This is a genomic window from Nocardia sp. NPDC049526 (genome assembly GCF_044465765.1).
Lineage (GTDB): Bacteria > Actinomycetota > Actinomycetes > Mycobacteriales > Mycobacteriaceae > Nocardia.
In genome coordinates this window covers 288,357-1,033,757 of the sequence record NZ_JBITMA010000002.1, presented here as the reverse complement: position 1 = coordinate 1,033,757, position 745,401 = coordinate 288,357, and the positions used below count along the sequence as shown (strand labels likewise).

At 65.9% G+C, this 745,401-nt stretch carries 681 protein-coding genes, 5 tRNA genes, 11 pseudogenes and 1 riboswitch; of the genes and pseudogenes, 388 read left to right on the top strand and 309 right to left on the bottom strand.

The window, feature by feature from the left end:
- The 3 genes from ACIBW7_RS09475 to ACIBW7_RS09465 all read right to left on the bottom strand — a co-directional run.
- The coding region (locus ACIBW7_RS09475) for a hypothetical protein (protein WP_397045712.1) at positions 1-239 on the bottom strand (239 nt) is incomplete at its 3' end.
- Between the two features lie 109 nt (positions 240-348).
- Positions 349-433: transfer RNA gene (locus ACIBW7_RS09470), tRNA-Leu, on the bottom strand.
- Between the two features lie 54 nt (positions 434-487).
- Positions 488-1,027 (bottom strand): HD domain-containing protein, encoded by a 540-nt coding sequence (locus tag ACIBW7_RS09465; RefSeq protein WP_397045710.1) that lies wholly within the window; start codon positions 1,025-1,027, stop codon positions 488-490.
- Positions 1,028-1,202: 175 nt separating this feature from the next.
- On the opposite strand from ACIBW7_RS09465, the gene ACIBW7_RS09460 reads away from it, so the two are divergent.
- From ACIBW7_RS09460 to ACIBW7_RS09450, 3 genes are all read left to right on the top strand, one after another.
- Positions 1,203-2,363 (top strand): glycosyltransferase, encoded by a 1,161-nt coding sequence (locus ACIBW7_RS09460; RefSeq protein ID WP_397045708.1) that lies wholly within the window; start codon positions 1,203-1,205, stop codon positions 2,361-2,363.
- A gap of 114 nt (positions 2,364-2,477) precedes the next feature.
- Positions 2,478-2,672 carry a DUF3046 domain-containing protein gene (locus ACIBW7_RS09455; protein ID WP_397045706.1) on the top strand — a complete coding sequence of 65 codons (195 nt, stop codon included), beginning with the start codon at positions 2,478-2,480 and terminating at the stop codon, positions 2,670-2,672.
- Positions 2,669-3,865 carry a phosphotransferase gene (locus tag ACIBW7_RS09450; RefSeq protein WP_397045704.1) on the top strand — a complete coding sequence of 399 codons (1,197 nt, stop codon included), beginning with the start codon at positions 2,669-2,671 and terminating at the stop codon, positions 3,863-3,865. Before ACIBW7_RS09455 ends, ACIBW7_RS09450 begins: the two co-directional genes overlap by 4 nt.
- A 2-nt stretch (positions 3,866-3,867) precedes the next feature.
- Here ACIBW7_RS09450 and ACIBW7_RS09445 read toward each other — a convergent pair whose 3' ends face one another.
- Positions 3,868-4,383: a CGNR zinc finger domain-containing protein gene (locus tag ACIBW7_RS09445; RefSeq protein ID WP_397045702.1), complete on the bottom strand. Its 516-nt coding sequence runs from the start codon at positions 4,381-4,383 to the stop codon at positions 3,868-3,870.
- A gap of 154 nt (positions 4,384-4,537) precedes the next feature.
- Here ACIBW7_RS09445 and ACIBW7_RS09440 point away from each other — a divergent pair, with 154 nt between their 5' ends.
- The 3 genes from ACIBW7_RS09440 to ACIBW7_RS09430 are packed head-to-tail and all read left to right on the top strand — an operon-like array spanning position 4,538 to position 6,393.
- Positions 4,538-4,999 carry a VOC family protein gene (locus ACIBW7_RS09440; RefSeq protein ID WP_397045700.1) on the top strand — a complete coding sequence of 154 codons (462 nt, stop codon included), beginning with the start codon at positions 4,538-4,540 and terminating at the stop codon, positions 4,997-4,999.
- A 24-nt stretch (positions 5,000-5,023) separates the two neighbouring features.
- A complete protein-coding gene (locus ACIBW7_RS09435; RefSeq protein WP_397045698.1) occupies positions 5,024-5,917 on the top strand; it encodes a pyridoxamine 5'-phosphate oxidase family protein in 894 nt (297 codons plus the stop codon).
- A 26-nt stretch (positions 5,918-5,943) separates the two neighbouring features.
- Complete coding sequence (locus ACIBW7_RS09430; RefSeq protein WP_397045697.1) at positions 5,944-6,393, top strand: nuclear transport factor 2 family protein; 450 nt, start codon at positions 5,944-5,946, stop codon at positions 6,391-6,393.
- Positions 6,394-6,498: 105 nt separating this feature from the next.
- Here ACIBW7_RS09430 and ACIBW7_RS09425 read toward each other — a convergent pair whose 3' ends face one another.
- Positions 6,499-7,905, bottom strand: coding sequence for an MFS transporter (locus tag ACIBW7_RS09425; protein ID WP_397045695.1), 1,407 nt, complete (start codon positions 7,903-7,905; stop codon positions 6,499-6,501).
- A 97-nt stretch (positions 7,906-8,002) separates the two neighbouring features.
- Here ACIBW7_RS09425 and ACIBW7_RS09420 point away from each other — a divergent pair, with 97 nt between their 5' ends.
- The 3 genes from ACIBW7_RS09420 to recX all read left to right on the top strand — a co-directional run bounded on the left by ACIBW7_RS09420 (position 8,003) and on the right by recX (position 11,270).
- On the top strand, positions 8,003-9,025 hold the full coding sequence (locus ACIBW7_RS09420; RefSeq protein WP_397045693.1) for an Lrp/AsnC family transcriptional regulator: 1,023 nt from the start codon (positions 8,003-8,005) through the stop codon (positions 9,023-9,025).
- Positions 9,026-9,235: 210 nt separating this feature from the next.
- Positions 9,236-10,282, top strand: a complete 1,047-nt coding sequence (recA, locus tag ACIBW7_RS09415) for a recombinase RecA (RefSeq protein WP_063038472.1) — start codon at positions 9,236-9,238, stop codon at positions 10,280-10,282.
- 418 nt (positions 10,283-10,700) lie between these two features.
- Positions 10,701-11,270, top strand: a complete 570-nt coding sequence (gene recX, locus ACIBW7_RS09410; RefSeq protein WP_397045690.1) for a recombination regulator RecX — start codon at positions 10,701-10,703, stop codon at positions 11,268-11,270.
- A 35-nt stretch (positions 11,271-11,305) separates the two neighbouring features.
- Here recX and ACIBW7_RS09405 read toward each other — a convergent pair whose 3' ends face one another.
- On the bottom strand, positions 11,306-12,190 hold the full coding sequence (locus ACIBW7_RS09405; protein ID WP_397045688.1) for an NAD(P)H-binding protein: 885 nt from the start codon (positions 12,188-12,190) through the stop codon (positions 11,306-11,308).
- Between the two features lie 96 nt (positions 12,191-12,286).
- Here ACIBW7_RS09405 and ACIBW7_RS09400 point away from each other — a divergent pair, with 96 nt between their 5' ends.
- The gene (locus ACIBW7_RS09400) at positions 12,287-13,237 is read left to right on the top strand and encodes a LysR family transcriptional regulator (RefSeq protein ID WP_397045686.1); all 951 of its coding nucleotides are present in this window, start codon (positions 12,287-12,289) and stop codon (positions 13,235-13,237) included.
- A gap of 144 nt (positions 13,238-13,381) precedes the next feature.
- Here the strand turns inward: ACIBW7_RS09400 and ACIBW7_RS09395 are convergent, their stop codons facing one another.
- From ACIBW7_RS09395 to gluA, 4 genes are all read right to left on the bottom strand, one after another.
- Positions 13,382-14,281, bottom strand: a complete 900-nt coding sequence (locus ACIBW7_RS09395; protein ID WP_397045684.1) for an amino acid ABC transporter permease — start codon at positions 14,279-14,281, stop codon at positions 13,382-13,384.
- Complete coding sequence (locus ACIBW7_RS09390) at positions 14,278-14,952, bottom strand: amino acid ABC transporter permease (RefSeq protein ID WP_397045682.1); 675 nt, start codon at positions 14,950-14,952, stop codon at positions 14,278-14,280. Before ACIBW7_RS09390 ends, ACIBW7_RS09395 begins: the two co-directional genes overlap by 4 nt.
- Before the next feature lie 121 nt (positions 14,953-15,073).
- Complete coding sequence (locus tag ACIBW7_RS09385; RefSeq protein WP_397045680.1) at positions 15,074-15,907, bottom strand: glutamate ABC transporter substrate-binding protein; 834 nt, start codon at positions 15,905-15,907, stop codon at positions 15,074-15,076.
- A 65-nt stretch (positions 15,908-15,972) separates the two neighbouring features.
- Positions 15,973-16,701, bottom strand: coding sequence for a glutamate ABC transporter ATP-binding protein GluA (gene gluA / locus ACIBW7_RS09380; protein WP_397045798.1), 729 nt, complete (start codon positions 16,699-16,701; stop codon positions 15,973-15,975).
- A 267-nt stretch (positions 16,702-16,968) separates the two neighbouring features.
- Between gluA and miaB the strand changes: the two genes are divergently transcribed.
- Together miaB and ACIBW7_RS09370 are read left to right on the top strand one after the other, a co-directional pair.
- The gene (gene miaB, locus ACIBW7_RS09375; protein ID WP_397045678.1) at positions 16,969-18,525 is read left to right on the top strand and encodes a tRNA (N6-isopentenyl adenosine(37)-C2)-methylthiotransferase MiaB; all 1,557 of its coding nucleotides are present in this window, start codon (positions 16,969-16,971) and stop codon (positions 18,523-18,525) included.
- A gap of 560 nt (positions 18,526-19,085) precedes the next feature.
- A complete protein-coding gene (locus tag ACIBW7_RS09370; RefSeq protein WP_040692860.1) occupies positions 19,086-19,667 on the top strand; it encodes a hypothetical protein in 582 nt (193 codons plus the stop codon).
- 510 nt (positions 19,668-20,177) lie between these two features.
- On the opposite strand, the gene ACIBW7_RS09365 is transcribed toward ACIBW7_RS09370, so the two are convergent.
- The gene (locus tag ACIBW7_RS09365; RefSeq protein ID WP_397045676.1) at positions 20,178-21,608 is read right to left on the bottom strand and encodes a DUF349 domain-containing protein; all 1,431 of its coding nucleotides are present in this window, start codon (positions 21,606-21,608) and stop codon (positions 20,178-20,180) included.
- Positions 21,609-21,785: 177 nt separating this feature from the next.
- Here ACIBW7_RS09365 and ACIBW7_RS09360 point away from each other — a divergent pair, with 177 nt between their 5' ends.
- The 8 genes from ACIBW7_RS09360 to ACIBW7_RS09325 all read left to right on the top strand — a co-directional run bounded on the left by ACIBW7_RS09360 (position 21,786) and on the right by ACIBW7_RS09325 (position 30,481).
- The gene (locus ACIBW7_RS09360) at positions 21,786-22,655 is read left to right on the top strand and encodes a hypothetical protein (RefSeq protein WP_397045674.1); all 870 of its coding nucleotides are present in this window, start codon (positions 21,786-21,788) and stop codon (positions 22,653-22,655) included.
- Complete coding sequence (gene miaA / locus ACIBW7_RS09355; protein ID WP_397045672.1) at positions 22,652-23,569, top strand: tRNA (adenosine(37)-N6)-dimethylallyltransferase MiaA; 918 nt, start codon at positions 22,652-22,654, stop codon at positions 23,567-23,569. Before ACIBW7_RS09360 ends, miaA begins: the two co-directional genes overlap by 4 nt.
- Positions 23,566-24,411, top strand: a complete 846-nt coding sequence (locus tag ACIBW7_RS09350) for a TrmH family RNA methyltransferase (protein WP_397045670.1) — start codon at positions 23,566-23,568, stop codon at positions 24,409-24,411. Before miaA ends, ACIBW7_RS09350 begins: the two co-directional genes overlap by 4 nt.
- 27 nt (positions 24,412-24,438) lie before the next feature.
- The gene (gene dapF, locus ACIBW7_RS09345; RefSeq protein WP_397045796.1) at positions 24,439-25,326 is read left to right on the top strand and encodes a diaminopimelate epimerase; all 888 of its coding nucleotides are present in this window, start codon (positions 24,439-24,441) and stop codon (positions 25,324-25,326) included.
- A gap of 218 nt (positions 25,327-25,544) precedes the next feature.
- A complete protein-coding gene (gene hflX / locus ACIBW7_RS09340) occupies positions 25,545-27,011 on the top strand; it encodes a GTPase HflX (RefSeq protein WP_397045794.1) in 1,467 nt (488 codons plus the stop codon).
- Between the two features lie 152 nt (positions 27,012-27,163).
- Positions 27,164-28,063 carry a lysophospholipid acyltransferase family protein gene (locus ACIBW7_RS09335; protein WP_397045668.1) on the top strand — a complete coding sequence of 300 codons (900 nt, stop codon included), beginning with the start codon at positions 27,164-27,166 and terminating at the stop codon, positions 28,061-28,063.
- A gap of 45 nt (positions 28,064-28,108) precedes the next feature.
- Positions 28,109-29,176, top strand: coding sequence for an alpha/beta hydrolase (locus tag ACIBW7_RS09330; protein WP_397045666.1), 1,068 nt, complete (start codon positions 28,109-28,111; stop codon positions 29,174-29,176).
- A 159-nt stretch (positions 29,177-29,335) separates the two neighbouring features.
- On the top strand, positions 29,336-30,481 hold the full coding sequence (locus tag ACIBW7_RS09325) for an acyl-CoA dehydrogenase family protein (RefSeq protein WP_397045665.1): 1,146 nt from the start codon (positions 29,336-29,338) through the stop codon (positions 30,479-30,481).
- Between the two features lie 257 nt (positions 30,482-30,738).
- Here the strand turns inward: ACIBW7_RS09325 and speB are convergent, their stop codons facing one another.
- From speB to ACIBW7_RS09285, 8 genes are read right to left on the bottom strand one after another with little or no spacing between them, the layout of a single operon-like run.
- Complete coding sequence (gene speB, locus ACIBW7_RS09320) at positions 30,739-31,686, bottom strand: agmatinase (protein ID WP_397045663.1); 948 nt, start codon at positions 31,684-31,686, stop codon at positions 30,739-30,741.
- A 33-nt stretch (positions 31,687-31,719) separates the two neighbouring features.
- Positions 31,720-32,484, bottom strand: coding sequence for a class II aldolase/adducin family protein (locus ACIBW7_RS09315; RefSeq protein ID WP_397045661.1), 765 nt, complete (start codon positions 32,482-32,484; stop codon positions 31,720-31,722).
- Positions 32,481-33,683: an SRPBCC family protein gene (locus tag ACIBW7_RS09310; RefSeq protein ID WP_397045659.1), complete on the bottom strand. Its 1,203-nt coding sequence runs from the start codon at positions 33,681-33,683 to the stop codon at positions 32,481-32,483. Before ACIBW7_RS09310 ends, ACIBW7_RS09315 begins: the two co-directional genes overlap by 4 nt.
- On the bottom strand, positions 33,680-34,618 hold the full coding sequence (locus ACIBW7_RS09305; protein ID WP_397045657.1) for a sugar phosphate isomerase/epimerase family protein: 939 nt from the start codon (positions 34,616-34,618) through the stop codon (positions 33,680-33,682). Before ACIBW7_RS09305 ends, ACIBW7_RS09310 begins: the two co-directional genes overlap by 4 nt.
- Positions 34,615-35,580, bottom strand: coding sequence for a C-terminal binding protein (locus ACIBW7_RS09300; RefSeq protein WP_397045655.1), 966 nt, complete (start codon positions 35,578-35,580; stop codon positions 34,615-34,617). The genes ACIBW7_RS09305 and ACIBW7_RS09300 overlap by 4 nt, the downstream gene beginning before the upstream one ends.
- 19 nt (positions 35,581-35,599) lie before the next feature.
- The gene (locus tag ACIBW7_RS09295; RefSeq protein ID WP_397045653.1) at positions 35,600-36,370 is read right to left on the bottom strand and encodes an amino acid ABC transporter ATP-binding protein; all 771 of its coding nucleotides are present in this window, start codon (positions 36,368-36,370) and stop codon (positions 35,600-35,602) included.
- The gene (locus ACIBW7_RS09290; protein WP_397045651.1) at positions 36,367-37,083 is read right to left on the bottom strand and encodes an amino acid ABC transporter permease; all 717 of its coding nucleotides are present in this window, start codon (positions 37,081-37,083) and stop codon (positions 36,367-36,369) included. The genes ACIBW7_RS09295 and ACIBW7_RS09290 overlap by 4 nt, the downstream gene beginning before the upstream one ends.
- On the bottom strand, positions 37,080-37,922 hold the full coding sequence (locus tag ACIBW7_RS09285) for a transporter substrate-binding domain-containing protein (RefSeq protein ID WP_397045649.1): 843 nt from the start codon (positions 37,920-37,922) through the stop codon (positions 37,080-37,082). The genes ACIBW7_RS09290 and ACIBW7_RS09285 overlap by 4 nt, the downstream gene beginning before the upstream one ends.
- 248 nt (positions 37,923-38,170) lie before the next feature.
- Between ACIBW7_RS09285 and ACIBW7_RS09280 the strand changes: the two genes are divergently transcribed.
- On the top strand, positions 38,171-39,100 hold the full coding sequence (locus tag ACIBW7_RS09280) for an AsnC family transcriptional regulator (protein WP_397045647.1): 930 nt from the start codon (positions 38,171-38,173) through the stop codon (positions 39,098-39,100).
- Positions 39,097-39,801, top strand: a complete 705-nt coding sequence (locus ACIBW7_RS09275) for a hypothetical protein (protein WP_397045645.1) — start codon at positions 39,097-39,099, stop codon at positions 39,799-39,801. Before ACIBW7_RS09280 ends, ACIBW7_RS09275 begins: the two co-directional genes overlap by 4 nt.
- On the opposite strand, the gene ACIBW7_RS09270 is transcribed toward ACIBW7_RS09275, so the two are convergent.
- The gene (locus tag ACIBW7_RS09270) at positions 39,780-40,139 is read right to left on the bottom strand and encodes a hypothetical protein (RefSeq protein WP_397045643.1); all 360 of its coding nucleotides are present in this window, start codon (positions 40,137-40,139) and stop codon (positions 39,780-39,782) included. The two genes, ACIBW7_RS09275 and ACIBW7_RS09270, sit on opposite strands and share 22 nt — an antisense overlap.
- Before the next feature lie 147 nt (positions 40,140-40,286).
- Between ACIBW7_RS09270 and ACIBW7_RS09265 the strand changes: the two genes are divergently transcribed.
- Positions 40,287-40,730: a hypothetical protein gene (locus ACIBW7_RS09265; protein WP_397045641.1), complete on the top strand. Its 444-nt coding sequence runs from the start codon at positions 40,287-40,289 to the stop codon at positions 40,728-40,730.
- Here the strand turns inward: ACIBW7_RS09265 and ACIBW7_RS09260 are convergent.
- On the bottom strand, positions 40,670-41,473 hold the full coding sequence (locus ACIBW7_RS09260) for a response regulator (RefSeq protein WP_397045639.1): 804 nt from the start codon (positions 41,471-41,473) through the stop codon (positions 40,670-40,672). The two genes, ACIBW7_RS09265 and ACIBW7_RS09260, sit on opposite strands and share 61 nt — an antisense overlap.
- Positions 41,474-41,652: 179 nt before the next feature.
- Here ACIBW7_RS09260 and ACIBW7_RS09255 point away from each other — a divergent pair, with 179 nt between their 5' ends.
- The 3 genes from ACIBW7_RS09255 to ACIBW7_RS09245 all read left to right on the top strand — a co-directional run bounded on the left by ACIBW7_RS09255 (position 41,653) and on the right by ACIBW7_RS09245 (position 44,255).
- Positions 41,653-43,155: a hypothetical protein gene (locus ACIBW7_RS09255; RefSeq protein WP_397045637.1), complete on the top strand. Its 1,503-nt coding sequence runs from the start codon at positions 41,653-41,655 to the stop codon at positions 43,153-43,155.
- A gap of 26 nt (positions 43,156-43,181) precedes the next feature.
- A complete protein-coding gene (locus ACIBW7_RS09250; RefSeq protein WP_397045635.1) occupies positions 43,182-43,556 on the top strand; it encodes a hypothetical protein in 375 nt (124 codons plus the stop codon).
- 216 nt (positions 43,557-43,772) lie between these two features.
- Entirely contained in the window at positions 43,773-44,255 is a 483-nt protein-coding gene (locus tag ACIBW7_RS09245) for a hypothetical protein (protein WP_397045633.1), read from the top strand.
- Here ACIBW7_RS09245 and ACIBW7_RS09240 read toward each other — a convergent pair.
- Positions 44,204-44,866 (bottom strand): histone deacetylase, encoded by a 663-nt coding sequence (locus tag ACIBW7_RS09240; RefSeq protein WP_397045631.1) that lies wholly within the window; start codon positions 44,864-44,866, stop codon positions 44,204-44,206. The genes ACIBW7_RS09245 and ACIBW7_RS09240 overlap by 52 nt on opposite strands.
- Before the next feature lie 75 nt (positions 44,867-44,941).
- Complete coding sequence (locus ACIBW7_RS09235; protein ID WP_397045792.1) at positions 44,942-45,577, bottom strand: class I SAM-dependent methyltransferase; 636 nt, start codon at positions 45,575-45,577, stop codon at positions 44,942-44,944.
- Positions 45,578-46,042: 465 nt separating this feature from the next.
- On the opposite strand from ACIBW7_RS09235, the gene ACIBW7_RS09230 reads away from it, so the two are divergent.
- The 4 genes from ACIBW7_RS09230 (at position 46,043) to ACIBW7_RS09215 (ending at position 48,705) form a co-directional block, all read left to right on the top strand.
- A complete protein-coding gene (locus ACIBW7_RS09230) occupies positions 46,043-46,648 on the top strand; it encodes a TetR/AcrR family transcriptional regulator (RefSeq protein ID WP_397045629.1) in 606 nt (201 codons plus the stop codon).
- Positions 46,649-46,650: 2 nt separating this feature from the next.
- Positions 46,651-47,307: a TetR/AcrR family transcriptional regulator gene (locus ACIBW7_RS09225; protein ID WP_397045627.1), complete on the top strand. Its 657-nt coding sequence runs from the start codon at positions 46,651-46,653 to the stop codon at positions 47,305-47,307.
- 88 nt (positions 47,308-47,395) lie between these two features.
- Complete coding sequence (locus ACIBW7_RS09220; protein WP_397045625.1) at positions 47,396-47,902, top strand: VOC family protein; 507 nt, start codon at positions 47,396-47,398, stop codon at positions 47,900-47,902.
- Between the two features lie 23 nt (positions 47,903-47,925).
- Entirely contained in the window at positions 47,926-48,705 is a 780-nt protein-coding gene (locus ACIBW7_RS09215) for a MerR family transcriptional regulator (protein WP_397045623.1), read from the top strand.
- Positions 48,706-48,738: 33 nt separating this feature from the next.
- On the opposite strand, the gene ACIBW7_RS09210 is transcribed toward ACIBW7_RS09215, so the two are convergent.
- A complete protein-coding gene (locus ACIBW7_RS09210) occupies positions 48,739-49,767 on the bottom strand; it encodes an AraC family transcriptional regulator (protein ID WP_397045621.1) in 1,029 nt (342 codons plus the stop codon).
- 150 nt (positions 49,768-49,917) lie between these two features.
- Between ACIBW7_RS09210 and ACIBW7_RS09205 the strand changes: the two genes are divergently transcribed.
- Positions 49,918-51,453 carry an aldehyde dehydrogenase family protein gene (locus ACIBW7_RS09205; RefSeq protein WP_397045619.1) on the top strand — a complete coding sequence of 512 codons (1,536 nt, stop codon included), beginning with the start codon at positions 49,918-49,920 and terminating at the stop codon, positions 51,451-51,453.
- Positions 51,454-51,462: 9 nt separating this feature from the next.
- Here the strand turns inward: ACIBW7_RS09205 and ACIBW7_RS09200 are convergent, their stop codons facing one another.
- Positions 51,463-52,107, bottom strand: coding sequence for a formylglycine-generating enzyme family protein (locus ACIBW7_RS09200; protein WP_397045790.1), 645 nt, complete (start codon positions 52,105-52,107; stop codon positions 51,463-51,465).
- Positions 52,108-52,651: 544 nt separating this feature from the next.
- On the opposite strand from ACIBW7_RS09200, the gene ACIBW7_RS09195 reads away from it, so the two are divergent.
- Positions 52,652-53,317, top strand: a complete 666-nt coding sequence (locus tag ACIBW7_RS09195; RefSeq protein WP_397045617.1) for a class I SAM-dependent methyltransferase — start codon at positions 52,652-52,654, stop codon at positions 53,315-53,317.
- On the opposite strand, the gene ACIBW7_RS09190 is transcribed toward ACIBW7_RS09195, so the two are convergent.
- Genes ACIBW7_RS09190 through ACIBW7_RS09170 form a run of 5 tightly spaced genes read right to left on the bottom strand, consistent with a single transcriptional unit; the run spans position 53,314 to position 58,594 of the window.
- Positions 53,314-53,946, bottom strand: a complete 633-nt coding sequence (locus ACIBW7_RS09190) for a TetR/AcrR family transcriptional regulator (RefSeq protein WP_397045615.1) — start codon at positions 53,944-53,946, stop codon at positions 53,314-53,316. The genes ACIBW7_RS09195 and ACIBW7_RS09190 overlap by 4 nt on opposite strands.
- Positions 53,947-53,981: 35 nt before the next feature.
- On the bottom strand, positions 53,982-55,517 hold the full coding sequence (locus ACIBW7_RS09185) for a flavin-containing monooxygenase (RefSeq protein WP_397045613.1): 1,536 nt from the start codon (positions 55,515-55,517) through the stop codon (positions 53,982-53,984).
- Entirely contained in the window at positions 55,514-56,371 is an 858-nt protein-coding gene (locus tag ACIBW7_RS09180; protein ID WP_397045611.1) for an SDR family NAD(P)-dependent oxidoreductase, read from the bottom strand. Before ACIBW7_RS09180 ends, ACIBW7_RS09185 begins: the two co-directional genes overlap by 4 nt.
- Positions 56,355-57,254 (bottom strand): alpha/beta fold hydrolase, encoded by a 900-nt coding sequence (locus tag ACIBW7_RS09175; RefSeq protein WP_397045609.1) that lies wholly within the window; start codon positions 57,252-57,254, stop codon positions 56,355-56,357. The genes ACIBW7_RS09180 and ACIBW7_RS09175 overlap by 17 nt, the downstream gene beginning before the upstream one ends.
- Positions 57,251-58,594 (bottom strand): cytochrome P450, encoded by a 1,344-nt coding sequence (locus ACIBW7_RS09170; protein ID WP_397045607.1) that lies wholly within the window; start codon positions 58,592-58,594, stop codon positions 57,251-57,253. Before ACIBW7_RS09170 ends, ACIBW7_RS09175 begins: the two co-directional genes overlap by 4 nt.
- A gap of 124 nt (positions 58,595-58,718) precedes the next feature.
- On the opposite strand from ACIBW7_RS09170, the gene ACIBW7_RS09165 reads away from it, so the two are divergent.
- Positions 58,719-60,338 carry a carboxylesterase/lipase family protein gene (locus ACIBW7_RS09165; RefSeq protein ID WP_397045605.1) on the top strand — a complete coding sequence of 540 codons (1,620 nt, stop codon included), beginning with the start codon at positions 58,719-58,721 and terminating at the stop codon, positions 60,336-60,338.
- Between the two features lie 7 nt (positions 60,339-60,345).
- Here ACIBW7_RS09165 and lexA read toward each other — a convergent pair whose 3' ends face one another.
- Positions 60,346-61,056: a transcriptional repressor LexA gene (gene lexA / locus ACIBW7_RS09160; RefSeq protein WP_397045603.1), complete on the bottom strand. Its 711-nt coding sequence runs from the start codon at positions 61,054-61,056 to the stop codon at positions 60,346-60,348.
- A 302-nt stretch (positions 61,057-61,358) separates the two neighbouring features.
- Here lexA and ACIBW7_RS09155 point away from each other — a divergent pair, with 302 nt between their 5' ends.
- From ACIBW7_RS09155 to nrdR, 3 genes are all read left to right on the top strand, one after another.
- Positions 61,359-61,799, top strand: coding sequence for a hypothetical protein (locus ACIBW7_RS09155; RefSeq protein WP_397045601.1), 441 nt, complete (start codon positions 61,359-61,361; stop codon positions 61,797-61,799).
- Positions 61,800-61,951: 152 nt separating this feature from the next.
- On the top strand, positions 61,952-63,205 hold the full coding sequence (locus ACIBW7_RS09150) for a hypothetical protein (protein WP_397045599.1): 1,254 nt from the start codon (positions 61,952-61,954) through the stop codon (positions 63,203-63,205).
- 175 nt (positions 63,206-63,380) lie between these two features.
- Positions 63,381-63,866 carry a transcriptional regulator NrdR gene (gene nrdR / locus ACIBW7_RS09145; RefSeq protein WP_397045597.1) on the top strand — a complete coding sequence of 162 codons (486 nt, stop codon included), beginning with the start codon at positions 63,381-63,383 and terminating at the stop codon, positions 63,864-63,866.
- Between the two features lie 8 nt (positions 63,867-63,874).
- On the opposite strand, the gene ACIBW7_RS09140 is transcribed toward nrdR, so the two are convergent.
- Both ACIBW7_RS09140 and hrpA read right to left on the bottom strand, forming a co-directional pair.
- Complete coding sequence (locus tag ACIBW7_RS09140; protein ID WP_397045596.1) at positions 63,875-64,042, bottom strand: hypothetical protein; 168 nt, start codon at positions 64,040-64,042, stop codon at positions 63,875-63,877.
- A gap of 254 nt (positions 64,043-64,296) precedes the next feature.
- The gene (hrpA, locus tag ACIBW7_RS09135) at positions 64,297-68,469 is read right to left on the bottom strand and encodes an ATP-dependent RNA helicase HrpA (protein ID WP_397045594.1); all 4,173 of its coding nucleotides are present in this window, start codon (positions 68,467-68,469) and stop codon (positions 64,297-64,299) included.
- 496 nt (positions 68,470-68,965) lie between these two features.
- Between hrpA and ACIBW7_RS09130 the strand changes: the two genes are divergently transcribed.
- A complete protein-coding gene (locus tag ACIBW7_RS09130) occupies positions 68,966-69,271 on the top strand; it encodes a Pr6Pr family membrane protein (RefSeq protein WP_397045788.1) in 306 nt (101 codons plus the stop codon).
- Position 69,272: 1 nt separating this feature from the next.
- The gene (locus ACIBW7_RS09125; RefSeq protein ID WP_397045593.1) at positions 69,273-70,496 is read left to right on the top strand and encodes an aspartate aminotransferase family protein; all 1,224 of its coding nucleotides are present in this window, start codon (positions 69,273-69,275) and stop codon (positions 70,494-70,496) included.
- 12 nt (positions 70,497-70,508) lie between these two features.
- Here the strand turns inward: ACIBW7_RS09125 and ACIBW7_RS09120 are convergent, their stop codons facing one another.
- From ACIBW7_RS09120 to ACIBW7_RS09110, 3 genes are all read right to left on the bottom strand, one after another.
- A complete protein-coding gene (locus tag ACIBW7_RS09120) occupies positions 70,509-71,942 on the bottom strand; it encodes an aminobutyraldehyde dehydrogenase (RefSeq protein ID WP_397045591.1) in 1,434 nt (477 codons plus the stop codon).
- 497 nt (positions 71,943-72,439) lie between these two features.
- Positions 72,440-73,051, bottom strand: a complete 612-nt coding sequence (locus tag ACIBW7_RS09115; RefSeq protein WP_397045589.1) for a malonic semialdehyde reductase — start codon at positions 73,049-73,051, stop codon at positions 72,440-72,442.
- A gap of 36 nt (positions 73,052-73,087) precedes the next feature.
- Positions 73,088-73,507, bottom strand: coding sequence for a nuclear transport factor 2 family protein (locus ACIBW7_RS09110; protein WP_397045587.1), 420 nt, complete (start codon positions 73,505-73,507; stop codon positions 73,088-73,090).
- 160 nt (positions 73,508-73,667) lie between these two features.
- Between ACIBW7_RS09110 and ACIBW7_RS09105 the strand changes: the two genes are divergently transcribed.
- Both ACIBW7_RS09105 and ACIBW7_RS09100 read left to right on the top strand, forming a co-directional pair.
- The gene (locus ACIBW7_RS09105; RefSeq protein WP_397045585.1) at positions 73,668-74,450 is read left to right on the top strand and encodes an SDR family NAD(P)-dependent oxidoreductase; all 783 of its coding nucleotides are present in this window, start codon (positions 73,668-73,670) and stop codon (positions 74,448-74,450) included.
- Between the two features lie 12 nt (positions 74,451-74,462).
- Positions 74,463-74,966: an acetyl-CoA carboxylase biotin carboxyl carrier protein gene (locus ACIBW7_RS09100; RefSeq protein ID WP_397045583.1), complete on the top strand. Its 504-nt coding sequence runs from the start codon at positions 74,463-74,465 to the stop codon at positions 74,964-74,966.
- A gap of 9 nt (positions 74,967-74,975) precedes the next feature.
- Here the strand turns inward: ACIBW7_RS09100 and ACIBW7_RS09095 are convergent, their stop codons facing one another.
- Positions 74,976-75,365, bottom strand: coding sequence for a lipocalin-like domain-containing protein (locus tag ACIBW7_RS09095; RefSeq protein ID WP_397045581.1), 390 nt, complete (start codon positions 75,363-75,365; stop codon positions 74,976-74,978).
- Positions 75,366-75,394: 29 nt separating this feature from the next.
- The gene (locus ACIBW7_RS09090; RefSeq protein ID WP_397045579.1) at positions 75,395-75,889 is read right to left on the bottom strand and encodes a luciferase family protein; all 495 of its coding nucleotides are present in this window, start codon (positions 75,887-75,889) and stop codon (positions 75,395-75,397) included.
- 132 nt (positions 75,890-76,021) lie between these two features.
- Between ACIBW7_RS09090 and ACIBW7_RS09085 the strand changes: the two genes are divergently transcribed.
- Together ACIBW7_RS09085 and ACIBW7_RS09080 are read left to right on the top strand one after the other, a co-directional pair.
- The gene (locus ACIBW7_RS09085; protein ID WP_397045577.1) at positions 76,022-76,402 is read left to right on the top strand and encodes a winged helix-turn-helix transcriptional regulator; all 381 of its coding nucleotides are present in this window, start codon (positions 76,022-76,024) and stop codon (positions 76,400-76,402) included.
- A 111-nt stretch (positions 76,403-76,513) separates the two neighbouring features.
- Positions 76,514-76,990, top strand: a complete 477-nt coding sequence (locus ACIBW7_RS09080) for a hypothetical protein (protein WP_397045576.1) — start codon at positions 76,514-76,516, stop codon at positions 76,988-76,990.
- Here the strand turns inward: ACIBW7_RS09080 and ACIBW7_RS09075 are convergent.
- From ACIBW7_RS09075 to ACIBW7_RS09045, 7 genes are read right to left on the bottom strand one after another with little or no spacing between them, the layout of a single operon-like run.
- The gene (locus ACIBW7_RS09075) at positions 76,987-77,745 is read right to left on the bottom strand and encodes an alpha/beta fold hydrolase (protein ID WP_397045574.1); all 759 of its coding nucleotides are present in this window, start codon (positions 77,743-77,745) and stop codon (positions 76,987-76,989) included. The genes ACIBW7_RS09080 and ACIBW7_RS09075 overlap by 4 nt on opposite strands.
- Before the next feature lie 2 nt (positions 77,746-77,747).
- Positions 77,748-79,007 (bottom strand): FAD-dependent oxidoreductase, encoded by a 1,260-nt coding sequence (locus ACIBW7_RS09070; protein WP_397045572.1) that lies wholly within the window; start codon positions 79,005-79,007, stop codon positions 77,748-77,750.
- Positions 78,995-79,930 carry an MBL fold metallo-hydrolase gene (locus tag ACIBW7_RS09065; protein WP_397045570.1) on the bottom strand — a complete coding sequence of 312 codons (936 nt, stop codon included), beginning with the start codon at positions 79,928-79,930 and terminating at the stop codon, positions 78,995-78,997. The genes ACIBW7_RS09070 and ACIBW7_RS09065 overlap by 13 nt, the downstream gene beginning before the upstream one ends.
- Positions 79,927-80,865: an aromatase/cyclase gene (locus tag ACIBW7_RS09060; protein ID WP_397045568.1), complete on the bottom strand. Its 939-nt coding sequence runs from the start codon at positions 80,863-80,865 to the stop codon at positions 79,927-79,929. The genes ACIBW7_RS09065 and ACIBW7_RS09060 overlap by 4 nt, the downstream gene beginning before the upstream one ends.
- Entirely contained in the window at positions 80,862-81,107 is a 246-nt protein-coding gene (locus tag ACIBW7_RS09055) for an acyl carrier protein (RefSeq protein ID WP_397045566.1), read from the bottom strand. The genes ACIBW7_RS09060 and ACIBW7_RS09055 overlap by 4 nt, the downstream gene beginning before the upstream one ends.
- 10 nt (positions 81,108-81,117) lie before the next feature.
- Positions 81,118-82,335: a ketosynthase chain-length factor gene (locus ACIBW7_RS09050; RefSeq protein ID WP_397045564.1), complete on the bottom strand. Its 1,218-nt coding sequence runs from the start codon at positions 82,333-82,335 to the stop codon at positions 81,118-81,120.
- Positions 82,332-83,600 (bottom strand): beta-ketoacyl-[acyl-carrier-protein] synthase family protein, encoded by a 1,269-nt coding sequence (locus ACIBW7_RS09045; protein ID WP_397045562.1) that lies wholly within the window; start codon positions 83,598-83,600, stop codon positions 82,332-82,334. The genes ACIBW7_RS09050 and ACIBW7_RS09045 overlap by 4 nt, the downstream gene beginning before the upstream one ends.
- A gap of 167 nt (positions 83,601-83,767) precedes the next feature.
- On the opposite strand from ACIBW7_RS09045, the gene accA reads away from it, so the two are divergent.
- Positions 83,768-85,459: an acetyl-CoA carboxylase carboxyl transferase subunit alpha gene (gene accA, locus ACIBW7_RS09040; RefSeq protein WP_397045560.1), complete on the top strand. Its 1,692-nt coding sequence runs from the start codon at positions 83,768-83,770 to the stop codon at positions 85,457-85,459.
- Positions 85,460-85,463: 4 nt separating this feature from the next.
- Entirely contained in the window at positions 85,464-86,825 is a 1,362-nt protein-coding gene (gene accC, locus ACIBW7_RS09035) for an acetyl-CoA carboxylase biotin carboxylase subunit (protein WP_397045558.1), read from the top strand.
- On the opposite strand, the gene ACIBW7_RS09030 is transcribed toward accC, so the two are convergent.
- On the bottom strand, positions 86,822-87,667 hold the full coding sequence (locus ACIBW7_RS09030; RefSeq protein WP_397045556.1) for a BTAD domain-containing putative transcriptional regulator: 846 nt from the start codon (positions 87,665-87,667) through the stop codon (positions 86,822-86,824). The genes accC and ACIBW7_RS09030 overlap by 4 nt on opposite strands.
- Positions 87,668-88,052: 385 nt before the next feature.
- On the opposite strand from ACIBW7_RS09030, the gene ACIBW7_RS09025 reads away from it, so the two are divergent.
- Both ACIBW7_RS09025 and ACIBW7_RS09020 read left to right on the top strand, forming a co-directional pair.
- Complete coding sequence (locus ACIBW7_RS09025; protein WP_397045554.1) at positions 88,053-88,685, top strand: TetR/AcrR family transcriptional regulator; 633 nt, start codon at positions 88,053-88,055, stop codon at positions 88,683-88,685.
- Entirely contained in the window at positions 88,682-90,277 is a 1,596-nt protein-coding gene (locus tag ACIBW7_RS09020) for an MDR family MFS transporter (protein WP_397045552.1), read from the top strand. The genes ACIBW7_RS09025 and ACIBW7_RS09020 overlap by 4 nt, the downstream gene beginning before the upstream one ends.
- A gap of 70 nt (positions 90,278-90,347) precedes the next feature.
- On the opposite strand, the gene ACIBW7_RS09015 is transcribed toward ACIBW7_RS09020, so the two are convergent.
- Positions 90,348-90,779 carry a L,D-transpeptidase gene (locus ACIBW7_RS09015; protein WP_245720824.1) on the bottom strand — a complete coding sequence of 144 codons (432 nt, stop codon included), beginning with the start codon at positions 90,777-90,779 and terminating at the stop codon, positions 90,348-90,350.
- A gap of 366 nt (positions 90,780-91,145) precedes the next feature.
- On the opposite strand from ACIBW7_RS09015, the gene ACIBW7_RS09010 reads away from it, so the two are divergent.
- From ACIBW7_RS09010 to ACIBW7_RS09000, 3 genes are read left to right on the top strand one after another with little or no spacing between them, the layout of a single operon-like run.
- Positions 91,146-91,469 carry a hypothetical protein gene (locus ACIBW7_RS09010; protein WP_063038365.1) on the top strand — a complete coding sequence of 108 codons (324 nt, stop codon included), beginning with the start codon at positions 91,146-91,148 and terminating at the stop codon, positions 91,467-91,469.
- Positions 91,466-92,755, top strand: coding sequence for a hypothetical protein (locus ACIBW7_RS09005; RefSeq protein ID WP_397045550.1), 1,290 nt, complete (start codon positions 91,466-91,468; stop codon positions 92,753-92,755). The genes ACIBW7_RS09010 and ACIBW7_RS09005 overlap by 4 nt, the downstream gene beginning before the upstream one ends.
- Positions 92,742-93,728 (top strand): hypothetical protein, encoded by a 987-nt coding sequence (locus tag ACIBW7_RS09000; RefSeq protein WP_397045548.1) that lies wholly within the window; start codon positions 92,742-92,744, stop codon positions 93,726-93,728. The genes ACIBW7_RS09005 and ACIBW7_RS09000 overlap by 14 nt, the downstream gene beginning before the upstream one ends.
- A gap of 57 nt (positions 93,729-93,785) precedes the next feature.
- Here the strand turns inward: ACIBW7_RS09000 and ACIBW7_RS08995 are convergent, their stop codons facing one another.
- Positions 93,786-94,295 (bottom strand): GNAT family N-acetyltransferase, encoded by a 510-nt coding sequence (locus ACIBW7_RS08995; protein WP_397045546.1) that lies wholly within the window; start codon positions 94,293-94,295, stop codon positions 93,786-93,788.
- A 321-nt stretch (positions 94,296-94,616) separates the two neighbouring features.
- Between ACIBW7_RS08995 and ACIBW7_RS08990 the strand changes: the two genes are divergently transcribed.
- On the top strand, positions 94,617-96,260 hold the full coding sequence (locus tag ACIBW7_RS08990) for an acyl-CoA synthetase (RefSeq protein ID WP_397045544.1): 1,644 nt from the start codon (positions 94,617-94,619) through the stop codon (positions 96,258-96,260).
- Between the two features lie 4 nt (positions 96,261-96,264).
- Here ACIBW7_RS08990 and ACIBW7_RS08985 read toward each other — a convergent pair whose 3' ends face one another.
- Positions 96,265-96,993, bottom strand: coding sequence for an SDR family NAD(P)-dependent oxidoreductase (locus ACIBW7_RS08985; protein ID WP_397045542.1), 729 nt, complete (start codon positions 96,991-96,993; stop codon positions 96,265-96,267).
- A gap of 188 nt (positions 96,994-97,181) precedes the next feature.
- On the opposite strand from ACIBW7_RS08985, the gene ACIBW7_RS08980 reads away from it, so the two are divergent.
- Both ACIBW7_RS08980 and ACIBW7_RS08975 read left to right on the top strand, forming a co-directional pair.
- Positions 97,182-98,219 carry an AraC family transcriptional regulator ligand-binding domain-containing protein gene (locus tag ACIBW7_RS08980; RefSeq protein WP_397045540.1) on the top strand — a complete coding sequence of 346 codons (1,038 nt, stop codon included), beginning with the start codon at positions 97,182-97,184 and terminating at the stop codon, positions 98,217-98,219.
- Between the two features lie 220 nt (positions 98,220-98,439).
- Positions 98,440-99,135 (top strand): DUF5134 domain-containing protein, encoded by a 696-nt coding sequence (locus ACIBW7_RS08975; RefSeq protein WP_397045538.1) that lies wholly within the window; start codon positions 98,440-98,442, stop codon positions 99,133-99,135.
- 21 nt (positions 99,136-99,156) lie between these two features.
- Here the strand turns inward: ACIBW7_RS08975 and ACIBW7_RS08970 are convergent, their stop codons facing one another.
- On the bottom strand, positions 99,157-100,098 hold the full coding sequence (locus ACIBW7_RS08970; protein ID WP_397045536.1) for an amidohydrolase family protein: 942 nt from the start codon (positions 100,096-100,098) through the stop codon (positions 99,157-99,159).
- 58 nt (positions 100,099-100,156) lie between these two features.
- Between ACIBW7_RS08970 and ACIBW7_RS08965 the strand changes: the two genes are divergently transcribed.
- On the top strand, positions 100,157-100,651 hold the full coding sequence (locus tag ACIBW7_RS08965; RefSeq protein ID WP_397045534.1) for a MarR family winged helix-turn-helix transcriptional regulator: 495 nt from the start codon (positions 100,157-100,159) through the stop codon (positions 100,649-100,651).
- 97 nt (positions 100,652-100,748) lie between these two features.
- Here ACIBW7_RS08965 and ACIBW7_RS08960 read toward each other — a convergent pair whose 3' ends face one another.
- The 4 genes from ACIBW7_RS08960 to ACIBW7_RS08945 all read right to left on the bottom strand — a co-directional run bounded on the left by ACIBW7_RS08960 (position 100,749) and on the right by ACIBW7_RS08945 (position 106,160).
- Positions 100,749-101,450, bottom strand: coding sequence for a PhzF family phenazine biosynthesis protein (locus tag ACIBW7_RS08960; RefSeq protein WP_397045532.1), 702 nt, complete (start codon positions 101,448-101,450; stop codon positions 100,749-100,751).
- A 117-nt stretch (positions 101,451-101,567) separates the two neighbouring features.
- Positions 101,568-104,849: a DUF4132 domain-containing protein gene (locus ACIBW7_RS08955; RefSeq protein WP_397045530.1), complete on the bottom strand. Its 3,282-nt coding sequence runs from the start codon at positions 104,847-104,849 to the stop codon at positions 101,568-101,570.
- Positions 104,850-104,982: 133 nt separating this feature from the next.
- Positions 104,983-105,522 carry a carboxymuconolactone decarboxylase family protein gene (locus ACIBW7_RS08950; RefSeq protein ID WP_397045528.1) on the bottom strand — a complete coding sequence of 180 codons (540 nt, stop codon included), beginning with the start codon at positions 105,520-105,522 and terminating at the stop codon, positions 104,983-104,985.
- A 50-nt stretch (positions 105,523-105,572) separates the two neighbouring features.
- The gene (locus tag ACIBW7_RS08945) at positions 105,573-106,160 is read right to left on the bottom strand and encodes a peroxiredoxin (protein ID WP_040692624.1); all 588 of its coding nucleotides are present in this window, start codon (positions 106,158-106,160) and stop codon (positions 105,573-105,575) included.
- Between the two features lie 114 nt (positions 106,161-106,274).
- On the opposite strand from ACIBW7_RS08945, the gene ACIBW7_RS08940 reads away from it, so the two are divergent.
- A complete protein-coding gene (locus ACIBW7_RS08940; protein WP_397045525.1) occupies positions 106,275-107,189 on the top strand; it encodes a hydrogen peroxide-inducible genes activator in 915 nt (304 codons plus the stop codon).
- An 11-nt stretch (positions 107,190-107,200) separates the two neighbouring features.
- Here the strand turns inward: ACIBW7_RS08940 and ACIBW7_RS08935 are convergent, their stop codons facing one another.
- On the bottom strand, positions 107,201-107,635 hold the full coding sequence (locus ACIBW7_RS08935) for a MarR family winged helix-turn-helix transcriptional regulator (RefSeq protein WP_397045523.1): 435 nt from the start codon (positions 107,633-107,635) through the stop codon (positions 107,201-107,203).
- An 86-nt stretch (positions 107,636-107,721) separates the two neighbouring features.
- Here ACIBW7_RS08935 and ACIBW7_RS08930 point away from each other — a divergent pair, with 86 nt between their 5' ends.
- From ACIBW7_RS08930 to ACIBW7_RS08910, 5 genes are all read left to right on the top strand, one after another.
- Positions 107,722-108,567 (top strand): NAD(P)H-binding protein, encoded by an 846-nt coding sequence (locus ACIBW7_RS08930; RefSeq protein WP_397045521.1) that lies wholly within the window; start codon positions 107,722-107,724, stop codon positions 108,565-108,567.
- Between the two features lie 329 nt (positions 108,568-108,896).
- A complete protein-coding gene (locus ACIBW7_RS08925; protein WP_397045519.1) occupies positions 108,897-109,370 on the top strand; it encodes a gamma-glutamylcyclotransferase family protein in 474 nt (157 codons plus the stop codon).
- A 48-nt stretch (positions 109,371-109,418) separates the two neighbouring features.
- A complete protein-coding gene (locus ACIBW7_RS08920; RefSeq protein WP_397045517.1) occupies positions 109,419-110,009 on the top strand; it encodes a TetR family transcriptional regulator C-terminal domain-containing protein in 591 nt (196 codons plus the stop codon).
- Positions 110,010-110,091: 82 nt separating this feature from the next.
- On the top strand, positions 110,092-110,832 hold the full coding sequence (locus tag ACIBW7_RS08915) for an SDR family NAD(P)-dependent oxidoreductase (protein WP_397045515.1): 741 nt from the start codon (positions 110,092-110,094) through the stop codon (positions 110,830-110,832).
- The gene (locus ACIBW7_RS08910) at positions 110,833-111,060 is read left to right on the top strand and encodes a 4-oxalocrotonate tautomerase family protein (protein ID WP_397045513.1); all 228 of its coding nucleotides are present in this window, start codon (positions 110,833-110,835) and stop codon (positions 111,058-111,060) included. It abuts the gene before it with no gap.
- A 64-nt stretch (positions 111,061-111,124) separates the two neighbouring features.
- Here ACIBW7_RS08910 and speD read toward each other — a convergent pair whose 3' ends face one another.
- The 4 genes from speD to ACIBW7_RS08890 all read right to left on the bottom strand — a co-directional run bounded on the left by speD (position 111,125) and on the right by ACIBW7_RS08890 (position 117,056).
- Entirely contained in the window at positions 111,125-112,327 is a 1,203-nt protein-coding gene (speD, locus tag ACIBW7_RS08905) for an adenosylmethionine decarboxylase (RefSeq protein WP_397045511.1), read from the bottom strand.
- Between the two features lie 8 nt (positions 112,328-112,335).
- Positions 112,336-113,436, bottom strand: a complete 1,101-nt coding sequence (locus tag ACIBW7_RS08900; RefSeq protein ID WP_397045787.1) for a type III PLP-dependent enzyme — start codon at positions 113,434-113,436, stop codon at positions 112,336-112,338.
- A 126-nt stretch (positions 113,437-113,562) separates the two neighbouring features.
- Positions 113,563-116,061, bottom strand: a complete 2,499-nt coding sequence (locus ACIBW7_RS08895) for a DEAD/DEAH box helicase (protein WP_397045509.1) — start codon at positions 116,059-116,061, stop codon at positions 113,563-113,565.
- A 50-nt stretch (positions 116,062-116,111) separates the two neighbouring features.
- A complete protein-coding gene (locus ACIBW7_RS08890) occupies positions 116,112-117,056 on the bottom strand; it encodes a PAC2 family protein (protein WP_397045507.1) in 945 nt (314 codons plus the stop codon).
- 234 nt (positions 117,057-117,290) lie between these two features.
- Between ACIBW7_RS08890 and ACIBW7_RS08885 the strand changes: the two genes are divergently transcribed.
- Together ACIBW7_RS08885 and ACIBW7_RS08880 are read left to right on the top strand one after the other, a co-directional pair.
- Positions 117,291-118,013, top strand: a complete 723-nt coding sequence (locus ACIBW7_RS08885) for a sensor domain-containing protein (RefSeq protein WP_397045505.1) — start codon at positions 117,291-117,293, stop codon at positions 118,011-118,013.
- Positions 118,014-118,681: 668 nt separating this feature from the next.
- The gene (locus tag ACIBW7_RS08880; protein ID WP_397045503.1) at positions 118,682-119,905 is read left to right on the top strand and encodes a DUF4192 domain-containing protein; all 1,224 of its coding nucleotides are present in this window, start codon (positions 118,682-118,684) and stop codon (positions 119,903-119,905) included.
- Positions 119,906-120,007: 102 nt separating this feature from the next.
- Here the strand turns inward: ACIBW7_RS08880 and galE are convergent, their stop codons facing one another.
- Both galE and ACIBW7_RS08870 read right to left on the bottom strand, forming a co-directional pair.
- Positions 120,008-120,988 carry a UDP-glucose 4-epimerase GalE gene (gene galE, locus ACIBW7_RS08875; protein ID WP_397045501.1) on the bottom strand — a complete coding sequence of 327 codons (981 nt, stop codon included), beginning with the start codon at positions 120,986-120,988 and terminating at the stop codon, positions 120,008-120,010.
- Positions 120,989-120,991: 3 nt separating this feature from the next.
- Positions 120,992-121,678 (bottom strand): iron dependent repressor, metal binding and dimerization domain protein, encoded by a 687-nt coding sequence (locus tag ACIBW7_RS08870; protein WP_397045500.1) that lies wholly within the window; start codon positions 121,676-121,678, stop codon positions 120,992-120,994.
- Positions 121,679-121,877: 199 nt separating this feature from the next.
- Here ACIBW7_RS08870 and ACIBW7_RS08865 point away from each other — a divergent pair, with 199 nt between their 5' ends.
- Both ACIBW7_RS08865 and ACIBW7_RS08860 read left to right on the top strand, forming a co-directional pair.
- Positions 121,878-123,155 (top strand): acetoin utilization protein AcuC, encoded by a 1,278-nt coding sequence (locus tag ACIBW7_RS08865; RefSeq protein WP_397045498.1) that lies wholly within the window; start codon positions 121,878-121,880, stop codon positions 123,153-123,155.
- A complete protein-coding gene (locus ACIBW7_RS08860; protein WP_397045496.1) occupies positions 123,148-125,916 on the top strand; it encodes a GNAT family N-acetyltransferase in 2,769 nt (922 codons plus the stop codon). Before ACIBW7_RS08865 ends, ACIBW7_RS08860 begins: the two co-directional genes overlap by 8 nt.
- A gap of 204 nt (positions 125,917-126,120) precedes the next feature.
- Here ACIBW7_RS08860 and ACIBW7_RS08855 read toward each other — a convergent pair whose 3' ends face one another.
- The gene (locus ACIBW7_RS08855) at positions 126,121-127,137 is read right to left on the bottom strand and encodes a LacI family DNA-binding transcriptional regulator (protein ID WP_397045494.1); all 1,017 of its coding nucleotides are present in this window, start codon (positions 127,135-127,137) and stop codon (positions 126,121-126,123) included.
- A 475-nt stretch (positions 127,138-127,612) separates the two neighbouring features.
- Here ACIBW7_RS08855 and ACIBW7_RS08850 point away from each other — a divergent pair, with 475 nt between their 5' ends.
- Positions 127,613-128,560: an NAD(P)-dependent oxidoreductase gene (locus ACIBW7_RS08850; RefSeq protein WP_397045492.1), complete on the top strand. Its 948-nt coding sequence runs from the start codon at positions 127,613-127,615 to the stop codon at positions 128,558-128,560.
- A 171-nt stretch (positions 128,561-128,731) separates the two neighbouring features.
- On the opposite strand, the gene ACIBW7_RS08845 is transcribed toward ACIBW7_RS08850, so the two are convergent.
- The 3 genes from ACIBW7_RS08845 to ACIBW7_RS08835 form a co-directional block, all read right to left on the bottom strand.
- The gene (locus ACIBW7_RS08845) at positions 128,732-129,700 is read right to left on the bottom strand and encodes a sigma-70 family RNA polymerase sigma factor (protein WP_397045490.1); all 969 of its coding nucleotides are present in this window, start codon (positions 129,698-129,700) and stop codon (positions 128,732-128,734) included.
- Positions 129,701-129,894: 194 nt separating this feature from the next.
- A complete protein-coding gene (locus ACIBW7_RS08840) occupies positions 129,895-131,412 on the bottom strand; it encodes a methyltransferase (RefSeq protein WP_397045489.1) in 1,518 nt (505 codons plus the stop codon).
- Between the two features lie 72 nt (positions 131,413-131,484).
- Entirely contained in the window at positions 131,485-132,225 is a 741-nt protein-coding gene (locus ACIBW7_RS08835) for a VOC family protein (protein ID WP_397045487.1), read from the bottom strand.
- 275 nt (positions 132,226-132,500) lie between these two features.
- Between ACIBW7_RS08835 and ACIBW7_RS08830 the strand changes: the two genes are divergently transcribed.
- On the top strand, positions 132,501-133,778 hold the full coding sequence (locus ACIBW7_RS08830) for an MFS transporter (RefSeq protein WP_397045485.1): 1,278 nt from the start codon (positions 132,501-132,503) through the stop codon (positions 133,776-133,778).
- A gap of 202 nt (positions 133,779-133,980) precedes the next feature.
- On the opposite strand, the gene ACIBW7_RS08825 is transcribed toward ACIBW7_RS08830, so the two are convergent.
- Positions 133,981-134,400 carry a DUF3099 domain-containing protein gene (locus ACIBW7_RS08825; RefSeq protein WP_397045483.1) on the bottom strand — a complete coding sequence of 140 codons (420 nt, stop codon included), beginning with the start codon at positions 134,398-134,400 and terminating at the stop codon, positions 133,981-133,983.
- Between the two features lie 106 nt (positions 134,401-134,506).
- Between ACIBW7_RS08825 and ACIBW7_RS08820 the strand changes: the two genes are divergently transcribed.
- Positions 134,507-134,743 (top strand): DUF3039 domain-containing protein, encoded by a 237-nt coding sequence (locus ACIBW7_RS08820; RefSeq protein ID WP_397045481.1) that lies wholly within the window; start codon positions 134,507-134,509, stop codon positions 134,741-134,743.
- Here ACIBW7_RS08820 and ACIBW7_RS08815 read toward each other — a convergent pair.
- On the bottom strand, positions 134,716-135,924 hold the full coding sequence (locus ACIBW7_RS08815) for a YihY/virulence factor BrkB family protein (protein WP_397045479.1): 1,209 nt from the start codon (positions 135,922-135,924) through the stop codon (positions 134,716-134,718). The genes ACIBW7_RS08820 and ACIBW7_RS08815 overlap by 28 nt on opposite strands.
- A gap of 288 nt (positions 135,925-136,212) precedes the next feature.
- Between ACIBW7_RS08815 and ACIBW7_RS08810 the strand changes: the two genes are divergently transcribed.
- A complete protein-coding gene (locus ACIBW7_RS08810; protein WP_397045785.1) occupies positions 136,213-137,871 on the top strand; it encodes a DEAD/DEAH box helicase in 1,659 nt (552 codons plus the stop codon).
- 9 nt (positions 137,872-137,880) lie between these two features.
- Here the strand turns inward: ACIBW7_RS08810 and ACIBW7_RS08805 are convergent, their stop codons facing one another.
- Positions 137,881-138,489, bottom strand: a complete 609-nt coding sequence (locus ACIBW7_RS08805) for a TetR/AcrR family transcriptional regulator (protein ID WP_397045477.1) — start codon at positions 138,487-138,489, stop codon at positions 137,881-137,883.
- A 107-nt stretch (positions 138,490-138,596) separates the two neighbouring features.
- On the opposite strand from ACIBW7_RS08805, the gene ACIBW7_RS08800 reads away from it, so the two are divergent.
- Positions 138,597-139,337 (top strand): SDR family NAD(P)-dependent oxidoreductase, encoded by a 741-nt coding sequence (locus ACIBW7_RS08800; protein ID WP_397045475.1) that lies wholly within the window; start codon positions 138,597-138,599, stop codon positions 139,335-139,337.
- 15 nt (positions 139,338-139,352) lie between these two features.
- Here the strand turns inward: ACIBW7_RS08800 and ACIBW7_RS08795 are convergent, their stop codons facing one another.
- Positions 139,353-140,216 carry an AraC family transcriptional regulator gene (locus ACIBW7_RS08795; protein WP_397045473.1) on the bottom strand — a complete coding sequence of 288 codons (864 nt, stop codon included), beginning with the start codon at positions 140,214-140,216 and terminating at the stop codon, positions 139,353-139,355.
- A gap of 118 nt (positions 140,217-140,334) precedes the next feature.
- Between ACIBW7_RS08795 and ACIBW7_RS08790 the strand changes: the two genes are divergently transcribed.
- Positions 140,335-140,904, top strand: a complete 570-nt coding sequence (locus tag ACIBW7_RS08790; protein ID WP_397045471.1) for a class I SAM-dependent methyltransferase — start codon at positions 140,335-140,337, stop codon at positions 140,902-140,904.
- A 6-nt stretch (positions 140,905-140,910) separates the two neighbouring features.
- Here ACIBW7_RS08790 and ACIBW7_RS08785 read toward each other — a convergent pair whose 3' ends face one another.
- Together ACIBW7_RS08785 and ACIBW7_RS08780 are read right to left on the bottom strand one after the other, a co-directional pair.
- On the bottom strand, positions 140,911-141,471 hold the full coding sequence (locus ACIBW7_RS08785; RefSeq protein ID WP_397045469.1) for a hypothetical protein: 561 nt from the start codon (positions 141,469-141,471) through the stop codon (positions 140,911-140,913).
- The gene (locus ACIBW7_RS08780; RefSeq protein WP_397045468.1) at positions 141,471-143,216 is read right to left on the bottom strand and encodes a DEAD/DEAH box helicase; all 1,746 of its coding nucleotides are present in this window, start codon (positions 143,214-143,216) and stop codon (positions 141,471-141,473) included. The genes ACIBW7_RS08785 and ACIBW7_RS08780 overlap by 1 nt, the downstream gene beginning before the upstream one ends.
- 143 nt (positions 143,217-143,359) lie before the next feature.
- Here ACIBW7_RS08780 and ACIBW7_RS08775 point away from each other — a divergent pair, with 143 nt between their 5' ends.
- On the top strand, positions 143,360-144,100 hold the full coding sequence (locus tag ACIBW7_RS08775) for a TetR/AcrR family transcriptional regulator (protein ID WP_397045783.1): 741 nt from the start codon (positions 143,360-143,362) through the stop codon (positions 144,098-144,100).
- A 68-nt stretch (positions 144,101-144,168) separates the two neighbouring features.
- On the opposite strand, the gene ACIBW7_RS08770 is transcribed toward ACIBW7_RS08775, so the two are convergent.
- Complete coding sequence (locus ACIBW7_RS08770; RefSeq protein ID WP_029903635.1) at positions 144,169-144,363, bottom strand: hypothetical protein; 195 nt, start codon at positions 144,361-144,363, stop codon at positions 144,169-144,171.
- A gap of 273 nt (positions 144,364-144,636) precedes the next feature.
- Between ACIBW7_RS08770 and ACIBW7_RS08765 the strand changes: the two genes are divergently transcribed.
- Positions 144,637-145,011: a DUF952 domain-containing protein gene (locus tag ACIBW7_RS08765; protein ID WP_397045466.1), complete on the top strand. Its 375-nt coding sequence runs from the start codon at positions 144,637-144,639 to the stop codon at positions 145,009-145,011.
- A 1-nt stretch (position 145,012) separates the two neighbouring features.
- On the opposite strand, the gene ACIBW7_RS08760 is transcribed toward ACIBW7_RS08765, so the two are convergent.
- Together ACIBW7_RS08760 and ACIBW7_RS08755 are read right to left on the bottom strand one after the other, a co-directional pair.
- On the bottom strand, positions 145,013-145,657 hold the full coding sequence (locus tag ACIBW7_RS08760; RefSeq protein ID WP_397045464.1) for a response regulator: 645 nt from the start codon (positions 145,655-145,657) through the stop codon (positions 145,013-145,015).
- The gene (locus tag ACIBW7_RS08755) at positions 145,654-146,850 is read right to left on the bottom strand and encodes a sensor histidine kinase (RefSeq protein ID WP_397045462.1); all 1,197 of its coding nucleotides are present in this window, start codon (positions 146,848-146,850) and stop codon (positions 145,654-145,656) included. The genes ACIBW7_RS08760 and ACIBW7_RS08755 overlap by 4 nt, the downstream gene beginning before the upstream one ends.
- A gap of 268 nt (positions 146,851-147,118) precedes the next feature.
- Here ACIBW7_RS08755 and ACIBW7_RS08750 point away from each other — a divergent pair, with 268 nt between their 5' ends.
- Together ACIBW7_RS08750 and ACIBW7_RS08745 are read left to right on the top strand one after the other, a co-directional pair.
- Positions 147,119-147,601 carry a cation:proton antiporter regulatory subunit gene (locus ACIBW7_RS08750; RefSeq protein WP_397045460.1) on the top strand — a complete coding sequence of 161 codons (483 nt, stop codon included), beginning with the start codon at positions 147,119-147,121 and terminating at the stop codon, positions 147,599-147,601.
- A gap of 4 nt (positions 147,602-147,605) precedes the next feature.
- Positions 147,606-148,790 carry a cation:proton antiporter gene (locus ACIBW7_RS08745; RefSeq protein ID WP_397045458.1) on the top strand — a complete coding sequence of 395 codons (1,185 nt, stop codon included), beginning with the start codon at positions 147,606-147,608 and terminating at the stop codon, positions 148,788-148,790.
- Here ACIBW7_RS08745 and ACIBW7_RS08740 read toward each other — a convergent pair.
- Positions 148,692-149,636, bottom strand: coding sequence for a rhomboid-like protein (locus tag ACIBW7_RS08740; protein ID WP_397045456.1), 945 nt, complete (start codon positions 149,634-149,636; stop codon positions 148,692-148,694). The genes ACIBW7_RS08745 and ACIBW7_RS08740 overlap by 99 nt on opposite strands.
- 716 nt (positions 149,637-150,352) lie before the next feature.
- Between ACIBW7_RS08740 and ACIBW7_RS08735 the strand changes: the two genes are divergently transcribed.
- A complete protein-coding gene (locus tag ACIBW7_RS08735) occupies positions 150,353-151,129 on the top strand; it encodes an MHYT domain-containing protein (protein ID WP_397045455.1) in 777 nt (258 codons plus the stop codon).
- 59 nt (positions 151,130-151,188) lie between these two features.
- On the opposite strand, the gene ACIBW7_RS08730 is transcribed toward ACIBW7_RS08735, so the two are convergent.
- The 3 genes from ACIBW7_RS08730 to ppgK form a co-directional block, all read right to left on the bottom strand.
- On the bottom strand, positions 151,189-152,034 hold the full coding sequence (locus tag ACIBW7_RS08730; RefSeq protein ID WP_397045453.1) for an MHYT domain-containing protein: 846 nt from the start codon (positions 152,032-152,034) through the stop codon (positions 151,189-151,191).
- Positions 152,035-152,449: 415 nt separating this feature from the next.
- A complete protein-coding gene (locus ACIBW7_RS08725; protein ID WP_357469448.1) occupies positions 152,450-153,823 on the bottom strand; it encodes an RNA polymerase sigma factor in 1,374 nt (457 codons plus the stop codon).
- 196 nt (positions 153,824-154,019) lie between these two features.
- Complete coding sequence (ppgK, locus tag ACIBW7_RS08720) at positions 154,020-154,778, bottom strand: polyphosphate--glucose phosphotransferase (RefSeq protein ID WP_397045451.1); 759 nt, start codon at positions 154,776-154,778, stop codon at positions 154,020-154,022.
- Positions 154,779-154,958: 180 nt separating this feature from the next.
- On the opposite strand from ppgK, the gene ACIBW7_RS08715 reads away from it, so the two are divergent.
- The gene (locus ACIBW7_RS08715) at positions 154,959-155,864 is read left to right on the top strand and encodes an inositol monophosphatase family protein (protein ID WP_397045449.1); all 906 of its coding nucleotides are present in this window, start codon (positions 154,959-154,961) and stop codon (positions 155,862-155,864) included.
- A 64-nt stretch (positions 155,865-155,928) separates the two neighbouring features.
- Here the strand turns inward: ACIBW7_RS08715 and cei are convergent, their stop codons facing one another.
- On the bottom strand, positions 155,929-156,609 hold the full coding sequence (gene cei, locus ACIBW7_RS08710) for an envelope integrity protein Cei (RefSeq protein ID WP_040692557.1): 681 nt from the start codon (positions 156,607-156,609) through the stop codon (positions 155,929-155,931).
- Positions 156,610-156,983: 374 nt separating this feature from the next.
- Here cei and ACIBW7_RS08705 point away from each other — a divergent pair, with 374 nt between their 5' ends.
- The gene (locus ACIBW7_RS08705) at positions 156,984-157,286 is read left to right on the top strand and encodes a DUF4193 domain-containing protein (protein ID WP_040692543.1); all 303 of its coding nucleotides are present in this window, start codon (positions 156,984-156,986) and stop codon (positions 157,284-157,286) included.
- 65 nt (positions 157,287-157,351) lie between these two features.
- Here ACIBW7_RS08705 and ACIBW7_RS08700 read toward each other — a convergent pair whose 3' ends face one another.
- On the bottom strand, positions 157,352-157,831 hold the full coding sequence (locus ACIBW7_RS08700) for a DUF3093 domain-containing protein (RefSeq protein WP_397045781.1): 480 nt from the start codon (positions 157,829-157,831) through the stop codon (positions 157,352-157,354).
- A gap of 159 nt (positions 157,832-157,990) precedes the next feature.
- Between ACIBW7_RS08700 and dut the strand changes: the two genes are divergently transcribed.
- Together dut and ACIBW7_RS08690 are read left to right on the top strand one after the other, a co-directional pair.
- Positions 157,991-158,488 carry a dUTP diphosphatase gene (dut, locus tag ACIBW7_RS08695; RefSeq protein WP_397045447.1) on the top strand — a complete coding sequence of 166 codons (498 nt, stop codon included), beginning with the start codon at positions 157,991-157,993 and terminating at the stop codon, positions 158,486-158,488.
- A gap of 5 nt (positions 158,489-158,493) precedes the next feature.
- Positions 158,494-159,471: a DUF3710 domain-containing protein gene (locus ACIBW7_RS08690; protein WP_397045779.1), complete on the top strand. Its 978-nt coding sequence runs from the start codon at positions 158,494-158,496 to the stop codon at positions 159,469-159,471.
- Here the strand turns inward: ACIBW7_RS08690 and ACIBW7_RS08685 are convergent.
- Positions 159,468-160,184 (bottom strand): alpha/beta fold hydrolase, encoded by a 717-nt coding sequence (locus ACIBW7_RS08685; RefSeq protein WP_397045445.1) that lies wholly within the window; start codon positions 160,182-160,184, stop codon positions 159,468-159,470. The genes ACIBW7_RS08690 and ACIBW7_RS08685 overlap by 4 nt on opposite strands.
- Positions 160,185-160,314: 130 nt before the next feature.
- On the opposite strand from ACIBW7_RS08685, the gene ACIBW7_RS08680 reads away from it, so the two are divergent.
- The 3 genes from ACIBW7_RS08680 to ACIBW7_RS08670 all read left to right on the top strand — a co-directional run bounded on the left by ACIBW7_RS08680 (position 160,315) and on the right by ACIBW7_RS08670 (position 162,210).
- A complete protein-coding gene (locus ACIBW7_RS08680; protein WP_063043609.1) occupies positions 160,315-160,692 on the top strand; it encodes an OB-fold nucleic acid binding domain-containing protein in 378 nt (125 codons plus the stop codon).
- A 3-nt stretch (positions 160,693-160,695) separates the two neighbouring features.
- Positions 160,696-161,424 carry a DUF3159 domain-containing protein gene (locus tag ACIBW7_RS08675; RefSeq protein ID WP_397045443.1) on the top strand — a complete coding sequence of 243 codons (729 nt, stop codon included), beginning with the start codon at positions 160,696-160,698 and terminating at the stop codon, positions 161,422-161,424.
- A gap of 150 nt (positions 161,425-161,574) precedes the next feature.
- Positions 161,575-162,210, top strand: a complete 636-nt coding sequence (locus tag ACIBW7_RS08670; RefSeq protein ID WP_397045441.1) for a sigma-70 family RNA polymerase sigma factor — start codon at positions 161,575-161,577, stop codon at positions 162,208-162,210.
- Between the two features lie 40 nt (positions 162,211-162,250).
- On the opposite strand, the gene ACIBW7_RS08665 is transcribed toward ACIBW7_RS08670, so the two are convergent.
- Both ACIBW7_RS08665 and ACIBW7_RS08660 read right to left on the bottom strand, forming a co-directional pair.
- A complete protein-coding gene (locus ACIBW7_RS08665) occupies positions 162,251-162,922 on the bottom strand; it encodes a TrkA family potassium uptake protein (RefSeq protein ID WP_040692534.1) in 672 nt (223 codons plus the stop codon).
- Positions 162,923-162,924: 2 nt separating this feature from the next.
- Positions 162,925-163,590, bottom strand: coding sequence for a potassium channel family protein (locus ACIBW7_RS08660; protein ID WP_397045439.1), 666 nt, complete (start codon positions 163,588-163,590; stop codon positions 162,925-162,927).
- A gap of 243 nt (positions 163,591-163,833) precedes the next feature.
- Between ACIBW7_RS08660 and ACIBW7_RS08655 the strand changes: the two genes are divergently transcribed.
- From ACIBW7_RS08655 to ACIBW7_RS08645, 3 genes are read left to right on the top strand one after another with little or no spacing between them, the layout of a single operon-like run.
- Positions 163,834-165,822, top strand: coding sequence for an APC family permease (locus ACIBW7_RS08655; protein WP_063043644.1), 1,989 nt, complete (start codon positions 163,834-163,836; stop codon positions 165,820-165,822).
- The gene (locus tag ACIBW7_RS08650; protein ID WP_397045437.1) at positions 165,819-167,441 is read left to right on the top strand and encodes a class I SAM-dependent RNA methyltransferase; all 1,623 of its coding nucleotides are present in this window, start codon (positions 165,819-165,821) and stop codon (positions 167,439-167,441) included. Before ACIBW7_RS08655 ends, ACIBW7_RS08650 begins: the two co-directional genes overlap by 4 nt.
- Positions 167,442-167,486: 45 nt before the next feature.
- A complete protein-coding gene (locus ACIBW7_RS08645) occupies positions 167,487-167,663 on the top strand; it encodes a DUF1330 domain-containing protein (RefSeq protein ID WP_397045435.1) in 177 nt (58 codons plus the stop codon).
- A 3-nt stretch (positions 167,664-167,666) separates the two neighbouring features.
- Here ACIBW7_RS08645 and ACIBW7_RS08640 read toward each other — a convergent pair whose 3' ends face one another.
- The 3 genes and pseudogenes from ACIBW7_RS08640 to ACIBW7_RS08630 all read right to left on the bottom strand — a co-directional run.
- Positions 167,667-168,470, bottom strand: a complete 804-nt coding sequence (locus ACIBW7_RS08640) for an enoyl-CoA hydratase (RefSeq protein WP_397045434.1) — start codon at positions 168,468-168,470, stop codon at positions 167,667-167,669.
- Between the two features lie 63 nt (positions 168,471-168,533).
- Positions 168,534-169,217 carry an SIMPL domain-containing protein gene (locus ACIBW7_RS08635; RefSeq protein ID WP_397045432.1) on the bottom strand — a complete coding sequence of 228 codons (684 nt, stop codon included), beginning with the start codon at positions 169,215-169,217 and terminating at the stop codon, positions 168,534-168,536.
- A 175-nt stretch (positions 169,218-169,392) separates the two neighbouring features.
- Positions 169,393-169,909, bottom strand: a pseudogene (locus ACIBW7_RS08630) (glutaminase); the annotation flags it as partial.
- Positions 169,910-170,159: 250 nt separating this feature from the next.
- Here ACIBW7_RS08630 and dxs point away from each other — a divergent pair.
- Positions 170,160-172,103: a 1-deoxy-D-xylulose-5-phosphate synthase gene (gene dxs, locus ACIBW7_RS08625; RefSeq protein ID WP_397045430.1), complete on the top strand. Its 1,944-nt coding sequence runs from the start codon at positions 170,160-170,162 to the stop codon at positions 172,101-172,103.
- Positions 172,104-172,211: 108 nt separating this feature from the next.
- Here dxs and ACIBW7_RS08620 read toward each other — a convergent pair whose 3' ends face one another.
- Positions 172,212-172,781, bottom strand: a complete 570-nt coding sequence (locus tag ACIBW7_RS08620) for a CGNR zinc finger domain-containing protein (RefSeq protein ID WP_397045428.1) — start codon at positions 172,779-172,781, stop codon at positions 172,212-172,214.
- Between the two features lie 107 nt (positions 172,782-172,888).
- On the opposite strand from ACIBW7_RS08620, the gene ACIBW7_RS08615 reads away from it, so the two are divergent.
- On the top strand, positions 172,889-173,305 hold the full coding sequence (locus ACIBW7_RS08615; RefSeq protein WP_397045426.1) for an SRPBCC family protein: 417 nt from the start codon (positions 172,889-172,891) through the stop codon (positions 173,303-173,305).
- A gap of 14 nt (positions 173,306-173,319) precedes the next feature.
- Here ACIBW7_RS08615 and ACIBW7_RS08610 read toward each other — a convergent pair whose 3' ends face one another.
- Positions 173,320-174,597, bottom strand: a complete 1,278-nt coding sequence (locus tag ACIBW7_RS08610; protein WP_397045424.1) for an HRDC domain-containing protein — start codon at positions 174,595-174,597, stop codon at positions 173,320-173,322.
- A gap of 22 nt (positions 174,598-174,619) precedes the next feature.
- A complete protein-coding gene (locus ACIBW7_RS08605) occupies positions 174,620-175,171 on the bottom strand; it encodes a DUF3000 domain-containing protein (RefSeq protein WP_397045777.1) in 552 nt (183 codons plus the stop codon).
- A gap of 171 nt (positions 175,172-175,342) precedes the next feature.
- Here ACIBW7_RS08605 and hemE point away from each other — a divergent pair, with 171 nt between their 5' ends.
- Both hemE and ACIBW7_RS08595 read left to right on the top strand, forming a co-directional pair.
- Positions 175,343-176,398 carry a uroporphyrinogen decarboxylase gene (gene hemE, locus ACIBW7_RS08600; protein WP_397045422.1) on the top strand — a complete coding sequence of 352 codons (1,056 nt, stop codon included), beginning with the start codon at positions 175,343-175,345 and terminating at the stop codon, positions 176,396-176,398.
- A 36-nt stretch (positions 176,399-176,434) separates the two neighbouring features.
- A complete protein-coding gene (locus ACIBW7_RS08595; RefSeq protein ID WP_397045420.1) occupies positions 176,435-176,968 on the top strand; it encodes a uridine kinase in 534 nt (177 codons plus the stop codon).
- Between the two features lie 97 nt (positions 176,969-177,065).
- Here the strand turns inward: ACIBW7_RS08595 and ACIBW7_RS08590 are convergent, their stop codons facing one another.
- Complete coding sequence (locus ACIBW7_RS08590) at positions 177,066-177,707, bottom strand: TetR/AcrR family transcriptional regulator (RefSeq protein ID WP_397045418.1); 642 nt, start codon at positions 177,705-177,707, stop codon at positions 177,066-177,068.
- A gap of 217 nt (positions 177,708-177,924) precedes the next feature.
- Here ACIBW7_RS08590 and ACIBW7_RS08585 point away from each other — a divergent pair, with 217 nt between their 5' ends.
- The 4 genes from ACIBW7_RS08585 (at position 177,925) to ACIBW7_RS08570 (ending at position 182,968) form a co-directional block, all read left to right on the top strand.
- Positions 177,925-178,728, top strand: coding sequence for an SDR family NAD(P)-dependent oxidoreductase (locus tag ACIBW7_RS08585; protein ID WP_397045416.1), 804 nt, complete (start codon positions 177,925-177,927; stop codon positions 178,726-178,728).
- A gap of 29 nt (positions 178,729-178,757) precedes the next feature.
- Positions 178,758-179,885, top strand: a complete 1,128-nt coding sequence (locus ACIBW7_RS08580; RefSeq protein WP_397045414.1) for a DUF5938 domain-containing protein — start codon at positions 178,758-178,760, stop codon at positions 179,883-179,885.
- A gap of 82 nt (positions 179,886-179,967) precedes the next feature.
- Positions 179,968-181,503, top strand: a complete 1,536-nt coding sequence (locus tag ACIBW7_RS08575; protein WP_397045412.1) for a long-chain fatty acid--CoA ligase — start codon at positions 179,968-179,970, stop codon at positions 181,501-181,503.
- Between the two features lie 103 nt (positions 181,504-181,606).
- Complete coding sequence (locus ACIBW7_RS08570; protein WP_397045775.1) at positions 181,607-182,968, top strand: protoporphyrinogen oxidase; 1,362 nt, start codon at positions 181,607-181,609, stop codon at positions 182,966-182,968.
- A gap of 143 nt (positions 182,969-183,111) precedes the next feature.
- On the opposite strand, the gene ACIBW7_RS08565 is transcribed toward ACIBW7_RS08570, so the two are convergent.
- Complete coding sequence (locus tag ACIBW7_RS08565; protein ID WP_397045410.1) at positions 183,112-183,360, bottom strand: hypothetical protein; 249 nt, start codon at positions 183,358-183,360, stop codon at positions 183,112-183,114.
- 37 nt (positions 183,361-183,397) lie between these two features.
- Between ACIBW7_RS08565 and hemQ the strand changes: the two genes are divergently transcribed.
- Positions 183,398-184,093 carry a hydrogen peroxide-dependent heme synthase gene (gene hemQ, locus ACIBW7_RS08560; protein ID WP_040692486.1) on the top strand — a complete coding sequence of 232 codons (696 nt, stop codon included), beginning with the start codon at positions 183,398-183,400 and terminating at the stop codon, positions 184,091-184,093.
- A gap of 89 nt (positions 184,094-184,182) precedes the next feature.
- On the opposite strand, the gene msrB is transcribed toward hemQ, so the two are convergent.
- From msrB to ACIBW7_RS08540, 4 genes are all read right to left on the bottom strand, one after another.
- Positions 184,183-184,626, bottom strand: coding sequence for a peptide-methionine (R)-S-oxide reductase MsrB (msrB, locus tag ACIBW7_RS08555; RefSeq protein ID WP_397045408.1), 444 nt, complete (start codon positions 184,624-184,626; stop codon positions 184,183-184,185).
- A gap of 47 nt (positions 184,627-184,673) precedes the next feature.
- A complete protein-coding gene (locus tag ACIBW7_RS08550) occupies positions 184,674-186,020 on the bottom strand; it encodes a glycosyltransferase family 87 protein (RefSeq protein ID WP_397045406.1) in 1,347 nt (448 codons plus the stop codon).
- A gap of 227 nt (positions 186,021-186,247) precedes the next feature.
- Entirely contained in the window at positions 186,248-187,804 is a 1,557-nt protein-coding gene (locus ACIBW7_RS08545; protein ID WP_397045404.1) for an alpha/beta hydrolase, read from the bottom strand.
- 32 nt (positions 187,805-187,836) lie between these two features.
- Complete coding sequence (locus tag ACIBW7_RS08540) at positions 187,837-188,598, bottom strand: pyrimidine reductase family protein (RefSeq protein WP_397045773.1); 762 nt, start codon at positions 188,596-188,598, stop codon at positions 187,837-187,839.
- A 35-nt stretch (positions 188,599-188,633) separates the two neighbouring features.
- Between ACIBW7_RS08540 and zapE the strand changes: the two genes are divergently transcribed.
- Together zapE and ACIBW7_RS08530 are read left to right on the top strand one after the other, a co-directional pair.
- A complete protein-coding gene (zapE, locus tag ACIBW7_RS08535) occupies positions 188,634-189,650 on the top strand; it encodes a cell division protein ZapE (protein ID WP_397045402.1) in 1,017 nt (338 codons plus the stop codon).
- Positions 189,651-189,754: 104 nt separating this feature from the next.
- Entirely contained in the window at positions 189,755-190,549 is a 795-nt protein-coding gene (locus ACIBW7_RS08530; RefSeq protein ID WP_397045401.1) for a tyrosine-protein phosphatase, read from the top strand.
- Position 190,550: 1 nt separating this feature from the next.
- On the opposite strand, the gene ACIBW7_RS08525 is transcribed toward ACIBW7_RS08530, so the two are convergent.
- The 3 genes from ACIBW7_RS08525 to ACIBW7_RS08515 form a co-directional block, all read right to left on the bottom strand.
- A complete protein-coding gene (locus ACIBW7_RS08525) occupies positions 190,551-191,042 on the bottom strand; it encodes a GbsR/MarR family transcriptional regulator (protein WP_397045399.1) in 492 nt (163 codons plus the stop codon).
- Positions 191,043-191,118: 76 nt separating this feature from the next.
- Positions 191,119-191,883 (bottom strand): ABC transporter permease subunit, encoded by a 765-nt coding sequence (locus ACIBW7_RS08520; protein WP_397045397.1) that lies wholly within the window; start codon positions 191,881-191,883, stop codon positions 191,119-191,121.
- Positions 191,884-191,925: 42 nt separating this feature from the next.
- A complete protein-coding gene (locus ACIBW7_RS08515) occupies positions 191,926-192,813 on the bottom strand; it encodes an ABC transporter ATP-binding protein (protein WP_397045395.1) in 888 nt (295 codons plus the stop codon).
- A 101-nt stretch (positions 192,814-192,914) separates the two neighbouring features.
- Between ACIBW7_RS08515 and ACIBW7_RS08510 the strand changes: the two genes are divergently transcribed.
- Positions 192,915-193,664 carry an alpha/beta fold hydrolase gene (locus ACIBW7_RS08510; protein ID WP_397045393.1) on the top strand — a complete coding sequence of 250 codons (750 nt, stop codon included), beginning with the start codon at positions 192,915-192,917 and terminating at the stop codon, positions 193,662-193,664.
- A 5-nt stretch (positions 193,665-193,669) separates the two neighbouring features.
- Here ACIBW7_RS08510 and ACIBW7_RS08505 read toward each other — a convergent pair whose 3' ends face one another.
- Complete coding sequence (locus ACIBW7_RS08505; protein WP_397045391.1) at positions 193,670-194,209, bottom strand: GNAT family N-acetyltransferase; 540 nt, start codon at positions 194,207-194,209, stop codon at positions 193,670-193,672.
- Complete coding sequence (locus ACIBW7_RS08500) at positions 194,206-195,432, bottom strand: MFS transporter (RefSeq protein ID WP_397045389.1); 1,227 nt, start codon at positions 195,430-195,432, stop codon at positions 194,206-194,208. The genes ACIBW7_RS08505 and ACIBW7_RS08500 overlap by 4 nt, the downstream gene beginning before the upstream one ends.
- Before the next feature lie 197 nt (positions 195,433-195,629).
- On the opposite strand from ACIBW7_RS08500, the gene ACIBW7_RS08495 reads away from it, so the two are divergent.
- From ACIBW7_RS08495 to ACIBW7_RS08480, 4 genes are all read left to right on the top strand, one after another.
- The gene (locus tag ACIBW7_RS08495; protein WP_397045387.1) at positions 195,630-196,859 is read left to right on the top strand and encodes a cytochrome P450; all 1,230 of its coding nucleotides are present in this window, start codon (positions 195,630-195,632) and stop codon (positions 196,857-196,859) included.
- Between the two features lie 149 nt (positions 196,860-197,008).
- The gene (locus tag ACIBW7_RS08490; RefSeq protein ID WP_397045385.1) at positions 197,009-198,325 is read left to right on the top strand and encodes a cytochrome P450; all 1,317 of its coding nucleotides are present in this window, start codon (positions 197,009-197,011) and stop codon (positions 198,323-198,325) included.
- A gap of 51 nt (positions 198,326-198,376) precedes the next feature.
- On the top strand, positions 198,377-199,900 hold the full coding sequence (locus ACIBW7_RS08485; RefSeq protein WP_397045383.1) for a flavin-containing monooxygenase: 1,524 nt from the start codon (positions 198,377-198,379) through the stop codon (positions 199,898-199,900).
- Positions 199,901-200,321: 421 nt separating this feature from the next.
- Entirely contained in the window at positions 200,322-201,218 is an 897-nt protein-coding gene (locus ACIBW7_RS08480; protein ID WP_397045381.1) for a LysR family transcriptional regulator, read from the top strand.
- A 5-nt stretch (positions 201,219-201,223) separates the two neighbouring features.
- On the opposite strand, the gene ACIBW7_RS08475 is transcribed toward ACIBW7_RS08480, so the two are convergent.
- Complete coding sequence (locus ACIBW7_RS08475; protein WP_397045379.1) at positions 201,224-202,414, bottom strand: hypothetical protein; 1,191 nt, start codon at positions 202,412-202,414, stop codon at positions 201,224-201,226.
- A gap of 400 nt (positions 202,415-202,814) precedes the next feature.
- Between ACIBW7_RS08475 and ACIBW7_RS08470 the strand changes: the two genes are divergently transcribed.
- Entirely contained in the window at positions 202,815-203,798 is a 984-nt protein-coding gene (locus ACIBW7_RS08470) for a hypothetical protein (protein WP_397045377.1), read from the top strand.
- On the opposite strand, the gene ACIBW7_RS08465 is transcribed toward ACIBW7_RS08470, so the two are convergent.
- Complete coding sequence (locus ACIBW7_RS08465) at positions 203,770-205,020, bottom strand: sigma factor-like helix-turn-helix DNA-binding protein (RefSeq protein ID WP_397045375.1); 1,251 nt, start codon at positions 205,018-205,020, stop codon at positions 203,770-203,772. The two genes, ACIBW7_RS08470 and ACIBW7_RS08465, sit on opposite strands and share 29 nt — an antisense overlap.
- Before the next feature lie 192 nt (positions 205,021-205,212).
- Between ACIBW7_RS08465 and ACIBW7_RS08460 the strand changes: the two genes are divergently transcribed.
- Positions 205,213-206,220 carry an MASE1 domain-containing protein gene (locus tag ACIBW7_RS08460; protein WP_397045373.1) on the top strand — a complete coding sequence of 336 codons (1,008 nt, stop codon included), beginning with the start codon at positions 205,213-205,215 and terminating at the stop codon, positions 206,218-206,220.
- Between the two features lie 17 nt (positions 206,221-206,237).
- Here ACIBW7_RS08460 and ACIBW7_RS08455 read toward each other — a convergent pair whose 3' ends face one another.
- From ACIBW7_RS08455 to ACIBW7_RS08440, 4 genes are all read right to left on the bottom strand, one after another.
- Positions 206,238-206,798, bottom strand: a complete 561-nt coding sequence (locus ACIBW7_RS08455; protein WP_397045372.1) for an SUKH-4 family immunity protein — start codon at positions 206,796-206,798, stop codon at positions 206,238-206,240.
- Between the two features lie 78 nt (positions 206,799-206,876).
- A tRNA-Val gene (locus ACIBW7_RS08450) sits at positions 206,877-206,951 on the bottom strand.
- Position 206,952: 1 nt separating this feature from the next.
- Positions 206,953-207,023 (bottom strand) — tRNA-Cys (locus ACIBW7_RS08445).
- A gap of 44 nt (positions 207,024-207,067) precedes the next feature.
- Positions 207,068-207,140, bottom strand: a tRNA-Gly gene (locus tag ACIBW7_RS08440).
- A gap of 409 nt (positions 207,141-207,549) precedes the next feature.
- Between ACIBW7_RS08440 and ACIBW7_RS08435 the strand changes: the two genes are divergently transcribed.
- The 14 genes from ACIBW7_RS08435 (at position 207,550) to ACIBW7_RS08370 (ending at position 223,167) form a co-directional block, all read left to right on the top strand.
- Positions 207,550-207,621: transfer RNA gene (locus ACIBW7_RS08435), tRNA-Val, on the top strand.
- Between the two features lie 357 nt (positions 207,622-207,978).
- On the top strand, positions 207,979-210,243 hold the full coding sequence (locus tag ACIBW7_RS08430) for a SulP family inorganic anion transporter (RefSeq protein WP_397045370.1): 2,265 nt from the start codon (positions 207,979-207,981) through the stop codon (positions 210,241-210,243).
- Between the two features lie 280 nt (positions 210,244-210,523).
- Positions 210,524-212,779, top strand: coding sequence for a SulP family inorganic anion transporter (locus tag ACIBW7_RS08425; protein ID WP_397045368.1), 2,256 nt, complete (start codon positions 210,524-210,526; stop codon positions 212,777-212,779).
- A 70-nt stretch (positions 212,780-212,849) separates the two neighbouring features.
- Positions 212,850-213,275, top strand: a complete 426-nt coding sequence (locus ACIBW7_RS08420; protein ID WP_397045367.1) for a TIGR02611 family protein — start codon at positions 212,850-212,852, stop codon at positions 213,273-213,275.
- Positions 213,269-213,946: a (2Fe-2S)-binding protein gene (locus ACIBW7_RS08415; RefSeq protein WP_397045365.1), complete on the top strand. Its 678-nt coding sequence runs from the start codon at positions 213,269-213,271 to the stop codon at positions 213,944-213,946. The genes ACIBW7_RS08420 and ACIBW7_RS08415 overlap by 7 nt, the downstream gene beginning before the upstream one ends.
- A gap of 412 nt (positions 213,947-214,358) precedes the next feature.
- Positions 214,359-216,410 (top strand): threonine--tRNA ligase, encoded by a 2,052-nt coding sequence (gene thrS / locus ACIBW7_RS08410; protein ID WP_397045363.1) that lies wholly within the window; start codon positions 214,359-214,361, stop codon positions 216,408-216,410.
- Between the two features lie 71 nt (positions 216,411-216,481).
- Positions 216,482-217,081, top strand: a complete 600-nt coding sequence (locus ACIBW7_RS08405; protein WP_397045361.1) for an HIT family protein — start codon at positions 216,482-216,484, stop codon at positions 217,079-217,081.
- A gap of 1 nt (position 217,082) precedes the next feature.
- Positions 217,083-217,766, top strand: coding sequence for a phosphatidylinositol phosphate synthase (gene pgsA / locus ACIBW7_RS08400; protein ID WP_397045359.1), 684 nt, complete (start codon positions 217,083-217,085; stop codon positions 217,764-217,766).
- A gap of 73 nt (positions 217,767-217,839) precedes the next feature.
- On the top strand, positions 217,840-218,838 hold the full coding sequence (locus ACIBW7_RS08395; RefSeq protein WP_397045357.1) for a phosphatidylinositol mannoside acyltransferase: 999 nt from the start codon (positions 217,840-217,842) through the stop codon (positions 218,836-218,838).
- Entirely contained in the window at positions 218,835-219,959 is a 1,125-nt protein-coding gene (locus ACIBW7_RS08390) for a glycosyltransferase family 4 protein (RefSeq protein ID WP_397045356.1), read from the top strand. Before ACIBW7_RS08395 ends, ACIBW7_RS08390 begins: the two co-directional genes overlap by 4 nt.
- 28 nt (positions 219,960-219,987) lie before the next feature.
- Positions 219,988-221,031, top strand: a complete 1,044-nt coding sequence (locus ACIBW7_RS08385) for an NUDIX domain-containing protein (protein WP_397045771.1) — start codon at positions 219,988-219,990, stop codon at positions 221,029-221,031.
- 110 nt (positions 221,032-221,141) lie between these two features.
- Positions 221,142-221,315 (top strand): hypothetical protein, encoded by a 174-nt coding sequence (locus ACIBW7_RS08380; protein ID WP_157124470.1) that lies wholly within the window; start codon positions 221,142-221,144, stop codon positions 221,313-221,315.
- A gap of 216 nt (positions 221,316-221,531) precedes the next feature.
- Positions 221,532-222,434: a pyridoxal 5'-phosphate synthase lyase subunit PdxS gene (gene pdxS / locus ACIBW7_RS08375; protein ID WP_040692437.1), complete on the top strand. Its 903-nt coding sequence runs from the start codon at positions 221,532-221,534 to the stop codon at positions 222,432-222,434.
- Between the two features lie 238 nt (positions 222,435-222,672).
- Positions 222,673-223,167 (top strand): hypothetical protein, encoded by a 495-nt coding sequence (locus ACIBW7_RS08370; protein WP_397045353.1) that lies wholly within the window; start codon positions 222,673-222,675, stop codon positions 223,165-223,167.
- A 309-nt stretch (positions 223,168-223,476) separates the two neighbouring features.
- Here ACIBW7_RS08370 and ACIBW7_RS08365 read toward each other — a convergent pair whose 3' ends face one another.
- Entirely contained in the window at positions 223,477-224,103 is a 627-nt protein-coding gene (locus tag ACIBW7_RS08365; RefSeq protein ID WP_397045351.1) for a hypothetical protein, read from the bottom strand.
- 110 nt (positions 224,104-224,213) lie between these two features.
- Between ACIBW7_RS08365 and ACIBW7_RS08360 the strand changes: the two genes are divergently transcribed.
- On the top strand, positions 224,214-225,035 hold the full coding sequence (locus ACIBW7_RS08360; protein ID WP_397045349.1) for an acyl-CoA thioesterase: 822 nt from the start codon (positions 224,214-224,216) through the stop codon (positions 225,033-225,035).
- 139 nt (positions 225,036-225,174) lie between these two features.
- Positions 225,175-225,411 carry a hypothetical protein gene (locus ACIBW7_RS08355; protein WP_397045347.1) on the top strand — a complete coding sequence of 79 codons (237 nt, stop codon included), beginning with the start codon at positions 225,175-225,177 and terminating at the stop codon, positions 225,409-225,411.
- A gap of 24 nt (positions 225,412-225,435) precedes the next feature.
- Here the strand turns inward: ACIBW7_RS08355 and ACIBW7_RS08350 are convergent, their stop codons facing one another.
- On the bottom strand, positions 225,436-227,127 hold the full coding sequence (locus ACIBW7_RS08350) for an APC family permease (protein ID WP_397045769.1): 1,692 nt from the start codon (positions 227,125-227,127) through the stop codon (positions 225,436-225,438).
- 209 nt (positions 227,128-227,336) lie between these two features.
- On the opposite strand from ACIBW7_RS08350, the gene pdxT reads away from it, so the two are divergent.
- On the top strand, positions 227,337-227,987 hold the full coding sequence (gene pdxT, locus ACIBW7_RS08345) for a pyridoxal 5'-phosphate synthase glutaminase subunit PdxT (RefSeq protein ID WP_397045345.1): 651 nt from the start codon (positions 227,337-227,339) through the stop codon (positions 227,985-227,987).
- A gap of 113 nt (positions 227,988-228,100) precedes the next feature.
- Positions 228,101-228,856, top strand: a complete 756-nt coding sequence (locus ACIBW7_RS08340; protein ID WP_397045343.1) for a YebC/PmpR family DNA-binding transcriptional regulator — start codon at positions 228,101-228,103, stop codon at positions 228,854-228,856.
- 85 nt (positions 228,857-228,941) lie between these two features.
- Here the strand turns inward: ACIBW7_RS08340 and ACIBW7_RS08335 are convergent, their stop codons facing one another.
- The gene (locus tag ACIBW7_RS08335; protein WP_397045341.1) at positions 228,942-229,148 is read right to left on the bottom strand and encodes a DUF5988 family protein; all 207 of its coding nucleotides are present in this window, start codon (positions 229,146-229,148) and stop codon (positions 228,942-228,944) included.
- Between the two features lie 295 nt (positions 229,149-229,443).
- Here ACIBW7_RS08335 and ACIBW7_RS08330 point away from each other — a divergent pair, with 295 nt between their 5' ends.
- Complete coding sequence (locus ACIBW7_RS08330; RefSeq protein ID WP_397045339.1) at positions 229,444-229,695, top strand: hypothetical protein; 252 nt, start codon at positions 229,444-229,446, stop codon at positions 229,693-229,695.
- A gap of 7 nt (positions 229,696-229,702) precedes the next feature.
- On the opposite strand, the gene ACIBW7_RS08325 is transcribed toward ACIBW7_RS08330, so the two are convergent.
- A complete protein-coding gene (locus ACIBW7_RS08325) occupies positions 229,703-230,695 on the bottom strand; it encodes an NADP-dependent oxidoreductase (RefSeq protein WP_397045337.1) in 993 nt (330 codons plus the stop codon).
- Between the two features lie 28 nt (positions 230,696-230,723).
- Here ACIBW7_RS08325 and ACIBW7_RS08320 point away from each other — a divergent pair, with 28 nt between their 5' ends.
- Complete coding sequence (locus tag ACIBW7_RS08320; RefSeq protein WP_397045335.1) at positions 230,724-231,719, top strand: GlxA family transcriptional regulator; 996 nt, start codon at positions 230,724-230,726, stop codon at positions 231,717-231,719.
- A 33-nt stretch (positions 231,720-231,752) separates the two neighbouring features.
- Here ACIBW7_RS08320 and ACIBW7_RS08315 read toward each other — a convergent pair whose 3' ends face one another.
- Positions 231,753-233,222, bottom strand: coding sequence for an alpha/beta hydrolase (locus ACIBW7_RS08315; RefSeq protein ID WP_397045333.1), 1,470 nt, complete (start codon positions 233,220-233,222; stop codon positions 231,753-231,755).
- Positions 233,223-233,400: 178 nt separating this feature from the next.
- Between ACIBW7_RS08315 and ACIBW7_RS08310 the strand changes: the two genes are divergently transcribed.
- The 4 genes from ACIBW7_RS08310 to ruvB all read left to right on the top strand — a co-directional run bounded on the left by ACIBW7_RS08310 (position 233,401) and on the right by ruvB (position 236,245).
- Positions 233,401-233,886 (top strand): MmpS family transport accessory protein, encoded by a 486-nt coding sequence (locus ACIBW7_RS08310; RefSeq protein WP_387284711.1) that lies wholly within the window; start codon positions 233,401-233,403, stop codon positions 233,884-233,886.
- A gap of 95 nt (positions 233,887-233,981) precedes the next feature.
- On the top strand, positions 233,982-234,551 hold the full coding sequence (gene ruvC / locus ACIBW7_RS08305) for a crossover junction endodeoxyribonuclease RuvC (RefSeq protein WP_040692394.1): 570 nt from the start codon (positions 233,982-233,984) through the stop codon (positions 234,549-234,551).
- Positions 234,548-235,153, top strand: a complete 606-nt coding sequence (ruvA, locus tag ACIBW7_RS08300; RefSeq protein ID WP_040692392.1) for a Holliday junction branch migration protein RuvA — start codon at positions 234,548-234,550, stop codon at positions 235,151-235,153. Before ruvC ends, ruvA begins: the two co-directional genes overlap by 4 nt.
- Before the next feature lie 6 nt (positions 235,154-235,159).
- Entirely contained in the window at positions 235,160-236,245 is a 1,086-nt protein-coding gene (gene ruvB / locus ACIBW7_RS08295) for a Holliday junction branch migration DNA helicase RuvB (RefSeq protein WP_397045330.1), read from the top strand.
- 7 nt (positions 236,246-236,252) lie between these two features.
- Here ruvB and ACIBW7_RS08290 read toward each other — a convergent pair whose 3' ends face one another.
- Positions 236,253-236,816: a DivIVA domain-containing protein gene (locus ACIBW7_RS08290; RefSeq protein WP_397045328.1), complete on the bottom strand. Its 564-nt coding sequence runs from the start codon at positions 236,814-236,816 to the stop codon at positions 236,253-236,255.
- A 158-nt stretch (positions 236,817-236,974) separates the two neighbouring features.
- Positions 236,975-237,625 carry a TetR/AcrR family transcriptional regulator gene (locus tag ACIBW7_RS08285; RefSeq protein WP_397045326.1) on the bottom strand — a complete coding sequence of 217 codons (651 nt, stop codon included), beginning with the start codon at positions 237,623-237,625 and terminating at the stop codon, positions 236,975-236,977.
- 97 nt (positions 237,626-237,722) lie between these two features.
- Between ACIBW7_RS08285 and ACIBW7_RS08280 the strand changes: the two genes are divergently transcribed.
- The 6 genes from ACIBW7_RS08280 to ACIBW7_RS08255 all read left to right on the top strand — a co-directional run bounded on the left by ACIBW7_RS08280 (position 237,723) and on the right by ACIBW7_RS08255 (position 245,144).
- On the top strand, positions 237,723-239,213 hold the full coding sequence (locus tag ACIBW7_RS08280) for a flavin-containing monooxygenase (protein ID WP_397045325.1): 1,491 nt from the start codon (positions 237,723-237,725) through the stop codon (positions 239,211-239,213).
- Positions 239,214-239,395: 182 nt separating this feature from the next.
- Positions 239,396-239,743: a preprotein translocase subunit YajC gene (gene yajC / locus ACIBW7_RS08275; RefSeq protein ID WP_397045323.1), complete on the top strand. Its 348-nt coding sequence runs from the start codon at positions 239,396-239,398 to the stop codon at positions 239,741-239,743.
- A gap of 114 nt (positions 239,744-239,857) precedes the next feature.
- Positions 239,858-241,609: a protein translocase subunit SecD gene (gene secD / locus ACIBW7_RS08270; RefSeq protein ID WP_397045321.1), complete on the top strand. Its 1,752-nt coding sequence runs from the start codon at positions 239,858-239,860 to the stop codon at positions 241,607-241,609.
- Positions 241,606-242,802 (top strand): protein translocase subunit SecF, encoded by a 1,197-nt coding sequence (gene secF, locus ACIBW7_RS08265; RefSeq protein ID WP_397045319.1) that lies wholly within the window; start codon positions 241,606-241,608, stop codon positions 242,800-242,802. Before secD ends, secF begins: the two co-directional genes overlap by 4 nt.
- A 25-nt stretch (positions 242,803-242,827) precedes the next feature.
- Positions 242,828-244,534, top strand: coding sequence for an ABC transporter substrate-binding protein (locus tag ACIBW7_RS08260; RefSeq protein WP_397045317.1), 1,707 nt, complete (start codon positions 242,828-242,830; stop codon positions 244,532-244,534).
- Between the two features lie 37 nt (positions 244,535-244,571).
- Entirely contained in the window at positions 244,572-245,144 is a 573-nt protein-coding gene (locus ACIBW7_RS08255; RefSeq protein WP_397045315.1) for an adenine phosphoribosyltransferase, read from the top strand.
- Between the two features lie 40 nt (positions 245,145-245,184).
- Here ACIBW7_RS08255 and ACIBW7_RS08250 read toward each other — a convergent pair whose 3' ends face one another.
- Positions 245,185-245,400 (bottom strand): hypothetical protein, encoded by a 216-nt coding sequence (locus tag ACIBW7_RS08250; RefSeq protein ID WP_397045313.1) that lies wholly within the window; start codon positions 245,398-245,400, stop codon positions 245,185-245,187.
- Between the two features lie 230 nt (positions 245,401-245,630).
- Here ACIBW7_RS08250 and ACIBW7_RS08245 point away from each other — a divergent pair, with 230 nt between their 5' ends.
- A complete protein-coding gene (locus ACIBW7_RS08245; protein WP_397045311.1) occupies positions 245,631-247,211 on the top strand; it encodes an ABC-F family ATP-binding cassette domain-containing protein in 1,581 nt (526 codons plus the stop codon).
- Here the strand turns inward: ACIBW7_RS08245 and ACIBW7_RS08240 are convergent.
- A complete protein-coding gene (locus ACIBW7_RS08240; protein ID WP_397045309.1) occupies positions 247,182-247,613 on the bottom strand; it encodes a nuclear transport factor 2 family protein in 432 nt (143 codons plus the stop codon). The two genes, ACIBW7_RS08245 and ACIBW7_RS08240, sit on opposite strands and share 30 nt — an antisense overlap.
- Before the next feature lie 78 nt (positions 247,614-247,691).
- Between ACIBW7_RS08240 and ACIBW7_RS08235 the strand changes: the two genes are divergently transcribed.
- From ACIBW7_RS08235 to ACIBW7_RS08220, 4 genes are all read left to right on the top strand, one after another.
- The gene (locus ACIBW7_RS08235; protein WP_397045307.1) at positions 247,692-248,192 is read left to right on the top strand and encodes a winged helix-turn-helix transcriptional regulator; all 501 of its coding nucleotides are present in this window, start codon (positions 247,692-247,694) and stop codon (positions 248,190-248,192) included.
- 68 nt (positions 248,193-248,260) lie between these two features.
- A complete protein-coding gene (locus ACIBW7_RS08230) occupies positions 248,261-249,526 on the top strand; it encodes a hypothetical protein (protein ID WP_397045305.1) in 1,266 nt (421 codons plus the stop codon).
- A gap of 79 nt (positions 249,527-249,605) precedes the next feature.
- A complete protein-coding gene (locus ACIBW7_RS08225; RefSeq protein WP_397045303.1) occupies positions 249,606-250,877 on the top strand; it encodes a hypothetical protein in 1,272 nt (423 codons plus the stop codon).
- A gap of 72 nt (positions 250,878-250,949) precedes the next feature.
- Entirely contained in the window at positions 250,950-251,315 is a 366-nt protein-coding gene (locus ACIBW7_RS08220; RefSeq protein WP_397045301.1) for a DUF4345 domain-containing protein, read from the top strand.
- Positions 251,316-251,358: 43 nt separating this feature from the next.
- Here the strand turns inward: ACIBW7_RS08220 and ACIBW7_RS08215 are convergent, their stop codons facing one another.
- On the bottom strand, positions 251,359-251,904 hold the full coding sequence (locus ACIBW7_RS08215) for a helix-turn-helix domain-containing protein (protein ID WP_397045299.1): 546 nt from the start codon (positions 251,902-251,904) through the stop codon (positions 251,359-251,361).
- An 80-nt stretch (positions 251,905-251,984) separates the two neighbouring features.
- On the opposite strand from ACIBW7_RS08215, the gene ACIBW7_RS08210 reads away from it, so the two are divergent.
- The 5 genes from ACIBW7_RS08210 (at position 251,985) to ACIBW7_RS08190 (ending at position 257,584) form a co-directional block, all read left to right on the top strand.
- Positions 251,985-253,253, top strand: a complete 1,269-nt coding sequence (locus tag ACIBW7_RS08210) for a serine aminopeptidase domain-containing protein (RefSeq protein ID WP_397045297.1) — start codon at positions 251,985-251,987, stop codon at positions 253,251-253,253.
- Between the two features lie 162 nt (positions 253,254-253,415).
- A complete protein-coding gene (locus ACIBW7_RS08205; protein WP_397045295.1) occupies positions 253,416-254,375 on the top strand; it encodes an acyl-ACP desaturase in 960 nt (319 codons plus the stop codon).
- A gap of 105 nt (positions 254,376-254,480) precedes the next feature.
- Positions 254,481-255,431 (top strand): hypothetical protein, encoded by a 951-nt coding sequence (locus tag ACIBW7_RS08200; RefSeq protein WP_397045293.1) that lies wholly within the window; start codon positions 254,481-254,483, stop codon positions 255,429-255,431.
- A 214-nt stretch (positions 255,432-255,645) separates the two neighbouring features.
- Positions 255,646-256,899 (top strand): adenylosuccinate synthetase, encoded by a 1,254-nt coding sequence (locus tag ACIBW7_RS08195; protein ID WP_397045291.1) that lies wholly within the window; start codon positions 255,646-255,648, stop codon positions 256,897-256,899.
- A 58-nt stretch (positions 256,900-256,957) separates the two neighbouring features.
- Positions 256,958-257,584: an NUDIX hydrolase gene (locus tag ACIBW7_RS08190; protein ID WP_397045289.1), complete on the top strand. Its 627-nt coding sequence runs from the start codon at positions 256,958-256,960 to the stop codon at positions 257,582-257,584.
- 33 nt (positions 257,585-257,617) lie between these two features.
- On the opposite strand, the gene ACIBW7_RS08185 is transcribed toward ACIBW7_RS08190, so the two are convergent.
- Positions 257,618-257,950 (bottom strand): YnfA family protein, encoded by a 333-nt coding sequence (locus ACIBW7_RS08185; RefSeq protein ID WP_397045287.1) that lies wholly within the window; start codon positions 257,948-257,950, stop codon positions 257,618-257,620.
- A 36-nt stretch (positions 257,951-257,986) separates the two neighbouring features.
- The gene (locus tag ACIBW7_RS08180) at positions 257,987-258,706 is read right to left on the bottom strand and encodes a metallophosphoesterase (protein WP_397045285.1); all 720 of its coding nucleotides are present in this window, start codon (positions 258,704-258,706) and stop codon (positions 257,987-257,989) included.
- A gap of 215 nt (positions 258,707-258,921) precedes the next feature.
- Here ACIBW7_RS08180 and ACIBW7_RS08175 point away from each other — a divergent pair, with 215 nt between their 5' ends.
- From ACIBW7_RS08175 to ACIBW7_RS08085, 19 genes are all read left to right on the top strand, one after another.
- Positions 258,922-259,893: an alkaline phosphatase family protein gene (locus ACIBW7_RS08175; RefSeq protein ID WP_397045284.1), complete on the top strand. Its 972-nt coding sequence runs from the start codon at positions 258,922-258,924 to the stop codon at positions 259,891-259,893.
- Between the two features lie 194 nt (positions 259,894-260,087).
- Positions 260,088-262,493 (top strand): RelA/SpoT family protein, encoded by a 2,406-nt coding sequence (locus ACIBW7_RS08170; RefSeq protein ID WP_040692327.1) that lies wholly within the window; start codon positions 260,088-260,090, stop codon positions 262,491-262,493.
- Positions 262,494-262,826: 333 nt separating this feature from the next.
- The gene (locus tag ACIBW7_RS08165) at positions 262,827-264,452 is read left to right on the top strand and encodes a cutinase family protein (RefSeq protein ID WP_397045282.1); all 1,626 of its coding nucleotides are present in this window, start codon (positions 262,827-262,829) and stop codon (positions 264,450-264,452) included.
- Between the two features lie 51 nt (positions 264,453-264,503).
- Positions 264,504-265,439: a hypothetical protein gene (locus ACIBW7_RS08160; RefSeq protein WP_397045280.1), complete on the top strand. Its 936-nt coding sequence runs from the start codon at positions 264,504-264,506 to the stop codon at positions 265,437-265,439.
- A 19-nt stretch (positions 265,440-265,458) separates the two neighbouring features.
- Entirely contained in the window at positions 265,459-266,334 is an 876-nt protein-coding gene (locus ACIBW7_RS08155; protein ID WP_397045278.1) for a MinD/ParA family protein, read from the top strand.
- Positions 266,331-266,972 carry a DUF6668 family protein gene (locus ACIBW7_RS08150; protein ID WP_397045276.1) on the top strand — a complete coding sequence of 214 codons (642 nt, stop codon included), beginning with the start codon at positions 266,331-266,333 and terminating at the stop codon, positions 266,970-266,972. The genes ACIBW7_RS08155 and ACIBW7_RS08150 overlap by 4 nt, the downstream gene beginning before the upstream one ends.
- Before the next feature lie 25 nt (positions 266,973-266,997).
- The gene (locus tag ACIBW7_RS08145) at positions 266,998-267,294 is read left to right on the top strand and encodes a hypothetical protein (RefSeq protein ID WP_040692318.1); all 297 of its coding nucleotides are present in this window, start codon (positions 266,998-267,000) and stop codon (positions 267,292-267,294) included.
- Positions 267,295-267,302: 8 nt separating this feature from the next.
- Positions 267,303-267,578, top strand: a complete 276-nt coding sequence (locus tag ACIBW7_RS08140; protein ID WP_245567243.1) for a hypothetical protein — start codon at positions 267,303-267,305, stop codon at positions 267,576-267,578.
- A 23-nt stretch (positions 267,579-267,601) separates the two neighbouring features.
- On the top strand, positions 267,602-268,255 hold the full coding sequence (locus tag ACIBW7_RS08135; protein ID WP_397045275.1) for a hypothetical protein: 654 nt from the start codon (positions 267,602-267,604) through the stop codon (positions 268,253-268,255).
- Positions 268,256-268,328: 73 nt separating this feature from the next.
- A complete protein-coding gene (locus ACIBW7_RS08130; protein ID WP_397045274.1) occupies positions 268,329-269,144 on the top strand; it encodes a hypothetical protein in 816 nt (271 codons plus the stop codon).
- Positions 269,138-269,986: a hypothetical protein gene (locus ACIBW7_RS08125; RefSeq protein ID WP_397045272.1), complete on the top strand. Its 849-nt coding sequence runs from the start codon at positions 269,138-269,140 to the stop codon at positions 269,984-269,986. Before ACIBW7_RS08130 ends, ACIBW7_RS08125 begins: the two co-directional genes overlap by 7 nt.
- Positions 269,980-271,464 (top strand): hypothetical protein, encoded by a 1,485-nt coding sequence (locus tag ACIBW7_RS08120; RefSeq protein ID WP_397045270.1) that lies wholly within the window; start codon positions 269,980-269,982, stop codon positions 271,462-271,464. The genes ACIBW7_RS08125 and ACIBW7_RS08120 overlap by 7 nt, the downstream gene beginning before the upstream one ends.
- Positions 271,465-271,466: 2 nt before the next feature.
- On the top strand, positions 271,467-272,957 hold the full coding sequence (locus ACIBW7_RS08115) for an SCO6880 family protein (protein WP_397045767.1): 1,491 nt from the start codon (positions 271,467-271,469) through the stop codon (positions 272,955-272,957).
- A gap of 7 nt (positions 272,958-272,964) precedes the next feature.
- Positions 272,965-275,268 (top strand): hypothetical protein, encoded by a 2,304-nt coding sequence (locus tag ACIBW7_RS08110; RefSeq protein WP_397045269.1) that lies wholly within the window; start codon positions 272,965-272,967, stop codon positions 275,266-275,268.
- Between the two features lie 157 nt (positions 275,269-275,425).
- Positions 275,426-275,734, top strand: coding sequence for a transposase (locus ACIBW7_RS08105; RefSeq protein WP_397045267.1), 309 nt, complete (start codon positions 275,426-275,428; stop codon positions 275,732-275,734).
- A gap of 40 nt (positions 275,735-275,774) precedes the next feature.
- A complete protein-coding gene (locus ACIBW7_RS08100) occupies positions 275,775-277,457 on the top strand; it encodes a peptidoglycan DD-metalloendopeptidase family protein (RefSeq protein ID WP_397045265.1) in 1,683 nt (560 codons plus the stop codon).
- Positions 277,454-278,098, top strand: a complete 645-nt coding sequence (locus ACIBW7_RS08095) for a hypothetical protein (protein ID WP_397045263.1) — start codon at positions 277,454-277,456, stop codon at positions 278,096-278,098. The genes ACIBW7_RS08100 and ACIBW7_RS08095 overlap by 4 nt, the downstream gene beginning before the upstream one ends.
- A 48-nt stretch (positions 278,099-278,146) precedes the next feature.
- Positions 278,147-279,970: a type IV secretory system conjugative DNA transfer family protein gene (locus tag ACIBW7_RS08090; RefSeq protein ID WP_397045261.1), complete on the top strand. Its 1,824-nt coding sequence runs from the start codon at positions 278,147-278,149 to the stop codon at positions 279,968-279,970.
- Positions 279,967-280,353 carry a DUF4913 domain-containing protein gene (locus ACIBW7_RS08085; protein WP_245567240.1) on the top strand — a complete coding sequence of 129 codons (387 nt, stop codon included), beginning with the start codon at positions 279,967-279,969 and terminating at the stop codon, positions 280,351-280,353. Before ACIBW7_RS08090 ends, ACIBW7_RS08085 begins: the two co-directional genes overlap by 4 nt.
- A gap of 68 nt (positions 280,354-280,421) precedes the next feature.
- Here the strand turns inward: ACIBW7_RS08085 and ACIBW7_RS08080 are convergent, their stop codons facing one another.
- Both ACIBW7_RS08080 and ACIBW7_RS08075 read right to left on the bottom strand, forming a co-directional pair.
- Positions 280,422-280,976, bottom strand: a complete 555-nt coding sequence (locus ACIBW7_RS08080; RefSeq protein WP_327099979.1) for a hypothetical protein — start codon at positions 280,974-280,976, stop codon at positions 280,422-280,424.
- Between the two features lie 455 nt (positions 280,977-281,431).
- Positions 281,432-282,247, bottom strand: coding sequence for a peptidylprolyl isomerase (locus tag ACIBW7_RS08075; RefSeq protein ID WP_357469150.1), 816 nt, complete (start codon positions 282,245-282,247; stop codon positions 281,432-281,434).
- A 194-nt stretch (positions 282,248-282,441) separates the two neighbouring features.
- On the opposite strand from ACIBW7_RS08075, the gene hisS reads away from it, so the two are divergent.
- The 3 genes from hisS (at position 282,442) to ACIBW7_RS08060 (ending at position 285,675) form a co-directional block, all read left to right on the top strand.
- Positions 282,442-283,719, top strand: a complete 1,278-nt coding sequence (gene hisS / locus ACIBW7_RS08070) for a histidine--tRNA ligase (RefSeq protein ID WP_040692304.1) — start codon at positions 282,442-282,444, stop codon at positions 283,717-283,719.
- A gap of 129 nt (positions 283,720-283,848) precedes the next feature.
- The gene (locus ACIBW7_RS08065; protein ID WP_397045765.1) at positions 283,849-284,418 is read left to right on the top strand and encodes a hypothetical protein; all 570 of its coding nucleotides are present in this window, start codon (positions 283,849-283,851) and stop codon (positions 284,416-284,418) included.
- Between the two features lie 249 nt (positions 284,419-284,667).
- Positions 284,668-285,675 carry a malate dehydrogenase gene (locus ACIBW7_RS08060; RefSeq protein WP_397045257.1) on the top strand — a complete coding sequence of 336 codons (1,008 nt, stop codon included), beginning with the start codon at positions 284,668-284,670 and terminating at the stop codon, positions 285,673-285,675.
- 20 nt (positions 285,676-285,695) lie between these two features.
- Here the strand turns inward: ACIBW7_RS08060 and ACIBW7_RS08055 are convergent, their stop codons facing one another.
- Positions 285,696-286,091, bottom strand: a complete 396-nt coding sequence (locus tag ACIBW7_RS08055) for a hypothetical protein (RefSeq protein ID WP_397045255.1) — start codon at positions 286,089-286,091, stop codon at positions 285,696-285,698.
- A 58-nt stretch (positions 286,092-286,149) separates the two neighbouring features.
- Here ACIBW7_RS08055 and ACIBW7_RS08050 point away from each other — a divergent pair, with 58 nt between their 5' ends.
- Complete coding sequence (locus ACIBW7_RS08050) at positions 286,150-286,596, top strand: MarR family winged helix-turn-helix transcriptional regulator (protein WP_397045254.1); 447 nt, start codon at positions 286,150-286,152, stop codon at positions 286,594-286,596.
- Here the strand turns inward: ACIBW7_RS08050 and ACIBW7_RS08045 are convergent.
- The 4 genes from ACIBW7_RS08045 to ACIBW7_RS08030 form a co-directional block, all read right to left on the bottom strand.
- A complete protein-coding gene (locus ACIBW7_RS08045; protein ID WP_397045253.1) occupies positions 286,589-287,668 on the bottom strand; it encodes a 2-oxoacid:ferredoxin oxidoreductase subunit beta in 1,080 nt (359 codons plus the stop codon). The two genes, ACIBW7_RS08050 and ACIBW7_RS08045, sit on opposite strands and share 8 nt — an antisense overlap.
- Positions 287,668-289,593, bottom strand: coding sequence for a 2-oxoacid:acceptor oxidoreductase subunit alpha (locus ACIBW7_RS08040; protein ID WP_397045251.1), 1,926 nt, complete (start codon positions 289,591-289,593; stop codon positions 287,668-287,670). Before ACIBW7_RS08040 ends, ACIBW7_RS08045 begins: the two co-directional genes overlap by 1 nt.
- Positions 289,594-289,676: 83 nt before the next feature.
- Positions 289,677-290,693 (bottom strand): Rv2578c family radical SAM protein, encoded by a 1,017-nt coding sequence (locus ACIBW7_RS08035; RefSeq protein WP_397045249.1) that lies wholly within the window; start codon positions 290,691-290,693, stop codon positions 289,677-289,679.
- 31 nt (positions 290,694-290,724) lie between these two features.
- A complete protein-coding gene (locus ACIBW7_RS08030) occupies positions 290,725-291,729 on the bottom strand; it encodes an NAD-dependent epimerase/dehydratase family protein (RefSeq protein WP_397045247.1) in 1,005 nt (334 codons plus the stop codon).
- Between the two features lie 247 nt (positions 291,730-291,976).
- On the opposite strand from ACIBW7_RS08030, the gene ACIBW7_RS08025 reads away from it, so the two are divergent.
- Both ACIBW7_RS08025 and ACIBW7_RS08020 read left to right on the top strand, forming a co-directional pair.
- The gene (locus ACIBW7_RS08025; protein WP_364474949.1) at positions 291,977-292,306 is read left to right on the top strand and encodes a type VII secretion target; all 330 of its coding nucleotides are present in this window, start codon (positions 291,977-291,979) and stop codon (positions 292,304-292,306) included.
- A complete protein-coding gene (locus tag ACIBW7_RS08020; protein WP_397045245.1) occupies positions 292,303-293,919 on the top strand; it encodes a hypothetical protein in 1,617 nt (538 codons plus the stop codon). The genes ACIBW7_RS08025 and ACIBW7_RS08020 overlap by 4 nt, the downstream gene beginning before the upstream one ends.
- A 159-nt stretch (positions 293,920-294,078) precedes the next feature.
- Here ACIBW7_RS08020 and ACIBW7_RS08015 read toward each other — a convergent pair whose 3' ends face one another.
- Complete coding sequence (locus ACIBW7_RS08015) at positions 294,079-294,600, bottom strand: hypothetical protein (RefSeq protein ID WP_397045243.1); 522 nt, start codon at positions 294,598-294,600, stop codon at positions 294,079-294,081.
- Positions 294,601-294,663: 63 nt separating this feature from the next.
- A complete protein-coding gene (locus ACIBW7_RS08010; RefSeq protein WP_397045241.1) occupies positions 294,664-295,587 on the bottom strand; it encodes a neutral zinc metallopeptidase in 924 nt (307 codons plus the stop codon).
- A gap of 340 nt (positions 295,588-295,927) precedes the next feature.
- Between ACIBW7_RS08010 and aspS the strand changes: the two genes are divergently transcribed.
- Both aspS and ACIBW7_RS08000 read left to right on the top strand, forming a co-directional pair.
- Positions 295,928-297,730, top strand: a complete 1,803-nt coding sequence (gene aspS / locus ACIBW7_RS08005) for an aspartate--tRNA ligase (RefSeq protein ID WP_397045240.1) — start codon at positions 295,928-295,930, stop codon at positions 297,728-297,730.
- A gap of 65 nt (positions 297,731-297,795) precedes the next feature.
- Complete coding sequence (locus ACIBW7_RS08000; protein ID WP_397045238.1) at positions 297,796-298,764, top strand: DUF389 domain-containing protein; 969 nt, start codon at positions 297,796-297,798, stop codon at positions 298,762-298,764.
- A 67-nt stretch (positions 298,765-298,831) separates the two neighbouring features.
- Here ACIBW7_RS08000 and ACIBW7_RS07995 read toward each other — a convergent pair whose 3' ends face one another.
- On the bottom strand, positions 298,832-300,043 hold the full coding sequence (locus ACIBW7_RS07995; protein WP_397045237.1) for a hypothetical protein: 1,212 nt from the start codon (positions 300,041-300,043) through the stop codon (positions 298,832-298,834).
- A 193-nt stretch (positions 300,044-300,236) separates the two neighbouring features.
- On the opposite strand from ACIBW7_RS07995, the gene ACIBW7_RS07990 reads away from it, so the two are divergent.
- On the top strand, positions 300,237-301,406 hold the full coding sequence (locus tag ACIBW7_RS07990) for a phosphotransferase family protein (RefSeq protein WP_397045235.1): 1,170 nt from the start codon (positions 300,237-300,239) through the stop codon (positions 301,404-301,406).
- 150 nt (positions 301,407-301,556) lie between these two features.
- Here the strand turns inward: ACIBW7_RS07990 and ACIBW7_RS07985 are convergent, their stop codons facing one another.
- The 3 genes from ACIBW7_RS07985 to ACIBW7_RS07975 form a co-directional block, all read right to left on the bottom strand.
- A complete protein-coding gene (locus tag ACIBW7_RS07985) occupies positions 301,557-302,810 on the bottom strand; it encodes an RNA polymerase sigma factor (RefSeq protein ID WP_397045233.1) in 1,254 nt (417 codons plus the stop codon).
- 4 nt (positions 302,811-302,814) lie between these two features.
- Complete coding sequence (locus tag ACIBW7_RS07980; protein WP_397045231.1) at positions 302,815-303,162, bottom strand: YciI family protein; 348 nt, start codon at positions 303,160-303,162, stop codon at positions 302,815-302,817.
- Positions 303,163-303,320: 158 nt separating this feature from the next.
- Positions 303,321-304,976, bottom strand: a complete 1,656-nt coding sequence (locus ACIBW7_RS07975; RefSeq protein WP_397045230.1) for an alkaline phosphatase D family protein — start codon at positions 304,974-304,976, stop codon at positions 303,321-303,323.
- A gap of 86 nt (positions 304,977-305,062) precedes the next feature.
- Here ACIBW7_RS07975 and ACIBW7_RS07970 point away from each other — a divergent pair, with 86 nt between their 5' ends.
- The 6 genes from ACIBW7_RS07970 to ACIBW7_RS07945 all read left to right on the top strand — a co-directional run bounded on the left by ACIBW7_RS07970 (position 305,063) and on the right by ACIBW7_RS07945 (position 312,634).
- Positions 305,063-306,409, top strand: a complete 1,347-nt coding sequence (locus ACIBW7_RS07970) for a replication-associated recombination protein A (RefSeq protein WP_397045228.1) — start codon at positions 305,063-305,065, stop codon at positions 306,407-306,409.
- Positions 306,410-306,514: 105 nt separating this feature from the next.
- On the top strand, positions 306,515-309,181 hold the full coding sequence (gene alaS, locus ACIBW7_RS07965; protein WP_397045226.1) for an alanine--tRNA ligase: 2,667 nt from the start codon (positions 306,515-306,517) through the stop codon (positions 309,179-309,181).
- Positions 309,181-309,714 (top strand): Holliday junction resolvase RuvX, encoded by a 534-nt coding sequence (ruvX, locus tag ACIBW7_RS07960; RefSeq protein ID WP_397045224.1) that lies wholly within the window; start codon positions 309,181-309,183, stop codon positions 309,712-309,714. Before alaS ends, ruvX begins: the two co-directional genes overlap by 1 nt.
- Positions 309,711-311,288, top strand: a complete 1,578-nt coding sequence (gene mltG / locus ACIBW7_RS07955; RefSeq protein WP_397045222.1) for an endolytic transglycosylase MltG — start codon at positions 309,711-309,713, stop codon at positions 311,286-311,288. Before ruvX ends, mltG begins: the two co-directional genes overlap by 4 nt.
- 4 nt (positions 311,289-311,292) lie before the next feature.
- Positions 311,293-312,105 carry a shikimate dehydrogenase gene (locus tag ACIBW7_RS07950; RefSeq protein ID WP_397045221.1) on the top strand — a complete coding sequence of 271 codons (813 nt, stop codon included), beginning with the start codon at positions 311,293-311,295 and terminating at the stop codon, positions 312,103-312,105.
- 46 nt (positions 312,106-312,151) lie between these two features.
- Positions 312,152-312,634: a B-4DMT family transporter gene (locus tag ACIBW7_RS07945; protein WP_397045219.1), complete on the top strand. Its 483-nt coding sequence runs from the start codon at positions 312,152-312,154 to the stop codon at positions 312,632-312,634.
- Positions 312,635-312,846: 212 nt separating this feature from the next.
- Here the strand turns inward: ACIBW7_RS07945 and aroB are convergent, their stop codons facing one another.
- From aroB to ACIBW7_RS07925, 4 genes and pseudogenes are all read right to left on the bottom strand, one after another.
- Positions 312,847-314,022 carry a 3-dehydroquinate synthase gene (aroB, locus tag ACIBW7_RS07940; protein ID WP_397045217.1) on the bottom strand — a complete coding sequence of 392 codons (1,176 nt, stop codon included), beginning with the start codon at positions 314,020-314,022 and terminating at the stop codon, positions 312,847-312,849.
- A 409-nt stretch (positions 314,023-314,431) separates the two neighbouring features.
- A pseudogene (locus ACIBW7_RS07935) lies at positions 314,432-314,950 on the bottom strand (shikimate kinase); the annotation flags it as partial.
- Positions 314,947-316,140, bottom strand: a complete 1,194-nt coding sequence (aroC, locus tag ACIBW7_RS07930) for a chorismate synthase (protein WP_397045763.1) — start codon at positions 316,138-316,140, stop codon at positions 314,947-314,949. The pseudogene ACIBW7_RS07935 and the gene aroC, both read right to left, overlap by 4 nt.
- 82 nt (positions 316,141-316,222) lie before the next feature.
- Positions 316,223-316,678 (bottom strand): prepilin peptidase, encoded by a 456-nt coding sequence (locus ACIBW7_RS07925; RefSeq protein ID WP_397045215.1) that lies wholly within the window; start codon positions 316,676-316,678, stop codon positions 316,223-316,225.
- A gap of 154 nt (positions 316,679-316,832) precedes the next feature.
- Between ACIBW7_RS07925 and ACIBW7_RS07920 the strand changes: the two genes are divergently transcribed.
- The 4 genes from ACIBW7_RS07920 to ACIBW7_RS07905 all read left to right on the top strand — a co-directional run bounded on the left by ACIBW7_RS07920 (position 316,833) and on the right by ACIBW7_RS07905 (position 319,454).
- Entirely contained in the window at positions 316,833-317,960 is a 1,128-nt protein-coding gene (locus ACIBW7_RS07920) for a M24 family metallopeptidase (RefSeq protein ID WP_397045213.1), read from the top strand.
- A gap of 47 nt (positions 317,961-318,007) precedes the next feature.
- Positions 318,008-318,571, top strand: a complete 564-nt coding sequence (efp, locus tag ACIBW7_RS07915) for an elongation factor P (RefSeq protein WP_387284600.1) — start codon at positions 318,008-318,010, stop codon at positions 318,569-318,571.
- Positions 318,572-318,681: 110 nt separating this feature from the next.
- Complete coding sequence (gene nusB / locus ACIBW7_RS07910; protein WP_397045212.1) at positions 318,682-319,191, top strand: transcription antitermination factor NusB; 510 nt, start codon at positions 318,682-318,684, stop codon at positions 319,189-319,191.
- Positions 319,188-319,454, top strand: a complete 267-nt coding sequence (locus ACIBW7_RS07905) for a YciI family protein (RefSeq protein ID WP_397045210.1) — start codon at positions 319,188-319,190, stop codon at positions 319,452-319,454. Before nusB ends, ACIBW7_RS07905 begins: the two co-directional genes overlap by 4 nt.
- Positions 319,455-319,711: 257 nt before the next feature.
- On the opposite strand, the gene ACIBW7_RS07900 is transcribed toward ACIBW7_RS07905, so the two are convergent.
- Entirely contained in the window at positions 319,712-320,674 is a 963-nt protein-coding gene (locus ACIBW7_RS07900) for an NADP-dependent oxidoreductase (RefSeq protein ID WP_397045208.1), read from the bottom strand.
- A 22-nt stretch (positions 320,675-320,696) separates the two neighbouring features.
- Between ACIBW7_RS07900 and ACIBW7_RS07895 the strand changes: the two genes are divergently transcribed.
- From ACIBW7_RS07895 to ACIBW7_RS07875, 5 genes are all read left to right on the top strand, one after another.
- The gene (locus ACIBW7_RS07895; protein WP_397045206.1) at positions 320,697-320,924 is read left to right on the top strand and encodes a hypothetical protein; all 228 of its coding nucleotides are present in this window, start codon (positions 320,697-320,699) and stop codon (positions 320,922-320,924) included.
- Between the two features lie 57 nt (positions 320,925-320,981).
- Positions 320,982-321,620 carry a TetR/AcrR family transcriptional regulator gene (locus ACIBW7_RS07890; RefSeq protein ID WP_397045204.1) on the top strand — a complete coding sequence of 213 codons (639 nt, stop codon included), beginning with the start codon at positions 320,982-320,984 and terminating at the stop codon, positions 321,618-321,620.
- Positions 321,621-321,689: 69 nt separating this feature from the next.
- Positions 321,690-322,586 (top strand): hypothetical protein, encoded by an 897-nt coding sequence (locus ACIBW7_RS07885; protein ID WP_040692199.1) that lies wholly within the window; start codon positions 321,690-321,692, stop codon positions 322,584-322,586.
- Complete coding sequence (locus ACIBW7_RS07880; RefSeq protein ID WP_397045202.1) at positions 322,587-323,315, top strand: hypothetical protein; 729 nt, start codon at positions 322,587-322,589, stop codon at positions 323,313-323,315. It begins immediately after the preceding gene.
- Positions 323,297-324,223, top strand: a complete 927-nt coding sequence (locus ACIBW7_RS07875; RefSeq protein WP_397045200.1) for an inositol monophosphatase family protein — start codon at positions 323,297-323,299, stop codon at positions 324,221-324,223. Before ACIBW7_RS07880 ends, ACIBW7_RS07875 begins: the two co-directional genes overlap by 19 nt.
- A gap of 12 nt (positions 324,224-324,235) precedes the next feature.
- Here the strand turns inward: ACIBW7_RS07875 and ACIBW7_RS07870 are convergent, their stop codons facing one another.
- Positions 324,236-325,504: an SLC13 family permease gene (locus ACIBW7_RS07870; protein WP_397045760.1), complete on the bottom strand. Its 1,269-nt coding sequence runs from the start codon at positions 325,502-325,504 to the stop codon at positions 324,236-324,238.
- A gap of 96 nt (positions 325,505-325,600) precedes the next feature.
- On the opposite strand from ACIBW7_RS07870, the gene ACIBW7_RS07865 reads away from it, so the two are divergent.
- The 3 genes from ACIBW7_RS07865 to ACIBW7_RS07855 all read left to right on the top strand — a co-directional run bounded on the left by ACIBW7_RS07865 (position 325,601) and on the right by ACIBW7_RS07855 (position 333,280).
- Positions 325,601-331,303 (top strand): TIR domain-containing protein, encoded by a 5,703-nt coding sequence (locus ACIBW7_RS07865; RefSeq protein ID WP_397045198.1) that lies wholly within the window; start codon positions 325,601-325,603, stop codon positions 331,301-331,303.
- A 64-nt stretch (positions 331,304-331,367) separates the two neighbouring features.
- Positions 331,368-331,916, top strand: a complete 549-nt coding sequence (locus ACIBW7_RS07860) for a DUF4334 domain-containing protein (protein WP_397045197.1) — start codon at positions 331,368-331,370, stop codon at positions 331,914-331,916.
- A gap of 134 nt (positions 331,917-332,050) precedes the next feature.
- Complete coding sequence (locus tag ACIBW7_RS07855) at positions 332,051-333,280, top strand: FAD-dependent oxidoreductase (RefSeq protein WP_397045195.1); 1,230 nt, start codon at positions 332,051-332,053, stop codon at positions 333,278-333,280.
- A gap of 143 nt (positions 333,281-333,423) precedes the next feature.
- On the opposite strand, the gene ACIBW7_RS07850 is transcribed toward ACIBW7_RS07855, so the two are convergent.
- Positions 333,424-334,392 carry a zinc-binding alcohol dehydrogenase family protein gene (locus ACIBW7_RS07850; RefSeq protein ID WP_397045193.1) on the bottom strand — a complete coding sequence of 323 codons (969 nt, stop codon included), beginning with the start codon at positions 334,390-334,392 and terminating at the stop codon, positions 333,424-333,426.
- Between the two features lie 82 nt (positions 334,393-334,474).
- Here ACIBW7_RS07850 and ACIBW7_RS07845 point away from each other — a divergent pair, with 82 nt between their 5' ends.
- Entirely contained in the window at positions 334,475-335,050 is a 576-nt protein-coding gene (locus ACIBW7_RS07845; protein ID WP_397045191.1) for a TetR/AcrR family transcriptional regulator, read from the top strand.
- Here the strand turns inward: ACIBW7_RS07845 and ACIBW7_RS07840 are convergent.
- A complete protein-coding gene (locus ACIBW7_RS07840) occupies positions 335,047-335,760 on the bottom strand; it encodes an HD domain-containing protein (RefSeq protein WP_397045190.1) in 714 nt (237 codons plus the stop codon). The genes ACIBW7_RS07845 and ACIBW7_RS07840 overlap by 4 nt on opposite strands.
- Positions 335,761-335,852: 92 nt before the next feature.
- Between ACIBW7_RS07840 and ACIBW7_RS07835 the strand changes: the two genes are divergently transcribed.
- Positions 335,853-336,737, top strand: a complete 885-nt coding sequence (locus ACIBW7_RS07835; RefSeq protein ID WP_397045188.1) for a hypothetical protein — start codon at positions 335,853-335,855, stop codon at positions 336,735-336,737.
- Positions 336,738-336,746: 9 nt separating this feature from the next.
- On the opposite strand, the gene ACIBW7_RS07830 is transcribed toward ACIBW7_RS07835, so the two are convergent.
- The 3 genes from ACIBW7_RS07830 to ACIBW7_RS07820 form a co-directional block, all read right to left on the bottom strand.
- Positions 336,747-337,193 (bottom strand): SgcJ/EcaC family oxidoreductase, encoded by a 447-nt coding sequence (locus ACIBW7_RS07830; protein ID WP_397045186.1) that lies wholly within the window; start codon positions 337,191-337,193, stop codon positions 336,747-336,749.
- Positions 337,194-337,254: 61 nt separating this feature from the next.
- Positions 337,255-337,881, bottom strand: a complete 627-nt coding sequence (locus ACIBW7_RS07825) for an alpha-ketoglutarate-dependent dioxygenase AlkB (protein WP_397045185.1) — start codon at positions 337,879-337,881, stop codon at positions 337,255-337,257.
- Positions 337,882-337,932: 51 nt separating this feature from the next.
- Positions 337,933-338,487 carry a TetR/AcrR family transcriptional regulator gene (locus ACIBW7_RS07820; RefSeq protein ID WP_397045184.1) on the bottom strand — a complete coding sequence of 185 codons (555 nt, stop codon included), beginning with the start codon at positions 338,485-338,487 and terminating at the stop codon, positions 337,933-337,935.
- Between the two features lie 104 nt (positions 338,488-338,591).
- Here ACIBW7_RS07820 and ACIBW7_RS07815 point away from each other — a divergent pair, with 104 nt between their 5' ends.
- The 15 genes from ACIBW7_RS07815 (at position 338,592) to ACIBW7_RS07745 (ending at position 356,149) form a co-directional block, all read left to right on the top strand.
- A complete protein-coding gene (locus ACIBW7_RS07815) occupies positions 338,592-339,452 on the top strand; it encodes an SAM-dependent methyltransferase (RefSeq protein WP_397045182.1) in 861 nt (286 codons plus the stop codon).
- Between the two features lie 152 nt (positions 339,453-339,604).
- Positions 339,605-340,240 (top strand): bifunctional pyr operon transcriptional regulator/uracil phosphoribosyltransferase PyrR, encoded by a 636-nt coding sequence (gene pyrR, locus ACIBW7_RS07810; RefSeq protein WP_327099935.1) that lies wholly within the window; start codon positions 339,605-339,607, stop codon positions 340,238-340,240.
- 117 nt (positions 340,241-340,357) lie between these two features.
- Entirely contained in the window at positions 340,358-341,314 is a 957-nt protein-coding gene (locus ACIBW7_RS07805) for an aspartate carbamoyltransferase catalytic subunit (protein ID WP_364475022.1), read from the top strand.
- Between the two features lie 71 nt (positions 341,315-341,385).
- A complete protein-coding gene (locus ACIBW7_RS07800; RefSeq protein WP_397045758.1) occupies positions 341,386-342,681 on the top strand; it encodes a dihydroorotase in 1,296 nt (431 codons plus the stop codon).
- Positions 342,682-343,176, top strand: a complete 495-nt coding sequence (locus ACIBW7_RS07795; RefSeq protein WP_397045180.1) for a transporter — start codon at positions 342,682-342,684, stop codon at positions 343,174-343,176. It begins immediately after the preceding gene.
- Positions 343,173-344,288 (top strand): glutamine-hydrolyzing carbamoyl-phosphate synthase small subunit, encoded by a 1,116-nt coding sequence (gene carA, locus ACIBW7_RS07790; protein WP_397045178.1) that lies wholly within the window; start codon positions 343,173-343,175, stop codon positions 344,286-344,288. Before ACIBW7_RS07795 ends, carA begins: the two co-directional genes overlap by 4 nt.
- Complete coding sequence (gene carB, locus ACIBW7_RS07785; RefSeq protein ID WP_397045176.1) at positions 344,288-347,596, top strand: carbamoyl-phosphate synthase large subunit; 3,309 nt, start codon at positions 344,288-344,290, stop codon at positions 347,594-347,596. The genes carA and carB overlap by 1 nt, the downstream gene beginning before the upstream one ends.
- A gap of 16 nt (positions 347,597-347,612) precedes the next feature.
- Complete coding sequence (pyrF, locus tag ACIBW7_RS07780) at positions 347,613-348,437, top strand: orotidine-5'-phosphate decarboxylase (protein ID WP_397045175.1); 825 nt, start codon at positions 347,613-347,615, stop codon at positions 348,435-348,437.
- A gap of 658 nt (positions 348,438-349,095) precedes the next feature.
- A complete protein-coding gene (gene mihF / locus ACIBW7_RS07775; RefSeq protein ID WP_062993489.1) occupies positions 349,096-349,413 on the top strand; it encodes an integration host factor, actinobacterial type in 318 nt (105 codons plus the stop codon).
- An 8-nt stretch (positions 349,414-349,421) separates the two neighbouring features.
- Positions 349,422-350,006, top strand: a complete 585-nt coding sequence (gene gmk / locus ACIBW7_RS07770; protein ID WP_397045173.1) for a guanylate kinase — start codon at positions 349,422-349,424, stop codon at positions 350,004-350,006.
- A 58-nt stretch (positions 350,007-350,064) separates the two neighbouring features.
- Positions 350,065-350,346: a DNA-directed RNA polymerase subunit omega gene (gene rpoZ / locus ACIBW7_RS07765; protein WP_040692158.1), complete on the top strand. Its 282-nt coding sequence runs from the start codon at positions 350,065-350,067 to the stop codon at positions 350,344-350,346.
- A 25-nt stretch (positions 350,347-350,371) separates the two neighbouring features.
- The gene (gene coaBC / locus ACIBW7_RS07760) at positions 350,372-351,595 is read left to right on the top strand and encodes a bifunctional phosphopantothenoylcysteine decarboxylase/phosphopantothenate--cysteine ligase CoaBC (protein WP_397045171.1); all 1,224 of its coding nucleotides are present in this window, start codon (positions 350,372-350,374) and stop codon (positions 351,593-351,595) included.
- 287 nt (positions 351,596-351,882) lie between these two features.
- Positions 351,883-353,097, top strand: a complete 1,215-nt coding sequence (metK, locus tag ACIBW7_RS07755; protein ID WP_397045169.1) for a methionine adenosyltransferase — start codon at positions 351,883-351,885, stop codon at positions 353,095-353,097.
- A 373-nt stretch (positions 353,098-353,470) separates the two neighbouring features.
- The gene (locus ACIBW7_RS07750) at positions 353,471-355,804 is read left to right on the top strand and encodes a primosomal protein N' (RefSeq protein WP_397045756.1); all 2,334 of its coding nucleotides are present in this window, start codon (positions 353,471-353,473) and stop codon (positions 355,802-355,804) included.
- Between the two features lie 111 nt (positions 355,805-355,915).
- Complete coding sequence (locus ACIBW7_RS07745; RefSeq protein ID WP_397045754.1) at positions 355,916-356,149, top strand: DUF899 family protein; 234 nt, start codon at positions 355,916-355,918, stop codon at positions 356,147-356,149.
- Positions 356,150-356,627: 478 nt separating this feature from the next.
- Here ACIBW7_RS07745 and ACIBW7_RS07740 read toward each other — a convergent pair whose 3' ends face one another.
- Positions 356,628-357,473, bottom strand: a complete 846-nt coding sequence (locus tag ACIBW7_RS07740) for an NAD(P)H-binding protein (protein ID WP_397045168.1) — start codon at positions 357,471-357,473, stop codon at positions 356,628-356,630.
- A 74-nt stretch (positions 357,474-357,547) separates the two neighbouring features.
- On the opposite strand from ACIBW7_RS07740, the gene ACIBW7_RS07735 reads away from it, so the two are divergent.
- The 5 genes from ACIBW7_RS07735 (at position 357,548) to ACIBW7_RS07715 (ending at position 362,161) form a co-directional block, all read left to right on the top strand.
- Complete coding sequence (locus tag ACIBW7_RS07735; RefSeq protein ID WP_397045167.1) at positions 357,548-358,141, top strand: TetR/AcrR family transcriptional regulator; 594 nt, start codon at positions 357,548-357,550, stop codon at positions 358,139-358,141.
- A gap of 379 nt (positions 358,142-358,520) precedes the next feature.
- Entirely contained in the window at positions 358,521-359,177 is a 657-nt protein-coding gene (locus ACIBW7_RS07730; RefSeq protein WP_397045165.1) for a PadR family transcriptional regulator, read from the top strand.
- 203 nt (positions 359,178-359,380) lie between these two features.
- Positions 359,381-360,289: an esterase/lipase family protein gene (locus ACIBW7_RS07725; protein WP_397045163.1), complete on the top strand. Its 909-nt coding sequence runs from the start codon at positions 359,381-359,383 to the stop codon at positions 360,287-360,289.
- Between the two features lie 65 nt (positions 360,290-360,354).
- On the top strand, positions 360,355-361,044 hold the full coding sequence (locus tag ACIBW7_RS07720; RefSeq protein ID WP_397045161.1) for a TetR/AcrR family transcriptional regulator C-terminal domain-containing protein: 690 nt from the start codon (positions 360,355-360,357) through the stop codon (positions 361,042-361,044).
- Between the two features lie 127 nt (positions 361,045-361,171).
- Positions 361,172-362,161 (top strand): NAD(P)-dependent alcohol dehydrogenase, encoded by a 990-nt coding sequence (locus ACIBW7_RS07715; protein WP_397045159.1) that lies wholly within the window; start codon positions 361,172-361,174, stop codon positions 362,159-362,161.
- A gap of 4 nt (positions 362,162-362,165) precedes the next feature.
- On the opposite strand, the gene ACIBW7_RS07710 is transcribed toward ACIBW7_RS07715, so the two are convergent.
- Both ACIBW7_RS07710 and ACIBW7_RS07705 read right to left on the bottom strand, forming a co-directional pair.
- The gene (locus ACIBW7_RS07710) at positions 362,166-364,118 is read right to left on the bottom strand and encodes a VWA domain-containing protein (protein ID WP_397045158.1); all 1,953 of its coding nucleotides are present in this window, start codon (positions 364,116-364,118) and stop codon (positions 362,166-362,168) included.
- Entirely contained in the window at positions 364,115-365,509 is a 1,395-nt protein-coding gene (locus ACIBW7_RS07705) for an ATP-binding protein (RefSeq protein WP_397045156.1), read from the bottom strand. Before ACIBW7_RS07705 ends, ACIBW7_RS07710 begins: the two co-directional genes overlap by 4 nt.
- A gap of 228 nt (positions 365,510-365,737) precedes the next feature.
- Here ACIBW7_RS07705 and def (ACIBW7_RS07700) point away from each other — a divergent pair, with 228 nt between their 5' ends.
- From def (ACIBW7_RS07700) to ACIBW7_RS07685, 4 genes and pseudogenes are all read left to right on the top strand, one after another.
- Positions 365,738-366,301: a peptide deformylase gene (gene def, locus ACIBW7_RS07700; protein WP_397045155.1), complete on the top strand. Its 564-nt coding sequence runs from the start codon at positions 365,738-365,740 to the stop codon at positions 366,299-366,301.
- The gene (gene fmt, locus ACIBW7_RS07695; RefSeq protein ID WP_397045153.1) at positions 366,301-367,224 is read left to right on the top strand and encodes a methionyl-tRNA formyltransferase; all 924 of its coding nucleotides are present in this window, start codon (positions 366,301-366,303) and stop codon (positions 367,222-367,224) included. Before def (ACIBW7_RS07700) ends, fmt begins: the two co-directional genes overlap by 1 nt.
- Before the next feature lie 656 nt (positions 367,225-367,880).
- Positions 367,881-369,212, top strand: a pseudogene (locus ACIBW7_RS07690) (RsmB/NOP family class I SAM-dependent RNA methyltransferase); the annotation flags it as partial.
- A 77-nt stretch (positions 369,213-369,289) separates the two neighbouring features.
- Positions 369,290-369,631 (top strand): MmcQ/YjbR family DNA-binding protein, encoded by a 342-nt coding sequence (locus ACIBW7_RS07685; protein ID WP_397045151.1) that lies wholly within the window; start codon positions 369,290-369,292, stop codon positions 369,629-369,631.
- Between the two features lie 6 nt (positions 369,632-369,637).
- Here ACIBW7_RS07685 and ACIBW7_RS07680 read toward each other — a convergent pair whose 3' ends face one another.
- Positions 369,638-370,495, bottom strand: coding sequence for an RNA polymerase sigma factor SigF (locus ACIBW7_RS07680; RefSeq protein ID WP_397045149.1), 858 nt, complete (start codon positions 370,493-370,495; stop codon positions 369,638-369,640).
- Positions 370,495-370,917: an ATP-binding protein gene (locus tag ACIBW7_RS07675; RefSeq protein ID WP_397045147.1), complete on the bottom strand. Its 423-nt coding sequence runs from the start codon at positions 370,915-370,917 to the stop codon at positions 370,495-370,497. Before ACIBW7_RS07675 ends, ACIBW7_RS07680 begins: the two co-directional genes overlap by 1 nt.
- A 96-nt stretch (positions 370,918-371,013) precedes the next feature.
- Between ACIBW7_RS07675 and rpe the strand changes: the two genes are divergently transcribed.
- A complete protein-coding gene (gene rpe / locus ACIBW7_RS07670; protein WP_397045752.1) occupies positions 371,014-371,670 on the top strand; it encodes a ribulose-phosphate 3-epimerase in 657 nt (218 codons plus the stop codon).
- Between the two features lie 12 nt (positions 371,671-371,682).
- Here the strand turns inward: rpe and ACIBW7_RS07665 are convergent, their stop codons facing one another.
- Positions 371,683-372,153, bottom strand: coding sequence for a hypothetical protein (locus ACIBW7_RS07665; protein WP_397045145.1), 471 nt, complete (start codon positions 372,151-372,153; stop codon positions 371,683-371,685).
- Positions 372,154-372,731: 578 nt separating this feature from the next.
- On the opposite strand from ACIBW7_RS07665, the gene ACIBW7_RS07660 reads away from it, so the two are divergent.
- From ACIBW7_RS07660 to ACIBW7_RS07645, 4 genes are all read left to right on the top strand, one after another.
- On the top strand, positions 372,732-373,361 hold the full coding sequence (locus ACIBW7_RS07660) for a riboflavin synthase (RefSeq protein ID WP_397045143.1): 630 nt from the start codon (positions 372,732-372,734) through the stop codon (positions 373,359-373,361).
- Positions 373,362-373,589: 228 nt separating this feature from the next.
- Complete coding sequence (locus ACIBW7_RS07655) at positions 373,590-374,834, top strand: bifunctional 3,4-dihydroxy-2-butanone-4-phosphate synthase/GTP cyclohydrolase II (protein WP_397045141.1); 1,245 nt, start codon at positions 373,590-373,592, stop codon at positions 374,832-374,834.
- A 111-nt stretch (positions 374,835-374,945) separates the two neighbouring features.
- Complete coding sequence (ribH, locus tag ACIBW7_RS07650; protein WP_063043207.1) at positions 374,946-375,419, top strand: 6,7-dimethyl-8-ribityllumazine synthase; 474 nt, start codon at positions 374,946-374,948, stop codon at positions 375,417-375,419.
- Positions 375,420-375,422: 3 nt separating this feature from the next.
- Positions 375,423-375,923, top strand: coding sequence for a PH domain-containing protein (locus tag ACIBW7_RS07645; protein ID WP_397045139.1), 501 nt, complete (start codon positions 375,423-375,425; stop codon positions 375,921-375,923).
- A gap of 187 nt (positions 375,924-376,110) precedes the next feature.
- Here the strand turns inward: ACIBW7_RS07645 and ACIBW7_RS07640 are convergent, their stop codons facing one another.
- Complete coding sequence (locus ACIBW7_RS07640) at positions 376,111-378,063, bottom strand: gamma-glutamyltransferase family protein (RefSeq protein ID WP_397045137.1); 1,953 nt, start codon at positions 378,061-378,063, stop codon at positions 376,111-376,113.
- 198 nt (positions 378,064-378,261) lie between these two features.
- On the opposite strand from ACIBW7_RS07640, the gene ACIBW7_RS07635 reads away from it, so the two are divergent.
- Together ACIBW7_RS07635 and ACIBW7_RS07630 are read left to right on the top strand one after the other, a co-directional pair.
- The gene (locus ACIBW7_RS07635) at positions 378,262-378,945 is read left to right on the top strand and encodes an HAD family hydrolase (protein WP_397045135.1); all 684 of its coding nucleotides are present in this window, start codon (positions 378,262-378,264) and stop codon (positions 378,943-378,945) included.
- 118 nt (positions 378,946-379,063) lie between these two features.
- Positions 379,064-379,501, top strand: coding sequence for a hypothetical protein (locus ACIBW7_RS07630; protein WP_397045133.1), 438 nt, complete (start codon positions 379,064-379,066; stop codon positions 379,499-379,501).
- Between the two features lie 9 nt (positions 379,502-379,510).
- Here the strand turns inward: ACIBW7_RS07630 and ACIBW7_RS07625 are convergent, their stop codons facing one another.
- A complete protein-coding gene (locus ACIBW7_RS07625; RefSeq protein WP_397045131.1) occupies positions 379,511-380,515 on the bottom strand; it encodes a bile acid:sodium symporter family protein in 1,005 nt (334 codons plus the stop codon).
- Positions 380,516-380,592: 77 nt separating this feature from the next.
- Between ACIBW7_RS07625 and ACIBW7_RS07620 the strand changes: the two genes are divergently transcribed.
- The 9 genes from ACIBW7_RS07620 (at position 380,593) to ACIBW7_RS07580 (ending at position 390,751) form a co-directional block, all read left to right on the top strand.
- A complete protein-coding gene (locus tag ACIBW7_RS07620; protein ID WP_397045129.1) occupies positions 380,593-381,444 on the top strand; it encodes a LysR substrate-binding domain-containing protein in 852 nt (283 codons plus the stop codon).
- A gap of 47 nt (positions 381,445-381,491) precedes the next feature.
- The gene (uvrC, locus tag ACIBW7_RS07615) at positions 381,492-383,525 is read left to right on the top strand and encodes an excinuclease ABC subunit UvrC (protein ID WP_397045127.1); all 2,034 of its coding nucleotides are present in this window, start codon (positions 381,492-381,494) and stop codon (positions 383,523-383,525) included.
- A gap of 83 nt (positions 383,526-383,608) precedes the next feature.
- A complete protein-coding gene (gene rapZ / locus ACIBW7_RS07610; RefSeq protein ID WP_040692081.1) occupies positions 383,609-384,613 on the top strand; it encodes an RNase adapter RapZ in 1,005 nt (334 codons plus the stop codon).
- The gene (gene yvcK, locus ACIBW7_RS07605) at positions 384,610-385,656 is read left to right on the top strand and encodes a uridine diphosphate-N-acetylglucosamine-binding protein YvcK (protein WP_063043214.1); all 1,047 of its coding nucleotides are present in this window, start codon (positions 384,610-384,612) and stop codon (positions 385,654-385,656) included. Before rapZ ends, yvcK begins: the two co-directional genes overlap by 4 nt.
- On the top strand, positions 385,647-386,630 hold the full coding sequence (whiA, locus tag ACIBW7_RS07600; protein ID WP_040692075.1) for a DNA-binding protein WhiA: 984 nt from the start codon (positions 385,647-385,649) through the stop codon (positions 386,628-386,630). Before yvcK ends, whiA begins: the two co-directional genes overlap by 10 nt.
- A gap of 310 nt (positions 386,631-386,940) precedes the next feature.
- A complete protein-coding gene (gene gap, locus ACIBW7_RS07595) occupies positions 386,941-387,960 on the top strand; it encodes a type I glyceraldehyde-3-phosphate dehydrogenase (RefSeq protein ID WP_330256512.1) in 1,020 nt (339 codons plus the stop codon).
- A 5-nt stretch (positions 387,961-387,965) separates the two neighbouring features.
- Positions 387,966-389,180, top strand: a complete 1,215-nt coding sequence (locus tag ACIBW7_RS07590) for a phosphoglycerate kinase (RefSeq protein ID WP_397045123.1) — start codon at positions 387,966-387,968, stop codon at positions 389,178-389,180.
- 3 nt (positions 389,181-389,183) lie between these two features.
- Complete coding sequence (gene tpiA / locus ACIBW7_RS07585; RefSeq protein WP_397045121.1) at positions 389,184-389,969, top strand: triose-phosphate isomerase; 786 nt, start codon at positions 389,184-389,186, stop codon at positions 389,967-389,969.
- Positions 389,970-390,121: 152 nt separating this feature from the next.
- Entirely contained in the window at positions 390,122-390,751 is a 630-nt protein-coding gene (locus ACIBW7_RS07580; protein WP_397045119.1) for a DUF1579 family protein, read from the top strand.
- A 6-nt stretch (positions 390,752-390,757) separates the two neighbouring features.
- Here the strand turns inward: ACIBW7_RS07580 and ACIBW7_RS07575 are convergent, their stop codons facing one another.
- A complete protein-coding gene (locus ACIBW7_RS07575; protein ID WP_397045118.1) occupies positions 390,758-391,276 on the bottom strand; it encodes a hypothetical protein in 519 nt (172 codons plus the stop codon).
- On the bottom strand, positions 391,273-392,073 hold the full coding sequence (locus ACIBW7_RS07570; RefSeq protein WP_397045116.1) for an META domain-containing protein: 801 nt from the start codon (positions 392,071-392,073) through the stop codon (positions 391,273-391,275). Before ACIBW7_RS07570 ends, ACIBW7_RS07575 begins: the two co-directional genes overlap by 4 nt.
- Before the next feature lie 638 nt (positions 392,074-392,711).
- Here ACIBW7_RS07570 and ACIBW7_RS07565 point away from each other — a divergent pair.
- From ACIBW7_RS07565 to secG, 4 genes are read left to right on the top strand one after another with little or no spacing between them, the layout of a single operon-like run.
- The gene (locus tag ACIBW7_RS07565; RefSeq protein WP_397045115.1) at positions 392,712-393,089 is read left to right on the top strand and encodes a hypothetical protein; all 378 of its coding nucleotides are present in this window, start codon (positions 392,712-392,714) and stop codon (positions 393,087-393,089) included.
- Positions 393,086-393,718: a hypothetical protein gene (locus ACIBW7_RS07560; protein ID WP_397045113.1), complete on the top strand. Its 633-nt coding sequence runs from the start codon at positions 393,086-393,088 to the stop codon at positions 393,716-393,718. The genes ACIBW7_RS07565 and ACIBW7_RS07560 overlap by 4 nt, the downstream gene beginning before the upstream one ends.
- A gap of 49 nt (positions 393,719-393,767) precedes the next feature.
- Positions 393,768-395,378: an MFS transporter gene (locus ACIBW7_RS07555; RefSeq protein WP_397045111.1), complete on the top strand. Its 1,611-nt coding sequence runs from the start codon at positions 393,768-393,770 to the stop codon at positions 395,376-395,378.
- A gap of 58 nt (positions 395,379-395,436) precedes the next feature.
- A complete protein-coding gene (gene secG / locus ACIBW7_RS07550; RefSeq protein WP_040692092.1) occupies positions 395,437-395,670 on the top strand; it encodes a preprotein translocase subunit SecG in 234 nt (77 codons plus the stop codon).
- Here secG and ACIBW7_RS07545 read toward each other — a convergent pair.
- Positions 395,657-396,790 carry a YbfB/YjiJ family MFS transporter gene (locus tag ACIBW7_RS07545; RefSeq protein WP_397045108.1) on the bottom strand — a complete coding sequence of 378 codons (1,134 nt, stop codon included), beginning with the start codon at positions 396,788-396,790 and terminating at the stop codon, positions 395,657-395,659. The genes secG and ACIBW7_RS07545 overlap by 14 nt on opposite strands.
- Positions 396,791-396,860: 70 nt before the next feature.
- On the opposite strand from ACIBW7_RS07545, the gene ACIBW7_RS07540 reads away from it, so the two are divergent.
- The gene (locus ACIBW7_RS07540) at positions 396,861-397,694 is read left to right on the top strand and encodes a LysR family transcriptional regulator (RefSeq protein WP_397045106.1); all 834 of its coding nucleotides are present in this window, start codon (positions 396,861-396,863) and stop codon (positions 397,692-397,694) included.
- A gap of 3 nt (positions 397,695-397,697) precedes the next feature.
- On the opposite strand, the gene ACIBW7_RS07535 is transcribed toward ACIBW7_RS07540, so the two are convergent.
- Positions 397,698-398,546, bottom strand: a complete 849-nt coding sequence (locus ACIBW7_RS07535; RefSeq protein ID WP_397045104.1) for an SDR family NAD(P)-dependent oxidoreductase — start codon at positions 398,544-398,546, stop codon at positions 397,698-397,700.
- 54 nt (positions 398,547-398,600) lie between these two features.
- Between ACIBW7_RS07535 and ACIBW7_RS07530 the strand changes: the two genes are divergently transcribed.
- Entirely contained in the window at positions 398,601-399,587 is a 987-nt protein-coding gene (locus tag ACIBW7_RS07530) for an alpha/beta fold hydrolase (protein ID WP_397045102.1), read from the top strand.
- Between the two features lie 5 nt (positions 399,588-399,592).
- Here ACIBW7_RS07530 and ACIBW7_RS07525 read toward each other — a convergent pair whose 3' ends face one another.
- The 4 genes from ACIBW7_RS07525 to ACIBW7_RS07510 all read right to left on the bottom strand — a co-directional run bounded on the left by ACIBW7_RS07525 (position 399,593) and on the right by ACIBW7_RS07510 (position 402,393).
- Entirely contained in the window at positions 399,593-400,072 is a 480-nt protein-coding gene (locus ACIBW7_RS07525; protein ID WP_397045100.1) for a hypothetical protein, read from the bottom strand.
- Between the two features lie 123 nt (positions 400,073-400,195).
- Complete coding sequence (locus ACIBW7_RS07520) at positions 400,196-400,594, bottom strand: DUF397 domain-containing protein (protein WP_397045099.1); 399 nt, start codon at positions 400,592-400,594, stop codon at positions 400,196-400,198.
- Between the two features lie 62 nt (positions 400,595-400,656).
- A complete protein-coding gene (locus ACIBW7_RS07515) occupies positions 400,657-401,478 on the bottom strand; it encodes an SAM-dependent methyltransferase (protein WP_397045097.1) in 822 nt (273 codons plus the stop codon).
- 18 nt (positions 401,479-401,496) lie between these two features.
- Positions 401,497-402,393, bottom strand: a complete 897-nt coding sequence (locus tag ACIBW7_RS07510) for a Scr1 family TA system antitoxin-like transcriptional regulator (protein ID WP_397045096.1) — start codon at positions 402,391-402,393, stop codon at positions 401,497-401,499.
- Between the two features lie 193 nt (positions 402,394-402,586).
- Here ACIBW7_RS07510 and ACIBW7_RS07505 point away from each other — a divergent pair, with 193 nt between their 5' ends.
- Positions 402,587-403,015: a hypothetical protein gene (locus ACIBW7_RS07505; RefSeq protein ID WP_397045094.1), complete on the top strand. Its 429-nt coding sequence runs from the start codon at positions 402,587-402,589 to the stop codon at positions 403,013-403,015.
- Positions 403,016-403,081: 66 nt separating this feature from the next.
- On the opposite strand, the gene ACIBW7_RS07500 is transcribed toward ACIBW7_RS07505, so the two are convergent.
- The gene (locus ACIBW7_RS07500; protein WP_397045092.1) at positions 403,082-405,256 is read right to left on the bottom strand and encodes a thiamine pyrophosphate-dependent enzyme; all 2,175 of its coding nucleotides are present in this window, start codon (positions 405,254-405,256) and stop codon (positions 403,082-403,084) included.
- A gap of 154 nt (positions 405,257-405,410) precedes the next feature.
- A complete protein-coding gene (locus tag ACIBW7_RS07495; protein WP_397045090.1) occupies positions 405,411-405,764 on the bottom strand; it encodes a MerR family transcriptional regulator in 354 nt (117 codons plus the stop codon).
- Between the two features lie 68 nt (positions 405,765-405,832).
- Between ACIBW7_RS07495 and ACIBW7_RS07490 the strand changes: the two genes are divergently transcribed.
- The gene (locus ACIBW7_RS07490; protein ID WP_397045088.1) at positions 405,833-406,600 is read left to right on the top strand and encodes an amidohydrolase family protein; all 768 of its coding nucleotides are present in this window, start codon (positions 405,833-405,835) and stop codon (positions 406,598-406,600) included.
- Here the strand turns inward: ACIBW7_RS07490 and pgl are convergent.
- Genes pgl through tkt form a run of 5 tightly spaced genes read right to left on the bottom strand, consistent with a single transcriptional unit; the run spans position 406,597 to position 413,098 of the window.
- The gene (gene pgl / locus ACIBW7_RS07485) at positions 406,597-407,358 is read right to left on the bottom strand and encodes a 6-phosphogluconolactonase (protein ID WP_397045086.1); all 762 of its coding nucleotides are present in this window, start codon (positions 407,356-407,358) and stop codon (positions 406,597-406,599) included. The two genes, ACIBW7_RS07490 and pgl, sit on opposite strands and share 4 nt — an antisense overlap.
- A complete protein-coding gene (gene opcA, locus ACIBW7_RS07480) occupies positions 407,351-408,259 on the bottom strand; it encodes a glucose-6-phosphate dehydrogenase assembly protein OpcA (RefSeq protein ID WP_397045084.1) in 909 nt (302 codons plus the stop codon). The genes pgl and opcA overlap by 8 nt, the downstream gene beginning before the upstream one ends.
- On the bottom strand, positions 408,256-409,815 hold the full coding sequence (gene zwf / locus ACIBW7_RS07475) for a glucose-6-phosphate dehydrogenase (protein ID WP_397045082.1): 1,560 nt from the start codon (positions 409,813-409,815) through the stop codon (positions 408,256-408,258). Before zwf ends, opcA begins: the two co-directional genes overlap by 4 nt.
- A 4-nt stretch (positions 409,816-409,819) precedes the next feature.
- Entirely contained in the window at positions 409,820-410,950 is a 1,131-nt protein-coding gene (tal, locus tag ACIBW7_RS07470) for a transaldolase (protein WP_397045080.1), read from the bottom strand.
- Positions 410,951-410,956: 6 nt separating this feature from the next.
- On the bottom strand, positions 410,957-413,098 hold the full coding sequence (gene tkt / locus ACIBW7_RS07465) for a transketolase (RefSeq protein WP_397045078.1): 2,142 nt from the start codon (positions 413,096-413,098) through the stop codon (positions 410,957-410,959).
- 306 nt (positions 413,099-413,404) lie between these two features.
- On the opposite strand from tkt, the gene ACIBW7_RS07460 reads away from it, so the two are divergent.
- The gene (locus tag ACIBW7_RS07460) at positions 413,405-414,394 is read left to right on the top strand and encodes a heme o synthase (RefSeq protein ID WP_327099879.1); all 990 of its coding nucleotides are present in this window, start codon (positions 413,405-413,407) and stop codon (positions 414,392-414,394) included.
- Position 414,395: 1 nt separating this feature from the next.
- Here the strand turns inward: ACIBW7_RS07460 and ACIBW7_RS07455 are convergent, their stop codons facing one another.
- Together ACIBW7_RS07455 and ACIBW7_RS07450 are read right to left on the bottom strand one after the other, a co-directional pair.
- A complete protein-coding gene (locus tag ACIBW7_RS07455) occupies positions 414,396-415,817 on the bottom strand; it encodes an FAD-dependent monooxygenase (protein WP_397045076.1) in 1,422 nt (473 codons plus the stop codon).
- A 43-nt stretch (positions 415,818-415,860) separates the two neighbouring features.
- Complete coding sequence (locus tag ACIBW7_RS07450) at positions 415,861-416,835, bottom strand: zinc-binding dehydrogenase (protein WP_397045074.1); 975 nt, start codon at positions 416,833-416,835, stop codon at positions 415,861-415,863.
- Positions 416,836-416,920: 85 nt separating this feature from the next.
- On the opposite strand from ACIBW7_RS07450, the gene ACIBW7_RS07445 reads away from it, so the two are divergent.
- Positions 416,921-417,523 carry a TetR/AcrR family transcriptional regulator gene (locus tag ACIBW7_RS07445; protein ID WP_397045072.1) on the top strand — a complete coding sequence of 201 codons (603 nt, stop codon included), beginning with the start codon at positions 416,921-416,923 and terminating at the stop codon, positions 417,521-417,523.
- A 270-nt stretch (positions 417,524-417,793) separates the two neighbouring features.
- Here the strand turns inward: ACIBW7_RS07445 and ACIBW7_RS07440 are convergent, their stop codons facing one another.
- Positions 417,794-418,759, bottom strand: coding sequence for a quinone oxidoreductase family protein (locus tag ACIBW7_RS07440; RefSeq protein ID WP_397045070.1), 966 nt, complete (start codon positions 418,757-418,759; stop codon positions 417,794-417,796).
- Positions 418,760-418,819: 60 nt separating this feature from the next.
- On the opposite strand from ACIBW7_RS07440, the gene ACIBW7_RS07435 reads away from it, so the two are divergent.
- The gene (locus tag ACIBW7_RS07435; RefSeq protein WP_397045068.1) at positions 418,820-419,167 is read left to right on the top strand and encodes a hypothetical protein; all 348 of its coding nucleotides are present in this window, start codon (positions 418,820-418,822) and stop codon (positions 419,165-419,167) included.
- 5 nt (positions 419,168-419,172) lie between these two features.
- Here ACIBW7_RS07435 and ACIBW7_RS07430 read toward each other — a convergent pair whose 3' ends face one another.
- The 4 genes from ACIBW7_RS07430 to ACIBW7_RS07415 form a co-directional block, all read right to left on the bottom strand.
- Positions 419,173-419,850 (bottom strand): respiratory nitrate reductase subunit gamma, encoded by a 678-nt coding sequence (locus ACIBW7_RS07430; RefSeq protein ID WP_397045066.1) that lies wholly within the window; start codon positions 419,848-419,850, stop codon positions 419,173-419,175.
- 144 nt (positions 419,851-419,994) lie between these two features.
- Positions 419,995-421,446, bottom strand: a complete 1,452-nt coding sequence (locus tag ACIBW7_RS07425) for a flotillin family protein (protein WP_397045064.1) — start codon at positions 421,444-421,446, stop codon at positions 419,995-419,997.
- Between the two features lie 9 nt (positions 421,447-421,455).
- Positions 421,456-421,665 (bottom strand): hypothetical protein, encoded by a 210-nt coding sequence (locus tag ACIBW7_RS07420; RefSeq protein ID WP_218007608.1) that lies wholly within the window; start codon positions 421,663-421,665, stop codon positions 421,456-421,458.
- A 119-nt stretch (positions 421,666-421,784) separates the two neighbouring features.
- Complete coding sequence (locus tag ACIBW7_RS07415; RefSeq protein ID WP_397045061.1) at positions 421,785-422,477, bottom strand: type 1 glutamine amidotransferase domain-containing protein; 693 nt, start codon at positions 422,475-422,477, stop codon at positions 421,785-421,787.
- Positions 422,478-422,663: 186 nt separating this feature from the next.
- Between ACIBW7_RS07415 and ACIBW7_RS07410 the strand changes: the two genes are divergently transcribed.
- Positions 422,664-423,500: a hypothetical protein gene (locus ACIBW7_RS07410; RefSeq protein WP_397045059.1), complete on the top strand. Its 837-nt coding sequence runs from the start codon at positions 422,664-422,666 to the stop codon at positions 423,498-423,500.
- 22 nt (positions 423,501-423,522) lie between these two features.
- On the opposite strand, the gene ACIBW7_RS07405 is transcribed toward ACIBW7_RS07410, so the two are convergent.
- From ACIBW7_RS07405 to mptB, 6 genes are all read right to left on the bottom strand, one after another.
- The gene (locus tag ACIBW7_RS07405; RefSeq protein ID WP_397045058.1) at positions 423,523-424,434 is read right to left on the bottom strand and encodes an NAD(P)-dependent oxidoreductase; all 912 of its coding nucleotides are present in this window, start codon (positions 424,432-424,434) and stop codon (positions 423,523-423,525) included.
- A 53-nt stretch (positions 424,435-424,487) separates the two neighbouring features.
- Entirely contained in the window at positions 424,488-424,649 is a 162-nt protein-coding gene (locus ACIBW7_RS07400; protein WP_397045800.1) for a hypothetical protein, read from the bottom strand.
- Positions 424,650-424,663: 14 nt separating this feature from the next.
- Positions 424,664-425,638 carry a heme A synthase gene (locus tag ACIBW7_RS07395; RefSeq protein WP_397045056.1) on the bottom strand — a complete coding sequence of 325 codons (975 nt, stop codon included), beginning with the start codon at positions 425,636-425,638 and terminating at the stop codon, positions 424,664-424,666.
- A gap of 132 nt (positions 425,639-425,770) precedes the next feature.
- Entirely contained in the window at positions 425,771-426,562 is a 792-nt protein-coding gene (locus ACIBW7_RS07390; RefSeq protein ID WP_397045054.1) for an ABC transporter permease, read from the bottom strand.
- A complete protein-coding gene (locus ACIBW7_RS07385) occupies positions 426,559-427,494 on the bottom strand; it encodes an ABC transporter ATP-binding protein (protein WP_397045052.1) in 936 nt (311 codons plus the stop codon). Before ACIBW7_RS07385 ends, ACIBW7_RS07390 begins: the two co-directional genes overlap by 4 nt.
- Positions 427,495-427,619: 125 nt before the next feature.
- A complete protein-coding gene (mptB, locus tag ACIBW7_RS07380; RefSeq protein WP_397045750.1) occupies positions 427,620-429,359 on the bottom strand; it encodes a polyprenol phosphomannose-dependent alpha 1,6 mannosyltransferase MptB in 1,740 nt (579 codons plus the stop codon).
- A gap of 362 nt (positions 429,360-429,721) precedes the next feature.
- On the opposite strand from mptB, the gene ACIBW7_RS07375 reads away from it, so the two are divergent.
- The 9 genes from ACIBW7_RS07375 to ACIBW7_RS07335 all read left to right on the top strand — a co-directional run bounded on the left by ACIBW7_RS07375 (position 429,722) and on the right by ACIBW7_RS07335 (position 437,328).
- Positions 429,722-430,537 (top strand): helix-turn-helix transcriptional regulator, encoded by an 816-nt coding sequence (locus ACIBW7_RS07375; RefSeq protein WP_397045050.1) that lies wholly within the window; start codon positions 429,722-429,724, stop codon positions 430,535-430,537.
- Entirely contained in the window at positions 430,534-431,970 is a 1,437-nt protein-coding gene (sufB, locus tag ACIBW7_RS07370; protein WP_397045048.1) for a Fe-S cluster assembly protein SufB, read from the top strand. Before ACIBW7_RS07375 ends, sufB begins: the two co-directional genes overlap by 4 nt.
- Positions 431,970-433,181: a Fe-S cluster assembly protein SufD gene (gene sufD, locus ACIBW7_RS07365; protein WP_397045046.1), complete on the top strand. Its 1,212-nt coding sequence runs from the start codon at positions 431,970-431,972 to the stop codon at positions 433,179-433,181. The genes sufB and sufD overlap by 1 nt, the downstream gene beginning before the upstream one ends.
- A 39-nt stretch (positions 433,182-433,220) precedes the next feature.
- Positions 433,221-434,039 carry a Fe-S cluster assembly ATPase SufC gene (sufC, locus tag ACIBW7_RS07360; RefSeq protein WP_357472093.1) on the top strand — a complete coding sequence of 273 codons (819 nt, stop codon included), beginning with the start codon at positions 433,221-433,223 and terminating at the stop codon, positions 434,037-434,039.
- Position 434,040: 1 nt separating this feature from the next.
- The gene (locus tag ACIBW7_RS07355) at positions 434,041-435,294 is read left to right on the top strand and encodes a cysteine desulfurase (RefSeq protein ID WP_397045044.1); all 1,254 of its coding nucleotides are present in this window, start codon (positions 434,041-434,043) and stop codon (positions 435,292-435,294) included.
- Positions 435,295-435,297: 3 nt separating this feature from the next.
- Positions 435,298-435,795 carry a Fe-S cluster assembly sulfur transfer protein SufU gene (gene sufU, locus ACIBW7_RS07350; RefSeq protein ID WP_397045042.1) on the top strand — a complete coding sequence of 166 codons (498 nt, stop codon included), beginning with the start codon at positions 435,298-435,300 and terminating at the stop codon, positions 435,793-435,795.
- A complete protein-coding gene (locus tag ACIBW7_RS07345) occupies positions 435,792-436,163 on the top strand; it encodes a metal-sulfur cluster assembly factor (protein WP_387284429.1) in 372 nt (123 codons plus the stop codon). The genes sufU and ACIBW7_RS07345 overlap by 4 nt, the downstream gene beginning before the upstream one ends.
- Positions 436,164-436,333: 170 nt before the next feature.
- Positions 436,334-436,786 (top strand): DoxX family protein, encoded by a 453-nt coding sequence (locus ACIBW7_RS07340; RefSeq protein WP_397045039.1) that lies wholly within the window; start codon positions 436,334-436,336, stop codon positions 436,784-436,786.
- Between the two features lie 104 nt (positions 436,787-436,890).
- Positions 436,891-437,328 carry a DUF4189 domain-containing protein gene (locus ACIBW7_RS07335; protein ID WP_397045037.1) on the top strand — a complete coding sequence of 146 codons (438 nt, stop codon included), beginning with the start codon at positions 436,891-436,893 and terminating at the stop codon, positions 437,326-437,328.
- A gap of 70 nt (positions 437,329-437,398) precedes the next feature.
- Here ACIBW7_RS07335 and ACIBW7_RS07330 read toward each other — a convergent pair whose 3' ends face one another.
- From ACIBW7_RS07330 to ACIBW7_RS07320, 3 genes are read right to left on the bottom strand one after another with little or no spacing between them, the layout of a single operon-like run.
- Positions 437,399-438,061 carry a methionine ABC transporter permease gene (locus ACIBW7_RS07330; RefSeq protein ID WP_357472111.1) on the bottom strand — a complete coding sequence of 221 codons (663 nt, stop codon included), beginning with the start codon at positions 438,059-438,061 and terminating at the stop codon, positions 437,399-437,401.
- A gap of 2 nt (positions 438,062-438,063) precedes the next feature.
- The gene (locus ACIBW7_RS07325) at positions 438,064-439,089 is read right to left on the bottom strand and encodes a methionine ABC transporter ATP-binding protein (protein WP_397045035.1); all 1,026 of its coding nucleotides are present in this window, start codon (positions 439,087-439,089) and stop codon (positions 438,064-438,066) included.
- On the bottom strand, positions 439,086-439,958 hold the full coding sequence (locus ACIBW7_RS07320) for a MetQ/NlpA family ABC transporter substrate-binding protein (RefSeq protein WP_397045033.1): 873 nt from the start codon (positions 439,956-439,958) through the stop codon (positions 439,086-439,088). The genes ACIBW7_RS07325 and ACIBW7_RS07320 overlap by 4 nt, the downstream gene beginning before the upstream one ends.
- Before the next feature lie 131 nt (positions 439,959-440,089).
- Here ACIBW7_RS07320 and ACIBW7_RS07315 point away from each other — a divergent pair, with 131 nt between their 5' ends.
- Positions 440,090-440,956, top strand: a complete 867-nt coding sequence (locus ACIBW7_RS07315; RefSeq protein ID WP_397045031.1) for a MetQ/NlpA family ABC transporter substrate-binding protein — start codon at positions 440,090-440,092, stop codon at positions 440,954-440,956.
- A gap of 9 nt (positions 440,957-440,965) precedes the next feature.
- Here the strand turns inward: ACIBW7_RS07315 and ACIBW7_RS07310 are convergent, their stop codons facing one another.
- Entirely contained in the window at positions 440,966-442,018 is a 1,053-nt protein-coding gene (locus tag ACIBW7_RS07310; protein ID WP_397045029.1) for an isopenicillin N synthase family dioxygenase, read from the bottom strand.
- Between the two features lie 391 nt (positions 442,019-442,409).
- On the opposite strand from ACIBW7_RS07310, the gene ACIBW7_RS07305 reads away from it, so the two are divergent.
- Positions 442,410-443,030, top strand: a complete 621-nt coding sequence (locus ACIBW7_RS07305; RefSeq protein ID WP_397045027.1) for a hypothetical protein — start codon at positions 442,410-442,412, stop codon at positions 443,028-443,030.
- Positions 443,031-443,033: 3 nt separating this feature from the next.
- Here the strand turns inward: ACIBW7_RS07305 and ACIBW7_RS07300 are convergent, their stop codons facing one another.
- The gene (locus ACIBW7_RS07300) at positions 443,034-443,813 is read right to left on the bottom strand and encodes a helix-turn-helix domain-containing protein (protein ID WP_397045025.1); all 780 of its coding nucleotides are present in this window, start codon (positions 443,811-443,813) and stop codon (positions 443,034-443,036) included.
- Positions 443,814-443,901: 88 nt separating this feature from the next.
- Between ACIBW7_RS07300 and ACIBW7_RS07295 the strand changes: the two genes are divergently transcribed.
- The gene (locus ACIBW7_RS07295; RefSeq protein WP_397045023.1) at positions 443,902-444,279 is read left to right on the top strand and encodes a nuclear transport factor 2 family protein; all 378 of its coding nucleotides are present in this window, start codon (positions 443,902-443,904) and stop codon (positions 444,277-444,279) included.
- Positions 444,280-444,285: 6 nt separating this feature from the next.
- Here ACIBW7_RS07295 and ACIBW7_RS07290 read toward each other — a convergent pair whose 3' ends face one another.
- From ACIBW7_RS07290 to ACIBW7_RS07280, 3 genes are read right to left on the bottom strand one after another with little or no spacing between them, the layout of a single operon-like run.
- The gene (locus tag ACIBW7_RS07290; RefSeq protein WP_397045021.1) at positions 444,286-444,843 is read right to left on the bottom strand and encodes a GNAT family N-acetyltransferase; all 558 of its coding nucleotides are present in this window, start codon (positions 444,841-444,843) and stop codon (positions 444,286-444,288) included.
- A 34-nt stretch (positions 444,844-444,877) separates the two neighbouring features.
- Entirely contained in the window at positions 444,878-445,813 is a 936-nt protein-coding gene (locus ACIBW7_RS07285; RefSeq protein WP_397045019.1) for a Ku protein, read from the bottom strand.
- On the bottom strand, positions 445,813-446,916 hold the full coding sequence (locus ACIBW7_RS07280) for a lycopene cyclase family protein (protein ID WP_397045017.1): 1,104 nt from the start codon (positions 446,914-446,916) through the stop codon (positions 445,813-445,815). The genes ACIBW7_RS07285 and ACIBW7_RS07280 overlap by 1 nt, the downstream gene beginning before the upstream one ends.
- A gap of 458 nt (positions 446,917-447,374) precedes the next feature.
- Between ACIBW7_RS07280 and ACIBW7_RS07275 the strand changes: the two genes are divergently transcribed.
- The 6 genes from ACIBW7_RS07275 to ACIBW7_RS07250 are packed head-to-tail and all read left to right on the top strand — an operon-like array spanning position 447,375 to position 455,767.
- Positions 447,375-448,412, top strand: a complete 1,038-nt coding sequence (locus tag ACIBW7_RS07275) for a 3-oxoacyl-ACP synthase III family protein (RefSeq protein ID WP_397045015.1) — start codon at positions 447,375-447,377, stop codon at positions 448,410-448,412.
- A gap of 1 nt (position 448,413) precedes the next feature.
- Entirely contained in the window at positions 448,414-449,322 is a 909-nt protein-coding gene (locus ACIBW7_RS07270) for a hypothetical protein (RefSeq protein WP_397045014.1), read from the top strand.
- Positions 449,319-451,010 carry a fatty acid CoA ligase family protein gene (locus ACIBW7_RS07265; RefSeq protein ID WP_397045012.1) on the top strand — a complete coding sequence of 564 codons (1,692 nt, stop codon included), beginning with the start codon at positions 449,319-449,321 and terminating at the stop codon, positions 451,008-451,010. The genes ACIBW7_RS07270 and ACIBW7_RS07265 overlap by 4 nt, the downstream gene beginning before the upstream one ends.
- Positions 451,007-452,035, top strand: a complete 1,029-nt coding sequence (locus ACIBW7_RS07260; protein ID WP_397045010.1) for an NAD-dependent epimerase/dehydratase family protein — start codon at positions 451,007-451,009, stop codon at positions 452,033-452,035. Before ACIBW7_RS07265 ends, ACIBW7_RS07260 begins: the two co-directional genes overlap by 4 nt.
- A 55-nt stretch (positions 452,036-452,090) precedes the next feature.
- Positions 452,091-453,509, top strand: coding sequence for a cytochrome P450 (locus tag ACIBW7_RS07255; RefSeq protein WP_397045008.1), 1,419 nt, complete (start codon positions 452,091-452,093; stop codon positions 453,507-453,509).
- Positions 453,510-453,529: 20 nt separating this feature from the next.
- Positions 453,530-455,767, top strand: a complete 2,238-nt coding sequence (locus ACIBW7_RS07250; RefSeq protein WP_397045006.1) for an MMPL family transporter — start codon at positions 453,530-453,532, stop codon at positions 455,765-455,767.
- A 57-nt stretch (positions 455,768-455,824) separates the two neighbouring features.
- Here the strand turns inward: ACIBW7_RS07250 and ACIBW7_RS07245 are convergent, their stop codons facing one another.
- Positions 455,825-456,589, bottom strand: a complete 765-nt coding sequence (locus ACIBW7_RS07245; protein WP_397045005.1) for an SDR family oxidoreductase — start codon at positions 456,587-456,589, stop codon at positions 455,825-455,827.
- Positions 456,590-456,751: 162 nt separating this feature from the next.
- Here ACIBW7_RS07245 and ACIBW7_RS07240 point away from each other — a divergent pair, with 162 nt between their 5' ends.
- The 3 genes from ACIBW7_RS07240 (at position 456,752) to ACIBW7_RS07230 (ending at position 459,996) form a co-directional block, all read left to right on the top strand.
- Positions 456,752-457,828, top strand: coding sequence for a phage tail tip lysozyme (locus ACIBW7_RS07240; RefSeq protein WP_397045003.1), 1,077 nt, complete (start codon positions 456,752-456,754; stop codon positions 457,826-457,828).
- Positions 457,829-457,978: 150 nt separating this feature from the next.
- Positions 457,979-459,610, top strand: coding sequence for an ABC-F family ATP-binding cassette domain-containing protein (locus ACIBW7_RS07235; RefSeq protein ID WP_397045001.1), 1,632 nt, complete (start codon positions 457,979-457,981; stop codon positions 459,608-459,610).
- Between the two features lie 152 nt (positions 459,611-459,762).
- On the top strand, positions 459,763-459,996 hold the full coding sequence (locus ACIBW7_RS07230; protein WP_062991895.1) for a helix-turn-helix domain-containing protein: 234 nt from the start codon (positions 459,763-459,765) through the stop codon (positions 459,994-459,996).
- A gap of 66 nt (positions 459,997-460,062) precedes the next feature.
- Here the strand turns inward: ACIBW7_RS07230 and ACIBW7_RS07225 are convergent, their stop codons facing one another.
- From ACIBW7_RS07225 to ACIBW7_RS07210, 4 genes are all read right to left on the bottom strand, one after another.
- Positions 460,063-461,025 (bottom strand): hypothetical protein, encoded by a 963-nt coding sequence (locus ACIBW7_RS07225; RefSeq protein WP_397044999.1) that lies wholly within the window; start codon positions 461,023-461,025, stop codon positions 460,063-460,065.
- 12 nt (positions 461,026-461,037) lie between these two features.
- The gene (locus ACIBW7_RS07220) at positions 461,038-461,496 is read right to left on the bottom strand and encodes a hypothetical protein (RefSeq protein WP_397044997.1); all 459 of its coding nucleotides are present in this window, start codon (positions 461,494-461,496) and stop codon (positions 461,038-461,040) included.
- 273 nt (positions 461,497-461,769) lie between these two features.
- Positions 461,770-462,186, bottom strand: coding sequence for an acyl-CoA thioesterase (locus ACIBW7_RS07215; protein WP_397044995.1), 417 nt, complete (start codon positions 462,184-462,186; stop codon positions 461,770-461,772).
- Between the two features lie 124 nt (positions 462,187-462,310).
- Positions 462,311-462,733 carry a cupin domain-containing protein gene (locus ACIBW7_RS07210; protein WP_397045748.1) on the bottom strand — a complete coding sequence of 141 codons (423 nt, stop codon included), beginning with the start codon at positions 462,731-462,733 and terminating at the stop codon, positions 462,311-462,313.
- A 149-nt stretch (positions 462,734-462,882) separates the two neighbouring features.
- Here ACIBW7_RS07210 and ACIBW7_RS07205 point away from each other — a divergent pair, with 149 nt between their 5' ends.
- Together ACIBW7_RS07205 and ACIBW7_RS07200 are read left to right on the top strand one after the other, a co-directional pair.
- Complete coding sequence (locus tag ACIBW7_RS07205; RefSeq protein WP_397044993.1) at positions 462,883-463,392, top strand: MarR family winged helix-turn-helix transcriptional regulator; 510 nt, start codon at positions 462,883-462,885, stop codon at positions 463,390-463,392.
- Between the two features lie 50 nt (positions 463,393-463,442).
- Positions 463,443-464,234 (top strand): hypothetical protein, encoded by a 792-nt coding sequence (locus ACIBW7_RS07200; protein ID WP_397044991.1) that lies wholly within the window; start codon positions 463,443-463,445, stop codon positions 464,232-464,234.
- A 364-nt stretch (positions 464,235-464,598) separates the two neighbouring features.
- On the opposite strand, the gene ACIBW7_RS07195 is transcribed toward ACIBW7_RS07200, so the two are convergent.
- Both ACIBW7_RS07195 and ACIBW7_RS07190 read right to left on the bottom strand, forming a co-directional pair.
- Positions 464,599-465,417, bottom strand: coding sequence for an SDR family oxidoreductase (locus ACIBW7_RS07195; RefSeq protein WP_397044990.1), 819 nt, complete (start codon positions 465,415-465,417; stop codon positions 464,599-464,601).
- Between the two features lie 42 nt (positions 465,418-465,459).
- Positions 465,460-468,024 (bottom strand): cytochrome P450, encoded by a 2,565-nt coding sequence (locus ACIBW7_RS07190; protein ID WP_397044988.1) that lies wholly within the window; start codon positions 468,022-468,024, stop codon positions 465,460-465,462.
- Between the two features lie 98 nt (positions 468,025-468,122).
- Here ACIBW7_RS07190 and ACIBW7_RS07185 point away from each other — a divergent pair, with 98 nt between their 5' ends.
- Both ACIBW7_RS07185 and ACIBW7_RS07180 read left to right on the top strand, forming a co-directional pair.
- Positions 468,123-469,400: a glycosyltransferase gene (locus tag ACIBW7_RS07185; protein ID WP_397044986.1), complete on the top strand. Its 1,278-nt coding sequence runs from the start codon at positions 468,123-468,125 to the stop codon at positions 469,398-469,400.
- A 26-nt stretch (positions 469,401-469,426) separates the two neighbouring features.
- A complete protein-coding gene (locus ACIBW7_RS07180) occupies positions 469,427-470,155 on the top strand; it encodes an ABC transporter permease (protein WP_397045746.1) in 729 nt (242 codons plus the stop codon).
- A gap of 75 nt (positions 470,156-470,230) precedes the next feature.
- Here the strand turns inward: ACIBW7_RS07180 and ACIBW7_RS07175 are convergent, their stop codons facing one another.
- The 3 genes from ACIBW7_RS07175 to ACIBW7_RS07165 all read right to left on the bottom strand — a co-directional run bounded on the left by ACIBW7_RS07175 (position 470,231) and on the right by ACIBW7_RS07165 (position 474,656).
- On the bottom strand, positions 470,231-471,022 hold the full coding sequence (locus tag ACIBW7_RS07175; RefSeq protein WP_397044984.1) for an SDR family NAD(P)-dependent oxidoreductase: 792 nt from the start codon (positions 471,020-471,022) through the stop codon (positions 470,231-470,233).
- A gap of 154 nt (positions 471,023-471,176) precedes the next feature.
- Positions 471,177-471,743: a TetR/AcrR family transcriptional regulator gene (locus ACIBW7_RS07170; RefSeq protein WP_040691943.1), complete on the bottom strand. Its 567-nt coding sequence runs from the start codon at positions 471,741-471,743 to the stop codon at positions 471,177-471,179.
- Positions 471,744-471,839: 96 nt separating this feature from the next.
- Positions 471,840-474,656: an aconitate hydratase gene (locus ACIBW7_RS07165; protein WP_397044982.1), complete on the bottom strand. Its 2,817-nt coding sequence runs from the start codon at positions 474,654-474,656 to the stop codon at positions 471,840-471,842.
- A gap of 334 nt (positions 474,657-474,990) precedes the next feature.
- Between ACIBW7_RS07165 and ACIBW7_RS07160 the strand changes: the two genes are divergently transcribed.
- The 8 genes from ACIBW7_RS07160 to ACIBW7_RS07125 all read left to right on the top strand — a co-directional run bounded on the left by ACIBW7_RS07160 (position 474,991) and on the right by ACIBW7_RS07125 (position 483,453).
- Entirely contained in the window at positions 474,991-475,566 is a 576-nt protein-coding gene (locus ACIBW7_RS07160; protein WP_397044981.1) for a DUF6676 family protein, read from the top strand.
- 264 nt (positions 475,567-475,830) lie between these two features.
- Positions 475,831-477,258, top strand: a complete 1,428-nt coding sequence (locus tag ACIBW7_RS07155; protein ID WP_397044979.1) for an NlpC/P60 family protein — start codon at positions 475,831-475,833, stop codon at positions 477,256-477,258.
- Positions 477,259-477,415: 157 nt separating this feature from the next.
- Positions 477,416-478,639, top strand: coding sequence for an AAA family ATPase (locus ACIBW7_RS07150; RefSeq protein ID WP_397044977.1), 1,224 nt, complete (start codon positions 477,416-477,418; stop codon positions 478,637-478,639).
- 32 nt (positions 478,640-478,671) lie between these two features.
- Entirely contained in the window at positions 478,672-479,622 is a 951-nt protein-coding gene (locus ACIBW7_RS07145; RefSeq protein ID WP_063040353.1) for a DUF58 domain-containing protein, read from the top strand.
- Entirely contained in the window at positions 479,619-480,623 is a 1,005-nt protein-coding gene (locus tag ACIBW7_RS07140; RefSeq protein WP_357472199.1) for a VWA domain-containing protein, read from the top strand. Before ACIBW7_RS07145 ends, ACIBW7_RS07140 begins: the two co-directional genes overlap by 4 nt.
- Positions 480,624-480,744: 121 nt before the next feature.
- The gene (gene fabG1 / locus ACIBW7_RS07135) at positions 480,745-481,461 is read left to right on the top strand and encodes a 3-oxoacyl-ACP reductase FabG1 (RefSeq protein WP_040691902.1); all 717 of its coding nucleotides are present in this window, start codon (positions 480,745-480,747) and stop codon (positions 481,459-481,461) included.
- 72 nt (positions 481,462-481,533) lie between these two features.
- Complete coding sequence (gene inhA / locus ACIBW7_RS07130) at positions 481,534-482,370, top strand: NADH-dependent enoyl-ACP reductase InhA (protein WP_397044974.1); 837 nt, start codon at positions 481,534-481,536, stop codon at positions 482,368-482,370.
- Between the two features lie 21 nt (positions 482,371-482,391).
- Complete coding sequence (locus ACIBW7_RS07125; RefSeq protein ID WP_397044972.1) at positions 482,392-483,453, top strand: ferrochelatase; 1,062 nt, start codon at positions 482,392-482,394, stop codon at positions 483,451-483,453.
- A 192-nt stretch (positions 483,454-483,645) separates the two neighbouring features.
- Here the strand turns inward: ACIBW7_RS07125 and ACIBW7_RS07120 are convergent, their stop codons facing one another.
- The 5 genes from ACIBW7_RS07120 to ACIBW7_RS07100 all read right to left on the bottom strand — a co-directional run bounded on the left by ACIBW7_RS07120 (position 483,646) and on the right by ACIBW7_RS07100 (position 490,283).
- Positions 483,646-486,108, bottom strand: a complete 2,463-nt coding sequence (locus tag ACIBW7_RS07120; protein ID WP_397044971.1) for an FHA domain-containing protein — start codon at positions 486,106-486,108, stop codon at positions 483,646-483,648.
- A 184-nt stretch (positions 486,109-486,292) separates the two neighbouring features.
- Positions 486,293-487,063: a S1 family peptidase gene (locus ACIBW7_RS07115; protein WP_397044970.1), complete on the bottom strand. Its 771-nt coding sequence runs from the start codon at positions 487,061-487,063 to the stop codon at positions 486,293-486,295.
- Between the two features lie 110 nt (positions 487,064-487,173).
- Positions 487,174-487,992 carry a hypothetical protein gene (locus ACIBW7_RS07110; protein WP_397044968.1) on the bottom strand — a complete coding sequence of 273 codons (819 nt, stop codon included), beginning with the start codon at positions 487,990-487,992 and terminating at the stop codon, positions 487,174-487,176.
- A gap of 188 nt (positions 487,993-488,180) precedes the next feature.
- Positions 488,181-489,008: a DUF3097 domain-containing protein gene (locus ACIBW7_RS07105; protein ID WP_397044966.1), complete on the bottom strand. Its 828-nt coding sequence runs from the start codon at positions 489,006-489,008 to the stop codon at positions 488,181-488,183.
- Positions 489,009-489,065: 57 nt separating this feature from the next.
- A complete protein-coding gene (locus ACIBW7_RS07100; protein WP_397044964.1) occupies positions 489,066-490,283 on the bottom strand; it encodes a hypothetical protein in 1,218 nt (405 codons plus the stop codon).
- Positions 490,284-490,506: 223 nt separating this feature from the next.
- On the opposite strand from ACIBW7_RS07100, the gene ACIBW7_RS07095 reads away from it, so the two are divergent.
- Together ACIBW7_RS07095 and ACIBW7_RS07090 are read left to right on the top strand one after the other, a co-directional pair.
- The gene (locus ACIBW7_RS07095) at positions 490,507-490,938 is read left to right on the top strand and encodes an NfeD family protein (protein WP_397044962.1); all 432 of its coding nucleotides are present in this window, start codon (positions 490,507-490,509) and stop codon (positions 490,936-490,938) included.
- The gene (locus ACIBW7_RS07090) at positions 490,939-492,186 is read left to right on the top strand and encodes an SPFH domain-containing protein (protein WP_397044960.1); all 1,248 of its coding nucleotides are present in this window, start codon (positions 490,939-490,941) and stop codon (positions 492,184-492,186) included.
- A 57-nt stretch (positions 492,187-492,243) separates the two neighbouring features.
- Here the strand turns inward: ACIBW7_RS07090 and ACIBW7_RS07085 are convergent, their stop codons facing one another.
- Positions 492,244-492,780: a DUF3558 family protein gene (locus ACIBW7_RS07085; protein ID WP_397044958.1), complete on the bottom strand. Its 537-nt coding sequence runs from the start codon at positions 492,778-492,780 to the stop codon at positions 492,244-492,246.
- A gap of 227 nt (positions 492,781-493,007) precedes the next feature.
- On the opposite strand from ACIBW7_RS07085, the gene argS reads away from it, so the two are divergent.
- From argS to ACIBW7_RS07070, 3 genes are all read left to right on the top strand, one after another.
- On the top strand, positions 493,008-494,723 hold the full coding sequence (gene argS, locus ACIBW7_RS07080) for an arginine--tRNA ligase (protein WP_397045743.1): 1,716 nt from the start codon (positions 493,008-493,010) through the stop codon (positions 494,721-494,723).
- Between the two features lie 251 nt (positions 494,724-494,974).
- Positions 494,975-496,282: a YhgE/Pip domain-containing protein gene (locus ACIBW7_RS07075; RefSeq protein ID WP_397044956.1), complete on the top strand. Its 1,308-nt coding sequence runs from the start codon at positions 494,975-494,977 to the stop codon at positions 496,280-496,282.
- A gap of 69 nt (positions 496,283-496,351) precedes the next feature.
- A complete protein-coding gene (locus tag ACIBW7_RS07070; RefSeq protein WP_397044954.1) occupies positions 496,352-497,155 on the top strand; it encodes an LLM class flavin-dependent oxidoreductase in 804 nt (267 codons plus the stop codon).
- Here ACIBW7_RS07070 and ACIBW7_RS07065 read toward each other — a convergent pair whose 3' ends face one another.
- Genes ACIBW7_RS07065 through ACIBW7_RS07055 form a run of 3 tightly spaced genes read right to left on the bottom strand, consistent with a single transcriptional unit; the run spans position 497,156 to position 498,859 of the window.
- Positions 497,156-497,995, bottom strand: a complete 840-nt coding sequence (locus ACIBW7_RS07065; RefSeq protein ID WP_397044952.1) for a helix-turn-helix domain-containing protein — start codon at positions 497,993-497,995, stop codon at positions 497,156-497,158.
- On the bottom strand, positions 497,992-498,537 hold the full coding sequence (locus tag ACIBW7_RS07060) for a DUF6879 family protein (RefSeq protein ID WP_397044951.1): 546 nt from the start codon (positions 498,535-498,537) through the stop codon (positions 497,992-497,994). Before ACIBW7_RS07060 ends, ACIBW7_RS07065 begins: the two co-directional genes overlap by 4 nt.
- A gap of 4 nt (positions 498,538-498,541) precedes the next feature.
- A complete protein-coding gene (locus tag ACIBW7_RS07055; protein ID WP_397044949.1) occupies positions 498,542-498,859 on the bottom strand; it encodes a hypothetical protein in 318 nt (105 codons plus the stop codon).
- A gap of 164 nt (positions 498,860-499,023) precedes the next feature.
- On the opposite strand from ACIBW7_RS07055, the gene ACIBW7_RS07050 reads away from it, so the two are divergent.
- The 3 genes from ACIBW7_RS07050 to ACIBW7_RS07040 all read left to right on the top strand — a co-directional run bounded on the left by ACIBW7_RS07050 (position 499,024) and on the right by ACIBW7_RS07040 (position 501,173).
- The gene (locus ACIBW7_RS07050) at positions 499,024-499,416 is read left to right on the top strand and encodes a hypothetical protein (RefSeq protein ID WP_397044947.1); all 393 of its coding nucleotides are present in this window, start codon (positions 499,024-499,026) and stop codon (positions 499,414-499,416) included.
- 110 nt (positions 499,417-499,526) lie between these two features.
- A complete protein-coding gene (locus ACIBW7_RS07045) occupies positions 499,527-499,892 on the top strand; it encodes a nuclear transport factor 2 family protein (protein WP_063040324.1) in 366 nt (121 codons plus the stop codon).
- 378 nt (positions 499,893-500,270) lie between these two features.
- Positions 500,271-501,173 (top strand): S1C family serine protease, encoded by a 903-nt coding sequence (locus ACIBW7_RS07040; RefSeq protein WP_397045742.1) that lies wholly within the window; start codon positions 500,271-500,273, stop codon positions 501,171-501,173.
- A 226-nt stretch (positions 501,174-501,399) separates the two neighbouring features.
- Here ACIBW7_RS07040 and ACIBW7_RS07035 read toward each other — a convergent pair whose 3' ends face one another.
- Entirely contained in the window at positions 501,400-502,083 is a 684-nt protein-coding gene (locus ACIBW7_RS07035; RefSeq protein WP_397044945.1) for a TVP38/TMEM64 family protein, read from the bottom strand.
- Positions 502,084-502,257: 174 nt separating this feature from the next.
- Here ACIBW7_RS07035 and ACIBW7_RS07030 point away from each other — a divergent pair, with 174 nt between their 5' ends.
- Genes ACIBW7_RS07030 through meaB form a run of 3 tightly spaced genes read left to right on the top strand, consistent with a single transcriptional unit; the run spans position 502,258 to position 507,394 of the window.
- Complete coding sequence (locus tag ACIBW7_RS07030; RefSeq protein WP_397044943.1) at positions 502,258-504,105, top strand: methylmalonyl-CoA mutase family protein; 1,848 nt, start codon at positions 502,258-502,260, stop codon at positions 504,103-504,105.
- The gene (gene scpA, locus ACIBW7_RS07025) at positions 504,105-506,405 is read left to right on the top strand and encodes a methylmalonyl-CoA mutase (RefSeq protein ID WP_397044941.1); all 2,301 of its coding nucleotides are present in this window, start codon (positions 504,105-504,107) and stop codon (positions 506,403-506,405) included. Before ACIBW7_RS07030 ends, scpA begins: the two co-directional genes overlap by 1 nt.
- The gene (meaB, locus tag ACIBW7_RS07020; RefSeq protein ID WP_397044939.1) at positions 506,402-507,394 is read left to right on the top strand and encodes a methylmalonyl Co-A mutase-associated GTPase MeaB; all 993 of its coding nucleotides are present in this window, start codon (positions 506,402-506,404) and stop codon (positions 507,392-507,394) included. The genes scpA and meaB overlap by 4 nt, the downstream gene beginning before the upstream one ends.
- 50 nt (positions 507,395-507,444) lie before the next feature.
- Here meaB and ACIBW7_RS07015 read toward each other — a convergent pair whose 3' ends face one another.
- The gene (locus ACIBW7_RS07015) at positions 507,445-507,939 is read right to left on the bottom strand and encodes a MarR family winged helix-turn-helix transcriptional regulator (RefSeq protein WP_397044937.1); all 495 of its coding nucleotides are present in this window, start codon (positions 507,937-507,939) and stop codon (positions 507,445-507,447) included.
- Between the two features lie 120 nt (positions 507,940-508,059).
- Between ACIBW7_RS07015 and ACIBW7_RS07010 the strand changes: the two genes are divergently transcribed.
- On the top strand, positions 508,060-508,701 hold the full coding sequence (locus ACIBW7_RS07010) for an NAD(P)-dependent oxidoreductase (RefSeq protein ID WP_397044935.1): 642 nt from the start codon (positions 508,060-508,062) through the stop codon (positions 508,699-508,701).
- Positions 508,702-508,704: 3 nt separating this feature from the next.
- Here the strand turns inward: ACIBW7_RS07010 and ACIBW7_RS07005 are convergent, their stop codons facing one another.
- Genes ACIBW7_RS07005 through ACIBW7_RS06995 form a run of 3 tightly spaced genes read right to left on the bottom strand, consistent with a single transcriptional unit; the run spans position 508,705 to position 511,872 of the window.
- The gene (locus ACIBW7_RS07005) at positions 508,705-509,592 is read right to left on the bottom strand and encodes an amidohydrolase family protein (RefSeq protein WP_397044933.1); all 888 of its coding nucleotides are present in this window, start codon (positions 509,590-509,592) and stop codon (positions 508,705-508,707) included.
- On the bottom strand, positions 509,589-510,617 hold the full coding sequence (locus tag ACIBW7_RS07000; protein ID WP_397045740.1) for a nucleoside hydrolase: 1,029 nt from the start codon (positions 510,615-510,617) through the stop codon (positions 509,589-509,591). Before ACIBW7_RS07000 ends, ACIBW7_RS07005 begins: the two co-directional genes overlap by 4 nt.
- Before the next feature lie 49 nt (positions 510,618-510,666).
- The gene (locus tag ACIBW7_RS06995; RefSeq protein ID WP_397044932.1) at positions 510,667-511,872 is read right to left on the bottom strand and encodes an FAD-dependent monooxygenase; all 1,206 of its coding nucleotides are present in this window, start codon (positions 511,870-511,872) and stop codon (positions 510,667-510,669) included.
- Positions 511,873-511,973: 101 nt separating this feature from the next.
- On the opposite strand from ACIBW7_RS06995, the gene ACIBW7_RS06990 reads away from it, so the two are divergent.
- Complete coding sequence (locus tag ACIBW7_RS06990; RefSeq protein WP_397044930.1) at positions 511,974-512,546, top strand: TetR/AcrR family transcriptional regulator; 573 nt, start codon at positions 511,974-511,976, stop codon at positions 512,544-512,546.
- A gap of 21 nt (positions 512,547-512,567) precedes the next feature.
- Here ACIBW7_RS06990 and ACIBW7_RS06985 read toward each other — a convergent pair whose 3' ends face one another.
- Positions 512,568-513,914, bottom strand: a complete 1,347-nt coding sequence (locus tag ACIBW7_RS06985) for a CoA transferase (RefSeq protein WP_397044928.1) — start codon at positions 513,912-513,914, stop codon at positions 512,568-512,570.
- A 44-nt stretch (positions 513,915-513,958) separates the two neighbouring features.
- On the opposite strand from ACIBW7_RS06985, the gene ACIBW7_RS06980 reads away from it, so the two are divergent.
- Both ACIBW7_RS06980 and ACIBW7_RS06975 read left to right on the top strand, forming a co-directional pair.
- The gene (locus ACIBW7_RS06980) at positions 513,959-514,864 is read left to right on the top strand and encodes a dienelactone hydrolase family protein (RefSeq protein WP_397044926.1); all 906 of its coding nucleotides are present in this window, start codon (positions 513,959-513,961) and stop codon (positions 514,862-514,864) included.
- Between the two features lie 11 nt (positions 514,865-514,875).
- Positions 514,876-515,634 (top strand): thioesterase II family protein, encoded by a 759-nt coding sequence (locus ACIBW7_RS06975; protein ID WP_397044924.1) that lies wholly within the window; start codon positions 514,876-514,878, stop codon positions 515,632-515,634.
- Here the strand turns inward: ACIBW7_RS06975 and ACIBW7_RS06970 are convergent.
- The 4 genes from ACIBW7_RS06970 to ACIBW7_RS06955 all read right to left on the bottom strand — a co-directional run bounded on the left by ACIBW7_RS06970 (position 515,574) and on the right by ACIBW7_RS06955 (position 519,911).
- Positions 515,574-515,963, bottom strand: a complete 390-nt coding sequence (locus tag ACIBW7_RS06970) for a DUF2784 domain-containing protein (protein WP_397044923.1) — start codon at positions 515,961-515,963, stop codon at positions 515,574-515,576. The genes ACIBW7_RS06975 and ACIBW7_RS06970 overlap by 61 nt on opposite strands.
- A gap of 45 nt (positions 515,964-516,008) precedes the next feature.
- On the bottom strand, positions 516,009-517,478 hold the full coding sequence (locus ACIBW7_RS06965) for an SDR family NAD(P)-dependent oxidoreductase (RefSeq protein ID WP_397044921.1): 1,470 nt from the start codon (positions 517,476-517,478) through the stop codon (positions 516,009-516,011).
- Positions 517,479-517,583: 105 nt separating this feature from the next.
- Positions 517,584-518,915, bottom strand: coding sequence for a hypothetical protein (locus tag ACIBW7_RS06960; protein ID WP_397044919.1), 1,332 nt, complete (start codon positions 518,913-518,915; stop codon positions 517,584-517,586).
- A gap of 60 nt (positions 518,916-518,975) precedes the next feature.
- A complete protein-coding gene (locus ACIBW7_RS06955; RefSeq protein WP_397044918.1) occupies positions 518,976-519,911 on the bottom strand; it encodes an alpha/beta fold hydrolase in 936 nt (311 codons plus the stop codon).
- A gap of 186 nt (positions 519,912-520,097) precedes the next feature.
- Here ACIBW7_RS06955 and ACIBW7_RS06950 point away from each other — a divergent pair, with 186 nt between their 5' ends.
- Together ACIBW7_RS06950 and ACIBW7_RS06945 are read left to right on the top strand one after the other, a co-directional pair.
- Positions 520,098-520,802, top strand: a complete 705-nt coding sequence (locus tag ACIBW7_RS06950; RefSeq protein ID WP_397044916.1) for a TetR/AcrR family transcriptional regulator — start codon at positions 520,098-520,100, stop codon at positions 520,800-520,802.
- A 32-nt stretch (positions 520,803-520,834) separates the two neighbouring features.
- The gene (locus ACIBW7_RS06945) at positions 520,835-521,140 is read left to right on the top strand and encodes a hypothetical protein (RefSeq protein WP_397044914.1); all 306 of its coding nucleotides are present in this window, start codon (positions 520,835-520,837) and stop codon (positions 521,138-521,140) included.
- 25 nt (positions 521,141-521,165) lie between these two features.
- On the opposite strand, the pseudogene ACIBW7_RS06940 reads toward ACIBW7_RS06945, so the two are convergent.
- The 4 genes and pseudogenes from ACIBW7_RS06940 to ACIBW7_RS06925 all read right to left on the bottom strand — a co-directional run bounded on the left by ACIBW7_RS06940 (position 521,166) and on the right by ACIBW7_RS06925 (position 525,919).
- Positions 521,166-521,868 (bottom strand): annotated as a pseudogene (locus ACIBW7_RS06940) (pyruvate kinase).
- 193 nt (positions 521,869-522,061) lie between these two features.
- On the bottom strand, positions 522,062-523,192 hold the full coding sequence (locus tag ACIBW7_RS06935) for a glycerate kinase (RefSeq protein ID WP_397044912.1): 1,131 nt from the start codon (positions 523,190-523,192) through the stop codon (positions 522,062-522,064).
- 33 nt (positions 523,193-523,225) lie between these two features.
- A complete protein-coding gene (gene dctA, locus ACIBW7_RS06930) occupies positions 523,226-524,707 on the bottom strand; it encodes a C4-dicarboxylate transporter DctA (RefSeq protein WP_397044910.1) in 1,482 nt (493 codons plus the stop codon).
- A gap of 117 nt (positions 524,708-524,824) precedes the next feature.
- Positions 524,825-525,919 (bottom strand): tartrate dehydrogenase, encoded by a 1,095-nt coding sequence (locus ACIBW7_RS06925; protein ID WP_397044908.1) that lies wholly within the window; start codon positions 525,917-525,919, stop codon positions 524,825-524,827.
- A gap of 208 nt (positions 525,920-526,127) precedes the next feature.
- Between ACIBW7_RS06925 and ACIBW7_RS06920 the strand changes: the two are divergent.
- From ACIBW7_RS06920 to ACIBW7_RS06910, 3 genes and pseudogenes are all read left to right on the top strand, one after another.
- A pseudogene (locus ACIBW7_RS06920) lies at positions 526,128-526,547 on the top strand (LysR family transcriptional regulator); the annotation flags it as partial.
- A gap of 118 nt (positions 526,548-526,665) precedes the next feature.
- The gene (locus ACIBW7_RS06915) at positions 526,666-527,811 is read left to right on the top strand and encodes an acyl-CoA dehydrogenase family protein (RefSeq protein WP_397044906.1); all 1,146 of its coding nucleotides are present in this window, start codon (positions 526,666-526,668) and stop codon (positions 527,809-527,811) included.
- Positions 527,812-527,830: 19 nt separating this feature from the next.
- Positions 527,831-528,466 (top strand): TetR/AcrR family transcriptional regulator, encoded by a 636-nt coding sequence (locus tag ACIBW7_RS06910; RefSeq protein WP_397044904.1) that lies wholly within the window; start codon positions 527,831-527,833, stop codon positions 528,464-528,466.
- Between the two features lie 14 nt (positions 528,467-528,480).
- Here ACIBW7_RS06910 and ACIBW7_RS06905 read toward each other — a convergent pair whose 3' ends face one another.
- Positions 528,481-528,849, bottom strand: coding sequence for a hypothetical protein (locus ACIBW7_RS06905; protein ID WP_397044902.1), 369 nt, complete (start codon positions 528,847-528,849; stop codon positions 528,481-528,483).
- Positions 528,850-529,162: 313 nt separating this feature from the next.
- Between ACIBW7_RS06905 and ACIBW7_RS06900 the strand changes: the two genes are divergently transcribed.
- Positions 529,163-529,924, top strand: coding sequence for a DUF4190 domain-containing protein (locus ACIBW7_RS06900; protein WP_397044900.1), 762 nt, complete (start codon positions 529,163-529,165; stop codon positions 529,922-529,924).
- Positions 529,925-529,935: 11 nt separating this feature from the next.
- Here the strand turns inward: ACIBW7_RS06900 and ligD are convergent, their stop codons facing one another.
- The 6 genes from ligD to ACIBW7_RS06870 form a co-directional block, all read right to left on the bottom strand.
- Positions 529,936-530,946, bottom strand: a complete 1,011-nt coding sequence (gene ligD, locus ACIBW7_RS06895; RefSeq protein WP_397044898.1) for a non-homologous end-joining DNA ligase — start codon at positions 530,944-530,946, stop codon at positions 529,936-529,938.
- Positions 530,943-532,031 (bottom strand): ATP-dependent DNA ligase, encoded by a 1,089-nt coding sequence (locus ACIBW7_RS06890; protein ID WP_397044896.1) that lies wholly within the window; start codon positions 532,029-532,031, stop codon positions 530,943-530,945. The genes ligD and ACIBW7_RS06890 overlap by 4 nt, the downstream gene beginning before the upstream one ends.
- Positions 532,032-532,333: 302 nt before the next feature.
- Positions 532,334-532,732 (bottom strand): cold-shock protein, encoded by a 399-nt coding sequence (locus tag ACIBW7_RS06885; protein ID WP_062989623.1) that lies wholly within the window; start codon positions 532,730-532,732, stop codon positions 532,334-532,336.
- Between the two features lie 31 nt (positions 532,733-532,763).
- Positions 532,764-533,864, bottom strand: a complete 1,101-nt coding sequence (locus ACIBW7_RS06880; protein ID WP_397044894.1) for an SPFH domain-containing protein — start codon at positions 533,862-533,864, stop codon at positions 532,764-532,766.
- 37 nt (positions 533,865-533,901) lie between these two features.
- Positions 533,902-534,135 carry a hypothetical protein gene (locus ACIBW7_RS06875; protein ID WP_397044893.1) on the bottom strand — a complete coding sequence of 78 codons (234 nt, stop codon included), beginning with the start codon at positions 534,133-534,135 and terminating at the stop codon, positions 533,902-533,904.
- 65 nt (positions 534,136-534,200) lie between these two features.
- The gene (locus ACIBW7_RS06870; protein WP_397044891.1) at positions 534,201-535,121 is read right to left on the bottom strand and encodes a hypothetical protein; all 921 of its coding nucleotides are present in this window, start codon (positions 535,119-535,121) and stop codon (positions 534,201-534,203) included.
- A gap of 156 nt (positions 535,122-535,277) precedes the next feature.
- Here ACIBW7_RS06870 and ACIBW7_RS06865 point away from each other — a divergent pair, with 156 nt between their 5' ends.
- Together ACIBW7_RS06865 and ACIBW7_RS06860 are read left to right on the top strand one after the other, a co-directional pair.
- The gene (locus ACIBW7_RS06865; RefSeq protein ID WP_397044889.1) at positions 535,278-538,214 is read left to right on the top strand and encodes a tetratricopeptide repeat protein; all 2,937 of its coding nucleotides are present in this window, start codon (positions 535,278-535,280) and stop codon (positions 538,212-538,214) included.
- A 66-nt stretch (positions 538,215-538,280) separates the two neighbouring features.
- The gene (locus ACIBW7_RS06860) at positions 538,281-539,396 is read left to right on the top strand and encodes a BTAD domain-containing putative transcriptional regulator (protein ID WP_397044887.1); all 1,116 of its coding nucleotides are present in this window, start codon (positions 538,281-538,283) and stop codon (positions 539,394-539,396) included.
- Here ACIBW7_RS06860 and ACIBW7_RS06855 read toward each other — a convergent pair.
- From ACIBW7_RS06855 to ACIBW7_RS06800, 12 genes are all read right to left on the bottom strand, one after another.
- Positions 539,383-539,568 (bottom strand): hypothetical protein, encoded by a 186-nt coding sequence (locus tag ACIBW7_RS06855; protein WP_397044885.1) that lies wholly within the window; start codon positions 539,566-539,568, stop codon positions 539,383-539,385. The two genes, ACIBW7_RS06860 and ACIBW7_RS06855, sit on opposite strands and share 14 nt — an antisense overlap.
- Entirely contained in the window at positions 539,565-540,284 is a 720-nt protein-coding gene (locus ACIBW7_RS06850; protein WP_397044883.1) for an MgtC/SapB family protein, read from the bottom strand. Before ACIBW7_RS06850 ends, ACIBW7_RS06855 begins: the two co-directional genes overlap by 4 nt.
- A 235-nt stretch (positions 540,285-540,519) precedes the next feature.
- Positions 540,520-540,691, bottom strand: a riboswitch (M-box (ykoK) riboswitch).
- 99 nt (positions 540,692-540,790) lie between these two features.
- Complete coding sequence (locus tag ACIBW7_RS06845) at positions 540,791-541,417, bottom strand: TetR/AcrR family transcriptional regulator (RefSeq protein WP_063040269.1); 627 nt, start codon at positions 541,415-541,417, stop codon at positions 540,791-540,793.
- A 61-nt stretch (positions 541,418-541,478) separates the two neighbouring features.
- A complete protein-coding gene (locus ACIBW7_RS06840; protein WP_397044881.1) occupies positions 541,479-542,798 on the bottom strand; it encodes a pyridoxal-phosphate dependent enzyme in 1,320 nt (439 codons plus the stop codon).
- Entirely contained in the window at positions 542,798-544,393 is a 1,596-nt protein-coding gene (locus tag ACIBW7_RS06835) for a decarboxylase (protein WP_397044879.1), read from the bottom strand. The genes ACIBW7_RS06840 and ACIBW7_RS06835 overlap by 1 nt, the downstream gene beginning before the upstream one ends.
- Positions 544,390-545,682 carry a heavy-metal-associated domain-containing protein gene (locus ACIBW7_RS06830; RefSeq protein WP_397044877.1) on the bottom strand — a complete coding sequence of 431 codons (1,293 nt, stop codon included), beginning with the start codon at positions 545,680-545,682 and terminating at the stop codon, positions 544,390-544,392. The genes ACIBW7_RS06835 and ACIBW7_RS06830 overlap by 4 nt, the downstream gene beginning before the upstream one ends.
- Entirely contained in the window at positions 545,679-546,908 is a 1,230-nt protein-coding gene (locus ACIBW7_RS06825) for an aminotransferase class V-fold PLP-dependent enzyme (protein ID WP_397044875.1), read from the bottom strand. The genes ACIBW7_RS06830 and ACIBW7_RS06825 overlap by 4 nt, the downstream gene beginning before the upstream one ends.
- A gap of 208 nt (positions 546,909-547,116) precedes the next feature.
- Complete coding sequence (locus ACIBW7_RS06820; RefSeq protein ID WP_397044873.1) at positions 547,117-547,551, bottom strand: CBS domain-containing protein; 435 nt, start codon at positions 547,549-547,551, stop codon at positions 547,117-547,119.
- A gap of 84 nt (positions 547,552-547,635) precedes the next feature.
- A complete protein-coding gene (locus ACIBW7_RS06815) occupies positions 547,636-548,895 on the bottom strand; it encodes a PucR family transcriptional regulator (RefSeq protein WP_397044871.1) in 1,260 nt (419 codons plus the stop codon).
- 447 nt (positions 548,896-549,342) lie between these two features.
- A complete protein-coding gene (locus ACIBW7_RS06810; protein ID WP_397044869.1) occupies positions 549,343-549,540 on the bottom strand; it encodes a hypothetical protein in 198 nt (65 codons plus the stop codon).
- A gap of 191 nt (positions 549,541-549,731) precedes the next feature.
- Positions 549,732-549,968: a hypothetical protein gene (locus ACIBW7_RS06805; protein WP_397044867.1), complete on the bottom strand. Its 237-nt coding sequence runs from the start codon at positions 549,966-549,968 to the stop codon at positions 549,732-549,734.
- Between the two features lie 203 nt (positions 549,969-550,171).
- A complete protein-coding gene (locus ACIBW7_RS06800) occupies positions 550,172-550,969 on the bottom strand; it encodes an SAM-dependent methyltransferase (protein ID WP_397044865.1) in 798 nt (265 codons plus the stop codon).
- 363 nt (positions 550,970-551,332) lie between these two features.
- Between ACIBW7_RS06800 and ACIBW7_RS06795 the strand changes: the two genes are divergently transcribed.
- Together ACIBW7_RS06795 and ACIBW7_RS06790 are read left to right on the top strand one after the other, a co-directional pair.
- A complete protein-coding gene (locus ACIBW7_RS06795) occupies positions 551,333-551,557 on the top strand; it encodes a DUF397 domain-containing protein (protein ID WP_085998535.1) in 225 nt (74 codons plus the stop codon).
- Positions 551,558-551,645: 88 nt separating this feature from the next.
- Positions 551,646-552,533 (top strand): helix-turn-helix domain-containing protein, encoded by an 888-nt coding sequence (locus ACIBW7_RS06790; protein ID WP_397044863.1) that lies wholly within the window; start codon positions 551,646-551,648, stop codon positions 552,531-552,533.
- 7 nt (positions 552,534-552,540) lie between these two features.
- Here ACIBW7_RS06790 and ACIBW7_RS06785 read toward each other — a convergent pair whose 3' ends face one another.
- Entirely contained in the window at positions 552,541-553,488 is a 948-nt protein-coding gene (locus ACIBW7_RS06785; protein WP_397044861.1) for a carbohydrate kinase family protein, read from the bottom strand.
- Positions 553,485-554,153 carry a class II aldolase/adducin family protein gene (locus ACIBW7_RS06780; protein ID WP_397044859.1) on the bottom strand — a complete coding sequence of 223 codons (669 nt, stop codon included), beginning with the start codon at positions 554,151-554,153 and terminating at the stop codon, positions 553,485-553,487. The genes ACIBW7_RS06785 and ACIBW7_RS06780 overlap by 4 nt, the downstream gene beginning before the upstream one ends.
- Before the next feature lie 54 nt (positions 554,154-554,207).
- Between ACIBW7_RS06780 and ACIBW7_RS06775 the strand changes: the two genes are divergently transcribed.
- Positions 554,208-554,846: a TetR family transcriptional regulator gene (locus tag ACIBW7_RS06775; RefSeq protein ID WP_397044857.1), complete on the top strand. Its 639-nt coding sequence runs from the start codon at positions 554,208-554,210 to the stop codon at positions 554,844-554,846.
- Between the two features lie 52 nt (positions 554,847-554,898).
- On the opposite strand, the gene ACIBW7_RS06770 is transcribed toward ACIBW7_RS06775, so the two are convergent.
- The 5 genes from ACIBW7_RS06770 to ACIBW7_RS06750 form a co-directional block, all read right to left on the bottom strand.
- Positions 554,899-555,126 carry a hypothetical protein gene (locus ACIBW7_RS06770; protein WP_364379944.1) on the bottom strand — a complete coding sequence of 76 codons (228 nt, stop codon included), beginning with the start codon at positions 555,124-555,126 and terminating at the stop codon, positions 554,899-554,901.
- Between the two features lie 311 nt (positions 555,127-555,437).
- Complete coding sequence (locus ACIBW7_RS06765) at positions 555,438-555,740, bottom strand: putative quinol monooxygenase (RefSeq protein ID WP_040700936.1); 303 nt, start codon at positions 555,738-555,740, stop codon at positions 555,438-555,440.
- 32 nt (positions 555,741-555,772) lie between these two features.
- Positions 555,773-556,468 (bottom strand): SDR family oxidoreductase, encoded by a 696-nt coding sequence (locus tag ACIBW7_RS06760; protein WP_397044855.1) that lies wholly within the window; start codon positions 556,466-556,468, stop codon positions 555,773-555,775.
- 49 nt (positions 556,469-556,517) lie between these two features.
- Complete coding sequence (locus ACIBW7_RS06755) at positions 556,518-557,018, bottom strand: DUF2599 domain-containing protein (RefSeq protein ID WP_397044854.1); 501 nt, start codon at positions 557,016-557,018, stop codon at positions 556,518-556,520.
- A 130-nt stretch (positions 557,019-557,148) separates the two neighbouring features.
- Positions 557,149-557,415: a hypothetical protein gene (locus ACIBW7_RS06750; RefSeq protein ID WP_397044852.1), complete on the bottom strand. Its 267-nt coding sequence runs from the start codon at positions 557,413-557,415 to the stop codon at positions 557,149-557,151.
- A 355-nt stretch (positions 557,416-557,770) separates the two neighbouring features.
- Here ACIBW7_RS06750 and ACIBW7_RS06745 point away from each other — a divergent pair, with 355 nt between their 5' ends.
- The 7 genes from ACIBW7_RS06745 (at position 557,771) to ACIBW7_RS06715 (ending at position 565,082) form a co-directional block, all read left to right on the top strand.
- Positions 557,771-558,949 carry a lipase family protein gene (locus ACIBW7_RS06745; protein ID WP_397045738.1) on the top strand — a complete coding sequence of 393 codons (1,179 nt, stop codon included), beginning with the start codon at positions 557,771-557,773 and terminating at the stop codon, positions 558,947-558,949.
- A 264-nt stretch (positions 558,950-559,213) separates the two neighbouring features.
- Positions 559,214-560,617: a lipase family protein gene (locus tag ACIBW7_RS06740; protein ID WP_397045736.1), complete on the top strand. Its 1,404-nt coding sequence runs from the start codon at positions 559,214-559,216 to the stop codon at positions 560,615-560,617.
- A 97-nt stretch (positions 560,618-560,714) separates the two neighbouring features.
- Positions 560,715-561,740, top strand: a complete 1,026-nt coding sequence (locus ACIBW7_RS06735; RefSeq protein ID WP_397044850.1) for a fused (3R)-hydroxyacyl-ACP dehydratase subunits HadA/HadB — start codon at positions 560,715-560,717, stop codon at positions 561,738-561,740.
- A gap of 113 nt (positions 561,741-561,853) precedes the next feature.
- Entirely contained in the window at positions 561,854-562,795 is a 942-nt protein-coding gene (locus ACIBW7_RS06730) for a helix-turn-helix domain-containing protein (protein WP_397044848.1), read from the top strand.
- A gap of 136 nt (positions 562,796-562,931) precedes the next feature.
- Positions 562,932-563,774: an SAM-dependent methyltransferase gene (locus ACIBW7_RS06725; protein ID WP_397044846.1), complete on the top strand. Its 843-nt coding sequence runs from the start codon at positions 562,932-562,934 to the stop codon at positions 563,772-563,774.
- Between the two features lie 55 nt (positions 563,775-563,829).
- Entirely contained in the window at positions 563,830-564,477 is a 648-nt protein-coding gene (locus ACIBW7_RS06720) for a TetR/AcrR family transcriptional regulator (RefSeq protein ID WP_397044844.1), read from the top strand.
- A complete protein-coding gene (locus ACIBW7_RS06715; protein ID WP_397044842.1) occupies positions 564,474-565,082 on the top strand; it encodes a hypothetical protein in 609 nt (202 codons plus the stop codon). The genes ACIBW7_RS06720 and ACIBW7_RS06715 overlap by 4 nt, the downstream gene beginning before the upstream one ends.
- A gap of 206 nt (positions 565,083-565,288) precedes the next feature.
- Here ACIBW7_RS06715 and ACIBW7_RS06710 read toward each other — a convergent pair whose 3' ends face one another.
- On the bottom strand, positions 565,289-566,839 hold the full coding sequence (locus tag ACIBW7_RS06710) for an acyl-CoA carboxylase subunit beta (RefSeq protein WP_397044841.1): 1,551 nt from the start codon (positions 566,837-566,839) through the stop codon (positions 565,289-565,291).
- A gap of 400 nt (positions 566,840-567,239) precedes the next feature.
- Here ACIBW7_RS06710 and ACIBW7_RS06705 point away from each other — a divergent pair, with 400 nt between their 5' ends.
- From ACIBW7_RS06705 to ACIBW7_RS06685, 5 genes are all read left to right on the top strand, one after another.
- Entirely contained in the window at positions 567,240-568,211 is a 972-nt protein-coding gene (locus tag ACIBW7_RS06705; protein WP_397044839.1) for a transcriptional regulator, read from the top strand.
- A 45-nt stretch (positions 568,212-568,256) separates the two neighbouring features.
- On the top strand, positions 568,257-569,207 hold the full coding sequence (locus ACIBW7_RS06700) for an acyl-ACP desaturase (protein WP_397044837.1): 951 nt from the start codon (positions 568,257-568,259) through the stop codon (positions 569,205-569,207).
- Complete coding sequence (locus ACIBW7_RS06695) at positions 569,204-570,214, top strand: alpha/beta hydrolase (protein WP_397044835.1); 1,011 nt, start codon at positions 569,204-569,206, stop codon at positions 570,212-570,214. Before ACIBW7_RS06700 ends, ACIBW7_RS06695 begins: the two co-directional genes overlap by 4 nt.
- A gap of 84 nt (positions 570,215-570,298) precedes the next feature.
- Positions 570,299-571,177 (top strand): ABC transporter ATP-binding protein, encoded by an 879-nt coding sequence (locus tag ACIBW7_RS06690; protein WP_397044833.1) that lies wholly within the window; start codon positions 570,299-570,301, stop codon positions 571,175-571,177.
- Complete coding sequence (locus ACIBW7_RS06685; RefSeq protein WP_397044831.1) at positions 571,174-572,382, top strand: ABC transporter permease; 1,209 nt, start codon at positions 571,174-571,176, stop codon at positions 572,380-572,382. The genes ACIBW7_RS06690 and ACIBW7_RS06685 overlap by 4 nt, the downstream gene beginning before the upstream one ends.
- Here ACIBW7_RS06685 and ACIBW7_RS06680 read toward each other — a convergent pair.
- Positions 572,379-572,846, bottom strand: a complete 468-nt coding sequence (locus tag ACIBW7_RS06680) for a hypothetical protein (protein WP_397044829.1) — start codon at positions 572,844-572,846, stop codon at positions 572,379-572,381. The two genes, ACIBW7_RS06685 and ACIBW7_RS06680, sit on opposite strands and share 4 nt — an antisense overlap.
- A gap of 78 nt (positions 572,847-572,924) precedes the next feature.
- Positions 572,925-575,654 (bottom strand): discoidin domain-containing protein, encoded by a 2,730-nt coding sequence (locus ACIBW7_RS06675; protein ID WP_397044827.1) that lies wholly within the window; start codon positions 575,652-575,654, stop codon positions 572,925-572,927.
- Between the two features lie 156 nt (positions 575,655-575,810).
- Here ACIBW7_RS06675 and ACIBW7_RS06670 point away from each other — a divergent pair, with 156 nt between their 5' ends.
- Positions 575,811-576,842, top strand: coding sequence for an LLM class flavin-dependent oxidoreductase (locus tag ACIBW7_RS06670; RefSeq protein WP_397044825.1), 1,032 nt, complete (start codon positions 575,811-575,813; stop codon positions 576,840-576,842).
- Here the strand turns inward: ACIBW7_RS06670 and ACIBW7_RS06665 are convergent.
- Entirely contained in the window at positions 576,803-577,855 is a 1,053-nt protein-coding gene (locus tag ACIBW7_RS06665; protein ID WP_397044823.1) for a fused (3R)-hydroxyacyl-ACP dehydratase subunits HadA/HadB, read from the bottom strand. The two genes, ACIBW7_RS06670 and ACIBW7_RS06665, sit on opposite strands and share 40 nt — an antisense overlap.
- A 32-nt stretch (positions 577,856-577,887) precedes the next feature.
- Positions 577,888-578,538, bottom strand: a complete 651-nt coding sequence (locus tag ACIBW7_RS06660; protein WP_397044821.1) for a YdcF family protein — start codon at positions 578,536-578,538, stop codon at positions 577,888-577,890.
- A 338-nt stretch (positions 578,539-578,876) separates the two neighbouring features.
- Here ACIBW7_RS06660 and ACIBW7_RS06655 point away from each other — a divergent pair, with 338 nt between their 5' ends.
- Together ACIBW7_RS06655 and ACIBW7_RS06650 are read left to right on the top strand one after the other, a co-directional pair.
- The gene (locus tag ACIBW7_RS06655) at positions 578,877-580,085 is read left to right on the top strand and encodes an esterase/lipase family protein (RefSeq protein ID WP_397044819.1); all 1,209 of its coding nucleotides are present in this window, start codon (positions 578,877-578,879) and stop codon (positions 580,083-580,085) included.
- A 345-nt stretch (positions 580,086-580,430) separates the two neighbouring features.
- On the top strand, positions 580,431-581,231 hold the full coding sequence (locus ACIBW7_RS06650; RefSeq protein WP_397044817.1) for a VOC family protein: 801 nt from the start codon (positions 580,431-580,433) through the stop codon (positions 581,229-581,231).
- An 18-nt stretch (positions 581,232-581,249) separates the two neighbouring features.
- On the opposite strand, the gene ACIBW7_RS06645 is transcribed toward ACIBW7_RS06650, so the two are convergent.
- Positions 581,250-582,203 (bottom strand): Lrp/AsnC family transcriptional regulator, encoded by a 954-nt coding sequence (locus tag ACIBW7_RS06645; RefSeq protein ID WP_397044815.1) that lies wholly within the window; start codon positions 582,201-582,203, stop codon positions 581,250-581,252.
- Positions 582,204-582,288: 85 nt separating this feature from the next.
- Between ACIBW7_RS06645 and ACIBW7_RS06640 the strand changes: the two genes are divergently transcribed.
- The 6 genes from ACIBW7_RS06640 (at position 582,289) to ACIBW7_RS06615 (ending at position 587,657) form a co-directional block, all read left to right on the top strand.
- On the top strand, positions 582,289-583,170 hold the full coding sequence (locus ACIBW7_RS06640; RefSeq protein ID WP_397044813.1) for a VOC family protein: 882 nt from the start codon (positions 582,289-582,291) through the stop codon (positions 583,168-583,170).
- The gene (locus tag ACIBW7_RS06635) at positions 583,167-584,381 is read left to right on the top strand and encodes a carboxylesterase/lipase family protein (protein ID WP_397044811.1); all 1,215 of its coding nucleotides are present in this window, start codon (positions 583,167-583,169) and stop codon (positions 584,379-584,381) included. The genes ACIBW7_RS06640 and ACIBW7_RS06635 overlap by 4 nt, the downstream gene beginning before the upstream one ends.
- Positions 584,382-584,405: 24 nt before the next feature.
- On the top strand, positions 584,406-585,362 hold the full coding sequence (locus ACIBW7_RS06630) for a hypothetical protein (protein WP_397044809.1): 957 nt from the start codon (positions 584,406-584,408) through the stop codon (positions 585,360-585,362).
- A complete protein-coding gene (locus ACIBW7_RS06625) occupies positions 585,359-585,811 on the top strand; it encodes an ABA4-like family protein (RefSeq protein ID WP_397044808.1) in 453 nt (150 codons plus the stop codon). The genes ACIBW7_RS06630 and ACIBW7_RS06625 overlap by 4 nt, the downstream gene beginning before the upstream one ends.
- Positions 585,812-586,324, top strand: coding sequence for a hypothetical protein (locus ACIBW7_RS06620; protein ID WP_397044806.1), 513 nt, complete (start codon positions 585,812-585,814; stop codon positions 586,322-586,324).
- A 316-nt stretch (positions 586,325-586,640) separates the two neighbouring features.
- Positions 586,641-587,657: an alpha/beta hydrolase gene (locus ACIBW7_RS06615; protein ID WP_397044804.1), complete on the top strand. Its 1,017-nt coding sequence runs from the start codon at positions 586,641-586,643 to the stop codon at positions 587,655-587,657.
- 61 nt (positions 587,658-587,718) lie between these two features.
- Here the strand turns inward: ACIBW7_RS06615 and ACIBW7_RS06610 are convergent, their stop codons facing one another.
- Positions 587,719-588,936, bottom strand: a complete 1,218-nt coding sequence (locus ACIBW7_RS06610) for a PucR family transcriptional regulator (RefSeq protein ID WP_397044802.1) — start codon at positions 588,934-588,936, stop codon at positions 587,719-587,721.
- An 829-nt stretch (positions 588,937-589,765) separates the two neighbouring features.
- On the opposite strand from ACIBW7_RS06610, the gene ACIBW7_RS06605 reads away from it, so the two are divergent.
- From ACIBW7_RS06605 to ACIBW7_RS06545, 13 genes are all read left to right on the top strand, one after another.
- Positions 589,766-590,029 carry an acyl carrier protein gene (locus tag ACIBW7_RS06605; RefSeq protein ID WP_397044800.1) on the top strand — a complete coding sequence of 88 codons (264 nt, stop codon included), beginning with the start codon at positions 589,766-589,768 and terminating at the stop codon, positions 590,027-590,029.
- A 3-nt stretch (positions 590,030-590,032) separates the two neighbouring features.
- On the top strand, positions 590,033-596,026 hold the full coding sequence (locus ACIBW7_RS06600; protein ID WP_397044798.1) for an aminotransferase class III-fold pyridoxal phosphate-dependent enzyme: 5,994 nt from the start codon (positions 590,033-590,035) through the stop codon (positions 596,024-596,026).
- A complete protein-coding gene (locus ACIBW7_RS06595; RefSeq protein ID WP_397044796.1) occupies positions 596,023-596,862 on the top strand; it encodes a hypothetical protein in 840 nt (279 codons plus the stop codon). Before ACIBW7_RS06600 ends, ACIBW7_RS06595 begins: the two co-directional genes overlap by 4 nt.
- Positions 596,859-597,116: an acyl carrier protein gene (locus ACIBW7_RS06590; protein ID WP_397044794.1), complete on the top strand. Its 258-nt coding sequence runs from the start codon at positions 596,859-596,861 to the stop codon at positions 597,114-597,116. Before ACIBW7_RS06595 ends, ACIBW7_RS06590 begins: the two co-directional genes overlap by 4 nt.
- A complete protein-coding gene (locus tag ACIBW7_RS06585) occupies positions 597,113-598,828 on the top strand; it encodes a fatty acyl-AMP ligase (protein ID WP_397044792.1) in 1,716 nt (571 codons plus the stop codon). Before ACIBW7_RS06590 ends, ACIBW7_RS06585 begins: the two co-directional genes overlap by 4 nt.
- On the top strand, positions 598,825-600,228 hold the full coding sequence (locus ACIBW7_RS06580; RefSeq protein ID WP_397044791.1) for a cytochrome P450: 1,404 nt from the start codon (positions 598,825-598,827) through the stop codon (positions 600,226-600,228). Before ACIBW7_RS06585 ends, ACIBW7_RS06580 begins: the two co-directional genes overlap by 4 nt.
- Positions 600,225-602,948, top strand: a complete 2,724-nt coding sequence (locus ACIBW7_RS06575; RefSeq protein WP_397044789.1) for a PEP/pyruvate-binding domain-containing protein — start codon at positions 600,225-600,227, stop codon at positions 602,946-602,948. Before ACIBW7_RS06580 ends, ACIBW7_RS06575 begins: the two co-directional genes overlap by 4 nt.
- Positions 602,945-604,267 carry an aminotransferase class I/II-fold pyridoxal phosphate-dependent enzyme gene (locus ACIBW7_RS06570; RefSeq protein ID WP_397044787.1) on the top strand — a complete coding sequence of 441 codons (1,323 nt, stop codon included), beginning with the start codon at positions 602,945-602,947 and terminating at the stop codon, positions 604,265-604,267. The genes ACIBW7_RS06575 and ACIBW7_RS06570 overlap by 4 nt, the downstream gene beginning before the upstream one ends.
- A 1-nt stretch (position 604,268) precedes the next feature.
- Entirely contained in the window at positions 604,269-605,672 is a 1,404-nt protein-coding gene (locus ACIBW7_RS06565; RefSeq protein ID WP_397044785.1) for a nucleotidyltransferase family protein, read from the top strand.
- A complete protein-coding gene (locus ACIBW7_RS06560; RefSeq protein WP_397044783.1) occupies positions 605,669-606,391 on the top strand; it encodes an HAD family hydrolase in 723 nt (240 codons plus the stop codon). The genes ACIBW7_RS06565 and ACIBW7_RS06560 overlap by 4 nt, the downstream gene beginning before the upstream one ends.
- Positions 606,376-607,308, top strand: a complete 933-nt coding sequence (locus ACIBW7_RS06555) for a diacylglycerol/lipid kinase family protein (protein ID WP_397044781.1) — start codon at positions 606,376-606,378, stop codon at positions 607,306-607,308. The genes ACIBW7_RS06560 and ACIBW7_RS06555 overlap by 16 nt, the downstream gene beginning before the upstream one ends.
- On the top strand, positions 607,305-608,081 hold the full coding sequence (locus ACIBW7_RS06550; RefSeq protein WP_397044779.1) for an SDR family NAD(P)-dependent oxidoreductase: 777 nt from the start codon (positions 607,305-607,307) through the stop codon (positions 608,079-608,081). The genes ACIBW7_RS06555 and ACIBW7_RS06550 overlap by 4 nt, the downstream gene beginning before the upstream one ends.
- Before the next feature lie 166 nt (positions 608,082-608,247).
- A complete protein-coding gene (locus tag ACIBW7_RS06545; RefSeq protein WP_397044778.1) occupies positions 608,248-608,721 on the top strand; it encodes an HAD-IIIC family phosphatase in 474 nt (157 codons plus the stop codon).
- Here ACIBW7_RS06545 and ACIBW7_RS06540 read toward each other — a convergent pair.
- Positions 608,711-609,514: an alpha/beta fold hydrolase gene (locus ACIBW7_RS06540; protein ID WP_397044776.1), complete on the bottom strand. Its 804-nt coding sequence runs from the start codon at positions 609,512-609,514 to the stop codon at positions 608,711-608,713. The two genes, ACIBW7_RS06545 and ACIBW7_RS06540, sit on opposite strands and share 11 nt — an antisense overlap.
- A 67-nt stretch (positions 609,515-609,581) precedes the next feature.
- On the opposite strand from ACIBW7_RS06540, the gene ACIBW7_RS06535 reads away from it, so the two are divergent.
- Together ACIBW7_RS06535 and ilvD are read left to right on the top strand one after the other, a co-directional pair.
- A complete protein-coding gene (locus ACIBW7_RS06535) occupies positions 609,582-610,001 on the top strand; it encodes a MarR family winged helix-turn-helix transcriptional regulator (protein WP_397044774.1) in 420 nt (139 codons plus the stop codon).
- Positions 610,002-610,058: 57 nt separating this feature from the next.
- On the top strand, positions 610,059-611,765 hold the full coding sequence (gene ilvD, locus ACIBW7_RS06530; RefSeq protein WP_397044772.1) for a dihydroxy-acid dehydratase: 1,707 nt from the start codon (positions 610,059-610,061) through the stop codon (positions 611,763-611,765).
- Between the two features lie 255 nt (positions 611,766-612,020).
- On the opposite strand, the gene ACIBW7_RS06525 is transcribed toward ilvD, so the two are convergent.
- The gene (locus tag ACIBW7_RS06525; RefSeq protein ID WP_397044770.1) at positions 612,021-612,905 is read right to left on the bottom strand and encodes a sigma-70 family RNA polymerase sigma factor; all 885 of its coding nucleotides are present in this window, start codon (positions 612,903-612,905) and stop codon (positions 612,021-612,023) included.
- Between the two features lie 103 nt (positions 612,906-613,008).
- Here ACIBW7_RS06525 and ACIBW7_RS06520 point away from each other — a divergent pair, with 103 nt between their 5' ends.
- Positions 613,009-613,356 carry a DoxX family protein gene (locus ACIBW7_RS06520; protein WP_397044768.1) on the top strand — a complete coding sequence of 116 codons (348 nt, stop codon included), beginning with the start codon at positions 613,009-613,011 and terminating at the stop codon, positions 613,354-613,356.
- A gap of 360 nt (positions 613,357-613,716) precedes the next feature.
- Here ACIBW7_RS06520 and ACIBW7_RS06515 read toward each other — a convergent pair whose 3' ends face one another.
- The 4 genes from ACIBW7_RS06515 to ACIBW7_RS06500 all read right to left on the bottom strand — a co-directional run bounded on the left by ACIBW7_RS06515 (position 613,717) and on the right by ACIBW7_RS06500 (position 619,488).
- Positions 613,717-615,315, bottom strand: a complete 1,599-nt coding sequence (locus tag ACIBW7_RS06515) for a GMC family oxidoreductase (protein WP_397044767.1) — start codon at positions 615,313-615,315, stop codon at positions 613,717-613,719.
- 102 nt (positions 615,316-615,417) lie between these two features.
- Complete coding sequence (locus tag ACIBW7_RS06510) at positions 615,418-616,836, bottom strand: NtaA/DmoA family FMN-dependent monooxygenase (RefSeq protein WP_397044765.1); 1,419 nt, start codon at positions 616,834-616,836, stop codon at positions 615,418-615,420.
- Positions 616,833-617,903: an LLM class flavin-dependent oxidoreductase gene (locus ACIBW7_RS06505; RefSeq protein ID WP_397044762.1), complete on the bottom strand. Its 1,071-nt coding sequence runs from the start codon at positions 617,901-617,903 to the stop codon at positions 616,833-616,835. Before ACIBW7_RS06505 ends, ACIBW7_RS06510 begins: the two co-directional genes overlap by 4 nt.
- Positions 617,904-618,036: 133 nt before the next feature.
- Entirely contained in the window at positions 618,037-619,488 is a 1,452-nt protein-coding gene (locus tag ACIBW7_RS06500; protein WP_397044760.1) for an MFS transporter, read from the bottom strand.
- A gap of 194 nt (positions 619,489-619,682) precedes the next feature.
- Here ACIBW7_RS06500 and ACIBW7_RS06495 point away from each other — a divergent pair, with 194 nt between their 5' ends.
- The gene (locus tag ACIBW7_RS06495) at positions 619,683-623,846 is read left to right on the top strand and encodes a trypsin-like peptidase domain-containing protein (RefSeq protein ID WP_397044758.1); all 4,164 of its coding nucleotides are present in this window, start codon (positions 619,683-619,685) and stop codon (positions 623,844-623,846) included.
- Between the two features lie 27 nt (positions 623,847-623,873).
- On the opposite strand, the gene ACIBW7_RS06490 is transcribed toward ACIBW7_RS06495, so the two are convergent.
- Positions 623,874-624,539 (bottom strand): RNA polymerase sigma factor, encoded by a 666-nt coding sequence (locus ACIBW7_RS06490; RefSeq protein ID WP_397044756.1) that lies wholly within the window; start codon positions 624,537-624,539, stop codon positions 623,874-623,876.
- A gap of 106 nt (positions 624,540-624,645) precedes the next feature.
- Between ACIBW7_RS06490 and ACIBW7_RS06485 the strand changes: the two genes are divergently transcribed.
- The 3 genes from ACIBW7_RS06485 to ACIBW7_RS06475 all read left to right on the top strand — a co-directional run bounded on the left by ACIBW7_RS06485 (position 624,646) and on the right by ACIBW7_RS06475 (position 627,550).
- Positions 624,646-625,161, top strand: a complete 516-nt coding sequence (locus tag ACIBW7_RS06485; RefSeq protein WP_397044754.1) for a hypothetical protein — start codon at positions 624,646-624,648, stop codon at positions 625,159-625,161.
- An 8-nt stretch (positions 625,162-625,169) separates the two neighbouring features.
- The gene (locus ACIBW7_RS06480; protein WP_397044753.1) at positions 625,170-626,825 is read left to right on the top strand and encodes a hypothetical protein; all 1,656 of its coding nucleotides are present in this window, start codon (positions 625,170-625,172) and stop codon (positions 626,823-626,825) included.
- 269 nt (positions 626,826-627,094) lie between these two features.
- On the top strand, positions 627,095-627,550 hold the full coding sequence (locus ACIBW7_RS06475; protein WP_397044751.1) for a hypothetical protein: 456 nt from the start codon (positions 627,095-627,097) through the stop codon (positions 627,548-627,550).
- A gap of 100 nt (positions 627,551-627,650) precedes the next feature.
- On the opposite strand, the gene def (ACIBW7_RS06470) is transcribed toward ACIBW7_RS06475, so the two are convergent.
- A complete protein-coding gene (def, locus tag ACIBW7_RS06470) occupies positions 627,651-628,274 on the bottom strand; it encodes a peptide deformylase (protein WP_397044749.1) in 624 nt (207 codons plus the stop codon).
- A gap of 166 nt (positions 628,275-628,440) precedes the next feature.
- Between def (ACIBW7_RS06470) and car the strand changes: the two genes are divergently transcribed.
- Positions 628,441-631,920, top strand: a complete 3,480-nt coding sequence (gene car, locus ACIBW7_RS06465; protein WP_397044747.1) for a carboxylic acid reductase — start codon at positions 628,441-628,443, stop codon at positions 631,918-631,920.
- On the opposite strand, the gene ACIBW7_RS06460 is transcribed toward car, so the two are convergent.
- The 3 genes from ACIBW7_RS06460 to ACIBW7_RS06450 are packed head-to-tail and all read right to left on the bottom strand — an operon-like array spanning position 631,921 to position 634,916.
- Positions 631,921-632,544: a TetR/AcrR family transcriptional regulator gene (locus ACIBW7_RS06460; protein ID WP_397044746.1), complete on the bottom strand. Its 624-nt coding sequence runs from the start codon at positions 632,542-632,544 to the stop codon at positions 631,921-631,923.
- A gap of 12 nt (positions 632,545-632,556) precedes the next feature.
- On the bottom strand, positions 632,557-633,441 hold the full coding sequence (locus tag ACIBW7_RS06455) for an SDR family oxidoreductase (protein WP_397044744.1): 885 nt from the start codon (positions 633,439-633,441) through the stop codon (positions 632,557-632,559).
- Positions 633,438-634,916 carry a flavin-containing monooxygenase gene (locus ACIBW7_RS06450; protein ID WP_397044742.1) on the bottom strand — a complete coding sequence of 493 codons (1,479 nt, stop codon included), beginning with the start codon at positions 634,914-634,916 and terminating at the stop codon, positions 633,438-633,440. The genes ACIBW7_RS06455 and ACIBW7_RS06450 overlap by 4 nt, the downstream gene beginning before the upstream one ends.
- 181 nt (positions 634,917-635,097) lie before the next feature.
- Between ACIBW7_RS06450 and ACIBW7_RS06445 the strand changes: the two genes are divergently transcribed.
- A complete protein-coding gene (locus tag ACIBW7_RS06445) occupies positions 635,098-636,567 on the top strand; it encodes a bifunctional phosphatase PAP2/diacylglycerol kinase family protein (protein ID WP_397044740.1) in 1,470 nt (489 codons plus the stop codon).
- 9 nt (positions 636,568-636,576) lie between these two features.
- Here ACIBW7_RS06445 and ACIBW7_RS06440 read toward each other — a convergent pair whose 3' ends face one another.
- Complete coding sequence (locus tag ACIBW7_RS06440) at positions 636,577-638,037, bottom strand: aminotransferase class I/II-fold pyridoxal phosphate-dependent enzyme (RefSeq protein ID WP_397044738.1); 1,461 nt, start codon at positions 638,035-638,037, stop codon at positions 636,577-636,579.
- Between the two features lie 119 nt (positions 638,038-638,156).
- On the opposite strand from ACIBW7_RS06440, the gene ACIBW7_RS06435 reads away from it, so the two are divergent.
- Complete coding sequence (locus ACIBW7_RS06435; RefSeq protein WP_397044737.1) at positions 638,157-638,711, top strand: hemerythrin domain-containing protein; 555 nt, start codon at positions 638,157-638,159, stop codon at positions 638,709-638,711.
- A gap of 54 nt (positions 638,712-638,765) precedes the next feature.
- Positions 638,766-639,704 (top strand): helix-turn-helix transcriptional regulator, encoded by a 939-nt coding sequence (locus ACIBW7_RS06430; RefSeq protein ID WP_397044735.1) that lies wholly within the window; start codon positions 638,766-638,768, stop codon positions 639,702-639,704.
- 216 nt (positions 639,705-639,920) lie between these two features.
- Here the strand turns inward: ACIBW7_RS06430 and ACIBW7_RS06425 are convergent, their stop codons facing one another.
- Positions 639,921-640,184 carry a hypothetical protein gene (locus tag ACIBW7_RS06425; protein WP_397044733.1) on the bottom strand — a complete coding sequence of 88 codons (264 nt, stop codon included), beginning with the start codon at positions 640,182-640,184 and terminating at the stop codon, positions 639,921-639,923.
- 311 nt (positions 640,185-640,495) lie between these two features.
- Here ACIBW7_RS06425 and ACIBW7_RS06420 point away from each other — a divergent pair, with 311 nt between their 5' ends.
- The gene (locus ACIBW7_RS06420) at positions 640,496-641,227 is read left to right on the top strand and encodes a prephenate dehydrogenase/arogenate dehydrogenase family protein (protein WP_397044731.1); all 732 of its coding nucleotides are present in this window, start codon (positions 640,496-640,498) and stop codon (positions 641,225-641,227) included.
- Between the two features lie 309 nt (positions 641,228-641,536).
- Here ACIBW7_RS06420 and ACIBW7_RS06415 read toward each other — a convergent pair whose 3' ends face one another.
- The gene (locus ACIBW7_RS06415; protein ID WP_397044729.1) at positions 641,537-641,668 is read right to left on the bottom strand and encodes a hypothetical protein; all 132 of its coding nucleotides are present in this window, start codon (positions 641,666-641,668) and stop codon (positions 641,537-641,539) included.
- Between the two features lie 134 nt (positions 641,669-641,802).
- Between ACIBW7_RS06415 and ACIBW7_RS06410 the strand changes: the two genes are divergently transcribed.
- Together ACIBW7_RS06410 and ACIBW7_RS06405 are read left to right on the top strand one after the other, a co-directional pair.
- Positions 641,803-642,666 carry an SDR family oxidoreductase gene (locus tag ACIBW7_RS06410; RefSeq protein ID WP_397044728.1) on the top strand — a complete coding sequence of 288 codons (864 nt, stop codon included), beginning with the start codon at positions 641,803-641,805 and terminating at the stop codon, positions 642,664-642,666.
- Positions 642,667-642,676: 10 nt separating this feature from the next.
- Positions 642,677-643,153 carry a MerR family transcriptional regulator gene (locus tag ACIBW7_RS06405; protein ID WP_397044726.1) on the top strand — a complete coding sequence of 159 codons (477 nt, stop codon included), beginning with the start codon at positions 642,677-642,679 and terminating at the stop codon, positions 643,151-643,153.
- 402 nt (positions 643,154-643,555) lie between these two features.
- Here the strand turns inward: ACIBW7_RS06405 and ACIBW7_RS06400 are convergent, their stop codons facing one another.
- From ACIBW7_RS06400 to ACIBW7_RS06370, 7 genes are all read right to left on the bottom strand, one after another.
- Positions 643,556-644,200, bottom strand: coding sequence for a hypothetical protein (locus ACIBW7_RS06400; protein ID WP_397044725.1), 645 nt, complete (start codon positions 644,198-644,200; stop codon positions 643,556-643,558).
- The gene (locus ACIBW7_RS06395; protein WP_397044723.1) at positions 644,197-645,375 is read right to left on the bottom strand and encodes a cytochrome P450; all 1,179 of its coding nucleotides are present in this window, start codon (positions 645,373-645,375) and stop codon (positions 644,197-644,199) included. Before ACIBW7_RS06395 ends, ACIBW7_RS06400 begins: the two co-directional genes overlap by 4 nt.
- Positions 645,376-645,401: 26 nt before the next feature.
- Positions 645,402-646,067 (bottom strand): glutathione S-transferase family protein, encoded by a 666-nt coding sequence (locus tag ACIBW7_RS06390; RefSeq protein WP_397044721.1) that lies wholly within the window; start codon positions 646,065-646,067, stop codon positions 645,402-645,404.
- A complete protein-coding gene (locus ACIBW7_RS06385) occupies positions 646,064-649,051 on the bottom strand; it encodes a type I polyketide synthase (RefSeq protein WP_397044719.1) in 2,988 nt (995 codons plus the stop codon). Before ACIBW7_RS06385 ends, ACIBW7_RS06390 begins: the two co-directional genes overlap by 4 nt.
- Position 649,052: 1 nt before the next feature.
- Entirely contained in the window at positions 649,053-654,353 is a 5,301-nt protein-coding gene (locus ACIBW7_RS06380) for a type I polyketide synthase (protein WP_397044717.1), read from the bottom strand.
- Positions 654,346-660,927 (bottom strand): acyltransferase domain-containing protein, encoded by a 6,582-nt coding sequence (locus ACIBW7_RS06375; protein ID WP_397044716.1) that lies wholly within the window; start codon positions 660,925-660,927, stop codon positions 654,346-654,348. The genes ACIBW7_RS06380 and ACIBW7_RS06375 overlap by 8 nt, the downstream gene beginning before the upstream one ends.
- A 645-nt stretch (positions 660,928-661,572) precedes the next feature.
- Positions 661,573-662,040, bottom strand: coding sequence for a hypothetical protein (locus tag ACIBW7_RS06370; RefSeq protein WP_397044714.1), 468 nt, complete (start codon positions 662,038-662,040; stop codon positions 661,573-661,575).
- 487 nt (positions 662,041-662,527) lie between these two features.
- Here ACIBW7_RS06370 and ACIBW7_RS06365 point away from each other — a divergent pair, with 487 nt between their 5' ends.
- The 4 genes and pseudogenes from ACIBW7_RS06365 to ACIBW7_RS06350 all read left to right on the top strand — a co-directional run.
- Positions 662,528-662,884, top strand: coding sequence for a group II intron maturase-specific domain-containing protein (locus ACIBW7_RS06365; protein WP_397044712.1), 357 nt, complete (start codon positions 662,528-662,530; stop codon positions 662,882-662,884).
- A 501-nt stretch (positions 662,885-663,385) separates the two neighbouring features.
- Positions 663,386-664,063 carry a transcriptional regulator gene (locus ACIBW7_RS06360; protein ID WP_397044711.1) on the top strand — a complete coding sequence of 226 codons (678 nt, stop codon included), beginning with the start codon at positions 663,386-663,388 and terminating at the stop codon, positions 664,061-664,063.
- Between the two features lie 34 nt (positions 664,064-664,097).
- Positions 664,098-664,646 (top strand): annotated as a pseudogene (locus ACIBW7_RS06355) (IS3 family transposase); the annotation flags it as partial.
- Between the two features lie 132 nt (positions 664,647-664,778).
- Positions 664,779-665,567, top strand: a pseudogene (locus tag ACIBW7_RS06350) (transposase domain-containing protein); the annotation flags it as partial.
- A gap of 224 nt (positions 665,568-665,791) precedes the next feature.
- On the opposite strand, the gene ACIBW7_RS06345 reads toward ACIBW7_RS06350, so the two are convergent.
- Genes ACIBW7_RS06345 through ACIBW7_RS06330 form a run of 4 tightly spaced genes read right to left on the bottom strand, consistent with a single transcriptional unit; the run spans position 665,792 to position 669,647 of the window.
- On the bottom strand, positions 665,792-666,754 hold the full coding sequence (locus tag ACIBW7_RS06345; RefSeq protein WP_397044709.1) for an ABC transporter substrate-binding protein: 963 nt from the start codon (positions 666,752-666,754) through the stop codon (positions 665,792-665,794).
- A gap of 28 nt (positions 666,755-666,782) precedes the next feature.
- Positions 666,783-667,556 carry an ABC transporter ATP-binding protein gene (locus ACIBW7_RS06340; RefSeq protein WP_397044708.1) on the bottom strand — a complete coding sequence of 258 codons (774 nt, stop codon included), beginning with the start codon at positions 667,554-667,556 and terminating at the stop codon, positions 666,783-666,785.
- A gap of 1 nt (position 667,557) precedes the next feature.
- Positions 667,558-668,331, bottom strand: coding sequence for an ABC transporter permease (locus ACIBW7_RS06335; RefSeq protein ID WP_397044707.1), 774 nt, complete (start codon positions 668,329-668,331; stop codon positions 667,558-667,560).
- On the bottom strand, positions 668,328-669,647 hold the full coding sequence (locus ACIBW7_RS06330; protein WP_397044705.1) for an aryl-sulfate sulfotransferase: 1,320 nt from the start codon (positions 669,645-669,647) through the stop codon (positions 668,328-668,330). The genes ACIBW7_RS06335 and ACIBW7_RS06330 overlap by 4 nt, the downstream gene beginning before the upstream one ends.
- 155 nt (positions 669,648-669,802) lie before the next feature.
- Between ACIBW7_RS06330 and ACIBW7_RS06325 the strand changes: the two genes are divergently transcribed.
- Both ACIBW7_RS06325 and ACIBW7_RS06320 read left to right on the top strand, forming a co-directional pair.
- On the top strand, positions 669,803-670,849 hold the full coding sequence (locus ACIBW7_RS06325) for a LacI family DNA-binding transcriptional regulator (protein ID WP_397044703.1): 1,047 nt from the start codon (positions 669,803-669,805) through the stop codon (positions 670,847-670,849).
- Between the two features lie 263 nt (positions 670,850-671,112).
- Positions 671,113-672,252, top strand: coding sequence for an LLM class flavin-dependent oxidoreductase (locus ACIBW7_RS06320; RefSeq protein ID WP_397044701.1), 1,140 nt, complete (start codon positions 671,113-671,115; stop codon positions 672,250-672,252).
- Positions 672,253-672,282: 30 nt separating this feature from the next.
- Here the strand turns inward: ACIBW7_RS06320 and ACIBW7_RS06315 are convergent, their stop codons facing one another.
- The 6 genes and pseudogenes from ACIBW7_RS06315 to ACIBW7_RS06290 form a co-directional block, all read right to left on the bottom strand.
- Positions 672,283-673,314 carry an aldo/keto reductase gene (locus ACIBW7_RS06315; protein WP_397044699.1) on the bottom strand — a complete coding sequence of 344 codons (1,032 nt, stop codon included), beginning with the start codon at positions 673,312-673,314 and terminating at the stop codon, positions 672,283-672,285.
- Between the two features lie 45 nt (positions 673,315-673,359).
- Positions 673,360-674,253, bottom strand: a complete 894-nt coding sequence (locus ACIBW7_RS06310) for an acyl-CoA dehydrogenase (protein ID WP_397044698.1) — start codon at positions 674,251-674,253, stop codon at positions 673,360-673,362.
- Between the two features lie 11 nt (positions 674,254-674,264).
- Positions 674,265-674,582, bottom strand: coding sequence for a hypothetical protein (locus tag ACIBW7_RS06305; RefSeq protein WP_397044697.1), 318 nt, complete (start codon positions 674,580-674,582; stop codon positions 674,265-674,267).
- Between the two features lie 75 nt (positions 674,583-674,657).
- Positions 674,658-674,984: pseudogene (locus ACIBW7_RS06300) on the bottom strand (TauD/TfdA dioxygenase family protein); the annotation flags it as partial.
- Between the two features lie 248 nt (positions 674,985-675,232).
- Complete coding sequence (locus ACIBW7_RS06295; protein ID WP_397044695.1) at positions 675,233-677,848, bottom strand: ATP-binding protein; 2,616 nt, start codon at positions 677,846-677,848, stop codon at positions 675,233-675,235.
- Positions 677,849-677,861: 13 nt separating this feature from the next.
- Positions 677,862-678,254, bottom strand: a complete 393-nt coding sequence (locus tag ACIBW7_RS06290; RefSeq protein WP_397044693.1) for a hypothetical protein — start codon at positions 678,252-678,254, stop codon at positions 677,862-677,864.
- A 2,077-nt stretch (positions 678,255-680,331) separates the two neighbouring features.
- Here ACIBW7_RS06290 and ACIBW7_RS06285 point away from each other — a divergent pair.
- Positions 680,332-681,681: a serine hydrolase domain-containing protein gene (locus ACIBW7_RS06285; protein ID WP_397044691.1), complete on the top strand. Its 1,350-nt coding sequence runs from the start codon at positions 680,332-680,334 to the stop codon at positions 681,679-681,681.
- 1 nt (position 681,682) lies between these two features.
- Here ACIBW7_RS06285 and ACIBW7_RS06280 read toward each other — a convergent pair whose 3' ends face one another.
- Positions 681,683-682,018, bottom strand: coding sequence for a PaaI family thioesterase (locus ACIBW7_RS06280; protein WP_397044689.1), 336 nt, complete (start codon positions 682,016-682,018; stop codon positions 681,683-681,685).
- A 55-nt stretch (positions 682,019-682,073) separates the two neighbouring features.
- Between ACIBW7_RS06280 and ACIBW7_RS06275 the strand changes: the two genes are divergently transcribed.
- The 5 genes from ACIBW7_RS06275 (at position 682,074) to ACIBW7_RS06255 (ending at position 685,518) form a co-directional block, all read left to right on the top strand.
- Positions 682,074-682,229 (top strand): DUF305 domain-containing protein, encoded by a 156-nt coding sequence (locus tag ACIBW7_RS06275; RefSeq protein ID WP_397045734.1) that lies wholly within the window; start codon positions 682,074-682,076, stop codon positions 682,227-682,229.
- Positions 682,192-682,311: a DUF305 domain-containing protein gene (locus ACIBW7_RS06270; protein ID WP_397044687.1), complete on the top strand. Its 120-nt coding sequence runs from the start codon at positions 682,192-682,194 to the stop codon at positions 682,309-682,311. Before ACIBW7_RS06275 ends, ACIBW7_RS06270 begins: the two co-directional genes overlap by 38 nt.
- Positions 682,312-682,377: 66 nt before the next feature.
- Positions 682,378-682,875: a hypothetical protein gene (locus ACIBW7_RS06265; RefSeq protein ID WP_397044686.1), complete on the top strand. Its 498-nt coding sequence runs from the start codon at positions 682,378-682,380 to the stop codon at positions 682,873-682,875.
- Positions 682,876-682,981: 106 nt separating this feature from the next.
- Positions 682,982-684,109, top strand: coding sequence for a PLP-dependent cysteine synthase family protein (locus ACIBW7_RS06260; protein ID WP_397044685.1), 1,128 nt, complete (start codon positions 682,982-682,984; stop codon positions 684,107-684,109).
- Positions 684,106-685,518, top strand: a complete 1,413-nt coding sequence (locus ACIBW7_RS06255) for an MFS transporter (protein WP_397044683.1) — start codon at positions 684,106-684,108, stop codon at positions 685,516-685,518. Before ACIBW7_RS06260 ends, ACIBW7_RS06255 begins: the two co-directional genes overlap by 4 nt.
- Positions 685,519-685,667: 149 nt before the next feature.
- On the opposite strand, the gene ACIBW7_RS06250 is transcribed toward ACIBW7_RS06255, so the two are convergent.
- The 4 genes and pseudogenes from ACIBW7_RS06250 to ACIBW7_RS06235 form a co-directional block, all read right to left on the bottom strand.
- Positions 685,668-686,489 (bottom strand): YceI family protein, encoded by an 822-nt coding sequence (locus tag ACIBW7_RS06250; protein WP_397044681.1) that lies wholly within the window; start codon positions 686,487-686,489, stop codon positions 685,668-685,670.
- The gene (locus tag ACIBW7_RS06245) at positions 686,486-687,277 is read right to left on the bottom strand and encodes a collagen binding domain-containing protein (protein ID WP_397045732.1); all 792 of its coding nucleotides are present in this window, start codon (positions 687,275-687,277) and stop codon (positions 686,486-686,488) included. The genes ACIBW7_RS06250 and ACIBW7_RS06245 overlap by 4 nt, the downstream gene beginning before the upstream one ends.
- Before the next feature lie 102 nt (positions 687,278-687,379).
- Positions 687,380-688,738, bottom strand: a pseudogene (locus tag ACIBW7_RS06240) (MFS transporter); the annotation flags it as partial.
- Positions 688,739-689,971: 1,233 nt separating this feature from the next.
- A complete protein-coding gene (locus tag ACIBW7_RS06235; RefSeq protein WP_397045730.1) occupies positions 689,972-690,691 on the bottom strand; it encodes a FadR/GntR family transcriptional regulator in 720 nt (239 codons plus the stop codon).
- A gap of 62 nt (positions 690,692-690,753) precedes the next feature.
- On the opposite strand from ACIBW7_RS06235, the gene ACIBW7_RS06230 reads away from it, so the two are divergent.
- Positions 690,754-691,260, top strand: coding sequence for an FCD domain-containing protein (locus ACIBW7_RS06230; protein ID WP_397044679.1), 507 nt, complete (start codon positions 690,754-690,756; stop codon positions 691,258-691,260).
- Here ACIBW7_RS06230 and ACIBW7_RS06225 read toward each other — a convergent pair.
- Entirely contained in the window at positions 691,217-691,774 is a 558-nt protein-coding gene (locus ACIBW7_RS06225; protein WP_397044677.1) for a helix-turn-helix domain-containing protein, read from the bottom strand. The two genes, ACIBW7_RS06230 and ACIBW7_RS06225, sit on opposite strands and share 44 nt — an antisense overlap.
- 109 nt (positions 691,775-691,883) lie before the next feature.
- Here ACIBW7_RS06225 and ACIBW7_RS06220 point away from each other — a divergent pair, with 109 nt between their 5' ends.
- Complete coding sequence (locus ACIBW7_RS06220) at positions 691,884-693,356, top strand: amino acid permease (RefSeq protein WP_397044676.1); 1,473 nt, start codon at positions 691,884-691,886, stop codon at positions 693,354-693,356.
- Positions 693,357-693,634: 278 nt separating this feature from the next.
- On the opposite strand, the gene ACIBW7_RS06215 is transcribed toward ACIBW7_RS06220, so the two are convergent.
- The 3 genes and pseudogenes from ACIBW7_RS06215 to ACIBW7_RS06205 all read right to left on the bottom strand — a co-directional run.
- Entirely contained in the window at positions 693,635-693,757 is a 123-nt protein-coding gene (locus tag ACIBW7_RS06215; protein WP_397044674.1) for a hypothetical protein, read from the bottom strand.
- Between the two features lie 53 nt (positions 693,758-693,810).
- On the bottom strand, positions 693,811-694,062 hold the full coding sequence (locus ACIBW7_RS06210; protein WP_397044672.1) for a hypothetical protein: 252 nt from the start codon (positions 694,060-694,062) through the stop codon (positions 693,811-693,813).
- Between the two features lie 496 nt (positions 694,063-694,558).
- Positions 694,559-694,685 (bottom strand): annotated as a pseudogene (locus ACIBW7_RS06205) (IS30 family transposase); the annotation flags it as partial.
- Between the two features lie 242 nt (positions 694,686-694,927).
- Between ACIBW7_RS06205 and ACIBW7_RS06200 the strand changes: the two are divergent.
- The 3 genes and pseudogenes from ACIBW7_RS06200 (at position 694,928) to ACIBW7_RS06190 (ending at position 701,713) form a co-directional block, all read left to right on the top strand.
- Positions 694,928-695,161 carry a hypothetical protein gene (locus ACIBW7_RS06200; protein ID WP_397044670.1) on the top strand — a complete coding sequence of 78 codons (234 nt, stop codon included), beginning with the start codon at positions 694,928-694,930 and terminating at the stop codon, positions 695,159-695,161.
- A gap of 72 nt (positions 695,162-695,233) precedes the next feature.
- Positions 695,234-695,422: pseudogene (locus ACIBW7_RS06195) on the top strand (IPT/TIG domain-containing protein); the annotation flags it as partial.
- Positions 695,423-701,713, top strand: coding sequence for an IPT/TIG domain-containing protein (locus ACIBW7_RS06190; protein ID WP_397045728.1), 6,291 nt, complete (start codon positions 695,423-695,425; stop codon positions 701,711-701,713).
- A gap of 1,039 nt (positions 701,714-702,752) precedes the next feature.
- Here ACIBW7_RS06190 and ACIBW7_RS06185 read toward each other — a convergent pair.
- The 3 genes from ACIBW7_RS06185 to ACIBW7_RS06175 form a co-directional block, all read right to left on the bottom strand.
- A complete protein-coding gene (locus tag ACIBW7_RS06185) occupies positions 702,753-703,841 on the bottom strand; it encodes a TIGR03857 family LLM class F420-dependent oxidoreductase (protein WP_397044669.1) in 1,089 nt (362 codons plus the stop codon).
- Between the two features lie 53 nt (positions 703,842-703,894).
- Positions 703,895-705,028, bottom strand: coding sequence for a phosphotransferase family protein (locus ACIBW7_RS06180; protein ID WP_397044668.1), 1,134 nt, complete (start codon positions 705,026-705,028; stop codon positions 703,895-703,897).
- An 88-nt stretch (positions 705,029-705,116) separates the two neighbouring features.
- The gene (locus tag ACIBW7_RS06175; protein WP_397044666.1) at positions 705,117-705,752 is read right to left on the bottom strand and encodes a TetR/AcrR family transcriptional regulator; all 636 of its coding nucleotides are present in this window, start codon (positions 705,750-705,752) and stop codon (positions 705,117-705,119) included.
- 407 nt (positions 705,753-706,159) lie between these two features.
- Between ACIBW7_RS06175 and ACIBW7_RS06170 the strand changes: the two genes are divergently transcribed.
- Positions 706,160-706,339 carry a carbohydrate-binding module family 14 protein gene (locus ACIBW7_RS06170; RefSeq protein ID WP_397044664.1) on the top strand — a complete coding sequence of 60 codons (180 nt, stop codon included), beginning with the start codon at positions 706,160-706,162 and terminating at the stop codon, positions 706,337-706,339.
- Positions 706,340-706,932: 593 nt separating this feature from the next.
- Here ACIBW7_RS06170 and ACIBW7_RS06165 read toward each other — a convergent pair.
- A complete protein-coding gene (locus tag ACIBW7_RS06165; RefSeq protein WP_397044662.1) occupies positions 706,933-707,532 on the bottom strand; it encodes a TetR/AcrR family transcriptional regulator in 600 nt (199 codons plus the stop codon).
- Positions 707,533-707,600: 68 nt separating this feature from the next.
- On the opposite strand from ACIBW7_RS06165, the gene ACIBW7_RS06160 reads away from it, so the two are divergent.
- Together ACIBW7_RS06160 and ACIBW7_RS06155 are read left to right on the top strand one after the other, a co-directional pair.
- A complete protein-coding gene (locus tag ACIBW7_RS06160; protein WP_397044660.1) occupies positions 707,601-708,536 on the top strand; it encodes a haloalkane dehalogenase in 936 nt (311 codons plus the stop codon).
- 60 nt (positions 708,537-708,596) lie between these two features.
- Positions 708,597-710,183 carry a sulfatase-like hydrolase/transferase gene (locus ACIBW7_RS06155; RefSeq protein ID WP_397045726.1) on the top strand — a complete coding sequence of 529 codons (1,587 nt, stop codon included), beginning with the start codon at positions 708,597-708,599 and terminating at the stop codon, positions 710,181-710,183.
- Positions 710,184-710,756: 573 nt separating this feature from the next.
- Here the strand turns inward: ACIBW7_RS06155 and ACIBW7_RS06150 are convergent.
- On the bottom strand, positions 710,757-712,040 hold the full coding sequence (locus ACIBW7_RS06150; RefSeq protein ID WP_397044659.1) for an amidohydrolase family protein: 1,284 nt from the start codon (positions 712,038-712,040) through the stop codon (positions 710,757-710,759).
- Between the two features lie 83 nt (positions 712,041-712,123).
- Positions 712,124-712,774 carry a GntR family transcriptional regulator gene (locus ACIBW7_RS06145; RefSeq protein WP_397044658.1) on the bottom strand — a complete coding sequence of 217 codons (651 nt, stop codon included), beginning with the start codon at positions 712,772-712,774 and terminating at the stop codon, positions 712,124-712,126.
- 179 nt (positions 712,775-712,953) lie between these two features.
- On the opposite strand from ACIBW7_RS06145, the gene ACIBW7_RS06140 reads away from it, so the two are divergent.
- From ACIBW7_RS06140 to ACIBW7_RS06110, 7 genes are all read left to right on the top strand, one after another.
- Positions 712,954-714,033, top strand: coding sequence for an acetamidase/formamidase family protein (locus tag ACIBW7_RS06140; protein ID WP_397044657.1), 1,080 nt, complete (start codon positions 712,954-712,956; stop codon positions 714,031-714,033).
- A 46-nt stretch (positions 714,034-714,079) separates the two neighbouring features.
- Positions 714,080-715,333, top strand: coding sequence for an amidase family protein (locus ACIBW7_RS06135; protein ID WP_397044656.1), 1,254 nt, complete (start codon positions 714,080-714,082; stop codon positions 715,331-715,333).
- Between the two features lie 74 nt (positions 715,334-715,407).
- Positions 715,408-716,151, top strand: coding sequence for a sulfite exporter TauE/SafE family protein (locus tag ACIBW7_RS06130; protein WP_397044655.1), 744 nt, complete (start codon positions 715,408-715,410; stop codon positions 716,149-716,151).
- A 31-nt stretch (positions 716,152-716,182) separates the two neighbouring features.
- Positions 716,183-717,385 (top strand): amidohydrolase, encoded by a 1,203-nt coding sequence (locus ACIBW7_RS06125; RefSeq protein WP_397044654.1) that lies wholly within the window; start codon positions 716,183-716,185, stop codon positions 717,383-717,385.
- A gap of 69 nt (positions 717,386-717,454) precedes the next feature.
- Positions 717,455-718,282: an ABC transporter ATP-binding protein gene (locus ACIBW7_RS06120; protein WP_397044653.1), complete on the top strand. Its 828-nt coding sequence runs from the start codon at positions 717,455-717,457 to the stop codon at positions 718,280-718,282.
- Positions 718,279-719,145, top strand: coding sequence for an ABC transporter permease (locus ACIBW7_RS06115; RefSeq protein WP_397044651.1), 867 nt, complete (start codon positions 718,279-718,281; stop codon positions 719,143-719,145). The genes ACIBW7_RS06120 and ACIBW7_RS06115 overlap by 4 nt, the downstream gene beginning before the upstream one ends.
- Before the next feature lie 51 nt (positions 719,146-719,196).
- Positions 719,197-720,324, top strand: coding sequence for an ABC transporter substrate-binding protein (locus tag ACIBW7_RS06110; protein WP_397044649.1), 1,128 nt, complete (start codon positions 719,197-719,199; stop codon positions 720,322-720,324).
- A 573-nt stretch (positions 720,325-720,897) separates the two neighbouring features.
- Here ACIBW7_RS06110 and ACIBW7_RS06105 read toward each other — a convergent pair.
- The gene (locus ACIBW7_RS06105) at positions 720,898-722,415 is read right to left on the bottom strand and encodes an FAD-binding oxidoreductase (protein WP_397044647.1); all 1,518 of its coding nucleotides are present in this window, start codon (positions 722,413-722,415) and stop codon (positions 720,898-720,900) included.
- Between the two features lie 384 nt (positions 722,416-722,799).
- Positions 722,800-723,879 (bottom strand): Gfo/Idh/MocA family protein, encoded by a 1,080-nt coding sequence (locus ACIBW7_RS06100; RefSeq protein ID WP_397044645.1) that lies wholly within the window; start codon positions 723,877-723,879, stop codon positions 722,800-722,802.
- A gap of 114 nt (positions 723,880-723,993) precedes the next feature.
- Between ACIBW7_RS06100 and ACIBW7_RS06095 the strand changes: the two genes are divergently transcribed.
- Both ACIBW7_RS06095 and ACIBW7_RS06090 read left to right on the top strand, forming a co-directional pair.
- Positions 723,994-724,581, top strand: a complete 588-nt coding sequence (locus ACIBW7_RS06095; protein WP_397044643.1) for a TetR/AcrR family transcriptional regulator — start codon at positions 723,994-723,996, stop codon at positions 724,579-724,581.
- Between the two features lie 139 nt (positions 724,582-724,720).
- A complete protein-coding gene (locus ACIBW7_RS06090; RefSeq protein ID WP_397044642.1) occupies positions 724,721-724,996 on the top strand; it encodes a hypothetical protein in 276 nt (91 codons plus the stop codon).
- Positions 724,997-725,362: 366 nt separating this feature from the next.
- Here the strand turns inward: ACIBW7_RS06090 and ACIBW7_RS06085 are convergent, their stop codons facing one another.
- Genes ACIBW7_RS06085 through ACIBW7_RS06075 form a run of 3 tightly spaced genes read right to left on the bottom strand, consistent with a single transcriptional unit; the run spans position 725,363 to position 726,834 of the window.
- The gene (locus ACIBW7_RS06085; RefSeq protein WP_397044641.1) at positions 725,363-725,983 is read right to left on the bottom strand and encodes a dihydrofolate reductase family protein; all 621 of its coding nucleotides are present in this window, start codon (positions 725,981-725,983) and stop codon (positions 725,363-725,365) included.
- Entirely contained in the window at positions 725,983-726,489 is a 507-nt protein-coding gene (locus ACIBW7_RS06080) for an SRPBCC family protein (protein ID WP_397044639.1), read from the bottom strand. The genes ACIBW7_RS06085 and ACIBW7_RS06080 overlap by 1 nt, the downstream gene beginning before the upstream one ends.
- 3 nt (positions 726,490-726,492) lie before the next feature.
- The gene (locus ACIBW7_RS06075; protein ID WP_397044637.1) at positions 726,493-726,834 is read right to left on the bottom strand and encodes an ArsR/SmtB family transcription factor; all 342 of its coding nucleotides are present in this window, start codon (positions 726,832-726,834) and stop codon (positions 726,493-726,495) included.
- A 74-nt stretch (positions 726,835-726,908) separates the two neighbouring features.
- On the opposite strand from ACIBW7_RS06075, the gene ACIBW7_RS06070 reads away from it, so the two are divergent.
- Complete coding sequence (locus ACIBW7_RS06070) at positions 726,909-727,064, top strand: GNAT family N-acetyltransferase (protein WP_397044635.1); 156 nt, start codon at positions 726,909-726,911, stop codon at positions 727,062-727,064.
- 375 nt (positions 727,065-727,439) lie between these two features.
- Positions 727,440-727,634 carry a hypothetical protein gene (locus ACIBW7_RS06065; protein ID WP_397044633.1) on the top strand — a complete coding sequence of 65 codons (195 nt, stop codon included), beginning with the start codon at positions 727,440-727,442 and terminating at the stop codon, positions 727,632-727,634.
- Between the two features lie 41 nt (positions 727,635-727,675).
- Here the strand turns inward: ACIBW7_RS06065 and ACIBW7_RS06060 are convergent, their stop codons facing one another.
- On the bottom strand, positions 727,676-728,086 hold the full coding sequence (locus ACIBW7_RS06060) for a hypothetical protein (RefSeq protein ID WP_397044631.1): 411 nt from the start codon (positions 728,084-728,086) through the stop codon (positions 727,676-727,678).
- A gap of 288 nt (positions 728,087-728,374) precedes the next feature.
- Here ACIBW7_RS06060 and ACIBW7_RS06055 point away from each other — a divergent pair, with 288 nt between their 5' ends.
- Complete coding sequence (locus ACIBW7_RS06055; protein ID WP_397044629.1) at positions 728,375-729,460, top strand: sulfite oxidase; 1,086 nt, start codon at positions 728,375-728,377, stop codon at positions 729,458-729,460.
- A 43-nt stretch (positions 729,461-729,503) separates the two neighbouring features.
- On the opposite strand, the gene ACIBW7_RS06050 is transcribed toward ACIBW7_RS06055, so the two are convergent.
- Complete coding sequence (locus tag ACIBW7_RS06050) at positions 729,504-731,267, bottom strand: sigma-54-dependent Fis family transcriptional regulator (protein WP_397044627.1); 1,764 nt, start codon at positions 731,265-731,267, stop codon at positions 729,504-729,506.
- Between the two features lie 150 nt (positions 731,268-731,417).
- Between ACIBW7_RS06050 and ACIBW7_RS06045 the strand changes: the two genes are divergently transcribed.
- The 5 genes from ACIBW7_RS06045 (at position 731,418) to ACIBW7_RS06025 (ending at position 737,804) form a co-directional block, all read left to right on the top strand.
- Entirely contained in the window at positions 731,418-732,356 is a 939-nt protein-coding gene (locus tag ACIBW7_RS06045) for a class I SAM-dependent methyltransferase (protein ID WP_397044625.1), read from the top strand.
- A 775-nt stretch (positions 732,357-733,131) separates the two neighbouring features.
- Positions 733,132-733,293 carry a hypothetical protein gene (locus ACIBW7_RS06040; RefSeq protein ID WP_397044624.1) on the top strand — a complete coding sequence of 54 codons (162 nt, stop codon included), beginning with the start codon at positions 733,132-733,134 and terminating at the stop codon, positions 733,291-733,293.
- A 540-nt stretch (positions 733,294-733,833) separates the two neighbouring features.
- Positions 733,834-735,093, top strand: a complete 1,260-nt coding sequence (locus tag ACIBW7_RS06035) for a cytochrome P450 (RefSeq protein ID WP_397044622.1) — start codon at positions 733,834-733,836, stop codon at positions 735,091-735,093.
- Positions 735,094-735,841: 748 nt separating this feature from the next.
- Positions 735,842-737,347, top strand: coding sequence for a catalase (locus tag ACIBW7_RS06030; RefSeq protein ID WP_397044620.1), 1,506 nt, complete (start codon positions 735,842-735,844; stop codon positions 737,345-737,347).
- Between the two features lie 88 nt (positions 737,348-737,435).
- Complete coding sequence (locus tag ACIBW7_RS06025) at positions 737,436-737,804, top strand: nuclear transport factor 2 family protein (RefSeq protein ID WP_397044618.1); 369 nt, start codon at positions 737,436-737,438, stop codon at positions 737,802-737,804.
- A 229-nt stretch (positions 737,805-738,033) separates the two neighbouring features.
- Here ACIBW7_RS06025 and ACIBW7_RS06020 read toward each other — a convergent pair whose 3' ends face one another.
- Positions 738,034-738,606 carry an NADPH-dependent FMN reductase gene (locus tag ACIBW7_RS06020; protein WP_397044616.1) on the bottom strand — a complete coding sequence of 191 codons (573 nt, stop codon included), beginning with the start codon at positions 738,604-738,606 and terminating at the stop codon, positions 738,034-738,036.
- 413 nt (positions 738,607-739,019) lie between these two features.
- Positions 739,020-741,752 (bottom strand): ATP-binding protein, encoded by a 2,733-nt coding sequence (locus ACIBW7_RS06015; RefSeq protein WP_397044614.1) that lies wholly within the window; start codon positions 741,750-741,752, stop codon positions 739,020-739,022.
- Between the two features lie 303 nt (positions 741,753-742,055).
- Here ACIBW7_RS06015 and ACIBW7_RS06010 point away from each other — a divergent pair, with 303 nt between their 5' ends.
- Complete coding sequence (locus ACIBW7_RS06010) at positions 742,056-742,487, top strand: cupin domain-containing protein (RefSeq protein WP_397044612.1); 432 nt, start codon at positions 742,056-742,058, stop codon at positions 742,485-742,487.
- Positions 742,488-742,725: 238 nt separating this feature from the next.
- On the opposite strand, the gene ACIBW7_RS06005 is transcribed toward ACIBW7_RS06010, so the two are convergent.
- The gene (locus ACIBW7_RS06005) at positions 742,726-743,814 is read right to left on the bottom strand and encodes an SDR family oxidoreductase (RefSeq protein ID WP_397044610.1); all 1,089 of its coding nucleotides are present in this window, start codon (positions 743,812-743,814) and stop codon (positions 742,726-742,728) included.
- A 98-nt stretch (positions 743,815-743,912) separates the two neighbouring features.
- Complete coding sequence (locus ACIBW7_RS06000) at positions 743,913-744,662, bottom strand: enoyl-CoA hydratase/isomerase family protein (protein WP_397044608.1); 750 nt, start codon at positions 744,660-744,662, stop codon at positions 743,913-743,915.
- Positions 744,663-744,781: 119 nt separating this feature from the next.
- Here ACIBW7_RS06000 and ACIBW7_RS05995 point away from each other — a divergent pair, with 119 nt between their 5' ends.
- The gene (locus ACIBW7_RS05995) at positions 744,782-745,126 is read left to right on the top strand and encodes a hypothetical protein (protein WP_397044607.1); all 345 of its coding nucleotides are present in this window, start codon (positions 744,782-744,784) and stop codon (positions 745,124-745,126) included.
- Positions 745,127-745,401: the final 275 nt, after the last annotated feature.

The window sequence follows — 745,401 nt, the reverse complement described above, 5'->3', positions numbered from 1 at the left end:
CCCGCGGTGATCCGCCAGGACAGCAGGTCACCAGGGTGCCAATCCAGCACTCGCAGAACGGCTTTGTCGACCACGCGCCCGTTGGTGTCGACCGGGCGCACGCTGTACACCGCGGTGTGTGCTGGTGGTTGCTCCACGGTCGCCATCGGCAGACCGGCACCGATTCCGGAGCCATCGCCACCGGTGAGCCCGATGGAGGAGAAGGAAGGGATCAGCGGAGACAATGTGTCATCGGTCACATCGACCACCACCGGACAAAGCAAAACCGCAGGTGGCGGTGTACGACCAGGACAGGGTGTCCAGGCGATGCCCGGACCCGATTTTGGGGGCATAAATGCCACAGTTAGGTGTCCGGAGGGGGACTTGAACCCCCACGCCCGATAAAGGGCACTAGCACCTCAAGCTAGCGCGTCTGCCATTCCGCCACCCGGACCGGTGTTGCTGAGCAAGGGTAACGGATGGGTGCGGAAGTGTTGAAATCGGTTGGTCAGCGGCTGCCGGCGACGCGTTCGAGCACTGGACGCCAGGACTCGACGGAGGCGACTCCAAGGCCGACCGCTTTGCCCGCGTCGTCGGCGCGGCGGAGGGCGAGGGCGGCGGTGAAGTCGGGATCGGTTCGGAATTCGGCGATTTCGGTCTCGGTCATCGGACCGCCTTGGGCGACCAGAGTGCGTCGGCTGGCGGGGGACAGGGCGTGGGCGGTGTCGGTGGCGGCCAAGTAGCGCTTGGCGACGACGTGTAGTTCGACCAGCCGGGCGACCCGGTCGCCGAGTAGCGCACGGATCGCGTCCGCGCCGTGTTTGCCGTGGCCTGCATCGTCGCCTGGGACGAGTTTGTGGCCGATATCGTGCAGGAGTCCGGCGAGTTGCAGTTCCTCGTCGTCCGGATGGGATCGGCGCAGCAGCTCTGCGCATTGGAGGTCATGGTCCAGGATGTCGACGGGGTCGCCGCTGCGGTCGGGCATATCCCAGACGTCGGCGCATCCGGCGAGCAGGTTCAGCAATTCGTCGATGGTGGTGACGGGCACCTCGACCCCAATCTGTCGATCGCCAGGCGGAATGGTCTAGACCAGCATGCCCTCGATCGGCGCTGGACGGGTTTCTTCCGAATGGCATTTCGATGAACGCGGGTCCCATCGGGTGCTCGACCGAACCCGGTCCGCGCCGCGCCGAGTTCCGAGATCGATGTGGCAGGCTGGCCGCATGCGTGTTGCCATTGTTGCCGGGCCGGATCCCGGCCATGCGTTTCCGGCGCTGGCGCTGTGCGAACGCTTCCTGGTCGCCGGTGACGATCCGGTGCTGTTCACCGGACCGCGTTGGTTCGACGCCGCCAAGCAGGCGGGCATCGCGGTGCGCCGACTAAAGGGGCTCGCGCCGCGCACCGTCGACGACGACGATGATGCCGGTCAGCGCATTCATGAGCGTGCGGCGCATATTTCGACCGAAATCCTGCCCGACCTGAGCGCGATGCTGCCGGAGCTCGTGGTGTCGGATGTGCTGACCGCGGGCGGCGGGATGGCCGCCGAGCGACTCGGGGTGCCATGGGTCGAGCTGTCGCCGCATCCGTTGTATCTGCCGTCGAAAGCATTGCCGCCCATCGGAAGTGGCCTCGCGCCGGGGGAGGGGGTACGCGGCCGCCTACGTGACGGCGTGTTGCGCACCATGACCGCCCGTGCCGTTCGCAACGGTCTGCGTCAGCGCGAGCAGGCCCGCGAAAGCGTCGGATTGCCCGGCGCCGATCCGGGCCCGGCGGCCCGCCTGATCGCCACTCTGCCTGCCCTCGAGGTGCCGCGTCCCGACTGGCCCGAGCACACCCACGTCGTCGGCCCGCTGCTGTGGGAGCCGACTCCGAAAATCCTCGAGCCACCGCTCGGCGCTGAGCCGCTGGTCATGGTCGCACCGTCGACCGCGCACACAGGTGTCGCGGGCATGGTCGAAACCGTGCTCGCCGCATTGGACGGAGCTGGCGTCCGGGTGGCCATTTCCATGCTCGACACCCCGCCCACCGGCCTGCCGTCATGGGCAACGGCCGGGCTCGGCCGTCAGGACGAACTGCTCACCCACGCGTCGGTCGTGGTGGGCGGCGGCGGCCACGGTCTGCTCGCGAAATCCCTGCTCGCGGGTGTGCCGATCGTGACGGTCCCCGGCGGCGGCGACCAATGGGAACTCGCCAATCGCGCTGCCCGCCAAGGCAGTTCGATCCTGGTCCGCCCGTTGACCGCCGATGCGGTGCGTACCGCTGTGCTCGATCTGCTCAACACGCCCGACTACACGGCCGCGGCGCAACGAGCGGCCGCCGGGATCGCGGAAGTTGCGGACCCGATCCGTATCTGTCACGACGTCCTCAGCGTGCGGACCCGCTAGTGGCCTGTTCGCCCATTCCCGAGCTGATTCCGCGGAATTCGCGCAGGAATGGGCGCTGACGCCAATCGAACGGCCCGAGTGAAGGCCCCCAGCGGCGCGAGTATCTTGAATACGGTGCGGTTGACCGAGTTCCAGGAGCTGTTGCACACCGAGTTCGGTGTGTCCCGCGGCGATGCGCTGCTCAGGGACCACACCGTCCCGGCATTGGGCGGGCGGACGGGCGCCGCCGCCATCGAGGCGGGCATCGACCCGCGTGACGTGTGGCGCGCGCTCTGTGCCGACTTCGACGTACCGAGATCACGCTGGTGAGCGATCACGGATACCGCTTCGACGAGCGGCTGCGCATGATCCCCATCGATCATGCGCAGCTGTCCGCTCGCATTGCGACCGCGCGGCCGGTCGACTTCGCCGAATTCCGCAAGATCGGCATCGAGCTGATGCTGCTCGGCCGCTACGCCGAGGCCCTCGATCACCTCGATCGCGCCCTCGAACTCGCCGATAGTGACTATCGACGGATGTCGGTCTGGATCAACCTCGGTGATGTCTACCGCTATTGGGGTGACACCGTCACCGCCGAAACGCTGTATCGCCGAGCCGTCGACCGATCCGGCGACTCCGAGGTGCTCTCCTTCGCGCTGCAGCACCTGGGCAAGGCCCTTGCCGAACAGGGCAGACTCCCCGAGGCCAGGGCGCGGCTCACCGAGGCGTTGAAACTGCGCGTCGTCGAGGGAGATGCCGAGCTGATCGAAGCCACCCGCACCACCCTCGACCTGCTCGATGATCTGCCGGCGACCTTGCCGCCGAAGGTCGCCGAGGTGCTGGGTGCGGACCCCGCGTGGTCGGAGGAACACGAGGGAATGAGCGGCGGTGTCGCGCACGTCGACGGTGCGTACTGGGTGAAGCGGGGACCGAAGGCCGCCGCCGAGTATGCGCGGCTGAACTGGTTGCGGGGCAAAGGGATTCAGCTACCCGACGTTGCAGTGTTCGAAGAGGATGTGCTGGTTCTCGTCGACGCGGGTCTGCCGAGTCTGGCGGCCGAACCGACAGAATCGGTGGGCGCGGTCATGGGCGCGCTGCTGCGGCGTCTGCACGACATTCCCGTTGCCGAGTGTCCGTTCGACGGCAGGTTGGATGTGCTGCTGGTCCAGGTGCGGCGCCGGGTGCTCGAGGGTTTGGTCGATGTCGACGACTTCGACGACGGCAATCGAGGCCTGACGCCGGAACAGATCTACCAACGACTGCTCGCCCAACGTCCGCCGGACGAGGATCTCGTTGTTGCGCACGGTGATTTCACCCCGTCCAATGTGCTGGGCGGCGGTCTGCTGATCGACGTCGGCGGTTTGGGTGTTGCGGATCGGTACCGTGATCTGGCCCTGGTCGAGCGCGACCTGCGCGAGGGCTTCGGTACCGACGAATTGAGCGCGTTCTACGCCGCCTATGGGCTCGCCGAGCCGGACCGGCGGCGACTGGACTACTACCGACTGCTCGACGAACTCTGCTGAGCTCAGGCCTTTTTCGCGTAGTGGCGTGCGGCCTTGGTGCGGTTGCCGCAGGTCGCCATCGAATGCCAACGGCGGGTGCCGTTTTTCGAGGTGTCGTAGAAGAACAGGACGCAGTCCGGATGGGCGCACTGGCGGATCCGGTCCGGCGCCTCGGCCAGCAGCCGCAGCAGGTTGTCGGCGGCGAGCCAGCCGGGGAGCCAGGTGGTTTCGGGTACGTCGACGATTTCGGCGGGGCCGGTGTCGGTCAGCATGCGTCGGATCCGGCCACGGTCGAGGACCTCGTTGAGTGCGGTGTGTGAGGTGTGTTTCACGGTGTCGTAGATGGCGGTGCGGGCGGCGAGTACCGCCTGCAGGGTCCGCTCGTCGGCATTCGCGCGATCGTCGAGTCCGGCCGAGGCGAGCCATATGCCCAGGCCCGCGACATCGGTGAGCAGATCCTGCGGTCCGTCCTGGATCCACCGGGTGTTCAACAGGTCGAGTGCCAGCGGTTCACCGAGGTGGGGGCGTGGATCGGGCATACCTGAGGGTAACGATCTTCCTTTCGTTGCCAGGGCAACCACCGCCGTTCTAACCAGTTAAACTGATTTTAGAGGTTGACGTCCTTCTCGCTTCTAGTTATGTTCTAACTAGTAAAGCTTCTTAGGTCAGTTATAAATTCCGAGGAGGATCACGATGACCACAGCCATCGCGCCGCAACTGGCCACCGGACACATCGGACTGAACGTCTCCGACCTGGACCGATCGGTGAACTTCTATCGCCGCGCATTCGGTTTCGAGCAGCTCGCGGCCAGCGCCGACAACGAAAAGCGTTGGGCCTTCCTCGGTGCGAACGGCAAGCTGGTGCTGACCCTCTGGCAGCAGTCCGACGGCGCGTTCTCTACCGAAACCCCTGGTCTGCACCATCTTTCGTTCCAGGTCGACACCATCGAACAGGTGCGCTCGATCGAGGCGCTACTGCGTGAACTCTCGGTGAGCTTTGCCCACGACGGGCTGGTCGCGCACGGCGAGGGTGTCGCCTCGGGCGGTATCTTCTTCGTCGATCCCGACGGTATCCGCCTCGAGGTCTACGCACCCACGGGCGCTGAATCCGCTCCCGCGCCCAGCGGTGCCGCCCCGACGTGTGGATTCTTCTGAGCCCGGACGCTGTTGAAGACTGTGATGTCTCACTTTCATTCGGGCGAGGTCGCCGTGCAGCAGCGTATGGGCCAGGCGCATATCGCCGACCGGGTGGGACGGATGATTCGTGCCGACATCCCGGATATCGCGGCGGGTTTCCTGGCGGAGCAGTCGATGGTCGTGATCGCGGCTGCGGACCTCGACGGGGACGGGCGGATGTGGGCAGGCGCGGTGGTCGGGTCGCCGGGATTCGTACACGTCGTCGATGCCGAGACGATCGCAATCGATGCATTTCCGGCAGCGGGAGATCCGCTGCACAATGCACTGACCCGCCCTGCCCGGATCGGCATGATCGCACTGCAGCCCGAGCGGCGCAGGCGAATGCGCGTCAACGGATTCGCGACTCCGACGCAGGCGGGGCTACGGATTACCGTCGAGCAGGTGTATTCGAACTGTCCGAAGTACATCTCGCGCAGGCAGATCGAATCGTATCGCCCTGATATCGACCTACCAGCGCCCCGGCATGGCACGGAACTCGATGCGCGGCAGGGTGCACTGATCGCCGCGGCGGACACCTTCTTCGTTGCCACCGCGGATACCGACGGCAATGCCGACGCCTCACACCGTGGCGGGAATCCCGGCTTCCTGCAGGTGCTTTCGCGGACCCGGCTGAGATGGCCGGACTACCAGGGCAATTCGATGTTCATGACACTCGGGAACATCGCGGTGAACCCACGCTGCGGCATCCTGATCCCGGAGTGGACCACCGGCGGAACCCTCCAACTCACCGGAACCGCCGAATTGTCCTGGGCACCGGAAACCCGCACCGCCGGAGCTCAGTGCTCGATCGACTTCACCATTACGGAAGTGATCGAAATCCACGGCGCGGGCCGGCTCCGCTGGGGTCCCGCCGAACTTTCCCCGGTCAACCCCTGACCTCGATCCCCGAGAAGGGAATTGCAATGCGACCTCCGCTGCCACCATTCGACCTGCAATCCGCCAAGGCCAAGGTGCGCGCCGCCGAGAATGCCTGGAACACCAGGGATCCCGAGCGCGTCGCCGCCGCATACACCGAGGATTCGGTGTGGCGCAATCGTGACGAGTTCTTCACCGGCCGCGCCGCCATCGTCGAATTTCTCACCCGAAAGTGGTCCATCGAAAACGGTTACGCACTGCGCAAGGACCTCTGGGCATTCGAAGGCAACCGCATCGCGGTCCGCTTCCAGTACGAATGGCATGACGAATCCGGCCAGTGGTGGCGCAGTTACGGCAATGAGCAGTGGGAGTTCACCCCGGAAGGCCTGATGTCGCGGCGCGAGGCCAGCATCAACGATGTCCGCATCGACGAATCCGACCGTCGCATTCCCGGCCCGCGCCCGGAAGGTGACGAATCCGTTCTGCCGCAGCAGTAATCGGCAGGTACCGGGCACCTGTTGCCGGATCGGGCACCGCGTGTGCGGGGTGCCCGGTTGGTGTATGAGGTGCCCGGCCCTGCCTGATGATCGCGCCGGTGGGGCTCAGGCGGCGACGGTCTCCGGCTGGACCGGGGCATCGGCGACCCGACGCTGCCGGTGGAACAGCCCGAATGCGATCACCCCGAATACGATTCCGACTCCGGCCGCGACACCGAATGCCGCATCCAACCCATCCACGAAACGCGACAATGTCATCGGGCGACTGTCATCGGCGACTTCGCGGAATACGGTGCCCAGCACCGCGACTCCGAGAGCGAGGCCGAGCTGTCGTGCGGTATTCACCGCGCCTGCGGCGATCCCGCCCTGCTGTGGCGGCACCGCCGCCATCCCCACCGCGACCAGCGCGGGTGCGTTGATACCGATCCCCGCGCCGATCACCACGAATCCGGGAACCAGTGCGGCCCAGGATGATTCGGGATCGATGATGGTGAGCAGTCCGGTGCCGATGCCGACCAGCACCAGACCCGCTCCGATCGTCCACTTCGGCGAAACATCGTGCAGCGGTTTGCCGAATGCGCCGGCGACCACGAACGCCGTCGCCGCCATCGGCAGCATGGCCAGTCCGGCGTGCATGGGTGACATATGCAACTGCTGCTGCAGCCAGAGCGAAATCAGGGGTGTGGCGGCGAAGGCCGCGAACGTCTGGCCGGATGCGGAGACAAGGGTGGCCGCGAAGTTGCGATTGCCGAGCAGTGCCAGCGGGAACATCGCTGCCGCACTGTGGGATTCGACGAATACGAAGGCCGGCAGCGCGACCGCGCCGAGCGCCAGGGCGAGCAGCGTAGGACCATCGGACCAGCCGTGTTCGCCGCCGCGGATCACGCCGTAGGTGACCGCCGTCGCGGCGGTCGCGAACGCGAGCATGCCCGGCACATCGATGGCCCGATCCGCCTGCCGCGGCGACGGCTGGAACACGATGGCGGTCAACACGATCGCCAGTACCGCGATCGGCAGATTGACGAAGAAGATCCACCGCCACGACAGTGCCTCGGTCAGCACACCGCCGAGCACCACACCGATTCCCGCCGCCGCACCCGACACCGCACCCCAGACGCCGAACGCGACACCCCGATCACGGCCGGTGTAGGTGGAGTGCAGCAGCGACAGAGTGGTCGCGAACATCGCGGCCCCGCCGATGCCCTGAAGTGCGCGCGCTGCAATGAGACTCGCCGAGGTATCGGCGATCCCGCAGATCAGCGATGCGATCGCGAAAACGACGAGTCCGGCGAGATAGGCGCGCTTCGCGCCGACCCGATCGGCCAGCGAACCGAGCACCAGCAGCAGCGCGGCCAGCGCGAGCGCGTATCCGTCCATCACCCACTGCAGTCCGGACAGGCCGGTGCCGAGATCGGCGGCGATGTCGGGAAGCGCGACATTGACGATGGTGACGTCGATGAGCAGCATCAGCGTGCCCAGGCACGCGGCGAATAAGGGCAGCCATTTCCTCACGGGAGCCTCCGAGGTGATTCGAATGATATCGACACTCAGAGTGCGGTAGGCGTTGATATCCACATAGTTACGCGGTCACATGCGTTAGATTCCTCCTATGCAATCCGAAGACAGCGTGGATTCCTCCGTACTCGATGTCCTCGAGAAGCAGATCCTGCACGCGCTGGTGACCGATGCGCGCATCCCGTTCGCCAAGCTCGGCGCCATCCTCGGGGTTTCGGAGCAGACAGTGGCGCGGCGCTACCGATCGCTGCGGCAGCGCGGCATCCTGCATGTGGCGGGGCAGGTGAACGTGGTGCCGCTCGGGCATGCGCGCTGGGTGATCCGGCTCCGGTCGACTCCGGACAAGGCCGCGCGGCTGGCCGAATCACTGGCGCGGTTTCCGGATCTGAGCTGGGTCACATTGTCGGCCACCGGATCCGAGGTGACCTGCGTGAGCAGGCCGCGCTCGATCGAGCGGCGCGACAAGCTGTTGATGCAGACGTTGCCCCAGGCCAGTCAGGTGATCGGACTGACGGCCCATGAGGTGATCCACCGCTTTCCGCTCGACGAGGAGTGGCCGGATTTCAGGCACCTGTTCACGGCTGCGCAATTGCGCGACCTCGGCCCACGGCCGTCGTGGCGGGCCGATGCGGGGCCGGAAGCGCCGGTGGAACTTTCGGCGCAGGATGAGGCGATGCTGGCGCTGCTCGGTCGCGACGGTCGCGCGTCCTATGCTCGGATTGCCGCCGAAATTGGTTGGACCGCAACGAAAGTGGCGCGGCGCATGGCCGAACTCGTCGAATCCCGGGTGCTGTACTTCGATCTCGATTTCGCGGTCGAACGGATGGGATACGCCGTGCGGGCAGCGCTGTGGCTGCGCACGCGACCGGCGGATCTCGAGGCGGTGGGCACCGCGATGGCAACCCATCCGGAGATCGTCTTCATCGCCGCGACCACGGGGCCGACCAACCTGATGGCGTCGTTGATATGCCGCGATACCGCGCACCTCTATAGGTATGTCACGCAGCGGCTGGGCGCACTCGACGGGATCGCGGATGTGGAAGTGACGCCCGCGTTGCGGGTGTACAAGCAGGCGCAGACGTTGCTGGACAGTGATCGGATCTCGCTGGTTCGGTGAGGCGGGGTGTTCGGCGCCCGGAAAAGGGGTTGCGAGCGGCCGTAGCGCGGTGGTTGCCGCGTCCGGGAAGTTCGGGGCGCGTGTTGTCGGGCGCGTCGCTTGACTCGAACATCTGTTCGTCTAGGCTGGTCGCCAGAACTTGTCGGTGCCGCCCTCTAATGTGGGCGCCAACCAAGAACGAGACTTACCCGTCGAGAAGGGGATCAGGATATGGCACCACAGGCGTACGACCGTGATAAGGCGCTCGAGCTGGCGCTGGCTCAGGTCGAGAAGAGCTTCGGCAAGGGCGCGGTCATGCGTCTCGGCGAGGAGGCCCGCCAGCCCATCTCGGTGATCCCGACCGGATCCATCGCTCTGGACGTGGCGCTCGGCATCGGCGGTCTGCCGCGTGGCCGCATCATCGAGGTCTACGGTCCGGAGTCCTCGGGTAAGACGACCGTCGCGCTGCACGCAGTGGCCAATGCCCAGGCCGCGGGCGGTGTCGCCGCCTTCATCGATGCCGAGCACGCGCTCGATCCCGACTACGCCCGCAAACTGGGCGTCGACACCGACGCACTGCTCGTCTCCCAGCCCGACACCGGTGAGCAGGCGCTGGAAATCGCCGACATGCTGGTGCGTTCGGGCGCGATCGACATCATCGTCATCGACTCGGTGGCCGCGCTGGTACCGCGCGCCGAAATCGAGGGCGAGATGGGTGACAGCCACGTCGGTCTGCAGGCGCGCCTGATGAGCCAGGCGCTGCGCAAGATGACCGGTGCGCTGAACAACTCCGGCACCACCGCCATCTTCATCAACCAGCTGCGCGAGAAGATCGGTGTGATGTTCGGTTCGCCCGAGACCACGACCGGTGGTAAGGCGCTGAAGTTCTACGCCTCGGTGCGCCTGGATGTGCGCCGCATCGAGACGCTCAAGGACGGCAGCGACGCGGTCGGTAACCGCACTCGCGTGAAGGTCGTGAAGAACAAGGTCTCACCGCCGTTCAAGCAGGCCGAATTCGACATCCTCTACGGCCAGGGCATTTCCAAGGAGGGCTCGCTCATCGATATGGGTGTCGAGCAGGGCTTCATCCGCAAGTCCGGCTCCTGGTACACCTACGAGGGCGACCAGCTCGGCCAGGGCAAGGAGAACGCCCGCAAGTTCCTGCTGGAGAACACCGACGTCCGCGACGAGATCGAGAAGAAGATCAAGGAAAAGCTCGGCATCGGCGCCGATGTGACCGCTGAGGGCGCGGCCGCCGAGGTCCCCGCCGACTTCTGATCCGATGACCCCTCGGCGCCCAGCCCCGCAGCCCACCCGGCCCGCACCCGATACAACGCGGCCCGACCCGGTAACCGAGGCTCGCCACCGCCTGAACGAACTACTGTCCGCCTCGAGCCGCCCACCCATCCCAACCTCAACCGGGTCCGGTTCGGGCGAGTCCGAACCGGGGCGGTGGGATGAGGAGGATTCGGAGGGATCGGGGTTCCGGGGGAGAAGGCAGGGGGATAGGCGAGTCCGATTGGCCGAAGGTGGTTCGGCCGATTCGGACATCATGGGAACTCGGTCGAGCGCGCCCGATCCGCAGCGGGCGCGTTCGGCTGGGTCCCGGCGCGGTCGCGTGCGCCGGAACGAGTTCCGGCGCAACGACTCCCACTCGGCTGACTTACAGAGTTCCGAAGGCCGATGGGCGGATCCGGTGGCGGCTGGATCCGAGGAGGGTGCGTCCTCGACGGGCACCGGTGCGAACCGGTCCCGTGCGGAGCGCACTCCCCAAGGCGGGACGGTCGAGCAGGCGAAGGAGGCGTGTCTTCGCCTGCTCGCCGTCCGCGCCCGCAGCCGTGCCGAACTGGCGCAGCGTCTCGCGGCCAAGGGCTTTACGCCCGAAATCACCGAACGCGCCCTCGACCGCTTCACCGAGGTCGGCCTGATCGACGACGCTGCCTTCGCCGAACAATGGGTCCACTCCCGCCACACCTTCTCCGGGAAGGGCAAACAAGCTCTCGCCCAAGAACTTCGCCGCAAAGGCGTCTCCCAATTCGACGCCGTCTCCGCCCTCGACGCCATCACCGCCGACGACGAGGAACAACGCGCCACCGAACTGGTTCGCCGCAAACTACGCACCATGCCCGCAAACCTGGACCGCGACAAAACAATCCGGCGCCTCGTAGCCATGCTCGCCCGCCGCGGCTACAACCAATCCACCGCGTTCACGGTAGTGAAAGCCGAACTCGCACAAGCCCGGTTCGACGCGGCGGACCCCGACTGAGCCCCGGCAGTGCCGCACTTGGCCTTCGGGCTGGGTTACGGGTAGAGGGCGGGGGCCAAGACTTCTTCGCACCACTGGCGGAAGGTGGTGGGGGTTGTGGATTGGGGGGTGCGGGGTTCGGCGTTGTCGAGGCCGTTCTCCTTTGCCTCCAGCATGTCGTACATGCCCTGGGCCATGGCCTCGGACATGCCGGATTCGAGCATTGTGGCTTTGTAGGCCTCGCCGGAGACTTGTTGAAAGCGGATCGGGCGGCCGAGCACTTCGGACAGGATTTGCGCCATGTCGTTGTTGGACAAGTCCTCTGGGCCGAGTACGGGGACGCTGTCGTATCCACTCCACGAGTCGTCGAGCAGCAGTTCGGCGGCGACGGCGGCGATATCGCGAGTCGCGCAGGTGGGGCGTTTCAGATCGGGGGACAGCGGTGCGAAGAATATGCCCTGAGTCTTGATTACTTCGACTTGGCGAAGCAGATTATCCATGAACGAGGGCATCGCCAGCGCTCGGTAGCTCACGCCGGTACTCGCAATCAGATCGTCCATGGCCAGCGACGCCGTGACCAGTCCGGCGTTCCCGACCACCGCTGACCCGCGACCGATGGATGAGACTCCAACCACTCGCTCGACACCCTGACTCTTGAATGCCTCGCACGCGGGCCGTGTGAAGTCCAGAACCGCGGCTTCGAGGCTCGCGCCGCGATGGACCGGGGGCAGCAACCAGAACACGGCGTCGGCGTCGGCGAACGCCTGGGTGACGACATCGATATCGCTATGCGATCCCGTTACGACTTCGACGTGCTCGCGGATGTGCGCGGGCAGGCGTGCTGGATCACGCGCGATAACGCGGACCGGCGCGCCGCGGTCGAGGAGATGGGGGAGGACCTGACGGCCGATGGCGCCGGTAGGGGTAGTAACAACGATCATGACAACCTCTGCTCGATTGATTTGGCACTGGCAAGTCAAGTCGGCGCGGCACCGAACCTGAAGGACCGATCCGATAAGCGTTGATACCGTGGGGATATGAGTGATCTGGAGGTTCGGCAACTCCGATACTTCGTGGCCGTCGCCGAGGAACTGCATTTCGGCCGCGCAGCCGACCGACTGGGGATGGCGCAACCACCCCTGTCGCGGGCGATCCGGGAACTGGAACGTCAACTGGGCGTTCAACTTTTCGAGCGCACCACCCGACACGTCGTGCTCACCCCGCCTGGCGAGACCTTGCTCCGCGACGCGCGGACCGCACTCGATGCCGTCGCGGCGGCTGCTGAGCGTGCCCGGCACGTCGGCAGGCCCGCACCGGGGCTACGGCTCGCGCTCAAAGCCGACTACGATGCCGGACTCCTGCCACAGATCTTCGAGACATATCACCTCGAGGACGCGGCAGTTCCGGTGGAGTTGATGTTGGGCGGTCGGGGCGAGCAGGTCCCTGCCCTTCGTCAGGGCCGCGCAGATGTCGCCCTCCTGGCCACCCCGTTCGACGACCGTGGTCTGGACGTCGAACCGCTGCTGACCGAACCCCGTTTGGTCGCGCTGGCCGCATCCGATCCGCTCGCCGCCCGGACAACCCTGTGCGTTGCCGACCTGACCGGTCGAACGCTCCCCGACGGAACTCCCGCCGACCGCGACGGCCTCGCCCCGCCTCCAGAACCCCCACGTCCGGTCCTGGATCTGGCGCAGCTGTTCAACCTGGTCGAACTCGGCAACATCATCTGGTTCCCGCCCTCCTCGGTCGCTCGCCGTCACCCCCGCCCCGGGATCGCCTACCGCCCTGTCACCGACCTCAAACCAACGGCCCTCGCGATAGCCTGGCCGCAAAACTGCCACTCACCGGCGGTAGCGGCCTTCGTCCGTGCAGCCATCGCCGTCGCAGCGGCCACCTATCCACCCGAATCCGCAATACCCGCCGAAACTTTCACCGCTGCCTCGCACTCCGAAACCGAAGAACTCCGCAGCATCGTGCCCTCATCCTGATCACCGACCACCTGATCGACGCGCCTCACAACAACGCTGGGCCCCGCCACGGGTGCGCGCGAAATTGCCTCTTGTCCTGATCGCCGCTCCGAGATCAGGCGAGGACGGGGATGGTGAACGCCGACAAACCGAGATCCGCAGGACTCACGGCTTCTGCGTGATATCCATCCCCGGAGTCGCATCGGCCAGAATCGCGTCGGCCGCCACGACGGCGGCACCCTTCTTCCGCTTGCGCGAGCGCAACCGCTGCTCGAGCTTATTGGCCACGATTGTCAACGTGCTGTTCAGCAGAATCATCACGACGGCGACGACCATCAGCGCGGGCACGGTATTGCGTTCGGCCGCACCGAGTTGCGAGCCCTGACGCACGATCTCGAGGTAGGTGATCTGGTAACCGAGCGCCGAATCCTTCAGCGCCACAACCATTTGCGAGATCAAGGCGGGCAGCATGGCGGTGATCGCCTGCGGCAGCAGGATCAACCGCATCAGCTGCCCCTTGCGCAGACCCAGCGCCACCGCGGCCTCGGTCTGCCCCTTCGGCAGCGATTTGATGCCGGCGCGCACGATCTCGGCGATGACCGAACCGTTGTAGACCGTCAGCGCGATCACGACGGCCCACAGCGCGAGCTGATCGACCTTGAACACCTTGTAATCGGAGAAGACGTAGAACAGGAAGATCATCAGGATCAGCACCGGAATGGCCCGGGCCACCTCGACGATCGCTCCCGCCACCCAGCGCACCACTCGGTGCTCCGACAGGCGAAGGATGCCGAAGACCATGCCGATCACCAGCGCGAACACAATCGACAGCAGCGCCGCGACCAGGGTGCCGCGCAGACCGGGCAGCAGATAGGTCTTCCAGACGTCCGCCTCGATGAACGGCTTCCACTTCTCGGCGGTGAACTGGCCCTTATCGGCGAAGCCGCGGTAGAACACCCAGCCGAGTGCCAGCACCGCGACAATCGCTATGACGGAATAGATTTGGTTCCGAATGCGCGCGCGGGGCCCCGGCGCATCGAAAAGGACCGAAGCTCCGGTACTCATCGAGCCACCTCGAATCGCTTGGCCAGCCAGCCGAACAACAGGCCGGTCGGCAGGGTCAGGATTACGAAGCCGAGTGCGAAGATGAAGCCGATGGTGATCAGTGCGGCCTCGTTTTCGTTCATCTTGGCCATCAGGGTCGCGGCCTCGGCGACGCCGATCGCCGAGGCGATCGTGGAGTTCTTGGTGAGTGCGATCAGCACGCTGCCCAACGGGGCGATGACCGAGCGGAATGCCTGCGGCAGCACCACGATTCGCAGATTCTGCGTGAAGGTGAAGCCCAGCGAGCGGCCCGCCTCGGACTGGCCCATCGGCACGGTGTTGATGCCCGAGCGCAACGACTCGCACACGAATGCCGCTGTGTAGATGCTCAGTCCGAGTACGGCGTAACGGAAGTTGTTCTGCGCCAGCGAGTTCGGGCCCTCCGGTGCGAGCTTCCAGCCCATGGTGGAGTAGAGGCCCAGCGAGCAGAACACGATGATCAGCGTCAGCGGGGTATTGCGGAAGATGGTGACGTAGGCGGCGCCGAGAAAGCGGGCGACCGGCACGGGGGATACGCGCATCGCGGCGACGATTGTGCCCAGGATCAGGGCGAGGACCGCCGACGCAGCGGTCAATTTGATGGTCACCCAGAAGGCGCCGAGGACGTCATACCTCGAGATCAGGTCGAACACGGGGGTCGCGTCCCTCCGATCGGATTGTGCGGCGGCCGGAGATCGTCCTTCCGCGCGCGATGTACAGGTTGCTCATAGCGAAGAGATCGGGTGACCCGTGCGGGCCACCCGATCTCGAATCTCAGTACCGGTTCACCGTCGGCGGCGTGGGCGCCTGGTAGCCGGAGGCGCCGACCGTGGTATCGAACGCCTTCTTCCAGGACCCGTCGGCGATCATGGCCTCGATCGCGTCGTTGACCTTGTCGCGCAGCTCTTTATCGCCCTTCTTCAGGCCGATGCCGTAATTCTCTGTGGTGAACGGCTTGCCGACGACCTTGAACGTGCCCGCGCTCTGCGCGGCGTAACCGGCCAGGATGATGTCATCGGTGGTCACCGCGTCGTACGAACCGGCCTGCAGGCCCTCGAGGCACAGCGAGTAGGTGTCGTTGGTCTGCAGCTGCGTGGCGGGGTAGTTCTTCTCGATGTTCTGGGCCGGGGTGGAGCCCTTCACCGAGCAGACCTTCTTACCCTTCAGATCATCGGGACCGTTGATGCCGGTGTTGTCGGCCTTGACCAAAAGCGACTGGCCCGCAACGTAATACGGCCCGGCGAAGTCGACCTTCTGCTTACGCGCGTCGTTGATCGAGTAGGTGGCGACGATGTAGTCGACCTGACCGTTCTCGATCAGCGTCTCGCGCTGTCCGGACGGGGACTCCTTGAACGTGATGTTCTCCGGCTTCACACCGAGCTTGCCCGCGACATACTTGGCGACCTCGACGTCGAAGCCGCTGTAGGAGCCGTCTTTGTTGCGCAGGCCGAGGCCCGGCTGGTCGAATTTGATGCCGACGGTGAGCTTTCCGTCCTTGGCGTTGTCGAGTGCGGACTTGTCGCTTCCACCGCCACAGGCGGCGGTTGTTGCGGCCAGCGTCAGGGCTATCGCCCCGATGCCGAGTCGAAGCGAACGGTTGATCCTCATCGTGTTCCTTCTCCCTCTGGTGATTTCGGTGGCCGAGGTCTTTACGTTTGCGGTGATTGCTCGGTTCAGTGGCTCAGAATCTTGCCGAGGAAATCCTTGGCACGGTCGGACTTCGGCGCGGTGAAGAACACTTCGGGTGTGTCGTCCTCGACGATCAACCCGTCCGCCATGAACAGCACGCGGTTGCCCGCCTTGCGCGCGAAGCCCATCTCGTGGGTGACGACCAGCATCGTCATCCCCTCCTTGGCCAGCGACACCATGACGTCGAGCACCTCGTTGACCATCTCCGGGTCCAGTGCCGAAGTCGGCTCGTCGAACAGCATCACCTTCGGGCTCATCGCCAGCGCGCGGGCGATCGCCACGCGCTGCTGCTGGCCGCCGGAGAGCTGCGCCGGATACTTATCGGCTTGATTGGCGATCCCGACCCGCTCGAGCAGTTCCATCGCGCGCTTGCGGGCTTCCTCCTTTTTCACCTTGCGAACCTTCAGCGGCGCGAGCATCACATTCTCGACGATCGTCTTGTGCGCGAAGAGGTTGAACGATTGGAACACCATTCCGACGTCGGCGCGCAGTGCGGCGAGCGCGCGGCCCTCGGCGGGCAGCGGCACGCCGTCGATGGCGATATCGCCGGAGTCGATCGGCTCCAGTCGGTTGATGGTGCGGCACAGCGTCGACTTCCCGGACCCCGAGGGCCCCAGAACAATGACGACCTGCCCCTTGGGGACTTCGAGGTTGATATCGCGCAGCACATGGAGGTCACCGAAGTGTTTTTCCACATTGCGCATCGAAATCATCGGCGCGCTTGTGGCGGTGATGCTGCCAGTCTCGGTACTTGCTGCCCCGGTTTTGGCCAACCCGATTGTGTCGGGTGCGGTGGCGTCGTCGGTCATGGTCCAAGACCTTAAGCGGAAAACGGCGATTTGCCCGGGTTTCGGCGACACACCGTTACGCCGCGCCGATACGACACAGCGCTGTAACCCTTCCGATGCGACCCGGCCGGGCCCCGGAGCCTGCGCCGATGCGCTGAAAACCCGCGTTGCACACCCCCGTACCCTGGACGGGTGGATTCGATCGGACAGGCAGTGTTGTCTCCCGCCCCTGCGGCCGCGGACGGCGCACGCAGTTACGAGGTCCGCACCTTCGGTTGCCAGATGAACGTGCACGATTCCGAACGCTTGTCGGGCCTGCTCGAGGATGCGGGTTATGTCAAGGCCGCGCCGGGTGCGACGGCCGATCTCGTCGTCTTCAATACCTGCGCGGTGCGCGAGAACGCCGACAACAAGCTCTACGGCACCCTCGGTCACCTCGCCCCGATCAAGGCCGACCGGCCGGGCATGCAGATCGCCGTCGGTGGCTGCCTGGCGCAGAAGGACCGCGACACAGTCGTGCGCAAGGCGCCGTGGGTGGATGTGGTGTTCGGCACACACAACATCGGATCACTGCCGGTGCTGCTGGAACGCGCGCGGCACAATGCCGAGGCGCAGGTGGAGATTCTGGAATCGCTGGAGGCGTTCCCGTCGAGCCTGCCCGCCAAGCGTGAATCCGCCTATGCCGGTTGGGTTTCGATCTCGGTCGGCTGCAATAACACCTGCACGTTCTGCATCGTACCGTCGCTGCGCGGTAAGGAGGTCGACCGCCGTCCGGGCGATGTGCTCGCCGAGGTGCAGGCGCTGGTCGATCAGGGCGTCCTGGAAGTCACGCTGCTCGGCCAGAACGTGAACTCCTACGGTGCGTCCTTCGCCGATCCCGACGAGGCACGCGATCGCGGTGCCTTCGCCAAACTGCTGCGCGCGGCCGGGCGGATCGATGGGCTGGAGCGGGTGCGCTTCACCTCGCCGCATCCGGCCGAATTCACCGATGACGTGATCGAGGCGATGGCCGAGACGCCGAATGTCTGCCCGCAGTTGCATATGCCGCTGCAATCCGGATCGGATCGGGTGCTGAAGGCGATGCGCCGGTCCTACCGCAAGGCACGCTACCTCGGCATCATCGAGAAGGTGCGGGCCGCGATGCCGCATGCCGCGATCACCACCGACATCATCGTCGGCTTCCCGGGCGAGACCGAGGAGGATTTCCAGGAGACCCTGGATGTGGTCCGGCAGGCACGGTTCACCAGCGCCTACACCTTCCAGTACTCCAAGCGTCCGGGCACACCCGCCGCGGATATGCCCGACCAGCTGCCCAAGGCGGTGGTGCAGGAGCGCTACGAGCGGCTGATCGCGCTGCAGGAGGAGATCTCCCTCGACGCGAACAAGGCGCTCGTCGGCACCACGGTCGAACTGCTCGTCGCCGAGGGCGCGGGCAAGAAGAACGCCGCGACCGCCCGCATGAGCGGCCGTGCCCGCGACGGCCGACTCGTGCACTTCCGCCCTGAAGGCGCTGCGGAAAAGATCCGCCCTGGCGACATCATCACCGTCGACATCACCGAAGCGGCCCCGCACCACCTGATCGCCGACGCCCCCATCAAAACCCATCGCCGCACCCGCGCAGGCGACGCCCACGAACGCGGAATCACCCCCAAAACCGACCCCATCGGCGTCGGCCTCGGCCTCCCTCGCATCGGCGCCCCCACCCCCGAACCCGCCGCCTCAGGCTGCTCAACCGGCTGCGGCGCATGAGTCCCCGGTCGGGTGACGACGATCCGACGCGTGCTGAGGGAGCGGATCCCGCACCGGGTGCGTCCGAGTCGGATTCGCCTGGTGCGCAGGCTGATCGCGGGGATCGCGCAGGTGAGAGTGCCGCGCCGAGCGGTGAACGGAGCGAGGTCGCGTCGAACTCACCCGAGGTGAATCCGCTCGGAGCCGGTCGGGCGCGTGCGGGCGATCCCAGCGGCGTCTCGAACGCGGGCGAAGGCAACCCGGATTCGCGTGCTGGGGAGGGCTCAGGACCGGGCGAGGGCGCTTCGGACTCCCGTGGACGCAAGGGTGGCGCGGATTCAGGATCCGGCGAGATCGGCGCCGATTCGGGATCGGGCGTCAGCGCTGTGGGTTTGCGGGGAGGCGAGGGTGGCGCGGCGGATTCGGGACCCGGCCAGGGTGGCGGGGACTCGCGATCGGGTGCGGGGGATGCGAGTACTACCGGACGTAGTGGGGTGGCTGCGGGGGATGGGGGCGGTGCTGGCACAGTGGATGCGGGTAAGGCAGCGGAGCAGGGATCAGCCGAAGGAGACGAGGGCGCAGTGAACTCGGTCGAGAGCAGTAATGGCTTCGAGCAGTTCAAGGATGATCTCGATGCCGTCGAGCGGCGCATCGCGGGGGAGATCGACCCTGGGGTGCGCGCGATGGTGGTCGCGGGTGCGGTCTTTCTGCTGCTGTTTTCGCTGGTGTTGTCGCATGCGGGCGGTGCGCGCGGGTTCGATGTTCTGCTCGGTACCGATGCCGCGCGCGCTGAGCACATCGGTCTGCCGTCGCGGATCTTCGTCTGGTTCGCAGTCCTCTTCGGCATCGGCTTCTCACTGCTCGCGCTGATGACCCGCCGCTGGGTGCTCGCCTGGATCGCGGTCGCCGGTTCCGCGATCGGCAGCGTCTTCGGCGTCTTCTCGATCTGGCACCGCCAGACCCCCGGCCTCGGCAACTACCACGGCGCAGGCCCAGGCGTCGGCCTCATCCTCGGCACCATCGCCATCATCGTGCTGACCTTCCACTGGATCCGCGTCGTCTGGAGCCGCACCGCCCTGCAACTCGCCGCAGAGGAACAGCGCCGCAACGCCGCGGCCGCCGCCGAGGAACGCGATCGCCGCCGCCTCACCGGCGACTCCTGACCCACCCAGTGCACCCTGATGCCGGACCTACCCGGAGCCGCGCATCTTTTGTGCGAACGTGGCGGAGAATGCCGAGCTCGTGTGAGAGTGCATGCTCAGATCCGTCCAGCGACCCGGCGTTGCCGGTCGGTATCTCTATCCCGGCCGCACGGCCGGTGCGGCTGTCGCCGAGCACCAGATCCGTGCCCGCTGGATGATTTCGTGGTGTTCAGCCCCAAGGCTGACGGAGTCCCGCTTGCGGTGCTCGAGCCCGCGCGGCATGGACGACGCCGCTACGCCAGTGCTGCAGTGTTGCCGGTCAGCATGCTATCCCGGCCGCGCAGTCGGCGCGGCCGCACGGCCGGTGCGGTTGTCGCCGAGCACCGGATCCGTTGCCCGCTAGACGATTTCGCGGTGTTCAGCCCCCAAGGCTGACGGAGTCCGCGCTTGCGGTGCTCGAGCCGACGCGGTGTGGATGATGCCGCTATGGCAGTGCTGCAGCGTTGCCGGTCAGCGCATGGCGGTACATGATCAGCGGTTGCTGACTGCGCCCTCTGCGGCCTCGGCCCACTCGCGCCACTGTTTGGCCTGCTCCAGTGCCTTCTCCGCGTCGCGCTTGTTGCCTGCGGCGGTTGCCTTGGCGGCCTGTTCCTCGAATTGGGCGACGCGTTCGCGGAATTGAGCGGCTCGGGCCATGGCTTCCGGATCGGTGCGGCGCCATTGGGCGTCGGCCGCGTCGCGGACGCGCTTTTCGATGGTGCGGAGTTTGCCTTCCAGTTCCTGGATGCGCTCGCGCGGGACCTTGCCGATCCCGTCCCATTTGTCCTGGAGTTCGCGCAGGGCGGCGCGTGCGGCGTCCAGACCGGTGGCGGGATCGATGTGTCCGTAGGCGTGCAGCAGTTCTTCCTTCGCGGCGGCGTTCTGCTCGAATTCGGCGTCGCGCTCGGAGACGGCGGCATTGCGCGCGGCGAAGAAGACGTCCTGGGCGCTCTTGAAACGCCGCCACAGCGCCTCGTCGGCCTCCCGTGGCGCCCGGCCCGCCGCCTTCCATTCGGCGAGTAGATCGCGGAACACACCGGCAGTGCCGACCCAGTCGGTGGAGCCGGAAAGTTCCTCGGCGCGCACGCAGAGTTCTTCCTTGCGCGACTTCGCGGCCGCGCGTTCGCGGTCGAGTTCGGCGAAGTGTGCGCCACGACGGCGGTTGAACGCCTCACGGGCCTTGGAATAGCGCTTCCACAGTGCATCGTCGACCTTGCGGTCCACGCCGCGGATGGACTTCCACTCGTCCAGGATTTCGCGCAGCCGATCGCCAGCGGCCTTCCACTGCGTGGATTCGGTGGCGATCTTCTCGGCCTCGGCGCACAGCGCTTCCTTGCGCTCGGTGTGCTCGTGCCTGGCCTTTTCCTTCTCCTCCTTGGCGTGCGCCGCTGCCTCTTCGGAGTGTTCGGCAATGGCCTGCAGTCGCTGGGCGAGCCCTTCGACATCGCCGATGACCGCCGCGGTGGGTAGCGATTCGGCGATGGCGACCGCGGCCGCCTTGGTCTTGCGGGCATCCGCTCCGGCGGCCAATCGCGCCTCGAGCAGCGCCACCTCGGTGGCCAGATCGTCGAACCGACGGCCGAAGTGCGCCAGGCCCTCGGCGGCGTCGCCGGCCTGCCAGGATCCGACGACGCGCTCGCCCTCGGCGGTCTTCACCCATGCGGTGCCGTCGTCGTCGACGCGACCCCACGCACTGGGATCGCTGACGGTCGGGACGACGACCGGATGCGGATGCTGCTGCGCGGCCTGCCCCGGGGCCGGTTTGACCGCATGCGGCTTGGGATGGGCCGTCGACCCGCCCGGTTTGGGGGCCGCGGCTGGTTTCGGGGCGGCGGAAGGTTTAGGCACGGCGGCCTTCGGGGAATCCGAGGGGCGCGGCGTGCTGCCGGGGGTCGCTTTCGCCGTTCCGTTGCTCTCGCTCATTGCTCCTCGTCCCTGCCGCGCGTCACGGCTGCCTGGTTACGCCCTAGCTCACTCCATTGAACCCGGTCCGAGCCCTGTAAACCATCGATCAATGCCCTCCGACTGATGATTCCCAGGGAAATCAACCCGTGATGACCTGGGTTGTAGCACCTCGAACACTATCAATCTCGGCCGAGTTTGCGGCAGAGACACTCGAACCCGGAGGTTGCGGACGCCGCAGCGGTGCTGTGGATCGCGCATTCGGCGAACGACTACGGTTACGGCGTGTTCTCCATTGCGGCCCTGGTCCCGTCGCCGCCGATCCTGGTGCCCGAGCTCTGCGGCGGTCTCGTGCCCGCGGCCGGGTCGGATTCCGATGACGCGCCCGCGGTGTTGCGCGCGGCCGCACTGGCCGCGGTCGGCGCGCTGGCCGCGACGACTCGGAACTGGACCGTCGTGGGTGTGGGCGCGGCCGCGCAGGTCCTCGGACCGGATGCGGTCGGCACCTTCCGCGGTTTCGGTGCGGACGTGCAGGTCGGGCTTTCGGCGGCCGCACTGTCGCGATCGCGGCAAACGCCCGGCGCAGCGGATTCACAGCAGCCGCTGCCCGCCCTGATCGCCGGGTGGTTGCGTGGTCAGGTCGCACCGGAGGCGGAGGCGGTGACGACTCTGGTCGCCGTCGACACACCCGCCGACGAATGCGGCCGGATCGGTGCGCAGTTGCGTTCCGCCCTGGACGATTCGCCCGAGGAGGCGGGCGTTCTCGTCGTCGCGGACGGCGCGGCGACCCTGACCCTCCAGGCACCGGGCTACCTCGACGAGCGCGCCGCCGACGTGCAGCGCGAACTGGACCGTGCCCTGGCCGAGGGCGATAGCGCCGGACTGCTCGCCCTGGATCCGGCCTTGTGCGCCGAACTCGTGCTGTCCGGACGCGCGGCCTATCAGGTGCTCGCTGGACTTTTCGCCGCCGATTCGGTCGCCCCATCCGTCGAAACCCTGTACAGCGATGCCCCGTTCGGCGTCGGCTATCAGGTGAGTATCTGGCGCACATCGGGAGGTGATCGGTGACCACGCCGATCGCCGTCGTCGGGCCGACCGCCACCGGCAAATCCGATCTCGGCCTCGACCTCGCCGAACGACTCGGCGGCGAAATCGTGAATATCGACGCGATGCAGCTCTATCGCGGCATGGATGTCGGCACGGCGAAACTCCTGCCCACCGAACGCCGGGACATCCCGCACCACCAACTCGATGTCCTCGAGGTGACCGAAACCGCAACCGTCGCCGCCTATCAGGCTGCGGCCAGCGTGGACGTGCGCGAGATCATGGCGCGCGGCCGCACGCCGATCATCGTCGGCGGCTCGATGATGTATGTCCAAGCGCTGCTCGATGATTGGGAATTTCCGGCCACCGATCCGACGGTCCGGGCGCGCTGGGAGGCACTGCTGGCCGAGCGCGGCGTCAGCGCGGTGCACGAAGCATTGAAAGCGGCCGATCCGGCGGCCGCGGCGACCATTCTGCCCACCGACGGCCGCCGTATGGTGCGTGCGCTCGAGGTCGTCGAACTCACCGGGCGCCCCTTCGCGGCCTCGGCGCCGGTCATCGGAAAACCGCGCTGGGACACCGTGATCATCGGAGTGGACCGCGACACCGCCGAACTCGACGCACGCATCGAACGGCGCACCGCGCTGATGTTCGAGGCCGGTCTCGTCGACGAGGTCCGCGGACTGATCGATAGAGGTCTGCGGGAGGGCGTCACGGCGCGCCGGGCGATCGGCTACGCACAAGTCCTGTCGTACCTGGACAACGAATACGACCTGAACCACGCGCAGGAACGCACCCTGATCGGCACCCGGCGCTACGTCCGGCGGCAGCGCTCGTGGTTCCGCCGCGATCCCAGGGTGCGGTGGGTGGACGGCGCCGATCCCGGTCTGGTCGCGACCGCGTTGTCCTTGCTAGAGAAGGAACGGATCCCGCAGTGACACGTCGTGTGAGTACCCGAAATGCCTCGGTCCAGGTGTGGCAGGCGTATCTGAACAACCGGACCAAGCGCCACCGCGACGGCCGCTTCCTGGTGCAGGGCGTGCGCCCGATCACCCAGGCGATCGCCAACGACTGGCCGCTGGAGACGATGCTCTACCGCCTCGGCGCGCCGGATCTGTCGAGTTGGGCGCGCGAACTACTGGAGACCAGCGGCGTGCAGCAGGTCGGCCTGGTGCCGGAGTTGATGGCCGAACTCGGCGAAAAGTCCACCGGCATACCGGAATTGGTGGCCGTCGCGATATCCAGGCAACCCGAGCTCGACACCTTCGAGCCCGGCGAACCCGGTGACGCCGCGCCACCTGTCGTGGTGGTTTTCGATCGCCCCAACTCGCCCGGCAATCTCGGCACGCTCATCCGCTCCGCCGACGCCTTCGGTGCCGGCGGCATCATCGTCACGGGTCACGGTGCCGACCAATACGATCCGCAGGCGGTGCGCGCATCTACCGGTTCGCTGTTCGCCATGCCGATCTTCCGTGCGGCCGGGCCCGCGCAGGTGCTCGAATTCCGTGACCGGCAGATCCGGCGCGGCATCCCGACCCGCATTGTCGGCACCGATGAGAACGGCGCGGACGCGGTCTTCGACTACGACTTCGCCGAGGCGACGATACTGGTCGTCGGCAATGAGACCAGCGGCATGAGCGCGGCCTGGCAGGAGGCCTGTGACGATATGGTCTATATCCCGATGGGTGGCACCGCCAGCTCGCTCGGTGCGCCCTCGGCCGCCGCGGTCGCGCTATACGAAATTTCGCGGCAGCGTCGTACGTTGGTTCGAGGACGATAAGCAGGGAGAATGCGCGACGTGTCGGATATCGAGTTCACCAAGGGCCACGGCACCGAGAACGATTTCGTGGTGCTGCCCGATCCGGAAGTCCGGCTGGACCTGACGCCGGACCGGGTCGCCGCGCTGTGCGATCGTCGCCGCGGACTCGGCGCGGACGGTGTGCTGCGGGTGGCGCGCGCAGGCGCGCTGCGGGACGCGGGCGTGCTCGCCGAGATTCCGGAGAGCATCGCCGATACCGACTGGTTCATGGACTACCGCAATGCCGACGGCTCGATCGCCGAGATGTGTGGCAACGGGGTGCGGGTTTTCGCGCACTACCTGGCGGCGAAGGGACTCGAATCGCGGACGGAGTATGTCGTCGGTAGTCGCGCGGGGGCGCGTCCGGTCACGGTGCATTCCGGTGGGCCGGCCGATGGCGAGGTCACCGTGGGTATGGGCATCGTTCGCGAGCTCGGTTCCTCGAACGCGACCATCGGTGGCTGGGCGCTGCCCGGCATCGGCATCGACGTCGGCAATCCGCACCTGGCCTGCGTCGATGCAAGCCTGTCCGTGGACGCGCTCGCCAAACTCGATCTCACCGTCGCACCCGGCTTCGACCCGGACTTGTTCCCGCAGGGCGTGAATGTCGAGATTCTGACCGGATTGGTCGACGGCGCGGTCGATATGCGCGTCTACGAACGCGGTGTCGGCGAAACCCGTTCCTGTGGAACCGGAACCGTCGCTGCCGCGGCGGCCGCTCTGGCCGCCGACGGTTTCCGCATCGCCACCGACACCGGCGAGGTGCGCGTCCGGGTGCTCGGCGGCGAGGTCACCGTCCGCCTCGCCGAGGGTGCCGCCTGGTTACGCGGACCGTCGGTGCTGGTCGCGACGGGTCTTATTGCCGAAGACTGGTGGTCGTCGCATTCGCCGAGCTGAGCGCTGATACCCCGCGCCTGGGCAAGGCGGGACCGGCCTCGGGCGTGTCCAGGGATAACCGAATGCGCAGCGGTGCGCACTCGTGGCAGCATGGATGATGTATGACGAAATCGAAGACTTTTGAATTCACTCCGGCCGCCGACGACAATGACCATGTCGAGGCCGTAGAGGACACGACGGAAGACACCGGCGATGTAGTTGCCGAGCACGCCGCGCGGATGCGGCGGTCCGGGTGGACCGCCGACCCGACCGTCGGCGAGATGCAGCTCGACGAGCGCTCCTCGCTACGGCGTGTCGCGGGTCTGTCGACCGAGCTCACCGATATCACCGAGGTCGAGTACCGGCAGCTGCGACTGGAGCGGGTCGTGCTGGTCGGGGTCTGGACCACGGGCACCGCGACACAGGCCGAGGCGAGCATGTCCGAACTGGCCGCACTCGCCGAAACCGCGGGTTCGGAGGTGCTGGAAGGACTGATCCAGCGTCGCGACAAGCCGGACCCGGCCACCTATATCGGTTCCGGTAAGGCCGACGAACTGCGCGCCGTGGTACTCGAAACCGGCGCCGATACCGTGATCTGCGACGGTGAACTGACCCCGGCGCAGCTGACTGCGCTGGAGAAGGTCGTCAAGGTCAAGGTGATCGACCGGACCGCACTCATCCTGGATATCTTCGCCCAGCACGCCACCTCCAGCGAGGGTAAGGCGCAGGTATCGCTCGCCCAGATGGAATACATGCTGCCGCGACTGCGCGGTTGGGGTGAGTCCATGTCCCGGCAGGCCGGTGGTCGCGCGGGCGGCAACGGCGGTGGTGTGGGTCTGCGTGGTCCCGGTGAGACCAAGATCGAAACCGATCGTCGCCGCATTCGCGAGCGAATGGCCAAGTTGCGCCGCGAGATTCGCGAAATGAAAACCGCACGCGATACCAAACGGGCCCGGCGCACCTCCAGCGGCATCCCGTCGGTCGCCATCGTCGGTTACACCAATGCGGGCAAGTCCAGTCTGATGAACGCGCTGACCGGCGCGGGTCTGCTGGTCCAGGACGCACTGTTCGCGACCCTGGATCCGACCACCCGCCGTGCCGAACTGGACGACGGCCGCGAGGTCGTCTTCACCGATACCGTCGGATTCGTGCGGCATCTGCCGACCCAGTTGGTCGAGGCGTTCCGGTCCACCCTGGAGGAGGTCACCGGCGCGGATCTGCTGCTGCACGTGGTCGACGGTTCCGACTCGCTGCCCGCCGAACAGATCAAGGCGGTCCGCGAGGTGATCACCGATGTGATCAAGCAGTCGGGGTTACCCGCGCCGCCGGAACTGTTGGTGGTCAACAAGATCGATGCGGTCGACCCGGTCGAGCTCACTCGGCTGCGCGCGATGCTGCCCGACGCGTCCTACGTCTCGGCGCACAAGGGGACCGGCATCACCGAACTGCGTGAGCGCCTCGCCGAGGTGCTCGGCGGCCTCGATGTCGAAATCAGTGTGCTGCTGCCCTACACCCGTGGCGATCTGCTCGCCCGCATCCACGCGGACGGTCGCATCACCACCTCCGAGCACGAGGAGGGCGGCACCCGGGTGCGCGCCCGCGTCCCGCACGCCCTGGCCGCGGCGCTGTCACAGTACGCGCATGCGGGTGGATCGTCCGAGCCGAACGGCACGGGTTCGACCGAAGCCGATGGTTCCGTGCACTGAGTCGCTATCGACCGTCGCTTCGCGAGAACGAGGGCAGAGTCGGCCGGGTTCGCTCGCGAACCGGCCGGTCGGTAGCGCATGCCGCGCGCATCCGGTGCAGCACAGGCGAATTCGTTGCGCTATCGTCATCGAATCGACATCAGGAGGGTTAAATGTCGCATGACCACTCCGGTTCGGCCGATTCGGGTGATCGGCGCTCCGGTGATTCGTCGCTCGCCGCCCCGGTGCTGAGTGACGGTGCGCCACTGTCGGTTTCGCTCACCGATACCGATATGCGGGTGCTCGACACGCTGCTCGCGCCGCTGCGCGCGTGGACGAGTCCGCGGTTCTACGGCCTGGAGAACATTCCGGCTGAGGGGCCGGTGCTGCTGGTCGGCAACCACAATCTGATGGGCGGCATCGATGCGCCGCTATTGCTGCCCGAGGTGCTGCGCAGGCGCGGTCGGCTGATCCGCGGGCTGGCCGAGAATGTGCTCATCAATGTGCCCGGCATCCGTCAGCTGCTGCACCACTTCGGCACGGTGCGCGGCAACCGTCGCAACTGCCTGGCGTTGCTGGCCCGCGGCGAAGCCGTCATCGTATTCCCGGGCGGCGGTCGCGAAGCGGTGCGCCGCAAGAACGAAAAGTACGTCCTCAAGTGGGAGGGCCGTTCCGGCTTCGCGCATATGGCGCTCGAGGCGGGTGCGCCGATCGTGCCGGTGGCGATGATCGGAGTCGACGACGCCTACGACATCGTCTTCGACGGCGACCATCCGGTCATGCGACCGCTGCGCTGGGCCGTCGAGGCACTCGGCCTGAGCCGCGACCTGACTCCACCGCTGATCCGTGGCGTCGGCCCGACCGGCATCCCGCGCCCCGAGCGCTTCTACTTCTCCGCCGGCGCGCCGATCGATCCGACGCCGTGGCGTGATGCGCCGGATAAGCATGCCGCCGCGGTGGAACTGCGGGACGTGGTGCGCAAGGAGTTGGAGGAGGAGCTGAAGTTCCTGTTCAGCGAGCGCGATCGTGATCCGGGTCGCACGCTCTTCGGTCGACTGCGCGGTCTTTTCTGAGTCTGCTCTCAGTTATTTGTCAGTAACTCTCCATACCTTGGCCGAATGGCTGGAACGAGAGTGCGAATGGCGGCGGTAGCGGGTGTAGCGGCAGTTCTGGTGGGATTTCCAGCCGCATCGGGTGGCTTTCTCGCATCCGCGGCCGGCGGCGCCGATCCGGTCATCACGTCCGGCAAACTGCTCGTCTCGTCGCACTCCGCCGATGGCTCGTATATCGCCGATGTCGCGGTGCAGGACGACCGCAATCTGACTCTGCAGGTGTACTCGGCCGCTATGGGCAAGAACATCGAGATCCAGGTGCAGCGCCCGGCCGACACCTCCGCTCCGCGCCCGACCCTGTATTTGCTCAATGGCGCGGGCGGCGGCGAGGATTCGGCGACCTGGCAGGCGCAGACCGATGCCGCGCAGTTCTTCAACGACAAGGATGTGAATGTGGTCACACCGGTCGGCGGCAAATGGAGCTACTACACCGACTGGCGCGCCTCCGATCCGGAGCTGGGGGTGAACATGTGGAAGACCTTCCTCACCGAGGAATTGCCCCCGCTCATCGATAGCGGACTCGGCGCGAACGGCACCAATGCGATTGCGGGCCTATCGATGTCGGGTACCTCGGTACTGCAACTGCCCATCGCCGCACCCGGCCTCTACAAATCGGTGGCGGCCTACAGTGGTTGCGCGCAGATATCCGACCCGGTCGGCTACGAATTCGCGAACGTCGTCGTCGCCGCGGGCGGTGGTGATTCGGCGAATATGTATGGGCCGCAAGGTGATCCGATGTGGGCCGCGAACGACCCGTATGTGCACGCGGACCAACTGCGCGGCCTGAACCTGTTCGTCTCCGATGGCAGCGGCATTCCCGGCCGATGGGACACTCTCAACGGCCCGCACACCCTGCCCGGCGCCGGTGGCTTCGCCAACCAGGTCGCCCTCGGCGGCGCACTCGAAGCCGCGGCGAACTACTGCTCACGCAACCTGCAGACTCGCCTGAACCAGCTGGGCATTCCCGCCACCTTCGACTTCCAGCCGACCGGCACCCACTCGTGGGGCTATTGGCAGGACGCGCTGAAGGCATCGTGGCCCGTGCTCGCGCAGGGCCTCGGGCTGCCTGCCTAGCAGGACAGAGTTTGCCGATCAGCTTGCCGAATCACCTCCGCCGGTCCAGGTGAGACCATGATTTCTGGCCCAGAAGTAAACGATGATTCTCTTTCCGGGTACCGTAGGTGGCAACGACGGGTCGGTGTGGACCGGCCGTGTGGTCACTAGGAGGTTGGCGTGGAGCGCACACTGTTCGAGCCCGAACACGAGCTGTTCCGGGAGTCGTTCCGCAAGTTTCTCGATCAGCACGTCGCGCCGAATCACGCGAAGTGGGAAGAGCAGGGCATTGTCGACCGTGCGGTCTGGCTGGAGGCCGGTAAACAGGGATTCCTCGGCATGGCCATGCCAGAGGAGTACGGCGGCGGCGGGGTCAAGGATTTCCGCTACAACGCGATCGTCGCCGAGGAGTCGGTGCGCGGCCAGTACTCCGGCCTCGGCTTCGCCCTGCACAACGATGTGATCGCGCCCTATCTGCTCGAACTCGCCAACGATGAGCAGAAGCAGCGCTGGCTGCCCGGCTTTTGTTCCGGCGAGATCATCACCGCCATCGCGATGACCGAACCGGGCACCGGCTCCGACCTCCAGGGCATCAAGGCCCGCGCGGTCCGCGACGGCGACGACTGGATCCTCAACGGCGCCAAGACCTTTATCACCAACGGCATCAACTCCGATATCGTCATCGTGGTCGCCCAGACCGATCCGGAGAAGGGCGCGATGGGCTTCAGCCTGCTCGTCGTGGAACGCGGTATGCCCGGCTTCGAACGCGGCCGCAACCTCGACAAGCTCGGTCTCAAGGCGCAGGACACCGCCGAGTTGAGCTTCACCGATGTCCGTGTTCCGGGTAAGAACCTGCTCGGCACCGAGGGCATGGGCTTCATCCACCTGATGAACAATCTGCCGCAGGAACGCATGTCGATCGCCGTCATGGCGGCCGCGGCCATGGAAGCCTGTCTGGAGATGACCATCCAGTACGTGCGCGACCGCAAGGCCTTCGGCAAGCCGATCGGTGCCCTGCAGAACACCCGCTTCGTGCTGGCCGAGCTGGCCACCAAGACCACCGCCGTCCGCGTCCTGGTCGACCGCTTCATCGAGGACCTCAATGCGGGCAAGCTGTCCGTCGAGGACGCCGCCATGGCCAAGTGGTGGAGCACCGAGGAGCAGCTCCACCTCATCGACCGCTGCCTGCAGCTGCACGGCGGGTACGGCTACATGAAGGAATACCCGATCGCCAAGGCCTACATGGACGCCCGCGTCCAGACCATCTACGGCGGCACCACCGAAATCATGAAGGAAATCATCGGTCGTTCGCTGAAACTGAGCTGATTCCAATCGGTTTCGCGCCCCAGTCGCAGGCTCCGGTCCGCGGCTGGGGCGCTTTCGTCGAAATCGAACCTGTTGCGCCGCCGGCCGAAGTTGTCCAGTCCTGCTATCGGGCCACCGCGGCTCGAAGGGTGAGGAGATGGTAGTGCGCTCGGGACACCTCGTGATGTTCAGCGAGCCCGAGGTGATCGTCGAGGAGATTCGCCGCATCGCCGTGGACGCGTAACCTCGATGCACGGATCTCCCTGACCGTCACTGGTTTACGTCGTCGCGTGGTCCATCGTCATGGCGGACAGCAATTCGTATCCGACATGCGCGGCGGCGATGCCGGTGATTTCCGCGTGATCGTAGGCGGGCGATACCTCGACGATATCTGCGCCGACCAGGTTCGCATTGCCGAATGCGCGCAGCAGGTAGAGCAATTCGCGGCTGGTCAATCCACCCGCCTCGGGAGTGCCGGTGCCCGGTGCGTGTGCCGGGTCGAGGACATCGATATCGACCGAAACATAAACCGGACGGTCGCCGATCCTGGCCCGCATTCGTTCGACCGCTGCCGAAACACCGTCGATTTCGATCTCGGGCGCGGTGATCGTCGCGAAGCCGAGCATCCGGTCGTCGGCGAGGTCGCCGCTGCCGTAGAGCGGTCCGCGCGTGCCGATGTGCATGCTCGCCTCGCGGTCGATCAGCCCTTCTTCCGATGCCCGCCGGAACGGGGTGCCGTGGGTATAGGACGCGCCGAAATATGTGTCCCAGGTATCCAAGTGCGCGTCGAAGTGCACCACCGCGACCGGACCGTGTCGCCGCACCACCGAGCGCAACAGTGGCAGGGCAATGGTGTGGTCACCGCCGATGGTCAGCAGCCTGGCACCGGTGCCGGTGATCGCGTCCGCGCCGTATTCGATTTCGGCGATCGCCGCATCGATATCGAACGGATTGCAGGCCAGGTCCCCGGCGTCGGTGATCTGCAATGCATCGAACGGAGAGACGTCGAGTGCCGGGTTATAGGGGCGCAACAGTTTCGACGACATGCGTACATGGCCGGGGCCGAGTCTGGCACCGGGCCGGTAGCTCACGCCGGTATCGAATGGCACGCCGACGATGGCGATATCGGTCGCGGCGACCTCATCGATGCGCGGCAGCCGGGCGAAGGTCGCCGGGCCGCCGTAGCGGGGAATGACGGTGGCATCGACCGGTCCGACAGTGGTCATGATCGAATGCTCCTCTCTGGGGTGGGTGATAGGTCAGTCGACGTAATGCGGATCGATGCGGTCGAGCAGCCGCAGCAGCGCCGCCCAGGCCAGGTCGTACGCCGAGGTGTCGACGAAGTCGTCGCCGGTTTCGGTACCGCTCAGCTGCCGTGCGCTGCGTTCGCACACCTGGGGTGGTGGCAGCGTCAGCGTTCCGGCCGCGGCGGCCGAGAGCTGGATCTCGCAGGCTCGGTTCAGGTAATACATGCGAAGAAACGCTTGTGCCGCGCTGGCTCCGACGGTGAGCAGGCCGTGGTTGCGCAGGATCATGACCGGATGGTCGCCGAGATCGGCAACGAGCCGGGCTTGTTCGTCGAGATCGAGGGAGACACCCTCGTAGTCGTGGTAGCCGATCCGGCCGTAGAACTCCATCGACATCTGATTGACCGGCAGCAGCCCCTCGGCGGTGGCCGCCACCGCACATCCGGCCCGGGTGTGGGTGTGCAGCACGCAGTGTGCGTCGGGTCGGGCAGCGTGTACGGCGCCGTGGATGACGAAACCGGCCGGATTCACCAGGGGTTCCGCATCGCCGACAGGGTGTCCCGCTGCATCGACGACCACCAGATTCGACGCGGTGATCTCCTCGAACAGCAGCCCGTACGGGTTGATCAGGAATCGCGGCGTCGGTCCCGGCAGGCGCAGCGAGACATGGGTGAAGATCAGGTCGGCCATCCCGAAATGGGCGACCAGCCGATACACGGCGGCGAGTTCGCGCCGCAACCGCAGTTCGATCGATGGAGCGTCTGTCGCCGTGGTCATCGGTAGCCCGCCTTTCTCGCGACCCGATGCTGGAAGAGCGCGGTGATCTGGTCCCAGTGCGAGACCAGATTCGTCGCGTCCGCGGCGGGTGAGCTGCGACCGATCTGCAGGCGGTGCAGCATCGGCATGTCCTGATCGTTGACTTCCCACAGCACCTCGGTCAGCTGCTGATGGGCCGGTGCGTATTCGGCACCGGCCGCGGTCGAATCGACGAAGACCGCCATATGCTCGATTGTGCGATCGGGGGCGAACGGATGGAAGCCGATGACCTGGAACCAGTCGGCCTCGAGGAATAGCAGCGCATTGGGAAAGACACAGAAAATGTCCTGATGCTCGAGCCGGTCGGCGGGGACGTCGCCGAGCCAGGGCAGGGCGCGATCGGTTTTGTCCGCCTTGCCGACCGCCCCGTGTGGATAGGTGCCGCCCATGATGTCGGGATGTAGTGCCACATCGTCGACGTCCAGCGACGCGGTCACCGGGCCGACCTGAGGATGCACGAATGGCAGATGGTAGAAGTCGAGGAAGTTCTCCACCACGAGTTTCCAGTTGGCGTCGACGTCGTAGCGTCGCTCCCCGGCGAGGTGGATCCGATCGAAGTCGATATGTGCCCAACGGGTCAGGATCGGCTCGAGGTGGTGTGCGAAATCGTCCGCGCACGCCTGCGGATCGGTATCGGTGGCCGACAGGTCGACGAACACCATGCCTGCCCACACATGGCTGGCGACAGTGAGCAGACCGAGCCGTTCGGCGATCGCCGGATCCACCTTCGCGCGCCGCTCCCGTCCGTAATACGGTGCGGTGGAAAGCTTTCCGTCCAGATCGAAGGACCAGCAGTGGTAGGCGCACTGGATCCGGCGCGTGACGACCAGTGGTTCCTCGGTCAGTGCCATCCCGCGGTGGCGGCACGAGTTGTGGAACACCCGGACCTGGTCGTCATCGCCGCGCACGATCAGCAGCGGCTTGCCGCCGATCGTGATCGGATGCACCGCGCCGGGCTCGGCGACCCAGTGCGCGTAACCGGCCCACACCCAACCCGCGGAAAAGATGCGGTCCTGCTCCAGCGCGAACTCCGCGCCACCGGTGTAGGCGCGCGCGGGTACCAGTGCGCGGCCGATGGGTAGGTCGGGGAGCGGTCCGGCGACGACTACATTTCCGCTCGGGGTCATCCGCTCGGAAAGGGGAAAGTGTATGTCGCTCAATGTATTCCTCCTCGGGATGCGGTGATCGGAACGCGGCGTACGGCCGCGACGAACGCGGCCTCGGCCCGGTCGCGCAGGATCAGGGTTTCGGCCCACCGATCGGAGAGTTCGTGGCCGTCCCGATCGGTGATCGCGTACGGCGTGGTGCCCAGTTCGGTGCAGAACAGCACGGGCTCGCGGCTGTCACCGCGACCTGCCAGGATGGCCGTGAAGGCGCGAATCCACCAGTCCTGGAACAGGTCCTCCCAGGCCCGGTGCTGCGGGAAGCCGAGCGGGATCTGCGCCTGGCAGCGGGTCGCGACGCGACCCTGCACGGATTCGGCGCGCGCGAACAACGCTTCGAGGTGACCTTCGAGTTCGGCGGTCGGTGGTAGCGGGAACTCACTGCCGCACACGTAATGGGACAGGTCGATCGCCAGTCGCACATCCGGATCGAGCTCACGAAGCAGGCGGGTGGTCGTGCGGATATCGTCGGTGAGCGTGTTGCGATGCGTTTCCAATTGCATCGCGACGCCCGCCGCCGCGCACCTGCGGTGCCAGCGCTGCACTGTTTTCGCGACAATTGTCAGGTCATCGTCGAACAAGCGGCCGCAGACCACCATGCGATCGGCGTCGATGATGTCGGCGTAGCGCAGAGCGGCATCGAGATCCTCGTCATCGCCGACGAATGCAAACACCGCCGTGCGCAATCGGTGTTCGAGTGCGGTCGCGAGTTCGGCGGCGTCGGGCCGTCCACGAGCGCCCAGATCGACCGCGACACCATCGAATCCGGATGCCACCAGCCGGTCGAGCTGTTCGGCGAGGGTCCACGCGCGGGTCGCTTTCCAAGGCAGATCTTCCATGGCCCACAGGGAATTGAACATCTCGAGACGTACGGGCTCGCCCGTCACCCAACGGCCACCCAGCGCCGAATCGCTGTGCGATGCCGCATTCATCGAGCCACCGTGGACGATTCGGCGACGGGGTGTAGCGGGCGGCCGGTGTGATACCACCGCACCACGTTGCGGGCTTGGGTCAGGACATAGTCGCGTGCGGTCGCATCCGACAGATAGGCCACGTGCGGGGTCAGCAGGACATTCGGATGTTCGGCGAGCCGGTCACCGGCAGCCGGCGGCTCGGCGTCGAGCACATCGAGCGCCGCACCGGCGAGATGGCCGCTGTCGAGTGCGTCGGCCAACGCAGTGGAATCGACGATGCCGCCACGGGATACGTTGATCAGCCACGAGCCAGGGCGCATTCGCTCGATCAGGTCGGCGTCGAACAATCGCGCGGTGCTCGGACCGAGCGGCAGATGGATGGAGACGAGGTCGGCATTGGCGACGACCTCGGTAAGCGACGCCGCGGTGACACCGGCGGGCATCGGGCGCCCCGAATGGTCATGGCCCAGAATCGACGCCACCGAACCGGCTGCGAGCTCGGCGACCTTGGTCCCGATCCGGCCGAGTCCGACCAGTCCCACGGTGATCTCGGACAACCGACGCGGACCGGATGCGGGCCGGTCCAGCCACCCCCGGCGACCGCGCAGCGTGAAGAAGTCGAGGCGGCGAACCGCGGCCAAAGCGAGGGCCCAGGTGTGGGTGGCGACCTCGGCGGTGGCGATGCCCCCGACGGTCGCGACCCAGATACCGCCGGCCGTCGCCGCGTCGATGTCGATGGCGTCGTAACCGTGCGAGAGCATCGACACGATTCGCACCCGGGGCAGGCGGGCCAGCAGGTTCGCATCGATCGGCGCGTAGCCGACCAGCAGTGCGGTTGCGTCGGCTGCCGCTGTGGCGATGGTGTCGGGGTCGCGCGTCTCGAGTACCCGCACCTCGAAACCGGCCGTCTCCAAAACGGCAATGCCCGGTGCCGGGTCGAGGTCGTCGAGATCGGTGTAGACCGCGATCGGAGCCGACATCGGCCGATCTCCTTCCGAGTCAGTGGACATGGGACAGGAAAGCGCGGGTTCGTTCGTGTTCGGGCTGGGTGAAGAATTGCTCGGGCGGTGCCTGTTCGACGATGACGCCGGAATCGAACAGCGCTACCGCATCGGCGACCCGCCGGGCGAATCGGATCTCGTGGGTCACCACGATCATCGTCATCCCTTGTGCGGCCAGATCTTCCATAACCGACAGCACCTCGTTGACCAGTTCCGGATCGAGGGCGGAGGTCGGTTCGTCGAACAACATCACCGACGGTTCCAGCACCAGTGCCCGCGCGATGGCGACCCGTTGCTGTTGTCCGCCGGACAGTTCCGAGGGATAGTGCCGCAGATGTCCGGCCATGCCGACGCGTTCGAGCATGGTCTCGGCGCGGTGCACCGCCTCGGCCCTGGATAGACCATTCACCGCAGTCAGGCCGAGCGTGACGTTGTGCAGCGCATCGAGATGGGCGAACAGGTTGAAGCGCTGGAATACCATGCCGATATCGGTGCGCTGCCGAGCCAGTCGTCGCTCGGGCATGGGCACCGGATGACCGGTTCGGCTGGTCTCGATCCCGATCTCCTTGCCGTGCAGCAGGATCGAGCCGCTGTCGGCGGGTTCGAGCAGGGCCATCAGCCGCAGGATGGTGGATTTGCCGGAGCCCGATGGTCCGAGCACAGCCTTGACTTCGCCCGGTGCGATGGCGAAATCCACGCCGTCGAGGACAACATGGTGGCCGTAGCTCTTGTGCAGCGCGATCGTCTGCAGCAGTGGCGTGCCGGTCATGCGGTCACCGTGTCCTTCCTCCGGCCGGGCGTCCCCGACGAGACCCAGCGGTAGCGGCGTTCGATCAGGCTCTGTACGCCCATGAGCGCGCTGACGATCACCAGGTAGTAGACGAGCGCCGCGGTGTAGTACTCCGCGTATCGAAAGGTCACCGAGACGCCGACCTGCGCGGTGGTGAGCAATTCGCGCAGCGAGATCACCGATGCCAGTGAGGTGTACTTGAGCATCGCGATGAACTCGTTGCCGGTCGGCGGCAGCGCGACTTTCACCGCCTGCGGCAGTAGGACTTTCAGCAGCACCTGATGCGGGCGCAGTCCGATCGCTCGGGCAGCGAGATGCTGTCCCTCGTCCACGCTCAGTAGCGCCGAGCGCAGGATCTCCGCCATATAGGCGGCCTCCACCACGGCGAATCCGATGAATGCCGCGATGAACGGCGTGAACCAGTTTTCCCGCAGCCCCGGAAACAGTTGCGGCCCGGCGTTCCAGATGATCAGCAGCACCAGCAGGGAGGGGATGGCGCGGAAGAACCACACGTACGCGCCGCCGAGTGCGCGCAACGTGGGCACCTTACTGATGCGGGTGAGCGCCACGCCGAAGCCGAGCACGGTGGCGAAGATCATCGATACGGCCGCGAGGGCGACCGAAAGCCAAGCGCCGCGCCGGAATTCAGCCGAGGTCAGGGCCTGCAGGAAAATATCCCGATCGAAGGTCATTGTGCTGTTCCGGGACGAATCCGGGCCGGATCGAGCCCGTACTTGGTGGCGATCTTCGCGAGCGTGCCGTTGTCGGTCAGCGTGCGCACGGCTGCGGCCACCGGGCCGCTCAGCGGTGAACCCTTCTTGGTGAAGACACCGAAAACCGTTTCCGCGGTGAAGACGCCGGGCACAGCGCGCAACGCGCCGCCGGATTTGGCAACCATATCGACCACCGCGACATCGGTCTCGATCAGTGCGTCGGCCTTGCCATTGGTCACCGCCGCAACGGTTTCGGCGGTCTTTGGGTAGGCCTGAATGGTGATGGCCGGCTTGCCTGCGGCCGCCAATCGTTGCGAAAGCTGTTGCAGGGTCTTCTCGTTGGCGCCGCCGCCTTGGACAGCGACGGTCTTACCGGACAGGTCCTCGGCGGCGGCGATCCGGGTTTCGCCGCTGCGGACGATCAGTCCCGGTCCGGTCGCGAGGAACGGTGCCGCGTCGGCGACGGCGGTGCGTTCCGGGCTGACGTAGAGCGCGGACCAGAGCACATCGCATCGCTGCGCCTGTAGGGCCGGCATGAGTCCGTCGAACGAGGTGATCTGCCAGCTCGTCTCGACCTGCCACAGTTCGGCGAGTGCGCGCGCGGCGTCGGAGTCGAAACCCACCGGGGCGGTGGTGTTTCCGTTCTCGAAGTACTCCATCGGCGCATACTCGGGATCGGTGCACACCCGGAGCTCACCGCCGCGGATCAGACCCGCCGGTGCGGCACCGCTGGCGGCACTGCCTTCTGATCCACTTCCGCAACCGGCGATCAGCAATGCCATACCGGTTCCCATGGCTACCAGTCCCAGCTTTTTCATCTGCTCAATCTCCTCCAGTGCAGTGGCGTTATGGTCAACGTTGCTGCTCTGATTGCTGCTCGTTCGATTGAGATGCACGATAGAAACTGCGATAGGTTCAGTCCACAGAAGAGACTGAGCGATGAGTGCCACAGTTTGATGTTCTGGAAAGCCGCACCCCGGATTTCGGGTGATGATGTATCCAGAAGAAGGGAATTGCTGATGATCAGTAAAGCTGAACTGATCTGCACGTCGATTGTTAAGTTCCGATGACCGCGGCCGCGACATCCGGCACGCACACTCTTGATGCCCGCATCCTCGAGGAGTTGCGCATCGATGGGCGGATCGGGCGCAACGAACTCTCCGCCAAACTCGGCGCATCCCGCCCGACGATCTCCAAACGGCTCAATACGCTGTTCGATTCGGGTCGGGCACAGGTGGTCGGCATCGTGCATCCGTCGACGATCGGGCTGGCCGCGCTCGCACACGTGTCGATCAGCGTCGACCAACCGGTGCGGCAGGTCGCCGGGCGCGTGGCCGGACTGGACGACATTCCCTACGTGTCCCTGACCAGTGGCCGGTATCCACTGGTAGCCGAGATCCGCACCCAGGGGCCGCAGCAGCTCGCCGCCGCACTCGACCAGATCCGCAGTATCGACGGTGTGCGCGACACCAATACGCTGTTCTATTCGGAGCTGATCGTCGATGTCGGCCGCCCGGAGCGGGCGTCGGCGGCCTCGATCGATGCGCTCGACACGCGTCTGCTCGAGGTGTTGCAGGCGGACGGGCGCGCGTCCTACGCCACACTCGCCGCGGCGGCCGGTACCTCACCCGGTACCGCGCGGTTGCGGGTGAAGCGCTTGATCGATGAGCGCATCGTCCGAATCGCCGCACTGTCCGGACCGGGACATGGCGATACCGAGTACGCGGTCGGATTCGGTGTGCGGGCCAGTGGTCGCACGGCGGGACTCGCGGCTCTGCTCGCCGAACTTCCCGGCCTACGCTTCCTCGCCGCGACGATCGGGCGGTTCGATCTGGTCGGCACGGTACACGCGTCCGCGCTGGAGGACATCGTTGCCGCCCTGGACACCCTGCGCGCCCTGCGCCCGGTGCTCGAAGTCGACAGCTGGGTGCATCTCTTCACGGTCAAGGAGCGCTACAGCAATGTGCCGGCGCGGGCACTGGCGGCGAAGTCGTGACCGAGCGTGGGCGTGGCGCAGTCGTGACCGCGCCGTTCGCGTCGATCCCGGTGCGCTGGCGCGTCACGGTGCCGCCTCCGGTCCACGGCGTATCCGATGAACTCACCGAAGCCGCGTTGACCGCAGTGTTGCTGGCCGGGGTCGTCACAGGTGGCACGGTATTGGCTCGTGCGCGGCTGCCGGAGCACGTGCTGCGAACGGTGCGGTGCTCGGTCGCCGAAACGGGTGCGTATGTGGTGTCGTCGGCTGCTGGTCTGACGGCGACATCGCGCGCTACCGGAGGCGAGGTGGCATCGTTTCGGTGTACGGTGCCCGACCATCTGGTCGTGCTGTACGCAGTCGCGGCCGCTCGGGCATCGGCCACCTGTGTGCTCACACCGCGCGGGGGCAGCGCGATCGAAACGGCGGCGACATTGGTCCGGCTCGGTTTGTGTGCCCGGGGCGCCGGTGGCTCTGTCGTGATCGAACCCGGCTTCGTCGCCGGGGATGGGGTTATCGATCACGCCGGTGATATCTACCTGGTCCTGGCGACACTGCTCGTCGGTCTGCTGCGGTTCGGTACCCGGATCATCGACACCGTCCCGTTGGACATGCGGATGCCGGACTTCATCGATACCTGGTCCGCGCTACTGGTCGCCGATGAATTCCTGCTTCCCGGTAGCGCTCTCGTGCCCTCGGACTACATTATGCGTCGGCCGTGACGCAGAGGCATCGCGGTCGAAGCCGTCGGCGCCACGTCCGACAAGGCACTGCCGTGCAATGTGCGTCGCTGGGCCAACATCAGCATCGCCTGCTCGACGATGAGACCGAGCTTTCCGGCGCAGCGAATTGCGCGCGCCATTCGGGTGGGATCGTAGCGGACGCTGGGATCGGCGAGCAGTTCGGCGAGTTCCATTGCGGCCCACGCCTGGTCGTCGGTCAGTGGGCGATCGGGTAGCCAACTGACGCGCCATTGCGTCGGGTATCCGGGGTTCGCGACGTGCGCGAACTCTACGGTGCGATCGCTGGTCAGTGCCTTTTCGGTGCGGTCGATGGTCAAGGGTCCGCTCCTGTCGACTCGTAGTGGATCAGGACCGCTATTCATGGTCTGAGCTGCGAAAGCAGGGTCGGTAGTAGTCAATACAAGGTCCGTACGACTCTTTCGGCCGCGCACGCGAAATCCCTATCGTCGGAGCGTGGTAGGAGGGTGGGCCGGGGGGCTCGATTCGATATCCGACGGCGCGCGAAGGCGGCCGGAATCCCGGTCGTCATGGTCACCGACAACGGCGACAATGTGCTGCTCGATATCGAACGCTACGACCTCGACCCGGCCTATCCGATCCTGCACGGCCGTGTCGAGTTCGCGGCGCACTGGTCGCTCGCCGAACTCGGCGATCCGGTCCGGCGGTCACGGCTGGTCGGTGCCATAGTCGGCGGCGGACTCACCTCGCGACTGCGCTATTCGCTCACCCAGGTAGGCCATACGCTGCCGACCTGGCCGCAGCTCGGCACCGCGGCGACCATGGCCGGTGCCGTCGGCGCACTGGCCGCGCGTTTGATCGCGTGCGGCGGCGGGCTGCGCTCCAGGCGCTATCGGGTGGATCTCGACGAACCGCTGCTCGGTGTGTCAGCCGTGAGTACGTCGTCGTGACCGTTGCGGCGGCACCAGCTGAGCAGGTAGTGCGCGTGTACGCCGCACCACCGATAGATCGCATTGGCGGTAAGCGGTAATTCGGGATCGTGCTCGCCACGTTCGAGCACGATCGGCCCGATATAGACACTGGCCACCTTATTGGCGGTATTGAGACCGACCCGGGCGGCCTTGGCCAGTGAAACGGCATCGGTGCCGCGGCCCGCGGCGATGGCTCCGGCCAGCCGCGCGGCCGTCTCACCGCGCTGCCCCTGGAACAGCCGATACAGCGGGGGCGGTGTGGCCGGCGGCGGCTCGAGATGCGGCCGCCGTCCGGTGGCCGCCGGAGGAATCGCCTCCAACAATGCCGGGACGCCAGAGGATTTCGAATAGAAACCGGCCAATTCCGAAGACCTGAGCAGTGCTTCGTCCAAATGGTCGCGCTCCATGCTGTGTCCCTGCGCCGCCATCAGCACCGCGGCCTGCCGTTGCGCCGAACCCAGCATATCCAGCACATCCAGGCCGTCGAAGCCGTATTCCAGCGCCGGATCGTTCCAGATCAGGTCGGTGATCACCACATCGAAGCGGACCTGGTGCACGACCTCGCGGCGCACGGCCTGCCGGTCCAGCGCCACCGCGATGGTCGAGCCAGCGAATGCTTGTTTCAGTACCGGCTCGATGACCCGGCCCAGCGGCGAGGCCACCAGTATTCGCAGGTGCCCCATATCCCGTTCGAGCAACATATTGCCCGCACCCAGGCTCATCGGGTGATTCTTACACCCGCCGTGGTCCTGTGCAGGCGAATTGCGGTACAGCACAGTGAATTTCCGCCGAACCGATCCCGGTGAAATGTTTGGCTACCGGTGTGCAATGCCCAGAGTGTGACCATACGAACCCCGAAGACTACGCGTTCTGCGGGAACTGTCGGGCGCCCTCGCGCCGAGTGGATCCTACGGAGGGGAGGACGCAGCCGACCGCACCCGGTTCGCTGCGTCGTGACGAGGCCACCCGGTATCTTTGCGCGGCTGTCCATTTGGACAGTGTGCTCGCCACCGAGGTGGTCGAGAAGGTGTTGGAAGAACCGCTGCGATCGGTCGCTCGTTCACCCGGTGTCGATCTGGTCGCGGTGGCCAAACACGCGGTGGCCGCACGGACTCGGCATCTGATCCGTGATCTCGCGCTGTTCACCGTGCTGGTCCTGCTGATCGGAAACCAATTCCTCGGCATCGAGCCCGGTGGCGCGCTCAGCTACCTGAATGTCCTCAATCCGTTCGCGCTGTTGTCGAAGCTGGCGATTTTCGCCATCCTGCTCGCCTGGGCGGTGGTCTTCGCCGAGGCGTATGCGGCACGCTGGGGCCGCACGGCACATACATTGCGGCGCGGGGTCTTTCGGGCTTCGAGCGCACCGGTGCCGCATCTGGCGGCGGTCCGCGGCGAAATCGAACATGTGGCGGCGTACGCGGGCGGCAATGTCACGGTGTACCACGGCTATCAGCCGTTCCTCGGACACGGATTTCCGCTCGGCGCGTGGTCGATGGCGCTGGACATCACCAAGGCGCGCAAAGACGATGCGCCGATCCAGGAATTCACCGTCATCGAACTGAATGAACGGCTGCGCAAGCAGATCGCCCAGCTCGACGTGCCGAATCTCGACGTCTACAACCGATTGTTCGTCAACGGCAACGATATTCATCACGATCGGCGCTTCCTGCCGGATGAGCTGGGGCGCCCGCTCGACCGGGTTCCGGAATCCACGGTCGAAGCGCTGATGCTCGCGCCGGAGGATCGCGCCCGGCCCTATCTGACCACCGAAATCATCGGCTGGGACGGCGAATTGGCGTGGTCCGGATTCCTGCGGCTGGCCGCCAGCTCCACCTCGCTGTTCGTGGAGTCCACGTACTGCATGGTGCCGCCGCTGCGCAGGGCCTATCACGAAGTCGACGAACTGCTGTTGCGCCCGCGTCCGCGCCAACTGGTGAAACTGCTGTGGCGCAGTCTGCTCCGGCTGCCGCGCATGTGGCTGCGCGCCGTGCCGAATGTCGTGTACCAGGCTTTCGCGGACGTGCGCAGGCGCCGGAAGCTGGCGCGTCAGCAGAACGAGATCAGCCAGGTCTTCACCTTCGATCACGGTGCGCTGCTGAGCATTCGGGAGGCGGCCAGTGATCTGCGCGTCGACAAGCGCGGCAGGTCGATCGGCTACCACCGCTACTTCCAGCTGCTCGACCAGGAGATGTACACCAAGATCCTGGAGAAGCGGGTCTTCGAGACGCTGGCCGCCTTCCTCGTGGAGAAGAACATCGATCCCGACGAACTGCTGCGGCGCGGCGAACAGATCACCAATAACAGCGTGACCATCAGTGGCGATGCGACGCTGCTCAATTCGTCGATCGGCGGTTCGACCGCGACGACGGTGAACGCGACGGCCGGCGACGCGGCCGAGCGATGAGACCCACCACCCACAGGAAGGCACCCATGGACAAGAACACCGGAGTGACCATCGGCGGCGATGCGCGGCTGTCCCGATCGGCGATCGGCGGACACGATGCGACGGTCACCAATACCAATGGTCCGCGCCATGCGGCGGCGCCGACGAATCTGCCCGAACTCCGTGACGCGCTGACCGATCTGCTGAGTGTCATCGGCACGGCCACCGAGGGGATGGGTGATCGCGACGATATCGTCGCCGCCGTCGAACAGGCCCGCGCCGAGGCCGACAGGGACCGCCCGAACCGGCATCTGCTCGTCGGACTTTTGCATGCCGTCGCCAGGGCGGTGGTCGGCATCGGTTCGCTGGCCGGGGTGGTGACGGCCCTGGAGGTCGCCGCCACCTCGATCCTCGGCGGCTGAGCAGCGCGACGGTGCCCGGCGGTTCTCATGGCGACATGCGGGAAATGCCGGGGCCCGCTCCCCGGGACCTGGCAGCGGCACTGCACCTCGTGCGGTGCGCAGGTGTGCTGGAACTGTGGACGCGAACCGACCGTTACCGCACGCCGGTTCTGCACCGGCTGTGGCACCGACCTCGCGTCTGGGCAACCTGAACGGCCCACTCCGAGAACATCTTTCGTGAGCGCGCCGGTGCTATTGCCGGCGGCGCTCGCCACCGCAGTCTCGGTGGTACTCGTACTCACCCTGTCCGACGGCGGCTCGGGGCCGTCCGCGACGCCGAACGCTTCCACGGTCCCGATGGTGGAGGCGCTCGGCGCTCGCACCCCGGCGGCGACAACGACCAGCGCGCCGCCGACCACCGTCGCGGCAGTGGTATCCGCCTCCGCCGCAGTCGTTTACGCCTATTTCGACGCGATCGACCGGCGCGACTATCCGCAGGCGTGGGCGCTCGGCGGCCGCAATCTCGACTCCAGCTACGACGATTTCGTCGATGGCCTGGCCACCACGGACCACGATGCGGTGACGATCACCTCGGAAGAGGGCGACACCATCCACATCCGGCTGTCCGCCCGGCAATCCGACGGCACCTACCGCACATTCGCGGGCTACTACGTCGTTCGGGACGGCGCGATCGTCTCCGCATCCATTCGCGTGGCCTGACCCAGCAGCGTGGCGATGGTCGCGGCGGTCCAGCCGAGTTCCGCGCCGGGGCGGGTGGCGATGTAGTCGGCGATCTCTTCGACCGTCCAGGCGTGGGATTCGGTCAGGCCCGCGGCGAGGTGGCGTATGTAGGCGGCCGACGGCGGGTTGCCGGGCAGGTCGGTGTAGCGCCACGGAGCGGTGATGGTGAGGACCGGATGTCCCTCGAAAGTGTCGGTGCAGACCAGGGTTTCGTAGCGACCGGGACCGAGCGTCAAGCGGCCGTGGGTGATTGCCTCGCACAGGTCCAGGTCGGTTCCGGGGGTTCGGTACATCTCCTGGGCGGCGATATCGCAGAACTGGTCGATGGTGACCAGATGGGCGCGGGCGGCGGTTTCACCGGAGGCATCGGGATCGTAGAAGGCACGGCCGCCGGTCCAGGTCAGGGATTCGGTGGCGAAATATTGCAGGCCGGGCAGCGTCAGCGGTACCGAGCGCAGCGGTTCGGCCCCGTCGCGGCAGCCGGGGAGCGTGATCGCGCCGCCGTCGGGTGTGCCGCCGGCGAGGTAGCAGCGCAGGCGGCTCAGATGCATATTCGAGCCGTACGACGCGTACCACACGGTCTCGGTCATGGCGCTGGTTCGGGCATCGCACCCGCCTTCCGGTCGGAAATCACCTATGACACGAGCATGCCACGGGTGGCGGTATCAGCGCCTTGCGACCGTGAGCACGTCCGGTACCAGCGAGTTCGGCAGCGGGCGATGCACCGGCCGCTGTTCGACGACGGTGAATCCGGCCGCCTCCACCAGCGAACGCATCTCCTCCGGCGGCGGAAAGTAGGCGAGCCCCCGCACGGCAGGCGGCTGTAGGGCCATTGCCCACCGGCTGCGCGGATTATTGATCACGATCGCGAGCAACCCGCCTGGCGCCAGCACCCGATGGAACTCCGCGAGCGCCGCCGCATGATCGAAGAAATGGAAGGCGTGCGTGGACACCACCGCCTCCACCGCACCATCGGGCAGGCCGAGATCCTCGGCCTGCCGATTGCGCCAGTTCACCCGAACCGACCGCGACCGCGCCCGCTTCAACATTCCCACCGAAGCATCGCAGCCGTACACCACATCCGGGTGCAGCTCGCGTTCGATGCGGGCGGCGAGAATGCCGGTGCCGCAGCCGATATCGGCGATCCGCCGCGCCCCGCCGATCCGCAATTGCGCGATGATCTCGTCCTGCGGTGGGCGATAGGCCACCCGCTGTAGCATCGGTAAGTTGTAGAGCTGCGCGGCCCGGTTCCAGCCGCGGGTCACCAATCCGTTGAGTGCGCGCGTCGGCGATTCCGATATGGCAGACATCGCTGTCCCTTCGAAGATGTCACCACAGCCTAAGTTGTCTGGGACGGAATCGGTACTCTGGTCTGCACGGTGATGGCGGTGTATGCCTGACCAGTGAGTGACCCGAAGTTCCGCAAGGAGTGATATCACTCTGTCGGGCGCTATTGTCTCAGGAGGCTATGCCGCAAGATGGAGCGCCGGTGAGGTGATCCTCTCGGCCATCCTGTTCGCCACGCGCCGGGTGGGGACCGTCTGCGTCGGGAACGCGTCAAAGCCGGTCGCACCGCATTCTTCCGCGCCGCCGAATCTTAAGGGACGCACCGAATACAACGGAATCAAATTCCACGCACCCTTTGCGCCGGTGCGTTATTCGCGCGCCAGGAAGTCGAATCCGCGGCGGGCGCGAGCGAAATGCGTACACTGGCCCAGCCGGAGCAAATCTGAAACAGGTGTTCGTCAGCCGACGTTGGAGGGTAATTGTCAACACGACGCGACGACATTCTCGACGCGGCACGGGATCTGATCGTGCGCGAGGGCTACGCCGGCGCCAGTATGCATGCGATCGCGCGAGCGTCGGGTGTTACCCGCCCCGCGCTGTACGCCGAATTCGGTGATAGGGACGAACTATTCGAGGCACTGCTCGATCGCGAGGAAGAACGGGTGCTGGCCATGGCGGCCGAGGCGACTCCGGTATTCCAGGAGGGCGCGGATCCGGCCGCGATCGCGGCGGACGTCTCGGCCGATGCCGTCGATATCTTTCTCGACCTCGTCGCGGCCGCGCCGCAGAGTTGGCGATTCGTGCTCATGCCCGGCGACGGCCTACCCGAAACCGCGCACGAACGGGTGGATCGCGGCCGCGAGGCGCTGCGGGAGCGCAGTCGAGCGGTGCTCGCGCTGATCGCCGCGCTCACCGAGCGAGATATGGACGAAGAGTTGTTGAGCTACGCGGTGATCAGTGCGAGCGAGACCGGTGCGAGGCTGGTGCTCGCCGAGGACGGCGCGCAACGGCGCGAGGCGGTATCCAGGACATTGCGCTGGGTGGCGCGCCGGGCGGTCGCGACCGCCGGAGTCGGGGAGAACTAGCGATGGCCGACGCGAAACAAGCAGCGCCCCATAATCAATCGCCTAAACGCAAGTACGCCAAGCGACTTCAGCCGGCGGACCGGCGTGCGCAGCTACTCGACGCGGCGTTGCGCATTGTGGCGGAGGCGGGGTTCACCAGCGTGAGCATTGCGGCCGTCGCCGAGCGTGGCGGGGTGACCAGGCCCGTCGTCTACGACTCCTTCGGCAGCCGTGACGAACTGCTCGAGGCGCTCATCGAACGCGAGACCGCCCGCATGGCGGCGGCAGTGGCCCGCTCGGTCGCCGAGACCGCCACGACACCCGAATTCGGCACCGCCGCACCGGAACAGCTGCGCGCGATGCTCGGCCGCTTCCTGACCGAGGTCTGCTCGATGCCCGACACCTGGCGGCTGGTGTACTTCCCGATCGACGGTGTGCCGCCGGTACTGCGGGAACGGGTCGCCGCGGCTCGCGACGAATTGCGCGCACCACTGCGGCATGCACTCGGACTGTGGCTGGCGGACCAGCCCGATGCCGATGGCGTGGATCCGGATGTATTGGCCCAGGTCGTACAGGGCACCATCCAAACCGCGGCGCGCCTGGTACTCGACCATCCCGATGAATTCGGCATCGACCGAATTCTGGCCCTGTTCGACTACCTGTTCTTCCGTGCGGCATAGCGACTTTCGCCGTTCGATCAGTTCGCCCATGTCGGTCCGGCGGGCCGTGATTTGACCCTGACGTTACGTCAGGCTCGACGATGTGGCGGTGAGCGAAACCTACCCAGCATTCGATATCAGTCCGGTTCCCGTACCAGCCCTCGACGCCGTGGCGCCGGAACTTTTCCGCGGCCTCTACGGGATGCCGATGTTCGTCACGGTGCCGACGGCTGATCTGGTCGCGTCGGTGGACTTCTGGACGCGCGGACTCGGCTTCTTCGACCTGTTCTCCATTCCCGGCCGACTCACCCACCTGCGGCGCTGGGCATTCCAGGATGTCCTGCTCGTATCCGCCGACCAGGCCGCGGCGGCAACCGAACTGAGCGTGAGTTTCGCCTGCGTGCTGAGCCAGCTCGACGAGATCGCGGCCGCATGCGAGCAGCTGCTGCCCGGTTGCACGTCCGGTCCGCGGCCGAGGCCGTGGAATACGGTGGATCTCGAGATCCGAACGCCGGACAACACGCGGGTGATCATGACCGCGGCGCGACCGTACGATGCGAACAGTGCCGAAGCCGCGCTGTTGCGGTCCATCGGGATCGGGGAGCCGCCGGCGTGAGCGCGCCTGTCAGACTGGACGGTGTGACTGATCAGGCCGATGCCGGTCTCACCGTCGGTGCGGCCGCCGCGCGCACGGGCATCACGATCCGGACGCTGCACCATTGGGATGCGATCGGGCTCGTGTGCCCGACCGAGCGCACCGACGCCGGGTACCGGCTCTACACGAGCGCGGACCTCGCCCGCATCCATCGCGTGCTGATCTACCGTGAGCGGGGAATACCCCTCGACGAGATCAAGACGATCCTGGATGCGCCCGCCGCCGATGCGACGTCATCGCTGCGTCGGCAGCGCGACGAACTCCGCGAGCGCGCCGCTCGCCTGCAGCAGATGGCGGATGGCATGGACCGCTTGATCGAGGCCAGAGAATCCGGAATCCTGCTCCCCGCCGAGGAGCAGGTCGAGATCTTCGGCGAGCACTGGCAACCCACGTGGACCGCCCAGGCCCACGACCGCTGGGGTGACACCGCCCAGTGGGCTCAGTACGCCGAACGCGCCGCGGACCGAACCGCCGCGGATTGGCAACAGATCGCCGATACCGTCGACGCACTCAACTCCGACCTCGCCGCCGCCTACCGCGCCGGAGTGCTCCCCGGCAGCGACGAAGCCAACGCCCTGGCCGAGCGCCACCGCGCCTCCATCGACACCTACTTCGACTGCACCCCCGCCATGCACATCTGCATCGCCCGCAGCTATCTCAACGACCCGAACTACAGCACCTTCTTCGACACCCTCGCCCCCGGCCTGACCCCTTGGCTATCCGCCATCATCCACGCCAACGCGGATCAGCCGAGAATGGGCTGATGTAAGCGTCCTCTCGACGTTTGCGTCGAGGGTTCACCTGGTTGCGACGAGCGTCCCGCGGGCTCGGAATTCCTGTGGCGGACAGCCTTGCCAGCGGCGGAAGGCGCGGATGAAGGATGCGGCTTCGGCGTAGCCCAGGCGGGCGGCCACCTGTTCGGTGGTCATATCGGTGTGGCTGAGCAGTTCCTCCGACATCATCTGGCGTACCTCGTCGAGGAGGTTGCGGAAGGAGGTGTCTTCGTCGCGCAGGCGGCGAGACAGCGTGCGCGGGCTCATGAAAAGCGCTGCGGCGACGGCGATTTGGTCCGGAATCTCACTCGGATTGCGGACCAGCAGGTCACGCACCGAACCGGCGACACCGGTGCGGGCGCGACGGGCGGTGAGCAGATCGCGGCACAGTTGTTCGCATGTCCCGCGCGCCCATTCGTTGGCCTGCGGCAGCGCGACATCGAGATACGAACTGTCGAAGGCCAATTCGTTGACCGCCGCGTCGAATTGCGGTTCGGCACCGAAGACGGTTCGGTAGCGCGTCGTATCCGCCGGAGCGGGATGGCGGAAGCTGATCCGGGTGGCGGGCACACCCGCGGAGAACCGCTCCCGGCCGATGGACTGGAAACCGGTGATGACGCGCTCGGTGAGGAATGCGCGCACATCCTCCGGAATCTCCGAATCGTCGAAGATGAGCCGTGACTCGGCCGGTCCCTCCTCGAAGGTCAACCGGCCGAACACGAAGGCCGAATCGGCATAGCGCAGCGAAACCTCGATCACCTCGCGCACCGTGTGACTGCTGAGCAGCGCCAGCCCCCATGGCCCGTACAACGATAAGTGGTAGCGGTTCCCGGCCTCGACGCCCAATCCGGGTTCAGCGCCGCATCGCGCGAGCAGATTCCGCACGACGCGCACCTCTTGCCGCGCCGTCACCTCGGCATCGGGACCGCTTACCACCTCGGGCAGCAGCTTGGTGCCCGCGAGACAGACTTCCGGCGACATGCCGCGTTCCTGCGCCAATTGCATCAGTACATGCACGCTGGATGTACTACGCAGGAGATCCCAATCGAACACTGAACTGCATCCTCGTCGAAGCCGGTCGCGTCTTGCTCTTGGCGGAAGGTATCAATCCTGTCTTCTCCATCGCAGGAAAATCGGAACACCCGGTGCCACGCCGCCGGAAATGCCACGCTGGAGGTGGGCACAGCACAGGAGGTGAGCCGGATGAGTACGGCGGAACAGCAGGTCGAGATCGAGGTACGCAATCCGGCCGACGGCAGCGTCACCGGCCGGGTGCCCGACGAATCGAGTGCGGCGGTGGCCGCGACGGTGCGCGAATTGCGCCTGTTCCAGCCGGAATGGGAGGCGATCGGTCCGCATGAGCGCGCCGAATGGCTGTTTCGGCTGCAGGATTGGCTGATCGATAATTCCGACGAGCTCACCGATGTGGTCCAGTCCGAAACCGGTAAGACCCGCTATGACGCGGAGATCGAGGTGCCCGCTGCGGTCGACCTGATCAAATACTGGGCGCGCAATGCCGCGAAATTCCTGCTCGACGAGCATCCGGCTCCGCACAGTCCGCTCGGCCGGACCAAGCGGCTGGTCAAGACCTACCGGCCGCATCCGGTGGTCGGCATCATTACGCCGTGGAACTTTCCGCTGCTCAATGTGTGCTTCGATGCGCTGCCCGCGCTGATGGCCGGTGCCGCGGCGCTGGTCAAGCCGTCGGAGATCACGCCGTTGAGTGCGGTCGCGCTGGCGCGCGGGTGGGCCGAGATCGGTGCGCCGCCGGTCTTCGCGGTGTCGACCGGGCGTGGAGATACCGGACGCGCGGTCGTCGAGGCGGTCGATTATGTCCAGTTCACCGGGTCCACCAAGACCGGTAAGGCGATCGCGGCCGCCTGCGGCGCGACCCTGACCCCGTATAGCTTGGAACTCGGCGGCAAGGATCCGGCGATCGTGCTCGCGGACGCCGATATCGAGCGGGCGGCGGCGGGCATCGCATTTGGCGGACTGTTCAATTCCGGGCAGGTGTGTATCTCGATCGAGCGGGTGTATGTCGAGGCGCCGGTCTACGACGAGTTCGTGACCAGCCTGACCGAACAGGTGCGCAAGCTGCGGCAGGGACACGACGGGCGCGGGTTCGCTTTCGATATCGGCGCGATGGCGACCGAGACCCAGCGCGATATCGTGGCACGCCATGTCGAGCAGGCGGTGGCCGCGGGCGCGCGGGTCACCATCGGTGGCAAGGCGACCGGGGTCGGCACCTTCTTCGAACCGACCGTGCTGGTGGATGTGGACCATTCGATGGCGTGCATCAGCGAGGAGACATTCGGCCCGACCATTCCGGTGCTGAAGGTCGCCGACGAAGACGAGGCGGTGCGCCTGGCCAATGATTCGGTCTACGGGCTCTCGGCCACGGTCTGGACAAGAGACCGCAAGCGCGGCGAGCGGGTTGCGCGGCGGCTGGAAGCCGGTGCGGTCAATGTCAACGACGCTTTCGCGAATCTGTTCAGCTTCGCGCTGCCGATGGGCGGGTGGAAGGATTCCGGGATCGGCGCGCGCTGGGGCGGGGCCGCCGGAATCCGGAAATACTGTCGCCAGCAAGCGATTACGGTGCCGCGCGTACCGGCGATGAAGCGTGAACTGATGTGGTATCCGGCCTCGCGTGGGCGCTTGCGCGTGGTGGCAGGATTGATGCGCGCGCTCGACGGGCGCGGCAGGCGCAAGCTACCGAAGTTCTTGGGCGGCAAGCGATAAGGCGCCGAATCAGGCGAATATCGAACGCGCGACCCGGAATCCGACATCGTCGATCCGGTAGGTCGGATGGCTGCGCCGTCGCACCGAGGCCCGGCAACTCCATTTCTCGTCCGACCAGCCGCCGCCGCGCAGCACCCGATACGAGTCGTACACCTCGGCGTCGTAAATGTCCCAGCACCAATCCCAGACATTGCCGAGCATGTCGTACAGGCCCCAGGCGTTGGGCAGCTTGCCGCCTACCTCGTGCACGTGCTCGCCGGAATTTCCGCGATACCAGGCGATTTGGTCGAGTTCGCCATATCGCGGCCCCGAAGTGCCCGCCCGGCACGCATACTCCCACTCGGCCTCGGTCGGCAGCCGGTACCCGTCGCTATCGGCATCCCACTCGACCTCGTCGTCGTGTACGCGATACGCGGGCGGCAAACCCGCCTCCAATGACAGGCCATTGCAGAACCGGATCGCATCGAACCACGAAACCCCCTCGACCGGCAGCCGATCACCCCGAGCCGCACTCGGCAGCTCACCGGTGACCTGCTCATACTGCGACTGGGTAATCGAAAACGTCGCCAGCCGAAAAGCCGCCACCTCGACCGCCCAACTCCGCTGGGTTCGCCGATCCGACAGCGTCACTCGCCCCGCGGGCAGCGCGACCATCTCGATTTCCGCACGCACAGCTAGCCGATGGTAATGCATGCGCATCGCCGTGCGGCGCCACGACGACCAGGGCGGGGCGTGGATTTCTGATACGGTGACGCGGGCAGAGGTCTTGAAGATCGACGGTAAGCAGGTATACCGCACCGACCGGTATACGGGCCTGTCCTCACAACAGCGCGCCGAACTGGGGAGAACGGCTGCGACTATTTATCGGCTTCGAATACCGTGAGCGCGCAACGATTCCCGCGCAGGCGCGGCAGCAGGATTACGACAGGTACACCGGTTCCGAGTACGAACGTCACGGCGATACGGTCGTCGATCTCGTTGTCGGAGAAGAATTCTCGGGTGTGCAGGACCCCCGCAGTGCACGCCTGGTGCCGATTGTCACAGTGCAGAGCCCGAAGCCTGTCGTGAGCCGCGCCGTCGCGGCCGCTGTGCTTGCGCACCTGCCGCGCTGACGAAGCAGAGCGTATCGGCGAAAGTCTTGGCACGCCGATGACCTCCGGCCTAGCCTTGACTCCCACCGCGCGAAGAGGAGACGACAGTGCCCGACGTCCGTGAAGTGTGGCAGAGCCGAGTCTGGGGAAATCTGGGGGCTCCGGTATACGACTTCGTGCTCGACCATCCGCGGCTGGCCCGGCCCGCCGGACAGGTGATGTGGGGCTGCGACACCCGTCGGATGTATGCGGCGATGGATGTCGTCAATCAACTGCCGGAGGGTTCCGCGCTGCTTGATCTGCCGGTCGGCGGCGGCGTGACCCTGCGTCGACTCGCACCCGATCGCAAGCTCCGCTATGTGGCCGCGGACATTTCGGATGACCAGCTCGCGGCGGCGCGTCGCGCGGCCGAGCGCGCCGGGCTGTCCGATATCGACTATGTGCGCGCGGATGTGGTCGACCTGCCCTTCGCCACCGGCGAATTCGATCTGGTGGTGAGTTTCGCGGGCCTGCACTGTATGCCGGATCCGGCTGCCGCGGTCGCCTCGCTCGCCCGGGTGCTCGCGCCGGATGGGCGGCTGGTCGGCAGTTGTGTGGTGCGCGGGGTCCAACCGCGCTTCGACTTGCACATGCGGGTGATGCGGACGATGGGCGTATTCGGTCCGTCCGGTACCGCGGCCGAGCTGTCGGGCTGGATCGCCGCGGCGGGTCTGCGCGAGGTCGAGTTGGTGTGCAATGGCGCGCTGGCGCAGTTCACGGCCGTGAAGGACTAGCCCCGCGGCTCGTAGCGCGGGCCGACCAGGGCGATGGCCGTATCGACCGCGACGTCGATGATGTCGCGGATGTCCTTGCCCGCTTCGACCGTGGAGGCGATGAGTTCGCGGTAACCACCGTAGAGGATGGTCGCCATCTGACGCGTCGGTGGATGCAGTCCGGGAGCCTCGAATCCCGGTGTGGCGGTGAGGCTTTGGATCAGATTGATGAAGGCCTCGCCGGTATCGTGGTGGAGCTGGCGAGCGGCGGCCTCGCCGAGCGCGGGGATGTCCCGAATCCAGGCGAGGGTGATCGACGTGTCCTGATCGGATGCGTAGATCCAGGCCTCGATGGCCTGCCGGACCTGGGTGCGCCAGGGCGCGGCCGGATCCACGGCATCGTAGATCTGCTGGATGGTCTCATTGTTGCGCTCGGCGAGCAGCGCGATGAAACAGTCCTGCTTGCTGTCGAAATGTTCGTAGAAGGTGCGACGGGACGTGCGCGCGTTGCGGACCACATCGGCCACGGTTGTTTCGCGATAACCGCGATCGCGCACGGCCTCGGCCATCGCATCGAGGAGGCGACGCCGGAATGCGGATTCCGGCGTGCTCTCGCTGGCGAGGTTGGCGGTGGGCTCGGCACGGGTCACAAGAATCAGGTTAGTTCGCCCCGCCGCCGCTGCGATCATGACCTCACACGCACCGGAGTCTGGTCGGATACGGCGGCCCGGCTCGCGAACCGGATGGTGCCGTCCTCGATCCGCCCATGGCGCAGTGCGAGCACATCGTGGGCGTAGTTCATACCCAATCGCCACGGCCGTCGCGATCCGGCCCTGGGGAAGTGGTCGATGGCGCGCTGGACGTAGCCGGATTGGAAGTTCAGCAGGGGCTCCGGGGCGATACTCGGATCCGGCCACGGCGTGCACTGGTCATAGCCGTTGTCGTCCATATGCCGCAGCAACCGGCACACGAATTCGCCCACCAGATCCGCCTTCAACGTCCAGGACGCATTGGTGTAGCCGATGGTGAAGGCGAAGTTCGGGACGCCGCTCAGCATCATCCCCTTGTAGGCCATGGTGTCGGGCAGTGGGACGGCCCGGCCGTCGACGCTGAATTCGATCCCGCCGAAGGCGAGCAATTGCAAACCGGTGGCCGTCACCACGATATCGGCGGGCAGGTCGGCGCCCGAGGCCAGCCGCAGGCCGTCGGCGGTGAACTTCTCGATGCGGTCGGTGACCACGGCGGCGCGCCCGGCCCGGATCGCCTGGAACAGATCCCCGTCCGGCACCAGGCAGAGCCGTTGATCCCACGGGTTGTAGGTCGGCTTGAAGTGGACGTCCACCTCGTATCCGGTCGGCAGTAGCGCGGCCGTCTGCTTGCGGATGAAGTTGCGCATCATGCGAGGACGCCGCTGGCTGAGTTGGTAGATGAGCGTGCTGATCAGCACGTTCTTCCAGCGGGTGATCGTGTAGGCCCGGCGGGGCCCGAGCCGTTCGCGCAGGCGGATCGCCACCGCGTCCTCGGTGGGCACGGACAAGATGTAGGTGGGGGAGCGCTGCAGCATGGTCACCTGCGCCGCCGCCTCGGCCATGGCCGGAACCAGGGTCACCGCGGTGGCCCCGCTCCCGATCACGACGACTCGCTTACCCGCATAGTCCAGGTCGGCGGGCCACTGCTGCGGATGTACGAGCTGCCCGCGGAAATCCTCGATTCCGGCGAACTCGGGGGTGTAGCCGTGGTCGTAGCGGTAGTAGCCGCTGCACACGTACAGGAAGCCGCAGGTGTATGTCGAGGTGGTGCCGTCGTGTTCGGCCGTCACCGTCCACTGCGCCGCTTCGGTCGACCAGGATGCGCCGATGACCTTGTGCCCGAACCGGATTCGGCGATCGATACCGGCTTCGGACGCGGTATCACGAATGTAGTCGAGGATTGATGGCCCGTCGGCGATGGCCGCGGCCCGTGTCCACGGCCGGAAACGGTAACCGAGGGTGTGCATATCGGAATCCGAACGTACGCCCGGATAACGGAACAGATCCCAGGTGCCGCCGATTGCCGTGCGCGCCTCCAGAATTGCGTAGCTGCGTTTCGGGAGGGCCGTCTGCAGATGGTGTGCCGCGCCGATGCCGGAGAGACCGGCACCGACGATCAGCACATCGAAATGCTCTGGCCCACCCGTCTCCCGGCCGCCACCGCTCATCGAATCGCTTCGCGATGCTCTCATACCGTCACTCCCGCCTTGGCGCGAGCCCGCAGCTGCCGCTCCAGCACCGCGAATATGTCGTAGTAGTGAGTCGGCGCTATGCGCGCGAGTGCGTCGAACACGTAGGCATCCGGCCCGACCAGAATGCGCGACTTCCCGCGTTCGACCCCGCGACAGATGATTTCGGCCGCCTTGTCCGGCGAGGTCAACGTGATGGCCTCGAACTCCGCCGCCATCTGCTCATGCGAACGGCCGCGCCCCTCGGGATCCTTGCGCACCCGGGCATTGCGCGCGATGTTGGTGGTGATACCGCCCGGGTGCACATTCACCGCGGATACTCCGGTGCCTCGAAGTTCCTGGCGCAGTGAGTCGGTGAAGCCGCGCACCGCGAATTTCGCCGCGCAGTAGGCGCTTTGATTCGGCATGCCGAGTAGTCCGAATACGCTGGAGGTATTCACGATGACGCCCTGGTCCTGTTCGACCAGAATGGGCAGAAACGCGCGGGTGCCATTGACCACGCCGTCGAAGTTGATCTGCCGCAGCCACTCATCGTCTTCCGGAACCGCGTCCAGCACCGACGAGCTCACCGCCACACCGGCATTGTTGAATACCGCCGCCAACGGTTCGGTCAGCCAGTCCTCGACTTCGGCGGCGAAGGCGAGTTGGTCGGCGGCATCGCGGACGTCGAGCACGCGGATGAGCACCGGTCCGGTCAGGGTGGCGGCCGTCTGCTTCAAGCCGACCTCGTCGATATCGGCGATAGCCACGGGCGACCCACGACGCGAAAGCAATTGGGCGAGACTGCGACCGATGCCGGAGGCAGCGCCGGTGATCATGGCGGGACGGCCGGACAGCGGCCTAGCGGTACGGGGCATCGGTGCTCCTGGCGGTGCGGATATGGGTGTCGATGAGGTCGGTGAGCGTCGGCCGGATGCCGACGGGCAGGTCGTGGCCCATGCCGGGCAGGGTGTGCAGGCGCGCACCCGTGATGGCGTTCGCCGTGACGGTGCCGCCGGTCGGATTCACCATCAGGTCGCGGTCACCGTGCAGGACCAGCGTCGGGGCGACGACGGCGGCGAGTTCCGCGGTGCGGTCACCGGATTTGAGGATGCCGGCGAGTTGACGGCCGACGCCCGCTGCCGGATGGGGATCGCGGTCCCAGGTCGTCGCCGCGGCGGCGCGCACTGCCTGCTCGTCGAACGGATAGCCGTGTGAGCAGATGTGGCGGTACATGCGAACCGAGCGATCGATGTGTTCGGTTCGGGTGCGGGCCGGTCGGCCGAACATCAGCCGCCAGGTCGACAGGGCCGGACGCCCGACCCGCGCCGCGCCCGTGGTCGACATGATCGAGGTCAGCGAGGCGACTCGGGCCGGATAGCGGGCGGCGACCGTCTGCGCGATCATCCCGCCGAGCGACATCCCGACCACATGCGCGGAGCTCAGCTCCAACGCGTCGAGCAACCCGACGGTATCGGCGGCCATCTCCGATAGGTCGTATTGCGCTGTGTGCCAACGTTTTCGCAGGAAATCGAGCGGGCCAGGCGGCGGGAAGCCGAAGTGCGTCGACTTGCCGACGTCGCGATTGTCGAAGCGGATGACGTCGTAGCCGCGCGCGACGAGCAGTTCACAGAGACCGTCGGGCCAGTCGTGCAGTTGCTGACCGAGTCCGGCGACGAGCAGCAGCGGAGTGCCGCCGTCACCGAGGCGCTCGTAGGCGAGGGCGACGCCGTGGCCCGCATCGGCGAATTGCTCTCTCATGCCGTTACCTGTTCGGCCCTGGCCTCGGCCGTGATGGTCCGCGGCGCGCGCCGATACACCACGGCGCGGCCCTTCTTGGCGGGTACCAGCGCGACACCGCGGAAGTGTGTGCGCTCATCCGGTGCGGCGGTCGGCTCGAGCGTGAAATCCCGTAGCAGCGTGCGCAATACGACATTCATCTCCATGGTGGCGAAGGCCGCGCCGATGCAACGCCTGGCGCCGCCGCCGAATGGAATCCAGCTGAAGGTGCCCGGTCGGACACCGACGAAACGATCCGGATCGAAGGCGCGGGCCTTCGGGAACAGTTCCTCGTTGTCGTGCATGAGCCGAATGCTGATCAGCACATTCTGCCCCTCGGGCAGGGTCCACCGACCCAACTGCATCGACTCCGCGCGGATCTTGCGGACCGTCGAGTCGATGACCGGACGCACCCGCTGCACCTCCAGCAGGGTGGCCTCGCGCAGCGCCGAACCGCCTTCGTCGACCTCGGCGACCAAGCGCCGCAACACTTCCGGATGTCTGCGCAGTCGCTCGATGGTCCACGACAGGGTGGTCGCCGTGGTCTCGTGGCCGGCAGTGAGCAGGGTGAGCAGTTCGTCGGCGATCTCGCTGCGGGTCATCGCGGTGCCGTCGTCGTAGCGGGCCTGCAGCATCATCGCCAGCACATCGTCGCGGTCGGCGAGGTGCTCATCGGTGGCGGCGCGGTCGATGAGCCTGCCGACGATCTCGTCGTAGTTGCGGCGGTGCGCGGCGAAGCGGGCCCATGGACCGTACCGCCCCAAGAACTTTTGCGGCACCGGCAGTGCCGCGAGCGCCGACCCGACCAGCACCAGTTTGGGCAGCAGCTCGCGCAGTTCGTCGAATTCCTTGCCCTCGGCGCCGAATACGGCGCGCAGGATCACATTCAGGGTGATCCGCATCATCGAGTCCATCGTCGCGAACTCCCGGCCTTGCGGCCAGGTGGCCAGCTCGCGCACCGTCTCCTCCTCGATCAGCGTCTCGTACACCGCGAGGCGACGACCGTGGAACGGCGGAGTGAGCAATTTTCGCTGCTTACGATGTTCGGCGCCGCGCAGCGAGAACAGTGAGCCCGGACCGAGGAACTGCCCGAGATTGACATCGACGTTATCGGCCACATCGGAACTCGCGGTGAACAGTGCCTTCACCTCGGCCGGCTCGGACAGCACCACCATCCGTCCGAAGCGCGGTAGGTAGACCGTGAATGCCGAGCCGTACCGCTGGTGCAATCGGCGCCATGCGCGGGTGCGGCTCGCCATCACCTCGATGGCCTGTAAGAAGGCCGGACTCGTCGGCCCGTCGGGCAATTTCACCGTGGTCATGCGGCACCTCCCAGCGTGGTACATCTATGTACCAAAAGCACGGTACGCTCACGTACCGCGTGTGGCAAGGGTCACTTTCGGAATTGCCGCCCACTGCGGCGGTGCAGGTAGTTAGCGTGGGCGCGTGCGCAAGCATCGTTGGGTGACAACGGGAGGCTGGTTCCGCGGCACGGCTCAGAGTTGGTTCGCCATCCTCGCGGCCGTCATCGTGCTGATCGGTGTGGCCGGACCGGCGCCCGCCGAGCCGGCCGCCGCCGATCTCGTCACCGTCGAGACCGGTCAGTTGCGCGGCATCGTGGCCGCGGAGCATCGACTGTTCGCGGGCATTCCCTTTGCGGCCCCGCCGGTCGGCGAGTTGCGGTGGCGGCCACCGGCTCCGGCCGCGCCGTGGCCCGGGGTTCGGGATGCCACCGTGGCCGGGCCGAGCTGCCCGCAGGAAAACGACTTCTACGGGGTGATCGGTGCGAACCCGACGAAATCGGAAGACTGTCTGTATCTGAACGTTTCGACGCCGCGCAACCCGTCCGCCGACGGTGGTGGGCTACCGGTGCTGGTCTGGATCCACGGTGGCAGTTTCGTCACCGGCTCCGGCGACGTCTACGGCGCCGAGCCGTTGATCGCACACGGTGACGGCGACCTGATCGTGGTCACGATCAACTACCGACTCGGCACGCTCGGTTACCTCGCCGCCTCGGCGCTCGATGAGGGTTCCGGGGCCGGGAATTACGGCTATCTGGATCAGCAGGCCGCATTGCGCTGGGTGCGGCGCAATATCGCGGCATTCGGTGGTGATCCGGAGCGCGTGACGCTGGCGGGCGAGTCGGCCGGTGCGACGTCGGTATGCACTCAGATGGTCGCGCCGAGCTCGCGTGGGCTGTTCCGGGCCGCGATCATGGAGAGCGGACCGTGCAGTCCGGGTGTGCCCGCCGCGACGGCGATGGCCGATGGTGACGCGTACGCCGCACGTCTCGGGTGCGCCGGACCCGATACCGCAGCGTGCCTGCGCGCGCTGCCGGTCGATACGCTGGTGAACGATTCCCTCACCGCAACGGTATTCGGGGGCCGGTTCCTGCCGTCCGGGCCACAGGAGGCCGTGCGCAACGGCGCCTTCGCCGATGTGCCCACGCTCGTCGGTGCGAACAACGACGAGATGTCGCTGTGGGTGTACATGAAATACGGTGTGCCCCTTGGCAGGCCGCTGACCGCCGCCGGATACCGCGACGCACTGTCCGACGCGATGCCCGATCTGACGCCTGAGCAACTCGACCGCGTCGAACAGACCTATCCGGCCGCCGCATATCCGGAGCCCGCACTCGCACTGTCACGCGCCTGGACCGATCGCATCCTCACCATGCTGGTTGTCGAATACGACGGGCTCGGCCCGCGCACGCCCACCTACGCCTATTCCTTCGACGACCCGGCGCCGCTCGGCCCACCGAATACCTTCCCGCTGGGCGCATACCACGCCAGCGAATTGGCGTCGCTGTGGAGCCTGCGCGAACTCGGCTGGCTCTACGGCGTTGTCCAGACCCCGGACCAACAGCGCCTCGCCACCGAAATGCGAAGGTACTGGACCCGATTCACCATCGATGCGCGTCCGGATCCGGCCGGTCTCGAGCCGATCCCGGCCTACGGCCCGGCCGCACCGCTGGTCATGTCCTTCCGGCCCAGCGGAAATCGGCTCATCGACACCTACGCTGCCGACCACCGAGCCGACTTCTGGACACCCATGCTGCCGCGCTGAACGCCGCTCAGATCTTCCGGATGACCGTGACAACCTTGCCGAGGATCTGCGCGTCATTACCCGGAATCGGTTCGAACAGCGGATTGTGCGGCATGAGCCAGACCTCCTTGCCGGTGCGCTTGAACGTCTTCACCGTCGCCTCGCCCTCGATCATCGCGGCCACGATATCGCCGTTATCGGCGACATTCTGCTGGCGCACGACCACCCAGTCGCCATCGCAGATCGCGGCGTCGACCATCGATTCACCGACGACCTTGAGCAGGAACAGCGAGCCGTCGCCGACCAGTTCACGCGGCAGCGGGAAGACATCCTCCACCGCCTGCTCGGCCAGGATCGGGCCACCGGCGGCGATCCGGCCCAGGACGGGCACGAAGGTCGGGACCGGCCTGCCGGTCTCGACATCCTCGGTGCCGGGCAGGCTGGTGACCGCGCGCACCGCCTCGTCGAGACCGCGAACATCAACGGCGCGTGGGCGATTCGGGTCGCGGCGCAGATAGCCCTTGCGCTCGAGGGTGCGCAGCTGATGGGCGACCGACGAGGTGGAGGTCAGTCCGACCGCATCGCCGATCTCGCGGATGCTCGGCGGGTAGCCGCGCTCGCTCACCGAGGTGCGGATGACCTCCAGGACTTTGCGCTGTCGCACGGTGAGATCCACCCCGGTACCGGACGGGTCGGTGCCAACTCCGCTCTCGTCGCCCGTGTCGTCTGTGTGGCTCACCGCAACCGCCCTTCTGTGTTTGATTCGCGCCGTTCGCGGGGTCCGCCGTGGTTACGCAAGCTGCCGCCTTCGTGCCCGTCGCTCTCGTCGCCTGTCCTTTGATTTCGTCTTACGAATCTAGTCGGGTAACGCCGATGTATCAAACATCTGTTCGAGGCATGTCGGCGTTTTCTGCTGACTTTGTCGGTGGAGCGTGGTAGAAATCGAACACAAGTTCTTCGAACACTTGATCGAACAGCTACCTCCATCGTCTCGTGACATACCTGAGCAGCCACCAACACCCCTTCACGGAGGTTTGTCCGATGAGCACAGCGATCAGCGCCCTGAGCACCGACCTCGAGGACGAGGCCGACCTCGATCTCGGCTTCGAAACCGTTCCGCGCGTGCAGCGCCCGCATCGCGGTGGCGTGCGCGCCCTGGAGTCCGCGCGCGTCGTGACGGACCGGCGTCCGCGCGACAGTCGGCCCGGCGGTGCGGTGGTGCTGTACGACCGCGGTTCCGGTCGAACGCCCGCACTGCGTCGGGCGCGGGGGCCGCATCCGATGGAGCGGGTCGAACAGGCGCAGGTCGGTTTCGCGGTGCTCGCGGTGTCCGCGCTGCTGAGCGCGCTGGCGGTGACGGCTTTGATCGGGTTGGCGCATTGGCGCGCAGGAACTTTCGGCGGCGAGACCCCGACTACGGTGCCCGCCGTGGTCGAGCAGCGGTTGGTTCCGGACGGTGTGGGAGTCGGTGTGCCGCGGTAGCTCGTCGAAACCCGGTGTGGCGGATGGCGACCGGTCGATCCGCCACGAAGCGTGGCCGAAATTGTCGATTGCAAACTAGAACATGTTGCTACTGTGCCTGAAAACGTGACCTAGGCAACTCTTGCCGACGAACGATTTCGGGACACCACGCAATGACGCATCGCTCCACCGCTGCACTCGCCGTCCGTCTGCTCGCCCGGATCGCCGGGCTGCTGGCCTGTCTTATTCTCGGGCTCACCATGATTCCGGCCGCACAGGCGGCCCCCGCCTACGAGGCGTACCTGGATTTACCCGCGCTCAACGGCGATGGGGCAGGCGGCGGTGGCCTGAATCCCGCACTACCACTGGACGAGTCGACGTTGCGTGCGGCGCTCGACCAGGCCAGGGCCGGCGGGGTGGCGCCGCAGCGCTATGCCACGCTGCTGCACCAATATTGGCTGGTGGTCTCGACCCGAAATGCCGATATCGACCTCGCGGCCTGGGATCCGGCGCTCGGCGTGCGTGCCAACCAGCGCACCTTCAGCCAGGTGTACGTCAACTACTTCCGGCTGGCGAATCAGCATCAGGAGTACTGGTGGGCGGGCCTTGCCGGAATCGCGGGCGGCTCCTTCGCCTCGGGGTTCTTCGACCTCAGCGATGTCGGGCTGGTGCTCGACGTACCGGGCATCCATCAACTCGGCGACGCGGTCGCGGACCTGTTGCGCGGCACCCCACCGGAATTGGTGGCCGAGGTGCCCGCCGATATCCGGCTGCTCGCCACCGAGGGTTCGCGGCTGAGCGCCGAGGATGTCGCCTGGTACCAGACCCGGCTGATGATCATGCAGAAACACATCTTCAGCGATCTGGTCCCGATGCACGAGGCGTACGCCGCACTGGGGATGGCCGGAATCGACGAAATGTATGCGGCCGGGGTGATCGATGCCGATATCCGCACCGCCTGGCAGTCGATCGATTCGCATACCCGTGACGGATATGTGGATGCGCTCATCCGGATGACCGATCGCGAGCAGAACCGTGTCATCGCCGACCAGTGGGATGCCACCTCGGCGGGCCGCGGCGCGATGGGCCGGGTCATGACCTATGTGAGCACGGTGGCCGGCAAGCCCGCCGTCCCCGGCGTGCGCGCACCCGGTGTTTTCGCGCCCGCAACCGTCAGCGCGGATATCGCGGGACGCACCGTCTCGCTTCGCACCCCGCTGCCGGACTTCAACTGGGCCGACCGCGATACCCGCTGGGCCTACATCACCGGCGATCTGGTGTTGCGCCACATCGATCTGGAGAGCAACCGGCCATTCGCCGAGGTGGTGCTCGGTGAATCGTTCTGGAGCAAGCTCGCGCACGGCCGGATGATCGCGCGAATTCCGGATCTGATCGCCGATCTGACGACGCAATGGCAACTCGGCTGAGCGTCGGTCGACGGGGTAGTTGGGACGTGTGAGACGGTTGGTGACCCCTCCCGGGTATCCTGGACATGATATGGACGTATCGGTCTAGACCCCTGTACACGTGCTCGCCGGATCGGGACTGGCGAACCGGAGCCGATTCGGACGCGGGCGCGCGCATCGACGAAGGATCTCTCGGATGCATTGCCCCTACTGCCGACACCCCGACTCGCGGGTCGTCGACTCGCGTGAGGCCGAGGAAGGCGCGGCCATCCGCCGCCGGCGTTCCTGCCCGCAGTGTGGGAGACGATTCACCACCGTCGAGACCGCGATCCTATCCGTGGTCAAGCGCAGCGGCGTCACCGAACCGTTCTCCCGGGAGAAGGTGATCCGCGGTGTGCGCCGCGCCTGCCAGGGCCGCGAGGTCGCCGAAGACGCCCTGAATTTGCTGGCCCAGCAGGTGGAGGACGCTGTGCGCGCCAAGGGGTCGCCCGAGGTGCCCAGCCATGAGGTCGGCCTGTCCATCCTCGGCCCGCTGCGCGATCTGGACGAGGTGGCCTACCTGCGGTTCGCCTCGGTCTACCGCTCCTTCACCTCCGCCGACGATTTCGAACGCGAAATCGCCGACCTGCGCAAGCATCGCGAGGAAGCGACGGTCGCCGCCTCCGCCGCCTCCGCAGACTGATCCGGCGGTCAGAGGCAGATCCCCGGCGGGCACGAGCAGCCGAAGCTGCCCATCGCCTGCCCGGGGCAGATGGTGACCGATCCAGTGTCGAGCAGCCGAACCAGCTGCCGCAGCACATCGGTATCGGTGCGCGCCGGCGCGGGCTGTGGTGGCACGGCTGCTGAAGCGGTTGCCATCGAGGCAAGTGCGACGGCGCAGGCGGCGAGAATCGGCGTGAGGCATTTCCGGATGGCGAGCACCTCTTTCGAGAATTCGCGCCGAACTGCTGAACGACGCGCGGTGCGAATAGTGTGAGCGGCCGCAATACTCTTGCGCGCCACCATGCTCCGGCGACTGTATCGCCAGACCGCGGCTCCGGTCGCGCCCCCAGAACTACCGTTGTGAGCTCGGCCGGGTCGGACGCGCTGGCGGCAGCCGCACGGCTCATGGGTCAGCGGCGGATGGCGGCGACAGCCTTTTCGACGCGCTTGGTGGAGACCGGGTACGGCGTCCCGAGTTTCTGGGCAAAGAGGCTGACGCGGAATTCCTCGATCATCCACCAGATTTCGGTGACATCTGGGGCGTGCCTGCGGGTTTCGGGCAGGGCATTGACGAGGCGGTCGTAGGCGGCCAGTGCGCGGTCGATTTCGACCATTCCCTGTCGATCGCGGACCGCGGAGCCGGGTAGCGCCTCCAGGCGGGTCCGGGCAGCCGCCAGGTAGCGGGGGAGTTCGCGCAGCCGAGCGCTGCCCCACTCCGAGATGAAACCGGGGAAGATCAGGTCGTCGAGTTGGTGGCGGACATCGTCGGCGATATCGCGTTCGGTGGTATCGGCGAGGGCGGACGAAACCTGGTGCGCCCCAGCCAGCACCGGCACCACCAGGCGCACGATGCGGGCGACGGCGGACACGAAGTCGGGACGGATCTTCGCGACCAAAGTGTCGAACTGGTTCGGACTGCGCACCGGTCCACCGGCGGCGGCGATCAGTTCGTCCGCGGCGGCGGCGCGGCAGTCCTCGATGAGGGCGTCGAGCGAGCCGTACGGATTCTGGCTCAGCGCAAGCCGATCCCGCGGTGGCAGACTGGCCGTGACGGTGCGGACCGAGGTGGGAACGGCGCTCAACACCAGTGCGCGCGTGCCCGCCCGCATGGCGGCGGCCTGCTCGGCGGGGGAGCTCAGGACGCGCACCGCGACGCCCTCGCCCTCGGGGACCAGCGCCGGGTAACCGGTGACCGTCTGTCCGGCCACCTCGCTGCGCACCGTCGGCTCGACCGTCCCCAGCGATTCCGACGTCCACACGGTAGCGGGGGCACGTTCCGCGCCCGCGGTCGCACGAGCGACCGACGCCGAAACCTGCTCGGACAGCTGGGTTTTCAACTGGGCGAGATTCTTCCCGCGCGCCAGCACCTGACCGCTGGCAGCGATCGCGGCGAAGGTCATGCGCAGATGGTCCGGAAGCGCGGCGGGGTCGAGATCGCTGGGTGCGATGGTGACCGAACCGAGCCGCGACAGCTCCCTGGCCAGGCCGATGCGCAGGGGTTCGGCGCGCGGCGTGAGCGCGGCGAGTGCCGCCGCGGCGAAGTCCGGTGCGGGAACGACGGTGCGGCGCAGCGCCTTGGGCAGCGTCTTGATCAGCGCGGTGGCCAACTCGTCACGCATACCGGGCACCAGCCAGTCGAAGCCGACGGCTCGCACATGCGCGAGTTGCTCGACCGGGATCCGCACGGTGACACCGTCATCGTCATTGCCGGGCTCGAATTGATAGGTGAGCGGGAAGCTCAACTCGCCCTGGCGCCAGGCGTCCGGGAAGTCGGTCGGGTCGAGCGTCGCAGCGGCGTCGTTGACCACGGTATCGGTCGAGAAGTCCAGCAGCGCGGGATCTTTGCGCTTCGCGGTGCGCCACCAGCTGTCGAAATGGCGCACCGAAACGATATCGGCCGGGACGCGCTTGTCGTAGAACTCGAACAGCACCTCATCGTCGACGAGGATGTCGCGGCGGCGGGCGCGGTGTTCCAAATCGGCTACATCGTCGAGGAGTTCGCGATTGCGGTGGAAGAATTCGTGGCGGGTCTGCCACTCACCCTGTACGAGGGCATGCCGGATGAACAGCTCACGCGACAGTTCCGGATCGATCCGGCCGTAATCGACGGCACGGCTGACCACCAGCGGTACGCCGTACAGCGTGACGCGCTCGTAGGCGCGCGCCGCACCGCGCTTGGATGACCAATGCGGTTCGGAGTAGGTGCGTTTCACCAGATCTCCGGCCAGGCGCTCGGCCCACTCCGGCTCCACCCGGGCCGCCATCCGGCCCCAGAGCCGGGAGGTCTCGACGAGTTCGGCCGCCATCACCCAGCGGGGCGGCTTCTTCGCCAGCGAAGATCCGGGGAAGATCATGAATTTGGCATTGCGCGCACCGAGGAATTCGCGGGTCTCGGCCTCACGGACGCCGATGTGGGAAAGCATGCCCGCCAGCAGGGCCTGGTGGATGGCGGTCGAATCCCATGGGGTGCCATCGTCTTCGGCGGCCTGTGGTTTCGAAGAGGCGGTGTTGTCGCGGCCGCGGTTCGCCTTCGCGCGAGATGAATCGGACTTGCGCTGTCCACGTTCCGAATCACGACCATCCGCAGCGGATTGCCCACGGCGCGAACCGCTTTCGGTGCCGTTCGAATCGTCGCTGTTCGCCGACCACCCGAGCCCCCGGGTGATCGTCCGCAGCTGCCCGTGCAGATCCTGCCACTCCCGGATCCGCAGATAGTGCAGGAACTCGTCACGGCACATACGCCGGAACTGATTGGACGACAGCGACTTCCGCTGTTCGGTCAGGTACTCCCACAACCGCAGGTAGGCCAGGAAATCCGAGCCCTCGACCACGAAGCGGGCATGTTTGGTGTCCGCGGCCTGCTGATGGTCCGCGGGACGTTCGCGCACATCTTGAATGGACAGTGCGGCAACGATGATCAGCACATCGGCGAGCACGCCATTGCGGTGGGCCTCCACCAGCATGCGTGCCATTCGTGGATCCACCGGTATCTGTGCCATTTCGCGACCGGTAGGGGTAAGCGTCAGTGTCGTGTCCGACACCTGGTCCGCTCGCTCGGCGCTATCGGTGGCGGTAACTTCTTGCGCCGTCGAATCGGTCTGCTGCCGAGCGGGTTTCGCGGTGGCGCGTGGTGCAAGCGCGCCCAATTCCTCCAGGAGCGCGATACCGTCGCGAATAGCCCTGCGGTCGGGCGCCTCCACGAAGGGGAACTTCTCGATATCGCCGAGTCCGAGCGCGGTCATCTGCAGGATGACGGCGGCCAGATTGGTCCGCAGGATCTCCGGTTCGGTGAAGGCGGGCCGGGATTCGAAATCTTCCTCGGAGTACAGGCGGATGCAGATGCCGTCGGCGACGCGGCCGCAGCGTCCCGCGCGCTGGCGTGCCGAGGCCTGCGAGACCTCTTCGATGGGCAGGCGCTGCACCTTGGTGCGCATCGAATAGCGCGATATGCGCGCGGTGCCGGGATCGACGACATAGCGGATGCCGGGGACGGTGAGCGAGGTCTCGGCGACATTGGTGGCCAGCACAACTCTTCGCCCCGGATGCGGGGCGAAGACGCGATGCTGTTCGGCCGTGGACAGACGCGCGTAGAGCGGCAGTATCTCGGTGCGCGGAATCTGTAAGTCGCGCAACGCATCCGCGGCGTCGCGGATCTCGCGTTCGCCGGATAGGAAGACCAATACGTCACCGTCGCCATCGGCGAAGAGTTCGCGCACCGCGTCACCGATGGCGTCGACCGGGTCGCGGTCCACGATCCGGGTGTCCTCGTCGTCGTCATCGGTGGCGACGGGTAGCTCCAGCGATAGCGGCCGGTACCGGATTTCGACCGGATAGGAACGGCCGGATACCTCGACAATCGGTGCGGGAGTACCTGATTCGTCCGCGAAGTGCCTGGCGAACAATTCCGGATCGATGGTCGCCGAGGTGATGATCACCTTGAGATCCGGTCGGCGCGGCAGCAATTGCTTCAGGTAGCCGAGCAGGAAGTCGATATTGAGGCTGCGTTCGTGTGCCTCGTCGATGATGATCGTGTCGTAGCGGCGCAGCAGCCGGTCGCGCTGGATTTCGGCGAGCAGGATGCCGTCGGTCATCAGCTTGACGAGTGTGCGATCCGAGGCCTGGTCGGTGAAGCGCACGGTGTAGCCGACGACATCGCCCAGTTCGGTGCCCAACTCCTCGGCGATGCGCTCGGCGACCGTGCGCGCGGCCAGCCGGCGCGGCTGGGTGTGGCCGATGGTGCCGCGGATGCCACGGCCGAGTTCCAGGCAGATCTTCGGAATCTGGGTGGTCTTACCCGATCCGGTCTCACCGGCGACGATGACGACCTGGTTGTCCAGGATCGTCTTGGCGATATCGTCGCGGCGTGCGGAGACCGGTAGCTGCTCCGGATAGCGGATTTCGGGTACCGCGGCGCGGCGGGCCTCGACGCGCTGCTCGGCCGCCGCGATCTCGGCCGTGATGCCGGTGAGATCGCCGCCGCGGGCCCGGTCCAGGTTGCGGCGCAACCGGTGTTCATCGCGGAGGGTTACGGCGGCCAGGCGGGTCCGAAGCTCGCGGAGATTCGCGTCGGCTGTCCTGGTCATTGCGTTCACCAGGGTAGCGAAACCGGCGCGTCGAATCCGAGCCGGGCGTGGGCATCCGGTGAGCACACCGGCGATACTGTGCTGTCGCGCGGCCTGGTGTGCCGCTCGGAGCAGCCCTGATAAGGGAAGATCCGGCGATGACAGCCGGTGCCGCGCCACTGTGGATCCGTATACCGCGCTTCGCCTTTGCGGTGCTCGGCATCCTGGCGCTGGTCTGGATACCGATCCGCAACATCGGCGAGTCCGGCTTTTGGGTGGACAACTTCAGCTACTTCACCATCGAATCCAATGTGCTCGGCGTCATAGTGCTGCTGATCGGGGCGATCCGCGATCCGCGATCCGCGATCTTCGCGACCCCCGCGACCGCTGCTCCGCTGTATCTGATCGTCACCGCCATCGTGTACGCGGTGCTGCAGTCGCACATCTGCTTGGGAAACGAACAAGGGTGGGTCGATGACGTGCTGCAGCGCATCATGCCTATGGTGATGATCGTGGACTGGGTGCCGGCACCGGTCGCGCTCGGTATTTCCGGGCGGCTGATCGCGGGCGGCTGGTCTACCCGCTCGGCCACGGCGCGTACACCCTCATTCGTGGGTCGATCGTCGACTGGTATCCGTACCTGTTCCTCGATCCACGGCATCAGGGCTGTGTGTCGATGGCGATGGGCCTGGTGGTCCTGGTCATCGGACTCGCGCTACTCGCCGTCGCGGTGGCCGCGCTCGGTGCGCTGTGCGGCCGCCGGCGCGGCGCGGACGAGCCGGGGAGCGACGAAGTGACGTGGTTGTCGAGTAGAGGTGGTTGACATGGGCGCGCTATGGCATGGGTTCGCCGATATGGGTGCTGTCGAACGCGATGGCGCGTTCGTCGTGGCACGCGGTGTGGGTGCCTACATCTACGACCAGGCGGGCACCAGGTATCTGGACGCGACGGCCGGGCTGTGGTTCACCAATGTCGGGCATGGACGCGCCGAGATCGCGGACGCGGTCGCCGCACAGCTGCGCACGGTCGCACACTATTCGAACTTCGGTGATTTCACCGAACCCGCCACCCAGGAGTTGGCGGAGAAGTTGGCGAGCATCGCACCGGTGCCGGGCAGCAAGATCTTCTTCACCTCCGGCGGCTCGGATTCGGTGGACACCGCGGCCAAGCTCGCCCGCCGCTACTGGCACGAGCTGGGACGGCCGGACAAGACCATTGTGGTCGGCAGACAGCGCGCGTATCACGGAATGCATGTCGCGGGAACGGCTTTGGCGGGGATCCCGGTCAACCGCGAGGGCTACGGCGAGCTGATGGCCGATGCCCGCACCGTCGAATGGGACGATGCGAAGGCGCTGCTCGCGCTCATCGAGGAGATCGGCGCGGAGCGCATCGCGGCCTTCTTCTGCGAACCCATCATCGGCGCGGGCGGGATCTACCTGCCGCCGGACGGCTACCTCACCGAGGTCCGCCGCATCTGCCGCGATCACGACATCCTCTTCGTCGTCGACGAGGTCGTCACCGGCTTCGGCCGCATCGGCGGATCCTGGTTCGCCGCAACCCGTTTCGAGCTCGAGCCCGACCTCATGACCACCGCCAAGGGCCTCACCTCCGGCTACGTCCCCATGGGCGCGGTCTTCATCGCCCCCCACATCGCCGCCCCCTTCTTCCGCGGCGGCGTCTGGTGGCGGCACGGCTACACCTACGGCGGCCACGCCGGAGCCGCCGCCGCAGCCCTCGCCAACCTCGCCATCGTCGAACGCGAGGGTCTGCTCGACGAGGCGAAGCGCCTGGAATCCACCCTGCACGCCAAACTCGCACCGCTCGCGGAGCACCCGCGAGTAGCCGAGGTCCGTAGCGGCCTCGGTGCGGTCGCCGCGATCCAGCTCGCCGATCCTTCCGAGGGGCTCCCCTTCGTGAAAACGCTGCGGGAGCACGGCATCTCAGGACGCGCGGCGGGCCAGGGCGCAATGCAGATCTCGCCGTCGTTCGTGATGACCGACGACCAGGTCGACGAACTCGTCGAGGGATTCACCCGCGCGCTGGGCTGAGCCCTCGCGGCTCTAGCCGATCCTCGCCATCACATGCTTGACGCGGGTGTAGTCCTCCAGCCCGTACATCGACAGGTCCTTACCGTGTCCGGACGACTTGAACCCGCCGTGCGGCATCTCGGCGATCAGTGCGGTGTGGGTGTTGATCCACACACAGCCGAAGTCGAGCGCGGCTGATACGCGCAGCGCCCTCGACAAATCCTTGGTCCACAACGAGGACGCCAGGCCGTATTCGACGCCGTTGGCCCACCGGATCGCGTCTTCTTCGTCGGTGAACGACTGCACGGTGATCACCGGGCCGAAGATCTCGTGCCGGCTCAGCCGATCATGCTGGAGCAGCCCGCCGATGACCGTCGGCTCGACGTAATACCCGCGGTCGCCCTGTCGGTGCCCGCCGACCACGACCGAAGCATGATCGGGCACATCATCGAGGAAGCCGAGCACCCGCTGTAGTTGGCCGGCGTTATTGACCGGTGGTACCCAGGCGGCTTCGTCATCGGCGGCCTTGCCGAATGTCGTTGTGGCACTGCCTGCCTGCTCGGCCAGCGCCGCAGTCAAATCATCGGCCACCGACGCGTGACCGAGCACCCGGGTGGCCGCTGTGCAATCCTGTCCGGCGTTGAAGTAACCCGACGCCGCGATGCCCTGGGCGGCAGCGGCGATATCGGCGTCGGGAAACACGATTACCGGCGCTTTGCCGCCCAACTCCAGATGTGTGCGCTTCAGACGGGCTCCGGCCGACTCCGCGACAGCACGGCCCGCTGCCACCGAACCGGTGATAGACACCATCTGCGGGGTCGGATGCGCCACCACCGCCGCACCGGTCACCCGGTCACCGGTGACCACGTTCAGCACGCCTGGCGGCAGGTGCTCGGAGGCCAGTTCGGCCAGCATCACCGTCGTTACCGGGGTGGTGTCGCTCGGCTTGATCACCACGGTGTTGCCTGCCGCGATCGCGGGAACAAATTTCCAGACTGCCATCATCATCGGGTAATTCCACGGCGTCACCTGCCCGATGACACCGACCGGCTCCCGGCGGATCCACGATGTATGGTCCGCCAGATACTCGCAGGCCGACTTGCCCTCGAGTACCCGTGCCGCGCCCGCGAAGAATCGGGTCTGATCCAGCATCTGCGGGATCTCCACGGCCGAGGTGATGTGATTCGGTTTGCCGGTGTTGCGACCCTCGGCCGCAACAAGCGCGGCGGCCGCGGTCTCCAACTCGTCGGCGAAATCCAAAAGCGCCTTTTGGCGGTGCGACGGCGTCGTGCGCTTCCAGTCCTCGAACGCCCTCGCCGCAGCTGCGTACGCGTTGTCGATGTCCTGTTCGTTGGACGCCGGGGCGGTGCCGTACCGATCACCGGTGGCAGGGTCGACGAGCTCCATCGTCGCACCACCGACCGAGTCGACGAGCTTGCCGTCGATGAAGTTCTGGACCACTGTCATGCTGCCTCCTCGGTTGCTCTGCTGAGTCGACAATTCTCTGGCGTGGAACGTTCGGTCGACTTGGCATCTTGTCGCCGTCGCCTACTACTACTTGTTCATCATAAAAATTTCGATGCTATCGACACCGAATGGATTGATCTTACGCCTTTTGTTGCTGCCGAGGACGAGAAATTCGGAGCCATATCCATTTGCGGTGCAGAGCATTGTTTCACCCTGTATTGCAACGACTTTCGGCTTCGCTGCAATATTGTCATTCGAGTTCCCGGAAAATCGGTGCTTCATTGCACCCTGTGTCCGGGTCTCCGGCAATTCAGGTACGGGCTCATGTTCCGCCGTCACATCGGTGTCAGTGGAAAGTGTCTCGAAACAGGGTTATTCGGCGCAGAGCGCTCGATTGCGGGTTCCACTCGCACCGCATCGACGAGTGGCACACTTTGGTCGCGCCTACTCGGACCCTTGCCGCATCCGTGTGCCACTCGTCGGCCGATGCCCGCTGCTCAAACCGTCGTTACGACCTCGTCGTAGGTCAGGCGGGGTGAGCGGGGGAACCAGGCGTCTGTTCCCGGGGTGCCGATATTGACGACGACCAGTGCGCTGTGGGTGCCGTCCGGGAAGAAGTCCTTGTCCAGGCCCTCGGCGTCGAATCCGTTCATCGGGCCTGCGGCCAGGCCGGCGGCGCGGATGCCGAGGATGAAGTAGCCGGTTTGGATGAGGGCGTTGAAGCGGGCCGATTCGGCGCGGTAGTCGGGGTCGGCGAAGTAACCCTTGGCCTCGGGGGCGTGCGGGAAGACCTTCGGCAGATTTTCGTGGAAGTTCAAGTCGGCGGCCAGGATTGCGGTCAGCGGTGCCGTCGCGGTCTTGGGCTTGTTGTTGTCGATCATGTGGGTGACCAGGCGGGCCCGCGCTTCCGGGCTGCGGACAAGGACAATGCGCAGCGGCTGCTGATTCATCGACGTCGGGCCGTATTTGATCAGTTCGTAGATATCGCGAATCTGGTCATCGGTGACCGGTGCGTCGGTGAAGGTGTTCGCGGTGCGCGCCTCCCGGAACAACAGGTCCTGGGCTTCGGCGGCAAGGGGCAACAGGGTTTCTGGCTGCACGGTGTTCACGTGGTGCTCCTCGAAATATGGTCGGGGACAGCGGGTTCAGTCATGGGCGACGCGCCGTGACCGGGTCAGCAGATTGCCGTCGACGCGGACGAGCACGTCGTGTACGACGCAGCTCGGCGCGATTTCGGGCTTGCTGTTCGGCCGGATCTTGACCACCAGGCAGTATGCGGTGGAGACGATGGTTCCGTCGTCCTGCGGCTGCAGGTTGATCATGTTGAACCAGTGCCTGCGCTGCATCGGATCGGCCTCGAAGCGCTTGTGGAATTCGACCAGGTCCGAGACGATGCCCGCCCTGGTCCGGGCCGGTGGCCGGCCCGGTGTGTGTTCGAATTCCGCATCTTCGGTGAAGGTTTCGGCGTAACCCGGGATGTCGCGGTTGTCCAGCCGCTGCATCTGATCGGCGTAGAACTGCTGGACCTCGGCGTACAACTCGGTGCGGCTGGCGACGGTGGTCATGGTGGCTCCTTGGTTGCGGCGGGGCGCGGCTGCACGCAACGGTCGCCGACGCCGCTAGAGGCTGGCTCGAGCCGCGCGCGGGTTGACCGGGGCTATAGGACCCGCGACGAGTCTGGAGGTCGATAAGCCCGGCGAGTACGGAAAGACCGATGGAGGAGTCATGGCGGAAAGTCAGCGCGTCGCGCTGGTCACCGGAGCGACCAGCGGTATGGGCCTGGAGATCACTAAAAGCCTTGCAGCCCAGGGGATCGCGGTTTTCATCTGCGCTCGCGATCAGCAGAAGGTGACCGATACGGTCAAGAGCCTGCAGGACGATGGTCACGAGGTCGACGGCACGGTCTGCGATGTCGTGGATGCCGCGCAGATCCGTGAATACGTCGACGCGGGCGTGCGGCGATACGGCCCGATCGACATTCTGGTCAACAATGCGGGCCGCAGCGGCGGCGGCGTCACCGCGCAGGTCACCGACGACCTGTGGTTCGACGTCATCAACACCAACCTCAACAGCGTCTTCCTGATGACCAAGGCGGTGCTGACCGCGGGTGGCATGCTCGAGCGCGGCAGCGGCCGCATCGTGAATATCGCCTCCACCGGCGGCAAACAGGGTGTCGTACACGGTGCGCCGTATTCGGCCTCCAAACACGGCGTGGTCGGCTTCACCAAGGCGCTCGGACTGGAACTGGCCAAGACCGGGATCACGGTGAATGCGGTGTGCCCGGGTTTCGTGGAAACCCCGATGGCCGAACGGGTTCGGGAGGTCTACTCCGGTCTGTGGGGTGTGGATACCGACGAGGTGCACGCCCGGGTGAGCGCACGTGTGCCGATCGGACGCTACGTGCAGCCGTTCGAGGTCGCGGCGATGGTCGACTACCTGATCGGTCCCGGTGCGGGCGCGGTCACCGCACAGGCGCTGAATGTCTGTGGCGGACTTGGCAATTACTGAGAGGCCTGGACAATGACCGCAGTGGAGGAGAACAGATCGGGCGCGCTCGACGGCGCCACCGGGCACGACGAGTACCTGCGGATCCTCGAGGCGATCCAGACGGGTGCGCTGCAACTGCTCGCGGGTTTCCCGCAGCAGCCGAGCGCGCTGCGTGTCCAGGTGGGTGAGGTGACGATCGAGGCTGAATGGCAGGTCTCGGCGGCACCGCTCGTCGTGGCCCCCGAAGTGGCCGGGGGAGCGGTGGAAACCCCGGCTGCACCCGATAAGCCGCCACTCGGTGCGGTCTTCCGCGCACCGAGCGTCGGGGTGTTCTATCGCAGCCAGGAACCGGGCACGGACCCTTTCGTAGAGGTGGGCGACCGGGTGACTGCCGGACAGCAGATCGCCATCGTGGAGGCGATGAAGTTGATGATCCCGGTGACCGCGCAGGCCGGCGGCGTGATCACCGAGATACTCAAGGAAAGCAACGAACCGGTTCAATTCGATGAGCCCTTATTCTCGTATTCTCCGGAATGACAGGAGATTTCAGGACGGCGGGCAGGAGCGGCGCCAGGTCAGCACCCGGCGCTGCATCCGCCCGTCGACCTGTGCGGCCCCGATGAGCGTCAGGACGTCGCCGTTCAGCGACATCTGGCGCACCTGTTCGGTATCGGCCCAGGCCGGGTTGGAGCACACGGTGATGGCGTGCACCAGCTCCGTGCCGCGCCTGCGCCAGGTCCCCGCATAACCCATGAAAGGCGGTGTGCCCGTCGCCGCGTCGGTGCGCATCATGCTGACCGACATATAGCCGTGCGCGCCGTAGATCAGCAGGCCGCGCGGTGCGGCCCCCAGTGGCCCGGTGCTGGTCGCATCGTGTTCGTCGATATCGAAGTAGGACAGCAATTCCCAGGTTCCGACGAGATCGGTCGCGTTCATGACACCCACGATGGCGGCCGCCGCTCTAATCACGCTGTAGCCGCCCCGCGCGCGAAGCCGTGGCTGATCCGCACCAGCCGCCAGACCACCTCGAGCTCGTCGAGATCGCGTGGCCCGTAGACCATTACCAGCGTCTGCGGCAGAAAACGCTGACGCGCCATCGGATGCAATTCCGCCCACCCCTGCGCGATCGCCTCGGCCGCAGTATCTTTCGGCAGGCACAGGTGCAGGCTGCCGTCGTCGTATCCGTGCAGATGAGCGAATTCGGTGCCGACCAGATACGCCTCGCCCGGTCCCTTGGCGATGGTCGGGCGTAGATGCAGCGCCCGGGTATCGGGCAGCGAAACGCCGCTGCGGCCGAGCAGCACGCCGTTCAGTGTGGTCATTCGCGACCACAGGGTTTCCTGCAGATCCGGTGGCGCCAGCTGGCTGAGCTGCTGATGTGGATTGTGCGCCCGAGTGCGCGGCCGGTCGCCGCAGCGGTGCGGCAGATCGATGCGTCCGTCCACGGATGTCGTTGTCATGACTGTGTTCCCTTCGGTTTTCGTTCGCGGTGGTGCTCGCTCACGACCTCTGTTTTCACAGTACTTTCCAAAGTATAGTACTTACCAAGTGGAAAGTGAGGGCCAATGAGGCAGGCATCGAGTAGCGATTCGATGAGGGGTGATCGGGCGGCCGGTGGGCCGGCCGACGTCGACCCGTGTCCGATCACCCCGGTGATCGACCTGGTTTTCGGCCGCTGGTCCACCCAGGTGCTCTGGGTGCTGACCCATGACGGCCGCCTGCGCTTCACCGAACTCGAGCAGCGCATCCCCGGCCTCACCCCCAAGGTGCTGACCCAGCGCCTGCGCCAGCTGGAACGCGACGGACTGGTGTCCCGTACCTACCACGCCGAGGTGCCACCCCGCGTCGAGTACGAAGCAACCCCGCTCGCGGTCACCCTGACCCCGGTCTTCGCGAGCATCGTCGACTGGTCGAGCGCACATCTCAGCGAAGTACTCGCCGCCCGCGCCGCGTACGACGCGGCCGAATCCTGACCCGACCCGGCTGGGCGGCACACGGATTCGTCATCGAGACGCAATGGCTATCGCGTGGATGCGCCGCTAACGTCATGTGGTTCCGTCGGATGACGACCAAGGAGGCGCATTGTGCTCGATCGCTCGCAGCTGTTCGCTCTGTCGACCCTCGTACCACTCGCCATTGCCGCTGTGGCGACCGCCGCGGGCCCGGCGGCCGCCGACCCCAATGGGCTCGATCAGCTGACACCGGTGGACGAGACCGGATATCTGGTCGACGACCCGCACTACCGGGGCGCCGTCTTCTTCCAGTCGCCCGACGGCCGCAACTGCGGATTCTTCCTGAACGGCCCGGCCGGGTGCGATGCGGTGCCGATCGATGCACCGCCGGGCACGAACCAGGTGCGTTCGTCGACTGTGGAAGCGGCCCACTTCCTGACCGCCGACCAACCCACCTTCACCTACCCGGGTGGCGCGCAGGTGCTGCCGGAGGGGCAGAAGGTCGCCGTTGGTGGCACCACCTGCGGCATCGGCTACCAGGGCACGGTGACCTGCGAGACCGGAGCGCACGGGTTCACCATTGCGGCGACCTACGGTGTCCTGCATTAGGCAAGCGTTGTCCGCGGTGCCAATGCCAGGAGGTGCCCGGCCAATTCGCGCGGCATGGTGATCATGCAGTCGTGCCCGGTCGGCAGCACGTGCAGGCGGCCCGGCGGCAGGTCGGCGGGCGGCAGGGTGCGCGGCATGGCGGCGCGCATGGCCTTGTAGGCTTCGCCGCCCTCGCTGCAATACACGTGTGTTACCGGAATATCGGCCAGCGCACCGGGATTCGTGAGCAGCATGCGCTGTTGGAAAGTCGCGAGCGACTGGGCGGTCATCATCGAGGCGGCCCAGCTCAAATCGGGTTCCTCGGTGATGCCGTACAGACCGCCGTCGCCCATCGGCTCGGTCTGCGGCGGTACGCGCCAGCCATCGCCGTATTCGGTGGCCGCGGCGGCGAAGGCATCGACCATACCGGGCATGATGTCGGCGACCGCCTCACCGTCGCGCGGGACGAAGGTGTCGATATAGACGAGTTCGGCGATGCGGTCGGGGACGGCGTCGGCGACCGCGGTCACCACGATGCTCGCGTAGCTGTGCCCGACCAGGACGACGTCGGTGAGATCCGCGGAGGTGAGCAGGCCGACCAGATCCTCGACGTGGGTATCCAGGCCGACATCCGGGGTCAAGAGATCGGCGCGGTCGCCGAGGCCGACAAGCGACGGGGCCAGCACACGATGTCCGGCGTCCTCGAGCAGCGGCAGCACCCGCTGCCAGGCCCAGCCGCCGTGGAATGCGCCATGGACGAGCAGATATGTCGACACGATCAGTTCTCCCTGAATTTCGTTAGGGCAGTGACGGTTCCGGCGACATCGGCCACCGGTGGCACGTGTTCGGGCCGGATGCCGAGCCCGATCACCCGGGCCACCAAACGGGGTAGGCGGGGAAAGCGCCGCAGCAGACGCACCAGCATTGGGTTATCGGTGCCCGGCCGCCCGGCATTCGGATACAGATCCGACAGCAGCCGCAGCTGCGCGAATTGGACTACACGCATGGGGAATTCACGCCTGGTCTGTACGGCGCGCAATTGTGCGACGCTCGGTCGAGCACCCGTGCCGAGGATGGGCGCGAGCAGCCGGGCGGCCGCGATCGCATCCTGCACAGCGAGATTGATGCCGACTCCGCCCGCGGGTGACATGGCGTGAGCCGCATCGCCGATCGCGAGCAGACCGGGTCGGTACCAGCGGCGCAGCCGATCCACGCGTACATCGAGGGGTTTCACGTCATCCCAGGTGCGGATCTCTGCGGCCAGATGCCCGGTGAGGCTGGGATAGATCGCGGCGAGGTCGGCGCGGAAGCCGGCGAGTCCGGCGGCCTTGACGGTCGCGAATCCGCCCTTCGGGATCATGTAGGCGACCTGCAGGTAGTCGCCGCGGTCGATGCAGACGATGAAGAAGCCATTGCCGCTGCGCACGGTAGGCAGCCGTTCGCCGTCGGGTTTGCCGACCCGGAACCACAGCACGTCCATCGGCGCCTCGCCGGCCGCCACCTCGAGCAGCCCGCCGCGCACAATCGAATTGCGACCGTCCGCGGCGATCACCAGCTGGGACCGGACCTCGAGTTGTCCCTCGGGGGTGCGTACCCGTGCGCCGACCACGGTGTCGTGCTCCTGGATGAGCGCGGTGACCTCGGCCCGCTGGATCAGCCGGAAGCCCGGATACCGCCCACCTGCCTCGGCCAGGAAGTTCAGCACATCCCACTGCGGCATGAATGCCACGAAGGGAAAACCGCCTGGGAGAGTGCGGAAGTCGGCGAAGATCACCGGCCCGCTTGCGGTGGCCATCGGCAGCTGCGGCAGTTCGACGTGCGGCAGCGCGAGGAATTCGGTGGCGAGTCCGAGCTCGTCCATCGCCCGCAGTGTGGATGGGTGCACGGTGTCACCGCGGAAGTCCCGCAGGAAATCCGGATGCTTCTCCAGTACAAGCACTTCCACGCCGGATCGGGCCAGCAACAGACCGGTCATCAGCCCCGCGGGACCGCCACCGACGACGCAGACCTGCACCGATACGGTTGTCACGCCAGACATGTCGGCACCTGCCCGTGGTTGTACACGATCATCTCGTCGAAAATCGACAGCACATCCAGCGGCTCGCCGATCGGACCGCCCGCCAACTCCGCGTCGGCGCGGTACAGATTGCCGACGATGCGCTCGTCGTCGACCAGATCGGCGAACTCGCCGTGATCGGCCTCGAGTGCGATGGCCAGCGGGGTGAGTCCGAGCGAGCGGCCCTCGGCGGCCAACTCCTGCACCCACCGCAGATATCGCAGCGTCTGATCGAAGATCTCGGGCCCGGCCACCGGACCGTGTCCGGACACCACGGTTTCCGCGCCCAGCTCGGCGAGCCTTTTGATCGCGCCTGTCGACCCACTCACCGATCCCATCAGGCAGAACGGCGCGGCCCCCGACATCACCAGATCTCCGGCGAAGAGCACCTTCTCCTCGGGCAGCCACGCCACTACATCATTGGTGGTGTGCGCGGCCGGTCCGAGGTGGATGAGTTCGACGCGCCGTTCGTCGATATACAGGGTCGCGCGGCTGCTGAAGGTGATGTTGGGCAGGGTGACTCGCACATCGCCCCAGTGCACCTGGGGCCACAGTTCAGTCAGTGCGAGTCCGGTCTCGATCATCTCCGGCCGGATCCGATCGTGGCCGATGACGACCGCCGTTGGCCCGAAGAGGTGATTGCCGAAATTATGGTCGCCGTGGTGATGGGTATTGACAATCGTTCTGGCCGGACCGATACCGAGCCCGTCGACGAATTCGACCAGAGCGCGGGTGCGTCCCTCGGTCGCCAGGGTGTCGATCACGACCGCGCCGTTCGGACCCGCCAGCACGCCCGCATTGCTGACACACCAGCCGCCCCGACTGTGCGTGTACGCGTAGACCCGGTCTGCGATCTCGCGCACGACCGGGCCTCCGGCCACCTGCGGGAGTTCGGTGGCGGTCATGTCGGTGACTTCACGGATTCGGCATACCGCACCGCGCACAGCAGGGTATTGCGACTGTTGGTCGACAGCGCCTCGGTGAGATATGCGCGTGCATCGGCGAGATCGGTATCGGCCCCCAGGATTTCGCGGGCGGCGACCGGATTGATCGCAACGGTGTGCCGCGCCGTCACCACGGCGCCGTCCGGAGCGTCCGCGAATTCCCAAGCGCCGCTGTGCCCGAAGAGCATGGCAGGCGGCAGCAGCTGCTTGTAATCGATGCGTTCGTCGGTGACGCACACCCGCACAGATTTGGTGGTGTGCGGAATACCGCCCGCGGTAACGGTATCCATCTCCATCAGCTGCACGCCATCGGCATCCTCGTCGAGTTCGATCCGGCCGACGTGCGGAACGTGTTCGGGCCAGCGCTCACTGTGGTAGATGAAGTCGTACGCCTCGGCCGACGAAATATGGAGCGGGACAGCGTCTTCGAAGGTGTGCACCACATCGTCGACCGGATGTCCCAGCTCTGCGATGCGCGCCAGCGCCGCCAACTCGGTCTCGCTATTGCGATCCACCGCGCCCGCGACCAGATCCGGATTCGCGCCGTCCACCACGGTGAAACGATGGTCGAGGGTGACTTTCGTTGTGCCGGGACAGATTTCGCGAAATGACCAGGCTCCGCCCATGGACGCGATCGGCGCCTGACTGCGCTCCTGTTCGAAGACGATGCGCCGCTGCGCCGCATCCAGCACCCGCCGCGAGGTCCAGTTCTTGACCTCGCTGTTGACGGTGGCCCACAACCGGAACCGCTCCTCATCGGGTCCGCGGTGCAGATGGCGCACCAGTACGCTCGGTGCGAAGATCACGGGCCATTTGGTCACATCGGCCACCAGGTCGTAGACGACCGCCGGCGGCGCCTGCACCACCTTGGTGTGGCTCATCACCTGGATGTTCATGCCGCACCGCGCAATTGGCTATTGACGATATCGATCAACTCCTGCGGCGTCTTGACATCGATGAGCTGTTCCTCCGGGATCAGCACGCCGAAATCGCGCTGGATCCGCGAGGCCGTTTCGATGAGCGCCAGAGAGTCGTAGCCGAGCTGTTCGAAGTCGAGTCCGGCGATATCTTCGGCGATATCGTCGCCGCCCGCGCATTCCACGAGGATCCGGCGTAATTCGGTAATGGTCATGGTCATGATCGGCTCCCTAGGTTTGGTCGACAGCCCGCACGACGACCGCGGAGTTGAAACCCCAACGGCCACGGGCCAGAACGAGGGCGCCGCCGACGGTGGCGGGCCGGGGCGCGCCGAGCACCAGATCGATCCGGTAGTCCTCGGCGAGGGTGGTGGTGCAGGCGGTCGGCGGGATCACCGAATCGCGAATGGACAGCAGTGCGGTCACGATGTCGAGCGGGCCCGCGCCCGAGAACAGCCGTCCGGTCAGCGGTTTTGACGTCGTGACCGGGACGCCGCGGTCGCCGAAGATGGCCTCGATGGCCGCCGCCTCGTCCCGATCGCGGTCGGGTACGCCCGCCGCGTCGGCGAAGACGATATCGATGTCGCCCGGTCCCATACCGGCGTCGGCGAGTGCGAGTTCCGCGGCGCGGCGCAGACCCGAGGGTCTTCCCGAATCCGGTGCCGGATCGAATGTCGAAGCGTACCCGGCGATTTCGCCGTGCACCTTCGGAACGCCGCGGGCACGGGCCGCCGTGGCGTCCTCGACCACCAGCATCGCACCGCCCTCACCCGGCACATATCCGGCGGCCGCGGTGTCGAATGGCAGATAGGCACGCTCCGGCGCGTCCGACGTGCTGACCTCGCCACTGGCCAGATGTGAGACCCAGCCCCAGGGATCGAGCGCGGAATCCACGCCGCCGGTGACCACCAGCGGGGTGCCGCGGCCGACCGTCCGCCGGGCGTGCCCGACCGCGTCCAAACCGCCCGCCTGTTCGGCGACCAGCGCACTGCTCGGCCCGCGCATACCGTGCCGGATCGAGATCTGCCCGGTGTTCACCGCGTAGAACCAGGCGAACGACTCGTAGACGCTCACATGCTCGGAACCGCGCGACCACAGCTTGTTGAACTCGCGATGGGTGAATTCGAAACCGCCGGAAGCATTTCCGGTGACCACACCCATGTCGTAATCGGTCAGCGCCGCCGTATCGACCTTGGCGTCGTCCAAGGCCCACTGCGCGGCCACCAATGCCATCCGCGTCGAAATATCGGTCTGCGGCAGCAACCGGCTCGGCAGATGTTCGGCGGCGTCGAAGTCGGCGACCTGCCCGGCCAATCGCGCGGTGCTGCGGCTGGTGTCGAACCGGGTAAGCGGTGCGATTCCGCCTCGGCCGTCCAATACCGCTTCCCAGAAGCGTTCGACGCCGAGGCCGTTCGGCGCGAGCACGCCCATACCGGTTACCAGGATCATGCCGCCACCGCCTCGGGTTTACGCAACACCATCGCGCTCTGGAAGCCGCCGAATCCGCTGCCGACGGTGAGCACGGTGTCCATCCGGTGCCCGCGTGCGGTGAGCGGCACATAGTCCAGATCGCATTCGGGATCGGCCTCGTGCAGATTCGCCGTCGGCGGTACCACCTGGTATTCCAGCGCAAGCAGGGAGGCGGCGATCTCCACCGAACCGATGGCACCCAGCGAGTGGCCGACCATCGATTTGATGGAGCTCATCGGTGTCGCGTAGGCGTGCCGGCCGAGACTGCGCTTCACGGCGGCGGTTTCGTGCCGGTCGTTCTGCCGGGTGCCCGAGCCGTGCGCGTTGATGTAGTCCACGCCGGTGGGGTCGATGCGCGATTCGTCCAGTGCGACCCGGATCGCCTCGGCCATCTCCCGGCCGTCGGCCTTGAGGCCGGTCATGTGGTAGGCGTTGCATCGCGTGGCATAGCCGGTGATCTCGGCATAGATTCGCGCACCCCGCTTGCGCGCGCTCTCGTACTCCTCGAGCACGAACATCGCCGCCCCCTCCGCGAGCACGAAGCCGTTGCGCGAGTTGTCGAACGGCCGGGAGGCGTGTTCGGCATCGTCATTGCGGGAGGTGGTGGCCTTGATCGCATCGAAGCAGGCCACCACGATGGGCGTGATCGGGGTATCCGCAGCACCGGCCAGCATCACATCGGCCGAACCCTCACGGATCAACTGCACGGCGTGGCCGACCGAATCCAACCCGGAGGTGCAGCCGTTGGAGACCATGGCGACCGGCCCCTCCGCGCCCACACTCCAGGCCACCTCGGCGGGCATCACGCTGGGCACCATGTAGTCGAACATGTGCGGGGACAGGTAGGTTTCGTCGACCAGCCAGTTCCTACCGGAATCCGACAGCACCAGATATTCCTGCTCCAGGCTGGTCGCCGCGGCGACCGCGCTGCCGAGACTGACGCCGAGCCGGTGCGGATCCAGCGATCCGATATCGATGCCGCTATCGGCCACCGCCTCCCGTCCGCACACCACGGCGAACTGCACAGCCCGATCCATGCGGCGAATTTCCCTGGGTGACAACCCTTCCTGAAGCGGGTCGAAGTCGGCTTCGCCCGCCACCTGGGACCGGTAGGGCGTGGGGTCGAAGAATGAAATCCGGCGCGTCGCGGTGCGGCCTTCGGACAGCAGTTTCCAGAACTCGTCCTTACCCGAACCGCCGGGCGCCCGGACACCGAGTCCGGTGACGACAACGCGGCGGCTCATTCCGCACCACCGGATACGTTGGGGTTCATGGCGTTATCTCCCTTCGATCGTGGTGTCAAGCATCGAAGGCGGACCTCGAACCTGACTCGAGCGCCGGAGTCGAGCTGTTCTCTAGCGGGTGCGCGCAGGCTGGGTCGCACCTTCCCCGAGCACAGGAGACATGCGTGATGAAGTCAGCACATGGCCTGGACGGTGCCGCGGACTGGGTGCTCTGCCCGGCCTGTCTGATCCCGCTGTACGGCAAGCGATTCGCCCGCGACCTCGGTGTCTGCGGCGAATGCGGCAGACATACCCCGATCACCGCCGAGCAGCGCATCACCCAGCTCGCCGACGAGGGCCGGTTCGAGCCGCTCGCCGTCATACCCACCGACGACGATCCGCTGACATTCACCGACACCAAGCCCTATCCGGACCGGCTCGCCGCCGCACGGGCACGCACCGGCATGCACGACGCCGTGCTGTGCGCCCTCGCGGCGATCGAGGGCAATCCGGTGATAGTCGCGGCCATGGATTTCCGTTTCCTCGGTGGCAGTTTGGGCACCGCCGTCGGTGAGATGATCACTGCGGCCGCGGAAACCGCTCTCGCCGAACGGATTCCGTTGCTCATCATCACGGCTTCGGGTGGTGCGCGGATGCAGGAGGGACCGTTGTCGCTGATGCAGATGGCGAAAACCAGTGCGGCGCTGGAACAGCTGGACCGCGCGGGCATCCTCACCATCACGCTGATCACCGACCCGACCTACGGCGGGGTGGCCGCATCGTTCGCCACGCTGTCGGATGTGCTGATCGCCGAACCGAAGGCGCGACTGGGTTTCGCTGGTCGCCGGGTGATCGAACAGACGATCCGGCAGGAGCTGCCGCCGAAGTTCCAGACCGCCGAATTCCTGTTGGAGCGCGGGCTGATCGATATGATCGTGCCGCGCGCCGGATTGCGGCAGGCACTCGGTTCGCTGCTGCGAGTGGCCGGTCCGGTCGATCCGACCGGCGATGTGGTGACCGAGCTGGACGCGGGAACGATCACCGACCCGGCTCGGGTTCCCGACAGCGATCCCTGGGCGCAGGTTCGACGGGCGCGCACACCGAGCAGACCCACCGCGCTCGATTACTTCGCCCTGGCCTTCGACGGCTTCCGGGAGTTGCGCGGGGACCGCATCTCGGGGGACTGCCCGGCCATCGTCGGTGGTACCGCCTGGCTCGGTGGCCAGCCGGTCGTGGTGATCGGACATCAGAAGGGACATGAGCCGAAGGAGTTGATGGCTCGCAACTTCGGCATGCCGACGCCGGCGGGATATCGAAAGTCCGCACGGCTCATGCGTTTCGCAGAAAAGCTCGGGCTGCCCGTCATCACGTTGATCGACACCCCCGGCGCTTATCCCGGCGCGACCGCCGAGGAGCAGGGGCAGGCGGTGGTGATCGCGGAGAATATCCGGCTGATGTCCGCCCTGCGGGTGCCGGTGGTCAGCGTGGTGATCGGGGAGGGCGGCAGCGGTGGCGCGTTGGCGCTCGGAGTTGCCAACCGGGTGCTGATGTTCGCCAACGGGACATACTCGGTGATCAGCCCGGAAGGGTGTGCGGCCATCGTATGGAACGATCCGGCTGCGGCACCGAAAGCGGCTGCCGCGCTGTCACTTACGGCCGGTGACCTGCTGCGGCTCGGTGTCGTCGATGCGGTGCTGCCCGAACCGGGTGACGACGTCGGTACCGCACCGGTGGCGGCGGCTGACCAACTGCACCGTGCGCTGACCGCGAGCCTGCGCGAGTTGACCGGTCGCAGCGGCGAAGACCTCGCCGCCGAGCGGCGGGCCCGGTTCCGCCGGTTCGGTGCGCGGCAGCAGGTTCCGGTTCGGTCGGTGGCATAAGAGAATGCGGGACAACATGTTCGAGAAGATTCTTATCGCCAATCGTGGCGAGATCGCGCTCCGGGTCGCGCGCACCTGCCGGGAACTGGGGGTGCGCACCGTCGCGGTGCATTCGGTCGCCGACGCGGAGTCGGCCGTCGTGCAGTTCGCCGACGAATCGGTGCAGATCGGGCCTGCCGCGGCCAAACGCAGCTATCTCAATGCTGCCGCCGTCCTTGCCGCAGCCGAGACGACCGGTGCCGATGCGATCCATCCCGGCTACGGATTCCTTTCGGAGTCACCGGATTTCGCGGATGCATGCCGCGCGGCGGGTATCACCCTGATCGGTCCGCCCGCCGATGTGATGGCCCAACTCGGTGATAAGCAGTCGGCGCGCACTCTGATGGCCAAGGCGGGGCTACCGCTATTGCCGGGGAGTCTGGATCCGCTCGAGTCCGAGCAGGCGCACACGCTGGCCGACTCGATCGGTTATCCGGTGATCATCAAGGCCGCCGCGGGTGGCGGCGGGCGCGGCATGCAGGTGGTGCGCGATAGCGCAGCGTTTCCACGCGCCTTCCAGGAGACGCGGGCGACGGCGCGAATGTTGTTCGGGGACAGTCGAGTCTATCTGGAGAAGTACCTCGAGGGCGCTCGGCATGTCGAGATCCAGGTGCTGTGCGATGGCTACGGCAACGGTGTGCACCTCGGTGAGCGCGACTGCTCGGTGCAGCGCAGGCATCAGAAGCTCATCGAGGAGTCGCCCGCGCCGCGGCTGCCAGAGGGGCTTGCGGCGCGGATGGGCAAATCCGCGGTGGACGGGGTGCTGGAAGCCGGGTACGTCGGCGCCGGAACCGTGGAATTTCTGGTGGATCGGCAGGGGAATTACTATTTTATGGAGGTGAACTGCCGAATCCAAGTCGAACATCCGGTGACCGAAATGGTTACCGGTATCGATTTGATCGCCGAGCAGATACATATCGCCGCCGGGCAATCTCTCGGCATCGCGCAGCGCGATATTTCCCTGCGCGGCGCGGCAATTGAATGTCGCATCAATGCCGAGGACCCTGCCGCCGAATTCGCACCGGCGCCCGGAATCGTGGCCGAATTCACACCGCCCGGTGGTCCGTTCGTGCGTGTCGATACCCACGTGCACGCCGGATATTCGATCCCACCGCACTACGATTCGCTTCTTGCCAAACTGATCGTATGGGCGCCGGACCGGGACCAGGCGCTCGCCCGCATGCGACGAGCCCTGGCCGAATTCCGGATTTCGGGTGCGCACGTTGCGACGACCCGGGATTTTCTGCGGGAAGTACTCGACCACCCGGCGATGCGGTCGGCGACGCATTCGACCGCGCTGGTGGACGAGTTGTTGCGGGCGGATTAGGCGGGTTTTGCTCGAGCCGAGCGGAATTCGGGGGAGTACCAGCCGATGAGGTATCCCGCGTGGCGGCTGTTGAGCATGGCACTGACCGATACGTCGGAGGCGGCGAGAATATCCTGATGCAATTTCTGCAGCTTCTGGCAGGGGTCCAGGCCGAGCTCGCGCTGCATCGACCTGCTGAACTGCTGGTAGGACTCCAATGCGCGGGCGCGCTGGCCCGCACGGCTGAGGGCGAACATGTAATACGCCTGCAGCCGCTCGTGCAGCGGGTGCTGCATGGTGAGTCTGGCCAGGTCAGGGCAGGCTTCGCGATATCGACCGAGCCGCAACTCGGCCTCGACGCGCAGCTCGATATTGGTCAGCCGCAGGTGATCCAGATGCGAGATCTCCGCGGCCAGCGGGATACCGCCCTCCACATCGACCAGCGCCGGACCGCTCCACAGCGCCTCCGCTGCGCTGAACAGATCGACCGCGCGATAGTCGTCGCGGGCCTTGGCGGCACAGCGCGCGGCCTCGGACATGCTCTGATAGTCGCGCAAATCGAAGACGCAGTCCTTGACGTCGAACGAATACCCTTTACTGCGGGTGCGGAGAAATCGTTCGGCCACCTCGGCCTGTCCGATGCCGAGCTGCTCGGCCATCTTCTTTCGAATTCCCAGCACATAGGTCTGCACGACGGTGACGGCGCTGCGCGGCGGATCGTCGTTCCACAACTCTTCGACGAGTGTGGTTACCGGAACGACAGTGTCGTGTCTGACGAGTAGTAAGGCGAGTAGTTGGCGTTGTTTCTGTGCTGTCGGCGTTGCGTTGTGGTTATTGAGAGCAAGCGTCAATGGACCTAACACGCGAGCGCACACTGGATACTTCACTGGGAGTTCTCCTACGGGCGTTATTCCCCCCGACCGACGTGAGTTCTCGAAATCCCACCTCGCTGTAGGCAATGTCAACACTATCGAAAATCTGGTATCAAGTCGATGAATCTTGAGTTATATCGGAGTTAACTGCGCTCGGAGGGGTGCGCTAATTCTCCTTTCCGGCAAGGAGATTCGCGCATCGGGCTGGTTCGTGGGACGGCGGTCGCTCGGGTTGCGCGTAGCTGGTTATTCGCTTTCGGATGGCAGTGGGTCATTCGCGGCTGGTCGGGCCGGAGTCGTTCGGCCGCGCGGCCCTACAGCGTGCCCCTGAACGTGCAGTTTCTGAAAAATTGCAGTTTGTGCTACTTTGGCGGACATGTCCAAGGTCGAGCGCCCGATCGGGTTGCGGGAGCAGAAGAAACGCCAGACCGAGCTCGATCTCTGCCTCGCCGCGCGTCGGCTCGCGGTCGAGCGCGGGCTGGACGCGACGACCGTCGAGGACATTGCGAGAGCGGTCGGGGTCTCGCCCCGCACGTTCTTCAACTACTACGAGACGAAAATGGATGCGGTAGTAGGGCCGGTCGGCGAGATCGGCACACCGGAGTTGCGCGAGCAGTTCATCGCGGGCGGCCCGAGTGGCGTGTTGATGGACGATCTCACCTGGTTGTTCGCGCACGGCTTCGAATCCGAAACCGAGGTGCGCGAGGGCATCGCGCTGGTTACCGAGCTCATCAAGACCGAACCACGGGTGCTCGCGGCCTTCGTCGCCTCCGGTGCCCGCCTGCAGAGCGTGATATCCGACCTGCTCTCGGCTCGGCTGGGCGGTGCCGTATCGCCCGAATTCGCCGGTCTGGCAGCGGGATTCATGACAACCATCACCACGCGGGCAGCGATGACCACGGTCGGAGATCCGACGGTGTCGCTGGCGGTGGCAGTACGCGAACACTGCGCAATGGCCGCGCGGCTGTTCGAACAGCATGACGGCAAGAAGGAGAGACGCAAGAGATGACCATCACGGCTGAATCGCCGCCTGAGCCGATTGTCCTGACTCAGAAGCGGATCTGGCTCATCTTCGGCGCACTGATCGCGGGGATGTTCCTGGCCAGCCTGGACCAGACCATTGTCGGCACCGCGATGCCGACCATCGTCGGCGATCTGGGCGGCATCTCCCATATGGCCTGGACCGCAACGTCGTATCTGCTCGCGACCACCATCATGATGCCGATCTACGGCAAATTCGGCGATCTGTTCGGGCGGCGCTGGCCGTTCCTGTTCGCCATCACGATTTTCACCGTGGCCTCGATCGGCGCCGCCGCGTCGACGAGCTTCTGGGAGTTCATCACCTTCCGCGGCCTGCAGGGCGTCGGCGGTGGTGGTCTGATGATTCTGGCGCAGGCCATCATCGCCGATGTGGTGCCCGCCAAGGATCGCGGCAAATATATGGCCCCGATGGGCGCGGTCTTCGGCATCACCTCGGTCGCGGGGCCGCTGCTCGGCGGCTTCTTCGCCGACCATCTCGGCTGGCGCTGGTGCTTCTGGATCAATGTGCCGATCGGAATTGCCGCACTGTTCATCGCCTTCCGCTACCTGAGCATCCCCAGCCACCGGCCCAAGACCCGTCCCGACTATCTCGGTGTGGTGTTGATGTCGGCCGCGACCACGCTGCTGATCCTGATCACCGACTGGGGCGGCAAGCAATACGCTTGGGGTTCAGCGGTTATGGTCACCATGATCGCGGCGTTCGTCGTGGTGGTCGCTGCTTTCGTGCTCGTGGAGGCGCGCGCGGAGGAGCCGATGCTGCCGCTGTGGTTGTTCCGCAATCGCACCTTCGTGCTGACCTCCGCGATCGGCTTCGTGGTCGGCCTGGTGATGTTCGCCGCCCTCGCCTTCATCCCGACCTATCTCCAAATGGCAACGGGCGCTTCGGCTTCGGTATCGGGTCTGCTGCTGATTCCGATGATGGTCGGTCTGATGATCGCATTGATCGCCTCGATGACGATGATCACCAAAACCGGCCGCTACAAGCTCTATCCGCCCCTCGGCGCGGTTTTGATGTTCGCGGACATGCTCTGGTTGACCCGCCTGGACGCGGACACCCCGATGTGGGTCGTCTCCGCCATGCTGTTCGTCATGGGTGCGGGCCTCGGCCTGATCATGCAGATCATCGTCCTGGTCGTCCAGAACGCCGTGGCCCCCGACCAAATCGGCACCGCCACCAGCGCCAACAACTATTTCCGCGAAATGGGCGGCGCACTGGGCGTGGCGATTTTCGGCTCGATCTTCACCAACCGTCTGACCGAGGGCCTCACCGATGTCTTCGTCTCCCACGGGCCCGAAGCCGCAGCGGCGAAGCTGGATCCGGGCGCGTTGGTGCCCTCGGTGGTCAAGCATCTACCCGACGGCCTACACGACGCCATCGTCGGCGCCTACGTGGACGCCTTGGTCCCCGGCTTCTGGTACCTGATCCCCGGCGCGGTAATCGCCTTCGTGCTCGCGCTGTTCATTCCCCATATGAAACTCTCCGATGAAGCGGGCATGGTCGCCCGTGGTGAGGCGGTCATGGAAGAAGACGCGGATCCGCAGCTCGTCGGCGAACACTGAGGCAGGCGAGGAGGATATGAGAAAGGCCCGGGCGGAATCCGCCCGGGCCCTTCCATGCCGAAATCCGGTGTCAAGGTACGACTTCGACCACGTCACCGGGGTTGAGATAGCGGTACGTCGCTTCGGCGCCCTCGGGAGTCATCCGGATGCAGCCGTGCGACTGCTCCTCGATGGGTCCGATATGGGTGGCGATATCGCCGTTGAAGAAGACCGCCCACTTCATCGGAGCATTGTGCATGGTGCTCCAGAAGTCTTCCCGCTTGAACGCGACCTTGAAGACGCCGGGCGGTGTCTCGTATCCGGGCCGCCCGTGCGAAATCGGGGTCGGACCGTAGGTGACCTTGCCGTTGTCCATCAGCCAGGCCTCGTTCGTCGACAGCCGCATGCACATGCGTGCGGTGGTGCCACACGGTGCGACGATCGGAACCGGCGGGATGATCGCCGGTGTGCCGATATCCGGTCCGCCGGGCCACAACGGTTCGGCCTGTGCCGTCCCCGCCATCAGGAGACCTGCGGAAACGGCACCGACGAGTAAAGCGGATCTGACCGACCAGTTTCGAAAACGTTTGCTGTTCTTCACGCTTCTGACCCCTCTAACCCTTGCCGGCACCCTGCGCGGGGATCGCCAGGGTGATGATGGGACCAACTCCGTCGCGACAAGCATAGAACCGGCGTGAGGTGAAAGTGATCATTTCCGCATTCGACCTCGGTCTCTGCGGAAGCGGACCGTTGCGGCATAAGCGACGGATCCGGCGGCATAGACTCCAGCGGAACGATAAGGATCCGCGCGCACATAGCTCGGGTCCCAAGTACGCTCGAAGTGTCGAAATATGACGCGACAGATTGGTTTCCGTATTAAGGGGGAACAGTGGACGCGCTGAAGCTCGACCCGGCGGCGATGGCCGCTTACACCACGATCGCGAATACGGTGTCGCAACAGCTGGCCTCGGCGTCGGCGGTCGCGGGTGGCGCGGTGAATCCCGAGCGGCTGGTCGCCGACCTCGGTCAGGTCGGCGCCGGATTCGTGGCCAGGTTCACCGAGAAGGTGAACGAACACGTGCAGGCGCTCTCGACCGCAGGGCAACTGGTTGCCGCCTACGGGCAGGTGCTGCGCGACTACAGCGCGGACATGCAGGGTATCGATGTCGATTCCGCGGGCGCCCTTGCCCGGCAAGGAGAGGCGCTGCCATGAGACGACTGCTTCGACGGCGGCCTGCGAACAACGCCTCCGATACCCCCGCCGGCACGCCCGTTGATCCGAATGTGGATCCGCCGATCGTGGCGGCGCTGGTCGAGCCGATGCTGCAATTGCGCGCTTCGCTCGGCAGCGGCGTCGCGACTCCGGACCAGTCCGTCGTCAACGCGCTGTCGACCGCGTCCACCCAGGCCGCTGATGCCGAGGGCCCGCACCGCGAGGGCCTGCACGCCCTCGAATCGACGTGGACCTCGCGCGCCGCCGACGATGCCGTTCCGGCATTGCGCACCACGCAAACTCAGATCGGTGATATCACCGATCGCGGACCCGAGTACCTGTCGGTGCTCGGCGACGCCCATACCACCAGCGCCCGCGCCGCCCAGAAGGTGGATCAGATCATCGCGGACTTCCGGCGCGACGCCAAGCAGATCATGAGCACCGCGAGCGCATCCTCGGATTCCGACGCGGTGATCGCGCGAGCGACCCAGGCGCTGCGCGACGCGGTCACCGCGGTCAGCACGGCGCAGTCGGAAATGGATGACCACACTGCGCGGTTGGATGCGATGGGACCGCTCACGGTGACCACACCGCAGGGTGTCGGCACCACCCAGCAGACGGTCGTTCCGGGGACGACGAACGGCGTGACCACGGCGGGCGTGACCACAACGACGCCACTGGATCCGGTGCAGGCGGCCCAACTCCAGTTGCAGCAGTACCTGATCAACGCGGGGGTTTCGGTCGGCACCGCGGCCATCGATGCCGGGGTCAATATCGGCACGCACCTGATCGATAAGATCGCCGAAGTCGGCACGCACGCGATGGATACCGTGGCCGCATCCGCGGATAAGGTCATCGATAAGGCGATTCCCGAACTCATCCATCCGGGCAGCACCACGAATTCGCCCACCGGTGGTGACAGCGCGAGCAAGCCCGCGAATGTCATCGACTTCGGTGGTGGATCGGGGCAGTCGTCCAAGCCCGCACCGAATATCGGAACCAACTCGGTGATCCCGCCGAGCCTGGACGGCCCGACCGCGACGAAACCCGCGCCCGCACCCGCGCCGCAGGCACCGGCCGCGAGCGCGGACACGCCGCCGTCGCGCCCGTCCGGGCCGGAACCGACGAATCAACCCGGCACCAGCGGTGGTCTGGCGATGCCGCCGTCGTCGCAGTCGGATGAGGACCGCCGACCGCGCGACGGTCAACTCGGCGTCACCGTGCCGACCGTATTGGCAACCGTCCCGCCCGCCGTGATCGGCGAATTCGACGATGACGAGCTCTGATTCCGGCTCCTCGAGCCAGAACCAGGGCAATCCGTTCGACACCGGGCTGCCCATGGTCCGGCCCGCCGCTCCGGCCCCGAAGCGGCGCCGCCGTCCGAACGCACGCCGCGGTTCGGGCCAGCGCCGGACACCGCTGGCCGATGCGCTCGATCCACCCGAGCGGCCGCGCCGTCCTCGGTCGGCCGGGGATTGGCAGGAGTGGCTCGAACCGCAGCGCCCAGCGGCGGCGCCACCGGAGGCGAATCGCAGTCGGCCGCCGGCGCGCGCGGTCGAAGCCGAGTCCGAGCTACCGGCGGAGACGAGTTCCGTCGTACCGACGATCATCGATCGGTCCGGTGGCAACCCTGGTCCGGCACTGCGGCATCCGCCGCGCCGTCGCGATCCGCAACCGACTGGTGGCGGCAACCGAGTCGTCGCGGTGCTGATCGTGCTCGGTGTCGTGTTGGCAGTGGTTTCGGTGGTGATGTTCGTCTTCGGTGGTTCGGGCAATCACAAGCGACCGGCCGCCGCGACGACACCGGCGGTTGCCCAGGGGACTGCCGGGCGCGCCCCAGCGACTACGGCACCGGGTGACCAACCTTCCGCGGTCGCCACCCCGGGCTGCGAACAGCGGCGCACCGGTGATGTCATCTCCGGTACCGATCCCGGCGGCACCAGCGATGGGCCGTCGGCGATCCTCGCGTTCGAACGTGCCTACTATGTGCAGCGTTCCGGATTCGCCGCGCGCGGCGTAGTCGCCAATGATGCGAATGTGCCCGCCGCCGACCAGATCCAGCGCGGGATCAACCAGGTGCCGATCGGCACCCTCTACTGCGTGCAGATCACCCGTGCGGGCAGCGATGCGGGGGAGGCGCAGTGGGAGGTCCGGCTGACCCAGCAGCGTCCGGGTGAGCAGCCGCAGACCTTCACACAGATCATCACGACGCGAACGGCGGGCAATCGCACGCTGATCACCGCGATCAACGCGGGCTGACAGTCCGTTCCACCGGGCTTCGATGGGCGCTGAAGGTCTGCTTTCCGACGCGTGGCGTCAGAGGGTGCGCGTCATGAAGACGCTGTGCGGATCCTCGACGTAGTCGGCGAATGGTGCGCAGATCTCGAATCCGTGGCGGGTGTAGAGCCGCTGCGCGGGGGCAAAGTAGTCGGAGGCTCCGGTCTCCAAGCTGAGGCGCTGGTAGTTGCGCGCGCGGGCCTCGGCGATGAGATGGTTCAGCAGGGCCGAGGCGATCCCGCGGCCGGTGCGATCGGAGGCGGTGCGCATCGACTTGATCTCGCCGTGGGCGGGGTCGAGTTGTTTGAGTGCGCCGCAACCAGCCAGTTCGTCGTCCTCCCAGGCGCTCCAGAAGGTGATGCTCGGGCCGCGGAGCGCATCCAGGTCCAGGGCGTGCACGCTGTCTTCGGGCGAGTTGTCGTACATCTCGGCCAGATGCTGGGTGAGCAGGGCAGCGACTTCAGGACCGGAGAGATCATCGCCGACGATCCGCAGCACGGCAGCCGGTGCGGTTGGGGTCGGTAGGCGGTCGCCGATATCGCTGGACATCCGTCCATGATGAATTGTGCCCGCGTCGGCCCTGCTGTCTGGGTCGGTGCTCGACGAATCCGCCGGGGACCCTTTACTGTGAGGGCACTCGCCCTCACCTAGGTGGACAACGATGTCGATACTCGATAAGTACGCGCCGCGCACGGATCGTGCGCTGACTGGGCCGCGCCGACGGCCGGTCCCTTTGGGCGCCGTCAGCCGAGCGGGGCGCGATGCCGCGTTCAGACGAATCGGCCGCACGGCCGCAGTGTCAGAATCGGCTGCGGCCGAAGGGTTTCGGGTCGGCGAGCGGTTCGGCGAGATTCGCGTCAGGATCGAATCATGAAGTTTGCGAACAAGGTCGGGGCGCTGGCCGCGGCTGCGGCGCGTCGGGCCGCCGATGAGACGTATTACGCCGCGTTGACAGTGCGTGCCGGACTCGCGACCCCGGAACGCCCGGATCGACTCGCCCTCATGGGTGCCGCGGTGCTGCGATCCGGACTCCTCGGCGGGCTGACAACGGTTGCCGCTCTGCGCTATCGCGATCGCGCCGCCATAATCGATGAACTCGGCCGCGTCAGTTTTCGTGAACTCGACGAGCGCAGCACCGCGCTCGCGAATGCCTGGCGGGCGCGCGGACTGCGTGACGGCGAGGGTGTCGCCATCCTGGCGCGCAACCACCGCGGTTTCCACTACGCGGTCTTCGCCGCCGCGAAATGCGGTGCGCGAATCATCCTGCTCAATACCGATTTCGCGGCGCCGCAACTGCGCGAGGTGGTGACCCGCGAGGGTGCCGATCTGCTGATCTTCGACGACGAATACGCGAGTATGCTCGGCGATTTCACACCGCGCCGGGGCCGCTACCGCGCCTGGGCCGATAAACCGGGCGTCGACACCATCGACAATCTGATCGCGGGTGCGGCGCGCACACCACCGCGCAAGCCGCGCACCGTCGCCCGCATCATCCTGCTGACCAGCGGGACGACCGGCACCCCGAAAGGTGCGCCGCGCAGCAGCGAGCCGGCCTCACTGTCACCGCTGGGCGCCATCCTCGGCAAGGTGCCGTTCCGTGCCCGCGAAATCACCGAATGCCCTGCGCCGCTATTTCATACGCTCGGATTCGCGCACGCCGTCCTCGCGGTCGGCTTCGGTTCCACGCTGGTGATCCGGCGGCACTTCGATCCCCAGGAGGTGCTGGACAGTCTGGACCGCCACGGTGCCACGGCCATGGTCGCGGTGCCGGTGATGCTGCAGCGACTCGTCGACGCCGGACCGAAAGCCTTTGCCGGGCACGATCTTTCGCGGTTGCGGATCATCTTCGTCGCGGGCTCGCAGCTGGGTGCGGAACTGTGCATCCGGGTGACCGAGGCATTCGGGCCGGTGGTGTACAACGTTTACGGGTCTACCGAGGTGGCCTACGCGACTATTGCGACACCTGCGGATCTGGCGGTCGAGCCCGGCTGTGTCGGCTCTCCGGTGCCGAGTACCACCGTGAAGATCTTCGACGACAACGACCGAGAGGTAAGCCCCGGCACTATCGGACGCATCTTCGTCGGCAACAACTACCAATTCGAGGGCTACACCGGCGGTGGTGACAAGGCACGCATCGGACGGCTGATGGCCACCGGCGATGTCGGCCATTTCGACAGTGCCGGAAGACTTTTCATCGATGGACGTGATGACGACATGATCGTCTCCGGCGGCGAGAACGTCTTTCCGGGCGAGGTGGAGGAACTGCTTGCCGCGCATCCGGCCGTGGCTGAGGTCAGCGCATTCGGCGTGCCGGACGATCGATACGGTCAGCGCCTGCGCGCGGTAGTCGTTGTCCGCGAAGGGCATTCGCTCACCGAGGACGAGGTGCGCGAGCACGTCAAGACGCATCTGGCCCGCTTCAAGGTCCCGCGTGACGTGCTGTTCGTCGACGAGCTCCCGCGCAATCCCACCGGAAAGGTACTCAAACGGGTCCTGCGGGAGCTCCCGGCCTGACGACTCACATACTGCCGAGCATCCGCCGCATCGTATGACGCAACTGCGCCGGATCCGGCATCGCGGTACGGAACCACCCCGTCGGCGGCACCACCACCAGTCCGCCGCGCCGGTGTTCGACACAGTCGACGATCGCGTCCGCCACCGCATGCGGATCGGGTGCGTAACCGGGCGCGATGGTGCTGACCAATACGCCCTGCTCGGCGAGTCCACGATGCAGTGCGGTGCCGAGTCCGACCACCGCATGCTTGGTCGCGCAGTACACCGCGGCGCCGAGTGCGGCCGTGACGCCGATGGCGGAGCCGATATTGACGATATGTCCGTGGCCCTGTTCGACGAATCGCATTCCGGCGAGCCGGGATCCAGTGATCACCGCACGGAGATTGATATCGATCTGCCGATCCGATTCGTGATCGGACTCCGCTAGAAACGAACCGGTTGGTTCGATATCGGCGGCATTCACCACGACATCGAGGCCGCCCAGCCTGCGCTCGGCGGTCGCCAGAAATTCGGCGAAACGCACGTCGTCGGTGAGCTCGACAGGGAGGCCGACGGCGTCGGCCCCATGAATCCGGTTGAGCTGGGCGGTGATTGCACGCACTTTGCCGGTGTCCGCGTCACCGATCGCCACATCGGCACCGACCGCGAGGAAGGCCAATGCGGCCGCCTTGCCGATACCGTAGGTGCCGCCCGTAATCGCGACGCGCGTGCCGACAAGGGTCTTTCTCGGCATGTTGTTCTCGCCTACCTTGGTCTTCGCTCGACGATAGCTATGACGGTAGGTATGCGATAGTGCGGTTGCCATGCGATATCGGGTCATGAGATTGCGCATACCGGTCAGCTCGAGCCGAACTCGCTTGGTGTATAAGATGTTCGGCCAAAACCTTGCGAGTATCGGCCGGCAGCGCTCACGCTATATCCGTGGCCTCATGGGAGTGGCGGCGGTCGGTGGCGAATGCGGCGATCCTTGCCCAGCTCGCCGATGATCACGATGTGACGCGCGCGGACCTCCTGTGCGGCACCGGTATCGATCCGGTGGTGTTGAAAACGCCCGGCGCGGAGATCGCTGCTGCACAGGAACTTCTACTCGTCCGCAATCTCGTCACTTTGCTCGACGACCAACCGGGACTGGGCTTCGAGGCGGGTATGCGCACGCGCATCACCACCCACGGCGTACTCGGTATGGCGGTGCTGAGCAGTCCGACCATGCGTTCGGCCATCGATGTCGCTATGCGCTATTTCAGCATGATGACCTCGTTCGCGCGGGCCTGGCACGTCTATCACGGCGACGAGGTCTGGCTGTACTGCGACGACCGGGATCTGCCCGCGGATGTGCGCGCCTTTCTCGCCGAACGAGATGTGGCGGCCCTGCTCTATAACTGGTACCTGGTGTTCGGGGTGCCGCCGCCGGTGGTGCGGGCCGAGGTCGCCGGTGGGCTGCTGTCCCGAATGCGGCCGATACTGGAGCAATTCGAGATTCCCAGCATCGAATCCGCGGAGCTCCAGCTCGCGGTTTTCGACGCCACCGATATCGATCGACCGATGCCCAATGCCAGCCCGCTCACCGCGCTGATGTTCGAGGAACAGTGCGCCGACCTGCTGAAACGCCGAGGTTTGCAGCAGGGCATTGCCGGATCGGTGCGCGAGGTGCTGCTGCATCAGATGCACGGGCGCATCACCCAAGAGGATATGGCCGAACGCCTGCACATGAGCCTGCGCACAATGCGTCGCCGACTGGCCGACGAGGGCACCTCCTACCGCCGACTGTGCGTCGAAACCTACGGCACTCTCGCCGAGGAACTGCTCGCCACCGGTCTCACCGTCGAGGACGTCGCCTACCGCATGGGGTATTCCGGCGCCCCGAGCTTCTCCAACGCCTTCAAACAGTGGCGCGGCATCTCACCAGGCCGCTTCGCCCGCGCCGCCACCGAGCGCCTCCGCCCCAGCGTCGCGCGCTAGCCCGCGCATTCCTTGGCCGCCACGCCATTTCAGCGCGGGCGACCAAGATCAGGTGGAACTGGTAGCGGGGCTTCTCGCGCTTTGCCGCCATGGTCCACGTGATCATCCGTCCAACGGGTGCCTGGGGTTCGGCGTCGTAGGAGTGTGTAGGTCGAGAAGCGGTGTGGCTGTGGGGAAAGTGCGGCGGGTGGGTTGTCGGGGTGCGAACATGGAGGGGAGGATGGGTCGGGAGGTGGGTGTGGTGGAGTTCGCGCAGGAGTATGCCGCCTTGCGGTGGTCGGTGGTGGTGGCGTTTCTGCTCGCGGCGGCGGTGGTGCTCGGGCGATTGGCGGCACCGGACGGCGTCGGTAGGGCCGAACCCGTTCGCCTGCAAGCAGATTCGCCGGGCATGAATGCGCCCGCATGTCACGAGTCCGATGCCGCCCATCTGATCATGTGCATGGTCATGCTGGCGATGCTGATCTTTCCGATGGGAGCGGATCCGGTGGTGCTGCGCGGTGTGCTGATCGCGCTCATTATCGTCTTCGCGGCCTTGCTGGTAGATCGAATTGTGCAGTGGCGCAATACGACTCGTGCGCTACCCGATGATCGAATCATCGCCGTCGGATATCACATCGCCGTCGCGGCTGCCATGCTGTACTCGATCGCGGGACACAGTGCGGGCATGCACGCCGCCGGGCCGGCCCCCGGACCGGCGCTGACATTGACCGCGCTCTTCACCGCCGATGCGCTGGCCTTGATCGTCGCGGCGAGTACCGGCCGTTGCCGGCGTTGGCTCGGCCACCCGATCGGCATCCGAACCGGCCCGCAGCAGTCGGCTTCCTTCGTCACCCGCGCACTGACATCCGCGATCGTGCCGCATATCGTCATGGACCTCGGCACGGCCTACATGCTGATCGCCGCCGTCTCGGGATAGGCCGCCCGCGTCGCTGGTTGATCAGGCGGCTGCGAGACGGGGGAACAGGGCCTCGGCGCTACTGCGATTGATCGCGTCGAGCTGGCCGGGTCCGAAGCCCTCGTAGCTCTCCAGGAAAGAGTCGAGGAGATCACCGCTTCCTTCCGGGGCGAAGGGAAAGTCGCTGCCGTAGCAGATGTGTCCGGGCGCGGCGAAGGCCAGCAGGGAGGGTAAGGCGGACGGAGTGGTGGACAGTGCGGTGTCGAAGTGGAAACGCTGCAGGTCCGTCAGAATGCCCATGGGCTTTGTGCCGGGGTTGAACTGGGCGCCGCCGGTGAACCGCCAGGCTGAGTAAGGCAGGAAGCCGCCCGCGTGCGAGAGGATCACCTTCATTCGGGTGTGCCGGCTCAGCACGCCGTTGAGCGTCATATGTACGGCGGTGCGGGTCGTGTCGAAAGGGAAGTCCAGCAGGGGACTCGGCATGCCCGCCAGCATTGGCATCGGCGGGGCAGTGGGGTGGATGAAAACCACCGCGGCGCGAGCATCGAGCTCGGCCCAGAGCGGATCGAACTCCTTGTGGCCGAGGTAGCGGCCGTAATAGTTGGATAGCAGAACCACACCGTCGGCGTGCAGTTCGTCCAGCGCGTAGGAGGTTTCGGCGATCGCGCCCTCGACGTCCGGTAGCGGGAGACTCGCGAAGAACCCGAAGCGGTCGGGCCGGTCCTTGGTCAGCTCCGCGCTGTACTCGTTGACGTCGCGGGTGATCGCGCGGGCTTCGGCGTCGTCGCCGAAGTGGGTGCCCGGCGAGCTGATCGAGAGGATGCCGGTCGCGATCGACCGGCGGTCCATCATCGCGATCGCACTCTCGGCATCCCAGGCGGGTGTAGGCCAACCCCCGGCCGTCTCCCCATGACGGTCCATTGCTTCCCGGTAGGCAGGCGGGATGAGGTGCTGGTGGACATCGATCCGGGATGGATAGGCCAATTTTCGCTCGCTTACTAATATTTAGCCTGCTAATTATTGTGATGCTAGGCTAGCAGCCGTGGCAAACACGGGCAATGTCCAGCAGATCGCGACGGATGCCGACGTAACCGGGGAGGAGATCGCGCAGGCGGCCGACGCGTTGTTCGTCGCCATGCGGCGGGCCCGTTCGGCGGGTGCCGAGCAGATCGGTGGACTCTCCCTGGCCCAGGTCGCCCTCCTGGAACCACTGGCCGGGGAGATGGACATCCCGGTGGGACGACTGGCGAGCAACGCGGATGTCAGCGTGCCCACCGCCACCCGCATGCTGCAGCAACTGGAGGCGAAGGGCGTCGTCGTGCGCCGCCGATCCCCCGAGGACGAGCGGCGAGTCCTGGTCAGCCTCACCGACGATGGTGCCGAGCGGCTCGCTTTGCTGCGGACCCGGCTGCGCGAGCGCCAGCTGCGCTCCTACGAGGCGTTTATGCCCAGCGAGCGGGTTCAGCTCGTCACGCTGCTGCGCCGCCTCGCCGAACTCGTCTCCGAATCCGACCGCCGTCCGCGGCCGCCGGGATAGGTCGTCCCGCAGCCTGAAGAGGTAGCGCGACCTCCCGCCGCGTCCCTCGATGCCCTGGTCAGCAGCCGGAGCGGACCTATCGTCGGATACTCGCGGTCTACAAGTTGACGACCGAGTCGGCGACGACGCGGCCGCCGAGCCGGACCCAACCGTCGGAGTCCCATTCGGTGAAGATCTGCGAGCCCTTGCCCTGGGTGATGATCAGGCTGCGGCGTAGCAGGGCGGTCAGGGCGACGGCGGCAGCTCCGGTGGCTTCATCCTCGGCGACGCCCATGGCGGGGGCGAACATGCGGGAGCGCAGGGCGGCGCGGTGCTCGTCGGTCCAGGTCCAGAGGTAATGCGAGCCGGTGGTGAAATCGTCTGGGCGCAGATTCGCCAGCGCGTCGAGATCATCGAGCTGGTGGAAGGTGAATTCCGGGGCCCATTCGCCGCGCGCCTTGATCCAGACGAGGCCATCGGTGAGTTCGACGGCAACCGGACCCGCCGACTCCTGCAGAATCCGCACCGGCTTGCCCTGCTCGGCGAACCACCACGCGGTACCCACCGAGGGATGCCCGGCGAATGGCAGCTCCACCGCGGGGGTGTAGATCCGCACCTTGGCGATCTCGTCGACGGGGTCCTCGACTACAACGGTCTCGCTGTACCCCGCCTTCGCCGCCAGCGCTTGGTGGTCGACCTCGGCGACATCGGCGGCGCGAGCAATGCCGAGCTCGTTGCCGCCCCGTCCGGTCGGGTCCGTGAAAACGCGCACGACCTCGACCCGCGTACCGATGGCCTCTGGTTCACCCTGTGTGCCCATGTTCGCGAGCCTACCGGTCCCCGAAAAGTGATTCATGCGCTGCCGCAGAGTTTCCGTCCGGGACGAACCCGCATCTGACGTGCCCATTCGCCTGTTGTGTCGGTCCAGAAAGTGCTGTCAACGCGGGCCGCAGAGCCAGGCCAGATCACGCAAGATTTCCGATACGGCCACGGGGCTGAGGTCGGCGAAGGTGGGGCCATTGCGGCCCGCGAGCGCGGCGTAGCTGAGCTCGTGCACGGGAGCGACCGGTTCGAACGGCTCCATGCCCGGATCGATCCCGATACTGAAAACCCGGTCGTCCGGGAGCCGCTTGTCGAAGGTATCGATGCGACCGCCGTCGCGGCGTTCGGGTGGATTCCAGCCGCGGTTGGTCAGGCCGTGGATACGGCCGAGGGGAGCAGTGGCATTCGCCGGAATCGCCACGGAGGAACTGGCGAGCAGTTCCGGGTCCGGATGGTGCACCTCCCGGCCGATCTGTGGAAATGGTTGCAGGAGTTCGTAATCGGCGAGCCTATCGGCCCAGGCGGCGGTCATCTCGGCGCCTAGGCGCAGGGGATGGGCGATACCGATGACGGCATCCTCGGCGACTTCGAGTGTGGCGTCGTCGGCGGCGGCGAAGGTGTTGTCCTCGGCGATGCGGAACGAGTCGAGCACCTGGTCGTCTCGATAGGTTGCCCAGATCAGTCGGCGAGTCACGTTGATGCGCAACGGATGTGCGATGAACAGGGTGCGCAGTTCGTCCAGGGTGAAGCGGCGTTCGGTGACCATGGCGCGTTCGAGCCGCCGGATCTGATCGGCGCCGAACTTCTTGACCGACTTGCGGATCGAGCGATAGGTCGCCGTCGCGTCGGCGGCCGAGTACTCGTCGTCGCGAACTCCAGCCTTGGGCAGTGCCTTGTAGCGGGTGCCGTCGGTACCGGTGATGGTGGGGCGCAGCTGTTCATCGAAACCGAGCACGAATTGGCGCGGCCCGAAGTCCAGCAGCGCCGTACCGTCGGGGCGCAGGCCGAGATCGGGAACCAGGCGGTCGGCGAGTTGGTCCTCACTCAAACCCAATTCGTCCGCGACATCGGTGACGCGGGTCTGCGCCGCATCCCGGACCGCCGAGTTTCGGCCCTTCTCCATCAATGTGATCAGCGCCGACAAGGCGTGGTCGGTTCCGAGGGCGGCGAGGGTATCGAGCGCATTGTCCTTGGCCCCGCTCCAGAGGATATTCGGCAGCAGCTCATCGACCGTCTCGTCATTTCCGAAGGCAGCCAACACTTCCCAGACCCAGGTGTCCTTCGACGGCGCACCCGCCCTGGTCCACTGGCTGTGGATCGCTCCGGCCGCGGTCGCCAGACTCGCCGCGTCGCAGTCGTCGCGAACCCGTGCCAGTGCGGCATGCGGCGCACCGGGTTCCGACAGCATCATCAACGTAACGAGATCGGCGACCGCCTCGGGCGGCAGCGTGTGGCCGCCGGTCAGCCCGATCGCGGGCAGCTCCGAGATCGACAACCATTGCGGGAGAACCGGAATCCGCGCGGGCACGATCTCGGCGGGATCGGTTTCGAGCAATTCGCGCACCGCCGCGGTGGCGTCATATGCAGACGCGGCGGCAATGATGGCATCGGTGTGACCGAGTGTGACGAGGGTACGCAGAGCCACCGCATGCGTGCGTCTTGCCTTGCGCGCCTTGCCGATCGCTCCCGGAATGAACGCGCTCGCGGCGTAGGCGGGATGGCGGCGCAACCAGTCCAGCGCGATGCGGCGGCGCGAGCGCATACGCAGCCAGTCCACGACCAGTTCGGCGACGGCCGGACTTTCGAAAGGGGCGATCGCCGCAGCGTGCTCGCGCGGTCGCTTCGTGACGGTGTCGATGACCAGATCGTGCGTAGCGGCACCGTGTTTTGCCGTGAGTGCGAGCAGGGGAGTGGCGGACCAGAGTCCCCAGCCCACGGTGCTGGTGCGCAGATACGGTTCCGCGATCGCGAAGTCGACCTGGGCGAGTGCGTGCAGTGTCCAGTCGTTGACAAAGTCATTGCCCGGCGGAATGCGCTCCAGCCGCTCGCGTATCTCCTCCTCGGACAGCGTGCCGACGCTGTCGAGCCATTTCTCCCGCTCGCCATCGCGCCACGAAATAGCGACGCCCGCAGGAACTTCGAGCGCTACGGCGGCAGCAGGTCTGCGACGCGGTCGTTGCCATGGCGGTGTGCTCAGGATCGCGGGAACAAATTGGGCGGGAGTCGTATCGACCGTCTGCTCTTCGGGCAGACTCTCGGTGATCAGCTGCTGCACGGGTTCGGGCAGTTCGTCGCGCATCGCGACGGCGAGTTCGGGATGGCGGCGGACGTGCCGGCAGAAGTCGGCGGCGTTCTCCTGCCGGGTGGTCCGTGCACCGAGCACACGCATGGCACGAGACGGAAACCGTTCGGTCGAGGCGAGCAACGCCGCGGCGGTCACATTGCGCCACGAATGCCTGGCCAGGAAGTCCATCGCTTCGTCAGCGGGGAGGCGGGCGAGCATGCGCGACAGGATTTCCGGTCCCGGAGCGGAGCTGTTGCCCTGACCCGCCTCCCACAGTCGAGTGAGAACCGAAGTGGCGTCGGGGCCGAGATGTGCTGCGACACTGTAGATCAGCGATTTGTTGTCGCGCAGCAGATGCCAGTGCCAGCCGAGCAGATCGAGGATGCGGTGCGCGTGCGCCGAATCGGTTACCGAGGCGAGCAGGAATATCGATCCGAAGCTGTCGGTGAGTTTCGGGTCGGCGAGATCGGTTGTGACCCAGTCTTGTTCGGTGGGGAACAGGTATGAGGTGAGCAACCGGATCGAGAGCGGCCCGCGGCGCAGTCGGTCTGCCTGGTCGAGGGCGTCGGCGTAGTCCATCTCCCCGGCCGCGGCCAGCAGGGTGCGCAGTCGCCGGACCAGGGTGGCGGGCGGATCGCAGGGACTCGACACCAGAACGCGATTCGATTGCCCGCCCCAGGTATCCGATGCTTCCGCGTGAACGCCGCTGAGTGCGGCCACGGTCGCTACCGCACAGCCGAGACCGTGGGTGGCGACCAGATAATCGGCCAGATCCGCGTGGTCGTCGTAGTAGCGGCCAAGGGCATCGGCATCCCAAAGCTTCGCGTCCATGCCGATCGCGGCGCACACCGCGGCCCCGAGCGGGTCGGCACGCCGATCTTCGAGGTATTGCGCACCCCGCTCGGCGAGCACCTTGTGCGAGCCGGAATGGCTCAGGATGGCGCGGATCCGATCCGCGGACTGCGCCAACCTGTCGGAGATGGTCTGTGCCGCAGCCGTATTCACGGCAACCTTGCGTGCGGGCCATCGGCCGCGGAACGGATCGGTTTTCGACCACCAGGCGGCGGGTACCACCCAGATGTCCTCATCGGTCGGCGGCGTGCGGACAGCCATCGGCCTGCTCCCTTGTTCACGAGGTGCGTATCGCGGACAGGCTAGCGAGCCGCTCCGACACGTGCCGGTCGGCGCGGAAACGGCAACGGCCCCGTCCACTCGGACGGGGCCGTTGCGTGTTTCCGGCGAGATATCAGACCGCGGCGGTGGCCAGCGCCTCCGTGGATTGCACAGCCTGGCCGACACCGGCGACGATCGCGGCCGCGCGCAGCGATTCGAAGATCACCTCACGCGAGACGCCCGCCTCGCGCAGGGTCTTCTCGTGCGCCTCCAGGCAGTGCGCACAGCCGTTGATCGAGGAGACCGCGAACGACCACAACTCGAAATCAGCCTTGTCGACACCCGGGTTGCCGATGATGTTCATCCGCAGACCGGCACGCAGATCGTCGTAGCGGCCCTCCAGAAACGCTTTGCCCCGGTAGAACACATTGTTCATGCCCATGATCGAGGCGGCGCCGAGTGCGGCGTTGTAGGCCTCCGCCGACAGATTGTCCGCGGCTTCCTCGGCGATTTCGCGCAGCGTCGTCGCCGACCGGGTCGCGGCCGCCGACGCGAGCAGCGTGCCCCACAGCTGCTGTTCGTTCAGCACGGTGGTGCGTGCGATGGACGACAGATTGAGCTTGAGGTCCTTTGCGTACTCGGGCAGGGAGTTCTTCAGGGTCTCAATGCTCATTCGGCGAATCCTCTTCTCGTTCAGGTGTTTTCAGGTGGTCCGGATAATGCTCAGACGCTCGCGGCGAGCAGTTCGCCCGCGTTGATGGTCGGGTCGCCCTTCTTCCAGTTGCAGGCGCACAGCTCATCGGACTGCAGTGCGTCCAGCACGCGCAGCACCTCGTCGACATTGCGGCCGACCGAACCCGCGGTCACCGAGACGAACTGGATCTCGTTGTTCGGGTCGATGATGAAGGTGGCGCGGTCGGCGACGCCGTCGGCGTTGAGAACGCCGGTGGCGGATGCCAATTCACGCTTGAGGTCGCTCAGCATCGGGAACGGGAGGGTCTTGAGATCCTCGTGCTGGGCGCGCCACTGGAAGTGCACGAACTCGTTGTCGACCGAGGCGCCGAGCACCTGTGCGTCGCGGTCCTCGAACTCCTCGTTGAGCTTGCCGAAGGCGGCGATCTCGGTCGGGCACACGAAGGTGAAGTCCTTGGGCCAGAAGAAGACGATGCGCCACTTGCCGGCGTGGTCATCGGAGGTGATGCGGGTGAAGTAGTCGTCAGGCTGCTGAGCGTCGACCTTCGACAGGTCACCGCCGATCACCGCGGTGAGGTTGTATGCCGGGAACTGGTCGCCGATGGTCAGCAAAGCCATGCTTGTCTCCTCGTCAGTCGGTTTGCTAGAGCGAGTGGATCGAAAAGCTCACTGGTGATCTTGCCCAAAGGCCGGTGAAAGGTAAACGTGATCAGTCGCACTACACTGATAGGCGTGACTGATCAGACTTATCAGCCGACCCTGTCGCAGCTGCGTGCGTTCGTAGCGGTCGCGGAGTACCGCCACTTCGGCACCGCGGCCGCGCGGCTCAGTGTGAGCCAGCCCACGTTATCGCAGGCACTGGCCGCATTGGAACACGGGCTCGGGCTGCAGCTGATTGAACGCAGCACCCGGCGGGTGCTCGTCACCGCCGCGGGTATGCGGCTGCTGCCGCAGGCGACGGCGACCCTCGAGGCGGCCGATCGATTCGTCGCCTCGGCGACCGGTGACAGCCTGGGCGGCGCCCTGCGGATCGGTATCATTCCGACGGTTGCCCCGTATGTGCTGCCGGATCTGCTGCCCGAATTGCGCAAGGTATTGCCCGCTTTGAATCCTCAGGTGGTCGAGGATCAAACCGCCCGGCTGCTGGAGGGATTGCGCACCGGCGTCCTGGATGTCGCGCTGCTCGCGCTGCCGACCGAAGCACCCGGCCTCGTCGAGATCCCGTTGTACACCGAGGAATTCGTCCTGGTGACGCCGCGCGGTCACGAGCTGGCCGGTCGCACCGATATCGGACCCGCCACCTTGGACGCGCTGCCGCTGCTGCTGCTCGACGAGGGGCACTGCCTGCGTGATCAGACCCTGGAATTCTGCCGCTCCGCCGACGCCCATCCGGGTGCGGTCGGCGATACCCGTGCGGCTTCGCTGGCGACCGTGGTCCAGTGTGTCGCAGGCGGTCTCGGGGTGACGTTGATTCCGGAGATGGCGGTGGCGGCCGAAACCGCGCGCGGCACATTGGAAACCGCGCATTTCGCCGCCCCCGCTCCGGGGCGCACGCTCGGTCTGGCGTTTCGTGCGTCGACGGCACGCGCGGATGATTACGAACGGCTGGCGGAGATCATTCGGTCGCGGCGGCCCGGAGTGAACTGAGTCCGCGGGAATCAGGGTGCGGCGTCGCCGAGGAGTTCGGTTGCGGTGTGGTGGATTTTGCGCAGGGCGCTCATGAGGTGACGTCGTTCGGTGGGGGTGAGGTCGGCGGTCACCCTGTCCTCCAAGGCCTGTCGCTGTGCCTCGATCGGCTGCTGCAGGGCGCGGCCCTTATCGGTGAGCCAGAGGCGGACCAGGCGGTTGTCGTGGTCGTCGCGACGGCGTTCGAGCAGGTCCGCGGCGGTCATGCGGGTGGCCATTTTGACCACGGTCGGGGTGGTGACGTTCAGTGCGGCGGCGACCTCGCCCGGTGTGCGCCCGTCCTGCTCCCATAGCAGGGCCAAGACGTAATTCTGGCCCAGATGCAATCCATGCGTACGCATTTCGCGGTCGGCGAGTGCGCGTAGCACCTTCGAACTGCGGCCGTGTAGGTCGAGGAATTCGGGCACCGGTCGGATCTCCTTGGCTATTGACGAATAGATCGTTAGCCGTCTAGCGTTCTAGTTCATTAGACGGCTAGTGATATGGAGATCTGATGATAGTGGTCACCGGTGGCACCGGAAATATCGGTCGTGAACTCGTCGGCGAACTCGTTGCCGGCGGCACGAAATTCCGTGTTCTCGTGCGCGATCCGGCCCGTGTCGCGGATCCGGGTCAGGGCGAGTTGATCGTCGGCGATCTGGACGATCCGACGACCCTGGCGCCCGCATTCGACGGTGCCGACGCGCTGTTCCTGCTGGTGCCCGGCATCGGCCTGGAGCACACCATTGATGCGGTGCACGCGGCGCGCGCGGCCGGAGTGCGGCATATCGTGCAGTTGTCGTCGTTCAATGCGATGGGCGATCCGGTACCGGCCATGGGGCGGTGGCATCTCGAGCGCGAGCGGATTGTCGCCGAATCCGGCATACCGGTGACCGTGCTGCGGCCCGGTGGATTCATGACGAATGCGCTGGCGTGGGCGCAGACGATCCGCTCCGGCGGCGCGGTCCTCGATCCAACCGGCCCCGGCCGCTACGCCCCGATCGATCCTGCCGATATCGCCGCGGTGGCGGTGGAGGTGCTCACCGGCGATGGTCACCACGGCATGACGTACACCCTCACGGGTTCGCAAACCTTTACTGTCGCAGAACAAGTCGCGACCATCGCCCACGCGATCGGCCGCACCATCGAGGTGCACGAGGCGGCCACGCCGCAGGAGGCGTTGGAATCTCGCTACCCCGGCGGTGCGCCTCCGGCGTTGGCTGCGGCGATCGTCGAGGGGTTCGAGTTGATGCGCGCCGATACCGTCGGTTTCCGCACCGACACCGTGTATGAGCTGCTCGGCAGAAGTCCGCGTACGTTCGCCGACTGGTGCGCGCGCAACGTCGACGCATTCTTGTAGGCACACCGGGCCAGGGCGTGAACGTGGGCGTGCGCGGTGTTCGAGGAGTTGCGTCCTGAAGCGCGCGTGAGTGCTGGTGCCTACGATTGCCGGGCGATGGTGGCGGCGAGGCTCGAGGCGTCACATGAAGACGTCAATTGCAGGCTTCGAATTCGGCGCTGCACGGCTATGGCGCCGGGGGTGAGGCGCCAGCCTTGCTACAGCGGTTTGCGGGCAGTCGCGGTCCGGCGGGCGTATCGGCCCCTGTGGCACGGTGCGCGTTCGTACGCCGATTTTCGGTAGCAGCTGTCGGGCGGATTGTGGGTGCTCGTTGGGCGTAATCTCCGCTGGTGGGCAGTTCGAATAAGTTCGCGGTGGATAAGTCGGGTGGCACCGAGCCGGGACAGCGGCTCGCTCGCTCGATCGCGAACGGCGACCGGCTGTTCGTCTACGGGACATTGCAGTTTCCGGAAGTATTGGTCGAGTTGATCGGGCGGTGTCCGGAATTGGTGGCGGCTGAGCTGACCGGGTGGCGGGTGGCGGCACTGCCGGGGCGGGTGTATCCCGGCTTGGTGCCCGCCGCGGGTGGAGTTGCGCGAGGTGTCGTGCTGTCGGGGCTCGATGCGCGGGAGTGGGCGGTGCTGGATGCGTTCGAGGATGACGAGTACGAGTTGCGACGGGTTCGGCCGGGTCCGGCGCCGCCGGCATGGACGTATGTGTGGACTTCCGTTGTCGCGCAGGATGATTGGTATGCCGAGCGGTTCGCTACCGAACATCTGGGTGCGTTCGTGGCCCGATGCGGCGAGTGGCGAAGGCTGCTCTGAAGCGGGCCGGATTTGCCATTCCAAGACGACCGGTCATATATTAACTCCATGGCGCGACCGCGACGCAGCGATGACACTCGACAGCTTCTGGTGGAGCAGGGTGCTGCCGGGTTCCTGACGAACGGCTATCACGGGACCGGTATCAAGCAGATCCTGGATGCGGTCGGAGTGCCGAAGGGGTCGTTCTACAACTACTTCGATAGCAAGGAGAGTTTCGGGCAGGCCATCATCGACCATCATTCGCTGTGTGTGCAGCGGAATCTGGCCGAGGCGCTCGGGAGTTCACCGGATCCCGTCGTCGGGTTACATGCGTTCTTCGGGCGGCTCATGGATGATTTCGTGCGGGCGGAGTTCACCGGTGGATGCCTGATCGCGAACCTCGGCGGGGAACTCGAGGGCAGTGAGGTGCTGCGGGAATCCTTGGCGGGGGCCTGGGATTCGTGGCGCGACGGCGTCGCGGCGGCGCTGCGGCGGGCGCAGGAACTCGGGACGATACGCGACGACATCGACGGCTCCGAATTGGCTGATCTGCTGTTGGAGTCGTGGGAGGGCGCGGTGATCCGGATGAAGATCGAGCGCTCGCTCGAGCCGCTGCACAAGTGTTTGCGCCGACTGCTGGATGACTACTTTCGACCCTGACCTGTAGGTTTCGTCGCCCAGCGTGGCTGTGCGCCTATTTCAAGACGACCGGTCGTATTGGAATGTATCACGAGGAAGAGAGATGAATATGGTCAAAACGGTCATCGTTACCGGATCCTCCAGTGGGATCGGGCGCGATATCGCTCGGGCCTTCGTGGAGCGAGGCGACAATGTCGTGCTCAACGGGCGGGATGCGGACAAGCTCGCGACGGTGGCGGACTCATTGGGCGCGCCATCTCGGTTGGCGGTATTCGCCGGTGATATCGGTACGCCCACAACGGGTTCCGAGCTCGTGCGGCTTGCGGTGGAGCGGTTCGGTCGAGTCGATGTGCTGGTGAACAATGCCGGGATCTTCGGGGCCAAGGCGTTCGTCGATGTCACCGAGGCGGATCTGGACGGTTACCTGAGCGGGAACCTGAAGGGGACCTACTTCACCACGCAGGCCGTCGTGCGTCAGCTGCAAGCGCAGAAAGGCGGTGGTAGCATTGTGAATATCGGGACGGTGCTGATCAACCATGCGCTCGCGGGGCTGCCCGCATCGGCGGCACTGGTCAGTAAAGGTGGCGTCCACGCGCTGACAACGAGCCTGGCCGCGGAACTCGCGGCAGAAGGCATCCGGGTCAATGCCGTCGCACCCGGCATCATTCGCACACCGCTGTTCGGTGACGGCGACGAAAGCGCCTCGGGCCGACTCGCTTTGCTCAACCGAATCGGTGAAGTGAGCGAAACCACCGCGGCGGTGCTGTATCTCGCGGACGCCGCCTTCACCACCGGTCACATCTTCCCCGTCGACGGCGGATTCATCTCGGGAAGGGCCGCGTAAGTGCCTTACGTCAATATCAAAGTCACGAAGGAGGGCGTCACGCGCGAGCAGAAGACCCAACTGATCAAGGGCGTAACCGATCTGCTGCGCGATGTCCTCGGGAAGGACCCGGCGACAACGTTCGTCGTGATCGACGAGGTCGAGCTGACCGATTGGGGTGTCGGCGGGACGAATGTCGAGGACTGGCGCAAGCAGCAGGCGCAGGCTCGAGCGCACACGAGCACGTAACCGAACGCCGAATCGCACCGGCTCGAAGGGAAACCCCTGGGAGCCGGTGCGATTCGAGAGCGTGCTAAACGCGCAGCGCGTGCGGTTCGATCGCGCCGCGCACCAACGCCCGCGCATCGATCGTCTCGGCGCGGTAGGGCAGCGTGCCCAGCCGATCGGTCATCGCCTGCACCGGGTCATCGATTCGCTCGTTCAACCCGAACAGAAATGTCCACTCGTGCTCATCGCTGCCGTACTGCACCACGGTGTCGAACTGCTCGTGGAAGCGCTTCCAGGACCGCTTCAGCGTCTCGTTGCGCCACATCGTCGCGCATCCGGCCTGTGCGCTGAGCACGCCGCCGGGTGCGAGCAGTGCCCGACATCGCGACAGGAACTCCGACTCGTAGAGCCGGTTGTGCTGCGCGTCCTCGACCCGCTCGTCGGGCAGATCGATGACTATGACGTCGTAGCGGGTGCCCGCCTCGTTCGCGTTGGCAAGGAAGTCCCAGCCGTCGGCATAGTGCACTTTGACCGGGCCCTCACCCTTGACCGCGGCGGCCAGGTCGTTGCTGGTGTAGCCGTAGGGCAGGTGCTCGGCACACAACTCGACCTCGCGCTGGTCGATATCGACGTGATCCACCAGCGTCGCACCCGCGGCGACCGACATCTGGCTGGCCACACCCTCACCCGACCCGATGATCAGCACCTTGTCCAGCTTCGCGGCCAGCACGAAGGCCGGGACCATCATCGCCTCGTGATAGGTCAGCTGGGAGAACTCCGTGGACTGGCGATCGTCGTCGGAGAACAGGCTGATGCCCTGTTCGGTGCGCGCGATCACCATGTGCTGGAACGGAGTGTGGGTGTCGACGATGACCTCGTGCAGATCCCAGATGCGGGTCAGGCCATTGCCCACCGGCTCCTCGATCCGCGTCGACCCGTGCCCGCGCTGGATGACCTGCATGCGAACAGACTTGGGAGACAACTTATCTCGCAGTAGTTCGACGGCTTTCGACGCGCCGGCGCCGATACTTCCGCAGGTGAATACGTCGACAAAGATGTCGCCGGACTCCGGATAAGTGTGAATCGAGGCGTGGGACTCCGACAACAGCGCGAGGACGGTCACCCCCTGCGGATCGAACTTCTTGTGTACGACATCGCAGATGGTGACGCCCGCCGCGATCAGAGACTCGCGCAACGCCGATTCGAGTCGTTCGAGATCGTCGCAGAGATCTGCGTCGACACCACCGAACTCGGCCAGCACATGCCAGCCGGTGAATTCCGCCGTCATAGGCAAACTCACTCTCGCTCAGCGCCCGAGACATGAACGGTCAAGGGCGGAAAACCATTGAAGGACACCGACGAATAGCTCGCGGTATAGGCGCCGGTATCGAGGATCTGGATGCGATCACCGGCTCGCAACGAGGTCGGAAGAAGGACCTTCGTGCGTTGATACAGTACATCGTCGCCATCGCAGGTCGGTCCGGCCACCACCGCCTCGTCCACGGGATCTCCGTCACGTTCGGTGACGAAGCGGTATGCGATGTACTCGTTCTCGGTCTCGGCCATGCCGTTGTAGCGGCCGATGTCGAGATACACCCAGCGCCGTCCGTCCGGCGCGATGCGCACGCCGATGACCTCGGCGTGAATGGTGCCCGCCGAACCTACGAGCGCGCGGCCGGGCTCGATGACGAGTCCGGCGGTCTCGGGCAGGAATTCGGCGGTGGCGGCCGCGATGACGGCGCCGATATCGTCGAGTGCGGGCGCCGCCTCGACGTACGAAATGGGCAGGCCGCCACCGATATTCACCGAGCGCACCGGAATATCTTTATCCGCAAGCGCTGCCACGATGCGGCCCGCCTGTTCGATACCGACGCGCCAGGCCCGGGGGTCGGTCTGCTGGGAGCCGACATGGAAGTACGGACCCCCGACGATCAGTCCGAGATCGCGGGCGCGCACCAGCAGGCGCAGCGCCTCCGCGGGGGAGCAGCCGAATTTGGTGCCGAAGGGAGTCGTCGACTGCGGCGCCGAGGACAGGAACCGGCATTCGACCTCCGAACCCGGCGCGTGCTCGACGATGCGCAGCAGATCGTCTTCGGTGTCGAAGGCATAGCGGCGCACACCCGCGGCGTAGGCGGCCGCGATGTGGGCGGCTTTCTTGATCGGGTTCCCATAGCACATGCGGGCCGGGGCGACGCCCTCGTGCATGCACAGTTCGATCTCACCGACACTGGCGACATCGAACTCCGCGCCGTGACGGTCGAGCAGACGGATGAGCTCCGGGACCGGACTCGCCTTGACCGCGAAGCGTATTCGGGCTCCGGGTACCGCGGCCTGGAGTGCGCGGTAGTTCTCGCGCACCCGCTCTGGGTGGATGGCCAGATAGGGCGATTCGGGCAGGTTTGAACCGGTCAATCTAAGGGAACTCTCCGTCGTTTGGGGGTCGGCCGTCGTTCAGGCACCGCGCGAGAGAGTATCAGCGCGATGCCCCTGGTAACCAACTCGTTGACGACACCTTGATCATGATCACCCCGCGACTACCGTGACCTCGTCGAATACGACCTCGCCCGCGGCATCGGACTCGGCGAGATCGACCACCGCTGCCAGCGCCCAGCCGCGGTCCCCGGCGGGATCGTCGAGCACCTGGCGCACCCGCCAGAAACCGGGGCGTTGTTCTACCTGGAACAGTTGCGGGCCGCGAGCATCCGGGCCGGTGCCGATGCTTTCGTACTCGTCGAAGTAGGGGGTCAGCTCGGCCGCCCAGTCCGGTCCGGTGCCCAGCTCGGCGAGGGTATCCCAGCGGCGCAGCGCGACGAGTTCGACGCGACGGAACATGGCATTGCGGATCATCACCTTGAACGCGCGCTCGTTGGCCGAGATCGGCCGCACCGTTTCCGCGCCGAAGGCGAGTTGATCGGCATCGGTCTCCGCGCCCGGATTGGTGAGCTGCTCCCATTCGTCGAGCAGACTCGAATCCACTTGGCGTACAAGCTCGCCAAGCCATTCGGTCATATCGTCGAGATCCTCGGTGCGTGCGGATTCCGGGACGGTGCGTCGTAGCGCGCGGTAGGCGTCGGCGAGATAGCGCAGCACCACCCCCTCGGAGCGGGCCAGCTCGTAATGCGAGATCAGCTCGGCGAAGGTCATCGATCGTTCGATCATGTCGCGGACGACAGATTTGGGGGACGGGGCGAATTCCGACATCCAGGGGTGCCCGGCTCGGTAGGTTTCGAAGGCGGGTTCGATCAGCTCGGCCAGCGGTTTGGGCCAGGTGACCTCTTCCAGCAGCTCCATGCGTTCGTCGTATTCGATGCCGTCGGCCTTCATCTCGTTGATCGCCTGGCCGCGGGCCTTGTGCTGCTGGGCCATCAGCAGCTGGCGCGGATCCTCGAGCGTCGATTCGATGAGGGAGATGACGTCGAGGGTGTAGCCGGGGGTGTCCTTGTCGAGCAGGTCGAGCGCGGCGAGGGCGAAGGGGGACAGGGGCTGGTCGAGCGCGAAATCGCGCTGCAGGTCGACGGTGAGTCTGGCGCGGCGGCCCTGTGCGTCGGGTTCGGGAAGCTGTTGCACCACACCGGCATCGCGCAGGGCGCGATACAGGCGGATGGCGCGCAGGATGTGGCGGCGTTGCGCGGGGCGGGGCTCGTGATTGTCCTCCAGCAGATGGCGCATGGCGTCGAAGCAATTGCCCGGGCGGGCGATCACATTGAGCAGCATGGAGTTCGTCACATTGAAGCGCGACACCATCGGTTCGGGGCTGGCGGCGACGAGCCGGTCGAAAGTCTCCTCGCTCCAGGAGACGAAGCCCTCCGGCGGTTTGCGGCGCACCACCTTCCGCTGCTTCTTCGGATCGTCGCCCGCCTTGGCCAGCAGCCGGGTGTTCTCCACCTCGTGGTCGGGAGCCTGCACGACCACGGTGCCCATGGTGTCGTAGCCCGCCCGTCCCGCGCGCCCCGCGATCTGATGGAATTCGCGGGCCTTGAGCCTGCGGGTGCGCACACCGTCGAATTTGGTGAGGCCGGTGAGCAGTACGGTGCGGATCGGCACGTTGATGCCGACGCCCAGGGTGTCGGTGCCGCACACCACCTTCAGCAGACCGTCCTGGGCCAGGCGCTCCACCAGCCGGCGGTACTTGGGCAGCATGCCCGCGTGATGTACGCCGATACCGTGGCGGATCAGCCGGGACAGGGTCTTGCCGAACCCGGAGGAGAACCGGAAATCGCCCAGTGCCGTTGCGATGGCGTCCTTTTCGGCGCGCGTGGCGAAGTTGACGCTGGTCAGCGCCTGCGCACGTTCCAATGCGGCGGCCTGGGTGAAGTGCACGACGTACACCGGTGACTGGTTGGTCGTGACGAGATCTTCCAGAGTTTCGGTGATCGGGGTGCGCGCGTAGGAAAAGCTCAGCGGGACAGGACGTTCGGTGCCCGCGACGATGGCGGTCGGATTACCGGTGCGACGCTCGAGATCGGCGGCGAAGAAGTCGACCTCGCCGAGAGTTGCCGACATCAGCAGGAATTGGGCGCGCGGGAGTTCCAGCAGCGGAACCTGCCAGGCCCAGCCGCGGTCCGGATCGGCGTAGAAGTGGAATTCGTCCATCACGACCTGGCCGACATCGGCGGCCGCGCCCTCGCGCAGCGCCATATTCGCCAGGATCTCGGCGGTGGCGCAGATGATCGGCGCCTCCGGATTCACCGCCGCGTCACCGGTCACCATGCCGACCCGGTCCGCGCCGAAAACCTCGCACAGGGCGAAGAACTTCTCGCTGACCAGTGCTTTGATGGGTGCGGTGTAGTAGGTGCGCAGTCCGCGCGTCAGCGCGAACAGATGCGCGCCGACCGCGACAAGGGATTTACCGGATCCGGTGGGGGTGGCCAGGATGACATTGGATCCGGACGCCAATTCCAGTAGCGCCTCGTCCTGCGCCGGATACAGCGGGGTGCCCTGCTCGGCCGCCCATGTCCCGAAGGATTCGTAGAGCGCGTCGGCGTCGGTTCCCGGTATCTCCAGCAGTTCGGTCAGATCCACTCCGACCACCCTACGGGCAGCCGTCTATGGTCCCGTCAGGGGTGATCGGGTCAGTTGGACTGTTCGTCCTGGTCGCCGTCGTAGCCGCCCTGCTCGGCCAGGAAACGCTCGAACTCGGCGCCCAATTCGTCGCCGCTGGGCAGTTCACCATCGCCGACCAGCAGGCTCGACTGGCGTTCCTGCGCGGAGACGAAGCTGTCGTACTGGCGCTCGAGCGCGTGCACCACGGTCTCGACTTCGGAATTCCCCGCGATGTGCTCGTTGACCTGCTCGCGCACCCGCGCGGCGGCCTCACCGAGCGCGGCCAGCGAGAATTCCAGGCCCGCATTGTCGGCAACGTGCTCGAGCAGGGTCTGCGCCGCCTCCGGGTAGGCGGTCTGCGCGAGGTAATGCGGTACGTGCACCGAGAATCCGACGGATTCGTGGCCGTGCTGGGCCATCCGGTACTCCAGCAGCGAGGACGCGCTGCCCGGCACCTGTAGTTCGCCCGGCCAGCGCTGATGATCAGCGATGAGGTCGCGGTCGGAGGAGTGCGCGGTAATGCCGAGCGGGCGGGTATGCGGGATCGCCATCGGAATGGCGCTCAGTCCGATGCTGCGACGCACACCGAGCTGTTCGGCGAGCAGACGCACCGCCGTGGTGAATTTCTCCCAGCGCAGATCCGGTTCCAGGCCGGACAGCAGCAGGAACGGGGTGCCCGCGGCATCACGCAGCGCCCAGAGATTCAGCTCGGGTTCGGCGTAATCCGAGAAATGGTCGGTCTTGAAGGTCATCAGCGGACGACGCGAGCGGTAGTCCAGCAACTCGTCGACATCGAACGAGGCGACCAGCTCGCTCTCGAGACTCTCGCGCAGGTGCGTCGTGGCCAGCCGCACCGCATGCCCGGCATCGGTGAAGCCCTCCAGTCCGTGTACCAGGACCGGACCCAAGCCATCGTCGTTCGACAGCTGCGGAGCTGGGAACTCCAACTCGTACATTCGCGACTCGTGGTCCATCGCGTCTCCTTCCTGCGCGGTTCACCGACGCGAGCTTCCAGGTTCACAGGCCTGTTGGGCAATTCGCGGCGGTCAACCACTGTCCATTGTCCCCCATGGGCCCGACACACGTTGCCACGGGCGACACCGACCCATAAGACAGGGCAACATCAGTAGTACCCCGCACATTCCCGGTCACTCGAAGAACCGGCGTGGCATCGTGGGCGGGCACGGGGAGTTTGGCACAGTGAACCGGTGACTGTGCCGAATTCGACGCGCTGGGGGCCACGCGGATTCGGGGTATCGGGTTGGGTGCCCCTCGCCGCGAGTGCGGTGCTGCTCGTCGGCTGCGCGTCGACGGTGACCGGACATCCGGTCGCCTCCGGTCCGAGTGCGGGGACGCGGTATGTGACGGCACAGCTTTCGACGCTGCTGCCCGATCCCGCGCAGTTCCCGGGCAGATACGAGGCGGTCGTGCTGCCACCGGAGGCGGCCGCGCAGGCGGCGGGGGATCTGACCGGGGTCGGGCGCGGCTCGACGGTGCAGCCCGACGGATGTGTCCCGCCCGCCCAGCAATTCGGTCCGAATCAGACGGCCGTCGCGGTGGGCACCGACAACGACACGCGTGCCACGATGACCGTGGAGTTGACCAGGACCGGACAGCCGTTGTCGACGATGCGTGACCAGTTGAAGCGGTGTCAGCAGGTGCGCGTGAGCCGAGCGGGTGCGACGACGATTGTGACCACCGAACTGCAAGCGTCGCCGACGATCGATGCCGACGACACGCTCGCGCTGCGCCGCACGGTGGCGCCGCAGGTGAGTGCGGCCGGGCTGATGCAGTCGATGCAGACTCTGACCGGGCAGGTCGCCGATGTGCGAATCACGGTGACGTACATGACATTCGGCGATGCGAAGCCGGATCCGGCGGCATTGGACGAGTTGTTCACGACGGCGGTGCGGAAAGTGAAGCAGGGGTGAACGCGGCGGCCTCCGCCGCTCGGTGGCTGGAGCTTGCGGCCGGACAGTAGCAGGTGGCACCGACATAGTCGTCGCCGTATTCGTGTCCGATCCCCGGTTCGTCCACAGTCCGTGTGTTTTCCACAGGGCAATTCGGTCCCGCGATATCCCCAGGTCAGTGTCCCGGGCTTCGAGGTGGGTGAGCGCACCCTCGATGCATGACGACTTCCACGAATGCCGCTCCCGCCCTCGGAGATCCAGGCGACGGCGCATCGCCGCGCACCGGTTTTTGCACAAGCCCCGCCGTTCACCTCCGCAAATCCGCTCACTCGTCGCGTGTCAGCGACTCGGGCCACCCCGATGTCGAGGATTCGCATGACGGCGCGGATACGGGTGGCGGTGTGCTAATCGACCAGCCAATGGAAAGTCCTGATGCCGTATCGCCACGTGATGGTGCCGGAACAGGTACCGACAAGCCAGCGGATTATCCAGCTGCCGGGCGTCTGGGTGCTGCTACTGGCGTAGCGGATCGCGCGGTGTATGTCGACGAAACTGCGGGCTCGCACACCATTGCGTACTCGAGTGGCACTGTTCCTGCGCCGCGTTTCGATGAACCAGCGCGCGACAGCGTTGGGGCGCATACATATCGCACGTGGCCCGTGGACAAGGTCTCGGCTCGAATCGATTCGGTGTCCTTCTTCGACCCTGATGTCGACGACGAATTATCCGAATGCACACGAGGTTTCGGGAAAGAGTCGCGCCCGGGAATCTGCGCGGAACCGCCGCCGGAATTCGGGGATCGGATGCCAGGGGATTCACTGCATGTCGACGATCCCGGTGAATTGATTGTGGCGGTGCCCGCCATGGTCGGATTCGTCCCGGAGCGGTCGCTGGTGGTGGCGGTGCTGCGGGGCGCGACCGATGCGGAGCAGAGTCCGGTCATCGATGCGGTGGTGCGGTTCGATTTGGATCAGGAAGGCGGGAGTCGGCGGGGGCTCGCGGCGGCATATGCGGAGTGTGTTTCGCACATCTGTGCCGCTGAGGGGGCGACGGAAGTACTCGCGGTGATCGTCGATGACCGGGTGCGCGAACCGCGGCACACGCGCCGAAACGGTGCGGGGAGTACGGGACCGTTGGGCACTCTCATCGCGGCGTTCGCGCGCCGACTGGCGCGGGCCGAGGTGTACCTCGAGGGCGCCTGGGCAGTGCGCGCCATCGACGCGGATCAGCGGTGGTGGAGTCTGCTCGATGCCAATCACCATGGGACGCTGCCGGATCCGGCCACATCGATGGTCACGGTGGCGCATGTGCTCGAAGGGCGGCCGATCCGCGGAACCCGTTCGGAGCTGACCGCTCTGGTCGCACCGGATGAGGAACTGACGCACCAGGTCGCGGTACATCTGGACAGCGCTCGCGCGCTCGCGCACGAGCGGTACGCGGCGGCCGTCCGGCGCGGTGATCCGGACGGATACCACCGGCGGGCACTCGAACATGTGCTGTGGCAGATCGCCAACATCGCCTCCGGTGTGGCCCTCAACGTCCAGGAATACGCGGAACTGGCCGCGGCACTGCGTGATCGGACGGTGCGCGACTCGCTGTTCGGGCTGGCAGTCGGAGACCACGCCGCCCCTGCGGAAACGCTCTGGGTGGCGCTGACGCATGCACTGTCGGGCAGCGACCGTGCCGATGCGGCAACACTTCTCGGCTACAGCGCCTACATCCGCGGTGACGGGCCGCTCGCCGGCATCGCACTGCAGGCGGCCTTGGAAGCCGATCCCGCCCATTCCATGGCGAGTTTGCTCGAGATCTCACTGCGCACCGGGATGCGCCCGGATACGCTCCGCCGCCTTGCCTACTGCGGGCTCGGCATTGCCGCGGACCTCGGCATCGACTTGGGGCCGGTTGTCCGGTGAGCCCGTTCGCGTTCTCGGGTGGTCAGAGGTGAGCTGGCGAGTCACATGGTGGTCGTGGCAAATGCGGCACCACCATGTGACCGCGCTCGATGGTGCGCCGGCCTACTTCGCGCTGTGTGCAAGCGGACCGAGGTCACGCAGGAATTCCCAAGCATCGGCGACGATTTCGTCCAGATTGTTGTGCTTGGGCTGCCAGCCGAGGTCGGTGACAGCGCGGTCGCTGGACGCGATCAGCGTGGCCGGGTCGCCGGCGCGGCGTGGTGCGTCCTGGGCGGCGATGGGCAGCCCGGTGACGCGCTCGCAGGCCGAAATCACCTCGCGGACCGAGAAACCGGTGCCGCTGCCGAGATTGCAGATACGATGTGTGCCGGATTCGGCGGAGCCGAGGGCCAGCAGGTGGGCATCGGCGAGATCGCGAATGTGGATGTAATCGCGGACCGCGGTGCCGTCGGGTGTGGGCCAGTCGGTGCCGAAGACCGAGATCGCCTTGCGATGCCCGAGGGCGACCTGGAGCACGAGGGGGATGAGATGGGTTTCCACCACCCGGTTTTCGCCGAGGCCGCCGTAGGCGCCCGCGACGTTGAAGTAGCGCAGGCTGGTCGCGGCGAGACCGTGCGCGATCGAATAGGAGGTGATGGCGTGGTCGATGGCCAGTTTGGAGGCGCCGTAGGGGTTCGTTGGCCGGGTCGGCGCATCCTCGGTGATCGGCACCCGCTCGGGTTCGCCGTATACGGCCGCGGTCGAGGAGAAGACCAGCCGCGGCGTCTCGGTGCGGCGCATCGCCTCCAGCAGCTCGAGCGTCTTCACCACATTGCCGTGCCAGTACTTCTCCGGCTGCTGCACCGACTCACCGACCAGCGACTGCGCCGCGAAATGCAGGACACCGTCGAAGGATTCGGCCTCGAGCAGGGCGGGCGCGGCGACCGCGACATCACCCTCGACGAATCGCGCCTCGGTAGGCACGCCCTCGGCATTGCCGGTCGACAGATCGTCGACTACCACGACCTCGTGCCCCGATTCGAGCAGAACCTGCGCGCAGACGCCACCGACATAGCCCGCGCCACCCGTGACCAGAAGTTTCACGTCTCAGACCAACTTCACCTGGACGGCGTGGGCCATCTCGTCCGAGAGCTCGAAACCCACGTGGCCGGGCACGGTGATGACCACCGAGCCGGGCTTGGTCTCGACCGTCACGCGCGCGTCGGGCACTACGCCCGCCTCCCGCAGCCGGCCGATGACCTCGGGATCGGTCTGGATGTGCTCGGCGAGACGGCGCACCACGACCGCGTGCACCTGGCCGTGCGACAGATCCGACAGCCGCACCAGGGTCTCGTCGGCTCCGCTCTGCGGGGCGAGGCCCAACTCGTCCAGGCCCGGAATCGGGTTGCCGTAAGGGGAGGTGGTCGGGTGGTTGAGCACCTCGACCAGCCGCCGCTCGACATCCTCACTCATGACGTGTTCCCAGCGGCACGCCTCGGCGTGCACGTTCTGCCAGTCGAGCCCGATAATGTCGACGAGCAGCCGTTCCGCGAGGCGATGCTTGCGCATGACCGCGACCGCCATGCTGCGGCCCTTGTCGGTCAGTTCGAGATGGCGGTCACCGGCGACCAGCAGCAGACCATCGCGTTCCATCCGCGCGACGGTCTGGCTGACCGTCGGCCCACTCTGCTCGAGGCGCTCGGCGATGCGCGCACGCAGGGGCACCACGCCCTCTTCCTCGAGGTCGTAGATGGTACGGAGGTACATCTCCGTGGTGTCGACCAGATCCTTCACCTGTTACCCCTTCGTCGGCACGAATTCTACCCACGCACGTCGGCACCCCCGTGTGCCCGCGTGGTTTCGCGCTACACCCGTGACTGCGCTGTGGGAATTCTGTCGGCGCACGGCCTGTCACCGTATTCGCTCTCGCTTGTATTTCTACTGCATACCAACGTCCAACGGGGCCGTTACCTTCCCGCGTAGCGTTGCGAGCATGGCCACTGCACCGCACGGCGAACAGTCCGCGCCGCTCGACGAAGGTGATCTCGAGGCGCGATCCGGCACGGTTGTCTGGACCGACCGCTTCCTCGACTACGCATGGACGCCGGAGCACCCCATGAAACCGGCGCGCCTGCAGTTCACCATGGCCCTGGCGGAAAGTCTCGGATTGCTCGACGGTGTCGAGCGATTGGTGCCCGAGCGGGCCGAAGTGTCCGATTTGCTGCGCATCCATACCGCGGACTACATAGAGGCCGTCGAACATGCCACACCGCCCGCGGGTGCGCCGCTCGCACCGCCGTACGGTCTCGGCTCACCGGACAATCCGGTGTTCCCGCGGATGCACCAGGCAGCCTCGGTGATCGTCGGCGGCACATTGACTGCGGCACGCGAGATCGCCCAGGGGCGCACCCGGCGCGCAGTGAGCATCGGCGGCGGCATGCACCACGCGATGCCGGATTCGGCGGCCGGATTCTGCATCTACAACGATGCGGCCGTGGCCATCTCCTGGCTGCTGGACAACGGATTCGATCGGATCGCCTACATCGATGTCGACGTGCATCACGGTGATGGTGTGCAGCGCGCCTTTTACGGCGACCCCCGAGTGCTGACGATCTCGATTCATCAGCATCCGGCCACGCTGTGGCCCAATACCGGCTGGCCGGAGGAGACCGGCCACGGCGCCGCCGAGGGCACCGCGATCAATCTGGCGGTCCTGCCGGGCACCCGGGACCCGCAGTGGCTGCGCGGCTTTCACGCGATCGTGCCCGGTGCGCTGGCGGCGTTCCGACCGCAGATCGTGGTCAGCCAATGCGGTGTCGACACCCATCGGGAGGACCCACTCGCCGATATGGAGCTGACCGTCGACGGTCAACGCGCCGCCTTCATCGCCATGCGCGATCTGGCCGACGAGTACGCCGAAGGCCGTTGGCTCGCAGTCGGCGGCGGTGGCTACGGCCTGGTGCGGGTGGTGCCGCGCGCCTGGACGCATCTGCTGGCGACCGCGCTGGATCGCACCATCGCTCCGGAAACCGCGGTGCCGCAGGACTGGATCGATATGATCCAGTCCGCGGCGCCGACCGTCGATCCGCCGCGCACCATGGGTGACGGTGGTGATACCGCCTACCGCACATGGGATGGTCCCGGCGGCACGGGGGAAACTGGGGACGCGCGCACCGACCGCGCGCAACGCGCTATCGATACGGCCGTCTTGGCCACGCGCCGAGCCACCTTCGGGTTGCTCGGCCTTGATCCGGAGGACCCCCGTGACTGAGAACCCGCCCGTCCCGGATTCCCCGAGTACGCCCGTGGTACCGCCTCCGCCGCCACAGCACTGGTTCGCCGATGTGCTCGCCTCGGACGGTGGCGTGGTGCGGCTGCGCCCGATCACGCCCGATGACGTCGAGCGACTGCAGCAGTTCCACACGGCACTGTCGGATCGCTCCCGATATCTGCGCTACTTCGGTCCGTACCCGCGTATTTCGCCCAAGGATCTGTATCGCTCCACCCACGTCGACCACCACGACCGGGTCGGACTGCTACTGGTACTGGGTGAGGCGATCATCGCGGTCGGCCGCTACGAACTGCTGACCGACCGCACTGGCCCGCGCGCCGCCGAAGTCGCATTCGTGGTGGCCGACGAGCATCAGGGACGCGGGCTCGGTTCCATCCTGCTCGAACATCTGGCGGGTGCGGCCGCGGAGAACAAGATCGAGACGTTCGTCGCGGAGGTGCTCGCCGAGAACACTGTGATGGTCACCGTATTCCGTGACGCGGGCTATCAGGTCGAGCGCGCCAGGGACGGTTCGGTGCTGCATCTGGAATTCGCCATCGATCCCACCGAAGCCCTGCTCTCGGTGCGGGATTCGCGCGAACGCGCCTCCGAGGCGCGCAGTGTCGGCAATCTGCTCGCGCCGCGTTCGGTCGCGGTGATCGGCGCCACCGTGGGCCCGGCCCGGGTCGGCGGAGTGATCTTGGCCAATCTGCTTTCTGGGGTTTTCCAAGGTCCGGTGTTCCCGGTCAATCCGAACCGGCGAGCGGTACGCGGGGTGCGGGCTTACCCGACGGTGCGCGACATTCCCGATGAGGTGGATCTCGCGGTGGTTGCCGTGCCTGCGGAGGCGATCAGCTCTGTCCTGGACGACTGTATGGCCAAGGGCGTCAAGGGATTGGTCGTGCTCACCGCGGGCTTCGGGGAGACCGGTGATGGCGGTGTGGTCGCCGAACACGAGTTGGTTGCCGCCGCACGTGGACACGGGATGCGGGTGGTCGGGCCCAGCGCGCTCGGCATCGCCAATACCGATGCCTCGGTTTCGTTGAACGCAACCCTGGCTTCGGTACTGCCTGGGCCGGGGCGCATCGGATTCTTCTGTCAGTCCGGGCCGTTGGGCGCGGCCATCCTCGGTGAGGCCGCCGCGCGCAACCTCGGGTTGTCGACCTTCGTCTCGGCGGGTAATCGCGCGGATGTGTCCGGCAACGACCTGCTGCAATACTGGGACACCGACTCCGCCACCGATGTGATCCTGCTGTATCTGGAGAGCTTCGGTAATCCGCGCAAATTTTCCCGAATCGCGCGTCGGGTCGCGCGGAGTAAACCGATCGTCGCGGTGAGCAGTGGGCGATTGGCCGCGCGGGCCCAGCCGACCGGCGATATGGACCGATCGATCGTGCGGGACCTGTTCGCGCAGTCGGGAATCGTTCAGGTCGACTCGATTTCGGAGCTGTTCGATTGCGCGGCACTGGTGGGCTATCAGCCGCTGCCTGCCGGTCCTCGGGTCGCCGTGATCGGCAATAGCGCGGCGCTGAACTGGCTCGCCGTCGATGCCGCACGCGGTGAGGGGCTCGAGGTCCGACGTCCAGCCGCGGTGCCGTTCGACAATGTTCGGCGACCGCGCCCGACCGAGCGTGTGGTGGACGAGGAGTCGATCGGCGATCCGGTGAACTTGGGGCCCGACGCGACGCCCGGTGCCTATCTGGATGCGGTGGTCGCCGCGCTGCGCTCGGACGAGATCGACGCGGTTATTGTGGTTTTCGCGCCGCCGGTGCCGCTGCCTATGGCCGGATTCGCCGATGCCATTCGCGAGGCCGCAGCGGCCGTGCCCGATTCGGCGAAACCCATTCTCACCACTTTCGTTGCCGAGCAAGGGATTCCGAACCTACTGGCCATGCGCGGTCCGGGCGGTACGGCGGTGCGCGGCTCGATACCGTCCTATCCGGATCCCGAGCGGGCCGCACGGGCGCTGGCCAGGGCGCACCGGTACGCGCAATGGCGCACGAAACCGGTGTCGACCGTAGTGCGTCCGGCGGGCATCGATGCGGAACGGGCCGCGCGGCTGGTCGCGGGCTGGATGCGCGAATCCGACGGACGTTGGCTCACCGACCTGGAGGCCGTGGACCTGTTGGACTGCTACGGAATTCGCGTCGTCGAATTCCGTGAGGTTCGCAGCGCCGACGAGGCAGTGGCGGCGGCCGAAGAACTCGGCTATCCGGTCGCGGCCAAGGCGACCGGCGAAATGTGGCGGCGCCGACCGGATCTCAGCGGGGTTCGGCTGGACCTGTGGCGGCCTGAAGCCGTGCGCCAGGCCTACTCACACCTGGTGGAACTATGCGGTGATCCCGCTGTGCACGTCCAGAAGATGGCCAGCCCCGGCGTCGGCTGCGTGCTGCGGGTGCAGGATGACCCGTCCTTCGGCTCGGTGATCGAATTCGGCCTCTCCGGCATGATCATCGAACTCCTCGGCGACCGCGCCTACCGCGCCCTCCCACTCACCGCCGACGAAGCGACCGCCCTCATCGACGCCCCCCGCGCCGCCCCACTCCTCTCCGGCACCCCCGCCAGCCCCCGCGTCGATAAACCCGCACTTGTCGAACTCGCCCAACGCGTCTCGGCCCTATTCGACGACCTCCCCGAAATCCGGGAACTATCCTTCGACCCCGTCCTCGCCTCCGCCAACGCCGCCGCAATCCTCTACGCCCGAGCCCGCTTCGGTCCCCAACCCAGCCGCTTCGACACCGGCCCCCGCCGCCTCGGCTGAGCTCGCGCAACTCACCGCTGCCCCAGGGCCGTACGCCCCCGCTCAACGCAGCAATCTGCTGCAGTCGCGCGTGCCGCAGTCCCGCGTCAGTGGTGCGAATCGCCGTCCGGGTAGCGCACGGACCGGTTCGATCGGCGGTCAGCAATGCGGAGACCGTCGCCGCACGAGGGAGCATCAGCGGCGTCGCGATCGCGGGCAGATGGGTTAGTGGCGGGGTGGGGCGGTGGAGGCGCGGGGGACGAGGGCTGGGGGGAGAAGGACCGAGCGGGGGGTGCGGTCGGGTTCGGCGATGGATTCGAGGAGCATGCGAGCGGCTTCGCGGCCGATGTCGTGGTGGGGGATGGCGATGGTGGTCAGTGCGGGACTGAGCTTGTCGAGGTAGGGCATGCCGTTGAAGCCGGTCACGCTGATGTCGGTGGGGCAGTTGATGTTTCGTTCGGCGAAGACGTCGTAGCAGCCGAGGGCGATCAGGTCGTTTCCGGCGACAATGGCGGTGAAATCGTCGTCGGAATCCAGTGCGGTGCGCAGGGCTCGGGCTCCGGCGTCTTCGGTCCACCTGTCACACACCATGATTCGATCGGAGTCGTCCAGGTCGTTCTCGCGAGCGGCGGTGCGGAAGGCGCGCAGGCGCTCGACACCGGTGGAGGTGGTCTGCGGTCCTGCGAGGTGCAGGATCCGGCGGTGGCCCAGCTCGACGAGATGTTTGACGGCGAGCCCGATGCCAGCGGCGTCATCGGCGGCGACGGATCCGACGGCGAGTCCCTTGGTGCGGCGGTTGACCAGCACCATCGGCACGCGCTGCTCGTGCAGCTGTTGCAGCAGCGGATGTTCCAGCAGCGCGGTGGCGATGATCAGACCTTCGGCCTGGCGCGAGCGTAGCGAGGTGATCTGCGCCTGCTCGCGTTCGGGCCGGTCGTCGGTATTGACGATGAGGGTGCTGTACCCGGCCGGGGCCAGTACATCCTCGATGCCGCGCACGATCGGCGGAAACAAGGGGTTGGTGAGATCAGGGATGACCAGCCCGACCGTCCCGGACTTCGCGGTCTTCAGACTCCTGGCAATCGGATTCGGCCGATAACCGAGCGTTTCCGCCGCCCGCAGCACCCGCCGCGCCGTCTCCGGATTCACCAAGGCGCGGGCATTCGGGTTCAGAGCGCGCGACGCCGTGGCCGTATGCACACCGGCCGCATTGGCCACATCCCGGAGCGTGGGTCCCTGCATTGCAGAAATACTAAGCGGCCCGCGTCATCCTCACTCCAAGCATCGGATTCAGCGCCGGGGCACCCTGAACGCAATGGCGTGCAGATAGCAGCGGCGCAGGCAGATACTTGGCCGCTTTCGCGGGCAATGACTTCAGCCGCAATCCGACGTGGTTTCTGGTGTTCAGCTGAGTCGAATGGCTTGCGCCGAACGGCGCGTGGTGGGCGGCGCACGATGGACAGGCGGCGGTGCGGTGGGCCAGGGGCGCGGGATGGGCGACGACCTTTGTGCGATTGGTGACGGCGCGTGATGTGCGGGTGCGATGTGCGTGGTCTGCGGCGCGTGATGGGCTGCGGCGCGATACGGTCGCGATGAGCGCGCTTCGGCCGAGGTCGGCCTCGTCTGCATTCGTTTGCACGACCATAGGCAATAGTTGCCTTGACTGCTTGCATGGCCTCTGCTTACCGTGATTGCAAACGATTGCATAGGAGTTGGCGTGAACTCAGAGAAATCGCCTCAACGACGAACAGTGGGCTGGATCGGCGCGGGAAGAATGGGCGCCGCGATGGCCACCCGCCTGGCCGCTGCGGGCACCCAGGTCACGGTGTGGAACCGAACAAGAGCCAAGGCCGAACCACTGACCGAGCACGGCTGCACAATCGCCGACCACATCGCGGATCTGCGCACCCTCGACGTGGTGTTCACCATGGTCTCCACCCAAGCCGACCTGGAACAGGTCCTACTCGGCGCCGACGGCCTGCTCGCCGACAAAAGATCCGCACCCGCGATAGTCGTGGACTGCTCGACCGTCTCGACGGAATCCTCCGCGGCCATTCGAGCGGCCTGCGAACTGCGTGGTGTCGGCTTCCTGGCCGCACCGGTCAGCGGCAATGCGAAAGTGGTCGCCGCGGGCGGACTTTCGATCGCGGCCTCAGGTCCGCTGGAGGTCTATGAACGCGTCGCACCACTACTGCGCACCATCGGTAAATCCGTCACCTACGTAGGCGCGGGCGACGCGGCGCGGCTGGTCAAGATCTGCCACAACCTGTTCCTCGGTGTGGTCACCCAGTCGATGGCCGAGGTCACCGTCCTCGCGGAGAAGGGCGGAGTATCCCGGGCGGCCTTCCTGGACTTCCTCAACAACAGCGTCATGGGTTCGGTCTTCACCCGCTACAAGACCCCGGCCTTCGTAAACCTCGACTACACACCGACTTTCACCCCGATCCTACTGCGCAAGGACTTCGACCTGGGCCTCGGCGCGGCCCGCCGCCTCGATGTGCCGATGCCGCTCGCGGCCGCCACCGCACAACTCGTTCAGGCCAGCGTCGGCAGTGGCCGAGTGCAGGAGGATTTCGCGATCCTGCTCGATCTGCAGGCCGAGAACTCCGCACTCGAACTCGAACCAGAGAATGTCGCGGTCGACGACGGACTCGGCGGGGATTGAATGGGGTTCGCCGACCGGCTCGCGCGAACCCGGAGGGGGCGGGACGCGCGGTCACCGGTCGGCGTTTCGAGGTGACCGTCCGGGGTCACCGAGCCGGACGCCGAACCGGCCTCGGGGTGGTCCGGCGTCATGGGCACATGCCGGGATCACCGGCACGAGTTATCGCGGGAATCAGCTGGCGTAGGCGCGCAGGCGGTCGGCCCGCTCTCCCTTGCGCAGCTTCGACATGACCTCACGCTCGATCTGACGAACACGCTCGCGGGAGAGTCCGAAGAGCTTGCCGATCTGATCGAGGGTGCGCGGCTGGCCGTCGTCCAAGCCGAAGCGCAACCGGATGACCTGCTGTTCGCGCTCGTCCAGGGTGGCGAGCACGCTGCGCACATCGTGGTGCAGGAGCCCGGCGATCACGGCGGATTCCGCCGAGGTGGCCTCGGAGTCCTCGATGAAATCGCCCAGCGGGGCCTCTTCGTCGTTGCCGACCGGCATATCCAGGCTTACCGGGTCGCGGCTGTGGTCGAGCAGATCGGAGATCTTGTCGACCGGAATGCCCGACTCGTTGGCGAGTTCGGCATCGGTGGCCTCGCGACCGAGCTGCTGATGCAGTTCTCGCTTGATCCTGGCGAGCTTGTTGACCTGCTCGACCAGATGCACGGGGAGGCGGATGGTACGGCTCTGATCGGCCATGCCGCGGGTGATGGCCTGCCGAATCCACCAGGTGGCATAGGTGGAGAACTTGAATCCCTTGGCGTAGTCGAACTTCTCCATTGCCCTGATCAGGCCGAGGTTGCCCTCCTGGATCAGGTCCAGCAGCGGCATACCGCGGCCGGTGTAGCGCTTGGCGAGGGAGACCACGAGCCGGAGGTTGGCTTCGAGCAGATGCGAGCGCGCGGCTTGGCCTTCGCGAACGATGGCGGCCAGATCGCGTTTGCGGGTGGCCGACAGTCGCTTGCCGGTCTCCAGCAGATGCTGCGCATAGAGGCCCGCCTCGATGCGCTTGGCCAGCTCGACCTCGTCGGCTGCCGTGAGCAGTGCGGTACGGCCGATCCCGTTCAGGTACACACGTACCAGGTCGGCGGCAGGGCTCTGGGCGTCGAGGTCCGAATCGCTGGTGCGCACACGAGTGGTGGCGGGGCTTGTCATGACTTGCCTCCTGTCGGTGGTGTCTCACTCCGAACAACGGACCCGACAGGTAGAAAGTTCCCCGCTACTGCTCCGATAAACCGCTCTGAACTGCGGTTTCCGTCACTCGCGTCTGAGAAGTTCCTGAGAACCCCACCCTGTCGGAACAGCCCGTGCGCGAAGCGTCCGGTGGGATGCGAGCGGTTGCCGCTTCGTTACACGGGCCGTACCAAACCGTGGCGAACCAATCCGGCCACCACGGATAATGCGTCGGCCGCGAACTCCTCGGTCACTTCGCTCGATCCGTCGGCGAGCGCGAGCAGTTCTATCAGCTCGTGTAACGGCAAACCCTCGGCGCGCATTCCCGCGACGAGTGCGATGGTGGACTCGTCCACCTCGTGCTGCCAGCGCGGACCGTCGCCGCGGTGCAGCCGCGCGACCTGCTGCTCCCAACCGAATTCGCTGTGCAGATAGACCCGTTCCAGCGCGGTTGCCGGATCGACCACGAAACGTGTTGACCAGGCGAGATTTTCCTCGGCGGCGGCGCGGCGCAACCAGGCCGAGCGCGCGAAATACGCGGTGGCCTCGGCGCCGAGCGGATCCTCGAAGCCGTGCGTCAGGTCCTCGGCGAGCAGCTCGGTGGGACCGTCGATGGCGTGCAGGTAGACGAAGCCGAAGCCGATGCCCTCGACACCCGCGGCGGTGAAGGCGTCGAGCCACTGTTCGGCGCGCTCCTGTGCGGCCGGGTCGCGCGGATCCAAACCCGCGTCACGCAGCCATGTTCCGACATAGAGGGCCGGATCGGCGACATCGCGTTGGACCACCCAGGCATCGACGCCGTGCGCGGGCAGCCAGGACGAGACGCGCTGGCGCCAGTCCTCGCCGTCCACATGCACCCACGCCGCCAGCATCGCGGCGGTGCCGCCGGGGGCAAGCAGGGCGGGGGCTTGCGAGATCACCAATTCGCTTGCGCCGTCGAGGGCGAGCCCGGAGTCGCGGTAGGTGTGTTCGATGCGAGCGGGGCCGACGACGAACGGCGGATTGGCCACCACCTGGTCGAAGCGGCGACCGGCCACCGGCTCGAACCAGGAACCGGCCAGAAGTTCGATATCGAGTCCGTTGAGTGCGGCCGTCGCCTCGGCCAGCCACAGGGCGCGCGGGTTCACGTCGGTCGCGGTCACCCGGTCCGCGTACGCGGCGGCGTGGACGGCCTGGACGCCGCAGCCGGTGCCCAGGTCGAGGACCGAACCAACGCGGCGGGTAGGGGTGGCGCGCAACAGCGACAGGGAGGCGTGGCCGACGCCGAGCACGTGATCCTCGGTCAGGGTGCGCCGGAACATCGAATCGTCGAGGTCGGACAGGATCCAGCGGGTGCCTTCGCCCGCGTCGAGCGGGCGCAGGTCCAGGGCCGCGCGCACATCGTCGCCGTCACGGGCGAGCAGGCCGGCGGCTACCGCGCGGTCGATCTCCACCGGTGCCAGTGCGGCCGCGACCTCGCGTTCGGGCAGTGCGTCACCGAGCAGCAACAGGCGGATCAGGGTTCCGAGTGCGCCCGCTCGGCGAGCGGCGCGACGCACCGGGACCGGTTCGGACCGACCCAGTGCGGCGTGCGCGTCGGCACCGAGCACTTCGAGCAGCGTGTCGGCGTCGTAGCCGACGCGGGTCAGCGCGGCCCGCAGATCGGGGCACAGCGCGGTGAGCAGCGATCCGGTGGTCGTCTGGTTGGTAGGCACACCGGTACTCTGCCACCGCGACACGCCAGCAACCGAAACGTGCTCGTCGTGTCACCTGAACAGCGTGCGATCTCAGACGCCGTTCGGGTCGCGGCCGGTAATGCAGTAGGGCGCGTCTGCCGGATCGGACATGACGATCCAGTGCTCATGGCGCTCGACCAGTGTCGCGCCGAGGGACTCGTGCCAGGCGGCGGTGGCGTCGATATCCGCGGAGGCGAGGTCGATGTGCGCGCCGCCGGGTCGGTCCTCGCCGAGACGCTGCAGCAGAAGCTGTACGGGCATCGGCTCTTTCGCGCGCAGCCGGGCGAATTCGGGCAGGCGGCCCTGGGCGAGGTCCCAGTTGGTGAGGGTGGTCCAGAAGCGGGATTCGGCGGCGTGGTCGGTCGGGCCGATATCGAGGCAGACCTGGTCGAGGCGGGTGAGGGTGCCGTCCGGGGCGCGCACGGCCGGGGCGGGAGTGCCCTTCGCGCGGACGCTTGGGGTGAAGCAGAAGATCTGACCGCCCGGTGAGCGCAACACGGCGTAGCTCTTGTGGTTGGCGACCAGTTCGGCGTCGAGGTCGAGCGCGATGCGGACCGCGGCGGTGACATCGTCGACGTCGAAATCGAGGTGTACCCGGCCGAGTCCGGTCACCGCCTGCATTTTGACGCCCGCATCGGCGAAGAGTGCGGGCTCCGGTAGGAGCGTGAGGAATTCGTCGTTCTCGCCGCGTCGCGGCGAGAGTTGGGTGTCGGTGATCGTCGACCAGAATGTCGCGCATTCGTCGAAACGTTGCGTCGGGCGGTCGAGGAAGGCCCAGACCCACCGAATCATGCTTTCTCCTGTTTCCTGGCGGAAGTTCCCGCGCCGCAGCCGGCGTGCAGTTGTCGCATCTTCCGGTGATTCGGCGGCGGCCGCGCCCGGTTGACGCGGATGTGTCGCACATCACTGGCGCTGAGAGAGTTCCCGTCGTTTACCCCCGCCACACAGTAGGTGCCGACCGCGATGCTGTCGAGCCGGTTTCGGCTCGGCCGTAACTGGCATGATCTTGGCGGTTTGTGGCATTCCGGCCACTCGTTCGATGCGCGAAATTCCGGCACGCTCAGCGGGTGACTGAACTGCAGACGCCTCGGGTACCTGTCGATTCCGTGCCGCGGCGGCTGCACCCCGCCTGGATCGTCGCCGGTGTGGGATTCATCGCACTCCTGGGCGCGGCGGCGTTCCGGTCGGTGCCCAGTGTGCTGCTGGATCCGCTGCACGAGGAGTTCGGCTGGTCCCACGGCACCATCGGTGCCGCGGTCTCGCTGAATCTGCTACTGTACGGGCTGATTTCGCCGTTCGCGGCGGCGCTGATGGACCGATTCGGTATCCGCCGGGTGGTGGCATGCGCACTGGTGCTGGTCGCGGCGGGTAGCGGGCTCACGGTATTCATGACCCAGCCTTGGCATTTGGTGGCGACCTGGGGGCTCTTGGTCGGAGTCGGCGTCGGATCGATGTCCATGCCGTTCGTGGCGACGATCACCGGTCGCTGGTTTGTGCGTCAGCGCGGACTGGTGACGGGCGTGCTCACCGCGGCGGGCGCGACCGGGCAGCTGATCTTCCTGCCGGTGGTGTCCGCCGTCGCGCATGAGCACGGCTGGCGAGTGCCCTCGCTGATCGTCGCGGGTGTCGCGCTGGCGGTGGTTCCGCTGGTCCTGTTGTTCATCCGCGACTTCCCCAGTGACGCAGGCGTTTCCGCGTACGGTGCCGAACCCGGCAGCACAGTTGGACTGCGGGTGCAGGCGACCGGCGGTGCGACCCGCGCACTGACGGTCTTGACCACGATCGCGCGCAGCCCCGGATTCTGGCTGCTCGCAGGCGGATTCGCGATCTGCGGCGCATCGACCAACGGCCTGGTCGGCACCCACTTCGTCAGTGCCGCACACGATCACGGCATGCCGCCGACCACCGCCGCCGGTCTGCTGGCGCTGGTCGGCATCTTCGATGTTGCGGGCACCATCTTCTCCGGCTGGCTCACCGACCGCGCCGACCCCCGCTACCTGCTGGTCGGCTACTACACGCTGCGCGGACTGTCGCTGCTGATCCTGCCGTCGCTGTTCGCGCCGGACACGCAGCCGAGCATGTGGGTGTTCATCATCTTCTACGGCCTGGACTGGATCGCGACAGTCCCGCCCACGGTCATGCTCTGCCGCGAACTCTTCGGCGCCGACGGCCCAGTCGCCTTCGGCTGGGTCTTCGCCTCCCACCAGATCGGCTCCGCCATAGCCGCCACCGGTGCCGGCATCATCCGCGACGTCCAAGGCTCCTACAACCTCGCCTGGTACATCGCCGGCGCCCTCTGCGCCGCCGCCGCCCTCATGTCCGCCACCATCCGCCGCCACGCCTGACGCCGAGAATGCGCTGGTGGCGCTACTTTCTCGACATTCGCCGCCACCGATACATGGTGATCGGGTGTCCAGTTTGGTTTCGGCGTTTCGGCACCCGCGTGGCAAGTTGTGGGCACCATTGCGCTGCCGGCGAGGATTGCCTGCTGACCTGGCCTTGCGCTACCGACCCTGGACCTACTCTGCCCAGGGCCCGACCGCAGCCTCAGGAATCGATGGCGCGGTGTGGCCGGGATTCGATGGCGGTGTGGGGGCGGTCCCAGCGGCTGGGTTCGTCCTTGCGGCGGGGTGGGCGGTCGTTGGCGATCAGGACGGCGATCCAGGGGAGGGGGATCGAGGCGGTGATGATCAGGATCGAGAGCAGGGCGTTGCTGAAGACGCTGTAGGCGATCGCAGCCAGGATCAGGCAGGGGATGCGGAACGCCATGATGATGGTGTAGCGGCGAACCCTGGCGCGGTGCTGATCCTCCAGTGACGGCGCGGCCTCGGTGATCAGCACCGGGTGCTTCTCGTCATTGCCGGGGAAGTAGCCGGTGGACTTGCGGGGTGGCGTCGGCTTTGCGACGTCCGGGCGATCACCGCTGCCGATGTCGTCGGCGTCGGGGGTGTCGCCGTACTGCTGCATACCCTGAGTCTTCCACTGTCGACGGCGCACCGCACATGGCCTGGTCAGCTCGACGAACACCGACCGTCATCAGCCGAGCTGGCGAGTATGCGGCATCATGGAATGCGTGAGTACCGACACTCTGGTTCGCCCGGATACGACCACCGATGAGACGACGGGCGACGACACCCCGAAGTTCTTCCACTACGTGAAGAAGGACAAGATCGCCGAGAGCGCCGTCATGGGCACCCACGTGGTCGCCCTCTGCGGTGAGGTCTTCCCGGTGACCCGCTCGCCGAAGCCCGGCTCGCCGGTCTGCCCGGAGTGCAAGAAGGTCTACGACGGCTTGCGCAAGGGCGAGTGAGCCGACGCCGGTGACGGATCGCCGGGCGCGCTGAGTCGTCCCCGGTCGGCATCGGCGCCGTTGTCGTGTGTCCGCGCGATCGGCCCCTGAGCCTCCTGTGGGTTCGGGGGCTTCGCTGTGCCCGGATCATCCTGTTCGGTGTCGGAGTCGTCCCCGCCCAACTGATTGGACAACCATTCCTTCACCTGATCGATGCGAGTGCTGCGAGCGGGCCAGAATTCCTGCACCGCAGCATTGAATTCGGCGCCGAGGATGACCGCGAAGCCGAGGAAGAACGTGAACAGCAGGAACGCGATCGGCGTGGCGAGCGCACCGTAGCTGATACCGGTCCTGGTGACCCAGGCCAGGTAGCGGCGCAGTCCCTCACTGGCGGTCATGAAGAACACGCCCGCGACCAGCGCCCCGCCGAACAGCCGGTGCCACGGCAGCGATTTGTGCAGCGCCAGCTTGTACAGCGTGGTGAGCCCGATTATCAGCACTAGGCCGACACCCGGGTAATAGAACGAATCGATCAGCCGCAACCCGGGTTCCCGCCACGAATCCGGCAGCACCCGTCCGATCAATGTCGGCCCCAGCGCGATCAGCGGCAGCAGAAACACCGCGACCACCAGGAACAGCACATAAAGCAGCAAGGCGAAGATGCGCTGCCACACCGGATGCCGGGCGTCCTGCTGCCCGTGCGCCTCGACGATCGAATCCACGAAGGTCGACATTGCCGAGGATCCCGCCCACAGCGACATTACGAAACCCACCGAGACGAAGGCGGCGCGTCCGCGACTGAGCACATCGGTGACTGTCGGTTCGATCAGGTCGCTCACCACACTGGTGCTGAACAGGTCCCGGCTGAACGCGATGATCTTCTGCTGGACGATCTCCACGGTATCGGGTCCGAACCATTCCCCGACGTAACCGAGGCTGCCGAGCACCCCGAGCAGCAGCGGCGCCAGCGACATCGTCTGCCAGAACGCCGCGGCCGCGGATTTGGCGAAAATCGAATCGTTCCATGACTTCACCGCCACCCGCAGGACGAGTTTGCCACCCTGTCGCGCGGCATGCGCAGCCCGCGTTGCGGCGTTGCGGGCATAGGTCGCCGCCGTGGGTTCCGCGCCGCGTCCGCCGCTGTGGATCGGCTGGTCGCCGGCCCCCGGGGTGTGGCGGGGTAGAGCACTTTCGTCGGTCATGATGCTTAACAGCATCGCGCATCCGAGCATATTGTTCTGGTTTGCCGTGGCATCGAGTCGATGGGGAGCAGATGAACACGGCGTGGCGCAGGGTTCGGCGTGTGACGCCCGTCGCCCACGCCGCGTCGGTTTGGCGACACGCCATGGGGGACAGCTAGGGTCGTCTTCGTGACTGTGTCGGGTGGCGCCGCTGTGGCGGGAGAAGCGGAAACACCGGGCGATTCGCAAAAATCGAGCGCCGCGGGTTCCACAGGTGGTTCGCTACGTGCCTGGCAGCGCCGGGCCCTGATGAAGTACTTGTCCACCAAGCCGAGGGACTTCCTCGCGGTGGCGACGCCGGGCGCGGGTAAGACCACCTTCGCACTGCGAGTCGCGGCCGAACTGCTGGCCGACCGCACCGTCGACCAGGTCACCGTGGTCGCTCCGACCGAACACCTCAAACATCAGTGGGCCCAATCCGCGGCCCGCGTGGGCATTCAGCTGGATTCGCGCTTCTCCAACGCGACGGGTGCGACCTCCGGCGACTATCACGGCGTGGTGGTCACCTACGCGCAGATCGCCTCGCATCCCGCACGGCACCGTGTTCGCACCGAGAGACGCAGAACGCTGGTGATTCTCGACGAGATCCACCATGCGGGCGATGCGAAGTCCTGGGGTGATGCGACCGCCGAGGCATTCGGTGACGCCACCCGCCGGCTCGCGCTGACCGGCACCCCGTTCCGCAGCGATGACAGCCAGATCCCGTTCATCAGCTACGAACCCGATGAGGCCGGTTTCCCGCGCTCGCGCGCGGACCACAGCTACGGCTATGCGGAGGCATTGGCCGACGGCGTGGTCCGGCCCGTCGTCTTCCTGGCGTATTCCGGTGAGGCGCACTGGCGCGACAGCGCGGGCGAGGAGTATTCGGCCCGCCTCGGGGAGCCGCTGAGCGCCGAACACACCGCCCGTGCCTGGCGCACCGCACTGGATCCGGCCGGCGACTGGATGTCCAAGGTGCTGGTCGCTGCGGACACCCGGCTGCGCCAGCTGCGTGCGACCGGTATGCCCGATGCCGGTGGTCTGGTGATCGCCACCGATCAGGAGCGGGCCCGCGATTACGCCGAACTGCTGGAACACATCTCGGGCGAGCGGCCCGCGGTGGTCCTCTCGGATGATCCGTCCTCCTCGGACCGGATCGCCGAATTCAGCAAGAACACCCAGCCGTGGATGGTCGCGGTCCGCATGGTGTCCGAGGGCGTCGACGTGCCGCGCCTCGCGGTCGGCGTCTATGCGACCAGTGCCTCGACACCGCTGTACTTCGCTCAGGCCATCGGCCGGTTCGTGCGTGCGCGCAAGCCAGGCGAGACCGCCAGCGTGTTCCTGCCGTCGGTGCCGGTGCTGCTCGATCTGGCCGCGCAGCTGGAACTGCAGCGCGATCACGTCATCGGCAAGCCGCACCGCGAGCAGAACGGCCTCGAAGACGAACTCCTGATCGACGCGAACAAGCAGAAGGACGAGCCGGGCGAGGACGAGAAGCCATTCGTCGCACTCGCCGCTGACGCCGAACTCGACCAGGTGATCTACGACGGATCCTCCTTCGGCACGGCCACTTTCGCGGGCAGTGCGGAAGAGGCGGACTACCTCGGGATTCCCGGGCTGTTGGACGCGGAGCAGATGCGGGCCCTGCTGCGTGAACGTCAGTCGAAGCAACTCGCCGAACGCGGTGAGGCCGCGACGCCCGATCCTGGTCCGCAGGTCGCCTCGGCCGCCGAGCGGGTCGCGACCGCGGACAAGCTCGGTGAGCTGCGTCGTGAGCTCAACAGCCTGGTCGCCATGCACCACCATCGCACCGGCAAGCCGCACGGGGTGATCCACGGTGAGTTGCGCCGCGAATGCGGTGGTCCGCCAACGGCATTGGCCACCGCGGACCAACTGGGTGAGCGCATCGCCGCCCTGCGCCGTAAGTAACCGCGGCGATCAGCGTGCGATGGCCGATGCGGGCCAGGCTGCCATGGCACAGTCGATGGATCGGGTGAGTTCGGTGTGCGAAGCGCCGTCGCGGGCGCGGATCGACAGGCCGTACAGGACCGTGGTGTAGAAGCCGGCGAGGGCGGCAGTATCGGTGTCCGGAGGTAGATCACCTTCCGTGACACCGCGATCCAGGCGTTCGCGAATGTCTTCGGTTGTCTCGCGGCGCTTTTCGACCAGGAAGTCGCGGATGGTTTCGCTGCGGGTGGTGTAGGTGGAGCCTGCCAGCACGACCATGCAGCCGTGCGGTTTGTCCTTGTGGGTATAGGCAGTGGCGTTGTCGCGCAACATGGCTTCGATGCCGGCGCGGGCGGTGGGTTCCTCGCGCAGGGCGCGTGCGGTGTAACCGCCTTCGCTCTCGCCGTACAGACCGACAGCCGCGCGGAACAGCTCTTCCTTGCCGCCGAAGGCGGCGTACAGGCTCGGTGAGTTGATGCCCATCGCCGCGGTGAGATCGCTCATCGACGAGCCCTCGTAGCCGTGCTCCCAGAACACCTCCATGGCGCGACGCAGCGCGACCTCACGGTCGAATGCGCGCGGGCGTCCACGTTCGGCCATGGCCCGTTCCTTTCTGTGTCGATCGCTAAATATACCCCTTGACACCGTCGCGGCGCCTGCGCTTAGCTATTTATGTACTGATCGACACAGAATTAGGAGGAGTTGCGATGTCGGATCTGACGGCCAAAGTGGCGCTGGTGACCGGGGGCAGCCGGGGCATCGGAGCGGCGATCGTGCGGCACCTGGCCGCGGCGGGCGCGGATGTGGCACTGACCTACCAGCACAACGAACTGCTGGCGAAATCGGTGGTCGCCGAGGCGGAAGCGTTGGGGCGGCGCGCGATCGCCATCCAAGCCGACAGCGCCGACGCGGGCGCGGTCGTCGCGGCGGTGCATCGGGCCGCGGCCGAACTCGGCAGGCTCGATGTGCTGGTCAATAACGCGGGCATCTTCCCGGCCAAGCCGTTCGAGGAGTTCACCGTCGAGGAGATCGACCGCGCGCTCAACATCCACGCGCGGGCGGCGTTCGTCGGTGCGCAGGCGGCGGTCGAGCATATGGTCGAGGGCGGGCGGATCATCAGCATCGGCAGCAACCTGTCCGAGCGCGCCGCATTCGGTGGACTCGCGTTGTACAACCTGAGCAAATCCGCACTCAACGGATTCACGAAAGCCCTTGCGCGCGAACTCGGTCCGCGCAACATCACGGTCAACCTGGTGCAGCCCGGCTCCACCGACACCGATATGAATCCGGCCGACGGCGACCATGCCTCCCACCAGATCGGCCTGACCGCGCTCGGTCGCTTCGGCACCACCGACGACATCGCCGCCACCGTAACCTTCCTTGCCGGCCCCTCCGGCCGCAGCATCACCGGAGCGACCTTCACCGTCGACGGCGGCACCAACGCCTGACTCCGCAGCGCGCGATTACCCGGTGAAGTAGCGGCCGGGGGAGACGCCGACGGCGCGGCGGAAGGCGGCCACGTAGGCGCTGGGGGTGGCGTAGCCGACGCGACCCGCGATGCGGGCGATCGGCAGGCCCTCGGCGAGCAGGGGGAGGGAGGCGGCCAGGCGGATCTGGGTTCGCCACTGGCCGAAGGAGATTCCGGTTTCGACGAGGAACAGACGGGCCAGGGTGCGGGGGCTGGTTGCGGCGTCGGCGGCGAATTCGGCGAGGGTGCGGGGGTCGGCGGGATTGCGGGTCAGGGCGTCGGCGACCTGACCGGCTCGGGCATCCACCGGTCGGCGGGCGCCGACGGGAATCACGGCGACCGGCTCGAGCAGGTCGAAAATGACCGCCTCGGCGCGCTCGCGCCGTGCGGCGGCGTTATCGTCGGCGGGATTTCGAGTCGCCGCTGTGGTGCTCCCGTCAGCTCGAGCGTCCGTGAGCGGGGGCTCGTCGACGTGCTCGCGTCGCTCCGCGTCCGCTCCGGGCGCGAGCGCGGTGCCGGGCCCGGTGAGATGGTCGAACAGTTCGCGCAGCAATGGCGACACTCGGAGCATTGTCGGGGTGGTAAGCGAGACCGGGCATCGATCGGGTGCCACGAAGATGCCGCGCATGGTCGCGCCCTGGGTGGTTTCGGTTCGGTGTCGGGTGCCGCCGGGGATCCAGAGGGCGCGGGTCGGTGGCAGCACCCAGTAGCCGTTGCCGATTTCGACGGCGATGACACCCCTTGCCGCCCAGGCGATTTGATGCTGCGGATGTTCATGGGTGTCGAACCGGTAGCCCGCGGGCATGACGCCCGCGCCGAAGACCATGGCGGTATCGCCGATCGCGGCCGGGAATACCACGGATCCGTCGTTCGGCTGAGATGTCCCGGGTTGGGGCACCAAGAATTGGCCGTTTCGCGACACAACTTGTCACCGTAGCCTGTCGTGGTCACAGCCGGCCGCTTCTAGCGTGAATCCCATGGCGATGAACTACGTACACAAATTGATGTGCCGATCGGCGGCGTGGGAGCGTACGAGTACGACGCGGATCGTCCCGTGGGCGCTGTCCGGTCTCGACCTCGGTGCGTCCGCACTCGAGATCGGCCCCGGCTACGGTGCCAATATCCGCGCTTTGCGAGAGCGCACCAGCAAGCTGACCGGTGTCGAGATCGATCCGGTGCTCGTCGATCGGCTGCGCACCCGGCACGGCGCCGCGATGACGGTGATCGAGGGCGACGGCGCGGATATGCCCTTGCCCTCAAGGCAATTCGACTCGGTCGTGTGCTTCACGATGCTGCACCACGTACCCACTGCCGGAGCGCAGGACGCGCTTTTCGGCGAAGCCCTGCGTGTCCTGCGCCCCGGCGGTGTATTCGCAGGCAGCGACGGCCTCGACGGCCGCGTATTCCGCCTGCTGCACCTCGGCGACACCTGCGTGCCGGTACCGCCGGAGCATGCCGCCGACCGGCTCACCCGAGCCGGTTTCACCGATGTCGAGATCGAAACCGGCGCAGGAAGTTTCCGCTTCCGTGCCCGCCGCCCCGAGTGAATTCTTTCAGCGCACCGCTATTGCGGCCTCGAAGTAGTCCGCAGGATCGAGTGCATTGATCGGGGTCCAGCGAGGTGACTCGCCCGGGGCTGTCGAATCCTCCGGTGCCGCTTGGAAATAGCCCTGGATCTCCAGCGCCAGGCGAGGGTTCTCGTCCACGCGGCGCGCCATGTCGTAGAACACCGCGAGGACGTGCACGCAGCGGGCGGTGCGAGCCGAACAGGAGCAGTCCGTCCCGGCCGGGCCGGGTGCTGGGCTGATGCCGGCGTTGACCAGCGCCCGGTGCATTTCGTCGGTGAGAACTGCTGTATCCGGGATGATTTCGGCGATCGCGGTGATGGCTGAACGGGAAAGTGGCGCGACTTCGAGGTGGGTTACCGAGGCCTGCCCACCGCGATGGATTGCGGCGCGCACGATGCGCCCTTCGACGCTCGCCTGGACACCGTTGTTGCGGGCAATGCTGCGGGCACGGGGGAGCAGCGGGTCGGGGCGGGTCTGGCGCAGGGGTTCGGCGAGCCGGACCCAGTCCATGCCCCATGCCGTGTATCCGAATTCGTTGTCCGCCATCAGTTCTGCCTCTTGCGGCGCAGGATTTCGATGAGCTGGTCGTCGTCGAGGCGGGCCAATGCGGCGATTCCGGCCGAATCGTTGAGGTCCGCGAGGGCGGATTTGCGGTCGTGCATGCCCGCGATGTGCTCCTCGACGGTGGTGCCCGAGGTCAGGGTGGTAATGGTGACGGTGCGGGTCTGGCCGATGCGGTGCACCCGGTCGGAGGCCTGGGCTTCGACGGCTGGATTCCACCAGCGGTCGAAGTGGATGACATCGGCGGCACGCGTCAGGGTGAGACCGGTGCCTGCGGCGCGCAGACTCAGGATCAACACGGGCGGACCGTCTTCGGCCTGGAAACCCGAAACGATCTCGGCCCGCTCGGCCTGATTCAGTCCGCCGTGGAAGAACGGCGCCCGCACCCCGAACTGCTCGTCCAGGTGGCGGACCAGCAGGTCACCGGTGGCGCGATACTGGGTGAATATCAGTGTCGGGTCGCCGGTTTCGAGATTGTTTGCCACGATATCGGCGCACAGGTCCAGCTTTCCGGACCGACCCGCCAATTCGCCCAGCTGACCGGTGATCAGTCCCGGATGGTTGCAGACCTGCTTGAGAGCGGTCAGCGCCGCGAGCACCCGGGTCTGCCGTTGCGCGCCGTGGCCGAAGCCGTCATCGATCGCCTTGTCGAGCAGTTGGTCGTAGAGCCGTTCCTGTTCGGCGGTCAGATCGCAGAGCAGATCGCTGTGGATCTTCGCGGGCAGTGATGCGGCGACCTGAGCCTTCTGGCGCGCCAACAGCACCGGTTCGAGCGCATCCCGCAGCCGGCCCGCCGCGGCCGCCGACCCCTCGTGGATCGGCCGGACGAATCGACGGCGGAACTGGGTGCGATGCCCGAACAGCCGCGGCGCCACCAGATTCAGCAGTGCCCACAGATCCTCGAGATGGTTCTCCACCGGCGTGCCCGTCAGCGCGACCTTCGCCTCCGCCGTCAATGCCCGTGCCGCCTCGGACACCTGGGTGCGCGGATTCTTCAACGCCTGCGCCTCATCGAAAACGACTGTCGCCCAGGACCGATCGGTCAACACACCACCGTGCAACCGCAATATCGGATACCCGGTCACCATAATGGTCCCGGCCTCATCCGCGATCTCACCCCCACGCCACACCACCGCCCGCAGCCCCGGCGCGAACCGCGTGATTTCATGCGCCCAGTTCCCTACCAACGACGTCGGACAAACCACGAGCTGCGCTCCGCGTTCGGCCCGCCCGAGCAGAAACCCGATGGTCTGCACCGTTTTCCCGAGCCCCATCTCATCGGCCAAGACCGCCCCACCGTGCGCCGAGACGGTCTCGTGTAACCACCCCGTCCCGCGCACTTGATACGGCCGCAACTCCGCCTTCAGCCCCGCCCGCAATTCCGCCCCGATACACCGTGTTTCACGCAACACCCGCATCGCGCGCTCGGCTGACACGATCGATGTGCCGGCAGCGTCGGGGACAGCGTGCGCCGCAATGGGCAGCGGCACCGGCTGAGCATCGCACGGTTCGGCTCCGTCCTGCAGCACCGCGCGCCAAGCATGTACGGACGGGCCCGCGTCACCGAGGTCCAGATTCAACAGCTCGTCCGGATCAACGAGTGCGCAGTCGACATCGGTGACCTCGATCGCGTCGTGCGGACCCGTCGGCACTGCTAGAGAGAGTGCTTCTCGATCGCCGTCCGGCGCGCGGCCGGGCGCGGATCCGTTCCAGGTCCACAGCGCGAACATGTGGCGGTCGGGTAGGTAGGTGGCCTGTGTGCTTGGCAGGGCGGTCCCCTAGATCGTCGTATGGTGTACGGAGTATTGTAACAACGTACAGCGTACCGAATTAATTCCGAGAGGACCACGTGACCAACCAGGCGAAACAGTTGATGAGCCTGCTCTGGCGACATGCTGTGCCGCCGCGATCCGGTGGGCGCGGCCCGAAGCAGACGGTGAGTGTCGATGAGGTCGTCGTCGCCGCGATCGCCCTCGCCGATCGGGAGGGATACGAGAAGGTGTCGATCCGTGCGGTCGCTGCCGAACTCGGCCTGCGCCCGATGAGCCTCTATACCTATGTGCCGAGCAAGGAGGCTTTGACCGTGTTGATGGTCGACACCGTCGCGCTGGAGGACGTACCTATCTCGACCGATCTCCCGGTCCGTGACCGAATGTCCGCGATCGCCGAACAGGTCCGTGCGGAACTGATCGCGCACCCGTGGCTGCTCGAGGTGCCACCGTGGCGGCTGGTCCTCGGTCCGGGCCGGATGCGCAGATATGAACGGCAGCTGGCCGCGATCGAGGGGATCGGATTATCCGATCTGGCTATGGATCGGGTGATCGCGGTGCTGTCGGAATTCGCGACCGGCAATGCGCGGATGGAGATCGCCGGAATCCGCAGTACCGCGGAGCTGAGCGACGCGCAGTGGTGGGAGCAGCACGGTCCGCTGCTGACCGAGGTCATGTCGGTCGAGGAGTTCCCGATCGCCTCGCGGGTCGGTGCCGCGGTAGGCGAACGCTATCAAGCGCCGTCGGACCCGCCGGGCGACTTCGCCTTCGGTCTCGGGAAACTGCTCGACGGCATCCTGTCCGGAGCAGCGGGACCGGAAACGCCGACAGCGGGCGACCTGTAGGTCGCCCGCTGTCGTCTATCAGCGATGTTCTGTTGTTCGATGCTGTTGTGTCGGGACGCGAGGACTGGTCAGAGCGCGGGAGCTGATTCCGTATCGATCACGGCTTCGAGCTCACGCAAGCGATCCATGTGTTCGTTCGCGTGGTGCTGGCAGAAGAGCAACTCGCCACCTGCGGGCAATACGGCACGAACTCGTGCGGCAGCACCGCAGCGGTCGCAACGATCGACCGCGGTCAGTGGGGTGCTTGTCAGGGTTCCTGGCATGACTCCTCCGTCCTGGCTCCCGGCACTACAGTCCGTTCACCTGGTGTGGGGCCCGTGGTCACTCCGCGGGCTCGCTACCGCTACTTCCCAGCAGGGGTATGACTACTCTGTCAGACGTTCGGGACGGGGGCTTTGTTCCCGGAAGTGATTCTGTGTGTTTTCGATAACACCACCTGGGATTTCGCTACTGGCGAACATCACTGGTTACGTATCGAACTCCACTCGACCACGATCACGAACAGGCCTATCCAGTTGTCTACCGGGAGATTACCCGTGATCCATGACACTCACACGCTCGTTCACATTTGCACACTCGCCGATTGGCTGACCGCCCGGCAAACCGGCGAGTACCGCCCGGAGTCGTTCGGGGAGATCGGGTTCATCCATCTCTCCACGCCGGCGCAGGCGCATCTGCCCGCCAACCGACTGTTCACCGGACGGCGGGACATGGTGCTGCTGCGCATAGATCCGGCTCGCGTCGGCGCGCCGGTGAAATGGGAACCGGGTGTGCCCACCGATCCGGAATCAATGCTGTTCCCCCATTTGTACGGTCCGCTGCCGGTCGGCGCGGTCACCGCCGTGGTCGAGTACCAGCCCGGCCCGGACGGCACCTTCGCCGCACTCGATCCGAACTTTCCGGCGTCCTGACCTACCACTCCCTGGCCTCGCGCGCCACGATGGCGGCCTGAACCCGGGACCGCACACCGAGTTTGGTGAGCACACGTGAGACATGTGTTTTGACTGTTGTCTCGCCGATGAACAGCCGCGTCGCGATCTGCGCATTGGACAGACCCTCGCCGAGACAGTCGAGCACCTCGCGTTCGCGTTCGGTCAGCTCGTCCAAGCCATCCGGCGCGGGCCGGTTCGGTTCGCCATCGGTCGAGGCGAACGCATTGATCACCGCCGCGGTCACCTCGGGCGCGAGCACACCGTCACCCGCCGCCACCGCGCGCACCGCATCGACAAGTGCCTGTCCCGACGCGGATTTCAGCACGAAGCCGGACGCGCCTGCGCGCAGCGTCCGGAAGACGTACTCGTCCAGGTCGAAGGTCGTCAGGATGAGCACCCTGGCCAGGCCGTCGTCGGTGATGCGGCCGGTGGCGGTGATGCCGTCGACGCCCGGCATGCGCACATCCATCAGCACCACATCCGGGCGCAGTGCCTTGGCCTGTGCCACCGCGATATCGCCGTCGGCGGCCTCACCGACCACTTCGATGCCCTCGGCGGTCTCCAGGATCATCCGCAGTCCGGCCCGGATCGCGCCGTGGTCATCGGCGATCAGTACCCGGATCATGACACCTCCGTCGTCGAGATCGGCAGTCGGGCAAGGACTTCCCAGCCATCGGCGCCGGGTCCGGCGGTGAAGGTGCCGCCGAGCGCCGCGGCCCGTTCCCGCATATTCATCAGACCACTGTGGCGCGCGTCGTCGGGCGGTCGATTGCGCACCGGCGCCGTGGGATTGCGCACCGAGAGGGCCAGATCCGTTGCCTCCGTACGCACATCGATATCGACCTCCTGCCCCGGTGCGTGCTTCATGGCATTCGTCAGTGCTTCCTGGACGATTCGGTAGGCGGCTTGGTCGACCGCGCTCGGCAGCGCCGTCCCGTTCAGCGAATCCCGCACGCGCACGGTGATTCCGGCGGCGCGGGCCGCATCGACGAGGATCGGCAGCTGAGCCAGTTTGCGCGGCGCGGCCGCGTCGTCCTCGCCGCCGTCGTCGCGGCGCAGCAGGCCGATCATGGTGCGCATCTCCTGTAGCGCGCTGACACTATTGGAACGGATCGACGAAATGATCCCGGCGACAGTGGGATCGGTGTCCTGCCGAGCCAGCACACCCAGCGCCGCTTCGGACTGAATGGCGATGGCCGACAGGTGTCCCGCGATAACATCGTGCAGATCGCGCGCCATCGTCTTGCGTTCGTCGGCGATGGCGGCGCGCCGATCCAATTCGGCAACCAATGTCATCGCCTGTGCGCGTTTGCGTTCGGCCTCGGCGATCTCCTTGTGCCCGCGCACCGACAGCGCCCACCACAGCGGCGTCGCGACGAAGGCGAACAGCGCGGCGATGGTGATCACCGCGACCCGCCAGTCGCCGAGCACGAGCGCCAGCACGGTCAGTACAGCCGAGACCACCCCGCAAACGGTGACCAGCCAGCGCGAGCGCGCGGGCGCGGCATACAGCACACCCGCATAGATCAGATCCGAATAGATGAGCCAGACCGGCACCGTCGGACCGAGTGCGAAATCGATGGCGAACGGGATGAGCCCGATACCGAGCGCCGAGATCGGCATGCGACGCCGCAGGAAAGTCGCCACGCAGATCAGCGCGAGTACCCCGAACCGCACCGGCAGCGACGGGTGCCGGCTCAGGTCACTGGCCATCTCGAACAGGCCGGTCAGATAGAGCGCGGCGCCGAGTGCGAGCGCGAAGGCGGCGACCAGCGCGTCCTGCGCGGTCGCCGACAAAGCATCCCACTGCCGTCGCATCGCCCCATCACAGCACATGCCCCAGCGTCCCCGGGTCCGCCGAAGGAATGAGTCCGGGTCGATTCGATGACTCACGCAGCGGACCCACCCGCGGCGACGCTGACGGGTGATCCGATACCGAGCATGCCGACGGCGTCACGGGTTGGGCATCGGTGATCGCAGGCATTGTGCTTGTGCGCGTAGCGATCGCTTGCAGGTCACTCGAAATGGTCAGCGCGGTCGATGGGCTGTTGGGCGGTCAGCCGCTTTTGCCGGTTAGGGTGGAGGGGTGAACGTCGATGTCACCGCCCTACCCGGGATCGGGGTACGCAAAGACTTCCAGGTGCGGTCGGGCCGCCGGATCGGTGTGGTCGATCACCGCGACGGCGGCATCGATCTGATCGTCTCCAAACCCGATGACCCGGACTCCTGCGCCGCGCAAGTACCGCTGACTCCCGACGAGGCCGCGGTGCTCGCCAACCTCCTCGGCTCGCCGCAGTTGGTGGCGAAGCTACGAGAGGATCACCGCGACCTACCCGGGATCACCACCCGCCAGCTACCCATCAGCGAGGATTCGCCGTACGAGGGCCGCACCCTCGGCGAGACCGGAATGCGCACGCGCACCAAGGCTTCCATCGTCGCGGTGATGCGTGCGGGGCAGCTGCACCCATCGCCGGGACCGGATTTCACTTTCACCGCCGATGACATACTCGTGGTCGTCGGTACCCCCGACGGTCTGGACGCGGCCGCGAAGATCCTGACGCACGGGTGAGAGCGTGAACGAAACCGCGCTCGCCCTCATCGAGCTCGGGGCGGTGTTATTCACCCTCGGCATGCTCGGGAGAGTGGCGGCACGCTTCGGCATGTCCCCGATTCCGCTATATCTGCTCGGCGGGCTGGCGTTCGGCCAGGGTGGCTTGGTAGAACTGGGCGCCGCGAACGAATTCGGCCATATCGCAGGCGAAATCGGCGTCGTGCTGCTGTTGTTACTGCTCGGCCTCGAATACACCGCGGCAGAACTGGTGACCGGATTGCGCCGCTCCTGGGCCGCAGGTCTGGTCGATCTCGTCGCGAACGCGACGCCCGGCGTGGTGGTCGCCCTGTTACTCGGTTGGGGGATGACCGGAGCCATCACCCTGGCCGGTGTCACCTACATCTCGTCATCGGGCATTGTCGCCAAGGTGCTGAATGACCTCGGCCGCCTCGGTAACCGGGAAACCCCGGTGATCCTGTCGATTCTGGTCTTCGAGGATCTCGCGATGGCGATGTATCTGCCGATCCTCACCGCGATCCTGGCCGGTACGAGCTTGCTGAGCGGGCTGACCGTGCTCGGTCTGGCCCTGGCCACTGTCACCGTCGTCCTGGTCGTCGCGCTGCGCTACGGCCGGTACGTCTCGGCGATCGTCGACAGCGCCGACCGCGAGGTATTCCTGTTGAAGCTGCTCGGCGCGGCGCTGCTGGTCGCCGGGCTGGCATCGGCGCTGAATGTTTCGGCGGCGGTCGGCGCATTCCTGCTCGGCATCGCGATCTCCGGTTCCACCGCGCGCGAGGCGACCAAACTGCTGGAACCGATCCGGGATCTGTTCGCGGCCATCTTTTTCGTGGCCTTCGGATTCAGTACCGATCCGCGGGCCATTCCGCCGGTGCTCGGCTGGGCGATCCTGCTCGCGGTGGTCACCGTGCTCACCAAGGTCGCCACCGGCTGGTGGGCGGCGAGTCGGCAAGGTATCCGCCGGATGGGCCGGGCGCGCGCGGGCGCGGCACTGGTCGCGCACGGTGAATTCTCGATTGTTATCGCGGGTTTGGCGGTGGGCATGGGCGCGGTCGACGGCCAACTCGCCGCACTCGCCTCGGCCTATGTGCTACTGATGGCGGTGCTCGGCCCGATCGCGGCCCGCGTCGTCGAACCGGTCATCGGCATGGTGCAGCGCCGCTTCAGCCCCGCTGTCAGCACCGGATAGCGGCTGCGCCGCAATGGAACTTGTCCCGGTATCGGCGCCGGTCACGGGATTCCGGGACACCGCAAGCGGATTCGTCGACGCCGGTGTCGGCGCGGCGGAAATCGCGTCGCGTTCAGCACGTAGGCGTTCGATACGCCGCCAGAAAGTCGACGCGACGAATCCGACCGCCAAACCGATCAGGGCCGCGCACATATGCCCGTAGTCGGTGAAGGTCGGTCCGATCAGCAGCGCCGAGCCGAGGAATACAACGATGACACCCGCCCACAACGCGCGGACCACACCGCGGAAGTGGAACGCCATGGCCGCTAGAACCGCGGTGAATCCGTAGCTGGTGCCGACATCCGCCGCGTACTGCACACGCACCGGGATGACGTGGTGGTCGATGGCATGGTCGATGGCGGTGACGGTGAGCAGCGTCGCGCCGATATGGCCGGTCGCGAACAGCAGAATCCAGCGACTGGTGCCGAGCCAGCGTTCGGCGAAGCCCATGACCACGAGAATCTCCGCGATGGTGACCCACGGAAATTGCCCCTGGGTCCAGAACGCCGATGCCACCAGCACCTGGATCGGGTTGTGCTGCATGTTGTAGAGGTTGGTGGAGGCCGAGAAGATCAGCCTGCGCTCCACCGAATCGCCGACCCCGCGCAGCGTCCACCAGGTGACGAACAAGGTGAACGCGTAGGCCGTGCTCGCCGGTGCGCCGGACAGGTGCTGGCGCAGTTCGGGCAGCAGTCGGCGCACCAATCGGGGCCGACGCGCCCACGACCAGACCGCGCGCAACTCGTCACCGAGGTCGACGGTCTGCGTCCAGGGGGAGTGGATTCGGCGCAAAGTGGGGGCAACCACATGCACAAGTCTGCCGGTTCCGAAGCACTTCTGCCCGCAGACCCGCCCGGTCTGTGTCCTGGCTCACCTGAGCTGGTCTTTCCGTACTGACGTCGATTCACACCCTGGGCAGCATCCGCTCGGAATTGGTCCACCGACCAAGAGGTTGGCCGAGTACTTCCGGTTGAACCGCTGTCCTCGCCACTGCGTCACCGGTGGTCGCAGTGGCGACCCGCTGCCACCCGATCTGGCAACTGGCGATGCGCTGCCGCGTGCTCCGGCAACTTCGGCAAGTCTCACGCGAATACTGCTGACCCACTGCGAGCACACGACGCCGGTCAAGTCCGGTTGGCGACTGAGCCCGATCCGACTCGGCGGTACTGGGCCGCAAAGAGACTCGGCATGCGTACCGAAATTGCCGTGGCGTTCTCGCAAATGTGCGAACGCCTGTTGCCGACTGGCGAGTTCACGAGATCCATTGTGTCCCAGCGATATCGGTGCTGATCGATTGCCAGTAGTGACGATCGGCAGGATTCAGCGGTGGGTGACCCGTTCGGTATGTATGGGGCACAAGTGGTCGCCGCCGGATAGCGGGCACTGTCTCACTGGTTGGATTCATCCCATGCCAAATTTAGCGGACAGTAGTACTGTAAATCGCCTACCTGCTGGTTCTGTACAAGCTGGCGGGCTCGCGCTGTCGCGATGACGGTCGACGTCCGCCCAACGAGGGAGTTCGCGTGCTGGAAATCGATCACTTCAGCCACGGGTTGCTCACGCCGGTTGTCGCTTATCTGATGTCATTCACCGGATCATTGCTGGGACTGCGGTGTGTGGTTCGGGCGCGGTCCGGTAGCGGCCACGCTGGATGGCTCGTCGCCGCGGCGGTCGCGATCGGCGGCACCGGTATCTGGGTCATGCATTTCATTGCCATGCTGGGCTTTTCGATCCACGGCGCATCGATCCGCTATGACGTGCCGATCACCCTGCTCAGCGCGGTAATCGCGATGGCGGTGGTGTGGATCGGATTACGGGTCGCGCAGCTGCCGGGATTGGCGCCGGTGGCGCTGTACATCGGCGGTGCGATCACCGGCGTCGGCGTCGGCGCCATGCACTATTCCGGCATGTATGCGATGAAATCCGATGCGGTCATCGAATACGACGGACGAATAGTGTTGCTGTCCATGGTGATCGCGGTGATCGCCGCGACGGCGGCGCTCTGGTTCGCACTGCATATCCGCGGCACCCTGGCCACCATCGGCGCGGCACTGGTGATGGGCGTCGCGGTCTGCGGCATGCACTACACCGGTATGTTCGCGATGCATGTGCAGAACGGCCATCACATGCACCCACCCGCGGGCGCGGGCGCGACCCAACTGCTGACTCCGCTGACGGTCGGCGTCGGCATGGTCACCATGATGCTGCTACTGCATATCGGCATCACCGATGTCGAGGATCCGGCCTACGACGGTGTGCGCGGACCGCGCCCGGCGCGCTACTGGCCGACCAGGGACTGAGTCCGCATTGCCCTGCGGGATCGTCCTGTGAGCTTGTCGCACAGGCGATTTCGATGGGTTCAGTGGCGCGGTACCTCGGTCCGCGTCGGCCAGTACGCGGTCGGCAGTATCTGCGGTTCCACCGGTGGCAGCGGCGGTAGCGGATCGGTTTTGGCGCGCGGTGCGATGCGCAGCGGCGGCAGTTCTACACTGCGATCGATCTCGGTCAGGCTGACGCTGATGAGCAGCAGCATCGTCACCACGCTGATCACGACGATGATCGGCGCGATCAGCTCCATAGCACCGGTCCCTTCGGGGGGATGGATATCTCCGGTGTGTGCATGCATCGCCGACATCCCGGTGTAATGCATGCCGCAAACGGCCACACCCATGATCAGTCCGGCACCGACGGTTGCGAAAAATCCCCTGACCCGCAACGTGAACCAGAGCGCGACCGTCGCCGCCACCACCGCGATGACCATCGACAGCCCGACCCGCCGCGCGTCATAGCTGATCATCGCATTCGACTTCATGGCATACATGCCCATGTAATGCATGGCCCCGACGCCGAGGCCGGTGATCGCACCGCCGGCCAGCAGGCCGCGCAGCGACGGTTCGGGTTTGACCACGATGAACAGTCCGATGCCGACCACGGCTATCGCGGTGATCGCGCTGAGCAGGGTGAGCGGAATGTCGTACCGGATCTCGGTGCCGCGGATCGAAAAGCCCAGCATCGCAATGAAATGCATGACCCAGATGCCGGTGCCGCCGATGGCGACGGCCGCGCCGAGCAGCCAGCCGATCCGATCCTTGCCGCTGCGGGCGCGGGCGGCGCACTGCAAGCCGAGCAGGCATCCGGTGACCGAGATGGTGTAGGCCAGCAGCGGGGTCAGGAGACCGTAACTGAAATGGTAGATGTCGAGCATGCACGCCCCCACTGCCGAAAAAAGAGCATCGGCGATTGAAATAACAGCGGGTCAGACGATACGACAGCCGTCGACCCGATGGGAGCTGAAATCTGGCTTCTCAGAAGTGGTTTCAGTCACTTTCAGGTTTGATTGAAACCCGAATTGGTTAGCGAGCCGGACGCTGTCTCGGTTGCCACCCCGTGGCTGACCGGTTGCGCGTCAGAACGCCGAAAGTAACTGTTGCAGAAGCGATTCGGCTCAATACGGTTGAAAACCCCAATGGGCGCAGCCGGATTCGACGATAGCGGGGCAGTAGGCGGAGCGAATGCGGGCAGAGTTGCCGGTCGACCGAAAGACAAGAAGGCCGGTTGCGAAAAAACGAAACGCCCGCGCTGTTGGGCGCGGGCGCTTCGGAAAAATCGAGCAGAACGAACTAGTCGAGATAGTCGCGCAGGACCTGCGAGCGGCTCGGGTGGCGCAGCTTGCTCATGGTCTTCGACTCGATCTGCCGGATGCGCTCACGGGTGACCCCGTAGACCTGGCCGATCTCGTCGAGGGTGCGCGGCTGGCCGTCGGTCAGGCCGAAGCGCAGCCGGACCACGCCCGCCTCACGCTCGGACAGCGTCTCCAGCACCGACTGCAGCTGATCCTGCAGCAGCGTGAAGCTCACCGCGTCCACCGCGACGACAGCCTCGGAGTCCTCGATGAAGTCGCCGAGTTGGCTGTCGCCCTCATCGCCGATGGTCTGGTCCAGCGAGATGGGCTCACGCGCGTACTGCTGGATCTCGAGGACCTTCTCCGGCGTGATATCCATTTCCTTGGCCAGCTCCTCCGGGGTGGGCTCGCGGCCCAGATCCTGGAGCAGCTCGCGCTGGATGCGGCCGAGCTTGTTGATGACCTCGACCATATGCACCGGGATGCGGATGGTGCGGGCCTGATCGGCCATGGCGCGGGTGATGGCCTGCCGGATCCACCAGGTGGCGTACGTGGAGAACTTGTAGCCCTTGGTGTAGTCGAACTTCTCCACTGCGCGGATCAGGCCGAGGTTGCCCTCCTGAATCAGGTCCAGGAATGCCATGCCGCGGCCGGTGTAGCGCTTGGCCAGCGAGACCACCAGACGCAGGTTGGCTTCCAGCAGATGGTTCTTGGCGCGGTTGCCGTCGCGCACGATCCAGGTGTAGTCGCGGCGCATCGCGACCGGCAGCTTCTCACCCTGCTCGGCGAACTCGCGCACCTTCTCCGCCGCGTAGAGACCGGCCTCGATCCGCTTGGCGAGTTCGACCTCCTCCTCGGCGTTGAGCAGTGCGACCTTGCCGATCTGCTTGAGGTAGGCGCGCACCGAGTCGGCCGATGCGGTGAGTTCGGCATCCTTGCGGGCCTGGCGCAGCGCCTCGGATTCCTCCTCGTCCCAGACGAAGTCGCCGGAGGCCTTGTCCGCGGCGGACGGTTCGTCGGTCTCGCTCTCCTCGACTTCCTCGGCGACTTCCTCGACCAATTCCTCGGCCTCGTCGGCGAGATCGTCTTCGGAGACCTCGAGATCGCCGAGATCCTCGATGTCGAGATCCTCGGCCTCGAGGTTCTCGTCGCCGCCGGGTTCGCCATCGGGTCCGGCCTTCTTCGGTCCGGCCTTCTTGGCCGGCCCCTTCGTCGCCTTGGCGGCGGCGGCCTTCTTGGCCGGAGCCTTCTTGGCAGCGGCCTTCTTGGCCGGGGCCTTCTTCGCGGCAGCCTTGCGGACCGGCCGTGCTTCGGTTACATCTGCGGAGTCGGCATCGGCCGATTCGGCGGTCTGACGGGTCGTGGCTACCACGTACGCCCTTTCGTGACGGTCTCGTGCGGCGTCACGCCAGAGTGGTGTTCCGGCGGAGCGGTCTGTCGGGTTTCACCGGCTGAGCGCCGGGTCTGGGGTTTCCGGCTCGCGGCCGGAGTACGTTCCATTGTAACGATCGAACCAGGGTACCTACGGCACGATCCCGGCAACGGCTTATGCCGCACCCTCCGCGCGTCTACGGTGCGATGCCCGCATCGATGGCCATGGCCGCCCCCACGATGCCCGCGGTGTTCTCCAGCCGGGCGGGAATCACCTGGGTTCGGTTGGTCAGCAATGGAATCCATTGTTCGGCATCGCGGCTGATGCCACCACCTGCGACGAAGACCTTCGGCCAGAACAAATTCTCCAGGCCGCTGAGCACAATGCTGACCTGGGCGGCCCACTGCTCGTAGGTCAGGCCGTCGCGATCCTTGATCGAAGCGGCGGCGCGGTGTTCGGTCTCCATGCCGCCGATCTCGAGATGGCCGAGTTCGGTATTGGGCACCAGCGTGCCGTGGAACAGCAGCGCTGAGCCGATGCCGGTGCCGAAGGTCAGCAGCACCACCAGACCGTCGAATTCCTTTGCCGCGCCGTAGCGGTCTTCGGCCAGACCGGCCGCGTCGGCGTCGTTGAGCACGGTGACGGCGCGGCCGTCGAGTGCCGCGGCGAACAGCGCCCGCGCGTCGGTGCCGATCCACGCGTTGTCGATATTGGCGGCCGTCTGCGCGACACCTTCCAGCACGACCGAGGGCAGCGTGATGCCGACCGGGCCGTCCCAATCGGCCTGGGCGACCAGTTTGGCGACCGCGTCGGCGACCGCCTGCGGTGTCGAGGGATGCGGTGTGAGGATCTTTATCCGCTCATGGACCATTGCTCCGGTGGCCAGATCCACCGCGGCGCCCTTGACGCCGCTGCCACCGATATCGATACCGAATGCGTGCCCCCGAGCGGACATGACGTTCCCTCGTTCCCTGTGCTGGCCGATGTGATGAACGCGCCGCCGCGCAGGAACTCACCACCGGCTGGTCGCGGAGCATGCGGCGATGTGCCCGACGACGGCGCTGTGTCGTGCACGACAAGAGTAATGGGCGGGCATCGGTTCCCGTTCGCCGAGGATGTGTGATGGCATGGGGGCATGCCGGAGACCAGAGTGTCAGTTACCGACCGACCGACCGCGACACCATCCGAGGATGTTGCCGAATTGCGCCGGATCGCGGTCCAACTCGCCGAAACTGCGGCCGCGCATGTGCGCTCGCGCCGGCCCGAGCTATTCGGTCCGGAGGGTGCGCGTGACGGGGTCGTGCAGGCCAAGGGCCACCCCACCGATCCGGTGACGATCGTCGATACCGAGACCGAGGATCTGATCCGGCGCCTGCTCGACGAAGCGCGTCCCGGCGATCCGATCCTCGGTGAGGAGGGCGGCGGTAGCCTGGCCGGCGGTGACGAGGACACCGTGCACTGGGTGGTGGACCCGATCGACGGCACCGTGAACTTCCTGTACGGCATTCCGGGCTACGCGATTTCGGTGGCCGCGCTGCGCGACGGACAACCCGTCGCCGGCGCGGTGGTCGATGTCGCGCGGGCGGCCACCTACAGCGCCGGACTGCGGATGGGAGCCACGAAGGTGACCGGTGACGGCGTCGTGGAACACCTGCGCTGCACACCGGTGCGATCGGCGGCGATGGCCTTGGTGGCCACCGGATTCGCGTACGGCAAACACCGCAGGGCCAGGCAGGCGGAGCTGATCGCGCAGATCCTGCCGGAGATCCGCGATATCCGCCGCCTGGGCGCGGCGGCACTGGATTTGTGCTTCGTCGCCGAGGGCCGCGTCGACGCCTACTACGAACACGGACTCAACGCGTGGGACTGGGCGGCGGGCGCTTTGATCGCCGCGGAGGCGGGTGCGGCGCTGCGCTTGCCCGCGGCGACCAGCCCGGGTGCGGCAGGTGAGTTGGTCGTTGCCGCAGCACCGGGCATCGCGAACGAATTGACCGAACTGCTCGAACGTGTCGGCGCGACCACCGCGATCCCGGACGCCTGAAAACGGATCGCCCCGGTCTGCCGAAGCGGCAGACCGGGGCGATGAAGGTCGGTTCAGGGGAGGGTCAGCAGCGTGCTGTGCGCGCCGCGGACAACAGTTTGGGATCGATGGACGTCGATCCGCCCGGTGCCGGATTCTTCAGCGATTTCAGCACTTCTTCGGCGTCGGGGCTCGGCCGCAGCGATTCGCCGAATACCGAACCGAGCACCAGGTCCACGGTGTCGTCGTTGCGCTGATCCTCGATCAGCTCGGCGCACGGCGCGACCAACTGGACCGAGGCGGCGGCCGGTCGCCCGTTCACGCCGAAGCGGATCTGGCCGGTGCAGTTCAGGTCGCCGTTGACATAAACCGGATCGTTACCGAATTGCTGTCCCGGCGCGCTCGCGAAGCCCAGATCGCCGAGCGCCGAGGCGATGTGCGAGGCCTGACCGCTCTTGTTGTTCGCGTTCAGCACGCGGACCTTCGACGAGGCCAGCGCCGCCGGTTCGACGTCGGTCAGCCGCGATTGGCCCACCCGCTGACCCATCGGGGCCGGTTGGGGCGACTTCGCGTCGGTGGCCGGGCTCGGCGAATTGCACGCCATCGCGGTTCCGCTGCTGTCCTCGGTGGTCAGGGCCTTGATCCACACCACGGTGCAGATCAGGAGTAGGACGCCGACCAGGATCAACCATGGCTGGTTGCGTCGCCGGAGGAAGGGTTGACCCGTTCGATCCGTTGCGCTGCCTTCGGTGATGAGTGAAACCACGTGCATACTCTACGAAAATGTGTCCGCGCCAGTGCGTAAGGTCTCGGCGAGTTCACGGTTGGTGTCGATTACCCCTCAGTTTCGAATCGTCTGTGTTTTGATTGCGACTTTTGCCGTGGCGTCCGCTATTGTCTGGCGGCCCAGATCGAAACATCGCAGCCCAAAACGGTGGTCGGTCGCGGGAACAAGAAGGGCATGTCCTGCGTTTACCGAGCGCTATCAAAGGTGGGTCCGCATGATCCGCCCTGGATAGGGGACCGGTGTACGTGTGACGTGCACCACCGGCGGGGCGGTGCTGGTCATTCCGATTCCGAGGGAATCGGTGTGAGTGGCCCGGTCCGGGATATACGGAGTAAGGACGAGGGGAAGACGACATGGCAACCGACTATGACGCACCGAGGCGCACTGAATCCGACGAAGTGTCGGAAGATTCGCTGGAGGAGCTGAAGGCTCGTCGCAACGAGGCACAGTCCGCCGTCGTGGATATCGACGAATCCGATACCGCGGAGTCGTTCGAGCTTCCCGGCGCGGACTTGTCCGAGGAAGTCCTGACAGTTCGGGTGATCCCGAAGCAGGCCGACGAGTTCACCTGTTCCAGCTGTTTCCTGGTCCATCACCGGAGCAGGCTGGCCAGTGAGAGTGGCGGTCAGCTGATCTGCATGGACTGTGCAGCCTGATCTCCGGCGCGAGATCTGATCTCCAGCCGAGATCAACGGTCAGCCCGCGCTCGGCACGCCCGGCCTCAGCCAGGTATGCCAAGCGCGGCCAAGACCCGGTCCGGCCGTCGCGTACTGATCAACCAGTACGGCGTCGGATCGTCCGGGTCGTCGAGTACAAGTAGCACCATCGGCCCCACCCATGGCCGATGTTGGACATAGGCGGCGGGGTCGAGCTGGCGGCCCAGCGCCGCACTCTTGGCGGTTGGGGCCACCGTGGCCGATCTGGCCACGAAGTTCACCGGCAGATGCGCGCGATCGGCGCGGAGTTCGCGGATGCCGGAGCCGTCCTGAGCGACCTCCACCTGATGACGGCTCAGCCACAACAGCACCCACACCGGCACCGGAAACAGCAACGCGTAGGGCAACCAGGCGCGCAGACCTGGTGCGCCCATGTGGATTTCGGCGGCCAGCAACCCGGCGACGGCGAACGCGATCGGCCACCACCACAACGGCACCCACAGGCGCTCGCGGTAGGGCTCGAAGCTTCGGTGTTGTTCGTCCATAGTCACTGGGTTGGGCTGGTCCGACACGACTCAACACTAATTCACTGAGGTCGAGGCCGTACGCGTAGGCTCGGTGAACGTGAGCGAGCGCAGCGAGCGAATATTGAACACAGCCGCCCGGGCGGTCATGACGGAGCCGAGCGTCAGCGAGGCGCAGTCATGAGCGCCCTTTCAGCCATACCTTTGCTGCGGCTTGATCCCGGCATCCCGGTGCCAACGCGTGCCCACCACGGAGACGCGGGCGTCGACCTGTGCACTACAGAGGACGTCATCATCGAACCGGGAGAGCGCGTGCTGGTCGGCACCGGCGTCGCGGTCGCACTGCCGGTCGGCACGGTCGGCCTGATCCATCCCAGGTCCGGACTCGCCGCGAAAACCGGTCTGTCCGTGGTGAATACGCCGGGCACCGTCGATGCGGGCTATCGGGGCGAAATCAAGGTGTGCCTGATCAATCACGATCCGCGCACCCCGATCGAATTGCGTCGCGGGGATCGGATCGCGCAGTTGCTGGTGCAGCGGGTGGAACTGGTCGATTTCGTGGAGGTCGACGTGCTCGACGACACGACGCGGGGTGCGGGCGGTTACGGGTCGAGCGGTGGCCACGCCAGTCTGGCCGCGTCGGCCGACGAGGCGGCCACTCTCGGCAAGGAGGCATGACCGGCATGTTCGGGAAGAGACGCAAGTCCGGAGGGCGTGACGAATACGCCGAGGACCGGTACGGCGACGATTACGCCGACGAATACCGCGAGTATGCCGCCTATGGCGACGCGGATTACGACGATGAGCCGATCACCGACGAGAACCCCATCGTCGATCCGATCACCGACGAGAATCCGATCGTCCCAGCCGAGTACGTCGCCGCACACTACGACGACGAACCCGAGTACGACGAATCCGAGTACGACGAGCACGACTACGACGATGACGATGTCGTGGATATGCCCAAATCCGGTCCGTACGACTATGACGAGGTGGCCGAGCTGCTGGACAATGTGTCCGATCAGCGCCTCGATCTGGGTTCGGTGATCCTGCCGGTGCCGCCGGGCGGCCAATTACAGGTCGAGATGACCCCGGACGGCACACCGCAGGCGGTGCACCTGGCGACCGAACACGGTCGGATCACCGTCGCGGCCTATGCCGCACCCAAGTCGGCGGGTCAATGGCGCTCGGTGGCAGCGGATCTGGCCGAATCGCTACGCAAGGACGGCGCCAGGGTCGCGGTGGAGACCGGACCGTGGGGCCGGGAACTACTCGCCATCACCGAGGGCGCGGACCTGCGCTTCATCGGGGTGGACGGTCCGCGATGGATGGTGCGCCTCGTGGCCGCGGGGCCGCAGGGCGCCGCCGATGACGGTGGGCCGCTGGTGCGGGCCGCGCGAGCGATCTTGACCGAGACCGTGATTCGGCGCGGCGACGATCCGATGCCGGTGCGCGAGCCGCTGGCCGTCGTGCTGCCGCCGGAGCTGGCCGAGCAGCTGGCCGCCGCGCATCAGGCGCAGGTGGACGCACAGCAGCAGGCAATGACCGCACAGCAGGCCGCGGTCCAGCCCACACCCCAGCCGCTGGTCCCGCCGCGTATGCCGAATGAACCGCGCCGCGGCGCGGACGGCTCCGCCATGCAGCAGCTCGGGCTGAACTAGAACGCCGCGAGTCCCGTGTTTCCGAGAATCGCGGGATCCGCGCCGAGTTCATCGAGGGTGATCCGGATCAGCTCGGCGCGCGGGATCAGCTCGGCCCATTCCTCGGCGACCGACAGCGGGTGCACCGGATCGTCGACGGCGGTGACGATGGTGACGGGCACCTCGACGGTGCCGAGTCGTTCCGCATCGGGCCACTTGTAGTCGGCGGCCTCCTGCAGCGCCTCGGGCAGCCGCGGCCACTGCGAATGCCAGGACTGGGTGAGCGCGTCGGCGAGCCAGCGCGGGCTGCTCGCTCGCATGCGCTCGACCACCGCGTCGAGCCCGTCCGCGCGCAACTGGGCCGCGGTGGCGGCGGCGCTGAGCGCGGCTGGGCAGGCGGCGGTATCGGGACCGGTCCAGGCCGGTAGCGCCGCCACTACGCCGGTTGCCGCCCCGGGATGTTCAGCCGCCCATTCGAGCGCGACCGCCGCGCCGAGGGAGATTCCGGTAGCCAGGACCGGGCCGCGCCCGGCGGCCTCGTCGAGCGCCGCCCGGTACCCGGCAACCACTCCGCACGGGTCGGGTTCGACGGCGATGAATTCGATTCCACGTGCCGCACAAGCCGGTCCGAAGGCACGGCGCGCGAAGTCGGCATCCGAGCCGGTTCCCGGCAACGCCACGGCGATCGGGGTCCGGCCGCTGTGGTCCGGCGCGAAATGTGGGGAGTCGAACACCGGTCCGAGCGTAGCGGGGGGAGGGTTGCCCATCTACAGTGGCGGGTATACGGCCTTAAGCCGGTCGTTACCGGAACAACCATGATGGCGTGGGACCCACGTCGTCTTGCTCCACGCAGGAGAGCGTCAAATGTCATCCGCCGCCTCAGGTTATTTTCGCCGACTGAGCCGCAGGCTGACCGAGGATCTCGATCAGTTGGACGCCGAGGAACTCGCCGAATCGGCCGATGCGTCGGGTGCCTGTCGGGCCTCGGACTGTCAGCGCGGTGACGAGGCCACCATGCTCGGTCGACTACGCAGTGTCGAGGCGTGTCCGAAGTCCGTCGGCGCCAGTGTTCAAGCAGAATTCTTCGACGGCACCGATGCCATCAGTCTGGTGTGGATCGGCCGCCGCCGTATTCCCGGTATCGAACCGGGACGCAAGATTCTCGTCCGCGGTCGTGTGGGTGACCGGGATGGTCGTAAGGTGATCTACAACCCCTACTACGAATTGCGTGAGAACAGCTGACGTATGCCATCGAGCAACGAGAACGCCGCCGAGATCCACACCCGAGGTCGTGAGCCGATCGACGCGGGCCCGTCCGACGTCGTAGATCGCTCTGTCGACGCCGAAACCGAAGAGGCCGAACAAACCCTCCTCGAGCAGTTGGGTGGCTTCAGCGGCCTGATCTACTCGACGCTGCCGGTGCTGGTTTTCGTGCCCGTGAACACCTTCGCCGGGCTGACCGCGGCGATCTGGTCGGCACTCGGCGTGGCGGCCGCGATTCTGGTGTGGCGGCTGGTGCGGCGCAGTCCGATCCAGCCCGCGATCTCCGGCTTCCTCGGGGTGGGCATCTGCGCGTTCATCGCCTACCGCATGGGTGAGGCGAAGGGTTTCTTCCTGTTCGGCATCTACACCAGCCTGGTATACGCCGGGGTGTTCCTGGTGTCGATGCTGGTGCGCTGGCCGCTGGTCGGCGTGATCTGGGGTGTACTCAACGGCCACGGCACCGAATGGCGGTCCGACCGCCGCGTCGTGCGTCTCTACGACCTGGCGACCACCACTTGGGTGATCGTGTTCGGCGCGCGCTATCTGGTGCAGTCACAGCTCTATGACACCGATCGCACCGGCTGGCTGGCCTTCGCGCGCATCGCGATGGGCTGGCCGCTGACCGCCGTCGCGCTTGCCGTCACCGTGTGGGCGGTGCGCCGGGCCGGACATCTGCCGGTGCGCCGGAATACGGCCGCCGAAACGGCCTAGGAATCCCGCCCCGAATTCCGCTGGGGTGTTAACGAATCGCCGCCGGAGGTGTGGGAGTCCGCACCCTGGGGTGCCTGGTTGGGCGACCGAGTTCATCAGACGATCAGTGCAAGCAAAAAAATGCACGATCGGCGAGGAAGGACTCGGAAGTTGGCTACCGAGCACAGCATTGCGACACTGTCGAAGAACCAGGCCCACCACAACCCGGCCCTGTCGGAGAGCCGCCGGGTATCGGCCGAACTGGATAAATTGATCGGTCCGGCGGCCGCGGGCGACCGTGCGGCGGTCACCGAGATCATCCGGCTGGTCCACCCGCTCGTGCGCCGGTATTGCGGTGCGCGCCTTGGCAATACCGCACATCTGCACGTCACGGCCGACGATGTGGTGCAGGAGATCCTGCTGGCCACCGTCAACGCCATTCCGCGTTACCGCGATCAGGGCAAGTCGTTCCTGGCCTTCGTCTACGGTATCGCGGCCAATAAGGTGGCCGACGCGTTCCGGCGTTCGCAGCTGCACCCGATGTACCCGGTCGACGAGGTGCCCGATGTGGCATCGACCGCCGCCGGCCCGGAGGAGTGGGCGATCGCGTCCGAACGGCGCGAGGCCACCCGGGAATTGATGAAGATCCTGGCGCCCGCGCACCGCGAGGTGCTGGTGATGCGGATCGTGCTCGGCTGGACCGCGGCGCAGACCGCCGAGGCCATCGGCACCAGTCCCGGCGTGGTTCGGGTGATGCAGCATCGCGCGCTGAACAAGCTGCGCGCGCGACTCGCGGCCGCATCCTGAGGTCGGACAGGCGCTGATCCGTATCAGCCTTGTCGGGGAGTCAGGGTTTGATACCGTGCGTGGCCAGCGCCACCCGCAGGTCTTCCTCGGCCTCCACGGAGGTCACGAACAACAGCTCGTCATCGCCCTCGAAGGGATCATCGGGCTGCGGCACGATCACCCGGCCGCCGCGCAGAATCGTCACCAGGGCGGCGTCGCGCGGCAGGGTGAGCGTCCGGACCGGCTTGCCCGCCAAGGCGGTATCGCTGGGCAGGGTGATCTCGACCAGATTGGCCTGACCCTGCCGCAGCGTCATCAGCCGGACCAGATCGCCGACCGAGACCGCCTCTTCCACCAGTGAGGCCAGCAGCCGCGGCGTCGACACCGCGACATCGACGCCCCAGGACGCATCGAAGAGCCACTCATTGCGTGGGTCGTTGACCCGCGCCACCACTCGGCGCACGCCGAATTCGGTCTTGGCGAGCAGACTGTGCACCAGATTCGTCTTATCGTCACCGGTGGCGGCGATGACGACCTCGTAGGTCTGCAGGCCCGCGTCCTCCAGCAGTGCGAGTTCGCACGCGTCGGCATGGACCCAGACGGCATCCGGGATGGCGGCGGGGTCGATGTGGTCGAGCTGGCGCTCGAGCAGCATTACCCGATGGCCGCCCCGCAATAGCTCCCTGGCTATCGATCTGCCGACGGCGCCGGCTCCGGCGATCGCCACTTTCATGTTCAGTCCTCGCTTGCTGGGGGCTTACCGGCCAAGGCGACGGCCTCGCCGACGGAGCCGGAGGTGGCTGCGACATAGACGACGTCGTCGGCTTGGACCACGGTCTTGCTCTCGGGGAGCAGGCCCTGACCGAACCGGATGATGAAGGCGACCCTGACGCCCACGTTGCGCTCCAGATCGCGCACGGTGCGCCCGTACCACTCCTCGTGCAGCGTCAACTGGGCTACCGCGACGGTGCCCGTCGGATCCCGCCAGGTGGTGGTGCCGCCGTCCCCGATCAGCGTGGTGAGGAAGCGGTCGGTTGTCCACGGCACGGTGGCGATGGTCGGAATGCCGAGGCGCTCGTAGACGGCGGCGCGTTTGGCGTCGTAGATGCGCGCGACCACGCGCTGCACACCGAACATTTCCCGGGCCACCCGCGCGGAGATGATGTTGGAGTTGTCGCCGGAGGAGACGGCGGCGAAAGCGTCGGCCCGCTCGATTCCCGCACGGGTCAGCACATCCCGGTCGAAGCCGACGCCGACTACCCGCTCGCCCGGAAAGTCCTCGCCGAGGCGCAGGAAGGCGCTGTGGTCCCGGTCGATCACGGTGACCTCATGGCCGACCCGGACCAGGGCGCGTGCCAGCGATGAGCCGACCCGTCCGCAACCCATGATCACTACGTACACCGCAACCTCGTTCCTGGAAACTGTGTTCAATTGGCGGCACTCGCAGGCCTACGTGGTTACGCAAGCTACCGCCTCCGGGCCGTGAGCTCGCACCGCGCAGGGCGTTCGGTTTGCTTACCTCGGCATCGAACCGTACCCGCCAGATGTTTCCATGGCCCAATTTCCCCTCCGCCTGTCAACCAAACATACGGCGCGAACCAGCCGAGGGAGCGGTCCATCCTGCGGGGATCTATGCTCGCTCCAGTGTCCAAGTTGACGACGGCAGCCAAACGTTTGCTGCTGGGCAGGCCTTTCCGTAGCGATGCGCTGGGCCATACCCTGCTGCCGAAGCGAATCGCGCTCCCGGTGTTCGCCTCCGATGCTATGTCCTCGGTGGCCTACGCTCCGGAGGAAATCTTCCTCGTTCTTTCGGTGGCAGGCATTTCTGCCTACGTCTATGCGCCCTGGGTTGGTCTGGCCGTCTCATTCGTGATGGCCGTGGTGGTCGCCAGCTATCGGCAGAATGTGCACGCCTACCCCTCCGGCGGCGGTGACTACGAGGTCGCGACCACGAATCTCGGGCCCAATGCCGGGCTCACCGTCGGCAGTGCGCTGCTTGTCGACTATGTGCTCACGGTTGCGGTATCCATCTCCTCGGCGGCGTCGAATATCGGGTCCGCGATTCCGTTCGTCGCCACGCACAAGGTGTTGTTCGCGGTCGTCGCCATCGTCGTGCTGACATCGATCAATCTGCGCGGCATCCGGGAATCGGGTGTCGCCTTCGCGATTCCGACCTACGCCTTCATCTTCGGCATGTTCGCGATGCTGGGGTGGGGGTTGTTCCGCATCTTCGTACTCGGCGACGACCTGCGCGCCGAATCGGCGGGCTTCCAGCTCAATGCCGAGGAGGAGCACCTATACGGACTCGCGTTCACCTTCCTGATCGCGCGGGCGTTCTCCTCCGGCTGTGCCGCGCTGACCGGTGTCGAGGCGATCAGCAATGGTGTGCCCGCATTCCGGAAACCCAAGTCGCGCAACGCCGCGACCACGCTGCTGATGCTCGGCAGTATCGCGATCGCACTGCTGATGGGCATCATCATCCTGGCCCAGAAGATCGGGATCGTGTACGCGCACAACGAATCCGAGTTGATCGGCGCGCCCGCGGACTACCACCAGAAGACGCTCATCGCCCAGCTGGCCGAGACCGTCTTCCACGGCTTCCCGATCGGCTTCTTCTTCATCACCACGGTGACCGCGCTGATCCTGGTGCTCGCCGCGAATACCGCGTTCAACGGCTTCCCGGTGCTGGGTTCGATTCTGGCGCAGGACCGTTACCTGCCACGGCAGTTGCACACCCGTGGCGACCGATTGGCGTTCAGCAACGGCATTCTGTTCCTCTCGGGTGCGGCCGTCGCATTCGTCGTGGTGTTCGGCGCCGAGGTGACCAAGCTCATCCAGCTGTACATCGTCGGGGTGTTCGTCTCGTTCGTGCTCAGCCAGACCGGCATGCTGCGGCACTGGACCCGGTTGTTACGCACCGAAACCGATCCGTCGCAGCGGGCGCGGATGAAGCGTTCGCGGGTGATCAACGCGATCGGGCTGAGTGCCACCGGAACGGTGCTGGTCATCGTGTTGATCACCAAGTTCTTCGCCGGTGCCTGGATCGCGATCTGCACCATGGTGGCGATCTTCGTTGTGATGAAACTCATTCGGCGGCACTACGATTCGGTTTCCCGCGAACTCGATGAGCACGAATGGGACGGCGTGCTGCCGAGTCGGTCGCATTCGATCGTGCTGGTGTCCAAACTGCATCTGCCGACGCGCCGGGCGCTGGCCTACGCGCGTGCGACCCGCCCCGACACTTTGGAGGCGGTGACGGTGAATGTCGACGAGGCCGACACCAGGGCGCTGGTGCGGGAGTGGGAGCGCAGCGATATCACGGTGCCGCTCAAGGTGATCGAATCGCCCTATCGCGAAATAACCAAGCCGGTATTGGATTACGTCAAGCGGGTGCGTCGGGATTCGCCGCGCGATGTGGTGACTGTATTCATTCCGGAATACGTTGTCGGACACTGGTGGGAGCAGATTCTGCACAACCAGAGCGCCTTGCGGCTCAAGGGCAGGTTGCTGTTCGAGCCGGGTGTCATGGTGACGAGTGTGCCGTGGCAGTTGACGTCGTCCGCGAAGGCCAGGCAAGCCGGTGTGGTGAATGCGCCCGGTGCGGTGCGGCGCGGGTACGAGGACCGAGGGTGACCGACTGGCGCTCGAACACTTTCCAGGTACGGCTCGGGCCGCCCGGGCACGGCGGATTCTGTGTCGCGCGGCACGAGGGCCGGGTGGTCTTCGTGCGACACGGACTGCCCGATGAACTGGTTCGAGTGCGGGTCACCGAGGATCGCGGGGGTTCGTTCTGCCGTGCCGATGCGATCGAAATCCTGGAGGCATCCCCGGATCGCGTTCCCGCCACCTGTCCAGTCTCCGGTCCCGGTGGCGCGGGCTGCTGCGATTTCTCCTTCGCCACCCCCGCCGCGCAGCGGGCGCTGAAGGCGGCGGTGGTCGCGGAGCAGCTGCATCGCATCGCCGGAATCGAACGAGATATCACCGTGGAGCCGATCGCCGGATATCCGGCCGACGCCACCGTCGGCTGGCGCACCCGCGTCCGCTTGGCCGTCGACGCCGAGGGGCGAGCCGGAGTACACGGGTACCGCAGCACCGGGGTGCTCACCGATCTGCGCTGCCCCCAACCGGTTCCGGGTGCGATGGACGGCATCGCGGACCGACTGTGGACCCCCGGCGCGGATCTGGTGGTCGCGGTCGACGGCGATGGGATGCGGCACATCGTCGAATTGGCTCCGTCGGCGGTTGCGGGACGTGCTCAGTCCGAACGGCCTTCGAGACGAGGTGGGGATCGGCGTGGCAGGCGGGAGACAGACCGGCGTTCCGGAAAGCGTCGCGCCGCTGAGCGGGGGCCCGGCAGCGAGTCGCCGCGGACCGGTGCACGTGGACATGGCGACGAAGGCCGTCGGGGCGGATCGGAATGGCGGCGTATCGATGACGGCGACGGCCCTCAGGCCCTGCCCGGTGATACGGATGGTCGGAGTCGTCGTGGTGCAGAACCGGGGCGCGATGGCGAGTGGGATCGGGGCAGGCGTCGGGATCGGTCTCGCCGGGATGATATCGGCGGCGAAGCCTCGCGAGGCAGTGATCAGTCCGGATCGGTTGGGGGAGAGGGGGTTCGGCGGCGGGCGGCGGCGCGGCGGGCGGCGACGCATGCGGCTCGGGACGAGTGGGTGATGGGCGGTAGCGGTCGGACGGTCGAGTATGTGGCCGGGCGGCGGTGGGAGCTCGCGGCGACCGGGTTCTGGCAGGCGCATCATGGTGCGGCACAATGTTATTCGGATGTGGTCGCCGGGTGGGCGGGGCTCGGTCACGGGGAGCGGGCGTGGGACCTGTACAGCGGCGTAGGGGTTTTCGCGGCCCGACTGGCCGGACAGGTCGGTCAGACCGGTTCGGTGCTCGCGGTGGAATCGACGCGGTCCGCAGTCGCCGATGGTAGTGCCGCGCTACGTGATCTGCCCTGGCTGGACCTGCGTGCCCAGCGTGTCGAACACTGGCTGGCCGAACACGCCAGCAGCGCCGCCCCGGATGTGGTCGTCCTGGATCCGCCCCGCGCGGGCGCCGGCAAGGAGGTCGTCACCGCCGTGACCACCAGCGGCCCGTCCCGCATCATCCATATCGGTTGCGATCCGGCCTCATTCGCCCGCGATCTCGGCCTCTACCGATCGGCGGGCTACCACCTCGCTGATCTACGCGCCTTCGACGCCTTCCCCGGCACCCACCACGTCGAATGCCTCGCACTGCTGGAGCGTTGAGACCTGTAACGCGTTGGCGCAGAGCACAGGCCGCCTCGAGATCAGGTGGAGCCCATCGCGGTCGAGCGGGAAGCAGGTCAACAGGACGGTCGCGTGTTCCCGGACGAGCCTTCATTCCGCGAGTGGGCGGATTCCCCTGAGTACCAGGAGATCTCGAAGGACCGCCACGCGGGCGCGGATACGGTGACGCTGCTGATCAATGGCATGGACCGCCGCTCGTGAAGGTCAGTCTTCGTATACCGGTGGCCGCCCGTCTCGCCGCGCTCGGATGGCTTCGTCGAAATTCTCGGTGGTGAGGCGGACGTAGAGCTGGGACATGCCCTCGTGTTGCATATGGGATTCGAAACCGCCGGCTTCCATACCGCTCCACAGCATGCGCTTGGTGAGCTCGGTGCCGACGCGGCTGAAGCTGATGATCCGTTCGGCCAGGTCGTAGGATGTATCCAGCAGTTCGGCGGTGGGCACGACGCGCGAGACGAGGCCGATCCGTTCGGCCTCGACCGCGTCGATATCCCGGCCTGACAACATGATTTCGAAGGCGCGCGAGGCACCGATGGCGCGCGGCAGCAGATAGCTGATGCCCAATTCCGCTGAGGTGAGGCCGTTATTGATGCCCGCCGCGCGAAAGTAGGCGTCCTCACCTGCGATTCGGATATCAGTGGCGACGCTGAGACAGAAGCCACCGCCGATCGCCGCACCGTTGATCGCGCCGATGACCGGTTGGTTCATCCGCCGCAGCGTGATCATCACATCGTTGAGCAGATCCATCGAGCGCCGCGCAACGCTGGTCTTGCTCAGACCTTCGGTATTGGGAATCCGACCGGCGTTCTGCAGATCCGCGCCCGAGCAGAAGCCCTCGCCCGCGCCGGTGAGCACCACGACCCGCACTTGGTTATCGGCACTGACCGCTTCGAGGGCCTCGCGCAGCGGGATCATCACATCGAAGGCCATCGCGTTCATCCGTTCCGGCCGATTGAGCGTGACCAGCGCGACCTGCGGTCGCGGTTTCTCGATGAGCACGAACGACATGCGGACCCCTTCAGACGCGATGAGGCCCTCACTATACCCAAGCAAGCGTTAGGTCAGATGGAATCAGTCGAGCCGCCAGGTCGCGCGGATGGTCGCCGAGATTTCGGATTCGCCTAGTTCGACCGGAACCGGAGCGCCGCCGTACGACTCGTTCATCGGGGCCGACATGGCCATGAGCCGGGGCGTGGCGGGCGGGGCGGAGGTGGCGTTCTCGGTGATTTCGAGAACCGGGCCGAGGGTGCGCCGCGCACGGCCCGCATACTGTTCGGCCTTGGCGAGCGCGTTGTCCCAAGCGGCATCGCGGGCGCGGATGAGCAGGCTCTCCTGATCGGCGAAACCGAGATCGAGGCCGCCCAGGCGGACATCGTCACCACCGGCGTCGACACAGTTGGCGATGATCGTGGCGGGGCCCGGATCGGCCGTTTCGCCGATATCGCGCAGCACGACGGTGAGGTCGGTGGTCGCGACGTAACCGGTGATCTTGGAGCCACCGCCTTCGAGCCAGACGGTTTCGGTGCGCACCGACAGTCCGCTGGTCGCGATATCGGTGTCGGGAACGCCATCGGAGCGCAGCGATTCGGTGACGGCGGCGACGCGCTCACCGGCCTGGCCGTACGCGAGCGCGACCTTGCCGGCCCGGGTTTCGATGGAGATGGTGACGCGCATCAGATCCGGGGTGGCACGGGCGCTGCCGGACCCGAAGGTGGTGACCGTGCCCCCGGTGTCGTGGGACTTGTTCTTGCTCACGGCGCTCTCCTGACTTCATCGGTTTCAGACGCAACGGTCGATGCTTCGGAAATGTCCCCCTCGGCCCGGACAAAACCGGTCGATAATCGCCGCCGCGCACGGCGATCGCGCGCACCGCCGGATCCATCTGCGTATGCGCTCCGCGGCGAGTCGCTCGAACAGCGCGAGCTCGAGGTCCGGCGGAGCGCCGCAGGTAGCCGATGGCGCGATTGCGGAATCCGGTGCGCGCCTCCGATGCGCACACCGCCTCGTTCATAGTGAGCCGGCGCCCGGCGAAGCGGGAGCAGCAGCGCCGGATGCGCCCGAAGCGGTGGGGCGGGTCGCGGCCGGTGATGAATGCGGCCACTGTGATGGCGCCCGCATCGATCATCGGATTGCGCGGGTGTTCGGTCACCGGATCCGGGCTGATCTCGTCGAACGCGTCGCCGGAGAGTTCGCCAGCGATTTGCTCGGCGACGGTCGCCGATGCCCCGATCGGCCAGTGCGAGTGCGTAGGTGAAGGGTTTGGAGATCGACTGGATGGTGAACTCGGTGGTGACGTCGCCGGTACCGTAGACCCGTCCGTCCACGGTGGCCAGGCACAGTCCGAACGAATCGGGTTGTACGGCAGCCAGTTCGGGGATGTAATCGGCGAGTTCCCCGGAATCGTCGGCGCGGCACAATTCGTAGACATCGGTGACGATGCGTGCCAAGACGCCGGGGTCGACCGTTTGCGGAACCGTCTGCTCGGGCAGGGCCACGGGTCCACTCTAAGCTGGGTAACGTTAGGTGGACCGGCGACCTCGTCCGCTCGAGCGTGTCTTCGGATGGGCTGGCGATTCGTGTGGAGGCTCACACTTCCACGCGAAGTCGGCTGGTGGCGAGGCATTGTCGTGCGGAGCCGCTGGCGCGGCTCCGTAGACTGATCGGATCAGATGCGCTATCCGGAGGGAGCGAGTTCAGGTGGGAGTGCTTTCCCGGGTCGATACGCCCGAAGACCTGCGACGGCTGACCGTTGCCGAATTGGGTGAACTGGCGGAGGAGATTCGCGAGTTCCTGGTGCAGAAGGTCGCCGTCACCGGCGGGCACCTCGGCCCCAATCTCGGCGTGGTCGAGCTGACCATCGCACTACACCGGATCTTCGACTCGCCGGCCGATCCGTTGATCTTCGACACCGGGCATCAGGCCTACGTGCACAAGATCCTCACCGGTCGCAAGGATCAGTTCGACACGCTGCGCAAGCAGGGTGGATTGTCCGGCTACCCGAGCCGGTCCGAGAGTGCCCACGACTGGGTCGAGTCCTCGCACGCCTCGGCCTCGCTCTCCTATGCCGACGGTCTGGCGAAGGCCTTCGCGCTGACCGGGCAGAACCGGCATGTGGTCGCGGTCGTCGGCGACGGCGCGCTCACCGGGGGCATGTGCTGGGAGGCGTTGAACAATATCGCCGCGGCGCCGGACCGGCCCGTCGTCGTGGTAGTCAACGACAACGGGCGCTCCTATGCGCCGACCATCGGCGGCCTCGCCGACCGGTTGACCGCGCTGCGCACTCAGCCCGCCTACGAGCATGCGCTGGATGCGGGGAAGCGGATCCTCAAGAGCATTCCGCGCGTCGGTGAATCCGCGTACTCGATGGTGCACGCGGTGAAGGCCGGGATCAAGGATGCAGTGAGTCCGCAGGAGCTGTTCAGCGATCTCGGGCTGAAGTACGTCGGGCCGGTGGACGGCCACGACACCGTCGCGTTGGAAGCGGCGCTGCGTCGCGCGAAGGATTTCGGCGGTCCGGTGGTCGTGCATGTGGTGACGCAGAAGGGCCGTGGCTACTCGCACGCCGAGAACCACGTCGCCGACCAGATGCACGCCTGTGATCCGATCGATCCGCTCACCGGCCGCCCGCTCGGCGGCCCCAAGGCGCTCGGCTGGACCTCGGTGTTCTCCCAGGAGCTGATTGCGCATGCGGAGAAGCGCGACGATATCGTCGCGATCACCGCGGCCATGCCCGGCCCGACCGGTCTGGCGGCATTCGGGGAGCGGTTCCCGGAGCGGATGTTCGACGTCGGCATCGCCGAACAGCACGCGATGGCCTCCGCGGCCGGACTCGCCCTCGGCGGCATGCATCCGGTGGTGGCGATCTACTCCACGTTCCTCAACCGCGCCTTCGACCAGTTGCTTATGGATGTCGCACTGCTGAAGCAGCCGGTGACGGTGGTGCTGGATCGCGCTGGAATCACCGGTCCGGACGGCGCCTCGCACAACGGCATGTGGGATCTGTCGGTGCTCGGCATCATTCCTGGCATGCGCGTTGCGGCCCCGCGCGATGCGGCGACGTTGCGTGAGGAGTTGGCCGAGGCGCTCGCGGTGAGCGACGGACCGACCGCCATCCGCTTCCCGAAGGGCAGTGTGGCCGAGGATATTTCTGCCGTCGAGCGGCTCGATGGCGTCGATGTGCTGCGGCTGCCCGAGCGTGAGGGCGGCTCTGCGCGAGCCCAGCGCGGTGATGTACTGCTGGTCGCGGTCGGCCCCTTCGCATCGACCGCGGTCGCGGTCGCGGATCTGCTGGAGCCGGAAGGGATTTCGGTCACGGTCATCGATCCGCGGTGGGTGCTGCCGGTTTCCGATACCGTGGTCAAACTCGCCGAAAACTACCGTCTCGTAGTGACTCTGGAAGACGGCGGTCTGCACGGTGGCATCGGATCCACCGTATCCGCGCGCTTGCGCGGTGCGGGCTTGGATGTGCCGACCCGCGATCTCGGTGTGCCGCAACACTTCCTGGACCACGCGTCGCGCAACGAGGTGCACGAGGAGCTCGGACTGACGGCTACCGATATCGCCCGACGCATCTCGGGCTGGCTCGACGCACGCCGAGTCGGGGGTCCGGTGCCGACTGGCGCTGGGCGGCACCGTCATTAGTGCTTGCGACCGGTGATCGCAGGGATCGATCGACAGGTTCCTCGGTGCCGGTCCGCTCGGCACGCTCTGGTCGCCGACCCATAGGCGACAGCCTGTCGGTGTCTGGGTCTATCGTGCTGCGTTACGGCGGTGGGAGGCACGGACTTTCACGCGATTGCCGCAGACGTCCATCGAGCACCAGGTGCGGCCGCGGTTGCGGGAATGATCGTAGAAGGCCCAGCGGCAGCTCGGTTCCCGGCAGGTCTTGAGGCGTGACCAGGTGCCCGCCGCGACGGCGGCGGCGACATCGGCGAGCAGGGTGGCCAGGGCGTGGTCGACGCGGTCGTTGGTGTGCGGGACCAAGCGGGGCGGGGTGCTGGTCACGTCCAGAATCAGTGGCAGCGCCGCGGTGAGCGCGGCGAGTTCGGTGCGGGCGGCCGGGTTCAGACCGTCCGGACGGGGACTGGTGACGGGTTCGGCGTTGTTCGTGGCGAGTAGGGCGCGCAGACCCTCGCGGACTCGGACGGTTCGCTCTCGTGCGGCCGTATCGGCTGAGCCCTCTGGCAGCAATTCGTGTGTGCGGAGCCAAGTCGTCAACTGCTCGGGCGTGCCGATGGCGTCGCCGTCCGCGCGGCGGGTGTTGACGAACTCTACGAGACGAGCGAGCGCCGCGGGTGCGGCATCGACTGTGTCGGACATGAAATCAATAGTAACCGCCCATTGACGATGGCTGGTTACCTAACTACCGTTTTGGAAACATAAGTTATCCCGAGCGGAGACTCCGCTCCGGCACAGGAGGATCAGTCATGGGATCGGTCACGAGGGAGATCATCATCGAGGCGCCCGCCGAGGAACTGTGGGCGATCATCGGCGACTTCGCGCAGGGCCCGGAGCGCATGGCGCCCGGCTTCGTCACCGGCAGCACCCTCGACGGTCCGGACCTGCGCATCGTCACCTTCGCGAACGGCACGGTGCTACACGAGCGGTTCATCGCGCTCGACGAAGCCGAACGCCGGATCGTGTTCTCGATCGTCGGCGGGAGCGTCACCCCGGGGCACGACAACTCGTCCATGCAGGTTTTCCCGCACGCCGACGGCAGCCGCTTCGTCTGGATTCACGACACCCTGCCGCACGAACTCGCGGACGCATTCGGCGCATCCATGGAGCACGGCCTGCAGGTCTTCAAGCAGTCCGTCGAGACCGCCGTCGTGACCTCGTCCTGAATGCGGAGTTCGGCCTACTCGTCGGGGGTCGGGGTCAGGGCGGCGGCGAGTCGGGGGACCGCGAGTTCTCGCTGCCAGGGTCGGGCGCCACCCGACTTGAGGAATCCGTCGATCGCGGCGGATAGGTCGTCGAGCTCGCCTACACGGTCGTAATCGGGGAGCCCGTCCCAGCACAAGCGGCGCACCAGGTCCGGGGAGAGCAAATTCTCCACCGGGATCGCGTACTCGGTGGACAGTTCCCCCATAGCCGCGCGCGCTCGCACCAGTCGAGCCGCGGCGGCAGGATCGCGGCGCTCCCAGCGGTTCACCGGGGGCGGTCCCTCGAACGGTTGGGTCAGGGGTGGTAGGTCGGTGTCGGGGAGGGTGCGGCCGCGGTCGACGGCGGCGAGCCAGTCGCGGGAGTAGCGGCGTTGGCGTGGCCCGCCGAAGACCGCCAGGGTGCGCAGTTGGGCGATGGTGCGCGGTTCGGCATTCGCGGCGGCGATGATCGCGGCGTCCGGGAGGATGCGGGCGGGGGCGACATCGCGGGTGCGGGCGAGGGTATCCCTGGTGGTCCACAGTTCGCGCACGATGGCCAGTTGGCGGGTTCGGCGCAGGGTGTGGATGCCGGAGGTGCGCCGCCAGCGGTCGGCCTTCGGCGTACCGGGTTCGGTGATCCGGACGTGCTCGAATTCCTGTGCGGCCCAGTCGGTCTTGTGCTGGGCATCGAGCGAGGCGGCCACCTCGTCGCGCAGCTCGAGCAGCAATTCGACATCGAGTGCCGCGTAGTTCAGCCAATCGTCGGGCAGCGGCCGGGTCGACCAGTCGGCCGCGCCATGTCCCTTGCGCAGCGCTCGGCCGAGCAGTCGCTCCACCATGGCCGCCAGTCCGACGCGCTCGAAACCGGCCAGCCTGCCACCCAACTCGGTGTCGAACAGTCGCGCGGGGCGCAGGCCGAGTTCGGCGAGTCCGGGTAGATCCTGGTCCGCCGAATGCAGCACCCACTCCAGGTCGTTGATCGCGGCGGCCAGCGGTTCGAGCGCATCGGCGACTGGAATCGGATCGATCAGGAAACTGCCCGAACCCGCGCGCCGCAACTGGATCAGGTAGGCACGCGCCGAATATCGGAAACCGGATGCGCGCTCGGCATCGACGGCCAGTGGGCCGGTGCCCGCCGCGAGCCGAGCAGCGGCGTCGGCGACCTCTGCTGCGGTGACGAGCACGGGGGGCACACCGTCGGCAGGCACGAGCAGCGGCTCCGCCGTGCTTTCTGGTGGCGTGTTGCTTTGCTCGGACTCGTCTGCTACCGACATAAACCTGAACTTTACGTGGCGATCAGGTGTGGTCGTTGCTGGTATACGACTCCGGTCGCAGATGGGTGATTCCGGCGGGCGGCAAACCGGCCGCGTAGGCCAGCACTTCGCAGAAGCCTTCCACGTGCGGGCGCATATCGGTGGTCGTCGCGGTCCAGGAGGCGCGCAGCTCCAATTGGTGTGCGCGCGGCGGTCCGGCGATATCGCCGTAGCGCACCGAGCTGGTGGAGGTGACGGTGCCGCCGAGCGCGGTAAACGGCTCGCCGCGGGTTTCGAGCGCGTCGACCAGCCAGCTCCAGGCGACCTCGGGCAGCAGCGGGTCGGTGGCCAGTGCCGCATCGATATCGGCCTGGATGTAGGCCACCAAGCGGAAGATGCCGTGCCAGGCCTCGGCGCCCTCGGGATCGTGCAGCAGGATAAGCCTGCCGAAGGCGTCGCCCTCGGAATCGACCGGCACCACATTTGTTTCGGGGTGTTTGACTTCCGCGCCTAGTGCGTAGGAAAAGGGTGCCAGGCGTTGTGGGGGTCGGATCGGTGCCAGCTCGATTCGAGGGTGCACGGTTGCGGTGCCCATCGCATCGACCGCGGCGCGAAATTGAGCTGGCTCGCCGTTGGGTCCTTCGGTCGGTGCGGCTCCGTCGCGGAAGTCGAGCGGTGTCACGGAACCGACGGTAGACCTTGCGTGCCCGGCGCAGTCGGAGGCGCGCCGCTAGAGGGCCTTGCGGGCCGCATACGATAGGCGGTGATGAGCACTCAAACCCGTCGCCGGTTGACCGATGCCCCGTTCCTGGCCGCCGCCACCGGCGCCGCACCGAGCCGTCGTCCGGTGTGGTTCATGCGGCAGGCCGGACGGTCGCTGCCCGAGTACCGCGAACTGCGCAAGGGCATCGGCATGCTGGAGTCGTGCTTCGACCCGGAGTTGGTGTGTGAGATCACCATGCAGCCGATCCGGCGCCACGGTGTCGATGCGGCGATCTTGTTCTCCGACATCGTCGTTCCGCTGAAGGCCGCCGGTATCGATCTCGATATCGTGGCCGGCGTCGGGCCGGTGATCGCTTCGCCGGTGCGCACCATCGGAGATGTGCGCGCGCTGCCGAGGCTGCGACCCGAAGAGGTGGGCGCGGTGACCGACGGGGTGAAGCTGCTGACCGACGCACTCGGCGATACGCCGCTGATCGGATTCGCCGGTGCGCCGTTCACGCTCGCGTCGTATCTGGTCGAGGGTGGGCCGAGTAAGAACCACGAGCGCACCAAGGCGATGATGCACGCCGACCCGACGACCTGGCACGAGCTGCTCGGCGTCCTGACCGATATCACCATCGCCTTCCTGCAGGCGCAGCTGGCTGCCGGTGTGGACGCCGTGCAGTTGTTCGATTCGTGGGCCGGTGCGCTCTCGCTGGCCGACTATCGCGAATTCGTGCTGCCGCATTCGGAGCGGGTATTCGCGGAGGTCGCCGCGGCCGGGGTGCCGCGGATCCACTTCGGGGTCGGGACCGGTGAGTTGCTCGGTGCGATGGGCGAGGCGGGCGCCGATGTCGTCGGCGTCGATTGGCGGGTGCCGCTGACCGAGGCGGTGCGTCGGGTCGGACCCGGAAAAGCATTGCAGGGCAACCTGGATCCCGCCGTGCTGTTCGCCGGATCCGCTGCCGTCGAGGCCGAGGCGCGGCGCATCGCACATGAGGCCGATGAGGCGATCACCATGGGTGCGGCCGGTCATATCTTCAACCTCGGGCACGGTGTGCTGCCCGATACCGATCCGGGCGTGCTGACCGCCCTGGTGCAACTCGTTCACGAACTGTGACCGACCGGTCGGCCTGTGCCGCTGGGTAGGAGTCCGGTGGTCGAGGAGATCGCGGGTCGGGTCGCCGCCCGCGCGCCGCGACTCGGTTCGACCCGCCTGGTAGCGGTGGACGGACCGGCTGGAGCCGGAAAGTCAACGTTCGCAGCGTCTTTGGCGACACTGTGCGATGCCCAGGTGGTACACACCGACGACTTCGCGGCTGGAAACAACGAACTCCCCTGGTGGCCGCGGCTCGAACAGCAGGTGCTGGCGCCGATCGCCCAGGGCCGTGTCGGTCGATATCAGCGATACGACTGGGACAAGCAGGACTTGGCCGAATGGCACGATGTCAGGCCCGGGGGAGTGCTCATTCTCGAAGGCGTCTCCTCGGCCCGCTCCGTCGTCCGCGCTCGGCTATCGCTCGCGGTATGGATAGACACCCCACGCGCGGTGCGTTTGGCGCGCGGTCTCGAACGCGACGGCGCGCACACCCTGCCGCTGTGGGAGCAGTGGATGGCCGCCGAAGAGGCCCATTTCGCCACCGAACACACGCGCGACCATGTGGACCTGATCATCCCCGGTGCGCCTTGACCCCTCCGTAAACGAATGACGTAACGGACGCGTCGCGCGGATCGCGCCCTATGTGCGGCCGTAAACGGCTGTGCAACAGTGCAATTCCGGAGGTCGGCTAGAGCTTGCGCTGTCCGATCACCACGTCGAGCAGGGCGGCGGCTTCGATGGCGAGCGTGTCGACGGCATCGCTGTGTCCGGCGAGTTTGCGCAGTAGCGCCTGTTGGAAGAGGCCGTCGAAGATGGCGTAGGCCGTGGCGGAGGGTACCAGGAGCGGTCGACCCGACAGCTCGGCGAAGCGGTCGACGACGTTGCGGATCATCTCCTCGCGATGGCTGTCGATTTCGAGCACGTCATCGCGGAAGGACTCCTCGAACAGACTCTGGTTGCGCAAGTCGTACCAGAGCCGGTGCAGTGCGGCGTCGGCATCCAGGGTGGCGGCCATTGCGGCGCCGAAGTCGTGCCGGAGCTGGTCGGCCGTTGCCGCGGCGGCGACGATGTCGTCGTAACGGGTGACGCACACCTGCTCGTATTGCCGCACCGCGTGGGTGATCAGCTCGACCTTGTCGTTGAAGTAGTAGTGCAGCACTCCGTGGGTGAACTCGGATTTCTGCGCGATCTCCCGCAGGCTGGTCCGGGCGTAGCCGAGTTCGGCGAGGGTGTGCAGCGCGGCGGCTGCCAGCTGTGCGCGCCGCTCGCCGAACTTGTCGACCTGTCGGCGTGCGATGCGATCCCGCCTGGTCTCGACGATTTCGGTCATCGTGGCTTCTCTCCGTCACCGCTCGTGTGAATTCGCCCAGTGTATCGCGATATCGGGAGGGGGCGACCAGCTGATTTGACGATCGTGCAAGAAAATCTTGACGACTGTCTAAGAAAATCTTGACGGTCGTCAAGGATGCGCGCACACTGTGATCCACGTCGCATTCGATCAGTCGAATGCGAAAGCCGAATGGACGATCTCGAGGAGGAGATGCCGGATGAGTGGGTACGACCTGACCGGGCGCACGGCCCTGGTAACCGGTGGTGCGCGAGGACTCGGCGCGGGTATGGCCGAGGCGCTGGCCCGCGCCGGAGCGGCGGTCGCGATCGGCGATGTGCGCGAGGATCTCGGTAAGGAGACCGTTGAAGCGTTGCGGGCCGGCGGTGCCACGGCCGAATTCGTGCCGCTCGATATCACCGATGACGCGCAATGGGCGCAGGCGGTCACCGATACCGTCGCAACGCTCGGTGGCCTGGACGTCGTGGTGAACAATGCCGGCGTCGAAATCACCAGCCTCATAGTCGATCTCGATCCGGAAGAAGTGCGCCGGATGCTCGAGGTGAATGTGCTCGGCACCGCACTCGGCATCAAACACGCGTTACGCGCGATGCGGCCCGGCGGCGCGGCGGGGCGCGGTGGCGCCATCGTGAATATCGCATCGGTCGCCGCGACCATCGCCTTTCCCGGTATTTCGGTGTATTCGGCGACCAAGTCCGCGGTGGATCGGCTCACCAGGGTCGCGGCGATGGAGTCCGGGAAACTCGGCTACGGCGTGCGGGTGAATTGCGTATACCCCGGACTCGTCCCGACCGAGATGGGTGCCCAGTTGGCCGACGATGTCGCTCGGATCGGCTTGTTCCCCAGTGCGGAAGCCGCCGTCGGCGCCGTCATCGAACAGACACCACAGGGACGGCTCGGCGAGGTTGCCGATATGGCCGACGCAGTGGTGTTCCTCGCCTCCGATGCCGCGCGCTTCATCACCGGTGCTGGTTTGCCGGTCGATGGCGGCATGGGCATGTGAGAACTGCGACAACGAAAGGTTCGAGATTCATGAGCATCGATAAGCCCGTCGTCGTCTACGGCGCATCCGGATACACCGGCCGTCTGGTCTGTGAATACCTTCGCGAATTCAATATTCCGTTCGTCGCCGCGGGCCGGGACAAGACCCGGCTGCAGGAGGCGATCGACAAAATTCCCGGTATCGACACCGTGGAGCACGAGGTCGTCGAGGTTGCGCACGAGGTCGCAACGCTGACCGAGCTGTTTCGTGGCGCCGGGGTTGTCTGCAACACTGTCGGACCGTTCGCACAATACGGCCACGAGGTGGTCCAGGCCTGCGTGGCAGCGGGGACCCACTACCTCGACACCACCGGCGAACAGGATTGGCTGATCGACTGCGATGAGCAGTACGGCGCCGAGATGGCCGCGCGCGGTCTGCTGCTCGCGCCAGGCGTGGCGCAGATGTACACCACCGGTGAGATCGCGGCGAATATCTGCCTGGAAACCCCCGGTCTCGACACACTCGATATCCAGGTCTTCTGGAAGGGCTTCCCGACGGTCGCGTCCACGAAGACGATCCTGGTCAATGCCGCGCTGTCCAAGGCCTACTACCTCGAACAGAACCAGTATGTGGAGTGGCCGGCGGACGGCGGACTCTACGACGTCGCGGTGCCCGGTCAACACGAGATCGGGCTCGCACTGCCCTGGGGTGGAACCTCACATCCGGTGTGGTTCAAGCGCGATCCGCGGGTCGCGAATGTGAAGGTGCTCGGCGGAGTTTTCAACCGGCCGTTGATGCTGGGCGTGCCGCAGATCGTGCAGGCGGTAATCGAGCAGGTCAAAGACCTTCCGGTGCAGGAGAAATACCGCGTCTTGGCCGAACAGGCCGCACTGGTGCGCGACGAGATGCCGCCGCGGGAGAATCCGCGGATCAACACCTCGCTCGATTCCGTCCACGCCTCCGGACCGCTGGCGCGTGCCCACTGTGTGATCTACGGGAACTGCAACTACAAGCAGACCGGCCTGCTGCAGGCGTTTGCCGCGAATGCGCTGCTACAGACACCGCCGAAACGAACCGGGTTCGCCTCGGCGTGCCAGGCCTTCGGTCATCGGGAACTGCTCGGAGCGCTGCGCGGTTTCGGATTGGTCAGTGAACCGGTCCTCGACGTGCACCGTTGATCGCGGCGTCGGGCCATGGGTGGACAGCGCTGCCCGTGGCCCGAACCGGCCACTTCCACAACAGCTTCCGTAGAGGATCACCGTGCGTTTGACCGACTATCTCGACAAGGGCGCTTCACTCGGCGCCGCCGCCCCCTGCCTCACCATGGACGGGCGGACGCTGACCTATGCGCAGGTGCAACAGTTGTCGTGGCGCATCGCCGGGGCACTGGCGCGATCCGGCATCCGGCCCGGCGAGCGGGTCGCCATCTTGTCGGCGAACGACACACTGGCCTTCGCCTGCGTTTTCGGCATCGCCCGCGCCGGCGCGGTGTGGTGTCCGATCAATCCACGCAACGAGGCGGCGGAGAATCGGGAACTGCTCGACCTTTTCGACTGCACCTGCCTGATATTCCAATCCGCCTTCGCATCACTCGTTTCGGCCATCGCACCGCAACTAGCCGGGCTGCGGACTCTGGTCTGTTTGGACGGAAATGCCGCCGAGGCAACATGTTTCGAGGACTGGGTGCGCGAATGTCCGGCCGAGCCGACGCAGGTCGAGCCGATCGACGAACTCGCCATGCTGGTCGGCACCGGTGGCACGACCGGACGGCCGAAGGGGGTCCGGCTCACCGGCCACAATATCGAGGCGATGACCGCACTGACCCTGATGAGTTATCCATTCGAACTTCGACCCCGCTACCTGGCGCTGGCACCCCTGACCCACGCGGCGGGCGTGCTGTGTTTTCCGATCCTGACCCTCGGCGGTGAGATCGTGGTGATGCCCGCCCCGGATCTCGGTGAATTTCTCACGTTGATCGAGCGGCACCGGATCACCCACACCTTCCTGCCGCCGACACTCATCTACATGCTGCTGGATCATCCGGCGCTGTCGGAAGCGAATCTCGCTTCGCTGCAGTGCCTTTGGTACGGCGCTGCCCCGATGTCGCCGGCCCGGCTGGCTGCGGCGCTGGACCGGATCGGCCCGGTCATGGGCCAGCTGTTCGGACAGTCCGAAGCGCCCATGATGGTTGCGACGCTGGCGCCGAAAGATCACTTCCGTCCCGACGGCTCGATCGCCACCGAACGACTGTCATCGGCCGGACGGCCGACCCCGCTCACCCAGGTGGCCATCATGGGTGCCGAGGGCCAGCTGCTTGCCTCGGGTGAGCGCGGCGAAATCGTGGTCAGGGGTCCGCTGGTCATGGCCGGATACCACAAGAATCCGGATGCGACCGCCGAGGTGTCGCGGTACGGCTGGCATCACACCGGGGACATCGGTTACCTGGATGCCGACAACTACCTCTACGTCGTCGACCGCGCCAAAGACATGATCATCACCGGCGGATTCAACGTGTACTCCGCCGAGGTCGAACAGGCGTTGCTGACGCATCCGGCAGTCCAGGACTGCGCGGTCATCGGACTTCCCGACGATAAGTGGGGTGAACGGGTCACCGCCGTCGTGCAATTGAATCTCGGCCATACCGTGACCGTCGATGAACTGCGCGAGCACACCAAGGCGCGCCTCGGCGGGGTGAAAACTCCCAAACAGGTAGAGATCTGGCCCGATCTGCCGCGCTCGAAAATCGGCAAAGTGCTCAAGCCGGAGATCCGGGCGCAGCTGCGCGGCGATCGCTGAGAACACCCGCCCGGTGCTCGGACTCGGGGCAGCGACCGTGTGCTCGGTCATGAAGGTGAGGGGTGTGGTCGGTGTGGATCCGCTGGCGGGCTACGGTCGCGATATGAGAATCGCGGTGGTCGGTGGCGGGATCAGCGGGCTTGTCGCGGCGTACCGGTTACGGGGGCTGCTGGGGACGCAGGCGGAGATCGTGGTCATCGATCGGGGCGCGCGGCTGGGCGGGATTCTCTATACCGGCGAATTGGCCGGGGAGCCTTTGGATCTCGGGGCGGAGGCGTTCGTCGGGCGGCGGCCGGAGGTACCCGCGCTGCTGCGCGAGCTCGGGCTGGAATCGCAGTTGGTGGTGCCCGCCGGGTTGCGGCCGCTGGTCTGGGCGCAGGGCAGCGCGCATCCGCTGCCGGAACGCACGTTGATGGGCATTCCGTCGGATGCCGAGTCGATGCGCGGGTTGGTCGATGCCGAGACGCTCGAGCGGATCGATGCGGAGGCGCGACGGCCGCTTGCCTGGTACCCGGACACTGATATCGACGTCAACAGTCTGGTCGCCGACCGTTTCGGTGCGCAGGTCGCCGAGCGCAGCGTCGATCCGCTGCTCGGAGGCGTCTATGCGGGCAGCTCGCGCTCCATCGGGGTGCGCGCCGCACTGCCGACGTTGGCCGCCGCACTCGACAACGGCGCGTCGAGCCTCACCCAGGCGGTCGCCGCCGCGCTGCCGCCGCCCTCGAACGCGCCGGTTTTCGGCGGCCTTCGCGACGGTTACCGGGTGCTCCTCGACGCATTGGCCGCCAAGTCCGAGGCGGAATTCATCACCGCGACCTCGGCCACCCATCTGACCCGCGCGACCCACGGCTGGGTACTCGAACCGATCGGCGCGGTGGACGCGGTGGTGCTCGCCACCCCCGCCCCCGTGACCGCGAATCTGTTGCGCTCCTTCGCGCCCGCCGCCGCATCGGCCGCCGCCGGCATCGAACTGTCCTCGTCTGTCGTTGTGGCCCTTGCCCTTCCGCGCGGCACCGCGCTGCCGCAGAACTCCGGGATCCTGGTTGCCACCGGAGAACCCTTGCGCGCCAAGGCCTTCACCCTGTCCAGCCGCAAGTGGACCCACCTCGCCGAACGTGAAACCGCCGCCGTCCGAGCCTCGTTCGGCAAATTCGGCGACGACTCCACCCAGACTTGGTCCGACGCCGAACTCATCACCGCCGCCGCCGAAGACCTCGCCACCGTCACCGGCGCCACCATCGAACCGATCTCGGCGGTGGTTCAACGCTGGCCCGGTGGTCTCGCCCAATACGCTCCCGGCCACCTCGACCGCATCGTCGAAATCGAATCCACCACAGCAGATTTCGAGGGCCTCGCGATAGCAGGCGCCTACCTCCGCGGCGTCGGCGTCCCCGCCTGCGTAGCCTCCGGCACCGCCGCCGCCCACCGCATAGCCACCACCCTGACCCACACCACCACCCCCTGATCCGCGCAGCGCCACACAGTTCGGCTGCCGGGTAGGCGGCGCGTCGAGCTGTGGTGTCTTGATAACCGGTGTGCGGCACATCGCGACTACCGGGTGGGCAGCGCCATTTGCCTGAGCCGCGGCAGCTGTGCCACGGACTGCGACTACCGGGTGGCTAGCGCCTTTGATCTGAGTTCCGGCATGGTGATCGGCGCGCGCCCGTAGTGCGACTTCCGCGTGGCCTGTGCCTTGACCTGCGGTGTCCAGATTGTGTTGGGCGTACGCGGCGCGGCGACCGGGTTGCCGGGCCTGACCTGAGCCGCGCCGACCTGATCGGCACTGCGTCGCATGCTGCCCACCACGGTGTAATCGCGGAGTACGGCACGCGCATCCGCGTCGGGAACGGCCCGCACGGATGCATCGTTTCGCCGCAGTGGCACGATATGAATCATGGCGCGACTCGACTATCAAGCACTCAATTCCACCATCCGCTACCTGATGTTCTCGGTGTTCCAGGTGCAGCCAGGTGTGCTGGGGGACGACCGTGAGGCCGCCATCAAGGAGGCGCGGGCGTTCTTCGATGGGCTCGCCGAGCGCGATGTCGTGGTTCGCGGTATCTATGACGTCGCGGGGATGCGCGCCGATGCCGACTTCATGATCTGGTCGCATGCCGAGCGGGTCGAGGATCTGCAGTCGGCGTACGCGGATTTCCGGCGCACCACCGAACTGGGCCGGGCCAGCGCTCCGGTCTGGAGCAATGTGGCGCTGCATCGGCCCGCCGAATTCAACAAGAGCCACATTCCGGCGTTCCTGGCCGGTGAGGATCCGGGCAACTACATCTGCGTCTACCCGTTCGTGCGCTCCTACGAGTGGTATCTGCTGCCCGACGACGAGCGCCGCAAGATGCTCGCCGACCACGGCAAGGCCGCACGTGGCTACCCGGATGTGCGCGCCAATACCGTCAGCTCCTTCGCTCTCGGCGACTACGAGTGGATCCTCGCCTTCGAGGCCCCGGAACTGCATCGCATCGTCGACCTCATGCGTGACCTGCGCGCCACCGAGGCCCGCCTGCACGTGCGCGAAGAGGTCCCCTTTTTCACCGGCCCCCGCGTCGAAATCGAAAAACTCATCGCCGCGCTGCCCTGATCTACTGACCGATCGCGCATGCCCCAGTTTTTCGGGGCATGCGCAACAAGCCGGTCGGTCTGTATCTTTCGCTCAGCGCCGCAGTCGTTCTACTCCGCTGCACTGCCCGAGGGGTGCAGTTGCAGGGCGATGGAGTTGATGCAATAGCGCTTATCGGTGGGCGTGTTGTATCCCTCGCCCTCGAAGACGTGGCCGAGGTGGCTGTGGCAGTTCGCGCACAGCACTTCGACCCGGTGCATGCCGAGTGTGTCGTCGGAGCGCAGAATGACCGCCTCCGACTTCGCCGGGTCGAAGAACGACGGCCAGCCGCAATGCGAATCGAATTTCTCGGTGCTGCGGAACAATTCGGCCCCGCACGCCCGGCACACATAGACACCCTCGGCCTTTGTGTCGGTGTACTCGCCGGTGAACGGACGTTCGGTCGCGGCCTGTCGCAGCACCGCGTATTCCTCCGGATTCAGCTTGGCCTTCCACTCCTGTGGGGTCAGCTGGATCCGGGGTGCGGGTAGGGACGTGTCGGCGTCAGAACTCATTGCTCCACGCTAATAGCTTTTCGACGCCTGCGCCGACTGTCCCGTCGCTACTTGAGTGCACTCGCCCGCGGGTCATCGAGCAATTCGCTGCCGTTCGTCGCCTCGACGGGAGTGCTTTCGTATGCCGTCTCCGGCTCGATCACCAGCGGCGCGTCCTCGGCGGCAGCCCGCGAATCCGGCGCCGAGCGCATCCACTCCGGATCTATTCCGAACTGCAGCCGACCTTCCCGTCGCGCCGCCAGATACCGATCGCCGAGCACACACGCGATGACGATCAGCAGCAGACCCCAGCCGAAGGTGATGCGCAGATACTCCAGGTTGCGCCCGAGGCCCTGCCAGCGGTCCGAGAGCCACTTGTCGTAGGACATGAATCCGAAGATCGCCAGCCACGCCGGCCAGTTCCGCAGCACCGAATTGCGCAGCACCACCGACATCAGCAGCGGGAACAGCATCATCGAGTAGTACATCTGCCCCAGTGAGGACAGCAGGAAAAACGCGGTCATCAGCACACCGGAGGAGGTCGTCACGAAGAACAGTTCGTCCTCGCGGTAGTAGCGGTACAGCAGCCACAGCGTGATGGCGACGACGACGCCCATGATGATCCGGATACCCCAGGTCAGCCACAGCGGCAGACCGTAATATGCCGCATTGCCGACGATCGCGCTGTTGAAGTAGTCCCGGGATTCGAAGAGGTAGCGCATGGTACGGGTGAAGAATTTGTCCGCGTCCTTCGACAGCGGCCATGCGACAGCGGTGAGCGCGACCGGAACACCGATGGCGGTGTAGAAGACCTTCCACTGCCCGCGCGCCGCCGCGATCAGAACCAGGGGTGCGAGCGTCGGTTTCACCGCGATACTCAAACCCAATATCGCACCGGCCCACAGATCCCGCCGGGCGAGCAGCATCATGATGAAGGCCACCTCGGCCAGCAGCACGCATCCGTTCACATTGGTGAAAACCAATGTGTTGATGACGGTTTCGGAGCTGAACATGGCCAGCAGCAGGGCTGGTGCCGCCACCGACGACACCGTGAACTTGAACAGCTTGAGCAGCAGGTACCAGGCCAGGATGATGGCGGCGGCATTCAGCAGGATGAAGCACCAGCGCGACTTCTCCGGGTCGATCAGCGCCAGGGGCGCGATCAGCAGCGTGCCGCTCGGGGGATACAAGTAGTGCGGATCCACCAGATCGTAATTCGCGGTGTACACCGGTCGGTGGTTGAGGAATGCCAGCGACGCGTTGTAGACCGGTTTGAAGTCATCGGTGATGAACCCGTTGACTGCCTTGATGAAGACCCGGTTGAGCACAGTCATGACCGCGAGGGGCCAGAGTGCGAACTTGATCACCTCGGCGGTGGTGCGAGCGGTGCGAGGCTCGAGCTGTCGAAGTAACACTGGGGCACGGTACACCGGATCCGCATGCGACGGTTGCCGGGACCTACCTGGCGCGCCGAGGTTAGGGGAAATGACCGCGCCTCGCTGGCGCTCGGCTCCGTCATGTCCCCTGAAGGGGCTGTGCCTTTTGATGCGCTCGCTTCGCTCGCACACGTGACCGCGCCTCGCTGGCGCTCCGCTCCATCATTCCCACTGAAGGGGCTGTGCCTTCGATGTGCTCGCTTCGCTCATGCGGGGCATGCCGTCCCGTCAGCAGGCAACTTGGCGTCCTTCAGGTAGTCGGTGAGAGCCCGCTGCGCACAACCGGAATGGGCGAAAACCGGATGCCCCCACCCCTGCCAGGTGATCGCGGCCTTGCGCGCGCCGGCGGCGCCGAGTGCACCGGTCACCGAGGCTTGACCGCCGTCGCCGACCAACGGATCCGCGACCCCGCCGAGCACGAGAACCGGCAGGTCCAGCTTCTCCGGCAGCGGCGGTGCGGCGCTGACCGGCCAGGCGACACATTCCATCATCCCGATCGCGGCAGACCTGCCGAAGACCGGATATTTGGTGCCCCAGGTGTCCGCGAGCTCCTTGGCCTTGGTGGGGCTCGGCGGCAGCTGGTTGTCGGTGCAGCGGTTGACGAACTGACCGTCGGCCGCGGTGGCGGCGGTTTCGCGCTGGATCAGCATCCCGAGCGGGCCGCGATCGCCGCGCCCGGCGGCCGAGAGTGCGTCGGCGAGTTCGGTGACGTGCGCGGATTGGTCGCGCGGACCGGCGAGGAAGCCCGACAACCCGGTCAGCAGCGCATTCGCGGAGATATCACCGAGTCCGCCGCTGCTCGCCTTGCGCACCAGATCGATGATCGCGGCACGTGGGTCCGCACCGAGTGAGCAGCTGACTCCCGTGCAACGCTGGGCGAACGCGGTTACGGCCGCCTCCGCGCCCTGGACGCGCTGTTCGGTGCGGGTGACGGCATCGGCGCCGACAGCCTCCGGTGAGTCCAGCACAAGACGCGCCAAGTGGTCGCCGAATTTGCGCGCGTAGCTGAGTGCGACCTTCGCGCCATTTCCCGAACCGAGCAGGTCGATCCGGTCGACCTGCCACTGCCTGCGCAGCTGCTCGATGTCATCGGCGGCGTGCGGTGCGTCGAAGGTGCCCTCATACGGCTGCAGGAAGTCGCGGCAGGCGATGGTGGCGTCCTGGCTGAATCCGGTCACCGCTTCGACGGGATCGCTTGCGCCCGGTCCGAATTGCCCGTTATCGGCCAGGCCGCGGCGGGACTCGGCGGTCATGCAGTCGATCGGCTGCGAGGTGCCGAGGCCGCGCCGGTCCACGGCGACGATCGGGCGGCCGGCCAGCAGCCCGTTGCCCGCGCCGACGGCGAGCCCGGCCAGCGTCGCGGTGGAGGAGCGGTCCGCGCCGGAGGTGATGACCAGCGGCGCGACATCGGTCGGGGTCTGCGGCAGCCGGGCCCGCATGGCGCCGGTGCGGAAGTTGCCGAGTACACCGCCGGTCGAATCGATCGGGGTGGTGTATTCGGCGCAGTCCAGGACCAGGCCGGAGGGCGCGGGGCCCAGGCCGAGCAGATCGAGCGTGGGTGTGGTGCAATCGCGCCAGGTCAGATCGGTTTTGGGGACACCGGCATCCGGCGGCGGCGCGATGACCATGGTCGGGTGCGGACCCGCCCCGCCCTGCGGCGCGCGCTCGACGGCGACGCCGGGGCGATCGGAAGGTCCCGCACCGCATCCGGCGATCATGATCGAGAGTGTCGATGCCAGCACGACGGCCCGAGTCCAGCGCATGCGCTACAGCCTGCCAGGTTCGTGCGGTTTGTTCATGAACGGGTCCAGCGGGTCAGCATGGTGCCGTCGTCGTCGAGCAGGATATGCCTGCGCACCATCGGTACCCGGAACTCGTGTGCGGACAGCGAGATTCGGCGCGCGGTACCGCCCACCAGGATCGGCGCGGTCGTGACACACAGTTCGTCGACCGCATCCGCCTCCAGCAGCTCACCGAAAAGGTGCGGACCGCCCTCGCACAGCACGCGCCGTAGCCCGAGGTCGGCGAGGGTGTTGAGCAGGCCCTGCGGGGTGATCGCGACACCGCCCGCCTCGATGACGTGCGCGCCCGCATCGGCGAGTTGCTGTTTGCGATCCTCCGGCGCGGTGCTGGTGGTAATGATCAGCGTCGGAACTTTGGTATCGGTGAACAGCCGCGCGCCCGGCTCCAGCGAAGCGCTCGCGGTGACCACGGCGATCGGTGGCGGTGCGCCGTCGCGATGTCCGCCGATGCCGCGGTCGTACAGCTCGTGCCGGAAGACCGGGTCCGTCGCGGCGCCGCCGTAGTTCTCCGCCCGCGCGGTGCCCGCGCCGATCACGATCACATCGGCCAATTGGCGCAACAGCATGAAGACGGTTTTGTCGGCCGGGGTGCCGAGTCCTTCGGAGACATTGCCGCTGGTGGCGGAGCCGTCGATACTGGAGACGAAATTGGCGCGGACCCAAGGGGCCCGGAGTTCGGTGGGGTAGGCATACAGGTCGGCGAGTTCGTCCCGGCTCAGTCCTGTGAGCTGGATCGCATTGTGGATACGCTGCATGAACAAAGATCACACCACGTCATTAGGCTTCCAGCATGCAAGAGCGCCTTGTCGATCGCCATCCGGAGGTTCCGGCGGACCAGTTGGTCGCCCAGATGGTGCCGCCGCCCATGTTCGACGAGGTCAGTTTCGCCTCCTACATTCCCGATCCCAAGGAGCCGACCCAGGCGGCCGCGGTCCGCAAGGCCGAGGATTTCGCCGGTCAGGTCGCCAAGATCCATCAGGCGGCGAACAAGAAGAGCCTGTTCGGGAGGAGGAAACCGATCAGCGGCGCCGGTCTCTACCTCGACGGCGGCTTCGGTGTCGGCAAGACCCACCTGCTGGCCTCCATCTTCCACAGCGCGCCCGCACCGAAATCCTTCGGCACCTTCGGTGAACTCACCAATCTCGTTGGCGCACTCGGCTTCAACAATGCCGTCGAGCGGCTCGCGGCGAACAGCGTGCTGTGCATCGACGAATTCGAACTCGACGATCCCGGCGACACAATGCTGGTCTCGCGGCTGCTGACCGAGCTGTCGGCGCGCGGCGTCTCCATCGCCGCCACCTCCAACACCCTGCCCGGCCAGCTGGGGGAGGGCCGCTTCGCCGCCCAGGACTTCCTGCGCGAGATCAAGAAGCTCGGTTCGATCTTCGAGCCCGTGCGCGTCGACGGCCCGGACTACCGGCACCGCGATCTGCCGCCCGCTCCCGAACCGACCTCGCCGGAGCTGCTCACCGAACGTGCTTCTGCCACAACGGGTTCCACGCTCGACGAATTCGACGCGCTGCTGAAGCATCTGAGCACGCTGCACCCGTCGAAGTACGGTGCGCTGATCTCCGGTGTGTCGTCGGTATTCATTTCGAATGTGCACCCGGTGACCGATCAGGCGGTCGCACTGCGGATCGTCGTACTGGCCGACCGGCTGTACGACGCGAGCGTTCCGGTGACGGTTTCGGGTGCGAAGCTGGACGAGATCTTCTCCAAGGAGATGCTCGACGGTGGTTACCGCAAGAAGTACCTGCGTGCGATTTCGCGTCTGCTGGCGCTTTCGCGCTTCGAGGTTGCCGCGTAACCGTCGAGGACGGCCCTACCAGCCCTATCGAGCAGGAAGTTGACCAACTCATACTTCACTTGATTGTGTGCGGGGGGTCGTTCACGTTGATGATTGGAGCAGGCATGGTCCGTCGTTCCGTTCGAGTTCCGCTCGCACTCGCTGCCGGTCTCACCGTCGCATTCGGGCCGGTGGTAGGCGTCGCACTGGCCGACCCGGTCAGCGTTGCCGATCCGGTCACCTTCGACCGCGCGCTGAATCTGCAGGGCGTGCAGAACGGCCGCGACGCGGGCGGCTACCGCACCGCCGACGGTCACTGGGTGCGCACCGGGTTGGTCTACCGCACCGGTCAGCTCAACAATGCGACTCCGGCCGATCTGGCCGTGCTGGCCGACCGTCAGGTGCGCGTGGTCGACGATCTGCGCACCGTCTACGAGCGGACCATCGCGGCCGACCGCCTCCCCGCTGGTGCGGCCGCGAACTGGAACGACGTCATCGGTCAGGCTCCGCCGCAAACCCTGGTCACCACCCTCACCGGTGGCAATGACCTGTACCGCGAGTTCATCACCGCGCCCGGCGCGAACGAGGCCTTCGCCTCGGTGCTACGCGACATCATCGACACCGACGGCGCCGTAGTCTTCCACTGCACCGCGGGCAAGGACCGCACCGGCTGGACCTCGGCGGTCCTGCTGACCATCCTCGGCGTGGACCGCGACACCGTCACGCAGGACTACCTGCTATCCAACCAGTACCGCAATGCCGGCCCGAACGATCCGCTCAACGGCGTCTCGGCCGCATGGCTGGATGCCGCCTTCGACCAGGCGAACCAGAGCTACGGCGGTTTCGACAATTATGTCCGTGCGGGATTGAAGCTGTCGGCGACCGATGTCGCGGCACTGAAGGCGAAGCTGCTGGCCTGATTCAGCAGGGATGCTCGGCATACCACCGATCGATCAGCGCGGGCAGTTCCTTGCCCATCCACACGAAGAACTCGTGCATATCCCGAACCCGTTCGGCGTCAGCACCATTCGGGTCGTCGAACAGCGCGAGCCCGCGCGCGGTCATATTGGTGAGGTCGGTGTACATGCCGCTCTGCTGGCGGGTCAGCTCCGGCAGAATTCCGGGCCGGATCGAGTAGTAGTCCTTGCGATCGCCCGGCTTGGAGATCTTGTCCACCCAGCGCATGGTGACCAGCGTCTTCAATGCCGACGAGATGGAACCCTTGGAAGCCTGCAGCGCATCGGCGATCTGGCCGAAGGTCTGCTCCGGCGGATCGCTGACCAGCAACCACCCCGCGGCCCGACCCGTCATCCGGACCAGGCCCATCCGCTCCAGTACGAGCGCGAAATCCTCGACGAATGCCAACTTTTCCGGAGTCGGTCCGGTTGTCTGGTCGTTGTCGGTGGTGCCCATCGGAGAAGTATCCCTTCCGGAATGCGGAGAGCGGTAAACGGGGCGGACCGTGTCGGCCCGCCCCGGTATCGGTCGATCAGACCGCCAGATCGCGGCGATCGAAGGCGCCCAGCGCCAGCACCAGGGCGACCGCGGCCACGACGACCAGCACCATCAGGTGGATACCGTTCCAGCCGTGCACCAGCGGCGCACCCCCATTGGCCCAGTAGAAGGGCGACAGTTTGCGCACGAAATCACCGCCGAGGTTGTTGGCCAGATAGCCCCCCACCGCGATCAGCGACGTCGAACCCAGTGTCACCGAACGCTTTCCGGTGGCCGCGCCGATCAGCAGCGTGATCGCGCCGACGGCCAGTGCCAGCAATCCGAGCCCCGCACTCGCGGCCACGATATTGCCGGTGGGTACCTCCAGCCCACCCTGCTCGGCCCCGGCGATAACGCTGAGGGTGAGCACGGTGGTGGCGATCGCGGTCTGTGCGGACAGTGCGGCGAATCGCTGCAGCAGCAGATTCATCCGGTTGATCGGTTGTGCGAGAAGCAGATCCAGGACCCCGCTCTCCTCCTGCGCCACCGAACGGCTCGCGAAGGTGACCGCGAAGATCAGCATCAGCAACAGACCCATCAGCGAGTACACTGTCGCGTTCAAATATCCACTGGCGCTGGCGAAATCGCTGACGCCCATGGCCTCGTACATCGTGTTCTGCTTGATATCGAGCGAGCCCTGCTCCTCGAGCGACTGGTAGGACGGCAGATACATCATCGGGATGACGGCGAAGCCGATCGACCAGCCGATCAGGCCGCGCCGCTGTTCGGTCAGGGTCTGCGTGAAGACCGAGCGAGTCATGGCGAATTCTCCTGTGCGATAAACGATTCGGATGATGTTTGATCAGCGGCCGTAGCGGCTGAAGAAGATCTGTTCGAGATCCGGCTCGGTGGACAGCACGCTCACCAGTTGGTATTTCGCGGCCATCTTGAACAGTCCGTCGACCTCGCCTTCGGTGGTGCAGCGCAAGGTTTTTCCGTCGATGATCAGATCGCGCACGCCGGGCAGTCTGGCGAAGTCGTCGCCGAAAATGTCCTCGCCGAAGACCAATTCGACCGAGCGCGGCGAACGCCTCCGCAGATCCTCGACATTTTCGGTGCCGAGCAGTTGGCCGGTGCGCATGATGACCGCCCGATCGGCAGTCTGCTGCACCTCGCTGAGAATGTGCGAGGACATGAACACCGTCTGCCCGTTGCGCTTGGCTGCCCCGACCAGATCCAGAAAGCGTTGCTGCAGTAGCGGATCCAGCCCGGAGGTTGGTTCGTCGAGAATCAGCAGATCCGGGTTGTGCATGAAAGCGGCGATAATGCCGACCTTCTGCTTATTGCCCTTCGACATCGCGCCGACCTTCTTGGACAGATCCAGATCGAGCAGATCGGCCAGGTCGGTGATCCGATTCGGTGCGACATCGCCGTGCAGGTCGGCGAGGAAGGCGAGCAGGTCACGAGCGGTATTGCGACCCTCGATCTCGAGTTCGCCCGGCAGGTAACCGATGCGCCTGCGCAATTGCGCACCGCCGATGCGTGGCTCGATGCCGAATACCTCGACACGGCCCGAAGTCGGTCGGATCAGATCCAGCAGGATGCGGATGGTGGTGGACTTTCCCGCACCGTTGGGCCCGAGAAACCCGAAAACCTCGCCCTGGCCGACCTCGAGGTTCAGATCGGTGAGTGCGACATGCTTGCCGTAGTGCTTGGTCAGGCCCTCGGTGCGGATCGCGGCGGTGGTCATGATGCTCCTTCAGTTCCTGCATGTTCCGCAATGTCTTATGTGTTCAGTAAAGACTGAACATACAGAACTTGTCAATCTTTGGGTCGGGCTACGATCCGGTCATGACGACGTTCAGGACCTGGGACGGACTGGAGCTCAACTACCGCGTATGGGAGGGCGAAGGCATCCCGGTCGTACTGCAGCACGGGGTAGTGGCCGATACGAATGCCAACTGGATGGCCACCGGGGTGGTCGGCGCTCTGCGGGCCGCCGGGCACACCGTGGTGTCGCTGGATGCGCGCGGACACGGTCGTTCCGCGAAACCCCATGATCCGGCGCGGTATTCATGGGCGGGGATGGCGCGCGACGTCAGCGCGCTCTACGACGAGCTGGGCTTCGATGACGTTGTTCAGGTGGGCTATTCGATGGGCGCGATCATCTCGCTGCTGGTGGCGGGAGCGGATGAGCGGGTGCGCAAGCTGGCTGTGGGCGGCATCGGCTCCGGTGTGCTCGATTGCGGCGTCGACCGGCGCGTCATCGATATCGACGATCTGCGCGCCGCCATGCGCGGTGACGGCGCGGGCACACCACCGATCGCGATGATGTTCCGGATCCTCGCCGACGCGGTGCGCGCCGACCGCGATGCCATCGAGGCGGTCGCGACCGGCCTGGATGACGAGCCGATAAAGACCCTGGCCGCAATCACGATGCCGAGCCTGGTCCTGGCGGGCGATAAGGACCCGTTCGCCGCCGAGCCCGATCGACTCGCGGCCGCACTACCCGACGCAACGTTGCGGATCGTGCCGGGCGATCACCTGATGGCAGTGGTGGATCCGAGCTTTCATGCTGCGTTGGTCGAGTTCGTGGCCTGATCCGGTCAGAAAACCCGTCGCATCACCAAATCGTGATGCAACTGGCTACCCACGGTGAAGGTCTTGGTGCCGACTCGCTCGAATCCGTGCTTGAGATAGAACCGTAGGGCGCGCACATTCTCCTGGTTTACGCCGAGCCACACCCCGGCAACCGCCTCCGCGCGGGCCTGCTCCAGCGACGCGTTCATCAGTGCCTTCGACACACCGGCACCATGGTGGCCGGGCAGTACGTACATCTTGCTGATCTCGACGGCCGGGCGCAGGTCGACGGCCTTGGCGACCTCGGGGTCAGCCGGGTCGCCGTAGTGCAACATCGCGTAGCCGACGATATCGCCGCCCGCGACCGCCTTGAGCACGATCCGGGCGGGGTCGGTCAGATATTCGCCGAAGCGTTCACCGGAAAGCACCTCGGAGATGAAGATCTCGATATCGTCCGCAGTGGCGTGCGGTGGACAGGCGAGCGGAAAGGTCGCGGCCGCAACGTCACTGAGGGCCTCGGCGTCCCATAATCCGGCCCGGTCGACGGTGACTGGGATGTTGCTCATGTGTCCAGTACAGCACGACCTCCGTTCGAAGCGGAAAGCTCATCAGGTTCGGAACGGGAATGGAATACGCGCGCGAGTCCGATAACGATTGCCATGAACAGGACGGGGATCACGAAGCCGATCCGATGTCCGAACCCGGCGGCAATCGCGCCGACCAGCCCGCCGCCGACGAGTGTGCCCACGTAGTTGAACAGGTTCAGGCGCGCGATCAGTGCGTCGAGTTGCCGTCCGCTGGTCAGTTGTCCGGCCTCGCTGAAGCACAGTGGTGCGACGACGCCGGTTCCGAAACCGCCGATGAGGAAGCCGACGATCGCCACAACCGGACCGGGCGCGACCACTGCGACGGCGAGTCCGAGCACGCCGATCGCCCCCGCGATGCGCACCACCCGGCGTCCGCCGAGCCGCCGCACCCACAGATCCCCGCTCAGCCTGGCGGCCAGCGACGCACATTGATAGACCGCCAACGCCAACGCCGCGGTGGACGAACTGGCGAGCAGATCCTCCTTCAGATACAACGCCGACCAGTTGCTGACGGCGAGATCGATTGCGAAAACGAGCGATGCCGCGATGCCGAAGGCGAGGTACATGCGCAGCGGAACCATCCCAGATGCTGAGGATTCGCTGTCGGACACCTCCGCGGGTCCGGACTCGGCCTCCTCGGCGCCGAGCAGGCGTGAGCCGGTCACCAACCCGACCACGAGAACTATGCCCGCCGCCGCCAACAGCGATTCGCGCAGCGTGACATCCAATGCCTCGCAGGCGGATACGAACAGCGCACCGAGGATCGATCCGGCACTCCACACCCCGTAGAACGAGGAGAGGATGAATTTCCCGTACCCGTGCTGAATGAATACACCCTGCATATTCGTGCTCGCATCGACGATGCCGACCGCGATTCCGTAGCACCCGAGGGCGATCGCCAGCACAGGGATATTCGGGGCCAGCGCGATGGCGCATCCGGCGACCGTGATGCCCAGCAGTCCGATCCGCACCGTGACCCGGCTCGACCACCGCGTGGCCACCTGCTCGGCCGCCACGCTGCCGACGCCGGCGAGGATCGAAACCAGCACCACCGAACCGGCGATCAGGCCATCGGACAGGTCGAAGCGATCCTTCTGCTGGGGCAGTTCGGTGAGTACCACCGCGAAGAAAAAGCCCTGCAACCCGAAGGCGAACGAATTCGCGATCCGGGCTCCGCGCAGGACGGGAGAAATCGATCCCATCTGCGGAGAGTATCGGCCCGGCCGTGGCCGTGCCGGGCAGACGGTCGCGGTCATCCTTTTGGAGGATGCGGTGCGCGCGACGGTCATCCTTTGGTCAGATTCGGTCGCTGTGGTCGACGCGCGGGTGGTCGAGATCGTTATCGCGTGCCACTATCGAAGGGGCGCAAGACAACTCACGAACGGGGAAGGGCCGTCGAATGAGACACCTGCCGCAGGACTTCTTTCGTACGCCGTATGCCTTCTATGAGGAGCTGCGCGCCGAAGGCCCCGTGCACCCCATCGAGTTGAACAGCGGCGTTCGCGCCTGGCTGGTGGTGGATCTGGACGTCGCACGCGAGGTGCTGCGTCATCCGGCCATCCGCAAAGACCCGCACACCGACGTCAGCCGCAAGGCCCGTGGCCTGCCCACCGACGACACCGGCGTCGGCGCGGTGAATACCCGGATCAGCTACCACCTGCTGAATACCGATCCGCCGGCGCACGCCCGGCTGCGCCGACTGGTCACGCCCGCATTCGCGCCTGCCCGGATCGAGGCGCTGGCCCCACGGGTGCTGGCGATCGCCGATGAACTCCTCGACCGGATGGCCGAGGACGGTGCGGGCCCGGTGGATCTGTTGTCGGAGTACGCATTTCCGCTGCCCATCACCGTCATCTGCGAGCTGCTCGGTGTGCCGGTGGCCGATCGCGCGGATTTCCGGGAGTGGTCGCGCATCATCGTCGAGGTGTCGACCGCGACCCCCGAGGAGGTCCGGCACGCGACCGATGCCATCGCCGACTATTTCGAGCGGCTGATCACGCGGCGGCGGGCCGAGGGACTGGGGGAGGATCTCGTCTCGGACCTGATTGCCGCCAGTGCCGACGGTGACCGCCTCACCGATGACGAGCTGATCTCCATGGTGTTTCTCATCCTGGTCGCGGGTCACGAGACCACGGTCAATCTGATCGGCAATACCGTGCTCACCCTGCTGTCGGATCCGGCGCGCTATCGTGCGCTGCACGGGAATACCGAGGCGGTGCCCGCCCTGATCGAGGAGATGCTGCGCTATGACGGTCCGGTGAACGTCGCGACCTTGCGCTACACGACCGAACCGATCACGCTGGGCGGCATCGAGATTCCCGCAGGCGAGGTGGTGCTCGTCGCACTGGGTTCGGCCAACCACGACGAACGGCACTTCGGCGACGCCGCAGAGTTCGACCCGCAGCGCTCCGCATCGGGCCACTTGGCGTTCGGCCACGGCATCCACTTCTGCCTCGGTGCCGGCCTGGCTCGGCTGGAGGCGCGCATCGCGATCACGAGGTTGGTCGAGCAGTATCCGGATCTGCGCTTGGCGGCCGCCGGTGGGGAATTGCGTTGGCGGGAGAGCATGCTCATCCGGGGGTTGCAGGATCTGCCGGTCGAATTGGCAGGAGCACCCGCCCTACGTTGATTCCGGCGTTCGGGGTGGTGCGCAGACCGGCGGACTGCCCTGCTGATCAGGCGTTGTGCCCCAGGGGCTTCCGTCACGCCGGACAACTGTGGAACAGTGCAGAGAAGCGGGCGTAACGATGCGTCCGGCGCCGGATGCGGAGGGAAGCGATGACTGCGGCGTATCCACCCGGTCCGCCGATCCCCGCATTTCTGCAGGGCTTGCTGTACATCCGTAACCGGGCCCAGATGCTGCCGCCGCTGCGGCGGCGCTACGGCGATGTCTTCTCGCTGCATGTGCCGCCGTTCGCACAGAACCTCGTCGTATTCACCCGCCCCGAACATATCAAGGAGATCTTCGCGGGCGATCCACGCGACCTGCACGCGGGCGAAGGCAATCAGATCCTCGGCCCGGTGATGGGCGAGCATTCAGTGCTGATGACCGACGAGGCCGAACACGCCAGGGCCCGCCGATTGCTCATGCCCGCATTCAACGGCGCGGCCCTGCGCGGCTATCGGGATCTGGTCGCCGAGATCGCGGCCGCGGAGGTCGACCGCTGGCCGCCCGGTTCGACGGTCATCACCCTCGACCGGATGAACGCACTCACCCTCGAGGTGATCATGCGGGTGGTCTTCGGCGTCACCGATGAGCGCACTCGGGCCGCGCTCGCGCCGCGCCTGGGTCGCATCGTCGATATAGGGCCGCTGCAGTACATCGGCCTGATGAAACCGGCGCTGCAGAAGTATCCACCGTGGAGGTCCTTCCACGGCAATATGGCCGCCATCGATGATCTGCTGTACACCGAGATCACGGCCCGGCGCACCGCCCCCGACCTCGCAGAACGCACCGACGTCCTGTCCCGGCTGCTGCAGGCGGGCGGCGATACCGAAGCCGATCCGCCGCTCACCGACGCCGAACTGCGCGATCAACTCATCACCCTGCTGCTCGCCGGTCACGAAACCACCGCGGCCGCGCTGTCCTGGGCGCTGCACGAACTCTCGGTCGACCCGCAGGTACAACGCGACGCCCACGAAGCGGTCCGCATCGATGACGACAAGGCGCTCGAGGCCGTCATGAAGGAGGCGATGCGGATGCGCACCGTCATTCCCGGTGCGGTGCGCAAACTCACCAGGGATATGACGATCGGCGGCTGGGAACTGCCCGCAGGCACCGTGGTCAGCTGTTCGATCCTGCTGGCGCACCGCAGCCCGGCCAACTATCCCGACACCTGGACCTTCCGTCCGTCGCGCTTCCTCGACGGCGAGGTCGAACCGAATACCTGGCTGCCCTTCGGCGGCGGCGTCCGCCGCTGCATCGGCGCCGGATTCTCGCTGATGGAGGGCACCACTGTGCTGCGCGAGATCCTGTCCCGTTACACCCTGGCCCCGCCCGAGGGGGCGAAACGCGAGCGCGGACGGGTGCGCAATATCACCACCGTGCCGCGCGACAAGGCCAGGATTGTAGTCACTCCCCGTTCAACTTCGTGAAATCGCACCGAGGCTTTGCCGCATCCGCGCGAGCGACGTAATCTCCGTGCCATGACGAGCGGGAACCGCATCGCAATCGTAGGTGCGGGCATTGCAGGCCTCGCCTGCGCGAAGGTGTTGCGCCAGGAGGGTTTTCCGGTCGAGGTATTCGATCGGACCCCGGACGTCGGCGGAGTGTGGAGTGCGACGCGCCGGTATCCCGGCCTGCGCGCACAGAACAGCAAACACACATATCACTTCTCCGACTTCCCGATGCCCGATGACTATCCGCGTGTGCCGGACGGGCAGCAGATGCAGCAGTACCTCGACGGGTACGTGCGGCACTTCGGCTTCGGCGAGAGCCTGCGCCTCGGCACCGAGGTGGTCGCGGCCGATCCGGTCGACAGTGGTTGGTTGCTGGAGATCCGCGACCACATCGGTATCCACCGCACCTCCTGCGACCATCTGGTCATCGCCAACGGAATATTCAGTGAGCCCGCGGTGCCCGACTTTCCGGGCGTCGAGCGGTTCCGGCAGGCTGGCGGGCAGGTCGGGCACGCCTCGGAGTTCCTGGATGTCGAGTGGGCGCGCGGCAAATCTGTCGTGGTGGTCGGCTATGGCAAGTCGGCCTGCGATATCGCCGAGGCGGTCAGTCATGTCGCGGCCTCGACGAATGTGGTCGCCCGCCGACTGCTGTGGAAGATGCCGCGCAAGTTGGCGCGCGGACTGGTCGACTACGAACGCCTGATGCTGACCAGGCTGGGGGAAGCGCACTTCCGCTATCAGGAGCTCGGGCGGATCGAACGGTTCCTGCACGGTTCCGGGCACAGCTTCCGCGACAGCGACCTCGATGTGATCCAGGAGCTCGCCACCAAGAAGTCGCATCTGCGCGAGCTGGGTCTGGTGCCGGAGGGGCGCTTCGAGGACATCGCGGAGAGCACGGTCAGCCTGGTCACCGAGGATTTCTTCGAACGGGTGGGGATGGGACTGATCGCGGTGCACCGCGACAGCACCATCACCGAGATGGCCGCGAACCAGGTGCGACTGTCCAACGGCACGACCCTGCAGGCCGACATCGTCATCTGTGCCACCGGATTCCACCAGCGGGTGCCGTTCCTGACCCCGTATGTGCAGCGTCAGCTCACCGATGACGAGGGCAATTTCCGCTTGTACCGGCAGATCCTGCCGATCGGCGTGCCGAATCTGAGCTTCGTCGGGTACAACTCCTCGGTCATCAGCACGCTCAGCGCCGAGGTCGGCGCGCACTGGACTGCCGCACTGTTGCGCGGCCGCCTCGCCCTACCGACGCAGGAGGAGATGACCGCGCACGTCGATGAGCGGCTGCGCTGGATGGCCGAACGCACGGGCGGCCATCATGCGCGCGGCGGCGCCATTACCCCGTTCTCGATCCACAATATCGACGAGATGCTCACCGACCTGAAATTCCGGCTGCCGCGCAGAACCCGTGCGGCACAATGGTTCCGGACGGTCAAGCCGTCTTCGTACCGTGGGCTCGCGGAGCGGTCGAAAGGGCCGGTGGTGACAGCGGCGCCGGAAATGGCGCCTCAGGTCTCCGCCGAACAGCGCACGCCGTAGGTCGATTGCCCGGAGTGCGCCTGGGGGTTGCCGGGGTTCTCCTCGGCGCTGACGTGTTGTAGGTCGGACATGGCGGTGCGTGTGGCACATGGGACAGGTTCGATCGACGTCGACGATCACCGGGGAGGGATCTGTCGGCGCGCCCCGGCCAATGGCCCGGCGATGGTGCCACCAGCGGATGCGGGATCGGAACAGCGTCCGTTCCCGCTGCGAGGCCCATCGATTTACCCAGTGCGACTGTGGGTTTCGAGTCGAATAGGTTCAAAGTGTGACCGGCGTCGCATGAGCGTGCCGGCATTCCGGCCGGAGTCGACAATCGGGCCGGGCAGCGCCGTCGAGGTCGACACGACGGATTATCGCCAATGCAATGTTGGTTACCAGTCTTTCCATTCTGGATAATCCAGGAGTGGACGCCCTCGACATGAATCTTCTGGTTGCTCTGGATGCGCTGCTGGAGACCAACAGCGTCACCCAGGCCGCCGAGCGGCTACACACCTCGGCGCCCGCGATGAGCCGAACGCTGGCCCGGCTGCGTCGCGTGCTCGGCGATCCGCTGCTGGTGCGCTCGGGCCGCAATCTGGTGCCGACGCCGCGTGCACTCGAATTGCGTTACGAGGTCAGCATTCTGGTGGAGCGGGGACGGACGCTGCTCACCCAGCGGGGCGCGCTCGACCCGACCACGTTGAAGCGCGACTTCGCGGTGCAGGCGGGCGATATGGTCCTCGCGGAATTGGCGACGCCGCTGCTGGCCGCCGTCCGCGCACAGGCGCCCGGCGTGACACTGCACCTTTTCCCGGATCGCGACGAGGGCACCGCCGCGCTGCGTGACGGTCGAGTCGATATCGAGGTCGGCGTTATCGAGCACACCGATCCCGAGACCACCGTGCAACGCGTCCTGCGCGACCGCGTGATCGGCGTTGCCGCACCGGAACATCCGCTGATCACCGACCGTGTGACGGTGGCGCGGTTCGCCGCGGCCGCCCACCTCGGCATCTCCCGCCGGGGTCGCGCCCGCGGCCCCATCGATGACCGCCTGGCCCTGCACGGCCGTACCCGCCGCGTGGTGGCCACCGTCCCCGACCTCACCAGTGCCCTGTTAGCGGTCCGCTCCGGCGATCTGATCTGCCCCGTCCCCGCCGCCCTCACCGCGACAACGCGCACCGCACTCGGCTTGTGCGCCTTCGAAATCCCCCTGCCCCTCCCCGAAATCGCCATCGCCATGGCGTGGCACCCCCGTAATACCGCCGACAACGCCCACCGATGGCTACGCGAATTGATCCGCGGCACCCTCACCGGGCTGGACTCGTCCGGCCGGTGAGTCGCTCAGCCCTCGGTGCGGATCGCGAAGTTCGGATCCACGCCGGGTAGTTCGTTCGGCGCGGAGGACGGTTCCGGGCGACCGAAGGGGCCGTGGGGGTTGCGCTTGAGTTCGTCGAGCATTGCCTGCAGCTTGTCGACGTGCGAGGTGTCCTCGCCGGCGCCCGCGCGGTGCGCGCCAGGGGTCGATGCGCCGTTGTCCTCGGTGCGTGGTGCGGTCATACCGGCGTCGGGGCGGGTTGTGGGCATTGGAGATTCGTAGCCGTTGCGGGGCGGGGAGGTGAGCGGCTCCAGGCGGCCGTTACTCGAGCCGATAGAGCCGTAGTCGAGCCGGTCGCCGGTGGTCGCGGATGGGGAGTTGGTGTAGGTCGGCGCGGAAGGTTCGGTGCCGGCCGGTGTGGCCGAGTCGAGCCATTCGGGGCGCGAGGTGGGTGCGGAGAGCGGCTCGCTGCGATAGGTCGGGGGGACCGCGGGCGGCACGGGCTGCGGTGTCCGCGAGGGGAGGGAGTCGTTGGGCGTTGCGGGGCCGAAGGGTTCGAGGTGTTCGGTGCGGGTGATCGGCGCGGTGAACTCGGCCCGTGCGGGGCGGGGCGCGATGTCTTCGGGCGCTTTCAGTCGCTCGTTGCGTCCGGTCGCTGCGTCCAGGCGTCCCGGCGGGGTCGCTAGGCGCCCGTTGGCTCCGGTCGTCGGCGTGACGAGCTCATTGCGACCGGTGTTGGGTTCGAGGCGCTCGCTGGTTCCGGTGGTGTCGGGGCGGTTGTTGCGTCCGGTCGGCGTTTCGCTGAGCACGGTGGTGATGTCGGGGAGGTCGTTGCGCTTGGTCTCGGTGTGCGCGCCCGTGGTGTCGGCTCGCCCGTTGACGGCATCGAGGCGGTCGCGACGCGACGGAATCGGTTCGCGCCGTTCCCTGGTCGCGGGCGCGGGCGCGGGCTCCGGGCGGATCCGCGGCGCGGGTTCGGCCGGTTCGTCACCGGGCTCGACGGTGACGACCTGTTCCAACCGTGACCCGATCTTCGAAACATCCTCCCCGGTACGGAAAGCCCACGCCTCCAACTTGGCCAGGCGACCGGCCAGGTTGCGGTCGTCATCCACGTGGGCGGCGACCGCGTCGAGTTTATTGCTCACCTCGCGCAGGGTCGTCGCGAGACTCGACAAGAGTGCGCCGATCGATTCGCCACTCCGCTCGTCGTGGTCCATCCCATACCTTCTTCCCCGTATCGCCCGAAACTCCACTCGTGGCCGGCCGATTCTATCTGTCGATCGGTACCGCCGCGGTTCGAGGACCGGCCGTGGCCGCGCTGTGCACCTTTCGTCCGGTTACGTGGCGGCTTTCGTTCGCTCGTTCGGCGGCATCGGCCGTGTCCAGGGAATGGCCGCAACTATCAATCACCGGAATAACTGTGGCAATGCTCTCGCGTGTCGCAATGAAATAGCTTGTGAGACAGCGCACATCGGCTGGTCGGAGCGTATTCGCGGGTTGTGGCGCACCCGAGCGCGGGGTATAGGGGGCTGGCGGGCGGGCCAAAGCTGACGCACTCTTGATCTATGGCGTAGGTCGTACCTGACCTGCGGTGGTTTTGGGCAGGGGTGAGGTCGCGTGAGAACGAAGCAGCGCGTCGAGCGGGCGTGCGGGCGTCGGGCGATGCTCGCCGAATTGGGGTTGTCGGACGGTCGCGTCGCGGACACCCGGGCGCCGGATGGTCGCGTACCCGTCGGCGGAGCGGTGGGGGCAGGAGGATACGGCTGCACATGTCCGGAATGTGCCGCCGCGCAATGGGATATCCAGCGGCTGAAGTATTGGCTGTGCGGTCGGCTCGCGTCCTACGGTGCGGAGGTGGCCGAGGTGGACCGGCGGGTGGGTGACGTCCCGGTGGACGTGCTCTGGCGCAGCGGTGATCGGCAGTACGCCATCGAGGTCCGTACCGGCCCGCTGGATCGGGAATCAGCGCAGCACCACACGACGCGGCTGCGTACCTCCGGATGTGACGGGGTGCTGTGGCTGTGCCCGCCGGGCTATTGGGTCGGGCATCTGCCCGCGCTCGGCATCGCCGATTTCGCGCCGCCCGCCTGCGATTACCGGGCCGAAGAGGGCATGTTGGACGCTTCGAACAGTGCGGTCGTCCTGCCGCGCCGGGAACCCTACGAACTGCGTGATTTCCTGTATGGCTGGGTGCGGGGCGAAATCGCGTGGGGCTACCGCGATGTGATGACAGGAGGGTGGGCCACCGTGACCGACTGGGAACACCACACGAGGACGCAGGCCAGCGTCATCGCTCGGCAGCGACAGGAGTTGGTCAACCAACGCACCACCCTGGCCATGTCCCGAAAAACCGTGCGGGACAAGCAGAAACAGATCATGAAACTCGCCAGCCGGCTGGAACGTGCCGAGGAGTCCGCACAGGAGCGCGCGGACTCGCTGGCCGAGGTCAAGCGCAAGCTCGACAACCACCACCGCATCGATGCCAGCCTGCGTGCCACCATCGTGAGTCTGCAGAAGGCGATCGGTCACTGGCAGCTGATCACCTACTGCGCGATGATGCTGATCGTGACATTCATCGCGGGAGCGATGTTCGTGCGCTGAGGCGGTCGGCTGGGTGGTTGCCGGTCAACCGGAACGGCGCACGGTCCCAACGCCATTCGTTGCGTAGCACCAACGCGATCAGGTCGAGCAGATCCAGCTCGACCTCCGCACGCAACTGCCGCAGCGCGGACCAGTACACCGGTCCGCGCTCGACCAACTCCCACAGTCGACTCTCCGTCTCCGCAGCTACCTTGCGCCGCAATAGATCTGGGATCCCGATCTTGCTGCCGGTCCACACCAGCCAGCCCCAGCCGTTGGCATGCGCATGTGCGCGCCCTGCCGCCGATTTGATTCGATTGATGTGGAAGCCGACATGTCCCAGCGGTTCGACATCGATCAGGACGACGCGACCATCGGCCAGCCGTGCGGCGATGGTGGGGTAGTAGCTACGTTCCGTGCCGTCTATTTCGAAGGTGACCGCACTCGGTTCCTCCTGGAATGTCTCGACCAGATCGCTCGCGTTCACTGCCCGAAGCAGCCGAGCCCCGAGGCCGGAATCGAACCCGATATCGCGTCCGACCTTATCGAGATAGAACCGTCCGCGCCCTTCGTCGTCGCCGTCGACCGTGCGCGCGGAGGCGTTCGGCAGGGGAGCGGGGTCTGGCGCGGAGTCGGGCCAATCGACCTGTCCCAGCCATGAATTCAGCTCACTCGTCGCCAGCGGCTCGTGCAGCTTCGCCAACCGCCGATTCGTCTTCTTCTGCCACGCCATGATCCGCTGCATGACATATCCGGCGACCCGCTTGGCATCCTCGCCCGCATGCCCCGCCAGCCGCAGCTTCAGATAAGCCAGCTCATTGGCGGCCAGATCGGTATCCGTCGCATAGGTCTCCACCAACAGCGCCCGTACCAACTGCTGATCTCGTGCCCCCACCGGGTACCGCGTCCCGAACACCTCGGCCGCCCGATGTCCACTCAGCTGCGCTTCCCGCAGAATCTGCGCCACCGCCCGGGTATGCAACTGGCGAACCCGATCCCGCGACAGATCGAATCGAGCACCGATCCGCGCCAACGTCTCCGGCGCCTCCCCGTTCACCCCGAGCCGAAACCCCACGATGTCGGCATCGCGCCGCTTGCGATCCCCCCGCATCTGGATCAATTCTCCCAATAGCTCGTTGATCTCCTCGAGATCGAACGACACATCCCCGGCGATATCGTCCAGCACCTCGGGTTCGGCATAGTCGGCAGCCCGATCCCGCCCATCGGCCTCGCTTGCCGTCACCTGCAACCCCTGACCACGACTCGGCTCCACTCGACATGTGCGCCGTAGCCTAACGCCGACCACCGACAACCCGGCCCATCCCACCGATCGGCCGCCGAATCGGGCCCATCCTTGCCTGCCGGCTCGGCGTCGCTGTCCGGCCTGTCGTCGATACTTCCTGATCGTCGGGGGAAACGGTTCTATGCTCACGTCGTGGGTCGTTTCCGCAGCAACGCCGAGTTGGCGCTGTGGATCATTGTCGCGGCGGTCGCGTATTTTGCGGCTGCCCAGGTCGGGTTGCGTTTTGCCTTGGTCGGCGATCAAGTCACGCCGCTGTGGCCGCCGACCGGGGTCGCCCTCGCATGTCTGTTCTTATTCGGGCTGCGTGCCTGGCCGGGGGTTACGCTGGGCGCGTTGGCGGTGAATGCCTTGCTCGGGCCGACGCTTCCTGCCGTCTTCATGATCGCCCTCGGCAACACGGTCGCTCCGGTGGTCGCGTACCTGCTGCTCAAAAGGGTCGGGTTCCGCAGCAATTTCGACGGCGTCCGTGACGTACTCGAACTCGTCTTCCTCGGTGCCCTCGCCGCAATGCTGATCAGCGCAACGCTCGGTACCGTCACTCTGCTCGTAGCCGGTGTGGTTTCGGCACACGGTTTCTGGGGCGCATGGTTGGTGTGGTGGACCGGCGACGCCATGGGCGTGCTCCTGATCGCACCGCTCATCCTCGTCGGCAAAGGTATTCGCATACCCAAGGCCCTCAGCCCATTACGGGTAATCGAGGCCGCGATGCTAGCGGCGGGCACATCCGTCGTCGCGGTATCGGCCACCATGGTATCGGCAAACCTGCTCTTCCTGGTCTTCCCCTTCCTGATCTGGGCCGCAATGCGCTTCCACCTGGCCGGCGCACTGCCCTGCGCCCTCATCGCCTCGACCGTCGCCATCGTCGCCGTGACCCGCGACTTCCCGGCCTTCAGCGGCCTCGACCTGACCGCCAAAATGATCACCCTGCAAGCATTCAACGGCTCGGTCGCACTGACCTCCCTCATCCACGCCACCATCACCGCCCAACGCGACCGCGCCCGCCAAGCCGTAGACGACACCTGCACCCAACTGGCCCAAACCGTCCTCACCATCAGCCAGGGCCGCCCTTTGGAAGGCGTCATCGACTCCGCACCCCGCCTGCAAACTCAACCCCCCACCCCCGGCACGGCCCCGAGCTGAGGCCATTCCCATCCGTACTATGGAGTGCCAGACGCGAAATCGTCGGCAAGGTTGTCCCACATCCCAACCCAGTAGTTGCGGTCGTCCTTCATCGCTATAGGGTCGCGGATCCTCGACTGGTGCCATCGGTCGGCCAGGAGGCGTTCGCCGATATCACGGCCCGCCCCGACCAGCTCCCGCACGGTGGTTTGAAAAAGCCCCAGGAATAACACAAACAGGGCAATGTCGGAATTGACCAGCCGACGGTCGGACGGATCCCCCTCACAGACAAAGAACACCTGATCGGTGGCGACTTCCACAGCTACGCCGCAGCCAGGATCGATATCCTCGGCCACGACGATATATTCGCAGTCTTCCTGCAGGGACGAAAGCCGCAGGTTCCGGATGGGAATGAGGCCCGCCGAGTCGACTGTCTCGACTGCGGGCAGGCCCACGGTCGAGAGGAATTCACGGGTGGGCACCGACAGCCGTGGGCTGACCAGTTCGGGTGGCACCGGTTGAAGATGATCACCCCAGACCCGACGGATCTCCTCCGCGGTGACGTTGCCGAACCGGCTCTGGTCGTTGTCCCCTGTCATCCTCGCCAATTCTCCCCACGTCAACTCCCCGAAAACAAGAAAGCCCCGGTAAGAACCGGGGCTGACCTGGAGAAACGGTGGTGCGCGATACTGGGATTGAACCAGTGACCTCTTCCGTGTCAGGGAAGCGCTCTCCCGCTGAGCTAATCGCGCGAGGTGGAGACGGGAATCGAACCCGTGTGCACGGCTTTGCAGGCCGTTGCCTCACCACTCGGCCACTCCACCGTGCGAAGGGGGAAGGCTTTACTATTGCCTGGCCCTACTCCTCGAGCGGATGACGGGATTCGAACCCGCGACCCTCACCTTGGCAAGGTGATGCGCTACCAGCTGCGCTACATCCGCATTTGCATTCCCGGGGGCTTGTGGCCCTCCGTGGTGCGAGACAGAACATTAGCCGACGTTCGGCGCAACCTACAAATCCGCTGGTAGAAGGGCCTGAAGTTGAATTACATAGGTGTTGTTCGCGGCGCTGACCAACCATGGCGCCGGGCGAGATCGAAGCCGAACCTCGAGCGCTCGGATGGCATAGCCCGGTGAAGCCCGATGGGTGATCCCGCGGCTGTACATGTGCGCGGCCCCTCCGGGACCTGCTGCACCACTTCGCAATTCACGACCCCACGGCAACGCTGGTCGCAAAGGCCGACGGCCGATCACCCGTGTCGGGGTGGCGATTTGGTGGGACGCCGGTAGTGCGTGCTAAGGTTCCATCTCGTTCGAACGGCTGCTCCGCCGCCGCTCGAACGACGAGTTCGGTCCCATAGCTCAGCGGGAGAGCGTCCGCCTCACACGCGGAAGGTCGCTGGTTCGAAACCAGCTGGGACCACCCACTGGGACATGGTCGGTGCACTGCGAGTGCCCGGCCTTCTTTCTTATCGGCGCTGTGTCCGCCGCATTTCCAACCGACCCGACTCGGGATCTTCTTTGCGATGCTGTGACTTGGGTCACGTTTTGGTAGCAGTTGGCCTCATTTGCAACATAAGCCTTTCCATGTGCTTTGCGAAGTCTTTACTATTGCGCCTGACCTTCGCGTCATAGGTCACCGCTTCACGAAGCTGCTCCATGTAGAGCAGATGTAGCACCCAGCGTTCTCAGAAAGCTCCGCCCGCCGCTCGCTTTCGATGCCAGTACATGTTCGACCGATGAACCGATCGGCTCCACGCCGTTTCGGCGAAGGAGAATAATGTCCACCGACACCGATCCCGTACCACGGACGTCGCCGCTTCGCGCAAGTCTTCCAGTGAGTCTTGCCGCCGTCGGCCGCCATGACCTACCCGCCTCGGTCGTGGTTTTCCTTGTCGCACTACCACTTTCGCTCGGTATAGCGGTCGCCTCGGGTGCTCCGGTCGCCGCGGGCCTCATCGCCGCCGTCGTCGGCGGTGTCGTCGCCGGGCTACTAGGTGGCTCGGCCGTCCAGGTCAGCGGGCCGACGGCCAGTCTTACCGTTGTCGTCGCCGAGAGCGTGCACCAATTCGGTTGGGCCGCTACCTGTTTCATCACCATCGGCGCGGGCCTATTGCAGATTCTGTTCGGGCTCAGTCGCGTTGCGCGCGGCGCGCTCGCCATCGCGCCCGTGGTGGTCCATGCGATGCTGGCCGGGATCGGCGTCATCATCGCGCTGCAACAGGTCCATATTCTGCTCGGCGGCAACTCGCTGAGTTCGTCGTTCGCCAGCCTCACCCAGCTGCCCCATCAGTTGATGTCGGTGCATCGCGGCGATCTGTTCGTCGGTCTGGTGGTGATCGTCATCCTGATCGGCTGGAAGTTCCTCCCGCATTCGATCCGCGTCGTGCCGGGGCCGCTCGTTGCCGTGGTGGTCGCCACGATCCTGTCGCTGATACTGCCGACCCATGTCGAGCGTGTCGTGCTGAACGGGTCGCTGCTCGATTCCATCGGTTTGCCCGCGATCCCGTCCGGCAGTTGGTTCGCCGTCGCGATGGCCATGGTGACTGTCGCGCTGATCGCCAGTGTGGAGAGCCTGCTCTCGGCGGTCGCGGTGGACAAGTCGCGTCCCGACCACCGAACCAATTTCGATCGCGAGCTGATCGGGCAGGGCTCGGCCAATGTGGTGTCGGGTCTGCTCGGGGGTCTGCCGATCGCGGCCGTGATCGTCCGCAGCATTACCAATGCCCATGCTGGGGCGCGGACCAGGGCCGCGACGGTGCTGCACGGTGTGTGGATCCTGCTGTTCGCGGTCGCGCTGGCCGGGTTGGTGCAGCAGATTCCCAAGGCGGCACTCGCGGGGCTGCTCATCCTCATCGGCGTACAACTGGTGAAGCTGGCCCATATCCGGTTGGCTCGGCGCAACGGTGATCTGTTCGTCTACGTGGCCACGGTACTGGGCGTGGTGTTCCTGAACCTGTTGCAGGGCATGGTGATCGGGCTCGTACTCGCCTTCGGCCTGCTGCTGTGGCGGGTGGTACGGGTGAGCATCCATGCCGAACCGGTGGCCGATACCCGCCGCTGGCTGATCACCATCGATGGCACCTGCACCTTCCTCGCGCTGCCCAAGCTGACCGCGGAGCTGGCGAAGGTCCCCGCCGACGTGGACGTGACCATCGAGATGACGGTCGACTTCCTCGATCACGCCTCCTATGAGCTGATCGCCGACTGGGCCGGTCTGCGTGAGGCCGCCGGTGGCACAGTCGATTTCGTCGAAATCGGCAGCGCGCGGATGGCGACCGCGGTGGTGGGCCCGCCGGAGCGTGGGCGCTCGCGCCAGGTCATCGATGAGGTCATCGGGCCGTGGCGGCGGACGGGTAACCGGGCGGATCCGATCGCGGCCGGTATCGCCGCCTATCACCGCGGCCACGCTCATTTGATGCGTCCCCATCTACATGGATTGCGCAACCGGCCCGACGCCGACACCTTCTTTCTGACCTGCGCCGATGCCCGCATCGTGCCGAATGTCATCACCAATAGCGGGCCGGGGGATCTGTTCACCGTCCGCAACGTGGGCAATCTGGTCCCATCCGGTGGCAGCGACGTCTCGGTGGAGGCCGCGCTGGTCTACGCGCTGGAGAAGCTGGATGTACGGGCGGTCGTGGTCTGCGGGCACTCCGGTTGCGGGGCGATGGACGCACTGCACCGAGAGGTTCGCACGGGGCCGGGGCTGGGCGATTGGCTCGCGTACGCGCGGCCCAGCCTGGACCGGTTCCGGCTCGGACATCCGGTCGCCGATGCCGCGGCATTCGCCGGATTCGGCCCGGTCGACCAGCTCGGCATGGTGAATGTGGCACTGCAACTGGAGCGGTTGCACGCCTATCCCATGGTCCGGCGCGGGGTGGAGGAGCGGGGAGTGGCGGTGTCCGGACTGTTCTTCGATCTCGCGACCGCCCGGGTCATCGAGGTGACCATGGACGGCATTGCCGAGTTCGACGACGAGCTGACGGTCGAAGTATTCGATGAGTTGGCCGATGTGCGCGGCGTGGCTGCCGAGCCCGCCTAGTCGTGTGCTGCCGGGCCGAATGATGCGGCCCGACAGGCGAACTCGGCACCGATGTGTTGCGTTTCACACCGATTCGGAGGTATGGATTCGAGCACTTTCAGGCAACTTCTCAGGCTTTGCTAAGTCTTTACCAATAGCCTTGATGCGATTTACATCTCGACCCATCGCTGTGTCGGGAACTGCTTCACCGCGAGATGCCGGTTCGCGGTCTGTGCCCTGCTGGACATTTTGATCGTCAACCGACCTCGGCGTTCGCGCCGAGTCGGCGAAGGAGAAGTCAATGGCTATTGATAGCGCTGTAGCCGCACCACCGTTACCTTCCACTGAACAGGGCGAGGGCCATCGCAGTTCCGAACCTCTGTCCGATCGATTGACATCGATCCTGCGCCACGATCTGCCGTCCTCTATCGTGGTGTTCCTGGTCGCGTTGCCGCTGTCCCTCGGCATCGCCGTCGCCTCCGGCGCGCCTGTGGCCGCCGGACTCATCGCCGCCGTCATCGGTGGCATCGTCGCGGGCACGCTCGGCGGTTCGATCCTGCAGGTCAGCGGGCCCGCCGCGGGTCTGACCGTGGTCGTAGCCGAGTCGATCAACCAATTCGGCTGGCGGACAACCACGTTCATTGCCGTCGCGGCGGGTGTACTGCAAATCCTATTCGGGCTCAGCCGGATTGCGCGGGCCGCGTTGGCCGTCGCGCCGGTGGTGGTGCACGCGATGCTCGCGGGCATCGGCATAACCATTGCGCTGCAACAGGTTCACGTGCTGCTCGGTGGGTCCTCACACAGTTCCGCCTGGAACAACATCACCCAGTTGCCGTCGCAACTGTTGTCGCTGCACGGCGATGACGCGATCATCGGCGCGGTCGTCATCGCGATCATGCTCGGCTGGCGCTGGGTGCCCACCAAGGTCCGGGTGGTGCCGGGACCGCTGGTGGCGGTCTTGGTCGGCACAGTGTTGTCACTGGTGCTGCCCTTCGAGGCCGAGCGAATCGTGTTGAACGGCTCGCTGTTCGACGCCATCGGACTACCGCAGATCCCCAGCGGCAACTGGTCCGCGGTGGCGCTGATGATTCTGACCGTCGCGCTCATCGCCAGCGTCGAGAGTCTGCTATCGGCGGTGGCCGTCGACAAGATGCATACCGGTAAGCGCACCAATTTCGACCGCGAGCTGATCGGTCAGGGCTCGGCCAATGTGCTCTCGGGTCTATTGGGCGGCCTGCCGGTCACCGGTGTGATCGTGCGCAGTGCCACCAACGTGCAGGCGGGTGCCCGCAGCCGCGCATCTGCTGTGCTGCACGGCTTCTGGATTCTGCTGTTCTCGGTTGTCCTGGCCGGGGTGGTGCAGCAGATTCCGAAGTCCGCGCTCGCTGGTCTGCTGATCGTGATCGGTATCCAGTTGGTGAAGCTGGCCCACATCAAGATGGCCAGGCGCACCGGCGATCTACTCATCTACGCTGTCACCATCGTCGGCGTGGTCTTCCTGAACCTGCTGGAAGGCGTAATCATCGGTCTGGCACTCGCTTTCGGGTTGCTGCTGTGGCGCGTCGTTCGAGTTGCCGTGGCGGCCAAACAGATTCCCGGCTCGCAGCGCTGGCTGCTCACCATCGACGGTTCCTGCACCTTCCTCGCGTTGCCGAAGCTGTCCGCGGAATTCGCGAAAGTGCCCGCAGGCGTGGACGTTACCGTCGAGATGACGGTCGACTTCCTCGACCATGCCGCCTTCGAAGCCATCGAGGACTGGGTGCGTCAGCAGGAAAGTGGCGGCGGCACAGTGGATTTCGTGGAAATCGGCAGTGCTCGGATGGCGCACGCGACCGCCGGCCCGCCCGCCCGCGGGTTCGGACGCGCAGTGCTCGATGAGATTCTCGGCCCGTGGCGCGGCGATGACGAGAGTGCCGACCGGGTGACCTCGGGTGTCGCCGCTTACCACCGCAGCCACGCCCATGTCGTGCGGCCGCATCTGGACGAACTGCGTGACCGGCAGGATCCCGATACGTTCTTCCTGACCTGCGCGGACTCTCGAGTGGTTCCGAACGTCATCACCAACAGCGGTCCCGGTGACATGTTCACCGTCCGCAATGTGGGCAATCTGGTGCCGGACAGCGGTGACGCGTCGGTGGAGGCCGCACTGGTCTTCGCGCTCAACGAGTTGAATGTGCGGTCCATCGTGGTGTGCGGGCATTCGTCCTGCGGAGCGATGAAGGCGCTGCATTCCGGCGCCGACACTGGACCGGGTATCGAACCTTGGCTTGCCCATGCTCATCCGAGCCTGGAGCAGTTCAGGCTCGGGCACCCGGTGGCGCAGGCGGCCGCGGCCGCCGGATTCGGTGAGGTCGACCAGCTGAGCATGGTCAATGTGGCCGTGCAGTTGGAGACGCTGCACCGACATCCGGCGGTGCGCGCGGCGATGGCCGAGCGTGATGTGACGGTATCGGGGCTGTTCTTCGATATCGCCAGCGCACGCGTTATCGAGGTGACCGTGAACGGCCTCGCCCATATCGACGACGACGGCGCGCGTGTCACGCCGGAACTCGTCTGAGCCGATGACAGCTGGACCCGCCCGACCTCGTTCGGGCGGGTCCACGCATGTCGCTCGTAGGCTGGTGGAGATGAGTGTCGAGTTGGAATCCGGACCCACGCGCACCGGATGGCGCGCCTTCCGCGCCCGGCTGGCCGCGCGGCCTACGCTGAACCTCGCCTACCGGATCGGGGTCGCGGTGGTCGGCATCGCGGTGCTGGTCGTCGGAATCCTGGCGATTCCCTATCCCGGACCCGGCTGGGCGATCGTATTCGCCGGACTTGGCATTCTCGCCACCGAATTCGCCTGGGCGCGCCGGGCGCTCGGCTGGCTGCGTGACAAGTACCGGCAGGGTATGGCGTGGTACTCCGCACGGGGCCCGGCCATGCGGGTGTTCGCGGCGGTGGCGACCTTTGCGCTGGTTCTCGCGACACTATGGGTATTGGGAACATTCGGGTTGGTCGGCGGCTGGATCGGAGTCGAATGGCAGTGGTTGCGCAGTCCTCTGAAATGGTGAACACGGTCCCCGGCCGCACCCTGACCGAACCGGACTGGCTGTCGGCGCGCATCGCGGAAATGGGCCATTCCTGGGGCACCGCCGAACCGCGCGTCTCCGGCACGCTCTGGTGGTGCATGGTCGCATCGGCACTGGTCGAACAACTCGCATGCGCCTACGCGAACGAGGAACCCGCGCCGGAGCCGTTCCTGGACCGCCTCGACTGCGAGGTCCGCCCGGACGGCGGCATAGAACGAGTCCACATCCACCCCGTCGCAGGTGTGGGCGTAGGGCATGGTCTCGACGGTGACAGCGGTGCACCGCACGAGTCCGAGGCCACGCTCGGCCACGCGTGCGCGAAGGCGTTGCGGGAGACCTTGGCGGCCGTGATCGGTCCGGTAGCGGCGGTCTCCGGTGCGGGAGTGCCGTCACTCTGGGCGATTGCCGCCGATGCCATCGGGAACCGGGCAGTCGACGCTGGGAATGCCGAGGCCGGGGCGCGGCTCGCAGGCGAGGTCGGTGGGAAGCTGCCGGTTCCGCGGTTCGTGCAAGTCGACGGGCGGACCTTTGTCCGCCGGATCTCGTGCTGCCTGGTCTTCGAGGTACCCGGCTGCGAAATGTGCACCAGCTGCCCGAAACGGCCCGCCGCCGAACGCAAGATGCTCCTGGCTCGGCTCGCCGCCGAAAGCTGATCGCCCGCAAGATATTCGGCCTCCCATACGGCGTACCTGACCGTCCGCGATGGGCTGTGCGCGCACTTTTCGAGTGCATGTGGCACGAACCGGCCGATTCGGCTCGGATGTGCACGAGCAGATCTGTCGCCGGGAACGCAGGGTCTGAATCCGAACCACGACGTCGGCGGGCGCACCATATCGAACCGGCGGTGGTCGCATGATCGAACCGTTGCCGGATGTCACGTTCTGGTCTCGCGCAATGGCACCGGTCGACCCGCGACGCGGCGATCCGAGTCCATCGACGCGGGGCCGCCAGGGTGCCGATAGCATGGTCGCGCCGGAGCAATTCGCCTCCGACGATGACCTGTGGGCAGCCGCCCGCACCAGCGCGGGAACACGCCCGCCAGCGAACGCCAAGGAGTCTCTCGCCGTGACCACCTCAGCACCTATCAGCCCTGTCGCCCTCGTTCGGGTGCCGGCCGGGACGACGGCGGGTGCCGCGGTGCGCGAGGCGGGGCTGCCGACGAAGGGGCCGGACACCGTCGTCGTGGTGCGCGATGCGGAGGGACTCAAGGATCTGTCCTGGACCCCGGATGCCGACGTCGAGGTCGAGCCGGTCGCCGCCAATACCGAGGACGGTCGCAGCGTGATCCGGCATTCGGCCGCGCATGTGCTGGCCCAGGCCGTGCAGCAGGAGTTCCCGGAGGCCAAGCTCGGCATCGGCCCGCCCATCAAGGACGGCTTCTACTACGACTTCCACGTCGACCGACCGTTCACCCCCGAGGATCTGGCCAAGCTGGAATCCCGGATGAAGAAGATCGTCAAAGGCGCGCAGCGGTTTTCGCGCCGAGTGGTCGAGGTCGATGACGCGCGTGTCGAACTGGCGAAGGAGCCGTTCAAGCTCGAGCTGATCAGCGATAAGTCCGGTATCGACGATCCGGAGGTCATGGAGGTCGGCGGTAAAGAGCTGACCATCTACGACAACCTGGACCCGCGCACCGGCGAAAAGGTCTGGGCTGATCTGTGCCGCGGTCCGCACATCCCGACCACCAAATTCATCCCCGCCTTCAAGCTGACCCGCAGTTCCGCCGCCTACTGGCGCGGCGACCAGGACCGCGAGGATCTGCAGCGCATCTACGGCACCGCCTGGGAATCGCAGGAGGCCCTGGACGAGCATCTGCACCTGCTCGAGGAGGCCGAGCGCCGCGACCACCGCAAACTCGGTCTGGAGCTGGATCTGTTCAGCTTCCCGGACGAACTCGGCTCCGGTCTGCCGGTGTTCCATCCCAAGGGCGGCATCATCCGCAAGGAACTCGAGGAGTATTCACGCCGCCGCCACGTCGCCGCGGGCTATGAGTTCGTCAATACACCGCACATCACCAAGGGGCATCTGTTCGAGGTCTCCGGTCACCTGGACTGGTACAAGGACGGCATGTTCCCGGCCATGCATCTGGACGCCGAACTCAACGAGGACGGCACCGTCCGCAAGCCCGGCCAGGACTACTACGTCAAGCCGATGAACTGCCCGATGCACAACCTGATCTTCCGCTCGCGCGGCCGGTCCTATCGGGAACTGCCGCTGCGGATGTTCGAATTCGGCTCGGTCTACCGCTACGAGAAGTCCGGTGTCGTGCACGGCCTGACCAGGGTGCGCGGTATGACCCAGGACGACGCGCACATCTACTGCACCAAGGAGCAGATGCACGCCGAGTTGACCAGCACGCTGCAATTCGTGCTCGGCCTGCTCGCCGACTACGGCCTCGACGACTTCTATCTCGAGCTTTCCACCAAGGATCCGAAGAAGTTCGTCGGCTCGGAGGAGATGTGGGAGGAGGCCACCGAGACGCTGCGCAAGGTGGCCACCGACTCCGGACTGGAGCTGGTCCCGGATCCGGGCGGCGCCGCCTTCTACGGACCCAAGATCTCCGTGCAGGCCAAGGATGCGCTGGGGCGCACCTGGCAGATGTCGACCATCCAGCTCGACTTCAACCTGCCCGAGCGCTTCAACTTGGAATACACCGCCTCCGACGGCACCAAGCAGCGGCCGGTAATGATCCACCGCGCACTGTTCGGTTCCATCGAACGCTTCTTCGGCGTGCTCACCGAACATTACGCCGGCGCCTTCCCCGCTTGGCTCTCGCCGGTCCAGGTCGTCGGCATCCCGGTCGCGGAAACCTTTGCGCCGCATCTGGATTCGGTCATCGAACAGCTGCAGGACGCGGGTATCCGCGCGCAGGTCGATCGCAGCGACGACCGGATGCAGAAGAAGATCTTCAACAACACCGCGCAGAAGATCCCGTTCATGCTGCTCGCCGGTGAGCGCGATGTGAACGCGGGCGCGGTCAGCTTCCGCTTCCGCGACGGCACCCAGGTGAACGGCGTGCCGGTCGCCGCCGTGGTGGCCACGATCGTGGAATGGATCGCGAACCGGGAGAACGCCTCGCCGACCGCCGAGGGTTTTGTGGTAAAGGGCCCGGTATGAGCAGTCAGGGCCCGGAGGAGGCAGCGGGCGTAACCACGGAGGGCCCCCGCACATACCAGATCGGACAGAGCATGACTGAGCGCACGGTGCCGGACGGGCTCGTGGATTTGAACGCGGACTCGGACGAACAGGGGAGCATCGTGGATACCGGTGCCGGTGAACCGGATCGGTTGCAGCGGCTGTGGACTCCGTACCGGATGTCCTATATCGCCGAGGCCGCCACTTCCGATCCGAAAGACACTACGGGCCATCCGTTTACGGATATTCCGAAGATGTCGGATGAGGACGGTCTGGTCATCGCCCGTGGCGAGCACGTCTACGCGGTACTGAATCTGTATCCGTACAACCCGGGGCACATGATGGTGGTGCCCTACCGCAAGGTGGCCAACCTCGAGGATCTGACGCTCGAGGAGAGCGCCGAACTGATGTCGTTCACCCAGCAGGCGATTCGGGTGATGAAGCGGGTCTCGCGACCGCACGGTTTCAATGTCGGCCTGAATCTCGGTGGAGTGGCAGGTGGTTCACTTGCCGACCACCTGCACCAGCACATCGTGCCGCGCTGGGGCGGGGACGCCAACTTCATCACCATCGTCGGTGGTGTGAAGGTCATGCCGCAGTTGCTGCGGGAAACTCGGGCGCTGCTTTCGGCGGCGTGGAAGGAAGTCGAGTAGGGTGCTCAGCTTCTTCGGCCGCGAGACGTTCTCCAAAGCGACTGCGCCGCTGGGCAGAGCGCTTGTCAGTACCGGACTCACCCCCGACGCGATGACGGTGATCGGCACCGTCGCCTCGATCACGGCCGCGGTCACCCTGTTCCCGACCGGACATCTGTTCTGGGGAACAATGGTGATCTGGCTATTCGTCATGTTCGACATGCTCGACGGCGCCATGGCGAGAGCCCGCGGCGGCGGCACGAAGTACGGTGCGGTGCTCGACGCCACCTGCGACCGGGTCGCCGACGGCGCCATTTTCGCCGGGTTGGCCTGGTGGGCGGTGTATCACGAGAACAGTAGGCCGCTGTTCCTCGCGACCCTGGTGGTTCTGGTTACCTCCCAGGTGATTTCGTACGCGAAGGCGCGCGCCGAGGCGAGTGGCCTATCCGCGGACGGTGGGCTCATCGAGCGGCCGGATCGGCTGATCATTGTGTTGGTCGGCGCCGGATTCACCGGTATCGGCGGATATTGGGGGATCGAATGGCTGACCTGGGCCGTGCACGTGGCGATGTGGATTCTGGCGGTGTTGAGCATTATCACGGTGTTCCAGCGGGTGCTGGCGGTCCGGAATTCGCCGGGCGCGCGGGACGTGATTCCGCCCGCGCCGCCGCAGAATCCCGCGGACGCGACGGAGTTGCCCTCGTGACCGAGCGAAGCGAGGGAACCATGTGCCAGTGTGCAGAGCACACGACGGAGCCGAGCGCCAGCGAGGCGCAGTCGTGAGTTCCCAGTCCGAAGGCGTCGGCTCGCGGATCAAGTCCGGACTGACGGATTGGGCCTATGCGGCGGGTTGGCGGGTTGTGCGGGCGCTGCCAGAATCGACGGCGCGGCGGGCCTTCGATTGGGGCGGTAATCGGGTTGCGGACAAGGCGAATCGCGCCTTCCGCGCCGGTGGCGAACCGAATCAGTTGCGGCGCAATCTCGCTCGTGTGCTCGGTGTGACTCCCGCCGAGGTACCCGACGAGCTGATCCGCACGAGCATGCGTTCCTATGCCCGCTACTGGCGCGAGGCCTTCCGACTGCCGACGATGGATCACTCGGCACTGACCGGTTCGCTCGTGGAGGGCGTGGAGAATCTGGACGCCGCCCTGGCGCGCGGACGCGGTGTGGTGCTTGCGCTGCCGCACTCCGGAAACTGGGATGCGGCCGGGGTCTGGTTGGTCAGCCACAGCGGCACCTTGGCGACCGTCGCGGAACGGTTGAAGCCGGAATCTCTGTTCGAGCGGTTCGTCGCCTACCGGGAGAGCCTGGGTTTCGAGGTATTCCCGCTGACCGGTGGTGAGCAGCCGCCGTTCACCGCGCTGGCTGCCCGCCTGCGCGCGAACAATGTCGTATGCCTGATGGGCGAGCGGGATCTGACCGGTAAGGGTGTCCCGGTGACCATGTACGGCGAGCGCACCTGGCTGCCCGCGGGTGCGGCGAAGCTGGCCATCGAGACCGGTGCGTCGCTGATTCCGGTGCACGTCTGGTTCACCGTCGATGCCGATGGCCGCGAGGGCTGGGGGATGAAGACCGAAGCGCCGCTGGATGTTTCGGACGGTGTCGCGGCGGTCACCCAGGCGCTGGCCGACCGGTTCGCGGCCAATATCGCCGAGCATCCCGCCGATTGGCATATGTTGCAGCCACAATGGGAGCAGGACCTTTCGGCGGAGCGGCGAGCCAGGATCGCCGCGGCGCAGGCCGGGTTGGACAGCGCCAAAGGGGAGAAGACACCATGAAAATCGGCATGGTCTGCCCCTATTCGTTCGATGTCCCCGGTGGCGTGCAGGCCCATGTCGTGGAATTGGCGCGGGTTTTCATCGAACGCGGCCACAAGGTGAGTGTGCTCGCGCCCGCATCGGAGGACACGCCGCTGCCGGATTTCGTGGTGTCGGCCGGTCGCGCGGTGGCGATTCCGTACAACGGTTCGGTCGCCCGGTTGTCCTTCGGACCCATGGCCTACACCAGGATTCGGCGCTGGATCGACGGCAACGACTTCGATGTGCTGCACATCCACGAACCGAACGCGCCGAGCCTGTCCATGCTCGCACTGAAGATCGCCGAGGGGCCGATCGTGGCCACCTTCCACACCTCGACCACGAAATCGTTGGTGCTGAGCACCTTTCAGGGTGTGCTTCGGCCCTATCACGAGAAGATCAGCGGCCGAATCGCGGTCTCCGAGCTGGCGCGGCGCTGGCAGGTGGAGGCGCTCGGTTCGGATGCGGTCGAGATCCCCAACGGCGTTGCCGTGCCCGCCTTCGCGCGGGCCCCGATGCTGCCCGGATATCCGCGCGCGGGCGGAACGGTGCTGTTCCTCGGTCGCTACGACGAACCACGCAAGGGGATGGAAGTCCTGCTCGGTGCGCTGCCCGAATTGGTGCGCAGACATCCGGATGTCGAGATCCTCATCGTCGGGCGCGGTGACGAGGAGCGGCTACGCCGCGAAGCCGGGCCGCTCGCCCGGCATCTGCGTTTCCTCGGTCAGGTGTCGGACGAGGAGAAGGCCTCGGCGATGCGCAGCGCGGATGTGTACGTCGCGCCGAATCTCGGTGGGGAGAGCTTCGGCATCATCCTGATCGAGGCGATGGCGGCCGGAACCGCCGTGGTGGCAAGCGAATTGGACGCTTTCCGTCGGGTGTTGCGCGATGGCACGGCGGGCATGCTGGTCCCGGTGGGGGATTCGGTTCGACTCGCCGCCGCGCTGGACGCGCTGCTCACCGACGATGTGCGCCGCGAAGCCCTGATCCACACCGCCAATCAGGTGGTCGGCGAATACGACTGGCCGGTGGTCGCCGAACAGATCCTGCGAGTCTACGAAACCGTCACGGTGGGAGATACGCGCGTGCGGGCCGCCGGATGATCGATAGCACGATGAGGGCTGCTGGATGATTACGTTCTCCGCCACAACGGTTCTAGTACTCGCGCTCATCGCCGCGGTGGTCGTCGCGATCGGTCTGTGGGCGGCTTCGACGGCGAACCGGCTCGACCGGTTGCACGTGCGGTCGGATCAGTCCTGGCAGGCCCTCGACGGTGCGTTGGCACGACGGGCGGTGGTGGCCAGGTCGGTCGCCGTGGCCATCGCGGGCCCGACTGCCGATTCCGCACTGGTCGAGCAGGCCAAACGGCTCACCACCCTCGCCGATCGGGCCGAGCGGGCGGGACGCGCCGATCGTGAAACCATCGAAAATCAGCTCTCCGCAGTGCTTTCCACGATCGATATCACCCAGTTGCGCCCACAGCAGGTCGCCGAACTCGCCGATGCCGAGGCCCGGGTACTGATCGCCCGTCGCTTCCACAACGACGCGGTGCGCGATACCCTCGCCCTGCGCACCCGCCGCCCGGTCCGCATTCTGCACCTGGGCGGCACCGCGCCGCTGCCGACATATTTCGAGATCAGCGAACGCGCGAACCCGGCCGCCTCGACCGGCCTGGCTGTCGATACGGTCCGCACCGCGGCGCGCGTGGTGCTGCTCGACGAACAGGACCGCGTGCTGCTCATGCGCGGCAACGACCCCAAAACCCCCGACGTCTCCTTCTGGTTCACCATCGGCGGCGGCGTGGAACCGGGGGAGACCCTGCGCAGTGCGGCGGTGCGGGAACTCTGGGAGGAAACGGGGCACACCGCGGATCCGGCCGCCCTGCGCGGTCCCATCTGGCGGCGGGTCGCGGTATTCCCGTTCGACGGTGAACTCATCCGGGCCGAGGAGCTGTTCTTCGCCCTGCGTGTCCCGGCCTTCGACCCCACGCCGGGCAATCTCACCGCGGTCGAGCGACGCAGCATCACCGACAACAAGTGGTGCACCGGGTCGGATATCGTCACCCTGGACCACACCGGTGAGACTGTTTACCCCTACCACCTGGACCAACTGCTTCCCGAAGCTGCCAAAGCCGCGTCGGGTGACTCCCATCCCGAGGTGCGGTCTATCCGGTGATGGGGGATCGCCTCGAGTGCGAACAGCGTGCGCGCCTGGATCTTTCGCTGTGATGTGTTTCACGATCGTGATAGCGTCGCGACTGGATTGCTGCCGCCTGGGTAGTGCTGGTGGGGGAGCGCTACCGGGAGTTCTGGTGGTACTTCCACTGCAGTGAGATGGTCCGTTGGCGTGTGGAAGGTAAGCAGTACATGTCCTACCTGTTGTTCGATTTTCTATTGCCGTTGTTGGGTTCCGATGCCGCGGGGTATTGGGCCCAGTTGCTGGTAGTCGGCCCGCTGTAGTACCTGTCGGGTGTTCGTCGGGGCGGTGCAAGACTTGCGTCGGCCCGACGGATCCGTCTCGCGACCGGTCCAGTGGTTGAGACCGGCCGCGGACCAGCTGGTCGGGGCAAGGCCAGTGGTGTCCAACTGGCTATCAAGTGGCCTGATCGGCCCGCCTAGAATCGGTGGCGTTAGTTCCAAGCGACCCGATTGGCGCACATGACTCAGGAGTTTGCCGTGACCACGCCCGAGACCACCAACACCATCGGCACCGCCCGCGTGAAGCGCGGGATGGCCGAGATGCTCAAGGGCGGGGTGATCATGGATGTCGTCACCCCCGAGCAGGCCAAGATCGCCGAGGATGCCGGCGCGGTCGCGGTGATGGCCCTGGAGCGTGTTCCGGCTGATATCCGCGCACAGGGCGGCGTCTCCCGGATGAGCGATCCGGACATGATCGACGGCATCATCTCCGCCGTCTCGATTCCGGTCATGGCCAAGGCGCGTATCGGCCACTTCGTGGAGGCGCAGATCCTGCAGAGCCTCGGCGTCGACTACATCGACGAATCCGAGGTGCTGACCCCCGCCGATTACGCCAACCACATCGACAAGTGGAACTTCACCGTGCCGTTCGTGTGCGGCGCCACCAACCTGGGCGAGGCGCTGCGCCGGATCACCGAGGGTGCGGCCATGATTCGCTCCAAGGGTGAGGCGGGCACCGGTGACGTCTCCAATGCCACCACCCACATGCGCAAGATCCGCGCCGAGATCCGCAAGCTGTCGTCGCTGCCCGAGGACGAGCTGTTCGTCGCCGCCAAGGAGCTGCAGGCGCCGTACGAGCTGGTGCGCGAGGTCGCGCAGACCGGCAAGCTGCCGGTCGTGCTGTTCACCGCGGGCGGTATCGCCACCCCGGCCGACGCCGCGATGATGATGCAGCTCGGCGCCGAGGGCGTCTTCGTCGGTTCGGGCATCTTCAAGTCCGGCAATCCGGCCGAGCGCGCCGCCGCCATCGTCAAGGCGACTACGTTCTACGACGACCCGGATGTGCTCGCCAAGGTTTCGCGCGGTCTGGGCGAGGCCATGGTCGGCATCAATGTCGAGGAGCTGCCGGTCGATCATCGGCTGGCCGAGCGCGGTTGGTGATGCGGCACTACCGCTGAATCGAATCGACGCCCGCGGCACCGGGATTGCTTGATCCACTGCCGCGGGCGTTGCTCGTCCTGGGCGATGGGGAGAAGCTGTCGCGGCCCTCACAGTTGTCTTATGCCCGCCACAGAGTTGGTGGCTAGCTTCGGAATTCGGTGCATGTCGGCGGCCGCACGGGCAGTGCGCGCGGCACCGTCGGGGTCACGGACCTGTCCGAATGGCAAAGGATGATCAGTTGAAGCTTCGTAAGACCGGACGTATCGCGATCGCGGGTCTGGCCGCCGTGGCCGCCCTCAGCCTGTCGGCGTGTGGCAGCGACGACTCGAAGACCGCGACCACGCCGACCAAGACCTCGACGAGCGTCACGAAGTCGAATGCGAACCTGCCGCCGACCCCGAGTGTCGCAGACCTCAACGCCCAGTTGCTCCGCGCGCTGGACCCATCGGTCCCGAGTTCGGAGAAGCTGGACCTGGTGCAAGGCGCGCAGGCGGATCCGGAATTGCCGAACCGTCTGGCGCAGGCCTTTCAGCAAGCGGGCGCCAAGGCCGAGGTCACCGAGGTGAATGTCTTCGGTGACGCACTCAATGCCAAGGCGAAGTTCACCGTCAACGGCCAGGAGAACATCGTCGATGTGCCCTTCGTCGCAGAAGACGGCAAGTGGAAGGTCGAAAAGAGTTGGGCCTGCACCATGTTGACCAATCTCGGTCAGCAGTCCACGGCCTGCGGCTAGTCCCTGATCCCGGCCGCGGCGGGTTCGGCCGGGGGAGTGGGTGATTCGAGGCGGCGAGCATTGTGCTCGTCGCCTCGCTGCGTCTTATGTCGCGAATATCCGCACCCTTCCTAGGGATTCGCGTCCGGTGTGGGCTGCCGTACGGATCCCGAGAAGTCGGGTGGCCAACGAAAGACTGTAAGCATGTCGATACGCGGATATGCGCATTAAACTATGTGATTTCCAGTGCACTCGAGCGCAAAACTGGCTGTCTCCCAACAAAATTGCACAGGAGGCGAGGGGCAGGCGGTGTACTCGGATGGGGTACGACTACCGACCAGTGGTGTCGTCTGTGCGGAGCGCAGGACGATCAGGGTGATCCCAGCGGATGAAAAAAGTTGGGGCGCTGGGGTTGTCGCGGTCGTGGCGGAGCAGGGCCGGTATGGTCCACCGGTCGTCGGGTGGAGTACTGCGGTGCAGGGCCGGTTCGGACATGTCGAGGTGGACGGTCAGATCGAAGTCGAGACCGCGGCCCAACAGCATGGGACCCGCGACGAGCAGGACCGTGTCGGGGGTGGCGGTGCGGATGGGGGAGCGGGCCGAGCGGTCGCGGCCCTCGTCCCAGAGCGCGGGGAGCCAGCGGGCGTCGTGGCGTAGCGCCCGGATGACTTCACGGTCGAGTGCGGCGTAGTCGAACCAGACGGTGCGATAAGACATTTCGTCGGTACGTCCGAGTTCCATGCGGAGCGAGGCGGGGCGGATGTAGTCGTGCAGTGAGACGACCTCGGCGGCTCGTCCGGTGTCACGCAGTGCGGTGGCGACGCGGTGGGCGATCGCCACGGGCTCGGCCGCGTCGGCTCCGTCGACGGCGGTCAGCATCCGCCCGTCGAGCTCGAGGATGCGGTTGGTGATGAGTTCGACGAGGCCGTCCTGGGCGATCGGATCGAAATGCGGCACCGATCCATTCCATCAAACCGCGCTGTCGAACCCCGTTCTGGGCGGCGGACGCGGCCATTGCCGAGAGGTCACCGACAGGCCGCGTCGGCGCTCGGGATAATCTCGGCCTCATGGCGACAATCGAAGAGGCGCTGGAGATCGAGCGGCTCGAGCGGGACATCTTCCGTGGCGCGTCCACCAAGACCCAGCTCGTACGCACATTCGGCGGACAGGTTGCCGGCCAGGCGCTGGTATCGGCGGTGCGGACGGTGGAGCCGCGGTTCCAGGTGCATTCGCTGCACGGCTACTTCTTGCGGCCGGGAAATCCGGAAGAGCGGACGGTGTACCTCGTCGAGCGGATCCGGGACGGCCGATCCTTCTGCACCCGGCGGGTCACCGGTGTACAGGACGGCGCCGCGATATTCACCATGTCAGCGTCATTCCACGTCGGCGACTCGGGTCCGGAACATCAGGACGAGATGCCGCCCGTGCAGGGTCCGGATGAGCTGCCCGACGCCAGCACCGCGATGAGCCCCGAGCGACTGTGGGCCATGCGTGAATGGGAGCACTGGGATATCCGCACCGTGCCGCAGGATGTGGTGACCCGCCGCGACGGCGTCGTCTCCCCGCAGCAGGTGTGGTTCCGCTACCGGCATCCATTGCCCGACGACCCGGTCGTGCACGTCTGCACCCTCGCCTACATGAGCGATATGACGCTGCTCGGTTCCTCGAAGGTCACCCACCCCGACGAGCCGACGCAGAACGCCTCGCTCGATCACGCCATGTGGTTCCTGCGCCCGTTCCGTGCCGATGAGTGGCTGCTCTACGACCAGTCCTCCCCGTCTGCGGGTTTCGGTCGGGCACTGACCGGCGGCAAGATTTTCAACCGCGAGGGCGAGTTGGTGGCGGCGGTTGTGCAAGAGGGCTTGATTCGCACACTACGCGGGGAGTGAGCGTCCAAAACGCACACTTTTCCCAGTATCGGGAAATGCCGAACGGTCTTTTTTTGTTCGGGCGGCTCGTAGACTGCCGCGCAAAGAAGTCGCCGACCAGGAACGACGGTTTCAATGCGTCAAGAATGGAGGCAGGAATGTGGCTGTCGGGAGCTTTTCCTACCAGAACGGGTCGGGCTATTCGGACCGGATCGATAATCCGGACGAGTACCGGACCTACAACATAGCCATCGGCCGGGGAGCGGCGGACAACCAGACGAGTGCAACGGTCTGGCTGTACGCCCGGACGGACGGTCAAGGGGATTCCATCTACCTCGACCCGGGCACCAGCACCTACCTGAGCACTGGCTACCAGAGCTGCAAATTCACCAGCTGACCGGCCTGATGAGCCTCCTCGGGCTCAGACCACCTGGACGCGCAGGTGGCACACCACGGTGTCGGTCATCCGACGTAGTTCGCGTTCGAGTTCGTCGCTGCGGTGACTGGGCAGTACCCGGTCCCAGCCGATCGGCGGATCGATCTCGGCGATGACCACGACCTTGCGCCGTCCGGAGAAGTTCTCGCGGACATAGCGTGCGACGGGCCCGCCGACGGTGGCGTCGCTGTCCTCGAGCAGAACCAGCCTGACCTCGGGATGCCATGCCTCCCATGCCTTCGTGAACGCCTTCACCGATTCACCCGGCAGGCAAACATGCACCGCGACAACGTCTTTGCCGATCGACATGGCGGCCGAGAGCGCCTCGCGGCTGAGTTCGGAGACCTCGGAGATCGGCACCACGATCGCCGTACCGGTGGCCTGCGGCTGGTCCGGAATCGCGCCATTGCCGCGGCGGCCGCCGATTCTGGTGTAGGCACCGCGGATTCGCTCCATACCGAGTACCAGTGCGGGCAGTACCAGCACGATCAACCACGCGCCGTCGGTGAATTTCATTGCTGTAGTGACGATCGCGGCGACGCCGGTGAGCAGCGCACCGAAGCCGTTGAGCGCGAGCCGCCAGCGCCAGCCCGCGGTCTTGGTCTGCCACCAGTGCCGCACCATGCCGGCCTGTGCGATGGTGAATCCGACGAAGACACCGATCGCGAACAACGGAACGAGTGCGTTCATATTGCCGCGCGCCGCGATCAACAGCACCGCCGACGTTGCGCCGAGGGTGAGCACACCGTAGCGGTACACCTGACGCGGTGAGGTGACCGCGAATCGGTGCGGTAGGCAGTTGTCGTCGGCCAGGATTCGGGTGAGCGTCGGCAGCCCGCCATAGGAGGTGTTGGCAGCTAGCGCAAGCAGCACGACGGTTGCGAATTGCACTATGTAGTAACCGAGCCCGTGCCCTAGCGCCGCCTCGGTGAGCTGGGAAAGCACCGTCGTACCCTCGATCGGCCGCACCGAGAACTTCTCGATGAGCACGGCGAGCCCGATCAACATGACACCGAGCAGTGCCCCGAGCGCCACCTCCGCCCGCTGCGCGCGTTTGACCTTCGGCGCGTCGAAGCTGGGCACCGCATTCGCGATCGCCTCGACACCGGTCAGCGCCGCGCAGCCGCTGGAAAATGCCTTGAGCAGCAGCAAAACTCCGACGGTGTGAATATCGCCGACGGCCGCCGCCCCGGTGGCGATGTCGGCCGGTTCGGAGCGCATCAGACCGCCGACGATGACGGCGAAGATGCCCGCGACGAAGACGATCGTGGGAATCATGAAGGCGCGCGCACTTTCTCGGATGCCGAGCAGATTGAGCGCGGTCACCCCGACCAGGATCGCGAGGCAGATCCACACCGTATACCCGTGCAGCGCCGGGAATGCCGAGGTCAGGGCGGCGACACCGGCCGCGATCGAGACCGCGACATTGAGGATGTAGTCGACGATCAACGAGGCCGCAGCGACCAGGCTGGTGCGATGGCCGAGATGCCGCTTCGCCACCGCATACGCGCCACCGCCGTCGGGAAAGGCCGCGATCACCTGCCGGTAGGAGGCGACCAATACGGCGAGCAAGGCGGCGATTGCAAGGGTCACCGGCAGTGTCATGCCGAGTCCGGCGCCACCGGCGGTGGCCAACACCAGCACGATTGCTTCCGGACCGTAGGAGACCGATGCCATGGCATCGAGGGACAGTCCCGCCAAGCCGGTCGAAACCGTCAAACCCCGGCGCGTCGAGCCAGCCGCATGCGGCGCGGGCGCCTTGCGCGGCAACACGGTAATCACATCTGTGAGTGTCGACCGCTTTCGGGCGAATGAACCCGGTCTTGACGCAACGTTGACGGCCACCGTGAGCAGGGCCACAGCGCGGCGCCTCGTAAGCTCATGGCGTGAACGCATCGGTCGCCTCGCCCGCAACGGGCGCGCAGCGCAGTCCCGACCGGCCCACCATCGGTGTGCTGGCTCTGCAGGGTGACGTGCGCGAACATGTCGCGGCACTCGCGGAATGCGGTGCGCAACCGGTGCTGGTGCGCCGCGCGTCCGAGCTCGCCGCGGTGGATGCGCTGGTGCTGCCCGGCGGCGAATCGACCACTATCAGCAAGCTGCTGGAGGTCTTCGAACTCCTCGAACCGGTACGTGCGCGGTTGCGGGAAGGTATGCCCGCCTTCGGATCCTGCGCCGGGATGATCCTGCTCGCCTCCGAGGTGCTCGACACTCGACCCGACGCCGAACATCTGTCCGGAATCGATATGACGGTGCGGCGCAATGCTTTCGGCCGTCAGGTCGACTCGTTCGAGACCGATCTGGAGTTCGCGGGCCTGACCGACGGCCCGGTGCGCGCGGTGTTCATCCGGGCGCCGTGGGTGGAGCGGGTGGGCGCGGGCGTCGAGGTGCTGGCCACGGTTCCCAGTGGACCGGCCGCCGGGCGCATTGTCGCGGTGCGGCAGGGAAAGGTGGTCGCGACGTCGTTCCATCCCGAGGTCACCGGCGATTTGCGGGTGCACCGGATGTTCGTCGATCTGGTGCGCGACGCCGAGTAGTCGCCCACAGGAACTCGCCATCACCGGACGAGTAGGCTGAGAGAGTTGTCTACCCGGCCGGTGCGGGTACCGTGCGCACGATCAGACGTGCTGTCGACTGGAGGAAGTAGGGAATGAGCGGCCACTCCAAATGGGCCACCACCAAGCACAAGAAGGCGGGGATCGACGCGAAGCGCGGCAAGCTCTTCGCCAAGTTGATCAAGAACATCGAGGTGGCGGCCCGCACTGGTGGCAGTGACCCGGCGGGCAATCCGACGCTGTACGACGCCATCCAGAAGGCGAAGAAGTCGTCGGTTCCGAACGACAACATCGAGCGTGCCCGCAAGCGCGGCGGCGGTGAAGAGGCCGGCGGCGCCGACTGGCAGACCATCATGTACGAGGGCTACGGCCCCAATGGTGTCGCGGTGCTGATCGAATGCCTCACCGACAACCGCAACCGCGCCGCGGGCGAGGTGCGCGTGGCGATGACCCGCAACGGCGGCAATATGGCCGACCCGGGTTCGGTTTCCTACCTGTTCCACCGCAAGGGCATCGTGACCCTGGAGAAGAACGGGCTGTCCGAGGACGATGTGCTGCTCGCCGTGCTCGATGCGGGTGCCGAGGAGGTCAACGACCTCGGTGAGTCCTTCGAGGTTGTCAGCGATCCGTCGGATCTGATCCCGGTGCGCAAGGCGCTGCAGGACGCCGGAATCGATTACGACTCCGCCGAATCCGGCTTCCAGCCGTCTGTGTCGGTGGCCGTCGACGTCGACGGCGCGCGCAAGGTGTTCAAGTTGGTCGACGCGCTCGAGGACAGCGACGACGTACAGAACGTCTACACCAACGTGGACATCTCCGACGAGGTCGGCTCCCAGTTGGAACAGGACTGACACGGCTCGTCATCGACCAGCGCCTCGGGGCGGTTCGCAAATATGCGGACCGCCCCGAGTGCTTTTCGCACCAGGCGTGAACTGGTTATTCCGCGATTCGTGTCCGATCGGACCATTCGTAGACCCGCAGCCGCCCCTCGGGCGTATCGGCCTCCCGATTGGTGACCTTGAAGTGCTCGTATCCGCCGTGGTATTCGACTTTGAGCTCTACGCCGGGCGGCGTGATCGGAACGATGCGAGCGGGCAAGTCTTTCGGCCCACCTTCTAGGACAGCCTTCACAACATTGCTCATCCTTCGGATGGTAGGTCTCGAATGTGATGCATGCCACAAACGCGGCCGAACGGCCCGGATTGTCCTGGGGAATTCCGATGCCGAACCCCGAGGCGACCGATTTCAGGTTGCCAATGGTTAGCTGATCTTCATTGCTGGGTTCGGAGCAACTGATCGAAGCTGTCGATATCTGCCGTGTAACGATTGCGGTCTGATTGCTGATAGACGAATCGAGTGCCGCGACAGACCGTCGCGGCCGCCCGATCAGGCATCAGCGCACCGAGAACTTGTCCCGCCCGGAAAGAGACCAGCCACCATGAGTCGATCCCTTGCCGACGAGCATCCCGGCGATTCAACCGATCTGAATATCACCCTTGCTCCGCTCGCGGTCGCGACCGGACTGATCCTGCTCATCGCCGCATTCGCGACGGTGAACCGGATGCCCGGCTGGGCTGCCGACTACGGCGCGAGCCTGGTGTACTTCGCGATCTTCCTATACGTGGCGATCGCCGGACGCCTCACTTGGTGGGGCGCCGACATGCTGATCAGCCGCGGCAAGAGACGCTGACTGTCGTTCACGGCACCGTGAGCACCAATTTGCCTACAGTGCGGCCGGTTTCGCCGAGTGCGTGCGCTTTCGCCGCCTCTTCGAACGGGAAGACCCCGGCGACGGCCGGGCGCAGCGCCCCGGATTCGGCGAGTTCCGCCAGTGCGACCATTCCGGCGTGATCGTCCTCCACCAGCATGCGCACCGCCCTGACTCCCAATTGCCGTGCCTCGTCGGCGAGTTCGGTCGCCCCGGACGCACGCAGCGAGACCAGTAGGCCATCCGGGCGGAGCGTGCGCAGGGAGCGCAGGCTGTTCTCGTCGTCGATCGAATCCAGCACGACGTCGACATCGCGGACCGCCTCGGTGAAATCGATTGTGCGGTAGTCGATCGCCTCGTCCGCACCGAGTTCGCGCAGGAAATCGTGGTTGGCCGCGCTCGCGGTGCCGATGACGTACGCGCCGCGCGCCTTGGCGATCTGAACGGCGAAGTGTCCGACGCCACCCGCCGCTGCATGGACCAGAATGCGTTGTCCGGCTTGCAGTTTCGCGGTATCGACGAGGGCCTGCCAGGCGGTGAGGGCGGCTAGTGGGATGGCCGCGGCCTGAATGTGGTCCAGGTTCACCGGCTTCGGGGCGAAGGCGCGGGCGGGGCCGACGACGTATTCGGCGAAGGCGCCGTGTCCGTACGGGTAGGGGAGCATGCCGAAGACCGCGTCGCCCGGCTCGAACAAGGTGGCACCGGTACCCGTGGCAACCACTTCACCCGATACATCCCAACCCAGCACGAAGGGCGGTTCGCCGAGGAAGAGTCCGGAGACGCCGCGATGCCGCCAATCGGTCGGATTGAGACCGGCTGCCCGCACCTGGACCAGGATCTCGCCAGGACCGGGTGTCGGGATGGGCAGTTCGACTTCGGTCAGGACCTCGGGGCCGCCGATCACGTCTTGGCTGATCGCGCGCATTGTGGTGTCGTTCATGTCGTTCAGCCTGCCGTCGGCGACGACATGAGGAAATGGCACGATTGCCAATATTCGATATGATCGTGCCATGGTCGCTACCGTGAATGGGCACTCGGCGCGACATCGCGTTGTCGTGCTCGCCTTGGACGGGGTATATCCGTTCGAACTCGGCATACCGAGCCGGGTCTTCGGCACCGCCGCGGACCTGTACGAAGTGAGCACCTGCTCGATCGATGGCGCACCGGTGCCGAGCCGGTCCGATTTCGCCATTGCCGTCCAGCACGACAGCCGGGCGCTGGCGACCGCCGACACGGTGGTCGTCCCGGCCTGCGATATCGATATGACCCTCGATGGCACGCTGCAGCCCCCGGTGGCCGCGGCGTTCGCCCGCATCCGGTCCGGCACCCGCATCGTTTCGATTTGCACCGGGGCTTTCGTGACCGCCGCCGCCGGACTGCTCGACGGTCGACCCGCGACGACGCACTGGAATGTGGCCGAACTGTTCCGGCGCACCTTTCCGCGGGTGCTACTGAATACCGATGTCCTCTACGTAGACGACGATGACGTGCTCACCTCGGCGGGCGCGGCGGCAGGCATAGATCTCTGTCTGCACCTGGTGCGCCGCGACCACGGCAGTGCGGTCGCCAATACGGTGGCGCGCCGCTGCGTCATGCCGCCGTGGCGTGATGGCGGTCAGGCCCAATACATCGAACAGCCGGTGCCGCCGTCGACTTCGGCGGGCACCGCCGCCGCCAGGCACTGGGCCCTCGAGAATCTCCGATTGCCTTTGACCATGGACGATCTCGCCGTCCAGGCCCGAATGAGCAAGCGCACCTTCGCCCGTCGCTTCCGCGACGAGGTCGGCATGAGCCCGGGCCGCTGGCTCATCCAACAGCGCGTCTTCCGCGCCCGCCAACTACTCGAATCGACTGATATGACCGTGGACCGCATCGCAGGCGAGGTCGGCTTCGCCACCGGGAGCTCACTACGCCAACATCTGCACGATTCCATCGGCGTATCACCGCTGGCCTATCGCCGAACCTTCCGCGCCGAGTCGGTCGTACCGGCCGAAGTCCTGGGCTGAGCGCGGCTCGATTCATCGACCGCGCAATCGGTTTCAGGTCGCGTCGGGCACCGGAAGACCGAGGCGGGCGACGATCCAGGGGAACGACGAGGTGAACGCGGCCGAGGCGAATTGCCAGGTGTGGCCGCCCTGGGTGGTGTGGATGGTGCAATCGATGCCGACCCCGTGGCCTGCGTCGCACAGCTTTTCGGCGGCGCCGACCTCACCGGTGTCGAAAACTCCGTCATGACCGCCCATGCCCACATTGTCGTCCTCGGCGGCTGCGGATTGTTGGCGTGCGCCATGGGATCCCGGACCGGATTTGGGTGGGGTGAGATCGTCGAACAGGCCCGCCGTACCCGTGTAGGGACCGTGTTGGGCCATAACGGTGAGCGGATCGAAGGCGGCCCAGCGGTCGGCGTCGCCGCCGAAAAGCCTTCGGATCGTTTGTTCCTTATTGCCCGAGGCCGGGCCGAGATCGCCCGCGATATCGACGAAGGTGCGCACCAATTCGGGGTGCATGACCGCCAGGTCGACCGCGCAGGTGCCGCCCATGGACCAGCCGACAACCGCCCAGTTCGCCGGATCCGCCGAGGCGCCGAAGCGAGATTCGAGATAGCTGGGCACATCTCGGGTCAGATGGTCGGCGGCATCGCCGCGCGGACCGTTCACGCATTCGGTGTCATTGTTGAAACTGCCGCTGGAATCGACGAAGACGAGGATCGGGGCGCGGCCGCCGTTGGCGGCGGTGAACTTGTCCACCTCGGGCATGATCTGACCGCTGCGGATCCAGTCGGCGGGCGTATTGAATTCGCCGCCGATCATCATGACGACCGGCAGTGTCGGCGGCGTCGGACCGGCGAACCAGGCCGGTGGCAAGTACACGTATTCGGTTCGATGCGGAAAACCGCTGCCCGCGTCCGGAATCTGCACCGGCACGATCTTGCCCGTGCTGACATCGGTATTGCGCAGTCCGGGCAGCGCATCGATATCGGTCTGATTCGGCAGCGGACCCGCGGTGAGCGCACTCCACGCGGACTGCACGGTGGGGTAGTAGCCTACCCACTGGTTGAGCACGACGCCGGTGCTCAACAGTGCCAGCGGTATCGCGAGCACCGAGACGCCACGCCGCCACCACTTGGCACTGCGCCAGCCGAGCGCGGTGACCGCGATCGCCGCGACCGCGACGCCGACACAGGCCCACAACTCGACCGGCGCCGGATCCGAGGCGAGCCCCTGATCGTTCACATACGCCCACGCGGCCACTGCACCCGCCGCACCGAGCACCACGCAGACCGGCAGCAGCACCAGCCGCCAGCGCCGGGTCCGCCAGCCGATCGCCAGGATCAACGCGGCCACCGCGACCAGTTCGACGGTCACCGGCAGCCAGCCGTGTAGCAGCGATATGCCGTGATGAAAGCCGTTCTGATAGTTCGGATTCAGATTCGCCGAAGGCAGCCGCGGTGGTGGCGGCGGTGTCACGGGGGTCGCGGGTGCGGCGAGCGGGGCACGGACTACGGGCACCTACGGCATTGTCGAGACCGTTCCTCGAGAAAGCCTGTGAATTCGCTCCGATGAACCTGGGCGACCCTGAAACGCTGGGTCGATCGCATGTCGATAACCGCACAGGTGAACTCGGGCTCCGAACCTCTTGTCCGGTAAAGTTCAGTAGCTGGTCGTGCAGGATTCAGGAGGGGTGCACATGACTTATCAACCACCGCCGCAGTACCCGGGTTATCCGGGGCAGGGGTATCCGGGCTACCCGGGATATCCGCCGCAGCCGCCGAAGGGCAAGCCGGTGTGGCCGTGGGTGCTCGGCGGTGTCTTCCTGGCGATCGTGCTCACCGTCGGTGGCTGCGTCGCGGTATTCGGATCCATCGCCTACCGGCTCGACAAGGAGTCGAAGAAGGAAACCTCGATCACCTACGAGGTCTCGGGCTCCGGCACCGCCGATATCTCCTACAACAGTGGTGATTTCGATACCGCGAATGCCAACGACGCACCGCTGCCGTGGACCAAGGCCGTGACCGTGACCGGATACGTCCGCACGGGCCGGGTGTCGGCGACTGTCAGCGGATCCAGTGGCGGCACGGTGACCTGCCGAATCCTGCAGGACGGCAAGGTGGTCGTCGAGGATTCGGACTCCGGCACGTACGCGTATGTGAGCTGCTACCACTCGTTCGACTAGCCGAATCCCGGACGGGCATCGTGTCGTTGGTGCAGGCCGCCCGCGTCGTCCACTAGACTCTCGAACAGTTGTTCGTGCCTTCGAGAGGGGATCGTGTGCGGGTGATGGGCGTCGACCCGGGACTCACCCGGTGCGGCCTCAGCATCGTCGAGGGCGGGCTGGGGCGGAAGGTGACGGCGCTCGACGTCGACGTGGTGCGCACCCCCGCGGATATGGACCTGGCACACCGGCTGATGGGCGTCGCCGACGTCGCCGAACACTGGATGGATACGCATAAACCCGATGCGGTCGCGATCGAGCGGGTATTCGCGCAGCACAATGTGCGGACTGCCATGGGCACCGCCCAAGCCGGCGGCGTGATCGCACTCGCCGCCGCGCGCCGAGGGATACCCGTGGCCTTCCATACCCCGAGTGAGGTGAAGGCCGCCGTCACCGGCAACGGCACGGCGGACAAGGCGCAAGTGACCGCGATGGTGACGCGTATCCTCGGCCTCCAGGTCGCGCCGAAACCGGCGGATGCGGCCGATGCGCTGGCCCTGGCGATCTGTCATTGTTGGCGGGCGCCGCTGATGGCGCGGATGGCGGAGGCGGAGGCGCGCGCCGCCGAGGCACAACGGCGGTATACACAGCGGCTTGCCGAACAACGGAAGGTGGTGCGCGGGTGATCGCGTCGGTACGCGGTGAGGTGCTCGAGATCGCGCTCGATCATGTGGTGATCGAGGCGGCGGGCGTGGGCTACCGGCTCAATGTCACCCCGGCGACGCTGTCCACCCTGACCCGCGGCGAGGAGTCCCGGCTGTTCACGGCGATGATCGTGCGCGAGGATTCGATGACGCTGTTCGGATTCGCCGATACCGAATCCCGTGACCTGTTCGGCCTTTTGCAGACCGTCTCCGGAGTCGGGCCCCGGCTGGCCATGGCGGTACTCGCGGTGCTCGAGCCCGAGGCGTTGCGCAAGGCGCTGGCGGAGAGCAATGTCGCGGCCCTGACCCGGGTGCCCGGCATCGGCAAGCGCGGGGCCGAGCGGATGGTTGTCGAGTTGCGCGACAAGGTGAATCTTGTTCCGGTGCAGGCAGGTCCGCCCGGCAGTACGCCGACGCCGGTGCTCACACCGGTGCGCGAGCAGGTTGTCGAGGCGCTGGTCGGACTCGGATTCCCGGTCAAACAGGCCGAACCCGCGGTCGATGCGGTACTCGCTGAAAATCCCGCCGCCGATACGTCGAAGGCGCTGCGCGCTGCGCTCGGCTCGCTGGGGAAGAATCGGTAAGACGTCATGGATCACGATCCCGAACCGGACGCCGAATCCCAGGTCAGCGCAAGCTATCTCAAGTCCGATGGTGATATCGAGGCCAGTCTGCGCCCGAAGTCCCTGGACGATTTCATCGGCCAGCCGCGCGTCCGTGAACAGCTCGCGTTGGTGCTGCGCGGCGCCAAACAGCGCGGCGGTACCCCGGACCATGTGCTGCTGTCCGGTCCGCCCGGGCTCGGTAAGACCAGTATGGCGATGATCATTGCCGCCGAACTCGGTACGGCGCTGCGCATTACCTCTGGTCCGGCGCTGGAACGCGCGGGCGATCTCGCCGCGATGCTGAGCAATCTGGTCGAGGGCGATGTGCTGTTCATCGATGAGATCCACCGGATTGCCCGGCCCGCCGAGGAGATGCTCTACCTCGCCATGGAGGATTTCCGCGTCGACGTGGTCGTCGGGAAAGGTCCTGGGGCAACGTCGATTCCGCTGGACATCGCGCCGTTCACGCTGGTCGGCGCGACCACCCGCTCCGGTGCGCTCACCGGTCCGCTGCGCGATCGCTTCGGCTTCACCGGCCATATGGATTTCTACGATCCCGAAGAACTCCTGCGCATTCTGCTGCGCTCGGCCCATATTCTCGGTGTGACCATCGACCGCGATGCCGCCGCCGAGATCGCAGGCCGCTCCCGCGGCACCCCCCGCATCGCAAACCGCCTGCTGCGCCGCGTCCGCGATTACGCCGAGGTTCGTGCCGACGGCGTGATCACCCGTCCCATCGCGCAGGCCGCACTCGAGGTCTACGACGTGGATGTCCTCGGCCTGGACCGCCTCGACCGCGCCGTCCTCGGCGCGCTGGTCCGCAGCTTCGGCGGTGGGCCCGTTGGTGTTTCGACCCTCGCGGTCGCCGTGGGGGAGGAGGCCGCGACCGTCGAAGAGGTCTGCGAGCCGTTCCTCGTCCGGGCCGGCATGGTGGCCCGCACCCCGCGCGGCCGCGTCGCCACCGCCGCCGCCTGGGAACATCTTGGCCTCGTGCCGCCGCCCGATCTCGTCTTCGGCTCCATCGAAGTCCGCGGCCGCGAACCCCACCCCACCCTCGATCTCTTCGACTGACCGTGGTCTAGCGGTGGTTGTGCTCGAGGGCAGTGATGACTAGATCCAGGAAGGCGTCGACCTCGTCACGGCTGTAGCCGCGCGTGCCGAGGCGGGCCTCGGTGAAGCGGACGGCGCGGACGTCGGTGACGGTCAGGCTGCCGGGACCGCCGTGGGCGAGGGTGGCCGCGACCAGGTCGAGGAAGGCATCGACTTCTTCGGTGTCGTAGCCGCGGCGGCCGACAGCGGCCTGGGTGAACTGCATGCGGTGCACATCGTCGGGAGTGAGCAATGCGGCGGGCCCGGAACCATTGCCGCCGACGGGGACCGGGCGGGAGCCGCGCTGGCGGAATTCCAGTTCCACGCGGACCCGGTCCAGGAATTCGTCGACCTGATCGGCCTGATAGCCGCGGCCGCCGAAGCGCGGGGCGTCGAAGGCGACGTGCCGGATATCGTCGGCGGTCAGTACACCCTGACCGGCCAATGTCGCCGAGACCAGTTCCAGGAACGCGTCGACCTCATCGGCGTGGTAGCCGCGGTGCCCCAAAGGTGGCATGGCGAAGTGGATTCGGCTCACGTCGTCGGGGGTCACCCGCGATATTGTTCCAGGGGCGCTGCCCTGCTCGCGTCGAATGCGGTTTTTTCGAACTAGGCGGTCTCTGCCGAACACGTTGTGCCCCCGTTGGCCGGTCGATCCGGGTCCACCCTAGCCGGAATCGGTTCAGGTAGCCGCTGGAGATTTGCCGGTTTTCAGTCCCTGCGCACGCCGTCGATCAGCAGCCGCCGGATCGCCTCGTTCAACTCTTGCACCGCGGCCTCGTCCGGATTGCGCAGCCCGTGCACGATCCCCGCGAGCAGCATGCCGGTCACTGCCTTGGCGGTGTACTTGGTGTCGAGATCCGCACGCAGATAACCGAGTTCGACACCGTGCGACAGATAGCTCGCGGTGAGCGCGTCGGCCATATCGAGCAGACCGTAGAGCCGGGCGGTGAGTTCGTCATCGATGCCGGTGGCATGGAACAGCAGCAGTTGGGCCACCCGGCGGTCGTCTACGAGGATCCGGGTGAGCGCGGCGCCGATGCGGTCGACCTGGGCGCGATATTCGTCAAGGGAGGTGGCGGCGTCGGGTGCGTTGTCGGTGCCGAGCGCCTCGATGATCCGGGCGGCCAGGTCGTCGATGACCACGTCGATGATCTCGCGCTTATTACTGAAGTACCGGTAGAAGGTGCCGTGGCCGATGCCCAATTCATTGGCGATATCGGCGATGCCGGTGGCGTGATAGCCCTTCTCGGCGAAGCAGACGAAGGCGGTGTCGATGATTTCCTGCCGCAGTTCGGCCTTGCGTCGCTGGATCGCATTTCCGGCCGCTGGGCGGGGCGCACGCGTGGATGGCTTCGTCACCTGTCCGATGATACGGTGTTCACAAACGGAATGATGTGTCATTCCGTGAGGAATGATTACTACATTCCCGATGGAATGTTTAAGCAGGAGGTTCGACGTGGCGCCTCAATACGACGCGGTCGTGATCGGTGCGGGATTCGGCGGCATGGGAGCGGGTATCGAGCTCGACCGGCTGGGTCTGAGCAATTTCGTCATTCTGGAGCGGGAGGCCGACCTGGGCGGCACCTGGCATGTCAATCACTACCCGGGTCTCGCGGTCGATATCGCCTCGGTGACCTACTCGTATTCCTTCGAGCCCAATCCGTATTGGACGCGTCTGTTCGCGCCGGGCAAGGAGCTGAAGAAGTACGCCGCCCACGTCGCCGACAAGTACGGCCTGCGCCGCCGGATGCGGTTCGGCACCGTGGTGGACGGCGCGCGGTGGGACGAGGAGCACCAGCACTGGGTCGTCTCCATCGCGGGCGGTGAAACCGTCACCGGCCGTTACCTTCTCACCGCCACCGGCTTCCTGTCCCAGCCCTACACGCCGCCGTTTCCCGGCATCGATTCCTTCGCGGGCAAGATCATCCACACCACCGCGTGGGAGGACGATTTCGACCTCTCGGGTCGCAGGGCCGCCATTATCGGCACCGGCGCCACCGCCGTGCAGCTGATTCCCGAGGCCGCGAAGAAGACCAAGGAACTCACCGTGTTCCAGCGCACCCCGATCTGGGTCGTGCCGAAGATCGACACTGCGATTCCCGCGCCGGTGCAGAAGCTGTTCGCGCGCGTGCCCGCCACTCAGAAGGCCGCCCGGCTGGTCAACACCAGCATGCTCGAGGCGCTCATGGTGGTCGGCGTACTGCACTTCAAGCAGGCCAAGCCGCTGAATATGGCCGCGGGCGTACTCGCCAAGGCGCATCTGCGTGCCCAGGTGCGCGACAAGCAGATTCGCAAGCAGCTCACCCCGCACTACGACTTCGGCTGCAAGCGCCCCACCTTCTCCAACCAGTACTTCAAGACGTTCAACCAGCCCAATGTCCGGTTGGAGACCAATTCGATCGATCACATCGAGGCCGATGGCATCGTCACCGCCGACGGACACAAGACCGAGATCGATACCCTGATCCTGGCCACCGGCTTCAATCTGTGGGATGTGAATTTCCCGGCCATCGAGATCATCGGTCGCAACGGCGTCGATCTCGGAAAGTTCTGGCGCGACAACCGTTTCCAGGCCTACGAGGGCATCACCGTGCCGAAGTTCCCGAACTTCCTCAGCCTCAACAGCCCGTACTCCTACAGCGGCCTGTCCTACTTCACCACCATCGAGGCCCAGATGAAGCACATGGGCCGGTTGCTCGGTGAGATGTTCCGGCGCGGCGAGACCACCTTCGAGGTGACCGAGCAGGCCAACACCCGGTTCCTGGACCGCGTCACCGAGAAGTTGGGTTCCTCGGTGTTCTACGGCGGTGACTGCGCGACCGCGCGCAGCTACTACTTCAACCAGCACGGCGAGGCCGCGCTACTGCGCCCGACCAGCACCGTCAATGCCCATCGCGAGGCGGTCAGCTTCCCGCTCGACGACTACACCTACGGCAAGACCGCCTAGAACGGCCCCGTTGCGCAGCCCCGCGACCCTCGCTCGGTCGCGGGGCTCGTGCTGTCCCGGGGCGGCTCGAGATCCGGATTCCGGGACTCGAGGGTGTGCCGGTGTGGTGGCGACGACATGAGCTGGCAGACTGTTGGGGTAATAGCCCATTCCCACCCACAGACTAGGGACTGACTTCGACGATGGAACTTCTGTTTCCGCTCCTACTGGTAGCCCTGCTCGTGCCCATGTTCCTCGGTGTGCGCCGCCAGAAGCGCGAGGCCGAGAAGGTCACGTCCATGCAGGAAAGCCTGAAGGTCGGCGATCAGGTCACCACCACGTCGGGTCTGTACGGAACCGTGGTCGATCTCGACGACACCACGGTCGATCTCGAGATCGCCGAGGACGTCGTCACCACGTGGTTGCGTCAGGCCATCCGCGATGTGCGCACCGAGGACGAGACCACGGATGAGACCGTGACCGACGAGACCGAGGCCGGTGCCGTCGAGGAGTCCGCGGAGCAGACCGAGACCCGGCTGACCAAGGACTGATCGGTTTATAGGTGGGCCCGCGTGCTGCAGATCGCCGCGGGCCATCCGTCCGGGTGCCCGGCCGTGCGCGCCCGCCTGTTCCACCCTCGACTTCCGCCTAGGAGATGACGAACTGTGCCACCTTCCCAGGGATCGGCGCATCCGCTCCGGTTGCTCGGCGTCTACGCCGTGCTGCTGGCCGTGATCTATGCGCTGGTGTTCTTCACCGGTGACCATTCCCCGACCCCCAAGCTCGGCATCGACCTGCAGGGTGGTACTCGCGTCACATTGACCGCGCGCACCCCCGACGGCAGCAAGCCCAGCCAGGACAGCCTGCGCCGGGCGCAGACGATCATCGAGAACCGCGTCAACGGTCTCGGTGTTTCGGGCTCCGAGGTCGTCATCGACGGCGACAACCTGGTGATCACGGTTCCGGGTGACGACGGCGGCCAGGCCAAGGCGCTGGCGACGACCGCCAAGCTCTACATCCGTCCGGTGCTGTCGGCGGTGCCCGCCGTCGGCGGCAAGGCCACGCCACAGACGGGTACCGCGGGGACGGCGGGGACGGCGGGGACGGCGACACCGGGCACTGTGCCGGATACCACTCAGCTCAACCCTGATGGCACCGTGCCGACCCAGCCCGCGCCCACCACCGAGGCGGCACCGACCACGGAGTCCGCGCCCGCGGCGGAGTCGACCCCGCAGCCGCGCGTCTTCCCCGCGCAGGCCCCGACTTCGCCGCCGGCCCCGCCCGGCGGCCTGACGCCGCAGGAGCAGGCGAAGAAGGAGATCGCGGACGCCAAGGCGGTCAGGCAGAGCACCGATCCCACGGTGCAGCAGGCCGCGATGGCCGCGATCGACTGCACCAAGTCCGACCCGCTCGCCGGTAACGACGATCCGAATCTGCCGCTGGTCGCCTGCTCCACCGACGGCAAGGAAATCTTGCTGCTGGACAAGAGTCGCATCGACGGCCAGGAGATCAAGGACGCCACCTCCGGACTCAACCAGCAGCAGGCGCGCCACGAGGTGAACCTCGAATTCAAATCCGGTGGTAGCGATGCATGGGCCTCGCTGACCGGTGAATACATCAACAAGCGGGTCGCATTCGTACTCGACTCGAAGGTGGTCAGCGCGCCGGTCGTGCAGTCGGGTCCGCAGCAGGGCGGTCGTACCACCATCTCCGGTAGCTTCACTGCCGCCAGCGCCAAGGAACTCGCGAACACCCTGAAGTACGGTTCGCTGCCGCTGTCGTTCCAGACCTCCGAGGCCGAGACGGTTTCGGCGACGCTGGGCCTGTCCTCGTTGCGCGCGGGTCTGCTCGCGGGTGCGATCGGTCTCGCGGTAGTGCTGCTGTACTGCTTGCTCTATTACCGGATGCTCGGCTTCCTCGCCGGATTCTCGCTGATCGCCTCGGGTGTGGCGGTATACGGCATCATCGTGCTGCTCGGCCGGTGGATCGGATTCACGCTGGACCTGGCCGGTATCGCCGGTTTGATCATCGGTATCGGTCTGACCGCCGACTCCTTTGTGGTGTTCTTCGAACGTATCAAGGATGAAATGCGCGAGGGGCGCAGCTTCCGTTCGGCGGTGCCGCGCGGTTGGCAGCGGGCCCAGCGCACCAACCTTTCCGGTAAGACCGTCAGCCTCATCGCCTCGGTGGTGCTCTACATCCTGGCCGCCGGTCAGGTGAAGGGCTTCGCGTTCACCCTCGGTATCACCACCGTCCTCGACGTGATCGTGCTGTACCTGGTGACCGCGCCGCTGATGATGCTGGCCTCGCGCTCGTCGTTCTGGGCGAAGCCGTCGGTCAACGGGCTCGGTGCGATTCAGGAAGTGGCTAGGGAGCGTAGGGCCGGCGAGGCGCTGGTTAAGGAGACGGCACGATGACGAACTCGACCCTGGAGCCGTTCGCCGACGAGGTGAGCGATTTCGAGACGCCCAAGCACAGCATCTTCGAGCGCCTCTACACCGGTACCGGCGGATTCAAGATCGTCAGTCGGCGGCGTTTCTACTACGCGCTGACCGCGGCTTTCGTGCTGATCTCGTTGCTGAGCATCGGAATTCGCGGATTCACCCTCGGCATCGACTTCGCGGGCGGCTCGCGCATCCAGTTGCCCGCGGCGGGTACGGCCACCACGCAGAAGGTCGAGGATATCTACTCCCAGACCATCGGCCACGCCCCGGTGACGGTGCAGAAGGTGGGTTCCGGTTCGGCGGAGACCATCCAGGTCCGCTCGGACACGTTGAGCGCGACCCAAACCGACGCGCTGCAGTCCGCGCTGTTCAATGCCTTCCAGCCGAAGGACAAGGACGGCAACGTTTCGCGCAACGCGATCAGTATCGCCGAGATCAGCGAGACCTGGGGTAGCGAGATCACCAAGAAGGCCTTGATCGCGCTGGTCGTGTTCATCGCACTCACCATGGTCTATATCGCGATCCGCTTCGAGCGGGATATGTCGATCGCGGCGATCGCCTCGCTGTTCTTCAACATGATCGTCACGGCGGGCATCTACTCGCTGGTCGGCTTCGAGGTGACACCCGCCGCGGTGATCGGTCTGCTGACCATCCTCGGTTACGTGCTCTACGACAATGTCGTCGTCTTCGACAAGGTCGAGGAGAACACCCGCGGTGTGGTCAATACGACCCGGCGCACCTATGCCGAACAGGCGAATCTCGCGGCGAACCAGACCTTGATGCGTTCGATCAACACCACGGTCATCGGCATCCTGCCTATTGTCGGCATGCTGGTGATCGCGGTGTGGCTGCTCGGCGTCGGCACGCTGAAGGATCTGGCGCTGGTGCAGCTGGTCGGCATGATCGTCGGCGCTTATTCGTCGATCTTCTTCGCGGTGCCGCTGCTGGTGTCGATCAAGGAGCGGTGGGGGCCGGTCGCGGCGCACACCAAGAAGGTGCTCAACAAGCGGGCCGGACTGGCGTCGGCGCGTGCGGGAGCCGAGGCGGAGCGGCGGGCGGTCGCGGCGACCGGCCGGGAGCTGGGGGCGCGTCCCGTGCGGGAACCTGGACAGGCGCCGCGTCCGGGCGCCCGGCCGAGCGGAAAGCGGAACAAGCGCAGGCACTGACAGCCGACGGCAGGGGTTTGCATATATGAAGCAGTCGCTAGCGGTACGTCTGATCGGAGCGGTGGCTGCGGGCACCGTTGCCGCCACGGTGATGGCCGGGTGCTCCAGCCAGAACCAGGTGCCCTCCATCGGCTATGCCGTCGACGCGGTGATCGCCACCTACAACGGCGGTACCACGCTCGGTGCGGGCACCGGCTCGGATGCGGTGTTCGCGCGGGTGCTGACCGGGTTCTTCTACACCGGACCGGACGGTCAGCAGGTCGCGGACACCGATGTCGGCACCGCGAAAGAGGTGCCGGGCGAGGCGCAGACGGTGCAGTACCGGCTCAATGCGGACGGGGTGTATTCCGACGGCGTGCCGACGTCATGTGACGATCTGGTGCTCGCCTGGGCCGCGCGCAGCGGCCGCTACACCAAACCCGGTGACCGCGGCCAGGTTCCGCTCTTCGATGCCGCGAGCACCGCCGGATACGCCGATATCGAACGGGTGGACTGTCAGCCGGGATCCAAGGACGCCACCGTCGTGTTCCGCGCCGACCACCACTACCTGCCGTGGCGCAACCTGTTCACCGCGGGTGAGTTGATGCCCGCGCATGTCGCCGCTCGGGTGGCGAATGTGCCGAATGTGGTGACGGCCGTGCAGACCGGTGATCAGGCTTCCCTGCAGCGGATTGCGGACTTCTGGAACAACGGGTGGACGATCGGCGCGGACAAGGTGGATCTCTCGCGGTTCCCGTCGTCGGGGCCGTATCGGATCGATTCCTACTCCGCCAAGGACGGTCTGGTGCTGGTCGCGAACGAGCGCTGGTGGGGCAATAAGCCCGAGACCGGGCGGATCGTGGTGTATCCGAAGACTGCCGACCTGAAGGCGAAGGTCGGCGACAATGCGGTCGGGGTCATCGATATCGGCGCCGGATCGGTAAAAGACATCAATCTGGACGGGTTTTCGGTGCGGACCGTGCCCGGGCGCGGTGCCGAGCAGTTGGTGCTCGCTACTTCGGGAGTGTTCGCCTCGGCCGACGCGCGGCGCGGTTTCGCATTTTGTGTGCCGCGCCAGGACCTGTTCGACAAGCTCGGCAAGGCCAAGGATGCGCCGAAGACGGGACTCGGCACGGCTGTGCTGAATTCTCGTATCACACAACAGGATTCACTGTACTACCCGAACGTCATCGGCGCGGCCGACAAGTACCGCGGCGGTGATGCGACCGCGGCGGCCGCGAGCGCCGGTGCGGCCAAGCCGACCATTCGGATCGGATATGTGAAGCCGGACGATCGACGCGCTCAGACCGTGCAGATGATCGCCGACGCATGCAAACCGGCCGGTATCAATGTGGTGGATGCCGGATCCGCCGATTTCACGCCGTCCCAGCTCACCGAGGGCAAAGTCGACGCCGTCCTCGGCAGCACCGCATCGGCCCCGGGTCCGGCCGGATCCGAGACCGGTGTGGCCGCTACCAGCGCGTTGCGCACCGGTAGCGGGCTCAATTTCGGCCGCTTCGGTAACGGCCGCTACGATTCGATCACCGATCAGCTTGCGGGCGACGACAACTCGACCACAACGCTGAATCTGCGCACCGAGGCCGAGAACCTGCTGTGGGCGGAGATGCCGAGCATTCCGTTGTTCGTCACACCCCGCACCATCGCGTTCGGCAACGGTCTGCAGAACGGCATAGCCGGGCCCACCCAGGCGGGCACCGGCTGGAACATGGACCGCTGGGTGTTGAAGCGGTGACAGGTGTTGGTGGGTGAGGAACCATGGAGAGGTGTCGATGAGCAAGCATGCGGCGGTGGAATCGGACGACGTCCTAGCCGAGCGGACAGGTAAGGCGGCCGAACTGGTCGAACGTCTGACCCGTTGGCGCGACGATTTCCCCTCTCCCGGCGTTCGCTTCGCCGATCTCACGCCGGTCTTTGCCGATCCGGAGGGTTTCCGGGCCGTCATCGACTGTCTCGCGGCGTGCGCGCCCGATGCCGATCTGGTTGCGGGCGTAGACGCTCGCGGATTCATCATCGGGGCCGGCGTTGCGGCGACGCTGGGAACCGGTGTCATGGCGGTGCGCAAGGCTGGGAAGTTGCCGCCGCCGGTCATCTCGCGTGAGTACAGCCTCGAGTACGGCACTGCGTCGCTCGAGATTCCGGCCGACGGTGTCGAGCTGAAGGGGCGGCGCATTCTGCTGCTCGACGATGTGCTGGCCACGGGCGGCACATTGGCTGCCGCAGCGGATCTGTTCCAGGCCGCCGGTGCCGAAATCATCGCGGCCGCAGTGGTTCTGGAGTTGGGTTTCCTCAACGGCCGGGATCGCCAGGGCGATTACCCGTTGACCTCGGTGGTGCGAGTCTAGGTCGTTCGGCTGCGGTGCTGGACCGGGTAGTCGAGGTGGGTTACTTGGTCGCCTGGGACGATTCGGGGGTTTTCCAGGATTCGGTGAGGTATTTCGCGCGGGCCGCGGTGACCTGGAACATGCGTTCCAGATCGCCCGGCGCGACTTCGATATCGCCGTTGCCGTACCAGTCGAACAGCGGTCCGACCTGGTCGGTGGGGTCGGCGATGAAGCCGTCCAGCGACATGGTGGCCGGGCCATGATTACCGCTGCCCATGATGGTGCTTCTCTGTCTACGTGTGGCGCTGTCGCCCATAGGTCGGAGCCGCCGCGGCGTTCCGGACACAGCGTGTGATCCGAATATCAGTGGCACAACATCCGCGGATGTGTTTAATCTAGATGGGTCTTATCCCCGTTGATCGGAGTCATGTCGTTGCTCTCATGAGGTAGCCACTCGGGCGGCCCGCATTCTGTGCGCCGCATTCCCGCGCAACCTCTGGGGTCCACATGACCAATCTGTCTCTTTCCGATCTCACTTTCTCCTGGCCCGATGGCACCCCCGTCTTCGACGGTCTGGACGCGGTGCTCGGACCGGGCCACCTCGGCCTGGTCGGCGGCAACGGTGCGGGCAAGTCCACCCTGCTGCGGCTGATCGCGGGTGAGCTGGCCCCGGCGCGCGGTTCGATCTCGGTCACCGGACGGCTGGGTTACCTGCGCCAAGATCTCGGACTCGGCGACGGTCAGCGCGTAGACGCGGTGCTGGGCATCGCGGAGACGCGAAAGGCATTGCACCGCATCGAATCCGGCATCGGCGACGAGTCCGACTTCGATATCGTCGGCGCGCAGTGGGATGTCGAGGAGAGTGCCATCGCGCTGCTCGGCCGACTGGGCCTGCACTATCTCGCCGACTCGACCGAACAGCTGGACCGCCGCCTCGAAACCCTCTCCGGTGGCGAGACGCTGCTACTCGGCCTGGTCGCCGAGCTGCTGCGCGATCCGGATGTGTTATTGCTCGACGAGCCGACCAACAACCTGGATCACGTTGCCCGCCAACGCCTCTACGAGGTCGTCGCCCAGTTCTCCGGCACCGTCCTCACGGTCAGCCACGACCGCGAGCTGCTGGAGCGGATGTCCGCCATCGCCGAACTGCGTCAGGGGGAATTGCGTTTGTTCGGCGGCAATTTCAGCGAATACGAGCGGATTGTCGAAGCGGAGCAGGAGGTGGCGCGCGCAGCAATCCGGGACGCACGCAGTGATGTTCGCAAACAGGCACGCGAACTGGTCGAGACCCGGATCAAACTCGATCGCCGAGCCCGCTACGGGCAGAAGATGTTCGAGAACAAACGTGAGCCGAAGATCGTCATGGGCGCACGCAAACGCGCAGCGCAGGTGTCGGCGGGCAAGCTGCGCAATAACCACATCGAAAAGCTGGATACCGCGAAGGAGCAGCTGCAGCAGGCCGAGGACCTGTTACGCGACGACCGACAGATCCGGATCGACCTGCCGGACACCCGGCTGTACCCGGGCCAGGACGTCATCGATCTCGAGGAGGTGAGATTGGCGTGCGGTCCGACCGTGACATTGCGGGTCTCCGGTCCGGAGCGGATCGCACTGACCGGTCGCAACGGTGCGGGCAAAACCACGCTGCTGCACCGTATCGCCGCCGAACCGCCGCAGGTGCCGTGGCGCATACTGCCGCAGCGTCTCGACATCTTCGACGAACAGCGGACGGTCTTCGAGAATGTGGCCGCGGCGGCACCGCACGCCGCCGCCGAACAGATCCGAGCCCAACTGGCCCGCTTCCTGTTCCGCGGCGCCGACGCCGACGTCGCGGCGGCAGCCCTGTCCGGCGGTGAACGCCTGCGCGCGGCCCTGGCCATGCTCCTGCTCGCCGATCCGGCTCCGAAGCTCCTGCTGCTCGACGAGCCCACCAATAACCTCGACCTGCCCAGCCTCGAACACCTCACCCAGGCCCTGGCCAACTACGAGGGCGCACTGATCGTCGTCAGCCACGACCCCCGTTTCCTCGACGATATCGGGGTGACCAGACGTCTGGAACTAACCGGTGAGGGGCTGGTCGAAACGTGATAGCGCGCGCCGCATGACACCCGGATGACGAAGTAGGCGCGGCGCCAGCTTCACCGCCAGCAAGGTCAGCGGAAGCCAGGGCCGCAGGTGCGGTTCGAGTCGCCGGATGCGGCCGTCGGCGGCCAATTCGAGGATCATGGCCTCGGTCATCCGGAACGGTCCGACGGCGGCCTCGGCGAGCAGAACTCGGCGCGCACCCTCGCCGATGTGCTCGGTCCAGTGCAGCCGGCCGAGGCTGCCGTACGCCGCGGCCAGCAGGATGCGTAGATCCTGGTGACCGCGGAATACCAACCTGCCGGAGACCGGAGAGGTCAGCGCGGCGTCGGGTGCGAGGGTCGTCATCAGCGCATCGAAATCGCTGGCCTCCGTCGCCTCGCGAAACCGCGCCACAGCATCGGACATGTCTCGATCACTCCTTCAGTTGATTGTTTCGCAACGTATCGGAGTCACTTGCAAAAAGCAATGGACTACGCTGAGCGGGTGCCCAAAGCTGCCATGTCCGATATTGTGTGCTCGATCGCGCGAACGCTCGACGTGGTCGGGGAGCGGTGGACGCCGCTGATCCTGCGCGACCTGTTCGTCGGGGTGAACCGGTTCGAGGACATCCGCCGCGATCTCGGCATCGCCTCCAATGTCCTGACCGCGCGTCTGGATGCATTGCGGCAGTACGGGATTGTCGAAGCCAGGGCCTATCAGGCGAATCCGGTGCGCCACGAATATGTGCTCACCGAGCAGGGACGCGATCTGTATCCGGTGCTCACAATGCTCATCACATGGGGCGATAAATGGCTCGCCGGGCCCGCGGGGCCGCCCGCGCTGGTCGTGCATCGCGATTGCGGACATCCCACTTCCGGAGTGGTGGTCTGCCGTGACTGCGGCGGGCCGCTCACCGCCGACAATGTGGACTGGCGGCATGGTCCCGGCGCGCGGCGCGGACCCGGAACCATGCTGATCGGCGATCATCTGGAACCGGCGCCCTAGGTTCATCGGGTAACGCAAGTGTTTCGCTCGAGTTGATCGACGTGCTCGGCTGCAGCATGATCAATCCGATGGATCCGGTGTTGCGGGCGATAGCCGATGTCGATTGGGCCGAGCTGGAACATGCTTACGGCCCGGCGGCGGATGCTCCGGCGCACCTGCGGGCCCTGATGGACGGTGATGCCGAGTCCTGTGTCGACGCGGTCGGCTATCTCGACGCCGCGCTATTGCATCAGGGCAGTGTGTACTCCGCGACCGCGCCTTTCGTCGCGATCGTGGCCGAACTGCTGGCGCGTCCGCATACCGAGATGAAGGTCGAAGACATACTGCCGTGGGATCCTGGTGCGCGACCGTTGCGCGTCGCGCTGCTGGACTATCTCGAGGTCTTCGCGCAGGGGTGTTGTTCGGGGATCTCCGATGAGCAGTTGTATGCCGAGGCCTATCCATCCGGCCGTACCGAAGAGGATCTGCAGCGCGTCAAGGCGAATCGGCGCGCCGGGCTACTGGAATTAGGGCCCGATCCAGCGAATGCCCTTCTGGTGGAACATGTTCCGACGCCACCGGGCTTGCTGGCAGCCATCGATGACCACGAGTTCCGAGCGGCGATGCGGGCCAGGGACGAGATCGCTTGTCGTGCGGTTGTTCCCGGCGTGATCGAGGCGGTCGAGCCCCTGGTCGACGATCCGGATATGACGGTGCGCATGGCCGCGCTGCGGGCGCTGATCGAACTCACCGCGCACCCGGTCTATGCCGAGAAGCGGGGCGCGCTGCTGCAGCGGCTGGACGAGATCGCGCCGACCATGTCGAATCCGGTCGAACGCGCCACTGCCGCACGGATTTGCGGCCTCAATGGCGGCCGTCCGGAGCAACTGCTCGCCGATGTCCATCCCGGTGTGCGCACCTGCGCCGCCCTTGCGCCCGCATTCGCCGCCGAACAGCGTGCCACCGACGAACTTCTTGCCGCGCTGGAGCATCCGGAGGTCATCGACCGGTGGTTCGATCGCCATCTGCCCGGACAGGATGGCTGGCTGCGCCACGATGTCATCCGCGAACTCGTCAGCCGTATAGATGATTTCGAGACGCTGCTGCCCGCCGCGATCGAAGCCGCATGGGCGGCGAATCCGAGCACCGTGCACAACGACTGTATTTCCTTCCTGCGCAGAGCCTTTCCGGATACCATCGGCGTCGGATCCGAGCTGTCCGCCGCTCAACTGTCGTTCCTCGCGGTACTGGTGGAGATCGATGATCTGTGGCAGCTCGGTCAACTCGAACGCTGGCTCGATACCGCGGGCCTGCCCGGCGGGCGGGACGGCTGTCGTCGGCTCGTCGAGCAGTAACCGCTCGGTCCCACGTCCGCAGAGTAAGTGTAGGGTCCTGACTTTCGCCGCCGGAACGCGGACACGAGGATGTGTATCCATGGGAATCGAGTTGCACGCGGCGGGGGTATGCCGCGCGCCCACCGCGGACTTCCTCGATCAGGTGGGGGAGTGGCTGCTGACCGGCCCGGCCGGCGCGCGGGTCGGCTGGACCGCAACGTCCGCGCCACTGCGGAAATCGGTGGAGGTCTCCGGAGATCGCCTGCTGGCCGTGCTGCATCCTGCGGCCGAACCTGTCGATCTGCGTGCGGCGCACGGGCAGGTGGTGGTGAGCGCGGGTTGTGCGTCGGCCGGGCCGGGCTATCACCGGCACGTCGCGGCGGTGCTGCACGAAATGGGTCGGCGATTCGACATCGTGTGGGACGAGGGGACCGAGGATCCGCTCGGCTTGGGCGATGACCGCGCCGAGGTCGAACGCGACTATCTGGTGTGGATCCGCAGTCTCGCGGAGACGGTGCTGACCGAGGTGCCTGCCGAAGGTGCGTGGGTTTCGATCGGATTGTCGCTCGGCAGTGACCGTTTCGACTACGACGGGCTGGCCGCGAGCTGGTTGGGGCCGCGCGATCGCGACTGGTTCCAGGCCGTCCGCGATGGCGACGAGGCGGCCGCGCGCGCGTTCTTCCCGTGGTGGGAGGACGGTTGGACCGCGCCGACGATTCGCAATACCGCGATGGGCATCATGTGGAACGACGTGCGTTGGCGGGCACCATCGGACGCCGATGACACGCCCGCACTGCAGCAGGCCGATGCATTGCTCGCCGAGGCGCACCAGCTCGACGCGGCACTGGAACTGCCGTGGTCGGCCTGGCACGAGTTACGGCTGCTGCTCGGGGATTCGGCCGCCACCGCGCCGGGTGCGCCCGCCGATCTGTCCGCGCGGGCCGCCGCTGCGGACCAGGTATCGCTCGGCTACCGCCGCCGCCCGGTACACACCACACCGGTATCGGGGTGGAGCCTGCAGATTCCCGGGGATTTCACTTACGGCTGGGATGGCGATCGGTGGTGGGCCTGGGACGGCACCCGCCAGATCGAGATCACCATCCTGCGCGTCGGCGATCCGAAAACCGGGCCGCCACCGGCCGCGATGCTGCAATACGGCGCCAACGCGACCGCCGGTCATCGCGGCGAACCGGTCAGCGGCGGTCCCGGTGACGGATGGTGGTTGCCCTCGGAGGACGGTGCGGAGGTCGGCGTGCAGGGGATCGCCAGTCGTCGCAATGGTGAATTGCTGCTGGTCACGATCAGTGTTCCCGGGACGCAACTGGATTGGGCGATCGAGGCCTGGCGCTCGCTGCAGTACAACGGCGACTGACCGCACGTTTGTGGAAGCGGGTGCCTGCTCCGGTCGAGCATGCTGGCCTTCCGGCTCGAACAGGAGGTTCCTTTGGCAACTGTCGTCAACACCGTCGTCGGCGTGTTCTTCCTCGCGATGGGTGTCTATGCCCTCGCGGCGCCCGCAGCACTGACCCGCCCCTTCGGCATTCGCCTCGAGCAATCCGAGGCTCGCTATGAGATCCGTGCCGTCTATGGCGGATTCGGTCTGGCGATGGCGGCAATGCTGGCGGTGGCGGCGACCCACGACGGATCCCTGCGCACCGGAATCATGATCACCATCGGAGTCGCACTCGGCGGAATGGCATTCGGCCGCATCGTATCCGCGGTAATCGATGACCGAGTCGCCTTCTACCCCAACTGGTTCTACTGCATTGTCGAGACGGTTGCGGCCGCGGCCTTGGTGTCGGTCTCCTGAGCCGATCGCGGTATCTGCTGTCGACCCATCCGCTCGTATCCGGTCAGCGTCCCGTTCGGTCGCCCTCCGGTGCCTGGGCCAGCGGAAATAGGATCGGGCTCAGCAGGTACGGCGTACGGCCTTCGGTCGCGGCGTTCGATAGTCGGGGCAGTATCGCTGCCCGCAGGTCGGTGATGAGTTCGGTGAGTTCTTCGCTGCTGAGCCATACCGCATGCTGGCGATAGCCGACCAGATCGCCGATCGGATCGGCGTCATCGCTCTGCAGATAGGCCTGGAATTCGGTCAGCAAGGTGGCCATGGCAATGGGGAAGATCCGGCGATGGTCGGCGGGTGTCGCGGTTTCGGCATCGACCACCGCGCGTTCGCGGCGCAGGCGATAGCCGCGTTCCACCACGCCGCGCACTCGTTGTTCGCGGGCCACTTCGAGGATGCCGTGGTCGGCGAGCAGGTCGACGTGCCGATACACGGTGGCCTTCGAGATATCGGGCATGCGGGCGCTGAGCTGGGCGGTCGTCAGCACGCGGCCGCCGGCCATGGCATGCACGATCCGCAGTCGCACCGGGTGGGCGAGTAGCTCCATCGGGTCCATGGGCTAATGTTCTCATCTCTGATACTGTTCGCAAAGTTGAGATCAATCGGGCTGATGCGCCTGGAGAGCAGGAGGATCCGATGTCGTCGATCGCACCCACCGGCATCGAAGTGGTCGAGCATCTGTGCTCCGGTCGGTATGCGCACGTGCACGGGATGTTCGCGGCCCATCTGCAAGCGCTGGTATCGGCCGAAAAGCTGGGTACCGCTTGGGAATCGGTCGTCGATCGGTACGGATCGGTGGTCGAGGTGGGTGCTGCGGTGAGCGAGGCTGGTGCGGTGCGGGTGCCCGTGCGGCTCGAACGCGGCGAGGTGGTGGTCGGGATGACGATCGACGATGTGGATCGCCTCACAGGCCTGCAACTGAGGCCGCCCGCCGCGCCGTGGCAGCCGCCCGACTACGCCGACCCGGAGTCCTTCGACGAGGAGCAGGTGTCGATCGGGCAGGCACCGTTCGTCGTTCGGGGCACCATCAGCCTGCCGCGGCGGCCGCGGTCGTGTCCGGCGGTTGTGCTGCTCGCAGGCGGTGGACCGTTCGACCGTGACATGACGACGGGCTCGAATAGGCCGCTCGCGGATATCGCCTGGGGATTGGCCAGCCATGGGATCGCGGTGTTGCGTTTCGACAAGGTCACCCATACGCACGCCGGTGCGGTCGCGGGGCTCGAATCGTTCACCGTGACCGATGAATACGTGCCCTATGCGGTCGCGGCCGTGCACGCGCTGTGTGCGCACCCGGCCGTCGATGCGGATCGGGTCTTTGTGCTCGGGCACAGCATGGGTGGAAAGATCGCGCCACGGGTCGCGGCCGCCGAACCGTCGGTGGCGGGTCTGATCGTCATGGCCGGTGATGCCTCGCCGATGCACTGGGCCGCGGTGCGGGTCACGCGTTATCTCGCGACGTTGGAGCCCGATGGTGGTGCCGCCGCGCAGACCGCGATCGAGGCAATCGTTCGGCAGGCGCAATTGGTCGACAGTGCACTGACGGGGTCGACTCCGGCCAGTGAGCTACCCCTCGGGTTGTCCGCGTCGTATTGGTTGGATTTACGGGACTACGATCCGGTCGCGGCCGCCGCCGCGCTGGGCAAGCCGATGTTCATCCTGCAGGGTGGGCGGGACTATCAGGTCACCGTCGATGACGACTTGTCGCTGTGGCGGACTGGACTCGCTGATCGGGCGGAGGTGACGATCCGGGTGTACGACGCCGATGACCACCTGTTCTTTCCGGGTGTGGGTCCTTCGACTCCGGCGGACTACGCACCGGCGCAGCATGTTGATCCGCAAGTGATTTTCGATATCGTCAGCTGGCTCGCGGCCGCGGCGTCGATCGAACCCCGGCAGATTCAGTAGTCGCGACGCCGTCCGCGGCGATACCGTGTCGGCCCGTCTTCGCGATAACAGTAGTGAACCGTTGTGTCTCTGGCGAAACGAATTCGCCGCAGGGGATTTCGGCGGCGCGGCAATCGGGGCACTCTGGAAGAGAGCCCCTGATCCGATGACAGGAATCCGATCGTGACACGTACCTTGACACAGCTGGAGTTGCTGACCGAACTCGAACCCGTTGCCGAACGAAATCTCAACCGTCACCTATCGATGGCCAAGAACTGGCACCCGCACGACTATGTGCCGTGGGACCAAGGCCGCAATTTCGCCGAGATGGGCGGAATCGATTGGGAACCAGCGCAGTCCCAGTTGAGTGAACTGGCCAAAGCCGCGATGGTCACCAATCTGCTGACCGAAGACAATCTGCCGTCCTATCACCGACTGATCGCCGAATCCTTCTCCCAGGACGGCGCCTGGGGCACCTGGGTGGGGCGGTGGACCGCCGAGGAGAACCGGCACGGGACCGCCATGCGTGACTATCTCGTCGTCACCCGCGGGGTGGACCCGGTTGCGCTGGAACATGCGCGGATGGTCTGCATGACAACCGGGGTGCAGCACCCGACCGGGGTGGACGACAACGGATTCCTACCCGGCGTCGCCTACGTGACTTTCCAGGAGCTGGCGACCAGGGTCAGCCACCGCAATACCGGCCGGGTCTGCAACGACGCGATCGCCGACCGGATGCTGCAACGCATTTCCGCCGACGAGAACCTGCACATGGTCTTCTACCGCAATCTCTGCGGTGCTGCCATAGATCTGGCTCCCGACCAAGCGCTGGTAGCGATCTCCGCGATCATCCGCAACTTCCAGATGCCGGGTGCGGGCATGCCGAACTGGCGTCGCAACAGCGTGTTGATGGCCAAACACGGCATCTACGATCTGCGCCAGCACCTCGAGGAGGTCATCACACCGGTGCTGCGCAAGTGGAATGTCTTCGAGCGCAACGACTTCGGAGCCCGCGGTGAACAGGCGCGGGAGGAGCTCGGCGTATTCCTCGAGCAGCTCGGCAAGGATGTGCTCAAGTTCGAGGAGCAGCGCGACCGGGCACTGGCGCGTGAGGCGCGCAAGCGCGAATGGCAGGACGCCTGAGCCGATCCCGCTGGATCGATGATCTTGGTCTCGACCAGCGGACTCTTGACGAGCCGAGTTTTAGTCTCATACACTAAAACAAGGTTCACGAGAGGAAGTGATGACATGGGATACGGACATTGGGACGACACCGCCTACCGCGCGGCCAAGACCTTCCGAGCCAGCCGGGGTCTGGACGACTTCGGATACACCGCGGAGATGCAGGGCCGGCCGTATTCGGATTGGCGGGCGCATCCCGCGCTCGAACCGCTCGGCGTCACCGTGCGTGAATGCCGGGATTCGGCCGAGCACGGCAACTCGCTGCCGATCGCGGTGCTGTTCGACGTCACCGGATCGATGGGGCGGGTGCCGCGGATCATGCAGGACAAGCTCGGGAAATTGCACGGGCTGCTACAGCGCAAGGGCTATGCGGAGGATCCGCAGATCATGTTCGGCGCCATCGGCGATGCCGATACCGATCGCGTGCCGCTGCAGGTCGGGCAGTTCGAATCCGACAATCGGATGGACGAGCAGTTGCGCAATATCCTGCTGGAGGGTGGTGGCGGCGGACAGAAGTCCGAAAGTTATGAACTGGCGGCATATTTCATGGCCACTCATATCGTGACCGACGCATGGGAACGGCGCGGTAAGCGCGGCTACCTGTTCATCATCGGCGACGAGCTGAACAAGGCGAAGTTGGCGGGGCGGCATATCCGCGGCGTCATCGGCGATCACGTGCGCACCGATATCGAGGTCGCATCGATCTATCGGGAACTGGCCCAGCGCTGGCACGTGTACTACATCCTGCCGAACCAGTCGAGCTATTTCGACGATCCCGAGATCGCCGAGCACTGGCAGGGATTGCTCGGCCAGAACTTCATGAAGCTCGACGATCCCGCCGCGGTCTGCGAGCTCATCGCACTCACCATCGGGCTGGAGGAAGACCGCATCGACGTGCATGCCGGACTCGCGGATCTGCGTGACGTGGGGTCGACGGTGGAGGCCGATTCGGTCGGAAAGGCGTTGGGCGTCAAGGCGCGACCGAGTATCCGCGCCCTGTCACGGGGGCGGAGCTGAATCCGGCAAGTATTGGAGTGCTGCCGCTCCGGTGTGGGGGCGGCTAGCGCGCGGGCACGCTGCTGATCTGCAGCGCCGCGCCTGTGACCGACGCCGCAGTCGCATGTGGATGGCGGGTGCACAGGGCCGAATCGTGGTGCCCAGCCATCGCAGCGGCTCGCGTCGAATGTCCGCGCTTTCGAACGCATCTCAATGGAAAGGCAAGGGGTGAAAGGTGATTCCGTCGCACATTATCGTGCTCGACCTAGGGTTCGGGGATGCGGGGAAGGGGGCGACGGTCGATTGGCTCTGCTCACCGGAAGCGGGGCCGGCCGTATCGGCGGTCGTGCGATTCAACGGCGGTGCGCAGGCCGCGCACAATGTGATCGCCGACGGTCGCCATCACAGCTTCGCGCAGTTCGGATCCGGAACCTTTTCCGGTGTGCCGACGCTGCTCTCGCGGCACATGCTGGTCGAGCCGATCGCGGTGGCGAGTGAATCGCGGCAGCTTGCGGCACTCGGTGTGCGGGATCCGCTGTCGCTCTTGCAGATCGACGGCCGAGCATTACTCACGACCCCGATCCATATCGCCGCCAACCGTGCTCGCGAGGATGCGAGGGGTTCCTCGCGGCACGGTTCCTGCGGTCGCGGCATCGGCGAAACAGCCAGTTACGCACTCGAATACGATGCGCCGACCGTCTCGGACTGCCTGCGCCCCGACGTTCTGTACGCCAAGCTGCAGGCGATGGCGGCACACTATGGGCCGCTGATCGCGCCGAGCGCGCACCGCTACGAAGCGATTCGCGATCTGGTCGACATGTACCGCGAATTCGCCGCCGCCGTACGCATCGTCGACGGCACCGAACTTGCCCGCCTGGCGCAACGCGGCCGCCTGATTTTCGAAGGCGCACAAGGCGTTCTCCTCGACGAATGGCGCGGCTTCCACCCGCACACCACCTGGTCCACCGTCGAACCGCGCAACGCACGCGCCCTGCTCGCCGAAATCGGCGCCCCCGCTTACACACTCGGCGTCACCCGCACCTACATGACCCGCCACGGCGCGGGACCATTCCCCACCGAAGACCCCACCATGACCATCTCCGAACCGCACAACACCACCGGCCCCTACCAAGGCCATTTCCGACGCGGCCACCTCGACCCTATCCTGCTCCGCTACGCCATCGAGGTCTCCGGCGGCATCGACGGCCTCGCCCTCACCCATCTGGACGCACCCGGAACCGGCTACGCCGCAACGGGATACGCGACTACGCGCGGGGTAATCGACCGCCTCGAACCAGGCCGCTGGCAAGACCTCGACCGCCAACGCGACCTCACCGCCCTGCTGACCACGGCCGATCCGTTGCTGACAGCCGTGCCGGCCGACCCGGTGCCCTGGCTGGAACGTCAACTCGGTGCCCCGATAGTCCTGACCGCAGACGGCCCGGACCGTCGCAACCGGACCCAGACCCGGGTCGTCGCCGCTGCCTAGTACTCAGTTGGTGTGCCACTCGGTCGAAGCCGGCCGGGGTGCGGCAGGATGGGGTGGCGTGGAGCAATCCGTGGTTTCGGTTGATGTGGTGGCATTGCGGTTCTGGGCCGACGATGCCGGGATGACCGTGGGTATCGCGCCACGGGAGATGGAGCCGTTCACCGGGCAGCTGGCGCTGCCGGGGGTGCTGCTCGGGCGGGGGGAGCGGTTGGTCGCGGCGGCGCGGCGGGCGGTGCATACCAAGTTGGGCGTACCGGAAGCCGCGATCGGGGCGGTCGGGCAGTTGGTGACCTTCGACGAACCCAATCGCGACCCGCGCGGGCCGACGCTGTCCATTGCCATGTGGGCGGTGGTCGGGCCGCATGAGGGGCCCGCGCAATGGGTTTCGTTCGATGCGATGCCCGAATTGGCCTTCGACCACAATCGCATCGTCGATGCCGCCCGCGGCCTGCTGGCCCGTCTGCTCTGGAAGGATCTGGTTTTCACCAGAGCGCTGACCGGTGACGAATTCCCCGCGACCCGTGCGGTGGAACTCAGCTCCTCCGTCCTCGGCGCCCGCCCCGACCCGGCGAACCTGAACCGCACCCTCGCCGCCATCTCCGGCCTGGAACGCACCACCGAACGCCGACGCGTCAAAGCCACCGGCCGTCCCGCCGCCGTCTGGGCCTTCACCCCCGGCGAATAACGCGCCGCGTCAACGTTTTCCACGCAGCGGTGTTCAGTCGCGTGGGGCGTACATGATGACGGCTACGCCGAGGAGGCAGAGGGTGGCGCCGAGGTAGTCCCAGCGGTCGGGGTGGAATTTGTCGACGATCATGCCCCAAGCGAGGGAGCCGGCCACGAACACGCCACCGTAGGCGGCCAGGATGCGGCCGAAGTTCGGGTCCGGTTGGAAGGTGGCGACGAAGCCGTAGGCACCGAGTGCGAGTACGCCTGCCGCGATCCAGAGCAGGCCGCGATGTTCACGCCAGCCCTGCCAAACCAGCCAGGCGCCGCCGATCTCGGCGAGTGCGGCAAGGGCGAACAGCAACAGCGACCGGGCGATCGTCATGCGGTAGAACGTACCGCCCGGTCTACGGTGAGCGCTCTACACCTCGTAAACCGCATACGTGCGTCCGAGCACCGGATAGGACACATTCCGCACCGGCACCCCACCCGCAGTGCGTCCGAATTCCGTGCCTCCGTGCGCGTGTCCATGAACCGCCAGCACGGCACCGCCGGCGTCCACGGCCGCACCTAGGTCGTGACAGCCCAGCCCCGGGTAGATCTTCGGCGGTTCACCCACAAGTGTGTCGATGATCGGCGCGAAATGCATTACGGCGATACGTGTTTCGCACTCCAGCGATTCCAGCGCCTGACGCAGCCGCAATGCGTCCAACGGCCCGCGCCGCATCCGGGCACGGTGCTCGGCGCTGCCTTCGTCGGGTGTGCCCGGGTAGTCGGGAAACCCACCGCTGCCACCCATCACACCGGCGATACCGACCTGCCGCCCGCGCAACTCGAGCGTGATCGCATCGCCGTCGAGCACATGCACGCCGAGTGCGATGAGCATGGCCGCGATGCGGTACCCGAGCCGTCGATCGTGATCGTGATTGCCGAGCACCGCTACCACCGGCATCGCGAGTCCGGCGATCTCGGTGCACAGCAGATCCGTTTCGTGCGGCCCGCCGCCCTCGGTGAGATCGCCGCCGAGCAGCAGCACATCGGCGTTCAGTCGAAGGAAGTCCGGGCGGAAACGTCCCGCGACGGCGTCGCGCATATGCAGATCCGCGACGGCGGCGATCCGAAGAGGTGCAGCGGGGGACATGGCGGTCAGCCAGCCACACGCTGGACGGCGTGTCAACCGCCTTCTACTGTTCATCTCGCCGATACGTACCCGTGAGCAGTGTGAATAGCTATTGGCTATCGCGAGTTCAGTGGCTGTTCAGCAAGGCGACCGGCGATGGCGAGACCGATGAAACGTCCGTGAACACTCACTCGGTGCGCTACCGAAAGGCACTGTCGTACCGGATCGTTCGGGATATGAGCGCGCGAACCGCAGCGACCACGTCCCTCGCACGCAGGCAACTTTTCTCCGGCGCCGTTGCTGTCGCGGCCGTTTCGACCGTCCTCGCCACCGGGCGTGCGCAGGCCGCCCCCCAAGCCGACAAGGTCGTCCTCATCGGACTGGACGGCACGATGTACCGCAAGATCGAGGAGGTGCGGGCGCCGAACCTGTTGCGGCTCAGCGCCGAAGGCACCCTCGGCCGCGGCTCCATTTCCCCGCATATCTCCATCTCCGGCCCGTCCTGGGCCACCGTGCTCACCGGCGTCTGGGGCAGCAAACACGGCATTACCGACAACAACTTCGACGCCACCCCGTTCGCGAAATATCCGACGGTCTTCACCCGCCTCGAACGCCACGATCCAACCCTCAAAACCCAGTCCATCGCCACCTGGGATCAGATCGCCACCATGACGGCCAGCGGCGATCCACGCGCCGACGTCGTCATCTCCACCCCGCTCGTCCCCGATGACGACAACGAAAGCGCCACCGACGCCGCCACCACCGACAGCGTGGTCACCGCCATCACCAAATACGCCCCGGACTTCGTCTTCACCCACCTCGACCAGGTCGACCGCGCCGGCCACCAGCACGGCGGCGCGTCCGGCGAATACCGCGACGCCGTCACCCGCATCGACGCCCTCGTCGGCCGCATAGTCGCCGCCGTGGACGCTCGCGCTCGCGCCAACCCCGCCGAACGCTGGACCATCCTGGTCACCACCGACCACGGCCACCGGCCCAAGGGCGGCCACGGCGGCCAAACCCCCGACGAGACAGCCAGTTTCGTCATCGCCCGCGGCCCGAACTTCCTCGCGGGCGCGACCAGTTCCAGCTTCTCGCTGGTCGATATCACCCCCACCGTGCTCGATATCTTCCACGCCCCGCTCGACCCGGACTTCGACGGACAATCGCGCATCCGCCAGCCCGTTGAACCTTTTACCAGCCGATAAGGCACCTTTCGCACGCTCCGCTCGTTGTCGCCGCATACGATCGCCAGCGCCGCAATTCACCCGCATAACCGGGGCATTTTCCGACTCGGCAACCTCGGATCGGGCAGGTGACCTGCGCGCGGACTAAAGTTGTGGTCTGGGCGGTTGCAGCGGTCGGATACTGTGGTCCGATCGCGGCGTGGAGAGGTGGTGGCATGACTCAGCATCTGGGCGAGGCGAATGTCGAGCAATCGGCAGGTGCCCCGCAGTCGAATGGTGCGGCCGCCTCGGATGTGACCACGCCGAAACCGCAGATGAGCGGCGGTGCCGCACCGGCGCGTCAGCCCGGGACCACGGCCGCGGTCCCGACTTCCGCCTCGCGGCGGGTACGCGCCCGCCTGGCCCGGCGCATGACCGGCCAGCGCGGTATCGCGGCGGTCAAGCCGGTGCTCGAACCGCTGGCCAGCGTGCATCGGGAGCTGTATCCGAAGGCGAATCTCACGCTGCTGCAGCGCGCCTTCGACGTGGCCGACGAGCGCCATGCCCACCAGTTCCGCAAGTCCGGTGATCCCTACATCACCCACCCGCTCGCGGTCGCCAATATCCTCGCCGAACTGGGCATGGACACCACCACACTGGTCGCGGCGCTGCTGCACGACACCGTGGAGGACACCGGCTACTCGCTCGAGCAGTTGACCGAGGACTTCGGCGCCGAGGTCGCGCATCTGGTCGACGGCGTCACCAAGCTGGACAAGGTCAACCTGGGCGCCGCCGCCGAGGCCGAGACCATCCGCAAGATGATCATCGCGATGGCGCGCGACCCGCGCGTTTTGGTGATCAAGGTGGCCGACCGCCTGCACAACATGCGCACCATGCGGTTCCTGCCGCCGGAGAAGCAGGCGAAGAAGGCCAAGGAAACCCTCGAGGTGATTGCGCCGCTGGCACACCGCCTCGGTATGGCCACGGTCAAATGGGAGCTCGAGGACCTCGCGTTCGCGATTCTGCACCCGAAGAAGTACGACGAGATCGTGCGCCTGGTCGCCGACCGCGCGCCGTCGCGCGATACCTACCTGGCGCGGGTGCGGGCGGAAATCGTGAATACGCTTGCGGCGTCGCGGATCAACGCGATCGTCGAGGGTCGACCCAAGCACTACTGGTCGATCTACCAGAAGATGATCGTCAAGGGTAAGGACTTCGACGATATCCACGACCTGGTCGGCATCCGCATCCTGTGCGACGAGGTACGCGACTGCTACGCGGCGGTCGGTGTCGTGCATTCGCTGTGGCAGCCGATGGCAGGCCGGTTCAAGGACTACATCGCCCAGCCGCGCTATGGCGTCTACCAGTCGCTGCACACCACGGTCGTCGGGCCCGACGGTAAGCCGCTGGAAGTGCAGATTCGCACCCAGGACATGCACCGCACGGCCGAATTCGGCATCGCCGCGCACTGGCGCTACAAGGAGACCCGCGGCAAGCATTCCAACGACTCCACCGAAGTCGACGATATGGCGTGGATGCGTCAACTGCTCGACTGGCAGCGGGAGGCCGCCGATCCGGCCGAATTCCTGGAGTCGTTGCGCTTCGACCTGAAGTCGCCCGAGATCTTCGTGTTCACCCCGAAGGGTGATGTGATCACGTTGCCGCAGAAGTCGACTCCGGTCGATTTCGCGTACGCCGTGCATACCGAGGTCGGGCACCGCTGCATCGGTGCGCGGGTCAACGGCCGGCTGGTCGCACTGGAACGTCAGCTCGAAAACGGTGAGGTCGTCGAGGTATTCACCTCGAAGGCGCAGAACGCAGGACCCAGCCGCGACTGGCAGAACTTCGTGGTCTCTCCGCGCGCCAAGGCCAAGATCCGGCAGTGGTTCGCCAAGGAACGCCGCGAAGAGGCCCTGGAAAGCGGTAAGGAGCAGATCTCCAAGGAGGTCCGCCGCGTCGGGCTGCCGCTGCAGCGGTTGATGAGCGTGGATGCGATGACCGCCGTCGCGCACGAACTGCACTACACCGACATCTCCACCCTCTACACCGCCGTCGGTGAGCACCAGGTGTCCGCGCATCACGTCGTGCAGCGATTGATGGCGCAACTCGGCGGCATCGGTGATGTCGAGAATGAGCTCGCCGAGCGCTCCACCCCGTCGACGACGCCGAGCCGACAGCGCGTGACCGGTGACGCGGGGGTGCTGATCCCCGGTGCGTCGGGCACGGTGGCGAAGCTGGCCAAGTGCTGCACCCCGGTCCCCGGTGACGAGATCATGGGCTTCGTTACCCGCGGCGGCGCGGTCAGCGTGCACCGCACCGACTGCACCAATGCCGGTTCGCTGCGCGAACAGGCCGAGCGCATCATCGACGTGGAGTGGGCGCCCTCGCCGTCCTCGGTCTTCCTGGTCGCCATTCAGATCGAGGCACTCGACCGCACCCGACTGCTGTCGGATGTGACCAAGGTGCTCGCCGATGAGAAGGTGAATATCCTGTCCGCCTCGGTCGCCACACACGGCGACCGGGTCGCGATCAGCAAGTTCACCTTCGAGATGGGCGATCCGAAACACCTCGGCCACTTGCTGAATGTGGTCCGCAATGTGGAGGGCGTCTACGACGTCTACCGGGTGACCTCGGCCACCTGAACCGCACCCCGTCAACCTCGCTGGACATAGCCGGCGTACCCGCATGGAAAGTTGCGGTTGTCTGCCCGGGTGGTTCGGCGTTCGCTGGAATGCGAAGTCCAGGTTGATGATTCGAATCACCACCGGGTCGCCGATCGGTTGCAGGGCGATTTCTGCCGTCGGAAACTTGTCGGGTAATCCCGGTTGGCACGCCATGAACTGCCATGCGCCACTCGGTGGTTCGCGCAAACTTTTCGTCGAAGCCGCAGTAAGAGCCGGAATCTGTTACGGTCTATTGCGTTTCATGGCGTTTAGGTTAGCTGCGGCAACACGAATTGATTGCGGATCGCTATGATGAGCTACACGGCACGGATCTCGGGAATGCTGATCGCATTCGCCGTTGCTGTGGCGACCGCAGGGACCGCCGTAGCGGAACCGTCCGATTCCGCGGGGCCGACGACGAACATTGCCATCGGTACGTGTCCGGCATTGTACGCCTTGGGAATTCAGGGCACAGGCGAATCGTCACCGGATGCTGCGCCGACCACCGATACCGGCATGCTCTCCACGGTCTTCATGCCGATGCTGGCCAAGGCCGACCCCGGTCTGGTCGACCGCGCTTACGTCCCATACGAATCCGGCTTCGGCGGCGCGACCGCCGGTGGCACGGTGTCGTATGCGGAGTCGGTGATCGGCGGACTGCTCCGGTTGCGCTCGATGGCCCAGGATGTCGCGGCCCGCTGCACCGAGACCCGGTTGGCGATCGTGGGCTATTCGCAAGGCGCGCATGTGGCCTCGATGTTCGCCCAGGAGGTCGGCCAGGGCCACGGCGTGATTCCGCCCGAGAAGATCGCCGCGGTCGCCTTGTTCGCCGATCCGACCCGCAATCCCGGTGCGCCGCTCTTTCCCGGCTCGCCGGGCAAGGCGACCCCGGATCCCGCGCCCGGCACCTCGGGGGACCGGATCGCATCCATCGCGGCACTGCCACAGGAGCCCGCGAGCGGCGGCGGCATCGGCCCGGAACGCGATAAGGCCCCCAATTTCGCCGCGCTCACCGGGCGTGTCGCGAGCTTCTGTGCCGCAGGCGATCTCGCGTGCGATGCGCCAGAGGGCGCGCCGATCCTGAAGGCAGTCGCCTCTATTGCGGGACAGTCCAAGTTGAGTGGTGGCGACCCGATCGCGTCATTGGTGTCGATTTCCCAGGCACTGGCGTATACGTCGATCAAGACCGCCACCAAAGTCGTCAACGAGGATGTTCAGGGCAACTCTCTCGCGAATTTGTCTATTTCACCGCAGAAGTCGATTTCGCAGCGCCTGGCCGATGCCGCCGATCCGCGCACGCCGTTGAATATTCCCGCAGCACTTCAGGCGCTGCTGAAGGTCGGCACGATCGGACTGAATTCGGTCGTGACAGTGGTCAAGTCGGTCATCAATGCGGCCAATATCAGCCAACTGGCCACCGCTGGGCTAACCGATCCGGTCTCCGGAATCCTGCTGTTCGGCACGAAATTGCTGGGCGCGATTCCGCAGTTGGTGCCGCCGACGACCGGTGTCCGATTGGTTACCCAGGCCTTCGACGCGGTTGTACAGAACATCACCGATAACAGCGAACTGCTCAATGTGACGACCTGGGTGCGGTATTGGGATACCGTGCAGCGCCACGGCGCCTACAGCACCGCGGCGGTCACCGCGACCGGTGATGCGCCCACCCGATTCGTCGCGGATTGGTTCGCCGCGGCGGCACGTGATCTTGCCGACAAATTCGGCAGCCGAGCTGCGCCTATCGGTGGCAGCACAAAATCGACCACCGGATTCTTCGGAGAAAGTTCCGGCGCGTCGACTACGCCGAATTCGTCCGGTACGGGACAATTTCCGTTCGGGACAGGAGCCGATGGCGCCTCATCCGGCGGCGCGACGTCGACTCCGCCCACCGTAGTACCCGGCACCGTAAACAACACCTACCCGTTCTCCACGAACTGATCGCAGAGAGGGTCCGATTATGCATGTGCCTCGCTCTGCGGGAATGGGGGAATGTTGAAGTCGTACAAACAGCTGTCGCGCTGGTACGGCGCGCTGGAGCCGGAGACAGGGGTAGCGGCTCCGCACCCCGACGAGCCGGGATTGCGGGAACCCGGTGACGAGGACGGTGCGCCCCGGTATCCGCACTACATTCGCGAAGAGGATCCCGACGAGATACGCGCGCGCAACGAGGTGCCTGCCGATCTGGCCTCCAATCGCAGTGAATTCACCGGTGGGTGGTCGGATTGGGTGGCTGGACGCGCCCCCGGTCCAGACGACGACTACATCGCTCCGCGCGATGGCGAACTTGTACAGTTCCCGTGGCCGGAGGACGAGGAAGACGACCACGGTCCGCGCGAGCGGTCGACTCGCGTGACGCGCGCACTGCGCCAAGAGGCGCGCGATCATCCGACCGCGCGCCGGGCCCGGGTGATCGCGGTGCTCGTCGTGGCCGTGCTGCTGTTGGCCGCGGCCGCCGCGGGCGCGGTGTTGCTCCTGCGTTCGTCCGGTGATCGGGCCGCCGCGCCGGTCGTGCCCTCGATGCAATTCACCGCGGGCAGTGTCCAATCCCGTGGCATCGCCGACTGCCCGACCGAACGCGGCGACCGCATCGTGCGCAGTGCCGAACCCGGCGGCACCGACTCCGGACCAGACGCGATCCTGGCGTTCCAATACGCCTACTACGTGGAACGCTCCGGTGAGCGGGTCCGGGCGGTGGTCGCCCCGGATTCGAATATCTCCTCGGCCACGGTGATCCAGCACGGCATCGACACCATTCCACTGGGCACCACGCACTGCGTGCGGATCCAGACGATCACCGACGACCGGTATTCGGTCGAGGTCACCGAGTACCGACCCGGCGGCGCGCCCGCCACGTACAACAAGCAGACCGTCACCACAGTGGTGGTCGACGGCCGCACGCTCATCACGGGCGTCGCGGCCGGATGAATAGGGAGAGCTGATAGCGATGGGAGACGACTGGAGCCGCTGGCTCGACGAGGCGCCCGATGCGGGTGATCCGTCGGACCGGCACGTGCCTTCGAAGGCTCCGGTGGTGCGTCTGCGGCGTAAGGGCGGAGACAGCGAATCCGCGGAACCGGCGCAGCGTTCGATTCTGGTGGTCGGTGGCTGTGGTGGTGCGGGAACCACGACCACGGCCTTGGGCTTGGCCGGTGAACTCGGTATGACGGGCACCTCGACGGTGGCGGTGGACGCTACGGCGGCGGGCAGTGATCTGGCGTTACGCGGTGCCGATGAGCACCTGCATCCGATCAGCCTGCAATCGTGGTTGTACGGACGCGGCAACGATGAACCGGCGCCGTTGAAGGAGTGTCTGTCGCAGGCGAGTTCGGGCATCGGACTGCTCTGGCGCGATGCCGCGCCACTGCGTCGGCGTGCCACATATCTCACAGTTGCGCGCGCGATCTATGACGCCGGGTACACCGCTGTCTACGACGGCGGCAATCCGATTGCCGGACGGCAGCTGCGACCATTGCTGGATGACGCGGATGTCGCTCTGGTACTTGCCATTCCGGCGCGCGCCGATGCCGCGAACCGGCTGCGGGTGACCCTGGAATGGCTCGACGACCAGTTCGGCGATTCAGCCGAGGGGCAGGGCGGCGGCATCGTCGGCGATACCACAATCGTTGTCTCACACCAGCTCCCCGGCGCGGACTCACATGTTGCCGAACATTTGCGTGAGCACCTTTCCGGATGGGTTCGTGATATCAGGGAGATTCCCTACGATCCACATCTGGCGCGCGGTGAACTCGTTCGCCACGCATCGCTGGCTTCGGAGACGCGCCGGGCTTATGGGCGGCTGCTCGCCGGAGTGGCATCATGACGGCCGCCATGAAACTTCGTCGCCAGTCCGAAGCCGCCCAGGCCGGTGTGGTCGCCCCACCGGAGTCCCGTCGCGCGCCCATTTGGGACCGTCCCGTACCCGGCGTCGGCCGGGCGCCGCTGTGGTGGCTGCTAGGTGTGCACGGCGGTGCCGGAGCCAGTAGCCTCGCGCGGGTGCTTGCGCCCGCGGCGGATTCGGGCCGCCGCTGGCCCGGCGTCTTCGACCATGAATCGCCCTTCGTCGTCCTGGTGGCTCGCGAGACCATTGCCGGACTCACTCGTGCGCATGATCTTCTGCGCCAACATCATTCGGGTTTCGCCGGCTCCTGTGAGGTCCTCGGACTGGTCACCGTCGCGGCCCGTCCCGGGCGCATGCCCGCCGAAATCCGCCGCTACCGCGATGTGGTCGGCTCCCTGGCCGGTCAGGTCTGGCAGGTCCCGTGGTACGAGGAATGGACCCTCGTCGAACCGGAGAGCCTGCCGATCTGGACCCCGGGCGACGAGATACCGCAGAAGAAGAAGAGGATCGACCCGCTCGAGGAGGTTCCGCTCGAGATCCGGGAGCTCGGGGCCGATATCGTTGCGGTCGTGCGCGAAAACCTGGACAGCAGCGCATCTTTCGACGAGGGCCACCGTTGACCATCACTACCAAGAAAGGCAGCCGATGAGCATGATTCTCCTTGCCGTGCAGGACACGTACGGCACTGTCCTGGCTCAGGTCGGTAACCCGACACCGGAGGCGCCTCCCGGCTCGGAGAAGATCCTGCAGCTGGTCCGCTACCTCACCTGGTTCGTGTTGCTCTCCGGTATCTGCGGAATCACTTACGCGGGTGGCAAATTCGCGTGGGAGAAGTGGACCGGTGGTGGGCTCGAATCGCCGAAGATGGTGGCCGGAGCCATGATCGGCGGCGTCGTCGCGACGAGCGCGGGCACCATCATGAACGCCGTCATCGGGACCTGATGTCGGCGATGGCTACCGTGCGAATGTCGGCGGCGGAACTGCTTGCCTACAAGCAGATGCCCGCCGAAGTGCTGCAACCGCTGATGCAGCTGCTGAACTGGCTGCTCTGGTTCGTACTGCTGGTGTGCCTGGCGTGGATGATCGTCTCCGCGGGCCGCCTGTGGATCGCGTTCCGGAGCGACCTGGCGATGAACGACGCATCGCACGGTGTATTGATGAGCCTGCTCGGGGCGGCTGTGGCGAGTACGGCCTCGGGGATCGCGTTGGCGTTCCTGCCGACGTGAACGGGGATGGGGACGGCCCTGGGATGATTTCCACAGTTGTGCGGGAGCAACCCGGCGTGTGGCGGCGCGGCATTCGCAAGCCCGCCGCCGGCGCGTTCGGTGCTGCCCTGCTGCTGGCGGCGGTCGGCTGCGGCGGCAGCGACGGCGATTCCGGCCCGAACCTGACGGCTGAGCCGACCCATGTGCGGTGGCAGCCGTTCCAGGGCGTGGCACTCCCGAGTGCCGACCAGGGGCCGAAGCAGGTATCCGACGGCGCCGCAACGGGTTTCGAGCATTCGCCGATCGGTGCGGCCTTGGCGGCGATCGTGCACACGGTGCGATTGTCGGTGGCCGCCGACAGTCAATGGGCCGATATCGTGCGCCAAGAGGTAGTGCCGAACAAGGCCAGAGACGAGTGGGCGGTCAACCGGGTGCAACTCTCGATCGCCGGTCCGGCCGCGCCCGAATATGCGCCGAGAGTGCTCGGATACAAGATCACCGGCTACACCGATGCGGCTTCCGCGGTCGACGTCTATACCGAATATTCGGACAACTCGAAGGCGGTGAACCACACCACTGTCGAATGGTTCGGCAACGACTGGAGATTACGACTGCCGGATCCCGACTCGACCGCCCGGCCCATCGAGGCGGTCGATGAATTGCCCACGGACATAGTGAAATTGGAGGCGCCGGCATGAGCGAGCGAAGCGAGCGAATCATGTCGCAGCGTGCTTCGCTCATGACGGAGCCGAGCGCTAGCGAGGCGGAGTCATGAGTGAGAAGGAGTCGTACGCGCGCGATCGCGTCTCCTTCGGTGTCATCGCGTCCGCTGCCGTGCTGGTGCTCATCGTGGTCGTCGGCGTATTCGTGTACGTGAGCCGGGACGATTCGGGTTCGGGTGGCGACAAGGCCGCCGTCGCGGCCAATTCCGGCGGTGAGGGCTTCGCGACCCCCGAGGTGGATATTCTCGGCAGGCGCGTCGATATCCCGAACAACCCTGCCGGACAACCACTTCCGCAGGATCCGACCCGGCAGCGCAGGCCGTCGGACGCGGACTGGCTGACCGCGGCACCCGAGGGCACCACCGCACCGCACGGTTGGCAGCGGGTCTACGGCGCCTCGGTCCCGTTCTCCACCTCCGACGGACCGACCCACATCGAAGACGGTCTGGCCGTCGGGTATTCGCACACCCCGCAGGGCGCGGTGCTCGCGGCCGCCCAGATCACCTACCGCCTCAACGCGCGCCCCGCCGATCGCGACCTCTACGTCCGCCAGGTCCGCGTCTCGGCCCAGCAGATCGCCGCCTACGACAAGGCCCTGTCCCAGGACAAACTCCCGCAACAGCAGCCGGAGAAGGTAACCAAGTATTTCGTCGCCTCCGATGCGTTCAAGGTCGAGAACTACGCGGATGATCTGGCGATCATCCAGCTGGCCACCCGTGGCCAGGTGGTCGATGGCAAGCAGCTGTGGGCGGCCCTGCGATTGGTGATGATCTGGGACGCGGGCGACTGGCGGCTGAAGCCGGCAACCTCGAACAACCCGCAGACCGAGTACGTCGAGTCGTTGAACGGGTGGACCAAATGGTGACCACGGGGCCCGGATCCGGTCCGGCAGGCAAACGTTCGCCGCTCGCGATACTGGGCGTCGGCGCATTGCTTGCCGTGGTCGTCGCGGTCGTCGTGACCGTGGTCGCGATGCGAGACAATGCCGCCGGGGGTGACCAGGTATCGAAGACCGGCACGAGTTCGGAGAATGTGCCCGGCACCGCGGCGGCCGCCGGCTTCAGCGGCTCCGACGTGGATTCGTTCGGCCATCATTTCGATATTCCGAACAGTCCTGCCGGACAACCGCTTTCGGAGTCTGTTGCGCCGCGTCAGCCCGCCGACGCCGACTGGCTGTCCGGCGCTCCGGGTGGCACAGGTCAGCAGGGTGGTTGGCAGCGGGTGTACAGCGGCCCGGTGATCCCGTTCTCGACGACCGACGGCCCGACCCGCATCGACAACGACATACCGGTGGGATTCACTCGGACCCCGCAGGGAGCCGCGCTGGCGGCCGAGCAGATCTACTGGCGCACCGTGGCACGCCCGACCGATCGGGCCCTCTGGCAGCAGCTGGTGATCCTGTCGGACCAGGAGCAGGCCGATCGCGACCGAAAGATCGCCGACGGCAAGATCCCCAATGAACTACCCGACAACATCAAACCGTTGTTGTTCGCCTCCGATGCATTCCGAATCGAAAGCTATGGTGACGATTTCGCTGTGGTACGCATCGCCCGCAAGACCCGTGATTTCCTGCACGGCGGGCGCAGTTGGGTCGCCATGAGACTGAATGTGCTCTGGCGCGATGGTGGTTGGAAACTCAAGTCGTCCACGAGTGATGCACAGCCGCTCGAGACGATCGACTCGATCGATGGGTGGACAAAATGGTGAGGCGCGTTGTCACGATCCTCGCGGTCATCTTCACTGTCATGATCGCGACACCGACGGTGGCGTACGGTCAGACCTACGGATTCGACGATACGTGCAACGAATTGCACGACACGCTCGACAACGTCGGTCTGCCCGGGTTCTCGCTCGGTGACGCCGCGTCGGCCGCGTGCAAGGCGGGCAATGCCGCCTCGCACCCGGGCAGCGCCGCGAACGCGGTCAAGGACAAGGCCTGGGATTCGACCTTCGGCAAGGTAGTCGATTCGCTGATGAACGGTCTCGGCGAGGCGATCATCCTCGCGCTGACCTTCTGGATGAAGGTCCCGAACGAGGCGGCCAGCGATTCGGGTTCGTTGTTCGTCAAGATCAACGACTACACCTATCAAGCGCAGATATTGCTGCTCATAGCCTCGGTGATATTGTCCGGCGCCAGATTGGCCGAGGCCAGACGCGGCGCCGTCATGAATGAGGCGGCCGAATCGTTCCGCATGTTCACTCGGGTGGTTTTCAGTTCCTGGATGCTCGGCGCCGTCATCGTCGCGGGCACCCAGGCCTCGGATCGCTTCTCCGAGTGGATCATCAATGATTCGACCAATGGCAATGCCAAGGATCTGGCCGAGCTGATGGTGAAAACCAGTAAGCTGCAGGCATTCTCGCCAGGTCTGGTGTTGATCATCGCGATCGTCGGACTGCTCGGCGCGCTGGCACAGATTGTGCTCGCCATCGTGCGTCAGGGTCTGCTGATCATCGCGGCGGGTGTGCTGCCATTGGCCGCGGCCGCATCCGGGATGAATATCGGCAAACAGTCGTATCAGAAGCTGATCGGCTGGATCATCGCGTTCATGCTCTGGAAGCCGGTGGCCGCCATCGTCTACATGATCGCGTTCACCACGGCGGGCCATGTGGATTCGCTGACCGATACCGGCGGACTGCCCGAAGGTGAACAGGCACAACGGATGTTGGTCGCCATCGTGCTGCTGTGCAGTGTCGCGTTCGTGCTGCCCGCGCTGATGCGGTTGGTCACGCCCGCGGTCGCGATCGTGGGTAGCGGTGGTTCCGGTCTCACCGCGGCCGGCGGAACCTTGCTCGCGGTGGGCGCTTTGGGTGCGATGGGCACCAAGGCCGTCGCGACGAAGACCGCCGCGCCGGGATCGGCGGGTTACGTCAGCGGTACCTCCACCGGTCCGCGTCCACCGGGTGGTGCGGGCGGTCCGCGCGGCGGCGGCGGCGCGCCGCGCCCGGCCCCGCCACGCGGCGGCGGTGGCGGCGGCGGAGCAGCGGCGGGCGGACCTCCGCGCGCCTCCGCCCCGCAGGGCGGCGCGGGAGTACCGTCCGGTGCGTCGAGGGCGGCGGGTGCGATCGGCGTGGCCCGCGCGGCGACCGCGCCGCTGAATCGAGCCGATGAAGCCATGGGTGATGTGGCGGGCGACCGCTGGGCGAACCGTTCGCCCGACCTCGGGAGGAGCACCATTCCGCGATGACGATGACGACGAGCGATACCTACGAGCGCCGCTCGTACGGGCTGTGGCAGAAGCCGCGCAGCGCAGGTCTTTTCGGTCTGCGCTGGGAAGAGACCGTCATCGGCTTCGTCGTCGTGATCACGGCCCTGATCTGCGCCATGGTCGGCGGTTTCAAGTGGGGTCTGATCGTGGGCGGCACCGGCGTTGTCGTGATGGTTCCACTGGTGTGGCGGACCGGGGGCCGCTCAGGATACGAGAACGGATTGATGATGTTCAACTGGATGCGCTCCCGCAACCGCGGTGAGCATGTGTATCGAGGCGGCCGGTTCTCGCGGATTCCGGGCGGTGTCACACGGCTACCCGGTCTGCTCGCGCCCTCGAAGCTCTACGAGGGCATCGACGCGGGCGGTTACAGCTTCGGCATGATCCACCTACCGCAATTCGCCCAGTACACAGTGGTTTTGCGGGCCTGGCCGCAGGGGCACGAGGCGGTGGACCAGCCGGTGATCGATCGCTGGGTCTCGGCCTGGGGTACGTTTCTCGCCTCGGTCGGCCAGACCAGTGACATCGTCGCGGTCGTCCCGGTGATCGATACCGTGCCCGAGACGGGTAACCGGCTGCTCACCGAGGTCTCCACCATCACCCGTCCGGAAGCGCCGGAGCTGGCGCAGCAGGTGATGTACGAACTCGCCACCGAGTTGCCGCAGGAACGGGTGCAGCTGCTGCCGCGCGTTGCGATCACCTTCAAGGCGACCACCGCCGAGCGCCGCAGGAATCCGGCCGAGGAGGCCGTCGAGATCGGGCGCAGGCTCCCCGGAATCTGTGCCGCGCTGGCCGAGGCTGGTGTGCGCGCTCAGCCGATGTCGGCCGATGAGGTCATCTCGTTCATCCGGCGCAGCTACGATCCTGCCTCGCAGGCCGATCTCGAGGTCGCCGCGGGCGAACCCGAAGGGCACGGACTGGATTGGGCCGATGCCGGACCGGTTTCGCACGACGAGAAGTGGGATCATCTGGTGCACGACGGTGGCCGTTCGGTCACCTGGGAGATGGACGCGGCGCCCGAGGGCGCGGTGGACGAGCGGGTGCTGCAGCGGCTGCTCGCGCCGAATCCCGAAGTGCCGCGCAAGCGCATTGCCATCGTGTACCGTCCGCATTCGGCCGCCGACGCCGCCGAAATCGTCGATGACGATTTCAAGAACGCGCTGGTGGCCCAGCAGAGTGAACGCGGTGTCGTCTCGGCGGCCGCGACCCTGCGGGTGGGCGCCACCCAGCAGGCCCGTGAGGAACAAGCCCGGGGTCACGGTGTGACCCGCTTCGGTGCGCTGGTGACCATCACCGAGCCCCTGCGCGGTGATCTGCCGCGCATCGAAGCCATTACCCGCGACCTGTCCACGCAGGCGCGGTTGAAGATCCGGCGGTGCTACCGCTACCAGGCGGCGGCCTTCGCGGCCTCGCTCGGTTGCGGGGTGATCCTGCCGGAACACGCGACAATTCCGAAAGCCTTGGCGGGGTGAGCATTACATGGCACGTGAGTACGAGCCACCCGTGCGCGAACGGGACGAGGTGCCGGTGCGGCGTAAGCGGCGTCCCGAGGACGCGGCGTGGGAGCGGCCCGCGGACGAACGCGCTCAGCGGCCCACCGGGGGCCGGGTCGAGCGCTCGGGCATCGAGGAGATGCCCGAGCGGGATCGGCGGGCCGCGCGGGGCCCGGCGGGGGTGAGTGGCGGCGAGCGGACCGGCGTCGGCGAAACGTCCGATCGGGAGCGGCGACCGTCGCGCGATGCGGCCGAGCGACGGGCGCGACCCGGCTCCGCAGCCACGGACGGTGGCCGTGCCGATCGGCCGCATCCGGACCGTGGCCGCAGCAGGCCCGAAAACGGCCGCGGTGAACGGACTTCGACCGAGCGCGGACGTCCCGACGGCGCCCGGACCGCTCGCCCGCGCGATGGCGCACCGCAACGACCGGCACGGGGGGAACGCGTGGCACGACCGGAACGCAATGGCTCGCGGACGAGTCGCGAGGCACAGCGCGCGGCCAAGATCGACTACACCGCAGACCGCGCCATGGGCACCCCGCAGATGGACAAGGCCGCCCGTCGCGCAAAGGCGAGGTCGGACAAGCGCAAACAGTCCGGTCCGCCGCTGCTCGACGATGCGACCAGGGCCAAACTCGAGCAGATCAGCCGTGAGGGCACCGGCCTGCGGGCGGCCTTCGCGACCTTCCGGATCCGCACCGACGATATCCGCCGCCGCAATTACGCGGCCCGCGCCGAACAGGTCTTCGAAGACGGATTCGACCGCAGCACAGCCCAACTCACCGATCGCGGCTATATGGGTCCCGGTGGCGGCCGGATGAACGTCGTGGGCCGCCCGGTCGAGTATCGGGCCACCACCGCCCAGGTGGCGGGTCTGTGGCCGTGGTCGGTCGGCGCGGGTGCGCCGTTGATCGGCACCCCGCTCGGTTCGCATCTGCATACCGGCGCCCCGGTCTGCTTCGACCCGATGAACTGGTTCCTGCGCGGCAGCTTCATCACCGCGCCCAGCCTTTTCGTCCTGGGGCTCAACGGTTTCGGTAAGTCCTCGCTGGTGCGCCGGATCGTGCTCGGCGGTATCGCGCAAGGCATCACCCCGCTGATCCTGGCCGACGTGAAACCGGACTACCGCAAGTTGGTCGAACTGGTCGGTGGCCAGGTGATCGACCTCGGTTACGGCCACGGCAAGCTCAACCCGCTCGCCGCCGGTGTGCTCGGTTCGGTCGTGCCGATGCTGGACGAGTTTCCGGCACTGCAACTTCAGGTGCTGCAGGATCTGCGCGCCCGCCAGGTCACGCTCATCGCCGGTCTGGTCGAGCTCGTACGTGGTGCGCGGGTGCGCGACTACGAGGAAACGCTGATCGCCACCGCACTGCGCATCCTTTACCGACCGGGCAGCGGCTATACGCCCGACCAACCGCCCATCATGGAGAACCTGCTCGAGGTGATCGTCGCCGGCGGTGACGAATTGCAGCTCGACGCCGGCGCGGACGATCCGAACGAATACCAGGTCGCCATCAAGGGCCTGCGCCGCTCGCTGCGCGCCCTGACCCAGGGCCCGTTCGGCGCGATCTTCAACGGGCAGACCACCGTTCCGATCGATACCAGCGCGGTCGCGGTCTGCATCGACGTATCCCATATCCCCACCGGCGATAAGAAGCTCAAGGCCGCGGTGATGCTAGCCTGCTGGGCCGACGGTTTCGCCTCGGTGGAGGCCGCGCATGTGCTCGCCGACGCGAAACTCGGCCCGCAGCGCTATTTCCAGGTAGTGATGGACGAGCTGTGGCAGGTGCTCGGCCTCGGCGACTTCATGGTCGATCGGGTCGATGAGCTGACCCGGCTGCAGCGCACCATCGCCACCGCGCTGATCATGATCAGCCACACCATCAAGGACCTGCAAGCACTGGGATCGGAAGCCGCCATCGCGAAGGCACTGGGCTTCCTCGAACGCGCGCGCGCCAAGATATTCGGTGCGCTGCCCGGCGAGGAGATCAAGCGCCTGGACAGCGTGGTTCCGTTCACATCCGCCGAGGAGGAGATGGTGACCGGATGGTCCGCACCGCAAGCGTTGACGGGCGAGGCGCTCAAGCCTGGTCAGCTGCGCCCCTCGCCGCCGGGTACCGGCAAGTTCCTACTGAAGATCGGTGAGGATCGCCGCCCCGGCATCCCGTTCCATATGGAATTCACCTTGTCCGAGAAGGAGAGTGGGATCCACGAAACCAACCAGCGCTTCTCCGAGTTCACCGAGTCGACTTCGCGTGGTGGCGATTCCCCCAGTGGGAGTGCCGCATGAGGGGGCTCGCGCCGCTTGCGACTGCTCGCAGGTCGCTCGAGACAACACCGCTTGCGACTGCTTGCAGGTCGCTCGAGACAACACCGCTTGCGACTGCTTGCAGGTCGCTCGAAACAACACAGCTTTCGAGAGCGGCTGGCTGTGGGAGGTGGGGCGCATGATGCCGCACCGGTCCTATCGGAGAGTGTCGCCGGAAGTGCGCAAGGCCGCGGTCGAGCAGGTGATCGCACTTACCGGCAAACTACGCAGCGAATCGGAGGCCTGCCGGCTGGTCGCCGAGCAGATCGGCGTGCACACCAACTCGGTGCGCAACTGGGTGCGCGCCGCCGAGGGACCCAGTCTGGAGCGCTTGGACGCGACGGCGCTGCGCCGCAAAGTCGCCCTGCTCCAACAACAATTGGCCGCCGCCGCGGAGATGAACCGCACCCTGGCCGACACCCTCAACGAATCTCGGCGGCAAACGTGATGGGTTCGGTCCGCGGTCGTTCGGCACTGCCGGGGATGCGGTGACCGGGCGGACCCTCCTGTACCTGGCGCTGGTAAGCGTGCTCGGGCTGATGACCCTGGTGGTTGTCATCGTCATGCCCGCCGTGGACGACGCCTGCGAGGGCACTTCGGTGCTCGTATCGTCGACTGTGCTGGCGCCGCTCGGCGGATACGCGCCGGGTAATTCCCGCGTCGCGGGCACCCCCACTCCCACGAGTACGACCGGCAATCCGACTGCCACCCAAGCCCGTTCGACCGCGACGGGTGCGCCGTCGCTGGCCGCGGGCGTCGGCCCGATCCGCCGGACGCTGCCGCTGGCCGCAGGTACCTTCACCGTGTCGGACGTATTCGGCGCGCGCGGCGGCACCCATAAGGGCGTCGACTTCGCCGCGGCCGACGGCACTACCATCTACTCGGTGTCCGATGGACGTGTCGTAGCGGCCGGTCCCGCTTCGGGTTTCGGCAACTGGATCGTCGTCGATTCCGTCGACACCAACGGCCGCGCGTATTCCGCGGTGTACGGCCATATGTGGGACAGCGGCGTGCACGTGCACGTCGGCGATACCGTCGTCGCCGGTCAGCCCATCGCGCAGGTCGGCTCGGCGGGTGAATCCAGCGGCCCGCACCTGCATTTCGAGATCGTGCCGGGCGGACGCTTCACCGGTGGTCGGCAAATCGACCCGGTGCCCTGGCTCGATGGCGCACCGACCCCGGATGTCGGTGGCGCGCAGGCCTTCTCGTCCGATCCGCGCTGCAGCCGTGGCTTCGGCACCGCGGGTGGTGCGCTGGCGGCAGGCAAGGTGCCGCAGGAACTCGAAATCTGGTATCGCCGTGCGGGTTCCATCTGCCCGCAGATCACGCCGTCGCTGCTGGCCGCACAGGGCAGGCAGGAGTCCGGCTTCCGGCGCGGCGCCTCCTCGCCTGCGGGCGCGCAGGGTCTGGCCCAGTTCCTGCCCGGCACCGCGGCCAGTATTGATCCCGATGACGGTCAGCCCTATGTCATCGATGCCGACGGCAACGGCGTCGCGAGCGTTTGGGACGACGCCGATGCGATCATCGGTCAAGGCCGCTATATGTGCGCGCTCGCGCGCAAGATCACGGCGTGGGAGTCCGCGGGTCGCGTGCAGGGCGATGTCGTCGCACTGACCCTGGCCGCCTACAACGCCGGTGAGGGCGCGGTGCTCGCCTCCGGCGGTATGCCGAACCAGGTGGCCGCGCACTATGCCGAAACCCAGCCGTATGTCGCGAATATCCTTGCGATGGAACCGCAATACCGCGCGCAGGGTTCCAATGGCCGCTTCACTCCGCAGGAGGGTGCGGGCGGCGTTCAGGTCGTCCAGGCGGCGCAGCAATGGCTCGGTACGCCGTACGTCTGGGGTGGTGGCGGTCCGCAGGGACCGAGCGGTGGCGGTATGGATGGTCCCGGCCTCACTTCGGCCGCGGTGTTCGCGGCATCGTCGGGCACGGTGACCTTGCCGCGGACCGCCGAGCAGCAGTGGGAGGCGGGGGTCGAGGTGCCGCTCAGCAAGCTGCAACCGGGAGATCTGGTGTTCAGCTCATTCGGCCCGCGCGGCCCCGCCGAGGTCGGAATCTATTCCGGCAACAGTCGAATGATCCAATCCGTGCCCGCCGCATACGGGCATTCCAGTGGCGTGACCGAGGTCGCGGTGCCGGGTGACGGCCGCGGGAGGAGGGTGCTGTGACGACAACCGATACCGCGGCGGGTGAACACGCCGGAGCACCCGCGGCGAATGGACCGCACAAGTGTCGGTCCCGGCGGCTAGCCTTGAATGACAATGCACGCGCGAAACTGGTGGTGATGCTGGTGGTGAGCGTCGCGATGTCGGGTGCGGGGTGCGCCAGCTCGGATCGGGAGTCGGGTTCCGGTGCGCCGCAGCCGCCCACGTCTACGACCCGATTGCTGGAGGGGGTGCCCGCACCCGATCCGGTGACGCCCGACGGCGTCGCGGTGGCCGCGCTGAAGGAGATCTACTCCTGGCAGCCCGCCACCGAGGCTCAAGGTGCTTCGCTGTTGCGCGCGCGGAAATGGTTGGGGCCCAGCCTGATCCGCATGCTGGACAGCACGCCGACCGCGATCGAGACACCGAAGGCGACGCTGCAGTGGGCGGACTGGGCCAAGGCGCAGGCACATATCGAAGCCTTCGCCTTCGCAGCGGGGGAGCGCCCGCCCGCGAGCGCCGATCCGAACGTTCAACAGTTCAAGATCGGGATCGAGCAAACGGTCGTCTACCCGAACGGGCGCAAGGAATCCCTGCCGCCCGCAACGGTGATCGCGACCGTGGTGCGCACATCGGACGGTTGGCGTCTCGACGCGTTCCGCTGAACCCGCACCAGCGACAACCACATAGCTAGGTCCTAACAGGAGGCAGACATGGCGAAAAAGAAGAAGGTGCAGGATCCGGCCGTGGTCGGACCCGATATCACCCTCTACATGATCTACGCCGGTTTCGCGACTCTCGGAACCCTGTGGATCGCCCTGCATCTCGGCAACGCGATGGCTGTCACCCCGCAGGATGTTCCGATCAACCCGATCGCGATCGTCGCCGATCTGATCAAGGGCAAATTGCACTGGCCGCGCGCTTCCACGGTGATCGTGCTGCTCGTCATCGGGGTGATCGTGGCCTATGTGGTGGTGCGCAAGCAGCTTGCCGCACGTCGGTCGGTCGGTCGGCTTTCCGTGGACGACAAGGCCGATGTGATGGGTAGTGGCAGCGCCATCAAATCGCTGACCGAGGCCGGAGTGCGGTCGAAGGCCGAAATGCTCGGCGTCCGGCTCGGCTACAACGACAGCCCGGGCGTGCCGATCGGTGTCGGTATTGCCGATGGGGTGATGCTCTACGGCTCCTATGAGGATCTGCACCTGGACATCTGGGGTCCGCGCCAGGGCAAATCGACCTCGCGGGTGATTCCGGCCATCCTGACCGCGATCGGACCGGTGCTGTCCACCTCGAATAAGCGGGACGTGGTCGATGCGACCCGAGATGTGCGCGAGGGCAAGGGAAGTCGCACCTTCGTCTTCGATCCGCAGGGCGTCGCGGGAGAGGAGCCGACCTGGTTCTGGGATCCGCTTGCCTGGGTGGACGCACATCATGACGGTGCGGAGATGCGGGCCGCGCGGCTGGCCGGACATTTCGCCGATGCGGACAGCGGTTCCGATGCCAAGGGGGATGTGTTCTTCGACCCGGAGGCCGAGGATCTGCTCGCCGGGCTGTTCCTGGCGGCCGCGCTCGGTGGTCGCCCGATCGTCCAGGTCTGGGACTGGGTGACCAATCCCAACGACTCCGAACCCATCGAGCTGCTGCGCAATTCGAGTAAGCACTACACGGCTTCGGGCCTCGCGATGCAGTACAACGCCGACCCGCGCACCAAGAGCGGCATTTTCGGCACCGCGAAGAAGATGATCCGCTGCCTGCAGCTGTCCAATGTGCACCCGTGGATCCTGCCGGGCGACAACCGCATGCAGTTCGACGAACTCGAATTCATCGAGAACAACGGCACGCTCTACAGCCTCTCGCTCGAGGGCCGCGGTTCGGCGGCGCCGCTGGTCAGTGCGCTCACCGAGGCCGTGGTCGATGTGGCCATGCGCAAGGCCACCCACTCGCCCGGCGGACGGTTGCCGATTCCGATGCTCGCGGTCCTGGACGAGGCGGCGAATGTGGTGCGCTGGAAGGACTTGCCCAAGCAGTACAGTCACTTCGGTTCACGCGGCATCGTGGTGATGACGGTGCTGCAGTCCTGGGCCCAGGGTGCGCGCTGCTGGGGTGATGACGGCATGCTGGCGCTGTGGTCGGCGGCCAATATCAAGGTGCTCGGTCCAGGCGTCGACGATATGAACTTCCTGCGCGACCGCTCCGAGGCGATCGGCGAATACGACGCGATCTCGTCCTCGGTCTCGGAATCCAAAGGCGGCAAGAGCTATTCGCGTTCACTCGGTTCGTCCAAGACATTCACCGTGAACGCGCTGGCGACCCTGCCACAGGGCCGCGCGATCGTCTTCACCTCCGGCCAGCCCGCGGTGCTCGTGCGTACTGTGCCCTGGTGGGAGGGCGACTACGCTGACGACGTGAAGAAGTCGATCTCGCACCATCTTCCGGGGCGTAAGACCGAGATCGCCGACCTGTTCGGCTCGCCCAACCTGACCAAGCCTGCTCCGCCACCTGAATACGGTCAAATCGAGGAGGTTCGGCCGCTGTGACAGAACAGCAGCAACAGCCCATGATCTACAGCAATGTGGTGGACTTCGTCGAGAACTACCTCGGCTTGGTGTACCGGCGTCAGGTCACCGACATCAGTGAAACGGTGTGGTGCCCGGAGTGGTGGAAGCACGCCGAGGCGGTGGCGCGACTAGATGCGCTCTGGCGCGCATGGGAGCATTACCGACTCGAGCCGAGCACCGGGTTGAGCATCTGGTTCCTCGACCACGCGGATCCGCACATGACGAAACTCTTCGATCCCCGTGGACCGTTCAAGTACTGCAGTGTTCGCAACGGCCACAAGGACATGCTGAGCCCACTGCCGCTGAAGTCTCCCACCCAGGGGCTCTTCGGCGATCCGACCATCGGCGATTTCCGCGTCTGACGAGCCGAAAAAGTCGAAACGCCCGCTGACTTCAGCGGGCGTTTTCGATTTCCGGCGTCGGGATCCAGTTACTGTCGGACGCGTTCCAAACCGCGCGCGTCCTGTTCCCGACCTCGTGCGCCGGCCGCGCGGGCAGCTTCGTCGCGAATGCGTACGGCCTCTTCGGGCGGTTGTCCCTGACCTACTTCGATGAGCATCCGCACCGCCGCGAGTTCCGGTGCGATACCGATCCGGGCGAGATGCGCCGCGATCGCCATCCGACGTTCCTGGGAATCGTAGCGAACGAGCGGTTTGGATTGAGCCGATGCGGTCGCGGCCATCCGGCTGGCCTCGGCCTGTGCGGAGAAACGATCCTTCTCCAATGAAATGCCCTGGGCGGGAACCGATTTCTCGACCATCCGGGCCAGTTCGAGATTGCGTGGGTCCTTCGCCTTGGCGTCGCGGGCCTCACGGATCTGCAGTTCCCGGGCCTCCTTGATGCGGGCCTCGGTGACCTTGACGCGGGCTTCGGCTTCCTTCTGACCACGCTCGCGGGTCCGCAGTGCGACAAGGGTCGCAAGCTGCAATGCGGTCTTCATCATGGCCGCGGTTTCCCGGCCGATGTCGTCCAGTTCCTCGGACATGGCTGCTCCCCGATGCTGCAGTGATCACTATGGATGTTGTGGTGCTTCGTCACGGACGCCGCCACGTCGAACTGTAGTCCGCCGCGCCGGTGCCCCGCCTGCAAACGTGGACACCCAGAGAACTTGTCGCGTGGCATTCCCGGTTGGGGATCGTCCGGTCAGGGATGACTACGCTACGCGTTCTCCTTTATTCGAGATTACCCGAGAAAACCCGGCGCCAACCGTGTGGGCGTGCCGCTTAACAGCATATATCGCACAATTCCGGCGGGTAGGGGAAAGCTTCGGAGGATCTCCGGTTTTAGCACACCCTAACCGAACGATTAGGGTCGCCTACCCTGGCTTGCTCGGAGGCGGCTCGGGCCCGCTGCTCATTGTGCGCAGCGGGTCCGAACGAAGCGAGTATTCGGATCGGGCGTGTCGTAGCGACTGCTTGCGGGTCGCTCGAAAGGGCCGGCTCAGTCGATGCGTACCGACTGGATGGTGACGGGGAGGTTGGGCTTGCCGTCGCCCTGGCCGTTGGAGTTGTCCTGACCGCCGGCGGCGATCTTGTCCAGCGTGCCCATGCTGTCCGGATCGACGGTGCCGAAGATGGTGTAGTTCGGCGGCAGTTGCGAATCGCCGTAGACGATGAAGAACTGACTGCCATTGGTCCCGCCGCCGGTGACGGGATCCGGTCCCGCGTTGGCCATGGCCAGGGTGCCGCGCTTGTAGTCCATGGGCTGCTGCAATGCGGGGTCGGCGGGGTTGTACCGATTGGTCGGGTATTCGTTGTCGAACTGGTAGCCGGGACCGCCGGTGCCGGTGCCGGTCGGGTCGCCGCACTGCAGCACCTTCAGGCCCTCGTCCGCGGTCATGCGGTGGCAAATGGTGTTGTCGAAGTAGCCCTGACCGGCCAGGCTCGCGAAGCTGTTGACGGTGCACGGCGCCTTGGCATTGTCCAGGGTGAGGCCGATGGGGCCCTGCGTGGTATCCATGCTGACGCTGAGACTCGCATTGTCGCCGGTGTTCTCGATGCCGCTGGTGTGCGGCTTGTTCACCTGCTTATCCGCGGGCTTCTGACTGTCGCGGTAGTCGCAGCTGATGGCCGCGGGCTTATCGTCACTCTTGGTCAGGAAGTAGACACCGACGGCCGCCGCCGCCACGACCACCACGCCGAGCGCCGATCCGGCGATCATGAGTCGCTTGCGCTTGCGCGCCCGATCGGCCCGGTTGGCCAGCTGGCGCTCCAGCTTGCGTTTCGCCGCTGCCCGTCGCTGTTCGTTGCTCGGCACTACCACGTTCCTCCCGTATCCGTTACGTACGGCACAGGATTGTGCCATCTATTCCTGAGACTGCTCAGCAGGCCATTTCGACCAGTCGTGACGCCGTATGAACGAGCTGACCCTTTCGAGCGACCTGCAAGCAGTCGCTAGCGGTGGCAAACCGGTTGGACTTGACGGGCCGTAGTGGTGGAAACTGGACCATCGTGACCAAGACCAGCAGCTTCTCCGCCCCGAAGGGGGTTCCGGATTACGTGCCACCCGGTTCGGCCGAGTTCGTCGCGGTGCGCGACGGCTTGATCCGTGCCGCCCGACTCGCCGGGTACGGGCATGTGGAGCTGCCGATCTTCGAGGACACCGCCTTGTTCGCGCGGGGCGTCGGTGAATCCACCGATGTGGTCACCAAGGAGATGTACACCTTCGCCGACCGCGGCGAGCGCAGTGTCACGCTGCGGCCGGAGGGCACGGCGGGTGTCATGCGTGCGGTCATCGAACACGGGCTCGACCGGGGGCAATTGCCGGTGAAGCTGGTGTACTCGGGTCCGTTCTTCCGGTATGAGCGCCCGCAGGCCGGTCGGTACCGGCAGCTGCAGCAGGTCGGCGTCGAGGCGATCGGTATCGATGATCCGGCGCTGGATGCCGAGGTGATCGCGATCGCGGACGCCGGATATCGCGAACTCGGGTTGGATGGCTTCCGACTGGAGATCACCTCGCTCGGTGACGAGACCTGTCGCCCGCAGTATCGAGAGCTGTTGCAGGAGTTCCTGTTCGGGCTGCCGCTGGACGAGGAGACCAAACGGCGGGCGCAGTTGAATCCGCTGCGGGTGCTCGACGACAAGCGGCCCGAGGTGCGCGAGATGACCGCGAACGCGCCGCTGATGATCGATCACCTGTCGGAGTCGGCGAAGACGCACTTCGAGCAGGTGCTCGGGTATCTCGACGCGCTCGGCGTGCCCTACGTGGTGAATCCGCGGATGGTGCGCGGTCTGGATTACTACACGAAGACGACCTTCGAATTCGTGCACGACGGTCTCGGGGCGCAGTCGGGTATCGGCGGCGGCGGGCGCTACGACGGGCTCATGGCCGAACTGGGCGGACAACCGCTGTCCGGCATCGGATTCGGGCTCGGTGTGGACCGCACCATTCTGGCGCTACAGGCCGAGGGCAAGTCGGCGGGCGATCCGGCGCGGTGCGAGGTCTACGGCGTATCACTCGGCGATGCGGCCAAGCAGCGGTTGGTCGTGCTCGCGGCACAGTTGCGGGCGGCGGGCATTCGGGTCGATCTGGCCTACGGCGGTCGAAGCGTCAAGGGGTCGCTGAAGGCCGCGGATAAGTCCGGCGCCAAATTCACCCTGGTCCTCGGTGACCGTGATCTGGCCGAGAACACCATCGGCCTGAAGGATATGGCCACCGGTGAACAGCGTCAGATCCCACTGGACGAGACGGTGGCCGCCGTCGCGACGGCTTTGCGCTCGGGCGAGTAGTACGGTGCCGGGGTACACCCGCACCACGACGAATGGGCTGCCGTGCCTGTAGAACCCACGAATCCCGGTGCAGCCCAACCGGTTCCGTCGGTCGGACTCGATCTCGTCGCGCCCGAGACCTACGCACCCATGCTGCGGCGACTCGCCCTCGCCGCGGTAGGGGTGGGTATCGGTGCCGCATTGCTCGCGGCGCTGCTGGTGCCGTGGTCGATCGCGATCGCGATCGGTCTCGTCGTCGGTGCCCCCACCGTCGCCTACGCCATCGCGCTGCGCCGTCGGCGGATGTGGTTGGCCGGGACCACGATTCACGCGCGGCGGGTAATCGGGGAGCGTGAGGTCGATATCGCGGCCGCCAACGGCGTCGAGATCCTCGTCTTCCCGGCCCGTTTGAGCCGCATCGTCCTGCGGGTGACCGCAGGCGTCGAGTCGCAGGTCGTGCCGCTCGCGATGTACACCGATGCGGGCAGCGGTCGCGAACTCCACCTGCTCGGCCTCCGCGCACTGGCCGACGCACTGGCCGCCAGTGACCTCGCCGCGGCCGTAGCGGTATCGACCATGCTCGTCCACCAACTGCGCGCAGAGGCCCGAGATGCCGGCCTGGAGGAGCGGCCGCTGTACCGTGCTGTTCGCCTGGCTCGGGCGAAGGACTATGTGTCGCCGATCGTCCTGACCGATCATGAAGTCGCGCGACTGTGTTGATGCGCGAGTTGAGTTGTGCGACACGTGAATCGGCGCGCCATGCGAGGGTGTATGCGACGCGCGGTTGCGTCATGCGCTGAACAGCGCGCACTCCGTCGGATTTCGCGCCCGTTGCGGGTGCTTGTCGTTAGCTGGGGCGGTTGGATGGGTGTGGCGGGTTGATTGTCGTGTAGCTCACCACGGGGGTTCGGGGGTCGTGAGAGTCGTTAGGGTGGGGATCGAGTGTCCGTCTATTGCAAGGAGTTTCTCGTGAGCACCGCTGCTCGGACCGCGCCCGTGACCGTCGCCGTGACCGGAGGCGCGGGGCAGATCGCCTACGGCCTGCTGTTCCGGATCGCATCCGGTGCGCTGCTGGGATCCGAGACGCCGGTACGGCTGCGGTTGCTGGAGATTCCGGCTGCGGTGGCGTCGCTGGAGGGGGTCGCGATGGAACTCGAGGACGGTGCGTTTCCGCTGCTCGAGTCGATCGACATCAGTGACGATCCGTGGGTCGGGTTCGAGGGTGCGAATGTCGCACTGCTGGTCGGTGCCCGGCCGCGCACCGCGGGGATGGAGCGTTCGGACCTGCTGGCCGCCAACGGTCCGATCTTCACCGAACAGGGCCAGGCGATCAACGCCAGCGGCGCCGACGACGTCAAGGTGCTCGTGGTCGGAAATCCGGCCAATACCAACGCCTTCATCGCCATGAGCAATGCCCCGGACGTCCCGGCCGAGCGATTCACCGCGATGACCCGTCTCGACCACAACCGCGCCATCGCGCAGCTGGCCAAGAAGACCGGCGCGCCTGCCGCCGATATCGCCCGCGTCGCCATCTGGGGCAACCACTCCGCGACCCAGTATCCGGATATCACGCACGCCACCATCGCTGGCCGTTCCGCCGGCGAACTCGTCGACCAGGGCTGGGTGCGCGAGAAATTCATCCCCACCGTCCAACAGCGCGGCACCGCCATCATCCAGGCCCGCGGCGCCTCCTCGGCCGCCAGCGCCGCCAGCGCCGCCATCGACCACATCCACGACTGGTCGCTCGGCACCCACACCGGCGACTGGACCTCCATGGCAGTCCCCTCCGACGGCTCCTATGGCATTCCCGAAGGCCTCATCACCTCGTTCCCCGCCACCTGCGCGGACGGCGAATATTCGATCGTCCAGGGCCTGGAGCTCGATGAATTCTCCCGGGCACGCATCGATGCCAGCGTCGCGGAACTCGAACAGGAACGTGACGCCGTCATCGACCTCGGCTTCGCCAAGCACGCCTGACTCATGTCCGTAGCCGCAGTTCAGGCTGCGGCTGTGGCGGAGCGACTCGCGCCGAGGGCCAATTGACCCGCGGTGGCGAGATGAATCAGCGCGAGCACGCTGCCGCCGACCACCATGCCCGGAATTCCCTGCCTGACGCCGATGGCGACGTCGCCGAGCTGTACCGCGCCCGACACGGTCAGCAGTGGTAGGAGAGCCCGCTTGCGGCGGCTGGCCAGGCTGAAAAGTAGCGCGGCGCCCAATGGGACGGCACGGGCGGCGTAGGCCTGTGCATACAGGTCGACACCGGGCGAGTCCGCGCTGCCGGATATCGCCAGAGCCGGATCGACAAGTGCCGCGACACTGAATGCCACAGCGATGCCCGCGCCGACCGCATTGACAATCATCGCGGATCTGGTGAGTTTCTGGTCCCGCATAGTTCACTCCTTGAATCATTCATCTGATGAATGATTTAGGAACAGTATTATGCTGGCTATGAAGAACGTCAAGGTGGAAAAGCTGCCGGAGACCGTTGCCTTCCGGCTGGGACTGCTGGGTGCGTTCCTGACCGACCGCTTCAGCGCCGATGTGTCGAGCCTCGGGCTCAAACCGAAGCATGCCGGGATGCTGAATGTGTTGGCGGCCGATGGGCCGACATCGCAGATGGAGATGGCGCGGGTACTGCGCGTCGCGCCGAGTCTGGTTGTCGCGTTGGCCGACCACCTCGAGTCCCTCGGGGCCATCGAACGGTTACGGGACCCGGAGGATCGCCGCCGTCAGAACCTGAGCCTGACCCCTCACGGTCGCGCACTACTGCGCAAATGCCTCGACGCCGCGCAGGCGATCGACGCCGAGACCACCGCGGACCTCAGCGCCGCCGAGCGTGCCGACCTGCATCGCATCCTCGGCACGCTCGCCGATCGGCTCGGTCTGCCTAGCTGATGGTCCAGGTTTCCGAGCCGTTGAGCAGGGACTGTAGCGAATCCTCTTGTACCGGTTTGCGTTCCCGCGCCATGGCGGTTTGGGTGCGAACCGCATCGTCGTAGGTGGGCCGGGTGGCATCGCGGAAGATGCCGGTGACCACGTGGCCCAGGTCCTGGTCGGACAGGCGCGAGAGCGCGTAGGCGTACTCCGGATTGTCGGCGTAGGCGTCGTGCACGATGATCTCGGACTCTTCGACCTCGTCGGTGCGCACCACGGCGAGCCCGAAACCGGCACGCACCACAGCGAATTCGCCATCGGCGCCGAAACGGATCGGCTGGCCGTGGTGCAGCGGGATGAGGCGGGATTCGGCATCGCCCTTGCGCAGCACATCGAAGGAACCGTCGTTGAAGATCGGGCAGTCCTGCAGGATCTCCACGAACGAGGTCCCGCGGTGTTCGGCGGCGGCGCGCAGCACCTCGGTGAGGCCCGCCCGATCGGAATCCAGAGCGCGCGCGGCGAAGCTGGCTTCCGCGCCGAGCGCGACCGACAGCGTGTTGAACGGGTGGTCGACCGAGCCCATCGGCGTCGACTTGGTGATCTTGCCCTCTTCCGAGGTGGGGGAGTACTGCCCCTTGGTGAGTCCGTAGATCCGGTTGTTGAACAGCAGGATCGTCATATTCACATTGCGGCGCAGGGCATGGATCAGGTGGTTGCCGCCGATCGACAGTGCGTCACCGTCACCGGTCACCACCCACACCGACAGATCCGGCCGCGTCACCGCGAGCCCCGTCGCGATGGCGGGCGCGCGGCCGTGGATGGAGTGGATGCCGTAGGCCTCGAGGTAGTACGGGAACCGGCTCGAGCAGCCGATCCCGGAGACGAACATCAGGTTCTCCCTGCGCAATCCGAGTTCGGCGAGGAAGCCGCGCACGGTCGCCAGGATCACGTAGTCACCGCAGCCGGGGCACCAGCGCACCTCCTGATCGGAGGTGAAGTCCTTGACCTTCTGCGGCCCGTCCGCGGACGGCACTCCCGAGAGTCCGGTGAGGCCCAGATCGGTTCCGACGAGCGAGGTTTCGACGATTGTCATCAGTTACCCCCAGCCGAGTACGTGGCACGCGCCCGTGCCGCGAACGTCTTATCGTGTTCCATATCCTCGATCGACCCGTCCAGTGCCGCATCGATCACCCCGACGAGCTCCTGTGCGGAGAATGCCGTGCCCGCGATCTTTGTCCACGGTTGCACATCCACCAGATACTTCGCCCGCAGCAGCATGGCCAGCTGACCGCCGTTCATTTCCGGCGCGACCACCGTCCGATAGCTCCGCAGCACGTCATCGAGGTTGGCGGGCAAAGGATTCAGATATCGCAGATGCGCCTGTGCGACCGGGACGCCGCGACGGCGGGCGCGTCGACACGCCTCGCCGATCGGCCCGAAGGAACTGCCCCAGCCGATCAGCAGGAGTTCGGCCCGCCCGTCCGGATCGTCGACCTCGAGATCAGGGACGGTGATGCCATCGATCTTGGCCTGCCGCAGGCGAACCATCAGTTCGTGATTGCCGGGCTCATAGGAGATATTGCCGCTGCCGTCGGCCTTCTCCAGTCCGCCGATCCGATGCGCGCGACCAGCGGTGCCCGGCACCGCGAGCGGCCTGGCGAGAGTATCGGGATCACGGGAGTAGGGCTGGAACGGCGTGCCCTCCTCGGCGTCGGGTTCGAAGCGCGGATCGATCGGCTCCAGTTCGGTGACCCGCGGAATCGACCACGGCTCAGAGCCATTGGCGATCGAGCCGTCGGAAAGCAACAGCACCGGCGTGCGGTAGGTGAGGGCGATGCGGGCCGCCTCCACCGCGGTCGCGAAGCAGTCGGCGGGGGAGCGCGGCGCGAGTACGGCGACCGGCGATTCCCCGTTGCGGCCGTAGAGTGCCTGCAGCAGATCGGCCTGTTCGGTCTTGGTCGGCAGTCCGGTGGACGGTCCGCCGCGCTGCACATCGACGATCACCAACGGCAGTTCCGTCATCACCGCCAGCCCGATGGTTTCGCTCTTGAGCGCCAGCCCGGGGCCGGAGGTGCTGGTGACGCCGAGCGCGCCGCCGAGGGCCGCACCGAGGGCCGCACCGATGCCCGCGATCTCGTCCTCGGCCTGGAAGGTGGTCACGCCGAAGTTCTTGTGCTTACTGAGTTCGTGCAGGATGTCGGAGGCCGGTGTGATCGGATAGGTGCCGAGAAAGACCGGCAACCCGGATAATTGCCCCGCGGTGACGAGGCCGTAGGCGAGCGCGGTATTGCCGGTGATCTGGCGGTAGGTGCCCGGCGGCAGCTTGGCCGGGGCCACCTCGAAGGTGGTTGCGAAGCTTTCGGTGGTCTCGCCGTAGTTCCAGCCCGCGCGGAAGGCGAGCAGATTCGCCTCGGCGATATCCGGTTTCGCGGCGAATTTCTCGCGCAGGAAGCGTTCGGTGCCGCCGATCGGGCGTCCGTACATCCAGGACAGCAGGCCGAGCGCGAACATATTCTTCGCGCGCTGAGCGTCCTTCTTGCCGACACCGGTCGTCTCGGTCGCGCCGAGGGTGAGTGAGGTCATCGGCACGCGGTGGATCACGAAATCGCTCAGAGTGTCGTCGTCGAGCGGATCGGTGGCGTAGCCGACCTTGCCGAGATTGCGTTTGGTGAACTCGTCCGTGTTCACGATGAGGGTGGCACCGCGGGGCAGGTCCTCCAGATTGGACTTCAGCGCGGCCGGATTCATCGCGACCAGCACGTCGGGCTGGTCGCCCGCGGTGAGGATGTCGTAATCGGCGATCTGGATCTGGAAGGACGAGACGCCGGGCAGCGTGCCCTGTGGCGCCCGGATCTCGGCCGGGAAGTTGGGCTGGGTGGCGAGGTCGTTGCCGAATGCGGCCGCCTCATGCGTGAAGCGATCACCGGTGAGCTGCATTCCGTCGCCGGAGTCCCCAGCGAACCGAATTACGACCTTTTCCAATTTCGCTGTGCCGACATCACTTTGGTCGGAAACCATATGCCTGCTTCACTTCCTCGTCCGATGGGAGGTGCCATTGGCCAACCTACTCCGCCGTGTGCGGGAATTGCTTGTGAAATGCTTTACCCGAAGAGCGCCAGCTGCGTGTCGCTGGGCAGCGGTGCCGGGGGTTGTGTCTGCGGCTCCGGGGTGTGCTCGCGGGTGAGGCCGTGTTGCTGGAGCAGCGGCTGCACCCGTTCGCGTAGCCAGGAGGCATATTCCGGCGTCACATAGGCGCCGCGGCCATAGAGCTGGCGATAGCGGCGCACCAGCGCGGGATGGGCCTCGGCCAGCCAGCTGAGGAACCAGCCGCGGGTGGCGCCACGCAAATGCATCGGGAATGCGACCACCGATACCGCCCCGGCCTCGGCGATCGCGCCGAATAGTGCGTCCAGGTGGGCGCGGCTATCGGTGAGATATGGAATCACCGGCGCGACCATCACATCAACCTCGAACCCGGCATCGGCCAGCGCCCGCACCATCTCCAACCGCGCCTTGGGCGTTGGCGTACCGGATTCCAGGCTGCGGTGCAGATCCATATCCAGGATCGCGATGGACACGGCGATGCTCACCCGGACCTGGTGAGCCGCTGCCGTGAGCAGCGGGAGATCCCGGCGCAGCAGCGTGCCCTTGGTGAGAATGGAGAACGGTGTGCCGGAATCGGTAAGCGCGCGAATAATGCCGGGCATCAACCGATATCGGCCCTCGGCCCGTTGATATGGATCGGTATTGGTGCCCAGTGCGACGGGTTCGTGATGCCAGGACCGCCGGCCGAGTTCCTTGCGCAGCACCGCGGCGATATTGGTCTTCACCACGATCTGCGAATCGAAATCCCGGCCCGCGTCCAGGTCCAGATACTCGTGGGTGGGACGCGCGAAACAGTACCGGCAGGCGTGTGAGCAGCCGCGCATCGGATTGATCGTCCAATGGAACGGCAGATTCGACGCCTCCGGCATCTTGTTCAGCGCGCTCTTGCACAGCACCTCGTGGAACGTCATGCCCTCGAATTCGGGGGTTTGTACGGTGCGCACGAAACCCGCCCGGTCGAGACCGGGCAGGGCGCCGTCGTCGGCATCCAGGGTTTGGCTTTGCCACCGCACCCCATCAGTCGAACATGTGTTCTAAAGAGTGTCAAGCGATCTGTCGGGCGTCGGACGCGGTGAGCTGCTTCGGATCGGTGAAGAAAGTGACCAGGTCGCGCACGGTCTTCTCGATGGGCCTCGGCTGATAGCCGATTTCGCGCTCCGCCTTGCCGTGGTCGACGATCGGGGCGGAGACCAGCGCGCCGAGTGCGGCCTTCGACACGATGTCGGTCTTGAGCAGTTTGCCTATCGGTTCGAGCACCGGAATCAAGCCGTTGACGACCTTGGGGGAGATCGAGAACTTCGGTCCCTTCTTGCCGCCGCATTCCGCCGCGGTGCGACACAGGTCGAGCATCGAGATCATCGAGCCGCCGAGCAGGTAGTTCTCGCCGGTCCGGCCCCGCTCCCCGGCCAGGATCAGGCCCTTCGCGACATCGCGGACGTCGACCAGATCGAAGCCGCCGCCGATCATTGCAGGTACCCGGCCGCGTGCGGCGTCCTTGAGGGTGCGGTTGATCCTGGACAGCGGGGTGCTGTAGTCGAGCGGGCCGAACACGCCGGTGGGATTGCAGATCACCGCGTCCAGGCCCTGCTCGATCACCTTGCGCAGTTCGATTTCGCCCGCCCATTTGGAGCGGTCGTAGACGGGCAGGCCGGGATCGGTCGAGCGCACCGAGGTCTCGTCGATGCGGCCGCCGCAGGTGTACTGGTTGAAGGCGTGGATGGAGCTCGCGTGCACCATGCGGCGCACGCCCAGATCCAGGGCCGCCTCGGCGACGACGCGCACACCCTCGGTATTGACCTTCCATGCCAGGTCGTGCTGTTCGGCCAGGGTGATCACGGCGACGAGGTGGTAAACGATCTCCGCGCCGGCGAGCACGGTGCGCATGGATTCGGGGTCGAGCACATTGCCGGAGACCCAGGTGACGTTCGGGTCCGTCCGCTGCTCCGGAACGACGCGATCGATTGCTGTGACCTCGTGTCCTCGTTCGACCAGCAGGCTGAGCAGATTCGTGCCAAGGTAGCCGGCTGCGCCGGTCACTGCGACCTTCATGTGATCGAGAATATAGAACTTGTTCTAATTTGCAACCTGTTCCAGTTCCTTTCCGGTGGCCGCCTTGGGCTCGAAACTTGCCGGTGAGGTCCGCTATATTGGGCGCAACCGCAGCGGCGCCGGTACCGACTCGCAGCTGCGCAGGGGCCCGATCGCAGCCGAGCTGCCGGTGCGGGCAGGGAGTAGATGTTGATCGACGCTATGAACACTGAATGGCAGTTCACGACGTTTTGGGGGGTGCAACTCGATGGCTGATCTCTCGGTGGAGACCGATGCGGTCCGAGCATTCGCGGCGACCAATGCCGGGGTCGCCGGCGAGATCGCGGGAGCGGGCAATTTCGATGCCGTGCAGAATGTTGCGGCGCTCACGCCGGTATTCGGCCTGATCGGCGCCGATTATCTGCTGGCGTTCGCCGCCGCACAGGTGTTGCAGGCCAAGGACATCAATGAGCTGTCGGCCAAGTACGACAAGCTCTCGAAGTCCGCGTTCACCGCGGCCGGCGCGTTCGACACCACCGACTTCGGCAACGCGGGCGTACTGAACGCAATCGCCGACCAGGTCGGAGGCGGGGCATGAGACCGATGGATACCGGTGCGACCGGCGTGATCGCACCCGATCAGCAGAGCGTGGCGATCGAAGAGGCCGTGATCGCGACGCAGAACACCGCTGTCGACGCATTGCAGAACGCGTCGCAGGGGTTGAGCGATCTGTCGCTGCCGCAGTTGCCCGCGGATCTGCCGCCGATCGAGGCGCCCGAATTCGTGCTCGCACAAAAGATCACCGAGGAATCGCCGCAGCTGGGGGCCATGCCGGCGGGCATGCCGGGGCTCAACGGCAACTCGACCCCCGACGCGAGCGCAATTCTGTCCGGCGCGGTGCCGCCCGATGTGTCGCAGGCACTTACCGATGCGCAGACCGCGATCAGCCATGCGGCTGCGCCGGTGGTGCAGGCGGCGCAGAGCGCGGCGCAACAGGCACAGACTGCGGTCAGCAGTGCGCTCGGCGGGGCGGGTAGCCAGGGTGCCGCGGCGGCCGCGGCGGCAACGAATATTCCGTCCGATCCCGTCGCGGCACTGATGCAGGGGCTGTCGATTCCCGGAATTCCCGGAATCGACACGCTGTTCCAGCCGATCCTGGAGCTGCTCAACAGCTTCGGCACCGGCGTTATCGGAGCCTTCGACCCGACTGCGATTCTCAGTCAGTCATCCAAGATCATCGAGGCCGCGGTATCGGTCGGCAAGGGTGGCCTGCAGACCGTCGAGCAGCTGTGGCAGGGCCAGTCGTCCCGCGAGGCGCAGGCCGCCAGCAACACCGCGCAGACCCAGGGGCAGGACACCAGTCAGCGCGGTATCGATATCTCCGAACTCACCCAGCGGGCCGCCGCGGTGGTGCAGCAGGGCAATGCGCAGCTGTTGGGGATCGCGAGCGAATTCGCCACGCAGGCAACCGCACTCGTGCCGGTGGCGCTGACACCGCCAGGTCAGGCCGCGCTCATCGCGACCGCGACCGAACATTTGGGGTCCGCCGTCGCGGTCGCCAATGCCACCCGCGGTGACCTGGCCGGGAAGACGGCCGAGCTGACCGGTCTGGTGAACCAACTGCTCGGGACCAGCGGTCTGCCCGCGCCGCAGGAGGTCGCGCAGGCGGTCATGCAGAACATCGGTGAGCCGATCATGGAACAGGCGCAGTCGGTGGCACAGGATGCGTCGACCAATGCCGCCGGCCTGTTGGACGGTTCCAGCACCTCCGGTTCGCCGAGCACGTCCACCATGGCGGCATCGACCAACACCGGGCACACCACCTCGGGGATCTCGGGCATGAGCGGCATCGGAAGCCGTTCCGGCACGCCGAGTACATCGGGCTCGCCGTCGACGCAGAAGGTGACCGGCACGCCGGGCAGCACCGTCTCGCCCATCAGCCGGGTCTCGGGTTTGTCCGGCACATCCTTGGGCACGGGTACGTCGACCAGCGCGGCGAGCTCGGGGAGCTCCTTCATGGGCGGCAGCCCCGGCGCCACCGGCCAACGCGGCGGCAACGACGACGAGCACACGCGCAATGTGGACCCGTACCAGAGCCGCACCGGCAACGACGACCTCACCGGGCCACTCGGTGAGTCCACCCCGGACGTCATCGGCGCGACCCACCCGGACGAACTGGTCAGCTCGGACTACGAACAGGACCAGTTCTAGTCCGAAACGAATTCTCCAGTGCCCCCGCTCGATTTCGAGTGGGGGCGCTGGTGTTCTAGCTGTACATACGGCTGAACGGTATTGCGGTACCTCAGGCCTGGCGGATACCGAAGTGCGCAACGTTCCTCGTGGCCATCGCTACCGGGGTCGACAACCGGCTCAGTGGTCTCGGGTGAAGGCGTCGAGGAGTTTGCGGTAGAGGTCGGTGAAGCGTTTGCGGTTGGCTTGTTGGTCGGAGGTGAGGTTCTCGGTCGCATCGGGGGCGTACATAAGGACATGGACGTCTTGGTCGGGCGGCGTAGGCATGAGATCGATGATCTGGGTGCCCTGGTCGGTGGCGCTGGGCATGCCGAGGTCGAGTGCGGCGAGTGATTTGGTTTCCGCCAGTGCGGCATTCAGAACGTCGGTGGGAATGGTGCCGGTGAGCCGCTGCGGTGGGGTGTCGGCGGCTCGGGTGGCGGATGCGGCGTCGGGCTGTTCGACCGCGTGGCCGTCCGCGTAGATCTGCAGCAGCGGGCGCAGGTCGATCCGCTCGGACCAACCGCTCGGGATGGTGGTGAGTGTCAGCAGTGCCGGGGCGGGTGATTGTGGTGCGTCGGCAGCGGGTTCGGCCGAGGCGACACCCCAGCTACCCGCAAGCGCCACGACGAGAAACAGCAGTGCCGGCTTTGTTCTCCGCATGAAATCCCTATCTACGCTGTGCCACAGTCCAACTGGCCTCGATTATCGACCATCTGTCGGCGATCAGCGTAAGGCCGACGGGTTGTTCAGGTCGGCGGCGGAGTACGTGTCGCATGCTTGGACCTGACCGGTTTTGTAACCGGTGAGGAACCATTTCTGGCGTTGGTCCGAGGAACCGTGGGTCCAGGCCTCCGGGTTGACGCGCCCCTGGGCGGCACGCTGGATTCGGTCGTCGCCGACGGCGGACGCGGCGGAGAGAGCGTCACGGATATCGTTGTCGGACAGGGCTTTCAGGAAGGGTTGATCGCTGCTGGGGGCGGGCTGCTTGTCGGCGAAGTGGGCCCAGATGCCCGCGTAGCAGTCGGCCTGGAGTTCGGTGCGCACCGCGCCGGATTCCGGTCCGTGCGGATCCCGCTGGGCCCGACCGATATCGCCGAGCAGATTCTGGATGTGGTGGCCGACCTCGTGCGCCACCACGTACTCCTGGGCGAGCGGGCCGCCGCTGGAACCGAAGCGGTCGACCAGTTCCTGGAAGAAGGCGGTGTCGAAGTACGCGGTCCGGTCGGCGGGGCAGTAGAACGGGCCGACCGCGCTGGTCGCATTGCCACAACCGGTCGAGACCGCGCCGGAGAACAGCACCAGTTTCGGCTTCGAATACTTCTTGCCGGTCTGCTGGGGCAGCTGTGCCGCCCACACCGCGTCGAGGCTCTGTGCGGTGAGCACCACCCGGCAGTCGACGTACCTATTGGCGTCCGCGCCGGTCTTGCAGTGCGCGGGCGTGCCCGCGGTGCCGGGCTGCGCAGTGCTGCTCTCGCTGCCGTTCAACTGTCCGAGCAGCGAACTGGGATCCCCACCGAGCAACAGGCCGATTACCAGCAGGATGAGACCACCGGCACCACCACCGAGGGCGAGCTTGCCACCCATCCCGGGTCCACCGCCGGATGAAGCCCGATCCGGGTCGATCTGGAGGCCTTCGTTGAAGGTCATCTGCTTCGCTTTCTGTGTTGGATTTGCGGCGCCTGCGGCGCCGCGTGTTCGCGGCCCCCTGCTGTCTCGCATCCGAGCGGCCGAGACTCGCGCCTGCGGCGCTGCGCTTCGGCCACTCGGATGCGAGACGGGCCACGAACGGCGCTCGTAGGACTCGCACCCTGGTGGGAACGTGTGCGGTACTGCCCGGTTCCGGCCCAAACCTGCGGACCGACGACCTGATGTCTACAGCTTCGCACGCGGGGCGGCGATATCGGTTTCCTCTCGGGATATGTGTCTCACTACGATGGCAACCGCACCGGATCGCCCTGCCGGTGTCACATTCGTCGAAAGGAATCCCGTGCTGCGCACCCACTTGGCTGGTTCGCTGCGAAGCGAGCACGCCGGTCAGACCGTCACCCTCACCGGCTGGGTGGCCCGGCGGCGTGACCACGGTGGCGTGATCTTCATCGATCTGCGCGATGCGTCGGGTGTGGCGCAGGCGGTGTTCCGCGAGGGCGAGCCCGCAGCGCAGGCGCACAAACTGCGCGCTGAATTCTGCGTGCGGGTCACCGGTGTGGTCGAGCAGCGGCCCGACGGCAACGAGAACCCGGAGCTGCCGACCGGTTCCATCGAGGTCAACGTCAGCGAACTCGAGGTGCTCAACGAGAGCGCGCCGCTGCCGTTCCAGCTCGACGAGCAGCCAGGTGACGAGGCCCGCCTCAAGTACCGCTACCTCGACCTGCGCCGCGAGGCACCGGGTAAGGCCATCCGGCTGCGGTCGAAGGTCAACGCGGCCGCTCGCGCGGTGCTGGCCCAGCATGAATTCGTCGAGGTCGAGACCCCGACGATGACCCGCTCGACGCCCGAGGGCGCCCGGGACTTCCTGGTGCCCGCGCGCTTGCAGCCGGGCAGCTTCTATGCGCTGCCGCAGAGCCCGCAGTTGTTCAAGCAGCTGCTGATGGTCGCCGGCGTCGAGCGGTACTACCAGATCGCGCGCTGCTACCGCGACGAGGACTTCCGTGCCGACCGCCAGCCCGAATTCACCCAGCTCGACCTCGAGATGAGCTTCGTGCGCCAGGAGGATGTGATCCTGGTCGCCGAGGAGATCCTCGAGGCGCTGTGGAAGCTGGTCGGCTACGAGATCCCGTTCCCGATTCCGCATATGACCTACGCGGAGGCCATGCGCCGCTTCGGTAGCGATAAGCCGGATCTGCGCTTCGGTGTCGAGATCACCGAATGCACCGAGTATTTCAAGGAGACCCCGTTCCGGGTGTTCCAGGCGGAGTACGTGGGCGCGGTCGTGATGCCCGGTGGCGCGAGTCAGCCGCGGCGTCAGCTCGACGCCTGGCAGGAGTGGGCCAAGCAGCGTGGCGCCAAGGGGCTGGCGTATGTGCTGGTGCAGGAGGACGGCACGCTCGGTGGTCCGGTCGCCAAGAACCTCAGCGAATCCGAGCGCGAGGGCCTGGCAAAGCATGTCGGCGCGGTACCGGGTGACTGTGTGTTCTTCGCCGCCGGTCCGGCCAAAGCGCAGCGCGCGCTACTCGGCGCGGCGCGTGGCGAGATCGCGCGCAAATGCGGTCTGATCGATGAGAACGCGTGGGCGTTCGTATGGATCGTGGATGCGCCGATGTTCGAACCCGCCGCCGAGGCGACCGCGAGTGGCGATGTGGCACTTGGTCATTCGGCGTGGACCGCGGTGCACCACGCGTTCACCTCGCCCAAGCCGGAGTCGCTGGACACCTTCGACACCGACCCGGGCTCGGCCCTGGCCTACGCCTATGACATCGTCTGCAACGGCAACGAGATCGGCGGCGGCAGCATCCGTATCCATCGTCGCGATGTGCAGGAGCGCGTCTTCAAGGTGATGGGCATCGGGCACGACGAGGCGCAGGAGAAGTTCGGCTTCCTGCTCGACGCGTTCTCCTACGGCGCCCCGCCGCACGGCGGCATCGCCTTCGGCTGGGACCGGATCACCGCGCTGCTGGCCGGCATGGATTCGATCCGCGAGGTCATCGCCTTCCCGAAGACGGGTGGCGGTGTGGATCCGCTGACCGATGCGCCCGCGCCGATCACCGCGCAGCAGCGCAAGGAAGCGGGACTGGACTTCAAGCCGGAGAAGAAGAAGGACGAGGGCGGCGACTCGGGTCGCGCTTCGGAATAGCGCGGGCTGCCGCTGGAACGGTACTTTCTGGTCAGTTTCATCGATGTTGACCACGAGGGGTTCCAGTGCTGCACATGCGCATGATCAGCCCGCCCGAACTCACCGACAAGGTGATGGCGGTGCTGAGTGCCGACTCGGGCGTCACGCATGTGACGCTGGCGCGCGGTGTCGCCGTCGAGCCCGTCGGTGATCTGATCCAGGCCGATGTCGCGCGTGAGGCCGCCAATGATGTGCTCGCCGATCTGACCACGCTCGGCATCAAACACACCGGCGGCATCACGCTCGGCCCGGTCGAGACGGTGATCTCCGATGCGGGTGAGCGGGCGATCGAGGAGGCTCCGGGCGATCCGACCGACGCGGTGGTGTGGGAGGAACTGCTCGCCCAGACCCATGAGGAGTCCTCGCTGACGCTGACCTTCGTCGCCTTCCTCACCATCGCCTGCCTGCTCGCGGCCGTCGGCGTGGCCACCGACTCACCGGTGACGATCGTCGGCGCGATGGTGGTCGGGCCGGAATTCGGGCCGCTGGCAGCCTTTTCGGTGGGGCTGTGGCGGCGGGATTTCCTGCTCGCCCGCAAGTCGGCGGTCGCGCTGCTGGTGGCATTTCCGGTGGCGATGGTCATCACGCTGTTGGCGACCTTGCTGTGGGAGCAGTTCGGCTGGATCACGCTGACCGGGGTGGAAGCCATCGAGAATGTCGACTTCATCTATGAGGTCGGGCCGTTCTCACTGGTGGTTGCGCTGCTGGCGGGTGCGGCGGGCATGCTGGCGGTGGTGACCGCGAAATCGGCGGCACTGGTCGGGGTGTTCATCTCGGTGACCACCGTGCCCGCGGCCGGATTTGCGGTGATAGCGGCAACTCTGGGGGAGTGGCATGTCGCGTTCATGTCGGCGGGGCAGCTCGCGGTGAACCTGGCAGGCATTGTCACGGCCGGGGTGCTCGTGCTGGCGCTGCGCCCGCGCGCGGGTAGCGAGGGGGGACCGATCGCCCGGTTCAAGCAGTGGTGGTGGCTGCGGTCACTGCCCTCGAAGTGACCGCCAATTCTGTTGCGGGGCCGATGCTCCGGTGCGCTGGGAGCAGATGCGCCCAGCGCACCCGAGGCTAGGACACGGACACGGTGCCGCCGGTGAGTGCCCGGTAGGCGTAGGTCACCGCGATTGTGCACACCGGTCCGGCGACCAGCAGGCCGAAGCCGCACAGCAGGGTGGCGACAAAGGTGATGACCAGCACGGCGAGGCCGAGTAGCAGCACCTGCCCGATATTGGCGATGACCAGCGTCGCGCTGGACTTGATCGCGTCGAACGGACCCTGTTCTTGATCGACGACGAAGTGCAGCGAGAACATGCACAGGAATCCGGCGATCAGACCGGGCACGAAGCACAGCGCCGCGCCGATCCAGGTGACTGCGAAGGCGAGCAGTGCTGTCAAGAGGACATTGCCCGCATTCACGAAATGGAAGTAGGACGCGAAAGTCGGTTTGTTGCCATCGGTTTCATAAAGAGCGCCGCGGATCATGGCGGCCTGCAGCAGCCAGATCGCGACCATGACCACGAGGAAGATCAGCAACAGACTGAACAGCGAATTCGGTTGCACGGCTTGGACGATGAGCACGAAGGCGAGATAGATGATCACCCCGACCGCGGTAACGGCCAGCCAGGGGCCGAAATTCGCGCGGAACTTCTCCCAGCCGTAGCTCAGGGCATTGCCGACGTCGAGGGTCGTCGGCGCGCCGGGGGCGGATTGGTAGCCGTAGGTCGGCACGCCGGGCTGAGCGCCCGGAGGCGGCATTGCGCCGGGGGGAGGCATCGTGCCGGCCGGTTCGAAGCCGGGTTGCGTTGCGCCGGGAGGTACGGCACCGGGCGGCATGGTGCCGGGCTTCGCCAGGCCGGGCGCGGCTGCGCCTGCCGGATCGAAGCTTGGTTGCACTCCGCCCGGCGGGACCGCTCCAGCAGGCATTGCGGCAGCTCCGGGAGGCATCGTGCCAGGGGGCATCGTTGCGGGATGCGCCGTGCCGGGACCGGTTCCCGGTGGACCGTAGCTCGGTTGTCCGGGCGCGCCGACCGGTGGCGGCGGCTCCACCGGTTCAGTACCGTACTGCGCCGCGCCGGGACCCTCGAACTGTGGGTAGCCCGCGGGTCCGGCCATCTCGTGCCTGCTGTGTCCGGTGCTCGATTCCGTCGGTTGCGGATTCGGGCTTTCGTGCTGACCCGGACGCGCGGCGAACTGTTCGCCGTCACCTTCGTCGGGCGCGCCGCCGCTCGGTTCGGGCGCGCCAGTTGGTTCGTTCGGCTTGGGCGACGGTGAGTCGGACATTGTCTGCAGACCTTTCGACGCAACTGGTTTGCGGTGTGGCGCACGGCAGTTGACGATGAGAAAACCGGACAGCCGCAATGGTGTCAAGCAACCAGCGCCCGTTCCGCAACCTTGACGCAGACACGCCGAACGACGCGGAAAGGTTGTGTAACCGCTCGCTAGAAGTGACCCGGTGCGAGTAGCTTGATTAGCGATGACCGCACTATTGGCCGAACGCGCCGCCGAAGTCGTGTCCGCAGCACAGCAGTTGCTCACAAAGCGAATGGGTGCTCCGGTAAAGCTGAGCGATCCGATGGAACTCAGCGGTAGTGGTAGGACGACGGTCCTACGCGTGCGTGTTTCAGAGAACGCCTTCTCCCTACCCCGGACGCTCATCGTCAAGCAGGTTCGCGGATCCGCGGCGGACCGCACGACGGGTGGTCTAGCGCCCGGCGTCGCCAGCATCGACTCCGCGTTTCTACGCGAGGCCGTGTCGTATCAGTTCACTACCGCGCTGAGCCGCGAACAGCGGCCCGGTGCATACCTGATCGCGCACAGCCTCCCGGACCGGCTGCTCGTCCTGAGTGATCTCGGGGAGAACGCCCGGATGACGCAGGTGCTGCAATCCGGTGTGGAACCGGCGACGCGCAACGCGCTCATGGCCTTCGCGCAGGCGCTGGGTCGGATGCATGCGGCAACCGTCGGGCGCGAAGCGGATTTCGTCGCGCTGCTGCGCCGGGTGGATGTGGTGCACCGGGTCGACGGCATCGCGCAACAGGCCGAGGCCGCCATCTCCGAGGTGCCCGGCATGCTGCAGCGCGAACTCGGTATCGAGGTGCCCGGTGAGATCGCCGAGCGGATCGTCCGAGGCAATCGCTTGTTCTCCGCGGGGCGCTTCCGCGCATTCAGCCCCTCGGACCTGTGCCCGGACAACGTGATCCTCAACGAAGAGGGCGCACGCTTCCTCGACTACGAATGGGGTGGCTACCGCGACGCCACCCTCGACATCGCCTACGCGCTGGTGTCCTTCCCCGGCTGCCTCTGTGACTTCGAACTGTCCCGCGAGCGCGCCAAGCAAATGGTCGAGGCGTGGCGCGCCGAGGTCGTCGGCGTCTGGCCCGCCCTGGCCGACGACGCCGTACTGGCCGAACGCATCCTGGAAGCCCGCCTCATCTGGGTCTGGCTCACCACCTACTGGTTCCTGCCCGCCGACCACACCCGCATCGCCGCCGCCCGCGAACACGGCCTCTCCGTTCCGCGCTCGGAGGCCCTGATCAATCGCTGGGCCGCCCTGGCGGAAGACGCACGCTGCACCGGCGACGACGCGGTCGGGGATTTCGCCGAGGATGTGTCGGCGATGCTCGAAGAGCGCTGGTCGGAGTAGGTTTCGGGTCCGCGTTGGCTTGGGACCCGGCGTAGTCGACGCGACTTCGTCGTCCGCGCACCTTTTGTGGCGAGGGCATCTCCGCCAGAGGGAGTGTGGGGTTATCAGTCCGGGTGAGAACAGGAGACCGCGCGCTCCTACTCGGCTGACTCAGGCCGTGAGGTCGGTTAGGCGGGATTCGAGGTGGGCTCGCTCTATGGTGTTTTCGGTTAGGAGTAGCGCGGATTCGTAGGCTCGGGCGGCTTCGGTAGTGCGGCCCAATTGGGTGAGGAAGGCCGCGCGGGAGGCTTCGAGGTAGCCGTAGGTGGCGAGGGACGGTTCGGCGGCGAGAGCGTCGAGTAGGGTGAGGGCTCGGCTCGGGTTGCCGGAAAGGCCCACTGCTACCGCGTGATTGAGGCGCGCCACGGGTGCGGGCCAGATCCGGAGCAGGAGTGCGTACAGGCCGGTGATCTCACGCCAGTCGGTTTCCGCCCAGGACGGTGCCTCGTCGTGGACGGCGGCGATGGCGGCTTGCAGGGTGTACCGATCCGTATGTGGCAGAGCGGTTTTCACCAAGGCGATGCCCTCGGCGATGGCCGCTCGATCCCAGCGGGAGCGATCTTGGTGCTCGAGAGTGCACAGTCTGCCTTCGGCATCCACTCGGGCGGCGCGTCGCGCATCGGTGAGCAGGATCAGGGCCAGGAGGCCGGTGACGGAAGGGTCGTCCGGGACGAGCGCCTGCATCATTCGCGCAAGTTGGAGCGCCCGACCGACCAGATCGGCACGCACCAGCGCGTCACCCGACGGCGCGGTGTGACCGGTGGTGAACAGCAGGTGGATGACCGCGCAGATGGCATCGAGCCGGTCGGGGAGTTCGCGCACCGATGGCACCCGATACGGGATGCGCGCCACCGCGATCTTCTTCTTGGCACGCGTGATTCGGGCCGCCATGGTCGATTCGCTGGTGAGGAAGGCACGGGCGACCTCGGCGGTGGTGACACCGCAGACCAGACGCAGGGTCAGCGCCACCCGGGCCTCGCGTGCCAGTGCCGGGTGGCAGCAGGTGCTGATCAGGCGCAACCGGTCATCGGGAATGGCCGATGCCGAATCCAGTTCCGCGAGTGCGAGCTCGGCGGTGTCGTCGGCCTGGTCGGTGACCAGCATGGGTAGTGCGCGCTGCATGGTCGCATCGCGACGCAGCAGGTCGAGGCCGCGGCGGCGGGCGACGGTGGTCAGCCAGGCGCCGGGCTTGGCGGGAACGCCGTGCGCGGCCCACTCGGTGAGTGCCCGCGCGTAGGCGTCCTGGACGCATTCTTCGGCGAGGTCGAAATCGCGGACCAGCCGCACCGTCGCGGCGAGCACGAAGGCCCACTCGCGACGGTGCGCCTGGTCGACGGCGGCAGCCGCATCGGTATCGATCGGCACAGGGCTATTCGAAAGTCATGATCGGGCGCACCTCGACGCCGCCGAATCGGGCGGGCACCTGCTTGGCCACTGCGATCGCGGCGTCGAGATCCGCGGCCTCGATCAGGTAGTAGCCGCCGAGCGCCTCCTTGGCCTCGGCGAACGGGGCATCGGTCACGGTGAAATCGCCGTCGTCCTTCTGCCGGATGGAGGTGGCGGTGGCGGTCGGCTGGAGTGCGTTGCCGCCCTGAACGGCGTCGCCCGCGATCTCCTGGAATGTCACGTGCGCCTGGTAGACCTCGCCCATGACCTGCTCCGATGCGGCCGCGTACGCGTTTTCGTCCTCGTAAATCAGCACCAGGTACTGGCTCATGATCTCGCTCCTTCGGGTTGCGCCGGCCCGCCGATCGGGCCGTCGTATTCGTTCCGACGATCGAGCTCGACGGAAATCGACAACCTTTCGCGAGAAAATTCTGCTCCTGGAATCGCGTGGAGTCTCGCAAGTCGTGCCGATGCAGACCTTCCGCGCGGTCAGGCGACCGGTCCCGGGCGTGGCTCGACGCGCCCACCGGAACGAACGGCGAACGAAGCACCGTGACGCACGCCGGAATTGGGATCGGCGACATCGGTGACGTAGAACCAGTCCATCTGCGCCTGCGCCGGGGTGACCTCCAGGACGCCGTAGCCGTGCGACTCCATCTCGACATACCGTAGATGCCGATTCGTCCCCTTGACGGACTCCTCGACCGGGACCGCGACCGTGCGCGGCGGCGCCTTCAGCAGCTCGCCCAGACTCGACGAGGTCACCGACGGGACCACGAATTCCGTGCCCACCGTCGGCCCACCCGGATAATTCGCCGGGTCGACGGGCAGGTCGGCGGCCCATGAGGAGTGGATATCACCGGTCAGGAAGACGACATCGCCGACCTGCTGGTCGGTGATCGACTGGAACAGTGTGCGACGGTCGGCGGTGTAGCCGTCCCACTGGTCGGCGTTGGCCGGAACGCCGGATCGCGGCACACCCATCATGGTCGTGATGGCCTCCGTGGTCGCCGGTTCCAGCGGCGGGAACACCAGCGGCGCGATCATCACCGAATTGCCGACGAGCTTCCACTGCACCGGCGCGGATGCCAAACCGGCAGTGAGCCAATCCATTTGGGCCTTGCCGGTGATGGTGCGCACCGGGTTGTCGACCGCGCGCCAGCCCGCGACCGGGTCGACCTCCTGATCGCGGTAGCTGCGCAGGTCGAGCATGGACAACTCGGCGAGGTTGCCGAAACGCAGCCGTCGATAGATCTGGACGTCGGCCCCCGAACTGCTCCCCCGGACCGGCATCCACTCGAGATATGCGCGGGCCGAGGCGGCGCGGCGCTGCTGCCAGTCGCCCTCGGTGGCCGGATCGTGGTTGTTCGCACCGCCGGACCAGGCATTGTCCGCGAATTCGTGATCATCCCAGGTGCAGATGAACGGCACTCGCGCGTGCAGCGCGAGCAGATCCGGATCGGTCTTGTACTGCGCGTGCCGGATGCGATAGTCGGCGAGGGTGACGATTTCATCGGCAGGCTCGTGCGGACGCACCGCACCGGTGCGTCCGCCGTATCTGCCGCGGCCGTATTCGTAGATGTAGTCGCCGAGGTGCACGATCGCGTCGAGGTCGGTGCGGTTGGCCAGATGCCGGTACGCACCGAAGTATCCGGCCTCCCAGTTCGAGCAGGACACCACGCCGAAGCGCAGGCGATCGACCGCCGCGGAGATGGCCGGGGCGGTTCGGGTGCGGCCGACGGGGGAGTGCACGCCGAATGCGGTGAAGCGGTAGAAGTACGCGCTGCCGGGCTGCAGATCGGTCACATCGATCTTGACTGTGTGATCGTAATCTGCTGTGGCCGTGGCCATTCCGGATGCGATCACGGATGCGAAGCGCTCATCGGCGGCCAGTTCCCAGTGCACCGCCGCGGTTTCGCCGATGCCGGAACCGGGCGTCGCGTCGTCGGAGACGGTGACGCGAGTCCAGATGATCACGCCGTTCGGCAGCGGATCACCCGAGGCGACGCCGTGACGGAATACCGGTCCCTCGGCGCGTGCGGGCGTGGCGACCGCGAATGCGGCGACAGTCGCCGCGGCACCACCCTTGAGCAGAGTGCGTCGAGCGAAAGGCTCGAAATCCGGAACGACGACGTTTTCAGCCACGGCTGCGATCACAGCCGATCCACGGTCCGCGAGGCAAATCGGTACACGACCCGGCGCTGTCGGTGCTCCTCGGTAACGTGCTCGGTGTGAGCGAAGGTCTATTCGACGTGCCCGGCGACGAGGTGCCGACCGGACACTCCATCGACAGTGTGGTGCGCCGCGATGCCGGTGCGCCGCTGGCGGTGCGGATGCGGCCCGCGACATTGGACGAGGTGGTCGGCCAACAGCATCTGCTCGGGCCCGGCTCGCCGCTACGGCGGTTGATCGAGGGGTCAGGCGCGGCGTCGGTGCTGCTGTACGGGCCGCCGGGAACCGGCAAGACGACGCTGGCGTCGCTGATTTCGCAGGCCACCGGTCGGCGCTTCGAGGCGCTGTCGGCCTTGTCGGCCGGGGTGAAGGAAGTGCGTGCGGTCATCGATGTGGCCCGCCGCCGTCTCACCGCGGGCGAGCAGACCGTGCTGTTCATCGACGAGGTGCACCGCTTCTCCAAGACCCAGCAGGACGCGTTGCTGGCCGCGGTGGAGAACCGGATCGTGCTGCTGGTCGGCGCTACGACCGAGAATCCGTCGTTCTCGGTGGTCTCGCCGTTGTTGTCGCGCTCGCTGGTACTGCAATTGCAGTCGCTCACCGCGGCTGATATCCGGCTGGTGCTCGACCGTGCGCTCGCGGACCCGCGTGGTTACGGCGGCGCGTACACGGTGACCGAGGCCGCGCTCGAGCACATCGTGCGGATCGCGGCTGGTGACGCGCGCCGGGCGCTCACCGCGCTGGAGGCATCGGCAGAATCCTCGTTGGACGGCACCGTCGATGTGGATCTGGTCGAGGCCAGCGTGGACAAGGCGGCCGTGCGCTACGACCGTGCCGGTGACCAGCACTACGACGTGGTGAGCGCCTTCATCAAGTCGATCCGCGGCTCGGATGTCGATGCGGCACTGCACTACCTGGCCCGCATGCTCAGCGCGGGCGAGGACCCCCGCTTCATCGCCCGCCGCCTGGTGATCTCGGCGAGCGAGGATATCGGCATGGCCGATCCGATGGCGCTGCAGACCGCCGTCGCGGCGGCGCACGTCGTGCAGCTGATCGGCATGCCCGAGGCTCAACTCACCCTGACCCACGCGACGATTCACCTGGCCACGGCCCCCAAATCCGGTGCCGTGCCCGCTGCCCTCGGCGCTGCCCTCGCCGACATTTCGGCAGGCAAGGCGGGTGCGGTCCCGGCACATCTACGCGACGGCCACTACGCGGGAGCCGCCGCCCTCGGCAACGCCCAGGGCTACAAATATCCGCACGACGACCCGGACGGCGTACTGGCCCAGCAGTATCCGCCCGACGAAATCGTCGGCCGCGACTACTACACCCCGACCGACCACGGCGTCGAACGCGATATCCAGCGCCGCGTCGAGAAGCTGCGCAGAATCGTCCGCGGAAGATAAACGCTCACTTCGCCGCAGACCGGTTCCGGGTCGGCCCCGTCAGCGCACGTGAACCACCCCGGTCGCTGAAAAAGGGGATGCGGGGCACCGGTAGGCTGGATATCTGTGCAGACCCACGAGATCCGACGGCGATTCCTGGACCATTTTGTCCGTGCCGGACACACCGAGGTGCCCAGTGCCTCGCTGATCCTGGCCGACCCGACCCTGTTGTTCGTCAACGCGGGCATGGTTCAGTTCAAGCCGTATTTCTTGGGCCAGGAGGCGCCGCCGTTCCCGCGTGCGACCAGTGTGCAGAAATGCGTCCGCACCGGCGATATCGAAGAGGTCGGCGTCACCACCCGGCACAACACCTTCTTCCAGATGGCGGGCAACTTCTCCTTCGGTGACTACTTCAAGGAGGGCGCCATCACCCTCGCCTGGGAGTTGATCAGCAAGTCGCAGGAGGACGGCGGCTACGGCTTCGATCCGGAGCGGATCTGGGTGACGGCCTACGAATCCGATCCGGAGGCCGCCGAGATCTGGCACCGCGTCGCGGGCATCCCGAAGGAGCGGATCCAGTTCCGCGACGGCAAGGACAACTACTGGGATATGGGTGTGCCCGGCCCGGGCGGCCCGTGTTCGGAGATCTACTACGACCGCGGCCCCGAATACGGTAGGGACGGCGGCCCGGTCGCCGACGAGGACCGCTATCTGGAGATCTGGAATCTGGTCTTCATGCAGGACATCCGCGGTGAGCAGAGCCCCAAGCTCGGCTACCCGCCGGTCGGATCGCTGCCCAAGAAGAATATCGATACCGGTATGGGCGTCGAGCGCATCGCGTTGCTGCTGCAGGGCGTCGACAACGTCTACGAGACCGACCTGCTGCGCCCGATCATCGATAAGGCCGAGGAGTTGACCGGCCGGTCCTACGGGGTCGAACACGAGGACGACCGCCGCTTCCGCGTCATCGCCGACCATGCCCGCACCTCGGCCATGCTGATCGCCGATGGCGTCAACCCGGGCAACGAGGGCCGTGGCTATGTGCTGCGCCGCCTGCTGCGCCGAATTGTGCGCTCGGCCCGGCTGCTCGGCGCGGACAAGCCGGTGATCGGCGAATTCATGGAGGTCGTCAGCGAGCTGATGTCGCCGTCGTATCCGGAACTGGCCACCGACTTCGCGCGGATCGAGAATGTCGCGGTGGGTGAGGAGACCGCGTTCCTCAAGACGCTCAATACCGGCTCCCGGCTGTTCGCGGATGCCGTCGATGAGGTTGCGGCCAAGGGCGGCAAGACGATTCCGGGTTCGGACGCCTTCAAACTGCACGATACCTACGGCTTCCCGATCGAGCTGACCCTGGAGATGGCAGCCGAGGCCGGACTGTCGGTCGACGAGGAGGGCTTCCGCTCGCTCATGGCCGAGCAGCGGAAGATGGCCAAGGAGGATGCGCAGGCGCGCAAGCACGGACATGTCGATCTGTCCATCTACAAGGAGTTGGTCGACCGCGGCGCAACGGAATTCACCGGCTTCGACGAGCTGACCTCCGAGGCGCACGTCCTCGCGCTGATCGTCGACGGTGTCCGGGTGCCGACCGCCACCATCGGCCAGGATGTCGAGGTGATCCTGGACCGCAGCCCGCTGTACGCGGAGTCCGGTGGGCAGATTGCCGATCGCGGCACCATTACGGCCCAAGCCCTCAAATTGCGCGTCAACGATGTGCAGAAGATCGCCAAGAAGCTGTGGGTGCACAAGACCACGGTCGAACAGGGCCAGATCACCGAGGGCGATATCGTACTCGCCCAAGCCGATCCGGCCTGGCGCCATGGCGCCACCCAAGGCCATTCCGGCACGCACATGGTGCATGCCGCGCTGCGGCAGGTGCTCGGCCCGAACGCCGTGCAGGCCGGTTCGCTGAACAAGCCCGGCTATCTGCGCTTCGACTTCAACTGGCAGGGCCAGCTTTCCGAACAGCAGAAGGCCGATATAGAGGCCGTCTCCAATGACGCGGTCGGCTCGGACTTCCCCGTGAACACCTTCGTCACCGATCTGCCCAAGGCCAAGCAGATGGGCGCGCTCGCGCTGTTCGGCGAGAACTACGGCGACGAGGTACGCGTGGTGGAGATCGGCGGACCGTTCTCGATGGAGCTGTGCGGTGGTACGCACGTACAGCATTCCTCGCAGATCGGCCCGATCACCGTGCTCGGCGAATCGGCGATCGGTTCCGGCAAGCGACGTGTGGAGGCCTTCGTCGGCCTGGACTCCTATAAGTATCTGGCGAAGGAGCGCGCGCTGCTGGCCGGTGTCGCGTCCTCGCTGAAGGTGCCTTCGGAGGAGGTTCCTGCGCGCGTCGAGCAGCTCGTGGAGCGGCTGAAGGTGGCCGAGAAGGAGCTCGAGCGCACCAAGATCGCCACTGTGCTCGCCTCGGCGGCCAAGTTCGTGGACGAGGCCGAGCGGGTCGGCAGCGTGCTGTTGGTGGCCGCGGCCGCGCCCGAAGGTGTCTCCGCCGGTGACCTGCGCACCCTCGCCACCGATATCCGTGGCCGGTTCGGCACCGAACCTGCGGTCGTCGTGCTGCTCGGCAATGCCGATGGCAAGGTGCCCTTCGTCGTGACGGTCAACAAGAGCGCGCAGGATCTCGGCTTCAAGGCCGGCGATCTGGTCGCCAGCTTCGGCCCGAGTATTTCCGGTCGCGGCGGCGGCAAGCCGGAGATGGCGCAGGGCGCCGGGTCGGACCCCTCGGGTATCGAAGTCGGTCTGGCCGCGGTCCGTGCCCGGGTAGCCGCTCCGACCGGGTGATGGGCGACTCGGAGAGTCATCGTCCCTCGCCCGACACCGATCCCGGCCGCGGCAGGCGGATCGGCATCGATGTCGGCAGTGTCCGAATCGGGGTTGCCTCCAGCGACCCGGACGGCATGCTCGCCACGCCCGTGGAAACGGTGGCGCGCGCGAAGCCGAGTAAGCGCGCGCCCGGACCGGCAAGCGACATTTTCAGAATTGCCGAAATTGTGCGGGAATACGAGGCCGTCGAGGTCATCGTTGGTCTGCCACGGACATTGCGCGGGGAAAAGGGGACCGCAGCCGATGCGGCGATGGCGTTCGCGGAGCGTTTGCGTGCAGTCATAGCACCCGTGCCTATCCGACTTTCCGACGAACGTTTGACTACGGTGTCAGCTGCACGCGCATTGCGGGACAGTGGAGTTCGCGCGCGTGGCCAGCGGCAGGTGATCGATCAGGCGGCCGCCGTAGCGATCCTGCAGGGATGGTTGGACGAACGGAGTGCGGTGTTGAAGTCGGCCGAAGCGGCGTCTGAGTCCGGAGACGGTGCATGACGGATCGATGGGCGCGAGCCGAGGAACGTTTCCGTCAGCGCGAGGCTGAGCGGCGTTACCGGCGAAACGACCAGGCATGGGAAGACTACGACGACGACACCACGGTCATTCCGCGCTACACCGACGAAGATCACGAGGAGGTGCTGGCGGCCGAGCGTTCGCGGCGGGCGGCCCCGCAGCGGGCCGAGCGTGGGGAACCGCGGCGTGGGCGTCCGCAGCGGGCCGAGGAAGCGGAGCCGCGGCGGTCTCGCGGTGACGGGCTGGGCGGCGGACGCTCAGGTGCCGCGTCGGCGCGGTCCGGGCGGGCCAGGTCCGAGCGCGGCGGTAGTCGGACAGACGAGGAGCGTGCGGAGTCCCGCTCGGAGCGTCGGCGCGGTGCGCCCTCGCGCGGCCGGCGGTCCCGGGCGGCCTCTCGCAAGGCCGCCGAGCGCAAGAAGCGCCGCCGGAATCTGTGGCTGATCGGTGCGCTATTCGTGGCGCTGTTCGCCGGCGCCGCGGTATTCGCGGGGATGAAAGTGGTCAAGATGTTCGGCGCGCCCGAGGATTTCGCGGGTCCGGTCGGACCGCTGGTGGTGGTGCAGGTCCATCCGGGCGATACGTCGAACCAGATCGCGGAGGAGATGCACAAGAAGGGCATCGTCGCGAGCAGTGAGGCCTTCTTTCAAGCGGCCGTGCGCAATTCGAATATGAATTCGGTGCAGCCCGGCTACTACGCGATCCCGAGTCACAGCCCGTCCACGCAGGCGGTGACGGCACTGCTCGGCAAGAGTTCGCGGGTCGGCAATCTGGTCGTCTCCGAGGGACGGCAGCTACACGACCAGCAGGACGTGAATACCGGCTCGCGCAAGGACGGCATCTACCGCAAGATCGCCGACGCCAGCTGCGTCGGCACCGGTACGAATCAGAAGTGCCTCACCTACGACCAACTCGATGCAGCCGGTGCGGGTGCGGATCTGACCGCCCTCGGCGTGCCGAGCTGGGCCGAGCAGCGGGTGCGTGACGTACCCGACCGCACCAGGCAGCTGGAAGGTCTTATCGCCGCGGGCACCTGGGATTTCGATCCCAGTGGTTCGCCGGAGCAGATTCTGAAGCAGCTGGTGAGTGCGAGCGCGCGCAGCTACGAGTCGACTGGCCTGCTGCAGTCCGGCGCCGAGACGAAGCTGAATCCGTACCAGACCCTGATCGCCGCCTCACTGGTGGAACGCGAAGCGCTGCCGCAGGATATGGGCAAGGTGGCGCGGGTGATCGTGAACCGGCTTGCGGACAACCAGCCACTGCAGTTCGACTCGACAGTGAACTACGCACTGGACCGCACCGAGGTCGCGACCACCGACACCGACCGTGCCAAGCGCACGCCGTGGAATACCTACGCCATGCCGGGACTGCCGGCCACCCCGATCTCCGCGCCATCGTTGAATGCGTTGCGCGCCGTGGAGAATCCCGAGCCGGGGACGTGGTTGTACTTCGTGACTGTCGACAAACAGGGGACCACCTTGTTCACCGAGAGCTACAGCGAACATCTGCGCAATATCGAAAAGGCCAGGCAGAGCGGAATTCTCGACAGTGGGCGGTGAGGCGATGACGGAACCCCGCAAGGCGGCCGTGCTCGGTAAGCCGATCGCGCATTCGCGGTCGCCGCAGCTGCATCTGGCGGCCTACCGTGCGCTCGGGCTCGATTGGACCTATGAGCGGATCGAATGTTCGGCCGAGGAGTTGCCCGGTCTGGTCGATGGGCTCGGGCCGGAATGGGTCGGGCTTTCGGTGACCATGCCGGGTAAAGAGGCCGCGCTGGCATATGCGAGCGAACGCACCGAACGGGCGGTGCTGGTGGGCTCGGCGAACACCTTGGTTCGGATCGGTTCGCAGGGATGGCGTGCCGACTGCACCGACGTCGACGGTGTGCTCGGCGCGTTGCGTGGTGGTGGTGTCGACGAGTTGGCCGAGGCCGTCGTACTCGGTGCGGGCGGAACCGCACGTCCGGCGCTGCTCGCGTTGTCCGAACTCGGTGCGAAGGCGGTGACCGTCGTCGCCCGCGATGCCGGAAGGGCGCGCAACGCAGTGGATCTCGCGCAGCAGCTCGGTATGACCACCGCCGTGATCGGCTTCGACAAAGACGCATTGCGCGCGGCGTGCGCGGATGCCGGTGCCGTGGTGAGCACGATCCCGGCCGAGGCGGCAGCGGTCGTCGCCGAGGCGGTGGCGGCAGCGCCGGTGGTGCTCGACGCGATCTACAAGCCGTGGCCGACGCCGCTGGCCGTTGCGGTCGCGCGGGCGGAGCACACCGTGGTGGGCGGGCTGGAGATGCTGCTGAACCAGGCCTACGGGCAGGTCGAACAGTTCACCGGCCGCCCGGCTCCGCACGCGGAAATGGCCGCGGCGATAAATCTGTAACCGGTTCTCATTTGGATCCGGCCGACTCGAGGCTATGGTGTTGACCATGAATGGTTGGGTGTTGCGGGCCATCGGGCTCGGTGCGCTGGTCGTTTTCCTGCGTGCCGCGTTGGGATTCGCGATGGTGTACTGGCCGACCCAGGGCGGTTGGATGCGACCGCTGTGCCTGGTGGTGCTGCTCGCCGCAGTCGTGTTCTGGGGTGTGCTGGATGGCCGCAAGGACCGTGAGGTCCATCCGGATCCGGAGCACGGCTCCGACCTCACCATCCTGTGGCTGAAGACCGCGGCTGCCGCGGGTCTGGGCAGCGGTGCGGTTTCGTGGCTGCTCGACTGGCTGCCCCGCTTCGATCTCGGCGATAACGGCCTGCTCTTCGAGTTGACCGCGGGCGCGTCCTTCATCGTCCTGCTGGTCTTCATTCCGGGCCTCATCGGCATCGGTATCGGCCGCATCATCGCCGACCGCCAGATCAACAAGTCTGCTAATCGGTCCGCACCCCAGGCACCGGGCGCCGCCGCGACTCCCGCGTAGCCGCTGGCGAATTCGATTGGAGGCGACCTTCATCGGCCGATACGGCCCGAGGGTCGCCTTCGTTTTCCAGATATGGGCCGCAGTCCGGTTCAGGTGCTCAGTTCGCCCGCGCAGCGGGCGGGCCGATGCCGTCGGCAAGTGCCTGCGGTCCAGATCGTGACGCAAAAGCGGCGCAACCGACCGAATCGGATGCGCCGCTTCGCTGTTCGCGACTACAGCAGGATCGCGCCGCTGCTGGCGCTGTCCTCGCGGGCGATGGCCGAGTAGGCGGCGGCCAGCAGGGTGGGGTCCGGGCCTTCGAGGCGGCCGGGCTTGGCGAGGCCGTCGAGGACCACGAAGCGCAGCACACCGGAGCGGGTCTTCTTATCGGTCTGCATGGCGTCGAGGAGTTGCGGGAGGGCGTCGGCGTCGTAGCTGGTCGGCAGGCCGACGCTGGCCAGGACGCTGCGATGGCGGTCGGCGGTGGCATCGTCGAGGCGACCGGCGAGGCGGCCGAGTTCGGCGGCGAAGACCAGACCCACCGAGACGGCCGCACCGTGCCGCCAGCGGTAGCGCTCGCGGCGCTCGATGGCGTGGCCGAGGGTGTGGCCGTAATTGAGGATCTCGCGCAGGCTGGCTTCCTTGAGATCGGCGGCAACGACATCGGCCTTCACCTGGATGGCGCGGCGGATCAATTCGGGCAGCACATCGCCGGTCGGGTCGAGTGCGGCCTCCGGATCGCGCTCCACCAGGTCCAGGATCACCGGGTCGGCGATGAAACCGGCCTTGATGATCTCGGCCATTCCCGCGACGATCTCGTTGCGCGGCACCGTCTCCAGGGTCGCCAGATCCACCAGCACCGCGGCCGGCTCATGGAAGCTGCCGACGAGATTCTTACCCGCCTCGGTATTGATTCCGGTCTTACCGCCGACGGCCGCGTCGACCATGGCCAGCAGCGTGGTCGGCACATGCACGATATGCACTCCGCGCATCCAGGTGGCGGCGACGAATCCGGCCAGATCGGTCGCCGCCCCGCCGCCGAGCGATACCACCACATCATTGCGGGTCAGGCCGATGCGGCCGAGCACCTCCCAGCAGAACCCGGCCACGGCCAGATCCTTACCCGCCTCGGCATCGGGAATTTCGACGCGGTGCGCGTCGATACCTGTGTCGGCCAAGGCCTTGCGCACCGCCTCGGCGGTTTCGGCCAGCGGCGGCTGATGGAAGATCGCGACGGTGCGCACGCCGGTGGTCGCGCCGGCGACCGACTCGACGAGCTCGCCGAGCAGGCCGCGGCCGATGATCACCGGATACGGATCGGCGGTGCGGACCTCGATGCGACTCGGCTCGGTCGGGCTGGTCGGCTGCTGCTCAGCTGGGCTGATGGGTCGCTCGCTTCGCTCACTCACGTGTACTCGGCTCCGATTCTGTGCGTGCTGATTGTTTGAGCGCTCGCGCGCGGGAGCGACGGGCCCGGGTGCGGCGGGACCGGCTTCCGGGTGTCGCTGGGTCACCGGATCCTTCGGAACCGGCACGGCCATTGGCGATTTTGCCGGTGGGCTTGGGGCGATCGACCGTTGTGGTATCGCTCGTGATCCGGCCGGCCGCGGCGACCTTGCCGGTGGGCTCGAGCCGCTCGGTCGCCGCGGATTCGGCGCCGTCCGCCTGTGCGGCGGCCCGGCGGCGCGCGGCCGCCCGGGCCCTGGCGGCGCGCCGGGCTCGGGATCTATTGCTGCCCTGCGGTTTCTGCGCTACGACGTCCGGCGTAGTTCCGCTCGAGTCGGGCTCCGCTTCTTGCGGCAGTACCGATTCCATGCCCAGCTTCGCCATGATCATCCGCACCACTCGCCCAGGACTGCGACCGTCGGTGCGCACCCGCACCGTGGCGACCTCCCGGTACAGCGGTCTGCGCTTGCGCATCAGCTCGCGATATTTCGCACCCGGATCCGCACCGTTGAGCAGCGGTCGCTGCGTACTCGCACCGGTGCGTCGAAGTCCTTCGGCCACACTGATTTCCAGATACACCACGGTGCGATTGCGCAGCAGCGCCCTGGTGTCCTCGGACAGCACGGCCCCACCGCCGAGCGAGACCACACCGCGTTCGGCGAGGATGGCGCGGCGCACCACCTGCTCCTCGATCCGGCGGAATTCCGGCTCGCCGTCCTCGGCGAAGATCTCCGGGATGGTGCGTCCGGTCTCGCGCTCGATTCCGGCATCGGTGTCGTAGAGCTCGACACCGAGTTCCCTGGCGAGCTTGCGGCCGATCGTCGACTTCCCCGCCCCCGGCGGTCCGACCAGCACCACGCGCGGTGCGCGCGGATCGGACTGCACGATCATTGCGGCACGTGTGGTCGGGTGCCGATGCGCTTGACGTAGCTGGTGATGTTGTCGACGGTCTCGACCAGCGAATCGCCGCCGAACTTCTCCAGCGCGGCCTGCGCGACGACCAGCGCGACCATGGTCTCCGCGACCACACCCGCGGCGGGCACAGCACAGACATCCGAGCGCTGGTGGATGGCGACGGCCTGCTCGCCAGTGGTCATATCGACCGTGGACAGCGCGCGTGGCACCGTCGAGATCGGCTTCATCGCGGCGCGCACGCGCAGCGCCTCGCCATTGGTCATACCGCCCTCGAGACCGCCGGCACGGTTGGTCGAGCGCAGCACGCCGTCCGGTCCCGGCTTCATCTCGTCATGTGCCTGGCTGCCGCGGCGGCGCGCGGTTTCGAAACCGTCGCCGACCTCGACGCCCTTGATCGCCTGAATTCCCATGAGCGCGCCTGCGAGCCGCGAATCCAGCCGATCCGCGCCACTGATGAACGAACCCAATCCAACCGGTAGCCCGTCCACGACCACCTCGACCACACCACCGAGGGTGTCGCCGTCCTTCTTGGCGGCCTCGATCTCGGCGATCATCGCGGCCTCGGCGTCCTTGTCGAACGCGCGCACCGGACTCTCGTCGATCGCGGCCAAGTCGGTGGCGGTCGGCACGATGCCGGTGGTGTTGGCGGCAGTGCCGATCGAGACGACATGCGAGATGACCTCGACGCCGAAGGCCTGGCGCAGGAAATTCCTGGCGACCGTGCCGGCCGCGACGCGCGCGGCGGTCTCACGGGCACTGGCCCGCTCCAAAACATTGCGGGCGTCGTCGAAGTTGTACTTGAGCATGCCCGAGTAGTCGGCATGGCCGGGGCGCGGCCGGGTCAGCGGTGCGTTGCGGGCCATATCGGCGAGTTCGCTCTCGTCCACCGGATCCGCGGACATGACCGTCGTCCACTTCGGCCACTCGGAGTTCGCGATCTCGATGGCCACCGGTCCGCCCATCGTGCGCCCGTGCCGCACTCCACCGATGACGGTGACCTTATCGGCCTCGAACTTCATCCGGGCGCCGCGCCCGTACCCGAGCCGACGGCGCGCCAACTGTGCGGAGATCTCGTCGGACGTCACCTCGACACCGGCCACCATCCCCTCGAGGATGGTGACAAGAGCGGGACCATGGGATTCTCCGGCAGTTATCCAGCGCAACACGCTGTCCATCTTCCCATGTCGACGGGGGTGCTCCGGCACGCGGCCCGCCGTGGTGACCGGCACGGCGGCGTCGCGGCATCGGCTAGCCATATGCCGCCGCCAGGCTCAGCACCGTCGCGACGCACATGGCCGGCCCATGGGGTAGCGCATGCGGCCCGGCCCGATCAGCACCGGACCGAATCCGCCAGTGGGCCAATACGGCGAGCCCGAATGTCGCAGTCAGAACGGGTGCGACGAGCGCCGCACGCACCCATACCTGTGCACCGCCGAGCGCGGCGACCGCGCCCAGCCCCACGGCCAGTTTCACATCACCCGCCCCGAGTGTGGCCGGTGCGATCAAGTGCACCAATAAATATGGCATCCCCAACAAGATCGAACCGGCCACCGCGGCTGTGAATTGTGTTGTGAACAGCGCATATCCGAAGATGATCATCGCGCCGGAGGCGGTGAGCGCATTGGGCAGTCGGCGCTGCCGGATATCGAAGACGGTAAGCGCCGAGCACCAGGCCAGCAACAGGGCAAAAGCGATGGGGGACATGGCTTCAGCCTCGTCCGCCCCTGGTCGCGGATGCAGCCCCGATTCCGGATTGGGGATAGCCGATCGATATGTGAATATCGATCGCCTCGCTCGAATACCGGTATACCGGTGTTTTTATTCGGGATCTACGGCGTGTCGGCGGTAGTTTTGAGATATGTCTGCTGATCACGCGTGCCCTGGGCCCGACTACGCGGCGCGCCGTAGCGCATTACGCAGTTTGCTGGTGGAAAACGAGGTCGACGCGCTGTTGGTCACCGATCTGGTGAACATCAGGTACCTGACCGGCTTCACCGGGTCCAATGCCGCACTGCTGGTGACCTCCTGGGATATCCGTAATTCCGAGGAGCGCACCGTGATCGGCACCGACGGGCGCTATCTGAGCCAGGTCGTGGAGCAGGTGCCCGACCTGCGCGCCGAAATCGCCAGGGCCACCGCCCGACGCATCGTGGAGCTCGCGGGGGAGTGGCAGCTCGGCCGGGTCGGTTACGAGAGCCATATCGTCACAGTTGACCAGCATCGCGGATTCATCGAGCGGAAGACCGGTTTGGAATTCGTCGCCACTCCGGGGCTGGTCGAACAGCTACGCATGGTCAAGGACGGTTACGAGATCGAACAGTTGCGTGCCGCCTGCGCCGCGGGTGACGCCGGGCTGGCGACGCTGCTGGAACGCGGCGGCCTGCGTCCCGGCCGTACCGAACGTCAGGTCGCCAGGGATCTGGAATGGGCGATGTTCGAACACGGGGCCGATGCGGTCGCCTTCGAAACCATCGTGGCGACGGGTGCGAACTCCGCCGTTCCGCATCACCGGCCCACCGGGGCGGTCCTGGCCACCGGCGATTTCGTCAAGATCGACTTCGGCGCCGTGGTCGGCGGCTACCACTCCGATATGACCCGCACCTTCGTACTCGGCACCGCCTCCGACTGGCATCGGGAGGTGTACGCGCTGGTCGAAGCGGCGCAGCGGGCCGGACGCGAGGCGCTGAAGCCCGGCGCGCCGGTCATCGATGTGGATGCGGCCGCGCGTGCGGTGATCGAGGCGGCCGGACACGGGAAGCTGTTCGTGCACGGTCTCGGACACGGTGTCGGTCTGCAGATCCACGAAGCGCCGGGAATCGCCAAAACCGGAACCGGTACACTTCTGTCTGGCGTGGCGGTGACCGTCGAACCAGGTGTGTACTTCCCCGGCCGCGGCGGCGTCCGGATCGAGGACACGCTCGTGGTGCGCGAGGGGGGCCCGGATCTGCTCACCAACACCAGCAAAGACCTGACCGTCGTCGAATGACGCCGGTCACCGAGACCGCATATCCAGAACTAGGAGATCCGAGAACAGTGGCGGACACCAGCGACTTCAAGAACGGCCTCGTGCTGAAGATCGACGGTCAGCTCCAGCAGATCATCGAATTCCAGCACGTCAAGCCGGGTAAGGGCCCTGCATTCGTGCGGACCAAGCTGAAGAACGTGCTGTCCGGCAAGGTCGTCGACAAGACCTTCAACGCGGGCGTCAAGGTGGAGACCGCCACCGTCGACCGTCGCGATATGACCTACCTGTACCACGACGGCTCGGATTACGTCTTCATGGACGGCGAGACCTTCGACCAGATCTCCATCTCCGAGGAGACCATCGGCCCCGGCGCCCGGTTCCTGCTGGAGAACATGGTCGTTCAGGTCGCCACCCACGAGGGCGCGCCGCTCTACGTCGAGCTGCCGGTCACCGTCGAGCTCGAGGTACAGCACACCGACATCGGCCTGCAGGGCGACCGCTCCACCGGCGGCACCAAGCCCGCCACTCTGGAGACCGGCGCCGAGGTGCAGGTTCCGCTCTTCATCAACACCGGCGACAAGCTGCGCATCGATTCGCGCGACGGCAGCTACCTCGGCCGCGTGAACGCCTGATCGCCCGCCCCGCGGTAGTAGCGACGGGCCCGGAGGCGGCAGCGCAGCGTAACCACGCAGGGACCCGCTGCTGCCGCCATTAGACACTGCGAACAGGGATAATGACTGCTGTGGCGGAACAGCCCATAGACAAGAAGTCCACGTTCAAGAAGCTCGGCGCGCGGCACAAGGCCCGCCGCCGGGCGGTCGATCTGCTCTTCGAGGCGGAGGCCCGCGATGTGGACGCGGCCGACCTGGTCAGCGAGCGGGCCGAACTGGCCACCCAGGATCAGGCGGTCGCCCCGGTGCATGCCTACACCCGCACCCTGGTCGAGGGCGTCGCCGACGATCTGGATCGAGTGGACGGCACCATCGAGTCCTACCTCAAGGACTGGGAGCTGTCCCGGCTGCCAGCCGTGGACCGGGCCATCCTGCGGATCGCGGTGTGGGAGCTGTTCCACGCCAACGATGTTCCGCCGGTCGTCGCGGTCGACGAGGCGGTGGAGTTGGCCAAGGAACTGTCCACCGACGATTCGCCCGGATTCGTCAACGGTGTGCTCGGCCAGGTAGTGCTGGTAGCCCCGCAGGTGCGCGCGGCCGCCGCGGCGACCAGGGCGCCGCGTCCGGAGTCGCAGGCGTGATCAACAAGTACCTGGTCATGGCGATGCGCAAGCCGTCGTTCGACCCGGCCGTGATCGAACCGCACAAGCAGTTCTTGAACGGATTGCTCGAGCGCGGGCAGTTGGTGGAGAGCGGTCGGTTCACCGACGGCACCGGCGGTGCGTACGTGATCAACGCCGAAAGTCTCGAAGCCGCAAGGGAAATCGCGTTCACCGACCCGGTGCACAGCACCGGTTCCTCGGAGCTCACCGTGTACGAGTGGGAGATCGCCGTCTCCGCCTGATTGCCGTCGGCCCAGCCGCATACCGAAATGGTATGCGGCTGTTGACGTTTCAGAGAGCATTCTGCTATCCGGCGTAATAGCCCCGTGCTCCCGCTGGTGGGTGTACGGGCCCAGCGGGAGCGAACCGTGAGCCGTCGACGCTGACCGGCTCGCGGAATCGGGTGTGCCCGGCTCGCCGGTGCGCACCGACGGATGGTGTGCACCGCATTCGGCGAACCTCGGCACGCTCGATCCTGCTTCCTCAACCGCACTCGAGGTCAAGATTCCGGCGTGTGGCTTGGGTCACTCACGGTGAGCACGATCTTCCCGCTGGTTCGGCCCTGCTCGATGAGGCGGTGTGCCTCCGCTGCCTGCTCCAGCGGCAGCACCGTTTCCACGTGTGGGCGCAGTTGGCCCTGCTCGACCAGGTCGGTCAGTGCTTCGAGGTCGGCACGGTCGGGTTCCACCAGATAGCCGCTGGCACGTACACCGAGTTCGGCCGCGCGCTCGGCCATTCCCGGTGTCCAAGCCGCCTGTGCGTTGACGAGAATGCCACCGGGACGCAAGGTTTCGAGCATGCGCAGCGCCGGTTCGCCGCCGTGCATCTGGATCACGATATCGATATCGCGGAGGGTCGCTGCGATATCGGTCGTTGTGTAGTCGATGGTCTCGTCGGCGCCGAGTGCGGTCAGGAAGTCGTGCTTGGCCGCGCTCGCGGTGCCGATCACATACGCCCCGAACGACTTTGCGATCTGCACGGCGAGGTGGCCCACGCCACCTGCCGCGGCCGATACCAGAACGCGCTGCCCGGGAGCGACTTTGCCGATATCGACGAGCATCTGCCAGGCCGTGAGCGCGGCCAGGGGCAGTGCCGCGGCCTCGGTGAAACTCGAACCCTTTGGTATGGACACGAATTGGTGCGACGGAGCGGTCACATATTCCGCGTAGGCACCCGCCGCGCGTGGAAACCACGGCATGCCGTACACGCGGTCGCCGGGCCGGAAGCGGGTCACCCCGTAGCCGACCTCCGCCACGATACCGGCGACGTCCCAGCCGTTGACGAAGGGCAGCGTCAATGCCCGTACGTACGCCCGCCCTTCTCGGCTGAAGTAGTCGATCGGATTGACCCCCGCCGCAACGACTTTCACCAGCACTTCGGTGTACAGCGGTGTCGGCCGGGCGATCTCGACGAGTCGCATGGTTTCCAGCCCGCCCCACTGTTCCTGCTGAATAGCGCGCATGCTCTGTCCTCTCATCTCGAGAATGTGGACGCTCGTCCGAGGTGTTCGAGCGGCCCTGCATCCACTGGCCCGCCGGTTGTCTGCCGATCAGGCATGGAGATTCGCCTATCTGGTTGCCGTCGAGGCTGCTGTTGCGGCGTGGATCGGCGGCGATTGCCAGCAAACTAAGTGGACGGTCGTACTATTACTTTCCACCTTGCTGTCTGTCAATACGGTCGACGAAGTGTTTGATCAAGCTGATCCAGTGTGAAACAATTCGGACGGTCGTCCGTAAACTGTGCTCGACCTCGGACGAAGGTAGGTACCGATGACCGTCGAAACAAAGATCGACAAGCGGCTACAGCGCGGTGAGCGATCTCGGCGCGTCATCCTCGACCGCGCCATGGATATCGCCTCGGTCGAAGGTCTGGAAAGCCTGTCCGTGCGGCGTTTGGCGACCGAACTCGACCTCAGCAAGAGTGGCGTTTTCGCGCACTTCGGCTCCAAGGAAGAACTCCAGCTCGCAACCGTCCGCGCGGCCGTCGAAGTCTTCATCGCACACGTGGTGAGACCCGCGCGACGTGCACCCGCTGGCATCCGCCGGGTCCGGGCACTCGGCGAGTCCTGGTTGGACTATGCCGCGAAGCCGTACTTCAGCGGCGGCTGCTTCTTCCTGTCCGCCGTCGCTGAGTTCGACGCCCGCCCCGGGCGCGTGCACGACGCCGTGGCCGCCTCGCGCCGAGACTGGTTGCGGCTCTACGAAACCACCATTGCCGAGGCCATCGGCCTCGGCGAGATCGTCCCCGATAACGAGCCCGCCGACCTTGCCTTCGAACTCGACGCCATCGCACGGACCGCGGCCCAGGATGCGCTGCTGTTCGGCGAATCGGCGCCCTACGATCGGGCCCGCCGTATCCTCGCCGCTCGACTGGACGCCGTCACACACCGACCCGCCTGCGGGACTTGACCGTTCGCTCGCTGAGTCGGCACAGGTGCACCTATCCTGGGTAGAAACCCTAGGGGAGGCCGAAAACCTATGGCACGGGTGCTGATCTGGCTGCGGAACAATATCGACGGTCTCGTCGCCCTGGTTCTCGCGGTCATCTTCGGTGTGATCTCGCTGATCGATATCGGCTTCTTCGATGCGGACCTGATCAATGCGGTCATCCTGCTGGTGCTCGGTTTGCTGGCCACCACGTTGCTGCGTGATCGGCATCTGTCCGCCAAGGCCATTCAGGATTCGAACTCGGTACAACTGCTGTACGGTCCGGAGATCGGGCATGCGCATACGCTCGCGCGCCGCGGTACCGAACAGTGGCTGTTCAAGGGAGGCACCGGAACCTATCTGCGGGCCGTCACACTGCGCGAATGCGTGGAGAACGCGCGCCGCGAACAGCGTCCGCTGCGGATCCAGGTGGAGGTGCTGGATCCGACCAATGAACTGCTGTGCAAGACCTACGCGCAGTTCCGCTCTTCGCTGGTGCCCGAGGCCGATCGCACCGGCGAATTGTGGACCACCGAGCGGACCCGCAAGGAGTCCTTCGCGACGGTGCTCGCGGCATGCTGGTACCGGCAGCGGTTCACCTTCCTGACCATCGATGTCGGACTCTCGATGGTGATGACGACCTTCCGCTGGGACCTCTCGTCGAGTTGCGTCATTGTCACGCAGGACAATCCGAATACTCCGGCCCTGATGTTCGAACGGGACAAGCCCTACTACCGGGACTTCAACCGGGAGCTCGTGGCCAGTTTCAAGCAGGCCAGACAGGTGCCGCTGAGCCGGAGCGAGGAACTGGCGCTCGCCGACGAGCCGTCGGTCGATCAGACTCGTGCGCTGTTCGATCTGCTCGGTCTCGCGCTACCGGCTTCCTATACCGATCGCGACGTCGCCGATATCGTGCGACGCGCACTGCAGCCGAGGAATCCGTACTGAATGAACGACTATGCCCGACTACGAACGCTGATCGGCTCCGATGCGGCGGGGCCCGCAGTGCGACGCTGGGCTCGTGATTTCATGACCGGAGTGCTCGACGGTCGAATCGACATCGCCGCGGTCCGGCATCCGTTGGGGTTCTTGTGTTTTCCCGCATCGCGCGACGGCGGACTCGGCGTCTGCGTGCACGTCTGGACCGATGGGCTGCGGTCGTGTCCGACGACTTCGGCGATGCACGCGCACAGCTGGGATCTGCTCAGCGTGGTCTTGTACGGCGAGGTCGGCAACGAGATACTCGAAGTGGAGAGTTCTGCGGACCGGGCAACCCATCGCATCTTCGAAATCCATAGTGGCGCCGACGGTGATGTGGTTCGTGCGACCGAGCGACTGGTCCGCTATCGCATCCGATCCAGTGAGCATTTCCGTGTAGGCGAGGTATACACCCTGCCACACGGGGTATTTCACCTCTCCGATGTCCGGGGCGAGGCGGCCACCGTGGTGCTCGGCGAGGTTCGTCGCGGCCAACCGGACCGATCCCTCGGCACCCTCGCCACCGCCGACCACTGGGTGCGCCGAACCGGTTGCACCCCGAGCGAAACCAGGCGCGCCGCGCAAACGGTGCTGGACCAGCTGTACTTACCCACTCCGCCGGCTCCGCCGGCTGCCATCCCTCTGCAGGAGTCCACCCTGCCGGAACAACTGGAGGACCGATGCGAGCAGGCGACGTAGCGAACCTGGTGCTGCCGCCGGATGGTCCGGCACCGGCCGATCCGGATCCGATCAGCGCCTTCGACCGGCTGGACACCGTCCTGACGACTGCTGCCGAGGTGGCCAGGGCAGCGGCGATCGAGGCGGGTCGGGCGATCCGGGAGGGTCTGGCCGGATCACTCACCGTCCGCATCAAGGACGCCGGCGGTGATCTGGTCACCGACCTGGACCTGCGCGCGGAACATATCATCGTCGGCCATATCCGCCGCGCCTTCCCACACCATCGCATCCTCGCCGAGGAATCCGGGCTCCATGGCGTCGACGATTCCTGGTGCTGGGTCGTCGACCCGCTCGACGGCACCAATAACATCGCCATCGGCCTGCCCGTCTGCACAATCGGTATCGCCCTGTGCCACAACGGAGTTCCGATGCTCGGCATCGTCCACGAACCGTTGGCCGACCGCACCTGGTCCGCCGTGCGCGGATCCGGCGCCACAGGGCCGGACGGCCCGCTCTGGCGACCGCCGCACCGTTCCTCCGAATTCGCTCCGACCCTGGCCTGGCTGCAGGGCTATCCGGTGACTCGCACCGACACCACGGCACGCGGCCTGCGCCTGGCCCTGGAATCCGGTTCCCGTCGTTTGATCCAACTGTGGTCCCCGCTGCTGTGCTGGGTGATGCTGAGCCGCGGCGATATCGACGGATTCGTCGGTTACCGAGCCGGTTTGGTCGACCTGCCCGCAGGCACCCTGCTGGCCCGTGAATCCGGTATCCACGTCACCGATTTCGACGGCGCACCGCTCAACGACCATCTCGACCTCCCTGGCGGTGAAGTGAACTTCATTGCCGCCGGCGCCGAAATGCTGCCGGAGTTGGCATTGCTGGTGAAGGCCGCCGCCGAGGTGAGTGTGACGGGGCTGCCGGGCTGAGGGCGATCCCGACTAGCCCGTCGCCAGCAGCACAGCGACGGCACCGGTCGTAGCGACAACCGCGAGCCCCAGCCCGGTGAGCACGAACCGTGGCATCGGCACCCGAACACCGTGGGTGCGGCAGAACTCCAGGCACAGCAGCGTCGCCAGCGACGCCCATGGCGTCACGATCGGCCCGACGTTGGTGCCGATGAGCAAGGCCAGCAACTGATTTCGATTCTCCTCGGACACCACCGCCTCACCTGCGGTGTAGGCCGGAAGGTTATTGGCCACATTGGACAATCCGGCGCCGGCGCCCGCCGCACGGTACGCCCCGACCACTCCGGAGTCGTGCCCGATCAGCGCATGCATGACATCGGCGAGCCCGAACCGGCTCAATGTCGGCACCACCAGGAACAACCCGACCACAAAAACCAGCAACTGCCACGGGATCAGCGATAGTCGCAGCGACGAACGGTCGAAGATCGCGAAGGCGACCACCGCAATGGCGGCGGCCAGGGTGGCGGCGATGCCGATCCGATCACCCACGAACGGGATCGCAAGAATGAACAGCAGACACGCTCCTGCCGTCGTGTAGAGCAGCGTGCGCTCCCTGGCGTTCTCCGGACGAATCGGCTCCGGCGGTACGTACCGATCGGTTTCACGTCGACCGCGTCGCCAGTACCAGACCCAGAGGCACACCATGGTCGCCGTGATCGACACGAGCTGCGGCGCCCACATCCGTGCCGCGAAATCCGTGGCGCGCAGCGCAACCCGTTCGGCGGCAAGCAGATTGGTGAGATTCGAGACCGGAAGCAGCAGGCTCGCCGTATTGGCCAGCCAGAGCGTGGTCATCGCCAACGGCAGTGGCGGAATGCGAGCCGGTATCGCCAGCGCGAGCATGACCGGAGTCAGCAATACCGCCGTTGTATCGAGATTGAGCAGAATCGTTGTCGCCGACGCGAAAAGCACGCAGAGCAGGAACAACGCCGGATAGTAGCCGCGCCCGAGTATGGCCAGGCGGTGTGCGATCACATCGAACACCTTCGCCTGCCGCGTCAGCTCCGCGAGAATGATCACACTGCACAGGAACAGCAGCAGCGGCCCGATCCGGCGCATATTGTCGGCGGCCTCGGCGCGCGGCAGCAATCCGGTCGCCACGCACAGCAGTCCGGCCGCGAACAGTCCGAGCCGGACCCAATCCAGCGTGCTCAGCCCCCATCTCGACGGCGCGGACACCAGGGCACTCGACGGCGGGTTCTCCGCAGCGGAATCGACCTGTTGTTCGGGCACATGCCCCATCATGCAGCATATCGGCTGGGGCACTTCCGCATTCGGTACGTATCGTAATGATCTTCTGCCGTTTGGCGTGGCGACCCATCGGGGCATACTGATGCTGTGACTTCGGGCGGGCGGCGGGACTTCTTCATCAGCTATTCACCGGCCGACGAGCGATGGGCCACATGGTTGGCTTGGCAGTTGGAGACCGCGGGTTACAGCACCCTCATCCAGGCCTGGGATTTCGTGCCCGGCACCAACTTCATCGATTTCATGGATCGCGGTGTGCGTGATTCGGCGGTGGTGCTGGTGGTGCTGTCGGAGAACTATCTGGGTTCCTACTACGGAACCATGGAATGGCAGGCGGCCTACCGCACCGATCCGGGCAAGCTGATGCCGGTGCGCATCGCCGAATGCCTGCTCGAGGGTCTGCTCGCGACCATCACCTATCTCGACCTGGTGCGGGTGTCCACTGCCGAGGAGGCGCGCCGAATCCTTTTGGAGCGGGTCGGACATCTGGTCGCGGGGCGGGCGAAGCCGCCGTCGGAACCGGGCTTTCCGCACAACGGTCCAGACCGGTTCGCCGTCGAAACCATCACGGACACACCCGAATCCGTGCTGCCGCGGCGTACACCGGTTGCGGCCCCGGCGTTCCCGGGTGCCGCCGATCGTGAGGAGCCGCGTACCAGCGTCTCGGTGCTGCATGTCGCCGGTCCGCGTTTCGGTCGCGGGCTGCTCGCGCCGGATGAGCCGAGCACCGCGGCCGAATTGCAGGCACGCATCCACGCCAATGTGACCCATCTGGTGAATCAGGGTGTGGCCAAACCGGATTTGATCGTGGTATCCGGGGATATGACCGAATCCGGCCGTCCTCGCGAGGTCGACGAGGCGCTAACTTTCCTGAGCGGATTGCGCACACTGCTCGGCCTCGGTCCGGAGCGGCTGATCATGGTGCCCGGCAATCACGATGTCTCCAAACCAGCCTGCCACGCCTACTTCCTGAACTGCGAGGCCCGCGACCGAAAACCGCAGCCACCGTATTTCCCGAAGCTCGAGCAGTACGCGCGGATGTTCGGCGCGCTGTATCAGGGGCTGGATCACCTCGTCTTCGATATCGGACAGCCGTGGACACTGTTCCCGATTCCCGAATTGCGGGTGGTGGTCGCCGGATTGAACTCGACCATGGCCGCGACCCATCTGCCCGAGGACGATTACGGCCGAATCGGCGAACCGCAGGCGTCCTGGTTCGCCGAGCGGCTGCGCCCGTTCGAGGAGAACGGGTGGTTGCGCCTCGGTGTCGTCCGGCACGATCCGTTGCCCGGCGCCGGCACGCCCGCCCATGATCCGGACCTGCTGCGCGACGCGGATACGCTGTCCCGTTTGCTCGGCGGCCGGTTGAACCTGCTGCTGCACGGTCCGGGACCTGGTGGTCCGCATCTGGATCGGCTCGACGACACGCTGCCCGTCCTGCCCGCGGCCGCTCCGGGCCGCGACGAGATCATCCAGCTCACCGCCGCAGGACTGGCCCGGTTCTCCGGACGCGGTGAGTCCACCGCGCAACTCGAATTCGATTGGCTGAAGGTTGCCGCTGCGCTGCCGACGGCCAAACAGCCCGAACTCCTCGGACCGGACGAGCCCGAGCTCCCGGAACCGCCCGCGGAGACTCCGGCGGTCGATCCGCATGGGCGGCTGCTCGAGCGCGTCGCCGAGGTGTGCGAAACCCGTTATCCCGGGGCGAAGGTCCGGCGCGTCGAGGTGGAGCCGCCACATCTGCTGATCACCAGGGAAGACGACGAGGTCATCGCCCAGTGGCGGGTCGGCGTGCACGTCGGTGATCTGACCAGGCAGGTGGTGGAGGATTTCCTCGGCCACGATCCGGAATATGGTTCCGAACTCGTGTATCGCGGTGCGGCGCCGCCGCGTTCGCTGCGCGAGGAGGCGGCCAGCCACGGTCTGCGGGTGCGCAGTTTCACCGAATTCCAGGGCCTGCTCGATCTGGACGACTACCTCACGCACCAGGCCGCGCGATTGCGCACGGACCGCACCTATCCGCCGGATCTGTATGTTCCGCAGCGCTTCCGGATCCTCGAACACGGCGATCAGCAGATCCGCGACGATCTGGTCGGCGAACTCATGAAGGTGATCGCGGCCGACCACGGCCGATTCATCCTCATACTCGGTGATTTCGGACGCGGAAAAACCTTCGCGCTACGCGAGTTGGCCCGCCGCATCACCGAAACCATGCCCGCGCTGATTCCGATCCTGATCGACCTGCGGGCCCTGGACAAAACCCATTCGGTCGACGGTCTGGTCGCCGCACATCTGGCCAATCACGGCGAGGATCGGATCGATCTGAAGGCGCTGCACTACATGCTGCGCGAGGGTCGGGTGGTGTTGCTGTTCGACGGCTTCGACGAACTCGTCACCCGGATCAGCTACGACTTCGCCGCCGACCATCTCGAAACCCTGCTGCAGGCCGCCGTCGGCAAAGCCAAGATCATCGTGGCCAGCCGCACCCAGCACTTCGAATCCCGCGCCCAGGTGCTGACTGCACTCGGCGAACGCGTCGGTCTGCTGCAGGATCGGCGCATCGTGGGCATCGAGGATTTCGCGCCCGCGCAGATCCACGCCTTCCTGACCAACCGCTACGGCGGCGATATCCGCCGCGCGGACGCCAGAATGGGGTTGATCACCGGTATCGAGGATCTGCTCGGACTGGCACAGAATCCCAGGATGCTCGGGTTCATCGCCGATCTGGACGAGCGGCGGCTACGGGCCGCGGCAGGCGCGAAACAGGCGGTGGGTCCGGCCGGGCTGTACCGGGAAATCCTGGAGTCCTGGCTCACCTACGAGGCCGACCGCACCGCGGGCGTGGCCGGTGCGCTGCCCGGGCTGCGCCTGCACGAATTGTGGCTCGGTGTCACGGCATTCGCGCTGCGCGTCTGGGAAACCGGCGAGCCGTATCTTCGGCTGTCCGAATTGACCGAGGTGGCAGCGGGTTTGGCCGAACTGACCGGATCGAGCCGGATGTCGGTGCAGCAGTCGGCGCACGCCATCGGCTCCGGCAGTCTGCTGATACGCACCGCGGACAACCTGTTCGGCTTCATCCATTCGTCGGTAATGGAATGGCTGGTGGCCAACCACATTGCCGAGCAATTCGAGGTCGGCGCCCTCGCGCCCGCCCAGCTGACCCAATCGCCGCTATCCCAACTTTCGATCGACTTCCTCTGCGATCTCGCCGACAACCGGGCGTTGCGCATCTGGGCCGAGGGTGTGCTGGCCGACCAGGCGGCCGACGACGTGTCGCGCACCAATGCCATTCGGGTGGCGACGCGGCTGCGCACCGCACCGACCGCGGATCTGCGCGGTGCGAGTCTGGCGGGGGAGGATCTGTCGTATCGGGACCTGCGCGATGTCGATCTCACCGGGGCGGATCTCAGCGGTGCCCGGTTGGTCGGCACGAACCTCGACCGTGCCGTCCTGCACGGTGCGCGGTTGGTCGGCGCCCGACTCGACGAGGCCAGCCTGGTCGGCGCGGATCTGGGTGAGGCCGATCTCACCCGCGCCCGCCTGGTGCACACCGATCTGACCGGATCACGGGCCAGCGGCAGCCGCTGGTCCCGGGCGGCACTCATCGAGGTCACCGGCACCCCGACCGGCACCGATCTGTACGGCGCGGCATGGGTGCCCGGAGTAGCGGCGCAGACCGAATTCGCGCCTGCCGCAATCGGAGTCCGGCACGGTTTCCATGCCAGGCACGGCCGACTGCCGCAGCCGGTCGCCTACAACCCGGACGGCGGCACGCTGGCCATCGGCAGCGATGACGGCGGCGTACTCATCTGCGATGCCGAAACCGGGAGACCGCTGCGCACCTTGCAGACGCACCGAGCACGGACGTTCGCGGTGGCGTTCACCGATACGGTGCTGGTGACTGGATCCGGCGACGGCACCGTGGGCATCTGGGATGCCGCCACCGGTGAACTGCGCCGAATCCTGCTGGGGCACAAGAACTGGCCGTGGCCGGTGGTGCTGAGTCCCACCGGTGATCTGCTGGCCACCGGTGACGCCGACGGGGTGCTGCGGCTGTGGACATTGCCGAGCGGCGAGCTGCGGCACGAATGCAGCCCCGCGGGTGGTGGCGGGGAACTCATCTACAGCTTGGATATTCGCGGACCGCTGGTCGCGGCTTCCTATCGGGATGGCACCGTACGCCTGTGGGATATCGAAAGTGGCGGGATGAGCGGCGAATTCAGCGGGGCGTCCGGCTCGGTATTCCGAGTGGCGTTCAGTCCCACCGGTGAACTGCTCGCGGTCGGTGGTGTCGACGGCACGCTCGCGCTGTGGGATCCGTTGAGTTGTCGGAAGATTCGCGACCTACACGGTCATACCGGGCGGGTCTATACCGTGACGTTCCATCCGAGCTTGCCGATCGTGGCGAGCGGGGATACCGATGGCGGGCTGCGTCTGTGGGATGCGGAGACCGGTGCGGAACGGCAGTCGCTCACCGAACACACCGCGGCCATCTACTGGCTCGCCTTCGATCCGGCGGGTGAACTGCTCGCCTCGGGTGATAGCGCCGGACTGGTCTGTCTCCGCGACAGCGAGACCGGGGAGTTGCGACACCGGCTCACCGCGCATACCGGCTCGATCTGGCCGTTCGCCTTTCGCCCGGACGGTACCCAATTGGCCATTACCGACGACCAATTCACCACCCGGCTCTGGGATCCGGTAACCGGCACCTGCAAACACACGCTCACCGGCCACGGCCGCCAGGTTCGCACGGTCAGCTTCAACGCGGACGGCACCCTGCTCTCCGGCGTGGGTAACGACGGGGTGGTTCGACTGTGGGATCCGGTGACCGGACGGTTGGTTCGCCGACTGATCGGCAGCGAAGACCGCCTGCTCACCTTCGAATCGGCGATATTCAGCGAACTCGGCAGCCATCAGCTCGGCCTCGTCGTCAATGACGGTCGGCTCAGTCTGTTCAACCTCGACGCCGACCTGTACGAACGCCATATCAATATCGAATCCGCACCGATCTGGGCCGCCGCCTTCGACCCGACCGGCGACTATGTGGCCACCGCCAATGACGACGACACGGTGATCATCTGGGTGCGCACTACCGGTGCACTGCACGCCGTCTGCGCCGAACATCGCGGCCGGGTTCGCTCGATCGCATTCAGTGCCGACGGTGCGCTGATGGCCACCGGCTGCGACGATTCCGTGGTGCGGCTGTGGGACGTGCGCTCCGGACGGTTCCTGCGCGCACTGCGCGGACATCGCGACCGCGTGTATTCGGTGGCCTTCCACGAGGACCGCCTCGCCAGCGTGTCATGGGATACCACCGCCCGCATCTGGAATATCGAATCCGGCGATGCACTGCATACGTTGACCCGGCACACCGGCAGGCTCTGGACGGCCGCGGTCGACTCGCGCACCGGCACACTGGCGACCGGGGGCGATGATCTGGTTGTTCGGTTGTGGGACATGGCATCCGGACGTCATCTGCATACCCTCGAAGGGCATAAGCGCCGGGTCTGGTCGCTCAGCTTCGACCCGTCCGGCCAGTTGCTGGCCAGCGGCGGTGATGACGGCAACATCCTGCTGTGGTCGCGGCCTGAGGATGGCGTACCGTCGATTCGCGCGATCCTGCTCGGCCTGCCCGAAGGATGGGCGGCCCTCGCGCCCGATGGCCGATACAAATTCGAGGGCAATATCGCCGGTCAGTTCTGGCATGTCATCGGCATGTCGCGGTTCGAATCCGGCGAACTCGACCCCTACTTGCCGGAAGTGGGGCAGTTGGCAGCCGAAGCGCCCTTCTGAGTCGACCGGATGAGAGATTGATAGCCTTATTCTCGCAGCGTTGCGGTCGAGAAGGAGATCGGTCATGGCCGAGAATGAGAGCGCGCAGTCCGATCTGTCGGACTTGCTCGATGGTGGATGCACGAGGGAGCAGGCGTGGGAGCTGTTCGACAGCTTGCCCGCGGCCAGGGTCGCGGAGGTGACCGTCGGTCGCTGGCGGGGCGAGGAACTGGATACCGGGCATCCGATGGCCGGGGTGCTGGTCGCCTCGGGCTGGTACGGCAAGCAGTTCGATGATCCGGAGTCGGTGCATCCACTGTTGTTCGCCGACGAATCGGGAAATATCTTCGCAGTCGATCCGCGGCGGGTGCCGCTCGGTCTGGCAGGTAGGGTGCCGCTCGCGGGCGTGCAGACGGTGCGGAAGCTACTCCCCGTCCTCGCCCCGGCACTTCGAACTCGCAGGCCGACAGCACGTTTGCGCGATATCGAATACCGCGGTGCGGTGAGTGCCGCGATGGTTTACGACCATTTGCCGATCATCGACCACTTCCGTCGGGTGGATGTCGATACGCTGCTCGGGGTGATGGATATGCGTGCGATGACCGAGCCATACTTTTTCGTTCTGCGCCGCTGATCTGATCGCCGCCGCAACGGTCAAGGGTCTTGGCTCGGCTGAGCGGCCTACCATTGAAGTCGGCCAGGGAAACCGCTACATCCGCGCCCGCGGAATGTCCGTCCGGCGCGTGCGCACGGAGGGAGGTCGGGGCAATGGAACGTACGACGTGTCTGGTGGTTGGTGGTGGACCGGCGGGTATGGTGCTCGGGCTGCTGCTGGCCCGCGCCGGTATCGAGGTCACCGTCCTCGAGAAACACAAGGACTTCCTGCGCGACTTCCGCGGCGACACAGTACATCCAACGACCCTGGACCTGCTCGATGAACTGGGTCTCGGTGAGGAGTTCGCGAAACTGCCCGCGCGCAAGCTGCAGCAGATCCAGCTGCCGATCCGCGGGTCGGTGCAGACGGTGTTCACCCTGGAACATCTGCCGGGTACGCACAAATACATCGCGATGGTGCCGCAGTGGGATCTGCTGGACCTGTTGGCCGGGGCGGCCGATCGGGAGCCGAGCTTCCGGCTGCGCATGAATACCGAAGCGACAGCGGTGATTCGGGAGGACGGCCGGGTCGCCGGTGTCGCCTACCGGACCAGAGACGGCGAAACCGGCGAGATCCGCGCCGATCTGACCGTGGCCTGCGACGGCCGTAACTCGGTGCTGCGGGCCGAGGTCGGACTCGGCTCACGAAGTTGGCCGACACCGATGGATGTGTGGTGGTTCCGCTTGCCGCGCACCGATATCGACCCCGCCGGTTTGATCGGACTGCTCAGCGCCCACCGCGCCGCTGTCATGTTCGATCGCGGTGACTATTGGCAGGTCGCGACCCTCATCGCCAAGGGCGGCGATGCGGCGGCCCGGCGCGGTCCGGTCACCGAAATCGTGCGCAGTATGGCCGATTCGGCACCGTGGTTGCGTGATCGGGAGGATGCGCTGCGGGACTGGGACGAGGTGAAACTACTCGACGTGAAACTGGACCGCCTCACCAAGTGGTACACCGACGGTCTGCTCTGCATCGGCGACGCTGCCCACGCCATGTCACCCGCCGGCGGAGTCGGCATCAACCTCGCCATCCAGGACGCCGTCGCCACCGCGAGAATCCTTGCCCCACCCCTGACTTCGGGCACCCTGGCCACCCTTGACCTGGCCAGGGTGCAGCGTCGCCGCACCCTCCCGACCGTCGTCACCCAGGGCCTGCAACGCATCCTCCACGCCGCCGTATTCCGCCCCGCCCTGTCCGGCCGAATCGATATCGCCAACGCCGCAACGACTCCGTTGCCGCTACGCGTCCTGCGCCGGATCCCGATCTTGCGCACCGTCCCCCCATTCCTGATTGCCCGAGGGATACTCCCAGAACACGCCCCCGCTTTCGCCCGGCGCCCCTGACACAGCCGGTGGATGCACTCGGTGCAACGATGCAGTCCGCGCACCGAATGCTCCACGGGAAACATCAACGGCCACAGTTGATTTCATTCCGAAGTCACTCTCGGTGACGGCTGCGGCGCGACGGGTCGGATATGTCCGGTGCGTCAGGGACGCAGGACGATCTTGCCGATGGGGGAGCGCTGCTCGACGAGTTGGTGGGCTTTGGCGGCTTCGTCGAGGGGAAGTACGGAATCGATTTGGGGAGTGAGGGTTCCGGTGGTGGCGCGATCGAGGGCGGCGGCACCGGAGCGGGATACCTCGGCGAGCCAGGCCGGGCCCGCGCAGGCAGTGAGGGTGAGGCCGTGGGGGAGTAGATCTGTTGCAGATATCTGGGCGGGGGCTCCGGACAGCCAGCCGTAGCTGAGGATTCGGCCGCGTACCGGGGTCATGACTGCCAGCAGGTCCCGGGCGGTGCTGCCGCCGATGGAATCGAAGACGACGTCGAGCGTTGTGCCGTCGAGGGTTTCGTGCAGTCGAGCCGACCAGTCCGGCGCGTCGTGGTCGATGACCTCGTCCGCGCCCAATGCCAGTGCCCGTGCGGACTTTTCGGGGCCGCCAGCGGTTGCGATGACGCGCGCGGCGCCGAATTCCTTGGCGAGTTGGGTGAGTGCGCTGCCGACTCCTGTCGCGGCGGCTTCGATCAGGACGGTTTCGGTGCCGGTGAGCGCTGCGGTCGTGAGCAGAGGCAGTGCCACCGATCCGTCCATCAGCACAGCCGCCGTGTCCTCCGAGGAGAGTGCGTCCGGAATGGCGGTTGCGGAAAGTGCCGGTGCGCAGACGAATTCGGCGTAGGAACCGAAGCCTGCGGTGGCCACCGCGACCCGTCGGCCCAACAATGCCGGGTCGACCCCGTCCCCGATCTCGACGACCACTCCGGCGGCCTGGAAACCGAAGACCACTGGTGTTTCGACAGGCATCGGGAACTCACCTGAGCGCAGTTTGGTCTCCGGGAACAGCACCGGAATCGCCTCGGCGCGGATCACCAGTTCGCCGGGACCCGGATGCGGTACGGCGACATCCTGGGCGACCAGGACCTCGGGTCCGCCGACGCCCGTCATTACGATTGCCTTCATCAATACCTCCATAACTTGACTGTCGGTCCAGATGTCTCGAACGATATGGACCGCCGGTCAAGTTGTCAACTAAGGTGGTGGAATGACCGACGAACGTCCGAGAGAACGGGCGGATGCGGCGCGTAACCGGCAGGCGATCCTGGCCGCGACCGCCGCGCTGCTCGCCGAAGACGGGGCCGACGCACTCACCATGGATCGGGTCGCGGCGGCCGCCGGGGTCGGCAAGGGCACGATCTTCCACCGCTTCGGCAATCGCGCCGGATTACTGCACGAGATGATCGCCGAGAGCACCTTCGCCTTGATGGATGCCGTCCGGAGCGGACCGCCGCCGCTGGGGCCAGGGGCTCCGGCCGGAGAGCGACTGCTGGCCTTCTTCGACGCCTTCCTCCGAATGATGACCGACAACATCGAGGTGACGGTCGCCTACCTGCAGGGCCCACCGCATCCACGTGCCGCCGAAATCCACGAATTCTGGGATGCGCACATCACCGGGCTGTTGCGACAGGCCCGCCCGGACCTGGATGCCGAGGTGGTCGGCAGGCTGCTGTTCGGCGCAATGGGCGGCGAACAGGTGCCGCGACTGGCTCGTGCGGGGGAGACCGAACGGCTGCTCGCAGCGGTTCGTGAACTCGTCGAATCGGTGCTGCGCGGGACCTAGTCCCTGGCGAGAATGGCGTCGAAACGTTCGTCGGCGCTGTCGAGCTGGTGCAGGATATGCCGTTTGACGTGCTCGGCGAGCGGGGTATCCGGGCGGGTGACGAGGTCGCGGTAGATATCGGTGAGCGGGCGGTACTTGGTGGCGAGTCTGCGCATCGCCGGTCCGTCGGCGTAGAGGATGCCGACGCCGTTGTCGGTGAAGTCGGAGAGTTTGACGATGCGGGCCCACGGCGCCCGCTCGAGATTGGCCGCCACATGTTCGCGGTATTGCGCGTGCTGATCTATGTCCGGATCCGGTTCCGGATTGGTGACGGCGGCGACGAGTTCGGCGACCCGGGCACCGAACCGGGCCGAGAGTTCGGCGAGGGCGGCATCGGTCGGCGACCCGGGACGCGCGCCGGCCAGTTCGACCGGGTGATCCTCGACCGAATCGTGCAGCAGCCCGGCCGCGACGACATCCGGGTCCCGCACCTCGTAGTGGCTGACGATCCGAATCGCAACGCGCAGTAGGTGACTCAGATACGGTTCGCGGCCGTAACGATCCTCGCGGTGCAGTTCGGTAGCCAGGTCCAATGCCTCGGTGAGCCGTTCGGTATCGGATAGTTCGGCAATTTCCAGCAGTAGTCTTTCGCGCAGTCCGCTCTCGCCGTAGACCTCGCTGATCGTATGCAGCGGCATCACGGCCAGAACCCCCGCCCCAGGATTGCTCATATGGCCAATCTATCGGGGGAGGCCGCGCACCGCTGTGCTCTGGACCACTGTTCAACCGCGCGAAAATAATCCGTTGCCCCGTGGTGGCGGCCGTGGTCTCCTGGAATGCACGCGAGGCAGAACTGGAGGTGAACGTGGCCGCGCAGAACAAACGGCCGCGCCCCGGTTCGGCCACCGACAAAATGGCGAAATTGCATCGACGCACCATGGTGCTCGACGGTCGGGTGTATACGGTGCTGAGTCTGCGCCCCGGCAGCGATTTCCGCTTCGCCACCAATCATTTCCACGAGACCTGGCATGTGCTCTCCGACTGGCGTGGTGCGCGGATACTGGCTCGACTGCTGTGGGGCCTGGCCTATCAGCGGCGGCCGGGCACGCTCGTGGTCATCGATCCGGCGCATCTGGATCCCAATCCGTTCGATGCCGCGCCGTCGGATCCGATTGTGCTGGTCCCCGCCGACCTGACCGTCTTCACCCGCGCCGCCGCCGTCGCTTTGCGCAGGCAACTGCCGTTCCGCGAACGTTCGCAGGGCACGGTGCGCTGGCAGACATTCGGTCTGGATGCCGCGGTGGCCCAGCTGCAGGAGTGGCGTGCGAAAGGGCCGGGGGAGCGCGACTGGAATTTCGCCGATATACCGACCGGGTGGGAACGGATCGACCGCATCGGCGGCATGGTCACGATTTTCGGTGCACGCGATCAGCTGCGATCCTGGGCAACCTCGCTCGCGACCCTCGGGACCTACGCCTACTACGGCATGGATTACGAATACCTGGACGAGGACCGCAATGGTGAAGTGCAGATTTTCCGGCAATACCGCCGGAAGGTGAATATCGCACGTCAGGCCCGCGCGGACGTGCTCGTCCGATTCGACGGATGTGCCTCGAAGGAGGAGGTCCAGCGGGCCATCTGGTCGCACGGCGCGACCGTTCGTCGCCGTCGTTTCCCGACGCGCGAGGAACGGCTCGCCACGCCCTGACCTGACGGGCTACTTCGCCTGCGGGACCAGTGTGTTCTGCCGCGCCGCGGTCCACCACCGACCGTTTTCTTTGACCAGGACGTACAGCGCGATCATCGCGTGATCGATATCGATCAGCTCGCCCTCGGCCGTCGTCGCCCGGGCGAGCTTGTGCGCGATCGCGATATCGGGCCGCAGGAATACGATGTCGGCGACCTCGTAGCGGACGGACTGATCCTTCAGAAATCCCGCCAGCCCCTGCCGGTTCGCCTCCAGCAGCGCGTCTTTCCCGACCATGAGCGCACCGACCGCATTGACCACCGCCGCATTGGCGGTGAAGTCGGCGGTCATGAGTTCGGCGTCGTTGGTGTTGTACGCGGTTTCGACATTCGCGATGATCTTCTCGATCGCCGCAATGTCCTGGGTGTGATCGACCGTGGTGTCTGCGACCACGGGCTGGATTGTCGTTGCGCTCATGGAGATCAGCTTCTTATCTCAACCTTGGTTGAGGTCAACAAGCCGCCGCACCGCTGCGTAGTCAGCGCACGCCGCGCGGTCGAAATTGAATGCTGATTCGCGGTCCGGTCGGTCTGCGCGTCTTCGGCACGGCGTGTTCCCAGGTGCGCTGGCATGAGCCGCCCATGACCAGCAAATCGCCATGTCCCACCTGAAATCGAAGACTCGCGCCGCCACCGCGCGGGCGCAACAGCAGCGCTCGCGGCGCACCGATCGAAACGATGGCGACCATGGTGTCGTCGGTTGCGCCGCGCCCGAAGGTATCGCCGTGCCAGGCCACGCTGTCGCGTCCGTCGCGGTAGTAGCACAACCCGGCCGTACGGAACGGTTCACCGAGTTCCTCGCGGTAGTGCGCGGTCAGTGCCTCCCGCGCCTCGTCCAACGCGGGATCCGGTAACTCCGCGTCCTCCTCGTAGAAATACAGCAGCCGCGGCACATCCACCACCCGGTCGTACATCGGCCGCCGCTCCGCCTGCCACGGCACCCCATCCGCCAACCGTTCGAACAACACATCCGCTCCCGACAACCACCCGGGCAAAGCATCCACCCAGGCCCCATGACTCAACACCGTCCGGCGCACACCATCGAGCCCGCCCACCTCGATGTCTCCGAACCCGTCGAGCAATGATCCTTGCAGCGGTGTCGACATGCCGTCGAATCTACGCGCTATCGAACATATGTGCTAGCGAGAAATGGTCATTCAATTCTTGGTGAGAATGTCTCGCGCGATATCGACGGCCGCGGCGTAGCACTCGTCGTCGGTGAGTGGAAGATCGCCCATCATGGCGGTGCTCCAGCTGATGGCGAGCAGGGCTTCGCGCGCACGGAAGACCGCGAGCGGCGGCTGGTCCGGTCCGGCCATCAGGCCGGCGAGCACGCGGAACTGGTAGCGCATGCTCGAGCCGAAGTCGAGCTGACGGAAGGTCGGCTGGTTCTCGTGCCAGAAGCGGACCATGCTGCGGCCGATGCCGTGCAGCAGCGCGCCATAGCGGGTGAGGATTTCGTTGGCTCGTTCTGTGCCGGGTGGGGCGCTCTCGGCCCAGGTCACGATGTCGTCGATGCCGCGGCGCAGGTCGTCGGAGAGGCTCGCGACGATGTCTTCCTTGGTGCGGAAGTGGTAGTACAGCGCGGCCTTGGTGACGCCGAGGCGGTCGGCGATCTCGCGCAGGGAGGTCTTCTCGTAGCCGCGTTCGGAGAACAATTCCATTGCGACAGTACGAATCCGCTCGCGCGTATCGCTGCGACGTCCGTCCATTGCGTCCTTCTCTTTTTGCTTGACGACCGGCTAGTGGAAGCCTAGCGTCTTCGCTGTGCCCGAATTACTAGCCGGGCGACAAGTTATCTATTGGGGAGGCAGCAATGACCGAAACGCATCCGAAGGCGCCGACGGCCGGTGTCGCATTGACCGCGATCGGTGTCGCGGTGATCCGGGCGAAGGAATCCGTGCGCACGGACCGCCTGTACGACGACCCGTTCGCGCAGCTGTTCGTCGATGCCGCACGCCGCGCCTACGGCGAGATCGACGGCGGAACCGAGCGCTGGGCGCGGTTGGAAGAGGTGGCGGACATGTTCTTCGAGGGCCGCACGGTCGGCGTCCGGCTCGTCGACGACCGTGTCGCCGCGGCGGTCGAACAAGGGATACGCCAGATCGTGCTGATCGGTGCGGGCTTGGACACCAGGGCATTCCGCATGGCTCTACCCGCCGACGTTCGAGTATTCGAGATCGATCTGCCGGAGCTCTTCGCATTCAAGGAACCGGTCCTCGCCGCGGCACATGCGCAACCTGGCTGCGGCCGCGCGGTGCTCGCCATCGATCTGCGCGAAGACTGGGCAAAGCTGCTCGGGGAGCACGGATTTCGGCCGGACCTGCCCACGCACTGGGTAGACGAGGGCGTGCTGGGCTACCTGACCCACGAACACGCATTGCATGTGGTCACCACACTGACCGAATTATCCGCTCCGGGAAGCCGTTTCGGCGTCAGCCGATTCGCCGTCGACGAAAATGCCCGGCAGTATGCCGAACTCGAACGCCTGGTCCGTGGTGACGACGGCGCGGATCGCCCGCGCACCGGCCTCGGTGCCGACGCCAGAACGTGGCTGGACGAACACGGCTGGCATACCGAATTTCGGAGCTGGGACGATATGGTCGCCGCCCTGGGCCGGCCCGTCGCTTCGAACGATCCGGACATCGGAGTCGTCATCGCGGTCCGCGAAGCGTGAGCCTCCCGGAATGCCCGGAGTGTCCGAACCGCGCGTGGCCCCGCTCACAGCGGGATATGCCTGGTTAAAGCGGTGCAAACGGCGCTGCTAGGCTGCATGCCGTAAAGACATCCTTTAACGGACCGTCCGGTGAGGCGGGGAAGGAGGTCGGCATGGCCGTGCCCGAGGAACGGGCCGCCAAGTCCGGCGCTGCCGAAACGTCGCAGCGACACACCCCGGAGTGGGTGAGCGCGGGACGCGAGTTGCTGTCTCCCTCCGACGTCGGCCGGACCATCGCGCGCATCGCGCATCAGATCATCGAAAAGACCGCCGTCGATGCGGGCGAGCCGGATGCACCGCGTGTTGTGCTGATCGGCATTCCCACCCGCGGCACCACGCTGGCCGCGCGGCTCACCGACAAGATCGAGGAGTTCTCCGGCGTCCGCCCGGCACTCGGCTCGCTCGACATCACCCTCTATCGCGACGATCTACGCAGCCGCCCGCACCGCCCGCTCGAGCGCACCTCGGTGCCCGAGGGCGGCATCGAGGACGCCCTCGTGGTCCTGGTCGACGACGTGCTCTTCTCCGGCCGCACCGTGCGCTCCGCCCTCGACGGTCTGCGCGATCTGGGCCGCCCCCGCGCCGTCCAACTCGCGGTGCTCATCGACCGCGGCCATCGCGAACTCCCGATCCGCGCGGATTTCGTCGGCAAGAACGTGCCGACCTCCCGCAGCGAGGACATCTCTGTATTGCTCACCGAACACGACGGCCGCGACGGCGTCTATTTGCATCAGGAGGAAGCGCAGTGAACCGGCTCGCCGGAGCGAGTGTCAACGAGGTGCGGTCGTGAGCGAGCGCAGCGAGCGAACCATCAACACAGCTGCCGGAGGTCGAACGACCGAGCCGAGCGCCGGCGAGGTGGAGTCGTGAGACATCTCTTGACGGTGACCGACCTCGATCGTGCCACGGCCACCGAACTGCTCGACGAGGCCGAACGCTTCGAACAGGCGCTGCTCGGCCGTGAGGTGAAGAAGCTGCCGACGCTGCGTGGCCGCACCGTGATGACCGTCTTCTACGAGAACTCGACTCGCACCAGGGTCTCGTTCGAGGTCGCGGGCAAGTGGATGAGCGCCGATGTGATCAACGTCAGCGCGAGCAGCTCCTCGGTCGCCAAGGGCGAATCACTGCGCGACACCGCGCTGACTCTGCACGCGGCGGGCGCCGATGCGCTCATCGTCCGGCACCCGGCCTCCGGTGCGGCGCATCAGATCGCGCGCTGGATGGATGGCTGGGCGGTCGCCGAGGGTCGGCAGGGCCCGGCCATCATCAACGCCGGTGACGGTACCCACCAGCATCCGACGCAGGCGCTGCTGGACGCACTGACCTTGCGTCAGCGCCTCGGCGATATCGAGGGCAAGCGGATCGTCATCGTCGGCGATATCCTGCACAGCCGGGTCGCGCGCTCGAATGTCTTCCTGCTCGATACTCTCGGCGCCGAGGTGGTGCTGGTCGCGCCGCGCACGCTGCTGCCGGTCGGCGCGGACCTGTGGCCCGCCCGGATCTCGCCTTCGCTGGACGCCGAATTGCCCGGCGCCGATGCGGTGCTGATGCTGCGGGTGCAGCAGGAGCGGATGAACGGCGGCTTCTTCCCGTCGGCGCGCGAATATTCGGTCAACTACGGACTTTCCGAGCGCAGGCTCGCACTGCTGGACGAGAACGCGGTCGTCCTGCATCCGGGGCCGATGCTGCGCGGCATGGAAATCGCCTCGCCCGTGGCGGATTCCCCGCAGGCGGCGATCCTGCAACAGGTGACGAACGGAGTGCATATGCGGATGGCCGTGCTGTTCCGGCTGCTGGTCGGTACCCAGGAGGCTGCCGCATGAGCGGTCAGCGCCCGGAGGAGGCAGCTCGCGTAACCGCGGAGGGCGCGCGCTCAGGCGAAAATCAACCCGGCATGAGCCTGCTGCTCGAGGGTGTTCGGCCGTACGGCGAGGGCGAGCCGGTCGACGTACTCGTGCGCGACGGCGTAATCGCCGCCATCGGAACCGATCTCGGCATCATCGACGCCGAGGTAATCGACGCGCAGGGCCAGATCCTGCTGCCCGGCTTCGTCGATCTGCACACCCATCTGCGCGAACCCGGCCGCGAGGACACCGAAACCATCGAAACCGGTTCCGCCGCAGCGGCACTCGGCGGTTACACCGCGGTCTTCGCCATGGCCAATACCAACCCGGTCGCCGACTCGGTGGTCGTCACCGATCACGTGTGGCGGCGCGGTCAGGAGGTCGGCCTGGTCGACGTATACCCGGTGGGTGCGGTCACGGTCGGGCTGGCGGGTAAGCAACTCGCCGAAATGGGCACCATGGCCGCCGGTGTCGGCGCGGTGCGCATGTTCTCCGACGACGGCCAGTGCGTCTACGACCCGCTGCTCATGCGCCGCGCACTGGAGTACTCGAACTCCCTCGGCGTCTTGATCGCCCAGCATGCCGAAGAGCCGCGCCTGACCAAAGGCGCTATCGCGCACGAAGGCCCGACCGCGGCCCGCCTTGGCCTGGCCGGTTGGCCGCGCGCCGCGGAAGAGTCGATCGTGGCCCGCGACGCACTGCTGGCCCGCGACGCAGATGCCCGCGTGCACATCTGCCACGCCTCCACCGCCGGTACCGTCGATCTGGTGAAATGGGCCAAGGCCCAAGGTATTTCGATCACCGCCGAGGTCACCCCACACCATCTGCTGCTCGACGACTCGCGCCTGGAGACCTACGACGCGGTCAATAAGGTGAACCCGCCGCTGCGCGAGGTCTCCGACACCATCGCGCTGCGCCAGGCACTCGCCGAGGGCATCCTCGACTGCGTCGCCACCGATCACGCCCCACACGCCGAACAGGACAAGTGCTGCGAATTCGCCGCCGCCCGCCCCGGCATGCTCGGACTGGAGACCGCGCTGTCGATCATCGTGCAGACCATGGTCGAACCCGGCCTGCTGGATTGGCGCGGTGTCGCCCGCGTGATGAGCGAGCGTCCGGCCGAAATCGTCGGACTCGACGGCCACGGCCGCCCGATCGAGGTCGGCGAACCGGCCAACCTGACGCTGGTCGATCCGGATGCGAGCTGGACGGTGCGGGCCGCCGAACTCGCCAGCATTTCGAACAACACGCCGTTCGAGGACATGACGTTCCCGGCTCGGGTGACAACGACGTTGCTCCGCGGCCGGGTAACCGCCCGTGAGGGCAAGGCGGTGGGAGGTCCGTAAATGAGAGTGCTGTTGGTGGTCGGGCTGATCGCACTGTTCGTTCTGTGCGTCTGGCTGATGTATCGGGGTTGGCAGAACCGAGCCGCGCGTCAGGAGGCGCGCATCGGCGAACTACCGCATGTGCCGGGTGATCTCGGCGCTCAGGTGCTCGAGCCGACCACCGGACTGTATCTCGGCAGCACCATCGCGCCGAGCTGGCAGGACCGGATCGTGGTGGGCGACCTGGGTTTCCGGGCCACAGCGGAACTCACGCGGTTCGAACGGGGGATTCTGCTCGAGCGCGACGGTGCGACGGTGATCTGGATTCCGCAAGAATCCATTACGGCCGTGCGGACCGAACGCGGACATGCAGGCAAGGTGATGACGGAAGATGGTGTGCTGGTAATTCGCTGGAAGCTGCCGACCGGAACCGAGATAGATACCGGTTTCCGAGGTGACGACAAGACGGTGTACCCGGCGTGGGCCAGGGCGATGACGGGAGACGACGAGGGATGACACAAGAAGCTGCTGCACTGGTGCTGGAGGACGGCCGGGTTTTCCGCGGCACGGCCTTCGGCGCCGTGGGCGAAACACTCGGTGAGGCGGTGTTCTGCACCGCGATGACCGGGTACCAGGAGACCCTCACCGACCCCAGCTACCACCGCCAGATCGTGGTGGCCACGGCCCCGCAGATCGGCAATACCGGCTGGAACGACGAGGACGACGAATCCGGCAAGATCTGGGTCGCCGGATACGCGGTCCGCGATGCCTCGCGCGTCGCGTCGAACTGGCGCTCGACCGGCACTCTGCAGGACCAACTGGACCGCCAGCAGATCGTCGGCATCGCGGGTATCGACACCCGCGCGTTGGTGCGCCACCTGCGCACCCGCGGTTCGATGAAAGCGGGCATCTTCTCCGGCTCGGCGCTCGCCGAGGCAGACGAACTGCTGGCTCGGGTCAACGGACAGCCGTCGATGCTGGGCGCGGATCTGGCCGAGGAGGTCAGCACCGACGCGCTGTACACGATCGAACCGAACGGCGACCCGCGCTTCACCGTCGTCGCGGTCGACCTCGGCATCAAGACCAATACCCCGCGCATGTTCGCCCAGCGCGGCATGCGGGTGCATGTGGTGCCGTCGACCGTCTCGCTGGATCAGATCCTGGAGCTGAAGCCGGACGGTGTCTTCCTGTCCAATGGTCCGGGCGACCCGGCCACCCAGGACGGCGCGGTCGCCATCACCCAGGGCGTGCTGGAAAAGGGGCTGCCGCTGTTCGGCATCTGCTTCGGCAATCAGATCCTCGGCCGCGCCTTCGGCCGCAAGACCTACAAGATGAAGTTCGGCCACCGCGGCATCAATATCCCGGTCGTCGAACACGAAACCGGCCGGATCTCGATCACCGCGCAGAACCACGGCTTCGCGCTGGAGGGTGAACAGGGCGAACAGTTCGACACCCCGTTCGGCAAAGCCGAGGTCAGCCACGTGTGCGCCAATGACGGCACGGTCGAGGGTGTGCGCCTGGTCGATGGCCGCGCATTCTCGGTGCAGTACCACCCGGAGGCCGCCGCCGGACCCCATGACGCCGCCTATCTCTTCGACCGTTTCGCCGGTCTCATGGAAGGAGCCTGATGCCTCGCCGCGAGGATCTGAAGCACATCCTGGTGATCGGCTCCGGCCCGATCGTCATCGGCCAGGCCTGCGAATTCGACTACTCCGGCACCCAGGCGTGCCGGGTGCTGCGGGCCGAAGGCCTGCGGGTATCGCTGGTGAACTCCAACCCGGCGACAATCATGACCGATCCGGAATTCGCCGATTCCACCTATGTGGAGCCGATTACCCCCGAATTCGTCGAGAAGGTCATCGAAAAGGAACGCCCCGACGCCATTCTGGCCACCCTCGGCGGACAGACCGCGCTGAATACCGCGGTCGCTCTGCACGAGCGCGGTGTGCTGCAGAAATACAACGTCGAGCTGATCGGCGCCGATTTCGAGGCCATCCAGCGCGGTGAGGACCGGCAGAAGTTCAAGGACATCGTCGCCAAGGTCGGCGGCGAGAGCGCTCGCTCGCGGGTCTGCCACACCATGGACGAGGTACGCGAAACCGTTGCGGAACTGGGCTTTCCGGTGGTTGTGCGACCGTCGTTCACCATGGGCGGGCTCGGCTCGGGCATGGCCTATAACGACAAGGACCTGGATCGGATCGCGGGCGGGGGTCTGGCCGCCTCGCCGACGGCCAATGTGCTCATCGAGGAATCCATCCTGGGTTGGAAGGAATACGAACTCGAGCTGATGCGCGACGGCCGCGACAATGTCGTGGTCGTCTGCTCGATCGAGAATGTGGACCCGATGGGTGTGCACACCGGTGATTCGGTCACCGTCGCCCCCGCCATGACCCTCACCGACCGCGAATACCAGCGGCTGCGCGACCTGGGCATCGACATTCTGCGCGAGGTCGGCGTGGATACCGGTGGCTGCAATATCCAGTTCGCGGTGAACCCGCGCGACGGCCGCCTGATCGTCATCGAGATGAACCCGCGCGTCTCGCGCTCATCCGCATTGGCTTCCAAGGCGACGGGTTTCCCGATCGCCAAGATCGCGGCCAAGTTGGCCATCGGCTACACCCTGGACGAGATCGTCAACGACATCACCAAGGAAACCCCGGCCTGTTTCGAGCCGACCCTGGACTATGTTGTCGTCAAGGCGCCGCGCTTCGCCTTCGAGAAGTTCCCCGGCGCCGACGCCACGCTGACCACCACCATGAAGTCGGTCGGCGAGGCGATGTCGCTGGGCCGCAACTTCGCCGAGGCGCTCGGCAAGGTGCTGCGCTCCCTGGAAACCAAGGCCGCGGGCTTCTGGACCCAGGACGATGGCAATTGGACCGATACCGAGGCCGTCCTCGAAGATCTGCGCACCCCGACCGAGGGGCGCATCTACCAGGTCGAACGGGCGCTGCGCCTGGGCGCGAGCATCGAGGACGTCGCCGCGGCCTCCGGTATCGACCCGTGGTTCGTCGCCGAGGTGGCCGGACTGGTCGAGCTGCGCCGGGAGGTCATCGACGCGCCAGTACTCGACGAGCCGCTGCTGCGCCGCGCCAAGCACTATGGCCTCTCCGATCGCCAGATCGCCGCGCTGCGACCGGAATTGGCTGGTGAGACCGGCGTGCGCGCACTGCGCCATCGGCTTGGTATCCGTCCGGTCTTCAAGACCGTCGACACCTGCGCCGCGGAGTTCGAGGCCAAAACCCCATATCACTACTCGACCTACGAGCTCGATCCCGCAGCCGAGTCGGAGGTCTCGTCGCAGCGTGAACGCGACAAGGTGATCATCCTTGGTTCCGGCCCGAACCGGATCGGCCAGGGCATCGAGTTCGATTACTCGTGTGTCCATGCGGCGCAGACGCTTTCGCAGGCCGGATACGAGACCGTCATGGTCAACTGCAACCCGGAGACCGTCTCCACCGACTACGACACCGCCGACCGGCTCTACTTCGAGCCGCTGACCTTCGAGGATGTGCTCGAGGTCTACCACGCCGAAACCGAATCGGGCACCGTCGCCGGTGTGATCGTGCAGCTCGGCGGGCAGACCCCGCTTGGGCTGGCGCAGCGCCTCACCGATGCCGGTGTGCCGGTGGTCGGCACCAGTGCCGCCGCCATCGACCTGGCCGAGGATCGCGGTGAATTCGGTGACGTGCTGGTCGCCGCGGGCCTGCCCGCACCGAAGTACGGCACCGCGACCACCTTCGCGCAGGCCAAGAAGATCGCAGCGGGCATCGGCTACCCGGTGCTGGTGCGCCCGTCCTACGTGCTCGGCGGACGCGGTATGGAGATCGTCTACGACGAGGCCTCGCTGGAGGGCTACATCTCCCGGGCCACCGAACTCAGCCCGGAACATCCGGTGCTGGTCGACCGGTTCCTGGAAGACGCCATCGAGATCGACGTCGACGCGCTCTGCGACGGTGACGAGGTCTACCTCGGCGGTGTGATGGAGCACATCGAAGAGGCGGGCATCCACTCGGGCGACTCCGCCTGCGCACTGCCGCCGATCACCTTGGGCCGCAGCGATATCGAGGCGGTGCGCCGCTCCACCATCGCGCTGGCCAAGGGCATCGGCGTCAAGGGCCTGCTCAACGTGCAGTACGCGCTCAAGGACGATGTGCTCTACGTGCTCGAGGCGAATCCGCGAGCGAGCCGCACGGTTCCGTTCGTGTCCAAGGCCACCGCGGTGCCGCTGGCCAAGGCAGCCGCACGGATCACCATGGGCGCCACCATCGCCGAACTGCGCAAGGAAGGCATGCTGCCCGCCGAGGGCGACGGCGGCCATGTGCCGCTCGACGCACCGGTCGCGGTGAAGGAAGCGGTATTGCCGTTCCACCGGTTCCGCAAGGCCGACGGCAGCGGTGTGGATTCGCTGCTCTCGCCGGAGATGAAGTCCACCGGTGAGGTCATGGGCATCGACGCCGACTTCGGCACCGCCTTCGCCAAGAGCCAGGCCGCGGCCTACGGTTCGCTGCCGACCGAGGGCACCGTCTTCGTCTCGATCGCGAACCGGGACAAGCGCGCCATGGTGTTCCCGGTCAAGCGCCTCAACGACCTCGGGTTCCGCATCCTGGCCACCGAGGGCACCGCGGAAATGCTGCGCCGCAACGGAATTCCGTGCGAACAGGTGCGCAAGCATTCCGAGCAGGGGCCGGCCGACCAGCCGACCATCGTGGAGCAGATCCGCGACGGCGAGGTCGACATGGTGTTCAACACCCCCTACGGCAACTCGGGGCCGCGCGTGGACGGTTACGAGATCCGCACGGCGGCGGTCGGTGTGAACATCCCGTGCATCACCACGGTGCAGGGCGCGGCCGCGGCCGTGCAGGGCATCGAGGCGAGCATCAACGGTGGCATCGGGGTGCGCTCGCTGCAGGAACTGCATTCGGTGCTGCGTGGCTGACCGAGGAGACGGTGCGATGAAGACGTTCGGTGCCCGACTGCAGCACGCCATGCGCCATTTCGGCCCGTTGTGCGTCGGCATCGATCCGCATCCCGGTCTGCTCGAAGCGTGGAGTCTCACCGACGATGTCGACGGTGTCGAGGCATTCGCCGAGATCTGTGTCGAAGCCTTCGACGGCCAGGTCGCGCTGATCAAACCGCAGGTCGCTTTCTTCGAGGCCTACGGTTCCGGCGGAATCGCGGTGCTGGAGCGCACCATCGAGGTGCTGCGCGCCTCGGGCACCCTGGTGCTCGCCGACGCCAAGCGCGGCGATATCGGCTCCACCATGGACGCCTACGCCCGCGCCTGGCTCGCCGACGGACCGCTCGGCTCGGATGCGCTGACGGTTTCGCCGTATCTCGGATTCGGTTCGCTCGCACCGGCTTTGACGCTCGCGGAGGCGAACGGGCGCGGTGTCTTCGTACTCGCTGCCACCTCGAATCCCGAAGGCGCACAGGTGCAGCGGGCATCGGCGGCGGACGGTCGCACGATCGCGCAGACCATGGTCGATGCGGTGGCGAAGTGCAATGCGGGCCAGGAATTCGGCTCGGTCGGCATTGTGCTCGGGGCCACGCTCACCGAGACGCTGGATCTCGCGGGCCTCAACGGCCCGATCCTGATGCCGGGCATCGGCGCACAGGGTGGCGGTCCGGAAACTGTGCGTGAGCTGGTACCGGAGCAGTTGTTGCACGCCGCGGTGCCGAATGTTTCGCGCGAGGTGCTCGGCGCCGGTCCGTCTGTCTCGGCACTGCGTGCCAAGGTGAGTGCACTGCAGGAGGAGTTCGCCTTCCTGCGGCGATGACGTGGTGACGATTGCGATGGACCGACGCTTCGGCGTCGGTCCATTTCTCGTTTCGGGAAGGGGAGTGCTCGTTGAACGGGGATGACATGTCATATCGAACAGCTGTGCGGCCCGCTGCGCCGATTTCCCTGCCATCTGGCACATCGGTGGCCGAGGCGGCGTCCTGATCGATCACGGAGCCAACTGGACCGGCACAGAGTGCCGTTCGCTCTTGCCGCGCTGAGGTCTGGGCGTATGGCGGGGTTGTGGCGGTACCAAGAGTCCGACATCGGTTCGGCAGGTGCGAAAGCCTGAAATCGGCCATTTCCCGCCCCGACACGCGCAAGAACAACGCGACACGCGGAAAAATCCTAGAAAATTCCAGGTCGGACACGTGACCGGTTGCTGGTCCGATGCGGGTTGGCGCCGCAACCACTCCGCTAACCCACTTTCGGCCTGAAAAAGCCCTGCTAGCGGGGTATTTCGAGATTTTGGCGGTAGGATCACCGCAGCGATCGACGCGCAGTGCGCATCCCGCCGGGCCCACCCTTACGACATCGGCGAATCATGCGCTGACCTGGGGGGTGGGTTCGCAATCGGGCAACGTCGTGGGTACGGTCGCTGAGACTGCTGGGTTACCGGCAGGAGTTGATGCAATGAACGATGAGACGGAGGAACCGTGGCCCTTCCCCAGCTGACTGACGAGCAGCGCGCCGCTGCTTTGGAGAAGGCGGCTGCCGCTCGCCGTGCTCGGGCGGAGCTCAAGGAGCGCCTGAAGCGTGGCGGCACCGACCTGAAGCAGGTCCTCACCGATGCCGAAACCGACGAGATCCTCGGCAAGATGAAGGTGTCGGCGCTGCTGGAGGCCCTGCCCAAGGTGGGCAAGGTCAAGGCGGCGGAGATCATGAGCGAGCTGGAGATCGCCCCCACCCGGCGTTTGCGCGGACTGGGTGATCGGCAGCGCAAGGCGCTGCTCGCCCGATTCGACTTCGCCTGACCACCAAGGTGGTCGAACACACGCGGAAGGGTCGACTGGTAGTACTGGTCGGCCCCTCGGCCGTGGGCAAGTCGACCGTGGTCCGCTGCGTCCGCGAGCGACTGCCCCAACTGGTCTTCAGCGTGTCGGCGACAACCCGGGCCCCCCGGCCCGGGGAGGTCGACGGCCGCGACTACCGGTTCGTGTCCCGGGAGGAGTTCGACGCCATGATCGTGGCGGGCGAACTCCTCGAATGGGCAGATATCCACGGGGGGCTACAGCGCTCGGGTACTCCGGCGAAACCGGTGCGTGATGCACTCGCCGCCGGCCTGCCGGTGCTCGTCGAGGTGGACCTCGAGGGCGCGCGGTCGGTGCGCAAGGCCATGTCGGAGGCGCTGCTGGTATTTCTCGCCCCGCCCAGCTGGGAGGAACTGGTTTCCCGGCTGACCGCGCGGGGTACCGAATCACCCGAGGTGATCGCCCGCAGGTTGGAGACCGCCAGGACGGAATTGGCGGCCTGTGACGAGTTCGACATCGTCATAGTGAACGACGAGGTGACCAGCGCCTGTGAGCAGTTGGTATCGTTGTTCGTTAGCACAAATTCGAGTTCGTGACCCGCACTCTCGGAAAACCACCCAGCCCGAAGAACCGATCCCCGCAGGAGCCTTCTCAGTGAGCAGTACGGACATCAAGCCCGCGCCCGCATACGACACTCCGGTCGGCCTCACCAACCCGCCGATCGACGAGCTGCTCGAGCGCACGTCGTCCAAGTACGCGCTGGTGATCTACGCGGCCAAGCGGGCCCGTCAGATCAACGACTACTACAACCAGCTCGGCGACGGCATCCTCGAATACGTAGGCCCGCTGGTCGAGCCCGGTCTGCAGGAGAAGCCGCTGTCGGTCGCGATGCGGGAGATCCACTCCGACCTGCTCGAGCACTCCGAAGGCGAGTAACAACCACATCTAGGCCGGAGGCGTAGTGACCACACGGATCGTCGTCGGCGTCGGCGGAGGGATCGCCGCCTATAAGGCCTGTTCGATCGTGCGCCGGTTCACCGAGACCGGGCACCAGGTACGGGTGATCCCCACCGAGTCGGCGCTGCAGTTCGTCGGTAAGGCAACCTTCGAGGCGCTGTCCGGGAACCCGGTGCACACCGATGTGTTCACCGATGTCCCCGAGGTGCCGCATGTGCGGCTGGGTCAAGAGGCGGACCTTGTGGTCATCGCCCCGGCTACCGCCGATCTGATGGCGCGTGCCGCACAGGGCCGCGCCGACGATCTACTCACCGCCACCTTGCTGACGGCCCGATGTCCGGTGTTGTTCGCGCCCGCGATGCATACCGAGATGTGGGAGCATCCGGCCACCATCGCCAATGTCGCGACGCTGCGCGCGCACGGTGCGATCGTCATGGAACCCGCGTCGGGCCGGTTGACCGGTACCGATACGGGGCCCGGCCGGTTGCCCGAGCCCGAGGAGATCTTCGGGTTGGCGACGCTGCTGCTGGAACGCGCCGACGCCATCCCGCGTGATCTGGCGGGCCGCCGCGTGGTGATCACCGCGGGCGGCACCAGGGAACCGCTGGATCCGGTGCGTTTCCTCGGCAATCGCAGCTCCGGCAAGCAAGGCTACGCATTGGCCAGGGTCGCCGCGCAACGCGGCGCCCACGTCACGTTGATCGCGGGCAATACGATCGAGATGGCCGCACCCGCCGCCGTCGACCTCGTGCACATAACCACCGCCGAACAGCTCAAGACCGCCGTCGAGAAGCATGCGCTCGGTGTGGACGCGGTGATCATGGCCGCGGCCGTCGCCGACTTCCGGCCGACCACCGTGGCCGCGGCCAAGATCAAGAAGGGCGCACACGAGCCCGACGTGATCCCGCTGACCAAGACCGACGATATTCTCGCCGGACTCGTTCAGTCCCGCCGCGATGGTCAGCTACCCGGAACCGCGATCGTCGGGTTCGCCGCCGAGACCGGTGACGAGCATGGCGATGTGCTCACGCACGCGCGGGCCAAACTGGCGCGTAAGGGCTGTGATCTGCTGGTCGTCAACGCGGTCGGCGAGGGCAAGGCCTTCGAGGTCGACACCAACGACGGCTGGCTGCTCGGTGCCGACGGCACCGAACAGGCGCTCGACCATGGATCGAAGGCATTGCTCGCGAGCCGGGTGCTGGACGCGCTCGGTCCGCTGCTGCGCTGAGACCCGTTGCGGCGCTTGGTTTGTGCTGTGCATCGAGGATGTCCGGTGGATACACCGCCACGTGATGGTTAGGCTATTGTCGACCGCAACCCGGACTGGTCGATGTGTTGGAGGCTGGAGCCCCGGCCCGACATATCGACGTATTTCAATAGTCTGAGACAGTTGCCTGTCGTCAACCACGTCGCGTCGGTGGTTTGGAATAGTCTGAATGAAGGGTTGTGCGGTGGCCGCATCGCGTTACCGTCGCAATCCGATACGAGTAACCCGTTGAGGGAGAGGGAAGAACTGTGCCCACGTCTGGCAGCCGCCTTTTCACCAGTGAGTCCGTGACCGAAGGTCATCCGGACAAGATCTGTGACGCCATCAGCGATTCCATCCTCGACGCCCTGCTCGCGGCGGATCCACGCAGCCGGGTCGCGGTGGAAACTCTCGTGACCACCGGCCAGGTGCACGTCGCGGGTGAGGTCACCACGTCGGCCTATGCGGATATTCCGAAAATCGTCCGCGAAAAGGTTCTGGAAATCGGATACGACTCGTCCGCAAAGGGTTTCGACGGAAATTCCTGCGGTGTGAATATCGCGATCGGCGCGCAGTCGCCGGATATCGCACAGGGCGTCGACACCTCGCACGAGGCGCGTACCGCCGGATCGGACGACGAGATCGAGCGGCAGGGCGCCGGCGACCAGGGCCTGATGTTCGGCTACGCCAACACCGACACCCCTGAGCTGATGCCGCTGCCGATCGCGCTCGCGCACCGGCTCTCGCGTCGGCTGACCGAGGTTCGCAAGTCCGGTGTGCTGCCGTACCTGCGTCCCGACGGTAAGACCCAGGTCACCATCGAATACGACGGCGACCGTCCGGTCCGCCTGGATACGGTCGTGATCTCCACCCAGCACGCCGCCGATATCGACTTGGACAACTTGCTGGCACCCGATATCCGCGAGAAGGTCGTCGACGTGGTGCTCGCCGATCTTGACCTGCCCGCGCCGCTGGATGTCTCCGATATTCGCCTGCTGGTGAACCCGACCGGCAAGTTCGTCCTCGGCGGCCCGATGGGCGATGCGGGCCTGACCGGCCGCAAGATCATCGTCGACACCTACGGCGGCATGGCTCGTCACGGTGGTGGCGCGTTCTCGGGTAAGGATCCGTCGAAGGTGGACCGCTCGGCCGCCTACGCCATGCGCTGGGTTGCCAAGAATGTCGTTGCGGCCGGACTCGCCGACCGGGTCGAGGTCCAGGTCGCCTACGCCATCGGCAAGGCCGCACCGGTTGGTCTGTTCGTCGAGACCTTCGGCACCGAGAGGGTCGATCCGTCGCGCATCGCCACGGCCATCACCGAGGTCTTCGATCTGCGCCCAGGCGCGATCATCCGCGACCTCGACCTACTGCGCCCGATCTACGCGCCGACCGCCGCGTACGGCCACTTCGGCCGCACCGACGTCGACCTGCCCTGGGAGCACACCGACCGCGCCGACAAATTGCGTGCGGCCACAGGACTGTAGGAGTAGCCGATATGGATACGCTGACCTGTCTTGGGAGGCTCTGCCTGATGTGCGCCGACAAGTTGCGTGCGGCCACAGGACTGTAGGAGTAGCCGATATGGATACGCTGACCTGTCTTGGGAGGCTCTGCCTGATGTGCGCCGACAAGTTGCGTGCGGCCACAGGACTGTAGGAGTAGCCGATATGGATACGCTGACCTGTCTTGGGAGGCCCTGTCTGATGTGCGCGGACAAGTTGCGCGCAGCCGTCGGCCGGTAGGTATATCGGGGCCCGCGTGCACGAACCCACAGCGGACCTCACCGCCGTGGCTTCCGTAGGTGTCGGAGCCACGGCAACGCACGATTCGACAGCAGCGGGACACCCGATCGCCCGGGTGCTCCCGCTGCTGTCGCCTGCCCACCTGGACCGCGATTTCGACTATCTGGTCCCCACTGAGCTTGACGAAATCGCCCAACCCGGAGTCCGAGTCCGCGTCCGGTTCGCGGGGCGGCTCGTCGACGGGTATCTGCTGGCCCGCCTGTCGCACAGCGACCACACCGGGAAAATGGTCAAACTCGAACGCGTGGTCTCCGCCGAACGCGTCCTGACCCCGGAAATCCTGAACCTGGCCACCGCCGTAGCTGCCCGCTACGCAGGGACCCGCTCGGACGTCCTGCGCCTCGCGATTCCACCGCGCCATGCTCGAACCGAGAACGGTGGCACGAAGAAGTCGGCCGAACCCGAAGAGCCGCAGCAAGATTCGACCGACGTTGGCTCCGCCGGCTCTGCGAGTCGACCGACGCAGGCGGCGACACCTTCGCGCGGGCAACCTGGCGCGTCCGGCACGCTGGGTGTGCCGCCCGATAGCGATCTCACTGATGATTCCGCGGTGGAGCCGGCTGTAGCCGCATCGTCGCCTGGTTTACCGTCGCCAGATCCCGCGCAGGTGACGTCGACGGGGCAGGACGGTGCCAATTCTGTCGCTGCCGCCGACGGACTGGGCGACGCGGACCCCGAGGGTGCTGATGCGCCGGTGGGTGAGCGCGTTGTCGTTGCTGCCGAATCGGCGAATGTTGCTGCGGTACTGGCTGATTCGGGCGGCACCGGATTGCCGGACGGTGTGGAACTGCGGCCGTGGGAGCGGTACATCCATGGGGCGGCGTTCGTGTCGGCGCTGGGGCACGGGAAAGGGGTGCGGGCGGGGTGGCAGGCGGTGCCGGGGGAGGATTGGCCGCGGCGGTTGGCGGAGTTGGCGGCGGTTGTCGTCGGGCGCGGGCGCAGTGCGATTCTGATGGTCCCGGATCAACGGGATCTGGATCGGGTGTTGGCGGAATGTGTTCGCCTGGTGGGGGATTCGGCGGTCGGGTTGGCTGCGGGGTTGGGGCCGGCCGCGCGGTATCGGCGGTGGTTGGCGGCATTGCGGGGGACCGCGCGGGTGATTGTCGGGACACGCAGTGCGGTGTTCGTGCCCACGGTCGATCTCGGGCTGATCGCGATCTGGGATGACGGGGACGACACCTATGCCGAGCCTCGAGCGCCGTATCCGCATGCGCGCGAGGTCGCGATGCTGCGGGCACATGAGACCGGTGCGGCATTCGTGGCGGCCGGATTCGCGCGGACGGCCGAGATCCAGGCGGTGGTCGATTCGGGGTGGGCGCACGATCTGGTCGCCGACCGTGCTGTGGTGCGCAAATTTTCCCCGCGGATCAGCGCACCGGGTGACTCCGATATCGCGATGGAGCGTGATCCGGTCGCGCGCGCGGTCCGCATTCCCGCCGTTGGTTACGCTGCCGCGCGATCTGCGCTCGAGGAAGGTGCCGCGGTGCTGGTGCAGGTGCCGCGGCGCGGATACATTCCGGCGCTGGCCTGCGCGAAATGCCGTACGCCCGCACGATGTCGGCACTGCAATGGCCCACTTTCCTTGCCGGACGGGCGAGCTGGGCATCGCGGCGAGACCGCGCACAGTCCAGCATGTCGCTGGTGCGGTATCACCGAGGCCGCATTCCGCTGTCCGGCTTGTGCTTCCAGAGCGCTACGTGCGGTGGTGATCGGTGCGCTCCGGACCGCCGAGGAACTCGGTCGGGCCTTTCCGGGCGTACCGATTCGCGGATCCAGCGGCGGCGCGGTGCTCGACACGGTGGAACCGGGACCGCAGGTGATCGTCGCGACTGTCGGCGCCGAACCGGTGCTGCCCGGCGGCTACGGCGTCGCACTGCTGCTCGACGGTTGGGCGTTGCTGAGCCGCGCGGACCTGCGCGCCGCCGAGGACACCCTGCGTCGCTGGATGTCGGCGGCCACCCTGGTGCGCAATCACGGCCAGGTCATCGTGATGGCCGAACCTTCGCTACCTACCGTCCAGGCGCTACTGCGCTGGGATCCGGTCGGCCACGCCCGGGCCGAGGTGGCCGGCCGCGCCGAGGTCGGTTTCCCACCCGCCGTCCGCATGGCCGCCATCGACGGCACCTCCGACTCCATCGCCGAATTGCTCTCCGCCGCAAAGCTTCCCGACAATGTCGACCTCCTCGGCCCAGTACCCCTCCCACCCGGCGCCCGCAAACCCTTCGATAGCGGCGATACTCCCGCCGAAGTCGAACGCATGCTCCTGCGCGTACACCGCACATCCGGGGCCGCCCTCGCCCGCGCCCTCACGGCCGCCCAGGCCGTTCGCAGCACCCACCGCTCCGACGCCCCTCTCCGCGTCCAAATCGACCCGGTCGACATCGGCTGAGCCTGCAACGAGAGCTTGGCGCTCACGGTCGCCGACGACCACGTCCACCCGCCCGGAGAACGGGCGCGAACAGTTGACCCAGCCACCTGGCAGGCCGCCCATGACTAGCTTCTGGTCCGCGAGAAGGTCCACACCCGCGCGGGCGACTTCCTCGCCGCGGCCCGCCGCCGGCTGCCGCTGGTGGAGTTCGACGGGACGGTCGGGTTCGTCGGACCCGATGGCCCGGTCCCGTTCCTGGACCTGTTCCAGGCCGCGACGAACTCGTGGTGGACAAGCGCATGTGGAATGACGGCGCGCCACACCGGGGACAGCGGCGAGGATTATGACCGTGCCCCACGCCATTGAAGTCGGCGAGTTTGGGTTGCCCGTCGACGGATGATCGAACTGCGCCGCCAGCCGGTCCCCGACCGCTTGTGAGGGCTGTACCACGACGGCCTGGCATCTGAAGGATGCTGTCTACCTGAACGCCCGCGGCGTCTCGTTCGCCATCCTGACCACGGGCCGTTGGGACGAGGGGCCGCCTACGTCGAGTTCATGGGCTAGCCCCCTGGCGCTGGGAACGTCACCTGGGGTCCGACCAGCCGCCCGGTACCGCAGTGGACTCGCCCCGGGGCTGCCCCCCGCGCAGACACTCGGCTGCCATGACCACCACCACTGACACGCAGTTGTCGGCGGCATCGATACAGGGTGCGCCGGTACTGATCATGCCCAGCTCCTGGCCAGGGTGGTGATCGTCTCGCGGCGGCACTTCTACCTCGACGACAAACTGCTCGCCCTCAGCGTCGATGGCGAGATCGCAAGGGCGAGCAGTTGCTGGTGACGGTCAGCCGAAGATGGCGCGATTGCGTTGCGCCCATTCGGGATACGAGGTCGCCGGTCGCCCGAGCACCCGTTCGACATCGGTGCTGACCTGCAGTTCGGCAGGCGTCGGCGTGCCGAGGATATCGAGCGTGCCATCCGCCACATCCTCCGGCATGAATCGCAACATGCTGGAACGCGCCTGCTCACGGGTCAATTGGACGAATTGCAGCGAAATTCCCAACGCCTCTTCGACGGCTCGGGCCTGCTGGCGCGGACTGATCGCGGCGGGACCGGTCAGTTCATAGGTGCGTCCGGAATGGCCGTCCGTGCGCAATACGGTTGCCGCGACCTCGGCGATATCGCCGGGATCGATGGCGGGCAGTGCGATATCGGCGAAGGGGGCGGCAATCACCTGCTCGGCCCGGATCGACTCGATCCACGCGTAGGTGTTGGAGAAGAATCCGGTGGGCCGCAGAATCGTCCAGTCCAACTCCGATCGCTGCAGCGCGGACTCGAACGCGTGCAGTCGCGCATGTGAGGCAAGTCCGGGCCGGGTTCCCGTCGCTTGCGACGACAGCAGCACCACCTTCTTGACCCCACCCGCCGCGGCGACCTCGATGAACCGCGCCGGATCGGGTCCGGTCACCAGCTGTGGTCCGGTCAGCAGCAGGAAGAGCGCATCCGCGTTTTCGACTGCGGGGGAGAGGCTTTCGGGATCGGCAAGATCGGCCCGCCGATGCCGCACCCCATCGGGCACGGCGATGTCCTGGTTCCCGCGGGATACGGCGGTCACCTGCTCACCGGCGGCGGCGAGGTGCCGCACGAGGGTGCGTCCGATATTGCCGGTCGCTCCGGTCACTACGATCACATTCACTCCTGAGTTAGTTGGCTGACTTAAATGAATGTAGCCGATGGATCCGATGCTTGTCTATAGTTAGTTGTATGACTAACTCAGTCGAAGGTCGGCGTGCGACGCCCAAGGCGGGCAAGCGTGAGCGCCTCGCCGCCGCGGCCGCCCAGGTGTTCCACGAGCAGGGTGTCGAGAAGACGACCATCGCCGATATCGCGCGGGTCGCCGATGTTCCGCTCGGCAATGTGTACTACTACTTCAAGACCAAGGATCAGCTGGTCGAGGCGGCACTCGGCGCGCATGCGCAGACGCTGCAGGGGTTGATCACCGTGCTCGAGCAGTACGACGAGCCGCAAGACCGGCTGAAGGCGCTGGTCCACGGCTGGGTGGACCAGCGTGACCGTGCCGTGCAATTCGGTTGCCCCACGGGAACTTTGGCCTCGGAGCTGGGTAAACGTGGCGACGGCCTGGAGTTGGCATCGGCGGCGAGTATTCGCACGCTGCTCGACTGGATCGAACAGCAGTTCACGGCAATGGGTCGCCTGGATGCGGGGGAGCTCGCGGTTGCGCTGTTCGCCGCCTATCAGGGGATCTCGTTGCTGACCAATACCTTCCGCGATCCGGAACTCATGGTAACCGAAGGGCGTCGGCTGCAGCGTTGGATCGATTCGCTTGCGTCGGAATAGTTTTCGTCGTCATCCGCGGAGTGCGGGGTAATCCATGACCGGGACCGGAACGCCGCCGACAATATTCTCGCCACGGGACGTGCGGAGAGGCTGAACGCCTGTGGAGGCGGGGTAAGGCCGGGACATGTTCTGGCACTTCCCGAATGAAGAGGAACTCAGCGCTTCGACTTGCCGCGCGCCATCCGGTGGTGACTTGCTCCACGAGGGCAATTCGCTCATGTGACAAGTCCGTCAGCGGGCCGCGCATCGACCGGTGTGTGGCCCGGTCCTCGTTTCAGAGCGCCCGGTCGGTTCGTGTCGCCCATCACGCTTGCATGCGATGCATTGCCGATATATCGTCGATAGCGTGAGATATACACGAGAGCCCGAGGAGGCTGACATGGAGAACATCGAATACGGAGAATTCAGAGGTCGTGGCCGCTGGCGGAAGCCTGGTCACGACGAGGACGACGCCGGTCGTCGCCAGCATCGCCGCGGTGGGCGGCACGGTTTCGGACCCGAGTTCGGACCGGGCTTCGGTCCTGGTTTCGGGCCCGGCTTCGGGCCGGGATTCGGACGTGGGCGCGGCCGCGGCGGTCGGGGCAGGCGCGGTGACGTGCGTGCCGCGGTGTTGTTGCTGCTCACCGAGCGTCCGATGCACGGCTACGAGCTGATCCAGCAGATCAGGGAACGCAGCGACGATGTCTGGCGCCCGAGCCCGGGATCCATCTACCCGGCGCTCGCCCAGCTCGAGGACGAGGGTCTGGTGCTCATCGAGAAGGTCGCCGGTCGCAAGACCGCGAAGCTCACCGAAGCGGGCGAGACCTACGTCGCCGAGCATCGGGACGAACTCGGCGATCCCTGGGCCGATGTCAAGGAGGACGTCGGCACTCAGGCGATGGATCTGCGCGCGCTGATCGGACAGCTGATGGGTGCGGCCGCTCAGGTCGCGGCGGCCGGTACTCCGCAGCAGGCGGCTCGGGCCGCGGAGGTGCTCACCGAGGCGCGTAAGTCGCTATACCGCATTCTCGCCGAGGACGACGCCCCCGAAAAGTAATGGCAGTGTGAAACGTCGCCTGAGCGTGCGCTTTTCGAGCGGATCGGGTACATCATTGTGATATGGAACAGCCGATCGGTCAGTGGGGTTGGGGAGTATCACAGTTCAGGCGAGTGGTGTCTGCCGGTGTCTTGGCCGGAGCCGTATTCTTCGGCTCCGGCGCGGCACCCATAGCGGGTGCCGAACCCGCTGATTCTGCGCCAGTGAGTGCGCAGATCGCCGGATACCGCCCGCCGGATGTACCCACCCAGATCGGTCCGTCCCAATCGGATCATCTGGCCGCGGCGGTGTATCAGAAGGCGCACAAGAACGTGGCCCCCGCTGGTACCAACAACTTCGACTGCAAGCCGACCGCCGAGCATCCTCGCCCGGTCGTCCTCGCACACGGCACGGATTCCTCGGCGTACTCCGACTGGGCGGCCATCGGCCCGCAGATCTCGGCGCTCGGCTTCTGTGTCTTCGCACTCAACTATGGCGGTGCACCCGGCAAAGACACCTGGGGCACCGAGGACATGTGGGTGAGCGCCTATCAATTCGGCGCATTCGTCGACCAGGTACTGGCAGCCACCAATGCCACCCAGGTCGATATCGTCGGATTTTCGCAGGGCGCCAACGTCACTCGCTACTACGTGAACAAGCTCGGTGGCGCGCCGAAGGTCGGTCGGTGGGTCGGCCTCGCATCGCCGAGCTACGGCGGGGTGATGTACGGACTGGTGCCGGTGGCGCAGTCGATTCCGGGTGTGCTGCAGGCCTTCGCGCAGGTCACCTCACTCGCGGCGGTGCAGCAGGTGCAGGGCTCGCCGCTGATGGTCGAACTCAATGCGGGCGGTGACACTGTGCCCGGCCCGCACTATGTGACCATCGGCAGCCGAGTCGACGAGATGATCCAGCCGTTCAGCAATATCGCACTGCACGGCCCGAACGTGGAGAACATCGCACTGCAGGACGAATGCGCGATCGACCAGACCGGTCACTTCCACATGGTCTACGACCCATTCGTGCAGGAACTGTTGCTACGGACGCTGGACCCGGTCCACGCACCGGCTCCGACGTGTCGAGAGGTGCCGCTCGGCACCGGCATTCCCGAGGTCATCATCGCCGGACATTCCTGACGGCCGCAGTTCAAGCCCGGCTCAGCTGTCGATGCCGGACTTACGCCGTATGGGAGGATGCGTAAGTGGCGGCCGAAGTCGAGTCTCGAATCCCATTGAGCCGGATGCGAGTACTTTCCACCGCGATCGGCGTCGCTGACAAGAGTGGTATCGAAGCGCTGACGATGCGTCGGTTGGCGGAACTGCTCGGGGTCGAGGCGATGTCGCTATACCACCACGTGGCCAACAAGGAAGACGTGCTGGACGGCGTCGTCGACGTCATCGCGGGGGAGATCAATCAGGTCGTTGCCGACATCGATGTTCCCGCTGCCGGGGCCGCGTGGAAGCAGGCCGTGCGGCAGCGGATTCTGTCCGCGCGCGAGGTGCTGCTCCGACATCCATGGGCGCCCGGTGTATTCCAGACGCGGACCAATACCAGCCAAGCCGTGCTGCGCTACTACGACGGCTTGCTCGGGCTGATGCGCGAAGGCGGCTTCTCCTACGACCAGACTCACCACGCGATGCATGTGCTCGGTAGTCGTGCATTGGGGTTCACCCAGGAGTTGTTCGATCCCGGCGACGGACCGATGGATGCCGAAGCCATGGCCGCACTCGACGGAATGGCCGAGGCGTTCCCGAATCTGGTCGGGATGCTGCGGGAGGTCGCCCACGACGATCCGGACTCGACGCTGGGTTGGTGTGATGACCAGTTCGAATTCGAATTCGCGCTCGATCTGATTCTCGACGGTCTCGACCGTCTGCGTGAGACTGCTTGATCTGCAACGACTTCGGTCGGCATGGCTCGCGGCAGCCATTGACGAGCCTTACAACGTAAGGGTACCTTACGTTGTAAGGCTTATGAGCGCGGGCGGCGTCTCGGTGCCGAGATCTGAGGAGAACATGATGAAGGCCTATGTCCTTCGCACATTCGGACCACCGGAGCAGCTGACTCTCACCGATATCGACCGGCCGGTACCGGCCGACGACGAGGTGTTGGTTCGGGTGCGTGCCACCTCGGTGCAGCCCTATGACTGGCACTTCCTGCGTGGCGAGCCGTATATCGCGCGGCTGATGGGTGGCGGCGTCGGATTGCGCAAGCCGTCCATCGCCATCCTTGGCGCCGATGTTGCGGGGGTGGTCGAAACTGTCGGCAAGGCGGTGACCGGATTCCAGCCCGGCGCCGAGGTATTCGCGATGCTCAAAGGGGGCGGCTTCGCCGAGTACGTATGCATCCGAGAAAGTGAATTGGCGCCGAAGCCGAAGAACCTGTCGTTCGAGCAGGCGGCCGCGGTACCGCTGGCGGCCAATACCGCGCTGGTAGCCCTGCGGGACGAAGGACGGATCCAAGCCGGGCGGCGGGTATTGATCAATGGTGCGTCGGGAGGTGTCGGCACGTTCGCCGTGCAGCTCGCGCATGCGTTCGGCGCGGTGGTCACCGGTATCTGTGGCACGCGGAACACGGAGCTGATCCACTCGCTCGGTGCGGATGCGGTAATCGACTACACCGCAGCGGATTTCACGCGCAACGGGCAGCGTTACGACCTGTTGGTGGATATCGCGGGAAGCCGCTCGATGTCGGCGTGTCGCCGCGCGCTGACTCCCAAGGGCACCTATGTCGCGGTCGGCGGGCCGGCTGGCCGTTGGGTGCAACCCGCCGGACGGATGTTCGCGGCGTTGGCGCTCGCGCCGTTCATCTCGCAGCGAGTTGCGCTGGCGGATGTGACCCGATGCACTCGGAACAGGGAAAACCTCATGGCGCTGACCGAGCTCATCGAGGACGGAAAGATCAGTCCGGTCATCGACCGGACCTATCCGTTCACCGAAATACCTGCCGCCGTGCGCTACCAGGAGGAAGGCCACGCCACGGGAAAGGTGGTCGTGGTCAACGACTAGCAGATCAACCGCGCCTGCCGTGCAGGTAGTCGCTGACCACGGCGGCGCCGAGTCCGTCGAGGTCCGGGGCAACGACGCGACCGCCACTGCGGCGGGCCACCAAATCGACGAATGCGGCCAGACTCGGGTCGTCGCCGAGCATGAAGACGGTGACCGATGCGCCGAGTTTGGCCAGGGCGTCGACCTGGGCCATTGTCACGGCCAGGGTGCGCGGTGCGGTCGGCCAATTGAAGTACGCCGCACCGTTCGGTTCCAGGTGCGCAGTCGGCTCGCCATCGGTCACGACGAGCACGACGGGCACCGCGTCCGGATGTCTGCGCAGATGGCGCGCGGCCAGGAGCAGTGCGTGGTGCAGGTTGGTGCCCTGTTCCCAAACGCCTTCCAGCGCAGTCAGTTCGCCGATATCGACGGTGGTGGCGTGCCGACCGAAGGTGATCAGGCTCAGTGCGTCGGAGCGGAAGCGGGTGCTGATCAGCTGATGTACCGCGAGGGCGGTGCGCTTCATCGGCAGCCACCTGCCCTCCTGCACCATCGACCACGAGGTGTCGACGCAGAGTGCAACGGCGGCTCGGGAGCGCTGTTCGGTTTCCATGATCTCGACATCGGACACGTCGAGCGTGACGCCGCGACGGCCGACCGACATCGACCGCAGCACCGCATTGCGCACGGTCCTCGGTACGTCCCACGGTTCGGTATCGCCGAACCGCCATGCCCGGGTGGCGCCGGTCGGCTCGCCCGCCGCACCGGCCAACCGGGTATCCCGCTCGCCGCGTCGGGACCGCAACTGCCCAATGACATCGCGCAGCGCGGTCTCACCGAGACGTCGTAAAGCCTTGGGCGTCAACCGAAGTGAGCCGTCCGGTGCTCGTTCGAAAACGCCCTGTCTGCGCAGTTCGCGTTCCAGTTCGGCCAACCGGGCGGCATCCACGCTCGCGTCGTCGCCGAGTTGGCGGGCCAGGGCGTCCAGATCGATATCCTCGAGGCTGGCGCCCGGATAGGACTGGCTGAGCTGTTCGGCGAGCGCGTCGAGTTCGGCGAGATCCTGCAGGGCTCGAGTGCCCGCACCGAGGCCCAACGGATCGTTGCCGCGAAACCGCTGGGCGGAGTCCCAGTCCTCGCCCGGCCGCAGCGCCCGCAGCGCGGCGTCGAGGGCGGCAACCTGCTGGGCAATGCGCGGATCGCCGAATGCCTGCCCGATCAACTCGGCCAGTTCGGCTTGCTGCTCGGCGGACATCGAGTTCAACATGCGTTGTGCGGCGGCGGACCTGGCGGCGAGCGCGTCGATCAGCTCATCGATATCGCGCGGATTCTCCGGAAAGAATTCGCCGTGCTCGGCCATGAATTCGGCGAACTGCTGTTCGGTGTCCGCGCCCCGGGCATGCGCCGCGAGTAGGTCGTTCAGATCGGACAGCATCTGTCCGACGCGCTCGACATCCTCGGGAGTGGTGTTCTCCAGGGCCTGTTTCATGCCCTGGAACCGGGATTCGAGCAGTTCCTGACCGAGCAGGTCGCGGATCTTCTGGTAGTTCTCCTCACCGGTCTCGGATCGCCACTGGTATTCGGCCAGCTCGTTGACGGCGGCCGCGGTGCTCGGCGGCAATGCGTCCAGCTGTGCCTCGGCGAACCTGGCATCGTCGGAGGGATCCGGAAACAGTTCGCGGCGTTCGACTTTCAGGGCCTGCTCGAGCAGTTCGCGGACCTGTTGCAGGGTGCCGTCCAGCCGGTGTCGTCTACTGATCTCGGCGCGGCGCTGCCACACCTGCCGAGTGAGCTCATCGAGCCCCCGCATTTCGCGCATACCGCGGCGCAGCAACTCCTCCAGTGCGGTGCGCGGGGAGCTGCCCTCCATCACGTCGCGCCCGATCTGGTCCAGCGCCTCGCGCAGATCGAGCGGAGGCGCCAGTGGATCGGGTCCGTCGTGATAGGGCCCGTAGGCGTAACGGTCGGGGGCGGTCATGAGCCGTACACCGCGACGCCGTCGTCGGAATCCTTGGCGATCTGGCGAGCCAGGTAGAGGGCTTCCAGCGCGAATTCGACCGCCGATGCGATCCGGGCCGGCGGTTCGTCGGCGCCGACGCCGAGCCGCAGCGCGACCTCGTGCAGGACAGGTAGTTCCGGCAAGGCGGAAAGGACGTCCTTGCCCGGGACGCGTTCGCCGGTGGTGACCAGATGGCCGTCGCCGACCGCCTCCGCCAACGGCCGCAGATTCAGCCCACCGAGCAGCGCACTCCCGGCCTCGGCGAACGAACGCCGCATCAGGTGCGTGAGATGTTCCTGCTCACGACCTTCCTCCCCGGACTCGAATTCCAGCTTGCCGCGCAATACCGCGGGCACGGATTCGAGGTCGACGGGTCGCGCGACCGCGGGACGCTCGCCGGTGAGCGCGGATCTGCGCAGTGCGGCAGCTGCCACCGTCTCGGCGGCGGCCACCGCGAATCGCGCGGATACGCCGGAGCGCTGGTCGATCGCGGACGATTCGCGCAGGTGCCGCACGAACCGGGCCAGCACCTCGATCAGCGGGTCGCCGACCTCGGCCACCAGGTCGGCCTCCTGCCGGACCAGCGCCACCTCGGCCGACACGCTCAGCGGGTAGTGGGTGCGGATCTCCGCGCCGAACCGGTCCTTCAGCGGGGTGATGATCCGGCCGCGGTTGGTGTAGTCCTCGGGGTTGGCGGTGGCGACGAGCAGCACATCCAGGGGTAGTCGGAGGGTGTAACCGCGGACCTGGATATCGCGCTCCTCCATCACATTCAGCAGCGCGACCTGGATGCGTTCGGCGAGATCGGGCAGTTCGTTGATGGCGACGATGCCGCGGTGGGCGCGCGGTACGAGCCCGAAGTGGATGGTTTCGGGATCGCCGAGGCTGCGGCCCTCGGCCACCTTGACCGGATCGACATCACCGATCAGGTCACCGACCGAGGTGTCCGGAGTTGCGAGCTTCTCCGCATAGCGCTCGGAGCGGTGCCGCCAGCTGACCGGCAGGTCCTCACCCAACTCCTCGGCCAATCGGCGACCGGCCGGGCTGATCGGCGCGAGCGGATGCTCGCCCAGTTCGGTACCCGCGATGACGGGTGTCCACTCGTCGAGCAGGCCGATCACGGTGCGCAGCAGTCGGGTCTTGCCCTGGCCGCGCTCACCGAGCAGTACGACATCGTGGCCGGCCAGCAATGCACGTTCCAGCTGCGGCAGGACGGTCCGATCGAAGCCGACGATGCCCGGCCACGGATCGTCGCCGGAACCCAACCGGGACAACAGGTTCTCGCGAATCTCGGACTTCACGCTGCGCGGCAGATGGCCGCCCGCGCGCAACTCGCCGACGGTGGTCGGCAGGTGCTCAGGAACAATCACCCCATCGACGCTACGTCGGTTCGGCGACGCGGTCGATGTTCAGCGCACTCGGAAACAAGCCGGAAATAAGCTTGACAAGCACAGGCGGCCGGGCGGAGGGGTGAACACCCCGCCCGGACCGCACTGGAGTTCTACCAGCTTTTTCCCGTTCGGTCGGGGAGATCGGTGTGAACGGTGTCGCTCTCTAGAATGAGTCGACCGTGTTCATCGTTTTGGGGAGCCGCCACCGTGACCATTCAGCCCGTTCGCCTCTTCGGCGATCCCATCTTGCGATCACGTGCGGCGGAGGTCACCGAATTCGATCGTGAGCTGCGGCAGTTGGTCACCGACCTGACCGAAACCATGCACGACGACGGCGGGGTCGGGATGGCGGCGCCGCAGATCGGCGTCGGTCTGCGGGTTTTCGTCTACGACACCGAGGACGCCAGGGGACATCTGATCAATCCGACCTACGAGGTAGTGGGTGCGGAGGAACAGGTCGGGCCCGAGGGCTGCCTGTCCATTCCCGGGCTGCGCTATGACACACGCCGCGCGCTGCGGGTGCGGGTCGCCGGTGTCGATGTGAACGGTAAACCGGTGGAATTCGCGGCCGAGGGTCTGCTGGCCCGCTGCGTACAGCACGAGACCGATCATTTGGACGGTGTGCTGTTCATCGATCGGCTCGATCCCGCGCAGCGCAAGGAGGCAATGCGCACCATTCGCGAATCCGATTGGTTCAGCGCGGGTATCACCGTGCGCAGTTCGCGTGCGCTCGGCTCGACCGAGGCCGGACCGTTCGGACGGGGTCGCTGATGCGCATTGTCTTCGCGGGCACACCGGAACCGGCGGTCCCGTCGCTGCAGCGTTTCATCGATTCGGAGCGGCACGAGGTGCTCGCCGTGCTGACTCGCCCCGATGCCATCGCGGGGCGCGGACGCAAGGTGCAGCGGTCGCCGGTCGGGCGGCTCGCCGATGAGCACGGCATTCCCGTGCTGACGCCGCGGCGCCCGGCCGAGCCCGAATTCATCGAGCAGCTCACCGAACTGGCGCCGGACTGCTGTCCGGTCGTGGCCTACGGTGCGCTGCTGCCGCAGCAGGTGCTCGATATTCCGCGCTTCGGCTGGATCAATCTGCACTTCTCGCTGCTGCCCGCATGGCGCGGTGCGGCTCCGGTGCAGGCGGCGATCGACGCGGGCGACGAGATCACCGGCGCGTCCACGTTCCAGATCGAGGCGGGCCTGGACACCGGCCCGGTCTTCGGTGTGGTGACAGAAAAGATCGCGGTGACCGATACCGCGGGCTCGTTGCTCGACCGGCTCGCGAATACCGGGGCGGTGCTGCTCGAGAAAACGCTCGACGGCGTGGAAGACGGGACGCTGCAAGCCGTTCCGCAAGCGCATGACGGTGTTTCCTACGCACCCAAGGTGCCGGTCGAGGCCGGGCACATCCGCTGGGATCAGCCCGCGCTGGCGATCAACCGCCGCATTCGCTCGGTTACCCCCGCACCCGGTGCCTGGACCGAGGTGAACGGCACCCGCTTGAAGGTCGGTCCCGTCGAGATGGTCGAGGAAGTCCTGCCGGAACGGACGATCGAGGTCCGCAAGTCCGGCGTCTTCGTCGGCACCGCAACCACCGCGGTCCGCCTCGATCAGGTTCAGCCGCAAGGCAAACGCATGATGTCGGCCCTCGACTGGGCCCGCGGTGCGCGCCTGCAGGCCGGCGCGGTGGTCGAGTGACCACGCCGAATCGCAAGTCCGCCGTCGACGCTGGTTGGCTCGCCCGCGCGACGTCAGCGAAAAGTGGTGCACAACAGAAGAATTCGCAGTCCAAACGGCGCGACGACGAAGCCCGACCGTGGCGCACCGACCAGATCCGCGGCGCTGCGCCGCGGACCCAATCAGAGCGGCGGAATATGACCGATCAGCGCAAGCCCGCATCATCGGGGGACAGTTCGTCGCAGCGCAAAGGTTCGGGCTCGGCGCAGGGCAAAGGCTCGGTGCGCGGTGGATGGCAGGGCGGTGGAGCCGGCGGGCAGGACGATCCGGCACGGCGTGGCGATGCCGCGAGGCGGTCTTCGGCACGGGATGACAGCCCCCGGGACGCAAGACGGCCTGGCGATGACCGACGCGGGGGCACGTCATCTTCCGCGGACCGGCGTGGCCGTTCACACGAAAGCGATGCGGCGTCCGGCAGGCAGCGGCGGGCCGAACGCCCGGCGAAGTCCAGTTCGGCCGGATCGAGCGAGGGGCGACAGGCTGCGGGCGGTGATGAGCGGCGTTCGAATCGTGCGCGGGGTTCGGCTGCAGCGGCAGGCCGAGCCAGTGGCGCTTCGGGCAGGCGTGTCGATGCAACGAAAGGTCGCGGGCGGCAAAAGGATTCGGCCGCGCACGGCGATCCGGTGCGGCTGGTGGCGCGGGATGTATTGCGGGCGGTGCGGGAGCGGGAGGCTTACGCGAATCTGGTGCTGCCAGGGCTGCTGCGCGACCGGCGGATTTCGGGGCGGGATGCGGCGTTGGCGACTGAACTGACCTACGGGGCCTGCCGTTCGCTCGGGCTGCTGGATGCGGTGATCGCGGCGGGTGCTGGGCGGCCGGTCGACGAGATCGATGGGCCGCTGCTGGATGTGCTGCGGCTCGGGGTGTATCAGTTGCTGCGCACCCGGATCGGGGCGCATGCGGCGGTGGATACCTCGGTGGCATTGGCGCGCACGGAATTCGGTGCGGGCAAAGCGGGTTTCGTGAATGCCGTGCTGCGGCGGGCGGGGGAGAAGTCGGTCGACGAGTGGGTGGATGAACTCGCGCCGCGAGATCCGGTGGGCCGGTTGGCATTCGAATTCGCGCATCCGGTGTGGATCGCGCAGGCATTCGCGGATGCGCTCGGCGCGCGGGCCGGGGAGCTGCGGGACGTGCTGGCAGCCGACGATGCTCGTCCGATTGTGCATCTGGTGGCTCGTCCCGGCGATATCACCGCCGAGGAACTGGCCCTGGTGACGGGCGGCGAAGAGGGCAAGTGGTCGCCGTACGCGGTCTACCTCGACGGCGGCGGCGATCCCGGCAAGCTGGAGCCGGTCCGCGAGGGTATGGCGGCAGTACAGGACGAGGGCAGTCAACTCGTCGCACTCGCGCTGACCCGCGCCGAACTGGATGGTCCGGACAACGGCCGTTGGCTCGACCTGTGCGCAGGACCCGGCGGCAAGGCGGCCCTGCTCGGCGCGATCGCCGCAATCGACGGCCATCGGGTGGACGCGGTCGAACCGGCAGAACACCGCGCCGAGCTGGTCCGCAAGACCGTCCACGACCTACCCGTCGACGTGCACGTCGCCGACGGCCGCGATAGCGGGCTCACTCCTGGCTTCGACCGCATCCTCGTAGACGCCCCGTGCACCGGCCTCGGCGCACTGCGTCGCCGCCCGGAGGCCCGCTGGCGGCGCACCCCCGCCGACGTCGCCGAACTGGTCGTCCTGCAACGCGAACTCCTCGCCGCCGCATGGGATCTCCTGCGCCCCGGCGGCGTCGTCCTCTACTCGACCTGCTCCCCACACCTCCTGGAGACCGTCGCCGTTGTCGCCGACGCCGTCCGCCGCACCGGCGCCATCCAACTCGACACCCGCGACCTCCTCCCCGGCGTCACCGATATCGGCGATGGCCCCGGCGCCCAACTCTGGCCCCACCGCCACGGCACCGACGCAATGTTCCTCGCCGCCCTGCGTAAACCTCTCGAGTAACTTCTGACCCCAGGTGGCAGATCGCCGAGGCGACATTCGTCCAAGACTCGGGCAGGTCGGCGGCGCAGACTGATCGCATGGCGATGACATGGGAGCAGGTGGTGGCGCTGGCGACCGAACTGCCGGAGGTGGCGGAATCGACGTGGTGGCGCAGTCCCGCTCTTAAGGTGAGTGGTAAGGGGTTCGCGCGGTTGCGGTCGGAGGTCGAGGGGGGACTCGTGCTGCTGTGCGAGATGGCGGAGAAGGAGGCCATGCTCACCTCCGGTGACCCGGCCTTCTACACCACCCCGCACTATGACGGATATCCCTACATCCTCATCGACCTCGACCGGATCGAGCCCGATCAACTCCGCGAGCTGCTCGACGCCGCCTGGTGGTTGTCGGCGCCCGCGAAACTCCGCAAACAGCAGGCACGCTGACTCTGCTCAGTCGCGGGCCGACTGTTCGCGCAGGCGGGCAAGGGTTTTCGCGAGAATGCGCGAGACGTGCATCTGCGAGATACCCATGCGCTGGGCGATCTGGGTCTGCGTCATCGATTCGAAGAACCGCATGGTGAGGATGCGGCGTTCGCGTTCCGGGAGTCCGGCGAGCAGCGGACGGATCGCGACATACTCCTCGACCCGGTCGAATTGGGATTCCTCCTCGCCGAGGGTGTCCAGCAGCGATGCCTCGGTATCGCGCCCGAGTGAGGCGGCATCGATGGAGCTCGGCTGGTAGGCGTTGCCCGCGATGACGGCCTGGGTCACCTCGTCGGGATCCACATCGAGTTCGGCCGCAATCTCTTTCGCGGTCGGGGAGCGACCGAGGGATTGCGAGAGCGCGTCGATGGCCGCGCCGATGCGCAGATGGGTCTCCTTCACCCGTCTCGGTACCCGCATGGCCCAGGTGTTGTCGCGGAAATAGCGACGCACCTCACCCATGATCGTCGGCACCGCGAAGGACAAGAAGTTCGAGCCGCGCGAAATATCGAAACGGTCCACAGCGTGCACCAAACCGACCCGCGCCACCTGCGTGAGATCGTCGAACGGCTCACCGCGCCCACTGAATTTGCGGGCGATGTGATCCGCGAGCGGAATGCACCGGCTGATCAGCTCGGCACGCAGTGCGGTATGCCGCGCGGTACCCGGTTTGCTGGCGGCGAGCTGCTCGAACAGCGCGCCGACATCGTCGTACCCCGCGCCGGAGGCCTGGAGGGTTTCGACTTCCTCAGCGGCTTCTTCGGTCAGCACGGGTTCGGCGTCGTCGTCCTGCTGGGCGTCGGACACGGTGTTCTCGTCCGCCACTACGCTTTCCCCCGGACCCGACGGAACTCCACCGTCGTCGGATATCCGGATGCGGCCGAGTCGAATGGGTCCTGTGTCGCTTGTACTTCATCGGTGAGGGTACGCAGTACATGCCAGCCGAAGCTGCGCTGATCCGGCAGCCCCTCCGTCCCGGCGAGGCCGGTGACCTTGACGAGCAATTCGGAGTCACCCACGGTGAACCGGCAGTGCAGGCTGGTCGCCGGTGCTGCGACCGCGATCAGCGTCGAGCACACCTCGTCCACGGCCAGCCGGATGTCGGCCACCTCGTCGAGGGTGAAATCGCTGAGCAGCACCAGTGTTTCGGCGAGCCCGCGCACGATCGGCAGCTGCGTCACCGACGCAGCCACCCGAATCTCCACCGGGGTGCTGTAGAGCCCCTGTTCCGCCGAAATGTTGATCACCCTATGCAGGCTACCCACTCCCGGCCGGAGCAACCCTAGGTACCGGTAAGCTCCCGCGATGTGTCCTCTTCGACGTTTACGCGCCCGACCACGCCGATGATCGCCCCGTCCATCCTCTCCGCCGACTTCGCACGCCTCGCGGATGAGGCAAAAGCAGTGCATGGCGCCGATTGGTTGCATGTCGATGTGATGGACGCACACTTCGTGCCGAATCTCACTCTCGGACTCCCGGTGGTCGAAAGTCTGTTGAAGGCCACCGACATTCCGCTCGACTGCCATCTGATGATCGAGGATCCGGCCCGCTGGGCTCCGCCCTACGCGGAGGCGGGTGCGTACAACGTCACCTTCCATGCCGAGGCGACCGACGATCCGATCGCCGTCGCGCGCGATATTCGCGCGGCCGGCGCCAAGGCCGGTCTTTCGGTGAAGCCGAATACGCCGATCGAGCCGTATCTGGAAATCCTGCGCGAGTTCGACACACTACTGGTGATGAGCGTGGAGCCGGGCTTCGGCGGACAGTCGTTCATCACGCATGTGCTGGAAAAGGCGCGCATCGTACGTCGACTGGTGGACGCGGGCGAACTGCGTTTGATCGTGGAAATCGACGGCGGCATCAATGCCGACACGATCGAGGCCGCCGCGGAGGCGGGCATCGATTGTTTCGTCGCCGGATCCGCGGTCTACAACACCGCCGATCCGGCTGCGACCGTGGAAAAGCTGCGGCAGCAGGCCGCGGCGCTGCGCAGCTCCTAGGTCGCGAATCTGCTAGCGGGCGGGCACTTTCCGGCTGCCGATGGCGCGCGTCGCCTCGATCACCGCGCTGAGCGGTGGCAGGGTCGTCGCGTTCTCCGGCGGCTGGATCCAAGTGCGATAGCCGGTGCGCTCGTCATCCGGTGAGGGCAGCACGACCTGGCTTCCGGTGCAGGCGACGGTCGCGTAGAGGCGGAACAGCTCCGCGGAGACGGCCGCGCTGAGGGTATCGGGCCGGGCGGGGCCGGTGATGAAGGTCCAGCGCCTGGCTCGCGGATGGTGCACCACCGGTGCCGGGATCTGCGCCTGGGTGAGCTGCTGCTGCACCCCTTCGCCCAGCTCAGCGGGCATCGTTATAGCGCCGTAATGGGTGCCGATATGGAGCAGGATGCGGCGGGACGTCGGGTCGATCGATGCCGGCATATGGAATTCGCGCCGGTACTGCACACAGCGAACTTCCAGCGTCGAATCGACAAGAGTGGTCACGCAACACCCCCATTAGTGTCGAACCTGATTTGACCCACTGCTGTATCCAGCTTCCTCGAGTGGTGGATTTCCCTGGGTCGAACTCGCCGGACCGCGTCCGGCCGGGTCGAACCGTTCCGCACCGAACTGCTCCGGATTGAAGTTGAACGATAGGAATCAGCTGCATAACAATCTTGCGACCATTTTCGGACCCGCGCAAGGTTTTGGTGTAAGTGTGTCTCGGCTGGGTATTTCTCCCTGTTCGACTCTATGCGCGATGGATGAAATCCATTCGTGTGGTCACGAAAGTAGGAATGAATAAATGTCGTCGGCGGGGGAGCGGCGACTTTTTCGCACGGCCATGCATTATTTCGCTTCGAAAAATAATTGGCGCTGGTTCGGCGCGGCCTGAGGTGCCCTGCGGTCTGCTTCCCCAGGGACTTGCCGAGCCACGGTATCGACCGGCCGCTGGTTGGAACCGCGGTGTCGTCTACGACCCGGCGTCGTTAGGCTGAGGAGGGATCGGCGTACCGACGGGAATAGTCGCCGAATCCCGGTTGTTCGGCAACCGTAGAAACGACGCGACAGGGAGTCAAGGCATGTTCACAGGCATCGTCGAGGAACTCGGCGAGATCGTCGCCACCGAAGAGCTGGCCGATGCCGCTCGGCTGACGATCCGGGGCAAGCTGGTCACTTCCGATGCCGGACACGGTGATTCGATCGCCGTCAACGGCGTCTGCCTCACCGTTGTCGATGTGATCGACGGCGATTCGTTCACCGTGGACGTGATGCAGGAGACGCTGAACCGCTCCAGCATCGGCGGACTCGATACGGGTTCGCGGGTGAATCTCGAGCGCGCGGCCGCGCTGAACAGCAGGCTCGGCGGCCACCTTGTGCAGGGCCATGTCGACGGCACCGGCACCGTGCTGGCGCGCACGCCCTCGGAGAACTGGGAGGTCGTGCGGATCTCGCTGCCCGACGCGATCGCCCGCTATGTAGTGGAGAAGGGTTCGATCACCGTCGACGGCATCTCGCTGACCGTCTCGGGCCTCGGCGTCGCCGACGCGCCCGCCGCCGACGGCAATCGCGACTGGTTCGAGGTCTCGCTTATCCCGACCACCCTGTCCATGACGAACCTCGGTGCGGCCGTCGCCGGTACCAAGGTGAACCTGGAAGTCGATGTCATCGCCAAGTACGTCGAACGCCTCCAGCAGCGCGGCTCTGTCTAATTGCCGCGCCTGCGGCGCGGCGTGTTCGCGGCCCCCGGGTGTCTCGCGTCCGAGCGGTCGAGACTCGCGACTGCGTCGCATGCGCTTCGACCGCTCGGACGCGAGACGGGCCGCGAACGTCGCTCGTAAGACTCGCGCCGTGATGGCTGGTCGGGCGGCTCAGCGTCGGCTTATGGCCAGTCGACTACTGTATGTGAGGCACCTATTTCGAGATGGAGCACAACAGACGTGACCAGGTTCGACACCATCGAGCGCGCAGTCGCCGATATCGCTGCCGGTAAGGCGGTTGTCGTCGTCGACGACGAGGACCGTGAGAACGAGGGCGACCTCATCTTCGCGGCAGAAAAGGCGACCCCCGAGCTGGTCGCCTTCATGATTCGCTACACCTCGGGTTATATCTGTGTGCCGCTCACGGGTGAGGATTGCGATCGGCTCGGCCTGCCGCCGATGTACGCGCAGAACCAGGACAAGCACGGCACCGCCTACACCGTTTCGGTCGATGCCAGGGAGGGCATCACCACCGGTATCTCCGGCGCCGACCGTGCCACCACCATGCGACTACTCGCCGATCCGAACGCCAAGGCCGATGATCTGACCCGGCCCGGTCATGTGGTTCCGTTGCGCGCCAAGGAGGGCGGCGTGCTGCGTCGTCCCGGGCACACCGAGGCTGCGGTCGATCTGGCGCGGATGGCCGGATTGCAGCCGGCCGGTGTCATCTGCGAGATCGTCAGCCAGAAGGACGAGGGCCATATGGCCCGCACCGAGGAACTGCGCGTATTCGCCGACGAGCACAACTTGGCGCTGATCTCCATCGCGGAAATGATCGCCTGGCGGCGCAAGCACGAGAAGCAGGTCATTCGGGTCGCCGAGGCCAGGATCCCCACGGCGCACGGCGAATTCAAGGCCGTCGGCTATCAGAGCATTTACGACGATGTCGAACATGTCGCGCTGGTGCGCGGCGATATCGATGACGGCGACGATGTGCTGGTGCGGGTGCATTCCGAATGCCTCACCGGTGATGTCTTCGGTTCGCTGCGCTGCGATTGCGGTCCGCAGCTGGACGCCGCACTGGAGATGGTGGCTCAGGAGGGTCGCGGTGTGGTGCTCTACATGCGCGGACATGAGGGTCGCGGCATCGGGCTGATGCACAAGCTGCAGGCCTATCAGCTGCAGGATTCGGGCCACGATACCGTCGACGCGAATCTGGAGCTCGGTCTGCCCGCCGACGCACGCGACTACGGCACTGGCGCACAGATCCTGGTGGATCTCGGGATTCGGTCGATGCGCCTGCTCACCAACAATCCGGCCAAGCGCGTCGGACTGGACGGCTACGGGCTGAAGATCACCGACCGGGTGCCGATGCCGTTGCGCGCCAACGCCGAGAACCTGCGGTACCTGCGTACCAAGCGGGACCGGATGGGTCACGACCTGATCGGGCTGGACGAACTCGATCTCGGCGAGACCGCCCAGTGATTTCTCACCTCGACGCAGCCTGGAAAGGACACCAGTGAGCGAGCGCAGCGAGCGAACCATGTCACAGCGTGCATCGCGCATGCCGGAGCCGAGCGTCAGCGAGGCGCAGGCATGAGTGGCACTGGCGTACCCAGCTTCGAGCTGTCGGATGCCAAGGATCTGAAGCTCGGCATCGTCGCCTCGCGCTGGCACACCCAGATCTGCGACACATTGGTCGCGAATGCGGAGCAGGTGGCCAAGGACGCGGGCGTCGAGCACATCACCGTGGTCCGGTGCGCGGGTGCGATGGAACTTCCGGTGGTCGCTCAGGAATTGGCCCGCTCACATGACGCGGTGGTCGCGCTCGGTGTGGTGATCCGCGGTGGCACACCACATTTCGAATACGTCTGTGATGCGGTGACCGCCGGTCTTACGCGGGTGTCGCTCGATGCGGGTACGCCCGTGGCCAACGGTGTGCTGACCACCAATAACGAGGCGGAGGCGCTGGACAGGGCCGGATTGCCGGGCTCCGCCGAGAACAAGGGCGAACAGGCCGCCGCGGCAGCGCTCGATGCCGCGCTGACGCTGCGCGCTCTGCGGCCGTAGACCATGCCGGTCGTTCGTATCTGGCGTAGAGGCCCGGCCGCGGCTGCCGAATCGGGCTCCGGCGAATGGGAACTAGAGGTGCGTCCGCATCGGGCGGTGCGGACCGCATGGACCGTGGCGGTGCTGCTCGTTGCCGGTTTCACCGCGGGCGGCATCCTGTTGCGCCACGGTTCGACCGGTGTGAATTTCCGCCTCGCGGACCAGTTCGCGATGATCGGCATCGGCGTGCTCGGTGCGGCAGCGGTACTTCTGCTGACCCGGCCGCGCGTCCGTGTCGGCAAGCGCGGCATCTCGGTGCGGAACATCCTGGGTGACACCGAATTCCCCTGGGAATACATCCGCGGCGTCTCCTTCCCGGACCGAAAGTCCTGGGCCCGGCTCGAACTCGTCGACGATGACTACGTCCCCCTCATGGCAATCCGCTCCAACGATAAGCAACGCGCCGTCGAGGCCCTGGACAAACTGCGCGCACTCGGCGCGAAATACACCTCCGCCGAGGAGTAGTCGGCAGCCGGATGTCAGCGTGTCGGCGAGGCATGCACTGACGATCCGCTCATGACCTACTTCTGGCCGACTGTGGGTCGCCGCCGAAAAGCGTTACCGCCGTTTTGGGATTCGGGCAGGGCGACTTGGCGCTCGACGACGGCCGCTGCTCTATCCGATGCTGCAAACCGGATAGAGCAGCCGCAGGTCAGCGAGTGTCGCCGAGGACGGCGCCTTCGCGTCTGGGATCCGCGCCGCCGATCCAGCCTTCGGTACCGTCGCGTTGCAGTGCGCTCAGACCGCTGGATTGGGGGGCGACCGAGACCTGGTGGCCGAGTTCGCGCAGGCGTAGGACCAGTGGGTCGTGATCGCCGTTGTCGGTGGCGTTGATGGCGGGATGTTCGCCGCCTACGCCGGTGGCCGGACTGTTTCCAGCGCCGAAGGCGACCGCGGAGACCGCCTGCTGCGGGTCCAGGCCCCAATCCAGCACGCCGACCAGGGCTTTCACGACGAACTGGATGATCACCGAACCGCCGGGGGAGCCGGCGACCTGGGTCAGATCGCCGCGGGAGCCATCGGCATTGTGGTCGAAGACCAGGGTCGGGCTCATCGAGCTGCGGGGCCGCTTACCCGGCTGCACGCGATTGGCGACGGGGGCGCCGTCGGTGCCGAGCGGATCGGCAGAGAAGTCGGTGAGCTGGTTGTTCAGCACGAATCCGTCGACGAGATGGAATGATCCGAAGGCCGATTCGACCGTGGTGGTCATCGAGGCGGCATTGCCGTACTTATCGACGACCGAGATATGGCTGGTGCCGTGCTCGGGCGGCTGCGGGCCGACACCGAGTGGCACCGGGCCGAAGTCACCGGGCTGCGCGGTGCCCATGCTGTGGCCGGGATCGATGAGACCGGCGCGCTGCTTCAGATAGTCCTTGTTCAGCAGGGTCTGCGGTGAATTACCCGGCAGCGGAATGAAATCCGTGTCGGCGACGTACTTGTTCCGGTCGGCGTAGGCGAGCCGCTCGGCCTCCGAAATCAGATGCACCGCTTCGGCCTTCGGCTTGCCGCCGTTTCGGTCGATATTGTCCGGCTTCAGCGCGGACAGGTCGAAGTTCTCCAGAATGCCGAGGGTGGCCGCGACGGTGATGCCGCCCGAGGACGGGCTCGGCATACCGCAGATCTCGTGCGTGCGGTAGTTCGTGCAGAGCGCGGTCCGCTTTTTGGCCTGATATCCGGAGAGGTCGTTGGCGGTGACGAGGCTCGGGGTGCGCCCGCCCGCGGTGGATCCGGCCGCATCGACGATGTCGTGGGCGATAGCGCCGGTGTAGAAGGCATTCGCGCCGTCGGTGGCAATGGCGTTCAAGGTCTTCGACATTGCTGGGTTGGTCAGTACGGTGTCGGCCCGTTTCGGGGTGCCGTCCGGATTGAGGAAGTACGCCTTCGCGGACTCGTCCACCGCGAGATCCTTGGCGGATTCGGCGATCTGACCGGCCAGGCGCGGACTGATCGGAAAGCCGCGATCGGCCAGACCGATGGCCGGGTCGAACAGGTCCCGCCAAGCGGTCTTGCCGTGGTCGCGATGCGCCAGTTCCAGCATGCGCAAGACGCCGGGCACGCCGATCGAGCGTCCGCTCGCACGGGCGCTCGGCTTCGGCTCGGTCCGATCGGTATCGCTGACCCAGCGCAGATAATTCTCGGTCGCCGCCGAGGGGGCGGTCTCCCGACCGTCGTACGCCTCGACGCTCTTGCCGGCCGCGTCGTAATAGAGCATGAACGAGCCGCCACCGATGCCGGAGGCCTGCGGCTCCACCAATCCGAGCACCATCTGTGCCGCGATGAGCGCATCCGCGGCCGTGCCGCCGTTGCTCAGCACCTCGCAGGCGGCCTTGGTGGAGACCGGGTTGGCCGTCGACACCGCGTAGGTCTTGGTGCGCACCGCCGTCATATCGGACCGGTAGCCGGTCGCGATCTCGGGATTGGTGCTCAGATCCTTGGTCGCGCCTGGAGCCGCGCCCGCTGAGGTCGCGACCACCGGGGTCCCGTTCGGCGTCGCACTACACGCCGCGTTCGCCGGTGTGTCGTCGGATGAACATCCGCTGACAACGCCGACGATGAGCGTGAGCGCCGCCGCGGCGCTGACCCAGATTCTTCGCGTGCCACTCATGGACGGCACTGTATCGCCGATCGCCGAGCGTCGCGGCAAATCCGGCGCTGTGGGCTCCCAGCACTGGTGAGTTCAGCGAAAACGGTTAGCGGGCAATTGCATTGAGCGCCCATTCTGTGCGGGATTCTCAGCGGAATTGGCGCTGAAGCCAATCCGCTCGCCCTTAAGGGCAACCGTCACCATCGGTAGGCTGGCCCAGTGGCGATCGAGGCAGTTCTTTTCGACTTCTCCGGCACTCTGTTCCGGCTGGAACCCGATGAAACCTGGGCCGATATGGTCGGGGCCGATGGCGAACCCCTGGACCGGTCGCAGCAGGACGCGATCCTGGATCGGATGACGAGGCCGGTCGGTGACGGTGCGGTCTTCGACGCCGAGGGCCGGCGCGCATGGGAGCGGCGGGATCTGGATCCGGCAATGCACCGCACGGCCTACTACGAGGTGCTGCGACAAGCCGGGGTGCCGACACCGGCGCTGGTCGCGCGACTCTACGACTGGATGCTCGACCCGCTCGCGTGGACGCCGTATCCGGACACCGGTGCCGTGCTGAAAACCCTGGCGGCACAGGGTATCCCGGTCGTTGTGGTGAGCAATATCGCCTTCGATATTCGTCCTGCGTTCGCCGCCAACGGTTGGGATCGGCTCGTCGCCGCGCACATGCTGTCGTTCGAAGTCGGTGTGGTGAAGCCGGATCCACGGATCTTCCTGGCCGCGGTGGAACAGCTCGGCGTGCGTCCCGAATCGGCGCTCATGGTCGGCGACAGTGCCGAGGCCGATGGCGGCGCGGTCGCGGCGGGCTGCGGTTTCGCGCTGGTCGATCCGTTGCCGACGGTGGAGCGTGCCGAAGGTCTGCTCGAGGTATTGCGGCGGCACGAACTGGCCTAGTGTCCAGTATGTGACCTGCGACACACTCTGCTGTTCCTGAACGTCGACGCCCGCGAACTGAATTAGCTTGCTGTGACGCCCACCACATCGCGGTGCGCAAGCTCGACGGGGAGTGGCCATGGATGATGCCGAGGCATATTTGGAATCGTCGGTCGTGCGAACGACGCGGCCGGTCGACCTGCCCGAATCGGTCCGCGAGGCCAGAGAGGCCGCATTGGGGCTTGCGGGCTTCGGCCTCACATATCCGGTCGTCATGGGCCTGATCGCCGGGGACGAGGCGGCCAGATCCGCGGCTCTGCAATTCGGCTGCAGTTGGGTACTCGGCCTCGCGGTACTGGTCCTCGGACGTGGGCCGCGGGTGCGCCGCGCCGCGATCGTCTCGGTCATGCTGCAGTCCGTCGCGGTACTGCGGATTCACGTCGAGGCTGTGCCGGACTTGGCCCGGCTGGTCGTCGTCCTCTTCACGCTGGGTGCATCGGCGACGATCCTCTACCAGTTGTCGCGACCGGAAGCCAAGGCATGGTTCCACATTCGGGTTGCCGACGCCGTGTGGTAACAGCTCGGATCAGGCGGGTTGTACGGATGGCGCGGCTGTCGCGAGATCGGACTGTGCTGATCGCGCGTAGCGCTGAGCGAGCACGGTGCAGGTCAATAGCTGGATCTGGTGGAAGACCATGAGCGGCAACACGATCAAGCCGACCTGATGTCCCGCGAACAGGACCGAGGCCATGGGGAGACCGGTGGCCAAACTCTTCTTCGAACCGCAGAATACGGTGACGATCTGATCGGGGCGGGCGAAGCCGAGGAGGCGACTGCCGAAGGTGGTAATCGTCAGGACTACGGAGAGAATGCCCGCGCAAACCGCGACGATTGCCAGTAGCGCCTGCGGCGAAATCCCGCTCCAGATGTGTTCCACCATGCCCGCACTGAAGGCGGCATAGACGACGAGATAGACCGAGCCACGATCGACGGACTTGGTCACCGTGGCATGCCGCAGCAGCCAGGTCATCCGGGGGCGCAAGAGTTGGCCCGCCAGGAACGGCACCAGCAACTGAACGACGATCGCGAGTATCGCCGTGGGGGAGACGGTGGCGTTGCCGGTGGTGTCCATCAGCAGCATGACCAGTAACGGGGTCGCGAAGACGCCTATCAGATTCGAAAGCGACGCACTGACCACCGCGCCCGCCACATTCCCGCGGGCAATCGAGGTGAAGGCGATCGATGACTGCACGGTCGACGGGACCAGACACAAGAACAGCACGCCGGTGTAAAGATCGTCGGTCAGCACCGACGGCACCAGCACATGCAACGCCAGCCCGATCAGCGGGAAGATCAGATAGGTCACCGCCGGCACCGTCGAATGCAACCGCCAGTGCCGCAACCCGGCGAGCGCCTCACGAGGCTCGAGCCGGGCGCCGTAGAGCAGGAACAGCACACCGATCGCGATCTTGGTTATCCAGTCGAGCGCATCGGCCGCGGCGCCCCGCGCGGGCAACAGCGCGGCCACCGCAACGCTGGCCAGGATGCCGAGCATGAACGCATCGATCCGGAGTTTGGCGAGGAACTTCACCCGTCGACCGTACGACTCGGCCAATTGAACGCGAAAGGCGTTCAGAACGATATCTGTAAACGCAAACAGTGATAATTGTGGGTGTGTTCGAACCCGAACTGCTGCGCACCTTCCTTGCCGTCGAGCGCGCGGGCGGATTCACCGCCGCCGGCCGCATCCTCGGCCTGCGTCAGTCCACCATCAGCGGCCACATCGCCCGATTGGAGAAGGCTGTAGGGCGCGAATTGTTCCGCCGCGATACGCGCAATCTCGCGCTGACCGCCGACGGTGCGGCCATGGTCGGCTTCGCCCGCACCATCCTCGACGCGCAAGGCCAGGCCGAGCGCTACTTCTCCGACTCCACCCTCACCGGCCTGATCCGGCTCGGCGCCTCCGATGATGTGATGGCCCGCGAACTCCCCGACGTACTCCTGGAATTCCAGCGCACCCATCCGAGAGTCGACCTGGAACTCACCGTCGGCTTGAGCGAAAACCTCAAAACCCGCATGGAGACCGGTGAACTCGACCTGGTCGTCGGCAAACGCCTGCCCGGTGAACGGCACGGCGAACTGCTCTGGCGCGACCGCCTGGTGTGGGCGGGACGTTCGGCCACAACGGAATTCGACGATCCGGTCCCGCTGGTGACCTATCCGCCACCGAGCCTCACCCGCCGCATCGCACTGCAGGCTCTCGAACGCGACGCCCACACCTGGCGCGTGACCTGTACCAGCGACAGCCAGCTCGGCTTGCGTGCTGCGGTCCTCGCCGGTCTCGGCGTCGTCGTGCATGCCGAAACCCTGATCCCGGACGGTCTGCGTGTGCTCGCCCACCCGCGGCTTCCGGTGCTCGGCGACCTCGAATTCGTGTTGATGCGGCGGCGTACGACCCTGTCCGCGCCGGAGCAGGCGCTGTGCGACGCGATCGTCGCCAGTGCCCGCCGCTTCGGCTGAGCCGCGCCCGTGCGGATGTGTCGGAGCCGGTCGATAGGCTTGGATTCGTGGCAGATCCCGCGACCTACCGGCCGAAGCCGGGCACGATTCCCGTTGAACCCGGTGTCTACAAATTCCGGGACGCGCACGGGCGTGTGATCTATGTCGGCAAGGCGAAGAGCCTGCGCAGCAGGTTGAATTCGTACTTCGCCGATGTGGCGTCGCTGCACCCGCGGACCAAGCAGATGGTCACGACGGCGGCCGGCGTCGAATGGACCGTGGTCTCCACCGAAGTGGAAGCCCTTCAGCTGGAGTACAACTGGATCAAGGAGTTCGATCCGCGATTCAACGTGCGGTATCGGGACGACAAGTCGTATCCGGTGCTGGCGGTCACCTTGAACGAGGAGTACCCGCGGCTGTTCGTCTATCGCGGCGCGCGAAAGAAGGGGGTGCGGTACTTCGGGCCGTACGCGCACGCTTGGGCCATTCGGGAAACCCTGGATCTGCTGCTGCGGGTCTTCCCCGCGCGCACCTGCTCCAACGGAGTCTTCAAGCGGCACAACCAGATCGGTCGGCCTTGTCTGCTCGGCTATATCGACAAATGCTCGGCTCCGTGTATCGGCCGCGTCGATGCCGACGAGCATCGCCGGATCGTCGAGGACTTCTGCGACTTCCTGGCCGGACGCACCGATCGCATGGTTCGCGACTTGGAGCGCCGGATGCACGACGCCGCCGGGGACCTGGACTTCGAAACCGCCGCCCGGCTGCGTGACGACGTCCAAGCGCTGCGGCGAGCACTGGAGAAGCAGGCCGTCGTCCTCGGCACCGGTACCGACGCCGATGTGGTCGCCTTCGCCATCGATGAGCTCGAGGTGGCGGTGCAGATTTTCCACGTCCGTGACGGCCGGGTGCGCGGTCAGCGCGGCTGGGTGGTCGACAAATCCGGCGACGCCATCGACGGCCAGGAGGCCGGTGGCGAGGTCGCCGCACTGGTCGAGCAGTTCCTCACCCAGTTCTACGGCGAGCAGGCCGCACAGGCCGAACAGGGCGGGGACGAACGGGGCGAGGCCGAACAACCGGCCACCGCGGTGCCGCGCGAGGTGCTGGTGCCGGAACTGCCCGCCGATGCCGAACAGGTGGAGGAGTGGCTGAGCAAACTGCGCGGCTCGGCGGTGCGGCTGCGGGTGCCGCAGCGCGGTGACAAGAAGGCGCTCGCCGAAACCGTGCAACGCAATGCGATGGAGGCGCTGGCCCAGCACAAACTCAAGCGCGCGGGCGATCTGACCTCGAGATCCGCTGCGCTGCAAGACATTCAAGATGCCCTCGATCTGGACAGCGCGCCGCTACGAATCGAGTGTGTGGATATCAGCCACGTGCAGGGCACCGATGTGGTGGCTTCGCTGGTGGTGTTCGAGGACGGCCTGCCGCGCAAGTCCGAGTATCGCCACTACACGATCAAGGAGGCCGCGGGCGAGGGCCGCTCCGACGATGTCGGCAGCATAGCGGAGGTGACCAGACGGCGGTTCTATCGTCTGCGCCGCGAACGGGACGAGTTGGTGGCCGAGGAGCTGACATCCGGTCAGGAGAACGGACACGCCGACGACGACCTCGAACTGACTTCACGCCCCGGCATCGACCCACGTACCGGCCGCCCGCGCAAATTCGCCTATCCGCCCAATCTCTATGTGGTCGACGGCGGCGCACCCCAGGTCGCGGCCGCCGCGGAGGTCCTCGACGAACTCGGCATCACCGATGTCGCGGTGATCGGCCTGGCCAAACGGCTGGAGGAGGTGTGGGTACCGGGGGAGAGCGATCCGGTGATCATGCCGCGCAATAGTGAGTCGCTGTATCTGCTGCAACGGGTGCGCGACGAGGCGCACCGCTTCGCCATCACCTTCCACCGCAGCAAACGCTCCCGTCGGATGACCGCGTCCGCACTGGACTCGGTGCGCGGCCTCGGCGAGTCCCGCCGGACCGCGCTCGTCACGCATTTCGGGTCGGTTGCCAAACTGAAGGAGGCCACCGTCGAGCAGATCACGGAGGTGCCCGGCATCGGTGTGGCGACCGCGAAGGCCGTTTTGGCCGCTTTGCGGGAGGAATAAGACACCTACGTTGTGTGTCTGCGCCCGATACCGGAACCGGTGCGGGATGATCGACACGCACCCTGACATAGATCCGGTAGGACATGACACGCGTCGAATCGAACAACAGTGCGGGCAGCCCGCGGTCGACCGCTGGGCGGACCGGCCCCGCGGGCACCCTCGGCGCACCTGTCGAACGCGGCGACGGCAACCCGGCGCAGCCGAAGGTCGAGGTGGTCATCGTCACCGGCCTATCCGGCGCGGGGCGCGGTACCGCTGCCCGTGTACTCGAGGATCTGGGCTGGTATGTCACCGATAACCTCCCGCCCGAGCTGATCGGGCGGATGGTCGAACTCGGCGCCTCCGCCGAACCGCCGATCCGCAGGCTCGCGCTGGTCATGGATGTGCGCAGCCGCTTCTTCACCGGCGATCTCTCGGCCGTCACCGATCAGCTGCGGTCGGCGGGCGTGCCGACCAGGATCCTGTTCCTCGAGGCGTCCGATGACGTGCTGATCCGGCGCTTCGGCTTCGCGCGCCGACGCCACCCGCTGCAGAGCGAAAGCGCCGACGGTACGCTTTCGGCGGGCATCGCAGCCGAACGGATCCGCCTCTCCGCCGTGAAAACGGCGGCCGACCTGGTGATCGACACGACCGAACTCTCGATCCACCAGCTGCACCGCAAGCTGGAGGAGGCCTACGGCGGCGGCGCGCCCACCGCACTGCAGCTGACGGTGCAGTCGTTCGGATTCAAGTACGGGGTTCCACTCGATGCGGACATGGTGTTGGATGTGCGTTTTCTACCCAATCCGCATTGGATACCGGAACTTCGGGAACATTCGGGACAGGAGACCGTGGTCAGCGAGTATGTATTGTCGCGTCCCGGCGCGGCCGATTACTTGAGCACCTGCCACCACCTGGTCGACCTGACGACGAATGGTTACCGCCAAGAGGGGAAGCGATACATGACGGTGGCAGTGGGCTGCACCGGAGGTAAACACCGCAGCGTGGCGATAGCCGAGGCGCTCGGCGAACTGATCGGCTCGGAGACGGAGAAATCCGGCCCGGCCGATGTCGTGCGGGTCGTGCATCGGGATCTGGGGCGCGAATGACGGGGTGGGAATCGGATCCCGCCATAGTTGCGCTCGGTGGCGGGCACGGGCTGTATGCGACGCTCACCGCGGTGCGGCGGCTGACCAGAAAGATCAGCGCGGTGGTGACCGTGGCCGACGACGGCGGATCATCGGGCAGACTGCGCGCCGAACTCGGTGTGCCACCGCCCGGCGATCTGCGCATGGCCCTGGCGGCGCTGGCCGCGGACGGCGACGATGTGTGGACGCGCACCGTGCAGCATCGCTTCGGCGGCACCGGCGCGCTGGCCGGACATTCGGTCGGCAATCTGATCCTCGCGGGCCTGACCGAGGTACTCGGCGATCCGGTCGCCGCGCTCGACGAGGTCGCCAAGATGTTGCGAATCACCGGACGGGTGCTGCCGATGTCGCCGATCGCCCTCGATATCGAGGCGGATGTTTCTGGGCTCGAGGCGGATCCGCGGGTGAGCCGCTGCATCCGCGGCCAAGTCGCCATCGCGACGACACCGGGCAAGGTGCGGCGGGTGCGGCTGATTCCGTCCGATCCGCCCGCCAGTCCCGAGGCAACCTCGGCCATCGAACACGCCGATGTCGTTGTGCTCGGCCCGGGTTCCTGGTTTACCAGCGTGATTCCGCATGTGCTGGTGCCCGAATTGCGTGATGCGCTGGTCTATACCAGAGCACGCAAGGTCCTGGTGCTGAATCTGGCCGCAGAGCCTGGAGAAACGGCGGGTTTCTCCGCGGAACGCCATCTACATGTATTGTCCCAGCACGCACCGGAATTCGTGGTCGACGAGGTACTGGTCGATTCCGGGTCGGTGCCGGAGGGTCGCGAAAGAGAACATGTGGCCAGGGCTGCCGAACAATTGCGGGCGCGAGTAACCTTCTCCGATGTCGCCGAAGCGGGAACCGACCGGCATCACCCCGGAAAGCTTGCCGCCGCACTGGATCAGCTGATCCGGCAACCTCGGCCACATATGGCAGGGCTTCGAGTCGAGGGACGGCACATGGGTCAGGATGTGCGTTCCGGGTTGGGTGGAAAGGAGCGCGTCTCGTGGCGATGACAGCCGAAGTGAAGGACGAGCTGAGCAGGCTCACGGTCTCGCAGGTGAGTTCTCGCAAGGCGGAATTGTCTGCGCTGCTGCGGTTTGCGGGCGGCCTGCACATCGTCGGCGGGCGGGTGATCGTCGAGGCCGAGGTGGATATGGGTTCCATCGCGCGCCGGCTACGGCGCGAGATCTTCGAGCTGTACGGCTACGGCTCCGATGTGCACGTGCTCGGCGCGGGCGGTCTGCGCAAGACCTCGCGCTATGTGGTGCGGGTGTCCAAGGAAGGCGAGGCGCTGGCCAGACAGACCGGCCTGCTCGATGTGCGCGGCCGTCCGGTGCGCGGTCTGCCCGCACAGGTGGTCGGCGGCAGCATCGGCGATGCCGAAGCCGCTTGGCGCGGAGCGTTTCTCGCGCACGGCTCGCTCACCGAACCGGGCCGCTCCTCGGCGCTCGAAGTCAGCTGCCCCGGTCCGGAGGCCGCGCTGGCACTCGTCGGTGCGGCGCGCCGGCTCGGCATCACCGCAAAGGCGCGTGAGGTTCGCGGCACCGATCGGGTCGTGGTGCGCGACGGCGAGGCCATCGGCGCACTGTTGACCCGGATGGGCGCGCAGGACACCCGGATCGTCTGGGAGGAGCGCAGGCTGCGCCGCGAGGTGCGGGCCACCGCGAACCGCTTGGCCAATTTCGACGACGCCAACCTGCGCCGATCGGCCCGCGCCGCGGTCGCCGCCGCCGCGAGAGTCGAACGTGCACTGGAGATTCTGGGCGACGAGGTGCCCGACCATTTGGCCGCGGCGGGCAAGCTGCGCGTGCAGCACCGCCAGGCGTCACTGGAGGAACTCGGCCAGCTCGCCGATCCGCCGATGACGAAAGACGCTGTGGCAGGCCGAATTCGGCGGCTGCTGTCGATGGCGGACCGCCGAGCCAAGGAATTGGGGGTACCCGATACCGAATCGGCCGTCACCGCCGAACTGCTCGACGAAGCGTGAGCGAATCGCCGTCCCATGGGGCGGCGATTCGTTTTCCGGGCTTGTCTACCCGGCTAACGGTCCGGAGTCCGGTGTGGTGGCGTGCCGGGACCCGCTCGGGCCGCATGTGGCAAGGGGTGAGTACCGGATTCCATGGTGAGCCGAAACAAGGGCGAGGACGTCGCAATTGTGCGCCGAAACCACACGCACGGGCGTCTGCGCAGGTCCCCCGCCGTCCCGAATGCCAGGTGCGTGTCGGAGAGGTGACGGCCGGGCACTACTGTGGTCATGGCATCGGAATGAATCCGCTTGAAAGCTGAGGAGCGATAACGTGACTGTCCGGGTTGGCATCAACGGCTTCGGCCGTATCGGACGTAACTTCTTCCGGGCGGTGGAGGCGCAGAAGGCGCTCGGCACCACCGACATCGAGATCGTCGCGGTCAACGACCTCACCGATAACGCGACCCTCGCTACGCTGCTGAAGTACGACTCGATCCTCGGCCGCCTGCCGCAGGACGTGTCGCTGGACGGCGACGACACCATCGTCGTCGGCGAGCAGCGGATCAAGGCGCTGGCCATCAAGGAGGGCCCGGCCGCGCTGCCGTGGGGTGACCTGGGTGTCGACGTGGTCGTCGAGTCCACCGGCATCTTCACCGACGCGACCAAGGCCAAGGGCCACATCGCCGCCGGCGCCAAGAAGGTCATCATCTCCGCGCCGGCCAAGGGCGAGGACCTGACCATCGTGATGGGCGTCAACGACGACAAGTACGACGGCAGCCAGAACATCATCTCCAACGCGTCCTGCACGACCAACTGCCTCGGTCCGCTGGCGAAGGTCCTCAACGACGAATTCGGCATCGTCAAGGGGCTGATGACCACCATCCACGCCTACACCCAGGACCAGAACCTGCAGGACGGCCCGCACAAGGATCTGCGCCGCGCCCGCGCCGCCGCGCTGAACATCGTGCCGACCAGCACCGGCGCCGCCAAGGCCATCGGTCTGGTGCTGCCCGAACTGAACGGCAAGCTGGACGGCTACTCGCTGCGGGTCCCGATCCCCACCGGTTCGATCACCGACCTGACCGCGGATCTGGCCAAGAAGGCCACGGTCGAGGAGATCAACGCCGCGTTCAAGGCCGCCGCCGAGGGTCCGCTCAAGGGCATCCTGAAGTACAGCGTGGACCCGATCGTGTCCAGCGACATCGTCACCGACCCGCACTCGTCGATCTTCGACGCGCCGCTGACCAAGGTCATCGACGACCAGGTGAAGGTGTACTCCTGGTACGACAACGAGTGGGGCTACTCCAACCGCCTGGCCGACCTCATCGGCCTCGTCGGCAAGTCGCTCTGACGCGCATGGCAGTCAAGACACTCCAGGACCTGCTGAACGAGGGTGTCGAGGGTCGGGGCGTACTCGTGCGCTCCGACCTGAACGTTCCCCTCGACGAGAACGGCGAGATCACCGACCCGGGGCGCATCATCGCCTCGGTACCGACGCTGAAGGCACTGGTCGAGGCCGGTGCGAAGGTGGTCGTCACGGCGCATCTCGGCCGTCCGAAGGGTGAGCCGGATCCGAAATTCTCCCTTGCCCCGGTCGCGGTGAAGTTGGCCGAGCTGCTCGGCCGCAATGTCCAGCTGGCCGGTGACGTCGTCGGCTACGACGCGTTGTCGCGCTCGGAGGGCCTCACCGACGGCGATGTTCTGCTGCTGGAGAACGTGCGCTTCGATCCGCGTGAGACCAGCAAGGACGATGGCGAGCGGGCCAAGTTGGCCGCGGCCCTGGTCGAGTTGGTCGGCGATGATGGCGCGTTCGTCTCCGACGGCTTCGGTGTGGTGCACCGCAAGCAGGCTTCGGTCTACGACGTGGCCAAGCTGTTGCCGCACTACGCGGGCACACTGGTCGCCGCCGAGGTCGAGGTGCTGGCCAAGCTGACTGAGAACTCGGAGCGCCCGTACGCGGTCGTGCTCGGCGGTTCCAAGGTCTCCGACAAGCTGGCCGTCATCGAGGCACTCGCCCCCAAGGTCGACACCCTGGTGATCGGCGGCGGCATGTGCTTCACCTTCCTTGCCGCACAGGGGCTCTCGGTCGGCGGCTCGCTGCTGCAGGAGGAGATGATCGAGACCTGTAAGGGCCTGCTGGAGCGCTACGCGGATGTCATCCACCTGCCGCGCGATATCGTCGTCGCGGATAAGTTCGCGGCCGACGCGGATTCGAAGGTGGTGCCCGCCCACGAGATTCCGGACGGCTGGCTCGGACTCGATGTCGGTCCCGAGTCGGTGGACCGGTTCGCAGCACTGCTCACCGAGGCGAAGACGGTGTTCTGGAACGGCCCGATGGGCGTATTCGAGTTCGAGAACTTCGCCGCGGGTACCCGGGGTGTCGCCGAGGCGATCGTAACCGCGACCGGCAAGGGTGCCTTCACTGTTGTCGGCGGTGGCGATTCGGCCGCGGCCGTGCGTGCGCTCGGCCTGCCCGAGGACGGTTTCTCGCACATCTCCACCGGTGGCGGCGCATCCCTGGAATACCTCGAGGGCAAGGAACTGCCCGGTATCGCGGTACTGGAGGACTGAACCATGGCACGCAAACCGCTCATCGCGGGCAACTGGAAGATGAACCTCAACCACCTCGAGGCCATCGCCCTGGTGCAGAAGATCGCCTTCGCGCTGCCGGAGAAGTACTTCGCCAAGGTCGACGTCGCGGTGATTCCGCCGTTCACCGATATCCGCAGCGTGCAGACCCTCGTCGAGGGTGACAAGCTGCTGCTCACCTATGGTGCGCAGGATGTTTCGACGCACGACGAGGGCGCGTACACCGGCGAGATCAGCGCCGCCATGCTGTCCAAGCTGGGCTGCACCTTCGCGGTCGTGGGCCATTCGGAGCGGCGGCAGTACCACTCCGAGGACGACGCCACCGTGCTGGCCAAGACCAAGCAGGCGCTGAAGTACGGGATCACCCCGATCGTGTGCATCGGCGAGGGGCTCAATGTCCGCGAGGCGAAGACCCACGTCGAGTACAACCTCGAGCAGTTGCGTGGGTCGCTCAAAGGTCTGACGGCCGAAGAGATTTCGAAGATCGTCATCGCCTACGAGCCGGTCTGGGCCATCGGCACCGGGAAGGTCGCCACCCCCGCCGATGCGCAGGAAGTCTGCGGTGCGATTCGCGCGGAGCTCGTCGAACTGTCCTCGCCCGAGGTCGCGGCGGGTGTGCGGGTGCTCTACGGCGGTTCGGTGAATGCCAAGAACGTCGGCGAGTTGGTCGCGCAGACCGATATCGACGGCGCGCTTGTCGGCGGTGCGTCGCTCAAGGGCGACGAATTCGCCACGCTGTCCGCGATTGCCGCTGGTGGTCCGCTGCCCTGACGGGTGGAGTGTTCGAATCAGCCCGGTAGCACGCCCGATCGCGTGATGCCGGGCTGATTCGCGTCGGGCTTCCCGCTCGGGGCGAGGAATACCGGTGCTGGGGGTGCGATGCTGTTCGGGTCTCTGATCCGTAGGCCGACAAGGACTTTCACGTGAGATCAACGAAGGCGCGCGCACTGGTGGTGGTTGTGCTCATGGCGTTCACCGCGTTCGGGGCCGGATGCTCCGACGATTCCCCCTCGCCGGTGGAAACCATATCGAGTTCCGCGGCGGCTCCCACCAACCAGGATGCCGGGCACCAGAAGTTGAATCAGCTGGTGGGCGAATGGAATGGCGTGAAGTCGACATTCATCGAGGGTGGTACCGCGGACAATCCGATCAAGAGCGATATCACCTCGCGCTGGCACTGGATCGGCAAGACGGGCAATAACTTCATGCAGGAGGAGGCCGAGGGCACCTTCGGTGGCAAGCCGTATTACCGGCTCGGCACGCTCGGCTATTCGCCGACCGACGACCGCTACGAATGGTCGACGGTGGACAGCGTGACGCCGATGATGATGATCTACAAGGGCGCCAAGGCCAGCGGCAGCGCCGCCGACATCGAGGTGGCGGGGGAGTTCACCGATCCGGGTGTGCTCGGTCCGCAATTCGTCGGCAAGACGATTCCGATGCGGACGGTGATCAAGCCGGAGTCGGCCGATCGGGTGACCATGGAGCTCTACTTCGCCCCGCCCGGGGAGACGGAGCGGATTGCGGACCGGGTGATCCTGACCCGGAAGTAGTCGGGATCAGAGGTGATTCACGATGAAACCGCTGGCGGTGAGTGCCAGCTCGAGTGGTTCGTCGTGCGGGTCCATCGAGATCTCGGCGGTCCGCACGTCCGGATAATGCACATGTAACCGGTACAGGGTGCCGCGCAGGAGGTGGGCGAGTTCGGCGGGCTGCTTGGTGGCGTGCACGATGTACAGCTTGGCTGTGGTATCGGAGATGCCGACCGAGCATTCGGCCAGGAGTGCGCCGTCGGGGTCGATAAAGCCCAAAGTGAAGGTGGTGTGCAGGAATTCGTCGCGTGCGGCGAGTAGCGCGGCGACGGTATCCATATCCAGGCCGCCGTGTTCGGTGCGGCGGATGCGGCCCGCGGCGGTGTAGAGCTCGGCGTAGCGGACGAGGGTTACCGGTGACGGCGGCGCGGGCAGCTTCTCGATGTGGGCGGACGGAAGATCCGGCCACAGGCCGATCTCGGTATGCCAGGTGCGTTTGCGGTCCGGGTGGCGGAGATCCGGTGTGCGGGAGGCGTTTTGGTTCACGGCAATGCCGCGCGCAGGGTCAGGCCGAAGCCGTTGGTATTGCGCAGGATCAGCGTGTCCGCGTCGATGGTCGCCGTTGTCTTGCCGTCGAGGGCCTTCAGCACTGCCTGCTCGACCTCCATGATCTCCGGCGCGCACGCCATCTTCGTGGTGCCGATCTGGAACATCACGTCCGGGCCGTTGACGGTAGGCGATGCGGTGGCGTGACCGGTCATGCGATTGCATCCGGCGCTTCCGGCGACCCCACCGTCCGCCGCGATGGTGAGCGTCGGCTTCACATCGTCCAGCGTCTGGGAACGGACCTGCGCATCGGGCGTCATCAGGGCGGAGACGATCCATGTCGTGCCGCTGAGCGGCCTGTCGGGTTGGGCGACCTTCTTGTCCAGCAACGTGACCGTTGTTTCCTTTGCGGTCAGCGTCAGTGTCGAATCGTCGACCCGCCATTTGGGCAGCGACGTCAGCACTTTGTCCTGCCAGCTATCGGCCTGGCTCCGTTCATCCGGACAGGCCATCAGGGTGCTCGAGAGCGTGCCGATATGCAGGATCCCATCGGTCAGATCCACTGTGCCATCGGCCGTATTGCAGCCGGAGTTCGCCGAGATCTTGCCATCGGTGAAGGTGAGCGTCATCGGTCCGCCGCCCGGAATCTGCTGCCCCTCGACCCCGGTCGAGACAAATGTGCGCCCCATCGGCGACCCCGCCGGTTTGTTCTCCTTCTCATCGTCCCCCGAACACCCGGCCAACAGACCGGCCGCCATAGCCAGCAGAACCCCGACGCGCACCGTTGTAGCCGCCATGTAGCCGATGGTACGGCCGTCACGGCTGGAAACAGCGCAACTCAGCTGGCCGTTGCGGCGGCTACGACCGTTGAAACAGGTAGTGGGTTACTCGTGTCGGTGTGTGGGGGGCGGACACAGACTGATTCCGGAGCACGGATCGATGCTCGGCGATCCGCGTTTCGGAGAGGTAGCCAATGAGAAGCGATCCGCGAGCGTTCCTTGTCGCGGCGGCCGCGGCAGTTGTGCTCGGCGCGGTGGCGGTACCGATGGCGGTGTCGGCGCCCACAACAACTACACCTACGCCGACCACATCTTCGACAACCGCGGGACAGGCGGGGCCCTGCACTACGGCTCGTTCGGCGGTGGGGGAGACTTGTCCGCGTCCCGATCCCACTTTCGATGTTGCGCCAACCCGCGCGGAACGCGGCACAGAGATCGCAGTGAACGGCAGTTACTGGCCGTGTAACTTGGTCCGGCTTACCCCGAGCTGGTCAGGTTCGCCGCAGAACGCGTCGGTCTCCCAGGGGGCGTTCGCCACTTCCATCGCGGTGTCCAATCAGGCCGCAACCGGCCCGCAGACGATCAGCGCCGCTTGTGGCGAGGCATCTGCAGTCCGGCAGATCACGATCGACCCTCGCTCCGGCACGACCACCACCATGACCACGACCACGACCACCAAGCCGATCACTACGACCACCACACAAGCAGCTGTCGCGGAAACATCCGACGCGACGACCGCAGGGCCAGCGGTGGATTCGCAGCGGGGCAACCACTTCCGTGCACTGTTGGGAATCGGCTTGTTCTTCCTCGCCGTCGGTGTCGCGACGCTCGCACTGCGCCAGCGGCGTAAGGCAGCCGATCGGTCGCGCGCGTACCACCGTGATCCGCGCCCGCCGTTGGTACGCGTGCAGGTGGCCGGGGACCTGCGGCCGTCGATTCATACTCGGGAATTCATGCGTCCCACTGTTCCGGCTGTTCGGGTTCGGCTGAGTGACGGTGAGCCGCAGCTGCACATCAGGGAGGTTTCGCGATGACGAGGCCGATATCGATAACGGCTCGGGCAGTGTTGTTCGGACAGGTGGCGCGTGAGGTCGTCGAGGGGCAGTTGGCCGAGCGCCTGGGCGCGAGCGGTGTCGAGCAACTGGCTTTGCGCAGAACACCGGTCGCTACCGAGGTCCTGCGGTCGGCGGCGCTGCGTGAGGTGGCCAGGGCGGTGGACGGGTTGCTCGAGGTTGATCTCGGCGGGGTCGCGGTCGCGGGTTGGCGTCGCTACCAGCGGCTGCACAGTGCGGCGATGCGAACCCGCGCGGGCGGAGTCGAGCAGGTCGAGTTGTTCGAACACGAGGTCACTCGGAGCTGCTGTCCGCGCCTCGAGGTAACCGTCGACGGCAGCCAGGTGGGCGAGTTCGAGCTCGAACTCTGTGTCGCTGTGCTGGTTCGGCCACTCGTTGCAACCGTTCGCGACGGCATGCTCGCGGCGTTGGGCCCTGGTAACTGCACTGTGACGGTCTCGATCGGCGCACCGGAAGTCGGGCCGATCATCGAGCGTGAACATCCGATCCCGCTGGCGACCATGGTCGATCTGCGGCGGCCGATCCCGCTCGTCGAGTACCAGCAGCCCCGGCCTGCCACCGTGCCGCCCCGAACCGCACCGAGGTCGTAGTCACCAGATCTGCACCAATGGCGAACGGCACGTAGTTCGACCCATAGCTATGCTCGGGCCAGTGACCACTGCCGATGCGACGACACCTTTATCCACCTGGGCGCCGTTACGGTCGCGAATCTATCGGGCGCTCTGGATCGCACAGTTGGTCTCGAATCTGGGTACCTGGATGCAAACGGTTGGGGCGCAGTGGATTCTGGTCGATGCGCCCAATGCTGCGACGTTGGTGGCATTCGTGCAGACGGCGACGACATTGCCGGTGATGTTGTTGTCGATTCCGTCGGGGGTGTTGGCGGATCTGTTGGATCGGCGCAGGTTGTTGATCGGGGCGCAGTCGGCGATGGCGGTGTTGGCAGCGGTGCTGGCGGTGTCGACGGCGACCGGGCACACCACTCCGGGCGTGCTGTTGACGTTACTGTTCCTGCTCGGGTGCGGGCAGGCCTTGACGGCGCCGTCTTGGCAGGCGATTCAGCCGGAACTCGTTGCGCGCGAACAGATCCCGTCCGCCGCGGCGCTGGGCAGCATGAATATCAATATCGGGCGCGCAGTCGGGCCGGCCATCGCGGGCGTACTGGTCTCGGTGTCCGGGCCGACGCTGGTGTTCGCGCTGAACGCGGTGTCGTTCGTCGGCATAGTGACGGTGTTGCTCAGCTGGCGAAGACCGGCGAAGGAACGGAAGCTGCCAAGTGAACGCCCGCTGGCGGCGCTGCAGGCGGGCACCCGGTTCATTCGCGCCGCGCCCGCGATCCGGCGAGTGCTGTTGCGCTCGATTCTGTTCATCGCTCCGGCGAGCGCGGTGTGGGCGCTGCTTCCGGTCATCGCCCGCGACGAACTCGGCTTGTCCTCATCGGGCTACGGTCTGCTGCTCGGCGCGCTCGGGCTCGGCGCGGTGACGGGTGCGGTCGGCTTGGGGCGGGTCCGTGCCCTGCTGACACCCACGCAGCGCTTGACCGCGGCCGCTGTCCTGTTCGGCATCGCCTCGGCGGGCGCGGCGGTGCTGCACAGCGTGCCGGTAGTGCTGGTGCTGCTGGTCGGGGCCGGATTCGCCTGGCTGCTCGCGATGTCGACGATGAACTCGACCATGCAACTGCTGCTGCCCGCATGGGTGCGGGCGCGCGGGTTGTCGGTGTACATGCTGGTGTTCATGGGCGGCCAGGCACTCGGTTCGCTGGTGTGGGGTCTGGTCGCGGGTGCGGTGGGGCCGGTGACCGCACTACTGGCGGCCGCGGTGCTGTTGGCCGGCTCCGCGCTGAGTTCGGTCTGGCTGCCGATCCGCCACAATGCGGAGGAATTGGATCTGAGCCCGAGCGCCTTCTGGCCGGAGCCGCAGCTCGTGGTCGAACCGGATCCCGAGGACGGGCCGGTGCTGGTGTTGCGCACCTACGATGTCCCGCCGGAGAAGGTCGAGGAATTCCTGGCCGCGATGGTGTTCGTCGGACGGTCGATGCAGCGCACCGGCGCGATGGAATGGCGGCTGTACCGCGACGTCGGGGTAGTCGATCGCTATGTCGAGGCCTTCGTGGTGCGCTCCTGGTCGGAGCATATGCACCAGCATCAGGTGCGGCTGACCGCTCAGGACCAACTGCGCGAACGCGCTGTCGCGGAGTTCATGATCGGTCAGGACACCACCACGCACCTGGTCGCGGTAGACACACCGTAGGTCGCGTCGAGCCGGGGTGATTATGCGGGCACCGACCCGCACCCATAGACTGTCCGGCATGCGGATGTTCCTGGATATCCTCCTGATCGTCACCAGCGTGCTGCTGGTGCTGCTGGTGCTGCTGCACCGCGCCAAGGGTGGAGGTCTGTCCAGCTTGTTTGGTGGCGGCGTGCAGTCCAGCCTGTCGGGTTCGACCGTCGTCGAGAAGAACCTCGACCGCATCACCATCTTCACCGGCATGATCTGGCTCATCGCCATCCTCGGCATCGGCCTGGAGATCAAGTTCGCCTGAGTTGTCTGGCGACGATGACGGCTGCCGCTGTCGCCGCCGCCAGCACGAGGGTCGCGATTACGAAAGCCATCGCATAGCCGTCGCCGATTACCGGTGCGACGACTATGGGACCCAGCATCTGCCCCGCGCCATAGACCGCGGTGAGTGTGGCCGCGGCTCGGTGGTCGGTCAATTCGATGCCGATCTGGATCGCGAGCATGCAGATGCCCATGAACGTCCCGCCGAACAGCGCCGCCGCGGCTATCGCCGACCACATTGCCGTCGACCAGGCGAGCAGGGCCGACGAGGCGCACTGCGCGAGTAGCGCGAGGACCAGAGTGGTCGTCGGCGTCCAACGATGTGCGGCAATGCTCCAGAGCGCCGCCGGTACGGCAGCCGCGCCGACGATCACCCACATCGCCGAGCCCACGGTCGCGTTGTGCGCGCCGACGGCGGCAACCAAGAAGGTGCCGATCACGATATAGCCGACGCCTTCGAGCGAGTAGGAGATGAGCAGCGCGCGCCAAGCCGTACTCGTACGGTTCGCGCGGACCGCCTCGGTGCTTCGCCGGCCGTGAATATCCAATCGGAAGGCGGGCAGCAGCAGCAAGGCGGTCAGTCCGGCGGCACCGAGCCATAGGCCCTGCCAGGACAAGACCGGCTGCGCGGCCAGCGCGAGCAATCCGGTGAGCGCGATACCGAAACCGACCCCGCCGAAGGCGATGCCCGCAGCGTGCGTGCGGCCACCGAGTCGAGCGATCGCGCCCGCGCAGCCGACGAAGATCACCGCACTTGCCACGCCCGCGATCAATCGCAGCAGTGCGGGGAGCACGGTCGGGCCCGGCAATACGACCAATGCTTCGCTGACCACCAGGACCCCGACCGAAATGCGAAAGATAGTGCGGCTGTTCATCTCCGGACGACGCGCGAGCAGCACCGCGCCCACCAGATAGCCCGCGTAGTTGGCGGCGGCGATGAGCGCGCCATCGTGTGCGTCGATGCGGTGCGCGTCCACCATCGCGGGCAGCAGCGGTGTGTAGGCGAAGCGCCCGACACCGACGGCGCCGGCGAGGCCCGCACCTGCGGCGAGTGTGGGTGCCAGGGTGCGGCGCGGGGTGTCGAGGAGAGCTGATGCGGTCACAAGATCTGACGGTATGGCCCGTCGACAAGCCTGTGAAATGCTTTCTGTGCACGATGTATACGCTCGACGCATGGATATCGAGCTGCGGCACCTGCGGGCATACGTCGCGCTCTGCGAGGAAGCGAACTACACCCGCGCCGCCGCCCGGCTGCACCTCAGCCAACCCGCGCTGACCCGAACCATCCAGCAGTTGGAGCGCTTGGTCGAATGCCGGTTGATCGAGCGCACGTCCCGGCGCTTCGAGCTGACCGACGAGGGAGCCGAGCTGCTCGAACACAGTAGGCGCATCATCGGCGATATCGAGACCGTCCAGGCGGATCTGCGCATGCGCGCCACGATCGAGGTCGGATTCTCTTGGCTGCTGCCCGATGCCTGGTTCGCCGCGATCCGCACCCGCTACGAGGCGCTCGGCGGCCGGATTTCGCTACGCCGCGTGGAGGATCCGATGGCGGCACTCGACGACCGCTCGATCGAGATCGCCATCCACCGCAACGATATCTGGCTGCCGCACCATCTCGAATCCCGGGAGATAGGTTCGGAGCAGCGGGTGCTGGCGGTTTCGGTGCATTCGCCGCTGGCAACCGCGGTCGAGCTGCGCTGGGCCGATCTCGCACACTTTCCGCTGGTGGCCAATACCGTTTCCGGCACCACCAATGCCGAATCATGGGATGCGCCCGATCCGAACCGCACCGTAATCACCTGCACGAATTTCGACGAATGGATCGAACTCGTCGCGGCCGAACGCGGTATCGGGATCGTTCCGGTGCTGGCGCGCTCTCGTGCACCGCATCCGGGCGTGGTCTATGTCGATATCGTGGATGCGCCGCGCTCGCATATCTATCTGACCTGGCGGGTCAAGCCGACGCCGTTGCGATCGGTGCAGCGCTTCCTGAGCCTGGTCTGAATCTCAGTCGTTGCGCGGGATACGGCCGTCGACGTCGGTGAAACCGTACTCTTCGGCGAGATCCGCTATGCGCCAAGCCGATCCGGAGCGTTGGCTGCGTTCCGGATCGGCGGCAAGTGCGACGACGGCACGGCCCGGAAAGCGGGGGGATTCGGCGTTGTCGAGGTCGTAGGTGCCCTCACCGGGCAGCGTGACGACGCGGCGGCCGTCCTTGTCGCGTGGAACCATTTGTAGTAGTTCGGTGTCGACGATTCCGGGCCACAGCGAGACCACCGTGACGCCCGACTCGGCGAGATCGTCGGCCATATCCGAGGTGAGCCGGTCCAGCGCGGCCTTGGCGACGCCGTATACCGCGTTGTGCATATAGCGCTCGGCGCCGGGGGAGGAGATATTGGCGATCAGGCCCGCCGATTCGATCAGCAGGGGAGCCGCGAAAACGCTTGCGACGTAATGTGATCGGAGGCCGACGTCGAATGTCTCGTCCCAGGCCTGCGGCGGCACCTCCCAGAACGGTTTGCCCAGCCAACGCGCCGCTGCGGGGGCGTTGTAGACGTTGTTCACCAGCACATCGAGTCGTCCGTGCTCGTTGCGGATCCGCTCGAATAGTCGCTCGACCGCATCGTCGTCGCGGTGATCGCAGACGACCGGAACCCCGACGCCGCCGAGCAGGTCGATCTCGGCCGCGGTCGCGTGCACGGTTCCCGGCAGGCGTCCCGGTGTGGCCGAGCGCCCGGTGACGAAGACGGTGGCACCCGCCGCGCCCAACTCCAGCGCGATGCCCTTGCCGATGCCGCGGCTCGCGCCGGTTACCACCGCGACCCGGCCGCCTAGAACCTGAGGTATTCCGTTCACGATCCCGGGACATTACCGTGAAATAAGAACACGTTCTAGCTAATGGAGGCCGTAGTGGAATTGATCCATCGGTTTGTTACGAGCAACGGCATTCGCATGCATGTCGCCGAACAGGGCGAGGGGCATCCGGTGATCTTCTGCCACGGCTTTCCGCATACCTGGTTCATGTGGCATCGCCAGCTCGCGGCCGTCGCCGGGGCGGGTTACCGGGCCGTTGCGCCGGATTTGCGCGGATATGGGCGCACGGATGTGCCTACCGATATCGAGGACTACACCAACCGCGCTGTCATCGGCGATCTGCTCGGCCTGCTGGACGAGATGGGTGCCGAGCAGGCAGTCTTCGTCGGTCTGGATTTCGGGGCCGCGCTGGTGTGGGAGCTGGCGTTGCGCGTGCCGGAACGGGTGAGCGGTGTCATCGTGCTCAATAATCCGTTCGCCCCGCGGCCGCCGCGCGCGCCATCGCAGCTGTGGGCCAAGGCCGCACAGCGTCACTTCCTGCATCTGGACTATTTCCAGAAGCCGGGGGTAGCCGATGCCGAACTGGGCGGTCGCACAAGGGAATTCCTCGCTCGCGTCTATTTCTCGCTCAGCGCCGACTACCACTATCTCGACACCTGGCACTTCCCGGCCGAGGGCACCGGCTACCTGGATGTTCTCCCCGAAGCCCCGCTGCTGCCGTGGCGGTGGCTCTCCATCGCCGAATTCGACACCCTGGCACAGGATTTCGAGCGCACCGGCTTCACCGGCGGTCTCAACTGGTACCGCGTGCTCGATCGGAACTGGGAACTCACCGCCGAATTCGCCGGCGCCGAGATCTCCGTTCCGACGTATTTCCTCTACGGCGACCGAGATCCGGATATGGAGGGCTTCAGCGGGCGCGACCCGCTCGCAACTCTTCGTGCGAACGTTCCCGATCTGCGCGGCGTCACCAAGATCGCGGACGCGGGTCACCTCGTGCAGTTGGAACGCACCGACGAGGTCAACGCTCTGATCACGAGCCACCTCCGCGATCTGGTCCCGAATCCGGCCCTCACGCAATAGCCGGGTCAGCGGTATTCGTTGGTCAATTCTGGGTAGTCGGCCCAGCTGGGCAAGGGGCGTCGGTCCAGGTAGGCGGTGAACCGATCCAGCAGGTACTGCCAGCGCGGGCCGACCGAGCAGGCGTCGGCGGGGCAGATGTGGCGGCGGATCAGTTCGAGATTGGTGACGACGCCCACCTGGGTCATATGCATTTCGAGGATGCCGCCATCGATATGGATCACCAGATCATGCGGTGCGCGGCAGTCTTCGACGCGGATTGCGATGGGGCCGGGAACCGGACCGTCGAACGGTTCGATGGTCAGGTTGCCATTGCCCCCGGTGACCTTGCCGAACCAGCGATCCAATTGCCGGCGTTCGGCGCAGGCGGACCATACGTCGAGTACGGGCATGCGGAACGACCGCAGAAAGTGCAGTAGCACCCGGCCGTCCTCGATCGCCCGATCGTGTTCGGGTCGTACCTCGCCGAGCATGGACATCGTGGTCATAGCCGTGCCCTTTCGCCGCTGGTCACCGTATGTCCACTGTATTTCCCCGGTGGCGCGACCGAATCGGATTCGCCGGAAGTCGGCTACCGCGTGTCGGATCGGTCGGCGCCACCGGGATAGATCTCAGGCCGCGATGAATCGCACGCAATCGAATTCGTTGTTCAGCACACCCTGTCGAAAGGCATCGAACTCATCTTCGTCGAAGAGTAGTTCCACGCCATCGATCGGCTGGGGAACGGCGGCGCGGAAAACGTATCCGCCGTCGCGGCGCGATATCGCCAGATGCCGATCCTCGACGCAACCCGCCCGCACTCCGGCCTGGAAAGCGTCGAACTGCTCGTCGGTGAAGACGAGAATTTCCTTGTCGGGCAACGACATTCCGGGCGTATAGCGCTCGTCGGCGAGCTTGTCGTCCCAGACCGCAGTCCATCCGTTCTTACGTGCGATGCGCACGCAATTCTGGTTGGGCGAGCTGAAGGTCGCCTTACGGAATTCGGCGACAGTGAAGGTGGGCTGCGTCATTGCATGTCCTTTCAACGGTAAAGCAGGAGTCGCACGGGGTTGGCAGACCCGTTGCTCGTCCTTCAAGGCTTATAGCCAACGGCGGCGAAATTACACGGTCGCGCCGTATCTGCCCGGTCGACCGGTTGGTCCGGGCGCCAGTCCGGTGCGTAGGCGATACCGGGTTCGACCAGGTCCAGGCCGTCGTAGAGCGCGGTGAACTGGGCGCGGGTGCGCAAGGACACCGGATCGGAGGTCTCGTCATAAAGTGCGGCGGCCGCGGCCATTTGCTGTTTGATCTCCGGACCGGCGTCGTCCAGGGACACGTGGGTCATCGCGGCATAGCTGCCCGAGGGGAGCCGGTCGCGCAGACGCGCCATCAGCTCGTGCGGATGGTCGGCATCGCGTACGAACGGCCAGACGCTGACGATCAAAAGGCCGAGCGGCTGCTCGAAGTCGATCAGTCGACGGGTCTCCGGATGGTCCAGAATCAGGTCGGGATAACGCAGATCGGCCTCGATGATGGCGGTGTTGTCGAGGGCATCGCCGTGCAGCAGGAGGTCGTGGGCGCGATTGACCGCTTCCAGATCGTTGTCGACATAGACCACGCGCGAATCCGGCGCGGATTCCCGCGCGACCTCGTGCGTATTGCCGACGGTGGGGAGTCCGGAACCGATATCGAGGAATTGCCGGACGCCCTGCTCCACCATGAATCGTGTTGCGCGGCGCAGGAATCCGCGGTTGTGATGCGCCCACACATCGAGGAATGGAAGTATCTCGAACAGTCGCTCACCGAAGATCTTGTCGACCTCGAAGACGGCTTCCCCGGACAGGTAGTAGTGGTACATGCGAGCGGCGGATGGTCGGCTCGCATCAATTTCACGGGGCTCGAAGTCGGCGGACATCCGGATGCTCCTGATTCGTCAAGTACTGGTGAATGTCTTGCGGCGGAACGATCGTGCGACGTGCTCCATGAATTTCCGGGAGTCCGCGGCGCCGAGAGCTGCGGCACTGAGCCGGGACCATACGGTTTCGCGGGCGGCCACCGCGGGTTTGTCATCGATGTAGCGGATATCGCCCTGGCTCTCCACGATCGCCATCTCGAGGTCGCCCGCGGCACCCGGCGACGGCACCCGCACCAGGGTGTACCGGTCCTCCATCCCCGCCCCGCGAGTGGTGACGGTGAATGGCAGGACCTGGATCAGGATGTTCGGCCGTCTGGACAGATTCGACAGATGTTCGAGTTGTTCGAGCATCACCTCGCGGCCGCCGTATTCGCGGCGTAGACAGGATTCGGACAGGATCGCGCGGAACTCCGGCGGGTCCGCTTCGGTCAGGACCTGTTGCCGCGCCAGCCGCGCCTGCACCGACTCCTCGACGGTGACGCGATCAGCCGCGACCGGAGTGACCGGTTGGTGCAGTGCGCGAATGTAGGACTCGCACTGGACGAGTCCAGGCATGATCTCCGCCTCTGCGGTGCGCAACAGACTGGCATGCGCCTCCAGATCGACGAGCAGTCGCAGGTCCTCGACGTAGGCGCGGCGATGGCCGGTGGTCCAGAAGCCGCGCTTGTGGTTGTCGCGGCGCAGTTCCTTGAGCGTTTCGACATAACCGGGATCGGTAAAACCCAGTGTGGTCGTGAGGAGTTCGAGGTCGCCGACGCTGATGGCGCCGACTCCGTTGATCAGCTGGTTGATTCGGCTCTGGGTCGACTCGATGATTTTGCCGGCCTCGGTCTGGCTGACCCCCGCGGTGCGGACCATATGCTCGATCTCGCGGCCGAGCAACAATTTTCGCGCGGTCCGTAATCGAGTTCCCATGGCTCCCCAGCGTATCGGTCTGACGCTACTCATCCGATTCACTTCCTGGAGCGTGATAATCACGCTAGCATTACCACACCAAAGATATCACGGCACGCCGAGGCAGTGGCTGTCATCGAGGACCGTCCCCTGCGTCGCGGTTTGAGGGGGCGTCGGATGGCGACAGCCACGAACGATCGTCGGATGGTGCGAAATGCCCAGTAGCGCAGAGACAACCGCGCAGCGCTGTCGGCACTACCAACGCGATCTGGGACTGCCCGCGGTGATCATGCCCGAGACCGAGACACGGATCATCGTGCAGACCGGACCGGTCAGTGCGGTAATGATGCCCTCGAGGCTGGCAACGGAAGTCGTCGCGGAGCAGCAAGGGCCGTTGGGGCCGGTGATAGAGCATCCGGCGTCGCGGCGGTGGACCTTTCTGACCGGACCGTCCGGACCGTGTCCGGAGAGTCTGACGCCCGCATTGCTGCGCTGGAATATCGGCGTCGCGTCGAAATGCATTGTGCTGCCGTCTCCCGCTGACGAGCGGCGCGGATTTCGCCGCTGGATCCACGAGCCGCACAACAGGTTTCGGCCGTCGATGCGAGAAATCCTGGAAGCGGTGCTGAGGTTGCGGCGATAACGGTTCCAGCGGGCGCGCGGTACTCGCCGATACGAGGGGTCGGCGAGTGACGCGCGGTCCGCAACGTTAGCGGGTGACGAGTTCGGTGGCGGCGGATTCGATTCGGGATTCGTCGAGGAGGACGGTAGCGGCGGCCGGGCCCAGGGGAATGAAGGAGTCTTCGCTGGTTACGCGGGTTATAGGGCCGTCGAAACCGGCGTCGATCAAGGCGGTGCAGAGGGATTCGGAGACACCGCCGCTGTGGCGGGTTTCGTCGGCGATGAGGACTCGGCCGGTGGCGCGGGCGTGGTGAAGTAGGTCGTCGAGGGGCAGGGGGGACAGCCAGCGGAGATCGAGAACGCGAGCTCGGATGCCACGAGATGAGAGGCGTTGGGCCACACGCAGACTCATGGGGACGCCGTTGGCGAAGGTGACGATGGTGAGGTCGCTGCCGTCGCCGTAGCTGCGGGCGCGGCCGATGGCGATATGGTCGGTGTCGGAAGGTATTGCGAGCCAGGCATTATCGCCAGGTCGGTGCAGGTCGCGGGTGTGGTAGAGGGCGATGGGTTCGAGATAGAGGCACACGCGGCCGTCCACGCGAGCGGCGGAGACGCAGGTGCGCAGCATGGCGGCGGCATCATCGGCGCGAGCCGGGGAGGCGATGACCAAGCCCGGGATATCGCGCAGTGCCGCAATGGAATTGTCGTTGTGGAAGTGGCCGCCGAACCCCTTCTGATAGCCGTAACCGGCGATGCGGACGACCATCGGATTCCGGTATTGCCCCTGGGAGAAGTACGACAGTGTGGCGGCTTCTCCGCGCAACTGGTCCGCGGCGTTGTGCACGTAGGCGAGATACTGGATCTCCGGAATCGGCACGAATCCGGACAGCCCGGCGCCCAGAGCCGTGCCCAGCACGCTCTGTTCGTCGAGCAGCGTATCGAAGACACGGCGCACTCCGAACTGCTTCTGCAGCCCCTTGGTGACGCCGTACACGCCGCCCTTGCGGCCGACATCCTCGCCGAATACCAGGATGTCGTTGTCCCGGTCGAGCAGCGCTGCGAGCGTCTGATTGATCGCCTGCGCCAATGTCGCCGAGTCACCTTGGGTAACCGTGTGTCCTCGACGCAAGACATCGGCCTGAACCAGGTCCGGATGCCGAGAGACCAACGGTGCCATCACGGCAGTGGCGGAAGTCAATTTCGGTTCGCGGCAAACCAATTCGGCCATGGCAACGACTCGTCCGCCGATTTCGTCATAGCGTGCGATGACTTCGGTCGGGGTGGCGACACCGGAAGTGACCAGGAGACGGCCGGTTGCAAGCACCGGGTCGCGGCGCAGGTCGGCCGCGATATCGGTGGGGTCGCGGTAGGCGGATTCGACATCGGATCCGGCGTGTCCCATAAGTCGTACGGTGCTCAGGTGGAGGAAGGCAGGCTTGCGGTGTTCGCGCACCCAGTCGACCGCCTGGGTCGCGGCTGTCGCGGCGTCGAGGAGATCGCAGCCGTCCGCATCGAAATACCGCAGCCCTAGGCGGATGCCGTAGGACTGTTCGATCCAGCCGGGCGGCGTCGGGACGCTGATGCCGATGCCATTGTCCTCGCATACGAACAGCAGCGGCAGCGGAACCCCTTGGCGCCCAGTGTGAATCGCGGCATTGATGGCACCGGCGGCGGTGGAGTGATTCGCCGACGCATCGCCGAAGCTGCAGAGCACCACTGAATCCGAGGGCCATTCGCAGGCGACGCCGAGTCGTGCCGCGCGCTCGATCGCGAAGGCGAGCCCGACGGCGCGCGGCAGATGTGACGCGATGGTGGAGGTCTGCGGGATCACCGCGGCCGGTTTGCTGCCGAAAACCTTGTGCCGGCCGCCGGATATCGGTTCGGCGGCAGCCGCGACCACGCCGAGCAGCATATCCCGGATCGGGTCGAGACCGGGCACCTGCCTGGCCCGGTGCACGAAGAATGCTCCGGAGCGATAGTGCAGCAGCGCCGGATCGGTGGGGCGCAGAGCCGCCGCCACCGCCGCATTGCCCTCGTGCCCGGAAGACCCGATGCTGTAATAGCCGCGCTTGGCACTGCCCAACCGGCGCGCCGCGAGATCGAGATGCCTACTGGTCGCCTGAGATTCGAACAGGTCCAGGCACTGGGCTCCGGTGAGCCCGACACCCTCGAGCGGCTGTTCGACAGGACGGCTGGGCCGCGGCTCCAATGCCGATAGCTCGGCACGGAACCGCTCCTCGAGGTCGACTCGCTGTTCGGTCACGCTGTGATCATCTCCGACGAGCGCTGCTCCGGGGACCTGATTTCGGCGCTATTTCCGAAAGTATTCGGATCACCTCGGTAGTTGTGAGAAAATTATCCGAGCACCCGGTGTCGAATCGCCGATTTTTCGGCCGCAGTCAGAATGATGCACGGCATCAGCCTGAGTGCTCGGTCTCCTCGATCGTCCGCCGCAGCAGATCGCGAGCGGCATCGAGGTCAACGGCCCGACGATCCAACTCCGCCAGCCGATCCCGCAGCGCGGGCAACACGCCAGGACAGGCCCGCAACGCACCGTCGTCGACAGCGCACGGCAGCAACTGCCCGATCACCCGGGTCGAGAGTCCCGCCGCGAGCAATGCGCGAATCTGCCCGACACGCTGCTCGGCATCCGCGTCGTATTCGCGATACCCATTGTGGCGGCGTTCGGCCGACAGCAGCCCGACCCGTTCGTAATACCGCAGCAGCCGTTCGCTGGTGCGGGTACGGCTGGCCAGCTCACCGATCAGCATGATTTGACCTTCCCATGGTGTCAGGGATCAACACTCGAGACCGCAACTCGCTTCCGTCAGGAGAAACGTTGATCATCGACGCACACAGCCACGTCCACCACACACTCGCCGACCACATCGCGCTGCTCGACGAGGCAGGCGTGGACAAGGCCATCCTGTTCATGACCCGACCGCATCCCGAACGAGCCGGAAACCTCACCGAACTACGCGAAGAGATGGACCTGCTGACGCAGGCGCTCGCCGGCGGCGCCCTCGGCCGCGCGACGGCCCGGCGCGAGCTCGATGCCGCAATCGCCGCCTACCCGGACCGCTTCATCGGATTCGCCTCGGTGCCGCTCGACACGCCCGATGCCGATTCGATCGTCGAACGCGATGTAGTCGGGCGCGGACTGCGCGGCATCGGTGAGTTGACTCCGCCGCCCGATCAAGCGGCCCTGATCGAGCCGGTACTCCGCGCCGCCACCGACCACGATGGACTTCCTGTCGTTGTCCACGGAGCCGCGCCGACGACCGCCGCCGACCTGCGCACCCTGACCGACCTCGCGCGACGCTACCCACGAGTGCCGCTCGTGGTCTCCCAACTCGGCGGCGCGCACTGGATGGACGCGATCGAACTCGTCCGCGACACCCCGAACATGTTCCTCGAACTGTCCACTGCCAGTATCGTTTTCGCGGTCCGCCTGGCCATGGCCGAAATTCCCGAGCGCACCCTCTTCGGCTCGGATGCCCCCTATGGCGACCCGGTCATCGCACGCATCACCGTCGAACGCGCCACCCGCTCACCACACGTGCGTGAACTGGTCCTCGGCGCAACCGCGCAGCAGCTGTTGAGTTAGCTCGCGGCACCCGGCAATGCCGCGGCCGCGTCCCGGTCCAACAGCCAAGTAGTCGATTCCGACCCGACGGCGCCCGCCGAGGGAATCTCCACCGGATCCGCACCCGCAACCGCCGCGGCAACGGCTTCGGCCTTGGCGGCACCACCGACGACCAGTACAACATGGCGACTGTGCCGCACCGCGGGCAGCGTCAGCGTGACCCGCACCGGCGGCGGCTTCGGCGAATCCGGTACCGCGACAACCAGTTCGTGCTGTTCGCGCACCGCATCGGTATGTGGGAACAGCGAATTCACATGCCCCTCGCCACCCATACCGAGCAGATGCAGATCGAAGGCCCCGTGCTCGGCCAGGTGCGCGTGCACCGCCGCCGCATACTCGGCGGCGGCTTCGACCGGATCCGGATACTCACCATCGGAGGTGGCAACCGGATGCACCCGCGACGGATCAACCGGCACATGATCCAGCAGCGCCCGCCGCGCCTGCAGATCATTGCGCTCCGAATCGCCCGCGGGCACGAATCGTTCGTCGCCCCAGAACACATCGAGCTGCGACCAGTCGATATCGCCGGGTGTCTTGCGGACCAATTCCAACAGTCCGATCCCGGTCCCACCGCCGGTCAACACCACCGATGCGGAGCCATGTGCCGCCTGCGCCGCCACCACGACTGCGACGAATCGCGCGGCCGCGGCGGCGATCAAGGCATCGGTGTCGTCGTGTACTTCGACGGTGTTCGCGGGAAAGTTCGCGCGCTCACTCATAGGTCACCTTCTCGATTCCGGCGAGCGCCTCGGCATAGATCTCGTCGGCATCCAGCCGTCGCAGCTCCTCGGCGAGGCAGTCGCGAGTTTCGCGGCGCGCCAAGGCGATTCGCTGATCCGGGTCGCCGGTGCGGGTCAGCGTCGCGGTGCGCCCGGTCTGCGGCCGCTCGATCGCGATCGACACGGTCGGGCGATGCACCTCCACGCGCAACGCACCCGAGCGGCGACGCACCGGACAGTCGAGCCGGGCGGCCAACCAGCCCGCGAGCATATCCAGCGCGGGTTCTTCGCGCAGTCCGGAGATGATCACCGAATCCACCGGCTCGAACGGCGGTTCGTCCATGGCAGCCGCCAACAGCGCCCGCCAGTAGGTGATGCGACTCCACGCCAGATCGGTATCGCCGGAGGCGTAGGAGCCGAGCCGCTTCTTGATCGTCGCCTGCGGATCGGCGGCGAAGGTGGCGTCGGTGATGCGGCGAGTCGCCAAGCGTCCCACCGAATCCTTGGAAGGGAACTCTGGGGCACCACGCGGCCACCACGCCACCACCGGGGTGTCCGGCAGCAGGAACGGGATGACGACGCTGCTCTCGTGGTTGATCAGATCCCCTTGCAGCCGCAGCACTATCACCTCGGCCGCTCCGGCATCACCGCCGACGCGGATCTGGGCATCCAACCGGGTCTCGGCCTCGCGATCCCCGCGCGCCAAAACCACCACGCGACAGGGATGTTCGCGGCTGGCGTCATTGGCGGCGTCGATGGCGTCTTCGGCCTCGGAACTGTCCAACGTGCACACGACCAGGGTCAGCACCCGGCCCATGGTGATCACGCCATTGCTCTCCCGAAGGCGCACCAGGCGTTTGGTGACCTCGGCGGTGGTGGTCTGCGGCATATCGACGATCATGGCCGCCGCCATTCGCGCCCGGTGCGGGCCAGCATCTCATCGGCCGAGGTCGGACCCCAGGTCCCTGCCTCGTACTGTTCGGGTTTACCGTCGGCGGCCCAGTGCTCGAGCACCGGATCGAGGATGCGCCAGGACAATTCGACCTCCGCGTTCACCGGGAACAGGGACGGCACCCCGAGCAGCACATCGAGGATCAGGCGTTCGTATGCCTCGGGGGAGGATTCGGTGAACGCCTCGCCGTAGCTGAAATCCATATTGACGTCGCGCACTTCCATGCTCGACCCCGGCACCTTCGAACCGAATCGGGTGGTGATGCCCTCATCGGGCTGCACCCGGATGACCAGTGCGTTCTGCCCGAGATCCTCGGTCATGGTCTGGTCGAACGGCAGGTGCGGGGCCCGCTTGAACACCACCGCGATCTCGGTCACCCTGCGGCCCAGGCGTTTTCCGGTGCGCAGGTAGAACGGCACACCCGCCCAGCGCCGGGTGTCGATCTCGAGGGTGATCGCCGCGTAGGTCTCGGTGCGCGATTGCGGGTCGAAACCCTCCTCGTCGAGCAGTCCGACCACATGCTCGCCGCCCTGCCAGCCCTCCGCGTACTGGCCGCGTGCGGTGGTCTCATCAAGGGGCTCGACGAGTTTGGTCGCCGAGAGCACCTTGATCTTCTCCGCCTGCAGCTGCTTGGGTTCGAAGCTGATCGGCTCCTCCATGGCGGTCAGCGCAAGCAACTGCAGCAGGTGGTTCTGGATGACATCGCGGGCGGCGCCGATACCGTCGTAATAGCCTGCGCGACCGCCCAATCCGATGTCTTCGGCCATGGTGATCTGCACATGGTCGACGTAATTGGCATTCCAGATCGGTTCGTAGAGCTGGTTGGCGAAGCGCAGTGCCAGGATGTTCTGCACCGTCTCCTTGCCGAGATAGTGATCGATGCGGAAGACCGTTTCCTCCGGGAACACCCGGTTGACCAGTGCGTTGAGTTCCACCGCGCTGTCCAGATCGTGGCCGAACGGCTTCTCGATCACCACCCGGCGCCACGGTTTGCGGCCCTCGCCATCGGTTTTCGTCGGCTGGGCCAGTTTGTGCTCGGAGAGTTGATCGAGCACCACCGGGAACATATTCGGCGGAATCGACAGGTAGAAGGCGTGGTTGCCGCCGGTGCCGCGGTCCTTGTCCAGCTTCGCCAGGACGTCGGCGAGTTTGGCGAAGGCGGAATCGTCGTCGAAGGACCCCTGCACGAATCGGATGCCCTCGGCCAGGTGGTCCCAGACCTCCTGCCGGAAGGGTGTGCGTGCGTGCGCTTTCACCGCGTCGAGCACGACATTGGCGAAGTCCTCGTCCGCGTAGTCCCGGCGGGCGAAGCCGACCAGTGCGAAGCCCGGGGGCAGTAGCCCCCGGTTCGACAGATCGTAGATGGCCGGCATCAGTTTCTTCCGGGACAGATCGCCGGTGACGCCGAAGATCACCATGCTGCACGGTCCCGCGATGCGGGGGACCCGCTTATCCCGCTCGTCGCGGAGCGGGTTCTTCCAGGTATTCGTCTGAGTGCCGGCCATCGGGTCAGTTATCCCCGGACTTGGCCAGTTCGCCTGCCGTGGCGGAAAGCAGCTCCTCCCACGACTTCTCGAACTTCTCCACACCCTCGCGCTCGAGCACCTCGAAGACGTCGTCGAGGTCGATGCCGACCGCGGTGAGCTTGTCGAAGACCTCCTGCGCGGCCGCGGCGGTACCGCTGATGGCGTCGCCACGGATCTCGCCGTGATCGGCGACCGCCTCGAGAGTCTTCTCTGGCAGCGTGTTCACCGTATTCGGCGCGACCAGTTCGGTGACATACAGCGTGTCCGAGTACTCCGGGTTCTTCACACCCGTCGAAGCCCACAGCGGCCGTTGCCGATTCGCACCGCTGGCGGCCAGATGCGCGTAGGTCGAGGTGTGCGCTCCACCGTCGAAGACATCCTGGTATTCGGCGTAGGCCAGGCGCGCGTTGGCGACACCCGCCTGTCCGCGCAGTGCCAGCGCCTCCGGCGTACCAATCGTCTCGAGTCGCTTATCGATCTCGGTATCCACGCGGGAGACGAAGAACGAAGCGACCGAATGGATCTTGGCCAGGTCGTGGCTGGTGGCCTTGGCTCCGCGCAGACCGTCGAGGTAGGCGCCCATCACCTGGCGGTAGCGCTTGACCGAGAAGATCAGGGTCACGTTGACGCTGATGCCCTCCGCGATCACCCGGGTGATCGCGGGCAGGCCCGCCTCGGTGGCCGGAATCTTGATGAACAGGTTGGGCCGATCCACCGTCTTCCACAGGTCGATTGCCTGCGCGACCGTCTGCTCGGCGTCGAAGGCCAGGCGCGGGTCGACCTCGATGGAGACCCGGCCGTCGACACCGTTACTGGCCTCGTAGACCCCGGCCAGCACGTCGCAGGCCGCACGCACGTCGTCGGTGGTGATGGTCCGGATCGCGGAATCCACATCCGCGCCCTGGGCGGCAAGCTCTTTCACCTGACCGTCGTAGGCGTGGCCCTGGCTCAGGGCGCCCTGGAAGATGGTCGGATTGGTGGTGACGCCGACGACGCTGCGGGTTTCGATGAGCTCGGCCAGGTTCCCGGACTGGATCCGGTCCCGCGACAGATCATCGAGCCACACCGAGACGCCCGCGGCGGAGAGGGCGGCGAGGTTTTCGTTCTGTGCCATGAGCTCTTATCCCTTCACGTTTTCCAGGGTGCGCTGCGCGGCAGCGACTACGGCTTCCGCGGTGATACCGAACTCGCGGAACAGGGTCTTGAAATCGGCCGAGGCACCGAAGTGCTCGATCGAAACGATCTCGCCCGCGTCACCGGTGAACCGGTACCACGGCATCGCGATACCGGCCTCGACGGCCACGCGAGCGGTGACCGCGGGCGGCAGCACCTCGTCCCGATATGCCTTGTCCTGCGCGTCGAACCACTCCACACACGGCATCGAGACCACGCGGGTGCCGATGCCCTGTGCCTCCAGCGTAGTGCGGGCGGCGACTGCGAGTTGGAGCTCGGATCCGGTCGCGATCAGGATTACCTGCGGGGTGCCGGTCGACGCCTCGGCCAGCACGTAGCCGCCCTTCTTGACGCCCTCGTAGCTGGTGCCTTCGACGATCGGCAGATCCTGGCGGGTCAGCGCGAGTGCGGACGGCCCGTCCTGGTGGGCCGGTTCGGAGACCGAGAAGTGCGAGGTGTGCTCGCTGCTGTCGCGCTCGAGGATGGTGCGCCAGGCATAGGTGGTCTCGTTGGCGTCGCCGGGGCGGACCACGTTCAGACCCGGAATCGCGCGCAGCGCGGCCAGATGTTCGATCGGCTGATGCGTCGGGCCGTCTTCGCCGAGCCCGATGGAGTCGTGTGTCCACACGTAGATCGCGGGGACCCGCATCAGGGCGGCCAGGCGCACGGCCGGGCGCATGTAGTCGGAGAAGACCAGGAAGGTGCCGCCGTACGGACGGGTGGGTCCGTGCAGGGCGATGCCGTTCAGGATCGCGCCCATGGCGTGCTCGCGCACACCGAAGTGCAGGGTGCGGCCGTACGGGTTGGCCTTCCACATGCCGGTCGAGATCGACTCCGGACCGAAGCTCGGCGCGTCGGGCATGGTGGTGTTGTTGGATTCGGCGAGGTCGGCCGAACCGCCCCACAGCTCCGGCAGCACCGGCGCCAGCGCGGCGAGCACCTTGCCGGACGCCTTGCGGGTGGCCATTCCCTTCGGATCCGCCTCGTAGGTCGGCAGATTCGCGGCCCAGCCGGCGGGCAGCTCACGCTTGGCGAGCCGATCGAACAGCGCCTTGTTCTGCGGGTTCGCGGCGGCCCACGCGTCGAACTGCTGCTGCCAGGCCGCATGCGCCTGCCGGCCGCGCTCGACGACCTTGCGGGTGTACGCGATGACCTCGTCGTCGACCTGGAAGTTCTTTTCCGGGTCGAAGCCGAGGATCTTCTTGGTGGCGGCCACTTCGTCGGCGCCGAGTGCGGCACCGTGCGCGGCGCCGGTGTTCATCTTGTTCGGGGCGGGGAAGCCGATGATGGTACGCAGCACGATGATCGACGGCTTACCGGTCTCCGCCTTGGCCGCGGCCAGCGCCGCCTCGATGGCGACGACGTCCTCGCCGCCCTCGACCACCTGCACGTGCCAGCCGTAGGCCGCGTAGCGCTCGGCGACATCCTCGGTGAAGGCGATGGTGGTGTCGTCCTCGATGGAGATCTTGTTGTCGTCGTAGATCACGACCAGGTTGCCCAACTGCTGGGTGCCCGCGAGCGAGGAGGCCTCGGAGGTGACGCCCTCCTCCATATCGCCGTCGGAGGCGATGGCGTAGATGAAGTGGTCGAACGGGCTGGTGCCCGGTGCGGCGTCCGGATCGAACAGACCGCGCTCGCGCCGTGCCGCCATCGCCATACCGACCGCGGAGGCCAGACCCTGACCCAGCGGGCCGGTGGTGATCTCGACGCCGTCGGTGTGGCGGAATTCGGGGTGGCCCGGGGTGAGCGAGCCCCATTTGCGCAGGTGCTCGAGATCGTTCAGCTCCAGACCGTATCCGGCCAGGTAGAGCTGGATGTACTGGGTGATGCTGGAGTGACCGCAGGACAGTACGAAGCGGTCCCGGCCGACCCAGCTCGGATCGATCGGGTCCAGGCGCATGGTGCGCTGGTAGAGCGTGTAGGCCAGCGGTGCGAGGCTCATCGCGGTGCCGGGGTGCCCGTTCCCGGCGTTCTGCACCGAATCGGCGGCTAGAACCCGAACTGTGTCGACGGCCTTGGTGTCCAGATCCGTCCAGTCGTCCGGGTGATGCGGCTGAGTGAGGGCGCGGATGTCGTCTGTGACTGACACGACCGAGGTTCTCCTGACATTGTTTCGTCGACGGTGGCGGAGGGGTGCGCGCACGGCAGCTGTGGAATGCGAACCGGGTTTACCCCAACCACCCTAGATGTGCCCGATGACCGGCATGTGAGGAACCCGGCTTAGTTCGGGTGTCGAATCGCTCCGATAGCGTGCCGGAGCGAGGGGCTATGGAAAGAAGGCTGTGCGGCTGGGTCTACCATCGTGTGTAGTAGTTGCCGCCTCGCACCAGCTCGAGCAGGGGAGCGCGGTGGTGGTTTTATGCCGGATGCGATGCACAGCGTGCGAGGAGAGACAGTGCGGATTGGGCAACAGCCGGGTGGCAATGGTGCACACGGCTCCTCCGCGACGGCGCTGGCCGACCGGTTGACCGGCGACGGCCTGCTGTCCCGACTACTGCGGCGACCCCTCGCCTATATCGCTTTGACCAAGCCGCGCGTCATCGAGTTGCTGCTGGTCGCGACCATTCCGACGATGTTGCTGGCCGATCGCGGCCATGTCGACATCCGGCTGATCCTGGTCACGCTGTTCGGCGGTTGGATGGGCGCCGCGAGCGCCAATACGCTCAACTGTGTCGCCGACGCCGATATCGACAAGGTGATGAAGCGGACCGCGAAGCGGCCGCTGGCCAGGGAGGCCGTGCCGACCTCGCACGCCTTCGTCTTCGGTGTCACGCTCGGCATCGGCTCCTTCGCCTGGCTGTGGTGGCAGGCGAATTTGCTCAGCGGCCTGCTGGTTGTCGCGACGATCCTGTTCTACGTCTTCGTGTACACCCTCGGTCTCAAACGCCGGACCTCGCAGAATGTGGTGTGGGGCGGCGCGGCCGGCTGTATGCCCGCGCTGGTCGGCTGGTCGGCGGCGACCGGAAATATCGGCTGGCCCGCGATCGCGCTGTTCGGTGTCATCTTCTTCTGGACGCCGCCGCACACCTGGGCGTTGGCCATGCGCTACAAGGAGGACTACCGCGCGGCCGGCGTTCCGATGCTGCCGGTCGTGGCCACCGAGCAGGCCGTCACCAAGCAGATCGTCATCTATACCTGGCTCACCGTGCTCACCACCCTCGCGCTGGTACCCGCGACCGGTGTGGTCTACGCGGCCGTCGCGCTGGTGGCCGGAGCGTGGTTCCTGCTCATGGCGCACCAGCTGTACTCCGGTGTGCGGCGCGGTGAATCGGTGAAGCCGCTGCGACTGTTCCTGCAGTCCAACAACTATCTGGCCGTGGTGTTCTGTGGTCTCGCGGTGGATTCGGTGCTCGGGTGGGACACGATCGGCAGCTTCTTCGGCTGAATCAGCCGATATATCCGTCGGGCCGGACTCGTACGGTGGTGCCGTCGACCGCGTCATAGGCGGTGAAGGCGTGACCGTCGACATCCACGACGTACTGTCCGGTCGCCTTGTCGCCGGGGCGGATCACCGAGTACACCTCGACGCCGGCTTCGGGCGGTACGTCGATTTCGCCGAATGACAGCAGCGTCGCATGCGGTCCGCGGAACAGGTCGAACAGTCGAATCGGCCGCCCCTCGGCATCCTTGACCGGTGCGTCGGGTGCGCGATCACCGGCGGCGAGCACGCCGTGGTCGGCGGGATCGCGGTAGCTGATATCCAATTGACGCGTCTCCTCGCCGCGCTGCATGGCGTCCTCGGCACCGTCGACCAGCTTGTCCAGCAGTTCGGTACTGATACCGAGCACCCGCGCGGCCACCGTACGGCGTTCGGACTCATAACTGTCCAGCGGTGATTCGTCGCCTGCGACGGCGGCGGCGAGCTTCCAGCCGAGGTTGTGGGCATCCTGGATACCGGTGTTCATGCCCTGTCCGCTGGTGGGCGGATGCACGTGCGCGGCATCGCCCGCGAGGAATACCCGACCCTCCCGGAATCGTTGCGCCAGACGGATATTCGGCCGCCACACCGTCGCCCAGGTGAGATCGGTCAGGACGATGTCCAGATTTCCGGCATAGCGGTCGACGAACTCCTGCAGCACCTCGAGGGTGGGTTCGGCGTCGGTGTCCAATGGCGCGCCGAACTGGAACTGGCTGCCACCGGGCAACGGGGACAACATGATTCCCTCCATCGGCCGACCGGCCGCGGCGAACCAGTAGCCGTAGTCGTGATCGAGCGCATCGGCACCGACATCGCCCAGCAGCATCCGGATCGAATCGTCGGTGGTGCCTTCGAACGGAATGCCGAGCGTCTTACGGACGGTGCTTTTCCCGCCGTCCGCGCCGACCAGATAGGCGACACGCAACCTCTCGACAACATCGTCGTGCGCCAATTCGACGCTGACGCCCGTCTCGTCCTGTTCGAAAGTGACCAGCGCCGTGGCGAGTTCGACCCGCACGCCGAACTCCGCGAGCCGATCGCGCAGGATCGCCTCGGTCCACGACTGCCCGAGCACCCAGAGGTTGGGGTGGGGGACTGAGGGCGTCGGCTCGACCGGTTCGGCCATCCGATGTTCGCCCGCGAATTCACCGCCGAAGTAGGCGCGGATCACCGGTGACGGTGATCCCGCCCGGCGGACTGCATCCAGCACGCCGAGGTCGTCGAAAACCTCGAGCGTGCGCGGCTGGATACCGTCGCCGCGCGATCCGGCGAAGAATTCGGTGGCCCGGTCGATGATGCGCACCGGGATATTGCGACGGGCCAGGTCGATGGCGAGGGTGAGGCCGGTGGGTCCGGCGCCCGCGATGAGTACTTGTGTTCGGTCGTGCACGATATCTCCGTACCGAATTGTGCTGGTTGGTTACTGTCGTGGATCAAGCCGGGACGACGACTACCCGGGCGGCGCCGAATTGCGCGGCGGCCCAAGCGTCTTCGATCTTCGAGAGCGGGAACTCCTGCACCGCGGTGTGCAACCGGCCATCGGCGATCAACTGCATGTACTCGGGGATCGCGGCCAGGATCGACTGCATCGACGCGGATCCGGCCCCGCTACCGGAGAGCGTGATGCGGCGGCTGCGCAACAGCGCTGCCGGAACGGCCGCGTCGGCACCTGCCATGGCGCCGATCTGGATGTATGCGATATCCGCGACGTCCTCGGTCAGGCCCTGGCGTCCGAGCGCCGCGAAGGCGGCCTCGGCCGGTGCGCCCCATACATAGTCGAGCACCAGGCTCGGCGCCACGGTGCCGACCGCCTCGGCCAGTGCCGACTCGGTGGCATCCTTGTCGTCCGGCAGCGTGACCGTGGTCGCGCCGTATCCCGCCGCCTGCTCGAGTGCCGACGGATTGCGTCCGGCGGCGATCACCCGGTCCGCGCCGAGCACGAAGGCGTTCTGCACGGCCAGCAGACCCGCGGCCCCGGTCGCGCCGAGAATCAGCACGGTGCCGAGCTTCCGGTTGGGCAGTGCGTCGCGGCGCTCGCGCAGGACCAGCCACGAGGACAACCCGGGGTTGAGGCCGCCCGCGATCCGCGCGGGATCGGCGCCGGACGGGAGCGGAATCCGCATCCGCGCGGGCACCGCCATGCGTTCGGCCAGCGTGCCGTATGGAGCCTGCAGAAAACCGGTGTAGACGAGCGCGCCGTCGGCGGTGCGCGCCACCCCGTCGATACCCGGGATCAGGGGGTAGGCGTCGGTGCTGCCGTAGTGCGTACCGGCCGCCAGCGATCGAACGATCGGATGTATGCCCGCCGCCACCAGCTCGACCAGCTCTCGGCCATCGGTCACCTCCGGCTCGTCGAAGTCGGCATACACAGGACTCTCGCCGGCGCTGCGCAGGACTGCTGCTTTCATGATCCTCACCAATCTGAATTGAAATTCACTGAATCTGAATTCATCATGGAGGTTGATAGGTTTTCGTGTCAAGGAGGTGGTGCGAGTGACGTCGAGTCGCCGGGAGAAGTCCGCAGAGACCGAACAGGCACTGAAGGATGCGGCGCGGCGGGTGTTCGCCGAACGCGGCTACTTGAACACGAAGATCACCGACATCACTGCGGCCGCTGGGCGCGCGGCCGGGTCGTTCTACAACCACTTCGCGAGCAAGGAGGAGCTACTCCAGGCACTGCTGAACGATCTGGCGAACGCCGGGGACGAGCGCGCGGAGCAGCCCGAACACAAATCCGATTTCAGTGATCCGGAGGCGGTGCGGTATCACGTCGCCGGGTATTGGTCCTTCTCGCGGGAACATGGGGCGGTAATGCGCGCGATCGCTCAGGCGGCGATCGTCAGCGAGGATTTCGCTCGGGTGCTGGGACAATTCGGGGTCGAACAGCGCGCGGATATCGCCGATCATCTGGATGGCCTGGCCGATAAGGGATTACGGCTGCCGAGCAGCGTCGATGCCAGTCTGGCGATGATGTTCCAGGTCACCCAGGGGATGTTGGCCGCGGTCGAGGACGGTTCCGTCACGCTGACGGATGAACAGGCGATCGAGGGTTTGACACGGTTCATTTACCGTGGTCTGACCGGACTGGACTGCTGATCCGGCGAATCTGGTTGCCGTGCAGCGGAATCGGCTCGGCAGCGTCCGAGAGTGCGATCAGGTTGCCGGGCGGCGGAACCGATCCGGCTGCGGCCGGAAGTGCGGATCGGGGTGCCGGGCGGCGCAACCGACTCGGCTGCCGTCGAAAGTGTGGATCGGGGTGCCGGGCGGCGCAAGGGACTCGGCTGCGCACGGCAGTGCGGATCCGGGGTGCCGGGCAATGGATTCAAGGCGCCAACGGCCGCGCCCGGCGCGGCCGTTGGCGTCGGGTTATGGCAGCAGGACGATCGAGCCGGTGGTCTTGCGGCCCTCGAGATCGCGGTGCGCCTGCTCGGCTTCGGCCAGCGGGTATGTGGCGCCGATCCGCACATGCAGCGTGCCGTCGGCGATCGCGGTGAGGATATCGGTTGCGCGCCAGAGTAATTCGGCTCGGTCGCGGGTGTAGTGCACCAGCGTGGGGCGGGTTACGAACAGCGACCCTGCCGGGTTGAGGCGCTGCAGGTCGAAGGGCGGTACCGGGCCGCTGGCCGCGCCGAAGAGGGCCAGCATGCCGCGCACCCGCAGAGATGCGAGGCCGGCCTCGAAGGTGGCCGCGCCGACACCGTCGTATACGGCGGCGACGCCGACGCCTTCGGTGAGTGCGCGAACTCGAGCAGCAAGATCATCGCTGTATCGCAGCACCTCGCTCGCGCCCGCCTCGCGTGACAGTTTCTCCTTCGCGTCCGAGGAGACGGTGGTGATCACCCGCACCCCGCGCGCGACGGCGAGCTGAGTGAGCATAAGACCGACGCCGCCCGCGCCCGCGTGCACCAGCACGGTCTCGCCGGGTTCGGGCTTGTAGATCGATTCGATCAGGTAGTGCGCGGTCATACCCTGCAACAGTGCGGAGGCGGCGACCGGTGCGTCGACACCGTCGGGCACCTTGACCGCGACCGCAGCCGGTACCGCGACCCGCTGGGCATAGCTGCCGGGCGCGGCCGCCCAGGCGACCCGGTCGCCGACTGCGAATTCGGTCACATTCGCGCCGACCTCGGCTACCACGCCGGTGCCCTCGGCGCCGGGAATATAGGGGACCGCCTGTGGGTAGCGGCCGGTACGGATATAGGTATCGATGAAGTTGATGCCGATCGCCTCGGTGTCGACGAGCAGCTGATCCGCACCGATCTGCGGATCCGGCACCTCGACGTAGTTCAGGACTTCGGGACCACCGTGCTCGGAAACCTGAATAGCGCGCATGAGATCCGTTCTACACCCACGGGGCTGGACTCGAACGTACCGGTCAGTAAACTAGCCGCCATGAGTGTTGAAGCCGCCGCCCCAGTGCAGTTGTCGGGTTCCCTGGTGGATTCGGTCAAGGGATTCGTCGCCGAGCACGGCGGCTCCGCCACCGCCGTACTGCAGCCGATCGGCCGTGCGGGCGTTCGCGTCACCCTGGTCGGTTCCGACGGTGTCCTCGGTGACCGCGTGGTCGACGATCTGGTGATCGCCAAGGAATTGGTCGAGACCATCAATGGCCTGACCGAGGCCGATGAATGGGACCGCGAGCTGATCTCCGTGGTCACCCCGCGCAAGGGACACTGGGCCAAGATGGCCGGTTGGGTCGCCCGGCAGACCCGGTTTCCCAAGGCGCGCAACGAGAACTGAGCCGTTCAGGCTCCCGTGGTCGCGTTGTCCAATTCACCAGTCCGGTGTGGGACGGCCCGCAGGACCAGCCGCACGACCGGGCCCGCGAAGATGCCCGCGAGCCGGGTAAAGGGCCAGATGCCGAGGACCAGCAGCAGGATCAATCCCCGCGCCTGGTAGATGAGCGGTGCATGCTGCATGGCCTCGGGGTACGGATCGATGGTGACCAGCGAGCGGAACCACGCGAAAAGCGTTTCGCCGGTTCGATATTCGCGTGCCACCGTGGTCGGGTCGTATTCGATGATCACCCCGGACAGCAGCGCGGCCGTCAGAGCCGGGAACGTAATGCGGTCCAGCGGGGTGATCACCGGACGCGACGGACCCGCTATCAGATCCGGTAGAAACAGCAATACCGCCCCGATCGTGGCAGCGGCGACGCCGCCGATCTGCACGATCGTGATGACCACGTGCAGCGCACCGGAGGGGCGGGCGTGCGGTTCGGCGGTGATCACATTGATCAGGCGGGTGAGGACTATGAGACACACCCCGGACCGAAATGCCGTCGATCCGAACCGCTGGCTGCGGTCCATCTCCGGATAACGGGTATAGCTGCGGAAACCGTCGCGCCGGTAGCGCCACCCGTGACCGAGCACAAACGACACGAACGCGCCATAGGGCAGCGCGATCCACAACAGCGATGTCACGCGAGTTCGCTTTCCGCTTACCGATGATCGGACGTATCACCGTCGCAGAGACGCCGAATGCCGAACAAGGGACCAACGGCCCTTACCGAAGGGTACTTCGGGCGTCGGCGGCGAATCGTTCGCGGATCGCCGCCGACTCGCGGTCTACTTCGGGAGTTCGACCTCGCCGTTCTGGTGCCCGTTCGTACTGAGATTCATTGCGGGCAGCAGAGATTCGCGTGCGATCGAGGTGAGCGCACCCGCCTGCTGAATGATCTCGGCCAATGCCGAGGTGACACCCTGCGCGCCGTTCAACACCGTGAACTGATCGACGTGCTCGAACGGTGCTGCCGCCGCGGCGACGATCTGCGGGAGCTTCTCGGCGATCTGCTGTGCGATGACGGCCTCCTGGTTCTGGCTCATCGCCTCGGCGCGCTGCTGGATACCTGCGGCCTCGGCGGCCATATGCGCGCGTACGGCGTCGGCCTCGGCCAGACCCCTGGCCTTGATGGCGTCGGCCTCGGCCTGACCGGTGAGCCGGGTGGCCTCGGCCTCGGCGGCGGCCCGCAGTTTGATCGCCTCGGCTTCGGCGAGTGCTTGCATTTTCGTCTGTGCCGCAGCGGCTTCCGCGCGCAAGCGGGTCTCCTGGGCATCGGCCTCGGCCTGGCTGATCCGCGCGTCACGGCCCGCGGTGGCCAGCGTGGTCTGGCGATAGGCCTCGGCATCCGCCGGCTTGCGGATCTCGACCTGCAGCTGCTGTTCTTTCTGTTGTGCTTCGAGTTGTGCGACGCGCGTTGCCATTTCGACGACCGCCTGGCGGGCCTTGGCATCGGCGAGCGGGCCCTGCTGTGCGGCTTCCTGACTCGCGCTGTCCACCTCGGCCTGATAACCGGCCTTCTTGATCTGGGTGTCACGCATCGCGAGTGCGATTTTGGCCTGCGCTGCCTGTTCCTGTTCGATGGCCTCGCGCTCGGCATTGGCGCGGGCGATGCGGGCCTGCTGCTCGACCGCTGCCTGATGCGGAATCGCCAGGTTCGCAATGTAATTCGAGCCGCTGGCAATGGACTGAATCTGGAAGCTATCGATCACCAGGCCGAAGGACTCCATCTCCTGTGAGCACCGGTCGCGGACCTGCTCGGAGAATTTATCCTGGTCGCTGATCATATCCTCCACGGTCATCGAACCCGCGATCGCGCGCAGATGGCCGACGAAGACATTCTGCACCTTGGTTTCCAGCTCCTCGGCCGGGCGGTCCAGGAACCGACGGGCCGCATTCGCGATGGACCGGTAGTCGTCACCGACCTTGTAGACCACCACACCGGCCAGCTGCAGACTGATCTTCTGCTGACTCACACAGGGGACGGTTATCTGACTTTCGTGCGCCTCCAATGAGATTCGGCGCACCTTGGTCAGCCCGGGTGCCACCAGACTGCCGCGTCCGGTGACGATCCGGAAGCCCATGCTCTCGCCGAAGGACTGTCCTTCGCCTGCGCGGAATCCGGAGATGATCAGTGCCTCATCGGGTTCGGCGACCCGCCAGGACAGCCGGAACAGTACGGCGGCCAGGAACAGCACAACAACGGCGATGCCGACGACGACCAGTATCAGGACGTCCATGATGAACCTTCATTTCAAGGGAGTGACTTCGACCGTGCGCCCACCCAGGCTCCCGACCACGAGCACTTGGGTATGCCTCGGAATGGTTGTCGCCCCGTCGGCAGGGCGCGCGAGAAATCGCTCGGTGCCCGCCCGCACCTCGATCAGAACTTCGCCGAGATGGTCCGGCTTGATCGTCGCGGTGACACGGGCGATCTTGCCGATCACGTCTGTCGCCACCGACACCTCCCTGCCGCGGTTCGACCATTCCACGCTAGACCTCGCCGCCACCGAGAGCCGTTGGCGCAAGCGATCTTTACGTTTCCCTTATGCCCTCTGGTCTCGCACCCTGTCTCGCGTCAGCCCAGGGCTTTGACGATCTCTGCGGCCAGCGGTGCCGACGATGCGGGATTCTGGCCGGTGTAGAGATTGCGATCGATCTCGATATGCGGTGCCCATGGCTCGCCCTCGCGGAAATCGACGCCGAGCTCCACGAGCCGATCCTGCAGCAGCCACTTGGCCTTATCGGCGAATCCGGCTTGTGCCTCTTCGGCATTGGTGAATCCGGTGACCTGGTAGCCGACGAACGGGGAATCGCCGTCGATGGCGGTCGCGAGCAGCGCGGCGGGCGCGTGGCAGACGACGCCGAGCGGTTTGCCCGAGGCCAGCGCGGCATTGAGCAGGGCGCCGGAGTCGGCGTTCACCGACAGATCTTCCATCGGGCCGTGTCCGCCTGGGTAGTACACGGCGTCGTAGTCGGCCAGGTCGACATCGTCGAGCCGGATCGGGCTGCGCAGTTCTGCCGCATCGGCCAGGGTGTCGGCGATCTCTGTGGCACCGTCCGCGCCGCCGTTGACCTCGGGTGCGAGACTGCCCTGGTCGACCGTCGGTACGACGCCGCCGGGAGTGGCCACCACAATCTCGTGACCCGCCGCCTTGATGGCCTTGTACGGAGCCACGACCTCTTCGGCCCAGTACCCGGTCGGATGTTTCGTGCCGTCGGCGAGCGTCCAGTAGTCGACGCCGGTCATGACGAAAAGAACCTTCGACATCGTGTGCCTCCTGATCGGGGATTAGGGTTGACGCGCTGACGCATGCGGCGTGTCAGTTCGTCGCGATGTCGACGTTAGGCACCCGTTCATCGAAGCACCAATAGGATCGCCAATAAGAGACATCGTAATATTGATGGGTCTCCGGTTCCCGGTGCGGGCGGCGTCCGGATCGTAGAGTAGGGGACGATGAACGCGGATAAGGCGAGCGAGCTGGCGGCTCGGCGGGTCGGCGCCGCGCATGCCGACGCGCAGCACCGCCTCGCGCTCGCCGAGAGCTTCTATCCGCCGCAACTGCGCGCCTACCGTCGGGCCGAAATCGCTTTTCTGCAATGGGAACTCGCTCGCGGTGTGCTGCACGCCGATACCGGCAGCCCGTGGTGGCGGGCCATCAACGACCGCTTACTGCACGACAAACTGGAGGCCGCGCTGCTGCATCACGCCGATGCCCGCGACGCGTCGACACCCGGTGCCCGGCTGTGGCTCGAATTCCTCATCGCCCCTTCGCCCGCGGCGTGGTACCGGGCGCACAATCGCAGCATCGTCGCCGGTTATCTGGAACATCAGGAGCTGGCCGCCGCGGAACTGCCCGCCGAGCGGTTGATGATCAATGTGACGCTCATGCGAGTGCTGTTCACCCACGTCCTGGTGGCGCGGCCGACGCTGGCGCTCGGCCGGTTCGGGGCCCTCGGCGGCTGGTCGGCCGATCCGCGCCGCAGTTCGGTTCGCCTGTTCCTCGACCTGCGGAACGTTTTTCCCGAGGTGTATCCGCTGTCGAATATGTCTGTCGACGCGGTGCTCGCGCTCGAGGGACGCGTGGCACGGGCGCTCGATTACGGTCTGATCGTGCCGAAGTTGGAGCAGATATATGCGTTCGCCGCGGAGCAATTGGATGAGCCGACGATCGTCGGGCTCGTCGAGAACGGCGATCCGTGCTACGCGGGGCTGCGCATCGAACGCGGGCAACTGGCATCGGATGCTTTGATCCGAACACTCGCGCGTGTCACCCGGCCGCGATTCATGTAGCCGCCGTTGATCCGTGAGCGACTCAATAATCCCCGTGCACAAGGTTTTTCGGTAACTCACCAGCCGCGAATCGGGCGATCTCCGCTGCGACAACGGCGTAGGCGCGTTCGAGACTGCCTCGGCTACTTCCCGCGACATGAGGTGTCAGCAACAGGCCGGGCGCTGTCCAGAGCGGATGCTCAGGCGGCAGTGGCTCCGGGTCGGTGACATCCAGAGCTGCGCGCAATCGCCCCGAAGCCAGTTCGGCCAGTAGCGCTTCGGTCCGCACGATCGGTCCGCGCGCGACATTCACCAGTACCGCGCCGTCGGCCATCGCGGCCAGGAATTCGGCATCGACCATGCCGATGGTTTGATCGGTCACCGGAACCATCAGTACGACGGCATCGAATTCGCTCAGCAGCCGCGGTAATTCGTCGACACCGTGCACACCGTCGCGGGCGGTCGTCCCGACCAGCGTCAAGGTCGCATCGAAAGCTTCTACCCTGCGGCGCAATTCGATGCCGAGGTCACCCGCGCCGATGCCGAGGATCCGCTTACCCGCCAACGTATCGGTCCGATGCTGATACCAGCGCTGCTCGCGCCGCAAATCGGTGAACTCCGTCAGCTCGCGATAAATCGTGAGCAGCGCCGCGACCACCCACTCCGCGGAACTGCCACCATGAGCACCTCGCGCATTCGACAGCAGCACCCCATCCGGCAGCCGACCGATCCACCGTTCGGCCCCGGCCGTCAGCATCTGCACCAACCGCAACTTCGGCAATCCGGCCATATCGATCGAATCGGGCCGAGCCAGAAACGCCGGAACCAGCACCTCCGCCAACTCCGCTCCCGCGGGCAGCGGTTCGCCGGGCGAATACCGCACCGGGCGAACCCCATCGAGCCGGGCCAATACCCCGACTCCATAATCATCTGGCACGAGGACAGTGACCGGCATGCCTGCCAGGTTAGCCGCGTCCGCCGCCGAATTGCATCCGATCATCGGACCATTCACCATTGCCGTTGCGCTACCAGCGCGGGCCTGCTGTGCGGGTTACCGCTGGTCTCCCAATAGACCTGGTTGCCGTCGCCGACGTCGAGGAGGCCGCGCGCATACGGCTCGATATCCGGGAACGGTTGTGGCGCTTCGGTACTCGATGCTGATGGGCGCATCGGAACAGTGTGCGCTATGCCAACTGTTCGGCGGAGTTGGAGACCGACGCCGTGACGCGTTCGCGGGTGCGCAGGGAAGCCCAAAGGGCGGCGGTGGCGGCGGTGCAGGCTGCGGCGCCGCCGACGTGGGTGGCGACCAGCGCGGCGGGCACGTCGGTGAAGTACTGCACGACGCCGACCAGGGACTGGGCGCAGACCAGGCCGAGCAGGACGAACAGTCGGGTGCGGACGGCGGGGGTGATGCCGACGGCGAAGAGCCCGAAGGCCAACCCGATGAGCAGTGCGAGATAGCCGACGAGCAGCTGCGAGTGCAGATGCACCAGGGTGACGATCTCGACCTGCAGGCGTTCGACCGGTCGCTCGATGCTCTTATCGCCCGCATGCGGTCCGGCGCCGGTGACCAGCGTCCCCGCGATGAGGACCCCGGCGAGCGCGACCCCGCTCAGCCCGGTGAGCCAGCGCAGTGGCGCGGGCGCCTGGATCACTTCGATGCCGTCGTCGGGTTCGCTGACCTTCGCGAACATGACCACCGCGACCCACACCATCAGCATCGACGCCAGCAGATGCACCGACACTGTCCACCACAGCAGACCGCTGCGCACGGTGATACCGCCGATGATCGCCTGGAGCACCGTGCCGCCCGGCATCATCCACGCGTACACCAGCACTTCACGACGGCGTCGGGCCCGGGTGACGGCGAGCACGATGAGCGCCGCGCACAGTGTCACCGCGAAGGTCAGCATGCGGTTGCTGAACTCGACGGTCTGGTGCAGCACCGGAACCTCGGCCACACCGGTCGGGGTGAAGCTGCCCGGGAAGCACTGCGGCCAGGTCGGGCACCCGAGTCCGGATGCCGTGACACGCACGATCGCACCGGTGACGGCGATACCCGCCTGGGAGACGATGACCGCGATGGCGATCAGGCGCTGCACCCGCAACGAGGGCAGCGGGAGCAGATCGACGAGTCGCAGGAATGCGCGATACAGCACCCGACGATCGTAGCCGGGCCACTTCGGCCACCCGCACCCGGTCTACTACATTCCGTCGTTGCTGTCCGCTCGAGATCGGGCGGACGCCAGGGCGACTTCGATCGAGAGAACCCCGCCGCGATCTCGAGCGGACTAGTCGAAGCGGAAGAAGCGGGTGGCGAGGAAGCCGGAGATGCCGCCCCAGGCGGCGAGGACGGCGATGCCGAACCAGTCGATGCTGGTGCGCATGGCGTCTTCGAGCGTGACGGCCAGCGCGCCGGACGGCACCAACCGCACGAGCACATTCACCGCCGAAGGCAGATCGTCGGATGCGAACACGATGCTCGAGATGCCGAGCATGACGAACCAGAGGATATTCGCCAGCGCCAGCACGATCTCCGCCTTGAGCGTGCCGCCGAGCAGCAGACCCATTGCCGCGAAAGTGGCTGTGCCGAGCGCGATCACCAGCGCGCCGAGCCCGAGCCCGGCGAGTTCCGGTCGCCACCCGAGCGCGAATCCGATGGCTCCCAACAGAATTGCCTGCATCACCACCACGATCAGTACCGCGGCGCTCTTGCCGGCCACAATGCCCCAGCGGGGGAGTGGGGTAGCGCCGAGGCGCTTGAGCGCACCGTAGCGCCGGTCGAATCCGACGGCGATGGCCTGTCCGGTGAAGGCGGTCGACATCACCGCGACCATCATGACCGCGGGCACGATCTTGTCGACCCGGTCCTCGCCGAGGTCCCCGAACGGCAACAGGCTGAGCCCGACCAGCAGCGTGATCGGAATGAACATGGTGAGCAGCAGCTGTTCGCCGTTGCGCAGCAACAGGATCAGCTCGAGCCGGGTCTGCGCGGTCATCATGGCGAGGCGGCTGCTCGGGCGCGGATCGGGGGCGAAAGTGCCCGGCGCGAAGCGGTTTCCGACGAGATCTGGCTGATTCATCCGCGTAGGTCCCGTCCGGTGAGTTCCAGGAAGACGTCCTCGAGGCGACGCTGATCGATCCGGATATCGGTGGCCAGCACATTCTGCTGCGCACACCACGCGGTCACCGTCGCCAGCACCTGCGGATCGATCTCACCCTCGACCAGATACTGCCCCGGCATCGTCTCGCGCGGCGAGAAGCCTTCCGGCAGAGCGGTTTTCAACAGGCCTAGATCGAGTTTCGGCGGGGCGGTGAAGCGCAGCTGGCCGGCCGCGCCGTGTGCGGTCACCTCCGCGGGCGTGCCGGAGGCGACGATCTGCCCGTGATCGATGATGACCAGTTGGTCGGCCAGTTGCTCGGCCTCGTCCATCATGTGCGTGGTGAGCAGCACCGTCACCCCGTCACGGCGCAGCGCGTCGATCAGCTCCCACACGATGTGCCGGGCCTGTGCGTCCAGGCCCGCGGTCGGTTCGTCGAGGAAAACGATCTCAGGCTTCCCGATCAGCGCGCAGGCCAGGGCGAGCCGCTGCTGCTGGCCGCCGGACAGCCGTCGGTAGGGTGTACGCCGGTTGTCCTGCAGGCCAAGGGTTTTCAGCAACCACTCGGGATCGAGCGGGTCAGCCGAGTAGGCGGCGACCAAGTCGAGCATCTCGCCCGCGCGCGCACCCGGGTACGCGCCCCCGCCCTGCAGCATGACGCCGATGCGCGGCCGCAGCCGGTCGGAGTCGGCGATCGGATCGAGTCCGAGGACCTGGACCGAACCGGCATCCGGGGTTTTGAACCCCTCGCACATTTCGACCGTCGTGGTCTTGCCCGCGCCGTTCGGGCCGAGCAGGGCCAGCACCTGTGCCCGTTCGACCGCGAAGCTGATCCCGGCGACGGCGGTGGTCTCGCCGTAACGTTTGACGACGCCGTCGATACAGACGGCGGGTTCCGAGGCTGCGGTCACCATCGCGCCTCGGTGCTCGGCTCCGTCGCGTCCAAGGGTGCTGTGCCCATTGTTCGCTCGCTTCGCTCCCTCACGGTGTCACACCGTAAGCCGTCGACGGATGTGACCCGGACGACACCCCTGCCTCGTCAACTCTGCGGTCCGGAAGGACCGGCCGCGGTGGGCGCGGTGTCGGCGCCGAGGTGGTGTAGCCGCCACGGCAGCGACTTGCGGGTGGCGAGGATCATCAGCGTGCAGGTGAGGATGGTGATGCAGGCCGCATAGATAAGGACGAAAGGCTGGATTTCGCTTCCGGACGGCATCAGCATGACGCTGATCGCAGCCGAGGCGATCGTGGCCGGGACCCGGAAGGCGGGTCGGCTGGCCCACGCCGCCAGCGGAACGATGCCCCAGAGCAGATACCAAGGCTGCACTACCGGGAACAGCAGAACGACCGCGCCGAAGGCGACGCCGAGCGCACCGACCGGATGCAGCCGTCCGCGCCAGGTGGCCACCATCAGCCGCACCACGATCAGCGAGGCCGCGACCGCCGCGATCGGTCGGGTGATGCTCAACAGGGCGGTGGTGTGGTCGCCCAATCCCAGTAGGACGCCGCCGAATCCGGTGACGACCCCGAGTGCGGTGGGTAGCGACATCCAGCTGCGCACCGAGTTGGCCATGGTCAGGGTGTCTATCCAGCCGAAACCGAGACCGCTGCCCAGGCATACCGCGAGCATGACGGTACCGGTGACGCAACCGAGGAATAGCGCGGATCTGAGCACCGCACGCCAATCGCCGCCCCATTTTCGGCTCAATGCCATCCACACGAATGCCAGGGCCAGCATCGATGGAATCTTGACCATGGCGGACAGCGCTATCAGCGTGGTGCCCGATAAGAGCAGTACGAGTGCGTGTCCGCGCATCGGTCCGACGTTGCTCAGGGCCGCCAGACAGTATTCCAACCCGACCAGCATCAGGCCGAGCATCATGGCCTCGTTGTGCACACCGGATACCAGGTGGAATATCACCAGTGGGTTCACGGCGCCGAGCCACAATGCGGCCACCGGCGATACTCGACAGCGCTGTGCCAGTCGCGGCAGCGCCCAAACGATGCAGGCCACGCCGAGCAACGCCATCATTCGGTGCAGCAGCACTCCGGCGAGCATATTGTCGCCGACGATTTCGGCGATGCCTTTGCCCAGCCAAATCGAGAGGGGCCCGTACGGCGCGGGCGAATTCTGCCAGATGTTGGGGACGCTGCGTGTCAGAATATGGTCCTGGCCGAGCCCCTGTACCGGGCCGACGTCGTAGGGATCGAGTCCGCTCGCCGCGATCTCACCCTGGGCCAGATAGGAATAGACGTCCTGACTGAACATCGGCGGTGCGACCGACAGCGGGATGATCCACAGCAGCAGCGTGCGGTCCAGTTGTGATCGGCTGATGCGGCGAATGCGGTTGGACTGCAACCCGAGTGCGAATCGGCCGAGCAGCAGCCAGGCCAGCATGACGATGACCGTGCCGACCATGGTCGTCGCGAGCCCTGAATTGTGCACGCGCGCGGGCAGCCCGAGAATCGCCTTGCCGTAGGTCGGGTTCTGCAGCGTGGGCTGGGCGCCGAGACCGAGCGCGCCGATGGCCATCATGACCGCACCCGTTGCGCCCAAGAGGCGGACGCGACGCAGTTGTGCGGTCTCCTGCGGGTTGAGTTCGGCGGCCTCGGGTTCGTTGATGTGCAGGGTGTCGCCGACGGTGTGGTCGGGCGGGACATCCAGACCGATGATCCGACGCCCCAGCGCAACGGCGGTGCTGATGGGCGCGGTCCGACGCAGGCGAATCAGGGTGGTCGACCGGCTGCGCTCGACACCTGGTTCGCCGTGTTCGCCTGACATCACGCGGTCAGCGTAGCCGATACCACCGGCGTATCCGGTGCCCGCGGAACCGACCGCGGGGCACGTTCGCGCTACGTTCGGACCCGAGCGCAAGCGTGGCCGCGGAAGTTCGAATCGGCCCGGCTGTCAGGTGCCGATGAAGCTGGTCACGGTGCGCTGACGGATTTTCGTCACCGAAGTGTGGCCTAAATCGCATTCGAAATTTCGCCGGGTGCTCGGACCTGTCGATGCACGAGATCCGCAGGTGGTGAACATATTGCATCCGCATGCCGCTGGAAAAGCGCTTCCGTGCAGGTCATCGCCCCGTTCAACTCAGGGCACCCTTATTAGATTCCGGGAACTAATTCCGTCACACTGGTGTTGTGAAAACCGTGGGTTTGCCGCACGACGAGGATCGAGGGGCCGGTCGCCGTACCGGTGCCGGGTCCGTTGCTGCGCCCGCGCCCCTGGTCACGGGCGGTGAAGGACATACTCGCGCCGCCGTGGTTCAGCTGCTGCTCGAAGAGGGCCCGATCACCGCGACCGCAATCGGCACCAAGCTCGGCCTGACGCCGGCCGGCGTCCGTCGGCACCTGGACGCACTGATCGAATCCGGTCAGGCGCGGGCCAGCCGCTCGGCGCCGTGGCAGCAGAAGGGTCGCGGCCGCCCCGCCAAGCAATATCAGCTGACAGCCGTCGGCCGGGGACGGCTCGGCCACGCCTACGACGATCTGGCCGGCGCGGCCATTCGCCAGCTCGGTGAGGTCGGCGGCGAGCAGGCCATTGCCGATTTCGCGCGCAAGCGGGCACGGACCATCGTCGCGGGCATCGAACCGGTCGCCGAACACACCCCCGAGACCACCACCGCCAAGGCGGACGAGATCGCCGAGGCCTTCACCGACGCCGGATTCGCCGCGTCCACCCGCAAGGTCGGCGCGGGCGTGCAGATCTGCCAGCACCACTGCCCGGTGGCCCACGTCGCCGAGGAATTCCCGCAGTTGTGCGAGGCCGAACTCGAGGCTTTCCGGGACCTGCTCGGAACCCATGTGCAGCGACTTGCGACGATCGCCAACGGCGACTGCGCGTGCACTACCCATGTGCCGCTGTTCGTTCTCCCTATTACCGATAGCGCTTCCCATAAAACCGCTGCACAGCCCGCAGCGGTACGTACGAACGACTCCGGAAGGAGTGCCGAATGACGACGACCACCGACCAGGTGCAACCGCTCACTCAGGAAGAAACCATTGCTTCCCTGGGCAAATACGGTTACGGCTGGGCCGATTCGGATGTGGCCGGTGCCAGTGCGCAACGAGGCCTGTCCGAGGCTGTCGTCCGCGACATCTCGGCCAAGAAGAACGAGACCGATTGGATGCTCGAGCATCGGCTCAAGGCATTGCGCATCTTCGATCGCAAGCCGATGCCGAGTTGGGGCTCCAACCTCGACGGTATCGATTTCGACAACATCAAGTACTTCGTGCGCTCCAGCGAGAAGCAGGCAGAGAGCTGGGAAGACCTGCCCGAGGACATCAAGAACACCTACGACAAGCTCGGCATCCCGGAGGCGGAGAAGCAGCGCCTGGTCGCCGGTGTCGCCGCGCAGTACGAGTCGGAGGTCGTCTACCACTCGATCCGCGAGGACCTCGAGAAGCAGGGGGTCATCTTCCTGGACACCGACACCGGTCTGCGCGAGCATCCGGAGATCTTCGAGCAGTACTTCGGCTCGGTGATCCCGGCCGGTGACAACAAGTTCTCCGCGCTGAATACCGCCGTGTGGTCGGGTGGTTCGTTCATCTACGTGCCGCCGGGCGTGCACGTCGACATCCCGCTGCAGGCCTACTTCCGGATCAATACCGAGAACATGGGCCAGTTCGAGCGGACCCTGATCATCGTCGACGAGGGCGCCTACGTGCACTACGTCGAGGGCTGCACCGCGCCGATCTACAAGTCCGATTCGCTGCACTCCGCGGTGGTCGAGATCGTCGTGAAGAAGGGCGGCCGCTGCCGCTACACCACAATCCAGAACTGGTCGAACAACGTCTACAACCTGGTCACCAAGCGGGCCAAGGCCGAGGCGGGCGCGACCATGGAATGGGTCGACGGCAACATCGGCTCCAAGGTCACCATGAAGTACCCGGCGGTCTGGATGACCGGTGAGTACGCCCGTGGTGAGGTCCTGTCGGTGGCCTTCGCCGGTCCCGGCCAGCACCAGGACACCGGCGCGAAGATGCTGCACCTGGCGCCGCATACCTCGTCCACCATCATCAGCAAGTCGGTGGCGCGTGGTGGCGGCCGGGCCTCCTACCGCGGTCTGGTTCAGGTCAACAAGGGCGCGCACGGTTCCAAGTCGACCGTGAAATGTGATGCGCTGCTGGTCGATACGGTCAGCCGTTCCGACACCTACCCGTACGTCGACATCCGCGAGGACGACGTGACCATGGGCCACGAGGCCACCGTCTCGAAGGTGTCCGAGGACCAGCTGTTCTACCTGATGAGCCGCGGCCTCACCGAGGACGAGGCGATGGCGATGGTGGTGCGCGGCTTCGTCGAGCCGATCGCCAAGGAACTCCCGATGGAATACGCATTGGAACTGAACCGGCTCATCGAGCTGCAGATGGAAGGGGCCGTTGGCTGATGGCGACTGGCGTAATTGGAGCGGTCGAGGGCGAGAACCCCACGGCCAAGCCGATTCAGAACCCGGGCGCAGGGGCCGCGACCAACAAAGGGGAGGTCTTCACCTCCTACGACGTGAACGCCTTCGAGGTGCCTTCGGGCAAGGACGAGGCGTGGCGGTTCACCCCGCTGCGTCGACTGCGCGGTCTGCACGACGGCACCGCGGTCCGCGACGGCAAGGCCACGGTCGAGGTCTCCTCGGTCGCCGGTGTGCACGTGGAGACGGTGGCGCGCACCGACTCTCGTCTCGGCGCGGCCGGTGTGCCGTCGGATCGTGTTGCCGCCCAGGCATACTCGGGCTTCGAGTCGGCGACGGTCGTGTCGGTCGGCGCGGAGACCGAGGTCGCCGAGGCCGTGGTCATCACGGTCACCGGTCCCGGCGAGGGTAAGACCGCCTTCGGGCACCTGCAGATTCGCCTCGGCAATTTCGCCATCGCCACCGTGGTCATCGACCAGCGTGGCAGCGGAACCTACGCCGAGAACGTCGAATTCGTGCTCGGTGACAGTGCGAAGCTGACCGTCGTCGCGGTCCAGGACTGGGCCGACGACGCCGTGAACACCACCGCGCACTACGCCGAGCTCGGTCGCGACGCGACGCTGCGGCACATCGCGGTGACACTGGGCGGCGATCTGGTGCGCCTCACCGCGAACGTGCGCTACGACGGTCCCGGCGGCGACGCCGAGCTGCTCGGCCTCTACTTCGCCGATGCCGGTCAGCACTTCGAGCAGCGCCTGCTCATCGACCACGCGGTGCCGCACTGCAAGTCGAATGTGCTGTACAAGGGTGCGCTGCAGGGTGATCCGCATTCGCCCAAGGGCGATGCCCGCACGGTGTGGGTCGGTGACGTGCTCATCCGCGCCGCGGCCGAGGGCACCGACACCTTCGAGGTGAACCGCAACCTGGTGCTCACCGACGGCGCGCGCGCCGATTCGGTGCCGAATCTGGAGATCGAGACCGGCGAGATCGTTGGCGCCGGACACGCATCCGCGACCGGTCGTTTCGACGACGAGCAGCTGTTCTACCTGCGCGCTCGCGGTATCCCGGAGGATGCGGCCCGCCGCCTGGTGGTGCGCGGCTTCTTCCACGAGATCATCCAGAAGATCGCGGTCCCCGAGATCCGGGAGCGGCTGGAGGCGGCCATCGAGGCCGAGCTCGCCGCGATCGGCGTCTGATACCCGAACCATCTACCCCCACAAAGGAACTCGAATTCGATGACCACCCTGGAAATCAAGGACCTGCACGTCGAGGTCGCCAACCCGGACGAGTCCGGCGAGCCCATCAAGATCCTCAAGGGCGTGAACCTCACCATCTCCTCCGGTGAGACCCACGCCATCATGGGCCCGAACGGCTCCGGCAAGTCGACCCTGTCGTACGCGATCGCCGGACACCCGAAGTACACGGTGACCTCCGGCTCGATCACCCTCGACGGCGAGGACGTCCTCGCGATGTCCGTCGACGAGCGGGCGCGGGCTGGTCTGTTCCTGGCCATGCAGTACCCGGTCGAGGTCCCCGGTGTCTCGATGTCGAACTTTCTGCGCACCGCCGCCACCGCGGTCCGCGGCGAGGCCCCCAAGCTGCGCACCTGGGTCAAGGAGGTGAAGGAGTCGATGAACGAGCTGGAAATCGACGCCGCCTTCGCCGATCGCAGCGTGAACGAGGGCTTCTCCGGCGGTGAGAAGAAGCGCCACGAGATCCTGCAGCTGGGTCTGCTCAAGCCGAAGATCGCCATCCTGGACGAGACCGACTCCGGCCTGGATGTCGACGCGCTGCGCATCGTCTCCGAGGGCGTCAACCGCTACAAGGAGCGCGAGAACGGCGGCGTGCTGCTGATCACGCACTACACCCGCATCCTGCGCTACATCCAGCCCGAATTCGTGCATGTGTTCGTCGGCGGCCGCATCGTCGCCGAGGGCGGCGCCGAGCTGGCCGAGGAACTCGACGCCAATGGCTACGTCCGCTTCACTCAGGGCTCACCCACCCCGTCGGCTGCGCCGACTGCCGTCCCCCAGTCCGCTACCGCTGGAGCCTGATATGACCGCCACGGTCCGCACCCTGGACGTCGCCCGGATCCGGGCCGACTTCCCGATCCTGAGCCGCACGGTTCGGGACGGGAAACCGTTGGTGTACCTGGACTCCGGCGCGACCTCGCAGCGTCCGCTCGCGGTACTCGACGCGGAACGGAAGTTCCTGACCGAGAGCAATTCGGCGGTGCACCGCGGTGCGCACCAGCTGGCCGAGGAGGCGACCGACGCGTACGAGGGCGCCCGCGCCGATATCGGCCGGTTCGTCGGCGTGGACGCGGATGAGATCGTGTTCACCAAGAACGCGACCGAATCGCTGAACTTGGTGACCTACTCGTTCGCCGACAGCCGGTTCCCGTACCACGTGGGCCCCGGCGACGAGATCGTCATCACCGAGCTGGAACACCACGCGAATCTCGTGCCGTGGCAGGAGCTCGCGCGCCGCACCGGCGCGACGCTGAAGTGGTACGGCATCACCGATGACGGCCGCATCGATCTCGATTCACTCGAATTGTCGCCCGCCACCAAGGTTGTCGCGTTCACCCACCAGTCGAATGTGACCGGTGCGGTCACCGATGTCGCCGAATTGGTCCGTCGGGCAAAGGAAGTCGGCGCACTGACGGTGCTCGATGCCTGCCAGTCGGTGCCGCATATGCCGGTGAACTTCCGTGAACTCGGCGTCGACTTCGCCGCGTTCTCGGGGCACAAGATGCTCGGACCGTCCGGTGTCGGCGTGCTCTACGGGCGGCGCGCGCTGCTCGCGGAGACCCCGCCGTTCATCACCGGCGGTTCGATGATCGAGACCGTCACCATGGAGGGCACCACCTACGCGCCGCCGCCGCAGCGTTTCGAGGCCGGTGTGCCGATGACCTCGCAGGTGGTCGGATTGGGCGCGGCCGTGCGGTATCTCGAAGCGATCGGCATGGACGCCGTTGCGGCACATGAGCATGCGCTCACCGGCGCGGCGCTGGACGGACTCGCCGCGATCGCGGGCGTGCGGATCGTCGGCCCGACCGAGAACATCGACCGCGGCGGCGCGGTGTCGTTCGTGGTCGACGGCATCCACGCCCATGACGTCGGGCAGATTCTGGACGACGAGGGCGTCGCAGTGCGAGTGGGCCACCACTGCGCGTGGCCGCTGATGCGCCGCCTCGGCGTGCAAGCGACGGCCCGTGCGTCGTTCGCGGTTTACAACACCCTCGATGAGGTAGACCAGTTGGTAGCCGCCGTGCGGAAGGCCCAGAGCTTCTTCGGAGTTGCATAAGACATGCGCATGGAGCAGATGTACCAGGAAGTGATCCTGGATCACTACAAGCACCCGCATCACCGCGGGCTGCGGGAGCCGTTCGGTGCCGAGGTGCACCACGTCAACCCGACCTGCGGTGACGAGGTGACCCTGCGCGTCCAGCTCGACGGCAACGGTGATGTCGCCGATGTGTCCTACGACGGTCAGGGCTGTTCGATCAGTCAGGCCGCCACCTCGATCCTCACCGATCAGGTGATCGGATTGCCGGTGCAGCAGGCGCTGAAGGTCGTCGACTCGTACAACGAGATGATCTCCAGCCGCGGCACCGTCGAGGGTGACGAGGACATGATCGGCGACGGCATCGCGCTCAGCGGAGTGTCGAAGTATCCGGCCCGAGTCAAATGCGCCCTGCTGGGTTGGCTGGCGTTCAAGGATGCGGTGATTCGGATAACCTCGGCCGAAGAGGCGAAGCGGACTATGGGCAGCGACATCTCCACGAATGGAAAACAACCGTCATGAGTGAGACACCAGTCACCGAAACGACCGAGCAGGTCGAACTTTCGGCCGAGGACATCAAGCAGCTCGAGGACATCGAGGAGGCGATGCGCGATGTCGTCGACCCCGAACTCGGCATCAATGTCGTCGACCTCGGCCTGGTCTACGGCATGAGCGTCGACCAGGAGAATATCGCCACCCTCGATATGACCCTCACCTCGGCGGCCTGCCCGCTGACCGATGTCATCGAGGACCAATCCCGCAACGCACTGGTCCGCTCCGGCTTGGTCGAAGACCTCAAGATCAACTGGGTCTGGATGCCCCCGTGGGGCCCCGACAAGATCACCGAAGACGGCCGCGAACAACTCCGTGCCCTCGGCTTCACCGTCTAGCACTACGAATCCGGCCGCGCCCGAACCCATTCGAAGCGACCCCGACCATACGGTCGGGGTCGCTTCGGTTCCGGCCGCCGTCACAATTCCCGGCCGGGCCTGGTCATAGCGGTGGCGGGCAGATGTCCGTCGCCGCCGCATCGCGGTGGATGACCTGCGGAAGAGGGAACATGTCGCAACGCTTGCGGTCGGAGCGGGTACGCACCGGGCTCTACTGGTTTCTCGGATTCGAGTTCTTCGTCGGCTTCGCAACCAAGTTCTGGCCCGGGTCTACGTTTTTCGGGCCCGCCTATTCGGACAAGTTCGCGGAGTGGGGATTTCATCCGAACATGCGGTTCGTGGTCGGTGGGCTGGAGTTGATCGCCGCTGTGCTGCTCGTGCTTCCGCGCCGGGAGAGCAGATTCTTGGGCGCGGCCATGCTGGTGCTGGTGCTGACCGGGGCGGTGACCACACATCTGATCGATGACGCGCCGTTCTGGCAGGGCACCTCGGCGCCGATTCATCTGGTGATCATGATAGTTGTCGCGCTGGCGAATTGGCCGGCGGACTGGCGAGATGTGGTGCCGCCGTGGGGTTCGTCGGCATCGGCGGCAAGAGGAGCTGTGGCGCTGGGGGATCGCTGACCGCCGGGTTGTCCAGCTCTGGTGATACAAAGATTTGGACAATTCGGATCGGAACGGTCAGGATTTCGATCCGAAGCTATTTTCGGAACTGGGGAGCGCAACACATGTCACTATCGTCCAAGGCTGCCATGGGTCTGGCTGCCGCGTCCGCGGGTGCGTTCGTCGCCGCCGGTGCCGGCACCGCACAGGCGGACGATGGCCTCTACGGCTCGTTGGCGATTTCGGTCTCGTCGCGCGGCGACGCGACCCTCGGATGGGCGTACAACTACTCGAACTGGGCGGATTCGGACCGCGCCGCGGTGCAGCAGTGCGGACTGCCCACCTGCCATGTCATCGTGCAATTCGCCAATGCGTGCGCGGCCGTGGCCCGCAATGGCGATGATCATCTGGGCTGGGCCTGGGCGCCGACACGGGCCGAGGCCGAGCAGCAGGCGATCGCCAACGCGGGGCCGACCGCACCGCCGCCGCTGCTGAACTTCGGCAGTTCGGTGCCGCGCGAACCGCGCATCGTCGATTCGCAGTGCACCGCGAACGCGAGCTGAACGGAAAACCGAGTGCGCTCTCGACGCGATCGGCGTCGAGAGCGCACCTGGATGTGGCCGCGCCGAGAGATCAGCGGCGCAGCACCTTTCGGGCAATGATGTTGCCCAGGAACTGAATCCCCTGCACGCCGACGATGATGATCAATGTCGCGACCAGGGTGACCTGCCAGTCGAAGCGCTGATATCCGTAGACCAGCGCGAAGTCACCGAGCCCACCGCCGCCGACCGTGCCCGCCATGGCGGACATATCGACGATGGCGATCACCACGAAGGTGTAGCCGAGCACCAAGGGCCCCAACGCTTCCGGGATCAGCAGTGTCAGAATGATCCGCAGCGGCCCGGCGCCGACCGCCCTGGCCGCCTCGATGACGCCCGGATCCACCGTGACCAGATTCTGTTCCACGATGCGGGCGATACCGAAGGATGCCGCCACGATCATGACGAAGGCAGCGGCCTCGGTGCCGATGGTTGTTCCGACCACTTCCAGGGTGACTGGACCGAGTGCCGCGAGCAGAATGATGAACGGAATCGGCCGGACCACATTCACCAACACATTGAGCAGCACATTGATCGGCGCGTTCGCCAGCAGCCCGCCCTTGCGGGTGGTGTAGAGGGCGGTACCGAGGAACAATCCGATCAATCCGCCGACCACGAAGGTGAGCAGCACCAGATAGATGGTCGTGCCGATGGCCTCGGTCAGTACCGGCCGGAGTTTGTCCCAATCCGTATGCACGGCTACCCCTTGCAGTCGACGCGGCGATCGAATACCTCGACCACCTTGTCCACATCGTCATCGGAACCGCGCAATGCCAGCGTCACGCTGCCGAACGTCTTGTCCTGCAACGTACTCACCCCGCCGTACACCACCTCGAACTCGACACCCGCATGCGCGGCCGCGGCCAGCGCCGTACCGATCCCACGCTTGTCGTCGATATCCACGGTGACCAACCGTCCACCGTGCAGCTCACCGAGTCGCCGCAGTTCTTCGGCGTCGGGCCGATTGTGGAGCACGGTCTCGACGAACGACTGTGTCGGCGCCGCCTGCGGGGTAGCGAAAACCTCGAAGGTGCTGGCCAATTCGACGATCTTGCCTTCGGCGAGCACAGCGACCCGATCGGCCACCGTGCGGATCACATCCATCTCGTGCGTGATCACCACAATGGTGACGCCGAGTTCGCGATTGATCTTCTTCAGCAGCCGCAGCACCTCACCGGTGGTCTCCGGATCCAGCGCCGAGGTCGATTCATCGGCGAGCAGCAGCGCCGGCGAGGTCGCCAGTGCCCGCGCGATACCGACCCGCTGCTTCTGACCGCCCGAGAGCTGATCCGGATAGCTGCGGGCCTTGTCGGCGAGCCCGACGAACTCCAGCAACTCCTTCACCCGTGCCTTGCGTTCGGCGCGCTTCCAGCCCGCGACCTTGAGCGGATATTCGATATTGCCCGCGGCCGTGCGCGATCGGAACAGGTTGAACTGCTGGAACACCATGCCGATATCCCGGCGGATGCGGCGCACCTCGGCCTCCCGCACACCCGTGACGGGCGTGCCTGCGACCTCGATGGTGCCGGTGGTCGGCTTCTCCAATGCGTTGATCAGCCGGACCAGCGTGCTCTTACCCGCGCCGGAATAGCCGATCACACCGAAGATCTCGCCCTGTTCGATGCGCAGGTCGATATCGTCGAGCGCGACCTGCGCATCCGCGCCCTTGCCGAAGACCTTCGTGACCGACCGGAATTCGACAGCAGGTACCGCTTGCTCGCTCACTTGCCGTCTTTGACGGTCTGCTGCACCCTGGCCAGGATCTGCTCCAACTCGGGACCGCTGCGCTTTACTTCGACCGCGGTGTTCTTGGTGACCTCGGCGTGCGCCTGCTGCACCTCCGGATCGTGCCAGAGCTGGGCTACCTTCTGGTAGAGCTCGTTGTTCTTGTCCTCGGCCCTGGACACCACGACATTGATGTAAGGCTCGGCCGCCGGATTCTTCGGATCGTCCTTGTAGAGCGCCGAATTCGGGTCGATGCCGGAACGATCGAGGAAGGTGTTGTTGATGATCGATCCGTCGACCGAGGCCAGCGAGAGCGCGGTCTGCGCCGCGTCGACCGGGGTGACCTTGACCTTGGACGCGCCCTTATCGATATCGGCGGGGGTCGGTGCCTTGCTGTCGCCGGAGAGTTTCAGCAAACCAGCAGCTTGCAGGACGAACAGTGCACGTGCCTGATTGGTCGGATCGTTCGGGATCGCGATCTCGGCGCCCTGCGGCAGATCCGTGAGCGACTTGTGCTTCTTGGAGTAGAGCCCGAGCGGCACGATGTAGGTCGAGGCGATCGGCGTCAGGGTGTCGCTATTGGCGACGTTGTAGGCGCCGAGGAACTGCAGATGCTGGAACAGATTCAGATCGATCTGCTTTTGCGACAGTGCGAGGTTCGGCTGCTTGTAATCGGAGAAGTTGGTGATCCGCAGGGTGATGCCCTGAGCCTTGGCCTTCTCCTCGAAGACGTCCCAGGCGTGGTCCTTGTCGGTGGTGCCGATGCGCACTACGTTGTCGGCGGAAGCCTTGTTGTCGCCGCACGCCGTCAGGGTGAGGGCCGCGGTGGCTACCAGGACCGGGATCGCCAGTACCCGATGGAATTTCACTCGTGCTCCCGAATGCTTGTCGCAATATGAACCCGGTAATCCAACCGATGCGCCCGGGGGGCGGACAACGGTTTGGATTGTGCTGAGCGAAACTCTGGCAACTAATTGGACGAGCGTCTAGGTTGCCTGCAATGCGATTGCTGCGCCGTGTTCTGGTGATTCCTCTGCTTCTTGCCCTGGCCGCCGGTGGGGTCGCGTGTGGTCGGGAGCACCATGACGATGTCGTGCGCATCGGCGTGAACGACATCTCGCTGCCGCATTGGGATGTCTACCAGAAGAAGGCCGCCGAACAGGGCATCGCCGTCGAATTCGTCAACTTCACCGACTACAACCAGCCGAATCCCGCACTGGCACAACGCCGGATCGATCTCAACAAGTTCCAGCACGTGCGGTACCTGGCCAACTACAACGTCCGCAACAACAACACCCTGGTGCCGATCGGCGCGACCGAGATCTACCCGCTCACGCTGTATTCGCGCAAGCACAAGTCGGTGGCAGAGATCCCGAAGGGCGGCCAGATCACCCTGAGCAACAACCCGGCCAACCAGGTCCGCCCGCTGCTCGGCTTGGCCGCCGCCGGACTGATCGTGCTGAAGGGCGGTGCGAGTTGGGATTCGAAGATCGAGGATGTGGACACCGACGCATCGCGGGTGACGCTGAAGACCATCGATCCGACCTTGACCGCGCAATCTCTGGAGAGTGTCGACGCCGCGTTCGTCGACGACACCTTCGCTCGTCCCGCGGGTCTCACCAAGAACGAGACCATCTTCACCGACGACCCGGAACGCCCGGAACTGAAGCAGTACATCAATATTTTCGCGGCTCGCGCCGAAGACAAGGACAACCCGAAACTGCTTGCGCTGGTGCAGCTCTACCACGATCCCGAGGTCGAGGCAGCCATCCGTGCGGAGGCCGGATTCCAGGGCATCTTCAAGACGAATGATGCGGCGGATCTGCAAGCCACACTGGCCGAGTTGGAGACCGAATTCCGCAAGTGAGTGGCGTGCTCACTCCGGAGTGCGTTTGTTGCTTGCCGCGGCGAGGGCTCGTGCCGCTTCGCGAGTGGCATTGGTATTGGGTTGCAGGGCACGAGAACCGGCGAGTTTTGTGCGCAGGTGCTCGGCGACGGTGATCGGGGCGTATTTACTGCCCGCACCGAGGCAAGAGGGGAGCGTTTCGATGACGGCATCCGGATTGCCGTCGTGGAAAAAGGCCGCGCTGCGGCGTCTTTGGATGGTGCCATCGGTGATCGGCGGCATGACCCGGTGCAGGGTGGAGAGCCAGCGTTCGTTGGTCCAGCGCGCCATCACGTCGCCGAGGTTGACCAGCAGGGCGTCGTCGGCGGGTTGTACATCGTGCCAACGGCTATCGGCACCGACGACCTGGAGACCGGGGACCTGGTCCGCCCACAAGACGGTGACGATGCCGTAGTCGGTGTGTTCGCCCATACCGGTGAGTTCGTCTTCGAGATCCACGGTGCCCGGCGGCAGCGCGTAGTTGTTCATCCGCAGGACGTCGAGGGAATGGTCGGTGAACCTGGTGAAGTAGCCCGGTGGCAGTTCGAGGGCGTCGGCGAAGATGGTGGTGAGGGCTCGCGCGACGCGCGCGGCGTGTGCGAAATAAGTCTCCACGGATGTGCGGAAGCCGGGAACCTCCGTCGGCCACAGGTTTTCGGCGTAGTCGCTCGCGGACAACTCGACCGCCGGATAGGCGGTCGCGGGGATGCCCACATTGAATGCCTCGAAGTAATCGTTCATGCGCGCGGTGTACGAGCCGCCGAGGCTCAGGCTGAGACTCTCGCTCTTGGGCGGTGAATAGCCGCGATTGATTTCGGGCGGGGTGCGATAGACCTGTTTGGTCGCCGATTCGAGGTCGAAGAAGCTGTCGAGTGCGGTCGCGAAGTCGTCGACCACCGGTTGTGGGATTGCGTGGCCGGTGATCTGCATGAAGCCGACGGTGCTCGCGGCGGCGTCGATTGCGCGGGCAACGGCCCGGCGTTCGGCCGGGGCGCCATCTCCGACGTAGGACGAGATATCGATGACCGGCACATGGAATTCCACGGCAGTGTCCTTCCCTCGACAACATCTAGATGATAGGCGACAGCAATCAGAATTTGCTGGTCTGGCCAGCGGGCCGCACTCGGCCGGGAGCTGCATATGCGGCCGAACAGTCCACTCGAGGTCATCGAATCCGCATCGAGCCCAGTGCGCACAACGGCGAGTGGTTCGCAGTGTGAGCAGCCGCTATGTCATCTCCGGGCGATCGAGGTGGAGGTGGTCGGTGCGGGGCGATTCCGGCTCGGCGCACGGACTTCATCACCTTCCCGGCGACCATGCGGGACCGCTGGCATCTGGTCGACGACGAGCCCGGCTGCTGGTCATCGCCCATCCGTCCTGATTCCGCTGGTGCGATTCGCCAGCGCGGGCGGCCCGCAGCGGCGATGATTTCCGGGTGGACGACATCACGTACCGGGACACCCGGCTCGCACTGCACGCAGCGGGGGAGTTGTTGATCGCCGGCCCACAATATCGGCGTTTCGGGACCATCCGGCTACGGGTGGTGCACGGTGGTTTCGGCGGTGCGCAGTGGCCGGTGTCGGTGGTCGGTACCGATCTGGTGTGGCCGGAGGGCCGGGTCGCGCTCGCGGGCACCTTCGACAAGGTCGCCGCTGCCGCGGGCTTCGAACCCGAGGCACCGGCGAACGTCTACGCCGATACCACCGGAGTCGACCCTGGCGACCAGCTCGCTGTCGATCCCGAGGCGGCGGCGCTCATCGCGGACTGGTTCGCGCTCGGGGATTCGACGCTGCGCTGCACAGCACCCGATGTCATCCCGGTGCTGTGGCCGGAGCATTTCGATCTGTCCAGCGCCCTCAATGAGGTCAATTACGGTGTGTCACCGGGTGATTCGGCGCATCCGGGACCGTACGCCTATGTCGGCCCATGGACGCCGCGCACCGGCGAATTCTGGAATGCCTCGTTCGGCGCGCTGCGCTCGCGCGAGGAGGTGAACAACGCCGCCGCCCTGCTCGACTTCTTCGAAGAAGGCAAAGCGCGGGCCGCCGAGTCCTGACGATCACCTGGCAAATGAGTGCAGGTAGGCGCTGGTGGTCTGATCGGCAGGAAAGTAGGACTCGATGGCGATCTCATCGAGCGTCACATCGAAGGCCGCGCCGAACCGCATGATCGTATTGAACAGCGACAGCTGCGTCCCGCGGTGGTCGAGATGGATGGGCAGCGCGACCTCGGACGGATCTACCTGCGGGAAAACGCCTTCCGATGCGAAGGCGCTCAATTCCGCGTGCAGCGCGGCCAATTCGGGATCCCCGGACAGCGCCGCCTGCCGTGCGAGGCGAGGCAGCAGGAACCCGCGCACCTGCTCGATATTCCGCACGCGGGGCGCGAATCCCTTGGGATGCAGGCCGATTCGCATCATATTGACAGGTGGCTCCAGCAGCTCCGCGGCCACCCCCTCGAAGAACACCTCCGCCGCCGTGTTGGCGAACAGCAGATTCCACTGTCGATCGATGGCCAGCGCCGGAAACGGTTCGTGGGCATCCAATACGCGCCGGACCGCGGCGCGCGCCTGCGCAAGATCCGGATCGTCGAGTGTGCGATGCCGGTACGTCGGCGCGTATCCGGCCGCGACCAGCAGCCGATTGCGTTCGCGCAACGGGATCCCCAGATGTTCGGCGAACCGCTCGACCATCGCCGGGCTGGGAATGGTGCGCCCGGTCTCCACGAAACTCACATGCCGCGTGGAGATGCCCGACTGCACGGACAATTCGAGCTGGCTGAGTCTGCGCCGCAGCCGCCACTCGCGCAGCAGCGCTCCGACGGGGCGTTCGCTATCCACCCGGCCAGTATCACCACACCACGCGAGCAGCCGCCATTACATGCCTGGTAATCGACAGGCTTACCGTGCGATTGCGACGGTTACCGCCATGACGAACAACCTGGCAACCCGCAATCGGGATCTCTTACTGCAGGGCCTCGCCCAGTTCAGCGCGGGCAATATCGAGATACTGCGAGACCTGTTGCACGAGAACTTCATCGAGCACAGTCCGGGCAATCCGTCCGGCCGCGACGCCTTCATCGAGTTCATCGCGAACGCGCCGGTGGCCGCCGCCCGACTGGAGATCAAACGGGTCATCACCGACGATGAATATGCCGTCGTGCACTACCACATGATCGCGCCCGACGATGCCCGCGGCGTGGCGGTGGTGGATATCTGGCGGCTGGTCGACGGTGTGATCACCGAGCACTGGGATGTCGTACAACCGGTGCCCGACGCCGACCAGCTCCCGCACGGCATGTTCTGATCCGGGCTAGCGGGCGCCCCGCCCCTCACCGGCCAGTCGGCCGCGGCGGATCAGCGCCCGCTTCGTGCCCGGCGGCACCGCGGGCAGGGCGTCGTCCGTGGAATCCAGTTCGGGCTCATTCGGATTCGGGCGGACGAACAGTGTCACCGATGCCGCAGGGAGGAACCCATTGCGCGTCATCAGCGTCGCCGATGCGGTATTGCGCTCCTCGACATCGGTGACGATGCGCCGCGCGCCGCGGGCGAACAGCGCATCCGAACAGATATCGACGAGGCGGCGGGCGATGCCGAGGCCCTGCATATCCGGCGCGACGGCGATCCATTCCAGGTAGGCCCAGTCGTCGCGGTGCTCGAACTCCATCGAGCCGAGCACGAACCCGACCACCCGATCGGAGTCGAGGGCGACCCAGCACGCGTTATCCGGGCTGTCCAGATGTTCGGCCACCGAGGTGAGCGACCACGAGGTATACGGCTTGGTCGTGGTGTCGAATACCTCGTAGCCCAGATCGAGCACCTGGCGCAGATGGCCGAGGCCCATCGGGACGATCGCTATAGCGGGGTCCATGCGGCAAGTTTGCCAGGAGTATGCGGGCAGTCGGTTATGCGCCCTTGCGGGCCGCTGCTTTCTTCGCGGTCTTCTTGGCGGGCTTGGCGGCGGTCTTCTTGGCCGCTGCCTTGGTGGCCTTCTTCGCCGGTTCCGCCTTGGCCTTGGGCTTGGCGGCTGTCTTGCCGGAACTCTCGGCGGTCCGCCGCCCGCTGGCCTCCAGACTGCGTTGCAGTGCGGCCACCAGGTCGACGACCTCGGCGTCCATCGCGGCGGGAGCCTCCTCGGGCTGACTGACCACCTTCCCGGTGCCGCTGGCGATGGCCTCGTCGAGGACCTTCTGCAGCTCGATCTGGTATTCGTCGGTGTATTGCTCGGGATCGAAATCGTCGGACATGGTCTCGACCAGCGTCTCGGCCATCTTGATCTCCTGCGGCTTCGGCTCGGCGACACCGTCCAGGGATTCGAAATCGACGGCCCGGACCTCATCGGGCCACAGCAGCGTCTGCAGCACCAGTACGCCGTCGCGTACCCGCAGAGCAGAGAGCCTGGTCTTCTGCCGGAGCGTGAAATGTACGAGCGCGGTCCGATCGATGCGCTCCAGTGTGGTCGCCAGCAGCACGTAGGCCTTGGGGGTGTTCGAGTCGGGCTCGAGGTAGTAGCTTTTCTCGAACAGGATCGGGTCGATCTGGTCGTTGGGTACGAACTGCAGCACGGGAATCTCGTGCTTCTCGGCGGCGGGCAGCTTCGAGAAGTCCTCATCGGTCAGGATGACCTTGTCACCCTCTGGGGACTCATAGGCCTTATCGATATCGGCGTATTGCACGGACTTGCCGCAGACCGTGCAGACGCGGTCGTACTTGATCCGGCCACCATCCTTGGCATGCACCTGGTGGAACCGAATGTCGTGGTCCTCGGTAGCCGTGTACACCTTGACAGGGACGTTTACCAGCCCGAACGCAATCGAGCCCTTCCAGATAGCTCGTGCCATCACTCCATCATGGACGAACCGATTCGAATAGGCGAGCGAATCGGAATCCCGAGTGTCGCGGTCGCGACGCGCCGACGCAGCGGTGCGGGCAGGCCGGCGAAGAGGGTGCGCATGGCGGCGACGGTGCCACCGAGATCGGTGCGGCCCGATAGATAGGCCCGTTGCAGTTGCGGTGGCAGGGTGAAGAAGGCATCGAAGAAGACGGGAAGGTCGGCGGGCGGCAGCGCGAGCAGCGCGCGCAGGCCCGCCGACCGCAACGCGTGTACCGCTCGCGCCTTGGCGGGCCATGCCGACGCATCGCGGGCGACTGTGTCGGCGGCGGCGAGCGAGGCGGTGACGCTGTAACCCGTTGCGGGATGGGTGAATGCGCCTGCTGCGCCGAATCGTCGCTGTCCGGGGCGGCCGCCCTGCACTGGGAAACGCACCCGCTCGACGGGTTCGGTGCCGGTGAGTTCGATTCCGCGCGAACGCAACCGGTGATGCAGTCGTTCGCGCAGCACCGCGGTGTCGAGGGCAGGGCACCCGGCGAGGCAGGTCTCCTCCAACAGTATCGTCTCCCTGCTCAGTGGCACCGCGTACAGAAACGACCGTGGCGCATCGGGTTCCGCGCCGTTGTCCACGCGCCAGTCCATGAACAGGGGTTCGATGTCGGCGTCGCGTTGCACGACCACGCCGTACGCGGTTTGCTCGGCGAGCTGGGGGGAGCGGGCAATTCCTCGTGCGTCGATAATACGTTTTGCGCCGAATATTGTTTCCGAAGCCAAAGTCACGGTGTTGCGCCGAATTTCGACAACCCGATCGGTAACTATTTGTGCGCCGTCGAGATTCAGCGAATCCCGCAACCGTGCGGAGTCGAAGACGACATAGGTTCGGTCGAGTCGATGCGACCTCGTACCCCAGGCCGTCGGATGCTCCACGGCGGTAGCGACAACCGACGGATCCAGCCATCCCGGCAGCTCGTCGTACCACCCCGCATATGTCGCCGACCAGCGACGATCCGGCACCGGATCGATTGCGGTGACCGACATTCCGTGCGCGAGACAGCGGTGCGCGAGCGCGCGACCGGCGGGTCCGAGTCCGCAGACGATGACGTCCGCGGTCATCGCATTTCCCATGCGGAACGCGGATGTCGGTGTGGCACAGCGAGTTCGGTGGTGTGCAGGGCGGACCCCTTCGTTGTCGGCGTGGTCGTCAGTCTTGCGGAGCTTACTGTCGGGCGGTCGAGTCACCGTTGCGCTGTGATAGTTCACGGATATCGACGGTGACATTCTTCATAATGCGATCATGTCAGATCTCGCTTTTCCAGCAACGATGTGACTCGCCAGTAGCACTGTGCTGTCATCTGGCTGGTCACATTGTCCGGTGCGCCGTATGCTCGGCGTTGTCGGACGGATTGCCCAGGGTCGGGCAATCCGGATCCGATTGCCGAAATCAATGTTGATTTCGGAATCTTCTGTTCTCGCGATCGCGTGGAACGGAATTCCCGCATCATCTGCCCGCAGCCATTGTCGTGCCAGCCGGGGAGTTCGTGCTGCCCGTCTCTGTCGAAAGGACCGCTACGGTGAATTCTTCCCGATTACGCGCCCTTGGAGCCGCCCTTCCGGCCGGCGAATACACCACTTCGGAAGTACTGAGTCGGATGACGAGCGGCGGCGAGTTCGACGTCGAGCGAATTACCGGCATCGGTCATCGCTATATGGTCGACCGCACCAGCGAGGACACCCTGACCCTGGGCGCGCGGGCCGCGCAGGACGCGCTGGCGAAGTCCGGATTGGACGCCGCCGACCTGGACATCATCATTTGCGGTGGCACCACCGTGCACGACGGATTCCATATGGTCTTCGAACCGTCGGCAGCACAGGAGATCGCCCGGCGCATCGGCGCGGTCAATGCCTCCGGTTATGACGTGGCGAATGCCTGCGGCGGCACCATGACCGGAATCTATCTGCTGGACAATCTGATTCGCGCCGGTGCGGTGCGCAATGGCATGGTCGTCACGCCCGAGGTGATCTCACCGGTGACCGAGGGCGCACTCGCCGAGGCCATCGATGTGCGCGATCCGCAGTTCGCCGCACTCACTCTCGCGGATGCCGCGGTCGCGATCGTTCTGGACCCCGCGGTGGACGAGGAAGACGTGCTGCACTACGTCGATCTGACGACCTGCGCCGAGTACTCGCCATTGTGTATTGCCAAACCGAGCGATGCCAGCGAGAACATGATCATGTTGACCGACAATCTCACCATGCAAGCCGCGCCGCGCCGGGAAACATGGGCGAAATTCCACAGCGATATCCTCGCAAAGCGCGGCACCACATTCGCCGACGAGAAGTTCGACTTCATCGTGTTCCACCAGCTCGGCGTCGGATTCACCGAGAAGCTCGCCGAATCCGGCAGCAAGATTCACGGCACCGCGATGCCGCCGCGGCTGGCGACCGTCGAAAAGTATGGCAACACCGGGGCAAGTACGCATTTCCTGGTGCTGCACGACTACATTTCCCGAGGCGAGATCCCGAAGGGGGCCAAAATCTGTTTCGTGCCGACGGCCTCCGGAATGGTCTTCGGTGTCCTTTCGGCAACTATCAGCGCATTGGTGGGATGAAATGACATTCATTATTCGGCGGTCCGCCGTCAGCGCCGACCCCACCCTGGGTTCCATCGACCACGCCGTGCGGGCGGCCGGGGAGTGCCTCTCCGGCGCGGGCGTCGAGCCGAACGATATCGACGTGCTGATCAATGTCGGCGTCTACCGCGACAGCAATATCGTCGAACCGTCCAATGCGGCGCTGATCCAGAAGGAATTGGGGATGCACCTGGACTACCAGGCCGGCTCCTCGCGGGCGGGTTTCTCGCTCGATCTGCGCAATGGGGCCTGCGGCGTGCTCAACGCATTGCAGGCCGCGGGTGCGCTGCTGGAGAACGGCACGGTCGAGCGGGTGCTGATCGTCGGCAGCGACGCCCACCCCGGCGGCGTCGGACACGTGCCGGCCGACTTCCGCTATGCCGCGGTCGGTGCCGCGTTGCTGGTGACCAAGGGGATCGATGAGGGCACCGGCTTCGACCGCGTGCATATTCCGGCGCCGCTGCCACGCGCGGTCGGCACCCATCCCGGTGTCGCCGGGTACCTCGATCTGAAGGAGATGGGTAACCACGGGCAGCGCTCGATCACCGTCGATGTCGCCGACGACTACGCCGAATTGGTCAGCGGCGCAGCGTTTGCCGCGGTCCGGCCGTACCTGGCCGAACGCCCGGAGGGGCAGCGCGTACTGGTCACCAATAATCCGGTACCCGACTTCGCGGCCACCCTGGCGAGCGAATTCGGTTTAGCCCGAGCCCATCAGGCCGCGACCGGCGACCTGGACGCGGGCAGCTCGGGCTTGATCATCGGTTACCACCAGTTGCTCGAGGCCGGTGAACTGTCGGCCGGTGACGAATTGCTCCTGGTCGCCGCGGGATCCGGTCCGATCGCCGGCTGCGTGAGCTACACCGTTCCCGCCGGCGGTGCTGGGTGAGCCGGGAGCCCGCAGATCTGAGCGCGCTTTTGGCGCATCAGATCCGGCAGCGCGCCGACCTGCCAGCGATCAGCTATCCGACGGTCGCGCATCCCGAACGTGCCGAGCGCGCAACGGATCTCGACTTCGCGGTGCTGACCTTCGCCGAACTCGGCGCGCGGGTCGAGGCCTATGCCGCGGCCTTCGAACGGATCGGAATCAGCAAGGGCGTCAAGACCATTGTCATGGTCAAACCCGATCCCGATCTTTTCGCGGTGATCTTCGCGCTGTTCCGGGTCGGTGCGGTGCCGGTGGTGGTGGATCCGGGCATGGGCGTGCGTCGTATGCTGCACTGCTTCCGCAGTGTCGGTGCGGAGGCGTTCATCGGAATTCCGCTTGCGCATCTGGTTCGGCTGGCGGCGCGGCGCACCTTCGTTTCGGTGCGGGTGCATGTGACGGCCGGACGCTCGTTCTGGGGTGGGCACACCTTACTCGCCATGCGGCAGACGCCCGGTGCGGCTGCACCCGAAATCACCCATGGACCAGACGATCTGCTGATGATCGCCTTCACCACCGGCAGTACCGGACCGGCCAAGGGCGTCGAGTTCACCAGGGCCGGATTCGCCGCTTCACTGCGGGTGATCGAGCAGTTGCATGGTCGCCCAACGGGTTTCGTCTCGCTCACCTCGGTGCCGCTGTTCGGCATCTTCGATCTGCTCCAGGGTGCGCATGTGGTGCTCGGGCCGGTCGATCCAGTGCGGGTGTCGAAGGCCGATCCGGCCTTGCTTACCGATGTGGTCCAGAGTTTCCAGGCCACAGATGTCACCGCATCGCCCGCGCTGCTCGGTCCGCTCGGCGAATATCTGAGAAGAACCGGGATCACGCTGCCGAGTCTGGTTCGTGTCATCTCCATGGGGGCACCCGCGAATCTCGATGCGCTGGAAGGGGTTAGGGCCGCTCTCGGTGAGTCCGCACGGGTCTTCACCACCTACGGTGCGACCGAGGCCTTGCCGCTGACCACCCTCGAATGGTCCGAACTCGACGAAACCCGCAAGCAGACCGCCGAGGGCGCGGGCACCTGCGTCGGCCGCCCGATCGCGGAATCCGACAGCGATACCAGGGTACGGATCATCGCCGTCTCCGATGACGAAATCCCCACCTGGCGCGACGACCTTGTGCTGTCACCAGGCCAGATCGGCGAAATCGTCGCCACCGGTGCGCAAGTCAGCACCGCCTATCACCGCAACCCGGCCGCCGATGCCCGCAACAAGATCGACGAGACCCGCCCGGACGGCACCGTGCGCCGTTGGCATCGCGTCGGCGATCTGGCCTGGCAGGACGAGTCCGGTCGGCTGTGGTTCTGTGGCCGCTCGGCGCAGCGGGTCCGCACCGCGGCCGGCGACCTGTTCACCGTGCAGTGCGAGCAGGTCTTCAACACCCACCCGGATGTGCACCGCACCGCGCTCGTCGGCGTCGGCGAGCCGGGTGCTCAGATCCCGGTGCTGTGCTTCGAATTGCGGTCCGGGGTGACGGAATCCGAGATCCCTCGGGTGCAGCGGGAGCTGTGGTCCATCGCGCGCGAGCGCGAATTCACCAGGTCCATCAAGGTATTTCGCGCCCATCCCGGGTTCCCGGTCGACATCAGGCACAACGCCAAGATCGGGCGCGAGGAATTGGCCGTATGGGCCGGAAAGGATGTGACGCCATGAAGGCTTTGGTCACCGGGGCGACCGGATTCCTCGGCAGCCATCTCGTCGACGCCGCGGTGGCGGCCGGTGATGAGGTACGTGCCATCGTCCGGCCGTCGAGCGATCTCGGCTACCTGTCGACGGTGCCCGAACTCGAAACGGTGGCAGGCGATCTCGGCGACTACGAATCGCTGATCACCGCCTGTAAGGGTGTCGATGTGGTGTATCACAGCGCCGGGCTGGTCGCCGAGGTCGGCAGCCGGGCGCAGTTCTGGGAGGCCAATGTCGAGGGCACCCGGCGGCTGATGAAGGCCGCGCAGGCGGCCGGTATCGGCCGGTTCGTCTTCGTCAGCAGTCCCTCGGTGGCGACCTCCTATGACACCGACCGCTTCGGTATCGACGAGTCCGAGCCATACGTGACCGCCCCGAAGAGTCTGTACGTGGAGACCAAGGCCGCCGCCGAACAGCTCGTCCTGGCCACCAACACCCCGGATTTCGTGACCTGCGCGCTGCGACCGCGGATGATCTGGGGACCGCGGTCCTCGGGCTGGATGACGCTGCTGCTGCGAAAGTTGAAGTCCGGCAAGCTGCCCGACCTCTCCGGCGGCAAGAACGTCATGGTGTCGATCACCTACTGCGAACATGCCGCGCAGGCTTGTCTGCAGGCAGCGCGCTCGGATCAGGTCGCGGGCAATGCCTACTTCCTCGCCGATCCCGAGGACATCGACCTCTGGAAGTTCGTCAAGGATCTCGCCGTCGCCTTGGACCTCACGCCACCGACCCGGACCATTCCCAAACCGGTATTCGACGCCGTCATAGCGGTTTTCGACACCATATGGCGAGTGCCGGCGATCAAGGAGCGCTACGCGCCGCCGCTGTCCAGCTGGACCACTGCGGCGCTGACCGTCTCCAGCACCTATGACACCAGTGCCGCCACCCGGGATTTCGGATACGCGCCGACTGTCTCGGTGGCCGACGGACTGGCGGCCTACGTCGACTGGGTCGGACAGATCGGCGGCGTCGACGCCGTCATCGCTCGCGGATGACAACCGACCCCCTCCATCGAGTGCGCGAAAGTCGATCCACGCCTAGGAGACTCCCATGATGACCACCCGGCTCGTCGGCCGCCCGACCGGCACGAATGCGGTGCCGACCGCACCAGGGGCCCTACCCCTCATCGGCCATTCACACCGCCTCGCGCGCAGGCCGTACCGCTTTCTGCAGACGCTGTCGGACCTCGGCCCCGTGGTGCGGGTGAAGATTCCGGGCTACGACACCTACGTCGTCACCGAACCGGACCTGATCCGCGAGGCCTTCGTCGGCCTGTCCGATCAGGGTTCGATGATCGATCGCGCGGAGGCGCTGCTCGGCACCGGCGTGACCGTGCTGTCGGGTCCGCAGCACAAGCGGGAACGCCGAATGATCGCCCCGGCTTTCGCTCGCGGCCGCATCGCGCAGTACGCCACCGTGATGACGCGTCTGGGCGCGGAACAGGCCGATGCCTGGCGCGACGGTCAAATGGTGGTCGTCGATACCGAGATGCACGATCTGGCGCTGCGCACTGTGGCGGGGGCGCTGTTCAGCGGCGACCTCGGCGCGGAGACCGGCGCGGAAATCCACGAGATGCTCACGCCGGTCATGACGTTGCTCGCGCGCCGAGTCACCCGCCCGGCCTGGATCGACAAGTTGCCATTGCCCAGCAACCGCCGCTTCGAAGGCCTTGTCGCCGGTATGAAGTCGGCGACCAGCAAGATCATCGCCGCCTACCGTGCGGACCTGGCCGCCGACCCGGACCTGGATCACGGCGACTTGCTGGACACCCTGATCAAGGCCCGCGACGAGGACGGTGTAGCGCTCACCGATGCCCAGGTGCACGACGAGCTGATCAACTTCCTGGTCGGCGGCACCGAGGCGACCGGCATGACGCTGTCCTGGGTGTTCCACGAGCTGGGCCGAAATCCCGAGCTGGAGGCCGCTTTCCACGCGGAGATCGATGCGGTGCTCGGCGGCCGCCCGGCCGAATTTGCCGATCTCGGTCGGCTCGATCTGACCAAGCGGATCGTCACCGAAACCCTGCGGATGTACTCGCCGTGGCTGACCGTCCGCGATGTGCCCGGGAACTATGAACTCGGCGGCAAGGCGTTGCCGGAGGGCGCCATGTTGCTGGTGTGTCCCGTTGCGGTGCATCGGGATCCGGCTATCTTCCCGAATCCCGATGAATTCGACCCGGACCGCTGGCTGCCTGCGGCAATGGAGTCCCGACCCAAGGGTGCGTACCTGCCATTCGGTATGGGCACCCGGCAGTGTCCGGGAAACGTGTTCTCGCTCACCGAGGTTGCCCTGCAGGTTGCTACGATCGGCGGGCGCTGGCGTCTGCGCCCGATGCCCGGTATCGCGGTGCAAGAGACGGTGATCGGCGCCTTGGTGCACCCGAAGTATCTGCCGATGCGGGTGGTGGCCAGGCAGGTGCAAACCGGGCACGTCGCGGATTCGTCAGGGAGCGAGCGCGGCGCGGCTTAACGAGTGATGAGGGTGTGGCGGTGTTCGAACTGACCAAGCTGACCATTTCGAGCGACCTGCAAGCAATCGCTACGCAGCGCGCAAAATGGATCCTCGGCGTCTTCGCCGGTCTCGCGCTGATAATGGGGATGCTCAGCTCGACGTTGTTCGACAAAGTGCAGGGCGGTGGCTACAGCGATCCCGGCGGTGAATCCAGCCGGGCCACCGAGATTTTGCGCGATACCTTCGGTCAGGCGCCGCCGAACTTCGTGCTGCTGGTGCACAGCGACACCTCGGTCGACGATCCTGAATCGGCAACGGCCGCAGTGAAATTGGCGCTGAAGCTGAAGGATGAGCCTGGTGTCGCCGGGGTCATGTCGTACTGGATGGACAAGTCGCCCGCGCTGCGCAGCGCTGACGGCAAATCAGGGCTGATCGTCGCGAGCATTCTCGGCGAGGAGGGTGCGGTCGACCAGAAGGTCGGCGGTCTGGCGGATCGCTACGGTGGCGCGCACGGGCCGGTGCAGGTGCGCGTCGGCGGTTACGCGATGTTGTTGCACGAAACCGTGCAGCAGAGCGAGAAGGACGCCATACTCGGCGAATCCATAGCCTTCCCGATCACTCTGATCGCCCTGCTGTTCGTATTCGGTGGTTTGGTGGCGGCGAGTCTGCCGCTGGTCGTCGCAGCGGTGACCGTGATGATCACCATGGGCGCGCTGTGGCTGATCACCCTGTTCACCGATCTCGCCGCCACCGCGAGCAATGTCGCCACTTTGCTCGGCCTCGGTCTCGCAATCGACTACAGCCTGCTGATCATCAGCCGCTACCGCGACGAACTGGCCGCAGGCGCCGCAACCGGTCCTGCCATCGCCGCGACCATGCGTTCGGCCGGACGTACCGTGGCCTTCTCCGCGGTCACCGTCGCGGTCGCGCTGTCGGGCCTGCTGTTCTTTCCGCTGCTCGCGGTGCGTTCCATGGGCTATGCCGGTCTGGCCGTCGCGGCGATCGCGGCCACGGTATCGCTGACCGTGCTGCCCGCGATTCTGCTGCTCCTCGGCAGCCGCATCGATCGCGGCCAACTCGGTTGGTTCTTCCGACCGCAACGCCCCGCGCCCGGTGAGGGCTTCTGGCATCGGCTCGCGGTATTCGTGATGCGCAAGCCGATGCCCATCGGCTTGGCGGTGGCGGTCTTTCTGCTGCTGCTCGGGACCCCGTTCCTCGGTGTGAAACTCGGTTTTCCGGACGAGCGGGCATTGCCGGAGTCGATGAACAATCGGCAGATCACCGAGACCATCCAGCGCGACTTCGCCGCCACCGACACCAATGGACTCTTCGTCGTTCTGCCCGACGGCAAATCCGGGCTGGACGCCTACGCCAGGAAACTCTCCGAAGTCGACAATGTCCGTCGCGTCGACACCGCCACCGGCAGCTACGCCCACGGCGGGCAACTCGCGCCGGCCATGGCACAGCACGCGCGCTTCGAAACCGAGGACGCCGCATATCTTTCGGTAACACCGGACACCAGCGATCCGGCGCTGCTGGATCGGGTGGCCAAGGAGTTGCGCGCCGTGCCCGCACCCGCACAGCGGTTGGTCGGCGGTATCGCGGCCGCGAGCGCCGATTCCCTCGATGCGGTGACCTCGGCGCTGCCCATCGCACTGGCCTACGTGGTGATCATCATGCTGGTCGTACTGTTCCTGCTGACCGGCAGCGTGGTGCTGCCGCTGGTAGCGATCGTGCTCAGCGCCCTCAGCCTCACCGCTACCTTCGGCGCGCTGGTCTGGATCTTCCAGGACGGGCATCTGTCCGGCCTGCTCGATTTCACCGTGACCGGCGACCTGCCGCCTACCGTGCCGGTCATGCTTTTCGGTGTCGCCTTCGGTCTGGCCATGGACTATCAGGTATTCCTGCTGTCACGGATCCTCGAAGAGTACGAACGCACCGGCAAGAACGAGTCCGCCGTTGCCCATGGCCTGGAGAAGATCGGCCGGATCGTCACCGCCGCCGCGATCCTGATCTCTCTGGTGTTCCTTGGATTCCTGGCCTCGGACATCACCTTCATGAAGTCCTTCGGCATCGGGCTGCCGCTGGCGGTGCTGGTCGATGCGACCCTGGTCCGCGGCTTCCTGTTGCCCGCGGTGATGAAACTGCTCGGCGACTGGAACTGGTGGGCACCCGGCCCGCTCGAAAAGCTGCACGAACGTTTCGGATTCGACGAAGGACCGTCCGTGCCCTCGCTGCCCGATCCGGAAGATCTGCGCCAGCCCGCCAGGGTATAGAAACGCCGATGGCCGTGCGGTATTCGGCCGCACGGCCATCAGTGCTGTTGGGACGGTTCAGATTCCGCCGGTCGACAGCAGTCCGCCGTCGACGCGGACCGTCTCACCGGTGATCCACTTGGCCTCATCCGAGACCAGGAAACCGATCAGCTGCGCCACATCCTCCGGCGTGCCGAGCCGCTTCATCGGATACACGCTCGCGGCACGCTCCTCATCCGCCGAGTACAACGCATCGGCGAACTTCGTCTTGACTACGCCCGGCGCCACCGCGTTCACCCGGATATTCGGGCCCAGCTGCCAGGCCAGTTCGTCGGTGAGCCGGATCAGCGCGGCCTTGGAAGCGCCGTACGCCGCGATCACGCCGGTCGAACGCAGCCCCGCGACACTGGCCACATTCACCACCGCACCGCCGTGCTCGCGCATCCACACCTTGTAGGCCTCCTGCACATAGCCGAGCGCGGCGACGACATTGACGTCGAAGATCTTGCGCACCGCCTCCAGATCGGCATCCATGAGCGAGCCGTAGACCGGATTGATGCCGGTGTTGTTGATCAGGATGTCCAGCGAGCCGAATTCCGAGACCACCCGACCCACCGCGGCGGCCCGGCTGTCCGGATCACCCGAATTGCCCGCCAGTGCGCTGACCTCGCCCCGATGACCGAGCGCCCGCAGCTCCGCGGCCGCCTCCTCGAGCGGTTCCGGCTTGCGGGCGGTGATCAGCACATTTGCACCCCGGCGCAGCAGTTCCGCCGCGACGGCCTTGCCGATGCCCCGGCTGGCTCCGGAAACGAGTGCGCTCTTGCCCAACAGATCGGTCGTCATGTGATGGCACGCTACCGCTGTTGAAATCCGCCGAATGGGCCCGGTCGGTTTTTGCGCGATTTCGAGCCGGAAAGACTGTTCCCACCGGCGGGGACCCGATGGTCAGGGGAGGGCGTCTAGCTGCGATTAAGCTGCCGGAGAGGTATCGACGGAAGGTGAGATATGGCTGACGACGTCGACACATCGCTGCCGCCGCGTCCGGATGCACCTATCCTCAACGCCTTCGTCAGCCACATAGAGACGGTACTGGCGAAGTTGGTGAAGGCGGTCGGCAACGGCTCGGCGAAGTCGATTACGGTCGAGGGTCTGAACGGCCTGGGGGAGTCGCAGCTGAAGGACGGCGATCTCGTCAAGAAATACTCTGCCAAACAGGACGACGATACGAAATATAAAGACGATCTGAACTCGCTGGACAGCAACATCGCCCAGATCGCGGCGAAATCGGCCGATGTGTCCAACACCGTGACCAAGGAGGTCACGAAACTGGTGAGCGACATCAAGGAAATTATGGCCAGTGTGCCGAATCTGACTGATGTGGCGCTGCCACGCAGCATCGAGTTGCAGATGTCCGCCATCAACCAGATCGATGAGAAAGTCGACAATGCGGCGAAGGCAGTTTCGACCGCGTACGACGCACTGGACGATCACGCCGGAAAGATCACCGACCCGGAATCGGACCACAGCGGAAGTGCCCCGAATTCGATCGGTAGCGGCAACCAGTTCCCCGCCTATACCGGGAGCGGTGGAAACCGCCGCAACTCCACCGGACCTGCAGGTCTTGGCAACAGCGCAAGTGCCCAACCCATCGGCGCAGGTCAGAGGGTGACGGCCAGCGAGATCTATAAGTATCTCCTCAGCAAGGGCTTCACACCGGAGCAAGCGGCGGGCATCTTGGGCAATATGCAGGTCGAATCGGGTTTCGATACCGGTGCATACAACCCCGGCGAGGGAGCCATCGGCCTCTGCCAGTGGGAAGGCGGCCGACGGACGAATCTCGAGGCGTTCGCCGCCGCTCAGGGCAAGTCGGTCACCGACTGGCACGTCCAGGTCGATTTCATGATGCACGAACTGCAGGGCACCGAATCGGGTGCGTACGGACAGATCAAGGCTGCGAACTCGGCAGGTGCCGCGGCGGCGGCGTTCGATCAGTACTACGAACGCAGCTCCGGTGAGGCCCGCGGCCAGCGCGTCGCGAATGCCAACAGCATCGCATCGAGCATGGCAGGCGTCGCGGCCTAGCGCGGAGCCGCGGAGTTAGCGCGGTCACACCTGGATCGCGGGTGTCGGTAGCATCTCCGGGGCCGGGTAAAATCGGTGGTTCTTGTGCGTGTTCGCGTCGCACAATCGAGCAAGCAACCGATCAGCACCACGTACCCGTAGGAGAAGCCTGTGATCACCGCGACGGACCTGGAGGTCCGGGCCGGAGTCCGCACCCTGCTGTCGGCCCCCGGGCCCGCGCTGCGGGTGCAGGCCGGCGACCGGATCGGACTGGTCGGACGCAATGGCGCGGGCAAGACCACCACGCTGCGCATTCTGGCAGGGGAGGGCGAGCCCTACGCCGGAAAGATTTTGCGCTCGACCGATATCGGCTATCTCCCGCAGGATCCGCGCGAGGGCAATCTGGACGTGCTCGCCCGCGATCGCGTGCTCTCCGCTCGCGGCCTGGACACCCTGTTGCGTGATATGGAGAAGCAGCAGGCGCTGATGGCCGAGGTGGTCGATGATGCCGAACGCGAGAAGGCGGTGCGCAAGTACGGTCGGCTGGAGGAACGCTTCTCGGCGCTCGGCGGCTATGTGGCCGAGAGCGAAGCGGCGCGCATCTGCAACAGCCTCGGCCTGCCCGACCGGGTACTCGGCCAGGCGCTGCGCACGCTCTCCGGTGGTCAGCGCCGCCGAATCGAGTTGGCGCGCATCCTGTTCGCCGCCTCCGACGGCAGCGGCGGGCGCTCGGACACCATCCTGCTGCTCGACGAGCCGACCAACCATCTCGACGCCGACTCCATCACCTGGCTGCGCGGCTTCCTGCAGAACCACGACGGCGGCCTGATCGTGATCAGCCACGATGTCGAACTGCTCGGCGATGTGGTGAACAAGGTCTGGTTCCTGGACGCGGTGCGCGGTGAGGCCGACGTCTACAACATGGGCTGGCAGAAATATTTGGACGCGCGTGCCACCGATGAACAGCGTCGCCGTCGCGAACGCGCCAATGCCGAGAAGAAGGCCGGCGCCCTGCGTGCCCAGGCCGCAAAACTCGGCGCCAAGGCCACGAAAGCCACTGCGGCACAGAACATGGCCAAGCGCGCGGACCGCTTGATGGCCGAACTCGACGAGGTGCGGGTGGCCGACAAGGTCGCGCGGATCAAATTCCCCGAACCCGCCGCCTGCGGCAAGACCCCGCTGATGGCCGAGAACCTGACCAAGGTCTACGGCTCGCTGGAGATCTTCACCGGCGTCGATCTTGCGATCGACCGCGGCAGCCGCGTCGTCGTACTCGGCCTCAACGGCGCGGGTAAGACCACGCTGCTGCGCCTGCTCGCCGGGGTGGAGACGCCGACGGCGGGCGGTCTCGTGCCCGGTCACGGGCTCAAAATCGGCTATTTCGCGCAGGAGCACGACACCCTCGACGATCAGGCCACGGTGTGGGAGAACATCCGCCATGCCGCACCGGATGCCGGGGAGCAGGAGCTGCGCGGACTGCTCGGTGCGTTCATGTTCTCCGGACCGCAGCTGGACCAGCCCGCAGGCACCCTCTCCGGCGGAGAGAAGACCCGTCTTGCGCTGGCCGGGCTGGTCTCCTCGGCGGCCAATGTGCTGCTGCTGGACGAGCCGACCAACAACCTGGACCCGATCTCGCGCGAACAGGTCCTCGACGCGCTGCGCACCTATGCGGGCGCGGTCGTCCTGGTCACCCACGACCCGGGTGCGGCCGAGGCGCTGTCCCCGGAAAGGGTGATCTTGCTGCCGGACGGCCAGGAAGACCACTGGTCGGCGGAATATTTGGAACTGATTCAGCTGGCCTGATCCGTGGTCGTCCGGCCGGAGTTTCGTTGCGGGCGGTAGGTTTTCACCTCGCGGGATCGGGTCTCCGGTGATATTCATCACAAAGACCCGTTGATCACAGCTTCTCGAGTGTCTAGCCTGGAATGACGCGGCTCGGCGACTCGGAGGAAGCCATGAGCGACAGGCCCACACAAGTCAAGGCCACACTGGGTAAGGGCACACGCGTCACGGGGAAATCACGAGACCGTTTGCAAACCCAGCTGAAGAAGCAGTACGAGGCGGGTGCCAGCATTCGATCGCTGGCCCGGTCGACCGGCCGCTCCTACGGGTTCATCCACAACGTGCTGGTGGAGTCGCACGTGCAGCTCCGCAGCCGCGGCGGTGCGAACCGCCGCAAGGGCCAGTAGCGTTCCTGGATGTGAACCCCGGTGTCGGCGAATGGATTTCGCCGACACCGAGCGGGATCGAGCGTGCTAATAGCCCGGCACCGTGGCATCGCCGTTGACCAGCAGGTTGGCGAGGCTGCGGAACATCGGCAGGCCCGTCTTGATCTCCAGATACGCGAACTGCCCCTGCGGGTTGACCTCGAGGAAGTAGTACTCGCCGTCGAGGCCGAGGCGTAGATCCAGCACGCCGAAGCTCAGGCCGAGCGCGCCCATCAGCGTGGCCAGCGACTTGCTGACCGAGGCGGGCAGATGCTCCGGTACGAAGTCGACACTGGTGTCCAGCCGGGAATCGACCCGGCCGACCCCGGACTGCGAGTCGATGCGCACCGCCCATTCGACGCCGTCCATCCACACCACACGCAGATCGCACTGCGCCTCGACGTAGTCCTGGAAGGTGGTCGGCGCGGAGCGGATGCCCGCGAGGCGGCCGAAGTCGGCCTTGGTAATGATCCGGGTTTCGGCGAATTCTGCGCGTCCGGTGCCGGTTCGCTTGTAAACCACCGAGCCCGAACGTGATTCGACGAAGCTTCGCGCCTCGTCCGGATCATTGGTGATAAGGGTTTCCGGGATGACGAAACCGGCTCGCCGCGCGGTCTCCAACTGGACGATCTTGCGGCTCGCGGTGCGATCGGCGCCGGGATCGTTGACCCAGTACGCCGGAATCGACCACAGCAGGCCCTGGATGAAGCCGTCGCATTCGGCTTGGCGGTAGGCATCGTCCGAGGCGCGCACGCCCGCCGGAACCTGTGCGGGATGCGGTCTGCGCCACCAGACCGAGCGGACGTCGTCGAGTCCGATCACATGGGACAGCGATCGCGTGGTGCCGTGCCGATCGAGCCGGAAACTTCCGGATTCGCGCGGGAAGTCGCGCAGGTCGAGCTGAATCGGGCTGAGCCCGTGGTGTTCTCGCAACGTCGCCGCCATCGCGGTTCCGTGCAGATCATCGGATTCGGAGACGATGAGGACCGAACCTGTCCGGCGCGCCGCCATGCGCAGTCCTGTTCAGTCGAGGCTGTCGCAGTTTATGCCGTCGTCGCTTGTCGCGAGCGATTTGGTTTGGCAGTAGGTGAAGGTCGCTCCACTGACGCCCGGACAATCGGCGAGCTGCAGGCTGTCGGCCCAGGATGCGGTGAGTTGTTGCAGCGCTTCATCTCCCAGTGCCGCGGAGGGCTCCTCGGCCAGCGTCATCGGCCGGTCGACGAGGTCGATGCGCAGGCGGCGGGTGAAATCGGCGGTGGCGCCGGGGCGGATATCCATCAGCACCGGGCGGCCGTCACGCTCGGTGGTCGCGCTGTCGGTCCAATCGAGGACCCGAAGTACATCGTCGCGGCGGAAGGTCCAGGTTCCTTCGGTCACTCTGACCGTGAAATCTCGTTCCGACTCGGCCACCAGCAGTCCCTGCAACGCGGGAACGCGGTCACCCGCCGGCCCGGTACCGGGGAGGTGGATTGCGTCGGTCATAGTGAGCTCTCCGATCTGCTCGCGATTTGCCAGGACCCCCGAGCGGGAACTGGATCATATCGCGCAAGGGGTCTCGCACGGTCCGGATCGCGAGATTTCACCGCCGCTGGCAAACCAGATTTCGGCTCGGGATGTGCTAGCGCCGAAAGTTTTTCGGTATATGCCCGACTAGGCTCCGGCAATCCGCGAGCTAATTCCGAACGGTTCGGCGCGGTCGATATTGCCCGGGATTGGCGGCCGTGCATCCGTTGGCGTGGATCTGCCCGCCGCGGTTCAAAGTCCGAGCAGATCCGGTTGTTCGGCGATGGCGCGCAAGCGTTCGCCGGGATCGGCGACCAGTTTGCGTACGGTGAGATCCATTATGCCGAGTACCACCTCGACCTCTGCTGCGACAGTACCGTCGAGCTTGCGCATCTCCTGGCGGATTCGGAAGATCTTGCCGCCGTCCCACTGGAATTCGCAGGTGACTGCGATCTCGTCGCCGCCGCGCAGTTCGCGTCGATACTTGATGTTGGTCTCCAACACGACCGGGCCGATGCCACCGGAGATCAGCTTGTCGCCGCCGATTCCGGCCGCCCGCAGCAGTTCCCAGCGGGCGTGCTCGGCGTACTGCAGATACACGGCCTGATTCAGATGGCCGAGGGTATCGAGTTCGTAGCCGCGGACGACGACGGGAACGCTGAAGGTCATAGTCGGTCGAACCCTCGCGCGCGCGAGGATTGTTCCCGTTTCCGGCTGATGCCTGCGCCACAGTCGGTGGGCCGCGCGCATATCCCGTCGTGATTCATCCGCATCCGTCGTTGCGAGGCGAACGTCACTGCCGGTTCGCGTTGCGTTCGGCCCACCACTCGGGCGACTCGACGAACCAGTTGTCGTATTCCTCCTGGGATGCCGCCAGTTCTTCGAAGGTGGCCTCACCCTTGACCAGCCGGTCGAGCAGGCGGAAGTAGCCGAAGCGCTCCACCGCGGGCATCAGGGCGATCAGGATCCGCGCGGAGCTGTCCGGGGTGGCGCCGAAGGCGTGCGGCATGAGCTTGGGGACGACGATCGATCCGCCTGCTCCGACGGTGACGATCTTGTCCCCGGCCAGTACCTGCAGTTCGCCGTCGGCGACGTAGAACAGCTCGTCCGACTTGGTGTGGTAGTGCGGTGCCGCGCCGTCTGCGCCCTTGTTCATATCGACCTCCAGGTGGCTGACCGCGCCGCCCGCCTCGTTCGAGTCGATGAGCAGGCGCATGGTGACCGAGGGGGTCACCAGCGTCTCGGCATCCTGCGGCTGGCGGATGGCGAAGTTGCGGTCGGTGGTGGCGTTCACGATGCTCTCCAATTGATTCGTTGATTGATAATTCGCTACCGAACTATATAGCAGCGAATAGAATCTTGTCCATGGGTGAGATGGAACGGGATCCGGTGGATACGATCGTCGAGCAGTGGCGGCGGGAGCGGCCGGACCTCGAGCTGGAGGCGATGGGCGTGATCGGGCGGCTGGGTCGGCTGCTCGTGGTCGCGCAGCGGGATATCGAGGCGGTCTTCATTGCGCACGGGCTGCAGCGCGGCGAGTTCGATGTGCTTGCCGCACTGCGTCGTTCGGGCGAGCCGTTCGAATTGAACCCGTCGGTGCTCGCCGACACGCTGATGCTGTCGCGCGCCGGAATGACCGGGCGGCTCGACCGTTTGGAGTCGGCGGGGTTGGTCCGGCGCATCGCGGATGCGCAGGATCGTCGCGCCATCCGGGTGGCGCTCACCGAGACGGGACGCACGCTGATCGACAAAGTCGTCACCGCGCATACCGAGAACGAAACCAGGATGTTGTCGGTGCTTTCGGCGAAGGATCGCCGCGACCTGGATCGGATCGCCCGGGTACTGCTCGGCAGCCTCGAGGGTGGCGCGAAATAGGGTAGTTCGCTACTCGGGTGCTGGCTCGGTCATGGGTTCACCATGGGGTGATGATCGACATCATCACCCTCCGCGGCACGGGTGAACCGCGGAATACCAATGGGACGCCCGCCGGCATGCTGCACGATGTCACGAAACTGCTTGATCCCGGCCGTTTCACCGCTTTCGAGCCGGATTGGCCCGCTTCGGTCGGGCTGAGCCCGGATCTGTGGGGCCCTTCGCTGGATACCTCGATCCGGCTCGGTGTCGCGGCGGGCGTGAAAGCGATTCAGGACTCACCGAATGTCTGCGGGTTGTTGAGTTATTCGCTCGGAAGTATCTGCGCGAGCAGGATTCTGGAGGGAGTGCGGTCGGGTAAGTACAAGAACACCGACGGCTCGCCGCTGGAAATCGCCTTCGCCGTCAATATCGCCAACCCACTGCGCAAACGTGGCCAGTCGGTCGGCAATCTGTGTCCGGCAACGACTTACGGCCTGCATGGGGAACGCGGCGCCTGGCCCGCACTCGATGTCAAGGAGTACGCGAATCCGGGCGATATCATCACCGCGTCACCGGGCGACTCGCCGCTGCGGGTGATCGATGTCGGCATCTCGCCGTTCTCGTTCGTCGAAGGCGCCCGCATCGGTAATGTGGCCCCGCTGATCTTCGCCGAATTGCTGCGTTTCCTGATGAACGATCCGATCGGCAATCTCGATCGCTATGCGACCGCGGTCAATGGTGTCATCGGCTATCTGACGCCGTGGCCGGACGGTCAGCACGTGCTCTACTCCGGACACAATATGCCCGGTACGAATGTCCTGTGGACGACCCATGCCGCCGACTATCTGAACGCCAACTACTGATCTGCCGGGGGCGTTTCGTACCTGAAGTCGGGGAAATCCGGACGGGTGCGCCGATTCGGGTTGTTACCTGCGTCGATGTGCGTTGTAGCGTGCGTCACAGTCCCTAATTCGCTGGAAGGATGCGGTGTACTCGGGTGGTCGCGTCGTAGAGTCTGAATTCGCTGATGCGTCATCGGGTTTCGATCGAGGGGTCATGGAGGCGTCCGTGGCTTCCCCGACGGCGGGGAGGCGACAGGTCGTCCCCTTTTCGGCCTGTACCCGTGCCGTCGGCCAGCGAGGGCGCGGTCTCGGATAGTCGGCGTCGCCGGGATGGGTCCACCATCATCCCCACTTTCCCGGCGGCGCCGTACTCGAGCTGTTCGGCTCAGTCACCCTGCGCGGCAGCGGAAATCGGTTGCCATTCGCGCCAGAGCGCCAGGCGGGATTCGTATTCCGCGGTGGCGATGGTCAACGGGGCCGCGCCGAGGAAAATACGCAGCGGCGGCTCGGACGCGTCGACGACCGCGAGGATGGCGGTGCCAGTGGCGGCCGGATCGCCTTGGCGCACCGCCGCACGCTGGGCGGCGCGTGCCGCCCTGGCCGCATCGTAGGCCGGGAGCGGGGTGGCATGCCGGGACGAGGGGCCTGCCCAGTCGGTGCCGAATCCGCCCGGTTCGACCAGGGTGACGTGGATGCCGAAGGGGGCTACCTCCTGCGCGAGTGCTTGGGAGAAGCCTTCGAGCGCCCACTTCGACGCGTGATATGCGCCCAGGTTCTGGAACGCGGCGATGCCGCCGATGCTCGAGACCTGGATGATGTGGCCGCTGCCCTGGGCTCGCAGGATCGGCAGCGCTGCCTGGGTGACCCACAGTGCGCCGAAGACGTTGGTTTCCAATTGTGCGCGGAACTCGTCCTCGCTGAGTTCCTCGATCATGCCGAACTGACCGTAGCCGGCATTGTTGATCACGATATCGAGTCGCCCGAATCGCTCGGCGGCCTGCTGTACCGCGGCGAAATCGCCGTCCCGATCGGTGACGTCCAGGCGCAGTGGCAGGAAGGTATCCGGATACTTGGCGACGAGATCGTCGAGTGCGCTGGTATCGCGCGCCGTACCGGCCACTCGATCGCCGCGCTCCAATGCGGCGAGTGCCCATTCACGGCCGAATCCTCGCGAGACTCCGGTGATGAACCAAACTTTGCTCATGCGTCCCACGCTAGCGACCTGGAGTGCACTCCAAGCAAGTATTCAACGCCGGTGCAGCGTAACCGGCAGCGCCGAGGGCGACAGGACGAAGTCTCGATTGGAGGCGCGCACCGTGTAGTTCGGGTCGGGTGTCGGGCGCCAGCGGGCCAGCAGTGCGGCGGCGGCGAGGCCGATCTCGATCATGGCGAAATGGTCGCCGAGGCAGCGGCGGCGGCCGACGCCGAACGAGAGGTTGGCCTTCTTATCGATATCGGCGGCCCGCTCGGGCGACCAGCGTTCCGGGTCGAACGATTCCGGATCGGCGTAATAGCGCTTGTGGTGCTGAACCAGGTAGGGCGAGAACATGATTGCCGTGCCGTCCGGAACGGTGAGTCCGCCGATGGTGACGTCGCCGTCAGCAGTACCCGCGCTGATCCACGGCCCCCAGAACCGGAGTGTCTCTGCCACAACCTGTTTCAGGTAGGGGAGTGCGCCGAGATGATCGGCGCGGACCAGGCCCGTTCCGACGACGTCGTCGAGTTCGGCATACAACCGCTCGGCGATGTGCGGGCGGCGCATGACCTCGTGCCAGAGCCAGCCGGTAAGCGATGCCATCGAGCCGACGCCGCCGGCCAGCATGAGGATCGCTTCGTCGATGATGTGCTCATCGGACAGCGTCGCGCCGGTCTCGCTGTCGGTGTGCCGGATGAGCGCCGAGACCACATCGTTGAAATCCTCGTCACGGCGGCGGTATTCGGCGATAACAGCACCGATGGCCGTGCGCAGGTGGCGAGCCTTGGTGCGCCAGCGCCAGTTCGAGATGAGCCGCAGTCGGCGCACATGAGGGGGAAGCGCGGTGCGCAGAATGACCTGACTGAGCAGCCATGGGACGCTGTCCCGGATCTCGCGGCGTGCGTTATCACTGAACTCGGCGGTGAACAGTGTCGAGGAGACCGTGTCGAGGATCAGGCCGTGCGCCTCGTCCATCAGATTCACTCGTCCGCCCGAAGGCAGTCCCGCCGACCAGGTTTCGGCGATATCGGCCGCCGACCGCGTGTATTCGGCGAGCCGGCTCTGCCGCAGCGCGGGCGAGATCATGCGCCGCCGCAGCTTGTGTTCCTCACCGCGCAGAACATTGACAGATCCACCCGCGACATCCTCGATGGCCTCACGCAGATCGTCCCGATTGAGTTCGGCATCGCCGAGCCCGACCTCGCGCACGAGATCCGGTGTGGTGAGCAGATATCCGGTCTTCTGGCCGAAGCGGAGGCGCACGATCGGGCCGAGATCGGCCAGCGAGGTGACGAAGCCCGGAGCGTCGCGCAGGGCCCGCAGACTGTGGCCGACCAGTGGCAGTTGACCAGGTGCGGTGGGTACTTCCGAAAGCGATTGCGGCATGACCAGTTCCGGGCTGCGCGCGGACTCGGCCCGAGCCTGTCGATATATTTCGAGCACGGTCCCGATGTGCTGTGACTGGAGCACCGAGTCGCCGTATTTACCGAGGATCTGGCGCATTTCCGCGAGCGTGGTGCGATCGACGGCGAGCTCGGCGATGGTGTCGGCGATCGCGACCGGCGACGGATCGGCGGTGCGAATGCCGCCACCGGCAGGGACCGATTCGTCGAGATCGGGATCGCAGTAGATGATCGGCAGGCCGACCGCCACCGCCTCCAACAGGACCATGCCTTGTGTGTCGAAACCGTTGGAGGGGAACAGCAGTGCGTCGCCTTCGGACATGGCAGCGAGGCATTCGGCCTGCGTGGCCCTGCCGTGCAAGCGGATTCGGTCGGCGAGTCGATATTCGGTGATGGCGGCGGCCGCCTGGATCTGCAGGTCGCCGTCACCGTAGACGTCGAGAGTGCAGTCGTCGAGATACCGCACCGCCTCGATCGCGGCGAGGAGCCGCTTCTCGGCCGACAGCCGCCCGCACCAGATCAGCCGCAGTGGCGCTTCGATGACGTGCTCGAAAATCGGTGCGCCGCTGATGTTTTCGATGAGCTCGTCATCGACACCGTTGGATACCACGCGAAGCGGCCGGGTCAGACCGTGGGCGAGCAGTTGGTCGGCGAAATGCCGGGTCGGCGCGATGACCCGATCCGCGGCTTGGGCCTGACCGACGATCGTCCACCAGGCATGGCGTGCCGCACGGCTTTCGGCGCGGTGCGGCATGTGCTGATCGTGCGGTACGAACCGGCCGTGCAGGGCGCGCAGGGCCAGCGCCGCCGGATACGGTGCGGGCGAGGTGTTCTCGATGAACGCGTCGTCGCGGCTCTGAGCCGTGTGGATCAGCGGAATCCGGTGTCGCCGTGCGGCTTTCATGCCGGCAATGGCGACACCGTAGGTGGTATGGGTGTGCACGAGGTCGATCGGGCCGCGTGCGGCGAAGGCGGCGTCGATGAGTTCGGCATTGTGCGTCGTCGGCAGCACGACCGGGAATCCGTTCACCGCGAGACCACCGGCGGCGCGCAGCGGCACCACATTCGGGAGTTCACCGGCACCCGGCTGCGGCGCGACGAACAGGGTGACGTGGTGACCTGCGCGTTCGAGTCCACGGCACAGCGAAGCGACGGCGGTCTGGACTCCACCGAGGGTGGCCGGGTGGTAGTCCATGAACATCGCTATGTGCACAATGGCACTGTACTGACACATCGCCGCCGCGCGGAGCCCTTAATTCTGTGGAATATCCGGTCGGCGTCGTCAGGGGACCCGATACCGAAAGAGCCGCCGTGAAAATAGCGATTCCGCTCACCGGAACCCGCGGTGATGTCCAGCCCGTCGTGGCGCTGGGACTCGAGCTGCGCCGTCGCGGCCATGATGTGCTGCTCGGGGCGCCGCCGAATCTGGTCGAATTCGCTACGGCCACCGGGCTTGCCGCGGTCGCCTGCGGACCGGATGTGCAGCAGCTCTACAGTTCGGACACCGGGCAGCGGGCGCTGGCCGCGGGCAACACCTTGCGGCTCATGCAATTGGTAGCCCGGCAGATGGCCGATTATGCCCAGCAGATGAATCGAGAAGTCATCGACGTTTGCACGGGTGCGGATCTGATCGTGGCGAGCACCGTCACCGAGGACCGGGCCGGTTCGGTTGCGGAGGCAATGGGGGTTCCACTGGTCAGCCTGCATTATTTCCCCTGCCGGAGTAATGGCGCATATCCGTTTCCGGGTGCGCTGCCGCCGCGGTGGCATCCGCCCGCAGCTGTGAATCGTGCGACGTGGGCGGTCGCGGAGAATCTGCGCCGGGTGGTGTTCATGCGTTATCTCAACGATCTACGTGCGACGCTCGGGCTGCCGAAATCGCGGGCGAGCACCGCAGCAGTATTGGCGCGCGCGCATGTTCCCGAGGTGCAGATCTACGATCCGGCGTTGGTTCCCGGATTGCCCGAACAATGGGATGAGCGCAGGCCGTTCACCGGATTTCTGACGCTCGATCACGCTGCCCGCGAGGCCGTCGGTGATCTGGCCGGTGACCACGCGGGCATTCTTTCGTGGATCGAGGCGGGGGAGCCGCCGGTTTTCTTCGGATTCGGCAGTATGCCCATTCGGGATACGGCCTCAGTGCTGGCGATGGTAACCGAGGTGTCTGCTCGTTTGGGTGTGCGTGCATTGGTCAGTGCGGGTTGGAGTGATCTGGATATTGCCGATGCGCAGGCGGGGCCGAATGTGAAGGTTGTCGGTCCGTTCGCGCACGATCTGGTTTTTCCGTATTGCGCAGCGGCGGTGCATCACGGCGGTATCGGGACATTGTTCGAGAGTCTGCGCGCCGGATTGCCGACGCTGGTGTGCTCGGTGTCGTTCGAACAGCCGATGTGGGGCGGGCAGGTCGAGCGCCTCGGGGTGGGGGCGCATCTGCCGTTCACACGACTTACCGAAGCTCGGCTGGAACAGGGCGTCGCATCGCTGCTGACGCGCGAACGCCGCTCCCGCGCAGCGGAATTCGCGAAGACACTGAGCGTCGAGGATGCCGCCGCCCGCACCGCCGACATCATCGAAGCCGCCGCCCGGTGACCGACGTCTTCGCCGACACTCTCGTCATGTTCCGCCGCTGTGCCCGGCACACCTTGCGCAGCCGCGACACCCTGATCATTTCGCTGCTCATGCCGATTCTGGTGATGCTGCTGTTCACCTACGTCTTCGGCGGTGCCATCGATGTCGGCGGACCCTATCTCGACTACGTGGTGCCCGGAATCATGTTGCTGTGCACGGGTTTCGGCTCATCGATCACCGCCACAGCGGTCTCCACGGACATGACAAGGGGCAGCATCGACCGCTTCCGCACCCTGCCGATGTTCCGCCAGGCCGTGCTCGCCGGCCACGTCGCCGAGGGTGTTGTCCGTAATCTCGCGGCCATCGCGATCGCGGTTACGGTGGCGCTCGCACTCGGCTACCGCCCCGAGGCTGGTCCACTCGGCTGGCTGGCGGCCCTCGCGGTAATCACCCTGTTCGTCACCGCCATCTCCTGGATCGCCGTCGCCCTCGGCCTGGTCGCCAAGAACCCGGAAGCCGCCGGCGGCCTCACCTACGCCATCATGTTCATCCCCTACATCAGCAGCGCCTTCGTCCAAACCACCACCATGCCCCACTGGCTCCGCGGCTTCGCCGACTACCAACCCGCCACCCCCATCATCGAAACCGTGCGCGGACTCCTGAACTCTTTCGACACCGGCCACAATGCCCCCCTCGCCCTCCTCTGGTGCGCCCTTCTCTGCACCCTCGGATTCACCGGCGCCGGCATCGTATTCAGTCGCTTGTCCCACCACTGAGCAGGTCGTATGCGCCCACGTCGAAGATCGAGGCGACCGTGTGTTGCGGGAATGCGTCGCATCCCGTCGTAGGGCTCAGCGCATATTGCGGTGACCAGCGGCTAGCTCGGTCATGACCTTGTCGGCGCCGAAGAGACGCTGGACGTGGCTCGAGAGATTGGGGGCGATCAGGGCCAATGTCGCGCCGAGGCGGACCGGGATGGGGGCTACGTCGGTTTCGGCGATGTTCCGTTCGATCGCTCGGACCACGGCGTTCGCGACGTCTTCCGGGCTTCGGGTGCCGACGCCCGGTGGTACGGCCGCTCCGGATTTGACGAACATGCCCGCGTCCCTGACGAATCCGGGGTAGATCGAGGAGACACCGACGCCGCGGCTTTGCAGGTCGGCGCGCAAGGCCAAAGCGAAGCCGCGCAGTCCGAATTTGGTCGCGTTGTACATCGCCGCCTTACCGGATGCGGCCTTGCCGGACAGGGAGTTGATGAAGACCAGATGTCCCTTGCCACGTTCGGCCATCTGCGCACCGGCGAGGCGGGCAAGCACGATGGGGGCGCGCAGATTGACCTCCAGCGCCCGATCGATCTCGGTCAGCGAATAGTCGAGCAGGTCGCCCGAACCGGGCAGGGCGGCATTGGCGATGACGACATCGAGGTCACCGGCCTCCTCGAGCAGCTTCTCGGCACCACCCGGGCCAGCGAGGTCCGCGACCACCGCCCGTGCGCCGAACCGGGTCGCGACCTGGTCGAGTGCTTCGGCTCGCCGTCCGGACAGCACCACGTTCGCGCCCCGTGCGGTGACTGCAGCGGCGATCGCGACCCCGATCCCGCCCGTCGCGCCGGTGATCAGGACGCGTGCTCCGTTCAGTTCCATGTCGACGATTATTGTCGAGATCCCGCATTCCGTGACGCATCCGTGGTTGCACGGTGTCGTCGTGGGCGGCAGCTGCCTTCAGTCCAGGAACTGGTCGCGCTCGGTGGATTCTGCGCTGCTGCCGGACGGTTCGCGCGGGGATGCCGCGGCTGATTCACTCCTTGCGGCGAACCGAGGCTTCTACGAGATCCAGTACGGCGGAGAGGTTTTCGTTGGTGTGGCCGGAGGCTATGCGGGCGATGAGACCGTCGAGGACGAGGTCGAGGTAGCCGAGGAGGACGTCGGTGGGGACGTCGTCGCGGAGGGCGCCCGCGGCCTTGCGGCGTTCCAGTCGCGCGAGGGTGGCGGCGGTCAGTTCGGCGGAGCGCTGGGTCCAGCTCGCGCGGAATTCCGGATCGGTGCGCAGGCGGCGCGCGATCTCCAAACGGGTTCCGAGCCAATTGAATTGCTCCGGATGGGCGAGCATATCGCGCATGACCTGCACCAGACCCTGATTGGCCGCGACATCGGCCATGCGGTCGGCATCTTCTTGGGCCAGCGCGAGGAACAGGGCGTCCTTGTCCCGGAAGTGGTGGAAGATCGCGCCGCGAGATAGGCCGATGGCCTCTTCCAGGCGGCGGACGGTCGCACCGTCGTACCCGTACTCGGCGAAACAGGCCCGCGCCCCGTCCAGAATCTGACTACGCCGGGCGGCGAGGTGATCATCACTGACTTTGGGCATTTCGGCGGGCTCCTCCGAGCGAAGCGGGCAATGCAATGTGAAGAGGTCCGCGCACCGCGGGTGACGCGGTGCGCGGACCTACTACAGCACAGTCGTTCAGCCGCGAATCATGTTGCGCAGCACGTACTGCAGGATGCCACCGTTGCGGTAGTAGTCGGCCTCACCAGGGGTGTCGATCCGGACCACTGCGTCGAAGGTGACGACATCACCGTTCTCCTTGGTGGCGGTGACCTTCAGGGTCTTCGGAGTCGCACCCTCGTTCAGCTTGGTGATGCCCTCGATATCGAAGGTCTCGGTGCCGTCCAGCTTCAGTGACGCGGCCGACTCACCGGCCGGGAACTGCAGCGGAATGACGCCCATACCGATGAGGTTCGAGCGGTGGATGCGCTCGAAGGACTCGGTGATGACGGCCTTCACGCCCAGCAGCGAGGTGCCCTTGGCGGCCCAGTCACGCGAGGAGCCCGAACCGTACTCCTTACCGCCCAGCACGACCAGCGGGATGCCGGCGGCCTGGTAGTTCTGCGAGGCGTCGTAGATGAACGCCTGCGGGCCACCGTCCTGGGTGAAGTCGCGGGTGTAACCGCCCGAGACATCGTCGAGCAGCTGGTTGCGCAGCCGGATATTGGCGAAGGTGCCGCGGATCATCACCTCGTGGTTACCGCGACGCGAGCCGTAGGAGTTGTAATCCTTGCGCTCGACGCTGTTGGCCTCCAGGTACTGCGCGGCCGGGGTGCCCGGCTTGATGTTGCCCGCGGGGGAGATGTGGTCGGTGGTGACCGAATCGCCCAGCAGTGCGAGCACCCGCGCGCCCTTGATATCGGTGACCGGCTCCGGCGTCTGCGGCATGCCCTCGAAGTACGGAGGCTTGCGGACGTAGGTCGACTCCGCGGCCCAGTCGAAGGTCTTGCCCTCCGGGGTCGGCAGCGAACGCCAGCGCTCGTCACCCTTGAAGACGTCCTTGTAGTCCTCGAGGAACATATCGCGGGAGATGACCCGGTCGATGGTGTCCTGGATTTCCTGCGGCGCGGGCCAGATGTCCTTCAGGAACACGTCGTTGCCGTCGGTGTCCGTGCCGAGCGCGTCGTTCTCGAAGTCGAAGTCCATGGTGCCCGCGAGCGCGTAGGCGATGACCAGCGGCGGCGAGGCCAGATAGTTCATCTTCACGTCGGGGGAGATGCGGCCCTCGAAGTTGCGGTTACCGGAAAGCACCGCGGTGACAGTCAGGTCGTTGTCGTTGACCGCCTTGGAGATCTCCTCCGGCAGCGGACCGGTATTGCCGATGCAGGTGGCACAGCCGAACGCGACCAGGTTGAAGCCCAGCTTGTCCAGGTACGGCCACAGGCCGGCCTTCTCGTAGTAGCCGTTGACGACCTGCGAACCCGGCGCCATGGAGGTCTTCACCCACGGCTTGCGGGTCAGGCCCTTGTCCACCGCGTTGCGGGCCAGCAGGGCCGCGCCGATCATGACCGACGGGTTGGAGGTGTTGGTGCAGGAGGTGATCGAGGCGACCACGACCGCGCCGTGGTCCAGTACGAAGTCGCCGTACTCCTCGGTGGAGACCTTGACCGGCTTGGACGGGCGGCCCACCGAACCGTTCGCGGCCGAAGGCAGCACTGCATCGTCGTCGGCGAAGGAAAGCACCGCCGGATCGCTGGCCGGGAAGGACTCCTCGATGGCCTCGTCGAGGTGGGTGTGCGGGGTGGTGGCGGCCGGACCGGTCTCCGCGTCGCTGGTGTAGTTGTGGATGTCCTTGCGGAAGGCGGTCTTGCTCTCCGACAGCAGGATCCGGTCCTGCGGACGCTTCGGACCGGCGATGGACGGCACCACGGTGCTCAGGTCCAGCTCCAGGTACTCCGAGTAGGCGGGCTCCTTGTCGGCATCGTGCCAGAGGCCCTGCTCCTTGGCGTAGGCCTCGACCAGCGCGACCTGCTCATCGGAGCGGCCGGTCAGCTTCAGGTAGTCGACGGTCACCTCGTCGATCGGGAAGATCGCTGCGGTGGAACCGAATTCGGGGCTCATATTGCCCAGGGTGGCGCGGTTGGCCAGTGGCACCTCGGAGACGCCCTTGCCGTAGAACTCGACGAACTTGCCGACCACACCGTGCTTGCGCAGCATATCGGTGACGGTGAGCACCACGTCGGTGGCGGTCACGCCCGGGTTGATCTCACCGGTCAGCTTGAAGCCGACGACGCGCGGGATGAGCATGGAGACCGGCTGGCCCAGCATTGCCGCCTCGGCCTCGATACCGCCGACGCCCCAACCCAATACGCCGAGGCCGTTGACCATTGTGGTGTGCGAGTCGGTGCCGACGCAGGTGTCCGGGTAGGCCTGGCCGTTGCGGACCATGACGACGCGGGCCAGGTGCTCGATATTGACCTGGTGCACGATGCCGGTGCTCGGCGGGACGACCTTGAAATCGTCGAAAGCCGTTTGGCCCCAACGCAGGAACTGGTAGCGCTCACCGTTGCGCTGGTATTCGATGTCGACGTTGCGCTCGAAGGCGTCCGCACGGCCGAATACGTCGATGATGACGGAGTGGTCGATGACCATTTCGGCGGGGGCGAGCGGGTTGACCTTGTCGGGATCGCCGCCGAGGGTGGCGACGGCCTCGCGCATGGTGGCCAGGTCGACGATGCAGGGCACACCGGTGAAGTCCTGCATGATCACGCGGGCCGGGGTGAACTGGATCTCGGTGTTCGGCTGAGCCGACGGATCCCAGCTCGCGATGGCGCGGATGTGATCGGCGGTGATGTTGGCGCCGTCCTCGGTGCGGAGCAGATTCTCCGCGAGGACCTTCAGTGCGTAGGGGAGTTTTTCGGTACCGGGCACGGCCGAGAGACGGAAGATCTCGTAGGAGTTGCTTCCGACCTCGAGGGTGCCCTTGGCGCCGAAAGTATCGATACTTGTCGTCACGTCAGCTCCACTCGTCTGTGAGGGTGGCCACGGGCGGGGCTGTGCCCGCGGCTGGTTTTTTCGAGCGACTTGCAGGCAGTCGCTACGGTTACGTGTTCGGAGGGTCCCAGCGCTGGAACGTACTGGTTCCTCGCGCCTTCGAGCCTAACAGTACGCTTGTCCTGTGAAACGCGCGGGTGCCGTTGAGCGCGCCGTCCGAAGGTGGTCCGACACTCCGTCGCGTACTGTGCTTTCGAGTTGTTCGGGGTGACCGGTGGGCCTGCACCGGTTCGCCCTGCAGTGTTGGATGCCCGTCGCCTCGCGTGCCGATGCGGCTCGACAGACCGGATGGAAGATGACCGTCTCGCACACTTCGGTGTTCACGCCTATGCGCGCCGAACTCCCCCCTGGTATCGACGACAAGACGTTGACCCAGATCAAGGAGGATGTGGTCGACAATCACGTGGCCACGCCGAAGGGTAAGGATCAGGACGCGCTCGAGGCGGTCGTCGCCGATGCTCGCGCCCACGGCATCGAGCTCAGCATCGTGGTGATTCCCGGCAATCCCGGCCACGACTCCAATCTACGTGACCTTGCCACCGAGGTCGGCAGGACCGAACACGGAACCGTAGTGGCACTCAGTGACGACTGGGTCGGCACCTATAGCGATTCGATCAGCCGGGTGAAGCTGGAACGGGCCGAGGACTTGTCCAAGAGCACGCAGGGTCATTCGGCGCAGGCGGCGCAGCTTTTCGTCGATTACCTGGAAAAGCCGGAGACGTTCTCCTGGACCGCGATCACCAGCATTTTGCTGGTTGGCACGGCGGCAGCGGTCGGCGGACTCTACTGGATCAAATCCCGTCGGGCTGCCGTGCGGGCTGTGCCGGTAGGGGTTTCCGGTCGCGGCGACGACCGGGATCTCACCTCGTAGCGAGTATCCGCTCAGTTACTTTTCCTGTCGGTCGGTTTGTTTTTCCCGACCGAATCCCCGTGCCTATACGGCTATTTCTCGACAACGGCCAAATTACGCGGCTGTAGTTCTGTTACTGGAGTTTCTTTAGTGAATGATGTGTCGTACGGTTCGAATGCGTGCTGATGGGGAAAGAGTGTTCAGAGAGCTATCTGTGCACCACTGAGCGTGATGGTTCGCATGGGGCTCGTGAGGTTAAGCCTGGTCGGGTCCTTGGGAGGTGCGATGCGCAACAACGGCGTTGCCGGTTCTCGGCGTCCGCTGTGGGTCGCTCTGGGGTTGCTGGTCACTGCCGCCATGCTCGGCACGGCTGGACCGGTTGCCGCGGTGCCGCCTGCCCCGCCCAATCCGAGCGATAGCCAGATCGCCGACGCCGGAGCACAAGTCGACGCCAGAGTGACCGAGGTCGGTGCGCTGATCAACCAGGTCGCGATGACGGATCAGAAGCTGCAGGAACTCGACGGCGCGATCGCCCTGAAGCGCGAAGAAGTGAACAAGGCCCTCGTCGATCTGCAGGACGCCCGCGACGCCGCCGACGCGGCCGCGGCCGCGGTGGCGCAGACCCAGCGTGAACTGAGCGACGCCGGAACCCAGGTCGACCAGGCCAGACGCAACTTCGACCAGTTCGCGGTGCAGGCGTACACCCGGCCCGCCGCGACCTCGATGGTCACCTATCTGTCCTCGGCAACCCCGGATGTCGCCCTCAGCCGCGCCCAGGTGCTCACGCTGGTATCGAAGAATCAGCAGTCGGTGCTCGACTCGTTGCGCCGAGCCCAGATCGAACAGGGCAATAGGAATGCCAGTGCGCGCCATGCGAAATCGGCCGCCGACGCGGCCGCCGCGGTGGCCGAGCAGCGGAAGACCGACGCCGAAAACGCCGTCGCCGCGGTGAAGGCCGAACAGGATCAGCAGGCGGCGCAGCGGGAGGGCCTCCTACGCGAGCGCACGGCGGTGCAGGGCCGCCTCGACCAGGCACGCGCGAATGTGGCCGGGCTGCAAGGACAACGCGAGGCCTATCTGGCCTGGGACGAACAGCGCAAGGTCGAGGAGGCCGCCATCCGGGCGGCTGCCGCTGCCGCCGCCGCACGGGCGGCCCAGGACCAGGCTGCCAAGGACCGCGCGGCACAGGCGGGCGAGGGTAAGCGGCCGCATATCCAGATGGAGAATTCGCCGCCGCCGCGCCAGACCCGCCCGCGTGCCACCGGGCCGTCCATGCCGTCCATCGGCGGCTCCGAGGCGATCGAAACCGTGGTCGATCGGGCCATGTCGCAGCTGGGCGTCGTCTATGCCTGGGGCGGTGGCGACGAGGACGGGCCGACCCTCGGCATACGCGACGGCGGTGTCGCCGACAGCTACGGCGATTACAACAAGGTCGGCTTCGACTGCTCGGGTCTGATGATCTACGCCTTCGCCGGTATCGGCGTCTCGCTGCCGCACTACAGCGGCTATCAATACAATGCGGGCACCAGGGTGCCCGTCGCCGAGCGCAGTCGCGGCGACATGCTGTTCTGGGGGCCGAACGGCAGCGAACATGTTGCGCTCTACCTCGGAAACGGGAAGATGGTGGAGGCGCCGCAATCCGGCGAGGTGGTACGGGTGTCTCCGGTGCGCGAGGGCGGCATCATGCCGTACGCGGTGCGGATCGTCTCGTAACCCCTAGGCTCGTCTGGTAACCCCCAGGCTGGGCCGCACGCCGCGAACCCGACCGCGAACCTGTTGATTTGCCGTGATCTCGGGTCCGGTTGCGGCATATGCGGCCATTACCTGGAATAGTTGTGGCAGCACGCACAGGACCAAAGCGAAAGCGGGGATGTTGGTGACTTCGACGGACGGTGTGAGCGGGGCAAGTTTGGCGAAAGAGGCCGCTGCTCCCGCACCTAGCACCCTGGAGCGTGACGTCCAGACCCTGGAGAAGGCGATATACGAGGTCAAGCGCGTTATCGTCGGCCAGGATCGGCTCGTCGAACGGCTGCTCGTCGGGGTGCTCGCACGCGGCCACGTACTGCTCGAGGGTGTGCCGGGTATCGCCAAAACCCTTGCGGTGGAGACCTTCGCCAGGGTGGTCGGCGGTTCGTTCGCCCGTGTCCAGTTCACCCCCGACCTGGTGCCCACCGACCTGATCGGTACCCGCATCTACCGCCAGGGCCGTGAGGAATTCGATACCGAGCTCGGCCCGGTCGTCGCGAACTTCGTTCTCGCCGACGAGATCAACCGCGCGCCGGCCAAGGTGCAGTCCGCACTGCTCGAGGTGATGGCCGAGCGGCATGTGTCGATCGGCGGCAAGACCTACCCGATGCCCGATCCCTTCCTGGTCATGGCGACCCAGAACCCGATCGAGAGCGAGGGCGTGTACCCGCTGCCCGAGGCGCAGCGCGACCGCTTCCTGTTCAAGGTGGTCGTCGACTATCCGTCGGTGGAGGAAGAGCGCGAGATCATCTATCGGATGGGTGTCACCCCGCCGGAGGCCAAGCCGATCCTCGAGCCGTCCGAGCTGATCCGCCTGCAGCGGGTGGCCGCGAATACCTTCGTGCACCACGCGCTGGTCGACTACGTGGTCCGGGTGATCGCGGCGACCCGCAAGCCCGGCGATTTCGGCATGCAGGATGTGGCGAGCTGGATCGCCTACGGTGCCTCGCCGCGCGCCAGCCTCGGGATCATCGCCGCGGCCCGCGCTGTGGCGCTGATCCGGGGCCGCGACTATGTGGTGCCGCAGGATGTCGTCGAGGTGATTCCGGATGTGCTGCGCCACCGTCTGGTGCTGTCCTACGACGCGCTCGCCGACGAGATCAGCCCCGACGATGTGATCAAGCGCGTGCTGCAGACCGTCGGCCTGCCACAGGTCGCGCCGCAGGCGGTCGCCCCGCAAGGAGCAGGGGTACAGCCGCCGGCCGCACCCGCTCCGGCTGCGTCGCCCGCCATGGGTCCGCACGGCGCGCAGCCGCCGATCCCGCAGCCGCCCGCCCCCCAGGACGCGGTGCCGCAGCCGCCGGTCGCGCAGATGTCTCCGGCCGCCGGCAATAACCAGCCGAAGTGACCTCGGCATCGGATCCGGTTCCACCAGTGCCGATGTCCCCACATGCACCACCGTCTTTCCGCTCGGGCGAACTGTCCGACCCCAAGCTGACGGCGGCGCTCAGAACGCTGGAACTGACCGTCCGTCGTCGGCTCGACGGTGTTCTGCACGGCGATCACCTCGGCTTGATTCCGGGCCCCGGCTCGGAGCCGGGTGAGGCCAGGACCTATCAGCCGGGCGACGATGTGCGGCAGATGGATTGGTCGGTCACCGCCCGCACCACCCATCCGCACGTGCGGCAGATGATCGCGGACCGGGAACTCGAGACCTGGATGGTGGTCGACTTGTCGGCCAGCCTCGACTTCGGCACCGCGCTGTGTCAGAAACGCGACCTCGCGGTCGCGGCCGCCGCGGCGATCACCCACCTCACCAGCGGCGGCGGCAATCGGATCGGCGCGGTCGTCGCGACCGGTGAGCAGTTGACCCGCATTCCCGCGCGCAGCGGCCGGGTGCACGCGCAGTCGATGCTGCGCGAGATCGCGACGACGCCGCATGCCCGCGACGGTGTGCGCGGCGATCTGCGCGAGGCGATCGAATCGCTGCGCCGTCCACAGCGCAAGCGCGGACTCGCAGTGGTCATCAGCGACTTCCTCGGTGATATCAACTGGCAGCGCTCACTGCGCGCCATCTCCGCGCGCCACGATCTACTCGCGGTGGAGGTGCTCGATCCGCGCGATCTGTCGCTGCCCGACGTGGGTGATGTGGTGCTGCACGATCCCGAGACCGGGCGCACCCGCGAATTCAGCGTGACGCCTTCGCTGCGTGCCGATTTCGCGGCCGCCGCCGAACGTCATCGCGTTCAGGTCGAACAGGCCCTGCGTAGTTGCGGCGCACCGGTGCTGACCCTGCAGACCGATCGGGACTGGATCTCCGATGTGGTCCGGTTCGTGTCCACCCGGCGCCACGCATTCGGCGCCCCGAGCGGACGGGCGCCGCGCCAGTGAGTATTTCGCATTTCACCGCGCTGGTCTGGCTCGGTTTCCTCGCCGTGGTCGTGCTGATCGCGTTGGGCTACATCCTCGTTCAGCGCAGCCGTCACCGACACATGCTGCAGTTCACCAATATGGAGCTGCTGGAGAAGGTCGCTCCGTCGCGGCCGAGTCCGATGCGGCATGTGCCGATCGCGCTGATGCTGGTCGGTCTGGTGTTCCTGACCATCGCGGCCGCGGGGCCGACGGCGGTCAAGAAGGTGCCGCGCAATCGCGCGACAGTCGTTCTGGTGATGGATGTTTCGCTGTCCATGGAGGCGACCGATGTGCCGCCGTCGCGACTGAAGGTGGCGCAGAAGGCCGGTAAGGAATTCGTCGACGGGCTGCCGCCCGGTATCAATCTCGGCTTCGTCACCTTCGCTGGCACGGCGTCGGTGATGGTGCCGCCGACGACGAACCGTGAGGCCGTCAAGGCGGCGATCGACAACATCAAACTCGCCGAGCGCACCGCCACCGGTGAGGGCATTCTCACCGCGCTGCAGTCGATCGACACCATCGCCACCGTGCTCGGTGGTGCGGAAACGCCGCCGCCCGCGCGCATCGTGCTGATGTCCGACGGTAAGCAGACGGTGCCCGACGACAAGGATGTCGACAACCCACGGCACGGTTTCACCGCGGCCCGCCTGGCGAAGAACAAAGGCGTTCCGGTGTCGACGATTTCGTTCGGCACCTCGTGGGGCACGGTGGAGATTCCGGACCAGGACGGTAAGGGCGCCCAGCGCGTCAAGGTGCCTGTCGACGACGATGCGCTGCGCGAGATCGCCAAACTCTCCGGCGGCGATTTCTATACCGCCTCGAGCCTGACCGAGCTGACCGCGGTCTACGACACGCTCGAAGAGCAGATCGGTTACGAGATGACCAGGGGCGATGCCAGCAGGCCCTGGCTTCTGCTCGGCATGCTCGTTGTCGCTGCCGGTGTAGTTACCGGCTTGCTCTATCGTCAACGCCTGCCGTAGTCGTCAACGCCCGCCGTCGCGACGCGCCTGGTTCTACATAGAGCAATATGTGTGGCTCTACATAGAGCACTATGTGTGGCCCGGGCGTGGCGCACGAACCCGAACAGATAGGTTGGTCCTCATGTCGAACATCACATCCCGGTCTGTCCTGGTGACCGGTGGCAACCGCGGTATCGGACTCGCGGTCGCGCAGCGTCTGCTTGCCGACGGACACAAGGTGGCCGTCACGCATCGTGGGTCGGGGGTTCCGGACGGTCTGTTCGGTGTGAAATGCGATGTGACGGACAGTGATTCGGTCGATGCCGCCTTCACCGAGGTGGAGCAGCATCAGGGGGCGGTCGAGGTGCTGGTCGCCAACGCGGGCATCACCGACGACACCCTGCTGATGCGGATGAGCGAGGAGCAGTTCACCAAGGTCATCGATGCGAACCTGACCGGTGCGTTCCGCTGCGCGAAGCGGGCCAACCGCGCCATGCTGCGGGCACGCTGGGGACGAATGATCTTCCTCGGCTCCGTGGTCGGTCTTGCCGGTCAGGCCGGACAGATCAACTACGCCGCTTCCAAGGCCGGTGTCATCGGTCTGGCTCGCTCGGTCACCCGTGAACTCGGTTCGCGTTCGATCACCGCCAATGTCGTCGCACCCGGCTTCATCGAGACCGATATGACCGCTGAGCTGCCCGACGATCTGCGCGATATGGCCAAGAAATTCATTCCGCTGCAGCGTCTCGGCGAGCCCGAGGATGTCGCGGCCGTGGTCAGCTTCCTCGCTTCCGAGGATTCGCGCTACGTGTCCGGCGCGGTGATCCCGGTCGACGGCGGCATGGGCATGGGCCACTGACCCACCCGACAGCCGGCGTGTTCGGCGGTCGCGTAACCAGTTGAACTTCGACTACAGGAGAACCGAAAACCCATGGGCGGATTGCTCGAAGGCAAGACCATCCTGATCACCGGCATCATCACCGATTCCTCGATCGCGTTCCACGCGGCGGCGGTCGCGCAGGAGCAGGGCGCGAAGGTGATCATCACCGGCATTCCGGAGCGGCTGCGGTTGATCGATCGGATCGCCAAGCGGCTGCCGCAAGAGGTCGCCCCGGCCATCCCGCTCGATGTCACCAACGAGGAAGATCTGGTCGTGCTGGCCGATAAGGTCCGTGAGCTCGCTCCGGACGGCCTCGACGGTGTGCTGCACTCGATCGCCTTCGCGCCGCGCACGCTGATGGGCCCGGAGGCGCGTCCGTTCCTGGACGGTCCCGGTCCGGATGCGGCAAAGGCATTCGAGATCTCGGCCTGGAGCTACGCCTCGCTGGCTCGCGCCGTGCTGCCGGTGATGAACGAGGGCGGTTCGCTCGTCGGCATGGACTTCGATCCGCGCACCGCGATGCCGTTCTACAACTGGATGGGTGTGGCCAAAGCCGCGCTAGAGTCGGTGAACCGGTATGTGGCGCGCGAAGTCGGCACCGCCAAGCGGATTCGCTCGAATCTGATCGCCGCGGGCCCGATCAAGACCCTCGCGGCCAAGGCCATCGCGGGCACCGCGACCGACGATGCCGCCAAGCTGAACCAGCTCAACACCTATTGGGACGGCGCGTCGCCGATCGGCTGGGACGTCGACGATCCGACCGTGGTGGCGAAGTCGATCGTCACGCTGCTCTCGGACTGGTTGCCGGGCACCACGGGTTCGATCATCTACGTCGACGGCGGAGCCAGCCACAACACCTGGTTCCCGGAGAACATGTCGATCAACTGAGGTAATCCGAAGGGAGACACCGTGGTTCGGGCCGCCGACGCCCTGCTGCTGTTGTCGTTCGGCGGTCCCGAGCGGCCCGAGGACGTGATGCCGTTCCTGGAGAACGTCACTCGGGGGCGGGGTGTGCCGCGCGAACGTCTCGACGAGGTCGCGCAGCACTACCTGCACTTCGGCGGTGTCTCCCCGATCAATGCGCTCAATCGCGACATCATCGCCGCGGTGGAGCGCGAATTGGCCGGTGCCGGAATCGAATTGCCGGTGTACTTCGGTAATCGCAACTGGGATCCCATGGTCGAGGACACCGTCGCGCGCATGGCGGCCGACGGTGTGCGGTCGGCCTTGGTCTTCCCGACCTCGGCGTGGGGTGGATACTCCGGCTGTCTGCAGTACGACGAGGACATCGCAAGAGCGCGTGCGGCTTTCGGGCCGGATGCGCCGGAACTGGTGAAGTTGCGGCAGTATTTCGATCATCCGCTGTTGATCGAGGCATTCGTGGCGGCGATTCGCGCCGCGGTGGATTCGCTTCCGGCCGAGCGCCGCGATGGTGCTCGGCTGGTCTTCACCGCGCATTCGATACCGGTGTCGGCCGATATTGCTGCGGGACCGCCCACGGATGGTGGCCGTCTGTACAGTCGTCAGGTCGCCGAGGCGGCCCGATTATGTGCCGCCGCAACGGGATTCGCTGATTATGACCTGGTGTGGCAGTCCCGCTCCGGGCCACCGCGGATCCCCTGGCTCGATCCGGATATCGTCGATCATCTCGAGGATCTGTCCGGCAAGGGCGTGGATGCGGTCGTGGTCTGCCCGGTCGGGTTCGTCTCCGATCATCTCGAGGTCATCTGGGATCTGGACAACGAAGCCAGGGAGAAGGCCGAGGAACTCGGCATGGCGTTCGCCAGGGCAGCCACCCCCGGCACCGATCCTCGCTTCGCTCGGTTGGTCGTCGAACTGATCAACGAGCACCTGAACGGTGTATCGCCACGCCGACTCGGCGACATTCCGGGCTACGGCTGCACCGTGAACGGTGCCCCCTGTGCAATCGACTGCTGCACCCCGCCGCGACGCCCTGCTGCGGCAACCTAGTGCCGCATCCAGCCAGCTTCTGAGGTAATCGAGATCCGTCGAGCGCAGTCATATCGCGGTGCCGCAGGGCGTGTCGTGCCGCGTTTCGACTGCGCCCGGCGAGCGAACCGGACCTGAGAGCGCGGCAAACCTATCTGGACGGGGTTTCTAGCATTGCGGCCCGATGAGCCGCCGGTTTGCGTCACAGGGGCGTCAAATCCGCGCGCGGCGGGCACCGCGGCGCCGTGGACGCAGCTGATACAGGCGGTACCAGGCCAGCGCGAGGAAGACGGCCCCTAGCCCGGCGACGACTCCCATGTCGAGCAGCCACGTGCCGATGGTGTGTTTCCACAGCGGATCGGCCGCGCCTGAGTGCGGTGTGAGGGTGTCGAGGTCGAGGGTGGCGGCTCCCGCGCCGAACCCCCAACGGGACGGCGCTATGTAGGCCAGTTGCTCTAGGCCGAGTGTGCCGGGGAGCCGCACCAGCCCACCGGTGAGCACCAGTTGTGCCATCGACAGCACGATCAGCAGCGGCAGTGTCTTCTCCGAGGTGTTCACCGACACCGACACCAGCAAGCCCAATGCCAGCGATGCGATCCCCAGCAGCGCCATCGCCAGGATCAGCTCCAGCTCGACAGACGTGAAGAGCCCCTTGGGTGGCATATCCACACCGATCGTCCCGACCAGGACGAGCACCACCGCCTGCAGGGCGGTGATCACGCCCAGGACCAGCAGTTTCGACATCAGATAGACCCCTGCCGACAGGCCTGCCGCGCGTTCTCTGCGGTAGATCGTCTGTTCCTTGACGATCTCGCGAATCGAGTTGCCGGTGCCGACGAAGCATGCCGCGAATGCCAAAACCATAAGTTTGGTCGGGGCATCGACGTTGGATCCCGGCGGCCCGGCGAATCCCGCGCCCGACGGCACCGCGGCGATCAGGCCACCGAGAAGCAGGGGCATCACGCCCAGGAGCGCCAAATAGCTTCGGTCCGAGGCAATCACCGCCAGATATCGCCGGCACAAGGTACTGAGCTGGGCAAGCTTGGACTGCTGCGCGGGCGGCGCCGCCGGTGTGTGCACTTCCGCTGGGCCGACATCGTCGGTCAATCCGACCGCCACGTAGTTCTCGAAGCGTGGCGAAGTCCGGAACTCACCGGCCCAGTCGCGGTCTTCGTCACGGTCGAATGCCTGGAACACCTCGGCCCAGCTGCGCTGTGCGAACTGCTGCAGTCCCTCCGCGGGTGGCCCGTAATAGGCAAGCTCACCGCCGGGCACCAGGACCAGCAGGCGGTCGCAGAAATCAAGATTTGCCACGCTGTGCGTAACGACGATGACGGTCCGCCCGTCGTGCGCCAGTTCGGACAGCATTTCCATGACCGTTTTGTCCAGGCCCGGGTCGAGGCCGGAGGTCGGTTCGTCCAGAAACAACAGAGACGGTTTGGTCAGCAACTCCACTGCGACGCTCACGCGTTTACGCTGTCCGCCCGAGAGCTTATCGATGCGGGTATCGGCGTGCCGCGTCAAACCGAGCTCGTCGAGGACCTCGTCGACTCGCTGTTCGCGCTCCTCGCTGCGCGTATCACCGGGGAAGCGCAATTCGGCCGCGTAGAGCAGCGCACGCCGCGTCGGAAGCTGGTTGTGCAGGATGTCCTCCTGCGGGACCAGCCCGATACGGTGCCGGAGTTCGTCGTAATCGGAATACAGGTCGCGTCCGTCGTAGCGGACCGTCCCCTCCGTCGCGGGCCGTAACCCGGTGACCGCGCCGAGCAGCGTCGACTTGCCCGCTCCGCTGGGCCCGATGACCCCGACAAGTGAGCGCTGCGGGATGGGGAAGCTCACCCCGTCGAGGAGCACTTTGCCCTCGGGGGTCCGCACGGTGAGGCTTTGTACCGAGACAGATACGTCACCGGTGTCGACGAACTCGCGCAGCTCGTCGCCGACCAGCCGGAACGTGGTGTGCCCCATGCCGATCAAATCGGATTCGGACAGGTCCGCGGCGTCGATCCGGTGGCCGTTGACGTAGGTGCCGTTGTGGCTGTCGAGGTCGACGATCCGGTATCTGCCGTCGCCGATCGTACGCAGCTCGGCGTGATGGCGGGAGAGCATGAGGTCGTGCGCGACGATGTCGTTGTCTGCCGCGCGTCCGATCCGAAGCGTGGGCGAGGTGATCCGGACGACCGCGCTGGGGCGGGCCGGCGAAGGTGCCGATCGCGAAACTCGCCTGCTCCGACCCGCTTGGAACTTCGTGACCGTTGCTTCGTCCTCGAGGTCGTAGCCCGGATCGGAGACGATCATCGTGTCTCCCCCGATATCTTCCGCGGGCTCCTGGCCGGATTGTCCTTCTTGCCCCTCTATGGAGCAGGCCAACTGCTCGCCGTCCACCGCGTGACCGAGCTGGAACGTCTCGTCATGGTCGATCAGCATCCGCTCGACACGGTGACCGTCGAAAAAGGTGCCGTTGAGGCTGCCCGCGTCCTCGATTTCCCAACCGTCCGCACCCCGTTCCAGCACGGCGTGCACCGAAGATGCGCGCGGATCGGTAACTATAACGTCGGATGCCGGATCGCGACCGACGTTATACACCGTCCCAGCGCGTAGCCGATAGACGCGTTCCCTCGTGTGCACCACGAGAACCGGCGCCTCAGGGGATTCGATGGATGACTGGTCATCCGCCATGAGCTGAGTATACGACTGGTCCGCGGTGTCCCGGCAACATTCGACTACCTCGCAATTCCGGTCCTCAGCAACCCGTCAGCACAAACACCCGATTGGCGTTGGTGTCGACGATGTATATGGCGGTCCAGGGCTACGTCGGGATCAGGCAGACCAGTTCAGGCCGGCTCCGTCGCGGTGTTGTCGATCAGAAGCTGAGGGTCGTGAGGTAGGCGTAGACGCCGGGGAACCCCGGGCGGGCGCTGCCCTTGCCCCAAGAGGTGAGGCCGATCAGGCGGCCCGCGACGAGAAGTGGATCGCCGCTGTCGTATTCGGCGGTATCGGCGTCGGTGGATCCGGCGCAGAGCATATCGGCGGGGTCGAAGGCGGAGCCATATGCGGCGGCGCACGCGGTGTTGGGGACGATCGGGACGGGGGCGGATCGCAGGAGCGTATTCGAGGTGTCGCTCTCGGAGGTCGCGCCCCAGCCGATGATGGTGCCGGTGTCGCCGTATGCGCGCGGATCGCCTTGTGGCGCGGCGATTTCCAGGAACGGCCCCGGTCTCGGCTCGTCGAGGACGAGGATCGCGAGATCATTGTGGTGCACGGTCTCGCCCTCGAAATCGCTTTCCCGGAAATCCGGGTGGATGCGAATCTCCTTGACCCCCACGGTGACTCCGTCGTGCGAGCGCAGATCGGTGCGGTCGAAGGTGACGGTGATCGCCTGCGGTAGCAGCCGGGCCAACTCGACGCAGTGCGCCGCGGTCACAACCCGATCGGGCGCGATGAGCGCACCGCCGCAGAATTGCCCCGATGGCCGGGGAAAGTACAACGGGCTGCCGACGGCGGCGAGCCATGGGTAGGCGCTCGCCTCGATGGTTTTTCCGCCCACGATCGCCGTGGCGGGAACGGCAGGGGCGCCGAGACCGACGATGAATGCGGCGGCCGCAGCCGCGACAATGCGAGGTATGCGGAACATGCCGCCTCCCGGATGATTTAGGCGATCGCTCGGCCTATTCAACCAGAGGATGCCGGTGTTCTCGCGCCTTCTGGGACCGGTGGCCGGCTCATACGTCGAACGCCGGTGCTTTACGGATTGCCCCGAGCCGCGGCGTGCACCGCCACCAAGCGCGCAGCGCGGATCGCGTCCCACAATGGGCGTAGGAGGTCTTCCTGGGCCCCGATGGCGGTCGCGGAGGTGGGGGAGGAGGCCGGTTCGCGTTGGGCGACAGTGAGGATGGCGGCGACGTGGTCAGCGCTGTCGAGGATTCGCCTGGCGCGCAAGGGGATCGAATCCGGGTAATCGTGGCGGGAGTAATCCGCGAGTTCGGCCTCGATGAGTTCGCGGGGGTCGGAATCGACGGTCGCGCCCGTGGCGGTGGTGTGCAGGCGCATGAGGGCGTCGGCGGCATCGCGTACTGCTTCGCGCATCGTGTATTCCGCCTCGCCGAGCGACATATTCTGTCCCGGCGCGGCCGGAATCGGGGTGCTGTAGACGGTCCACTGCAGCGTGTCGTCATCGGGCCACTGCGGGATCAATCCGGTGCCCTCTTCGCCCGGTACGCCGAACAGCATTCCCTCGCCCGCCTCGATCGCATCAGCGGCGAAGGCCGTTCCGGTGGGCAGTCCGCGCACATCGCCGGGCACCGGCAGCACCAAGCGCAGCTGGGCACCGGGTTGTGCCATCGCCTCGCGAATCACCTTGAGTAGCGCCATGACTCCCGTGCCGGACAGATTCTCGCGAGAAGACCACGGCAGGTCGTCGCGGCCGCCGGTCAGCGGATCGCCCGCGGCGATGGTGTGCCGCGGCGCCCAGGCATACAGCGCCTCGAGGATGTCGTCGGGCGCGCTGCAACCGGCCAGCCAGGAGCCGGCCCACACCGTCAGCGTGGCACTAGGAGAGCACATAATTATCGAGCATAAAGGAGGGTTGCGACTCGGGGGCGTCCATGCCGGATACCCCGGTGAGCTGCGCGCATCGATCCGCCGCCCGGTACCGCGAGTACCACAACGGCGGGTGCGCCGCCGCCGTTGGCGTGCGGGCCGAATTCCGCGGAGTGGGACATGATTTCAGCGAATGGACCCGATACCAATGGTCACTCCGGTTCGGTGACGAAATCGATGAGCCGCTCCACCGCGCCGATCAGGGGGGATTCTAGATCGCGGAAGGATTCGACCGCGTTGTAGACCCGCCGCCACCCCTCCTGCGGTGTGCCCCAGCCGAGCCGACGGCAGATACCGGTCTTCCAATCCTCGCCGCGCGGCACCCCCGGCCACGCCGCGATACCGACCGCCGCAGGGCGCACAGCCTGCCAGACATCGATATAGGGATGTCCGGTGACCAGCACATACTTACCGAGGCCGGTGGTCAGCTGGGTTTCCTTGGAACCGGTGACCAGGTGGTCGACCAGCACACCGACCCGCCGACCCGGTCCGGGCGCGAATTCGGTCAGCCGCTCGGCCAGATTGTCCAGACCCTCGAGATGTTCGACGACCACGCCCTCGACCCGCAGATCGTGCCCCCAGACCCGCTCGACCAATGCGGCATCGTGGACGCCCTCCACCCAGATCCGGCTCGTCTTCGCGACCTGCGCGCGCAGCCCCTCCACCCGAGTCGAACCCGATGCCGACCGGGTCGGCTTCTTCGGCGCCACGGCCTTGGGCCGGACCAGCGTGACGGGCGCACCGTCGATCAGGAATGCGGCCTCGCGCAATGCGAATAGCCGCACGGCACCGCGCGCATCCTCCAACTTGACGAATTCGCCGTCGTAGCTGCGGTCGAATCCGACCACGGCACCGCAGAACCCGGTCGCCGCATCCTCCACCACGAGGTCGCGTTCGGCGACGACCGTCGGCACGGTCCGCTTCTTCGATCGCGAATGCCCGGAGAAGATGTCGCCGCCATACATGTCACGCCCGCTCACCCGCCCGAAACTAGCACCGCCGGTTCGGGTTGCGGCGCAAGCGAGTTGGTGTGCCGGTCACAGACTATTGGCGAACAGCGCATACTGCGCCGCCACCTTCTGTCGAACATCGGCTTCGTTATCGCCGTTGACGTTCGCGACATAGCGCTTATAGGTGACGTAGCAGCTGTGCGCGAACTGCTTATCGGTATCGCCGCGCCGATTGAGCCGCTGGCAGATCGCGCCGGGCACATCCTTGGGCGCATCGATCGGATCGTATTCGTCACCGGAGCGCGCGATGAGCTCGTTGACCAGGCGCGGCCCCGAGGCCTCGTCGCGCACTCGATAGACGATGGTGTCGTCCGCGATCGCCCAGGCGTCCAGCCCGGTTTCGTCGATCATCCGCTGCGAGGTGGCCTGATTCGAGGCCGTGTGCACGACGATGGCCGGGCCGTACACACTGAATTCGCGCAGGTCGAGCGTGTGGTTGCGGCGGTCGCGGACGACAGCGCGGGCCAGCAGACCGTCCGGATCGACCTTCAAGTCGTCGAGCTGGTCCACGGGGGTGGCCCGGAATTTGTCGACGACGGCGAGTTCGGCGTCGAAGGTGTTGCCGAGCCAGCCCAGTAGATCGCGTTCATCGGCCTTGGGCCGCTGGATGAATACCTGCAGGACGAATTCTTTGTCGGCGATGAAGGATCCGATATTGGCGACATCGGGCCGCCAGTGGGTGTGGGAATTGGGATATCTGTCCAGCTCGAGCCGCTTGTTCTGATCGGGTGCGACCGCGAAATCGGCGGCCTCGAGTTCGCGTGCTGCCTGTTCGGCCTCGGTCGCGTTCGGGAAGCGCATCAGCAGCTGCGAGATGATGGTGACGTCCGGGCCGGGGCCGCGCTGATCGATCTGGAACGGCTCATAGGGCCGGTCCGCCCCGACCGCGCCGTAGGCCACCAGCATCTTGCGGCGCTCGAGCACCGGTATCGACGCGCTGCCGGTGTAATAGTCGGCCGCCTCCCGGTTATCGGAAACCACGCCGCCGAGCACACCGAAGGTCAATTTCGGATCGATGCGGCTCGTCGGCACCACCGCCTCGGCCATCCGAATGCCTTCCAGCAGTGCGCCGTTGCCGTGCGCGTCCTGGTCGTAGTGGTATTTGTCGACCGGATAATCGCCGATCTCCAGCTTGCGAACATCCGGTTCGGCCGCGACCGGGATACCGGTGATGCCGCACCCGGCCAGCAGACCGACTACCGCGATGCAGGCAGCTGAAATGGCGGTGCGTGATCTCCGAAACATGCCAGGTTCCTCGTCCTTCGTACGCGATGTTGTTGCGATTACGGATGCGGAGCCGGATTGGTTCAGCGGATTGCTGCTGCGTCCCATTTCGATCGAAATCAATAGGCGCACAGTGGTTTCGGTTTCGATGGCTGAGCAGTACGGCATAGGTCGCGTCGAACCGCCGCCGGTGATCTTGGGTTTGTCGCGCCACAGAAGTGGTTCGGACCACTACAGTGGGGCTGTGGCCGCAATCGTTTGGCTGGTCGCGGGCCTGCTGCTCGCGGCGGCGGAGATGCTCACCGGGGACCTCACGCTGCTGATGTTGGGCGTCGCCGCGCTCGGCACCGCGGGGGTCGGTGCGGTGGCCGATACCGGGCTGGTCGCCGACGCCGTGGTCTTCGCGGTGCTGGCGCTGGTGTTGCTGCTCGGGGTGCGGCCAGTTCTGCGGCGCCGCTTCGGAACTCCGCCGCCGATTCCGACGAATGTCGACGCGCTGCCGGGTAAGCAGGCTCTGGTGCTGGAGTCGGTCGGCGCGCACAGCGGCCTGGTCAAAATCGGCGGCGAAGAGTGGACAGCGCGGCCGTTCGATTCGACGGTCGAGTATGCGAAGGGAACCACGGTGTACGTCATGAAGATCGACGGCGCGACCGCCGTCGTCTGGAAGGAGCCGTAAATGGCTGTGCTCATCGTTGCCGCCGTGCTGGTGCTGTTGGTCGTGGTGGTGGTCTTCAAATCGATCGCGCTGGTGCCACAGGCGGAGGCGGCCGTCATCGAGCGACTGGGCCGATATTCGCGCACAGTCTCCGGCCAGCTGACGTTCCTGGTGCCCTTCGCCGACCGGATCCGCGCGAAGGTCGATCTGCGCGAGCGGGTGGTGTCCTTCCCGCCGCAGCCGGTGATCACCGAGGACAACCTGACCCTGCACATCGACACCGTCGTGTACTTCCAGGTGACGAGCCCGCAGGCGGCGGTGTACGAGATCAGCAACTACATCGCGGCCGTCGAACAGCTGACCGTGACCACCCTGCGCAATGTGGTCGGCGGCATGACCCTGGAGCAGACGCTGACCTCCCGCGATCAGATCAACGGTCAGCTACGCGGGGTGCTCGACGAGGCCACCGGACGCTGGGGGCTGCGCGTCGCGCGGGTCGAACTCAAGAGCATCGATCCGCCGCCATCGATCCAGGAGTCGATGGAGAAGCAGATGAAGGCCGACCGCGAGAAGCGCGCCATGATCCTCACCGCGGAGGGCACCCGCGAATCGCAGATCAAGACGGCCGAGGGCGCCAAGCAGGCGCAGATCCTGTCCGCCGAGGGCGCCAAGCAGTCCTCGATCCTGGCGGCCGAAGGTGAACGGCAGAGCCGGATTCTGCGCGCCCAGGGTGAACGCGCCGCGGCCTACCTGCAGGCACAGGGCCAGGCCAAAGCCATCGAAAAGGTTTTCGCCGCAATCAAATCCGGTAAGCCGACGCCGGAACTACTTGCCTACCAATACATGCAGACGCTGCCGCTTGTCGCCCGCGGTGACGCGAACAAGGTGTGGCTGGTGCCGAGCGATTTCGGCAAGGCGCTCGAGGGCTTCGCCCAGAACTTCGCGACCAAGGGGGAGGACGGCGTATTCCGTTACGAACCCACCCCGGTCGACGATGTGGAGAGCAAGCCGGAGGACGATTCCGATGTCGAGGGCTGGTTCGATACGGCCCGCGACCCGGCCATCGAACAGGCGGTGCGCGCCGCGGAGGCCGATGCCCGCGCTTCGGTGGATGGCGTGGCGACCCCGGTGACCCGGACCCAGCCGTCCCCGCACCAGCCGGTCGTGCCGGCGCAGCAGGAGACCCCGCCCAAGCAGATTCCGCCGCATCAGCCGCCGTACCGCCCGGACGGGCCGCAGGGACAGCCCTGGCAGCCGCCGTCGCAGTAGTCGGTGAACCACAGGCACCCCGGATCTCGTCGAGGTCCGGGGTGCCTTGTTCGATACCTAGGGCGCGAGATCGATGGTCAGCGTTGCCAATTCGAGCGCAATGGCGCAGGGGTCGGGTGTTGTTGTGTGGGAATGGTTTTGGACGCGCCAGACGATGGTGCCGTTGTCCGCGGCGGCGACCGAGCAGTCACCTGGATCGTGTGGATTGCGGATGTAGAAGCCGGTCGCGGTGACGGTCGCGCCGAAGATCTGTTCGGTGATCGTCAGATGTTCGGTCTGGAACCCGTCGTTCTCGGCCCGCTGCCATGTCTGCTGGAGCGATTCGCGGTCGGTGTAGGTGAAGGTCAGATCGGATTCGTCGGTGCCGCGCTGCGCCTGCCAGAGGCAGACCGGCGGACGGTGGCCGGTGGTGAGGGTTTCGGCCTGCGCGGCCCGGCTGATCTGCTCCTCGGTCAGCGGCGTGCAGTTCGCCAATGAGTTGGCCGACGGGGTGGCGGTGGGGTGGGCGTCCGGCGCGGCCATATCGGAACACCCGGTCAGCAGTCCGGCGGCCGCGAGCACGGCCAGTCCGCTACGTACACCGAATGCGGTCACAGCCGCTCCCTTCTTCGAACACCGAGCCCTCGGCCACCCGTCGAGGCTACCGGCCGGTCCGCAGGCAGGGCGGTCTCGGCGCTGTGACCTGCCAAGGGCCGTCGCCTGCGGAAAAGGGTTCGGCCTGGCACCGGCTGCGCTGCAATACTCACGGTCCACTAGGACAGGAGGGATTGCGCGTGGCTGATTCCGGGGTAGTGCCGCTGCTCGATCGGGTTGCGGGGGCTGTGACTGCTGCGATCGGTCGGGCTCGTCCGGAGCTGGTGGGGACGGATCCGGTGGTGCGACGCTCCGGGCGCGCGGATTTCCAGTCGAATGTCGCGCTTGCGGTCGCGAAGCGGGTGGGGGTGCGGCCCGCTGAGTTCGCGGCGGAATTGGTCGCGGCATTGGGTTCGGGCGATGGCCTGTTCGACGCGGTGACCGTTTCGGGGCCGGGATTCCTCAATATCGCCGTGTCGGACCGCGCTGTGTGGGAACAGGTTTCGGGTCGACTCGATGATGATCGGTTGGGTATACCGGATTTCGAACGCGGGCGGCGGACGGTGGTCGACTATTCGGCCCCCAATATCGCCAAGGAAATGCATGTCGGGCATCTACGGACAACGATCATCGGCGACTGTATCGCACGGGTGCTGACCTTCCTCGGAGCTGCGGTGATTCGGCAGAATCACCTGGGGGACTGGGGAACTCAGTTCGGGATGCTGATCCAGTATCTGGATGAGCATCCCGGGGTGCGCTGGCGGCACGATGAGTTGAGCGGCGATGCGTCGGCGGTTTCGGCATTGGACGCGCTGTACAAGGCGGCGCGGACGGAATTCGACGGTGACCCGGCGTTCGCGGGGCGGGCCAGGGCGCGTGTGGTGGCCCTGCAATCCGGCGATGCGGCCACCCTGCGGCGGTGGCGGGAGATCGTCGCCGAATCGGAGCGGGCGTTCGGTGAAATCTACGATCGGCTCGGTGTCCTGCTGACGGCCGACGATTATGTCGGCGAGTCGTTCTACAACCCGATGCTGGCCGACACCATCGCCGAGCTGGTCGACAAGGGCATCGCCGTCGAGAGCGACGGCGCCCTGGTCGTCTTCTCCGAAGAGGTCGATGGCCCCGCCGGCCAACCGGTCCCGCTGATGGTTCGCAAGCGCGACGGCGGATACGGCTACGACACAACGGATTTGGCGACCATCCGGTACCGGGTGCAGGCCCTGCACGCCGAGCGGCTGCTGTATGTCACCGATTCCCGTCAGGCCCTGCACTTTCGGCTCGTCTTCGAAGCCGCCAGGCGGGCCGGCTGGTCGACCGATGACATCGAGGCCGAACACATCGCCTACGGCACCGTGCTCGGCCCGGATGGGCGGCCCTTCAAAACCCGTGCGGGCGGCACGGTGAGGCTGACGGATCTCATGAACGACGCCGTCACGAGGGCCAGAGCCGTTGTCGCCGAACGTAATCCGAACCTGCCTGCCGCCGAACTCGACGCGATCGCCGAACCGACGGGGATCGGTGCGGTCAAATACGCCGACCTGTCCACCTCCCGAGTCAAGGACTACACCTTCGACCTGGACCGCATGGTCGCCTTGAACGGCAACACCAGCGTCTATCTGCAATACGCGCACGCCAGAATCCGTTCCATCCTGCGCAAAGCTCGAGACCATGCCGTGCGGATCGATCCGACAATCGCACTCGAACCCGCTGAACGGGCCCTGGCACTCGAACTCGATGCCTACAGCACCGTCGTGACCGAGGTCGCCGCAACCCTCGAACCCCATCGGCTGTGCGGCTACCTCTACGACCTGGCCCGCGACTTCACCGCCTTCTACGAGACCTGCCCGGTCCTCACCGCGCCTGACCAGTTGCGGGAAAACCGTCTCGCACTGTGCGATTCGACCGCACGGACACTCGCGCACGGTCTCGGACTTCTGGGCATTGCCGCACCCGAGCGCATGTAGCCAGGATCCGGGCCGCGCTCAGTCGCCCTATCGCTTCGACGCCGAAGTCCTACAGCAGCACTGGATTCCGCTCGCTACAACCGACACCGATGCGGCCGCGATGCTGCGCTAACGCCGCGGCGTCGACTTCGCCGCCGCGCCGAGATTGTGATCGTGGTCTCCGTGATGGGTGTCGGTACCACGGTGTGAGCAGCAACCGACAGACGCCGGATCGGTACCGAAACACCGCCGCGACGGATTAACGTGCGGCCATGACGATTGCCGGAACCGCCGCCCGCCATCTGCGGCCACGGGCCTGGATCGCCCCGGTCGCAGTGGTCACCCTGCTCATGTCGCTGCTGGCCACGATGTATCTGGCATACGTGGTCAATCCGACCAAGAACCTGCACGATTTCCCTGTCGCACTGGTCAATCAGGACGACGGCGATACCCTGGGCGGCAAGCCCACCAATGTCGGCGATCAGATCACCGACGCACTCGTCGCGAGCCTGCCCACCGATAAGATCGACCTGCGGGTCGTCGGATTCGCCGAGGCGCAGCGGCAACTGAGCCAGGGCAAGGTCTACGGTGCGATCGTCATCCCCAGTGACTTCACCAAGCGGCTGGCCATTCTCGGCGCGGCCGGTGTGGTGCCGGGCAAGGTCGAACAGCCGATCATCACGGTGCACACGAACCCTCGGGCGGGCAGTTTCGCCACCGGGGTCATGCAGCGCATTGCCGATCAGGCGCTGACTCGCGTCGACGAGACGGTCGGCAAACAACTTACCGATACCGTGCAGACCCAGTTGCAACCCGCAGCGGGCGGCCAGGCGCCACAGCTAGCCGGTGCCAGCCAATTGATGCTCGCCCATCCGATCCAGGTGGTGGTCGATCCGTATCGGCCGCTGCCCGAGGGCACCGGACAGGGTTTGTCCGCGTTCTTCTACACGATCATGGTGCTGCTCGCCGGATTCACCGGTGCGATGATCATCCACGCGATGACCGATTCCGCCCTCGGTTTCGCACCGACCGAGTACGGCCCGTGGTACGTGCACTATCCGACCGCGCCGATCTCCCGCTTCCGCACCCTGCTGTTGAAGTGGGCGATCCTGATCGTCACCGCGCCGATCGTCTCCGCGGTATTCCTCGGTGTCGCAGCGGCATTGGATGTGCCGCTCGATCATCCGCTCGCGCTGTTCCTGTATTGTGTGCTGGCGATCATCGCGGTCGGGGTGACCGCGCTGTCGGTACTGGCCGCGCTCGGCACCGCGGGCCTGCTGGTCAATCTGATTCTGTTCATCGTGCTCGGCCTGCCCTCCTCGGGCGGTAGCGTGCCCATCGAAGCGACGCCGACGTATTTCGAGTGGCTGGCCACCTTCGAACCCATGCACCAGGTCTTCCTCGGGTTGCGCGCCATCCTCTACTTCAACGCCAACGGCGCCGCCGGACTTGCCCGCGGTAGCTGGATGGCGGTGCTGGGGTTGGGTATCGGCCTGGTCGTCGGTTCGGTGGTGACCCAGTATTACGACCGAAAGGGCTTGCACCGCAAACCCGCCGAGCAGGTAGCCGCGACGGTATGAGCGTTGCGGGCATGGGAGTGAGCAATCCAGCCATTTGAAGGCTCACGATTCGCTCCTAACGTTGTGTTCATGACCTTCGATATCGGTGTGATCCTCCCGACCTCCACCCCCGATCCGGCACATCCGATCCTCGGCGATGTCCGGGCCGCCGCCCGCCTCGCCGAGCAACTCGACCTCGAATCGGTGTGGTCCACCGACCATCTCGTGGCCAGCGCGCCCATGTTGGACAGCACCGTGACGCTCGCGACCGCGGCGGCCGTCACCGACCGGATCCGGATCGGCTACAACGTCATGCTGCTCGCACTGCGCCCGGTGGCGTGGGCGGCCAAGCAGATCAGCACGCTGCAGTATGTATCGGAGAACCGGTTGCTGCTCGGTGTCGGCACCGGGAATCCGGCGCACGGCGATATCGGTTGGCGCGCGGCCGGTACGACGTTCGAGAACCGCGGTCGCCGTACCGATGAGGCATTGCGGGTACTACCCGATCTCGTTACCGGTTCGACCGCAACGGTCAACGGCGTCGACGTGGCGCTGGCACCCGGATCGGCGATGCCGCCGGTTCTGGTGGCGGGCAATGGGACTCGGGCGCGACGGCGGGCGGCCGAATACGCCGACGGCTGGATCACCCTGCAGCCGGGCCTGGACCAGTTGGCCGCCGACTTCGACGAATTGCGGGCACTGGCAGCAGAATTCGATCGCCCGGTGCCTGCGGTGACGGTGGTCGCGCCTGCATTGCCCACTGATCATTCGGCCGCTGTCGAATTGCTCGCCGCCCACCGGGATGCCGGCGTCGAACGCGTCATCCTCGCCCCGACCGGCCCCGAATGGCAGCGTGATTACGAGAATGCAGCGAAACTCCGTACGGCACTGTAATTACAGCTGCGTCAATCGCAGCTTCAGCGCATCGGTGATCATGGCCCGGGCGGCTTCGCCGTACCGGGCCTGCCGATGCAGTGCCGCCCAGGTCTTCTCGTAGTACGCGAGTTCCCGTGGCTGAGTGATGGTGAGACCCGCCGAGATGGTCTCGACCTCCGCGATGCGTTTGTCGAGTATTACGAAACATGTTGTGGTGTAAAGGAAATCCGCCGTCCGCGGAATGATGCCGAGTGCGAGCCGGGGCAGCGGCATCACATCGATGAGACGTTCGAGCTGACCGGCCATCACTTCGTTATCGCCGACCGTGGTGTAGAGCGCCTGTTCGGCCAACAGGATGCTGATCCGATGGGTGCCGTGGTGCAGAATCCGTTGGCGCGCCATCCGCGCCGCCACCGCGCGATCGATATCGTCGATACCGCCGACGAAGTCGATACAGGTCTCCAGCACGGCTCTGGCATAGGGTTCGGTCTGCAACAGGCCGGGGACGACCGCGTTTTCGAAATTGCGGATGGTGGTGGCGCGCGCCTCCAACTCGATGCGGCGGCGCTGCTGCTGAGCATGTCCGGTCGCGGCGATGCGCCGCCACTCCTGCCAGAGCGCCTCGATATTCGCCAGTGCCGCACGCAGATCCGGCAGCAGCAGGTCGGCGCCGCACAGTCGGCACCACTCGGCCAGATCGCTATCGTTCGGCGTCTGTTTACCGTGTTCGATGCGCGACACCTTGGCCGAATGCCAGCCCGCGTCGGCGGCGAGCTGCACGCCGGTCAGATGTGCGGCCTTGCGCAGTTCGCGTAAGCGTGCCCCGAAGGCTTGCCGGGACTGCTCGACACCGGTCATCCACTCCGCCCGCCGGGCATATAGTCGTGGTGCGGAATTGCTTTGTTCCACAGTGTATCTCGTACTGTCGTGCAGCGTGCGACCAGCACGGGGTCGGTGGTCACCGCGGCCCCCGCTAGATCGCCGGTCTTGGTGAAGATCGTAAAGGCGACCGTTTCGTCGAGCAGCCACCATTCGTCATCGGTATATTCCGAGGGATCAGCGAGATGTCTTGGCAGCCAGCGGATGTCCTCGCCATAGCGCTGATTGCGATCGGTGAGCGCGTGCAGAAATCGCACGTAGTCGGTGAGCGGCTCCGAGACCACCCGAACGCGCCGGATCGGCACACCGCGTCCGGCGACCTCGCTGGTGAGCTCCTCCCAGGCCCGCCACGACGGCGGATAGGACTCCTCCTCGAACGGCGGTCGGCCCGCGAGCACGCGGCGCATCGGTTCGGTCTCGTCGGAGACCTGGGAGTGATCATCGGAAACCTCGAGATGGAAAGCGTCGCTGCGGGTTTCGCGAATGAGATCGTTGGTTTCCTCGATGGTGAAGAAGAGCATTGCATTACCATTCCCACGGGCTCTGTCCGACCGGGACCGCGACCGCGGTTTCGTGCTCGGGAATCCGCATATGTGCCAAGGCATCCGGATCGGTGATCGGCTGTCCGACGAGAGTGAAGGAACCATGCCCGGAATCGAGCAGTGGCGCGCCGATGTAGGTGCCGGGCTGCAGCCACCCGAGCAGCATATGCGGTATTTCGACGCGGTTTGCGTCATGGGCCACCCGGTAGCCCTGCACGAGATACAGATGTCGATCCTCATCGATCCAGAGCCGGGGCGATCCGGTGTTGTTGGTGGGTCCGCCGAGCAGTTGTATACGCATCAGAGTGGCCTCGTCTCGCGTGAGCATTGCGCTGGCTGCACACAATCGTCACCGGTCAGCGCCATATGGGTCAACAACTTCCGCAAATCTCCGCAAAACCATGGTGCCGCGCCCGGCCGGTTTCCTACCGTTCTGGGTGGGTGCTGGCAGACAGGGTGAGTGACATGAGCGGGTCGGAACCATGGGAGGTTGTCGGGCGGTTGGCAAGCGAAACGGGGTCACTTGGCAACGGGGTGGCGATCAAACCGTGGGCAATCGGGTTCGTGCGGTGGGATATTTCCGGATCCATGGTGGATCACGATCTGCGGGCCACCCGCAGCTGTGCGGCTCGAATGGGATACGAGCTGGTCTCGATGAAGGTGGGTCCGCAGGGCGATCCGGTCGCGCGGCTGCTCGCGGCCATCGTGCGCTGCGGTGCGCGTGCGGTCATCGTGCCGAGCAGAGAGCACATCTGGGCGTCGCGACGCGCGGTCACCGAGATCTGCGATCTGGTCGTGGTCGCCGGAGACACGGTGTGGGAGCGCGGCCATCAGTGGCCGCGGTGGTTCGCGCGCTGATCCTTACCTCGCGCGTAATCGACTCCGTGATCGGCAGCGGGCAATGTTGAGGTATCCGCCGGAGCTTTCCGTCGGGGACCGAAATACCTTCCAGCAGAGGATGATTCGCTATGTCTCAGTACGAGGATGCGGTGCGGCGCTACTTCACGGCATGGAATGCCACCGATGACGAGGTGCGCGCGAAGGCGGTGGCCGCGGCTTGGCGCGAGGACGGTTTCTACACCGATCCGCTGGCCGATGTCGCCGGACACGAGCAACTGACCGCGGCCATCGGGGGCGTGCACCAGCAGTTCCCCGGCTTCGAATTCCGGCAGCTCGGTGCGGTCGACGGACACCACAGCACCGCCCGGTTCTCCTGGGAGCTGGTTTCGGCCGACGGGAGCGCACCGGTCGCCGGGACGGATGTGATCACTCTCGCCGAGGACGGCCGGATCATCGGTGTGCACGGCTTCCTGGATCGCGTGCCGGGCGCGTAGTCGAATCCCGGACCGGGACGGGGATTTCCGGGCCCGTTGACCACGCGGCCTGCTCCGTGATTGCGCAGTCATGGGCCGGAACCGTCGGTGTGTGGCACAAGTAGCGCTCTTGTGTCTCAGACGGTTGAGGTGGCAGCCAAGTGCGGGAACTCGCTGTATCGCATCGGATCGGCGGGTATTGGTGAACGTCGGATGAATCCGGTTGCGCCTGGGGCGAACACGCTGCATCGAACGGTGCGGCGGAGGATGCTGGAGAGGGCGGCCTAGATATCGAGTACGCGCCCGATGAGCAGGATGGTGGTCAGCGTGGACGACGAGTCGGTCCCGTTGTCGGGTCCGGAAGACACCACACGGCAACAGGATCTGGATGATTCGGCGATGGACGCGTACTCGCGGTCGGTCATCGCCGTCGCGGCGTCGGTCACCCCGCATGTGGCGAGTGTGCGGACCCGGCGGGGGAGCGGATCCGCGGTGGTCTTCACCGATGACGGATTCCTGCTGACCAACGCGCATGTGGTCGGCTCGTCGAGCAGCGGCGATGTGGTGTTCGCGGACGGTGTGGAATCACGCATCGACGTCGTCGGCATCGATCCGCTCTCCGATCTCGCGGTACTGCGTGCCCGCGCCGGTGCGCCGGGCGCGGTGGTGCTCGGCGACGCGGACAAGCTGGTGGTCGGCCAATTGGTGGTGGCGGTCGGGAGTCCGCTGGGGTTGGCGGGCTCGGTGACCGCGGGCGTGGTGAGCGCGCTGGGGCGAGCTGTCCCAGTCGCCTCCCGCCGGGCCGGTCGCGTGATCGAGGACGTGATCCAGACCGATGCCGCCTTGAATCCGGGCAATTCCGGTGGCGCACTCGCGGATTCATCGGGGCGGGTGGTCGGTGTCAATACCGCGGTCGCGGGCGTCGGGCTCGGCCTCGCCATCCCGATCAACGCCACCACTCGCCGCATCATCAGCACCCTGTTGAAAGATGGCCGGGTGCGCCGCGCCTACCTGGGCCTGGTCGGCGTTCCGGCCCCACTGCCCGCAACGGTCGCCGCCCGGACCGGCCAACATGCCGGTGTTCGCATCGTCGAAGTCGTCCGCGGCGGCCCCGCTGATCACGCGGGACTGCGCCGCGGCGACCTCGTACTCAGCGTCGCCCGCTCGGAAGTGGCCGACGCCCAGGGCATCCAACGCCAACTCTTCGGCGAGGCCATCGGGGTCGCGATGCCGGTGACGGTATTGCGCAATGGCGCGATGGTCGATGTCTTCGCCATCCCGATCGAGTTGACCGTGGATTAGCTCAGGTTGTCATCGGCCCCACGGTCGGATGACGTCGTCGGCTAGATCTTCGCGGGGGTCTTGGTTCCAGTTGTCGTGGTTGTTGCCATTCGGCCCTGGTTCGACTGCGTGTACCGCCATCGTTCGTCACCTCCCTTCGAGCGGTCGTTGCTGTTGCGGGTTAGCCGTCCGTGCGCAACCGCAAACCGGAATCGACGCAAGGCGTGCATGCGCCGCCGCTCGGGCGTCAGTCGGTCCCGGTGACCGGGGCGGTCTCGAGATCCGGCTCGTGGGTTTGCGACCAGCGCGCGTCGACGACCAAACCGATGATGCCGATGGCGATGAGCGCCCCGGAGACTACGAGCATGCCGGGGTGGGTACGTCCGGTGAGCGCATCGCCGAGGATGACGGTGCCGATGGTCCCAGGAAGGATGCCGATGACGGTGGCCGTCAGGTAGGGCCAGAAGCGGATCGAGGAGAGGGCGCAGCAGTAGTTGATCACCGAGAACGGTGCGAAGGCGATCAGGCGCAGCGAGCCGACGGCGAGCCAGCCGCGGCGTTCGAGGCGTTCATCGATGGACCGGACCGCCGGATGGGTGAGGTGGGCGGCCACTCGATCGCGATCCAGTGCGCGGACGAGCAGAATCGCCAGTGCGGCGCTGACCGTGGTCGCCGAGGTGGCCAGAACGATGCCGAGCGCGGGACCGAACAGAACGCCCGCGCTCACCGTCAGCACGGTCCGCGGGACCGGAGCCACCGTGACCAGCGCATGGACCACGAAGAACAGCAGTGGGAAGATCGGCCCGACCGAGGTGGCCCAGTCCTGCATCTGCTGCGGTGTCGGTAGCGGGACCAGCATGGCCGCGATAAACAGCGCCGCGCCACCGGCGAGCAGGGCGAGGATGCGTGGGTCACGGATGAGCCTGAGCACCGCGCAAGGTTACCCGTTGGTAGTGGCGGCCACGGTCAAGCGGTTGCGGAGCTGCCGCTAGCATCGAAGGAAACGGGACGAATGCTCGTTAACCGATGTGCTCGCTGAGCTGGGCGAATGCAACGGTTTCGGGCGCACGCGAGGTGTGCGTCGAAGAGAAGAGGAACAGCAGCTATGCCGATTGCTTCAGAGCCGGTGCCCGATTACGCCGCATGGCGCAAGGGCGTGGCGGGGGTACTGGCGAAGGCCCGCAGGGTCGACGTCGCCGAACTTCCGGAGGAGCCAGAAAAGCTGCTCGAGGAACAGACCTACGACGGTCTGACCATCGCCCCGCTGTACACCCGCGGGGATGAGCGGCCCGAACTGCCGCTGCCGGGCGAATATCCGTTCGTCCGTGGCCGCGACGCCACCAGGGACGTGCATCGCGGCTGGTATGTCAGCGCCTTCATCGGCGCGGCCGATGGCGCCGCGGCGAATCGCGAGATCCTGGCCGCGCTGGAGAACGGGATCAGTGCGCTGTGGCTCGGCGCGGGCGAGCGCGGTGTGCCGGTGGCCGAACTGCCCGCGGCGCTGTCTGGTCTGCTGTTCGAACTGGCGCCGCTGACACTGGCCGCAGGCGAAGCAGCTTCCGCAGCGGCGCAACAGGTCTTCGCGCAGCTCGATGATTACCAGGTGGCGGACCGGACCGAAATTCGAGTCGCGCTGGGCGCGGCACCGCTCACCAGTCGCTTCGCCGGGACCGCCGATGTCGAACTGGCGGAGGCCATCGCCCTGGCCGGTCAGGCGGTGCAGCGTCCGGAGACCGTGCGCGCTATCACGGTGGACGGCACCGTCTTTCACGATGCCGGCGCCTCGGACGCACAGGAGCTCGGTGCGGCGGTGGCCGCCGGCCTGGCCTACTTGCGCGCACTCGCCGAAGGCGGCCAAGACATCGCGGATGCCTTCGAACAGTTCGAGTTCCGCTTCGCCGCGACCGACGACCAGTTCGCCACCGTCGCGAAATTCCGTGCGGCCCGCCAGCTCTGGGCCCGCGTCGCGCATGTGTGCGGCGCACCCGCATTCGGTGACGCGCCGCAGCATGCGGTGACCTCCGCGGCGATGATGACCCAGCGCGACCCGTGGGTGAATATGCTGCGCACCACCCTCGCGGCCTTCGGCGCGGGAGTCGGTGGCGCGGATACGGTTACGGTGCTGCCCTTCGATTCGGCATTGCCGCCCGGCGAGCTCGGCGTCTCGAAGTCGTTCGCCGACCGCATGGCTCGCAATACCCAGCTGCTGCTGCTCGAGGAGTCGCATCTCGGTCACGTGCAGGATCCGGGCGCCGGTTCCTGGTACGTCGAGGATCTCACCGCCGCACTCGCCGCCAAGGCATGGGAGTTCATGCAGGAGCTCGAGGCCGCGGGCGGTTACCTGGCCGCACTGGACTCCGGCCTGCTCGCCGAGCGGATCGCCGTGACCCGGTCGGCCCGGGATGCCGATGTGGCACACCGCAAGACGGCGGTCACCGGTGTCAACGAATTCCCGAACCTGGCCGAACAGCCGCTGTCCGAAGCCGCGCGCCGGCCCGGGCAGGTGGTTCGCTACGGCGCCGCCTTCGAGGCACTGCGCAACCGCTCGGATGCCTACCTCGCGTCGAATGGTGCGCGACCGCGTGCGCTGCTGGTTCCGCTCGGCACCGTGGCCGAACACAATGTTCGGGTCACCTTCATCGCGAACCTACTGGCCTCGGGCGGTATCGAGTCGATCAACCCCGGCCCACTGGAAGTGGCCGGAATCGGCACGGCGGCAACCGAATCCGGTGCCGCGATCGCCGTACTATGTGGTTCGGACAAGCGTTACGCCGAGCAGGCGGGTCCGGCAGCCGAGCAGTTGCGTGCCGCCGGAATCGAGACGGTGCTGCTGGCCGGTGCGGAAAAGGCCGTCGCCGACCTGAGCGGTGCGCAGCGCCCGGACGGTTATCTCGCGGCCCGCATCGATGCGGTGGCCGCACTGTCCGACCTGCTGGAGAAGGTGGGAGCCTGATGACATTGAGTCATATCGACAAGCCGGGCGAAATCGACGAGCCGGGCGGCATCGAGCACCGGATCGGTAGTTTCGCCGAGGTGCCGCTGTCCGAACGTCCGGCCGAACCCGCCGACGTCGACTCGGCACAGCTCGACGCCTACGTGCGTGCCGCCGCCGAGGCGAACAACTACACCCCCGAACAATTGGTGTGGTCGACCCCCGAGGGCATCGACGTGCCACCGGTTTTCACCAAGGCCGATCGCGATGCCATCGCGGCCGAAGGATATCCGCTCGACAGCGTGCCGGGTATCGCGCCGTTCCTGCGCGGTCCGTACCCGACGATGTACGTCAACCAGCCGTGGACCATTCGCCAGTACGCGGGCTTCTCCACGGCCGCGGATTCGAATGCCTTCTACCGCCGCAATCTGCAGGCGGGCCAGAAGGGTCTGTCGGTCGCCTTCGACCTGGCCACTCACCGTGGCTACGACTCCGATCACCCGCGCGTCCAGGGTGATGTCGGGATGGCCGGTGTGGCCATCGATTCCATCCTCGACATGCGTCAGCTCTTCGACCACATCCCGTTGGATCAGGTCTCGGTGTCGATGACCATGAACGGCGCGGTGCTGCCGATCCTCGCGCTCTATGTGGTCGCGGCCGAGGAACAGGGTGTCGCGCCGGAGCAGCTGGCCGGAACCATTCAGAACGACATTCTGAAGGAGTTCATGGTCCGCAATACCTACATCTACCCGCCCAAGCCCTCGATGCGGATCATCTCCGATATCTTCGCCTACACCAGCGCGAAGATGCCGAAGTTCAACTCGATCTCCATCTCCGGCTACCACATCCAGGAGGCCGGAGCCACGGCCGATCTGGAATTGGCCTACACCCTCGCCGACGGCGTCGAGTACATTCGCGCGGGTATCGCCGCGGGCATGGAGGTCGACAAGTTCGCGCCGCGCCTGTCGTTCTTCTGGGCTATCGGCATGAACTTCTTCATGGAGGTCGCCAAACTCCGTGCGGGACGGCTGCTCTGGAGTGAGCTGGTCGCGAAATTCGAGCCCAAGAGCGCGAAATCGCTATCGCTGCGGACGCATTCGCAGACTTCTGGTTGGTCGCTGACCGCGCAGGACGCCTACAACAATGTGGCGCGCACCTGCATCGAGGCGATGGCCGCGACCCAGGGCCACACCCAGTCGCTGCACACCAACGCCCTCGACGAGGCGCTGGCCCTGCCTACGGATTTCTCCGCGCGCATCGCCCGCAATACCCAGCTGCTGATCCAGCAGGAGTCCAACACCACACGCCCGATCGACCCCTGGGGCGGTTCGTACTACGTGGAATGGCTCACCCACCAGCTGGCCAACCGCGCCCGCGCGCATATCGCCGAGGTCGAGGCGCACGGTGGAATGGCGCAGGCGATCGGCGAGGGCATCCCGAAGCTGCGCATCGAGGAGGCGGCCGCCCGCACGCAGGCCCGCATCGATACCGGTCAGCAGCCGGTGATCGGCGTGAACAAGTACCAGGTCGAAGAGGATCAGCAGGTCGAGGTCCTCAAGGTCGAGAATTCGCGGGTGCGCGCCGAGCAGATCGAGAAGCTGAACCGGCTTCGCGCCGAACGCGATTCGGTCGAGGTGGAACGGGCGCTGGCCGAATTGTCCCGTGCGGCAGCCTCTTCCGAGGGTGGTATGGGCAACAACCTGCTCGCGCTTGCCATCGATGCCGCGCGCGCCAAGGCCACCGTCGGCGAGATCTCCGATGCGCTGGAAAAGGTATACGGCCGCCACCAGGCCGAGATCCGTACGCTCTCCGGTGTGTACCGCGACGAGGCCGGGAAGGTGACCAATATCAGCAAGGCGATCGAACTCGTCGAGGAATTCGCCGAGGCGGAGGGCCGTCGACCGCGCATCCTGGTCGCCAAGATGGGCCAGGACGGGCACGACCGAGGCCAGAAGGTGATCGCCACGGCCTTCGCCGACCTCGGCTTCGACGTCGATGTGGGCCCGCTGTTCCAGACCCCGGAAGAGGTGGCGCAGCAGGCGGCCGATAACGACGTGCACGTCGTCGGTGTGTCCTCGCTGGCGGCCGGCCACCTCACGCTGGTGCCCGCTCTGCGGCAGGCACTGGCCGATGTCGGGCGACCCGACATCATGGTCATCGTCGGCGGCGTCATCCCGCCCGGTGACTTCGAGGAGCTGTACGCGGCGGGTGCGGCCGCGATATTCCCACCCGGCACCGTGATCGCCGATGCGGCGATCGATCTGCTGAAGAAATTGGCTGGCGAACTCGGTCATGAGATCGGCGGCGGCAGCGGCGAATGAGTCAGCGCGTCATTGATGTCGACGCACTCGCGCAGGCGGTTCGCTCTCAGGAGCGGGCCGCCCTGGCGCGGGCGATCACCCTGGTCGAGTCGACGAGGGCCGACCATCGAGAGTTGGCTCAGCGGCTACTGCTGCAGCTGACCCCGCCGACCGATACCGTCACCTCGAATCGTGTCGGTATCACCGGTGTTCCCGGCGTCGGCAAGTCGACGTTCATCGATGCGCTCGGTATGGATCTGATCGGCAAGGGGCATCGGGTCGCGGTGCTTGCCGTCGACCCGTCCTCCACCCGCACCGGCGGCTCCATCCTGGGTGACAAGACCCGGATGGCGCGACTGTCGTTGGAGCGCAACGCCTATATCCGTCCCTCACCGACCGCGGGCACCCTCGGCGGTGTCGCCAAGGCGACCCGCGAGACCATCGTGGTACTCGAGGCCGCGGGCTACGACGTGATCCTGGTGGAGACCGTCGGTGTCGGCCAGTCCGAGGTGACGGTCGCCAATATGGTCGACGTGTTCTGCTTTCTGACCCTGGCCCGCACCGGAGATCAGTTGCAGGGCATCAAGAAAGGTGTCCTGGAACTCGCCGACCTGGTCGCGGTGAACAAGGCCGACGGCAAGCACGAGATCGAGGCCAAGGCCGCCGCCCGCGAATTGGCCGGGGCGCTGCGCCTCATCCATCCGCACGATGCGCTCTGGCGCCCGCCGGTGCTCACCATGAGCGGTCTGGAAGGCCATGGGCTGGACAAGTTCTGGGACACCGTCCTCGAACACCGCCGGGTGCTCACCGAGGCCGGTGAATTCGCCGAAAAGCGCCGCCGCCAGCAGGTCGACTGGACCTGGACCATGGTGCACGACCAACTGCTGCGCCGCCTCGCGGAGAACCCGAACGTCAAAGCCATTCGCGCACAAGTGGAGAAGCAGGTGCGCGACGGAACATCGACCGCCGCACTGGCCGCCGAACAGCTTCTCGAAGCCTTCGACAGTTGAGGTGGCGACAGCCCCGCCGCCTCGGTGCCGCGCGGTTGTCGCCTCGTGTGTCAGACCGAATCCCCGTGGGCCTCGAGCAGGGTACGCAAAGCGGTCGCGAGTTGCTTGCGCTGTGCGGGCGTGAGGGGTTCGAGTAGGCGGGCCTCGGTCGCGACGTGGTCGGGGAGTGCCGCATCGATGAGTTCGCGCCCCGCATCGGTGAGAGTGACGTGCACGCCCCGCCCATCACGTTCGCTGCGCGCGCGGGTGACGAGGCCGCGTTCTTCCAGGCGGTCCAGACGTTGGGTGACACCGCCTGAGGTGATCATGGCCGAACGCATGAGTTCGGTGGGGGTGAGGCGGTGGGGTGGATCGCTGCGCCGCAGGGTGGCGAGCACATCGAAGGAGGCGGCGTCGAGTCCGTGCGCGGCGAAGGTCTTGCGTAGCTCGGTGCCGACCACTTGGGAGAGTCTGGTCAATCTGCCGAGGACGGCCATCGGCGAGACGTCCAGGTCGGGACGCTGTACGCGCCATTGATCGAGCACCCGTTCGACATGATCTGTCACGACAGCAGCCTAGCGAATACCTCAGCGGTGAGGTATCTCATAGGCCGGAATTGCTTAACGCTAAGCTATGTTACTTAGGGCTGAGTAATTGATCGAGATCCGGACGGAAGGCGAATCATCATGCGTATCACCGTATTCGGAGCGGCGGGCGATGTGGGCAGCCGAGTGGCGGCCGAGGCACTGGACCGTGGGCACGAAGTCACCGCGGTGGTCCGCGACATCGCGCGGGCCGGTGCGGTACCCGCCGCGGCGACGTTGCGCACGGGTGATGCCGCGAACCTCGACGATGTCGTATCCCTGAGCGCCGGACAGGACCTCGTGATCACCGCGACTCGCCCTGCACCCGGGCGCGAGCACGAACTGCCTGCCGTCACCTCGGTGCTGTTATCAGGGTTGGCGCGCACCGGCGTGCGTCTGCTGGTGGTCGGCGGCGCGGCCACCCTGCTCGTACCCGGCGCCGATGCGCTGACATTGCACGAAAGCCCGGATTTCCCGGTCGAACTGCGTGCCATCGCCCGCGCCTGCGCCGACCAGCTCGCCATCTGCCGTGCCGAAACCACCGTCGACTGGACGTACCTGAGCCCGCCCGCCGAACTGGTGCCGGGTCGGCGAACCGGCGCCTATCGACTCGGCGCGGACGAACTGCTCACGAATGCCGACGGCGTCTCGGCGATATCCATGGCGGATTTCGCGGTGGCGCTGGTCGACGAGGCCGAGCGGCCCGCGCACCGGCGAATCAGGTTCACCGTCGCATCGGTGTGAGTGCTACGCGATTTCGAAGAGCCGTGCGGCATTTCGGTAGCAGACCTGCCGCAGCCAGGAATCACCCAACTCCAGGCGCTCCAGCGCACTGATCGAATGCCCGTAGGAGTAAGGGATATTCGGAAAGTCGCTACCGAACAGAATGCGGTCGCTCAACGAGCGTAGCCTGCCGTGCTCGGTGGCCGGAAAGGGTGCGGTGGCCTCGGTGAAATCGGTCCACACCATCGTCGTGTCCAGGTGCACCCCCGGGTATTCCGCTGCCAGATCCAGGAATTCGGAGTACTCGGGTGTGCCCATATGCGCGATGATCAGCCGTAGGCGCGGATAGCGTTGCAGCAGACCGGCAATGGGCTCCGGTCCGGTGTATTCACCGGGCGCGGGGCCGGAGCCGCAGTGGATCAGCACCGGTATCCCGGCGTCCTCGATCATGCCCCACACCGGATTCAGCAACGGATCACCGGGATGGAAATCGCCGACCTGCACATGCACCTTGAACACCCGGGCACCGCGCTCGATTGCCGCCTCCACATAGCTGTCTGCGTAATGTTCGGGATAGAACGTCGCCGTGTGCAGGCAGTCCGGCGTGCGTTCGGCGAAATCGGCGCTCCATTCGTTGAGCCACGCCGCCATATCCGGCTTGTGCGGATACACCAGCGAGGTGAACGCGCGAACACCGAAGCCGCGCAATATCTTCAAGCGGACCTGCTCATCGTCGCGGTAGGCGATCGGCCACTCCCGGCCGACCAGCGGACCGGCGGAATCGAAGTACGCCCACACCTTGGCCATGACCTGCTCCGGCATGAAATGCGTATGGACGTCGATGATTCCGGGCAGTTCCAGCCGGGTGCGGAAATCGGTCAGGTAGGTATTGTCGTCGCTGTCACCGATCATCGAGCAGCCTCCTGCGGGTATACCGACCGCGCGAAGTCACCGACCCTGGTGATCAATCGCTCGAAGAACACCTCCGGGTCGGTGCCGACCACGATGTCAGCGTTGGGTTCTCGGCCCCACATGCCCGCCCAGTCCGCCACCGTGGTGGCCCGGGTGATGGCGCCGACGAGTTCGACATCGACGGTGGCCGGTCGCGTTATGGCGAGCGCCGGATCCAGCGCGACGGCCGCCGCGAACGGATCGTGCATATGCGCGAGATAGCCCTGGTCGTAGAGCTTGTGGAAATCGAAGTAGAAGCGGACCGCATCGGTGAAGTAACGCACGATCGGATTACTCGTCGCCGACCTGGCCGCCGGCGGATCGGTCTCCGAAACCAGCTCCACGGGCAGACTCCCCGCGCGTTCGGCGAGCTGCGCCACATGCTTGGGCCGCATCTCGATGGTCTCGGTGATATCGAGCGCGCACACGATCGGCCGCCGATCGGCGGGGGCGGCGGAGAAGGTGTCGAAGACCTCCTTGGCCGCCTCCGGATCCACGTGCACATTCCATTCATTTGTCGGTGTGGTGTTGCCGGGGTGATTGAACGCGCCGCCCATGATCACCAGCCGCCGCAGCAGCAGTGGCAACCGTGGTTCGAGGCGAAGGGCGAGCGCCAGATTCGTCAGCGGTCCCGTGCAGAGCCCGACGATCTCGCCGGGAGCCGCGCGCACCAGATCGACCCACATCTCGGCCGCCGACCGGACCGAGATCGGCCGAGCCGATTGCGGCAGTTCCGCATATCCGACTCCCTGCGGCCCGTGCGTGTCCTCGGTGGTGCGCAGCGGGATCGCGAGCGGTTCCGCTGCACCCAGCGCGACCTCGATATCGGGCGCTCGGCACACATCCAGCCAGGCGAGATTGTTCGCCGCCACCTGCGGTGCGGGCACATTGCCCGCGGTGGCGGCGATTCCCACGATCTCGGCCTCGGGGGAGGCGAGCAGGTAGAGCAGCGCGAGTGAATCATCGATCCCGGTATCGACGTCCATGACGATCTTCTGCCGCACCAGTCGAGCCTAGCGAGCGGACCCGGGCGGCTCAGTAGGTGGGCAGCACGTAGTCGTCGGTATCGGACATCATCCGCAGCATGACCGGGCGCATCACCCGCGAGGTCATGACCTTCATACTCGCGCGCGCCATCCGCGTGCCGAGGCGCGAGGTGGGCAGCATCATCTTGATGCCGCCACCGGGCAGCTCCTTGGCTTTGTCCAGGAACGGTTCGACGATTTCCTCGTAGCGGGTCAGTGCGGTCGTGAGATCGCCTGGGGCGGCGGCGATTTCACCGGCCAGGACGTAGGCCCCGACGATGGCCATGGCGGTGCCCATACCGGTCATCGGGGAGCCGCAGAATCCGGAGTCACCGAGCAGCGTGACCCGTCCGGTCGACAGCGACGGCATATCGACGCGCGCCAGCATGTCGAAATAGAAGTCCGGGGTGGTGGTCATCGCGTCGAGAACGGCCGGGGTCTCCCATCCGGCCTCGGCCAGCATGTCGTGGATGAGCCGCTGCTGTGCGGCGATATCGCGGCGCAGCGCCGGATCGGCCTCGGTGCGCAGGGTGATGATCGCCTTCGAGGTGGCCGGATCGGCATCAGGTCGAATCGCGACCGCGGCGCTGGGCACCGTATGCATCTTGAACCAGCCCGGCTCGGTTCCGGCGGGTGTCGGAATGGTGAAGAACGACATGTAGCCGCCGAGATAGGTGACGAACTGTTCCTCCGGTCCGAAGGCCAGTTGCCGGGTCGCCGAGTGCACACCGTCCGCGCCGACGACCAGATCGAAACGCTCGGTCCGCCCCGATGCGAAGTCGACCTCGACACCGGTGTCGTCCTGGCGCAACGCCGCGATCCACTCGCCGTAGCGGTAATCGAGTTCGCCAGCCGTGCTGGCCAGTTCGGTGAGCAGTACCTGATTCAAATCGCCTCGGGTGATTTCGATTTCGGCCACCGGGCCCTTGCCGTCGAACATCTCCGCGGGCATCCGGGCGAACTCCCTGCCGTTTTCGTCGACGTAGGCCATGCCGCGCTCGTCGAGCTGGTACTTGCGAATGCCCGGCATGAGTCCCATCCGCTCGGCGACCTCGCGGCTCGGGCCGCGCAGATCCACGGCCTGTCCGCCCGGGCGTGGCTTGGGGGCGCGCTCGACGACGGTGATTCGGATGCCCGCCCGCAGCAATTGCAGTGCGAGTGCGTTGCCTGCGATGCCGCCACCGCTGATGAGGATGTGGAGGGATTTGATGCTCATGACGGGGCCAATCTCTCAAACGAATGTGTCAGACGTATGTCTAACACGAGGTTGGCACGAATGTCTAGTACAAATGTCTGAGGCGTGTGTAAGCTGAGGTCATGGGAAACCGAGAAGACCTATTGGCGGGAGCGCGTAAGGCCATCATCGAACGTGGCGTAGCGAAGACGACCGCGCGCGATATCGCGGCGGCCGCGGGTGTCAGCCTGGCCGCAATCGGCTATCACTTCGGCTCGAAGGATCGGCTGATCACCGAGGCGCTCGCGGAGGCGCTCGGCAACGATATCGGCGATCGGATGGAAGCCTTGATCCGCGCGGGCGGCGGGCAGCCGCCACTCGAGGCGTTCACGCAGATGTGGAACGCGATGCCGCGGGTCTTCGAGGACAACCGGGACGGCATGCTGGCCAGTCTGGAGAATCTGGTGCGCGTCGCGCGGACGCCGGAATCCCGGACGTTCATGGACGAAAGCCTCAACGGCGCATACGAGGACATCGCTCGAGCGCTACGGGACGCCCGTCCGGATCTGGATGCGGACACGGCTCAGGCGATAGCCGAGTTGTACTTCGTGCTGACCCAGGGTCTCGGCATCCTTTGGACGATCACCCGCGGCGGGAACCTGCCGGACGGCGCGCGACTGGCCAAGGCGATTGCGGCCCTGGCCGGTGAGTCCTGAGCGCGTCGAACAGCGTGAGTTCTATCGGGTGTGCAGCGGCCACACCGGCCGGTCCGCGCCGTAACGCGGTGCCGGCCGCGCGTAGTCCGGATACTCGGCGAGCGCCGGCGCGGCCGTGGTGACATTGCCGTGGCTGACCGCCGCCATCGGACTCGGCGGCGCGGCCTGCGGATGACGCGGGGCGCGTCCGGGCGCGTTGAGGAGCCAGGACGCGGTGCGCGCCAACGCGACTCGGACATCGCGGCCGATACCGTCATGTGCGCGGGCGACCAGTGCGTCGATCACCCCGGCGGCGAGCAGATAGCCGGAGGCGTGGTCGAGTGCCTGCGCGGGCAGCGTCCCCGGCACCGCGGGTGCGCCCTCGACGATCGAAATACCGGCCGCGGCCTGCACGATGCTGTCGAAACCGCGCCGCCGACCCCACGGGCCGGATTCGCCCCACGCCGATATCCGACCGTGGACGAGGCCGGGACGACGGGCCGCGGTGAGCCCGGCGTTTTCCAGTACGCCGGGTCGATATCCGGTGATCAGTACGTCGGCCGCGGCGAGCAGCTCGTTGACCAACGGCAGGTGCCGGTGGAGATCCAGCAGCGTGGAGCGCTTGCCCTGGCAGGTGTCGTGGTACTGCCATGGGATCTCGGGTAGATGCGGCGGGTCGATCCGCAGCACCTCGGCGCCGAGCAGCGCCAGGGTTCTGGTCGCGACGGGTCCGGCGATCACCCGGGTCAGATCGAGTACCCGGACTCCGCGCAACGGCTGCAATGGCGATGCCCCGATCGGCAGGCCGAGTTCGCCCCGGTCGATCCGGGTGTCGATCGCCACCAGCGGACCCGATGCGGCGGCCTCACCCTGTGGGCTGTCCGCCCACTCCTGCTCGCTACGCACCTGGACCGCGATGGCGCCGTGCGCGGCCGCATGTTCCTCGATATCGCGGGCCCGGCTCATCGCCATCTGCGCGACCGCAAGATCGACGGGGGCGTCGTCGGGCAGTCCGAGCGAGGCGAGCAATCGCGCGCGATGATGCGGATAGTTGGCGTGGGTGCGGACCCAGCCGTCGAAGGTGGGAAAGAATCCCGACAGATCGGCGAATATCTTGGCGGGCGCACCGCCGACGCGCAGCAGGCGTTCGCTGGAGAAGGCGGCGGTGATCCGGACCGGATCCAGCCGGTGCAGCACCGGATTCAGGTGGTGTGCGTCGCGGATTCGGTTCGCCGCCGCCGTCACCGCGGCGACCGATCCGGCGGCCAGCGCCCAAACCGGCAGCGCCGCAGCCAAACAGCTGCCCGGATCGGCGGCGGGGACGGTGCCGGAGGCCGGTACACCGATTCCGGCCTCGTAGTCGCGGACCAGCTGTTCGTGCGCAATCACGAGATCGAGAGTAGTTGTTGCGCCGCAGTAGTAGGGTCGGGGCCATGACGCCGCTGCAGCGTTATATCGCCGAAGAGATAGCCACCGACCATGCCGACGGATTGATCGGCCGTCGGGAAGCACTGCGCCGACTAGGAATGCTCGGGGTCGGCGCCACCGCCGCGGTCGCATTGCTCGCCGCCTGCTCCAGTAGCGGTGACCAGGCGAATACCGCGTCGACGGCCTCGAAAGCCGCGGAGTCGTCGGCACCGCCGGGTACCAGCGGCGCGGTCCCGGCCACCGCGATCACCTTTCCCGGACCGGACGGTCGCCGGCTACAAGCCGCGTGGGCGGCCGCGCCACAGCCGCGCGGCAGCGTGCTCGTCATCCATGAGAACAAGGGTCTCACCGACCATATCCGTTCGGTGACAGGACGTTTCGCGGGTGCCGGATACTCCGCACTCGCGGTCGACCTGCTGTCCGAACTCGGCGGCACCGCCGCCTTCACCGACCCTGCGGCGGCCACGGCCGAACTCGGCAAGATCGCGCCGCAACAGTTCATCGGCGATCTGCAGGCCGGTATCGCCGAGTTGGAACGGCGGGTGCCGGGAAAGAAGATCGGCGCCACCGGATTCTGCTTCGGCGGGGGTCTGGTCTGGTTGCTGCTGGCCGCGGGTACGCCGACACTGGCTGCGGCGACACCGTTTTACGGCCCCTTCCCCGAGAACGGGGATCTGTCCGGTTCGAAGGCGGCGGTACTCGGGATCTACGCCGCCAAGGACGAGCGGGTGATCGCTTCGCGCCCCACCGCGGAAGCGGCCCTTGACCGGGCCGGCCTCACCCATGAGATCTACGTCGCGCCGAATGCGGACCACGCCTTCTTCAACGACACCGGACCTCGCTACAACCCGACCGCCGCCGCCGAGGCGTGGCAGCGGGTCCTGGATTGGTACGGCACATACCTCGGGTGAAGGAGAGCGACGTGGGCAAGACCATTGCCGCGACGGACTGGCTGCGGGTGTTGCGCGCACATCCCGCGCCGAACCATCAACTGCTGTGTTTCCCGCCGGGCGGGGGAGCGGTCACGGCATATCGGGCACTGGCCGAACGCTTCGACAACGGCATTGCCATCGCGGCCGTGCAGTACCCGGGGCGGCAGGACCGGCTCGGTGAGCCCATCATCGGCGATATGGACACCCTCGTCGATCGAATCGTGGACGAGGTGCTGAATCAGGGCCCGGTGGAACAACTTTCGCTGTTCGGCCACAGTATGGGTGCGACCGTGGCCTTCGAAACCGCACGCCGCCTGGAACGCAAGGGACAACCGCTCACCGCGCTGTTCGTATCCGGTCGTCCCGCACCGACTTTCGTCGAGCAGAGCCGGCTGCATCTCGGCTCCGACGACGATCTGATCGGTGATCTGGAGCGCTTGGCGACCGATCCCGCGTCCGTCCAGATCCTGCGCGACGAACCGAGCCTCGCCGAACTGGTGCTGCCCGCGGTGCGCGGCGACTACCAGGCCATCGAGACCTACCGCTACCGTGCGGGCGCACCGCTGTCCTGCGCTGTGTCGGCGCTCGTCAGCACCGAGGACCCGACAATGACGCCGGAGCAGGCCGAGGAATGGCGCGAGCACACCACCGGTTCCTTCGACTACAAGGTGTTCCCCGGCGGTCACTTCTACCTGGACGACAAGGTCTCCGAGGTCGCCGACCTCATCGCCCGCACCCTCCACACATAGCCCACCCACGACACCACCACGCATACCGCGACCAGCCCGCGCACCAATCCCAGCGCACTCTGCGGGTAGATCACCCCGGTCAGATAATGGTCGATGAACCCGCTCGACGGCAGCCCCGCCATCCCGGCCCGATGCCGCGCCCAATTCTCCAAATACGTGAGCGGACAATCGAATCCGAACAGCACCGTGCTGAAACCCCACCCGAATGCGATCAGATGCAGCCAGATGGTGCGCGGCCACCGCCACGCCAAGAACCCGCCGACCACCACGTACGCCACGAATACGAAATGCGCCGCGGCGGTGGCATCGGCCAGCAGCCGATACAGCATATGCCCAGCGTAGCGCTGGATGCGTGCGGACTCGGCCCCGTTGGATCACCAAGGCGAGGGTTGGTAATCCTTGAGGAAGCAGCCGTAGAGGTCGGTGCCGGTTTCGCCTTGGACGATCGGGTCGTAGACGCGGGCGGCGCCGTCCACCAGGTCCAGCGGCGCGTGGAAGCCCTCTTCGGCGAGGCGGAGTTTGGTGTAGTGCGGGCGTTCGTCGGTGATCCAGCCTGTGTCCACGGCCGTCATGAGGATGGCGTCCTGTTCGAACATTTCGCGGGCGCTGGTGCGGGTCAACATATTCAGCGCGGCCTTGGCCATATTCGTATGGGGGTGGCCCGCGCCCTTGTACGCGCGCGAGAACTGGCCCTCCATCGCGGAGACGTTCACGACATATTTGCGGTGGGCCGCGGCGGCGGCCATTGCCGGGCGCAGCCGCGAGACCAGAATGAACGGCGCCACCGAATTGCACAGCTGGACCTCGAGCAGTTCGGTCGGTTCCACCTCGGCGACGGTCTGCACCCAGCTGTTGGTGTGCGCGAGATCCGGCACCAGACCACCGGCGTCGATGGCGATACCGCGTGAAATGCGTTCCGGCGTTGCCGATCCCGCGACCAAGGCCAGCTCCGCCACATCCGCCGAGGACAGCGTCGGGGTCAGGGATGCGGTGAGTGCGGTGGGGTGTGCCTGCATGGTCTTGCCGAAGGTCACCACATCCGGCAGCGCACCCGCGGGCAGCGGACCGGATTCGGCCTCGACCAGCGCGCTGTACGCGCCGGGGGAGCGGCGCACGGTCTGGGCGGCATTGTTGATCAGGATATCCAGCGGTCCCTGCGCCGCGACATCATCGGCGAGCGCGACGACCTGGGCCGGATCCCGCAGATCGATGCCCACGATGCGCAGCCGGTGCAGCCAGTCGGCGCTGTCGTCCATGGCGGCGAAGCGGCGGATCGCATCGTTCGGAAAGCGGGTGGTGATGGTGGTGTGCGCACCGTCGCGCAGTAGCCGCAGCGCGATGTACATGCCGATCTTGGCGCGACCGCCGGTAAGCAGAGCGCGCCGCCCGGTGAGATCGGTACGGGCGTCTCGTTTCGCGTGGCTGCTGGCCGCGCAGTCCGGGCACAGCTGGTGGTAGAACGCGTCGACCCGGGTGTAGCGCTGCTTGCAGATATAGCAGGGGCGCGACCGGATCAGCGTGCCCGCGCTGGCCCCTGCCGCATTCGAGCTCAGCGGAATGCCCGCGGTTTCGTCATCGATCCGATTCGGCGATCCGGTCGCGGTCGCCGCGACTACCGCCCGGTCCGCCTCGGCGACCGCATCCCTGGCCACGGTTCGCCTGCGCTGCTTCAATTTCTTGAACATATGGCCGACGGCGCGCTGCACCGTGACCGACGCCGGATCGTCCTTGTCCAACTGCCCGGCCTGCTCCAGTACCCGCAGGCAGATCGCCAGCTCATCGGGGTCGATGGCGGTGCCGCTCGGCGCTGGTGCGGTAGACGTCGACGCGGTGTTCTCGACCATCGGAATGCGGGTTTGTCCTTCGTGAACTGGGAGGTTGACCCAGCCATTGTCGCATTCGAATGCGGACCGGTCGGCGCGGGCGGTCCCGCACCGACCGGACGCCGCCTATTTGCGCAGCTTGCTCATGGTCGAGGTGGCCGTCTTCTTCAGCAGATCGGTGACCTCGGACGCGCTGAGGATCTTGCTCGAAGACTTCGACGAACTGGACGAATACTGCGACCAGCTGATGTGGTAGGTGGCCCAGCCATCGCGCACGGCCAGTGAGACATCGGCCGTCGGATCGTCCGACTTGTGCTTACCGGTGATCACATACGCCTCGTCGCCGAGTCCGGAGATCTTGTCGACCTTCGCGTCCTTGCCGTATTCGCTCTGGGTCCAGGTCTCGTACGACGCGGTGAATTCCGGTCCCGGATTCGTCTGCTTGTGCACCTGCGCGCTGGTGTAGATGGCGGCGTAGTCGTACTTCTCGGTCGAGCCGGACGGGGTGAAGCGCACATCGCAGCCCATCGAATCGACCGCCGCGTGCTTGGAACCCTCGTGCTTCGGGTAGGTATCGCCCGAGGAATCGGTCTTCGCCAACGTGAAGCCGGCACTGGTGTAGGGCGAGGTGTCGGTGATATCGCAGAGATTGGCGATGTACTTGTAGCCGCGCAGATCGGCGTCCTTGCTGATATCGGCCTTGCCCGCATCGAAGGCGCCGATCGCGAACATCGCTCCCGCCCATACCGCGGAGGTGACGACGACCGCGCCGAGCGCCCAAAGCCAGCCTTTGCCACCGGATTTGGGCGGCTGCTGGTATCCGGGTGCCGGTTGCTGGTATCCGGGCTGTTGGAAACCCGGTGCGCCCTGCGGGAATCCGGGTGCGGGCTGCTCGAATCCGGGTTGTTGGAAACCGGGCTGCGGGAATCCCGGTGCGGACTGTGGTGCTCCGGCTTGCGGGAATCCGGATGTGGCTTGTGGCGTCCCACCCTGCGGGTATCCAGGCGCGGCCTGCGGCGTTCCCGGCTGCGGATATCCAGGCGAGGACTGGTGGTATCCCGTTTGCTGGTATCCGGTCCCCGATTGGTATCCGGCGGGTGTGGCTTGGGGTGCTCCGGCCTGCGGGTATCCAGGCGCGGCCTGTGGTGTCCCCGGCTGCGGATATCCAGGCGAGGACTGGTGGTATCCCGGTTGCTGGTATCCGGTCCCCGATTGGTATCCGGCGGGCGCGGCCCCCGGCTGATCGAGCGACTGGCGCACCATCGTCGGATCAGCGGGCTGCTGCTCGGCTGGGCCTTGCGGTCCCGCCACCGGAACCGCGGGCTGTGACGGTAGCTGATGCCCCGGCTGCCCGACCATCGTCGGATCCGATTGTGAATACTGCGGTCCCTGCTGCGGCTGTTCCTGCGCCCACCATGCGTCGTTGGGCTGGTTCTGTTGTTCCCCCGGTCCGGTCATGCGCGCAAAGTACCACCCCGTCCGATTCGTCGGCCACCCACAGTTGGTGGATCTGGGCCCTCACTTCGGGATGCTGGCGTTCGCCGCGCGCAGGTCCTCGACGAAGTTCGCGATGGCCTCGGCGACGAGCAGCGGCTCGGTCACCGGCAGCCAGTGATCGGCCGGAATCGGGCAGCGCCACAGTCGATCCACCCAACGTGCGCTGCCGTAGTAGAGGAACGGGGGCACCAGCACGTCGGTGGTGTCCACGACGAGTTGCACCGGCACCGCGGTGGTGCGCTCACGCGGCCGCAGCAGATGATGCGCCAGGTTGGCCACGGCGATCCGTGCGCCGGCGGCCAGATCCGCCCGCCAGGTCGGTGCGATCGGCGCGTACATCCGGGCGACGCCGCCGAGTTGTTCGATCAACCAGGTACGAACCCGCGGCGGATAGGCGATCCGTCGCGCCGCGGTCTGGGCCGTTCCGACTCCGTGCCGCCAGAACTTCCGGTCGGCGATCAGCTCCAGCGCTCGGCGCGGTTGACCGGCCAATTCGCGCAGTGTCATGCCGACGTGATCGAGATTCGGACCCGCGACGGCGGTGAACGAGGCGATCCGGGTATTGGCGCGCGGATCGCAGACCGCCTCCCACACCTGCACCGCACCCCAGCCGTGTCCACAGACGTGCACCGGCCGCTTCGGACTGATCGCATCGATCAGCGCGAAGAAATCCTCGGCCAGGTGATCGAGTCGATAGTCCTGCGGCACACCGGGTTTCGTCGATCCACCGTGCCCGCGCACGTCGTAGGCGATGACCCGGAAGCCGTCGGCCAGCAGCGTCGCCACCGCGGACCAGACCAGATGGGTATCGGAGAGCCCGTGCACCAAGACGAGTGGTTCCGCGCCGCGCTCGCCCCATTCGAAGACTGCCAACTCACCATTCGCGCCTGCCACAGTGGAGTGGCGGTGTGGGCGCTGGATGCCGGTCGGGTCGGGGGAGTCGAGCTGTTCGGTCATCTGCTTGCCTCGATCGATGCGCTGGGTGCTGCGTGTACCGCCGGTACGTGCTCCGATACTGACAGTACGTATTACCCGAAGCAATGAATTGAAACCACGACCCGCTATGAGGTCGGTCACCCACAAGCAAGTCAGGGCATTTCCGGCTCAACAGGGCGTACCGCCGGTACGTGTATGCTCCGGACCATGGCCCGCTCGGACAGATCTGCCAGATCGGCGCCGCGGACGATCACGCGCGAGGAGATCGTCGACGCCGCCATTCGGGTGATCGACCGGGACGGTCCGCGCCCCAGCATGGACGACATCGCCCGCGAGGCCCGGATCACCAAACCGCGCCTGTACCGCCAGTTCGCCGATAAGGCCGATCTCTACACCGAAATCGGCGACCGGATGGCCGGTTCCGTCGCCGCCGGTGCGGGCAACGATCTGACGCTGATGCTGCAACCGCCCCGGGTCGCGCTGCGCCGCGTGCTCACCGGTTATGCGGACAGTATTATCCAGCACCCCAACGTCTTTCGGTTCCTCGGCCAGGCGCACATCACCCAGCACTCCGACGGTTCGGTACTGCAATTCGATCTCGGCCGCGCGGCCGCGAGCCGCGTCGCCGGCCAGGCGCGCGAGATCGCCGAATCCATTCCGATCGATGCCACCGGCATCGATTATCTGGCCCGCGCGGTCGTCGGCGTCGTCGTCGCGATCACCGACCTGTGGCTGGGTGACGCGAATCCCCGCCGTCCCGACGGCACCGCCGAATTCGTCGACCAGGCATCCGAATTCGTCTGGGGTCTGATCGATGGATTCCTGCGCCGCCAGGGCATCTCGGCCGATCCGGACACCCCGATCTTCACCTCGCTTGCGGCCGTCAACCAGGCCCAGCGGCCGACCGGCTGATCCGCATCGTCCGGCTGCCGCGGTTACCGCTGGTGCGTGATCCGTTGCGTCGCTGCAGAATTCCGGTCGATGTCGAATCGGTCACCACCCGCCCGGCCGAATGTGGCCCAACCGCAGTCGGTATGACTCCTGCGGCGATCGAGCGGATCCGGGACGCGGACACCGAGGGCGTCTGCGGTCACGTGGGCTTCACCAACATTCTCGGATGGGCAGACCCGAACCGCGCGCTGTGGGTAGGTCTGATCACCAGCGGGAAACTGGTCCGCAACGCGGAGGTGTTCGGCTTGCTCTGTATTCCCGGCCTGATCGGCTCCACAGCACCACGGGTCGCCGGATAGCCTGTACGGCCCTCGGGTTCGGCGGCTAGTCGTTGCCGCCGATGAGGTGGACGTGGATGAGGTTGGTCGATCCGATGGTGTGCCGGGGTGATCCAGCGACGATGACGACGACGTCACCTGCCGGTACCGGCCGAGTTTCAGCAGGGCTCGATCGACCTGGCGGACCATCTCATCGGTCGAATCGACAGGATCGACGCGGAACGTCTCGGTACCCCACGTCAAAGCCAGACAATTGCGTACCCGCGGTTTCGGTGTGAACGCGAGCAACGGCAGTGGGGTGTGCAGGCGGGCAAGGCGTCGCACGGTGTCGCCGGATTGAGTGAACGCTGCCAGTGCTCTGGCTCCGAGCCGTTCGCCGATGTCACGCGCCGCGTATGACAGAACACCGCCCTTGGCCCGTGGAAGATGCTTCAGGGCAGGCCTCCGGGGCAGGCCTCGACCGTGATCCGTACCGTGTCTCTCGTCGTCCACACGGCGTGCCCGCCGGTGAATCTGCCCAGGCGGATCTTCGGCCCCTGCAGATCCGCGTGGATCCCGACGGCCTTTCCGGTGGCGTCGGCTGCGGCGCGTGCCCGCCGGTAATTGGCCTGGTGGTCGGCGTGGGTGCCGTGGCTGAAGTTCAAGCGGGCGATGTTCATGCCGGATTCGACCAACTCACGCACCTTCTCGTCAGTGCCGACCGCGGGCCCCAGCGTGCACACGATCTTCGCCCGGTGCGGCGAAAGCAGTGAACTGACATCGAGCGGATCGAAATCGGCGGCGCTTTCGGGGGGAGAAGTGGGCGGTGGCGGTCATGAGATTCCTTTGTGCACGGGCCGATGGTCGATGCCGGAACTTGTCACCCTCACCGGCGCTGTAGAACTCGGTCGAAACAATGAAACAGGTTGGCGGGCAATGGCTTCGGCAGGGTGGCGTTGGGGCTCAGCCGGTGGTGACCGGCACGGCTGTGGTCGTGCGCCCGATCTCCTGGCCGATCCGGGTGAGGAGCGCTCCGGTTAGCGCCGGATCGGTCGCGGTGTCGCGGTCGGTGTACTCGCCGAGGGTGTAGATGCGGCCGAATCCGGCCTGCGCCCACCGTGATCGGGGGAGCGTGCAGTGGCCCGCGACTGCCACGACCGGGACAGGGTGGGCGCGGCGGGCCAGGATCGCGAGTAGTTTTCCGTGTTCGGTCTGCTCGTCGATGCTGCCTTCGCCGGTGATCACCAGATCGGTGTCGGCGAGGTAGCGGTCGAAGTCGAGCAGGTCCAGGAAGTATTCGGCGCCGGAGACCAGCCGTGCGCCGAGCAGCATTGCGGCGAATCCCATACCGCCGGCGCTGCCGGCCCCGGATGCTGAGGCGAGCATGCGGGCCCGCGGGAACCCGCTGCGGATGAACGCGTCCACCAGGTTCTCGATGCCGGTCTCCAGGAACCGCACTTCGGAGGCGGAAGCGCCCTTCTGTGGCCCGTACACCTCCGCGGCACCGGTCGGCCCGGTCAACGGATTGGTGACGTCTCCGGCGACCACGATCTCGACGCCGGAGAGCTGCACCGCCCGGGAGCCATCGACGGTATGGATCCGGGGCAGGGTGCGCCCACCGGCTCGCAGCTGCCGTCCGTCGGCGTCGGCGAAGGTGAATCCGAGTGCGGCGAGCATCCCCATGCCGCCGTCGGTGCTGGCGCTGCCGCCCATGGCCAGCACCAACCGCGAGGGGTTATGACGCAGCGCATGGCCGACCGCCTGGCCCATGCCGAGACTGGTGGCGTCGAGGGCCGCTCGGCGGCCCCGGGGCAGCGTGAGCAGTCCACAGGTGTTGGCCACCTCGACGACGGCGGTGGCGCCGTTGACGGCGATGTGCGCCCGCCGCGGTGTGCCGGTCGCACCGGCGACGGTTATCGGATGTGGGGTGAATCCTGTTGCCACCGCAGCGTCGACGCTGCCGTCACCGCCATCGGCCAGTGGAAGCCGCCTGCTGTCGATGCCTGCGGCGGTGAGTCCGATGGCGAGGTGCTCGGCAACCTCCGTCGCGGTGAGTGATCCCTTGAATTTGTCGGGGGCGACCAGAACCCTCATCGTCAGCCTTCTCGTGAGTGGTGTGAGCGTCATTCAGTGCCGGGCGGGGTGCGCGTCGCCGAGTCGTTCGTGGTCGATGCGGACTGCGTCGGATTCGGAGATGATGGTCGGTGTGGTGTCGCCGTGCGACCGGTCATCGCTGGACTGTTCCCGGGGTTCCTGCTCCAGGACCTCCATGTCGAAGTCGTTCTCCACCGCACCAGCCGGTGGGGGAAGAACCTCGCCGGAGAAGACACGGCGGGCGCGATCGACGTCGAGTTCGCGATTCCACTTGGCGACGAACAGCGTGGCGACGGCGTTGCCGATGAAGTTGACCAGGGCGCGGCACTCGGACATGAACTTGTCGATGCCGAAGATGAGCATGATGCCGGCGGCCGGGATGGTACCGAGGGTGCTCAATGTCGCGGTCAGGGCGATGAAACCGCCTCCGGCCACACCCGCGGCGCCCTTCGAGGTCAGCAGCATCACGGCGAGCAGGCCGAGTTGCTGGGGAACGGACAGGGCGGTGTTGGTCGCCTGCGCGATGTACAGGGCGGCGAGGGAGAGGTAGATGGCGGCGCCGTCGAGATTGAAGCTGTAGCCGGTGGGAACGACGAGGCCGACGGTGCTCTTCGGCACGCCGACGTATTCCAGCTTCCGCATCAGGCCGGGCAGCGCCGGTTCGGCGGTGGAGGTACCGAGGATGAGCAGGAGCTCTTCCTTGAAGTAGCCGAGCATCCGGAAGATATTGAGCCGCAGGTACGCCATGATCGATCCGAGGACAACGATCACGAACAGGGCGGACGTGGCGTAGAAGAGCAGGATGAGGCTGCCGAGACTGGTCAGCGTCGAGATGCCGTACTTGCCGATGGCGAAGGCCATGGCGCCGAACGCGCCGAGGGGTGCGAGTTTCATGATGAAGCTCAGGACTTTGAAGACCAGCGCGGTCAGCCGTTCGACGGCGTCCTGGATCGGTGTGGCGATCTTTCCTACCGCGTTGATGGCGACGCCGAAGATGACGGCCAGGAAGATGATCTGCAGGATGTCACCTTCGACGAACGGGCCGACGACGCTGTTCGGGACAATGTGGGTGATGAACTCCCACCAGTGCTGCTTTTGGCCGGCCTGAATCAGTTTGTTGGCGGAATCGGTGGTCTTCAGGGTGGCCGCATCGGCGTTCACACCGTCTCCGAGACGGAAGATGTTGATCGCGACCAGGCCGGTGATCATCGCGAGGATGGTGCCGACCTGGAAGTAGGTCAATGCCTTCACACCCGTGAGGCCGACTCTCTTCAGGTCCGCGACGCCGGCGATGCCGCCGACGATCGTCAGGAACACGATCGGTCCGATGAGCATCTTCATCGCGGTGATGAAGGTGGTGCCGATCGGCTCCATCGCCTGGCCGGTTCGGGGCCACAACCATCCGATCAGAATGCCGAGCACGATCGCGATCAAAACCCAGAAGTACAGTTGCCTGTACCACGGCTTTTTCACCGTCGCCGGTGGGAGACTGGCTGTGCTGCTGGGCGTTTGCATGAGGTACACCTCGGGAGTGTTCAGGGGAAGAAGGGGTGGCCGATCGTGACCGGCGGATCGAAGGTGTGGGCCCGGCCCGGTAGTTCCTGCCGGGCCGGGAGAGCCCAGCGGCCGCGATCAGGCGGGGGTGAGTGCGCTCTGCACAGCGGTGACGATTGCCTCGGTGACCGTGTGGGTGTCCGAGGTGCCGCCGATGTCGGGAGTCCGTGCGCCGCTGCCGGTGGCGGCCTCGATGGCGGCCTCGACGTGGCGCGCCTCCTCGTGCAGACCGAAGTGATCGAGCATGAGCGCGGCGCTGGCGATCGCGCCGATCGGGTTGCTGATACCGCGGCCGGCGATGTCGGGTGCGGAACCGTGAACGGGTTCGAACATGCTGGGGAACCGGCGCTCGGGGTTCAGGTTCGCGCTGGCAGCGATGCCTAGGCTGCCCGCGAGCGCGGAACCGAGGTCGGAGAGGATATCGGCGTTGAGGTTCGATGCGACCACGACCGACAGGTCCTCCGGGTGCAGGACGAACTTCGCGCTCATGGCGTCGACGAGGACGCTTTCGGTCTCCACGTCCGGGTAGTCGGCGGCAACGCGCGTGAACACCTCATCCCACAACACCATGCCGTACTGCTGGGCATTGGACTTGGTGACGCTCGAGACCTTCTTCACCGCGCGAGTACGGGCCAGGTCGAACGCGAAGCGCATGATCCGCTCGCACCCCTTGTCAGTGAACAGCGCGGTCTGCAGGGCCACCTCGTTGTTCGGCCCGCGGCCGCTGAGATTGCGCCCACCCAGACCGGCGTACTCGCCCTCGCTGTTCTCCCGCACGACGACCCAGTCGAGTTCGGTGTCATCGGCCTTGCGCAGCGGGGACTGCACGCCGGGCAGGAACTTCACCGGGCGCACGTTCGCCCACTGATCGAAGTTCTGGGTGATCTTCAGCCGCAAGCCCCAGAGGCTGATGTGGTCGGGAACGTTCTCCCAGCCGACCGCACCGAAGTAGATCGCGTCGAATGCCTTCAAGGTTTCCAGGCCGTCGTCGGCCATCATCTTCCCGGTCTGCTCGTAGTATTCGCAGCCCCAGGGGAACTCTTCCCACTCGAAGGCGAAGCGGCCGCCGGACTGCTCCGCGAGTACGTCGAGCACGCGCCGACCCGCTGCGACGACCTCTTTGCCGACGCCGTCGGCGGGGATCGATGCGATCTTGAACGTCTGCGGTGCCATTCTCGGTGCCTCCATGGTGTAGTGCCGATCACACTGTGTGATGTCTCATTAACCCCTTCGCAACCCGGAGGCGTCCAAGACCAAGGCTCGATCCGGCTTATAGGTTCTACCTAATCGAGGCGTATCGTCGCAGGTAGGGCCGTGGCCTTAGGCATTCGGGAGTAGACGCGGCATCCGGCTACTGAAACTGAGGGAAGACGGGGTTCGGATGGACGCGCGACAGTTGCGTTACTTTCTCGCGGTGGTCGACCAGGGCGGTATCAATCGGGCCGCGGAAACCCTGCTGATCGCGCAGCCGTCCCTGTCGCAGTCGATCGCGACCCTGGAACGCGAACTCGGCGTTCCACTGTTCCACCGGATCGGGCGTCGGCTGGTTCTCAGCGACGCCGGCGAGACACTCGTCGGTCCGGCCCGAGTAGTCTTGCGGGACCTCGAGGACGCCAAGGCGTCCATCGATGCCCTCAAAGGTTTGCGGGGCGGACGCGTCGACCTGGTCACTATGCCATCACCCGGAATCGAGCCTCTGACAACGATTCTCATCAACTTCAGCCGTGTCTATCCGGCAGTCACCGTCAACGCCGAGGCCGCATTCACTCCCGAAGAGGTTCTGCACGCCGTACGTACGGGTGGTGAAACCCGCCTCAACCCGCCGTGCGCCACTTTGTTGACATCATGCCAATAGTGCGCCAATCTGATGACGAGACGCGGGCGCGACAGGCCCGCGCGATGAGCAAAGGATTTCTGCGATGGCACGCGCGGCATGGAGTGACAACGAGGTCGAGGCGGTCCGGGAACTGGCGCGAAACTTTTTCGAGAAGGAAGTCGTCCCGCATGAGGAGAAGTTCGTCGCGCAGGGACATCCCGACCGCGCCCTGTACAACCGGGCCGGCGAACTCGGCCTGCTGTGCACCGCGACGCCAACCGAATACGGCGGCGGTGGCGGCACTTTCGCGCACGAGGCCGCCATTATCGAGGAACAGGCCTTCGCGGGTGACGGCTCGATGGGCATGGCCGTGCACACCTCGATCATCGCGCCCTATATCCAGCACTTCGGCACCGAAGACCTCAAGCGGCGGGTGCTGCCCAAGGCTGCGACCGGTGAGATGGTGCTCTCCATCGGCATGACCGAACCGGGCACCGGCTCGGATCTGCAGAACATCAAGACCCGTGCGGTTCGCGAGGGCGACGAATACGTCATCACCGGCTCGAAGATCTTCATCACCAATGGCTGGCTCTGCGACGGCATCATCATCGCCGCCAAGACCGATCCGACCAAGGGCGCCGCGGGCGTTTCGCTGATCTTCGCCGAGGTCGGTGACGACACCCCGGGCTTCAAGCGCGGCCGCATCCTTAACAAGATCGGCGGCAAGGCCCAGGACACCGCGGAGCTGTTCTTCGACGGACTGCGCGTGCCCGCCTCGAATCTGCTCGGCGAGGCCGAGGGGCAGGGCTTCTATCAGATGATGCAGCTGCTGGCTCAGGAGCGGCTGGTCACCGGCATTATCGCGGTCGCCATGATGGAAAAGGCGGTGCAGCTGACTGTCGACTACACCAAGGGGCGCGAGGCCTTCGGTAAGCCGCTGTTCGCGATGCAGAACACCAAATTCGAGATGGCCGAATGCGCGACCATCGCCAAGGTCAGCCGGATCTTCCTCGACGACTGCATCGGCAAACATCTGCGCGGCGAACTCGATATTCCCACGGCTGCAATGTCGAAGTACTGGCTGACCGACCAACTCGGTATTGTGGTCGATCGCTGCCTGCAACTGTTCGGCGGCTACGGCTACATGACGGAGTATCCGATTTCCCAGCTCTACACCGGTGCCCGCGTGCTGCGCATCCTCGCGGGCAGCAACGAGGTTATGAAGGATCTCATTGCCAGGTCACTCTGACGTTGCCGCTAGCGATCGCTTGCGGGTCGCTCGAAACGACACCGAGACGCAGCCCCGCAGGCGCAGGCTGGAACCGGACGAGCGACGCGCACAGATCCTGGAGTGCGCGATCGACATGTTCGGCGAGCGGCCCTACGCGGCGGTCTCCACCGCGGAACTCGCGCAGCGGGCCGGTGTCGCGCGCGGGCTGATCAACCATTACTTCGGCAATAAGCGCGACCTGTATCTCGCGGTCGTGCGCCGGATGGTCACCCTGCCGCGCCTCGACGATATGGTCGCGCCGACCGGCACCGATCGCGAACGCGTGGATGCGAGTGTGCACTGGCTGCTGGATGTGATCTCCGAACACGGCAGCACTTGGGTCAAGGTGACCAGTCACGAGGGCGTCGGTGACGATCCCGAGGTGCAGCAGATCCTGGATCAGGCCGATGACGCGGCCGCCGAGCGGATGCTGCTGATGGTCGGGCGCGCAGAGTCGGCGCACAGTACGCAACTGCGCGCCATGGTCCGCGCATTCGGTGGGTTGGTGAAAGTCGCGGGCCGAGAATGGATCACCCGCGGGGCCCTCACCCGCGAGCAGGTGCACGCGCTGCTGTCCGACATGCTGATGACACTGGTGACCGAAACCATGCCGAAGGTGGATCCCGGGCGCTGACTTTGCGGCGCCGGCTATTTCGGCAATTCCGAAGGCCTTTCACCCGCCGCGATCCTGCGCTCGGTGGCGCTGTAGCGGACGCGCCGCACATGACCGGGAGCGTGCCCGTTGCGGCCGTACTTCCGCTCGATCACTTCCTCGCGGCGATGCTCGACCAGCAGTGCGCCGATTCCGGAGATCCACAATGCGGCGGTCACTATCGCACCGATCCGGGTCCAGCCGATGAAGCCGTAACCGGCCGCGGTGAGTGTGCACGCCATGGCGACGATGCCGAGCGCGCACAGAATGATGCCGGGCACGTTGTAGTCGTCACCGAGTAGATCGCCCGCGTGGGAATGCCACGGCCGCCCTTGTTGTCCTTTCGAACCGGATTCACCGCGCATACATCCCTCCTCTGCTGACGTCACCGCACGGGTCGGTCCCGAGACCAGCATGTACCTCGACGGCGCGCGGCGCGAGTGGTGTTTGCCGGTTTGTTACTCCGGTGCTCGAACCGCACCGTGTCGAAGCCGGTCGCCCCGGTGCCGAGTAGAGGCCGAGTTGACATGGCGGCGTTCGCGATTACGGTTTGATGACGATTGATCGGCCGTTTCGGATGATGTTGCGGCCGTCGGCCCCTATCCTTTGTCGGTATCGGGGCGAGTCCGGGCAGTTCGTGGTTCCTGCGCGGTTTGGTGGTGTGGAAGAGGGACCTGAATGGCACGGACGGATAACCGTGAGCGCGAGCGCTGGCCGGAGGCGCAGCCGGAGGAGTACGAAGCGGAGACCGGAGCGATCGGCCGGTGGCCGGATCCGGATCCCAACGACCGCTGGCCGGAGGTCGAGCCGCCGGCCCGGCGGGCTACCCGTGCCGGTCGCCTGCGGGTCGAGGTTCCGCCCATAGTCAACCCGTATGCAATCGTCGCATTGGTGGCCGCGCTGCTCGGCCTCTTTCCGGTCGCGATCGTCTTCGGGTTCATCGCCTTCAGCCATCCGCGTGGCAAGACGATGGCGGTGTGCGCCCTGCTGCTCGGTGTGATCGAGGTCGTCGGTATCGCCGGATACGTCGTGCTGTCGGGCAGTAATTTCTCCGACGTGCTGTCCGGCGCGAACCGGACCCCAGGCGTATCGAGTGTCGCGCTGCCCTCCACCATCGCCCAGACCGCCATCCCGCAGCCCTCGGTGGCGCCGACCGTCGTCGCACCTCCGGCCACGTCGGCCGCGACGCCGACGAGCCAGGTGGCCCCGAAGAAGGGCGCGGTGTGCACCGAGCCGGGCCGCATCGGCACGGGGGCCGACGGCAATACCCTGCTGTGCCTGGCCAGCGGCGGTGTCTACCAGTGGAACGGTCCGTACACCGTCGGCGGCACCGTCGCGGAGCCGGGGACCAAATGCGACGGTTCGACGAAGAGTGCCCGCACCGCGGACGGGCGCGCAGTGACGTGTGAGAGCAAGGTGTGGGTGCTCTGGACCGAATAGCCTCTCGGTAGCTAGCCTTCTGTTTCCGGCTTCTTGGCCCGGCTCGGCTGCACTCGCGGCGGCTCGTTCGGCATCTTGGGATACTGCGGCGGCCACGGTGCGTCCATGAGCCCGGATGCCATATCCCGCTCCGACATTTTCAGCAGCGGCTCGATGGATTGGGCCGGGCGGTCCGCCCACGGGTCGCCGCTTTCGGCCAGCCGCGCGGGGACGGTGGCAATGGTCAATTCCTCGGGGACAACGGTATCCAGATCGGACCAGGCGATCGGCGTGGAGACCTGCGCGCCGACCTTCGGTCGCACACACCACGCGCCGAAAACCGTTTTGTGCGGGGCATTTTGGTTGAAGTCGACGAAGACGCGGTTGCCGCGCTCCTCCTTCCACCACTGCGCGGTGATCTCGTCCGGATGCCGCCGCTCCAGTTCGCGAGCCAGCGCGACCGCGGCCGCGCGCACCTGATAGCCGTCCCATTTCGGTTCCAGCGCAACGTAAATGTGCAGTCCACGCGAGCCGGAGGTCTTGATGCGGGAGTCGATGCCGAGTTCGGTGCACAGCTCACGAGTTAGTACGGCGGCGTGTTTGAGATCGTCGAAGGTGATACCGGGGGAGGGATCCAGGTCGATGCGCAGCTCATCGGCGATATTCAGATTGTCGACGTGATTGGGCCAGACGTGGAAGCCGAGGCAGCCCTGGTTCACCGCCCACAGAATGTGCGCGAGATCGTGGGCGACCAGGGCATCGCTGGTGGTGCCGTTTGGCGTGGCGACCTCGACGGTGTGCAGCCAATCGGGTGCGGATTTCGGCACCCGCTTCTGGAACCACGACTTACCGGATGCGCCATCGGGATAACGCTCGAGCAGCAGCGGCCGATCGCGCACCACCTGCAGGAACGGTTCGGCCACGGCCTGGTAGTACCGCACCAGATCGAGTTTCGTCTCACCGCGTTTGGTGAAGTAGACCTTGTTCGGATTGCTGATGGCGACGGTTCTGCCGTCCAACTCGATATCGACCGACTCACTCATGATTTCCCCCCGGCTTCGGTGAAGATGGCACTCAATTCGGCCGGTGCGACCTCGTCGAGCTGAGCGTAGGTACACGATTCCGGTGTGCGATCGGACCGGAAGCGCACCAGCCTGCCGCCGTGCCGCAATCGACCGGACTGCACATGTTCGTAGCGGACCTCTGCGACCAACTCCGGACGCAGCGCCTCCCAGGACAGATCCTTGCCGCCGGTCCACCGGCTCACCCCACCCGGCATCTTGCCATCGGCCTTCGCCTGTGCCGCGGCGTCGGCCCATTCCCGCCACGGATGATTCGCCAATGCGTTCTCCCGTAACGGTTTCAGCTCATCCACCAGCGACTTGCGTTTGGCCGCGGTAAAACTGCTCGCGACTCCGACATGATGCATATTGCCCTCGTCGTCGAAGAGTCCGAGCAGCAGCGAACCGACGCCCTCGCCATCCTTGTGCCAGCGGAAACCGGCCACAACACAGTCCGCGGTGCGCTCGTGTTTGACCTTGAGCATCACCCGCTTGTCCTGCAGATACGCCAGCTCGTTGGACTTGACCATGACGCCGTCGAAACCCGCACCCTCGAAGCGGGTGAACCAGTCCTCGGCGACGGCGGGATCCTGGGTGATCGGGGTCAGATGCACCCGGGCGAGTTCGGTATCGAGAATGGTCTCCAGCAGCCGTCGGCGTTCGGCGAACGGCTCACCGGTCAGGTCCTTGTCGCCGAGAGCGAGCAGATCGAAGGCGACGAAGCTGGCCGGCGTTTCCTTGGCCAACTTGTTGACCCGCGAGGCCGCCGGATGCAACCGGTTCTGCAGGGTGTCGAAATCGAGTCCCTCATCGGTGACCACCACGATTTCACCGTCGACCACGCATTTATCCGGCAGCGCCGCCTTCAGCAGTTCGGCGACTTCGGGAAAATAGCGGGTGAGCGGACGGTCATTGCGGGAACCGAGTTCCACTTCGTCGCCGTCGCGGAACACCACGCAGCGAAAGCCGTCCCATTTCGGTTCGTAGCTCAGGCCCGGCTCGTGCGGCACCGAGGGTGCCGTTTTCGCCAGCATCGGCCTGACGGGCGGCATCACGGGTAGGTCCACACCATCCTCCTCGGGGTCCGTTCTCTCACCCATATCGACGTCGCAGTCGACGCAGATTCATCGGTGCGGCCGGGGCTGTGGCTTGATCGTAGAACGCCGGTCCGACAAGGTCGTGAACCTCGTCTGGACCACCCGAAGTGCCGAGAAGGTGGCCGACCACGCCACAACTGATCAGGTGCGAACATGGGGAACTCACCGGGGACGGGCTAACTCGACTTACATCTTGCCGCCAGGCGCCGACGCAATTTTGTGGCACCTGAGTCCAGCGCCCAAAGGTCCGGGGAGGCGGCGGAGCTTGCGCGCTATTCCAGCCAGCCGTGCTGATCGGCGAAGGCGGTGAGGCGGTCACGGATGGTGAGGATCTCACCGGCGGTGAGGGCGGGGCTTGCGTCCAGTAGTAGCTCGGTGATCAGGCGTTTGTGTTCGGTGGCGGTCAGTTGGCCGGAGCCGGATCTATCCTTTTTGTGCCGAGGAGCGGGTGGTAGTGGTTGACCGCCGACCACGGCGAGGTTGACCGCCTTCGGACCACGATCACCCTCGGTCACATCGAATTCGAACACCCGCCCCTGGCGCAGTTCATCCTCGTCCAGTCCGATGTCGTTCACATGGACGAACACATCCGGGCCACCATCGTCGGGCCGAATGAACCCGAACCCCCGCGAACTGTCGAACGACACCAATTTCCCGATGGACACCAACACCCGCTCCTCGCGCCGTCGCTACTCGGCCACTTTAGCCCGCATTATCCCCGTCGTTGGATGAAAGCGCTTTTTGTAACGAGTTGAATACAGTGAGGCCCTGACCGACCATTCCGTTGACCAATTCGCCGACACCGTCAGGTCCGTTGAGCACCGTCAGGTTGGCGTTCGCCAGGCCGTTGGAGGCCTGCTTGACGATTTCCGGCAGCTGCTCGATCAGCAACTGGTCCAAGGCGATCCGGTTGTTCGAGGCCGCCGCCTCGGCCTGGATCCGGGTCCGATCGGCCTCGGCCACGGCGAGGATGCGCACCCGTTCCGCTTCGGCCTGAGCGGGTTTCACGACTTCGGCCTGCAACTGCTGCTCACGCAACTCGGCTTCTTTGCGTGCCTGTTCGGCCTGCGCGGTGAGCACCTCCTGCATCGCCTTGGCCTCGGCCAGCGGACCGGCCTGTGCCGCTTCGGCATTGGCCTTATCGATATCCTGCTGATACTGCGCCTGGAGAATGGCGGTCTCACGCTGATATTCGGCTCGGCGGCGCAGCGATTCCTGTTCGGCCTCGGCGGCACGCTGCGCGGCCTGTGATTGCGCGATCTGCGCATCGCGCTGCACGGCCGCGTTGTGCGGTGCGGCCAATGCGGTGATGTACCCCAGATTGCCGTCGTCGATGGATTGGATTTGGAACGAATCCACCCAGAGGCCGATATTGCTCATCTCCACCTTGGAGGCCACCAGCACCTCGTCGGCCAGCCGCTGACGTTCGCGGATGATCTCCTCGACCGTCATCGAGCCGACGATCGAGCGCAGGTGCCCGGAGAAGATGCGGCCGGTCAGCACCGACATCTCCCGCTCCTGTTCGGACAGAAAGCGTTGGGCCGCATTGACGATCGACTGGGTGTCGTTGGCGACCTTGAATGCGATCACCGCGCGCACCTCGAGCTGGATGGCCTGCTTGGTGACGCAGCGTTCCTTGATCTCGGCCTCGAACATGGCCAGCGACAGATAGCTCACCTTGCGGAAGAACGGCATCACCCATTTGCCGCGTCCGATGACGACGCCGAAGGGCGCGTTGTCCTTGCTCGTACCGCCGCTGACCAGCATCGCCTCGTCAGGATCTGGAACGTGATAACCCAGCACTGTGCCTCCCTGGCAGTTCATAACTTCGGTCGCGGTGTCAGATGTCGTCGACCGGGACGGGTTCCAGCGGAATCCACGGCACCACATCGACGATGCGGCCCGGTTGTACCGCGATGATCAAGACGGTTTCGCCGGCCGAGATCGGCTCGGCCGCCCGCGCGATATATATCTCCGTGCCCCCGCGAATCGCAACCAATACTTCGCCGAGCATTCCGGAGCCCCGGATCGGCGAGGTGAGCGTACCCGTCAAACCTTGCACGGGGTCGGTCATCGCGGTGAACTCCTCGCACTCGGTGCCAGAGTTGTCAGCGTACGCGCGATTCGGAATAGCTCCGGTTACGAGAGGGACTCGGCGATGATGCGCCCGACCGATTTCTTGGTGAGGTAGTGCGCGGCATCGTGCGGACTGGAGCCATTGTCGAGTTCGGGATGGGTCGTCGGCACCACATCGCGTCCTGGCGCGGGCGGGAAATAGGGCGCCAGATCCAGGTGCGCCGCGACGATATCGTCGCGATCGGCCAAATTCTCCCAGCGGACGAGCGCGGCGGGCACGGTGGGCGGCTGCGGGCGCAGCAGCGGATAGATGATGGACTGCAGCGCCAGCGGCGAACCCAGGGTGACCAGCGCCGCGGGCTGATCGGTCCGATGCAGTGCCTCATAGGCGACCACCGAGCCGAGCGAATGTCCGATGACGAGCCGGGTCTCCGGACCGATCAGGTCGAGCACCTGTTGCTGCGCGTAGGCACGCACCGCGTCTTCGGCCAGATATCTGCTGACCTGGGCCAGTGACCGGTTGACGAATTTACCCGCCATCCCGAAACCGAAGGGCGCGAACCACTTCAGCTTGGTCAGCGCATTCGCTGCTGGTCTGGCCTTGCGGCCGAATCCCTGTGCGCCATCGGTGCCGAGCGCGGAATTATCCAGGTAGCGTTGCGCTTCCAGCCGATCGCGTTGATCGGCCGCCTGCTCGGCGGCCGTCGCCAACCACGCCTCGGCGATCTGCTCGGTGAGTTCGGCATCCTCGGTACCGACCGGTCCGCCACCGCCTTGAGCACCGGGATCGAGAAAGGCATTGCCGTAGAACGCCATTCGAACCTCTAGCACTCCCGGCCGCTGACCGCGCCACAGCTGATCGGCGAGTTCGCCGTAGCCGGCCGTGCGGACACCGGCGGCCAGCGCTGGAAGCCATTGCGCTTCCAGCAGATCCGCACCGTACTGCTCCTGTGCGATCCCGTGCACCAACACGATCGCTGCCATCAGCCGCCCCCGTTGTCACTTGCCCCGATGTGTGTTCGGGTACCTTCCTACCACGCACGACCGACCTTTTCGAGCGACCTGTAAGCAGTCGCTACGGCCCCGTGTCGGGGTGTCGAGGTCGTCGGGGAGTCGACGGTGGGAAGTGGTGGTGCTGATATGGGAGGCAGGCTCGCCCTGGTGGTCGGGTCCGAGTGTGCGGCACTGGGGGAACTGGGGTTCACCGGTGAATTGGCCACGGGCTTGTACGGGACATTGACCGGATCCGGCGGCTGGCGGGCGGCGACGGAAGCGCCTGGTCCGGTACTGAATCCGACGGTGGCGCAGCTGGTTACGGCGGTGGACGAGGCATTCGACGCGGCCGCACGGGAGCAGGCGACGCTGCTGATCGGATTCGTCGGCCATGGCACCGCGACCAGCGCGGAGGATTTCTTTCTGCTCGGCCATGATTCGCCCGCGGTGCCGAACTCGCATACGGCCTTCCATCTGACACAGGAGATTCGGGAGCGGTTGAACCGATCGTCGCTGGACGGGCTGGTCGTCCTGGTCGACGCGTGTGAGACCCAACAGGGCGTGCTCGGCGCGGCCCGTCGCTGGACCGACCTGCTGTCGCGGGCGGCGGGCCGGATGGAGTTGCTGGTCGCCGCCGGTGACGGGCCCGCCTATGCCGGATGCTTCACCCGAACGCTGCTGTCCACCTTCGCGGCCGGACTGCCCGCGCGCGGGGAGAATCTGCTGCCGTCGGATCTGGTCGATCCGATCGCCGCGGCCTGCACCCGGCAGCAGCCGGAACATCTGTCGTTCACCTCGGGCACGGTATCCGCGGCCGAGGGCGGTGATCCCGGCCTGTGGCTGGTGCCGAATATCGCCCGTCGCCGCGATGCCGTAACCGGCCGTCCGGCAGCGGGTTTCGTCGATCAACTCACCCGCAGATTGCTACTGACCCCGGCCGTGCGCGAGACGCTCGACGATATCGTCGGATCCGGCAGCTACCGGTTGCGCGGCGTGATCGGACCGCCCGGCGTCGGCAAATCGACACTGCTGGCAATGCTCATCCGGCCGAGCCTGGTCGACACCCTGCCGGTCGCGCCCGAATACATCACGGCCGCAGTATTTTTGACGGTCAGCAGTTCCATCGAGGCGGTCGCCGCCGAGTTGTCCACGCAATTGAGCACTCGACTGCCCGGCTTCCGCGCTGCGGTCGCGGCGGCGCGGAGCCTGGCCCGGCACAGTGTCACCGCACCCGATGTATTCGATGTCGAGGTGCGACAACCGCTAGCGGACCTGGGTGGATGGGGTCGACGGGTCACCATTGTCGTGGACGGACTGAACGAACCGGAACAGGGCACCCAGCGACTGCTGGTGGCCGCCGTCGCCGAGTTGACCCGTCGACCGCAGCTCGCGCACATCAGGGTGATCGTGGGCATCCGGGAGGGGCTCGGCTTCGAGAACGATCCGGAACTGCGACATATGCATCGGATCGTCGTCGCCGAGCCGGTGGCCGAGGACATCGCCGCGATCGTCGAATCGGCCGGATATGAGCGCGCCGCCATCGACGAGCAGGAATGGGTCGGCTGGATCGATGCGCGGTTGGCCGAAACACCGACGGCGCATGCCGATTCCCCTGCCGCTGCGGCGGGCTGGCTATTGGCCGGATTGCTGGCCGAGGTCGCCAACGAGGTCACCGATCGGGTGGTCGCCGAGGATATCGGCGTCGACGGTCTGGTGGCGTTGCGGGTCGGCGCGGCCATCCGAGCCGCGGCGGGCGACGGACCGGACATCGCACCGAATGTCGCCGATGCCTGGGGGATCGGCGCGGTGCTCGGTGTGCTCGTCGCGGCAGGTGTCGGTCCGGTGCTGCCGCTGGAACTGCTGGATGCGGCGATGCGTGAACTCGGAGCCGAGCTGAGCATTGCCGGAATCCGCGATCTCACAGTGGGTTTGGGTGTGCTGGTCACGCGCAGCCGCCCCGGCACGGCCGATGAATCGCTCGGTATCGCGCACGCCGCCCTGCTGCCCGGATTGACCGATGAATGCGACCGGCTCGGCGTGCACAGTGAGGATGCGCACCGCGCGGTGATCGCGGCCATCGAGGCGGGCACCACCGAGCGCGTAGCCGACTATGCCCGCGGCGCGGCGGTGCGCCACTACCTGGCCTACGGTGCCGCGGCGGCCGCCTTCGGTTACCTGGAATCGCTGGAAACCACACGCGTGGTGGACAATCGGGATCTGTGGGCGGCCTGGCTGCCGAGCTTCACCGCCGCCATGGGGCCGGATCATCGCGTCTCGCTGCTGGTTCGCAACCATCTCGCGAACTGCCGGGGCCGCAGCGGCGAATTCGAGGCTGCCGTCACCGAATTGGAAGAACTGGCCCGCGATCAGACGCGGGTGCTGGGCGTGGACGATCTCGATACCGTCACCACCCGCTACGACATCGCGGATTGGCGCGGTCATATGGGCCAGCTCGAGCGGACGGTCGCGGACTTCGAACGGCTCGTCATCGATCACGCCCGTATCCTCGGCACCGACCACCCGTGGACGCTGCGCGTGCGAAACAGCCTGGCCTATTGGCGCAGTGAACGCGGCAGCCTGCGCCGCGCAGTCATCGAATTCGAACAGCTGATCGCCGATCAGGAGCGCATCCTCGGTCCCGTCGACCCGCAAACCCTGCGCACCCGACTGCATCTCGCGCGTTCCCGCGCCATGGCGGGCGAGTTGGCCAGCGCCTTCGCCGAATTCGAACTGCTGCTAGTCGACCAGGTCCGCATCCTCGGCCCGGACGACGCCCAGACCCTGCGCACCCGCATCAGTATGGCGCGCTGGCGGCGGGAGAGCGGCGAAACGACCAGGGCCATTACCGAATACGCCGCCCTGCTGACGGATCAGTTGCGCGTTCTCGGGCCGGATCATCCGGATACCCTGCACACCCGAAATTGCCTCGCGGGCTGCTATGGCGAGGCGGGTGATATCGGCGCCGCCATCACCGAATTCGAGCCGCTGCTCGCCGATCAGATCCGGGTCCTCGGACCCGACCATCCGCACACTCTGCTCACCCGCAGCAACCTGGAATACTGGCGCGCCCGATCCAGCGGGTAGCCGGGACGTGTCGGGGGCTAATGTTCTTGCGGGCCAGCGACTGGCCCAGTCGTAAGGAGTGCGACGATGGCCGAAATGCGGGCGCAATTCGGTGTGCTCGGGCCGGTGCAGCTGTCGATCGATGGCGTCGCGCAGCCGGTCGGTGGGCCGAAACAGCGCGCGGTGCTGGCGTATCTGGTGGTCAATGCCAATCATCCGGTCTCGGTGGACGCGCTGGCGCATGCGGTGTGGGAGGAGAGTCCGCCCTCCGATGTGCGGGCGAGCCTGCACGCCATCACCTCGAATCTGCGCAAACCGCTGCGCGCTGCCGGACTCGACGCACGCGGCGTACTTGCCCAGGTCGGAACCGGTTATCGCATTGCGGTGGCCGATGGCGCAAGTGATGTGCAGCGGTTCCGGGCCCGCAAGGAGGCCGGCCTGCGGGAGCTGGCGGCGGGTCGCTTCACGGCGGCAGCCGAAGCGCTGTCCAGCGCGCTGGAGCAGTGGCGTGGCCCGGTGCTGGCTGATCTGCGCGGGCTCGGATTCGCCGACGCCTACGCCGCGGCGCTCGACGATGAACGGATCGGTGTCATCGAGGCGCGGGCCTCGGCCGATATCGCGCGCGGGCGCGCGGACGCCGTCGCGGCCGAACTCGCCCTGCTCGTGGGGGCGCATCCGTTGCGAGAACCATTGTGGGAGAAGTTGATCACCGCGCTGTATCTGAGCGGGCGGCAATCCGACGCACTCGGCGCGGTCCGGCAGCTACGGACCACACTGGACGACGAACTCGGTATCGACCCGGACCCGGCGATCCAGGAGTTGGAGGCGCGGATCCTGCGCCAGGATCCGCTCAGCGTCCGGGCGGTCGCCGATGTGACGATGACCCGGGCGACCACCATTGTCGAGCAGGCCGCGGCCGGGGCACGGGCCGAACTGCGCGATCGGCGGGGCGCGGCCTATCCGATCACCGGATCGGTGACCCGGATCGGTCGGCTGCCCGATAACGATATCGTGCTCGAACACGGCAAGGTCAGCCGTCAGCATGCGGTGATCGTGGACAACGGCTTGAACTTCGTGATCAAGGATCTGTGGTCGTCCAACGGGGTGTACCTCGACGGTGCGCGCATCATCGACAGCGAGACGCTCACCGACGGCGCGGTGATCCGCATCGGCGAATTCGAATTCGTCTTCACGCTGATCTGAGCTGTGCGGCCGGATCGGCGATCCGGCCGGAATCGGTGTCGCAGTGCACAACTCGGCATAGCGGCATTGCCCAGATCAGGACCGCCGCACCAGCGAACACCAGTACGTCCGCCGCGCGATTGCGTGGCCGATCGAGGGCATCTCGGGAGGTATAGGAGCACAGCGTGGTCATGCTCGTGCTCCGTCCGCGGTGTCATCGACCGAAATATGCCAGCCGACGCTGGTAACCGACGGTTCCAGACTCAGTCGGCTGACCGCCGATTCCATCTGCCGGTCGTCGCGCTGATCACCGGTGAGTTCGGCGCGCACCTCCACTCGACCCGCGATATCGGTATTCGCACTGGCCACCGAGAGCAGTCGAAAGTCGGTGCGGGTCAACGCCTGAACCAGCAGTGCCCGTACGTGGGCTTCCTGCTCATCGTCGGTCACCGCGACGAACACGTAGGACGCGGGTTGTTCGGCGGCGGCATCGGGCTGGCGGTCCACCGCGCGTCCGGCGGCCCGCAGTGCGATATTGACCACCATTACCGCGACTGCGCCCGCGGCAGCAGTGGTGAACATGCCCGCGCCGGCCAGCGCGCCGACCGCGGCCGAACACCACAGTGTCGCAGCGGTATTGAGCCCACGCACATTCAAACCGTCGCGGATGATCACACCCGCGCCGAGGAAACCGATACCGGAGACGATCTGCGCGGCCACCCGGGTCGGGTCGGCGGCACCGCCGTGGAAGCCGTGCGCCGAGAGCAGGACGAACAGTGTCGCCCCGGCCGCGACGAGCGCGTTGGTGCACAGCCCCGCCATCCTGGCCCGATACTGCCGCTCGAATCCGATCACCGCGCCCAAGCCGACACCGGTCAGCAGCCGCAGGATCATCTCTACCGTTGACATTACGCACTCCCTGAGTAGGTCAAGCGCACCATCGAACAGCAGGCTACGGGCTGGTCCCGTTCCGGAGCGCCGCTGCGGAGGTGTCGCCGGGTGAATATTCGGCTAACAGGGGTCCGGGAATATTGCCGCCGGGCATCCGGCTCACCTCCTTCCTTCGATCGGACGCACGGCACAGCCGGGCATCGTGTGTCATCGTGCGCAGAGCACGTCGTTGAAATCCGACAAACAGCCGGTCAAAGCCTCTCCTCGTAAGACCTTTGGCACTTCACGGCGTAAACCCGACAACATCGGGAGCCAATCGGGACCACCCCTTAGGCCGGGGAGATCTGTCCTGACCCGGGGCGTCTCTCGACGTTCGGGGTCGCTGGCCTATATCCGTGAAGGAGCCTCAGCGAACGATCGGCACCTTGCGTTGGCAAGTAAACACCCGCATGGGCCGGCCTCGCAACCCGGTGTGAGCCGCGCAACGTCCAATCGCGCTGCGCCGGAGCCGAATGCGGACCGAATCAGGACTGGTAGAGCGAACGGTAGGCGGCGAGCGTGGCCACGCAGTGGTCGATCACCTGCTCGCGGCTGGCGCGCAGCGATCCGTTCAACCACGCCGAGAACATGCCCGCGTTACCGCTGGCCATGGTGAGCGCGGCCAGTCTGCGCCGCACCGGATCGTCGATATGGGCGAACAGATGGTCCTGCAGGACCTTGGTGAAGACCGGCATGACCGCGATGGTGGTCTGGCCGAGGCCGGTACTCGAGTACGGTTCGACCAGGAACAGCCGGGACTTGCGCGGATCGGCGAGCACCTTGTCGACCAGGATCTCCGACAACACGCGGTCGCGGGAGGGATCCGCGGCGGCGAAGGCAGTCATCGGTTCCAGGAATTCATCGGCGACCTGCCGGTAGAGCACATCCAGCAATTCGTCGCGGCTGGCGAAGCTCTCATAGAAGTACCGGTCGGTGAGATTGGCGCGTCGGCATACCGCGCGCATGGTGACACCCCCCGCGCCCGATTCTCCGATCAGGTCGAGCGCGGCCTCGAGCAGCGCGGAGCGGCGTGCCTCTCGACGTTCGGTGAGCGTCGTACCGCCCCAGATCCGAGGACCGGCATCGTCAGCTGATTCCTGGCCTTTTTGCACCCGCCCACACTAATGCCTGGCCCCATTGACCGGCTCAGGGCTGGTCCACCCCGATCGGGGATCAGCCGCCGCGTTCGAGTGCCAATCCGGCATCGCGCCAGGCGACGATCCCGCCGCCGAGGCTGCTGGCGTCGAAGCCGTCCTGGCGGGCAATGGCGGCGAAGCGCAGCGATAGTTCACCGACCGGACAGACGAAGACCACCGGGCGCGATCGGGAGAACGGGATGCCGTGGATGAACATATCGTCGAGTTGGTCGTCGCGGATATTGATCGCGCCCGGCACATGGCCGATGCGATAGGCCATCGCGCCGCGGGTGTCCACGATGGTGGGCCGGGCGGTGCGATCCAGTTCGGCCAATTCCTGCGGGGACACGGCCGGTGTCGCGGCGAGTTCGGCCGGGGTGGGTGCGCGGCGGCGATCGGCGCGGTCGAACAGTGCTGGCCTGCGCTTCTTGATATAGGACAGGTACGGCTCGAGCCGATCGCAGACGATGAAAACCGCAACAACGGGTTCTTTCGATGAAAGTGCCTGTTCACCAAGGGTTTCCAGCGCGGCGGCATAGCTCGCGCCGCTGGTCGGGCCGGCCAGGATGCCGTACCCGGTGGCCAGCGCGAGGGTGGCGTCCACCGCGCGGGTGGAATCGACAGCGACGATGCGGTCGTAGAAATCGGGTTGGAACAGCCCGACATCCCACATCTCGCTCTCCGAGCGGATACCGGGTATGAAGTCCGACCGATCGGAAACCACGGCGATACAACGCAATTCGGGATTGTGTTTGCGCAGATAGGTTGCGGTCCCACGGGTGGAGCCGGTGGTGCCGAGCCCGCCGATCAGATAGTCGACGCGGGTGATGTCGTCGGCGGCCAGATCCTCGTGGATCTCGCGGCCGGTGCCGTGGTGATGGGCCTCGATATTCTTCTCATTGGTGTACTGCGAGGCGTGATAGTAGGCGCCCGGCTCCTTGGCCATGGTCGCCTCGATCACCGCATACACATCGCTCGGTGTGGTCGGGTCCGGACATTCGGACAGCCCGGGCAACTCCACGATCTCGGTGCCGAACAGTCGCAGCAGATCTCGCACTTCGGCGACCTTGATCCGATTGGTTATCGCGCGCAGGCCGATGCCGTGTATCGCGCCGAGAATGCGCAGCGCCTTGGCGGTATTGCCGCTCGACGCCTCGATGAGTGTCTGCCTGCTCGCGCGGATCTCGTCGAGATCGTCGCGGATCATGCCCCAGGCCACCCGGTCCTTGACGGAGCCGAAGGGATTGTGCGACTCCAGTTTCGCGTACAGCTCGACATTGGCCAGGCCGTGTACGGCCGGGTCCAGCCGCAGCAGCGGCGTATTGCCGATCAGCTCGGTGATGTGGTCGTAGCGCATTACGGCGCTCCGGAGGGTCGGCGCGGCAGCGGACGACGCGGGCCGCGCGGGGCAGTGCGGCGCGGTGGCGGCAGACCGACGGGTATGAGCGGTTCGTAATCGGTGTCGCGATAGACCTGGAAACTCCCCGCGCGGTGCGCGACAGCGAGTTTCGCGGGCAGTGCGTGCATCGACGCCGAGGCTGCGGACAAGTCCATGTGATAGGCGCCGGTATTCGGGAACACCACCAGATCGCCCTGGCGAGGGCACTCGGGCAGCCACACCTTGTGATTGGTGATGAGATCGCGCTCGAGGCACAGGCGTCCGGCGAAATACACACCGACCGGCCCGGATTCGACCACCGGACGCACGGTCGGCATGGTGTCGGCGGCACTGCGCAGCGGGGTTGCGCCATCGCCAGGGACGGCGTTGCGAACGGGAGCGCTGCTCGGCATATGCGCGACACTCGCCAGGATTACCGGATCGACCATGACCTCCTGATCCGCCGGGGTCACCTGATCCCGGCTCAGATCCAGATTCACCAGCACCGTGCCATCGGCGAGTTCCTTGACGAACTCCACCCGTGACACTGTCACCCCCGCATGATCGACCAGCGCCTTGCCCGGCTCCAACCAGATATCGAGCATATTGTCCCCGGCCACCTGGGCCACGGTGCGGCCACCGTGCCGCTCCAGCGGCGCGCCGAGCAGATCGTCCAACATCGCCGTCGCGGGCACGGTGTTCGCATACTTGTGGAAGACCGGAATCCCGTGCACCGCACCGTCATCGACGTGATATCCGAAAGTATTGTTCGACCAGCTCATCGATTCCCCACGGCCGAGCAGCGATTCGCGCAATGCCCGCACATACTTGTCGAAGGTGTCCGCGTCGGCGGTGAACACCTGTCGGAAGCCGCCGCCGATATTCAGTACCGAAGGGCCGAGTCCACGATCGTAGGCGCGCTCGACCAGTTCGAGGCAGGCGTCGATGGCCCGGATGCGCTCCGCGACGTCACCGGAGTCGATATGAAAGGCGAAGCCGAGGAACGCGATTCGCCGGCGATTGGCCGACAGCAGATCCAGGGCCTGGTCCACATGGGCCAGCGGCACACCGAACCGGCTCACAGCCGTCTCGTCGAAACCGGAAACCCGCAGCAGCACCGGAACTCTCGCGCGGTCACCGGCCAATTCGGTGATCCGCCGCAGCTCCCACAGATTGTCGACATTGATGGTGACGCCGCAGTCGATCAGATCACGCAGGAACGCTTCACCTTTCGGCCCGGTCACCTCGATCCGCATCGGGTCGAATCCGGCCCCGATGGCACTGGCCAACTCCTGCTGGGACGCGACGTCGATGGCGATACCGGCATGTTCGGCGGTGCGCACCAAGGCGCGCGATTGATTCACCTTGTGCGCATAGCAGATTCGGTAGCGCGCGCCCCTGCTGTCGAGTACGGCGCGCAACTGTTTCAGGTTCTCCGCGTAGACCTGCGGAAACAGCAGGTGGGTCGGGGATCCGAAGCGAATCAGCGCTTCCTCGACGGCATCGCGGGTATCGAGAAAGGCGCGCACCAGCGGATGGATCTTCGCGGGCAGCGCCGGTAGCGGTGCCGTCATACGGCGGTTTCCGTGGGCTGGGACCGCGTGGCCGCCAACGCGGTTCGCGCCGGTTTCTCGGCCACCGGGTTGTAGCCGCCGTCGCGGATCGACTCGAAGGCGCGGGCCCGATTGCGCGGACTGCGGAATTCGGCAACCACTCGTTTACTGGGCAGATCGATCTCGATCACCTTGATGCCCATCGTCTCCAGCACCCCGGTGATCGTCCGGACACAATGCTGACAGCTCATATCCGGCACATAGAAGATCCGATCCTCGGCGCTGGCAGGCGCGTCGGCGGTCAGTTCGTCCAGCTCGGCGCTCACCTCGGTGATCCGGATCCGCTCGGCGAGCTGTTCGAAGGTCTCGACGAACTTGTCCACCACCAGCGGCAACAGGTTGTAGTGCCCGCCGCCGAGATGATGTGGCATGGCGGCCAGACAAGAGGGTCGGGTATTGGCGGGCAGCAGCGCGTACTGGCGGGAGATGAGATCGAGATCGTCGTGATATTTGGCGATGGCCGCGTCGACGCTCAGTCCCTCGACCCGGGTCGCTCGTCGCATCACCGCATGCGCGTCCTCGATGGTGGCGTCCTTCATCGCGCGCAGCGTCGCCACCGTGTCGGCGGTGTAGCGCACCGTGCCGTCGGGTTGGGCGGCCAGCGTCACCGGGATCATGCCGCGCCGGTAGGTGGAGGCCTGCAGCTCCCAGAACCAGCGGGTGGCGACCGCCGAGAAGATGCCGGAATCGTGTATGCCCCTGGCGAATTCGGCCGCGCTGCGATAGGGCGTCTGCCGCGCCAGCAATGCGTGCTGGGCCAGTGCACGTCCGGTGGCCTCGATGCCGACGCGGAAGATTTCGATCGGATCGTGATCGGTGGTGGTTCCGTCGAGCACCGCGTGTTCGCGCGGGCCGAGGCTGTCGATCCGTTGTGTCAGTTGGGAATTCGCGGCGAGCGCATGCCACAGCGCCAGCACGGTTTCGCGCATGGCGATGGGCACCAGTGGGCCGAGGCCGTCGGCGCGGAAGTGTCCGGTATTGGGGACGCCGTCGCTATCGGTCCAGGCGATGCGGTGCGTCGCGCTGGTGACCTGCGCGGGCTGGCATGGCCGCATGAACTGCTGCAGGTACAGCCGCTGCGAATAGGTGAGGTGACTGTCGGGCTCGGGACGCAGTGCGGCGCAGGTGTATTCGATATATCGACTCGAGGGGACCGCGATGGGAGTGGCGAACAATCCGGGTTGGGCCAGGCCCGCCAGAACCCGGGACGCCGCCCGTCGGTCATAGCGCGGGGTGTCGTCCATTCTCATGTGACCTCCTCGGCAATCGTCTTGACGCAGGTCGCGAACCGGTCGATCTCCTCGACGGTGTTGTAGATGTGCGTGCTGACCCGTACCGAGTCCGTGGCGTCGTCGCCAGCCCGGGGTGAGCAGTGTAAGCCGGTGCGGACCAGAAAACCCAACTCGCTCAATACGAATCCGAGATCGGTCGCGGAAATTCCTGCGAGTGTGAAGGACACGATGCCGTAGCCGATCGCGCACGGCGCATGCGCCGGACCGGGCAGGAATTCCAGCCCGGGCAACGGACGTAGATTGTCGATGAGCCGCAGCGTCAATTCGCGGTTGTGCGCGGCGATCACACCGACATCCAGCGATTCCAGCACCTCCAGTGCGCTGCCGAGAGCCAGGATGCCCGGAATGTTCTGGGTGCCGCCCTCGAGTAGTTCCGGCATGCCGGTCGAGGTCAATCCGGCGTCGGTGAGGTCGACCCCGGTGTTGCCACCGGGCAGGAACGGCAGCAGCCGATCGTGAACTCTGCGGTGGCAGTACAGGATTCCGGTGCCCGGCGCGCCGAACATCTTGTGCGCGGCGAAGATCGCGAAGTCGGCGCCGAGTTCGGTCACATCCAGCGGCATATGCCCACCGCTCTGGCTGCAGTCGAAGCACAGCAGAATCCGGGGATCGAGTTTGCCGCGCAACTCCTCGAGCGTGGTGAGTCCGCCGAAGACGTGGTGCAGATGGCTGGTGGTGATCAGCCGGGTGCGCGGCCCGACCTTGGCCAGGATGTCGGCGGTATCGGCTTCGCCGAGTTCGGTCACCCGGTAGCCGACCAGTTCGATGCGCCGGCCGAAGCGCGCGAGCACCTGGCGCAGATGGTGCCACGGATGCACATTCGAGGCGTGATCGCTTGGGTTGTAGAGGATTTCGTCGCCGTCATCGAGTTCGGCCAGCCCCCAGGACAATGCGACGGCATTGAGCGCCGCGGTCGCACCGCCGGTGAAGACGACCTCTGCGGGCGATTCCGCGCCGATGAAAGTGGCCATGCGATCGCGGACCCGGGCCAGGCGGGTGGTGAGGTCGGTGGCCCACGGGTAGGTTCCGCGACCGGCGTTGGCGGTACGCGAGGTGTGATAGCGGTGGATGGTCTCGATGACCGGCAGCGGCTTCTGCGTGGTGGCCGCGCTGTCCAGATAGATCTCCGTCGATTCGGCCAGCGCCGGAAAGAGGCCGCGCACAGTAGCGAGGTGCGACGGCACCGGTATCCGCGGGGCGGACCGGGTGGTTGCCGTTCGGGCTGAGTGCGTCCCGGACGCAGGTGACCGCAAGGTGCCGCTCCCTCCGAGAACCGCGCTGGACGCCACCAACGATACGCACTTTCGGTGACGACTTCGAAGGATTCTCGTAGCCAACGTCTTTCGACAAGTCGCAGCTACCAAGGGCCCTATCGCGGACATCCGCGACCGTTCAGTACTGCCCCTGCACGTATTCGACCAGATGCTGGCGTTCGGTGGCCAGTTCGGAGATCGCGCTCTTGACCACATCGCCGATGCTGACGATGCCGATCAGGCGGCCGTCACGGACCACGGGCAGGTGTCGGACGCGGTGCTCGGTCATGGTGCCGCGCAGTCCGTCGACCAGGTCGTCGGGTGCGCAGGTGCGCACGTCGACGGTCATGATCTCCGAGACCGGCGTGTCGAGCAGCGCGGCGCCGCGCGCGTGCAGACTGCGCACCACATCGCGCTCGGAGACAATGCCGGCGATCCGGTTGCCGTCCGGCGATACCACCACCGCCCCGATATTGTGCTCGGCGAGCGTGCCGAGCAGGGCCCGTACCGTGGTCTCCGGCGCGACGGTCGCTACGTCGCTGCCTTTTCTGTGCAAGATCTCCGCTATTCGCATATTCCACCATCCAGAGGTCGCAGCACTACCAGGATGACGCCTTTGTGATCTCCTGACCAGCACAAATCCGCATCAGGCTGCAATCTACAACCGTCGGGCGACGCTGCGGTCCAGATCGCGCGCGAGCAGGGCGATGGCGGCCTGTGAGATGCCTGCCGAGGTGGCCAGATCGATCGAGGTCAGCTGGGCGATCCGGCGTAGGCGGTAATCGACGGTATTCGGGTGGACGTAGAGCTGGCGTGCCGTGAGCTGGCGATTCATATCGTTGCCCAGGTAGGCGCGCATGGTGTCGAACAGTTCGGGATGGGCGTCGAGCGGATCGAGAATGGTCGCGATGCGTCGAGTGGCCGGGCCGCCCCGGGTGAGCTGGTACTCCACGGCCAGATCGGCCATCTGGTACAGGCCCGGATTGCGTCCGCCGACCCGCACCAGATTGAGCAGTTCGTGGGCCTGATCGGCGGCATCGGGTATCTGATCGGTCTCGCTGGTGACCAGCGTGGCGGTCAGCGCGACCTCGGCGGATTCGGCGAGAAGTTGCAGTGTTTCGGCGCTCAGGACCGGTGCACCGTCATCGATCGGGACCAGTAGCGTGCCACCCTTGGTGCTCAGCAGCGCGAGCACCCGGGATTCGAAGGCGGTGGCCAGTTCCGATTGCAGGCGGCGCAGTTTCCTGCGGGCGGCGACATGGCTGTCGACCCGTGGATCGCGCTCGTCCGGATGTTCGGGAATCGATAGCGCGACCACCTGGTACGAGTCGGCGATCGGGATTCCCGCCTGGCGGGCTAGTGCGGAACTCCCGCGACCGCTGAGCAGCGCCGAAGCCAGCGTCTGCGTCGCGGTCTGGTGTTCGCGCGCGACGAGATGCTGTTCCTCGACGTAGGCGTCCGAAACCGCCGCGGTGATCGCCTCCAGGAGTTCGAGCATGAGGTCGGTGGCAACCAGCAGTTCATCGATATCGTCGGCCTTCGCGCGAGCGGTCACCAGCCCGAACGCGATGCGTAGCCCCTCGTGGTAGGCACGCAGGATGGTGCCCAGCGGCACCGCCTCGCGGGCCCATTGCGCCGCCGCCTCCCGGACCTCGCCGAGCTGTTCCTCGCCGGGAACCGTGCGCTTGTCGAACATTTCGGCGGCCAATGCCAGGCAGCTGCGGGTCAGCTTGGTGACATCGCCGCGTAGCTGCTCGCCGGGCAGCGTGCGACACGGCGCCATACAGGTCGCGAAGTAACCGACCATGCGCGAGGCGACGCGGTCGGTATTGAGTAGGGGAATCGACGCGGGCTGGCCGCCGATCTCTAGGACAGGGTCCGTCGGGTCGACGGACAGATCCAGCGCGGAGAAGGTCATACGCGTCGCTCCAGTGCCACATCGGACGTGATAGATCTGCGCCCGAATCGTTGCATCACTATACGAAATGGTTATGAACCAGGGAAGACTACGCGAAATCTATTGCGGCGCGGCAACGTTGTGCGTTGGCCACATGCGGGCCATGTGCCGTGGTGGGAAGCTCCAGCGCCCGGCGCGGGTTGTCGAAAATCCGTGACCAGCCGTCTTAACGTTGGCTTCGGGGCTCGCGTTTGCGCGTGCTTCGCCTGCGCCGTGGTGCCGCGGGTCCAGATGCGACCGTTGCACGACAGCATGCTCCGAGACGGCTGCGGTCAGGACATGTCCGAGCACCTGACGATGATGGACTCGCCGCGCACGGTATCCATTGCGCTGTAAGCACTCGACCCGGCCGCACATCCGAACCTGGTGTGCGCCTTGAACCCCCGGCTATCGGCGGGACAGCGGAATCTAGGCCGCGCCTTGCTGATTCCGCAGCTCGGAATCGATTGTCACTGCGCCGCTGCGTATTTCGCGTTCGATCGCGATGGCGGCGTAGTTCTGGCCGCTGGCACGCAGTTCGGCGATGCGCCGCTGCAATGCTTCGGTGCCGTAGGCCGCGGCGATATCGGCGATCCCGAGTCGACCGGCAGCGCGTGGTGGATTCATGCAAATGCCCCCTGTGGCTCTGGCGCCGAGAGATTCCGGTGGCGACAGCGGCACGGGCTCTCGGGTGCGAAACTCCCTTGTCGCGCACGAGTTTAGAGCGGCGTGTCGTGCAGATGCAAGTACATCTGTACGAACATCGCTGCCTGCGAAGCGATTTGGGGCTGTGCTGGTGGAGCCGTTGGGGTCGAACGTTATTCGTCGTCCAGTCCGGCGGAGAGGTAGGCCGCGGCGGCAAGCCACTGGCGGCACTGCGGGCCGTGCACCTCGTGCAGGTGCAGGATCTCGCGGGCCTGCCGATAAGTGAGGCCGCGCGGTTCGACACCACAATCGAGGGGCGCATACTCCGGCGCCGAGCATTGCCGCAGGGGGTCGATCCCGGATCCGCCGACGATCGTGGCCCCGCGCGGAGTTCGGAATGGCGTACTCATCTCGACCGCCCCTCACGTCTACCCGATGGGGAGGTGATGGTGGTGACGCCGGCGCGAACTCCCTGCGTACCTCCCCGATTCTGGTCTCGAGTCTAGGCCGTCGGCACTTACAGATGCAAGTACATTTGCACGAACGACCAACAGAAATATGAACGGCGGTCGTCGACCGGGTGGCCGATGACCGCCGTTGTGCCGCTTGCGCTTCAGGGCTTGCGCGCGACCGCGCCGTAGGCGGAGATCGGCCGGATCGCACCGACCTCGGCGGCATCGGTGCGCCACTGGGTGATCGATACGAATCCGGGCTCGACCAGTTCCAAACCGTCGAAGACGGCACGGATTTCGGCCTGGGGGCGGGGAACATAGGGTACGCCGCCGGTGCCGGTGTAGTTCTCACACAGCGTCACGTACTCCTTGCTGTCGTCGGTGCCGTCCCACATGACCAGGAAGCTGCCCGACGGCACCGCGGCGAGCACCGTGCGCACGATCCGCCGCAGCTCGTCGTAGGACTTGGCGTGGCCGAGCACGCCCATGAACATCACGCCGATCGGCTCATTGAAATTGAGCACGTTGCGGGCGTCGGCGATGATCTGCTCCGGATCGTGGTAATCGCAATCGACGTAAGTGGTTACGCCCTCGGGGGTAGTGCTGGTGAGCAGCGCCCGCGCCATGGTGAGGACCAGAGGATCGTTGTCGACGTAGACGACTTTCGACTCGGGCGCGACGCCCTGGGCGACCTCATGGGTGTTCTGCATGGTCGGCAGGCCGGTGCCGATATCGAGGAACTGGCGGATGCCCTCCTCGCCCGCCAGGTAACGCACTGCGCGAAGGAGGAACTGGCGCGACTGCACGGCCATGGTGGTGATGTCCGGATCCACCTCGACGCCGGCATCACCGGCGATTCGATCGATTTCGTAATAGTCCTTGCCGCCCATCCAGTAGTTCCAGATACGCGCGGAATGCGGGATGTCGGTCCGGATGAGCGGGGATTGATCGTCGGACATGGGGCTGGACTCCTCGGCGAGCTGATAAACGGTGAACCGGACTGCTCAGGCGGCGGGTGTCGCGATTGGCTGGCACGGCCGATGTGCACTGTGACAGTACAAGATTCGCATCGACTCGACCTGCGGGATCGGGTAGTCGATCACCCATTTCGGGCGCGACGCGCGCAGCCGCGTACAGCACTCGCGTAACGCGTTGAACAGGCGTCACGAAGAGGACCGGCAGGTCTGAATTCTTTTGTGCCGCATAGGGGAGCTCCGTGCTATCTTGCAGATGTAGGTGCAAATGCAAGAACGTTTGAGCGCACATCTGCAAAGCCGCTCGAGCGTACATCTCACACTGGAAGCAGCCGAGGAGTGGGGAAGATGTTCGACACCGGTACACCCAAGATCAAAGGCGCGTGGCGCAAGAGCTCGTTCAGCGGTCCGTCGGGCGGTAACTGCGTCGAGGTCGCCGAGGCGTCGGATGGTTCGATCGCCGTTCGCAATTCACGCGACCCGGAAGGTGGCATCCTGTTCTACACTCGACCGGAGATCGACGCGTTCGTGCGCGGCGCGAAGGCCGGGGAATTCGACGACCTGACTAGCTGAGCGGTAACATAGGCGATCGGTACGGTGTGTTTCGAAACGTGGTATTTGTGACACACTGTGGTCAAACCCGAGTATCGGAGATGACTTCATGATCGCAGAACCCGATGACGACGGTCGTGTGCAATCGGTTGTAGTGGAACGTGGTCCGACCGTATTGCGGATCGCGTTGGGCGGGCAGTTGCGTGACCTGCGGGTGAAGAATGGCATCACCCGTGAGGCCGCAGGTGACGCCATCCGCGGTTCACACGCCAAGATCAGTCGTCTCGAGTTGGGTCGCACTGGATTCAAGGAACGCGATATCCGCGACCTGCTGACCCTCTACGGCGTTGCCGACGCCGAGGAGCGGGAGCGTTTCCTGGATCTGGCCAGGCAGGCGAACGAACCAGGCTGGTGGCATCGTTACAGCGATCTGCTGCCGTCCTGGTTCGGCACCTACCTCGGCTTGGAGCAGGCTGCGACCAAGATTCGTACCTACGAGGCACACTTGGTACCCGGGTTGCTGCAGACACCCGAATATGCCAGGGCCGTAATGTCACTCGGGTACGAGGACGCGGATATGGACCGCCGCGTGCAGGTCCGCATCCGTCGGCAGGAGGTGCTGCGCCGCGCCGAGCCGCCGATCATCTGGGCGATCATCGACGAGGCCGCGCTGCATCGGCCGGTCGGTGGGTCGCGGGTGCACCGCGAGCAGATGGAACACCTCATCGAGCTGGCGGAACTACCGAATGTCACGGTCCAGGTCCTGCCGTACTCGGCGGGCGAACACGCCGCCGCGGGTAGTTCGTTCAGCATCTTGCGTTTCGCCGAGACCGAGCTGCCCGACATCGTCTATCTCGAACATCTGACCAGTGCGCTGTACCTGGATCGGAAACAGGATCTGGCGCTGTACCTCTCGGTCATGGACCGCCTGAGTGTGCAAGCCGAGGCGCCCGGCGAGTCGCTGAAGATCCTCGCCGAGTACGCCGAGAACGCCTGAATATTCGCTATCGACCCGGCTCTTTCGGGTCGATAGTGCGAGCTTCGGCTGCGAACGTGTCCACGGTGGCGAGATCGAAATCGCCGTGGTCGCTGCCGAGTCCGCGGGCGACCAGTGCGGCGACCGCATTGCCGAGGGTTGCGGCGGCCCGCAGATTCCGGCCCAGTGCGATCGCACGGATGAAACCGGCGGAGAAGGCATCACCGCACCCGGTGGTGTCGACGACGTCGACGGCGAACGCGGGAATGTCCTGATAGTTGTCGGGGCCGACGAGTAGGGTGCCGTCGGCGCCCCGCGTAACCGCCAGGATGCAAGCGCCCGCATCCTTCAGGACCTCGCAACCCGCCACCAGATCGGTGGTGCCGGTGAAGCCGAGCACCTGTTCGTCATTCGGGAGGAAGTAGTCGGTATGCGGGAGGACTTCGGCGATGGCGTCGAGGCTACCGAGTGCGCCCGGCGCGATCAGATCGACGGAGGTGCTGACGCCATTGTCCTTGGCGTGCCGCAGGATTCGCGCGGCATTTGCCGCACCGATCAGTTCCGGACCGCCGAGGTGCAGATGGTCGGCGGCGGCGATCGCGGCCCAATCGACATCGTCGAGGGTGTAGAACGGGTTGGCGCCCAACAGATGCAGGCTGGGACGCTCGCCATTGGGACGGACCGGCAGCACCGACGACGAGGTGGACCGGTCTTCCTTGCGCACCACCAGCTTCGTATCGATGCCGGCCTTGGCGAGCAGTCCGAGCAGGATATCGCCGGAGGTGTCCGCTCCGATCGCACCCGCGGTCCGCACGCTCACGCCGAGTTTGGCCAGTGTCAGCGCGGTACCCGCAGCCGTACCCGCCGCGGTGATGCGGATGTCCTCGACCAGTGCGGTCTGCTGCCCGTCCGGTATGGCCGCGACGGGTCGGACCAGAATATCCAAAATATGTGCGCCCAAAGCGATTACGTTCATTCGGTGTCTTTCTTCAGCGGTTTGCGGGTGCCGTATCCGGTGCGCACTGCCACCTCGACGACCGCGGCCTGCTGCTGTTCGGTGAGTTCGCGCGGCCTGCCGATCGTCATCGCGTCCAGATACAGCGCGCAGGCCCATTCCAGCAGCAGTGCGGATTCGACGGCCTGTTCCAGCGATGCGCCGATGGTGACCGCGCCGTGATTGGCCAGCAACGCGGACTGTCTGCCCTGCAATGCCGTTCGCACCGCATCCGCGAGTTCGACGGTGCCGAAGGGATGGAACGGGGCGACCCTCGTCGCACCGCCGAGCAGCAGCTGCTGGTAATGGATGACCGGCAGTTCATCGAGCACACAGGCGATGGCCGTCGCCTTGGGCGCATGGGTGTGCACGACCGCATGCGTGGCGTAGGTGCGATAGATATCGAGATGCAAACCCAATTCGGAGGTGGGCGCGTAGTGTCCCGCGACCACCTGCCCCGCCAGGTCGACCACCGTGACGTCGTCGGCGATGACCTCCGCCAGCACCGCGCCGGTGGCGGTGACAGCGACCAGATCGCCGCAGCGCAGACTCACATTGCCCGCGGTGCCGATCAGCAGCCCCTGAGCGGCCAGGCGCTGACAGGCCGCCGCTACCTCGGCGCGCTCGGTTGGTGCGATGGTGGTCATCCGGATACTCTACCCAAACCTGAATATGATTCACATTACGTTCGGAGGTAATCCGTGCCGATCCGTGCACTACCCGAGGCGGGCCTGCGTCGCGTGCCGATTCAGGCGCGCAGTCGGGAGCGGTTGGCGCGGGTGCTCGAGGTGGCCGATCGGCTGATCGCCACGGAGGGCGTGGAGGCGCTGACCATGATCAGAGTGGCTGCGGAGGCACGGATTTCGGTCGGCTCGCTGTATCAGTACCTGCCGGATCGCGAGGCCGTCATCGAAACCCTCGCCGCCGCCTATATCGAGCAATTGGAGGCCAAGGCGGCCCTATTGCTCGCGCTCGCGCGCGCCGAGCGCTGGGACGATCCGATCGGCGTGCTGGTGGACGCGTTCGCGCAGGTCTACCGGGACGAGCCGGGCTTCCGTGCGCTGTGGTTCGGCAAGGATTTCAACGAGGCTGCCCGGGCCGCCGATCGCGAGCACAAACGTCGGATGGCGGTGACGCTGCGGGAGGTCATGCTCGCCCAGGGCGCCGTCGCCGATATCGAAGGACTCGATGTCGCCTGCCGCGCCGCCCATCTCATGGGCGATGCCGTCCTACAGGAGGCGTTCCGATCCGATCCCGACGGCGACCCGAATCTGTTGCGCGAAGCCAAGGTCGCACTGCGGGCCTATACGGCACAGTGGGCATCACCGACCGAGGTGTAACGCAATTCGTTTGCGCTGCTACATCATTGGATGCAGTGGTCGATGCTTACGGTCACTGCTTGATGAAGCTGGAGGCGATGCGCCAGAAGGTCGCCGGTTGTAGGGTTTCGAGGTCCCAGTCGTCGGCCATCGCATGTGCGGTGGTGACGATCCGGTCGATATCGAAATCATGTCGAGTGGCCGCACCGGTTGACTCGACGGCATCGATGACGAAAGCTACTGCGGTTTCTCGCGAGTACGCGGTACTGCGCTGTCCGCTTCGGGTCGACGGTGTGCTCATAGTTGTTATACCGTTCGCTGGCTGGTCGGCCAGTGCGGCTTCGGCGATTCCGAGCCGGCCGCCGTGAAGTGGTTGGTCCATTCGAACGCCCCTAACATCTGGCGACAGCAAACCCCTGGCGACATCGGCCCTTGGTTTACCCACGCGGCCTCCCCTGGTTGTCCCCTGTAATGCCTTGCGGGACTGAGTTTAGGTCGGTGTGCCTTTCATATGCAAGCACATCTGCACGATCGATTGTGCCTTCGCAGTTGGGTTTTCGCACCTGCTAATCATCCGCGAACCGGCGCGGATGTGGAGCTAATTCGGCGCGATCATTTCGCATTGATCACGACATCGGTGCTGTAGTGAACCTGAGTGCCGGGCTCCACATATCGATCGGCGGCGCAGCGCCAGGCCAGGAAATGCTCGGTGAACCGGTGTGCTTCGGCGGCCTCCTCATCGATATAGACCTGGTAGAGGAAAAACCGGTGCGGATCAACGCGGTCGGCGCACACATCGAATCGCAGGCAACCGGGTTCCTCGCGCACCGATGCGGCGGCACTGCGACTGACCACATCGAGGAATTCACCGCGGGATCCGGGTCGCAGCTTCAAGGAAGTGATACGGCTGAACACGGTTATGTTCTCCAATCTAGCGGCGAAAAATATCAATCGGTAAGTGCGGCACCGCCTTCGGCGACCGACTGGCTACCGATATCCGAGACCGCGCGCGTTACCGAAATGTCGCCTGCGACGAGCTCCAAAGTGGTGTGCGTGGTCTGGGACGCGGGCAGAATTTCGGCCAGGACGGCGGCGACATCGGCCCGGGCGATGCTGCCGAAGGGCAGTGGTGGCGTGCTCAGCAAGACCCGGTCGGTCGCGGCGGTATCGAGCAGCCGGCCGGGGCGCAGGATCGTCCAATCGAGATCGCGAGCGCGCAGATCGTCCTCGGCCTGGGTCTTGGCGTCGATATAGGCGGCCCAGACCTCATCGGTGCCGGGGGCGGGCGGCTTACCCGCGCCCATTGTGGAGATCTGCACGAACCGCCGGACACCGGCCGCCTCGGCGGCATCGGCCAACAGCACCGAACCGCCCTTGTCCACCGTGTACTTGCGAGCCGCTCCGCTGCCCGCACCGGCGCCCGCCGCGAAAATCACCGCATCGGAACCCTTTACGACGGCGGCGAGCTCGGCCATAGTGCTGTGCTCGAGATCGAAGACGACCGGTCGTGCGCCGGTGGCCGCGACCTCGTCCGCATGGTCGGCATTGCGAATCAGGCTCTCCACCTCGTCGCCACGCCCGGTGAGTATTTCGCCGAGCAGTAGCGCGATCTTCCCGTGTCCGCCTGCGATGACGACGCGCATATGGGGTCCTTTCGGGGTCGTAGCGATTGCTGCAGGTCGCTCGAAATGGTCAGCGTTCGGGTCCTCCGGGATTGCACGATGCCTGGACGGTGGCCTGATAGCCCACGGCCGGACGCCAGGGTTCCAGATTCCAGCTCTCCTTGTTGGGCTGCACCATGCGGGCCCAGACCCAGTGGCATACGAACTGGTCGCGCATACCGGGCGTATCGGCGTCGGGGGATTGCGTGAGCACCTCCTGCCACGCCCGTTCCTCGGTATCGGGGAAGGCTTCGCGCCGCCCGGCCTCGGTCGGGTAGACCTTCAGGCGAGCGCCGTCGATGCCCTCGGTCCAGGCGGTGTGGTCGATGAGCGGCATACCGGCGTAGGGATCGACGCTCGGCAGCGCGGCAAGGGGAGTGGTGAATGCGGCCGCGGCCGTGGGTGTCGTCGTGGTTGTCGCTACGGCCGACGGTGTGTCGTCGGAGCCGCACGCCGCAACGGCCGGTACCAGCGCGCCGCAGCACAGCAGCACGGCACCCCATCGTGCCCATTCGGTATTCCGCTGGGTCAACGTCGATCCTCCCGCATGGTGTCCACCATCCGAGAGTAGTCATCGTGCGGCGGCGCAACAGCCATACCGGGATGTGGCAGCCCAGTGTTGACAGCAGCGACGGTTTACGGCAGGAAGGCCGCAGCCACCGTCAGTGCCACAGCGAGCGGCACGGCAGTCGGCGCAGTCCCGGTCGCACCTTGCCATCGACCGTCACGGTGAGCCCGGCGTCGAGCGCGGCCGAGGTGAATTCCCAGGCCTCGGTTCGGGTGGCGGCGTACTCGAGCACGAGTGCGTCCTCGGAGGTCGGACCGTCGAAGTAGACGGTGACCCGTCGCGTCGGTGGATCCTGGATATCCATCGGATACACCGAGTTTCGCTCGGGGGAATCCGTTCCAGATTTCACAGTGCCGTCCATGCCACCGTCTCCTTCCGACCCGACTCGCCGCGTCGATAGGTGTGACGGTAAGTCACGCACCATGGTGCAGAACATGGTCCGGCCGATTGGCTGGACATGTCACAGACACGACACCTCGCGATCGGAGACAGTCACGAAGGCGCCGGGCCGCCGACCACGGTTCGAGCGCCCGAGAGTTGTGATTTCTCAAAACATTTCGCTTGCCCTTTGCCTTCGCGACAATCCCCGTCGACTATGTTCCCAACGTTGGACCAAACTCTCTCCCGGAGGCAATACGTCGATGAGGCAGGCCCTACGTAGACCGATTCGCACAGTCGGCGCCATGATTCGAGCAACCGGCAAACAGTCGCTGGCCATGACGATCGGTCTGCTGATGGTGCTGACGGCGGCGGCTGGCGTCGCCCACACCGCACCCCTGTATCCCAGCCCTGATCCCGACCCTTTTTACGCAACCCCGCCCGATCTGGCGGATAAGAAACCCGGTGATGTGATCGCGACGCGGGTGATGCCCCCGCTGGCAATCTTCCCGGATACCACCGTCACCGTCGTGCGCTTCCGTTCTACCAGCTCCGAAGGTCAGCCGATCGCGGCGACCACCACGGTGCTTACTCCGAAGGCACACGCCCCCGACGGCCCCTTGCTCTCCTACCAGCACATCATCAATGGCCTCGGCGCCGAGTGCTCGGTATCGCGGGTGCTCTACACCGGTGATCCGAACCTCATCGTGCGGGAGGCGCCGGGCTGGAATGTGCTGCTCTCGCGCGGCTGGAGCGTCGCGCTGCCGGACCATCTCGGTCCGAATTTCGCCTACGGCGCGGCCAAATTGGGCGGCATGATCACCCTCGACGGCATCCGGGCGGTGAAGCAGGTCGCCGAATTGCAGGTGCAGAAGAGCCCGGTCTCGATGGTCGGGTACTCCGGCGGCGGTATGGCGACCGCATGGGCGGCCGCGCTGGCGCCGAAGTACGCGCCGGACGTGGAGATCGCCGGGGCCGCGATGGGCGGTGTGCCGATGAATCTGGTGACCATGCTGGAGACCCTCGGCCTCAATTCGCATCCGGTCTTCGGGCTCGCCCTGGCGGCCGGACTCGGCCTGGAGCGGGAGTATCCCGACCGTTTCCCGCTCAGCGACCAACTCAACGAGCGCGGCCTCGCCGCACGGACCGCGATCGCCAACAGCTGCACCAACGACATCCTGGCCGCCGGCGCGGGGCGCGGGGCACTGGACTTCGCGAAGTCGACCTCGATGATCAGCGATGCCACCGCACGCGCGGTGGTCGAGGAGAACAGCCTCGAACTCTACGATGGCGTGCCGAAAACGCCGATCTTCGAATGGCATTCGCCGATCGACGGACTCATTCCCGTCGATGCGGTGGTGAATACCGATAAGCGCTGGTGCGCGGCCGGGGCGCGGGTGCAGTCCGAGCAGATCCCGGTACCCGACCATCTCACTGCCGCGGTCCTGGGCATTCCGGCGGCGCTGAATTGGTTGGACGCGCGATTCCGAGGGGAGGTGGCACCGAGCAACTGTTGAGAACGAGCACGAACAAACTGGTGCGATCCGGCGGATGCCGGATCACGGCCGGGCCGGATCCGTGTTGCTGGACAAGCGGATTCGGCTCGGATTGTTGCGATTCGGCGACGTGACACACACAACTCGGGCACAGCGGGGTATCCGCGCGAGTTCTTTCGGTTAGCCTGACTTTCTGGCCTCGGCACTCAGGGGCATTTCGGGGGTCGAAGGCACCATAAACCCGGGCGCCAGGGAACCCGACGTCGCACCCTGGGGCGTGTGCCAATGAAGTGCCTGCGTGTCATCGTTTTCGTGCTGTTGCTCGTGTGTCCGGTCGCGATAGGGAAGGCGTCGGCCGAACCGCCGCCCGCTATTCCCGGCCTGCCCGCGTTGCCGATCCCGACCGATGCCGGTTCGATACTGCCGGATCTGCAGCAGTGGATCGATAGCGTCATCCCGCCGCCGCCGATCGCTGCCGGGCCGCATCTGTCCGGTCCGATGCAGCAGGCCACCACCCTGTCCCCGGCGCTGGCCGACCTGCGCCAGGCCTCGGCGCCGAGCGCCATCGGTGATCCGACCTTCGACGCGTGGCCGGCGAATCTGGAAGATTACGCGCCCGGCGAGCTCGTGGAGGTGCGTGATGTCAGCGCGACGGCCGCGCCGCTGGTATTGGTGCCGATTCGGCAGGCGCTGCTGCTGAAATACCGCACCACCGATTCGCGCGACGCGGCCTCCTATGCCACTGCGACATTGATCATTCCGGCCACCGCATGGCCCGGTCCGGGTAGCCGACCGGTCGTGGTGAACAACCTCCCGATCGATGCGCTGGGTCGGGACTGCACCCCCGGCTACACCTTCTCGCACGGTTGGTCACGCAATACCAGCATCACCGACTTCCTCCCGCCCACAACGCAATTGGCGGCACTGCGCGGGTACGCGGTGCTGATTCCGGATCACGAGGGACCGTGGATGGCCTACGCGGAGCCCTACGTAGCCGGACATGCCGTACTCGATGCCATCCGCGCCGTGCGCGGATGGCGCCCCGACGAATTCGGCGACAGCCGATTCGGTATGACCGGCTACTCCGGCGGCGCGATCGCCACCAAGGGGGCGGTGAAGCTGATCGACAGCTACGCCCCGGAATTGGCCGGATCGATCGTCGGTGCCGCGCTCGGCGGTGTGCCCGCCGACTACGAAATCCTGGGGCGCAGCATGAACGGCAACCTCGCCTCGGGGGTATTCCTGGCCGCGACCTTCGGCGTCGGCCGGGAGCGTCCGGAGATCCTGGCCAGCATGAACAACCTGGCGCAGTGGGCGGCGACATCGCCGCTGAAAGATCTGTGCGGCAGTGTATTCGGTGCGGTCGGGTTGCTGATGCTGCCGATCGATGTCGCCGCCAAGATTCCGGATCCGCTGCACTCCGAGGTCGCCACCGAGATCTACGATGTGACGCGCATGGCGGGAATGAAGTCCGCGACGCCACTCTACATCTACAACGGTGAGCAGGAATTCTGGATTCCGGCCGAGGGCGCGCGCAATCTCTACCAGGAGCAGTGCGACCTCGGCGTGCATGCGGTGTATCGCAGCGTCCTCGGTGAACACATCATCGCCGGCGGGCTCGGCTATCCGGATGCGATGGCCTGGCTGGATCAGCGCCTGCGGGGGTTGCCGGCGCCCGATGAATGTTAAGAGACTTATGGCGATCAGCTATTGGTGTTGCAACTGGCGCCCGGGTCGCGATTTATGACACGTGACGGTTTTGAGTGGATCTGAACAAGCTAGCGCGATGGTGGGGCGCCACTATCGGATGTCCGACCATTATGAGGTCGGACGGGAGAAGATCCGCGAATTCGCCCGTGCGGTTCGCGGCTCCCACCCCGCGCACTATTACGAGGAGGCGGCGTGGGAGCTGGGCTACGACGGGCTCATCGCACCACCCACCTTCTCCTCGATCATCTGGCTGCTGCTCCAGCGCAAGATGTTCGATTCGGTGTTGACCGGCTACGACATCAGTCAGGTGCTGCATACCGAGCAGAGCATCCGGGCGCACCGGCCGCTCGTCGCCGGTGACCAACTGCGCTGCGACACCTATGTCGAATCGTTCCGGCAGTTCGGCGACATGGACTTCATGGTCATCCGGAATGTGCTCACCAACCAGTACAAGGAACTGCTGCAGACCGCGCATACCACCGTGGTGGCCCACACCGGCGCCGAGGTTGCCACCGAACTCGTCACTGCGGTCGACGGCGTCATCATGAGCGGCGAGGCGCTGAGCCAACGGCAGGACACGACCCGGCGGCCGGAGCACGCGTTGGACGGCGGCATCGTCGAATGCTTCGACGAGGTTTTGCCCGAGGGCGGTGTGGACGAGCCCCCGGTGCGGGTGCCGTGCGGCATCGAGTTCGACGAGCTGCAGGTCGGTACCGAACTGCCCATCCGTGTCGCCCCGCTCTCGCGCGGTGATCTGGTGAATTACGCAGGGGTATCCGGTGATTCGAATCCGATCCACTTCAGCGAGCATGTCGCGGTCGCCGCGGGACTGCCCGGTGTGGTCTCGCACGGTTTACTGACCATGGGTCTCGGCGCGAGCTATCTCACCGACTGGCTCGGCGATCCGGCCGCGATCACCGAATACGGTGTGCGGTTCGCCGGATTCGCCCCGGTCTCCGCGACCCGGCAGTGCGAGATCGAATTCCGCGGGCGGGTCAAGGCATTGGATCCGGATCGCCGCGCGGCGACCATCGCGCTCACCGCGATCGCCGACGGTCGCAAACTGTTCGGCCGGGCCGGCGCGGAGGTGCTGCTGCGCTGAACCGAAGCTGGGCCGAAGATATTGGGGAATGTACTTGCAGATGTACGAATACTTGTGGAAATAGGGCATTTTGGTTCTAGAGAGTTGCGGCTATTTCATGGCAGACTCATCGCATGCGTGCTTCGGAAGTGCGACATTCATTCTCCGGCAAGGACCCTGCTGCCGACGGTGGACCGACCGTGCTGCGGATGATGCTCGGCGGCCGGATGCGACGGTTGCGCGAGACCCGTGACATCTCCCGCGAGGATGCGGGTGAGGCGATCCGCGGTTCGCATTCCAAGATCAGCCGACTCGAATTGGGGCGCACCGGTTTCCGGGAACGCGATCTACTCGATCTGCTCACGCTCTACGGGGTTACCGACCCGGAGGAGCGCGAGGAGTTCAGGGAGCTCGCGCGCCAGGCCAACGCCTCGGGATGGTGGCATCGCGACAGCGATTGGCTGCCGAAGTGGTTCGACACCTATCTCGGACTCGAGCAGGCCGCCAAGCTGATCCGCGGCTACGAGCCGCGGGCGGTACCGGAACTGCTGCAGACCGCGGACTATGCGCGGGCATTGCTGGCCATGGCGCATCCCGCCGAATCGGCGGAGGGGATCGCGCGGCGGGTCGCGCTGCGGTTGCGCCGTCAAGAGATCTTGCGCCGTCCGCATCCGCCGCAGCTGTGGCTGATCGTCGAGGAGGCCGCGCTGCGCCGACCGATCGGCGGGTCGACGGTGTGGCGGGCCCAGCTCGAGTATTTGCTGCGCATCGCCGAGGAGCCGCACATCACTGTGCAGGTGCTGCCCGATCATGTCGGCGGTCCGGCGTTGGCCGACGGTGCGTTCACCATGTTGCGCTTCGCCGAGGCCGATCTCCCCGACATCGTCTATCTGCAGCAACTCACCAGTGCGCTGTACCTGGACAAGACCGCCGACCTCGACGCGTACCGCGCGGTGGCCAATCAACTATCGGTGCATGCCGCGCCACCCGAGTACACCCCGGGATTACTGCGCGCCCTGTGCGAACGGCATCCGGAGACGCTCGATCACCCGGCCGCGCCGGGCGGTTCGTGGTGATGCGCCGAAAACAATAAGCGGGACAATCGAACTCGGCGTGGTGCGGTGCCAAGCCGGGTTCCTCAAGTGCGTACGGTGTGGTGCCGGGTCTCATACGATAGGAACCGCACAGGTCCCGCGGACGAAGGTGTTGACAATGACCGACGATGCTGCGCCTCCAACTCGGCTCGGCCGGGAGATCGACCAGAGTAAACCGAGTATCGCCAGGGTCTATGACTATCTGCTCGGCGGTAAGGACAACTATCTGGTCGACCAGGAGATCGGTGATCATTTCAAGCTGAACTTGCCAGGTTCGGTGGCGATCGCCTTCACCAGCAGGCAGGCGCTGATTCGCGGGGTGCGCGATATGGCCCGGGCGGGGATGCGGCAGTTCATCGACTTCGGCAGCGGCCTGCCGACCGCCGACAATGTGCATCAGGTCGCGAAACGGCACACTGCCGACGCTCGGGTGGTCTACGTCGACAGTGATCCGATCGTGCTCGCACACGGTCGCGCGCTGCTGGCTACCGATAAGAACACCACGGTGATCCAGGCCGACGCCCGCGATCCCAAATCGATCCGCGATCATCCGGATGTTGCGCGGCTGATCGATTTCGACCAGCCCGTCGGCGTCATCTTCAGTTCGATCCTGCACCACTTCAACGACGACGAGGATCCGGCCGCCGTGGTGCGCTTCTGGAACGACCAGGTTCCTTCCGGCAGTCACGTATTGATCACGCACTTCCGATCCGGGCACAATCCGGAGACCGCCGCGGCCGAACAGAAGCTGCAGGCCACCTTCGGGCGCGGCCGCTGGCGCGATACCGAGGAGATTCGCGACCTCTTCGGCGACCTCGAAGTCCTCGAACCCGATATCGTCCCGTCAGCGCAGTGGCGGCCGGACGTGGCCGCCGAAGACGCGGCGTCGGTTGGCAGCTCCGGACGCGAGCTCACCGTCTGGGAGCAGCTCATCGTCACCGGGCTGGCACGGAAGCCCTGATACGAATCACACCGAACTAATGTCCCGGTGGGACAATAGGGCGTAGACTACCGATATGGGTATCGACGACGAAGTCGACCTCGACGGCCGTCGGCTGCGCACGCTGCGCAGTCGCGCGGCAATGTCGCGCGCCGCATTCGACCTGCTCAACGAGCGCGGGTTGGGTTCGGTGGCTGTCGAGGACATCGCGGAGCGCGCCGGGGTCACCCGGCGGACCTTCAGTCGTCATTTCTCCTCCATCGAGGATGCCGTACTCGGTGAAATCGACCAGGACGTGCACCTGTTCAACGAGGCGCTGTGCCGCCGTCCCGTGGGCGAGTCGCCGCTGGTCGCCTACCGCAATGCCCTGCACGACTGGCTGGCCACCGAACACACCGGTGCGAAGGCGGCGCGCCTGGCCCGGCGCTGGGCGCTGTTCCAACTCTTCGAGGCGGAACCGACACTGGCCGCGGGCTATCAGCGCATCCGACTCGACGGGCAGCGCGAATCCGTGCGGATCATCGCCGCCAGACTCGATGTCGATCCCACGGTGGACCGGCGCCCGGAGGCGGCCGTCGCGGCCGGGACCGGACTGCTCATCGCCGCACTACAGGTCTGGGGCGCTGGCTCGGACACCGACGGACTCCCCGATCTCATCGACACATTCTTCGACACCCTTAACGGGCTGACAGCTGAATTCCAGAGCGAGGTGTCATCGTCATGACCGCAGCAACCGGGTCACCCAGCGTTGTCCGCCGTACCTGCCGTCGGGTCGGCCTGGATCGAAATCCGATGCGCCGCCGTGAGGATCGCCTGCAACTGGTGGTCGCCGCGGTGCTCACGCTGTTGTTCCTGATCACCGCCCCGCTGCTGTCGATGGCGGTCGGCGGCCGGATCTACCAGACCGAAGACCGCATCGCGCGGGCCGAAGCGGCGCAGTTACACGAGGTCGACGCGACCGTGCTGGAGGTCGGCAAAGCGCCGCTCTACGCGCCCATCACCCCAGCCCGGGTGCAATGGCGCGACGCCGACGGTGTCACGCATACCAGCGACTACCAAGCCACCGGAGTGATGAAAGTCGGTGCCACGGTGAAGATTTGGCTCGACGGCTCGGGTAAGGTCACCGAGCCGCCGTCGGACACCCGGGCACTGAGCAAGGCATTGCTGATCACCACCGGCATGGTCTTCGGGATCGCGGTCTGCTTCGGCTGTGGATACGCACTGCTGCGCCGCGCGCTCGATCGGCGCAGGGCCCGGTTGTGGGAGACCGAATGGGCCACGGTGGAACGCATTTGGGGCAACCACGGGACGCGGCCGGATCAGGCCTAGTGCGCAAGTGCGGCGTGCCCACCGGGAATGGGTAGGGACACTCTCGGTGGGCACGCCGCGTACCCGGCCGTCGTGCGGCGAACACGGGTCGGGCACGGATGACGTCAGGGCACAGCGGTATCGGGCCGCGTGGCGAGCGAACGAACATCTGATATCACACGACCGGTACCCGTTTGTGCTGTGACACAACACGAACGGGGCGGCGACTAGACCGGGAAGAGGCTGTGCTTGCGCGGGTTGTGCTTCCTGACCGCGCCCTTCTCACGCAGCAGGCGCAGCGCCCTGCGGATCTCCAGACGGGTTTGCGACGGTTCGACGACGGCATCGATGTAGCCGCGTTCGGCCGCGGTCCACGGGGTGGCCACGGTGGCGTTGTAGAAGTCGATCATCTGCTGGCGCACGGTGGCGCGCTGGTCGGGCGGGGTCGCCTCCAGTTGCCTGCGGCCGATGATGCCGACCATGCTCTCGGCGCCCATGACCGCGATCTGTGCCGTCGGCCAGGCCAGCGCCAGGTCCGCGCCCAGCGGTTTGCAGCCCATCACCGCATAGCCACCGCCGTAGGCCTTGCGCGTCACGATCGAGACGATCGGCACCGTGGCCTCGATGACCGCGCGGAAGAACCGGCCGCCGCGCTTGATGACGCCGTTGCGTTCCTCTTCGAGACCCGGCAGCACACCCGGGGTGTCGACGACGAAGATCAGCGGCAGGCCGAAGGCGTCGCACAGCCGGATGAAGTATGCCGCCTTATCCGAGCACAGTCCGTCCAGCGCGCCGCCGAGTACCTGCGGCTGATTGGCGACCACGCCCACACTGCGACCGTCGACCCTGGCGAATCCGGTGATCAGGTTCTGGGCGGTGCCAGCGCTGATCTCGTGGAAATCGCCGTCGTCGAAGATGCGCAGCAGCACCTCGTGCATGTCGTAACCGGACCGGTCGGAATCCGGAATGATCGAGTTCAGCTCGAGGTCGTGTGCCGTGGTTTCAGGTTCCAGTCCCGGATTCACCACCGGAGCCTGTTCGAGGCAGCTCGACGGCAGGTAGCTCAGATAGCTGCGGACCCAGTCGAAGGCGGCCTGCTCGTCGGCGGCGACATGGTGCACCGTGCCATTGGCCTGCAGGGCGGCGGCACCACCGAGATCGTCGGCGCTGACCACCTCGCCCGTCACGCCCTTGATCACCTCCGGACCGGTGACGAACATGTACGACCTCTCGGTCGCGACCAGCACATCCATATTGACCGGGCCGTAGACCGAACCGGCCGCGCATTTGCCGAGCATGACCGCGACCATCGGCACGAAGCCGGACAGATCCTCCTGGCGTCGGCACATCAGCGCGTACCAGGCCAGCGAGGTCACCGCCTCCTGGATGCGGGCGCCGCCGGAATCGTTGATCGACACCACCGGGCAGGCGTTCTCCTGCGCGAATTCCATTGCGGCGGCGACCTTTCGGCCGAACATCTCGCCGACCGAACCGCCGTGCACGGTCTGGTCGTGGGCGATGACGACGACCGGCCGGCCGTCGATGTAGCCGCGGCCGGTCACCACACCGTCGCCGTACATGCCGTCGGTGCTGCCCGGCTGTCGCACCAGCGCGCCCATTTCCACGAAGGAGCCCTGGTCCAGCAGCATGCGCACGCGTTCGCGCGCACTCGGTATTCCCTTGTTCTTGCGTTTCGCGATGCCGGTCTCGCCGGCGGGTTCCTCGGCAAGCTCCAGGATGTCCCGGAGTTCCTCGAGCTTTTCTCGCGTGCCGCTCATATGGGGTATGCCATCCTTCGAACTAGTCGCCTTGTACTGTCCGGATCCACCGAACGGTACAAGGCGCTCGATGCTATCGGGTGTAGGACCCGCAGCACAGGGATTCAACCTTAGTCATCGGACGGCTCACCGGTCCGCTGGGTGTGCCGTCCTCGGTGCGTCGGTGGATCGTCGCCGGGCGTTACAGCTGTCGCGCCGGGTGGCGCACCCGCGTCAGTGTCCCGTGGAGCACCCGGTCTCGCCGACTATATCCGGTCATCCGAATGACCGGATATATTGGACCGAGAATCGCTCTGCTGCTTGTGATTTCGCCCAAGCTTGTCGGCACAGTGTGATGACTTTCCTAATTACCGGACCGGGTATGCGATTTCGGTCCGAACACCACTAGCCTTTCAGAATTATGGTGGGCAAACAGGCTGGTTCGGGCAGTAAGAGCCTGGAATCGAAACTGGTCGAACATTTGACTTTTCAGGCCCGGCGCACGCAGCGCGGAGATCTCGGTACTATCACGCGCACCTGTTTGGCGGAGGCCGCGCAAGTGCTGGAACCGCAGTTGGTTCCGGCCCCCGAGCAGCCCGCGGTGATCACCGGATCGGCCGTGCAGTGGGCCCGCGAGGGGGTGGCGCTGGAAACTGTGCTGGACGCCTATCACGACGGTGTGCGCGTGGGGCTGGAATTCCTGGCCGAACAGGCGGCGGACGAGGATGCCGGTCAGGTGGCGGCCGCGGCCGGATTGATCGTGCGCGTGCTGGAAATGGTGACGACGGCGACGTCCACGGCCTATCTGGACGAACACCGCCAGGTCGCCCGCGAACAGCAGACGGTCGCGCAGACTCTGGTATCGGCGCTGCTCTGCGGGCACGGCGTCGCACGGCTGGCCGTGCGCGCAGGCATCAGCGTCGCCACGTCTTATCAGGTCGTCGCCCTCGCGATTCCCGCACATCCGGACGAGCGAAGACGCGGTTTCGGTGCGCCGTCCGCGGCGCGTCGGAAGTTGCGGCGGGTCCAGGCGGCGCTGGCGATGCCGCTCGGTTCCCGGGCACTGTCGCTGCTGTCCGATGAGGGCGGCACGGTCCTGGTGCCGATCGACGAGGTATCCGCCATGACACCGCTCGCGCTCACTCCAGAGGTGCTCGAGTTGGTCAGTGAGGCTGCCGAGGTACCGCTGACCGCAGTGGTCGCCTTCGGAGAGACCGCGCGGATTCCCGAATTGGCGGGGTCGGCACAGGAACGGCTCGCCCGGCTGCTCGCCGACGGCCGGGCGCCGGGGCTCTATCGGTTGGCTGATCTGCCGGGTTGTGACGGTTTCCAGCCAGGTCGTCGAGCTGTCGTCACCTCGCCCAATGATCGACGAATCACTCGTTCGGCCTGAACCAGCCCGCTTATCGTCGATTCAGGGGTGAACAAAGGAGCACGTGTGACGACCGCGTTGACCGATCTCGACATTCTGCGCGAACTGGAGCCCGTCGCCGAACGTCACCTCGACGAGCACCTGCGCAAGGCCAAGGCGTGGCACCCACACGATTATGTGCCGTGGGACGACGGCCGGAATTTTGCCGCCATGGGCGGCATCGATTGGGATCCGGAACAATCTCTGCTGCCGGAGGTCGCGCGGACCGCCATGGTGACCAACCTGCTCACCGAGGACAATCTGCCCTCCTATCACCGAGAGATCTCGGAGTCGTTCTCACTGGACGGCGTCTGGGGGACCTGGGTCGGGCGCTGGACCGCGGAGGAAAACCGTCATGCGATCGTCATGCGCGATTATCTGGTGGTCACTCGCGCGGTGGATCCGGTGGCCCTGGAACAGGCCAGAATGGCGCATATGACGACGGGTGTCGCGAAACCGGAGCAGGGGTCGCAGTTCCTGCGTTCGGTCGCATATGTGACATTGCAGGAACTCGCGACCAGAATAAGTCACAGAAATACCGGCGCCGCCTGTAATGAGCCCATCGCCGAGCGTATGCTGCAACGGATTGCCGCCGACGAGAACCTGCATATGATCTTCTACCGCAACCTCAGTGCCGCCGCCCTCGACCTAGCACCCGACGAGGCCATGCGTGCGGTCACCGATATCGTCACGCGGTTCCAGATGCCCGGACTCACCCAGCCCAACTTCCGGCGAAATGCGGTGGTACTGGCCAAGAGCGGCATCTACGATTTGCGCCAGCATCTGGATGTCGTGCTGCGGCCGGTGTTGCGCGCCTGGAATGTCTTCGAGCGCACCGATCTATCCGACGACGGCGAACGCGCCCGCGACGAACTCGGCGCATACCTCGACCAATTGTCCGTCAAGGCAACACGTTTCGAGGAGCAGCGCGACCGGGTCGCGGCCAGACAGGCAGAGCGAGCCGCCGTCGTACCATGAGTCTTCGAGCACCGATCACCGCGGCGGCGATGGCCCTCATCGCCGCGCTGGCGGCCGTGCCTGCACTCGCGGATCCGCCCGCCGTCGATCCGGCCATGACGCGGACCGGAACGATCAGCATCGAGACGGTCGGGCCGCGGCACGAACGTTTCGCCATCGCCTCGGCCGCAATGCGCCGGGTCATTACGGTGGATGTGTTGCGCGGCAGCGGTTCCGGACCGCATCCATTGCTGTATCTGCTCGATGGCGTCGACGGCGAGGCGGTCTCGGGGTGGCTGACCAAGGGGCGTGCGGCGGAGTTCTTCGCGGATAAGCCGGTCGATGTGGTGTTGACCAGCGGCGGCACCGGGAGCATGTACAGCGACTGGATGCGACGCGACGCCACCCTCGGGGTCAACCGCTGGGAAACCTTTCTCACCGGCGAGCTGCCGCCGATTATCGAGTCGTATCTGAAAACCGATGGGCGGCGAGCGATCGCGGGTGTGTCCATGGGTGCGCAGGCGGCCATGATGCTGGCCCAGCGGAATCCGGGGCGTTACCGTGCGGTCGCGGGAATGAGTGGATGCTATTCCACCGCAGACGATCTCGGTCGGGCGGTCACCACGATCACCGTCGCGTCGCGCGGTGGCAATGTCGAAAACCTCTGGGGTCCACCCGGATCGCCGGAGTGGAGTGCGCACGACAGCCTGCTCGGCGCACCGCAGCTGCGCGGCACCTCGATCTACCTGGCCGCCGCGACCGGCCTGCCGACCGACGCCGATCTCGTCGCGGTGTCGCGCGCGTCCGACCTCGGCGAAGCCTTGAAGACGGCGGGCGGGGGTCTGGCCCTCGAGGCCGGTGCGCGCTCGTGTACCGAACGCTTCGCGGCACGACTGGCCGAACTCGATATCCCGGCCACCGTCGACTACGCCCCGACGGGTATGCACACCTGGCCCGACTTCGAGGCCCAACTGCCGCGGGCCTGGCGAGTGCTCGCCCCGGCGCTCGGCCTTCCGGACCCGCACTGATCCACGCGACACCCTGAGCTGATGCGGCTTGCCTCGGTGGGCCGCGTCGGTAGGGTTGGGGCAAATCGACGGAGGGGAGCTTCGATGCTGGAAGTCGCGCACCTGATGCGCCGGTTCGGGGACAAGGTGGCGGTGGACGACGTGTCGTTTCCGGTGCTGCCGGGGGCACTGACCGGATTCGTCGGCGGCAATGGCGCGGGTAAAACCACGACGATGCGAATGATCATGGGGGTGTTGGCCATTCACGGCGGGGAGGTCCGGTGGCAGGGGCGGCCGGTGACCGTCGCGGATCGGCGTTCGTTCGGTTATATGCCCGAGGAACGCGGGTTGTATCCGAAACAGCCGGTGCTCGATCAGCTCGTCTATCTCGCGCGGCTGCGCGGACAATCCGTCGCGGGAGCCAAGCGGCATGCGGCCGACCTGCTGGACCGATTCGCGCTCGGGGATCGCGGGAAGGACAAGCTGGAGTCGCTCTCGCTCGGTAATCAGCAGCGGGTGCAGATCGCGGCGGCGGTGATCGCCGAGCCGGATGTGCTGATACTCGACGAACCGTTCTCCGGTCTGGATCCCGTTGCCGTCGATTCGATGGCGGAACTGCTGCGGGAGTACGCGGCGCGGGATGTGCCGGTGCTGTTCTCCTCGCATCAGCTCGATCTGGTGGAGCGGTTGTGCGATCAGTTGGTGATCCTGGCGGCCGGTCGGGTCGTCGGGCAGGGTGCGGTCGAGGAACTGCGTGCGACGGGTGGGACGCGCTACCGGTTGGTCCTCGGCGGAGATTCCGGGTGGCTCGGTGAGTTCGCCGGGGCGAGCGTGCTCGAGCGCAATGGGTCGGGTGTGTTGTTGGAACTGACCGGTGCGACTACCGATGAATTGCTGACCACGGCATTGGCGCATGGTTCGGTGCGGGAGTTGGCCGAGGTGCGGCCGTCGCTGGCGGAGATCTATCGGGAGGTGACGGCATGAGCGAGCGAACAATGAACGCTGCCGAGCAATCCGTGCCGCGCGGGGTGTGGCGGATCGTCACCGAGCGTGAGGTCGTGGTGAAGTTGCGCGACCGGAACTTTCTCATCTCCACCGCTATCACCATCATTGCGATTGTCGCGTCGCTGGCCATCAGCGGATTCGTGAGCAGTCGCACCGACAAGGTCGAGGTGGCGATCACGGGTGCGGGTGCGGATCAGATCGTTACGACCGCGAACAGTTTTGCCGAAAGCGCCGATAAGAACGTCATTTTCACGGGGCATCCGGAGCCCGATGTGGGCGCCGTGGAGCGGCAGGTGCGTGACGACGCGGTCGATGTCGGGTTGATTCCCGCCGGTTCGGGCGAGTGGCGGCTGGTCGGTAAAGCGGGGCAGGACGATAATGCCGCGACATACCTGACGGCTGCGGTCCGGCAGATTACGGTGCAGCGCAATGCGATTTCCGCTGGTACATCGATGGAGGCGCTGAGTCGCGGTAGCGTGGTCGCGTACGGTCTGCTCGATCCGTCTGCCGTTGATCCCGGTCTGGCGAAGGTGGTGTCCTTCGTCTTCGCATTCCTGTTCTATATGGCCTCGTTCCTGTTCGGTATGTCGATCGCCCAGAGCGTGGTCGAGGAGAAGCAGAACCGCATCGTGGAAATTCTCGCCAGCGCGATTCCGTTGCGGCAGTTGCTGATCGGGAAGGTGATCGGCAATACGATCATGGCCTTCGGGCAGCTCGCGCTCTTCGTCTGCGCGGGGTTGGCCGGTTTGACGTTTACCGGCAAGGGGGATCAGGTCAGCGAAATCGCCGGTGCCGCAGGCTGGTTCATCGTCTTCTTCGTCGTCGGGTTTCTAGCCCTCGCTAGTCTGTGGGCGGTCGCCGGTTCGCTCGCGACCCGCAGTGAGGACATCCAATCCACCGCGACACCGCTCTCGCTGCTCATCATGCTGGTGCTGTTCGCCGGAATCTTCCTCTCCGGTACCGCTCGAGTGGTCGCGTCCTATGTGCCCGTGCTGTCCATCGTCACCATGCCCGCACGCCTGGCCGAAGGCACCGCATCCTGGTGGGAACCGCTGATAGCCCTGGCCCTCATGGCGGCCGCGACCTACGGCATCGTCGTGATCGCGGAGCGGATCTACCGCCGCTCCCTGATGCAGACCCAAGGGCGACTGACGATCCGGCAGGCGCTGAAGGTGGAGGACTAACCGGGAAGCGTCGTCGTGGTGGCACAGGCGCTGTCGCGCAGGAGCCTCGGTGTGGTGTCGAGTGGAATGTCGTACCAGAGATCGAGTTCCAGTCGGTTCCCAGCGCCGATGGTCACCTCGGTCGGTTGACGTTTGATGGCCATGGCATCGTTGCTGACCGGATGTGCGGTGCCCGCGGCGTCGTCGAGTTGATAGTCGGTGGTGCGGGTCGTATGGAATGTGCTGTCGGCGTTGGTAATCGCCACTCGAACGCGAACTAACTGCCCCTTGGGCAGCCATTCGGCATGCGTGCCGAAGATATAGCCGTGCCCGGGCTCGACAACGAGCGCGGTGATTTCCAGCTTGGTGCAATCCGCCGGTGTGCGGACGTACTCCGTGGTCGTAACGATCGTTGCACTCGGCGCCGGTGTCGGGTCAGCACAGGCTGCGAGCGGGAGAAACAAGAGCGAAAGCAACCGACGCACCCGTCTCATGCTAGGACCCGCCCAGCGGCGACGTGCCCGTATTGTGCACTGGAACCGATGGGTGCAACGGGGCGTGGATCAGGTTCGGGGGCCGGTGATTTCGAGTTCCCGGAGCGTGGGGTGCGGGGTTGGGGTTGTGAGTTCGAGGCGGATGTAGCGGGTCGAGAGGGGGGTGGGGAGGGTGCCCGTGGTTGGGTCGGGGTTGATAGGGGTCCAGGTGTGGTTGTCGGGGGAGGTGGTGAATGAGGTTGGGGTGGGGGCGGCCCAGTGGGGGAGGATTCGGGCGATGTGGGTTTCCTGGCCGAGGTCGACGGTGAGGGTGGCGGTGGGGGTGTTGGGGGACCAGCTGGTGGCGGGGGTGCCGTCTACGGCGGCTTCGGCGTATTTGCCGGGTTCGTCGGAGCTGGTGGTGACCGGTTTGCAGCGGGCTAGGTTGTCGGTGGGGGTCCGGTCGGGGCGGCGGGTCGGGACCGCCAGTTCGCTGTCGAGGCGGTGGGTTTCGGTATCGGTTCGGACCTGTAGCGGTTGGCCCTCGGTCAGGGTGAGTTCGGTTTCGTCGGGGCCGATGGTGGCGTCGAGAGTTCGTCCCTGCCAGTGGATTCCACGGATGGTGAGGCCGTCGGGGAGTTCGGGCGGAAGGGTTGGGGCGATCCGGATTCCGTCGGTGTCGAAGCGCAGGCCGAGTAGGCCGTTGGTGAAGGTCTGCAGGAAGCCGCCTGCCGCGGTGACGAATGTGAAGGCGGGCGCACCGGCGAGCGGGTCCTTCGCTCCGACCTTGGCGCCGCGGGCCTCGGCGAACTGGCCGAAGGGGCCCCGGACGAACGGGCGCGCGGCGCGCTCGAGGAAGGTGTCGGTCGCGCAGCCGGGGGCGCCGATTGTCGCCGCGTCGATGGCGTGCACCGAATCGGTCATTGCGGGACCGTCGGGATCGGTTCGCTCCGAATAGTATTCGAGCACATTGGCCGCCACATCCGGCGACATCGGCCAGTCCAGGGGGTAGATCAGTAGCACGGTGTCGGCCTGTTTGATGGGAGTGCCTGTGTAGCCGTCGAATTGGACGAAGATCCGTTGGCTGCGATCGAACGGCATGCGCAGCCCATCGGCGATCGCGGTCCACTCGGGCCGGTGCGGTTCGCCCAGAATCTCCGCCGCGCGGGTGGCATTGCGCAGGGCGAGGGCGGCGACAGCATTGGTGTAGACCGCGTCGTTCACCCCGTTGCTGTACTCGTCGGGGCCCGCGACATTGCGAATCGAGTAGCTGCCGTCGTCGTTGCGCGTCACCCGCGAGGCCCAGAATTCGGCGAGCGCGCGCAGCACGGGCCAGCCGCGTTCGCGCAGATAGCCGGTATCGCCGGTGGCCGCGTAGTACTGCCAGGCCGCCAGGGACGCGTCGCCTTGCAGATGGATCTGGGTCAGGCAGTGCGGGGGATCCCAGCTGTGGCATTCGTCGAGATCGCCACGGCTCGCACTGGTCCACGGATAGAAAGCGCCGCGGTAGCCGAGCCGCTGGGCGTTGGCCCGGGCGGCGGGCAATGTCCGAAAGCGGTAGTCCACCACCGATTTCGCCAATTCCGGTGCGAACTGCAGCAATCCGGGGAACATCCAGATATCCGCATCCCAGAACACCGCGCCGCCATAGTTGTCGCTGCTGAGCCCGACCGGCGAAATGCTGTTGTCCTGTTGAGAGTTCGTGCTCGAATACAGCGAATACAGCGCACCGCGCGCCCATGTCTGCACATCGGGTTGACCGGGCACCTCGATGTCACCGCGCCACCGCGCCCGCCAGGCCGCGGATGTTTCCGCGAGCAGGTTCGCCCATCCCGTCCGCACGGCCCGCTGTGCCGACTCGAACGCGGTCGCCGCCGGATCAGGAGAGGTGCGGGTGGTATCGACCCCGACGAACTTCGTCAACTGATACGTGCCGCCGTCGCGCACCGGAAACCGAACATCCTGGCGCGCACTGAGATCGCGGGCAGGTGGCATCGGCTGAATCGCTTTCGAAGCGATACCCGCCCCCGGGCGCAGCACAGAGACGATATCGCCGCCGACATCGGTGCCGTCGGTACGGAATCCGACCCGAATGGTGTCGTCATCGCGAGCGCCCACCTCGGACTCGCCGACCCGTCGCGCACCGGCGCCGTCGACGAGATCGGAGACGACCATCTCGCCCGACCAGTGCGGCATCACCGTGACGTGCACCGCGCCGACATGTTGATCCACCTGGTCGGTGAGCACGTCGTAGACCAGATCGGTGGCCTTGCCATCGGGCGCGCTCCAAGTCAGCCGGGTCCGCACCAGTCCGCAGCGCAGGTGCAGTGTTTGCGTGAAGTTCGAGATCTGAGCAGCGGGTGTGGCCGGCGAATAGGTGTGCTCGCCGACACCGACCAGCAATCCGGACCAGTTCGGAATGGCCGCGGCGACCTCGCGGTTGTCGGCCACACCCGGAGTGTGCGCATAGAGGCCGGCGACGAAAGCGCCATCGTATGCGGGCGTGTAGAGCGGCCAGCCGGTCGTCTCATCGGTCGCGGTGTATCCCATGCCGCGCGGCGGCACACGCAATCCGAGATAGCCGTTCCCGACGAACGGATGTGCACCGATCGGCACGTCCACCTGATCGTTCGACGGCGCCCAGCCGGGAGCCGACGCCGATGGATCATCCGGACATGCACCACTGGCAACTCGATCGCTGTGACGCACCGCGACCAGCACCGCTGTTGCCGCCAACATGACGACCGCCGCCAGCGCGATACCCAACAGAATCGTGGTGCGACGGCTCACACGTTGGAACAACTGGCCGATCCGGGACATTCGCGCCTCCACGTCGAGCTCGACGTTCGTGCCGAGCCGCGATACGCGTCGACGACCGCAGGACCGGCTACCGGGTTACGCAGGTGTGATTCCATTGTTCCATCCACAACGATCCGCGCGGTGGAATGCGGCGGGGCCCGGGGTGTTGACACAGATATGACTTCGGGACTCGATGAGGTGCGGTTTTCGATTCTGGATCGCTCGCGCGTCCGACGCGGCCAGAGCCACCCGGAGACACTGCGGGAGACCGTGGAGTTCGCGCGGTTGGCCGAGGATTGGGGATATCACCGGTTCTGGGTCTCGGAGCACCACAGCGTGCCCGGCGTCGCGGGCTCGGCGCCAACCGTGCTGGCCGCGGCCGCCGCTGCGGTGACTTCGCGGATCCGAATCGGGACCGGCGGGGTGATGCTGCCGAACCATCAACCATTGGTCGTGGCCGAGCAATTCGGTGTCCTGGAATCGCTGTACCCGAGACGGATCGATATGGGGCTCGGGCGCTCGGTGGGTTTCACCGATGGGGTGCGACGGGCGCTCGGACACGGCAAGACCGATGCCGACGATTTCGATGAGCAGCTCACCGATGTTCTCGAATACTTCACGCGCGGCAAGTCGGGTGTGCACGCTTGGCCTGCGGAGGGGTTGCGGGTACCCGCATTCCTGCTGGCGACCGGCTCCGGTGCGGAGCGGGCTGCGCGTTTCGGCTTGCCGTTGGTCATCGCCTCGATCGCCGGACCGGACCGTATGGTCGAGGCGATCGACCGTTATCGCGCGGAATTCCGTCCGACGCCATGGGGATCCGAACCGTATGTCGTCGTATCCGGTGCGGTGGTGATCGCCGATTCGACCGAGGAGGCGCATCGGCTGTTGCTGCCCGAGGCTTGGTCGAGCGCGTATTCCCGCACGCGCGGTGAGTTTCCGGCGCTGATTCCACCCGCGGAGATCGAATCCATGACGATGACCGACCGGGAACGCAGGATCTTCGACGAGGCGCTGCGCGACCATATCCACGGGACCGAGGACGAGGTCGCGGCGGCGTTGGAAGCTTTGGTCGCACGCACCGGCGCGGACGAAATCCTGGTCCACACCAGCACTTACGACCGCGGCGCCCGGCTGGACTCACATCGCAGACTCGCCCGGCTGACCGGGCTTCAATCCCGCTTCGGGAACAGGACTTCCGCCGCGGCGTAGCCGAAAAGCCTACGGCCGTGCGACCTTGCGTCCAGCGCGACCGTGGCCTTGCGGCGATGCGGATCGAGTGAGGTTATCCGACCATGGAATTCGATGGCGCTGGCCTGTAGCGGCGGAATATGCAGATAGTGCGTGTAATGCGCGAACTGGGCGCGGAATCGGGTGGCAGCCGCCGGATCACCGAGCCAGCCACCGAGGTATCCGGCGGCCAGGCCGAGTTTGAGCATGCCGGGGGCGACGACGGTCGGCAGCCCGCTCGCGTTGGCGGCCTGCTCACTGAACAGCACCGGATTGGTATCACCGGTCACCCCGGCATAATTGACAAGATCACCGCGCGACAGATGTAGGACCCGGGCCGGCAACTCCGTACCGACCGAAAGGGATTCGAAATCGACCGTGGTGCGCGGTATGCGGGGCGAGATCGGTGCCACGATCCCGTCGCCGTCGCTCGGAACAACGACGCCGGGCATACCCGGCGCATCGGGGGAGTGCATAGCGATCCGGCCGACCCGCTCCGCCGATCCCGTGCCCTCGGGCCCGGTGCGCGCCAGCAGAGCCGTCGACCCGGTCTGTACCACCTCGCCGTGCTGATCGGTCAATACGCTCTTGACCGCGAGCACGTCGTAGTCGGCGAAATGCCGAAATGATTCGAAATAGACATCACACGTGATCCGGTCGCCGGCGACCAGCGGCCTGCCGATATCGAGCACCTGGTCCGCGTGCAGAATCCGGTGCGAATCGTAGCCGGTGATGAGGGTATCGAGTATTTCGCGATGGACCCGGAGCAGGATTATCGAGGCGAATGTGGGCGGGGCGATCAAACCGTCGAAGCCGAGCTGCGCGGCCGCCTCCTCGTTCCAATGTGCGGGGTGGAAATCCTGTATCGCACGGGCGAATTCACGGATCTTTTCCCGTCCGACCTCGTAGGTGGTGGCGGATCGATATCGATGGTCGAGTAATGCGCGGGCCTGGTCGGCTTGGGCCGCAGCGGCATCGACGGCGCTATTGTTCATATTCGCTCCTGTGTTGCGGGATGTGGTGCGGCTCAGGATCTGGGCCCGAACTCCCAAACGAGCGGCGGTACCTTTTCGGGAGTGACCGTGGCGACGACGGCTACTCCGGCATCGCCGAAAAGGGCTGCGGCCCGGTCGATATGGTCGGCGGAGGTCACCACGACGGCGTCGCGTATGCCGATATCGTGCATGATCCGAGCCGAACGTTCGGCGTTCTGCGTGGTCGAGACCGCCTCGGCCTCGATATGGACGCGCGCGGCCGGAATTCCGTGTCCGATAAGCCAATCCGCCATCGCCTGCGCCTCGGTGACTCCGTTGCGCGGATTGCCGCCGGTCACGATTATCGGTGACAGCGGAGCCAGCAGGGCCTGCGCATATCCGGCGTGTAGCCGACTGATCAACTCCGGTCGCATTTCGCCGTCAGGGAGCAGTCCGTAGCCGAGCACCACGATCGCGGTCTGCGGTCCGCGGAAACCGAGCGGCTGTGCCGACGGCGCGGGTTCGGTTGGCGGCCAACCGAACAGCATGCCCTGCGGCTGTTCTGCCGAGCCGCCCACATCGGCGACCGCGGGCGGGCTGTGCAGTAATACCGCCGCCACCGTCGCGGCGCCGAGCTTGGGCTCCGCGGTCATCCGCGCGATGCCGCGGCCGAAGCGGACGGTGGATTCGATCGGATCGGACATGGCGGCTCCACTCATTAGCCGTCGGGTGGCCGCCGACGGCGGGAAAACGTGGAACCATGGTCGTCCCAAATTTTCCGAATTGCTCGTGATCCGTTGGTGATCTGGAGAATTCACCGAATTGGATCGCCCGAATTTGTAGGCGTCACTGCGGCAGAGGAAATCCCTGGTTGTGCCGCACCCCCAACGGAGACAAAGCCCTTTGGTGAGGTATCCAGTTACCTTGCCGTCCCACGGGTTTCACCGACACCCGGCTTTAGCGTTGGCGCAGTTTCAGCGCCGTCGACCGACATACCTCGGCGCTGCGACTCGAACGCTGTCGTTCTCCAGGAAGGCATGTCATGAAACGAAGTAGATGCGGTCGGTCGGTCAGCGCCGCGGTGATGATGGGCGTCTCGGTGCTCGCCATGAGTGTGACCGGCGTCGCAGCCAATGCGAATCCCGATCCGGCGCCCACGGAGCAGACTCTGGCCGACTACATTGCCGCGGGCCGGAAGGCGGCACCGGTCGCCGATTCCGGCAGCGCGGGCAGTTCGGGTTCGGCCTGCACCTCGGGCAGCGGTGCAGGATCGGGCAATGGCTCCGGTGATTGCTACGGCGGCTCCGGCAGTAGCTCCGGGTCGTCGGGCGGATACGCCAGTGACACACAGGGTTACGGCCCGCCGATGACATCGTGGTTGGCCGCCTTCGGCTACGGCCTGCTGAATCCGGATGTCGCACCGCCCGGCACCAATGACTGGAACTGTAAGCCGACCGCCGAACATCCGCGCCCCGTGATCGCGCTGCACGGCACGTGGATGAACGCCTACAACGGATTCGCCTATATGGGCCAGCCGCTGAAGGATGCGGGCTTCTGCGTCTTCACCTTCAACTACGGTCGCTCGAACCTGCTGGAAGGCGGCGGTCTCGGCTCGGTGCTACCCGGTGTGATGGGCACCGGTTACATCCAGGATTCGGCCGAACAGGTCGCCGCTTTCGTCGATCGAGTGCTGGCCGCGACCGGCGCGTCCGAGGTCGATATCGTCGCCCACTCCCAGGGCGGTTCGATGGCCAACTGGTACACCAAGTTCGAGGGCGGTGCGGCCAAGGTGAAGAATCTGGTCACCTTCGGCGCCACCCATCACGGCACCAGCCTCGACGGCATCGGCGCATTGGGCCGGGCCATCAATAACTTCGGCATCGATATTCTCGGCTTCATCGAGATCTTCGTCGGTCACGCGGGCATCCAGCAGACCATCGGCTCGGACTTCGTGAACCAGCTCAACGCCAACGGCGACACCATCGCCGGCGTCGACTACACCGTGGTCGGAACTCGCTACGACGAGGTCACCAACCCCTACGACCTGACCTTCCTGAAGGCGGGTCCAGGCGTGACCGTCCACAACATCACCCTGCAGGACGGTTGCGAACAGGACCTTTCCGACCACCTGACAATCATGTACTCACCGCGCGCCCTGTCGATCGCGCTCAACGCGCTCGACCCGGCCGGTCATCCGAATCTGGAGTGCGCCTTCAACCCGTGGTTGATCGGCGGTGGCGGCAAGCTGTAGGCGTGCACCGCGGCCGAACAGGACGAACCCTGACTCCCCGAGCCTGTTCGGCGGGTGCGCCGACCGCTACGCGACTCCGTACCGGTGAAACGGATTCCTACCCCGCCTTCTGTTTCTCGGTCGGTGTAGGCGCGTGGCGGCGTGCCCACCGAGCCGATTCCGCACGATCGGCCCGGTGGGCATTCGGATGTCCGGACCCGGTGGCGGTAAACGTTCGGCGAACTCCAGGACACCGGCCAGGGATGCTGGTTCACTACTAGACGGCAGTGTGATCGGCATCACCTCGGGTGGGATCGGTTGGCCCGCCCGCGGCCGCAGGCAACCGACGAGTGAACGGAGATACCGATGCCTGTTCGAAGCACACCTTGGTCCGAGGGCACCCCGTGTTGGGTCGACTGCCAGGTCGACGACGCGGTGAAGGCGAGCGAGTTCTACGCGGATCTGTTCGGCTGGACCATCGAGGGCGGCGGGGACGAGTCCGGCGGATATCTGATGGGAATGAAGGGCGGGCAGGCTGTCGCGGGGATCGGCCCCAAGCCGCAGGCCGGGATGCCCTCGGTATGGACGACCTATCTCGCCGCCGATAATGCCGACGCGATCGCCGAGAAGGTGGGCGCGGCGGGCGGCCAAGTGGTCATGCCTCCCTTCGACGTGCTCGACGCCGGGCGCATGTTCATCGGGGTCGATTCCGTCGGCGCGGCATTCGGCATCTGGCAGGCCCGTGCGCACAACGGCGCCGCCGTCCACAACGAGCACGGCGCCTACTGCTGGAACGAACTGCACACCCGGCAGCTCGACACCGCGAAGAAGTTCTACGCCAATGTCTTCGGTTTCACTTACGCCGATGTCGGCGACGGCAAGAACATGATCTACGCGATGTTCACCCCGCGCGGCGGCGAACAGCCCGCCGGCGGTATGAACGATGACACCGTGATGCCCGGCGACCCTATGCCGAGCTACTGGCTGACCTGGTTCCAGTTCGACGACGTCGACGCGGGGTTGGCGCGGGCCGCCGAGCTCGGCGCGAGGGTGCTGATGCCCGCCTCCGACTCGCCTGCCGGCCGGATGGCAATGGTCTCGGCGCCACAGGGCGAGGTGTTCGGAATCATCGACACCAACGTGACGGTCGGCGAGATGCCACAGTAAACGACCGTCGCAGAACGACTAACGAAATATTCGGGCGTCGCGCTTGGTGTAGGAGGCGATCGGTGTGGTTTCCATGCGTTCGATGCCGCCCAGTGTGGTGATCCGCTCGGTGAGGTAGGTATACAGCTCTGCGGAGTTGCGGAAGACCACGATCGCTATCAGATTGTGCTCGCCGGTGGTGGCGCCGATGAATGCTGCCGCGAAGTCGGATGCCAAGGCTGTCGCCACAGTCTGGAGCTGATGCGGAACTACGCTCATCCAGATCACGCAGGAGACGGTGAAACCGAATGCGGCGGGGTCGATTTCGACGCTGAATCGCAGGATCCCGGCACGTCGAAGCTCGTCGAGTCGACGCCGGATCGCTGTCTCGGACCAGCCGATGCGGCGGGCGAGATCGGGGTAGGCGGCGCGGCCGTCGAGCGATAGGGCGGCGAGTAGCCGGTGGTCGAGGTCGGTCAGTGACATGGGCTGTGTCGTGGCGGTATCCGGTGGTTGCAGTGCCTCGATTTGCGCGGCGGTCAGCGCGGAGGTGCGGCCGCGCCAGCGGCGGTCCATGAAGTGGTGCAGGAGCCGGTGCGCGGAGATATCGAGGACATCGCTGTGTCGGGCGAGTCCGGCCAGCTGTGCCGGGCCGTCGTCGGGAATGCGGAAGATGCACACGATTTCGGTACCGCTGTCTACCACCGTCACCCAAGCGGTGTCCGGTCGCTGGGCGAGGACGCGAGCCAGCGCGTCGGCGGCACTGGCTCGTACCGCTATTCGGACGATCCACTCGGCGGTGGCGATCGGCCCTGGGGCCGCGACGCCGGTGACTCGGACGAGTCCGTTGGCGCGCAGGCGGCCGTAGCGGCGGGCCACGGTGCGCGAGGAAACTCCCAGCACCTGGGCGATTGTGCTGTATGCGGCGCGGCCATCGATCTGTAGTGCGTGCAGCAGTTGCAGGTCGAGATCGTCGAGGGTGTCCGAATCCACCCGATCAGGGTAGATAGACGTCCGAAAACGGCGTCGACCGCCCGATAAGCGGTCTTCGACGGTGTGTACCAGCAGGCTCGTTCGCATGAACGACGACATGGGCCAGCAGTACATCGGGGCCGTCCACCACACCGGTCTCAAGGGCAGTGACTTCGATGCGATGACGAGTAGATACCGGTCCTTCGGATTCACCTTGACGCCGCGATCGCGGCACCTGATGAGCCAGCGGCCGGGTGAACCGGCGATTCTGGGGTGCACCGCCAACGAATGCGCGGTGTTCGGCGGCTCGTACATCGAATTGTTCGGCATCGTCGATGCCTCCGCGCCGGATCCATGGCACGCGAAGCGGCTGCCGGATGGATTCCGGATTCTCAATCTGGAGACCGACGACGCCGCTGCGGTCAGCAGGCGGCTCATCGCCGCCGGGCTCCCCGCTTCCGGTGTGCTCGAGCTGGAACGTGACGTGGACACCGAGGAGGGCGTGCGGACCATGCGCGCCCGCACGGTGCACATCGACCCGCACAGCACGTCCGAGGGTCTGCTCGGCATCTCCCAGCACCTGACCCGCGAATATGTGCACCAGCCACGGTATCTCGACCATCGGAACGGGGCGCGCGGGATCGCGGCGGTGACGATCGTGGCCGCCGACACCGAGTTCGACGAGATCCTCGACCGCTACCGCCGCATCGTCGCGATCGATCCGACCACCGAGGGTTCGTTGACGGTATTGGCGCACAAAGAGGTTCGACTGGAGTTCGTTCGGTCGTCGGACGCCGGCCAGGTACTACCGGGTGAGCCGGTGCCTGCGCCGTCGTACTTCGCGGCGATGACCATCGGGGTCGATGATATCGACCACGCGCGTCGGATTGTGGAAGGCAGTGGTACGCCGACTTGCAGCACCGCGGCGGGGTTCTTTGTGTCCGCGCGCGACGCATACGGCGCCGGACTGACATTCGTCGCGCAATGATCGTCGAGACCGCCGCGGGCAAGTTCAGGGGGAGTATCGACGGTGCGGTATCCGCATTCCGCGGCATCGCTTTCGCGACGGCCGAGCGGTTCGGCGCGCCGCGTCCTCCGACGCCATGGCCGGGCATCCGCGACAGTGTCGAGATCGGCCCGGCCGCACCGCAGTTGGCGTCACGGCTGGAGCGTGTCATGGGTGGGTTCACGGTAGCCCAGGCCGAAGACTGTCTGTCGCTGAACGTTTGGGCACCGGCCGGGTCCGGTCATCCGGTGCTGGTTTTCCTGCACGGCGGCGGATTCACCAGCGGCTCGGGCGGATTGGCCTGGTACGACGGTGCGGAATTGGCCGAGCACGGCGACATCGTTGTCGTAACGATCAACTATCGACTCGGTGTTCTCGGATATCTGTGCCTGCCCGGGGTGAGCGAAGGCAATCTCGGATTGCTGGACCAACTGGCCGCACTGGAGTGGGTGCGGGACAATATCGCCGCGTTCGGCGGGGATCCGGCGCAGGTCACCGTTGCCGGGCAATCCGGCGGGGCGCTCTCGATACTCGCGATGCCGGCCAGAACCGCCGGACTTTTCCGGCGCGCGATCCTGCAGAGCGCACCTGCGGGTATGGCGCCCGCGTCGCCCGAGGACGCGGTGGCTGCCGGGCGGATGCTGTTGAGCGAGTTGAGTCTTGCGCCGGACGAGCAGCGACGATTGTTCGACGTTCCGGTGGCCGAGTTGCTCTCGGCGCAGTATGCGGTCGCGGCGCGCGTTGGTGGTACGGCTCCGCCGTATCAACTTGTCGCCGACGGTGTTCTCGTCAGCGACGACTTGGTGCGGTCGGTCTCTGCTACGGGCATCGAGGTCCTGCTGGGAACGACAAAGGACGAGGCGGCGGCGATGGTGGCCGACGCAGCCGACACCGTGACCCACCAACTGTTCCGTGCTCCTACCTTGCGTTTGGCGGAAACCCTTGCCGCGCACGGAAATACCGCATGGCTCTACCGATTCGACTGGCATCCCGCGGCCAGCCCCTTCGGCGCGTGCCACGGCCTGGAACTGCCGTTTCTGCTCGGGAATGCGGCAGCGTGGGCGCACGCACCGATGCTCATGGGCGAGCGGCCGCAGGCCCTGGTCGAGGACATGCGCGAGCGTTGGACCGACTTCATTCGCGACGGCGACCCCGGCTGGTCCCGCGCCACCGAACACCACATGAACACCTGACGAGTTCCTGCCGAAGGACACGACATGATCGCCCTGCAATGGCATCGCCCACTGATGCTGCTCGCCATCGTGATGGCACTGCTTGTTCTCTTCTCGATCGGGGGCCTGATCGTCGACGATCGTGTTCTCACCGGACTGCCGATCTGGGTGAAGGCGGTGAAATTCGCGCTCTCGGTGCTGATCTACGCGGTCACCTGGGCCTGGTTGATCGCCCAGCTCACCCGCTGGCGACGGGTCGCCTGGTGGGCGGGCACGGTGGCGGCCGTCGGTCTCGGTGTGGAACTGGCCGTCATCGTGATCCAGATCGTGCGCGGCACCACCAGCCACTTCAACTTCACCACTCCGCTCAATGCGGCGCTGTGGGAAACCATGGGGCTGTCCATAATCGTGGTCTGGGTTGCGACGCTGGTCGTATCGCTGGTTCTGTTCCGCAACCCGGCGCCGGATCCGGCCCGCAACGCCGCCATCCGCTATGGCGCTGCACTTTCGCTGATCGGCGCCGCGCTGGGGATGCTCATGGTGATCCCGACCCCGGCCCAACGCGAGACCGGCAGCGACATGCAAGGCGCGCACACTGTGGGCCGCCCCGACGGCGGAGCGGGCCTGCCGATTCTCGGCTGGAGCACCACGAGTGGTGACCTGCGCATCCCGCATTTTCTCGGAATGCATGCGGTGCAACTGCTTCCGCTGGTCGTGATCGCCCTGGAATTCGGTGCCCGCCGAATCCCTGCCTTGCGATCGGCCCGATCCCGAGCAGCGCTCGTGACCGTCGCGGCAGCAACCTTCGGCGGCCTGCTCGCCGTGCTGACCTGGCAGGCGCTGCGCGGACAATCCGTGGTGCATCCGGATCCGCCGACACTGCTGGCACTGGCCGTAATCGCCACTGCTGCAACCGGATCGGCCACGATGATCATTCGGCGCCGACCGCGATCCACGCATCTGTCACCCGAACCGCTGACCGCGATCGGAGCGACTCGATGACCCGTTCGCTATTCGACCTCACCTTCTGGCCGGCCGCGCCCTTCTGGGCACTGATGATCCTGGCGCCGCGGTGGCGCCGAACACCAACCGCCGTCGCGTCACCGCTGATCTGCGCACCGCCGCTGCTGATCTACGCGACGCTGGTGCTACCGGAGTTCGGGCCGTTTCTGTCTGCTCTTGCCAACCCGAACCTGCCTGGGCTGCAAACAATTCTCGCCGGCAGTACGGGCGCGGCCGCGGCGTGGGCGCACTTTGTCGGATTCGATCTGTTTCTCGGCCGCTGGATCTACTTCGACAGCCGCGAACGCGGCATCCACCCCATGCCGATCAGCGCACTGCTGCTGTTGACGATCTTGTTCGCGCCGCTCGGCGTACTCGGCTACCTGATCATCCGATTCCTCCCGGCATACCGACCGATACCGAACCAACCCACCTATGCGGAGACATAAATGGAAACCCTGATCTTTCTCCTGATCGTGCTGCTCGGGCTGCGCCTGGCGGGTGTACTGGGAGCCACTCGATTCACCGACTGGCCGACATGCGCGGCGTATGCGCTCGCGGCGATGCTGGTGCTCACCGGCACAACGCATTTCCTTCCCGACAGCCTCGCGAGCGGACCCGCTCCCACCCATGGCGATCTGCTGCCGATGGTGCCGCCGTTCGTACCATTTCCGAGTTTCATGGTGTACCTGACCGGAGTGCTGGAACTGCTCGGCGCGCTCGGTCTCGTCCTCACCCGGACTCGTCGACCCGCTGGGATCGGCTTGGCCGCACTATTCGTCACCCTGCTGCCCGCCAATATCTACGCCGCCGTATCCGACATCCCGTTCAACGGTGCGCCGGCATCCCCGCTGTGGATTCGGATACCCGAACAGGTGCTCTACATCGCGGTGGTGCTGTGGGCGGCCGGGCTGTACAGCCCGAGCCGTGCCGAACTCGTCGACGTGGCAGTGGAACGCTGACCGGTGTTGTCACACTGAACGTTGGGCCTTTGTGCTGGCCAAAGCACTAGCGGATGCCGAGAATCGCGGCGTGTATCGCGGGTTGTGTCGTATCCCTAGGGGGGTCGGAGGCATTCGTGAGGTGTCCAGATCCGGCCGATGTTTGCGGAATATCGCTCTTCTCCGGTTTTAGCGTTGGCGCAGTTTCTGTGCCGTTGACGAGCACAAACGGTGCGAGTCGACGAACGCCAGGGTCTGGAGGATGTGAATGATGAAACGAGGTTCCGCCGGACGAACGGCTGCGTCGGTTGCCGATTCGGGCCGAGCCAGGAGTGAAATGCGTTGCCGCCCTGGGGTGCACGCGTTCGCTGCGCTTGCTGCGGTGTTCACTGTGGGTGCTGGTGTGGTCGCGGCGTCGCCGAGTGTGATGGCTGATGACCGCCCGTCGTCGATCACCGGGTCGTGGGCCGAGGACGATCGCACGGTGCAACTGCGGGTGTATTCCGCTGCCATGCATCAGGACATCATGGTGCAGGTGCTGCGTCCGGCCGAGCGTTCGACGCCGCGGCCGACGTTGTATCTGCTGAACGGTGGTGGGGGTGGGCAGGACAGTGCGACCTGGCAGAAGAACACCGATGTGCTGAGGTTCCTGGCCGACAAAGACGTGAATGTGGTGCAGCCGGTGGGTGGCAAGTGGAGCTACTACACCGACTGGCGTGCGCCGGATCCGAAACTCGGTCTGTACAAATGGAAGACGTTCCTCACCGAGGAGCTGCCGCCGCTGATCGATGCCGAACTGGGAACCACTGGCGTCAATGCCATCGCGGGGCTGTCCACCTCGGGCACATCGGTTTTGCAGTTGCCGATCGCGAAACCCGGTCTGTACCAGGCGGTTGCGGCCTACAGCGGCTGCGCCCAGATCAGCGATCCGATCGGGCAGCAGTTCGTGAAGCTTGCGGTGGAGGGATGGGGCGGGGGCGATACGGTGAATATGTATGGCCCGCCGAATGATCCGATGTGGGCGGCCAACGACCCGTACCTGCATGCCGGGCAGTTGCGCGGCCTCCACCTGTTCATCTCGACGGGGACGGGTGTTCCTGGCATGTATGACAGCTACAACGGCAGTCATATGCAGCCCGGGCCGCGTGGGTTCTTCAACCAGTTGGTGATCGGCGGTGTCATCGAGTCCGCGGTGAACTGGTGCACTCAGAACCTGCGCACCGAACTGGATCAGCTGGGGATCCCCGCCACCTACGATTTCCAGCCCACCGGGACACACTCGTGGGGGTATTGGCAAGAGGCGCTGAAGACTTCGTGGCCGGTGCTGGCCGAGGGGCTTGGTGTTCCCTCTTGATAGTGCAGGCCCGTCGGACGATCGTCCGACGGGCCTGCACTATCAGGTGCGTGCGTCAGTGTCAGGTGCGGTACGTGCGCGCGACCAACGCTGAGCGCAGATACCAGAGTCCCGACGGCTGTGACGGGTCGAAGCCGGTGAGCTGTCCGATGCGCTTGAGTCGGTAGTCGACGGTATTGGTGTGCACGTGCAGCACCCGGGCGGTGCGCTGGCGGTTGAGGTTATTGCCGATGTGGCGCTGCAGGGTCTCCAGCAGTTCGGGGTGTTCGTCCAGCGGATCCAGTAGCGAACCGAGGTATTCGCGGCCCGGGCCCGGCCGGGTGAGCTGGTATTCGAGGGCGAGTTCGTCGAAGCGATAGAGCCCGGCCACCGCCTGCAGCCGCTGCACCATGTCCAGGAGTTCGTGCGCCTGGTCGGCGGCGTTCGGAATCTGCTCCGGCGTGGCCACGACCATCGTCGCGGTAATGCCGACCTGCGCGGCGTGCGAGAGCCTGGCCACCACCGCGTCGAACTCGTCGGTGTCGAATTGGGCCGAGGGAATGAGCACGGTGCCGCCGTCCACACTCAGCAGCGACAGCGCGCTGGCGCCGCATTGCGTGGCGAGTTCGGCCTGCAGCCTGCGCAACTTGCGCCGGGCCACCACCTGGGCGTCGAGCATCGGGTTGTGCTCGTCGCGATGCGGTGGAATGGCAACGGCGAGAACGTCGTACGACTCCGCGATGGCGATACCGCATTCGCGGGCCATCGTCGAGGTGCTGTGCCCGCCGAGCAGCGCTGAGGTGAGGGTGTGCACGGCGGTGTGGTGCTCGCTGACGACGGCGCGCAGCTCGCGGATGTAGGCCACCGAGATCGCCGAGGTGAGTTTGTCGAGCAGTTCTATGACCATCTTGGCGCCGTCGACGAGATTGTCGTAGTCCTTGATCGTCGCACTGGAAACCACCAGTTCGAGGCCCATCTGGAAGCCCTCGTGGATGGAATGCAGGATGGTGTCGATCGGCACGCCCTCGCGGGCCCAGCCCGCGGCATGGTCCTCGAGCCGCTGCACCTTCTCCGGGATGTCCTTGCCGTCGAGCATGCTGACCGCGATCTCGAGGCAGACGCGGGTGCTGGCGGTGAAATCACCGGTAATGGCTTCCCCTGGCATCGTCGCGCAGGGGATGACGTTGTCCACGAAGTGGCCGACCATCTGCCGGGACAGCGCGCGGACGTCCTTGAGTGAGGATGACATCGGCTTGCCCGAAAGGGTCAGGGTCGGCCTGGTCGAGTGGTCGACGGACATTGGCGACTCCTTTTTGGCCACGGACGTAGCTGTGTGGAGCATTCACAGTAACTGCCTGAGGTGGGGTGTGGACCGGTTCGCTCGGTTCTGTGAGAGTGCGCTATCCGGATGGTCGGGCACTTGTGACCGGTCACAGTGCGTCAGAGGGGCTACCGGCGGGTAATGAGAGCCGTCACATCCGCCGCTGGGACCAGAAGTTAGCCGAGAGTTCGGGGCAGTGCGCATGTCCGGCCGCATGACGTAAAAACGCCGTTACGCGGCTTTGTGTTCGACGCGGAATGTGTTACCGCTCGATACAAAACAAAAGTACCGATAGGTCGGTTCGGAAACTCTGCTGTCCGCTCAGTGAATCGGGCATGAACAGCACATTTATTGACAAATGATCCTGCGCCGCGACCGATGGTCGAATTGACGAATTGTCTGTGACCACGAATCGCGGAATGTATTGTCTCAGACGCCGACTCGTCGAGTCCTCTTTTCGGTGGGCGAGGCCGAGTTCTGTACATGCCGACGAGTCGAATTAGCGAAATAGTTGCTGAAAGTTCGAACCGGCTCTGAGTCGAGGCTATTCACATTGCCAGTCGTAAATCAGCGGTGTACAGATGTGTGCATGCACCGCTGTGATTGCCAACAGTTGTGCGCATGGACGAGATATTGGACGTGACAGTCCTGATTGTCGTATCGGAGGGCAAGTGATCGCAGTCTCGGCTGACGCTGGATTCCACGCTGAGCAGCAAAGATTCATGGTTCACGCGACGGAGTCGATGTGCTGTACCCGTGTCGAGCACACCGCGTACGTGGCAGGTTCGAGCGTGTGGGAGGACGTGCGATGACCGGGCTGAACGATGTCGGTACACGGGTGCGCGAACTCTTTTCGCGAGGATTGCAGGTGCCGTCTATCGATGTGAATACGCCGTTGCTGGATTATGGCTTGGACTCGGTCCGATCGGCCGAACTCGTCATCGAACTCGAGCGCACGTTCGGGATCGAGATCTCCGATGCGGAGGCCGCGACACTGCACACTGCGCGCGACGTAATCGACTGTGTGGTCGCCAAGTCCGTCGCCGACCGGCACTCTGGTATCGGGGCATAGATCGTGTCGGCAGACGTTCTGTTTTCGGAACAAATAAATTCGTCCGCCATTGTTTCCGAAGACGAATTATTCGATGATTTCGCCCGGCACAACCGTCCCGGACTGGCTCGGCTGCTACGTGCGTGCCACCTGGATGTCGTGTATGCGGGTGCCGAAAGTGACCATCTGATCCGGCCGGATGGGACCCGGGTATTGGATCTTGTCGGCGGTTTCGGTGCGGCGCTGTTCGGGCACAACCATCCGGCGCTGGTGCGGGTGGCGACCGCGCGGCTGAATCAGCAGACGCCGTTCGTCTCCCAGGGCAGTGTGCGGCCCGGGGCCGCGCGGCTTGCCCGAAGGCTTTCGGAGGCAGTGGCGGCCGGGAGTGGTCGCGAGTACGTGGTGACATTCGGGTCCACCGGTGCCGATGCGGTGGAGGCGGCGATCCGGCATGCGGCGGTGGCGCACGCCCGCGCCCTCGGCGATCTCGAGACCGAACTGCGGCGCACCCTGCGCCGGGTTCGGCGCGACGGCCTGCACGATGTTCGTCCGATTGCCATGGGCGACAACGGCTCCGACGACGACAGCGACTCGGTCGCGGAGATGCTCACCGAATCGCTGCGCGAGATCGACGAATTGCGGCGGCGCGGACCGGTTTTCGTCTCGCTGACCGGTGCCTTCCACGGCAAGACCGCGGGCGCATTCGCCCTGACCGAGCACGCCGATACGCCAGCGGACCTGGTGGTGCCTGGTCCGGAGCGGCGCAGGCTCGACACCTGGGAACCGGACGCGGTGACGGATGCGTTCGCCGATGAACTGCGTCCGGTATGCCGGATCACCTTCGATGGCACGGGTCGGCCGGTGCGGTCATGGACCAGGGTTTCGCCGATCGCCGCGGTATTCGCCGAGCCGATCCAGGGTGAGGGCGGGGTCCGCGAGGTTCCGGCCGCGACCCTGCGGGCATTGCGGGAGTTTGCCGATCGGCACACAGCGGCCCTGGTATTCGACGAGATCCAGTCGGGCATGGGGCGCACCGGAACCTTCCTCGCCTCATCGCCGTCGCAGGTGAACGCGGACTACTACTTGCTCTCGAAATCGCTGGGCGGCGGGCTGGTGAAGATCTCGGCCCTGCTCGTCGACCGGCAACGCTCGATCGCCGACTTCGGCCGGTACCACACCTCGACCTTCGCCGATGACGATCTGTCCTGCGCGGTCGCCGACGCCACACTGGACCTGCTGCGGGACAATCAGATCCGCATCTGCGATATCGGCGCGCGGCTGCGCTCCCGGCTCGACGCGGTAGCACGGCGCTGGCCCAAGGAGATCCGCGCCGTGCGGGGCCGCGGGCTGCTGCAGGGCATCGAACTGTCGCCATTGGAACCGACATCCGCGCTGCTGCGCGAGATCTGCGATCCGGAGCTGTTCGGATACGTGGTGGCGGGGTATCTGCTGCACGTCCACCGGATCCGGATGCTGCCAACGCTTTCCGCGCCGACCACACTCCGCATCCAGCCCTCGGCCTTCCTCGCCGATGCGGAGCTGGACCGGCTGACGGCGGCGCTCGACGATCTGGCCGCACTGCTGCACCGCGGCGACTACGCCCGGCTGCTCGCACACTTGGCCGCACCGGTCACCACGAATTGGCCGGTGCCGGAACGCCGATCACCATCGCGGCGGCGCACCCATGAGGTTGCGCGCGACTGGAACGCCCCGACCAGGGTGGTGTTCCTGGCCAATCTGCCCGATGCCGCGGATCTGCGCAGATTCGCACCGGAGCTGGCCGAATGGTCCGACGGCCAATTCGCCGCACTGTTCGAACGGCTGCGCGGGGTGGCCGAGCCCTTCGAACTGACCAAACAGATCGTCACGTCGCCGACCGGCGCCGTTGTCGAGGTATGCCTGATCGCGGTGCCGATTTCGGCCGAGCAGATCATCGAATGCCGGCGCGCCGGACATCGCGCCTGGCTGCGCGATCTGGTGCTGGAGGCAGTGGAGCAGGCAATCACATTGGGCGCCAGCGTAATCGGGCTCGGCGGATACACGTCCATCGTCACCGATGCCTCGCGCGATGTCGTGGAGGACACCGTCAAGGTGACCTCCGGCAATTCGCTCACCGCGGCCTGCGCCTACGAGGTGGTTCGGGCCGAACTCGCTGGCCTCGAACCGGGCCGGCGCCGGATCGGCATACTCGGGGCGCTCGGCAATATCGGTGCGGTGATGGCGGAACTGCTCGCGCCGCTCGCGGATTCGGTGACCCTGGTCGGGCGCGCCGGATCGGCGTCCCGGCTCGAGCGGGTGGCCGCGGGCCTGCCCGGCACGGTAATGGTCAGTGAGGACCTGACCGCCCTGCGTACTTGTCGCATCGTCCTCACCGCCACGAATTCGGCCGTGCCGGTGGTCACCGCCGATGTACTGGCCGACGACCATCCGGTGCTCGTGGTCGATCTCGCGGTCCCCGGCGACGTGGATCCTGCGGTGTCCCTGCAACCGAATATCACCCTGGTCTCCGGCGGGCGCATGGCGCTGCCGCTCGGCCAGACACCCCCGTTTCCCGAAACCGGGCTGCCCGCCGGGGTCGTCTACGCGTGTATGGCCGAAACCGTTCTGCTCGGTTTCGAACCGCGCACGGCGAGTCCGTCCTACGGCGGCCTGACCGCGGCAGGCGTGCGCGCCGCCCGCGACCTGGCCGCGCGTCACGATGTGCGCCCGGTTCTGCTTCCGACAGGAGCTCCCACCGTGTCCGAAACTCCCACCGCAGCCACCCCCGCCCCGATGTTCCTCGGCGCGGCCGATTTCGCAGCGGACCGCGCCGGCGGCAAGGCGGGCACCCTGCACGAATTGATCGTGGCCGGCTTCGAGGTGCCGCCCGGATTCGTTGTCACGGCCGATCTCGACCTGGCCGAGGTATCCGATGAGGATCTGACCGGCTGGGTGCGGGCGCTCGGCGGCTTCCCGGTCGCCGCGCGTTCGAGTGGCGTGCTCGAAGACCTCGACGACGCGAGTTTTGCCGGTCAGTACGAGTCGTACCTCGGTATCACCGATGTCGCGGCCTTGCGCGAACATATCGAGCAGTGCCGGGAATCGGTGCACAACGAGCGAGTTCGCACCTACCTGGCCCGCCGCGGCTATCACGAGGCCGGCGCGTCGGTCGCCGTTCTGGTGCAGCGCATGGTCGACGCGCGTTGTGCAGGTGTCGGTTTCAGCATCGACGCGCTCACCGGCATCGAGGACCACGCGGTCGTCGAAGCCTGCCGGGGGCTCGGCGAACGACTCGTTTCCGGACATGTCACACCGACCAGGTACACGCTGGGACTGTTCGACGGCACCGTGGTCGAGCGGGACGCGGGCGATGAGGATGTCGAGCTGGATGCCACCGCCACAGCAGAACTCGCCGCCCTCATGCTCGCGGTGCAGGCGCACCGGCACCGCCCGCAGGACATCGAATGGGCCATCGACGGCGACGGGAAACTGTGGCTGCTACAGGCGCGGGCCATTACCGCGATCAGCTGGCGCACCGATATCGACCAGTTCTCCGACGCGGATCTACGCGACGGCGGCGTCTCGGCGCGGGTCTGCACGCCGATGATGTTCTCGTTGTACGACAATGCCTTCCAGTACTCGATGCAACAGTTCTTCGAACGGTTGAAGCTCGCCGAACCGGCCGCGGAACCGGACTGGATGGCCATGTACTACGGCCGCGCCTACTGGAATGTCAGCGCGGTGAAGAAGTGCTTCTTCCGCATTCCCGGCTTCGACGAGCAGCATTTCGACGACGACCTCGGTGTGCTCAACGACTACGGCCCCGACGGCCCGCACCGCACCCCGACGAATGCCAAGACCGTTGCCAGGGCGCTGCCCGCGGCGCTGGCCGTGCAGAAGAGCTACCAGGATCAACTGGCGGCGGTCGATGCGTTCGCGGCGGGGTGGCCCGCGAAATACGCGGTGTGGCGCGAGCGGGTACGCGAACTGCCGCACACCGACGAGGCGACCTTCGTCGCGGATCTGGCGGACTGCCTGCTCACCTTCCACGCCGCCACCGAGCGCGCCTACTTCACCACCATCTACAACAACTCCAGCGTTCAGACCGACTTCAAACAGCTGCTCGACAAGGTGGATGCCGCGACCGGCGGGACGACCTCGGCGATCGACCTGATGGGCGGGCTCGCCGATATCAGCCATATGCAGTTGCAGCGCGGCATCGTCGAATTGCACCGGGTGGCAGGCGATCACGGCCTGGACAGTCCCGAATGGACGAAGGGCCTCGATACCTTCCTCGACGAGCAGGGCTTCCACGCCGACGCGGAGCTGGATCTCACCAGCCCGCGCTGGTCGGAGGCGCCCGAGCGGGTGCGCTCGATGATCGCGGTCATGCTCGAACACGGCACCCCGCCCGCGGATCCCGATGTGACGCTGGTGGATCAGCGCAAACGCTACGAAAACGAACTCGCCGCGGTGCGCGCCCGAGTGCGGGCCAAGCCGCTGGCGCGGGTGAAACACGCCAAGGCATTGGATAAGCAGATCGAGCGGATGCGCCGGTATCTCGTGGCACGCGAACGCATGCGGGAGTTTTCCTCGCAGTGCTATGCCATTGTGCGCGCGTATGTCGTGGAGGCCGGGGTGCGCCTGGCTGCGGCGGGCACGCTAGAGCAGGCCGATGATGTGTTCCAGCTGTCGATCCACGAGCTGTGTGATCTCGCGGCCGGACGGGTGGAAATCTCGACGCTCGCACCGCAGATCGCTTATCGCCGCGCGGTTTACGCGGGCTATCGGGATCTGGTGCCACCGCATGAGCTGGGCGGTGGTGTCACTGTGGACGCGGTCCGCGAGATCGGCGACGGCGATCTGACCGGGCTGGGCTGCAGCCCGGGTATCGCCGAGGGCACCGCTCGGGTGATCACTTCGCTGGCTGATATCGACCAGCTGCGCGAGGGCGACATCCTCGTCACCCGGTTCACCGATCCGGGGTGGACGCCTGCCCTCGGGCTGGTCGCCGCCGTGGTGACCGAGGTGGGTGGGATGCTCTCGCATGCGGCGGTGATCGGGCGCGAGTACGGAATCCCGGCGGTGCTGAATGTCGCGGGTGCGACGACGGCGATGCGCTCCGGTCAGCGGATCCGGGTCGACGGCGGGGCCGGAGTCATCAGCGTGCTGGAGACTGCATCCGAGCTGGTCGCGCCACCGTCCGGTCATGGCAACCATGCGCAACGACTCGATGTCGGCGCCGTCGCGGAACTGGAACCGGGGGGCCCGCGGCCGGTCCCCGACGAGCCGCCGATCCCGGAACCGGACGAGCCCGCCGCCCCTGCGGTGCCGTTACGGCCAACTGAACCCAAGCAAAAACCCCAGCCCTCGGAGCACCCACGCCCGGCGGCCGCCAGAACGGATGAACCACTGACCGCACGCAAACGCCTGATCTGCATCGCCGGTGCCGACGGATCGGGTAAGACCACCCAGGTGGCCCGCATCGCCGCGGAATTCGAGGCGCAGGGCCAAAGCGTTGCCGCCGTGACCATTTGGGACGCATTCCTGGATCCCAAGGTCTCCTCGAAGCTGCCGTGGCGCAGTCCGGCCGAGATCTACGGTTACCTGAAATTGCTGTCTCCGCTGAGTCGCGCACACTTCCTGTTCCACGCCATGCAACTGTCCTTCGACCTCGCCGCCGAACGCGGCCCGGACATCCTGCTGGCAAATGCCTACTGGTACAAGTACTTCGCCACCGAGGTCGCACACGGTGGCGATCCGGCGGTGCTGCGTAAGCTGGCGTCGGGATTCCCGGAACCCGATCGCACCTTCTACCTCGCAGTCAGTCCGCAGGATGCGTTGGGGCGCAAGCAGTTGCGCAGCGATTACGAGAGTGGCTACGGCGACGAGGAGACCTTCCTGGCCTTCCAGCGGCGCAGTCACGATGCGCTGGAGGCCCTGTCGGAGGAGTTCGGCTGGATCCGCCTGGACGGCACCGACACACCCGCCGACATCACCAAGGCCGTCCTCGCCCAACTGCGGGAGGACGACCGGTGACCCGTCGCGTCGCGATCGTCGGCATCGACGGTGCAGGCAAATCGTCGGTCATGGCACGGCTGCGCGAATTGGCGCCGGGCGCAGGTTCTTTCGCCTCGATGACCTGCCCGGACTTCCACAACACCCGCAATGTACCGCTGACGGACCTTTCCGAGCAGCTCAAGGTCTTCAGCGTCGGATGCGATGAAGTCGGCAGCCTGGAAATGAAGGCCACCGCGATGTATCTGCAGATGACGCTGTTCGGCCCGGTGGAGCGGCACTTCCTGACCACCTGGTCACCGGATGTGCTGGTATTCGAACGGCATCCGCTGATCGAATTGCTGGTCTACGGGCCGCTGTATGTCGCGCTGGCCCGCCCGGAATGGAACGGCCACGATCGCGCCGACGAGATCGCGGCCGTGCTGGAGCGACACCGGCCGGGCACCTTCGACGACATTCTCGCTTGGCAGCGGGCGGAATCCACGCGTCTGGGCAGTTCCCCGGATATCTGGGAGCTGCTCTCGGAGATCGCGGATCTGGTGCGCCGGGACGTGACCGAATCCGTCCCCGGTTTCGCCGACCGCTTTCGCACCACACTGCCCGACGCGGTGCTCTGGCTGGACGCACCGCCGGAACAGGCCGCGGCACGGTGTGCGGAACGTTCGGGGAACGGGCCGAAGGAGGCCCATGAAACAGCAGAGCGGCTCGGAGCCCTGCGTGACGGATATCTACAGGTGCGCGACACCCTCGCGGCGGCCTTCCCTGAAGTGGGATTCCACCGCATCGACACCGGCGACGGCGTCGATCTCGAGGAGTCGGTCCGCGCCTGCGTGACGGAAGGGAAGTTACTCGGGTGAGTACACAGGCAGGTACCCCGGCCACCGAGATCGAGGCGCGGGTGCGCGCCATTGTCGGTGAGGTGCTGTGGGTTTCGGCGGACGAGATCGACGCGTCCGCGCAATTGATCGACTACGGACTGGATTCGCCGACCGCGATCGAGCTGACCATTCAGCTGGAGCAGGCATTCGGCGTCGTCATTCCGGAAGACGCTGCGGCACAGTTGAATACGGTCGGCGAGATCGTGCGGTACGTGCGGGGTGAGCAGCAGTGACGGCATTGATTCCGCAGTATCCGACGATCGTGCATGCGCTACTGGCCGATGCCGAGCGTGGTGCGTCGGCAACGTCCACGATTTTCGTACCGGAGCGCGGCGACGCCGAGGGTGAAATTGCCTGGCGGCACGACGATCTCGCCGCCGCGGCCGGACGCACCGCAGCCGCACTGGCCGCCGAGGGGGTCGAGCCGGGGGATCGGGTGATGCTGTGTCTGCCCACCTCTCCGGAGTTCGTCACGGCGTTCTTCGGTGCGCTGGTGCTCGGCGCGGTGCCGACCGCGGTGGCGACGCCGGGCGGGTTCGGTTCGGCGGATATCTTCCGCGACAAGTTCACTCGGCTGCTCGGCTATCTGGAACCCGCGGCGGTTGTCACGACTCGGTCGGTGCTCGCAGGGGGAGCACTGCCGGACACCGTGGCCGCCATCGATGGCGATGTGCTGCACGCCTGGGCCTGTTCGCCGGACGCGCCGGCCATGGCGCCCAGACTTCCCGAACCGGGGGATCTGGCGTTCATCCAGGCGACGTCCGGCTCGACGGGAACACCGAAAGGTGTGCAGATCACCCACGCGAATCTAGCCGCCAACTGCGAACAGATCGCACAGGCCGCCGCGATGGGCGCGGGCGACACCTGGGTCGGCTGGCTGCCGCTGCACCACGATATGGGGCTGATCGGCGGATTCCTGACACCGGTATTCCGTGGCATCGATGCGGTGCTCATGCCGCCGAGCCGATTCCTGCGCAGTCCGGGCGATTGGCTGCGTACGGTCGGCCGGTATCGCGGAACATTCACGGCGGCACCGAATTTCGCGTACGGATATGCGGCGGCACGGGTTACCGACGCCGAACTCGACGGCGTCGATCTGTCGAGCTGGCGGTTCCTGTTCTGCGGCGCGGAGCCGATCCACCCGCCGACCGTGCAGAGTTTCGTCGACCGGTTCGCGGCCTGGGGACTGCCGAAGGATGCATTGGTGCCCTGCTACGGCATGGCCGAGGCATCCCTCGCGGTCACCGTGAATCGCCCGCACGCGCCCGTCGCCTACGACTCGGTGTCGCGCCGGGCGCTCACCGGAAACGGTGTGGCCCTGGACATTCCGGAAGACGACCTCGATGTGATGCATATCGTCGACTGCGGCGCACCGCTGCCCGGTACCGAGGTACGCATCGTCGACGAGGACGGCGCGGTGTGCGGCTCGGACGTGGTCGGCCGCATCCAATTCCGGGGCCCATCGATGACCATCGGTTACTTCCGGCTGCCCGAAGAGACCGCGGCCGCCACTCGGGACGGCTGGTGGGACACCGGCGATATCGGCTACCTGCGCGACGGCCGGCTGCGCATCACCGGCAGGCATAAAGACCTGATCATCATCCGCGGCGCGAACTACCTGCCCACCGATTTCGAGCTCGCCGCACAGGAAGTCGATGGTGTGCGCCTCGGTGGTGTCGCGGCCGTCGGCCATGCCGATATCCGAGGGCTCTCGGAGGAACTGCATCTCATTGTCGAATCCGGTGCGGAGGCGACCGAACACGATGCGTTGCGCCGAGCGGTGCGGGTCGCGGTGAGCAAACGCACCGGTGTGCTGCCGGCCGGGGTTCGGGTGGTGCCGCCGCGCAGCATACCGAAGACCACGAGCGGCAAGGTGCAGCGCGCCGAGGCCAGGCGGCTGTTCCTGGCCGAGGACGATCTGGTCGGTGCCGGAGGCGCGGCATGAGTGTGCAGCCGAAGTTCCGCGGCCGAAGGCTCGGCGGTCCGGCGCTGCGACATCCACTGGGTGCGTATCCGGATTACCGCACCGACCCGCTCGCGCTGTTCTACGAGCAGGCCGTCGCGCACGGCGGCAGCGTCCGGCTGCGGCTGGTACATCGGCAGATGCATCTGCTCGTCGAGCCGGAGCACATCAATCAGGTGCTGGTCACCAATGCGGCCAAGTATGAGAAGGGAATCAGCTATCAGAGTCTGAACTACTTGCTCGGCCCCGGATTGCTGACCAGCGGCGGCGAACTCTGGAAACGTCAGCGCGCCTTGATCAAACCCGCATTCTCGCGCCGTCACGTCGACACCGAGGTTCCGCTCATGGTCGAGTGCGGACAGCGGATGCTCCATCGCCTCGATGCGTACGCCGCGACGGGTACGGCCTTCGACCTGGTCCCCGAGGTGATGGGTTTCGCGGCCGATGTGGTGTGCCGCGCGGTTATGGGCGCCGATATCGACGGTGTCCTGCCCCAGATCGAAGACGATGTGCGCGAAGGCATTTCGTGGGTGATGCGGCATATGGCCGCACCCATCCAAGTGCCGCCGAATGTGCCGACCCCGGCCAATCACCGCTTCCGAGGTGTTCGCGAACGACTACATCGTGTGGTGGACAGCGTCATTCAGCGTCACCGCGACGCCGATGCCGAAGCGACGTCTCTGCTGGCCCGCCTCCTTGCGGCCCGCGATGATGCCGGGCACGCCATGGATGACGCGCAACTGCGTCACGAGGTGCTCACCTTCCTGCTCGCCGGACACGAGACCACCGGCGGCGCGATGGCGTGGACCATCTACGAACTGGCCCACAACCCGGCGGTGCTCGCGCGGGTACGCGACGAAATCGATATCGCACTCGCGCTGACCGACGGCGTCGACCGGGCCCTGCCCGCACTGGAGCTGACCGGGCGCGCGATCGACGAGGCCATGCGTCTGCACCCACCCGCCTGGGCATTCAGCCGCACCGCCGTCGAACCGGACAGCTTCGACCGCTTCGATCTGCAACCGGGCGCGATCGTGGTGATCAGCCCGTTCGTGAACCACCGCTTCCCCGAATTCTGGGATTCACCACTGACCTTCGATCCGGACCGGTTCACCAAGGAACAGACCAAGGCCCGCCCGCCGTACCGCTACTTCCCGTTCGGCTGGGGCGCACATCTGTGCGTCGGCCAACATATGGCGCTGATGGAGGTGCGGGTCGGCATCGCAATGCTGTTGGCCCGCTACGACATCGAACTCGTCAACGGGATGCGGGTGCGGGAGAACCCGGAGATCTCCAATACCCCCGATCCGGTACTTGTGCGGCTCACCCGGCGTGCGTCCGCGGTGCCGACGGCCACGACCATGCAGGAGGCCGCGCAATGACCGGAACAACCGTCAGCGATACCGAACTGGCCGCCGATGCGGCCTTGGCGCCGCAAGTGGGCGCCAAGGCCGCGAATCTCGGCAGGCTCGTAGCGGCCGGCTACCGGGTGCCACCGTTCGTGGTGTTGAGTGGCGTCGCGTGTGCTCGCATCCTCGAACCGATCCGTGGATCCATCGCCGACGCGCTGGATTCGCTCGATCACACCGATCCGGCATCGTTGCGTGCGGTCTCGGAGCAGATCCGGGGGATCATCCTTGCTCAGCCGATCCCCGCGGAAATCAGCGCTGAGCTGGGCCCGAACGTGCGCGAAATCGTCGATCGCACACCACAGTCCGGCGCTCGGCTGGCTGTGCGTTCCTCGGTGAGCGGTGAGGATTCGGCGACGGACTCCTTCGCGGGCCAGCTCGATACCCTGTTGAATGTCGCCCCGGCGGACGTATCGGCGGCGGTGCTGGATGTGCTCGCCTCGGCCTACTCGAAGCGGTCACTTTTCTACCGCGCGCATCGTGGACTGGACAATACCGAGATCGACTGCGCCGTCCTGGTGCAGGTGCTGATCGACAGCGCGGTCTCCGGCGTCGCCTTCAGCTGCAACCCGCAGACCGGCGACCCGGGCGAGGCCGTCGTCTCGGCGGCCCTCGGCCTGGGCGAAGGTGTGGTCGCCGGAACAGTGGAGTGCGATACCTACTTCGTCGACACGGCCGCGCGCACGATCGTGTCCCGTTCGGTGGCCGAGAAGCAGAGCCGGGTCGCGGTTGCGGCCGATGGCTCCGGCACGGTCGTCGAGCAGCTCGCCGGTGTCACCGAACAGGCACTCACCGACGCACAGGTGGTCGAACTCGTCGATACCGCAACGGGTTTGGCCGCGACCTTCGGCGCGCCACAGGATATCGAATGGGCCTATGACGCCGAGGGTGTGCTGTACCTGCTCCAAGCCCGCCCGATCACCGCGACCGGTGCCCGCGAAACCATTTTCGACAATGTGAATGTCGCCGAGTCCTATCCCGGTCTGTCCAGCCCGCTGACCTTTTCCATCTTGCGGAACGCCTATGAGCAGGTATTCAGAGCCTGCCACAAGGATTTCGGCGCAACCGACACCATTGTCGACCGCAATGCCGCGAGCCTGTATCCCTATTTGGTCGGTACCGCGCACGGCCGCATCTACTACAACATCAGCAACTGGTACCGGTTGTTCCTGCAGATACCGGGCATGGAGTTCGCCATCGAAGGCTGGGAGGCGGCACTCAATATCGAGAACCGCTACCAGCGGCCCGCCGCGCCGAAACGCGGGCTGGCACGGGCGAAGATGTATCTGCTGCGCCTGCGTATCGCCGCCATCATCACCGTTGGCTGGCTGCGGCTACCGCGGCGGCTGCGCGCGTTCTTCACCGAACTCCAGGCCTTCACCGCCGATCTGGACCACCGGTTCGACCCGGAAACACCGGAGCGGGAACGGGATCCGGAAGCACTACTGGAGTGGATGGAACGCTGCCTGCACGAACTCGTACCCGCCTACGCGGTGCAGATCTTCAATGACTTTCTGGCCCAGCAGATGTTCCACGTCGTGGGGCTGCTGCTGGAACGCGAAGGTCTCACCGAGACAGCCGCCATCACCTTGCGCAATGAATTGTTCTGCGGCGAAGAGGGTGTCGACAGTGTCGACCCGGTCCGCTCGGCGCTCGCACTGACCGCAACGGTCCGGGCGGATGACGCGCTGCGTGAGCTGTTCCATGGCCCGCTGGAACCGCACGAGGTGTGGAAAGCCATGGCACAGCCGGAATTCGCCGATTTCCGCGGTGCATGCCTGCGGCATATCGCCCTGTTCGGCGACCGTACCGTCGACGAGCTGAAGCTGGAAACCGATCCGCTTGGCGAACATCCGGAGCGACTGGTTCCTATGCTGCGCAACTATCTGCGTGGCGGTCAGAACATCGACGAAATGGCGGCGCGCGAGAAGCAGATCCGGCGCGATGCGGAGCGCACCGCGGCGAGGCTGTTCGGTGGAAAGCTCCCGCAACGGTTGGCATTCCGGTTCGCACTCGGCCGCGCACGCGAGCATGTGAAACAGCGCGAGAATATGCGGCTGGGTCGCAGTCGATCCTTCGGCCTGGTCAAACGGGTATTCCGGGAATACGGCAGGCAGATGCACGTGGCTGGGTTGCTCGAGGATCCGCGCGATATCTTCTGGCTCACCTACGAGGAGATCGCGGCCCTCACCCGGGGGACCGCTGTCGACACCGATGCGGCGCGCACGGTCGCCACACGCAAGAGCGATCACGAGCGGTGGCGCATCGAGCAACCGCCGTCGCGGATCGTCACGGCAGGAATCGCGGCCGTCGGCATCAACGATCCGGCCTTCGACCATCCGGCTCCCACCGGCGATTCCGGCAGTGTGCTGCACGGAATCGGTTGCGCGCCGGGCCGAGTCGAAGCTCCGGCACTGGTGTTGACCACTCCGGAACCGGATGTGGTCGTCGACGGTCAGATCCTCGTCGCAGCCAGTACCGATCCCGGTTGGGTCTTCCTGATGGTGGCCGCTGGGGGATTGGTCAGCGAGAAGGGCAGCCCGCTCTCGCACACCGCCATTATCGGCCGTGAACTCGGCATTCCTACCGTCGTCGGCGTTCCGGGCGTCACCCGGCTGGTCGCCAGCGGGGATGTGCTGATTCTCGATGGCAAGGCCGGAACCGCAACCATCGTTCAGGAACACAGCTCATGACATCCACCGCAGCCGCACCGCACGAGACCGCGCACGGCGAGAACTTCAGCCTCGAGCACTACCTCGATCCCGCCGCGCACACTTTCGAACAGCGCTTCGAGGAATTCCGGCCTTACGTCGCGAACGCGCGCGGCACCGGATTCGTCCTCCGTGAGATCACCGGGCCTGCGGGTCCGGTCGTACAGGTCCGCGATCCCGACGGGGGCGCAGTCCGCGACCTGATCATGTTGGGGTCCAACAACTATCTCGGCCTCGGCAACGAACCGGAGATCGTCGAGGCCGCCGTACGGGCGGTGCGCGAATTCGGTGTCGGCCACGGCGGACCGCCACTGCTCAACGGCACCACTTCGGTGCACCGGCGGCTGGAGGAACGCCTCGCCGAGACCAAGGGCTGCGAATCGGCGCTGGTGTTCTCCTCCGGCTACGCCGCCAATGTGGGCTGGGTGACCGGCCTGCTGCGCAAGGGCGACATCCTGCTCTACGACGAGCAGAGCCATGCCAGTCTCTATGACGGCATCCAACTCGGGCGGGTCCGCTCGATGGCCTTCGAGCACAACGATCTTCGGCATCTGCGCCACCGGCTCATGCAGATCCGCTGGCGCAATCCGGGCGCGAATATCGTGGTCGCCGTCGAGGGCGTGTATTCGATGGACGGTGATATCGCACCGCTGCCGGAGATTCGAGCGCTGTGCGATTCGTTCGGAGCGTGGCTGGCCATCGACGACGCGCACGGCACCGGTGTGCTCGGCGCGAACGGCCACGGCACCGCCGAACATTTCGGCATGGGGGCCGGGTCGGTCGAGCTGTACATGGGCACCTTCTCGAAGGTGTTCGCCACTACCGGCGGTTTCGTGGCCGGGTCGAAGGATCTGGTGGATACGCTGCGGTTCTTCGCGCGCTCGTACATGTTCTCGGCCTCGCTGGCCCCCGCCGTCGTCGCCTCGGTACTCGCCGCCATCGATTTCATCGATGCGCATCCGGAGCGGATCCGCCAATTACACGACAATGTCGACTACTTCGTGCGGGAACTGCGTCGGATGGGCTTCGCGGTCGATCCGCAGACCGCGATCATCCCGATCCTGGTGCCGCAGCACCTCGCCGTCGCCGAGGTCGTCGCGGCGCTGCACGCCGAGGGTGTGTTCGTCAACGGCGTCGAATTCCCGGCCGTCCCACGCGAACAGCAGCGACTGCGGGTCAGCATGATGGCCACGCTCAGTCGCGATCAACTGGATTTCGCGCTGGCGAAGATCTCGGCCGTGGCCCGCCGCTTCGCCTTCCATCCCGAGCAAATCGGTCCGACCGAAGAAGGAATCCGCTGATATGACCGGAACCGAAATCGCCGCGGGCGGCACGGCTTCCGAACGCTTGCTCGTGCATGCCGCACTCGCCGACCCGAATCAGGACGAACGAGCCGCATTGGCGAAGCTCGCCCACGAGATCACCGACTGGGCCGAGGTTTTCGAACTCGCAAAGCTCAATGCGACCGTCCCACTGGTGCAGCGTCGGTTGGAATCCGAGGAGCTCTACGACCTCGTTCCCGAGCTGGTGCGAGCACATTTCGCCACCGTGACAGATCATATTGCCGCCGTGAACGATCGGCGCCTGGCCGGTGCCAGAGAACTATTGCGCCGCTTCGACGAACGCGGCGTGCGTTGCGTCGTGCTCAAGGGCATGTTGTTCTCGTCGGAGATCTACCACGATCCGCGCTACAAGCGCATGAACGACCTGGACATCCTCGTCGAACTCGATCAGGTGGACACCGTCATCGAGATCTACCGGGGGATGGGACTTTTCGCCACTTCCGAACTGCTGGGCAAGGCCCCGAAGGTTCGCGCCGAACGCTCACACCACCTGCCCTCGTTCGTCTCCCGTGACGGATCGCTTGTCGTCGGCACGCACTGGGGCCTGATCACCCCGCTGGCTCCGTACACCGTCGACTACACCGCGATCTGGAAGCGCGTGCGGCGCATCGACTTCTACGGTGTGCCTGCCTGGGCTATGTCGCACGAAGACAACCTGCACCATCTCGGCATCCACCTGCCCTACTACAAGACCGGTGTACGCGAACTCGCCGACATCTGGAACCTGGCCCGCTACGCCGATGACCTCGACTACGACCTGCTGGCCGGTGAAATCGCCAAGGCGGGCAGCGAAAGCCTGATGTACCACGCCCTTTCGCTGGCCGATCGGCTCGTGCCCGAACCGGAGTTCGCGGCATTGATCAGCTGGATCGCACCGAAGATCAACCGCTTCACCCGCTACGACACCGCGCGCAAGACCGCCGATATCCATGCCCTGCTGCGCAGTCGCTCCACCCATACCTCACGCATCGAAAAGGCCTACACCGAATTCAATATGACCGCCGTCGCGAGCGAGAAGCGTGACCGCTTCGGTCGCCTGTGGTCGGATCTGCTGCTGGTGCCCGGTGACGAAGCACGCAAGATGAGTTCGCTGCGCGACCCAGCGCCGGTATCCGATCTCGGCGCGCGAATCTCCGCCCCCTACCGGCTGACTCGGGTTTTCCAGCGCGACCTCGGCCGCTGGCTGTTTCCGGCGGCGCTGGCCAAGACCGTCTTCGATCTCGGTGCCGCGTATGGTTCGGAGCTGGCGAGCCGGGCCGGAATCGGTTCGACTGCGGCCGAACGTCCCGGCATCGACGAATACGCTGCCCAGCTGGGCCTGACTCGCGCCGATCTCCAAGCGGTACTGGACAGCCAGGAATGAACCGCACAGTCCTGTGGGACCTGGACGGTACCTTGGTGCGGTTGCATCGGCGACGGTTCAAGGCGCTGATGCCGCTGGCGGCCGCGCAGGCATTTCGCGAGTTGACCCCACCGCATCGTTTTCTGCGTGTCCTGCCCGGCGTGCTGAAGCAGGTGCGGGCCAACGACACCGAGCACACCAACACCGACCTGATGGTCCGACTGCTCGCAGACCGATTGGGCGTCGCGCCCGAAGCGGTGGCGAGTCGACTGAAGAGCCTGGCGGAGACGGGTTTTCCGCGCCTGCGTGGTTGTTTTCCGCCGGAGCCGTTGGCATTGGACACGGTGACCCGGCTCCGGGAATCGGGCACGGTACAGGTTGTTGCGACCAACCCGCTGTGGCCGGACAGCACTGTCACCACTCGGCTCGGCTGGGGTGGCTACGACCCGTCCGTGTTCATCTTCCGCACCAGCGGCGAGAACATGCGCCGCTCGAAACCACGCATCGAGTTCTACCGAGAACTGCTCGACCGGCTCGGGACGGAACCGGGGGAGTGCGTGATGATCGGCAACGACGCCGCCAACGACGCACCGGCGGCACTTCTCGGGATCCCGGTATTCCTCGTGAATGTGCCGGAATCGGTTGTTCTACAGGAATATTCGGGCCTTGTGAGCACCGGGAAGTGGCCACGGCTGCGCGAGTGGCTGGGTATCGAGGAGGAAACATGCTCGTCGTCCTGAATCCAGAATCCAATGCCGGGACCGCGCTGCAAAGGTGGCGTCCGGTAGAAGGCATACTGCGCGAACGGAATACCGATCTCGCCGTCGAAATGCCCAGTGACGCAGAGCAAGCCACGAAACTGGTGCAGGCGAGTCTCGAATCGGATCCACCCGAGGTGATCGTGGCGGCGGGCGGCGACGGCATGGTCAACCTGGTCCTCAATGCGATCATGGACCCGGCGACCGACCGACCGCGACAAGGAGCAGAATCGGTCGCACTCGGCGCGATCGGTCTCGGCAGTTCCAACGACTTCCACAAACCGGGGCGATCGAGGATCGCCGATATCCCGGTCCGGCTCGGCGCGCCCGAACTCGTCGATGTCGGCAAGGCCACCATGCTGCTGCCGGACGGCACCCGGACGGTGCGTTACTTCCTGCTCAATGCGAGCATGGGACTCGTTGCGGCAGGCAATCATTCGTTCAACAACGCGCGCGGGCTGATCGGCTGGCTGAAGTCCCGCAATGTCGAGGCGGCCATCATCGCCACCGCACTGAGCAATATCGCCAACCACAAGCCACTCGCCATCCAACTGCGCGGATCGAACTGGGTGCACACCGCACCGATCACGAATGTCGGTGTGCTCAAGAGCGTGCACTTCGCCGGTGGCATGTATTACGACACGCCGGTCACCCGTGCCGACGGCATGCTCGATGTGAATATCTGGGAAGCCGCCGGACGGGCACGGATTCTGGGGCTCATCGCTGGTCTCTATCGCGGCAAGTTCAGGGGTTCGGCGCTGGCCACCTGCCGTCGCGACACCGCGGTGGAACTGCGGCCCGCCGTGCCCGCACCGCTCGAATTGGATGGCGAGATCACGATTGTGGAATCGGCCCGCTTAGAGGTGCTGCCGCGGGTGTTGCAGGTGTGTGCGCCGTGACCGTTGTCCTTGTGACCGGGGCCGCCAATGGTATGGGCGCGGCGACCGTCGAATACCTTGCGTGCCTCGGCTATACGGTCGAGGGCAGCGACAAGATCGCGCGGGACGGCGTGAGTGCGGTCGATGTCCGCGATACCGAGGCGGTGCGGAGTTGGGTGAAATCCGTGCACGCACGGTACGGCCGCATCGATGCGGTGCTCACCTTCGCCGCTTACGGCATTGTCGGTTCGGTGGAGGAGACCGATCCGGACGAGGCGGCCGCACTCATCGATACCAATGTGATCGGCACCCACCGCGTGCTGCGCGAAGTGCTGCCGATCATGCGTGCGCAGGGCCACGGTCGGGTGATCGTGGTGAGTTCCGGGGCGGGCGCGATCGCCGAACCCTATGGCGGCTGGTATTCGGCCACCAAGGCGGCCATCGAACGTCTCGGTGAGGCGATGCGGATGGAGACCGCGGGCCTCGGCATCCACGTCTCGGTCCTCGCGCCGGGGTGGACGGTTACTCCGATCATCGATTCGGCTGCGCGCGTTGCCGATCCGATCGAGTCATACACCCCGGATCGGACTTCGGTGCTGGCGCGCGTCACCGGATATCTGGAACACGGACAGTCCGCGGAGATGGTAGCCAGGAAGGTGCGGACAATCCTGGAAGCACCCGAACCCCGCCAAACCTACCTGTGCGGCAGCGACGTTCGGCTCTCGTTCTGGACCCGGCGACTCACGCCCGCGCGGGTCTACGAACGGCTCGTTCGCCGCTACTACGGCCTTTGACAGGAGCATGCGCGGGCAGTACCGGTAGTATCACCTCGGCCGAATGAGCTCCCAAGAAAGCGGGGGCTTGTCCGGTACGTGCCGTTCGCTGGATGGTTTTCGCAGTAGCCCATCTGCCGACGACACGGCAGGAGAGGCAGCGATGACCAACCGATAGGGGCAGGCGATGGCACCGGCTCTGAGATGTCTTGTCTGGGAATTGGACAACACCCTCTGGGATGGTGTCGTCTGCGACGCGACGAGCGGCGCACCACGCCCCGCCGCCCTGCGCACGCTGCTGAAGCTCAGCGAGCGCGGCATCTGGCACGCCGTGGCCAGCCGCAGCGACCGCGACCTCACCCTCAAAAAGCTCTACCGGCACGGGCTCTACGACATGTTCTCGGCCATCGAGATCGGCTGGGGCCGCAAATCGGCTTCGCTATTGCGGATCGCGCACACCCTCGGCCTGGAACTGGACACCATCGGGTTCATCGATGCCGAACCGGTGGAGCGCGCGGAGGTAACACGGGCACTCCCGCGCGTGCGCTGCTATGCCGCCCGCAATGCCGATGTGCTGCCCGCACTTCCCGACTTCCGACCCATACTGCGCACGGGGCCGTCGCCCACGCCGCCCATGGGGTTCGCGAGCGTCAGGGGGTAGGGCCCGTCGAGTCGACGGGTGTCACCGATCCGATCCGCACCGACTGGAGGAATCCGTCGATGCGGTCGAAAGTGGCCTCGGGCTGTTCCAGTTGGGGCAAATGCCCCGCCGCACGGATGATTTCGAAGCGGGCATCGGCGAAGGCGGCGGCATAGGCCGCGCCGTAGGCCGGGGTGACGATGCGATCGCTTTCGCCCCAGAGCAACAGGGTGGGGGTGGTGACGGCGGCGAGTCGGGGGAGTAGCCGGGGATTGTGCATGTACGGGTCGGCCGCATAATTCCGTAGTGCGGCCATATTCCCTTGGCGTATGGCCGATTGTGCGGCGGGAATATCGGCGGGGTCTTGGTAGAAGCGCGCGGGGTCGTGGTAGGAGTGCTCGGCCACGCCACGGGCGTCGAGGGCGAAGAAGTCGGCGATCGGTTCGTCGTCGAACCATACGCCGGTCGCATCGATCAGCACGAGTCCGCCGATCCGGCGGTCGTGATCACGGACGGCCATTTCGGCGGCAATCCAGCCGCCGATCGAGGAGCCGACGACGAAAACGTCGTGCAGATCGCGATCGCGGAGCAGGTCCAGGTAGGCGTGTGAAAGATCGCCGATGCTGTCGAATGCCAACGGTGTGCCATTCCAACCCGGATGCGTCGGTGCAATCACACGAGACGAGCGGGAAAGGTGCTCGGCGATACCGGCCACCGAGGCCGGCCCCGCGCCGCCATGCAGGACGAGAACTGTTGGGCCGCTGCCTGATTCGGCGATTGTGAGCGGCGGTTGTGGCCGGGTGTCTGCGGTCATCGTCAAGCTCCTCGATCCATTGACTAAACATATTGATATAAACAAGCTTAGTCATACTGTTAGGGTCATGTCCATGCCTGGTGATCTGCAAGCCCTTGGACGCGCCGTCAAACAGGCGCAGTACCGCCACCACCGTGCGTTGGACAGTCGGCTCGCGACCGTAGGGACCACCCTCGCCCAGTGGGACGCCTTGCGCGCCATCGACCGCAATCCCGGTTCCACCGCACGCGCCTTGGCCGAGGAGACATTCCAGAGCGAGCAGGCCTTCGGCACCCTCGCCAACCGGCTCGTGACCCGCGGTCTCATCGAACGCACCCCCGGTCGCGGTCGCGCCATCGAACACCGGTTGACCGTCGCAGGCGAGCAGGTCCTGCGCGCCGGTCATCGGGTCGCGAACGAGGTATTGACCGAATCCTTCGCCGCATTGTCCGCCGGCGAACGCGCGATCCTGCTCGAGCTGCTCCAGCGAATCGGAACGCACGGATAATCACCCTGATCGGCGTGGTCGGCGGCGGTGGGGATGCGGGCGGGGAATGATGTGGCCATGGTCAATGATCCGAACGGTCCCGATATCAAGCCGCGTAGTCGCGATGTCACCGATGGTCTGGAGAAGACGGCCGCGCGTGGCATGCTGCGGGCGGTCGGTATGGACGACGGCGACTGGGGGAAGTCGCAGATCGGGGTGGCCTCCTCGTGGAACGAGATCACGCCGTGCAATCTGTCGCTGGACCGGCTCGCCAAGGCGAGCAAGGAGGGGGTGTTCGCGGGCGGCGGGTATCCGATGGAGTTCGGGACCATTTCGGTCTCCGACGGCATCTCCATGGGACATGAGGGCATGCATTTCTCCCTGGTATCGCGGGAGGTGATCGCCGACAGCGTGGAAACCGTGATGCAGGCCGAGCGGCTCGATGGTTCGGTGCTGCTGGCCGGATGCGATAAATCCTTGCCCGGCATGCTGATGGCGGCGGCGCGGCTGAACCTGGCGAGTGTGTTCCTGTACGCGGGCTCGATCCTGCCCGGAATCGCGAAACTCAGCGATGGCAGTGAGCGGGAAGTGACGATCATCGATGCGTTCGAGGCGGTCGGCGCCTGCTCGCGCGGTTTGATGAGCCGCGAGGATGTGGACGCCATCGAACGGGCCATCTGTCCGGGTGAGGGTGCCTGCGGCGGCATGTACACCGCCAACACCATGGCGAGCGCGGCCGAGGCATTGGGTATGTCGCTGCCCGGCAGTGCGGCACCGCCCGCGACCGATCGGCGCCGCGACGGCTACGCGCGGCGCAGCGGTGAGGCGGTGGTGGAATTGCTGCGGCGGGGAATCACGACGGCCGACATCCTCACCAAGGAGGCATTCGAGAACGCGATTGCGGTGGTGATGGCGTTCGGCGGCTCCACCAATGCCGTACTGCATCTGCTCGCGATCGCCCACGACGCGAGAGTTGATCTGGCACTCGAGGATTTCGCGCGCATCGGCCGCCGGGTGCCGCACCTCGCCGATGTGAAGCCCTTCGGGCGACATGTGATGACGGATGTCGACCGGATCGGCGGCGTGCCGGTGATGATGAAGGCACTGCTCGATGCCGGACTGCTACACGGCGACTGCCTGACCGTCACCGGTCGCACGGTCGCGGAGAACCTCGCCACCATCGCCCCGCCGGATCCCGACGGAAAAGTGGTGCGGGCCATGACATCTCCGATCCACCCGACCGGTGGCATCACGATCCTTGCCGGATCGCTCGCGCCCGGCGGCGCGGTGGTCAAGTCGGCAGGTTTCGATTCCGACGTATTCACCGGTACGGCACGGGTTTTCGATCGCGAGCGGTCGGCGATGGACGCGCTGGAGGACGGCACGATCACTGCGGGCGATGTGGTGGTCATCCGCTACGAGGGGCCCAAGGGCGGTCCCGGTATGCGCGAGATGCTCGCGATCACCGCGGCTATCAAGGGTGCGGGCCTCGGCAAGGACGTGCTGCTGCTCACCGACGGACGCTTCTCCGGCGGCACCACCGGTCTGTGCGTCGGCCATGTCGCTCCCGAGGCGGTCGATGCTGGGCCGATCGCCTTCGTCCACGACGGCGACCAGATCCGCCTCGACGTCGCCGCAGGCACCCTCGACCTTCTCGTCGCCCCCGAAGAAATCGACCGCCGCCGCGAAGGCTGGAAACCTTTGCCGTCGCGCTACACCCGTGGCGTGCTCGCCAAATACTCGAAGTTGGTCGGCTCGGCGTCCTTCGGTGCTGTCTGCGACTGAAGCAGGAGTCGTCGACTGTCGATGCCGTTGGCCGGATCGGCCGCCGAGATGAGTCACATGGTGGTTCGGATGCATTCGGTAAGCGACCATCCGGCTCGCCTGCACGACAAGCCCACCTGTCATACCGAGGTCTCGGAATCTTTGCGACGCGTGGCGGCGCGCTCGCCGAGTATTCGAAGTTGGTCGGCGTCCTTGGGTGTCGTCTGCGGCTGAAGTCGCCCTCGTCAGCTGCGCGACGCCTGAATTTCCCCTGGCTCAGGGCAATTCGGGAAGGACGGCGATCTCCAGGTGCCGCAGGCGGGTCGGATCGGCGATCACCTCGTAGCCCGCGATTCGGTCGCCCTCGACCGTAACCGCAAGCGCGAGCAGTAGTTTGCCGCGCGGCGCGACAATGATGCCGACCGCTCCGTCGACCAGCGCCAGCGTGGCGACCTGAGAGCGGCGGCGCAGGATGACGGTCTCGCGGGCCACCGCCTGCGCACCCCGCGCGACCGGCGCCATACCCGAGGGCAGCGCGGCCGGATCGGCTGTACGCACCACATCGGGCGCGAGGACCGCGAGCAGTGCGTCGAGATCACCGCTGCGGGCGGCTGCGAGGAAGGCATCCACGACATGTCGCTGCTGCGCGAGTTCGGCGGTGGTAGCGGTCGCATCGCCGTGCGCCCGGGTCCGAGCCCGGCTGGCGAGTTTCTTGGTGGCGGCGTTGGTGCGCCCGACGATCGGCGCGATCTGATCGAAGGGAACGGCGAACATGTCGTGCAGCACGAACGCCACACGCTCATCGGGACCGAGCCTATCCAGCACCACCAGTAGCGCGCGCCCGACCGAATCGATCAGCACTGCCTCGCTTTCCGGATCGCGGTCGTAGGCGGCGTCGCCGAGTTCGGCGATCCGATCGATCGGATCCTCGCGCCGAGCGGTCCGCGAGCGCAGCATATCGAGGCAGATCCGGGAGACCACCGTGGTCAACCAGCCCGCCAGATTCTCGACCTCGCTCGTGTCGGAGCGGTCCAGCCGCAGCCAGGCCTCCTGCACCGCATCCTCGGCTTCACTGGCCGATCCGAGCATCCGGTAGGCGACCGCGTGCAGGTGATCGCGGTGCGTCTCGAATCGTCGCGCCAACAATTCCTGTGCGTGCATCGGTCACCTTTCGCGGTCGGCATCCGTCACGTGAATAGGGCGATCGGGTGTCCCACCCACGATCGCAGACCCGCAGAACCGAGATACCTGGAGGGTAGTTCCCATGTTTGTCGCATATGTCGTTGTCACCGTCCTCGCCGCCGCAGCCGCATTCGTCGCTACCGGGTTCGATATCGTCAAGGCGGACCAGGTGCGCGAGACCATGCGCGGCTACGGCCTCCCGCAATGGACCCTCAACCCACTGGCCATCCTGAAAGCCCTCGGTGGCCTCGGCCTCCTGATCGGCCTGGCCATCCCGCCACTGGGCCTCGCCGCCGCCCTCTGCCTGGTGCTGTATTTCCTCGGTGCAGAAATCACCATCATCCGAGCCAAGTGGTACACCGATATCGCTTATCCCATGCCATACCTGATCCTGTCCGCAGCCTCCCTCGCCCTGTTCGCCTACGCCTGACCCGGCAACGCCCACGTGCCTCCGATCGAGCAGCCGCGCTGCTGGCTGTCGTCGCGCCGCTATCCGGCTGGGTGTGTCTCCTGTCAGGTGTTGTCGCACCGCCTGTCAGCCGCGACCAGATGACTCGCATCAACGAGGCGAGCGCAGCGGCGTCCCACCAGTCGGCCAGGCCGGGCGCATTGACATCCGGTGCGGCACAGCACGTTATGCGCACACGCAGGCGATGCGATATTGCACTGCATGCCATCACGGGCACGATTTTTGCGGCACTGATCCCAGGGGCGACTGATTCCCTTGCCCGCCCGGCACATTCCGCATGCCAGATCGCGGCCGCATCGAGCCTTCGCCTACGGCAGCACGCTAACCGTGGTGGATGAAATGCGCCGCCTGCTCACCGATGAACACACTCGGCGCATGTGTGTGCCCGCGGATCAGCAACGGCATCACCGACGCGTCCGCAACGCGGAGTCCTTGCACCCCGCGCACTTCCAGTCGCGGCGTGACGACACTGCCCGCATCGGTACCCATACGACAGGTGCCGACCGGGTGATACAGGGTGTGCGAGTAGCCGTTCAGTGTCAATTCCATCGCGGCCTCGAGCTCGGCCGGAGCCTGCGGAGGATAGATCAGCGGCCCGAGCACCGCCTTCAGAGCCGGAGCGGCGGCCAGTTCGGCGCACACACGCAAACCAGACATGATCGCGGCCCGGTCCGCGCCACCGCTATCGGAGAGATAGCGTGGGTCGATGACCGGTTTGGCGGTGGGATCACCGGAACCCAGCGAGATCCGGCCGCGGCTGTGCGGCCGCAACAGCACCGTCGCCAGCACGACCCCGTGCTCGGTCGGATCCACGAGACCCTCGTAGAAGAACGGCGCGGGCGCGAAAATCAATTCCAGATCCGGCAATTCGAGATCGGACCGGCTGCGGATGAACCCGTAGGCCTCACCGACATTGGAGGTGAGCATGCCGCGGTGCCGGATCAGATAATCGAGCAGCTGACGTGGCTTCTCCGCCGTGAACAGCGAATCGGATTCGACACCGTAGCCGAGCGCCGCAACCAGGTGGTCCTGCAGATTGGCGCCCACCTCGGGCGCATGGTGCACAAGCGGAATGTGATGGCGCGCCAGCTCGTCCTCATCACCGATACCCGAGAGCATGAGCAGCTGCGGGCTATTGATCGCACCACCGCAGAGCACCACCTCGCGCCTGGCGGACACCGTCTGTGTGACGCCGTCCTTGCGGTACTCCACACCGGTCGCGCGCGGCCTTCCGGTCGGCGAGGTCTCGAAGATGATCCGCGACGCGAGCGCCTCGGTATGCACGGTGAGATTCGCGCGGCGCATCGCCGGCTTCAGATACCCATCGGCCGTACTCCACCGCCTGCCGCCGCGCTGGGTGACCATGGTCTCGCTGAACCCCTCCGGCTGCGGCCGGTTCGGTGGCTCCACAAGGAATCCGGACTCATTGACCGCGGCCAAATACGCCGCGGTCAATGCGCGCGGACTGCGCTGCCGCGAAATATGCAGCGGCCCGGTCGCGCCCTCATCCGGATACTGGGCGTCCTCGACGGTCTCGATCTTGCGGAACTGCTCGACCGCCGCCGAGAACCCCCACTCGTCCCCGGCCAGCAATGCCCACTCGTCGTAGTCGGCACGGAATCCGCGCACCCACATCATCGCGTTCATCGATGACGATCCACCGAACATTTTGCCGCGCGGCCAGTAGATCTGCCGATTCTTCAGCTCGGGCTGCGGTTCGGTGAGGTAGTCCCAATCCACCTCCGAGCGGAACAGCTTCGCGAATGCCGCCGGAATATGGGCGTACTTGTTCTTATCCGGCGGTCCGGCTTCCAGCACCACCACCGACACATTCGGATCGACGCTGAGCCGGTTGGCCAGGACCGCGCCGGCCGATCCGGAGCCGACGATCACATAATCCGCGGTAACCCCTGCTTGCACTGTCCCACTCCGATCTGCACTGCGTATGGCAAACATACGAGTAAGACGCGGCCTCGGGTTCGGTTTCCTGACAAACCGGCTGTGTTTCGGGAACGGACCTGGTTATCTGCGCCTGGTCAGCGGCGGTCGCAGCCCGAGATGTTCGCGCAGGGTGGTGCCGGTGTATGCGGTGCGATACGACCCGCGCTCCTGTAATTCCGGAATCAGCCAGTCGACGATCTCGTCGAGTCCGGTGGGCACCAGATACGGCGAGATATTGAACCCGTGGGTCGCGCCGTGGCGGACCCAGCGGGTGAGTTCGTCGGCGACCTGGCTCGGTGTCCCGGCGAATCCGGACCGCTGCGAGGTTTCGATGGCGACCTGGCGCAGCGACAGATTCTTGGCCTCGGCCAGCGCCCGCCACTCCCGGGCGATCGCTACCGGATCCTGACCGTCGCGCTGTGCGCCGCGCTCGCCCGAAATCACTCGGGGCTGTGGGTCCTCCGCGGGCAGCGGACCGTCCGGATCGAGATCCGACAGATCGCGACCCCACACCTGCCCGACCAGGGAAAGCGCGGTCTGTCCGGTGAATTGGCCCTCCAGCACCCAGCGCGCCTTCTCCTCGACCTCGGATTCCCGCTCCGCCAATACGATCTGTGTGCCGGGCAGGATTTTGATGTCATCGGCCGGTCGGCCCGCGCGTTCCAGGCGGGCCCGAATATCGTTCGCGAATGCGAGCGCGGCGTCGAAATGTGTTCCGTGCCTGGAGAAGATGACCTCGGCATGGGTCGCTGCGAAATCGCGGCCCGCGGGTGAATCACCGGCCTGGAAGATCACCGGATGGCCCTGCGCGCTGCGCGGCAGGGTCGGTGTGATCGAGACTTGGAAGTGCTCGTTGTCGCGGCTGACCGTCCGCACCGAATCCGGTGCGGACCATTCGGTATCGTGGCGCGAGGTCGCGATCGCGTTGTCGGCCCAGGCATCCCAGATCTCGCGGGCCGTCCGAATGAATTCGCCCGCACGCTCGTAGCGCTGCGCGTGGTCGAGGAAGCCGCCGCGCCGGAAATTCTCACCGGTCCAGGCATTGTCGGTGGTGACCGCGTTCCAGCCCGCACGACCGCCGGACAGCAGATCCAGGCCTGCGAGTCGGCGGGCGAGATCGGCGGGTTCGTTGTAAGTGGTGTTCTGGGTGGCGACCAAACCGATCCGGCCGGTGATCCCGGCCAGCGCCGCCAACTGGGCAATGGCGTCGGGACGTCCGGCGATATCGGTATCGAGCAGCTTTCCGTTCTGCTCGCGCAGGCGTAGGCCTTCACCGAGGAAGAATGCGTCGAAGAGTCCGCGCTCGGCCGTGGTGACGATATGCCGGAAGGTTTCGAAGTCGATCTGCGAGCCGCTGCTCGAATCCGACCAGATGGTGCTGTGGTTGACGCCCTGGAAGAAAACGCCGAAATGAACCTGTGCGTCGGGGAAGGGAACGTCGGGTCCACCCGTCGCCCGACCGCCACCCCGCACTGAATCACTGCGCGATGCTGTACTCATTTGTGCTGATCCTTCGCGTAACGGTTGATCGGCCGTTCCAGGCCGAGATTGGCGCGCAGGGTCGAACCCGGCACCGGACGGTGCGCGACACCGGCGCGGAACAGGGCGGGCAGGACGTAACGCGCCAGCGCTGGGAGGTCTTCGTCGATAACGGCCGGATGCAGGCGCACGCCGTCGACGTGGTGAGCGAGTTCGGTGATGAGGTCCACGAGTTCGGTCGGGGAGCCCGAGAACGGCAGGCGCTCGGTGCGATGCACGGTCGCGTACTTGCCCAGGTCGGCGAGGCGTTCGGCGGCCGTCGCGTGCGGAATGTCCAGGGCAACAGCGAGTTCCGCGAATACCAGTGCACCGGTGGCCCGCGCGTGGTCGGCGGCGGCGAGGGTCTGAGCGAGGTCGGTTCCGGTGACCAGGATGACGTCGGCATCACCGGTGTCATGCGCGAAGACGACCACCTGCCCCTGCGGCGGCCGAGGCACGATCGCCGGCCCCTTCACCGAGAATGTTTCGCCGCTGAAGTCGATGTAGTGCAGCTTGTCTCGATCCAGGAATCGGCTCGCCGCATAGTCGCGTACCACGGCGTCGTCTTCCCACGAATCCCACAGTCGACGCGCGACCTCGATCGAATCCTGTTGTTCGCGTGCGAGTTCCGCTTCGGTAGTACGCGGCGGTCGTCCCCAGGTGGTGGCGGCCGCGGGATCGGTCGTGGCGATCCACCCGCCGCGCCCACGCGAGGCGTAGTCGAGCGTGGCCAGTTGTGACGACGTGTGGAACGGCTCCGCGTAGGTGGTCGCGACCGTGGCCGCCAGCCCGATTGTGCTGGTTGTCGCCGCGACGAACGAAGCCCGCGTCACCCCGTCGATCCGCCCCGCCGGATGCCCTGTGGGCGGCAGGATCGAATCGTCGAAGGTGGCGAGGGTGAAACCGGCATTCTCGGCCGCGCTCACCCGTTTGCGCAGCGTAGTGCCGGTGAGCAAGTGGTCTGGCGCATGTGCGGCCCGCCGCCAGGCGGCCGGGTGATATCCCTCGCCATCCAATTCGATGCCTACCGCGAAGACATTTCCGCTCATCGGTATGACGATTGTCAAACTTGACCGCGCCCGCCATGATTTGCGTCGCGATGATCCGAATCCACACCGCCGACGATCGCGCAATAGCGGTGATCCCGGATTCGCCCACCGAGCGAATCCGGGATCGGTTGCACTACCGCGCGGCGCCTGCAGACAGTGCCGCGGCAACCAATACCGTCACGCCCTCCGCAATTGCGGTGCCGCCCAACGCATGTGCGGCCGACAGCACCGTACTGCCCGCGAGGCCGAGGAATACCGACCCGAAGCAGGCGATCCCGACCACGATGCCGAGCTGCACACTGGTCACCAGAATGCCGCTGGCATCGGCCGCAAGGGCCACCGGAATCCTGGCCAGGGTGCGGGTCATCAGCGGGCTGAAGGCCAGGCCGAAACCGATGCCCTGGATCCCGAAGACGACCAGCGGCAGCGGACCGAAGTCGGCGCCGTTGCGCAGCATCATGCCCAGCGCCACCATGGTGGCCGCGCCGACCACCAGTCCGAACGGAATCATGTTGGCGTGCAGGCGATGTGGGATGCGCTCCCAGTTCAAACTGGCCAGCGCGAAGGTCACGCCCATCGGGATGAACAGCAGACCCGCGTGCAGTGCGGTGTAGCCGAGGGTGCTCTGCAGGTGGATCGCCATGACGAACATCCAGCCCCCGAAGGTCGCCATGATCGTGAACAGCGTGCCCGCGGTGAGCGCCAGGCCCGGCGACTTCAGCACCCGCTGCGCGAACAGCGGTTCACCGTCGCGTGCCGCGACCAGCCGCTCGATCGCCACGAACATTCCGACACCGATCACGCTGGCGCCCAGCATGATCCATGTCCACAGCGGCCAGTCCTGCTCATGTCCCAGCACCAGAGGCAACACGAGCAGCAGCACCGAGACGGTAAGCATGGTCAGACCCGCGAGATCGAGTTTCCGATCGAATCGCGCTGTTGCCGTGGGCAATACCCGCGGCGCAATCAGCAGAAGCACCGCACCGATCGGCACATTCACCAGGAATACACCGCGCCAGGTGCTCCCGAAAAGGTCGGCATTGACGATCAATCCGCCCGCCACCTGACCGACGACCATACCGCCGGAAATGATCGCCGAGTAAGCACTGAGCGCCTTGGCCCTGGCATTGCCGGTGAAATTCCGCTGGATCATGGTCATGATCTGCGGAATCATCGCCGCGGCTCCCGCGCCCTGCAGGAACCGGAATACGATGAGCGAGAACTCATTCCATGCCAACCCGCAGGCCAGCGAGGCAACGGTGAACACCGCGAGCCCGGTGATGAAGGTACGGCGCTGAGTGAACCGATCACCCAATCGCGCACCGGTCACGAGCAGCACGGCATAGGCGATCACATACCCCGCGACGATCAACTGCAGCGCGGATCCACTGGTATGCAACGAAGTACGAATAGAAGGAATGGCGACATTCACGATCGAGGCATCGAGTACCGCCATGAACTGCCCGGTGAGCAACACCGCGAGCACCGCGATGGTCCGCCGCGCACCGAACGCGGCGGGTTGAACTGCCGATCCCGCGACGGCCGACGTGGCCGCAGCGTTACCCGGCTGCAGGGTCTGAGTCATGTCATGAGCTTGCAACCGATCCGACACCAGTAACAGGAGTCCGATAACACTGGTACTGGCAACACCTGGATACCGACCGGTGGACGCGGCGAATGCCGTGGAAACGCGGCGAGATGATCACCGACGATATCGCTTTCGATCTCCAGCCCTCTTGTGCCGCGATATGTTCGTTCGGGTATACAGGGAGAGGGGCCATGACTGCAGGTGGTTCGAGCGCTGTCGCTCGGTTCGGCTCGGCGCATGCGCGGATCTGCACGACCACAGGTCAGGTCGGCGGCGCAGGATTCTTGGTAGGCCCGAATATCGTCGCGACGTGCGCGCACGTGATCGCGTTCGCGGCCGGTACCGATCCAAATGATGTGCAGCCGCCGGACTCGATTGTGGCGGTGGACTTTCCGTTGCTGCCGTTGGTCGGGGCGCGGCGTGCGCGGGTGCGCCGGTGGACACCGATCGCGGGGGACGGTCGAGGTGATATCGCGATTCTGGAACTGGACGACGCCGTAGGCGATTCGGTTGTGCCACCGCCGTTTTGGCGTGCCATTGACCCGTGGGGGCGCGAGTTCCGGATGTTCGGCTTTCCGGCGGAGTTGCCCGACGGTGTCTGGGCGTCGGGCGAGTTCCGGGAACGGCAGGGCACCGGCTGGCTGCAACTGCAGCGGGTCGGCGGTCAGCCGATCACGCGAGGGTTCAGCGGTGCACCGGTGTGGGACAGCGGAACAGACGCGGTAGTGGGGATGGCGGCGGTCGCCGACCCGCGCGGGTACACCGGAACCGCGTTCATGATCCCGATCGCCGAAGTACTCGGCATGGACCCCGCGTTCGTCCCCAATCCCTATCGTGGGCTGGAGCCGTTCGACGAGGAACACGCGGACTACTTCTACGGTCGAGACGACGACATCGATCGCGCGTTGGCGGCGCTGCGGCAGCGACCGTTCGTCGCGGTGGCCGGGCCGTCGGGCATCGGCAAATCGTCGCTCATTCGCGCGGGGGTGATCCCCCGGCTCCGCGCACAGGGGCGGCAGATCGCGACCTTCCGGCTTGCCGGCGAGGTGTCGCCGGGCGATGCGGCCACGCCGGTGGTCCGAGCGATGACTCCACGATTCGATTTTCCGGACGGCGGCCGGCTTTCGACACTGCTGGCGGAGCAGGCGGCGCGTGCGCCGGGGACCGTCGACGATTCGGTGGCGCGCTTGCTCGAGCGCGTGCCGCCGGAGGGCTTGGTGCTGTTCGCGGATCAGTTCGAGGATCTGGCTGCGACCGCGCCGGAGCGGGCGCGCGCGGTGCTGCAATGGCTGATGGAGCTCACCCGCGCCGATACCGAGGGACGCATCCGAATTCTGCTCACGTTGCGGTGGGATGCGCTGAACAACCTGATCGACGCGGACCTCGCCAGCTTTCTCGACGGGGCGACGGTGCCGCTGGCGCCGATGGGTCGTGACCAGCTCCGCGCCGCCATCCAGCGGCCCGCGGACCATGCGCCCGGCGTCGACCTGCAGCCGGCGCTGGTCGAGCGTCTTGTCGACGATACGGTGGGCGAGCCGGGTGCGCTGCCACTACTCGAGTCGACTCTGACGCAACTGTGGGATCGGCGCGGCAGCGCGTCTTTGACCATCGACGACTACGAAAAAGTGGGCCGCGCAACGGGTTTCTTTACCGAACGTGCTGACCAGGTGCTGGCCCAGTTCACCAATCCGGTCGAGGAATTCGACGTACGACGCCTACTGAAGCTGCTTGCCGCACCCGCGTCCAGCGGAGAGAGTTTCGTCCGGTCGGTGGTGTCGATGGGTGATTTCCCCGAACTACGCAGTGTCGCTGGGCGATTGGCGCGTGACCGGCTGGTTGTCGTCGGCCGCGACGCGCAGGGAACCGATATCGTAGAACTGGCGCACCAGGCCCTCATCGACAACTGGTCGCGACTACGCGGCTGGCTGCAGGATGACCGCGACTTCCGCGCCTGGCAGCAGCAAATCGAACGGGACCGCCAGAAGTGGGAGCTATCCGAACACGACAACGGCGCGCTGTTGCACGGCAAGACGCTGGAGGATGCGCTCGACTGGGTCGACAAGCGCAAACCCGAAATCCCTGCAGCGCATCGGCTGTACGTCGCCGCGTCCCGCCGACTGCGTCGGCGCGAGGTGCGGCGTTTGTGGACCGTCACCGCGGTGGTCACCGTACTCGCCCTGGTCGCCTCCGGCACCGCGATCGTCGCCTACCGCACCAGTCAGGCCCGGACGGCACAGTTACGCGAGCAGGCCGGCATCAACCTAGCCCAGCAATCGGAAGTGCTCGGTAACACCGATCCGTCGAGGGCGCTCCAATTCGCGCAAGCCGCAGGAAGATTCGCCCCCGACAATGCAGACGTTCGAGCGGGTCAGCTGCTCGAACAGGTTCGGCTGGGCTCATTGGAGGCCGCATACAACGACCTTTGGTCCGATGTGAAGTCCGCGGACTTCAGCGTGGACGGTTCGGTCTTGGCAACTGCCGAATCGAACGGCAATGTCACGGTCTGGACGGGATTTCTCAGCGGACCGCCCTCGCCGTGGCGGGTGGCCACGGTGCCGAATGTTATCGGCGCACGTATGAGTCCTGATGGCGGCAAGCTGGCGATCCTGAACGATCGTGGCGGCATCGCGCTGTGGGACGTGTCGACTCGATCCGGTCCCGTCACCGTTCGTCCCGACGGTGCGGATGTCGTGGGAAGAACGGCGCTCGTCGCAAAGTTCTCCCAGGATGGCCGACAGCTGTTCATTTCTGTCGACCCGCAGCGGGGCCATGGCACCTATCTCGGCGATCCCGATGTGATCGAACGATATGACCTGTCCGGACCACCCCATCGGCTGCCCGACATTCCTGCCGATGGCATGCCGACCCGGATCATCGCGCGGGTCGACTCCGCGAACGAGACCCTGTGGCTCTCGGAGACGGATGTCGATCTCAAAGTTCACCGGGTCATTTACGATCTGAAAAGCGGTCGGCCAGTTCGTGATTGGCCGGGTCGTTACGTCACACCGGATGGCCTGACCGTCGAATGCACCGATGACGCGAAGACGCTGATCATTCGCGGCGCCGACGGTGCCGAACGTCGCAGGGTCGGTCTCGGCACCTGCGGATCGTTGCGACTCGACAGCACAGGACAATTCGCGATCGAATATTCCGGCGAGAACAGGGATGCGTTCGGGATCGCGAAGCTCGTCCACATAGCGACTGGACGTGTTTATCAGGTCCAGGTTCGACACAGTTCCGACGCGGTCGCTCCTGCGGTACACCTCACCGCGGCTGGTCCGGTGTTGATCTATGCGGCGAGTAACGGCATCGAGCGATACGGGGCGGCAGCGGAGTCCAATTCTGATTGGCCCGAGATCACGCCTGACGACGTCACGGCCTTGTGGAGTCCCGACGGTCGCTATGTCGCGGGCTCTCGCGGCGAAACCTTCGAAGTCATCGACATGCAGTCGATGCGTCTCCTCTTCAGCCTGCCCGGTTTCACGCTTCGTATTTGGCCACACGCGATGCTCGCCTTCACTCCCGATGGGCGGCACGCCCTGATGTGGACCGGCACTTCGCGGGTTGCCGTTGTGCTGATGCCGGCCTTCGACGAGATAGGTCGAATACCACTCCCGACGCCCTCGGGTTTGAATTCGGCGGATTCATCGTTCGTAACCTTCGCCATCCGCGACGACGACGAAGTGGCCGCGCTGTACGCGGGAGCCATCACGCGCTGGCACATCGGCGACGGTCGACAGATCGGCGGTCAGGTCTTGCTCAGCCACAATCTCGACGATTTACGGACTCCCGCAAAAGCGGCAACTCTCGTCGGTTACGCGTCGACAGACTCGGTAGTTGTCAATATCGCCGGCACGTCGCTGCAGCTGTGGAATCTCGACAGCGGCGCACTGGTTCGCTCGTTCGAACTGCCGGGTGAAGGTGTGGCGAATGTCCATATGAATCCCGGGAACACCGAGGTGTTGGTTCGGGATGACTCGGGAGCATTGTTCCGCTGGAACACCGCCACTGGCGAATCGGCGAAGTTGGACATACCGCCGGTACCACACGACTCCGTCGTCGCCGGCTGGTCACCGGATGGTCTTGTGGTACTCGGCAATAAGTCCGAGGTCGAAGTGTGGGACACCCGGACAGGGACCAGCACGAAGTTCACTGTGCCTGGCTCCACCATGGTTTGGAAGCTGATCGGAACGACCCTGATCGGTCTGTCCGACCAGGGACCGATCCGAATCAACCTCGACCGCAACAATATTCAGCAACGGCTGTGCGCGATCAGCGATCGTGATTACACCGAGGCCGAACGGGACAAGATCCCGCGCGGCGTCGACAGCAAGCGGCCATGCGAGAGCGACTGACAGGCGACCGTTGAATTCGATTGTGTATCAAGCTGCTTCGAGGTTCGCCCGGAGCCGTTTGAGCGCGGTATGCACATAGGCCTTCACAGTCCCGTCGCCCACGCCCATGATCGCGGCTGTTTCGGCATAGGTGTTTCCCTCGAACGCGCGAACGACCACTGCCTCGCGTTCGCGGGCTGGTATGGCATTCAGAGCCGCGATAAGCATGTGCCGCAGCGCGATGAGATCGTCGAACGCTAGTCCGGCACCGTCTGCCAGCTGCGCGATCCTGGTCTCGCCATCGGGATCGACACGGTCGCGTTCGTTCGCGGCTCGCCGCCAGGTATCGCGCGTCAGGTTCTTCGCGGCGGTCCAGATGTAGCGGCGCAGCTCTTCGGGGGCGGTGATATCGGGGCGTGCGGCGTAGACGCGCATAAACGCGGTCTGGACGATGTCTTCCGCGTCGGTGCGGCTCCCGACCTGTTTTGTCACCGAAGCCAACAGCATGTCCTTGGTCGATTCGTATGCCTCGATGAGCAGTTCATCGAACGGCCGCGCCGAATCAGCGCCGCCACGCCCGATCCGGATCACCGACGTCCGAGGAGCACTCGCGAGCAATGACAGCGGTTCTCGCGCACAGTCCTGCAGCACCGCGCCTAGTAGCGCGATGAGCGCAACGTCACGAACCCAGTCGCCATCGTCTGTGGTGCTCATCTGAACCGCCCTTCCGTGTCCTACTCGACTACAACAGAAATGTGCACGAAAAGGTTTGGTTCGAACTCGGCACAACCTTTTGCACCCTCCCAGGGTTGAGGGGGGTATGAAACCTGATTCGGCAACACCTCAACAGCTTTCCGGCAATCCGCCCCGGGGCTTCACTGCTCTCACAGCAGGTGTATTGGCCAGCCTCGGCGCCGCATCACACCTGTTCGGAGTCATTCTCGCGGGCCTGGTGATCGGATCGACACCAGCCGATGCCGATATCGACGGCGAGTGGCCAACCTGGTTCAAGCCGACGATCGCCCTCATCGGTCTCTTCGGGCTTGTTGTGGGAGTCCTGCTGGCGGCGGGAGCCGTCCAGCTGTTCCGCAGAAGGATCCAGGGCCGGTCGCTTGTGCTGGCAGCGTGCATCACCAACATTTCGGTCGGCTGGATCATGCTCGCGTATATGGCAATTGCCGGTTTTGGAGATGACAGCACCGTCCGATTGAAAGTCGGTCGTTCGATACTGGCCACGCTTGTCGTCCAGACACCAGCGATTATCACGCTCATCCTCGTCGCGGTTCCAGCGACCAAGCTTTGGCTCGATTATCGTCCCGCACAGCCTCGAGCATAGGGCGAACGATGATTCCAACGGCCGAGGCCGGCTACGAGACGGGCATGCGCCGTTTTGTCGGCCCGCAGATGTACCAGCACAATAGTTTTCGATTGGCCGACCTGGGCATCACGGCATCGGCTCGCGCGGTCCGGCGACGTGCCGAGGAGGCGCGAGGTGACGAGCGGATTGCCGAGGCCTGCCGGCAACTGGGCAACCCGATGCGCCGGGTCGTCGACGAATTCTTCTGGTACTGGCCGGGTTACGAAGCGCACAATCGCGCCGTCGACGCGCACGCGAAGGCCCTGGCCGGTCCCGCGGCCGGGGTCGACTGGGCGGTTGTGTGGTTGCACTGGCAGGAAGCCGCCGCCGAGGAGGCCGGCTGGGACTATCTGCGTGACCGGATTCTGCAGTTGGACGAGCCGGAGATCCGTCCCGACTTCGTCGACCAGTTGCGGCGGCTGCTGCCGGCACTGTTGGTTTCGGTCAACGCCGCACTGTTTGCCCGCGCGGTCGAATGCGGGGACGATTCGGCGGCTGCGGATCAGGTGCGCGTTGCCGTGCGGATGGCATCCGGCGACGAGCGACTGGCCGGTACCGAGATCGCGACTGCGATTCGGCCCGTGCTCGACGACATCCGGCGACGCGCGGCTGCGGCACAGGATCAGGTTAGGGGGGACCACCGGCGAGGATTGGTCATCGCCCAGCAGCTGATCACGCAGGCCGAACACTTGGCCCGGGTCATCGGGAAAGCGCCGGGCCGCGCGTCGGTAGCGACGCTCTGCGACGAGATCGCCGTCAGCGCACGATGGTGTATCGCCGCCTACGGCAATGAAACGGGCGACGCCAGTTCGTGCGCGCAGCTGCTCACGCGGGCTCGGTCACTCACCAGCAACTCCGTGCTGATCCGCTACATCGACAAAGACAGAGGCACGTTCCTGACCAACGAGCTCCGCACGCTCTGTGACGAGATGCGCGCGCCCGTCGGTGCCCGACCTGATCATGAGTTGAGAGATGTTGCGACGCTGCTGGATTCGTCGGAAGGCGTGCTTATCCTGCTCGCTGAAATTCCGAGCATGTCGCCGGAAGAGTTCGACGAGTGCTGTGACGACGTCGTGCTGGCCATCGTCACCGCCGTCTCGTCGCGTCTGACGGCGATGTGCGATTCACGGAGCGCAGACGCGCTGTTGCGCCGGGCGCAGGCACTCGCGGCGACCGGCGACACGCAGTTTCTCATCGGCGTGGTGCGTATGGCTGCGACGATCGGGCATGAAGGACGCCAGTTCTGTTGGTTCTGCGGTCAGTTGAGTTCACCGGAATCCACGGCCCGGGTGCGGTTGGTACGAAGGCGCACGATCACCGAGCAGATGGTGGTCGACGTCGAACGATGCCCGTCGTGTCAGCGGGTTTGGAATCGCAAATCGAGGAGCCTCGGTGCGATGAGGCTGATCGTGCTCATGATGCTCTCGGCTGTGATGGTCGTCTTTCCGTTGCTCGCGGTGATCGGCGTAATCGGTTCGGGCGCATATCTTTCCGCGTTCGTTGTCTACCTCGTCTCTTATGTCGGAACAGAGATTGCCGGAGTCGGCGCGCGACGGATCGTCGCGCGCATGCGAGAGCATCCGGCTGTCGCGCGGGAACTCACGGACACTCGGGTGCGGGCGATCATGGAAGTGCGAAAGTGATCCCGACAGTGTGGTTTCGGCGGCCCGAGCATTGGTCGGGCTGCTGCACGCACGCCTGAATCCGCTCGCGCCCGAACCGGATCACCGCTGCGGTGTGCTCGTGCCCGACGTCGTCGCCGCGATCGCGACCGCACAGTGGCGGGCGCACCGAAGGCTCGACGAGACCGAACTGCGGCCGCTGCTGCGCCAGATCCGCACAACGCTCGAATATCTAGCGGCTCGCCGCCGCCCTCGACGACACCGGCGCCGCACAAGGTTGCGACGCCCTGGTGCGCGAGCTGCACGTCGCCCTCGACGAGGTCGAGGATGCGCTGCTGTGGCCCGAACTCGTCGCCGAAGCTCGCGCGGCCTGCGTCGCCGCTACCGATATCGTTGCCGTGCACAGGAATACCGACGACGTCGCCGCGATGCGGGTAGCGACGCTCGCGATCGAAGAATCGATCGACACACGTGACACGATGCCGCTGCGCCGGCACATGAACGACCTCGGCCGCCTCATCGGTCAGGTGCTCGATCGCGCAGGTGTCCTGCAGGTCGAACTCTTTCACCATCTGGCCGGCCGCCGAGCCGAGATGAGCAGTCCGACACATGCCGATCGCCTCATCGCGCAGGGCCGCGCTGCCTTGGACCGCGACGACACCGCACCACTGCGATCGATCAACAGCCAGCTCATCGCCCTGCTGCCAGCGGGCGATCCGTTCAGCACCGTTCGGCCGTCGTACTGACTTCGAGCCGGACCTCCCCTGCTCGCTCGCCCAGCGGCCCATGCAGCTCAGACGACTACGCCGCGCTGAAACCGAATGAGCTCGTCGAGGAGTCGCGAGCTCAGGGCAAGTCGAAGCCCAGGGCCTCGGCCGCGGCGGCGGGGGTTGGTTGGGACCAGCGGTCGATCACGTTCTGGGCGGAGGTCAGGGAGCGGGTGATGGCGCGATCGACGTAGAGGGTGCCGTCGAGGTGGTCGGTTTCGTGTTGGACGATGCGGGCGGGCCAGCCGGAGACTTCCTCGTCCAGCTCGTGGCCGCGTTCGTCCTGGCCGCGCAGCCGCACGTGGGCGTGGCGCGCGACGACGGCCTGCCAGCCCGGAACGCTCAGGCAGCCCTCGAAGAATGCCGCGCGGGCGTCGCCGATGGGTTCGTAAGTCGGGTTGACCAGAACTCGGAAAGGTAGCGGGATCCGCCCGCGAACCGCGCGCACCTCGTCGGTCACTTCGGCCGGATCCTCCAGCACAGCCAGCCGCAGCGGTATCCCGACCTGTGGGGCGGCCAGTCCGACACCCGGCGCGGCATGCATCGTCTCCCGCATCGCCCGCACCAAGCGGTCCAATTGAGCCTGCGTCAGCTGTCCGTCGTAGCGCGCGGCGGGCGTGCGCAGCACCGGATCGCCCGCGGTAACAATGGAGAGTGGACCACCGAGCAGCATCTCGACAAGATCGGGAAGCGGGATCGTCATGGTTTCAGCATCGCAAAGCGCCGCGGGGCGCAATGATATGGCCAGGCCCGTTGCCGAATATGGACCGCCCTGGAATATTTAGCCAGGCTAACGTGTTGCTGGATACAGGCGTCTTCAATCTGAACAGAACAACCGACGGTCGACATGCGACCGAAGGAGGCTGGCCATGATTATTGATACGCGGATGGAACAGGTCATGAATCGCATCGCCGACCTGTACGCCACCTATCCGGACATTCGCAACGCGCGACCGAAACCGGAGACTTTCGCCGCGATCCGAGAACCCGGAATGCGGCCCCCACAGATCGCGGCGACAGTCATGGCGGCCTACGCCGATCGCCCCGCGCTCGGGCACCGGGTCCTCGAACCCACCATGGACGAGTCCGGGCGGCACACTCTGCGACCGCTACCCGAATTCGCCACCATCACTTACGGCGAGTTGTGGGCGCGCGTCGGTGCGATCGCCGCAGCCTGGCATCAAAATCCCGACAACCCGATCAAAGCAGGCGACTTCATCGCGACACTCGGCTTCACCAGCAGTGACTACACGACGCTCGATCTGGCCTGTCTGTATCTCGGCGCGGTTGCCGTGCCGCTGCAGGCAGGTGCGGCACCGAGGCAATTGTCGGCGATCATTGCCGAGACCCAACCACGCATCCTCGCCGCGACCCCCGAAAACCTCACTACCGCAGTGGAATGCGTCATAGCCGGCCCGACGCCGGAACGCCTCGTGGTCTTCGATTACCACCCCGAGGACGATGATCAGCGCGACGCATTCGAATCCGCCCTCGACCGCCTGGCAAACACTCCGATCGTGGTGGAATCACTGGAGTCGGTACTCGAACGCGGCCGTACCCTGCCGCCCGCGCCGCTGTTCGTACCCGACGACGACGCTTTGGAGCTGCTGATCTACACCTCCGGCAGCACCGGAACCCCCAAGGGCGCCATGTACACCAGCCGGTTGGTGACCGCGATGTGGTTGGCCCAGCCGGAGGTCGCCGGGATCGGCCTGAACTACATGCCGATGAGCCATATGGCCGGACGCATGTCGCTCTACGGCATGCTGGCCCGCGGCGGCACCGCGTATTTCACGGCTAAGAGCGATATATCGACGCTTTTCGAGGATATCGGCCTCGTCCGGCCGACCGAGGTGTTCTTCGTGCCACGCGTGTGCGATATGGTCTTCCAGCGCTATCAGAGCGAAATGGAACGTCGCGCCGAAACGGGCATCGACCGCACCGAACTGGACCGTGCGGTGAAAACCGAACTGCGCGAGGACTTCCTGGGCGGCCGATTCCTATCGCCCATCGTCGGCAGTGCGCCACTGGCCGCCGAGATGAAGACATTCATGGAATCGGTCATCGAGATGGATTTGCACGATGGCTACGGTTCGACCGAGGCGGGCGGCGCCATCATGGTCGACAATGTGATCCACCGTCCACCCGTGCTCGACTACAAGCTGGTGGACGTGCCGGAACTGGGATATTTCGGTACCGACCAGCCGCATCCGCGCGGTGAGTTGCTGCTGAAGACCAGCACCATGATTCCCGGGTACTACAAGCGCCCCGAAGTCACCGCGGAAATCTTCGACCCGGACGGTTTCTACCGGACCGGTGACATCGTGGCCGAACTCGGACCCGATGAACTCGTCTACCTCGACCGCCGCAATAATGTGCTGAAGCTGTCCCAAGGCGAATTCGTCGCGGTCGCACATCTGGAGGCCGTATATGCCAGCAGCCCGCTGCTCGAGCAGATCTTCGTATACGGCAGCAGTGAGCGTGCCTACCTGCTCGCGGTGATCGTTCCGACCGAAGAGACGCTGCGCAGCGCCGATCCCAAAGCGGCACTGAGTGATTCGCTGCAGCGCATCGCCAAGGAGGCCGATCTCGAGTCGTACGAGATACCGCGCGATTTCCTGATCGAAACCGAACCCTTCACCACCGAAAACGGTCTACTCTCCGGCATCGGTAAGTTGTTGCGTCCCAAGCTGATCGAGCACTACGGCGAGCGGCTGCAGCAGCTGTACGCCGAGCTGGCCGAAGGGCAGGCGAACGAACTGCACACACTGCGCCGCGAAGCCGCCGACCTGCCGGTTCTGGAAACCGTGAGCCGAGCCGCACGGGCATTGCTCGGTTGCGCGGCAACCGATATGCGACCGGATGCTCATTTCACCGATCTGGGCGGCGATTCCCTGTCCGCGCTGTCGTTTTCGAATCTGCTCCGCGATATCTTCGCCGTCGAGGTGCCGGTGGGCGTTATCGTCAGCCCGGCCAACGGATTGCGTGAGTTGGCGGAGTATGTCGAATCGGCGCAGGGGTCCGGCGCGATCCGTCCCACTTTCGCCGCGGTCCATACACACAGCGGCGTCGCGCGTGCCGATGAACTGACACTGGACAAGTTCATCGACGCGCAAACACTTTCCGCCGCAACGACTCTCCCGCACACGACCGAGACACAAACGGTGCTGCTGACCGGTGCCAACGGCTATCTCGGCCGCTTCCTGTGCCTGGAATGGCTCGAGCGACTCGACAAGACGGACGGCACACTCATCTGCATCATCCGCGGCAAGGACGCTGCGGCAGCGCGGAAACGGCTCGACGATGCCTTCGACAGCGGTGATCCGGACCTGCTGCGGCACTACCGCGAGCTGGCGGCCCGCCGCCTCGAAGTGCTGCCCGGTGACATCGGCGAGCCGAATCTCGGCCTCGATGATGCGACCTGGCATCGGCTGGCCGACACCGTCGATCTGATCGTGCATCCCGCCGCGCTGGTCAACCACGTCCTGCCCTACGACCAGCTGTTCGGCCCCAATGTCGTCGGTACCGCTGAACTCATCCGCCTGGCCATCACCACGCGGATCAAGCCCGTCACGTATCTGTCCACCGTGGCCGTCGCCGCCCAGATCCAGCCGTCGTCCTTCGAGGAGGACGGCGACATCCGCGAAATCAGCCCCACGCGTGCCATCGACGACAGCTACGCCAACGGCTACGGCAACAGCAAATGGGCGGGGGAGGTCCTGCTGCGGGAAGCGCATGATCTGTGCGGACTTCCGGTCGCTGTCTTCCGATCCGATATGATCCTGGCGCACAGCCGATTCGGCGGCCAGCTCAATATTCCGGACATGTTCACCCGACTGCTGCTGAGTCTGGTGGCCACCGGCATCGCCCCGTACTCCTTCTACGAGACCGATGCCGACGGCAAGCGCCAACGCGCGCACTACGACGGTCTGCCCGTCGACTTCACCGCCGAATCGATCACCGCCATCGGCACCCAGGCGCGCACCGATTTCCACACCTTCGATGTCCTCAATCCACACGACGACGGCATCTCCCTCGACGAATTCGTCGACTGGCTCATCGCATCCGGCCACCCCATCCGGCGGATCGACGACTATCAGGAATGGTTGAGCCGATTCGAAACCGCGCTGCGCGGCCTCCCCGAGAAACAGCGCCAGGCCTCGGTGCTACCGCTGCTGCACGCCTATAGCCGACCCGGTCGGCCGATCCATGGCGCCGCCATCCCGGCAAAGGGTTTCACCGCTGCCGTACACGCCGCGAAAGTCGGTGCCGAACACGATATTCCGCATCTGACCCCCGCGCTCATCGACAAGTACGTCAGCGATCTGCGGTTGCGTGGACTGCTGTAGTCAGGTGAGCCCGAGAATGGTGATGGTGAGTCGAGTGGCGTAGTCGACCACCTCGTCGCGATTTGCCTCGACATCGCCGTCGAGCCAATCGAGGAACAGTGCGACGAGTGCGCCAGATATCGCGCTGACCGGCAGCGGAGTCCGGCCCGGTGCGGCAGTGAAGCGCGCGGCCTGTGCCGGTGCCAGTTGCGCGGCGACGAGCGTGACGAAGGCGGGGAGTACATCGGCGCCGTGGGCCCGCAGGGTGTCATCGGCGAGGGTTTCGCGGAACATGATCCGGCCGCGGCGGGGATCGTCCGCGAAATACTGCGCCGCCGCGTCGAAAGCCGCGCGGGCACGGGCGGTTTCGTCGTCGGGTGCGTCGGCCAGCCGCATAGTGACGGCGTCGACGAGCCCGCGTGCGGTCTGGTCGTAGATCTCGATGAGCAGGGCTTCGCGATCGGCGAAGTTCTCGTAGAAGTAGCGCAGGCTCAGGCCCGCTGCACGGCACACCGCCCGCATGGTGGTCGCCGCCGCGCCCTCGCCGCCGAGCAGCCCGTAGCCGGCGCGCACGAGTTGTTCGCGGCGCTCGGCGGCGCGGCTGGCCATGGTGCTGCCGCGCCAGGTGGTGGCTGAGGAAGTCACGGTTGGATCATGTCATGCGCCGCTGGACTCGCTGCGCGGGCGTTGTTCCAGCTTGCGGAGCAGGATCCGCAGCTGTTCGTCGGTGCTGAGGTACTGGTCCATCAGCACATTGACGGCACCGCGCAGCAGGGAATAGGGCTCCCAGACGCGGGGTGCGATGGTGCGCGGGGCGCGCTGGGCGATGCCGTCGGCGACGGCCAGTGCCGCCTGCGCGGCGCTGATGCGCTGGTTGAGCGGCCAGGGCAGCATGGCATCGGCCGCGCGGCCGAATTCGTCGTCGTCGAGCGTGTGGTGGGTCATGGCGGTGTCGACGATGCCGAAATAGGCGACTCCGGCGGTGGCGCCGGATGCGGCGAGTTCGACCCGCAGCGCGCGGCCGAGCTGTTCGACCCCGGCCTTGCTGATCATGTACGGCGAGCCGCCCATGCCGGGCGCGAATGCCGCGCAGGAGGAGACCACGACGACATGGCCGCGGGTGGCGACGATATCGTCGAGGGCCGGTCGTACGGTATTGAAGACACCGGTCAGATTGACTCCGATGACCCGGTCGAAATCGGCGGGGTCCATCGTGCGCAGGGTGGCGGGCGTCGGGGTGATACCGGCGTTGGCGACCACGAGATCGATACGGCCGAAGCGGTCACGGACCGTCGCCATGGCGGCGACCATGCTGTCGCGGTCGGCGACGTCGGCGCGCAGCGGGACCGCGCGTGATCCCAATCGGGACGCGGTGGTGCGTACTTTGTCCTCGTCCAGGTCGAGCATGACCACCCGCGCGCGGCGGCGGTGCAGGATTTGCGCCAGTTCCGCACCGATGCCGCGTCCGGCGCCGGTGATCACCACCACCTTGTCGGCCACATCGAAGGTGTCGTTGGTCGGCAGCAGCCGCAGCAGGTTCATGATGCCTCGATCAGGTAGGCGTCGGAATCGAATCGCATGGTGCGCCTGGCATATTCGAAGCTCCAGTTCGGATACAGCCCGGCATTGTGATGGCCGTCGGCGGTCTGATAGTAGCTGCGGCAGCCACCGGTGACCCACACCGTGTCGCGGCTGCGCTGCTCCATCTCCTCGACGAAGTCCCGCTGCACCTGCGGTCGCACCTCGATGCGGCGAAGTCCGTTGTAGCGCATATGCTTTACCGCGTCCACGATATAGCGGATCTGCGCCTCGATCATGAAGATCGCCGACTGGTTCCCGGCCGCGCCGAACGGGCCGAGGGTGGTGAAGAAGTTCGGAAATCCGGTGACGGTGGTGCCGAGATAGCTGCGCGGGCGTTCCCGATACAGCTGTGCGAGTGTGCGTCCCCCGGTGTCGTGGATGGCCTCGAATATCCGCGGTGGCACACCGAATCCGGTGCCCCAGATGATCGTGTCGACCTCGTGTTCGGTGCCGTCCACGGTGACGATCGATCGCGGCCGGACCTCGGCGATCCCGGCGGTCTCCACCTCGACATTGGGCTTGGACAGCGCGGGATAGTAGGCGTCGGAGAAGATCGCGCGTTTGCAGCCGATCATGTAGTCGGGCGTCAGCTTTCGGCGCAGTCGCGGATCGGGAACCTGGCGGTGCAGCTGCAGTCGGCCCAGTGCCTCGAACGGATGACGGAACCGCTTGTCCACGAACCCGACCAGCCCGAATCCTTCGATGCCGGTGAAGTACGCAGCGCGGATCGTCTTGCCCAGCAATGGCATCCGGCGCAAGAGTGTCCGCTCGACGGCGCTGGTCGCCCAGTCCATGCGAGGCACGATCCACGGCGCGGAACGCTGGAAGACCGTGAGCCGTTCCACCATGGGCTGGATCTCCGGAATGAACTGCACCGCGGACGCGCCGGTGCCGATCACCGCGACCCGCTCGCCGGTCAGATCGTGGTCGTGATCCCAGTGCAGAGAATGGAACTGAGTACCGGTGAAATTCGCGATACCGGGCAGGCCGGGGATTTGTGCCTCGCTGAACGGTCCGATCGCCGAAACCAATACATCGGCGGTCAATGATCCATGCCCGGTACGGATGCGCCACCGTCCGGCAGCTTCGTCCCACGCGGCGTCGAGGACCTCTGTGTTGTAGCGAATGTGTTGCGGCACATCGTATTTATTCGCCACGCCGCGCAGGTAGTCGAGGATCTCCGGCTGGGTGCCGTAGCGGCGGGACCAATTCGGGTTCGGGGCGAAGGAATACGAATACAGCATCGAAGGCACGTCGCACGCACAGCCCGGGTAGGTATTGGCGCTCCAGGTGCCACCGAGGTCGGAGCCGCGTTCGAGGATGGCGAAGTTGCGGAAACCGGCCTCGCGCAGCTTCACCGCCAACCCGATACCCGCGAACCCGGCGCCTATCACAACGATCGGCACATGGTCGGGCCGCGTCGTCGGCTGATCCATCTGCACTCCTCCGAACGGGTCGGCGGCCATTGGAATCGGTTGATTCTAATGGAATCAGATGATTCCTTTGCGGTTGGTACGTGTCAAGGCTGATCGGTGTTATCGCAGTTCAACGGGCTAAGCGACGGGTTGCGGCGTTCACCGCCGTGGCTGACCGCGCCTGGCCGGTTAGCCTGTGGGCATGCGCAAGCAGTCACCGCAGCTCTCGGGTCACGTGGACGCGTGGCTGGTGGCGCGCAGTGCGCGGGTGCGGCCGACCCCCGCCGATCGTTTCCTGCGGACACTGAGCATGAGCGCCGATCACAGCCGCCTGTGGCTGGTCGTGGCGGCGCTGATGTCGATGGGCGGCCGAGCACCGCGCCGGGCGGCCGTGCGCGGGCTCCTCTCGGTCGCACTGGCCAGTTCGGTGGCAAACGGCATTGCGAAGCCGCTGTTTCCGCGCCGCCGACCGCCGGACGAGTCTGTGCCATTCGTGCGACGGCTGGTGAAACCGCCGGCGTCCTCCTCGTTCCCCTCCGGCCACTCCGCCTCCGCGGCGGCGTTCGCAACCGGCGTCGCCCTCGAATCTCCGGCCGCTGCGGTCGTTGTCGCGCCGATCGCGGCGGCCGTCGGCTACTCACGCGTGCACATCGGCGTGCATTGGCCCTCCGATGTGATCGCGGGCGCGGCATTGGGCAGTGCGATCGCCCTCGGTACCCGGCGCTGGTGGGCGCAGCGCGACGATGAGCCCGCCGAACTGGGGCCGTGTGAACGAATCACCGCTATGCACAACGGATTCGGGCTGCTGCTGGTAGTCAATACGGATTCGGGCGGCGGCGCCGGCTCGGAGCAACTGCAGCTACTACACGAGAACCTGCCCTCCGCTGAGGTTTTGGCGGTGACCGAAGACCTCACCGCCCAGCTCGACGAACGTGCCCGCCGCCACGATATCGCCGCACTCGGCGTGTTCGGCGGCGACGGAACAGTTTCGGCTGTCGCGGCCGCGGCGGTCGAACATCGGCTGCCACTTGCGGTATTCGCCGGTGGCACCCTCAACCATTTCGCCCGTGATACCGGGGTGGAACACCCCGAGCACACCCTGGCCGCGCTGGAATCCGGCGACGCGGTCCGCACCGATACCGCCGAGGTGCGATCCGACGGACTCGCGCCGCGCACCTTCGTCAATACCGCAAGCCTCGGCGGCTATCCCGACTTCGTCCGCTTCCGCGAACACTGGGAGCCGCGGCTGGGCAAATGGCCCGCCGCGGGAATAGCCATGGTGCGTGTGCTGTTTCGCGCCCAGCCGCTACCGACGACCATCGACGGCACCCGCACCGCCATCTGGATGCTATTCGTCGGCAACGGCCACTACCGCCCCGCCCACCAGATCCCGATGTCGCGTCCCGCACTGCGGCACGGCACCCTCGATATCCGATATCTGCGCGCGGACCTGCCGTTTTCCCGAACCCGCCTGATCTGGGCCACTCTCACCGGCACCCTCGACCGCTCCGCGACCTACGTCAACCGCCGCGCCGACCGGCTGACCGTGCACGTCGACGGTGGCCCGGTCGCCGTGGCCACCGACGGCGAGGTCGGGCACCACGGCAACGACTTCACCTTCACCAGCCGCCCCGCGACGCTCACATTGTTCCGCCGGCCGGAGCCGAGTTGATCCGGTGCGTCAGTTCGCGACCACCCGGACCGTCCGCATCGAACTGTCGGCCGCATCCGGCACCATCATTCCGGCGCGAACCCCGGTGACCAGGTAGTCGATCACGGCCTCGTTCAGCCGCTCCCCGGGCACCGCGACCGGTATGCCGGGCGGATACGGTGTGAGTTGCTCGGCGACAATCCGCCCGGCAGCGGACTTCATCTCGACCGTATCGACGGCGCCGAAGAACGCGTCACGCGGAAGCATCGTGGTCTCGAGTTCGAGATCTTGCGGACCAGGAAGTCGAATCGGTTCCGGCGCAGGGATTTCCGGGGCCGCAGCGCTCAGCGACAGCAGTGCATCGAGCAGCCGCCTGGTGGTGGACTCGTCATCGGCCATCGACAGTGTCGCCATGATCCGGCGGTGATCGCTGAGTCCGGCGTCGATGCGCGCGTTCTCCCGCAGCCAGTCGGCACACTGGTAGCCCGACAGCCCGAGCCCGCCGACATCGATGAGGACCTGCATCCGGTCCAGGTCGTGCGAGGCCTCGGCACCGAGCAACTCGTCCTCCAGTACGTGCAATCCCGGAATGTCCTCGATATCGGCGCGTAGCTGTCCGGCCAATTTCAATGTGGCGCCGAGCAATTCGTTACCGTGCTCGACCATCTGCCGGCGCCACCCGTCCAATGCCGCGTACACCATGACATTCGGGCTGGTGGTCATCAACAGATCGGCGCATGCCGATAGACGTTCGCGTTCGACCAGGTCGCCCTGTAGATGGAAGACCGAACCCTGCTCGAATCCACTGCCCATCTTGTGCACGCTGACCACACAGACATCCGCGCCCGCATCCATTGCCCACGTGGGCAATTCGTCGTGGAACGGCAGATGCGCGCCCCACGCCTCATCCACGATGAGCGGCTTACCGCGCTCATGGCACACCTCGGCGATACCCCGGATATCGGCGCAGGTTCCGTACGGACTAGGGCTGACGATCAGGGCCCCCGCCGCATCCGGATAGCGCTCCCAGGTTTCGCGGATCTGCTCGGGCGACGGCGGATGGGACAGGTGCTGCTCGGCATCCCAGCGCGGGGAGATCCAGCGCGGCTGCACACCGGAGAAGACCAAACCGGCGACGATCGACTTGTGGCTGTCGCGCGCCACCAGCAACCCCGGTGAACCGCCCGCGACCGCCATCATCGCCGCCTTGACCGACAGTGAACTACCGCAGGTCGAGAAGAACGCGTAGTCGGCGCCGACCGCATCGGCCATCAACTCCTCGGCACGCGCCAGATAGCCAGCGCTTGCCCGGCGGTCGTCGAGTCCGCTGTTGCCGAGAACATCCGAACCGAAGGTCTCGGTGCCGAGGATGCGCCGCACGCGTTCGTCCGCGCCGCGGCCCTGTCGGTGGCCGGGCGGGGTGAAACCGTATCGGCCCAGCTCACGGTATTCGACCAGGGCATCGAGTAAAGGGGCTCCGGCATGGTCCATATTGCCGACCTACCCAGGGGTGCAGGTAGCAAACGACTCGGTGGCGAGTTTGCCCGTGGCGCGCTGGTCGGCCTTCGGAGGAAGATGTGTAGTACTCCGCCGCAGAAATGAGGTGCACGATGGGAAAGCTGGATCAGAATGTGATCGATCTGCTGACCGACCAGCACGAGCAGATCCGGCGCCTGCTCGAGAAGCTGAAATCGGGCCAGGATGATAAGCGGGAACTGTTCACCGAGCTGGTGCGCCTACTCGCGGTACACGAAACCGCCGAGGAGGAGGTCGTGCACGCAGTGGCGCGTCGCGCAGCTTTCGGCGCCGACGACATCATCGGCCCCAGATTGGCCGAGGAAAAGGCGGTGAAGCACGCACTGGCCGAACTGTACGACATGGGCGTCGACCATCCCGATTTCGATGCGAAGCTCGCCGTATTCGCCGAGAAGGTCTCCGCACATGCAGCACACGAGGAGACCGAGGAATTCCCATTCCTGCTCAAGCAGTTCTCAGTGAATCAACTCGAACGCTGGGCCGGCATGGTGCGCGCCGCCGAGAGACTCGCCCCGACCCGGCCGCACCCCCATGCGGGCGAGACCGGCCTGGCGAACCTCGTGATGAGCCCGCCACTGGCCGTATTCGACCGAGCACGAGACGTCCTTCGCGACATGCGCTCGCGCTGAAGCTATTACTGACAGCACCTGGATACCACTAGCGGGATCCGGGATGATCGCTGTATGACAGCATCGCGTAGCGATTCGATGAGGGGTGGTGGGCCTGATGTTGTGGACGTTCGTGCGGTACGCAAGGCGCGCCGCGCCGAATTGGGCGCCTTCCTGAAGTCGCGCCGCGCGCGGATCACCCCCGACGACGTCGGCCTACCACCCGGCCCACGCCGCCGGACCCCCGGCCTACGCCGCGAAGAGGTCGCGCAACTCGCCGGAATCGGCATCACCTGGTACACGTGGCTAGAACAAGGTCGCCAGATCAATGTCAGTGTGCAGGTGTTGAATTCGGTTGCGCGGACGTTGTCGTTGGATGCTGCGGAGAAGGCGCATTTGTATCGGTTGGCGGATGTGCCGACGGTGCCGACCGCGCACGCGGGAACTGCTCTGCCGGAGGAGCTTCAGGTGATTTTGGATCATTTGGAGCCGTTGCCGGGTGTGGTGTTGAGTCCGCGTTATGACGTGTTGGCGCACAATAAGTCGTATGAGGCGCTGTGTCCGGGTTTCGTGAAGGGGGAGCGGAATGTGGCGCGTCGGGTGTTTTTGACTCCGGAGTGCTGCAATACCTATCACCATAATTGGGATGATCTGCGTCGCATGGTCGGTTATCTGCGTGGTTCGTATGTGAAGAATCTCGGTGATCCGAGTTGGGAGGATTTCATTTCCGAGTTGTGTGCTGAGAGTGAGGCTTTCGCGTCGTTGTGGGCGCGTAATGATGTTGCGGTTCCGGCGAGTCGTACGAAGCAGATTCGTAATTTGGCGGTGGGGGAGTTGGAGATGTTCTTGACGAGTATGAGTTTGCCTGCGTTGCCGCATGCGTGGATGCAGATCTATACCCCGGTTGATGAGGTGGCGTGGGGGAGGTTGGGTGAGTTGTTGGCGATGAGTGAGGAGCAGCGTCAGCGTCCGTGGATAGAGCATCGCGAGCGGTATCACGCTGCCGCGGGGTAGCGGGCGGCTCTATTGCGCGAAGGATTCGCGCACCTCACCGGAATGGGCCGAGCGATGTATTCGCGGCTGAACGAGTGGCGCCGGGTTCGCGATGCCGTCGACCCGGGGCGGGTGTTCGTCTCCGACCCGGCGGCTGCGGCTCGACAGTGACGAGTCGACCGTCAGTTGATCCCCAAGCCGGGCGAGCGGGTCCTGCTCGCCCGGTTGGGCGGATTATCAGCGCGCGGAACCACTTTCGATCAATTCACGGATGAAGCAGAGCGGGCAGATGGGGTCGAACGGCGCAGTGATCTGGGTCGAGGGGGTGGTCGATGGTGCCACCGGGAGGCCGTTCGGCGCGGCCGCGGCGAGCGCGGGCTGCAGTACGAGAGCGGCTGCAAGCGCGCCGCCGGCAATGACATTCAGCATAGGACGGTACAAGAGATCCTCCTCGTTGATGAGATGAGGCGTGAGAGTAACAAGGCCCGTCGCTGCGGTCATGCCCCCAATTTTAGGATAACGATTCGGCGCCCGGCCCTGGCGGCGGGCGCCAAAAGACACAGTGGAGACACACCCCATACTCTTCACGTCTGAAATGGGGTTTGCGTAGGTAGTGGCTGCTGATAGGTAATTGCCGAGAATTATCTACCTATGTGCATTCCCTATTGAACCGGTCGGTGCGTGCCGAGTAGTTTGTTGTCCATCGAGATCAGCTCGCCCTATCAGGTGCTTCGTACTGTGCTGAGCCGAGTCCAACGAGGTCGGGTAATGAAGATTTGTGATGTCCTCAATTCGGAAGTCTGTCGGTTGCGGTGAAAACGCCGCCGGGCCGGTCGGTGCGCGAGGTTGCGATAATCGGCACTGGAATGATCGGAACATCTATCGCGCTCGCCCTGCGTAGGCAGGGAATTCTGACGTATTTGTGCGATCGGGATCCGTATACGGTCGCCATGGCGGCGGCGCGGCGAGCGGGAGTGGTTGGTCTGCCCGCGGCGCCGGTGGATATCGCGGTGTTGGCTGTGCCGTCGAGTGCTATCGCGGCAGTGCTCGCCGAATGTCAGGGCAAAGCGCTCGCACATTTCTATACCGATGTCGGCAGCGTCAAAGTGGCTCCTATGGCTGATGCGGAGATGATCGGTTGCGATGTGACGAACTATGTCGGTGGTCATCCATTGGCCGGTCGTAGGCGTTCGGGTCCGCTCGCCGCGTCAGCTGATGTGTTCCGAGATCGACCGTGGGCTCTCACACCGGTTGCGGATACGAGTGCGGCCGCGATCGAGGCTGTTGTCGAGTTGGTGGGCCTGACCGGTGCACACCCGGTCATGATGACACCGTCGGAGCATGATCGGGTCGTTGCCCGGATTTCGCATGTGCCGCATCGGCCCGCCACCAGGGGGCGGCGCGCTGGTCTGTGCGGGCGCCATGGATCACGAGCCGACCGGAGACCGGGATATGCGGCCCGAACGAGCGTCGTCCCGCGCCGCTCCGGTTGGAGGTGGACCACGTACCCAGCGCTGTCGCGGCCGAGGATCAACTCGACCTGATCCGGAAGCTCCGCGCGCACAACGACTTCGGCGAGCGAGTCGAGCGCGCTCAGCAGGTGATCCCACGGCTCCAGCGCGGCGCAGTGCCGGGCTGGCTGCGAGTTCCACCGCGCCGCCTGCGGTTACGCCGCTGTCGCCGGTAGTGAGCAGATTGCCGCCGCGTGCCACGAACTCGTCGAGCGCCGTGGCCGCTGTCCAGCCGATACCCCCACGCCGGGGCAGAATTACCAGCCGATATCGATCGATGGTGCCGACCACAGCCAGGTTCGTCAGCTCGTCCTGCGGGAGGACATCAAAGGGGTAGTGCATCTACTGCAGCGCAAGGTAGACGCCGCCGAACTCGTCGAGACTTTCGAGGTAGGCCGCGTAACCCGCGCGCCCCGGTGCCGGGCGCACCAGTCCGATCGTCGCCGCCGGCCTGATCCGCCTCGCCGTCGGCATCGAGAGGTATCGACGACATCCTGGCGGATCTGCGAACCGGATTCGCCGCCGCGGCCTGATTCACGATCGATGCCCGCGCGGGATCACCGCGCGGGCTTGCCTTCGAGCGCGCTCGAAGCCATACCGTCACCGCCATGACGACACCGAAAACACAGACCTGGATCATCACCGGCGCTGCCAAGGGCTTGGGCCGCGCGCTGGCCGAATCAGCCCTCGCGGCGGGTGACAACATCGTCGCCGCGGTCCGTAATCCTGACGCCGTGGCCGACCTGGCCACGGCGTACGCGGACAGTTTTCTCGGCGTTCGCTTCGACGCTCGCGATCCACACGCGGCCGCCGGCCTGGTGAACACCACGCTCGATCGGTTCGGCAGCCTCGATGTGCTGGTCAACAATGCGGGTCGCGCCGTGGTCGGCGCGATCGAGGAGGTCAGCGACGCACAGTTGCGAGACCTGATGGACCTGCACTTGTTCGGCCCGGCGGCGCTCGTCCGGGCGGCACTGCCCGTGCTGCGACGCCAGGGCAGCGGCACGATCATACAGATGAGCAGTCAGGGCGGGAGGGTGGCATTCCCTGGCGTATCCGCGTACTGCGCTTCGAAATTCGCGCTCGAGGGGTGGTCCGAATCCCTCGCCATCGAGGTCGCGCCGTTCGGCGTGCGCGTGATGATCGTCGAGCCGAGCCGGTTCCGGACCTCGTTCAACGCGGCGCTCGAGTTCACCGACACTTCCCAGGCCTACCGTGACACGCTCGCCGCGGTGCGCACCACGCTGGGCGACGCCGACGGCGTACAGGAAGGCGATCCGATGCGTGCCGCCGAGATCATCGTGCGGCTCGCGCACAGCGACGACGTTCCGTTGCGGCTGCCGCTGGGGCGGGAAGCGGTCGAACGGTTGTCCGACGCCTACCGCCGAGGGCTGGATGAGGTCCGGCGCTGGGCGGAGGTCGCCGGTAGCGCCGATTTCGACGGCGTCGTCGCTGCGGTCCGGGCCGTCTAGGCTGCCAGATGTGGCCACAGACGAACTGATGCAGCGGGCACTGGCGATGCTCGGTGATGAGGATGACGTCGCGGCCTCGGTCGAGGTCATTCATCGACTCGCCGGCGTCGGTGACATCGAAGCGCCGATGTCCATAGCCGAGGTCGCCGACCTGCTCGATGTCTCACCCCACACCCTGCGCTACTACGAGCGAGCGGGGCTGATCGAGGTGGGCCGGGACAGCAACGGCTACCGGATCTATGACGCAGAAGCCGTGCGGCGCTTGGTGTTTCTGACCCGTATGCGATTGTCCGGCATGCCGATGCGCGACCTACAGCACTACAGCGAGTTGGTCGACCTCGGCGAGGACACCGTGCCCGAACGGCTCGACATACTGATCGAACACCGCGACACGATCCGCCGCCGCCTGCGCGAACTGACACTGTCGCTCGCCGCGACGGAGTACAAGATCGCCACCTATGGCGGCCGGACCGGGCCGGACGTCTAGATCGGCCAGGGCGAGATCGCGGCGAGCGGACCGTCCAGTGTGCAGGTGTTGAATTCGGTTGCGCGGACGTTGTCGTTGGATGCTGCGGATCCGCCGCGTGTCGTCCTGGTGCGCCGAAATGAGCCGAAAGCATCGCGGCTGCACCGGATCGTCGAGCTCATCGCTGATGAGGCCGACTCGCAAGCTCCCAACGACTTGGGACGAGCTTGCTCGAAGCACGGGTGGTGATCGGTGACTTCAAAACCGAGCACAACCTGCGGCATCGGCACTCGGCGCTGGGCTATCTGACCTCGGCCGAGTACGCAGCCCGCTGCAGCATCGATACCCCTTTCCGTGGCTCTATTGGCTCGAGCAATCATCAGCTTGCTGCAGTTGCGTGCCGGGCTGATGGGGGGACGCGGTTCAGCCTCGAGCGGGCGAGTGCCGCACGCTCCGCACCACGATCGCGCCGTAATCGCGGCTTGGCGGGTCCGGATAGTAGTTGGGGACGATGTGGCGTCGGTCGGGCACCAGATAGTTGTGCCCTCGGTACATCTCCAGGAAGGGATCGACCAGGCAGCCGCCGAGTGTGCGTAACACGTAGTCGGGGGCGTCGATCTCGCCGAATCGGCGGCAGTATGCGTCGTAGCCGGGGATCTTTGCTCCGGTGAGGACATAATCCAGTCCGTAGCGCTCGGCCAGCTCGACTGGGGTTTCCATCATCACCCCGTATGCTGTGCCGCCGCGTGCGGCGCGCTTCAGTGAGCCGGAAGCCAGGTAGATGGCGTTCGCGGTGTCCAGATCGATGACCGGATAGTAACCGTGACCGGTCACCGTGTCCCAATCGCTGAGTTCGGAAATGCGGTCCGCCTCATACCGCATGGGGAAGCCCATCAAGGTGCCGACGACCTCGCCGTGCTGTTCGAAGATCCAGAACCCCTCGGGATACGCACGAAGGCGAGCTGTCATCTGGTCACGGCTCGCTCGCTGAGATTTCTCCCAGTCTTGCTCGACAGCCATGATCTCGTCCAGGTCGTCCAACGTCGCCTGCCGAACCAGGATCGTCATCGTATCCCCCAGGTCACGGGAAGTTGCTCCAGGCCGTGCACGAATACGCCATCCTTCCATCGCAATGTATCGGGATCGACCGCGAACTCCAGTCGGGGGAAGCGCCGCACCACGGCGCTGATCGCGACTGTCGCCTCCAGTCTTGCCAGTGAGGCCCCGAGGCAGAAGTGCGGTCCGAGGCCGAACCCCAAGTGCCGGTTCGGTGTTCGGGTGATGTCGAACCGTTCGGGTTCGCGAAACTGCGCATCATCATGATGTGCCGACAGCAGCGACGCGACGACCAATTCCTCGGCCGGAATGACCGTGCCCCGGAACTCGACATCGGTCAGCGAAAAGGCTCCGGTGCTGTTCTTCACCGGAGGGCAGTATCGCACCACCTCCTCGATCGCCGGTTCGATGAGCGCTGGTGTGGCACGCAGCCGCATCAGTTCCGCGGGATTCCGTAGCAGCGCCCACGCCGCGTTGCCGATGAGGTTTCCCGTCGTTTCGAAACCCGCGGCGATGAGCAAGAAGATCATGCTCATCAGTTCCACCGGCGACAGCCGGTCACGATGACTCTGCGCCTCGATCAACGCACTGGTGAGGTCGTCGCGGCGCTGTCGGCGGCGTATCTCGAGGAATTCCTCGAGATACTGCTGGAACTCGATCGCCATGGTGCGCAGCGCGTCGAAATCTCCCTCCGACGGAGGAGCGATCAGGATCCTGGTCCACTCCCGGAACCGCTCCTGGTCTTCGATCGGTATCCCGATCAGCTCGGCTAGGACGGTGATCGGCAGCCGGAAGGCCAGTGCATCGAGCAGGTCCACCGAGTCCTGCTGCTCGGCCTGGTCCAGCAGCCTGTCGGTCGCTGCGGCGACGTATGGACGGAGCTCGATGATCCGGTGCGGAGTGAACGCCTTGGCGACCAGGGCACGCAATCGTGTGTGCTCCGGGGGATCGGCGTAGAGCATGTGCTTGTCCAGCTGGTCGAATTCGGTTACCCGGAAGTACCTGGATCGCGCCGCGTCGGACAGCTTTCGCTTGTCCTTGCTGAAACGATTGTCGCGGAGCAGTTCGACGACGTCGGCGTAGCGGGTCACACGCCACTCGGGTGCTTGCTGGTGCGGGTTGAACAGGCGGATGATCGGCGCCTCGGACCGCATCCGCGCCAGTGTCGGCAGGGGATCGACACGCATCTGTTCACCCCACAGGTCGAACCGGTTCACTCGGGCCGCTCCAGCACTTGTCCGACCCGGCGCCAGGTGGGTCTGTCACTGATCTCTCGCCACCAGCGCGCAAGGTTCGGTCGCGCGTCGATCAGGTCTACACCGTTGGAGGCGACGAGATACTGCAAGTAGGGCAGCCAGGTCACCTCGGCGAGCGAGAACTCGGGTCCGGCGAGGAATTGCTGCCTGGCCAGCGTGGCGTCCGCGACGTCGAATGCGGTTGCCAGCTCACCGCGCGCCGCAGCGATGGCGTTCCGATCTGGTGGTGGCGGAAGGAATTTCGCGCCCGGGCTGCGGCGGATGATCTCGTACACAGGGCCGGCGCGGACGAGGTCCCACACCGGTCCGCTGACGTAGCTCTGCTCGACGCTGATCCACTGTTCCATCAGCCCGCGCAGCCTGAGGTCGTCCGGTGTCAGTGCCGGGCCCGGCAACCGATGGTCCAGATAGCGGATGATAGCCCGCGATTCGTACAGCAGGAACCCATCGTCCTCCAATACCGGAATCTCACCGAACGGCTGGAGTTTCCGGTGCTCCGGCGACTTGTCCTGCCCTTGGAGAACACTCACCTCGACCAGCTCGGCGTGCTGATTCTTCTCGGCCAGGACCATCAGTACCTTGTGGGTACAGGCGCTGGTGGCCGCCCCGTACACCTTCATCATGTTTCGTCCTTCGTGTACTCCGTGAGCACTTTCAACAGATACCGGGTGACCGCCCTCGGGGTCTGATGATCGAAGGCGAGCGTCGACGGCAGCGCGAGTCCGGTTCGCGCCGCGAGTTCGTGTCGCAGCTGCACGGCCATCAGGGAATCCATGCCGAGTGCCATGAACTTGCCGTCCACCGGGACGTCCGAGGGCGAAGGTAGCTGGAGTAAGGCCGCAGTGTCCCGGCGTACTGCTGCCTCGATCGCGGCCTCCCGATCGCCGTTCGGCAACCCGATCAGTTCATCGACCCAGTGCGTCGGCACGACGGCCACCTGTTCGCTGGGCGGTGCTGGTGTATCGAGCCAATGACGTTTGCGCTGCCATGGATAACGCGGCAACGTTGCGACCCGGCGCCGATCCGGGTATAGGCGGGCGAAGTCCACTGGATAGCCCGCGGTGTAGAGCTCGGCAATCGAGTTGAGCAGGCTGCGTTGTTCCGGGCGCTCCCTGCGCAACGTCGGGATTGCGGCTGTTGTGCCGAGACAGTTCGCGATATGGCCGGAGAGCACGGAATGCGGCGCTATCTCGAGGAAGATCTGCTGCCTATCGCGGGCTGCGGCGCGCACAGCGTCGGCGAATCGGACCGGCTGCCGGACGTTGTTCGCCCAATAGTCGCCGGTCAATTCGCTTCCGGCGATCCGGTCTCCGCTCACCGTGCTGTACATGGGGCACGTTGTGGGGCCGCACTCTACCGCGGCGAGTTCCTTCGCGAGCTTTGTGGCCATCGGGGCCATGGAAGGTGAGTGGAATGCGTAGCCGCCCGGCAACCAGCGGCAGTGGACGCCTCGCCGCTGGAGCGGGTTGAGCACGGTGTGCAACTCGTCCACCGAGCCGGACAGTACGACGGACCGGTCGTCGTTGATCGCTGCCACCACGACCGAAGTGTTCGATCCGGCAATAACGTTCGCGATCTCATCCGGCCCCAGCGCGACTGCAACCATCGCCCCCGAACCGTCGGCCGGCGCCATGAGGCGTCCCCTCGATACCACGATCCTGATGGCTTCCGCCAGGCTCAGCGCACCCGCGACATGCGCGGCGGCGATCTCACCAACACTGTGCCCGATGACTGCGTCGGGCCGAATGCCCCATGACGCGAGCAGGGCCGCCAGCGCAATCTGGCATGCGAACAGCGCGGGTTGGGCGATCTCGGTGCGGTGTAACTTCGATTCGCCTTCTGGCGCAGCCAGTTCCGCGAGCAACGACAACGATGTGTGCTCCGCGACCAATCGGTCGCATTCTTCGAGTGCGTCGCGGAAAATCGGTTCACTGCCCTGCAGCTCGCGACCCATACCGATCCACTGCGCCCCCTGCCCGGAGAAGACGTAGGTGATCGTGGGTGCCGTGGCTCGCGCCCGCGTGGCACCGGCGCGCACGAATGCGTGCAGCTGCTCGGCCAGTTCGGCACCGGAGGCACCAACTACTGCGGTCCGCCATTCGTGATGATCACGCCGGGCTCCCGCCGTATAGGCGACATCGCAGGGATCATCTTCCCGTTCGAGGACATTCGCGTGTGCGATAGCCAACTCGGTCAGTGCCGTCGGGCTGCGCGCCGACAGCGGGAGCAGGACCGGTCCGCCCCGCGGCGGCAGCTGCTCGACCGCGGGTGCCTCGGCGACGACGACATGCGCGTTGGTGCCGCTCATACCGAACGAACTGACACCTACGAGCCGCGGCTTCTCGCCCTCCGGCCACGCGATGGTCTTCGTCGGGATGACGAAAGGTGTTCCAGTCAGGGAAATCCTCGGATTGAGCGTGCTGAAGTGCAGGTTGCGAGGGATTTCCGCGTACTGCAAGGCAAGTACCGCCTTGATCAGTCCGGCGATGCCCGCGGCGGCCTCGAGATGTCCGATGTTGGTCTTGACCGCACCCAGTACGCAACCGCCACTGTTGGCGTCCCCCTCGCCGAAAACCTCGGCCAGCGCCTCGATCTCGACCGGGTCTCCGAGTGCGGTGCCGGTTCCATGGGTCTCCACATACCCGATATCGACGGGGCGCACCTGGGCATCGGCGAATGCTTGGCGCAGCAGGTCCCGCTGCGCCAGTGGATTGGGTGCGGTCAGCCCGGCCGAGCGACCGTCGGAGTTCATTGCCGAACCCCGCAGGACCGCCAGTACTCGATCGCCGTCGGCCAGTGCATCGGAAAGCCTCTTCAGCACAACGATTCCGCAGCCCTCGCCGCGGACGAACCCGTTCGCACGGGCGTCGAAGCTACGGCACCGGCCATCCGGCGACAGCGCTTGTAGATCGCTGATCATCTCGGTCACCGCTTCGTCCAGAACGAGATTCACCCCACCGGCCAGCGCGAGGGAGCTTTCCCCGGTCCGCAGGCTCCGGATCGCAAGATGTACCGCGACCAGCGATGATGAGCACGCGGTATCCACCGCGAGACTCGGCCCACGCAGCCCGAGCAGGTACGACAACCGACCTGCGCCGAAACTGTGGGCCGTTCCGGTGCCGGTATAGCCGGTCATTGCGCCGGACCGCGCGCTGAGCAGCAGGTAGTCGTTGCTGCTCATCCCTACGAAGACGCCGGTTCGGCTGCCGGCCAGCCGCTCGGTCGCCACTCCGGCGTCTTCCAGCGCCTCCCAGGCGACCTCGAGCAGCAGCCGATGCTGTGGATCCAGCGCGTCGGCTTCCCGCGGGGCGATCCCGAAGAACGCCCCGTCGAATCCGTCCACCGAGGGCAGGAAAGCGCCGGTTGCTCCAGCGTCACCGGTGGCACGGTCGGGTCGTTGGGACACTGTGTCGACACCGTCGGAGAGCAGTGTCCAGAATGCTTCGGGGTCGTCGGCGCCACCCGGGAAACGGCAGCCCATGCCGATTACCGCGATAGCTTCGGTGTGCTGTCGCCGCAGCCGCACGACCTCGGCTTCCATCGTGCGCAGCGCGGAAGCGGCTTTCACGAGCTGTGTGCGATAACGTTGCTCGTCGGCGATGTTCACGTCAACTCCCCTCTTCGAGCCGGTTTATCGAATCGTCGATCTGCGCCAGCAGATCGTCCATGTCCAGCTCTCCGAGTTCATCTACCTGGCCGGTGTTCGCCTGCGGCTCGGCCATGCCGAGCGCGTCGAGTAGCTGTCCGGTCAGCGCGAGTACTGTCGGCGCGCTGTACAGCAGCGTCGCCGACAGTCGTACGCCTAGTGCGGATTCGAGCCGATTCCGTAGTTCGAGCGCCATCAGCGAGTCGACGCCCATGGTGGTCAGCGGCGCTTTCCGGTCGATCAGAGCCGGGTCGAGGTGCAGGACCTGGCTGAGTTGTCCGGTCACGACGGTGTCGATCAAACTCGGGCGTTCGGCAGCGGCGGCCACGCGCAGCCGGTCCGCGAACTCGGTCGGCCGTCCACTGGTGTTCCCGCGGTTGTCGTCGTCGAGTTCGGCGTACAGCGACGCACCGGCCAGAGACGGGTAGAACGCGAGCCATTGCCGCAGATCGAGATTCGCCGCCACGACCTGGCTGGCGCTGCCGCCCAGCAGGCGACCCAGGATGTCCACACCTTGCGCAGGGGTGATGGTGCCGACCCCCCGGCGCGCGAGTCGCTGCCCTTCCGACTCGCGCCTGGCCATGATTCCGTCCTGCGAGTACAGCCCCCAGTCCACGCACAATGCCGTTCTGCCGCTGCATTCCCGATGCCGCGCGAGCCCGCCCAGAAATGCGTTGGCGGCCGCGTAGCTCGCCTGTCCCGGTGAGCCGAGCACAGCCGACGCTGAGGAGTACATGACGAAGAAGTCGAGCTCCCGGTCCCCGGTCAGTTCGTGCAGGTTCCACGCGCCGCGGACCTTGGGTGCCAGGACCCGATCGAATCGTTCGGCATCCAGTCCCAGAATGGTCCGATCGTCGAGCACCATGGCCGTGTGCAGCACTCCGCGCAGTGGTGGCATCCGGTCGTCGATATCGGCGAGCACCCTGGCGACGTCCGCGCGCCGGGCGACGTCCGCGCGCGCCACCACCACCTCGACACCATCGCGCCTGAGCTCGGCGATCCTCGCCTGTGCGTCCGGACCCGGTTCGTGTCGTCCGGCCAGCACGAGGTGCTGCGCCCCCCGGGTTGCCAGCCAGCGTGCCAGGCCGATACCGAGCCCGCCGAGCCCACCGCTGATCAGGTATGTCCCGCCGGTCAGCGCCGGCTCGGCATTCCCGCAGTCGAACCGGGTCCGTACCAGCCTGGCGAGCTTCCGCCCTTCCTCGCGCAGCGCGATTTCGTCTTCGCGATCTGATGCGACGAGTTCGGGGAGGAGTTCCGCGGCGCAACGAGTGAGCGTCCACTCCGAGTCGAGGTCCACCCGGGTGCATTCCAGTTCGGGATGCTCGACGCTCAATGTCCTTGCCAGTCCCCACAGCGGAGCTTGGGACACCGCAACCGGTTCGCGGCCTACCTGCTGCGCTCCTCGGGTGACCAGCCACAACCGGGGATGGTCCCGCAGGCCCAGGCGAGCGAGCGCGCGGACCAGGCGCACCGTGCTGAGCCCGGTGGTGTGCTGATCCTTGGTCAGGGTATCGGCGGTGACGAATTCGGTGTCGGTGGTATCCAGGCTCCACAGGTGCACCACACCGGCACAGCCCGGTTCGCCCTGGGCGACGTTGTCCAGCAGTGCGTTCCAGGCTTCGTCGTCGGCAACGTCGATATCGTCCTTGCCGACCAGGACGCAGGTTCGGCCGCGTCGTTGGAGCAGTGCGGCCAGGGCGCTGCCGACACCGGAGGAATCGGCGAGCACCAGCCAGGTACCGGCAGCTCCGTCGCGCCGATCCGGCGCTACGAGACGTTCCCCCGCGGTCCAATCCACCCGGTAGAGCCAGTCTCGGTACGGATCCGGTTCGGCGAGCTCGGCCACCGTGAGCCCATCGACCTCGATCAGCACGGTGCCGTCCTCGTCGAGCACCAGCAGATCACCACAGTGTTCGGTGGACCTTGCGCGCGCGTGTACCCACACCCGTCGACCGATCGGCCCGTGCACTCGAAGCCGCTCGATCCGCGCCGGAACGATTCCTCCGGTTGGCAGGCGGTCGAGCAGTACACCGCCGAGGACCTGGAAGCAGGCGTCCAGCAGGGCCGGGTGGCAGACGTACCCCGTGGACGACTCCGCAAGCTCGATCGCCGCGATGCTCTCACCCGCACCGGTCCAGATTCGTTGCACGCCACGAAAGGCCGGGCCGTAGTCGATGGTTCGCCCGGCATATCGCGCGTAGTGCTCGTCCGCAGTGACCTCGGTGCGACAGCGGTCCCGCACCGACGTCAGCGGCTCGGCCTTAGGTGGTCCGCCGTCGGCGCGGCCGATCGTCCCATGTGCACAGCGCACCCACGGCTCGGAATTGTCTGCGCGGGCATATACCTGGAAGCCGTCGGCGTCCTCGATGAATTGGAAGTGGCCGGAGCCGTCGCTGCCGAGAATTGTCATACGTTCGAATACGAGATCATTCAGAACCGATGATCGCCCGGAGGCGTACAGTGCCATCTCCACATAGCCCGACGCCGGGAACACGACCACACCGTCCACGGTGTGGTCGGCCAGATAGGGCAGATCCAGTTCCCGCTCCCAGATCCGAGTCCCCGGCGAGGTCGCGAGGCTGACCGGCTCGCCGAGAAATGGGTGTCCGCGTTGCTCTGGGTGGACCGGAGTCCGGTCCACCCAGTAACGCTCGCGCCGCCACGGATAAGCGGGTAGCGGTACGCAGCGCCCGCCGCCGGGGTGCAGCGCGGGCCAGTCGACCCGGCTGCCCCGGACATACAGCGCGGCAAGCGATCCGAGGAATATCTCGCGTTCGTCGTGTCCGCGACGACCTGACGCGACGACCGTACCGCCGTCCTCTTCTATCGAAGTCAGCAGGATCGGGTGCGGACTCAACTCGACGAATACCGTCGGGCCCGCCGCAATCTGTTCGCGGACCGCCTCGGAGAACAGCACGGGTTCTCGTAGATTGCGGACCCAGTAGGCGGCATCCAGTTCGGCGCCGCCGCAGAAACTTCCGAGCACGGTGGACCACATCGGCACCGCGGCGGCCTTCGGTTCCAGTACACCCAGTTCACGGCCGAGCTCATCGGTGATTGTGTCGACTTGCGGGCTGTGCGCGGCGACCTCCACCTTGATTCGGCGGCAGAACACCCCAGCATCGGTCAGCTGGGCCACGATCTCGTCCAGCGCGTCCGGAGCACCAGACAGCACAGTCGAACGCGCACTGTTGCTCGCCGCGATCGACACCCGGTCCGCCCACTCCGAAAGCGCCGCGTTCGCCTCCTCGAACGACAGCTCCACCTGCGCCATCGCGCCGCGTCCGGTCAGTGTGCGCAGTAACCGGCTGCGGCGGACGATGATTCGCGCCGCGTCCGTCAGGGAGAGCGCGCCGGCCACGTGCGCGGCGGCTACCTCGCCCAAGCTGTGGCCGATGACCGCGTCGGGCTCGATGCCCTTCGATCGCCACAACGCTGCCAAGCCGACCTCCATCGCGAACAGCACAGGCTGGACGATGTCGATCCGGTTCAGCTGGGACTCGGACGGATCGGCGGTCAGTTCAGCAATGACCGACCATTGCGCTTCGTCGCGGATCGCGTCGTCGCACGCCTCGACAGCCGAGCGGAACACCGGCTCACTGTCGAACAGCGCGCGGCCCATACCGAGCCACTGCGAGCCCTGTCCGGGAAATACGAATACGGTCCGGTGCCGTTGGACAGGTTCGGTACCAGACACCAGCTGCGGTTGTCCGTCTGCGGACACCACCAGTGCGGCACGGTGTTCGTGATGGTGTCTACGGACGGCCGCGGTGTAGGCGATATCGGCGATCTCGGCCTGCCTGTCGGCCAGCGTCGTCCGGAACGCTGCCACAAGTTCGATCAGCCCCTGCGCGTCGCGCGCGGAAATCGGTACCAGGGCGGACCCTGAGGTGGGCGCAGCTACGGGAGGTTCGACTCGCTCCGGCGGATCAGCGACGATGACGTGTGCGTTCGTCCCGCTGATACCGAACGAGCTGACTCCCGCCATCCGCGTCACACCGTCGTGTCTCGGCCACGGGACCGGATCTCTCGGTAGCACCAGAGCGGTTCCGTCGAGGTCGATCCGGGGATTCACCGTGTGCAAATGCAGGTTCGCCGGAATACGCTCCCAGCGCAACGCGAGCACGGCCTTGATCAACCCGATCACCCCGGCAGCCGCCTCGAGATGACCGATGTTGGTCTTCACCGCACCGAGCACGCAGTGTGAGCCGTCCTCCCTCGGCTTTCCGATCACATCGATGAGCGCATCCACTTCGATCGGATCACCCAGGGGCGTTCCGGTGCCGTGTGTTTCGACATAGCCGATATCCGCCGCGTCGGCGCGCGCGTTGCGCAATGCCTGACGTAGCAACGCTTTCTGCGCGGACACGTTCGGCGCTGTCAGCCCGGATGAACGGCCGTCGGAGTTCACCGCGGACCCACGGATAACGGCGAGCACCGGATCGCCATCTGCCACCGCGACGGACAGACGTTTGAGGACCAGCATCCCGCATCCTTCACCGCGGACGTAGCCATCAGCCAACGCGTCGAAGGTCTTGCACCGCCCGTCGTTGGACAGTGCGCGAGAGCTGGCCATCATGTCGGTCATGTCTCTGGCCAGCATCACGTTGACACCACCGGCCAGCGCCATCGTGCTCTCGCCGGATCGCAGGCTCTGCACCGCGAGATGCACTGCGACCAGCGACGACGAACACGCCGTGTCCACTACCATGCTCGGCCCCTGCAACCCGAGCACATACGACAGCCGTCCTGCGGGGAATGAGTGCCCGTTGCCGGTCACGGTGTAGATATCGCGCTTGCCGACGCTGAGCCGGTCGTAATCGGTGACGACGACGCCGGCGAACACACCGGTTCGCGAGCCGTTCAACTGCTCCGGCAGAGCCCGTCCCGCCTGTTCCAGCGCCTCCCAGGCCACTTCAAGCAGCAGGCGTTGCTGGGGGTCCATCGCCTCGGCTTCGCGAGGCGATATACCGAAGAAGGCCGGGTCGAATCGGTCCACACCGGACAGGAAGCCGCCCCAGCGGCTCCCGGTGGCGCCGTCATCGGCTGCCCACCGGTCCGGGGGCACGTCGCTGATCGCGTCGACGCCACCGTCGATCAGCCGCCAGAACTCGTTCGGGCTAGTGCCGCCGCCGGGCACCCGGCAACTCATGCCGATGATGGCGATCGGCTCGGTCTTCGCCAGCAGTTCGCGGTCCAATCGTGCCTGCAGCGTTCGGATGGCCGTCAGAGCCTGCTTCACCGACGGCTGCTCAGTCATTGCCCAGTTCCTGTTCGACGAGCCGGATACTGTCCAGCAGCATGGCCTCGGCTTCGGCGTCCGAGAGTAGATCGAGGTCCGCCATCAGGGATGGCTCGTCCTCCGATTTCGAATCCGGTTGCCGCGCCGAGGGTTGCGTCACCGCAAGTTCATCCGCGATGAACTCTGCGAGCGCGGCGACGGTGGAGTAGGTGAACAGCAGCGCGACCGACAACCGGATGCCGAGCGTGGACTCCAGTCGGTTGCGTAGCTCCACCGCCATGATCGACCCCATGCCCATGCCCTGGAACGTCGCCCTCCGGCTCAGGTTCACTGGATCTCGTTGCAGCGTCAGGGAAAGCTGGTGCGTCAGGTGCTCCTCGAGCAGCGCGCCTCGTTCGGAGACACTGGCCGCGGCCAGCCTGGCGGCGAATGCGGTAGGTCTGTCCGGGGCCCTGGTTGCGACCGCATCGAAAAAGGGCGCGCCGGCCGCTCCGGGGTACGACTCGAACCAGTGTCGGAGGTTCGGATCCATGACTGCGAGCCGACCGAGTTTCGAGCCGATACCACGATCCAACGCCCGCGTGAGACTCCTCGCGGGCGCTTCGGCGATGCCTTGTGCCGCTGTGTCTGCCCGCGCGACATGCAAGCTCAGTGCGGGCAGGCCCAGGGCACGGCGGTGGTGGGCGATGGCATCCAGCCGAGCACTGTCCGGTGCGTCATCTGGGCGACCGAACAATGCGGCGACCGAGGAGCAGAGTACGAAGAAATCGAGCCTGCGATCGAGTGTGTGCTCGTGCCACCGCCATGCGCTGTCACCATTCCCCGTGTGGATCAGCCCGCGCAATGGGCCTGCGGCGGTTTCGATCTCGGCGATCAGGGAGCTCATCTCATGATCGCCGATGTCGTATGTGTCGACGGTCAGCACCCGGGCCCCCGGGACGTCGATCGGCCCGATGGCATCGGCCCGGCCCACGATCACGATGTTGCGCGCGCCGCAGTCGGTCATCCACTGGGCATACGGCTCGGCTGATGCCGTGGCCCCGCAGACAATCAGATATGTGGCGTCTGACTGCAACTGCGCCGCCCGCTCAGCGGCCTCGGGCACCCGAACCAGCCTGGCGACGAACCGGCCGTGGGGACGCAGGGCCACATCGGTATCCCGGTCGTCGCTGAGCAATTCTGTTGCCAGTGTGGCCACTTCATCGGGCGTCGGCCGCGCCGTGAGGTCCACTCGCGTGACGGACAGCGTAGGAAAGTCGAGCCCTATCGCCCTGCCGAGTCCCCACAGGGACGCTTGGTCGACGCTGACCGGAGTGGTATCCGCGCCGACTGCCTGTGCGGCACGGGTCAGCAGCCACAGTCGTGGCCGATCCCGCCATCCCATTCCGGTCAGCGCCTCGGCCAGCGCACTCGCGCTGGAGGCGCCGAGACTGCCGATGTGCACCACCCCGGCAGGTGGTTGTCCGGGAAGAACGGTGCGCAGCGACTCGGTCGTGGCAGAGCTGAGTGCCCGGTCGGTCTTCAGATCGCAGGGAATGTTTCGCGCACGTAACGCGTCCGCGAGTTCGGTGCCGAGGGCGTCCTCACCCGCGAACACGATCCACGGCCCGATCCGCTCTCGCAGTGATTCTCGGTGCGGGACTTCGCGCCATTCCACGGTGTAGAGGCAATCGGCAGCCGGATCCGGATCGGTGGGCGCGAGCGAGGTCAGACGCACGCCCTCGACTTCCACCAGCACCCGGCCGTCGTCGTCGAGCAGGTAGAGGTCACCACCCGGACCGGCCGATCGGCCGTGCGCCCAGACCGGGCCGGTCGGCGCCCGATACACCCGCAACCGGCCGATCTCGGTCACCACATAACTGCCCGACGAACCGTTGCACAGGGCGATCAGCGCCTGCAGACCAGCATCGAGCACCGGGGGATGGACGCGGTAATCGGCACGGCGAGACGGTGTCGGCGGGATGACCCTCGCGACCACCTCGTCCTGGCCGAACCATAACTCGGAGACCCCACGCAGGTGCTCGCCGATATCCAGTCCCGCCCTGGCCAGTGCCCGATAGTGCTCGGCGCCGTCCCGGCGCGTCGTACAGCGCTTGCGGATCGAAGCCGGCTGTTCGTGCACGTGCGGCGTACCAGTGTCTGGGCCGACCGTGGCCAGCGCGTGCCGCACCCACTCCGGACCACGGCGGCTGAACATCTGGAAGAGTTCGTCCCGGGTGCTGATCACCGTCTGGGTCGTGGGCGACACCGCGGCGGTCAGCTCCAGCAAGCGTTCGAACGTCAGCCGAGTAACGGCGATATCCGTGGTCTCATAGGCCTCCGCGGCCGCAGCCAACGCCATTTCGGCGAAGGTGGCCGCGGAAAGCACAACGCTCCCGCCCACCGTGAGGTCGGCCAGATACGGCAGGTGTGCCGGGTCCAGAGCGCGGTGCCAGTACCGGGTTCCGTGCTCGACCGCCGAGACCAGACCGGAACCCAGCAGCGGGTGACCTTCGGCAGTGCGGGACAGGACAGCGCGGCGGTCCGCCGCGAGCCAGTACCGCTTTCGCTGCCACGGATACGCGGGCAGCGACACGACTCGACCGGTACCCAGGAGCCGATCGAAGTCCGGCGCGCAACCGGCCGCATACAGCGCGCCGGCGGCGCGCCGCAGCGACGACAGATCGTCCTCGTCCCTGCGCAATGAACCGAAGACGTAACCATCGACGCTGCGGGCGGCAAAACATCGTTGGATATTCTCCATCAGGACCGGATGCGGGCCAATCTCCAGGAAAACTCGGTACCCGTCGGAGATCGCCGCGTCCATCGCATCTGCAAACCGTACGGTTTGCCGGACGTTTCGCCTCCAGTAGTCCGCGTCGAATCGCTGATCGGCAGCGAGCTTCCCGGAAACTGTACTGTAGACGGGCAACCGGTTCGACTCGGGCGCAAGTGTGCCGAGTGCCTGGGACACGTCATCCGCAGCCGGATCCATCTGCGCGCTGTGGAAGGCGTAACCGACCCGGAGTTCACGGAAAGCGACGCCGTCGCAACGCAGCCGTCCGAGCAAGTCCGCCAGTGCGGAGTCACTACCCGAGACGACCGTCGAATACGGATCGTTGACCGCCGCGATCGCCACTTCTTCCCGGTATTCCCGCAGCATGCCGCGCAACCGCTCGGCAGGCAGTTCGACCGAAACCATGCCGCCCACCCCGGGCATCACCGCGGCGTGCATCGACCGGCTGCGGTGATACACCACCTCGACCGATTCGGCGAGAGACAGTGCCCCGGCCGCATACGCTGCGGTGACCTCGCCGACACTGTGGCCGATAACAGCGTCTGGCACGAGTCCCCATGCCTGCCACAGCCGAATGACCCCCACCTGGATTGCGAACAGCGCGGGTTGCGCGACCGTGGTGAGGTGCAGGCGGCTGTGTTCCGCCGATGCGGTGAGCTCGTCGGTCAGCGACCAACGGGTCAGTGGCCGCAGCAATTCGTCGCATTCCTCGACGGCGGCGCGGAAGACCGGTTCGCTCAACAGGTTCCGGCCCATCCCGATCCATTGCGAACCCTGACCGGAACAGACGAACACTATCCGGCGCCGCTCGCCATGCTCCACGGTGCCCATCCACGTGTTGCTCGGCATGCTGCCCCCGACTGTGGCGCGCAAGGAGTCGGCCAGCTCATTCGGCGACGCACCCGTCACAGCGAGGCGGTGTTCGTGATGGTCCCGCCTGGCGGCCGCCGTAAAACACAGGTCACCCAGGGCGGTTCCATCGTCGCTGATGAGCTTGCGCGCCATGTCGTTCGCCGATGCGAACAGGGAATCACGCGATCGAGCGGAAAGCACCAGCAACTCCGTCCGGCCGTGGTCCGGCGCGGGGGGCCGGGCGGCGCCTCGGACGTAAAGCGCACCGAGCGAATCGATCAGCGTCGAGCAGTCGCGGTCGCCTCGTCGCAATGTCGGCAGCGCCCGGCCACCGTTCTGCTCGACCACCGGGGCGAGAATCGGATGCGGGTCTACGTCGATGAAGATGTGACTGTCGTCGGCAAGCAAGCATTCCATCGTGTTTCGGAATCGCCACGGCTCGCGTTCGGTGCGCACCCAGTGCTCGGCGACCAACTGCGTGCCCTCCATCCGCTCACCGGTGACCGAGGAATAGAACGGTATTCGGGTCTCGCCCGGCCGCAGATTCGCGAGCGCGTCCCGCAAACCGGGCAGTATCGGATCCACATAGGGACTGTGCGAGGCGTAGTCGACCCTGATCAGAGCCGACCCGATCGATCGCCCAGCGAGTTCGTGCCGCATTGCCTCGATGGTCTCTCGGTTACCCGAGACCACAGTGGATTCCGGTCCGGCCTCGCCTGCGACCCACACCCGGCCCCCATGTCGGGACACCAGTTTGTTCGTGTCGGCAACGGACAGATCTAGTAGGGCCATAGCGCCGTGACCGGAGAGATTGCCCGCTAACGTGGCGCGCCGACACATGATCAACACAGCGTCGTCGAGGCTGAGCGCACCGGCGACGTGCGCGGCCGCCACCTCACCCATGCTCATCCCGGCGACGGCATCGGGCTCGACTCCCCTTGATCGCCACAGCTCGGTCAGCGCGACCTGCATCGCGAAAATTGCGGGTTGGGCGAGCTCGGTGCGCTCGATCCAGCTCTGGTCGGCCGAGGTCAGCAACTGGGTGAGGGACCAGTCGACGTGCCGGCGCAGCGCGGTCTCACACCGGTTGATCGCTGACTGGAATGTGGGCTCACGTAGCAGCCACGCGCCCATTCCGGTCCACTGTGATCCCTGCCCGCCGAACAGGAATGTGATTCTCGGCGCGTCTTTTTCGACTGTTCCGGTGCTGATTCCGGCTCCGGTGTAGCCGCTGTAGAACTTCTCGCTGGCAGCCGCGAGATCATCGGGGTCGCGCACCGACAGCGCGAGCCGGTGCGAGCCTTCCCCTTTCGCTGAGGAGGAAGCACACAACCGGGCCAGCGATGCCCGGTCCCGAACGGTCGCCAGGTCACGCACGGCGACACGAAGGCCGTCCTCGCTGTCCGCGGCGAGCGGCAGCAGGTGGATTGGAGGGTTTTCGCCGCTTTCCAGGATCACGTGACAGTTCGTCCCGCCGAACCCGAATGCACTCACCCCAGCGAGGAGGCGGCCTCCGGCGTCGCCTCGCCACTTCTCCGGCCGCGAAAGTATCCGCAAGCCCCATTCCTCGAACGGGATGTGCGGACTGGCTTGCGCGAACTGGCCGGAGGGCGGCAGCGTGCGATGCCGCATCGCCAGCAGCACCTTGATCAGCCCGGCGATCCCGGCCGCTGGTTCGAGATGCCCGATCGCGCTCTTGACCGAACCGATCGGCAGCAGCCGGTCAGGCGCCCGCTCCGCGCCGAGCACAGTGGCCAGCGCGCTCGCCTCGATCGGATCACCGAGCGCCGTTCCCGTCCCGTGCGCTTCAACGTACCCGACCTCGGACGGCGCAACGCCCGCTCGCTGATACGCGCTGCGCAGCAAGGACTCCTGGGCCAGCAAGCTCGGCGCGGTCAGGCCATTGGTGAACCCATCGTGATTCACTGCGCTGCCCTTGATGACACCGTGAATCGGATTGCCGTGGGCCAACGCCCGGTCCAATGGCTTCAGCACGATCATCCCGGCGCCCTCGCCACGGCCGTACCCATCGGCGCGCGCATCGAACGCCTTGGAACGCCCGTCCGGTGCCAGCGCCCCGAGCCGTGCCAGCGCATGCACCGTATCCTGCGCCAGCATCAGACTCACACCACCGGCCAGCGCGATGTCACATTCACCCGCCCGCAGGCTCTGCGCCGCGAGGTGCACGGCGACCAGTGACGATGAGCAGGCGGTGTTCACCAGCAGGCTCGGTCCGCGTGCACCCAGCGTGTACGACAATCGGGCGGGAATGATGCTCGGATCGCCTCCGGCCAACGTGTGTTCGGTGACCAGATCCGGGTCGGCGCGAATTCCCGCCCCGTACTCGCTCCACATCGCGCCGACGAACACTCCGGTCTGGCTGCCGCCGAGACCGCCTACCGGAATACCGGCGTCATCAAGGGCTTCCTGCATCAATTCGAGCATCAACCTTTGCTGCGGATCGATGTGTGGAGCCTCGCGCGGAGAGATGCCGAAGAACTCGGGATCGAACTTGTCTATCCCATCGATGAACCCGCCGCGTGGGGGACCGTCCCCGGCCCACCGCCCGTCCGGGGGTTCGGTGAGTGCGTCCGAACCGGTGCTGAGCAGTCGCCAGTACGCCGCCGCGTCCGGAGCTCCGGGGAAGCGGCAGGCGAGACCGACGATAGCGATCGGCTGTGGCTCCGAACCCGGTGCCTCATACTGTTGCAGTGGCTCCGACGTGGTCCCGATCAGCCAGCGTGCCAATGCAATCGGTGTCGGATGCGCCCACATTTGGGTCGGCGACACCGGTTGGCCGGTTGCCGCACTCAGCTCACCGGCAAGCATGGTCAAAGTCCGCGAATCGAGGCCGTAGCGGGTGAACGGCTCACGTCCGTCTATCGCGGCGGGGTCCACCTGGCTCAGCTCGCCCATTCTGGCAATGAGCCAGTCCCGCACGTCCTCCATAGACCGGGACCGCATAGGCCGCCCACCTCCAACACGCAAAATTCTCATCATTGCGTGGCCGTGTCCTGCGGCGTCGGCACGCGCCCGGATCATACCCTGGGTATATACCGGACAGTCTTCTTTGCGTGTGGCTCCCACTGGCCGCCCAGGTGTCGAAGCGTCCGCAACTTTCAGGGCGGATTCATATGACAACCCCTCGAAGCCGTGACAGGTGACGTATTGCCTCTGCCCGCGCGGTTCCCGGCAATGAGAAACCAGTGAAGACAACATCGGCGTTCTGGGTCAACACTTCTCGGCCTGCTAGTGGATCCGGGGTATTACGGCTCGGCAACGGCATCCATAACTCGGCCACTGATCGAATCCGGCGTCCGCGCTACCGCCGCTGCCGACTCGGTGATGCGAAATATCTTGCGGTGCAACACATCTGATATCGACTGACAGCGCTGCTGGCGACTTCGAGACAGTGGACCACGGCTTGGTCACTGGCAGACCGAATGGTGCACCAAGCCGCCATCGCAGCCTCGATTGCCATCGGCTGCGGCTATTGCCTTGCAACAGTGAGCACCTCAGTGCCACGAATAGAGTTGCTGGTGGCGTGCTGGCCGGGATCGACTTCGAGTCGGCGAACCTTTCGACCTGCACCCCGCGCCCACGATCGCTTCACATTGGCGCTGAGCGCCCTTGCGGATAGAGCATTCTCACATCGAAATGTTCCCAACAATGGCAAGAATGGTCGAGCTTCCCATCAGACAGCGAGATCGTGCCCCGCTTCGTCAGTGTCTTGATCTTGTGCATCACGGACCCCAACGCGTTCTTGGGCGGGACAGTGAGCACCTCACGACGGCCGCCGGCTCGGGTCTTCGCCTGGATGCGGAAGCCGAGGAACATGAATCCGTCGTTGATGTGGGTCTCGTCCGAGAGGGTCATCTTCAACCGCTCGGCCAACAGGAGCGAGATCTGCGACTCCAGGTCTTCTGCTTCGAATTCCGTGCCGTGCACCAGCACGATGAAATTATCGGCATAGCGAATCAGCCGGTAGTTCGGTCGGCCCGTGCGGCGGCGATACTGCCGCCGCCAAGGCGGACTCATCTGTTCGTCCCAGATCCGCGCGAAATGCCGATCCAGCACGGACAGATAGACATTGAGCAATAACGGGCGAGGTCAGCCCGTTATTGCCGAACCTGGCCTTGCATGGGATGGAAGATTCCGCCGGAGCTCGATACGACCGCGTCGGCCCGAAAGCCGCTGCGGCGCACCGGAATTCTCCGGTGCTGATCAGATATGCCGACGACCTGGTCGCCCTCTCACTCCAGGCAGCAGGCCGAGCAGATCAAAGCTCAGCTCACCGCAGGGCTCGCGCCGAGAGGACTGGCCCTCAACGAGGACTGGACACGCATCACCTGCCTCGACGAGGGCTTCGACTTTCTCGGGTTTACCGTGCGCCGTTATCGCAACACGCTGCTGATCACACCGAGCAAGACGGCGATGAAACGGATCCGGCAACGGTTGCGCCACCGAAATGCGTTCCCTGCGCGGGTCCAATGCAGAAGCGGTGTTCGCGAGGCTCGAGCTCAACCCCATCATCCGGGGATAGGCTGCCTACTACCGGAATGTGGTGTCCAGCAAGATATTCAACGATCTGGATCACCACCTGTGGAGGCTCACCTACAAGCGGGCTAGACACACTCACCCGAACAAGCCGACGCGGTGGGTCGTCCGCCGCTACTTCGGTGCGTTCAACAGGTCTCGGCGTGACCGGTGGGTTTTCGGTGACCGCGACAGCGGCGCTTACCTGCTGAAACTCGCCTGGACCAGGATTGGCCGGCACCAGATGGTCGCTGGCACCGCATCACCCAATGATCCCGCCCTGATCGACTACTGGAACACCAGGCGGCGCACCACAATATTTTCCCAATTGTGCGAGCCAGGGGGTGTGGCCTTGGCCGAAGTGCGCGGTCGGGCGGACGTTTGATCAGTGAGCTTCGCCAGGTGGTCTGTGCTCTCTATTTCATCCGAATCTGATCGAAATCTACTGAACACCAAAGTATCTCGGTGCCACCTTCCGAAGATATCTGTGCAGATAGGCTCGTAGAATCGAAGCTAGTCGAACTGGATCGGAGGCTGAGTTGAGCCTCTGGCTCATATTCGATTGGTCGCGAGTTCGAGTTAGGCTTGCCTCAACCAGCCCAGCAGGGCCATGCGTGCTGCAAGTGATGGCGGCGTGCCGGTCCGGGCGGAGGGGGCGGAGCCACCGTGCTCGCGGCGAGCCAAGAAGCGTCGTTGGGTTGTCGGCAGGGGGTCCGGTTCCGTCGAGTTCGTGTTGCGTCAAGTGAGCTATACGTCGGACTTTGCGGTGCGCCGTCATGGAAACTGGTTCTGAGCTGCGCTTTTACGCTTCTGCGGCGGGGTTGTCCATCGATAACTCTTTCCGTGGTTCTCCTGGCTCGAGCAAGGGCGCAGCATCAATGTCAGTGTGCAGGTGTTGAATTCGGTTGCGCAGACGTCGTCGTTGGATGCTGCGGAGAAGGCGCATTTGTATCGGTTGGCGGATGTGCCGACGGTGCCGACCGCGCACGCGGGAACTGCTCTGCCGGAGGAGCTTCAGGTGATTTTGGATCATTTGGAGCCGTTGCCGGGTGTGGTGTTGAGTCCGCGTTATGACGTGCTTGCGCACAATAAGTCGTATGAGGCGCTGTGTCCGGGTTTCGTGCAGGGGGAGCGGAATGTGGCGCGTCGGGTGTTTTTGACTCCGGAGTGCTGCAATACCTATCACCATAATTGGGATGATCTGCGTCGCATGGTCGGTTATCTGCGTGGTTCGTATGTGAAGAATCTCGGTGATCCCAGTTGGGAGGATTTCATTTCCGAGTTGTGTGCTGAGAGTGAGGCTTTCGCGTCGTTGTGGGCGCGTAATGATGTTGCTGTTCCGGCGAGTCGTACGAAGCAGATCCGTAATTTGGCGGTGGGGGAGTTGGAGATGTTTTTGACGAGTATGAGTTTGCCTGCGTTGCCGCATGCGTGGATGCAGATCTATACCCCGGTTGATGAGGTGGCGTGGGGGAGGTTGGGTGAGTTGTTGGCGATGAGTGAGGAGCAGCGTCAGCGTCCGTGGATCGAGCATCGCGAGCGGTATCACGCTGCCGCGGGGTAGCGGGCGGCTCGCTGCGTTCGCTGCCGTGGACCGGAACTTCGGTGTCTATGGCGCCAGAAAAGTGTGGCTGCAACTGAATCGAGAGGCATCGTGGTGGCCCGCTGCACCGTCGAACGGCTCATGCGACAGGCCGGGCTGCGTGGTGCGCGGTGCGCGGGCAAATCAAACGCACCACCATCGCCGATCCCGCCGCGGAACGGCCGGAGGACCTGGTGCAACGCAGATTCGCGCCGTCTGCGCAGAATCGTTTGTGGGTGGCGGACATAACGTATGTCCGGACGTGGTCGGGGGTGGGTGTACGTCGCGTTCGTCGTCGACGCTTACGCGCGGCGGATCATCGGATGGCGCAGTGCCACATCGATGACCACCTCGCTTGTACTCGATGCCATCGAGCATGCCATCTGGACCCGTGAGCGGCAGGGCTGGGACGTGAAAGATATTGTCCACCATAATGATCGAGGATCGCGATACACGTCGATAGCGTTCACCGAACGCCTCGCCGAGGCCGGCATCCAGCCCTCGGTCGGGGGGCGGCTCGTCCTATGACAACGCCCTCGCCGAGACGATCAACGGCCTGTTCGAGCAATGCCGCGTAGTTGAGCCATTGGGAGGCAGGGCAACTCGGGTATTTCCGAGGTGCGTGTCGTGTGTGGCAACGGGACCTCTGCTATTGCAGAGAAGCCGTCCAAGGTCTTCCCGTATCCGAGAGGTCCCGTTGCCACACCCGTCTGTCACTACGACGCTCACCCGCACGATCACTGTGGCCGGAGGAATCTTCGCGCCCGGTCACCTCGGGGAGCTGACACAGTATCTGCCATTCGAGTTGATCGATGACGTGCTTGCCCGGACCCGGGCGGTGCAGCGTCGTACCCGCCTGCTGCCCTCGCGTGCGGGCGTGTATTTCGTTCTGGCCCTGGCTGTTTCCCGAGTCTGGGTTACGAGCAGGTTTGGGACGAGCTGATCGCCGGGCTGGGATCGTTGCTCCCGCATAGGCCCTCGGAGAAGGGGCTGCGGGATCTTCGCCGACGGTTGCGGCAGCACCGTTAAAGGCGCTGTTCGAGGTTGTGGCCGGCCCGCTGGCGCAACCGGCCACCCCGGGGTGTGTGCTATCGGCGTTGGCGCACTGTGGCTTTCGATGGCTGTGGCTCGCTGCAGGCTCCTGATCAGCCGCGGATCCGCCTGTGGCTGGGTAAGTTCAATCGATACCGGGGCGGCACCGAGGGTTATCCGCATCTGCGGTCTTGACATTGTGCGAGACCGGAACCCGCGGCCTGCCCGGTGCGGTCTTCGGCTCGATCAAGCGCAGTGAAACCGACTACGCCGCCACTTTGGTGCCCCTGTTGAACGACACGATGCTGTTGCTGGCCGACCGAACTTCGGCGGCGATGACATCGTGACCCGCGTCGCTGCCACCGGCGCCCAACTCGTGGTCCGGCTCACCTCCCGCCGTCGCCCGGCCGTGTGGGCCACGCTGCCCGATGGATCGGTGCTGACCAGGACCAACCAACCAGCCCGGCAACCCGCCGAGCTGTCACACCAATAAGTCTCCGGACTCACCGGGCGGATTCAGTCGCTTTGATCGAGCACTTCGGATTCCACCCCGGACACAAGCCCGAGGACAAGTTGGTTGCCCTTGCGGCATCAGCCGACCTCTTCTGCGAACCAGCGCACGAGGTCGCCACCATAGGCGACTTCACCCCGTGCCTCGTGCAAAGTGGACCTGACCCGCTAGCCGACGCGCGGCAGGAAGGTCGTCACGAGCAGGGAATCGTAGTTCGGCAACTGGGTCGACTGGTCGATCTTGCCTTGGGCCTTGGCCCATGTGCCGAGGCTCGTGAGGTTGGCGGCGAGATCGGGCTGCAGCTGAATCGTGTAGTCGAATTCGGGCAGGATCTTCTGGAGTAGGTCGGGTGCGAGCTGGGTGGCGGCGGCGATGGCGGCGATCGCGCTGTCGGCGCGCGTCGACAGTGCCGTGCTCGCCTCGTTCAGAGCTGCGAAGAACGCGCTGAGGGATGCCGGTTTCTGGGATACCACGGTGTCGGACGACAGGTAGAGGCTGTGCTGGTTGTAGCTGCCGCCCGGGAGTTGGACGGCGTCGTCGCCGAGGGCGGCGATCACCTGCGCCTGATACGGCTGGAATATGGAGACGGCGTCGACGTTGTGCTGGGTCGCGGCTGTGAGCGTCGCCTGCGGTGCCACCTGTACCAGATCGGCTTCGATTCCCTTGTCGGAGAGCGCTTTCGCGGCGAAGTACGCCGCACTGGTGCCGAGCGGTGTGCCGATCGATCGTCCGGCCAGGCTTTCGAGCGAGGTGATTCCGGCGCTGCGCCGGGCCACGATTCGTGATCCCTGCCAACGCGACCCGTCGGCGACGACGCGCAGCGACGGAGATCGTGTCAGGGTGGCGGCAGCTGGGACATCGGCGGCGGTCGCGACGTCGACCTGGTGCGCGGCGAGCGCTTGCAGCGCTTCTACACCCGAGGGGAAGTTCACGACTTTGACGTGCACGCCGTGCTTTTCGAACAATCCATCCTGCTGGGCTACGGGTATCTGTGCCCAGGACGGATCGACGACGAACGCAACGGTGAGGGTGTTGGCATCGGCCCCGTCGGAGGTGGCGCACGCGGCGAGAGTCGTTATCGCGGTGACTGTCAGGACTGCCGTGAGCAGCCGGTTCGTGAGTGTTTTCATGGGGTCTCTGTTCGTGTCGCGGGTAGGTTCAGCTGTCCAGCAGCTGTCGATCGTTGTGCTCGACGCCGAGTTCGTGATGCAGAGTGCGGCGGAGCTCGCTGTAGCCGGGTTGGTCGGCGAGCGTATCGGCGGGGCGTGGGCGGGTCAGCGGATTGGTGATGTGCCGGGTGATCTGCCCGTCCCTGAGCACACTGATGGTGTCCGACAATCGAATTGCTTCGTCGACATCGTGGGTGACGAAGATGACCGTACGGTTCAACCGCGTCCACAGATCGATGAGCAGGTCCTGCATGCGCAGGCGCGTCAACGCGTCGAGCGCCGCGAACGGTTCGTCCATCAGCATGACGGTGGGTTCGCCGCCGAGCATGCGCGCGATGCCGACGCGTTGGCGCATGCCGCCCGAGAGCTGGCTCGGGCGTTGTTTGCCCACCTCGTCGGCCAGTCCGACGAGGTCGAGAAGTTCGTCGATGCGCGCACGCCGCTGTTTGCGCGGAAGACGATGTGCGCGCAGGGCGTAGCCGATGTTGTCGGAAACGCTCATCCATGGGAACAGCACGTCGCGCTGGAAGGCCACGCCACGGCGCGGGTCCGGAGCCGTCACCGGTTCGTCGTTGTCGATCACCGTGCCGGAGGTCGGCGTGACGAGCCCGGCGAGACAGTGCAGCAAAGTCGATTTGCCGCTGCCGGACGCGCCGACCAAAACGGTGAACGAGCCGTCGGGCACACTCAGCGTGATGTTGCGCAGTGCGGGGGCGGACTTGTTCGGGAATTGAACGACGAGATCCTGTGTCACGATGGTCATATCACTGCTCCTCGTGTGCCCATCGCGTGGCCGGTGCGGAAATCGAGGCAATCGCCAGATCGCATGCCGCCCCGATTACTCCGAGCACTATCAGGCAGAAGATCAGCCGATCGGCCTGCGAGAATAATTGGGCTTGGTAAATGCGGTAGCCGATTCCCGCTGTGGTGCCGGTCATTTCGGCGACGACGATCAGTACGAAAGCCATCGCCGTGCCGACGCGGAGGCCGGCAACCACATCGGGCGCCGCCTCGGGCAGGACGATCCGAGTCATGGTCTGCCAGCGGCGCGCGCCGAGGCAGCGTGAAGCCTGCAGGTAATCGGCCGGGGTGCTCGCGAATCCGGTATGACTGTTGATCCACACCGGGACGAAAACTCCGAGGGCGATGACGAAGGTCTTGCTGCTCTCGCCGATCCCGAACCAGAGAATCGCCAGCGGCACGATGCCGATAGTTGGAATGGGAGATAGCAACCTGAGCACCGGTTGCAGAATCCTGCGTCCCAGCCAAGTGCTCGCGGTGACGATCGCGGCCGAGATGCCGGCGATTGCACCCGAGACGAATCCGAGCAGCGCCCGTTGCAGGCTGGTCGCGATATCCGGTATCAGCAGCCCCTGAGACCACAGGCTGTGCCCGGCCCGAATGATCTGCGGCACAGTCGGAAACAGTGCGCTGGGGAAGCGCCCCGTCGCGACGACAAGACTCCACAGCAGGCTTGCCAGGGCAAGGCCGCCGACGATTCCCCCGATCGCTGCCCAGCGTTTGTTCGACGTCCTCATGGCGCAGTCCGCCGGTCGACGGGTTCGGGAGCCGACTGCGGAGCCCCGACGGGCACCCATTCGAACGGAACCGCCTGTGCGCGATAGATGAGCGAGGTCCGGCTGAGGCGATCGACGCCCGGTACCCGAGGTTCGCGCACTTCCGGTTCCCCGGCGACTCCGTAGCCTTCGTAGGGGGTCTGGTACTCCCAGACCACCTGGCCGCCCGGAGTCACCTGGAACAGACGGCCGTTCATGCCTTCGGTGATGAGGGTGTTGCCATTGGGCAGGCGTTGGGCGTTGCTCACGAAGGAGCTGAAGAACGTCCACGACGGCTGCCCGGAGTCCTCGGCCGTGTACTGCCACACGATCTGCTCGGTCGCCGGGTCGATCTCCAGGACGCGTGATCCCGCGTAAATCCCCAGTGCCGCAGGCGGATAGCCGGCCCCGCCCTGATTGTCGAAGACCAGAATATTGCCCGCGCCGGGGAGCCCGTCGGCGATGAAGTGCGGATTGTGCTGTCCGGAGATCTGATCGAGCGGACGCGGCACCTTGTGCGTGTTGATCCGCTGATGCTGCGCTCCGGGCTCGGCCGCGAAATACGGACCCAGTTTCCAAACAATGGCTTTGGTGGTCTTGTCGATCAATGCGATCACATTCGCCTTGCGCAGGCTGATGAGGATGTTGTCGGGATGGAATACGCTGCGCGGGTCCGCGCGGTGCCACCGGTTCGGTCCCAACGTCTTGGCGCTGTTCATCTCCAGATAGCCCCATGGATCATTCGGATCACGGGATACGGTGTCCTGCAATGCTTTCCAGCCGTCCTCGGAAAAGCCGAGTTCGTCGAGGTGATCGCCGGCCCGCCACTCCCACACGATCTCGCCGTCGGGCGTGACCTCATACAGTCCCTGGTCGCCGATGACCTCGTCGCCCAGGCCGGGCACGATGCGCGGGATGGTGACCAGCAGCAGGCGGTTCCCGTTCGGCAGTAGTTCCCAGTCGTGGTTTTGCCGCGCGGCCCCGCCTGGGGCCTGTTCACCCCATTCCCACACGCGCTCTCCCGTCCAAGCCAGTTGCCCCACAGTGCCATTCGCGTAGATACCGCCCCTGGCATCGCCGCTGGGCGCGAGTTGTACACCGACATCGCCCAGCCGATCACCGGTGAGCGCGGGATCGATGATGCGTGGCGGCACACCCGCGAACGGCCACTCGTGGACGACCGCACCGTTCAGATCGATGAGGTGGGTGATCGAATCCGATCCGGTGTAGAGGACATAGCTGTTGTGCGCCAGATCGGGGTCGTAATAGGTGACGCCAGTGAGCCGAACGAATGCCATGCCAATTACTCCACCAGTCGGTTGTTAAGTGCGTGAATCGCGAGCGTTACCAATCTAATCGATTTGCGTGGGTTTTCCGGCGGGCGTACCGTGTGAGAATCAGGACGATTGAAACCATGTCCGACCTGCGTAATGCCGACCAGAATGGGCCAGTTGTGACTGTCAAGCGTGTGACCCTCGCCGACGTGGCGCGGCGAGCGGGGACCTCCACCGCTGTCGTCAGTTATGTCCTCAACGATGGCCCGCGACCGGTATCCGACGCATTGCGCGCACGCGTGCTCGAGGCGCTGGATGATCTCGACTATCGCCCGGACCGCATCGCCCGGGCGCTGCGGCGGCCGAGCCGATGGCGGCAGATCGGACTGCTGATCCCCGATGTGACGCTACCGCTTTTCGGCGCACTGGTCGGGCATATCGAGGTCGAGGCGCGGCTGCGTGACCATCTGACACTGATCGGCAACACCGGATACGACCCGGAGCGGGAGCTCGAATTCGTCGGCGCCTTTGCCGACTCGGGTATCGACGGCCTGATCGTCGTTGGCGGCGCCAACGGTGCCGCAACCGCGAAACTCTGTGCCCAGAACCGGATTCCGATCGTCTGGGTGCACAACAACAGGGATCACGTCGACGCGCCTGTCATCGGCGCCGACCATCTCGAGGCCGGCGCACTGGCCACCCGTCACCTCGCAACCGCGCACCATCGCGACGACATCGTGTTCGTCGGCGGATTCACCAGCGAAGACGTTCAGCACGGTGACCGCGAAACCGTTGTGCAGCGCTATGCGGGCTATGCCTCCGTCGTGGGCGCCGAGGCCGCACGCCATATCCGCACCGATCTCACCCCGGCGGGGGCGTACCGCGCGGTGCGCCGGTACCTGACCGACAACCCGACGCCCGGCGGCGTGGTGGTCGGCACCTACGGACAGGCCGCCGCGGTGCTGCGTGCCATCACCGACACGGGAGCGCGGATCCCCCAGGACATTTCGGTCGTCGGCTTCGACGGCGACCGCACCAACACCTACGCGCAACTGGTCCTCACCACAGTGCGGCAACCCATCGACACAATCGCCCGCACGGCCCTCAACGCAGTGCTGAGTTCATACAGCACTGCCGAGATCGACGAGAGCCCCGTGGCCATCGATATCCAGCTCGATCTCGGAGAAACGTGCGGCTGCCGACCGCCAATGCCCTTGGCGCAGTAGTCTTCCGTAGTCGCAGAGGCTCCGGGCCGAGTGAGATGCCTCGGCTGGCCAGCCAGGGCAGCGGCGCTGGTGGTTCTGGAATCTGGACGAATTTATCTCCGATCGCATCGAAATATCCCAGTTCAGAGCCTGTTCTTGTGGTGTATGACGCACGTTGTGAACGGTTTTCGTCGACAGCCGGGGGCAATAATCGCGATGTCCGAATGAGGATCATCGTCTGTCGAGTGATCCGCATTCTCGGCGCGGAATACGGAAGGGACGCAATGACAGTGGCGAATGTGGTGGGCGGCCCGGCTGTGGCAGCCGCGGACGGTCTCGCACCGAACAGGAAGCCGCCCTCGAGCCTGGAGTTCCTCTGGTACATCCCCAATCAGGTGACGCCGGGACACCGTGGCGACGCCGTCACGGTCGACCACAATAGCTTGGAAACCCTGAGCGCCCAGGCGAAGGCCCTCGAGGACCACGGCTGGAAGGGGGCATTGATCGGCACCGGTTGGGGCCGCCCGGACACGGTCACCGTCGCCACCGCCCTTGCCGCTAGGACGACGGCATTCGAGCCACTCATCGCGATCCGGCCCGGTTACTGGCGACCTGCGCATTTCGCGTCCGCCGCGGCGAGTCTGGATCATCTGTCCGGTGGTCGGGTCCGGGTCAATATCGTGTCAGGGAAGGACAACCTCGCAGCGTACGGTGAGACCGAAAGCGATCAGGCGCACCGTTATTCCCGGACCAAGGAGTTCATTCAGCTCGTCCGCAAGCTGTGGACCGAGGAGAACGTCACCTACCGCGGTGAGTACTACCGGGTGACCGATTCCACTGTGGTGCCGCGGATTACGCCACGCGGAGACCGGCTCCACCCGACGCTCTATTTCGGCGGCGCATCCGAAGCCGCCGAGCGGGTCGCGGCGACCGAGGCCGACGTCCAGCTGTTTTGGGGTGAGCCGCTCGAGGGCGTGCGAGAACGGATCGAGCGCTTACGGTCGCTGAGCGAGGAACTCGGTCGCGAGCACGCGCCACTGGAGTTCGGTCTGCGGATCACCACGTTCGTTCGGGACACAACCGAGCAAGCCTGGGTCGAGGCGGAGGCGAAGGTGGCGGCGATGGCGAAGAATCAGGGTGCGCCACCGCAGAACCCGCACCGTGAGACCGCCGTTGGACAGCAGCGACTGCTCGACCTGGCCGCCCGCGGCGACGTACTCGACGACAACCTGTATACCGCACCCGGCAAATTCGGTGGCGGTGGCGCGGGCACCACCTGGCTCGTCGGCTCTCCCGATGATGTCGCCGAGTCGCTGCGCAAATACCGCGACCTCGGCATCACCCACTTCGTCCTCTCCGATACCCCGTACCTGCCAGAGATCGAGCGTCAGGGCAATCAGCTGCTGCCCTTGCTGCGAGAATGAGCGTGCGGGCGGCATCCGACTACTGGGCCCTCAGAGCCTGAGACCGGTTCCATGCACACCGTGCTCCTCGATGAGTGCGAGTTCTTCGTCGGTGAGCGCCGGGAAGTCCAGTGCCGCGATGTTGTGGTCGAGTTGTTCGGTGGAACTCGCACCGATCAGCGCCGAGGTGACCTCCGGTCGCCGCAGCACCCATTGCAGTGCCAGTTGGGCGAGTGACTGTCCGCGGGCCGCGGCAATCTTGTTGAGCTCGGATGTGCGCTGCCGGTAAGTCTCATCGATCACATCGGGCGACAGGAAGGTGCTGTTCTGCGCCCGTGCGCCCGAGGGAATCGTCTCGAGGTATTTGTCGGTCAGCAGGCCCTGGGCGAGAGGTGAGTAGACGATCAAGCCGAAGCCGTCCTGGCGCGCGGTGTCGAGGAGTCCGTTCTGTTCTGGTCGTCGGTCATAGAGCGAGTAGCGGGCCTGGTGAATGAGCAGTGGGACACCCGCCTGCCGCAGCAGTTCGACAGCTTCATGGGTCCGATCGGGCAGGTAGTTGGAGATACCTATGTAAAGCGCCTTGCCCTGCTCGACTGCGCTGACCAGTGCGCCGACCGACTCCTCCAACGGTGTACTGAGGTCGGGGCGGTGATGGTAGAAGACATCGACGTAATCGGTGCCGAGGTCGCGCAGACTGTGCTCGAGCGAGGTGAGGATCGACTTGCGTGACCCGCCCCTGAGGTAGGGGCTCGGACCGATCGGGTTACCCGCCTTGGTCGACAGGATGAGCTCGTCACGGTAGGGGGCGAGGTCCTTGGCGAGCACCGCGCCGAAAGTCTTCTGGGCGGCACGGTGCGGGGGTCCGTAGCGGTCGGCGTTGTCGAAGTGTGTGATGCCCAGGTCGAACGCGTGCAGGATGATCTCGCGCTGGGTCGCGAACGCGTAGTCGGTACCGAACTTCTGCCACAGGCCGAACGAGAAGGCGGGGAGATCGAGGCCCGAGTTGCCGCTGCGGCGGTAAGGGACGTTCTCGTAGCGGTCCGCCGCGGCGGCGTAAGTCAGATCGAAGGGGCTGGAGGTCATCGGTGTTGTTTCTTCCGTTCGGATCGTTGGTTCGGTGGGCAGTGCTCAGAACAGGCCGGTAGTCGGTGGTTCCTCGCCAGTAAGGTGATACGCCCCTGCGACCGCATACTTCCACTGTCGCGGGTTGTGGTCGGCGGCGGTGCGCGCGTTGCGCCAGTGCCGGTCGAAGCCGAGATCGCGGTTGGTAATGGAGCTGCCGCCCACGTCGAAGAGCAACTCGGCCGCCTTCAGCGCGGACTCGATGGCGATCGCTCCGGCTTGCGCGACGTGGACCGCGGCAGCGGCACCGGGTCGCGCGCGGCGGGCCCGGTGTGACCCCGAACGTCCTCGAGTGTCTCGGCCGCCAACAGCACGACAGCTCGTGCTGCCTGCGCACGTGCGGCGATCTCGCCCACGGACGGATCCTCGACGCCTCTTGTTCGCGGAACTGTGCTTGATCGGGCGGACCTTCTCCCGGACGTACCAGACCGCGTCGTCGAACGCTCGCGCGGCCACTCCGGCCTGCACCGCCGCGAGATACAGCTGTGCGAAGGAGTCGGTCCACGGATTGTCCGGCGGGCTCGCACCGAGGCTGGTCAATTCGTCATCGGACACCCGCACGTGGGTGAAATGTGTTGTGCCACTGGCTGTGAGACGCTGGCCGACGGCATCGAAATCGTCGAGCCGCTCGACGCCCGCACTGTCGACGGGCACGGTGAAGCGCACCGTCGTACCGTCCTCGGCAAGCGCCTGTGTGGAGAACCAGGACGCGTACAGGCCACCAGTCGAGTAATACTTCTCGCCGTTGACCACCCAGGCGGCACCTTCGCGCCGGGCCGTGGCGTTGACCTGTCCGCTCGCGCCGCCGGTACGCTCGTTCGCGGTTCCCGCGAACAGGTCCCGGTTCCGCGGTCGCGTCAGAGTGCGAGCACGGTGCGGCAGGTCGGCTCGGCTCGCCATCTGGTCGGCGATCAGGAGGTGCTGCGCAGTGCCTGCGCCACACTGGAATCGGCGCGCGCCACGTCGATCACCACATCGGTCACCACACGCAACGAGCCACCGGCGCCGCCGTCCTGTTTCGCGATTCCGGCCAGCGCGATGCCCGCGTCCGCGAGCGCACGGACCTCGGCGAAGGCGTAGTCGCGCGTCTGCTCTCGTGCTTTGGCCCTGTCGCCGAGTCGCCGCCGGACCGGACTGATCGAGGCGCGAATGCTTGCCACGGTGAGTCCGGAATCCGCTGTCGCCGGGAGCGATTCATCTGGGGAAGTCGGCTGTGCCGTCGTGGTCATGACAATCCTCCGACCGTGTTGATGATGAATGCGTTGAGCAACAGCCCGCGACGGCGATGATGTTCTGTGTTTCCATCAGGAACCGTAGAACGGTTCTCCCTCAACCGATTCCGATGCTCGCTTGTCGACGCCGACGGGGATATCGCCTTCGAGGGTGACCCGGTACAGCACGCGGTCGTGGCCGAGATGTCCGGCGTCGGAGATGGCCAGATGTGCGGTGGCGCGATTGTCCCAGAACGCGACGCTGCCCGGCTGCCAGCGGAATCGGACGGTGTATTCGCTGCGGGTCGCCTCCTCCCAGAGGGCGTCGAGGATGTGGGAGCTCAGGCGCGGTGCGAGGCCGCGCAGGTTCTTCAGCTTGCGTGTGAACCCCGGGCTGACGAATAGCGCTCGCGCGCCGGTCTCCGACCCGTGACCGGGTCAACGCCACGCACCCTACCCATAAACGCCACTGTGCTAACGCGTTCAGGGGAGGAGACTGCAAAAACCTCGCGGACCGATCGAAGGGCGATCTGCGCGATAACGCGTTGGTAGGGGGATCGCTGCTGCTGAACCTCGAGCAGTATGTCCGAGCGGTCGCGTCCGTCACGAGTCCGAATACGGTGCGGGCAAACCATCCGACGCGAGATCGGCTCGAATAGCCGGATCGGTCAGTGGATGTCGCGCGCGTGCCGGTCTGGTGGGAGACGGGATTCCAGCTCGGCGAGATATGCGGAAGCGGTATCGACTTCGGGGACGCCGAGACGGCGATAGATCTCGGTGGCGCGGCGAAGCTCGGTCACGGCTGTGGAAGTGTCGCCGAGGCGGGCACTGCTGCGTGCGGAACCGTCGAGAGCGCGGGCCTGTTCGCGTTGGCTGCCGATGTCGCGGGCCAGTCCGACGGCATCGGTGAAGGCGGTCAACGCCTTGGCCGGTTCACCGGCAGCGAGCAACACTGTCCCGATTTCGTTGAGTGCCGCGGCTTCACCGGAGCGGTGCCCAAGCTCGCGGAAGAGGACGAGGGCCTGTTGATGCAAGTCGGCGGCCTGCGCATGGTCTCCTGTCCTCTGGCGCACGAGGCCGAGGTTGTTCAGGGCGTTCGCTTCGCCGAGTCGGTTGCCGAGTTCCCGATGTAGGGCCAGGGCCTGCTGTTGTAAGTCGGCGGCCTGCGCGTAGTCGCTGGTGCGCATGCGCATGAGTCCGAGGTTGGTGAAGCTGTTGGCTTCGCCGAGTCGGTTGCCGAGCTCTCGATGCAGGATCAGGGCCTGCTCATGTAGGTCGGCGGCCTGCGCATAGTTCCCGGTCCGCTGGCACACGAAACCGAGGTTGTTGAGGGCGTTGGCTTCGCCGAGGCGGTAGCCGAGTTCGCGATGCAGGGCCAGAGCTTGCTGTTGTAAGTCGGCGGCCCGCGCGTAGTCGCCGGTCTGCATGTGCACGAGGCCCAGATTGCCGAGACTGTTTGCTTCGCCGAGGCGGTTGCCGATCTCCCGGTATACCGCCAGGGCCTGTTGGTGCAGGTCGGTAGCCTGATCATGGTCTGCGGTCCGCAGGAATACCAGACCGAGGTTGCCGAGGCTGTTTGCTTCGCCTTGGCGGTTGCCGATTTCTCGGTAGTGGCCAAGTGCCTGTCGGTAAAGGGCGGCGCTCCCGCTATGGTCCCCGGTTTCTTTGCGTAGGTTGCCAAGGCTGACAAGGGTGTTGGCCTCGCCCAGGCGGTTGCTGATTTCTCGATAGCGGCCGAGCGCCCGCTGGTACAAGTCGGCGGCCTGCCCGTAAGCCCCGGTCCGCCAGTATGTGTCGCCGAGGGCGCCAAGAGCGTTGGCGTGTGCGAGCCGGTCACCGAGGTGTGCACTGGCATCGGCGGCGCGCTGGTGCAAGTCCCGCGCCAGCGGCCAGGGTCCGTCGCGTTGCAATAACCCGGCCACCACTTCGGTCAAGGTGACCATCCGGCCAGGGTCGCGGCCGGTTGTGTGTTCCAGGCAGGCCAGCAGGTTGGCGCGTTCCCTGCGCATCCATGCCAATGCCCGCATCTCCCCGAATTCCGGCACTTCGACACCACCTATGGTGTTGGCGGTGGGGCGGGCTTGGCGTGTCAGCCGCGCATCTGCGGCTGCGGCAGTGTGCTGGTAGTAGTTCAGCAGCCGATCCATCGCGTCGATGGTGTCGTCTGCCGCATCTGTGGTGGTGAGCGTGCGGGCGTAGACACGCAGCAGATCGTGCAAGCGGTAGCGGCCCCGCGCTGTTTCGTCGAGGAGGTGGTCGCTGTACAGAGCCTGCAATTCCCGCCGTGCAGTCGTGACATCGACCGCGGCCAGTGCTGCGGCAGCGGAAGCGTCAAGATCCGGGCCCGGGTGCAGGCCCAAGCGGCGAAACAGCAATCGCCGCTCGGGTGGCAATTCTCGGTAGGACAGGTCGAACGCGGCGCGGACGACCGAGCCACCAGCATCGAGTTCAGCCAGCCGGTCCGTCGCCGCGTCGAATTCCTCGGCCAGCTCGGTGATTTCAGCTGTCGTCCAGTCCGGGTGGTGCGCAATGCGCCCGGCCACCAGCACGACCGCCAGCGGCAGACATCCACACAACTCGGCGATTCGCCGCGCCACGTCTCGCTCGCCGTCGCCAAGAGAGCCACGATGGGCGACTGTGCGAAACAGGTCCGCGGCGGAGTCCACGTCGAGAACCCTCAGCGCCAGCGGTTGCATATCCTTCAGCAAGAGCAAGCGCCGTCGACTTGTAACCAGAGTCAGGCAGTCGGGCCCACTCGGGACGAGTGGCTCGATCTGCCCCCGATCGGCCACATCGTCGAGCACGATCAGTGCTTTCTTGGTCGCCAGCCGGTTACGCCACAAGTCCCGACGCCCGGTGAGGGTGTCGGGAATGTTCCGCGGATCCAAACCCAACTCGATCAACAACCCGGCCAATACATCCGACGGATCCGCGGCCTGTCGTCCCGGAGTGTGTGCGTGCAACTCGACGAAATACTGCCCATCGGGGAAACGCATCGCCAGTTCGTGTGCGGCGCGGATGGCCAGCGTCGTCTTCCCGACCCCGGCCAGACCGTCGATCGCGTAAATCGACACCGCCCGGCTCCCATCGGCCGCAGCCAGAATCTGCCGCAGCTCCCGATCACGCCCCAGGACCGTACGCGAATCGGCGGGAAGGCTGGATGTGATCGGCTGCCGCGGCGGTGGCGCAGCCTCATGGTGGTGGACGCCAGCGTTGATGGTGCCGGTGTTGTCGCCGACCACGTTCACCTGCAGGGCATGGTCGCGGGCCTCGAACTCGGGCACCGGAATTCCTTGATCAGTTGATATTGATGGTGCCGGTGTTGTCGCCCCGGATATTGACCTGCTTGGCGGTGTCGTAGGCATTCGCAATGAATGCTTCGACGGTCCGGTCCTGCCGTGCGGTGGCCACAAGGTGTTGGAGGTCGGCGGCGAAGCCGGGATCGGACCGGGCGGCCGAGGTGATCACCTCGGCCGCGGCCACCTGGTTCTGCGGCGTTGGATCCTGATCCAAAGCTGCTAGGGCAGTGGGGGTTTCACCTTCATCACTGCTGAACTTTTTGGCAATCAATTCGCGTAGCCGGGTGACGGCGTGCAAGCTGCTGGCAGCCGTGGTCTGGGCGAGTTGTTCGCCGAACTTCGATGCCAGCAGCGCCGCTGCCGCGATACCCAGTGACACCGGATCGATCATGACCTGCCTCCTGAATCCTTCAGCCCGAGACCGACTTCAAGGCTAAGGCTTGCCCGCTCACGGTCGTAGTCGATTCCGTCACCCCGACAACACGACATGCAACGGTCGGCCGCAGCCGAGCACGTCGGCACGCGGTTGAGACGGCCACAGCCACAATAAGTTACACTGTCCGGCTCGCTTTGGCGTGCACCAGCATTCAGCACTCGAGCCCCCACTAGCCGTACAGCACCAGCCGAGTCCTTTCGGCGGAGGGGTTTCGATGCCAAGTGAACCTCCAGGGCTCGGACCGCCACCAGGACAGTCGGCACTCATCAAACGTCAAACCGCGATGCAACTGCTTGTGTACCCTCACTGCCATGACTTTGGAGTGGGGTACGGGTCAGCCCCCGTCCGCGGCTCAGATCCAGCACTCTGATCCGCGAGGACGAATCCTCACGACTCGAGCAGCCAACCGAATCACGTAAGCCAAGGCTGCGGATGTTTGTCGCCGGTCGCTGCTGGGCCGTCCGGGTTATCGTGTCCTCGACGTGACATTGCGGATGAGGTGGAGCAGGGCGCGAGCAGTGGCTGGTGTGAGGTCGGGCGGATCCTTCGGGACATCGACTCTGAATTCGGTTGCTCTCGCGTCGTCATGCGATGGGCGTGGGGGAGTTGATCGAGTGGTCACCACCGAGGAGTCGACCGGGCGAACGTTCCGCATAAGGGCCCTTCGGATCGGCGTGGCGAGCGGAGCCGTGGCGAGGATTGTGTGATGGCCACGCCCGATATCCGCAGAGCTGGAAAGACTTCCGTGATATGACTTTCCTGATTCGTCGGGCCGACGTGCCGGTTTCTCAGGGTTCTCTCAGCTGAATCCGAATTGAACCCAGACATGGCTCCGACTTGCGGTTCTGAACTGATTCGGATCGACGCCGTCACTCACCCTTCCTGCGTAACGGCAGGTAGAGCGGGGACGTGTCGTACTGCTGTGTCCAGAGGGGGTATCGGCCAGTACGCCAACCTGCTGCAACAGCGGCCAGAGCTGGTGGGGTCCCGGAATTTCTGATGTGCTGCTGCTGCCCGATAATCCGGTGGGCGACATTATTTCGGATGATCCGGCCTGTACGTCGACCTTGCTAGTGCAGTCAACCTTTTTGTCTGCCAGCACTATTCGTCGACGACATAAGGTTTCGAAGTCGCAACGTGAGAATTCGCCATCGTGCTCGTTGGTTCGATCGTCGCACCGGGCTGGTTTCGTGGATTTGCTGTATTGCAGGCAGCGGCACCGGCTCTGGGTCCGGCGTAGCCGGATCCTGTTTGGGTGGAGTCTTTCCTGCCTTCGCGATGACCTCTCTGGCTGCGTCCTCGGCGCGGTTGCGATGCCGCATGCCCGAAGCCCAGAAACACAAGAAGAACGTGAACATTGCGATTCCTAGACCGGATTCCGTCCAAAGGAGTGCCCACTGGATGTACTTCCAATCGTGGGCGACTGATTGTCCGAAGGCTGCGTAGATCCCCACTGCGTCGACAATTCCAGTGAATCCCAAGACCAGTAGAGCGGCAAGAGCGTAGTAAAGATTAAGCAAAGCGGCGTGCCAGCGATTCGCATGCCCAGCGTCGTAGAAAAGCTCCGTTGCGTGGAGTCCGATGTTGGACTGGCGCATTGCGTTTCGGCTTCGGCGCAGTGGTGGGGAGAAGGGGAGTGGGGATACTGTGCGCATGCGGTTGCCTGACTGTGCAACCCGTCTGCTGATTCTCCCTAACCCATGAAACTGAATCCGCCCGGTGAGTCCGGAGACTGAGATCGAGGGTCGGAACGCGGTGGTCACCTCCGCGCCGACGACCAACTCACGCAAGCCCCGAGCCCACAGCGCGCGATCCAGAGGCCGCGGTGTCACTTCCCACGGCGTCAGTGCTACCCGGACGCGCGATCCTCGCCTCCGGCACTGGATGGTTCGCAGTACGGACACGCCGCCGATGTCCTCCAAGAGGAATCTTGGAATATTCGACGTCGAGCGGCACGTCCGGTTTGCATTCGGCTGAACCGTATTCAGCCTGTCGTCCGCTCTGGCGCTGTCAGGGGCGATAGCCTCGAGCTATGGGTCGCATCTACAGATTCCTAGCCGGAACTGCGGCGGTATCGCTGGTCGCGTGGAGCGTTTTCGCCGGGGGTGCGCAGGCCGCGCCCGCCGAGCAGCTGTCGTGTGAGGTGTCGTCCGGGCGGGATCCGGAACGGGCGGCGCCGGAACAGGTTGGACTGGATTCGGGACTGCTCGCGGACGCCTTGACGTTCGCGAGTGGGCGTAATCGGTTTAATGTGCAGGTGTTCCGGCACAACTGCCTGATCGGTGAGGGGCCGACGAACGACGAGACCGGCAATGTCGCATGGAATATCTGGAGTGCGACGAAGAGCGTTGTCTCCCTGCTCGCCGGAATAGCCTGGGATCAGGGGAAACTCGATATAGAAGCGCCGATCGATCGGTATCTGCCACCCGGCCTCGGTGATGCGCAGCATCGGTCGATTACCGTCGAGAATCTGCTGACCGAATCGTCCGGCCTAGCGGTGGGTCTACTTACCGAGGGGATCACTGGGGTGATTCCACTCGATCCGAATAGTGCAGTGCAGGCGCTCGGGGTGCCGTTGGTCAATCCGCCGGGCGCGGTATTCAGCTACAGCGAGCGCGATGTCGATTTGCTCGCCTATGTCATCGAATTGGCCGTCGGGGCACCGCTGCAGCAGTTCGCGCAGCGTGAGCTTTTCGATCCGCTCGGCATCGAACGCGGCGACTATTACTGGGCGCGCGATCGCGCCGGGCACACCTATGGATACGCCCATCTGATGATCCCGCCGAACGATTTCGCGAAGCTCGGCCTGTTGGTGAGCAATAACGGACGCTGGGGCACACAGCAACTCGTCTCCGAGACCTATCTACGCATGGCACGACAGCCGTCACCGGCGAACAAGTGCTTTGGCTACCTGTTATGGATCGGCCTCGGATGCGAAGAGTCCCACGACTTCCAGCCCGCCGACGTGTATATCATGGTCGGACTCGGCATGCAGAACGTATTCATCGTGCCGAGTCTGGATTTGACGGTGGTGTGGACCGGAGTTTTCGGAAGTGTCAGCAACCAGGGCATTACAGGGGCCCTGCAGGACACCACGGAGCTGCCGCACGAATTCTTCCGCCGATTATTCGCGGCATTCCAAGACCATCCGGTGCCCGATCCCGGTCCGTATGTCGAACCGCCGCTGCGCGCGGATCCGAGCCGGTACGTGGATACGAATCTGCTGCTCGCGGTCTTCGGCATCGGGCCCGCGGCCTATCCGGGCTGCAATGTCTTCAGCTGCCTGAACTACCCGCTGGCGCCGCCGTTCGCGGATACCGCGCCGGGCTGCGTCCTTCAAGCCTGCCTCGGTCCGGACCCACGCACGCCCGGCATCCGCTGAATCACATGCCGAAGAAAGGGGTATCGCCTTCCTTCGCACCGTGCGCGAAGAAATAGTCCGGCGAGACGGCGACGAACGGAGCCTTGCCCTCGGCGTCGAGTGCACCGTCGTGTTCGAGGCGAGCGTGGATATGCAGTTTGCGCTCGCCTTCGCGCCGATAGAAGCTGGCGGTCACGCTCATCGGTGCGGGGCGTACATAGTTCACCTCCAGCCTGGCGGTGAACGCTGGGCACACGGTGGTCGGCACGGTACCGGCTGCCTCGTCGAGGATCGCGGCGATGACCCCGCTGTGCGCTACGCCCGGTGCGCCCTGGTGATGTCGATGACCCCCCCGCACCCCCGGCGCCGGGGCGGATACCGCGCACAACGACGCGGATGTGACGTTCCTGCAGATGATGTATCCGCATCACGCACAGGCTGTGGAGATGGCGGAGCTTTTACCGACCCGTTCACAGAGCCAGCAAGTGCGCGACCTGGCCGCGAATCAACCATCACACCGGGGCTATCGACATGGCCGAAACCGAACAGGCGACCGGGACGAACCCTGAGGCCGAAAAGCTCGCCGACAGCATCATTTCCGCTCAGCAGAGCGAGATCGACCAGATGAAGGCGATGCTCGGGCAGAGCTGAGCGGCCCCATCAGACGCGCTAGGTGGCGGGGCGCGCAGCGTGCTCGGCCCGTTCCGCTGTTCTCGGGTGATTGATGCCGAAGCTGGTCGGTGCTGTGCAGGGGCAAACCCGTTTGTTACTCACTATGATTGGTTCACTGTGAGCGTCAAAAGTCGATTGCGTCGCGGTAGCTATGTTGCGGCACTGCTGATGGCAGTGTTGCTCGTAGCGCCGATGATCGACTGCGCGCTGTTGGGTGACGCTGGACATCTGCATCCAACACCTGCGGTGTCCGCCGGGCCTGCCACACATTCTGTGTCGGCGGATCTCGAGCATGGGGTCATCACCATTTTCGACGATGACTGTGGGCCGCATATCGTCCACTGCCTCGTCAAATCAATGCTGCCCGGCACTGCGGCCGGCCTGCTGCTGGTACAGCTGTTGACCTTGATCCTGGCTGCAGTCGCGGTTGTCGCGACCGCTCTGTGGTCCACCGGCGCTGGTATGCGCGGCCCGCCCGTGGCGTATCTGCCCGTTGTCGATGGGCGCGACATTCTCACGCGGTTCTGTATCTCGCGACGCTGATCGGTCAGCGCCAAGCCGACGCCGTGCTGTGTTGTCGGCTGGTGTTCGCTGCCCGCTCACGTCTTCGCCGCCTTGTTGCGGCGGTCTCGATACAGGAAGCGACAAAATGAACAAGGCTGTGCTGCACAACCCCAGGCAGATGCCGACGGCTCTGGTCACCGTGCCGGATGCTGCTCGGCAGCCGCGCGAGTTGGTGGGAAATACCCCGGTGCTGTGGGTTGGCGCGCCGTTGGCCCCCGCAGGTCGAGGGTTCTGGGCCAAGCTCGAAGGATTCAATCCCGGCGGCATGAAGGATCGCCCGGCGCTGCACATGATGCGCCGCGCCGAGGAACGCGGTGACCTGGCGCCGGGGGCGCGGATCATCGAATCCACCAGCGGCACACTCGGTTTGGGTCTGACACTGGCAGGGATGGTTTACCGGCACCCGGTCACCGTGGTGACCGATACAGGTCTGGAGCCCATCGTCGCGCGGATGCTCGCGGCCTATGGGGCGCGGGTAGATCTGGTAGCGCAGCCACATCCGACCGGAGGCTGGCAGCAGGCACGCCGCGACCGGGTGAACGAACTGCTCGACCGGGAACCCGATGCGTGGAGCCCAGACCAATACAACAATCCGGACAACGTCGCCGGTTACGAACCCCTGGCGCTGGAGCTGATCGAACAGCTCGGTTCGGTCGATGTGCTGGTGTGCGCGGTGGGTACCGGTGGGCATTCGGCGGGGGTGGCGCGGGTGCTGCGCCGGTTCAACCCGGATCTGGAGCTGATCGGCGTGGACACGGTGGCCTCGACGATCTTCGGTCAACCGGCGGGTCCCCGCCTGATGCGGGGCCTCGGATCCAGCATTTACCCGAGCAATGTCGACTACGACGCCTTCGACGAGGTGCATTGGGTGGCGCCGTCGGAGGCGGTGTGGGCCTGCCGCGCCCTGGCCGCGACGCACCACGCCTCCGGTGGCTGGAGTGTCGGTGCCGTGGCGTTGGTCGCGGGCTGGGCGGCTCGCACCCGCGATGACGACGCTCGGATCGCGGCGGTGTTCCCGGACGGGCCGCACCGCTACTTCGACACCGTCTACAGCGACACCTATTGCGGCGAGCACGGTCTGCTCGATGCTGCCCCGCCGGTGGAACCGGACACCATCGCGCATCCGGCCGAGCGGGTGGTCCGTTCCTGGACTCGATGCACCACGGTCGTCGATCCGCGCCACTCGGCCCGGGTCGGGGGGTCGGCCTCGTGACGGTGTTGAGGAAGTTCCGTAGCTTCGACCTCGCCGCCAGGTTGTTGATGGTCAACCAGTTCGGCATCAACCTGGGCTTCTACATGCTGATGCCCTATTTGGCCGGGTACCTGGCTGGTCCGCTCGGTTTGGCGGCGTGGGCGGTCGGGCTGGTACTGGGAGTGCGGAACTTTTCCCAGCAGGGCATGTTCCTCCTCGGTGGCACCCTGGCCGACCGGCTCGGCTACAAACCGCTGATCGTCGCGGGTTGCCTGCTGCGCACCAGCGGTTTCGCGCTGCTGGTGTTCGCGACCTCGCTGCCGGGGTTGCTGATCGCGTCGGCGGCAACGGGTTTCGCCGGCGCGCTGTTCAATCCGGCGGTGCGCGCCTACCTGGCGGCCGATACCGGAGAGCGCCGGGTGGAAGCGTTCGCGGTGTTCAACATCTTCTATCAGGCGGGCATCCTGGCCGGACCGCTGGTGGGTTCAGCACTGATGGCGCTGGATTTCCGGGTGACTGCGGGCGCGGCGGCGGTGGTGTTCGCGGCGCTGACGGTGGCGCAGTTGTTCGCGCTGCCCGCGCGCCGGGCCGAGGTGGCGATCGAGAAGACCCGAGTGCTCGACGATTGGCGCACGGTAGCCGGCAATCGGCGGTTCGTGTGGTTCGCGGTGGCGATGATCGGCTCGTATGTGCTGTCGTTCCAGGTGTATCTCGCAGTGCCGTTGCAGGCGGAATTCGTCGCAGGCGCACGATCGCAGCTGCTGGTGTCGGCGGTGTTCGTCGTGTCGGGAGTGGTGGCTGTGGCCGGGCAGTTGCGTATCACCGGATGGTTCGCGGCGAGGTGGGGTACCGGGCGCAGCTTGGTCGTCGGGATGGGAATTCTCGCGGCGTCGTTTCTGCCGTTGATGGCGATCCCTGATTCGCAGCGATTCGGTACCGCCGCCGCGGTCGCGGCTCTGCTGGTGTCGGTCGCGGTGCTGGCCGTGGGCACGGCGGCGGTATTTCCGTTCGAGATGGATACCGTCGTATCCCTGGCCGGCGGAAAGCTGGTCGCGACGCACTACGGCTTCTACAACACGGTGGTCGGTGTCGGCATCCTCGCCGGCAACCTCGCCACCGGCGCGGTCGTCGGAGCTGCCCGTGACCGCGGCGCGGACTGGGCGGTGTGGCTCGGGCTCAGCCTCATCGGTGTGATCGCGGCCGGCGCATTGCACCGGCTCGACCGGCCCCATCCCACCTCGCACAGCACAGTCCACACCGGCCCCCACCACCCGCACACCGACATGGCGGAGCCGACCGGGCGAACGCCAGAGACAGGCCCTCATCGAACGCCTGCCAATGCGAAGGCGGATTGGGTGCCGACTATTGAGTGTCCCGAAGGCGACGGAGGCCGCAGGTATCCGTGGCCGACCAGGGCGGGGCGGCGATAGTACCCGCCCACGTCGAGGTTGGTACGAGACGTTCCAGGCCGTACACGCCGCAAGGAACAGCGGACGGGCGCCCGGTGACCCGGGCGCCCGATCGGTCCTCATGACGATCGCGATGGAATTGCTTCGATGACCTTGCAGTGGCGCTCGGCCTACATCGCCGGGAGTTGTTCCCCTTGCACCACCTCGATGTCCAGGTCGATCTTGACCGTGGTTCCGATCGCGGCTACCCCCGCGCGGACTACCGCGTTGTAATCGATCGCGAAATCGTTGCGGTGCAATAGTGTTTCGGCATGGAATGCGGCGCGCACGCCGCCCCACGGGTCTGCTCCGAAGCCACCGTAGGTCACATCGAGATCGACCGAGCGACGCTGCCCGTGCAGGGTCAGCTCGCCCGACATCACCCAGGTGTCGGCGCCGCTACGACGCAGCGCATTGCTGGTGAATGTGATCATCGGATAACTGTCGACATCCAGGAACTCGGGCGAACGCAGGTGGTTGTCGCGCATTGAGATTCCGGTATCGATGCTCGCCGCCTTGATCTCGGTGTGACCCGATGACTGCTCGAATGGTTCGGCGATATCGATCCTCCCGCTCACCTCGGCGAAGCGGGCCTTGATGCTCGCGATGCCCAAGTGGCGTGCGGTGGCGATCACTGTGGAGTGCATCGGGTCGATCATCCACGGTCCGGGTGGCGGCAGCTCGACTACTCCTGCCGCCAGTTCCAGGGTGATCTCACCGAGCAAACACCTTCCCTCCGAAGATATCTGGGCGGTCCGTGCCACCGGCTGGTACCCCGCTGCAGTGAGTACCGCAGTGTGCACCCCTGGGGGCAGCACCTCGGTGGCCACTGCTCCGGTCTCATCGGCGACCGCACGGGCGATCTGGCGCCCGCTCATGTCTGTCACGGTTAGCACGGCGTTCGGCACCGGCCACCCCTTGGCGGTGCGAATACGGGCAGTCAACCCGGTCATGAGCGGTCGTCGAGGTCGTAGCCGAGCCGAACATCGTGGCGGACTTCTCCGCCCGAGACGGTGACTTGGCTGGTCACCGGTGGGTAGCCGCGTGCGATGACCGTGTACTGCCCTTCGAGCAGATCTGGCACGACATAGCGGCCGTGCTCGTCGGTGCGTGCCGTGGCAGTCGGATTGCCTGTCGCGTCGAGCACCGTGATCTGAACGTCTGGTAGCACACGGCCGCCGTCGGCCGATGTCGATCCGGCCAGTACGGCCATCGGGGAAAGCTCGACGTCTTGGCGCAATAGACCACTCTCCGGCACGGTCAAGGTGGTTGCGTTGGGGCGCATGTGTTCGGCGGTGGCCACCAAAGTGTAAGTGCCCGAACCCAAGCCATGGTAGACGTACGTGCCGTCGTCGGCCGCGATGGCCGCGCCGACGACCTCGCCCCGCAGGTCGGTCAGTGTGATGGTGGCGCCAGGCAGCGGCTCGCCCTTGCCGACCGCGCGGACCACACCCGACAGTTCGCCGCCGCCCATCAGTGTGAGATCCAGTGGCTGTGGTCGCTGGCCAATGGCCACATTGACGGCTGCGGGCAAGTGTCCTGTCGCCGACACGATCAATACGTAGTTCCCTGCTTCGGGTGCACTGATCGTATAGCCGCCGTCGGCGGCTCCGGTTGCTCGCGCGACCTGATGGCCATGATGGTCGATCAGGGTCAGTGCCGCATCGGGCACCGGGCGGCCGTCTTCGCGGTGGATGCGGCCATCGAGCGACCCACCGCCGAAGTCGGCCCCGGTGAACACGGCGGGAGGAGTGGTCTGCGACAAGGCGCCGACCGTGTGCGGACCGTGACCGTTCTGTTCGATCGACGTGTGCCTGGCGACCGGCGTGGCCGGCACCGGCTCAGGCTCGGATACGGTCTGGACTGTCGCCTTGCGCATGGGAATGCAAGCAGACAGAGCGAGTGCTGCCAGGGCCGCCACCATCGCGATGAGGAAAGTGGTGTGGAACCCGTCGCGCGATGGCAACAGATGCGGCCCGAACTGAATGGTCATATGCGCGAGCACCACACTCATCACCGCCGCTGAGGTCGAGGTTCCGATCGAGCGCATCAACGAATTGAGGCCGTTGGCCGCGGCGGTCTCGGTGATCGGCACCGCGCCCATGATCAGCGCGGGCATCGCCGCATACGCCAGGCCGACGCCAGCGGCCACGATCACCGATGCGAGCATGATCTCCCAGACGCTGTTCATCAGAACCACCGCGCACAGGTAGCCGACGGCGATCACCGCCGAGCCGAGCGCGAGGGTGACCTTTGGACCCTGGCTAGCCGATAGCCGCGCCGACACCGGCGAGAGCAGCATCATCACGAAACCTGTTGGTGCCAATACCAATCCGGCGCTGACCATTGATAACCCGAGGCCATACCCGGTCCGCTCCGGTGCCATCAGCAATTGGGGGAAGGTCAGCGACATGCCGTAAAGCGAGAACCCTACGGCGATGGAGGTCACGTTGGTGAGCAGCACTCGTGGCCGCGCCGAGACGCGCAGGTCCACCAACGGCGAGCGCTGCCGCAGTTCGTAAGCGCCCCAGCCGAGTAACACCACCACCGACACCGCGAAGAGGATCAGGATCCGAGTGCTGGCCCAGCCCCAGTCCGCGCCCTTGGTGATCGCGATGAGCAGTGCCAGCAACGCGACCGACAGGCCGACCGCGCCGCCCAGATCGAATCGCGCGGGCGTGCGCACCGGCGATTCCGGCACGAACGCGAAAACCGCTGCGGCACAGAGGACGCCGAGCCCGGCCGAGGTCCAGAACAGCACGTGCCAGTCCGCGTTCTGCGCGATCACAGCCGCGGCCGGCAGACCAATCGCGCCGCCGACGCCGAGCGTGGCGCTCATAATCGCCATCGCGGAACCCACACGCTCGGCGGGCAATTCGTCGCGCATGATGCTGATCCCCAGCGGAATGGCGCCGACCGCGACGCCCTGCAGCGAGCGACCGATGATCTCGGGCACCAGCGCGGAGAAGGATCCACAGACCACCGAACCTGCAACCAGCAGAAGCAGATTGGCGAACAGAATCCGGCGCTTGCCGAACATGTCGCCGAGGCGGCCGCTGATCGGGGTCGACACCGCACCGGCCAGCAGGCTCGCCGTCACGACCCAGGAGGCATCGGACGCCGAGGTGCTCAGCAGAGCGGGTAGCGACGGGATGATCGGAATGACCAGGGTCTGCATGAGCGAGACCACGATACCGACCATGCCGAGTGTGGAGATGAGTAGAGCTGGCGTGGGATGGCGCAGGTCACCGGAGTCCGGGACGGTCGAGGGCGCCGCGGCGGCAGCAGTCACATGTGTACGATACATGTTGTGTGCATCATGCACAAGATCGCCAAGTCCTGGAATCGCGAGGGCGCCGTGTGGCGCGGTTGATTCGAGTGGCGTGAGAGACCTTCGCCCGCCAGCCGTCGCGGCAGCTCCACCAAAAAGGAAAGCCGCAGGCTCGGTGACCCTAGCGCGATGATCAGGGACGGGGTCCGATCGACCGGGTGATCCGTCGGGCGCGAACGATCCTCGTTGTGGCGCAGTGGGTGCCGTCGGCGCGAAGCGCTCATTGGTCTGAGGCGTAGCCGCCGTGCCATCAGCGGTTCAGTATGGCGAGTTGTCGTTCCGTGAGGGGTCCGGCCAGTTGTTCCTCGACCTTGTTGAGGTAGGCCAGTTCTTCGGCAGTTCACGCGCGGCCGTCCTCGGCGTTGTCGGTCAACGATTGCTCGCTGCTGGGGTATCCGCTTGTTGCCGGTAGCGGCGGTGACTGTCGCACTGGCGTAGTGCGTTTAGGCCTCGGCGCAGTGGTGGGGAGAAGGGGAGTGGGGCTACTGTGCGCATGCGGTTGCCTGACTGTGCAACCCGTCTGCTGATTCCCCCTAACCCATGAAACCTTATTTTTGGGCGGTGGTGTCACCATTCGTGGTTGTCGAGGATGGACGGTCGGTCTTGGACAGCCGGTGGCCGACACCTACCTTGGATAGCTGTTGTGGAACTGGGGTTTCGCCGTCGCCAGCGGCGTGCGTGAGTAGCTCTTGTCGCACGATGGGGTGGCGTTCTGTCTGAATATCTTGTGGGCCCGAGGCATTGAGCTCGAGATCCTGGCTCCCAGCCGGTCAATTGCAACGTGACGGTGTCGGGGTGATTCCAAGGCCCACTGAGACTTCGGGTGGGAGCTGGTTGTGCCCGCGCCAACCTGGATGATCTAGCCGGACAGGTCCCGTCGAGTCCTCGACGGCGTCTTCTCCGCGCTCACTTGTTATCCGCCGGGTAGCTGTGAGTAGTGGATGTCGTCTCGCCGGGCAGTTGGCACCGCATCGAACCGTGAAGATCGGCCGTGGTCGGTGGTGCGAGCAGGGCGGCGGCGGCGATCTGGTGCAGGTCTGCCGAGGTGGCGCCGTCGCGGGCTCGGCGGACATTCCTGGCGGGAGTACCAGCAATCGGCCATGGTCAGCGGGGATCGTTGTGTCCGGCCCCGGTGAACATGGTGGCGACGGTGTCCTCGACGATTTGCAGATGTTGGGCCATCGCGCTTGCTGCGGCGTCGTAGGACCGCCCGGCGATCGCCTCGACGATGGCGTGGTGTTCGACGTCGGAGGCCTGCTGACGTGTGGTGAGACGGTTGATCGCTCGTGACTGCTGGGCCATCGCGTCCCGGATCTCGCTGACGACCGCGGCGAACACTGTGTTGCCGCTCGCCTCGGCAACGGCGAGATGGAACGCGCTGTCCAGTAGCACCCATTCGGCGGGATTCTGCTCATGGCGCATGCGGTCGACGAGCAGGCGCAGCCGTGCCAGTTGATCCTCGGTGCGCCGCAGCGCGGCGAACCCCGCGGCAGGCACCTCGATATGCGGACGGGCTTCGCGCAGTTCCGCCGCCGAATAGCTGCCGAACACCGGATTGCTGCGCACACGGTCGGCGATGACGAATGTGCCCTTGCCGGTGTGAGTTTCGGTCAGGCCGAGGGTGGTGCTCGACCGCAGTGCTTCCCTGATCACTGTGCGGCTCACGCCATACCGGACGGCCAGGGCCGACTCTGCGGGCAGTTTGGTGCCGACAGGGAGCTCACCGGACTCGATATCGGTGCGCAGATCGGCCAGCACCGCCTCCGCGGCACCGATCCGCATGGTCTTCGGCTGTCGGCCAGCCCAGCTGTCGGACAGGTTCATGAGATCACTCTCGTCCACGGCGGGCTGCTGCGTCAATCGCAGCGGTTGACGACGCGTATGGGGTGCGCGATCATATTTTGATGAACTTGTCTGACAGGCAGACAGCACGACAGCTAGACTTCTATTGCCTTGCCTCGGAGCAGGAACTCTTCGAGATGTGGGCGCTACTGACGATCCGCACCGCGTACGAGGCGGCGAAGTGTGCCACCAGTGAGCAGGCGCGATCACTGCGCGTTATCGGTGCCGAGCTGGATGGCCAGACGGATGCGCAGGCGTGGGAGAGCATCACCGATGCGTTGCTCGCGGGACTGTGCGAGGCGTGCGGTAATCGCGCGTTCGAAGCGGGCCGGGCTGCGGTATGGATGTCGCTGACAGGCGGGGTGGACCGGGCACCTGCGCTGTGGCATGCGCGTGAGTCGATCAATCGGGCCGTGGGCGCGGTAATCGACGCGGTGCGCCGGTACGCTCCCGATGCTGCGGCAGAAGGGATGCGTCAGCACGTCGAGGCCGTGCGTACTGTGTTGTTCAGCGACGAGGGCGAATTGAGTGATCGCCGAGTCGTGCCGTGATCACGGTACAGTCGTCGACCGCTGTCCACTCATACCGAGACCCCGCGGGCACGATGATGCTGTCACCACCGGCGAGGTCAAGCTCGGTGGCGCCGATGACGAGTTCGATTCGGCCGCGTGCGACATAGACGACGCAGTCCTGTGGATGCGATCGCATCTCAGTTTTCCGGCCTGCCCGACACCGGATCTCGTGCACTGCAATGCCCTCCCCAGCAGGCGCCAAGGACCGCTGCCCGTCGTCGAATACGGCAGGCGCCCTACCGATCTCGATCGGACCGTCAGTGGTTGCCGCGCTGAGTAGGTCGTTGGCGCTACAGTCCAATGCTCGGGCGATCTGCCCCAATGAGTGCAGCGACGGATTGGCCCGGTTGTTCTCGACTTGGCTGAGGAAGGCCACCGACAGGCCACTGCGCTCGCTGAGCTGGGTGAGCGTCAGTCGATGGTGTCGGCGCATAGCCCGGATCGCGCGACCCAACTGCGGTTCGGTGGCCATCCACACACGCTCGCTTGTCATGTCACTCACTTGTTACGTGAACCTAACTCCTTGTGCGACGACGACGGATACCTTCGTCAAAATTATATCCCTATCAAAAGTTTGACGCTCTGATGCAAGGACTCCGACCATGACTGCAACTGCCTCGCAGACATACGACAACTCCGCTCACGCGCACGAGGACGTGGGATACCACAAGGGTCTCAAACCCCGGCAGCTGCAGATGATAGCCATCGGCGGCGCGATCGGAACCGGGCTGTTCCTCGGCGCAGGCGGTCGACTGGCCAATGCCGGGCCGGGCCTGTTCCTCGTGTACGCCGTGTGTGGTGTGTTCGTCTTCTTTATCCTGCGCGCGCTCGGTGAGCTGGTGCTCCACCGTCCGTCGTCGGGATCGTTCGTTTCCTATGCGCGTGAGTTCCTCGGGGAGAAGGCCGCATTCGTCGCCGGCTGGATGTACTTCCTGAACTGGGCGATGACCTCGATCGTCGATGTCACCGCGATCGCGACCTACATGCACTACTGGGGCACCTTTCATGCCATCCCGCAATGGACGATCGCGCTCATCGCCTTGGCGATCGTCTCGGGCATGAACCTCGTATCGGTGAAACTGTTCGGTGAACTGGAGTTCTGGGCTGCGCTGGTGAAAGTTGTCGCCTTGGTTGGCTTCCTGATCATCGGGACCGTCTTTCTTGCCGGCCGGATCGATATCCAAGGACACAGCGCTGGGCTCGCCGTGATCACCGACACCGGCGGGCTGTTCCCGACCGGCTTGTTCCCTCTGGTAATCGTCACCTCGGGCGTGGTATTCGCTTACGCCGCAGTCGAACTCGTCGGCACCGCGGCGGGCGAGACCGAGAATCCGGAGAAGATCATGCCACGAGCCATCAACTCCGTGATTGCCCGCATCGCGGTGTTCTACGTCGGATCACTGGTCCTGCTGGCCCTGCTACTGCCGTACACCGCCTACAAGTCGGGCGAGAGCCCGTTCGTTACATTCTTCTCCAAGATCGGTTTCGATGGGGCCGGCACGATCATGAACATCGTGGTGCTCACCGCGGCGCTGTCGAGCCTCAACGCCGGACTGTATTCGACCGGTCGCATCCTGCGCTCGATGGCGATGAACGGTAGCGCCCCCACCTTCACCGCCCGAATATCGAAGAACGGCGTGCCCTACGGCGGCATCGCGCTGACCGGCGCGATCACGCTGTGCGGCGTCGCATTGAATGCCATCGCACCCGGAGAGGCCTTCGAGATCGTGCTCAACATGTCCGCACTCGGCATCATCGCGTCCTGGGCCACCATCGTGATCTGCCAGATCCAACTCCACCGCTTCGCACGCAAAGGCATCCTCAACCGACCGGCGTTCCGACTTCCCGGCGCGCCCTACACCGGCTACGCGACCCTGGCCTTCCTGGCCGCCGTGCTCGTACTCATGGCCTTCGACCGGCCGATCGGCACATGGACCGTGGCGACCCTCGTCCTGATCGTGCCGGCCTTGATCGGTGGCTGGTTCCTGGTCCGCGGCAAGGTGATGGCCGCCGCGCGCGAACGCATCGGCTACACAGGCGAATTCCCCGTTGTGGCCAACCGTCCCCTCGAATAATGAGCAACTACCGGAACCCTCGCCTCAGGCGGACGCGGAAGAAGTAACAGCGGTGTGGGTGTCGTGCGTGGTGCTTCGAGACCACCACCGATGGCCTGCGGGAGCCGCTCTCGCGACTGCGACGCTCCCCGATGAGGATCACTGTCTGGAGGTCGGTCAAAGGGCTGCGCCACCGATGGTGTATCGCCGTCGGCTCTGCTGCCGGTTCCGCAGCGGTATGCCCCCAGCCGGTGCTGGAGCTCGAAGCATGAATCTCCGGTCGATGCCGCAGAACTCGGTTATTTGGAAGTGCGCAGGCGTTGCATCGTCGCGATGGCATCGGTCAGTGCCGCGGCGATGGCTTCCTTCGCCGCGGCGACCTGAGGTCCCATGTCCTCGGGGGCGACCTCGCGCTGCTGCACGCGCCGTTCCAGTTCTTTCCAAGCTTCGTAGACCGCGCGGTCGAGGTGATCGATCAGGCTGACGATGCCGAGCAGATCAGGGGTGTGGTTGAACTTTTCGCATTCGTCGAATACCAGATATTGAATAGCGCCGTTTCGCTGATGTAGTTCCCGATGAGGACATTGATATCGAGTCCGAGAAAGCCGCAGGAAAGCAGTTTGATCGCAATATTATTCGCGGTTGTTCGGGTCGGTCCTTCCAGTTCTTCGGGTAATTCCCAGTCCGGGAGGTCATGAATCCAGTTCCAGTTGTCGTCGAGTGGCAAGTGCCTTCCTTTCCAAGCAGGTCAAAGGTGCTGCATCAGCCAGTCGGTCGCGGGTTTGGTGTTGGTCGGAATGTCCACGCCGCCTGTCCGTAGAACTTGTGCATGTTACGCAGCTCTGCCTGCCCAGGTTGTAGTCCGGATAGGTGCCCCGCGCTGTATGGGACATCATCGTTTCCGCGTAAGCCATTGCCGCTGAGGGATTCGTGAGCGGTATGCGTACCTCGAGTCGTCCCTGGGGAAGGGTAGCCGGATCGAATTCGGACACACCGTTGTTCGTTGGATTCGTCATGCCGCCGAACTGCGCTGTGTGCATCCATTCGTCACCGTTTCGGACGGAGATGAGTGCGTGCTGCGGCTGACTCGTGTAGTCCAGGTACACGATCGCTTCACCGGGAGCGTCCGGGTATCTCGACGTCGGGTTGCCCGGATACAGCTCGATCGGATCGCTCCAGAAGGTCGGATTGGGCGGGTAGGTGCTGGGATCGGGCGCAGGTGCGAGTTCACTTTTCAGCGCTCGGCGACCCTCGAACATACAGCGACTGGTAGATCGTCTCGTGGGAAACACGCATGCACGGATCGTCGGGAAAGTCGATCAGCAGGCGCCTACTGATCTGCTCCGGGCTCTGTTCGACCAGCAACTGCTGCTCGACATACGCGCCCAGCCCGGAATGGCGGCGGAGCAACGGCACCTTGGGACGGCGAGCACGCTGATCGGCCAACGCCTGGGCAACCGTCGCATCCGCACCAGCGCGGACAGAACCTTCATCTTCATGCAGAGCCCTCCACACCCGAATACCAGGATGTGCGCCCTGTCGATCCCGCGCGGTCACCGGCCCGATCCGGCAAGTGCCGCATCGCGGTACTGGTGCTGCTGGCCACCGCCCTGTATCCGGTGATGGCGGCGATGCTCGTCAACGGGCCGATCAGCCCGATCGGCCGCGACGACATCGACGCCGCCCTGTCCGCTGGCAAACACCGGTGCCGTGTATTGCACCCACCGAGCGGGCGACCGGCCGAACCCGAAAACGGATACAAACCGGACGAAAACGGACCGGGGATTCATTGCCGAAGTGCCGCCGCTGGAGGTTACTGGGGATAAGCGGTTGTAACGGCTAGGCCTGTGCTGCTGCGGGAGAACCCTTTTCACTGACCACTGGTTGGAAGGCAAAAAATGCCGCCTGTAATCACCTCGCTGACACCCTCTTCCGGCCCCGCAGCGGGTTTCAACTCTGTCATCATCACCGGCTCCGGGTTCAGTGGTGTGGGTCCCTTGGGTGTCCGGTTCGGTACGACGGCAACGACATTCACCATCGACTCCAACACCCAGATCACGGCCATCGCCCCGTCAGGAACCGGCACGGTGAACGTCACCGTACAGGCACTGCTGGATGGCACGAGCAACCCGCTGCCCTACACCTATGCCGGGGTTCCTACCTTGACCAGCATCAGTCCGGCTTCGGGTTCGGCGGCTGGTGGTACGACGGTTGTGCTGACCGGGACGAATCTGACGGGTGCGACGGCGGTGAGTTTTGGTGGTACACCGGCGACTTCGTTTACCGTCAACTCGTCGACGCAGATCACGGCGGTGACGCCCGCCCATTCAGTCGGGACGGTGTTGGTCAAGGTCACCACAGCCGGCGGAACGAGTAACGGGGTCTCCTACACCTACGTCGCGGTACCCACCCTTACCGCAATCACCCCGAACGCTGGTCCGGTGGCAGGTGGTACGACGGTTGTGCTGACCGGGACGAATCTGACGGGTGCGACCGCGGTGAGTTTTGGTGGTACACCGGCGACTTCGTTCGTCGTGAACTCGTCGACGCAGATCACGGCGGTGACGCCCGCCCATTCAGTCGGGACGGTGTTGGTCACCGTCACCACCGTGGGTGGAACGAGTAACGGTGTCTCCTACACCTATGTCGCGGTGCCGACTCTGACCGCCATCGCCCCGAGCGCTGGTCCGGTGGCAGGTGGGACGACGGTGGTGCTGACCGGGACGAATCTGACGGGTGCGACTGCGGTGAGTTTCGGTGGTACACCGGCGACTTCGTTCGTGGTGAACTCGTCGACGCAGATCACGGCGGTGACGCCCGCCCATTCAGTCGGGACGGTGTCGGTCACCGTCACCACGGTGGGTGGAACGAGTAACGGTGTCTCTTACACCTATGTCGCGGTGCCGACGCTGACCGCCATCGCGCCGAGCGCTGGTCCGGTGGCAGGTGGGACGACGGTTGTGCTGACCGGGACGAATCTGACGGGTGCGACTGCGGTGAGTTTCGGTGCTACGCCGGCGACTTCGTTCGTGGTGAACTCGTCGACGCAGATCACGGCGGTGACGCCCGCCCATTCAGTCGGGACGGTGTCGGTCACCGTCACCACCGTGGGTGGAACCAGTAATGGTGTCTCTTACACCTACGTTGCGGTGCCGACGCTGACCGCTATTGCGCCGAGCGCTGGTTCGGTGGCAGGTGGGACGACGGTTGTGCTGACCGGGACGAATCTGACGGGTGCGACTGCGGTGAGTTTCGGTGGCACGCCGGCGACTTCGTTCGTCGTGAACTCCTCGACGCAGATCACCGCAGTCGCTCCCGCCGGTGCGGCCGGATCGGTGTCGGTTACGGTCACCACGGTGGGTGGCATCAGTAATGGTGTCTCTTACACCTACGTTGCGGTGCCGACGCTGACCGCCATTGCGCCGAGCGCTGGTCCGGTGGCAGGTGGGACGACGGTTGTGCTGACCGGAACAGGTCTGACCGGTGCGACTGCGGTGAGTTTCGGTGCTACACCGGCGACTTCATTCGTCGTGAACTCCTCGACGCAGATCACCGCAGTCGCTCCCGCAGGTGCGGCGGGATCGGTGTCGGTTACGGTCACCACGGTGGGTGGCACCAGTAATGGTGTCTCTTACACCTATGTCGCGGTGCCGACGCTGATCACGGTGGTGCCCAACGCCGGTCCGGTGACCGGTGGGACCACCGTCGTGCTGACCGGGACGAACCTGACGGGTGCGATCGCGGTGAGTTTCGGTGGCACACCGGCGACTTCGTTCGTGGTGAACTCCTCGACGCAGATCACCGCAGTCGCTCCCGCAGGTGCGGCCGGATCGGTGTCGGTTACGGTCACCACGGTGGGTGGAACCAGTAACGGTGTCTCCTACACCTATGTCGCAGTGCCGACGCTGACCACGGTGGTGCCCAACGCCGGTCCGGTGGCCGGCGGGACGACGGTCGTACTGACCGGGACGAACCTGACCGGCGCGACCGCGGTGAGTTTCGGTGGTACACCGGCGACTTCGTTTACCGTCAACTCGTCGACGCAGATCACGGCGGTGACGCCCGCCCATTCAGTCGGGACGGTGTCGGTCACCGTCACCACAGCCGGTGGAACCAGTAACGGTGTCTCCTACACCTACGTCGCGGTGCCGACTCTGACCACCATCGCCCCGAACGCTGGTCCGGTGGCAGGAGGGACGACGGTTGTGCTGACCGGAACAGGTCTGACCGGTACGACTGCGGTGAGTTTCGGTGCTACACCGGCGACTTCATTCGTCGTGAACTCCTCGACGCAGATCACCGCCGTCGCCCCTGCCGGGTCGGCCGGAACGGTGTCGGTTACGGTCACCACAGCCGGTGGAACCAGTAACGGTGTCTCCTACACCTACGTCGCAGTGCCGACGCTGACCGCCATCGCCCCGAACGCTGGTCCGGTGGCAGGTGGTACGACGGTCGTACTGACCGGCACGAATCTGACCGGAGCGACCGCGGTGAGTTTCGGTGCTACGCCGGCGACTTCGTTCGTCGTGGACTCCGCCACCCAGATCACCGCGGTCACCCCAGTGGGGTCGGCCGGAACGGTGTCGGTTACGGTCACCACAGCCGGTGGAACCAGTAACGGTGTCTCTTACACCTATGTCGCGGTGCCGACGCTGACCGCCATCGCGCCGAGCGCTGGTCCGGTGGCAGGTGGGACGACGGTTGTGCTGACCGGGACGAATCTGACGGGTGCGACTGCGGTGAGTTTCGGTGCTACACCGGCAACCTCGTTCACGATCGACTCCGTCACCCAGATCACCGCAGTCGCTCCTGCCGGGTCGGCCGGAACGGTGTCGGTTACGGTCACCACGGTGGGTGGCACCAGTAATGGTGTCTCCTACACCTATGTCGCGGTGCCGACGCTGACCGCTATTGCGCCGAACGCTGGTTCGGTGGCAGGTGGGACGACGGTTGTGCTGACCGGGACGAATCTGACGGGTGCGACTGCGGTGAGTTTCGGTGGCACGCCGGCGACTTCGTTCGTCGTGGACTCCGCCACCCAGATCACCGCCGTCGCTCCTGCAGGTGCGGCCGGATCGGTGTCGGTTACGGTCACCACCGTGGGGGGCACCAGTAATGGTGTCTCTTACACCTATGTCGCGGTGCCGACGCTGACCACGGTGGTGCCCAACGCCGGTCCGGTGACCGGTGGGACCACCGTCGTACTGACCGGGACGAATCTGACCGGTGCGACCGCGGTGAGTTTCGGTGCTACACCGGCGACTTCGTTCGTGGTGAACTCCTCGACGCAGATCACCGCAGTCGCTCCCGCAGGTGCGGCGGGATCGGTGTCGGTTACGGTCACCACGGTGGGTGGCACCAGTAATGGTGTCTCCTACACCTACGCGGCGGTGCCGACGCTGACCACGGTGGTGCCCAACGCCGGTCCGGTGACCGGCGGGACGACGGTCGTGCTGACCGGGACGAACCTGACGGGTGCGACCGCGGTGAGTTTCGGTGCCACACCGGCAACCTCGTTCACGATCGACTCCGCCACCCAGATCACCGCAGTCGCCCCAGCCGGGTCGGCGGGAACCGTACTGGTCACCGTCACCACAGTCGGTGGCACCAGTAACGGCGTCTCCTACACCTATGTCGCGGTGCCCACCCTCACCGCCATCGCCCCGAACGCCGGTCCGGTGACCGGCGGCACCACAGTCGTGCTCACCGGCACGAACCTGACGGGTGCGACCGCGGTGAGTTTCGGTGCTACACCGGCAACTTCGTTCACGATCGACTCCGCCACCCAGATCACCGCAGTCGCTCCTGCCGGGCCGGTCGGAACGGTACTGGTCACGGTCACCACCGTGGGTGGAACCAGTAACGGTGTCTCTTACACCTACGTCGCGGTGCCGACTCTGACCGCCATCGCCCCGAACGCTGGTCCGGTGGCAGGTGGGACGACGGTTGTACTGACCGGAACAGGTCTGACGGGTGCGACTGCTGTGAGTTTCGGTGCTACACCGGCGACTTCGTTCGTCGTGGACTCCTCGACGCAGATCACCGCCGTCGCCCCAGCCGGGTCGGCCGGATCGGTATTGGTCACGGTCACCACGGTGGGTGGCACGAGTAACGGTGTCTCCTACACCTATGTCGCGGTGCCGACGCTGACCACGGTGGTGCCCAACGCTGGTCCGGTGACCGGTGGGACCACCGTCGTACTGACCGGAACAGGTCTGACGGGTGCGACTGCGGTGAGTTTCGGTGCTACACCGGCGACTTCGTTCGTCGTGGACTCCGCCACCCAGATCACCGCTGTCGCCCCTGCCGGGTCGGCCGGATCGGTATTGGTCACGGTCACCACGGTGGGTGGCACGAGTAACGGTGTCTCCTACACCTATGTCGCGGTGCCCACCCTCACCACGGTGGTGCCCAACGTGGGTTCGGTGGCCGGCGGGACGACGGTCGTACTGACCGGCACGAACCTGACCGGTGCGACTGCGGTGAGTTTCGGTGCCACGCCGGCGACTTCGTTCGTCGTGGACTCCGCCACCCAGATCACCGCTGTCGCCCCAGCAGGGGCGGCCGGAACGGTGTCGGTCACCGTCACCACGGTGGGTGGAACCAGTAACGGTGTCGCCTACACCTACGTCGTGGTTCCCACCCTCACCACAATCGTCCCGAACGCCGGTCCGGTGGCAGGAGGGACGACGGTTGTGCTGACCGGAACAGGTCTGACAGGTGCGACCGCGGTGAATTTCGGTGCCACGCCGGCGACTTCGTTCGTCGTGGACTCCGCCACCCAGATCACCGCCGTCGCCCCTGCCGGGTCGGCCGGAACGGTGTCGGTCACGGTCACCACCGTGGGTGGAACCAGTAACGGGGTCGCCTACACCTACGCGGCGGTGCCGACGCTGACCACGGTGGTGCCCAACGTGGGTTCGGTGGCCGGCGGGACGACGGTCGTACTGACCGGGACGAACCTGACCGGTGCGACCGCGGTGAGTTTCGGTGCTACACCGGCGACTTCGTTCGTCGTGGACTCCGCCACCCAGATCACCGCCGTCGCCCCTGCCGGGTCGGCCGGAACGGTGTCGGTCACCGTCACCACAGCCGGCGGAACCAGTAACGGTGTCTCCTACACCTACGTCGCGGTTCCCACGCTGACCACGGTGGTGCCGAACGCTGGTCCGGTGGCAGGCGGGACCACCGTCGTGCTGACCGGAACAGGTCTGACAGGTGCGACCGCGGTGAATTTCGGTGCCACGCCGGCGACTTCGTTCACGATCGACTCCGCCACCCAGATCACGGCCATCGCCCCGGCGGGGGCGGCCGGGACGATACTGGTCACCGTCACCACCGTGGGTGGAACGAGTAACGGTGTCTCCTACACCTACGTTGCGGTGCCGACACTGACCGCCATCGCCCCGAACGCCGGTCCGGTGGCAGGTGGGACAACGGTTGTGCTGACCGGAACAGGTCTGACCGGTGCGACCGCGGTGAATTTCGGTGCTACACCGGCAACCTCGTTCGTCGTGGACTCCGCCACCCAGATCACCGCTGTCGCTCCCGCAGGTGCGGCCGGGACGATACTGGTCACCGTCACCACAGCCGGTGGCACCAGCAACGGGGTCGCCTACACCTACGCGGCGGTGCCGACGCTGACCACGGTGGTGCCCAACGCCAGTCCTGTGACCGGCGGCACCACGGTCACCATCACCGGGACGAATCTGACGGGTGCGACCGCGGTGAGTTTCGGTGGCACACCGGCGACTTCGTTCAGTGTGGACTCCAGCACCCAGATCACGACCATCGCCCCTGCCGGGGCGGCCGGGACGATACTGGTCACCGTCACCACCGCGGGTGGAACCAGTAACGGTGTCTCCTACACCTACGTCGTGGTTCCCACCCTCACCACAATCGCCCCGAACGCCGGTCCGGTGGCAGGTGGGACAACGGTTGTGCTGACCGGAACAGGTCTGACCGGTGCGACCGCGGTGAATTTCGGTGCTACACCGGCAACCTCGTTCGTCGTGGACTCCGACAACCAGATCACGGCGGTCACCCCTGCCGGGTCAGCCGGGACGATACTGGTCACCGTCACCACCGCGGGAGGAACCGTCAACGGCGTCTCCTTCACCTACGCGGCGGTGCCCACCCTGAGCGCGGTCAGTCCGACTTCGGGCACGGCGGCCGGCGGGACCACGGTCACCATCACCGGGACGAATCTGACGGGGGCGACGGCGGTGAGTTTCGGTGGCACACCGGCGACTTCGTTCAGTGTCGACTCCAGCACCCAGATCACCGCCATCGCCCCAGCCGGGGCGGCCGGGACGATACTGGTCACCGTCACCACCGCGGGTGGAACCAGTAACGGGGTCTCCTACACCTATCTCTGACGGCTGGTGTGGCTGGGCCGTCGGTGGGCAGTTGCCTGCCGACGGCCCAATCGCGTTGCGGCCCAAGGTGTGGGGCCACGATCATGGACGACCATTGCCAGGGTGCTCGACAACCTCCCGAAAGACAGCCGATCGCTGGAGGCGGTTTCGAGCGATCGTCGCAACACGTGAACGGTGTTCCTACTTGATCTCTACGGCGTTGATGGCGATCTGGGGGCTGCGTTGCTACAGGTCGGCAGGCTGGGAAGGTCCTACATCCGTGCGCCGCGACAACGGTAGCCGCCGTTACGACGATCAGCCCTGATAGCGCCCAAAACCGCGGCGCCAAGGCTAGCGCCGATGAGGATTCCAACCAGCAATGTGCCGCCGCTGAGAACGATGGTGGGCAGCACCGAACCGGGGCTGAAAAAGTCCGGCATCGCTGGAACATCCGCTCCTGCCACGACCCGAGCGAATTCGGGTGGTGTTCTGGGCATCGTGAAGCATGAGTACTTCAACCGATATCGACGTCACCTTCGCCGGGGACGATCTCGTACTGCGGCTGGCCATGCGGCCTACCTGGCCCGGTTCACCGGCAGCTCCCTCTCCAGTGCTCACCACCCGAACTCTTTCTGGGATACGAAAGGTGGTGTCCTAGAGGATAATTCGCTGTTCAGGTATGTTGTCGACTTGTCTGTCCTTGGCCGATGGAGGCGAGCTCAGAAACGTCGCCTGTGCTCATCGCAGCGGGTCGCGCCGGATCTTCACTGAGACGAATGCGCGGGATTCGACATCACAAGGCTTCCTCGCGGTCACCTATTGTGTTGTCGGTCTTGCGATGCCATGTGAGTGCCACTGAGAAGTTCGCTGTGGTGCTGCCTGCGGCGATGAACCGCCGACTTCGGCGTGCAGGTCGAGGCCGAACTCGACATGTACTCCCTTCGTTGGAACCCCTGTCCACACACAAGGAAAGTTGAGCCCGAATGCCGTGCCGCCGCAGTTCGTCGGCCGCCGAGCCGACAGGTGGTCATCGGCTCGGCGGGGTACGAGAATCCTTGTGTCAGGCGAACTTTCCCGGGTTCGCCGCCACGGCACGGCGCAAGGTGGGTCGGTTGGCGCGGTAAGCGTCCACCACCGATGACAGCTCATGCGGGCTCGCGCCGTGCATGATCACCGAGTGGCAGCCGAGGTCGTATTCGCGGGAGATCTTCCGCACGCACTGCTCCGGCGTGCCGTATGCGGCCGAGTCGAGCCATTCGTCCGGGATGAGGGCGTCGAACTGCTCCAGCACCTCGACGGAGGCGGAAGCGTCGATGGGGCCCGCCGCCGCGGCGTCTTGGTACAGCTGCGTGGTGCGAATTCGCTCCCACACCTGCGGATCCCAGCCGTTGGCGCTGATCAGGATGTCGGCGTACGCCTGTAGGTAGGTCACCAGCCGGCCGGTTCGCCGACGCAGCTGATCCGCTTCGGAGAGTGCGTCACTCGCGGTCGCCAGGCACGACCAGATGCGGACGCTGTCGGGGTCCTTGCCTGCTCGTTCGGCGCCGCGGCGCACCGCCGCAACGGAATTCGCTGTGGCCTCGTCGGAGAAGAAGGTGTGCAGTACGACGAAGTCGCCGATCTCGCCGGCGAGTTCGAGGGTCTTCGGGCCTACTGCGACAAAGCCGATCGGGGGCGCGGCGTCGAGGCCGTTCTGGTGGTACAGGACGGGCCATTTGCCAGCGGGCCCATCGTGATTCACGATGGTCTCGCCGTCCCAGAGGCGGCGCAGGATGCCGACGAAATCCCGCAGTTGCGCTTCGGTGACGGCGCGCAGGCCGATCGCCTTCCAGTTCGCCGCCATCCCGCGGCCGAATGCCATGGCGTATCGGCCTTCGGTCATCGCCTGCATGGTCGAGCCGATCGTTGCCGTCACCATCGGGTGCCGGGTGTGGTGATTCGTTGCCGCCGCGGCGATTCCGAGGTCGGTCGTGCATCCGGCGAGGCCGCCGGACAAGACAGCGGAGTCCTTGACGGTCATGCGCTCGCCGATCATGCACGAGCCGAGTCCGAGCTGCTCCGCGTCGCGAGCCTCGGGCAGCAGAACACGGGCGTCGGCGGGGTGCCGGGTGATGCAGTAGTAGGCCAGTTCGTTCAGTTGGTCGGTCACGAGAGTGGTACTTCCCCAATAGTGTTCGGAGCGGCGAAGGTCGACGCCGGGTGTCAGGCGCCGAGTTCGGCGAGCAGTTCTTCGACGAGCGATCGGTGGTGGAGCAGCAACTCGATGTCGTCGGGACGTTCCATCTCGCCGAAATGGATCTGCCGACCACCGGCGCGCATGAAGACGACGCTGTAGTTCAGGGCGGCGAACATCGTGTACCAGGTGAGGTCGGCGAGCTCAACGCCCGAGTGCACGGCGTAGGTCGCGCGCACGTCTTCCACGCGCATGAAGTCCGGCATGCCCGGCAGGCCGAAGTTGTTGGCGATCGCATGAAAGACGCGGTGCCCGAACACGATCCAGGCCACATCGAGCTCGCGGGGGCCGATCGTCGCCATTTCCCAATCGAGTACCGCGACCGGTGCGAAGTCCCGGTACATACAGTTGCCGAGCCGCGCATCACCCCAGGAAAGCACGGTCTCGTAGGACGAGGGCTCCGGGAGCTTGGCCGTGAGCCACGTCAGGATTCGCTCCGCCAACGGTGACGGGCCGATATCGCGAGCCGCGAACTCGTACCATGCGCGGGCTCGGTTCAGGTTTCGTTCGAGCAGGCTCGCACCGGGCTGCCGCGGGTCCAGGAACGCGAAAGTGGTTGCCGCGTCCGGGATTGCGTGCAGTTTCGCGAGCGTCTCGATGGTGCTTTCCTGCACTCGGCGCTGCTGCTCTGGGGCAGCGTCGAAGAGCCAGTTGTCGCCGAAGGTGTAGGGCATGACATCGGGCGGCACCCGGCCGGCGACGCGGTCCATCAGAAGAAGCGGCGTGCCCAGCACATCGCCGGTCGGCTCGAGGAACCGCACCTGTGGGACGGGGACGTCGGTGGCTTCAGCCACGATGCGCATGACGTCGAATTGGTCTCGCAGGTTGTAGTGCTCGTAGACGGGGAAGTCGCCGGGAGCTGGCACCACCCGGGCGATCAGGTCGGCGACCTGCGTGTCTCCGGCTTCACGCCAGCTCAGGGTGAGGGTCAGGGTCTCCGCGGACATGCCGTTGCTGTCGATGCCGGACCCCAGCGTGAGCTTCGGATCAGCCTCGTCGGGCAGCTGTGTTGCCAGCCATCCGGTGAGGCGTGGGATCAGGGCGGCGGGGTCGCGGCTGCTGCGCTGCAGGCGCATGCCCTGGTCATCGGGAGGCGGAGACATGGATCACTCCTGACTGAATTGCAAAGGCTGGAGGTAACAGTGGACCTCCCCTTCGCAATTGTCAACGAGGGTTCTCAAAGAATGCGAGTCACTGCAGGTAGACCGCTATCGCGTCGACCAGGCAGTGGCGCGCGTTCGCCAGCTCGGCGGGTGAGGAAAGCCGGCGCTCGTTATTGATGCCGCGCATGGCCATCGGAATGAGGGCCTGGACCCGACGCACCTTGTCCGAATCGAGGGGCAGGTCCGCCAGAAAGTACTCGAATGCCCTGAGCCAGGCATCCTCGTACCCGGCCATCGCCGCCGTGGTCCGGGGGAAGACCTCGAGCCGCTCGTCCGGACCATTGGGCAGTCCGGCCCGCAGCGTCTCGACCGCTCGCCCCTCGGGTGTATCGAGGATGGTCCAGATGGCATCGACCACCTCCCACACTCGCTCCCGGATCGAACCGGTCACCTGCGGCCAGATCTCGGGGCTGTTCGCCCCACTACGATCGGTCAACTCGATGAGCACCGCGGCCCACAATCCGTCGATGTCGCCGAACTGATGCTTCAAGGTGCCCCAACTGACCCCGGCCGCACGGGCAACCCGATTCGCCGACAGCGGTTCGCTGGACCCCGCCGCGAGACAGACGATGGCGATATCGAGCAGCCGCTGCCTCGTCTCCCGCCCCTTCCGATTGAGGCGAGTTCCGGCCGCGGACTGCATTGTCGGACTCGCTTCGGTCATCGCTGCTTCCGTTCCGCACATCCCGAAATCTCGGAATCTCCGATTGTCGTTCCGACGATAGCGCCACGTTTGTCAGAGCCCGCGACCCGCTCGGAGCGACACCGGCCACCACCTCGAACGTTGAACGCCCCGTGGGGGGCATGACGGCAGGTGGCCCAGCCACGCCCGCGCTGGACTCCGGTCGGGAGTCGCTCGAGCGCAGCTCCGGTATGCGGATCCGGCGGGCCCGCGGATCGCACAAGGCGCAGTCGCGAACCCGCATCCAGCTGCATTGGCTACCTGTAGGGTCGTCGGTCGATCGTAACCGTAACTTGGAGAGGGTGATTCACGTAGAAGCCCGACACCGAAGGCTATTTGCGTGCTCTGATGGAGCAACCCCGCACCAGCACTGAGAAGGGACACCTACCATGCCTGATGAGGATCGCTTGGTCGACTGGTACGACTGTTCGGGCAAGGAGGACGGCGACTACCCGCATCCGGACGGCGACACCACCAAGTTCATGTCGTGTGTCGCCCGAAGTCACGCCTACGAGCGCAATTGCCCGCCAGGCACGCATTTCGACCCTGAACAGGGGAAATGTGTATAGGAGCAGGACCAACGCCATATCCGTGTTTTTCAGCTATTACTACCGAACCGCTGATAGGGCCACACGTCGCCGCATGCCGATGGTGATCTTGCCGGATGTGTGGATCCGGTCCGGTGGGGTAGCGAGCTTGGTTTACTCGATCTTGGAGATTCACCCTGGACGACGACTACGACATCATTCGTGGTGACCAATCGATGACAGCGGATGAGTCAGTGTTGCGTGCGGAAAGGTATGCACCCCAGCTGATTTGGGCGTAGCTGGGGACTGCCGGAAAGACGGCGGATCTGATCTCGGTCCGATGAGTCGGACCTTCGATGGGACCACAACATATCTGGTGAACCGGGCCCAGGCCGATGACCTGAAACAGAAGGGCGCAGGGTATCTCGGGCCGCGGTCGTGCGAGGTGCTCGCCCTCGAGGTCGCCGATGTCGATGAGAGCCGCGGCAGGCTACGGGTCTGGGGCAGGGGCGGCAAAGAGTGGGCGGTGCCGCTCGATAGCGATGTCGCCCGGAAATTCGGGCTTATCTGCTCATCCAGCGACTCGGATCCCGTTCTGTGCGTGCGTTTCTGGTGTCGAAGAGTCCGCACGACGGTCAGCCGGTGCTCGCGGCGGCGGTTGCGTCGATGACGGTCGGTGCGGGTGCGATCAGGGCGGTAAGGGTAGCGCCGACGGCGGCTCGGGCGGCATCCACGGAGAGGCCTTGATGGCGGCGGAATACGTCCCAGGCCTCCCATGAAGCGGCGGCGTAGGCGGCCTCGCGGGCGGGGCGGTCGAGGCGCTCGAGTTCGGGGAGGTTGGCGCGCAGGTGGGCGCGCAGGGCGGCGCGGCTTTCGTGTAAACGCTCGGCGAGGACGGCGGATTCGTGCTCACGCAGCACGGCCGCGCGGCGGGTGCCCGAAATGCGCTCGTACAGTTCGGCTCGCAGCTCGACCAGGATCTCGATGCGATGACCCGGATCGCCGATCACCGGACGGAGCAGGGGAAACCAGTGTCGCTGCATTTGCGTCTGGGCGGCGTCGGCATACATCGACTCGAGATCGGTGAAGTGATGGAACACCGACCTGGTCGCGACCCCGGCTCGCTCGGCCACGGCCCGTGCGGTCGGCTGCAGATCGCCTTCTTCCGTGAGCGCCAGCACGGCATCGAGCACCGCCTGACGGTTTCTTGCCGCCCGAGCGGTGCGTCCATCCATCGCGGTTCATTCTAACCTGCCGCAGCAATAGTTGCACTCATGATGCAAGAACATTTAGTGTCAGGACTATGCACGTACTGCGCACGCCTGAGGAACGGTTCTCAGCCTTGCCCGACTTTCCGTTCCCGCCGCACTATGTCGACGTTGCGGCCGGTGACGGCGACAACTGCCTGCGCGTGCACTACCTCGACGAAGGCCCACGAGATGGCGAAGTCGTCGTACTGCTGCACGGCGAGCCATCCTGGAGTTTCCTGTACCGCAGCATGATTCCGGTGCTCGTCGCGGCGGGCCGGCGGTGTGTCGCACCGGATCTGATCGGCTTCGGCCGCAGCGACAAGCCCGTCGACCGAGCTGACTACACATATGCCCGCCATGTCGAATGGCTGCGAGAAGCGCTCTTCGACCACCTGGATCTCGCGTCCATCACGCTGGTCTGCCAGGACTGGGGCGGTCTGATCGGAATGCGGCTCGTCGCCGAACATCCCGATCGCTTCGCTCGGGTGGTCGCGGCCAACACCGGACTTCCCGACGGAACGGCAACGCTGAGCGACGCCTTTCTCACTTGGCAGCGGTTCTCACAGGAAACGCCGCAGTTCCCGGTCGGGGCCATAATCGAAAATGGTTGCCGGGCAAAGCTTTCCCCCGAGGCAGTGGGCGCCTACGACGCCCCGTTTCCCGATGAGAGCTACAAGGCCGGTGCCCGTGCCTTCCCCCTCCTGGTCCCGACCCGGCCCGACGACCCGGCCGCCGCGGCGAACCGTCGGGCCTGGGAGCAGCTGGCCCGCTTCGACAAACCGTTTCTCACCGCCTTCTCCGATGGCGACCCGATCACAGCCGGCGGCGAGAAGATCTTCCAGCGCAAGATCCCCGGGGCGTCCGGTCAATCGCACACGGTGATCGAGGGCGCGGGACATTTTCTGCAAGAGGACGACGGTCCTCGGCTCGCGTCGGTGGTGAACCACTTCATGGACGCTTCATCTCAGCACCCGACCGAAAGGCAGTAGGACACAGTGTCGATCAGCAGGCGTGGGTTCTTCGGTGGCGGAGCGGCGGCGACCGCTGCCATGACCATCGGGAGCCCGAGCGCATCCGCCCGGCCGCGCATGGACATTCACCCCGACAAGCCGAATATTCTCGTCGTCATCGTCGACGAGATGCGGGCCCCCATGTGGTTCCCGGACCAGCCCGTGCTCGACACCATCCTTCCGAACATCGCCGGGTTGCGGTCCAAGTCGGTCTCGTTCGAACAGCACTACACCGCCGCCAACGACTGCACGCCCTCCCGCGGCGCGATGGTAACCGGCCTGTACTCACATCAGACCGGCTGTATGTCGACCTCGACCTCGCAGCTGTCGCCGAGCTTCCCGACCTGGGGCTCGATGCTGCGCGAACAGGGGTATCGCACCTCGTGGTGGGGCAAATGGCATTTGGGCCACGACGCCGACACGACGCCGGGCGGGTTGGAGCGTCATGGCTTCGACGGCGGTACCTACCCTTCGCCCAACGGCACGCCCGAGCAGGGTCTGCAGATGGACGGCCGGATCGTCGACCAATTCGTCGACTGGTTCAATACCGATGCGGGCCAAGGCCCCTGGTCTACGACGGTGTCGCTGGTCAACCCGCACGATGTCCAGTGGTGGCCGCGCTGGACCCGGCGCACCTCGGCGTTCAACAACATTCCGCGCTGGATCGACACCTTGCCCGCCAATCATGAGACCCTCGAACAACTCTCGCGCAAGCCTCGTCTGCAGCTGGCCTTGGTACAGGTGTCCGCGGCGACCTTCGGCGTCGCGCCGTACGGCACGCCCGACGCCGACCGGGAGTGGATCGACCTGCTCAATCTCTACCTGTGGTTCCAGCAACAGGTGGACATCCAGATCGGCCGGGTACTGACGGAACTGGCGACTCGTCCGGAGGTGGCGGCCAATACCGTGGTGGTGTTCACCTCCGATCACGGTGACTACGCCGGCTCCCACGGCTTGCACGGCAAGGGTGGCGGGGCCTACGACGAGGCCATCCGGGTGCCGCTGTTCGTCTACGACCCGCGCGGTGACCTCACTCCGGCAGCCGGCACCCGCACCCAGCTGACCTCCAGCATCGACCTGGCCCCACTACTGCTGACGATCGGCGCGGGCGGCGACGGCTGGCGCGGCGACGAGCGCTACGCCCATCTGGCAAGCAGACACGATATCGCCGCGGTCTGCCGCGACTCGGGCGCGCCGGGGCGGCCCTGGATCGTGCACACCACCGACGAACACTCCATAGAGGAAGCGGCGGTGCTGTTCGACCGCAACGCACCCGGCCATGTGGTGGCCGTCCGGACCGCCGACGCGAAGTTCGTCCGCTACTCGCACTGGGTGCAGGGCTCCGCGGAGATCGACCCGTTGCTCGAGGAGGAGTACGAGCTCTACGACTACTCGACCCGCGACGGTGAACTCGAACTGGACAACACCGCCGCGGTGGGCGGGGGCCTGCGCGACGCGATGAGCCGGCTGCACGACGAAGCCGTCAGCGAAGAGCTGCACCGACCGCTGCCCGACTACCTGCAGCGGGCACAGCAAGAGGGCTGGAACGACTACAACACCCAGATCGCCAAGCCGTTCGGCGAGCAGCTCAGCGACTTCCTCCGCGACGGCATCGGCGCGAAGTAGCCCGCGCGACCAGTACCTATCGGCCGGATCAGGTTGTGTCCGAATGGATTCGGGTCAATCTCACCGCCTACCACCAGCAGGCGCGAACGGTGCACCTCCGCTGGGGCCGGCACGGTATGGGCGCTGCTCGAGGAGTACGTCGCGGGCATCGGCCTGGACGAAAGAGTTATCCGGCATTGCATGATCTCGCGATGTCGGGCCGGGTCCGCCGGACCCGCTACGAACAAGCCGAGGGCCTGAGTCTGCAACAGCCGCAACGCGATCTGCGCGACCTCGTTGCACTGGGGGTGCTCGAGCCGGTCGGCCGTACCCGAGCACGCTTCTACACCGCCGGACCGGATTACCTGGGACACGTATCAGAAGTCGCCGGCACCCCGACCATCCTTACCGGCGGTAACGCGGACCGCCGCCGTCGGGTCAGGGCCGTGTTGAGGTCGGCGAGAAACCGCAGCCAGGCGCGCCAGTCGCTGGCGTGGGCGTCGGCGGTATTGCGGCGCGGCTGGATGTGGTCGGCCGCGTCCCGGACATTTCGCGGGAGCGGATTCGCTGGGCTGAATCGCTGTGCGGCGTACGTCAGCTGGCCAGTGGCTGCCGTGCGGGTGGATCGGCGGCGGGCAGCAGTTCGTGGGTTCGCGTGGTACGCGCGACTATCCGGCCCGATTTGATGACGTAGCAGCGGTCCGGGCGGTCGAGTAGGGCATCGGCGACGCGATGGGTGGACAGGACGACGAGATCCGCGGCGGCGCCGGGGCGGATGCCGTAGCGATCGGCGATCCCGATGACGGCGGCGGCCTGGGTGGTGGCCATGGTCAGGATCCGGGTCAGCTCGGCGGGAGTGGAAAGGTGGCTGGTCTGGGCCAGGAACAGGCCGATGTCGAGGAGGTCGGCGTTGCCGTAGGGGGTGAACGCATTGCGAATGTTGTTGGAGGAGTACGCGGTGGTGATGCCCGCGTCCCAGAGTTCACGGATCGGGGCGATGCCACGGCGGATATTTGTGGTATCAGCGCGGCCGCCGAGATGTATGTCGGTGGCGGGCAGCGGGACGACCGCGATGCCTGCTGCGGCCAGACGTTTCAGGGTTGCGCGTCGCTGCCTCGGTGGCTGTCCAGCCAGGGAAGTCATGTGGCCCAACGCAACTCGGCCTCGCATGCCGGTGCGCTCGGTGACCTCGGCGATGTAGTCGGCGAGCGCGAAGCGGGGATCGGTCGCGTCGTCGGCGAAATCGGCGTGGATATCGATCGGGACGTCGAATTCGGCGGCCAGTTCGAAGATGAGATCGATATGGCGACGGCAGTCGGCGACGGTCGCTTCGTTGTAGGCGCAGCCGCCGATGACGTCTGCGCCGCGACGCAGGCTTTCGCGCAGCAGGTCGATCGTGCCGGGGGCACGCAGGATGCCTTCTTGCGGAAAGGCGACGATCTGCAGGTCGATTCTGCCGCGATACTCCTCGCGCAGGTCGAGTAGTCCCTCGACGCCGAGCAGTCCGATGATCGGGTCGACGTCGGGATGGGCGCGAATCATGGTGGTGCCGTTGGTGATCGCCAGGTCAAGAATGCGCCGCGCCCGGTCGCGGATCGACGCGCGGGTGAAGCTGCGCTTGAGTTCGCCGGTGACCGCGATCGCCCCGGCCAGGGTGCCGTCGAGGTTCGGTCGTTCGCGATCGAGCAGTGCCTTGTCCAGGTGCAGGTGTGATTCGATGAGTCCTGGGATGACGACGCGTCCGGCGCAGTCGATTTCGTGGTCGGCGCGCCCGGGCGGTAGGTGGTCGAGCTGCATGATGACGCCCTGGTCGATGACAATGTCGACCAGAGCCGCGTCGTCGGCGATGCGGGCGTCGCGCAGCAGCAGATCCGCCATGGGCAACCTCCGGGAGAAGAACGGGACAAGGGTTGTATACGACCCTCGTGTTTCGTTCCAGCGCGAGAAATGCGACGTCTGGGTTACGGATCCTGTTGCGCCGCCGGATCAGCGGCGCGGTCGCGGCGGCGGTATGCCGAGGTGGCGTGGGCGATATGTGCGGCGACCACCTGAGTGGCGCGCTCCGGATCGCCCGCGTCGAGTGCGGCGCAGATCTCCTCGTGCTCATGCCAGGAATCCTCGGCGCGCCTGGGCAATTCGACCGCGTATACCCAGGCGATCTTCCAGCTGAGCTGGGTGATCAGCTGGCTGAGCAGGGTGCTGCCCGAGGCCTCGGCGAGTACCTCGTGGAAGCGGCTGTTGAGTCGCGTGAGCTCGTCGAGCCGTCCGTCGCGCACGGCGTCCTGGCCGAGTGCGGTGAGTTCCTTGAGCCTGCCTAGCTGCTCCGGGGTGCGGCGCACGGCGGCGCGGCCCGCACACAGTGGTTCCAGCAGGGCGCGAATTTCGAGCAGATCGGCGGCGTCAGCCTCGGTCAGTTCGGCGACGAAGGTCCCGGCGTAGGGGCGCGACCAGGCGAAACCCTCGGCCTCCAGGGTGCGTAGCGCCTCGCGCACCGGAACCCGGGATACTCCGTAGCGCTCGGCGAGGGTGTCCTCGGTGAGGCGTTGGCCGGGCGCGAAAACGCCGCGGATGATGTCGTCGCGGATGGCTCGGCACACTTGTTGCGGAGTCATTCGCCGGGTGGTGCTGCTCACATGGCTCCCACAGCGCGCTGGGTGGTGTTGTTCCGAGCGACCTGCAAGCAGTCGCCAGCCGATCCTTTCGGGCGACCTGCAAGCAGTCGCCAGCGGTGGCGGACGACCGTGAGCAGTGGTTGTATACGATCCACTGCTCAATCGTCGGATCGGATGCCATGAATTTACTACAGTCGCGCGCCGGTGCCCGCTCCACAGACGTATACCTTCCGGCGGATCCCCACCGGATCTCCTGGGGCCTGCTGCCGAATTCCCTCGCCCAGCCGGTGATCACGGTGGATTCCGGTACGGCTGTGTGTTTGGACACCATCAGCCACGAAGGCATACTCGAGGACCAGGGCCGGGATCCGGCGGCCTTCTTCGCAGCGAGTGGGATCACGGAGATCCTGGCTGACACCGCCGAGGTGGCGCGCTCGGTCGTACACGACCCGAGCATGCACGGGCCGCATGTGGTGACCGGCCCGATCGCGGTGCGCGGTGCGTGCCCCGGGGATGTGCTCGAGGTCGAGGTGCTCGAACTGCTGCGGCGCGCGCCCTACGGCGTCATCAGCAATCGGCACGGCAAAGGTGCGCTGCCGGGCGAATTTCCGCAGCGGGGGGACCATGATCCGGATGGTCCGGTGCCGCCGGTGTGCACGATCGCCACCGTCGATGCGGCCGAGCGTGGGGTGATCGATATCGGTGACGGTCGTGCGCTGCGCTTTCCGCTCGACCCCTTCCTCGGCATCATGGGCGTGGCCGCGGCGACCGAACAGGCTGTGCACTCGGTGCCGCCCGGCCCGCACGGCGGGAATATCGACGTGCGGATGCTGGGAGTCGGTGCGCGGCTCTACCTTCCGGTTCAGGTGCCGGGCGCGATGTTCTACGCGGGTGACCCGCATTTCGCCATGGGCGATGGTGAAGTCGCGCTCACCGCCTTCGAGGCGCCGCTGCGGGCCACCGTGCGACTGACTCTGCACGCCGATCCCGGAGTGCGGAAAATGGCTGCCGCCCTGGCTCTTCCGTATGCGGAGACCGCGACCGACCACCTGCTGCTCGGCCTGGACACCGATCTGGACGAGGCGGTGAAACAGGCCACCCGCAATGCCATCACGTTCCTCGGTGTGCGTTATCGGATACCCCCGGCCGTTGCGCTCGCCTACCTCAGTGCCGCAGCGGATTTCCGTATCTCGCAGGTGGTGGATGTGGTGAAGGGCGTGCACTGCTGTATCAACAAGAGCCATTTGGAGGGGCTGTGAGCGAGTGCGTCCGGTTCTGCGCGTCCGAGTGCGGCGCGGTGGCGTCGTGAACGGATTCGTGCCCTGGTTGCCGGTGGGCTCGGCACCGGCAGGACAACGTCTGGCGGTCAAAGATGTCATCGATGTGGCGGGGATGCCGACAGGTGCGGGCCACCCGAAATGGCTGACCACACATGAGCTGCCCGCCCGTGATGCGGTCGCGGTCGCACGGTTGCGCAGCGCGTTCACGGTGATCGGCAAGACGCACACCGACGAACTCGCCTACAGCCTGGCCGGCACGAACCATCATTACGGCACACCGGAGAATCCCGCGGCGCCCGGGCGGGTGCCGGGTGGATCCTCCAGCGGCAGCGCCGTTGCGGTGGCCGGCGGGGTCGCTGATCTGGGGCTCGGTACCGACACCGCTGGATCGATTCGGGTTCCGGCTTCCTATACCGGCCTGTATGGATTGCGGCCGACGCACGCGCGCGCACCGCGGACCGGAATCGTGCCGCTGGCACCGTCTTTCGATGTTGCCGGCCTGCTGACCCGAGACCTCGCGACGTTGCGCGTGGCGGCGGCACTGCTGCTGGATGGGGCGCCGGAGGCGGAACCGCCTCGGCGACTGTGGTTTCCGTCCGATCTGCCCGTCGCGCCCGCTGTGCGCGCGGCTTTGCTGCCCGCGGTCGAGATGCTGGCAGCCGAGTTGGCGCTGGACACAACACCGCTGTTCGAAACCGGGGGATGGGAGCGAGTCCGCGCGGCCTTCGCGACTGTTCAGGCGGCCGAAGTTTGGGCGACGCACAGCGACTGGATCCGCCGCGAACAGCCGACATTCGGCCCTGGCGTGACCGCGCGCCTCGCGGTGGCCGCCGAGGTCGGCGCCGAATCCGTGGCCGCGGCCCGTGCGACCCTGCGCGCAGCCACTGATCGGATCCTGCACGGATTGGGGGACGACGGGCTGCTCGCAATGCCGAGCGCACCCGCTGCCGCACCGCCGATTCTCGGCCCGGGCGAATCACCGGCCGCGCAGCCGATCATCGGGTCCAGGACTGCATCATCGGCTGAGACGTTGTCGAATGTCGGATCGTCGATCGACACGATACCGGCCACTGGATCCGTGGCGACCACACTGCCGGACGGGCTGGGCACAGCTGATCGGGCCGCCGTCGTACGGCTCACGTGTCTGGCGCCGGTCTGCGGTGCTCCCGCCTTGAGTGTGCCGGTCGCCGCGATCGATGGGCTACCGCTGGGACTTTCCCTGCTGGCGGCTCCAGGTCGGGACGAATCTCTGCTGGCCACTGCCGAATTGCTGAGCTGATCACCGGAGTCTCGCGCCGCGCCGCCATTTCTGGCCGCGGCTGTCTTCGTGGACCCCTTGAAAGGACTTCATGGATGGATCTCCCACATCTGGCCCTACTGCTCGTCGCGGGTTTCGGCGCGGGGGTATGCAACGCCATTGCCGGGGGCGGCAGCCTGCTCTCATTTCCGGCACTGCTCGCCACGGGACTGCCGCCGGTCGCCGCCACGGTGACCAATTCGGTGTCGGTATGGCCCGGCTATTTCGGTGGCGCGGCGGCGCTGCGGCGGCGACTCGACGACTATCGCGCGCTCGTCCCGCGTCTGGTCGCGACCGGGGCGGCCGGGGCGGTGGGCGGCGTGATCGCCCTGCTCGCCGCGCCGGCGCAGATCTTCGCCGCGCTGGTGCCCTATCTGATTCTGTCGGCGACGGCCCTGTTCGCGGCCCAGCCGTTGGTATCGCGGAAGTTGACCGCCCGACAACGGGATTCCAAGACAACCCTGTTCCTGGGCGTATTCCTGGGCGGTGCGTATGGCGCGTATTTCAACGGCGGTATGGGCATCGTCGTACTCACCGCGCTCGCCCTCGGCATCGACGCCACCATCACCAGCCTGAACGGCCTGAAAAGCCTACTGACCCTGACAGTTTCGACGACTGCCGTGTTCGCCGTCGCATTGTTCGGCCCCGTGCACTGGCTCTCGGTCGTGGTCCTCGCACCGGCCTGCCTCGTCGGCGGCGTCGCGGGCGCGAAGCTCGCCGACCGGCTGCACCCCAACGCTTTCCGCGCCGTGGTCATCATCTTCGGCATGGGTGCGGGGGCAACGATGCTGCTCAGCTGACTACTCACCCCGAATACCGAGAGGACTCTCAATGAACAACCTGTTGCTGCGAGGCGGACGCCCCTGGATTCCCGGGCTGCCGATCGACACCGCGGATATCCTCATCGTCGACGGACGGATCGCGAAGATCGCGCCCGATCTGGCAGCGCCGGACGGCGAGATCATCGATCTGGTCGGCGCACTGGTACTTCCGGGTCTGGTCGATACGCACTGCCATCTGGACAAGACGCTGTTCGGCGGCCCGTGGGTACCCAACACCGGCGGCCGGACCCTGCCCGGGCGCATCGCCAACGGTGAGGGCCGGCGGGCCGAACACGGCCTGCCCAGCGCGGACTACGCCGCAAACCTGTTGGACGCCATGGTCAGCGGCGGCACCACGCAGGTGCGCAGCCACATCGATATCGATCCGGAGGTCGGTCTGCGCGGCGTGGAAGCGGTGCGGGAAGCCGCAGCGCGGCACGCGGATCGGGTGGATGTCGAGTTGGTCGCGTTCCCCCAGGGCGGGCTGCTGACCCGGCCGGGGACCGCCGAGCTGATGGCGTCGGCGCTCGCGGACGGTGTCGAGGTCGTCGGTGGTCTCGATCCGGCGGGCTACGACCGGGACGCGGTGGGGCAGCTCGATGTGATCTTCGGCCTCGCGGAACGCCACGGCGCGAAGATAGACATCCACCTGCACGACGGCGGCGCCCTCGGCGCTTGGGAATTCGACCTCATCATCGAGCGCACTCGCGCTACCGGCCTGGCGGGGCGGGTCACGATCAGCCACGCGTACGCGATGGGGGCCCTCGCACCCGATGAGCAGCGGCGAGTCGCCGAAAACCTCGCCGAGGCAGGTGTTTCCATGGTGACGTGCGCGGTCGGCGAGGCGCCCGTCGTGCCGGTGCGGGTCATGCACGACGCGGGCGCCACCCTGGCGCTGGGAAATGACGGTGTGCGGGACCTGTGGACCCCGTACGGCGACGGCGACATGCTGCGTCGGATCAACAGCGTCGCGTATCGGGACCGGCTGGTCGCCGATCCCGAGATCGAGTTGGCCTTGCTCGCCGGAACCTACGGTGGCGCAATGGTTCTCGGGCTCGATGACTACGGGATCATGGCCGGGGCATCGGCCGATCTGCTCGTCGTCGACGCATCGACACCGGCGGCCGCGGTGGTCGCGCTGCCGCCTCGCAAACTGGTGCTCAAACGTGGCCGGATCGTCGTCCGCGACGGTGTGGTCGTTACCGAGAAATAAATTGTATACGAAACAGGCGCGTAATCGCGCCGACCGCGTTCGGCAATCACCCGCCGATAGAACTAGTTCATGAGCACAACGGCTTCTCCAGCGTCGACGACGCAGGGCGCATCTGCGTATACGACCGCTGCCGACCGCAGTCCCGCGGATTCCGCACCGGCCCTTGCGTTTCGCGGCGCATCCCTGACCTTCGAGAACGGCACCCAGGCGCTCGCTGACATCGACATCGCTATTCGCGGTGGTGAATTCGTGTCACTGGTCGGCCCGTCCGGCTGCGGTAAGTCCACGCTGCTGCGGCTGGCCGCCGGTTTCGAGCGGGCCACCGCGGGCACTGTCGACGTCGCGACGGCCCAGCTCGGCTATGTATTCCAAGAGTCAACCCTGCTGCCGTGGCGCAGTGTACTGCGCAATGTCGAACTGCCCGCCGAACTCGCGAGCGTGGACAAGGCGACCCGGCAGGCGGCCGCCCGCGAGGCCATCGAGCGGGTCGGTCTCGCCGGGTTCGAGAAGCACAAGCCCGCACAGCTTTCCGGCGGCATGCGGATGCGCGTCTCCATCGCGCGCGCGCTCACCATGCGGCCCGAACTGTTCCTGTTCGACGAACCCTTCGGCGCGCTGGACGAGATCACCCGCCAACGGCTCAACGAGGAGGTCGGAACGCTGTTCCGCCGCGATGGTTTCGCCGGAGTGTTCGTCACCCATTCGGTAGCCGAGGCGGTCTTCATGTCCACCCGGATCGTCGTGCTGACCGGGCAGCCGGGCCGGGTGTGCGCCGATATTCCGGTACCACTGGGCTTTCCACGGGCACCGGAGCTGCGGTATACGGCCGAGTTCGCCGAAATCGCCGCCGATGTGTCCGCCGCGCTGAGCGGCTCCGGACAGGCGGTTGCCGCATGACCGCCGCCACTGCGGGTCCGGTCTCGGCGGCGACCACGAGTCAGATCGAATCGGCCACTCGAAAACAGCACCGGCGCATGCCGATCGCACCGATTCGCATCATCGCACCGGTCGTCGTTTTCGTCCTGGTCATCGCGCTGTGGTCGATCGCGAGTCACTTTCTGCTGGCCGAAGAGTCGCGATTCCTGCTGCCCGCACCCGAGGCCGTCATCTCGCACGGTCTGCTGGATTCGGTGGCGCGCACCGAGATTCTGACCGCGCTGTGGTCGACGGTGCAGGTGGCGCTGGTCGGGCTCGGCATCGCCATCGTGCTCGGGGTGGGGTTCGCGGTGCTCATGAGTCAGGCGCGGTGGGCCGAGTATTCGCTGTATCCGTATGCGGTGATCCTGCAGACGATTCCGATCCTCGCGGTGGTGCCGCTGTTCGGTTTCTGGTTCGGCTACGAATTCGGCAGCCGTGTGATCGTTTGCGTGATGGTGGCCCTGTTCCCGATCATCACCAACACGCTGTTCGGCCTGAAATCGGTGGCTGCGGCCGAACATGATCTGTTCACCCTGCACGGCGCCAATCGCCGGCAGCGCCTGCTGAAACTGCAACTGCCCGCGGCGCTTCCGGCCATGATCTCCGGATTCAAGATCTCCGGTGGGATGGCGGTGATCGGCTCGATCGTCGCCGACTTCTTCTTTCGCCAGGGCCAGCCGGGCATCGGCCGCATGATCGACGTCTACCGCCAGCGCCTGGCCACCGAGGAGTTGCTCACGGCGCTGCTGCTGTCCTCCCTGGTGGGTCTGATCCTCTTCTGGTGCTTCGACTTCCTCGCCGGGCGCGTCGACCGCGCACATGGTGTCCGTCGCGGCAGGTAATGCCGACTCGCTTCGCTCTGCTCCGAACCCGCTCGACCCCAAGGAAATCCCGTGAAGAAATGCCTCCTCGCCGCTGCCGCGCTGTTCGGCACCGCAGTGCTCACCGCCTGTAGCGGTGCCACCTCGACACCCGCGCCGACCGGCAAGGGCGAACTCGCGGGCGTCTGCCCCTCGACCGTCGTGATCCAAACGGACTGGTACGCAACACCGGAACGCGCCGCCGCCTTCCAGCTGGTCGGACCCGATGGCACCGTCGACGTCAAGAAGGGCGCCTACTCCGGCCCACTCGGCGATACCGGCGTCAATGTGGAAGTGCGCCTGGGCGGTCCGTTCCTCGGCGGGCAGCCGGTTCCGGCGCAGATGTATCAGGACCCCAGCATCACCCTCGGCATGATCCCGACCGACGAGGCGCTGCAGGCGCGCGGAAAGTTCGATGTCACTGGCGTTTTCGCCTCGCTCGATATCAATCCGCAGATCGTGATGTGGGATCCCGCGAGCTATCGTGTCGAGTCCTGGAACGACGTGGCCGCGACCGGGGCGCCCGTCGTGTACAGCGAGGGCAAGATCTACATGGACTACCTGATCGCCAAGGGCTATGTACGACCCGGACAAGCTGACGCGTCCTTCGACGGGACGCCGAGCCGGTTCGTCGCCGAACGCGGCAAGGTGATGCAGCAGGGTTATGTCTCCAATGAGCCCTACCGCTGGGAACATGACGTCAAGGGCTGGCTCAAGCCGACGAGCTATCTGCTCGTGCACAAGGCGGGCTACGAGATCTACCCGCACCAATGGTCGGTCCGCAGTGACAAACTCGCCGAGCTGAGTCCATGCCTGACCAAGCTGGTCCCGAAACTGCAACAGGCCGAGGTCGATTACGTGACCAACCCGGAGCCGACGAATCAGGCACTGCTGCGCATCGCGCAGACCATTCCGGACGGTCCGCCGATCACCGCCGCTGGCAATGCGAATTCGGTTAAGGTTCAGCTCGCGGAGAAGATCGTCGGAAACGGAACCGATGGCACCCTCGGCAATTTCGACACCGCCCGGGTCGACCGTGTCATCACCGCCGTGACCGATACGCTGCGTGGTCGTGGTCAGCAGGTTCCCGACGGCGTCACCGCAGCCAACCTGGTTACCAACCAATTCATCGACCCTGCAATCGGTTTGCGGGTCCAGTAGTCCGCTCAGATCGCCTCGGGTACGGGGAGCCCGAGGCGGGCGACGATCCACGGGAACGACGAGGTGCAGGCCGCTGAGTCGAATTGCCAGGTATGGCCGCCCCGGGTGGTGTGGATGGTGCAGTCGATGCCGACCTCACGGCCTTGGGTACGCAGCTTTTCGGCCGCGCCGAGCTCAGCGCGGTTCGCTGGTCAGATCCGCCCTGCCGCCGTGGGCAGCGACCAATGCCGGGCCAGTGGTGGGTCTGCGACCGAAGGGCTGGGCGAAAGCCGTTGACCGCCGCTACTCGGACCATTCGTTGGTCCAGTCCGGCGAGTGGCCTGATCGGCGAGCGGATGGGTCGAGCGGCTACCGGCCAATGCGCGGTGCCCGCCGACATACACCGCACACAAGTTGCGTGTCCAGCAGACCAAGACGTAGGTGGCGACCGGATCCCAGACTGGTCCAGTGTCGGGGTCGAACGCGTCGACGATGCGCAGTGGGTGCAGTCGGCGCGGGGCTCTCATCGGTTTGACGCGTAGCCGCCGACGGCCACCCGGGGGTTGGGGAGCAGTGGCGAACTCTCGATCAGTGTTACGCGGGCGGGATGCTCTGCTCGTACTGGAAGACGTTGTGGGGGTCGTACTTCGCCTTGATCCTGCGCAGCCGGTCGAAGTGCTGTCTTCCCCAGTAGGCGGTCTCCCACTCGTGCATTCCGACGTTCGGCACGTTGACGTAGGCGCCGTCCGCGTAGGGCCGCAGCGCCTGGCTGAACTCGGCGGTCCAGGCCTGGGCCTGCGAGGTGAGCGGGTCGCTGACGCCTGGTTGTGTTGAACGAGTCCCCCAGGCTGCGCCGATCTCGCCGTAGAAAAGCGCGTCGCGATGCACGAACGCCGTGCCGCCGCGGGGCTCCCTCTTGATCGCCCCACCGAAGGCATCGACGAAGTAGTTGCTCTGCTCTGTGGGAGCGTTTCGCATGAAGTCGCCGATGACGTCGATCGCCTTCTTCGGGAACAGCTCTTTGACGAACTCCGAGAAGAACTTCGAGTTCGCGGGCTCTTGCGCGAGCGGGAGCTGGGCTCCCGCAAAGATGTCGCCCCAATTACCGACCTGCACCGTGACATCGGGCGTGCCGACCGACAGGATCGGAGCCAGCATTTCTCTGGCCTGTGCCGCCGTCCCCTCCGCAAGCCACGCGGACAGCAGAATCTGCGACTTGTGGATCTCGAGCTCGGATCCCAGACGGCTGTCGGCGGACGGTACCGTTCGCTGCCATGCCTCGAAGACCCCGTACAGGTCCCCGAGTCCATCCCATGTCGCCTGCACATAGGCGAGATGCTCGAGCGGATACACGTTATAGGTGAGTTGTGTGACGATCCCGAAGTTACCGTTTCCCGCCCCGCGGAGCGCCCAGAGCAGGTCCGAGTGGTGCTGCAAGTCCGCGTTGATCACCTTGGCGCAGTCGTGACCCGACGCGACGACGACCTCGGCCGCCATCAGGCTGTCGCAGGCCATGCCGAGCCAGCGGTTGAGGGGCCCGAGGCCACCGCCGAGCGTCGCACCGCACACGCTTACGCTGCCCTCACTTCCGGTTGTGACCGCAAGGTTCTGCTTCGCGAGCGTCGTCACCGCTTCCAGCTGGTTCAGCCCGGCGCCGACCGTTGCGATACGAGCACCAGGGTCGATCTGGACCGACTTCAGCTGGCTGACGTCGATCACGATGCCGTTGTCGACGTTCGACCAGCCCTCGAGGGCGTGGCGGCCGCTCCGCACCCGCAGCGCGACGTTGTGCTGCCGCGCCCACGTGATGGCGTTCACCACGTCCTGGGTTTCCTGTGCGAAGACGATGACCAGCGGATAGTGAGAAAAGAGCTGGTCCCAGCCGAGTCGCGCATCCGTGTACGACGCGTCACCGGGGCGGACGATGTGGCCGGTCAGCGTCGCGGGCGGGCATCCCGAGCTTTCACTCGGGTGGCCCGCGGCCACCATTCCCGGGGCGCTAGCGTCCGCAATATCCGGTGTGTCTGCGGCCGTCAGGCCCGGAACAACGACCGCTCCGATGCCAGCGGCGGCCGATGTCCTGAGCAGGTCACGGCGAGAAAGATCGCTCAAGTCCAGATCCTCTCAATCGGGCTACGCAGTGCCCGGCTGCTGAGCGAGCTCTTACCCGTCAGCCGCCGGGCAGTCTTTGTGGTCGATCCCCGAACGGTAGCGGGGTGACGTTGCGGTGTGTCTCGACACGCCAATCGAGGACGGTGGCGACAGCATGAAGGAGTAACTCAGCGGATCCCTGCATAACCGGTTTGGACAATCGTCGGGGCCGAGCATGGCCGATCTTGATAACCGGTTTTATCGGGTGATCCGCGGTGCTGGCGATGCTCTGCGGGGAGTTGGAATTGCTACGGGGCCGAGTGTGCCGGGTAGCCCGAACTCCGCCGAGAGTTGCTGGCACGCATCGAAACCGAGTCCCGTGTACGACGCTGCGCCGTGTGCCGGCTACGAGATGCTTCGGGCTGTTCCGTCGGCCGCGGACTGTTCGATGGCGGCGAGGAGCCGGTGGTGGCGCAGGGCGGTCTCGAAGCTGGGATGCGGTTGCCTGGCATCGGTGATGGCTTGGGCGACTTCCTGGTAGAGGGCTGCGATGTTGGCCGGCGGACCGGACTGGACGCTGGCGGGGACAGTGCGATAGGTGTCGGGCACGGTCAGGGTCTCCTTGCCGATCCGGACTTCCCAGTCGCCCCAGTGGATGAATGTTCCGGGCTGGGTTGGTGTGGCGGTCAGTGTTGCGTCGCTGCCGATGAGCTCGAGGAGGAATCCGTCCTGGGTGGGTCCGTTGCCGCCGTGCACGGCGATGGAGGCGGTGGCGCCGTTGGCGAGCAGTCCGTGCAGCAGCACGTGGCTGGGGGTGTCGTTGGGCACCGTCTGGTCCGTCCCGGCGACGAGCACGCGGTCGTGCGTGCGGGGCAGTCGTGCACTGACTTCGGTCAGTGGGCCCGCGATCGGTTCGAGTGCGGACAGGAAGTGACCGGCCATAATGGTCACGATGTTGGTTCCCGCCGAAGGATCCAGGCTGAACACCAGGTCCGGCCATATCCGGCTGCCGCCGAAGGGAGCGCCCTCGGCTACCAGCGCGATCGATTCGAGTGTGCCGATCCGTCCGTTGGCCAGCAGGTCCGCGACGAAACGGGCGCTCGGGGAGTGGTGGCCCTGGAGGACCACCGCGTGAACGACGCCGGCGGCGGTGGCGGCCTCGGTCAGCTCAGCAGCTTCGTCGGCGTCGATGCCCAGCGGCCACTCGGATACGACGTGCTTGCCGGCGTCGAGCGCTGCCCTGATCACGGCGGCATGCCCGGGTGCTTTCACCGAGACGACAACCAAGTCGACCTCAGGGTGCGAGGTGAGTTCTCGCGAGTCGGCGAAGGCGTGCCGTGCGCCGTGGGTGGCGGCTGCCCGGGCCGCGCTGGCCTGGTTGGTTGTCGCGACCGCAGTCAGGTCGAACTGCTCGAGCGCTGTGAGTGCGGGCAGGTGCGAGCTGTCTGCCCAGCCGCTGGCCCCGACCACTCCGACTCGGATCATATGTGCCACTCCCTTGTTATGTACCGTTTGGTAAGAAACTAGATGGGCGTGGCACTTGCGCGCAAGAGGTAATGTACCGATAGGTAAAAAAATATGGAGAGGTAGGAGAACGGTATGCCCGGCGGACGCCCGCGCTCGTTCGACGCCGACACCGCGCTCGACTGCGCGTTGGAAGTGTTCTGGCGCAACGGCTTCGAGGGCACCTCGCTGACCGATCTGACTGCCGCGATGGGCATCAACAAGCCAAGCCTCTATGCCGCCTTCGGCAATAAGGACGAACTGTTCGGGAAGGTCCTGGCCCGCTACCTCGACGGTCCCGGCGCCTATGCCGTGGACGCACTGGAAGCGTCCACCGCGCGCGAAGTCATCGTGCGGTTGATCCTCGGGGCTGTCGACCTGACCGCAGGGGCGAGCACGCCCCAAGGTTGCTTGTGCGTCAAGACCGTTCAAGCCTGCGGACCCGACGCTCACGCGGTACGCCAAGAGGCGGTCGCGGTACGCAAAGCCAGCGAGACCGCGCTGCGCAGGCGGCTCGAGCAGGCCACCGACCTGCCGTCCCACCATGAGCCCACCGCCCTGGCCGCACTCGTCCACACCATCTCCGACGGCATCGCTGTCCAGGCCGCGGCCGGGCGTAGCCACGATGAGCTACGGCAGATTGCCAACCTGGCTCTGCATACCCTCCTGGTCGACGACAGGTAGACCACGCGCCGCTCGATAATCGGCTTGTGCGGATGTCACCGCATTCGAACCATCGCCCGGGCTGGGCGACTGGAGGGTCCCGCCGCCTGCTCACCAGACCCAGATCTGCTTACGGCACAACATCTTTCATGGCGAATCGATGTGCCGGCTGTGTGACCCGTGGCTGCAGCCCATCGACGCACCAACCGTGTGGGATCTGGTTTCCACCGCCGATCACGGGGAGAGCGCCGACCGTCGGGTACGGCAGGTACCCGACGAGGCGCTACCGGCCCTCGACACGCTCATGGAGATGGCGGCGAAGACACCAAGCCGATCGGCGACCATCCCCAGGAACGTAATCGACCAATTTGCGACCTTCTACGGGGTCGAGCTGGACCCAGCCATGGACCACTACATCCGGCGCTCGATCGCGTAACCGGTCGCGACTGCCCCGCAGGCGGTGTGCCAGCAGCGGCGTGACCGGTCCGAACCACGCGCCATGCCGCTACTCGATGCTACTTGTCAGTGAACGATGCACCGGTGACCTCTGAGTCCGGGGCGATGAGATAGTGCTTGGCTATGACACCTTGGGCGTCGCCAAGCCCGACCTGCGCACGATCACCGAGCCAGCCGAGGCCAAGGCACGGCCGGTCTTCGAGTACCACGCGGCGTTCAGCGGCCCTACACGCTCGCCGCGGCGCTGCTCAGCTCGCGGCCCGAGCGCTCGCCCTTCCGGACGCTCAGAGCGTCGAGGATCTCGCCGCGCTGCCGACCTCGGCGGGGGAGCGCTGAGTTCGGGACATTACCGCTCCCGGACTGCGTAGGTCAGGTGGGTCACCCGCTGCGTCGGCTCCGCGCAGACCTGCTCCAGGGCCACGCGGCCCGCGTCCACGCCCTCGAACAGGCGGATTCCGGAGCCGAACAGCACCGGTGAGAGCGCGGTCGTGAAATCGTCGATCAGGCCGGCGTTCATGTACTCCAGGATCATTGCGCCGCCGCCCGCGATGCGGACGTCCCGGTCGCCGGCGGCCTCGCGGGCCTGGTCGAGCGCACGCTCGATGCCGTCGTCGACGAAGTGGAAGGTGGTCCCGCCCGGCCGCTCCCAGGGGTCACGCTTCTCGTGCGTTACGACGAAGACCGGCGTGTGGAACGGCGCCTCCTCCGGCCACGCCTGCTCGCCGGCGTCGAACATGCGCTTGCCCATCACGTTCGCGCCCGTGCGCTCGAACGTCTCCCGCACGATGTCGTTGTCGCGCCCTTCCTCGCCGCCCACGCCGAGCTTCAGGTTCTCCCGGAAGAACCGCTGCGGGAATATCCACTGCTGCAGTTCCATCCACTGCTGTCCCATCAAGTCCTCGGGGGACTCGGGCGCGATGAAACCGTCCAGCGACATCGACACGCTGAAGAACACCTTCCCGGCCATCAGTCCTCCACTCCCTTCCGAACGATCTCGGTGATGTAGGCAGCCAGGTTGCTCAGGGTCTGCTGGCCGCCCTCGATCGCGTGGTACTTCTCGACCGCCTCGGCGCGCAGCTCCTCGGTGGGGAACACCGTGCGCATCTCGATCCGGGTCGCCGCGCCGTCGGGCGAGAACGTCAAGACCGACTCGAAGGCGTTCGGGTCGCCGCGGGACTCACCGTGCAGCAGCACGATCCGCTGCGGCGGGGCGATCTCGGTCCAGGAGATCCACTCCTGGTAGTCCGTCCCGTCCGGTCCGTGCATCACGAAGTCCCACTCCCCGCCGACGCGGAACTCGAAAGCCCGCGTGGTGGTGGTGAACCCCTCCGGGCCCCACCATCGCGACAGGTGCCGCACTTCGGTGAACGCCTCGAACACCAGCTCCCGTGGGGCGTCGATGACCCGGGAGATCACGATCTCGCGGTCGGCCGTCGCGGACTGCGTCAGCGCTCCTCGTCCCATCTCGCTCATCAGTTACTCCTCCTGCCTTTCCTGCTTCAGGTGCTGCACGTACTCGTCCAGCCGGTCGAAGCTCTCGTTCCAGAACCGCTCGAACCCGCCGGTCCACTCGTGGACCGGTCGCAGCCCGCGGGCGTCAAGGCCGTACAGGCGTTGCTTGCCTGCCTTGCGGTCCCGCACCAAACCGACCTCCCGGAGCACCCGCAAGTGTTTGGACGCTCCCGGCTGGGTCATCCCCAGCTCCTGGGCCAACTCGGTCACCGGCCGCTCACCCGCCCGCAGCAGTGCCAGGATCTCCCGGCGCTGCGGCTCGGCGATCGCGTTGAAGACGTCCGACGTCGTCGGTGCTCGTGCCATGGCCGCAATCATATTCCGATATGGGAATGTGTCAAGCCACGCTGAAATCCACTGAGTCAGCAGGGATCTGGACCGTGCAATCCGGAATATTTCCCGAGAACACCGCCAGCTTCGACCTGCACGCCAAAGCCGGATTCCGAGCCATCGGCACCCACGAACGCATCGGCCGACACCGCGGCCGCTGGCGCGACGTGATCCACATCGAACGCCGCAGCCCCACCGTCAACTGACATTCCGGCCCACGACGGTGACATTGGCGGGGGGCGGTGGCATGTAGGCGGGCGTTCTCGATGGCAAGCTCATGAATGAGCGGGGCGTCGATCGCTACCTGTTGCGCACCAGCCTGAGGATCTGCTGGCGGCGGTGGTGCGGGAGCCCGTTGCACCAGCAGACCGGCATAGCTTCGTCATCGAAAAGCGAAGGCAGGCTGAACAATCCATCGGCGTCGTCCAATTTCTGGTCACTCCCGTCGTCCGGCGGGCCGATCGGGTCATGGGTCCCAGCCGGCGTACTTCGGCACCGAGTTCGAGACCGTCCTGGACGAGGAAGGACTGACCCTGCGGCGCCCGGCCCGCAAGGGTGAACTCCTATGCCATGGCGCACGTTTGTTCAAACTCTTGCGTCAGATCGTCGAATCGATCAACCAAACACTGAAAGAGCAGCTCGACCTGGAACGACACGGCGGCAAAACACCGGCAGGCGTGGGCGTGCGCGTCCTGCAACGACTCCTGGCCCTGACCGCCGCGATCTGGCACAACGACAGAACCGGCGCACCCGTCCACCGATCACTGACCTGCTAGGACCACTGAACCCCACCGCCAGTCCGAGATCGGCCCCTGCTTCATTGTGTAAGGCCTGCTTCGTAATCGGCGGCAGCGATTTGGTCGTGGAAGCGCTTGTGGACCCAATGCCGCTCACCGAGGATGTTCACCTGTCCCCATCGGCCAGAGACCGGCCCGAGCCGAGTGTTGCGCGGCAACGTGCCCACCAGATGCTGCGGCTTGGCACCGCCCGACAGCTTGCCGCTCTGCAGCACATAGATGGCGTCCTGAGTGATGGCCACGCAGCGGTACTTGATCCAGAACATCGTGAGACCAGTGAGATACGTCATGAGAAAGAAGATGAAGCTCGGCGCGGCCTGGCAGATGAACACCTCCCGGATCTCGCTACCTGCGGGCAGGAACGGTAGCGAACTCTCCACCAGGTCTTCCCGCAGCCTCAGATTGCGCTGGGGGTCGGGTTTGTCGTTCACCTGCGATTCCTACCACATCCCACCTCAAAGCTAGGCAGCGTCGACCCTTGAAATATGTCATCTAGGTGCCGGGGGCTGATGGCGGCGATGATCATCGAGCAGATGGCCAACTTCAAACGGAACAGGTGCCCTGCACCGGCCGTAGCCCCGACAAAATGCTGCTCGCCAGCGGATTCTCCTACGACGACGCACACCGCGCACCTCTCGGAGTCGACTACAAATAGATCCCCTTCAACCGGCGATAGGATTGAAGTCGCAGTCCGCGACGAATCTTGCCGAGGCGATGAGATGTGGGGTAAGCGCGAGGACATGATTGTGCGGGGACGGCTGCCGTTCAACGCCGAGCCGCCGCCATCGGTGCTGGCGAGCAGCGAAATCACCGCGGTGGACGCGTTCTATGCGCGCAATCACGGTCCGTTCCCCGACATCCCCACCGAGCAGTGGCGGTTGGACGTCGATGGACGGGTGGACAATCCGCTCACCGTGACCTACGACCAGCTGACCACCGGTTTTGAGCAACACAGCGTGGTAGCGACGCTGGCGTGTGCCGGCAACCGGCGCGCTGAACTGCTGGCGGTGCGCCCGATCCCCGGCAAGGAGCCATGGGAGCACGGCGCGATCTCGACCGCCGAGTGGGCCGGGCCCAGGCTGGCCGATGTCCTGCGGGCGGCCGGGGTGCACCACGATGACCGACTGCACGTCGCATTCGCTGCGCCCGACGTGGCCCAAGAGGCCCGGCCGGTCCAGTCCTACGGCATCTCCATCTCGCTGACCAAGGCGCTCCGCGAAGAGGTGTTGTTGGCCTGGCAGATGAATTCTCAGCCACTTCCGCGCGCTCACGGTGGCCCGGTGCGCGTGGTGGTGCCTGGCTACATCGCGGCTCGCAGCGTCAAATGGGTCACCGCCGTCACCGTCCAACCCGTCCCATCACAGAACTATTTTCAGGCCCTCGACTACCGTATTCTTCCGCCCGAGGCCGACCCAGAAGCGGTCGCACCGGGCGAGGGCATCTCGCTATCGTCGCTGGCGCTCAACTGCGACATCCTCGTGCCCACCGGGGGCGATCAGCTTCCGCGTGGCTCCCGTACCGTCCGTGGATGGGCAATCGCCGGCGACGGCCACGGCATCGGACGGGTCGACGTCTCCGTCGACGACGGCCGCAGCTGGCGGCAGGCCGACCTGCACCCCGCACCCAGCCGGTGGGCGTGGCGGCCCTGGTCACTGACCGTCGACATGCGACCCGGGCCACTGAACATCACCGCGCGCGCCTGGGACGACACCGGAGCCACACAACCCGAATCCCCAGCATCCATATGGAATCCCCGCGGATACGGCAACAACGCCTGGGCCCACATCAAACTGTCCATCCTGTAGGGCGTCGCGGTGTGCAGGTCAGGCCACTAGCCAGATTCCGGCACTACTCGATGCCGAAGTCCTTGATCCTGCGGTAGATGGTCGCCCGCGACATCCCTAGTGCCGCGGCGGCTTCGGCCTTGTTGCCGCTGTTCTCCTGCAGGCTGCGCACGATCGCGTCGCGTTCCAGTGCCTCGATCCGGCTCAGTCTGCGCCGGGTCAGCGAACGGCATTGTGGTGGCAGGTTGTCGACGTGGATCAGACCGGATCGTTGCTGTGAAATGGTTTCGGCTAGCACCCGGCGTAGTTGGGCGACGTTGCCTGGCCACGAAAGTTTGTTGAGCTGGCGCATGGCTTCCGGGGCGAGCCGGACTTCGGCGCCTTTGGTCAGCTCGCCCAGCAGGAAGGGGACCAGCTCTTCGAGGTCTTCGATGCGGTGCCGGAGTGCGGGCACGCCGACGGTCTGACTGAACAGTGGCAGCAGTGCATCGAGAGCCGTAGAGGGCGTTACCGAATGCATTGTTGCCGCGATCCATCCACGACCGGCGCAGGTCTGGAGTATGTCCGCGATCGGCTCGACCGCCTCGGTCGGCAGGCGGTCCACATCTTTGATGACAACGTTGAAATTGTCGTTGCCGGTTTCGGTGCGCAGCGCGGCCAGCAGGCCCTCGGTGTCGGCGAAGTCGGCCGTCCGCAGCACCCGGGCCATCTTGCCGGGGCTGACGTGCGCGACGACAGATTTCGCGAGTTTTGTTCGTCCGGAACCCTTTTCGCCATCGATGACCACCCACTCGCGATCCCGGCAGCAGCGTTCGACCTGCTGGCAGCTGCGCAGCCACGAGCTGCTCCTACCGGCGATGCCGGGCAATGCGAGGGTGCCGTGCGCGATCGGGCGGTCCACGGCGCGGTCGATGACCAGCTGAACGTGCAGGACCATGTTGAAGCTGCTGCCACGTATCGAAATACGTTCGACTGCTGTCACTTTCGCGGTCTGCCCGCTCGGCAGCGGGGCCAGGAGGGTGTCGACGGCCCCGGGCCGAAGCAGGTCGGTCGAATATTGCAGCAACGCCTCTTGGTCGTGCGGGTCAAGAGCCAGGCGCAGGTAGTGGTTCATCAGGACCACGTCGCCACCGATCGCGAGCACGCCGAGCGGATACTGGCGGCATTGGCGCAGATACGTCTCCAGCAGCGCGGTCTCGGTTTCGCTGGCGAGCGCGCGGAGCCGGTCCTGGATCTGGCTGCTCGCGCTGTTGGCGAGGGCGAGCAGCAGCGGATCGGATCTGCTGGCCCAGCAGGTGAGATCGATGACGCCCAGCACCGAGCGCGTCAGCGGGTGGCGAATGGGCGAGCCTGCACACGCGAGCCCGCCGAGGGTGCCGAGATAGTGTTCGCCGCCGCGAATGAACGTCGGGGTGGCTGTTTCCAGGGTGGTGCCGATTCCGTTGGTGCCGACGAAGTCCTCGGCATAGCTGTAGCCGGGAGCGAGCTGCACACCGTCGAGTGTGCGCATGATTGTGGCATCGGCGGCGTAGCGCTCGAGCAAGAGCCCATCCGACGAGGTCAGGATGACGCTGACAGCCTCGTCGGCCAGGTCGCTCGCGAGCCGCCGCAGCACCGGCTCAGCAGCGCTCACCAACGGGGAGTCGAGATTCGGTTCCCGCACATAAGGCAGCTCCACACGGTCGGGATGGATCTGCAGCGCGCGCGATCGGTACCACGAATCGAGCACAGTGTCTCGCACCGGCGGGAAATCGAGCGAACCCACGGTGAGGAATTGTTCGCGCGCCTTCTCCAGGCTCACGGCGACGTCGGCTCGAGGATCCGGCATCTGCTCATACCTCGGTGCTTGTTGCTCAACCCATGGTGGCGGCCGTCTCGACGGATGACGCGTCTCAGATTGAGACCGTCAGTCTATCGCTTCCGCTGTGTCATGGGCACAGGAGATGTGCTTCGCCCAGCAAAACCAGGAGGAAGACGTTTGAGCCGCCAGAGCCTCAGCCAGGGCCATCGAAAGATCACCGAGCTATCGGGGGAGCCGACCTTCGCGGATGTCCGATCCCACGCCGAGCTGTCTGATGAGTTCTTCGCACTGTTCCTCGACCCGACCCCTACCTATAGTTGCGCGTTCTGGCCCCACCCAGACGACACCTTGAAACGAGCCCAGTTGGCGAAGATCGACCTCGCTCTGGCCCAGTGCGATCTGCGGCCGGGGATGACCTTGTTGGATGTCGGTTGTGGCTGGGGTTCGACGATGTTGCGCGCCATGGACACCTACGGGGTGAATGTGATCGGGCTGACTCCCAGCCGCAACCAGTACCGGTATGTGCGGAATCTGCTGGTCGACCGGGTGATCCGAGGGCGCCCCTATGGTGGGGTGCGGCTGCAAGGCTGGGAGGAATTCGACCGCCGCGCAGACCGGATCGTGTGTATCGGCGCGTTCGAACACTTCGAACGAGACCGCTACGGCGAGTTCTTCGAATTCGCCTACCGCACAATGCCCGCCGATGGAGTACTGCTGCTGCAGGCCATCGTCGGCGACAACCGGGACGAACTGCGTGGACACGGAATTCAGCACACCAGCATCGATGACGCGTTCCCGCGGTTCCTCAGCGAAACCATCTTCGGCGGCGGCCCGCTGCTGCATCCGAGCGGACGCGACCCCAAAAGTGTCACCGCATACGCCGAAGATGCCGGATTCACCGTTACCGGCATGCAGTCGATGGGACCGCACTACGCCACCGCCCTCGACCATTGGGCCGATGTATTGCACGAGCACCGCGACCGCGCCATCGAGCTCGCCGGACCCGATACCTACAACGCCTACATCCGCTACCTGACCGGATGCGCCGACTACGCTCGCTGTGGCCGCATCGACGTCATGCAATTCACCTGCACCAAATCCAGTACACCGCAGTGAACCAGACACATGACCAGCGACGACAGATCGTCACATCGGTGGTTCTTGCTGCCGCAGACCGGGCAGACCTGGTCAGCGTCCCAACGAAGCCCTCGTCTGCATCGTCGCCGCCATGTCATGCCGACTCGCCCGCACCTGACACAGTTCTCAGACGCCCACATAAACAGGAAAGTTATCTTCTAAACGTTCTCCTTCCGGCCGAATCGTCCGGTAGCCAGCGGTAAGCTGTCATTGACGCCTTTCCGCGGTACCAAATGACGTCTTGTTCGGTCCGGTCGATGCTGCAGCTGCCGGCCAGCTTGAATGCGTGTTCCGGACGGGACGCATTACGTACTTCACCAAGTAGCCAATCGCGTGTCGCAAAGTCGATTCGACAAGTAACGCACTCGCAGCCCCAGTCCCGGTGGCTCGGCAGCGCGGCCTACTACAGGGACGTAATAAAGCTCGTTGTAAGGAAGCAAAATGTCTGGCAAGATCGTCAAAACCCTAGTCGCGACTGTTATTGCCGCGCCACTGCTCGTCCTCGCGGCGCCCGCAGCCACTGCCGATCCGACTGCCGCGGCGCCTCCGGCGTCCTCCATCGCTCCGATCGACGGATCATTCGGATCAGCTACGTGGTGTTTCCCCCTCGGCAGTGTTGTCTGGTGCATCTGAGTGAGCGTCTGAAAACTCCGGTGTCGGTGTGTGACGCTCGAGATTTGAGTGAACTCCTGGTAGAGCAATGATTGCTGAGATCAATTGCTGTACCAGGTAGTTGTGCCGACTGGTGGATCGCGTGGGCGAGGCTGTCCTCGGAGTTCCCTCCGGTCAGGACCGTCTACGACATCTACCGGCGCTGGGGCACCGCTGGGCATGGCAGCGCATCAACGACACACTGCGAGACCGGATCCGGGTGGCCCATGACCGCGGCATCGAATCCCATCAGCTGGCGATCTGAATGAGATCGCCACCTCGGCGGCGTGGAACCTCATCGCGAACACTCTGCTGCTGTTCATGACTGACGACCGGTTCGGCGGCGACGTGCCCGGCGGGGTGTTGTCGCCGCGGGACGGCATCGAAAAGGTGTTGTTCAACGATTCACCATTGGCGAATTCGTGCGTGCGATTCCCGATGCAAATGAAGCTCATCGCCGGCACCCGGCTGGAGGAGCATCAACCGGTGTTGATCAGCCTCGTCGGCTGCCCCACCGACCCAGAGATCGAAAGCGGCAACACGGACGACCGCAAGGCCGACAGGTTCTACCTGTCGTTTGGTGTCGGCGCGCATGCATGCCCGGACGCAGCTCAGAAGATAGCGACGCTGATCGCGCACGAATCCGTCGGTCAGGTGGTGGACGCCGTGCCGGACATCGGGCTGGGCGTGCCCGCCGAGCACCTGGACTGGCTGCCGACTCCTTCCACCGCGCGCTGGTTGCGCTACCGGTCGTCCTACGCCCGATGCCACCGTTCCCGCTTCCCAGCTCGAGGAGAACCCGGCCGTGTCGCAGAACCTCTCTCCCGCCCCTCCGGTCCCGATCGAAAACGTGGGTCCCGGCGATCGCTACGCACTCCACACCCCAGAGTTCGCGCAAGACCCGCACCAGGCCTACCGGCATATGCGCAAGACATACGGGTCGCTGGTACCGATCTGGCTCGCGCCGGGTGTGGAAGCGACGCTGGTGATCGGCTACGAGCTCGCCGTAAACATCCTCGGTGATCACGAGCATTTCCCCGCGGACCCGCGCACCTGGGAACGCGCCGTGCCTGCAAACTGCCCGATCTTGCCGATGGTGGGGTGGCGGCCCAACGCGCTGCGCAGCAGCGGCGAAACCCACTCCTTCTACCGCGCCGCCAATCAGGCCGCCCTCGACGGCATCGACCAGCTGGGCCTGCGTGAGCAGGTAATCCAGACCGCCGAACCGCTGATCAACACCTTCTGCGGCATCGGGACGGCCGACGTGATCAGCGACTACCTGCTGCCGCTGGTCTTTTCGCTCGTGAACAAGATGCTGGGCTGTCCCGACGATATCGGCGAGCAGGTCCGAGTGGCGATGGCAGCGATGTTCGAATCCACCGACACCGCCCACGTCAACGAGATGCTCGGCCGAGCACTGGGCCAACTCATCGCCATGAAGCGAACCCAGCCAGGCAACGACATCACCACCAGGCTGCTCACGCATCAACCCCCGCTCTCGGATGAGGAAATGGTCAACCAGGTGATCACGCTCTACGGCGCGGGCATCGAGCCGACGGTGAACCTGATCGCCAACACGCTGCTGATGATGCTGACAGACGACCGATTCGTATGCGGTGCAACAGGATTCGGTGCACCGACCATCGACGCGATCAACGACATCTTGGTCTACGACCCCCCGATGGCCAACTACTGCTTGTCCTTCCCGCCGCAGCCGATCAACAAAGGCGGGGTGTGGCTGCCCGCGAACAAGCCGGTCGTGATCAGCATGGCCGCCTGCAACAACGACCCCGCAGTGAACAACGGCGAATTCCTCCACGCGGATTGGGGGCTGGCCTTCAGTACCGGCAACCACGCCTGCCCGAAACCCGCACGCATTGCGGTAATCCAAATCGCCTGTACCGCCATCGGTTACCTGTTCGACGCATTGCCCGAACTGACGCTTGCACGGTCCAAAGAGCAACTGGTCTGGCGTCCCGGGCCTTTCCATCGTGCTCTGGTCGAGCTTCCCGTCACTTTCCCCAAATCCCCGCCGCTGCCAATTCCCGCCTGGGAACGATCATGACCACCATCTATCGTCCGGTTCCGCATCCGGTACTCGACGCTCACGCTGTATCTGCGATATTTCGCCGAGGAAGATCCCCACCACGGCGAGCGGTGGGGCGCGGACTTCGCCGCCCTCGCCGAACTCTGCGAATCCTGGCATCCAGCACAAGCTTTCGCGGTGTTGAAGGCGATCGACCGGTACTGGATCAGCGTGGAAGACGACGCCCTGTGTGCGGTAGGTCTGGTCCGCGGACCTGAGGCCGACGTTGCACCCATTCCAGCCCTACCACAGGCAGAGGTCTTGGGGGCGTCGATGCAGGCACTCTGCGAGTACGCACTACGCGGCGTAGTGGGGTCCGCCCAGTCGGTGTCGAGCGGTCGCCGGGTGGGTTGAAAGGTTCCCGCAGACGTGATCGAATTGGAGCACGACGGGTGGTTGGTCGTGGCGGACGCTGGACTGCTTCGCGGTGTCGATCTGCAGGCTGCCACGGGGTATACGGTGCTCACGACTCTCGAGAAACAACCTGTCGTGTTTGTATGTGTTTCGGTCTCGACACGAGCACTCGCCTTGTGCTCGCCGCCTGCACACGGCCGGGTTGTCGGCAGTGCCGTGTACGACGGCGACCGACGACTTGGCTGACCAACCGCCTTCGGCGAGGTGGAGCCAGGTTCAGCCATCGATCATGCGGCCCACGACCGCACGCCCCGCCGACCTCGCATAACGGTCCGATGAGGCCGCGGCTCTATCTCGGTGGAAGAGGATAAAGATGTCCGATCCGAACTACACAACCGATGCCGCCGGAATTCCGGCACCGAGTGATGACCATTCCTTGACCGTTGGCCCGGATGGCCCGATCCTGCTGAACGACGCGTATCTGATCGAAAAGATGGCGGCGTTCAATCGTGAGCGCCTGCCGGAACGGCAACCGCATGCCAAAGGCGGCGGGGCGTTCGGCACATTCGAAGTAACCCACGATGTCAGCGCCTACACCATGGCCGATGTGTTCCAGCCCGGCAAGCAGACGGAAGTGCTGGTGCGGTTTTCCGCCGTCGCCGGCGAGCAGGGATATCCCGATACTGTGCGGGATCTGCGGGGCTTCGCTGTGAAATTTTATACCGAGCAGGGAAATTTCGACCTGGTCGGCAATAACACACCCGTCTTTTTCGTGCGGGATCCGATGAAGTTCCAGGACTTCATCCGGTCACAGAAGCGCCGCGCCGACAACAATCTGCGCGACAACGACATGCAATGGGATTTCTGGACCCTGTCACCGGAATCGGCGCACCAGGTGACCTGGCTGATGGGAGATCGAGGCATCCCGGCCACCTTCCGGTACATGAACGGGTACTCCAGCCACACTTACATGTGGATCAACGCTGCAGGCCAACGGTTCTGGGTCAAGTACCACTTCAAGACCGATCAGGGCATCAAGTTCCTCACCCAGCACGAAGCCGATCATATGACCTCGATCGACATGGACTACCACCAGCGTGATCTGTGGAAAGCGATCGAACGCGGTGAGTATCCGAGCTGGACCCTGAAGATGCAGATCATGCCGTTCGACGACGCGAAGACCTACCGCTACAACCCCTTCGATCTCACCAAGGTTTGGCCACATCGCGATTATCCGCTGATCGAGGTCGGCAAGATGACCCTGAACCGCAACCCGGCCAACTACTTCACCGATATCGAAGAAGCGGCGTTCGAGCCCAGCAACGCAGTACCCGGCACGGGCCCCAGCCCCGACAAGATGCTGCTCGGGCGCTGGTTCTCCTATGCCGACGCGCACCGGCACCGGATAGGAATCAACTACAAAGAACTACCGGTCAATTCGCCACACGGCGCCGAGGTCCGATCGTGGGCGAAAGACGGCGCCATGCGCCACCACAACCCGGGCGATCCGGTGTATGTGCCCAACTCGAAGGGCGGACCGCACGCCGATCCCGCCGCGGCCGGACCGCCCGCGAGCTGGTATGCCGATGGCGAGTTGGTGCGAACCGCATACACGCTGCGCGCGGACGACGACGACTGGGGACAAGCTCGCACCATGGTCCGCACGGTTCTCGACGACGCCGCCAGGACACGACTGGTCGACAACATCATCGCGCACCTGCTGGACGGAGTGAGCCCACCCGTGCTCACCAGGACGTTCGCATACCTGCACAACATCGACAAGGATCTCGGTGATCGAGTCGAACAAGGAGTACGGGCACGGCAGGCCCAACACGAACCGACCGCCGCGGAGCGACCGAAAGTCGGCCACACGGGGTAGCTGAAGGACCACCTCCCGGGTTACCGGATCGTGCGATCGGCACACCGCGGAACTGGATGGATTCGTCGGAATCGACAAAGGACTCGTCATGACAAGTTCCCCTGCCGACCTCATGCGAATCAACCTGCTGGAGGTCTTCAACGAGCCCGACCCGGACCGCCGGGCTGCGGTCATCACGGCGAACTATTCCGAAGACGTGGTGTGGCACGAACTGGATCGAATCATCCACGGGCGCAAGGAACTCGAGCTGCGCGCCGCAGAGGTGCGTGCCGAAAATCCCGACTGGGTCTTCCGGCCCGCCGGAACGGCGTCAGAGCTCGACGACATCGGCCACCTCGGCTTCCAGTACGGCGCTCCCGGCCAACCCCCGGTGATCAGCGGCATGGACATCGCTCGAACAGAGAACGGTGTCATCACCGAGCTCTACACCATCGTCACCGATATCCGTCAATCCTGACCCGTGGTCGGGTTCGGATGCCAGCGGGTTCAGGTGTTCGGGGGGCGGTGGGGGCGACGGCCACCGCGCGCAGGGTCCGCCCAGGCGACCGGGTTCGGCCGCGGTCCTGGCAAGCGTGCCAGCAGTATTCTCGCGTAGTTCGGCGGGGCCGCCGTGGACGGGGAGGACTCGGACGCCGGGGTGGTGCGGCGATCCACGATCGCCACCTTGCCGACGACACCATGGCCGGTTAGTCGAGCTGGGGGACCACGCTGTGGACGCGGGCGATAAAGGTGGCGAAATCCGACATGAACCCGGTGAGGAACTGCTTGGTCGAGTCGTCGAGGACATCGCCGTCAGGGGTGAAGAGGTCGGGGTGGAACTGGATGTAGGCCTCCGGGGAATTCATCTGCGGGGAATTGCGGTAGCCGAGGACGCTGCGCAGACTCGCCTGGGCGATCGCGGTGCCGAGCTTGCCCGGCGAGGCGCCGACGACGGCTGACGGTTTGAGTGTGAACGAGTTGTCGCCCCACGGGCGGCTGGCCCAGTCGATGGCGTTTTTCAGTGCGCCCGGGATCGAGCGGTTGTACTCCGGCGTCACGAACAGCACGGCGTCGACGACGGTGATGGCCGCCTCGAGTGCGCGACCCTCCGGCGGGTAGTCGACGTCGTAGTCGTGGTTGTACAGCGGCAGATCCTTGATCGGAATCTCGGTGAACGTCAGCTGTGGTGGTGCTAGCCGGATCAGGGCCTTGGACAGGGGCCGGTTGATGGATTCCTTGGAGGGACTGCCGATGATGTAGCCGACCGTGTAGGTACTCACGCGTTGCCTCCTGACCAGAGGAGTGTCCGCTGTACGGAGCGCCAGGCGTCCTCGACGCGCGGCGGTTTCGACGAGAGTGCACGGCCAACGTAGCATTTCACAGCGGTCGCGTTGCCCGAGTCGCTGCGTGTGTGCCTGTGGCCTCGGCTGGCCGAGTCGCCACGATGTTTGCCGCAAACTCCGTCAGCGTCGTCACCAGTTCGCGGGCAAGTGTCGAACTCGCCATCGCCGGAACCGGGGCATTGTGGCCAGATCGAACAGCGTCCGGAGCGGCTCCACTGTGTCGAGGTGCCTGGGGCCTGTCCCGGATCATCCGTTGGTGCGAAAATGAGCTTGTTTGCCCAGTGCAGCCGTATCGTGCCGTCGGGCGGCAGCTCAAAGCGCGGAGGCCGCTGAGCAGATCGATTCGGTCCCTAGTCCGTGGCGTCCGAGGAGTTCAGCGCGTCGCGAAGTGCCGCACGGGAGGTCACTCCGAGTTTGGGGAACAGCTGGTGGAGGTGGGTGCCGACGGTTCGGGGTGAAAGGAACAGTCGCTCACCGATTTGCTTGTTGGTCAGGCCGGACGCTGCGAGCAGAGCAACCTGTCGTTGCTGTGGCGTGAGGGTGTTGATCGGTGCGGGGGTGTCTGCTCTGGTGGCGCCGACACCGGTGGCACGCAATTCGTTCGAGGCACGATCGGCCCATGGACGGGCCCCGAGGCGGTCGAAGGTATCGAGGGCGGCGACCAGCTGTCTGCGGGCCTCGGTGGTGAGCTTCGCACGGCGCAGGCGTTCACCGTAGGCGAGCTGGATTCGAGCCTGATGGAAGGGCCATCGGCCAACGTCGGGTATGGCGAGCGCCGCCTCGAAGCGGACGCGATAGTCGTCGGGCGCGGCGACCATGGCCTCGGCTCCGGCCACCGCGAGCGCAAGCCGCGGCGAGATCGTCGCGATATCGGCCGCGCGGACCGCGGCGACATGCTGGGCCGCCGCGGCGGTCCGACCGGCGCGGACCGCGGACTCGACCAGGTCGAGGATCACCCACAGCGCGTGCGGCGCGTGGTCTGGAACCGTATCTGGGAGACAAATGGCCGCGGCATGGTGGTAGGCCTCTTCGAAATCGCCACGCCCGAGTTCCGCGAGCGCCTTCGCGTGTGCCGCGTAGTGCAGCACGAGACCGATCCGGTTGGGCGCTGCCCACCGGATCAGTTCGTCCGACAGGGTTTTCACGGTGTCGCCATCACCTCGCGCAGCCGCGATGTAGGCCTGCTGGAAGCTCAGGCATCCACCGAGCAAGCGGTATCCGTGCTGCTCGGCGAGGTCGAGCCCTTCACCTACCATCAGCAGTACTCGGTCCCATTCGCCGGTCATCACACCGTCGTAGCCGAGCAGCACGAACGCTTCGATCGCGGAAGTGATGGCGCCGCCGGCCCGACCGTGCGCGACGACCTGCTCCAGTGCCGCACGGCAGCCCGCCAGGCGATCGACATAGGTGGCGGCCATCCCGATCCGTACGACGTACGCGGGATCGGTCTGGTCACTGATACCGACGATCGCCGCGTCCAGCCGCCCTATTGCGGACGCGGCGAGGCGGGCCGGTTCGATGAACGTACTGCCCAACAGGACAAGGAATTCCGGCGGTTCGGGATCGAGCCGGTCGAGCGCGGCCTGAAAGTCGGCGGCCAGGCCTGCCCTGGAGCCGAACACGCAGGCGGCTTGCAGGACGTAGAGAGCTTCGACCACGGCCAGGTCGTCGGCGTCGGAGGGGTTGCGGGCGCCCTTGATCGCGTTGACCAGCAGTTGGTGAATGGTGTCGATATCACCGCCGCCGTTGATCATCACTGCCGCGGCGGCGACCGCCCCGACCAGCGAGCCGCCCGGCATGCGTTCGGCGCCCTCGACCAGTCGATGTGCCTCGGACAGGTCACCGGTGATGTCGGCGCCCAAGTACGCGGCGACCATGATCCGGCGGTCGCGGTCGTCGGGTTGCGGGCTGAGTTCCGCTGCGCGCAGCAGCAATCCGATGGCACCGACCGGGTCGCCGCGGCGCTGTGTTCGAGTGGCGGCTCGCTCGAGCAGGTCGGCGACGCGCGCATCGGGGTCGGCGGCCGCGTGGGACAGGTGCCAGGCGCGCCGCTCCGAATCCTCCGGAAACCGCTCGGCCAGCTTCTGATGTGCCCGGCGCCGCTGTTCGTGCGTGGCCAGCTCGACGACCGCCGCGCGGACCAGTGGGTGCCGGAATCGCAGTCGACCGGTGTCGGCTTCGACTCGCACGAGTCGAAGCTGCTCCGCAGGCTCGAGGTCTTTCGTACTGTGCCCGTCGACCAGGGTGGCCTGCGGAATGCCGGGCTCGTCACCGGCCAGCGCCGCGAGGAGCAGTAGCCGACGCGACTCGACCGGAAGACTTTCGATCCGCCGCGCAAAGAGGGTGTGCAGGCGTCGACCGACCCGGGTGACGCCAGGGGCTCGGTGCGAACTGCGCGCCGCGGGCAACTCCACCAGCGCAAGCGGATTTCCTTGCGCCTCCGCGAGATAGCGTCGACGAGTCCGCGTCGTCAGATTCGGATAGTGATCGCCCAACAACGCGGCGGCGGCCTCGTCGCCCAGCGGGCCGACCGCCATCTCGTGCAGTCCTTCGGATTCGAAGAAGCTGTCCTCGCCGAAGCGGACCGTCGCCACGACACCCACCTGGGTGTCGTGCAGGCGGCGCGCGACCATCCCCAGCACCACGGCACTGGCGTGGTCGATCCAGTGCAGATCATCGACGACGAGCAGCAGTGGCCGATCGATCGCGGCCCGAACGAGCAACGCCCGCAACGCGTTCGAGAGCGCCAGCCGATCGGGAGTGGGTCCGTCCTCCAGTCCCAGCCCGACACAGAGTGCCCGCCGATGCGACATGTCGAGCTGCCGCAGTTCCGCCTGCAGCGGTTGGAGCAGCTGGTTGAGCCCGGCGAAACTCACCTCGGCCTCGAATTCCACGCCGGCCGCGCGCAAGACCCGGATACCCTTCGCGGCCGCCGATTCCGCCGCGGCCGTGAGCAAGACCGTCTTCCCGATACCGGCGTCGCCGACAACGAGCATTGCGCCGCCGTCCGCCGTCGAATCCGTGACGAACGACGTCAACTGGGCGAGTTCCCGCTCCCGGCCGAATAGTTGCACCGACGCCACGATCACCGATGTTAATCGAGTGCATCGTGGCGTCGTCCCTACGCGGCAACCGCTGCGGCGGCTTCGTTGATCAGCGCTGTTCTCTCCATTGCGTCGGCCTGATGTCGAGGTCCGCAGACCGCGGGTGAGTAGGCGGTCGGTAGAAGCGCGGAGCGGGATGGGCGGCACCCGTTGCTAGGACGGCGGGCCTGTGCTAGCGGAGTAATCTGGGGGCGTACGGCGAGTTGCTCGTGTGCCCCGCCGCTTCGATTCCGATCCCGGCAGAAACTCCCCAACCGGGCGGGCCGGAAAAGAGGATGTGCAATGAGCGGTGATTTCGTAGCTCAAACCGACAATTCTCGGCAGATATTCGATGCGTTCGCCGAGATCGGTAAGCTGCCCGAGACTTCCGGGACGATGCTCACCGACGTCTATTTCAGTGACTTTCCCGAGGCCAGTAGCCGGATCTTCCGGATCTACCGCACCCTACCGTTGCACTACCACAACGACTGTGATGAGCACCTGTACGTGGTCAGCGGCGAAGGGGTATTCCATCTCGCCGGTACGGAAAGCCAGGCCCGTCCCGGAATGTTCCTTCGCTTCGCACGCACGCAGATCCACGGATTCCCGAGGATCACCGCCCATCCTTTCGTCGTGTTGTCCGTCGATGTGCCACGGCGGCGGCCCGACGACATCGTGTTCGTCAATCCCGAAGACGGCGACGCCCGGAGTTTCATGGCGCGAAACAATGTGTAGGGCAGAAGATTCCGGCACACACCCAATTCCAATGGTGGACCGCGCCGCCATCTACCGCTGACGACCATCCGGCAATGTCGCCAGCTGGATGTCCGCAAGGTACATCCTGTTTCGCACGTCGTCGGCGGCGGGCTGCATGCGGTGATCCGCGCGAAAATTGCCGACTTCCGCGACAATCGATACGGCTGCAGTCGGCGTAATCGATGACGCCCCTGGGGTGCGATTCCTTACACCGATTTCACTTCTCTGCGGGGGGAAGGAATTTGCGGTCGATGAGGGACTGCAGCGCGTTACGGAACGAATCTTCGGTGTCGATCGCTGTGGTGAATCCGGCTCGGCGCAGCTTAACGGTGCTCACGAACGCTCGCGGCCCGGCAGGGGCGCCGTAGGCGAATGCGAAGTCCGCGTGTTGGTCACCGTATCCGACCAGGTCACGCAGATCCGGGGTGCGCAGGTCGTACTTCGCGGCGACGCGGGCCCAATCCGCGGTGTGGTCGGCGAGGTAGGCCGCCACGCTGGTCGGGGTGTCCGGGCCGGGCGCGGCCCCGAGTGTCTCGGCCAGGGCCGGCCACAGGCTGCGCCATTCGAATACGTCCCCGTTGGTGATGTTGAACGCCTGGTCGGCCGCGCGGGGTTCGGTTGCGGCCCAGACCATGACGTCGGCGACCAGGTCCGCGTCGGCGGCCTCCCAGACGAACGATGGGCCGCCGGGAAATCCGAACGGTTCGCCGAGTTCGCGCCTGATCGCGGCGTAGGCGCCGATGGCGGGCAGCACGTTCAGCGAGCCCGGTGTGGCGCCGGTGACCAGTTGCGGGCGCAGCGCCGTATAGGTGAATCCGCGCCCAGCGCCCATCTCGCGTATGTACTTCTCCTGGTCCAGGAAGAAGTTGGCGTGACCGGGATCAACGTCGCGTTCGCGGGCCGGAATCGGAATCGGGTGCAAATGCACCCCATAGATCTTGGTGCCCTGCAGGATGCTGATGTGCCGGAAGTTCGCGGCGACGCGGGTGATCGGCTCCACGACGTTGCGGAGCATGGTGTTGTTGGTGTCGATCTGGTCGCGGCTCGACCAGCCCTCGACGAGTCCGGGCTTCTCGTAGAGTGCGGTGTAGGCGATGTGGGTGAGGTCGGTCAGTGGTTCGAACGCCGCGTGTGCCGCGTCCGCATCGCGCAAATCGACTGACAGGAATCCAATTTCGCGCCCGCTGGGCAGCTGGGGTTTGCGGCGCGAGACGCCGACCACCTGCCAGCCCGCGGACAGGAACTTCTCGATGGCAGCCACGCCCAGTAGACCGCTGGCCCCGGTGACGAGCACTTTGTTCGGCATGGGTGATTCCTATTCTTCGATGTGGGACAGGACAGCTGCGCTGCCGTGTCGTCGAGTTGTCCGATGGGTCGGTGCAGGGCTGCCCGCGGATCGTGCTGCTATTGCTGGTGCGCGAGATCGGCGGCGGTCAGGCCTTCCAGCGCCATACCGAAGGGCACACCCTCGACGATGCGGCGCAGCAACCGCTGATTGAGCGTCTGCTTCTGCAGCGACCGGTACAGCCGTGGCTTGGCCGCCAACGTTCGGGCGATCTCCAGCCCGCGGGCATAGGCCCGATCGTGTGGCACAACTTCGTTGACCACGCCCCACCGCTCGGCGGTCGCGGCGTCGATGGTCTCGCCCGTCCACAGCAGCCACTTGGTGCGCGCGATCCCGGCGACCTCTTCCCACACCACCTGCAGGCCGTCCCCGGCGGTGATGGCGAACGCCGGATGCGGGTAGTCACCATAGGTGGCCCGTTCGGAGGCGATGTGAATATCGGTGAGCAGCAGGTATTCCGAATGCACGGTCGCCGGACCGTTGGCGACGCCGATGACGGGGAACGGGAGGGTGAGCAGCCGTTGTAGCACCGCAAGGCCTTCGGTGCGAATCTTCTCCCAGGCGGCGGGCTTGAAGATCTCACCGAGGCTGGGCCCGTCGATGTTATCCATGAAGACGTCACCGGATCCGGTGAGGATCATCGCCTTGTTCTCCGCGTCGTGGGCGATCTCGTCCAGTGCCCTGGGCAGGTCCTCGTGCGTGCGACCGGTGAAGACGATCGGGCCACCGCCGGTATGGAAGCGCAGGGTAAGGATGCCGTCCTCGGTGCGCTCCAACGCGAGGTCCTGGTATTTTCCGAAGTAGTTCATTGCCATCTCCTCTCGCTCTTCGATCGGCTGTGCTACGGAGTCAATGCATTGCCTGCGGAATCGATCCCGTCCGGCGAGAACGATCTCCGATAGCGGTCATAGGCGCCCTCGGGCAGCGTGTGATCGCGCAGGTGGAAGTCGATGTCGACGCTGTTCGCTGGTTTCAGGCGGGCTTGCCGGGGAACCGCCGGGTTCTGATGAGCGTTCGGAATCGCGGCTCGACATCGGTGCGGTCCCGGAACGTGGTCGCGATGCGCTGCGCGACCACGTCGGCAGGCTCGACGTCGTCGGCTGCGAAGATCGCCGATGCCGCGATGTGCATTGGCGATTCCGGTGAATCGAGCCATGTCCAGAACGAATCGTCGATCTCGAGGTGCTTGCGCGGTTTCGGACGGCCCACTGTGTTCCCCTGCGTGCTCGACGGCAAATTTCGACTCGACGGCAGCAGCGCATGGGTTATCTGATGATGTTTTCATCATTATTAATCATATTAATCAAATCCTGTGCGCATCTGATGCAGCCTTTGCGCAAGCGGTTTCACATACCAAGTCCCATCTCGGGTACGGGTTCGCAACAGATCTGTTGGAAATCGGAGGTCGACCAGTGGTTCTATGCTCTGACCTGCGCCGATATGTGGCATATCCGCCGGAAATCGACTCTGCGGCATCCTTGTTTCGCCGGATGGCCAGAGGTGGGTACGCCAGACGGCCACACATGTGACGTCACACCGGCGATCAGG

Bases quoted from the DNA above. Each gene is read 5' to 3' on its own strand.
- ACIBW7_RS07845 (WP_397045191.1), top strand. From the start codon at position 334,475: ATGACCGACGAACGTCCGAGAGAACGGGCGGATGCGGCGCGTAACCGG.
- ACIBW7_RS06175 (WP_397044666.1), bottom strand. From the start codon at position 705,752: ATGACCGAAGCGAGTCCGACAATGCAGTCCGCGGCCGGAACTCGCCTC.
- ACIBW7_RS06115 (WP_397044651.1), top strand. From the start codon at position 718,279: ATGACCGCCGCCACTGCGGGTCCGGTCTCGGCGGCGACCACGAGTCAG.
- ACIBW7_RS08530 (WP_397045401.1), top strand. From the start codon at position 189,755: ATGGTCCGTCGTTCCGTTCGAGTTCCGCTCGCACTCGCTGCCGGTCTC.
- ACIBW7_RS08145 (WP_040692318.1), top strand. From the start codon at position 266,998: ATGAGCATGATTCTCCTTGCCGTGCAGGACACGTACGGCACTGTCCTG.
- ACIBW7_RS08715 (WP_397045449.1), top strand. From the start codon at position 154,959: ATGCCGGAGACCAGAGTGTCAGTTACCGACCGACCGACCGCGACACCA.
- ACIBW7_RS08945 (WP_040692624.1), bottom strand. From the start codon at position 106,160: ATGGCTTTGCTGACCATCGGCGACCAGTTCCCGGCATACAACCTCACC.
- ACIBW7_RS07520 (WP_397045099.1), bottom strand. From the start codon at position 400,594: ATGACGCAGCCCACCTTCACTGTCGCCGAATTCCGTAAGGCGACCTTC.
- ACIBW7_RS07830 (WP_397045186.1), bottom strand. From the start codon at position 337,193: ATGAGCGCAACGACAATCCAGCCCGTGGTCGCAGACACCACGGTCGAT.
- ACIBW7_RS07425 (WP_397045064.1), bottom strand. From the start codon at position 421,446: ATGGACGTCCTGATACTGGTCGTCGTCGGCATCGCCGTTGTTGTGCTG.
- ACIBW7_RS06285 (WP_397044691.1), top strand. From the start codon at position 680,332: ATGGGTCGCATCTACAGATTCCTAGCCGGAACTGCGGCGGTATCGCTG.
- ACIBW7_RS08985 (WP_397045542.1), bottom strand. From the start codon at position 96,993: ATGCCGAGAAAGACCCTTGTCGGCACGCGCGTCGCGATTACGGGCGGC.
- ACIBW7_RS09300 (WP_397045655.1), bottom strand. From the start codon at position 35,580: ATGTCGGCTCCGATCGCGGTCTACACCGATCTCGACGACCTCGACCCG.
- ACIBW7_RS07540 (WP_397045106.1), top strand. From the start codon at position 396,861: ATGGATATCGAGCTGCGGCACCTGCGGGCATACGTCGCGCTCTGCGAG.
- ACIBW7_RS08950 (WP_397045528.1), bottom strand. From the start codon at position 105,522: ATGAGCATTGAGACCCTGAAGAACTCCCTGCCCGAGTACGCAAAGGAC.
- ACIBW7_RS09290 (WP_397045651.1), bottom strand. From the start codon at position 37,083: ATGACCTTCGATCGGGATATTTTCCTGCAGGCCCTGACCTCGGCTGAA.
- ACIBW7_RS06615 (WP_397044804.1), top strand. From the start codon at position 586,641: ATGCGTTGCCGCCCTGGGGTGCACGCGTTCGCTGCGCTTGCTGCGGTG.
- ACIBW7_RS07860 (WP_397045197.1), top strand. From the start codon at position 331,368: ATGGCCGAGAATGAGAGCGCGCAGTCCGATCTGTCGGACTTGCTCGAT.
- ACIBW7_RS06220 (WP_397044676.1), top strand. From the start codon at position 691,884: ATGACTGCAACTGCCTCGCAGACATACGACAACTCCGCTCACGCGCAC.
- ACIBW7_RS08255 (WP_397045315.1), top strand. From the start codon at position 244,572: ATGAGCAAGCATGCGGCGGTGGAATCGGACGACGTCCTAGCCGAGCGG.
- ACIBW7_RS07515 (WP_397045097.1), bottom strand. From the start codon at position 401,478: ATGTCCGCCGACTTCGAGCCCCGTGAAATTGATGCGAGCCGACCATCC.
- ACIBW7_RS06425 (WP_397044733.1), bottom strand. From the start codon at position 640,184: ATGACCGCAGCGACGGGCCTTGTTACTCTCACGCCTCATCTCATCAAC.
- ACIBW7_RS08490 (WP_397045385.1), top strand. From the start codon at position 197,009: ATGACTGCGGCGTATCCACCCGGTCCGCCGATCCCCGCATTTCTGCAG.
- ACIBW7_RS06770 (WP_364379944.1), bottom strand. From the start codon at position 555,126: ATGAGCACACCGTCGACCCGAAGCGGACAGCGCAGTACCGCGTACTCG.
- ACIBW7_RS06580 (WP_397044791.1), top strand. From the start codon at position 598,825: ATGAGTGTGCAGCCGAAGTTCCGCGGCCGAAGGCTCGGCGGTCCGGCG.
- ACIBW7_RS08185 (WP_397045287.1), bottom strand. From the start codon at position 257,950: ATGACGATCGCCCGGTCGCTGTTGCTGTTCGCCCTTGCCGCACTCGCC.
- ACIBW7_RS06640 (WP_397044813.1), top strand. From the start codon at position 582,289: ATGAACGACGACATGGGCCAGCAGTACATCGGGGCCGTCCACCACACC.
- ACIBW7_RS07290 (WP_397045021.1), bottom strand. From the start codon at position 444,843: ATGGACCCCGCTATAGCGATCGTCCCGATGGGCCTCGGCCATCTGCGC.
- ACIBW7_RS07410 (WP_397045059.1), top strand. From the start codon at position 422,664: ATGAACGCGGATAAGGCGAGCGAGCTGGCGGCTCGGCGGGTCGGCGCC.
- ACIBW7_RS08105 (WP_397045267.1), top strand. From the start codon at position 275,426: ATGATGCCGCACCGGTCCTATCGGAGAGTGTCGCCGGAAGTGCGCAAG.
- ACIBW7_RS08845 (WP_397045490.1), bottom strand. From the start codon at position 129,700: ATGACAAGCCCCGCCACCACTCGTGTGCGCACCAGCGATTCGGACCTC.
- ACIBW7_RS08975 (WP_397045538.1), top strand. From the start codon at position 98,440: ATGGGTCGGGAGGTGGGTGTGGTGGAGTTCGCGCAGGAGTATGCCGCC.
- ACIBW7_RS08500 (WP_397045389.1), bottom strand. From the start codon at position 195,432: ATGGGATCGATTTCTCCCGTCCTGCGCGGAGCCCGGATCGCGAATTCG.
- ACIBW7_RS07925 (WP_397045215.1), bottom strand. From the start codon at position 316,678: ATGTCCCCCATCGCTTTTGCCCTGTTGCTGGCCTGGTGCTCGGCGCTT.
- ruvB (WP_397045330.1), top strand. From the start codon at position 235,160: ATGGATCACGATCCCGAACCGGACGCCGAATCCCAGGTCAGCGCAAGC.
- speD (WP_397045511.1), bottom strand. From the start codon at position 112,327: ATGACGGCGGAATTCACCGGCTGGCATGTGCTGGCCGAGTTCGGTGGT.
- ACIBW7_RS06170 (WP_397044664.1), top strand. From the start codon at position 706,160: ATGCCTGATGAGGATCGCTTGGTCGACTGGTACGACTGTTCGGGCAAG.
- ACIBW7_RS06090 (WP_397044642.1), top strand. From the start codon at position 724,721: ATGTGCCGGCTGTGTGACCCGTGGCTGCAGCCCATCGACGCACCAACC.
- ACIBW7_RS06665 (WP_397044823.1), bottom strand. From the start codon at position 577,855: ATGAACAATAGCGCCGTCGATGCCGCTGCGGCCCAAGCCGACCAGGCC.
- ACIBW7_RS09280 (WP_397045647.1), top strand. From the start codon at position 38,171: ATGACCGCGGCCGCGACATCCGGCACGCACACTCTTGATGCCCGCATC.
- ACIBW7_RS08200 (WP_397045293.1), top strand. From the start codon at position 254,481: ATGGGATACGGACATTGGGACGACACCGCCTACCGCGCGGCCAAGACC.
- ACIBW7_RS06760 (WP_397044855.1), bottom strand. From the start codon at position 556,468: ATGCGCGTCGTCATCGCAGGCGGACACGGGAAGATCGCGCTACTGCTC.
- ACIBW7_RS09335 (WP_397045668.1), top strand. From the start codon at position 27,164: ATGTCGCATGACCACTCCGGTTCGGCCGATTCGGGTGATCGGCGCTCC.
- ACIBW7_RS07045 (WP_063040324.1), top strand. From the start codon at position 499,527: ATGTCTCAGTACGAGGATGCGGTGCGGCGCTACTTCACGGCATGGAAT.
- ACIBW7_RS06125 (WP_397044654.1), top strand. From the start codon at position 716,183: ATGAACAACCTGTTGCTGCGAGGCGGACGCCCCTGGATTCCCGGGCTG.
- ACIBW7_RS07155 (WP_397044979.1), top strand. From the start codon at position 475,831: ATGCGCAACAACGGCGTTGCCGGTTCTCGGCGTCCGCTGTGGGTCGCT.
- ACIBW7_RS08065 (WP_397045765.1), top strand. From the start codon at position 283,849: ATGCTGCGGCGACTCGCCCTCGCCGCGGTAGGGGTGGGTATCGGTGCC.
- ACIBW7_RS08405 (WP_397045361.1), top strand. From the start codon at position 216,482: ATGACTGAGCGCACGGTGCCGGACGGGCTCGTGGATTTGAACGCGGAC.
- ACIBW7_RS06410 (WP_397044728.1), top strand. From the start codon at position 641,803: ATGACGACACCGAAAACACAGACCTGGATCATCACCGGCGCTGCCAAG.
- ACIBW7_RS07400 (WP_397045800.1), bottom strand. From the start codon at position 424,649: ATGCGCCCATCAGCATCGAGTACCGAAGCGCCACAACCGTTCCCGGAT.
- carA (WP_397045178.1), top strand. From the start codon at position 343,173: ATGACACAAGAAGCTGCTGCACTGGTGCTGGAGGACGGCCGGGTTTTC.
- ACIBW7_RS08025 (WP_364474949.1), top strand. From the start codon at position 291,977: ATGGCTGATCTCTCGGTGGAGACCGATGCGGTCCGAGCATTCGCGGCG.
- ACIBW7_RS06520 (WP_397044768.1), top strand. From the start codon at position 613,009: ATGTTTGTCGCATATGTCGTTGTCACCGTCCTCGCCGCCGCAGCCGCA.
- ACIBW7_RS08120 (WP_397045270.1), top strand. From the start codon at position 269,980: ATGGTGAGGCGCGTTGTCACGATCCTCGCGGTCATCTTCACTGTCATG.
- ACIBW7_RS09120 (WP_397045591.1), bottom strand. From the start codon at position 71,942: ATGACAGTGGTCCAGAACTTCATCGACGGCAAGCTCGTCGACTCGGTC.
- ACIBW7_RS06290 (WP_397044693.1), bottom strand. From the start codon at position 678,254: ATGATCGATCCGGTGTCACTGGGTATCGCGGCAGCGGCGCTGCTGGCA.
- ACIBW7_RS07145 (WP_063040353.1), top strand. From the start codon at position 478,672: ATGTCCCCACATGCACCACCGTCTTTCCGCTCGGGCGAACTGTCCGAC.
- ACIBW7_RS07060 (WP_397044951.1), bottom strand. From the start codon at position 498,537: ATGCTCTTCTTCACCATCGAGGAAACCAACGATCTCATTCGCGAAACC.
- ACIBW7_RS06145 (WP_397044658.1), bottom strand. From the start codon at position 712,774: ATGACTCCGCAACAAGTGTGCCGAGCCATCCGCGACGACATCATCCGC.
- sufD (WP_397045046.1), top strand. From the start codon at position 431,970: ATGGCGACTGGCGTAATTGGAGCGGTCGAGGGCGAGAACCCCACGGCC.
- ACIBW7_RS06980 (WP_397044926.1), top strand. From the start codon at position 513,959: ATGACGCCGCTGCAGCGTTATATCGCCGAAGAGATAGCCACCGACCAT.
- sufB (WP_397045048.1), top strand. From the start codon at position 430,534: ATGACGACGACCACCGACCAGGTGCAACCGCTCACTCAGGAAGAAACC.
- ACIBW7_RS08170 (WP_040692327.1), top strand. From the start codon at position 260,088: ATGACTCAGCATCTGGGCGAGGCGAATGTCGAGCAATCGGCAGGTGCC.
- ACIBW7_RS07510 (WP_397045096.1), bottom strand. From the start codon at position 402,393: ATGGGAACTCGATTACGGACCGCGCGAAAATTGTTGCTCGGCCGCGAG.
- ACIBW7_RS06500 (WP_397044760.1), bottom strand. From the start codon at position 619,488: ATGACTCAGACCCTGCAGCCGGGTAACGCTGCGGCCACGTCGGCCGTC.
- ACIBW7_RS07280 (WP_397045017.1), bottom strand. From the start codon at position 446,916: ATGACCGCGGACGTCATCGTCTGCGGACTCGGACCCGCCGGTCGCGCG.
- ACIBW7_RS06560 (WP_397044783.1), top strand. From the start codon at position 605,669: ATGAACCGCACAGTCCTGTGGGACCTGGACGGTACCTTGGTGCGGTTG.
- ACIBW7_RS06630 (WP_397044809.1), top strand. From the start codon at position 584,406: ATGATCGCCCTGCAATGGCATCGCCCACTGATGCTGCTCGCCATCGTG.
- ACIBW7_RS08505 (WP_397045391.1), bottom strand. From the start codon at position 194,209: ATGAGCAACATCCCAGTCACCGTCGACCGGGCCGGATTATGGGACGCC.
- ACIBW7_RS06960 (WP_397044919.1), bottom strand. From the start codon at position 518,915: ATGACCGGACCGGGGGAACAACAGAACCAGCCCAACGACGCATGGTGG.
- ACIBW7_RS07920 (WP_397045213.1), top strand. From the start codon at position 316,833: ATGTCTGCTGATCACGCGTGCCCTGGGCCCGACTACGCGGCGCGCCGT.
- ACIBW7_RS06655 (WP_397044819.1), top strand. From the start codon at position 578,877: ATGAAACGAAGTAGATGCGGTCGGTCGGTCAGCGCCGCGGTGATGATG.
- ACIBW7_RS06050 (WP_397044627.1), bottom strand. From the start codon at position 731,267: ATGCCGGATCCTCGAGCCGACGTCGCCGTGAGCCTGGAGAAGGCGCGC.
- ACIBW7_RS07685 (WP_397045151.1), top strand. From the start codon at position 369,290: ATGGCGATGACATGGGAGCAGGTGGTGGCGCTGGCGACCGAACTGCCG.
- ACIBW7_RS09260 (WP_397045639.1), bottom strand. From the start codon at position 41,473: ATGAGCCTGGGTGCGGGCAATATGTTGCTCGAACGGGATATGGGGCAC.
- ACIBW7_RS09020 (WP_397045552.1), top strand. From the start codon at position 88,682: ATGACCATCACGGCTGAATCGCCGCCTGAGCCGATTGTCCTGACTCAG.
- ACIBW7_RS06535 (WP_397044774.1), top strand. From the start codon at position 609,582: ATGTCCATGCCTGGTGATCTGCAAGCCCTTGGACGCGCCGTCAAACAG.
- ACIBW7_RS07715 (WP_397045159.1), top strand. From the start codon at position 361,172: ATGAAGGCCTATGTCCTTCGCACATTCGGACCACCGGAGCAGCTGACT.
- ACIBW7_RS08090 (WP_397045261.1), top strand. From the start codon at position 278,147: ATGGCGAAAAAGAAGAAGGTGCAGGATCCGGCCGTGGTCGGACCCGAT.
- ACIBW7_RS08525 (WP_397045399.1), bottom strand. From the start codon at position 191,042: ATGGGCACCACCGACAACGACCAGACAACCGGACCGACTCCGGAAAAG.
- ACIBW7_RS06055 (WP_397044629.1), top strand. From the start codon at position 728,375: ATGTGGGGTAAGCGCGAGGACATGATTGTGCGGGGACGGCTGCCGTTC.
- ACIBW7_RS07885 (WP_040692199.1), top strand. From the start codon at position 321,690: ATGGCACGGGTGCTGATCTGGCTGCGGAACAATATCGACGGTCTCGTC.
- ACIBW7_RS06785 (WP_397044861.1), bottom strand. From the start codon at position 553,488: ATGAACGTAATCGCTTTGGGCGCACATATTTTGGATATTCTGGTCCGA.
- ACIBW7_RS07875 (WP_397045200.1), top strand. From the start codon at position 323,297: ATGCGAGCAGGCGACGTAGCGAACCTGGTGCTGCCGCCGGATGGTCCG.
- ACIBW7_RS06100 (WP_397044645.1), bottom strand. From the start codon at position 723,879: ATGATCCGAGTCGGAGTGGTCGGGGCCAGCGGCTGGGCAGACAGCTCG.
- ACIBW7_RS08915 (WP_397045515.1), top strand. From the start codon at position 110,092: ATGAATATGGTCAAAACGGTCATCGTTACCGGATCCTCCAGTGGGATC.
- ACIBW7_RS07640 (WP_397045137.1), bottom strand. From the start codon at position 378,063: ATGAGTGGCACGCGAAGAATCTGGGTCAGCGCCGCGGCGGCGCTCACG.
- fabG1 (WP_040691902.1), top strand. From the start codon at position 480,745: ATGTCGAACATCACATCCCGGTCTGTCCTGGTGACCGGTGGCAACCGC.
- ACIBW7_RS09460 (WP_397045708.1), top strand. From the start codon at position 1,203: ATGCGTGTTGCCATTGTTGCCGGGCCGGATCCCGGCCATGCGTTTCCG.
- ACIBW7_RS06745 (WP_397045738.1), top strand. From the start codon at position 557,771: ATGACGATCGGTCTGCTGATGGTGCTGACGGCGGCGGCTGGCGTCGCC.
- ACIBW7_RS06575 (WP_397044789.1), top strand. From the start codon at position 600,225: ATGACCGGAACAACCGTCAGCGATACCGAACTGGCCGCCGATGCGGCC.
- ACIBW7_RS06795 (WP_085998535.1), top strand. From the start codon at position 551,333: ATGTTCGACACCGGTACACCCAAGATCAAAGGCGCGTGGCGCAAGAGC.
- ACIBW7_RS08425 (WP_397045368.1), top strand. From the start codon at position 210,524: ATGGCTATTGATAGCGCTGTAGCCGCACCACCGTTACCTTCCACTGAA.
- ACIBW7_RS06030 (WP_397044620.1), top strand. From the start codon at position 735,842: ATGTCCGATCCGAACTACACAACCGATGCCGCCGGAATTCCGGCACCG.
- ACIBW7_RS08340 (WP_397045343.1), top strand. From the start codon at position 228,101: ATGAGCGGCCACTCCAAATGGGCCACCACCAAGCACAAGAAGGCGGGG.
- ACIBW7_RS06605 (WP_397044800.1), top strand. From the start codon at position 589,766: ATGACCGGGCTGAACGATGTCGGTACACGGGTGCGCGAACTCTTTTCG.
- ACIBW7_RS07355 (WP_397045044.1), top strand. From the start codon at position 434,041: ATGACCGCCACGGTCCGCACCCTGGACGTCGCCCGGATCCGGGCCGAC.
- ACIBW7_RS06165 (WP_397044662.1), bottom strand. From the start codon at position 707,532: ATGGATGGACGCACCGCTCGGGCGGCAAGAAACCGTCAGGCGGTGCTC.
- ACIBW7_RS07450 (WP_397045074.1), bottom strand. From the start codon at position 416,835: ATGAAAGCAGCAGTCCTGCGCAGCGCCGGCGAGAGTCCTGTGTATGCC.
- ACIBW7_RS09155 (WP_397045601.1), top strand. From the start codon at position 61,359: ATGAGCACAGCGATCAGCGCCCTGAGCACCGACCTCGAGGACGAGGCC.
- ACIBW7_RS09185 (WP_397045613.1), bottom strand. From the start codon at position 55,517: ATGAGAGCATCGCGAAGCGATTCGATGAGCGGTGGCGGCCGGGAGACG.
- ACIBW7_RS09060 (WP_397045568.1), bottom strand. From the start codon at position 80,865: ATGAACATCCAGGTGATGAGCCACACCAAGGTGGTGCAGGCGCCGCCG.
- ACIBW7_RS07880 (WP_397045202.1), top strand. From the start codon at position 322,587: ATGAACGACTATGCCCGACTACGAACGCTGATCGGCTCCGATGCGGCG.
- ACIBW7_RS08665 (WP_040692534.1), bottom strand. From the start codon at position 162,922: ATGAAAGTGGCGATCGCCGGAGCCGGCGCCGTCGGCAGATCGATAGCC.
- ACIBW7_RS07405 (WP_397045058.1), bottom strand. From the start codon at position 424,434: ATGCCGGTCACTGTCCTCGTGCCAGATGATTATGGAGTCGGGGTATTG.
- hemQ (WP_040692486.1), top strand. From the start codon at position 183,398: ATGGCGCGACTCGACTATCAAGCACTCAATTCCACCATCCGCTACCTG.
- ACIBW7_RS06690 (WP_397044833.1), top strand. From the start codon at position 570,299: ATGCTGGAAGTCGCGCACCTGATGCGCCGGTTCGGGGACAAGGTGGCG.
- ACIBW7_RS09090 (WP_397045579.1), bottom strand. From the start codon at position 75,889: ATGACAACGACATCCGTGGACGGACGCATCGATCTGCCGCACCGCTGC.
- ACIBW7_RS06000 (WP_397044608.1), bottom strand. From the start codon at position 744,662: ATGAACTACTTCGGAAAATACCAGGACCTCGCGTTGGAGCGCACCGAG.
- ACIBW7_RS06155 (WP_397045726.1), top strand. From the start codon at position 708,597: ATGACCATCGGGAGCCCGAGCGCATCCGCCCGGCCGCGCATGGACATT.
- ACIBW7_RS06270 (WP_397044687.1), top strand. From the start codon at position 682,192: ATGGCCGAAACCGAACAGGCGACCGGGACGAACCCTGAGGCCGAAAAG.
- ACIBW7_RS06670 (WP_397044825.1), top strand. From the start codon at position 575,811: ATGACTTCGGGACTCGATGAGGTGCGGTTTTCGATTCTGGATCGCTCG.
- ACIBW7_RS09435 (WP_397045698.1), top strand. From the start codon at position 5,024: ATGTCTCACTTTCATTCGGGCGAGGTCGCCGTGCAGCAGCGTATGGGC.
- ACIBW7_RS06180 (WP_397044668.1), bottom strand. From the start codon at position 705,028: ATGTCTCCGCCTCCCGATGACCAGGGCATGCGCCTGCAGCGCAGCAGC.
- ACIBW7_RS06570 (WP_397044787.1), top strand. From the start codon at position 602,945: ATGACATCCACCGCAGCCGCACCGCACGAGACCGCGCACGGCGAGAAC.
- ACIBW7_RS06430 (WP_397044735.1), top strand. From the start codon at position 638,766: ATGACAGCATCGCGTAGCGATTCGATGAGGGGTGGTGGGCCTGATGTT.
- mltG (WP_397045222.1), top strand. From the start codon at position 309,711: ATGACGGATCGATGGGCGCGAGCCGAGGAACGTTTCCGTCAGCGCGAG.
- zapE (WP_397045402.1), top strand. From the start codon at position 188,634: ATGCAAGAGCGCCTTGTCGATCGCCATCCGGAGGTTCCGGCGGACCAG.
- tal (WP_397045080.1), bottom strand. From the start codon at position 410,950: ATGGCACAGAACGAAAACCTCGCCGCCCTCTCCGCCGCGGGCGTCTCG.
- ACIBW7_RS07815 (WP_397045182.1), top strand. From the start codon at position 338,592: ATGACCGAAACGCATCCGAAGGCGCCGACGGCCGGTGTCGCATTGACC.
- hrpA (WP_397045594.1), bottom strand. From the start codon at position 68,469: ATGACCAGGACAGCCGACGCGAATCTCCGCGAGCTTCGGACCCGCCTG.
- ACIBW7_RS06790 (WP_397044863.1), top strand. From the start codon at position 551,646: ATGATCGCAGAACCCGATGACGACGGTCGTGTGCAATCGGTTGTAGTG.
- ACIBW7_RS06905 (WP_397044902.1), bottom strand. From the start codon at position 528,849: ATGCGCGGTGAATCCGGTTCGAAAGGACAACAAGGGCGGCCGTGGCAT.
- ACIBW7_RS09305 (WP_397045657.1), bottom strand. From the start codon at position 34,618: ATGAATGCGGCATCGCACAGCGATTCGGCGCTGGGTGGCCGTTGGGTG.
- ACIBW7_RS07590 (WP_397045123.1), top strand. From the start codon at position 387,966: ATGGCAGTCAAGACACTCCAGGACCTGCTGAACGAGGGTGTCGAGGGT.
- pyrR (WP_327099935.1), top strand. From the start codon at position 339,605: ATGGCCGTGCCCGAGGAACGGGCCGCCAAGTCCGGCGCTGCCGAAACG.
- ACIBW7_RS06450 (WP_397044742.1), bottom strand. From the start codon at position 634,916: ATGGATCAGCCGACGACGCGGCCCGACCATGTGCCGATCGTTGTGATA.
- ACIBW7_RS06150 (WP_397044659.1), bottom strand. From the start codon at position 712,040: ATGGCGGATCTGCTGCTGCGCGACGCCCGCATCGCCGACGACGCGGCT.
- ACIBW7_RS08485 (WP_397045383.1), top strand. From the start codon at position 198,377: ATGACGAGCGGGAACCGCATCGCAATCGTAGGTGCGGGCATTGCAGGC.
- ACIBW7_RS07240 (WP_397045003.1), top strand. From the start codon at position 456,752: ATGGCTGACGACGTCGACACATCGCTGCCGCCGCGTCCGGATGCACCT.
- ACIBW7_RS06480 (WP_397044753.1), top strand. From the start codon at position 625,170: ATGATTCCAACGGCCGAGGCCGGCTACGAGACGGGCATGCGCCGTTTT.
- ACIBW7_RS08215 (WP_397045299.1), bottom strand. From the start codon at position 251,904: ATGGACCCGATGGAGCTACTCGCCCACCCGGTGCGACTGCGGATCGTG.
- ACIBW7_RS07525 (WP_397045100.1), bottom strand. From the start codon at position 400,072: ATGACCACGATGTCCATGCTCGGCGAGGTACGACCCGAACACGATCGG.
- ACIBW7_RS08675 (WP_397045443.1), top strand. From the start codon at position 160,696: ATGCCATCGAGCAACGAGAACGCCGCCGAGATCCACACCCGAGGTCGT.
- car (WP_397044747.1), top strand. From the start codon at position 628,441: ATGATTATTGATACGCGGATGGAACAGGTCATGAATCGCATCGCCGAC.
- ACIBW7_RS06635 (WP_397044811.1), top strand. From the start codon at position 583,167: ATGATCGTCGAGACCGCCGCGGGCAAGTTCAGGGGGAGTATCGACGGT.
- ACIBW7_RS06330 (WP_397044705.1), bottom strand. From the start codon at position 669,647: ATGGCATTCGTTCGGCTCACTGGCGTCACCTATTACGACCCCGATCTG.
- sufU (WP_397045042.1), top strand. From the start codon at position 435,298: ATGCGCATGGAGCAGATGTACCAGGAAGTGATCCTGGATCACTACAAG.
- ACIBW7_RS07390 (WP_397045054.1), bottom strand. From the start codon at position 426,562: ATGAATCAGCCAGATCTCGTCGGAAACCGCTTCGCGCCGGGCACTTTC.
- nrdR (WP_397045597.1), top strand. From the start codon at position 63,381: ATGCATTGCCCCTACTGCCGACACCCCGACTCGCGGGTCGTCGACTCG.
- opcA (WP_397045084.1), bottom strand. From the start codon at position 408,259: ATGATCGTCGATATGCCGCAGACCACCACCGCCGAGGTCACCAAACGC.
- ACIBW7_RS08855 (WP_397045494.1), bottom strand. From the start codon at position 127,137: ATGCAGGGACCCACGCTCCGGGATGTGGCCAATGCGGCCGGTGTGCAT.
- ACIBW7_RS06840 (WP_397044881.1), bottom strand. From the start codon at position 542,798: ATGCGCTACGACCACATCACCGAGCTGATCGGCAATACGCCGCTGCTG.
- ACIBW7_RS06705 (WP_397044839.1), top strand. From the start codon at position 567,240: ATGGTGGGCAAACAGGCTGGTTCGGGCAGTAAGAGCCTGGAATCGAAA.
- ACIBW7_RS08230 (WP_397045305.1), top strand. From the start codon at position 248,261: ATGGATCCGGTGTTGCGGGCGATAGCCGATGTCGATTGGGCCGAGCTG.
- ACIBW7_RS09225 (WP_397045627.1), top strand. From the start codon at position 46,651: ATGGCCGACGCGAAACAAGCAGCGCCCCATAATCAATCGCCTAAACGC.
- ACIBW7_RS07850 (WP_397045193.1), bottom strand. From the start codon at position 334,392: ATGAAGGCAATCGTAATGACGGGCGTCGGCGGACCCGAGGTCCTGGTC.
- ACIBW7_RS08310 (WP_387284711.1), top strand. From the start codon at position 233,401: ATGACTTATCAACCACCGCCGCAGTACCCGGGTTATCCGGGGCAGGGG.
- accA (WP_397045560.1), top strand. From the start codon at position 83,768: ATGAAGTCAGCACATGGCCTGGACGGTGCCGCGGACTGGGTGCTCTGC.
- ilvD (WP_397044772.1), top strand. From the start codon at position 610,059: ATGGTCAATGATCCGAACGGTCCCGATATCAAGCCGCGTAGTCGCGAT.
- ACIBW7_RS08240 (WP_397045309.1), bottom strand. From the start codon at position 247,613: ATGTCCGATGCTGTGGCGCGGTTTCGCGAGGCGACGGAGGCCAGCGAT.
- ACIBW7_RS07945 (WP_397045219.1), top strand. From the start codon at position 312,152: ATGAATGGTTGGGTGTTGCGGGCCATCGGGCTCGGTGCGCTGGTCGTT.
- ACIBW7_RS08360 (WP_397045349.1), top strand. From the start codon at position 224,214: ATGGCGACAATCGAAGAGGCGCTGGAGATCGAGCGGCTCGAGCGGGAC.
- ACIBW7_RS09085 (WP_397045577.1), top strand. From the start codon at position 76,022: ATGAGGGGTGATCGGGCGGCCGGTGGGCCGGCCGACGTCGACCCGTGT.
- ACIBW7_RS08130 (WP_397045274.1), top strand. From the start codon at position 268,329: ATGAGTGAGAAGGAGTCGTACGCGCGCGATCGCGTCTCCTTCGGTGTC.
- ACIBW7_RS06435 (WP_397044737.1), top strand. From the start codon at position 638,157: ATGGGAAAGCTGGATCAGAATGTGATCGATCTGCTGACCGACCAGCAC.
- sufC (WP_357472093.1), top strand. From the start codon at position 433,221: ATGACCACCCTGGAAATCAAGGACCTGCACGTCGAGGTCGCCAACCCG.
- ACIBW7_RS07175 (WP_397044984.1), bottom strand. From the start codon at position 471,022: ATGGAACTGAACGGAGCACGCGTCCTGATCACCGGCGCGACGGGCGGG.
- msrB (WP_397045408.1), bottom strand. From the start codon at position 184,626: ATGAGTTCTGACGCCGACACGTCCCTACCCGCACCCCGGATCCAGCTG.
- ACIBW7_RS09015 (WP_245720824.1), bottom strand. From the start codon at position 90,779: ATGGCGGGGACGGCACAGGCCGAACCGTTGTGGCCCGGCGGACCGGAT.
- tpiA (WP_397045121.1), top strand. From the start codon at position 389,184: ATGGCACGCAAACCGCTCATCGCGGGCAACTGGAAGATGAACCTCAAC.
- ACIBW7_RS06505 (WP_397044762.1), bottom strand. From the start codon at position 617,903: ATGAGCGGAAATGTCTTCGCGGTAGGCATCGAATTGGATGGCGAGGGA.
- ACIBW7_RS08800 (WP_397045475.1), top strand. From the start codon at position 138,597: ATGTCGGATCTGACGGCCAAAGTGGCGCTGGTGACCGGGGGCAGCCGG.
- ACIBW7_RS06860 (WP_397044887.1), top strand. From the start codon at position 538,281: ATGGCCGAAATGCGGGCGCAATTCGGTGTGCTCGGGCCGGTGCAGCTG.
- meaB (WP_397044939.1), top strand. From the start codon at position 506,402: ATGAGTCAGCGCGTCATTGATGTCGACGCACTCGCGCAGGCGGTTCGC.
- ACIBW7_RS07735 (WP_397045167.1), top strand. From the start codon at position 357,548: ATGACTAACTCAGTCGAAGGTCGGCGTGCGACGCCCAAGGCGGGCAAG.
- ACIBW7_RS06080 (WP_397044639.1), bottom strand. From the start codon at position 726,489: ATGAGCGAGATGGGACGAGGAGCGCTGACGCAGTCCGCGACGGCCGAC.
- ACIBW7_RS08175 (WP_397045284.1), top strand. From the start codon at position 258,922: ATGAGCGCGCGAACCGCAGCGACCACGTCCCTCGCACGCAGGCAACTT.
- ACIBW7_RS08210 (WP_397045297.1), top strand. From the start codon at position 251,985: ATGTCGTCGATCGCACCCACCGGCATCGAAGTGGTCGAGCATCTGTGC.
- ACIBW7_RS06650 (WP_397044817.1), top strand. From the start codon at position 580,431: ATGCCTGTTCGAAGCACACCTTGGTCCGAGGGCACCCCGTGTTGGGTC.
- ACIBW7_RS07890 (WP_397045204.1), top strand. From the start codon at position 320,982: ATGACCGTCGAAACAAAGATCGACAAGCGGCTACAGCGCGGTGAGCGA.
- hflX (WP_397045794.1), top strand. From the start codon at position 25,545: ATGCGGCGGTCCGGGTGGACCGCCGACCCGACCGTCGGCGAGATGCAG.
- ACIBW7_RS07115 (WP_397044970.1), bottom strand. From the start codon at position 487,063: ATGTTCCGCATACCTCGCATTGTCGCGGCTGCGGCCGCCGCATTCATC.
- ACIBW7_RS07120 (WP_397044971.1), bottom strand. From the start codon at position 486,108: ATGGCGGATGACCAGTCATCCATCGAATCCCCTGAGGCGCCGGTTCTC.
- ACIBW7_RS07090 (WP_397044960.1), top strand. From the start codon at position 490,939: ATGGCTGTGCTCATCGTTGCCGCCGTGCTGGTGCTGTTGGTCGTGGTG.
- ACIBW7_RS08585 (WP_397045416.1), top strand. From the start codon at position 177,925: ATGAGTGGGTACGACCTGACCGGGCGCACGGCCCTGGTAACCGGTGGT.
- ACIBW7_RS07660 (WP_397045143.1), top strand. From the start codon at position 372,732: ATGTTCACAGGCATCGTCGAGGAACTCGGCGAGATCGTCGCCACCGAA.
- ACIBW7_RS06250 (WP_397044681.1), bottom strand. From the start codon at position 686,489: ATGACCGGGTTGACTGCCCGTATTCGCACCGCCAAGGGGTGGCCGGTG.
- ACIBW7_RS07570 (WP_397045116.1), bottom strand. From the start codon at position 392,073: ATGGCGGCTACAACGGTGCGCGTCGGGGTTCTGCTGGCTATGGCGGCC.
- ACIBW7_RS07040 (WP_397045742.1), top strand. From the start codon at position 500,271: ATGGACGCGTACTCGCGGTCGGTCATCGCCGTCGCGGCGTCGGTCACC.
- ACIBW7_RS08515 (WP_397045395.1), bottom strand. From the start codon at position 192,813: ATGACCACCGCCGCGATCCGCACCGAGGGCCTGACCAAGCACTACGGC.
- inhA (WP_397044974.1), top strand. From the start codon at position 481,534: ATGGGCGGATTGCTCGAAGGCAAGACCATCCTGATCACCGGCATCATC.
- ACIBW7_RS09170 (WP_397045607.1), bottom strand. From the start codon at position 58,594: ATGACCACGGTGAAATTGCCCGACGGGCCGACGAGTCCGGCCTTCTTA.
- ACIBW7_RS06685 (WP_397044831.1), top strand. From the start codon at position 571,174: ATGAGCGAGCGAACAATGAACGCTGCCGAGCAATCCGTGCCGCGCGGG.
- ACIBW7_RS09205 (WP_397045619.1), top strand. From the start codon at position 49,918: ATGAGTACGGCGGAACAGCAGGTCGAGATCGAGGTACGCAATCCGGCC.
- ACIBW7_RS07150 (WP_397044977.1), top strand. From the start codon at position 477,416: ATGTTGGTGACTTCGACGGACGGTGTGAGCGGGGCAAGTTTGGCGAAA.
- ACIBW7_RS09180 (WP_397045611.1), bottom strand. From the start codon at position 56,371: ATGCCCCGTACCGCTAGGCCGCTGTCCGGCCGTCCCGCCATGATCACC.
- ACIBW7_RS09330 (WP_397045666.1), top strand. From the start codon at position 28,109: ATGGCTGGAACGAGAGTGCGAATGGCGGCGGTAGCGGGTGTAGCGGCA.
- ACIBW7_RS07990 (WP_397045235.1), top strand. From the start codon at position 300,237: ATGACCGCACTATTGGCCGAACGCGCCGCCGAAGTCGTGTCCGCAGCA.
- ACIBW7_RS07385 (WP_397045052.1), bottom strand. From the start codon at position 427,494: ATGGTGACCGCAGCCTCGGAACCCGCCGTCTGTATCGACGGCGTCGTC.
- ACIBW7_RS08125 (WP_397045272.1), top strand. From the start codon at position 269,138: ATGGTGACCACGGGGCCCGGATCCGGTCCGGCAGGCAAACGTTCGCCG.
- ACIBW7_RS06555 (WP_397044781.1), top strand. From the start codon at position 606,376: ATGCTCGTCGTCCTGAATCCAGAATCCAATGCCGGGACCGCGCTGCAA.
- ACIBW7_RS07440 (WP_397045070.1), bottom strand. From the start codon at position 418,759: ATGCGCGCTATTCAGGTTTCCGAGCACGGTGGTCCCGAAGTCCTGAAC.
- ACIBW7_RS06235 (WP_397045730.1), bottom strand. From the start codon at position 690,691: ATGAACCTGTCCGACAGCTGGGCTGGCCGACAGCCGAAGACCATGCGG.
- ACIBW7_RS09405 (WP_397045688.1), bottom strand. From the start codon at position 12,190: ATGATCGTTGTTACTACCCCTACCGGCGCCATCGGCCGTCAGGTCCTC.
- ACIBW7_RS09285 (WP_397045649.1), bottom strand. From the start codon at position 37,922: ATGAAAAAGCTGGGACTGGTAGCCATGGGAACCGGTATGGCATTGCTG.
- ACIBW7_RS06955 (WP_397044918.1), bottom strand. From the start codon at position 519,911: ATGACCGAACAGCTCGACTCCCCCGACCCGACCGGCATCCAGCGCCCA.
- ACIBW7_RS07555 (WP_397045111.1), top strand. From the start codon at position 393,768: ATGCTCGGGCCAGTGACCACTGCCGATGCGACGACACCTTTATCCACC.
- ACIBW7_RS09050 (WP_397045564.1), bottom strand. From the start codon at position 82,335: ATGATCCTGGTAACCGGTATGGGCGTGCTCGCGCCGAACGGCCTCGGC.
- ACIBW7_RS07335 (WP_397045037.1), top strand. From the start codon at position 436,891: ATGTCACTATCGTCCAAGGCTGCCATGGGTCTGGCTGCCGCGTCCGCG.
- ACIBW7_RS08415 (WP_397045365.1), top strand. From the start codon at position 213,269: ATGGTGAACACGGTCCCCGGCCGCACCCTGACCGAACCGGACTGGCTG.
- ACIBW7_RS06140 (WP_397044657.1), top strand. From the start codon at position 712,954: ATGAATTTACTACAGTCGCGCGCCGGTGCCCGCTCCACAGACGTATAC.
- ACIBW7_RS06315 (WP_397044699.1), bottom strand. From the start codon at position 673,314: ATGACCTCCAGCCCCTTCGATCTGACTTACGCCGCCGCGGCGGACCGC.
- ACIBW7_RS06695 (WP_397044835.1), top strand. From the start codon at position 569,204: ATGAGTCTTCGAGCACCGATCACCGCGGCGGCGATGGCCCTCATCGCC.
- ACIBW7_RS08825 (WP_397045483.1), bottom strand. From the start codon at position 134,400: ATGCAGCAGTACGGCGACACCCCCGACGCCGACGACATCGGCAGCGGT.
- ACIBW7_RS07820 (WP_397045184.1), bottom strand. From the start codon at position 338,487: ATGGACGGACGTCGCAGCGATACGCGCGAGCGGATTCGTACTGTCGCA.
- ACIBW7_RS06875 (WP_397044893.1), bottom strand. From the start codon at position 534,135: ATGACCGACCCCGTGCAAGGTTTGACGGGTACGCTCACCTCGCCGATC.
- ACIBW7_RS06335 (WP_397044707.1), bottom strand. From the start codon at position 668,331: ATGAGGACGTCGAACAAACGCTGGGCAGCGATCGGGGGAATCGTCGGC.
- ACIBW7_RS08920 (WP_397045517.1), top strand. From the start codon at position 109,419: ATGGCGCGACCGCGACGCAGCGATGACACTCGACAGCTTCTGGTGGAG.
- ACIBW7_RS08810 (WP_397045785.1), top strand. From the start codon at position 136,213: ATGAAGTACTTGTCCACCAAGCCGAGGGACTTCCTCGCGGTGGCGACG.
- ACIBW7_RS07170 (WP_040691943.1), bottom strand. From the start codon at position 471,743: ATGCCCAAAGTCAGTGATGATCACCTCGCCGCCCGGCGTAGTCAGATT.
- ruvX (WP_397045224.1), top strand. From the start codon at position 309,181: ATGGGCGACTCGGAGAGTCATCGTCCCTCGCCCGACACCGATCCCGGC.
- ACIBW7_RS09045 (WP_397045562.1), bottom strand. From the start codon at position 83,600: ATGAGCCGCCGCGTTGTCGTCACCGGACTCGGTGTCCGGGCGCCCGGC.
- ACIBW7_RS08770 (WP_029903635.1), bottom strand. From the start codon at position 144,363: ATGCCAGGAACCCTGACAAGCACCCCACTGACCGCGGTCGATCGTTGC.
- yvcK (WP_063043214.1), top strand. From the start codon at position 384,610: ATGACGGGGTGGGAATCGGATCCCGCCATAGTTGCGCTCGGTGGCGGG.
- gluA (WP_397045798.1), bottom strand. From the start codon at position 16,701: ATGATTTCGATGCGCAATGTGGAAAAACACTTCGGTGACCTCCATGTG.
- ACIBW7_RS08605 (WP_397045777.1), bottom strand. From the start codon at position 175,171: ATGGGCACCGCAACCGTGCACCCTCGAATCGAGCTGGCACCGATCCGA.
- ACIBW7_RS07110 (WP_397044968.1), bottom strand. From the start codon at position 487,992: ATGTGCTCTCCTAGTGCCACGCTGACGGTGTGGGCCGGCTCCTGGCTG.
- ACIBW7_RS06970 (WP_397044923.1), bottom strand. From the start codon at position 515,963: ATGCTGTATCGGCTGCTGGCCGATGCCACCGCCGCGGCGCATTTCGTA.
- recA (WP_063038472.1), top strand. From the start codon at position 9,236: ATGGCACCACAGGCGTACGACCGTGATAAGGCGCTCGAGCTGGCGCTG.
- ACIBW7_RS06545 (WP_397044778.1), top strand. From the start codon at position 608,248: ATGGCACCGGCTCTGAGATGTCTTGTCTGGGAATTGGACAACACCCTC.
- ACIBW7_RS06275 (WP_397045734.1), top strand. From the start codon at position 682,074: ATGATGTATCCGCATCACGCACAGGCTGTGGAGATGGCGGAGCTTTTA.
- ACIBW7_RS08020 (WP_397045245.1), top strand. From the start codon at position 292,303: ATGAGACCGATGGATACCGGTGCGACCGGCGTGATCGCACCCGATCAG.
- ACIBW7_RS06510 (WP_397044765.1), bottom strand. From the start codon at position 616,836: ATGAGTACAGCATCGCGCAGTGATTCAGTGCGGGGTGGCGGTCGGGCG.
- ACIBW7_RS06805 (WP_397044867.1), bottom strand. From the start codon at position 549,968: ATGAGTACGCCATTCCGAACTCCGCGCGGGGCCACGATCGTCGGCGGA.
- ACIBW7_RS08110 (WP_397045269.1), top strand. From the start codon at position 272,965: ATGGCACGTGAGTACGAGCCACCCGTGCGCGAACGGGACGAGGTGCCG.
- ACIBW7_RS07195 (WP_397044990.1), bottom strand. From the start codon at position 465,417: ATGAGCAAAGTTTGGTTCATCACCGGAGTCTCGCGAGGATTCGGCCGT.
- ACIBW7_RS07995 (WP_397045237.1), bottom strand. From the start codon at position 300,043: ATGTCCGACTCACCGTCGCCCAAGCCGAACGAACCAACTGGCGCGCCC.
- rpe (WP_397045752.1), top strand. From the start codon at position 371,014: ATGATCGCCCCGTCCATCCTCTCCGCCGACTTCGCACGCCTCGCGGAT.
- ACIBW7_RS07645 (WP_397045139.1), top strand. From the start codon at position 375,423: ATGCCGGTCGTTCGTATCTGGCGTAGAGGCCCGGCCGCGGCTGCCGAA.
- ACIBW7_RS06375 (WP_397044716.1), bottom strand. From the start codon at position 660,927: ATGCGGTCCCGGTCTATGGAGGACGTGCGGGACTGGCTCATTGCCAGA.
- ACIBW7_RS07710 (WP_397045158.1), bottom strand. From the start codon at position 364,118: ATGACCGCCCCCGACCGTTACGCCTACGGGCCCTATCACGACGGACCC.
- ACIBW7_RS06730 (WP_397044848.1), top strand. From the start codon at position 561,854: ATGCGTGCTTCGGAAGTGCGACATTCATTCTCCGGCAAGGACCCTGCT.
- ACIBW7_RS06965 (WP_397044921.1), bottom strand. From the start codon at position 517,478: ATGGTCGAGAACACCGCGTCGACGTCTACCGCACCAGCGCCGAGCGGC.
- ACIBW7_RS09140 (WP_397045596.1), bottom strand. From the start codon at position 64,042: ATGGCAACCGCTTCAGCAGCCGTGCCACCACAGCCCGCGCCGGCGCGC.
- ACIBW7_RS06260 (WP_397044685.1), top strand. From the start codon at position 682,982: ATGAACAAGGCTGTGCTGCACAACCCCAGGCAGATGCCGACGGCTCTG.
- ACIBW7_RS06915 (WP_397044906.1), top strand. From the start codon at position 526,666: ATGGCACGCGCGGCATGGAGTGACAACGAGGTCGAGGCGGTCCGGGAA.
- ACIBW7_RS06440 (WP_397044738.1), bottom strand. From the start codon at position 638,037: ATGGACCATGCCGGAGCCCCTTTACTCGATGCCCTGGTCGAATACCGT.
- ribH (WP_063043207.1), top strand. From the start codon at position 374,946: ATGAGTGGCACTGGCGTACCCAGCTTCGAGCTGTCGGATGCCAAGGAT.
- ACIBW7_RS07505 (WP_397045094.1), top strand. From the start codon at position 402,587: ATGCCCAGTAGCGCAGAGACAACCGCGCAGCGCTGTCGGCACTACCAA.
- ACIBW7_RS08775 (WP_397045783.1), top strand. From the start codon at position 143,360: ATGAGCCTGCTCTGGCGACATGCTGTGCCGCCGCGATCCGGTGGGCGC.
- ACIBW7_RS08790 (WP_397045471.1), top strand. From the start codon at position 140,335: ATGGCGATGAACTACGTACACAAATTGATGTGCCGATCGGCGGCGTGG.
- ACIBW7_RS08995 (WP_397045546.1), bottom strand. From the start codon at position 94,295: ATGTCCAGCGATATCGGCGACCGCCTACCGACCCCAACCGCACCGGCT.
- accC (WP_397045558.1), top strand. From the start codon at position 85,464: ATGCGGGACAACATGTTCGAGAAGATTCTTATCGCCAATCGTGGCGAG.
- ACIBW7_RS07075 (WP_397044956.1), top strand. From the start codon at position 494,975: ATGACGATTGCCGGAACCGCCGCCCGCCATCTGCGGCCACGGGCCTGG.
- pyrF (WP_397045175.1), top strand. From the start codon at position 347,613: ATGAAGACGTTCGGTGCCCGACTGCAGCACGCCATGCGCCATTTCGGC.
- ACIBW7_RS09365 (WP_397045676.1), bottom strand. From the start codon at position 21,608: ATGAGCGAGAGCAACGGAACGGCGAAAGCGACCCCCGGCAGCACGCCG.
- ACIBW7_RS08700 (WP_397045781.1), bottom strand. From the start codon at position 157,831: ATGGACGAACAACACCGAAGCTTCGAGCCCTACCGCGAGCGCCTGTGG.
- ACIBW7_RS07200 (WP_397044991.1), top strand. From the start codon at position 463,443: ATGATCGACATCATCACCCTCCGCGGCACGGGTGAACCGCGGAATACC.
- ACIBW7_RS09065 (WP_397045570.1), bottom strand. From the start codon at position 79,930: ATGACCGCCACCGAACTCCCGCAGGTGGCCGGAGGCCCGGTCGTGCGC.
- ACIBW7_RS08335 (WP_397045341.1), bottom strand. From the start codon at position 229,148: ATGAGCAATGTTGTGAAGGCTGTCCTAGAAGGTGGGCCGAAAGACTTG.
- ACIBW7_RS08010 (WP_397045241.1), bottom strand. From the start codon at position 295,587: ATGACCTTCAACGAAGGCCTCCAGATCGACCCGGATCGGGCTTCATCC.
- ACIBW7_RS06850 (WP_397044883.1), bottom strand. From the start codon at position 540,284: ATGTCAACGGTAGAGATGATCCTGCGGCTGCTGACCGGTGTCGGCTTG.
- ACIBW7_RS06455 (WP_397044744.1), bottom strand. From the start codon at position 633,441: ATGAACCTGCTGCGGCTGCTGCCGACCAACGACACCTTCGATGTGGCC.
- ACIBW7_RS09420 (WP_397045693.1), top strand. From the start codon at position 8,003: ATGCAATCCGAAGACAGCGTGGATTCCTCCGTACTCGATGTCCTCGAG.
- ACIBW7_RS06865 (WP_397044889.1), top strand. From the start codon at position 535,278: ATGGGAGGCAGGCTCGCCCTGGTGGTCGGGTCCGAGTGTGCGGCACTG.
- ACIBW7_RS08640 (WP_397045434.1), bottom strand. From the start codon at position 168,470: ATGTCGTTCGTGCTCATCGAGAAACCGCGACCGCAGGTCGCGCTGGTC.
- ACIBW7_RS09105 (WP_397045585.1), top strand. From the start codon at position 73,668: ATGGCGGAAAGTCAGCGCGTCGCGCTGGTCACCGGAGCGACCAGCGGT.
- ACIBW7_RS09400 (WP_397045686.1), top strand. From the start codon at position 12,287: ATGAGTGATCTGGAGGTTCGGCAACTCCGATACTTCGTGGCCGTCGCC.
- ACIBW7_RS09240 (WP_397045631.1), bottom strand. From the start codon at position 44,866: ATGACCGAGACCGTGTGGTACGCGTCGTACGGCTCGAATATGCATCTG.
- ACIBW7_RS07315 (WP_397045031.1), top strand. From the start codon at position 440,090: ATGCGATTGCTGCGCCGTGTTCTGGTGATTCCTCTGCTTCTTGCCCTG.
- ACIBW7_RS08155 (WP_397045278.1), top strand. From the start codon at position 265,459: ATGGGAGACGACTGGAGCCGCTGGCTCGACGAGGCGCCCGATGCGGGT.
- ACIBW7_RS08785 (WP_397045469.1), bottom strand. From the start codon at position 141,471: ATGGCGGACAACGAATTCGGATACACGGCATGGGGCATGGACTGGGTC.
- ACIBW7_RS09055 (WP_397045566.1), bottom strand. From the start codon at position 81,107: ATGACCATGACCATTACCGAATTACGCCGGATCCTCGTGGAATGCGCG.
- ACIBW7_RS08135 (WP_397045275.1), top strand. From the start codon at position 267,602: ATGATTTCCACAGTTGTGCGGGAGCAACCCGGCGTGTGGCGGCGCGGC.
- ACIBW7_RS06725 (WP_397044846.1), top strand. From the start codon at position 562,932: ATGACCGACGATGCTGCGCCTCCAACTCGGCTCGGCCGGGAGATCGAC.
- ACIBW7_RS07070 (WP_397044954.1), top strand. From the start codon at position 496,352: ATGACCTTCGATATCGGTGTGATCCTCCCGACCTCCACCCCCGATCCG.
- ACIBW7_RS07800 (WP_397045758.1), top strand. From the start codon at position 341,386: ATGAGCCTGCTGCTCGAGGGTGTTCGGCCGTACGGCGAGGGCGAGCCG.
- ACIBW7_RS07630 (WP_397045133.1), top strand. From the start codon at position 379,064: ATGGATGATGCCGAGGCATATTTGGAATCGTCGGTCGTGCGAACGACG.
- ligD (WP_397044898.1), bottom strand. From the start codon at position 530,946: ATGAGTGAGTCGGTCGATATCGAGTTGGACGGCAGAACCGTCGCCATC.
- ACIBW7_RS06010 (WP_397044612.1), top strand. From the start codon at position 742,056: ATGAGCGGTGATTTCGTAGCTCAAACCGACAATTCTCGGCAGATATTC.
- ACIBW7_RS07245 (WP_397045005.1), bottom strand. From the start codon at position 456,589: ATGACGACCGATCTGTTGGGCAAGAGCGCACTCGTTTCCGGAGCCAGC.
- ACIBW7_RS08180 (WP_397045285.1), bottom strand. From the start codon at position 258,706: ATGTCCCCCGCTGCACCTCTTCGGATCGCCGCCGTCGCGGATCTGCAT.
- ACIBW7_RS08580 (WP_397045414.1), top strand. From the start codon at position 178,758: ATGAGCATCGATAAGCCCGTCGTCGTCTACGGCGCATCCGGATACACC.
- ACIBW7_RS08030 (WP_397045247.1), bottom strand. From the start codon at position 291,729: ATGAAGGTCGCAGTGACCGGCGCAGCCGGCTACCTTGGCACGAATCTG.
- ACIBW7_RS08590 (WP_397045418.1), bottom strand. From the start codon at position 177,707: ATGACCGAAATCGTCGAGACCAGGCGGGATCGCATCGCACGCCGACAG.
- ACIBW7_RS08780 (WP_397045468.1), bottom strand. From the start codon at position 143,216: ATGTTCGCGCTGTGGACCTGGAACGGATCCGCGCCCGGCCGCGCGCCG.
- ACIBW7_RS09100 (WP_397045583.1), top strand. From the start codon at position 74,463: ATGACCGCAGTGGAGGAGAACAGATCGGGCGCGCTCGACGGCGCCACC.
- ACIBW7_RS06870 (WP_397044891.1), bottom strand. From the start codon at position 535,121: ATGGCAGCGATCGTGTTGGTGCACGGGATCGCACAGGAGCAGTACGGT.
- fmt (WP_397045153.1), top strand. From the start codon at position 366,301: ATGCGCATTGTCTTCGCGGGCACACCGGAACCGGCGGTCCCGTCGCTG.
- ACIBW7_RS06305 (WP_397044697.1), bottom strand. From the start codon at position 674,582: ATGACCACGACGGCACAGCCGACTTCCCCAGATGAATCGCTCCCGGCG.
- ACIBW7_RS08050 (WP_397045254.1), top strand. From the start codon at position 286,150: ATGAAGAACGTCAAGGTGGAAAAGCTGCCGGAGACCGTTGCCTTCCGG.
- ACIBW7_RS06810 (WP_397044869.1), bottom strand. From the start codon at position 549,540: ATGAATCCACCACGCGCTGCCGGTCGACTCGGGATCGCCGATATCGCC.
- ACIBW7_RS07565 (WP_397045115.1), top strand. From the start codon at position 392,712: ATGACCACGACCACGACCACCAAGCCGATCACTACGACCACCACACAA.
- ACIBW7_RS08165 (WP_397045282.1), top strand. From the start codon at position 262,827: ATGAGCTACACGGCACGGATCTCGGGAATGCTGATCGCATTCGCCGTT.
- ACIBW7_RS06565 (WP_397044785.1), top strand. From the start codon at position 604,269: ATGACCGGAACCGAAATCGCCGCGGGCGGCACGGCTTCCGAACGCTTG.
- ACIBW7_RS08015 (WP_397045243.1), bottom strand. From the start codon at position 294,600: ATGCGGAGAACAAAGCCGGCACTGCTGTTTCTCGTCGTGGCGCTTGCG.
- ACIBW7_RS08610 (WP_397045424.1), bottom strand. From the start codon at position 174,597: ATGTCGGTAGCAGACGAGTCCGAGCAAAGCAACACGCCACCAGAAAGC.
- ACIBW7_RS09445 (WP_397045702.1), bottom strand. From the start codon at position 4,383: ATGCCCGATCCACGCCCCCACCTCGGTGAACCGCTGGCACTCGACCTG.
- ACIBW7_RS07870 (WP_397045760.1), bottom strand. From the start codon at position 325,504: ATGGGGCATGTGCCCGAACAACAGGTCGATTCCGCTGCGGAGAACCCG.
- ACIBW7_RS06120 (WP_397044653.1), top strand. From the start codon at position 717,455: ATGAGCACAACGGCTTCTCCAGCGTCGACGACGCAGGGCGCATCTGCG.
- ACIBW7_RS06740 (WP_397045736.1), top strand. From the start codon at position 559,214: ATGAAGTGCCTGCGTGTCATCGTTTTCGTGCTGTTGCTCGTGTGTCCG.
- ACIBW7_RS09315 (WP_397045661.1), bottom strand. From the start codon at position 32,484: ATGACCACGGCGACAGACGCTCCATCGATCGAACTGCGGTTGCGGCGC.
- ACIBW7_RS07825 (WP_397045185.1), bottom strand. From the start codon at position 337,881: ATGTCGACACCGCTGCAAGGATCATTGCTCGACGGGTTCGGAGACATC.
- ACIBW7_RS07225 (WP_397044999.1), bottom strand. From the start codon at position 461,025: ATGGCGGCGCGCCGGACAGGTTCGGTCCTCATCGTCTCCGAATCCGAT.
- ACIBW7_RS08960 (WP_397045532.1), bottom strand. From the start codon at position 101,450: ATGGGCACACAGGGTGAACCAGAGGCCATCGGTACGCGGGTCGAGGTC.
- ACIBW7_RS06495 (WP_397044758.1), top strand. From the start codon at position 619,683: ATGACTGCAGGTGGTTCGAGCGCTGTCGCTCGGTTCGGCTCGGCGCAT.
- ACIBW7_RS07840 (WP_397045190.1), bottom strand. From the start codon at position 335,760: ATGAGCAATCCTGGGGCGGGGGTTCTGGCCGTGATGCCGCTGCATACG.
- ACIBW7_RS07495 (WP_397045090.1), bottom strand. From the start codon at position 405,764: ATGCTGATCGGTGAGCTGGCCAGCCGTACCCGCACCAGCGAACGGCTG.
- ACIBW7_RS08455 (WP_397045372.1), bottom strand. From the start codon at position 206,798: ATGACAGGGGACAACGACCAGAGCCGGTTCGGCAACGTCACCGCGGAG.
- ACIBW7_RS08890 (WP_397045507.1), bottom strand. From the start codon at position 117,056: ATGGACCACGAGTCGCGAATGTACGAGTTGGAGTTCCCAGCTCCGCAG.
- ACIBW7_RS08570 (WP_397045775.1), top strand. From the start codon at position 181,607: ATGAGAATCGCGGTGGTCGGTGGCGGGATCAGCGGGCTTGTCGCGGCG.
- rapZ (WP_040692081.1), top strand. From the start codon at position 383,609: ATGACACGCGTCGAATCGAACAACAGTGCGGGCAGCCCGCGGTCGACC.
- ACIBW7_RS08150 (WP_397045276.1), top strand. From the start codon at position 266,331: ATGACGGCCGCCATGAAACTTCGTCGCCAGTCCGAAGCCGCCCAGGCC.
- ACIBW7_RS06750 (WP_397044852.1), bottom strand. From the start codon at position 557,415: ATGGACGGCACTGTGAAATCTGGAACGGATTCCCCCGAGCGAAACTCG.
- ACIBW7_RS09150 (WP_397045599.1), top strand. From the start codon at position 61,952: ATGACGCATCGCTCCACCGCTGCACTCGCCGTCCGTCTGCTCGCCCGG.
- ACIBW7_RS08760 (WP_397045464.1), bottom strand. From the start codon at position 145,657: ATGATCCGGGTACTGATCGCCGATGACCACGGCGCGATCCGGGCCGGA.
- ACIBW7_RS08865 (WP_397045498.1), top strand. From the start codon at position 121,878: ATGGCCACTGCACCGCACGGCGAACAGTCCGCGCCGCTCGACGAAGGT.
- ACIBW7_RS08330 (WP_397045339.1), top strand. From the start codon at position 229,444: ATGAGTCGATCCCTTGCCGACGAGCATCCCGGCGATTCAACCGATCTG.
- ACIBW7_RS07435 (WP_397045068.1), top strand. From the start codon at position 418,820: ATGAGTGTTGAAGCCGCCGCCCCAGTGCAGTTGTCGGGTTCCCTGGTG.
- ACIBW7_RS07230 (WP_062991895.1), top strand. From the start codon at position 459,763: ATGAGCGACAGGCCCACACAAGTCAAGGCCACACTGGGTAAGGGCACA.
- ACIBW7_RS08955 (WP_397045530.1), bottom strand. From the start codon at position 104,849: ATGGCTGTCCGCACGCCGCCGACCGATGAGGACATCTGGGTGGTACCC.
- ACIBW7_RS06415 (WP_397044729.1), bottom strand. From the start codon at position 641,668: ATGCCGACGGCGAGGCGGATCAGGCCGGCGGCGACGATCGGACTGGTG.
- ACIBW7_RS07730 (WP_397045165.1), top strand. From the start codon at position 358,521: ATGGAGAACATCGAATACGGAGAATTCAGAGGTCGTGGCCGCTGGCGG.
- ACIBW7_RS08040 (WP_397045251.1), bottom strand. From the start codon at position 289,593: ATGGTTTCCGACCAAAGTGATGTCGGCACAGCGAAATTGGAAAAGGTC.
- ACIBW7_RS06610 (WP_397044802.1), bottom strand. From the start codon at position 588,936: ATGTCCGTCGACCACTCGACCAGGCCGACCCTGACCCTTTCGGGCAAG.
- ACIBW7_RS09200 (WP_397045790.1), bottom strand. From the start codon at position 52,107: ATGGTCGCGCTGCCCGCGGGGCGAGTGACGCTGTCGGATCGGCGAACC.
- hemE (WP_397045422.1), top strand. From the start codon at position 175,343: ATGAGCACTCAAACCCGTCGCCGGTTGACCGATGCCCCGTTCCTGGCC.
- ACIBW7_RS06160 (WP_397044660.1), top strand. From the start codon at position 707,601: ATGCACGTACTGCGCACGCCTGAGGAACGGTTCTCAGCCTTGCCCGAC.
- ACIBW7_RS08245 (WP_397045311.1), top strand. From the start codon at position 245,631: ATGACCAATCTGTCTCTTTCCGATCTCACTTTCTCCTGGCCCGATGGC.
- ACIBW7_RS08115 (WP_397045767.1), top strand. From the start codon at position 271,467: ATGACGACGAGCGATACCTACGAGCGCCGCTCGTACGGGCTGTGGCAG.
- ACIBW7_RS07160 (WP_397044981.1), top strand. From the start codon at position 474,991: ATGACCGTCTCGCACACTTCGGTGTTCACGCCTATGCGCGCCGAACTC.
- ACIBW7_RS06540 (WP_397044776.1), bottom strand. From the start codon at position 609,514: ATGACCGCAGACACCCGGCCACAACCGCCGCTCACAATCGCCGAATCA.
- ACIBW7_RS08320 (WP_397045335.1), top strand. From the start codon at position 230,724: ATGGTCGCTACCGTGAATGGGCACTCGGCGCGACATCGCGTTGTCGTG.
- ACIBW7_RS06095 (WP_397044643.1), top strand. From the start codon at position 723,994: ATGCCCGGCGGACGCCCGCGCTCGTTCGACGCCGACACCGCGCTCGAC.
- ACIBW7_RS09385 (WP_397045680.1), bottom strand. From the start codon at position 15,907: ATGAGGATCAACCGTTCGCTTCGACTCGGCATCGGGGCGATAGCCCTG.
- ACIBW7_RS07065 (WP_397044952.1), bottom strand. From the start codon at position 497,995: ATGACCGGTGTCGAGCAGTCCCGGCAAGCCTTCGGGGCACGCTTACGC.
- ACIBW7_RS06950 (WP_397044916.1), top strand. From the start codon at position 520,098: ATGGCCCGCTCGGACAGATCTGCCAGATCGGCGCCGCGGACGATCACG.
- ACIBW7_RS09175 (WP_397045609.1), bottom strand. From the start codon at position 57,254: ATGAGAGAGCAATTCGCCGATGCGGGCCACGGCGTCGCCCTCGCCTAC.
- ACIBW7_RS08755 (WP_397045462.1), bottom strand. From the start codon at position 146,850: ATGCGACGGCAGTGGGATGCTTTGTCGGCGACCGCGCAGGACGCGCTG.
- ACIBW7_RS07000 (WP_397045740.1), bottom strand. From the start codon at position 510,617: ATGGACGTCGATACCGGGATCGATGATTCACTCGCGCTGCTCTACCTG.
- ACIBW7_RS07345 (WP_387284429.1), top strand. From the start codon at position 435,792: ATGAGTGAGACACCAGTCACCGAAACGACCGAGCAGGTCGAACTTTCG.
- ACIBW7_RS08705 (WP_040692543.1), top strand. From the start codon at position 156,984: ATGGCAACCGACTATGACGCACCGAGGCGCACTGAATCCGACGAAGTG.
- ACIBW7_RS06225 (WP_397044677.1), bottom strand. From the start codon at position 691,774: ATGACAAGCGAGCGTGTGTGGATGGCCACCGAACCGCAGTTGGGTCGC.
- ACIBW7_RS08160 (WP_397045280.1), top strand. From the start codon at position 264,504: ATGTTGAAGTCGTACAAACAGCTGTCGCGCTGGTACGGCGCGCTGGAG.
- ACIBW7_RS09440 (WP_397045700.1), top strand. From the start codon at position 4,538: ATGACCACAGCCATCGCGCCGCAACTGGCCACCGGACACATCGGACTG.
- ACIBW7_RS08930 (WP_397045521.1), top strand. From the start codon at position 107,722: ATGATAGTGGTCACCGGTGGCACCGGAAATATCGGTCGTGAACTCGTC.
- ACIBW7_RS06400 (WP_397044725.1), bottom strand. From the start codon at position 644,200: ATGACGATCCTGGTTCGGCAGGCGACGTTGGACGACCTGGACGAGATC.
- ACIBW7_RS07005 (WP_397044933.1), bottom strand. From the start codon at position 509,592: ATGATCGGTGACAGCGACGACAATACCTACCTGACCGATTTCCGCACC.
- ACIBW7_RS08990 (WP_397045544.1), top strand. From the start codon at position 94,617: ATGAAGTTTGCGAACAAGGTCGGGGCGCTGGCCGCGGCTGCGGCGCGT.
- ACIBW7_RS08680 (WP_063043609.1), top strand. From the start codon at position 160,315: ATGTCATCCGCCGCCTCAGGTTATTTTCGCCGACTGAGCCGCAGGCTG.
- ACIBW7_RS08475 (WP_397045379.1), bottom strand. From the start codon at position 202,414: ATGGACCACGACGAGCGGAGTGGCGAATCGATCGGCGCACTCTTGTCG.
- ACIBW7_RS09395 (WP_397045684.1), bottom strand. From the start codon at position 14,281: ATGAGTACCGGAGCTTCGGTCCTTTTCGATGCGCCGGGGCCCCGCGCG.
- ACIBW7_RS09110 (WP_397045587.1), bottom strand. From the start codon at position 73,507: ATGACCACCGTCGCCAGCCGCACCGAGTTGTACGCCGAGGTCCAGCAG.
- ACIBW7_RS06340 (WP_397044708.1), bottom strand. From the start codon at position 667,556: ATGACCATCGTGACACAGGATCTCGTCGTTCAATTCCCGAACAAGTCC.
- ACIBW7_RS06815 (WP_397044871.1), bottom strand. From the start codon at position 548,895: ATGACCTTCTCCGCGCTGGATCTGTCCGTCGACCCGACGGACCCTGTC.
- ACIBW7_RS08690 (WP_397045779.1), top strand. From the start codon at position 158,494: ATGTTCGGGAAGAGACGCAAGTCCGGAGGGCGTGACGAATACGCCGAG.
- ACIBW7_RS07050 (WP_397044947.1), top strand. From the start codon at position 499,024: ATGAGCGGGTCGGAACCATGGGAGGTTGTCGGGCGGTTGGCAAGCGAA.
- ACIBW7_RS06320 (WP_397044701.1), top strand. From the start codon at position 671,113: ATGACAGTGGCGAATGTGGTGGGCGGCCCGGCTGTGGCAGCCGCGGAC.
- ACIBW7_RS07270 (WP_397045014.1), top strand. From the start codon at position 448,414: ATGACATTCATTATTCGGCGGTCCGCCGTCAGCGCCGACCCCACCCTG.
- ACIBW7_RS06625 (WP_397044808.1), top strand. From the start codon at position 585,359: ATGACCCGTTCGCTATTCGACCTCACCTTCTGGCCGGCCGCGCCCTTC.
- ACIBW7_RS06925 (WP_397044908.1), bottom strand. From the start codon at position 525,919: ATGGCACCGCAGACGTTCAAGATCGCATCGATCCCCGCCGACGGCGTC.
- ACIBW7_RS06005 (WP_397044610.1), bottom strand. From the start codon at position 743,814: ATGCCGAACAAAGTGCTCGTCACCGGGGCCAGCGGTCTACTGGGCGTG.
- ACIBW7_RS09125 (WP_397045593.1), top strand. From the start codon at position 69,273: ATGGGCGCGCTATGGCATGGGTTCGCCGATATGGGTGCTGTCGAACGC.
- ACIBW7_RS07010 (WP_397044935.1), top strand. From the start codon at position 508,060: ATGCGTATCACCGTATTCGGAGCGGCGGGCGATGTGGGCAGCCGAGTG.
- ACIBW7_RS09250 (WP_397045635.1), top strand. From the start codon at position 43,182: ATGGACAAGAACACCGGAGTGACCATCGGCGGCGATGCGCGGCTGTCC.
- ACIBW7_RS06820 (WP_397044873.1), bottom strand. From the start codon at position 547,551: ATGCGAATAGCGGAGATCTTGCACAGAAAAGGCAGCGACGTAGCGACC.
- def (WP_397044749.1), bottom strand. From the start codon at position 628,274: ATGACGATCCCGCTTCCCGATCTTGTCGAGATGCTGCTCGGTGGTCCA.
- carB (WP_397045176.1), top strand. From the start codon at position 344,288: ATGCCTCGCCGCGAGGATCTGAAGCACATCCTGGTGATCGGCTCCGGC.
- ACIBW7_RS06780 (WP_397044859.1), bottom strand. From the start codon at position 554,153: ATGACCACCATCGCACCAACCGAGCGCGCCGAGGTAGCGGCGGCCTGT.
- ACIBW7_RS06025 (WP_397044618.1), top strand. From the start codon at position 737,436: ATGACAAGTTCCCCTGCCGACCTCATGCGAATCAACCTGCTGGAGGTC.
- ACIBW7_RS08420 (WP_397045367.1), top strand. From the start codon at position 212,850: ATGAGTGTCGAGTTGGAATCCGGACCCACGCGCACCGGATGGCGCGCC.
- ACIBW7_RS08730 (WP_397045453.1), bottom strand. From the start codon at position 152,034: ATGCTCGACATCTACCATTTCAGTTACGGTCTCCTGACCCCGCTGCTG.
- ACIBW7_RS07340 (WP_397045039.1), top strand. From the start codon at position 436,334: ATGTCGCAACGCTTGCGGTCGGAGCGGGTACGCACCGGGCTCTACTGG.
- speB (WP_397045663.1), bottom strand. From the start codon at position 31,686: ATGACCACTGTCGGACCGGTCGATGCCACCGTCATTCCCCGCTACGGC.
- ACIBW7_RS06935 (WP_397044912.1), bottom strand. From the start codon at position 523,192: ATGAGGGTTCTGGTCGCCCCCGACAAATTCAAGGGATCACTCACCGCG.
- ACIBW7_RS06445 (WP_397044740.1), top strand. From the start codon at position 635,098: ATGCGCAAGCAGTCACCGCAGCTCTCGGGTCACGTGGACGCGTGGCTG.
- ACIBW7_RS07180 (WP_397045746.1), top strand. From the start codon at position 469,427: ATGTTCCGCCGCTGTGCCCGGCACACCTTGCGCAGCCGCGACACCCTG.
- ACIBW7_RS06990 (WP_397044930.1), top strand. From the start codon at position 511,974: ATGGGAAACCGAGAAGACCTATTGGCGGGAGCGCGTAAGGCCATCATC.
- ACIBW7_RS08390 (WP_397045356.1), top strand. From the start codon at position 218,835: ATGAAAATCGGCATGGTCTGCCCCTATTCGTTCGATGTCCCCGGTGGC.
- ACIBW7_RS08225 (WP_397045303.1), top strand. From the start codon at position 249,606: ATGGGAATCGAGTTGCACGCGGCGGGGGTATGCCGCGCGCCCACCGCG.
- scpA (WP_397044941.1), top strand. From the start codon at position 504,105: ATGACATTGAGTCATATCGACAAGCCGGGCGAAATCGACGAGCCGGGC.
- ACIBW7_RS09295 (WP_397045653.1), bottom strand. From the start codon at position 36,370: ATGACCGGCACGCCACTGCTGCAGACGATCGCGCTGCACAAGAGCTAC.
- ACIBW7_RS09095 (WP_397045581.1), bottom strand. From the start codon at position 75,365: ATGAACGCGACCGATCTCGTCGGAACCTGGGAATTGCTGTCCTACTTC.
- ACIBW7_RS09005 (WP_397045550.1), top strand. From the start codon at position 91,466: ATGAGACGACTGCTTCGACGGCGGCCTGCGAACAACGCCTCCGATACC.
- ACIBW7_RS09070 (WP_397045572.1), bottom strand. From the start codon at position 79,007: ATGTCTGGCGTGACAACCGTATCGGTGCAGGTCTGCGTCGTCGGTGGC.
- ACIBW7_RS07415 (WP_397045061.1), bottom strand. From the start codon at position 422,477: ATGTCGAAGGTTCTTTTCGTCATGACCGGCGTCGACTACTGGACGCTC.
- ACIBW7_RS06830 (WP_397044877.1), bottom strand. From the start codon at position 545,682: ATGAGAATGGACGACACCCCGCGCTATGACCGACGGGCGGCGTCCCGG.
- yajC (WP_397045323.1), top strand. From the start codon at position 239,396: ATGGAACTTCTGTTTCCGCTCCTACTGGTAGCCCTGCTCGTGCCCATG.
- ACIBW7_RS06485 (WP_397044754.1), top strand. From the start codon at position 624,646: ATGAAACCTGATTCGGCAACACCTCAACAGCTTTCCGGCAATCCGCCC.
- ACIBW7_RS08815 (WP_397045479.1), bottom strand. From the start codon at position 135,924: ATGACCGACGAAAGTGCTCTACCCCGCCACACCCCGGGGGCCGGCGAC.
- ACIBW7_RS07285 (WP_397045019.1), bottom strand. From the start codon at position 445,813: ATGGCACGAGCTATCTGGAAGGGCTCGATTGCGTTCGGGCTGGTAAAC.
- pgl (WP_397045086.1), bottom strand. From the start codon at position 407,358: ATGAGTGAGCGCGCGAACTTTCCCGCGAACACCGTCGAAGTACACGAC.
- ACIBW7_RS07220 (WP_397044997.1), bottom strand. From the start codon at position 461,496: ATGACCGACGCAATCCACCTCCCCGGTACCGGGCCGGCGGGTGACCGC.
- ACIBW7_RS07260 (WP_397045010.1), top strand. From the start codon at position 451,007: ATGAAGGCTTTGGTCACCGGGGCGACCGGATTCCTCGGCAGCCATCTC.
- ACIBW7_RS08055 (WP_397045255.1), bottom strand. From the start codon at position 286,091: ATGCGGGACCAGAAACTCACCAGATCCGCGATGATTGTCAATGCGGTC.
- ACIBW7_RS08520 (WP_397045397.1), bottom strand. From the start codon at position 191,883: ATGACTCGCTCGGTCTTCACGCAGACCCTGACCGAACAGCGGCGCGGC.
- ACIBW7_RS08540 (WP_397045773.1), bottom strand. From the start codon at position 188,598: ATGCAGCGTATCCACAATGCGATCCAGCTCACAGGACTGAGCCGGGAC.
- ACIBW7_RS06620 (WP_397044806.1), top strand. From the start codon at position 585,812: ATGGAAACCCTGATCTTTCTCCTGATCGTGCTGCTCGGGCTGCGCCTG.
- ACIBW7_RS08510 (WP_397045393.1), top strand. From the start codon at position 192,915: ATGACGACGTTCAGGACCTGGGACGGACTGGAGCTCAACTACCGCGTA.
- ACIBW7_RS06380 (WP_397044717.1), bottom strand. From the start codon at position 654,353: ATGACTGAGCAGCCGTCGGTGAAGCAGGCTCTGACGGCCATCCGAACG.
- ACIBW7_RS07895 (WP_397045206.1), top strand. From the start codon at position 320,697: ATGTGGACGCTCGTCCGAGGTGTTCGAGCGGCCCTGCATCCACTGGCC.
- ACIBW7_RS08350 (WP_397045769.1), bottom strand. From the start codon at position 227,127: ATGGCATCGGTCTCCTACGGTCCGGAAGCAATCGTGCTGGTGTTGGCC.
- ACIBW7_RS06490 (WP_397044756.1), bottom strand. From the start codon at position 624,539: ATGAGCACCACAGACGATGGCGACTGGGTTCGTGACGTTGCGCTCATC.
- ACIBW7_RS08545 (WP_397045404.1), bottom strand. From the start codon at position 187,804: ATGCGCTGGACTCGGGCCGTCGTGCTGGCATCGACACTCTCGATCATG.
- ACIBW7_RS08045 (WP_397045253.1), bottom strand. From the start codon at position 287,668: ATGACAATCGTCGAAACCTCGCTCGTCGGAACCGATCTGGGCCTCACC.
- ACIBW7_RS07055 (WP_397044949.1), bottom strand. From the start codon at position 498,859: ATGCGTATACAACTGCTCGGCGGACCCACCAACAACACCGGATCGCCC.
- ACIBW7_RS07900 (WP_397045208.1), bottom strand. From the start codon at position 320,674: ATGCGCGCTATTCAGCAGGAACAGTGGGGCGGGCTGGAAACCATGCGA.
- dctA (WP_397044910.1), bottom strand. From the start codon at position 524,707: ATGCAAACGCCCAGCAGCACAGCCAGTCTCCCACCGGCGACGGTGAAA.
- ACIBW7_RS07560 (WP_397045113.1), top strand. From the start codon at position 393,086: ATGACGAGGCCGATATCGATAACGGCTCGGGCAGTGTTGTTCGGACAG.
- ACIBW7_RS07855 (WP_397045195.1), top strand. From the start codon at position 332,051: ATGGAACGTACGACGTGTCTGGTGGTTGGTGGTGGACCGGCGGGTATG.
- ACIBW7_RS06345 (WP_397044709.1), bottom strand. From the start codon at position 666,754: ATGAAAACACTCACGAACCGGCTGCTCACGGCAGTCCTGACAGTCACC.
- ACIBW7_RS06710 (WP_397044841.1), bottom strand. From the start codon at position 566,839: ATGAGCGGCACGCGAGAAAAGCTCGAGGAACTCCGGGACATCCTGGAG.
- ACIBW7_RS07295 (WP_397045023.1), top strand. From the start codon at position 443,902: ATGACGAACAACCTGGCAACCCGCAATCGGGATCTCTTACTGCAGGGC.
- ACIBW7_RS06715 (WP_397044842.1), top strand. From the start codon at position 564,474: ATGACCGCAGCAACCGGGTCACCCAGCGTTGTCCGCCGTACCTGCCGT.
- ACIBW7_RS08835 (WP_397045487.1), bottom strand. From the start codon at position 132,225: ATGATTCGGTGGGTCTGGGCCTTCCTCGACCGCCCGACGCAACGTTTC.
- ACIBW7_RS06855 (WP_397044885.1), bottom strand. From the start codon at position 539,568: ATGACCACGCTGTGCTCCTATACCTCCCGAGATGCCCTCGATCGGCCA.
- ACIBW7_RS07210 (WP_397045748.1), bottom strand. From the start codon at position 462,733: ATGCGCCTGCTCATCGACTCGAACGAGGCGGGCGGCGCGGTCAGCCAC.
- ACIBW7_RS06900 (WP_397044900.1), top strand. From the start codon at position 529,163: ATGGCACGGACGGATAACCGTGAGCGCGAGCGCTGGCCGGAGGCGCAG.
- secG (WP_040692092.1), top strand. From the start codon at position 395,437: ATGCGGATGTTCCTGGATATCCTCCTGATCGTCACCAGCGTGCTGCTG.
- ACIBW7_RS07255 (WP_397045008.1), top strand. From the start codon at position 452,091: ATGATGACCACCCGGCTCGTCGGCCGCCCGACCGGCACGAATGCGGTG.
- ACIBW7_RS09430 (WP_397045697.1), top strand. From the start codon at position 5,944: ATGCGACCTCCGCTGCCACCATTCGACCTGCAATCCGCCAAGGCCAAG.
- ACIBW7_RS06390 (WP_397044721.1), bottom strand. From the start codon at position 646,067: ATGATGAAGGTGTACGGGGCGGCCACCAGCGCCTGTACCCACAAGGTA.
- ACIBW7_RS09000 (WP_397045548.1), top strand. From the start codon at position 92,742: ATGACGAGCTCTGATTCCGGCTCCTCGAGCCAGAACCAGGGCAATCCG.
- ACIBW7_RS08615 (WP_397045426.1), top strand. From the start codon at position 172,889: ATGGGATCGGTCACGAGGGAGATCATCATCGAGGCGCCCGCCGAGGAA.
- ACIBW7_RS08495 (WP_397045387.1), top strand. From the start codon at position 195,630: ATGAGACACCTGCCGCAGGACTTCTTTCGTACGCCGTATGCCTTCTAT.
- ACIBW7_RS07980 (WP_397045231.1), bottom strand. From the start codon at position 303,162: ATGAGCCAGTACCTGGTGCTGATTTACGAGGACGAAAACGCGTACGCG.
- ACIBW7_RS06525 (WP_397044770.1), bottom strand. From the start codon at position 612,905: ATGCACGCACAGGAATTGTTGGCGCGACGATTCGAGACGCACCGCGAT.
- ACIBW7_RS08140 (WP_245567243.1), top strand. From the start codon at position 267,303: ATGGCTACCGTGCGAATGTCGGCGGCGGAACTGCTTGCCTACAAGCAG.
- dut (WP_397045447.1), top strand. From the start codon at position 157,991: ATGAGCGCCCTTTCAGCCATACCTTTGCTGCGGCTTGATCCCGGCATC.
- ACIBW7_RS06800 (WP_397044865.1), bottom strand. From the start codon at position 550,969: ATGTCCGACGATCAATCCCCGCTCATCCGGACCGACATCCCGCATTCC.
- ACIBW7_RS06310 (WP_397044698.1), bottom strand. From the start codon at position 674,253: ATGGCGAGCCGAGCCGACCTGCCGCACCGTGCTCGCACTCTGACGCGA.
- ACIBW7_RS08480 (WP_397045381.1), top strand. From the start codon at position 200,322: ATGAATCTTCTGGTTGCTCTGGATGCGCTGCTGGAGACCAACAGCGTC.
- ACIBW7_RS07030 (WP_397044943.1), top strand. From the start codon at position 502,258: ATGCCGATTGCTTCAGAGCCGGTGCCCGATTACGCCGCATGGCGCAAG.
- ACIBW7_RS07950 (WP_397045221.1), top strand. From the start codon at position 311,293: ATGACGGAACCCCGCAAGGCGGCCGTGCTCGGTAAGCCGATCGCGCAT.
- ACIBW7_RS06075 (WP_397044637.1), bottom strand. From the start codon at position 726,834: ATGGCACGAGCACCGACGACGTCGGACGTCTTCAACGCGATCGCCGAG.
- ACIBW7_RS08805 (WP_397045477.1), bottom strand. From the start codon at position 138,489: ATGGCCGAACGTGGACGCCCGCGCGCATTCGACCGTGAGGTCGCGCTG.
- ACIBW7_RS06735 (WP_397044850.1), top strand. From the start codon at position 560,715: ATGGTGGGGCGCCACTATCGGATGTCCGACCATTATGAGGTCGGACGG.
- ACIBW7_RS08620 (WP_397045428.1), bottom strand. From the start codon at position 172,781: ATGTCCGACACAGTCGATGCCGCACCCGCGGCGCTCGCTCGTCTCGTA.
- ACIBW7_RS06720 (WP_397044844.1), top strand. From the start codon at position 563,830: ATGGGTATCGACGACGAAGTCGACCTCGACGGCCGTCGGCTGCGCACG.
- ACIBW7_RS07100 (WP_397044964.1), bottom strand. From the start codon at position 490,283: ATGTTTCGGAGATCACGCACCGCCATTTCAGCTGCCTGCATCGCGGTA.
- ACIBW7_RS06675 (WP_397044827.1), bottom strand. From the start codon at position 575,654: ATGTCCCGGATCGGCCAGTTGTTCCAACGTGTGAGCCGTCGCACCACG.
- ACIBW7_RS07215 (WP_397044995.1), bottom strand. From the start codon at position 462,186: ATGACCTTCAGCGTTCCCGTCGTCGTCCGCGGCTACGAACTCGATACC.
- mptB (WP_397045750.1), bottom strand. From the start codon at position 429,359: ATGTCAGGCGAACACGGCGAACCAGGTGTCGAGCGCAGCCGGTCGACC.
- zwf (WP_397045082.1), bottom strand. From the start codon at position 409,815: ATGGCCGGCACTCAGACGAATACCTGGAAGAACCCGCTCCGCGACGAG.
- ACIBW7_RS06835 (WP_397044879.1), bottom strand. From the start codon at position 544,393: ATGACGGCACCGCTACCGGCGCTGCCCGCGAAGATCCATCCGCTGGTG.
- secF (WP_397045319.1), top strand. From the start codon at position 241,606: ATGACGAACTCGACCCTGGAGCCGTTCGCCGACGAGGTGAGCGATTTC.
- ACIBW7_RS06085 (WP_397044641.1), bottom strand. From the start codon at position 725,983: ATGGCCGGGAAGGTGTTCTTCAGCGTGTCGATGTCGCTGGACGGTTTC.
- ACIBW7_RS09025 (WP_397045554.1), top strand. From the start codon at position 88,053: ATGTCCAAGGTCGAGCGCCCGATCGGGTTGCGGGAGCAGAAGAAACGC.
- ACIBW7_RS06130 (WP_397044655.1), top strand. From the start codon at position 715,408: ATGGATCTCCCACATCTGGCCCTACTGCTCGTCGCGGGTTTCGGCGCG.
- ACIBW7_RS07795 (WP_397045180.1), top strand. From the start codon at position 342,682: ATGAGAGTGCTGTTGGTGGTCGGGCTGATCGCACTGTTCGTTCTGTGC.
- ppgK (WP_397045451.1), bottom strand. From the start codon at position 154,778: ATGTCCGCTCGGGGGCACGCATTCGGTATCGATATCGGTGGCAGCGGC.
- ACIBW7_RS07205 (WP_397044993.1), top strand. From the start codon at position 462,883: ATGGGTGAGATGGAACGGGATCCGGTGGATACGATCGTCGAGCAGTGG.
- ACIBW7_RS08250 (WP_397045313.1), bottom strand. From the start codon at position 245,400: ATGGGCAGCGGTAATCATGGCCCGGCCACCATGTCGCTGGACGGCTTC.
- ACIBW7_RS06660 (WP_397044821.1), bottom strand. From the start codon at position 578,538: ATGTCCGATCCGATCGAATCCACCGTCCGCTTCGGCCGCGGCATCGCG.
- ACIBW7_RS08080 (WP_327099979.1), bottom strand. From the start codon at position 280,976: ATGTCCGAGGAACTGGACGACATCGGCCGGGAAACCGCGGCCATGATG.
- ACIBW7_RS08260 (WP_397045317.1), top strand. From the start codon at position 242,828: ATGAAGCAGTCGCTAGCGGTACGTCTGATCGGAGCGGTGGCTGCGGGC.
- ACIBW7_RS06395 (WP_397044723.1), bottom strand. From the start codon at position 645,375: ATGCGTGTCGATCCCCTGCCGACACTGGCGCGGATGCGGTCCGAGGCG.
- ACIBW7_RS08430 (WP_397045370.1), top strand. From the start codon at position 207,979: ATGTCCACCGACACCGATCCCGTACCACGGACGTCGCCGCTTCGCGCA.
- ACIBW7_RS06995 (WP_397044932.1), bottom strand. From the start codon at position 511,872: ATGAGCATCAAATCCCTCCACATCCTCATCAGCGGTGGCGGCATCGCA.